The 922,746-nt window shown below is 30.4% G+C and carries 741 protein-coding genes, 6 tRNA genes, 3 rRNA genes, 2 other RNA genes and 4 pseudogenes; 418 read left to right on the top strand and 338 right to left on the bottom strand.

Going from position 1 to position 922,746, the window contains the following annotated elements; genetic code table 11:
- Positions 1-601 precede the first annotated feature (601 nt).
- From gloA2 to AC2GW8_RS03765, 4 genes are all read left to right on the top strand, one after another.
- A complete protein-coding gene (gloA2, locus tag AC2GW8_RS03780) occupies positions 602-988 on the top strand; it encodes an SMU1112c/YaeR family gloxylase I-like metalloprotein (RefSeq protein WP_440881459.1) in 387 nt (128 codons plus the stop codon).
- A 690-nt stretch (positions 989-1,678) separates the two neighbouring features.
- Positions 1,679-2,911, top strand: a complete 1,233-nt coding sequence (locus tag AC2GW8_RS03775; protein ID WP_440881458.1) for a DUF6161 domain-containing protein — start codon at positions 1,679-1,681, stop codon at positions 2,909-2,911.
- Between the two features lie 584 nt (positions 2,912-3,495).
- Positions 3,496-3,828: a hypothetical protein gene (locus AC2GW8_RS03770; RefSeq protein WP_440881457.1), complete on the top strand. Its 333-nt coding sequence runs from the start codon at positions 3,496-3,498 to the stop codon at positions 3,826-3,828.
- Between the two features lie 453 nt (positions 3,829-4,281).
- Positions 4,282-4,560 carry a hypothetical protein gene (locus AC2GW8_RS03765; RefSeq protein ID WP_440881456.1) on the top strand — a complete coding sequence of 93 codons (279 nt, stop codon included), beginning with the start codon at positions 4,282-4,284 and terminating at the stop codon, positions 4,558-4,560.
- A 1-nt stretch (position 4,561) separates the two neighbouring features.
- Here AC2GW8_RS03765 and AC2GW8_RS03760 read toward each other — a convergent pair whose 3' ends face one another.
- Positions 4,562-4,828: a hypothetical protein gene (locus AC2GW8_RS03760; protein ID WP_440881455.1), complete on the bottom strand. Its 267-nt coding sequence runs from the start codon at positions 4,826-4,828 to the stop codon at positions 4,562-4,564.
- 358 nt (positions 4,829-5,186) lie between these two features.
- Here AC2GW8_RS03760 and AC2GW8_RS03755 point away from each other — a divergent pair, with 358 nt between their 5' ends.
- The 7 genes from AC2GW8_RS03755 (at position 5,187) to AC2GW8_RS03725 (ending at position 12,395) form a co-directional block, all read left to right on the top strand.
- Positions 5,187-5,615 (top strand): hypothetical protein, encoded by a 429-nt coding sequence (locus tag AC2GW8_RS03755; protein ID WP_440881454.1) that lies wholly within the window; start codon positions 5,187-5,189, stop codon positions 5,613-5,615.
- Positions 5,616-5,884: 269 nt separating this feature from the next.
- Positions 5,885-7,081 (top strand): hypothetical protein, encoded by a 1,197-nt coding sequence (locus tag AC2GW8_RS03750; protein ID WP_440881453.1) that lies wholly within the window; start codon positions 5,885-5,887, stop codon positions 7,079-7,081.
- A gap of 86 nt (positions 7,082-7,167) precedes the next feature.
- Positions 7,168-7,962, top strand: coding sequence for a cation efflux transmembrane domain-containing protein (locus AC2GW8_RS03745; protein ID WP_440881452.1), 795 nt, complete (start codon positions 7,168-7,170; stop codon positions 7,960-7,962).
- Positions 7,963-8,126: 164 nt separating this feature from the next.
- Positions 8,127-9,824: a DUF2254 family protein gene (locus AC2GW8_RS03740; RefSeq protein ID WP_440881451.1), complete on the top strand. Its 1,698-nt coding sequence runs from the start codon at positions 8,127-8,129 to the stop codon at positions 9,822-9,824.
- A gap of 136 nt (positions 9,825-9,960) precedes the next feature.
- Entirely contained in the window at positions 9,961-10,653 is a 693-nt protein-coding gene (locus tag AC2GW8_RS03735; RefSeq protein ID WP_440881450.1) for a competence protein CoiA family protein, read from the top strand.
- Between the two features lie 83 nt (positions 10,654-10,736).
- A complete protein-coding gene (locus AC2GW8_RS03730; RefSeq protein ID WP_483855386.1) occupies positions 10,737-11,474 on the top strand; it encodes a PH domain-containing protein in 738 nt (245 codons plus the stop codon).
- Between the two features lie 156 nt (positions 11,475-11,630).
- Positions 11,631-12,395: a restriction endonuclease gene (locus AC2GW8_RS03725; protein ID WP_440881448.1), complete on the top strand. Its 765-nt coding sequence runs from the start codon at positions 11,631-11,633 to the stop codon at positions 12,393-12,395.
- 113 nt (positions 12,396-12,508) lie between these two features.
- On the opposite strand, the gene AC2GW8_RS03720 is transcribed toward AC2GW8_RS03725, so the two are convergent.
- Entirely contained in the window at positions 12,509-12,682 is a 174-nt protein-coding gene (locus tag AC2GW8_RS03720) for a hypothetical protein (RefSeq protein ID WP_440881447.1), read from the bottom strand.
- A 229-nt stretch (positions 12,683-12,911) separates the two neighbouring features.
- Here AC2GW8_RS03720 and AC2GW8_RS03715 point away from each other — a divergent pair, with 229 nt between their 5' ends.
- The 4 genes from AC2GW8_RS03715 to AC2GW8_RS03700 all read left to right on the top strand — a co-directional run bounded on the left by AC2GW8_RS03715 (position 12,912) and on the right by AC2GW8_RS03700 (position 14,775).
- Positions 12,912-13,550: a response regulator transcription factor gene (locus tag AC2GW8_RS03715; protein WP_440881446.1), complete on the top strand. Its 639-nt coding sequence runs from the start codon at positions 12,912-12,914 to the stop codon at positions 13,548-13,550.
- A gap of 65 nt (positions 13,551-13,615) precedes the next feature.
- A complete protein-coding gene (locus tag AC2GW8_RS03710; protein ID WP_440881445.1) occupies positions 13,616-13,786 on the top strand; it encodes a hypothetical protein in 171 nt (56 codons plus the stop codon).
- Positions 13,749-14,447: a hypothetical protein gene (locus AC2GW8_RS03705; protein ID WP_440881444.1), complete on the top strand. Its 699-nt coding sequence runs from the start codon at positions 13,749-13,751 to the stop codon at positions 14,445-14,447. Before AC2GW8_RS03710 ends, AC2GW8_RS03705 begins: the two co-directional genes overlap by 38 nt.
- 109 nt (positions 14,448-14,556) lie before the next feature.
- Positions 14,557-14,775: a hypothetical protein gene (locus AC2GW8_RS03700; RefSeq protein WP_440881443.1), complete on the top strand. Its 219-nt coding sequence runs from the start codon at positions 14,557-14,559 to the stop codon at positions 14,773-14,775.
- A 10-nt stretch (positions 14,776-14,785) separates the two neighbouring features.
- Here the strand turns inward: AC2GW8_RS03700 and AC2GW8_RS03695 are convergent, their stop codons facing one another.
- Together AC2GW8_RS03695 and AC2GW8_RS03690 are read right to left on the bottom strand one after the other, a co-directional pair.
- Positions 14,786-16,117 carry a tyrosine-type recombinase/integrase gene (locus AC2GW8_RS03695; RefSeq protein ID WP_440881442.1) on the bottom strand — a complete coding sequence of 444 codons (1,332 nt, stop codon included), beginning with the start codon at positions 16,115-16,117 and terminating at the stop codon, positions 14,786-14,788.
- 212 nt (positions 16,118-16,329) lie between these two features.
- Complete coding sequence (locus AC2GW8_RS03690) at positions 16,330-16,977, bottom strand: helix-turn-helix domain-containing protein (protein ID WP_440881441.1); 648 nt, start codon at positions 16,975-16,977, stop codon at positions 16,330-16,332.
- 125 nt (positions 16,978-17,102) lie between these two features.
- Here AC2GW8_RS03690 and AC2GW8_RS03685 point away from each other — a divergent pair, with 125 nt between their 5' ends.
- The 36 genes from AC2GW8_RS03685 (at position 17,103) to AC2GW8_RS03510 (ending at position 38,336) form a co-directional block, all read left to right on the top strand.
- Complete coding sequence (locus AC2GW8_RS03685) at positions 17,103-17,465, top strand: hypothetical protein (protein ID WP_440881440.1); 363 nt, start codon at positions 17,103-17,105, stop codon at positions 17,463-17,465.
- Positions 17,466-17,477: 12 nt separating this feature from the next.
- Positions 17,478-17,753: a hypothetical protein gene (locus tag AC2GW8_RS03680; RefSeq protein WP_440881439.1), complete on the top strand. Its 276-nt coding sequence runs from the start codon at positions 17,478-17,480 to the stop codon at positions 17,751-17,753.
- 3 nt (positions 17,754-17,756) lie between these two features.
- On the top strand, positions 17,757-17,939 hold the full coding sequence (locus AC2GW8_RS03675; RefSeq protein WP_440881438.1) for a hypothetical protein: 183 nt from the start codon (positions 17,757-17,759) through the stop codon (positions 17,937-17,939).
- A 70-nt stretch (positions 17,940-18,009) separates the two neighbouring features.
- Positions 18,010-19,143, top strand: coding sequence for a hypothetical protein (locus AC2GW8_RS03670; RefSeq protein WP_440881437.1), 1,134 nt, complete (start codon positions 18,010-18,012; stop codon positions 19,141-19,143).
- An 18-nt stretch (positions 19,144-19,161) separates the two neighbouring features.
- Positions 19,162-19,551 carry a hypothetical protein gene (locus tag AC2GW8_RS03665; RefSeq protein ID WP_440881436.1) on the top strand — a complete coding sequence of 130 codons (390 nt, stop codon included), beginning with the start codon at positions 19,162-19,164 and terminating at the stop codon, positions 19,549-19,551.
- On the top strand, positions 19,551-20,261 hold the full coding sequence (locus tag AC2GW8_RS03660) for a lambda exonuclease family protein (protein ID WP_440881435.1): 711 nt from the start codon (positions 19,551-19,553) through the stop codon (positions 20,259-20,261). The genes AC2GW8_RS03665 and AC2GW8_RS03660 overlap by 1 nt, the downstream gene beginning before the upstream one ends.
- On the top strand, positions 20,254-20,727 hold the full coding sequence (locus tag AC2GW8_RS03655) for a hypothetical protein (protein ID WP_440881434.1): 474 nt from the start codon (positions 20,254-20,256) through the stop codon (positions 20,725-20,727). The genes AC2GW8_RS03660 and AC2GW8_RS03655 overlap by 8 nt, the downstream gene beginning before the upstream one ends.
- Positions 20,728-20,729: 2 nt before the next feature.
- A complete protein-coding gene (locus AC2GW8_RS03650) occupies positions 20,730-21,182 on the top strand; it encodes a hypothetical protein (protein WP_440881433.1) in 453 nt (150 codons plus the stop codon).
- Between the two features lie 42 nt (positions 21,183-21,224).
- Positions 21,225-21,653 (top strand): hypothetical protein, encoded by a 429-nt coding sequence (locus AC2GW8_RS03645; RefSeq protein ID WP_440881432.1) that lies wholly within the window; start codon positions 21,225-21,227, stop codon positions 21,651-21,653.
- 2 nt (positions 21,654-21,655) lie between these two features.
- The gene (locus AC2GW8_RS03640) at positions 21,656-22,360 is read left to right on the top strand and encodes a hypothetical protein (protein ID WP_440881431.1); all 705 of its coding nucleotides are present in this window, start codon (positions 21,656-21,658) and stop codon (positions 22,358-22,360) included.
- A 52-nt stretch (positions 22,361-22,412) separates the two neighbouring features.
- On the top strand, positions 22,413-22,700 hold the full coding sequence (locus AC2GW8_RS03635; RefSeq protein WP_440881430.1) for a hypothetical protein: 288 nt from the start codon (positions 22,413-22,415) through the stop codon (positions 22,698-22,700).
- Positions 22,701-22,889, top strand: coding sequence for a hypothetical protein (locus AC2GW8_RS03630; RefSeq protein ID WP_440881429.1), 189 nt, complete (start codon positions 22,701-22,703; stop codon positions 22,887-22,889).
- Entirely contained in the window at positions 22,882-23,775 is an 894-nt protein-coding gene (locus AC2GW8_RS03625; RefSeq protein WP_271677551.1) for an LvrA C-terminal domain-related protein, read from the top strand. Before AC2GW8_RS03630 ends, AC2GW8_RS03625 begins: the two co-directional genes overlap by 8 nt.
- On the top strand, positions 23,768-24,496 hold the full coding sequence (locus tag AC2GW8_RS03620) for a hypothetical protein (protein WP_271677552.1): 729 nt from the start codon (positions 23,768-23,770) through the stop codon (positions 24,494-24,496). The genes AC2GW8_RS03625 and AC2GW8_RS03620 overlap by 8 nt, the downstream gene beginning before the upstream one ends.
- Positions 24,496-24,651 (top strand): hypothetical protein, encoded by a 156-nt coding sequence (locus AC2GW8_RS03615; RefSeq protein WP_440881428.1) that lies wholly within the window; start codon positions 24,496-24,498, stop codon positions 24,649-24,651. Before AC2GW8_RS03620 ends, AC2GW8_RS03615 begins: the two co-directional genes overlap by 1 nt.
- A complete protein-coding gene (locus tag AC2GW8_RS03610) occupies positions 24,648-25,652 on the top strand; it encodes a DNA cytosine methyltransferase (protein ID WP_440881427.1) in 1,005 nt (334 codons plus the stop codon). The genes AC2GW8_RS03615 and AC2GW8_RS03610 overlap by 4 nt, the downstream gene beginning before the upstream one ends.
- Positions 25,652-26,128 carry a hypothetical protein gene (locus tag AC2GW8_RS03605; RefSeq protein ID WP_440881426.1) on the top strand — a complete coding sequence of 159 codons (477 nt, stop codon included), beginning with the start codon at positions 25,652-25,654 and terminating at the stop codon, positions 26,126-26,128. The genes AC2GW8_RS03610 and AC2GW8_RS03605 overlap by 1 nt, the downstream gene beginning before the upstream one ends.
- 105 nt (positions 26,129-26,233) lie before the next feature.
- Positions 26,234-26,545 carry a hypothetical protein gene (locus tag AC2GW8_RS03600; protein WP_440881425.1) on the top strand — a complete coding sequence of 104 codons (312 nt, stop codon included), beginning with the start codon at positions 26,234-26,236 and terminating at the stop codon, positions 26,543-26,545.
- Positions 26,538-26,687 carry a hypothetical protein gene (locus AC2GW8_RS03595; RefSeq protein WP_440881424.1) on the top strand — a complete coding sequence of 50 codons (150 nt, stop codon included), beginning with the start codon at positions 26,538-26,540 and terminating at the stop codon, positions 26,685-26,687. The genes AC2GW8_RS03600 and AC2GW8_RS03595 overlap by 8 nt, the downstream gene beginning before the upstream one ends.
- A gap of 9 nt (positions 26,688-26,696) precedes the next feature.
- A complete protein-coding gene (locus AC2GW8_RS03590; protein WP_440881423.1) occupies positions 26,697-27,338 on the top strand; it encodes an antA/AntB antirepressor family protein in 642 nt (213 codons plus the stop codon).
- Positions 27,339-27,554: 216 nt separating this feature from the next.
- The gene (locus tag AC2GW8_RS03585; protein WP_440881422.1) at positions 27,555-28,112 is read left to right on the top strand and encodes a terminase small subunit; all 558 of its coding nucleotides are present in this window, start codon (positions 27,555-27,557) and stop codon (positions 28,110-28,112) included.
- 34 nt (positions 28,113-28,146) lie between these two features.
- Positions 28,147-28,446 carry a hypothetical protein gene (locus AC2GW8_RS03580; protein ID WP_271677568.1) on the top strand — a complete coding sequence of 100 codons (300 nt, stop codon included), beginning with the start codon at positions 28,147-28,149 and terminating at the stop codon, positions 28,444-28,446.
- Positions 28,443-29,747, top strand: a complete 1,305-nt coding sequence (locus AC2GW8_RS03575) for a PBSX family phage terminase large subunit (RefSeq protein ID WP_440881421.1) — start codon at positions 28,443-28,445, stop codon at positions 29,745-29,747. The genes AC2GW8_RS03580 and AC2GW8_RS03575 overlap by 4 nt, the downstream gene beginning before the upstream one ends.
- A gap of 91 nt (positions 29,748-29,838) precedes the next feature.
- On the top strand, positions 29,839-30,453 hold the full coding sequence (locus AC2GW8_RS03570) for a hypothetical protein (protein ID WP_440881420.1): 615 nt from the start codon (positions 29,839-29,841) through the stop codon (positions 30,451-30,453).
- Position 30,454: 1 nt separating this feature from the next.
- Positions 30,455-30,655 (top strand): hypothetical protein, encoded by a 201-nt coding sequence (locus AC2GW8_RS03565; protein ID WP_440881419.1) that lies wholly within the window; start codon positions 30,455-30,457, stop codon positions 30,653-30,655.
- The gene (locus AC2GW8_RS03560) at positions 30,588-32,342 is read left to right on the top strand and encodes a type 2 periplasmic-binding domain-containing protein (protein ID WP_440881418.1); all 1,755 of its coding nucleotides are present in this window, start codon (positions 30,588-30,590) and stop codon (positions 32,340-32,342) included. The genes AC2GW8_RS03565 and AC2GW8_RS03560 overlap by 68 nt, the downstream gene beginning before the upstream one ends.
- Positions 32,278-32,763, top strand: coding sequence for a hypothetical protein (locus AC2GW8_RS03555; RefSeq protein WP_440881417.1), 486 nt, complete (start codon positions 32,278-32,280; stop codon positions 32,761-32,763). Before AC2GW8_RS03560 ends, AC2GW8_RS03555 begins: the two co-directional genes overlap by 65 nt.
- Before the next feature lie 24 nt (positions 32,764-32,787).
- Positions 32,788-33,726: a hypothetical protein gene (locus AC2GW8_RS03550; RefSeq protein WP_440881416.1), complete on the top strand. Its 939-nt coding sequence runs from the start codon at positions 32,788-32,790 to the stop codon at positions 33,724-33,726.
- Between the two features lie 19 nt (positions 33,727-33,745).
- A complete protein-coding gene (locus AC2GW8_RS03545; protein ID WP_440881415.1) occupies positions 33,746-34,792 on the top strand; it encodes a hypothetical protein in 1,047 nt (348 codons plus the stop codon).
- Positions 34,793-34,864: 72 nt separating this feature from the next.
- Complete coding sequence (locus tag AC2GW8_RS03540; protein ID WP_440881414.1) at positions 34,865-36,010, top strand: hypothetical protein; 1,146 nt, start codon at positions 34,865-34,867, stop codon at positions 36,008-36,010.
- Positions 36,010-36,471, top strand: a complete 462-nt coding sequence (locus AC2GW8_RS03535) for a hypothetical protein (RefSeq protein WP_440881413.1) — start codon at positions 36,010-36,012, stop codon at positions 36,469-36,471. The genes AC2GW8_RS03540 and AC2GW8_RS03535 overlap by 1 nt, the downstream gene beginning before the upstream one ends.
- Entirely contained in the window at positions 36,449-37,192 is a 744-nt protein-coding gene (locus AC2GW8_RS03530) for a hypothetical protein (protein ID WP_440881412.1), read from the top strand. Before AC2GW8_RS03535 ends, AC2GW8_RS03530 begins: the two co-directional genes overlap by 23 nt.
- On the top strand, positions 37,189-37,380 hold the full coding sequence (locus AC2GW8_RS03525; RefSeq protein WP_440881411.1) for a hypothetical protein: 192 nt from the start codon (positions 37,189-37,191) through the stop codon (positions 37,378-37,380). Before AC2GW8_RS03530 ends, AC2GW8_RS03525 begins: the two co-directional genes overlap by 4 nt.
- A complete protein-coding gene (locus tag AC2GW8_RS03520) occupies positions 37,380-37,643 on the top strand; it encodes a hypothetical protein (RefSeq protein ID WP_440881410.1) in 264 nt (87 codons plus the stop codon). Before AC2GW8_RS03525 ends, AC2GW8_RS03520 begins: the two co-directional genes overlap by 1 nt.
- A gap of 83 nt (positions 37,644-37,726) precedes the next feature.
- Positions 37,727-37,915 (top strand): type II toxin-antitoxin system HicA family toxin, encoded by a 189-nt coding sequence (locus tag AC2GW8_RS03515; RefSeq protein WP_440881409.1) that lies wholly within the window; start codon positions 37,727-37,729, stop codon positions 37,913-37,915.
- 19 nt (positions 37,916-37,934) lie between these two features.
- Positions 37,935-38,336 carry a helix-turn-helix domain-containing protein gene (locus AC2GW8_RS03510; RefSeq protein WP_440881408.1) on the top strand — a complete coding sequence of 134 codons (402 nt, stop codon included), beginning with the start codon at positions 37,935-37,937 and terminating at the stop codon, positions 38,334-38,336.
- 8 nt (positions 38,337-38,344) lie between these two features.
- Here the strand turns inward: AC2GW8_RS03510 and AC2GW8_RS03505 are convergent, their stop codons facing one another.
- Positions 38,345-38,515 carry a hypothetical protein gene (locus AC2GW8_RS03505; RefSeq protein WP_440881407.1) on the bottom strand — a complete coding sequence of 57 codons (171 nt, stop codon included), beginning with the start codon at positions 38,513-38,515 and terminating at the stop codon, positions 38,345-38,347.
- Between the two features lies 1 nt (position 38,516).
- Entirely contained in the window at positions 38,517-39,149 is a 633-nt protein-coding gene (locus AC2GW8_RS03500; protein WP_440881406.1) for a hypothetical protein, read from the bottom strand.
- Positions 39,150-39,244: 95 nt separating this feature from the next.
- On the opposite strand from AC2GW8_RS03500, the gene AC2GW8_RS03495 reads away from it, so the two are divergent.
- The 21 genes from AC2GW8_RS03495 (at position 39,245) to AC2GW8_RS03395 (ending at position 59,691) form a co-directional block, all read left to right on the top strand.
- Positions 39,245-39,658 (top strand): hypothetical protein, encoded by a 414-nt coding sequence (locus AC2GW8_RS03495; RefSeq protein ID WP_440881405.1) that lies wholly within the window; start codon positions 39,245-39,247, stop codon positions 39,656-39,658.
- A gap of 62 nt (positions 39,659-39,720) precedes the next feature.
- Positions 39,721-40,017 (top strand): hypothetical protein, encoded by a 297-nt coding sequence (locus AC2GW8_RS03490; protein WP_440881404.1) that lies wholly within the window; start codon positions 39,721-39,723, stop codon positions 40,015-40,017.
- Positions 39,992-43,600 (top strand): hypothetical protein, encoded by a 3,609-nt coding sequence (locus tag AC2GW8_RS03485; RefSeq protein WP_440881403.1) that lies wholly within the window; start codon positions 39,992-39,994, stop codon positions 43,598-43,600. The genes AC2GW8_RS03490 and AC2GW8_RS03485 overlap by 26 nt, the downstream gene beginning before the upstream one ends.
- Positions 43,597-45,357 carry a hypothetical protein gene (locus AC2GW8_RS03480; protein ID WP_440881402.1) on the top strand — a complete coding sequence of 587 codons (1,761 nt, stop codon included), beginning with the start codon at positions 43,597-43,599 and terminating at the stop codon, positions 45,355-45,357. The genes AC2GW8_RS03485 and AC2GW8_RS03480 overlap by 4 nt, the downstream gene beginning before the upstream one ends.
- Positions 45,357-45,614: a hypothetical protein gene (locus tag AC2GW8_RS03475; RefSeq protein WP_440881401.1), complete on the top strand. Its 258-nt coding sequence runs from the start codon at positions 45,357-45,359 to the stop codon at positions 45,612-45,614. The genes AC2GW8_RS03480 and AC2GW8_RS03475 overlap by 1 nt, the downstream gene beginning before the upstream one ends.
- Positions 45,592-48,153 (top strand): hypothetical protein, encoded by a 2,562-nt coding sequence (locus AC2GW8_RS03470; protein ID WP_440881400.1) that lies wholly within the window; start codon positions 45,592-45,594, stop codon positions 48,151-48,153. Before AC2GW8_RS03475 ends, AC2GW8_RS03470 begins: the two co-directional genes overlap by 23 nt.
- Before the next feature lie 11 nt (positions 48,154-48,164).
- Complete coding sequence (locus AC2GW8_RS03465; protein ID WP_440881399.1) at positions 48,165-49,562, top strand: hypothetical protein; 1,398 nt, start codon at positions 48,165-48,167, stop codon at positions 49,560-49,562.
- 11 nt (positions 49,563-49,573) lie between these two features.
- Positions 49,574-50,047, top strand: a complete 474-nt coding sequence (locus tag AC2GW8_RS03460; RefSeq protein WP_271677589.1) for a hypothetical protein — start codon at positions 49,574-49,576, stop codon at positions 50,045-50,047.
- Between the two features lie 3 nt (positions 50,048-50,050).
- Positions 50,051-52,222 (top strand): hypothetical protein, encoded by a 2,172-nt coding sequence (locus AC2GW8_RS03455; RefSeq protein ID WP_440881398.1) that lies wholly within the window; start codon positions 50,051-50,053, stop codon positions 52,220-52,222.
- A complete protein-coding gene (locus AC2GW8_RS03450; protein ID WP_440881397.1) occupies positions 52,222-53,172 on the top strand; it encodes a hypothetical protein in 951 nt (316 codons plus the stop codon). The genes AC2GW8_RS03455 and AC2GW8_RS03450 overlap by 1 nt, the downstream gene beginning before the upstream one ends.
- A gap of 76 nt (positions 53,173-53,248) precedes the next feature.
- Complete coding sequence (locus tag AC2GW8_RS03445) at positions 53,249-54,304, top strand: hypothetical protein (protein WP_440881396.1); 1,056 nt, start codon at positions 53,249-53,251, stop codon at positions 54,302-54,304.
- 1 nt (position 54,305) lies between these two features.
- The gene (locus AC2GW8_RS03440; RefSeq protein WP_440881395.1) at positions 54,306-54,923 is read left to right on the top strand and encodes a hypothetical protein; all 618 of its coding nucleotides are present in this window, start codon (positions 54,306-54,308) and stop codon (positions 54,921-54,923) included.
- A complete protein-coding gene (locus AC2GW8_RS03435; protein WP_440881394.1) occupies positions 54,911-55,351 on the top strand; it encodes a DUF1353 domain-containing protein in 441 nt (146 codons plus the stop codon). The genes AC2GW8_RS03440 and AC2GW8_RS03435 overlap by 13 nt, the downstream gene beginning before the upstream one ends.
- 1 nt (position 55,352) lies before the next feature.
- Positions 55,353-55,637 carry a hypothetical protein gene (locus AC2GW8_RS03430; RefSeq protein WP_440881393.1) on the top strand — a complete coding sequence of 95 codons (285 nt, stop codon included), beginning with the start codon at positions 55,353-55,355 and terminating at the stop codon, positions 55,635-55,637.
- Positions 55,624-56,265 carry an N-acetylmuramoyl-L-alanine amidase gene (locus AC2GW8_RS03425; protein WP_440881392.1) on the top strand — a complete coding sequence of 214 codons (642 nt, stop codon included), beginning with the start codon at positions 55,624-55,626 and terminating at the stop codon, positions 56,263-56,265. Before AC2GW8_RS03430 ends, AC2GW8_RS03425 begins: the two co-directional genes overlap by 14 nt.
- On the top strand, positions 56,265-56,879 hold the full coding sequence (locus tag AC2GW8_RS03420; protein ID WP_440881391.1) for a hypothetical protein: 615 nt from the start codon (positions 56,265-56,267) through the stop codon (positions 56,877-56,879). The genes AC2GW8_RS03425 and AC2GW8_RS03420 overlap by 1 nt, the downstream gene beginning before the upstream one ends.
- A 39-nt stretch (positions 56,880-56,918) precedes the next feature.
- Positions 56,919-57,071 carry a hypothetical protein gene (locus AC2GW8_RS03415; protein ID WP_440881390.1) on the top strand — a complete coding sequence of 51 codons (153 nt, stop codon included), beginning with the start codon at positions 56,919-56,921 and terminating at the stop codon, positions 57,069-57,071.
- An 88-nt stretch (positions 57,072-57,159) separates the two neighbouring features.
- On the top strand, positions 57,160-57,726 hold the full coding sequence (locus tag AC2GW8_RS03410; RefSeq protein WP_440881389.1) for a GNAT family N-acetyltransferase: 567 nt from the start codon (positions 57,160-57,162) through the stop codon (positions 57,724-57,726).
- A gap of 8 nt (positions 57,727-57,734) precedes the next feature.
- Complete coding sequence (locus AC2GW8_RS03405) at positions 57,735-58,622, top strand: LuxR C-terminal-related transcriptional regulator (RefSeq protein ID WP_440881388.1); 888 nt, start codon at positions 57,735-57,737, stop codon at positions 58,620-58,622.
- A 120-nt stretch (positions 58,623-58,742) separates the two neighbouring features.
- Entirely contained in the window at positions 58,743-59,360 is a 618-nt protein-coding gene (locus AC2GW8_RS03400) for a hypothetical protein (RefSeq protein ID WP_440881387.1), read from the top strand.
- Entirely contained in the window at positions 59,347-59,691 is a 345-nt protein-coding gene (locus AC2GW8_RS03395; RefSeq protein ID WP_440881386.1) for a hypothetical protein, read from the top strand. Before AC2GW8_RS03400 ends, AC2GW8_RS03395 begins: the two co-directional genes overlap by 14 nt.
- Here the strand turns inward: AC2GW8_RS03395 and AC2GW8_RS03390 are convergent.
- Both AC2GW8_RS03390 and AC2GW8_RS03385 read right to left on the bottom strand, forming a co-directional pair.
- A complete protein-coding gene (locus AC2GW8_RS03390) occupies positions 59,675-61,003 on the bottom strand; it encodes a site-specific integrase (RefSeq protein WP_440881385.1) in 1,329 nt (442 codons plus the stop codon). The genes AC2GW8_RS03395 and AC2GW8_RS03390 overlap by 17 nt on opposite strands.
- Before the next feature lie 66 nt (positions 61,004-61,069).
- Positions 61,070-61,143: transfer RNA gene (locus AC2GW8_RS03385), tRNA-Met, on the bottom strand.
- 104 nt (positions 61,144-61,247) lie between these two features.
- On the opposite strand from AC2GW8_RS03385, the gene AC2GW8_RS03380 reads away from it, so the two are divergent.
- Entirely contained in the window at positions 61,248-61,631 is a 384-nt protein-coding gene (locus tag AC2GW8_RS03380) for an START-like domain-containing protein (RefSeq protein ID WP_440881384.1), read from the top strand.
- A gap of 162 nt (positions 61,632-61,793) precedes the next feature.
- Entirely contained in the window at positions 61,794-62,630 is an 837-nt protein-coding gene (locus AC2GW8_RS03375; protein ID WP_440881383.1) for an aminotransferase class IV, read from the top strand.
- A gap of 4 nt (positions 62,631-62,634) precedes the next feature.
- Here AC2GW8_RS03375 and AC2GW8_RS03370 read toward each other — a convergent pair whose 3' ends face one another.
- The 5 genes from AC2GW8_RS03370 to AC2GW8_RS03350 form a co-directional block, all read right to left on the bottom strand.
- On the bottom strand, positions 62,635-63,198 hold the full coding sequence (locus tag AC2GW8_RS03370) for a YqgE/AlgH family protein (RefSeq protein WP_440881382.1): 564 nt from the start codon (positions 63,196-63,198) through the stop codon (positions 62,635-62,637).
- A 73-nt stretch (positions 63,199-63,271) separates the two neighbouring features.
- Complete coding sequence (locus tag AC2GW8_RS03365) at positions 63,272-64,021, bottom strand: LytR/AlgR family response regulator transcription factor (protein ID WP_440881381.1); 750 nt, start codon at positions 64,019-64,021, stop codon at positions 63,272-63,274.
- 72 nt (positions 64,022-64,093) lie between these two features.
- Positions 64,094-66,127: a histidine kinase gene (locus tag AC2GW8_RS03360; protein ID WP_440881380.1), complete on the bottom strand. Its 2,034-nt coding sequence runs from the start codon at positions 66,125-66,127 to the stop codon at positions 64,094-64,096.
- 253 nt (positions 66,128-66,380) lie between these two features.
- Positions 66,381-66,743, bottom strand: coding sequence for a carboxymuconolactone decarboxylase family protein (locus AC2GW8_RS03355; protein WP_440881379.1), 363 nt, complete (start codon positions 66,741-66,743; stop codon positions 66,381-66,383).
- Positions 66,744-66,753: 10 nt separating this feature from the next.
- The gene (locus AC2GW8_RS03350) at positions 66,754-67,872 is read right to left on the bottom strand and encodes an MBL fold metallo-hydrolase (protein ID WP_440881378.1); all 1,119 of its coding nucleotides are present in this window, start codon (positions 67,870-67,872) and stop codon (positions 66,754-66,756) included.
- A 1,307-nt stretch (positions 67,873-69,179) separates the two neighbouring features.
- Between AC2GW8_RS03350 and AC2GW8_RS03345 the strand changes: the two genes are divergently transcribed.
- From AC2GW8_RS03345 to AC2GW8_RS03335, 3 genes are all read left to right on the top strand, one after another.
- Positions 69,180-70,643, top strand: coding sequence for a catalase (locus AC2GW8_RS03345; protein ID WP_440881377.1), 1,464 nt, complete (start codon positions 69,180-69,182; stop codon positions 70,641-70,643).
- A 364-nt stretch (positions 70,644-71,007) separates the two neighbouring features.
- On the top strand, positions 71,008-71,820 hold the full coding sequence (locus AC2GW8_RS03340; protein WP_440881376.1) for an SDR family oxidoreductase: 813 nt from the start codon (positions 71,008-71,010) through the stop codon (positions 71,818-71,820).
- A 227-nt stretch (positions 71,821-72,047) separates the two neighbouring features.
- Positions 72,048-72,956 carry a helix-turn-helix domain-containing protein gene (locus AC2GW8_RS03335; protein WP_440881375.1) on the top strand — a complete coding sequence of 303 codons (909 nt, stop codon included), beginning with the start codon at positions 72,048-72,050 and terminating at the stop codon, positions 72,954-72,956.
- A gap of 593 nt (positions 72,957-73,549) precedes the next feature.
- Here AC2GW8_RS03335 and AC2GW8_RS03330 read toward each other — a convergent pair.
- Positions 73,550-73,975: a DUF2147 domain-containing protein gene (locus tag AC2GW8_RS03330; RefSeq protein WP_440881374.1), complete on the bottom strand. Its 426-nt coding sequence runs from the start codon at positions 73,973-73,975 to the stop codon at positions 73,550-73,552.
- Between the two features lie 581 nt (positions 73,976-74,556).
- A complete protein-coding gene (locus tag AC2GW8_RS03325) occupies positions 74,557-74,691 on the bottom strand; it encodes a hypothetical protein (protein WP_440881373.1) in 135 nt (44 codons plus the stop codon).
- Positions 74,692-75,302: 611 nt separating this feature from the next.
- Here AC2GW8_RS03325 and AC2GW8_RS03320 point away from each other — a divergent pair.
- From AC2GW8_RS03320 to AC2GW8_RS03305, 4 genes are all read left to right on the top strand, one after another.
- Entirely contained in the window at positions 75,303-75,539 is a 237-nt protein-coding gene (locus AC2GW8_RS03320) for a hypothetical protein (protein ID WP_440881372.1), read from the top strand.
- A 201-nt stretch (positions 75,540-75,740) separates the two neighbouring features.
- Entirely contained in the window at positions 75,741-76,064 is a 324-nt protein-coding gene (locus AC2GW8_RS03315; protein WP_440881371.1) for a hypothetical protein, read from the top strand.
- Positions 76,065-76,274: 210 nt separating this feature from the next.
- Positions 76,275-77,738, top strand: coding sequence for a S41 family peptidase (locus AC2GW8_RS03310; RefSeq protein ID WP_440881370.1), 1,464 nt, complete (start codon positions 76,275-76,277; stop codon positions 77,736-77,738).
- A gap of 416 nt (positions 77,739-78,154) precedes the next feature.
- Positions 78,155-78,394: a hypothetical protein gene (locus AC2GW8_RS03305; RefSeq protein ID WP_440881369.1), complete on the top strand. Its 240-nt coding sequence runs from the start codon at positions 78,155-78,157 to the stop codon at positions 78,392-78,394.
- A gap of 1,354 nt (positions 78,395-79,748) precedes the next feature.
- On the opposite strand, the gene AC2GW8_RS03300 is transcribed toward AC2GW8_RS03305, so the two are convergent.
- Together AC2GW8_RS03300 and AC2GW8_RS03295 are read right to left on the bottom strand one after the other, a co-directional pair.
- Positions 79,749-80,276: a KdsC family phosphatase gene (locus tag AC2GW8_RS03300; RefSeq protein ID WP_440881368.1), complete on the bottom strand. Its 528-nt coding sequence runs from the start codon at positions 80,274-80,276 to the stop codon at positions 79,749-79,751.
- Positions 80,260-81,012, bottom strand: coding sequence for a Rossmann-like and DUF2520 domain-containing protein (locus tag AC2GW8_RS03295; protein ID WP_440881367.1), 753 nt, complete (start codon positions 81,010-81,012; stop codon positions 80,260-80,262). Before AC2GW8_RS03295 ends, AC2GW8_RS03300 begins: the two co-directional genes overlap by 17 nt.
- 370 nt (positions 81,013-81,382) lie before the next feature.
- On the opposite strand from AC2GW8_RS03295, the gene bshB1 reads away from it, so the two are divergent.
- From bshB1 to AC2GW8_RS03260, 7 genes are all read left to right on the top strand, one after another.
- A complete protein-coding gene (gene bshB1 / locus AC2GW8_RS03290) occupies positions 81,383-82,099 on the top strand; it encodes a bacillithiol biosynthesis deacetylase BshB1 (RefSeq protein WP_440881366.1) in 717 nt (238 codons plus the stop codon).
- Positions 82,100-82,154: 55 nt separating this feature from the next.
- A tRNA-His gene (locus AC2GW8_RS03285) sits at positions 82,155-82,230 on the top strand.
- A gap of 299 nt (positions 82,231-82,529) precedes the next feature.
- Entirely contained in the window at positions 82,530-83,465 is a 936-nt protein-coding gene (locus AC2GW8_RS03280) for a threonine ammonia-lyase (protein WP_440881365.1), read from the top strand.
- Positions 83,466-83,715: 250 nt separating this feature from the next.
- Positions 83,716-84,738, top strand: a complete 1,023-nt coding sequence (locus AC2GW8_RS03275) for a threonine aldolase family protein (protein WP_440881364.1) — start codon at positions 83,716-83,718, stop codon at positions 84,736-84,738.
- Between the two features lie 151 nt (positions 84,739-84,889).
- A complete protein-coding gene (locus AC2GW8_RS03270) occupies positions 84,890-85,954 on the top strand; it encodes a prolyl oligopeptidase family serine peptidase (protein WP_440881363.1) in 1,065 nt (354 codons plus the stop codon).
- A 591-nt stretch (positions 85,955-86,545) separates the two neighbouring features.
- Positions 86,546-87,913 (top strand): cysteine dioxygenase, encoded by a 1,368-nt coding sequence (locus AC2GW8_RS03265; protein WP_440881362.1) that lies wholly within the window; start codon positions 86,546-86,548, stop codon positions 87,911-87,913.
- 588 nt (positions 87,914-88,501) lie between these two features.
- Positions 88,502-89,035: a hypothetical protein gene (locus AC2GW8_RS03260; protein WP_440881361.1), complete on the top strand. Its 534-nt coding sequence runs from the start codon at positions 88,502-88,504 to the stop codon at positions 89,033-89,035.
- Between the two features lie 1,851 nt (positions 89,036-90,886).
- On the opposite strand, the gene AC2GW8_RS03255 is transcribed toward AC2GW8_RS03260, so the two are convergent.
- The 3 genes from AC2GW8_RS03255 to pyrG form a co-directional block, all read right to left on the bottom strand.
- Entirely contained in the window at positions 90,887-92,149 is a 1,263-nt protein-coding gene (locus tag AC2GW8_RS03255) for an endo-1,4-beta-xylanase (protein ID WP_440881360.1), read from the bottom strand.
- Positions 92,150-92,439: 290 nt separating this feature from the next.
- Positions 92,440-94,323 (bottom strand): membrane protein insertase YidC, encoded by a 1,884-nt coding sequence (yidC, locus tag AC2GW8_RS03250; RefSeq protein WP_440881359.1) that lies wholly within the window; start codon positions 94,321-94,323, stop codon positions 92,440-92,442.
- A gap of 191 nt (positions 94,324-94,514) precedes the next feature.
- Positions 94,515-96,131, bottom strand: coding sequence for a CTP synthase (gene pyrG / locus AC2GW8_RS03245; RefSeq protein WP_440881358.1), 1,617 nt, complete (start codon positions 96,129-96,131; stop codon positions 94,515-94,517).
- 215 nt (positions 96,132-96,346) lie between these two features.
- On the opposite strand from pyrG, the gene rpmH reads away from it, so the two are divergent.
- From rpmH to AC2GW8_RS03190, 11 genes and pseudogenes are all read left to right on the top strand, one after another.
- A complete protein-coding gene (gene rpmH, locus AC2GW8_RS03240) occupies positions 96,347-96,508 on the top strand; it encodes a 50S ribosomal protein L34 (protein WP_440881357.1) in 162 nt (53 codons plus the stop codon).
- A 97-nt stretch (positions 96,509-96,605) separates the two neighbouring features.
- On the top strand, positions 96,606-99,458 hold the full coding sequence (gene carB / locus AC2GW8_RS03235; RefSeq protein WP_440881356.1) for a carbamoyl-phosphate synthase large subunit: 2,853 nt from the start codon (positions 96,606-96,608) through the stop codon (positions 99,456-99,458).
- A 481-nt stretch (positions 99,459-99,939) separates the two neighbouring features.
- Positions 99,940-106,146: a T9SS type B sorting domain-containing protein gene (locus AC2GW8_RS03230; protein ID WP_440881355.1), complete on the top strand. Its 6,207-nt coding sequence runs from the start codon at positions 99,940-99,942 to the stop codon at positions 106,144-106,146.
- 7 nt (positions 106,147-106,153) lie between these two features.
- Positions 106,154-107,062, top strand: coding sequence for a PorP/SprF family type IX secretion system membrane protein (locus AC2GW8_RS03225; RefSeq protein WP_440881354.1), 909 nt, complete (start codon positions 106,154-106,156; stop codon positions 107,060-107,062).
- Between the two features lie 158 nt (positions 107,063-107,220).
- Entirely contained in the window at positions 107,221-107,409 is a 189-nt protein-coding gene (locus tag AC2GW8_RS03220; RefSeq protein ID WP_440881353.1) for a hypothetical protein, read from the top strand.
- A gap of 210 nt (positions 107,410-107,619) precedes the next feature.
- Positions 107,620-107,850 (top strand): annotated as a pseudogene (locus AC2GW8_RS03215) (IS982 family transposase); the annotation flags it as partial.
- A 577-nt stretch (positions 107,851-108,427) separates the two neighbouring features.
- Entirely contained in the window at positions 108,428-108,901 is a 474-nt protein-coding gene (locus AC2GW8_RS03210) for a T9SS type B sorting domain-containing protein (RefSeq protein ID WP_440881352.1), read from the top strand.
- A gap of 236 nt (positions 108,902-109,137) precedes the next feature.
- A complete protein-coding gene (locus AC2GW8_RS03205) occupies positions 109,138-109,695 on the top strand; it encodes a PorP/SprF family type IX secretion system membrane protein (RefSeq protein WP_440881351.1) in 558 nt (185 codons plus the stop codon).
- A gap of 822 nt (positions 109,696-110,517) precedes the next feature.
- Positions 110,518-118,707, top strand: a complete 8,190-nt coding sequence (locus tag AC2GW8_RS03200) for a T9SS type B sorting domain-containing protein (RefSeq protein WP_440881350.1) — start codon at positions 110,518-110,520, stop codon at positions 118,705-118,707.
- A gap of 10 nt (positions 118,708-118,717) precedes the next feature.
- Positions 118,718-119,626, top strand: a complete 909-nt coding sequence (locus tag AC2GW8_RS03195; protein WP_440881349.1) for a PorP/SprF family type IX secretion system membrane protein — start codon at positions 118,718-118,720, stop codon at positions 119,624-119,626.
- Between the two features lie 594 nt (positions 119,627-120,220).
- Positions 120,221-121,165, top strand: a complete 945-nt coding sequence (locus AC2GW8_RS03190) for a Fic family protein (protein WP_440881348.1) — start codon at positions 120,221-120,223, stop codon at positions 121,163-121,165.
- A 189-nt stretch (positions 121,166-121,354) separates the two neighbouring features.
- Here AC2GW8_RS03190 and AC2GW8_RS03185 read toward each other — a convergent pair whose 3' ends face one another.
- The 6 genes from AC2GW8_RS03185 to AC2GW8_RS03160 form a co-directional block, all read right to left on the bottom strand.
- The gene (locus AC2GW8_RS03185) at positions 121,355-122,461 is read right to left on the bottom strand and encodes an exonuclease domain-containing protein (RefSeq protein ID WP_440881347.1); all 1,107 of its coding nucleotides are present in this window, start codon (positions 122,459-122,461) and stop codon (positions 121,355-121,357) included.
- A 42-nt stretch (positions 122,462-122,503) separates the two neighbouring features.
- Positions 122,504-123,163, bottom strand: coding sequence for a YggS family pyridoxal phosphate-dependent enzyme (locus tag AC2GW8_RS03180; RefSeq protein WP_440881346.1), 660 nt, complete (start codon positions 123,161-123,163; stop codon positions 122,504-122,506).
- A gap of 28 nt (positions 123,164-123,191) precedes the next feature.
- The gene (locus AC2GW8_RS03175; RefSeq protein WP_440881345.1) at positions 123,192-124,430 is read right to left on the bottom strand and encodes a DUF1015 domain-containing protein; all 1,239 of its coding nucleotides are present in this window, start codon (positions 124,428-124,430) and stop codon (positions 123,192-123,194) included.
- Positions 124,431-124,434: 4 nt separating this feature from the next.
- On the bottom strand, positions 124,435-125,388 hold the full coding sequence (locus AC2GW8_RS03170; RefSeq protein WP_440881344.1) for an NAD(P)-dependent oxidoreductase: 954 nt from the start codon (positions 125,386-125,388) through the stop codon (positions 124,435-124,437).
- 41 nt (positions 125,389-125,429) lie between these two features.
- The gene (gene serC, locus AC2GW8_RS03165) at positions 125,430-126,494 is read right to left on the bottom strand and encodes a 3-phosphoserine/phosphohydroxythreonine transaminase (RefSeq protein ID WP_440881343.1); all 1,065 of its coding nucleotides are present in this window, start codon (positions 126,492-126,494) and stop codon (positions 125,430-125,432) included.
- A gap of 158 nt (positions 126,495-126,652) precedes the next feature.
- A complete protein-coding gene (locus AC2GW8_RS03160) occupies positions 126,653-127,714 on the bottom strand; it encodes an acyl-CoA reductase (protein ID WP_440881342.1) in 1,062 nt (353 codons plus the stop codon).
- A 70-nt stretch (positions 127,715-127,784) separates the two neighbouring features.
- Here AC2GW8_RS03160 and AC2GW8_RS03155 point away from each other — a divergent pair, with 70 nt between their 5' ends.
- The 10 genes from AC2GW8_RS03155 (at position 127,785) to AC2GW8_RS03110 (ending at position 135,150) form a co-directional block, all read left to right on the top strand.
- Complete coding sequence (locus tag AC2GW8_RS03155; RefSeq protein WP_440881341.1) at positions 127,785-128,135, top strand: 4Fe-4S dicluster domain-containing protein; 351 nt, start codon at positions 127,785-127,787, stop codon at positions 128,133-128,135.
- A 606-nt stretch (positions 128,136-128,741) separates the two neighbouring features.
- On the top strand, positions 128,742-128,882 hold the full coding sequence (locus AC2GW8_RS03150) for a hypothetical protein (protein WP_440881340.1): 141 nt from the start codon (positions 128,742-128,744) through the stop codon (positions 128,880-128,882).
- Positions 128,883-129,117: 235 nt separating this feature from the next.
- Positions 129,118-129,660 carry a GNAT family N-acetyltransferase gene (locus AC2GW8_RS03145; RefSeq protein WP_440881339.1) on the top strand — a complete coding sequence of 181 codons (543 nt, stop codon included), beginning with the start codon at positions 129,118-129,120 and terminating at the stop codon, positions 129,658-129,660.
- A gap of 81 nt (positions 129,661-129,741) precedes the next feature.
- Positions 129,742-130,251, top strand: a complete 510-nt coding sequence (locus AC2GW8_RS03140; RefSeq protein WP_440881338.1) for a YcxB family protein — start codon at positions 129,742-129,744, stop codon at positions 130,249-130,251.
- Positions 130,252-131,119: 868 nt separating this feature from the next.
- Positions 131,120-131,290, top strand: coding sequence for a hypothetical protein (locus AC2GW8_RS03135; RefSeq protein WP_440881337.1), 171 nt, complete (start codon positions 131,120-131,122; stop codon positions 131,288-131,290).
- 99 nt (positions 131,291-131,389) lie between these two features.
- Positions 131,390-131,947 carry a LytR/AlgR family response regulator transcription factor gene (locus tag AC2GW8_RS03130; RefSeq protein WP_440881336.1) on the top strand — a complete coding sequence of 186 codons (558 nt, stop codon included), beginning with the start codon at positions 131,390-131,392 and terminating at the stop codon, positions 131,945-131,947.
- Between the two features lie 183 nt (positions 131,948-132,130).
- A complete protein-coding gene (locus AC2GW8_RS03125; protein ID WP_440881335.1) occupies positions 132,131-132,733 on the top strand; it encodes a CPBP family intramembrane glutamic endopeptidase in 603 nt (200 codons plus the stop codon).
- 152 nt (positions 132,734-132,885) lie between these two features.
- Positions 132,886-133,356, top strand: coding sequence for a hypothetical protein (locus AC2GW8_RS03120; protein WP_440881334.1), 471 nt, complete (start codon positions 132,886-132,888; stop codon positions 133,354-133,356).
- 208 nt (positions 133,357-133,564) lie between these two features.
- Complete coding sequence (locus tag AC2GW8_RS03115; protein WP_440881333.1) at positions 133,565-134,467, top strand: DoxX-like family protein; 903 nt, start codon at positions 133,565-133,567, stop codon at positions 134,465-134,467.
- The gene (locus tag AC2GW8_RS03110; RefSeq protein WP_440881332.1) at positions 134,467-135,150 is read left to right on the top strand and encodes a DUF4166 domain-containing protein; all 684 of its coding nucleotides are present in this window, start codon (positions 134,467-134,469) and stop codon (positions 135,148-135,150) included. Before AC2GW8_RS03115 ends, AC2GW8_RS03110 begins: the two co-directional genes overlap by 1 nt.
- Positions 135,151-135,641: 491 nt before the next feature.
- Here the strand turns inward: AC2GW8_RS03110 and AC2GW8_RS03105 are convergent, their stop codons facing one another.
- The 4 genes from AC2GW8_RS03105 to AC2GW8_RS03090 all read right to left on the bottom strand — a co-directional run bounded on the left by AC2GW8_RS03105 (position 135,642) and on the right by AC2GW8_RS03090 (position 141,677).
- Positions 135,642-136,358, bottom strand: a complete 717-nt coding sequence (locus AC2GW8_RS03105; protein WP_440881331.1) for a YebC/PmpR family DNA-binding transcriptional regulator — start codon at positions 136,356-136,358, stop codon at positions 135,642-135,644.
- 55 nt (positions 136,359-136,413) lie between these two features.
- Positions 136,414-138,405 carry a DUF3352 domain-containing protein gene (locus AC2GW8_RS03100; RefSeq protein WP_440881330.1) on the bottom strand — a complete coding sequence of 664 codons (1,992 nt, stop codon included), beginning with the start codon at positions 138,403-138,405 and terminating at the stop codon, positions 136,414-136,416.
- Between the two features lie 35 nt (positions 138,406-138,440).
- Positions 138,441-140,069, bottom strand: coding sequence for an acyl-CoA carboxylase subunit beta (locus AC2GW8_RS03095; RefSeq protein ID WP_440881329.1), 1,629 nt, complete (start codon positions 140,067-140,069; stop codon positions 138,441-138,443).
- Between the two features lie 126 nt (positions 140,070-140,195).
- Entirely contained in the window at positions 140,196-141,677 is a 1,482-nt protein-coding gene (locus tag AC2GW8_RS03090) for a helix-turn-helix domain-containing protein (RefSeq protein ID WP_440881328.1), read from the bottom strand.
- Between the two features lie 126 nt (positions 141,678-141,803).
- On the opposite strand from AC2GW8_RS03090, the gene aceB reads away from it, so the two are divergent.
- On the top strand, positions 141,804-143,399 hold the full coding sequence (gene aceB, locus AC2GW8_RS03085) for a malate synthase A (protein WP_440881327.1): 1,596 nt from the start codon (positions 141,804-141,806) through the stop codon (positions 143,397-143,399).
- 77 nt (positions 143,400-143,476) lie between these two features.
- Positions 143,477-145,108 (top strand): isocitrate lyase, encoded by a 1,632-nt coding sequence (locus AC2GW8_RS03080; protein WP_440881326.1) that lies wholly within the window; start codon positions 143,477-143,479, stop codon positions 145,106-145,108.
- A 144-nt stretch (positions 145,109-145,252) separates the two neighbouring features.
- On the opposite strand, the gene AC2GW8_RS03075 is transcribed toward AC2GW8_RS03080, so the two are convergent.
- Together AC2GW8_RS03075 and AC2GW8_RS03070 are read right to left on the bottom strand one after the other, a co-directional pair.
- Positions 145,253-149,149, bottom strand: a complete 3,897-nt coding sequence (locus AC2GW8_RS03075; RefSeq protein ID WP_440881325.1) for a T9SS type B sorting domain-containing protein — start codon at positions 149,147-149,149, stop codon at positions 145,253-145,255.
- A 337-nt stretch (positions 149,150-149,486) separates the two neighbouring features.
- On the bottom strand, positions 149,487-150,458 hold the full coding sequence (locus AC2GW8_RS03070; RefSeq protein WP_440881324.1) for a bifunctional helix-turn-helix transcriptional regulator/GNAT family N-acetyltransferase: 972 nt from the start codon (positions 150,456-150,458) through the stop codon (positions 149,487-149,489).
- Between the two features lie 143 nt (positions 150,459-150,601).
- Between AC2GW8_RS03070 and AC2GW8_RS03065 the strand changes: the two genes are divergently transcribed.
- The 3 genes and pseudogenes from AC2GW8_RS03065 to AC2GW8_RS03055 form a co-directional block, all read left to right on the top strand.
- On the top strand, positions 150,602-150,850 hold the full coding sequence (locus tag AC2GW8_RS03065; protein ID WP_440881323.1) for a glutaredoxin family protein: 249 nt from the start codon (positions 150,602-150,604) through the stop codon (positions 150,848-150,850).
- Between the two features lie 526 nt (positions 150,851-151,376).
- Positions 151,377-151,775 (top strand): hypothetical protein, encoded by a 399-nt coding sequence (locus AC2GW8_RS03060; RefSeq protein ID WP_440881322.1) that lies wholly within the window; start codon positions 151,377-151,379, stop codon positions 151,773-151,775.
- Between the two features lie 588 nt (positions 151,776-152,363).
- Positions 152,364-152,534 (top strand): annotated as a pseudogene (locus AC2GW8_RS03055) (DUF2400 family protein); the annotation flags it as partial.
- Positions 152,535-152,561: 27 nt separating this feature from the next.
- Here the strand turns inward: AC2GW8_RS03055 and AC2GW8_RS03050 are convergent.
- From AC2GW8_RS03050 to AC2GW8_RS03040, 3 genes are read right to left on the bottom strand one after another with little or no spacing between them, the layout of a single operon-like run.
- Positions 152,562-161,444, bottom strand: a complete 8,883-nt coding sequence (locus AC2GW8_RS03050; RefSeq protein ID WP_440881321.1) for a LamG-like jellyroll fold domain-containing protein — start codon at positions 161,442-161,444, stop codon at positions 152,562-152,564.
- An 8-nt stretch (positions 161,445-161,452) separates the two neighbouring features.
- Positions 161,453-162,013: a hypothetical protein gene (locus tag AC2GW8_RS03045; protein WP_440881320.1), complete on the bottom strand. Its 561-nt coding sequence runs from the start codon at positions 162,011-162,013 to the stop codon at positions 161,453-161,455.
- Complete coding sequence (locus AC2GW8_RS03040) at positions 161,997-163,136, bottom strand: hypothetical protein (protein WP_440881319.1); 1,140 nt, start codon at positions 163,134-163,136, stop codon at positions 161,997-161,999. Before AC2GW8_RS03040 ends, AC2GW8_RS03045 begins: the two co-directional genes overlap by 17 nt.
- A gap of 1,607 nt (positions 163,137-164,743) precedes the next feature.
- Between AC2GW8_RS03040 and AC2GW8_RS03035 the strand changes: the two genes are divergently transcribed.
- From AC2GW8_RS03035 to AC2GW8_RS02985, 11 genes are all read left to right on the top strand, one after another.
- Entirely contained in the window at positions 164,744-165,313 is a 570-nt protein-coding gene (locus tag AC2GW8_RS03035) for an ASCH domain-containing protein (RefSeq protein ID WP_440881318.1), read from the top strand.
- Positions 165,314-165,411: 98 nt separating this feature from the next.
- A complete protein-coding gene (locus tag AC2GW8_RS03030; protein WP_440881317.1) occupies positions 165,412-166,290 on the top strand; it encodes an alpha/beta fold hydrolase in 879 nt (292 codons plus the stop codon).
- Between the two features lie 86 nt (positions 166,291-166,376).
- A complete protein-coding gene (locus tag AC2GW8_RS03025; protein WP_440881316.1) occupies positions 166,377-166,571 on the top strand; it encodes a GNAT family N-acetyltransferase in 195 nt (64 codons plus the stop codon).
- Between the two features lie 15 nt (positions 166,572-166,586).
- On the top strand, positions 166,587-166,892 hold the full coding sequence (locus AC2GW8_RS03020) for a GNAT family N-acetyltransferase (RefSeq protein ID WP_440882178.1): 306 nt from the start codon (positions 166,587-166,589) through the stop codon (positions 166,890-166,892).
- Between the two features lie 205 nt (positions 166,893-167,097).
- Positions 167,098-167,571 (top strand): GNAT family N-acetyltransferase, encoded by a 474-nt coding sequence (locus tag AC2GW8_RS03015; RefSeq protein ID WP_440881315.1) that lies wholly within the window; start codon positions 167,098-167,100, stop codon positions 167,569-167,571.
- A 1,884-nt stretch (positions 167,572-169,455) separates the two neighbouring features.
- Positions 169,456-170,862, top strand: coding sequence for a GspE/PulE family protein (locus tag AC2GW8_RS03010; RefSeq protein WP_440881314.1), 1,407 nt, complete (start codon positions 169,456-169,458; stop codon positions 170,860-170,862).
- A gap of 4 nt (positions 170,863-170,866) precedes the next feature.
- Positions 170,867-171,319, top strand: coding sequence for a hypothetical protein (locus AC2GW8_RS03005; RefSeq protein WP_440881313.1), 453 nt, complete (start codon positions 170,867-170,869; stop codon positions 171,317-171,319).
- Positions 171,320-171,321: 2 nt separating this feature from the next.
- Positions 171,322-172,572 carry a hypothetical protein gene (locus AC2GW8_RS03000; RefSeq protein ID WP_440881312.1) on the top strand — a complete coding sequence of 417 codons (1,251 nt, stop codon included), beginning with the start codon at positions 171,322-171,324 and terminating at the stop codon, positions 172,570-172,572.
- Positions 172,560-172,895, top strand: coding sequence for a hypothetical protein (locus AC2GW8_RS02995; RefSeq protein WP_440881311.1), 336 nt, complete (start codon positions 172,560-172,562; stop codon positions 172,893-172,895). The genes AC2GW8_RS03000 and AC2GW8_RS02995 overlap by 13 nt, the downstream gene beginning before the upstream one ends.
- On the top strand, positions 172,888-173,340 hold the full coding sequence (locus tag AC2GW8_RS02990; RefSeq protein WP_440881310.1) for a PulJ/GspJ family protein: 453 nt from the start codon (positions 172,888-172,890) through the stop codon (positions 173,338-173,340). Before AC2GW8_RS02995 ends, AC2GW8_RS02990 begins: the two co-directional genes overlap by 8 nt.
- 3 nt (positions 173,341-173,343) lie before the next feature.
- Positions 173,344-174,474, top strand: coding sequence for a type II secretion system F family protein (locus AC2GW8_RS02985; protein ID WP_440881309.1), 1,131 nt, complete (start codon positions 173,344-173,346; stop codon positions 174,472-174,474).
- 36 nt (positions 174,475-174,510) lie between these two features.
- Here AC2GW8_RS02985 and AC2GW8_RS02980 read toward each other — a convergent pair whose 3' ends face one another.
- Entirely contained in the window at positions 174,511-174,921 is a 411-nt protein-coding gene (locus AC2GW8_RS02980; RefSeq protein WP_440881308.1) for a type IV pilin protein, read from the bottom strand.
- A gap of 150 nt (positions 174,922-175,071) precedes the next feature.
- On the opposite strand from AC2GW8_RS02980, the gene AC2GW8_RS02975 reads away from it, so the two are divergent.
- The 4 genes from AC2GW8_RS02975 to AC2GW8_RS02960 all read left to right on the top strand — a co-directional run bounded on the left by AC2GW8_RS02975 (position 175,072) and on the right by AC2GW8_RS02960 (position 180,282).
- Positions 175,072-177,252 carry a type II secretion system protein GspD gene (locus tag AC2GW8_RS02975; RefSeq protein ID WP_440881307.1) on the top strand — a complete coding sequence of 727 codons (2,181 nt, stop codon included), beginning with the start codon at positions 175,072-175,074 and terminating at the stop codon, positions 177,250-177,252.
- Entirely contained in the window at positions 177,252-178,427 is a 1,176-nt protein-coding gene (locus tag AC2GW8_RS02970; RefSeq protein ID WP_440881306.1) for a PilN family protein, read from the top strand. Before AC2GW8_RS02975 ends, AC2GW8_RS02970 begins: the two co-directional genes overlap by 1 nt.
- The gene (locus AC2GW8_RS02965; RefSeq protein WP_440881305.1) at positions 178,428-178,949 is read left to right on the top strand and encodes a hypothetical protein; all 522 of its coding nucleotides are present in this window, start codon (positions 178,428-178,430) and stop codon (positions 178,947-178,949) included.
- 193 nt (positions 178,950-179,142) lie between these two features.
- Positions 179,143-180,282 carry a hypothetical protein gene (locus tag AC2GW8_RS02960; RefSeq protein WP_440881304.1) on the top strand — a complete coding sequence of 380 codons (1,140 nt, stop codon included), beginning with the start codon at positions 179,143-179,145 and terminating at the stop codon, positions 180,280-180,282.
- A 111-nt stretch (positions 180,283-180,393) separates the two neighbouring features.
- On the opposite strand, the gene lpdA is transcribed toward AC2GW8_RS02960, so the two are convergent.
- Entirely contained in the window at positions 180,394-181,785 is a 1,392-nt protein-coding gene (lpdA, locus tag AC2GW8_RS02955) for a dihydrolipoyl dehydrogenase (protein WP_440881303.1), read from the bottom strand.
- A 208-nt stretch (positions 181,786-181,993) separates the two neighbouring features.
- A complete protein-coding gene (argS, locus tag AC2GW8_RS02950; protein ID WP_440881302.1) occupies positions 181,994-183,769 on the bottom strand; it encodes an arginine--tRNA ligase in 1,776 nt (591 codons plus the stop codon).
- 166 nt (positions 183,770-183,935) lie between these two features.
- Here argS and AC2GW8_RS02945 point away from each other — a divergent pair, with 166 nt between their 5' ends.
- Both AC2GW8_RS02945 and AC2GW8_RS02940 read left to right on the top strand, forming a co-directional pair.
- A complete protein-coding gene (locus AC2GW8_RS02945) occupies positions 183,936-184,433 on the top strand; it encodes a YkgJ family cysteine cluster protein (protein ID WP_440882177.1) in 498 nt (165 codons plus the stop codon).
- Positions 184,434-184,785: 352 nt separating this feature from the next.
- Positions 184,786-185,481, top strand: coding sequence for a toxin-antitoxin system YwqK family antitoxin (locus AC2GW8_RS02940; RefSeq protein ID WP_440881301.1), 696 nt, complete (start codon positions 184,786-184,788; stop codon positions 185,479-185,481).
- A gap of 2,201 nt (positions 185,482-187,682) precedes the next feature.
- Here AC2GW8_RS02940 and AC2GW8_RS02935 read toward each other — a convergent pair.
- The 9 genes from AC2GW8_RS02935 to AC2GW8_RS02895 form a co-directional block, all read right to left on the bottom strand.
- Complete coding sequence (locus AC2GW8_RS02935; RefSeq protein WP_440881300.1) at positions 187,683-188,330, bottom strand: LysE family translocator; 648 nt, start codon at positions 188,328-188,330, stop codon at positions 187,683-187,685.
- 408 nt (positions 188,331-188,738) lie between these two features.
- Positions 188,739-189,041 carry a hypothetical protein gene (locus tag AC2GW8_RS02930; RefSeq protein ID WP_440881299.1) on the bottom strand — a complete coding sequence of 101 codons (303 nt, stop codon included), beginning with the start codon at positions 189,039-189,041 and terminating at the stop codon, positions 188,739-188,741.
- A gap of 416 nt (positions 189,042-189,457) precedes the next feature.
- Positions 189,458-189,655, bottom strand: coding sequence for a hypothetical protein (locus tag AC2GW8_RS02925; protein WP_440881298.1), 198 nt, complete (start codon positions 189,653-189,655; stop codon positions 189,458-189,460).
- A 911-nt stretch (positions 189,656-190,566) separates the two neighbouring features.
- Entirely contained in the window at positions 190,567-191,556 is a 990-nt protein-coding gene (locus tag AC2GW8_RS02920) for an RHS repeat-associated core domain-containing protein (RefSeq protein ID WP_440881297.1), read from the bottom strand.
- A gap of 517 nt (positions 191,557-192,073) precedes the next feature.
- A complete protein-coding gene (locus AC2GW8_RS02915; protein ID WP_440881296.1) occupies positions 192,074-192,595 on the bottom strand; it encodes a hypothetical protein in 522 nt (173 codons plus the stop codon).
- 7 nt (positions 192,596-192,602) lie between these two features.
- Positions 192,603-193,559: an RHS repeat-associated core domain-containing protein gene (locus tag AC2GW8_RS02910; RefSeq protein WP_440881295.1), complete on the bottom strand. Its 957-nt coding sequence runs from the start codon at positions 193,557-193,559 to the stop codon at positions 192,603-192,605.
- 872 nt (positions 193,560-194,431) lie between these two features.
- Complete coding sequence (locus AC2GW8_RS02905) at positions 194,432-195,319, bottom strand: tyrosine-type recombinase/integrase (protein WP_440881293.1); 888 nt, start codon at positions 195,317-195,319, stop codon at positions 194,432-194,434.
- A complete protein-coding gene (locus tag AC2GW8_RS02900; RefSeq protein WP_440881292.1) occupies positions 195,306-196,241 on the bottom strand; it encodes a tyrosine-type recombinase/integrase in 936 nt (311 codons plus the stop codon). The genes AC2GW8_RS02905 and AC2GW8_RS02900 overlap by 14 nt, the downstream gene beginning before the upstream one ends.
- A 95-nt stretch (positions 196,242-196,336) precedes the next feature.
- On the bottom strand, positions 196,337-197,863 hold the full coding sequence (locus tag AC2GW8_RS02895) for an MTBMA_p00010-related P-loop-containing protein (protein WP_440881291.1): 1,527 nt from the start codon (positions 197,861-197,863) through the stop codon (positions 196,337-196,339).
- Positions 197,864-198,031: 168 nt separating this feature from the next.
- On the opposite strand from AC2GW8_RS02895, the gene AC2GW8_RS02890 reads away from it, so the two are divergent.
- Positions 198,032-198,367 carry a helix-turn-helix domain-containing protein gene (locus AC2GW8_RS02890; protein WP_440881290.1) on the top strand — a complete coding sequence of 112 codons (336 nt, stop codon included), beginning with the start codon at positions 198,032-198,034 and terminating at the stop codon, positions 198,365-198,367.
- Positions 198,368-198,506: 139 nt separating this feature from the next.
- On the opposite strand, the gene AC2GW8_RS02885 is transcribed toward AC2GW8_RS02890, so the two are convergent.
- The 5 genes from AC2GW8_RS02885 to AC2GW8_RS02865 form a co-directional block, all read right to left on the bottom strand.
- Positions 198,507-199,028, bottom strand: coding sequence for a toxin-antitoxin system YwqK family antitoxin (locus tag AC2GW8_RS02885; RefSeq protein WP_440881289.1), 522 nt, complete (start codon positions 199,026-199,028; stop codon positions 198,507-198,509).
- Positions 199,015-199,962, bottom strand: a complete 948-nt coding sequence (locus AC2GW8_RS02880) for an RHS repeat domain-containing protein (protein ID WP_440881294.1) — start codon at positions 199,960-199,962, stop codon at positions 199,015-199,017. Before AC2GW8_RS02880 ends, AC2GW8_RS02885 begins: the two co-directional genes overlap by 14 nt.
- Before the next feature lie 872 nt (positions 199,963-200,834).
- On the bottom strand, positions 200,835-201,722 hold the full coding sequence (locus tag AC2GW8_RS02875) for a tyrosine-type recombinase/integrase (protein ID WP_440881293.1): 888 nt from the start codon (positions 201,720-201,722) through the stop codon (positions 200,835-200,837).
- Positions 201,709-202,644 (bottom strand): tyrosine-type recombinase/integrase, encoded by a 936-nt coding sequence (locus AC2GW8_RS02870; RefSeq protein ID WP_440881292.1) that lies wholly within the window; start codon positions 202,642-202,644, stop codon positions 201,709-201,711. Before AC2GW8_RS02870 ends, AC2GW8_RS02875 begins: the two co-directional genes overlap by 14 nt.
- Positions 202,645-202,739: 95 nt before the next feature.
- On the bottom strand, positions 202,740-204,266 hold the full coding sequence (locus AC2GW8_RS02865; protein ID WP_440881291.1) for an MTBMA_p00010-related P-loop-containing protein: 1,527 nt from the start codon (positions 204,264-204,266) through the stop codon (positions 202,740-202,742).
- 168 nt (positions 204,267-204,434) lie between these two features.
- Between AC2GW8_RS02865 and AC2GW8_RS02860 the strand changes: the two genes are divergently transcribed.
- Positions 204,435-204,770: a helix-turn-helix domain-containing protein gene (locus tag AC2GW8_RS02860; RefSeq protein WP_440881290.1), complete on the top strand. Its 336-nt coding sequence runs from the start codon at positions 204,435-204,437 to the stop codon at positions 204,768-204,770.
- Between the two features lie 139 nt (positions 204,771-204,909).
- Here the strand turns inward: AC2GW8_RS02860 and AC2GW8_RS02855 are convergent, their stop codons facing one another.
- Genes AC2GW8_RS02855 through AC2GW8_RS02845 form a run of 3 tightly spaced genes read right to left on the bottom strand, consistent with a single transcriptional unit; the run spans position 204,910 to position 214,578 of the window.
- A complete protein-coding gene (locus AC2GW8_RS02855; RefSeq protein ID WP_440881289.1) occupies positions 204,910-205,431 on the bottom strand; it encodes a toxin-antitoxin system YwqK family antitoxin in 522 nt (173 codons plus the stop codon).
- On the bottom strand, positions 205,418-211,372 hold the full coding sequence (locus AC2GW8_RS02850) for a DUF6443 domain-containing protein (RefSeq protein WP_440881288.1): 5,955 nt from the start codon (positions 211,370-211,372) through the stop codon (positions 205,418-205,420). Before AC2GW8_RS02850 ends, AC2GW8_RS02855 begins: the two co-directional genes overlap by 14 nt.
- A 5-nt stretch (positions 211,373-211,377) precedes the next feature.
- A complete protein-coding gene (locus tag AC2GW8_RS02845) occupies positions 211,378-214,578 on the bottom strand; it encodes a hypothetical protein (protein ID WP_440881287.1) in 3,201 nt (1,066 codons plus the stop codon).
- 427 nt (positions 214,579-215,005) lie between these two features.
- Between AC2GW8_RS02845 and mnmA the strand changes: the two genes are divergently transcribed.
- The 4 genes from mnmA (at position 215,006) to AC2GW8_RS02825 (ending at position 219,530) form a co-directional block, all read left to right on the top strand.
- Positions 215,006-216,208: a tRNA 2-thiouridine(34) synthase MnmA gene (gene mnmA, locus AC2GW8_RS02840; RefSeq protein WP_440882176.1), complete on the top strand. Its 1,203-nt coding sequence runs from the start codon at positions 215,006-215,008 to the stop codon at positions 216,206-216,208.
- Positions 216,209-216,244: 36 nt separating this feature from the next.
- Positions 216,245-217,867 carry a S8 family serine peptidase gene (locus AC2GW8_RS02835; RefSeq protein ID WP_440881286.1) on the top strand — a complete coding sequence of 541 codons (1,623 nt, stop codon included), beginning with the start codon at positions 216,245-216,247 and terminating at the stop codon, positions 217,865-217,867.
- 85 nt (positions 217,868-217,952) lie between these two features.
- Positions 217,953-218,900 carry an NAD(P)H-dependent flavin oxidoreductase gene (locus AC2GW8_RS02830; RefSeq protein ID WP_440881285.1) on the top strand — a complete coding sequence of 316 codons (948 nt, stop codon included), beginning with the start codon at positions 217,953-217,955 and terminating at the stop codon, positions 218,898-218,900.
- Positions 218,901-219,080: 180 nt separating this feature from the next.
- Entirely contained in the window at positions 219,081-219,530 is a 450-nt protein-coding gene (locus AC2GW8_RS02825; RefSeq protein WP_440881284.1) for a hypothetical protein, read from the top strand.
- Positions 219,531-219,569: 39 nt separating this feature from the next.
- On the opposite strand, the gene ribB is transcribed toward AC2GW8_RS02825, so the two are convergent.
- From ribB to tpx, 6 genes are read right to left on the bottom strand one after another with little or no spacing between them, the layout of a single operon-like run.
- Positions 219,570-220,712 (bottom strand): 3,4-dihydroxy-2-butanone-4-phosphate synthase, encoded by a 1,143-nt coding sequence (gene ribB, locus AC2GW8_RS02820; protein WP_440881283.1) that lies wholly within the window; start codon positions 220,710-220,712, stop codon positions 219,570-219,572.
- Positions 220,690-222,165 (bottom strand): LptF/LptG family permease, encoded by a 1,476-nt coding sequence (locus AC2GW8_RS02815; RefSeq protein ID WP_440881282.1) that lies wholly within the window; start codon positions 222,163-222,165, stop codon positions 220,690-220,692. Before AC2GW8_RS02815 ends, ribB begins: the two co-directional genes overlap by 23 nt.
- Positions 222,166-222,194: 29 nt before the next feature.
- Positions 222,195-222,872: an outer membrane lipoprotein periplasmic chaperone LolA1 gene (gene lolA1, locus AC2GW8_RS02810; RefSeq protein ID WP_440881281.1), complete on the bottom strand. Its 678-nt coding sequence runs from the start codon at positions 222,870-222,872 to the stop codon at positions 222,195-222,197.
- A gap of 12 nt (positions 222,873-222,884) precedes the next feature.
- A complete protein-coding gene (locus AC2GW8_RS02805) occupies positions 222,885-225,329 on the bottom strand; it encodes a DNA translocase FtsK (RefSeq protein ID WP_440881280.1) in 2,445 nt (814 codons plus the stop codon).
- A gap of 28 nt (positions 225,330-225,357) precedes the next feature.
- Positions 225,358-225,738 carry a diacylglycerol kinase gene (locus AC2GW8_RS02800; RefSeq protein WP_440881279.1) on the bottom strand — a complete coding sequence of 127 codons (381 nt, stop codon included), beginning with the start codon at positions 225,736-225,738 and terminating at the stop codon, positions 225,358-225,360.
- A 7-nt stretch (positions 225,739-225,745) separates the two neighbouring features.
- Entirely contained in the window at positions 225,746-226,243 is a 498-nt protein-coding gene (gene tpx, locus AC2GW8_RS02795; RefSeq protein ID WP_440881278.1) for a thiol peroxidase, read from the bottom strand.
- Between the two features lie 179 nt (positions 226,244-226,422).
- On the opposite strand from tpx, the gene AC2GW8_RS02790 reads away from it, so the two are divergent.
- Entirely contained in the window at positions 226,423-227,751 is a 1,329-nt protein-coding gene (locus AC2GW8_RS02790) for an MATE family efflux transporter (RefSeq protein ID WP_440882175.1), read from the top strand.
- Positions 227,738-227,965 carry a DUF8828 family protein gene (locus tag AC2GW8_RS02785; protein ID WP_440881277.1) on the top strand — a complete coding sequence of 76 codons (228 nt, stop codon included), beginning with the start codon at positions 227,738-227,740 and terminating at the stop codon, positions 227,963-227,965. Before AC2GW8_RS02790 ends, AC2GW8_RS02785 begins: the two co-directional genes overlap by 14 nt.
- 24 nt (positions 227,966-227,989) lie before the next feature.
- Here the strand turns inward: AC2GW8_RS02785 and AC2GW8_RS02780 are convergent, their stop codons facing one another.
- The 3 genes from AC2GW8_RS02780 to htpG all read right to left on the bottom strand — a co-directional run bounded on the left by AC2GW8_RS02780 (position 227,990) and on the right by htpG (position 231,440).
- Positions 227,990-228,478: a helix-hairpin-helix domain-containing protein gene (locus tag AC2GW8_RS02780; RefSeq protein ID WP_440881276.1), complete on the bottom strand. Its 489-nt coding sequence runs from the start codon at positions 228,476-228,478 to the stop codon at positions 227,990-227,992.
- A gap of 18 nt (positions 228,479-228,496) precedes the next feature.
- The gene (locus tag AC2GW8_RS02775) at positions 228,497-229,396 is read right to left on the bottom strand and encodes an OmpA family protein (protein ID WP_440881275.1); all 900 of its coding nucleotides are present in this window, start codon (positions 229,394-229,396) and stop codon (positions 228,497-228,499) included.
- A gap of 133 nt (positions 229,397-229,529) precedes the next feature.
- Entirely contained in the window at positions 229,530-231,440 is a 1,911-nt protein-coding gene (gene htpG, locus AC2GW8_RS02770; RefSeq protein WP_440881274.1) for a molecular chaperone HtpG, read from the bottom strand.
- A gap of 190 nt (positions 231,441-231,630) precedes the next feature.
- Between htpG and AC2GW8_RS02765 the strand changes: the two genes are divergently transcribed.
- Positions 231,631-232,638: a 3-oxoacyl-ACP synthase III family protein gene (locus tag AC2GW8_RS02765; protein WP_440881273.1), complete on the top strand. Its 1,008-nt coding sequence runs from the start codon at positions 231,631-231,633 to the stop codon at positions 232,636-232,638.
- A 106-nt stretch (positions 232,639-232,744) separates the two neighbouring features.
- On the opposite strand, the gene AC2GW8_RS02760 is transcribed toward AC2GW8_RS02765, so the two are convergent.
- On the bottom strand, positions 232,745-235,135 hold the full coding sequence (locus tag AC2GW8_RS02760; protein WP_440881272.1) for a TonB-dependent receptor: 2,391 nt from the start codon (positions 235,133-235,135) through the stop codon (positions 232,745-232,747).
- A 91-nt stretch (positions 235,136-235,226) separates the two neighbouring features.
- On the opposite strand from AC2GW8_RS02760, the gene AC2GW8_RS02755 reads away from it, so the two are divergent.
- Positions 235,227-235,592, top strand: a complete 366-nt coding sequence (locus AC2GW8_RS02755; RefSeq protein ID WP_440881271.1) for a CoA-binding protein — start codon at positions 235,227-235,229, stop codon at positions 235,590-235,592.
- A gap of 100 nt (positions 235,593-235,692) precedes the next feature.
- Here AC2GW8_RS02755 and AC2GW8_RS02750 read toward each other — a convergent pair whose 3' ends face one another.
- From AC2GW8_RS02750 to pyrR, 6 genes are all read right to left on the bottom strand, one after another.
- Complete coding sequence (locus AC2GW8_RS02750) at positions 235,693-236,634, bottom strand: ribonuclease Z (protein WP_440881270.1); 942 nt, start codon at positions 236,632-236,634, stop codon at positions 235,693-235,695.
- A 324-nt stretch (positions 236,635-236,958) separates the two neighbouring features.
- Positions 236,959-237,282: a T9SS type A sorting domain-containing protein gene (locus tag AC2GW8_RS02745; protein ID WP_440881269.1), complete on the bottom strand. Its 324-nt coding sequence runs from the start codon at positions 237,280-237,282 to the stop codon at positions 236,959-236,961.
- Positions 237,283-237,491: 209 nt separating this feature from the next.
- Entirely contained in the window at positions 237,492-237,815 is a 324-nt protein-coding gene (locus AC2GW8_RS02740) for a T9SS type A sorting domain-containing protein (protein WP_440881268.1), read from the bottom strand.
- Positions 237,816-237,854: 39 nt separating this feature from the next.
- On the bottom strand, positions 237,855-238,187 hold the full coding sequence (locus AC2GW8_RS02735) for a hypothetical protein (RefSeq protein WP_440881267.1): 333 nt from the start codon (positions 238,185-238,187) through the stop codon (positions 237,855-237,857).
- A gap of 5 nt (positions 238,188-238,192) precedes the next feature.
- A complete protein-coding gene (locus AC2GW8_RS02730; RefSeq protein ID WP_440881266.1) occupies positions 238,193-239,125 on the bottom strand; it encodes an aspartate carbamoyltransferase catalytic subunit in 933 nt (310 codons plus the stop codon).
- A gap of 26 nt (positions 239,126-239,151) precedes the next feature.
- On the bottom strand, positions 239,152-239,703 hold the full coding sequence (pyrR, locus tag AC2GW8_RS02725; protein ID WP_440881265.1) for a bifunctional pyr operon transcriptional regulator/uracil phosphoribosyltransferase PyrR: 552 nt from the start codon (positions 239,701-239,703) through the stop codon (positions 239,152-239,154).
- A gap of 138 nt (positions 239,704-239,841) precedes the next feature.
- On the opposite strand from pyrR, the gene AC2GW8_RS02720 reads away from it, so the two are divergent.
- Positions 239,842-241,734 (top strand): SulP family inorganic anion transporter, encoded by a 1,893-nt coding sequence (locus AC2GW8_RS02720; RefSeq protein ID WP_440881264.1) that lies wholly within the window; start codon positions 239,842-239,844, stop codon positions 241,732-241,734.
- Positions 241,735-241,758: 24 nt separating this feature from the next.
- On the opposite strand, the gene AC2GW8_RS02715 is transcribed toward AC2GW8_RS02720, so the two are convergent.
- Positions 241,759-242,700 carry a hydrogen peroxide-inducible genes activator gene (locus AC2GW8_RS02715; protein ID WP_440881263.1) on the bottom strand — a complete coding sequence of 314 codons (942 nt, stop codon included), beginning with the start codon at positions 242,698-242,700 and terminating at the stop codon, positions 241,759-241,761.
- Between the two features lie 115 nt (positions 242,701-242,815).
- Here AC2GW8_RS02715 and AC2GW8_RS02710 point away from each other — a divergent pair, with 115 nt between their 5' ends.
- Both AC2GW8_RS02710 and AC2GW8_RS02705 read left to right on the top strand, forming a co-directional pair.
- The gene (locus AC2GW8_RS02710; protein WP_440881262.1) at positions 242,816-243,286 is read left to right on the top strand and encodes a Dps family protein; all 471 of its coding nucleotides are present in this window, start codon (positions 242,816-242,818) and stop codon (positions 243,284-243,286) included.
- Positions 243,287-243,901: 615 nt separating this feature from the next.
- On the top strand, positions 243,902-245,908 hold the full coding sequence (locus AC2GW8_RS02705) for a M12 family metallopeptidase (protein WP_440881261.1): 2,007 nt from the start codon (positions 243,902-243,904) through the stop codon (positions 245,906-245,908).
- Positions 245,909-246,022: 114 nt separating this feature from the next.
- Here AC2GW8_RS02705 and AC2GW8_RS02700 read toward each other — a convergent pair whose 3' ends face one another.
- Both AC2GW8_RS02700 and AC2GW8_RS02695 read right to left on the bottom strand, forming a co-directional pair.
- Positions 246,023-246,727, bottom strand: coding sequence for an energy transducer TonB (locus tag AC2GW8_RS02700; protein WP_440881260.1), 705 nt, complete (start codon positions 246,725-246,727; stop codon positions 246,023-246,025).
- A gap of 167 nt (positions 246,728-246,894) precedes the next feature.
- Entirely contained in the window at positions 246,895-247,683 is a 789-nt protein-coding gene (locus AC2GW8_RS02695; RefSeq protein WP_440881259.1) for a sulfite exporter TauE/SafE family protein, read from the bottom strand.
- 241 nt (positions 247,684-247,924) lie between these two features.
- Between AC2GW8_RS02695 and acs the strand changes: the two genes are divergently transcribed.
- The gene (gene acs / locus AC2GW8_RS02690) at positions 247,925-249,850 is read left to right on the top strand and encodes an acetate--CoA ligase (protein ID WP_440881258.1); all 1,926 of its coding nucleotides are present in this window, start codon (positions 247,925-247,927) and stop codon (positions 249,848-249,850) included.
- 94 nt (positions 249,851-249,944) lie between these two features.
- Here acs and AC2GW8_RS02685 read toward each other — a convergent pair whose 3' ends face one another.
- The 4 genes from AC2GW8_RS02685 to AC2GW8_RS02670 form a co-directional block, all read right to left on the bottom strand.
- Positions 249,945-250,223, bottom strand: a complete 279-nt coding sequence (locus AC2GW8_RS02685) for an STAS domain-containing protein (protein ID WP_440881257.1) — start codon at positions 250,221-250,223, stop codon at positions 249,945-249,947.
- Between the two features lie 109 nt (positions 250,224-250,332).
- On the bottom strand, positions 250,333-250,869 hold the full coding sequence (locus tag AC2GW8_RS02680) for an RsmD family RNA methyltransferase (RefSeq protein WP_440881256.1): 537 nt from the start codon (positions 250,867-250,869) through the stop codon (positions 250,333-250,335).
- A gap of 9 nt (positions 250,870-250,878) precedes the next feature.
- The gene (locus tag AC2GW8_RS02675; protein WP_440881255.1) at positions 250,879-251,694 is read right to left on the bottom strand and encodes a DUF3822 family protein; all 816 of its coding nucleotides are present in this window, start codon (positions 251,692-251,694) and stop codon (positions 250,879-250,881) included.
- On the bottom strand, positions 251,678-252,412 hold the full coding sequence (locus AC2GW8_RS02670) for a hypothetical protein (protein ID WP_440881254.1): 735 nt from the start codon (positions 252,410-252,412) through the stop codon (positions 251,678-251,680). Before AC2GW8_RS02670 ends, AC2GW8_RS02675 begins: the two co-directional genes overlap by 17 nt.
- 106 nt (positions 252,413-252,518) lie before the next feature.
- Between AC2GW8_RS02670 and AC2GW8_RS02665 the strand changes: the two genes are divergently transcribed.
- Positions 252,519-253,946 carry an ATP-dependent DNA helicase gene (locus AC2GW8_RS02665; RefSeq protein WP_440881253.1) on the top strand — a complete coding sequence of 476 codons (1,428 nt, stop codon included), beginning with the start codon at positions 252,519-252,521 and terminating at the stop codon, positions 253,944-253,946.
- A gap of 206 nt (positions 253,947-254,152) precedes the next feature.
- Positions 254,153-256,633 carry a PIG-L family deacetylase gene (locus AC2GW8_RS02660; RefSeq protein ID WP_440881252.1) on the top strand — a complete coding sequence of 827 codons (2,481 nt, stop codon included), beginning with the start codon at positions 254,153-254,155 and terminating at the stop codon, positions 256,631-256,633.
- Positions 256,634-256,698: 65 nt separating this feature from the next.
- Here the strand turns inward: AC2GW8_RS02660 and AC2GW8_RS02655 are convergent, their stop codons facing one another.
- From AC2GW8_RS02655 to AC2GW8_RS02635, 5 genes are all read right to left on the bottom strand, one after another.
- Positions 256,699-258,333 carry a class I SAM-dependent methyltransferase gene (locus tag AC2GW8_RS02655; protein WP_440881251.1) on the bottom strand — a complete coding sequence of 545 codons (1,635 nt, stop codon included), beginning with the start codon at positions 258,331-258,333 and terminating at the stop codon, positions 256,699-256,701.
- A gap of 228 nt (positions 258,334-258,561) precedes the next feature.
- Positions 258,562-260,046: a cryptochrome/photolyase family protein gene (locus AC2GW8_RS02650; protein ID WP_440881250.1), complete on the bottom strand. Its 1,485-nt coding sequence runs from the start codon at positions 260,044-260,046 to the stop codon at positions 258,562-258,564.
- A 21-nt stretch (positions 260,047-260,067) separates the two neighbouring features.
- Positions 260,068-261,363, bottom strand: a complete 1,296-nt coding sequence (locus AC2GW8_RS02645; RefSeq protein WP_440881249.1) for a DASH family cryptochrome — start codon at positions 261,361-261,363, stop codon at positions 260,068-260,070.
- A 155-nt stretch (positions 261,364-261,518) separates the two neighbouring features.
- Positions 261,519-262,763 (bottom strand): FAD-dependent oxidoreductase, encoded by a 1,245-nt coding sequence (locus AC2GW8_RS02640; protein WP_440881248.1) that lies wholly within the window; start codon positions 262,761-262,763, stop codon positions 261,519-261,521.
- Positions 262,764-263,405: 642 nt separating this feature from the next.
- Complete coding sequence (locus AC2GW8_RS02635; protein ID WP_440881247.1) at positions 263,406-264,005, bottom strand: hypothetical protein; 600 nt, start codon at positions 264,003-264,005, stop codon at positions 263,406-263,408.
- A gap of 655 nt (positions 264,006-264,660) precedes the next feature.
- Here AC2GW8_RS02635 and AC2GW8_RS02630 point away from each other — a divergent pair.
- Positions 264,661-265,404: a LytR/AlgR family response regulator transcription factor gene (locus AC2GW8_RS02630; protein WP_440881246.1), complete on the top strand. Its 744-nt coding sequence runs from the start codon at positions 264,661-264,663 to the stop codon at positions 265,402-265,404.
- 6 nt (positions 265,405-265,410) lie between these two features.
- On the opposite strand, the gene AC2GW8_RS02625 is transcribed toward AC2GW8_RS02630, so the two are convergent.
- From AC2GW8_RS02625 to AC2GW8_RS02605, 5 genes are all read right to left on the bottom strand, one after another.
- Positions 265,411-266,136, bottom strand: a complete 726-nt coding sequence (locus tag AC2GW8_RS02625; protein WP_440881245.1) for an SDR family NAD(P)-dependent oxidoreductase — start codon at positions 266,134-266,136, stop codon at positions 265,411-265,413.
- 404 nt (positions 266,137-266,540) lie between these two features.
- A complete protein-coding gene (locus AC2GW8_RS02620) occupies positions 266,541-268,154 on the bottom strand; it encodes an RluA family pseudouridine synthase (protein ID WP_440881244.1) in 1,614 nt (537 codons plus the stop codon).
- Between the two features lie 64 nt (positions 268,155-268,218).
- The gene (locus tag AC2GW8_RS02615; protein WP_440881243.1) at positions 268,219-269,991 is read right to left on the bottom strand and encodes an AMP-dependent synthetase/ligase; all 1,773 of its coding nucleotides are present in this window, start codon (positions 269,989-269,991) and stop codon (positions 268,219-268,221) included.
- A gap of 334 nt (positions 269,992-270,325) precedes the next feature.
- Entirely contained in the window at positions 270,326-271,507 is a 1,182-nt protein-coding gene (locus AC2GW8_RS02610) for an aspartate aminotransferase family protein (RefSeq protein WP_440881242.1), read from the bottom strand.
- 5 nt (positions 271,508-271,512) lie between these two features.
- Positions 271,513-273,159, bottom strand: a complete 1,647-nt coding sequence (locus tag AC2GW8_RS02605; protein WP_440881241.1) for an OstA-like protein — start codon at positions 273,157-273,159, stop codon at positions 271,513-271,515.
- Between the two features lie 138 nt (positions 273,160-273,297).
- Here AC2GW8_RS02605 and AC2GW8_RS02600 point away from each other — a divergent pair, with 138 nt between their 5' ends.
- On the top strand, positions 273,298-274,788 hold the full coding sequence (locus AC2GW8_RS02600; RefSeq protein ID WP_440881240.1) for a pyridoxal phosphate-dependent decarboxylase family protein: 1,491 nt from the start codon (positions 273,298-273,300) through the stop codon (positions 274,786-274,788).
- A 64-nt stretch (positions 274,789-274,852) separates the two neighbouring features.
- On the opposite strand, the gene gcvT is transcribed toward AC2GW8_RS02600, so the two are convergent.
- Positions 274,853-275,935: a glycine cleavage system aminomethyltransferase GcvT gene (gcvT, locus tag AC2GW8_RS02595; RefSeq protein WP_440881239.1), complete on the bottom strand. Its 1,083-nt coding sequence runs from the start codon at positions 275,933-275,935 to the stop codon at positions 274,853-274,855.
- Positions 275,936-276,120: 185 nt separating this feature from the next.
- On the opposite strand from gcvT, the gene AC2GW8_RS02590 reads away from it, so the two are divergent.
- The gene (locus tag AC2GW8_RS02590; protein ID WP_440881238.1) at positions 276,121-276,666 is read left to right on the top strand and encodes a TlpA family protein disulfide reductase; all 546 of its coding nucleotides are present in this window, start codon (positions 276,121-276,123) and stop codon (positions 276,664-276,666) included.
- 47 nt (positions 276,667-276,713) lie between these two features.
- Here the strand turns inward: AC2GW8_RS02590 and AC2GW8_RS02585 are convergent, their stop codons facing one another.
- The gene (locus AC2GW8_RS02585; RefSeq protein ID WP_440881237.1) at positions 276,714-277,052 is read right to left on the bottom strand and encodes a hypothetical protein; all 339 of its coding nucleotides are present in this window, start codon (positions 277,050-277,052) and stop codon (positions 276,714-276,716) included.
- Positions 277,053-277,535: 483 nt separating this feature from the next.
- Here AC2GW8_RS02585 and priA point away from each other — a divergent pair, with 483 nt between their 5' ends.
- A complete protein-coding gene (priA, locus tag AC2GW8_RS02580) occupies positions 277,536-279,977 on the top strand; it encodes a replication restart helicase PriA (RefSeq protein WP_483855387.1) in 2,442 nt (813 codons plus the stop codon).
- Positions 279,978-280,386: 409 nt separating this feature from the next.
- Positions 280,387-280,542, top strand: coding sequence for a hypothetical protein (locus AC2GW8_RS02575; RefSeq protein ID WP_440881235.1), 156 nt, complete (start codon positions 280,387-280,389; stop codon positions 280,540-280,542).
- Positions 280,543-280,631: 89 nt separating this feature from the next.
- On the opposite strand, the gene AC2GW8_RS02570 is transcribed toward AC2GW8_RS02575, so the two are convergent.
- The 7 genes from AC2GW8_RS02570 to AC2GW8_RS02540 all read right to left on the bottom strand — a co-directional run bounded on the left by AC2GW8_RS02570 (position 280,632) and on the right by AC2GW8_RS02540 (position 287,391).
- The gene (locus AC2GW8_RS02570) at positions 280,632-281,201 is read right to left on the bottom strand and encodes a type 1 periplasmic binding fold superfamily protein (RefSeq protein WP_440881234.1); all 570 of its coding nucleotides are present in this window, start codon (positions 281,199-281,201) and stop codon (positions 280,632-280,634) included.
- A gap of 17 nt (positions 281,202-281,218) precedes the next feature.
- Positions 281,219-283,621, bottom strand: a complete 2,403-nt coding sequence (locus AC2GW8_RS02565) for a TonB-dependent receptor (RefSeq protein WP_440881233.1) — start codon at positions 283,619-283,621, stop codon at positions 281,219-281,221.
- Between the two features lie 44 nt (positions 283,622-283,665).
- Entirely contained in the window at positions 283,666-283,980 is a 315-nt protein-coding gene (locus tag AC2GW8_RS02560) for a hypothetical protein (protein WP_440881232.1), read from the bottom strand.
- Between the two features lie 113 nt (positions 283,981-284,093).
- Positions 284,094-284,873: a TerC family protein gene (locus AC2GW8_RS02555; RefSeq protein ID WP_440881231.1), complete on the bottom strand. Its 780-nt coding sequence runs from the start codon at positions 284,871-284,873 to the stop codon at positions 284,094-284,096.
- A gap of 3 nt (positions 284,874-284,876) precedes the next feature.
- Positions 284,877-285,296 (bottom strand): hypothetical protein, encoded by a 420-nt coding sequence (locus tag AC2GW8_RS02550; protein WP_440881230.1) that lies wholly within the window; start codon positions 285,294-285,296, stop codon positions 284,877-284,879.
- A 12-nt stretch (positions 285,297-285,308) separates the two neighbouring features.
- Complete coding sequence (purB, locus tag AC2GW8_RS02545; protein ID WP_440881229.1) at positions 285,309-286,652, bottom strand: adenylosuccinate lyase; 1,344 nt, start codon at positions 286,650-286,652, stop codon at positions 285,309-285,311.
- A gap of 142 nt (positions 286,653-286,794) precedes the next feature.
- Complete coding sequence (locus tag AC2GW8_RS02540) at positions 286,795-287,391, bottom strand: Crp/Fnr family transcriptional regulator (RefSeq protein WP_440881228.1); 597 nt, start codon at positions 287,389-287,391, stop codon at positions 286,795-286,797.
- A 63-nt stretch (positions 287,392-287,454) separates the two neighbouring features.
- Between AC2GW8_RS02540 and AC2GW8_RS02535 the strand changes: the two genes are divergently transcribed.
- Positions 287,455-287,847, top strand: coding sequence for a group III truncated hemoglobin (locus tag AC2GW8_RS02535; protein ID WP_440881227.1), 393 nt, complete (start codon positions 287,455-287,457; stop codon positions 287,845-287,847).
- Between the two features lie 79 nt (positions 287,848-287,926).
- Here AC2GW8_RS02535 and AC2GW8_RS02530 read toward each other — a convergent pair whose 3' ends face one another.
- Complete coding sequence (locus tag AC2GW8_RS02530) at positions 287,927-288,271, bottom strand: hypothetical protein (protein WP_440881226.1); 345 nt, start codon at positions 288,269-288,271, stop codon at positions 287,927-287,929.
- A 134-nt stretch (positions 288,272-288,405) separates the two neighbouring features.
- On the opposite strand from AC2GW8_RS02530, the gene AC2GW8_RS02525 reads away from it, so the two are divergent.
- The 3 genes from AC2GW8_RS02525 (at position 288,406) to AC2GW8_RS02515 (ending at position 291,693) form a co-directional block, all read left to right on the top strand.
- Positions 288,406-290,424, top strand: a complete 2,019-nt coding sequence (locus tag AC2GW8_RS02525; RefSeq protein ID WP_440881225.1) for a VWA domain-containing protein — start codon at positions 288,406-288,408, stop codon at positions 290,422-290,424.
- A gap of 56 nt (positions 290,425-290,480) precedes the next feature.
- Positions 290,481-290,663 (top strand): zinc ribbon domain-containing protein, encoded by a 183-nt coding sequence (locus AC2GW8_RS02520; RefSeq protein WP_440881224.1) that lies wholly within the window; start codon positions 290,481-290,483, stop codon positions 290,661-290,663.
- Positions 290,664-290,865: 202 nt separating this feature from the next.
- A complete protein-coding gene (locus tag AC2GW8_RS02515; protein WP_440881223.1) occupies positions 290,866-291,693 on the top strand; it encodes a prohibitin family protein in 828 nt (275 codons plus the stop codon).
- 250 nt (positions 291,694-291,943) lie between these two features.
- On the opposite strand, the gene AC2GW8_RS02510 is transcribed toward AC2GW8_RS02515, so the two are convergent.
- Positions 291,944-293,107: a hypothetical protein gene (locus AC2GW8_RS02510; protein WP_440881222.1), complete on the bottom strand. Its 1,164-nt coding sequence runs from the start codon at positions 293,105-293,107 to the stop codon at positions 291,944-291,946.
- A 364-nt stretch (positions 293,108-293,471) separates the two neighbouring features.
- Here AC2GW8_RS02510 and rpsF point away from each other — a divergent pair, with 364 nt between their 5' ends.
- The 3 genes from rpsF to rplI are packed head-to-tail and all read left to right on the top strand — an operon-like array spanning position 293,472 to position 294,578.
- A complete protein-coding gene (gene rpsF / locus AC2GW8_RS02505) occupies positions 293,472-293,813 on the top strand; it encodes a 30S ribosomal protein S6 (protein WP_440881221.1) in 342 nt (113 codons plus the stop codon).
- Positions 293,814-293,816: 3 nt separating this feature from the next.
- Positions 293,817-294,113, top strand: coding sequence for a 30S ribosomal protein S18 (gene rpsR, locus AC2GW8_RS02500; RefSeq protein WP_133536510.1), 297 nt, complete (start codon positions 293,817-293,819; stop codon positions 294,111-294,113).
- 15 nt (positions 294,114-294,128) lie between these two features.
- A complete protein-coding gene (gene rplI, locus AC2GW8_RS02495; protein WP_440881220.1) occupies positions 294,129-294,578 on the top strand; it encodes a 50S ribosomal protein L9 in 450 nt (149 codons plus the stop codon).
- Between the two features lie 52 nt (positions 294,579-294,630).
- Here rplI and lysA read toward each other — a convergent pair whose 3' ends face one another.
- The 4 genes from lysA to AC2GW8_RS02475 all read right to left on the bottom strand — a co-directional run bounded on the left by lysA (position 294,631) and on the right by AC2GW8_RS02475 (position 298,842).
- On the bottom strand, positions 294,631-295,839 hold the full coding sequence (lysA, locus tag AC2GW8_RS02490) for a diaminopimelate decarboxylase (protein ID WP_440881219.1): 1,209 nt from the start codon (positions 295,837-295,839) through the stop codon (positions 294,631-294,633).
- A gap of 845 nt (positions 295,840-296,684) precedes the next feature.
- Positions 296,685-297,776 carry a hypothetical protein gene (locus AC2GW8_RS02485; protein WP_440881218.1) on the bottom strand — a complete coding sequence of 364 codons (1,092 nt, stop codon included), beginning with the start codon at positions 297,774-297,776 and terminating at the stop codon, positions 296,685-296,687.
- Complete coding sequence (locus AC2GW8_RS02480) at positions 297,763-298,299, bottom strand: hypothetical protein (RefSeq protein ID WP_440881217.1); 537 nt, start codon at positions 298,297-298,299, stop codon at positions 297,763-297,765. The genes AC2GW8_RS02485 and AC2GW8_RS02480 overlap by 14 nt, the downstream gene beginning before the upstream one ends.
- 9 nt (positions 298,300-298,308) lie before the next feature.
- Positions 298,309-298,842 (bottom strand): RNA polymerase sigma factor, encoded by a 534-nt coding sequence (locus tag AC2GW8_RS02475; protein WP_440881216.1) that lies wholly within the window; start codon positions 298,840-298,842, stop codon positions 298,309-298,311.
- A 177-nt stretch (positions 298,843-299,019) separates the two neighbouring features.
- On the opposite strand from AC2GW8_RS02475, the gene AC2GW8_RS02470 reads away from it, so the two are divergent.
- The 3 genes from AC2GW8_RS02470 (at position 299,020) to AC2GW8_RS02460 (ending at position 302,316) form a co-directional block, all read left to right on the top strand.
- Complete coding sequence (locus AC2GW8_RS02470; protein ID WP_440881215.1) at positions 299,020-299,877, top strand: hydroxymethylglutaryl-CoA lyase; 858 nt, start codon at positions 299,020-299,022, stop codon at positions 299,875-299,877.
- Between the two features lie 4 nt (positions 299,878-299,881).
- Positions 299,882-300,685, top strand: a complete 804-nt coding sequence (locus AC2GW8_RS02465) for a hypothetical protein (RefSeq protein ID WP_440881214.1) — start codon at positions 299,882-299,884, stop codon at positions 300,683-300,685.
- A gap of 92 nt (positions 300,686-300,777) precedes the next feature.
- Positions 300,778-302,316: a bifunctional metallophosphatase/5'-nucleotidase gene (locus AC2GW8_RS02460; RefSeq protein WP_440881213.1), complete on the top strand. Its 1,539-nt coding sequence runs from the start codon at positions 300,778-300,780 to the stop codon at positions 302,314-302,316.
- Between the two features lie 32 nt (positions 302,317-302,348).
- Here AC2GW8_RS02460 and mazG read toward each other — a convergent pair whose 3' ends face one another.
- From mazG to ruvX, 4 genes are read right to left on the bottom strand one after another with little or no spacing between them, the layout of a single operon-like run.
- On the bottom strand, positions 302,349-303,131 hold the full coding sequence (gene mazG, locus AC2GW8_RS02455) for a nucleoside triphosphate pyrophosphohydrolase (RefSeq protein ID WP_440881212.1): 783 nt from the start codon (positions 303,129-303,131) through the stop codon (positions 302,349-302,351).
- Between the two features lie 41 nt (positions 303,132-303,172).
- Positions 303,173-303,598 (bottom strand): DUF5606 family protein, encoded by a 426-nt coding sequence (locus AC2GW8_RS02450; RefSeq protein WP_440881211.1) that lies wholly within the window; start codon positions 303,596-303,598, stop codon positions 303,173-303,175.
- 27 nt (positions 303,599-303,625) lie between these two features.
- Positions 303,626-304,210: a peptide deformylase gene (gene def, locus AC2GW8_RS02445; RefSeq protein WP_440881210.1), complete on the bottom strand. Its 585-nt coding sequence runs from the start codon at positions 304,208-304,210 to the stop codon at positions 303,626-303,628.
- Between the two features lie 54 nt (positions 304,211-304,264).
- Positions 304,265-304,675, bottom strand: a complete 411-nt coding sequence (ruvX, locus tag AC2GW8_RS02440) for a Holliday junction resolvase RuvX (protein WP_440881209.1) — start codon at positions 304,673-304,675, stop codon at positions 304,265-304,267.
- A 119-nt stretch (positions 304,676-304,794) separates the two neighbouring features.
- Here ruvX and AC2GW8_RS02435 point away from each other — a divergent pair, with 119 nt between their 5' ends.
- The 3 genes from AC2GW8_RS02435 to AC2GW8_RS02425 all read left to right on the top strand — a co-directional run bounded on the left by AC2GW8_RS02435 (position 304,795) and on the right by AC2GW8_RS02425 (position 307,531).
- On the top strand, positions 304,795-305,610 hold the full coding sequence (locus tag AC2GW8_RS02435) for a 2,3,4,5-tetrahydropyridine-2,6-dicarboxylate N-succinyltransferase (RefSeq protein WP_440881208.1): 816 nt from the start codon (positions 304,795-304,797) through the stop codon (positions 305,608-305,610).
- Between the two features lie 64 nt (positions 305,611-305,674).
- Positions 305,675-306,415, top strand: coding sequence for a glycosyltransferase family 2 protein (locus AC2GW8_RS02430; protein ID WP_440881207.1), 741 nt, complete (start codon positions 305,675-305,677; stop codon positions 306,413-306,415).
- The gene (locus AC2GW8_RS02425; protein WP_440881206.1) at positions 306,416-307,531 is read left to right on the top strand and encodes a glycosyltransferase family 4 protein; all 1,116 of its coding nucleotides are present in this window, start codon (positions 306,416-306,418) and stop codon (positions 307,529-307,531) included.
- Positions 307,532-307,612: 81 nt separating this feature from the next.
- Here AC2GW8_RS02425 and AC2GW8_RS02420 read toward each other — a convergent pair whose 3' ends face one another.
- Positions 307,613-308,635 carry a WaaS/CpsH family glycosyltransferase gene (locus AC2GW8_RS02420; protein WP_440881205.1) on the bottom strand — a complete coding sequence of 341 codons (1,023 nt, stop codon included), beginning with the start codon at positions 308,633-308,635 and terminating at the stop codon, positions 307,613-307,615.
- Positions 308,636-308,723: 88 nt separating this feature from the next.
- On the opposite strand from AC2GW8_RS02420, the gene AC2GW8_RS02415 reads away from it, so the two are divergent.
- The 8 genes from AC2GW8_RS02415 to AC2GW8_RS02380 are packed head-to-tail and all read left to right on the top strand — an operon-like array spanning position 308,724 to position 315,748.
- Positions 308,724-309,800 carry a glycosyltransferase family 4 protein gene (locus AC2GW8_RS02415; protein WP_440881204.1) on the top strand — a complete coding sequence of 359 codons (1,077 nt, stop codon included), beginning with the start codon at positions 308,724-308,726 and terminating at the stop codon, positions 309,798-309,800.
- A gap of 46 nt (positions 309,801-309,846) precedes the next feature.
- Positions 309,847-310,260, top strand: a complete 414-nt coding sequence (locus AC2GW8_RS02410) for a sugar 3,4-ketoisomerase (RefSeq protein WP_440881203.1) — start codon at positions 309,847-309,849, stop codon at positions 310,258-310,260.
- Positions 310,261-310,276: 16 nt separating this feature from the next.
- Entirely contained in the window at positions 310,277-311,089 is an 813-nt protein-coding gene (locus tag AC2GW8_RS02405) for a glycosyltransferase (RefSeq protein WP_440881202.1), read from the top strand.
- Positions 311,080-312,027: a glycosyltransferase family 8 protein gene (locus AC2GW8_RS02400; protein WP_440881201.1), complete on the top strand. Its 948-nt coding sequence runs from the start codon at positions 311,080-311,082 to the stop codon at positions 312,025-312,027. The genes AC2GW8_RS02405 and AC2GW8_RS02400 overlap by 10 nt, the downstream gene beginning before the upstream one ends.
- Complete coding sequence (locus AC2GW8_RS02395) at positions 312,024-312,536, top strand: acyltransferase (protein ID WP_440881200.1); 513 nt, start codon at positions 312,024-312,026, stop codon at positions 312,534-312,536. Before AC2GW8_RS02400 ends, AC2GW8_RS02395 begins: the two co-directional genes overlap by 4 nt.
- Positions 312,536-313,633, top strand: a complete 1,098-nt coding sequence (locus AC2GW8_RS02390; RefSeq protein WP_440881199.1) for a DegT/DnrJ/EryC1/StrS family aminotransferase — start codon at positions 312,536-312,538, stop codon at positions 313,631-313,633. Before AC2GW8_RS02395 ends, AC2GW8_RS02390 begins: the two co-directional genes overlap by 1 nt.
- The gene (locus AC2GW8_RS02385) at positions 313,624-315,207 is read left to right on the top strand and encodes a hypothetical protein (RefSeq protein WP_440881198.1); all 1,584 of its coding nucleotides are present in this window, start codon (positions 313,624-313,626) and stop codon (positions 315,205-315,207) included. The genes AC2GW8_RS02390 and AC2GW8_RS02385 overlap by 10 nt, the downstream gene beginning before the upstream one ends.
- Positions 315,191-315,748 (top strand): L-threonylcarbamoyladenylate synthase, encoded by a 558-nt coding sequence (locus AC2GW8_RS02380; RefSeq protein WP_440881197.1) that lies wholly within the window; start codon positions 315,191-315,193, stop codon positions 315,746-315,748. The genes AC2GW8_RS02385 and AC2GW8_RS02380 overlap by 17 nt, the downstream gene beginning before the upstream one ends.
- A 64-nt stretch (positions 315,749-315,812) precedes the next feature.
- Here the strand turns inward: AC2GW8_RS02380 and AC2GW8_RS02375 are convergent, their stop codons facing one another.
- Positions 315,813-316,088, bottom strand: coding sequence for an FG-GAP repeat domain-containing protein (locus AC2GW8_RS02375; RefSeq protein ID WP_440882174.1), 276 nt, complete (start codon positions 316,086-316,088; stop codon positions 315,813-315,815).
- A 709-nt stretch (positions 316,089-316,797) separates the two neighbouring features.
- On the opposite strand from AC2GW8_RS02375, the gene AC2GW8_RS02370 reads away from it, so the two are divergent.
- On the top strand, positions 316,798-318,219 hold the full coding sequence (locus AC2GW8_RS02370; RefSeq protein ID WP_440881196.1) for a CCA tRNA nucleotidyltransferase: 1,422 nt from the start codon (positions 316,798-316,800) through the stop codon (positions 318,217-318,219).
- Here AC2GW8_RS02370 and AC2GW8_RS02365 read toward each other — a convergent pair.
- The 6 genes from AC2GW8_RS02365 to AC2GW8_RS02340 form a co-directional block, all read right to left on the bottom strand.
- Positions 318,216-319,154, bottom strand: a complete 939-nt coding sequence (locus AC2GW8_RS02365) for a glycosyl transferase family 90 (protein ID WP_440881195.1) — start codon at positions 319,152-319,154, stop codon at positions 318,216-318,218. The two genes, AC2GW8_RS02370 and AC2GW8_RS02365, sit on opposite strands and share 4 nt — an antisense overlap.
- Positions 319,154-320,986, bottom strand: a complete 1,833-nt coding sequence (locus AC2GW8_RS02360) for an ABC transporter ATP-binding protein (protein ID WP_440881194.1) — start codon at positions 320,984-320,986, stop codon at positions 319,154-319,156. Before AC2GW8_RS02360 ends, AC2GW8_RS02365 begins: the two co-directional genes overlap by 1 nt.
- 48 nt (positions 320,987-321,034) lie before the next feature.
- A complete protein-coding gene (locus AC2GW8_RS02355) occupies positions 321,035-322,030 on the bottom strand; it encodes a glycosyltransferase (protein ID WP_440881193.1) in 996 nt (331 codons plus the stop codon).
- A gap of 2 nt (positions 322,031-322,032) precedes the next feature.
- A complete protein-coding gene (locus AC2GW8_RS02350; protein WP_440881192.1) occupies positions 322,033-323,742 on the bottom strand; it encodes a phospho-sugar mutase in 1,710 nt (569 codons plus the stop codon).
- A gap of 34 nt (positions 323,743-323,776) precedes the next feature.
- Positions 323,777-324,733, bottom strand: a complete 957-nt coding sequence (locus tag AC2GW8_RS02345) for a glycosyltransferase family 2 protein (RefSeq protein WP_440881191.1) — start codon at positions 324,731-324,733, stop codon at positions 323,777-323,779.
- A 76-nt stretch (positions 324,734-324,809) separates the two neighbouring features.
- The gene (locus AC2GW8_RS02340) at positions 324,810-325,328 is read right to left on the bottom strand and encodes a DUF4199 domain-containing protein (RefSeq protein WP_440881190.1); all 519 of its coding nucleotides are present in this window, start codon (positions 325,326-325,328) and stop codon (positions 324,810-324,812) included.
- Between the two features lie 172 nt (positions 325,329-325,500).
- On the opposite strand from AC2GW8_RS02340, the gene ffs reads away from it, so the two are divergent.
- An RNA gene (gene ffs, locus AC2GW8_RS02335) (signal recognition particle sRNA small type) lies at positions 325,501-325,599 on the top strand.
- Positions 325,600-325,615: 16 nt separating this feature from the next.
- Here the strand turns inward: ffs and AC2GW8_RS02330 are convergent.
- Positions 325,616-326,518: a tyrosine recombinase gene (locus tag AC2GW8_RS02330; protein ID WP_440881189.1), complete on the bottom strand. Its 903-nt coding sequence runs from the start codon at positions 326,516-326,518 to the stop codon at positions 325,616-325,618.
- Between the two features lie 92 nt (positions 326,519-326,610).
- On the opposite strand from AC2GW8_RS02330, the gene AC2GW8_RS02325 reads away from it, so the two are divergent.
- From AC2GW8_RS02325 to AC2GW8_RS02145, 37 genes are all read left to right on the top strand, one after another.
- Positions 326,611-327,165: an outer membrane beta-barrel protein gene (locus AC2GW8_RS02325; RefSeq protein ID WP_440881188.1), complete on the top strand. Its 555-nt coding sequence runs from the start codon at positions 326,611-326,613 to the stop codon at positions 327,163-327,165.
- A gap of 123 nt (positions 327,166-327,288) precedes the next feature.
- Entirely contained in the window at positions 327,289-327,789 is a 501-nt protein-coding gene (locus AC2GW8_RS02320; RefSeq protein WP_440881187.1) for a hypothetical protein, read from the top strand.
- Positions 327,790-327,947: 158 nt separating this feature from the next.
- Entirely contained in the window at positions 327,948-328,484 is a 537-nt protein-coding gene (locus AC2GW8_RS02315) for an outer membrane beta-barrel protein (RefSeq protein ID WP_440881186.1), read from the top strand.
- A gap of 1,071 nt (positions 328,485-329,555) precedes the next feature.
- A complete protein-coding gene (locus tag AC2GW8_RS02310; RefSeq protein ID WP_440881185.1) occupies positions 329,556-330,788 on the top strand; it encodes a DNA (cytosine-5-)-methyltransferase in 1,233 nt (410 codons plus the stop codon).
- Positions 330,754-332,061: an MvaI/BcnI family restriction endonuclease gene (locus AC2GW8_RS02305; RefSeq protein ID WP_440881184.1), complete on the top strand. Its 1,308-nt coding sequence runs from the start codon at positions 330,754-330,756 to the stop codon at positions 332,059-332,061. The genes AC2GW8_RS02310 and AC2GW8_RS02305 overlap by 35 nt, the downstream gene beginning before the upstream one ends.
- A 320-nt stretch (positions 332,062-332,381) precedes the next feature.
- On the top strand, positions 332,382-332,837 hold the full coding sequence (locus AC2GW8_RS02300; RefSeq protein WP_440881183.1) for an RDD family protein: 456 nt from the start codon (positions 332,382-332,384) through the stop codon (positions 332,835-332,837).
- A 143-nt stretch (positions 332,838-332,980) separates the two neighbouring features.
- Positions 332,981-334,243, top strand: a complete 1,263-nt coding sequence (locus AC2GW8_RS02295) for a hypothetical protein (RefSeq protein ID WP_440881182.1) — start codon at positions 332,981-332,983, stop codon at positions 334,241-334,243.
- Between the two features lie 253 nt (positions 334,244-334,496).
- The gene (locus AC2GW8_RS02290; protein WP_440881181.1) at positions 334,497-335,264 is read left to right on the top strand and encodes a hypothetical protein; all 768 of its coding nucleotides are present in this window, start codon (positions 334,497-334,499) and stop codon (positions 335,262-335,264) included.
- Positions 335,265-335,426: 162 nt separating this feature from the next.
- A complete protein-coding gene (locus AC2GW8_RS02285) occupies positions 335,427-335,804 on the top strand; it encodes a lipocalin family protein (RefSeq protein ID WP_440881180.1) in 378 nt (125 codons plus the stop codon).
- Between the two features lie 214 nt (positions 335,805-336,018).
- On the top strand, positions 336,019-336,588 hold the full coding sequence (locus AC2GW8_RS02280; RefSeq protein WP_440880410.1) for a hypothetical protein: 570 nt from the start codon (positions 336,019-336,021) through the stop codon (positions 336,586-336,588).
- 59 nt (positions 336,589-336,647) lie between these two features.
- Positions 336,648-336,899: a hypothetical protein gene (locus AC2GW8_RS02275; RefSeq protein ID WP_440881179.1), complete on the top strand. Its 252-nt coding sequence runs from the start codon at positions 336,648-336,650 to the stop codon at positions 336,897-336,899.
- On the top strand, positions 336,886-337,662 hold the full coding sequence (locus AC2GW8_RS02270; RefSeq protein ID WP_440881178.1) for a hypothetical protein: 777 nt from the start codon (positions 336,886-336,888) through the stop codon (positions 337,660-337,662). Before AC2GW8_RS02275 ends, AC2GW8_RS02270 begins: the two co-directional genes overlap by 14 nt.
- 71 nt (positions 337,663-337,733) lie before the next feature.
- On the top strand, positions 337,734-338,114 hold the full coding sequence (locus AC2GW8_RS02265; protein ID WP_440881177.1) for a hypothetical protein: 381 nt from the start codon (positions 337,734-337,736) through the stop codon (positions 338,112-338,114).
- A gap of 185 nt (positions 338,115-338,299) precedes the next feature.
- Complete coding sequence (locus tag AC2GW8_RS02260) at positions 338,300-339,217, top strand: hypothetical protein (protein WP_440881176.1); 918 nt, start codon at positions 338,300-338,302, stop codon at positions 339,215-339,217.
- Positions 339,218-339,445: 228 nt separating this feature from the next.
- On the top strand, positions 339,446-340,411 hold the full coding sequence (locus AC2GW8_RS02255) for a hypothetical protein (protein ID WP_440881175.1): 966 nt from the start codon (positions 339,446-339,448) through the stop codon (positions 340,409-340,411).
- Positions 340,412-340,626: 215 nt separating this feature from the next.
- Positions 340,627-340,968 (top strand): hypothetical protein, encoded by a 342-nt coding sequence (locus AC2GW8_RS02250; RefSeq protein WP_440881174.1) that lies wholly within the window; start codon positions 340,627-340,629, stop codon positions 340,966-340,968.
- 255 nt (positions 340,969-341,223) lie between these two features.
- The gene (locus tag AC2GW8_RS02245) at positions 341,224-341,763 is read left to right on the top strand and encodes a hypothetical protein (RefSeq protein ID WP_440881173.1); all 540 of its coding nucleotides are present in this window, start codon (positions 341,224-341,226) and stop codon (positions 341,761-341,763) included.
- A 322-nt stretch (positions 341,764-342,085) separates the two neighbouring features.
- Positions 342,086-342,676: a hypothetical protein gene (locus tag AC2GW8_RS02240; RefSeq protein WP_440881172.1), complete on the top strand. Its 591-nt coding sequence runs from the start codon at positions 342,086-342,088 to the stop codon at positions 342,674-342,676.
- A gap of 283 nt (positions 342,677-342,959) precedes the next feature.
- A complete protein-coding gene (locus AC2GW8_RS02235) occupies positions 342,960-344,690 on the top strand; it encodes a DMP19 family protein (protein WP_440881171.1) in 1,731 nt (576 codons plus the stop codon).
- 98 nt (positions 344,691-344,788) lie between these two features.
- Positions 344,789-346,873 (top strand): hypothetical protein, encoded by a 2,085-nt coding sequence (locus AC2GW8_RS02230; protein ID WP_440881170.1) that lies wholly within the window; start codon positions 344,789-344,791, stop codon positions 346,871-346,873.
- Between the two features lie 101 nt (positions 346,874-346,974).
- Positions 346,975-347,538 carry a hypothetical protein gene (locus AC2GW8_RS02225; protein WP_440881169.1) on the top strand — a complete coding sequence of 188 codons (564 nt, stop codon included), beginning with the start codon at positions 346,975-346,977 and terminating at the stop codon, positions 347,536-347,538.
- A 217-nt stretch (positions 347,539-347,755) separates the two neighbouring features.
- The gene (locus AC2GW8_RS02220; RefSeq protein ID WP_440881168.1) at positions 347,756-348,196 is read left to right on the top strand and encodes a hypothetical protein; all 441 of its coding nucleotides are present in this window, start codon (positions 347,756-347,758) and stop codon (positions 348,194-348,196) included.
- 1,287 nt (positions 348,197-349,483) lie between these two features.
- On the top strand, positions 349,484-350,203 hold the full coding sequence (locus AC2GW8_RS02215) for a suppressor of fused domain protein (RefSeq protein ID WP_440881167.1): 720 nt from the start codon (positions 349,484-349,486) through the stop codon (positions 350,201-350,203).
- Positions 350,204-350,403: 200 nt separating this feature from the next.
- The gene (locus AC2GW8_RS02210) at positions 350,404-350,685 is read left to right on the top strand and encodes a hypothetical protein (RefSeq protein ID WP_440881166.1); all 282 of its coding nucleotides are present in this window, start codon (positions 350,404-350,406) and stop codon (positions 350,683-350,685) included.
- A 184-nt stretch (positions 350,686-350,869) separates the two neighbouring features.
- Positions 350,870-351,688, top strand: a complete 819-nt coding sequence (locus AC2GW8_RS02205) for a hypothetical protein (protein WP_440881165.1) — start codon at positions 350,870-350,872, stop codon at positions 351,686-351,688.
- A gap of 64 nt (positions 351,689-351,752) precedes the next feature.
- Positions 351,753-352,661, top strand: a complete 909-nt coding sequence (locus AC2GW8_RS02200) for a hypothetical protein (protein WP_440881164.1) — start codon at positions 351,753-351,755, stop codon at positions 352,659-352,661.
- Between the two features lie 124 nt (positions 352,662-352,785).
- On the top strand, positions 352,786-353,367 hold the full coding sequence (locus AC2GW8_RS02195) for a DUF3885 domain-containing protein (protein ID WP_440881163.1): 582 nt from the start codon (positions 352,786-352,788) through the stop codon (positions 353,365-353,367).
- Positions 353,368-353,561: 194 nt separating this feature from the next.
- Positions 353,562-354,167, top strand: a complete 606-nt coding sequence (locus AC2GW8_RS02190; protein ID WP_440881162.1) for a hypothetical protein — start codon at positions 353,562-353,564, stop codon at positions 354,165-354,167.
- 465 nt (positions 354,168-354,632) lie between these two features.
- Positions 354,633-355,187: a hypothetical protein gene (locus tag AC2GW8_RS02185; RefSeq protein ID WP_440881161.1), complete on the top strand. Its 555-nt coding sequence runs from the start codon at positions 354,633-354,635 to the stop codon at positions 355,185-355,187.
- 233 nt (positions 355,188-355,420) lie between these two features.
- Entirely contained in the window at positions 355,421-355,915 is a 495-nt protein-coding gene (locus AC2GW8_RS02180; protein WP_440881160.1) for a lipocalin family protein, read from the top strand.
- 273 nt (positions 355,916-356,188) lie between these two features.
- Positions 356,189-357,556: a hypothetical protein gene (locus tag AC2GW8_RS02175; protein ID WP_440881159.1), complete on the top strand. Its 1,368-nt coding sequence runs from the start codon at positions 356,189-356,191 to the stop codon at positions 357,554-357,556.
- Between the two features lie 426 nt (positions 357,557-357,982).
- Positions 357,983-359,047: a right-handed parallel beta-helix repeat-containing protein gene (locus AC2GW8_RS02170; protein ID WP_440881158.1), complete on the top strand. Its 1,065-nt coding sequence runs from the start codon at positions 357,983-357,985 to the stop codon at positions 359,045-359,047.
- Positions 359,048-359,300: 253 nt separating this feature from the next.
- On the top strand, positions 359,301-360,716 hold the full coding sequence (locus tag AC2GW8_RS02165) for a serine hydrolase domain-containing protein (protein ID WP_440881157.1): 1,416 nt from the start codon (positions 359,301-359,303) through the stop codon (positions 360,714-360,716).
- Between the two features lie 156 nt (positions 360,717-360,872).
- Positions 360,873-361,481 (top strand): hypothetical protein, encoded by a 609-nt coding sequence (locus AC2GW8_RS02160; protein ID WP_440881156.1) that lies wholly within the window; start codon positions 360,873-360,875, stop codon positions 361,479-361,481.
- 87 nt (positions 361,482-361,568) lie between these two features.
- Positions 361,569-361,973 carry a hypothetical protein gene (locus AC2GW8_RS02155; RefSeq protein ID WP_440881155.1) on the top strand — a complete coding sequence of 135 codons (405 nt, stop codon included), beginning with the start codon at positions 361,569-361,571 and terminating at the stop codon, positions 361,971-361,973.
- A gap of 50 nt (positions 361,974-362,023) precedes the next feature.
- Complete coding sequence (locus tag AC2GW8_RS02150; RefSeq protein WP_440881154.1) at positions 362,024-362,854, top strand: tetratricopeptide repeat protein; 831 nt, start codon at positions 362,024-362,026, stop codon at positions 362,852-362,854.
- A gap of 371 nt (positions 362,855-363,225) precedes the next feature.
- The gene (locus AC2GW8_RS02145; RefSeq protein ID WP_440881153.1) at positions 363,226-363,525 is read left to right on the top strand and encodes a DEAD/DEAH box helicase family protein; all 300 of its coding nucleotides are present in this window, start codon (positions 363,226-363,228) and stop codon (positions 363,523-363,525) included.
- A gap of 438 nt (positions 363,526-363,963) precedes the next feature.
- Here AC2GW8_RS02145 and AC2GW8_RS02140 read toward each other — a convergent pair whose 3' ends face one another.
- Complete coding sequence (locus AC2GW8_RS02140) at positions 363,964-364,122, bottom strand: hypothetical protein (RefSeq protein ID WP_440881152.1); 159 nt, start codon at positions 364,120-364,122, stop codon at positions 363,964-363,966.
- Between the two features lie 453 nt (positions 364,123-364,575).
- Between AC2GW8_RS02140 and AC2GW8_RS02135 the strand changes: the two genes are divergently transcribed.
- The 15 genes from AC2GW8_RS02135 to AC2GW8_RS02065 all read left to right on the top strand — a co-directional run bounded on the left by AC2GW8_RS02135 (position 364,576) and on the right by AC2GW8_RS02065 (position 378,647).
- Complete coding sequence (locus tag AC2GW8_RS02135; RefSeq protein ID WP_440881151.1) at positions 364,576-366,246, top strand: hypothetical protein; 1,671 nt, start codon at positions 364,576-364,578, stop codon at positions 366,244-366,246.
- Between the two features lie 98 nt (positions 366,247-366,344).
- Entirely contained in the window at positions 366,345-367,856 is a 1,512-nt protein-coding gene (locus tag AC2GW8_RS02130; RefSeq protein WP_440881150.1) for a hypothetical protein, read from the top strand.
- A 74-nt stretch (positions 367,857-367,930) separates the two neighbouring features.
- Positions 367,931-369,337, top strand: coding sequence for a hypothetical protein (locus tag AC2GW8_RS02125; protein WP_440881149.1), 1,407 nt, complete (start codon positions 367,931-367,933; stop codon positions 369,335-369,337).
- Between the two features lie 75 nt (positions 369,338-369,412).
- Positions 369,413-370,108: a cyclase family protein gene (locus AC2GW8_RS02120; protein ID WP_440881148.1), complete on the top strand. Its 696-nt coding sequence runs from the start codon at positions 369,413-369,415 to the stop codon at positions 370,106-370,108.
- Between the two features lie 262 nt (positions 370,109-370,370).
- Complete coding sequence (locus AC2GW8_RS02115; RefSeq protein WP_440881147.1) at positions 370,371-370,808, top strand: recombination protein NinG; 438 nt, start codon at positions 370,371-370,373, stop codon at positions 370,806-370,808.
- Positions 370,790-371,365 (top strand): terminase small subunit, encoded by a 576-nt coding sequence (locus tag AC2GW8_RS02110; RefSeq protein WP_440881146.1) that lies wholly within the window; start codon positions 370,790-370,792, stop codon positions 371,363-371,365. Before AC2GW8_RS02115 ends, AC2GW8_RS02110 begins: the two co-directional genes overlap by 19 nt.
- Positions 371,346-372,791 (top strand): phage terminase large subunit, encoded by a 1,446-nt coding sequence (locus AC2GW8_RS02105; protein ID WP_440881145.1) that lies wholly within the window; start codon positions 371,346-371,348, stop codon positions 372,789-372,791. Before AC2GW8_RS02110 ends, AC2GW8_RS02105 begins: the two co-directional genes overlap by 20 nt.
- 11 nt (positions 372,792-372,802) lie before the next feature.
- On the top strand, positions 372,803-374,176 hold the full coding sequence (locus AC2GW8_RS02100; protein ID WP_440881144.1) for a phage portal protein: 1,374 nt from the start codon (positions 372,803-372,805) through the stop codon (positions 374,174-374,176).
- A complete protein-coding gene (locus AC2GW8_RS02095) occupies positions 374,139-374,516 on the top strand; it encodes a hypothetical protein (protein WP_440881143.1) in 378 nt (125 codons plus the stop codon). Before AC2GW8_RS02100 ends, AC2GW8_RS02095 begins: the two co-directional genes overlap by 38 nt.
- Before the next feature lie 54 nt (positions 374,517-374,570).
- Positions 374,571-375,245 carry a hypothetical protein gene (locus tag AC2GW8_RS02090; protein ID WP_440881142.1) on the top strand — a complete coding sequence of 225 codons (675 nt, stop codon included), beginning with the start codon at positions 374,571-374,573 and terminating at the stop codon, positions 375,243-375,245.
- Positions 375,246-375,259: 14 nt separating this feature from the next.
- Complete coding sequence (locus AC2GW8_RS02085) at positions 375,260-375,625, top strand: hypothetical protein (RefSeq protein ID WP_440881141.1); 366 nt, start codon at positions 375,260-375,262, stop codon at positions 375,623-375,625.
- A gap of 1 nt (position 375,626) precedes the next feature.
- Positions 375,627-376,937 carry a major capsid protein gene (locus tag AC2GW8_RS02080; protein ID WP_440881140.1) on the top strand — a complete coding sequence of 437 codons (1,311 nt, stop codon included), beginning with the start codon at positions 375,627-375,629 and terminating at the stop codon, positions 376,935-376,937.
- A 2-nt stretch (positions 376,938-376,939) separates the two neighbouring features.
- Positions 376,940-377,524, top strand: coding sequence for a hypothetical protein (locus tag AC2GW8_RS02075; RefSeq protein WP_440881139.1), 585 nt, complete (start codon positions 376,940-376,942; stop codon positions 377,522-377,524).
- A gap of 2 nt (positions 377,525-377,526) precedes the next feature.
- Positions 377,527-378,027: a hypothetical protein gene (locus tag AC2GW8_RS02070; protein ID WP_440881138.1), complete on the top strand. Its 501-nt coding sequence runs from the start codon at positions 377,527-377,529 to the stop codon at positions 378,025-378,027.
- A gap of 95 nt (positions 378,028-378,122) precedes the next feature.
- Positions 378,123-378,647, top strand: a complete 525-nt coding sequence (locus AC2GW8_RS02065; RefSeq protein WP_440881137.1) for a hypothetical protein — start codon at positions 378,123-378,125, stop codon at positions 378,645-378,647.
- Positions 378,648-378,689: 42 nt separating this feature from the next.
- Here AC2GW8_RS02065 and AC2GW8_RS02060 read toward each other — a convergent pair whose 3' ends face one another.
- Positions 378,690-378,812 carry a hypothetical protein gene (locus AC2GW8_RS02060; protein ID WP_440881136.1) on the bottom strand — a complete coding sequence of 41 codons (123 nt, stop codon included), beginning with the start codon at positions 378,810-378,812 and terminating at the stop codon, positions 378,690-378,692.
- Between the two features lie 75 nt (positions 378,813-378,887).
- Here AC2GW8_RS02060 and AC2GW8_RS02055 point away from each other — a divergent pair, with 75 nt between their 5' ends.
- The 6 genes from AC2GW8_RS02055 to AC2GW8_RS02030 all read left to right on the top strand — a co-directional run bounded on the left by AC2GW8_RS02055 (position 378,888) and on the right by AC2GW8_RS02030 (position 383,041).
- Complete coding sequence (locus AC2GW8_RS02055; protein ID WP_440881135.1) at positions 378,888-379,109, top strand: hypothetical protein; 222 nt, start codon at positions 378,888-378,890, stop codon at positions 379,107-379,109.
- Positions 379,045-379,524 carry a hypothetical protein gene (locus AC2GW8_RS02050; protein ID WP_440881134.1) on the top strand — a complete coding sequence of 160 codons (480 nt, stop codon included), beginning with the start codon at positions 379,045-379,047 and terminating at the stop codon, positions 379,522-379,524. The genes AC2GW8_RS02055 and AC2GW8_RS02050 overlap by 65 nt, the downstream gene beginning before the upstream one ends.
- Positions 379,525-379,600: 76 nt before the next feature.
- Positions 379,601-380,848, top strand: a complete 1,248-nt coding sequence (locus AC2GW8_RS02045; protein ID WP_440881133.1) for an AbiH family protein — start codon at positions 379,601-379,603, stop codon at positions 380,846-380,848.
- Positions 380,849-380,925: 77 nt separating this feature from the next.
- Positions 380,926-382,161, top strand: coding sequence for a hypothetical protein (locus tag AC2GW8_RS02040; protein WP_440881132.1), 1,236 nt, complete (start codon positions 380,926-380,928; stop codon positions 382,159-382,161).
- A 117-nt stretch (positions 382,162-382,278) separates the two neighbouring features.
- The gene (locus AC2GW8_RS02035; protein WP_440881131.1) at positions 382,279-382,830 is read left to right on the top strand and encodes a hypothetical protein; all 552 of its coding nucleotides are present in this window, start codon (positions 382,279-382,281) and stop codon (positions 382,828-382,830) included.
- Between the two features lies 1 nt (position 382,831).
- Positions 382,832-383,041, top strand: a complete 210-nt coding sequence (locus tag AC2GW8_RS02030) for a hypothetical protein (RefSeq protein ID WP_440881130.1) — start codon at positions 382,832-382,834, stop codon at positions 383,039-383,041.
- A 195-nt stretch (positions 383,042-383,236) separates the two neighbouring features.
- Here the strand turns inward: AC2GW8_RS02030 and AC2GW8_RS02025 are convergent, their stop codons facing one another.
- The 13 genes from AC2GW8_RS02025 to AC2GW8_RS01965 all read right to left on the bottom strand — a co-directional run bounded on the left by AC2GW8_RS02025 (position 383,237) and on the right by AC2GW8_RS01965 (position 396,595).
- Complete coding sequence (locus AC2GW8_RS02025) at positions 383,237-383,767, bottom strand: alpha/beta hydrolase family protein (protein ID WP_440881129.1); 531 nt, start codon at positions 383,765-383,767, stop codon at positions 383,237-383,239.
- An 83-nt stretch (positions 383,768-383,850) separates the two neighbouring features.
- A complete protein-coding gene (locus AC2GW8_RS02020; RefSeq protein WP_440881128.1) occupies positions 383,851-384,192 on the bottom strand; it encodes a hypothetical protein in 342 nt (113 codons plus the stop codon).
- Between the two features lie 212 nt (positions 384,193-384,404).
- The gene (locus AC2GW8_RS02015; RefSeq protein ID WP_440881127.1) at positions 384,405-384,926 is read right to left on the bottom strand and encodes a hypothetical protein; all 522 of its coding nucleotides are present in this window, start codon (positions 384,924-384,926) and stop codon (positions 384,405-384,407) included.
- Between the two features lie 22 nt (positions 384,927-384,948).
- The gene (locus tag AC2GW8_RS02010; protein WP_440881126.1) at positions 384,949-385,224 is read right to left on the bottom strand and encodes a hypothetical protein; all 276 of its coding nucleotides are present in this window, start codon (positions 385,222-385,224) and stop codon (positions 384,949-384,951) included.
- Between the two features lie 51 nt (positions 385,225-385,275).
- Positions 385,276-385,701, bottom strand: a complete 426-nt coding sequence (locus tag AC2GW8_RS02005) for a hypothetical protein (protein WP_440881125.1) — start codon at positions 385,699-385,701, stop codon at positions 385,276-385,278.
- 51 nt (positions 385,702-385,752) lie between these two features.
- On the bottom strand, positions 385,753-386,175 hold the full coding sequence (locus AC2GW8_RS02000; RefSeq protein ID WP_440881124.1) for a hypothetical protein: 423 nt from the start codon (positions 386,173-386,175) through the stop codon (positions 385,753-385,755).
- 4 nt (positions 386,176-386,179) lie between these two features.
- Positions 386,180-388,729: a hypothetical protein gene (locus AC2GW8_RS01995; protein WP_440881123.1), complete on the bottom strand. Its 2,550-nt coding sequence runs from the start codon at positions 388,727-388,729 to the stop codon at positions 386,180-386,182.
- Positions 388,730-388,734: 5 nt separating this feature from the next.
- A complete protein-coding gene (locus tag AC2GW8_RS01990; protein ID WP_440881122.1) occupies positions 388,735-390,153 on the bottom strand; it encodes a tetratricopeptide repeat protein in 1,419 nt (472 codons plus the stop codon).
- Positions 390,154-390,647: 494 nt separating this feature from the next.
- Positions 390,648-391,184: a hypothetical protein gene (locus tag AC2GW8_RS01985; RefSeq protein ID WP_440881121.1), complete on the bottom strand. Its 537-nt coding sequence runs from the start codon at positions 391,182-391,184 to the stop codon at positions 390,648-390,650.
- 855 nt (positions 391,185-392,039) lie between these two features.
- Positions 392,040-393,335 carry a tyrosine-type recombinase/integrase gene (locus AC2GW8_RS01980; protein WP_440881120.1) on the bottom strand — a complete coding sequence of 432 codons (1,296 nt, stop codon included), beginning with the start codon at positions 393,333-393,335 and terminating at the stop codon, positions 392,040-392,042.
- A 311-nt stretch (positions 393,336-393,646) separates the two neighbouring features.
- Entirely contained in the window at positions 393,647-394,330 is a 684-nt protein-coding gene (locus AC2GW8_RS01975) for a response regulator (protein WP_440881119.1), read from the bottom strand.
- A complete protein-coding gene (locus tag AC2GW8_RS01970; RefSeq protein WP_440881118.1) occupies positions 394,320-396,341 on the bottom strand; it encodes a tetratricopeptide repeat-containing sensor histidine kinase in 2,022 nt (673 codons plus the stop codon). Before AC2GW8_RS01970 ends, AC2GW8_RS01975 begins: the two co-directional genes overlap by 11 nt.
- Before the next feature lie 65 nt (positions 396,342-396,406).
- Positions 396,407-396,595: a hypothetical protein gene (locus AC2GW8_RS01965; protein WP_440881117.1), complete on the bottom strand. Its 189-nt coding sequence runs from the start codon at positions 396,593-396,595 to the stop codon at positions 396,407-396,409.
- A gap of 1,853 nt (positions 396,596-398,448) precedes the next feature.
- On the opposite strand from AC2GW8_RS01965, the gene AC2GW8_RS01960 reads away from it, so the two are divergent.
- The 3 genes from AC2GW8_RS01960 (at position 398,449) to AC2GW8_RS01950 (ending at position 402,561) form a co-directional block, all read left to right on the top strand.
- Entirely contained in the window at positions 398,449-399,939 is a 1,491-nt protein-coding gene (locus AC2GW8_RS01960) for a PhoX family protein (protein WP_440881116.1), read from the top strand.
- Positions 399,940-399,945: 6 nt separating this feature from the next.
- The gene (locus AC2GW8_RS01955) at positions 399,946-401,721 is read left to right on the top strand and encodes a cytochrome-c peroxidase (RefSeq protein ID WP_440881115.1); all 1,776 of its coding nucleotides are present in this window, start codon (positions 399,946-399,948) and stop codon (positions 401,719-401,721) included.
- Between the two features lie 99 nt (positions 401,722-401,820).
- Positions 401,821-402,561: a DUF6503 family protein gene (locus AC2GW8_RS01950; RefSeq protein ID WP_440881114.1), complete on the top strand. Its 741-nt coding sequence runs from the start codon at positions 401,821-401,823 to the stop codon at positions 402,559-402,561.
- A gap of 63 nt (positions 402,562-402,624) precedes the next feature.
- Here the strand turns inward: AC2GW8_RS01950 and AC2GW8_RS01945 are convergent, their stop codons facing one another.
- On the bottom strand, positions 402,625-403,893 hold the full coding sequence (locus AC2GW8_RS01945; RefSeq protein WP_440881113.1) for an exo-beta-N-acetylmuramidase NamZ family protein: 1,269 nt from the start codon (positions 403,891-403,893) through the stop codon (positions 402,625-402,627).
- Positions 403,894-404,931: 1,038 nt separating this feature from the next.
- Between AC2GW8_RS01945 and AC2GW8_RS01940 the strand changes: the two genes are divergently transcribed.
- Together AC2GW8_RS01940 and AC2GW8_RS01935 are read left to right on the top strand one after the other, a co-directional pair.
- A complete protein-coding gene (locus tag AC2GW8_RS01940; protein ID WP_440881112.1) occupies positions 404,932-406,167 on the top strand; it encodes an ABC transporter permease in 1,236 nt (411 codons plus the stop codon).
- Between the two features lie 99 nt (positions 406,168-406,266).
- A complete protein-coding gene (locus AC2GW8_RS01935; protein ID WP_440881111.1) occupies positions 406,267-407,628 on the top strand; it encodes a pyridoxal-phosphate dependent enzyme in 1,362 nt (453 codons plus the stop codon).
- Positions 407,629-407,675: 47 nt separating this feature from the next.
- Here AC2GW8_RS01935 and AC2GW8_RS01930 read toward each other — a convergent pair whose 3' ends face one another.
- The 6 genes from AC2GW8_RS01930 to AC2GW8_RS01905 all read right to left on the bottom strand — a co-directional run bounded on the left by AC2GW8_RS01930 (position 407,676) and on the right by AC2GW8_RS01905 (position 414,466).
- Positions 407,676-409,913 carry an alkaline phosphatase D family protein gene (locus AC2GW8_RS01930; protein WP_440881110.1) on the bottom strand — a complete coding sequence of 746 codons (2,238 nt, stop codon included), beginning with the start codon at positions 409,911-409,913 and terminating at the stop codon, positions 407,676-407,678.
- Between the two features lie 469 nt (positions 409,914-410,382).
- Positions 410,383-411,252 (bottom strand): lipoyl synthase, encoded by an 870-nt coding sequence (lipA, locus tag AC2GW8_RS01925; protein ID WP_440881109.1) that lies wholly within the window; start codon positions 411,250-411,252, stop codon positions 410,383-410,385.
- Positions 411,253-411,295: 43 nt separating this feature from the next.
- Positions 411,296-412,513, bottom strand: a complete 1,218-nt coding sequence (locus tag AC2GW8_RS01920) for an Nramp family divalent metal transporter (RefSeq protein ID WP_440881108.1) — start codon at positions 412,511-412,513, stop codon at positions 411,296-411,298.
- A gap of 97 nt (positions 412,514-412,610) precedes the next feature.
- On the bottom strand, positions 412,611-413,171 hold the full coding sequence (locus AC2GW8_RS01915) for an RNA polymerase sigma factor (RefSeq protein WP_440881107.1): 561 nt from the start codon (positions 413,169-413,171) through the stop codon (positions 412,611-412,613).
- Positions 413,168-414,247, bottom strand: coding sequence for a glycosyltransferase (locus AC2GW8_RS01910; RefSeq protein WP_440881106.1), 1,080 nt, complete (start codon positions 414,245-414,247; stop codon positions 413,168-413,170). The genes AC2GW8_RS01915 and AC2GW8_RS01910 overlap by 4 nt, the downstream gene beginning before the upstream one ends.
- A 15-nt stretch (positions 414,248-414,262) precedes the next feature.
- The gene (locus tag AC2GW8_RS01905) at positions 414,263-414,466 is read right to left on the bottom strand and encodes a membrane or secreted protein (RefSeq protein ID WP_440881105.1); all 204 of its coding nucleotides are present in this window, start codon (positions 414,464-414,466) and stop codon (positions 414,263-414,265) included.
- Between the two features lie 146 nt (positions 414,467-414,612).
- Here AC2GW8_RS01905 and AC2GW8_RS01900 point away from each other — a divergent pair, with 146 nt between their 5' ends.
- From AC2GW8_RS01900 to AC2GW8_RS01890, 3 genes are read left to right on the top strand one after another with little or no spacing between them, the layout of a single operon-like run.
- Positions 414,613-415,383, top strand: a complete 771-nt coding sequence (locus AC2GW8_RS01900) for a YHYH protein (protein WP_440881104.1) — start codon at positions 414,613-414,615, stop codon at positions 415,381-415,383.
- A gap of 3 nt (positions 415,384-415,386) precedes the next feature.
- On the top strand, positions 415,387-415,953 hold the full coding sequence (locus AC2GW8_RS01895) for a toxin-antitoxin system YwqK family antitoxin (protein WP_440881103.1): 567 nt from the start codon (positions 415,387-415,389) through the stop codon (positions 415,951-415,953).
- Positions 415,946-416,596: an SCO family protein gene (locus AC2GW8_RS01890; RefSeq protein WP_440881102.1), complete on the top strand. Its 651-nt coding sequence runs from the start codon at positions 415,946-415,948 to the stop codon at positions 416,594-416,596. Before AC2GW8_RS01895 ends, AC2GW8_RS01890 begins: the two co-directional genes overlap by 8 nt.
- Positions 416,597-416,744: 148 nt before the next feature.
- Here the strand turns inward: AC2GW8_RS01890 and murB are convergent, their stop codons facing one another.
- A complete protein-coding gene (murB, locus tag AC2GW8_RS01885; RefSeq protein ID WP_440881101.1) occupies positions 416,745-417,752 on the bottom strand; it encodes a UDP-N-acetylmuramate dehydrogenase in 1,008 nt (335 codons plus the stop codon).
- Positions 417,753-417,754: 2 nt separating this feature from the next.
- Entirely contained in the window at positions 417,755-418,948 is a 1,194-nt protein-coding gene (locus AC2GW8_RS01880) for a pyridoxal phosphate-dependent aminotransferase (protein ID WP_440881100.1), read from the bottom strand.
- A gap of 157 nt (positions 418,949-419,105) precedes the next feature.
- Here AC2GW8_RS01880 and AC2GW8_RS01875 point away from each other — a divergent pair, with 157 nt between their 5' ends.
- Positions 419,106-420,434: a retropepsin-like aspartic protease gene (locus AC2GW8_RS01875; protein WP_440881099.1), complete on the top strand. Its 1,329-nt coding sequence runs from the start codon at positions 419,106-419,108 to the stop codon at positions 420,432-420,434.
- Positions 420,435-420,475: 41 nt separating this feature from the next.
- Here the strand turns inward: AC2GW8_RS01875 and AC2GW8_RS01870 are convergent, their stop codons facing one another.
- The 3 genes from AC2GW8_RS01870 to AC2GW8_RS01860 form a co-directional block, all read right to left on the bottom strand.
- On the bottom strand, positions 420,476-421,162 hold the full coding sequence (locus AC2GW8_RS01870) for a hypothetical protein (protein ID WP_440881098.1): 687 nt from the start codon (positions 421,160-421,162) through the stop codon (positions 420,476-420,478).
- Between the two features lie 302 nt (positions 421,163-421,464).
- Positions 421,465-421,836, bottom strand: coding sequence for a PNPOx family protein (locus AC2GW8_RS01865; protein ID WP_440881097.1), 372 nt, complete (start codon positions 421,834-421,836; stop codon positions 421,465-421,467).
- A 675-nt stretch (positions 421,837-422,511) separates the two neighbouring features.
- The gene (locus AC2GW8_RS01860; protein ID WP_440881096.1) at positions 422,512-422,988 is read right to left on the bottom strand and encodes an OsmC family protein; all 477 of its coding nucleotides are present in this window, start codon (positions 422,986-422,988) and stop codon (positions 422,512-422,514) included.
- Positions 422,989-423,187: 199 nt separating this feature from the next.
- Here AC2GW8_RS01860 and AC2GW8_RS01855 point away from each other — a divergent pair, with 199 nt between their 5' ends.
- Both AC2GW8_RS01855 and AC2GW8_RS01850 read left to right on the top strand, forming a co-directional pair.
- Positions 423,188-423,610: an aminotransferase-like domain-containing protein gene (locus tag AC2GW8_RS01855; RefSeq protein WP_440881095.1), complete on the top strand. Its 423-nt coding sequence runs from the start codon at positions 423,188-423,190 to the stop codon at positions 423,608-423,610.
- 15 nt (positions 423,611-423,625) lie between these two features.
- Positions 423,626-424,390: pseudogene (locus AC2GW8_RS01850) on the top strand (aminotransferase-like domain-containing protein); the annotation flags it as partial.
- A gap of 204 nt (positions 424,391-424,594) precedes the next feature.
- On the opposite strand, the gene prmC reads toward AC2GW8_RS01850, so the two are convergent.
- On the bottom strand, positions 424,595-425,443 hold the full coding sequence (prmC, locus tag AC2GW8_RS01845; protein WP_440881094.1) for a peptide chain release factor N(5)-glutamine methyltransferase: 849 nt from the start codon (positions 425,441-425,443) through the stop codon (positions 424,595-424,597).
- Entirely contained in the window at positions 425,444-425,938 is a 495-nt protein-coding gene (locus tag AC2GW8_RS01840; protein WP_440881093.1) for a GNAT family N-acetyltransferase, read from the bottom strand.
- A 47-nt stretch (positions 425,939-425,985) separates the two neighbouring features.
- Between AC2GW8_RS01840 and AC2GW8_RS01835 the strand changes: the two genes are divergently transcribed.
- From AC2GW8_RS01835 to AC2GW8_RS01780, 12 genes are all read left to right on the top strand, one after another.
- Positions 425,986-426,453: an LEA type 2 family protein gene (locus AC2GW8_RS01835; RefSeq protein ID WP_440881092.1), complete on the top strand. Its 468-nt coding sequence runs from the start codon at positions 425,986-425,988 to the stop codon at positions 426,451-426,453.
- Between the two features lie 11 nt (positions 426,454-426,464).
- On the top strand, positions 426,465-427,502 hold the full coding sequence (gene ribD, locus AC2GW8_RS01830; protein WP_440881091.1) for a bifunctional diaminohydroxyphosphoribosylaminopyrimidine deaminase/5-amino-6-(5-phosphoribosylamino)uracil reductase RibD: 1,038 nt from the start codon (positions 426,465-426,467) through the stop codon (positions 427,500-427,502).
- A gap of 87 nt (positions 427,503-427,589) precedes the next feature.
- Positions 427,590-428,450, top strand: a complete 861-nt coding sequence (locus AC2GW8_RS01825) for an EamA family transporter (RefSeq protein WP_440881090.1) — start codon at positions 427,590-427,592, stop codon at positions 428,448-428,450.
- Positions 428,450-429,070, top strand: a complete 621-nt coding sequence (locus AC2GW8_RS01820; RefSeq protein WP_440881089.1) for an IMPACT family protein — start codon at positions 428,450-428,452, stop codon at positions 429,068-429,070. Before AC2GW8_RS01825 ends, AC2GW8_RS01820 begins: the two co-directional genes overlap by 1 nt.
- 841 nt (positions 429,071-429,911) lie before the next feature.
- Positions 429,912-430,376, top strand: a complete 465-nt coding sequence (locus AC2GW8_RS01815; protein WP_440881088.1) for a hypothetical protein — start codon at positions 429,912-429,914, stop codon at positions 430,374-430,376.
- 948 nt (positions 430,377-431,324) lie between these two features.
- Positions 431,325-433,094: a 30S ribosomal protein S1 gene (gene rpsA / locus AC2GW8_RS01810; RefSeq protein WP_440881087.1), complete on the top strand. Its 1,770-nt coding sequence runs from the start codon at positions 431,325-431,327 to the stop codon at positions 433,092-433,094.
- Positions 433,095-433,466: 372 nt separating this feature from the next.
- The gene (locus tag AC2GW8_RS01805) at positions 433,467-447,209 is read left to right on the top strand and encodes a Calx-beta domain-containing protein (protein ID WP_440881086.1); all 13,743 of its coding nucleotides are present in this window, start codon (positions 433,467-433,469) and stop codon (positions 447,207-447,209) included.
- Between the two features lie 62 nt (positions 447,210-447,271).
- Positions 447,272-448,195, top strand: a complete 924-nt coding sequence (locus tag AC2GW8_RS01800) for a PorP/SprF family type IX secretion system membrane protein (protein WP_440880725.1) — start codon at positions 447,272-447,274, stop codon at positions 448,193-448,195.
- 291 nt (positions 448,196-448,486) lie between these two features.
- On the top strand, positions 448,487-449,878 hold the full coding sequence (glmM, locus tag AC2GW8_RS01795) for a phosphoglucosamine mutase (RefSeq protein ID WP_440881085.1): 1,392 nt from the start codon (positions 448,487-448,489) through the stop codon (positions 449,876-449,878).
- A gap of 80 nt (positions 449,879-449,958) precedes the next feature.
- Positions 449,959-451,425: an aminotransferase class V-fold PLP-dependent enzyme gene (locus AC2GW8_RS01790; RefSeq protein WP_440881084.1), complete on the top strand. Its 1,467-nt coding sequence runs from the start codon at positions 449,959-449,961 to the stop codon at positions 451,423-451,425.
- A gap of 9 nt (positions 451,426-451,434) precedes the next feature.
- Entirely contained in the window at positions 451,435-452,487 is a 1,053-nt protein-coding gene (locus AC2GW8_RS01785; protein WP_440881083.1) for a M14 family zinc carboxypeptidase, read from the top strand.
- Positions 452,488-452,567: 80 nt separating this feature from the next.
- Positions 452,568-453,047: an Lrp/AsnC family transcriptional regulator gene (locus AC2GW8_RS01780; RefSeq protein ID WP_440881082.1), complete on the top strand. Its 480-nt coding sequence runs from the start codon at positions 452,568-452,570 to the stop codon at positions 453,045-453,047.
- A gap of 131 nt (positions 453,048-453,178) precedes the next feature.
- Here the strand turns inward: AC2GW8_RS01780 and AC2GW8_RS01775 are convergent, their stop codons facing one another.
- Complete coding sequence (locus AC2GW8_RS01775; protein WP_440881081.1) at positions 453,179-453,874, bottom strand: pseudouridine synthase; 696 nt, start codon at positions 453,872-453,874, stop codon at positions 453,179-453,181.
- Between the two features lie 19 nt (positions 453,875-453,893).
- Positions 453,894-455,093 (bottom strand): multidrug effflux MFS transporter, encoded by a 1,200-nt coding sequence (locus AC2GW8_RS01770; RefSeq protein ID WP_440881080.1) that lies wholly within the window; start codon positions 455,091-455,093, stop codon positions 453,894-453,896.
- A gap of 181 nt (positions 455,094-455,274) precedes the next feature.
- On the opposite strand from AC2GW8_RS01770, the gene AC2GW8_RS01765 reads away from it, so the two are divergent.
- The 34 genes from AC2GW8_RS01765 (at position 455,275) to AC2GW8_RS01600 (ending at position 487,614) form a co-directional block, all read left to right on the top strand.
- The gene (locus AC2GW8_RS01765; protein ID WP_440881079.1) at positions 455,275-455,790 is read left to right on the top strand and encodes an RNA polymerase sigma factor; all 516 of its coding nucleotides are present in this window, start codon (positions 455,275-455,277) and stop codon (positions 455,788-455,790) included.
- 43 nt (positions 455,791-455,833) lie between these two features.
- Positions 455,834-456,748 carry a FecR family protein gene (locus tag AC2GW8_RS01760; protein ID WP_440881078.1) on the top strand — a complete coding sequence of 305 codons (915 nt, stop codon included), beginning with the start codon at positions 455,834-455,836 and terminating at the stop codon, positions 456,746-456,748.
- Positions 456,749-459,334, top strand: a complete 2,586-nt coding sequence (locus tag AC2GW8_RS01755) for a TonB-dependent receptor (RefSeq protein WP_440881077.1) — start codon at positions 456,749-456,751, stop codon at positions 459,332-459,334.
- A gap of 41 nt (positions 459,335-459,375) precedes the next feature.
- A complete protein-coding gene (locus tag AC2GW8_RS01750; protein WP_440881076.1) occupies positions 459,376-460,269 on the top strand; it encodes a MerR family transcriptional regulator in 894 nt (297 codons plus the stop codon).
- 105 nt (positions 460,270-460,374) lie between these two features.
- On the top strand, positions 460,375-461,862 hold the full coding sequence (gene crtID / locus AC2GW8_RS01745; RefSeq protein WP_440881075.1) for a bifunctional phytoene desaturase/3,4-desaturase: 1,488 nt from the start codon (positions 460,375-460,377) through the stop codon (positions 461,860-461,862).
- A complete protein-coding gene (locus AC2GW8_RS01740; RefSeq protein WP_440881074.1) occupies positions 461,846-462,691 on the top strand; it encodes a phytoene/squalene synthase family protein in 846 nt (281 codons plus the stop codon). Before crtID ends, AC2GW8_RS01740 begins: the two co-directional genes overlap by 17 nt.
- A gap of 13 nt (positions 462,692-462,704) precedes the next feature.
- Positions 462,705-463,142 carry a hypothetical protein gene (locus tag AC2GW8_RS01735; RefSeq protein ID WP_440881073.1) on the top strand — a complete coding sequence of 146 codons (438 nt, stop codon included), beginning with the start codon at positions 462,705-462,707 and terminating at the stop codon, positions 463,140-463,142.
- Complete coding sequence (locus AC2GW8_RS01730; RefSeq protein WP_440881072.1) at positions 463,139-463,591, top strand: sterol desaturase family protein; 453 nt, start codon at positions 463,139-463,141, stop codon at positions 463,589-463,591. Before AC2GW8_RS01735 ends, AC2GW8_RS01730 begins: the two co-directional genes overlap by 4 nt.
- Positions 463,585-464,280, top strand: coding sequence for a lycopene cyclase domain-containing protein (locus AC2GW8_RS01725; protein WP_440881071.1), 696 nt, complete (start codon positions 463,585-463,587; stop codon positions 464,278-464,280). The genes AC2GW8_RS01730 and AC2GW8_RS01725 overlap by 7 nt, the downstream gene beginning before the upstream one ends.
- Complete coding sequence (locus tag AC2GW8_RS01720) at positions 464,274-464,747, top strand: TspO/MBR family protein (RefSeq protein WP_440881070.1); 474 nt, start codon at positions 464,274-464,276, stop codon at positions 464,745-464,747. The genes AC2GW8_RS01725 and AC2GW8_RS01720 overlap by 7 nt, the downstream gene beginning before the upstream one ends.
- A gap of 11 nt (positions 464,748-464,758) precedes the next feature.
- Positions 464,759-465,415 (top strand): TetR family transcriptional regulator C-terminal domain-containing protein, encoded by a 657-nt coding sequence (locus AC2GW8_RS01715; protein ID WP_440881069.1) that lies wholly within the window; start codon positions 464,759-464,761, stop codon positions 465,413-465,415.
- 78 nt (positions 465,416-465,493) lie between these two features.
- Positions 465,494-466,804, top strand: a complete 1,311-nt coding sequence (locus AC2GW8_RS01710) for an ABC1 kinase family protein (RefSeq protein WP_440881068.1) — start codon at positions 465,494-465,496, stop codon at positions 466,802-466,804.
- Complete coding sequence (locus AC2GW8_RS01705) at positions 466,801-467,418, top strand: flavin reductase family protein (RefSeq protein WP_440882173.1); 618 nt, start codon at positions 466,801-466,803, stop codon at positions 467,416-467,418. Before AC2GW8_RS01710 ends, AC2GW8_RS01705 begins: the two co-directional genes overlap by 4 nt.
- A gap of 18 nt (positions 467,419-467,436) precedes the next feature.
- A complete protein-coding gene (locus AC2GW8_RS01700) occupies positions 467,437-468,876 on the top strand; it encodes an SDR family oxidoreductase (protein WP_440881067.1) in 1,440 nt (479 codons plus the stop codon).
- 29 nt (positions 468,877-468,905) lie between these two features.
- Positions 468,906-469,040 carry a DUF2256 domain-containing protein gene (locus AC2GW8_RS01695; RefSeq protein WP_440882172.1) on the top strand — a complete coding sequence of 45 codons (135 nt, stop codon included), beginning with the start codon at positions 468,906-468,908 and terminating at the stop codon, positions 469,038-469,040.
- A gap of 285 nt (positions 469,041-469,325) precedes the next feature.
- Complete coding sequence (locus AC2GW8_RS01690) at positions 469,326-470,792, top strand: cryptochrome/deoxyribodipyrimidine photo-lyase family protein (protein ID WP_440881066.1); 1,467 nt, start codon at positions 469,326-469,328, stop codon at positions 470,790-470,792.
- Between the two features lies 1 nt (position 470,793).
- Complete coding sequence (locus AC2GW8_RS01685; RefSeq protein WP_440881065.1) at positions 470,794-471,219, top strand: hypothetical protein; 426 nt, start codon at positions 470,794-470,796, stop codon at positions 471,217-471,219.
- A complete protein-coding gene (locus AC2GW8_RS01680) occupies positions 471,188-471,472 on the top strand; it encodes a TIGR03643 family protein (protein ID WP_440881064.1) in 285 nt (94 codons plus the stop codon). The genes AC2GW8_RS01685 and AC2GW8_RS01680 overlap by 32 nt, the downstream gene beginning before the upstream one ends.
- A 4-nt stretch (positions 471,473-471,476) precedes the next feature.
- Positions 471,477-471,899, top strand: a complete 423-nt coding sequence (locus AC2GW8_RS01675) for a 6-pyruvoyl trahydropterin synthase family protein (RefSeq protein WP_440881063.1) — start codon at positions 471,477-471,479, stop codon at positions 471,897-471,899.
- A complete protein-coding gene (gene folE / locus AC2GW8_RS01670; protein ID WP_440881062.1) occupies positions 471,856-472,557 on the top strand; it encodes a GTP cyclohydrolase I FolE in 702 nt (233 codons plus the stop codon). The genes AC2GW8_RS01675 and folE overlap by 44 nt, the downstream gene beginning before the upstream one ends.
- A 33-nt stretch (positions 472,558-472,590) precedes the next feature.
- Positions 472,591-473,265, top strand: coding sequence for an SDR family NAD(P)-dependent oxidoreductase (locus tag AC2GW8_RS01665; protein WP_440881061.1), 675 nt, complete (start codon positions 472,591-472,593; stop codon positions 473,263-473,265).
- A 42-nt stretch (positions 473,266-473,307) separates the two neighbouring features.
- Positions 473,308-473,802, top strand: a complete 495-nt coding sequence (locus AC2GW8_RS01660; protein ID WP_440881060.1) for a CIA30 family protein — start codon at positions 473,308-473,310, stop codon at positions 473,800-473,802.
- A 10-nt stretch (positions 473,803-473,812) separates the two neighbouring features.
- Positions 473,813-474,355 (top strand): glutathione peroxidase, encoded by a 543-nt coding sequence (locus AC2GW8_RS01655; protein ID WP_440881059.1) that lies wholly within the window; start codon positions 473,813-473,815, stop codon positions 474,353-474,355.
- 105 nt (positions 474,356-474,460) lie between these two features.
- Complete coding sequence (locus AC2GW8_RS01650) at positions 474,461-474,868, top strand: DUF2452 domain-containing protein (RefSeq protein ID WP_440881058.1); 408 nt, start codon at positions 474,461-474,463, stop codon at positions 474,866-474,868.
- Positions 474,861-475,346 carry an SRPBCC family protein gene (locus AC2GW8_RS01645; RefSeq protein ID WP_440881057.1) on the top strand — a complete coding sequence of 162 codons (486 nt, stop codon included), beginning with the start codon at positions 474,861-474,863 and terminating at the stop codon, positions 475,344-475,346. The genes AC2GW8_RS01650 and AC2GW8_RS01645 overlap by 8 nt, the downstream gene beginning before the upstream one ends.
- On the top strand, positions 475,336-476,622 hold the full coding sequence (locus tag AC2GW8_RS01640) for a cryptochrome/photolyase family protein (protein WP_440881056.1): 1,287 nt from the start codon (positions 475,336-475,338) through the stop codon (positions 476,620-476,622). The genes AC2GW8_RS01645 and AC2GW8_RS01640 overlap by 11 nt, the downstream gene beginning before the upstream one ends.
- A gap of 301 nt (positions 476,623-476,923) precedes the next feature.
- Entirely contained in the window at positions 476,924-478,429 is a 1,506-nt protein-coding gene (locus AC2GW8_RS01635) for a pyridoxal phosphate-dependent decarboxylase family protein (protein ID WP_440881055.1), read from the top strand.
- A gap of 3 nt (positions 478,430-478,432) precedes the next feature.
- Positions 478,433-479,764: a lysine N(6)-hydroxylase/L-ornithine N(5)-oxygenase family protein gene (locus AC2GW8_RS01630; RefSeq protein WP_440881054.1), complete on the top strand. Its 1,332-nt coding sequence runs from the start codon at positions 478,433-478,435 to the stop codon at positions 479,762-479,764.
- A gap of 74 nt (positions 479,765-479,838) precedes the next feature.
- The gene (locus AC2GW8_RS01625) at positions 479,839-481,008 is read left to right on the top strand and encodes an MFS transporter (RefSeq protein WP_440881053.1); all 1,170 of its coding nucleotides are present in this window, start codon (positions 479,839-479,841) and stop codon (positions 481,006-481,008) included.
- 73 nt (positions 481,009-481,081) lie between these two features.
- Positions 481,082-483,514: a GNAT family N-acetyltransferase gene (locus tag AC2GW8_RS01620; protein WP_440881052.1), complete on the top strand. Its 2,433-nt coding sequence runs from the start codon at positions 481,082-481,084 to the stop codon at positions 483,512-483,514.
- A complete protein-coding gene (locus AC2GW8_RS01615) occupies positions 483,514-484,095 on the top strand; it encodes a GNAT family N-acetyltransferase (RefSeq protein WP_440881051.1) in 582 nt (193 codons plus the stop codon). The genes AC2GW8_RS01620 and AC2GW8_RS01615 overlap by 1 nt, the downstream gene beginning before the upstream one ends.
- The gene (locus tag AC2GW8_RS01610; protein ID WP_440881050.1) at positions 484,095-485,915 is read left to right on the top strand and encodes an IucA/IucC family protein; all 1,821 of its coding nucleotides are present in this window, start codon (positions 484,095-484,097) and stop codon (positions 485,913-485,915) included. The genes AC2GW8_RS01615 and AC2GW8_RS01610 overlap by 1 nt, the downstream gene beginning before the upstream one ends.
- Positions 485,915-486,487: a nitroreductase family protein gene (locus AC2GW8_RS01605; RefSeq protein WP_440881049.1), complete on the top strand. Its 573-nt coding sequence runs from the start codon at positions 485,915-485,917 to the stop codon at positions 486,485-486,487. Before AC2GW8_RS01610 ends, AC2GW8_RS01605 begins: the two co-directional genes overlap by 1 nt.
- A 26-nt stretch (positions 486,488-486,513) precedes the next feature.
- Complete coding sequence (locus AC2GW8_RS01600; RefSeq protein WP_440881048.1) at positions 486,514-487,614, top strand: heparan-alpha-glucosaminide N-acetyltransferase domain-containing protein; 1,101 nt, start codon at positions 486,514-486,516, stop codon at positions 487,612-487,614.
- 515 nt (positions 487,615-488,129) lie between these two features.
- On the opposite strand, the gene AC2GW8_RS01595 is transcribed toward AC2GW8_RS01600, so the two are convergent.
- On the bottom strand, positions 488,130-489,089 hold the full coding sequence (locus tag AC2GW8_RS01595; protein ID WP_440881047.1) for a helix-turn-helix transcriptional regulator: 960 nt from the start codon (positions 489,087-489,089) through the stop codon (positions 488,130-488,132).
- A 154-nt stretch (positions 489,090-489,243) separates the two neighbouring features.
- A complete protein-coding gene (locus tag AC2GW8_RS01590) occupies positions 489,244-491,256 on the bottom strand; it encodes an alpha-ketoacid dehydrogenase subunit alpha/beta (protein WP_440881046.1) in 2,013 nt (670 codons plus the stop codon).
- Positions 491,257-492,314: 1,058 nt separating this feature from the next.
- On the opposite strand from AC2GW8_RS01590, the gene AC2GW8_RS01585 reads away from it, so the two are divergent.
- A complete protein-coding gene (locus AC2GW8_RS01585) occupies positions 492,315-493,415 on the top strand; it encodes a porin (RefSeq protein ID WP_440881045.1) in 1,101 nt (366 codons plus the stop codon).
- An 81-nt stretch (positions 493,416-493,496) separates the two neighbouring features.
- On the opposite strand, the gene AC2GW8_RS01580 is transcribed toward AC2GW8_RS01585, so the two are convergent.
- From AC2GW8_RS01580 to AC2GW8_RS01565, 4 genes are all read right to left on the bottom strand, one after another.
- Positions 493,497-494,387 carry a TIGR01777 family oxidoreductase gene (locus AC2GW8_RS01580; RefSeq protein WP_440881044.1) on the bottom strand — a complete coding sequence of 297 codons (891 nt, stop codon included), beginning with the start codon at positions 494,385-494,387 and terminating at the stop codon, positions 493,497-493,499.
- Positions 494,388-494,455: 68 nt separating this feature from the next.
- Positions 494,456-495,781, bottom strand: coding sequence for a DUF885 domain-containing protein (locus AC2GW8_RS01575; RefSeq protein ID WP_440881043.1), 1,326 nt, complete (start codon positions 495,779-495,781; stop codon positions 494,456-494,458).
- A gap of 98 nt (positions 495,782-495,879) precedes the next feature.
- Positions 495,880-496,038, bottom strand: a complete 159-nt coding sequence (locus AC2GW8_RS01570; protein WP_440881042.1) for a hypothetical protein — start codon at positions 496,036-496,038, stop codon at positions 495,880-495,882.
- 70 nt (positions 496,039-496,108) lie between these two features.
- The gene (locus tag AC2GW8_RS01565; RefSeq protein ID WP_440881041.1) at positions 496,109-496,516 is read right to left on the bottom strand and encodes a hypothetical protein; all 408 of its coding nucleotides are present in this window, start codon (positions 496,514-496,516) and stop codon (positions 496,109-496,111) included.
- A gap of 343 nt (positions 496,517-496,859) precedes the next feature.
- Between AC2GW8_RS01565 and AC2GW8_RS01560 the strand changes: the two genes are divergently transcribed.
- The 8 genes from AC2GW8_RS01560 (at position 496,860) to AC2GW8_RS01525 (ending at position 508,659) form a co-directional block, all read left to right on the top strand.
- Positions 496,860-497,051: a hypothetical protein gene (locus AC2GW8_RS01560; RefSeq protein ID WP_440881040.1), complete on the top strand. Its 192-nt coding sequence runs from the start codon at positions 496,860-496,862 to the stop codon at positions 497,049-497,051.
- Positions 497,052-497,243: 192 nt separating this feature from the next.
- Entirely contained in the window at positions 497,244-498,962 is a 1,719-nt protein-coding gene (locus AC2GW8_RS01555) for a tetratricopeptide repeat-containing sensor histidine kinase (RefSeq protein WP_440881039.1), read from the top strand.
- A 2-nt stretch (positions 498,963-498,964) separates the two neighbouring features.
- Positions 498,965-499,630 carry a response regulator gene (locus AC2GW8_RS01550; RefSeq protein ID WP_440881038.1) on the top strand — a complete coding sequence of 222 codons (666 nt, stop codon included), beginning with the start codon at positions 498,965-498,967 and terminating at the stop codon, positions 499,628-499,630.
- 239 nt (positions 499,631-499,869) lie between these two features.
- Complete coding sequence (locus AC2GW8_RS01545; RefSeq protein ID WP_440881037.1) at positions 499,870-501,720, top strand: DNA topoisomerase IV subunit B; 1,851 nt, start codon at positions 499,870-499,872, stop codon at positions 501,718-501,720.
- A gap of 254 nt (positions 501,721-501,974) precedes the next feature.
- Positions 501,975-504,236, top strand: coding sequence for a phage tail-like protein (locus tag AC2GW8_RS01540; RefSeq protein ID WP_440881036.1), 2,262 nt, complete (start codon positions 501,975-501,977; stop codon positions 504,234-504,236).
- Positions 504,237-504,351: 115 nt separating this feature from the next.
- Complete coding sequence (locus AC2GW8_RS01535) at positions 504,352-507,066, top strand: DNA gyrase/topoisomerase IV subunit A (RefSeq protein WP_440881035.1); 2,715 nt, start codon at positions 504,352-504,354, stop codon at positions 507,064-507,066.
- 49 nt (positions 507,067-507,115) lie between these two features.
- Complete coding sequence (locus AC2GW8_RS01530; RefSeq protein WP_440881034.1) at positions 507,116-507,802, top strand: aspartate/glutamate racemase family protein; 687 nt, start codon at positions 507,116-507,118, stop codon at positions 507,800-507,802.
- Complete coding sequence (locus AC2GW8_RS01525; RefSeq protein ID WP_440881033.1) at positions 507,802-508,659, top strand: mechanosensitive ion channel family protein; 858 nt, start codon at positions 507,802-507,804, stop codon at positions 508,657-508,659. The genes AC2GW8_RS01530 and AC2GW8_RS01525 overlap by 1 nt, the downstream gene beginning before the upstream one ends.
- 95 nt (positions 508,660-508,754) lie before the next feature.
- Here AC2GW8_RS01525 and AC2GW8_RS01520 read toward each other — a convergent pair whose 3' ends face one another.
- The 3 genes from AC2GW8_RS01520 to hutH form a co-directional block, all read right to left on the bottom strand.
- Complete coding sequence (locus tag AC2GW8_RS01520) at positions 508,755-509,066, bottom strand: DUF6787 family protein (RefSeq protein ID WP_440881032.1); 312 nt, start codon at positions 509,064-509,066, stop codon at positions 508,755-508,757.
- Between the two features lie 479 nt (positions 509,067-509,545).
- Positions 509,546-511,543 (bottom strand): urocanate hydratase, encoded by a 1,998-nt coding sequence (gene hutU, locus AC2GW8_RS01515; protein WP_440881031.1) that lies wholly within the window; start codon positions 511,541-511,543, stop codon positions 509,546-509,548.
- A gap of 1 nt (position 511,544) precedes the next feature.
- Positions 511,545-513,041, bottom strand: a complete 1,497-nt coding sequence (hutH, locus tag AC2GW8_RS01510; RefSeq protein WP_440881030.1) for a histidine ammonia-lyase — start codon at positions 513,039-513,041, stop codon at positions 511,545-511,547.
- Between the two features lie 78 nt (positions 513,042-513,119).
- Here hutH and AC2GW8_RS01505 point away from each other — a divergent pair, with 78 nt between their 5' ends.
- On the top strand, positions 513,120-514,007 hold the full coding sequence (locus AC2GW8_RS01505) for a LysR substrate-binding domain-containing protein (protein ID WP_440881029.1): 888 nt from the start codon (positions 513,120-513,122) through the stop codon (positions 514,005-514,007).
- A gap of 21 nt (positions 514,008-514,028) precedes the next feature.
- Here AC2GW8_RS01505 and AC2GW8_RS01500 read toward each other — a convergent pair whose 3' ends face one another.
- From AC2GW8_RS01500 to AC2GW8_RS01475, 6 genes are all read right to left on the bottom strand, one after another.
- Positions 514,029-516,335: a type IA DNA topoisomerase gene (locus tag AC2GW8_RS01500; RefSeq protein WP_440881028.1), complete on the bottom strand. Its 2,307-nt coding sequence runs from the start codon at positions 516,333-516,335 to the stop codon at positions 514,029-514,031.
- A gap of 104 nt (positions 516,336-516,439) precedes the next feature.
- The gene (locus AC2GW8_RS01495) at positions 516,440-518,677 is read right to left on the bottom strand and encodes a M1 family metallopeptidase (protein ID WP_440881027.1); all 2,238 of its coding nucleotides are present in this window, start codon (positions 518,675-518,677) and stop codon (positions 516,440-516,442) included.
- 69 nt (positions 518,678-518,746) lie between these two features.
- Complete coding sequence (locus AC2GW8_RS01490) at positions 518,747-519,202, bottom strand: DUF6702 family protein (RefSeq protein WP_440881026.1); 456 nt, start codon at positions 519,200-519,202, stop codon at positions 518,747-518,749.
- A 258-nt stretch (positions 519,203-519,460) separates the two neighbouring features.
- Complete coding sequence (locus AC2GW8_RS01485; protein ID WP_440881025.1) at positions 519,461-520,264, bottom strand: carboxypeptidase-like regulatory domain-containing protein; 804 nt, start codon at positions 520,262-520,264, stop codon at positions 519,461-519,463.
- Between the two features lie 192 nt (positions 520,265-520,456).
- The gene (locus AC2GW8_RS01480) at positions 520,457-521,017 is read right to left on the bottom strand and encodes a BamP family beta-assembly machine protein (protein WP_440881024.1); all 561 of its coding nucleotides are present in this window, start codon (positions 521,015-521,017) and stop codon (positions 520,457-520,459) included.
- Between the two features lie 103 nt (positions 521,018-521,120).
- On the bottom strand, positions 521,121-521,870 hold the full coding sequence (locus tag AC2GW8_RS01475) for a BamP family beta-assembly machine protein (protein ID WP_440881023.1): 750 nt from the start codon (positions 521,868-521,870) through the stop codon (positions 521,121-521,123).
- Positions 521,871-522,077: 207 nt separating this feature from the next.
- On the opposite strand from AC2GW8_RS01475, the gene pepE reads away from it, so the two are divergent.
- Entirely contained in the window at positions 522,078-522,782 is a 705-nt protein-coding gene (gene pepE / locus AC2GW8_RS01470; RefSeq protein WP_440881022.1) for a dipeptidase PepE, read from the top strand.
- A 441-nt stretch (positions 522,783-523,223) separates the two neighbouring features.
- Here pepE and AC2GW8_RS01465 read toward each other — a convergent pair whose 3' ends face one another.
- The 4 genes from AC2GW8_RS01465 to AC2GW8_RS01450 all read right to left on the bottom strand — a co-directional run bounded on the left by AC2GW8_RS01465 (position 523,224) and on the right by AC2GW8_RS01450 (position 528,382).
- Positions 523,224-525,467, bottom strand: a complete 2,244-nt coding sequence (locus tag AC2GW8_RS01465) for a T9SS type B sorting domain-containing protein (RefSeq protein ID WP_440881021.1) — start codon at positions 525,465-525,467, stop codon at positions 523,224-523,226.
- A gap of 75 nt (positions 525,468-525,542) precedes the next feature.
- Positions 525,543-525,992, bottom strand: a complete 450-nt coding sequence (locus AC2GW8_RS01460; RefSeq protein ID WP_440881020.1) for a hypothetical protein — start codon at positions 525,990-525,992, stop codon at positions 525,543-525,545.
- 769 nt (positions 525,993-526,761) lie between these two features.
- Positions 526,762-527,781: a M12 family metallopeptidase gene (locus tag AC2GW8_RS01455; protein WP_440881019.1), complete on the bottom strand. Its 1,020-nt coding sequence runs from the start codon at positions 527,779-527,781 to the stop codon at positions 526,762-526,764.
- Positions 527,759-528,382: a hypothetical protein gene (locus AC2GW8_RS01450; RefSeq protein ID WP_440881018.1), complete on the bottom strand. Its 624-nt coding sequence runs from the start codon at positions 528,380-528,382 to the stop codon at positions 527,759-527,761. The genes AC2GW8_RS01455 and AC2GW8_RS01450 overlap by 23 nt, the downstream gene beginning before the upstream one ends.
- A 562-nt stretch (positions 528,383-528,944) precedes the next feature.
- On the opposite strand from AC2GW8_RS01450, the gene AC2GW8_RS01445 reads away from it, so the two are divergent.
- Complete coding sequence (locus tag AC2GW8_RS01445) at positions 528,945-529,964, top strand: hypothetical protein (protein WP_440881017.1); 1,020 nt, start codon at positions 528,945-528,947, stop codon at positions 529,962-529,964.
- Between the two features lie 207 nt (positions 529,965-530,171).
- Here the strand turns inward: AC2GW8_RS01445 and AC2GW8_RS01440 are convergent, their stop codons facing one another.
- From AC2GW8_RS01440 to AC2GW8_RS01415, 6 genes are all read right to left on the bottom strand, one after another.
- A complete protein-coding gene (locus tag AC2GW8_RS01440) occupies positions 530,172-531,173 on the bottom strand; it encodes a metal-dependent hydrolase (protein WP_440881016.1) in 1,002 nt (333 codons plus the stop codon).
- A 143-nt stretch (positions 531,174-531,316) separates the two neighbouring features.
- Entirely contained in the window at positions 531,317-532,780 is a 1,464-nt protein-coding gene (locus AC2GW8_RS01435; protein ID WP_440881015.1) for an AAA family ATPase, read from the bottom strand.
- A gap of 52 nt (positions 532,781-532,832) precedes the next feature.
- Positions 532,833-533,978, bottom strand: a complete 1,146-nt coding sequence (locus AC2GW8_RS01430; RefSeq protein ID WP_440881014.1) for a vWA domain-containing protein — start codon at positions 533,976-533,978, stop codon at positions 532,833-532,835.
- 278 nt (positions 533,979-534,256) lie between these two features.
- A complete protein-coding gene (locus AC2GW8_RS01425; RefSeq protein WP_440881013.1) occupies positions 534,257-534,856 on the bottom strand; it encodes a DUF6642 family protein in 600 nt (199 codons plus the stop codon).
- Between the two features lie 164 nt (positions 534,857-535,020).
- On the bottom strand, positions 535,021-535,737 hold the full coding sequence (locus AC2GW8_RS01420; protein ID WP_440881012.1) for a LytR/AlgR family response regulator transcription factor: 717 nt from the start codon (positions 535,735-535,737) through the stop codon (positions 535,021-535,023).
- The gene (locus tag AC2GW8_RS01415) at positions 535,734-536,339 is read right to left on the bottom strand and encodes a sensor histidine kinase (RefSeq protein ID WP_440881011.1); all 606 of its coding nucleotides are present in this window, start codon (positions 536,337-536,339) and stop codon (positions 535,734-535,736) included. Before AC2GW8_RS01415 ends, AC2GW8_RS01420 begins: the two co-directional genes overlap by 4 nt.
- 648 nt (positions 536,340-536,987) lie before the next feature.
- Between AC2GW8_RS01415 and AC2GW8_RS01410 the strand changes: the two genes are divergently transcribed.
- Complete coding sequence (locus AC2GW8_RS01410) at positions 536,988-539,330, top strand: TonB-dependent receptor (protein ID WP_440881010.1); 2,343 nt, start codon at positions 536,988-536,990, stop codon at positions 539,328-539,330.
- Between the two features lie 182 nt (positions 539,331-539,512).
- Here AC2GW8_RS01410 and AC2GW8_RS01405 read toward each other — a convergent pair whose 3' ends face one another.
- From AC2GW8_RS01405 to AC2GW8_RS01390, 4 genes are all read right to left on the bottom strand, one after another.
- Positions 539,513-540,265, bottom strand: a complete 753-nt coding sequence (locus AC2GW8_RS01405; RefSeq protein ID WP_440881009.1) for a LytR/AlgR family response regulator transcription factor — start codon at positions 540,263-540,265, stop codon at positions 539,513-539,515.
- Positions 540,266-540,287: 22 nt separating this feature from the next.
- Positions 540,288-541,340 carry a sensor histidine kinase gene (locus tag AC2GW8_RS01400; protein WP_440881008.1) on the bottom strand — a complete coding sequence of 351 codons (1,053 nt, stop codon included), beginning with the start codon at positions 541,338-541,340 and terminating at the stop codon, positions 540,288-540,290.
- A gap of 253 nt (positions 541,341-541,593) precedes the next feature.
- Positions 541,594-542,013, bottom strand: a complete 420-nt coding sequence (locus AC2GW8_RS01395; RefSeq protein ID WP_440881007.1) for an ABA4-like family protein — start codon at positions 542,011-542,013, stop codon at positions 541,594-541,596.
- Positions 542,014-542,196: 183 nt separating this feature from the next.
- On the bottom strand, positions 542,197-543,324 hold the full coding sequence (locus AC2GW8_RS01390) for a methionine aminotransferase (RefSeq protein ID WP_440881006.1): 1,128 nt from the start codon (positions 543,322-543,324) through the stop codon (positions 542,197-542,199).
- Between the two features lie 160 nt (positions 543,325-543,484).
- Between AC2GW8_RS01390 and AC2GW8_RS01385 the strand changes: the two genes are divergently transcribed.
- A complete protein-coding gene (locus AC2GW8_RS01385; protein WP_440881005.1) occupies positions 543,485-544,861 on the top strand; it encodes a vanadium-dependent haloperoxidase in 1,377 nt (458 codons plus the stop codon).
- A gap of 194 nt (positions 544,862-545,055) precedes the next feature.
- On the opposite strand, the gene AC2GW8_RS01380 is transcribed toward AC2GW8_RS01385, so the two are convergent.
- From AC2GW8_RS01380 to AC2GW8_RS01360, 5 genes are all read right to left on the bottom strand, one after another.
- Entirely contained in the window at positions 545,056-545,469 is a 414-nt protein-coding gene (locus AC2GW8_RS01380; RefSeq protein ID WP_440881004.1) for a Fur family transcriptional regulator, read from the bottom strand.
- Between the two features lie 5 nt (positions 545,470-545,474).
- Positions 545,475-547,658 carry a TonB-dependent receptor gene (locus tag AC2GW8_RS01375; RefSeq protein ID WP_440881003.1) on the bottom strand — a complete coding sequence of 728 codons (2,184 nt, stop codon included), beginning with the start codon at positions 547,656-547,658 and terminating at the stop codon, positions 545,475-545,477.
- An 88-nt stretch (positions 547,659-547,746) separates the two neighbouring features.
- Positions 547,747-548,085: a DUF6660 family protein gene (locus AC2GW8_RS01370; RefSeq protein ID WP_440881002.1), complete on the bottom strand. Its 339-nt coding sequence runs from the start codon at positions 548,083-548,085 to the stop codon at positions 547,747-547,749.
- Between the two features lie 592 nt (positions 548,086-548,677).
- On the bottom strand, positions 548,678-549,850 hold the full coding sequence (dinB, locus tag AC2GW8_RS01365) for a DNA polymerase IV (RefSeq protein ID WP_440881001.1): 1,173 nt from the start codon (positions 549,848-549,850) through the stop codon (positions 548,678-548,680).
- Complete coding sequence (locus AC2GW8_RS01360) at positions 549,847-552,846, bottom strand: DNA polymerase III subunit alpha (RefSeq protein WP_440881000.1); 3,000 nt, start codon at positions 552,844-552,846, stop codon at positions 549,847-549,849. Before AC2GW8_RS01360 ends, dinB begins: the two co-directional genes overlap by 4 nt.
- Before the next feature lie 52 nt (positions 552,847-552,898).
- Here AC2GW8_RS01360 and AC2GW8_RS01355 point away from each other — a divergent pair, with 52 nt between their 5' ends.
- The 5 genes from AC2GW8_RS01355 to AC2GW8_RS01335 all read left to right on the top strand — a co-directional run bounded on the left by AC2GW8_RS01355 (position 552,899) and on the right by AC2GW8_RS01335 (position 558,694).
- Positions 552,899-553,675: an XRE family transcriptional regulator gene (locus AC2GW8_RS01355; protein ID WP_440880999.1), complete on the top strand. Its 777-nt coding sequence runs from the start codon at positions 552,899-552,901 to the stop codon at positions 553,673-553,675.
- Between the two features lie 79 nt (positions 553,676-553,754).
- A complete protein-coding gene (locus AC2GW8_RS01350; RefSeq protein WP_440880998.1) occupies positions 553,755-555,119 on the top strand; it encodes an exonuclease domain-containing protein in 1,365 nt (454 codons plus the stop codon).
- Between the two features lie 441 nt (positions 555,120-555,560).
- Positions 555,561-555,755 (top strand): DUF3291 domain-containing protein, encoded by a 195-nt coding sequence (locus tag AC2GW8_RS01345; protein WP_440882171.1) that lies wholly within the window; start codon positions 555,561-555,563, stop codon positions 555,753-555,755.
- Positions 555,756-556,738: 983 nt separating this feature from the next.
- Positions 556,739-557,119: a putative quinol monooxygenase gene (locus tag AC2GW8_RS01340; protein WP_440880997.1), complete on the top strand. Its 381-nt coding sequence runs from the start codon at positions 556,739-556,741 to the stop codon at positions 557,117-557,119.
- Between the two features lie 672 nt (positions 557,120-557,791).
- Positions 557,792-558,694 carry an EamA family transporter gene (locus AC2GW8_RS01335; protein WP_440880996.1) on the top strand — a complete coding sequence of 301 codons (903 nt, stop codon included), beginning with the start codon at positions 557,792-557,794 and terminating at the stop codon, positions 558,692-558,694.
- A 1,209-nt stretch (positions 558,695-559,903) separates the two neighbouring features.
- On the opposite strand, the gene AC2GW8_RS01330 is transcribed toward AC2GW8_RS01335, so the two are convergent.
- From AC2GW8_RS01330 to AC2GW8_RS01310, 5 genes are all read right to left on the bottom strand, one after another.
- The gene (locus AC2GW8_RS01330; RefSeq protein ID WP_440880995.1) at positions 559,904-560,218 is read right to left on the bottom strand and encodes a hypothetical protein; all 315 of its coding nucleotides are present in this window, start codon (positions 560,216-560,218) and stop codon (positions 559,904-559,906) included.
- A gap of 161 nt (positions 560,219-560,379) precedes the next feature.
- Positions 560,380-560,715: an alpha/beta hydrolase family protein gene (locus AC2GW8_RS01325; protein WP_440880994.1), complete on the bottom strand. Its 336-nt coding sequence runs from the start codon at positions 560,713-560,715 to the stop codon at positions 560,380-560,382.
- A 127-nt stretch (positions 560,716-560,842) separates the two neighbouring features.
- On the bottom strand, positions 560,843-561,424 hold the full coding sequence (locus AC2GW8_RS01320) for a hypothetical protein (protein WP_440880993.1): 582 nt from the start codon (positions 561,422-561,424) through the stop codon (positions 560,843-560,845).
- Positions 561,425-561,921: 497 nt separating this feature from the next.
- On the bottom strand, positions 561,922-562,059 hold the full coding sequence (locus AC2GW8_RS01315; protein WP_440880992.1) for a hypothetical protein: 138 nt from the start codon (positions 562,057-562,059) through the stop codon (positions 561,922-561,924).
- A gap of 309 nt (positions 562,060-562,368) precedes the next feature.
- Complete coding sequence (locus AC2GW8_RS01310) at positions 562,369-563,250, bottom strand: peptidylprolyl isomerase (protein ID WP_440880991.1); 882 nt, start codon at positions 563,248-563,250, stop codon at positions 562,369-562,371.
- A gap of 70 nt (positions 563,251-563,320) precedes the next feature.
- Between AC2GW8_RS01310 and hslR the strand changes: the two genes are divergently transcribed.
- Positions 563,321-563,695 (top strand): Hsp15 family ribosome-associated heat shock protein, encoded by a 375-nt coding sequence (gene hslR / locus AC2GW8_RS01305; RefSeq protein ID WP_440880990.1) that lies wholly within the window; start codon positions 563,321-563,323, stop codon positions 563,693-563,695.
- Between the two features lie 38 nt (positions 563,696-563,733).
- Positions 563,734-564,237 (top strand): phosphoribosyltransferase family protein, encoded by a 504-nt coding sequence (locus AC2GW8_RS01300; protein WP_440880989.1) that lies wholly within the window; start codon positions 563,734-563,736, stop codon positions 564,235-564,237.
- On the opposite strand, the gene AC2GW8_RS01295 is transcribed toward AC2GW8_RS01300, so the two are convergent.
- Entirely contained in the window at positions 564,229-564,747 is a 519-nt protein-coding gene (locus AC2GW8_RS01295) for a shikimate kinase (RefSeq protein ID WP_440880988.1), read from the bottom strand. The genes AC2GW8_RS01300 and AC2GW8_RS01295 overlap by 9 nt on opposite strands.
- A gap of 113 nt (positions 564,748-564,860) precedes the next feature.
- Here AC2GW8_RS01295 and AC2GW8_RS01290 point away from each other — a divergent pair.
- The 5 genes from AC2GW8_RS01290 (at position 564,861) to purL (ending at position 570,497) form a co-directional block, all read left to right on the top strand.
- Positions 564,861-564,933, top strand: a tRNA-Lys gene (locus AC2GW8_RS01290).
- 41 nt (positions 564,934-564,974) lie between these two features.
- Positions 564,975-565,059: transfer RNA gene (locus AC2GW8_RS01285), tRNA-Leu, on the top strand.
- Positions 565,060-565,479: 420 nt separating this feature from the next.
- Entirely contained in the window at positions 565,480-565,734 is a 255-nt protein-coding gene (locus tag AC2GW8_RS01280; protein ID WP_440880987.1) for a hypothetical protein, read from the top strand.
- A 183-nt stretch (positions 565,735-565,917) separates the two neighbouring features.
- On the top strand, positions 565,918-566,685 hold the full coding sequence (locus AC2GW8_RS01275) for a carboxypeptidase-like regulatory domain-containing protein (RefSeq protein ID WP_440880986.1): 768 nt from the start codon (positions 565,918-565,920) through the stop codon (positions 566,683-566,685).
- A gap of 143 nt (positions 566,686-566,828) precedes the next feature.
- Complete coding sequence (gene purL, locus AC2GW8_RS01270; protein WP_440880985.1) at positions 566,829-570,497, top strand: phosphoribosylformylglycinamidine synthase; 3,669 nt, start codon at positions 566,829-566,831, stop codon at positions 570,495-570,497.
- A 135-nt stretch (positions 570,498-570,632) separates the two neighbouring features.
- Here the strand turns inward: purL and AC2GW8_RS01265 are convergent, their stop codons facing one another.
- The 4 genes from AC2GW8_RS01265 to AC2GW8_RS01250 form a co-directional block, all read right to left on the bottom strand.
- Positions 570,633-571,817: a hypothetical protein gene (locus AC2GW8_RS01265; RefSeq protein WP_440880984.1), complete on the bottom strand. Its 1,185-nt coding sequence runs from the start codon at positions 571,815-571,817 to the stop codon at positions 570,633-570,635.
- Positions 571,818-571,948: 131 nt separating this feature from the next.
- On the bottom strand, positions 571,949-574,375 hold the full coding sequence (locus AC2GW8_RS01260; RefSeq protein ID WP_440880983.1) for an ABC transporter permease: 2,427 nt from the start codon (positions 574,373-574,375) through the stop codon (positions 571,949-571,951).
- Positions 574,376-574,395: 20 nt separating this feature from the next.
- Positions 574,396-575,103 (bottom strand): ABC transporter ATP-binding protein, encoded by a 708-nt coding sequence (locus tag AC2GW8_RS01255; protein ID WP_440880982.1) that lies wholly within the window; start codon positions 575,101-575,103, stop codon positions 574,396-574,398.
- Positions 575,104-575,302: 199 nt separating this feature from the next.
- The gene (locus AC2GW8_RS01250; protein WP_440880981.1) at positions 575,303-576,550 is read right to left on the bottom strand and encodes an efflux RND transporter periplasmic adaptor subunit; all 1,248 of its coding nucleotides are present in this window, start codon (positions 576,548-576,550) and stop codon (positions 575,303-575,305) included.
- Between the two features lie 157 nt (positions 576,551-576,707).
- Here AC2GW8_RS01250 and AC2GW8_RS01245 point away from each other — a divergent pair, with 157 nt between their 5' ends.
- From AC2GW8_RS01245 to AC2GW8_RS01230, 4 genes are all read left to right on the top strand, one after another.
- Positions 576,708-578,078 (top strand): sigma-54-dependent transcriptional regulator, encoded by a 1,371-nt coding sequence (locus AC2GW8_RS01245; RefSeq protein ID WP_440880980.1) that lies wholly within the window; start codon positions 576,708-576,710, stop codon positions 578,076-578,078.
- On the top strand, positions 578,079-579,395 hold the full coding sequence (locus tag AC2GW8_RS01240) for a sensor histidine kinase (protein WP_440880979.1): 1,317 nt from the start codon (positions 578,079-578,081) through the stop codon (positions 579,393-579,395).
- A 1,375-nt stretch (positions 579,396-580,770) separates the two neighbouring features.
- Positions 580,771-581,208 (top strand): helix-turn-helix domain-containing protein, encoded by a 438-nt coding sequence (locus AC2GW8_RS01235; protein WP_440880978.1) that lies wholly within the window; start codon positions 580,771-580,773, stop codon positions 581,206-581,208.
- A gap of 486 nt (positions 581,209-581,694) precedes the next feature.
- Positions 581,695-582,873 (top strand): THUMP-like domain-containing protein, encoded by a 1,179-nt coding sequence (locus AC2GW8_RS01230; protein WP_440880977.1) that lies wholly within the window; start codon positions 581,695-581,697, stop codon positions 582,871-582,873.
- Between the two features lie 179 nt (positions 582,874-583,052).
- Here the strand turns inward: AC2GW8_RS01230 and AC2GW8_RS01225 are convergent, their stop codons facing one another.
- The gene (locus tag AC2GW8_RS01225; RefSeq protein WP_440880976.1) at positions 583,053-583,730 is read right to left on the bottom strand and encodes a TrmH family RNA methyltransferase; all 678 of its coding nucleotides are present in this window, start codon (positions 583,728-583,730) and stop codon (positions 583,053-583,055) included.
- Positions 583,731-583,812: 82 nt separating this feature from the next.
- Between AC2GW8_RS01225 and AC2GW8_RS01220 the strand changes: the two genes are divergently transcribed.
- A complete protein-coding gene (locus AC2GW8_RS01220; protein WP_440880975.1) occupies positions 583,813-584,502 on the top strand; it encodes an SIR2 family NAD-dependent protein deacylase in 690 nt (229 codons plus the stop codon).
- A 5-nt stretch (positions 584,503-584,507) separates the two neighbouring features.
- Here AC2GW8_RS01220 and AC2GW8_RS01215 read toward each other — a convergent pair whose 3' ends face one another.
- From AC2GW8_RS01215 to AC2GW8_RS01155, 13 genes are all read right to left on the bottom strand, one after another.
- Entirely contained in the window at positions 584,508-584,984 is a 477-nt protein-coding gene (locus tag AC2GW8_RS01215; RefSeq protein WP_440880974.1) for a DUF6495 family protein, read from the bottom strand.
- A 70-nt stretch (positions 584,985-585,054) separates the two neighbouring features.
- Positions 585,055-585,945, bottom strand: a complete 891-nt coding sequence (locus AC2GW8_RS01210; RefSeq protein ID WP_440880973.1) for a hypothetical protein — start codon at positions 585,943-585,945, stop codon at positions 585,055-585,057.
- A gap of 72 nt (positions 585,946-586,017) precedes the next feature.
- A complete protein-coding gene (locus AC2GW8_RS01205) occupies positions 586,018-586,689 on the bottom strand; it encodes a Crp/Fnr family transcriptional regulator (RefSeq protein ID WP_440880972.1) in 672 nt (223 codons plus the stop codon).
- 201 nt (positions 586,690-586,890) lie between these two features.
- A complete protein-coding gene (locus AC2GW8_RS01200) occupies positions 586,891-589,158 on the bottom strand; it encodes an aconitate hydratase (protein ID WP_440880971.1) in 2,268 nt (755 codons plus the stop codon).
- A 199-nt stretch (positions 589,159-589,357) separates the two neighbouring features.
- Positions 589,358-591,892 (bottom strand): hypothetical protein, encoded by a 2,535-nt coding sequence (locus tag AC2GW8_RS01195; RefSeq protein ID WP_440880970.1) that lies wholly within the window; start codon positions 591,890-591,892, stop codon positions 589,358-589,360.
- 98 nt (positions 591,893-591,990) lie between these two features.
- Positions 591,991-593,808, bottom strand: a complete 1,818-nt coding sequence (locus AC2GW8_RS01190; RefSeq protein WP_440880969.1) for an MOSC N-terminal beta barrel domain-containing protein — start codon at positions 593,806-593,808, stop codon at positions 591,991-591,993.
- Positions 593,809-594,077: 269 nt separating this feature from the next.
- Positions 594,078-596,855 carry a bifunctional aconitate hydratase 2/2-methylisocitrate dehydratase gene (locus AC2GW8_RS01185; protein ID WP_440880968.1) on the bottom strand — a complete coding sequence of 926 codons (2,778 nt, stop codon included), beginning with the start codon at positions 596,853-596,855 and terminating at the stop codon, positions 594,078-594,080.
- 442 nt (positions 596,856-597,297) lie between these two features.
- Positions 597,298-597,610, bottom strand: an RNA gene (rnpB, locus tag AC2GW8_RS01180) — RNase P RNA component class A.
- A 199-nt stretch (positions 597,611-597,809) separates the two neighbouring features.
- Positions 597,810-598,931 (bottom strand): molecular chaperone DnaJ, encoded by a 1,122-nt coding sequence (dnaJ, locus tag AC2GW8_RS01175; protein WP_440880967.1) that lies wholly within the window; start codon positions 598,929-598,931, stop codon positions 597,810-597,812.
- 58 nt (positions 598,932-598,989) lie between these two features.
- Positions 598,990-599,568, bottom strand: coding sequence for a nucleotide exchange factor GrpE (locus tag AC2GW8_RS01170; RefSeq protein ID WP_440880966.1), 579 nt, complete (start codon positions 599,566-599,568; stop codon positions 598,990-598,992).
- A 287-nt stretch (positions 599,569-599,855) separates the two neighbouring features.
- Positions 599,856-601,169, bottom strand: a complete 1,314-nt coding sequence (gene murA / locus AC2GW8_RS01165; protein WP_440880965.1) for a UDP-N-acetylglucosamine 1-carboxyvinyltransferase — start codon at positions 601,167-601,169, stop codon at positions 599,856-599,858.
- Complete coding sequence (locus tag AC2GW8_RS01160) at positions 601,170-601,799, bottom strand: DUF4290 domain-containing protein (RefSeq protein WP_440882170.1); 630 nt, start codon at positions 601,797-601,799, stop codon at positions 601,170-601,172.
- Between the two features lie 43 nt (positions 601,800-601,842).
- On the bottom strand, positions 601,843-604,176 hold the full coding sequence (locus AC2GW8_RS01155; RefSeq protein ID WP_440880964.1) for an ATP-dependent helicase: 2,334 nt from the start codon (positions 604,174-604,176) through the stop codon (positions 601,843-601,845).
- Between the two features lie 191 nt (positions 604,177-604,367).
- Here AC2GW8_RS01155 and AC2GW8_RS01150 point away from each other — a divergent pair, with 191 nt between their 5' ends.
- Positions 604,368-604,880: a DUF7935 family protein gene (locus AC2GW8_RS01150; RefSeq protein ID WP_440880963.1), complete on the top strand. Its 513-nt coding sequence runs from the start codon at positions 604,368-604,370 to the stop codon at positions 604,878-604,880.
- Positions 604,881-605,050: 170 nt separating this feature from the next.
- Here the strand turns inward: AC2GW8_RS01150 and AC2GW8_RS01145 are convergent, their stop codons facing one another.
- Together AC2GW8_RS01145 and AC2GW8_RS01140 are read right to left on the bottom strand one after the other, a co-directional pair.
- A complete protein-coding gene (locus AC2GW8_RS01145; RefSeq protein ID WP_440880962.1) occupies positions 605,051-605,902 on the bottom strand; it encodes a sulfurtransferase in 852 nt (283 codons plus the stop codon).
- A 114-nt stretch (positions 605,903-606,016) separates the two neighbouring features.
- A complete protein-coding gene (locus tag AC2GW8_RS01140; RefSeq protein WP_440880961.1) occupies positions 606,017-607,342 on the bottom strand; it encodes a dicarboxylate/amino acid:cation symporter in 1,326 nt (441 codons plus the stop codon).
- 132 nt (positions 607,343-607,474) lie between these two features.
- On the opposite strand from AC2GW8_RS01140, the gene AC2GW8_RS01135 reads away from it, so the two are divergent.
- Positions 607,475-608,119, top strand: a complete 645-nt coding sequence (locus tag AC2GW8_RS01135; RefSeq protein ID WP_440880960.1) for a DUF937 domain-containing protein — start codon at positions 607,475-607,477, stop codon at positions 608,117-608,119.
- A 67-nt stretch (positions 608,120-608,186) separates the two neighbouring features.
- Here AC2GW8_RS01135 and fabG read toward each other — a convergent pair whose 3' ends face one another.
- The 8 genes from fabG to AC2GW8_RS01095 all read right to left on the bottom strand — a co-directional run bounded on the left by fabG (position 608,187) and on the right by AC2GW8_RS01095 (position 616,347).
- Positions 608,187-608,927 (bottom strand): 3-oxoacyl-[acyl-carrier-protein] reductase, encoded by a 741-nt coding sequence (gene fabG / locus AC2GW8_RS01130; protein WP_440880959.1) that lies wholly within the window; start codon positions 608,925-608,927, stop codon positions 608,187-608,189.
- A 418-nt stretch (positions 608,928-609,345) separates the two neighbouring features.
- Positions 609,346-610,224: a succinate--CoA ligase subunit alpha gene (gene sucD, locus AC2GW8_RS01125; RefSeq protein WP_440880958.1), complete on the bottom strand. Its 879-nt coding sequence runs from the start codon at positions 610,222-610,224 to the stop codon at positions 609,346-609,348.
- 72 nt (positions 610,225-610,296) lie between these two features.
- Entirely contained in the window at positions 610,297-611,217 is a 921-nt protein-coding gene (locus AC2GW8_RS01120; RefSeq protein WP_440880957.1) for a UDP-3-O-(3-hydroxymyristoyl)glucosamine N-acyltransferase, read from the bottom strand.
- 47 nt (positions 611,218-611,264) lie between these two features.
- Complete coding sequence (gene efp / locus AC2GW8_RS01115; protein WP_440880956.1) at positions 611,265-611,828, bottom strand: elongation factor P; 564 nt, start codon at positions 611,826-611,828, stop codon at positions 611,265-611,267.
- Positions 611,829-611,839: 11 nt separating this feature from the next.
- Positions 611,840-612,625 carry an acyl-ACP--UDP-N-acetylglucosamine O-acyltransferase gene (gene lpxA, locus AC2GW8_RS01110; RefSeq protein ID WP_440880955.1) on the bottom strand — a complete coding sequence of 262 codons (786 nt, stop codon included), beginning with the start codon at positions 612,623-612,625 and terminating at the stop codon, positions 611,840-611,842.
- A 5-nt stretch (positions 612,626-612,630) separates the two neighbouring features.
- Positions 612,631-614,022: a bifunctional UDP-3-O-[3-hydroxymyristoyl] N-acetylglucosamine deacetylase/3-hydroxyacyl-ACP dehydratase gene (locus AC2GW8_RS01105; RefSeq protein WP_440880954.1), complete on the bottom strand. Its 1,392-nt coding sequence runs from the start codon at positions 614,020-614,022 to the stop codon at positions 612,631-612,633.
- Positions 614,015-615,055 carry a UDP-3-O-(3-hydroxymyristoyl)glucosamine N-acyltransferase gene (lpxD, locus tag AC2GW8_RS01100; RefSeq protein WP_440880953.1) on the bottom strand — a complete coding sequence of 347 codons (1,041 nt, stop codon included), beginning with the start codon at positions 615,053-615,055 and terminating at the stop codon, positions 614,015-614,017. The genes AC2GW8_RS01105 and lpxD overlap by 8 nt, the downstream gene beginning before the upstream one ends.
- Before the next feature lie 68 nt (positions 615,056-615,123).
- Complete coding sequence (locus AC2GW8_RS01095) at positions 615,124-616,347, bottom strand: HD domain-containing protein (RefSeq protein ID WP_440880952.1); 1,224 nt, start codon at positions 616,345-616,347, stop codon at positions 615,124-615,126.
- Positions 616,348-616,497: 150 nt separating this feature from the next.
- Between AC2GW8_RS01095 and porX the strand changes: the two genes are divergently transcribed.
- From porX to AC2GW8_RS01080, 3 genes are all read left to right on the top strand, one after another.
- On the top strand, positions 616,498-618,045 hold the full coding sequence (porX, locus tag AC2GW8_RS01090; protein ID WP_440880951.1) for a T9SS response regulator signal transducer PorX: 1,548 nt from the start codon (positions 616,498-616,500) through the stop codon (positions 618,043-618,045).
- A gap of 127 nt (positions 618,046-618,172) precedes the next feature.
- A complete protein-coding gene (gene tsaE, locus AC2GW8_RS01085) occupies positions 618,173-618,586 on the top strand; it encodes a tRNA (adenosine(37)-N6)-threonylcarbamoyltransferase complex ATPase subunit type 1 TsaE (protein ID WP_440880950.1) in 414 nt (137 codons plus the stop codon).
- Positions 618,586-619,785: an alanine dehydrogenase gene (locus tag AC2GW8_RS01080; protein ID WP_440880949.1), complete on the top strand. Its 1,200-nt coding sequence runs from the start codon at positions 618,586-618,588 to the stop codon at positions 619,783-619,785. The genes tsaE and AC2GW8_RS01080 overlap by 1 nt, the downstream gene beginning before the upstream one ends.
- A gap of 12 nt (positions 619,786-619,797) precedes the next feature.
- Here AC2GW8_RS01080 and AC2GW8_RS01075 read toward each other — a convergent pair whose 3' ends face one another.
- Together AC2GW8_RS01075 and AC2GW8_RS01070 are read right to left on the bottom strand one after the other, a co-directional pair.
- Entirely contained in the window at positions 619,798-621,291 is a 1,494-nt protein-coding gene (locus AC2GW8_RS01075; RefSeq protein WP_440880948.1) for a sensor histidine kinase, read from the bottom strand.
- The gene (locus tag AC2GW8_RS01070; RefSeq protein ID WP_440880947.1) at positions 621,263-621,997 is read right to left on the bottom strand and encodes a response regulator transcription factor; all 735 of its coding nucleotides are present in this window, start codon (positions 621,995-621,997) and stop codon (positions 621,263-621,265) included. Before AC2GW8_RS01070 ends, AC2GW8_RS01075 begins: the two co-directional genes overlap by 29 nt.
- Before the next feature lie 165 nt (positions 621,998-622,162).
- Between AC2GW8_RS01070 and AC2GW8_RS01065 the strand changes: the two genes are divergently transcribed.
- The 5 genes from AC2GW8_RS01065 to AC2GW8_RS01045 all read left to right on the top strand — a co-directional run bounded on the left by AC2GW8_RS01065 (position 622,163) and on the right by AC2GW8_RS01045 (position 627,124).
- The gene (locus AC2GW8_RS01065) at positions 622,163-623,788 is read left to right on the top strand and encodes an AMP-binding protein (RefSeq protein ID WP_440880946.1); all 1,626 of its coding nucleotides are present in this window, start codon (positions 622,163-622,165) and stop codon (positions 623,786-623,788) included.
- Positions 623,789-623,791: 3 nt separating this feature from the next.
- Positions 623,792-625,105: an FNR domain-containing protein gene (locus AC2GW8_RS01060; RefSeq protein WP_440880945.1), complete on the top strand. Its 1,314-nt coding sequence runs from the start codon at positions 623,792-623,794 to the stop codon at positions 625,103-625,105.
- Between the two features lie 23 nt (positions 625,106-625,128).
- A complete protein-coding gene (locus AC2GW8_RS01055) occupies positions 625,129-625,887 on the top strand; it encodes an enoyl-CoA hydratase-related protein (protein WP_440880944.1) in 759 nt (252 codons plus the stop codon).
- Positions 625,888-625,904: 17 nt separating this feature from the next.
- Positions 625,905-626,624: a DUF6733 family protein gene (locus AC2GW8_RS01050; RefSeq protein WP_440880943.1), complete on the top strand. Its 720-nt coding sequence runs from the start codon at positions 625,905-625,907 to the stop codon at positions 626,622-626,624.
- 128 nt (positions 626,625-626,752) lie between these two features.
- Positions 626,753-627,124: a DUF4258 domain-containing protein gene (locus tag AC2GW8_RS01045; protein WP_440880942.1), complete on the top strand. Its 372-nt coding sequence runs from the start codon at positions 626,753-626,755 to the stop codon at positions 627,122-627,124.
- A gap of 457 nt (positions 627,125-627,581) precedes the next feature.
- Here AC2GW8_RS01045 and recQ read toward each other — a convergent pair whose 3' ends face one another.
- Positions 627,582-629,780 carry a DNA helicase RecQ gene (recQ, locus tag AC2GW8_RS01040; protein WP_440880941.1) on the bottom strand — a complete coding sequence of 733 codons (2,199 nt, stop codon included), beginning with the start codon at positions 629,778-629,780 and terminating at the stop codon, positions 627,582-627,584.
- Positions 629,781-629,921: 141 nt separating this feature from the next.
- Between recQ and AC2GW8_RS01035 the strand changes: the two genes are divergently transcribed.
- The 4 genes from AC2GW8_RS01035 to lptB are packed head-to-tail and all read left to right on the top strand — an operon-like array spanning position 629,922 to position 632,819.
- Positions 629,922-630,893: a KpsF/GutQ family sugar-phosphate isomerase gene (locus AC2GW8_RS01035; protein WP_440880940.1), complete on the top strand. Its 972-nt coding sequence runs from the start codon at positions 629,922-629,924 to the stop codon at positions 630,891-630,893.
- Between the two features lie 2 nt (positions 630,894-630,895).
- The gene (gene tatC / locus AC2GW8_RS01030; RefSeq protein WP_440880939.1) at positions 630,896-631,717 is read left to right on the top strand and encodes a twin-arginine translocase subunit TatC; all 822 of its coding nucleotides are present in this window, start codon (positions 630,896-630,898) and stop codon (positions 631,715-631,717) included.
- Positions 631,692-632,042 carry a carboxymuconolactone decarboxylase family protein gene (locus tag AC2GW8_RS01025; protein ID WP_440880938.1) on the top strand — a complete coding sequence of 117 codons (351 nt, stop codon included), beginning with the start codon at positions 631,692-631,694 and terminating at the stop codon, positions 632,040-632,042. The genes tatC and AC2GW8_RS01025 overlap by 26 nt, the downstream gene beginning before the upstream one ends.
- 42 nt (positions 632,043-632,084) lie before the next feature.
- Complete coding sequence (gene lptB / locus AC2GW8_RS01020) at positions 632,085-632,819, top strand: LPS export ABC transporter ATP-binding protein (RefSeq protein ID WP_440880937.1); 735 nt, start codon at positions 632,085-632,087, stop codon at positions 632,817-632,819.
- A gap of 273 nt (positions 632,820-633,092) precedes the next feature.
- On the opposite strand, the gene AC2GW8_RS01015 is transcribed toward lptB, so the two are convergent.
- Positions 633,093-633,842 carry a CDP-alcohol phosphatidyltransferase family protein gene (locus AC2GW8_RS01015; protein ID WP_440880936.1) on the bottom strand — a complete coding sequence of 250 codons (750 nt, stop codon included), beginning with the start codon at positions 633,840-633,842 and terminating at the stop codon, positions 633,093-633,095.
- Positions 633,843-634,024: 182 nt separating this feature from the next.
- Here AC2GW8_RS01015 and AC2GW8_RS01010 point away from each other — a divergent pair, with 182 nt between their 5' ends.
- The 3 genes from AC2GW8_RS01010 (at position 634,025) to AC2GW8_RS01000 (ending at position 637,465) form a co-directional block, all read left to right on the top strand.
- Entirely contained in the window at positions 634,025-634,999 is a 975-nt protein-coding gene (locus AC2GW8_RS01010; protein ID WP_440880935.1) for a YheT family hydrolase, read from the top strand.
- 199 nt (positions 635,000-635,198) lie between these two features.
- The gene (locus tag AC2GW8_RS01005) at positions 635,199-636,266 is read left to right on the top strand and encodes a putative type IX sorting system protein PorV2 (RefSeq protein WP_440880934.1); all 1,068 of its coding nucleotides are present in this window, start codon (positions 635,199-635,201) and stop codon (positions 636,264-636,266) included.
- A 2-nt stretch (positions 636,267-636,268) separates the two neighbouring features.
- Positions 636,269-637,465, top strand: a complete 1,197-nt coding sequence (locus AC2GW8_RS01000; protein WP_440880933.1) for a lipoprotein N-acyltransferase Lnb domain-containing protein — start codon at positions 636,269-636,271, stop codon at positions 637,463-637,465.
- Here the strand turns inward: AC2GW8_RS01000 and aroQ are convergent.
- Together aroQ and guaB are read right to left on the bottom strand one after the other, a co-directional pair.
- Positions 637,435-637,851 carry a type II 3-dehydroquinate dehydratase gene (aroQ, locus tag AC2GW8_RS00995; protein WP_440882169.1) on the bottom strand — a complete coding sequence of 139 codons (417 nt, stop codon included), beginning with the start codon at positions 637,849-637,851 and terminating at the stop codon, positions 637,435-637,437. The genes AC2GW8_RS01000 and aroQ overlap by 31 nt on opposite strands.
- Before the next feature lie 145 nt (positions 637,852-637,996).
- A complete protein-coding gene (guaB, locus tag AC2GW8_RS00990) occupies positions 637,997-639,469 on the bottom strand; it encodes an IMP dehydrogenase (RefSeq protein WP_440880932.1) in 1,473 nt (490 codons plus the stop codon).
- Between the two features lie 194 nt (positions 639,470-639,663).
- On the opposite strand from guaB, the gene AC2GW8_RS00985 reads away from it, so the two are divergent.
- The 3 genes from AC2GW8_RS00985 (at position 639,664) to AC2GW8_RS00975 (ending at position 643,457) form a co-directional block, all read left to right on the top strand.
- The gene (locus AC2GW8_RS00985; protein WP_440880931.1) at positions 639,664-640,905 is read left to right on the top strand and encodes an imelysin family protein; all 1,242 of its coding nucleotides are present in this window, start codon (positions 639,664-639,666) and stop codon (positions 640,903-640,905) included.
- Positions 640,906-640,995: 90 nt separating this feature from the next.
- A complete protein-coding gene (locus tag AC2GW8_RS00980; RefSeq protein ID WP_440880930.1) occupies positions 640,996-642,393 on the top strand; it encodes a di-heme oxidoreductase family protein in 1,398 nt (465 codons plus the stop codon).
- 2 nt (positions 642,394-642,395) lie between these two features.
- Positions 642,396-643,457: an imelysin family protein gene (locus tag AC2GW8_RS00975; protein WP_440880929.1), complete on the top strand. Its 1,062-nt coding sequence runs from the start codon at positions 642,396-642,398 to the stop codon at positions 643,455-643,457.
- Between the two features lie 49 nt (positions 643,458-643,506).
- On the opposite strand, the gene AC2GW8_RS00970 is transcribed toward AC2GW8_RS00975, so the two are convergent.
- The 6 genes from AC2GW8_RS00970 to AC2GW8_RS00945 all read right to left on the bottom strand — a co-directional run bounded on the left by AC2GW8_RS00970 (position 643,507) and on the right by AC2GW8_RS00945 (position 652,823).
- The gene (locus tag AC2GW8_RS00970; RefSeq protein ID WP_440880928.1) at positions 643,507-644,229 is read right to left on the bottom strand and encodes a hypothetical protein; all 723 of its coding nucleotides are present in this window, start codon (positions 644,227-644,229) and stop codon (positions 643,507-643,509) included.
- Positions 644,230-644,310: 81 nt separating this feature from the next.
- On the bottom strand, positions 644,311-646,737 hold the full coding sequence (locus AC2GW8_RS00965; protein ID WP_440880927.1) for a TonB-dependent receptor family protein: 2,427 nt from the start codon (positions 646,735-646,737) through the stop codon (positions 644,311-644,313).
- A gap of 101 nt (positions 646,738-646,838) precedes the next feature.
- A complete protein-coding gene (locus tag AC2GW8_RS00960) occupies positions 646,839-647,945 on the bottom strand; it encodes an imelysin family protein (RefSeq protein ID WP_440880926.1) in 1,107 nt (368 codons plus the stop codon).
- Positions 647,946-648,057: 112 nt separating this feature from the next.
- Positions 648,058-649,281 carry a DUF4856 domain-containing protein gene (locus AC2GW8_RS00955; RefSeq protein WP_440880925.1) on the bottom strand — a complete coding sequence of 408 codons (1,224 nt, stop codon included), beginning with the start codon at positions 649,279-649,281 and terminating at the stop codon, positions 648,058-648,060.
- A gap of 248 nt (positions 649,282-649,529) precedes the next feature.
- The gene (locus AC2GW8_RS00950; protein WP_440880924.1) at positions 649,530-651,323 is read right to left on the bottom strand and encodes a DEAD/DEAH box helicase; all 1,794 of its coding nucleotides are present in this window, start codon (positions 651,321-651,323) and stop codon (positions 649,530-649,532) included.
- A gap of 123 nt (positions 651,324-651,446) precedes the next feature.
- Positions 651,447-652,823 (bottom strand): hypothetical protein, encoded by a 1,377-nt coding sequence (locus tag AC2GW8_RS00945; protein WP_440880923.1) that lies wholly within the window; start codon positions 652,821-652,823, stop codon positions 651,447-651,449.
- A gap of 175 nt (positions 652,824-652,998) precedes the next feature.
- On the opposite strand from AC2GW8_RS00945, the gene AC2GW8_RS00940 reads away from it, so the two are divergent.
- Positions 652,999-654,621 (top strand): ABC-F family ATP-binding cassette domain-containing protein, encoded by a 1,623-nt coding sequence (locus AC2GW8_RS00940; RefSeq protein WP_440880922.1) that lies wholly within the window; start codon positions 652,999-653,001, stop codon positions 654,619-654,621.
- Between the two features lie 51 nt (positions 654,622-654,672).
- On the opposite strand, the gene lon is transcribed toward AC2GW8_RS00940, so the two are convergent.
- The 4 genes from lon to pheT form a co-directional block, all read right to left on the bottom strand.
- Positions 654,673-657,129, bottom strand: coding sequence for an endopeptidase La (gene lon / locus AC2GW8_RS00935; protein WP_440880921.1), 2,457 nt, complete (start codon positions 657,127-657,129; stop codon positions 654,673-654,675).
- 289 nt (positions 657,130-657,418) lie between these two features.
- A complete protein-coding gene (locus tag AC2GW8_RS00930) occupies positions 657,419-658,033 on the bottom strand; it encodes a LysE family translocator (RefSeq protein WP_440880920.1) in 615 nt (204 codons plus the stop codon).
- Between the two features lie 5 nt (positions 658,034-658,038).
- On the bottom strand, positions 658,039-659,073 hold the full coding sequence (locus AC2GW8_RS00925; protein WP_440880919.1) for a quinone-dependent dihydroorotate dehydrogenase: 1,035 nt from the start codon (positions 659,071-659,073) through the stop codon (positions 658,039-658,041).
- A 52-nt stretch (positions 659,074-659,125) separates the two neighbouring features.
- Positions 659,126-661,552 (bottom strand): phenylalanine--tRNA ligase subunit beta, encoded by a 2,427-nt coding sequence (gene pheT / locus AC2GW8_RS00920; protein ID WP_440880918.1) that lies wholly within the window; start codon positions 661,550-661,552, stop codon positions 659,126-659,128.
- A gap of 366 nt (positions 661,553-661,918) precedes the next feature.
- Between pheT and AC2GW8_RS00915 the strand changes: the two genes are divergently transcribed.
- The 6 genes from AC2GW8_RS00915 (at position 661,919) to AC2GW8_RS00890 (ending at position 669,059) form a co-directional block, all read left to right on the top strand.
- On the top strand, positions 661,919-664,135 hold the full coding sequence (locus AC2GW8_RS00915) for a RelA/SpoT family protein (RefSeq protein ID WP_440880917.1): 2,217 nt from the start codon (positions 661,919-661,921) through the stop codon (positions 664,133-664,135).
- 71 nt (positions 664,136-664,206) lie between these two features.
- Positions 664,207-664,650 (top strand): Fur family transcriptional regulator, encoded by a 444-nt coding sequence (locus tag AC2GW8_RS00910; RefSeq protein ID WP_440880916.1) that lies wholly within the window; start codon positions 664,207-664,209, stop codon positions 664,648-664,650.
- 46 nt (positions 664,651-664,696) lie between these two features.
- Positions 664,697-665,968, top strand: a complete 1,272-nt coding sequence (locus AC2GW8_RS00905; protein ID WP_440880915.1) for an adenylosuccinate synthase — start codon at positions 664,697-664,699, stop codon at positions 665,966-665,968.
- Positions 665,969-666,356: 388 nt separating this feature from the next.
- A complete protein-coding gene (locus AC2GW8_RS00900) occupies positions 666,357-666,758 on the top strand; it encodes a response regulator (protein WP_440880914.1) in 402 nt (133 codons plus the stop codon).
- A gap of 50 nt (positions 666,759-666,808) precedes the next feature.
- Positions 666,809-667,351, top strand: a complete 543-nt coding sequence (locus AC2GW8_RS00895; RefSeq protein ID WP_440880913.1) for a heme NO-binding domain-containing protein — start codon at positions 666,809-666,811, stop codon at positions 667,349-667,351.
- A complete protein-coding gene (locus AC2GW8_RS00890; RefSeq protein ID WP_440880912.1) occupies positions 667,344-669,059 on the top strand; it encodes an ATP-binding protein in 1,716 nt (571 codons plus the stop codon). The genes AC2GW8_RS00895 and AC2GW8_RS00890 overlap by 8 nt, the downstream gene beginning before the upstream one ends.
- 342 nt (positions 669,060-669,401) lie before the next feature.
- Here the strand turns inward: AC2GW8_RS00890 and AC2GW8_RS00885 are convergent, their stop codons facing one another.
- Both AC2GW8_RS00885 and AC2GW8_RS00880 read right to left on the bottom strand, forming a co-directional pair.
- Positions 669,402-669,872 carry a glycosyltransferase gene (locus AC2GW8_RS00885; protein WP_440880911.1) on the bottom strand — a complete coding sequence of 157 codons (471 nt, stop codon included), beginning with the start codon at positions 669,870-669,872 and terminating at the stop codon, positions 669,402-669,404.
- Between the two features lie 105 nt (positions 669,873-669,977).
- Positions 669,978-671,312, bottom strand: coding sequence for a sigma-54 interaction domain-containing protein (locus AC2GW8_RS00880; protein ID WP_440880910.1), 1,335 nt, complete (start codon positions 671,310-671,312; stop codon positions 669,978-669,980).
- A 272-nt stretch (positions 671,313-671,584) separates the two neighbouring features.
- On the opposite strand from AC2GW8_RS00880, the gene AC2GW8_RS00875 reads away from it, so the two are divergent.
- From AC2GW8_RS00875 to AC2GW8_RS00790, 18 genes are all read left to right on the top strand, one after another.
- Positions 671,585-672,946, top strand: coding sequence for a UDP-glucose dehydrogenase family protein (locus AC2GW8_RS00875; protein WP_440880909.1), 1,362 nt, complete (start codon positions 671,585-671,587; stop codon positions 672,944-672,946).
- Complete coding sequence (locus tag AC2GW8_RS00870) at positions 672,943-673,905, top strand: UDP-glucuronic acid decarboxylase family protein (RefSeq protein ID WP_440880908.1); 963 nt, start codon at positions 672,943-672,945, stop codon at positions 673,903-673,905. Before AC2GW8_RS00875 ends, AC2GW8_RS00870 begins: the two co-directional genes overlap by 4 nt.
- A gap of 25 nt (positions 673,906-673,930) precedes the next feature.
- Entirely contained in the window at positions 673,931-674,317 is a 387-nt protein-coding gene (locus AC2GW8_RS00865) for a response regulator (RefSeq protein ID WP_440880907.1), read from the top strand.
- Complete coding sequence (locus AC2GW8_RS00860) at positions 674,311-675,519, top strand: sugar transferase (RefSeq protein WP_440880906.1); 1,209 nt, start codon at positions 674,311-674,313, stop codon at positions 675,517-675,519. Before AC2GW8_RS00865 ends, AC2GW8_RS00860 begins: the two co-directional genes overlap by 7 nt.
- Positions 675,516-676,259 (top strand): TolC family protein, encoded by a 744-nt coding sequence (locus AC2GW8_RS00855; RefSeq protein ID WP_440880905.1) that lies wholly within the window; start codon positions 675,516-675,518, stop codon positions 676,257-676,259. The genes AC2GW8_RS00860 and AC2GW8_RS00855 overlap by 4 nt, the downstream gene beginning before the upstream one ends.
- Before the next feature lie 7 nt (positions 676,260-676,266).
- Complete coding sequence (locus AC2GW8_RS00850; protein WP_440880904.1) at positions 676,267-678,582, top strand: GumC domain-containing protein; 2,316 nt, start codon at positions 676,267-676,269, stop codon at positions 678,580-678,582.
- Between the two features lie 5 nt (positions 678,583-678,587).
- Complete coding sequence (locus AC2GW8_RS00845; RefSeq protein ID WP_440880903.1) at positions 678,588-679,949, top strand: lipopolysaccharide biosynthesis protein; 1,362 nt, start codon at positions 678,588-678,590, stop codon at positions 679,947-679,949.
- A 3-nt stretch (positions 679,950-679,952) separates the two neighbouring features.
- Positions 679,953-681,416 carry an O-antigen ligase family protein gene (locus tag AC2GW8_RS00840; RefSeq protein WP_440880902.1) on the top strand — a complete coding sequence of 488 codons (1,464 nt, stop codon included), beginning with the start codon at positions 679,953-679,955 and terminating at the stop codon, positions 681,414-681,416.
- 13 nt (positions 681,417-681,429) lie between these two features.
- Positions 681,430-682,371: a phosphoribosyltransferase gene (locus AC2GW8_RS00835; protein ID WP_440880901.1), complete on the top strand. Its 942-nt coding sequence runs from the start codon at positions 681,430-681,432 to the stop codon at positions 682,369-682,371.
- Between the two features lie 10 nt (positions 682,372-682,381).
- Positions 682,382-683,578, top strand: coding sequence for a glycosyltransferase family 2 protein (locus tag AC2GW8_RS00830; RefSeq protein ID WP_440880900.1), 1,197 nt, complete (start codon positions 682,382-682,384; stop codon positions 683,576-683,578).
- A 5-nt stretch (positions 683,579-683,583) separates the two neighbouring features.
- A complete protein-coding gene (locus tag AC2GW8_RS00825) occupies positions 683,584-684,348 on the top strand; it encodes a class I SAM-dependent methyltransferase (RefSeq protein ID WP_440880899.1) in 765 nt (254 codons plus the stop codon).
- Positions 684,349-684,351: 3 nt separating this feature from the next.
- Complete coding sequence (locus tag AC2GW8_RS00820) at positions 684,352-685,479, top strand: glycosyltransferase family 4 protein (protein WP_440880898.1); 1,128 nt, start codon at positions 684,352-684,354, stop codon at positions 685,477-685,479.
- A gap of 40 nt (positions 685,480-685,519) precedes the next feature.
- Positions 685,520-686,731, top strand: a complete 1,212-nt coding sequence (locus AC2GW8_RS00815; protein WP_440880897.1) for a glycosyltransferase — start codon at positions 685,520-685,522, stop codon at positions 686,729-686,731.
- Entirely contained in the window at positions 686,721-687,341 is a 621-nt protein-coding gene (locus AC2GW8_RS00810) for an acyltransferase (RefSeq protein ID WP_440880896.1), read from the top strand. The genes AC2GW8_RS00815 and AC2GW8_RS00810 overlap by 11 nt, the downstream gene beginning before the upstream one ends.
- 5 nt (positions 687,342-687,346) lie before the next feature.
- Positions 687,347-688,540: a glycosyltransferase family 2 protein gene (locus AC2GW8_RS00805; protein ID WP_440880895.1), complete on the top strand. Its 1,194-nt coding sequence runs from the start codon at positions 687,347-687,349 to the stop codon at positions 688,538-688,540.
- 146 nt (positions 688,541-688,686) lie between these two features.
- Positions 688,687-689,469: a class I SAM-dependent methyltransferase gene (locus tag AC2GW8_RS00800; protein ID WP_440880894.1), complete on the top strand. Its 783-nt coding sequence runs from the start codon at positions 688,687-688,689 to the stop codon at positions 689,467-689,469.
- 231 nt (positions 689,470-689,700) lie between these two features.
- Entirely contained in the window at positions 689,701-690,840 is a 1,140-nt protein-coding gene (locus tag AC2GW8_RS00795; RefSeq protein WP_440880893.1) for a glycosyltransferase family 4 protein, read from the top strand.
- Positions 690,841-690,961: 121 nt separating this feature from the next.
- On the top strand, positions 690,962-692,926 hold the full coding sequence (locus AC2GW8_RS00790) for an LruC domain-containing protein (protein WP_440880892.1): 1,965 nt from the start codon (positions 690,962-690,964) through the stop codon (positions 692,924-692,926).
- Between the two features lie 38 nt (positions 692,927-692,964).
- On the opposite strand, the gene AC2GW8_RS00785 is transcribed toward AC2GW8_RS00790, so the two are convergent.
- Together AC2GW8_RS00785 and AC2GW8_RS00780 are read right to left on the bottom strand one after the other, a co-directional pair.
- Complete coding sequence (locus tag AC2GW8_RS00785; RefSeq protein WP_440882168.1) at positions 692,965-693,669, bottom strand: LytR/AlgR family response regulator transcription factor; 705 nt, start codon at positions 693,667-693,669, stop codon at positions 692,965-692,967.
- A 3-nt stretch (positions 693,670-693,672) separates the two neighbouring features.
- Entirely contained in the window at positions 693,673-693,993 is a 321-nt protein-coding gene (locus tag AC2GW8_RS00780) for an Hpt domain-containing protein (RefSeq protein WP_440880891.1), read from the bottom strand.
- 119 nt (positions 693,994-694,112) lie between these two features.
- Here AC2GW8_RS00780 and AC2GW8_RS00775 point away from each other — a divergent pair.
- Positions 694,113-694,352 (top strand): annotated as a pseudogene (locus AC2GW8_RS00775) (hypothetical protein); the annotation flags it as partial.
- 186 nt (positions 694,353-694,538) lie between these two features.
- Here the strand turns inward: AC2GW8_RS00775 and rrf are convergent.
- From rrf to AC2GW8_RS00745, 6 genes are all read right to left on the bottom strand, one after another.
- Positions 694,539-694,647 (bottom strand): 5S ribosomal RNA (gene rrf, locus AC2GW8_RS00770).
- A 129-nt stretch (positions 694,648-694,776) separates the two neighbouring features.
- Positions 694,777-697,645 (bottom strand): 23S ribosomal RNA (locus AC2GW8_RS00765).
- 228 nt (positions 697,646-697,873) lie between these two features.
- Positions 697,874-697,947: transfer RNA gene (locus tag AC2GW8_RS00760), tRNA-Ala, on the bottom strand.
- Between the two features lie 106 nt (positions 697,948-698,053).
- Positions 698,054-698,127: transfer RNA gene (locus tag AC2GW8_RS00755), tRNA-Ile, on the bottom strand.
- 91 nt (positions 698,128-698,218) lie between these two features.
- Positions 698,219-699,740: ribosomal RNA gene (locus AC2GW8_RS00750) — 16S ribosomal RNA — on the bottom strand.
- The 16S, 23S and 5S rRNA genes sit together here with 2 tRNA genes alongside, the layout of an rRNA operon.
- Positions 699,741-700,317: 577 nt before the next feature.
- Positions 700,318-701,037 (bottom strand): DUF4294 domain-containing protein, encoded by a 720-nt coding sequence (locus AC2GW8_RS00745; protein WP_440880890.1) that lies wholly within the window; start codon positions 701,035-701,037, stop codon positions 700,318-700,320.
- A gap of 108 nt (positions 701,038-701,145) precedes the next feature.
- On the opposite strand from AC2GW8_RS00745, the gene fdhD reads away from it, so the two are divergent.
- From fdhD to AC2GW8_RS00705, 8 genes are all read left to right on the top strand, one after another.
- On the top strand, positions 701,146-701,946 hold the full coding sequence (gene fdhD / locus AC2GW8_RS00740) for a formate dehydrogenase accessory sulfurtransferase FdhD (protein ID WP_440880889.1): 801 nt from the start codon (positions 701,146-701,148) through the stop codon (positions 701,944-701,946).
- Positions 701,943-704,240: an FdhF/YdeP family oxidoreductase gene (locus AC2GW8_RS00735; RefSeq protein ID WP_440880888.1), complete on the top strand. Its 2,298-nt coding sequence runs from the start codon at positions 701,943-701,945 to the stop codon at positions 704,238-704,240. Before fdhD ends, AC2GW8_RS00735 begins: the two co-directional genes overlap by 4 nt.
- A 47-nt stretch (positions 704,241-704,287) precedes the next feature.
- Complete coding sequence (locus tag AC2GW8_RS00730) at positions 704,288-704,902, top strand: SPOR domain-containing protein (protein WP_440880887.1); 615 nt, start codon at positions 704,288-704,290, stop codon at positions 704,900-704,902.
- Between the two features lie 19 nt (positions 704,903-704,921).
- Positions 704,922-706,442, top strand: a complete 1,521-nt coding sequence (locus tag AC2GW8_RS00725; protein WP_440880886.1) for a hypothetical protein — start codon at positions 704,922-704,924, stop codon at positions 706,440-706,442.
- Positions 706,443-706,580: 138 nt separating this feature from the next.
- On the top strand, positions 706,581-707,210 hold the full coding sequence (locus AC2GW8_RS00720; RefSeq protein ID WP_440880885.1) for an NUDIX hydrolase: 630 nt from the start codon (positions 706,581-706,583) through the stop codon (positions 707,208-707,210).
- A gap of 52 nt (positions 707,211-707,262) precedes the next feature.
- Positions 707,263-708,066, top strand: coding sequence for a lysophospholipid acyltransferase family protein (locus tag AC2GW8_RS00715; protein WP_440880884.1), 804 nt, complete (start codon positions 707,263-707,265; stop codon positions 708,064-708,066).
- A gap of 47 nt (positions 708,067-708,113) precedes the next feature.
- Positions 708,114-709,202, top strand: coding sequence for a M42 family metallopeptidase (locus AC2GW8_RS00710; protein ID WP_440880883.1), 1,089 nt, complete (start codon positions 708,114-708,116; stop codon positions 709,200-709,202).
- A gap of 145 nt (positions 709,203-709,347) precedes the next feature.
- On the top strand, positions 709,348-709,890 hold the full coding sequence (locus tag AC2GW8_RS00705) for an NUDIX hydrolase (protein ID WP_440880882.1): 543 nt from the start codon (positions 709,348-709,350) through the stop codon (positions 709,888-709,890).
- A 24-nt stretch (positions 709,891-709,914) separates the two neighbouring features.
- Here the strand turns inward: AC2GW8_RS00705 and AC2GW8_RS00700 are convergent, their stop codons facing one another.
- From AC2GW8_RS00700 to AC2GW8_RS00690, 3 genes are all read right to left on the bottom strand, one after another.
- Positions 709,915-711,102, bottom strand: a complete 1,188-nt coding sequence (locus tag AC2GW8_RS00700; protein WP_440880881.1) for a sensor histidine kinase — start codon at positions 711,100-711,102, stop codon at positions 709,915-709,917.
- Positions 711,089-711,439: a hypothetical protein gene (locus tag AC2GW8_RS00695; protein ID WP_440880880.1), complete on the bottom strand. Its 351-nt coding sequence runs from the start codon at positions 711,437-711,439 to the stop codon at positions 711,089-711,091. The genes AC2GW8_RS00700 and AC2GW8_RS00695 overlap by 14 nt, the downstream gene beginning before the upstream one ends.
- 100 nt (positions 711,440-711,539) lie before the next feature.
- Positions 711,540-712,157 carry an alpha-ketoglutarate-dependent dioxygenase AlkB family protein gene (locus AC2GW8_RS00690; RefSeq protein WP_440882230.1) on the bottom strand — a complete coding sequence of 206 codons (618 nt, stop codon included), beginning with the start codon at positions 712,155-712,157 and terminating at the stop codon, positions 711,540-711,542.
- A 139-nt stretch (positions 712,158-712,296) separates the two neighbouring features.
- On the opposite strand from AC2GW8_RS00690, the gene dnaX reads away from it, so the two are divergent.
- Positions 712,297-713,979, top strand: a complete 1,683-nt coding sequence (gene dnaX / locus AC2GW8_RS00685; RefSeq protein ID WP_440880879.1) for a DNA polymerase III subunit gamma/tau — start codon at positions 712,297-712,299, stop codon at positions 713,977-713,979.
- Positions 713,980-714,016: 37 nt separating this feature from the next.
- Here dnaX and AC2GW8_RS00680 read toward each other — a convergent pair whose 3' ends face one another.
- The 5 genes from AC2GW8_RS00680 to AC2GW8_RS00660 form a co-directional block, all read right to left on the bottom strand.
- The gene (locus AC2GW8_RS00680) at positions 714,017-714,733 is read right to left on the bottom strand and encodes a heavy-metal-associated domain-containing protein (RefSeq protein ID WP_440880878.1); all 717 of its coding nucleotides are present in this window, start codon (positions 714,731-714,733) and stop codon (positions 714,017-714,019) included.
- A gap of 79 nt (positions 714,734-714,812) precedes the next feature.
- Positions 714,813-715,373 carry a helix-turn-helix domain-containing protein gene (locus AC2GW8_RS00675; RefSeq protein WP_440880877.1) on the bottom strand — a complete coding sequence of 187 codons (561 nt, stop codon included), beginning with the start codon at positions 715,371-715,373 and terminating at the stop codon, positions 714,813-714,815.
- 57 nt (positions 715,374-715,430) lie between these two features.
- Complete coding sequence (locus AC2GW8_RS00670; protein ID WP_440880876.1) at positions 715,431-717,248, bottom strand: cation:proton antiporter; 1,818 nt, start codon at positions 717,246-717,248, stop codon at positions 715,431-715,433.
- A 40-nt stretch (positions 717,249-717,288) separates the two neighbouring features.
- Positions 717,289-719,640: a penicillin-binding protein 1C gene (gene pbpC / locus AC2GW8_RS00665; protein WP_440880875.1), complete on the bottom strand. Its 2,352-nt coding sequence runs from the start codon at positions 719,638-719,640 to the stop codon at positions 717,289-717,291.
- 141 nt (positions 719,641-719,781) lie between these two features.
- Complete coding sequence (locus tag AC2GW8_RS00660; RefSeq protein ID WP_440880874.1) at positions 719,782-721,101, bottom strand: DEAD/DEAH box helicase; 1,320 nt, start codon at positions 721,099-721,101, stop codon at positions 719,782-719,784.
- Positions 721,102-721,447: 346 nt separating this feature from the next.
- Here AC2GW8_RS00660 and AC2GW8_RS00655 point away from each other — a divergent pair, with 346 nt between their 5' ends.
- Entirely contained in the window at positions 721,448-722,596 is a 1,149-nt protein-coding gene (locus tag AC2GW8_RS00655; RefSeq protein ID WP_440880873.1) for a phytanoyl-CoA dioxygenase family protein, read from the top strand.
- A 117-nt stretch (positions 722,597-722,713) separates the two neighbouring features.
- Here the strand turns inward: AC2GW8_RS00655 and AC2GW8_RS00650 are convergent, their stop codons facing one another.
- A complete protein-coding gene (locus AC2GW8_RS00650) occupies positions 722,714-728,233 on the bottom strand; it encodes an alpha-2-macroglobulin family protein (RefSeq protein WP_440880872.1) in 5,520 nt (1,839 codons plus the stop codon).
- Between the two features lie 369 nt (positions 728,234-728,602).
- Here AC2GW8_RS00650 and AC2GW8_RS00645 point away from each other — a divergent pair, with 369 nt between their 5' ends.
- The 3 genes from AC2GW8_RS00645 (at position 728,603) to AC2GW8_RS00635 (ending at position 730,323) form a co-directional block, all read left to right on the top strand.
- Positions 728,603-729,184, top strand: a complete 582-nt coding sequence (locus AC2GW8_RS00645) for a MiaE family protein (protein WP_440880871.1) — start codon at positions 728,603-728,605, stop codon at positions 729,182-729,184.
- A 91-nt stretch (positions 729,185-729,275) separates the two neighbouring features.
- Complete coding sequence (locus tag AC2GW8_RS00640) at positions 729,276-729,713, top strand: DUF4268 domain-containing protein (protein ID WP_440880870.1); 438 nt, start codon at positions 729,276-729,278, stop codon at positions 729,711-729,713.
- Between the two features lie 19 nt (positions 729,714-729,732).
- Positions 729,733-730,323 carry a CAP domain-containing protein gene (locus tag AC2GW8_RS00635; protein WP_440880869.1) on the top strand — a complete coding sequence of 197 codons (591 nt, stop codon included), beginning with the start codon at positions 729,733-729,735 and terminating at the stop codon, positions 730,321-730,323.
- 115 nt (positions 730,324-730,438) lie between these two features.
- Here the strand turns inward: AC2GW8_RS00635 and AC2GW8_RS00630 are convergent, their stop codons facing one another.
- The gene (locus AC2GW8_RS00630) at positions 730,439-730,774 is read right to left on the bottom strand and encodes a DUF4870 domain-containing protein (RefSeq protein WP_440880868.1); all 336 of its coding nucleotides are present in this window, start codon (positions 730,772-730,774) and stop codon (positions 730,439-730,441) included.
- 217 nt (positions 730,775-730,991) lie between these two features.
- Between AC2GW8_RS00630 and mnmE the strand changes: the two genes are divergently transcribed.
- The 5 genes from mnmE to AC2GW8_RS00605 all read left to right on the top strand — a co-directional run bounded on the left by mnmE (position 730,992) and on the right by AC2GW8_RS00605 (position 736,278).
- Positions 730,992-732,386, top strand: a complete 1,395-nt coding sequence (gene mnmE, locus AC2GW8_RS00625; RefSeq protein ID WP_440880867.1) for a tRNA uridine-5-carboxymethylaminomethyl(34) synthesis GTPase MnmE — start codon at positions 730,992-730,994, stop codon at positions 732,384-732,386.
- 75 nt (positions 732,387-732,461) lie between these two features.
- Positions 732,462-732,920: an RrF2 family transcriptional regulator gene (locus AC2GW8_RS00620; RefSeq protein ID WP_440880866.1), complete on the top strand. Its 459-nt coding sequence runs from the start codon at positions 732,462-732,464 to the stop codon at positions 732,918-732,920.
- Positions 732,921-733,017: 97 nt separating this feature from the next.
- Entirely contained in the window at positions 733,018-733,461 is a 444-nt protein-coding gene (locus tag AC2GW8_RS00615; protein WP_440880865.1) for a hypothetical protein, read from the top strand.
- Positions 733,448-734,038, top strand: a complete 591-nt coding sequence (locus tag AC2GW8_RS00610) for a hemerythrin domain-containing protein (protein WP_440880864.1) — start codon at positions 733,448-733,450, stop codon at positions 734,036-734,038. Before AC2GW8_RS00615 ends, AC2GW8_RS00610 begins: the two co-directional genes overlap by 14 nt.
- Positions 734,035-736,278 (top strand): nitric-oxide reductase large subunit, encoded by a 2,244-nt coding sequence (locus AC2GW8_RS00605; RefSeq protein WP_440880863.1) that lies wholly within the window; start codon positions 734,035-734,037, stop codon positions 736,276-736,278. Before AC2GW8_RS00610 ends, AC2GW8_RS00605 begins: the two co-directional genes overlap by 4 nt.
- Positions 736,279-736,665: 387 nt before the next feature.
- On the opposite strand, the gene AC2GW8_RS00600 is transcribed toward AC2GW8_RS00605, so the two are convergent.
- The 3 genes from AC2GW8_RS00600 to AC2GW8_RS00590 all read right to left on the bottom strand — a co-directional run bounded on the left by AC2GW8_RS00600 (position 736,666) and on the right by AC2GW8_RS00590 (position 740,170).
- Positions 736,666-736,887: a hypothetical protein gene (locus AC2GW8_RS00600; protein ID WP_440880862.1), complete on the bottom strand. Its 222-nt coding sequence runs from the start codon at positions 736,885-736,887 to the stop codon at positions 736,666-736,668.
- A 459-nt stretch (positions 736,888-737,346) separates the two neighbouring features.
- A complete protein-coding gene (locus tag AC2GW8_RS00595; RefSeq protein WP_440880861.1) occupies positions 737,347-738,783 on the bottom strand; it encodes an SLC13 family permease in 1,437 nt (478 codons plus the stop codon).
- Between the two features lie 262 nt (positions 738,784-739,045).
- Positions 739,046-740,170, bottom strand: coding sequence for an arabinan endo-1,5-alpha-L-arabinosidase (locus AC2GW8_RS00590; protein WP_440880860.1), 1,125 nt, complete (start codon positions 740,168-740,170; stop codon positions 739,046-739,048).
- Between the two features lie 299 nt (positions 740,171-740,469).
- Here AC2GW8_RS00590 and AC2GW8_RS00585 point away from each other — a divergent pair, with 299 nt between their 5' ends.
- Positions 740,470-740,826, top strand: a complete 357-nt coding sequence (locus AC2GW8_RS00585) for a hypothetical protein (protein ID WP_440880859.1) — start codon at positions 740,470-740,472, stop codon at positions 740,824-740,826.
- Positions 740,827-741,086: 260 nt separating this feature from the next.
- Here the strand turns inward: AC2GW8_RS00585 and AC2GW8_RS00580 are convergent, their stop codons facing one another.
- The 14 genes from AC2GW8_RS00580 to AC2GW8_RS00515 form a co-directional block, all read right to left on the bottom strand.
- On the bottom strand, positions 741,087-743,504 hold the full coding sequence (locus tag AC2GW8_RS00580) for a TonB-dependent receptor (RefSeq protein WP_440880858.1): 2,418 nt from the start codon (positions 743,502-743,504) through the stop codon (positions 741,087-741,089).
- Between the two features lie 18 nt (positions 743,505-743,522).
- Positions 743,523-745,007: a hypothetical protein gene (locus AC2GW8_RS00575; protein ID WP_440880857.1), complete on the bottom strand. Its 1,485-nt coding sequence runs from the start codon at positions 745,005-745,007 to the stop codon at positions 743,523-743,525.
- Between the two features lie 283 nt (positions 745,008-745,290).
- Positions 745,291-745,911 carry a hypothetical protein gene (locus AC2GW8_RS00570; RefSeq protein ID WP_440880856.1) on the bottom strand — a complete coding sequence of 207 codons (621 nt, stop codon included), beginning with the start codon at positions 745,909-745,911 and terminating at the stop codon, positions 745,291-745,293.
- A gap of 2 nt (positions 745,912-745,913) precedes the next feature.
- Positions 745,914-746,606 carry a hypothetical protein gene (locus tag AC2GW8_RS00565; protein WP_440880855.1) on the bottom strand — a complete coding sequence of 231 codons (693 nt, stop codon included), beginning with the start codon at positions 746,604-746,606 and terminating at the stop codon, positions 745,914-745,916.
- Complete coding sequence (locus AC2GW8_RS00560) at positions 746,599-746,952, bottom strand: hypothetical protein (protein ID WP_440880854.1); 354 nt, start codon at positions 746,950-746,952, stop codon at positions 746,599-746,601. Before AC2GW8_RS00560 ends, AC2GW8_RS00565 begins: the two co-directional genes overlap by 8 nt.
- Before the next feature lie 161 nt (positions 746,953-747,113).
- Positions 747,114-750,239 (bottom strand): fibronectin type III domain-containing protein, encoded by a 3,126-nt coding sequence (locus AC2GW8_RS00555; RefSeq protein ID WP_440880853.1) that lies wholly within the window; start codon positions 750,237-750,239, stop codon positions 747,114-747,116.
- Between the two features lie 155 nt (positions 750,240-750,394).
- Positions 750,395-750,868 (bottom strand): four helix bundle protein, encoded by a 474-nt coding sequence (locus AC2GW8_RS00550; protein WP_440880852.1) that lies wholly within the window; start codon positions 750,866-750,868, stop codon positions 750,395-750,397.
- Positions 750,869-750,914: 46 nt separating this feature from the next.
- Entirely contained in the window at positions 750,915-752,267 is a 1,353-nt protein-coding gene (locus tag AC2GW8_RS00545; protein ID WP_440880851.1) for a PKD domain-containing protein, read from the bottom strand.
- A complete protein-coding gene (locus AC2GW8_RS00540) occupies positions 752,268-757,184 on the bottom strand; it encodes a T9SS type A sorting domain-containing protein (RefSeq protein WP_440880850.1) in 4,917 nt (1,638 codons plus the stop codon).
- A gap of 5 nt (positions 757,185-757,189) precedes the next feature.
- Positions 757,190-759,073, bottom strand: a complete 1,884-nt coding sequence (locus tag AC2GW8_RS00535; protein ID WP_440880849.1) for a SprB repeat-containing protein — start codon at positions 759,071-759,073, stop codon at positions 757,190-757,192.
- Positions 759,074-759,157: 84 nt separating this feature from the next.
- Positions 759,158-760,516, bottom strand: coding sequence for a hypothetical protein (locus AC2GW8_RS00530; RefSeq protein WP_440880848.1), 1,359 nt, complete (start codon positions 760,514-760,516; stop codon positions 759,158-759,160).
- Positions 760,516-761,823 carry a hypothetical protein gene (locus tag AC2GW8_RS00525; protein WP_440880847.1) on the bottom strand — a complete coding sequence of 436 codons (1,308 nt, stop codon included), beginning with the start codon at positions 761,821-761,823 and terminating at the stop codon, positions 760,516-760,518. Before AC2GW8_RS00525 ends, AC2GW8_RS00530 begins: the two co-directional genes overlap by 1 nt.
- A gap of 2 nt (positions 761,824-761,825) precedes the next feature.
- Positions 761,826-763,907 carry a fibronectin type III domain-containing protein gene (locus AC2GW8_RS00520; RefSeq protein ID WP_440880846.1) on the bottom strand — a complete coding sequence of 694 codons (2,082 nt, stop codon included), beginning with the start codon at positions 763,905-763,907 and terminating at the stop codon, positions 761,826-761,828.
- Between the two features lie 6 nt (positions 763,908-763,913).
- Positions 763,914-768,608 (bottom strand): hypothetical protein, encoded by a 4,695-nt coding sequence (locus AC2GW8_RS00515; protein ID WP_440880845.1) that lies wholly within the window; start codon positions 768,606-768,608, stop codon positions 763,914-763,916.
- Positions 768,609-770,149: 1,541 nt separating this feature from the next.
- Between AC2GW8_RS00515 and AC2GW8_RS00510 the strand changes: the two genes are divergently transcribed.
- Together AC2GW8_RS00510 and AC2GW8_RS00505 are read left to right on the top strand one after the other, a co-directional pair.
- On the top strand, positions 770,150-770,449 hold the full coding sequence (locus AC2GW8_RS00510; RefSeq protein WP_440880844.1) for a cold shock domain-containing protein: 300 nt from the start codon (positions 770,150-770,152) through the stop codon (positions 770,447-770,449).
- 147 nt (positions 770,450-770,596) lie between these two features.
- A complete protein-coding gene (locus AC2GW8_RS00505) occupies positions 770,597-770,791 on the top strand; it encodes a cold-shock protein (RefSeq protein ID WP_440880843.1) in 195 nt (64 codons plus the stop codon).
- Positions 770,792-771,137: 346 nt separating this feature from the next.
- Here the strand turns inward: AC2GW8_RS00505 and AC2GW8_RS00500 are convergent, their stop codons facing one another.
- The 6 genes from AC2GW8_RS00500 to AC2GW8_RS00475 all read right to left on the bottom strand — a co-directional run bounded on the left by AC2GW8_RS00500 (position 771,138) and on the right by AC2GW8_RS00475 (position 777,752).
- Positions 771,138-771,305, bottom strand: coding sequence for a winged helix-turn-helix transcriptional regulator (locus AC2GW8_RS00500; RefSeq protein ID WP_440880842.1), 168 nt, complete (start codon positions 771,303-771,305; stop codon positions 771,138-771,140).
- Between the two features lie 274 nt (positions 771,306-771,579).
- Positions 771,580-771,993: a hypothetical protein gene (locus AC2GW8_RS00495; RefSeq protein ID WP_440880841.1), complete on the bottom strand. Its 414-nt coding sequence runs from the start codon at positions 771,991-771,993 to the stop codon at positions 771,580-771,582.
- Between the two features lie 151 nt (positions 771,994-772,144).
- Entirely contained in the window at positions 772,145-773,314 is a 1,170-nt protein-coding gene (locus AC2GW8_RS00490; RefSeq protein WP_440880840.1) for a hypothetical protein, read from the bottom strand.
- A gap of 83 nt (positions 773,315-773,397) precedes the next feature.
- A complete protein-coding gene (locus tag AC2GW8_RS00485; protein WP_440880839.1) occupies positions 773,398-773,811 on the bottom strand; it encodes a contact-dependent growth inhibition system immunity protein in 414 nt (137 codons plus the stop codon).
- A 782-nt stretch (positions 773,812-774,593) separates the two neighbouring features.
- Positions 774,594-776,258 carry a sodium:solute symporter family protein gene (locus tag AC2GW8_RS00480; protein WP_440880838.1) on the bottom strand — a complete coding sequence of 555 codons (1,665 nt, stop codon included), beginning with the start codon at positions 776,256-776,258 and terminating at the stop codon, positions 774,594-774,596.
- A 318-nt stretch (positions 776,259-776,576) separates the two neighbouring features.
- Complete coding sequence (locus AC2GW8_RS00475) at positions 776,577-777,752, bottom strand: GlmU family protein (protein WP_440880837.1); 1,176 nt, start codon at positions 777,750-777,752, stop codon at positions 776,577-776,579.
- Between the two features lie 97 nt (positions 777,753-777,849).
- On the opposite strand from AC2GW8_RS00475, the gene AC2GW8_RS00470 reads away from it, so the two are divergent.
- The 5 genes from AC2GW8_RS00470 to AC2GW8_RS00450 all read left to right on the top strand — a co-directional run bounded on the left by AC2GW8_RS00470 (position 777,850) and on the right by AC2GW8_RS00450 (position 781,617).
- Positions 777,850-778,239 (top strand): 6-phosphogluconate dehydrogenase, encoded by a 390-nt coding sequence (locus AC2GW8_RS00470; protein ID WP_440880836.1) that lies wholly within the window; start codon positions 777,850-777,852, stop codon positions 778,237-778,239.
- A gap of 43 nt (positions 778,240-778,282) precedes the next feature.
- Entirely contained in the window at positions 778,283-778,774 is a 492-nt protein-coding gene (locus AC2GW8_RS00465; RefSeq protein WP_440880835.1) for an acyl-CoA thioesterase, read from the top strand.
- Between the two features lie 182 nt (positions 778,775-778,956).
- Positions 778,957-779,775, top strand: coding sequence for an ion transporter (locus AC2GW8_RS00460; RefSeq protein WP_440880834.1), 819 nt, complete (start codon positions 778,957-778,959; stop codon positions 779,773-779,775).
- Positions 779,775-780,680 carry a tRNA (adenosine(37)-N6)-dimethylallyltransferase MiaA gene (gene miaA, locus AC2GW8_RS00455; protein ID WP_440880833.1) on the top strand — a complete coding sequence of 302 codons (906 nt, stop codon included), beginning with the start codon at positions 779,775-779,777 and terminating at the stop codon, positions 780,678-780,680. Before AC2GW8_RS00460 ends, miaA begins: the two co-directional genes overlap by 1 nt.
- A 121-nt stretch (positions 780,681-780,801) precedes the next feature.
- Positions 780,802-781,617, top strand: a complete 816-nt coding sequence (locus tag AC2GW8_RS00450) for a DUF1853 family protein (RefSeq protein WP_440880832.1) — start codon at positions 780,802-780,804, stop codon at positions 781,615-781,617.
- Here the strand turns inward: AC2GW8_RS00450 and AC2GW8_RS00445 are convergent.
- From AC2GW8_RS00445 to AC2GW8_RS00350, 20 genes are all read right to left on the bottom strand, one after another.
- Positions 781,592-782,515: an EamA family transporter gene (locus tag AC2GW8_RS00445; protein WP_440880831.1), complete on the bottom strand. Its 924-nt coding sequence runs from the start codon at positions 782,513-782,515 to the stop codon at positions 781,592-781,594. The genes AC2GW8_RS00450 and AC2GW8_RS00445 overlap by 26 nt on opposite strands.
- A 111-nt stretch (positions 782,516-782,626) precedes the next feature.
- Positions 782,627-783,301: a type 1 glutamine amidotransferase domain-containing protein gene (locus tag AC2GW8_RS00440; protein ID WP_440880830.1), complete on the bottom strand. Its 675-nt coding sequence runs from the start codon at positions 783,299-783,301 to the stop codon at positions 782,627-782,629.
- A 70-nt stretch (positions 783,302-783,371) separates the two neighbouring features.
- Positions 783,372-783,938 carry a Crp/Fnr family transcriptional regulator gene (locus AC2GW8_RS00435; RefSeq protein WP_440880829.1) on the bottom strand — a complete coding sequence of 189 codons (567 nt, stop codon included), beginning with the start codon at positions 783,936-783,938 and terminating at the stop codon, positions 783,372-783,374.
- A gap of 17 nt (positions 783,939-783,955) precedes the next feature.
- The gene (locus AC2GW8_RS00430) at positions 783,956-785,110 is read right to left on the bottom strand and encodes a class I SAM-dependent methyltransferase (RefSeq protein WP_440880828.1); all 1,155 of its coding nucleotides are present in this window, start codon (positions 785,108-785,110) and stop codon (positions 783,956-783,958) included.
- 36 nt (positions 785,111-785,146) lie between these two features.
- A complete protein-coding gene (locus tag AC2GW8_RS00425; protein ID WP_440880827.1) occupies positions 785,147-785,314 on the bottom strand; it encodes a hypothetical protein in 168 nt (55 codons plus the stop codon).
- A gap of 258 nt (positions 785,315-785,572) precedes the next feature.
- Positions 785,573-786,511: a fasciclin domain-containing protein gene (locus tag AC2GW8_RS00420; protein ID WP_440880826.1), complete on the bottom strand. Its 939-nt coding sequence runs from the start codon at positions 786,509-786,511 to the stop codon at positions 785,573-785,575.
- Between the two features lie 367 nt (positions 786,512-786,878).
- Positions 786,879-787,463, bottom strand: a complete 585-nt coding sequence (gene hisIE / locus AC2GW8_RS00415) for a bifunctional phosphoribosyl-AMP cyclohydrolase/phosphoribosyl-ATP diphosphatase HisIE (RefSeq protein ID WP_440880825.1) — start codon at positions 787,461-787,463, stop codon at positions 786,879-786,881.
- Entirely contained in the window at positions 787,454-788,212 is a 759-nt protein-coding gene (gene hisF, locus AC2GW8_RS00410) for an imidazole glycerol phosphate synthase subunit HisF (protein ID WP_440880824.1), read from the bottom strand. The genes hisIE and hisF overlap by 10 nt, the downstream gene beginning before the upstream one ends.
- Positions 788,206-788,919 carry a 1-(5-phosphoribosyl)-5-[(5-phosphoribosylamino)methylideneamino]imidazole-4-carboxamide isomerase gene (gene hisA / locus AC2GW8_RS00405; RefSeq protein WP_440880823.1) on the bottom strand — a complete coding sequence of 238 codons (714 nt, stop codon included), beginning with the start codon at positions 788,917-788,919 and terminating at the stop codon, positions 788,206-788,208. The genes hisF and hisA overlap by 7 nt, the downstream gene beginning before the upstream one ends.
- A complete protein-coding gene (gene hisH / locus AC2GW8_RS00400; protein WP_440880822.1) occupies positions 788,919-789,503 on the bottom strand; it encodes an imidazole glycerol phosphate synthase subunit HisH in 585 nt (194 codons plus the stop codon). The genes hisA and hisH overlap by 1 nt, the downstream gene beginning before the upstream one ends.
- Positions 789,504-789,564: 61 nt before the next feature.
- Entirely contained in the window at positions 789,565-790,701 is a 1,137-nt protein-coding gene (hisB, locus tag AC2GW8_RS00395) for a bifunctional histidinol-phosphatase/imidazoleglycerol-phosphate dehydratase HisB (RefSeq protein ID WP_440880821.1), read from the bottom strand.
- Positions 790,702-790,729: 28 nt separating this feature from the next.
- Positions 790,730-791,767, bottom strand: coding sequence for a histidinol-phosphate transaminase (hisC, locus tag AC2GW8_RS00390; protein WP_440880820.1), 1,038 nt, complete (start codon positions 791,765-791,767; stop codon positions 790,730-790,732).
- Positions 791,760-793,049 (bottom strand): histidinol dehydrogenase, encoded by a 1,290-nt coding sequence (gene hisD, locus AC2GW8_RS00385; RefSeq protein ID WP_440882229.1) that lies wholly within the window; start codon positions 793,047-793,049, stop codon positions 791,760-791,762. Before hisD ends, hisC begins: the two co-directional genes overlap by 8 nt.
- 13 nt (positions 793,050-793,062) lie before the next feature.
- Complete coding sequence (hisG, locus tag AC2GW8_RS00380) at positions 793,063-793,920, bottom strand: ATP phosphoribosyltransferase (protein WP_440880819.1); 858 nt, start codon at positions 793,918-793,920, stop codon at positions 793,063-793,065.
- 284 nt (positions 793,921-794,204) lie between these two features.
- On the bottom strand, positions 794,205-795,692 hold the full coding sequence (locus tag AC2GW8_RS00375) for a tetratricopeptide repeat protein (RefSeq protein ID WP_440880818.1): 1,488 nt from the start codon (positions 795,690-795,692) through the stop codon (positions 794,205-794,207).
- Between the two features lie 393 nt (positions 795,693-796,085).
- A complete protein-coding gene (locus AC2GW8_RS00370; protein WP_440880817.1) occupies positions 796,086-797,543 on the bottom strand; it encodes a hypothetical protein in 1,458 nt (485 codons plus the stop codon).
- Between the two features lie 271 nt (positions 797,544-797,814).
- Positions 797,815-799,314, bottom strand: a complete 1,500-nt coding sequence (locus AC2GW8_RS00365; protein ID WP_440880816.1) for a transcriptional regulator — start codon at positions 799,312-799,314, stop codon at positions 797,815-797,817.
- 396 nt (positions 799,315-799,710) lie between these two features.
- On the bottom strand, positions 799,711-801,483 hold the full coding sequence (typA, locus tag AC2GW8_RS00360; protein ID WP_440880815.1) for a translational GTPase TypA: 1,773 nt from the start codon (positions 801,481-801,483) through the stop codon (positions 799,711-799,713).
- Positions 801,484-801,596: 113 nt separating this feature from the next.
- The gene (locus AC2GW8_RS00355) at positions 801,597-801,902 is read right to left on the bottom strand and encodes an LETM1 domain-containing protein (protein ID WP_440880814.1); all 306 of its coding nucleotides are present in this window, start codon (positions 801,900-801,902) and stop codon (positions 801,597-801,599) included.
- Entirely contained in the window at positions 801,902-803,065 is a 1,164-nt protein-coding gene (locus AC2GW8_RS00350) for a proline dehydrogenase family protein (protein WP_440882228.1), read from the bottom strand. The genes AC2GW8_RS00355 and AC2GW8_RS00350 overlap by 1 nt, the downstream gene beginning before the upstream one ends.
- Positions 803,066-803,167: 102 nt before the next feature.
- Between AC2GW8_RS00350 and aroB the strand changes: the two genes are divergently transcribed.
- A complete protein-coding gene (aroB, locus tag AC2GW8_RS00345; RefSeq protein WP_440880813.1) occupies positions 803,168-804,226 on the top strand; it encodes a 3-dehydroquinate synthase in 1,059 nt (352 codons plus the stop codon).
- Between the two features lie 106 nt (positions 804,227-804,332).
- On the opposite strand, the gene bshA is transcribed toward aroB, so the two are convergent.
- On the bottom strand, positions 804,333-805,457 hold the full coding sequence (gene bshA, locus AC2GW8_RS00340; RefSeq protein ID WP_440880812.1) for an N-acetyl-alpha-D-glucosaminyl L-malate synthase BshA: 1,125 nt from the start codon (positions 805,455-805,457) through the stop codon (positions 804,333-804,335).
- A 268-nt stretch (positions 805,458-805,725) separates the two neighbouring features.
- The gene (locus tag AC2GW8_RS00335) at positions 805,726-806,571 is read right to left on the bottom strand and encodes a transketolase (protein WP_440880811.1); all 846 of its coding nucleotides are present in this window, start codon (positions 806,569-806,571) and stop codon (positions 805,726-805,728) included.
- 376 nt (positions 806,572-806,947) lie between these two features.
- Between AC2GW8_RS00335 and AC2GW8_RS00330 the strand changes: the two genes are divergently transcribed.
- Positions 806,948-811,012 (top strand): VPS10 domain-containing protein, encoded by a 4,065-nt coding sequence (locus AC2GW8_RS00330; protein WP_440880810.1) that lies wholly within the window; start codon positions 806,948-806,950, stop codon positions 811,010-811,012.
- Positions 811,013-811,089: 77 nt separating this feature from the next.
- On the opposite strand, the gene AC2GW8_RS00325 is transcribed toward AC2GW8_RS00330, so the two are convergent.
- Both AC2GW8_RS00325 and dnaB read right to left on the bottom strand, forming a co-directional pair.
- Entirely contained in the window at positions 811,090-812,316 is a 1,227-nt protein-coding gene (locus AC2GW8_RS00325; protein WP_440882227.1) for an asparagine synthetase B, read from the bottom strand.
- A 206-nt stretch (positions 812,317-812,522) separates the two neighbouring features.
- Positions 812,523-814,052: a replicative DNA helicase gene (gene dnaB, locus AC2GW8_RS00320; RefSeq protein WP_440880809.1), complete on the bottom strand. Its 1,530-nt coding sequence runs from the start codon at positions 814,050-814,052 to the stop codon at positions 812,523-812,525.
- 835 nt (positions 814,053-814,887) lie between these two features.
- On the opposite strand from dnaB, the gene AC2GW8_RS00315 reads away from it, so the two are divergent.
- The 3 genes from AC2GW8_RS00315 (at position 814,888) to pepT (ending at position 817,853) form a co-directional block, all read left to right on the top strand.
- Positions 814,888-815,964 carry a DUF3810 domain-containing protein gene (locus tag AC2GW8_RS00315; RefSeq protein ID WP_440880808.1) on the top strand — a complete coding sequence of 359 codons (1,077 nt, stop codon included), beginning with the start codon at positions 814,888-814,890 and terminating at the stop codon, positions 815,962-815,964.
- Between the two features lie 17 nt (positions 815,965-815,981).
- Positions 815,982-816,536, top strand: a complete 555-nt coding sequence (locus tag AC2GW8_RS00310; RefSeq protein ID WP_440880807.1) for a hypothetical protein — start codon at positions 815,982-815,984, stop codon at positions 816,534-816,536.
- Positions 816,537-816,611: 75 nt separating this feature from the next.
- Positions 816,612-817,853, top strand: coding sequence for a peptidase T (gene pepT / locus AC2GW8_RS00305; protein WP_440882226.1), 1,242 nt, complete (start codon positions 816,612-816,614; stop codon positions 817,851-817,853).
- A gap of 47 nt (positions 817,854-817,900) precedes the next feature.
- Here the strand turns inward: pepT and AC2GW8_RS00300 are convergent, their stop codons facing one another.
- Positions 817,901-821,125, bottom strand: coding sequence for a TonB-dependent receptor (locus tag AC2GW8_RS00300; protein ID WP_440880806.1), 3,225 nt, complete (start codon positions 821,123-821,125; stop codon positions 817,901-817,903).
- Positions 821,126-821,490: 365 nt separating this feature from the next.
- Between AC2GW8_RS00300 and AC2GW8_RS00295 the strand changes: the two genes are divergently transcribed.
- Complete coding sequence (locus AC2GW8_RS00295; protein ID WP_440880805.1) at positions 821,491-822,393, top strand: lysophospholipid acyltransferase family protein; 903 nt, start codon at positions 821,491-821,493, stop codon at positions 822,391-822,393.
- Between the two features lie 394 nt (positions 822,394-822,787).
- Here AC2GW8_RS00295 and AC2GW8_RS00290 read toward each other — a convergent pair whose 3' ends face one another.
- From AC2GW8_RS00290 to AC2GW8_RS00245, 10 genes are all read right to left on the bottom strand, one after another.
- Positions 822,788-823,399, bottom strand: coding sequence for a porin family protein (locus tag AC2GW8_RS00290; protein ID WP_440880804.1), 612 nt, complete (start codon positions 823,397-823,399; stop codon positions 822,788-822,790).
- 44 nt (positions 823,400-823,443) lie between these two features.
- Complete coding sequence (locus AC2GW8_RS00285; RefSeq protein ID WP_440880803.1) at positions 823,444-824,394, bottom strand: transketolase family protein; 951 nt, start codon at positions 824,392-824,394, stop codon at positions 823,444-823,446.
- Positions 824,395-824,447: 53 nt separating this feature from the next.
- Positions 824,448-825,032: a Maf family nucleotide pyrophosphatase gene (locus tag AC2GW8_RS00280; protein WP_440880802.1), complete on the bottom strand. Its 585-nt coding sequence runs from the start codon at positions 825,030-825,032 to the stop codon at positions 824,448-824,450.
- Complete coding sequence (locus AC2GW8_RS00275) at positions 825,022-825,924, bottom strand: UbiA family prenyltransferase (protein ID WP_440880801.1); 903 nt, start codon at positions 825,922-825,924, stop codon at positions 825,022-825,024. The genes AC2GW8_RS00280 and AC2GW8_RS00275 overlap by 11 nt, the downstream gene beginning before the upstream one ends.
- Positions 825,924-826,382: an SsrA-binding protein SmpB gene (gene smpB / locus AC2GW8_RS00270; protein ID WP_440880800.1), complete on the bottom strand. Its 459-nt coding sequence runs from the start codon at positions 826,380-826,382 to the stop codon at positions 825,924-825,926. Before smpB ends, AC2GW8_RS00275 begins: the two co-directional genes overlap by 1 nt.
- 302 nt (positions 826,383-826,684) lie before the next feature.
- Positions 826,685-827,938: a cysteate-C-fatty acyltransferase gene (gene capB / locus AC2GW8_RS00265; protein WP_440880799.1), complete on the bottom strand. Its 1,254-nt coding sequence runs from the start codon at positions 827,936-827,938 to the stop codon at positions 826,685-826,687.
- 240 nt (positions 827,939-828,178) lie between these two features.
- Positions 828,179-828,571: a hypothetical protein gene (locus AC2GW8_RS00260; protein WP_440880798.1), complete on the bottom strand. Its 393-nt coding sequence runs from the start codon at positions 828,569-828,571 to the stop codon at positions 828,179-828,181.
- On the bottom strand, positions 828,564-829,511 hold the full coding sequence (locus tag AC2GW8_RS00255; RefSeq protein ID WP_440880797.1) for a phosphoribosylaminoimidazolesuccinocarboxamide synthase: 948 nt from the start codon (positions 829,509-829,511) through the stop codon (positions 828,564-828,566). Before AC2GW8_RS00255 ends, AC2GW8_RS00260 begins: the two co-directional genes overlap by 8 nt.
- 227 nt (positions 829,512-829,738) lie before the next feature.
- Positions 829,739-830,935, bottom strand: a complete 1,197-nt coding sequence (gene hmpA, locus AC2GW8_RS00250; protein ID WP_440880796.1) for an NO-inducible flavohemoprotein — start codon at positions 830,933-830,935, stop codon at positions 829,739-829,741.
- 731 nt (positions 830,936-831,666) lie between these two features.
- Positions 831,667-832,620, bottom strand: coding sequence for a PhoH family protein (locus AC2GW8_RS00245; RefSeq protein WP_440880795.1), 954 nt, complete (start codon positions 832,618-832,620; stop codon positions 831,667-831,669).
- Between the two features lie 123 nt (positions 832,621-832,743).
- Between AC2GW8_RS00245 and AC2GW8_RS00240 the strand changes: the two genes are divergently transcribed.
- The 4 genes from AC2GW8_RS00240 to gldG all read left to right on the top strand — a co-directional run bounded on the left by AC2GW8_RS00240 (position 832,744) and on the right by gldG (position 836,578).
- Positions 832,744-833,610: an SAM hydrolase/SAM-dependent halogenase family protein gene (locus AC2GW8_RS00240; RefSeq protein ID WP_440880794.1), complete on the top strand. Its 867-nt coding sequence runs from the start codon at positions 832,744-832,746 to the stop codon at positions 833,608-833,610.
- 2 nt (positions 833,611-833,612) lie between these two features.
- Entirely contained in the window at positions 833,613-833,912 is a 300-nt protein-coding gene (locus AC2GW8_RS00235; RefSeq protein ID WP_440880793.1) for a putative quinol monooxygenase, read from the top strand.
- A gap of 190 nt (positions 833,913-834,102) precedes the next feature.
- Positions 834,103-834,933 carry a gliding motility-associated ABC transporter permease subunit GldF gene (gene gldF / locus AC2GW8_RS00230; protein ID WP_483855388.1) on the top strand — a complete coding sequence of 277 codons (831 nt, stop codon included), beginning with the start codon at positions 834,103-834,105 and terminating at the stop codon, positions 834,931-834,933.
- Positions 834,926-836,578 (top strand): gliding motility-associated ABC transporter substrate-binding protein GldG, encoded by a 1,653-nt coding sequence (gldG, locus tag AC2GW8_RS00225; protein WP_440880791.1) that lies wholly within the window; start codon positions 834,926-834,928, stop codon positions 836,576-836,578. The genes gldF and gldG overlap by 8 nt, the downstream gene beginning before the upstream one ends.
- 26 nt (positions 836,579-836,604) lie before the next feature.
- On the opposite strand, the gene AC2GW8_RS00220 is transcribed toward gldG, so the two are convergent.
- The gene (locus tag AC2GW8_RS00220) at positions 836,605-837,258 is read right to left on the bottom strand and encodes an MIP family channel protein (RefSeq protein ID WP_440880790.1); all 654 of its coding nucleotides are present in this window, start codon (positions 837,256-837,258) and stop codon (positions 836,605-836,607) included.
- A 126-nt stretch (positions 837,259-837,384) separates the two neighbouring features.
- Here AC2GW8_RS00220 and AC2GW8_RS00215 point away from each other — a divergent pair, with 126 nt between their 5' ends.
- Positions 837,385-838,230 carry a DUF2911 domain-containing protein gene (locus AC2GW8_RS00215; RefSeq protein WP_440880789.1) on the top strand — a complete coding sequence of 282 codons (846 nt, stop codon included), beginning with the start codon at positions 837,385-837,387 and terminating at the stop codon, positions 838,228-838,230.
- 22 nt (positions 838,231-838,252) lie between these two features.
- Here the strand turns inward: AC2GW8_RS00215 and msrA are convergent, their stop codons facing one another.
- Both msrA and AC2GW8_RS00205 read right to left on the bottom strand, forming a co-directional pair.
- Positions 838,253-838,888 carry a peptide-methionine (S)-S-oxide reductase MsrA gene (msrA, locus tag AC2GW8_RS00210; RefSeq protein WP_440880788.1) on the bottom strand — a complete coding sequence of 212 codons (636 nt, stop codon included), beginning with the start codon at positions 838,886-838,888 and terminating at the stop codon, positions 838,253-838,255.
- Positions 838,889-838,890: 2 nt separating this feature from the next.
- Positions 838,891-841,341 (bottom strand): M1 family aminopeptidase, encoded by a 2,451-nt coding sequence (locus AC2GW8_RS00205; protein WP_440880787.1) that lies wholly within the window; start codon positions 841,339-841,341, stop codon positions 838,891-838,893.
- A gap of 313 nt (positions 841,342-841,654) precedes the next feature.
- On the opposite strand from AC2GW8_RS00205, the gene AC2GW8_RS00200 reads away from it, so the two are divergent.
- The gene (locus tag AC2GW8_RS00200; RefSeq protein ID WP_440880786.1) at positions 841,655-842,446 is read left to right on the top strand and encodes a TrmH family RNA methyltransferase; all 792 of its coding nucleotides are present in this window, start codon (positions 841,655-841,657) and stop codon (positions 842,444-842,446) included.
- 50 nt (positions 842,447-842,496) lie between these two features.
- Here AC2GW8_RS00200 and AC2GW8_RS00195 read toward each other — a convergent pair whose 3' ends face one another.
- From AC2GW8_RS00195 to AC2GW8_RS00185, 3 genes are all read right to left on the bottom strand, one after another.
- Positions 842,497-844,401, bottom strand: a complete 1,905-nt coding sequence (locus AC2GW8_RS00195; RefSeq protein WP_440880726.1) for an OmpA family protein — start codon at positions 844,399-844,401, stop codon at positions 842,497-842,499.
- A gap of 31 nt (positions 844,402-844,432) precedes the next feature.
- Positions 844,433-845,356: a PorP/SprF family type IX secretion system membrane protein gene (locus AC2GW8_RS00190; protein ID WP_440880725.1), complete on the bottom strand. Its 924-nt coding sequence runs from the start codon at positions 845,354-845,356 to the stop codon at positions 844,433-844,435.
- A 332-nt stretch (positions 845,357-845,688) separates the two neighbouring features.
- Positions 845,689-883,452, bottom strand: a complete 37,764-nt coding sequence (locus AC2GW8_RS00185; RefSeq protein ID WP_440880785.1) for a Calx-beta domain-containing protein — start codon at positions 883,450-883,452, stop codon at positions 845,689-845,691.
- 354 nt (positions 883,453-883,806) lie between these two features.
- On the opposite strand from AC2GW8_RS00185, the gene hutI reads away from it, so the two are divergent.
- The 4 genes from hutI to AC2GW8_RS00165 all read left to right on the top strand — a co-directional run bounded on the left by hutI (position 883,807) and on the right by AC2GW8_RS00165 (position 887,371).
- Entirely contained in the window at positions 883,807-885,039 is a 1,233-nt protein-coding gene (gene hutI / locus AC2GW8_RS00180; protein ID WP_440880784.1) for an imidazolonepropionase, read from the top strand.
- A 5-nt stretch (positions 885,040-885,044) separates the two neighbouring features.
- A complete protein-coding gene (locus tag AC2GW8_RS00175) occupies positions 885,045-886,052 on the top strand; it encodes a formimidoylglutamase (protein ID WP_440880783.1) in 1,008 nt (335 codons plus the stop codon).
- A 161-nt stretch (positions 886,053-886,213) separates the two neighbouring features.
- Positions 886,214-886,708 (top strand): RNA polymerase sigma factor, encoded by a 495-nt coding sequence (locus AC2GW8_RS00170; protein WP_440880782.1) that lies wholly within the window; start codon positions 886,214-886,216, stop codon positions 886,706-886,708.
- 6 nt (positions 886,709-886,714) lie between these two features.
- The gene (locus AC2GW8_RS00165) at positions 886,715-887,371 is read left to right on the top strand and encodes a DUF8845 family protein (protein ID WP_440880781.1); all 657 of its coding nucleotides are present in this window, start codon (positions 886,715-886,717) and stop codon (positions 887,369-887,371) included.
- A 267-nt stretch (positions 887,372-887,638) separates the two neighbouring features.
- Here the strand turns inward: AC2GW8_RS00165 and AC2GW8_RS00160 are convergent, their stop codons facing one another.
- Positions 887,639-888,628, bottom strand: a complete 990-nt coding sequence (locus tag AC2GW8_RS00160) for a hypothetical protein (protein ID WP_440880780.1) — start codon at positions 888,626-888,628, stop codon at positions 887,639-887,641.
- Positions 888,629-889,227: 599 nt separating this feature from the next.
- Between AC2GW8_RS00160 and AC2GW8_RS00155 the strand changes: the two genes are divergently transcribed.
- Together AC2GW8_RS00155 and AC2GW8_RS00150 are read left to right on the top strand one after the other, a co-directional pair.
- Positions 889,228-889,977, top strand: coding sequence for an SDR family oxidoreductase (locus AC2GW8_RS00155; RefSeq protein WP_440880779.1), 750 nt, complete (start codon positions 889,228-889,230; stop codon positions 889,975-889,977).
- A gap of 55 nt (positions 889,978-890,032) precedes the next feature.
- Complete coding sequence (locus tag AC2GW8_RS00150; protein ID WP_440880778.1) at positions 890,033-890,902, top strand: RNA polymerase sigma factor; 870 nt, start codon at positions 890,033-890,035, stop codon at positions 890,900-890,902.
- 402 nt (positions 890,903-891,304) lie between these two features.
- Here AC2GW8_RS00150 and AC2GW8_RS00145 read toward each other — a convergent pair whose 3' ends face one another.
- Positions 891,305-892,018 (bottom strand): DUF6090 family protein, encoded by a 714-nt coding sequence (locus AC2GW8_RS00145; RefSeq protein WP_440880777.1) that lies wholly within the window; start codon positions 892,016-892,018, stop codon positions 891,305-891,307.
- A gap of 1,072 nt (positions 892,019-893,090) precedes the next feature.
- On the opposite strand from AC2GW8_RS00145, the gene prfB reads away from it, so the two are divergent.
- The 3 genes from prfB (at position 893,091) to AC2GW8_RS00130 (ending at position 897,691) form a co-directional block, all read left to right on the top strand.
- Entirely contained in the window at positions 893,091-894,191 is a 1,101-nt protein-coding gene (gene prfB / locus AC2GW8_RS00140) for a peptide chain release factor 2 (protein ID WP_440880776.1), read from the top strand.
- 38 nt (positions 894,192-894,229) lie between these two features.
- Positions 894,230-894,571, top strand: a complete 342-nt coding sequence (arsC, locus tag AC2GW8_RS00135; RefSeq protein WP_440882225.1) for an arsenate reductase (glutaredoxin) — start codon at positions 894,230-894,232, stop codon at positions 894,569-894,571.
- A 297-nt stretch (positions 894,572-894,868) separates the two neighbouring features.
- Complete coding sequence (locus AC2GW8_RS00130; protein ID WP_440880775.1) at positions 894,869-897,691, top strand: M16 family metallopeptidase; 2,823 nt, start codon at positions 894,869-894,871, stop codon at positions 897,689-897,691.
- Positions 897,692-897,796: 105 nt separating this feature from the next.
- On the opposite strand, the gene AC2GW8_RS00125 is transcribed toward AC2GW8_RS00130, so the two are convergent.
- From AC2GW8_RS00125 to AC2GW8_RS00040, 18 genes are all read right to left on the bottom strand, one after another.
- Entirely contained in the window at positions 897,797-898,735 is a 939-nt protein-coding gene (locus tag AC2GW8_RS00125) for a UDP-glucuronic acid decarboxylase family protein (RefSeq protein WP_440880774.1), read from the bottom strand.
- A gap of 84 nt (positions 898,736-898,819) precedes the next feature.
- Positions 898,820-899,836: a glycosyltransferase family 2 protein gene (locus tag AC2GW8_RS00120; protein ID WP_440880773.1), complete on the bottom strand. Its 1,017-nt coding sequence runs from the start codon at positions 899,834-899,836 to the stop codon at positions 898,820-898,822.
- A gap of 4 nt (positions 899,837-899,840) precedes the next feature.
- Positions 899,841-900,629 (bottom strand): DUF3050 domain-containing protein, encoded by a 789-nt coding sequence (locus AC2GW8_RS00115; protein ID WP_440880772.1) that lies wholly within the window; start codon positions 900,627-900,629, stop codon positions 899,841-899,843.
- A 177-nt stretch (positions 900,630-900,806) separates the two neighbouring features.
- Complete coding sequence (locus AC2GW8_RS00110; protein ID WP_440880771.1) at positions 900,807-901,619, bottom strand: enoyl-ACP reductase FabI; 813 nt, start codon at positions 901,617-901,619, stop codon at positions 900,807-900,809.
- Between the two features lie 140 nt (positions 901,620-901,759).
- The gene (gene recN / locus AC2GW8_RS00105) at positions 901,760-903,415 is read right to left on the bottom strand and encodes a DNA repair protein RecN (protein ID WP_440880770.1); all 1,656 of its coding nucleotides are present in this window, start codon (positions 903,413-903,415) and stop codon (positions 901,760-901,762) included.
- Positions 903,416-903,488: 73 nt separating this feature from the next.
- Positions 903,489-904,379 carry a type IX secretion system protein PorD gene (gene porD / locus AC2GW8_RS00100; RefSeq protein WP_440880769.1) on the bottom strand — a complete coding sequence of 297 codons (891 nt, stop codon included), beginning with the start codon at positions 904,377-904,379 and terminating at the stop codon, positions 903,489-903,491.
- Positions 904,372-905,580: a bifunctional phosphopantothenoylcysteine decarboxylase/phosphopantothenate--cysteine ligase CoaBC gene (gene coaBC / locus AC2GW8_RS00095; protein ID WP_440880768.1), complete on the bottom strand. Its 1,209-nt coding sequence runs from the start codon at positions 905,578-905,580 to the stop codon at positions 904,372-904,374. The genes porD and coaBC overlap by 8 nt, the downstream gene beginning before the upstream one ends.
- A 1-nt stretch (position 905,581) precedes the next feature.
- Positions 905,582-905,902: a DNA-directed RNA polymerase subunit omega gene (locus AC2GW8_RS00090; protein ID WP_440880767.1), complete on the bottom strand. Its 321-nt coding sequence runs from the start codon at positions 905,900-905,902 to the stop codon at positions 905,582-905,584.
- A gap of 6 nt (positions 905,903-905,908) precedes the next feature.
- Positions 905,909-906,730: an outer membrane protein assembly factor BamD gene (gene bamD, locus AC2GW8_RS00085; RefSeq protein ID WP_440880766.1), complete on the bottom strand. Its 822-nt coding sequence runs from the start codon at positions 906,728-906,730 to the stop codon at positions 905,909-905,911.
- A 212-nt stretch (positions 906,731-906,942) separates the two neighbouring features.
- Complete coding sequence (locus AC2GW8_RS00080) at positions 906,943-907,455, bottom strand: ferritin (RefSeq protein WP_440880765.1); 513 nt, start codon at positions 907,453-907,455, stop codon at positions 906,943-906,945.
- A 72-nt stretch (positions 907,456-907,527) separates the two neighbouring features.
- Positions 907,528-908,421 carry a 4-hydroxy-tetrahydrodipicolinate synthase gene (dapA, locus tag AC2GW8_RS00075; protein ID WP_440880764.1) on the bottom strand — a complete coding sequence of 298 codons (894 nt, stop codon included), beginning with the start codon at positions 908,419-908,421 and terminating at the stop codon, positions 907,528-907,530.
- On the bottom strand, positions 908,421-908,933 hold the full coding sequence (locus AC2GW8_RS00070; RefSeq protein WP_440880763.1) for a DUF6913 domain-containing protein: 513 nt from the start codon (positions 908,931-908,933) through the stop codon (positions 908,421-908,423). The genes dapA and AC2GW8_RS00070 overlap by 1 nt, the downstream gene beginning before the upstream one ends.
- Positions 908,934-908,971: 38 nt before the next feature.
- Positions 908,972-910,048 carry an esterase-like activity of phytase family protein gene (locus AC2GW8_RS00065; RefSeq protein WP_440880762.1) on the bottom strand — a complete coding sequence of 359 codons (1,077 nt, stop codon included), beginning with the start codon at positions 910,046-910,048 and terminating at the stop codon, positions 908,972-908,974.
- Between the two features lie 155 nt (positions 910,049-910,203).
- Positions 910,204-910,854, bottom strand: coding sequence for a lysoplasmalogenase (locus AC2GW8_RS00060; RefSeq protein ID WP_440880761.1), 651 nt, complete (start codon positions 910,852-910,854; stop codon positions 910,204-910,206).
- 73 nt (positions 910,855-910,927) lie between these two features.
- Positions 910,928-912,925, bottom strand: coding sequence for an NAD-dependent DNA ligase LigA (gene ligA / locus AC2GW8_RS00055; protein ID WP_440880760.1), 1,998 nt, complete (start codon positions 912,923-912,925; stop codon positions 910,928-910,930).
- Between the two features lie 21 nt (positions 912,926-912,946).
- A complete protein-coding gene (locus AC2GW8_RS00050; protein WP_440880759.1) occupies positions 912,947-913,519 on the bottom strand; it encodes a DinB family protein in 573 nt (190 codons plus the stop codon).
- A gap of 264 nt (positions 913,520-913,783) precedes the next feature.
- Complete coding sequence (locus AC2GW8_RS00045) at positions 913,784-915,226, bottom strand: glyceraldehyde-3-phosphate dehydrogenase (protein WP_440880758.1); 1,443 nt, start codon at positions 915,224-915,226, stop codon at positions 913,784-913,786.
- A 128-nt stretch (positions 915,227-915,354) separates the two neighbouring features.
- Complete coding sequence (locus tag AC2GW8_RS00040) at positions 915,355-916,737, bottom strand: trypsin-like peptidase domain-containing protein (protein WP_440880757.1); 1,383 nt, start codon at positions 916,735-916,737, stop codon at positions 915,355-915,357.
- A 135-nt stretch (positions 916,738-916,872) separates the two neighbouring features.
- Here AC2GW8_RS00040 and dapF point away from each other — a divergent pair, with 135 nt between their 5' ends.
- From dapF to AC2GW8_RS00020, 4 genes are all read left to right on the top strand, one after another.
- Entirely contained in the window at positions 916,873-917,655 is a 783-nt protein-coding gene (gene dapF / locus AC2GW8_RS00035; protein ID WP_440880756.1) for a diaminopimelate epimerase, read from the top strand.
- A 1-nt stretch (position 917,656) separates the two neighbouring features.
- Complete coding sequence (locus AC2GW8_RS00030; RefSeq protein WP_440880755.1) at positions 917,657-918,181, top strand: GNAT family N-acetyltransferase; 525 nt, start codon at positions 917,657-917,659, stop codon at positions 918,179-918,181.
- Positions 918,174-919,202, top strand: coding sequence for an endolytic transglycosylase MltG (gene mltG / locus AC2GW8_RS00025; RefSeq protein ID WP_440880754.1), 1,029 nt, complete (start codon positions 918,174-918,176; stop codon positions 919,200-919,202). The genes AC2GW8_RS00030 and mltG overlap by 8 nt, the downstream gene beginning before the upstream one ends.
- A 172-nt stretch (positions 919,203-919,374) precedes the next feature.
- Positions 919,375-920,007, top strand: a complete 633-nt coding sequence (locus AC2GW8_RS00020; protein ID WP_440880753.1) for a lysozyme family protein — start codon at positions 919,375-919,377, stop codon at positions 920,005-920,007.
- Positions 920,008-920,048: 41 nt separating this feature from the next.
- Here the strand turns inward: AC2GW8_RS00020 and AC2GW8_RS00015 are convergent, their stop codons facing one another.
- From AC2GW8_RS00015 to dnaA, 3 genes are all read right to left on the bottom strand, one after another.
- Entirely contained in the window at positions 920,049-920,753 is a 705-nt protein-coding gene (locus AC2GW8_RS00015; protein ID WP_440880752.1) for an SAM-dependent methyltransferase, read from the bottom strand.
- A 100-nt stretch (positions 920,754-920,853) separates the two neighbouring features.
- Entirely contained in the window at positions 920,854-921,303 is a 450-nt protein-coding gene (locus tag AC2GW8_RS00010) for a low molecular weight protein-tyrosine-phosphatase (RefSeq protein WP_440880751.1), read from the bottom strand.
- Between the two features lie 18 nt (positions 921,304-921,321).
- Positions 921,322-922,746: a chromosomal replication initiator protein DnaA gene (dnaA, locus tag AC2GW8_RS00005; protein ID WP_440880750.1), complete on the bottom strand. Its 1,425-nt coding sequence runs from the start codon at positions 922,744-922,746 to the stop codon at positions 921,322-921,324.

The following is a 922,746-nucleotide window of genomic DNA, read 5'->3' as shown; positions in this document are numbered from 1 at the left end:
TTTAGTTATAAAAAAAAATTGGATTACTAGTGTCTAAAAAAACTAAAAAACATCGCTAACATAAAGAAAATAGGTAAACACTTCTCTTATAGAATATCAACTTAAAATAAAGGTAGCGATAGTTTCAAAATAGAATATATTTGCACACTAAATTTACGTCATGACTAAACGTTTGTAAATAAGTTAAAAACAATTATAAATTTAATAAAGATAAAATCACTATTAAAAATTTTCTTTGGGAAGAGAGTTCTTGTTTAGGCGATTGAATCTGATACTTAAAAAAACAGTATATATGAGACAGATTAAAGCAACAATAAAAATTCAATCCTACTAATTTTTTTATTTCAGCTTAAAAGAACTCGCGCACCTTTTACGCAATAAATTACATCTAAATAATAGAAGTCATAAGAAAAGTTATTTCTAGTACAGTGCGAAATTTTAATTTATATTTTCTAGTATTATGGAATTGCTTGTTTTAGCTGAAGAGAAAATGATTGAATTAATACAAGTGAAAAGGTTAAAAACTACAAAAAATCTGTGTAAAAACGTATTTAACATAAACGTTTGGTATAATCATTTATAAAATGATTACATTAATCAAATGCAAATAGAAAAAATTCATCATATTGCCATAATCTGTTCTGATTATCAAAAATCAAAACAATTTTATACAGAAATTTTGAGTTTCAATATTGAAAACGAAGTTTATAGGCAAGAAAAACAGTCATACAAACTAGATCTTTCTTTTAATGGACATTATTTGATTGAACTTTTTTCTTTTCCAAATCCACCTCAAAGATTAACAAGACCTGAAGCAACAGGATTAAGGCATATCGCTTTTGGTGTAAAAAATATTGAAAATGAAATTCAATTTTTACAATCAAGAAATGTCATAACTGAACCCATTCGCATAGACGAATATACGAATAAGAAATTCACATTCTTTTTTGATCCTGATAATTTACCAATTGAACTTTACGAATTATGATAGGTGTAAAAAAATAGAAGCCTAAAAAACAATGTTTTTAAACTTTGGTGAGTTATTGATGGTTTAGAGAATTTATTAGTACAATAGATACAAACATAGCGTAATGATTACGAAATAGAGAATAATAGTACTATTCATAAAGACAGCAACTGTTAGATAGGGGAGTAATATTTAAAGGAGCAGCTTTGTATCGATTGAATCAGACTTTGAAATTAAACAACACATACTTTTTGATCGAACTATTATTACTCATTTTAATTATATTGGAAATAGTATTTTAAAATAGAACATAAGTTTGAAGTAGATATATTATAAACGATTAAAAGGAAACTAACTTACTTTGGTTAAGTTATATGTATTTCTTGAGAATATAAACTGATTTGTTTTTTTAACAAGTTTATTGATTAAAATCAACATCCTTACGCAAGTAATGCTAAAACTGAAGATGTAATATGACTTTATATTCTAGAGATCTCTTCAAACGGTATCATAAGTGTATTTAAATATCATTTACTGTAATTTTTCGAAATGTTTTTTAGCATTAATTTATCTAAATTTTTTAAAAAAGACAGGTGCTGTTTTCCGTCATTTTAATTGTGGTAAACTTCATTTTAGACATGAAAAATAATTGGATATTGGGAAGTGTGATTATATGTGTTTATAGTGTTTTTTTAAAAAAATAATTGAGAAATGATAACAAAAGAGTTAGAAATTAATATTAATGAAACAAAACTACCAAAATGGTTTAGTTTAGTTAAAGTAAATATAAATGTCCCTCATTTTAATATTGAGCTTAAAGGACTAAATGCAATTCATTTATTTTTAAGTCAGCAAATTAGTGGCTGGGAAAAATATGAATCACTTCCTAAGAAATTATTAGATCTCAAAAATGAATTTAAATCTCTTAAGTCTGGAACAGAACATTTTTTTAAAGAGTGCCAGTACGAAAGTAACGAAAAAAGTCTTAGTAGTTATTGGACTAGTTCAATAGCTCATAAATTTAAAGGTAAAAGCTTTTTTTGTTATGATAGCCCACAAGTGAAGTTTTTATTGAAAATCAATAAAGAAAGACCCGACTTTTTTGAAGGAGCTTATCAATTTATGATAGGTTCAGATTCGATTAATATCAATAATAAAAGTAGCCTCATAGGCGCATTTTTAGCGTATGATTTTGAAGTAAAAGATTTTTTAAAATCACCTAATAAAGAGGCTAAAGAAATGGGATTCGAAAATAAGCTGATAAAGAAGCTAGAAAAATATATAGATAAAAATGAAATAGAAATAATAGAAGATATTACTAAATTCGAAAATCTTGTAAATAAAACTGAAAAACCAAAAGAGCCTGAGGAATCATCATTTGATGAATGGTTTGAAGGATTAAAAAAAGATTTTTCTGATTTTGATTCAAATTCAAAAGCAAAAATTAGTTTATTAGAAAAAACATACGAAGAATTATTAAAACTCAAGAAACCAGCTGAATATTGGAAATCTAGAGCTAGAACATTAAAAAATGAAGGATGGAGGGCAATCGATTGGCTAGTGGCTGTGGTTGTATTTACTTGCATTAATCTTTATGGCTTACTTTGGTTAACATCAGAAGGAATGCTGTTGAGTTTTGTTAAAGGTAATGCCCAAGCAATCAAATGGTCTATTATATTCGTTATTTTTATTTCTTTTGCTGCATATGGAGTTGGAGTGTTAAGTAAAGTAGCATTTAGTTCATTTCATTTGGCACGTGATGCGGAGGAGAAAGAACAATTGACATATGTTTATTTAGCTCTAATAAAAGATAAATTAGTAGATGAAAAGGATAAAAATTTTATCATACAATCGTTATTTAGCAGAGCTGATACTGGATTATTGAGAAATAACTCTAAATCAGAAATAGCTAATTATTTTTTAGGAAAAAAGCCAAAGAGGTAAAAAAATAGCTATTAATATGTGAAAATAAAAGTTATATGTATTTAAAAAATATTTAGTAAAGAGTTGATTTGTAAAGTTAAACCCGAAAAGTTAGGTAGAAAAAAAGTATTAGAAAGCGTATTTTAGTTAATATTATTAATTATCAAAAGTTTTTAGTACCATAATTCTAATATTGAAAGATAAATATTTTCTGAAATTCAAAAAGCTGTATTGTTTAAATGTTTCGAAATTAACGTAAAGTTTAAATTACGTTTAATTTAGTATTAAAAAAGTATTGAAGAAAAGGAGATATAGAACTTTTTTATACGACAGATCGTAAAAATCTAGAAATCATTTATAAATTAGTAATGATCATTGTTTTGCAAATAACTAGACAGTTAGAATTATAATCAGATGGTTCAACGGTTAATTATTTAGGATAAAAAGAACGAGAATGGGTTGAGAAAAGGATTTATAGGCTTGTAAAAGAGTTCTATTTACAGTTCAATGAGAATTTTATAAAAGATAATCCTTGGATCGATAAAAAAGTTAGAGAGTATGGAAAATTCAAATGAACAGATGAAGAGAAAGAAATAGTAAGAAAATTGAAAGATGATGATATAGAAGAATATAAGTCCTTTTTGACAAAAGAAAAAGGATCGAAGAGAGTGAGTAAGTTACCATCGTTAAGTCAAAAAACAAAAGACGCTGTCAATACTTTTATTAAAACACTTCCAGAAAACCATTTTCTAATAAGATTAGGGAAAGTATTAGTACTAAGAGAAAAGCTTCAAGAAGGAGCTATTACAGCTCAGTACGTGTATGGAGGAATGAAAACAAAAGAAGAACTGGTAATCCCGAAATATATTAAATTAGTAGGCAAAGAAAATGCTAAATTACTTAGGTTTTGGATCAATCATGAAGCTGGTGGTTGGTAAAAAGATCAATCAGAGGAAATGGGATTGCGTACTAAGCAAAGGCTCATTACAGCAGATATCGACATATTCATTGGTAGTGATAAAGAAAATCAAGTTCAGCGAGACAATGATAACAATTGAAAATCTTTAGTAGCCTACTTCCTTGAGAAGAATAAAATAAAATAGCTGTTTTTATCTAAAAAGAGAGAATGGGTAAGTCTGTAGCTTTTTATAAGCATTATATTCAAACTCCTTTTTTTTAAGGTTTAAAAAAACTGATGAACCTTTTTTATTCCTATTTTAAAAATATCAATATTGGTTTATATCGACTTATTCTATAGTATTTCTTCTGGCGGGTAATGCTCACAAGGATATCAATGGAGATGGTTATCGGGATGTTACTTCAAGTAAAAAAGTAATGAAAAAAATACTAGCTATTATGCCGAAAGAATTTGAACTAGAAATACAAAGAATATGAGATTTTGGAAATTAACCGTAATAAAGGTTTTAGTCGGTTTTATTGGTGGTTTTATCGTGTGTTTTCTTTTGGTAAAGTCAACGATTCACAAGGCGATTGATAAAGAAACGACAAAAAATGAAATAGCAATACGTAAAATAAAAAAGCCACAAGATTTGAGCGTTGTTCTTTCTCCGGAGTGCATACCAAAGCCAATAAATGAAAATGATTGCGTCGATATATCTTCATTATCTGATAGCAGGAAAAAAAGAGTATACCGTTGGTTGGAAAATTAATTTAAAGATGATGCCTTGATAAACGTACCATTTCTTCAATGAGTTTATCGGGGCTTATATTCCCTGTTAAATCTGTTATTTTCATTCCTATTAAAAAAATTTCGTGCTGATTTACATTTTCTTTGTATTTAGCTCTTAAAGCTCTTTCGTGATATTCTAGTGCTACGATTTTCAATAACCTTTTCAACTCTTTAGGTGAGAGTTTAGGTACACCTTTCTCACTGATTATTCCGTTTATTCTCTCGATATATTTATAAGGACTTCCCATACTACAAATTTAGCTTGTAATTATTGCAAACCTTGCTACAGATTTTAGCAATATTTAAAAAGCTTTATTTTATATGATTGAATCACAGTTTTTATAGGGGGTAATGTGTCTAAAAAGAAAAAGGTCTCGGAGGGAATTATGGTAGGTGAAATAAACGTTTATAGTCGTTTGTAAACGGTTGTAAACGTTTGTATTCGGATAATAAGTGTCTTTAAACTATTTAATCTATTGATTTTTAAGTGTTTTTGATTGGTCTGAATTAATGTTATATTTGCAGCGGAAATATACACAATTGTGTATATACGCTAGTTGTGCATAATGTAGATCAACATTCTCGAAAATTTAAAAAACGACTTAATTGAAAAAAGGAATTTCCATAATTGAATATTTAAAAAATGATAAAATTCAACGTTTGATTTACGGCGGAATTTTACTCTTATGGATATTTGTCGGACTGAATTTTGTAAAATATAAATATGACTCTAGCCCATTCTATTTCGATATTTTTTACGCAATAATTATTCCTACTGCTATTCTAACTTTACCAATTATTATAAATAGAAAAATATTTTGGCTGTTAGCTTTCGGATTGTCAATTTTTCACGGAATTTGGACAACATATAAAATTGTATTCAATTATTTCTGGTATTTCCATAGAGATTATATTACTAATCCAAAATGTATCTTAAAAGATATCGGAATTTCAGTTTTGCTTATTGTAGTTTCTTTTTTAGTATCTTGGATTATTTGGAAAATGAAACCTAAAAAAACTGAAGAGATTGAATAAAACACTATGCACAACAATGTATAACCGCAATTACGGCGGATTCGACTATGTCCGAATCCACTCGGAATTGCGAGCGTCAGTAATTAATCGAAAAATAGTAATTTAAAACCCGTAACTGACGGTTATACGAGACCGTTATAAGCCATAAAAGAAAACAACTTAAAAACAATTATAAATTTAAATTATTATGAAATCGCTATGAGAAATTTTTCTTCGGAAATAGAATGCTTATCCAAGCGATTCAATCTGACAATTAAAAAACAATAAAAATGAAACAGATTAAAACAACAATTAAAATTGCAGTAGTTTTATTATCATGGCAAGTAAACGCCCAATTTGATTCAAGAGGAAACTTGAATATTTTCTCTGATTTGACTAATCAACCATTTGTAACACTAGGAATAAATCAAACAGACCGTTGGAGTATTGGGATGTATGAAGCTAGTAACCCTTCTTATACCAGATCTTTATTTATTTACGAGGATCACACAGGTGTATCAGGGTCAAAAGGTGTAAGGTTTTTAATAAAACCTAATGGTAATGTGGGAATTGGAACAACAAATCCTAGTTCTCAATTAGAAATAAAATCTAAACAAACCAAGTTCTTAAAGTTTCATAGAGAAGGATTGTCTAAAAAGGGGCATATTGGTTATGGAACAGCGAATCAAGGAGGTGTTTATATTGGAACAGATGACAATACTTATAGTCTTTGGGTTCAACAAAATGGAAATGTAGGAATTGGAACAACAAGTCCTAAAGCTAAGCAACATTTATTTACTGGTAATTCAAACGGTATTAAAGACCTTTATGTCACTTCGATAATTGAAGGTATGGATGCGAGACTTCAATTAATGTCAAGTAACGCAGGTAGCAATGGTTCTTCTATTTCTCTAACAAATGAAAGTTCTTCTTGGACTTTACATCAAAAAACTGCGTCATTGGGTAATAGATTCGATATTGGCTACAGAGTTTCGACAGAGTCGGAGGATATTGCTGCAAGACAAAACATTTATTTTTCAATTTTGAAGGATGGTAATGTTGGGATAGGCACAGTTACAACTGGAAATCACAAATTAGCAGTTGAAGGCTCAATAGGAGCAAGAGAAATTAAGGTAGAAGCATTTCCAGACTGGTCTGATTTTGTTTTTTATGATGATTACCAATTACCAACCTTAACTGAAGTTGAAAACCATATCAAAGAAAAAGGACATTTAAAGGATATTCCAAGTGCTGAAGAAGTAGAAAAGAACGGATTTTATCTTGGAGAAATGGATGCTAAATTATTGCAAAAAATTGAAGAACTGACATTATACACTATTGCACAAGAAAAAGAAATTAAAGAATTGAAAAAGGAAAAGGCTAAAAATAGAAAACAAGAAGAAGAAATTGAAGAACTGAAAAAACAAAATTCTGAAATAAAAGAATTAAAAGCTTTAGTTCAGAAATTAATAAGAGATAAAAACTAAGCGTAACGGCTTATAACAGCGTATAAACCCCATTAAAACGGGGTTTATACAAACCGTTGTAGCCAATGCGAAAAAAGAAACTGTGAATGAACAAAACGATATTTGAGATTACAAAAATGGACTGTCCTTCGGAAGAAAATTTAATCCGAATGAAACTGGACGGAATTTCAAGTATTGCGAATTTGGACTTTGACATTCCAAACCGAAAATTGACCATTTTTCACAGCGGACAAATTGACCAAATCGAAAAGTCACTTATCGAACTGAATTTGGGCGGAAAGAGAATCTCGACCGAACTAACTGACCAGACCAATTTTAAAGAAAATACAAACCAAAGAAAACTACTTTGGACTGTACTCGGTATAAATTTTGTTTTTTTTCTAATCGAAATGACAACAGGAATAATCTCAAAATCAATGGGACTTGTTGCGGACAGTTTGGATATGCTTGCCGACAGTTTTGTTTATGGAATTAGTTTGTTTGCTGTTGGCGGAACTTTGACAAGAAAAAAACGAATTGCAAAACTCGCTGGATATTTTCAAATAACTCTTGCAGTAATTGGATTTATTGAAGTTTTGAGAAGATTTTTCGGAGCAGAAAAATTGCCCGAATTCTCGACAATGATAATCGTTTCTATTTTTGCACTTATTGCTAACGGAATTTGTTTGTATTTGCTACAAAAATCAAAGAGCAAAGAAGAAGCTCATATGAAAGCAAGTATGATTTTCACTTCAAATGACGTGATAATAAATTTGGGAGTGATAACAGCAGGAGTTTTAGTCAATTGGTTAAACTCGAACAAACCTGACTTGATAATCGGAACAATCGTTTTTGCTTTGGTAATTCAAGGAGCGATAAGAATATTAAAACTTGGAAAATGAAAAAAGCACTGGCTACAACAATGGCTATAAACAATTGGAGCGAAAGTGATAAAACGAAACTATAAACAAAAAATAAAGGTCGGTGTTAAACTGAAAAGTTAGGGCGTAAAATCCCCAACTGTTCATAGCCGAGACCGTTATATGCAAGCTGAACAAATGAGAATATGAAGAACTTTTTCAAAATAATTTCCAACTTATATAGTGGAAAGTTAATATTAGTTTTTTTAGCAATATTTTTAATCATCAGAATCCCATTAATACAAGTAATTCCTGATTTTTTAAAACTTGGAGAAATTGAGTCTCCTCAATCTTATATCTTAAGATTACTTTCTATAGTCATTGGGTTTTCAAGTTTTATATTAACAATTCTACTTTTAGCTTACAATACATTTTCAAAAAAAATAAAAAGAAACTCTTTTGATTTTGTATTAAATAATCCTTGGATTAAAATAACTTTTTCCCTTTTTAGTAGTTCTTTGGTTTTTATCTTTTTAGTGTTGCTAACTTTAAAAATTTCTGATAAGAATACAATAATTACTCTAGTGTATCTTTCTAGTTTTTTAGCTTTCAGTAACTTATTGATTCAATTTCCTCTATTAATATTAAGTATTAAACATTCTAACTCTTATGAGATTATAAAAAAATTAATAGATAACATTGATAAAGAGGATTTAAAAAATCTACATAATCCTCAAAGTATTAATGAGAAAAATATAATTGATATTTTAGAAAAGAATAAATTAACTCAACTTAAAGACATTGGTATAACTGCGATTAAAGAAAATGATTGGGGTTTACCACAAACTATAATAAACAGATTATATGACAAACTAGTTCTACCGTTAGACAAAGATTCGGAAAAAGAAGATTTAATAATTAATTTATCAGCCTTTAATTTTTTAGCGAGACACTTTAAAAAAGTAGCGATTGAGGAATCTGATGAAATTACAACAGGTGTACTTTTAAATAATCTTTTAAGAACTCATATACATCTAGCTAAGAAAGAGATTAGAGATATTCGAAATAATCCAATTGATGGAACAATTCAAGATTTAATTAGATTACTAATTGAAAACAACTCATACTACAATCTTCAGCCTTATCTCTTAAATAAATTAACTCATGTTATAAAAGCACATATAGATTCAGTAAACTATTCAGATGAGATTCTTTCAACTTCTGACTATCTTTTTAAACAAAAAGATTTTGATTCTAGAGACAAGATAATTTTAAATTATTGGTTTTACTTGAAGAACGAATTGCCTGATTTATTTTTTAAATCATTAGAACATTCAATTGAGAAGAATAATAAAAATGTATATGATTATTTCTTTTTGGAAACACAGACACTATTGAGTGAAATTTCAAATTCAAAACATTTAACTGAATCACAAGAAAATGACATATTTCAAGAATATTCTTATAAAACTAGAAGAATTATAGATTTTGCTATTGAGAATAATATTTATCGAAATATAGAATTCTACTCACATATTCAATTAGAAGATTGGATTATTAACAATAAAAAATATGCTTTTTCCTCTCTGTATGATATCTCATTCTTTTTAAAAAAATTGAATAACTCGAAAAACTTAAATGGAGTGCAAATTGATGAATTTTTTATGATTGCAAGAAGTTTATCGACTAAAAAAATTGATAAAAAAGTCAAACAAGATGTTATAAAATTCATTATTGAATATGGATTTGAGATTTTTGAGGATACAAAGTCCGAGGAATATGTTAAAAATGAAATTATAAGACAACTTAAATGGTTAAATGGTTATCTCGAAAGAGAAAAAGATTTAACTGATTTGAAAAAGGAATTCTATAAAAAAATTGACAATTTAAAAGCCAGCATATAACAATGTGTATAATTCATTGCTAGTAAATGCTTGCTTACGAAAATTCTCGCGGATTTTCTATTCGGTTTGTATTTGCTAAATTAGGTGCTTAAACACGCAACGAAATCATACACGAGACCGTTGGCAACCATAAAATATGAAATACGCATTACTTAACGGAAATAAAACTCATGCAAAAGAGGTGAAATCTGGAACTATCGCAAGAGATATTTGGTTTCCCGAATATGAAGTAAAGGCATGTGTAGGTAAGTATAGACAATTTTGGAAATACTCTGGTGAAAAACCACCGTTCCCTAGAGGTTATGAGCCTGAATCTGAATGGCACGCATCTTGGAAAAAACCTATCCTTGACGCAAATTGTGAAGTCATTTGCGGTGAGAATAGAGAACATCGAGCAGATATAAAAACAGATAAATATGTCATAGAAATTCAAAAAAGTTCAATGGATGGATATGATGTAATCGAGCGAAATGTTTTCTACAAAAACTTAAGCGGAAATCGATTAGTTTGGATTGTGAACATTGCAAAACCTTGGAAAGAAAAAAGAATTTTGACTGAATTAGTTATTGGAGAAAAAGATAAACGATTTGAAATAAAATGGAAACGTGCATGGTCTTGGGTTAAAGAAATTGCTAAAACTAAAGATACCTTTCTATACCTTGACTTCAATCCAAGTAGTGAGAAATTATTTTACGCTTGGAGTTTCAAAGGAGTTTTATTTGGTAAATGGGCCAATAAAAAAGAAATTTTCGAGAATTATCTAAAGGAAGTCCTTAAACCTGAATATCAAAAAGAGATTGATATAAAAGAGATATTTAAAGAAACATAGAAAATACGGCTGTCAACAATGAGTAAATTGCATAACCGCCCTGCGGGACGGCAACGCACTTTACTCGGAACGTTATCCAACATTTGAGAAAAACCTACGAAATATCTAACAAGCTTTTGAAAAAAATCATAATCGAATTTTTGATTATGGTTGTTCTAATGATTGCTGTTTTACCAATCTATTGGAGAATAAAGCATGAAATGAATTTCGTTTTTAAGCAACAGTCAGTGCTATTATTTTGTTGTGTTATTTTAGTAATGTCTGTTCCAACAATAGCTATTTTTTTAAACTATTACTTTGAGAATAGAAATATATCTTTTTCATTAGACTGGAAGACAAAGCAAGTTTCAATAAATCAAAACGGAATTACAAAGAGTTATGAAAAAGAAGACATTGAAAAATCAACTTATCATCTTGGAATTTATTACAAAAATGCAATAGATAGAGCAGGAAGACTTCCAATAATGATTTCTGATTTTGGATATTGGGAATTGGAATTTAAAAATGGAGACAAATATTACTTAACGAGTATATTACACGATTTTATTCATGACCAACCATTTTTTAAAAACACCAAATATCGTTTTAGAATGTTTACCTATGTTAACAAATCGGATTCTAAAGAAGCTGTTGAATTAAAAAGAATTAAGGGACAGTATGTTACCAAAACAAGGAAAGAACGATTAAGGGAAATTTACAAGCAAAAATCCATATCGGAATTGGAATATATTGTTGAAAACGAAAAACTCTATATGGCTAATGCAAGAAAGGTAGCTTCGGAATTAATACAAGAAAGAAAAACGTTGGGTAACAATGTTTAAAAACAATTGCTCGGTAAGTGCTTACTTCGAAAAATCTTACGGAATTTTCCAACGGTAGCTTTTATTAACTATTTTTACACGTAGCTGTTGTAAACAGTTTTTCAAAAAACGAAAAGAATCGATTGATAAATTCCCATATGACAATCTCATCCATTAATGATAACTAAAGAACCAAAAAATTGGAAAGACTTACAAAACAAAGTTAATTTAATTCTAAATGATATAGGTTTAGACTCTAATACAGAGGTTAAATTAAAAACCCCAACTTCAAAATTTGAAGTTGATGTATATGCAATTGACCCAAAAAGCGTTGATAAAATAAAATATATAATTGAATGCAAAAATTGGAATAAAAATATCCCTCAGCATGTAATTCATAGTTTCATTACTACTATGAATGCAACTGGAGGAGATATAGGTTATATAATTTCAAAAAAGGGATTTCAAAAAGGAGCTCTAGAAAGTGTAAATTATACTAATATTAGATTGTTTTCTTACATTGAATTTCAAGAACACTATTTAATGCTTTGGTATAAAAAAAGTTTTGCAAAAAGAATTTATGAAATTAGCTCTGATTTGATTTCATATACAGAACCAATAAATTCTAGAAGATTTAAATGTCAAGAAAAACTTACTAATATTAAAGCCGAAAAATTTAATCATCTACTAGATAAATATTCTGATTTTGCCACGATGTTAATTTGTATAGGCTCAAACTCTTTTGAGAGGAGATTTTCAAAAGAAAAAAATACTTTTTTTAGTATTGAGGAAATTAAAGTTATCGTTTTTGATTCGTTGAAAATCAGATTAAAATCTGAGAATTTTCAAGATTTGTTAATTGAATTGAAAGGTATAATAGAAGATAGTGTTTCTGAATTTAATATCCTGTTTGGAAAAAATATATTTACTAATCAAAACTAACTTTGTGCAATGCGGTCTATAAAAATATAGCTAATGAGTGATAAACCGAAAGGTTTGTGTATTATTAGAAAGTCTACCAAATTGTTTGTTTGGTTATATTCTGTAAAAGAAAATTAAAGATGAAATAATAAATTTTTTCCATTTATTCTATTAATAATCTTATTCCAAAAAGATGTTTTTTCAATGTCTTTACCGCATTCTTCGCATAATAAAGGAGCTTCGTCTGGTTTCATTCCATATTTAGGAGCGCAATTTTTACAAAATTCAGCCATAACTTTTATTGCCAATGTAAATAAAAATTTTTTATTTACTGAGATATGTGTTAGCTAAATTTGTTTATTATTTTCAGGTATAAAGTAGCCTCTATAAAATTTTATAGCTGCTATTAGTAGTACTGGTTAGATTTTAGTAATCTAACCAAGTGTTCTATGTAAATTGTTATATTTTAACATTTTCAATAAAAATATACCTAAAAGGTCTACATTTTTTTTTAAATATACTTTTTAGCTTTGTTGCATGAAGAAAATTAAAGTGGTTATAGCGGAGGATTTTCAATGCTATGTAGAAGGATATCTAGCGGTTTTAAACCTAATACCGAACGTTCAGGTTACCAAGATATTTAAAGACGGTCAAGAACTAATAGACTATTCGAGAAAGAATAAAAGTAAAATTGATTTTATTCTTCTTGATGTTCGAATGCCAAATTGTGATGGTGTTGATGTTTTAAAGTATTTCAAAGAAAATAAGTTGAATTTCAATATCATTATGGTGTCAGAGCATTATGATGAGTCTTTTTATGAATTGTGTCAGAAAAAATTAGGTTTAAATGGATTTATACCAAAATGTTATTTTAGTGATGTTCATTTTCAAGAGGCTATGAATTTTATTAATAATGGAGAAACTTATTTTGTTAATCGTTTTGAGCCTATGAAATATGAGGATTCTTATTTAGTTGAACGTAAAAATGATATAATACTTTCCGAAAGAGAGAAGGAGTTCATACCGCTTCTAGAAGAATATTCTTTTAATCAAATTGCTGAAAGAAAAGGAGTGAGTCTAAGTACTGTAAAAACAACTATTGCTAGAGCGAAGGAAAAGTATAATGTAAACAACAACATCGGATTAATCAAACTATTTTTTAATGTGAAACTATAACTAACTAAACCTAGTTATTATAAGGGTTTTCATATTTTTACAGGTCACAATAAGACTTATTAAAAATGAAAAAAAGACTTTTATTATTACTAGCAATCAGTTTATTTTTAGTTTCATGTACAGATAATCAAAGCGAACATGAAGAATTACTCAAAGCCCAACAATCAATTGAAAAAGAAGATGCTATACATAGAGAAGATGATGGTGACGCTTGGCCTAATAACGAAGAAAACTAGAGAGGTATTAACTATTTTTATAGTAGTTTTATGTGCTATTTTATTTTATTCTCACCAGTTTGTACCTGGATTAAAAGATGACTTAGAATACTCTGTAGCGAAGAAAAAGTTTGAAGATTTAAAAAAAGAGAATACAAATGCCTTAACTGAAATTAAAAATTCAGTTAAAGGCACACCTGTATACGATAAATATTTAGCGATAAATAAAAAAAAGAATAAAGCGTATAAAGAATGCCTTAAAATTTATAAAAGTAAAAGGGTTTATGGTTTTATTTCTTTACGACATTTTTTAGAAAGATTTGGTTTTGTGTTATGTATATTTATTTATGCTTTATACAACCTTATAAAGTCATATTTGAGAGAAAGGGGTAACATAGGAAGTAAAATTTTTCATACTTATATACTCTCAATTTGTTTTTTCTCATTCTTTTGGATCTTCCAACGATTTCAGGATTTTAATGATGTAGTCTATTATTTTATGACAATAACTTCTGCTTGTTTAGTTACGTATGCTGTTTTATTAACTACGAAGTATTATAAAGAGAGAATAAATAAAACAAGGCAACAAATGTATGAAATCTCTAAAATAGCATTGAGGAATGCGAAACCAGAAAAACAAGATGAAGTTTATAATAGAATTAAAGAAATAGCAAATGATTAATTCAAAAAAACTATTCTAGATTTCTGAATTTTAAAAAACTGAAAATGCGATACTTAATAATTAAGTGTCAAAAAATAATCCCCCTAAAAAACCAAACTAAGTCTTCATTATGCAAAAAGATAAAGTGATTGAGTTAAATCATTACGATACCCCTATTGAAAAAATAAAAATAATTTACTCTAATACAAATGATGTTGAAATAATAGTGTCAAAGATTAAGATTACTAAAGAAGTTCTTAAAAAATATTTTAAAACATTAGATATTATAATTGTAAAGGGGTATAATTTTGAAAATCGACTACCTTATTATATATATAGGAAAAAGTAACTTAATTTACTTATTTCAATGTATCTGACCAATCTTCAATTTTATAGTAACCTATTTCGCGTAAATAGTTCTTTACTGTTTTATTGTCTTTGTGATTTGTTATTGTTCTAATAAAATCAAGTGCTTTTTCTTCAAAGTTAGGTATATCATCTTTTTTATAGTCATTTAGCTTAACTAAAAACATTTTACCTATGGCCGAATGTCTTAATGAATAGATTGTATGGTCGCTTGAAAAATTAAATTTTTTCTTAACTATTTTGCTGAATCGTTTTCCCCAGTATGATCTTCTGTTTGTTTCTGTTGTTGTAGTTTTTTTACCTGATTTTGTGTTGACGGGTGTTAACCATTGGCTGGGTTCATTGTCTTTAGTAAATAAAAAATAATCCTTATTGTATTCTGAAAGATCAATTTTGTTGTAAAATTCGTTTATTAGAATCTTAGGTATCTGTTTATAATAGATTCCTGTTTTTGTTTTTGAATGAATTAACTGCTCATTAATTTTAACATCTTTGATTTGTATTCTAACGACTTCAATATTTCTAAATAGTCCGTAATATATATGTGCGCAGAAATAATAAAGCCATAGGTCATTCTCTTTTAAATATTCAAAAATATTTTGAACTTCATCTTCTGTAAAAGCTTTATTTTTTTGTGGACTAGATTTTAATACAGGTATTTTAGAAACAATGTTTTGAGTAATTACATCCTCGTTAACAAGTACAGAGAAAAAAGAAGATAAGTCTGTCCTGTTATTATTTCGATTGCTTGGGCTTGTTTTTTCTAGAATTATATTCAAATAGTTTGAAACATCTTTTTTTGTTACTGCTGATATATTTTTATTTTGAAAGCCCTTTTCTATTAAGAATTTTTTGAAGCGAATTATCCTATTTTCAAAATTGTTAAAAGAACTTTCAGCAAGTGTATTTTTTTTAATTTTTAAAACATAGTTAAAGGCTTCTTCTATTGTTAGGTTTTCTTCGTCAGATAGATTATTATCGTTGGTAGTAGGGAAGAGTCCTTCTTTCAATGCTAAAGATAAATTGTTGCGTAAAATTGTTAATATTTCAAGTCTTCCTTCTTTTGTTTTAAGACTATTTGCGTTACCTTTTATTGGGGTTTGTCTTTCCAGTAAACCTGTTTCGGGGTTTCTAAAGGAGAAATAAACATACCATTGTTTGCTTAAAGCAATTTTTTTTTGTCTTTCGGATAGCTTACTCCATTTTTTTACATCTACACCACCAGTGTAAATTTTAGGTTCAGAATATTTCTTTTTATACTTCATTTTTTCAAAATCGTATACAGAATCGTATACTTTGGACAAAAATAAGTGTTTTTTATTCATAAAAAAATGCGGTTTTAGGTACACTAAAACCGCATTTTTGCAATGTTTTTACACTTGTAGCGAAGGGGGGACTTGAACCCCCGACCTCAGGGTTATGAAGTTTGGAGTCTAGTAAAAATGGCTTGTAAATCCAATAAATACCTTGCTGTTTTTATCTTAAACCCCTGTTTTTTGTCAAAAAAGTGTACCGTTTAGTGTACTTTTATTATTGTTTATCTTCTGTTTCTTTTACGTCTGTCATCGACTATATTAAATATTTTTGCTACATCTTTCAAATGAACTTGAAAGTCATCATAATACTCGTTTAATGAGTGTAATGTTAGTATTCCGTTTTCAACATCATGCTCAGTAATCCTTTTAACTAATACTCCTTTTTCTTTATGAACGACAACAAAATCCCATTTGTTAATGTGTAACTTGCTCATCCAGTAATCTTGCCGGATATTAAGGCATAATAGGACATCCCCCTCTAAGTAACTTTCATAACTACCATCATCCATACTATCACCTTTTACTTCAAAACATAAGTATTGATCTTTATGTTCTTGATCAGCTATAAAAGGAATTTTAGACAGGCCTTCTATAAATTCATCGTCACCATATCCTGACAAATAACCAGCGTAGGCATATTGATTAACCAAAGGGACAAACATCACGTTTAATTCTGAGAAGTCTAATGGAATTGCCTCTTCATTTTTATTAGACAATATAGAGTGTAATAATTTCACTTTTGATTCTGGAATAAATTCACCTTTTTCATAATTTATTATTGTTCTTTTAGTTATTCCAATCTTTTTAGCTAGTTGTTCTTGAGTTAAACCCAGTTCTTTACGTCTTTTTTTAATTTCTGATGCATTCATAATTAGTTGTATAAAGTTTCGTTTAATGAAAAAATGAAATTAATACACTTTTATTTTTTAAAGTGAAATTATTTCACTTATATTTGAACTGTAAAACTTTTATAACAGTAAAGATAGTAGAAATTATGCAAACAAGAGTATTCAGCAGGCTTAAACAGAAAGTAGAGTGTGATACTGGCAGTGATTTAGAAACTATCGGATTTCGATCTAAAAACGGAATATATGAGATGAGTTTCTACGGAAGTGAGGAGGATGATTATAAAGTGATTGTAGAGGATTTTGGATGTATGAAAAATCAAAAGTGGTATCAATTAGAACCTACAGAAACGCAGATTATAACACTACAAAATATAATCAATAAAGAAGCTGACAATCTATATAAATTAAAGGAGCAAAAAGAACAGGAAGATCGAATAACTGAATTAGATGCTAAAGCATTGGAAGAAACAAAATCATTTATAAACGCAAACTTTTACAGAATTTATTAAAAACTATTTGAAATGGTAGAAATAGGAAAACCAATTACAGAAGAACAAAAGTCATTATTGCATAGGCTTTTAGATACTAAAGATTTAGTTGACATCTCTGCTACAGTTGATGTTAGTTACTCTACAGTGAGAAGTATCTATTACAGAACTCAAACTATTACAGAGGATAACAAAGAAGCTATTTACAAGATGATAAACAAGGCATTTGAAAAATCAGAGGATGCAATAGTTTACTTCACTAAAGCAAAGTCAGAATTAGAAGCAATGCTACCAAAAATCACTAGCTAATAAATGACTGCGGAAACAGCATATCATGTAATCCAGGCTCTACCAAAAAAAGAGATTCCTCGTCTTTACAAAATGTTAGGTATTGAAACTCCAAAAAAGGAAAAAATTACACCTAAAAAAAAAACACTTATTACAGATGCTGAAGCAACAGAATATTTATTAGGACTATTAAATCCTAAAAGATAAAAAAGAAAACCACTACTGCGAATAGTGGTAATCAAATAAACCGAAGATTAAAATTTAATAATTCAAAAATATGGAAAATACAGAAGCCTTACAAGTTCAAGTGTTACAATTAGAAGAACTTAACCCTAGAAACTTACCTGAATTTCAAGGATGGAAGGAAAAACAACAAAAACTTGTTACCGATAATCCTTTTATCAAAATCACAGACAACAAATCTTATGATGAAGCTAAAAAGCGTAGAACTGCATTAGTGACTGGTAGAACTACTATTCAAAAGCAAGATCAGTTTATAGGATCTAAAATAAAAGACTTCAGATCAAAGGTTAGTGATTTATCAAAAGAGCTTATTGCAATTAGCCTTCCTTATGAGGAAAAACAACAAAATGAGGTTAAAAGATTTGAGGAGATCAAAGCAAAAGAAAAGGCTGAAAAGGAACGACTGGAGCAAGAACGTGTTGAAAAAATAAAGCAAAGTATCTCATCTTATTATTCTGACTGGAAAAGCAAAATAGATAATCTTGAATTGAATCAAATTGATTTAGTCAAAGATGTATTTGAAAAGTCTACACTAGAGACTGACAAGTATGGCGAATACGAGTTAGACTTCCAAGAAAAAGTACAGTTGCTTAAAGGTAAACTAACTGAAAAAATCAACTACTTAAATGAAAAAGAGGAACAACGCAAAGAGCGTGAGCGATTAGATGCCGAGCGAAAAAAATTAGAGGAAGAGAAAAAAGCAGCTGAAGAAAAAGCACGTAAAGAAAGGGAGGGATTAGAAGCTGAACGCAAACGTCAAGAGGAATTACAAAAAAAACGTGATGAGGAGGCTAAACAAAAAATACTTGAGGAGGAGCAAAAATTAGCAAAAGAAAAAGCTGAAATACAGGCCGAAAAAGACAGACTGGCTAAAATTGAGGCTGATAGAATTGCTAAAGAGCAAGCTGATAAAAATGCAAAAGAGGATGCAGAACGCCAAGCAAAGTTAGAGAAAGAAAAAAAGGCTCGTGAAAAAGCAGAACAATTACGATTGGAAGCTATAAAGCCTGATAAAGAGAAAATATCAAAGTTCATTGAATCATTACAATTCACTTTAGAAACTCCTGATATAAAAGATGAAAAGCTAAAAGATTGGCTAAATCAAACTCTTATAGCACAAAGGTTATTTAAAGAGAGTATGGAATTAGAATTATCAAAATTAAGTTAAACATTAAATACAATTATTATGAGTAATGACATTAAAGAAGTAAGTGGTACTGAAGTGACTTTTATGATTCCTGACACAGAAAGTCTTGGAAAGTTAAAAAGTTTAGAACCTAAATTCAGTTTGAATTTAAAATACAAAACTGCTGATGATTGGGCGGTTTTAAAAGACAAACCTATCAGAGCATTTTATATGGGGTTAAAAGATATTCCTAACGATAAAGGGGAGCTTGTTAAATGTGGTGTATTTGTAACTGAAAAAGAATGCTTTATAAATGGCTCAATGACTTTAGTTGAAGCTGTTCAAAGTAGACCAATAAAAACTCCAGTACAAATAACCTACAGAGGTAAAAAGAACAATAAAAGTTCTGAAGGAAGTACAATGATTTTTGACACAGAAATTCTAGGGTAATGGATTTTCTAGCAGAAATAGAAAAGGATGCTAAGGGGTTGGATTTTGAATCCCTTAGCAATCTTAAATCAGAAAGCCAGGAGAAAATAAATGCTTGGTTAGAAAGTCGTAGAGGAAAGTTTACAGCTTCAGAGTTTCATAGATTAATGGGGTATGAAGATAAAGACACATTTCCTAAAGGTGCAGAAACTTACGCAATAGATAAAGCCATTGAAATACTCACAGTAAGAGATGAGGAATCATACACTAATGCTTCTATGGACTGGGGAAACTTAAATGAAAAAGATGCTGTTGAGAAATTCATGGAAGATATAGGTGTTGAAGTCTATAATTACGGTGAAAATCAAGAATTTCAAACATTAGGAGATAACATAGGATGTACACCTGATGGTTTAATCAGTACAGATGGAGGTATTGAAACAAAATGTCCGAATTCAAAAACACACTTTTCATATTTAAAGTTAAAAAATCAAGATCAGTTTAAAAAAGAATGTAAAAACTACTACTGGCAAATTCAAGGTTCAATGTATGTAACTAATAGAAAATATTGGTATTTCATTAGTTACGATCCAAGATATAAGGATGACAATAAACAATTAAAAGTCCTTAAAATCAGTCGTAATGATGAAGATATTCAAAAATTAAAAGGTCGTTTAATACAAGCTATTAAGTATAGAGACAAACAATTAAAATCTATTACCAATGTCTAATCCACGCAAAATATCAGTAAAGACATCTGTTTTGAATGGTAAAATATCTGAACACAGGCAAATTGTAAATGATGCTATACAATCATTTGAGGGAAAACAAATTAAAGTAACAGTTGAGAGGTTTTACAAGAAGCGTACTAACAAACAGAATAGGTATTACTGGGGTGTGATTATAGAACATTGGATGAATATTATTAAAACAGAATGGGGTGAAATATGGTCAAGTGATACAATGCACGAGTTTTTGAAAACGAACCTTAATTATGAAGAGTATGTAGATACTGAAACTGGAGAAATATTTTTTAACAAGCAAACTGGTAGACCTATAACGAGACCTAAAAGCACAACAGAAAACACAACAGTAGATCAAGAGAATTACCAAGAGGCATGCCGTCAATTAGCTTATAGCATGTTTAATTACACTATACCAGTACCTGAAATAGACGTAGAAGTAAAACACGAGTAAAAATGGAAACATCAATAAAAAACAGAAATGATGCTTATGTATCAATCATTGAGAGCCTTTCAAAAAAAGAGCAATTAATATTCCAGTTAATAAAGGAGAATGCACCGTGTACTTCTTGTGAAATATCTGAAAAATATTTGATCCCTATTAATGAGATAACTGGTAGAGTAACAGGACTTAAAAAAAGTTTCCTGATCGTGGAGCAAGGAAGTAAAAAAAACCGATGGACTAACAAGAATAACACCTTGTATCGAGCTGTCAAAAATATAGATGAACGCATTGATTTAATCAACGCTCATTTTGTTCAGTTAAGAGAGCAAAAAGACAATCTAGTTAATGATTACAACACTGGTTTAAGCATTTTAACTAAAGAATTAATCAAAAAGCAACTTGATAAAATTAATAAGCAAATAAACTCATTAACTAAAATTCTTGATAAAATTCAGTTAGCATAAAAATACAAACAGCCTTCTATTTAATAACATAATCCAAAAGTAATGGAACAACAAATTTTACAAACAGATAATCCAAAAGAACGAATTCAGATTCTCAAGGATACATGTGTAAAAACTGAAACTTTTACTTATCCAAAACAGCTTTCAAATGAGGAGTTAGAATTGGAAAAGCACAATTTTACACAACATGCTATTACAGTTGAAATAGCAGACAAAAAATTACAGGAGGCTAAAGAGATACACAAGTCTGAAACCAAGCCTGTAAAAGAAGAAATGAAAACTCAAATTTCTAAAATTAGATCAGGAATTGAGGAGGTAACCGAAACAGTATTCTTATTAGATGAACAAGATGAGGGCAAAATGGGGTACTACAATTCACAAGGAGTACTTGTCTATGAAAGATTGCTAATGCAAGATGAAAGGCAATTAAGAATAATAGGTAATAATTCACAAACTGGAACAAGCGATTAATTATGAAAGAAGTAAACGTACACATAAAAGAGGGTACTGAAACCCTAGAAATTCTTCAAGGTGATGCATTACCTAGATTAGAGCCTGAAAAAGTACAAATTGCAGGACTTATTAATGCTCCTTATGAGTATTTAACAAAGCGTATTGATGTTGTAGAGCAAAAGAAATGTCATGTTATTGTAAATCATTCAAGTGGTGCTTTAAATCTAGTTGTCGATGAAAAGAATGCTTATCAAGATGTTATTACTGGAGAATTAAAACCAAACCCTGACTTTATCAATTTTGGTATTAATGACGGTTCTACTAGAGACACTTTTGAGTTAGCTGACTTTATAAAGATGAATCGCTTTTTCTTCAGTGACAAAAACACTGCAATGAAACTAGTATCTGAATTAAAAAACTTTAAAGCAAAGGTTAATAAACAGATTGAAGCATCAGATAATGATAGAGGAAATACACGCCTTTTAAAAGATCAAGTAGTACAAAGTAATATCCCTGAATCATTTGATATTACTGTTCCAATTTTCAAAGGACAGCCAGCTCAAACATTTAAAGTAGAGATAAATATAAACGGTAACAGCTTTGCTTGTGCGCTTATATCTCCTGATGCTAAAGATTTAATAAATGAGGTAAAGAGCCAATTATTAAATGAACAAATAGATAAGATACGTGAAATAGCTCCTGACATAGCAATACTGGAGGTATAATACAATAATCATCAGGGGGAGAAAACCCCCTTTAAAAAGCATAGAATTAGCAATGACATCAACAGAAGGAACAGTATTACTAATAGAAAAAGTTAAGGTATCAAGAAAAAAGAAAGGGCTTCCTGATACGGAACGAATGGACTTGATCTTATTACCTGAAAATCGTGAAAAACCATGTCGATTTCAAGTACGTAGAGAGTTTTATTCACTCCTAGAGGGTATAGAACCTAAAGACAAGGTAGAGGTTTATTACATCATGGAATTGAATGAAATTGAGCGTAATGGTGAGAAAAAAAGATTTGACAATAACATACTTGAAAATATAAAAAAGGTCGTTTAAATGGATCAAAGTATTGTCATATCGCCAAGTTTTATGAAGCCTAATACCTTTTTCATTTTTAGAGAGGATGGTATTCAGGTAGAAATAAAGATAGTTGATAATACACTTTTTAGATCACACAAATTAACAGAACTAGAGTTAGAATACATCAATAATAACTTATTAAAGACTAAAAATACCAATGGCTAAAAGATTAACTAATACTGAAAAATATAATGATTCTTGGTTTGTTGATTTAGAAGCAGTAGAGAAATTACTTTTTTATTACCTGATTGACCATGTAGATAATGCAGGATTTTATGAAGTTTCACTACGACACATTCAGTTTCATTTAGGTGTTAGTAAGGATGAAATTTTAGGGGCTATCAAGGGGCTACGTAGGGGCTTGTTAGGGGCTGATTCAGACATTCAAAATGGGGATAAAATTTACTTAAAGAATTTTTTGAAGCACCAAAAAATGCTCCCTTTAAATCCCTTCAACTCCTATCATATAAACGCTTTAAGAGTGTTTGAGACGAATTTTAGATTTGTTGAAAAACACCCTTTTTTACAAAATTTAATTGTCAAAGGAACTAAAACTAAAGACAAAGAAATTATAAAAAACATTGACACAAACCTCATTAAATATCTAAAAGAAAATCAGGGGCTAACTAGCCCCATAGTAGAAGTAAAAGTAATAGTAGAAGTAGAAGAAGATGTAGAGGAAAAAGAAAAAGGTAAAATCGAAAAATCAAAAATCGAAGAAAATGTCTACCCAACATTTGATGATTTTTGGAATGAGTATGATAAAAAAGTCGGTAGTAAAGAAAAAATAAAAAAGAAGTGGAATAAACTTTCTCAAAAAACAAAAGAAGAGATTTTAGACTACATCCCAAAATACAAACAAGCACAACCTGACAAACAATACAGAAAGAACCCTGAAACATTTTTAAACAACCAATCTTGGAAAGATGAAATTATAAGCAATGGAAAACAATCAAGCAATAACACACAGTCAACAGAGCGAGAACCAAAAATTAACCGTCAAACAAGAGAAACTATCATTAGCAATAGCCAAGGTTGGGAAGTTGAGTGAGGTTGCCTTTGCTAGAAAATCTGTTGAGTTAGTAAAGATTAGAGATTTAGATAAAAAATCTATTGGTGAGGGGTTTTCAATGTTATTTACAAAGATTTCAAATCTAGCAGGTATAAAAGAGCCAATAAGCCAAATAAACAAAAGTGATATAGGCGAAATGATATTAATGAGATTTAAAGGGTTATCACTGGAGGAAATAGATTATGCTTTTAAACTTGAGAGATATGGTGTTTATGATGATAAAACTCAACATTTTCAATTGTTTGATGCAGATTATGTCAGTACAATTTTAAATAAATACAGAGACTGGTTACAAAAAACAAGATTCAACAATAATATTCCAATTACAGCAAAAAAACTGGAAGAGAAAAAGTTTACTGAAGAGGAAAAGAAAACAATTTTAGAACAGGGTGTACAAAGAATGTATGAGGAGTATAAAGAATCTAAAACCATTCCTATAGCTGTAAGCTACTTGTATGATTATTTATTTAAAAAAGGGATTATCAAGCCTACAGATCAGTACAGAGCAAAAATAAAAGAGTTAGCACTTAAAAATTTAAAACCAAAGCAGAATAATGTTATCCGTGCTCTTGATGTCTTAAAAGGAAAAAGCATGAGAAAGCCTACTAAAATTCAGATAGAAAACGAATGCAAAAGGTTGGCATTGATAGACCATTTTAAGGAATTGTTAAAAAAAGAAAAGGCTAGCAAGAAAAAGTAATGTTATCAGATCAAACAATAATTGAAGTAGTAATGAGAAAAGAAACCACTTATGCAGAATACAAAAAGATGATGAAACAAGCCAAATCAAAAGGTTGGAAGATTCAAGCATATCAAGTTGGTTTTTACTCAAACGGATTTAAAAAAGAAATATGAAGCCAATAAATGTATTATCGCTTTTTAATGGAATGAGTACCGGGCATCAGGCACTTGTAAATATTGGTATTCCTGTAGGTAATTATTACTCAAGTGAGATAAAATCTTTTGCTATTGAATTAACACAATACCATTTCCCTAAAACTATTCAACTAGGAGATGTAAATAACTGGAAAGAATGGGATATAGATTGGAGTAGTATTGATTTACTTTTAAGTGGGTCTCCTTGTAAGGATTTAAGTGGTGCCGGAAAGCGAAAAGGAATTTACGGAGATAATAGTGGCTTATTTTGGAGGTTTATCGAAATCCTTGAGCACATTAAAAAGGTTAATTCTAATATTATTTTCTTCCAGGAAAATGTTGGGAGTGCATCCAAAAAAGATATTGGAATAATGAGTAGAGCAATGGGTATTTATCCGTGTAGGATCAATTCTGAATTAGTTACAGCTCAACAAAGAGATAGATATTATTGGTCAAATATGCGAACAAGACAAACAATGTTTGATTTGGTTACAGATATACCACAACCTAAAGATAGAGGTATTTTTCTTAAAGATATTATTGAAAACGGATTTGTTGATAGAGACAAAGCAAGGGCAATTTTAGAAAGTGAAAGTAGATTAAATACTGACATGAAAAAATTATTAAGAAGATATAAAACTACTGGTTTTGGAAATGTGGTTTACTGTGTTGCACAAAGAGGAAGAGGGAATGGTAGAGGAAATTATGTTCAACAGTATGAAGTTAATAAAACACAAAAAAGCAACACAATAACTTTAGTTGATAAAGATAATTGGCTTTTCAATGGAGAAGAGATAAGGTCATTTACAAAAATTGAGTTATGTCGATTACAAGGGTTTCCAGATGATTATTTAAATATATTATCAAGAAACAAGGCAGCAAGTTTATTAGGAGATGGCTGGACTTTACCCATAATTGAACACATTTTTAAATATCTACCATTCAACCAAAATAATTCAACTTTAAAGAAAGCAATATAATGAGTACACTAATAAGTGAAGTTTACAATATGGATTGTGTTCAGAGCCTGAAACATTACCCTGACAAATATTTCGATTTAGCAATAGTTGATCCTCCTTATGGAATTGGAGTTAATAAAATGCAGTTAGGAAATGGTAAACGTAAAGTTTATAGAGGAAAAGATGATTGGGATAATTCAGCACCTGGAATAGAATATTTCACAGAATTGTTCAGAGTATCAAAAAATCAAGTTGTTTGGGGAGCTAATCATTTTATAAGCAGGATGCCATACGACACTAGTTGTTGGTTAATATGGGATAAAGGTACTGGAGAAAATGATTTTGCAGATGCTGAGTTAGCATGGACTTCATTTAAAAAACCAGTTAGGAAGTTTTTCAAGTCTTGGGTCGGATCAAATGTAAAGGAAAGAAATGAACCTGACAGAATACATCCTACTCAAAAACCAATACAATTACCAATAACATTAAAGGTATAAAAGTAAATAATTTTAGTATATTTACACTTCAGACTTCAGTGATAATTCTATCACAATTTTTCAGCCTTCAACAGATTTCAACAGCCTTCTCTAATGTAGAGAGATTTGAAGCAACATATTAAAATTTATTTTGATGCTCTAGGGTTAGACCCTTATGAAAACCGTCAAGAATGTGAACTTACAGGTTTTGTAGGCGTGGTTGATATACACCATATTCAAAGGCGTGGTATGGGCGGAAGTAAGAAATTAGATCGAATAGAAAATCTAATGGCTTTAAACCGTAAGGATCACGATTATTTAGGCGAAAAACAACACTTCAAATCAATGCTTTTTAGAAAGCACATGCATTTTTTAGAGAGGAACAATGTAAAATTTGATAAAGAGTATATGCTTAATCAGATTGCAAGATATGAGTAATCTAAAAATAGAAATACAAGGTAGAAAATCAATAATTGAGTTCAATGGTAAAACATCAGAACACAAAACAGCATTTATTAAAAAGATGACTGTTAATGATTTACTGCTGTATATAAAACAGCCTTCAATTAACAATATTTAAACTTTCAGAATGAAAAACTTAATTGAAATAAAAAACGAGAATGGAAAGCAAGTTGTTTCTGCAAGGGAACTTTACGAGTTTTTAGGGTTTGCAATACAACATTGGTCGAAATGGTATAAAAAGAATATTCTAAAAAATCCTTTTGCTTTTGAAAAAGAAGATTATACAGAACTCCCCCTAAGTGGGAGAACAAGAAACTTTGCGCTATCTATTGACTTTGCAAAGAAGCTATCAATGTTAGCTAGAACAGAACAGGGAGAAAGAGCAAGGAATTATTTTTTAGAGGTTGAACAGAAATATAATTCTACAAATAGAATTGCCGACCCAATGGAATTAGTAATCCAAATTGCTCAAAACAGTATTGATTTAAAGAAAAAGCAGGAAGTAATTGAACAAGATGTATCAGAGATTAAAGAAGAAATAAAGGTGCTTAAGGAGAAAAACGAGACAGATCCTAACTTCTTTACAATAGTAGGTTATGCATCATTATTAGGAAAGCAGATTAATTTAGAGTTTGCTAAAAAATTAGGTAAAGAGGCTTCCAAGATATGTAGGGAAAGGAATATTGAGTTATCATCGATTCCTGTCCCTCGTTTTGGAAGAGTAAAAACATATCCACAAGAAATATTGGAAACAGTATTTCTAAAGTAATTAATCAGATAGTAGGGCTAAAGAAATTAAACAATGAGTGTAGTAACAATAACATCAAGAAATTACCCATTAGAATTAGAGGTTGATAATTAGTAAAATGGCAAAAAACAAGCAAAAGATAAAACACAAACATTATATAGAAATAGGAGATAATCTAGCATGTTTAATCGGAGCAGCAATATTTTTAATATTTCTACTAATTATAATACTATAGACATGGGAGCATCAAAAGGAAATCAACATTGGAAAATTAGAGGTAAAGACGGTAGAGATAAAAAATACACGCCTGAAACTTTGTTGAGAGGTGCTAATAGATATTTCAACTGGTGTCAAAATAATCCTTTAAAAGAGGAGCAAATTGTAAATAAGGCTTGGACTGAATATATTGAGGTTGAAATTAAAGACGAAGAAGGAAACCCTAAAAAAGTTGAAAAGAAAATCACTCATCCATACTCAATTGCACATTTAAGTAAGATGAGACCTTTTACAATTCATGGACTATGTAATTTTTTAGAAATATGCGTAAAAACCTTTGATAACTACTCAAAGGATAAAGATTTTTTACAAGTCACAACACGTATAAGGCAAATAATTTACAATCAAAAGTTCGAGGGTGCAGCATCAGGGTTTTTAAACCCTAACATAATAGCGCGTGATTTAGGTTTAGCAGATAAGAAATCTGTAGAACTTGAGGGAAGTGTAAACATACCAATAGAACAATGGATAAGCAATAACAATAAAACTGATGTCAATAGTAATAGTGAGACGGAATAGAAAAAATAGGGTTAAAGAAAAGCCGACAATCAAGATGTACACAATAAACAATAATTTCACATTGTCTTATATGACTTGTGATTTATTAGATGTGCAGGCTGGTGACGGTATAATGTTTTCGTTCAACTATAAAACTAGAAAGGCATTTGTAGTTAAAGATAATGAGATTGATAGTTTCAAACTTAACAGAATGTCTACTTGCAAATTGTTAAGGTTCTCCAGTGTTGATTTAGTAGATCATTTTTTAAATTGTTTTGGATTAGATCAGGTAGGTGTACACGTATTCCAATTAACTAAAAAGGGTAAAAAATTTGAATTAGAGTATGTGGTATGATACAAACACAATCTGTTTATGATAAACTCTATACTACAGATAAGAGAATAATATTACTTACTGGAGGACGCGGTGGTGCAAAATCATTTAATGCATCTACATTTTTACAACGGTTAACTTTTGAGAAAGGTCATAAAATCTTGTTTACAAGGTTTACAATGAATTCTGCTGAATTATCAATTATTCCTGAATTTCAGGAAAAAATTGATTTAGAAGGCACATCAAAATATTTTAAATCTACTAAAAAAGACATTATCAATAGTGCTTCAGGTAGTAAATTGATGTTTAGAGGAATCAAAACATCTCAAGGAAATCAAACTGCAAAACTAAAATCTATACAAGGGCTTACGACATTTGTAGTTGATGAAGCCGAAGAATGGGTAAATGAGGATGATTATGACAAACTCCGATTGTCAATACGTACCAAAGGTGTAAAAAACCGTATTGTTATCATAATGAATCCAACTGATGCTAATCACTGGGTTTATCAAAAATACATAAAAGACACTCATAAAATTGTAAAAGTTGATGGTGTCGATGTTCAGATTAGCACACACCCACAAGTTGAGCATATTCACACTACATATTTAGATAATTTAGATAATGTTGATGGGGATTTTTTAAATGATCTCGCTGAACTTAAACAAAAAGCAATCAAAAGGGCTAATGATGGTTCAAAAGATGAGAAAGATCCGAAAAAAAGAGAGCTATTAAGAAAAAAACTATTTAACTCATCAAAATACGCTTATAAAATCATTGGTAGATGGGCTAGTCAGGCAGAAGGTGTTATTTTAACCTATACTGAAGGAGATTTCGATACAAGTTTACCATATTGCTATGGTCAGGACTTCGGATTTAGCAATGACCCTACTACTCTAGTTAAAATTGCAGTAGACACAAAACGTAAAAAAGTGTATTGGGAGGAGTATTTATACAAACCACACCTCACAACAGACAAAATATACGAACACGATTTAGAAGTAGCTGGCAGAAAGAATCTAATTATGGCTGATGGTCACGAAGATAGACTTTGTGTTGAATTGAGAAAGAAAGGTTTAAATCTGATACCGTACTCAACACCTCCTAATGGTGTTAGAGAGGGATTAATCTCAATGCAAGATTATGAACATATCGTTACTACTGAAAGTTCTAATATCAAAGAGGAGTTTAACAATTATGTTTGGTCAGATAAAAAAGCTAAAATTCCTATTGATGATTACAACCATACAATTGATGCTGGTAGATACGCTTTTAAGAAACTAACTACCAAAAAACGTAAAACAAAATACTCTCAATACTAAATGTGTTTTAAATGTTCTTTTTAAAATAAGCTGTTCAATTATCTCTATAAGTTTGAATTCAATAAAAGTAGAATTTAAAAACTTTAGAAATATGGATTTATGTAATTGTCCTGATGTAGGTATTTTAGGAGCTATCCCAAATAGTAATTGCCCTTGGGATATAAAGCAACTTCAAAGACTTATTCTTCAGGAAACTCCCTACAAATGGAAAAATGGCACAGTAGATATAACAAAAAAAGCAGATTGGGATGTTTTGATTGCAGCTACTGATAAAACAAAAGTAATAGTAACACCAAATCTTCGAGATGTTAAAATAGAGCCAGGAGATTTTATAACTGAAGGTGGTGGTGATAACACAACTTTAAATGGAGTTGAAGAAATTACTGGTCAAAATCCTTCTACAGTAACAGCACTTTTAAAAAGCGGAACTCCTGAACAAGAAAAAGCGATCAGGAAGATTACTTGTAAATCAAATTTAGGTTTTTACGGAATCACTAATGAAGGTAAAATATTGTGTAGAAAGATTGGTGACGATCATTTTCCAATAGACATTCAACCATATTCATTTGGTATTAAAGACAGAAGAAATGAAGGGTTTGGCACAAAGGATTCAAATGATATTCAATTTGCATTAGCCCCTAGATGGAGTGAAGATATTGTATTGGTATCTCCTGAAGATTTCAATCCATTCTCTTTAGCTGATTAAAATGGAAACTATAAAATTAAAAAGAGTAAGAGATAAAAAAGTGTTTGATTTTAAACAAGATCATGCACTTGCTCTATTACGCAGAAACAGTAAAGATTGGATAATCGCAGATGGCAAATATGAGCTAAAAGACAATGAAATTATCAGAAAGACAAATAAAACAAATACTCGAAAATCCGAAACTCAAGAAGGAGATAAATGAAGGTAAAAAATATGAAAGCCGTTTAAGAGTATTTACAGAACCAAAATATCTTGATGACCTCAAGAATGAGGCTGGCTGGAAAGAGGTAACAAGTTTTTTAGACAACATATTTTCTGCTGAAAGAAGTAAAAGGATTAAGCAATATATTTCTTATCCACTTTCATCAGTAGATATAACAGAGAGCATACTAACAGACTTGTATAAAGTTTTTGATGCTCGAAATACGTTCTTTGACTTTGAATTAACTAAATCAAATGGTGGTGATAAACTTAAAACCTCTATTGCTAGAATTAATCCTGTTAAATGGATTGAGGAAAAAGGAAAGGAAGTTTTAAAGAATAAACCAAATACTGTAGTTGTAATCGATAAAGATAAAGATGGTAATCCATATTTATTATCTATTGAAAATGATAGAATTATTGATTGCAGTATTAATACTGATTCTACGCTAAATTATATTGCTTTTACTCACTCTATAGAAATATTAGATGATGGAAAAACAATAAAACGAGTGGCTTTTTATGATGAACAGGCCTACAGAGTTTTTATTGTTGATGATGGTAAGTATAAAGAGGAGATTAACATACCTCATAATGCAGGTGTTTGTCCTGCTAGAATGTTTATCAGTGATAAATTCAACTCTAAAGATGAGTTTAATAGAAAGATTCCATTTACTAGTACTTTAAGTAAAATTAAAGAGTGGCAATTATTTGATGTTTACAATTTCTATGTAAAACATTATGGCGCATTCCCAATAATTGAACGTGTAGAAGATATTTGTGATGTAGAGGGGTGTCATAGTGGTGTTATTGAAGAAAGTCACACCTATTATGAGGGTGATGTAGAAAAACACGGAACTAAATACATTGATTGTCCTGCATGTTCTAAAAAAGAACTTTTAGGGCCAGGTGTTGTAATAGACATTCCTGCTAAACAAACCAAAGATGATCCTGATAGTGCTGGTGTATTTAGAATGATCTCACCTGATACTACCAGTTTAGAATTTACCAAAACTGACTTGAATGATCTTGAGAAAAATATCAAATTAAAAACAGTTGGTATTGATAGTGTTCTAAATAAGGAAGCAATCAATGAAATGCAAGTTAAAGGGAGTTTTGAAAGTAGAGAAAATGTGCTTTTAAAAATCAAATCAAACTTTGATGAGTTGTATAAATGGATTGTTCAAACTGTAGCAAAATTACAATCAGGAGCAAAAACTGATGTTAAAGTAAACGCAAATTTTGGAACAGAATTTTATTTGTTATCAGAATTAGAATTACAGGAAAAGTATGAAAATGCTAAAAAAATAGGTTTACCAATAGAGGAAGTAGATATGATTTATGAACAACTCATAGCCACTAAATACAAGGGTAATCCTAGTAAGATAACCAAACTTGAACTGATAAAATTACTTGATCCGTTACCACACGAATCAGTATCTGAAGCATTAGAGAAAATGAATTTAGGATTAATTACCGAACAAGAGTTTTTCTTAAAAGGTAGGTTAATTAGTTTTCTTAATCGGTTTGAGATTGAAAACACACCATTAGTAGAATTTGGTAAAGATTTAGAGTTACATAAAAGACTTCAAAAAATAAAAGAAATTTTAAATAAATACAGCGATGAGTACATTAAAACCAAACAAACTGGAGATAGTTCAAAAGCAACTGAAGGAAGTACCGAATAGTTTATTTCCTAAACAAATTAATGAATCTGAAAGACATCTTTATCATGTCGTTATTGTTAAATCAATAGCTGACAATGTAAAAAAGAAGTTTGAATTCAAGGTGCAGCATAAAAAATTCAATCAAAAAAGTTTTGAGGTTAGTAAAGCTCAGTTTGCAAAATTAGGATATACAGATGTTCACATTATTCACGATCCTACAATTGAGGATTTAGAGAAAGCACCTAAAAAAGATGATGATTTGTCTAAAAAGGAAAAAACATTAGCACAAAAAGAAGCTGATCTAAAAAAACGTGAAGCTGAAATTGCTAAAAAAGAAGCTGAATTAAAAGCTAAAGAGCCTGTAAAAACTGATGCAAAAAAAACAGAGGATGCTAAACCTCCAAAAACAACAGAAAAGCCAAACGAAGCTGATAAAAAATAATTTAAAAACTCATAAAGGGGAATTATGATATTACAAGAAGTACTAGATTTTATATCTAAAGACAAAGGAGCGTTAACAGGGGTTATAGCGCACATTCAAACAACTGATGAAGGTAAAGAGTTACTGACGAATCATGCAAACGCTCATTTTGAGCAAGAAATTAAGCCAAGAATAGCAAAAGTCTATTCTGATTTAGATAATGATATTTTAGGTTCGTTAGGAGAAAGTAGACCTAATGATGTTAAAACTTACGAGTTCATTAAACAAAAAATGAGTGAGTTGAAAAAGCTAAAAGAATCAAAAGGCGGTGATAAAGAAGGCAAAATCAAGGAGCTTGAAAAGCAAATTGAGACATTAAAAGCTGAAGGAGGTCAAAATGAGTACTGGAAAAAGACACATAATGAAGCGGTGTCTAAATGGGATACTGAAAGATCAGAGTTTGAAAATCAAATTAACACGTTAAAAACTGAACAATTACAGAGCCAGGTTAGTGGTTTTTTAAATTCAGGTTTAACAGGGTTAGAATTTAGCATACCACAAGAGGCTGTTGATGCTATGAAGCAATTACACAGCAATTCTGTAATAAAGAATGCTAAAATAGTAGACGGAAAAGTCGTTTTGCATAATGAGGATGGAAATCCAATGCTTAACTCTCAATATAAACCCATGACTGCAAAAGAATACTGGGAAACAAAATTAGCAAGTGTCATCAAAAAACCTGAACAAGGTGGTGGTGGTGCGCCTGCTGAAAAAAAGGGGAATATAGTCACTGTTGGCGAAGGGGACAAAGCCAAAAAGAAGTTAGTACTAGACAGTAGTGCCTTCAGTACAAAATTAGAGTTCAATAAAACAGCCGCAAAGGCTTTAACAGCTCAAGGAATTGAAAGAAATTCTGCTGATTGGAATCAACTTGTAGATGGTGCTTATGCTGAGTATGATGTTTCAAAATTACCATTACAATAACTTTTAAAAAACGAAACACATGAGTTTATTTGCAACTTACAAGCAAGAATTAAGAGCAATGTACCCTAATCGCCTAGACAATCAAGAGTGGCGAGGTACACAACTTGGATTATTAAGAGCTATCCAAGCAATGACCAATCACCCTGAATCTATTGTTTCTCAGGATGTTGAGACAAAAGCAAACGATTCAGAAGGAAGAGTATTTAAAATCCCTGTAATGAAAGATACAGGAGATGTAAACATTACGGCAGTTAGATCATGTACTATTGGAGATTTAGATAATGAATCTGAATTAGTAGATGTAACTTGGCTTACTATGGTGGCTAACTTACACATGATTAAAGAACAGCACAGAAAAAATGAAATCTCATATTTTGAGGATTTTGATAGAAAATTGAGACGTATTGAACGTTCTTTTGGTAAATCTATTGAAAATAACATCTTTTCAAAGTTAGATACTGAAAAATCTACAATCTATAATTCAACATTAATAGGATCAAAGTATCCTTTAGTTGGTGATGCAGTTCAAGTAGCTGCTGCACAACAAGAATTATTTTTTAATGATTTAGATGCAGTACAAATTGCAGATGATTTTGATTTAATGGAGCATGTAATTGTAGGGTCTACAAATTTAATGCCTTCAGTACGTCACTACATTAATCAAGGTAATTCTAATGATGAGACATTGAATTATCAGTTTAATGACAAAACATTTACATTCTCTAACAGAGTTGTAGATGGTGGTGGTGTTTTAGCAACTGGATTTGCTATGCCTCACGGTTCATTAGGTCTATTAACTAGAATTAATGCAGATGCAAGATCAGGAAATACAACTACTGATGGTACTGAATGGAGTGTAGAGCGTTTAAATCGTTTAGGTTTAGATGTTGGTGTACAATACAAGTCTACTTGTGAGGATGTATCAAATGTTCAAGGATTAGAGCATTTACAAGCTACAAAAGTTGAGAGATGGCAATTATCATTAGATGTTTGCTTATTGACACCTTACAATAGTGACCCTGCTAATGTAGCTGGAGGAATTAAAAAGTTTGAGTTCTTGTCATAATTACCTTATTGCTAATTCTTAAAAAGTCCACTATCGTAGTTCGAGCGTGGGCTTTTTTTAAACCTTTATACTATGTTTGATACAACTAAACTTCAAAATTGCCTAAAAAATATTCTTGGTTGGAAAAATCATTATGATGAAAATGAAATACCGGCCCTAAATGCAGGATTAAATGAATCTGAAAGTGGTGAGTTCTATCAAGATTATCATCCAGCATTACGATTAGATTTAATTTCTACATCACTTCCTGAAAATAGAGAACTCAATGAATATCTAAATGAAAAAATAAAAGTAGGTATTACACAATTAGGTAATCAAATCTTTACAGAAAAAAAAATAACTGAATTCTCAAAAGAGTTATTAGCAAATGGTACAATTATAAATGGTCACGGATGGGCTAATGACGTAATATTAAATGAAAGTAGGTTTGTAGGTTTAAAAATCAAAACAAATAGTGATATTGGGTTTAAAGCAATAATAAACCGTTTAGGCTTTCAATTCACACAGGTCCAAAATGATTTAAAAATCTATATCTATCACAGCACAAAAGTAGATCCTGTTAAAACAATTACACTCAACTCTACTCAAGGTATGCAGTGGGCTTGGATTAATGACAGTATTGATTTGAGTTTTGAGAATGATGACATGTCAGAAGGTCATTGGATAGTTGGGTATTATCAAGATGATATTTCAGGTCAAGCACTCCAGTATAAAAAATTAAACTGGAGAACTGGTTTTTGTGGTTCTTGTAATGGTGGTATTGATTTACATAGATGGAATGCTATTAAAAAATATGTAAGTGTACAACCTATTTATGTTCCAAGCGCATCATTAGACACTGATAGAAAAATGTTTGATTTAGAAAGTAGTTTTTCTGTTTATGACAATAATTTCGGTATCAATCTCAATATTTCTGCAAAGTGTGATTTAACTAGTTTTTTATGCGACAATAAAATGCTTTTAAAAAATGCACTGGGATTAAAAGTAACACATTTGATACTACGTGACATTAAGTTCTCACAGCAAATAAATCATATTGAGGAGAATTTAAAGCACTTAATTATAAGAGATTTAGAGGGTGATAAAGATACCAACTATGTCAATATTGTAACTCAATTGAGTAGAGCTGTAAAAGCAGTTAATATTGACACAGATAATCTATCAAAGACTTGTTTACCATGCACTAAAAAGAATCGTGTAAAATATGGAGTAGCATAATGGGAGTATTTGATGATGAAATAAAAATTATTGATCGATTACCAAAAGTAATTGATGAGACAGTAAAAAATGCTGTTACAAAATATGGTTTCGTTATCAAGAATTACAACATTGTTAATCAGTTAGATGAGAAAGGTGAAAATAGTTTAGGCAAAAAACTAGATTATAAATTACCAAAAAAAGGATATTCAAATCCGTACAAGAGAGTACGTATAAAAGCGGGTTTACAAGTACAATATGTAGATACTCACTTTACTGGTAAATTTCACGCTAGTATTCAAATTGTAGCTGAGGATGGTCAATTTAAAATCACTTCAGATATTGATTATGGGGAACACGTTATTAGAAGGTATGGTAAAGAAATGCTTGGGATTCAAAAACAGTACTTACAAGATTTCGTAGATAAATATTTAATAGAGGAACTAAAAAATGCAGTAAATGGTCACTTTACAAAATCCTAATATACCAGTTGAAACACAGCCAATAGAAATTGATGCTGTTGTTCAAGACATTCAAGCCAAATTAGATACCAATTTATCTTGGTTATCACACGCCTATGCGAGATCATACAGGCATATCGAGCGTAAAGATGGTAAGTATTTATATTTCCCTGAAGTGTATATTGGTAAAAAGGGTGCTAAAAAATATGACTATCACCGTGTTACTCCTGACAATGACAAAAAAGGGATGTGCTTTTTTGTAATAGGTAAAGAAGATAATGACTTTACACAAAATGATTTTAACTACTTGAGTTATGATTTAGGAATTGTCTTTTGGGTAAATCTTCAAAAAATTAATGATAAACTATTAGAGACTGAAAAATTCACCCAACACTTAATCCGTGATGTTAGAGAAGTACTAACTAGAAAAATGAATGGTGTATGGTATCAGTTAAAGATAGATACTGTAGTTAGAGAGTTTCAGGAAATTTACAGAGAATTTAGTCTTGAGGAAACTGAAAATTATTTAATGGCGCCCTATAGTGGTTTTCGATTTAACTGTAAAATAATGTTACAAGAAGATTGCCCTATCAACCTTGACAGAAATAATGCGATTGTCAATAATATTAGTCAAAATGAAGTGCTGCAATTGTTACTTCCTACTCTTGATTTTTCAAATGACACAATATTTAATGCATTGTCCGATCAACAAAAAACTGACCTCTTAAATAAATTACAATGATGGTAGTTGATAATAAATACAGGATAGGCGAAGTAGTTTTCTTATTAACTGATGAGGATCAATTAAAAAGAGTGGTTACAGCAATTACAGTTAAATCAGGAGGGTATATCACTTATGAGTTAAGTCAAGGTATTGATACCAGTTGGCATATTGAATCAGAAATATCAAATTCTAAAGTATATCACTAATGGAAAAATACATCTTTATATTTTTAGTTTTTTGGGGCTTTAAAGTTATTGCTATAAAATACTCTCTTCAGGAAAAAATAGGTGTTTTGTCTATGAAGTGGCGATCAAGATTTTTACACGAGGTTTCAGAATGTGCATTTTGTTTTGAACATCATTTAGCGATAATCCCTGTACTAATTTCAATACTATTTTTTCAGATAACCTGGATTGATATTTTCACTCCTATAATGGTAGCTGCAATGAGTAATATTCTTAAAAAATAGTCTTTTTTAAAAATACATATCAATTTATTTTGCTATTAATATTAATAGCATTATATTTGTAGTGTATTAATCAAACGTTCATTATGAAATATTCGGAGTTACACAGAAAGCTGAAAAAAGCTGGCTGTTATGTTAAACGAGAGGGTAAACGTCACCCTTTATGGTTTAGTCCTATTACAGGAAATACATTTCCAACTGGTAGGCATGAAAGCCAAGAAGTTAAAAAAGGCACGTTAAAAGACATTAGCAAACAATCGGGGGTTAAATTATAACCCCCTTAAAAACTAAATTATGAAAGTAACAGTTATATTAGAAAAAGGAGTTGATGGAACTTACGATGCTCGTGTATCGAGTGATAAATTAGATTTTATGTTATTAGGAACTGGTGATACAGTAAATGAGGCTATAGAGGATATGATGGTTTCTAAAGAGGATATGGAAGAGTTGTTTAAAGACGAAAAAAAGGAGTTTCCTGATTTAGAATTTCAGTATAAATATGATTTACCTTCTTTTTTAGAATATTATTCAAAAATGTTTAGTTATGCAGCATTGGAACGTATTACTGGAGTAAATCAAAGTCAGTTAAGTCAATATGTGCAAGGATATAGAAAACCAAGTGAAAAAACAGCAAAAAAAATAGAAAGCAAATTGCATGAATTTGCTAAAGAATTAAATCAAGTACAGTTCGTTTGATTAATACACTAATGAATAACTTGATTAGAGCCCTCTTCATTGAGGGCTTTTTTATTGTTAAAAAGGAATGACCAAAAAGACTTTTTTTCAAAGTATTTACCACATCCTTCACAAAGTAATGGTTTACTATCAGGTCTCATACCTAATCTATTTGCACAGTCCTTGCAGAATTCAGCCATTTTAAAAAGAATTATCTAATTTGTAAACTTCATTCATTTTATTGTAACTATCAATTAAAGCCTTAAAATGTTTTTTTAATTTCCCAACTACTTTTTTGGGAACATCTATTTGTGCGTTTTTATTACTATCAAGATCATCATATCTGATAGACATTGGTTTAGCTTCATTTTCAAGAATATACTTAATAAATTTTTCTGCTTCACCATAAACATTGACGGTTGATACTTCGGAAATTCTAACACCTGAATCTTTTTCCCCTGATGCAGTAACTTTAAAATTAACTCCTTTCCATTCTTTAATTTCTTTTCTAGTCCCAATTAAATAGCTGATTTCATCAAAAAACACCCACTCATCACTAAAAAATGAATTTCCTAATTTAAGCGACGTGATGTATGGTTTTCCATCTACTTCTTTGATCCCATAATAAAGCCTTAAATAACTTTGAATAGGGCTTCCAAAATAGATGAAATCTCTGCTGTTTAACGCTACCTTCTTTGATAAAACCCATGATATTTTATTATGGTAATCATTCTGCATTTCAACTCCTTTTAATTTAACTCTTTCTTTTTTTTGAGAATAGGAGCTTATTGTTGAAAAAAGTAAAATAAAAAAAAGTAAATATCTAATATACATAAGTTTCTTGTTTAAGAATTATTCCAAATATACAAAATGTGTTTTGTGTGTTCTTTTTAGAGAGCAAAAAAAACTAATAACTCTACTTTTCAGCTATGGAAATTAAGGTAGGAAAACATACTGTAAAATTTTATGATAGCCCTGAAAACTTATCTATAAAAAGGTATCAATCATTTAATAAATATTTGATGATAGATAATGAGGTAGGTAGCTCAATTACTGATTATGACAGAAGAATGCAGAAGGCTATTCGTTTTTTGGAAAGTGATATGAAATCAGAAGCAATCAAAGAGCTTAAAAATAACAGACAAAATGTATTTAACTGTCTGAATGAATATACTCCAAGAAACAAAGCGTTAGCAATTTTAGTTAAAAGCATTGATAAAAAGGTGTTTACAAACATAAACTCAAACACATTAACTGAAATTGAAAATAGACTAGATGAAATTGGTTTTACAAAAGAAATGATGGATGATGTACTGTCACAAGTAAAAAAAAAATCGAGTTAACACTTGAGAAATATTATCCCCATCATTTTAGAAATTCAGATTTAATCCAGTATTCAATTGAGTTGAAAAGTAAGCTAACACTTGAACTGGATGGAATTATTGATAATAAATTAAAGAATGATGAAAAGTTAAATAGTATAGAAAAAAGAATCTTAGAAATATTTCCAACAAATATATGGAACATAAATATTGAAAATAATATGGAGGTATTTATGGAAGTAGATTTCAGGAAATTTTTGTTTTCAGTTTCTGAACATACTAATAAAGATGTTGAATGTTTAAGTGTATTTGATTTTTATGCACTGATAGACCATATAAAAGAAAAGTACCCTGATGGCAGAGGCAATAGTAAAATATAGTCAATTAATTGATGATGATGGCGGATTTGAGAAATTAAAATCTGATCTAAAAGAGACTGGCCGATTTATAAAAAAAGAAGCAGAATCTTTAAAAGGTCAAATATCATTACTCAATCCTAAAGATATTGATGCATTAAATAATTTTGCAGAAGCTGTTGATGTTCTTAAAAGTTCTTATAAGAGTGTCGAATCTACACTAAAAGTCGTTCATAATGCTCAAAAAGATTATAAGAAAACTAATGAGCAATTAATAAAGCTGAATAATCTTCAGGGGAAAAGTCTAACAGATTTAGAATTAAAATTAACCGAATATAGACTTGAACTAAAAAAAACTAATGCCTTTGAAAAACAAGGTATCATCAATACTAAAGAAGCTGCAAAGAAAAGAGCTGAGTTAAAAGTTCAAATTAAAGATGTTACTCAAGCCATAAATAAAGAGCAAAAAGAAGTAATACAGTCTAATAAATTATCTAAAGATGAGATAAAGTTACAAGAAGCATTAATTAAAATTCAAAATGAGCGTGTAGAAACCTTAAAGGAGGTTAGAGAACGTATCTCTGCTTTAAGAATTGCAGTACAAAACTCAAATATTACAACTGAAGAAGGAAGGCAAAAAATAGCAGATTATAACAAAGAAATTGATGAGTTAACAGAGGTTTTAAAACAGAATTCAGATAAATTTATTCAAAACAAAATAAATGTTGGTGGCTATACAGAGAGTATCGTTGAGGCACTAAAAGAAACAGATTTATTTAAAACAAATATTGTTTTCTTGGATACCGCTATCGAAAAAATAGTAAGTAGAATATCTAAATTAACTAAATCTACTGATAAAAATACCGAAGCAAACAAAAAGAATACTAAATCAATAAGTGGCTTACGAAAAGGATTTAGAGCGTTAGGAACAGCTTTAAAAACTACTGGTATAATATTACTATTGACACTACTAGCGAGTTTATTTAGCATATTTAAACAAGGTAGATCAGGAGTGATAAGAACTCAAAAAGCTATGGCTGTATTTAATGCTACTGTCAAAGTTTTAATTGGAACATTGGCTGATTTAGGCAAAGGGTTTTTAAAATTCTTTTCTGCACTATTTAGTAGTTTTTCAAATTTTGGTAAAAGGATAAAATCCTTTGGTCTCGAAATAAAGAAAGTATTTTTAGAAATAGCAAATATTAATCCTATAGGAAAAAGTCTGAAACCTGAAATAGAAGCTGTTGAAAATCAGATAAGAGAATTGAATAAAGAAATTGAAAAGAATGGTATTGAAAATGGAGAAAAATATGCTGAAAGTTGGGATTTAATATCGGATGCTATAGGTGGCTTTTCACAGAGATATAAAGATGCTAAAGATAGTGTTAATACAAGTTTTGAAGGAATTGTTAGGGCTTTTGAGATAGGCGATCAAATAAGAAAAGTTACACTGGAGCTAATCGATTTAAGAGCCGAATTACGAGAATTAGAGATCACAAGTGATGACAGTACTTTGAGTTTACGAACTCAATTAGAAGCTACTAGATTAGCACTCGTCAAGAATTTAGAGGTTTTAGAAAAAGAGAATCAGATACTAAAATTGAACTTATCAATAACCAATGCAAAGGCAAAAGCTGATCTACAAGCAAATGCTACTACAATAGGCGCTAGAGCAAATGCAATAGCAGGAATAAAAGATGAAATAAAATTTGCTAAAGCATTATTGCAATTAAATATTGATTTAAGTGAGCGTGATGGTAAAAATCCATTAGATGATAATTTATTAGAGGAACAACAGAAAGCTCTACAGGCTCTGATTGAGGGAGAAAAAGAAAGAGGTTTGGTTATTCTTGAAAACGCTAAAAAAAGACGTGAAATTGAAAGAGATATATTTGAGCAGAATCTTGACTTGTTGATAGATTTAATAGATAAAGAAAAGGATTTATCAGAGCAATTTGTTAACGATGTTACAAAGAGCTTCGAATCAAGGCTAAATGAATTTCAAAGATTTTTGACCAAGTTCAGAATTAATGCTCAAAAAGAGTTGGATGAGTTTAACAAATTTGCAAAATCGAGTGAATTAGACGTTGAGTTTAATGTCGACTTTAAGGAAGACGGTAGTTTTGATGTTTTTTTAGGAAATCAAAAACTTGCTATTGATAATATAATAGAACTAAATGAGCAATTACAAAGTTCAGGGTTAAATGAAATCACAATCAATAGATTTAGAGAGTGGCTTCAAGAGATTCAAACTGCAAAAAGAGATTTTAGAGATATAGATAAATCATTAGTAGGAATAGCCGCTAAAATAAACGACTTAAAAGGAGAAAGAATTGTAAGTAAAGAAGAGCTAAATGCTATAAAAAAATTGAATAATGAGTTTAAAGAGCTTGAAAACATTAATACCTCTGATTTAACTAAAAAACAAAGGGAGAGTTTTTTAAAAAAGTTAAAAGAATTTGAAGACAGAAAAACGAAAATTCAAGAAACAGCAGAAATAAAAAGACTAAAAAACAAATTAAAATCTATCGATGCTGAAAATGAAGCAATAAAGGAAAATAAAAAATTAGAAATCAGAGTTTTAGATAACAGAATTGCCAATGAAAAAGAGGGTTCTGAAAAGCAATTAGAGTTAATAAGAAAAAGAGAAGATTTAAGAATAACACTACTAGAAGAGTCTTCAGAACGACAAATAGAACTAAGTATTAACCGATTAGAAATTGAAAAAGAATTAGCAGACAAACAGTTTAACAGGTTACAAAAGGGGCTTGAGGATAATCTCAAAGATACAAGGAATAAATGGGAGGAATTTTCTAATGAATTAAAAGCGTTGTTTACAGAGGTTTTAACAAGACTGGAAGAGGTACAAAGAAAAGCTGTACAATCATCTGAAAATAATTTAGATAAACAACAAGATGCAGTTGATGACCAAAGATCAAGGGCACAAAATGGGCTTACCAATACATTGGCATTTGAACAAAAAGAACTTGCAAAACGAGAAGCTAGAGTATTAAAACAGCAAGAGCGATTAGATCGAATTCAAAAACTACAGTCTTATTGGAGAACTTATAATGCGAATTTAGGTTCTTTAAAAGAGGGGCAAGATTCGGGTACAGCAATAGTAAAAACTTTAAGGGATATAGCAATTATTGAGGGTATTACAGCTAGTTTACAAAGTTTCGGTGATGGTGGTATCGTGGAAGATAAATTACCTAGTAATGGTGTTTTTCGAGGTCAATCTCATCAAGGCAATAAAGGAGGTATTCCTATTATGGTTGAGGGCCGAGAAGGTATTTTTTCTGTAAATGAAATGAATAATATGGGGCGTGATAATTTCTATGCTCTTAAAGAATTAGCTAATCGAGGAAAGCTAAACACAAATTTCTTTGCACAGCAGAGGTCTGATTTCACTAAAACAGTTCCAATATTTCCAAGTAATAAAAATTTAGAGTATGAATTAAAAGAGGTTAAGAGGGCTATTGTAAATAAACCAGTAACAGATTTTGATGTCGTAAAATTAGCTAATGCTGTAGAACTTATATCTACTACGAGCACTCCAAATAAGACTGTTTATAATAGGTTTAAAATCAAAAAGAGAAAGCTATGACACGTATTAGACACTACATAAATGGTCAGGATTATGGCGAACCTCGTAACTGGCAGGATTTAGAAATCACAGTTGATTGGCTGAATAAAAAAGATGAAGCTAATATTAATATTACTGATTTAGAGTTTGTTCTTGAGGCTAAAGATTACCTATTAGAAAGAATTTTAAACGGTACATCAGGAGGTGTTGGTATTTTTGAGGGTGAACCATATACAATAAAAGTTAATGATAATTCATTACCTGAATTTACTTTTGATGGCTATTTAGATTTTGCAGATGAAAGCACATTTATAGGTAATGAAGAAGTTGTTTGTTCTCTAAAAAAGGTTCAGGGTAACGATTGGTTAAATGATGTTGCTGATGGGTTTAGTTTTGCATACCTGGCAGATAAAGGATTTATTACAAATGGTGACTATGTAAAAGTACCTTATGTAATTAATTACGTTCCTGATGGAATGCAAATTATTGTATTGTCTATGTCAATCTATATGATGACAAAGGAACTGATTGAGAATGTTCAGCGATTAGCAGATACAATAGGTGATGTTACTGATGCAGCTACTCCAGTCATAGGTGTAGGTGTAGGATTTGGTGCTGTAGCTGTAACTGCATGGGATTTAGGTAACTTTATACTGGTAGTTTTAAAAACTATTGCACGTATAGCCTACATCATTGCAATTACAATAGCCATAATAAAACTAGTTGAAGAGGTTTTCGAGCAATTATTACCAAAGAAAAGATACCATTCAGGAATTCGTGTAAAAACATTATTTGAGAGAGCTTGTCAGTATCTAAATCTACAATTGCAAAGTAATTTATTAAATGAAATTGGTGACTGGATTTATATTCCCTCTAAAGACAGAAAGGGAGAATCAGGAGATAAAGGTCATCCTATCAATTCTGATCCTATTTACACATTTGGGGATTGCATCAGAGTGTTTAAAGAAAAATTTAATGCTGATTACAGAATAAAAAATGGTGTCTTTTATTTTGAAAGAAAAGATTCTTTTGAAGTGGTATCGAGTTATCAAATACCCAACTTCTTTAGCGACCAAGAACGTCTTTTGGATAGAATTTCATTTAATACAAATGAGATCATATCTAATTACAATATTTTTTGGCAATACGACACTCAAGATCAAAATACATTAGATGACCAAACAGGAAGAGTATTTCAAGCAATTACTACTCCAGTAACAATTCAAAATCAAAATTTAGTTAATATAAAAAACTTGGCTCAAATATCAATTCCTTTTTCAATTGGTAAAACAAAAACAGAGCTTACAAGAGTAGAAGAAATTGCAAAAGATTTAGGTAGAATAGTAGATAATATAACTGGCATTTTTGGAGGAGGAACAAACTTTGCTTCCCAAATACAAAATAGATTAGGGTCACTATTATTGAGTTCACATTTTTTAACAGTGCCTAAAATCGTAATGATGTCAGGAAGTAAACTAGCCAATGACCAGCGCACCTTACTATCAGCACGTTCATTATGGGATAAATACCATTACATAAATAGTTTCGCTGAGGTAAACGGTTATCACAATCAATATCAAAGATTTGAAGGGCAAAGGATACCAATGAAATTAAAAGATTTTAATGACTTGTTATCTAATAACATTGGTACTGACACTAACGGTAATCGATTTGAAATAGAAAAGTTTGTTTGGCGACCTGAAGATCAAACAGCAGTTATCGATTATAGAGTAAAAAAGAAATACACCAACAATTTAAAAATTGAATATGTGGAATAATGAGTTATAAAGATTTAAACATACAGCAATTATTGAATTTGTCAAAAAAAGCAAGTTCTCAAATAAACTTACAAGTTCAAATATTAGATACAACTTTTAGTGAGTTGCTTAAAAATTTACCACAAGATGAAGCAAATGAGATCGATAAATTAAAAGCATTAACACAAAAAGCTATAAGTCTAGCAAAACAAGGTAAAGCCGAAGAAGCACAAGAGATTATAAGAAATTACCAAAATGGGCGTAAAAGTAATAAATAGAGCATATAGAAATCAATTCTACCCTACTTCTCAAGAGACAGATTGGCTATTGGGTAATGTTGGTGATTGGCAGCAATTAAGAGTAACTTTTGAAGTTACTATTGATTTTAAAGCATCAACACAGGAAACGGTTTCAATTTATGTACCTGAAAAAACCATTAAACTAAACAATGGCAAAACATGGAGTTTCTATGGTTTTGATATTGGAGATGTAGTAAAGTTTACATACAAAAGAGATGTATTAGACGGTAATGGAAATACGGACACCACATCTTATATCGCTAATTTAACAATTACAAATCTCTATGGAGATACAATGGAACATGATACATTGTTTACAGTTGACCACTTGCAATCCATAGGTGTAATACCAACAGATAGAGGAAACGAAAAGATTTACAATGTCAAATTTGAATCCACTAAAGAGCCTGAAGGGTTAAAATTCAGATACTCGCACCTTACAAATGACAATTATCAATCTGATAATCTAAACTCATTTATTGATGGTAGTGTCGCTGAATTCTCATTTGCAGGATTAAATAATTTAATAACTAATGTTCCTATTGAAATGAATCCTGACGGTATTCAATCAGGTATGGCAATAGATAAATGTTGGGTAATTAAACATGTTCCTAATAGTGGTGTTTATAGTTACACAGTAGTGTGCAATTTTATGATTGCTAGTTTCTTTGAACAAGTATCAAATTTAGAAGAAATGATTGCTCCAAGCATTTTATTTAATGCAGGCTCATTGACTGATAATTTTGAACTTGTTGTATATCCTGAATGGAATAATCCAAACACTGTAATAAGAAACAATTTAGATCATACAGAACGACTTGGGAATACAGGATGGTTTAATGAGAATTTTAACGGTTTAGATAATAATTTTATTATTGATAGTATTGCATATTATGATGAATCAGGGAATCCATTATCACAATTGGATTATGCAAACCCAGTTAATGTTGAGATTGAGGTTTCAGGAATAAATAATCTGTCTTTAAATTCTGAATTTAATATTGGTTTTGCTTGGATACCACAAGATGAGGATGATTATCATAACAAAATGACACCTTTCCATCAAAATCTTTTAGTAAATACAGGAAAGGAAAGAACTTATACTCTCAATGATGGAGGGTCATTTAATTTAAGCGAAAATACAGGAACAACCAATTATTCAGGTTATAGTTATGGTGAGCCAAAGATTGATTTACAAGCAAGTGAAAACATACTTTTTAATTCGGCAGGGTCTAATAAAATTATCTTAAAAGCGAAGTTTATACCTAATGCCTTTTTTACAGAGCTCTTTGAAAGTAAAAACGAGAATGACCGTAAATATATTTTATGGGTATCAGTTGCAGATCATAATTTACAAATAAACTTTTCTGATCGAGTATCATTATTGACAGATTATAATGATATGGTTAAGGTGATTCCTCCAGCCGGCCCTTATCCAAATATGACAAATCAATTTATTGAGCACCCTCAAAGTGAAAATGTGGCAGGGGTTGAAAAGTATTTCGGTTTTATCGAAGATGATATATTGTCAAGATTATTTTTTAAGGTTAATACTACTGAGGATATTTTATTACGAAATATGATTTTTGGTTATGAGGTGGTAAATCAAAATACTGGAGCATCATTTATCCTAGAGGAGATACCAGTTAATTTATCAGTTTTTCCAAAAGATTCTAATGATATTCAGCAAATAGATTATGATAACATACGTGGTTTTAAATTAGAATCAGGAAACAATAAAAATTGGGTGAAAATTTTCAGGGATGAAGATAATGATACAGGAATAGAAAAAGGATATAAAGTCTTTTTTGCAACAAAGATACGTTGGGAGGATTGGTTACAAAGAGATGCTGTTCCTACAGAGTATTACGATAACACATTATTAAATGACGGTTATCATAATGACTGGTTAGATTATTTAAGATCAGGGAATATTGATGATTATAAAATCAACTTTTTTGTTTTTACAGAAATTATTGAGGATGGTGAATTTAAAAGACATAAAAACACTTTTGAATTAACCTTTAATGATTATGATGAAAATCTAAATATTGAAACCGATCATCATTATTATAGAGATTCTGATGATACACTTCTTAATGTCGGTACTGATCCTGAAACTGGAAAGCCTTTAGGTGTTTTACTAGATAATGAACCTACTAGAATTGAAATCACTTACACACACTTATTTGAAGATTTTGATATAAATAAAATGTATGCAGTTACCACTTTAGAAATTGATAAAGGTGCTGGTGAGTTTGAACATAGACAACTATCAAGTGTTTGGGGGAGTGAACCTGATAATCCATTAATTCCTTTATCAGGAGAAACACATTTAAGATTTGAGCAATTAGCATCAAATATTGTAAAGGCTACTTGTTTGGTAAATCCTGACAGACTTGAAAATGCATTACGATATAAAATAACAGGAAGAATTGGTTGCTGGGCTGAAGGTACAGGAGGTAACAACCCTAAAGATGGCAAATATGAAACTAAATACGAAGCTAAATACGAATAAAAAAATACGATATGGCAGATAATTTAAAAATAACAGAGCAAAATATTGATACTGCTATTGACCCAAATGCAGGCTTTGGTGGTATTCTAGCACAAGATCATAATGATGTTCTTAAAGAGTTACTTAAAAAAGTAGGTAAATACACTGGAGCGCCATATTTATCTCAAGCTGAATCAAATAATGGTGTTATTCCTGTAGGTGTTCTAGTTTGGAATAACAATGCAATGAACAATACTAATTCATTTGAAATCACAGTAGCAAAAAAAACAGCAGATTTAAACGATATAGGTATTCTTTTAGATACTATGATTGAGGGATCAATAATTCACTTTAAAGATTATGTAGGTCGTAGTGTTTATTTAGAATATTTGTCTCATAAATCAGGTAAGGATACTATAGATGGAGATATTTATAATATTACTGTAAAAGGGAAGGTGGATAATACTAACTATACTTATCAGACAGATGAAAAAGAAGTGTGTGTAATTGAATTTTACAACAAGACTGAAGTAAAAGAGGGTGATAAAGATTGGTTGAAAATCAAGACAGATGAAATCCCCAATGACATCAAAGATTCTATTTATAGTTTATCAGATGTATATGTAGGTGACTTTGACCCTGAAAAAGATGGAGTATCTAATACAGGAAATTTACAAGTTGATGGAGTAGCAACTGTAAAAGATAAGTTTTTTGCAGGAAATAGGCATTCTTCATGGGGTGTTACAATTAAATCTGACCCTTCTCAAAATGGTGCAATAAATCTTGAGGCTCGTGGTAATGATGTAAAAAATCCAGGTTTTAATTTTTTTCAGCAAGGAAATTTTGCGTGGGTTTTTTGGAACTATTTAAGTCAACAATTATTAAGAATGACTGCAAATCTTGTAGAGATATTTAAACCCTTAAAGCTTTTAAATGTACCAACTGGTTCAACATCAGATCAATATTTAAGCATTGATACTAGTGGGAATGTTAGAAAAGTAGTTCCTGATTTAGGCGGCCCTTATGCTTTTAAGCAAAATGGGAGTGGGTATTATGAAATCAAAATACCTTATGGTGGTACAAACTTCTCAATAAAATTTGCTGTATATCGTCATGGGAATGGTTTGGATGAATATCATGTATCAGGTTATCTAAATAATCCTAATGGTTGGGTACAAACACACGTAAAAAAAATAAGTCAAAGCGGAAACGCTACTGAAACAATTACTCTAACGGATAACGGAAGTGCTAGTGATTTTAGAATTTATATTGGAGATAATGGCAGTACAGGAAGAAATATAACAACTTTATTTATTACTCAAGCAATACTATCAGGAATTTCAGGAGGATCAAGTTCAATTGGAGCATTAAGTGTTTTTCCTATATCAATACAATCAAGTATAACTGGTGTCGTTAAAGGCACATTTTAAATTTTAAAAAAATGAAAATTATATCAAAAAATTCTGTATACAAAAAAAGCACTATTACGGATGGTGTATATCTCAATTTAGAAATACATGACATCAATACTTATTATAATAGATTCAACAATTCTCTAGTTCTATTATTTGGTGTTTTTCAAAATATTGATGATGAATTAATAAAAGTTGAGAATATTGAATTGATTATCAATGAAGAAAATCAACGTACAGGGTATGTTGTTCTTCCTGACACAGAAAATACAGGAGATACTAATATGCCTATAGAGGAATATTTTCTTGAACATGGTAATTTAGATGATGTTATTATTTTAGATTATGGTGTACCGTCTGTTGAATTAGCTAAAACATTTTTTAATGGAGGTACATTTGAAAATCCTGAAATACAACCATCTAATGAATTAGCAAAAATATGGTTGCTAAATACTGTTAATTTTGATGGAAAACCAATTGTTGAAAATTTCAATTTTGAGTAATAGATGTGTAACGAAAACCTAAATACGATATTAAGTTTAGACTTTAGTTCTGTAAATGATGAGGGTAATTGGCTTCACGATTCCTCAAATGTATTACAAACTATTGATAATAAACTAACCCTTGATTCTGATTCCAATTCCACAAGTTTTATCAGACAAATAGGTAATATCGACACTTCTAACAATAGAGTTAGAATCAACTGTAATTTTGAAGTTGAGAAAACAGATACATCAAGTCCTGAAGATATGGAGGTGTTATTCCAATTATGGAGTGGTGGTCAAATGTTGTTTGATAGTTGTGTGACTTTTGATGAGTTAAATGATGGTATCAATTATGTGTATTTTTTAGATCGAACTTACAAGTTAGAAAATCCCCCAACTACACCAATATCATTAAAAATTGTAATTCCTGAAGGATGGCAGCATAAGGTGTTTTTAAAAGACTTAAACATTATTGATTTTAATTTTTGTGAGGATAATGTCCGATCATATTTTGTTATTGATGAATTATTAGAAGATAGCCTAACATCACAATCATCAGGAATACAACTAGAAGAATGGAAGGTTGATAATAATGAAACGCTAACCACAGAGTTTTTTAATGAAAATAATTCTGTAGGAGGTAATCCATTAACTGAATGGAAATTTGCAAAAGCAGATTTAGATGGTAATAATAGAATTTCAGAAAACACACAACCCAATAGTTTTAATCCGTTTGTAGATGAGTTCGGATTAGATTTTGATACAGCAACATCTTTTTATGGGGGTAAATCAACAGGGGTTACATCAGGCAGTGATTACGGTCAAGGAATACTATCAATTGGATTATTAAAACCTGCAATACTAAATGGAAACCTAAATATTAAAAAAGGTGCATTCTTTATTGATATTGATTATACTAAATCTTTAAAAATTGTTTTTAATGTAATTGTAAATCAAAATAATTCTAATGTGTTTACTAGACCTACATACTTTAGAAAGTACTTTATAGAATGGAATGCATTGACTTGTGAAAAGAAGTATTATTATATTGACCAAAAAGATCAATCAGAAGTAGATCAGCTAGTCAATGGCTTCTTATCAGGATTAACTGGAGTAGAGATCAATGAAACTATAGTTTCGTGTGATGAGACATTTAGTCCTTCAGGAAATGTAGGAAACTTTAGTTATGTATTAGATTTTGGTGATAATATTGGTACAGCAGGCATAAATTATAACGCCTATAGTGTGCCTGATAGATTTATTATTGAGTGGAATGGTCAAACTTTTGATACTGGATTTGTAGGTTCTAGTTCATACGATGCACAACTTATAGCAGCTGGAGTAAGCCCTTCTGATATAAACACAGGAAGTCCATCTACAGGTTCAGGAATGCTAACATTTAATAAAAGTCAAGCATTCCCAACACAAGCAACAATTACAGTGTTAGCACCATTAGGAGGAACAGCATGGAATGTTACTGGTATTTGTCCACAGCCAACTCAAGGTTCAGAAGTAGAAGTTGGTGAAGGTGGTTGTAATACAACACCTAGCTCATGGGATACAGTTTTTATTAATGATACTAATCCTAACAGTTATGTTCCTTCAAATGGCGACATTGTTTATAGTGATATTGATTTAACAACTCCTTTTAATGGTGGTAATGATACATTTAGAATGAGAGTAACATCTCATCCATTTCAAACGATATTAAATTATAGTTTTAAAATTGATGTTAATGGTATTGTCTCTAACGCAACACTATGTATAACTCAAAGTACATCGCCAAGTATTGGCTCATTGTCTCTAGGAATAGCTTCATGTGGCAATGAGGGTGAGTTAAGAAAATTTAAGATAACGGGGCAACCAAATCAAAATGTGAGGTATCAATTAAAAACTGTTTTTATGGTCAATAATTCACATGGAGCATTGGGGCATGTAACAAGCGATACAGGTCATTCTAATAACTTCTCGGCAATATCTTCAGGATTTGTTCAAGAAGATGTAATGGTTTTAGGTAGCAATGGGATAGCTAATGTTCAGTTAGAATTATGTGCTAGACCTTGTTTAAATGAAACAGGCTCAGTTAATGAGGTTCAAGTTTCATTAACTTTATTTGAAAATGATTTGACTACACTGTCTAATCAATCAGTAAATGTTAGAGGTACAAGTCAATGTAATAATAACCCACAATAATGACAGAAAATTTATTAGATATAGTTTACGTAGACACAAGTGATTTTGCTTGTGCTAATGGATATGATCCTTGTGGTCATAAAGAACGCACATTGTCTTATGCATTGTATGTAGATATTCCTGAACAGTTAGAGACACCTGACGAAATATTTAAAGAGTGTTGTTATTATCATAAAGTATTAGCTTCATTAACTGACAATGAAAGCTACAAAAATGATTACTCTAGTTTTTATCACAAAAGACAAATACCAAGTGAAACATGTGATTTTATAATGATAGATATGTCTGATGATACAGAATATCCTTTAGATGATAACACCTATGGAGAATTAAAAAACTTTAATACAATAACTGATATTCCTGATTTGAAAATATTCAAGATAGAATGGAAAAAAGTATTAGAAGATTTAGGTACTGGGTCATACAAGATTGTAAAGAGATGTAATTTAGTTGGCATTTCAATTGATATTGAATATTTAGTTTATAATCTTCAAAATTACTCTACTTCAGTTGCAAATGGTACAACTCGTATTGATGTTGCTATGAATGGATATTTAGAAAATCTAGGTATTACATTTGAGGGATCAGGGTTTGAAACCACATTAAGAATACCTGGCTTTTTTGGTAGACGTAATCCTAAATTAGAGGAAGATAATATTGTAAATAGAAATTATGTCAAAAGACAAATATCTATTAAACAAACTAATGAGTATAAGTTCCAAACTAATATGATTCCTGATTGTTTAACTAATGAAATATTTGACTTCTTATTATTAGCAGATGACATTAAGATTAATGATTACAACCTCAATAATCACAGTTATAGTTATAAGTACTTTCCTGTATCGATAGGAGAAATTCAAGAACCTGTTTATGGTAGTCACACTCGCAAAGCTCAAGTAAATTTAACATTCACAGATAAGATAGTAAATAAGATACATAGGATTTAATGTGTTTTAAGTGTTCTTTTTAAACTGCAATGTTCAGTTATGAAAATATATTTGATTATTAATTAAATCAGATATAATGGCAGTTAAAGTATATTTAAAAGGGGTAACAGTATTTGTTGATGATGGGAATACTGTAAAAAGAATTCCTTCAGGCTATTTAAACTATGAAATACAAAGGGGTTACATTCATATTCATAATTTAATTGACAATACATCAAAATCATTTGCTGAATCTGAATTAGTAGATGAAAATGATAAAACTGTCTCTAACCCTGATGACTATCTATGTGAATTTATAGGATCTTTTAAAAAAGGAGGGGCGGAGAGCGGAAGCGGCGCATCATATAACCCAAAATTTGTAATAGATACCTTTTTACCTTCAATAGTAGAGATAAACAAAACATCTCAAGTAATCATAAAAGGGTCATTTTTAGATTTTATAAACAGTGTTAATGTAACGACTGCAAATCAAACAGGAGTTTCTGTTAACATTATTTCCAAAACCTTTGATGAGTTGATATTGGAACTTACAACCAATGAGGATTTACAGACTTATATAATAAACTTAAAAAGCCCAAGTAATCAACAACATACTATTAGTGTAGATGCTAAAAATATTAGTATTTATATCCCAACCTTAACAGGAGTAACTCCTGAATTATGGGTAAAATTAGGAAGTAATAACAATACTATATTAACTACTGGGGGGTATGAAGCTGAGAATTCAGGAGGTAACGGATGGAATGAGCATGCATATTTTGGAGGGTTAACTAGCTCTTCAAGGTTAGAGTTTTCATTTAAAGTAGAAAGACTACAAGGTGCTTCAAATGCATATTGTTATATCAGAACAAATAATCAAAACAATGTTTCTACTGGAGGAAATCCAAGAGTTTACATTCAAAACGGAAATACTTTTTATGTGTATGCTCCAAATGGAGGAAATATAGGAACCACCCAAATTTCAGTTGATGATGTTATTGATATTGTTTTAGAACCTAATAAGTATGAGGTTTTTAAAAATGGTGTTTCAATAGGTGTCTATAATGGAACTGTAAATCTTACAAATGTCTATATGACTTTTACTGGATATAGGGTTGCGAAACTATCAAACATTAACTCAAAAGTATATTAATATGGAAATTGTATTACAAAAAATAAAAGGATTTGAAGGTTTTGAATTTGCAAACGAACAAGAGTTGTTAAGTTGTGATTTTAAAAAAAGAGGTTGCTATGGAGCAATACCTAAATATACTTATGGAGGTAGAAAAATTAGTGATAATTTTTATAGTGAAAAAGATGGATTATTAGCAGTAACTATTGAAAATGAAGATATATTAGATGAAAATGGTATTGAAACTGATATTGAAAAGACACTAAAAATATTATACGATAATGGAGAAGTGTTTTATAAAAAAACATGGTTAGAGCCTATAAAAAATAGAATTAAACTTCGGTTGAGTAGATACCGTAATGCTTTTGTACACTTACAAAAAACAGCAGAGGAACATCCTAGTTCACAAGTAAGAGCTGTCACTTCTACATTGTTAGCTTATTATAATAATCAGATTAATATTTGGCAAAATGGAAATCCTCAAGTGTTTTTAGATGCAATGAATAATGAGCCACAAGTTAAAGACGGTCAACCTAATCAAATTTACTATATGCTTCAGGCTATTGTAGATTCAGAAACAGGAAAAAGAGTTTTAGATGGTATTGTAGAACAAATAAGCGGTGTAAAATGGAAGCAATAAAAATCAAATATTTAGAAAACCCAGTATCAATTTCTTTAGCATATTTACCTACAGGAAAAGGAGAAAGAACATTTGAAACTACTCAAGATATTTCGGTAATATTATCTGATGGATACGAGCTTCATATACCTAAAGGATTTAAAACTGATTTATCTTCAGTACCCAGTTGGGCATGGTCAATTTTCAAACCAATTGACAAAGCATTTATAGGTGATCTAATCCATGATGCTCTTTGGGTTGATAAAGCTGGTCAAGTAAATCATTTCAATAACAGTTTTTATGATGCAAGAAAATTTGCTGATGAGGAACGTTTAAGGTGGCGCAAAGTATTAGCCCCAAAAAAGAAAATCAAAAACTATTTAACGCATTATGTGATTCGCCTTATTGGTGGTTTTATGTATAGCAAACAATTAAAAATACCAAATTAAAATGCTGACTTTATTAAAAGAGAATTGGGAGTTAATCACAGGAATAATAGGCTCTATTGTTGCTTTTTTCGGAGGTCGAAAAAGTAAACGATTAAATGAAAAAACAACAGAGTTAGAAAATATTGAAAAGGTCAGAGAAATAGAGAAAAAACTATTAGCTGACATGGAAGATCAAGTAAATAAACTTATTAAGTACAATGACTATTTAGAAGGGGTCGTAAAGGATGTAAAAAAGAAACTTGTTAAATATGTTGATAAATACGGTGAATTAGATGAAAACGATTAACCATTATTTTCCATCAAACCAATATTACAAGGAGGAAACTAAAAAAAAGGGAATTGTCCTCCATCATACTGTATCCGGAAACTCTGTGGCTGGGGATATTAATTGGTGGAAATCCAATCCTCAACACGTTGCTACTTGTGTAATCATTGGTAGAGATGGTAAAATACATCGCTTATTTTCATCTAAATACTGGGCGCATCATTTAGGTATTAAAAGGTTTCATTTTAAATATTTTGGATTGCCCTCTTTAAACAAGAAGAGGAACAAAGAGTTTATCGGTGTTGAGTTAGATAGTTGGGGCGGTCTCGTGAAAAGAAACGGAAAATACTACTCATACACAGGAAGAGAAATCGATAAGGATAATGTAGTGTATTACAAAAACGAGTTTAGAGGATACCACTATTTTGAAAAGTACACTGATGCCCAAATAAAGGCTCTATATGAACTTTTATTGTATTGGGGTAAATACTACAACATCCCCCTTAATTATAAAGGAGAGGTTATGTTTAAGTATAATAAAAGAGCTTTAAGTGGAGAGGAAGGGATATGGGCTCATGTATCTTTTAGACCTGATAAATCGGATATACATCCTCAAGAGGAATTAATTAAAATGCTAAAATCATTATGATGAAAAACATAAACAGAAAATTTAGTATCGACATAAAAGATATTCTTATTATAGCTCTTTTACTATTTGGAATCTATAAGTTTTTTTTAAAGCCTGAGCGTGAGGTTGTAACTGAAAAAGAGACCACCACTATTGACATCAAAAAAGAAATTGAAGAGGCTATAAATAATAGATTACAACTGCAACAGCCTACGCAGCAGCCTACTATAATTTATCAAGATCGTGTCGTTCCTGTTTATAAAGATACTCCTATTCCTAAAGGCGATGAGGATTTAGTAAAAAACCTCAATAAATATAGAGACACGACTCAATTAGAAAATGCAAAGATTTATAGTGAAATTTTATCGGATGGAACTGTATATCAAAATAAAGTAACTGCTGAAGTTGATGTTAAAACAATTACTAATACTATTGAGAAAAAAGTGGTAAAATATGGCTCTGGATTTTATTTATCTCCGGGAGTAAACTTAAATCCTATCAATGGTATTCAAAGCATAGAGACTTCAATAAACTACATAAATAAAGGTGATTTTGGTTTTGGACTTGGAGTTCAATACGACCTCCTAACTAAAGATGTTAGTTATGGAGTTAAAATCCACAAAAAGATATTTTAACTACTTTAAATTAAGTATAATTTTTTAAATATTTCCATTATGAAAAAAGTATTTTTTTTTACATTATTAATGTTATTATTTTTAGGAGTTTCATGTACTCCTCCAGAACTTTCAGAAGATTCAGAAATTAATCCTGTGGCAATTGACAAGGATAAAGTTGAACCTACTAAACCGCCTCAAGGAAACAATTAGCTTGTAATTAAATCTAAAATTTTAACTCGGAATTATAATTGGTTAATTCTGAGTTTTTTCTTATACTGCTTGATAAAATAAAGTAATAATGCAGAAAGTAAAGATTTCACGTAAAGAGAAAATAGTAAATATTATATCCGAAGCTTTTAAGGATAATAAAAGTATTCGCTTTGTAATCGGAGAAAAAGGAAATTTCAACAAAAAACTAAAATATCTAATAGAATATTCATTCTATGAAGGCTTAGATTTTGGAGATGTTTTTTTAAATAAAGGAAATACAGCAGCAGCAATAATTATTGACCCTCTTAAAAAGAAAACAACTTTAAAATCAATTATAAGAGATATAGGGTTAATTATTAATGTAATTGGTTTTCAAAATATTTTTAAAGTCCTAAATAGAGAAAAAAAAATAAAAGCCTACCATCCTAAAAACGAAAGATATGTACACTTATGGTATATCGGTGTTGAAAATTCTAAAACTGGTAAAGGAATTGGGTCAAGTTTCCTAGATAGGATAAAAAGCCACTATAAAGGCAAACATATATTACTAGAAACTTCTACTGTAAGAAATTTTAATTTTTATGAAAGAAACGGTTTTGAAAAAAAAGGTATTATACCACTAAAAGGGTATGATTTACATATTTATAGTACTTAATTTACGATATGTTTGGTACAGAGATTCATAGGGTAACATTTATTATTACATTTTTACAAGTTTTAATCCTTCCTGCTTGTATACTTCATTTGACCTTAAAAAAAAGAGATCAATCTAGGCGTAATATTGTATATCTTACTGTAATATTCATCCTATATAATTTGTTTTCAGGACTATTTCCTGATCCTACTTTATCAATACCAATTGCTATACAACTTGTTCTTGCCTACACTATTGGAGCCATTATGTCTGTATACTTTGTTATTTATATCTATCACGAATTTGGTATTACACCTATATTATTCTTTAATCTTAGGTTTATGATACCAATTGTAAGCACTTCTTTTATACTAGGGTTTTTAACTACATATTTATTAACGGGTAATTTGAGATTAGCTAAGACACTTTTTTTAATTGTACCTCTATTTCTAATGGCTTTATTTGTTTTTAGAGCGTTTAAAGAACTTATATCAATCTCTATAAGACGAAATAAAGAAAAGCATTTCATTTATAGGATGTATTCCGCTTATGTTGGTTTGTTTTCGGTATTTATTATGATGATAATTGTTATGATCGGAGATTTTCAAGTAGTTGAACAATCCGTTTGTAATTTTGGATATTTCGTAATCATGCTTTCATATTATAATTCTTTACTATACGCTTATAAAAATGACATATTTCAAAGGTCAGAACTTATTGAACAATTTAATGAATTAGGATTTACTAATCGAGAAAAACAAATCGGAGAGATGCTTATTTCAGGCATAGAAGATTATAAGAAAATATCAGAAATACTTTTCATTTCGTACAATGGTGTTACCTCACACACATCAAATATCTTCAAAAAAGCAAATGTTAAGTCTAAAAAAGAATTTATTTCTAGGTTTTATAAATAGTTGAAAATATGCTTTTTAGTTTAAGCATCCAGAAGTCTAAGTTTAAAACTTAAGAAATTAAAGTACTTATTTTTTGAAATTTAAATCTTAATTTGTTGTTTTAGCACTTAATTGTTAAATATGAAAAATTTTATTATCGGTATAGCTCTTACTTTTTTAAGTGGAGTTTTTCCTTTGATCTATTTGTTTGCAGATCAGAGTGAATTGAATGAGCGTTATTTTGGTTTTAAAACCATGTATGGTTTTTGGTTTGCTTCCGGGAATCATATAAGTATAGCATTATTTGTAATAGGTACTTTTTTTATAGTTAATAATTTATCAAGTAAGAATAGAAAACAGATTTATTATATATGCTTATTATCACCACTAGCAACTTCATTTTTATTAACGAGTTGGGATCTATCTCCTTCTCAACTTCCAGTATCACTTGTAGAATATTATGCTATTTTAATTGTTATTTTCTGCATACTTGTGATATTGGTTTTCAAAACAAAAACACTCCTATCTAAAGAATCATTAAAAACTAAAATACACAAGATTAAAACCAGTATTAAGGAGTGTACGATAGAGGTTTATAATCTTATTGATGAGATTGAAAATATTGAAGCTTATGGTGTTGAAAGCGACTTGTCTGATGATATTAATATTTGGAAAAGTGTGCTACAGGATTCAGTAAATGAAATGTATTTAAAGAGTGATGTATTACTAAAAAAACTACAAAAGAATGAAGACAACTAAAAACATCATGGTAAAAAAGATCAAGCTAAAAAAGGCTAGATTAAAATACATAGAAAAAGTATTAAAACCTATTTTGCAACAGGATGACATAACCAAAATTAAATGTGAACTATTAAAAGTGTTTGAGACTGAATTATTTATAGAACACCAAAATCTAAATAAAAAAGGCATAATTATTAGTGAAAATGAGTTAACAAATGACCAAATAATAAAAATGTTAGGTTTTTGTCCTGAAAAAATAGAAGAATTTACCTGTCTAAATAGAAAAAAATCACATAACTATATGAAAACTAAATACTATGCTTATGATGTAGTTATTTCAAAAGACTAGACCAATCTTCAATTTTATAATAACCTATTTCACGAAGGTAGTTTCTAACGGTATTATTGTCTTGGTGATTAGTTATAGTTCTAATATAATCAAGGGCTTTCTCTTCATAATTTGCCACTTTTGTTTTTCTATACTCTTTTACTTTTACTAAAAACATTTTACCAATAGCGGCATGTCGCAAAGAGTAAATAGTATGTAATTCCGAAAAGTTAAATTTCTTTTTTACTACACGATTAAATCTTTTACCCCAATAACTACGTCTATTTTTCTCTTCAGTTACGGTTCTATTCCCTGTTTTTTTATTTAAACGTGTTAACCATTTACTTGGTTTATTATCCTTAGTGAAAACAAAGAAATTATTGTCATATTCTGATAAATCTATTTTATTGTAGAATTCATCAATAAGTACTTGAGGTATTTGTTTAAAATAGATGTTTGTTTTGGTGTTAGAGTAAATCAATTTCTCCTCAATTTTTACATCTTTAACTTTTATTCTGCAAACTTCTACATTTCTAAAAAGAGCATAATAAACATGAGCGCAAAAATAATATAACCAAATATCGGCTTTATCGTCTCTTAGGTATTCAAATATGTCTTGAACTTCTTTTTCAGTAAAAGCAACATTTTTTTGAGGTTTAGAGGTTAAAACTGGGATTTTAGTTATAAAATTTACTGGGATTATCTCTTGATCGGATAAAACTGTAAATAACGAGGAAATATCCGCTCTATCATTATTTCTATTACCTGCACTTGTTTTCTGCAAAACCATATTTAGATAATCATTAACTACTTTTTTAGAAACGGATGTCATGAATCTATTTTTAAATCCGTTTTCCAGTAAATAATCCTTGAAACGGTTTATTCGGTTTTCAAAATTATTGTAAGAGGTTTTAGCTAATGTCTTTTCTTTCATCTTTAGACCAAAGTTGAAAGCATCTTCGACTGTATAAATATTACTTGATATTTCAATGTTATAGGGGTTAATTTGACCTTCTTTTAAAAGTCGAGATAAGTTTCTCCTCATTGTCTCAAGTATTTCTAATCTTTCATCTTTGGTTTTATATCTATTTCCGGCTTTGACATTTTTTTGTCTTTCCAACTTTCCATTATTTGGATTTCTATAAGACCATCTTATATACCATTGTTTGCTTAATGCTTTCTGTTTTTCTTTTTGAGAAAGTTTATTCCATTTTTTTACATCTACACCGCCCGTGTAAAGTTTAGGTTCGGAATATTTTTTCTTAGGCTTCATGTTTTCTAAATAGTGTACCGAATCGTGTACTTTTGTTAAAAGTAAGGATAATTTTGTCATAAAAAAAATACGGTTTAAGGTACACTTAAACCGTATCTTTATTGACATGCAATGTTTTTACACTTGTAGCGAAGGGGGGAGTTGAACCCCCGACCTCAGGGTTATGAATCCTGCGCTCTAACCACCTGAGCTACCTCGCCTGATTGCGGGTGCAAATATATATGTTTTTTTGACTTATGAACAAAAAAAAATCATTTTTTTTTAAAGAAAAAATCTATATATTGGCTCTCAAACGTATATATAAATGAGTAAAGTTAAATTTGAATTAGAATTCCCAATTCACGCCTCTCCAAGTATGTTATATACTTATCTTGCAACACCTGCTGGTTTGGAAGAATGGTTTGCAGATAGAGTAAATTCAAGAGGAAAGCAAATTATTTTTATGTGGGATGATTCAGAAGAAGAAGCAAAAATTGTAGCGAGTAAGGCTGATGAACGAATAAAATTTAAATGGGTAGAAAGTGATGGAGATGAAAGCTATTTTGAGTTCAGAATACAAGTAGATCCTCTTACTAAGGATGTTGTAGTTATAGTAACTGATTTTGCTGATAATGAAGAAGATGCGGAAGAAGCAAAGCGGCTTTGGGAAAATCAAATAGAAGAATTAAAGCATACTATTGGAGCATAAACAGGAAAAACAAAAAAAATATAAAAAATACCCAGCAAATTTGCTGGGTATTTTTTAGGAATATTAATCAATAGACTGTATAATTTTAAGAGAAAACAAATCATTAAATTTTCTTTCAGATATTATAAAATTAGTAATTTTGTTGATAGAAAATATCTTATAATGGTAAATTTAAATGGTTCAATAATTCCTTCAAAAGAGGTAAAACTTGGTAGTGAAAATAGAGCTTTTAAGTATGGTGATGGTATTTTTGAAACTATTAAAATACAAAATAATAAAATCATATTTTTCGAAGACCATTATTTTAGACTAATGGCTTCAATGAGGATGCTTAGGATGAAAATACCAATGCGCTTTACTTTAGAATTTCTTCAAGAAGAAATATTGAAAACAGTAAAACAAATTACTAAAGAAAGTGCCATTTATAGAGTCAGATTAACGGTATACAGGAAAGATGGTGGCTTATATTTACCTAATACTAATGAGGTAGATTATTTAATTGATGTAATTCCTGTAAATTCCGTATCAAAAAATACATATAAAGTAGATTTATACAAAGATTTTTATAATTACTCGGGGCTTTTATCTACAGTTAAAACTACAAATAGGATGATTAATACTCTAGCATCTGTTTTTGCTGATGAAAATGATTTAGATAGTTGTATTATTCTAAACGAAAACAAAAGGGTTGTTGAAGCAACAAATGGAAATATTTTTATAGTCACGGGAACCACTATAAAAACACCTCCTTTGACTGAGGGATGTATTAAAGGTGTAATAAGAAAAAAAATAATAGAAATTGTAAGCAAAAACCCTGATTATGATATTGAGGAAACCTCAATATCACCTTTTGAAATACAAAAGGCAAATGAGGTTTTTATTACCAACGCAATTACTGGAATACAATCTGTGACTAACTACAGAAAGAAAAAATTTTCAACTGAAATTACATGTAAACTTAAAAATAGTTTACAGATGTTGAGTGTTATAGGGGTATAAAAATTTAGTTCATTTGAATGTCACTTGGTGCATTTGCCCAAATTTTGTATTCTCCCCCTTTTTTCAATAATTGATTTTTCCAAATCGTTTCATTATTAATAGTAAAAATATTACTGTATATATTATGTGAAACAAACCATGAATTTGTTTTCAATTCATCATTTAATTGATTGGTGTCCCATCCCGAATAACCTAGAAAAAATCGAACATCACTTGGCTTTACAGCATTATTATTTAAATGCTTCTTTAAAGATTCAAAGTTACCTCCCCAATAAATACCATTATTTACTTCTACGCTATTAGGTAAAAGCTCAGGAACTTTGTGAATAAAATAGAGATTATCTGACTCAACAGGACCACCTTGATAAACAGTAAAATCACAATCGATGTCTGGAACTAAATCTTTAAGAGTATAATGTAAAGGTCTGTTCATTATAAAACCGACAGAGCTATTCTGTGTGTGTTCTGTCAGTAATACAATAGCTCTTTTAAAAGAGCGATCATTTAAAATAGAAGGTTCTGCGATGAGTAATCTTCCTTTTTCTGGTTTAAGAATACTAACTGGCATAAGAGTTTTAATTATGTTACCAATATAAGTAAAAATTAATAAAAATTTAACATAAAAAGAACAATATGTGTTTTTATATATTTTTTATTATTTCAATCACTTCATTCTTCTTTCTTACAGAAACAGGAATTGTCTGTTTGTTTTGAAGTATAATATAGCCTCCATCTGACTTTATAAATTCTTTAATGAATTGTATATTAATTAAATGACTTTGATGCACTCGAAGAAAATGATATTCTTTTAAAATATCTGAAAAATATTTTAAGGTCTTTCCTACAAGGATTTTCTGTCCATCTACTAAATAAAATTCGGTATAATTATTATCCGATTTACAATGCATAATATCATCTAAATTTACAACGATGATTTTGTTAGAAGAGTTTAATGATATTTTTTTTGGTCGTTGATCAGGATAAAAAATAGAGTTTTTTAGCACTGATAATTGCTCTTTATTAGGTGATATTTGAGATTTAGCCCGTTCAATAGCACCACATAAGCTATCTAAAGAATACGGTTTTAAAATATAATCTATGGCTGCAAATTTAAAAGCTTTAATAGCAAACTCATCGCTTGCTGTTACAAAAATTATTTTAGAACACAATTCAGGATGAATTTCTAGAATATCAAATCCTGTTCCATCTCCTAGCATGACATCTAGTAATAGAATATCAGGTTCTTTTTGTCTTAGCAATTTTGAAGCTTCTACAACGCTTTTAGCTTTAGAAATATTACTAATCTCAGGATGATTTATTTTTAAATCATTTTCTAACATTTTTAAAGCAGGTTCATAGTCATCCACAATTAATGCCGTTAAATTCTTCATTTTGATAGTTATAATTTAGGTTTCGAATGTAGTAAGTTTTGAAAACAGATAATTGATATTAAGATTTTAATTTTAAAAATCTGTTTTTAGCGGAATTTTAAAACAGGCTTTTGTACCTATAACCTCACCATTTTTTTTTAACTCGATAAATTTAACATACGTTTTTGAGTCTATGCTTTTAATTCTTTCTTTTGTTACATTTAAAGCAATAGAAACATGATTTTTATTTCTTTTTTTCTTTTGAGTAGTGAAAAATCCAACTCCATTATCAATTATTTCGCAGTGAATATAATTTGCATCATTGGAAAAGTATATAATTATTTCTCCATTTTCAATTGATTTTATTCCATGCTTAATGCTATTTTCAATAAAAGGTTGAATTAGCATTGGGGGAATCATAATTTCTTCTATTTCAAATGATAATTGATAATTAATTCTGTACGTAAATTTACAAATACTCATTTGTTGCTCAAGGTCAATATAATTTTCTAAGGTTTTTATTTCGTCAGCTAAGCTTATAAAATCTTTTCGAGAAGCCTCAAGAATTGACCTCAGAAGATTAGAAAATTTCGAAATAGTACTATTTAAATCATTTAGCTTACCGTTATTACCCAGTGCTTTAACCCCATTAAGGACATTGAAAATGAAATGTGGATTCATTTGAAGTTGTAAAGCTTTTTGTTCCAAATTCAATAAATGATTTTTTAATTCTAATTGATTTATCTTCAGTTTATTTTTTGTTTGAGTTTTTCTTATTGATTGGTTTATCATAAGTCCAATAATGGTGAAAATGAAACTCATAATAGATAGTTTAAACCATATTTTATGATAAAAAGGTTTATCTATATAGAAGTTAAAGTCTATAGGAAGACTTTTTTGATCATTTTTTAATTTTGATTGCACACTAAAAGTATAATCACCTGATTGAAGATTTGCTAAATTAACAGATGTTTTGTGAGTCCAAGGACTATATTTGCCATTAATTTTATATCGATAAAGAACATTTTTAGGATTATTCAAGTCAATTGATTTATAGTAAAATGCAAGATGATTTTTTTGAGAAGTTAATTTAAGTTTTGTTTTATCTTTACCATGCATAAAAAAATCAATGGGTTGATGTAAAACCTCAATATTTTCAAAAGAAATTGAAGGGACAAAAAGTCTATTATAGGATAGACTTTTAAATCTGAAAACTCCATGATTTAGTGTTGTTAACCAAATATTAGCTTGAGCATCTTCGAATACATCTGTAATCTCATTAGATTCAAATGAATTATATTTATTAATTTTTCTTTTAAAAGAAAAATCGTTATTGAGTATCTCAATACCATTACTTAATGAAAATACCCAATAGTTTGTTCCGATCTTTCTAATTCCTTTAACATTTTTCGTAAATATATTAATAGCAGATATTTTGGAATTATTTATAATTCTGAGTCCAGAATTTAAAGTACTTGAGATTACTTTATTTTTGAGAATTAAAATAGAAGTAAAATTACCCATCTCAATTTTTTTAATTGATTTGGGTGTACTTAAGTTTTTTAATTTCCAAAGAGCTTTATTCGTTGCTATATAATAGTTTTCTCCATCATATTGAATATCGTTAACCTCACTTAAGTCTATTTCAAGATTTGTTTTTATTGGGATTAAAAAATCTTTAGTTAGTTTGTATATCCCTCTTTCTGTACCAATTACTAAAGAATTTTCTGTAGGAATTATGCAACGTACAGTTTTATTTTCAATAAGTTTAAAAGTATTCTTATTTCTTAATGCGAAAAAATTGAATCCTCCAATGTAAAGATTTTTTTTATTACTAACCAAGACATTAATTCTTTGAGTTAAATTTCCGTTTTCGTTAGTGAAGTTCTCAAAATTTGTTCCGTCAAATCTAGTTAGTCCTTTATTTGACCCAAACCAAATATAACCTAATTCATCTTGAGTAATGCATGTTATTTGATTACTTAAAATTCCATCTTTTTCTTTGTAATTTATGTAAGAGTTATAAGAAGGGGCTTCATTAATATTAAAAAGTACATTTTCTTGCGCAGTAAAGTTGTGAGTTTTAAAAAGTAGTAGTACACTAAGAAATTTATAAATTGATTTCATAGTTGGCAAACATACTTAAAATCAATTATAAAATAGTATTGAAATTTGAGCTAATAAAATTTTTTGTCCGTACGTGTTCAAATTTATAGTAGTTAAACAACGTATTGCAAACCTTATATTTATTAAAAAATAAGGTGGTTTTTTAAAACCACCTTAAAATAATATATAACAACATTTTGCGAATAATATCGCCTTTTCACTTTTTTGATTATTTTACATGTTTGTGAAAAAATTATTTGATAATAAATTAAAGTTATTTTTCTTCAAATACACTTTTAGCAACAAGTAATGCAAGCATCGATTTCGGCATTCCAGCATAAGCTCCTACAGTTTCTATTACTGCTATGATTTCATTTTCAGAAGCTCCGTGCTTTAAAGCTGTCTTGATATGAACTTTTAACGCTTTGTCTAACCCTCCTTGAGCAGCAATCATTGAAATTACACAAAGCTCTCGTACCTTAAGGTCTAAGGTGTCATCTTCATATAAATTATTAGCCAAATAATCATGAATATTATTTATAGTACGTGGACTAATATCTTTAATTGATTTAAAAACATTTTTAGCCATTTCCCCAAAAACCTCTTCGCATCGATTAAGTTGTTCTTTTAAGTTCATTTTTGTTTTTTTATTGCTTATACTGTTTTAAAACCTCAAAATGATCATCGTTTAATCTCCATATGCCATCTTTTTCTTTTACCCATTCTTCTTTTGTAATAATTCCTTCACCAACATTCATGCTCCAATCTGATGATAAATGCACAGTTGTGGGATTAATTTGTTTAACGATAGTGTTTCTATAAACTAAGAAACTAGCGCCTTTTTTTACGAAAGGTCTCCAGAATTTATCTATTTTAGCTCTTCCTATAAAAGTTCCAAATGGTTTTGCAGTCATCGAAGCATTTTTAGTATATGCGCTAACGCAGTAATCAACATCACCTTGATTAAATCTTTTAATCCATGTATTGCTAGCTTTTAACACCTCTCTTTCGGCTTTTGTTTTTTGGATTTTTTTTGGATTTTTAAACATCTTTCCATGACCAGGTACGATCCAATCTACTTCGTGTATCCATTCCGCTCTATTTTTATCTAAAGCAGCTTGATCTTGAGCTAAAGGATCTACTTTCGGACCAAATTGATCATTCCACCACATGTGAGTTAGTAAATAAAGTCCTTCTTTTGTGTTAACTAATAAGCTAGCATCTTCATGAGTATGTCCAGGAGTTTTAATGACTTTAACCCCTTTACTAATTTCAAATTTATCAGGATGATCTTTCCAATCATCATTTTTATAAGTTGCCCAAAAGTCAACAATCGTAGCATTAGGAAATACTCCTAATCTAGTATTATGATCGGGATGATGATGACTTATAAAAATGTGAGTTACATCCTCTTTTTTTACCCCTAAGTTTTTCATAGTATGAATTACATTATCCCAATCACCTTTAGCTGTCATACCCGGATCGGTTACCATAATCATATCTTTTGTTCTTACTAAAGCAATTGTGCTTGCTGCTTTTCTTGCTCCATCAGGTTGAGCACCTGGTAAAAATGTTTTTCCTTCAATTGGTTTTACATAACCATCATATAAAATATCTACCGTTGGTGAGCCTTTATGAATGTAGGGATTAGTGTTAGTTCCTTTATGTTCATGTGTGTTTTTACCATGTTTGTGTTTTTGTGCATGTGCACCTATCACAAATAACACTAGGGTTGTGATTAATAATGTTTTGTTTAATATTTTCATTTTATATTTGTTTTACTATTGACAAAGGTAGAGTTAATAGAAAGATAAAGTTGGTGACAAAAGTTACAGAATATTTTTTTGTACGGATATATTAATTCAATAGCATCACTTACTTCATATTCAATATGAGAGAGATGTTAATTGTTGGTATTCTACATACCTACTTTTCTTAAATAGTATTTCACTACAATGTATGTCTACAGCCTCTTATTTAATATTGGTTTTATTATTTTTAAAAGAAAGGGTTTATACCTCTTTAATTTCTAAAATATTAATTTATCTACTTTGTAGATTTTTTATCAGTTTAATTCTTTTTTATACATGAACTATCAGGGAAATAAAATAATTATTTATTACGATATCAATTAAAGCTACTATATATATAATTAATAGTAAATATTTTGATTTAAGTATTTGATTTACAAAAGTATTTTATTGTAGGTGTCATCAGAGGTGTCAGCTTTTATTTTTTGGAGTTTTGTTAATTTATTAAGAGTGTTATTAGAAAAAGTAAATTGGTAAACATTTATTCAACAATAAAATCATTGAGAAGATGATTTATTACTCAATTTTATTATTATCTAAAAGCAAAAAACGGTTTAACTAAAACTTACTGATGTAACTTTATTTGATTATTATTTCGTAATTGGTAAAGAATTGAAAAAAGAGAATAAATTTTATTGTTCAACAAAATTTAGAAGATCTAGTACGGTTAATTTAAAAATATAAAAATGATACGAGAATCAAAATTACTGTTACGAGTGACATTGTTATAAATAAAAAGAACAGCGAAAAAAAATTATTTTAAGGTAGTAAAAACTTACATTTTACAGAAGTTAATTTTTGTGTATAATTACTTTAGTATTTTGATCTCAAACGCAATTGCTAAAAAAGTATAAAAGGCATTAAAACGATCTTATTATAAATAATGTAAGAAATACACTTACTAAAGAAAATATGAATTAAGATGTTTTTTATGTTTAATATTTAGCAAATGAATTTATAGCCTAAAGGTTAGGCTCTCCGATACTTAAAAAAAGGGTGAGATATTTTTGATATACTTTTATTATAAGTAAAATAAATATTTTAAGTTTTTGTAAATAGTTGTAAACATTGTGTTTAGATAAGATATATTCTTAAACTATATAAATAATTGATAGCTATATAAATTATTGATTTTCTGGCGCTTTTCAGAAAATTGTTATTTAAGATATATTTACAGTAGACATATATAATTATATATGTCTGTTAATTGAATCTCATTAAAAAACTAATAGGGTTTTTAAAATATATTTAAACTTAATAAAATGAAAGAACAAAAGAAAAAACTTACATCAGTATCAGGTAGGCCGATTGCGGAGAATCAAAATGTAAAAACAGCAGGTAAAAGAGGACCTATGCTTTTAGAAGACTTTTGGTTTTTAGAAAAACTTGCTCATTTTGACAGAGAAGTAATTCCTGAAAGAAGAATGCACGCAAAAGGCTCGGGAGCCTTTGGTACATTTACGGTAACCCATGATATTACCAAATATACTAAAGCTAAAATATTTTCTGAAATTGGAAAAAAAACAAAACTTTTTGTCCGCTTTTCAACAGTAGCAGGAGAAAGAGGTGCTGCAGATGCTGAAAGAGATATAAGAGGCTTTGCTATTAAATTTTATACCGAAGAAGGCAATTGGGATTTGGTAGGAAATAATACACCAATTTTTTTCTTGAAAGATCCTTATAAATTCCCCGATCTAAACAAAGCTGTAAAGCGCGATCCAAAAACAAATCTCAGAAGTGCCAATCATAATTGGGATTTTTGGACGCTTTTACCAGAAGCTTTACATCAAATTACGATGACGATGAGTGAAAGAGGTATTCCAAAATCATATAGACATATGAATGGTTACGGTAGTCATACATTTAGTTTTTTAAATTCAGATAATGAGCGATTTTGGGTGAAATTCCATTTCAAAACAGTACAGGGAATACAGAATCTATCGGATGCTGAAGCAGAAAAAATAGTAGGGAAAGATCGAGAAAGTCACCAACGCGATTTATTCGATTCTATTGAAAATGGAGATTTTCCAAAGTGGAATTTAAAAATACAAATTATGCCAGAATCCAAAGCAAAAGATTACCGTTTCAATCCGTTTGATTTAACTAAAGTATGGCCTCATTCTGATTACCCATTGATAGATGTTGGAATAATGGAGCTAAACCAGAATCCAGAAAATTATTTTGCGGATGTAGAGCAAGCAGCATTTAACCCAGCCAATGTAGTTCCAGGAATTGGATTTTCACCTGATAAAATGTTACAGGCTCGTTTATTCTCATATGGAGATGCTCAACGTTATAGACTTGGAGTAAATCATTATCAAATTCCTGTTAACAAACCAAAATGTCCTTTTCATAATCCACATAGAGATGGCGCAATGCGAGTAGATGGAAATGAAGGCTCAACCATTCATTACGAGCCTAATAGTTATGGGCAATGGGCTGAAAGTAAAGAACATGTAGAGCCTGAATTATCTTTAGCAGGTAATGCCTTTCATTATGACCACAGAGATGATGATGATTATTATACGCAGCCTAGAAATTTATTTAATGTAATGTCTTCCGAACAACAACAAATATTGTTTGACAATACCGCACGACAAATTGGAGGAGCTGAAAAATTTATTCAAGAAAGACATATTAAAAATTGTTTTAAAGCAGATCCGAAATATGGAAAAGGAGTTGCAAAAGCATTAGGTATCAATCTCACTGATTTAGATTTGTATTAAATACAAATGAGGCATAAACAAGGTATAAAATTAATTTCGATTTAGTACAGATATTAAAAGGTTTAGCATGTAATAATTAAGTGTTATGAATTGAAAGTTAAACGTTTCTAAAGCCTCCACTAACTATATATTAAATTTTAGAGATACACTTGTCATAAAACACCTAATAAAAGGTGTTTTATGTGCCTAAAGATTTAGTAACCTAACTATAAGTAGTAGTTTATCAGTTAAATAAATATTTTTTAGGAGGTTGTCCTTAGTTCATGTATAAAACAGTAAAAAGTGTTGTAAAACATTTAATTAGTATTATTTTGATTTTGTTGTAATTCAGATATTTGTATTCTAATTATTAAAAAATATAAATATGAAAACAATATTTATTACAGGTTCAAGTAGTGGGATAGGCAAAGAGACTGCCAAATTATTTCAATCTAAAAATTGGAATGTAGTTGCTACGATGCGAAGACCGGAAGAAGAGGAGGAGCTTACAAAATTAGATAACGTATTCGTAACAAAATTAGACGTTTTGAACTTGGAGTCTATACAAGATGCTGTTAAAAAGGCTATTTCAAAATTTGGAAAAATTGATGTTTTAGTGAATAATGCAGGTTATGGAGCATACGGAACATTAGAGTCATTTTCAAAAGAACAAATTATAAGGCAATTCCATACAAATGTTATAGGTCTTTTAGATGTTACTAAAGCTTTATTACCACACTTTAGAGAGAATGAGGCAGGTACAATTGTTAATGTTTCTTCGATAGGAGGAAGGATAACATTTCCTTTAGGTTCTTTATATCATGGAACTAAGTTTGCTGTAGAAGGTATTTCTGAGTCATTAAATTATGAAGTTGGACAATTTGGAGGAAAAGTTAAAATAATTGAACCGGGTTCTATTGCAACAGATTTCGGAACAAGATCCTTTGATTTTTCCCATAATGAAGAATTAACCCAATACAATAACTTAGTTACGTCTGCTCTTGATTTATTTCCAAAAATGCTAAGTAATTCATCACCTGTTAATTTGGCTTCTGAGACTATTTATGAAGCAGTAACAGATGAATCAGGTAAATTAAGATATGTTGTAGGTGAAGATGCTAAATTACATGAGTTAAATAGAAAGCAGTTTGATGATGAAACCTTTGCTAAAAATATGTTATCTCAGTATGGACTATAAGTAAAACAGAATAAATATTAGTGAATATTTTAATTAATTCTTAACTATTTTTTTATTCATCGCCCATTTACTATAATAAAATTATAAGGTATATCTTTGTGAATAATAACAAGAATCAGAATAACTTAAGAAAGAAAAAATAATTTAGAACTTCTTCTAAATTATTTTTTAGCTTTTTTTTTAAAAAAATAAACAGGTATATTTTTACAACTAAAATAATATATAAAATGAAGTCAATTTTACAAATATCATCTATAGGCGACCTAGCTAAAAATATAGGTTTTGAAATGCATCATCCGCTTATATCAATTGTTGATTTGTCGAAAGTTAATTTTGATTTTAAGTCAGGAACAAGGGTTATGACTGATTTTTATCAAGTTTACTTAAAAAATTATTGTGTTAACGGAGTTATTTACGGTAGGAAAAAGTTAGATTTTCAAGAAGGGAATTTAATGTGTTTGGCCCCTAATCAGGTGCTTACTGTTCAAGAACAGCAAAACTTTGACCAAGATAATGTTGGGTGGGCTTTATTTTTTCATCCAGATCTTATTAAAGGTACTTCTTTATGGGATAAGTTTAAGAAGTATAGTTTTTTCTTGTATGAGGTATCAGAAACGCTTCATTTATCTGAAAAAGAAAAGAATATATTGAATGAAAGTGCAAAAAATATAAAGAATGAACTTTTAGAAAATATTGATTCATACAGTCAAAATATTATAATTTCATCACTTGAAGTTTTTCTTAATTACTGTCTTAGGTATTATGGAAGACAATTCATAACTAGAAAGTCAATTAATAATAATACTCTAATAAAAATTGAGAATTTTTTAGATTCATATTATAAGGAAAAAAAGTTTAGAGAAAAGGGATTACTTACTGTTAAAGAATTATCAGAGCAGGTTTCGATGTCTCCAAATTACATGAGTGATTTAATCAAAAAAGAAACAGGTATGAATGCACAAGGTTACATTCATTACTATTTAATAGAGGAGGCTAAGAACTTACTACTGAGTTCTGATGATTCAATTAGTGAAATAGCTTATAATCTTGGTTTTGAATACCCACAATATTTCGGTAAACTTTTTAAAAGGAAAACAAAGTTAACACCATTGGAATACCGAAATTCAAAAAATTAGATTTTAGAATCAAAGTATTTGTTACTTTAATATTCTTTAAAATATATTAGTAATTCCATCTAGAACTTACCCTTGTATTTTACTAAAACTGCGTATTAACTTTTATAGAGTGAAATGTATGAAGTTGTAATGTTTGGTTAACACGCAGAAATTTTAAAAAGAGACCTTAAAGAAAATGAAATAAAGTGAATTTTAAAATAAGTGTTATTACTAATAATTATACCCGTATTAATTGTTTTAGTATAGGTACAATTACTAGTTATTTCTGCCAGAAAACTTTGAAATGAAAATTTAATATTTATTTTCAGTACTTAATTTATCAAACGGACACAATCATTGACTCAATAGAATTAGTTGTTTAGTTACTAGCTTAGATATTAGTTATTCTTTTATTATATTTTACGGTTAAATGAATTGAGAGAGGTGTAATCAAAAAATGGTTCTATGAGCTTGTACAAAAATAAGTGAATATATAGTTGAAAATTTACCAGACGAAAGAATAAGTGTAATAATTCAAAATCAATAAATGTATAATAAAATTTGATTTGAAGCGATTCTTTAAAGAAATAGACGACCTGTTATTATATATTTTGTTAGTTAGTTTTTCTGTGCCAATAGGCAGTTCTACCAAGTAATGAAAAGCCAATATAACCTCTTATCTTAAGTTTATTATTTTTTTCAAGTTTTATGTAACATTTATATTCTTTACCATTTTTAGGATCTAGTATTTTACCGCCATTCCATTCATCTCCTTCTTTTTTAAGACCAGACAGAATATTCATTCCTAGTATAGGCTTATTTTTTCTTTTTCCACTACATTTTTCACATAAAGCGTTTTGTCTATTTTTATCCTTAATTTCTATAATTTTAGCAAATGCTTTACCATTTTTCTCGTAAACTTCAATAACACTGTCTACTTCATTGGTTTCTTCATCACGGTTTTCCCATTTACCAAATATTGATTGCGAATTTATGTGTGTGGTAATTAAAAGGAGTAAGACGGTAATTAGTCGTTTCATATGTATTTAAAAATTAATTATTTTTAGTTTCTAATATTTTAATTTACTACCCAGATAATAGAGCGAAATATTTATCAACGCTTTTAGTAAAAAGGCATGAAATTAAGTAACTGATGCAATTTAATAAAATTATTTATTCTAAATAAGTATCAATAAATATGCCGATTATTGTTTTTTTGTAGTAAAATGAATTTTTTTTGATGTTTTTAACAATTTAAAGTGGTTAAATACAATAAAAACAAAAAGTGGAAGTAAAGCCAACTATTTTTTTATTCATTTAGCTAAATAGAAAGTAATATACTCTATTTCTATAGGCCTTAATTTATTCTAAGTGTATTATTTAGTAAGGTGTTTTATTTTTGGGTATCGCAATAGGTGTCAATTTTTATTTTTTAGAGTCTTTCTAATTCATTAAACAAGCTATCAAAAAAAGTAAATGATAAACATTCCTTAAATTAATTATTTGCATTTTTGGATTTAATAAAAGCTTTGGAGTTTAAAAAAGTCTCGAATATTTTTTTAGTATAAGAGATATTAGAAATTTTCTTTATCTCTTTATATGTAAACGGTATTTTAAAACTTTATAAATTGTTAGTTTTATTTTCAGTAAGAGTTTTACTACCATCAGTTGAATTGATATTTATATCCATTAATTCTTGATTATTTCTTGAACCTAAAAAAAGATTCCACATTGTTTTGATGGAAAGCTTCCCCATTTGTTTTGAACTTGATAAATAGACATTTTTAATGATTTTCGTTTAATTTTTATGTAAAATACCTGTAATTAACAGAGATTAAATTTTAAAATTCTATTTTCTTATACTTGTAATTTCCATTAAAGTTAAATACAATTAAAAAGAAAAACAACGTAGTTTCTATAAGTGGTTAACAGTGAATAGGATCATTTAAATCTACTTATTATACCTGTTTTTAAATTAATCAACTATATTTAAAGATGTTACTTTAAGAAAAGTAACAGAAAGAAATTGTTGAACTAAAAGCTTTAGTGCAGAACTAACTAAAAGATAAAAACTAAGCACTTTAGGACTTAAAAACACACTTACCGCATAACCTCTTTTACAGATGGTTTTTTTATGGTCAAGGTCTAATAAACGAATTACAAATAGCAGTAGTGTAAAATGTTTAAAAAGAGATTGTTAAAAATAATTGAAGATATAGTTGATTTAAGTGACTGTAAAGAACTAAATTTATTTGTAATGATAACAATATTTAAACTATATTAAACCTGTAGTTATTTCGCTACGCAAAAACAATTTATATAATGGAAAAACAAGTTTTAGTATAGGGTTTTAAAAGTCAAGGGTTTGTGGAAAATAATGATGCTGTTTTTATTTTTAAAAAGGATTTAATTGATCTCGAAACTATTGAGGAGCACAGTATTCATGAGGATGAGGTACCTTGTTTACTTTATGGTAATACAGGTATTAATTCAGGTTTTTGCATTTATACAGGGGAACATTTTATTTGGTTAAATTGTCAAACACCAGAGGAAGCTGTTAAAGTATCTGATACTATCGTATCTTTTGAGCCAGTTTATAAATAGTAGGTTCTCCAATGACTTAAAAACGGAAAAGTTCTTTTAAATAATTGTGGTGAGTTAAATAAACGTTTTCATTCGGATAAATAATGTTCCTTAAGTATTTAAATTATTAACTTTTGTTTTTTTAAGGCAATTTAAATTAATATTATATTTGTAGTGGAAATATACACGGATCTGAATACTTGATGGTTAGATGTAGTTACAATGGGTGAAAGAAAAGCCACAGATCAAGATTTAGATTATTTACTAAAACTAAGGTTGGAGAATGCAAAATATCGTTCAGAATCGGTAGTACAAAAGCCATTAAAAATGGATTTTTTTAAGAACCATACCACAGAATGCCTTACTGACAGAGATTGTGAGGTTTTCATTACCTATGATAATAGCGAAACAGTCGGGTATATTGTTGGTTTCATTAACAAAAATCATCCAATTTTTGATCTAGTAAAAGATGCTTTGATTGATGACTTTTACGTTAAGAGTAGTAACAGAAAAAAGGCTATGGAAGTAAATCGTATGATAATATGATTGAATGGTTTAAATCAAATAGTATTGGACGCATTAACTTAAATGTGTATTTAAGCAACTCTTTTGGAAATAATTTTTTGAAAAAAGAAAACTTCACAACACAATTCAATAGAAAATCAAAGAGGATTAAAATTAAACTAGCTAACAAAAACTAAAACCAATTAAAACTGGTTTTAGCCAAAATGTTGACCTTTATTAAACATTAAAAACATGACAAAATCAATTTCTTTTCTTTTTACATTATTGTTTACTAATCTATGTTTTTCCCAAGACATAAAAATCGAAGAACTAACATTTGATGATTATTTGTTTGACTTATCTATATTGGACAGCTTAATAGAAAAGCAACATCCCAATCCTTATAAATTTATTTCTAAAGATGAACAACTGATTTTTAGGAACCAAGCTATTAAAAACTTAAAAAAGAGTCCAACATTTTCAAATTTTATAAAATGTACAAACCGTTTTGGGGATGGACACCTCATATATACTCCAAAGGATGAATTTAAGGATTACATGATAGATAAATATACCTATTTCCCTTTTCCTGTTATAATAAGAGATGGACGAATGTTTGTAAACATAAAGGGGTATGAATTAAAATACCAAACAGAGATTCTGTCTATACAAAACAAGTCTGTAAAGGATTTATTAAGGATATTTAACAAACATATTCATGGAGATGGATATTCAATTACCTCCACAGAGTCAAACCTTTCAGATTTTTTCCCAGCTAATTACGCAAACTTCATTGAATCAAATGTAAATAAATTCAAAATTGAATACCTATCCTATGAAAGCAATAAAACAGGCAATTTGACAGTAGATCCTGTAGATTATTATGAAATTTATAGAAGACAGCTTTTGGCAATACAACCAACCAATCGTTTAGAACAAGAGAAAGCAATTGTTTCTAGATATTACAAGAGTAGAAAAACAGGAGTAATTACCGTGAATACTTTTTATTTTAACGAATCTAGTGCTTACAAAGAAATGAGTGCATTTTTCAAAAAAATTAATAGCGAAAAATATAAATCGGTTATCATAGATCTAAGAATAAATGGAGGAGGAAATCCAAATATGGCGGCACTTCTTTTCTCTTTTATAATTGACTCTAACTTCAAAAACAGTTTTAATTATAAAATGAAAAATATAAAGATAACAAGGGAAAATTTATTAAGTGATAATGGTAATCCAGCAAGTGATGATGAGATAGAAGGATTTGAAAATTTTTTATATCAACGATTTAATAAAAACGAAAAAGGTCGTTATATAGGAAATGAAAGACTTAAAGAAGGAGTTTTAGAGAACTTTCCCCCAGACAAGGATAGCTTTAATGGTGATGTTTATTTAATGGTAGGGGGGAAAACGTTCTCTGCCTCAGTATTTTTTGCCAAACTTTTTAAAGATCATAAAAGAGGAAAAATTATTGGGATTGAAACAGGAGGTAATGAAAACAATACCTTCGCTGGGTATTTCCTAAATTATAAACTACCAAAAACAAAGCTTACGGTAAGAATTCCAATTACGGAGTTATATTTTGGAGAAGGTAAAGAATCTAATCATGGAATTATACCTGATATTACTATTCCAATAAAAAAATATCAAGAGTACCTAAGGAAAGAGCAAGACCCAGAATTGCAATATATAATGGATAATTACATCAAGTTATAATTTTTTGTAAAAACAAAAGGTAATAAATTATAATAGTCGAGATATTAGTGAAATCAAGGAATGTAGCCTGATTCAATTTCATAGCAAATTTTGAGCCCTACAGTTAACTTATATTCTTATATCAAAGGTTAGTTGCAGGTAAAAAAAGGCGATTCATGAAAAAACAAATAGTAAAAATATTATCCATTATTTCATCATCAGTGTTAACTGAATTGACATATAGAATTTTAATCCTCAAATAAAAAAATTAAGAGAGCATGAATTAGAGTTTATGGATAAAACACAAAAGGGAAAGATTAAGTTTGGTGAATTCGATATTCAAACATATAAACGGGGTAATTCAAAAGATGAAAATTTTTCTTATTTACGGTTGAGAAGGTCAAGCAGGTAATTTCACAGACATAATAAAGAAGCTTTTGAAAAATAATTATTATGTCATTTCATTTGATGGACCTTTTCATAGATTTAGCAGTATAGGAAAAACAAGTTTGTACGAATTTAGTGATTTCATTGGAAAAATGATAAAAGAAAATGATTGCAGGAAGTTGATAAGTCATTCCTTTGTAAGAGTAGCAACAATTTACGCCTTGTTTAGAAACAAGGATATTGAAATAGATAAATATGTTTTACTGATTACCCCTGATAAATTTAAATAAGTAAACTCTCAGAATTTTTTTAAAAATTACATTTGCGGTTTACGATAATTTTTGAAGCAGTAAAGCCTCGGTTGTTGTCTCTAAAAAAACAATCATAGAATGATTAACATAGTGAAAGTGATAATAGGTACTAAACTTAATTTTTTTGATAGCAAATGTTCCATAAGCTTTTAATTATTTCATTATGTTCAGAAGGAGTAACCTTTATGTATTTAACAATACAAAAATATGAAGGAATTTCATTTTTTTTTGTAGTAAAAGACCTGAGACACGTATGTGAACTAATAAAAGATATTTAGGATAACTACCGTCAACTTTTTTTACAGACTTTTTGCCCGTTAGTTCATCTGTAAAACTTTTAAATACTTTTCCGTTTAATACTTCGGTCAATCCAACCCTATTACAAATTATTTTAATTTTCTCATTGAAAAAACTTTGGTTTATTTTTATAGGGATAGCTCTTTTTTAATAATTTGTTAATATGAGGATCAATTGGGGGCATTATTGTTTTTCCTGCACTACTTTTTGTCTTCTATGGCTATCTCTCAATAAATCTATCAGCTAAATTAATTTCTGGTAAGTTTAAAAAATCCCTTATGCGAAGTTCTGTTCATACACCAATAATAAAAAGGTCTCTTTATATTTGATATAATCTAATCTAATCTAATTCTTTTATTCCTGTATTTTTCAAATTCAATTATTTTTTGTGAGGTAACAGAATAATTAGATATAGTTTTTTTGCTAAACTTGGTTTTAGTTTTTCTGTTGATGATAATTAGGTGTTTTCTCAACGAAGTCAGTAGGATAATCAAAAAAGTAGATGAAAGCCTTACCAGTTTTTTCTTTATTAAATTCTTTAGCGAAATCTTTTTTTTATTTTTTTGGCAATAGGAATAGAAGCGTTGTTTAAGTCAAAATTAGATATAGTCTTGTCAAATAAATCAGAATATTTATTCAAACTTCTCTTAATTAAGTTTAAGTCTGAATATTCGTTTTTGAGTAATGTCATTTGAGTTTCTTTATTCCAATCTTCGCGTAGTATTTTTTGTTTAGTAGAATAAACAAATCCTCCTTATTTCTTTGAGATAAAATATTTGAATTAAATATAGCTTTTTAAGTTTTATCACTTATTAAAAATAAAGCTCAAGTAATCAATTTTATCTAAACAAAACGAATTAATTTTTTAGAGGTATTATTTATTTTAGCACACATAAATAAAAATTAATATTTTGTAAAAATTTGAAAAAAAAACTTTGAGCTTCATTTGCTTGGGAGTAATTAATTATGAAAACTTAAAAGAACTATTCATTTCCATATTCTATAAAGCGAGGCTAATCCTATTTTTTATAAATTACTAATCATATTTTGCGTCGAAATTTTCATCCCATTTTTCTTGAACTCTCATTACTTGTTCAATAACATCTCTAACACAACCTTCTCCTCCTTTTTTATCAGAGATATATTTAGAAACATTTTTTATTTCACGGGCACCATTGTTTGGGCTACAAGGCATACCAACTAACTTCATTACTGGTAAGTCTGGTAAATCATCTCCCATGTAAAGGACATTTTCATGATTTAAATTGTATTTTTTAACCAATTCATTGTATTGATCGACTTTATGATGAGCACCAAGATAAATATCTTTGATTCCTAATTTAGCAAGTCTTATTCTTACACCTTCATTAGTTCCTCCAGAAATAATACATATTCTATAGCCGTTATCAATAGCAACTTTTAGTGCAAATCCGTCTTTTACATTCATGTTTCTAACAAGCTCTCCATTTGGCATTATTGTAATCATTCCATTGGTTAAAACTCCGTCTACATCAAATATTAAAGTGTCAATTTGAGGAAGTATTTCTTTATAACTTTTTTCCATTTATAATTGATTCTGTTATTGTTTTATAGAGTTCTCGATGTTTATCATCAAGAACATTTAAATGTTTTTTTATGGTGTTAATATCGTTTCGTAAAGCAGGACCTGTTTGAGCTTTTTCGGGAGACAATATTGCAACTTTTGCAGCAGTTTCTTCTATTAAAGGGAAAAGAATTTCGAAGGGAATATTGTTTTTTTTACAAATTTCGTTTCCTACTGAATACAAGTGATTGGTAAAATTATTTACAAATACAGCGGCGACATGAAGATAACTTCTTTGTTTGGAATCAATATGATATATCTTTTGACCAATGGCTAAAGCTACTTCTTCTAGAAGTTTTAAATCCTTGCTTTTTTCGGTTTCTAAGCAAAAAGGAACTTCTTTAAAATCAACCTTTTTATTATTGGAAAAACTTTGTAATAAATAGAAAACACCTCTTCGATTTGTATTTCTAATTGCTTTCAACGATACGGTTCCGGAAGTATGTACAATAAGTCCTTCTACTGAAATTTTTGAAGAAACTTCTTCTATAGCGTCATCAGATACAGCGATAATATATAAATCAGCATCTTTTAATTTCTGGAGGTTACTAGTAATATTAATTTGGCTTTTATGTTCTTTCAGTTTATTCGTATTTCTGACAAAAACCTCAATTAATTGAATATTACTGGCACCTAAAAATGCATTAATTAGGTGATTAGCAACTTTTCCTCCTCCGATAATTGAAACTCTAATCATGTAGCGAATTTATATAAATTTATTGAAAACTACTTTTTAATTATCCTGTATTATGTATGTACAAAGTAGTGTAATTAAAACAATGATGTTAATTATTTGTTACCAAGTACTATTATGAATAATGATGGTTTATTTGTATCGGTTAAAAGCAGCTAAACTCAAATTTGATTTTATTTGAATGGAGAATTATTACATAACCAGTCATTTATTTCATGATTTATTGAAACGACTGATATAATTATTTATTTTTGACTTATAATTCTATATAGTAACCTATGAAATACATTGTCTAGTTTTAAATACTAACAAATACTAGCTTATCAATTAGGTTACAGATTAAAATAAAAATGAATAAAAAACAAATCAATTGATGAAATTAGATATACTAGCGTTTGGTGCACATCCTGATGATGTTGAATTAGGTTGTGGTGCAACTATTGCTAAAGAAGTTGCTTTAGGAAAAAAAGTAGGCATTATAGATTTAACCAGAGGAGAATTAGGTACAAGGGGCTCTGCTCAATTACGAGATGAAGAAGCATCAAACGCAGCAAAAATTTTAAATATCACCGTTCGAGAGAATTTAAAATTTGCTGACGGTTTTTTTAGTAATGATAAGGCACATCAATTAGCGGTGATTAGGATGATTAGAAAGTATAAACCAGAAATTGTTTTATGCAATGCCATAGATGATAGACATATTGATCATCCAAAAGGAAGTAAATTAGTAGCTGATGCTTGTTTTTTGAGCGGATTATTGAAAATAGAAACAGACATAAATGGGGTTCCTCAAGAAAAATGGAGACCAAAACAAGTATTTCATTATATACAATGGAAAAATATAGAACCAGATTTTGTGGTAGATGTTACGGGGTACATGGATCATAAGTTAGCATCAGTAAAGGCTTATCAATCTCAATTTTATGATCCGAAAAGTAAAGAGCCTGAAACGCCAATAACAAGTAAAAATTTCGCGGATAGCATAAAATATAGAGCCAATGATTTAGGAAGGTTAATTGGTGTTGAATTTGCAGAGGGTTTTATATCAGATCGTTATATAGCAGTTGAAAATTTGAGTAAATTAATTTGATAAAATGTTTGGTTAGATAGTATAAACCTTATATATTTGCACTCGCAAATCAAATGGTGGTTGTAGCTCAGTTGGTTAGAGCGCCGGATTGTGGTTCCGGAGGTCGTCGGTTCGAGACCGATCTTCCACCCAAAATTTAAGCCTTAGTATACACTAAGGCTTTTTTTATTACTCTAGGCATGGCCCATATATCTTTTAACGTTTATAAGTTCAATTTTTAAAGTATTTTAGATTTTTATAAAATAAAAGCTATTCTTAATGCCAAGATTCATTATAAAATTAAGGAATTTCAATTTTAATGATAAAGCATATAAAAAATAAGCTCGTTTTTTTCAAATACACTAGTTTTGAAGGTGTATTACTATGATAAGCGTTTTGTCATGATTTACTAGTAGATGTTAAGTTTATGATAATTGTAAAACAGTAAAAAATGTATAAAGAGGATATAATAAAAGCACACCAACGAATAAAACCCTATATTCATAATACACCAGTTTTAAGTTCAAATCTGATTAATAAAATTGTTGGGGCAAAGCTGTATTTTAAGTGTGAAAACTTTCAAAAAACAGGTGCATTTAAAATGCGAGGTGCAGCCAATGCAATTATACAATTAACCAAAGAGGAGAAAGCCAGGGGAGTAGTAACGCATTCGTCTGGAAATTTTGCTCAAGCATTATCATTAGCAGCTAAAATTCTTGGAGTCAAGGCTTATATTGTGATGCCTAAAACAACATCTGAAGTAAAGAAAAATGCTGTAAGAGAATACAATGGGAATATTATAGAATGTGAACCGACCCTACTAGCAAGAGAAAATAGTGTAAAGAAAATCCAAGAAAAAGAGGGCGCTACTTTTATTCATCCATCAAATGATTTAAATGTTGTCTTAGGTCATGGAACAGCGACAAGAGAACTATTAGCAAATCAAGTCAATTTAGAATATATTGTTACTCCAGTAGGAGGTGGTGGTTTAGTAGCCGGAACTATTATCGCAACAACATGCTTTGCTAAAGATTGTAAAGTAATTGGAGGTGAGCCCTTTGAGGCGGATGATGCATTTCGTTCTTTACAAAGCGGGAAAATCGAGTCTAACAAATCAATAAATACAGTAGCCGAAGGTTTAAAAACACAATTAGGAAGCATAAATTTTCCGATAATTCGAAGAGGTATTGAGAAAATAATTCGTGTATCAGAAAAAGAAATAATTAGTGCAATGCGTTTAGTTTGGGAGCGATTAAAAATAGTTTGTGAGCCATCTTCAGCGGTTGCTTTAGCAGCTATAATAAGAGAAAAAGAGAAATTTAAAAATAAAAATATAGGGATTATTATTTCGGGTGGCAATGTTGATTTGGATAAATTACCATTTTAATTATATAAAAATACTCATAAATATTTTTAAAAAAGGGTGATACACTTAATTAAATTCGATATGAGGTTTGTCAATGGTAGCCTATTGAAATATTAGTTTGTAAAAATAAGATATATTAAAATCTTATTTTAAGAATTGCTTTTAGTAATAGGAAAAATAGACTTTTATTTGCTTTTTAAGAAGTAAAAGATGATTCTTCATGGATATTCTGGAATGTAATCTTATTAATTTAAATCAAAAAACAAATAGTATGAATAAATACAGTTTTAAAAATGATTATGGGGAGGGGACGCACGAAAGAATTTTGACAGCATTAAATAAAACAAATTACATTCAAAAAGAAGGATATGGAGAAGATAGCTTTTGTGAAGAGGCAAAACAAGCAATTCTTGAAAAACTAGGTAATAGAAAATCAGAAATTCACTTTTTATCTACAGGAACACAAGCGAATTTAATTGTAGTTTCTTCAATATTAAAGCCATATGAATCTGTTATCGCTCCATTAACGGGTCATATTTCAGTACATGAGACAGGGGCAATAGAAGCAACAGGTCATAAAATAAATACAGTTGAAACAAAAGATGGAAAATTAAGAGTTCATGATATTCAACTAGTACTTGATGCTCACCAAGATGAGCATATGGTAAAACCCCGTTTAGTTTATATTTCAAATACAACTGAAATTGGAAGTATTTATTCAAAAAACGAAATCAAAGCGCTTTCAGATTTTTGTAAAAAAAATAATTTGTATTTATATGTTGATGGTGCACGTTTGGGTTCAGCTTTAATGTCAGAAAAAAATGATTTAACTTTATCAGAGCTCGCAAGTTTTGTAGATGTGTTTTACATTGGAGGAACAAAAAATGGAGCACTAATAGGTGAGGTTATTGTTATCAATAACGAAAAAATGAAAAAAGATTTTAGATTTCATTTGAAGCAAAAGGGAGCATTATTAGCCAAAGGAAGAATTTTTGGAGTTCAATTTTTAGAATTATTTAAAGACGATTTATATTTTGATTTGGCAAAACATGCAAATTTAATGGCTTCGAAATTAGCAAAATCAATGAACGAGTTAGATTATGAGTTTATTACTGAACCCGTTTCAAATCAAATTTTTCCAATTCTGCCTAATAAATTAATTAAAAAACTTGACAAGAAATATGGTTTTTATATCTGGAAAAAAATTGATGATAATAATTCGGTAATTAGATTGGTAACTTCATGGGCAACAAAGGAAGAATTTGTAGATCAATTTATATCAGATTTGAATTAAATTATTTCTTATCTTTTTACTAATTCTCCTCTTCGGAAAGTAAAAATTAGAACTGCGAAACTTTAAATTAAAAAGAAAAAGGTGTCTGATAATTAAACCTTTATAAAATAAATAAGTCTTATAATTATATAAGATTAAAAAGTAATGTAGTATGCGGAAAATAATTTATTTATTGATGTTGAGTGTTTTATTCTTGACTGCTTGTAGTAGAGAACAGGTAAGTTTAGAAGAAAATGGAATACCGGTAGTCAAGGCTGAATCGTTTTTTACAGTTCTAAAAGATGAAAATATTAGATATGCAGATGGGCTTGGTCATAATAGTTTGAGTTCTATTCCTTTTTCAATTCCCATATATTTGGATGTTTACTACCCTAACAACTTTGAAACCCAAAGACCTGTTTTTATGTTTATTCATGGCGGAGGTTTTACTGGAGGAATAAAACACAAACCTGAAATTGTTGAAATGGCTAATTATTATGCTTCAAGGGGGTGGGTTTTTATTTCCATAGATTATAGAACAACGGAAGAATTAGGAGATGCGGAAGGAATGAGTTCCGACGAAGTTCTTACTTATTACAAAGGAATTGCGCCAGAAGAATGGATAAAACACGCCTTACAAGGAGCAGAAACTCTTAAACAATTTCAGCAAGCTATAGCAATGTATGCGGCTCAAAGAGATGCTAAAGCAGCTCTTCGCTGGATTATGGCGAAGGCAGATACCTACAACATTGATAAGGATTTTATAACAGTTGGTGGTGCCTCAGCAGGTGCAATTACGACTATAGCTTTAGGAATTTCAAATCAGGAAGATTTTAGAGATGAAGTTACTATAAACGATGACCCTACACTTGCCACAACACACCTAAACGAAACCTATAGCGTAAGAAGTATGATTTATTTTTGGGGTTCAAATGCAAAATTGGATTTATTCGAGGCAGTTTACAATTTAAAACAATACGCTAGATATGATGTTGATGATCCTGAGCTATTTATGGGACACGGGGAAGCAACAGATCCTGTTACTCCTTATGAAGAGGCACTGGAATTACAAAGTGTTTATGATTCTTTAGGAGTTTATAATAAGTTGGTAACTTTATTATTACCTAATGGTGAGCCTGCAGGTCATGGAGCTTGGAATGCAAAGGTAGATGGTAAAGGTTTGTTTGAGTTAACGTTTGACTTTTTAGTAGAGAGACAAAGTTTAATTGTTGAGTAGGAAACACAATCAGTCTATTGTGCTCAAATGAAACTTAAGTTAAAACTGATATCAGTTTCCTTTGATTATATTACGTTCAAAACTAAAAATAACTAAAAATGTGTGACTGTTTTATAGTACCTGGATAGTAAGCAAATAATGCAACAGATAATGCAGCTAAAAAAGAGATACTTTAAATTCTTGTCAAGAAAAGTATTTTTAAAAAGTTGAATAGTATTTTTTTATTTTAATGTTTTGATCATCATTGTGTTTTTGTTGCTGTGTTTTAAATTTATGCTTACAAAATAAGCAGGTGTTAAATAAATGGACTATTTGAAATTATGTGATGATCAGTTTGATTCTCCATAAAAATAAGCTATCTTCAGAAGGTGATATCAAAAATTGATAGATATCAATTTCAGTATATTTTACATGAATAACTTTATATGTTTAACTAGAGAAAGATAATTTTTAGTTTAAAAACTATGTAATTAAATAAATAGTTACAGCTTACTTTGTTATGAAGAATTCAAAAAAATATGCTAAATAAATCTGAATCGTACTGAGTACGGTTTGGTTTTAGATTATTTGTAACCAAATTTAATATATATTATGTCAAATCATGATGATAGGTTTTCAGTCGTAAAGCCTAAAAAACCAGAATTTAACGATGATATTGTTACGCTTCCTGTGGCGGGGCAAGGGGTAATTATATTTTCTCCAGAGAGTAAATCTTCAAAAATAGAGTTTTCAGATCCTATTAGAAAAAAGTATTCCAACACTTATCAATATTTTTGTTTTGAAATAAATGAGTCTGATTGTAATTTTTTTGCATCAAAAAAAACATATCCTGAACTTGAAGATCTACTTTTTTCAACAAATAAAGGTTATGATAGCTATCCAAATGGTCCCTTTTGGTTAAGTATAGATTTTGAAAACAGATTACTAAAAGGAGGGTATGGAGAGCCAAGAGCAGAGTTAGTTCTCTTTAGTTTTAATTTTTCTAAAGGAGAATTGAAAGAAGGAAATGTGGAGCCAAACTTACATCCAACTGAAGAAGATGACCCAGCAATATCTGAATATAGATGGATAAAAGAAATGAGTAAAATACAACTTACGAATACTTCAAAATTATTTGCTGTTTTTAAAGATCCTATAACTGTAAATGTGGCTATGGCAGTTAAAGATATGAGTCAAATTACCATGTGGGATGTGTCGAATAATATGGCAACAGTTCCTGCAAATTTACCAAGTGTTTGTCAAAAATTATTTGAAAATGTGGGTGGTGTAAATTTTAATCTTCAATCAGTTAATAAAGACTATAATTTGGATGAAAATTTTGATTTTGCAAAAGCCATTCAATATAGTATTGATACACCAGGTAAAATATGTTATAATATCATTGAGGAAAAAGCGAAAAGAGAGGTAGAGACTGGCTTTGGAGATCCTAATATGGTTTATTTAAGAATAACTATGGGAGGAAATCAAGGGGAGTCTCCAGGAATTCCATATGTTATGGAAATATGGCCAAGTAATAAATATTCTCCAATACACAATCATGGTGGCAGTGAGGCTGTTATTAAGGTGCTTCATGGCGAAATAGATGTTGATTTATTCGCTACTCTGAAAAAAGCTTCCCCGAGTACTAATAATTTAATGCAAGCAATGAAAGAAGCTTATAAACCTGAGCTTTTTAAAACTTGTAAATTTAAGTTAGATGAGGTAACTTATATAACGCCTTGGCTTAATCAAATCCATCAACTAAAAAATAATAATCCAGTAGATGCTTGTATCACTATACAATGTTATGGCTATCCTGAAAATAGTGATGTTCATTATGAATATTTTGATTGGTTAGATACGAATAAACATGAGACTGGTGAATTTTTTCCTGATTCTGACTTTAGTTTTAATGATTTTGTGAAGGCAATATATGAGGAGTATAAGGAAGTGCATGCAAGTAATTTAATTATGAGTTAAAAAAGTTTCATACAACAAAAAACTAACAAATAAAACAAAAATAAATTAAGGCCTATATATGAGAGGCCGATAATATTACTACACACCCCTTTGAACATTATTTTTGATCAAAGGGATGTGTAATAAATTTAAGATCACTAACTGTTATGAAAACCATAATTTTTATATTATAGATAGTTGAAATCTTATCATGACATAAAATAAGTCAATCAAAGTAAAACTTTCGATATTTTCTTATTTAGTTTAAGTAATCGATAAACATCTAATTATTATAGCTATAAAACTATTTTTTTTGTTTAAAATACTCGAATTATAATAAGTACTTTAATTATTAACTTATAATTGGGCATACTTTATATAATAATAGAAATTAACTTCGAGAAATATTTATTTGGTAAGATTAAAGTCATACGTCATTTTAAGTTTTAGTATTATTTAAATTATTTTGAATATTGTTTATTAAGTTGGTTTTAACATAAAAGCCAAAAAGCGTAAGTGAAATTAAAAACTTATGTTAAATGTACCCAGCTAGGTAATGTGATATAAATTAAACACTTAATATTGCAACCGAAATAAAAAATAAATAAAATGAAACATTTAACAAAAGGTGCTTTGGCATCACTACTCCTTCTAGGGGTATTTACTTTTACAAGCTGTTCAGATAACGATTCTGAATTACCTCAGATTGAAAATAAAACGGAGCTAATTGATAGTAATGGTATGGCTTCAAGAGGAGTTCAAGTAGAATTGCAAAGATTAAACAAAATCAAAGGTAATGCACCACAGGAGAATAGACGTCTCAGAAATGATATAACTGAGATTGTTGATGAACTAGAGTTTCAACATTTAAGTGGCGATGAAGGTACCAAAGTAAAATTTGGTGGAAAGAATAGTGATCTCAGGATTGATCTACAGGGCTATCTTAAAAATGGAGATGCTAATATTCAAGTTCAATATAAGCAATACACTTATTGCGCTATAATTTTAGATAGTAATGCTTATTCAGCAGGTGCAGAAAATGAAACAGGAATACTTAATTATGTTAAATTAGGACTAATGGAAAGCTTAAAAGACAACACGGTTTATAAGGTAGCTGTTAACATTACAAATGATAGGCCTTAAAAGAAGAGCTTGTATTTAGTTTAAAACTACATGTTAATGTAAAATTACTTTTTTGTGTAAAAATTTTAAAATGTAGTGATATATATTACTTCTTTTTTGAAGAAAAACACCTTTTACGAGGTGTTTTTTTATGTCCAAAATTTAACTAGACGAATTATAAATAAAGAATAGAGTGAAAAAATTATTTAAAGAATTATCATTTCTAAAAAAATGAAAAGCTGTCAGAACATGTTTAGGGGAAATTATTTTTTTGGGATGTTTTTTGTTCTGACAGCTAAAATTAAACTAATTATAATAATGAAAACTGTTATTTAAGGGCGTACTTAATTTATCTATTATTCTTAATTATATTACAAGTATATTATTGATTTTCCAATAAAAAGAGCATTAGGTATTTGTGTACACTAGTTTTACTAATAAAAGAAAGTAAATGTCGAAAATAAGAGAAATATTGTACAAATAGTAAGTCCTTTGATCATTTAAAATCGTACAAGTTTTTTACGTTATTCTGAAGAGTTTGTGTTTTTTTTTCATAATTCAATAGTTTATATAGACAAAAAGGTTAGTTTAATAAGAAATTATTCCTGTATAGGATCTAGGTAACTGTTAACTAAATATTAGTTGGGGTTAATTATGAATAAATTTTGAAAGAGAGAATTTGGTAAATAGCAACAAAAACCAACGAATCAGTTGCCCTTCAGAAATCATATTTTAAAAAAATCGAAAGGAAATGTATTTTAACTAGTGTAGCTTTATTAAATAAGAGATTGCTTGGAGTTCCGGAATACTTGATCAAAAAAGGAATTTATTTGTTGGATAATTAAAAGGTGAAATCAAGAAGAGAGTTCAAAATTAATTAAATATTTGATTTTTAGGTTATAACGAAGTGTAATTTTAAATCTACTTTTAATTTCTATCTATTCATCAAAATATTGAAAATATAGATTGTTTAGTGCATAGTGGTTGTATAATTTCTTTAATTATTTTATTTATAAAAACCACTTAATAATTAAAAGTGTAAAATTGATTATAACGTAAGTTTTTGAAGCAACAACAACACTTAATAATCGGGTAAAACTTTAGTAAGTAAATATTTTTTAGCTAAAAACAGCTGGCTAGTTCAATTGAACAAAGTAAGCGTTACCGTATTATGAAACAATAGTTTTGATAAACTTAAACGCTTCAAAATAAAAAGTTTTATTGATTTTTAAAAAGTAAAATATCAAAAAAGTATTTATTTTATCTATAAATATAGTTTTACTAAGATAAGTTATATTTATAAAGTAACTAAAAAATAAACTTATTACTTAATCTCTTTTAGTAATATGGCTTTTATGATCAAAATTTAAGTAAATGAATTATAAATAAAGATATTTTTTTGATAAAAACAAAAGACTGTCAATATTGACAGTCTTTATCCCCTTCAAAAAAAATCATAACGATAGATGATTTTCGTATATATCAAAATTAAATAGATTATTTATATTTTTTAGTTTATTTGTATAATTAAAAATTATAATTATATAAGAAAAAAAAGCAGTGAAAATGATATTATATCATACCTACTATTTATTAATTATATATGTTTTCTATTTTATTTTAGAGTACAGAGAAATTAGGTTAATTTAGGATTTAGTTTTATTAGTCCATTTAATGATAGTAAGTTTCATATTCCCCTTGAATTTTGTTTTTAGCGTCTAACAGTTTTTAAATCAAAAAATAAAAATAGTTTAGTTTAAATTGTAATAAAAAAACAATAAATGAGCTAACTTGAAATATAGAAATTATTGTATGTAATTAATTACTCTCTAGGATAAAAGAAATAATTTAAATAAACTTATTTTTCTTAGGTTATGGAAAAATCCACCATCGCCAAAATCCATTTAATCCGTCTTCAAATCCAGTGTGAGCGGGTTTTCTATGGTAGTTTTTATCATAAATACAGGGCCAATCTTCTTTTCCTAAATAAGGGGTAAGCCAATTATCGGCATCACTAAATTGCCAAAAAGTAATACCATGCTTTAGGTGATTCGGAACAATTTTCTGATAAGCATTTGCTACAGTGAAGTACTTTATTCTTTGAAAAAAATCTAACCACCATGAACGACGGTTAAAGTTTTTTAAAAGGTTTAAAGAAATATCCAACTCAGAAATATGTACTTTATAGCCTCGTTTAACAATTTTTCTTAAGTTATGATGAATAAGAGGAGAGATAGTAGTGAAAGCGAAAAGGTGTCCTTGTAGTCCAATGCCGTCAACTTTGATACCTTTTTTTCGGATATCATCTAATAAATTTAATACCTTTTCAAGTTTTATAGGGTTGATTAGTAAATGATAGTCATTATAAAAAAGAGATACTTCCCCATTAGTAGCTTGCTCGGCATATTTAAAAGCCTTTTCTACCCATTCAATACCCAAATTATTAAACCAAATACCAGGTCTATAATTAGCTCCATGTTCATCAAAAGCCTCATTAACCACGTCCCAGCTTTTTATTGTTCTTTTATATTTAGATAAAACGGTGAAAATATGATTTTTTAAAATACTATCAAATTGGATAGGAGTTCCTTTAAAGTTATATAACCATTGGGGGTTTGGTTTGAAATCACTTCTATCCCAAGCAAGAACATGACCATGAACTCTTTTTTTTTGAGTTTTGGCTAAAGAAAGCATTTTATCGGTATTTTCCCAATTATATATCCCGGGATGTTTAGAAAGATTGCCGAATTTTAAAGAGTTTTCAAAAGTAACACTTGAAAATTCATTTTTAAAGATAGGTAAATAGGCCTTATTAGAAAGATTATTTATATTAAAAGCGGTACCTATAAAGTTTGATTTTAAAGTAAAATTATTCTTGTTCGCCGGAGTAGGCTGTTCGTTTTTTGTTGCAATTAATTTTTTAACGGTTAGGTAATCTTTATCTTTTAAAACATCATAACCATAATCATTTTTCATTATGGTTTCAAAGTTTTCAAGAGTAATATTATTATAAATACTAGAATTATTAGAGTCTAAATTGATATACTTCTTATCGGTACAAGCTACCATTATAAATTTTAATATAATAAGGTATATGAGCGTTATTATATTCTTTTTAGGGTAATTAAATTTCATTTTATAGAGTTTAAATTGATTTTATAAAAATAGTAAAGTATTTTAAATCAATGAGTAAAGTGTTTTGGTGTTATCTTTATTATAAAATATTTTGAGATATTTTTATTTATGGAAATAATTAATAAGAATTTCAGATAGTAGTAAAATCACTGTATTATCAATACGTATCAGTATCCAGAATACTAATTTGTAAACAAAAGTTTTTTAGAATAAAATGTATTGTCCTGTAAAAATAAAAAAGCCATCAATTATGTTTTGATGGCTTTTTTGTCTTTTTAAAAAATGTATTTTTATTTCTTGCTTCTTGCTTTTTGTTGAGCTGCTTGTTGTTCTTGAGCTTGTTTCATAGCGGCATCTAAGCGCTCGCGAAATTTACTTTTTTTAACAGGTTTTTTCTTATTCTCTTCGATTTGTGCATGAATTTTAGCTTCATCAATAACAAAGTTTTTTATAACTAACATAATAGCTATTGTTAACAAGTTTGAAATAAAATAATATAAACTTAAACCACTTGCATAATTGTTAAAGAAAAATAACATCATTATTGGAGAAAAGTATATCATATACTTCATCATTTTACTCATGTCAGGCATTCCTTCCTGAGGAGGAGCTTGCATATTAGCCTGTTGGCTCTGATTCATTTTCATATAAAAGAATATTGCAATAGAGGCTAAGATTGGAAATAAACTTACATGATCACCATAAAAAGGAATTTTAAAGGGAAGTTTGAAAATAATATCATACGAAGATAAGTCATTTGCCCAAAGAAAGCTTTTTTGTCTAAAATCAATATTCGTTGGGAAAAACTTAAATAAAGCAAAGAAAACGGGCATTTGCAGTAGAGCAGGGATGCATCCTGACATCATACTTACACCTGCTTTTCGTTGAACAGCCATGATTTCCTGCTGACGTTTCATAGCATTTTCATTACCTGGATATTTTTTGTTAATTTCCTCCATTTCTGGACGAATCACTTTCATTTTAGCACTTGATAGATATGATTTATATAGTACTGGAGATAATAAAATTCTAACAACGATAGTCATTAAAATAATAATTAACCCATAATTGCCAACAAAGCCTTTAAGAACATTAAATACAGGGTAAAAAACGTATCTGTTTAAAGTACCAAATATCCCCCAACCTAAATCTGCTGTTTCGTCTAAATCGGTTCCCTTAAATGATTTTAATAAATTATAATCTGTTGGGCCATAAAACCATTGCATGTCATAATTAAATTCTCCATTTGTTAGTGCTAAAGGAGTATTTAATTCATATAACTTCGTATAAACATGTTCTTTATCATCATCTTTGGCTAAGTCTGTTGAGGTAAGTGTTGCATTATTAAATTTTTTATTACTAGTCAATATTGATGAAAAAAAGTGTTGCTTAAATGAAACCCAATTAAGATCGTTAATAACTTCTGAATTACCAGGTCGTAAATAATCAACTTCACCATCAGCTTTGTAATAATACCATGAATACATTGTATTCTCAGTTTTTAAGCTTTTTTCTTGACTAAAGGAACTTAATTTCCAGTTTAGATTAATCTGTTGTGAACTATTAATGATGTCTCCTAACCCTTGAGATTTAATAGAAAATCCTACTCTATAGTCATTAGGTTTCATCTCATATCGATATTCTAAAAACTTAGTTTCTGAAACTTTAAGTTTCATAGAAAGTACATTTATATCTCCATTTTTAGATAGTTTTGGAGTGAAATATAAATCTGAAGTATTTAAAATACGATTATCTGTTGTTCCAAAATTAACATTAAAAGAGGCATTATTATTTTTGATTAAATAGAGGGGAAGCGAGTCATGTGTTTTGTACTCTTTTAATAAAGCTTCTACAATTTGTCCCCCTTTATTATTTATAGTTAATTTTAGAAAATTATTTTCAAGGATAGTGACTCCTTCTTTACCTGCTAAACCGCTGTAAGCAAAAGCACCTAACTTATTTTTAAAAGCAGCCTGCTTTAAAGAATCATTTTCAAAATTATTATCAACAATTTTTTGATCTTTTGAAGTAAGGCTTACTGTTTTTTCTGTATTTGTTTCAGTGTTGGGGTTTGTAGCTTCCTCCGGTTTTTGAATGTTCATCCACCATAATAAAATTCCCCCTAATAAAAGCATTCCGATAAAGGAATTTAAATCAAATTTTTTTTGTTCCATTGATCTGTTTTGTATGTGTCAACCTGTCAGTTACTGTTTTTTAATTCGTTAAAAAACACGACAAATGTAGTAAAACTACCTTCAAATTATTGGTTTTACTACAATTAATTTATATTCATTAAATAGTGCAAAGGTTATTCCAAAATTGAAAAACTCCTTTCCATAAAATTTATGACAGGAGCTTTTTAAATTTATTTCTTTGATTGTTTTAAACTAGCTTTTATAAAGTTTACAAAAAGAGGGTGAGGGTTTAAAACAGTACTTTTATATTCAGGGTGGTATTGAACACCAATAAACCAAGGATGGGAGGGAATTTCAACAATTTCAACAAGTCCTGTTTTAGGATTAATCCCTGTAGTTTTCATTCCTTTAGATTCAATATCTTCTTTATATTTGTTATTGAATTCATAACGGTGTCTGTGTCTTTCGCTAATCAATTCTTCTTCATTATAGACACTAAAAGCTTTAGAATCTCGCGTCAATTGACAGTTCCACGCACCAAGGCGCATAGTTCCTCCTTTTTCTGTTACTTCTTTTTGCTCTTCCATTAAATTAATTACAGGATCTTTAGTGTTTTCATTCATTTCAGTAGAATTAGCTTGGCTAAGTCCAAGAACATTTCTTGAAAATTCAATAACAGCCATTTGCATTCCTAAACAAATACCTAAGAAAGGAATTTGATTTTCTCGAACAAATTTAACAGCAGCAATCTTTCCTTCGATACCTCTGTCACCAAATCCTGGAGCTACAAGAACTCCATTCAGTCCTTGAAGTTTGCTAGCAGCATTTTCAGGAGTCAATTCCTCTGAATGAATCCAACGAACATTTACTTTTGTTTTATTGTGAGCTCCTGCATGAATAAATGCTTCTGTGATGGATTTATAAGAATCGTGCAATTCAACATATTTTCCAACTAGTCCAATTTCGACAGAAGAAACTGGTTTTTTGAGTTTTTCTAAAAATGCATTCCAAGCTTTTAATTTAGGCTGTTTTCTTGTAGATAAACGTAACTTGTCTAAAACTACATAGTCAAGGCCTTCATGAAACATTAATTTAGGAACGTCATAAATCGTTTCAGCATCAAGAGATTGGATAACATCTTGTTCTTTTACATTGCAAAATAAAGCTAGCTTTCTTTTGATAGTGCTTGTAATTTCATGTTCAGAACGACATACCAGTACATTAGGACTTAAGCCACTTTGCATTAACATTTTTACCGAATGTTGCGTAGGTTTTGTTTTTAACTCTCCAGCAGCAGCTAAATAAGGAATTAGAGTTAGGTGAACAACAATAGCATTTTCTTCTCCAAGTTCCCACTGTAATTGTCGTACTGCTTCAACGTATGGTAAAGACTCAATATCACCAATAGTACCTCCGATTTCTGTTATAACAATATCATAATCACCAGTATTTCCTAATATTTGAATACGATTTTTAATTTCATCAGTAATGTGAGGTATTACTTGTACTGTTTTTCCTAAAAATTCACCTTTACGTTCTTTATTTATAACAGATTGGTATATTCTACCTGTTGTTACATTATTGGCTTGTGAAGTAGGAATATTTAAAAAACGTTCATAATGCCCTAAATCTAAATCTGTTTCAGCACCATCATCTGTTACATAGCATTCTCCATGCTCATAAGGGTTCAAAGTTCCTGGATCAATATTAATGTAGGGATCGAGTTTTTGAATGGTTACAGAATAGCCTCTTTCTTGTAACAATTTGGCTAATGAAGCAGCTATAATTCCTTTTCCAAGTGATGAAGTTACGCCTCCAGTTACAAAAACGTATTTTGTGTTGTTCATGGTATTGTTAGGTTTGCGCAAAAGTAAGAACTCTACTAATACACGGCAAAAAAAATGTGTAAAAAGATGTAATTTTATAGAAAGTGATTTTTTTCAAAAAAAAAGAATTCAGGATTTGCTAGACTAAAAAACTATTGTATATTTGCCAACGCTTTTAGCAGACGGAATTTCACAAAAGCAAAATCAATTAAAGAAGATATTTAAGATATATTGTAATGAGTAAAAGAACGTATCAACCATCAAAACGCAAGAGAAGAAACAAACACGGTTTCAGAGAGAGAATGGCTTCTGCTAATGGACGTAAAGTTTTAGCTAGGAGAAGAGCAAAAGGAAGAAAGAGATTGTCTGTTTCATCTGAAGCAAGACCAAAGAAATAATGATATTTATATCATTTATATAGAGGTGTTACTTTTTATGAGTAACACCTTTTTTTATACATAACAAATTTATACATTCAACAACAACAAACTAATAATGCCTAAAAGACAAGAACTTAAATCTATTTTAATTATTGGATCAGGACCTATTGTTATAGGTCAAGCGTGCGAATTTGATTATTCAGGATCACAAGCATTAAGATCATTACGTGAGGATGGAATTGAGACTATTTTAATCAATTCTAACCCAGCTACCATCATGACAGACCCGTCAATGGCAGATCATGTTTATCTTTTACCATTAACAACAAAGTCAATAATTCGAATTTTAAAAGAGCATCCACAGATTGATGCAGTATTACCTACCATGGGAGGGCAAACTGCTTTGAATCTTTGTATTGAAGCAGATGAAAAAGGGATTTGGGAAGATTTTGGTGTTGAAATCATAGGTGTTGACATTGATGCTATTAATATTACTGAAGATCGAGATAAGTTTCGATTATTAATGGAAAAAATCGGAGTTCCAATGGCTCCACAGGCAACAGCTACATCTTTTTTGAAAGGAAAAGAAATTGCACAGAAATTTGGTTTCCCTTTATGTATTAGAGCTTCTTTTACGCTAGGAGGGGCTGGAGCCTCAATTGTTTATGATGAAGCTGAATTTGAGCAAGCATTATCTAGAGGTCTTGAAATATCTCCGATACATGAGGTGATGATTGATAAAGCTATGATGGGATGGAAAGAATTTGAATTGGAATTATTGAGAGACGACAATGATAATGTTGTTATTATCTGTTCTATTGAAAATATGGATCCAATGGGAATTCATACAGGAGATTCAATTACAGTAGCACCTGCTATGACACTTTCTGATAAGACATATCAGAAAATGCGAGACATGGCTATTAAGATGATGCGATCAATAGGAGAATTTGCCGGAGGTTGTAATGTTCAATTCGCCGTTTCTCCTGACGAAAAAGAAGATATTATTGCAATAGAAATTAATCCAAGAGTTTCGCGTTCTTCTGCATTGGCATCAAAGGCAACAGGTTATCCAATAGCAAAGATAGCAGCCAAACTAGCTACAGGATATACTTTGGATGAACTCGATAACCAAATAACAAAATCAACTTCTGCTTTATTTGAACCTACACTAGATTATGTCATTGTGAAAATTCCACGTTGGAATTTTGATAAGTTTGAAGGTTCTGATAGAACTTTAGGTCTACAAATGAAGGCTGTTGGAGAGGTAATGGGGATCGGACGTTCTTTTCAAGAAGCATTACATAAAGCCACACAATCTTTAGAAATTAAAAGAAACGGTATTGGGGCTGATGGAAAAGGATATAAAGATTATCATAAAATAAAAGAAAAACTAAAGTTTGCTTCATGGGATAGGGTATTTGCTATTTATGACGCTATTCAAATAGGAATGCCACTCAGTAAAATACATGAAATCACAAGGATCGATATGTGGTTTTTAAAGCAATATGAAGAGCTTTTCGAAATAGAAAAAGAAATTTCTTCTTTTACTATTGAAACCTTACAAAGAGATTTATTACTTGAAGCTAAGCAAAAAGGGTATGGAGACCGTCAGATTGCGCATATGTTAGGTTGTTTAGAAAGTGAAGTTTATAAAAAGCGAGAAGAACTTAATGTAAATCGTGTGTATAAGTTAGTAGATACTTGTGCTGCTGAATTTACAGCGAAAACACCTTATTATTATTCAACTTTCGAAAACGAAATTGAAACTGCTGAAGGAATAAAAATGCATGCAAATGAAAGTGTTGTTTCAGATAAGAAGAAAATCATTGTGTTAGGTTCTGGACCTAATAGAATAGGTCAAGGAATCGAGTTCGATTATTGCTGTGTTCATGGTGTACTTGCAGCAGCAGAATGTGGGTATGAAACAATTATGATTAACTGTAATCCTGAAACTGTTTCAACGGATTTTGATACTGCAGATAAATTATATTTCGAACCCGTTTTTTGGGAGCATATTTATGACATCATCAAGCATGAAAAACCAGAAGGTGTTATTGTGCAATTGGGCGGACAAACAGCTCTTAAACTAGCTGAAAAGCTAGACCGTTATGGAATACCTATAATAGGGACAAGTTTTAAAGCATTAGACTTAGCAGAAGACAGAGGTAGTTTTTCAACACTACTGAAGGATCATAATATTCCATATCCAAGATTTGGTGTTGCAGAAACTGCAGATGAAGCACTAGCGCTAGCTGATGAATTAGATTTCCCAATTTTAGTACGTCCTTCTTATGTTCTTGGGGGGCAGGGCATGAAAATTGTAATTAATAAAGATGAATTATTAGAACATGTTGTCGATTTATTAAGAAAAATACCAAATAATAAACTATTACTCGATCATTATCTTGAAGGTGCTATAGAAGCAGAGGCAGATGCAATTTGTGATGGTGAAAATGTTTATATTATTGGTATTATGGAACATATTGAACCATGTGGTATCCATTCTGGAGATTCAAATGCAACTTTACCAGCTTTTAATTTGGGAGAATTAGTCCTTGAACAAATTAGAGAGTATACGAAAACTATAGCGTTAGCTTTAGACACAGTTGGATTGATAAATATTCAATTTGCTATCAAAGACGATAAGGTATATATTATTGAAGCTAATCCACGTGCATCAAGAACAGTACCTTTCATAGCAAAGGCATATAAAGAGCCTTATGTAAATTATGCAACTAAAGTTATGTTAGGAGAGAAGAAAGTAACGGATTTTAATTTCAATCCAAAGTTAGACGGTTTTGCTATTAAACAGCCTGTATTTTCATTTAATAAGTTCCCTAATGTTAATAAAAATTTAGGGCCAGAAATGAAAAGTACTGGAGAAAGTATTTTATTTATTGATAGTTTGAGAGATGATCAGTTTTACGATTTGTACTCTCGACGTAAAATGTATTTGAGTAAATAAGAATATATCTATACAATTAAAAAAGCTTCTCATATTTCGGGAAGCTTTTTTACTTGTATGTAATTGCATTAACTTTTAAATGTATTTTTATCTGAAGAATTTTCTCGCGTTGTATTGTATTGCTCTAATTTATGGGGGAAATTATTTAAATGATTTTTAACTATGTAAGCTATATCTTGTGAATATACATTAAAATACTTTTCTTTTTTAGCTAATTATTTGATTATTATTTTTTTAAGTGTTTTGACTTAATGTATACCTACTAGTTATATTAACAAAATGTTAAAGAGAAACAATACTGTAGAAATTTAATTAACATATTATCTCGTTTAAGAGTAATAGAAAAGGATAGTTTTGATAGTTTACTTTTGGTTGTTTTTGTAGTAGTTTTACTAGTGTTTTAACTGGTGTTAACCCCTATTGTTTTTAATATAGTGTAAAAATAGATTTGTGACAGTACACAATACAACTTAATTAAAATATGAGGATTACAAACCACAGTCAAAGTTTACACTGGAAGCGATTTTCTAATTTTCTTTTTAAAATTAGAAAAGCTATTAAAAAACTATTGATATCAAAATTTTTATTTTCAAAGAACACTTATGGAAACAATGTTAAAAGAATAGTAAAAACACTGTTAAAATTTGATAGGGGAAAAAGGACAAAAGTATTCGGGTTTCTCGATTCGAGTCCAATAGGAATTGGCAAATTAGGCTATATAAAAGTGATAGTTACTTTTTTTTTAAGTATAGCAGTAAAAGGACAAAATAAAGTTTTAAACAATGGAAAGATAAGAATAGGAAGAGGTTCAGAGAACTCTATTAATACAATAGGGAATATGCAACAGCCTTTCTATTACAATGAAAAAACTAGTTCTTGGAGACAATTAACATATGGAAAACATCCTTTAGATATTGTTTGGGGTGTAGGAAATGATGGAACTAATAATTGGAATTATAATGGTCGATTAATACAAAACCCTGGATTATTGAATTATAATATCAATTATGATAATTTTGTTATTACAAATAGTACTACAGGACAAGGATATGGAAAAATAGTATTCTCAGGATATTTAGTTGTTGATAATCAGAATTTTTTTATTGAAAATACTTACACACTAGAAGAAAATACAGCTTATATTAAAGCAAAAATAAAAGTAATAAACAAAAGTGGACGGAAGGCAACAAATATTCGTTTGTGGATTGGGACGAAAGATGATTTTGTAGGAAAATCTGACTCCCCAAATAAAGAACGGGGAAATATCGTAAATGGAGCTTTTGTTGTAAACACAAGTGCTTTAGATCAAGCTAAGGCGATAAAAATATCTACTGATGACGAGGCAGTTTTGTTTTATAGTAATTCAGATAGAGCTCATACATCTATTGGGAATTGTTGTTATTTTTTAAATGCTGTAAAACAAGATCCAAAAACATCAAATGTAGTAACAAATAGAAGAGATAGTTCCTATGCTCTTTATGTTCGCTTTAATGATTTAGAGAATAATCAAAGTGATGAGCTAGAGTTTTATTATGCCGCAGGAACTTTAGCTAAGATTAATGATATAATATCGGAAGTATCTAATGCGGCAGCATTGGTAAAAAACATATTATGTGAAAGCGCCAGCTATGATTATTCATTTGAAAAGACAGGAATAACAAGCTATCTCGTTATTCCAAGTGCGGCTGTTGCTCCTACAGAATTACAGATCGAGGAAGGAATAGATTATAATAACGAATTTAAAATTATTAGTAAGGGTAAAATAGCTACTACAGCTAATGAAAAGTATACATTTAATTTTAGGTCGTTAAATGAAAATACGCCTTATACAGTATATGCCGTTACAAAATTCAATGATGGGTCATCTGATATTTTTAGTCCTATTTCTAATGTTAATTTCACAACGAAAGAAAAACCAACAAAACCCACGGGGAATGATAAACAGGAGTTTTTGGTTAGCCATTTAACAGATGCAAAGGTATCGTCTTTATATACTGTACAAAGGGGAACAGAATGGTATGCATCAGCTGATGATGCAAGTAGTAGATTAAATGAGTTAGAAGATAAAACGATCTTAATTAATGGTAAAAAGTATTATGGTATTCAATATGATGGAGTATGCTCCAGTGAAATATTTGAAGTTACTGTTAAGGTTTCTACATTTACACAAATTATTTTAGAACAAATAGGAAATGAAGCGGATATTCCTAATTTAATAAAGTCAAATATTACAGTAAATCAAATTGCTAGTATTGATCCGTTTATTTCAAATGTGAAATTTTCGAATGAAAACTTGTATCAAGAATTTATTGATTCGAACCCTAATTTATTTAGCAACCCAGCTACAGTATCTGAAGTTCAAGATATGGTGAATGTAGTTAATCAATCGCAGAATATTTTAAATCAGATAGGAAGTGAGGCTGATAAACCAAACATAGTAAATTCAGTCGTAACGGTTGCTCAGATCAATACTATCAGGCCTATGGTAATAGGTGCGAATCCATCTTATGAAACTTCATACCAGGAATTTATTGATTCGAACCCCGATTTATTTAGCAACCCTGCTACGGTAGTTGAAGTACAAAAGATGATTGATTTGGTTAATACATCCCAAAGTGTGTTAGAGCAAATTGGAAAAGAAGGGGACGATGCAGATATAGTGAATTCAGTCGTAACGGTTGCTGAGATCAATACTATCATGCCTATGGTAATAGGTGTGAATCCATCCTATGAAGGTTTATATCAGGATTATATCGATGCGAATCCTGATTTATTTAGCAACCCTGCTACTGTAGTTGAAGTACAAACAATGATCGATTCGGTTAATACATCCCAAAGCGTGTTAGAGCAAATCGGAAGTGAGGCTGATAAACCAAACATAGTAAATTCAGTCGTAACGGTTGCTCAGATTAATACTATCAGGCCTATTATAATAGGTGCGAACCCTGCTTATGAAACTTTATACCAGAATTATATCGATTTAAATCCAAATTTGTTTAGTGACCCAGCAACTGCAGGAGAAATTCAGGCGATGGTTGATGTCGTAAACATCTCACAAAGTGTTTTAGAGGAAATAGGAAATGAGGGAGATAATCCAGATTCAGTAAATTCAGTAGTAACGGTTGCTAAGATCAATACGATCAATCCTGCAGTTATAGGAGCGAATCCATTTTATGAAACCTTATACCAAGATTATATTGATGTAAATCCTAATTTATTTAGTAGCCCCGCTACGGTAGCGGAAGTCCAATCGATGATCGATGTGGTGAATACCTCACAAAATGTTTTAGAACAAATCGGAAACGAGGGAGATAATCCAGATTCAGTGAATTCAGTCGTAACAGTTGCTCAGATCAATATGATTAGTCCAGTAGTTACAGGTGCGAATCCATTTTATGAAACCTTATATCAAGATTATATCGATGCAAATCCTGATTTATTTAGTAGCTCCGCTTTGGTATCAGAAGTACAGGGGATGATTGATTCGGTGAATATCTCACAAAGTGTTTTAGAGCAAATAGGAAACGAGGGAGACGACCCAGATTCAGTGAATTCAGTCGTAACAGTTGCTCAGATCAAAACGATCAGTCCTATAGTTACAGGTACGAATTCATCTCATGAAACCTTATATCAAGAATTTATTGATTCGAATCCTGATTTATTTAGTAGCCCTGCTACGGTATCAGAAGTACAGGGGATGATTGATTCGGTGAATACCTCACAAAGTGTTTTAGAACAAATAGGGAATGAGGGAGATAATCCAAATTCAGTGAATTCAGTAGTAACGGTTATTCAGATCAATACGATCAGTCCAATAGTTACAGGTGCGAAAACTGTATATAAAACCTTATACCAAGACTATATTGATTCGAATCCTGATTTATTTAGTAGTCCTGCTACGGTAGTCGAAGTACAGACGATGATCGATGTGGTGAATACCTCACAAAGTGTTTTAGAGGAAATAGGAAATGAGGGAGATAATCCAGATTCAGTAAATTCAGTAGTAACGGTTGCTCAGATTAATACGATTAGTCCTGTGGTTATAGGTGCGAATTCTGCTTATGAAACTTTATATCAAGATTATGTTGATTCGAATCCTGATTTATTTAGTAGTCCTGCTACGGTAGCGGAAGTCCAATCGATGATTGATGTGGTAAATACCTCACAAAGTGTTTTAGAGCAAATCGGAAACGAGGGAGACAGTCCAAATTCAGTAAATTCAGTCGTAACGGTTGTTCAGATCAATACGATTAGTCCTGTGGTTATAGGTGCGAACCCTGCTTATGAAACTTTATACCAAAATTATATCGATGCGAATTCTGATTTATTTAGTAGTCCTGCTACGGTAGCGGAAGTTCAATTGATGATCGATGTGGTGAATACCTCACAAAGTGTTTTAGAGCAGGTTGGAAGTGAGGGAGATAATCCAGATTCAGTAAATTCAGTAGTAACGGTTGCTCAGATCAATACGATCAGTCCGGCAGTTACAGGAGCAAATCCTACTTATGAAACCTTATACCAAGATTATGTTGATTCGAATCCTGATTTATTTAGTAGTCCAGCTACAGTATCGGAAGTCCAATCGATGATTGATGTGGTGAATACCTCACAGAGTGTCTTAGAACAAATAGGAAAAGAAGGAGATAATCCAAATTCAGTAAATTCAGTAGTAACGGTTGCTCAAATAAATATGATTAACCCATCTATAATAGGAGCATCTTTAGAAAATTTACAATTTTATCAAGATTACATTGATGCAAACCCTGAATTATTTGGTGAACCAGCCACGGCATTTGAGGTTCAGTCCATGATCTATATTGTTAATGTTTCACAAAGTGCTTTAGTTCAGATAGGGAAAGAAGGAGATTCTCCAGATATAGTAAATTGCGTAATTTCTGTAGATCAGATAAATAAGATTAATCCACCTGTAATAGGAGCTAATTCAGAATACTCAAAATTCTATCAAGATTATATTGATTTGAATCCTGACTTGTTTAGTAGCCCAGCTACAGTATTAGAGGTTCAATCTATGATAAATATTGTTAACAGCTCTCAAAGTGTTTTAAAGCAAATAGGAAATGAAGGGGACAATCCAAATAGGATTAATTCAGCTGTAACAGTAAGTCAGATCAATAAAATTTATCCAGCAATTACAGAAGTTGAAACAGCTTATGAAATAAACTATCAAGCTTATATCGATACTAATCCTAATTTATTTAGTACACCAGCAACGATATTCGAAGTTCAGTCTATGATAAATGTAGTAAATACTTCACAAAGTGTTCTTGCTCAGATAGGAAGAGAGGGAGATACTCCAGATAGAATAAACTCAGTAATTACGGTAGATCAAATTAATAGAATATCACCAACTATCGTAGGAACTGATCCTTCTAAAGAGATTTTCTATCAAGATCATATAGATGCTAATCCTAACTTGTTTAGCAATCCTGCAACAGCAGAGGAAGTTCAAACCATGATTAACATACTTATTATTGATAATGATAAGGATGGGGTTCCTGATTTTTATGACTTAGATGACGATAATGATGGGATATTAGATAGTAATGAGGATAATGAAGATTCAAATAGAGACACTGATAGAGATGGAATACTAGATAGGTTTGATCTTGATAGTGATGGCGATGGAATTCTAGATCTTGTTGAAAGTGGTCAAAATTCAGCATCAGTAGATAGTAATAGAGATGGTATATTGGATAGTACTGTAGATAAGGATTTTGATGGGCTTTTGGATGTTGTTGATGAAGACTATACTAATAGTTTTACTGGTGCAAAGGGTATTGTAATACCAGATGGATCAGATAATGATAATATTCCTGATTTTCAGGATCTAGATTCTGATAATGATGGGATTTCAGATCTTATTGAAGGGGGGATCGATCTAAATTTAGATGAAGATAATAATGGTATGATTGATGACCGGATTGATTCTAACAATAATGGTGTTATAGATTTTGTAGACTCAGTTCTAGGAGGTATAGTAGTTTCTTTACCAGATACAGATAATGACGATATACCAGATTTTCAAGATTTAGATAGTGATAACGATGGAGCATATGATGTTGAGGAAGTTGGAGGTATAGATAGTGATAATGATGGAAGAATAGACATAAAAGAATTAAAAAACTTATTGGATAGCGATAATGATAATATACCAAATTTTCAAGATATTGATGATGATGAAGACGGTATATTAACTTTAGATGAAGATATAAATGGAGATAACATTTTGAATAATGATGATACTGATAAGGATGGTATTCCCAATTATTTAGATCCAGATGACGATGGGGACGGTGTTTTGACGAACAATGAAAACATAGGAGATTGTGATTTTGATGGTTTGCCAGATTATTTAGATATAACCGATTGTAATATAGCCCCAGAGGGTTTTTCTCCAAATAATGATAAAGTAAATGATGAATTTGTAATCCCTTTTCTACTAAAATATCCTGACTTTTCAATAGAAATTTATAGTAGATCTGGAAGAAAAACTTATGTATATGAAAATAATGGTAGGGAGAAACCTATTTGGTGGAATGGATATGCAAATGCGAGTCTTATTTTTTATGGAAGTAACCCTGTACCTGTAGGGCCCTACTATTACCTTATAAAACTTAATGATGGTAGTAAAAAAGAATATGAAGGTTGGGTTTATATAAATAGATAATAAAAAAATGAAAAAAAATATATTAAAATTGATTATAATTTTTGTTTGTCTTAATGTTCAAGGGCAACAAGATCCGCATTATACACAATATATGTATAATATGAATATCATTAATCCGGCTTATGCTGGTACTCAAGATGGTTTAGTTTTGAGTTTTTTGGCAAGAACGCAATGGGTTGGATTAAAAAAATCACCAAGAACATTAACACTAAGTGCACAAGCTCCTGTTGGAAAAAATGTAGGATTAGGTGTTTCTTTGATTGCTGATAGAATAGGTCCTTTATCAGAAGAAAACATTTATGCAGATTTTTCTTATAAAATTAAAATAGGAGACCAAACGAATCTTGCTTTTGGTTTAAAAGCTGGAGCGACGTTTTTATCAGCACCTTTAGCTTTTTTGAATACAGTTAATTCTGGAGATATAGCTTTTCAAAATAATTTAAATAGAGTTACACCAAATTTTGGGTTTGGAACTTATTATTATTCAGATAATTATTATTTAGGCTTTGCATTACCAAATTTATTGAAAACAGTTCATTTTGAAAGAAATAGTGGAGTGATATCAAAGGCTGTAGAAGAAATGCACTATTTTTTTACTGGTGGTTATGTTTTTGATATGAAGAATGAGATAAAGTTTAAACCTTCCTTTCTAGTAAAAGCAGCTGTAGGAGCTCCAATTTCTATTGATTATTCTGCGAATATTTTATTTCAAGATAATATTGAATTTGGATTATCAGTAAGGTATGATGATTCTGTTTCTGTTATATTTAGCTTGAATATTACAGAAAAATTGCGAATGGGATATGCTTATGACCATACTTTAACCAATTTAGGAAATTACAATTCGGGAAGCCATGAGATTTTGATGTTATTTAATTTTCAACCAAAAGAATCTAAATCTGTACGTACTTTCTAAACTAAAAAAACAATAATTTAATTTTTGAAATAGTTTAAAATTATTAACATTAAGCACTTTAACCTATTGTGCATTTAGAAAAAGTTGTGCAGACTGCTAAAAGACAGTAAATTGAAGTTTTGATACTTTAATTTATATGCACAACTTTCAGTCAAATTATGATAAAGTATTTTAAGGTTTTTAAAGAGTCAGATTCTAATATGTATTATTTACATGAAATTCGTAAAACTAAACTTAGAGATAAAGAATTAATAACTATTGATTTAACTTCAGAATATATGAGTATTGATAGTGAATATCAAGTATTCAAAATACTTTTATGTAATTTTAATTTATCTCAAAAATAGAGGGGAGTGTCTATAATATAGAAAAACGTAGATTGTCTTATTTCAGGGAGTCACTTCATTAATGTTTGATTATCAATCTGAAGCAATCTAAGCAATGTTATATTGTTGATAGCATGCCTTTAGAGGTGTGCAAGCTATCGAGAAGTTCTAGAAGTAAAGATAGTAAAGAGTAAGACTATAGTTTGCCTTAGAAAGGCTATTGCGCTAGTTAACCAATATAACTATATAGAACAATCTTATATATTAAAAAAATCTAAAAAACGAATAGAAACATTGTTTTCCCAACTTTGTGATCAATTTATTATTAGAAGAAATTATGCTAAATCTTTCGAAGGGTTTAAAAATAGAATATCATGTAAAATTACAGCAATAACAGTAATTCAATACATTAATAGGTTTGAATTCAATAGAAATACCAATAATTTGAAAATTAATATATAAACATATATTAATTTTCTTTTGTTTTAATAAGTATTTAGAACCTTGTTAAGAGAAAAAAACGTTATGCTTATTGAAGATTTAAATGATAAGCTTCTCTTTACTTTTTCCTAGTATGAACAACAATAATTTTCTTTAGTTTTGTTTCTCGTGAGTTAAAATTGACTGCTTTTCCGTAGAGAACAATTAATAGAATTGAAAGTATCAGATAACAAAAGTTATGGAGTGTCTGCGACAAAGTAAATTTTTGAAATTTCAAAGAAATAGAAACCTAACTTTTTTTGGTGTTATTTTTAATTAATTGCATTTAGCGAAATATGTTTTTAGTTAGATAGAATTTTATCAACAAGTTAAAAGTTTAATATTTATTTTACATACACCGCCTCCCATAAGCTAAACCCCTATAGCAATTTCATTAGTATTCCTGAGTATAAATCAAATACAATTTGACTTTATTTGTCGAGATATTTTTCTGCTAAAAACAAGAATTATATCACTTAAATAATTCAAAGTTTCACCAAAAAAGAGACTTATAAATAGAATTTTTTTGATTATTAAAATTAAACTAAAACCACATTTCATGAATCATTTTTTTAAAATAATAATGCTAAGTTTGCTACTATCTTGTTCTTCAAATAACATGGAAGACGCTGCTTTAGGTGAAGCCGTAAAAACTAAAAATAAATCACAACAACTAAGAAAAGATGTAAAAAAGAATACAAGAAGCATTTCAGCAGGAAGAAATGTAACAGATTGTAATACGGTTCCTATGGAATTTTCTCCAAATAACGATTCTGTAAATGATGAGTTTATAATTCCTTTTTTATCAAAATATCCTGATTTTTCAATAGAAATTTTCAATGAATTAGGAATAAGAGCATACAACTATATAAACAATGGTAGGAAAAAACCTATTTGGTGGAACGGATACGCAAACACTAATCTTATTGTTTTCGGAAGTGGTCCAATTTCTGTAGGAACTTACTACTATATAATAAAGCTTAATGATGGTAGTAAAAAAGGATACAAAGGTCGGATTTATTTAAACAGATAATAAAAAAAGAAAAAAAATAGTTAACTTAATTATAATTTTGTTTGTTTTTCTGTTCAGGGATAACAAGATCCGCATTATAACAATATATGTATAATATAAACATCATTAATTTAGTCTATATTGGTGCACAAGATGGTTTAGTTTTAAGTTTTTTAGCAATAACCCAGTGAATAGGATTAAAAAATTCACCAAGAACACTAACATTTAGTGCGTAATCTCTTGTAAAAAAAATAGGATTGGGGATTTCTGTGATTGCTGATAGGGTAGGACCTGTGCCAGAAGAAAATTTTTATGCAGATTTTTCTTATACAATTAAAATAGGAGACCAAACGAATCTTGCTTTTGGTTTAAAAGCTGGAGCGACGTTTTTATCAGCACCTTTAGCTTTTTTGAATACAGTTAATTCTGGAGATATAGCTTTTCAAAATAATTTAAATAGAGTTACACCAAATTTTGGGTTTGAAACTTATTATTATTCAGATAATTATTATTTAGGCTTTGCATTACCAAATTTATTGAAAATAGTTCATTTTGAAAGAAAAAGTGGAGTGATATCAAAGGCTGTAGAAGAAATACACTATTTTTTTACTGGTGGTTATGTTTTTGATATGAAGAATGAGATAAAGTTTAAACCTTCCTTTCTAGTAAAAGTAGCTGTAGGAGCTCCAATTTCTATTGATTATTCTGCGAATATTTTATTTCAAGATAATATTGAATTTGGATTATCAGTAAGGTATGATGATTCTGTTTCTGTTATATTTAGCTTGAATATTACAGAAAAATTGCGAATGTGATATGCTTATGACCATACTTTAACCAATTTAGGAAATTACAATTCGGGAAGCCATGAGGTTTTGATGTTATTTAATTTTCAACTAAAAGAATCTAAATCTGTGCGTACTTTCTAAACTAAAAAAACAATAATTTAACTATTTGAAATAGCTTAAAATTATTTAGGTTTTAACTTAAATAATTTTGAGCTATTTTTTTTTTGTATCAGTAAGTTAAATTATCTGTATTATATTTTTCAATTAAGTTTATATATCTACATAAATACGATTTATTATTTTTTAATATTTAAATTTTTAGATAGAAATGTATACTTTAATCCTTTTTATTAATTATTAAATACTACGCCATAAAAAACGTTGAATTATAAATCTTATATATTTTAAAGGAATACATAAAATTTTTTTATTAACAGGATGCTTTACTAAAAATATCAAGCTCTATTATTACCTCTTGCCAGTTTAATAAGAAACTAACTCTTTTCATTTTTCTGTCATTTATTTCTTGTACAAGGAATAAATTTATGACTATCTAATATGATGTTTGTTTGAATTATTTTGATGTATCAAGTCTACTAAATTTCATTTTTAAAATTATGAAAAGAATAAAATCATAAACTAAAGAGATTGACTTCTTAAAGAAATATTACTGCACTTTAACAAATAAATTCAACATAAGAGACCTTTATCTGTAGTTTCGTTAAAATCGATTAAAACACTTAAAAACAACGCTTTATTTTTTTTGATCTTATTTAATGAAAACGAATAAATCCATAGATTTTTTGAATAATAAACAAAGTTTATCCAACATTTTTAATAATTGTAAGTATGTATAGAATAGAATTTAAAAGAAAACTACTACTTTTTTTAACTATTCTTGTCTTTGGGATCACCAACACTTTTGCACACACAGTAACTGTGGCATGGGCTTTTGATCCAACAGGAACAAAGTTAAGAATATATTTAGAACATTGGCATAGTGATATGGGGTCTTTTCCAGCTTCTGCCACTATAGATTTAACTGTTTCTGTAAATGGAGGTCCACCTGTTACAGCCTTTGGAGTACTCCCAACGGGACCAATTAATAATACAGGAATAAGTTCCCTCCCAGTTTTGTCAGGCACTTCTGTAAATATTATTGTAACCACAAGTAAATCTGGAGCACATAATGATTGGGGGTATTGGGATACACCATTATCAAGTCTAGGTATTGATTGTGATAATAGTAACCCATCTGTATCCTTAGCAGTGACAGTTAATAACCCGGGAGACTGTGTTTTTGACGCATCAGAGTTTGCATTTCCCCAAACAGCATCTACAACAGTATCAGCACCAGACTGTCCTTTAGGCGTTATTGCTGCTAATCAAGATGATTTTACGGGAAGTATTTTAGCTCCTGGAGATTCAACAGGTTCTGTAATAAGCAACGATACAATGAATGGTAATCCAGTTGTTTTAGGAAATAATCCAGGAGAGTTAACGCTATCAGCAGTCAGCGTGCCAAATGAACTAACACTAAACCCTGATGGAACTGTCACGGTCAGTCCAGGAGCCCCATCGGGTACATTTAATTTAACATATCAGATCTGCGAGAATGATGCTGCATCGACAAATTGTCAAACAGCTACTGCGTCGGTCAAAGTTTTACAAAATATACAAGCAAATGATGATTTTTTCTTTGGCAGTCCATTAACCATAGGAGATACTTCTATTTCTTTGGCTAATAATGATACATTAGGAGGTTCTGGAGTAATTGTAGGAAGTAATTCAGGTGAAGTCAGCGTTAGCGGGGTAAGCGTGCCAAATGAATTGACATTAAACTCAGACGGTACCATAACAGTTAACCCTGGCGCTCCTTCAAATTCATATTCACTAGTATATCAAATATGTGAAAATGGAGCTAGCCCAGCTAATTGCAGTACTGCTAATGTTACATTAGTGGTAGCAAATATTATTGATTCTGTCCTCGATGATTTTAGCGGCAGTCCATTAACAATAGGGGATAGTTCACCTTCAGTAATTACTAATGATACATTAGACGGTATTTTAGCAATTATTGGAAATAATCCAGGAGAGGTGAGTATTAGCGGAGTAAGTGTACCAAGTGAGCTTACTTTGAATAATGATGGTACAATTACTGTAAATGAATCAGCTCCTTCAGGAACATATACCTTAACCTATCAAATATGTGAGAATGGCTCAAGTCCTTTAAATTGTGATACGGAGACAGTGACTATTGTCGTCTCAAACATTATAGACTCTGTATCTGACGATTTTAGTGGAAGTCCAATAACAATAGATGACTCTTCTCCATCAATTATTGGTAACGACACATTAGATGATAAACTTGTAGTAATAGGAGGAAACCCAGGAGAAGTTACTCTGACTCCAATAAGTGTTCCAAATGAATTAACATTAAATGGAGATGGTACAATTACCGTAAATGAAGCGACTCCTTCAGGAACGTATACCTTAACCTATCAAATATGTGAGAATAACTCAAGTCCTTTAAACTGCGATACGGAGACAGTAATTATTGTTGTTTCTAATGTGCTAGATTCAGTGGGGGATGATTTTAGTGGAACACCGCTGACAATTAATGATTCTTCACCAACTGTAATACTTAATGACACATTAGATAATAAACCTGTTGTCATAGGAGGAGATCCAGGAGAAGTTAGTCTATCTCCTATTAGTGTCCCAAATGAATTGACACTAAATGGAGATGGTACGGTTATAGTAAACGCAGCAACTCCTTCAGGCACTTATACATTAACTTATAAATTATGTGAGAATAACTCAAGTCCTTTAAACTGCGATACAGAAACAGTGACTATTGTTGTATCTAATATTATAGATTCAGTATCTGATGATTTTACTAATAGCCCTTTAACCGTTGGAGATACATCTATTTCTGTGATTGATAATGATACATTAGATGAAGCAACTGTAGTTATAGGAAGTAATCCAGGAGAGATTAGCATAGACCCAATAAGTGTTCCAAATGAGTTAACATTGAATCCAGATGGAACGGTTACTGTTAATTCACCTGCGCCATCAGGAACCTATACATTGAGTTATAAAATATGTGAAAATAATTCAAATCCAATTAATTGTGACACAGAAACAGTTATCATACTAGTTTCTAATATTCTAGATGCAGTAGATGATGATTTCATAAGTACTCCACTAACAATGAATTCAAATTCTCCATCGGTTATCCTTAATGATATGCTAGATGAAACTACAGCAGTAATAGGAGGAGCTCCAGGAGAGGTTAGTCTAACACCAATGAGTGTCCCTTTTGGACTTATTTTAAATGGAGATGGTACCATTACTATTACCCCAGATGCGGCTCCTGGTTTTTACACTGTAACATATAAAATATGTGAGAATAATGCAAATCCCATTAATTGTGACACAGCCTCAGTTTTAGTGCTAACAGACGAAGACACTGATGGTGATGGAATATGGAATATGACTGATTTAGATGATGATAATGATGGTATTCTTGATAGTATAGAGCAATCAGGAGATCCTGATAAAGATAGTGATGGTGATGGAATTGTAGATAGAAAAGATTTAGACAGTGATGGTGATGGAATTTTAGATCTTCATGAGAGTGGTCAAAATATTATCTCAGTAGATTCCGACGGAAATGGAGTTTTAGATGCTTCGATAGATTTGGATATGGATGGTATAGTTGATATTGTTGATGCAGATTCTAATGATCCAAATTCAATAGGAACGGTTGATCCGATTGATACTGACGGAGATGGTATTTCAGATTATTTGGATTTAGATAGCGATAGAGATGGTATTTCAGATTTAGTAGAGGGAGGGTCTGATAGTAGTTTAGACGCGAACAATAACGGAATTTTAGATGACCAAACTGATAGTGATGAGGATGGTATTGCAGATATTTTAGATAGTGATACAGGAGGAAATCCAGCATCTGTTCCTGATACCGATGGAGATGGTACACCAAATTATTTAGACTTAGATAGTGATAATGATGGTATTAATGATATTGTTGAAGCGGGAGGAACAGATAATGACGGTAATGGTCAAAACGATATGAATTCCCTTATAAACGGTATTACATTACCAGATTCAGATAATAACGGGGTTCCCGATGTCTTGCAACCTAGTAATCCAAAATTACCAGGAAATTTAGATAGTGATTTAAATGGAGTTATAGATGATAATACAGACAGCGATAGCGATGGTATTCCTGATTCAATGGACGGTAATATAGGAGTGTATGGAGATGCTCATATGATCGATACCGATGGAGATTACATACCCGATCAACATGATTTAGATGATGATAATGATGGGATTTTAGACAGTGTTGAAGAATCTGGAGATTTAAATAGGGATACTGATGGAGATGGAATTGCCGATCGTTTAGATTTAGACAGTGATGGGGATGGTATTTTAGATATTACAGAAAGTGGTCAGGATATGGTTTCTATAGATATTAATAAGAATGGAATTTTAGATAGTACTGTAGATTCAGATAATGATGGTGTTATGGATACAGCTGATAATGATGATTCTGACCCATTATCACCAGGAAGTACAGTGCCAACAGATAGTGACGGAGATGGAGCTACAGATTTTCAGGATTTAGATAGTGATAATGATGGAGTTTCTGACTTGGTAGAAGGTGGAAGTGAAGCGAGCTTAGATTCAGATACTAATGGAGTATTGGATGATCAAACCGATAGTGATAATGATGGAATAGCAGATATTTTTGATATAGATAGTTCAGGGGGGGCATCATCTACTCCTGATACTGATGGAGATGGGATGCCTGATTACCAGGACTTAGATAGTGATAATGATGGTTTAAATGATGTAGATGAGGTCGGTGCTACTGATGCTGATAGAGATGGCCAAATAGATTCTTATAATTTGGTTGATGGTTCAAATTTAAAGGATATTGATAATAATTCTGTACCAGATATCTTAGAACCAAATAATCCTAAGCTGCCCGGAAATTTAGATACAAATAACGATGGAGTTATAGATGATAATACAGATAGTGATGGTGATGGTATTCCTGATTTTATGGATGATAACGAAGGGAATTTTGGTGATTCACAGATGCCTGATAACGATGGTGACGGAATTCCGGATGAACATGATTTAGATGATGATAATGATGGTATTTTAGATGAAGTTGAGCAGTCAGGAAATGCAAATAGAGATACAGATGGCGATGGAGTTTTAGATCATTTAGATTTAGATAGTGATGGCGATGGTATTTTAGATTTGGAAGAGAGTGGACAAGTTATCGTTACCGTTGATGCGGATGGCAATGGTATTCTAGATAGTACTGTAGATTCAGATAATGATGGTGTTATGGATACCGCAGATGATGATGATTCAGATCCATTTTCAAATGGTACTATATCGCCAATTGATAGTGATAGTGATGGTATTTCAGATTTTCAAGATTTAGATAGTGATAATGATGGTATTTCAGATTTAGTAGAGGGAGGTAGTGATGGAACTCTTGATAGTAACAATGATGGCTCTATAGATGATACCTCAGATAATGATGGAGATGGCATAGCAGATGTTTTCGATACTGATAATGCTGGTACAAAAGCATCAGTGCCTGACACCGATGCAGATGGAATTCCAGATTATCAAGATTTAGACAGTGATAATGATGGACTTAATGATGTAGATGAGTCAGGAGGAACTGATAATAATGGAGATGGTCAAATAGACATGAATAATTTGGTGGATGGAACCAGCCTACCAGATGAAGATGGAAATGGAATTGTAGATGTTTTAGAACCGAATAATCGAAAATTGCCAGGAGTTTTAGATTTAGATGGCAATGGAATTATAGATGACAATTCTGATACTGATGGAGATGGAATTCCGAATGTATTAGATGGAGCTGCTGATGATGGTTCAATAGATAAACCTTTAGAAGATGCAGATGGTGATTTAATACCTGATATTTATGATTTAGACGATGATAATGATGGTATTTTAGATAGCGTAGAAGAGCAAGGGAATCCTAATAGAGATACTGATGGAGATGGAATTTTTGATCGCCTAGATTTAGATAGTGATAATGATGGTATTTTAGACCTTTTAGAAAGTGGACAAAATACCTCAGACGTTGATCAGGATCTAAATGGAGTATTAGATAGTATTATAGATGCAGATAATGACGGTTTAATTGATACAGCTGATATTGATGATGTTAATATAGAAGCAGGAGGAAGTACTGTGCCTATAGATAGTGATGGAGATGGTATTTATGATTTTCAAGATACTGATAGTGACAATGATGGTATTTCTGATTTAGTAGAGGGAGGTAATGAACCTACTCTAGATAGTGATAATAATGGAATGGCCGATAATCAAACAGATACTGATGAAGATGGAATTATAGATGCTTTCGACCCAGATAATGGAGGAACGTCGGTGACTGTTCCTGACAGTGACAGCGATGGGTTACCTGATTATCAAGATTTAGATAGTGATAATGACGGACTTAATGATGTGGATGAGTCAGGAGGAAGTGATTCTGACGGAGATGGTCAAAATGATGAAAACGAATTAGTTGATGGAGTAAGTTTACAGGATAGTGATGGAAATGGTATTCCAGATGTATTGGAACCAAATAATCCAAAATTACCAGGAATTTTAGATTTGGATGGTAACGGAATTATAGATGATAATACAGATAATGATGGTGATGGTATTCCAAATGTATTGGATGGGGCCCCTGAAGATGGGAGTAAAGATGCACCTCTTTCAGATACAGATGGAGATTTAATTCCAGATATCTACGATCTAGATGATGATAATGATGGAGTTTTAGACGTTATTGAACAGAAAGGAAATGAAAATAGAGATACTGATACCGACGGAACTTTTGATCACTTGGATTTGGATAGTGACGGAGATGGTATTTTGGATTTACAAGAAAGCGATCAGAGTATGTCTTCAGCAGACTCTGATGGTGACGGAATTTTAGATAGCATCATAGATGCAGATAATGATGGAATAATGGACACAGCTGATAATAGTGATTCAGATATTACAGCGGGAGGTACTGTGGAACCAAAAGATAGTGACTTTAATGATGATCCTGATTTTCAAGATTTGGACAGTGATAGTGACGGTGTTTCTGATTTGTTAGAAGGAGGTGTTGATGTTAGTTTGGATTCTAATAACGACGGAGTTATAGATAACCTTAACGATAATGATGGAGATGGAATCTCTGATGCGCTAGATCCAGATGCGGGAGGTGAATTCGTAAATACACCAGATACGGATGGTGATGGTATGGAAGATTACCGTGATTTAGATAGTGATAATGATGGGTTAAACGATGTTGAGGAAGCAGGAGGAACTGATGTCAGCGGCGATGGTCAAATAGATACAGATGAATTAATTCAAGAGGAAGATTTACCTGATGAAGATGGAAATGGTATTCCAGATGTGCTAGAACCTAATAACAGAAGACTCCCAGGTGTTTTAGATTTAGACAGAGATGGGATAATAGATGATGCCACAGATATTGACAAAGATGGTATTCCAGATGTACTAGACGGAGCACCTTCTAATAGTTCAGAAGATGCCCCATTGTTAGATACTGATAAAGATAAGATTCCTGATATTTATGATTTAGATGATGATAATGATGGAATTTTAGATAGTGTTGAGGAGTTAGGTGATCCAAATAGAGATACTGATAATGATGGAATTTTAGATCGTTTGGACTTAGATAGTGATGGAGATGGAATTCTAGATTTAATAGAGAGTGGACAAATAGCCTCAATTGTTGATTTGAATAATGATGGTATTGTTGATAGTATAATTGATTCCGATAATGATGGCCTTTTAAATAAGGCAGACTCTAATGATACGGATATTAATGCTGGAAGTAGCACTGTGCCAACAAATAGCGATAATGATTTATTTCCCGATTTTCAGGATTTAGATAGTGATAATGATGGAATTTCAGATTTATTTGAATCAGGAGTTGATGTTCGTTTAGATCTGGATAATGATGGAATAATTGACGATAATTCTGATAATGATGAAGATGGTATCGTTGACGCCGTTGATTTAGATGATGGAGGTATTTTTACTAACGTTCTAGATAGTGATGGAGATGGTAAACCTGATTATCAAGATTTAGATAGTGATGGAGATGGAATATCAGATCTAATAGAAGGAGGTAATGATTTATCTCTAGATATAAATAATAATGGAATGTTAGATAGCATATTGGATAGTGATGGAGATGGTATAATGGATTCTGTAGATCCTGATAGTGGAGGAGATTTAGGTAGAATTCCAGACACTGATGATGATGGTATTCCTGATTTTAGAGATCTAGATAGTGATAATGATGGTGTTAATGATGTAGAAGAAGTAGGAGGAACGGATACTGATAATGATGGGAAAATTGATACACAAGAATTACGAGGTTTAATAGATTCAGATGCAGATGGTTTGCCAAATTTCAGAGATGATGATGATGATGGAGATGGTATTTTAACTTCAGAGGAAGATTTAAATAGAGATGATTCATTAGAGAATGATGATACAGATGGAGATGGTATTCCAAATTACTTAGACCCAGATGATGATGGAGATGGTGTTTTGACCATTGATGAAAGTATGGGAGATTGCGATTTTGATGGAATTTTAGATTATTTAGATGTTACAGATTGTAATATGATACCAGAAGGTTTTTCTCCTAATGGAGATGGTGTAAATGATGAATTTGTTATCCCTTTATTATCAAAATACCCAGGTTTTACAATGCAAGTTTATAATAGATACGGTAGAAAGGTCTATAAGTATGATAATAATAATAGGGCACTTCCTTTATGGTGGAATGGATATGCTAATGTGAGTTTGACTTTCTATGGAAATAATCCCGTTCCTGTCGGAACTTATTTCTATGTTATTGAGTTAAATGATATTAATAACAGAAAATATTCTGGTTGGGTTTATATAAATAGATAATAAAAAAGAAATGAGAAAAAATATATTTATAATTATAGTCATTTTTGTTAGCCTTTCTGTTCAAGGGCAACAAGATCCACATTATACACAATATATGTATAATATGAATATTATCAATCCAGCTTATGCAGGATCTCAAGGAGGTTTAGCTTTAAGTTTTTTAGCTCGCACTCAATGGGTAGGAATTAATGGTTCTCCTAGAACACTTACTTTTAATGCTCAAGCTCCTGTAGGAAAAAATGTTGGATTAGGGCTTTCAGTTTTATCTGACAAAATAGGACCTTTGTCAGAGGAGCATGCGTATGCAGATTTTTCATATACATTAAAAGTAAATGATCAGTCTAAATTTGCCTTTGGTTTAAAGGCAGGAGCTACTTTCTTATCTGCACCTATAGCTTTTCTGAATACTGTTAACGCAGGAGATTTAGCATTTCAAAATAACCTGAATGAGGTAAAACCAAATTTTGGTGTCGGAATTTATTATTATTCTGATAATTACTATTTGGGATTGGCTTTGCCAAATTTGTTAAAAACAGTTCATTTTGAAAGAAGTAACGGGGTTGTATCAAAAGCCTTAGAAGAGATGCATTATTTCTTTACCGGGGGATATGTTTTTAGTTTTGAGAATAATATAAAATTCAAACCATCTTTTCTTGTAAAGGCAGCAGTAGGAGCCCCTATAACAGTAGATTACTCTGCAAATATTTTGTTTAACGAAAATATTGAATTTGGACTTTCTTATAGGTATGATGATTCTTTATCAGCTATTTTTAGTATAAATGTAATTAAACAATTACGAATGGGATATGCCTACGACCATACTTTTACAAATTTAGGTAATTTTAATTCTGGAAGTCACGAAATTCTTATGACTTTTAATTTGGGTCGAGAAAAATCAGAATTTATGCGTTTTTTCTAAAAGCTTTATTGGGTTAGCATAAATAAATAATAAACTAAATATACTTACAAAAGTACCAAGATTAAAATACTAATCTTGGTACTTTAGTCTTTTAACATAAAAACGAAAAGCTTCAATAAAATAGAATAAAACTCAGTTAAAATTAAAAATAATAATTTCATTCTGTCATATTTATTCCTAATAATGAATGGAATGATATTCAATTTGTAAAGTGAAAATAGCCAACTTTTTTAATGTTAAAATGAAAAATAAAAAATTAATCTAATTCCTAAGGCACTAAAGGCAAAACTTTATCGTTAGCTTTTATTATTGAGTGAAAAATAATAGTTTGCGTATACCATAGATTTCGCAAATACCCCAATTTTTTGAGATAATCAATTGTAGATTGATATAATATATTGGTTCTAATTTTAGATTAATTTAGAGAATATAGATGTTAGTTTACAAAAAAACGATTATTTGGTAAAATCAGAATATAGAATGAAAGAGTTTTTGACAACAATTAAAAACAGTTCATTAAACATGTTTTGTGTATCCCATTAATTGGTGTGATAGATTTTGATCATAAATAAAATAAAATAAAAAATAAAAATTATGTTTGATGCCAAAGAACTAGCCGAGAGATATATCGATAATAAAGCATTTGTGAGATATTATCAAAACTTCAACCACCTGCCTGGGCAAGAAGCTGAACTTAATGATCGACTAAACAAATTAAAAGGGGCGTATAGTCTTTTAAAATCGCCAAATTATAAAGAAGTTATTGAAAAAGAAAAATCATTATCATCCAGTATTCAGGAAAATGAAGGATCAGAAAAACAAAAAAAAGCGTTAGCTGATTTTGAAGTAACTCAAGCATATCTAGTTGATCTTGAGAAAAGCTCTGCACCATTAAGTGTTGAACAAATATTAGCTGTAAACGCCTTATTTGGTAGTGGAAAAAAACAAGATCCGAATGGGAAATTTGGTATACTAGCTAACTTTCCTGCCAATGAAATGCAGGGAATAGGAAGTGGTTTTACTGTTCCAATAGGCTATGTAGCAATAGAAACTAAAGATATGATCGATCAGTTAAATAAAGCGATAACCAGCACAAAACCTATCGAACAATTAGTAGGTGCAGCATGTTTTTTCTCTCGTTTCATAAGTATTCATCCTTTTAAAGACGGAAATGGTCGTACTGCAAGAGCTTTGTTAAATGTAGCATTAAAAAAAATGGGATTACCACCAGCTGTATTTGATGGAATTGAAGCGGCATTATCAGTTGGTATGACAACACTTAATTATTCAAAAGAAATGGATAAAGCAATAGTGCCAATTACTGAAAAAATAACACAATTTTTAAAGGAAGAAAGTTTTTTAGCTGAACTTAAAAGTCAAGGTGTTCATAAATCAGTAAACAGAGATGCAGGAAATGTTTCTGAAAAGTTATTAAAAGCTCATTTGATACCAGCAGACAAAAAGCGAAGTCTACCTCCTGAAGGACAGGTTTTAATGTTGTTGAAAGCACTTGAAAATGGATTGAAATTAATAGGATAGGAAAGCTATTAAAAATCTTGGCAATTGATTTCAAAAGCAATCGTTTAGAATCTATTAAAATTAATAAAAAGATATACAGGAAGTCCTATAAAGGCTTCCTTTTTTTATTACAAATTGTATTTTGCCATAAAAATCAGGAAAAATAAATTATTAAAGAATTATAAGAACTCAGAAATAGAGTTTTTTGATTTAAACAAGAACATCTGTATTTTCATCAGAGATTCTTACTAGTTTCTGAACTTTATTTTTAAGCAAATAATTTTTAATAATGATTTTGGCAAGCTGTTTATTTTCGATCTTTGTTAACATTGATCTCAAAATAGATAATTTATTTTCTTGAAAAGCTAAATTAGTAAAAGCATATCCTATAACTTCATTATTTTCAATTAGAATTACAGCATTTTCTTCTGGCTTTCTTCCTTTGTCAAAGAGAAGAAAACTATGATTATTGAAAGTTTTTGATACTTTTTTACGCTTTCTGATAATATTGTATTTAGGCCTTATTTTGTCTAGCTCTAAATGGTATTTTAATCTTGTGAGTAACGGATTGCCTGTTTCTTCATAGCTAACTTCAAAAACTCTTTTTAATACTTTCTCGGCTTTATTCGTTTTTTTTACGAACTGCTTATTTAGCTCTAGTTTCATATTTCTACCTCTTCCGATAAAAATTATTTTACCTTCTTGATTATGAATATAAAAAACACCTTGTGTCTCTGGAATACTATCTATAATTCGTAAAATCCTGAGCTTTTCATGTCTGTTGTCAAAATATTTTATAGACTGAGTAATAATTTCTTTTTTATTGTCTTTATCTATCAATAGTTTAAATAGCTTAACAGTAGCATAGGCATCACCATTAGCTCTATGCCTGTCAGTTACAGGAATTCCTAAATGCCTACAAAGTTTACCTAAACTATATGAGGGAGCATCTTTTATTAATTTTTTGCTCAGTGCTACTGTACAAATTGTGTTTTTAAGATAATCGTATCCCAAACGATTAAATTCAGTTTTTAAAATGCGATAATCGAAACTGGCGTTATGAGCGATTAAGATGCAGTCTTGTGTAATTTCAATTATTCTTTTGGCTATTTCATAAAACTTAGGAGCATTTTTTAACATTTTATTATTTATACCCGTTAATTTGGCTACAAATTCCTGTATTTCTCTTTCAGGATTAACAAGACTGATAAATTGATCAATTACCTCATGCCCATCGTATTTATAGATCGCGATTTCTGTAATCCCTTCTTCATTAAATTTACCCCCAGTTGTTTCAATATCTAAAATTGCGTACAATTATCTTCTTTTTAGTTCTTTATAAGCTCACTAAAAGTAAAGCTAAGCATTATAATTTCTAACTCCAAATATAGAACTACCAATTCTAACCATATTACTACCTTTTTCAATAGCTAATTGGTAGTCTCCGCTCATCCCCATTGATAGTATTTTTAGGTTGGGATGTGTTTTATGCATTTTTAAATAAAAACATTGTAGCGATTCAAATTCGTTAAGGATTTGTAATTTACTGTCAGTAAAAGTCGACATTCCCATGAGCCCTGAGACATGAACATTTTTTAGTGATTTTAGTTCATTTGAATTTAAAATAGCTTCTATCTCAGTGAATGATAAACCAAATTTACTATCCTCGTTAGCTATTTTAGCTTGAAGAAGACAATTGATTACCCTTGAATGTTTTTCGGCTTGTTTATTAATTTCAATGAGGGTTTTAAAACTATCTACACCATGGATTAACGATACAAAATGTGCCATATGTTTTACCTTATTTCTTTGAAGATGTCCTATCATATGCCATTCAATATCTTTTGGTAAAGCATCGTATTTGCTAACCATTTCTTGTATCTTATTTTCACCAAAAACTTTCTGTCCTGCGTCATAAGCTTCTTGTATATCTGAAACAGGTTTCGTTTTTGAAACAGCAACAAGTTTGACGTGACTAGGAATTGTTTTTTGTACTTCTGTTAAATTAACTTTTATCATTTTTCTATGTTTAAAAAACAAATGAGTATCATATCTCGTATATGGTTAATGCGCTTGGTAGTTTAGGTTCTATATAGGTTGTTTTAGGTGGCATAATCAAATCAGAATCTACTATGTTTTTTATCTCTTCTATAGTTGTGGGTCTCATCCCAAAAGAAACTTTAAAGAGTCCCTCATCTACTTTCGTTTTTAGCTCCAAACCTCCTGACTTATTTTGAGAATAAATTATTTTAGAACTATTTCTTATATCATTGATTCCTAAAATAGGCTTTAAAACTTTAGTAAATAAAATTTGAGCATCTAATTCACTTATAGGGCTGTTAAATTCATAAGCTGATTTTCTTAGTGCTAAAGAGTAAAAACTTCCATTTAAATACATACTAAAAGTATGCTTTTCTTGCGGGTGAAAAAGCTCATCTCCCTTTTTTTCAATTTTAAAAATAGTATCTAATTCAACAAGAAATTCTTCAGGTGTTAAATTATTTAAATCTTTTATAAATCTATTAAATTCATAAATACATAATTGACTCTCAGGTAGTAAATAACTCATAAAAAAATTGTAAGGCTCATCACCAGTATGGTTTTTATTCGAGCTAGCTAAGTTTTTGGCTAAAATACAAGATGAAGTAGAACGATGGTGACCGTCTGCAATATATAAAGTTTTCACACTCTCAAAGGCACTAATCATTGCCTTTAAGTCTTCAGGGGCTGTAACAACCCATAGTTTATGAAGGTTTTTATCAATAGATGAAAATTCATATTCAGCTCTGTTTGATTTGTATTTTTGAATAATATCTTCTATTGTATTATTATCGGGGTACGTTAGTAAAACAGGCTCAGCATTAAACCCTGTATTTTTTAAATATTCTTCAAATAATAACTCTCTTTTATGTAAAGTACTCTCATGTTTTTTAATAACTTCATTATCATAGTCTTCAACAGAAGTAGCTGCAATAACGCCACAAAAAGTATGTGCAGCTGTTTTTTTTTCATAAATATAAAAACTTGAAATGTCGTCTTTTTTTAAATAACCATCTTCTTTGAATTCAAGATATCTATTATGTACCAGTTTGAATCTTTGTGCACCTGCTACATCTTTTTTATGGTATTTATATCCAGGATTTACAACATGTAAAAAAGTATAAGGATTGAATGCTAATTTCGCATTTAATTGATCAATAGTATAGGCTTCATACGATTCGGTAGATACCAGACCAACTTTATCTCTAGTGGCTCTAACAGCTTTAAATGGTTTTACGATTGCCATAAAATTATTCAGATAATAATTCCTTTATTTGTTTAGCAAGTTCTTTATCTGTTCGTAGTTTGGACTCCTTGGTTAAAGAACCAATATTAGGAGTGAAAGAAATTTCAGGATTCATCAAAAGTTGAATTTCTGGATTTGGTTGATTTTCAAAAACATCAAGGGCGGCGTATTTAACGATTCCGTCTTTAATAGCATTAACCAAAGCGACTTCATCAACAAGTCTACCATGAGAAGCATTTATGATTCCAACACCTTGTTTCATATGCTCAAACTCTTTTGAAGCGATGATATAATCATCTTGTAAAGGAGCGTGAATGGAAATGAAATCAGATTTCATCAAAACTTCTTTAAAAGGTTCTTTTTCAACAGTAAAATCGATAGTTTGTCCGTTGAAAAAGCTTAAAGTAATTATCTTTTCTTCAGAATAGTCACCTGTAAAAATAACACGCATTCCAATTCCTAAGGCGAGTTTAGCAACTTCATCGGCTATTTCATTATCACCAATAATACCAATGGTTTTTCCTTTTAGTTCAATACCGTCAGCAAACTGTTTACGTAAACTATTAAACCTAGTCTCACCCTCTAAAGGCATTTCACGATTCGATTGGTGTAAAAACCGAGCGATACCAAATAGATGGGCAAATATTAATTCAGCAACGGCACTAGCTATCGCCAAAGGTGTATTAATAACATGTAGTCCATTCTCTCTAGCAAAATCAACATCGATATTGTCTAAATCAATTCCGGCTTTTCCTATTAATTTAAGACTAGGGCAGTCTTCAATAAGTTCTTGTCTTACCTGTGTTTTATCTGCTACCAGCAGTACATCAATCCCATTGTCATTAATATAATTCGGTAACTGATTTTGAGAAACTCTTACATCCATAACTTCAAAGCCATTTTCCTCTAGGGAAGAAATACCACTTTGAGAAATTCCATCATTTGCTAATATTTTCATCTTGTATTTTTATAAATCTTAATTGATCTATTGTTTATTTATTAAGCTTTTTTTTCTAATTCTTGCATAACATCTACTAAAACCTGAACACTGTATAACGGGAGTGCGTTGTACATACTTGCTCTATAACCACCGATACTTCTATGTCCATTCAGACCATTAATGCCAGCTTCTTTCCATAGTTCATCAAACTTTTTTGCTAAACTATCATTTTTTATAGTGAATGTCGCGTTCATATGACTCCTATCTTCTACATTGACTATTCCAGAAAAAAGAGGGTTTCTATCAATTTCATTGTATAAAAGCGTTGATTTTTTTTGGTTTACTTTTTCTATAAATGAAATACCGCCTATTTTTTTTAACCACTCAAGTGTTAACATAGAAACATACACAGCAAAAACCGAAGGCGTATTAAACATACTATCTTTTTCAATATGCGTTTTATAGTTTAACATTGAAGGTATTTTTCTTTTCACTTTTCCAAGTATATTTTTTTTAATGACTACCAAGGTAGTACCAGCAGGTCCCATATTTTTTTGAGCGCCAGCATAAATTAAATCAAATTCTGAAAAATTTAATTGCCTTGAAAAAATATCTGAACTCATATCACAAACTAGAGGTACCTGTGTTTTAGGAAAGCTCTTCATTTGCGTACCATAAATTGTATTATTGCTAGTACAATGAAAGTAGTCAGCATCTAAAGGAATTTCATATTTTTTTGGGATATAACTGAAGTTTTCTTTTTTTGAACTCGCTACCTCAACAAGGTCTCCAAATAAACTAGCTTCTTTAATAGCTTTACTACTCCAAGTACCTGTGTTTAAGTAAGCCGCTTTTTTATCAAGTAGGTTATAGGCCGTCATTAGAAATTGAGAGCTAGCTCCTCCTTGAAGAAACAGGGCATCATAACCTTTATTTTCAAGACCTAATAACTCAAGAGCTAAATTTCTTGCATTTTCTATAACATTAACAAAAGGTTTACTCCTATGAGAAATTTCAATAAGAGAAAGATTGTCGTTATTAAAATTAATAATTGCATCTGAAGCTTTTTTTAAAACCTCATCAGGCAGTATACATGGGCCGGCACTAAAATTGTGTTTTTTCATTTGATTTTATCTTCAGTAATTATTAACAGTTTTCTGTAACTCTTAATTAATATTGCCTATTTCTTTGTAGGTGAATTTGAGTTTTTTTGAATTTGATTTTGTATGTAATATTCCTGTTTTAATGTGTTGCAAATATCTGAATAAATAAAGCGATAATCTTACAGGTTAGCTAAAAAATTAAGAGTATTTACACCGTCAGCATAATCCCAAAGTTTAGGGTGTTGAGTTTGACCAAAAGGAATTTCTTTTTTTGTGAAATTATTAGCTACAATACATTGAATTTGTTCTTTGTCTTCATTTAACTTTGTTTTTAAATTGTCAATAACGTCATAGTATTCATAAAAAACAGAAGCAATAGGAGAGGCATAGCTTTGGTCTTCTTTGATCATTAAAAAACCATTTTCTAGTATATTAAATTCACTCATCAAATAAACGGCTTTGTTATAATCATAATTGTTGGCATATTTTGTATTGTTGATAATTTCGTTTTGATGATACATTCCTTTGAAAAAGTTATCAAAATTATATCCTTTTGGAACAAAAACTTTTGATACTGAACGACAGCCTAAACCAAAGTATCTAAAAACATCTTCACTTAAGTTATATAGGTCATTATCAGATTCATTACCTGTAATTACAGCAATAGAATTTCTACTTTTTCTTATAATATTTGGTTTTCCTTGAAAATAATACTCAAAATATCGGGCGGTATTATTGCTTCCTGTTGCTATTACTGCATCAAAATCAGAGAGCTTTTCTTTTGTGAAAGTAATTTTTCCTTTTAGTTCAGGTAAAACATACTCAAGATATTTAGCCAAAAAAGGTAATAAGTGTTGATCATTTGAAGATTGTTTTATCAAAATAGAGTGTCCAGAAATAAGAACAGATAAAAAGTCGTGAAAACCAACAAGAGGAATGTTTCCAGCCATTATTACGGCGACTATTTTTTCTTCACTTAGCCCTAAGTTTTCCTTTAGAATCCAAGATTCTAGGTTTTTTTTGCTTAAAGCTTTTGACCAATTTTCAATTGCAAACAGTAAATTTTCTTGCGTAAACCAAGTGTTAGATTCTTGAGCTAGTTTTAATTGATGTTTAAAACCATCAAAAAATAGTTCATTATAAGGGATGTCTTTACCTTGTTTAATTTCTTTTGAAGAAAATTGGCTTAAAAAATCACCTAGTTTTTTAAAAGCAATTAATCTACGTTTTATCTTGTCCATTTATATTGTTTCTAAATTAAATTGGATTTACTTTTGTAAAGCAAAGTTACAAAACTGAAAGAGATTTTTTATGGCAATAATAATAACAGATGAATGTATAAATTGTGGTGCTTGCGAACCAGAGTGTCCTAATACTGCAATATACGAAGGCGCTGATGATTGGCGTTATGCTGATGGTACAGATTTAGAAGGTAATATCGTATTACCAAATGGACATAGTGCCAACGCAGAAGAAGAGCAAGAGCCAATTTCTGATGAAGTTTATTATATCGTAGCAGATAAATGTACGGAGTGTAAAGGTTTCCATGAGGAACCCCAATGTGCAGCTGTTTGTCCTGTAGATTGTTGCGTACCCGATGAAGATAATGAAGAAACAGAAGAAGAATTATTGGCAAAACAAAAGTTTATGCACAATGAATAGCAATTGATTATTTAAAAAGGGTTCACAATATTTACATTTATGATTTTTTAAAAAAAATTAGAAATAGAAAGACAATGTTATTTTTTGCAATTTCTTTCTATAATGTCTTTAAATTGTATAAGGAAATAGATTTTTTTAATAAAGTTTTGATAAAGTTTAAATAATTGGTGTTAACAAATACATTTGAAAGGTTACAAAAATTATCTAAAGATGCGTTATGTTCGACTTCATGTCTTTTCGTGTTTTGGTTATCATAAAACTAACTCCGCATTTTTTTGAAACCAATGCGAAATTATATACCAGTATATTTTACATTTTTAGAACCTGAGAATTTTTTTAATTTATTATTACCAGTTACATGACGTGTCCAATTAACCTATTTTAACAATCCTAAAAAAATATTTCTTTATTTTTTTAAAACCTTTCATTTAGACTAAAATCAATAAAATTACTGCAATTTCTAAATTATAAAGAGTTAGTATTTTATCCACGGTACCCAGTTCTGGATAATCTTATAAACAAAATAAGTTATTAAACCTTTTAAACTAGATAATTTTTTCATTAGGAAATATCTATGTCTCTTCAACATGACGATTAAAATACTCAATGAATGAAATTATAAGTATTTTCTTTAATGTCGGAATCAATTATCATTTGATTAGTTTTATGCCAGACCTAAAAAAAGATAATGATTACACTTTGAGAGAAAATGAAATATTCAGGTCGTGTAAAATAATTGGAATGTAATTGGAACTAAACCCTTGAATTTATTTGATATGACAGGAAATAAACTATTCAACGGTAACATTGTTGTGATAGATATAAAAAATAATACCTTTGGAATCGAAAATTAACTTTTACTAATTTAAGACGTGTATAAAACAGCTAATAAGAGCTAAACTAAAATTTATGTATATTTAGAAACTCTGCCAAATTTTTAATTCGGCTTTTTAAAAGAGAAAATTAAAAACAAACCATTATCATGATAAAATTAAGGAAGTTAAAACTTAATGATTTAAAAGCCTATGGGTACTGGAAGTCACCTGAACATAGCTATCATTCCTTAAATGGACCTTATTTTAAAAAAGATTCTAAAGAAGAAATTGAGAATATAATTCAAGGCTTAAAAAATGAATTTTTAAAAGGAGAAGATGTTTTAGATAACAAGAGAATCATTTCGAATAATAAAAATGAAATTATCGGAGAAGTAAGCTGGTATTGGAGATCAAAAGAGACTAATTGGTTAGAAATAGGAATTGTAATTTTTAATGAAAATTTTTGGGGTAAAGGAATTGGATACTTAGCATTAAAACTATGGATAAACGAAGTGTTCAATGAAAAAAAAGAACTGTTGAGACTTGGAATTTCAACTTGGTCGGGAAATTTAGGAATGATAAAGTTAGCAGAAAAACTAGGTATGAAGAAAGAGGCTGAATATCGAAAAGCGAGAATTGTAAATGGAAAGTATTTTGATTCAGTTAGCTATGGGGTATTAAGAGAAGAGTGGGAAAAACAAAATAACTAGCTATCTAGCAATAACAAAAAAATATAAGCGATATTAAAATGACAGCTTATACTAAATGCTAAGCAAAATTAATCTAATAAAATGGAAATAGAATTTGAATTTGAAATGAATGATTTGATGGAATTTCATAAAAATTACATGAAGAATTCTAAACAATTTAGACGAATAAAAATAATCGCGGTAGCTATGATGCCTTTAATTTTTAGTGTGATTATAATTATTGAATTAATAAAAGGAACGTTTTATCCTTTAGGAATACTAATATTTGGAGTCGCATCCATATTGTGGATTGTATTTTACCCTAAAAGAATGGACAAAACGGCCCTTGCTAAGACAAAAAAAATAATTGAGGAAGGTGATAATACTGGAATTTTAGGCATGCATAAAATTACATTGAATGACGAAGAAATTATCCATGTTGAGCCTGAATCAGAGCGAAAAATTAAATGGAAAGGTATCAAAAAATTAGAAGAAAATGATACTCATTATTTTCTCTATAACACAGCTATATCTGCAATTATAATACCGAAACAAAAGGTTCTTAACGATATAGAAAAGCTTGATAAAAAATTAAAAAGCAACATTGCATAACTCCGTGTTAAAATAAATCTATAAATTAGTTTACCAATATTATTGGTAATGCTTATTGATTTTCTTATTTATAATGCAAGAGTTTTATTAGAAAACAGGAATGTTTTAAAAAATAATTAAAATATTTAATACAGACATTTGATGTAAATTTATTCGGTACAATTGAATTAACTGAAAAACTAATTTCTAAGTTTAACTCTAATGGACAAACAATTAATTTTATCTCTGATTGAAGTTCATTTAACAAAAAAGTAGATAACAAAATCTAAAATACGTTAAAACGTAGTGTATAGACTATCTGATAATTTATCTCTTCTTTTTGTCCTACGTCTATGCTTTTGGTTTACTAAATGACGAAGGCGACTATTTAGTTAACTGATTATAAACAAGCCTTCCAATATTTTTTTGGGGCGTAATGATTGTTCACATTGAAATTGGTCTCGGAGCAATGTAGGAAGTTCAATCGTAGGATTATTGCAATTCAAAAAAACGGAGCTAACAGGAAACTAACTTTTGGAGAGTTTCTTAAAAGAAATTTACTTAGCTTAATCGATATGTTCTTTTTTAGACTAATCGGAATTGTCACTATAAAAAAACAGATAAAAATCAACGATTAGTAGACATTTGGAAAAATACAATTATAGTTTTGAATTAAAACTCACTAAATAATAATAACGTATGCCAAGACCACCTAAACTGCATTAAAGTATAGATAAGGCAAACCGTTGAAGTTCATTGTAAAAAAACACTAATTATATAAAAATTAAACAAAATTGATTTTTATGAAGTAAATCTGATAAATATTATTAAATATAATTTTGAAGAAAGTATTCTTTACTTTTGAATTTGATAAAAAGATTTTCTACTTATGCTTACTAAACAACCGACTAAAAAAAAAGTATCGCAAACATTTGTAAGTAATTTTACATTGCGTTGGATTCAAAAAGCACTAAAATTAATCCCTTTTTCTTTAGTAGTTAATCATTTAGCAAATCGTGATAGTTTTTTTAATAGTGAATCATATAGGTTTCCTATTTAAGGGTTTCTGTCAACCATTATTTTAACTATTCTAGTAGGGATCATAGCGGACTTTAATTTAAAATTTTATAAGAAAAAGTATTTTTATAAAAAGATACAAATGGGCACGATTGTGAACTTTATACTGTCTACGTTAGGATATATTGCAATCATGTATATTCCTGCAAATATTATTATAGATATAATTGCAGATGGACAAACAGAATTCTATTATTTATTAATTGGTTTACTACTTAGCTTATTAACGTGTTCTATTTTTATATGCTTATTGTATGCGCAGGACATATATAATTTATACCAGTTATCTATAAAAAAAGCTGAAATTACTATTGAAAGTGGTGCTAAAATGACGAAACTCACCTACGAGAATATTGCGGTCTTTTACAGTGAAAATAAAATTGTGTATACGATTCAGAATGATGGTACAACACTTAATACCAACTTTACATTAAATGAACTTGAAGAAAAAATAAATGATCAATTATTTTTTAGAGCCAACCGACAAATTATCATTCATAAAGATGCTATATACGTAATTCAAAAGGTAGAAAATGGTAAGTTACGTATTCTGTTAAAAGCTTCTATTGGAAACGATACAATTACTGAAATCAATATCAGTCGTTACAAACGAAAAGCATTTATAGATTGGTATCAATAGATAAATGCTAAAAAAATTCCTACTATTCAGTTATAATTTTTGACCATTGAGTAAAAACATTAGTATTAAAAGGAATTTACAAAGATTTTGTTCATTATTTCGCTTAGTATTTAAAAATCAAAAAACAATGAATAGATTAGATTTACGAAAAATAGTAATTCCATTAATCACATTTGCCATTATATGCTCATTTTAGTTTGGCTCATTTCGAATCAGGTAGAGAATATTATTATTTCTATACTTATTATTACAGCAAATTATATAGAATACAAAGGAAAACCTTTTTCAGCACTAGGGTTTCGATATGAAAAATTTACATTCAAAAATATTTTTATACTAGCTCCATTAGTTGCTTTAGGGCTCTTTATTTTCTATGTTTTCGCATTAGTTCCTAGAATTACAAAACTTACAGGAGTTCCTATTGATTTATCAAGCCTCGAAGATTTGAGAGGAAATTTTTCTGCTTGTTTAACTATTTTAGCACTAGTTTGGGCTACTGCTGGATTTGGAGAAGAAATTATCTTTCGCGGTTATTTTATGAGACAATTCACAAAGTTTTTTGGAGCTAGCAAAGTAAGTATTTTGTTTAATATTATTCTACTTTCTTGTTTTTTGGGCTTTATGTATGGTCATCAAGGAATTACTGGGCAACTTGTTGCAGGAATAGTCGGAGCGCTTTTAGCCTTGATATTTTATATTCGTAAATACGATTTGTGGTTTAATATTGCTGTACATGGTTTTTTTAATACCATCGCTATAATTTGTATTTACTTTGGTTTAATGTAGTAATAATAAAATAACAAGAGGTATGGAACTTACTCATTAAACTTGGCTTTTTTAAAATGTACTTTATACTTTAAATTACTAAAAAAATTAAAACAATTTTAAAAATACAGAAATAAACGATACCCCAAATATCACTAAACATTTTAATAAAAATGACAAAAATTAATGTAGTTTTCTTATTAGTATTTACTTTATTCTTAACTAATTGTTCTAACGATGACGATAATACTAACTCAACTGAAATAGATTTTAGCGGAGAATGGATAGGAACTGAATTTTTAATTGATGAACCTTATGACTTTAATAATGATGGAATCTTGGGTACTGATTATAAAATAGAATTACCTTGTTTAATTCAAAATATAACTTTAAATTCAAATGGGACAGGCTTGTTTAAAGCTAATATTCATAGTGCACAGAATGGTACTTTAGAATGTGTCGGATATAAAGAAACTCTCATAAATTGGGAGCTAAATTCATCACAAACAAAAGTATTATTAAATGCTTTTGACGAAACAATTGAAATTGATATTGTTAATAAAAATATAATTGAACGATTTTCTGAAGCATTATTGGATGAAGAGATTGGGATTTCAGGAAAAGTAGTTTACAAAAGAGAATAACGTTTGCTAAAAAATCGCACAAAAATATACTTGCCACAGAACACCTTTATTAAGGTGTTTTTTGCTTAAATTTATTAGAACTGTTGATCAAAAATTGAAAATTTTTGTTACTTTATGTAAATGCCTGTAAACGTTTATATTTGTGGCGGAAATATACACAATTGTGTATCTGCATTAATTATAGGGTATTTAAAAAAATAACCAACATTTGAAGAGAAAATCATTATATATTGAAACCAAAATAAAATGTGACTTAGACGAGCTGTGGACAAAAACACAAGAACCTTCATTACATCAAGAGTGGGATTTGAGGTTTTCCGAAATTTCATATTTACCCCAAAAAGATCCAAAATCCCCACAAGAGTTTCTATACTCAACAAAAATTGGACTCGGAATTAAGGTAAACGGAATTGGAGAAAGTGTTGCAAACAAAACCAAAGAAAACGGAGAAAGTACATCAGTTTTAAAATTTTCTTCAGATAGCCAAATCTCAATAATAAAAAAAGGTTCAGGATACTGGAAATATATTCCAAAAGCAGATGGAATAAAATTTTTTACAGGTTATGACTATGAAACACGTTGGGGAGGGCTAGGAAGATTAATTGACAAATTAATTTTTAGACCATTAATGATTTGGGCAACTGCTTGGAGTTTTGACTGCTTGAAAAATTGGATTGAAAAAGGATTTCATCCAAAGCAATCTATAAATGCTCTATTATCTGTTTTGTTTGTAAATTTAACATTAGGAATCATTTGGATTTATCAGGGACTAATTCCAAAAATACTTTTTACTGACTCGGGAGAAATTGAAATATTAAGACAATTGAGATTATTTAATGGGTATGAAGAAAATATTTTGATCATTATCGGAATAGCAGAAATTTCTTTTGGAATTACGTTAATCTTAATTCAAAGAAAATCATTTCAATACCTGAACATCTTAAGCTTACTCATTCTTTCGATAGGAGCAATTTTTAGCGACTTGATTATTTTCACACTTCCATTTAATCCATTTTCCCTAAACATATCAATGATAGCTCTTTCTGTAATAGCAATTTTTAATTTCCGCTATTTGCCAAAGGCTTCTAATTGTATTACAAAACAGAAATAATGAAATCAATATATCAAAAAGCTTTAGGTTCAAACTTTAACAAACTTCATCCAAAGATTCAAAAGCGATTTGGCTTTAACAGTACTGACAAAATTGCCTCGGTTGGAAAAGGAGTTATGCAAAGTGTTTGGTATGGTAAACCATTTATATTGCCATTTCTTTACATTGGAACGTGGAGAAATATCATGTTTCCGCAGAAAGGAAAATATATTCCTTTTACAATTGAAAACTACGCTTACAAAGACAAGTTTGGAAGAGAAACAGTTACATGGGTTCGTAAATACCAATTTCCAAAACGTGTTCGACGATTTGACGCAACAATGATTTACAGCGAGCAAAGAAAAAGAATTGTAGACTATTTAGGAACACATCAACATCTTGCCGTCGATATTGAAATGACTGTTGCTGAAAACGGTGGTATAAAACTTCGATCAGGAGAACAACGATTTTATGAAGGCTTTTTAAATTTTAAATTTCCAATGCTATTCTCAGGAGAAGCAAATGTCTGCGAGTGGTATGACGACAAGGAGCAAAAATTTAAAATCTCTGTTGTGGTTAGTAACAAAATTTGGGGAAAATTATTTGGCTATGAAGGAACATTTGAAACGGAGTTTAAAACAGTAAGTTCAATTACAGAAATTCCAAAAAACGTATTGCCATTAAGAGAAGAAATAAGAGAATAGAATAAAAATATCATACAACAATAGATACATTTCATAGCGTACTGAAAACCAATGTAAACTATGTCCAAACCGTTAAAATGTACGTGCCGAAAAGTACCTATTATGGTGTTTTTTCGTGTTTGTAATCTTTGAAACTGCAACAAATAAAAATATTTTTGCGCAATACCTTATAACCCTATTTGCTTCACAGGGCTAATGCTTAAATGTAGGTTGAAAATGTTTGAAGTTATAAAATGTAAAAAGAAAGCTATTAAATTTGTTTGTGTCTTTTTATTAAAAATTGCAAATCAAATAAATTTGGGTAATTTAAACTATGTTGAGAATAGACAAAAATACTTAACTGAAGTAGGAAAAGGGTGTTTTCGTAATACAGAAAGGTTAGTTTGTAATAGTCAAAAAAGGGGAAAATTACAAGGAATTATTTAATGATAGAAAATTAAAATAAAAAACCTTCTTTGACTAACAAAGAAGGTTTTTTATTTTTTTATAATTTAAATTTCCATTGAATGATATACCTGATTTACATCATCGTCTTCTTCAAGTTTATCTAAGAGTTTCTCAACCTCTTCCTTTTGTTCATCAGATAAAGCGCTTGTAGTCGTTGGAATTCTTTCAAATTCAGAAGAGAGAATTTCTAAATTATTTTCTTCCAAATATTTTTGAATAGCCCCAAATTGTTCAAAAGGAGCATATATAAGAATACCATCTTCATCTTTAAAAACTTCCTCCACATCAAACTCAATCATTTCAAGTTCAAATTCTTCAAGATCCATTCCTAAAGAAGATTCATTTATTCTAAAGTTTACTGTATGATCAAACATAAAAGCAACAGATCCAGAAGTACCTAAGTTTCCATTACATTTGTTAAAAGCAGCACGAACATTTGCGACAGTTCTGTTGTTATTATTCGTTGCTGTTTCCACTAATACGGCGATACCGTGTGGAGCGTACCCTTCAAAAAGAACTTCTTTATAATTCTCTGTATTTTTGTCAGACGCTTTTTTTATTGCACGAGCAATATTATCTTTAGGCATGTTTGCCGCCTTTGCATTTTGAATAACGACACGTAAACGAGAATTCGATTCAGGATTAGGCCCACCTTCTTTAACAGCCATTACGATGTCTTTACCAATACGAGTAAAGGTCTTGGCCATAGCTGACCAACGTTTCATTTTTCTTGCTTTCCTAAATTCAAATGCTCTTCCCATTTCTAAAAAATTGTTTAGTATATGCAAATGTAATTATTGCAGTAAAAATTTACAATTAAAATCTTTTTTTGAATAAAATATCTTTATTTTTTTTGTCATAGCTTTTCCAAGTGCCAACTTGAACCCCTTTTTTAAATTTACCAGAAATTTTTATGTTACCATTCCTGTAATATTCTTTATAATAACCATGTTTTAAACCATTTTTAAGTTCAACTTCAATATGAATTTTTCCATTTTCATATTTTTTTATATATTCTGAAGCGCTTAAATCGTTAGGATATATTTCTGGTAATTTGAAAATTGTTTCTTGCGTGATAATGGTGTCCAAATTTTTTGATATTTTTTGAACAAGTATATCTCGTAATTTTTGATCTTCTTTTTGATGTTGTAAAACAGTTTGTGGATTTTCGTAGCCAATCACTAGATAATTTTCAAAAAAATCTCCTTCAGATATCAATTGTAATCCTATTTGAGAAAAAGAAATAATATATTCTTTATTTTTACGAATACTATTTTTTGTTTTTGAATCAGCAAGAGAATATAGTTCATCATAAATATAAGGAGTATTTACATAAGCGAAAACGCTTGATTTTTCATCAAATTGATCGTTAAAATCTAAATAGTTTTGATTAGAAGCTAATGTGTATCCAATGAGTTGTGTATTTATAATTTCTTTCAAAGTATTCGGACTGTTACTAAAAACAATATAATTGTCAATAATGGTAAAGTAGGGTTTTTCCATTTTTGAAAATAAATTACCCGCAAGCATTTTAAAAAAGCCTTTTAAATCTAAAAAATTAATATCATAGCCTTTGTAGTTGATATGTTTGAATTTTAAAGGGGTTTTTTCTTTTATTCTAGACAGGATAAATTCTAGTTTTTCTCTAGCTTGTTCAATATCTTTCGTAGCCAAAACAACGGCAATATTTTGCTTCTTTTTTGAAATTTCATCATTGATATGTAATAAAGCAATTTCATTTCCAATCCAACTAAATATTGCATCTTTTACATCAATATCAAGCATACTTTCAACATCACTTAATTGCTTATTGTAATTATCAAATAGTGTTTGATTTTCTTCTTTGAGAGCTTCAAAATTTTCATAAAAAACATTAAAACTGTCAAAAGCAAAGCTTACGTATAAAGCTGTATTTTTAGGGGCAATCTTAGCTATAGTCCTTTTTCCTTTTCCTGATTTTTGAAGAGCTTTTAAATAGCTTTGAGATGTTAAATCAAAATTGGTAAACCCGTCAGCTTGAATAGTAGTACCCTCTTTAAGACCAATATTAAATCCTGAATATAGCCAAGATTTTTCCTTGGCGTTTTGATTTTTTGCTCCAATTTTATTAGAAAAACACGCTAAATAGTTATTGAAGTATTTATACTGAATGAATAATTTAAAAAGACCATCATCAGGAGTTTCCTTATTAATTTCAATGTAATTAACATCTCTTCCGATTACAGGTATTTGATATTGATCAATTGATTTTTCTACGAGTAGATGTGTATAAGAGGCGATAAATTGATTTTTTAAAAAACTAACATAAAGTGTTTCCCTCTCTTTTTTATCGAAGATTTCTGTAATTTCCTGATTTTTGTATATGCGTTTGGTAACTTCAAAATTATTTCCAGCAAGTTTAGCAATTGAATTTTTTAAAAACTCTAGTTTCGATAGCTTTTCAATATCAACAGTATAGAATAGACCAATACTTTTAGGTTTATAAACATGGAGCGATATTAAGAAATCACGTTCACCAAGAAATTCTATTAGGTGTTTTTGTTCTTTAAAAGATTTGTCTATCGTGCTTAAACTTTTTGCTATGTTGTTGAAGTAATCATTTTTTTGGAGATGTTCCCATATTACACTGTTACTTATTTCATCCCAAGTATCAATAGGTCTTTCAGTATCAATAATAAATACAGCATCGTCAGGGATCAGATAAATCGGATTTATATTATCTTCATTTGGAGAAACAAAAATATAGGTTTGATAGGTTATAAAGATTCCAAATAAAATAAAACAGCTGATGATAAACTTCTTTTTCATTTGTATGGGGTTTCAATTGTGATTTTACATAAATATTATACTTGAATAACGCCCAGGTTGAATGGCTTTTGGATAGGAGCGTGGTTAGCGGCTTCTATTCCCATAGAAACCCACTTTCTAGTATCCAAAGGATCAATAATTGCGTCTGTCCAAATTCTGGCGGCAGCGTAATATGGAGAAATCTGATTATCATAACGAGATTTGATCTTTTCAAATAATTCTTTCTCCTTTTCAGGAGTGATTTCTTCTCCTTTTTTCTTTAAAGCAGCGGTCTCAATTTGTAATAAAACTTTGGCTGCAGAAGCACCACTCATAACAGCTAGTTCAGCACTCGGCCAAGCGGCAATTAACCTAGGGTCATAGGCTTTACCACACATAGCGTAATTTCCTGCTCCATAGGAGTTTCCTATTATAATGGTAAATTTAGGGACCACAGAGTTGCTGACAGCATTTACCATTTTTGCACCGTCCTTAATAATTCCGCCATGTTCCGATTTACTTCCAACCATAAATCCTGTAACGTCTTGCAAAAAAACCAATGGTATTTTTTTCTGGTTACAATTAGCAATAAAACGGGTTGCCTTATCGGCAGAGTCATTATAAATAACACCACCAAATTGCATTTCTCCTTTTTTGGTTTTGACTAATTTACGCTGATTTGCGACGATTCCAACTGACCAACCATCAATTCTGGCATACCCCGTTATGATACTTTGTCCATAGCCTTCCTTATATTCTTTAAAATCAGAATTATCCACCAAACGTTTTATAATTTCGAGCATATCATACTGCTCGTGACGAGCTTTTGGAAGAATCCCGTAAATTTCATTTTCATTTTCTTTTGGAGGAAGTGCTTCTTTTCTATTAAACCCAGCCTTGTCGTAATTTCCAATTTTGTCAATAATATTTTTTATAGTATTTAAAGCGTCTTTATCGTCTTTTGCTTTATAATCGGTTACTCCTGAAATTTCACAATGTGTTGAGGCTCCACCTAAAGTTTCATTATCAATAGTTTCTCCAATAGCGGCTTTTACTAAATAACTTCCTGCTAAGAAAATACTTCCTGTTTTATCAACAATTAGGGCTTCATCACTCATAATTGGTAGATAAGCTCCACCCGCTACACAACTACCCATAACTGCAGCAATTTGCGTAATACCCATACTACTCATTACCGCGTTGTTTCTAAAAATTCTTCCGAAATGTTCTTTATCTGGAAAGATTTCATCTTGCATAGGTAAATAAACCCCGGCTGAATCTACTAAGTAAATAATAGGCAATTTATTTTCAATAGCAATTTCCTGAGCTCTTAAATTTTTTTTCCCGGTAATAGGGAACCAAGCTCCGGCTTTTACTGTTGCATCATTGGCAACAACGATACATTGTTTTCCTTGTATATATCCGATTTTAACAACAACTCCTCCTGAGGGACAGCCTCCATGTTCTTTATACATGTCTTCTCCCGCAAAGGCGGCTATTTCAATAGATTTACTGTTATCATCCAATAAATAATCAACACGCTCTCTGGCAGTCATTTTGCCTTTTTCATGGAGTTTATCAATTCTACTCTGACCTCCGCCAAGTTTTACTTTGGCTAGGCGTCTGCGTAAATCTGATAATAAAAGCTTATTGTGATCTTCGTTTTTGTTAAAGGTAAGGTTCATAAAGATATTATCGTTGTTTGTAAGTTAGTGCTAAAATAATAAATTACTGAATAAGCATCAAAGTGAAAATGTAGACTTTCAATTAGCTATCAAATTTTATTAGGACTTTTTGTTTTAAAATATTCCTTAAGAATAATTATTAAGTATTTCTGATACCGTTTTCTCAATATTTTTGTATTCAACAGCTCTTTCAAGTCTGGACGGTTCTGCCACACGAACATCGCAATCGTTTAGCGAACATGTTTCACAAGTAACGCCAACTTCTTTAGTTTCTATTTCACTGTTATCAATAAATTTAAGTTTCTTTTTCAAATGAGAGGAAATAAGAAAGCCAATAGAGATACTTCTATTTAATTCTTTTCGAAATGGATCAGGTGTTGCAGATGACAAGACTAAATATTTATTTTCTGGGTTTTCGTAGGATGATATTTGAATTCCAAAAGCAGAATTTGTGTTTGTTTTTTCTAATTTTTTAATAGACTGAATTGAAACCCATCGCCTACAATAGTGCTCATTGTTTCTATTTGCGTGAGGTGTTTGCTGTTGAGTTATGTGTAGTTCTTTGGTAAGTCTAAATTTTGGTGAGCCCAACTTGTGTGTAAAACGAAGGAAAAATAAATTCTTTATGTGAAAAAATTTAGGAAGAATGTTTGTTAACCTTTGGTAAAAACTTTCTTCTGAACAATTATAGGTCTCAATAATTTTTATAAATTCTTCTTTATCCCAGTTTTTTAAACTAAAAAACACATTTAATCGTTCAACCAAAGTTTTTTTAGGAATAATTAAAGCGCCAGCAAAATAAGAAGCTATAAAATTATTTAAAACTTGATCAAAGTTATCAAATTTCACCCAGGGAAATGTGTTTAGTCTATGTGTTATTTTTAAATGGTTGTACGCTAGTTCTTTGGCGTAAATAAAAGTTTTTTGAGCTTCAGAGATATCGCTACTGATAAGGAGTGTTTTTTTTGAGGGAATGTATATATTTCTTAATTCAAGTAAATTGGAGTGTTTGTTGAGTTCTTTATTGTCTATGGTATAACCAAATTCTTCAATTAAAATTTCTTCCAAGTCTTGTGAAAAAATTTTAGTTTCAAGATTGATATGATAAGAATTCGCAAAATTTTCAACATGCTCTTCGATTTCCTCGAAATAGTTATTATGAGCCTCTTGATAGGACCTTAGTGAGGCTAAAAAAAAGCTTTCTCTAGTAAGGTTGTAATTCTGAGATATCTTAATAATCGTACTTATGAATGCATTTACTTTAGCCGGGGCATTGGCAACAATATCAATTAAGTTTTTTTCTTGAATCCCAAATAGCTCTAGTGGAATTTCTTTTAAAATTTTTGATTTTAAAATTTCACCAATGGGTGCTAAATTTTTGTCTAGTTTTAAAGAAACTAAATGATCATAAGGAACGTCTAGCTGTTCTGAGAAAATTGCAATTTTATCTGGTTTTGGATATTTTTTACCTTTTTCAATTTCGTTTAAATAAGATTTAGATAATCCTGTAAGTTTTGCTAAACCAAAAAGAGATAATTTTTTTTCTGTTCTTATTTGTTTGAGTTTAAGCCCAAAAATGAGTCGAATATATTCATCTTCTATATGCATAAAATCAAAGGTAATAATAAATAGCGAATAAATAAATTTAGAAAACTTTTAAAAAATAGCGAACGTTCGCTTGTGGAGTTCAAAAATAATTCCTATCATTGTTGTGTCAAATAAAAAATGATAATCATGAACACAGAAGCAATTACCGAAAAAATTAAATTAACAGGTTTTAAAACAGATAGCTACAAGGAGGTGTTAACAGAGGAAGCGTTAAATTTTTTAGTCGTTTTACATGAGAAGTTTAACAAAAAAAGATTATCATTATTAGAAGATAGAAAAATCTATCAAGCTTATTTTGATGCTGGTAACTTTCCTAATTTTCCTGAAGAGACTAAAGATATACGAGAGTCAGATTGGGTTTGTGCACCGCTACCAAAAGATTTATTAGATAGAAGGGTGGAGATTACAGGTCCAGTAGATCGTAAAATGATTATAAATGCTTTAAATTCTGGTTCTAAAACTTTTATGGCTGATTTTGAAGATAGTAATTCACCAACTATTGAAAATATTTTAGATGGTCAGATAAATTTACGTGATGCTGTAAATGGAACAATCTCTTTGTATGATGAGAGGAAAGGTAAGAGTTACCAATTAAATGAAATTACATCGGTATTATTGGTTAGACCAAGAGGTTTACATTTGAATGAGCGTCATATAATCATTAATGGCGAGGAGATTAGTGCTTCTCTGGTAGATTTTGGATTGTACTTTTTTCATAACATTCAAAGATTATTAAAAAAGGACTCTGCAACCTATTTTTATTTACCTAAATTAGAACATTATCTGGAAGCACGTTGGTGGAATGAAGTGTTTGTTTTCGCTCAAGATTATTTAAAAATTCTTCAAGGAACTATAAAGGCAACAGTTTTAATTGAGACTATTACGGCAAGTTTTCAACTTGATGAAATTATATATGAATTAAAAAATCATATGGCAGGTTTGAATTGTGGGCGATGGGATTATATATTCTCTTACATTAAAAAATTTAGAAAGCACAAAGATTTTATTGTACCGAATAGAAGTCAAGTAACCATGCAAACACCATTTATGGAGGCATATTCACTTCGAGTAATTCAAAAGTGTCATAAACGTGGAGTTCATGCAATGGGAGGTATGGCTGCACAAATTCCGGTAAAAAATAATGAAGAAGCAAACAATCAAGCTTTTTTAAAAGTAAAAAAAGATAAAGAGCAAGAAGCGAAGAATGGGCATGACGGTACATGGGTGGCACATCCGGCTCTGGTAGAAATAGCAATGGATGTATTTAATAAATATATGCCAAATAAAAATCAAATAGATAAAAGAATTGATGATTTAATAATTACAGAGCAGTCATTAGTAGAATTGCCAAAAGGAACAATAACTGAGCAAGGTATTAGAGATAATATCAATGTAGGGATCTTATATATTGAAAGTTGGTTAACCGGAAATGGTGCGGCCGCTCTATATAATTTGATGGAAGACGCCGCAACCGCCGAAATATCTAGAACTCAAATTTGGCAGTGGCTTCGAAGCCAAGTTTCTTTAGACAGTGGTCAATTGTTTGATGAAGGCTTGTATCATTCCTTAAAAGAAGAAGAAATAAAGAAAATTAAAGATTTGGTTAGTGAAGACAGCTTTAATTCGGGTAGATTTAATGAGGCAATAGCATTGTTTGATCAACTTGTTTTAACGGAAGATTTTATTGAATTTTTAACCTTACCAGCATACAAAATTTTATAAAAAAAACCCCACAAATGCGGCAACATTTGCAGGGCCATAAGAATTATTATTTAAAACTTATTTCAAAGTACAATATTATGAAAAATATAGAAAAAACAAGTTATAGATCGGCATTAGAAACGGTACTTGAGCTAAAAGAAAAGTATGGAGATAAATGGAGCGCTATTAAGTCTCATAATGCAGCCAGAATGATTACTCAAAACCAATTTAAAACAGGTTTAGATATAGCACAGTATACAGCTAATATTATTAGAAAAGATATGGCTGATTATGATAAAAACCCTTCTAATTATACACAATCGCTAGGATGCTGGCATGGTTTCGTGGCTCAACAGAAAATGATCGCAGTAAAAAAGCACTACAAAACAACGAATAAGAAATATTTATACTTATCAGGTTGGATGGTCGCTGCATTACGTTCTGAGTTTGGGCCACTGCCTGACCAGTCAATGCATGAAAAAATAGCTGTACCAGCGCTTATTGAAGAGATTTATAACTTTTTAAGACAAGCAGACGCTATAGAATTGAATGATTTGTACAGGAGACTTGAAAATGGTGAAGATGTTCAGGCTGCTATTGATAATTTCGAAACACATATTGTACCAATTATAGCTGATATTGATGCAGGTTTTGGTAATGAAGAGGCAACATATTTATTAGCAAAAAAAATGATTCAGGCTGGGGCTTGTGCTATTCAAATTGAAAATCAAGTGTCAGATGCTAAACAATGCGGTCATCAAGATGGTAAAGTAACTGTTCCTCACGAAGATTTTATAGCAAAGTTGAATGCCGTTAGGTATGCATTTTTGGAATTAGGCATTGATAATGGAGTGATTGTAGCCAGAACGGATTCTGAAGGAGCGGGTTTAACTCAAAAATTGCCTGTAAGTAAAGAACCAGGAGATTTAGCTTCAAAATACTTAGACTTTGTAGAGTGTGAGGAGGTAAGCATTGAAAATGTTTCAGATAATGAAGTACTTTTAAAAAGAAAAGGGAAGCTGGTTAGACCAGTAAGATTAGCAAATGGACTCTATAAGTTTAGAGAGGGAACTAATATTGATAGGGTAGTGTTAGACTGTATAACAAGTTTACAAAATGGTGCAGATTTATTATGGATTGAAACACCAACTCCACATGTTGGGCAAATAGCTAGTATGGTAAATAGAGTTAAAGAAGTAATACCCAATGCAAAATTAGTATATAATAACTCACCGTCGTTTAACTGGACCTTAAATTTTAGAAATCAGGTGTACGATGAAATGTTAGCAGAAGGAGAAAATATGACAGCTTATGATCGAAATAATTTAATGGATGCTGAATATGATGAGTCAGAACTTTGTTTTAGAGCTGATGAAAAAATTAAGTCTTTTCAACTAGATGCGGCGAGAGAAGCAGGAGTATTTCATCACTTAATTACGTTACCTACCTATCATACAACAGCACTTCATATGAATGATTTAACAGAAGGTTATTTTGGAGAAATGGGAATGTTGGCTTATGTAAAAGGAGTACAAAGACAAGAAATAAGAAAAGGAGTGTCATGTGTAAAACATCAAAGAATGGCTGGATCTGATTTAGGTGACGATCATAAAACCTTTTTTGCTGGTGATAATGCTTTAAAAGCTGGAGGATCTAAAAACACTTCAAACCAGTTTGAGGTAAAAAAAGTGATTAAGAAAACTACCAAAAAGGAAACAGCAATAGCTTAATTAATTAAAATAGATGAAAAAGAAAAAATACCTTAAATAAAATTTATTTTATGATAGAAAGGTAATATTTTGAAGTAAAAAAAGCAGTTATAACTAACTATAACTGCTTTTATTTTTTCTATATTCAAAGTATTCTATTCTCTATTACTTCCTGATTAATGAAAAATGACCAGAATTAATATAGGTTTTGTTTTTGTTATCTGTTAATATTACTTCAAACCAATAGTCATTTGAAGGTTGTAGTTGTCCGTTGTAATTTCCATCCCATCCATTATCTTTGTTTATATCTTGCTTTATAATAATTTTTCCAAATCGATCATATATGGTTATTAATGCTTCACTAAAGTAAGATTGGTTAACCCCTTTTACCATCCATTTATCATTAAAACCATCTTGATTTGGAGTAAAGAATTTTGGAAATTCCACTAAAGGAATTTCTAAAGTTCCCATCCCACAACCATTCTTATCTTGTACAAAAAGAGTGTAAATACCTCCCTGAAGCCCTTTAAATTCTGGTTTATCTTGATACGGTATTGTTTCACCATCTTCGTTTTCAAGAGCAAACTCATAATCTCCTATTCCTAAATTATTATTACTATTATTAATCGCAATTGAATACTTATTGCTACCATTATTATTAGTATCGTCAGTAACTATAATATCATTTGTTAAAATTGAGGGTTCATTAGATTCGTTCACTTGAATTAATAAAGATCTTTTGCAATTAGTATTTCTATTTTTTGCAGTGACAATATAGTTTCCGCCATTTGATATATCAATACTAGGATTATTTCCAAGAATAATATTGGGGTTTCGATCATTTATCCATTCATATTGATAATCATTATTCAATGGGCTTTCAGCAGTAATAGTTAGAAGCGGGTTGTTCATGCAAATGGTTTGAGGGGAAGAAACTTCGAAGTAGGGAAGTGGGTTAATTATAATTTGAAAGTTTACATTGGTATTAAAACATCCAGATCTTTTGTTTTCAACCCTTACAAATATATCTTGTGGTGTTCTTAGGTTCGTATATGTTGAATTATTGATAGGGTTACTATTTGTATTTGCTTCATTAAGAGAGTTATGAAAAGAAACATTAAAATTAGAAAAGTCAGACACATCATAATTCAATAATATTTCATTAATTTTTGTGTTTAAATTAATATTCTCAATAACTCCATCTGTATCACTGGTTGTCCCATTGTTGTCGTTATCGCAGTCAATGTAGTCAGTAATGTTGGTAGGGAGTATGATTTCTGGAAATATTCTTAATATCAGCTGAGTTCCTGCTGATGCACATCCTGTTATTTTATTTTGAATACGAATCCATAAAATTTCTTCTCCAATGTTATTAATAATATTGGTGTTGTTTTCATCCATGTCATACACAGTGGATAGAGAATTATCTCCTGAATAAGAGTCTAATTTAGTTTTATGAAAAGAAATATTGAAATCAGTGCTATTTCTCCCATTTAATATTTCATTATATTTTTGACTTAAGTTTATGTTTTGTTCAAGACCATTTCTCTTGTCATTATCTTTAACACCACTATCGCAAAGCTCAATTGGAGTTATTGAAGTTAATAATTCAGGTACAGGATTGATTTTAATTTTTAATTTGGTATTTGCATTTATGCAGCCTGTAACTTTATTTTTAACAGCTACATAGACCGTTTGCTCGCTTACTTCTCCTGGTCTAAAATTAGGAGAAACTGTGTTTTTAAATGAAGTATCGTTATTTATTGGATTTTGAGCTGTAAGTGCTTCATTAAAACTTATGTGAAAAGTAATTTCGAAATCATTGGCATTTTGAGAACCCACTAATTCACTAATCTTTGAACGTAAATTAATTCCAATATTTTGACCATCAGAGCTAGACCCGCTATCTTGATCATCACAAAGAATGATTGGGGTTATTTCATTAACATTTGGTATACCAGTTAAAATAGAAAATTCACCAAGACCAACACATTCATTGTTAGAGGAGTTAATTATTTTTATAAAAAGAGGTTGCGGAGATAGTGCAGGAATATTCTTATTTCGATAATTAGATAAGTTTAAAATAGGATTTTTAAGAATATTTCTATCAGCTATGTTTTCAAAAATTAAAATATCAAGATTTGTTTGTAAATTAATTGGGAATAGAGCTTTTACATCGGAGATCACTGAACTCAAATTGAAATTGGTAATTCCATCCATATTATTATTACTATTAGCTATATTCTCACCATCTGCAGTAAGAAAATCATCACATTCATAGAATTGTTTGTTATACACCACATTGTTTGCATGACTAATGATAATGTTTACTGTAGAAATTCGATAACATTGATAACTATTAATAGTTTTAACCCAAATTGTTTGTCCATTTACAGCATTAAAATTTTCTGGAGTACTAATCTGATTAGTATCATTATCAGCATCACTTTGATTCAAATAGTATTTGAAATTCTCTTGGGCCCAGTTTTGAGATATAATTTTTTCAATTTTTGTCAAATTTAATGCTGTTATTAGGTCAGTATCAGTATCGCACTGTTTGAAATCAATATTCGGAGTAACTGTCGGTAGTTTATTAATAATTAAGTCAAAGGGTTTGAAATTAGATGAATTTGGATCCGATATAACATTGCAGTTTACATTAGCGTTATTTTCAACTCTAACATATATTTTTTGACTATTAGGAATGGTGTTTACAAAAAGAGAATTTTTATCAATTACATCTGTAATTGCATTGGTTTGAGCACCAGAGAGTGTTGTGTGATAGGTTACTGAAAATTCAGTTGAAGGTAAAGAACCTAAAATCTCAGCATCTTTTGAAGCTAAATCAAAACTACTAAATATTCCATCAGTATCGCTACCACTTAAAATATCATCACAGGCAATATAATCCGAAGGTTGAGCTACTACAGGTTCAGCAATAATAGTTATTTTAAACTGCGTAACTTCATAACAAGCTGTTGGAGCGTTCTTATTGTGAATTCGGGCAAAAATATTACTTGTACTAAAGGCAATTTGATTTGTGAAATTATTTGAAAGTGCGTTCCCTGAAACATTGGCATTGGCGTCATCAATATTGGAATAGTAAACAACTTCGAATTGGTTAGCATCCTGCCCATTTAATATGGCAGGTGTAATTAAATTTTGTAAATTAAAAGTATGAAAACCATCACCATCAGTATCACAATGAAATATGTCATTTATATTATTGGTAATTGGTTTTGGAAAATATTTTATCTCTACTTCATCACTTCCCATACCTCCTGAGTCATCGGTTATTTCAACTTTATATGTTCCAGAAATATTATTGTTAATAGTAAGAGTTGCATTGGATTCACCGGAAATTTCACTGTATCCTGATCCCGTATTAACAAACCATTTATAATTTATATTTGAATTATTTGGAGGAGTTCCGTCTAGAGTTATTTCTGTCCCGTCACATACTTTTCGATCAGGTCCAAGTGTAGATGATATTATTGAACAGTCTGTTTTAGCATTATTAACGTCATTAGGATTTGTGCTATTCATACTTATTGTACCCTCTTCCTCTTCAAAATTAGTGACTAGTATTACATAATATTCCCCATCTTGAACAGCATCTACACTTAAAAATTCTACGGAATCGATGGCATAACTACAGTCTTTTATGTTGTTGTCTTTTAATAGACTATAGTCACCTCCTTTAATATTATCAATTTCAGTTTCTGTATAAGGTCCCCAAATAATGAAGTCAACATCAATGGGGTCATTCAATAAATTTTTTTGTTCTATGGTTAGGTTTAAAATTCCTGTTTTATTTACTCTTATAAAAAACCATGAAGGATAGGGTCTACTTTCAAGACAACCATAACTTGGACCAAGAGCAGCTTCTTTACTAGGGCTGTTACTACCGTCTGCTAAAGAATTGCAAAACGTTATTCCTGTATCTGAACAGAAAGCAGCTGTACCAGTAATTTCACTATTATTTAATGTTTCTCCATTACAATTTTGACTAAAAGTGTTTAAGGAAGAAATCAAATAAATTACTAGTATTAGTCTTTTCATAAAAATAGTGTATTTTCAAAATAACAGTAAATTTTGAGAAAATTGTACTGTGTGATAATTAAAATATCAACAATTATAAAAATACTATTTTTTTTAATTTTAACTATTTAATTAAAAATCGTATTGTAAAAAATATTCGTTATTTGTTTGTTAATTAATTTTTTGCGTTTTTAATTTAATTTTTTTATGAAAATCTTCTATATGTATTTTTAGTAATAGATTGTTTTAAAACAGTGTTTTAATTACAAAACTGCTCAAGAGGAGTTAACCGTAATTTTATTTTTATATCACTACGTTTGTAAATACAATTTTCTTTAAATTGTTTTAAAACAGTGTTTTAATTACAAAACTGTTCAAGAGGATTTAATCGTAATTCCATTTTTATATCACTACGTTTGTAAATACAATTTTCTTCAACTGGAATTTCGACAAATCCATACTTTCTGTAAATATAAATAGCATTTTCTAGCATAGTATTTGAATAAAGAATCAACTTTTCAAGTTCTAATTTTTTGGCAAAATCAATACAATGTTGTACCAGCTTTTGCCCAATTTTATGTCCACGATGTTCTGGTGATACCCCCATTTTAGTTAACTCATAAACGCCGTTTTTAGGCATTATTGCTACAGTGCCTACAATGGTATTATTAAGTTTTGCGAAAAAAATATAACCATTTTTATCAATTATGTATTTTTCGGGATTACTCAATACTTCCTCATCAAAAGGTTCAACATAAAAAAATTTTTTGATCCATTCAACATTCAGTTCGTAGAATTTACTTCGGTATTCACTGCTGAAATCAATTATTTTTACGGTATTTCCTAAATTTTTCATATTTATATGTTCAATAATCGCTTTACTAAAGCTCTTACTTTCAAATTGTGATTCTAAAATATTTAAATGCTCAAGAAGTGAATTTGAATTAAAAGAGGTGTATTTTTTAACAATAGATTCGATACTTTCCCATATTGGAGTTGCATTTTTAATCAATTGTTTACCTTCATCAGATAAATAAATTTTTTTTTTCCTTTTATCTACTTTGTCGTGTTTTAGAATTATTAAATTCTTTTTTAATAATTTATTAATGGTTTGGGTAGTGGCAGGCTGTGTAGTTCTAAGACAGCTATTAATTTCTGTATTCGTAATACCGTCTTTGTTTTTTATAATTTTAAAAGTTGGAAATAAATAAGGGTCGAAATTAATGTTATAAGTATTGTAAACAAACTGAGTTTCTCTCATTAAATATTCGCTTACGCGCTTCAATCTTGAGGCTATTCCTATTTCTCCTAATCCTCTTAATGTATCCATATATTATTATTTATATAAGTACTTATGCAAATATAAGTAAAATTCCAAAATTTTTATGAAATATCAAATGTTTTTTATTGAAACAATATTCTCCAATTAAAATAAATAGGTTTTTGTAATTTTATAAGTACAAAAAGAATAAAATGAAGATAACATTGTACGGAAAAAAGGGGCATGCTTACTCAGTTGCTTATCGTAATTTTTTAAAATCAACAGAATTATCATTTACTTATAAAGATGTTTATGATGATGATGATGCAAACAAACATACCAAAGAGTTATATGAGGGAGTTATAAAATACCCTACATTATTTGTTGATGAAGAAGTGTATTTGACACCAACTTCTGAAACATTTAATAAGGTAATGAAAGATTTGAAATTAAGAGGGTAAATAATTGGGCCAAGTATTCCTGCAAAGATTAATTTAAATTTTGAAAATAACATGGTATGGGTCTTTGTAAATATTAAGTGTGTTACTAGTTTATTTTAACTTAAATATAATGACTTTTAAGTTCTATCATATACCTCAACAGTCGCATACTATTCTTAGAGTTTTAAAAGGTGCAAAAGAAAAATCAAAGTTTAAATAATAAAAAAGAGAAGATTGTAGAAAAGTATTCTAAATACTATTTACTTAATGACAAATTACATACTAAAATAGTAGTTATAATGTTTATTTTTGAGTGGTTTGTGGGTTTGTGGGTTTGTGTTTGAATTGAATACAAAAAGGATTAGTACTTTTAACGCTATTAATAAAGAATTATCTATTTATTTTTTAATTTTGACATGCCGGCTATAATTTTGAAAATTTAATTAGTTAAAGAAAAATTTCATTAACTAGATCTTATATAAATGTATTAAAAGAAAAATAATCTTTTATAAACATAAGTTATCCCCAAAATTTATATTAAATCAAGATGAAAAAACGAGCTTTTTTTTTAGTTATCCCCATTATAATTTTAGCGGCATGTTCAGATGGTGAACAAAAGTCTATGCAGTCAAATGACCCAATAATTGGAGTTTGGAAATTACATAAATATGTAGACCCAATTTCTACAAGTGGTTTTGATCGTTGCAAGAAAAAAAATAAACTAACGGTTTATGGAGACTTAAGCTTTGATATAGTTACTTATGGAGCTAATTCTAAAGGTGAATGCGTTGAAGAGTCACATAAATCATCACAGGTATATAAGTTAAGAAAAGAAAACATTATATATAGAATCGATGACTCTAAACTTACAATATTAAATCCGTCAACGTTAAAAATACAAGTTGATGGAGTCAGGTTTTATAATATTTACAAAAAAGCAAACTAAAATTTTTCAGGCGATAATCTTTGTTTGTAATTCAGGATTATTGCTATAACTTAAATTTTAGATATTAAAGGTTTTAGGTGTAAATAAAAATTATTATGCTCTTACTAAATAATTGTAGCTGATTATGCGTTGAATGATTAAAATGTTATTGAAAACGAATGTTTTAATAATTTGAATTCTTTTAGCTATATAAGATCTTATCTTTAAGCGAATTATTTAATTTGTAGGTTTTCAGATTATAATAAAATAGGGGAAGGGTATTCTAACATAATTATGGTAAGTGAAATAAATGCATATAGTTGGTTTTAATTGTTGTAAGCGCTTTTATTTGGATAAAAAGTACCTTTAAATTATTTCTATTGTTGATTTTTGTATGGTTATAGGAGGTTTGAATTAATGCTGTATTTTCAAAGGAAATATATACAATTGTGTATGTCCGATAATTGTGAGTAATTAAAAATGAAATGAATAAATTAATGAACAATTTTTTTCCAGTACTTATGTTAGCATCCTTTCTTGGGAGCAGCAATGTAATACCTAATTAATTTACTAAAAAAGAAAGTGAAAATATATCCGATTTTTTAGCTGTTACCATTGTATTCTAGTAATACCGTTCGTAAAATAGGAATTTTAAATCGTAAGCAAAACGACTGGAAAGCTCTAGTTGAACTAGATACTGTATTAAAAGATTTTGATAAAAATGACCCTGTAATATCTAATTTTGCATTATTTGGACTTGGCGTTTTCGAAAAGTTTTAATAAAAAAGGGGGAAATTCCCCCTTTTTCTATTCAATAATCATTTGTTTAGTAACAATTTTATCCTTTGTTTTTAATCTGAAAAAATAAACACCAGACCTCAAAGAGAGGTTTAAGTTTTCCTTTCTTAACTTCAGTGAATGTTTTATTTTTCCTTTTACTTTTTTAGAAAATAATGTTTGTATTTTTTGACCAACAACATTGTATAAACTTACCTCTACAAACTGATCATTTGGAACCTGAAAAACTAGTGTACCATAGCCCTTTGTTTGATTGTATATATTTTGTTCTAAAATGTAGTTTTTATCTTCAAGTATAGATCCTCTAAGCTTATTTGAATACAATAAAGTATAGGGTGATTCAATATTTCCTAAAGATTCTTCCTTAATGAATGATAAATGATTATCTAAATCAATTATCTTTTCACCATCATATAATTTAAAACTAACAGCCTCTCCTTCATCGCCTCCAATACCCATGAAATATTTGTATTCTCCATCAATAAACAATGGCTTTGCTATACCTCTTACTTCTCCATTAACAAAAGCTCCGATGGTGTATTCTTTATTTACATCAATATCAACCGACCCTATTTTTGCGGTCAAGTACATAAAATTTAAATAAGCATTTCTATCAACTTTCCAATTTATTTTGGAAGCTTCTTTTATATAATCTTCAGAAATATCTAATGGTTCTTCTTCAGTAATTAATATTGGTATATTAGGAATGCCTGCATAATTTAGTATTCCTTCTTTCGCTGCTTCATACAAATAACCTAGACCAGGCGTAAGATGAGTTAGGCTCCCTTGCCATCCATTCTTTGAATATTCTGCCTTTAATCCTCTTCTTTTTATTTTATCTCCAATGCTTACCGTAGTAGAATTTAAAGAATTTAAGGCTATTTGAATTGTTCGGAGATTATTAGGGAAATACGGTATTCCAACCGTCTTATTGGCCTCTATTTTTATATTTGTATTTAAAGGTACCAATACCCCTTCAACACTCATCAATTTTGATGAAGAAGATTTTAGGATATATGCTTTTCTTATATCTAAGGATTTTATTTTTTCTGAAGTAGTTATAAATGAACCATCTCGTGCAACACGGGCAACTAAACTAAAATTTTCGATATCTCGTATCTCATCTCCCGCCTCTAGTCCTTTTATTGAGCTTAACGATAGTTTCATACCTGAATCATTATCTCTAACATTGAAACTTAACTCTTGATATCCCTTAACCAGTACGATTCTTTTCGCAATTCGTTTTCCTACTGTAAACCGAACAGGGTTAGCTATCGAACCTATATTACTTCTTAAGCTATATGAATATTTTTCCTCGATCTGTTTATATTCCATACATTTTGATGCATCCCAAACACTAAAACTAAGTGCTCCAAATTCTGATGGGTTACCAGAAATACTTAAATTTACAAGACCGTTAGCCTCTACATTAGCTTGACCTCTATACTCTCCATTAAAATAAGCTACAACAATATCTTGAGTATCTTTAGATTGTTTTTGATCAAAAAATAAGTTTCCTGTAATAGTCATCTGACCGAGAAAGTCATTGATATTAAAATTTTCTGCAAAGTTAGGAGCAGGGCAAGTTACATTTACCTCTAAATGAAAAGCTTCTATACCAATTGGCGTTTCTTTATTCTCTCCTATTTGGAAAACTTCAATATAAACATTTGCACTATGAATACCAGGATTTAGATAGGGCGCTATCGTAAAGTCTAGCTCTCGTTCTATAAATCCAGCTGCTAAACTTTGATAACTATCCTTCTCAATAGGAACTCCTCTTTTAGATACCTTAAGCCACGATGGCAGTTGTTTAAATCGATATTTTACAGCAGTTCCTCCCTTAGAATTATTTAAATCGATAGACGAAATTTTAGTTTCTTTGCCTTGTTCTTGATTGATAATCAAATTATTTTGGCTCCAATGAATGGTATTTTGATTCACCACAAAAGACCATGACTTTCCTCCAATTTTGTTTTGAGAAGGGTCCTCTAATCTTTTATCCAATACCATAGCTGTTAATCGTGCTCCTTCGACAAAAGAAGCACCAAATACAGGTACTAAATGCACCTTCGTATTATTGGCTGAAGTAATTACCGTAAACTGCAGATCCTTTGCTATTTTAGTAATATCAAGAGGGGCAGCTTCCGAAATTCCTGAAACAAAACTCAATCCCTTTGCAGTGGTTCCAGAGGCATTTCCTGTGAAATCACGAATAGCCTCATCTGGAGCACCATTCGTTCCTTCTAATGCATTATCATTAAAAACAAAATAAGCAACAAGATTTGATTCATTTCCTATTAATTGTTTGTCCATCTTAGATACAATTTCTAAAGGACTACGCTGAGTGGTCCAAATACGAACCTCATCGAGTTTCCCTGTAAAAGATTTTCCATTTTCCGCCTTCGCTATTTCTATTGGATCCTCATTGATTACCAAATTAGAAAGATGTCCAGAACCAACATAATCACCGTTATAATAGATGGTTACTGTTTTTAAGCCATCGTATACAATACTTACATGAGTCCAGTTAAAAGGAGACAAAGATTTTTCACTTTGTACCACATCATTGACCACTATTTTCCCTGCGCTATTTAGGGCTATAGAAAAGTTAGTACTTTTTCTTAAAATAGGAACAGTAGTAAATCCATCAGGTAGTGAACTCGGCTGTATCCATGCTTCAATCGTAAAGGGGGTATTATTCTTCAAATTAAATACAGGTTTATGCGGAATGATTACCTCGTCATTTACATTATCAAACGCTGCAGAAATTAAATCTTCTGGAACACCACCTAAGATTCCTCGTAAAGAGAAACTGGTGTTTACAGCGGTTGCTGAATTGATTGCTCTGTTAAATTCAGCCGTAATATATCCCTGAGACAATACTCCTCCATTTACTGGATTGGTACTGATAATCTCAGGAGGCAAGCGCGCGATTCGTCCTTCTACGTAAGGTGTTGGATTTTTTCTACTGGGGGGTAAATTTGCTCCCCCATCATCACAAACAGGAGCAATTCTAAAGCGATATTCTCCATCTGCCAATTTAGATACATCCGCTGTATAGCTAATGAAACCGGTGTTTTTATCCATATTTTCATAGAGTTCTGTCAATGACATTTTTTCCAATTCAAAAGCTTCATTATTCCCTGGTAAAGCGTATTCTAAGGCCACAGAAAATTTCTCATCCACTTGCTTATTTATCACTTCAGGTATTCTAAAACGAAATTCCAATTTGTTTTCATTCGTATTGTTGACAACCCAATTATTGGTTGGTAATTCAGGTTCAATTTCACTAACACACGCTCCTTTAAAGTGTGCCGTTACAAAAATCTCATGGAACGGTACTACCCCTACTTCGTTGTACTCATCAACACGGTAGCTTCTGTACTCTTCATCTTTTTGCTCACATATAGAATACATTTGAATTCCAATATTTTCATAGGAAATTTCTTCTGGTGAATCCATACCTCTTTTAATACGCAGTTCGGCCTTTATTTCTTGAACTACTCCTGTTGGTGAATTTCCATCTAAATCAAAGTTAATTTCAGAAGCCGTTGTAGGCTCAAATATTGGAGAGGCGTTTAAAAACACTTCGGCCCCTTTGCTGTTTGACGCTGCATTTATTCCTACCTTGTACTTTTTACGAGTAGCATCATTCGCAATTTGGGTATTCCGTAATGTCAAATTATACAGTATACTTTCATCTCCTGTACCGTATTTCACAGCGCTATCTACCGTAATTTCTACCCCTTCTCTTGGAACTGTTCCCGATTCAAAAGGACACATACTTTTTCCTGCAACTGTATAAAAGAAAGGCGTATCGTAGATCTTATCACGCCCAATTCGTACGTTAAAGTGATCTCCCGGATCATTGTCTGACAAGGTAAAACTATCAATACGACCACTCGTATTTGTATTCGTATCACTGGATTCTACAACGCCTAAGGTTTTGATATCCGTTATAATACTGAAAGATATTCCGAACAGATTTGTTGAATTATTAATACTAGTTCCTCCACCAAAAGTCGATCCTCCTGAATCCTGAGTACTAGATTCTCTTCCTCTAGTTAAGGTATAGGTAGTAGAAGTCAGAGCACTGAATGATATTTCTGAATCCAACTTTGTTATCGAGCTTCCTAAATCGCTACCCACTTCTTTTAAATCGGCCGTTGTATTTCCTAATTTTTTGGTTTGCTCGTTTATATAGGCCAATCGTTCCTCTTTGGTTTTACGTTTTATTATTCGTTTCCATTGCTCAATTTGAAAAATAAAGTCTACTAAGGCTTTATCTGTTTCTGGGTTGTTAGTATCGATTTTGAAACCATCAATTGTAGCTTGGAGATCTAAAGAATTACGTTTTTCTTTTTCCTCTTCTTTTATCGGAATAAGTAAATCGTGTCTTTTAATTAATTGCTCTTGTAAACCCCTGATAATATTGTCATTAATTTCTTGACGAGTGTATACAAACGGAGTCAATTTATCCGCGGTCATGATCTTTGTATCTGTATCAATTACTGGTTTACAATTTGAATCTATGAGAAGAGTCTTTCCTGTACCAAAGGTTAATACACGTGATGATCCGATAAATATATCGGCATCGGCTCCTACATAATTCTCGTCTGAAGAAGTACTTATTGATTGCTCTAGAGAAACACTGGTACTGTTTTGCTCGGTGTGACGATAGGTAAAATTCGCATCTATCTTTCCGGTAAATTTAGACTCCGAATCTACTGTAGTATAAATTATACCCTGTCCTGCACCAACTCCTAATGCCGTTGTAATTGCCATGCTTATCATCGACGTTTCGGCATCAGTTCCTATACTAATATCTGAGGCCGTATTAACATCTAAACCACCTCCTGTAGACTTACTAAATGAATAGGTTGCACCTCGACTCAAGGTTGCTGAACTCGTATCTCCAGGCGGATCATACAATATAAATCCTACCGTTGGATCTTTTAAGGTAAAATCTTGATTACCCCTGCGGGAACCAGTAACATAAGCTTTTTTCGTAACTGTTTTAGTTCGGTTGTTATGACTCACTACTATGGCCATAGTACGTAAATAATCACCCACAAAATTTGGGCTTCCAACAAAAGTTAAAAACGATTTTTTTCCAATACCTTCAGTTTTACCATTGGTCGGTGCTATAATTAAATCTCCGCTAAGATGTACAGTTGCATTTTCAACAGGGCATTTACTTCCGTTGTAGTCTTCGTATACCGAAACTATAGCAAGGATATTCTTTCCTGATTCTAGTTTATAAATAGACTGATCAGCACCACATGTTGGATCTATGCGCTTATTTGCTAGCTCATCCATAGAAGTAAGGGTTTCCAGTTCTTCTTTTGTAACGGTGTACAAGGCTAAATCAATCTCTAAATCGTTACGGTATTGAAAATCATAACTTTTATTGCTTGTACGCAAGTCAATAATAGAGGAACGTACCTCGTCGTTAGTTCCTTCTCTCTTAATATGTACACGATAATGCCCTGGTAATAAGTCATGAACTGTAAACAGGTTATTCTCATCATTAAAATTACTTGCTTTAATAGTGCGTTCATATTTTGGATACTGCACATCGGTACGAATAATTTTCCCTGTCCAGTTTCCTACATTGTTATTGCATGGAATTACAATATTTCCTACAAAAGAACGACGTGTAATGTTCTCAAAATTGATATTTGCTGTGGGCTCTGTTAAATTAAACAGGTATTCCTTAGTATTTTTCGGATTTACCAATGCTACCGCATCTCCTGACTCAAAAGCTTTGTATTCAAAAGCAAATTTTCGAATGTAATTCGCATTTGACTTATCGTTAAAGTAAGCCCCTTCGTGCAAGCTTAGATAGTTATTGGTAGTTCCGGTACCCGTAGCTAAGTTCACAGCTCTCGTTCCATGAGTGTGCTCAAAATTATAGGTTAACTTTAAGCTCTCTTTATCTTTTGCTAGTACATTACCATTTTTGATTTCATTGAGTTCTTGACTCGTATAATGGCTATTTCTATACTCGATAAAATCAATATTTGCAATAGCGTGATTACTCATTTCTGTTGGGCTTACATAACTTGCTCCCAAATACAATTTACTATCGATTGCTTCTCTTGTGTATGGATGTGTTTGATAATTGTCATTAACCCATAATCCAATTACGTTATTTTCAACATCTTTTGTGATTCCAAAGAAATTATACTGAGAATTTCCTTCAATGGTTTTCGATAGTAAATCAGCACCTTTTGACTTCAGTACCAACTCATTATTGTTTCGGAGCTCTAGCTGAATAGCTCCCCAGTGCAATATAGTTTGCTTTGCTGGAATAGCACTCTCTCCATTTGAATCAACTGTAGGTATATCGACGTCTGGTTTTATAAATCCAGTCCAAGTAAACCCTTGATCGGCTGCATTGGCAATGTTTGCTTTTGAAACGGCATACCCTTTCGATTTGAAATCCAAACTTATGCGGTCAATAGCTATACTTGACGTTTCTAATTTAGGCTGGCCTACTGAAATTCTGTGTCTTCCTGGGTCACCAGAAATACCGAATATTCCTTCGTTATTAGTACGAACTAACGATCCTACTTCAGTACTGGTAACTTCTTTACCGTCTAATAAGATTGCTGTATTCTGTACTGTTGGAAACATTTTATTTTCAGTTTTTCCAGGATCTTTAATTACGTAAAGTACCTTACCAGTTATTTCGTATGAAGAAATATTAGTAAAATTAGTCTGTTCCGGCTCTTTTAATGCCAGTGTTCTTGGTATGTTTCGTATATCTGATACGGGTGTAAATTCATTATTAGGCTTTGTGGGAGTAATTCTATAGGTTAAATAATTATTTGCTTGTTCTGAATTTTGACGACCAGAATTGATACTATTAAATCTATATCTTCCATCCGTATTGGTATAAACACCATAAGTAAGAGGTGTTTTTACAGAGACATTTGTTTTTATCTCCTTTGTAAAAGGTTGTTTCTCTGTAAAAGAAATTTCTTTAAAGGAAATTCCTTTATACCTGCCTAAGGTTTGTGCTGCTTGGTTATAGATGTTATGTTTATCTCCAATATCAAATCGATAATAAGCTTCTAAGTTTGGAAGTGCATTGTCTCCTAAAATGATATTCCAATATTTATGAATTTCTTCAACGGGCTTTTTTACTTTCCATATTCTCAACTCATCCAATTCATAACGATTCTGTATTAAGCTATTTAAAGAATACCTAGAAACTGTATTTAAATTTACTTCAAAAGAAGTTTGAGAAGCCCCATGCCAAGTAAAAGGCTTTTCTTCTCCAGCAGGTAGTTTCTTTCCTCCATCTATAAAGATAGCTCCACCGTCAGCGCCAAATGTTAATGCATAATGATGCCAATTAGTGTCATTCGTTCTAGGAGCAGACATAAAAAGAGTTGATTTATTATCTGTTTTAGAATCTTTTGAAAACAACTGCACTTCTTCTTCAGTCATGCGAATTTCCATTTCGCTAAATTTAAAAATAGTGTTGGTAGCCGATTTAGTATTCGGAGTTCTATACCAAAACTCGATAGTTCCTTGGTTATTTAATTCTTCGAATAAAGAAACCTCATTAAATATTATCGGTGTACTTTCTTTGGTAAAGAGTAAGGAATTTCCTGGTATTTTAGAATCTTTTTCTGGGGTCGCTTTTACAAGAACATTTTGAGAAGCAATATTTTTAGGTGTTCCAATTTTACCTTTAACCACTCCGTTTGCAAATACAAAGCCATTATCCAAGCCTGGTTTACTACCTTCAACACCTTCAGCAATAACTTGGTACTGGTACAATTCGTTTGGTAAAATTGATCCATCTTCAAAACTTAGGTAAGAGGATACGGTTGTGTTAGAAGCTGGTTTATGCGTTTTTATATGAGTAAAATTACTAAAGGAATCTGATAGATTTCTACGACTTATAATATAACTCTTAGCTCCTGAAATATGAGGCCATTTTAATTTTATAATTGCTTTCCCTGCAGCATTTTTCCCACTCCCATCAGACGCTTGAAGTAATACATCTTTTAAACTATAGATTGGGTGATCAACATTGGTTCTTAATTCAGCCAACGTCAATTTTTTTTCACCCTCAATATTTATGGAACTAGTTACTTTTGCAGCTTTTGGTATGCTCGTATTAATAGCAGACTTAATCATATTATCCCAAGTAATTTGTTTAATTGGTAAAATAAACACTTGTTTTTCAACATAATTTTTATCTGCATAAGCAACTACCAAACCGTTACTATTCAAACGCTCTAGATTATTTTGGTTTTGAGAATATGTCAACAACCTGTTTTCTCTTATTTGTTGAGCAGTACGAAGCTTGCTCCATCCTCTGTATTCTGCTATGTGTAATTCGTTATCATTAGTTTCTGTAAAAAACATATTTCCTAATTGAAAAGAGCTATTTAAGAAAGGAAATTCAGCTTTTCTATTTCCATCAACATATAATTTTAAACTTGATGCTTTAAAACTTATGGCAATATGATGCCATTGATCATCCCAAAAGTTTTCATCTTGATTTAATACAATGGATTTTAATATATTGCCCATTTTTAACTGTAGTATTCCTTTTTCTCCTGCTAACGAAAATTCCTTTTCGCCTTCTTTTAAATTTGAATACAACCATTTACCTTCTCTTTTTTTTGGGGAAGCTAAAGATTTATTAAGAGGTTTCTTAACCCAGAATTCAACGGTTGCCTGATCTACTATACCTTGTTTTATTAAGTGAGCGGTAAGATCATTTTGAGTGTTAAAATAGGTTATATACTTATTATTTCCATGTAAAACTAATACTGGAGGTCTTGACTGTGCTACTGCAGTTGCAGTTATGAGTAGCAAGCAATAAACCATGTAAACTACGGTGAGATTTCTTGTTATATTCATAAGTTATTTTAAAAAACATTAACAATTTGTTCTAAACGAAAAGAAAACTTTTGATTTTCAGTATTTTTAGCACCAAGCTTATTTGCAATAATAGCGCGTTCATTCTCTTTTTTGATGGCAAATTTATTTTTGACGATGGTTTGAAGGGTAATAATACTACCATCAGTTTCTCGATTCAGAACAAACTCCCATTTAAAAGATTCCAGGTTTGAATTCTTTGTAATTTTATCAAAGGTGACTTCGTTCGTTTTGGAGTTTGCCTTTAGAAAGAATTCCGGTGCTTTTGCAGAAGTTATAAAAACGCGCCCTTTTTCATCTGGTACACCATACAAGATAAAGGCATCTAAATAGCCTTTTACTCTGCTAAACTCGTTAGAAGATACTTTACTTATTTCAGCTAAATTTGTTTTAGTGTTGTGACATAAAGCTTTTTTTATTTTTTCGTTATGGCCTTCATAAATAAATCTGTAAAGATTCGTTTCTTGAGCAACTAAAAAAGAATTAAAACAGCAAAAGCAATAGACTAAGGTAGTCCAAAAACAATTTGTAAAATTATTTGTTAGTTTCATACCTCTTTTCTATTTGAGTTAAACGTTCTGCTAAAAGTTTGATAGCTTCTTTTTGTTTGGTTATTTGCTTTTCTTGTGCAATCGTATACAGTGTTAATTCTTCTACCTTTTCTACTAACATTGTATTGATAAAACCAACATCCATCCCTTGTTCAACAACCTCTTTTTCAGAAGGTATTTTTGGTAAATGTTTATGTTTCTTTATAAAAGAAGCTAATTCATTCAGTGGCATTAAAGTATATTTGCTATTAAAAACATAATCTGGAAAAGAGGTTATATTCAACCGAACTTGGTTTAGAGATAGTACACCATCTTGAAGCCTAGCCATTTCCTTATTTTGGCCATTTTTGAAAGAAATAGCATCTTGATTAGCATTTCCTTTACCTGGAGAAATACTAAGATTCCCTGAGGATTCAATAGCACTATTGAAGTTTAATCTTAATACGCCATCTTTAAGCTTGGCCATTTCATTATTTTGGCCGTTTCTGAAAATAATAGCATCCTCGTTAACCCTACTTTTACCCGGAGAAATATTAAGCGCTCCTATAGATTCTATTCTACCATTGGAGTTCAATCTAAATACGCCATCTTTGAGCTTGGCCATTTCATCATATTGGCCATTTCTGAAAATAATAGCATCCTCATTAACCCTACCTTTACCTGGGGAAATATTAAGCGCTCCTATAGATTCAATTCTACCATTAGAGTTTAATCTAAAAACCCCATCTTGAAGCCAGGCCATTACCTGATCCTCACTGTTTTTGAAAGAAATAACATCATCACCAGTTTTATCAACATCTGGATATAACCGTATGTGTCCATTACTCATATATTGTCCACCATCTACACGGATATTATGTCTTTCCAAATGGATTGCTTCTTTTGGAGCTACATTCCCCCAGCCTAATGGCTTATAAAATCTTGTATATTCTCGAGTAAAATTAGCTAACATTTGATCATATGAAAACAATTGAACCCCTTCATTGTCACCTTCTTTATCGTAATCTGCTTGTATGCGGATCGCCTTGTCGGAATCAATTATTCTTATTTTCTGCGCATTTAAATTAAATGATAGTATTCCTATTAGGAAAAGGAAAAATGATTTTAAAATTGGTTTGTTCATCTTTATAGTTTTTATGTTTAGTTAATGATTTTATTATAATTGATACCTAGGAAAAGTAAGTTACTTCGAGCCCAGAGATAATAGTTGTTTTCAACGGAATAACTGTATACCATACTGTTAGTGTGCCCTTATTGTACATGTAAACAAAAATGTCACCTGAATTAAAAGTAATTTGATTCGTGAAATTATTTGAAAGCGCACTCTCTGATACGTTGGAACTAGCTCCATCAATAGTAGAACAGAAAACAACTTCGTATTGGTTAGTATCCTGCCCGTCTCATATACTGGGGGTATTTAAACGTTAGTTAGTTTTTAATCTGCTAATGCTTCATTATATGTTTACAATTAAAGCTCCGAATTATAATACTATTTATTTGTATTTGCTTGTATGATGATTGTCATACCATGGAAGACCATATAACTACTTGCGCATTTACATTAAATGATAGTATTCCTATTAGAAAAAGGAAAAATGATTTTAAAATTAGTTTGTTCATCTTTATAGTTTTTATGTTTGGTTTATTGTTTTGATATCATAGTACCAGATCTATTTTTTTACTAGATTCTGTTAAATCTTTTAATATCTTTACCAAATTGGCAATAAAAGTTTATCGTAAAAGCCAAAGACCTGTATTATTTTTAAAATCCTTTCAAATCTTTATGTATTAAACATATTATTGGGTTTTTAGACTAAAAAATCTAAAAGTAGCTACCTAGCTTTGTTAAAAGCTCAGCCTAAATTATGATGTAGATTTTAAAAATTATTTTCATCAAATTCATTTTAATGACATTATAACAGGTATCTAAAAAATTATTTGACATAAAATGAATTTAAACAATTTGAAATAAATTTATTACGTTTTTACATAAATTTCACAAATATTTTTTAATAAATAATGATTCTTACTTTTTGATTTTACCTAAAATATTGATAAAAAAACACTTATAGTAGGTAGAAGTGTATGCTTTTATTTTATTTACTTTTTCAAGTTTTTTAATTTTCTTACAGACGGCTTAAATAGTTATTAAATCACTTATTTATAACTGGCTTTATACTTTATGTATTTAGATTTTTTGGCAATATATTATTTACTATAAGCTTAGGTTTGTTTTAATTTAAATAAGCTTTTATTGAAATCAGATAATACCCAATAAACTGTAGCCAATACAGGATAAAAAGAGCTTGTTGCGTACAATCGTATTTTGGAGACTTTTTGTAGATGTAATAAAACAGTTAAATACCTCTGTAAAAACCAATGAACTAATTATTGTGTTTTTATTAAAAAATTGCAGTTGATTATGTGTAGGAACGTCAAAGTATTATTGAAAACGAATGTATGAATAGCGTAAACTCTTTTAAATTCAGAATGTTTCACTTTTATGTTATTTGTTTGAATTGTAGGTTTTTAGATTCCGTTAAAAAAGGGATAGATTAGATTTTTTGACATAATTGAGGTAAGTGAAATAAACGTTTGTATTCGGATAAATGATATTCTAAAACTGTATAAATTATTGATATTATGGTTGTTTTTAATAACATTATATTTGTAATGAAAATACACACAACTGCCAATATCCGCTAATTGTAATGCATTAACAAAATCATAGTGAGAATAAGAATTTTTGAGATAATTATTTTAGTTGTTACGTTTACTATTGGGGGTTGCACCTATGAAGGTAATGATAAGCATATGGAAATAATAAAAAAGAATCATAAATCAGTAGAACGCTTGTGGAGCGCTTTTTTAAAAGAGAACCCAAACAATAGAATAAAAAACACACCATTATCATTCTATTTTTGCGATAATGAAAAAGACGCTGATGAATGTGCTGAATTAGTTGTTAAAGGAATAAAGCAGGCTACAGCAACTTCTTTATGGTGGTTTGAAAAGAATAACGAAACGCTTCCTAAAGTTGGAGATCAGTATGTTGTAACAAATTGGAACGGTTATGCGAAGGCTGTAATCGAAACCATTAAAATAGAACAGATTCCATACAATCAAATTACATCTGAATTTGCAGCAGTGGAGGGTGAAGGAGATAAATCTTTGGAGTATTGGAAAAGAGTTCACGAGGCATACTATAAACGAGAAATGGAACCTTACGGAGACAAGTTTGATGAAAATATGATTATAGTATGTGAATATTTCAAGACCATATATAAAGTTAAGAAATAGAAAGGATAATAAAACGCATTCTAAAAACACTAAAGTGGATTGGTAAAATATTTACTAGTATTATAATTCTAATATTAGTATCTGGATTGTGTTTCCGATTGTTTAGTTCAAAACCAATTCCGTCAGGAAAATTAGTGGACGTCGACGGAATTAAACTTCATATAAGAGCAGAAGGCATAAAAAATAATTTACCTACTGTTATTTTTGAAGCAGGTTCAGGTAATGATACAGATGCATTTCATTGGATTGCTGAAGGTTTAAATAAAAATATGAGAGTTATACGGTATGACAGAGAGGGTAAATGGTTTAGTGAATCAAGCAAAGACAGTATTACATCAGAATATTATGCTCATCAATTACATAAATTACTTGAAAACAATGGAGAAAAACCACCTTATATATTAGTCGGTCATTCTATGGGGGGTGCTTATAATAGAATATTCAGAGACCTATATCCAAATGAAGTAAAAGCACTTGTGTTTTTAGATTCGAGTCATCCTGAACAATGGGAACGATTAGCAGAAAACGGTTTGTTTGAAAAAAAACAGATTACCTTACTAAAATCTCTTTCAATACTTGCTGATATGGGAATATTAGGAGTCTATAATGAAATAACAAATACAAAACTTAAAATTGACAACTTACCGAAAGATTGCCAAGTCCGAAAACTTAAACTTATTTCTTATTCGGGAGATGTCTATCGGAGGTATTTAAAAGCAAACATAATAAATAATGATATTCTTTTACGTGCAGGTCAGTCAAGTGAATTAGATTCATTACCTGTTTTAGTCTTTACAGCAAAAAAACAGTACGGCGATCCTGAAATGTGGTTCGAAATGCAAAAAGAACTGAAAAATTTATCTACAAATGGAAAACATTTTTATGTGGATGCAAATCACGGTTCTATCATTACTAAAAAAGAAAATGCTGAAATAGTTACTAAAGAAATACGTTTATTGGCTGAAACAATTGAATAGAAAGTAAAAGAAAACGTTTTTATAACACCGCTTAAACTGTATTAAAACTACCTTTTCCATAAAATCTGTACCAATTTGAAACAAAGATGAGATCTAAAACTTTTGAAACAGAAAGACTGTGTATAATACCAACAACAGAAAATGATGCTAGGTTTATTTATGAGCTTTTAAATACACCTAAATGGATTAAGCATATTGGAGATAGAGGTATTAAAACAATAGAGCATGCCAAAGATTATATAAAGGAAAAAATGATTCCGCAACTTGAAAGGCTTGGCTAATCTAATTACACTCTAATTAGAAAAGATAATAATGAAAAAATAGGAATTTGTGGATTGTATGATAGAGAAGGATTAGAAGGGGTTGATATTGGGTTTGCATTTCTTCCTAAGTATGAGAAAAAAGGATATGCTTTTGAGGCGTCTAGCAAAGTACGAGATATTGCTTTTAATGAATTTAAGATTAAAAAGATCAGCGCAATTACGACAAAAGATAATATTTCTTCCCAAAAACTTTTAGAAAAACTTGGATTTATATTTACTGGAAAGACAAAACTTCCAAGTGATGCAGAGGAATTATTAGTCTATAAAATTGAAAAATAAATACTGTCGACAACAATGGTATAATTATATTTATGACAGATTCATCTACGTCCAAATAAACCGGAATTACTAATACCAGTGCTAAACCAAAAATTAACGCCTGTAAAACCGCAATTATTTTTATGCGAGCCTTTTGAGGTATATTTGAAAGAATTATCGATTTTAAAAATTTAAAAATAGCACTAAATAAACTTTATAATCTAAAATGGAAAGAACTGAAATTAAAATAAGAGAAGCAAAGATAGATGATTTAAATACATTGGAGTTATTTGAGCAATCCGTTATTCAATATGAACGTCCATTTGCACCAAATTTAAAGGAAGACCCAATCCAATATTATGATTTATTAAATCTTATTGAGCGCAAAGATGCACATTTAATAGTTGCTACAACTAATGGAGAAATTATAGGATCAGGTTATGCGCTTATAAAAAACTCAGAACCGTATAAAAAACCCGAAAAGTATGCTTATTTAGGCTTTATGTATGTGTCGCCTAAATTTAGAGGCAAAGGAATAAATGGAAAAATAATTGACAGCCTAACTGATTGGGCAAAACAAAGAGATTTAGAAGAGCTACAATTGGATGTTTACGCTAAAAATGAAATAGCTATAAATGCATATAAAAAAAGAAATTTTAAACCAGATTTACTTAAAATGAGATTGAATTTAAATCAATGAAAACCAAATCATAACAATTAATGACTATAAGTAATTGTTTGTTGTCGTTTATTTTTTCAAACCCGCGAGAATTTTCATTTTACTTTACTTGCAAAGTTAAGTATTAAACCATGCAACTATTCGTAAACGAAACAATACGCATAATTATAAAATGAAAAAAATATAAATATTTATTAGTTACTATCATAATGGTGTTATGTAGTGGGATGTTGTTTTCTTAATAGATAGTAGGTGTGCTATACAAAGTAACAATAAGAAAAAAAATGTATCCGAATAAAAATGGAAATATTATTCATATTGATGAAGAACATAATAATTTCTATACAAAAGATGGAAGGTGCCTTTCATTGTATTCGGCTTTTAAAATCTGAGGGTTATAGGGTTAAAAAAGTAGTACTAAATTTGATATAAATACACTAAAAAATATTGAAATTTTAGTTATTACGAATGCTTTGTCAAACGAAACGATTCGTCCAATTATGACACCTACAAGAAGCGCTTTTCTCAAAATAGAATTCAAAATTTAAAGAAATGGGTAAAAAGAGAAGGTTCCCTTTTTATTATTGTAGACCATATGCTATTTGCTGGAGTAACTTCGTAATTAGCAAAAGAATTTGGTTTTGATTTTTATGGCAGTTTTCTAATAAATGATTTCCTAAGAGGAATAATAGATTTAGATAAAACTACAGTAACATTAAATAATAATTTAATTACGAAAGGAAGAAGTTTAGGAGAGGAGATGAATCGAGTGAGGTTTTTTATAAGGTTAAGTTTTAAACTGAAAATTTCGGTTTTTTAAAAGGCCAATAACCTAAAATAAATACATACAATTACCACAAAGCATCTTAATTAAGGTGTTTTATTATTAAAATAAGTTGTTTATTATATAAATTATAAGTCAGAAAAAATAACTCGTAACTGAAAACATATTATAAAGTTATTTTTTTGCTTTGTTGTTTCTTTATTACAATTGTTTAGACGTGTAGTTTGCCTACGAAAGTATTTTACAAAAATAGATTTCACTTTATTATTTCAATTTAGCGTTGAATGATTTGTATAAAAAGGTTATTCGATTTCAAAATATTGTAAAGTGTAAACATATTAAAAAGGGAGTTACGTATTGAGTAACTTTTTTTGAAGTTATAAGTTCATTTAGAGTTTAATGGTAGGAGAGGGAGTTGATGATTAATTTTTTTAGGGGCTCTTATAAACGAAAAAGAAATTTTTTACAAAGATTTATAATAAGCAATCAAAGAATACAAATGAAGGTTCTAAGAGTGTTTTCGGTAAGAAAAAATAGCATATTTATATCTTGATAAGACTGTTTTAATAGTCAGTTTCATAAATATAGTTGACATTTCAATTACTGTTTTACGCAATAAATTAAAAAGTAGTAATTTTGTAATCAAAAAAGTTGATTTATAGTACTCTTTTACTTTTACTCATTGTATTTTATTCCGACTTAAAAGAAAGAAAGGTTTATGCTTTTATTTTTATAATGTTGATTATTTTTGGAGGATTACAATTTTATCAACAAACAACATTAAGCTTGTATGTATTCCATATTGTAACCAATATTAGTTGTTTGATTTTTATAAGTACTATTCTATGGTTATACAGTAAATACAAAATGAAGTTACCCTTAACTAAAGCATTAGGAATAGGAGACTTACTCTTCTTTTTTTTTATGGCAATTAGCTTTCCGATGCCTATTTTTTTAATATTATTTTCATTCTCTTTAGTTTTTTCATTGGCTTTATTTTTGATTTTAAAATCAAAATTAAAAGACCAGACGGTCCCATTAGCTGGGTTTCAAGCATTATTTTTATTTATTTTATTATTTATAAATTTGACATTCAAATTACTAAACCTTTATGCTGTTTAATGGAAAAGAATAAATACGATATTCCTACAGAAGTTATACAAATTATCTCCTCAGATTTAGCCTACAATTATAGAGTGGTGCCTTTTGAGATAACTGAAGATGAGCATTTTTTTTATACGGATACCAAAGATTTAAAAAGTTTGACTAACGAACTTCGTATTCTTTTGGGAAAGAGCATAAGGTTAGAAGGAATAAAGACGGACGAACTCAATAGTTACTTATTAAATAATTACAGAAAAAGAAAACAGAAACAAACTTCTTCTTTACAGTATTCAGAAGATTTTTTATTAAATATTATACATGAAGCCAAAGAAATAGGCAGTAGTGATATCCATTTTGAAGCTTTTGAAAATCAAAAAAGAGTTCGATTTAGAATTGATGGGAAATTAATAGAGAAGTATGTTATTTCCTTTGAAGAATATCCAAAAATTATAAACCGTTTAAAAATCATGGGAGGCATGGATATTTCTGAAAAAAGATTGCCCCAAGATGGACGAATTAATATACAAACAGCACAAGAAGATTTTGATATAAGGGTATCTTCATTACCCACGTTGCATGGAGAAAAAATTGTTTTACGAATTCTCTCTAAAAACAATTTGTCTTTACAATTATCTCATTTAGGTTTTAGTGAAAAGGAATTGAACTCCTATCATAAAGCAATAAAAAAACCCAATGGAATTGTATTAATTTCAGGACCAACAGGGTCTGGGAAAACTACTACGTTGTATGCTACATTAAAACAGTTAAATAAAGAAGATACTAATATTTTAACTATTGAAGATCCTATTGAGTATACTTTAGAAGGAGTAAATCAAGTACAACTAAAAGAAAATATAGGGCTGGACTTTGCAAGTACATTACGAACTTTTTTAAGACAAGATCCAGATGTGATAATGGTGGGGGAAATACGCGATGTTGCTACTGCAAATATGGCAATTAGAGCAGCATTAACAGGCCATCTAGTATTGTCTACAATTCATACGAATTCAGCTTGGGGTACTATTTCCAGGTTAATTGATATGGGAGTTCCTTCTTTTTTAATAGCAAGCACATTGAATGTAAGTGTAGCACAACGATTGGTTAGAAAATTATGCATACACTGTAAATTAGAAACTATAATTAAAACAGAAGATACGTATCAAGAGTTTAAATCTATTGTTTCAACACATCATAAAGCTGTTGGTTGTGATAAGTGCTATCACACAGGGTATAAAGGTAGAAAAGCAATTTATGAAATTATTCCCGTAACGAAAGCAATCGTATCAGCCATAAAAAATGAAAAGCTAGAGATAGATCAATATTTTGAAGAAAATAATATCAAAACATTAAGAGCTAATGCTATAGACCTAGTCAGAAATGGTACTACCTCTATTGAAGAAGTGTATTCATTATTAATCTCATAAGGCGATGTTAAAGCAGAAAAAAATACTTTTATTACTTGTTACAGTACTTATTGTATGGGGAATTATAGGATTTCAAATATTTTCATACTTAAATCCAGAAGAAGAAATATTTAAAGAGCCTTCGGTAGCTACTTTTAAACCTATTGTTAAACAAGCAAAGGAAACTTATGTTGTTAAAAAGCATAGAAGAGATCCCTTTTTAGGAAAATTATTGATTCAACCTAAAAAGATTAAGAAGGTAATCAGAAAAAAGGAACCTATAAACTTTCCAACTATTGTATTTAATGGCCTTGTAGAAAGTAATCGTAAAAAGACATTTGTACTAACTATTAATGGTGAACAAAAAATAGTAAAAGTTGGACAGGTATTTAAGGAGGTAAAACTATTAAAAGGAACAGCAAGTGAAGTTTTATTGAGCTATAAGGGAAAAAGAAAATTATATAAAAAAATGCGCTAGAAATGGCTGTTTTTAATAAAATAAAGGCTGGAGCATTACAGTATGTACTTATTATTTCTGTTATCATAGCAATCGTATTATTAGGCTTTATTATGTTAATTAATCTACAGCAAAAAGTGAAGCTTAAAAATAAGCTATACAAAGAGTCTATTACAAATGTAATGAACGGTTTCAGCTATCAATCTCATCATGAAATACCTCATAATAAAGAGACAATCCGTCAATTTTCTCAAAATTTTAATGAAGAAACTGTGTTGAAAAGAAAACCTTGGGGCGTTTTTGATGTTGCTTTTGTTTCTTCTAAGGTTAAAAAAGAGTTTTTTATGAAGGTGGCTTTAATGGGATGGGTAACGGACAAACCTAAAGCGCTGTATTTAAAAGAAAATAACACACCCTTGGTAGTTGTTGGAAAAACAAAGATTGAAGGAGACGTTTATATTCCAATGCAGGGAGTAAAAACAGGAAATATAGCCGGAAATTCATTTGCTGGTTCAGCATTATTTTATGGTAAAGAATATCGTAGTAAGTCGCAATTACCATCAATAAAAAATAAGGTACAATTACGTAACTATTTTAAACATAATTTTTGGCAAGAAGAAGCTATTGCATTATCATTAAATGAAGGGATAAATTTGGTCAATTCATTTAATCAAAATACACTAGTATATAGTGACAGTAATCTTTTAAAATTAGAGAATCTATCCTTAACAGGAAATATAATGATTCGTTCAAATACTAAAATTATTATAGAAAAGTCTGCCAAACTTAAGGATATTATACTAATGGCTCCAGAAATTATTGTAAAAAGTGGAGTAACAGGTAATTTTCAATGTTTTGCAGGAAAAATGATACAGGTAGAAAACGAGTGTAATTTGAATTATCCATCCGCTCTAATTGTGTTAAACATAGAAGAGAATAAAGATAGTAACATAACGATAGGAAGGAACTCAAGTGTAAAAGGTTGTGTTGTTTACGATTCAGATAATGATACGATGGAAAATCTCTATACACCTCAGATAGTGATATCTGAAAATTCGATTGTTACAGGAAATATTTATTGTTCTGCCAATACAGAGCTACTTGGCACTGTTAGGGGAACCGTTTTTACAAATAACTTTATAACCAAGCAATATGGAAGTACTTATATAAATCACCTTTATAATGGTCAGATTTTAAACGATGTTTTAAGTAAGGAATTTGTAGGATTACCAGTAGATGCAACAAAAAGTAGTATAGCAAAATGGTTATATTAAAAAAAATAAAGGCATCTTCTTTGAACGAAGTTATAATAGCAACGGTAATTATTGTGCTTGTTTTTGCTATTGCAGTCGCTATTCTTAACAATATTTTAATCAATATAGCCCATAAAAGAGAAGGTATTATTGATAAAGAAATGAATGAACTTATATATAGTTATAGCAATGGAGAATTAAAGTTACCTTATCATGAAGAATCAGAGGATTTAAGTATACAGTGTATAAAATTAAAGAGCAATGAAATTCCTGCCATTCGGTTAAGGATTTTAAATAAAAAAAATAAGAAAGTTGTAGAACGAAAAATACTAGTAGATGAATAAAGTAAAGGCTTTTACACTTTCAGAAATACTTGTAGTGATGATTATCTCAACGATAGTTATATCTTTGGCTTTTACAGTTTTGAATATGGTTCAAAAGCAGGTAAAAGTGATTAAAAAAAGTATAGATATTAAAGAAAATATTCAAAGTTTAGAGCGAGTTATTTGGAAAGATTTTAATCAGTTTGGGTATGGGGAGCTTGAAGGAAATCGATTACAGTTCAAAAACCCGATAGATTCCGTTGTTTATAGTATTCATAATGATGTTATTATAAGGGATGCGGATAGTATTTTTTTAGTACCATTATCTTATACTTTTTATTTAGATAAAGAAGTTAAGAAACAAGGGAGTGTTGATGCAATTAAAATTAATTTTTCGAATCCATATACATCCTTCGATTTGTTTGTTTTTGGTAAAAAAGATGCTAGTTTTTATTTGAATTATTAAACAATGGGATTTAAGGTAGATCATATTAAAAAAGAAAAGAAAGAAGTAGCTTCTTTAAATTTAGATAGTTTTTTGAAGAAAGAAATAACTTTTGGAGGCAATTCCTTTTCAAATAAAAAAAAGGAAGCTTTTTATACCGAGTTATTTGTTCTTCTCCAAGCAGGATTAGAGTTAAAAGATGCGCTAGACTTGATTGAAAAGGAACAAAAAAAAGAGACAGACAAAAAATTGATTCGTTCTTTGGTTAAAAATTTAATTGAAGGAAAGAATTTCTCCGAAACAATTAAAGAAAAAAAAGAATTCACTACCTATGAATATTATTCTATTCAAATAGGAGAAAAAACAGGAACTATTGAGAATGTAGTAAAAGAGTTAGGAGGGTATTATAGAAAAAGAAACGAACAACGAAGAATGATTATGAGTGCGCTGTCATATCCAATCATTATTTTAAGTACTGCTTTTTTGGCAGTATTATTTATGTTAAATTTTGTGGTTCCCATGTTTGCAGATATTTTTAAGCAGAACAATGTAGAATTACCCTGGATAACCCAAAAAATAATTAGTTTATCGAACTTTTTTAAAGACTATTACTGGATTTATTTACTCGTTTTATTGGTAGTTATTTTATTTCAAAAAATGAATAAAAATAAGTTATGGTATCAAAAATGGATAACAAGTTTTTATTTGAAAATTCCTTTTTGGGGTAATTTCATTAGAAAAATCAAAATAGCACAGTTTACACAAGCAATATCTTTACTTATAAGTGCAAAAGTGCCGTTATTAAATGGAATTCAGTTGACTCAAAAAATGATAGATTTCCATCCTTTAAAAAATGCATTAATAACAGTAGAAAAAGATGTTTTGTTAGGTAAAACGCTTTCAGAAAGTATTCGAAAACACACTATTTTTGATGCAAAGATGGTATCACTAATTAAAGTGGCAGAAGAAACAAATCAAAACCAGATCATTTTTGAACGCCTAACAAACCAATATAATAAGGATATAGAGTATCAATCTAAAACACTAAGTACCGTTTTAGAACCTATAATTATACTTATATTGGGTATTGTTGTTGCTACTATTTTAATAGCAATGTACATTCCTATGTTTAAATTAAGTACTATTATTGGTTAAGTTTACCTAGTAGATTTATTTTTCAAAAAAAGGGATTTAGTCTTTAACAACTTCTTTTAAGTTTTTATCGTGGTCTATTTCCCAAACATTAAAAACACCATCACCATCAAAATCACTTACAGCCGTAGCACGAGCTTTGTAGTTATTGCTGGATGCTTCTATTACCTCATAACTGTAATAAGCCTTACCGCCGTTATTTAAATTTTTTGGTGGAATAAAATCGAGTTCATTAAAATCTGTAGTGTATTTAGAATGCAAATAAAAATACGTTTTTTGTAAACCATGTATATGGTTTAGTTGACTTTGTGCTTCTATACTTTTCGCCTTGGCTATTTGGGGCATTAAGGTAGGTAAGGCGATTAATATGAGAATTCCAATGATAACAAGAACAACCAATAATTCTTGAAGGTTGTATGCGTTTACTTTTTTAGAAAAATTCAATTTCATAAATAATTTAAAGAGTTCATATCAAAGTTCAAAGGTATAAAAAACCAAATAATTTTTTACCTTTACGCCCAGTTTAAAGAAAAAAGAAAAAGAGATTTGCGAAATATTCGTATTTTAAGCACAGGAGATGTTAAACATAAAATAAATAAATTGAAAAAGAAAATACTATTAGTGCTAACTTCCTTGTTTCTAGTAAGTAATTTAATAGCACAAAACATTGGTGATAATGAGCAACGTATTGAGGAACTTAGAGTAAAGTTAGACGCCTTATCAGGCACGATACCAGGACTATTAAAAACCGTTGACATAAATATTACAGAGGCAAACTTGCCAATCTTCATCAATACTATTGCAAATACCCATCAAGTAAACATAAGTGTTGATCAAGAGTTGTTTAACCAGAAAGTATCGTATAATTTTTCAAAAACAACAGTGAAAAATGTACTCCTTCATTTATGTAAAGAATACATTTATACGCTTGATAATGTAGGGAATATTCTAACTTTAAAAAGGTATATACCTCAAATAGCACCTGTTTTTAAAGAAGAAAAGATCATTCCAGTATCATATGTTCCTGAAGAGGATAAATTTAGTATTGAATTAGAAAAAGACTCTATTTCTAAAGTATTCAAGAGAATTACAGATGTAACAGGTAAAAATTTGGTATACGCTTCAGGTTTAGAAAATAAAAAGTTATCAGGATATATAAAAAATAAATCTCTTAAAAGCGCACTTGATAAATTGGCATTTTCTAATGATTTAGAAGTTGTAAAAACTAATGATGATTATTATTTGTTTCAGGGCTTAGATATTGAAAGCGATAAATACAAGCCTACGAATAATGTAAAAGAGCGTCGAAAACCAAGGAGATATCGTAATTCTAATTTTTATTATCAGGTAAAAGATACCTTGAGAAGAATTATTGAAGTTGATTTTGAAAATGTTGATATCGCATCGGTTATTAAGGATATCGGACATGATTTAAAAATAGATATTTTTACAAGTACACCCATACAAAATATAGGGAAAGCCTCTATAAAAAGTGACAATATTACTTATGATTGGTTGCTTTTTAAAGTGTTAGAGGACACCAACTTTACATTTAAAAAAGAAGGTAATTTATATATTTTCGGTACTAACGATAAAGTTTCGCTGAATACATTTGAAATCATACCTTTAATGTATAGATCAATAGAAGCAATGAGTACTTTAACTAGTTCGAGAAATACCAATTTTTCCAATGCAATTAATTCAATTACACAAGGAAGTATAGGAAATCAGGGATTTCAAAACGCTGGTTTTAATAATGGAAATTTTCAAAATGATAATGGTTTCACACAAAGTCAATCATTTGGAAGAAATACGAGTAGAAATAGTTTTGACAATTCAAGTAGAAGGAACCTTCAGCAAAGAAGAAACTCTACTCAATCGACTACTGTTGGAGGGCAAGTTAACGCGATGTTTCCAGAGTACGTAAGTCAAGGGCTGGATATAAAAATAGATCGAGAAAGAAATAGTTTTGTAGTTTCAGGAGATCCACAGAAAATTAACAGGTTGAAAAAGTTTATTAAAGAAATTGATAAGCCTATTCCGGTTATTTTAATTGAGGTAATGATTTTAGAGGTAAGTAAATCTGCAACCATAAATTCGGGTATTGAATTAGGAATAGGAGATAAGCCTTCAACAGATCAAGGTAAAATTTTTCCTTCAGGAGATTTAACGCTAGGGGCAACCACTATTAATAAAATAATAGGTGGATTTAACGGATTTGGTTCCTTAAATGTAGGTAAAGTAGTTCCAAATTTTTACGCGCGAATACAAGCAATGGAATCAAATGGTAATATAAAAATTAGATCTACCCCTAAATTAGCTACATTAAATGGTCATGAAGCGATTTTATCTAACGGAGAACGCTCGTATTATGCCATTACAAGAAGAGATATTATTGGTGCTCAAAATCCTCAAACAACAGAAATTAAAAATTACGTGCCGATCGATGCTGATTTGTCTATTGCAATAAAGCCAATGGTGGCAGGAAATGATCAAATTACCATGAGTATCAATGTTGTTCAATCTAGCTTTAATGGTAAAAGGGTAGAAGAAGATGCGCCACCTGGAATGAATTCAAGAGAGTTTAATTCGATTATTCGAGTTAAAAATAATGATGTAGTGATTTTGGGTGGATTGGAAGAAAAATTAAAAAACGATTCAGGATCAGGTGTTCCCTTCTTATCAAGAATTCCTATAATAAAGTGGTTTTTTAGTAAAAAAACTAGAACTGATTCAAAAACAAAATTATCAGTATTAATTAAGCCGACAATTATCAAATAATGCTAAAAGATAGTCTGCTATATAGAAATACTTATTGTGCTATTGAATATGGTATTGATGCACTTGGTAAGGAACAATTTACAGCGCTAACCTTACTTAAAAAAAAGGGAGAACTTTATATTAAGAATAAAACGATAACCAAGTCTGTTGAAGATCTTATTAACTTTTTAAAACAGGAAAAACAACAGCATACAATATTGATTATAAATAATCAACAAGTATTATTCAAAGTTATAGAAAAGAATGCAAAAAATCCTGTTGTAGCTGCTTTTCCAACCATCAATAAAAAAGAGTTTATTACTGAAGTAAAGCATAGTAATGAAAAATCTTTTATAGGAATCGTTAGGAAACGTTATGCAGAAAATATATGGACGCTTTTTAATGAAGCAGGAATTATTATTTTAGATACCGTTATAGGCAACCTGCCAGTTTTTGCCTTGTTAGATGTTTTACCAGGTACTGAACATATACAAACAACACATTCTCAAATATCCATTATAAACCAACAAGTAACTTCAATTACCAATAATGTTTTTTCAGAAGAATCATATCAAATAAACGGACTAGAACTTAAAAACTATGAAATATTAAGTTTAGGAGCAATGGTTAGTTTCTATGTCAATGAACAAATTCAATATTCAACAAAGGAGCTAGAAACATTTAAACAGCAAACAATTTTTGCAAAAGGATTAAAAGCAGGACTAGCTTTAATGTTTTTAATACTGTTGGTAAACTTCATGTTCTTTTCTAACTACTACCGTCAGATAGAAAAATTACAAGCAGAAATAAATATTTATAGTGAAACGAAAGAAGCTTTAAAAAAAATAGCTTCGGAAGTAGATAAAAAAAAGAAACTTTTACAACAAATTCAAAATTCAGGAACAAGTAGCTTATCGAAATATACAGATCAGCTTATTCAGGAAATACCCCATTCTATTTTATTAGAGGAAGTAAACTATCAGCCTTTTATAACGACGATAAAAGAAAATAAGTTGATAAAAAATGAGCAAAATATGCTGCAAGTTTCGGGTGTATTTAAAAATAACAGGGAGTTAAGTAATTGGATTGATATTGTAGAGCAAAAATCATGGGTGCAAAAAGTAGATGGTCTCTCGATTGAAAGTGATGCACGAAAAAAAATAGCCAAGTTTTTCTTTAAAATAAAAATTAAATAAATGGATTATAAGAAGAAAAATTGGGCATTGTTAGTCGCTTTTATAATAGCGATGGTAGGTATTTATTTTTTTACAATTTCAAAAACTATTGAAAGTAAAAAAAGGTTAAGTAAACTCCAGCAAGAGAAACACGAAATACAAACGATTTCTAATAGAGTACTTAATTTAAAAAAACAGGCAATTTATATAGACTCTATTTTATCAAAGGAAAATATATCCATAACGAATTCTTTCCAACAAATACTTCTCAAAAAAATCAATACTTTTAAAACAACAAATGCTATTGATATTGTTGGAGTAGAGCATTCTATTAAGGTAAAAGATAATGGAATAAAAGTAAGGTTGTATCCCTTAACGGTAAAAGGAAACTTTAATGATTTACTCGCTTTTTTAAATTACATGGAGCGACAGGGATTAGCAGAAATTAAAAACTATACATTTCTAAAAAAGAAAAATTACAGCACTCGTAAAGCGCATGTAGTATTAAAATTATATCTCAAAAAAATTGAAGAAGAGGTTTAGTTTAAAAATTTAAGTCAAAGCCAATTATAATATCAAAGAGCATGCAGTTTGGTACTAACTTAAAAAGTTAAAACCGTATGCAATTACTTGCCCCAAACATCAACATACATCAAATTATAAATTCAGATGAAATTAATATTAAAAATCACATTTTTAGCTTTCTTAGGAATGGGTATGAAAGCAAAAGCTCAAGGTGAATATTTTGTTATACAACCAACAAAAAAATAACAATAGTCCATGGTATGGTTTAGGGAGAAGTAATGTAACCATGCCAAATGCAAATTATGCGGCTGTTCAACTAGCAGGTTATTATGGATTGTTATTTAAAACGGCAGCAGGAGAATTTGTTTTACATCAAAATGGAAATGTAGGGGTTGGAACAACAGCGCCCAACGCAACTTTACAAATAGGAGATAGTAAACACACCGGAGGACCAGAAAAAGAAATAGAACAAAAAAGACTATCTATTGCTCCTGTTACACACAGTGGTTCCGATTGGTTTTTTACAACAAGAGATAATAGACCCTATGCAAATTTAGATATTGGCTATGGAAGTAATAAAACACTTACGCTCAGACATGATGGAAATATAGGAATTGGAAATAGAAGTCCAGAAGCTAAATTAGATATTTTAACAAGACCAAGTAGTTACGAATCATTCATTAAACTACAGACAAAAGATGCTCCTGATGATTTTTTTATGATAAATAACGCTACAGGTACAAATGGTCAATTTATACCCAATCTTATTGGTAGACATACATCTGATAATAGAGCGGCATTGTATTTGAGTGGATGGATAAAAGAAGGTAATGATCAAGGGGATAAGCCTATAATGACTTTTGATTCAAGAATTGAAGGAAAACCCGCTTTAAATAGACCTTTATTTGGTTGGGATTCTCATGGACAAAGGAGAATGACATTACTGGCAAATGGAAATTTAGGTATAGGCACTGCAAATACCAAGGGATTTAAGCTAGGAGTTAAAGGTAAAATAGTGGCAGAGGAGGTGAAAGTCGCAACTTTTTCAAACTGGTCCGACTTCGTTTTTTATGAAAATTATAACCTTCCAACTCTTACCGAAGTAGAAAACCATATTAAAGAAAAAGGGCATTTAAAAGATATCCCAAGTGCAGAAGAAGTAGCTAAAGACGGATTTTATTTAGGCGCAATGGATGCGAAATTATTACAAAAGATTGAAGAATTGACTTTGTATACGATTGGGCAACAAAAAGAAATTGAGCAATTGAAAAAAGAAAATATTGAAATAAAACAGCTAAATCAAAAACTTTTAGAAGTTTATAAGAGATTAGAAAAGTTAGAAAACCAATAGCGTTTAAACTTTATCCTTAGAAAATGAAAAACCTCATAGAATCTAAATTCGATGAGGTTTTTTATATCATGTCACTACTCACCAAGCAGTGATCTTTAATCTTACAAAGAATTATAAGTGAATTACCTCGTCATAAGCATCGGCCACAGCTTCCATAACCGCTTCACTCATCGTTGGGTGAGGGTGGATGGCCTTTAATACTTCATGACCCGTTGTTTCAAGTTTACGAGCAACCACTGCTTCCGCAATCATATCAGTAACACCAGCACCAATCATATGACAACCTAACCATTCACCATATTTAGCGTCGAAAATTACCTTTACAAAGCCATCATAAGCACCTGCCGCTTTCGCTTTACCAGAAGCAGAGAATGGAAATTTACCAACTTTAATATCATATCCTTGCTCTTTTGCTTTGTCTTCCGTTAAACCAACAGAAGCAATTTCAGGTGTTGCATAAGTACATCCAGGAATGTTTCCATAGTCAATAGTTTCTGTGTGTAAACCTGCAATTTTCTCAACGCAAGTAATACCTTCAGCAGAAGCAACGTGCGCTAATGCAGGACCAGGAGTAACATCACCAATAGCATAATATCCAGGAATGTTTGTTTGGTAGAAATCATTTACTAAAATCTTATCCTTATCAGTAATAATTCCAACATCTTCTAAACCTACATTTTCAATATTTGTTTTAATACCTACAGCCGATAAAACAATATCAGCTTCTAATACTTGCTCTCCTTTTTTCGTTTTAACAGTAGCCTTTACGCCATTGCCAGAAGTATCAATAGACTCTACGGAAGAGTTTGTCATTACTTTAATTCCAGCTTTTTTGAAAGAACGTTCCATTTGTTTAGATACATCTTTATCTTCAATAGGAACAATAGTTGGCATAAATTCAACTAGCGTTACTTGTGTTCCCATAGAATTGTAAAAATGAGCAAACTCAACACCAATAGCACCTGACCCAACAACAATCATCGACTTTGGTTGTTCAGGTAAGGTCATTGCTTCACGGTAACCAATTACTTTTTTACCATCTTGAGGTAAGTTTGGCAATTCACGAGAACGTGCACCTGTGGCAATTACAATATGATCAGCTGAATATTCGGTAACTTTACCATCTTCAGTAGCAGTAACATCAACTTTTTTACCTGGTTTTAGTTTTGCAACACCACTAATTACATCAATTTTATTTTTTTTCATTAAGAATTTAACCCCATTACTCATTCCATCAGCAACATTACGACTACGTTTTACCACCGCATCAAAATCCTTGTCAATAGCCTCAGCTTTTAAGCCGTAGTCATCAACATGCTTTAAATAATCATATACTTGTGCAGATTTTAATAAAGCTTTGGTAGGAATACATCCCCAGTTTAGGCAGATACCACCTAATTTTTCTCTTTCAACTATGGCCGTTTTAAATCCTAATTGTGATGCTCTAATGGCAGTTACGTAACCTCCAGGACCACTTCCAATTACTAGTACGTCGTATTTCATGTTTTAGTTGTTTACTTAATTTTATGGAAAGCATAGATTTTCTAACCGCTGCTTTACTTTTGATTCATCAATTTAATTTATTTCTGAGTCCAAGTTGATCTTTTCTTGACATTTCTATTATTTGCTATGCATGCATTATCTATATAATTCACGAACAATAAAGAAACATCGTAATTCATTAGTAAAACGAAAATTTTAAATGAACTTACTACATTCTATCAGGAACCTTAATTCCTAATAATTTGAATGCCAAATTTATGGTTTGTCCAACTTTATCGGATAGCTGAACTCTAAATATTTTTTTATCCTGATTTTCTTCTCCTAAAATTGATACATTTTGATATAGTGAATTGAATCCTTTTACCAAATCATAAGTATAGTTAGCAATCAAAGCAGGAGAGTACTGTTTTGCTGCTTGCCTAATAGTATCGGGGAAAAATTCAAGATGTTTAATTAATTCTTTTTCCTTTTCGTGTAATTTAATACCCACAATTTCTTTACTGTAATCAAACTCAGCTTTTCTCAAAATAGACTGAATTCTAGCATAGGTATATTGCACAAAAGGACCTGTGTTTCCTTGAAAATCAACAGAAGCTTTAGGGTCAAATAAAATTCTTTTTTTAGGGTCTACCTTTAAAATAAAATATTTTAGAGCCCCTAAGCCAATAGTTCTGTATAAAGATTCTTTTTCTTCTACAGAGTAGCCTTCTAGCTTACCAAGTTCTTGAGAAATTTCTTTAGCAGTATCGGCCATCTCATTCATTAAATCATCGGCATCTACTACGGTTCCTTCTCTTGATTTCATTTTTCCAGAAGGTAAATCAACCATTCCATAACTTAAATGATATAGTTGGTCAGACCAAGTATAACCTAATTTTTTAAGTATTAAAAATAATACTTTGAAGTGATAATCTTGTTCATTTCCAACGGTATATACCATACCATTTAAATCCGTAAAGTCTTTTGATCTTTGAATGGCAGTTCCAATATCTTGCGTCATATAAACGGCGGTACCATCAGAACGAAGTACTAGCTTTTCATCAAGTCCATCCGCTGTTAAGTCACACCAAACAGAACCATCTTCTTTTTTAAAGAAAACGTTCTCTTTAAGACCTTTCTCAATAACGTCTTTACCTAACAGATAAGTATTACTTTCGTAGTAAAGTTTATCAAAATCTACACCAATATTCTTGTAAGTAACATCGAAACCATTGTATACCCATCCATTCATCATTTCCCAAAGAGAAACCACTTCTTGGTCACCAGCTTCCCATTTTCTTAACATTTCTTGTGCTTCTAAAAATAGTGGAGCTTGTTTTTTAGCATCGTCTTCGGAAGTTCCTTTATCAACAAGTATAGTAACCTCTTTTTTATACTCTTGATCAAACTTTACGTAGTAATTACCAACAAGTTTATCTCCTTTTAAACCAGTTGACTCAGGTGTTTCGCCATTACCAAACGCTTTCCAGGCTAACATAGACTTACAAATATGGATACCCCGATCGTTGATAATTTGGGTTTTATATACCGTATGCCCAGCTGCTTTTAAAATTTCCGAAACAGCATACCCAAGTAGTACGTTTCTTACATGTCCTAAATGCAAAGGCTTATTGGTATTTGGAGAAGAGTATTCTACCATGCGGGCATCTAAACTATTGGCTTTTGCATATCCATAAGTTTTGTTTTTAGCAATGGTATTAAAAAAATTAATGTAAAAGCTATCGGCAATTACCAGGTTAAGAAACCCCTTTACCACGTTATAACTGGTAACCTCTTCAACATGTTCAACCAAATACGTTCCTATTTCTTCACCTATTTGAACCGGATTTCCTTTTTTATATCGCAATAGTGGAAAAATAACCACTGTAATATCACCTTCAAAATCTTTTCGAGTTGTTTGAAACTCTACCGAGGGGATTGCTACCTCATACAAGGCTAAAAAAACCTCTTTTACTTTAGTTGCTAATACGTTTTGAATATTCATTAACTATCATAAATTGAAGTGCAAAATTACGTAAATTATTTGGATGATATTTAAACTGATTCTAACATTTTTATAGGTACTTTTGTAGTCTAAAAGACAGGCATACTCAAACATAAAGGAAAAGAGGTAGATTGTAGGTTTTTTATGGGTAAAACGGTATTTGATGATTGATAAGGATCTAGAAAATTTAACACAATTAGCAAAAGAAGCTAAGCAAGAAAATATAAAGTATTTTAAAAGGTTAAAAAAAAGAACGCCTAAACGCTTGGATTTGGTGATGCAAGAAATTCACAATGATGAGTTTGAACGAACAGATTGCTTAACATGCGCTAATTGTTGCAAAACAACCAGTCCTATGTTTACCTATAAAGATATTGAGCGAATTGCGAAGCATTTAAAAATGAAAGTAGCGGACTTTACAGCACAATATTTAAAAATTGATGAAGACGATTTTCATGTTTTGAAAACAGCGCCATGCCCTTTTTTAGACGAAAATGATAACAGTTGTTTTATTTATGATGTGCGTCCAAAAGCATGTTCTGAATACCCACATACGAATAGAAAAAAGTTTATTCAATTAGCCAATATCACTGTTAAAAATACGGAGGTTTGTCCAGCGACTTATCGAATGATAGAGGAATTGAAAAAGCGCTTGCCACAATAGTAATTTTTTTAAATGCACTTACTAAGTTAAACTAAAAATGATTTTTAAAATCATTTCCCATTTGGTGTACTAACTTTCACCTTTACAAAAGCATTGTTACCTTTTTAAAAATTGAAGAAACTATCTACTTTAGATGCATCATTTTTTTACATAAATTATAATCAAATGTTCATTAAAAGTAGTTTTAGAGATTCTTTTGTTTATAAACTTTGTGCTTTTGTTACAATATTTTTCGGTTTTAAACGATATAACCTATTAATATTAAATTGATTATTAAGAGAGAAGTTTTATTTTAAGATTTCATTTTGGTATAGTTTATGTAAATTTGTCGGTGATTAAAGATTAATTTAGAATGATAAAGTTAGATAGTGTATTTCTGAAAGCTATTATTTTAGGTTTATTGGTAAGTAACGTTGCCTTTGCACAAAAAATAAATCAGCTTGATGAAAATGGAAAAAGAACGGGCGTATGGAAAAAGAAGTATAAAAATGGTAATATTCGATATAAAGGACAATTTGAAAATGGAAAAGAGGTAGGTGTTTTTAAATTTTATTCTATAAGATCAAAATCACAACCTACTATCGTTAAAGATTTTTCTGGAGCAGATGGTTTGGCAAATGTTAAATTTTACACACGTCATGGAAAACTGAAATCTGAAGGGAAAATGTTAGGTAAGAAAAGAGAAGGGAAGTGGCTTTATTATTTTTTAGATGGCCATGTGATGTCCGAAGAAAATTTTACTGACAATGAATACAATGGTGTTGTAAAAAATTATTACCCCAACGGAAGGCTAACGGAAGAAACCTATTATCAGCACGGATTGAAACATGGTACTTCTAAAATATATACAGAATCTGGAACACTTTTAGAGGCGTTGATTTATGATAATGGCAAACTTAATGGAGAAGCGAAATATTTTGATGTAAAAGGAGCTCTCAAGGAAAAAGGGATGTATAAAGATGGAAAGCGTGTTGGTAAATGGGAATTTTACATTGATGGTCAATTGGCAAAAAAGAAAAAAGAAAAACTATCAGAGTTTAAAAATTAAAAAAAGCCCCATTTATAGGGGCTTTTTTTATGATTTTGTAATAAATGAAAATAAAATATTAATTTATAGTAGTGAACTATCAATATTTTTTATTTTCTTTGGAATGTTTAGGTGACCTAATACAAAAAAATGTGTCATATAAACAGCAACGATTATTATAATAGTTGTTTTCCCAAATTTCCCTTTAAAAACATCTAAGGTTCTTTTTAGATCTTATGATGTTTTTTTCTTTATGGAGCACTTTCCGTGATGCACTTTATAATATCAGTCATATTGTTTTAAAACAATGCTTTACTCTTTTTTTAAAAATCACTTTACAGTACAAGTTGGGGCTATTGCTTTTATTTTTTGAAGTTTAAAGTGACCTAACCCAAAAAAATGTGTCAAATAAATAGCAACCATAAATAGTAGTTGTTATTATTAGTTTCCCTTAAAAAACATCTTAGATTCTTTTTAGATCTTATGATGTTTTTTTGTTTATGGAGCACTTTCCGTGATGCACTTTATAATATCAGTCATATTGTTTTAAAACAATGCTTTACTCTTTTTTTTAAAAATCACTTTACAGTACAAGTTGGGGCTATTGCTTTTATTTTTTGAAGTTTAAAGTGACCTAACCCAAAAAAATGTGTCAAATGAATAGCAACCATAAATAGTAGTTGTTATTATTAGTTTCCCTTCAAAAACATCTTAGATTCTGTTTAGGTCTTATGATGTTTTTTTGTTTATGGAGCACTTTCCGTGATATACTTCATAATATCAGTCATATTGTTTTAAAACTAAGCTTTACTCTTTTTTTAAAAATCACTTTACAGTATAAGTTGTTGCTATTGCTTTTATTTTTTGAAGTTTAAAGTGACCTAACCCAAAAAAATGTGTCAAATAAATAGCAACCATAAATAGTAGTTGTTATTATTAGTTTCCCTTAAAAAACATCTTAGATTCTTTTTAGATCTTATGATGTTTTTTTGTTTATGGAGCACTTTCCGTGATATACTTCATAATATCAGTCATATTGTTTTAAAACTAAGCTTTACTCTTTTTTTAAAATCACTTTACAGTATAAGTTGTGGCTATTGCTTTTATTTTTTGAAGTTAAAGTGACTTAACCCAAAAAAATGTGTCAAATAAATAGCAACCATAAATAATAGTTGTTTTCCCAAATTTCCCTTCAAAAACATCTTAGATTCTTTTTAGATCTTATGATGTTTTTTTTATGAAATACTTTAAAATATATTGTTTTCCTTCTTCTTAATTATACTCTAAATGATATTTCTCAGAATACGATAATTGGTACTATTTTATTTTCTAAGGCTATGGTTTTATGTAGTAGCTAGCAACGTTTTTTAGGATATTGTTTTTTTTTTATATTTTTTTGTGACCTACAAGAAAATTATGTGTCTTATCTGTAACAAGCATATATAATAATATGTTGTTTTCGCGAATAACCTTAATCCCTTAAAAGAAACACCTAAAGTTCCCTTCCATAAGTTCCAAAGGTGTTTTTTTATTTTAAAGTGTTTTTAGAATTAAATAAATAAAGAGAACTAAAATAGTTTTACATTTTTTATTTTTTTTGGTGACTTACTTAAAATTATGGTGTCAAAAAAATAACGGCTATAAAATATAGTTGTTTTCTCATAAAAACTTTTGTCCTTTAAAGCGAACACCCCGAGTACTCTATTAAGAATTCAGGGTGTTTTTTTATTCATATAAAGAGAGTATTTTATTAAGTGGTTTATGGGGTTGTATTACACTGGTTTAAATAGGTGGGTGGCGATTTTTTCACCTAGTTAATTTGGATAATAAATTTATTTTTTATATGTTTACAATCCTTGTATAAATTATTTATTCCCCAAAAAATGTTTTAGATTCATATATGAACTAAGGCATTTTTTTTGCATAAAAAAAAGATGCTAAATTACTATGTATTGAAAATGGAGTACCGTTGTTTTTAACGATTTCCAATTGTTAAGTAACATTAGTTGTTAAATAAATGGAGGTTTAAATTTAACGTGAAACCATAAACTTGAGTACAAAAAGAAGAAGTTATATTTATAAAATAATCATTATTTTATAAAAAACCACCTTATTAAAACATATAAAGTGGTTGTAACGTTGTTAAAAGTTCGTTTTCATTAGTGCAAAAAAGAACCTTTATAAAAATGTAATTTTTATCATCACGTTTGTTGCCTGTAAATTTAACTTGATTTTGTAAAGGCTACTTTTATTCCGAAGAGAATTAACGCTGCTCCAACAAACATTTCAATCTTTTTTTGATATCGTTGAAACTTATTTAAAATTACTGGATGCGAAAAGAAGTAAGCAACACTCGAGAACCAAATAAAATGTACAATAGAAATAATTGCCCCGTAAATAACTTGAATAAGTAAAGGGGTATCAACATTTACTATTTGCGTAAAAATACTTAAGAAAAAAATGGTTGCTTTAGGGTTTAAAGCATTGGTAATAAAACCATTTTTAAATGAATTGAACTTGCTTAACTCCTTGTTTTTTTGTTTGTTAATAGCTTCTTTATTGAAATTTGATTTAGAAATAATTGTTTTAAATCCAATAAATATCAAATAAGCTGCTCCAATGTACTTGATAATGGAAAAAAGAAAAATAGATTTCGATATTATAATAGCCAATCCAGCAATTGAATAGGCTACATGGAGCCATATAGCAAGACTTACTCCAATTGCAGAGTAGATTCCTGATGTTCTATTATACACAATGCTATTTCTTGTTACCATAAAAAAGTCAGGACCTGGACTAATGGCCATAAAAATAGAGATACTTATGATTGCTATAAATTCCGTAGATCCCGTAAAGATTGATAATTCCATAATTTGCTATTTTTTATGTTTTATTAATTATTGGGTTTGGCGTTTGGGTAGCTGTGGAAGGAGCTGCCAAAGATACTAAATAAAAAATGTAATGAACGTGGTTAAAATTACTTTTAATAACGCTCTATTTTGGGTAGAAGAATACACTTTTTTATAAGTGTTTTAAGATGAAAAAAAGTTGTACCTATAAGGCGATAATAATAAGTTCTGGTATGAAATAAATAGCGAGTATTTACTTTGTTATATGCAACTAAAAAGTTTGTAAAAACACGCTAACGTAAGCTTATGACACATGCTATCAAAATAAGTTTTTAAAACAATAATTTACAATTACGAATACGTGTTGTTATAATTATACCAAATAGGTGTAATTGATTAAAAGTTAGTTTAAAAGTACGCAGGAGTGTTTTAGGTAAATAGCTTCATATTAGCCTCTAGCAATTCTACTTGAGATTCGATTACTCTTTTTAGTAAATTTTTTACTAATAGACTTTCCTGTTGTTTTCGCATCTTTATTGAGGTCGTTTGTACAAGTTGATTTGTTATTTCAAATGATTTGCACATAGCACTGGTAACACTGTTATCGCCTTCAATACTCAAAAGATCTTCAATAGCTCTTTTGGCAAATTTGTTTAGTTCTATAACTTCTTTTGGAGACACTTTGGCATCAGCATAAATATCACTAATTATTTTTTCTAACTTTTGATCCATTTTTTATGTTCTATAGCGTTAGCACAAAATTAAATTGGAAAGGATTACTTAAAAACATAATTTTCTTTAATCATCGTAAATGAATGATCAAACGTGCATATTTTATTTTTAATTGATTTTATATAAATGATGGAATTGTAAAATAATTTACGCGTTATTTTTGTGTGCTTAATGCTTGTTTAAAAATACACCAGATTAGGTTTTAATAATTTTAGGTAATGAGTAGATTATGTTGGTCTAAATCTTTTTAAAAAAGCCATAATGATTGAAAAAATAAAATTTCGCTACGTGTAGTAAATATGCATGATACTACTTAGTAGTCGTTTTAACCTATTATTTTTTCTTATATACTTTTGTGTCGTTTTTTATTTAAACTTCCTTTAACTAATTGTCATTACGCTTAAGCTAAATGTCAATCAGCGGAGGGTGTTTAAAGCGTTAAATAATGAATGTCTAAAAGCATCACCTGGACCGTTATGAAGTCCTCCTAAACCTGATTTTTTAGCAAATCTTTCGGCTTTCCCTTTATTATCACTTTTTTGAAGCTGGTACATTTTATATAAATGCTTTGAAGCAACAGATTTTTCTGTTTTCTTCATTCCAACTCCATCCATTTTTTTATCAAGCTCTTTCGCAACATATGCAGTTGCATTTCTTTCCCTTCAACTTCAGTACCAAGACCTAATTTATTCTCTTGAAAAGCATAAGTAGAATTATAAACATAAGTAGTCGCTAATGGATCAATTGCAACAAACCTCCCAATCGAAGCATCATAATGCCTGTATTTATATTCAGATATATTCTTTCACAATATTGATACCATCCACATCACTAAAAAATATAAAAATAAATTATACGATAGATGATAAAAAATAGAATATACAAGTCCAAATTTCACTCTTACAAAAGTAAAAAATGAAGCATTAATTAAATGCATTCCAAATATAGTTACTGAACTATAATTTCTTGTTTGGTTTGTAAAGAAAACATGCCATAGTGCAAATAGTACTATACTTAAAGCAATCAATAATCCAATATATTTCTTAAAAAAATATTTTATTTTAGGTGTAAAAGTTTGCTTAAGTGTTTTTTTGAATAAAAAATAGATACAGTAAGTCAGAAAAAAAAGTAAAGAATAATATAGTAAATTACTGTAAATACTACCTGTAAAGGAAGCCTTTAAAAGATCTTGATTTAAAAATATAATATCAATTAAAAGTAATGAGAAAGAAAATAATATAAAGTCATAATTAAATTTCGTTATAAATAATCGATACTTTAACTCTTCTTTTATGGCTCCCAATAAATAAACCAATAAAACTACTACAATATTTTCCTTATTAATTGGCTCTTTAACCTTTGTGTCAATAATATAACTTTTTTCCAGAGGAAAACATTTATTTAAAAGGTATCCGATAAAAAAAACAATTATTATATTTAAAATAAATATAAAGAAGAGTTGATACTTATCGGTATCAACTCTTTTATCTTCATAAGAATAAATCTTTTTATATGAAACATTCATCTATTTAAACTGTATGTGTCTATGCTTTTCTCTTAAATAATTAGGGAAGTTATAAGGTAGATTTTGAGACTCTGGCACTTTCGCTTTTGTATATCTGTTTTTTACTTTATCTCCTAAAGTTTCGCCATTTCTAGGGTCTTCTACGGTCCCCGCAAATGGTATTATCCCAGTTACCTCATTTATTAAAGTTCTTAACCCGTAATTCGTAGCACCATCAATAGTTTTATCCCATTTGATTTTTTTAAACATTTTCTTTAATTCCCCGGTTTTTAAACCATAAAACTCCGCAATTTTTCCAAAAGTCTCTTCTAAGTTATTTGCATTAATCATATAATCATAATCCGACTTACTTAGAGGGATGTTCATCTTGATTTTAGCAAGTATCTTTTTTAACCTTGAATTAAAAGTACCCTTAAGCTTGGCATAATTCTCAATATTTCTTTGATTTTCAACTGCTTCTACAGCTAATTCAAAATATGTATCAATTGCTCCTATTATCTCATAAAGTTTATCGCCTTTTTTATATTCTTTTCCTTTTTCTTCCTGCCCTACAATAAAACCACCTCTATGATTTAAATATATATTAGGATCTCCATCATCTCTATAATCAGTAACTTTTCCCTTTTCATTTACAACAACTGATGCGTTATGTTCATAATCTGGAGTATAGGGAAGCTGTGAATACAATCCTGTTGGATCTCTAAAATAAATTGGATTATTATTAGAATAGTAATAGGGTGTTGTATTTCTATAATCATCAGCCAAAGCATCTATTCCGTTAAATCTACCTATTGCTGGTGCATATTGTCTCCAATCCATTTCTAATAGATTTAAATTTAAACTCTCCTCCAATTCTTGACCTACATACCCAAACTTCTGCGCGGTGCTGTTTCCAAGGGGTTTATAATTTCCGTTATATCCTTTGTGTTTAAGTCCAAAAGGATAGTAATTTACGCGTTTTTTTTCAGCGGTTGCCCTTTTTTCGCGCACACCTTACCACAACTTTTTTTAAAAAAGAACGTCCTACCTCATTAATCCCTGTAAATATATAAAATTAACAACTGCCACGCAGGTAAACCCCAGTTTTTTGTACGAATTAAAACCGAATTTAAAACAACAAAACCACAACATCTCTGCTGTGGCTTTATCTTTATTATTTTTAAATTTTAATTCTGTATTGCTTACTCATACTCGGCACGGACTACAAGTCCGCGCTAGCGGTGATATCTTTACTTTAATTTAAAATTTTCCAAAAACGCTTTTAATTAACCAAAAAAGCATACTCCTAAAAAACAACAAAACCACAACATCGCTGCTGTGGCTTTATCTTTATTATTTTTAAACTTTACTACTCGCCATTGCACCCGAACAGAGTGAATTGATGAACTCCGATTTTAAAAATAGAATTCTCGTGAATAAATGGCATTCATAGTACCGTTTTCTACTTAAATTTCCTTTAAATAATTGCCATTACGCTATCGCTAAATGTCAATTAGCAGGGAGATTACTAAAAATCTGTAGTTTCATCCTCTTTGATTTCCTCTCCTTTTTGAAGAAACAACCTCATTTCGTTTACAATAAATTCATTATTTACTTTCTCAACCATTAAGTTCATAAACTTTGAATCAGAAAAAAATAATGGTGATTCATTACTCTTTGAAAATAAATTATTCTTTGTTAAGTATTCAGATTTCTCAGCACTGATTTTCGTACTGCTATCATATATGAAAATAAATGTGTCCTTATATTTTATATAATCAGATAAAAAATCATCTTTGGATGGAAGTTTAGAATTCACTATCAAATTATAAGCATACGTACTATCATTATACTTTTTACTTTGACGTAAATGATAATATCGACCACTAAAATCTAATCTATTATTTTTTTCTACAATTTGTAATACTTTTTTTATTTCTAAACCTGAAAAATTATTTTCTGCAATATTTCTTACTTGACTTCTTGTTTTACATGAAAAACACATTAAAACAAACAAAAACGTGAAAATTATATTAAATCTTATATTCATTTTACTTTTACTTTTTTGATGGGACTGTCGTTACCTTTCCATTAGCACGATATTTTGTTCTATTAGAAGTTTTACCCCATACGTTAGATTTCTTTGCGCCAATTATATAATAAGGAATATCTACATTATTAATTTCTTTATTCATTTTTGCGATGTTTACATCATCCCCCGATGGATCAGGATCTCCAATACTACTTGATGATGGTGCACCAGGATGCCCAGGATGTGTATGAATTGAATAAATAGGTTTTCCCGTAAATGAACCGTCAGATGACGTAAAAGTAGATTTAATTTCCTGACTTGTACCCGAATTCATCTGTACGACTTCACCTGCTTGATTTCTATCGACACTATTATTGTCAAAAGGTCTTACTTCTAGATATTTATCGCCTTCATCATTTTTATAAACAACTGTAACTACTTCTTCATTAGTGCTCATTGAAATATCTACAACCAATTTCCCTCCATCACTAACATTACTTGTTTGGAAACCATTTTTCTTTATATTTTGTCCATCTTTTAGAAGCCCTTTATCTACATTTGAAGAAATGGTTGAACCGCTATCCTTGTCTACTAATGTATCAGTTTTATCATTAGTAACCTCTTGTAGGGTTATATTTCCAGTCGCTTTATCATATGCATATATATCTTCAGGTTTCATTCCATCTGGATCAATAAATCTTAAAGGATTATTAAACGCGTAATTGTAAGGCGAGTGTCTTCTCATTTCTTCTGCTAATGGATCAAGGTTCATCCATCTACCTAAACTAGCATCATAATTTCTAGCTCCGAAGTCCATCCACTCTAAACCTAACTCTTCGTTAAGTTCCATTCCATTATACCCAAACTTCTGCGCAGTAGAGTTTCCAAGGGATGAGACGTTGTTGTTGTAACCTTTATGTTTAAGTCCAAAGGGATAGTAATTTACGCGTTTTTTTTCAGCGGTTGCCCTTTTTTCGCGCACACCTTACCACAACTTTTTTTAAAAAAGAACGTCCTACTACATTAATCCCTGTAAATATATAAAATTAACAACTGCCACGCAGGTAAACCCCAGTTTTTTACTGCAAAGACAGATAAAAAGCCTCTGTGGTTTACCTGCTTCCTTTGCCTCGGTATGTAACATAAAATGGGTTATAATACTGCCATTTCATCCGTGCCCCACCAAAGCCGTAGTTATAACCTATTCTATGTTAAATACTCCCTTCACCCGAACTTCCAACGCTTTGATTAAACATTATCAATAAGTAAATCATTTTAAAACTTGTCGATTTTCCTCGCATCAACAGCCTCTAAATCGTCAAGCTTTAAAACGTTCCGCTAATGGTTTAAAAAGAGGTTGGCGGTGCGTGGGTTTTCAACCATTAGTGGAATGGCTTGTTTTAGAGGTTATAAAGCCTTTAGCCAAGCTTAGTGCAACGAGAACTAAGGGCGAAGCCTAAGCGAGCGCCGAGGGTGACGGGGATGCAGATTGGTGAGGAACGAGCCATGCAGAACCGCCACAAAGTTTTTTAATATCCTTATAAAATCAATTATAAATTCTTTTTAAAAAACTTGTAGCCCGAGGCATCAGCGGCGAGCCCTAATGAAGCAACGGTTATTTTTTTATGGCGGTATTTTTGTATAAAATAATGATCTTAAAAAAATAAGAGTAGTTGCGAGTGAACGTAATAGAAGTGGTGGCAAAAAGATTTTTAAGACAACTGTAGTTTACGGAAGATTGACTTAATAAATGTTTTTAATAGGCGGGATGAAGTGAACACCTTATAACCGTATTTTATTAGAGTGGAACGGAGATAAAAAACATTAAATTCCGAGCCTTAGCGAGACACTTGGTTAATTAATTGGATGGGAGTTGTTAACGATTTCGTGTAGGCTTTCTAAATCGTCTTGTACATACCTTTCTGTGGAACTTATATAACGATGTCCTGCTAATACTTGTACCTGCCTTAAATTATAGTGTTTTAACCAATTGGTTATTACAGAGGCTCGTATTTGATGTATGTTCTTTACTTTGTGATTCGTCTTTTTTAGCTTTTTTATAATGCCTTGTATAGTGTTTCCTAATCGTGCATTATTCGGGATAAATACTCGGTTACTTTCGATGCTTTTTCTTGTAATGATTTCTTCTCTAATTTCTTTGATGTATTCTAAAAACTCTATGACTTGCCACGGTTTTAACTCTAAGGTTCTGCCATTACTTCTTGTACCGCTTTTTATGTATATCTTTCCTTTGTAAAGCTGTAAATCTTCTAATTCTAAGTGTATTAATTCGGTTGTGTTTAAGCCTTGATACACTAATAAACCAACGATTATTTTATTGCGTTTTGCTGTTAATCTATGATAAGGGTCTTTTATGTTTTCAGTCTCGTAACTATAATATAAATCCTCTAATTCGTCAGCTTCTAAAGTATTGTAATTAACAACTCTTTTTACGCCTTTTATAGTGAGGCTTTCTATTGGATTGTCCGTTCTGTAATGTTCTGATAGTAGGTAGTTAAAGTGTATTTTTAAGCTTCCTATTTTATGTTTTACCGTTTTCTTGGTATTCTTTTTTTGTTGTAAATACTTAATGTATTTTAAGAAGGTTTTATAGTCTATACTTTCTGGACTTGTATGGTTTCGTTTACTCCACTCGATAAATCGAGATTTGGCAGTAATATAGCTTTTTATAGTAGATCTGCTATACTTTTGTTTTTCTAAATAGTCTTTATAATCCCTCATTTTCAATAGTTTTTAAAAGGTGAGTGTACAATTGAGTAGATTCTAGACTACTGTGTCCTAAAAAGGTTTTTATACTTTCTAGCTTTACATTTTGTTGCAGTAAATGAGTAGCAATAGAGTGGCGTAAACTATGTGGGGTTATGTGTTTTTCTGTAATGGTTTTATTTTCACTTGCTTTTATAATGGCTTGTAAACGATTAGAGAAGCTTGTTCCTTGCATTCGCGTACCAAACTTATTTATAAATAAAGCTTCATGTACATGACTATCTTTAAACTGCGGACGAGCTTCGTAGATATAGTCTTCTAATATTTCTGCATTCTTTCGATTAATAGGAACAAAACGTTCTTTATAGTTTTTACCTTTTCTAACAAAAATGCGTTCTTTATCAAAATAAATATCGCTAGTATCTAAGTACACAGCCTCATTTCTTCGCAGTCCACAACTGTATAAAACTACTAACATGGCTTTATCCCGCATACGTATCTTCGCTGTATCATGACTATAACTTGTGGCTGTAAATAATTCTTTGATTTCAGATTGTGTAAGTATGTTTAGTTTTTCTTCCGTAGGCTCTTGTTCTGATTTTAGATGTATGTTAATGCCTTTGTGATTGTGGTTTTGTAAATATTCTTTAAACTTCTTTAAGGCTTGTTGATGTTTGTTTAAATAACTTTTACTTAATGCTCCGTTTCTTCTCTCGTTACCTCTTTCTTGTAGGTGTCTGTAATATTCCTTTACCGTTTTAGTAGTAATTTGATTGATGGTTTTAATTCGATTTTGCTCCAGATAATAAAAGAACTCTTGTAAATGATTGGGTAAATAATACACCGTGCTTTCTGCATAACCCAATATATCTAACCATTCTTTGTAATTGGCAACTAGTGTTCTATAGATTTCGTTTTCTAGTTTTAATTTTTTCATCGCTTGACCTTTTTTGGAGTTTTGCGGTTAACTCTTAATAAATGTTTTATTATAAGCACTTTAACTTAACCGTTTTGTAAGTGGATAAGTAGTGGTTAAGTGGGTAAGTTGATGCCTTGCAAACACTCTTTTAAAGCTTTGTTTATCTGCTCTTTAAGTGATGTGTATTCGTTTACATCTATAATCTCATAGTAATAGGTTTGTCCTTTCTTTCCTTTAACTTTTTTAATATAACCCTCTAGTAATAGTTGTTTGTGATAACGTTGTAATGTGGTTTGTTTTACTCTTAAATTCCTTCTGATTTCTGTATTAGTAAACTGTGTTTGCTCTTTTTCTTGTAAGTACTTTTTTAAGTTCTCTAAATGGTTTCTGCAAGCACCTGTAATAGTATCACTTTTTCTAAGTAGTACTTCTGTTATCAACTCATTAGCTTCTTCTATATCTTCGATGGTAGTTTCTATAAACTCTTCGCCTGTTTCTTTATCGTATTGCTTTTCTCGTTGGTGTTGTTTGTAAAAGGTAATGGCTTCTATAAATTGTAAATAATGTGAGTTTGTACGTCTTGGTTTAAAAACGGATTGTGGTAATTCCAAGTACATAGCAAAAGGATTAATCACACGTATTGGTTGTAATACTCGTTGTACATTTTTTAGAAGCTCCGAAGCTAAATATTCTTCTTCCTCGTTTACCTGTCCCGCCGATACGGCGCGTTGGTAATTCATAATACGTTTGTCTTGCTCTTCGCTTTCATCAATGTATAGTAAAAAACTACGATTGCTATTATCTTCGTAAATGCTTTCTTGCGTGGTACAACCTGCAACAGATACAGGACCTTCAACCGTTAAGTGTATAGTTTTGGTAGTTCCTTTGCTGTCTTTATGAACTACCGTTTTTGTAATTCGTTTTTTACTTTGTAATTCTCGAAGTGGATAGAGTACAGACTCTGCGCCGTCTAAATCTTCTATTAATATTAATTTGTGTTGTAATTCTGTACGATTGAAGTAATAAAAAGCATTGGCAGATAATACCGTTATCTCTACTTTGTCTTCTTCGGGTATTAGCTCTGCAACCTTACTTTGTAAGTGGGTTTTTCCTGCTCCCGAACTCCCTAAACTAATACAGTGTAACGGATTGTTAGTTTTTCTACTGGTAAAAATGAGATACATCAGCAAGCGGTTAATGTCTTCCCCTATAACACCACTTTTGCCGATGTACTCATTTGTCCTTGTTAGCAACTTTCCCTTTTTTAAAAAGTCGATAGCTTCTTTCTCTTCACTAGCGTTTAATTGTTTATAGACAGGCATTGCCTGTTCTTCTTCATTTTTAAGTAGTAAAAAACGGTAAGCCTCTAATTCTTTGGTAAGTTCTTGTAATGTTTTTCTAACAATACTTGTTCCTATTTCTAATCGTTCTGCTACTTTTCTAACAAACTTTTCTACCTGATTGTCATTATATAAGTCTATGTTATGACGTAATATTTTTTCTGATTTCAGCTTTTGTATAGATACGGTTACTCGTAAACTCTCTAGTTTATTGGTTTTTATACCTCCTAAAATGTGGATTTCTAAGTGTTTTGTGGTGTACTGGTAGTTGTTGGAGTTGGAAGTATCTAACGAAGTCATAGAAAATAATTTTATACAAAATGTCGATAATTCTATTTTTTGTATTGTTTACTCTGCAATATTAGATATTACTATTGATAAAAACAAGACAATACTATCTTTATTTGATTATATTTGCCTAAAACGTATAGTTTTATACGGTTTATAGTATAATAAGTAGACTATTCTATGACTTTAGGACAGAAAATTACCAAGATTAGAAAAGAGAAGAAGTTATCTCAAATTGATGTTGCCAAGTTCGTTGGTGTTTCTCGTGATGCAATTTCTAAGTATGAAAGGGATGATATAATTCCATCTGTTGAAAATGCTAAAAAAATAGCACAAGTATTAAATGTTTCTTTGGATTATTTGGTATCAGAAGATGGTAATTTAGAGGTAGTAGATGTTACTATGGTTAATCGCATGAAAGAAATACAAAGACTTAACAACGATGATAAAAGTACAATAGTTAAAATTATTGATGCCTTTATTAGAGATACTAAAACCAAAAAAGCCTACTCCTAAAAAACAACAAAACCACAACATTTCTGCTGTGGCTTTATCTTTAATTATTTTTAAACTTTACTACCCGCCATTGCAAATGGTTTTTATAGTACCGTTTTTTATTTAAATTTCCTTTAACTAATTGCCATTACGCTGACCACTAAATTTCAATTTGCGGGGCTTTAGGAGGAATATTTTTAATATTTTCAAAATGTTTTACATCTTTATAAATAACCTGTTGTAAATTACCTCTTTCGTAAAGTTCTGATAATACTAATTTAGTATTATAAAAATAGTTCCAAATTCCAACTTTTAAATCATCTCGAAAATAACCATCTATCTCCAATTTTCCATTATCATAATATTTCGCATCACCGTTAAGTTTATCATTAAGATAGTTTTCCTCACTTAAAACTAACCCTTTATCATAGGTTATTGCTTTCCCATTTTTAAAACCACCTTTTAAATTAAATTCTGCATATATTTCTCCATTATCTTTAAAGAAATATGATTTACCTTCGGTATTTCCCGCAGTCACCCAAGATACATCTTTCAACTTACCATTCTTGTGAGTGCTTTTTAAAACATCAATCTTATGCTCATCATTATCTTGATTAGGAGTACACGATTTTAATAAAAAGCATACAACTAAAAGACTAAAAAAAGTTTTATTTATTTTCATTTTTCTTGGTTTTCTCTTTTTCTTTATCTGAATGTTTCTTAAACAATGAACCTAACTCTTTAACGAAGTTCTCATAAGACACACTTTTTCCATTAACAAAGAACTTATGCTCTTCCTTAGTTTCTTCATCACTATTAAGTAACTCCGTTAAATCTAAAGTAAATTGGAATGCCTCACTAGTTCCTTTATTTTTGGCTGTATCCTTGTAACCACCACTTAAAAATTTATCTATGAGAGAATCAAATTTCTTACTTCTTTCCTCTACATGTAGAAAACTTTCATGGGCAATGGTTTCTAGAGCTTCATCGTCTTTTTCTCCTGGACCAATTAAAACTAAGAACGACAATCTACTAGTCATATTTTTAGATAGTGGCATCCTAGTGGATCTTCCAGTTTTAGAGACAGAGTAAGGAATAGTCATCCCTCCTTTATTTGTACCCCATTGACTTTTCTTAGATTGATACCAAATAGTATGTCTTGAATATTTGCCATCTTTCTCAACTTTAAAACCAAGAACATCCTGACCAGCACTTCCATATAACATCAAAAACCTTTGACCTTCTTTAGTTCCTAGAAACTTCTTAAATGCTACTTTATGGTTTTCATTAAGTCCTGAAATATCAATATATCTACCATCAGGGTCTTTGAATAAGATAGGGTTATTTGCTGTATAATTATATGGAGACAAATTATAGTATTTGTTAGCTAAAGGGTCAAGGTTCATCCATCTACCTAAAGCAGCATCATAATTTCTAGCACCGAAGTCGTACCATTGTATACCAAGCTCTTCATTAAGCTCTTTTCCATTATACCCAAACTTCTGCGCGGTGCTATTTCCAAGGGATGAGATGTTGTTATTATACCCTTTGTGTTTAAGTCCAAAGGGATAGTAATTTACGCGTTTTTTTTCAGCGGTTGCCCTTTTTTCGCGCACACCTTACCACAACTTTTTTTAAAAAAGAACGTCCTACTACATTAATCCCTGTAAATATATAAAATTAACAACTGCCACGCAGGTAAACCCCAGTTTTTTACTGCAAAGACAGATAAAAAGCCTCTGTGGTTTACCTGCTTCCTTTGCCTCGGTACGTAACATAAAATGGGTTATAATACTGCCATTTCATCCGTGCCCCACCAAAGCCGTAGTTATAACCTATTCTATGTTAAATACTCCCTTCACCCGAACTTCCAACGCTTTGATTAAACATTATCAATAAGTAAATCATTTTAAAACTTGTCGATTTTCCTCGCATCAACAGCCTCTAAATCGTCAAGCTTTAAAACGTTCCGCTAATGGTTTAAAAAGAGGTTGGCGGTGCGTGGGTTTTCAACCATTAGTGGAATGGCTTGTTTTAGAGGTTATAAAGCCTTTAGCCAAGCTTAGTGCAACGAGAACTAAGGGCGAAGCCTAAGCGAGCGCCGAGGGTGACGGGGATGCAGATTGGTGAGGAACGAGCCATGCAGAACCGCCACAAAGTTTTTTAATATCCTTATAAAATCAATTATAAATTCTTTTTAAAAAACTTGTAGCCCGAGGCATCAGCGGCGAGCCCTAATGAAGCAACGGTTATTTTTTTATGGCGGTATTTTTGTATAAAATAATGATCTTAAAAAAATAAGAGTAGTTGCGAGTGAACGTAATAGAAGTGGTGGCAAAAAGATTTTTAAGACAACTGTAGTTTACGGAAGATTGACTTAATAAATGTTTTTAATAGGCGGGATGAAGTGAACACCTTATAACCGTATTTTATTAGAGTGGAACGGAGATAAAAAACATTAAATTCCGAGCCTTAGCGAGACACTTGGTTAATTAATTGGATGGGAGTTGTTAACGATTTCGTGTAGGCTTTCTAAATCGTCTTGTACATACCTTTCTGTGGAACTTATATAACGATGTCCTGCTAATACTTGTACCTGCCTTAAATTATAGTGTTTTAACCAATTGGTTATTACAGAGGCTCGTATTTGATGTATGTTCTTTACTTTGTGATTCGTCTTTTTTAGCTTTTTTATAATGCCTTGTATAGTGTTTCCTAATCGTGCATTATTCGGGATAAATACTCGGTTACTTTCGATGCTTTTTCTTGTAATGATTTCTTCTCTAATTTCTTTGATGTATTCTAAAAACTCTATGACTTGCCACGGTTTTAACTCTAAGGTTCTGCCATTACTTCTTGTACCGCTTTTTATGTATATCTTTCCTTTGTAAAGCTGTAAATCTTCTAATTCTAAGTGTATTAATTCGGTTGTGTTTAAGCCTTGATACACTAATAAACCAACGATTATTTTATTGCGTTTTGCTGTTAATCTATGATAAGGGTCTTTTATGTTTTCAGTCTCGTAACTATAATATAAATCCTCTAATTCGTCAGCTTCTAAAGTATTGTAATTAACAACTCTTTTTACGCCTTTTATAGTGAGGCTTTCTATTGGATTGTCCGTTCTGTAATGTTCTGATAGTAGGTAGTTAAAGTGTATTTTTAAGCTTCCTATTTTATGTTTTACCGTTTTCTTGGTATTCTTTTTTTGTTGTAAATACTTAATGTATTTTAAGAAGGTTTTATAGTCTATACTTTCTGGACTTGTATGGTTTCGTTTACTCCACTCGATAAATCGAGATTTGGCAGTAATATAGCTTTTTATAGTAGATCTGCTATACTTTTGTTTTTCTAAATAGTCTTTATAATCCCTCATTTTCAATAGTTTTTAAAAGGTGAGTGTACAATTGAGTAGATTCTAGACTACTGTGTCCTAAAAAGGTTTTTATACTTTCTAGCTTTACATTTTGTTGCAGTAAATGAGTAGCAATAGAGTGGCGTAAACTATGTGGGGTTATGTGTTTTTCTGTAATGGTTTTATTTTCACTTGCTTTTATAATGGCTTGTAAACGATTAGAGAAGCTTGTTCCTTGCATTCGCGTACCAAACTTATTTATAAATAAAGCTTCATGTACATGACTATCTTTAAACTGCGGACGAGCTTCGTAGATATAGTCTTCTAATATTTCTGCATTCTTTCGATTAATAGGAACAAAACGTTCTTTATAGTTTTTACCTTTTCTAACAAAAATGCGTTCTTTATCAAAATAAATATCGCTAGTATCTAAGTACACAGCCTCATTTCTTCGCAGTCCACAACTGTATAAAACTACTAACATGGCTTTATCCCGCATACGTATCTTCGCTGTATCATGACTATAACTTGTGGCTGTAAATAATTCTTTGATTTCAGATTGTGTAAGTATGTTTAGTTTTTCTTCCGTAGGCTCTTGTTCTGATTTTAGATGTATGTTAATGCCTTTGTGATTGTGGTTTTGTAAATATTCTTTAAACTTCTTTAAGGCTTGTTGATGTTTGTTTAAATAACTTTTACTTAATGCTCCGTTTCTTCTCTCGTTACCTCTTTCTTGTAGGTGTCTGTAATATTCCTTTACCGTTTTAGTAGTAATTTGATTGATGGTTTTAATTCGATTTTGCTCCAGATAATAAAAGAACTCTTGTAAATGATTGGGTAAATAATACACCGTGCTTTCTGCATAACCCAATATATCTAACCATTCTTTGTAATTGGCAACTAGTGTTCTATAGATTTCGTTTTCTAGTTTTAATTTTTTCATCGCTTGACCTTTTTTGGAGTTTTGCGGTTAACTCTTAATAAATGTTTTATTATAAGCACTTTAACTTAACCGTTTTGTAAGTGGATAAGTAGTGGTTAAGTGGGTAAGTTGATGCCTTGCAAACACTCTTTTAAAGCTTTGTTTATCTGCTCTTTAAGTGATGTGTATTCGTTTACATCTATAATCTCATAGTAATAGGTTTGTCCTTTCTTTCCTTTAACTTTTTTAATATAACCCTCTAGTAATAGTTGTTTGTGATAACGTTGTAATGTGGTTTGTTTTACTCTTAAATTCCTTCTGATTTCTGTATTAGTAAACTGTGTTTGCTCTTTTTCTTGTAAGTACTTTTTTAAGTTCTCTAAATGGTTTCTGCAAGCACCTGTAATAGTATCACTTTTTCTAAGTAGTACTTCTGTTATCAACTCATTAGCTTCTTCTATATCTTCGATGGTAGTTTCTATAAACTCTTCGCCTGTTTCTTTATCGTATTGCTTTTCTCGTTGGTGTTGTTTGTAAAAGGTAATGGCTTCTATAAATTGTAAATAATGTGAGTTTGTACGTCTTGGTTTAAAAACGGATTGTGGTAATTCCAAGTACATAGCAAAAGGATTAATCACACGTATTGGTTGTAATACTCGTTGTACATTTTTTAGAAGCTCCGAAGCTAAATATTCTTCTTCCTCGTTTACCTGTCCCGCCGATACGGCGCGTTGGTAATTCATAATACGTTTGTCTTGCTCTTCGCTTTCATCAATGTATAGTAAAAAACTACGATTGCTATTATCTTCGTAAATGCTTTCTTGCGTGGTACAACCTGCAACAGATACAGGACCTTCAACCGTTAAGTGTATAGTTTTGGTAGTTCCTTTGCTGTCTTTATGAACTACCGTTTTTGTAATTCGTTTTTTACTTTGTAATTCTCGAAGTGGATAGAGTACAGACTCTGCGCCGTCTAAATCTTCTATTAATATTAATTTGTGTTGTAATTCTGTACGATTGAAGTAATAAAAAGCATTGGCAGATAATACCGTTATCTCTACTTTGTCTTCTTCGGGTATTAGCTCTGCAACCTTACTTTGTAAGTGGGTTTTTCCTGCTCCCGAACTCCCTAAACTAATACAGTGTAACGGATTGTTAGTTTTTCTACTGGTAAAAATGAGATACATCAGCAAGCGGTTAATGTCTTCCCCTATAACACCACTTTTGCCGATGTACTCATTTGTCCTTGTTAGCAACTTTCCCTTTTTTAAAAAGTCGATAGCTTCTTTCTCTTCACTAGCGTTTAATTGTTTATAGACAGGCATTGCCTGTTCTTCTTCATTTTTAAGTAGTAAAAAACGGTAAGCCTCTAATTCTTTGGTAAGTTCTTGTAATGTTTTTCTAACAATACTTGTTCCTATTTCTAATCGTTCTGCTACTTTTCTAACAAACTTTTCTACCTGATTGTCATTATATAAGTCTATGTTATGACGTAATATTTTTTCTGATTTCAGCTTTTGTATAGATACGGTTACTCGTAAACTCTCTAGTTTATTGGTTTTTATACCTCCTAAAATGTGGATTTCTAAGTGTTTTGTGGTGTACTGGTAGTTGTTGGAGTTGGAAGTATCTAACGAAGTCATAGAAAATAATTTTATACAAAATGTCGATAATTCTATTTTTTGTATTGTTTACTCTGCAATATTAGATATTACTATTGATAAAAACAAGACAATACTATCTTTATTTGATTATATTTGCCTAAAACGTATAGTTTTATACGGTTTATAGTATAATAAGTAGACTATTCTATGACTTTAGGACAGAAAATTACCAAGATTAGAAAAGAGAAGAAGTTATCTCAAATTGATGTTGCCAAGTTCGTTGGTGTTTCTCGTGATGCAATTTCTAAGTATGAAAGGGATGATATAATTCCATCTGTTGAAAATGCTAAAAAAATAGCACAAGTATTAAATGTTTCTTTGGATTATTTGGTATCAGAAGATGGTAATTTAGAGGTAGTAGATGTTACTATGGTTAATCGCATGAAAGAAATACAAAGACTTAACAACGATGATAAAAGTACAATAGTTAAAATTATTGATGCCTTTATTAGAGATACTAAAACCAAAAAAGCCTACTCCTAAAAAACAACAAAACCACAACATTTCTGCTGTGGCTTTATCTTTAATTATTTTTAAACTTTACTACCCGCCATTGCAAATGGTTTTTATAGTACCGTTTTTTATTTAAATTTCCTTTAACTAATTGCCATTACGCTGACCACTAAATTTCAATTTGCGGGGCTTTAGGAGGAATATTTTTAATATTTTCAAAATGTTTTACATCTTTATAAATAACCTGTTGTAAATTACCTCTTTCGTAAAGTTCTGATAATACTAATTTAGTATTATAAAAATAGTTCCAAATTCCAACTTTTAAATCATCTCGAAAATAACCATCTATCTCCAATTTTCCATTATCATAATATTTCGCATCACCGTTAAGTTTATCATTAAGATAGTTTTCCTCACTTAAAACTAACCCTTTATCATAGGTTATTGCTTTCCCATTTTTAAAACCACCTTTTAAATTAAATTCTGCATATATTTCTCCATTATCTTTAAAGAAATATGATTTACCTTCGGTATTTCCCGCAGTCACCCAAGATACATCTTTCAACTTACCATTCTTGTGAGTGCTTTTTAAAACATCAATCTTATGCTCATCATTATCTTGATTAGGAGTACACGATTTTAATAAAAAGCATACAACTAAAAGACTAAAAAAAGTTTTATTTATTTTCATTTTTCTTGGTTTTCTCTTTTTCTTTATCTGAATGTTTCTTAAACAATGAACCTAACTCTTTAACGAAGTTCTCATAAGACACACTTTTTCCATTAACAAAGAACTTATGCTCTTCCTTAGTTTCTTCATCACTATTAAGTAACTCCGTTAAATCTAAAGTAAATTGGAATGCCTCACTAGTTCCTTTATTTTTGGCTGTATCCTTGTAACCACCACTTAAAAATTTATCTATGAGAGAATCAAATTTCTTACTTCTTTCCTCTACATGTAGAAAACTTTCATGGGCAATGGTTTCTAGAGCTTCATCGTCTTTTTCTCCTGGACCAATTAAAACTAAGAACGACAATCTACTAGTCATATTTTTAGATAGTGGCATCCTAGTGGATCTTCCAGTTTTAGAGACAGAGTAAGGAATAGTCATCCCTCCTTTATTTGTACCCCATTGACTTTTCTTAGATTGATACCAAATAGTATGTCTTGAATATTTGCCATCTTTCTCAACTTTAAAACCAAGAACATCCTGACCAGCACTTCCATATAACATCAAAAACCTTTGACCTTCTTTAGTTCCTAGAAACTTCTTAAATGCTACTTTATGGTTTTCATTAAGTCCTGAAATATCAATATATCTACCATCAGGGTCTTTGAATAAGATAGGGTTATTTGCTGTATAATTATATGGAGACAAATTATAGTATTTGTTAGCTAAAGGGTCAAGGTTCATCCATCTACCTAAAGCAGCATCATAATTTCTAGCACCGAAGTCGTACCATTGTATACCAAGCTCTTCATTAAGCTCTTTTCCATTATACCCAAACTTCTGCGCGGTGCTATTTCCAAGGGATGAGATGTTGTTATTATACCCTTTGTGTTTAAGTCCAAAGGGATAGTAATTACTTTCCTCAATAATCTCTATATCAGTAATATTACTGTTGTTTTGATTTTTATCAGTATAAGACAATCGGACGTTTCCTAAATGATCTTTGTATTGATACACATACTTAAAGCCAGTATTGTCTTTGGTTACATAACCTTCAGGGTGGTTAAAGAACTCTAAAGTATTGTTTTTATACACATAATTACCTGCGTAATCTGTGGTGGTATTTTCTACTTTTTTTCTAAGCTTTACACCACTGGCATCATACACATAATCAATGTGCTTGCCGTTAATAGTTACCCTTGTTGGTAAGTTTAAGTGATTGTAAGTAATATTAGATATCCCTTTGTTTAAATCTTTAATCATGTTACCATTGTCATCATAAACAAAATCATTTCCTGAATTACTACCTTCTTTAAAACCAAAAATTTTATTTCCTCCAGAAAGTTCTTCTACTTTAATAAGTTTATTTCCTGTATTATTTTCATTGTAGGTATATTTTAATCGGTCCATATTAGCAAAACTCTCTTTATTTTGCCAACCATTTCTATTAAGTGTTAAAATATTTCCGTTTTTATCATACGTAATTCCTGAAACATTGTAATTTGAGGTGTTACTTCCTGAAGCTGTGGTAATTCTGTTTAACGCATCATAGCTATAGGTATAAGAATTGCTAACGGGGTTCTGCGTGTCATTTACACTTGCAGTAGCCCAGTTTGTTTGTGCAATATTTCCGTTATATAAACGCTTGTTCACCTGATCAATATCATTATACCTGAGGGTAAAGTTAAATAAATCATTGTCATTATGAGCATCTGCATTGATATTTTTTAACCACCCTCTAACATTGTAAGCATAGTCTACTTTTTGTAACGGATTTCTGTTGGTTCCACCTACTTGTTTTTCAGTTAATTGTCCTAAAGCATCATAGGTGTTTGCAACTACCTGTTCTGTTCGGTTTCCTATAGTTTGAGTTTGCTTTTTCATTCGCCCTGCATGATCGTAGGTAAATGTATCTAAGGTAACTATGGCATTTTCACTTCCTTTTTTATGCGTGGTTTTTGTTTGCCTTACTTTTCCAACAAAATCTAATTGACTTTCAACAATATCAATGGTTTGTAAAAAGTCATTTTTACTATACACGTAAATAGGTCGTGCTTCTTCATCATAACAAGTTACGGTATGTATCCATTGATTGGTGCCCAGTACTTTTACTTTGGTTACTGTAGTTAAGCCTTTTACATTGGTTGTAATGGGCGTATTGAAAGTAGTTTTTTGAGGAAGTCTAAATCCTGCCGGTACATCGGTATATGCATCGTAATATGAAATAGTGTATACTTCGCTAGCTTCTTGAGGCACTGCATTGTTACTGTAGTACAGGGCAGTGGCACCTATAGTTAATGAAGCTTGCTGTATACTTTCAAATAAGCTATTACGTGTTTCGTTAGCCTTTTTCTGCAAGTCGATTCTCGAGGTATTTGTATTACTTGTTCCAGTATAAATAACTCTTCCTAAAGCATCGTATTTGGTAAATAACCATTTGTTGGCTTTTTTCAAATTAGGGTCTTGGGTTAATATCGGCCGATCAAGTAGGTCATAAACAATGTATTCTTTTTGTTTTCCTGGTAGTTTCTTTTCTACCAATCTATTAGAATCGTCATAGGTATACTGGTAGCATAAGTCTGAAAGCTCAGTAGCAGACACCGTTCCATCTTGTGTGGTTACCTTAGGTGGCAGTACATAGGTTAAATTTCCGTAATCATCATATACGTAATAGGTGTCATGAGCTACTTCGGCTCCATTTATCTTCGCATATGTACGCTTTAAAATTACCTGACCTTGCTTATTTTTAAACTCTTCTGTAGTATGCAATTTACTAGCTGTTCCATCGTGATTTTCATCTTTAGTAATTGTTTTAAACAAAGTGCCTGCTGCATATGAGTTACGGTTCGCATTGGCTAGGGCAGGGACGTAGGTTATTACCCCTTGCGCTGTACGTTCTGTTACGCTTACTTTAAATAATTTTACTTCATTACTTGTATTGGTCTCATAATTAAAAGCTATTTCATGGCCGCTACCTAACTGCCAATCTTTTCCTGGAGCGGCTTGTTGTAATACTCTGTTTAAAGGGGAAGCCTCAAAGTTTTTCTGCGAAAAAGCATTTATTTCATCAAGTGCTGTAATGCCAGAAAAATCGTTAGCATAATGTTCTTTATAATATTTTTGAGTAGCTACCTTAGCATTGGCATGTAGGCTTCCATTGCTACTAACGGCTGCATAAGGAAGGTACTCTTTATCTTGTCTTCCAAATTCGTCATATCCTACGTGTGTTACAATATCAGAAGGGGGAGTATTTAGTGCACCTACCATACTGTTAATGCTTAATTCAGAACCATCAATAATTTCTACTACTGGATTCCAAAAGTATTGGTTGGTTGCAACATTGGTAGTGTAGTATAAATAGCTTCTAAACCTTGATTTTGTAGTGTTTGTTCTCCATTCGAATTCAACACCATCTAGTACTTTTTTACCAGTACGATCGTACACACCACTTACGCCTGTGTCAGCACCAGTGTAACCTGCAGGGTGAATGATTCCGACCAACAAATACCATTCATTTAATTGGGGTAAATCACCATGCCAGAAGTATGGGTTTTTATTTTCTGTACCGTTTAAATTATTAACAATTTGAGTTCCATGGTAGGTAGTTCCTTCTTGATTGCCGGTACGTTTTACCCAAACGGTATAACGGTACACTTTGGTTTTATCTACATTTATATAATCAGTATTCCAGCCGCCATCTGCATTGCTTGCTGCATCATTTCCGCACATCCATAACATTTCTTTGGTTCCTTTTGGACTGGCTCCTAAGATTCTTTGATTTTCCGAAGTACTACCGTTTTGATTGTAAAAAGGGGTGCCTCCGGCACCTAAGGTCCAATCAGTAGCTAAAAGATTGGTTACCAATGGAGCGCTTTGTGCAGTTCCTTGTTGTATTCCTATCTGTTGCTTTGTTCTTCCCAAACCATCAAAATACGTAACACTTTCGAGCACGTCACCCAAGGCTACGTTTTGGTAATTTGAAGCGCTTACAGGGGTTGACATTTCTTTTTGATATACCCGTGTAAACACATAATTTTCATTACTAAGATTTGGTAATGCATAGGTTGCTTCTTTTGTACAACCAAAATGAGTACCTGATGTTGTAGGGCATTGATCGCTTGAATCTAGCACGTATCCCGGAGGTTGACTGCATTGTTTTTTAGCACTGTTTGGATCACCAAATCCGTCACCATCGGTATCAGCATACCATGTAGTTTTAGGATGGTATACCGCATTACCATCGTTACAGTCAGAAGCGTTTGTAACATAACCACTCGGTTGAACACTTCGGTATACTTTATTAGTACTAATACCATAACCATCCCCATCGGTATCTCTATAAAAGTTTTTAGGCATGATATTCGTAATAAGTTTAGTGCTATCATCATAATCATGCTGATTTGCTACATAGCCACTAGGCTTTGTGCATGCTTTTTTGGATGCCTTAGGGTTTCCAAAACCATCCCCATCTGTGTCAGCATACCATGTAGGCGTAGGAGGGATGCTGTAGTTTACCTTTTTTGCCGAACTCCAGCAGCCAGAACTGTTATTTCTAGCTCGTAAATAGTATACAGAGCCACTGGTACAGGTAATGCTGCTACTTGCATTTGCTGTGCTCGTGCCACTGGTACTAGCTTGCCAATACCAAGTAATGCCACTAGGCGGGTTGCCTCGAGTTAGTTTTGAGCCTCCACAAAGATTTGCAACGGTTGGTGTATTGGGGATGCTAGGTACAGCTTTTACGGTATAGTTTATTGTACGAATAGCACTCCAACAGCCAGAGCTATTGTTTCTAGCTCGTAAATAGTATACAGAACCACTGGTACGGGTAATGCTACTACTTGTATTGGAAGTACTGGTGCCATTGGCACTGCTTTGCCAATACCATGTAATGCCACTTGGCGGATTTTTACGGGTTAATTTGGTGTTTCCACAATTACTGGTAATACTGGGGGCAGTAGGTACAGTGGGTACAGCTTTTATAGCGTAACTTACTTTTCTTGCCGGTCCCCAACAGCGAGTACTGTTATTTCTAGCTCGTAAATAATATACAGAGCCACTGGTACGGGTAATGCTAGTGCTCGCATTGGCCGTACTGGTGCCATTGGCACTGCTTTGCCAATACCAGGTAATACCACTTGGTGGATTTTTACGGGTTAATTTTGAGCTCCCGCAAAGATTTGCAATGGTTGGTGTGCTAGGCATGGCTGGTAAAGGCTTTATGGAGTAGTTTACTTTTCGTATGGTACTCCAACAGCCAGAGCTATTGTTTCTAGCTCGTAAATAGTATACAGAACCACTAGTACGCGTAATGCTACTACTAGCATTTGCTGTACTGGTACCATTGGCACTACTTTGCCAATACCAGGTAACACCACTGGGTGGGTTTCCTCTTGTTAATTTCGCATTACCACAATTAACAAATACTTTAGGAGAACTTGGTGTACTAGGCGTTAATTTAACATTATATTTAACAATACGAGTAGAACTCCACTTTTTGGCAGAAGTATTATAAGCTCTCAAATAATATTCATTCCCACTATTTAAACTAATCGTAGAAGGAAGGTTTTTAAAATGATCTCTTTCAGTTCCTAAATAAGTTTTTTGCCAGTACCATATTATTCCAGATGGAGATGCCCCTTTTATTAACTTTGTTTGACCACAATTTTGAATAATTGTAGGAGCTGGAGGAATTGGAACAAATAAGCCTTCATCTTTTTTTCCATCACAGTTATTATCCCTTCCATCCATTATTTCAGGGGCATTTGGGTAAACTGTCCTGTTATTGTCATTACAGTCTAAGTTGTTTGAAACGTATCCCTTTTTCTGAATCAAGTAACCAGTGCCAGCACCGTATCCGTCACCATCTTTATCTTCATAAAATAAAAAGGAGTTTCCAAATTGACCAAAACATGTTATCGAAAATAACCCAGTGATTAGTAGTATTATTATATTTTTCATAGCTGTTAATTTTTATAGTTGTATTGGTACTCCTTTAAAATTTTATTTTCTGAATTTTTAATAAACTGCAACCTGTTAAAATCATCGTATTCATAGTAAACCGTTTTTCCTCTAGAATCAGTAATTGTGCTTACACCAACCAGTGGTTTGTAGGTATAAGTGGTCACTTGAGCCTTGTCTAAGCCAACTCTTATTTTGTGAATTTCAATTTGTATTTCTCTTTCGGTAAAACTTTGTAAATACGAAAGATCGTCGCTTGTTTCTTTATCTAATACATCCATCACTTCAGCGTAAGTAGCATTTTCTATTTTGGCAACGGGTTGTGTGTAATTGTAACCCCATAAATAAACGATGTGAGTACCGCTTTTTTTACTTACCTCAGTTAGATTTCCTTTTTTATCGTAACTGTGGTATATGATTCGGTCTTTAAGATCCTTCAATGTTTCTCCATCTTTTGAAGTTTGAAGCTTCCAAGGAAGGTAATATTCTTTGTTCGGATAATAATCAAAAACTGTTTTTTCCCAAGACACCAATTTATCTTTTACAAAGGTCTTAGTTTCCAAAGGAATCGCAATTCGATGTTCTGAAATTAATACACTATCCTTTAATTCGTGAGCATATTTTATTTGAGTAATTTTCTTTTCTCCCACACTGTTACTTGCTTCAATTTCATTTATTTGTGAATGATTGTTATTGTTATAAGTATATTTTATCGTTTGCTTTTTTTTATCCTTAAGATTTCCTAGCTGATCATAAAAAAAATATGTTTTTTGAATAGAATCATTTTTCACCCAGCCTCCTATGAAATTATAAATATTATATTTGAAGGCAGCCTTTGGATAAGTTGGTACACCTATAATTCCAAAGCATGTCTCTTGCCAAGTTCCAGGTGAGTTAAAACTGATTCCAAAGGTGACAGCCTTTGGGTTTCCTTCAAGATAATCAGCGGATCTTTTATTAACAGAGTAATCGATTGAATAGTCATATTCTTCTATAAAAACTTTCTTGCCTTTTTCTGAATAAACTTCCTTTGATAGAAGTTTGCCTCCTCCCAAGCTCGAAAACCCTGTGTGTAATTTTAAATTATTACTGTTATTATAGGTAGTAACAGAAGGAGAAAAATGGTATTGCGTGAAACCGTTACCTTCCTCATACTCTTTTATATATTCGTATGTTGAACGATACTCCCATACGGGGGATCCTTGTCTAACAAGGTATTCGCACCAAATCATATGATCAAAATTTTTCCCTTTAGTTGTAAAACTTTTTTCTCTGAATGAAAATCCTGGAATTTTTGTATTATTACTTATTCTATTTGATCCAGGAATGCGATAATCAAATTTTGTTTCTAAAGGCTTACCATCTTCTGATTCCTTAATAACTCTATCTAAACGAAGGCCTGGAAGCTGCGTCTTTTTTAAAACTATTCGTTCCTTTTTTTCAGTACTTTCCAAAGCAACAGTGCAAAGACAAGGTGGATTATTGGAATCATAAGTACTAATTATGAATTGATACTCTTTGCCTATTTCATTTCTTGGAAGTTCTATTGGATAGGCGCCCTTCTTATTCGTTCGAAATTTAACATTACCATATTGATCTTGTAACTCAACTTGACAAAAGCGTTCAAAAACCGGACGCCCATCTTCAACAACGCAGTCAGTATTAAATATGACTTTATAAAGGTTTTCGTTACTCTCTTTAAGAAAGAAATTATGACGACCATTTCCTGAAAAAACTTCAGTATATTTTTTTTCAATATATTCTTCAGTTTGATTATGTTCATAAGAAACTTCATTAAAATAAAATTGTTTATTACCACCAGTTGGGTAAATTATCTTTTCTAACGAATACGCCTTAATTTTATCGTCGTCTACACTACGGTCTCCACCTCCAAGAGACTCTCCTTGATAAGTCATGGTAGGAATTAATTCACTTGAATTACCATAATATCCCCAATAATCTTGACTTTTTGATAAGCGATGAGGCCCTTTCGTTTTATTATAAATAAACTCATATGGTAGTTTGTTATTTTCAATAACTCGATCTAGTTTTAATCTATATCTATCTGGATCCGAGTTCTCACCGTCATTAGAGTCAAAATAACTATATACCAATTCAAAATCCTTAATAATATTATGATTCTTATTGTAAACAATTACTCTTCTTAATGCGCTGGCTCCTTTTAAATCTTTTCTTTCATTAGAGCCGGCTATTTCATAATTTTTATCATCACTGTAAAAAAACTTAATATATCCCTCTTTAAATGATATTTCTTTAAGACGTCTATCTATCTTATTGGTCTTTTCAGGACCCTTAAGGGAGTTCTTATTACCGCAACGTGTTAAATTTTTATACTCAGTTGGAATTTCAAGATTTTTATATTCATATTTTTCAATAGTATAACTATAAAGTATTTCCTCTCCTAATGAAGTTTTTATTTTTTTAAGTTTGAACTCATCTTCTATGTTAGGATTCAAAAACTGCGAGTAGTTCGGTGTAATTGTTTTGGTCCCCTCTTTATGGTATTCAAATTGGTTACCATACTCATCTGTGATTTTAAACCTGTTAGTAAAGCCATTTCTCTTTATTGCAATAGGTTCATATGGAATTGGATGCGCTTTCCCTTTAGAATCTAAAACAAACTTACCCATCTTTGATGGTGTTTCGTAATAATATATATCAGGTTCTGAATCTCCCATTTTGTTATTAGGAGAAGTCCCAGCAAGTAGTCCCGTTACGTCCAATGCATACTTGTAGGAAGCGTTCAAATTTTCATCACTATGACAATATAATTGTGAAGATTCTCCCGAGAGAAGGTCAAAGTGTGATAAGGACTCTTTAAGTGTATTTTTATGGTTAGGATACATTCTATTAAAATTCTCATCCTGTCCGTTATGAATAGTTACGGCTATACTTCCTCCAACAAGTAATCTCCACCCTAACCCTACTCGAGTTGAAAGTTCATTTACCTTAATTCCAGATGCATGATAACTTATTCCAATCGGTATTTCGAGCCCAGATTTAGTTTTTATCGTATAAAAAGGTATTTTTATTTCTGGAATTCCATTCGTATAATTTATTGGTGTGTCTACAAATTTAGCCAGAGATGCTGCACCTGGAGAAAGAGGTACTATGCTAGGCAATTCTTGCCCATAGCCTAAAATAAAGCACAGCAGAAATAAGCTGTTTAAAATAGTTTTTTTCATAAGTGTAATTGTAGTTTTAGCAATTATTTAATTTTCATTTTTTTATTTATTCTTATCAAATAGCCCTATGGATAGCATAGCAAAGTAAGATTTACAAACATTCCTACATATTGCCTAGCATTTGGGTGTATAGCAATAATTTTTAACTAAAATAACCCTCTTGGTTAGGAAGGTTTTTTACTAAGAAAATAGGTGAAATACATTAGCAATAATGGTCGTACTTTTTCTCTTAGCGGTTACAAATGTATTTGCTTTCAGATTCATATGCAAATTATTGTTTTGAATTATACGAGTATCAATATTTACAATATTAAAAACGAAAACAAATTTGTAAATTTGTCCTCCTAAAAATATCCACTAAAAAATGTTGTTAAGTAACAGCAATAAAATTATTGAAGTTGTAAAAACAAAGCAATAGGATAAAGAAATTTATAGTAAATACATGAAACGAGTAGTAGTAGGTCTTTCAGGAGGCGTTGATAGTAGTGTAACAGCTTATCTTTTAAAAGAGCAAGGCTATGAAGTAATTGGATTGTTTATGAAAAATTGGCATGACGATTCTGTTACAATTTCTGATGAGTGTCCTTGGTTAGATGATAGTAACGATGCTATGATTGTAGCAGAAAAACTAAATATTCCTTTCCAAACGGTTGATCTTAGTCAGCAATATAAAAAACGTATTGTAGATTATATGTTTGCAGAATATGAGAGAGGTCGTACGCCGAATCCAGATGTGCTTTGTAACCGTGAAATAAAGTTTGATGTTTTTATGGATATTGCCCTAAGTTTAGGAGCAGATTATGTAGCTACAGGCCATTATTGTAGAAAAGATGAGACGCAAGTACAAGGGCAACCAGTGTATAAATTATTAGCAGGCAAAGATGCTAACAAAGACCAGTCTTATTTTTTATGTCAGCTATCGCAAGCGCAGTTAGCAAAAGCATTATTTCCTATAGGTGAACTTACAAAGCCCGAAGTGAGAGCTATTGCCAAGGAAGCGGATTTAATTACAGCAGACAAAAAAGATTCTCAGGGATTATGTTTTATTGGAAAGGTTAAGCTACCTGATTTTTTACAACAAAAACTGCAACCTAAAGAGGGAGAAATTGTTCAAATTCCTGATAGTTTTGCGTCTTTTAATAGACGCGTGCCTACTTTTGATTCGAAAGAAGAAGAGCTAGCCTTTTTTGCTGAAAAATATGTTTATGCAAAAGAAAACGGAAAAGTTGTAGGAAAACATCAAGGAGCACACTATTTTACGAAAGGACAAAGAAAAGGGTTGGCCGTAGGCGGTACTAAAGAACCCTTATTTGTGATTGAAACGGATGTAGATGAAAATATAATTTACACAGGTGAGGGCAAAAATCACAAAGGTTTGTACAGGAATGTATTGTTTGTAGCAAATGATGAATTGCATTGGATCCGAAAAGATCTTGCCTTAAATCCTGGAGAAACCATGGAAGTAGAAGCTCGTATAAGATACAGACAGGCATTAGAGGAGGCAACTTTGTATAGCGTACAAACAGGATTGTATGTAGAATTTAAAAACGCTCAGTCAGCAATTCAAGAAGGACAGTTTGTTGCGTGGTATAAAAATGAAGAATTAATAGGTTCTGGTGTAATTAGTTAGCCTTAAAATTAAATAAAAAGTAGTACATTAGTTGACATGAGAACTAATGTACTTTTTTTATTAACCTTCTTATGGAGCCATTTTACGCATTCCCAAATAGAAGATGCCTGGATTTTTTTTAAAGACAAACCAGAGGTAGACACTTATTTATCGAATCCCATAGCAATGCTTTCTCAACGTGCCATTGATAGAAGAAATCGCTTGCAAATTTCATTAGATGAAAAAGATGTACCAATTGATGTAACTTATTACAATCAGATAAATGCTACTACCGGTATTACGGTAAAGGCTCGTTCAAAATGGTTAAATGCCTTACATATTAGAGGAACGAAAGAAACGATAGCTGCTTTGTTACCGGCTTTTGACTTTATTGAAAGTATTGAATATGCTGATAAACGTTTGAATAGAGTTGCTATAGATAACAGTACTAAAAATAAGCTCATCAATAACCATCAAAATAAGTTCAAGGCGTTACAAACTGAATTTGACTATGGTGTGTCAAGTACGCAAATTAAAATGCTAAATGCAGATTATTTACATCGAGAAGGATATACAGGTGAGGGCATGCATATAGCTGTCATTGACGGAGGTTTTTTAAATGTTGAAACACTTCCTGCTTTTCAAAGGTTAAGAGATCAAAACAAAATATTAGGAGGGTACGACTTTGTAAATAGAAGTCCTAATTTTTACAGCGCACACAGTCATGGAACTCATGTATTATCAAATATCGCAGGTTATATTGAGAATGAATTTGTAGGAACAGCTCCAGATGCATCATTTTACCTTTTTATTACAGAAGATATTTTAAACGAAACTCCACTAGAAGAAAGCTTATGGGTAGAAGCTGCCGAAAGAGCCGATAGTTTGGGCGTAGATGTTATAAATACCTCCCTAGGGTATACTACATTTGATAACAGAAATTATAGTCATACGTATAATGATTTAGACGGAAAAACAACCTTTATATCAAGAGGAGCAGAGATAGGAGCGTCAAGAGGAATGTTACTCGTAACATCCGCAGGGAATAGCGGTAGTAGTGCATGGAAATACTTATCAGCCCCTGCAGATGCCGCCGCTGTTTTTACAGTAGGAGCGGTAAATGCTTCAGAAAATATGGCTCAATTTAGTTCTTATGGACCTACTGCTGATGGTAGAGTAAAACCAGATGTTGTAGCTCATGGAGAGAATGTATATATAATCAATTATAATTCAGGCGAACCTAGCCGCGCGAATGGAACCTCTTTTTCATCCCCAGTTATGGCAGGTGCAGTAGCTTGTTTTTGGCAGGCATTTCCTAATTTAAAGCCTGTTGAAGTTATGGAAATTGTACGAAAATCTTCTCATAGATATGCAAATCCAACGGATCACTATGGATATGGAATACCCGATTTTGAACAGGCTTTTAAAGGATTAGGTACCGCTAATTTAACCGAAAAAACAACATTGAAAACATACCCCAATCCAGTTGAAGATTTGTTGTTTATTGATTATAATGAGCCTAATTTAAAAATATCTATTATCAATCCTATAGGCGTTGTTGTAAAGGATAAAGAAACTGTTTCGAATAGCATTGACATGTCTGATTTATCAGGAGGAATGTATATATTGCAAATAGAAAAAGAAGGACTTTTTCAAAAAATAAAATTTCTAAAACATTAGAGTGTCAATTTAGTTAGAACTGTAGCAGATTTTGTAAAAACAGAACAAGATAACCTACGGAAAAGCTAATTGATAAAGAATTACAATGACTAAAATAACAGAACTTTTTAATATTAAATATCCAATTATTCAAGGAGGGATGATTTGGGTTTCAGGATGGAAATTAGCTTCAGCAGTATCAAATGCAGGAGGTTTAGGGTTAATAGGAGCAGGATCAATGTACCCTGATGTGTTGCGTGAACATATTCAGAAGTGTAAAAAAGCAACAGATCGTCCTTTTGGTGTAAACGTACCTATGTTATATCCGGATATTGAAAAGATTATGGATATTATCGTAGAAGAAAATGTTAAAATAGTATTTACTTCTGCGGGAAACCCCAAAACATGGACACAATTCTTAAAAGATAAAGGAATCAAGGTAGTTCATGTTGTAAGCTCTGTCAAATTTGCATTAAAAGCTGAAGCAGCTGGTGTTGATGCGGTGGTTTGTGAAGGTTTTGAAGCAGGTGGGCATAATGGTAGAGAAGAAACAACAACTTTTACGTTAGTACCGATGGTTAAACAGAAGGTAAAAATACCTGTTATTGCAGCAGGTGGTATTGGAACTGGGAGAGGAATGCTTGCAGCGATGGTGCTGGGTGCTAATGGAGTACAAATAGGGAGTAGGTTTGCTGCTACTTTGGAGTCTTCTGCTCATGATAATTTTAAGAAAACAATTGTTGAAGTAAAAGACGGAGGAACGTATTTAACTTTAAAGGAATTAGCACCTGTTAGGTTGGTTAAAAATAAGTTTTATGAACAGATTCAAGAACTTTATCAAAAAAATCCGAGTATTGAAGAGATTAAAAACCTTTTAGGAAGAGCAAGAGCTAAAAAAGGAATGTTTGAAGGAGATTTAGAAGAGGGAGAGTTAGAAATTGGCCAAATAGCAGGGGTAATTGAGGAAATAAAATCAGCAAAAGCGGTTATCGAAGATATAATGGATGAATTTGATTCTGTAAAAGAAGAATTAACAGCGTTTTCTGTGTCATAAAATTGTTAAAATAAATTTTGGTTGACGCTCAAAACATAGCTAGGTTACCTTTTTATTGGTTACATACTATGAGTATAGTTTATTTATAGAGAATAAGTTGAAAATACTTATTCTAGAATAGATATTACAATATAAGGAATAAAGTGTTAAATTAGTAAAAGAATTAAAAACGCTTTATTTATGAAGTCATTTTTGCTGTTTTTATGGGTAATAATTACTTTAAACTATAATTCTCAAATAGGTGCTACTTCTGATGCAAGCAATGCAATTTGGCACACCTTGGTAACGAAATATACGATGTTTCAAAAAGAAAACAAAACACTGTTTATTGAATTGGTAGGGAATACAAAGAAGGATAAAAACTTTTTTTTTACACTAAATAGTAACAATCCATATCTCATAAATAAAGAGTCTAAAGGTTTTTTTATTAATAGTTATGCTAAAGGGCTAATGTTATTGAACAAAATTAGGGTTCCGCTTTTAGGTATCGCTTTTTTGGAGTTGGAGCAAACTAAATTGATTTCGCAAGAAATTAATTTTCTGAGATTATTTTTGGTCGTAACAGGAATGGTTACTGTTTTTGTAATAAGTAAATTGATGATTAGCTATTTTCAAAAGAAAAAGGGGTGAATGCCCCCTTCTTATATTATAACGTATATTGCATACGATTTAGTAAGTTACGTAATCGACAATTTCTAGTCCATACCCAATCATTCCAACACGTTTTTTCTGCTGTGTATTAGAAACAAGACGTAATTTATGAATGTGTAAATCGTGTAATATTTGGGCGCCAATACCAAAGTCTTTATAATCTAATATAACACTTGGGGCTTTCATTTCTCCTTTGAGTTGATTTTCTTTTAAACTTCGTAGTCTGTTAAGTAAGTTTAAAGATTGCGACTGCTGATTTATAAATAAAATAGCGCCTTTCCCTTCGTCATTAATTACTTTAAACATTTGATCCAACTTTTTATCCGCATTGTTGGTTAAAGTTCCTAAAATATCATTGTTTACTAGCGTGGAATTTATTCTTGTTAAAATAGGTTCATCTTTTGTCCAATTACCTTTGGTCAAAGCAATATGAATTTGATCGTTAGTAGTTTGTTTGTAAGCTCTTAAACGGAAATCTCCAAAACGAGTGTTAATATTAAAATCTTCTTTTTTTTCTATCAAAGAATCGTGCTCCATACGATAAGCAACCAAGTCTTCAATAGAAACGATTTTAAGATTGAATTTTTTGGCTACTTCAAGAAGTTCAGGTAACCTTGCCATGGTACCATCTTCATTCATAATTTCAACAATAACACCAGCTGGTTTTAATCCGGCTAAACGAGCAAAATCAATAGCCGCCTCAGTATGACCTGTTCTTCTTAAAACCCCTCCATTTTTTGCTTTTAAAGGAAATATATGACCAGGTCTGGCAAGTTCAAAAGGTTTCGTTTGTTCGTCTACAAGCGCTTTTATTGTTTTTGCCCTGTCAGAGGCTGAAATTCCGGTAGTTACACCATTACCCCTTAGGTCAACAGAAACCGTAAAGGCTGTTTCCATCGGATCTGTGTTGTTGCTAACCATCATGCCTAGTTCTAGAGCTTTACAGCGATCCTCGGACAGAGGAGTACAAATTAATCCTCTTCCATGAGTTGCCATAAAATTAACCATTTCGGGTGTAATTAATTCAGCAGCTGCAAGAAAATCTCCCTCATTTTCTCTATCTTCATCATCAACAACGATAATTACTTTACCGTTTTTTATATCATCAATGGCTTCTTCAATTGAATTTAAATGAATTTTACTGGAGGTTGTTGTGGTCATAGTCTGTTGTTGTATCTCTTTTTTTTGAGAAAATATTTTTAAAAAAGGTTAGTTTTGAATTGAAGAATCCGTTTATGTTAAAAAGGCCTTTATCTCTGGTTGCTCTTATGGTTAGAGTAATGGCTAAAGGAGTCATTAGTACAATGGCGAGCCAAGAACCTGAAAAAGCAGATATAGTACTTTCTTCGGCCATGTTTTTTCCAAAAGTATTGGTGAAGAAATAGAGTACATATATTGAAATTGCAAGAATCATAGGGAGTCCCATTCCCCCTTTTCTTATGATTGATCCAAGTGGAGCACCAATAAAGAATAACAGTAAACATGATAGGGAAAAAGCAACTCTATTATAGTATTCAATATCATGCAAGTTCATCCATTTTCTTCTATCTTTTAAATTGCTTTTGTAAGATTTATGGTTGTTGAGTGTTCTTTCTAATTTTGAAAGTGCAGTACTCATGATTTCATTCTGCTGATTTAGCTCAAAATTTGAGAGAATATCACTTGAAAGTTCCTTATTTTTTAAGGAGTCTGGATACGGGTGTAAATCATCAGTATCTATTGTTAAAAACAGGTTTTTAGAACGGTTAGTTATATAGTCATCATAGTTTTTCTTTAACGTGGGGATGGTATCTTTAAGCTGTTGCAAGCTAAGCATATTAAAATTCTTGGTATACTTGGTACTTTCTAAATCTGATCCATCGAGTGCAGAGATATCAATATTAATAGTATATTCATCAAAGTCAGCATGTGATGCTGGCATTTTTAAACGTTCTTTATAACTTGCACTTCTTTTAAAATGGTGTTCGAAATAATAGCCATTGTAGAGTTCTAAAGTCATATAGCGGCTTCCAGATTCTGATACAATTTTTCCTTTTTCGGCTGTTATTATTTTATTATTTCCCTTTTTTGATGATAAATCATAAATCAATACTTTTTTTAATAAGTTTTCTTCTTCTCCGTATTTTTCATCAAATTTAATTTGATAGTCGGGTATTTCGGTATTAAAACCACCGGGTACTAAAGCCAGTGCCGGTTGTTTTTTCTTTATATTGTATCTTAGGTTTAATTGTTTTAGTACGGCATAAGGATACATATAATTTAAAAACAAGAAATTAACAGCACTAAGAAATAAGGCTAAAAATAAAAGGGATCTCAACATTCTAGGTAATGAAATTCCTGCCGATTTAGCGGCAGCAAACTCATAATTCTCTGATAAACTTCCTAGAGTCATTATAGAAGATAATAGCACACCAATTGGAAGTGCCTGCGGAGCTGCCATAAGAGTAGAGTACCACAGAAATTTAAGAATAATCATAACACTAATTCCTTTACCAGCAAAACTGTCAAAAGCCAACCACAACATTTGCATAATTAATACAAATAGTATAATTAAAAATGTAGTTAAAAAAGGAACTAAAAAACTTTTAAGTATGTATCGGTCTAGTGTTTTCAAAGACGCAAAATTAACTGGTTTACATTAAATTAATCTATTATATAACCTAAATTTTTAAATTTATTTCTATCGAGTGAAAACGATTTTTCTGAAATGGGTTGGTCTTTTTTAAATTTAGTAATCGTAAATTTAGTTTCAGCACCGTTCGATCCAATTTGAATCAATTCATAAATGTGTTTTGTTTTAGGGTCAATGCCAAGTTTTACTTCAATTATATTTGAGTTGCTATCAATCGGGGTTAGATTGACATATTGAATTTTTCGACCTTTATGATTTTCTAGTTTCCCCATTTTATAAGTATACCCTTTTTGGTAAAAAGTTAACAATTTGGAAGGAGAAACAAAGCCATCTTCTTCCTCAATATCTCCAACCGAGATGACAATTTCCTTATCTTCATGGTTTACAACTGCGAGTTCTTTACCATCGAACAAAAAACTATTACCAAGATATTCTAAACTATATTTATCTTCAGCAATAATGATATTTCCTCTTATTGGAGGATCGTTAATAATACCCGCCTCTTTATTCGTTAGGTTTGAATTAAAACTAATAACCATATTTTTGTAGTTTTTAAGTTTTGAAGAGACTTCATTAAGTAATGTCTGTGCTCTAGCATCATTACTTTGTGCTACTACATTAACGCTCAAAAAAGCCGCTATGAAAACTAAGCCTACATATTTTAATCTTGTTATATTTTCTGTTCGCATATATATTTTATTCTAGTTGTTTTTTTCATTTTCTAATAATTGTTCCAAAGCAATCAAATCAGTAACTAAAACTTGTCTTGCTTTACTACCTTCAAAAGGACCAACAATACCAGCAGCTTCAAGCTGGTCAATAAGCCTTCCTGCTCTATTGTAACCAAGTTTTAGTTTTCGTTGTAATAAAGAGGCTGAACCTTGTTGTGCTGTAACAATAACTTCAGCAGCTTCTTTAAACAATTTATCACGATCTGCGATATCTATATCAACATTTGTGCCACCTTCTTCGCCTATATACTCAGGGAGTAAATGAGCTTCAGAATAGGCTCTCTGTGAGCCAATAAAATCGGTTATTTTTTCTACTTCAGGAGTGTCGACAAATGCACACTGAATTCGTGTTAAATCGTTGCCGCCAGAATATAACATGTCTCCACGTCCAATTAATTGATCAGCTCCAGGTGCATCTAGTATTGTGCGACTATCTATTTTAGAAGTTACTCTAAAAGCGATACGAGAGGGAAAGTTTGCTTTTATAATACCAGTAATTACATTCACAGATGGTCTTTGTGTAGCCACAATTAAATGGATTCCTATGGCACGTGCTAGTTGAGCTAACCTGGCAATAGGTGTTTCCACTTCTTTACCTGCAGTCATGATTAAATCAGCAAATTCATCGATTACTAGAACGATATAGGGTAAAAATTGATGCCCATTTTCAGGGTTTAGTTTACGTGCTTTAAATTTTGTATTGTATTCTTTTATATTCCTTACCATAGCATCTTTAAGTAAGTCATAACGAGCATCCATTTCAATACACAGAGAGTTTAAGGTGTTAACTACCTTAGTGGTATCTGTTATAATAGCCTCTTCTTCGTCTGGTAACTTAGCTAAGTAATGACGTTCTATTTTATTAAATAAGGTAAGTTCTACTTTTTTAGGATCGACCAAAACAAATTTAACTTCTGCAGGGTGTTTTCTGTACAATAATGAAGTTAAGATTGCATTTAAACCTACAGATTTACCTTGACCAGTTGCACCAGCCATTAATAAGTGCGGCATTTTTGCTAAGTCAACCACATAGGTTTCATTTGAAATTGTTTTTCCTAAAGCAATAGGCAGTTCCATTGGCGATTCTTGAAACTTCTTGGAAGAAATAACAGAATGCATAGAAACGATGGTTGCTTTTTTATTGGGTACTTCAATACCAATTGTTCCTTTACCAGGGATGGGAGCAATAATTCGAATTCCTAAAGCTGAAAGGGATAGAGCAATATCGTCTTCTAAATTTTTAATTTTAGATATTCGGACACCCGCTTCAGGAACAATTTCATATAAGGTAATAGTTGGTCCTACTGTTGCCTTTATTTGTTCAATACCAATTTTATAATTTTTTAAAGTTTCTACAATTTGATTTTTGTTGGCTTCTAACTCTGTTGGGTCAACTGAAATACTTTCATTATATTCTTTTAATAGATTAAAAGTTGGAAATCGGTAATTACTCAATTCTAATTTTGGATCAAACTCTCCAAAATCTTTTAGTAATTTATCTGATAAGTTTTCTGTTAAACTTTTTTCCTCTGCTATTTTTTCAATGGCAACTTCAACTTCTTTTATAGTTTCATCAGATACCTCTGGTTTTGAAATTGTTTTTGTTGGAGTTATTTCAAGAGTGATTTCTTCTTTTACATTTTTTTCTTTTTCTGAAACTCCTGAATGATTTTTTATAGTGGGAGTTAAATTTTCGACAGATGATTCGAAATTTGATTTTTTTACCGTTGTTGTATCTTCTTTTTGTTGACTGTTCTGAGTATTTTCATTTTGCGTTGCAGCTAATTTTTGTTCAAGATCGTTTTTCTTCAGCTTTTTCTTATCCTCTAAGTTTTTAACAATTTTGTCTGGATCAATGCTAAAGCGAATAATTAGGTAGGAAATTGCAAAGAAAAATAACAGAATAATTAAACCTGTTTTACCAATAAATGTTTGTAGGTATTCATTTAGTTCAAAGCCAATAATACCAGAAAGAATAACATATTTTTTATCTATAAAACCAAGAGATATAGAAGTCCACAACATGCCTAAAAGTCCCCAATTCCAGGATGATATAATATCCTTTAGATTTGATTGTAATAAAATTCTAGATCCCGTAAAAAATAAAATAACATTTAAAATAAATGCACCAAGTCCGAAGCCTTTGAAAACAATAAGATCACTAAGAATAGCACCAATTTTACCTAATAAGTTACTGGTAGGTAAAGTTCTGTCAAAAAAATGATTTAGTGTACTTTGGTCTTGTTTCCAAGTGTAAAAAAAAGAAATAAAAGCTACAGATAAAAAAATAGATAACAATATTAAAAAAGCTCCAAAAATGGTTTGATTTTGTCTATTTCGAAAAAAGGCTATTATTTTTGATAGAAAAGTAAAAGATTTTATTGATTTTTTGCTTGGTGTTTTCTTTTTAGTCATAAATAAATGTTAACCAGTATTTTAAACGTTAAAAAAGCGTGATAATTTTAGGTAAGTAGATAATACTTCCGATTATCATGGAAAATAAAGCTGCAAAAGCAGGTGCTCCAGCAGCTATATCTTTAATAAAACCTATTTTTTCGTCATAATCTGGATGTATAAAATCGGCTAATTTTTCGATAGCAGTATTGAGGGCTTCAGCAACTAAAACAAGCGCAATTGCTATAATTTGAAACATCCACTCATTTATTGATATCGAGAAATAAAAACCTATTATGGTGATTAAAATAGCAAAGAAAACTTGCGTTTTTATACTATCTTCTGTAGTAATAAGTAGTTTTACTCCGTTCAAAGCAAATTTAACACTACGTAACCGGCCTCTTATAAATCCTAATTTATGTTTATTCATATAAGTTTTAAAGTGCTTTTAATGCTTCTTCATAATTTGGTTCATCAACAATTTCTCCCACCTGCTCTGTGTAAACAATGTTACCATTTTCATTGATAACAACTACACATCGTGAATGAAGACCTTTTAAAGCGCCGTCAATGATTTCAAGACCGTATGTTTTACCAAAATTACCATCTTTAAAGTCAGAAAGCATAACAACATTTTCAATTCCCTCAGCACCGCAAAATCTTGCCTGGGCAAAAGGTAAATCCTTAGAAATGCAAATAACTTTTGTATTGTCAAGGCTAGCGGCTTTTTTATTGAATTCTCTTACAGAGGTTGCACATGTTCCAGTATCAACACTTGGAAAAATGTTTAGTACAATTTTATTACCGGCAAAAGAACTTAATTTTTTGTCAGAAAGATCAGATGCTGTTAGTGTAAAATCAGGAGCTTTTTCGTTTAAAGTAGGAAGGTTGCCAATTGTTTTGACAGCATTTCCTTGTAAGCTAATAGTTGCCATTTTTTTTCTTTTAAATTAAAAACCAAAGGTAATTAAATAATTTAAAAAAAAGAATGAGCTGAAATAGAATCAGAAGCAAAAGAAGTATCTTAGTAGCCTTAAATTATGTAAGTAAAAAATTGAAGATAGGATTGTATACAAAGGAGTTTCGTTACAATTGGAAGTTGGCGGCTCCTGTAATGTTGGGAATGTTAGGGCATACGTTTGTTGGTTTTATAGATAATATAATGGTGGGACAGTTGGGCACTGCTGAACTAGCGGCTGTTTCTTTGGGAAATAGTTTTATTTTCATAGCAATGTCATTAGGAATTGGCTTTTCAACGGCGATTACTCCGCTTATAGCAGAAGCCAGTTCATCCGATAATTTTCTTCAAGCCAAAGCTACCTTTAAACACGGTCTTGTTTTGTGCTTTTGTCTAGGGTTGGCTCTTTTCTTAGGAGTCTATTTCGCAAAACCAATGATGTATTACATGGATCAACCACCAGAGGTTGTTAAATTATCTTTACCTTACTTAGATTTAGTTGCTTTTTCATTAATCCCAATGATTACTTTTCAAGGATTAAAACAGTTCAGTGATGGAATGTCTATTACCAAGTACCCAATGTATGCTGCTTTAATCGCTAATATTTTAAATGTTGTTTTTAATTACTTACTGATTTTTGGTAAATTTGGTTTTCCTAATTTAGGAATTGTTGGAGCTGCCTATGGTACATTAATTTCAAGAACAATAATGGTTATATTTTTATGGTGGGTGCTAACAAAAAAAGAGCGTACTAAAAAACTAGTTACGAATATTAAATTCTTTATTTTAGAGTTTAAAATTATTAAAAAAATAATTAGTCTTGGAGCGCCAAGTGCAATGCAAATGCTTTTTGAAGTAGCTATATTTACTTCCGCAATTTGGTTGAGTGGTTTGCTAGGAAAAAATCCTCAAGCAGCCAATCAGATAGCATTAAACTTATCATCAATGACTTTCATGGTTTTCAATGGGCTAAATGTGGCTTCAATGATACGCGTAGGAAATCAAAAAGGGTTAAATAACTACCAAGAACTAAGAAGAATTGCATTATCTATTTTTTTAATGGGTACTATTTTAGCGGTTTTCTTTTGTCTTATATTTTTTGGATTTCATAAGTCATTACCACATTTATATATAGATTTTAATGACGTGCAAAACTATGAAGATAACATGGAGGTTTTAAAGATAGCCTCGCAACTATTAATAGCAGCTGCATTTTTTCAAATTAGTGATAGTATACAAGTAATGGTTCTAGGTGCTTTAAGAGGGCTACAAGACGTAGTGATTCCTACAATAATTACTTTAATTTCTTATTGGTTTATAGGGTTTCCTGTTAGTTATTATTTTGGAAGTAAAGAAATGTACGGAAGCTTTGGGATATGGTTAGGATTGCTCGCAGGTTTAACTTCAGCTTCAATTCTATTATATTTGCGCTTTAATTACTTAACATTAAAATTGATTAAAACAAAACATCATGAATTTACCTAAATTTTTACTTGCTGATAATAGTAAGCAACCAGAAGATATTTTTGTATTACATACTGAATATCCAAGATTTTTAATCAATTTAAAAGACGATGATGTTGAATGGTTTGAAGATGTATCAAGTGAAAATGAGCAAGATTTGGCTAACGAATTGGAAAGCTTAATAGAATTAGCAGGAAAATTCTACGATGATGAAATGAAACAATATGAACAATAAATAGAAATTGGTTAAGTCCAGTTTTTATTGTTTGATATCTTTAAGAAGTTCTTTAGCTTGATCTTTCCAGTTATCTCTTAAAATTCTTCCAGGGAAAAATTCGATTAATTCTGTAATAGCCTCAATTTCGTCTTTTGAAATTTTACTTAATTGTTCGTAATTATAAACACCAATACTGTTTAATTTTTTTTCAATAAAATCTCCAATACCATTAATTTGAGTAAGATCATCTTTGTTCTTTTCATCTCCCATTCCAATAATGTCAAATTTTAATTCTTTTGGATACTTTACTTCAATACCTCCTCGTTCAATAGTTTTTTTGGCGCGTATAGTAGTTGGTGCTTCTGTTTCTGTTTCTATATGAATTGCATTGTATATAGTGTCTTCTGTTTTACTTTCTTTATTGTTTTTGTAATGAAGCCAAGCAAAAATGTATCCTATTATAAAAGAACCAAACATCCAGAAAAAAAAACCGAATAAATGTAGATATTTCTCTGTTAAAAAAAGCGTCATATTTAAGGGATTATAGTATTAATTTATAATAATTTCAATTCTTTTATTTGTTGTTGTTTTATTTTTAAAAGCTTCTATATCACCTTTGGATATTATTTTTAGTTTGGATTTCACAATACCTATTTCTTTAAGAAACGAGGCAAATTGTTGGGCGAGTTCCAATCCAATTGAGTTACTTATTTCTGAGTCACTATTTTTATTTGAATGACCAATAATATTAACCACTTTATTAGGATTTGAAGTTAAAAAATCTTTTAATTCGAAAGCATATGTTCGTAACTGATTGTTGAGGATTAATTTATTATTTCTTACAAAACTATTTTGTATAGTCTTTGGTGATAGTTTACTATATAAAGAAGTCATTTTTTCTTTGGAGAGTTCAACGTAAAAAAGATCAATTCCTTCCGCGTAAAACCCATCATGATCGTAGTTGTAACTGATAATTGAGTCTTTAGTGTTAAGCTTTTCAGGATTTATTCCATGTTTTATCAATTTGTTTTTAATGTAATCTGCTCTTTTTTGACCAAAATTAGTATTATTGGACAGTAGTTCGTCAGGTAAACAGTGACCAACTATTAAAATTTCTTTTTTTGGATTGTTATTTAAAAAGTTAAAAATAGAGTCTTTGAAATAAAAGAACTGCTCAGGGAATAGAACCCTTGTATGAGAGGCATTTGTAACAAATTTATGCTTGAATTTTAAGGGATGTATTTCTTGCTTTATCTTGAGATGAGCTGTGTTTTTATTATTTTTCTTTAAAATACTTTTTAAAGTTTGGGTTGTTTCTTTATTTTCTTTGATGGAAGTGTTTTTTGTGTTTCTTTTCGATACGTCTTTTTTAAAATCAGGTCCCTGAATTACAAGAGCGGCAGAAGCCCAACAAAGAAAAAAGAGAAAAGCTTTAACGAAATTTTTCATGAATAAGGGATCATTAAGTTCATTAAAAATAAAAAAATATTTTTTTATTAGAAAAAAAGGTTTTTCGGATAAGTTATATAAAAAAAGCTCACCCTTAAAGGTAAGCTTTTTATAGAAATATTAAAATTAAATTTTACTTAATTAACTCATAACTTCTTTTAATGAAGTTGGTTAAGTCTTCTCCGTGTAATAAATTCTGTGATAATTTGGCCAAATCAAATGCTTGAGAAATAAGTTCCTTTTGCTTAGTTTCATCAGAATTTAAAATATCACTCACTAATTTATGATTTGTATTAACTACGAGGTTATACATTTCAGGTAAATTACCCATACCCATCATACCTCCACCAGTAGCACTCATTTCCTTCATTCGTCTCATAAATTCAGGTACCGTAATTAAGAAAGGAGTAGCTTCAGAGTCCATTGATTCTAGTTGAACAGTGTAAGACTCTTTTGGAACAGCATTCTCAATAATAGGTTTTAATTTATCTTTTTCCTCATCTGATAATTTTGATATTGAAGTTTCATCCTTCTTGATTAGATTATCGATGTGATCAGCGTCCACACGTGTAAATTGAATTTTTGCATCACCGCTAGATGTTTCAAGCTTTTGCATTAGGTGAGAAACGATAGGCGAGTCAAGTAATAATACTTGATAACCTTTTGCCTTTGCTGACTCTATGTAAGCATGTTGAGCATCTTTATTCGCTGCATAAAGAATAATATGATTACCGTCTTTATCAACTTGAGTATCTTTTGTTTTTTCTATAAGTTCATCAAACGTAAAATATGTGTCATTTACTGTTGGATAAAGGGTGAACTTTTTCGCTTTGTCAAAGAATTTATCTTCTGAAAGCATTCCGTATTCAATTATGACTTTAATATCATTCCATTTCTTTTCAAAGTCTTCTCGGTCATTTTTGAATAAAGAACTTAGTTTATCTGCTACTTTTTTGGTTATATAACCTGATATTTTTTTAACGGCTCCATCAGCTTGTAAATAAGAACGCGAAACATTTAAAGGAATATCAGGAGAGTCAATAACTCCTTTAAGCATTTGTAAAAAATCAGGAACAATTCCTTCAACATTATCAGTTACAAAAACCTGATTTTGATATAGTTGAATTTTATCCTTTTGCATATCTAAGTTCTGACTTAGTTTAGGAAAGAATAGAATACCTGTAAGATTAAAAGGATAATCAACGTTTAAATGAATATGAAATAAAGACTCCTCAAATTGCATCGGATAAAGCTCTCTATAGAAGTTTTTATAGTCATCAGCCTCTAAATCTGCTGGTTTTTTTGTCCATGCAGGATCTGTATTATTTATGATATCATCAACATCAATTTGTTTGTGAGGTTCTGTTGTTTCTTTCCCGTCTTTGTCTGTTGTTGTTTGTGGAGTAAAATCAGGATCATTTACTTTCTTTGTGCCAAATTTTATTGGTATTTGGTTAAATCTATTGTATTTTGTTAACAGTCCTCTTATTTTACCTTCTTCCAAGAATTCTTCTGAATCTTCAGCAATATGTAATATAATTTCAGTACCCCTATCAGATTTATCATGTTTTACTAAAGTGTATTCGGGAGATCCATCACATGTCCAATGGGCAGCATCTTCGTCTTTAAAAGATTTAGTGATTATCTCTACTTTATTTGCAACCATAAACGCAGAGTAAAACCCTAAACCAAAGTGACCGATAACACCTGTTTCGTTTTTATCATCTTTATATTTTTCTAAGAATTCCTCAGCACCTGAAAAAGCAATTTGATTGATATATTTTTCAACTTCTTCTGCTGTCATCCCTAAACCTTGATCGATAATGGTTAAGGTTTTATTTTCTTTATCAACTTTTACTTCAATCTTAGGCGCACCATATTCAACCTTAGCTTCTCCAATAGAAATTAAATGTTTAAGTTTTGTGGTAGCATCAGTAGCATTAGAAATAAGCTCACGTAAAAAGATTTCATGGTCAGAATACAAGAACTTTTTAATCAGTGGAAAAATATTTTCGACTGACACATTGATATTTCCTTTACTCATAAATTTATATATTTTGATTGTAAATAATTTCTTCTTCGCTATTTATGTCAAAAAAAATACCAAAAATAATAAAATGACAACATGACATATATTTTCGTCAAAGGATTTCTTATATTGTTTAGAAAATTATAAATCGCTACTTTTGACCGGCAAAATTTTGCATCTGAGTAAAAAAATAACGTAAAAAACTATGTATAGTTCGAAAATTTCAGGATTAGGGTACTATGTGCCCGAGAATGTGGTTACCAATAACGATTTAACCCAGTGGATGGATACTAGTGATGAATGGATTCAAGAGAGAACTGGGATAAAGGAACGTCGTTGGATTGATCCTAAAACAGGAGATACAACTTCATCAATGGGAGCGAAAGCTGCTACAATAGCTATTGAAAGAGCCGGTTTAACAAATAATGACATTGATTTTATAATATTCGCAACTTTAAGTCCTGATATGTACTTTCCAGGTGGAGGTGTTCGTGTTCAAGATTTGTTGGGAATGCCAACTATAGGGGCACTTGATATACGTAACCAATGTTCTGGTTTTATTTATTCACTATCAGTAGCAGATCAGTTTATTAAAACAGGAATGTATAAAAATATACTGGTAATTGGTTCTGAAAACCATTCAGGTGGATTAGAAAGATCTACTAGGGGAAGAGGTGTTACTGTTATTTTTGGAGATGGGGCAGGAGCAGCTGTTCTTTCAAGAAGTGAAGAAAAAGGAAAAGGTATTTTATCCTCTCATTTACATTCTGAAGGTAAACATGCTAAAGAACTTGCTCTAGAGGGACCAGCGACAGGTCGCTGGGTTGATGCAATTATGAAAGATAATGACCCCGATGATGTGTCTTATTATCCATATATGAATGGTCAATTTGTATTTAAGCACGCAGTGGTTCGATTCTCTGAGGCAATAATGGAGGGACTTGAAGCTAATAAATTGAAGAAAGAGGATATAGATATGCTTATTCCGCATCAGGCTAATTTACGAATAGCTCAATTTATTCAGAAAAAATTTCAATTATCTGATGATAAGGTGTATAATAATATTCAAAAGTATGGCAATACAACAGCAGCATCTGTAATTATAGCGCTAACAGAAGCTTGGGAAAAAGGAAAAATAAATGATGGAGATTTAGTTGTTTTGGCTGCTTTTGGTAGTGGATTTACATGGGGATCTGTGGTAATAAAATGGTAATAAAAATAAAAGATAGTGTGTATAATTATTATACACACTATCTTTTATATAACTTGACACGTATCGTATCTATTTATTGGTTATGTTAATGATTTCTTGGTGTTTTTTACATAAATCCACCACTTCCTTTTTCATTATGGTCTCTTTTTCTCCTCTCTTTAGCGCGATTTTTTCCACCTCCAAATCTATAATTGAAACCAATATAGGTGTTTCTACTTTCCCAATTGAATTTTCCATTTTGGGTAAAAGGGGTTTCAGATTGAAATTGAAAACGCATTGTATTAAAAATATCATTCACTCTAAAGGTAATACTACCTTTGCCCTTTAAAATACTATAATTTGCTCCAAAATTGACCATTCGCATAGGGGCAACTTTCCATTGAATATTTTCAAAACTACCTCGATACATTGCAAATAGTTGAAAACTCATATTTTTAGTAGCGTTAAAATTATTACTAATCCGAGCATTAAAAACTTGATTTTTTACCTCTAATCTAGAAGCATTTTGATTATTTAAATCATTGGTGCCAAATTGTGTTTGAGCATAAATATCCATGCTAGCATTCGTTCTCCACCATTTAGTAATTTTATAATTTGAAGAGAGTTCTAGTCCGTAAGAATTTGTGTCGTCAAAGTTTTGATAAGTTAAAATTTGACGAACATTGCTAGGGTCGCTTGTATCTTTAAAAGTTGCTCTTGAAATGACATCGTTAATATTACGATAAAAACTTCCGATAGTAATGGATCCACCCTTAATTTTTCTAGTATAATTAAATTCTATGGAATTTGTAAACTGAGGTAATAGTTGTGCATTACCGACTGAAGTAATTAAAGCAGTACTCCATTCTCTAATTGGATTTACTTGTTGGATATTTGGTCTGTCTACTCTTTTACTATAACTTAACTGAAACTGATTTTCATCTGATGGGTTATAAGTAAAAAAAGCAGAAGGATATATTGTGAAAATATCATCAGTAACTGTTTCATTACCTAATGTTTCTTGTTTAAATATCCCTTTAATATTAAATTGTTCAATTCTAGAGCCTAATTGTATACTTAATTTACCTAACTGATGACCGTAATTAATATAACCGGAATAAATTTTTCTGTCATAAGAGAATGACGAATTATTAAAACCAGTTTGGTTAGTAATATTTGTGTTATATGAATTATTTGCTCGGTATTCAAGCCCAAGTTCTAATTTTCCATTTTTAGATAAAGGATTCGTATAATCAAGGTTGATTAAAGTGTTTGATCTGTCATTAAAAATATCATTAAAATAATTTAAGCTACCATCATTTGTTTGGATAAGATCATTATTTAAGAAAAATTGAGGAGTTTCATTTTTTGAAAATGTTGCTTCGAACTCAATATTGTGTCCTTCTGTATCAAAATCATGTTTATAATTCAGGTTATAAGCTTGGTCTTTACTATCTGATAATTGATTGTTAGGAGAGATATTGGTAATTATTCCTGAACTATCAGTAATTATTGCACTTCCATTAGAATTACTTTTAAACCAGTTTTGAGTAGTATAAAAAGATAATGTGTTTTTATCATCTAAATAAAGATCGGCTCCTATTTTAAACAAATGAGATTCATTATCATTTATAAAATTAATATCTTGATTATTTATTCCCTTTCTATTTATAAAACCGAAATTATAGCGGTCACCGATGTTAAAACCATAATTTCCAAAAAAGTTAACTTTTCCAGCTTTGTAGTTCATGTTTGTAGAAGTATTATAACGAACATAATGTCCAGCTTCAATTCCAGTATTTAAAGAGCCATTAAAACCTAGATTGGCATTTTTATTTAAAATAATATTAATAATACCACTCATACCTTCTGGATTGTATTTTGCTGAAGGATTGGTAATAAGTTCAACACTTTTAATAGAAGACGAGGGTAATTGCTTTAGTAATTGAGATGCAGGAACATTGGTAGGTTTACCGTCTACTAAAACTTTTACATTTTCATTGCCTCTTAAGCTAATATTTCCTGTTTGGCTATCTACACTAACAGATTGTACGTTGTTTAATAATTCAGAAGCGGTTGCACCAGCGGAAGTAAGATCTTTACCTACATTAATTACTTTTCTATCTATTTTTTGAGTAACTGTAGACGTTTCTGCTCTTACTTCTACTTCATCTAAAGTTGTTGAATCCTCTTCTAGTGAAATAGTTCCTATTTCAATGTTCTTATTTTGTTTATTTATATTTATTACTTTTGTGAAAATTGAGTAACCAATAAATTGAACTTCAAGGATGTTTTTGCCGAAAGGAATATTTTTTATTATAAATTTTCCAGTTTCATTAGTTATTCCTCCAGTTATTATTCTCTGTTTGGTGTCTTTTATAATTATATTTACGTATGGTAAAGGCTCATGTGTAATTTTGTCAATAACTTTACCTGACACGACTCCAGGTTTTGGTAAATTTTTTCCAAAGGAGGAAAAGCTCATAAAAATAATAAGCATTGTTAATAATTTTTTCATTTTGTGTTTTTTGAATCGTTTATGTTTAACAGACTGTTAGAGCTTTATTTTTGTTACAAGAAAAAAAAAGATTAACTTATTTTTAAGAAAAATGAAAAATACAACATTGGTAATTGGAGCTTCTTTGCAAAGTACTAGGTATTCAAATAGGGCAATAGAACTTCTTGCTGAAAAAGCCGTGCCTACAATAGCTATAGGAGCAAAAGAGGGTGAGGTAGCAGGTATAAAGATTTATAAACATCAAAAAATGTTTGAAAATATTGATACAGTTACATTATATATAAATCCTAAAATTCAAGAAGTTTATTATGATTATGTGATTAGTTTATGCCCTAGAAGGGTCATTTTTAATCCTGGAACCGAAAACGTTGAGTTCACGAAATTATTAAGACGTAATCATATTCTTGTTCAAGAAGCATGTACGTTGGTTTTATTGTCTATAAATCAATATAGTTAAACTATAATTTGGGGCTGATTACCATAGATTTCAGCCTTTTTATATGCTTAAAACTTTAGTTTAAAACTATTAAGCTTTCTTAAAAAAGAAATACCTTTTATTAAGTTATAATTTCGGTAGGAGGGGAACTAAGAGAGTAGCGACTGCCAGTTTCTGCTAGCTCAACATTTTTAAAAATTCTTTCAGCTTCCGTTTTAAAATTATTTATATTCTTATATCTACTAGAATAGTGCCCTATGATAAGTTTTTTAACGTTTGCTTGATGGGCTATTGAAGCAGCTTGTGCTGCTGTAGAATGTTTTGTTTTTTCGCATAAATCTTCTCTATCGTTTAGAAAGGTAGCTTCGTGATATAAAACATCGACATTTTCAATGATAGGAATAATATCTGGTTTATAAGCTGTATCGCTGCAAAAAGCAAAACTTTTCGGGGTCTCAGGCTCTATAGTTAATTGAGAATTTGGAATAATTTTACCCGAAGAGAGTTTGAAATCCTTACCAAGTTTTAAATTATTATAGTCACACTTTTCAATTTCGCAATATTGTTTTATCTTTTCAATATCAAGCTTTTTTGGTTTAGCTTTTTCGGTAAATAAAAAACCATTAGTATAGATTCTATGATCCAAAGGGATTGTTTTAATTATTACTTTTTCATCTTCAAAAATAATTTCACTTTCTTTTGATGAAAGTTCATGAAAAATAATTTTATACTTTGTCCATGATTTCGATAATTTTAATTGTAGAACAGTAATTTCTTTAATTCCTTTAGGACCAAATATATGTAGTGGTTTTTCTCTATTTAGAATTCCAAAAGTAGAAATTAGCCCTATTAATCCGAAAAAATGATCACCATGTAGATGAGAAATGAAAATATGGTTTATTTTAGAAAAACCTACTTTATATTTACGCATTTGTCTTTGTGTCCCTTCTCCACAATCAATTAAAAAATGCCTATTATTAATTTCTAAATATTGAGATGTAGGATAAGCATTCGAGCGAGGGGTTGCTGAATGACAACCTAAAATAGTAAGGTTTAAATGCATTTTAACGATTGCTTTATTATACGCGAAATTCTAACAGACATTATTTAGTAGTTCACAGATTTGATAATATTTCTTTTTTCAAAATAGTAAAATGCTATTAATAATAAAAATGGCAATAACGCATGTAAATAAAAAAACATATGACTATTATTAAAAGAAGTTTGAAAACGAAAATATAAAATTCAAATTGAAAAATAAATTTATTTTTCAATTTGAATACTATTTTGTTGGTAATATTTTCTTTCTTTCTTTCTTAAAGTAAAAGGTTTCTTGACTGAATAAATAAGTAATAGTAATTCATAATAAAGTTTGACGTCAATGATATTATTTGACAACAAATCTCTTAGACAGAACTTCTTTACTTGTTTCGATAGCGTATAGATACATTCCAGGACTTAAAATATTGTGTTTAAAAGCAATATTATTCATTCCTTTATGTGCAATAATTTTATCTATTAATATTGATTTACCTAATATATCAATAACTGATAAAGTTACAGCTTGAGTTCTTATAGATTTAAATGAAATTTTCGTTTCAATTCTAAATGGATTATATTTTAAACCCAATTCTTTAATTGTTTTATTTTTTTGAGCACACATAAAAGTTGTAGCAAGTAATAATGTGCATAATAGTTTTTTCTTAGCCATAAATAATTCATCGGGGGTATGAATAATTAATATGATTGCTTTATAAGCTCCTTGTAAGTTGTAATATTAAAAACTTAGTAATGAACCACATGAAGTAGTTATTCGTAAAAATTTTAAAGAAAACAACTATTTTAGCCTACATAAATTTAAAATAGATAACAACCTATCATGTAACACTTTTAAGAAAGTCAAAATGTTACTAAAATAGCTTATCTAATAACAAACCTTTTTGAAACAACTTCTTCTGTTGTTTGAACAGAATAAATATACATGCCTGTACTATTATCATTTCGTCTGAAAGGAATGCTATTAATCCCTCTTTCAGCAGTCATTTTTTCTTTCATTATTGATTTTCCTAAAATATCAACAACGGTTACAACAACTGTTTGTATTTTATCAGATTTAAATGATATTTTTGTTTCTATATTAAATGGATTGGGGTGAGCACCCAAGCCTTTAAGCGTATGATTTTTTTGAGAGAATACATACGTGGTTAAAAAAAATAATACGTAAAAGAGTAGTCTTTTTGTCATAAATAATTAATTCATTAGGGGTTATGAATAATTGAAAGGTTAAAAACCTAGATTACGCTGAATATTCTCAATCTCTAGTACATCTTCCGCTTCTATAAGTGTAGGAACAATATTTAGTTCTTCGGGAAATTTATCAATATCTACACTATTATCAATAATCACAAAAGATAAACCTTTCTTCTTTTGAATAAAAGCATATTCCAAAAGTAACAAAATATTTTGTTCAGAAAAATTATTTTTTGAAGAAAATTCTAAAATAATATGAGAACTCTCTATTTTGTTATAAATCTGTTTAAACTTATTTAAAAAAGAGTTAAATGTTTTTTCTTCAGAAGTAATAAGTTTATAATTATTATTTTGCTTAATTTCCATCAAAACTATCTTTTTATTTTTTGCGCTAATAAATAGATGACTGCCATTCTTACAGCTACGCCATTTTCTACTTGATTTAATATAATAGATTGCTCACTATCGGCTACATCACTTGTTAATTCAACTCCACGGTTTATTGGTCCAGGATGCATGATTACAATATCTTTTCCTAAATTATCAAGTACATCTTTATTAATACCAAAGAGTTGCGTATATTCCCTTGTAGAAGGAAAATATTTAATATCCATTCTTTCATGCTGAACTCGAAGAACATTGGCTACATCACACCAGTCAAGGGCTTTTTTTAAATTGGTTTCGACTTGAACACCAAGACTTGTAATGTATTTAGGGATTAGAGTGCTGGGGCCACACACCTTAACTTTTGCTCCTTGTAATTTTAATGCGAAAATATTAGAAAGTGCAACTCGGGAATGTAAAACGTCGCCAACAATAACTATTTTTTTTCCTTTTAAGTTACCATTTAACGCTTCACGCATAGAAAAGCTATCAAGTAAAGCTTGGGTAGGGTGTTCATGAGTTCCATCTCCTGCATTTACTATTTTAGCATCAATGTGTTTAGAAAGAAAGACACCAGCACCAACGTTCGAGTGTCTCATAACAACAATATCAACTTTCATAGAAAGTATATTATTTACAGTATCAATAAGCGTTTCGCCTTTTTTCACAGAAGATTGACCTGCTGAAAAATTGATTACATCTGCAGAAAGTCTTTTTTCTGCTAGTTCAAAAGACAGTTTCGTACGTGTACTATTTTCAAAGAATAAATTAGCAATCGTAATATCTCTTAGCGAAGGAACTTTTTTAATTGGTCTATTAATAACTTCTTTAAAATGCGAGGCAGTTTCAAAAATAAGTTCTAAATCTGATTGATTTAAGTATTTGATTCCTAGCAAATGCTCAACACTTAACTGCTTCATTTTTAGTTGTTTTATGAGTTGTGTTTTTAGTTGTGTTTTTCTTTGTTTTCAATATAGATAGCATCTTTGTCATTAGTTTCTTTCCAATGAACCAAAACTTTTTCTTGATTTATTGCATCTACTTGTCTTCCTCTATAAGTTGGTTGAATTGGTAAATGACGACTAAAACGCCTGTCTATTAAAACAAGTAATTCAATATTTTCAGGTCTTCCATAGGACTGTATGGCTGTCAATGCCGAACGAACACTTCTACCTGAGAAGAGAACATCATCAACAAAGACGACTTTTTTACCTTCAACTAGGAAGTTTATTTCTGTTGAATTGGCCTCTAGAGGTTCATTTCGCCTTCTAAAATCATCTCTGTAAAATGTTATATCGAGTAAACCTAATTGTAAACCTTTTATTGAATATTCATTCTTTAAGATTTTAACCAAACGCTTGGCCAAATAACTTCCTCTAGGTTGGAGGCCTATGATAACAGTATTGGCAAAATCGTCGTGGTTTTCGATTAACTGACACGCTAATCGATGCAGAATGATTTCAATTTCTTTTGAATTAAGTAGTTTTTTTCTGCTCATTGTTGCTACCAAATTTTGTATGATAGTTTCAATTTCAAAATTACTACAAAAAAATAGTGTAGCAAAAGTTAAACGTAAAAACTATATCAATTAAATTATCTTTAAATTTGCCAACTTTTAGAAAAGTATTGAAAGATTATGATGAAATACATTAGAAATAAAAAAATAAAAGTTAAAGATGATTCTTTAGCAGGTATCACTGTTTCTTTAGCAATGATACCAGAAGTTGTAGCTTTTGCCTTTGTGGCACAGATAAGCCCTATTGTTGCCTTGTTTGGTGCTTTTGTAATAGGAAGTATTTCTGCTATTTTTGGTGGAAGACCTGGCTTAATTTCAGGTGCTGCTGGTGCAGTTGCCGTTATTTTTGTTAATATGATACAGGAAGGCCATGCTAAAGGATTACTTTTTGATACTCCAGTTGAGAACATGGGCTATTTTTATTTATTAGCAGCCGTTGTTCTAATGGGAGTTATCCAAGTGTTGGCAGGTGTTTTTAAGTTAGGTAAATTTGTTCGTTTAATACCGCATCCTGTTATGATGGGATTTGTTAATGGATTAGCAGTTGTTATATTTATGGCTCAATTGGGAATGTTTACTGAAAATTCAAAAGATCTTTACGGGCAAAACAAAAGAATTACTGAAAATAAGGAGTTAGTATATAAAATTGACGGTAATAATGTTAAGGATATTACCTCAAATAATACGATTTTTCGTATTCAAGATAAATCAGTTTTTAACAATGAAACTAATGAAGAATTATTCTTAATATCAGAGGGGCAGGTATTTGATATAAGAAGCAAAAAAGTTGTTTATAATTATAATGATGAAGGATTTCATTCTGTTTTAGATAAAGGAGTTCTAAAAACAAAAATGAAAGGCTCAAAATTATATATAATGATTGTATTGGTGTTATTAACCATGCTAATTGTTTGGGGGCTACCAAAATTGACAACCAAAGTGCCAGCTGCATTGACTGCTATTTTAATAATTACTTTTATTGTTGTTTTTGGAGGAATTGAATCAATTAACGTCGGTGATTTTATTAGAAATGGAGGAGGTATAGGCTTAAATGGTTTTGATGAGTTGTCAAAAAAAATGAATTTGGCTCAACTATGGAGTAATCTACCGTTTAATTTAGATACCCTTAAATTTATCGCTCCTTATTCTTTTTTAGCTGCTTCAGTAGGTTTAATTGAAACTTTAATGACAATGAATTTAGTTGATGAGCTTACCGATTCTAGAGGAAATGGAAACAAAGAGTGTGTAGCTCAAGGAGCCGGTAATATTCTAAGTGGAGTTTTCGGTGGAACAGGTGGTTGTGGGATGATCGGACAAACGGTAATCAACATAAATGCCGGAGGTAAAGGAAGACTATCTGGAGTAATGATGGCTGTTACTCTTTTAGTTTTTATTCTTTTTGCAGATAAATACATTGAGCAAGTACCTATTGCAGCATTGGTAGGGGTAATGTTTATGATGGTAATAGAAACTTTTGCTTGGTCTAGTTTTAGAATTATGAATAAAATTCCTGTCTCGGATGCAGTAGTACTGATAATTGTTTCTTCCGTTACTGTTATTTTTGACTTAGCGATTGCTGTTTTCGTTGGAGTTATTATTTCTGCTTTAGTATTTGCATGGGAAAATGCAAAAAAAATTAGAGCACGAAAGAGAATGAAGGCAGATGGGACCAAGGTATATGAGATATGGGGGCCTTTATTTTTTGGAAGTATTACAGCGTTTAATGAAAAATTTGATGTTAGAAACGATCCTGATAAAATTGAAATTGATTTTATCGAGTCAAGAGTTTCAGATCACTCAGCTATTGAAGCAATCTTTAATTTAGTTGAGAAGTATGAAACTGCAGGAAAAAAGATAGTGCTTAAGCATTTGAGTGAAGATTGTAAAGTGTTGCTTTACAAAGCAAATGAAAAGTTTCAGACTATTATTGAAGAAGATATTGATGACCCTAGGTATCATTTAGCAGAAAATCCAGAAAAATTTCCAAAGCCTTTATCTGAATATGAATTTTAAAAAAATCCCGATTACGGGATTTTTTTATGATTTATTTAAAGGGCTTACAATTTCTACGTCGCTAAAAGCTATAGCACCTCTAACAACACCATCAATAGTATTTTTTAGTGATTCTATAAGTTGCATTTTTAATTGTGACTTGTGATATATCAAGCTAACTTCTCTTGCTGGTGGAGGAGTTTCAAATTCTCTCAAGTGCCCCTTATCTTCCTCATTCAAATCTAGAGTATTAAGATAGGGTAGAAGCGTCATTCCAAGTCCATCTTTTGATAATTTAATTAAAGTGTCGAAACTTCCACTTTCTAACTGAAAACGAATATTTTTATTACTTTTATGTGTTCTACAAATATTTAAAACACTATCCTTAAAACAATGACCATCTTCTAACAATAAAATATCTTCTACATTTAATTCATCAACTTTAATTTTATTTTTTTTATATAGGTCATGATCTTCAGGTACTAATCCAACAAAAGGCTCATAGTATAAAACTCTTTCTTTAATAGCTTCATTTTCTAGAGGTGTTGCGGCAATAGCGGCATCAATATAACCGTCTGTTAACTTTCTTATAATTTCATCTGTTGTTAGTTCTTCTATTATCAGTTGAACTTTAGGGTAGTTTTTACTAAATGTTTTTAAAAACATAGGCAAAAGAGTAGGCATTACGGTTGGAATAATTCCTAGTTTAAATTCTCCGCCAATATATCCTTTTTGTTGATGGACAATATCAACGATTCTATTACTTTCGTCCACAATAACTTTAGCTTGTTCTACAATTCGTTTTCCTACTTCTGTAAGTTCTATTGGCTTCTTTGATCTATTAAAAATTTTAGCGTCTAATTCTTCTTCAAGTTTTTGTATTTGCATACTAAGTGTTGGTTGTGTAACAAAACAGTTTTCTGCCGCAATAGTGAAATTTTTATATTCTGCAACAGCTAATGTATATTTCAATTGAGTTATAGTCATTCCTATAATATTTTTTGATAAATATATTAAAACAATCAATATAATTTATATTAAATTCGGATTAATTTAGCCTAGCTTTGTCTTAGAAAAACTAATAAATCAAAAGGTAATAAATATGGCAGTTTCAATTTTAGGTTTGGATAAAAATAAAACAGATAAATTAACAAAAGAGTTAAATAATTTGTTAGCTAATTTTCAGGTATACTATCAAAATGTTAGAGGGCTACATTGGAATATAAAGGGGAAAAACTTCTTTGAGTTACATTTAAAATTTGAAGAGTTATATACGGATGCCCAAGAAAAAGTTGACTTAATTGCGGAAAGAATTTTGACATTGCAAGGAACACCTCTTCATACCTTTGAAGATTATCAGAGTCAAGCATCTGTGCCTATTGGTAAAAATATTTCTAATGATGAAGAAGCAGTAAGCTTAGTGGTTAATTCTTTGACAGAGTTATTGAAAATAGAAAGAGTAATTCTTGATTTATCGGATGAAGCTGAAGATGAAGGGACTAATTCGATGATGAGTGATTTTATTTCAGAACAAGAGAAAACATTATGGATGATGAATGCTTGGTTAGGTTAAACTAAAGTATTTTTATTGTAAATAATTACGAAAGGTGATATAATTTTATATCACCTTTTTTGTTTACAAATGTTTAATAGTAATAGTTTAAAACTTCATTAAAGCTTTCTCCAATACTATACACATGAATACCTGAAAGCTTGCTTTTTTCTGCTTACAGATACTACATTTATCATTTTGAAATAAGTAGATTCAATTTCTTTTTTAATCAATACGTTGTTTTATTTAGAATATACGATAAATATAAAAGATTACATTTCTAAAAATCTATTATATGGATTGATATTTATGCGGTTATCTATTTTTTTTGATGCTTTAAGGGTATTGAAAAATATTTTTTTCTTATTCCTATAATATAGAGTGATAAATTAATTTAATATAAGTAAAGAGCGCAAAGTGTTCTTAAGCGTGAACAATATTTCTATGTGTATTCAATTTGAGAAATGGAAACATATTACAATTAGAAATATTCTTTTTACTATAGATACAACTGCATCTTTATTTATAAAATTTAAAATTGATTTTTTATACTGTAAATGGTTTACGCATAGTTTTTTAATTATTAGAGAGTGAATAAATATGTGTTTGCCAATAACCCTTTTACACATAAATAAAATGAAAACTAAATTAAATTTAAGTAAAAAAGTACTGTTTTTAATAAATAGACTTTTAAAAGAAAAAAATGAAAAAAACATTGCTGATTTTCAATTTGACCATTTAAAAAAACTTTCTTGGTTACCGATAATGCTATTATTTTTATTTCATAGTTGTCAGGATGAATACCATATAAAAAATAATATTGAAGAAGAAGTTTTATCAAATAATAATAGTCTTGTTGATATAGATTATTTAGGGCAAAAATTGACAGTTTTTAAAAGTAATGGAAATTATTTTTATTACGATGATGTCATATTACCTAAAAAAAATGTGATTGAGCTAGGGTTAAAAAATCTTTACACAAAAAGTAAGGATAAAAATATTGCTTTAAGTGGAGAAGATATTTTAAAAGAATTAAATACAGGAAAAGTCATTAAGGTTACCCCATTTCCAGATGGCATAATAAGATTTTATATTGATCCTAAATTTAATGAAGAAAGAAAAAGACTTATTAGAGCAGCAGCAAAAGACTGGCAAAATGCTGTGCCCGCATTGAAGTTAATAGAACAAAATAAAAAGAGTACAAAATATATTTATATTAAAAAAGTAAATACAGGATGTAGAACTAATGGTTTAGGTGCTAGTATAACAGAGATGCAATTAAGTGATACTTGTGACTATTTAAGTATTTTACATGAATTTGGGCATGTGGTTGGTTTGGAGCATGAGCATGTACTACCAGATAGAAATGATTATATTACACTAAATACTGATGCATTTTTATATATTCAAAATAATTTTCCAGACCTACTTTACAAGGCAATTGGAAATTATATAATAAGTAAACCTAGTTATAGAAACCCTTTCTCTTTTAGTCAAGAATCAATTATGTTGTATGCCAGTTATCCTAGAAACGCTATTGCACTTAGAGATGCTTTAAAACGAGAAAAACTTCCTCTGTATACATTTAAAGATGGTTCTGATGTTAAAAGGCAAACCCCTGATAATAGTTTGCCAAATAAATTTAAAATAAGTCAAAAGGATATTAATTTAGCAACTTTTCTTTACAAAAAGAATAATGATTTAAATTCCAAAGATAGGTTTATTTACATTAATAATATTGACTATTCAAATCTTGAAGTATATATTCACACAGCGCATTCTAATGAAATTATAGATTTACCTATTGGTTTAAATACAGGTAGTGTTATTGCTTTACAAGTTAAAGCTAATGGAAGTGTCTATTATGAAGGGAACCATGTTCGGGAAGTTTTTTTTAAGTACAATCATGATAAAAGGAATGTAGAGAATGATAGTCGACTTATTTTTAATACTAATAATATTTTGTTTAATCCAAATCGTAGTGATGCTGATGCTCCATTAGTATTAAATTACAAATCTAAGCCTGTAACCAGAGAAACTATATGTTTAAAAGGATTTTCTTCTTATGGAGGTAAAAATGGTAGAGTTATAAGTAAGTTTCAGAATAATTCGATTTATATCAATTTACATAAATGGGAAACACCAAGTAGGAAAATAAATCCAGAAAAACTTATTAATTATAAAAGTAATAGGTATGATAGTAATGGTTTTATCACTTTTGCAAATGAATACAACTCTAAAAATATTAAAAATGTTAGGGTAGGATTAAATTCAACAACTGATTATTACTTTAATTTCAATTACAATGTTAGTTTTAATCTAAAAAATAGGTATCTATATATGAGCCGATTAGATTGGTATAATTGGTATTATGTAAATCAACTTGATTTGGGTGAAAGTAATGATGTGTATGGCGGAGATGAATTTAATTTGGGGTATTACTTAAATATATTTAGTTATGGTATTGAATACAGACCAAATGATGATTACAATGAAAGTTTTCCTATAATTGATTATGAAACCGGATATTATTCAAGTATGATTGATGTTAATGGGATACATGGCAATACCAAACCTGCCTATGTTCATGTTAAGCCTGAGAATAATGGAGCGCAAGTAAGAATAAAAGTTTCCATTAAATAAAATATTGTAGATACTATCTTAAAAAAGTACATTGGTTTGAAGTTAGAGCTATACTGATGTACTTTTTGTAGTTGTAAAAAACAAAGGCTACTGTTTATATTTAACTAAAACTATCTATTTTTCAATCTTAAATTCCATAGGAATATTAAAAAGAACATCAACACTCTTATTATTGTGTTTTCCAGGAATGAATTTTGGCAGTAATCTTATAATACGTTTAGCTTCTTCTTGTAAAGATTTATTTTTTTCTGAAGAAATTGCTTGAATTCGCGAAACATCCCCTTTTTTATCAATAACAAACTTTACTAAAACAACCCCTTCAATATTACGTTTTAAAGCTGTTTTTGGATATAAAAAATGTTTATTTATATGGTGTTGCATTTTTTGATTGAAATTATCATACTGTCTTCCTGAATCTCTGTCCGCTTGATCAAAAAGAGGAATAAAATCAATATCTGTAAAGTTGATAAGCTTATCGTTATTTGCATCAAGCAGTTTAGTGGAAATAGTAGCTATATTTCTCTTGATATTAGATATATCTAATTTAGTCGAAGCTTTTAAATTTTTTGCTAAGTTTTCAGATTCGAAAATAAATGTATTAGATAATTTTTTATTTCTCTTTTTTAGAAAACGATGATGATCGTTTGAGGGTAGAGATGATTGCTTTATTTTTGGTGAAACTTTACATTTCTTTTTTAAGAAAAAAATCGAATTTAAGTCACTTTTATTGATATCAGAATCTAAAGTACAATGCTGTGAAAAGCTTTGTTGAAAAATAAAATAAAATAATAAATTTGATACAAAATAAATTTTTGACATAAACTCGATTTTCTAGTAGTTGAGTTTTTGGTTTGATATTGAGCATCAAACATAAGAAATAAAGATAAGGCTTATATCCTTTAATAGATTAAGAGAGTCTTTTAGCCGATAAAATACTCTTTACTTCAGATGTGACATTTTAATGATTTTGTATTTTGGTTTATATATCAAATCAAATTTTTAAAAATAGAATTAAATAAAATTTTAAAACCAATACAAGCAATAAGAATAGCAGTTGCTTTTTTTAATTTTAGTGGATTGAGCAATTTATTGCTTAATCTATTTCCTATTATACTCCCCACAAAGACAGTTGTCATCAAACTTAATGAAAGAAACCAATCTATTTGAAATTTAGGATTATAAGTTTGACCAATTAATCCACCAATTGAATTAACCAAGATAAAAAAACTACAGGTTGAAGCAATTTTTTTTGAAGTATCCCATCTGATAATATGTAGAAAAGGAGCTAAGAATATCCCTCCTCCAATACCAACCAGACCTGATAAAAAACCAATTCCTCCTCCATATAAGGCACTTTTTAATGCGCTTGTTTTTTTTGAATTAGTATCAGTAACTATTTTATAGGATCGCCACATTATGATTGAAGTTATTACTAAAACGGTACTTAATGTTATAAGAAAGAAGGTTTTATTAATCCTTAAAAGCCCGCCTGTAAAAGCCATTGGAACACTGAAAATAACCAAAGGAAATACTTTAATCCAATTAATTTTCCCTATTTTATGTAAGATAATTAGATTGGTAGCTACAACGATAATATTGCAAAGAAGCGCAGTAGATCTTACTTGAATAAAAATAATTTCTGTTAAGGATAAAACAGCTAAGTAACTGGAGCCTCCCCCGAAACCTACTGAAGAGTATATTATTGAAATCAAAAAAAATAGAAAAACAAGATGCCAATAATCTATCAATATGTTTGAAACTAAAATTGTGAGCATAATATCATATAAAAAGTTACTAAAATACCACATTTAATAGTTGAAAATTAACAGAAGTAAATTACCAGATGTTAAAATAATTAATTGTTTTTTCTTATTTGTAATAAGTAAAATTGTTTTTTTTATTGTTTAGTCTTTTATTTTGTTGTTTGGGTGTGTAAAATTAGTTATTGGTAGAAAAAAATATAAAATAAAAAATTTAATATTATTTTAGTTATAGATATTTTAAACATAAGGCTTAATGAGTAATTATCATATAAAAAATTTAGAAGAATATTATCAGGTTTATAGAAGGTCTGTTAGAGACCCCGAATTATTTTGGGAAGAAATCGCTGAAGAACATTTTGTTTGGAGAAAAACTTGGAGAAAAGTTTTAGAGTACGATTTTTCTGTACCCGAAGTAAAATGGTTTGAGGGGGCTGAATTAAATATTACTGAAAATTGTATTGACCGTCATTTAGTTACAAGAGGGGATAAAACAGCTATTTTATTTGAACCGAATAATCCCAATGAAAGTCCCCTTGAAATAAGTTATAGAGATCTTTACAGGAGAGTTAATAAATTCGCAAATGTTTTAAAAGAGAATGGTATTGAAAAAGGAGATAGAGTTTGCATTTATTTACCAATGATCCCAGATTTAGCTATTTCGTTATTGGCTTGTGCAAGAATAGGAGCTGTCCATTCTGTTGTTTTTGCTGGCTTTTCAGCATCTGCTTTAGCTACTCGAATAAATGACTGCGAAGCAAAGATGGTTATTACATCTGATGGTGCTTATAGAGGTGCAAAAAAAATAGATCTAAAAGGTATTGTAAATGAAGCTCTTGAGAGTTGTTCTTTAGTAAAAACAGTATTGGTTTCTAAAAGAATTGATTCTAAACCAAATATGATAAAAGGACGAGATAAATGGTTATCCCCTTTACTTGATGTAGCATCTGAAGAATGTGAACCTGAAGTAATGAAAGCAGAAGATCCTTTATTTGTACTTTATACTTCTGGGTCTACAGGAAATCCTAAAGGTATGTTACATACAGTAGCTGGTTATATGGTTTATACAGCTTACACATTCAAAAATGCGTTTAATTATAAGGAAAGTGATGTTTATTGGTGTACTGCTGATATAGGTTGGATTACTGGGCATAGTTATATTGTATATGGTCCTTTAGCTAATGGAGCAACTACTGTTATGTTTGAAGGGGTGCCTAGTTATCCTGATTTTGGTAGATTTTGGGAAATCATAGAGAAACATAAGGTAACTCAATTCTATACGGCTCCAACAGCTATTAGAGCTTTAGCAAAAGAAAATTTAGATTATGTTAAAAAGCATGACTTATCTTCTATAAAAGTATTAGGAACTGTAGGTGAACCTATTAATGAAGAAGCTTGGCATTGGTATAACGACAATGTAGGGAAAAAGAAAAACCCAATAATAGATACTTGGTGGCAAACAGAAACAGGAGGTATGATGATTTCTCCTATTCCCTACGTAACCCCAACAAAGCCAACTTATGCAACGCTTCCTCTTCCAGGTATTCAATTGGCATTGATGGATAATAAAGGAAATGAAATCTTTGGCAATCAGGTAGACGGTCGTTTGTGTGTAAAATTTCCGTGGCCTTCAATGGCAAGAAGTATTTGGGGAAATCACCAACGTTATAAGGAAACATATTTTTCTCAATTCAAAGGAATGTATTTTACAGGCGATGGTGCTTTACGTGACGAAGTTGGGTATTATCGAATTACAGGTAGAGTAGATGATGTCATTATTGTTTCAGGCCATAATTTAGGAACAGCTCCAATTGAAGATGCTATAAATGAGCATCCAGCTGTAGCAGAAAGTGCGATTGTGGGTTTCCCTCATGACATCAAAGGAAATGCATTGTATGGGTATGTGATTCTGAAAGAAGTAGGGGAGGGAAGAGATCATGATAATCTTCGTAAAGAAATAAATCAAATCATTACAGAGCACATCGGTCCAATTGCTAAATTAGATAGGATTCAATTTACCCAAGGGCTTCCCAAAACTCGCTCAGGTAAAATAATGAGACGTATTCTTCGTAAAATTGCTCATAACGAATTAGATGATCTTGGAGATGTGTCAACTTTACTAAATCCTGAGGTGGTGCAAACTATTATCGAAAAAAGGATAAAAAACGAGCTAGTAAACTAATAATAAATCTTTCTTACTTTTCTAGACCCTCAAGTTAAAATTACTTGAGGGCTTTAGTTTGTTTTTATATCAGTCATATTTTTTTAAAGAAATATCAAATTATATTACGTGTCATTAGCTCATCATAAATATCTTTAGTACCATAGCCTACCAAATTTATTTCTTTATCGTGATCAATCGCTTTTGTGAATAAGTTAACGATAGAGTTTACAGTCTTACTATCCATTTCTTTTACCTCACTAATATTAAGTATAACAGAATGATTTTTTTTTAAAAAATTATTGATCTTCTTTTTAACTTTTTTGAAATTAGAACTATTGAGATCTCCTTTCAAGAAAAAAAGATTTTTTTGTTTTGTAATGTTCACATGCATAGTTCCTAGTTTTTTCTAAATTATACATTTAAAAGATTCGGAAACCAATTTTTTGTTTGAGAAAATAGTTATTTCGATTAAAAGCATTTTCCTTTAGGTAAACAGAACTTTAATTTACAAAAAAACTAAAAACACTACCTCCATAACGTTTTTCATAGTCAAAATGATCATGTTTAGATAATGAGGTATGTTTTGAATGTTCAATAATTAAAACACCTTCCTCGGTTATTAATTTTTTTTCAAAAACATAACTAATTATTTTGAAGAAATTCTCATCTGAAAAATCATAGGGTGGATCAGCAAAAATTATATCTGTTTGCAATTGGGTTTTTTCTAAAAATTTGAAAACATCTGATTTGTATGCAGTAATATTAAAATTTAATTCTTCTGATATTTGATTGATAAATTTGATACAACCAAAGTAAGCGTCAACTGCATATATTTCTTTAGTACCTCTCGAGGCGAATTCAAAACTTATATTTCCTGTGCCAGCAAATAAATCCATCATTGATATATTTTCAAAATAATATAAATTATTAATGATATTGAATAGTGATTCTTTGGCCATATCAGTGGTAGGGCGAACAGGTAGTTTTTTAGGTGCTGAAAACCTTCTACCTTTGTGTTTTCCTGAAATAATGCGCATTATTTAAATTTAAAGTAATAGATAAGTTGAATGATTAGTTAGTTCATTATCATTGTTTAAAAAGGACGAAGAACTGTTTATAAAAAAAATATTTCTCACATACTTGTATGCTATTTGATATAAATTAGATTTTTTATCGATATTTCCAATAAAACTTAGATGAAATTTTTCCGGATCAAGATTAAGTTGCTCAGCTATAAATAGTATATAATAAATAAAATCTTCTTTAGTTTCAAATAAGAAAGAATTGTATAAAACTAATTTTTTATCATTTATAACCAAAATATCCATCTGTGATTTACTAACATTGACATACATTTCTTTTTCTTTTGAATCATTAGTCAACAGAAGCTTATTAATTAAAACGGTAATATGATGATTATATTCAAATTCACCGAAGTTTTGAAAAATAAAGTTATTTATATTAACATAAGGAATGTATACATTATGAGCTTCTATGACCTCAATATTGTCATAGGTTAAAAAGTCAGTAGACAAAGTTTTTACATTAAAATCTAAATAAGGTTTTAAATCATTTCTGTCAAAATATTTTTCAGGTACAATAGTAGCTAAATTGTTTTGATGAATAGCACGCACACTTGAAAAGTCGTGTTGTAATGCAATATCATTACTAAAAATGTAAATAATCTTTTCTAATAATAACTCTGGAGAAGAGAGAGTTTTTGTAAATGTATATTCGGTTACATTAAGTATTTGCTTTGTGTCAAAATTACGAACACAAAAAGAAAATCCATCCAAACTAAATTGGATGGATAATTCTTTATATTGCGCTATTGCGCTAATATTTTTAGTCTTTTTTTGCAATTGCATCACCTTTATCGTAGTATGGAGGCCAATTTCCTCCAGTGGTAACTTCTCCTAAAGAACCAACAGAAACATGTGTTCCTTTGATTTGATCACTTTCAACAGCTTCTAGCTCTTGTTTTACTAAAGATACAGATAACCCTTTCAGAATAGGTTCTTTACTAACTTTAGCCTCGAATACAGGTACGTTTAAACCTTGTACTTTCTCAACTGTTCCTGTAGCCAATTCAAATTCTACATTAGTCCCTGGAACCTTGAACATGTTTTTATAATCTTTACCTTCGAAATATTTACTTACTGGCTCATATCCTATCGTATCAATTACCTTTTCCGAAATTTCTTTAGTTATTCCTCCCCCTAACTCTATTGTTTTTGGTTTATTACTAGTTTTTGTTAAAACTAATTGTCCATTTTCTATAAAATTAATTAAGGTATCCTTATTTCTTGCATATTGTCCATTAGCTTCACTGTACTTTATTTGTGCATCACGAATTATTTTTAAATTCTTAATAACTTTTGCATAACGTACTTTTTTCTCTTTGGCGAAATTTATCGGCTCCATAATTCCGTCATAAATCTTGTTAGTCAAGAAAATAGCAAGCGCTAAAAATACTACAGATACTAACCATCTTAATTTTAGTGGCACAAACTTAACAATTACTACGGCTAGCAAAACTGCAACAACAACAGCAGCTGCTAAGATCAATAATAAATTCATTTTATTTCTAATTTTAATATATGATATTCGCAAATCTACAATTTTTTTTTAATCATGAAAATTTTTAAGTATAAATACATTTATCTTTGAAAATTATTACGAATTTATGATCGAATCAAGAAACAAGTTTTATACTGAAATACTTAGAGAATTTCCATATAAGCCTACCATTAAACAAAATGAATTATTAAATGATCTTACAAATTTTATTTTTGAGGATAATAATAGTTCTTTATTCATATTAAAAGGCTATGCAGGAACAGGAAAAACTACTATTATAAGTACAGTTGTAAATAATTTGTGGAAAGCAGGTAGAAAAGCCGTTCTGTTAGCTCCAACAGGAAGAGCAGCTAAAGTTATTTCAGGATATTCGGGTAAGCAGGCATTAACGATTCATAAAAAAATATATTTTCCTAAAAAACAAAGTGGTGGAACTGTTAGTTTTGTAATGCAACCTAATAAGCATACAAATACGCTCTTTATTATTGATGAAGCTTCAATGATATCTGATGAAAAACAAAATTCTAAGTTATTTGAAAACGGATCATTATTAAGTGACTTAATTTCATATGTTTATTCTGGAAAAAATTGTAAGGTTATTTTCATTGGAGATACCGCTCAATTACCACCAGTTAAATTAGATATAAGCCCAGCTTTAGAGGGGGATAAACTATCTTTTGAATTTAATAAAAAAGTAACAGAAATTGAATTAAGTGAAGTTGTTCGCCAGCAAGAAGATTCAGGAATATTATTTAATGCAACGGACATAAGAGTACTTATTGAAAATGGCGCTACAGAGTTTAAATTCAATATTGATTTCCCTGATATTATAAGATTACAAGATGGTTATGATATAGAAGATGCCATTACACAGGCATATGATGGGGGTGACGGGTTAGAAGATACCGCCATCATTGTTCGTTCAAACAAGAGGGCAAATCAATATAATCAACAAATTAGAACAAAGATACGAGGGCAAGAGAGCAATATTTCAACAGGAGATTACGTAATGGTTGTTAAGAATAATTATTTCTGGTTAAAAGAATCTTCTGATGCAGGCTTTATTGCAAATGGTGATATTTGTGAAATTATTAGAATTAAAGAGATTAAAGAATTATATGGTTTCAAGTTTGCTGAAGTTGAAGTTAGGATGATTGACTACCCAAACATGAAGCCTTTTGAAACAGTGCTATTGCTGAATACATTAACTAGTGAAAGCCCTTCACTTACCTATGAAGAGTCAAATAAATTATATGAAGCAGTAAAAGAGGATTTTTCCCATGAAAAATCCAAGTATAAACAGTTTATGGGGGTTAAAAAAAATAAATATTTTAATGCTCTTCAGGTTAAGTTTTCCTATGCAATTACCTGTCATAAGTCTCAAGGAGGGCAATGGAAAACGGTTTTTATAGAGCAACCATATTTGCCTGAAGGTATTTCTGTTGAATATCTTAGATGGTTATATACAGCAGTAACAAGAGCTCAAGAAAAACTATACTTAATAGGTTTTAAAAATGAATGTTTTTACCAATAATTAGTAGTTTTTAGTAAAGATTTATTTAATTTTTTTTTAATTCAAAAGGACATCTTTTTATTTTTCATTTAAGGGTGAAATTAACTTTTAGAGAATTGTTTTTGTGATAATTTATTAAGATGATAAATGTTATCGTTTTGTTAATGTATTATAAATCATAAACAAAAAACTTATTTTTGAGAACTAACAGAACCAAAATATTGAAAATGAACCGAAAAATAATAGTTTTTATTTCATTTTTATTGATATCACTGTCAATAACAGCTCAAAAACCCCTTAAATTATCATCTAATCAGATTTATGAAAGAATTCAAAAGTTGAATTTCTTAGGATCAGCTTTGTATATTGCAGCACATCCGGATGATGAAAATACACGGCTAATAGCTTATTTAGCAAATCATAAAAAAGCAAGAACAGGCTATCTTTCACTTACAAGAGGCGACGGAGGTCAAAATTTAATCGGTCCCGAAATTCGAGAATTATTAGGGGTAATAAGAACACAAGAGCTTCTTGCCGCTAGAGGAGTAGACGGAGGTGAACAATATTTTTCTAGAGCTAATGATTTTGGTTATTCAAAACATCCAGATGAAACCCTAAAAATATGGGATAAAGACAAGGTGTTGTCAGATATTGTCTGGACCATTAGAAGTTTTAAGCCTGATGTGATTATTAACAGATTTGATCATAGAACTCCGGGTACTACACATGGACATCATACTACTTCAGCAATGTTAAGTGTTGATGCCTTTGATCTAGCAAACGATAAAACAAAATATAAGAGTCAATTAAAATTTACTGAACCTTGGCAACCATATAGGTTGTTTTTTAATACATCATGGTGGTTTTATGGCAGTAAAGAAAATTTTGCAAAGGCAGACAAGTCAAAAATGTTAAACTTTGATATCGGCGCATATTATCCTCTTAAGGGGTTGTCAAATAACGAGCTTGCTTCTATAGCCAGTAGTCAGCATTTATGTCAAGGATTTGGACGCTTGACCACAAGAGGAAGCCAAGAAGAGTATGTAGAATTTTTAAAAGGTGACTTTCCTTCAGATAAAAAAGATATTTTTTCAGGAATAAATACTACTTGGACACGAGTTCCGGGAGGAAAAGAGATAGGAGATATTTTAATTAATATTGAAAATAATTTTGATTTTCTAAAACCATCTAGACATATACCCGAATTAATGAAAGCGTATAACATGCTAAAATTATTAGAAAATGAACATTGGAGAAAAATTAAATTAGAAGAGCTTAGGGTAATTATTGAAGCTTGCACTGGGTTATATTTAGAAGCTTCATCAACAAGCTCTAATGCTACATTAAATAGTGAAGTAAAAATCAATTTTGAAGCTTTAAATCGAAGTGACGTTCCGATTCAATTAATCTCGATTGAAATTAAACCTCAAGAAAAACTTTTATTAAAAAAAATAAACCTAGATGCTAATATCAAAAAGAATTTTTCTGAGACAATAAGAATAAATCACATGAGATATTCTACACCATACTGGTTAGAAAAAGCATGGGGGCTAGGGATGTACAAAGTTTCAGACCAAACAGAAATAGGGAATCCAGAAAGTAAAAGACCTGTTATTGTATGTTATAATTTATTGATTAACGGAGTTCCCATTTCATTTATGAAATCTGTTGTATTTAGGTATTCTCAAAGAGATAAAGGTGAAATATATGAGCCTTTTGAAATAGTGCCTGAAGTTACAACAAAACTAAAAAATAAAGTTTTAATATTCGCTGAGAAGGATGCTCAGGAAGTAAAAGTTGAAGTAAAGGCAGGTAAAGATAATTTGAATGGATTTGCTAAAATTGAGGTGCCTAAAGGGTGGAAAGTTACTCCAAAACAAATTAATTTTTCAATTAAACAGAAAGGAGATGTTCAAATAATGAACTTTATGGTTTCACCAACATCAAGTGAGTCAGAGGGGTACATTAAGGCAATAGCCGAAGTTAATGGAAAAACCTATGACAAAGAGTTGGTAGAAATTAATTACAGCCATATACCAAAACAAACTGTTTTGTTACCATCAAGTGCAAAAGTTGTTAGGTTAAATATTAAAAAAGAAGGAAATCATATTGGTTATATACAAGGGTCTGGTGATGCTGTACCAGAGAGTTTAAAACAAATAGGCTATAAAATAACTGAAATTTCTCTTAACGAAATAAATGATAAAAATCTTTCAAAATTTGATGCTATTGTTGTTGGGATAAGAGCCTACAATACAAAAAAAGAACTTCAGTACAAACAAAAGTTTCTGTTGAATTATGTTAAAAATGGAGGAAATATGATTGTACAGTATAATACAAATAGACGCGTTGATGTTAAAGCTCCATATGAGTTGAAGCTATCTAGAGACAGGGTTACTGACGAGAATGCTAAAGTAACTTTATTAGCTAAAGATCACAAAGTTTTACAATATCCAAATAAAATAAGTGCTCAAGATTTTGAAGGTTGGGTTCAAGAGAGAGGACTTTATTTTCCGAATTATTGGAGTAAGGAATACGTGCCAATTTTATCGATGAATGATAAAGGAGAAACTCCTAAAAAAGGGAGTTTGTTGGTTGCAAAATATGGTAAAGGAAATTATATCTACACGGGAGTAAGTTTCTTTAGAGAACTTCCAGCAGGTGTTTCAGGGGCTTACAAATTATTTGCAAATTTAATTGCACTGTAATTTTTTAAAAGTCTAGATTAGTATTATGATAAGACCATAAAAAATACATTTGAGTTGTGTTAAAGCTAAATAATGTAGTCTGATTTTGTTTTAAACAGATTAATAGAGATTGTTGCTAAGTCAGAATTAGGAAACTTTTTAAATACTTTTTCATCAGGGAATAAGCCTATAGACTTTAAAGCGTTCATGTATTCATCAAGTTCTACTATATATTGATCAGAATAACCGTGGGTAGCATCGTAAGCTGTTGCAGCTGTTTTACCTATATTTTTTGCAATTAGTTCAGGTTTGGATGTGTGAAGTTCAATTAGTAAAAGACCAAATTTCTTAACATATGGTTTCCACTTATTAAAATGTTCTTTCAGTGATTGAATAACTAAATTATTATTAAGTTTTTTTCCACGATAAGCATAGGCTCCAGAACAAGAGGTCAATGTTAATTGCTCTCGTTTAATTGGGGGATTCCATATACGATTATGATCTAAAAATGTTCTTACATTCAATAAGTCAGATAAAATAATCCCATATTTATCTTCTAGATCTCTTGACAGTCTGTCAGGGTTTCCAATGTCTCCCCACATAACTTTGGCCCAAATATTTGCTTGCACTAAATTTTTACGAGTTATCTCGAGAGCAGTTTGATTATAATCAATACCAATCAGATAAAGAGGGTATTCTTCTAGTTGCTTTCCTCTTGAAGTATGGTTTTCTATTAGATTGAAAAGATGTATTAAGAAAGCACCACTACCACAGCCAATGTCTAAAATACCTTTAGGTTGTTCCTCTACGGGTTTATTGAATAAACTAATAATAATTTCATCAATAACCTTAAAATAAGAAGCATGAGCACCACCACTTCCCCATACATTCATTGCTCTATCAACATGAGTTTCTTGCATGCCTATATTATTTGACTTTAATTTGTAAGGAGCATTAAAAAAAATAAGTTGATCTAATTTTTTTAACGTTAAAATATAGGATACTGTAACTCCGTAAGCACTTGCTCGTTTTGCAAAAAAAAGGCCTTCATTGGTAAATTCATAGGTTTCTTTATTTTTTGTAAACCAACCTAATCTTTTGAGAATATTTAGTAAACGCTTAAAATTATCAGGTTCACTATGAAATTCTTCAGCTTTGAATTTAGTTTGCATAAAATAATTGTGAAACATATTGTTCATTCCTAACAATACAATAATTGGTCCTACTATAACTCCCTCAATATGCTTTAAAATTTGAGAAACTATATTCTTTTCTTCAGGATTTTCGGGTAAAGGATTGTTTAATTTAGAAAAATAAAACTCAAATAAATTATCTAGTTTTTGTAAAGTTTGTTTTTCGAGACTTAGAACGCAGGAATGTTTTGAATATTCAAGTAGTTCAAAAGCTTCTTTGTATAGATAAAAATAGTTAAATGCAATTTCAGAATTTTTATTACAACTGTAAGTAACAGTATTTTCTATGTTATTTATTTTTTGATCTAACCATCCTTGTGAGCATAAAGTTCGTAAGGCTACATTTAAATACCCATCATTTGCATTAAAATGATTGCTTAGCAAGGTTAGTGATGCTTGTTTTTTTTTTAATAGATATTTAGTAATTCCTTTTTGAAAAAGAACAAATGCAGAGGGACAAGTTACGATTCCATCCAAATGTCTAAATAAATCACTTCTTAATCTCGATTTTTTTTGTTTAGAAATCATGAAAACTTTCTTTATAATTAAATATAATGAATTGAATTTTAAATTAAAGAGAAGTATTCTGAGATGATTAAAACTGTCGACGAAATAGAACTAAATAGTTTTTAGTACAACAGTTAGTTGGAATTGCTTTATCATGAGATAGTTAAAAAATAAAATATATTTTTAATTATCTGAATTGTATAATTTTTTATCATGGTTATATTTATTATTTGCAATAGTTTAATTGAGTTACTTAAAACTGTTATTTATTTTATTTAAGAATGCCTCAGCATTTTCAAAATGTTTGCTTCGTTTGTCTATATCCATTTTATCTAAATTATTAATAAGCATTTTTAACCTTGGGTTTTTACTTAAAAAAAGCCTATTTTTATTCATAAATCGCCAAAAAAGTCCGTCCCAAACCTGTTGCCAGTCTCCATTTGAATAATTACTCATTCTTTTAACATAGTTACTACTACTTATGTATGGTTTTGTTGACATAAGTCCACCGTCAGCAAATAAGGCCATTCCATATACATTCGGTACCATTACCCAATCGTAACTATCTATAAAAAATTCCATAAACCATTTATAAACATCATCAGGATCAAACTCACATAATAACATAAAGTTACCTAAAATCATTAGGCGCTCAATATGATGGGCATATCCTGTAAGTTTGATTTTGCTTATGGTTACGTCTATAGGTATTATTCCTGTTGTTCCATCATAAAAAGCTTTAGGTATTTTTCTAGAATGTTGCCAAAAGTTTTTGGTTCTTTCTTCAGTTCCCTTCACTAGATAAATTCCACGTATAAATTCACGCCACCCTAAGATTTGTCTTATAAATCCTTCTAAAGAGTTAATAGGAATATTATTTTTATCTGCATATCTTATTGATAAATCAATGACAAATGAAGGAGAAAGCAATCCTATATTAATTAAAGGAGACAAAACACTATGGTTTAAAAAATGGTTATTGTCAAGAATAGCATCTTCATAAGGGCCAAATTCATAGAACCTTGTTTCTAAAAAGTTAATCAACCATTTTTTAGCTTCTTGAAAGGTGATAGGATAAATTTGTTTTTCACAAAGTTCGCCAAGATTGTCAGAAAAGTTTTTTTTAATATATTCTCTAGCTTCTTGATAATATTCATTGGATTCAGGGAATGATATAGTAGGTGGGATTTTTCCTTTAGGATATTTCTTTCTGTTTTCGGTATCGAAAGTCCATTTACCTCCTTTAGGTTCTCCATTTTCTATTAAAATATTTCTTAATTTTCGTTGATCTTTATAAAAAGATGTTTGAAAAAATTTTTTTTTAGAAGGTTTAAAAAAAGATGTTAGTTCATTTTTATTATTTATGAAAAGAGGCGATTCGTAGATAATAATATTTAATTGATCTCTAAAATTTGTCACCTGTTTTTCTAGCCAGTTGTCAGTAGGGTCGATGATATGGATATTTTCTAAACCTTTTTCAATTAGATTTTTAATAAGGTTTTTTGTCTTACTTTCATAATTTTTAGCTTCTATGTAAAAGACATCAAACCCTTCATTTTTTAAATAATTCTCATAAAACTTCATTGTGGATCTATGAAAAGCTAATTTTTGCTTATGAAAATTATATTGATTAAAGAATAAATATTCTTCAACTAAGTAGATGGGAATATCGGTACTAAATATTTCAGTATTTTCAATGATTTGATTGGGAAAGAGTAATGTAATTTCTTTCATTTTAGTCTGTTTTTTAAATTATTAGGATAATTGTAACCACCTATTTCTAAATTTACGGTTTGCATCATATTTTTCTGATTGCCATTTCACATCGAATTTACGGTCTCTTGGGTCGTTTCCAACACCAGCTACATATTGCCAATTACCGTAATTACTGTGTACGTCATAATCTATGAGCATACTCTCAAAATAAGCAGCACCAATTCGCCAATCTAACAGTAACTCTTTCGCAAAAAAAGAAGCTACATTTTGTCTGCCTCTATTACTCATCCAACCAGTTTTTTTTAGTTCAATCATATTAGCATTTACAAAGTCGTTGAAAGTATGACCATTTATCCAAGATTGAATTAATACCTCATCTGTATTCCAGTTATATTTTTTTCTTTTTATTCCTCCCAAAGTGAATAAATTCGTTCCATGTTTGTATGCTAAGCATTTAAAATAATCACGCCAAATAAGTTCAAATATTAACCAGTAGGTTGATTGATTTTGCCCAAATCTTTTTTCATATTTTTTTATTTCCCAGTACAATGTTTTTGCAGAGATGCTTCCATTTCCCAACCAAGGAGAAAATTTTGAACTATAATTGACTCCAAGTAATCCATTTCTTGTTTCTTTATATGATCCGAGTTTTCTTGATTTAAAAAAGTAATATTGCAGGCGATTCATTGCAGCATCTTCACCTCCCTTAAAAGGAAAAGCTGTAAATGTAGGTATAGAAAAATCAGTAAAACCCAAAGTTTGAAGATTGGGAATTTTTGTTGTTACAGGAATCCAATTACTCGGATTTTTTGGTTGGATTTCTGAACATTTTTTTACAGTTACATATTTTTCGACTTTTTTTCGATAGCTACTAAAAACTTCAGGTGTTTTATCTATATCAAAAATTAGATCATGTGGATGAAATAAAAATTGATCAAAATAAGAGTGAATGCTTATTTTATTGCGGAGTTTAGAGCTTATTTTTGTGATTAACTTCGTTTCTTGTTCAGTGAATTCATTTTGAAACAGTAAGGCGGTAGCATCATTATTTTTGCAAAATTTAGGGAGCTTCTCTGCAGGATCTCCAAAAAATACAAATAAAGGGATATTTAATTTTTTTAAATTTTGGGATAAGTTATTGACAGATTCAATTAAAAATTTAGCTCTGAATTTTTCTGTTTTCTTGAAACCAAATTCATTTTTTTTAAAATCGTTTTTATTAAAACAGTAAAAACCAATAACACGATCATATTTTTCACAAGCTACTTTTAATATATGATTATCGATTGTCCTTAGGTTGGATGTAAACCAGATTATAGATATACTAGATGTCATACTCATTTTATCATTAAAATAAATTAAAGATAATAGTTTTGTTTATCTTTTTGTTTAAATAGATAAACAAAAAGATAAAACCTTGAAATTTATTGTAAACGTGGTATATAGCTTAATGAAAGTCGTATTTTAAATAATTTATAGTTAAAATTATTTTAACTGATTGAATTTATTAATGCCAATGCAGCCTGCTCCCCAGAGTACATAGCAGCATTTAGAGAGCCATTTAGTAAGTAGTCTCCCGCTAAAAAAATATTTTCACTAAATCGTAACTTGTTTATTTCTATTGAGTTTGTTGCTGAGGAGTTTGTTGGTAATCCAAATTTTATATCAAAAGATTTTAAAAACTCAACCTTTTTACAAATTCCATAACTTTCTAGTTCTTTAGAAACCTTTTCTATTAATAATTTGTTAGAGTTTAAATTATGTTCTTTGGTGATTGTAACAGATAACAGTTTTTCAGGTCTTTCATTATTGTTTTCAATACTGGTATGAAAAAATAAATTATTAATTAATCCTTTTTTATTAGCATTTAAACCTATTAAAGGTTTATTGATTAAGTCACTTTCTGTTATAAAGTAAAGTGTTTTGCAGGATTTCCATAGAGAAGAAGGTAAAGAATGATTTTTAATTAATTTGCCTGGATGAATTGTTATAATTGAATAATCAGTATCTAAAACTTGACCTCCTTTAAGATGTATTTGATGTTCACTAATACTTATAACCTCTGTATTTAAAAGAAATTTTGTTTTCTTTAATTGGTGCTTTAATTGCTGTGCTATTGCTCCAATTCCATGTTTAGGAATTGCAGTATCACCAGATTCAAACATTTTGTAAGTAAACTCAAACATTCTGCTTGAGGTTTCTAGTTTATTTTCTAAAAAAACACCTCCGAAAAAAGGAATGAAAAAGTTTTGAATAGCTTTTTGTGAAAAACCAAAGTTTTCCAAATAACTCATTGTTGAAGTTTCTTTACTTTCAAAAATTTTTTCTATTGATTTTTTCTTCAATATGCTTCTCAATTTTAGTATTTTGAGTTTGTCCTTAAATGTTAGCAATACTGAAAAAACCGTAGAAAAAAGAAAATCTAACTTCCTGAATGGATCGCCGATTAGATAAGATGATCCATTTTTTAATATAAGGGACCCAGGTATAAGTTTTTGTAGATTTAGATCATGATAGTTTAAGTATTTTTTTGCTAAGGGGTAAGAAGTTAATAAAACTTGAAATCCATGGTCTAGAAAAAAACCGTTATATTTTTCTGTCTTTACTCGTCCTCCAACATCATTTGATGATTCAATTAAAATAGGAGAATAACCTTTTTCTTCTAAGTAGATAGCCGCAGTTAAGCCACTAATACCTGCACCAATAATATAAATTTTTTTATTTTTTTTACTCATTATTTAGGATGACGAAACGTTTTTAAAATAATACTATTTTTACAATATTTCAGAAATTAAAAGTCTCTTAAAATGTAATAAGTCAAATATACAAATGTTCAATTTGTAAATAAAAAAATTAAACAAAAAATATGATGTGCTATCAGATAGCTTATGGGGTTGATTTTAAAAAGATTATCAATAAATTAAATGAAGGAAATTTGTTTAAGTGTCAAGAGAAAGTAATAGTAAAATGCCTGCATAACCAAATATCCACATAATATTTAATTCAAAAAAAATTAAACTAGGTATTTTTATAAAATATTAACTAATTTTTATTTTACTATTTAGTTCAATTGAACCTAATCCGGTAAAATATTTTGTAGTATAAGTTATTTTTTGTCAACGCTTTAGTGTAAGATAAAAATTTAGTGTAAGAAATTAATTTTGAATTATATTAAGTAAGAGGAAAATGTTTCTTTTTAGGGACCTCGGTCTATCCAATGAGGTTTACTTTATGTTTCACTTTATAACTTGTTTAAAATAATTAATTCAGCGTATTTTATCAATAAAATATGAACGTTTATTTGTATTTATGACACAAAACTTTTTAATAAGTCACATTTTTATTTTTTAATTAAGCATAAAATTATGAACATACCTTTAACTGTTATTTTTTTTACGTATCGGAGGGGTAGTTTTTCTACCGTTTACGTGCCAAAGGATGAAGTCTTTTTCGTATTCTGAAATTCTTTTTGCTTTGTATTCTTTTGCAATGATTTCTCTAATTTTTGAAAAATAGTTTTTATTTGAGTTGATAAATATAGAAAGGGCAGAAGCTGTGTAATTGGAAATACGTTTTCTACTAGGATATCCATATTTTTCTGTTATATCTATGAGGCGTTCTGTGTTTAAATTATTTGTTTTCTCAAAAATTTCACGAAGACTGTCTTTACTTCTTTTGTATGAATTATAGTTAACTCCTAATTTTTCTTTTTTCAGTTTTTTTGTTAAAATTTTTCCGTTATTACTATTGACATCAACTCTATATTTTTTTTCAATAGTTATTATGTTATATCTATTTTTTTGATCTAAAGTTTGCATCGAATCAATCATAGCATTTATTTTATATTGGTCATCAATACTTAAATTTTTAATTTGAGTACAAGAAATAAAGAAAAATAGTTTAATAATGAAAATTGGAAATAAGTCAAGATATTTCATTTTTGATGAAGAGTTATTTGAAAGTTTATGAGTTTGCAATTTACATGATTTTTGAAAATACCAATTTATAGAAATTATATTATTTAAAATTGAAGTAACTTGTTTACAAGAATTATTACCTATTCAAAATTGAAATAGGAATGTTGGTAATAACTTTTTCATTTAGAAATTAATTTGACCTTTATATGTTAATATTTTTTATTCATCGTTGATAAATTACCTTTTATCTTCTTTAACTGATAAAGTATCTAAATAGTTAATAGAATTGTATTTATACCATTAGTTTTATACTAAGTGTAGTAAGCTTTAGTGTAAGGATAGGAATGTTTATTAATAAAGAAACTTCTTATCCTTTTTTATTTTATTATTGACTCCTATATTGTTTTAAACACACGATTAGATATCAACTAAGAATAGCTTTATTGTTAATTATTTAGCTTTTTGTTAAGGTTTTCATAACTTTAATTAAAATAGCTATAAATACTTTTGCAACAAATTTTGCATAACATAGAATATGTATGTTTATTTCCCCTTTTAAGAAAAGTCGCATAATAATATGTGGCTTTTTATTGTTTACAGCATTGACAGAATACTATGATCAAATAATATTTAGTTTATCAGATTATAAAAATTAACAATTACTATAAAACCTGATAAAATTGGGTTTCTAAGGAAATTAGTTTATTTTTATACTATGACCAAACTTAAATTACTTTTACTAGAAGACTTAGATAAAGAAGCAAGTCAATTGACTTGTTTTCTCGAGCAAAATGATTATGAGGTAGTAAGAGCTCAAAATCTAACGGAGGCGGAAATTAAAATTCAAAACTACTTTTTTGATATAATAATTTTAGATATTATGATAGAAGGTAAGCCAGAAGGTATTGAATTAGCAAAACGTATTCACAGACAAAGAGCCAATATACCTATCTTGTTTTTGACAAGTATGCAAAGCAAAGCTATTTTTAATAAAGCAAAATTAACAAATCCAATGGTATATTTGTTAAAGCCTTATAATGAGCTTGAACTTTTATATTCTCTTGAACTAGCAATTGAAGCGTCATATCATCAATCGAATAGTATTAGTTTTCATGATAAAGGAGCCGTGATAAGCCCATCGTATCTTTTTATAAAGAAAAAAAATTGTGTTGTAAAAGTAGATATAGAGTCAATAATTTTTGTAGAGGTAAAAGAAAAGTATTGTAATATAGCTTGCGTGCATGGTTGTTATTTGATAAAATTATCATTATCAAAATTAAAGGAAATAATCGGCAATGCTAATTTCAGACAAGTTCATAGAAATAATATTATTAACATCAATAAAATTAAAGAAATTTATTTTGAAGACAATCTTATTATTCTAGAGGGGGATTATCAAATACCTTTTAGTGAGCGTTATAAGCATGCATTTATTAAAGATAATATTATTTTTAGATAAATATACTTAGAAGTCCCTTATATCAAATATAGATCCATTTTTTAATTCATCATTATCTATAATTTTATATATAGTTTCAGCCACGTAATAAGGAGTGAATAATTCGTTGTTTTTTTTCAAGTTAATGAAACGCTGTAATTTACTAAAATTTATTTCTTTCGTTTCCCTAATTTTTTTTTGCATATTGGTATCAACAACACCAGGGTAAAGTGCTATACATTTTACCCCATTTTTAAGTGAAGTCTGTTCAGATGCAATAGTTTTAGTAAACATATCTAAAGCAGCTTTAGATGCGCAATAAATACTCCAACCTTCGTATGGTTTAATTGCTGCTCCAGATGATATGTTTGTGATTTTCTTTTGACAAGAAATTTCTTTTGTATGTTCAATAAATAATTTTGAAAGTAATATTGGTAGGGTAATGTTCAGATTAATACTTTTTAAAATATCACCAGAGTCGATATTCTCAATATTTGCTATTGTTCCTATACGAGCTACATTATTAATCAAGTGTAACGATTTGATTTTTTTGCTGTTAAAGTTGTTTAAAAATAAAGTGAACTGAGTTTTAGATTTTAATATATCACTCAGATCAATTATTTTTTCAGTAATATTTTTTATTCCAGATTTACTTCTTGAAAAAGAAAATACTTTATATTTTTTTGAAGCATATTTTTGAGCTAAGGCCTTTCCAATTCCGTTGCTACCGCCAGTAATAATTACAATATCCATGTAAACAAATATATGATAAAAATACTTTAAAGATCGATGAATAGTTAAAAGACATTGAACGTTAATAATGTATTGTTAATCAGGGTTTTTGTAGCAATGTGGCTTATTTTTAGTTTTTTGTTGCTGTTTAAAAATAAATTTATTAAAAAGTTTTTTCATTATTAGATTTTTTAAATTGGTTTTTAGTTTAGCTCTCTTTTTGAGAGCTTTTTTAATGGTTTATAGGTGTTTTGTTTGGTAAAACCACCTACTTTGTTTTAAGGGTTAACCCTTAGTGTTTAAAAGGCCTATTTTTGGTATATTGCATATGTATTTGTATTTCAAATACAATACATTCTGCTAATATTTAAGGGATAATCTCCTTTCGAAAGAAAGGAGATTTTACTTTAATCTATAATAATTATTTAAAAAGGTACAGGAGCTATAATTTTAATTTTTTCTTTAGATATAGGATGTATAAACATAATTTCCTCAGCATGTAAATAAAGCCTTTTATTTCTTTTTCCGTAAAGTTGATCTCCAATAATTGGTATATTTAACCCACTTTTGTGAGCAGAATGTACTCTTAGCTGGTGTGTTCGTCCAGAAATAGGGTAAAAGTTAACTCTGGTTACATTGTTTTCAATTGATATTTTTTCCCACTTAGTCAGTGCTTTTTTTCCATAACGATAGCATATCGTTTGTCTTGGTCTGTCATCAATATCAACTCTAAGAGGCAGATCGATTAAGCCTCTATCTTTTTTTAAGATACCATCAAGTAGTGCTACGTACTTTTTGTATATTTTTTTTTGAACGAACTGTTGCTGTAAATGTTTATGTATTTGTTTACTTTTAGCTATTAATAAAACTCCTGAAGTAGACATGTCTAATCGATGAACAATTAAAGGACCCGATAAATTTGGATAGTTTTTTTTTACCAAATGTTCAATACTATTTTTCACTTCCTTACCTTCAACACTTAGTATTTTCTCAGGTTTATTAATTGCCATTAAATATTCATCTTCGTATATGATATTTAACGTTTGTATTTGATTAAGGCTTTTTAATAAAGGATTAGGAGCTATAGGTAAATATTTTAACATATGATTTAAAATAGGCCTACACTTTCCTTTACAGGCAGGATAGTATTGTTTATGTTTTCTAACAGAAGATGATAACGGATTACCCCACCAAAATTCTGCTAGAGCAATAGGTTTTAGCTTATTTAAAAAAGCATATTGAAATAGTTTTGGAGCACAACATTCTCCTGCTCCTGAAGGGATATTTTGAGTATTATTTTTGTAGATATCAAATAAGTTTAAAGATCTATTATTGCTATTTAAAAAAAGATAACTTTCAAATAGTTTTCTTTGTGTATCAACTGAAAGTTTTGATCTTTTTTTAATTAGCCTGTTTATTTTATCATTTAAGGCTACATAATTTAACTCTAATGGCTTTAATTTTTGGTTTAAGTAAATTTCATATTCTCTCAAAAAAAACTCTTCATTTAAGTTTTTTTGATTGTCGACTTTATTTTCTTTTTTCCTTAATTTCCTTCGTTCTTTTATTTTAATTTTTTCTTGCTCAAGAATTTTTTTATTGAGTTTTTTTTTATCTTCAAAGTCAAGTTTAATATTTAAATATTCTTTGTCTTTGCAGAGTTTATTAATTTCTTTTGTTAATTTATTTAATTTAGCCTCTGCTTTTACATAAAAATTGTTGGGATCTAAATTATCAAAAACTGGAGGAACAAAATAAGGGTGTAGATTACTATTTAATATTTTTCCAGAAAAAGCTGCTAAGTACATTAACTCATCTGAAGTGTCTTTTACAACCAGTACTCCAAACATTTTCCCGATTCCAGCAATTGAGTTAAGTCCTACCATATGATTGATGGCCTTTTGCGTTTTTAAATAAACCTGAAGTTCCTCTGAGGCTATTTGAGCAATTTTATGAGGAAAATAGTTATGTGGATATGCAATTTCATCTGGAAGTTTAATATGACTAATGTCAGATGTAAAAGAATGAAGTTTACTCATTTTTAGATGTAAAAAAACGCCATTATAAAATATACAATGACGCTATATATTATTGTGAAAAAAATTAGGGTCTGTAAATTTTTTCATATAAATTGTTATAAATACCTTTAATTATTTTTCTTTTCATTTTCATTGTAGGGGTAAGGTGACCACCATCTATAGACCACTCATCAGGTGTTAATTCAAAACGTTTGATCCGTTCCCATTTACCAAAATTGGTATTACATTCATCGACTTCTTCCTGAATTCGCTCAATTACCTTCTTGTTGTCTGTAATACTGGTGTTATCACCAAGCAGTATCTGATGCCTTTTAGCCCATTCTCTTACAAACTTAAAGTTAGGTTGGATTAACGCTGCAGGCATTTTTTCACCTTCACCAATTACCATAACTTGTTCAATAAATCTTGATTGCTTTAATTTTCCTTCCAATAGAGTAGGTATAACATACTTTCCGCCAGATGTTTTGAACATTTCTTTTGTTCTACCTGTAATCCTAAGAAATCCATCTTCACAAATTTCTCCTTTATCGCCTGTATGAAAATATCCGTCTTTTAGTACCTTAGCTGTTTTTTCCGGGTCTTTATAGTATCCCACCATTATGTTTGGCCCTTTTACTAAAATTTCACCACTTTCAGCAATCTTAACCTCGACACCATTAATAACTTTACCTACGGTTTTTATTCTAAATCCTCCATTTCTTTGATCATTCACAGAAATTACAGGAGATGTTTCTGTAAGCCCATATCCTTCCATAACAGGCATTCCTGCGGCTGCAAACATTCTAGCTAACCTTGGTTGAAGTGGAGCTGAACCTGATACCATTAGTTTTAACTCACCACCAAGAGCAGCTTGCCATTTCGAAAATATGAGTTTACGCGCAATACTCAATTGCTTTTCATACCACCAACCATTAGCTTTATAGGGTTTATATTTTAGACCTAATTCAATTGCCCAAAAGAATAATTTCTTTTTTATTCCAGATAACTCAGCTCCTTTTGCGTATATTCGGTCATATATTTTTTCATATAGTCGAGGAACAGCTGTCATGACATTAGGTTTAATTTCTTGTGCATTTGCACTTAATTGATCGATAGATTCAGCAAAGTAAACAGAAACCCCACAGTATTGATATAAATATAAAATCATCCTTTCGAAAATATGACATATTGGTAGAAAGCTTAATGATCTTTCTTTACCATATTCAAAAGGAACTCTTTTTTCACTGCTTATTACGTTTGATACAATGTTTTTATGAGTAAGCATAACCCCCTTAGGCCGTCCTGTTGTTCCTGAGGTATAAATTATAGTAGCTAAAGTATCTGGTGTTACTGCACTTTTTCTAAATTCTACTTCATCTTGATTACTTTTGTCTTTACCTAAATTTAATACTTCTTTCCAACTTCTTTCTCCCTCAATATCATCAAATGTAAAAACATCCTTTAAATTAGTTTTTGACTTAATTTGGTTTATTTTTTCTAATACTTCAACATCAGAAACAAAACAATATACACAACCAGAATGGTTTAAAACATATTCGTAGTCTTCTTTAGAAATTGTAGGATATATAGGAACATTCTGAGCACCTACTTGTAGAATTCCGATGTCACAAACATTCCATTCAGTTCTATTATTTGTTGAAATAAGTGCAATTTTATCATCTGGTTTAATTCCAAGACGTAACAGACCACGACTAATAGCATTTGCTTGTTCAATGTATTCTTTTGTGGATACGGATTGCCATTTACCGTTATATTTTGTTGTAAATGCTTTTGATAAATTGTAAGTTTCTAATTGGTAATAAGGAAAATCAAAAAGGCGTTTAATTTCGCTCGGCATATAATCAATTGTTTAGTGCAATGCAAAATATGAAAAATAGGTCGATTGTACAAAAAATGTGTTAATATCTGATTTATTGGTGTTTAGTTAAATATTTTAGGGGTAAATGGTACTTTTAGTACTAAGTTTTAATCAATAAATTCTTTTAAAATAAAAAAACGACAATAAAAATCGTTTTTTTTTGATAATTAGGTTAATAAATTTAAAACCTATTAAGATTAAAAACTAGTTAGTGCCATTGGAGTAATAGTGAATTTAAATAAAATAGGATTTCGACTCTACAATGTAAACTGTTTTTGATACTTATCAGATATAAAAGTAGCCTGTTCATTTACTAATCGTTTTTATTTAATACTTCAAGAATAATTTTACAACCTTTTAGAATCTCTTCTTTTGAAATTGTTAGTGGGGGGGTAATTCTAATTGCCTTTTCTTCAAATAAAAGCCAAAAAAGAATCAATCCTTTTTGCATACATTCTAAGATAACTCTAGTAGCAACATCAGAAGATTCAACAATCAAAGCAAGCATTAACCCTTTACCTCTAATTTCTTTTATTTTTTTATGCCCTTTAAAAAAATCTCTGATTATTTTTTCTTTTTCTAAAGACTCTTTAATTAGAGAAGTATTACTTATTTCCTTAATAGTAGCTAATCCAGCAGCAGCAATCACGGGATGCCCTCCAAAAGTTGTAATGTGTCCTAATTTCGGATTATCTTTTAAATATGACATGATCTCATAAGAAGAAATAAAAGCTCCTATAGGCATTCCTCCTCCGAGGCCTTTACCTGTTATTATAATATCAGGTATGACATCATAATTTTCAAAACCCCAAAATTTTCCTGTTCTACCGATACCTGATTGAATTTCATCCAAAATTAAAAGAGCACCAACATCTTCACATTTTTTTTTAACTTTTTTCAAGAAGTTATTAGAGGGCTCTATAAAACCAGCACCTCCCTGAATAGTTTCTAGAATTATACAGGCTGTTTTTGTTGTAATTTTACTTAATTCAATTTCATTATTAAATGTAATAAATTTAACTCCAGGAATAAGCGGTCTGTATGCTTGATTCTGTTTTTCCATTCCACATACGCTCATAGCACCTTGCGTATTGCCATGGTACGAATTCTTGGCTGCAATAATTTCACTTCGTCCTGTAAAGCGTTTGGCAAGTTTTAAAGCTCCCTCTGTAGCTTCTGTGCCAGAATTAACTAAATAAACAGAAGATAATGAATTAGGTAAAGTTTTTGACAAAGCAACTGATAGTTCTAATTGAGGTTTCTGAATGAACTCACCATATACCATGACATGAGAATATTTTTCTAATTGTTTTTCAATGGCTTCTGTAACTTTTGGATAATTATGACCAAGGCTATTTGCCGAAACTCCAGCAACGAAATCTAATAATTCGTTTCCATTATTGTCGTATATATAACTTCCCTTTGCATAAGAAATTTCAATAGCTAAAGGATGAGGAGTAGTTTGCCCTTGATGTTTTAAGAATTGGTCTTTCATTATAACTATTCTTTTGAAAATTTATAATCTGTTGATTTCTGTTTTTTCTTAAATTCTTCAGAAAGCTGTTTTTTTACTTTATTTATATTATCTCTAGAATTTTTTAGATTAACTTTTGGATTTTTAATTTTTCCATTTTCTTTATCATTTAAAAAAATGTCTTCCATGGTTAACGGTTGCTCGTCACCGCGCCATATGAAACCGTTAAATTTTTTCTTGTCTACAGGAAATTCCGAAGGAGGAAAAGTTTTACCTTCCGATTTTTTGAAATATTTTGTCTGCGTAATTTGATTGTCTTCTAAAGTAAATTCAATATCACTAGCAATTTCTTTAGTTATGGTTTCCAGTTTTTTAGTTTTATCACTTCTATTAAAATATAGTGATTCTGCATTTCCTTTTACTAACATCGTTCTCAAGTCATTCCCATCAAATTTTCCAAAAATATCTCTACCTTTAATTTGATTAAAATCATCAATAGCAAGAGAATCTTTTTCAATGATAAATCCATTTTTACGAACGAATAAAGAATCTAGCTTGTTTGTTTGATTATCTGAAAGTAGTTGGATTGTATCTCCAGTTATTTGACTTTTTCCTGACCAAAGAATGGGGTTTTGGAACATTTGTGTCAAACTGCTTATTTGACTCGTATGAATTGAATCACACTTACCTTGAAGGTTTGATTTAAAAATTTTAACGTCATTAAAAATTCTTATTATGCGTTCTTTGCTTTTACCTGTTACAAGAATTTTATCTCCGTGAATGTACATTGAATCCTTTTCATGAACAGAGATAGCAACAGCTTTATCTGTAATAAATAAGGAATCTTTTTCTTCAAATAATTCAGCATAATTACCTTTTGTAACCATATTTTGAATAGTGTCAATTACTTTTATTTTATTCGTAGCTGAGGCAAACCCTTTTCGTTTATCATAATACAAACTATCAGCTTCCACTGTTCTATCTTTTAAGAAAAGTTTTGCTCTTTTAACAAAGTAAGAAATCTCTGTATTGGTGTCATAAAAGCCTCTTTCTGAATAAACTTTAGTACTATCTTTTAGATTTGTTATTGTGCTGGGTCCATATAAGTAGACGAAATTCGAGTTCGTGTAATAATCTAGATGATTTGATTCCAAAAAATGCTGTTTATTCAGAACAGTTACTTTGGATTTTGCTGAAAATTTTTTCTTTTCGAGATAGTATGTTCCTACCTTACTTTTTAAGGTGTTTTCCTTATCATTTATTATTCCTCCGCTTTTGTAAAATAGTACTTGTTCTTTTCTGTCAAAATATAAAGTATCAGTACTCATTTTCATTTCCTTATCATTAACCTCCACATTCCCCCATGAAGTTGCTTTTTTTGTATCTCCGTTATATAAAGCAAAGTCACTATACTGAGTGATGCTATCGCCTTGCTCTATAATAACTTCACCAGCAGCTTTAAATAAATTTTTCTTTTTGTAAAGCAAAGCTTGCTTGCACTCCAGTGTAGCTCCTTCGTGAGCAATTTTTACATTACCAAGTAAAACAGTAGCTCCTGGGTATTTATTTTCGTCAGTCTCTGAGTATTCACTAGATAGAACTTTAATTTTCTTTGTCTGTGAAAAATTATCAACAGAATAGAGTAAAAGAAATAGAACAATAAGTCTTTTCAAAATAAAATAATTTAGACAACAAAAATAATGAAAAACATAAGTCAAATTTATTAAGAATTAGGTAAAATATGTTTGAATACTCAAGGAATTGGTTGTTAATTATGTTATTTTTGAAATAATTATAAAATTTTTAGAAATATGAGCGCTCATTTTGATTTATCAAAAGAAGAAATGCAGTCGTACGGATATAAAATTGTCGATTTAATCGTTGACCATTGGGATACTTTTGACAAAAAAAAACCAGTTATTCGAGCTACTAGAAAAGAAATGGATGATGTTTTTTTACAGGAGGCTCCGGAAAAGGGTATGGATGCAGAGAAGGTTCTTGAGTTTGTTATGGAAAATGTCATAGCAAATAGTGTGGTAACTACACACCCCAAAGCCTATTCTTTTGTCCCAGGACCTAGTAATTTCATAAGTACTATGGCAGATAGTTTGGCAACAGGTTTTAATATTTTTTCAGGAGGTTGGATTGTATCACCTGCAGCTGCTGAAATAGAAATTGTAACAACCAATTGGTTGTTAAAAATGTTTAATTTCCCTGTAAATGAAGGAAGAGGAGTATTTACAAGTGGAGGTTCAATGGCTAATTTAACAGCCTTAGTAACAGCCAGAAGAATTAAATGTGGCGATGATTTTTCAAAAGCCATAATTTATTTATCTGACCAAGCTCATTCTTCAAATATTAAGGCAATTCGTGTTTTAGGTTTTAGAAAAGAACAAATCAGGGTTCTACCAACAGACATTGAGTTTAGAATAAGTATTAATAAATTAAAAAATGCAATTGCAAAAGATAAACTAGAAGGGTTACAGCCATTTTGTTTCATAGCAACTGCTGGAAGCACAAATACAGGTACTGTAGATCCATTAAATGATATTGCTGATATTTGTGAAGAAGAGGGAATTTGGATGCATGTTGACGGAGCTTATGGAGGGGCAGCGATTTTAGCAGAAAATGGAAAAGAAATTTTGAAGGGTATTGAGAGAGCAGATTCTTTAACTGTGGATCCCCATAAGTGGTTTTTCCAACCTTATGAAATAGGTTGTCTCTTGGTAAAAGATGCGTCATGGTTAAGCAATACTTTTAGTGAGAGTCCAGAGTATTTAAGAGATATTGAAGGAAATGAATCTGAAATAAATTTTTACGATTATGGAATTCAGTTGACGCGTCGTTTTAGAGCTTTAAAATTTTATATGTCCATAAAAACATATGGTCTTGATGTTTTTAAAAAAGCAGTTGATTATGGTATTAAGCTAGCTGAGAATGTAGAAAAATTATTACGTAAAAGTAGAAATTGGGAAATTATATCACCTGCAACTTTAGCTGTTATAAATTTTAGATATAATCCTATAGGATTAAATTTAACGGAACAAGAAGTTGATTTACTTAATCAGAAAATATCAGAAAAAATTATGACATCTGGTGAAGCTTTATTTGTGACTACTGTTTTAAATAAACAAGTTGTCCTAAGAATGTGTTTGATTAACCCTAAAACAACATTTGAAGACGTTGAGTCTACGTTACTTTTATCTAATTCTTTTGCTGAAGAAATTTTAGAAAAAAAGACGTTTTTAAATAAAGCTAATATTAGAAAAGAATTTTCTAAAAACTTAAGAGATAAACTCTAATCAAAAGTAAACAGCAGTTGGAGACGCCCCAACTGCTGTTTGCTTTTTTATGGTAAAATAAGACTTATTTCTTGTAAAATGGAAGTTTTATAACTTTTGCTGCTACCTGTTTTTTACGAATTTGGATAAAGATTTTACTATCAATTTTAGTGTAGTCAATTTTTACATAACCTAAACCAATTCCTTTATTTAAAGAAGGGCTCATAGTTCCAGAAGTAACATTACCTATTATTTGTCCCTCAGAGTTAACTATATCATAACCTTGTCGAGGTATACCACGCTCTGTTAATTCAAAAGCAATTAATTTGCGCGAGACTCCTTCTTCCTTTTGCTTTTTTAGTGTTTCAGCGTTTACAAAATCTTTATTAAATTTTGTTATCCATCCAAGACCAGCTTCAATTGGAGAGGTACTATCATCTATGTCATTACCATACAAACAATAGCCCATTTCTAAACGTAAAGTATCTCGAGCAGCTAAACCTATTGGTTTAATACCCCATTTCATTCCAGCTTCAAAAACGCTTTTCCATACAGCTTCTACGTTTTCATTTTTAACATAAATTTCAAATCCTCCAGATCCAGTATATCCTGTTGCTGAAACAATTACATTAGGTAGCCCAGCAAAATCAGTTATTTCAAAAGTATAGAATTTAATAGTGGAAAGATTTACTGAAGTAAGAGATTGCATTGCCTCAACCGCCTTAGGACCTTGTATAGCCAATAAAGACCAATCATCAGAACGGTTTTCCATTTCAACATCTAAATCATTAAATTTAGAAATCCAATTCCAGTCTTTTTCAATATTAGAAGCATTCACTACTAGCATGTACTCATCATCACTAATCATATAAATAATTAAGTCATCAACAATACCACCATTATCATTAGGCATACAACTATATTGGGCTTTTCCAGGTGTTAGTTTTGAAGCATCGTTTGATGTTATTTTTTGAATTAAAGCTAAGGCGTTTTCACCTTTCAAGAAAAATTCACCCATATGGCTCACGTCAAAAACTCCAACCCCATTTCTTACAGTTTCGTGCTCAATATTCACACCTTCGTACTGTACAGGCATATTGAAACCCGCAAAAGGAACAATTTTAGCTCCTAAAGACTCATGAATGTGTGTTAATGCTATATTTTTCATTGTTTAGAATTAAGTTTGTTTTATTTTAAGCTAAAGTAGCTAAAATATGAGAAACAAATTCTTTGAAGTTGTTGAATATTTTTATCAACTAAAAAGAAAGTAAGTATTGAATTGAAAAGTAGACAAAACTATTATCCTATGAACATTAAATAAAATTTATTGTATTTTTAAAATCGAATAAAGTAATGATGTTTTCAAAAAAAATAATTTCAAATAGCCTAATGTTAGTTCTTGTGGGAGCCATGTTGTACCCTCCTTCAAAAGAGTTCATAATACGATTAGTATCTTTTTCGCCATCAGTGATAGAACAAGTTGATAGGGAAGTGCTTTCTGATTATAATTGGTCGTTAAAAGGTTTAAATACAAAGTCTATCCAGGGAAAAGAATTAAGAAATAATGTTTTTTTAATTAATTTTTGGGCTACTTGGTGCCCTCCTTGCAGAGCAGAATTATCTAGTATGCAAAAGCTTTATGATGATTATAAAAATAAAATTAACTTTATTTTTGTTACCAATGAAAACTGGAGTGATGTTGATCAGTTTTATAAAAATAAAGGTTATAATTTACCTACTTATGGATGGGAATCGTCGGTGCCTGAAGCATTAAAATCTTCTTCTATTCCTCAGACATATATCATTAATTCTTTGGGAGAAATAGTAGTGTCTAAAAATGGAGCGGCGAATTGGAATTCATTAGAAATAAGAAAGTTGCTGGAAAAACTAACTTATTAAAAAAAGAGGCTTAAAAAGCCTCTTTTTTATTCAATAATTAAAATGATTTATTGATTAACCTTTATAGGTAGTGTATAAATCTCTTGGTTTTTTCCTTCTATTTTAGTAGAAAGTTTTTTGTAATTTAATTTATTTTTTATGTAAGAGTTCAAATCATCGTCTTTTGAAATGACATCTAGAATAACTAGTTCATTTTGATTATTTAGAACAAAAGAAACACGAACTAATAAGTTTTCTTTTGATTCCATTGGTACTCTCTTCCCAATTAATTCAACTATTTCTGAATGTAATACACTTGTTGCTTTAGGTAAATTATCATTAGCAAAAGTACCTACAGAAAGAAATAAAACAACTGTAATTAATAGGGAATTAAATAATGATTTCATGATTACTTTTTTTGATTTTTTATTACACTGCAAATATACAAAGTATAATTAGTTAAATGCGTAATTATCAATATTATTAACAATTTTTTAATAAAGAGTCATTTCAAGTCTTTTTTTTAACTATTTTTTTATGTATTTAATAACATTAAGGGTTTTTAGGAATTCTTAATTTTAAATAAATCTTAATTTTTTATCTGGTATAAAATATGTTTTCATTTTAATTAAAATATATTAAACAAAAAAACAGAAGTACAACAAATATTTTAATGATAGATCATTCTTTTAACTTGTTTATATACATCTAAATAATTGTAGTTTTACAATTATTACCATAAAAGTAGTTGGATTATTCCCATGTTAAAATCAAGAAAATATGTACTCATTAGGTTTATTTAATTAAATTAAAATAGTTTTAGCTATTTGTAAAAGGTGCTTAAATATTATGAATTTGTTGTAATTTTGAATTTTTAAAAATTATATTTTATCCATTTTATAGATGTAATATTACCCATACCTTTGCGAAAAACTTATACCTACGCAATAACAGAAGCTGAATCAAAGTACCTTAAAACAGGAATGCGTGTTGCAGTTCCATTTGGAAAAAATAAGATTTATACGGCTTTAGTATTTAATATTCATAAAAAATCTCCAGTTTTATATGTTGCAAAAGATATTCATCAAATATTAGATGAAGCTCCAGTTGTTAACCAACAGCAGATTAAACATTGGGAATGGATATCGAATTACTACATGTGTGCCTTAGGAGATGTATACAGAGCTGCATTGCCTTCAGCTTTTCTTTTGGAAAGTGAAACGATTATTTTTAAGAATGATGCTTTTAAGAATGATCTTGAACTAGGAGATGATGCTTTTTTAATTTTTGAGGCATTACAAAATCATTCACAACTTACAATAAATCAAGTTTGCGATATCTTAGATAAGAAGAAGGTACTTCCCATCATCGATGAACTTATTCAGAAAAATGCCGTTCATATAAAAGAAAAAATTTATGAAGTATATAAACCAAAATTAATTAGATATATAAAACTAAAAGATAAGTTTAATAATACTGACGAATTAAAAACTTTATTAGAAAAGCTATCTAGATCTAAAAAGCAACGAGAAGCAGTACTTCTCTATTTTCAATTAGCAAGTAATTCGAAACAAGTTAAAGTAAAAGAATTACAGGATAAGGCTAACATTTCTTTATCTGTATTAAATACATTAATTTCAAAAAACATATTTGAGTTTTACCATTTACAGCAGGATAGAGTTAGTTTTAAAGGGGAGGTTAGTGATTTAAAAGTCTTAAATGAACATCAAGAAAAGGCGTTTTTACAGGTTAAACAGTCTTTCGAAAAGTATTCAGTCTCGCTATTAAATGGTGTAACAGGCTCTGGAAAAACAGAGATATATGTGAAATTAATTAAAGAATTTTTAGATAAAGGAAAGCAAGTCTTATTTTTATTACCTGAAATAGCTTTAACTACACAAATAATTTCCCGACTTGAAATATATTTCGGAGATTATTTATCAGTATTTCACTCAAAATATTCTATGAATGAAAGAGTAGAGGTTTGGAATAATGTTTTAAATAGTAAAACAAAGGCACAACTCGTTCTGGGTGCTCGATCGTCTGTCTTTTTACCATTTTCCGATTTAGGACTTATAATTGTTGATGAAGAACACGAAAATTCATATAAGCAATTTGACCCTGCTCCGAGATATAACGCGAGAGATACTGCTGTAGTACTTGGTCATCAACATCAGGCAAAGGTTTTATTAGGTTCAGCAACTCCTTCATTAGAAAGCTTCTATAATGCTTCTGAAAAAAAATATGGTTTTATACACTTAAATAAACGTTTTGGAAATATTCAATTACCTAATATAGAGTTGATTGATCTTAAAGAAAAATACAAGAAAAAACGAATGAAGGGGCATTTTTCAGATCGTTTAATTCAAATGATTAATGAAGCACTAAATGAGAAAGAACAAATCATATTATTTCAGAATAGAAGAGGTTTTTCTCCAGTTGTAGAATGCACTACTTGTGGAGTATCTCCTCAGTGTCCTAACTGTGATGTTAGTTTAACTTATCATAAATATAGAAAAGAGTTGAAGTGTCATTATTGCAGTTATTATAGAGCTATGCCAAATGCTTGTGATGCTTGCGGAGGCAGTACTTTAGATTCTAAAGGTTTTGGTACAGAACAAATCGAACTAGAATTAAAAGAACTTTTTCCCGATATTAATATTGGTAGAATGGATTTAGATACTACCAGAGGTAAAAACGGGTATCAAAAAATAATAAGAGCTTTCGAAGCTCAAGAAATAGATGTTCTAGTAGGAACGCAAATGCTTTCTAAAGGATTAGATTTTAAGAATGTTTCACTAGTAGGTGTTATGAATGCAGATTCTATGTTAAATTTTCCTGATTTTAGGGCTCATGAACGCGCTTACCAACTGCTTGTACAAGTATCAGGAAGATCTGGGAGATCAAAAAAACGAGGAGCAGTAGCTATTCAGACCTACAATCCATACCATCAAATTTTACAACAGGTATCCACTAATAGTTATGTAGAAATGTATAAAGAACAGCTCCAAGATCGATGGCAATTTAACTACCCTCCATACTATAGAATTATAAAAATAACATTAAAACATAGAGATTATTTAAAGGTAGATTCAGGTATAAATTGGTTGGCAAAAGCTTTAAGGAACTCTTTTGGTAGTAATGTTATGGGACCTACTGAGCCAGTTGTATCAAGAGTAAGAAATCAGTATATTAAGAATTTAACTCTTAAAGTACCACCGAAACAATCTTTATTGAAAACTAAGAAACAAATACAAAAAATAATGGAAGTATTTGAAGCAGTCAAAGATTACCGATCTATTCGCTTTATTATTGATGTAGACGCATATTAAATTTATTGGGACGATTATTATATTTAAGTTGCATTGTTTTGTTAATTTAAATAAAAAAGTATAAAATTAAGTATTCGTGCTCAGGAATATTTATTTCTTTTTTCGTACTGTTTAATAAACGAGTGCTTATTAAGTTTTACGAATCTGTGTTTTTTATGAAATAAATAAAGTTTGTTTTTTAGTATAAAATATATTTATGTATATTTGTAAAGTCTTTGGAGACGTCCTTAGACTTTCTTTTTCATAGCAATTTTCCCACTCAAATTTTGAGTGGGTTTTTTATCTAATATCATATTCATTTTAACTGTCGATTAAGCACATTTATAGAAACTTAATAGAGTTTGAGCTAAAAGCGGAATATACCATTAGAATTACTAAGTAATTTGCAGTATAATCAAAGCTTATACATATGAAAACAGAAGTCATTAAAATAAAGCTAGTTAACAAAAATGGATTTGAAGCAACACAAAATTATATGTTGATTGAAATACCTATAGTCTCTAATGAAGCATTATTCAACCAGGTTTTTATGATTAGAGATTTCGGTTGTGTATTCTTAAGCTGATATAATAAAAAAGTAATTACCTTTACAAATAACAAAAGGCTCGATTCGTATCAGATCGAGCCTTTTTTAATAAAAAGTTTATAAACTATTTATTCAATAGTAACACCAAATACTGCTTCAATATCTGTTTCACCTCCAGCATTGGTAATATCATTATTAGAAACACCATCAGCTGTTTTATTTGGTTCATGTCTTAAGATAAAAGTATAAGAGCCAGTTCCTGCATTACCTGTTTTTAATTCGAAATCAATTCCTATTGGATTATTATTAGCATCCTTTTGACCAGTATAGGTAAAAGTACTATTTAGATCCTTTACAATATAGAAAAATTGATGTTCTTCGGCTTCTTCTTTAACCTCATCTGTAATGTTATCGGCAGGGCTTTCATTTTCATTTAATAGTGTTATTGAGCCTTTGTAAGTTGTGTTTGCTGCTAAATTTGGAGCAACTATTTTAGGATCTTCTCCACCATCACCGTCTAAATCTGTACTTGTAAAAATAACTGTACCATTGCCAGATTCTGGAGTTAGTTCAATTTTCATTGTTGTAATAAGTTCTTCTTCATGTTCTGGTTCTGGAGTTGTTTCATCATCATCTGAACAGGCTGTGAAAGTTAACGTTGATATGAATAATATGGCTAATAATTTAATATGTTTCATAATTAATATGTTTTTGATTAATAATTAAATTTTAATTGTAATCGGAAATTTCTTCCTATGTCATCTGAGAAATACCTTAATCTATTCAAATAATTTCTATATGATGTATTGAAAATATTATCAATGGTAAAATTGAGTTCAACCGTTGTTTTAGATAGGTTGAAATCAATTCCTGAAGAGAAATTTAATAAATGATACGAAGATGGAGGCGAGCTTATGTCCACTAATTCATAGCTTGAAGTAGTTGGTATATATACTTCAAAATTATTATTAGGGAATTGTGTTTGTTCGGCATTAAACTCACTTTCTAAAGAAGCATAGAAATTTTTCCAGTTTTCTTTTTTGAAAAATAAAGTTGTTGAGGTTTTAAAAGGAGGGATATCTATTAAAGGTCTTTTAGTAGATAAATCTGAACCTCTTAAAAACGATATTTTATTGTTAAATAAAATAGTATTGGTTAATTGATAATTTAAATTTGTATCAAAACCAAAAAGTTGTGCATTAATTTGCTTGTGACTCCAGACGGGAAAAGCACCCCTTAAAGTTGCTTCAATACCCGACGGCTCCATATAAATAAAATCCGTAATATGATTATAAAATGATTCAAACGTGAAATCCATATTTTTTTTAGTATATTGATATGTTGTCGAAATTCTGTTTGAAGTTTCCTGTTTTATACGTAAATCTCCTAGTTCAATTCTTGCAGCAGAGTGATGTAAGCCATCACTAAATAATTCAGAAGGATTTGGAGCTCTATTAGATAAACCATAGTTTAGTGTAATTGAATGGTTTGAATTTAAAGAATAAATCATTCCAATAGAACCTGAAATATTGTTATAGTTAAATTTTGGATTGGCTAATAGTTGTCCGCCATTGATGTTACTTAACAATACGGTATGTCCAAAATCTTCTGGATAGTTTTTTTCTGACCAAAAAGAATTTTTATAATATTTTTTTGCATTTACATGATCAAAGTCATAGCGTAAACCTAGTTCTAAAAATATTTTTTCGAATTTAAAATTACCAATAGTGTATGCACCAATATAATGGTGATCATAATCAGGAATTAACCTTCTTACTCCTGTAACTTTTGGAAAATTATTTTGAGTTCCAATGTTAACACCAAATTTATAAATGCTCTCAGAATTAGAATCTAAAAGAAAATCTAACTTTGCTGAATGGGTTTGTAATAATAAATCTAGGGCAGCTTTATCACTTCTTCCTCCACGGCGTACATCAAATTCTAATCTTTTATTTCGTTGATAGTCATATTGAAAAGAAACCTTTCCAAAGCCTTTAAATCGCTTGTAAGCAGCTACTTTTAAAAGTTGATGTGTAACATTTTGCTTAGGATTATGAATGTCGTAATCAAAATCCTTTATTATGCTTGGTTTTGGAGTTTTTATAGCGTTTACCAAATCGGTTACATTTCCTATATGAGAAGAACGTAAAATTCCGATAGTATTTGCAATGTAGCTGTAAAACGCTTCAAAACCTTTATCAAATTTCTTGTAACCACTATTAAAACTAAAAGATTTCGAGTTTATTCCTGTGTTTGTAAGATTGTAATTTGGTGCTCTAAAATCACCAGCTCTTTTGTAACTGGTTTGACCATTAGCAAACCAGCCTGAGGAGTAATTTTTATTAACACTTGAACTAACAGAAAAAAGACGACCATTTGTTTGTTGTGAAACAATTGTTTTCCCAAATAAACTATCTTTACTAAAGTTTCTTTTTGGATTAATGATAACTGTACCACCTATAGCGTCACCTCCATATTGAAGAGCATTAGCTCCTTTAATAACCGATATTGATCCAGCAGCATTGATATCAATATTAGGCGCATGTTCTATACCCCATTCTTGATCTTGCAGTCTAACATTGTTAAAAGATATCAAAACCCTGCTACTGTGTAAACCATTGATTATTGGCTTTACTATTGAATTTCCAGTATTTATAGAGGATACACCAGATACCTTTTTTATTGCATCTCCTAAATTTGCATTACTAAAGTTTTCCAGTTCTTTACTACTCAACAAAGTTTCTTGGGAAGTTTTGGTTTTTAGACCAAGGTTCCCTTTAATACTTATTTCATTTAGTTGTTCTATGTGATGTTCTAGATCAATAATTTTAAAAATATCACTACTCACTTCAAAATGAAATTCTTGAGGGTCACATGCAACATGCGATACATGTACAGTTATAGTACCTGGGCAGATATTTTTTAATGTAAACTTACCTTCTGTATCGGTAGTCGTATACTTATTTAAATTTTTTACAAAAATGGTAGCACCGACTATAGGAGATTTATCATGAAAATCTTCTACAAAACCAGAAAAAACAAGCTTACATTCTTGAGCAATTAATACAGACAAAGAGTTTAGTACTAAAAGCAACAAAGAAATGCTTTTTAAATTCATTTATTTAGTTATTGTATTTATAATTATATACAGATTTAAAATAATTATAACGTGAAGGGAGGTGCTCTTGAAGACTTTTTATTATTGTCTAAAGTAAATATACTACTTGGGTTTTCAATAGGAAGTAGATCAGGTTTTACGAAAATTGAAGTGAATTTTCTCAAATTTTCATAATGAAATATTTCTAATTGAAAATGCCATTGAGAACAACTTTGTTCTTGTTCGTGAAAGTGATGTTCGTCAACTGCAGAACAAATATTGTGTATATGGCTTTCAAACGAATGAAATAATTGTATAACTGAAGGTAACAGTAATACAACTATGAATAAAATTAATATGTGTTCCTTTATTTTTAACACGCGTCAAAAATAAGTAAAAAAAAGAAACCTTAACAAAATAATATGTTAAGGCTTTATTTATGATTTAATTATACTTTAAATAGACACTATTAATGACCTAAAAAAATACACGGTTAATTACTTTTTTTCTTTTTTCTAATTTGCATATTTAACATTTCAACGATTAGGGAAAAGGTGATGGCAAAATATAAATATCCTTTCGGAATAGCTCCTACTTCCTGACCAAAAAGTTTTGCATGGGAAAGATGAGCTCCTTCCGCAATTAACATGAAGCCAATAAGTATTAAGAAGGCCAATCCTAGCATTTGAATTGATGGATGCTTATTTACAAATTTTCCTACTGGATTTGCAAATAACATCATGATAATCATCGATAGTATGACTGAAGTGATCATAATAATCATCGCTCCTTCTATACCATTTGTCATACCAACTGCGGTTAATATTGAGTCGAAAGAAAATACGATATTAATTAATGTGATTTGAATTATTGCTTGACTTATCGTATATTTCTTTTTAGAATTTTCATCACCTGTAGACGCTTCTATCCCATCAACTTTATGATGAATTTCTTTGGTGCTTTTGTACAAAAGAAATAATCCTCCCGCAAATAAAATTAAACTTTGTCCTGTAAAACCAGCTTTAAACCAAGACCAGTCAATATGGAAAAAAGGAGCGTTCATGGCAATTAGTAATGAAATTCCAAATAATAAAACCACACGAAGTACCATGGCCAATAGAAGTCCAATATTGGTTGCTTTTTTCTGTTCGTTTTCAGGAAGTTTGTTTGCGGCGATAGATATAAAAATAATATTATCAATACCTAACACAATTTCTAAAAACGTTAATGTTATGAGTGCCCCCCAAGTATCTGCTTGTAAGAATATTTCCATAGTTTATTTTATTTTTTTTATTGTTCCTTTTTGTTTGAAATTTGAGTAACCAATTTTTAATGTAAAATCATAAGAGTCCTCTGTTACTTTCGTTATTTGAAAAAACAAGGGGTCTTTATAAAGGTCTGTCTTAGGATTTTTTTTGATACAGGTGTAGTTAAAATTATTTTTCCATTTTATATAAAAAGTATCAATCTTTTTTATAATTTTTTCAGTACTCATACTGTCGTTTGAAACACTAATTTTTTCTGTATACTCTTCAATTTGAAGGCTGTCATTTCGTGTTATTTTTATTTTACTAATATTTCCGATAGCAGGAAACTCAAAAACACCATATTTAAACCTGTCAGGATTGCCTTTTAGTTGTGGCTTACATTTAATTAATATTGGCATGAAAATTAGTACAAGTAAGATTTTTCTCATTTTTAAATACAATTAAATTCCAGTATAATTTGAAGGTGTAATTACTTTCAGCTCTTTTTTGATTTCATTAGAAACGTTAAGAGTATCGATGAATGAGGCAATTGAATTTTGTGTAATTTTTTCATTAGTACGTGTTAATCCTTTTAGTGCTTCATAAGGATTTGGGTAAGCTTCCCTTCGTAATATTGTCTGAATAGCTTCAGCAACTACAGCCCAATTATCATCTAAATCTTTTTTAAATTTTTCTTTATTTAATAATAATTTATTTAATCCTTTTAGCGTAGAGGTAAAACCAATTAGTGTATGCCCAAAAGGCACTCCAATATTTCGTAGCACAGTACTATCTGTTAAATCACGTTGAAGACGTGAAATAGGAAGTTTTATAGAGAGATGTTCAAAAATTGCATTTGCAATTCCTAAGTTTCCTTCAGAGTTCTCAAAGTCAATAGGATTTACTTTATGCGGCATAGCCGAAGAGCCAACTTCTCCTTTTTTAATTTTTTGTTTAAAATAATCATTTGATATATATGACCATATATCTCTATTTAAATCTATTAAAATTGTATTTACCCTTTTTAAACCATCATATAATGCAGCCATATGATCATAATGTTCTATTTGGGTAGTAGGAAAAGAATGGTGTAAGCCAAGAATATTTTCAACAAATTCAGTTCCAAATTTTTTCCAGTCAATAGTTGGATAAGCAACTTTATGGGCATTAAAATTACCTGTAGCTCCTCCAAATTTTGCAGCATGTGGTACGTGCTGCGCATGCATAACTTGGTTATTTATACGCTCAACAAATACGAAAAACTCTTTTCCCAGACGAGTGGGCGATGCAGGCTGCCCATGAGTACGAGCAAGCATGGGTATTTCTTCCCATTCTTCAGCTAAATCGGCTAACTTAGAAACTAAAGCGTCTAATTTTGGATAGTAAACTTCTTCCATAGCATCCTTTAAAGATAATGGAATAGCCGTATTATTAATATCTTGAGAAGTTAAGCCAAAATGAATAAATTCTTTGAATTCTTCAAGTTCTAAAGCATCGAATTTTTCTTTGATAAAATATTCGACGGCTTTAACATCATGATTAGTTATACTTTCAATTTCTTTAATTTTGATAGCATCTTGTGAATCAAAGTTGTTGTAAATATCTCTTAGTAAAGTGTATAGGTTTTTGTCGAAAGAAGCCAATTGAGGAAGTGGAATTTCACATAAAGCAATAAAATATTCAATTTCAACTTTAACTCGATATTTAATCAAAGCTTCTTCAGAAAAATAATTTGCTAAGCTAGTAACTTTATTACGGTATCTTCCATCAATGGGTGAGATAGCATTTAATTGGGTTAAATTCATGTTTATTTGTTGTGTTGACGCAACAAAAATAAAAATTATAGCGTTGATAATATATAATAAAAATAGAAATTTTTATTAAAGAAGTATTTTTAAATTATTTATTTTTTTGCTTGATTAACAGGTGTTTAAAAGAAGTGTTAAATTACCTGTAAACTTTTCTTGAAATTATTTTTACTTCTCCTTTTTTTTCTAAACTTTTAATTGAGCGAATAACGGTTTCAACTCTTAAACCCAAAATATCTGCAATTTGCTGTCTTGTATAGGGAATTTGAAAGTTAGAATTTAATGTTAGTTTATGAACATCATTTTTTAAATAATCAAAAAATCTTAAAATCCGATGCATTGGTTCTTGTCCTGAAATTTCTGAAGCAATTATAGCTTTGTAGTAAAGTCTTTTAGCTAGCGCTTTTGTTATTTTAAAATGTATCTCTTGGTGGTCTGTTAGTAATTCAAATAATTTTTTTTTAGGTAAAATAATTATTTCTGAATCCGATAAAGTCATAGCGTTTGCCGGATAAGGAACACTTATAAAAAGCGGAGGTTCACCAAAGCTTTGTTTTTTGTAAAATATACCTTGTATAAATTCTTTACCATCATCATTAAAATTATTCATTTTTACGGCTCCCTTTAAAATTTGGTAATAGTTTCGCGCAATGTCATTTTCAGTAAAAATTTTTTCATCTTTTTTGTAAGTAACTGTCTTAGCGTTGAATTCGAATAAAATATCTTCTGGAATCATTATGATTTAGGTCATAAAAGGTTTTCAGGTAAATATATACTTTTGCTTTTAATTAATATGAATATGGATAAAAAAGAAATAGCGTCACGAGAAGATATTTACTTATTAGTATTAACTTTTTATGATCGGATAAAAAAGGACGATTTAATTGGGCCTATTTTTATTGAAATGATTCCAGAAAAGGAGTGGGGAAATCATTTAATAAAGCTAACAGATTTCTGGGAAACAAATTTGTTTTTTGTAAGAAAGTTTAAAGGAAATCCTGTTAAAGTACATAAAAATCTTGATAAAAGTTTTAAATACAGTATTTCTCAAAAACATTTTGGACGTTGGCTTCAATTATGGTTTTCTACAATAGATGAGCTTTTTGTTGGTGAAAAAGCATTTAATGCCAAAGAAAGAGCAAGAAATATAGCTTCTATGTTGTTTTTCAAAATATTTGATAGTAGACCTTAAAATATTAAAATTCAATGCAATTACATTAAATAAAACTACAAAAACCTTGCAGACTTTTGTAGTTTTATTTTTTTGCCAATTAAACATATGCTTTTAGCTGGTATATTATTAGAAGTAAGTTTCCAAGAATATTGATAATAAATGTCCAAGTAATTATTTTAAAAGGTTGTTGACTTATAGCCATCACATTTGCTCCCATTGCAGATAAACAAGTGAAAATTAATGGGAAATATGCAATTTCACCTTGTATAGCCAATGCTGCTGAAATAGAAGCAATCATAGTACCAACCATAATAAATAAAATTGCAATTCCGATAGCATTTTTTTCTTCTTTTTTAATCCAAGCATTTACAAGTTCAATTAAAATATTTTTTTTTCGTGCTGAAATAGTATTTTTCGATTGTATTAGATTTGATATCTCCATGATTTAACTCGTTTTTATTAAACAAAATTAAAGGGTAATCTGTTTATAATTTATGAGTTCAATCATAAATAAGAATAAAACCTTAATGCATATTTATAAGATATTTATATCTTCACATTTTAAAAGAAATGAATTTGGATCCATTAACCCTATCACATATTTTACTAGTATTAATTGCTAGTGTTGCTATTGCCTTCTTTCAATATTTTTATCAGGGAAAAAAACAATCACGCGTTACAATTGTTTTGTTTTTTTTGAGGAGCTTGACACTTTTTTTTATAGGAGTTCTTCTAATCAATCCACAGATAGAAGTTGTCGATACAAAGAATCATAAACCTCTTATTTCTTTGTTGATTGATAACTCTAAATCAATGGCATTTTTTAAGGAAGAAAAAAAGATAGAAAGTATCGTCGAATCTATAAAGAAAAATAAAGATCTTAACAACAAGTTTGAAGTAATTTCTTTTTCTTTTGGAGAAGATGTTCAATTATCGGATAGTTTAAGTTTTGATGAGCGAAAAACAGATATCAATGAAGCAATGTTATCCATAGATAAATTGTACCCTAACAAAAAAAGAGCAACCATACTTATAACAGATGGAAACCAAACATCTGGAAATGACTATGAATTTTATAAGCCGAAAACTAAAATTTTTCCCATTATTATCGGTGATACAACGCTCCATCAAGATATACAAATTTCTAATTTGAATGTAAATAAATATAGTTATTTAAATAACAATTTTCCTGTTGAAGCAATGATACTCTATGAAGGAGACAGCTCTATAACTGCTAATTTTATGATAACCCATAAGGGGAAAAAAGTGATTTCTAAAAAACTTTTTTTTTCACCCAAAAACAAGACAAACACTATTAGTGTAGAGTTAAAATCTAAAGAAAAAGGAGTACAATATTATCAGGCATCTATCAAAAGTTCTATTGAAGAAAAAAATATTAAAAACAACAGCAGAGATTTTTCTGTTGAGGTAATTGATGAACAAACAAAAATATTATTGTTAAGCTCAATTATACATCCAGATTTAGGAGCTATAAAAAAAGCAGTAGAAAGTAATAAGCAAAGAAAAGTTGAAATCAAGATAATGAATAAGGACGCATTTGATATTGAAAATTATCAAATGTTTATTTTTTACCAACCTAATTTTAGCTTCAGGGATGTGTTAAATCAGGTAAACTCTAATTATTTTTTAATTTCTGGAATAAAAACTGATTGGAGATTTATAAATAATTTAGAATTAGGAATAAAAAAATCAACAATAAATCAAAATGAAGCGTCTGCACCTGTTTACAACAGCAATTTTTTGACTTTTATGCAAGAAAATATTGGTTTTGAGGAATTTCCACCATTGGAAGATAAATTTGGAAAAATCCAATTTACAAGAAAAAATCAAGCTTTATTAGGTCAAAATATTGGAGGGATTCCTTCAGGACAGCCTTTATTAGTAGCTCTTGAAGAAAATGAAAAAAAGACAATGGTGTTGTTCGGAGAAGGTATTTGGAAATGGAGATCTTCTAGTTATTTAAAAGAGAAGTCTTTTGAGGAGTTTGATAAATTTTTAAATAATATCATACAGTACTTGGCTTCTAATAAAAAGCGAAATAGGCTAGAGATAACGGCAAAAAAAAGTTATTCCGCTAATGAAGATATTGTTTTTTCAGCATTTTATGTCGATCAAAATTATCGTTTTGATAAAAGGGCCTCGCTTGACTTAAAAATTATAAATAGTAGTACAAAAGAAGAAATAAGCTATCCATTTTCTTTAATGAACAATTCTTACAGAGTTTCGATAGAAGGATTAGAGCCAGGAATTTACTCATATCAAGTAACGGTAAAAGGTCAATCTATAACAAACAGGGGGAGTTTTAGAGTTACTGCTTTTGAGATTGAAGAACAATTTGTCAATGCAAATCAGAATAAACTTAAAAAAATAGCCTTGAATACCAATGGAAAGGTATATTATAGCAATCAGATTGCGGCTTTATTAAATAACTTAAACTCTGATCCAAATTATTCTAAAGTGCAGGAGTCAATTATATCACAAAAGAGTTTAATTGAATGGAAGTGGTATTTAATTTTAATAGTAATTTCTTTAGCTTCAGAATGGTTTATTAGAAAATATTTTGGGCGCATTTAAAAAAGTAAAAAAACTAAAAGTTTTATGTTCCCAATAATTAATTCATTTTAAGAATTATGATAGAACATTTTTTTAAATGTCCATTTTGTTGGCTAGAAATCTCGATGTTAATAGACACAAGTATATCAAACCAATCTTACATTGAAGATTGTGAAAACTGTTGTAATCCTATTCAGATTGAAGTGTTTTTTTCTTTTGGAAATTTAATTGAATTCAGAGCTTTAAATACCGAGCAATAAAATATTTTAATGGAAAGATAATAATGATTATTACAGTAATATATTTAAGGCAAAGCTTTTGTAATCTGATTTTGCTATTATGTGTTTTTATTAGTTTGATTAATATTGTTTTAGAGTTTTGATTAATATAAATACAGTATAAAAAAATATAGATAGAAAATTATATTTTAATCGTATTTTTGATTAAACTAAAACTTTAAAAATGGCAAAAAATCAAATTGAGTTAAACATACCTAAAGGATCTTTTTTAATCCCAATAGCAATCATTTCTTTAATATTTGTGATAAAATCAACAGAGACAATAGGCCCAGGTGAGGCTGGTGTGATCTTTGAGAGATTTGGAGATGGTATTAATACAACAAAAACTTTTGGAGAGGGGTTTCATATTGTGGCACCTTGGAATAAAATGATCGTTCAAAAAGTTCGACAACAGTCTATTTCTGATCAAATGAACGTTCTGTCTGTTAATGGATTAGAAGTTCGTGTTGACGGAACTGTTTGGTTTAGACCAGATTACAATAGTTTAGGGAACTTAATAAAAACCAAAGGCACAAATTATGTGTCAGATATCTTAGATCCAGCAATTAATGCAGCTGCAAGAAGTGTTGTTGGTAGGTATACACCAGAACAATTGTATTCAAGTAAACGAGATGTAATAGAACAAGAAATTTTAGAAGAAGCACAAGATGAACTCAAAGATCAATTTATTATTGTTGAAAGAGTTTTGGTAGAAGATGTTCAATTACCTAATACCATTCGTGATGCAATTGAAAGAAAACTAAAACAAGAACAAGAATCTCTAGAGTATCAATTTAGAATAGAAAAAGCAGAAAAAGAAGCAGAAAGACAAAGGATAGAGGCAAAGGGGAAAGCAGATGCAAATAAAATATTGAGTGCTTCACTAACAGATAAGATTTTAAGAGATAAGGGAATAGAAGCTACAAATAAATTGTCAGAGTCCCCTAATAGTAAGGTTGTTATTATTGGGTCAGGAAAATCAGGTATGCCAATAATATTAGGAAATCAATAATGTAAATATAACTATTTTAAATTATAAAATTAGGGCCTCTTTATGAATTTAAAGAGGTTTGTTCTTTTAGTTCATAAGGTTTTTTAGTTTAGCTAATTTTGATTTGAAATCAAAATTAAAAGAATAGAAGGGAGGAGGCAGACAGAAATTAATTCTCAATTGAAAACAATATAATTAAAAAAACCTCAAAATAAATATATTTATTTTGAGGTTTTTTATGACTAAGAATTATTCTAAAACCAATAAAAAATTATTCTGATTTTAAAAGATATTCAAGAATTACTTTTCCTTTCTGATTTCTAATCCATAGAATATTGGTATCCTTAATTTCATATGAAACCCCATGCTTCAAAATTTTATCTAAGTGTATGCTTAGAGCATTTGTGTAAGCTTCTGAGGTAGTTATTGTACTTATGTTTAATTTATCATAAGTTAAGTTTTCAACTTGTCCACTAATTGATACGCTTCCATTAGATCCTGTAAAGTCTCTATTTCCGTTAACAAGATCGAATTTTAAGAATGGGTGAAAAGGTAATTTTTTATTATATACTTTTAATTTGTTTTTCTTTCTAAATCTTTTTAGTATCCAAGTATTGTTTAATGGAGCATCAACCTCTACTTTGTGTTCATACTTGAACGCATTTATATTGAAAAGGTCGTAATTGGAAATTTCACCATCCATGTAAAAATTCTTTACATAACGTTCCATTGCGGCATTTACATTTGTTCCATGCCCATAACCATATACATGTCCAATTTCATGAGATAATTTTCCTAATGGCTTTACACCACCTGTAAATTTGATTTGATTTGATACAGAAATTTTACTTCCGTTAGCTTTCATAGCTTTTATACCTTTTTTTCTTTGAAAAACGATAGCTTTGGAATCGTGTCTTATTTTATTATATACAACCGCTCCAGGTTTTGTAATTCCAGCTCTGTCCATGTATGTGATGAAATGAGGATGTGAATACATTTTTCTAAACCTTTTAAAAGCGTTTTTAAGAAATTCTTGTTCATTACCACCGAAAGTACCATTACCCGAAAGAAATCTACTTATTCTCAAAGAAAAATTATTTCTTTGAAATTGATCAGTTTGATAAAGTTTAATAGTATTTTTTTCTTCTTTCAATACGTTACCATTTAAATCCTTTAACTGGTAAAGTGATGTGGTAATTTCATAGTTAGGACTTTTTGTAATAATGTTTTTTGGAATAAATTTAGGGTTTAATCTTTTGATTTCTTTGAGTTTAGTTATTCCGAAATCTTTTTGATTTCTGTATTTTGATGATTTTTCTAAATCACTTAAAAAACTCTCTTCATCAATATTACTTTTCAAATCAGTATCTTCGATAATATTGTCTGAACATGAAAATAAGACAAATGTTAACAAAGTAATAAATAGCTTCTGCATAAAAATAAAAATTAAATTTCAAAATAGATTAAGCAGTGGTAGATTTGAAGACTAAGTTTTGGTTTGGAGATGCAAACATAGTTAATTTTTTGTTAAAAACCAAAAACTACGTGTGTTAAATAATTGATTTTTAGTTTTTTGTTTTTTTGAGGTGTTTGGTTTTCGTCAAAAAAAGAGGCCAAAATTGTTAAGTATACCTTTTTTTTAAGGTGTCTAAAGAATTAAGAGTTAAAAAAGTTGTTTGTAATAAATTAGATTATAAACGAACCATGTTTGATTTTAATTTAGAAAAATTACCTTAGTTTTGGTTTTATTTTAATAAATCATGTATATTTGCACGCTTAAAATTAAATTTTAATTATATATGAACCATTACGAAACTGTTTTCATATTGAATCCCGTTTTATCTGAAGGTCAGATAAAGGAAACAGTGCAGAAATTTGAAGATTATTTGACTTCAAAAGGAGCAGAAGTGATTCACAAAGAAGATTGGGGACTAAAGAAGTTAGCATATCCAATCGAAAAGAAAAAAAGTGGGTTTTACCATTTATTTGAGTTTAAAGCAGGAGGAGATGTTATCGCTCCGTTTGAACTAGAGTTTAGACGAGATGATAGTATTATGAGATACCTAACTGTAAAGTTAGATAAACATGCTGTTGCTTGGGCTGAAAAAAGAAAACAACGTGTCAAATCCTCTAAAAAATAACCTATGGCGTCTATTGATCAACAAGCAAAAGGAAACAAGCAAGGAGAAGTGCGTTATTTAACGCCTCTTGATATAGAAACTAAAAAAGAAGCAAAGTATTGTAGATTCAAAAAAAATGGAATCAAGTATATCGATTACAAAGATGCAGACTTCTTAATGTATTTAGTTAACGAACAAGGTAAGATTTTACCTAGACGTTTGACAGGGACATCATTAAAGTACCAACGTAAAGTAGCTCAAGCTATCAAAAGAGCTCGTCATTTAGCGTTAATGCCATATGTTGGTGATATGTTAAAATAATAAAGAAGTAGAACAATGGAATTGATATTAAAACAAGACGTAGAAAACTTAGGTTTTAAAGACGATGTTGTAAACGTTAAGAACGGTTACGGTCGAAATTATCTTATACCGCAAGGTCATGCTGTTTTAGCTACTTCTTCGGCTAAAAAAGTATTGGCTGAAAATTTGAAGCAACGTGCTTTTAAAGAAGCGAAAATAATAGAAGATGCAACTAAATTAGCAGAAGCTGTTAAAGGATATGAAATTAAAATAGCTTCAAAAGTAGGTTCAGGAGATAAATTATTTGGATCAGTGAATAATGCCGATGTAGCGCTTGCACTAACGAAAGCAGGTACAGAGGTAGACAAAAAATTCATCAAAGTTACTGGTGGAAATGTTAAAAGACTAGGAAAATATAATGCGGCGGTTCGTTTACATAGAACTGTAGTTGCTGATATTGTATTTGAAGTAGTTGCAGAAAAATAAACTAAGAAAAATATTTTTTTCTTAAAAAAACCGTCTAATGACGGTTTTTTTTTTAAGACATTTTTATTTGTTCTTGGTTTTTTAGTATATCTTCAAACGTTTCTCGTTTTCTTATCAGGTAGTCCTTTCCCTTGTGAACCATAACTTCAGCAGGCTTATATCTTGAATTATAGTTAGATGTCATTGAATAACAATAAGCACCAGCATTATGAAAACAAAGTATATCGCCTTCTGAAATTTCAGAGATACGCCTATTGGTACCAAAAGTGTCTGTTTCACAAATATAGCCAACAACACTGTAAAATCGTTCACGTCCCTTAGGATTTGAAATATTCTCAATAAAATGATATGAATTGTAAAACATAGGTCTAATCAAATGATTAAGTCCACTATCGATCCCCGCAAAAACAGTAGAAGTTGTTTGTTTAATTACATTTACTTTAGCTAAAAAATATCCAGATTGACTAACTAAGAATTTTCCTGGTTCAAACATTAAAGTAATTTCTTTCCCGTAATTTTTACAGAATGTGTTAAACCTCGTGGTCAATTTTTCTCCTAATTCTTCAATATTTGTAGAAATATCATCTTTTTTATACGGTACTTTAAAGCCACTTCCAAAATCAATAAAATCAATATTTTTGAACTGTTTTGCAACTTCAAATAAAATTTCTGTGGCTCTTATAAATGTATCAATATCTAAAATATCAGAACCTGTGTGCATATGAATACCATTGATATGCATTCCCGTATTTTCAACCACACGTTTTATGTGTGGTACTTGGTGTATTGAGATTCCAAATTTAGAATCGATATGACCAACTGAGATTTTACTATTTCCTCCAGCCATCACATGAGGGTTAATACGTATACACACAGGGGTTTTTGGGTGTTTTTGTCCAAATAGTTCAAGAATAGATAAGTTATCAATATTAATTTGAACACCAAGCTTGGCAACTTCTTCTATTTCTTGTAATGAAACACCGTTCGGTGTATATATAATATCTTTAGGCTTGAAACCAGCTAATAACCCTAACTTAACCTCTTGTATGGATACTGTATCTAAACCACTCTTTAAAGAATTAAAAACTTTTAAAATATTTATATTTGAAAGTGCTTTTACAGCATAGTTTATTTTAACGTTTTTTACTTTTGAAAAAGCTTTTGTTATTTTATTATATTGACTAGTTATGATGTCTGTATCATAAACATATAAAGGACAACCATAGGTATTTGATAACCTCAATAATTCTTTTTTATCCATTTTTAATAATTAAAGTATCAAAATTAAAAAAGGGAAATAATAGTAGAAATTAATTTTAAGAAATAAACATATCTATTTTTTTTGTAGAAATATATTAAAAACTCACTAAGCTGATTTATTGAATTTTAATTTGCTATACTTTGTTCAGTTCTATTGATAATTTTTCCAGAACTAAAAATAGACTTCTTTATTCTTGATGCTTTTCCTTTGTAATATGTATTTTCAAATCTAACTTTATTTACGTGGGTATATAGATTATTTGATCAAGTTATATTTAAATTTTTGATATTATATTTAATTCTTTTACATTTTCGGATCCACCTTTAGAGTATTTCAAATTATTTGTTTTTCCGCTTAATTTAATTGAATAAGAACCACCAACTTTTGTTTTTTATTAATTGTACATTGGTAACTTTTTTAATCGTTCTTGAGCTGCCAACATTTAAATCGATATTTTGATTATGAATTCTTTTTCTATAATTATTTTTTCTGATCTTATTATAGAGATTGATGATGTTTAATTAAAGTGTACTCTAAAAACAATGTTTTAAGATATTTGAAAATTCATGTTATTTTTAACCCCAATTTTTAAATGTATGTTTTTAACTTTCGTTTCTAAGTATGGAATTACGTTGTCTTTGGCCTCGATAGTCAAAAAAAACAATTTTCTTTCTTCCTTTATAATAAGAAAAGAACATCCAATACTTAGTCTGTTGAATTCTTTAATTTTTCTTTCCCTTGAAATCACTCTCTCGCTATCTTTAATTTTTTTAGAACCAACCCAATTCTGAAAATATATTGAAATAGAAAATCATAATACTAATAATTGCAATAAATTCACTTTTTTAATTGTATTTTTTCAAAGAAACTTTACCATAACTCGAGTTTATATTTATAATAGAATTTGAAACGTTTTTACCAAATTTGCCTTCATAATATTTTTTGAATGATTTTTTAATTTTTTTATTTAATAGAATTTCTTTTGAAGGAAAACTAAAACTAGCAAAACTTATATTAACATTAAATTTAAAATTGTTGTCAGTTTTGGTACCAAGCGTAATACTTGCATAGCTTGCATTGATATTAATTTTTTCAAATCCTTTTTTTATTTCTTGAATTTTAAGGTTACCAAAATCCGTATCAATATCTAGTTTTTTTTCTAATGAATCGATTTTTATTCTAGTGTAGTCTGAATTACCTTTTAGGTTTACAACACTATTGATAGAAATTCCTCCGTAGTCGCAATTGTAAATTATCGAATTAATATTACCAAATTTTATATTAGAGTAATCTGATTCGACCATCAATTTTTCTGCTTGATCTATTTTCAAAGTAGAATAATCAACTGAAATATTTCCAAAAGTTAAATACTCAATATTTGAATCTTCAGAATAATTTAGGTTTATATTATTTTCTGAGTTTTGAAGCTTTCCAATTTCAATATTACCAAAAGAACAATTAATAGTAGCTTTTCCCCATAAATCATCTAATTGAATATTCCCAAACTTATTTTGTAAGAAAACATTGTTGTTAGCAGGTATTTTTACTGTATAGTGTATTTTGAAGGATGTATTATTTTTTTGATTTCGCCAAAAAGACCAAACACTATTTTTGTTTTCGATAATAGTTTTTGCCTTAACCATACTTTTATTAGCGGTGAAATCTATATAAATACTATTTAATTTTTCATCAATATTACTTTCTGAATTTCCCTTCACAATAATTTTAATATTGATTTCAATTTTATTTTCATTCCAAGTGTCTATATTCAAGTTACCATATTTATTATCAATGGATAAAGTGGCATTTTCATTTACAAGAAATTCTTTTTTAATTGTTTTATTTTTTTCGTATCTGTTATGTCCGTGATCGTTGAATGAATAACTTAAATTTGAAAATAATAAAAGTATCAACGATATGCTATTAAATAATTTCATTATAATTTTGTTCAATTTTCTTTGATTTTTTTTGATTTTCAAGTTTGGTTAATAAGGTTTTTAAAATATTTAATCGTTGTTGATAGTTGTTTATTAGGTTCTTAATAATTAGTTTTTTATTGTTGTTATTCTTTAGTTCTTTTATAAATAGTTGATGTTGCTCTTCTAAATTTTCAATTTCATCTAAAGCATCTTCAATTAATGTTTCGGTTTCAATATTTCGGTACCTTTCAATATCTTTTAACTCTTGTTGAATTGTTGTAATGAAGAAATATTCTGTTTCAGCCATTTCAGGAGCAAACTTGATTATGCTGTCTTTTGATGAATATATTTTCATTCTACCTAAATAAAAACCGATTATCAAAATTACTGAAGCTGCAATACCCAGCCATTTCCAAGAAAAATTATTGTTATTTTTTTTAAGGTTTAATTTTCTTTTGAAACGATCAACATGACCTGGATAGGGTTCGTGAATATCAAAATCATTATTGTTTAGAAAAGACGATAAATTATTTTTTTTCATAAAATATTCTTATTCGGTTTTACTTACTAATAATTGTTTTAATTTTTTTTTGGCTCTAGAAACTAGGGTTCTTACATTTTCATTGGTGTAGTTTAATATTTCAGAAATTTCTTCATAATCATATCCTTCAATTAGGTTTAATGTTAAAATAATTTTATAATTTGATTTTAATTGATTTAGTGCGCTTAACATTTGTTTTACGTTTATCATTGAGTAATCAATTTCTTCTTCGATATCATTATAATTATTTTTTAACTCTATTTTTAAATCATTGTATTTTGAGTTCTTTTTGAGTTGATTTAAACTTTTGTTGATAACAATTCTTTTTAACCACGCACCAAAGGCAACTTCTCCTTTAAAAGTATTTAGTTTAGAAAAAGCAGCTAAAAAAGCTTCTTGCATGATATCTTCAGCCTCGAATTGGTCGTTTAGAATTCTAAACGCACTATTATACATTGCTTTATAATACTTATTATAGATAAGTAATTGGGCATTACTATCGTCCTTTTTACAACGTTCAATTAGTTGATTGATGTTTGACATTTGTTGCTTCAAAGAGTTTTAATCTATTGTATAGACAGTGATTTTGTTTTTATGTGACACTTTAAAAATAAAAAGTTTAATTAAGTGCAAAACTAATTTTATAATTACTAAGTTAATTATTTGAATAGTATTAGGCTGATAAATCAAAAGTTTATTGAAAATATGTATATTTGACCGATGAGTAACAGTGTAAAAATTATCGAGTGCCCTAGAGATGCTATGCAAGGTATTAAGGGACACTTTATACCCACTGATTTGAAAATTAAATATATAAATGCATTATTAAAAGTAGGGTTTGATACGATTGATTTCGGAAGTTTTGTGTCACCAAAAGCAATTCCACAAATGCGAGATACAGCAGATGTATTAGCGGGTCTTGATTTGTCGTCTACCAAAAGTAAACTCCTAGCTATTGTAGCAAACATAAGAGGAGCTAATGATGCAGCTATTTTAAATGAAATTGATTATTTGGGATATCCTTTCTCAATATCAGAAAATTTTCAGATGAGAAATACTCATAAAACTATAAGTCAGTCTGTTGAAACATTAAAAGAAATACTAGCAATTGCGAATAGAGCTAATAAGAAAGTTGTTGCTTATTTATCAATGGGATTTGGGAACCCTTATGGCGATCCTTGGAATGTTGATATTGTTGGAGAATGGACAGAAAAGCTTTGTAAGTTAGGTGTAAATATATTATCTTTATCAGACACAATAGGTAGTTCAACACCAAAGGTCATTGAGTATTTGTTTTCAAATTTAATACCTGAGTTTCCAAATATAGAATTCGGAGCTCACTTACACACTACTCCTGATTCATGGTTTGAAAAAATAGATAGCGCTTTTGAGGCGGGATGTAGACGATTTGATGGTGCAATAAAAGGTTATGGAGGTTGCCCAATGGCAAAAGATGATTTAACAGGAAATATGCCAACTGAAAAATTATTGTCTTATTTTACCTCAAAGAATGTAAAAACAAACATAAAACCAATGAGTTTTGAAAGTGCTTATAATAAGGCGCTTGAAGTTTTTTAATCATATGAAGTTAATTATTATTTCTTTTTTTGTTATGTTTTCATTTTTTAATTACTCATCTAACGATGAGAATATCGGAGCATGGAACATAAGCAATGGTAGGTTTATAAAAAATTATACAAAAAACGATGACTTGGCAGCATTACATTGGAAAACATTTTATGATATATTTCCTAAACCAATTGTAAAAAAATACATAAAAAAATTAGTTTTAATTTCAGATGGTCTTGATGAAAAGACGGGAGCCTTAGGAGCCTTAAATGAAAGAAATGATAAATGGCAATTGGTAATAGATACTATTGACGTAAATTTTAGAACTAAAAATAAAAGAAGGTTAAGAGAGTCAGTTTATACTTTGGTACACGAATTTGGACATTTATTGACCTTAAATAGTACGCAAATAAGACCAACAAACAAAATTAGTCAAGAGGAAGGAGAGCCTTATTTAACAATCGAAGGGGAGTCTTATAAAAACAGTTACTTAAACAAATTCGTATCTCTATTTTGGAAAGGGAAACTACTTGAAAAGTGGGATGTTATTAAGGAGAGACACTGCTTTACTGAAGAAAGTTGTGTTGAAAAACTTTTTGGGCTTTACAGAGAAAATTTCTCCGACTTTGTAACAGATTATGCTGCTGAGAGTCCGGAAGAAGACATTGTTGAAAGTTGGACATTCTTTGTTTTAAAGAAAAAAATAAAGCATCCTAAAACTATTGCTCAAAAGAAAATAAACTTTTTTTATCAATTTCCAGAACTTGTTGAGTACAGAAGGCAAATAAGGGTAAATACGCGACTTTACTTACGTTAATCCAAACTCAAAAATATTAAATATTTAATTTTTAGGTACTATTTGTTTCGATCATAGATACAGATATAAACAAGAAAAATAGCATATCGTTAATGAAAAAAACAACTAAATTTTTACTAGTTTTAATAATTTGTTTCCTTTCAGGAAGATGCGTAGATAAAAAAAAATCTTCATCTGAAACTTCAAGTAATTTATTTGAGTTTACTATTTTACAGTTAAATGATGTCTATGAAATAGCTCCTATACAAAATGGGAATTATGGAGGTATGGCAAGAGTTGAAACGATAAGAAAAGAGTTATTAAAAGAAAATAAAAATACTCTAACAGTTTTGGCTGGTGACTTTTTAAATCCATCCCTTCTAGGAACCATAAAAGTAGATGGTGACCGTGTTAGAGGAAAACAAATGATAGAAGTAATGAATGCTATGAATTTTGATTTAGTTGCTTTTGGTAATCATGAATTTGATTTGAGTTTTAGTAATTTACAAAAGCGAATAAATGAGAGTAATTTTGATTGGATTTCATCAAATGTTTTACATCAAATTAACGGAGAAAAAAGAAAATTTTGCAAAGAAAATAATGACGTAAAAACCGATATTAAAGAAACCTTTATAAAAGAGTTTAATTTTGGCGAAAATCAAAAGCTTAAAATTGGTTTTATAAGTGTTTGCATTCCTTCCAATCCTAAAGACTATGTGTTTTATGGAAATATATATGATGAAATTAAAAGATCTTATAATACTTTAAAACCTAAAGTGGATATTGTTTTGGGGCTTACTCATCTTACAATAGAACAGGATAAAAAAATAGCTTTAATGTTACCAGATATTCCCTTGATAATGGGGGGACATGAGCATACAAACTCTCATGATAGAGTTGGAGGAGTTACAATTACAAAAGCAGATGCAAATGCAAAAACAGCTTACATTCATAGATTTAAATATGATCCTAATACTCGTAAGGTTACTTTTAAATCTGAATTAAAGGAAGTAAATAAGGGGATAGCATTCGATAAAGAAGTTAACACTATTGTTAACAAATGGCAAAATATTTTAAAAACAAAGATAAAAGAGGTTGTAAATAATCCAGAGGAAATAATATATACAGCGAATGATTCTTTAGACGCTAGAGATACACCAATAAGAAGTGTTCAAACTAATATGGGAGATTTAATAACTAAAGCAATGAGTTTTGCTTATAAAGATAAAGTTGATTGTGCCTTGGTTAACGGAGGGTCTATAAGAATTGATGATGTTTTATATGGAGCGATTAACGCAATTGATATTTTTAAAGTACTACCATATGGAGGTCCAATACTAAAGGTTAAATTACGTGGAAATTTACTTCTAAAGGTTTTAAATTATGGTACTAATGCTTCAGGTACAGGAGCTTTTCTGCAAAAATATAATGTTAAAAAAAAAATTGACAAATGGATTGTTAACAATCAAGAGTTAATTGAAGATAAAGAATATTTGGTTGCCATATCAGACTATTTGTTGAAGGGGTTTGATATTCCGTTTTTAAACAGTAAAAATAAAAATGTACTTAATATTTATCGACCACAAAAAGAAGAGATGGCTACAGATATAAGAAAAGCTGTGATAATGTATCTTAAAAACAAGCGTAATTAAGAAATTATTTATTTTCTCAAATAACGATTAGATTACTTATAAAATTCTTTAGATTTTTCCCAAATTTCATCCATTTCCAATAAAGACATTTCTGATAGATTACGACCGGCTTTGGTAGCTTCTTTTTCTAGAAATTTAAAACGATTTATAAATTTTTTATTAGTTTTTTCTAACGCATTTTCAGGACTTACATTGATAAACCTGGCATAATTTATCATAGAAAATAGAACATCTCCAAATTCTTTTTCAATTTTTTCAGGATTATTATTTTTTATTTCTTCATTTAGCTCAGAAAGCTCCTCTTGCACTTTATCCCAAACTTGGTGTGGTTCCTCCCAATCAAAGCCAATTCCAGCAACCTTTTCCTGAATCCTATTCGCTTTTACCAAAGCGGGGAGGCTGTTAGGAACCCCCTCAAGAACTGATCTCTTTTTTCCCTCTTTTAGTTTTATTTTTTCCCAATTTTGTTTGACCTCTTTTTCAGAAGAAACTGTAATATCACCATAAATATGAGGATGCCTTTTAATGAGCTTATCACTAATTGAATTAGCAACATCAGCTATATCAAAAGCTTCTTTTTCGCTTCCTATTTTAGAATAAAAAACGATGTGCAAAAGCACATCGCCTAATTCTTTTTTTATTTCATCTAAATCATTATCTAAAATAGCATCTGCCAATTCGTAAGTCTCTTCAATAGTCAAATGTCTTAGGCTTTGCAACGTTTGCTTTTTATCCCAAGGGCATTTTTCCCTAAGATCATCCATAATATCCAACAGACGATTGAATGCTTTCAATTGTTTTTTACGAGAGTTCATAAACGCATAAACCTTTTAATAATAATTTAAAAAACATTGTATTATTCTTCCTCTTCAGTTTCTACAGATGCTTCTGAAACTAGAGTACTAAAATCAAACTTGGCATTAACTAAAATATTATACCATTGAATCACTTTCTTTACATTTGAGGCATATACTCTTTCCTCGTCAAAACTCGGTAAAATTTCTGAAAAGTAAGATAACAAGGTAGTATTACTTTCTTTATGAGAGATACTTTCTTTTCCACTTTCTTTATCTGAAATATTTTTAATTACCTGAGCTAAAGGAACTTCCTCTTCATAAGTGTATATCGCTATATTTTCTAACAAGCTAACATTATGTGTTGCTGTAATAGGAAAGCGTTTACCATCTACAATAGATTTTACAATAACACCTGTTTTTGTTTGAGATAAAATTTCGAATAGCCCTGGTTTTCCAGTAACGGCAATAATTTTACTAAACTCCATATATCATTTATATTTTATAACTTCGTTTTACTTTTTTTTATTTGGAAATCGCATTCTGTAGCCAGCATTAATCTTTCCATTAGAAATTTTATCTAATTTTCTTTTCAAAAGTCTTTTTTTCAAAGAAGATAATTTATCCGTGAAAAGAACTCCCTCAATATGATCATATTCGTGCTGAAAAACTCTTGCTGCTAATCCTTTTAATGTTTCTTGATGAGTATTAAATTCTTCATCTTGATATTCGATAGTAACAAATTCTTGCCTGTAAACATCCTCTCTTACTTCAGGAATACTTAAACATCCCTCATTAAAAGACCATTCTTCTCCTTCTTCTTTGATGATTTTAGCATTGATAAATACTTTATTAAAGTTTTCTAAGGTATTTTTTTCTTCTTCCGTAAGATCATCGTCCTCAGCAAAAGGAGTTGCATCAATTAAGAATAAACGAATGTCTTTTCCAATTTGAGGAGCGGCTAGTCCAACTCCTTGAGCGTTGTACATAGTCTGCCTCATATCCTCAATTAACTCTTTTAAGTTAGGATAATTAGCATCTATTTCTCTTCCAACCTTACGTAATACCGGATCACCGTATGCTACTATGGGTAAAATCATTTATTTAATTTTTGATGTCGACAAAAATACAAAGAATGGAGTTCTGAAAAAAAACTATTTATTGTATAAGTACGATTGTAATATAATAGTGGCACTTATCTCATCAATTAAAGCTTTATCTCGACGCTGTTTTTTTGTAAGCCCACTATCTATCATCGTTTGAAAAGCCATTTTAGATGTAAAACGTTCATCAACGCGTTCAACTGGAATTTCAGGCATAGTATTATGAAGTTGCTTTAAAAAATCAATAATAAATATTTCACTTTCACTGTTTGTATTGTTCATTCGCTTAGGTTTACCAATAATAAAAAGTTCTACATTTTCTTTTTTAATATAATTTTTAAGAAATGTTATCAGATTTTCAGTATTCACAGTTGTTAATCCTGAGGCTATAATTTTAAATTCGTCTGTTACCGCTATCCCTGTTCGTTTTACTCCATAATCAATAGCTAGAATTCGTCCCATTTTTTTATTTTAAGGCAAAAATAGTGAATTTAAACAGGAGTTAAATTTCTGTTTAAAAAATGTATCTTCGTGTTCAATTTGAGAACACAATTTATATTTGCGAGAAATAAGTTTTTAAGATGACAGAATTACAATCTATTATAGAAAAAGCATGGGATAGCCGTGAATTATTAAAAAAAGAAACCACTGTAAATGCAATTAGAGAAGTAATTGATTTATTAGATGCAGGTGAATTAAGAGTTGCTGAACCAAACAGTAATGGATGGCAAGTTAATGAATGGGTTAAAAAAGCAGTAGTATTATATTTTCCGATTCAAAAAATGGAAACACTTGAGGCGGGTATCTTTGAGTACCATGATAAAATTCCATTAAAAAGAAATTACAAGGAAAAAGAAATTCGAGTAGTACCGAATGCAGTAGCAAGGCATGGTTCGTACATATCATCAGGAACCATTTTAATGCCAAGTTACGTTAATATTGGAGCTTATGTTGATGAAGGTACTATGGTAGATACATGGGCTACAGTAGGGTCATGTGCTCAAATAGGGAAGAATGTACATTTATCCGGTGGAGTGGGTATAGGCGGTGTTTTAGAACCACTTCAGGCCGCGCCTGTAATTATTGAAGATAATGCTTTTATAGGTTCAAGATGTATTGTTGTAGAAGGAGTTAAAGTGGAGAAAGAGGCTGTTTTAGGAGCAAATGTTGTGCTTACAGCATCTACTAAAATTATTGATGTTACGGGAGAAAAGCCTATTGAAATGAAAGGAGTTGTTCCTGCAAGATCAGTCGTAATACCTGGAAGTTATACTAAAAGTTTTGCTGCAGGAGAATATAATGTTCCTTGCGCTTTAATTATAGGAAAACGTAAAGAAAGTACTAACAAAAAGACATCATTAAATGATGCATTAAGAGAGTATGATGTTGCAGTGTAACTCTCAAAAAACAACTACATATTTTAAAAAATAAGTTTTTTATATAATTTTTAATAAAAAAGAGTTGACAAAATTAACTGTAATTATACCAACATTAAATGAAGAATCCAATGTTCAAAGAGCATTGGATTCTGCTTTTTTTGCTGATGAGATTATCGTTATTGATTCTTTTAGTTCTGATAAGACTGTTGAAATTGTTATTGATAATAAAGCGAAATTAATCCAAAGACAATTTGATGATTTTTCTTCACAAAAAAATTATGCAATAAGAAAAGCGACAAATGATTGGATATTCTTGCTTGATGCAGATGAAGAAATTACAGATGAATTAAGGGAAAGTATCTGTTCTAATTTACATAGTAATGAAAAACATAAAGGTTTTATTTTAAAAAGAAGAACTTTTATGGAGGGAAGGAGGTTATATTTCGGAGGCTTTGATAATAAAATTGCTCGTTTATTTCATAAAAGGGATTCTTTTTATAAAGGAATTGTTCATGAGACAATTCAAATAGATGGCTCTTTAGGAAAGCTTAAAGGAAATTTAAATCATTATACATTTAGAAGTATGAATCAATTTAAAACTAAAATCGAATACTATGCTAAATTAAAAGCCTTGGAGCTTTATTCAAACCAAAAAAAAGTAACTTTATACCATCAATTTATTAAACCGATGTTAAGGTTTTTTATACATTATTTTTTTAAGTTAGGCTTCTTAAATGGATATCGAGGGTTTCAGTTTTCATATATACTTTCTTATGGTGTGTGGAAGAGATTCAAATTATTAAAAAAATTAAATAATAAATAGATGAAGATAGGATTTGACGCCAAACGTATTTTTCATAACGCGACAGGTTTAGGAAATTACAGTAGAGATTTAGTACGTATCTTAAGTACTTATCATCCCTCTAACATTTACTATTTATACAACCCAAAACCTAAAAGGATACATCGTTTAAAGCTTCAGCCTTCAATGAAAGAGGTTATGCCAGACTCTTGGCTTTGGAAGAAATTATCTTCGTTATGGCGTCAAAGAGCTATTATTTCGCAAATTAAAAGTAATAATATTGATGTTTTTCATGGTTTGTCAGGAGAAATTCCACGTAATCTCAAAGAAAATGGTATAAAATCTGTAGTTACGATACATGATTTAATTTTTATGAGATACCCCGAATGGTACTCTTATTTTGATAGAAAAATTCATTTTTCAAAGTTTAAATATGCTGCTGAAAATGCGGATTGCGTAATTGCTATAAGTGAGCAAACTAAGCGAGATATAATAAAATATCTCAAAATATCAGAGTCAAAAATAAAGGTAGTCTATCAAGGTTGCCATAATGCTTTTAAGATTGAAAGAACCAATGTAGAAAAGGAAAATTTAAAAAAGAAGCTTCAATTACCAAATCGATTTTTACTTAATGTAGGTACTATTGAAAAAAGAAAGAATGCATTGACCATAGTAAAATCAATAAAAAATATTGATATTTCTTTAGTTATTGTAGGTAGAAGAACGAAGTACTTTCAGGAAATTGAACAATATATTTCTGCAAATGATCTAAGCGGTAAAGTCATTTTTTTAGAAGGCTTATCGATGGATGAATTGTCCACCTTGTATCAATTAGCAGAAATCTTTATTTATCCAAGTGTTTTTGAAGGTTTTGGTATTCCGATTATAGAAGCCTTATTTTCAAAAACTCCTGTTATTACTACTCATAGTGGTGTTTTTCCTGAAGCTGGGGGGAAATATTCAAGATATGTGGACCCCACAGATGTTATGGCAATGGAAAATGAAATTAAGTTGTTATTGTCTTCGAAAGAATTGCGTGATGAGATCACAGAGGAAGGATATAAGTACGCTCAAAAGTTTAAAGACAATTACATCGCTAAAAATATAAATAAAATTTATACAGATATACTTTATTAATAGGTAATAAACATAAAACTTGAAAAATAAGTCAATTTTAAGTGGTTTTATATTACATTTTTCAAAGAGGTTTATACCTTTTTAAGGCAGCTCTATTGGTGTATGATTTTCATTTCCTAAAACGTACGCTAACCAATTTTTAAAACCGTACTTTAATTTTATTTCTTTTTCAACAGCAACATAGGGTGTATTAATAAAATCCTCTAGACCTTCTAAATTATAACCGTCCCAAATAAAAATATTTTCAGGTTTATAAAAATCATATTTAAGTACTTCTATGTTGTTGGTAATTAGTTTTTTATCATAATATAGAGCTTCAAAAGTCCTGAATGATAAACCAACATGAGTTTCATTAAGAAAATCGATAACGATTTTTGCATTTTTAAGCCTTTTTAAGTTTTCAGAATAGGGCAGATGCTTATTTATATATTTTATACCTTTAATGTCATACTTTTCTTGATCTGGCAAGTGTGAAGAAAAAATTATGAAATCTAATTTTAGTCCAAGTTTTTCTGAATAAGATACAAATCTTTCAATCTGAGGCATTCTTTTATTTATAAAAGAACCGATAAAAAAAACATCGTTTTTACATAATGCTTGCGGAATAATTTGCGTATCAAAATCATTATAAAAATTAGTTACGGGTAGTAAATTATACTTTTTATTATTTAAGTCATTTTTATCAAAAACAAAAAATCGATCAAATAAAGGGATATAATTATAAATAGCAGGAAATCTATGTAAGCCATCCCATTGATAAGCAATAAATTTATTTGATTTTCTTTTCAATTTTTGAAGAGTATCAATAGGATAAATATCAGCTCGAATTAAGAGGCAATAATCTACTTTACCTTCAATAGAATCAATAATTTTATCAATTTCTACTTTAGACTTTTCAAACTTTAACTTACCCTTATAAGTTTTATCGTTCAAAAAAGTTTTTCGAAAAAAATTATAGGCTCTTTGTGAAAAATTTTTATACTTGAATTCATGCTCAGTAAAGCATACAGAAATAACTTCAAAACCATAAAACTCTAAATTTGTTTTTATAGATTCAAACATACTAAAGCTTTTAGGAAGCCCTAAAATAATTCTTTTTTTCATATTATGATCTTAAATGAGGTCGTAAAAATATAATTATTTATGTAATGAGAAAGTCAAAATATGTACCTTTGCTTGTAAATTTCCAATGATGCCCAAAGATACCAAAATTCTTATTGATTTAGAACGGATGCGCTATGAAAATACGGGTTTGTCAAATGTTTGTGAATCACTTTATAGGGGGTTAGATAAGTTGAACTACAGAAAATATTTGGCTTTTTACGGAACGAATGATATTTTGTTAAAAATAAATTCTTTTGAAATTGAAAAGTGGAAGTTTTGGCATAAGTTTTATAATCCTACATCGAAAAAATATGATGTTTTGCATATAATGCACCAAGGAAGTTCTTATTTTCCAAGTAGACACAGAAAAAAAATCATAACATTACATGATTTAAATTTTTTACACGAAAACATTTCTAAAAAAAAAACAAATAAATTTATATCAAATTTTAATAAAAATCTTGTTAATACCAAGTATTTAGTTTGTATTTCAGAGTTTACAAAAAAAGATTTTATAAAAAATAAAAACTTATTTACTTTTCCTGTTGATATGGAGATTAAAGTAATTCACAATGGTTTGATTTTTAAAGACTTAAAAGATGACGAGTTACCTGTTAAATTTAATGAATTAAAAGAATGTGAATATTTGCTTAATATAGGTGTACTTCATCCTAAAAAAAATCAATTAGCTTTACTTCCAATAATTGAGAATAATAAAAATTTACATTTAGTTTTAATTTGTAGTAATAAAAAGTCAGAATATTATTCAATATTTTTAAATGAGGTTAAAAAAAGAGGTCTTCAAGATCGTTTAAAAATTTATGAAAATATTGAAGAGAAAGATAAAATATTACTAATTAAAAATTGTAAAGCACTTGTTCACCCTTCTATTGCAGAGGGGTTTGGAATTCCCCCAATAGAAGCTATGTATTATGGGAAACCTGTATTTGTTAGTAATAAAACTAGTTTGCCAGAAATTGTTGGTAAGGAGGGTTACTATTGGGAAACTTTTGAGCCTAAGCATATGATTCAACGGTATCAAAAAGGAATAAAAAATTATTTATCAACTCCAGATAAAAAGCAAAAATTAAAAAAATGGGCCTTACAATATAGTTATGTTGAAATGGCAAAAGAATACGTGAAATTATATGAAAGTTTGATATAATTTCTTTTTACAAAACAATCAACTATAATTAAGATATCTACTTTAAATGTTATACAAAAAGATTAAGTTTAAATTATTTTCAGATGGAAGAGGTGATTTGGTGCCGATAGAAATAGGAAACCAAAAATATGATGTGCCTTTTGAAGTAAAAAGATGTTATTTTATATCGGTACCAACAAATGAAAATAAAGCAGTAAGAGGAAAACATGCACACAAAAACTTAAAACAAGTAATAGTTTGTTTAAATGGTAGTTTTACACTTCGACTTTTGAACAGAAATGGAGAAGAGGAGAGTATTAGGCTTTCAAAAAAAGATGAAGGGATTTATATAGAAAATTTGGTTTGGAGAGAATTAAATAATTTTTCTGATAACTGTGTAATATTGGTTTTGGCAAATCAACATTATGATAAAGACGATTATATTACTGATATTAATGAATTTTTAGCTTTTGTAGAATAAAAACATTTCACAAATAATGAATCAAAAAGTATCTATAATCATACCTTATTATAATGGGAAAAAGTATGTAGAAGAAGCAATTTGTTCAATTATTAATCAAACGTATGATAATATTGAAATTATTATAGTAGATGATTGTTCCTCTCAGAAAGAAGAATTAAACTTTCTAAAAAGATTACAAAAAAAATACGACTTTATCTTGGTGGAGCATCCTCATAATTCCGGAGCATCTAGAGCTTTTTTTACAGGAGTAACTCATTCCACCGGATGTTTCATTGCGTTTTTAGGTCAAGATGATATGTTTTTACCGACTAAAATTGAAAAACAGATAGCTTGCTTTACAGAAAATAACTCTATTGAGGCTTGCTATTCAGGTTTTGAGCTTTTTGATCAAAAAACCAAAAGCAAAAAAATATTTGATACAAGGGAAACAATTGAAGCTATTCAGAAAAAACAAATTCTTCCGTCTTTATATAAAGCAAATAACTTTTGCTTAACGCTTCAAGGGTTGATGATTAAAAAAGAAATAGTAGATACTTTATGTTTACCTATTTGGAACAAATTACTATTAGATGATTGGCCAATTCATATTGAATTATTTAAAAATATTCCGGATAAGGTGTTTTTTATAAACGAAGTATTATTTAGTTATAGAGTTCATGAAAATAACTTGTCAAAAAATAATTATAAAGTTTTTACAATGGTTTTAGATGTTATCTCTACTTTATGTCCAGATGAATTCAAAGATGAAGCTTTCAATTATCATTTGAATCTAATAAAACCAGTTCGTTCAAAAAAAATACGCAAAAAATTATTTAAATGGATATAATCCCTATTTTTTTCTCTTTCGATGAAGGATATGTTCCGCAAGCTGCTGTTACATTTAAAAGCTTATTGACTAATAGGACAAGCAAATGTATATATAAATTATATGTTTTATATACTAATATAAAAAGAAATAGCATTGAATTGTTAAAAAAAACAGTCTATCAACATCCAAATGCTACTCTTGATTTTATTTTTTTAGATGATAGTATTATCGATATAGAATTTAATAAAACAAATTTTTCAACAGACCACCTAGGAACGGTTTTTACTAAAGATACGCTATTTAGATGTATACCTGATTTATTACCTGAATTTAACAAATATGATAAAATTATCTATTCTGATGTAGATATTGTAGTTGTTGATGATATTAGCGACTTGTATAGCATCAAGTTTGAAAAGGAGTATATAGCAGGTGTTAAAATACCTCATTTTTTAGAGCATGAAATTTCTCATTTAGACAATAAGTTTCAAGGTACGTATATTGCAGGTGGTCTATGGGTTATGAATTTAAAAAAGATGAGAGAGGATAAAATAGGAAAGAAAGCTCTTGAAATAATGAAGAAACCTCCATTTAGATTAATATGGAATGATCAAGACGTAATGAATATTGTGTGCGATACTAATGTTTTATTTTTATCATATAGGTATATATCAATCCCAGATTGGTTACCAATTTTAAAAAATAAAAAATTTAGAGATAAGTATTATTCAAGTAGAGAATTAAAAGACTGTATGTACAGACCAAAAATAGTACATTATGCAGGTAAAAAACCATGGAAAGATATTACGGTTCGAAAAGCAAAACTTTGGTTTGATTGGTTAGATAAAACGGACTTTTCATACCTATTTATGGATCAAAAAAAACTATTAGAAAGTCATAAAAAAGTTTCTCGTTTTATTAGGTTGTTAAGAAAGATAAAAATTTTAAGAAAATGATTCATAAATCATCTGAAATAAACAGTAAAAAAATTGGAGAAGGAACAAAAATATGGCAGTTTTGTGTAATTTTAGAAGGTGCTGTAATTGGAAATAACTGCAATATTTGTTCGCATTGTTTTGTGGAAAATAAAGTTACTATAGGTAACAATGTTACTGTTAAAAGTGGGGTGCAGATATGGGATGGTATCACAATTGAAGATGATGTCTTTATAGGAGCAAATGTTAGCTTTACAAATGATAAATATCCGAAATCAAGAAATAATAATTTTAGTTTAGAAAATACTCTTATTAGAAAAGGAGCTGTTATTGGGGCAGGGGCAACTATTTTGCCAGGACTTGAAATTGGAAATAATAGCACCATTGGAGCAGGTAGCGTTTTAACGAAAAATGTAGGAAATCAAGAAGTTTGGTTTGGGAATCCAGCAAAATTGATGGGGTATAAATGCTTATGTGGAAAAAAAACAGATCGAACTCTAACTTGTTATAATTGTAAAGAAAAAAAATAATGATTTCATTTTTAGATTTAAAGAAAATTAATGACCAATATAGTGAGGAGTTATTAAGGGCTTGTCAAGAGGTGATTAAAAGCGGTTGGTATATACAAGGAAAGCAATGTGATTTTTTTGAAAAAGAATTTGCTGATTATTGTGAAACAAAATATGCTATTGGTGTTGCAAATGGATTGGACGCATTAATTTTAATATTTAATGCTTATATAGAAATGGGAGTTTTAAGTGATGGAGATGAAGTAATTGTTCCAGCAAATACTTTTATAGCTTCTGTTTTATCAATATCAAAAAATAGGTTAAAACCTGTTTTCGTTGAGCCATCGTCAGATTATTTAATTAATACAAAGAATATAGAAAAGCATATTACTAAAAAAACAAAAGCAATTTTGGTTGTTCATTTATATGGACAGGTTTGTAATATGGATGCTATTAATAGTTTAGCGATTAGATATAATTTAAAAGTAATCGAAGATGCTGCCCAATCACACGGAGCCTTGTATAAAAACAAAAAGTGCGGTGGTTTAGCAGATGCTGGAGCTTTTAGTTTTTATCCAGGGAAAAATTTAGGTGCATTGGGTGATGCAGGAATGGTTACTACCAATGATATTGTTTTGGCTCAAACAATAAGAAAACTATCTAATTATGGTCAATCAGAAAAATATAAAAACGAATTTAAAGGGGTAAACAGTAGGCTTGATGAAATACAAGCAGCTATGTTGAGAGTTAAATTAAAATATCTTGACAAAGAGATAGAGAGAAGAAGAGAAATTGCTCAGTTTTATTTATCGAATATTACCAATAAAGAAATAGAACTTCCTATCTTAAATAGTAATGAAGCACATGTTTGGCATCTATTTGTTGTAAGAACAAAAAAAAGAGAAGAATTAATAGAGTATCTTAGGAAAAATGAAGTTAATACCTTAGTTCATTATCCTATACCACCCCATAAACAAGAAGCTTACAAAGAATTTTCAAATCTTAGTTTTCCGTTTACTGAAAGGATTCATGATGAGTTGGTATCGTTACCAATTTCCCCTGTCTTATCTAAAGAAGAGGTAAATCTAATCGTAAAAGCAATTAATGAATGGATGTAACTCTAACAATAAAAAAAAATAGAAAAGAATTTAATAAGTTAAAACAAAAATTTATAAACAAGCCATCTCATGAGTTCGCCAAGTCTCTGGTGGAGCTTTTAATGAGTGGAGTTTATGCTAAGTACTATGATAATACGATAGAAGAATTTTATATAAATTATTCTAATCGAAATAAAAAATTGAGAAGTGACTTTAAATTAATTAAACCCAATCATAAGACTTATCTTCATGTAGCATCTGAAGTTTATTTATTAGGAGGACATACGAGAATGATAGAGCGGTGGGTTGGATTTAGTGATAATGATGAAAAACATTCTGTAGTACTTTTAAATCAAAAAGATATTGACGAAATTCCTGAGAAAATAAAGCGTAATGTAGCTATTAAAAAAGGAGTTTTAAAAATTTTAAATCCATCAGATGAATTACTCGATAAAGCAAATACTTTAAGGGATTTAGCTTTCGAATATGATATTATTATACTACACCATCACCCTGACGACCCTGTTCCATTAATGGCCTTTAGCGTAGAAGAATTTAAAAGACCAATTATTTGTTTTAATCATTCAGGCCATACTTTTTGGCTAGGTAGGAATATTGTAGATTTTTGTATAGATATTGAAAAAAATCAAAATAAATGTACCATTGAAAAAAGAGGCATACCTCAAACTCTGACTATAGATATGCCAAGAGATATGGTTCAGGAACATGATAATGATAGTTCAGAAAGAAATAATATAAAGGTTGAGTTAGGAATAGCTAATAATTCTTTGATTGTTTCTTCTATGGCAAGTAATTATAAATTTAAACCTTTAAAGAATATTAACTTTATAGATACAATTCGTAATATTCTTGAAAAAAATAAAAAAGCTTTTTTTCTTGGTATTGGAATGAGTGATAAAGATGAAGGCTGGGATAATTTGAAAGATAAATTTCCAAATAGGTTATTACTATTAGGGGTAATTCCTCATAATAGAGCATTGAAATATTTAAAGGCTGTTGATTTATACATTGATTCATTTCCTTATAACTCATGGGTATCCTTAATTGATGCAATATCTATTGGTAGGTGTGCCTGCTTAGTTTTAAAAACTCCTGTAGGCTATCCGAATTTTCTAGAAAATACAGATGTTATTTGTAGTTCAACGGAAGAACTAATATCAAAAGCAAATTTTCTATTAGAATCGAAGGAGAAAAGAGAAAGTTTTTTTGATAACATTCAAAATGTTTTTATTGAAAAAACAGATCCAAATTATTTTAGAAAAATTCTGAAAAATGTTTATGATAAAGTAAAATTGTCAAGAAATATAGAGAAAAAAAGCATGTTAGAAAAATCAGATATTACTCTTTTTGATACTTATAATTATTTATTTAGAAATATTTCTAGTTATAAGAGGTTTGGTTTGAAAGGGATAGTTGAGCTTGTGAGAATAAAATCATTTTCAGTCAAAAAAATAGAAATCTATCTATTAAATGTGAAAATTTTTAAAATAGAAATAGACAGGTTGTTAAAGCAATCAAAAAAAATCATATCCAATAATCAAAAGTTTAATAAATTTCATGAGAAGTATTATTGAAAAAACAAAGTATTTTCTTAAAGAATCTAAAACAATTCTTTATCCCACGGATACAGTATGGGGAATAGGTTGCGACGCTACGAATAGTGATGCCGTAAAAAAGGTTTATAAGCTAAAAAATCGAGAAGAATCTAAGAGTTTAATCATTTTGGTTGATTCTGTTGAGATGCTGGAGAGGTATTTAAAAAGTGTTCCTAAGGAAGCATTGGAATATTTGAGCAATACAACAAAACCAACAACTATTATTTATTCTGATCCGATTAACTTAGCTCAAAACACTATTGCTGGTGATAATACGATTGCTATTAGAATTGTTCAAGATGAGTTTTGCAGGAATTTAATCAGAAAATTTGGAAAGCCTATAGTTTCTACCTCAGCCAATGTAAGTGGAGATCCTACGCCGAAAACTTTTTCGGAAATTAGTGCTGCTATTGTAAATAATGTAGATTATGTGGTAAATTTGCATCAAGATAGCATAGCAGAAAAATCATCAACTATTGTGAAAATTGATAATGGAAATGTGACGATTATTCGCGAATAGTATATATAAATACCCGACAAGATTATTTATCATGCCGGGTAAGAACAAGTAGGATTTAATTTGTTTAGTATTCTGAAAGCTTTGTCAAAACCTGAGAGCCGCCAAATCCTACAATATCAGCTTTCCCGTCACCATCTAAATCCCCAACTCTTTTTACGTGACTTTCGGTTCTCCAACCTTCATTATGATATGAATAATCTTTTACCCATGAGTAAGTTCTACTGCCGAAACGGTTATCTTCCGAAAAAGCCACCCAAACATCATGATAACCAAATCCTACAATATCAGCTTTTTCATCCCCGTTTACATCTGCAACTTCTCTGGGGTTTCCTTTATAAATCGTTTGTGTTTCATATTTGTCTTCACACTCAAAAACTTTAAATTCATAAGGAGGTGCACCTTTTGTGCCCCATTTACATTCTTTACCTTTTTTTACTGTTTTTGTTTCCTTGTAATTAACTTTCCAACCATGAGCATAAGTAAAGTCATTAAAAGAAGAAAAACGATTCAGTGTTTTTTTTGCTGAATTAGCATGTTTATTTTCTGTATTCGTATTTTGAATAGGTACTATATCTTTTTCTGAGGAACAATAGGAAAATAAAACAAGTATGTTTATTAATATTAATAGTTTTTTATTTTTTGCAAATAATTTTTTTATAAATTTTTATCATTTTTTTAATTAAATTTATTTGTGTGTCGTTGGATACTACTAGTAAAACATACTATAGATAAGATATTTTTATAATCTACAATTAGTAAAATAATTATACTACCGTAAAAGAATATGGATTATATATTCATTAGCAATTTTTTTTAAGCGACAAAAACTTATAATATTTTCTTAAATAAGCAAGACTTATTTTTTTAGAAATAGAGATATGAATTTTGTTGAATTATAAGAAATCATAAATCTTTTTCGGAAATTAGTGTTGCTGTTGTAAATAATGTAGATTATGTGGTAAATTTGCACCAAGATAGCATAGCAGAAAAATCATCGATTGTTATAAAATTAGCAGATGAAAATGTGATTGTGATTAGAGAATAAAATTATGCCAGACCACTATTTTAAAGAAGCTTTAGAAAAAGAAATATTTAAATATATCAACCAAGCCACAGAAGAACTACAATTAGAAAGTTATGTTATAGGCGGTTTTGTAAGAGATTTCATCTTAAATAGAGGGAGTGCCAAAGATATCGATGTTGTAGCAGTTGGTAGTGGTATAGTATTAGCAAAGAAAGTTGCCGAAATATTACCGAACAAGCCAAAGGTTCAAGTTTTTAAAACATATGGAACAGCTATGTTACGTTTTAAAGATATAGAGATTGAATTTGTTGGGGCTAGGAAAGAATCTTATAGTGAAGATAGCAGAAATCCAATGGTATCTAGTGGAAGTTTACAAGATGATCAAAATAGAAGAGATTTTACTATCAATGCATTGGCATTAAGTTTAAACACAAAAAATTTCGGATTACTTTTAGATCCGTTTGGTGGAATTGTTGATTTAGAAAATAATTTAATTAGAACACCATTAAATCCTGATATAACCTATTCTGATGACCCGCTGCGGATGTTGCGAGCAATTCGTTTTGCTACTCAATTGAACTTTGAAATTGAAGAAGAGTCTATAAACGCGATTGAAAGAAACGCATCTCGTATTGATATCATTACCAAAGAAAGAATTGTCGTTGAATTAAATAAGATTTTAGAATCTCCGAGACCTTCCATAGGCTTTTTACATTTAGAAAAAACTTGTTTACTGGAGAGAATAATTCCCGAATTAACTGCGTTAAAGGGGGTAGAAGAAGTAGAAGGTCAAAAGCATAAGGATAATTTTTACCATACGTTAGAGGTTGTAGATAATATTTCCGAAAACACACAAGATGTTTGGCTTCGTTGGGCGGCACTTTTACATGATATAGGTAAGGCTCCCACAAAGAAATATCATAAGAAACTAGGTTGGACATTTCATTCGCATGAGTTTGTAGGATCTAAAATGGTATTTAAATTGTTCAAGCGATTAAAAATGCCATTGAACAATAAAATGAAATTTGTTCAAAAAATGGTTTTATTAAGTTCACGTCCTATTGTTTTGGCTTCAGAGGTAACAGATTCAGCTGTTAGAAGATTGGTTTTTGATGCAGGAAATGATGTTGAAAGTTTAATGACACTTTGTGAAGCTGATATCACTACTAAAAATCCAAAGAAATTCAAAAAGTACCACAAGAATTTTGAAATTGTAAGATTCAAAATAAAAGAGGTTGAGGAAAGAGACCGTATTCGTAATTTTCAACCCCCAATTACTGGCGAGGAAATTATGAGAACTTTTAGTTTAAAGCCTTGCAGGGAAATAGGTCAAATAAAAGAGGCTATTAAAGAAGCTATTTTAGATGGAACGATCCCTAATGAATATGAAGCTTCCTATGAATTTATGGTAAAAAGAGGTGAAGAACTGGGGTTGAAAAGAACTTAGGTTTGATTCGTTTGCTTAAAAAAACGATTCAAAACTTTTATGGATAATTCTGTTTCTATTTTATTTTTTCGAAATTGCATTGTCCATTCTTTTGAATTTTTAATAATTTTTAACGCCTCATCCGGATTTTCGATATAATAAGCCCTTTTTTCTAAAAGGTCTGAGTAGTCATCTTTTATTAAAACGTAGTGATAATCAGGAATTAACTTACCTTCCATATACCAAGTTTCGAATTTAGGTTTTGGCATAAAGCAAAGAGAGTTGGAGGACATTATCCATTTTAAATTTGTAGCAACATCAACTCCTTCAATAGACAAAACAAATTTAGAAGCCAATTGCTCTTTAATAGATAAGAAGCCTTTTTTCCAGTTAGGGTTATCCCGTTTAACATGACTTACGTCCCCAATATCACAAAAAGGATGATTATAGAACATGTCAACCAAAAGTCGTCTATTTTCTTTATGTATCGTTCCTCTCCAAACTATTTTGTCATTTTTTTCTAAAAAAGTTCTATTATCATCAATAAAATGAAAATGCCGTAAAGAATCAAGCTTCATTAAAACTGAATTTCCATTATGATTTATGGGCCTGCTTTTAACCAGAGTTGGAGTATCAAAGTTTTGAGTTATATCACCGAAAGCGAAATTAATTTTCTTATTTCTTTCGAAGTATTTGACTACTTTCATTAAATCGAAAAAATACATGCTTCCTTTTTTAGGACGTTTGAAATTTCCGATACGAATCCATTCTTTACTGGGACTAGAGTTTATATTTGAAGAAATATAGTAATTTATTCTATCTTCAATTTCTTTATTGCTGTTAGCGAGCCAATTCTTTAAACGAATACGATAAAAAACGCTAGGAATTAAATGTATGACGACATGGGTGAAATAATAATAAAATTTCTGTCTTTTTAGTGCTTTGATAATTTTCATTACTCTAAACTTTGCATGGTTACAAGCTTATGATATTCTCCCTTAGTTTTCAATAGTTCTTTATGCTTTCCTTGCTCAATAATTTTGCCTTGTTTCATGACAACAATTAAATCGGCATTTTGAATGGTAGATAATCTGTGAGCAATAACTAATGATGTTTTATTTTTCATCATTTTTTCTAAGGCATCTTGTACTAGTTTTTCTGATTCAGTATCTAATGCTGATGTAGCTTCATCCAATATCATAATTGGAGGACTTTTCAATACTGCTCTTGCAATGGCAATACGCTGTTGCTGGCCACCAGAAAGGGAAGTTCCTCTATCACCTACATTAGTTTCATATTTGTTATCAAAATCTTTTAAAAATTCATGAGCATTGGCAACTTCTGCGGCATATTCAATAGCTTCAATTTGTGCATTTGGATTACTAAGAGCAATGTTATTAGATGCTGTGTCATTAAATAAAGTTGGACTTTGGGTAACAACGCCCATTAAGTTTCTAAGCGATTTCTTAGTAACATCTTTGATATTGTGGCCATCAATGTATATTCCGCCTTCGTTGACTTCGTAAAAGCGAGTTATTAAGTTTGCTAGTGTAGATTTACCACTTCCTGATTGACCTACCAAAGCCACTGTTTTTCCTTTTGGTATTTTTAAAGAAAAATTTTTTAAAACATAATTTTCTCCGTATTTGAAAGAAATATTTTTAAACTCAATTTCATCATCAAATTTTTCCAGTTCAACACTATCTTTTTTATCCTCCAAAGGATTTTTTGTATCTAAGATTTCAAAAATACGTTGAGCAGCAGCGTTTCCTTTTTTAATTTCATTATTAGCTTTAGCCATTGCTTTTGCAGGGGTCAAAATATTATATGCCATTGCCATAAAAGCAATAAAAGTACTTCCTAGGAATGATTTATCAATCAATACCATTTTGCCCCCATACCAAAGAAGAGTGGCAATAGTAACAATACCTAGGAATTCGCTCATAGGGCTCGCCAATGCTTCTCTAATACTCATTTTATTAGAAAGAGTTTTAACTTCTTGCGATTGATCTAAAAACCGTTTTGAGAATAGCCCTTCACCATTAAAGGCTTTAATAATTTTAAGACCAGAAATACTTTCTTCTATAATTCCTAAAAGATTCCCGCTTTTTTCAAATATTTCAGAGGATTGCTGCTTGATTCTCTTACTGATAATTGATATTATAAAACCAGCAATAGGAATAAACGTAAATATAAAAATAGATAATTCCCAACTAGTTTTTATCATAAAAAACAATGTGAAAATTATATTTAAAGGTTCACGAATAAATGTAATCACTAGATTTAAATAAGTTTCATTAATAACACCTACATCTCCCGTTGCCCTGTTAATCAGATCTCCTTTTTTTTGTTCAGTAAAGAATGGTAGTGGTAAGCTGATTATTTTATTATACATGATACTTCGTAAATCATTTAAAACATTATTTTTTAGAAATACCATGGTTAACTGACCGAGGTAATTGAATATGTTTTTTAAAAGAAATACAGCAACAACCACTATGACAACATAAAGCAATGTTCTTTCTGCTCCGAATGTCTTATTGGTATAGGTAACCCAATAATTTAAGAGATTTCCTAAATATTCTTTATTTAAGGATTCATAAATCCCCCTAAATACAGGTTTTGTACCTACTTTTTCTGTTTCACCAAATAATATATTCAATGTTGGCATTAACACAACATATGAAAGTGTTGTAAATAGCGCGTACAGGATATTTAAGGAAATACTTAATATCCATAATTTCTTGTAAGGAGATGCGAATTTGAAGAAACGCTTAAAATAATTCATTAATATAAAACGTATTAGTTGTTATATAAACAAGCAGATTGTAAATGGTTAAGTGTTCCAAGTTAGAAATTTTGATTCTTGAATTTTAGTGAGTTCAGGAGGAGAAGAGTTTAATACTTTTCCATTTAATACTTCTTCATATTTTTTTATATAGTTTAGCGCCATAGTTTTTGAATTAAAGTTATCAGCCGCATATTCGTGACATTTTTTTGGCGAATAAATAGCGGTATTCTTAATAGCTTCAGTCAACTCGTTTTGATTGTTTGAGAGGTATCCGAATTCTTTTGGAACTAGTTCTTTTAAAGAGCCATATGGAGTTCCAAAAACAGGGCAGCCAAAATAGAGACTTTCTGTAATGGCAAGTCCGAATGGTTCGTGCCATAATACAGGAAAAATTAGTCCTTTGGATTTATTGAGTAGGTTGTTTTTTTTCGAACCACCTACCATTCCATAAAATGAAGTTTTTGGAGAAAATGTTAGCCTTATTCCCATATTGAAATTAAAGCGATACCCACCCAAAACTCGAAGTTTATGATTTTTTATGTTTTTGATTATATTTATGGCTCCTTGAACGTTTTTAAGTCGCCAAGCTGCTTTACCTAAAAAATGAAAATAATTCTCCTTTTTAAAATCAGGAGTCATATAGTCATTCCAATCTAGACCATTGTATACGTAATTTGTAGATCCATATCTTTGAGCATGATTTTTAGAAACAAATATTATATTTTTATCCAAAGGATATTTTTCAAATATATTTCCATGCATTGTAATAACATACGGATATTTACAATTGTCCAATTTGTTTTTTTCTGGTATAAACTGAAAATGAGCAATATCCGTATTTTCTGGTATTTGTGACCAAATACTTTTTTTATCATTTATCACTTTTATATTCGCAAAATTACAATAGGAGCCCTGTTTAACTAAATAAGTTACGTTGTGACCTAAATTGGATAACTCCTTCCCCAAATGCCAAATTACTCGTTGAGTTCCTCCGTAAAGGAAAACAGGAATTATACTGTTGTCAATTATTGTTATATTCATTTTTAAATAGATAACTCTTTTTTGATACGCTGTATTTTAGAATCAAGTTGTTCTTCAACAGATTTCGCATTTTTAATCGAATCAAGCGAAGTTTTCGTACTTATATAAAATTTAATTTTTGGTTCAGTTCCACTTGGTCTAGCAGCCACTTTTGTCCCATTTTCCGTTTCATAGATCAATACATTTGATTTTGGTATTTTGATTTCAGTTTCCTCGCCACTTATCAAATTCTTTTTTATTGATGTTTTATAATCATGTAAGAATAACACGGTTTCATTGTCAATAGTTGTTAATGGATTATTCCTTAAATCAATCATCATCTGTTCAATTTGAGAAGCACCATTCATTCCTTTTTTTACTAATGAAACAAGGTGTTCCTTGTAATAACTATGACGAATATATAAATTCAGTAATTCTTTATAAAAAGAACTTCCTTTAGATTTTGCATCTGCTGCAATTTCACAAGCAAGTAGGGCAGAAGTAACAGCATCTTTGTCTCTAACAAAATCGCCTACCATATAACCAAAACTTTCTTCACCACCTCCGATAAAATCTAATTGAGGGAAGTCTTTTATCATTTTGGCAATCCATTTGAATCCTGTTAACCCAACCTTCGTTTCAACTCCATAACTATCGGCTATTTTATTTACGAGATTGGTAGACACAATAGTTGAGCCAATAAATTGATTTCCGTTTAGTTTTCCTTTCTTTTTCCAATCGTTTATAAGAAAATCGGTCATTAAACTCATTGTTTGATTACCGTTTAGTAATTTCATATCGCCATTTAAATCACGAACGGCAATTCCAATTCTATCAGAATCAGGGTCTGTTCCTAAAACAATATCAGCTTTGGTTTCGTTAGCAAGGTTAACAGCCATTTTTAACGCCTCTGGTTCTTCAGGGTTTGGGGACTCTACAGTAGGAAAGCTACCATCTGGTTCAGCTTGTTCCTCAACAATATGAACGTTTGTATATCCAGCTCTTTTTAATACCTCAGGAATCAATTTAATTGAAGTTCCATGTAGAGGTGTAAATACAATTTTTAAACTCTCTCTTCCTTTTATTTCGAAAGATCCATTTTTTAATGAGGCTTTCCAAAACGCTTCATCAAGATCTTTACCAATGGTTGTTATTAATTCTTTTTTAGCATTAAAATTGATATCAGTATATTGTACATTACTGACTTCATTAATAATGCCAAAATCTTGTGGTGGCACAATTTGTCCCCCGTCACTCCAGTAAACTTTGTATCCATTATATTCTGGAGGATTGTGTGAGGCTGTTAAAACAATTCCAACATCGCATTTTAGATAATTAACAGCAAAAGATAATTCAGGTGTAGGCCTTAGATCCTCAAAAAGAACTACTTTTATATTATTAGCAGAAATCACATCAGCAACTGTATTGGCAAGCCACTGGCTGTCATGTCTACAATCATAACCGATAGCAATTTTTAATTCTTTTCCAGGTTTCTCTTTTATCAAGAAATTACAAAGTCCTTGTGTTGCTTTACCGATCGTGTATTTATTAATTCTATTAGTTCCAGCTCCAACAATACCGCGCATACCGCCGGTTCCAAATTCTAAGTCTTTATAAAATCTATCAGCAATATTATTAGAATCAGTATTTAATAATAGTTCAATTTCTTTTTTTGTTTCATTGTCAAAAGCATCTGAAAGCCATTCCTTTGCTTTTACTAGTATTTCCTCCATAAGGTTAAATCAATATTTTTTGAAAATAATTATATTATGAATTCAGTATTTCTTTTATTTTATAGTGTTTTTGATTTGAATTACTTTTAATAATTAATTCACCTAAAAACCCAGCAAGGAACAATAGGGTTCCCAAAATCATAGATGTTAAAGCAATATAAAACCAAGGATTATCGGTAACTAAAATAGTTTTTATATGATTAGCCACTCTAAACAATTTTATGGCACCGATTAAAAAAGCTGATAAGAAACCAAAAAAGAACATTAATGTACCCAACAAGCCAAAAAAATGCATTGGCCTTTTACCGAATTTACTGAGAAATGAAATAGTTATTAAATCTAAAAAACCATTAATAAAGCGGTCCACACCAAACTTAGTAACACCATATTTTCTAGCTTGATGTTGTACTATTTTTTCACCAATATTTTTGAATCCCTCATTTTTAGCGAGAACAGGAATGTATCGATGCATTTCTCCACTTACTTTTACCGTTTTAATAACTTCGTTTTTATAGGCTTTTAGTCCACAATTAAAATCATTCAATTGTAAACCAGAAGTTTTTCTAGCTGCCCAATTAAAAAATTTCGAAGGTATGTTCTTCGTAATTACATTATCGAATCTTTTCTTTTTCCATCCAGAAACCAAGTCAAAGTTATCATCTTTAATCATTTTGTACAATTCGGGAATTTCTTCCGGGCTGTCCTGTAAATCGGCATCCATAGTGATCACTACATCTCCTTTTGCAGTTTGAAAGCCAGCATCTAAAGCCTGAGATTTTCCATAATTCCTTTGAAAACGAATTCCTTTAACTTCTAGGTTCTTTTCTGATAGATCTTTTATAATGTTCCAAGAGTTATCATTACTACCATCATCAATAAAAATAACTTCATAAATAAAGCAATTGGATTGCATAACTTTTGCAATCCAATCGTATAATTCTTGTAATGACTCCTCTTCATTAAGAAGTGGTATTACTACCGATATATTCATGTACGATTTTCTTAAATCTATAAAAGATCAAATTTACTAGTCTTTTAAAGACTATACAACCTTTTTTATAAACTAATTAGTACGTTTCTTCTTCTGTTTTCTTCATTATTGCACCAGCAATTGCTGAAACAACGAAGCCCATAAAAGCAAAAAACAACAAACCCATTGCAATACCTAATAGAGGACTTTGTTTTTTTTGACTTTCTATGCTTTCCTCAATCATATCTTCAGAAATCCCCCATTTTTCCATACTTAATCGAGCAAATTCTAGTTTTTGTTCAATTAGTTCAGGAGCAATTACATTTTCAAGTATATATTGGAATCCTAGCGCTAATATTCCCCATAGCATTGCTATTCCTACCCCAATTTTTAAGGCTTGCCCCCAATTAAGGTAATCATTGTTTAATAATTTAAACTTTCGAATACCTAAAACTAATAGAGTTAAAGGTAATATTAAACTAGTTAAAGAAAGGGCAATACCAGGATTAGCTGCTTTTCCCATAGCATAAAATACCAATGCTAATAAAATGCTTGTGCTTCCTGCATACAAACCATATTCTAAAATAATATTTTTACTGTTTGTTTGATTTTCCATTTTTAAGTTTAGATTTCGTTACAAATATATTTTTTTGTTTTCAATTTATATTAGTCACCTGAATTTTTCCTTGCTTATTAAGCAATGGATTAGTATTCAAAAGTTTAGAAAAGTTACATTAAATAAGTAAAAAAAAAATCCTTTTATTAAAAAAAAGAGTGTACATTTGCCACGGCAAGTTCTACACAACTAGCTCCCTTTGAATCCCCCAGGGCGGGAACGCAGCAAGGGTATTAGGTTGTAGCAGTGTGATGTAGGTAGCTTGCCATTTTTTGTGTAAAAAAAACTTATCCATTTCCTCTTGGATGAAACTTTTCAACTGTTTTTCTCAAATCATTTTTATCCAAGTGTACATATATTTCCGTTGTGGTAATACTTTCATGTCCTAGTAGCTGTTGTATAGCTCTCAGGTCTGCACCATGCTTTAGTAGATAAGTAGCAAAAGAATGTCTTAATGTGTGGGGGCCCAATTTTTTATTAAGATTTATTTTTTTTGCCAGGTCATTTAGAATAATAAAAATCATTTGACGTGATAAACGCTTACCACGTCGGTTTAAGAAAACAATATCTTCTTCATCTTTATAGGGTTTGATTTCTGATCGTATGACTTTGATATATAAGTTTATTCTTTGGATCGTAGTGTGATGAATTGGAACAAAACGATGCTTATTACCTTTTCCTAAAACACGAATGAAACCTTCTTCAAAAAAAAGATCTGATAATTGTAAATTAATTAATTCGCTAACGCGAAGACCACAACTATAAATTGTTTCAATAATAGTTTTATTTCGTTCTCCTTGAGGATGGCTTAAATCAATAGCGGCAATAAGTGTATCAATTTCCTTTTTAGTTAGTGTATCGGGTAATTTTTTTGAAACGTTAGGACTTTCTATTAGATCCATCGGGTTGTCTTGACGGTACTCCTCAAACATTAAATAATTAAAAAAACTTCTTAAACTCGAAATTAATCTAGCTTGGCTTCTAGCAGAAATAATTTTACTTTCCTGGTATATAAAAAGCTTAATAATTTCAGAAGAAATAAAAGCAGGACAGGGAATAATTTTAAGTGTTTTGATAAATTTTATAAGTTTTTTTATGTCAGTTTTATAACTGTTTATTGAGTTATCTGTTAAGCCTCTTTCTATTTTTATAAATAAAATAAAATTATATAATACTTGTTCCCAGTTCATTGTGTTTTAACCGTTAAAAAAAAGTGAAAATATGTATTTAGAAAACAAAAATAAACATACTTTTGCGCCTCGATTATAAAAATTTATAAATTATGAAAAAATTATTAGTAGCTGCTATGATGGTATTTGGATTAGCAGCAAACGCTCAAGAAGGACAGTTTAATGTTGGTGCTAATTTCGGATTACCATTAGGTGATAGTAGTGACTATACCTCATTTGCTATGAGTGCTGAAGTAAACTATTTATTTAGTGTTTCTGACGATTTTAAGGTGGGACCTTCTGTTTCGTATCTGCACTATATTGCAAAGGACGCAAAGGATGTAAAAGAAGTTTTTGGACCTTTAACAGGTGTTATCAATTCAATGGTAGATAATTTTTCAGTTGAAACAACTGGAATTGAAGATTCTTCTTTTTTACCAATAGCAGTAGCAGCAAGATATAATGTTGCTGAGAACTTTACTTTAGGAGCTGATTTAGGGTATGCTGTTGGCATAAGTCCTAAAGGAAACGACGGTGGTTTTTATTATCGCCCAATGGTAGGATATAATATTTCTGAAAAGATAGCTCTTCAGGCTACTTACGCTGGAGTTAGTAAAGAAATTACGTCTTATTCTAACATTTCACTAGGGGTAATGTTTGCATTATAATACATAAAATAACTATCTGAACAGGGCAAGTTTGCCCTGTTTTTTTATTAAGATAAGTGAGATAGTCAGTAGTTAAAAATTAGTAACTATAAATTATTTTTAAAACACAAAAAAATATAATAAATGAAAAAATTATTAGTAGCGGCTATGATGGTATTTGGATTAGCTGCAAACGCACAGGAGTCTACTTCAAGTCAAACTGCTCAGGGAAAAATCGTAATCGAAGCTAATACGGGGTCTGCTACAACAGGAAACACTAGCTTTTCATTAACATCGTCAAACGGCAATACTGCTTGGTCTGTTGGTGCTGAAGGTGGTTATTTTATAATTGATGACTTAGCTGTTAAAGCTGGTTTAGGTTATGGTGATAATGGTACTACAGATTCATTCAGATATAAGATTGGTGCTGAGTATTACATTATTGGACAAATTCCTGTAGGAGTTGATTTCACTGGTTCTTCTTATACTGGAGGAAGTACTAACTGGCTTGGTTTGCAAGGAGGTTATGCTTATTTTTTAGGTGAAAATTTAAGTATTAAGCCAGCTTTAAGATATAACATTGGATTAGAAGACGGTCAAAAAGGTGTATTTCAAGGATTAATTGGATTTGCACTTTATTTTTAACTAAAAATGTCCTAAGATTTTAAAGCGAGGAACTGTTTAACGAGTTCCTCGCTTTTTTATTTTAAACTTTAAAAGTAGTTTTTATTTATTTCAAAAAATTTGATACTCTTATTTTTTTAACATAATTTAACTTAGTCTAAAAATTAAATTATAAAAACATGAAAAAATTACTTTTAGCAGCAATCGTCATGCTGTTTACTTTTAGTGCGAACGCACAAGATGGTCAATTCAATATTGGTACAAATTTTGGATTACCAGTTGGTGACGCAAGTGATGTAGCTTCATTTACTTTAGGTGCGGAAGTTAATTATCTATTTAGTGTTTCTGATGATTTTAAGGTAGGGCCATCGTTGTCTTATGTTCATTATACCGGAAAAGAGGTAGATATTACTCAAGGAATTTCATTACCGGGATTGGATTTAGGAAGCTTAGGAACTGTTGAACTTGACGATTCAGGTTTTTTACCTTTAGCAGCAGCAGCAAGATATAACGTATCAGATAGCTTTGCTTTTGGTCTTGATTTAGGGTATGCAATAGGGGTAAGTCCTGAAGGAAATGATGGAGGTTTTTATTACAGACCTTTGATGGGATACCATATTTCTGAAAAAATAATGTTACAAGCAACGTATTCAGGGGTAAGTGTTGAAGGAGGTTCTTTTTCTAACATCGGCCTTGGGGTAATGTTTGCTCTTTAAGCAACTTATAAAAGTTAATAATTGAGGTTTTAGATAAACTTTTGATTTAAATTTTTTTATAAAATCTATGTTTTTTAAGAAAACATAGATTTTGTTGTTTAAAAAAACTTTAATAAGGAAAAATTAACAATCATCACTTTAATTTTTATAGGTATGTTTCTTTGAATTCTCAAAAAAAATAATTTTATGGTAAAAGTTAGTTTAAATATTTCTAGTATAATCATCGATAAAGAAAATGAAGTAGGGGAGTAATTTATATCTAGAACTGATTTTGACACAAGAGGTTTGGTCGAGTTCAAAATGTCAGATAAATTTTTAATTCAACCCGCGAATTACTTTACTTTCGTTTCTAATCAAAACAATTTCTCAAAATATGGATTTTACAATATTGGTGGAGTGTTATGTTATTGATATGTCGCTTTTATTTAGGTTTTAAATAGAGTTTTTACTAACTTTTGACGGATATCTAAAAATGACTTACTTTAATGGAAATATTATTTTAGAAACCAACAAGGTTTTAAGAAAAATTCAAGCCTAGGAGATTTCGGTTCTAAACTAGAAAATGGTATTAATTTGGGGTTAAGTATGATAGAAGAAGAAAATAACTTTACTATAAATGATAGTAAATATTTTGATTTAAATACCTGATTTATATAGGTGTTTTTTTGTTGGGTGTCACCAGAGGTGTCAATTTTTGTTTTTTCGAGATTTTCAAATTCATTAGGCAAGTTATCAAAAAAAGTAAATAGATAAACATTTCTTAAATTAATTCTATAGGCTTTTTGATTTAGTAAAAGCTTTGGTGTTTAAAATGATCTTAAATATTCTCTTTACCTCTTCATGTGTAAATGATTTTTTTGATAATTCTCATTAATGTTATATTTCCGCTAGTTACCTGCAAGCACCAAAAACCTCACCGCACAGTCAAGCACATTTTATTTTTTCCGTACCTCAAAAAAATAAAAAGAGTTTGCCTTTACCCAGCGCTCGTGTACGTTCATAAGATTGTTGAAAAATGAATTGCTGAAGAACGAAATCTATCCTAAATTTTCTTTAATTTGCAAGCAAATTATGGGTAAAAAATATTCGGACATAAAAGAGAAACTTCAAATCGTTGTAGACAAGAAAACTACTAATGATTTGGCACATTTGACACACTTTTTTCAGAATCACAAAAATGGTGTATCTCAATATTTCAGATCATCTGCCATAGAATATTTGACTGAACTATACGAAAAATTGAATATTGTTCAAGAACCAGATTTTCAATATTATTTACCAATAAAATGGGACATTCCATTCCCACCAACTGAAAATCCGACATTCAAGTTTATTGACCTTTTTGCTGGGATTGGGGGAATAAGAATGGCATATCAAAATAATGGTGGAAAGTGTGTTTTTACTAGCGAATGGGATACTTATGCAAAAAAAACTTATGAAGCTAATTTTGGAGAAGTCCCTTTTGGTGATATTACCCAAATTTCAGAAAAAAATATTCCAGACCACGATATTTTATTAGGTGGTTTTCCTTGTCAACCTTTTTCAATTGCAGGAGTTTCAAAAAAAAATTCGTTAGGAAGAAAACACGGATTTTTAGATGAAACCCAAGGAACTTTATTTTTTGATATAGCTAGAATAATAAAACATAAAAAGCCAAAGGCTTTTATGCTTGAAAATGTTAAAAATCTTGTTTCGCACGACAAAAAGAAAACTTTTAAAGTTATCATTAAAACTTTAGAGAAATTAGGTTACAATGTTCATCATAAAGTTTTAAATGGTAAGTATTATGTACCTCAAAATCGTGAACGAATTATTATTGTAGGATTTAAAAAAACAGTTTTTAAGAGTAAAGAAACTTTTGAATTTCCTGACCCAAAAGAAGCAAACTTTGTTTTTAAAGAGATACTTGAATCAAAAGTGGATGATAAGTATACATTGTCAGATAAATTGTGGAGCTACCTACAAGAACACGCTAGAAAACACAAAGCGAAAGGAAACGGATTTGGTTTTGGAATGACTGATTTAAATGGAATTTCAAGAACTATTAGTGCTAGATATTACAAAGATGGGTCTGAAATTTTAATTCCACAAAAAGGAAAAAACCCAAGAAAATTGACACCAAGAGAATGTGCTAGACTTCAAGGGTTTCCTGATAAATTTATAATTCCAGTTTCAAACAACCAAGCATATAAACAATTTGGCAATTCAGTTGTAACACCTTTGATAGAGGCAGTTGCAAAAAATATTGTAAAAGAACTTTCAAAAATTAATGAATCTAACAAATCTAAAATCGCTGTTCATTAATAATGGATGTAAGAAAGTTTATGTGAAAACTCTTTCGCCTAACGATAATTCTAAAAACCAAGTTTATATTGGTGGGAATTTTGAAATCCTAAATATTCTTCCAATATCAGAAATCACAACTGAAGAAGCTGGAGATTGGAATAAAGAACGTTTTAAAGCAAAAATTAATTTTTCATGGATTGACGGCGAAGGTATAATTTCTTCTGCACCCCAAGCACAACTTATTCTCTACCCCAAATATCCTGAAGTTCGTTTTTCAGGTTTTCTGGCAAGATGCAAAAAAGCACCTTCAGAATTAATGACACAAAGATTGGCTGGTAGACTATTATTCTTTTCTGTAGCTCAAAACGGAACGATTTTAGGTTATGTAACTTCACCTAGTTCTGATATCGCAAACGAATTCAATAAAACAGAATCAGATTCTACTCACGGAGTATTCTCTGTTATAGATTTACCTGTAACAAAAAATAATCGAACAATATTATTAGGTGAATTGAAACGGATTTATGAGTTAGGTTGGATTGAATCAAAAAGGTTAGATAGAGATGGAAATATAATGGATTGTCGAGCACCTAATTGTGGTGGCTATACTTTAGAAGCGGAATTAGGAGTTACACCCAATGGATATTCTGAACCTGATTTTATGGGTTGGGAAGTTAAACAGTTTGGAGTTGTAAATTTCAACCGCACCAAATCCAAAGCTATAACTTTAATGACACCAGAACCAACTGATGGGTTATATAAAACCAAAGGTGCTGAATACTTTGTTAGAAATTATGGTTATGAAGATAAACTTGGAAGACCTGACAGATTAAATTTTGGAGGAGTTCATAAAGTTGGAGAAAAACAGCATCTGACGGATTTAACAATGCAATTAATCGGATTTGACATTGAGAGCGGGAAAATTAGGAATACAAATGGTAGAATTGCATTATTAGACAACAAAGATAATGAAACAGCTTCTTGGAGTTTTTCATCAATGCTAAAACATTGGAACAGGAAACACAATCAAGCCTGCTACGTACCTTCTCTTTCAGAAACAAAACCTGAAAGAAAATACAGATATGGCAACGAAATTATATTAGGAACTGGAACCGATTTTCAATTATTTCTTTCGCAAATGGCAATTGGAAATATTTATTATGACCCAGGAATTAAATTGGAGAACATATCTACCAAACCTAAAATTAAGAAACGAAGTCAGTTTAGAATAAAGTCTGGATTTTTACCAAACTTATATAAACAGAACGAAATAATTGATATTGCTGAATAGCAAACGCTTAAAGCCATACACTTTTACAGTCGCTTCATCCAAGCTTCGCCAAAACTGTAAAAAAAGTATGTCTTTGCCAACGCTAGCAAGTTTACGGAAAAAAGCCAGCAGGTAACAATGTATAAAAAACATAAGGCGATTTAGGCTTAATTCAAAAAGCTGTGTTTATTTACAAAGTCGTCAAATATAAAATTTGGCGTTTATGAGAAAAAAGATAAAAGCAAAATATTTATATTTGGCTTATTGCAAACCGAAACGTGTCGTTTATCATCTGCTCTACGTTTCTTATTCTTAACGTTACCATACATTTAAAAAAACTTATGAGCGAAACAAAATTGACCGCAAAAATTAAAACTGAGCCAAATATTGGAGATCGCTTTGTGGCTGGATTAGTAGATTATATAATAATATATGGATTAACTTTCTTTTTAATTTTTACATTTGGTGAACCGAATGATAAAGGCGGATATTCTTTAAATGGTTTACCTGCATTAGTTCCAATAATTTTTTGGCTGATTATGACTGTTGGTCTTGAAATTGGTTTCGGAGCAACGATTGGTAATTCATTAGTAAAACTAAAAGCGATTCCAAAAAATGGAATGAATCGAAAACTGACTTTTGGAGAATCTTTTAAAAGACATTTACTTGACCCAATAGATATGTTTTTTTTTGGACTAATTGCAATAGTTACAATAAAAAACACAGATAAAAATCAACGATTAGGAGATATTTGGGGAAACACAATTGTAGTGCGGACTGAAAATTTAACTGTATAAAAACATATGATAACAAAACCTAAACTGCATTAAAACGCAACTTAGCCAAACGTTGGTTGTCATTAAACAAGCCCTTGAACGAACATTTTATACAAAAAAGTAACAAATTTTATTCTTAATCGTTTCATAAGAAAACAATAATAATGAAGCAAATAATATTTACCCTAGCCTTGTTAATTGTATTAATGCCTAAGGCAAATTGCCAAGAAGAATCATTTTCTAATAATTTATCAAAGGATGAAAAGATACAAGTATTAGAGCAAATTAAGATACTTGAAAACGCCTTTAAAAAATCATCATTTGAATCTCTAAAAGATAATATTTCCTCAGATTTCACCTCAATGGGGCAAAGTATGCCTAATGCGATTGAAATTTTAAAACAGATGAGTGCTCAAATGCCAAAAGGTTCAATCAAACTATTAAATGCATCTAAAACAAAAAAAGAACTATACGATTTAGATTTAGAACTAGGTAATTTCGGAATCTACTTTAAGTCAATATTAGATAGTAAATTTAAATTTATAAAATTAGATTATATCGAAGATAAAGAACAAATTGAAGAAACTATTAATCAATATTTGGTAAGCAAAGAATACATTTCACTTCCTTTTCATTTAATAGATGGTTATATATTGATTGATGGGGAGATCAATAATAGAAAAGGGAAATTTATGTTTGATACAGGAAACCCACAGGGTTTGTTATTAAACAATAATTTTCTGGATTTAAAAAAGGACAATAAAGTAGGAAATGGGAGGACAGGTTCAAGACAGCAATTAATGATATATCAAAGCGACATTGCTAACGTTAAAATTATTAATGAAGTGAATTGGGATAGTTTAAATAATGTAATGCACGCAGATTTTGGGTTCATTGAAGAAGGCATTACAAAAGATTTTCTTGGCTTTTTGGGATACGAATTTATTAAGAATTATGAATTCATTATTGATTATGATGCTCAGGTTATTAATTTATATCAATTAGATGAGACAGGTCATTCTTCTCAAAATATATACAATAAAGAAGATGTTATTGAGTCCTTAAAATTCACAACACCATCAGAAAAACAAATACCAGTATTAGAATTTAGTTTAGCAAACGAAAAAATAGTTTCTCACTTTGATACTGGAAATCAAGGAAGTATTAATCTACTTCCAAGCTTTAAAGATAAATTATTGCATACTAAAGACTTGAAATCATTTAATAATGGTTGGTATGGTCAACCTAATAGCCCCACATTCGTATTAGATGGACTTACCTACAATGGTAATAAATTAGAAAAAATAAGAAATTTATCAATTTTAGATAGTGATAAAAACGAAATTGAAATAGGTTACCAATTTCTAAAAAACTATAAAACAGTCTGGAACTATAAAAAGAATACCATTATTTTATTGAAGAGATAACAACAACCAACAAAACCTAAACTGCATTAAAAGGCAGTTTACACGAAACGTTTAAAACACACCCACCACAAAACACCTTTTAGGGTGTTTTTTTATGCCTAAAATTTATTGAAACTGGTGATTAAAATATTGCTAGGTGTAAATATTTGTAAACGTTTATATTTGCAATCGAAATATACACAATTGTGTATATCCGCTAGTTATAAGCCATAAAAGAAAACAAATTAAAAACAACTATAAAATTTAAATTATTATGAAAACAACAGTGAAAATTGCTGTCATTGCTATGATGGGAATGAGTTTGGGAGTTAGTGCGCAAAATTTTAATAGCTCTGATTTAAGAATAGGATTAAATGACGGTAGGTCAAAAGGGAGTAAGGAAGGTCAAAGGGCATTAGTTCATTATATAAATGATGAACTAATAATCAATTACAACGGTGATTTTGAAGGAGGCACGAAAATACAAAGTAGTCTTAGTGTTAGTGGAGATATTCATGGTCGTAATTTACGATTTGACGGAACTGATTTTCAGTTAGGATTAAATAATGTTAGGTCAAAAGGGAGTAAGGAAGGTCAAAGAGCTTTAGTTCATTATATAAACGATGAATTAATAATCAACTACAACGGCGACTTTGAAGGTGGAACGAAAATACAAAGTAATCTTGCTGTTCTGGGTAAAATAGAATCAAAAGAAATAAAAGTAACAACTTCGCCTACTGCTGACTTCGTTTTTGAAGAGGACTATGATTTACCTACGTTAGTATCAATCGAAAAACACATAAAAGAAAAAAAGCATTTACCAGAGATTGCATCTGCAAAGGAAATGGAGAAAAATGGAGTTAATGTTGGAGATTTTCAAATTCAATTACTCCAAAAAATAGAGGAATTGACTTTATATACCATTGAGCAGGAAAAGAAAATTAAGAAATTAGAAAAGCAACAAAAAGAAATTGAAGAACTAAAAAAACAAAATTTTGAAATCAAAGAATTAGTTCAGAAATTATTAAAAGATAAAAACTAAGCGTAACGGCTTATAACACGTTATATAAAAAATAGCAGTTTAGAGCTAAAATTAAAGTTCGTTCTTTTCTGCTATTTTTGTTTCTGAATTGAAAAAGTAGTCGTTTTATATTCCGCTACTTTTCATATACAAAACCGTTGTACTTAATTAAAACAAATACTTATGAAAAAAACATTAATCATTATACTCTTTTTATTTCTAGCGATTAACATAAATGCTCAAAAGTCTGATTTAATTGTTGGAAAATGGGTGTTTACTAAAGCATTAAACAAAGACATTGATAAAGCAGGATTAGCTTATATGAAAGCAGAGATTATTGGTAAATGGAAACTAAATTTTGACTCTGATGGAAAATTCGATACTTCTATGATGGGAGAAAAAACGACTGGAACCTGGAAGTATAACTCTAATTCTAATTCTATTACGCTGAATGGTATTGAGGGCGGACCACTGGAGTTTAAAATTTTAGAATCTACCGAAAATAAATTAGCATTGAAACTTGGATTAGGGGAATTTTTATTAACAAAAACCGAAGAATGAAACTAGGTACAACGCCACCTAAACTGCATTAAAAGGCAGTTTACACGAAACGTTTAAAACACACCCACCACAAGACACCTTTTAGGGTGTTTTTTTATGCCTAAATTTTAATGAAACTGGTGATCAAAATATTGCTAGATGTAAATATTTGTAAACGTTTATATTTGCAACCGAAATATACACAATTGTGTATATACGCTAGTTGGGTACAATTATGACAAACAGCATTTTTTATAACAAAGGGTTTGAGTTAAACGGAATATCTGTACCTGAATTTGAATTAAAAAGCGGAAAACTAGTCCGACTTTACATTCCTAGTGTGAGAATTATTGGATTTGACCTGACCATTGAATTAATAAAGCGTTTTCAAAAAAAGAACAACAATTTACCTTGGGCGAAAAATTACTCTCAAAATTCGATTTTGGAAAAATTATTTCCTCTTACGGTTGAGAAGTATTTGATTAAGAAAAATAAGATTGACAAGCGAAGCGCAATAAGAATTGCAGACGAAATCGGAATTAAATTGAATGATAAATTTGAAAAAATAGGATTTATTAATCGAAAAGCATTGATAATAAAAGCTCTATTCGAAAAAAACAATTCTATTCTTATCGATTATTATGGTGTTGATGCAATTGGAATAAAAAAATTGGAACGAATTGTAAACGTAGAAATTGAAAAAGGGAAAACTGGAATCGCGTTTGACCTATTGGAATATGTTGAGGAAAAAGAACCTTTTGTAAATATTGAACGAATAAAAATAACTCTACCCAACACTATGTAAAAATGCATTAAAACGCATTTTACATTAATCGTTGGGCACAATATCCGAACAGAACGCAAATGAAAGAAAATAAAGATAGAGTGATAATTGCAAGTGACGTAAATGAGCGTGACGGAATCGGAGTTGAAATCTACCGAAATGACGAATTGATTGCGGAAATTTTCAGAGACGACACAGAGAGAACCAGAACAATCCGAGTTTTTAAAGATAATATTTCACTTGAATTAATGGAAGAGTGTATTTCAACTTTTAAAAAGGAAATTCCTTGGGACTTTATTAATTACTCAGAAGAAGAGAATGAAAAAAATTAACCTAGAAATAGAATCTTATTTATTTGATGGAGAGAATGGAGAATTCAGAGCTATTCCTTTCTATGAACTTTCTATTGACGAATCTGTAATTTATCAGAATCAAGAGCCTAAATATTTAATTGATTTTAATTACAGAGATTCCTCGTTTGTAAAGCAAATTAAAAAAGCAATGGAACAAGGTGTTGACCTTGAAGAAATAATTAATGGATATGGTATTTATCTTGGTTTAGATTGGACCACGAAGCATAATATAGTAAGTAATGAAATTCCCAATTCGCAACAAACAGAAAAAGTTGAATTAGAAAGAATTGAATCCTTTGGAGATGTTGCCAATGAATTAATTTTTATTGCAACTGACAACTACAATAAATCTGACTTCATAAACGAAAATGGATTGTTGGATAAATTTATGATTCAGGACAAAAATGGTTTTTATAGTTTGGAATCAATGGTTATTGACCGAAAAGAAAATATTGGAAAACTGTTAGATTTTCTATTTCAAAGAAAAACGGAATTAACCGAAATTCAGCTATCAGAAAACATTTCAATTTACGACTTGAGCAGTTTAATCGGAAAAAGTATTGACTTAAATCAACTTGAAAATGATTACCAAAAATGGATTAAAATTTCTGGTCGGAATAACACTATGGATGAATATGGAACGCTACTCGCATTGATTGGCTTTCTTGAACGGAATTCTGGTGAAAAACAATTGATTTTAAGAGTTGAAAATAAAAAACAGCACACAACAAACACCCCCTAAACTGCATTAAAAGGCAGTTTGCACGAAGCGTTAAAACCAAATTTACAGAATGTCAATATACCTAGACTAATATGAAACGTTTTATTTTACTTTTATTTTTTTATACTATCCATTCTTTTTCTCAAGAAGAAGCTCAGGATACTTTGTTTATCAAATATGATAGAAACTTATTGACAAGACATTTAGATGTTGATAATTCCAGATATTATTATTTAATTAAAGGGACAGGAAATAGAGAAGATCTTGTCTATTTTTATGAGTATGAAACACATAAGAAATTATCTCCAAAGAAAATCTTGTCTTTTAAAGAAGTTCTAATAAATTCTGATGCATATTACGGAAAAGATAAATTACAAGATTCGAGATTGGCAGAGTACCTTTGGAAATATGAGGTTATTTTAGTTAAAGGAGATGATTACATTGAATTAGGAACAGTTTATGAAATAGAGTAAAAAAAAAGTCAATAAAATAGTACACGTACTACCAAGCACCTTTTAGGGTGTTTTTTTATGCCTAAAATTTATTGAAAAAGGTGATCAAAATATTGCTAGATGTAAATATTTGTAAACGTTTATATTTGCAATCGAAATATACACAATTGTGTATATCCGCTAGTTGTACGTAATTTAACATATCAATGAGGTTTCTAATTTCAATATTAATATTTTTAGTTTTTTTTCCGTGTTTTGGTCAGACTGTCTATGAAATAAATAAAGCTGAATTAGAGGGATGTCGTTCATGCAAAAGAAAACGGAAAAATCCAAATCCGAAATCTGTTTTAATAGAAACTGACTTGACTTGTTTCAGAGAAATGGCAAATCCAATTGTCAGCTTAAAACCAACCATAACTGATTATTTGACTGTTTACCCTTCGCTTTTGACTGGAAAAGGAAATACATCAAGTAAAACTATAGAATTATTAGATGAACTTAAATTAGTTTCACACGATTTTTATGGTGGATATACGAATTTTAACCTAAAAATATTGAGTTATAATGACCTTATAATCTATTCAAGACTGGGTATTGAAGTTGAGGAAAATGTATTTGAAAATATATATCTCAAAGAGATTGTCGTTCCATTAACTTGTAGCGGAGCAAATATGGAATACTATAAACTATTCAACGAAAATATTTCAGAATATCAAAAAAAGTATCCGAATTTTACTTTGGAAATTGACGCTAAAAAATACAGCATTGATGCTTTAAATGCGTACTATAATCTTAACCAAGTTGAGTGGAATTTGAACGCTTATCAAGTCAATGACGACTTTGTTCATTTTGCCAATACTTTTTTCAAAAAACTTTTGGAAAATAAAGAATATAATGTTATCAAAAAACTGATTTTTGGTGTAAATCCTGTAACAAGGATTTACGCTCACTCTGCACTTGAAAGAGCAAAAAAAGATGGATTTGATATAGATAAAGAAACAAAAGAACAAATGGAAATAGTAGAGAAAAACGGATTGCAATTTAAAAACGGGATTTTAAGTTGCTGGATTGGAGATTTCGACTATAACAATTATGATTTTGCCATTAAAACGAAAGAAAATTAAGAAACTACGTACAACAAAACCTAAACTGCATTAAAACGCAGTTTGCACGAAACGTTTAAAACACACCCACCACAAAACACCTCTTTTAGAGGTGTTTTTTTATGCCTAAAATTTATTGAAAAAGGTGATCAAAATATTGCTAGGTATAAATATTTGTAAACGTTTATATTTGCAACCGAAATATACACAATTGTGTATATCCGCTAGTTATAAACCATAAAAAACGAAATGAAAAAAATTAAATTAAACTACTTATTCCTGTTATTAGCTTTATTAATTTTATCATGCGAAGATTCCGATAATGAAATCGCAAATGAACCAAATAACGAAATTATTGATAATTATAAATTATTAGCTGTGTCTGACCTTGGAGAAGTTTTTGAGATCGGAAATAATACTGGAAATATTGAAAACGTCGGACAATTAAATAAGGAAAATGAAAGCACTTTTTTATTTGCAAATAACTTAATATCATCTGAAGAAAAAATTTACTCCATTGAGTATGTCTACAATCCATTACCCACCAATAATCTTTTAGTATTTGACAGAGAAAATGGTACCAGTCAAATTATACCATTAATATTACCACCAAATATAAATGGAAACGAAAAAGCAATTATAGCTTTAGCTTGGGACAATAATAATTTGATTGGAGTTTTAGCGGAAAACGTCTTTATAAATAATTCAACAAAGCATATAATTAAAATTAACCTTCAAGATAATTCCATTACTGATTTAGGAATTACTTTCAATGAGGGTACTATCACTTCTATGAAGAAAATTAACTCTAAATTATTTTTATCAACTAGGGGAGAGGGTTTTATAGAAATCAATTTGACTGATAATTCAATAAACAATTTAAACTCTATTAATGGAAGTAAGTTGGCTCAAATAAATAATTCAGAACTAGCAATAATGCAATCCGTAACTGGTTCAGCAAATGGAGCTAAACCAAGTGTAATTAACTTGACTAACCAAACCATCTCTGACAAGTCAAATGGTGAAACTTATCTACTCTCTAATGTTTTTGGCAACTCTTTTTATAAAGACAATGTCTATCTTAATCTTGTAAAGACTAATTCAATATATTTAGGGATTTTGAAAAGTAATTATGAAACAAATGAAAATACAATAGTGGAAATAAATTCTACAGCAGTTAATAGAAATCTAATAATTGTTAATACGATTGAATAAAATTACAGTTTACAACAACGGCTATAAGTAATTGCTTATTCTCGCATACTTGTGAAAATCTTCGCGGATTTTCAGCTTGGTATGTAATTATAAAATTAAGAGCTAGACAACGCAACTACTCATAGCCGAAGCCGTTGTAAATAATGCGTAGAAATTGTAGATTAAATTTAATATTGGAAAATAATCTGAGTTGAAAACCATGAGGGAAAATAAAAATGGAAAACGAAATTAAACTGACTCTAGCAGCTGAACCGTTCGCAAAATGTTATGGAATTTTAATTCTTGAAAATGGAGATTATATGATTGAAATTAATCAGTCAAAAATACCATCTGATTTTCTAAACAGACTAAAAACATGGTATAAAGAATATTATCCATATACAGGAATGGGGTTAAAGGAACTTGAATCTCACCGAGAACATACTGAAAAATTGGATAAAATTGGAATTGAACTGTTGAACGAAATTTATAACGATAAAATATTTAGTTACCTGAATGTTAATAGATTTGTTTATTTCAGTCGAGGAACTGATCAACCAATATTTGAACTGAATTAAATCACTATTTACAACAAAACCTAAACTGCATTAAAAGGGAGTTTAGCCAAACGTTTAAAACACACCCACCACAAGACACCTTTTAGGGTGTTTTTTTATGCCTAAAATTTATTGAAACTGATTGTCAAAATATTGCTAGGTGTAAATGTTTGTAAACGTTTATATTTGCAATCTAAATATACACAATTGTGTATATCCGCTAGTTGGCAACAAGCAGAAAATTAGACGAGGTAAAATAATAAAAAACATGTTAGAATGAAAAACGTAAGGTGGTTTTTTAAAGAAACAATTCCTATAATAATTGGAATCTTGATTGCTTTATTAATCAATAATTGGAATGAGGATAGAAAAAATAAAAAGTATCTAAATCAAATATTTTCATCTATAGAAAGTGAATTAGAGGAAAGTGAATTAGATATAAAAAGAGTAATACCTAAGCAATTGGCATCTGTTGATACGATAGATGCTTATATGAATAATGAAAAAGTTACTTTGTACGAAATAATTATGAAATCTGATGGTATTCATAAGCCCATAATAAAAACTAATTCGTGGAATGCTATTGCCAATTCAAAAATAGAATTAATTGAATATGAAAAATTATCTGCGTTATCTAATATTCAAGAAAGTAAAGAAAATCTAAATCAAAGAATAGAAAAACAAGTAGAATATAGTTTTCAAAACTTTGAAAGGTCTGGTAAAAACAAGAAGATAATTTTACGAATGTTGATTTTAGATATTATAGGTGCAGAAAAAGAGTTAATATCTGAAATCGAAAAATTTATTAAAGAATAAAGCCAGTTGCCAACAAAATGTATAATTAATTGCTATTCCTTGCTAAACCGAAGGTAAATAATTTTTCATAAACCTAGTTTTTAACTCTAAAATTTGGTGCTTAAACACGTAACTAACCATACACAAAACGTCAAAACACACCCACCACAAGACACCTTTTAGGGTGTTTTTTTATACCTAAATTTTAGTGAATGAATTATAAATAGTAGGTTCTCCGATACCTAAATAACGAAAAAGTTCTTGGATATAATTGGGCTAAGTAAAAAAGTTTAGTTTTGCATCAAAAACAAGAATGAGTAGAGCTTTTTTTTATTTTATTTTAATGTCAGTTTTATTATCCTGTAAAATTTCAGTTTTGGAAGAGGATTTATCAATAGTAAAGAGATATACAGGTGCTAAAGATGTAATTATTGATTATAATGTTAATGATGTTTTAGTTCATATTTATGAGGATAATATGAATGATCAAGAGAAAAAGCTTTTTATACCAGTACTTTCAGTTATAATTGATGATTTTATGTCGAAATATAGGCCAGAGGTAAATGTTAGAGGAAAAACTATTTTTAAATTTTATAATGATAAGAATGAAATTATTGATGAGCGAAATATTTCAAATAATGGCATACGGGAAGTGAATCGTTTTTTAGAGAAAACAAAAGAGATCTTTGTCAAGTATAAAAAAGGAGAATCAATCGGAGATTATTTCTTGAACGTAAGTAATTTTGATGATACTGTTTTTTTTAAAGATCATTTTGAAGAATTAGAAAGTATAGATATAAATGGGTATTATTCAAAAGATGATATTTGTATGGTATACATATATGGCTATTTTGATCGTGGTGATAGGGTAGAAAGTTATATTTTTGTTTATGATAAGAAGAAACGAAAGGTAGAGAGTATAAAAAAGTACTGATTTTATATATGACCTATAAGATCCTCTTACCACAAGACACCTTTTAGGGTGTTTTTTTATGCCTAAAATTTATTGAAACTGATTGTCAAAATATTGCTAGGTGTAAATATTTGTAAACGTTCAGTTTAAATAAAAAAGTTGTTCTAAAGCCCATAAACTCTACAAATAATTCCTTTTTTGACTTGAGTTTTTATTTGTTTATTAATAGTTTCGTCTTTGTAAAAGAAATATACGCAATTGTGTATATACGCTAGTTAGCTATAATGTAGAACAAGCATTGCGAATGAAAAGAACAATTACCATTTCAATAATTATTATGAATCTATTAAATCTGTTTGGTTGTAAAGTACAAAACGAAAATGACCCTTATTGGGATTTTAATGAAACTAAACATTTTCGACCTGAATTAAATAAAGGCGAATTCTTCAAATTAAGTGGGTTTGATTTTGGCTGGTTTGTACTTGAGCCAATATCAAAATTTGTAAAGGACAAGGAACACGAAATTGAACGTGGAAAATCTTTATCGTATGGACAGAAAGCACTTTATTATTGGTGGTATTTAGATGCTCAAGTTACAAACGGTGGATTTGTTCAATTCTACTACAATGGTTATGGGCTTTATGTTTCTACGATAATAAAAGGATTAGAACATATTGGAGATACTGAAATGGCCAACCTTGTCAAAAAAGCAGATAAAATCTATCAGAAAAATAAAAAGTTAATGGACAAAGCACAAGAAAGTGATTTGTTTGGAAGTGACCTCTATGATAGACTAGACAAAATGTCTTTGCTTGATGACGACTACTATGAAATCAATGAAAAGACAATGTCTTTAATTGAAGCTTACATTCGTAAAAAACCCAACGAAATTTGTCTAGACGAAGATGGGGAAGAATTTGATATGAATTTTTCTGGTCTTTGTAAGACCTTCTATGATAACAAAACGATCAAAGAAGAGTTTCAGCTTCGAAAAGGTGTAATAAATGGACAATTTAAATCATTTTATGAGAACGGGAAACCAAAAGAAATAGTACAATATTCTAACGGTCAAAAAACTGGTGAACTTAAAGAGTATTATGGGAATGGACAGCTAAGGAAAGAAGTTACTCGTAACTCAACCAATGGTTTAAACGAGCTAAAATATTTCTTTGAAAATGGTCAACAATCAAAATTAGAATACCGAGACCAAGAGGATAAAAAGTATGGTGATTATAAAGAATGGTATGAAAATGGCCAATTAAAAGAACATTCAACAAATATTGGTAAAACTAAAAGGAATGGGTATCGAATTGAGTATTGGGCTAATGGTAATAAAAAAATAGAAGTTGATTTCAAAGAAGGAAGAGCCTTTTGGAAAAATTATTGGAATGAAGATGGTAGACAAACCTTAATCGATGGAACTGGACTTTGTATTACTGAGTGGAATTCTTTTAAAAGTGTTACAACTTATGAAACAGAGTACAAAAAATATCTAAAACACGGAAAATCAAGAACAATTCGAGAGGGTAATGTGAGTTTAGAACAAGAATTTAAGGAAGGTAAAGAAGATGGAATAACAAGAAGCTACTATGATAACGGCACCCTAAAAGAAGAAACTTTGTATAAAAAGGGAGAGTTAGTTTCAAAAAAAGAGTTTCCAATTTTTGAGAATCCAGTGGTTGTAACTTCAATTATATGTGAAATGGAGGACGAATGGTTAATTAATCGTGAGCTTGAGATTGCTGATTCTTATCCGATCATACTTAATAAGGATGTATTGGAAAATGATTTTAAAGCTGATATTTCTGTTTTTGATGGCTACCCACAAGACCACGAGTTAAGTTATAGCTATTTTGTTGAGATAGATAAAGATGGAAAACCAGTAAATCTAGACTTCTTAGTTGCTGATAATGGTTTCTTGACGACTGAAGTAGAATCAAGTATTAAGAAAATGAAATTCAATCCTGCACAAAAAAATGGAGAAAGCATTAATTCTTACTTGATTATTAAACATAAATTAAAACTTGGAGAATAAACACTATAGCTAACAATGTATAACAAATCATAGCCTCCTATCGGCAGGCTACGCTTGTTATACTAACCGTTGGGCGTCATTAAAACAAAGACTTAGCAATGCACAAATCATTATCAATATTAAATACAGATAGATTAAACAAATACGGGCATCTATTCGCAATATCTGCAATGGAAGATATGATTTGGATGAAAGCGACAGAGGGAGTTCCTATGCACCTTGGACATGATATGCATAGACCAGTTGGTGCGATGGTACCATTCGGTTTATACTTTGAACCTAAAATGGTTAGAAGTCTAGGACTTTCTTTGATTCCACAAAATGACGATGATAGTAAGCAAATAACTGATTTTAAAAATTATTCTCATATAAAGAGCATAAAAAATACGGTTGTCCAAAATAACAATAAGCTTTATGAACAAGTTGAAAGTTATATCGAGTCAGAGTTTAAATACCTTGAAACAGGTACTTTGTCAATATTAAACGACGCTATTGTTAAGAGGGTATTTAAAGAATTAGCTGATTTTCAGGATAAAGCTGGTCTGATTAAACTGGAAGACCTAAACAAAAACTTCACATATAAATATCAAGGAGTGTTTTTTCATAATACACTGCCTTTATGCATCTATTCACATAGTTTTTTTAGGAGGTCATTATCAAGACATAATAACTTTCACTTCTTCTTTTTGGATGAGTTAATGTCAATGCAGAATAACGAAGATATTACTATCAAAATTTCACTGGATTGGGACTTGATAGGATACTCGCCTTCTTTCCTTAAATCATTTGAATATGAGTATTGGTTTGGCCCTAAATACACTGATGATATAAGTAATATTCAAAACGGACTTACTAAGCATAATTGTAGTGAGTTTGAAAGAGATTACCATGGTATTTCAACAACAGAATTCTTTTGGAAAGACAACAACGAATTAAAAGAATTTGAACTTGAAGAATTGCGAGAAAATGATGCTCCAACAATGGAAGATTTTTTCGGTTGCAGATATATGCATTCAATTTACGATACTTCAAAAGATACTTTTGTACACTTTGATGGTGCTATACGGGGGTATGATTCGGACTTATATTTTGATAGAATAGACCAAAATATGACTGACTTTGGGAGGAGAAGTGAATATACAAAGTTATTTAGAGTTGATGGCAAGCTTGAACTAAAGAACTGGAAAAGCTTAATCACTAATTACATGCAGGATAATCCGTTGATTTATGAGTATTTCGGGATAGCAAAACCAATATCGGAACTTAATAAAGAGGCAGATAATAAATCATTAATGCAACAATTAGTACCTCACTCAATGAATAAAAGTGATGGTATAAAACTTCTTATATCTTACCACAACAAGAATGAAGATTATGAAAATATCAGCCATTCTGTTTCTATTTATGATCTGATTAATATTAATGGTGTAGATAACAGTATTCTTGAAGACGAAATCATAGAAGTTAAAAAAGCATTAAGTCGACTTGGAAAAAAACTAAATATAAAAGATGATACACTCTATGGAAATTGTAAAGATGAATATTGGAACATTCCATGCATTTTTCATGGTAAGAATGACCCAACAGAAGATATTCAAATTACACTAAAAGCCCTGAGTAACATCTTCAAAAGTATGATAAATAGGGAACTTGATACAATAGCGTCATTTACTATTGCATGGAATATTGAGGATAAAGAAGTTCGAGTTAGTTGTTTGGGACATATCGTGAATTTATATAATTGGATTGAGAAATTTCAAATTATTCCTGTAGAAAGAGATAGTTTAAAAAAGTGGTTAGATAACCAAAGAACATATTTGAATGAAACTTTTGAAGAGTGTATCGACAAACCATTAGTACAAGACATTTGTCAATTTGACGGCGTTCTTTATATAAAAAGAAAGATTGTAGGAGAGGAATTTAATTTGGAACCATTTTCTGATGAAAAAGGTCTTTCGTATAGATTTAGTATTCCTGTAGAGAAAGAGGAATTATATGACGACATAATAAATGGCAATATAAAACCAGTGATGTCTTATATATTAAAAAAAGCAACATGTAGTGTGACAAAACAAGATTATCATAAAAGTCCTCATTCAAAACTACTTGATGATAATGTACACATGATAGTGGAAGAACTAGAAGGATTGACATTTTATTGGTCTGATAAACAAATAATATAAAATAACGAACGCCCAACAATGGCTAATAAAGCATAGGCTTGCCGCAGGCGTAACACAAGCCAACGCTTCATAGCCTGACCGTTGTACACAAGTTGAGTAAAATGAATAAAGATTATAAATTAAGGTCAAAGGATAAATTAACCAAGCTTGTAAAAATCAAAGGAATCGAAACGTGGAATGAACTGACAGAATTCATTAAAAAATTGCCCTATGGTCGAAATAAAAATCGGACTGATTTTGGACTTGTTTTATCAGAACAAAAGGGCACTTGTAGTTCAAAACATGCTCTTTTAAAAAATATAGCGGATCTTAACAATATACCAAATATTGATTTAGTAATCGGAATTTACCGTATGACCGAATTGAATACGCCAAAAATTGGAACTGAGTTAACTGATAACTCAATCGAATTTATTCCAGAAGCACACTGTTATCTGAAAATAAGTGAAAATAGAATTGACTTTACCAGTGAACAATCTGAATTTAAGAAAATTGAAGAAGACATTATTGAAGAAAAGCTAATTGAACCAAATCAGGTTACAACTTTCAAAGTTGATTATCACAAAAAATTTTTGAAAAACTGGTTAAATGAAACAAAATCGAAATTTGAGTTTGATCAAATCTGGCGAATAAGAGAAAAATGTATAGAAAATTTAACTGTATAAAAACATTTGCTAACACCACCTAAACAGCATTAAAACGCAGTTTGCATGAAACGTTAAAAACACACCCACCACAAGACACCTTTTAGGGTGTTTTTTTATGCCTAAATTTTAGTGAAACAGGTGATCAAAATATTGCTAGGTGTAAATATTTGTAAACGTTTATATTTGCAATCGAAATATACACAATTGTATATACCCGCTAGTTGTAGCTAATTGAATGAACGAGAAACAAGCAATAGAAGAATTATTGTATCAGAGTGGTAAGCATTCTGATATTGAAAACCCTAGATGGACAAATGGATTTTTAGGAATGTTACGACCATTTAAAGGTAGATTAATTGAAGAAAATTTCCATAAAATAGTTGGTTCTTTATATATCTTATCTGATTATTTTCCAAAAGAGAATATAAAGAACGAAATAGTCTCATCAATTTGGGGAATCTGCCACCTTGGAAGAGCTTGGGCAGTTGATCCTGAGGGAATGTTGCAATCAAATAATTTGATTAGTCATAAACAAATCAAAGAAATTGAAAATTGGATTGAACATATATCCTATATTTCTTTTTGTCTTTTAGATGGAATTGGGTCAGAAGCTTTTAAATTATATGAAACTGAATACAAAAAGGATTTAAAATCAATATATAAAGAAAAAAACTAGCTACAACATAACCTAAACTGCATTAAAAACGCATTTTGGTTAAAGTTTTGTAATTCATTGACTAAGAGAATTCTGAATCTCAAAAAAATAGATTTATTTAACTTATGAAAAGACACATAATCTATTTAATAATTTCGATAATTTTCATTTTAAGTTCAGTAATTCGTTTTTACTATATTATTAACAGTTCAGGCTGTAGACACGGATGCATACCTATAATTGCTTTTTTACTATTCATAATTGGAATAGTATTATTGTTTATTGGTATAATTGCATTTTTAAAATCTAAAAAAGAATAATTATTAAAATATGTTTTACAGAATTGTAACTTGGTTGCTATTATTAATCAGTTTCGTTGGAATTTTTTATTCAATATTCTTATTAATAAAAGGTAGTCAACCTTGTTCTGGAGATGGGTGTCTAATTCATATTTTATTTATTGAAGGAATAATAATTTTAATTCCATCATTAATTTTAGCGCTTTTTATAATAATAAAGAGTTTTAGGAAAAATAAAAAATATTAATTAATAATTTGAATTGAAAACAGTCGAATTTTTAAAAACAAAGACGAATTATCTCGGAATCGGAATTAGATCAGTTCTATTTTTCGGAATTCTGCTACTTCTGATTTTAATTCAGATATTGGCTTTTTTCTTAATATTTGGCTCTGGAGCTGGCTCAAGTAGAATTTCCGAATTATGGTATGTTGAATTAATATTCAACCATCTGCCGATTTCACTTGTTGGCGGATTTTTAGTTTATAGAATAATTAAAAATTATAACAATGGAGAATACGTGAAATTCAAAACGAATTTGATTACACTTTTGATTTTGATTTTTCTATTCTCAATCAGAAATCAAATCGAGCGACTGATTTTCTGAATAGCTAATAAAAACGTGTGGTAACAAAGTGTATAGTTAATTGCTATTTCTTGTTAAACCAATGATAAGTGATTTTTTATAAAGCTAGTGTTTAACGCTAAATTTTGTACATTTAAACACCCAACTAACCATACACAAACCGTTAAAAAGAATACCCACCAAAAGACACCTTTTAGGGTGTTTTTTTATGCCTAAATTTTAGTGAAAAAGGTGATCAAAATATTGCTAGGTGTAAATATTTGTAAACGTTCAGTTTAAATAAAAAAGTTGCTCTAAAGCCCATAAACACTACAAATAATTCCTTTTTTGACTTGAGTTTTTATTTGTTTATTAATAGTTTCGTCTTTGTAAAAGAAATATACGCAATTGTGTATATCCGCTAGTTAGCATTAATATAAAATACAATGGAAAAATCGGAATCAGGCTCGCCAATATATAGATATGATGACTCTGGAAAAAAAGAATTTGAAGGAGCTTCTGGAGAACCATCAATTGAAGAAATTTCAAACCATATCGAAAAACATATTGGAGAAATTCATATGGTGTTTCACGAGTTGGTTTCAGAACAAGTGCATATTGATGTTCATTGGGTAAAGCCTACAGAGGAAAGACCATTTCATACATTGATTACATCTGGTATGAGCGATAAACCAATGAATACACCCGAGGGTATTGAAGACTGTGATTTTGCGGAATTAAGTATTTGTTTGCCAAAAGATTGGAAAATCTCTGATGAAGATTTTAAAGATGAACGTAATTATTGGCCCATAAGATGGCTTAAATACCTCGCTAGATTTCCACATGAATACAATACTTGGTTTGGTTATGGGCATACAATACCAAATGGCGATCCTGCTGAGTCATTTTCGGACAACACTAGATTAAATACAATGATATTATTGCCAACGATTGTATTCGGAGAAGAATTTCGAACACTTAATATTAAAGGCAAATCAATTGATTTCTATACACTTATTCCGCTTTACACCGAAGAAGTAAACCTGAAAATGACGAAAGGTGTAGAAGCCCTATTTGACGGTTTTGACAAAATCGGTGTAAACGATATTGTGAATCTTGACAGACCAAATACAGCCAGAAAAAAGAAACGATTTGGTCTATTTTAAATAAAAAACTACCGCCAACACCACCTAAACTGCATTAAAAGGCAGTTTACACGAAACGTTTAAAACCAAATTTACAGAATGTCAATATACCTAGACTAATATGAAAAGTTTTATTTTACTTTTATTTTTTTTATACTATCCATTCTTTTTCTCAAGAAGAAGCTCAGGATACTTTGTTTATCAAATATGATAGAAACTTATTGACAAGACATTTAGATGATGATAATTCCAGATATTATTATTTAATTAAAGGGACAGGACATAGAGAAGGTTCTGTTTATTTTGATGAGCTAAGAATACATAAAGGATTATCACCAAAGAAAATCTTGTCTTTAAAAGAGGTTCTAATAAATTCTGATGCATATTATGAAAAAGATAAATTAGATGATTCGAGATTGACAGGGTACTTTTGGAAATATGTGGTTATTTTTGTTAAAGGAGACGATTTTATCCATGTTAGTGAAGTTTATGAAATAGAGTAAAAAAAAGTCAATAAAATAATACACGTACTACCAAGCACCTTTTAGGGTGTTTTTTTATGCCTAAAATTTAGTGAAACTGGTTATCAAAATATTGCTATGTGTAAATATTTGTAAACGTTTATATTTGCAACCGAAATATACACAATTGTGTATATCCGCTAGTTGGCTATAACTTAAAATAAATATGAAAAAGGTATTATTTCTATTAACCATTGCAATTTCAACAAATGTTTTTTCCCAAAGTAATAAGTTCTCTGATTTTCTTATTACAAAGAGTAAAGATACAATCTTTGGTAACTTTAATTTTGTAGAATCAAAATTTTATGACTTTGACAAAAAATCATATGTAATTGATTCAACAATAGTAAAGTTGTATTATCAAGGATTAATTTATGAAAGTTTAACTGTTTCTCCTAAAAGTTTTAATTCTCTTGAAAATGACAGTTTAACAAGATTGAACGGTAAAGATTATCTTCCTTTTCTTAATCCAGTTTTAATTGATAAAACCCATCTTTTTTTCAATAAAATTGATAAGATATCTAGACAAGATTACGCTTTAAGTATAAATGGAGATACAATTAAAGGAGTTATTCGATCTCGTAATGATGTTGCTAAATTCAAATTTGTAAATAAAAAACTAAAAATAAAACCAAAATTTATTAAATACTTTAGAAAAGACGGCTTTGATTATTTTTATAAAAAGAAAAGGAAAGTAACTCCTTTTGATAAAGGGAAAGCTTATCTTAAGTTGATTTATAATGGAAATGTAAAATTATACGAATACAAAAGAATTAATAATCAACCTTACGTATTTGGTGACGTTGAAAAAGATTATTATTTAGAAATTAGCGAAAATATATATTTAATTCCTAGATATAGATTTACCAAATTCCTTATTGATAAATTCCCTGATAAAAAAGAAGTTATAGCTGGATTGAGTAGGTTAAATCTAGGTGTTAATAATATTTTTCAGACAATACGTTTTATCGATAATGAGCAATAGTAACTATAGCCAACAACACCTAAACTGCATTAAAACGCAGCTTAGCCAAACCGTTGGGCATAATTTGACAAAATTTATATACATATTAACAATTTTCTTACTCTTTAACTGTAGAAATTACACTAAAAACGAAATAAATATTAATTCTGAATTTTATGAATTAATAGTTCCTGAAAATCATAAAGAATTATTAATTCTATTTCCAGGTTTTGGAGAAAATAATAAAGGAATTAAAAACGAATCAAATTTAATTAAAAGTGCTTTAGATGAAAAAATTTCCGTCTTAATTATTAAAACAAATAGAAATTTATTCCTGAATAAATTAGAAAAAGAAAAAATCGCAAAACTTGTTTGGGAAATAATAAACAAAAATAACATTCACGGAAACGAAATTTATATTGGTGGATTTTCAGCGGGTGGAAATCTCGCTTTACAATTGGGAAAATATCTGACTTTTTATAAAAATGGAGAATTTAATCCAAAAGGAATTTTTGTTGTGGATTCTCCAGTAGATTTAATACAATTATATAAAAACTGTAAACAGGAAGTTGAAAAAAATAATTCTATTCTTGTTAATGAATCTACTTTCGTGTTAAATTATTTAAATCAAAAAATAGGAAAACCGAAAGAAAATTTAGAAGAATATAAAATATTTTCGCCATATTTAGATTCTTTAAAATATATTGAAAATGTTAAATTTAAAGAAACAGAATTGGTGTTTTATACAGAACCAGCCTTGGAATTTAATAGAACTATTTATAAAAGAGGTTTTGAGGAAACAAATAGTTTTCAATTAAAAAATTTACATAAAGAATTAAAAGAAAATGGATTTAAAACATCATACATAGAAACCAAAAATAAAGGTTACCGAAAAAATGGAAAAAGAAACCCACATTCTTGGTCAATAATAAATGAAAGAGAAATTTTAGAATGGATAAAGAAAAAAACTATGCCTAACACCGTGTATGATTAATTGCTTTGGCAAGTGATTATTTGGAAAATTTCTTCGGAATTTTCTATTGTTTGTATTTGTTTACTAATTTAGTTGCTTAACCACGTAACTAACCATATACAAAACGTTGTAGCACATAAAAAAAATGACTGAAAGCGAATTCATAAATTATTGGAATAAGGAATATCCAGAATCTTTTCCAATCAATCACGAATTGAAATGGGTATATAATGATAGATGGTTTAGAATTCATAGCCTACCAGAATCAAAACGTTATGCCGAATCTTCGGAAGAATACAAAATCATACTTGACCGACAAAATCAATTGATTAATGACCTGATTGGGGAAGAATCAGAAATAGCAATTTCTTTTGGACTTTACACCAACGACATAACCAATGACAATTACAAAGAATTCACTGGCTTTGGAGATTTCCTGAAAGTCATGACCATTGACTTACACAAGGAAAGACCTGAAGAATATGAAGATGAAATGTACTTTGACATTTATGTCAAAACTGAAAATTGGAAAAACGGAAATAGAGATGAAATTCTAAAGGCAATTGCAGATGACGAAATAAGAGCTATGTTTGTCTGTCAGACTAAGAAATGTGTCATTGCGCCTTATGATGGTGGAGTTGATGTAATTGTTGACTCGACTGAAAAAAGAGATAGTCTAAAGAAGAAGTATAGCGATTGGCTTTCTGACCGAGAAGATGGAATGTGAAAAAAATAAAAACATGCTACAACACCCTCTAAACTGCATTAAAAGGCAGTTTACACGAAACGTTTAAAACACACCCACCCCAAAACACCTTTTAGGGTGTTTTTTTATGCCTAAATTTTAGTGAAAAAGGTGATCAAAATATTGCTAGGTGTAAATATTTGTAAACGTTTATATTTGCAACCGAAATATACACAATGAAGACTATGGTCGATAAACGCACACTATTTCTTGATACAAACCTTCGTTGCGGTGGCTTCTATGAGCTATGTATACAAGTTTGTCCAAGTGTAGAACCAAAGCCTATTTACAAATATGACAACTATATTTGGAGTCTTCCAAATGTTGAGGGACCTTATGACCATAATTTCAATCAAATAGCTTTAGAAGAAAAACCATGGATGGAGTATCAAGGTATCCTAAATCTCGAAAATTATTCAATTCCATTCAAAACAATCAACATTAAAGAAGACGAGCCAATTGAAACAGGTTTTAATTGGTTTGACATATGCTTTTATACACAAGCAATAGAACAAGTATTTGGACGAGAATATAATAATACATGGGAAGATATTCCAAAACCTCCCAAATTATTAAAAGGTTTTCTTCTAGAGACTGTATCGAACTTATATAAAGAATATAGTTTTGAACTAGGACTAATTGGTTTTGAAGTTTCAGGACAATACTACTTAGACGACTTAAAGAAGAAACTATCAAAAATGTATTTCACTGAGTTTTTTGTTGGAAAAGAAAAACTGAAGAGTGTTTTACCCGAAAACAAAAAGGAGATTAATGTAATTTAAAAAGTGTATTACACTGTATATAGCAAATAGGGCATTCAGAGGTTAACGAAATTCAGTACTATTTACCAACACCGCCAAATCGTGGATTTGGCTTTTTAAAAGAGAAAAATTAAAAACAGAATATAAAAATTCGGCTCTGTGTTAAATCGAAAATGTAGTGTCTTTTTGCAAGCTACCTTTCATAAACAAGTCCGTTAAAAAGAATACCCACCACAAGACACCTTTTAGGGTGTTTTTTTATGCCTAAAATTTAGTGAAACTGGTTGTCAAAATATTGCTAGGTGTAAATATTTGTAAACGTTCAGTTTAAATAAAAAAGTTGTTCTAAAGCCCATAAACACTACAAATAATTCCTTTTTTGACTTGAGTTTTTATTTGTTTATTAATAGTTTCGTCTTTATAAAAGAAATATGCGCAATTGTGTATATCCGCTAGTTGTACAACATTTACAAAAAACGAAAACCAATGAAAAAAAACTTACTGAATTTACTATCTATATTAATAATTACAGTAACCTACGCTCAAGAAAATAAAATTACAACAGAAAAAATATGGAGAGTGAATTTTTTAAACCCAGGTATTGAATTAGAATTACCAACTGGAACGTACTCAACATTTTCTGCTGGACTTGGAATTGGTTATGGTGGCGGATATCCTGATTTGACTTTTGCGGGAAATGGATTTACTTATATAATAAGTCCTTTTTTAGATGTTCAAGAAAAATGGTTTTATAATCTAAATAAACGAAATAGCAAAAACAGAACGATCGAAAATAATTCTGGAAATTTTGTTTCATTAAGACTTATATCACGAGGGAATTCAATCGCTGAAAATGTATATAGGACTTCTGACTTTGACTTTGCAATTGGACCAACTTGGGGAATTCAAAGAAAATACGGAAAGAATTTTCACTTACTTTTTGACGTTGGGCCTCAATACTATTTCGATACTTATGGAAATGGAAATATTTGGCCAATAATGTTACAATTGAATTTAGGGTTTGACTTTAAAAAGAAATAAAAACATGCTACAACACCCTCTAAACTGCATTAAAAGGCAGTTTACACGAAACGTTTAAAACACACCCACCACAAAACACCTTTTAGGGTGTTTTTTTATGCCTAAATTTTAGTGAAAAAGGTGATCAAAATATTGCTAGTTGTAAATATTTGTAAACGTTTATATTTGCAATCGAAATATACACAATTGTGTATATCCGCTAGTTACAAATAATTTGAATCAAATTTAATACTATGAAAAAACTGAATTTGTTGATTGGATTTTTAATCGGGCTCATTATTTTATCTTGCTCGAAAGAGGACGAATCTGGAAATCAAGACCCAATAATTGGAAATTGGAAACTTAAATCCGTAAAAAGACTCGATTTAGATGAAGTCCTAATATCGGAAAAATCACTTTCTGAATGTGAAGAAAGAAGTGCTATGAGATTTTCTTCTAATCAGGATTATACTTTCTCACGATTTAATGAAGACCCAAACGGAGGGTGTTACGACTTAGTTCAATCGATTTCCAATGGAATTTGGTCCTATAGTTCAACAAACGGTTATCAAATATCTGGTATGGCAATTTTTGAGAATTCAATTGTTTATTTAAATCAAAGATATGACGAAATGATTTTGTCAAATAATAATAAGCTTTTGACTCTCCGAAAAGAAAATCGAGTTAGTGATGGCGCAGGTAATCTAATTGACGTGTCAATATTTATCCAAGAATATTCAAAAGAGTAAAACTATTTGTAACATTGTATAAAAATAATAGCGGTTTAATTGCTAAAAGGAAAGTTAGTAAATATAAAAATGGTCTGTGTTTGACTGAAAGTTATTGCATTTTAATCCGCTACTATTCTTATACTAGACGTTATAAGCCAAAAAAGAAAACAAATTAAAAACAATTATAAATTTAAATTATTATGAAATCGCTATGAAAAATACTTCTTTCTAAAAGAAATGCTTATTCAAGCGGTTTAATCTGATAATTAAAAAACAATAAAAATAAAATAGATGAAAACAACAATCAAAATTGCTGTCATTGCTATGATGGGAATGAGTTTGGGGGGTAATGCACAAAATAAAATAGAATCTTTAGGAGATGTAGGTATAGGAACAGCGACGCCAAAGGGGACACTTCACATTTCATCATCAATTACATCAAAAAATTCGACACAAAATTTTGATGCTAATTTAATAATTGAAGGTAAAAGCAATACTAGAACAACAAATCAAGGAGCTTCCATAGGTTTTGTAGTACCTGCAAATACGGATGGAACAAACCCTTGGCAACAAGGTAGAATTTTAGTTTCTCCTGATAATGGAAATACTACAAACGCAAGTGGCAGAATGCATCTTCAAACTCGATATTTAGATAATGAAGCGTGGGCGTGGAAATGGAGAGATAATATTGTTTTGAGGTCTTCGGGAAATGTTGGAATCGGAACAACAAGTCCAAGTGCCAAATTAGATGTGAATGGAGATGTTTTGTTTAATTCATTCTCAAGAGGTAACGAAAACGGAATATTCTTTAGAGAGAATTTTGTGAATTCAAATAAATACAATTTATCTATTCTAACTTATGACCATAATGGTAACGCATCCGATGGTTTAAGTCTAAATGCCTACGATGGTATAAGTTTTTCTACAGGTTCTAACTCAAGAAACGAAAGAATGAGGATTTCTCAAAATGGTAATGTAGGAATTGGAACAACAAGTCCTAGAGCTAAGCAACATTTATTTACTGGTAATTCAAACGGTATTAAAGACCTTTATGTCACTTCGATAATTGAAGGGATGGATGCGAGACTTCAATTAATGTCAAGTAACGCAGGTAGCAATGGTTCTTCTATTTCTCTAACAAATGAAAGTTCTTCTTGGACTTTACATCAAAAAACTGCGTCATTAGGTAATAGATTCGATATTGGCTATAGAATTTCGTCAGAGTCCGAGGATATTACTGCAAGACAAAATATTTATTTTTCAATTTTAAAGGATGGAAATATAGGGATTGGTACAACAAATACAAAGGGATTTAAATTAGGAGTTAACGGAAAAGTTGCCGCTACAGAAGTGAAAGTTGCAACTTATTCAAACTGGTCGGATTTTGTTTTCTACGAAGATTATGAGCTGCCAACACTAAAAGAAGTAGAAAACCATATCAAAGCAAAAGGACATTTAAAAGATATTCCAAGTGCTAAAGAGGTAGAACAAAATGGGTTCTTTTTAGGTGAGATGGATTCTAAGTTATTGCAAAAAATTGAGGAATTAACTTTGTATACCATTGAGCAGGAAAAGAAAATTAAAAAATTAGAAAAACAACAGAAAGAGATTGATGAATTAAAAGCTTTAGTTCAGAAATTATTAAAAGATAAAAACTAAGCGTAACGGCTTATAACACGGTATATAAAAAATAGCAGTTTAGAGCTAAAATTAAAGTTCGTTCTTTTCTGCTATTTTCGTATTTAAATTGAAAAGCACGGAATTTTATTCTACTACTTTTCATATACAAGTCCGTTAAAAATACACCCACCACAAAACACCTTTTAGGGTGTTTTTTTATGCCTAAATTTTAGTAAATGAATTATAAATAGTAGGTTCTCCGATATCTAAAAAATGGAAAATTTATTTGACATAATTGTGGTAAGTTTAGTTGTTTGTTTTATTTATAGTGTTTATTTTCAGTAACATACATTTGTTTTTTTTGAAAAAATGTATATTTGTCATGTATCTCTTTGTATATAATAAATGGTGGGATAATAGAGAGATATTCCTTTATCTAACATAGCAAATTTTAAATAATAGAATATGAAAAAAATTAATATTTGGTTAGCGACCTTATTAGTAATATTGGTAAGTTGTGATAACAATGACAATATCGAGTCAAAAACTTTACATCTCGACGACCTAAACTCGGATCGGTTAAGTAAATTTCGAAACCATAAAAATATTGCGCCAAAGACTTTTTATCTTGAGAGCTCAAATTTAGATCAAACTATTAAATTTCAACATTTAGTTGATCAGATGAATGAATTCGATAAACTTATTTTGAGAGCGGGACCTCATTATATTTCAGGTACTGTTATGATCAACAAGCCAAATTTAACCATTATAGGAGAAAATTTATCAACTATCAGAAAGTCTGGGCATTTTTCATGTATTGATATAAATGAAAGTGCAAATAAAACAACAATTGATAATGTAGATATTGATGGCGGAGGTTTTATTAATGGAGATGCAAATAAACCTAGAAAAGAACCCTGTATGAGAATTTTTAGTAATGAGAATTATATAGTTAATTCAAAGTTTCATAACAGTGGAGATAATTCAGGTTTATTATTACACGGTAGTCATCTTAATCTGATTGAAGGTTGTAAATTTTATTACAACTACATGGTTGGTCTTTCTCAATGGTACTCCAGTGACAATGAGATAAAATATTGTCAAATGTATGAAAATGGTGCTGAGGGAATTACCATAGATGGATTTTCACATAATAGTACTATTCATCATTGTTGGATTCATAAAAATAACCTACCTAAAAGAGGTGTTGGTGGAATTGGTATAGATGCTTCGAATGGAGCACAAATATTTAATAATACCATTGATTTTAATGGGTTAGATGGGATAAAGTTTCAAAACAATCTTTGTGGTGGGTGTGATGGGGTAACCATATATAACAACTTAAATATTAGTAATAATGAAAGGGCTGCAATAGGAAAGAGATTTAATAATCAACAAATATCAAATTTAGGAATATATAACAATGTTACGCATGGAAATCCTCTAGGTGCTGAGTTTACTTATAATAGTAGCTTTGCTGGTGAGGAAAATAAGGTTTGTAAACAATTTAATATTTATGGGATTAATTAACTTTTGCTAAAAACAATTATCCTTTAGTAACTTTTAAGATGAAAAAAATAAATAAAAAAAGTCTTTTAAGGTCTTTTTTTTATCCAAGTCAATCTTACCACAAGACACCTTTTAGGGTGTTTTTTTATGCCTAAAATTTAATGAAACTGGTTGTCAAAATATTGCTAGGTATAAATATTTGTAAACGTTTATATTTGCAACCGAAATATACACAATTGTGTATATCCGCTAGTTATCTCTTATTTGGAAAAAAATGAAACAATACAAATTAAACATCTTATTTCTGATACTTCTCTTTTCTTTTGATTGTATCGCTCAAAATCAAATTGTTGGAGTATCTGGTGATTCAGGAATTAGTGTTAGCGGTAAAAAAATAGCAGAAATTTTAAGCTTCTATCCTGAAGACCAGCCAGGAGGAACCTTTATTGCAACAATTAATGGTGAGATAATTGCTTCAGCGGCACTGGGTAAAAGCAATCTTGAGTTAGATGTTGATATGAAAATGAATAATGTTTTCAACATAGCATCAGTTACCAAACCTTTCACAGCAGTGTCCATATTTACTCTTATTGAAAAGGGGAAAATTGGTTTGGATGATAAAGTTTTAAAATTTATTCCCGACTTTCCAGAAGAAGGAAAAGACATTACTATTGGTCACCTACTATCACATAGTTCTGGTATGGAATACAAAAATGATGAAAAGGAGCGAGATGATTTTAAGAGAGCTATTAAAATGAAACGGAGTAACGATTCCGTTTCAGTGGTTAAGTATTTTACAAAAGAGAAATTTGATACAGAACCGGGAAATAATCATAATTATAATAATGTAGCATATCAACTACTAGGATACATAATTGAAATAGTAAGTGGAAAATCATACGAAGATTATTTAAAAGAAACTTTTTTTGAGCCTCTTAATATGAAAAACACCGTATTAGAGAGTTCTATAAAAGTCATAAATAATCGAGCTACGGGCTATGATTCTTTTAATGGCAAAGATTATCAAATAAGGAAAATAGACAGTGATGATTCCTATTTTTATTCAGCGGGTGGACTAATGTCAACGGTTGAGGACTTGTCAATTTGGTATACCGCTTTAATGAATTACAAAATAATAAGCGAGACTAATCTTAAAAAGTTGATTACACCAATTACATACAATGATGGGACATATGGAGCAAATGGCTATGGCGTATTTACGGGGAATTTGAACGGAAACAACTTTGTTTTACACGATGGATTAGGTTGGGGCTATGGTTCTATTATTTTATATTTCCCAAAACAGAAACTTTTCATTGCTCATTTGAGAAATTGTGGTTATTGCAAATATGATATCGGACAATTTTACAATGCTCCAATAAGAATTGCCGCAATTCTATTGGATTCTGAATATTCAAAAGATTATAATCAGAACGCGCCTTTAAAGAAATATATCGGCACTTTTACTTCGACTTTATCACAAGAAGATAAGATTATAATAGAAAAAGAAAATAAACTCTTTATAAACAATAGTAGATTTGGTTTGCTACAATTAAATCTTATTAGTGAGAATACTTTCTTTGTTGAACGAACTAATGAAACTTTAGTCTTTAATAAGATTGATAAAAATAATGTAGAGTTGATTTCTAATAGAGGAATTCCAATTGTTTTCAAAAAAGCAGAGAAGTAAAACAAGAGATAACACGGTGTATAAGTAATAGCGGTTTAAGTACTAAAACGAGAGATAAAACATAAATCAAAGGTCGGTGTTATCTGACAGTTTAGTGGCTTGAAATCTGCTACTGCTCATACACGAGACCGTTAAGTTAACTTTAATAACAGAAAAATGGCTGAAAGAATTGGTAAGTTCTTATGGAAAAATAACTTTTCAACTTTTTCGCTCTCATATCAGAGAGGTAAATCAGAATATTTTCATACTTTTCATTTAACTATAAAAATTATTCTTGTACTTGGGGTCTTTATTTATTTTGAAATGTATAATTTTTCCGATTTTGGAGATTTAATTTTAATAATCCTTTTTACTTTCCTATTCTTTATTTTTATCTCGCAACTCCTTAGTCTTTATATAAGACCAACTAATAAGATCATAGAATATATCAGATCTCAAGACATCTTCATCATAAGAAAAGATTATTTTAAGTATAAGGTTTTAAAAACCAACGAGATAGATGTTTTTATAATTGATTGTATGAAGGAACATGTAGCCGGAGGTAATGGTCATAAAATGGTATACAGGTATATGTGTGTAGCTTATTGTAAAGATATTTATGGTAATAAACATGAAATGTTTGTTGTAAATCCAATAGGTATAACTCAAAAATTTGAAGATGAGATAACGTATGAATTAACGAGAACTAGTAAGATGATATGTGATAAAATTAGTTTTATACTTGATATTAAAACGGAGTTCAATAAATTTGATCTCAAGTACTAAAGTTAACACCCTCTAAACTGCATTAAAACGCAGTTTAGCCAAAACGTTGTAGTGCATTAAGAAAACTGATAAATTGAATCTGTAATTGTGATTGTATTTGAAATCATAGGAGAAATTTTAGTCCGAATATTCGTTGAGATTATTTTCGAAGGGATAATTGTAGGAATTTATCGGTTATTTAAAAGAGCAATTGAATTCATTCGAATAAGAGTATTTGGGTTTCAACCGAAACCAATTACACCGAAAAAAGCACTCGAAAATAAATTACTTTATAAAAGGATTGAGTTGACCGAAAATCTGAATTCTGTTCTGAAAGCAGGACAAATCGGAGCAATCTTAGAAATTATCAACAAGGAAAAGGTTTTTGCTGAATTCTATGACGAGAAAGGAAATCAAATTGAGATTAATGGTGACTTAGTATTTAAAGTTGGAATTAATCAATTGAGACTGATAAATAAAAAACGCACTACAACAACACCTAAACAGAATTAAAACGTAGCTTAGCCAACACGTTGTGTGTAATGAAGAAAAAAATAAATTGAATGGATAAATATATAGCTTTCGCATTTTTTCTCATGTCCCTAGTTAGTTGTAAAGGACAAATTGAAAATGCAGCAAATACTAATACTCAAGACGAAATTATTGAGAAATACTTAAAAAATGGTGCATGGAATCATCACTACTTAACAAAGGAATGGAACGAATGGATAAATAAGGGAATTCAAGCAGACTCTACCATTGCATATTTATGGCAACAAAAGGCATTGCCTTTTTGGAAGCAAAAAAAATATTCTTTAGCTATTAAGTATTATGATAAAGCAGTTAAATACGATAGACAAAGGTGGTTGTCAAGATTAGCTTTTCTAAAATGTGTCTTTGCGAAAGACTATGAAGGAGCACTGACCGATATAAAAACCTATATTAAAGAATATGGTACAATTTTAGAGCAAGACCATTCTCTCGAATTCTATATGGGGTTATGTTACTTGCAGCTAAATCAATTTGACAAAGCCTTTGAAACACTAAATCAGAATGTAAAAGCCCAAGAAATAGAACATGGAACTGATTGGGTGCATTATTTAGACAGATATTATTTAGCTATTGCATATTATGAGCAAAGTGATTATGTAAATGCAAATTCTGAACTTGACAAAGTATTGAAACAATATCCTGGTTTTTCTGATGCACAATATTACAAAAGCATCTGTCTTAATTATCTAGGAAAAAAAGAAGAAGCAATGAAAATAGCAGACATCGGTAAATCCAATTATCACATGGGAAAGACCTTCAATGAAGATTCAAATATATACGAAATGTATCCATATCAAATAACTTGGCAATGGAACGTTTTAGAGAGTAGCATAATAAAATAAAACACTACACACAACAAAGGCTATAATTAATACGGGTTTTGTTGCTTACTCCAAAGTTTACTATTTTTAATTCCCGTATTAATCATACGCAAAAACGTTAAAACATATTCACCACAAAACACCTTTTAGGGTGTTTTTTTATACCTAAATTTTAGTAAAAAAGGTGATCAAAATATTGCTAGGTGTAAATATTTGTAAACGTTCAGTTTAAATAAAAATGTTGTTCTAAAACCCATAAAATCTACAAATAATTCCTTTTTTGGTTTCGGTTTCTGTCTATTTATTAATAAATTTAGGTTAGGAAATATGCACAATTGTGTATATCCGCTAGTTGTAGCCAATACGAATAACCAACTTCAAAAATTTAATCCATGTCTTTTTTTATTGAAAATAAAGAATTATTTAAACTACAACCAGAGGAAGGAAATGGATTAAGAAAGTGCCAATTAGGTGCAATTTGGGCATTAAAAAGTCATTATACAACATCATCAAATGACATTGCTTCTTTAATTAGTATGCCAACCGGTTCTGGAAAAACGGCATTGATGATGGCTACTTGTTTTGAATTAAATCTACAAAAAATACTTAACGAATTATATAAAACGAACAAGATTTCAATACATGATGGAATTCACGGAAAACTTGTAAAGATTAAGAAGTTGAAAAAATAGAGTTAAAATAAAATTAAATAATATTAGAAAATCATGAAAAAACAGCATTAAACCATGTTCTCGACTTCTACAAAGCTACAAAGAGTGAACAACAGCAATTAAACTTGTAGGTTCTCCGATACCTTAAAATCGGAAAAATTCTTTGAGATAATTGTGGTAAGTGAAATAAACGTTTATAGTCGATTGTAAGTGTTTGTACGCCTTTGTATTCGGAAAAAAGTGTCTTTTAAACGGTATGAGCTTATGATTTTTATGGGGTTTTAGATGTTTTGAATTTATATTTACAGTGGAAATATACATAATTGTGTGTATCTACTAGTTATCAACAAGCGAAAAAAGAGACAACCACACAAATAGCACATTTGGTTTTTCCGACACGAAAGTCAACCGAGAAAAAATCAAAAGAGAGTGGTTAGTTTTTAAAAAATGCCTAAGTGATCATTCTATTAGATCCATGTTTGCTTCTGAAGTATCGCAAGGCACCCAAACAATGTCTAAATTACCCGTTACGGGGTCAATGGCAGGAGCCATACATTCGTCATCATCTGTACAACTAGAAAAGCCAAAGAAAAGAACTAAAACGATACATTTCTTCATACTATAAATATTTAATTCTCAAATATAACAAGAAGAAATAAAATTTCATACGAGCAAAAATAGTTTTAAGAAAAAAATAACATCAATACATGCGTGTAAAGAGTTGTATACCAAATGTAAATATAAACGAATTATAAATAAAGGGCTGGTTCTCCGATACCTTAAAATCGGAAAAATTCTTTGAGATAATTGTGGTAAGTGAGGTTAAAGATTGTATTCGGATAAATGATATTCTAAAGCTGTTTAAATAATTGATTTGTAGTTTTTTTATAAAGTTTTTAAAATATTATATTTGCACGCAAAATATCTGCTAGTTATAGGTGTAAAAGGAAACAAATTAAAAACAATTATAAATTTAAATTATTATGAAATCGCTATGAAAAATACTTCTTTCTAAAAGAAATGCTTATTCAAGCGGTTTAATCTGATAAAAAAACAATAAAAATAAAATAGATGAAAACAACAATGAAAATTGCTGTCATTGCTATGATGGGAATGGGTTTCGGAGTTAAAGCCCAAAATGAGGCCATTAATGGAAATTTAACCGTAAAAGGATCATTATCATCACAGGGCTCATCACATACTTTTTCAACAGAAAGTGGTAAGACTAATTTCAGGTTAACCTTTAATATGTTAGATGCAGAGAATGCATATCTTTATAATTATAATCATACAGCTCAAACTTTTCATACCGTAAATGTAGGAGGAAGTCATTCTTTGGCAAGTGGATTAACGATTTTGGGCAATAGCAACGTAGGAATTGGAACAGCAAACCCGAGTTCTAAGTTGGATATTAGAGGCACTGAGAGGGCTCAACTTCGTATTTACAAAAATGGATTAGATGATAAGTATTTAAGTTTTTGGCACGGAACTTCAGGAGCTGTTATAGAACCCATCAGAACTAATGGTAGCAAAGCTAATATGTTCTTAGGTGGATATGATTATCCTACTGATGTTTTGATAGCATCAAGGAAACCAGGTAATGTTGGAATTGGAACAACAAGTCCAAGAAACAAATTACATGTTTTTGGAAATACGGGTATTAGAGTAGTTGGAAATGGTACTGACCAAATATTTTTAGAAGGCGAAAGAACAGGAAGCACAAATTTTAGATTATACGACAATAAAAGTAATATCTATTATGATTCTCGCTCAAATATGACTTTTAGAGCAAATCAACTAGGAGGATCAAATGGTTCAATTAATTTGATGGGAGGTAATGTTGGGATTGGAACTGCTAGTCCTAGCGGTAAACTTCAAGTTAATAGGGTAACTTCTAATGGAGAATTATCGAAAAATGCAATAAACTCTTTTATCAATACTACTGCAAATAGTAATGTTACAAGTTATGATAAAGGGGCATATGTATTTGCAGGTAATTATTCGATTGCTCAAGGAGCAAAAGACTCTGGATATAAGATAGCTGTGGATGCTAGTTCATATGCAAATACTACTAATTTTAAAGGCACTTTACGTTCGAACTATGGTATTTGGGCTCGTGCTGGAATTTACAGAGGCACCTCAGGAGCAAAAATTGAAAATGCTGTTGCCGTAGAAGCGCAAATATTGGATAATGTCGAAGGAACTTCAATTGATAATGTATATGGTGTCAGAATATCTACAAATAACTATAAAAAATCTTCAGTGATAAATAGGTATGATTTGTATGCAGGAACATCAACTGCTAAAAATTATTTTGCTGGAAAAGTAGGTGTTGGAACTAAAGCCCCTGATATGGAACTAACGGTAAATGGAAAAATTCATGCGAAAGAAGTAAAAATAGATTTAGCTGTACCAGCACCAGATTATGTTTTTAAATCAGAATATAATTTAAGAAGTATTGAGGAGGTGGAAAGTTTTATAAAAGAGCATAGCCATTTACCTGAAATTCCATCTGCAAAAGAATTTGCTGAAAACGGAGTAATGCAAGCCGAAATGGATATGAATCTTCTTAAAAAAATTGAGGAATTAACTTTGTATACTATTACTCAGGAAAAGAAATTGAAAAGTCAAGAAAAACGATTTTTTCAACAACAAAAGGAAATTGAAGAACTCAAAAAGCAAAACTCTGAAATTAAAGAGTTGAAAGCTCTAGTCGAGAAATTATTAAAAGATAAAAACTAAGCGTAACAGCTTATAAACTCCATTAAAACGGGGTTTATACAAACCGTTATAAGCCATAAAAGAAAACAAATTAAAAACAATTATAAATTTAAATTATTATGAAAAAAATATTTTTAACATTTTTACTACTATTGATAACAGTAGTATCTCAAGGACAAAATTACAGCACAAATGGTACTCCAGTTGGATTAGAACATAATATGTTATTTAATGCAACAACTCGTTATAAGGTAACTCAATCTGGTACTGCTAAACTTTCTATAGAATCTATGTTTGATGGTAGATTTAGTCCTTCATATACATCAGTTGCTCCAACTCCGAGTAATCCTACTGTTGTTTTGATAGAGAATCTTCCAAATGTTCATAGTCAAAGAGGCGCATGGGTGGGGTGGTCTACAAGATATTGGCAAGCAAAAAGGTTTAAAGTAGAAGGTTTCAATGCCTATAAAGAAAATAAATGGAAAATTATTACTGATTTTTCAAGTTCAGATTATACAGGAGGTGCAAAATTTATACAGAAAGTACCATCTGGATCGTATACAAAATTACGATTTACTTTTTACACTGCTGTTGGAACAGATGGTCGATTAGGTGTGTCTGAGTTATTTTATTTACATCCTGAAGGAATGACACCTTATCAAGGATTATTTGATCCTGGTAATGATAAAAATGTATTATATGAGCAAAATTACACCACAAATGGTACTCCAGTTGGATTAGAACATAATATGTTATTTAATGCAACAACTCGTTACAAGGTAACTCAATCTGGTACTGCTAAACTTTCTATAGAATCTATGTTTGATGGTAGATTTAGTCCTTCATATACATCAGTTGCTCCAACTCCGAGTAATCCTACTGTTGTTTTGATAGAGAATCTTCCAAATGTTCATAGTCAAAGAGGCGCATGGGTGGGGTGGTCTACAAGATATTGGCAAGCAAAAAGGTTTAAAGTAGAAGGTTTCAATGCCTATAAAGAAAATAAATGGAAAATTATTGCTGATTTTTCAAGTTCAGATTATACAGGAGGTACAAAATTTATACAGAAAGTACCATCTGGATCGTATACAAAATTACGATTTACTTTTTACACTGCTGTTGGAACAGATGGTCGATTAGGTGTGTCTGAGTTATTTTATTTACATCCTGAAGGAATGACACCTTACCAAGGATTACTTGATAATAATGATTGGGTTAAGGAAGGAAATAATATAAGTTATTCTAAGGGAGATGTCGGAATTGGAACAACTAACACAAAAGGCTTCAAGTTAGGTGTCAATGGAAAAATAGCTGCAACAGAAGTTAAAGTTGCTACTTATTCAAATTGGGCAGATTTCGTGTTTAAAGAAGACTATTATTTACCAACTTTAATTGATGTAGAAAATCATATTAAAGAAAAAGGACATTTAAAAGATATTCCAAGTGCTAAAGAGGTTGAAAAAAATGGTTTCTTTTTAGGAGAGATGGATTCTAAATTATTGCAAAAAATAGAGGAGTTGACATTATATACAATCGATCAACAAAAAGAGATCGAAGAACTGAAAAAGCAAAATTCTGAAATTGAAGAATTAAAAGCTTTAGTTCAAAAATTACTAAAAGATAAAAACTAAGCGTATAAACTCCATTAAAACGGGGTTTATACAAACCGTTATAAGCCATAAAAGAAAACAACTTAAAAACAAAAATGAAAAAAAATATCTTATTAATAGCAATAGTATTATTATCATGGAAAGCAAACGCCCAATTTGATTCAAAAGGAAACTTGAGTATTTTCTCTGATTTGACTAATCAACCATTTGTAACATTAGGAATAAATAAAACAGATCGATGGAGTATTGGGATGTATGAAGCTAATAACCCTTCTTATGCCAGATCTTTATTTATTTACGAGGATCACACAGGTGTATCAGGGTCAAAAGGTGTAAGGTTTTTAATAAAACCTAATGGTAATGTTGGGATTGGAACAACAAGTCCTAGTGAAAAACTGAGTTTGGAAGGGGATTCTTCAACAAAATTAAAAATTCAAAACAACTCATCTACAAAGGATCTAGGTATTTGGTTAAGAGGTAAAAGATCGGGTTCAAATATTTATTCATCTCATTATATAGGTACTGAAGGTGAAAGCCATTATAATTTAAAAATTAATGCCGATGAGCTATTAAAATTTCAGACTAACAGCCAAGATAGATTAACTATTTTAGGTAATGGAAAAGTTGGTATCGGAACGACAAGTCCAAGCGTTAAATTAGATGTTAATGGAAATATAAAAGCTTCTTCTTATTCGATTATCAGTACTGACTATAATTCGAGACTTACTAGTAATATGCTTCAATTCTCTAGAGATGGTTTCTCTTATATTGATAATAAAAAGTCCAACGGCTCAATAGCAATTAGAACAGGAGGAACAGGAAATGTAGATTTACTAGTAAGGTCTGATGGCAATGTTGGAATAGGAACAACAAGTCCAAGTGCTAAGTTGGAAATTAGTCATCATGAAAATATTAGAACAGTTGAAATAAACCCTCAAAATCAACTTGATATTACAGGTAATTCATCATTAACCATAAAAGAATTCGTTCCAAGTATTGAATTTTCAGATTCATCTAATTCTTCTAGTGCAGCTGTCGTTTTTGCAAATAATAGTAGTTTTTTTATAGGTAAGAAGTCTGGAGTAAAAATGACGAGTAGTGAATTATTTAATGTGAATTTAAATTCAGGAAAAGTAGGTATAGGGACATTAACTACAGGAAACCATAAATTAGCGGTTGAGGGCTCTATCGGTGCAAGAGAAATAAAAGTAGAAGCCGCTCCAAATTGGTCTGATTTCGTTTTTTATGATAATTACAATTTACCAACCCTGCAAGAAGTAGAAAACCATATTAAAGAAAAAGGACATTTAAAAGATATTCCAAGTGCTAAAGAGGTTGAAAAAAATGGTTTCTTTTTAGGAGAGATGGATTCTAAATTATTGCAAAAAATTGAGGAGTTGACTTTATATACAATTGATCAACAAAAAGAGATTAACTCTCAGAAAAAAGAAATTGAAGAATTAAAAACTTTAGTTCAGAAATTATTAAAAGATAAAAACTAAGCGTAACAGCGTATAAACTCCATTAAAATGGGGTTTATACAAAACGTTATGCCCAATTTGAAAATCAATTTTTAAATGACAGAAATTATTGATTTAAGTCAAGAAATTTACGAAGGAATGCCTGTATATAAAGATCTTCCTCAAGTTAAAATGTCAATTCACAATTCTCATGAAGAATGGAATGGAATAAAAAATCCAAAAATTAAAACACCTGCTGTACATAAATTGGAACTAGGAGAACATACTGGAACGCATGTAGATGCTATAAATCACATGGCAATTGAATACAAAGGAAAATCAATTGACAAAATGAATTTATCCATGTTCTACACAAAAGGAATGTGTTTAGACTTTTCTCATAAAGGACTAAAAGAATTAATTGAGCCTAACGAAATTGAAATTGCATGTGAAAAGGCGAATCTGAAAATAGAACAAGGAGATACTGTATTATTTTATACAGATCACTATCGAAAAAATTTTAATGGAAAAGATTGGGGTAATGGCCCAGGAGTTTCAGCACAAACTGCTCGTTGGCTCGGAGAAAAAAAAATATCGGCATTTGGAGTTGAAACGATGTCACCTGGAGTTTCAGGAATCTCAAATAAAGAAGTTCATCATATTTGTGGAGAATTGAATTTTACACATTATGAGAATTTGATAAATCTTCAATTACTTATTGACAGAGGTAGATTTCGGTTTATTGGACTTCCATTAAAAATTAAAGGCGGTACAGGTTCACCGGTTAGAGCAGTTGCAATATTTGAAAATTAGAACTGTGGACAATAAAACCTAAACTGCATTAAAACGCAGCTTAGTTAAACCATTAAAAATACACTTACCACAAAGCACCTTTAAGGTGTTTTTTTATGTCTAAGATTTGAATAAAACAACATTATTTTTTTGAGAATCATAGTGTTTGTAGTATCTTTGACTTAAGATTCAAGTCCTAATTCTTTTTAGGCAAACAAGATTCAAGTCCCTGTTCAGGGCATAGCATTTTAGCTATTTAAGATTCCTAAAAAATCATTTCCTTTTGGATTCCAAAACTATTCAGAAGTATAAAAATAAAACGATACCTCAATTAAAAGAAATAGCTACAACTCACTTTAATAAGTTCATAAGATATAGAGATACTGATTCTAATGGATTTGGTCGCTGTATATCTAGTGGCCAGCCTTTACGTATTCCTTCAAAAAAAGCGCATGCAGGTCATTTTTATAGTGGGGGAAAGTTTCCAGAATTAAAATTTAATGAGGACAATGTAAATCTTCAAGGTTTATCGGATAACTATTTTAATGGGGGCAATCTTCTTCGATATAGAAAGAACTTAATAAAAAAGATAGGTATTGAAAGAGTGGAGGAGCTGGATCGTATAGCGGATATGAGCAAGAGAAACAGCTATAAATGGGATAGGTTTTATCTCATAGAGATTATAGAAAAATATAAAGGTAAATGGAAAGAGGTAGTATGATTTCATTTAATCCCAAAAAGCTAACAGATAAGCAGAAAAGGTTTTGCGAGGAGTATGTCATTGACTTAAATGGTACACAAGCGGCTATTCGTTCGGGGTATTCAAGTAAAACAGCTCGTTCTATATCAAATGAAAACCTGACAAAACCTGACATCAGGGAATATATATCAGAACTTCAGAAAGAGATTCAAGAAAGAAATAAAATAACTGTTGATGAATGCGTATCGATACTTGCTAAAATAGCTAGACATGACATAGCAGCGTTTTATGATGAGAACGGTAAATTAAAATCAATACATGATATACCTAAAGACTCAAGAATGGCAATTTCTGAGCTTTCAGTATATGAGGAGATAGAGAAAAAAGGAAGTGATAAGAATTTAATTGGTTTTACTAAGAAGTTAAAGACATTAGACCGAAAAGGTGTAATTGTTGAATTGATGAAGCATTTAGGGGGGTATGAGAAGGACAATAGTCAAGTGAAATTACCCATTGATTTATCGCAGTTGAAACCAGAAACATTGATGGAGATTTGGAATGCTAGAAACAAAGATTGAATTAAACCCAATTGATATTGCAATTCAGTTATTCAAAGACCGTGTGTTTGATTTTATTACTGTGTTTAATGGAAAGATGCATAAAAAGCAGAATGAGGCATTATTGGTTCTTACAGATAAAGAAACGGAGGAGCTTGTTTATGGAGGTGCAGCAGGCGGAGCTAAATCTTGGACGGGCTGTGTTTGGTTAATGTTTATGTGTTTAACTTATCCAGGCACCAAATGGTTTATTGGAAGACAAGAGCTAAAACGAATAACTGAATCAACATTAATAACTTTTTTTAAGGTAGCTAAGCTATACGGAGTAACCTCATTCAAATTTAATGGACAAAAGAATTTCATTGTTTTTGAAAACGATAGTCGTATTGATTTATTAGAGTTAAAATACCTACCAAGTGATCCTTTATACGAAAGATTTGGTTCTACAGAATATACCGGTGGTTGGATTGAAGAAGGGGGAGAGATCAACTTTGGAGCTTATGATGTTTTAAGAACAAGAATAGGCAGGCATTATAATGATTTTTATGGTTTAGTAGCGAAGCTATTTATTACTTGTAATCCTAAAAAGAATTGGCTTTACAAAGATTTCTATAAGCCTTTTACAAAGGGAATACTCAAGGGTATTAAAAAGTTTCTTCAAGCTTTGGTTCAGGATAATCCATTTATTGAAAATGGCTACATAGAAAGGTTAAGAAGAACCAAAGATAAAGCAAAAAGAGAACGACTGTTGAATGCAAATTGGGATTATGATGACAACCCTTACGCATTATGTGATTACGATAGTATTGTGGCTCTTTTCGAAAATGATCATGTTGTAGAAGCATCAAATAAATACATCACGGCAGACATAGCAAGATTTGGTTCTGATGTAGCTAGAATAGGAGTGTGGTATGGATGGGTATTAAAAGAAGTAATTAGTTTCGATGTTAGTAAGACAACGGAGATTCAAGCCGCTATAGATGCTTTAAGAACAAAATATCAAATACCTAAGAATAACTGTATTGCGGATGAAGATGGAGTCGGAGGAGGAGTTGTAGATAACTGTGGTATTCTAGGATTTAAAAACAATGCAAGACCATTTGAAGAAAATATCAGTGGTAATTTAAGAGATGTTCCTGAATATGAAAACCTTCAAACACAGTGCCTATTCAAGTTAGCAGATAAAGTAAATGACAACAGTATTTATATAGAAGCAGATATATCTCCATCAGAACAGGAAATGTTGATTAATGAGATAGCAAAGATTGAGAGAGATCCTGAAATTACACGAAAATTAGCATTAGTTAAAAAAGCAAAGATCAAAGAGGATATAGGCAGGTCTCCTGATTATAGAGATATGATACTTATGAGAGTATACTTCGATATTAAACCTAAAAGTATAAAACATAGTACAGCGTTAAATGCAAACGATTTAGGGCTCTTTTAAACCAAAAAACAATGAATTTCTTAGAATTATTACAATCAAATCAAATTGAAAAAGCTTATAACCTTCTAAGCGCAAAAGAAGGAGTGAGTGATAGTGCAAAGGAGTTTAATAACGATCGTAAGGTAAGAGATACTCAGGTAGGCAATCGTGAAGATAAAATAATGAAAGATGGCACCATTAATAGAGTATCAAAAGTTCCAATTCCATTTCAAAGACAAATCGTAAAAACAGCTTCAACTTTTCTACTTGGTAGCCCAGTTAAATTAGTTGATAAGGAATCTAATAATGAAATAAATGAGGCATTCGAATCCATTTCAGATTTATGGCATGACTTAAGATTAGATTCGTTATTGTTGGATTTTTGCAAGACAGTTAAAAGTGAAACCGAAGCTACGATTGTTTTTTTTCCTGTCAAAAAGGAAGATGATTCTGAACCAAGAATAAAAGCGAGGTTATTAAAAAATAAGAACGGAAAGGTATATCCAATTTTTGATGCTTTTGGAGATATGACTGCTTTTGCATGGGAGTATGTTGTTAAGGAAGATAATAAAGACGTTTTCTACTTATACATATGGACAGATTCTGACCAATATATTTATAAGAAGCAATCAAAAGATTGGTTGCCAGAGGAAGGTTATCCCAAAGCTAATTTATTTAAAAAAATACCTGTGGTTTATCTTTCTCAGGAGAATCCGGAATGGTGGGAAGTACAAGGGTTGATTGATATGTTTGAGAACTCATTTTCGAAGTTTGTTGACACCAATGGATATTTCTCATCGCCAATGTATAAAGCAAAAGGAGCTGTTAGTTCAATACCTAAAAAGGATAGTTCAGGCAAAATGGTTAAACTAGATATTATTGAAACAGATAGAGGAAATATCATCGAGGCTGATTTGGATGTTATTAGTTGGGATAGAGCTCCAGAAGCATTAAAGCTAGAATTTGAGACAGGTAAAGGGTTGATTTATGGATTATCCGACACACCAGATTTATCATTTGATAATGTCAAAGGAATTGGTAATATATCAGGAATAGCATTAAAGCTTATGTTTTTGGGACCAATACTAAAGGCAAAAGAAAGCGAAGGTGATTATCAAGTAGTAATTAGTAGAATTATCAATTTACTAAAGGTAGGACTATCAAAAATAATTAAGCCAAAGTTAGAAGGTAGCTTAAAAGAACTAAGGATTGATATTAAGTTCACCAGTATTTTACCAGAGAACCTTAAAGAAACCATCGAAATATTAAGTCAAGCAACAGGAGGTAAGCCAATTCTTAGTCAAGAAACTGCATCGGCACATAACCCTATGGTTGAGAATTCGAAAGAAGAAATTGAACTAATGAGAAATGAACAAGAACCTAAAAAAGAAGTACAAAAAGTCTAGCTTAGAAGAATCAGCAAAAGAATACTTAAAAGAATACGATTCAAAAAAATCAATAGAGCAGGTATTTAGCGAATTTGAGGATATACTTAAATATCATGATGATTTTGAAATCTATTTGAAGGAGAAAAAGTTAAATGAATACTTAGAAAAGATGCAGAGAAACAAAAGGCTCTTAGCTAAACGGAAGTTATTTATTGAGTGGTATTTTAATAAAAGCAAATCAGAGGTTGGAAATACCAAAAAAGTATATGTAGACCTGTCTGAATTAACCTTCACAACAAAAAGAACTGTTCAAAAGGCATTATCTGGTGAAGCTACGGCACAAGAAGCACGCAAATAGGCAAAAACTCTGCTGTTAGATTTAATTTTAGCGTAAATATTTAATAAACGTTTTATGCTAAAAGAGAGACTCAAAAAAGCACTAAAGAAAGCAGGATTAAATCAGGGTTTAGCCGATGTAATAAACATTACTTCGGAAGATCAAATAGAGGGTGTTATCACGCAATTGAAACAAACTCAAAATAATGAAGAACCTACCTTAGATTTTGGGGAAATATTAAAATCAGAAGCTTTTGAAAGTTATGTTCAAGAAAATGGGTTTGATAAAGTTCTAGAGTTATCAAAAACATTGCAAAGCGAACATGATAGAAAAGTGACTAAGGGTATTTCTAAGAGATTAGAAACTGTACTAAAAAAGACAGGTGGTAAATCAATAGAGGAGGAAAATAAATCAGACTCAGGAAAAAATGATGATACACCAGAATGGGCAAAGTCTCTCGAACAAAGGATTTACAATATTGAAAGCGGTAATAAAAAAACTGAATTCAAAGATAAAGTTACCAAAGCCCTATCCAGTTCAACATTACCAGGGAATTTAAAGACTAAGTGGGCTTCAAGAATTATTGAAGGAGGTACTTCTATTGAAGAACAAGTGAAGTCTTTAGAGGCAGAGCATCAAGAAACTTATCAAGAGCTTATTGGTGAAAGAGTAGGAAGGGGCTTGCCAGATGGAAGCAGTCATGATGGTAAGGTAACCGATGAAGAATTAGAGGAAATCTTTAATGGCTAATAAAATTAAAGCAAATGAGTAAGTTAAATTTAAGTACAACAAGTGAATCTTTTGAAAGTGCAAACGATAGCGTTGCAATAAAAAAGTACATTCATGGTAAAGAAGGCGGTGCGGTTTTGGACGTAACTGGATTTTCTGACAATTACATTTATGCAGGTCATGGTGTAATAAAAGAGGCGGGAGTATATAAACCACAACCGATTAATGGAACTAAAAGTGATTTATTAGTTGGAGTTGTAAGGTCTACAACAAGAACTTTAAAACCTAGTACAGGTGTAATGACTTTAGGAGTAATCAATAACAATACCTTGAAGTATCCTTTTAATGATGCTTCATTAGTAAAATTAGCTTCAATAGGTATTCATAATCAAGTAGATTAATATGGGAACAAGAGTATCAATTTTCAAAGATTTAATAGGGAAGTATTTTAGTGCTACAGCAAAATATTTTTATAGTAAGATAAACGGTTCTAAAGACGAGCCTAAATATCTACACGATCAGATGTTAGATGAGGAATATTCTGCAGATATGACGTATTCCTCTATAAGTGGTAATTTCACTAGAATAACAGCAGATGTGGTCTCTATGGACTCTCCGTTACCATTAAAATCGCGTCCATCATTGAGCACCGCAAAAGGCGATATTCCAAAACTAGGTTTAAAGTATGTTTTAAATGAAAAGCAAATGAATACTTTGCTTATTTTATTTCGTACTGGACAATCTAGGATTAAAGAATTGGTTAAAAAGATTTTTAATGACACCGAATCTTGTATTTATGGTATAAAAGAACGTATAGAGCAAATTCATTTGATAGGGTTTTCCTCAGGAGTCACAGAGATTCCAGATGAAGAGAATACGGGAACATCTATTAGAATAAATTATAACATTCCAAAATCCAATCAACTAGGTGTTGTAAAAACATGGAACGATGAGAAATCGAGCCCTATTAATGATATTAAGAGGGTTCTAAAAGTTGCAAAAGCAAAGGGAGAGTATCCCAATACTATTTGGATGAATAGTATAACTGCCGAATATTTAATGACTAATATTCAAATTAAAAAACAGTTTGCTTTTAGTTTAAATTTCACAGGTTCTAATGTTCCTGACTTAGACGAAGGTCAATTAAGTTCTGTGTTAAAAAAGCGATTAAAGTTAGATCTTAAAATAGTAGATCGCTCATTTGTTCATCAAAAAGATGGTAAGTCAATAGTTTCAGAAGGATGGTCAGAGGACATGGTTGTCTTGTCAACAGGAACAAAAGTAGGTTCATTAGTTTATGGTACCGTTGTAGAAGCAGAGTTTAAACAAGAAGGAGTTAATTATGCTGAACCTAATAGTTATATCTTATTAAGTAAATCAGGTACTACAGACCCTGTTAGTGAAATGACTGCTGGACAAGCGATGGTCATTCCTGTTTTACAAAATGTAGAATCGTTGTTTTACATTAATACAATTGAAGCTCAAAAGTTAGACGATTCAGACAATGAAAAAATAGCATCCGGATCTTCAACGGATTCTAAAATTACTATTTGGAGTCAAGAGCTTGAAAAAGCTTTAGTTATTGGTGAGTTTAATAAGATTGAAGGTGTTAAGAAAACAAATATTTCAATAGCTGATGAAAAGCTTATTGAGAGAATTAACCAATTATCAAACCAAGAAGAAGCTAAATTAAAAACAGCTTTAGGCATTTAAAAATGTACAGTGATAAATCCCCCGACATATTAAGTAGAAGAATAAAATGGCATGCTCCGCTTGGTGAGTATGCCACTATTCTGAATCCTGAAATTACAGCAGGAGAAAATGATAAGGCTTATCAAGACGCTCATAAGTTGGTAACTATTGAAAATATTCATAGCACACAACCAAACAGTAAAATAAGCAAGGAGGATTTTAATATCTATTTAAAAAGGTTAAACAAAGCTTGTGTAGACAAGGTATTAGAAGATGTTTTTGATTTAAACACCTCTATTGATAACACAAAGAATTATGATTCTTTAATAGAAGCAAATCAAAGTATTTTCGATACATCTTTAAAGCACTATATGTCCATACAAGTGATTCAGGGAATGATGACATCTGTTAGGCAGAATGGTAATGAAAGGAGTTTAAAAGACTCCTATCCTCATTTAAAAGTAGAACTAGTCGGATCAAAAAACGATAAAGGAAAAGTATTATCTGTAGGTGTAGACTTTATTTACCAAAAATCAATTGAAGCGGTAAAAAACGTGCTTTTCCCGAAAAAGAACGAGCAACCAAAAGTTGAATTTATTGATTTTTAGAAATGCTATTATTGAGAGAAAACCCCAAAGGCTTAGACGTTTTAATCCAAAAACTACAAACTAAGCTATACAGTTATTTCAAAAGTGAATCTATCAAAGGTTATGGTCGAGTTTACTTAAATGAAAAGAATGGGCGAGAAGTTCCACAGTACTATGCTGAAAATGGAGAATATAAAGACGTTCTTTTTGATGATAGACTAACGGGAAGCTTTTTCTTTTTAGAGGACGGATTAACAAAGAAAAGCAGTTCAAGGCTCACCACTCCTGTAAGTTTAATAATCCTTTTGAATTTAGATGATTTAACCCCCGATTTTAAGGGAAGGAATGATGAAGAAGTTAAAACAGATATCTACGCAATTATAGAGCAATGCAAGTATTTTGATTTAACTCAAATCATAAAAGGTAAAGATGTATTGAAACAATTTAAAGTAAGTAAAAACGAAATACATCCACACTGTTATTTAAGATTTAACGGAACAATGAAATATCAAGGAATTTATTAAAAAAGGTAAGAAACGAAATAGGTGGTAGTACCACTACGATAAAAAACATAGGAGGAAAAAAACAACGATTAGAAGCTCCTGTAAAAACGATCATCTTGGCAACAGAGAATCAGTTTTTTAAGCCCGAAGATTTTAAAAACATCTTAAAATGGAAAGATCAAATTAAGCTAAAGGGTATAGTTCCTTTTCCAAATATAGAAGGTTTAGAATCCAATAACACCGAAGCTCAGATAAAAGAAGGTCGTTATTCAAGTAATGAATTAAAAAAAGCTGTAGGAGGTGCTAAATACCGTTTTGATATCTCTAATACAACTTATGAATCTTTTTTAAGTTACAAAAACTCCAATTACACAAGAATCTATGAAATAACAGACTTAGATGAAGTGTTATGTGATATTGATGACAAAGGGAACATTAGAGGAAGAAAAATGACATCTTTCTTAATAGGAAACAGAAATCAAGCAACGGACAGTGATGTTCCTTTTGTGGATGTTTTAATTAAGTATGAAAATAGTACACACTCTATTTTAACTACCGAGGGTGAGCCGTCTGATTTAGAAGGAATTTATGATGTAGAACTAGAGCCATTGGAGGTTACAACAAGTAACATAAAAATTTAAGGTTAAAAACACATCAACAGGTAGCTATATCTCACAAATACCTTATGATAAGTTCGTTTTACATGATAGTAGGGGAGCTGTTGTTGGAGGATTAGGAAACAACCCTGTTAGTCCAGATAATGAATATGAAATAACAGGAGTTATTCCAGAAGGAGCAAAATTCACTATCGATGGCGTTGTTGATTTGACTGAATTATTTGTTGAAGGAGTAGGTAATATTACAACACCAGCTAACTAATTATGACAAAGAGTTATGAAGGGATTAAGTTCCCAGAGGGGTTATGTTGCAGTTTCCAAGAATTTACTGAGCAATATGAAAAGTGTCACATTTTCAAAGCCATCCCATCAGATGTAAGGTTGGAAAAGTTAAAGGAAGCTTATAAAATAGCGGTACCAAATGGAAGCATTAAGGCAACTTCAACAAAAAGCACAAAGCCTAACACCTCAAAAGGTAAGAAGTGATTTTTTTAACTTCATAAGAGGGCTTGAAGCTTACATAGCTGAATTCAATAAAGAACAATTAAACAAAGAAAGCAAAGATGTATTCGGTAACCCTTTAGGTTTTTATTCAAAGGCTACTGAATACATTTCTTTTAATAATTCACTTTTAGGAAGAGGCAATAAGATCAAATACGAGGGGGACCCATACGACCTAGAGGACACAGGAGATTTTTTAAAAAGTATTTCGGCATCTGTAGAATCATTTAGCCTTGTTTTTGAAGCATCCGACCCCAAGACAGATAAGGTACTGAGAAACCTATTAACAAAGGATATTCTTGGGCTCTCAGATAAAGATTTAAATCAAGTGATTAATGAAAAATTTATCCCTTACATGAAAGGGTATTATTTAGAAAAAATATTGTCTAGTAAAGGCTAGAAATAAAAAGTTCTTTGACATAATTGTGGTAAGTAATAATAATGATATTTTTTATTTTTGAACATTAAAAGAATTCATGACGAAAAAAGTATTAATTACAGGAAATGGTTTTGATGTATATCATGGTTTGCCAACTTTATATTATGATGTAATTGAAATCCTAAATTTTGTATCAAAAAAAGAGAATAAGATAAGTTTTGAAAATGTTTATGAAAACTGTAAAGAGAAGTCTAAAAAAATAAAAAACACATATAAATCTTTTGATTTCGATGATAAAAAAATAGAACTATTAAGGGAAAAGTTAGATAAAAACCTATGGTATAATTTTTTTTCGAATGAGCTTAAAATTAATACTTGGGTCGATTTTGAAAATAGAATCGATTATGTTTTAAGACTTATTAATGATGAACTATATAGAGTATATCACATAGAAAAAAAAATGGGAGTATCTTCTTTTTCAGTCTTTAATTATCCAAGTGGTCTTTGTCTTGAAAAAGAAAATGAAGTTAGACAAGATTCAATTACCGCTTTAAGATTATTTAAAGTTATTATAGGTCATAGAAGCAAGCCAGTTGCTCTTATGGAGGATGTAATTCCTAAAAAATATTTGATACAAAGAGGAGGTGGTTATATTGGTGTTGATTTTGAAAAAATATTCAATGATTTATTCAACGAGCTTAATGATTTTAGAGAAATATTTAAGCTTTATTTTGAAATATTTGTTTTTCCGTTATACAATAATTTGAAAAACGAATTTGAAATAGAGTTATTCGAAAAAATAGATTATCATTTTACTTTTAATTACACACCAACTTTCGAGAAGTTTTACAATAAAAATTTACGAACAGAATTTCTACATGGTCAAGCAGAATCTGAAACTGTTCAAATAGTTCTTGGAACTAATAAAGTTCCTGATAGTAAATTAGATGACCGTTATTACATTCCTTTTACTAAAGGATATCAAAAGCTATATCATGAATGTGATATAAAATTTCTTTCAGTTTTTGATCAAACTTCAAATTTTTATTTTTTTGGACATTCTTTAGATACTTCTGATAAATATTATATAGATGCAGTTTTTGATTATTTAAAAAGAAAACTTGAAAACGATAGTAAATATAATGGAACAAATAAAATAACTATTTTTTATCATAGCGAATCATCAAAAGCAAACCTTATTATAAACCTAATAAGCATAAGAGGAGAGGAAGAAATTGTTTCATTAAAACAAGAGAAAGCCTTGGAGTTCATTCGGATAGATACAAATAATTATAGAAAAAGTTTAAATGAAGTAATAAAGGATAAAGAAATTGTTGCTTATTAAAATTATTTATGGAAACCCGTTTTTATTATAGTTATAAAATTTGATAATTTATTTTTTTAAATAGATAAACGAATACTATGATCAACTCAAAAAATTCTTTAGATGATAAAATAAATGAAATCAAAAATAAACTTGAGGGGTGTTCTAAAGCAATACTTTCGATACAAAAATATCTTAATGATGAAAATAAGAATTTCCTTGAAAAAGTAATTCCTGAAATGAAAAGGAATTTGAGTCTTAAAATAGATGACGGTATTTTAAGTAATTGGATTTTAGAAAAAGTTTCATACCAGCTTGGAAGAATTAAAACTGATTTGATGAAATTAGCTAGTAGTTCAAGTGAATATCTAATTAAACAGGATATTAGTGGCATTAAAGAACGTTTAATTGGTGTTTTAAAAAATCTTGGAAATTTACCTATTTCTTTAAATGAAGGTAATTTGGATTTTCAAAAAATTACCTCAGATACTGAAAAATCTTGTCAAGATATATTGAAGGTATTTGAGAAAAAAAATGAAAAATCATTAAAAGAAGTGGATCATCTTGAGAAGAAAATTTTAGAAGCTCAAGAAACTATTTCTAATTTAGAAAAGAATCTGGAACAGAAAGAAAAAGAAGTAAATGAAGTCAACTTTAGATTAGGGGAATTTAAGTTGATATTAGATAAAAAGGGAGATACTGTCTTTTCAGAGATTAAAAAGAATGAAGAAAAGCGTTTCACTGAATTTTTTGAAAAAACAAAATATAATGCCAATGAGCTAAAAGAAGGAATTGAACATGATGCCTTAATTTATGTTAAAGATATACAAGGAGAATATGAAAAGGCGAAACAAATTGTTGGTCTTTTGGCAAATGACTCTGTAACAGGGAACTATAAAAATGAGGCTGATAGACACAGAAAAATTGCTAATAATTTTAGATGTCTAGCAATAATTATCATGTCTTTGTCTAGTTTTATTGTCGCTTATATTATTTTGACGTCTAATAATATAGATTGGACAAAATCATTAATCAGATTACTTGGAGTAGCTATTCTTTCTTATCCTGTCTCTTATTCTATTCGAGAATCAAATAAGCATAGAAAGTTGGAAGTGTTTAATCGTAATGCTGAACTTGAATTAACAGCTTTAGATCCATTTATAGAATCTTTAAATGAAACAGAAAAACTTTCGATTAAGAAAACATTAGCTGAGAAATATTTTGGAAATGGAAGTAATTTTCTATTTGATTCATGTAACAAAAATAAAGAAGGCGTTTCTCTTAATATGTTAGAAAAAATGGTTAAAATGATTGAACCACTTCTTAAGAAATAATAGTTCTAGTTTTTGTCATTTAGGCGAATACAAAAAAACACACTTACCACAAGACACCTTTTTCAAGGTGTTTTTTTATGTCCAAGATTTAAGGAATTAATATTAAAAGTTTGTGGTTTGATATACACGATTGAGACGATACCAGCCAAGCTATTTTTTAAAATAGATAACACAGGAGATTATACATTACTAAGTGATGATAATAGTGTTAAAAAAGAGGATTTACAAAAGGTTTGGGAGTCTATACTCTTTTACTATCAGAAAAACGTACAAGGTAAAGCAAGAGATAGTCAACTTGATTTAGACAAAAAAATAAACAGTTTAGAAAGTCGATTGCTTTGTATTAAAAGAATCATTTGCTTATTAAAAATAGAGAGAGATCACGAGTTGGAGCGTTATCTACGGTCTGTTGGTTATCAATTAACGGAGCAGAATTTTTTTGACGATCTAAAGAAGATTGAATCTTTATCAGATATGATAAAGCTAAAAATAGAAAAGCAGAATTCCTTGCTTGAAAAAAAGAAAGATAACAATACATCTAAAACCACTTTTGAAGATGTGCTATTAGGTTATTTAACCATCCTTGGTTTAGGGTTTAAGGAAGCCAATAAAATCACATTATTAGAATATTTAGCACTTGAAAAACAAGTAAAAAACAAAGTAAAATAGTATGTCAAAGGTTAATAAATTATCAGAAGAAAGTTTTGTTGAGCAAAGTGCTTATCAATTTGCTCAGAAGTGGGCTAAAAGTTTAGAACCAGGAATAAAAGCAGGAGAAGAGTTAAACGGAACTTTATCCAAAATGACTGAAAACTACCAATTGATTAAAAGGCAAACATTGGAGTTTGCTAGGCTTGAAAAAGTATTTAACGTAAAATAAAAAAGCCTCAAGATTTGAGTGTTGTTCTTTCTCCAGAGTGCATACCAAAGCCAATTAATGAAAACGATTGTGTTGATATATCTTCATTATCTGATAGTAGGAAAAAAAGGCTGTATCGTTGGCTAGAAAATTAGTGTTACAAAAAAAGCCAAACTATTAAGTTTGGCTTTCTAATATCTATTTTTATCAGTTTAACTATTCAGAGGATTTAATATCTAAAGTTCCCATGTGTTCAAAATTTAAAAGGTTATCGTTCCTATTAAATTGAGAGGTTTCAACCGTATTCCCATCTGATATTGGAGTTGAAAGAATGTAATCATTATCAAATATAACCTTTACTCCGAAGGGTTCAGGATTATTTTTTAATCCAATAAATTCAATGGATTGTATTTTGGAAGCAATTATATTACTGAACTCTTGAACGTCTGTTACTTCATAATATTCCGTCTCTAAATCACTTTCACATTCTGACTTCATCCAAGCATTCATTCTGGATTCAAAAGATGACCAAGAATGTACTTTTGTAGGTGTCTCTTCAAAACGCAGACAAGGAGTCCACATATTTTCTTTATCAGTAGTAATGACACATAGACGGTCTGGATTTTGAGGAAAAACAAACCCAAAAGATATATCAATATCTAATTCTTTTTCTTCGCCTAATGGAGGCCAAACAAGAAGAAACAACTTCTTTACCTCCTGATTTCTTAACTCTTTAAATGTTTTCATAATTAATACAGAGGACTTGCAAGATTATACCAATTGTTTGATGTTTTATTTTCTCTCGTACCTTTTGTTAAACAGCAACTTTCTTAAAGTAAATTTAATTTCCCTTCTTTCCAGAGATGAAGAGTTGTTTTAGCAGATAAACCTGTAATACTACTCAACTCTGTCAACTTCGCAAGAGATTTTTCTGCTAATTCAGGAGAAGAACTAAGGGAGAAAGTAGCTGCCCAAAACCTTACATTTTCGTCATCTTCATTTAAAAATTCCTCAAATACGTTTACGACATTTTGCTTCTTTGCTTTGCTATATAAGTTATGCAACTTTTTATGCAGTTTATTAGCTTTTTTATTATCTCCAATAGCAATTGCCTTACCGTGTTCAATTGCCTCTGACAAAAAACCTTCTTTTATTTTATCTATTGTTATCATGGTGTCCAGCCAAATTTTTTTAACGTTTTAAAAGCCATCCTACTGGATGGCTTTAATAGTATATATTATAATTGATTCTGTTCATTTACTTTTTCTTTGCTTGAATCAAAGTATTTAAGAAAGATTCATAATTAAATAGTTTCGAGCTTTCATTACAATATATTTCTAATTCTAAATTTTCTGATTATTGATTAAGTTCTGATATCTTTATATTATGAACTACCGATTGAATACGTTTTAACAGCATTGATATCTTCTATTTCTGTATTAGTTATTTTATTCTCTTTTAAAAGTTTTCTAACCTTTTCAGTACAAAAAAGTAGTGTAGTTTGATTTGGAGAAAAAAAATCTGATTTATCCCAAGTATCAAAATCAAATTTATATCCAGTATAAAATCCTGCCTCTTTTGGCATGTCAAGCTCACCACATCTTCCAGTCACCTGAAAGCCATAATACCTTTTAGTTTGACCTTCAATTTCTATTTGATAGCTATCCCATCCACTAATATTATTTTTTTTTAATAAAGTGTGTAGCTTTTCAGAAATAGCAAAATTAGCAGTATCTTGATACCCAACAATATCATAAAATACCTTCCCCTCTGACTGTTTTAATTGAAAAGGTTCATTGGGTGTAAAATTGCCTCTCTTTAATTTTATGATGTCATATTCTTCTATAGACTCAATGATAGCCTCGTCCTTTTTTCTTTCTATCGTGAAGTAATAAAATTTGTTCATTTTTAAAAACCATGTATTTCCATTAATGAGTCACTAAATTTCTTAATTTGTTGATAGGTTGCTTTTGGAAAATTATCAAAAAAATGATCCCAAGCCTTATTATAATCATTAGCAACACTCCTATGTGAGGAAAATTACAAAGCATATTAATTTCTAATATCCAAAACTTGCTTTTGTAGAATTTTTCATAATCTTCTTCATCTCCTCCTATATCTTCAAATCCATAACCTGCTAAAAAATCTTTAAATACTTCATCACAATCCTTAAAAAAGGTGTCATATCCTATATCATCTATCATTTTATTATTGTTTGACCATTAAACCATTTGAAAGAGGTTTAGATTTATTTACTATTTTTCCTCTAAAGTCTCAAACTTTTTATAATCTTCATAAGTGAATTCTCCTGTAAGGATAGGTTTGTAAAATTTTTCTAAATTTTCACGTTCGTAGAGCATTTCACCTTTGTAATCATTTTTATTAATTCTAGATTCAAAAGGATTTGTAAAAGACTCTACACTAACAGTCTTTTTAATATAGTTATCTATTAAATTAGGTTTTGTGTATTCTTTTGATAAACCAAGAAAATTACAAGATACACCTATCCAAGGAAAATTACAAAGCATATTAATTTCTAATATCCAAAACTTGCTTTTGTAGAATTTTTCATAATCTTCTTCATCTCCTCCTATATCTTCAAACCCATAACCTGCTAAAAAATCTTTAAATACTTCATCACAATCCTTAAAAAAGGTGTCATATCCTATATCATCTATCATTTTATTATTGTTTGACCATTAAACCATTTGAAAGAGGTTTAGATTTATTTACTATTTTTCCTCTAAAGTCTCAAACTTTTTATAATCTTCACAAGTGAATTCCCCTGTAAGGATAGGTTTGTAAAATTTTTCTAAAGACTCGCAGACATACATCATTTCTTTGTAGTAACTCTCAAATCCAATCCTACTTTTAAAATCTTTATAATGAGATAATAGATCTTCTTTCTTTATTCCCAGTATCTTCTCGATTATTTCATTTTTACATGCTTGGTTGGTTTCTGAATCAAAAAAAGTATAAGAAACCGATACATATGGAAATAATTTAGTCATTGATATTTCAATCATCCAAATACCATTTTGGTAGAGTTTTTCAAATGTATTAGCTCCTTTTTTCTCTATAAAACCATATTCATCCATAAGCGGAGTTATTGTCTTATCTATATCTATTTGAAATAAATCATAATCTATATTCATATGCTTAAGGTTTTATCATAAGTCCATTTTCTTGTAATACATATCCCATATCTAGTAAATATTCATACTCTTGCCTCATAAAAGTCTTCAATTTAGTTATTCCTTCATCAATACACTGTTGCTTAAATGGGGTGTTAGGCATTTCTGAAACTAAATTGTGTTTATTTATTGGTAGCCTAGGGTCTTGAATAAACCTAATCTCACCTCCATTGGCAATAATATTATCTATATGAGGCTTGTTATAAGTAAACCAATATTTAGACTGCTGTCCGTTTTTTCCTAAAACAGGAAGTGTTTTAAACTCTGAAGGTATTTGTTGAAACAACCCTGTCAATTCACTTTTAGGCACACCTATGGATATTAGTTCATCATACAGATCTTTTGTACCTATAGAGCCATTTTTCGGATAAGCCCTACCCAAAATATTTAGTTTTTTGTTGGCGTTTTTTATAATATCTCCACCAAACTCTATAGGTTTAGAAAATGTTTTAAATATCGTCTTACCTCCATTAACCAGTCTAATATAAACTTTATCTCCTATTTTAGTTGCAATTTTCCAAGATTTTTTTGTTCTGGTTGCTTTCACTATAACTTTTACTAATTTACCTCCTGGAACTACTTCAACAACTAGTAATCCTGCGGCCAACCAACGTGAAGCGGTTTGTCCATCAAAGTCTTTCCCGTCAATTAGAACTTTAACATCTTCCACAGGGATGATAACACTTCCAATAAACTTAGCTAGGGCTGTAGTACCTAATTCAAACAGTACTTCTAGTTCTTCTTTTGTGCTAGAAGGACCTAGAATAAGGTAGTTAGACCAGTGTTGAGCTCCGTTGGGTTTAATGTACCAAGATTTACCTCCAGCTTCACTTCTTAATTTTCTAACTAACTGATTGTTTTTGTTTAATACAAGGGTGTTATCGCTATTAATAACCACAGCCCCGTCAGTCATTTTATAATACGTAGTGTTTCCATCACTGTAACGGTGTGTGTATTCTTGTCCTACTTTTCCGTTAATTCTTCCTGTAGCGGGTTGCCACTTTACTGTAATACGTGTAAGTATATTGTCTAGTTCAATTTGTCCAAGAGCCCATTGTTGAGCCTCAGCAACACTCCAACTATTTCTACGGTCTAACGGTGCCAGTATCTTTTTTAAATAGTCTGTAGCATTTTTTTCAGACATAATTATAGTTGTTTGTCTTACAGGGTCATTAAAAAACATAAGTTTATCAAGTTCCCTACTGGCATGTGCATTGGTGTAAAAAAACTGTCGGTGTAGTTCGTTAGTTACATTACCGCGGTTTAGCCAATTGGTTGTTTTACCCCCAGCATAAAGAGCTGTTTTAATATGATTATTAAAAACAGTATTGGTATTTGCAATGGTTTGAGGAGTTATCAACGATTTTGTTTTGGCTACCATATCACGAAATACGTTTGAGCGGTAATTTTCGTTTAACCATTGAATTCTGTCAGGCTGTTTGATACGGTAGGTATTTATTAAATAATCGACTTCGGAAGTTGCACCAATAGCAGTCTTACTCAATATGTTTGCAAGCTCTCTGTTTTTCTTACTAATCCATTTGTTATTTAAATCTCTTATATTATACATATAAAGGCTATAAGATCTAGAATCAAAAACAGAAAACCCTCCTTCTCTGTGTTGCTCTGCATATTGCTGAATTTGCGCAACACTAAGCATTTCATGCTGAAATTTTGAATTGGTGCGCGATAAGTATGGTCCGATCCTTCTACTATCTTTTATTTTAAATATAAGAGACTGTATATAATCTAATTTTGACCAATCATTGAGATGATTGTAATATTGGTGTTTCTGCCCTACAGCACTATTTAAGATACGGGTATGATCTTCACTGTTAAGGCTGTTTAGTTTTTTATTAACGAGATTACTTACGTGATACTTAGCTATGGCAGGTTCAACTTTTTTAATTAGCTCCTGTCGAATTCTAGATAATTGGGGTATCGATACAATTCTTTGTACGGGAATATTATTGACTCTTCTATCAGCATATAAAGGATTGTTTCTATTGCCCCCTTTGAGTTCATTTTCTCTGTGTTGAAGAATTTTTAACTCCTTTAGCAGGTTGTTTTGGGTGGTATGGTTTCTTTTGTTTTCACCAGAATACCGATTTCTTGTTTTTGAAATTAACGTGTTAAGGTTTTTCTTTTCTGTAAAATTAAATAAGGTGTTTTTGGCATCGTTAAAGTTGCTAAATCTTTTGCCTAGTACTCCTTCTATTTCAGGTTTAATTCTATTGTTCTTTTGATGTTCTAGCCATCGTCGTAATTTACGTTTGGCCGCCATTTGAATGAGGTGTTCATTATTGGCTATAGTTTGAAGGCTAGAACTGTAATTGAAACTTATATTGTCAAGTCCTTCAACATTTCGGGTGTCTGGAAAATTTGGATTTCGAACTGCTGTTCTTCTAGCTTTATACTCACCGTTTTTTAGGTGTCCAGCACTTCGGCTTTGTCTTTGCGCTTGCAAGGGAATTATAAGCCCTAATACAAGTAATAAATAAAATATTTTTTTCATCGTTTTTAATTTTTTATAACAATTTTAGTGTGTTTTTTATCGTCTGTAATCAAGGTGAGTATGTAGGTTCCTACTTGTAAATTTTCTCCTTTAAAAGTGTAGGTATAGCTACCTTCATTTTGTAAACCTGTAGGTTTTATCATTTGTTTTTCAATAAAAGATCCTTCAAGAAACAAGGTGGTGTACTGTGGGCGGTTTAACTCATAACTAATGGTAAGATCCTTTTCAAAAGGGTTGGGGTACAACTGCAAAAAGTTTTGCGATTGTTCTAATGCCATAGGGGCAAGTGATTCTTGTTTTGGTTGCTTTTTTGTAGTTGCCTTTTTTGTTAGTAACAACCTTATGGGAGCTCCTTTTTCATTCCATTGGTTTATAATACTTTTTATATTGGCTGTTAAATATGTTTGGGCGTCCTTTTTTTGAATAGAAAAGGTTGTTTCGGTAATTTGATGTACCAATGTTGAAGGAATTTCTTTTTTAAAGGATGTGTGAGCAATAGAGGCAAAGAAATCATCATAAAACAAGGTGTTGTCTATTCTGGTAAAGTCATTTTGATGAGAGTTATTATTGATTTCCCAGGTACTTTGCAATAGGTCTTCGTTTTTTGTAAAGTTAATTTTAATAGGGATTTCTTGTTCAATTTGATTATCAGACCAATCCATTACAAAAAGAGAACCTTCCCAATTTCCTAGTAATTGTTGATCTTCGATTATTTTCTCCTGTATTGTTTGGATACTTTGCTGTTGTTTGAATTGCTGTAGCAGGAGTTCTTGCTGTTCGATACGATCTGAGGCTGGTTTTTGAGGATTCTGATAATCCAATTCTGTGCTGAAATATTCATTAGCTATTGTTCTGTTTTTAGGAACGCCATAGCCATAATAGTAGCACACACCTAGCCAGTAACGCGCCATAGGATGGTTACTTTTACGAAACCAATATATAGCCTTTTTATAGTTTTGCTGACTACTTCCCATTCCTTTTAGGTGTAAATATCCTAAGCCATATGCCGCTTCTTTATTGCCGTGTTTATAGGCTTTTAGATACCATTTTCGGGCTTTATTAAAACTGAGTTTACATCCAATACCATATTTGTAGAGATCTGCTAAATCATTCATTGCAATATGATCCTCAGCATTAGCAGCACTTTTTAATAGTTTAAAAGCTTTCTTGTCGGAAGAGGTTTGTTCTTCCTCTAATAGGATAGTAGCCATAATTATTTGCGCATGTGGGTGCTTTGCTGTTAAACAAGGGGTAAGGTAGCGCGTTGCTTTTTGATGGTTTACTTCATGATATTCATCGCCTTCAAAATAATTTAGAGCTTTACTAATGTTAAAATGACAATCGATTAGTTGTTGTGCATGGCTACTGCTTAGAATATTGATAAGGCAGATAACCAAAATAATTTTTCTTTTTACTGTATTCATAGTATTACATTGATTTTAAAAAAACGCAAAACAATACCTGGGAAAAGAGGAGCGAGTTCTTTTCCATAGCATTATTTTTTATTCTTTTTTTCGGCGGCGAAACTATGTAAAAAAAATGTGATAAACCCAGTGTTTACCGTCTTTTTTAGCTTAAAATCATTTTTTAAAATTCAAACTATTTATATAGAATTACTTAGTTCAGAAACTGATAAAAAAAATATTTTTTTGATATTTAGTTGCATTTTTTTATGAAGAAATAGAGTAGCTTTGTTGTGTCTCAAAAGACGTTTTGAGATTCTTTTTCATAGCAATTTTCCCGCTCCTTTTGTGAGCGGGTTTTTTATTAAAATAAGTTGTATATTTGTAATGTAAAGACAAAAAAAACCACTCCGAAGAGTGGACAACTATAAAAGTTATTTTTTTTTGCTTTTTAAGGGAATTATAAGCCCTAATACAAGTAATAAATAAAATATTTTTTTCATTATTTTCAACTTTTAAGGTTTTCGCATGATTTTTTTTATGTAATTTTTATCACCTGCAGTTAATATTATCTCGTAAAAATATTGTTGTCTACTTCGTGGAATGGGGGTTATTAAGCCGTATTCTTCAAAGTTTTCTTTTGTGAAAGTATAGGTGTATTTTCCTTCATTTTCAGTACTTTCTGGTTTTATAATTACTCCTTTCGGTGATCGTAGGGGGTCGAAGAGACATCGTCGAATATATATAGAGGTTACCTGTGGGCTATTTAACTGATAATGAATTTTGATACCTTGTTCTAAACGAAAAGGGTTGGGGTAGATGAAGAAACTTGAAATATCTTCAGCTTGTTCTAAAATCAAAGGAGTAGGGGCAAACTTTGCATTTAAACAAGGAGTTAGATGGTGAGTTACTTTCTGGTGATTTTTTTCATGATATTCGTTATCTTCAAAGTAACAAAGGCAATCAATATCGATTCGCTGTCGTGAGTAACCATTACTGAAAATACTCAAAAGGCATATAGCCGAAATAATTTTTCTTTTTACTGTATTCATAAGTATTACATTGATTTTAAAAAAACGCAAAACAATACCTGGGAAAAGAGGAGCGAGTTCTTTTCCATAGCATTATTTTTTATTCTTTTTTTCGGTGGCTAAATTATGTAAAAAAACACAATATGGCTAGTGTTTACAGGAGGTTTTATTGAAAAAATAATTTATTTTTTTCAAAATATTTATATAGAATTACTTAGTTCAGAAATTGATGAAAAAAATATTTTTTTGATGTTTATTTGCATTTTTTTACGAAAAAATAGAGTAGCTTTGTTGTGTCTCAAAAGACGTTTTGAGATTCTTTTTCATAGCAATTTTCCCGCTCCTTTTGTGAGCGGGTTTTTTATTAAAATAAGTTGTATATTTGTAATGTAAAGACAAAAAAAAACCACTCCGAAGAGTGGACAACTATAAAAGTTATTTTTTTTTGCTTTTTAAGGTAATTATAAGCTTTAGTACAGCTGTAATAAAACCCAAAAAAGTAGTAGCGATTTTAATGGTTTCTAATTTCATCGCTCAAAATGCTAACGTAAGTTAAGCCTAATTAACGAATAAAAGTCAGTAGTGCCACCTATTGACTTTTTCTTTTATCTGCCCGTTAGCTTTTAGCAAATTATAGGCTTTTAAAATATCTTCTTCTTTTTATGGAAGAGCAATGTCAATAGTAAAATCGCTACTGCGAATTTAGTAAATTAAAAGATTTTTTACTCGGTGTTTTCTATAATAAACTCACAGAATTTTCTTAAAAATCACGTTTGCGGTTTACCGCTATTTTTGGTGCGGTAAGTCGTAATTATTGTTAGAAAAATAGAAACCATGAAATAATTAATATTGCAAAAGAAATAATGACCGCTAAACTTAATCTTTTTGATAGTAATTATTCCAGAAGCTTTCAAGCATTTCAGCATGTTCAGAAGGCGTAACTTTTATGTATTTTAAAAAACTTGACTCTGTTTTATGGCCAGTAATTTGCATTATGGAAACATGCGGGAATTTCATTTTGTATAGGTTTGTAGCAAAAGACCTACGACACGTATGCGAACTAACAAAAAGGTATTTAGGATAAGTACCGTCAACTTTCCTCTTATGCTTTTGGCCAGTCACTTCATTTGAAAAACTTTTTATTATTTTTCCATTCAATTCTTCGGTCAACCCAACCCTCTTACAAATTATTTTAATTTTCTCATTGAAAAGAGTTTTATTTACACTTTTAGGCATCCCTCTTTTTTTAATAATTTGTTTAATATGTGGATGAATTGGAATCATTACTGTCTTTCCTGTATTGTTTTTTGTCTTCTCTAGCTTTCTTTCAATAAACCTATCAGCTATATTAATTTCAGGTAAGCTTAAAAAGTCTCCTGCGCGAAGCCCTGTCCATGCACCAATAATAAAAAGGTCTCTTATATTTTGTAAAGACTTGTCTTTAGATAAGTCTAGATTTAATATTTTGGATAGTTCTTCTTCATTTAATGCAATAGTATCAACACTTTCTTGTAAACCAGTAAAATATGAAAGTTCTTCTTTATTTACGGGGTATCTTTCTTCATGTGCTTTATTCAAAATAGATTTAAAAATTCTAATTGTCAGTCCAGCATAATTTATGGAGTACTTTTTTACCTCTTTGAAGTAATAAACACACTCATTATACAGTTCTCTAGAAATTTGATCCAATCTGATTCTTTTATTCCTGTATTTTTCAAATTCACTTATTTTTTGTGTTGTGACAAAATAATTAGTAATATTATTTTTGCTAAACTTGGTTTTAGTTTTTCTGTTTATCATATTAGGCATTCTTTCAACGAGGTCAGTAGCATAATCAGAAAAGTAGATAAAAGCCTTAGTAGCTTTTTCTTTATCAAATTCTTTAACGAAAGCTTTTTTTAAATTTTCTTTGGTAATAGAAGTATTATTTAAATCAAAATTAGATATAGTCTTTTCAAAGAAATCAGAATATTTATTCAAGTTTCTTTTTATTAAGCTTAAGTCTGAACGTCCCCTTTTGATTAATGGCATTTGAGTTTCTTTATCCCAATTTTCGGGTAGTATTTTTTGTTTAGTAGAATAAACAAATCTTCCCTCTTTTTTTGATATAAAATATTTGAAATAAATCAATGTAGGTTTTTCAGCTTTATTACTTTTTAAGATGAAACTCATAGTGGTCAATTTTAATAAAGCAAAAATAAATTAATTATATATATAGGTGTCACAATAGGTGTCAAATTTCATTCATTATACTACTTAAATACAGCAAATATCACTCAGTAAAATAAAGATTACATTAGTTTTAAGCGCTTTATTGTAAGGTATTACTTGATTCTAGAAAATAGAAAGAAAATGACTTTACTATAAATGATAGTAGCACTATAAATAGCGTTTTCTAAGTTTTTATAGGATACAACTTTTAGCAATATTTTTACAAAATATAAAAACGGACAGCGTACTTAAACACTGTCCGTTGTATATTCTTATAAGAAACCTTTATCTCTTGCAACTAAAATTAATTCACGATCATCATTACTGTCAATTTCAAATATTTTAGCTAAATGTCTTTTTCTCTTTTGAATACCAGCAAAGGAAAGCGGGATAACATCGGGTAATTTTTTCATCCGGTTTCCAATTGATAGTTCATATAATATTTTTCGGTCAATATCATCTAACGTAAATTCATTAGACACCTCATTACGAATTAATTTCATTACTGTTTTACTGTAATAAGGAGGGGCTATTAAAACTTCTTCAATAGCCGTAACTAATTCTTTGGGAGTAATATCATTTTTAACTAAAAAACCGTCTGGATCTAAGCTTCTTAGGATACTGTGAACCCTGTAGTTATCATTAAACGTAGTAGAAACAATAATTTTAGCATTTGGGATCTGTTCATTAATTTTTATACCTAAATCTTCACCAGATACTATCTTGCCATCCGCTGATGGAGGCAGGCGCATGTCTAGAAAAATAATATCAATATTTTGTTGCATGGCGACACAATGTTGGATAAAAGAATACGCATCATCACAATTGTGTTTTACATGAATAGTAAAAGCGAAACTGTTGTTTTGATTTTCTAAAAATGTAAAGGCACTTTTATAAGCTTCTGATATTAACGGATGGTCGTCTATTATTAAAGCAGTAAGTTTTTTATTGTCCATCTTTTTTGAAACAAGGGATTTTTATATGTAGGGTTGTACCTACGTTAATTTCTGATTTGATACTTAAGTTTCCTTTTAATTTTTCAATTCTTGATTTTATATTTTTTATACCAATTCCTTTTTTACCCTTTTTCACATCAAATCCAATTCCATTGTCTTTAATTATAATGAAGACTTGGTTTTTATCTCGCTTAAAACTTATATCAACCATAGAAGCTTTTGAATGCTTTATAATATTTTGTAAGGCTTCTTGTATGATTCTGTACACATTAGCCTTGGTTACCGCATCAATACTTTTCCATGAAATATTTTTAGCAAAATAAACTTGGTGGGTAAAGTTACCAATAATACTTTTATCTGCTAATAATTGCTTAATGATAGAGGTAAAATTAATGTCGGTGTCGTTAAAATTATCACTTAATTTATGTGATACTTCTCTGATTTCTTTTTCAATGTTTTGAAGCTCTTCTAATAAATGTTGATGTTTTTCTAAGGTTTCAGTATCGCCTTCTAAAGGTAAAAATCCTAACCCAAAACGGGTACCAAATAATTTTCCTAAAATGCCATCGTGTAGCTCTTCTGAAATTCTATTTCGTTCTTTAATACGTTCTTCTTCAACCCTGGCTTGTTGCTGTAAGGTAAGCACATATACTTCTTCATTTGCTTTTTGGTGCTCTGCATCAATCCGCAGCTTTTCTGTTTGTACCTTTTGCACCCGCAAAAAGTAGAGCAAACTTAGTATTAGTAACCCGCTAACACTTGTAACAATTATCCAGATACGTTGCTCTGTTAAACGTTCTGTTTCTTCTATGTATTCATCGGTTTCTAATTCAATACGGGTAAATTTATTACGCATACGACGCTCATTCATTACCAAACTATCGTTAAAGGCAATGTAGCGATCTAAATATTTTTTAGCATGGGTAGGGTCTAAAACTGATAATTGCCTCAAAGAGGTTAAATAATCCCGTCCATTTTTTATTTCTTTGGCTAGTGCATTGGCTTCCCGTGCCAATTGCAAGGCTTTTACCGAGTCTTTTCGATATAGATAGAAGTCAGATAAGTGTTTTTTACTATATACAATTCCAGCTTTATTATTTGCTTTTGCTCGAATAGCTAAGGCTTTTTTAAAATCTTTTAGAATCCCAACGGTATCTTTCATTTTTAATTTACAATATGCTCTGTTATGAATAATGCGGGCATACTGGTCTTTTCGTAAATTTTTATTGGTAAGTTCCTTATTATAGAAGGCCAATGCTTTGTGGTATGCTTTTTTTTCAAAATACGCATTAGCAATATTGTTGTATACCTCTACATACTTTTTTTGTTGAATTTCTTTCGTTAATTTAGGATAATAGGCTATGGCTTTATGAAAGTACTCTATTGCCTTATCGTATTCTTTCATTCCTCGTTGTAATAGCCCCAAGTAGTTATAAAGAACATATAATTTGTAACTATTGTTTATTTCTTTAAAAATTTTAATGGCTTTAACAGCTAATTTTTCACTACCTGCGTAATCTTTGTATTTGCCTTTTATTTCAGCCTTTCCTTGTAGCATAATTCCCATGTTGTTTTTTTCTTTAATTTTTTCAAAATGAGTGTACGCGGCATCGTAGTGTTGGTAGGCCTTTATTAATAAGGATTGTCTATTGTTATAATAAGCATAGCTCCAATGCAAATGTCCTTTTAAATAGCTGCTATTTGTCGTATTTATTATAGCTGTTGCTTCTTTGTTGATTTTTAAAAATAGAGTAGAATCTTTATAAATATAATATCCGTAGGCAATACTTAAAAGTTTATCTGCTTTAATAGAGTCATTGGATAGTTTTTGAGAGAATAGATAGGCTTTGTTAAGATTTTTTTTACGGATGTTTAAAGCTAGTTTTCTATTTCTAGCTTTTTGAATACACTGCTCAATACTATCCAGTTCATTCTGACCAAAAGAATAAGGTGTTTGAATTAAGTAGAGAAAAATAAAAAGGTAAATTTTACGGAAGGGTACGGTTTTCATGGATTGCAAATTAAAAAAAAGTCTTTGGTTTATCCAAAGACTTTTAAATATATAAAGAAGGCTACTTACCAATCTTTACCTGTATCATCAGTACCACCATCATCATCACCAGTGAAATAGCGAGCATTGGTGTTGGTAGTTATTTCTTCTTGTTGTATTTTATCACGTAGCTCTAAGTCTTCACTTAAATCTGTACACGCTGTTGTAAGCGTTAATAATAAAATTAGTCCGAATATAGTTTTTAGCGTTTTCATAACTTAAATAATTTAATAGTTGACAATAATTTCCCTGGCCGCATAAGAGCAGCTTTGCAACATTGAATCCTTTCAGATTCATTTTAAATCGCTTTATTTTGACATAGCGATATAGTCATACACCCCATAGCAATGGGTATGTTAGTAGAATTTTACGGGCAGACTTAGCCCAACAACATTGAAGACAATTTTACTACTAAGGCCTATTGAGTTTAATAGACTTCAGGAAATTCTACATTGTCATAGTAATTCAGAAAGCGTTTGTGATTTTTGTTGAACGCCAGTTGATCTTACCCTAAAATAGCGGGTTATAATCTTATGGTGTATTAGATTTTAGTAATCGTTCAAAAGAAGTGAGTAAACGTACTCTTTCAGTTAGTAAGTGCAATTTCAAGTTTTTCATAATATTGGTTTTTTTCATATACTTAAATATACCAATATTTTGCGTAATTTCCAAATTTTTCACTGGTTTTAACACTTAGAATAGTTAATTTTTAAATTAATCTATTTAAAGTTGATTTTCTTTCAATAAAAAAAGGCATCTTCATGAAGATGCCTTGGAAATATTACTTTTTACGAAGTTCTTTATTGCCTCCTATACAGTGCTTTCCAAATAGCATCCTTTTTAAAACAGTCATACGAGCTTACTTTTATCATAAACGTACTTTCTAACTTTCTGTGTAACTGCATGTTTTTTGTTTTTAATGGTTATTTATTTGATTTCATTTGATGGGGCAAAGATGAATACTTTTTTTCAAAAAACCAAATTAAAATAAGTGTTAAATGCTTGCTTGTCAGTTGTTTGAGTTGGTTTTAAGGCAGTAGAAATCCTGCCCAGTTTTACACTAGATTCGAGTTTAAGAGTAATTTGTTAAAAATCAGTAGTCTATTTTTTAAACTCAATGTTTCGATATGTTTTTAATTTCCTGTCAATTATTAAAAAAAATATAAAAAAAAGCGTCCAATTTATTTTTGGACGCCTCATGTATTCGAAATTTTAGTTTATTTATTTACTAATATTACTTACAAAACGCCACTTTTTGCACACTAGATTACTATCCTGTGAACAAAATATCCCAAAAAATTCTAGGACTTTATAAGCTTTATGTAATTTTATGAATACCATTATGGCGCGAATATATATGTTTTGTAATCTATGTACTAACATTTTTCTAAATATCTTAAAAAAATTAACAATTACCATAAAAAGTAAGTCAATGACTTACTAAAAGTAAGCCGATGACTTACCCCTGTAAAAAAGAGCCCTACTATATTTGCATCGTACAAAATAGTATACAAAAACATAAACAATGATAGTATAATACAGGGAGTCGTTGGGGAAAATTATTATGAAAAAACACTAAAAGAATCTTAATGGGGATTATTGTTTATTATTGGTTGCGAGTTAAACTAACTGCAGAGTATTACAGGGGGATTCTTTTTTTTTAACTATTGCCATTCATTCAATGGGGCAAAAAACGCCGATATAGGCGTTTTTTTTATATATCTAAATAAATAGGTATTCTTATTACAACATACTTTTTTATTAAAAAGTAGGATTATAATTTATTTTGTAAAGTTATTCGTATTAAATAATTCTTTCCTTTTATTTTAATAATGAAGAAATCTTAGTAATCGTCTATGTCTTAATTTTTTTTGGATATGAAGAAAATAATTAATGGTCTTTTTTACTAAAATTTTATATGGGGAAAATGTTATTTATAAAGATTCTAGTTATTTATAATTTAGTAATATGGATACCTTTTATATTATCACAATTTAACATTCATCTAAACATAAGGTAATTTTAAGCCTGTTGTTTTGTAGCATTACAAATAACTAAAACAGCAATAATGAAAAAAAATTATTTTACAAAGGCAATGTCAGTACTTTTAGTTGGTTTGATAGCTTGTGAGGATGGTATTGATGGTAAAAACGGAATGGACGGTGCTGATGGGACAAATGGATCTGACGCAACGCTTTATTTATCTACTTCAAAAACACCTAATTTTTTAAAAGTTACAAATGCTTTTTCACATTTAAAAATACATCCTATTTTATCTTCTGAAGACGTTATTCCAAATTCTCCTGATTTTGTGTATGGTTCTATGGCTGATGGAGGAGGCTTATTAGCAGCGGCAGACGGAACATTTACGTATATCAATAATATTGAGGCGGATTATTCTATTGCAAGAATACAGTTAAACGCTCAGTTAAGACCTGTTTCAGGTGAATACATTTTAAATGCAGTAGCTACAGCAAATACAGCGCAGTGTTCGGGGTCTTTAATTACGCCTGACGAGCATGGGTTTGGTCCTTACTATCTTTCAGGAGGTGAGTGGGGAGGTTCTTCAAAAGGCGTTTTTTTAACAGAGCCTAATAAGAGTTCCTCAGAGGCAGGAAGTGCTAAAATGCTTACTAATATGGGGCAATGGTCTACTGAAAATGCAGTTGCCATTGGCGAAAAAGCCTATCTGGATAAAACAGTTGTTTTTATTGGAGATGATAATAGCGATAACAATGTACCATCAGGACAATTGGGAATGTATGTTGGAAATAAAGGAGATTTAGAAGGAGGAAAATTATATGGATTGAAAGTTACCTCCCCCGGAGTTACCTATGAAATGGATATGTCTGAAGGAATAGAATACGAAGCTGAATTTGTTGAATTAACAGAAAAAGAAATCACGGCCTTGGATACAGAATGTAAAACCAAAGGGGTAATGGGGTTTTCAAGACTAGAGGATATTGATTGGAGAAGGGGATCAGCTGTTAATAATAGAGAGTTGTATTTTGCAGTTACGGGAAGAAACAAACCAGGTTTAGTAGGAAAAGGAACTATTTATGGACGTGTTTACAAAGTTGTTTTGAATGAAAATGACCCAACAGGTTCTGCAACAATTACATGCATACTAGATGGAGATAAAATAGATGGAAAAGCTAAAGCGTTTCACAGTCCAGATAATATTTGTGTAACAGAAAACTATGTATACATTCAAGAGGATCCAAATGGATATTTTGATACAGCAGATAAAACCCACTGGGCTCGTTTATATCAATATAATTTAACTACAGGAGCACTTAAGGTAGTATTGGAATGCAATCAAGAAGTAGCAGCTTCAAAAGGGTATGGTACGGTTGATAAAGCATGGGAAATTACAGGTATGATTGATGTTACTAAGGTTGTAAATAACGGTAAAAACACATTTATGGTTATTACTCAAAATCACGGATGGGAACCTTCTGATGGAACAGCTTTTACAGATTCCAAAGCCAATGCAGATGTATCAAATAGCAGAAAAGAAGGTTCTGTATTACACTTAATAACAGGTTTAGAAAGATAATATTTTATGAAACAGTTTTATAAAATACTAAAGACATGCATTTTTGTATGTCTTTTACTTTTCTTCTTAGCTTGTGACAAAAAGCAGGAGAAATATAAGCTAATAAACTCCATTCAAAATAACATTTTAAATTTTTATAAAAAACAGCTCACATCTTCAGCAAGCTTTTTAGATAGTATTAACCAAACATCCAATTTAATTCATAAAAAAGAATTATACCTGAAGGCACGAAAGAAGTTTAAGCTTTCTGAACCTATTTTAGCACATACCGATAAGCATAATTATAAATCGCTTAATGCACCTAATTTGTTAATCGTAAAAGGAGAGGAACATATGGATACAAAGGTATTAAAGCCTTTTGGATTTCAGCTAATAGAAGAAGTACTTTACGAGTCTAAATTAGATACGTTAAAACTAAAACAATTGCTTAATGTAACCAGTGCTAGACTGAAGCTGATTTTAAATAATTTGAATCTAAATTTAAAAGATTATCACATTATTTGGATCCTTAGGGAGCAAATTGTAAGAATAGCAACTACAGGCATTACAGGTTTTGATTCACCTGTATTAAATCAATCTTTGTTAGAATCTTCCCATACATACGAAACGTTAAAAAATTTACTTTATCTATGTAAGCGTAAATTCAGTTCCAAAACTATTTTAGATAGTATACTAATGAGTTTTGAAAATGCTCAAAATGCTTTAAATACACCATTTGATGATTTTGATCGATTTAACTTTATAAAACAATATATTGATCCACAATTAAAATTATTGTTAGCGGTTCAAAATGATTGGAAAGTTCGCTTTCCATTTGAAATGGCACTCTCAAACACAATGAGTTCACTATTTGACGCTTCCGCATTGAATATGGAACATTTTTATGATAGACAAAATGATACCTCACAATTAAAGGCAAAAGAGGTTTTAGGAAAAGAGTTGTTTAATGATGTTAGTTTATCAAAAAATTATGATATGTCATGTGCAAGTTGCCATATTGAACGATTAGCTTTTACAGATGGTAAAAGAGTTTTTGATCAACGCCAAATTCGTAATACACCAACACTTACCTATGCAGCTTATCAAAAAGCTTTTTTTATGGATTCTAGAGCAGGAAGTTTAGAGGGCCAGGTAATAGGTGTGGTGAAAAATCACGCAGAGTTTAACACTTCATTAGATACGCTTGTTACTAGAGTTTTAAAGAATAGTAGTTACCGAGTTCGTATGGATACACTTTATCAAAATAAGAGAATTTCTTATAACATTAGGCATGCAATAGCTTCTTATATAAGAACATTAAATACATTTAAATCTAAGTTTGATAAAAATATACGGGGTGAAGAACATAATCTAACATCAAATGAACGCAAAGGTTTTAATATTTTTATGGGAAAGGCGTTGTGTGCTACCTGCCATTTTCCGCCTTTGTTTAATGGTACTGTTCCTCCTAATTACTCCGACACAGAAATGGAAGCTATTGGAAGCCCTAATTTAGCACAGAACAAATTGAGTGATGATTTAGGAAGGTTCCAACTTTTTAAAACAAATGAGCGAAAGCATTTTTTTAAAACTCCTACCATACGAAATATAGCTAAAACAGCCCCTTATATGCATAATGGTACTTACAAAAATCTTAAAGAAGTTGTTGATTTTTATAACAAAGGAGGAGGAATAGGTTTAGGGTTTTACTTAAATAATCAAACGTTACCCTTTGACAATTTAATGCTTAGTGATACGGAAGTAAATAATTTAGTATCTTTTATGCAAACATTGACTGATTAATAAGTGTTTATGTTTTTTATTAACATAACTTTATTATTCTGAAGGCAATACTTTCTGATAGTTTTGTTTAAGTATGGAGACTAATTAAAATAAAATAGTATGCGACATTTTAGATATGTTATATTCTTTATTGGTTTTATTTCTTGCAAGCCAGAGTATACAGCACAAGAAATTATAGATAAAGCTATTCAGAACGCTGGTTTAGATGTGTTTGATAAAAGTGAATTAACATTTGATTTTAGAAAAAACACCTATGCAGCGTTAAGAAATAATGGTAGTTATCAATATCATAGAATTATACCGACGGATAGCGTTGTTGTAAAAGATGTTTTATCAAATGAGGGTTTTCAACGATTTTTCGGAGAAAATAAAGTTGAGCTATCTGAAAAAAAAGTAAATCAACTAAGTAATGCGGTTAATTCAGTTCATTATTTTTCAGTTTTACCCTATGGTTTAAATGATAAGGCTGTTAAAAAGAAGCTGGTAAGTACGGTTAAAATAAAAGGAGATGATTTTTATAAGATTGAAATTACTTTCAATGAAAATGGAGGAGGAGATGATCATGATGATGTGTTTTTATATTGGTTTCGTAAGGAAACATTTTTGCTAGAGTATTTGGCATATAAATACCATACTGATGGTGGAGGTATACGTTTTAGAGATATAAAAAAAGAACACAATATTAACGGAATACGATTTTTAGACTACAAAAATTTTAAGCCAAAGACAAAGGATATCGATTTTTACGCGATAGATAGTTTGTATGAAGAAGGAGAATTGATTCATGTTTCAGATATTGAATTGGAAAATATAAAAATAAAGCCCCAAAAAAATAACTAATTATATGATCATAAAAAAAGCACTTAATAGTGCTTTTTTTATGGTCATATAATTAATACTGTATTACTCATACAATAAATATTTATCTCTTTTAATTTTAAATTGATCAATAGGTTGTTTCCATGAATTTCTTATTTGTACTGCTGTTAAACCCTCTTTAATCTGCTTTTCTAGCATTTCTGTTCCAGCAAGTTTAGTGAAGAAATTATTGAAAAACCTTTCTTCTTTAGAATGCGTTTGATGTTCTTTATAAAAATCGAGTAGCCATTTTAAATTTATTTTAGCTAAAGGTTCTATTTCTCTTAAGTCATAACCGTAACAAACTTTATTAGCGTGTTTTGGATATTTAGCACCTTCATTAGGAATAGGCGTGAATTGATAGTTGTATTTTTTTAAATTATAAAAAGGTGTACCGACTATCTGAAATTGAGAATAAGTCCCTCTTCCAATTGATACATTTGTACCTTCAAAAAAACATAAACTTGGATATAAATTTATTGATGTTTCATTTGGTAAGTTTGGAGATGGGGCAATTGGTAAACTGTATTTTGTATTATGTGTATAGTTTTCTAGTGGTATGACCGTTAAATCACATTGAATACCATTGTTTAACCATTTTTCACCATTGATCATTTTGCCATATTCACCGATTGTCATCCCATAAATAACAGGAACAGGATGCATTCCAACAAAACTTTTATGTGTTAATTCTAAAACTGGACCATCAATGTAATGAGCATTTGGGTTTGGACGATCTAATATAATTAATGGAATATTTGATTCAGCACAGGCTTCCATAACATAATGTAATGTTGAAATATAAGTGTAAAAACGTGTTCCAACATCTTGTATATCAAAAACAACGACATCTATGTTTTTAAGTTGATTAGGAGTGGGTTTCTTGTTTTTTCCGTATAATGATATGATAGGTAATCCTGTTTTAGTATCAACTCTATCTTTGATGATTTCACCAGCATCTGCTTTTCCTCTAAAACCATGCTCGGGGGCAAAAACTTTCTTAATTTGAATGGTTTTAGTATTGAATAAAAAATCAACTAAATGTTTTTTAATAAGTGTTTTATGTTGTGTTTTGTTTTCTACTTTTTTTTCATTCTGTTGGATTTCAATAATAGAAGTTTGATTGGCTACAATGGCAATTCTTTTATTTTGCAGTAAGTTAAGGTATAGTTCAGTCCTATTAGCACCAGTATTTAGTATTTTGGAAGATTTTTTCTCTGGTTGAATTTTTTTAGTGGTGTGTTGAGCACAAGAAATAAATTGAAAAAGCGAAAAGATTAATACAATAAATTTAGCACTTAATTTAACTTTCATATTAAAATGTTTCGTCAAATTTAGTGCTAAATTTATTAATAGCAATTGCTCCATTATCATTATTTTCTTTCTACTTAAGCATTGTACCTGCAAGTTCCGAATATTTATGAATTACATGAAAAAAATAGTGCGAATTTTAATACGTATATGAGTAAAATATTGATAATTAAATTAATATGGAATCTTTTTCAATTTCTCTAGGAGTTAAATTAAAAAGGTTTATTTTACTCTTTATTATATTTTTCCATTCTCTAAATTAGATATGGTCATATTTTTTAAATTTGTTTTACTAACGATAGTTGAAGGTGAATTTTTTACTATGAGAAATGAAATCGTTGGTGCGGTATAACCAGTATTGATAACTATATGTTCGATAAGTTCAATTTCTTTAAAAATTATTAATGAAAATAAAAATAAGGTTGCAATAATAATGCAGTTTAAAATTAGAAATACATAAATTTCGGGTTGTTATTATGTTTGTTTTTTTTAAAACAGTATTCGATATAAATTAAGAGTGATAAAAAAGCAACTATTGAAGGAGTGATTAAAAAAATAATTCTTGATGTTTTTTGATTAATAGTTATTGAATAATATAAATTAAAATAAAAAATATTAAAATTATTAAAGTAGTCGTTTTAATGACAATAAAGCTTAGCGGTTTAACTTTTAAAGAAGAATAAATAAAGTACAAAAAGAAAATTGAAGTTATAATTCTCTACAGTAGATGTTATAATTATTTGTGAATTTATATTGATACCTAGGTAATTTTCAATATTAGCATCGGAAACCAAACTAGAGGCTAGTTTATGAAAGAAAAACAAAAAAGATAATAATGAATATTTTAAAAAAATGAATATAAGTTTAATTTAATCAAAATGAAAATAAAATTAAAAGGGAATATTTGTGTTTCGAATATGATTAGCTTTTTTAAAAATCAAAATTATAGTTAATTATTTTAAAGAAAAATGATAGGCTTATTTATTTATCAAGAAAATTTAAATAAGAATTAATACTTTTGATTCATTAAAACCATCGCTTTTGAATTTCGAATTATTTATAGCAAAACGCATAATTTCAGGAAAAACATACGAAAATCGGATATCATCGCCAATTATAAAAATAGCTACTATTGCTATTACCTTAGGTATAACGGTTATGCTAATAACAGTTTCTATTGGTTCAGGGTTTCAAAAGAAAATAAGAGATAAAATGTCAGGTTTTAAAGGACATGTTCAAATTGTAAATTATGATAATAATAACTCAGATATTTCTTTAATACCCATAAAAAAAAATCAAAAATTTTATCCAAGTTTCGGTAACATAGAAGGAATAAAAAATGTTCAGGTGTTTGCAAATAAATTTGGTGTAATAAGAACCGAAAAAGATTTTGAAGGAATTGTTTTTAAAGGGGTGTCTGACGATTATGATTTTACGTTTTTTAAAGAATATTTAAAAAAAGGGAGGTTACCTAATTTTAAGCTTGACAGAAATAAAGAAATTTTAATTTCACAAGCAATAGCGAATCGATTGCATTTAAAACTTCAAGACACCATTCAGATAGTTTTTAGCTCCGAAAAGCATAAGAATAAATTTGCTCAACGAAAACCTATTATTGTTGGGATTTATAATACAGGGTTTGAACAATTTGATAAAACAATGTTAATAGGTGATATTCGAGAAGTTCAACGCCTAAATAAGTGGGAACATAATGAAGTTGGAGGTTTTGAAGTGCTTATAGATGATTTTAAAAATTTGGAATCAAAAGGTAATGAAATATATAATTCAATTCCATCTACCTTAAATAGTGCCACTATTGCTGAAAATTACCCGATTATATTTAATTGGTTAGATATTCTTGATAATAATGTTTGGGTTATTATTGGAATTATGATTTTAGTAGCTGGAATAAATATGATAACAGCTTTATTAGTCTTAATTCTAGAGCAGGTTCAGGTTATAGGTATTTTAAAAGCTTTAGGGAGTCCTAATTGGAGTATTAGAAAGATATTTTTATACAATGCTTCTTATTTGATCTTAAAAGGTCTTTTATATGGTAATATTATAGCTATGGTATTTTTGTTAGCTCAAAAATATGGAAAGTTTTTAAAGCTTAACCCTGAGAATTATTATGTGTCAACGGTACCTATTTCACTTGAAATTTTATCAATTATTTTACTTAATGTTGGTACCTTAATCTTATGCTTTTTTATGATGATAATACCTTCGTACATCGTAACAAAAATTCAACCATCAAAGTCTATTAAATTTGCGTAAACATAGATTAGAGCATAAAAAATTATCTTGAATTAAAAAAATGTTATGAAGTTCAAATTAAGTTTTTGTTACTTTGTAATCGTAAACTGATAATTTATAATGAACTATTCAAAAAATATATTAGAAACAATCGGAAATACTCCTATGGTGAGGTTGAACAGTGTTACCAAAGCTGTTGATGCTTTAGTTTTGGCAAAGGTAGAGACTTTCAATCCTGGTAATTCAGTTAAAGATCGTATGGCTTTAAAAATGATTGAAGACGCGGAAGCTGATGGTAGGTTGAAACCAGGAGGTACGATAATTGAAGGTACTTCAGGAAACACTGGAATGGGGTTAGCTTTAGCTGCAATTGTTAAAGGATATAAATGTATTTTTGTAATATCTGACAAGCAATCTAAAGAAAAAATGGATATTTTAAGGGCAGTAGGTGCAGAGGTAATTGTTTGTCCAACAAATGTTGAGCCTGAAGATCCAAGATCTTATTATTCTGTTTCAAAAAGATTAGGAAAAGAAATTCCTAACTCATGGTATGTAAATCAGTATGATAACCCATCAAATGCAATAGCACATTACGAACAGACAGGTCCAGAAATTTGGGAACAAACAGAGGGTAAAATAACCCATTTTATCGTAGGTGTAGGAACAGGGGGAACAATTTCAGGGACCGCTAAATATTTAAAAGAAAAAAATCCAAATATAAAAATTTGGGGTATTGATACATATGGTTCTGTTTTTAAAAAGTACCATGAGACAGGAGTTTTTGATGAAAATGAAATATATCCATATATTACAGAAGGTATTGGAGAAGATATACTTCCTAAAAACGTAGATTTTAGTCTAATTGATGGGTTTACAAAGGTTACAGATAAGGATGCCGCAGTCTATACAAGAAAAATAGCTAAAGAAGAAGGTATTTTTGTTGGTAATTCTGCTGGAGCTGCGATAAAAGGATTATTACAACTTAAAGATAATTTTACATCAGATGATGTTGTAGTTGTTTTATTTCATGATCATGGAAGTAGGTATGTGGGTAAGATGTTTAATGATGATTGGATGCGCGATAGAGGGTTTTTAGAAGAAAAAATTACTACAGCAGAGGATTTGATAAAATCACACATCGATAAGCCTTTAGTAACCGTCCAAACAGAAGAATTAGTAAGTCATGCTATTGAAAGAATGCGTGAATTCAAAATATCTCAAATTCCTGTCAAAGATATTAATGGTTTTGTAGGTTCAGTGGATGAATCAACTTTATTGCACAGTTATTTAGAGGATAAAAATATAGCTGAAAAACCCATAAGAAACATTATGAGGGATAAGTATCCAATAGTTAATAAGGATATTTCTATTGATAATGTGTCAAAGCTTATTACTAAAGATAATCAGGCTGTTCTAGTAAGTCTAGGTGATGAAAAGTATCATATCATTACCAAATATGATATTATCAGTGCAATGGCATAACCCTATAAAATAAAAAAAGCGAACTCTATTTGTTCGCTTTTTTTATTTTATCCTAGTTTGATTTTCCGTATCAATTTTTGATGTCCATTTGTTATCTTTATTACGTAGATTCCAGAATTTAAGTCATTTAAAAATAACCGTAGGTTATAAAGTCCTTTATCATGATAATGATCTTGTAAAATATTTTTGACTATTTGTCCTTGAATATTATATATTTTTAAGTTTAGTAAGTCATTACGATTAACACCATAATGAATGTTAATGTTTTTATCTTCGACACTTGGATAAACGCCTAATAAATCTAATTGGTTTATTGAAACATCTTCTTTTGATGATAAATTATCAATTACATACGTACCTCTATCTTTACCTATCGATTGTTTAGCCTCGGAAAGGCCACATTGGTTTATGTTATTTTTAAATCCTATTTTAAAATATGCGTTAGGGTCAATTTTTTCTTTTGTATTAATGAAATACCAATCGGCTTGTATTTGATTTTTTCGAATATCTAAAATGTAATATCCATGAAATTGAGTGTATGCTTTTTTTATATGTTTATTGTCTTCAATAAGCTCATCATTAGCGGTTGTTTTTGTTAGAGTTTCAAGTAACCATAAGGCCCAATCTGGAAGTAAGTCAAGGTTAGGTGAAGTAATACTAGGTGTGGTAAATTCAGGAATAATGCAACTTCCATTTCTTTCTACTTCAGAGGCAAACATCATATGAATATCACCAGTTAATATAGCTACATTGTTTACATTATTTTGAATAAAGTCGAGTATTTCATTTTTATCATTATTATACAGATTCCAGTCATCCTTGTTTAATTGATGCCATTTTTTCATCCACTTAGGAATTAAGAAAGAATACCAAGATTTACTAAATCGATCAATTTTTAACCCAAAAGGAGTCATCATTACTTGATTTCCAATGATTTTCCATGTTGCATTACTTGTTTTTAGGTTATTTTTTAACCATGTTTTTTGTTGCTCGCCAAGAATAGAACTTGAAGAGAGTGTTTGACGATTTTTAATTAAGGATTTCTTTTTTAAATTTTTCTCAGCTTTATTTAAAATTCCTTTAATTTCATTCAATTCTCTTACGGAAAAAGGATTATGTATTTTTGAGTTTACCACTGAGTGAGTAGTTTCAGTTTTTAATGCTCTTGAAATATAATTAGAGATTTTGATCTTATCATTATAACCAAGATTATCATGAAAAGAATTTTCAACCATATGATTAACAGCCCAATCTAGCTTGTTTTTTTGTGACTTTGAAAACTCTAAAAATTTTTTCGAACTACTATTCTTATCATGATTCATTTGTTTTGTTCTTCCTTCTATACGTGTATCAATCATAAATAAATCAACTAATTTTCCATATGATATTTTTCTGTATATTCGGTTACTATCTTCTTTGTTTTCTCTTACAGGTAACCATTCAAAGTACGCTTTTTTAGCATTTGATTTACGTAAATTCCAGTCTCCTTCATCGTCTGAATGATTTTCTGCACCATCCATATAAGCATCATTCGCGAATTCATGATCATCCCAAACAGTTATAAAAGGATGTTGTTGATGTATATCTTGCAGATTGGGGTCTAATCTATAAAAAGAGTACCGAACTCTATAGTCTTCCAAGGTAACAATTTCATGTTGAGGTTCATGTCCTCTATCAGGCCTACTACTAGAATATCCGTAGCCTCCTTTTTTATATTCATAAATATAATCTCCCAAATGAATTACAGCATCAATATCAGAGCGATTGGCAATATTTTGATAAGCATTAAAATAACCTGCTTGATAGTTAGAACATGAAACAATAGCAAAACGAAGGTTTTCAATTTCATCACTAGATTTTGGCGATGTTCTTGTTTTTCCTATTACAGAATATGTATTGTATAGTTTGAATCTATAATAATACGTTGTACTTTCTTGCAGTTTATCGGCGTCAACTTTTACAGTATAATCTTTATTTTCATTCGTTGTTACATAGCCTGAATTAACAATATACTTAAAATCTATATCAGAAGAAATTTCCCAATGAACTTTAATATTCTTGTCTGGATTATCGACTGTCACTCTTGTCCAAATGATAATACGATCTGGTAAAGGATCTCCTGAAGCTACACCATGAAGAAAAGGAGCTTTACTTCTATCATAATTATACTCACTAATGATTTTCTGTGATGATTTGTGCCTTTCTATTTTCGTTAATTCAAATGAATTTTGTGCAAGTATTTGAAAACAGGTAAATAAAAAACTTAATTTTAATAATACTTTCATTTTATCAGGGTTTAATTTTATTAGATAAAAGTATTCTTAGTCTTTTTTTATTGTTTTAATTTTATGTGATGGATCTGTTATAAATGATTCACATAAAGGAGTCTTTTTTTAGCATAGTGTTACTTAATTGTATCTTTAAAAACAATAAACGTATTAAAGTTTTGTTTTACAGATTTTTGAGTGGTTTTGTTGAATTATAATTAAAGCATCTAATACCTTTCTAAAAAGATCTTTAGTTGTATTAGAAATAGTAAGTAAATAAAAATACAAAAGCCCACTTATGATAGTGGGCTTTGATTAACTAATTCAAATAATTTACACAATGAAAACAAAACTAATTTGTTTACAACAAAATTAATTTCAAATTCTGTGCCAAAATTAAAAAATCTAAATAAGATAGATTTTAAATTTTGAATATTTTACATTTAATTAACATGTTGTTGTTAAAAAGTTAAAGATAGTGTAATGATTAGCTGGCATGTTTATGAGCTTTGTAAGAAGATCTTACCAAAGCACCGCTTTCAACGTACATAAACCCCATTTCTAAACCAAGCTCCTCATATTTTTTAAATTGATCGGGTGTTATAAATTGTTTAACGGGTAAGTGTTTTTTCGTCGGTTGTAAATATTGTCCAATAGTAATGATATCCAAACCAACATTTCTTAGGTCAGTCATGGTCTGAATAACTTCATTTTCAGATTCTCCTAACCCTAACATAATTCCAGATTTTGTTCTCATGCCATTGTCTTTTAGGTATTTTAATACTCCCAAACTACGATCATATTTTGCTTGAATTCTAACCTCTCTTGTTAATCTTTTTACAGTTTCCATATTGTGAGATACTACTTCAGGATGAACTGCTATTATTCGATCTATGAGCTTGTTATTTCCTTGAAAATCTGGAATAAGAGTTTCTAATGTGGTGTTTGGGTTCGCACGCCTAATTGCTTGAACAGTTTCGCTCCAAATAATAGAACCACCGTCCTTTAAATCATCTCTATCAACAGATGTAATAACCGCATGTTTTATGTTCATCAATTTAATAGAACGAGCCACTTTTTCTGGTTCGTCCCACTCAACAGTATCAGGTCTACCAGTTTTAACTCCACAGAATCCGCATGATCTAGTACACACATTTCCAAGAATCATAAAAGTAGCTGTTCCTTCGCCCCAGCATTCCCCCATATTGGGACAACTTCCACTGGTACAAATTGTATTTAATTTATACTTATCAACCAATCCTCTTAATTCCGTATATTTTTTACCAACAGGTAATTTAACACGTAACCACTTGGGTTTCTTTGTTCTTTGGGGTAAAACTAAAGACTCGTTTGCCATTTCTTATAACTAAATTCAAAATACAAATTTACGAAGAAAAGTTTTAGAAATTAAGTAAAAACCAAAGACTAAATAAAACTAGAAAAACAATTCCAGAAATACTTAATATTTTTAACCCTAAACGGGGTCTGTATTTTTTAGGAGTGTGTTTTCCTGTTATCAATACGTAATTTAATATAGCATAAAATGGAGCTGTTAAAAAAGATAAAATAGTGGCTATTTTAATTAAAAACCCCATATCAGATAAAAAGTATTTTAAAATGATAAAAGTACCACAAGCTAATATAACCAGCCAAAGCCAATACGAAAATATGGCTTTCTTGTTAAAAATTAAGAAAGATGTTTTTTCCATAGCACGTGGAGAGGCATCCATGGTCGTTAACGTTGTGCTAAACATAGTTGTAAAGGCCGCAATGCCAATAAAAATATTAGCATAGTTTCCAAGGTTCTTAGTATACAGATTGATCAGCTGGGCGGCGAAAACTGCTCCTTTATTAGAAAAAGATTGCCCTGTTTTGAACATTACCATAGCTCCTAAAATGACAAAGCAAACACTTAAAAAAAGAGTACCAATATAGCCTACATTAAAATCAAAAATTGCTTGCTTTGGAGAAATTTTCTCAAAAATATTTTTATTTTTCTCAACGGACCATAACGAATGCCATATTGAAATGTCTAAGGGAGCTGGCATCCATCCTAAAAAAGCAATTAAGAACGTTATTTCAGCAGTTCCTGAAGGAACTATTTGATTAAAAGTAAACCCTTTATTTGTATTTAAAATCGCAACCAAAACAGTCAATACTGTACTAATTGTAAGTATTATAACGATATATTTCATAAGGCTATCTAGAACTTTATATTTGCCAAATAATAAAATAGCAAAACTTATTGTACAAATAACGCCAGACCAAAGCACGAGATCATTAGTGAAACCAAATAAATTTGCAGCTAAACCAGCTGTAACAACGGTAACAGCAGCTTGAATAGTAAACATCGTTGCAAAGTTTAAAATATAATAACTAAGTAAAACACCTTTTCCTAATTTTTTATAGCCATCAAGGAGTGTTTCACCTGTTGCTGATGCATATCTTGGACCGTATTGAAAAAAAGGGTATTTGAAAATATGAGCTAAAAACAATGCCCAGAGTAAACCGAAACCAAATTCAGCACCAGCTTTTGTAGATTGAACTAAATGTGAAACCCCAATTGCTGCGCCCGCAAATAGTAGTCCAGGGCCTAAACTTGAAAATGCTTTCTTCATACATTAAATGTAATAAAAATGTATTTTAATTATTCTTAAAACACTTAAATTATGAAACAAGTTTTGTTTTTTTGTGATATTTTCTTTTTTGTAAGGTTTAGGTTGTGTTTTTGATAATTTCAGCCAAAAGCTTTTTCGCTCTTAATATTTTTACTTTAACATTATTAATTGGAGCGTCTATTGCTTCTGCTATTTCTTTATAGCTTAATTCTTGAAAATATCTAAGATTAATTACTTCTTGATATTTCGGTTTTAATTGCTTAATATCTTTTAAAAGTTTTGCTAAATTTTGTTCAGTTATTATTTTATCTTCAGGACTAGGAGAATCGTCGATGATATCATAAGCTTCTTCTTCTTTTTCTTCAGTGATCGAAATAGTAGTTTTTTCCTTCCTTAAAAAGTCTAAATAAACATTTTTAGATATGGCTATCAACCAAGTTTTAAAATGATATTTCTCATTAAAAGATTCTATTTTTTCAAAAGCTTTTGAAAATGCTTGGATTGCTATATCCTCGGCATCGTTATCATTTTTAGTTTTTTTTACTAAATAATAATAAACGTTACTCCAAAATTCATCCAATAAAAAATTAAAAGAGACTTGTTTTCCATTTTTTGCACCTGCAATATGTTTTGAAATTAATCGAGTATCTTTTTTCATGTCTTAGGTTTTGACAATAAGCTGCTTACTTTTATAAAAAAAACAAAAAGCATATAACTTAGATCTAAAATTGGTAAAAAATATAATAATTTATATTCTTTTATTTTCAAAATATATTTACTCATGAATGCATATTGAAAAAACAAATAAAAAGAAATAATAATTAAGCTAAATATTGGGTCATAATAACAGAAATAAAAGAAAAGTGCCCAAAAAAATAATTTTGTAATATTAAAAACTTGTAAAATAAACTTTATTTTTTTGGAATAAAATGAACGTAAAGACTGATGCTCTTTTAGTATTGTAAGAAAATTTAAAAAACTCCTGCTATGTTGTTCTTTTACATGACTATGAGGTGTTATTTGTACTTTAACCTTTGCTGTTTCAATAGAGTCTTTTAAAAATAAATCGCATTCTCCATTTGAAATATTCATATGATTTATAAAGCCTTTCGTTTTAAAGAAAAGTTGTTTACTATAGGCAAGGTTTTCGGAATATCCCTTGTAGGGTAGGTTTAATTTTGCGAATGTAAATGACTTTAGTGAAATTATTGTATTGTAAAATTGTATTAAAATGTTACTTTTTATAGACTTATAGCCAATTACGATATCAGAATGTGTAATTAGTTTTGAAGCCATTTCTTTTATCCAGAATTTACTTAAGGGCTTACATCTGATATTGGTAAATAGTAAAAAGTCATTACTACTTGCTTTTATACCAAGTGTTAAAGCATACTTTTTATTACCCCAAAAAACTTCTTTATTTTCTACGTTAACTAACTTAATATTTGAGTGTTTTTTTTGAAAATCTTTAATTAATTCAACACTATCATCTGTAGAAGAATGATCAATTAATATAATTTCAAAGTCATCATATTCTTGATCTATAATTGAAGGTAAATTTAATTTTAGGTCATTTTCGTTATTTTTAATATAAATAATAATCGAAATAGGTTTTTTGTTTGAGTTAGTTTTATTTTTTTCTTTAAGTAAGAAACTTTTGAAAAAAAATAAATAAAACAGAAATTGAACTAGTAGAGCTGCTATTAAAATACAGTACAACGAAGTAATAAACATACTATGTAACGATAGTTAGTTGTGTTGAGGCTCGCTACAGGTATCAAATTGATCTGGGGTCTTACCGCAAAAACCGCAAGCTTCGCCTGACTCATTTAAAACAGGGTTTTGACTAGCACATGTTCCAGCAAACTCTCCGTTTTTTTTCGCCCATATTTTTATTGCGATACCAGCAAAAGCAAGAGCTAGCAAACCAATTGTTACAAAGAATAATTCCATTTTAAAAAAATTAAAAAGCAAAGATAATAAAACTTAAAATCATTATCTCTGTAAAATAAAATGAATCTTTTTTTAAAGTAATTTAAACTTTTTATATCTTAAAGGTATCTAATCAAATTTTTTAAAAACTTATTACTCTTTGGAATATGAAAAACTATAAATTCATTTTCAGTTTTATTGTTTTAACATTTTTTTTAGCTTGTAGTACAGATAAAAATTCAACAATAAATGAAGGTTCAGAGAATATTAACCCAACTATATATGATATAAGATCCATATTATCAAAATTTGATAACGTAGAAGGACTAAGTTATGAAATTGATGGAGAGTTTGTGATTTTCACTACCGATAATTTACCAGATCATAAAAGCCCTTATTGGGATAAAAACAGCCCTATGTATGAGGATTATAATGGAACAAATCCTAATTGGGATCAAAATCCAAATGTTATACAACGACAAAATATAACATTGAAAATACCATTAAACCCCAAAGAGGCTAAAGATAAGCAAGCTACTTTATTGGGACCTATCGGGATATCAATTAATGGAGTTGTTTTTTACAATCAATATGCAGGACCTAACAATCAACCATTAACTAATGAAATTAATTCTTTTGATCAATACCAAGGACATCCACAAAATTTTGGTCAATATCATTATCATATAGAACCTTTATACTTAACCAAACGATATGGGAAGTCTGCTTTTCTGGGGTTATTATTAGATGGCTTTCCTGTATATGGGCCTCTAGAAGGAGAAACAACTATCACTAATGAAGATTTAGATATATATCATGGCCATATTTCAGCTACAGATGATTTTCCCGAAGGAATCTATCATTATAATATTACTACAGAGCCTCCGTATTTGAATGGGAATGGCTTTTATGGAACCCCAGGAAGTGTTACAGAATAAACAATGAGAGTACATAATTTAATTTTAGTTGTATTGATATCTTGCTTCCTTATTTTCCATAATATTGAAAATAAAAATAATTTGATTTATGAATATTCAAGAGATAATTTTGTAATTAAAAATGGATTCCTATTTCTAAATAAAAAAAAGTATTCAGGGAAGCTAAATAGATATGATTCAGTGAATTTGACGTATACTATTACAAAGTATTGTAGAGGTAAAAAAAACGGCAAAGAAATTGTCAAGTATGAAAATAATACAGTGGCAGAAGAAAGATTTTATACAAAAGGCGTTAAAACAGGTATTCATAGAGGATGGTGGAGAAATGGACTTCAGAAATTTGAGTATCATTTTAATGCTTCAGGTATTTACAATGGGAAAGTAAAAGAATGGTATTTCAACGGTCAAAAGGCAAGTATTTTTAATTTTGTGAATGGTAAGGAAGATGGGTGTCAAAGGTCTTGGGGATTTAATGGAGAAATAAAAGCAAATTATTCTGTAAAAGATGGACAGCGGTATGGAATGATTGGTAGAAAAGAATGTTACACAAGAAATAAGATAAATGAATAGACTTAAGAAACAGATTTTTATCGTTTTTATCGTTGTATTTAGTTGTCAAAGAACCAAAAAAATAGAAACAACGAAGTTACCTTTTTTTAATTCAGCAGAGATGACTCCGAAATGGATTTCTAAAGAAAGTTATGAATATAAAAGTATTCATAAAGTACCGGAATTTAAGTTTTTCAACCAAGAAAACAAGTTAATTACGGAAAAAACATATAATAATAAAATTTATATAGCTAACTTTTTTTTTACAAAATGTGCTGGAATTTGCCCGAAGTTAACTAAAAATATGCAGGTTCTCCAGAAAAAATTTATAAATGATGATGAAGTTTTATTAATTTCGCACTCAGTAACTCCTTTTCACGATTCAGTTTCCGTACTTAAAAAATATGCAGAAGAAAATAATGTTATTAATTATAAATGGAACTTAGTTACTGGTAAAAAAGACCATATATATGAAATAGCGAGAAAAGGATATTTTGTAGATGAAAATTTTATGATGCGTGGTGGTGAAAATACGTTCTTACATACAGAAAAATTTGTTTTGGTAGATAAAAAGAAAAGAATTCGTGGTGTATATAATGGAACGTTAGCTTTTGAAATGCAAAGACTTATTAAGCATATAGATATTTTGAAAAAAGAGAAATAATTTATCAAGCTGAATTTTCTCACTGATCAAAAAATCATACAAGTTGTTAGGATTCAAAGTAGTACATATTAAAAAACAATATTTAGTCTCTTAAAAGATAAGTAAATATTATTAAATCAATTTAAATTTAGAAATTTATAGAAGTAATCTATATAATATTTACCTCAATTTCTAATTTTATCGAAAAGGTATCTAATATCTTTTTTTGTATAGTAATCGCTAGATTGTAAATGTCTTTTCCAAGGGCATTATCATAATTAACTAATACTAACGCTTGTTTTTCATGAACTCCATAATTATCGATTCTTTTACCTTTAAAACCAATTTGCTCAATTAGCCATCCAGCAGGAATTTTTATCTGTGTTTTTGATATATCAAAAAAAGGAATATTTGGGTGTTTTTTTTGAAGTTTATAAAACTGATCTGAAGAAATGATTGGATTTTTAAAGAAGCTTCCACTATTTCCGATTTTTCTAGGATCAGGTAGCTTTGATTTTCGTATGCTAATTATAACATCTGAAATATCTTTAATTGTAGGTTCTTTTATTTTTCTGTAGTTTAATTCTTGTTCAATAATACCGTATTGGGTATTAAGTCTATGTTTTTTTTTACTTAGCTTGAAAGTTACGGAAGTAATGATAAACTTTCCTTTTTTTTCGTTTTTGAAAATAGAATTTCTATACCCAAATTTACAGCTTTCATTAGAAAAAGAATGTAATTTACTTGTACTTATTTCCAGGGCAGTTACATTAGTTATAACATCTTTAACCTCAGATCCGTAAGCACCAATATTTTGAATTGGTGATGTCCCTACATTTCCAGGGATTAAAGAAAGGTTTTCAACCCCTCCATAGTTTTGAGAAATACACCATAATACAAAATCATGCCAATTTTCACCAGCATTAACAGTTACATAAACAAAATCACTATTTTCTTTATCAATTGAAAGTCCTTTTATGTTTATATGAACAACAAGCTGATCAATATCCCTTGTTAAAAGAATGTTGCTGCCTCCACTAATCAGAAAAATATCTTTTTCGAATTTTAAGATTTCTTTTAACTGATATAATGATTTAACTGAAATAAAACGTTTGGCATTCACATGAACACCAAACGTATTAAAATTTTTAAGAGATATATTTTTTTGTATTTCCAAACTTACTGATTCTTATATTTTTCAAGAGCAACTCTTAATATTGTTGCACATCGTTTTAAGTCTTCTTTGTTCAAAACATAAGCAATGCGAACTTGATTTAATCCTTCGCCCTTTGTTGAATAAAACCCTCCAGCAGGAGCTACCATTAAAGTTTCGTTATTGTGATTAAAATTTTCTAAAATCCACTGAGCGAAGTCCTCTGTATTATCAACAGGTAATTCAACAATACAATAAAAAGCTCCTTTTGGAGACGCCACTCGAACTCCTTCAATTTTTTGTAATTCTGAAATTAAAATATTTCTTCTATCTTGATATTCTTCAATTACCTCTTTAAAATATGTTTCAGGAGTGTCTAGAGCTGCTTCACTAGCCAATAAAGCATAGGTTGGAGGGCTTAAACGAGCTTGAGCAAATTTAAGTGCAGTATTAATAAATTCATTATTTTTTGAAACAATACAACCTATTCGAGCTCCACACATGCTGTATCTTTTAGATACAGAGTCAATCATGATTGTATATTTGTCCAATTCATCCATAGACATCACAGAGTTGTGTTTTTCACCATCGTATGTGAATTCGCGATAAACTTCATCAGCGATTAAAAACAAATCATGCTTTAATACAATTTCCTTTAGCTTTTCAAGTTCTTCTTTACTGTATAAATAGCCTGTAGGATTTCCAGGGTTACAAATTAAGATAGCCTTTGTTTTTGCTGTAATTAACTTTTCAAAATCTTCAATTGCAGGTAATGCAAAATTATTTTCAATTTTAGAAATTACAGGAACTACTGTAACTCCAGAAGCTGTTGAAAAACCGTTATAATTAGCATAAAAAGGCTCAGGAATTATAATTTCATCACCTGGATCTGTAATGCTTCCAATAGTAAATAGCAGTGCTTCTGACCCTCCTGTAGTAGCTACAATATTATTTGCATTGACATTAATTCCATTCTTTTTATAATAATTAGCCAATTTAGCTCTGTAGGTATCAGATCCTTCTGATCTAGCATACGATAAGACTTCAATAGAGTTGTTTTTTACAGCATCAAGCGCTACCTGTGGTGTTTTGATATCCGGTTGCCCAATGTTTAAATGGTAAACTTTAGTACCATTTTTTTTTGCTGCCTCTGCATAAGGAACTAGTTTTCTTATAGGTGATTGAGGCATTGCGTTTCCTTTATTAGAAATAGATGGCATTTTTCAAAAAATTAGTTGTTTAAAAGGCAAATTTGCAAAAATAATTCGATAATGGTATAGTGTTTTATTTAAAAAAAATAGAAGACAAAACAAGAACCATACTAAAATTATCTTAAAATATCATCGTATCTTTATTAGATCCTTAAATTATAGACTTTTGAATAAAAAAATAATTCTATTGATATTGATATTAGCTACAGTATCTAATGCCAGTTCTCAATTTAATTTTATCAATAACTCTGAAAAAGAGGTTATTGAATTTCGATTGATTAATAACTTAATTGTCTTCCCTCTTCAAGTTAATGGCAAGAATCTCTCATTTATTTTGGATACAGGTGTTAGAAAAACAATTCTTTTTAACCTTAATCAAAGAGATAGCCTAGAATTAAAAAATACTCAAAAAATTCTTATACGGGGATTAGGAGCAGGACAACCTGTTGAGGCAATCCATTCCAAAGGAAATGAAATTAGAACAGATAAGATTTTGGGATTTAATCAGAATATTTTTGTTATACTCAATGACACTTTTAATTTATCTTCTAAAATGGGGACAACTATACATGGTATTATTGGTTATGACCTTTTACAGGATATTATTTTAAAAATAAATTATAAGAATAGGCTATTAACACTTATCAATCCTAAAAAATATGAACCTCCAAAATGCAGATCCTGTGAGCGTTTAGATATTGAATTTTACAGAAAAAAACCGTTTATAAATATTTATGTAAGTACAGATAGTGTTAATAAAAATATTCCTGTTAAGATGCTAATTGATTCTGGCGGGAGTGATGCAATTTGGATGTTTGAAGGAACTGATAAAAATATTATTACACCAAAAAAGTATTTTTCTGATGTTTTAGGAGAAGGTTTGAGCGGTATAATTTATGGTAAAAGGAGTAGGGTTAACAAAGTAAAAATAGGAAAATATGTAATAGAAAAACCTACAGCATCTTTTCTGGACACATTATCTACTTATAATGCAAGAAATTTCAAAGAAAGAAATGGTAGTATTGGTGGGGGGATTTTGAAAAGATTCAAGGTTTGGATAGATTATCCTAATAAAAAAATAATTCTTAAAAAAACGGGATCATTGAAAAAGGGTTTTTATTACAATATGAGTGGCATACATGTAGAATATAATGGACTAGATTTAGTAAGGGAAAAAAAAGAAAGAGGTGGGTATGACCAATATGGAAGTAAAAGTAATGGTGTACAAATCGTTTCTTTAGCAAGTGATTATATATATAGATTTAAACCTTCCTTTAGGATTCAGAGTGTTGTAAAAGATTCTCCAGCCGACTTAGCAGGAGTTAAATCGGGTGATATTATTAAAAAAATCAATAATAAATTTGGATATGAATATACATTGGAGTCTATTTCGGAACTATTCCATACAAAACCTAATAAAAAAATAGTTCTTGTTGTTGAAAGAGAGGGGGGGGGAGAAATGAAATATAGATTTCATCTAAAGCCAAGAATATAAGTGTTTTAAAGATGTTTTTTTTGATTTTGCCTTTAAATTGACTAATTGAAGCCTTTAACATTCCCCATGTCAAGACTACCAATAGAAAGATCATGTTTCGAAGGGAGTATGACTCCTGACTCACAAGTAATCCAGTCGTTCCATGTAGCTTCCATACCTCCAACAGGTATAATAGATACCCACATTTTAAAAGAAACAGGCTTTCCTTTTTCGTCTAGAATCCATAAGTAAGAATCTCCTGGTGTTGAACCTCCTGTGGTGTAGGTTATAAGTAAGGCTTTGTTGTTTTTATAATTAACGAGATTTCTTTTTATACCTTGTTCAAAAATTTTATAAGGAGCAACTAACCAAAAGCTATCGTTATTAAAGTAATCGATAGCTTTTTGAAGTATATCAGGAGCATTTGTTTTCTCATTTTTCACGAAAACAATACTACTTTTAGGATTTTTTGTATGCAGAGAAACGCGTTTATCATCCCACATAACGGATACCGTATCCAATTCTTTATCCCATTTATAAAAATGTTTTCCTCTAAAACTCCATTCAATAAAGCGAGTCGTTTTATAAGCGTCATAATTTAGAGCCTTCAACATTTTTTGGGCTAACTCATCAGCTTTTTTACCTTCTTCACCTTCTGGAATTGGTTCATTTTTACTATACGTATAAATACCCAGAGCAACTGCTAAAATTAATAGTAAAAGCCCTATTATTTTCAATAGTTTTTTCATCTTAACTAAAAAATATTTTACAGCTAAGATACCAAATTATTTGTGCTTTTGTTAGTACTCTATGACATACGTTGGAATGGTAATGTTTTGAATTAATTTCACGTCAGAGATTGGGTCTACTTCCTTTTGAACTATAGGAAAAATTCCAACCCACATTGATAATCTGACAAGCTATCTTACTTTCCAGGAATCACACAATCAAGAACGTATTTTAAGGCAATCTCTTTCTTTTCATTATCCTCTATTTTTTTCGAATTACTGAAAATTGTGACAGAGCGATAGTTTACCGAATGATTAAATATTTAAGGAGCAACAACCAGGTCGTCCAAATGGATAATGATAATACTCATTACTTCTAATAAAAGTAATGATTGTAACATTCTGTTACCGTTAGAGTCATGTAAATAAATTTTATAATCAATTCTTTCATAGTTTATTGGGGTGCTAATGGTCACGCCATCGTAGGTATAACTTACATAACCAAAAAATAATTCTGTATAAATTATTTTATTAATTTCACCTTGGTTGCGTACAGCTCTTTTGGTGCCTCTTTTTACCCTGTTTAATTTATGAATTATAATACTCTTTAATTTACAAAGATTTTGAAAAATCGAAATTGTCATAGTCGGTTTCTCCAACACGAAAAGAATAATTTCAGACTTGCAAGAACCCATTTTTTTGATAAAATTTAACAGTTCGATGATTATTAATATAAGTTGTTAACCAGATAGTGTCGAATTTTAGTTCTTAAGCTTTATTCAAAATAGTGGCTAGGGTTTGTTGACCTAGTTTTTAAGGAATAAATTCATTCAGTATATATTCTTTCCAATCTACAACAGTTATTTGAGTTAACATGTTCATTTTTTTATTTAAAACTATTTTAGCAAATTCGACAGGGAAAGTATTATTGTAAAGCATGAAGTAGGTGTTGTTTTTAGTTACGAGGTCTTTTACGATTTTTTCAATAGAGAAGTCACGTTATTTTATTCAAATAGGTCTTGTGTATTCTCTATGAAATGACCATGAGATTCACAGAGTAGGTTATTCTACCTAATAAAGCGACTAGTTCGGTATTTCATTGATTGGCTAATTTTATTTCTAACATAAAAAAAATATTGTTTACCTTTCGTTAGGCCTGATCTTTTTGAAAAGATTTATTGTTTCTTTAAGTTTATCAAGGTCTTTTGGTAAGTACACTTTTATTGTTGAAAGAGGATTGTTTTTTAGATATCTTTTCGGTTTAATAGGTCTTTTTACAAAATTACCACAACAAGATGTATATACGTTAACTTCAAATTGCAAAAGGTCTAAAACCTGTAATAGCTTATTTTTATAATCTTAAGGCTTCATTAACTTTCTAAACAGCTTGTTTTTGGAATATGGCTAACAGGAAAATTGAGGGAGTTTGCAATATAACAGAGCTCATTAGCTTTATGATGCAGATTATTTGCTTTTTCAATCATAGATGATTTTTGAACAACTACCATAGGTTGTAGTATGATTTCCGTAAATTTTCCTCCTCCATTATTCGTCTCAATCATAGTTCCAGTTACGTTATCTAAATATTCCATAACAACAACACCAGCTTCAGAGCATAAATGAAGGTACCATAACATATGACAAGTGGAAACAGAGGAAACGAGCATATCTTCAGGATTGTGTTTTGTTATATCTCCTCTAAAACTAGGATCTGATGATCCTTTTATTACTGTTTTTTCTTTAACAATAATTTCATGACTACGTTCATAATCTCGATAACCAGAGGTACCTGTTCCATTATTTCCAGTCCATTTTATAGTTGCGTTGTAATAGTGTTGTTTAGACATGCTTTTTAAAAAGATTAGTTATTAATTCATGTTCGTTAACAAAAATACTATTTTTAAGGAATATTGTTTAGCCCAGTATTAATAGATTAAGCAGTCCAGATGTCCCCATATAAAACTAGGTTTATACTTAAAAAGAACACGAATCAACCTCTATATTTACAGTTAGCAAACTAGTTTATTCTAAATAACTAAAGGGAGTTTGCCTAGTGGTACAAAACTGTTAGGAACTAGGTTGTTATGTGATTTGTTAAATGTGCATAGAAAAACAGTAGTGTCATGTTATGAAGAATTGGAAGAGCAAGGATGGGTGATAAGTATGTCCAAGAAAAGAACTTTTGTTAAAGAAGATCTTCCCATTTTAAATCAACAAGAATTTACTAATTTAAAAGAAGAGCGTGGTACTACTGAAGGATCCGATTTTATTTTTTATAAAGACCCATTATTAACAGAAAAGAAAAGTGTTAATGATGAAGGATGTATTAAAATAAATCATGGCGTTTCCGACACAAGATTGGCTCCAACCGTTGAACTAGGAAGGATTTACCGACGTATTTCGGCACGGAAAAACATATTTAAAGATATTTCCTATGGTTCTACCTATGAAAACGAAAGATTAAGATAGGTATTAGTAGAATACTTAAATTCTTCAGGAGGCTTAAAAATAACCAAGAATAATCTCTTAATAACGAGAGGAAGTCAAATGGGGATTTGGCTAAGCGCGCAATTATTACTCAGGGAAAATGACACAGTTGTTGTAGGGATGACGAATTATTCTTCAGCGCATATCACTTTTATGCAAACTCGAGCTACATTAAAAAAGGTATTAGTAGATGCTGAGGGAATTGTTATTTCCGAAATTGAAAGAATTTGCAAAACTACATCTATAAAAGCGGTTTATATTACCTCACATCATCATCCTACTACTACGGTTACATTATCTGCTGAACGAAGGCTACACCTTTTAAATTTGGCACGAAAATATCGTTTTGCTATTATTGAAGATGATTATGATTACGATTTTAACTACAATCACGCTCCTATTTTACCTCTAGCTAGTCATGATGATAGAAAAAATGTAATTTATATAGGATCTGTATGCAAAACTGTAGCTCCAGTTTTTCGAATAGGTTATTTAATAGCTTCTAAAGCTTTTGTGAAAGAAGCTTCTAAATTTAGAGGTTATGTTGACAGGCAAGGTGATGCAATACTTGAATTAACATTTGCAGAATTTATTAAGTCTGGAGATTTGGATAGACATATTAGAAAAATCTTGAAGATATATGAAGAACGAAGAAACTTATTCTGTAGCTTACTCAAAAGTGAGCTTTCACATTATTTGTCCTTTGATGTTCCAAAAGGAGGTATGGCTATTTGGGTAAAACTAAATTCAAACTTTTCCTAAGAGGAGGTTAAAAAAGAAGGGGTAAAGTATAATTTTTCATTGGGAGATTGGAAACGTTACGATATGGCGGATAAAAAACATAACGCCATGCGAATGGGGTTTGCTAGTTATACTATAGAAGAAATTCATCAATTAATAGAAAAGTTGAAACAGATTTTTATTCAAATAAAATAGATGTTTTGTTACTCCTTTTAATATTGTAGATTAAAAGGATGCTTTAATCATTCTATTATTGCCAAATAAGTCTTTTTTTAAAGAAATATTTTGAAAACCATTATTTTTTATTAGAGAAGAAGTTTCTTTGCTTAAGTATTGATTAATTTCAAAAAATAACATTCCTTCTTTTTTTAAGTACGCTGAAGCCAGCTTTGATATTTTATCGTAAAAAATAAGGGGATTATCGTTTTCAACAAACAGCGCTAGGTGAGGTTCGTTATTTAAGACATTGTTTTTCATTTCTCCTTTTTCAAGATTTCTTACATAAGGTGGATTAGAAACAATAATATCATAGTTGCCTGGAAGTTTTTTACTATTAAGTATATCCATATTTAAAAAAGAAATTTCTACATTATTAAGTACAGCATTTTGTTTTGCAATAGTTATGGCATCATTGGAAACGTCAATTGTAGTAACGATGGCTTTTGGAATATTCACTTTTAAACTTATGGGAATACATCCCGATCCAGTGCCGATATCTAGAATATTTAATTCTGTATCAATATTCTTAGTCTCTTCAATAATCCATTCAACTAATTCTTCTGTTTCAGGTCTTGGTATTAGGGTTTTGTTATTTACATTAAAAGGAAGTCCATAAAATTCAGTTTTACCAAGTATATATTGTATCGGCTCTTCGTGCTTCAATCTTTCTATTATGGATAGAATTACGGGTTGTTTTTCCTTATTTATGATATCATTAGCTCGAAGAATACTATCAATTCTTTGAAAGTTTAAGAATTCTTCTAAAACGATGAAAAAAAAGGTTTTTATTTCGTTTTTAGGATATATGGAAGAAAGTTCTTCTTCGAATAATAAATTTAATTCTTTAACAGTCATTTATTTCAAATCTTTGATCATCCAAACATTGCATGAATAGTGTCCTGTATTCCCCATGGGATTATCTAAGTTTTTGAAACCATTCTTTTTGTAAAGTGTTTGTGCTGCAATCATAAAAGGCATTGTTTCCAGATAGCATTTTTCAAAGCCATCTCTTTTTGCTTGATTTAAACAATGTTTAATTAATAAACTTCCCAGCCCTTTACCTCTTGTAATTGGTAATAGATACATTTTCTGGAGTTCGCAAATGTTTTTAGTTGTTCCTTCAAGTTTAGCATATCCAGCTCCTCCCACTATTTTACCATTATACTCAATAACATAATAGTGTCCTGTTAAATTCAAATAGGTTTCATACATTTTATCTGTTGCTTTATCTTCAAAAGCAGTGCCTGTTTTGGGCGCACCAAACTCAATTAATACAGATCTAATTAGTTGAGCAATTTCGATATTATCATTCGGCTTTATTTCTCTTATAATAAAATCTGAAGGAGTCATAAGAATATAGTATTTTTGCGTTGCAAATTACCTAAAAAAATACAATTATGAACGGTATAAAAATTACTTGTTTTTTATTTTTTTTGATTTTTACAAGTTGTAAAATAAATGAGGCTCCAACTTTTATAAAAATAGAAAATTTAAGTCTAATTCGATCAACATCGAAACATATTATTTTAGGAGGTGAAGCATTATTTAATAATCCAAACCTTGTAGGAGGTAAACTTGTTATTAAAGGAATTGACGTGAGTTTAAATCAAGTAAAATTAGGAAAAGTCGAATCGGAAGATTTTAAAGTACCTATTATGGATAAGTTTACGGTCCCATTCAGAGTTACTGTTCCTTTATCAGACATTCATAAAGTTGAAAAAGGAAAATTAATGGAAGGCATTATAAATTCGTTTTTAAAGAAAACTATAAATCTTCGTTTTAAAGGAGATATAATCTATAAATTATTTGATTTTTCAACAAATTATCATGTTGATGAAGAAAAAGAGGTTAAAATTATACTATAAAAATTTTTCAATTGGATCACGAAAAGTACATGCATCGATGTTTACAACTAGCTAAAATTGGAATTGGTAATACAAGACCTAATCCTAGTGTAGGAGCTGTCATCGTTTTTGAGGATAGCATTATAGGTGAAGGAGTTACTTCTCCTTATGGTGGACCGCATGCAGAGGTGAATGCAATTAATTCAGTCAGAAACTTATCTTTATTGGAAAACTCAACAATATATGTTACACTAGAGCCTTGTTCTCATTATGGAAAAACACCTCCATGTGCTGATTTAATTATAGCGAAGAAAATACCTAATGTTGTAATTGGTTGTATTGATACAAATTCACTTGTTGCAGGCAAAGGAATTAAAAAACTGGAAAAAGCAGGTTGTAATGTAACCGTAGGGATTCTTGAAAGTGATTGCTTTGATCATCACAAGCGATTTTTTACGGTGCAGAACAAACAAAGGCCTTATATAATTTTAAAATGGGCTGAAACAAAAAATGGTTTTATAGCGCCCAAAACAAAAGATGAATTGAAGCCAGTTTGGATTTCAAATCAATACTCTCAACAGTTAGTTCATAAATGGAGAAGTCAAGAGCATGCTATTCTAGTTGGAACGAGTACAGTACGATTAGATAATCCATCATTAAGTGTTAGAAGTTGGAAAGGAAATAACCCCATAAGGTTTGTAATTGATAAGAAGCTTGCGTTGCCTTTAAATAGCAATATTTTTTCTAGAGACCAAAAGACAGTGGTTATTTGCGAAAAATCTATGAATAATAATTCTGAAAAAATTGTTTATGAAGTTGTTGATTTCTCTGCTAATCTATTGATTGAGATTATTAAGATTTTAAATAAACATAAAATTCAGTCTATTATTATAGAAGGAGGAAGAAAAACATTACAACAGTTTATTGATCATGATTTATGGGATGAAGCAAGAGTATTTACAGGAGAAATTGAGTTTAAAGAAGGACTACAAAAACCTTATTTAAATAGCGAAGTAAAAGAAGAAAAAACAAAGTCAAATGATATCTTACGGATTTATAGAAATATTTAATTCTGTGTAATTATCTCGATATGTAATAGATTTTTTACCTAAATCTGAAAGATATAAATTAAAAAATAAATAAATAATTATAATAAAATGATACATATTATTTTAAGTATAGTCTTTTCCACATCACTTTTTGCAATTTTCAAGTATTTTGATATTTATAAAGTTAAAACACTCCAAGCAATTGTAATTAATTATTTTGTAGCATTTTTTCTAGGAATGTTTTCCGCAAATACTATTAGCAGTATCGGAACTATTGGAAATCAACCATGGACAGAAGGAGCTTTTTTGCTAGGGGCATTATTTATAACTGTTTTTTTTGTGATGGCTAAAACAGCTCAATATAATGGTGTCTCTGTAGCATCAATAGCAGGAAAAATGTCTGTCGTGATTCCTGTAACTTTTGGAATAATTTTATATAATGAAAGTACCTCTATATCAAAAATAGCAGGCATTGCCATAGCGTTATTAGCCGTATACTTATCTTCAATTAAGGAAACAGAAAATAATAAAAAGGGAAATTTATTATTTCCTATTCTATTGTTTTTAGGATCAGGCGTTATTGACACGACTCTAAAATATGTAGAGACCAATTATGTTTCTCAAAACGATGTCGATTTTTTTTCTGGGAGCTTATTTGGTTTTGCAGCGTTATTTGGATCAATAGTATTATTAATAAGGTATTTTGTTTTCAAAGAAAAATTAGAACTTAAAAGTTTATATGCAGGCTTAATTCTAGGTATACCTAACTACTATTCAATAGTATTTTTAGTAAAGGCACTTCAAAATAAGAATTTTGAGAGCTCTACTTTATTCACTATTAATAATGTAGGGATAGTGTTATGTTCAACATTATTAGGTCTTCTTATGTTTAAGGAAAATTTTAGTTTAAAAAATAAAATAGGAGTTGTTCTTGCTATTATAGGGATTATTCTTGTCACAATCGCGTAATGAGTAGTAATTTAAAAGACGATACATATAAGACAATTAAAGCTCCTTCTGAAGAAACACTTTTCAAAGATAGAAATAGTAAGTTCTTTGGTTATGCTTTTCCTGTTAAAACGGAAAAAGATATAAAAGAGAGGCTTTTAGAACTAAAGAAAGTTCATCCTACGGCTGGACACCATTGTTATGCCTGGCAAATTGGAGAAGAGAAAAAACAGTTTAGAATAAATGATGATGGAGAGCCTAATAATTCCGCAGGGCAACCGATTTATGGTCAAATTCAAGCTTTTGGAGTTACTAATATTTTAATTGTTTCAGTGCGCTATTTCGGAGGAACCAAATTAGGAGTAGGAGGTTTAATAAGTGCTTATAGAAAATCTGCACAATTGGCATTGGAAGCATCTCAAGTTGTAGATAAAACAATCAATGTAAGCTTTGAGTTAAAGTTTGAATATGAAATGATGAATAGAGTTCAAAGAATCATCAAAGAACGTAACTTGATAATTGTTACTCAAACTATGGAAATTAGCTGTAAATTCATAATAGCTGTTCGAAAAAAACATTCAGCACAGATTTTCGATATTTTTAATAACATGTTTAAAATCGACATAAAAAAAGTTAATTAGATAAGATAATTTTAGATACTATTCTTTAAATAGAACTAATAAGATTTATTTTAACGTAATTGAACTGTGAAAATAATTCTCCATAAATGTCTTAATAATTTAAAAATGTATTCAAAAAAGAAGTTACTTTTTTTCATTATAGAAATATAGTTTTTTTATGTTTATTTGTTGATAGTTAGAAAGTTAAATTTGTGTCGGTTCAATTCAGAAAAGCCATCAATTTTTTTGCGGGGATTGAGATTATAAGGATAAGTATAGTGACCCAAAAAGCTTTGAAACGAACACAAAAGAACTCGGTAAAGAATTGGTAACTATTTAAAAAGGAGATACACAAAGTAAATTATTTTACTTGGAGATTTGTTTTCAAGAATTAAAAAACTAATGACTTGATTAAAATTCTGAATAAGGAGGTATTTCCATAAAAATATTGAACTTACTGTAAATCTGAATAAACAATTAAAATTTGGGGTAGAAGGTGTTGTTCTGGAAATAATTGACAAGGATAAAGTATTTGCTGAATTTTATGAAAGTAAAGGGGGAATAAATTGAGTGGAATGATGAATTGGTTTTTGAAATCGAAATTAATCAATTTAGACTAAAAAAATAAAAACAGTCAGTCCACAATAATAAACTACATTAAAACATATTTTGTACGAAATGTTAAAAGTATATTTACAAAAAGCATTTTTTAAGACGTATTTTTTTATGTTCTAAATTTATTGAAACTGGTGATCAAAAATTGAAAATTTTTATTGTTAGGCCTAAACATCTGTAAACGTTTATATTTGCAACGGAAATATACACAATTGTGTCCCCGCTAGTTATACTTAATTAAGACGAAATGACAGAATCGGAAATAATAGATAGCGATTTATCATCTACAAAAGAAAGAAGACGTAAACTACTGCCAGTTTGGATAAAAATATTCCTTTGGATATTTATGGTTTTCGGAGCAATAGTACCAGTTGGTTTAATACTAGGGGCGATAGGTCTTGATTTTAATCTTGCACTATATGGTTTAGAAACAACTAATACACTATCTATTACAGGATTATTAATAATTCTATTTTTGGCAATTAAAGGAACCGTGTCTTTTGGCCTTTGGACTGAGAAAGATTGGGCGGTTAACCTTGCGATAATTGACGCAATTATCGGAATTGTCACTTGCTCAATTGTAATGCTAGTATTACCATTTTTATCAGATAATAATGGGGTTAATTTTGATATAAGATTAGAGTTGATAGCACTTACACCTTATCTAATTAAAATGAGAAAGATAAAAGGAGATTGGTATAATAGAAAGTAAAAAATAAGTATAACAATGTGTATAGTGCATAGTAACCTGCGGGATACTACGACACCATACAAGAACCCTTGTACATCATTAAAACTCAAACTCAAACTCAAAAAATGAAAGTAAAATATCATTCTGAAAAAAATAGGCAATTGATAATTTCTTGACTGAAAAAGAGTTTGAAGAATTAATCTTGATAGTGATGTTTTTTATCCTTAAAAAATTGATTACAATAAAGCCACATGCTTAAATGAAAGATTTAGATTCTATATATGAATTTGAGCAAAGATTTAAGAAATATCTTAGCGGAAGATTTAAATAAGGCGAATTAGAATAAAATAGAGTAATTTTTTTGAAATAAAATCTCTTTTAAGCTAAATGTTACACCTTCCTTTTCTAAAAAGTTGTCCCTTGTTGTTGAAGTGTTTTTTTTTGAGTCTCAATGTTTATTTTGAGTTTCAATTCTACATATTTTAGACAAATCTGATTAAGACTATTTTGAGCAAACGTTATTCTGAAGAAGTTTCTTAATATGGGTAAAATCCCGCTGAAAGTTCTTCCCTTGTTTTTCTCAGTCTCATTCTTTAATCTTAAATTAATTTTACATAGGTGTCAAATTTTATTCATTGTATTGTTTAAATAAAAGAAAAAATACTCAACAAAATAGTGGTAATGTTGCTTTTTAGTGTTTTATTGCAAGGTATTGTTTGGTTATGATAAATTACGAGAAAAAATATTTACTATTCTTTCTTAGATAAGAAGAATGGTTAGATATTTACATGAAGAAAAAGTAATTGATCTAATAATTTTTATGGATTCACAATAAAAATCCGTAAATTTGCACTCCTTTTTACAATAACAGATTTGAAAAGGGTATATTTTTATTTAAAAAAGTTTAATTTCTCTTAGCGTTAGTATTGTTAAAATCTGGCTAACAAAAAGATACAAAAACATTCAGACATGTCTGAAGAAACAAAAAAAACAGCGGAAGCTGTAAATCCAGCAGAATTTTTAGCAAACTTTGATTGGCACAAGTACGAAGAAGGTATTGAGGCAGTTGATGAGTCTAAATTAAAAGAATTTGAAACAGCTTTAGAAGGAACTGTAGGTTTCGTAAATGAACGTGATGTAATAGAAGGTGTTGTAGTTCGTGTTACTGACCGTGATGCTATTATTGATATAAACTCTAAATCTGAGGGAGTAATTTCATTAAATGAATTTCGTTATAACCCTAACTTAGCTGTTGGAGACAAAGTAGAAGTATTAGTTGATAAAAGAGAAGATTCTTCTGGTCAATTAGTACTATCTCACAAAAAAGCACGAGTAATTAAAGCATGGGATCGTGTTAACAATGCTCATGAAACTGGAGAAATCGTTAATGGTTTTGTTAAGTGTAGAACTCGTGGAGGTATGATTGTTGATGTATTTGGTATTGAAGCTTTCTTACCAGGTTCTCAAATTGATGTGAAGCCTATCCGTGATTACGATCAGTATGTTGAAAAAACTATGGAATTCAAAGTTGTTAAAATCAACCATGAATTTAAAAACGTAGTTGTATCTCATAAAGCATTAATCGAAGCTGATTTAGAAGATCAAAAACGTGAAATTATCGGTCAATTAGAGAAAGGACAAGTATTAGAAGGAGTTGTGAAGAATGTAACTTCTTACGGTGTATTTGTTGACCTAGGAGGTGTTGATGGATTAATTCACATTACTGATTTATCTTGGTCTCGTATCAACCATCCGAACGAAGTTGTTGAATTAGACCAAAAATTAAACGTTGTAATCCTAGACTTTGATGATAATAAGTCTAGAATTCAATTAGGATTAAAACAATTATCTGCTCACCCATGGGAAGCATTAAACCCAGAATTAAAAGTTGGAGATAATGTAAAAGGTAAGGTTGTTGTTTTAGCTGACTATGGTGCATTTGTTGAGGTAGAAGATGGTGTTGAAGGATTAATTCACGTATCTGAAATGTCATGGTCAACTCATTTACGTTCAGCTCAAGATTTCGTTCAGGTTGGAGATGAAGTTGAGGCTCAAATCTTAACCTTAGATCGTGAAGAGCGTAAAATGTCTTTAGGTATTAAACAATTACATCCAGATCCATGGACTGATATCACTTCAAAATACCCTGTAGGTTCTACGCACTCGGGAACTGTTCGTAACTACACTAACTTTGGTGTGTTTGTTGAGTTAGAAGAAGGAATTGATGGATTGGTATACATATCTGATTTATCTTGGACTAAGAAAATAAAGCATCCATCTGATTTTGTAACGGTTGGTGATAAGTTAGAAGTTCAAGTACTAGAATTGGATGTTGAAAATCGTAAGTTAAATCTTGGTCATAAGCAGACTTTAGAAAATCCTTGGGATGCACACGAAGCTAAGTATGCAATAGGGTCAATTCACGATGGTACCATTAAAGAAAAGAATGATAAAGGTGCAACGGTAGTTTTTGCTGATGGTGTTGAAGCATTTGCCCCAACTCGTTTCCTTGAGAAAGAAGAAGGTGGTAAATTAGCAAAAGGAGATGCTGTTAAGTTCCAAGTGACTGAGTTTAGTAAAGAATATCGTAGAATTGTTGTTTCTCATACATCTATCTTTAGAGAGGAAGAACAAAAGAATGTTAAGGCTGCTGCAAAGAAAGCTCAAGAAGTTGAAAAAACTACTTTAGGAGATATCGGCGGATTAGCTGAATTAAAGAAAAAAATGGAAGGAAAATAAAACAACATTTATTTCTTTTTATATTCTACTCTTTATATATGAGTAGTCAATAATATTAAATATCAGATAGAATTATCTATCTGATATTTTTTTTATTTAAAAAAAATAGAAACCGTTACTAAAAGCAATAGTTCTTAATCATCATCAAACCATAAGTACTTATTTGATATTTTCATATAAAAAATCAAATATTATTTGTTATAATTAACAATTCACTAATAGCAAAGAAAGTAGAATAAGAAGTACAAGGTAACTTCTTATTCACTTAATCGTTACATAATGTTGATTTAACCAACAATAATTTTACGTAAAGTTTTAATAATTAGATTCGAGCGATCTCCATAATTAAAGTTTTACGTAAAAAATCACATTATGTTTTTAATTCCCAAATTTAAAGAAAACAGAAATAAATTTTCATTTTTATTAATTGTTTTCATTATATCTTTATTTAATTCGTTAACTATTTCTGCCGAAGAAATTATAGAATTTAATAATTCAGGTAAAATTGAATCAGGTGACTCAGAGTCAATAGTTTTTATAGAATCTAATCTTGAAGATAAAGACCTAATCAGAAAATCGATTTTAAATAATCATGAAATTTATTCAAAATTTAAAAAAGAATCACCTGTACAGTTACATATTTTTAGTCATGCAAAGGAGGGGATGTTATTTATAAACGGAAAATGGCTTAATCGAATTGAAATACTAAAATGGTTTAATACTTTACTAATAGATAAGTCTAAGCTAAAGTCTCTTATTTTTTATGGATGTAACTTTGCTAAAGGAATAAAAGGAAGAAAAACAATCGATTTTCTCGAAAAAAAATTAAATGTGTCAGTAGCAGCCTCAACAAATATCACAGGAAAAGGCGGCGACTGGAAAATGGAGGTAGGTTCAATATATAATACAATTATTGTAAATGATTATAAATATTCCTTACAAGATACATGTCAAGAACCTGATCCCAGTGGTCTGATCTTACAAAAGGGATATGCTGTAATAACTTGTTTACCTGGTTTGGATAATATGACTATCGGAATCAAAGACTTTGGAGGTTTAGGTGCTTTGCATGATGGAGGTTCTTCTAATCATGGTTTATATTGGAAATCAACGCCTATGGTTCAAGGATGGACACCATCAAGCTTTGGAGGGCAAACTTTGATGGGACTTGCAATTGATAGAGACACAGGTGATATTTATACTTCCGCTACACGAATATGGGGACAAGGAGGGAATGCTAATATCTATAAAATAGATGGAATAACTGGTTCGGTTAGTTTGTTTGTTACCCTGCCAGGCACATCACTAACTGTTGGTTATATTGATATTGATCCAGTTCATAATATATTATTTGCTACCAATTATGATGATGGGAAAATTTATCGTATTGATCTAAATAACGGTACCATTTTAAATACATATGATTATTTAAATGCAGGAACAATAAATGGGAATGCGGCACCTGTTAATGAACTCGTTGTTGGAGTTGGGTATAATGAAATGCAAAACAAACTTTATTATTCTTTGTATGGAGTTAATAATATCAAGTCTATTAGATCATTAGAGCTCGATGCAAATGGAGATTTTATAGTATCTTCAGATAAGGAGGAAATTTGTATCGTAGATTCGGTCTCTAACTTTCCCGTAGGAGACATTGATTTCAATGCTGCTGGTGATGAGGTATTACTTTCAGAAATACAACTATCTTCAAATTGCATATATACAGGTTCCCATAGTGTTTTCAATTATCGTTACAGTTTAAATAATCAGAAGATATGGGAAAGAGCGAATCGATATCAAACGGGTATTTATCCCGGAAATGGGACAGGACCAAATTCCAGAGGAGGCGCTTCTTGGGCTTTCCATGACGTTACAGCAGGACAGGTGAATGGAGCGGAGGATTATGTAGTTTTCACAGGGGATGCACTAAATTATCCAACTCCTGCTATTTACGGAGTACAATTTTCACCAGTTAATGAGGAGTCACCATATAATAGTGTTTTAGTTGATTTGGATAATGATGTTGTTGGTGTGGATAAAAATCAATATGGTGAAATTGATATTTATTTAGGGTGTATCCTAGTAGCACCTCAAATAACCAACGCTATAAATATTGAATATACTGAATTTGATACGGTGGTTGTTCATGATATAGAGAGTAATGATGAAAAAGATAGCGAAAATAATGGATTAAACTATACGCTCTTAGGTGCGGATGCAGCTTATTTTTCAATAGATACAAATACAGGAGTAATAACTTTTAACAGTCCTCCTGATTATTCTGCACCTTTAGATGCTGATACTAATAATTTATACGAAATAACAGTTAGGGTTTGTGATTCTGATAGTTTATGCTCTGATGAGCCTATCAATATAGCTATTATATCATCAGCCAGTTCCGATTTTGATGGAGATGGTGTGAGTGATTTGGATGATGTTGATGATGATAATGATGGTATAAAAGATTCTGTAGAATCACCTAACTGTTTTTTATCGTTGAATGAAGCTCAATCAGGTGACCGTCAAAATGTGGTAACGATTACCTCTGGTGTCACTATGGATCCTTCTTACAATAATGCTAATTTACTGGTTGATGGCAACAACACAGGTGCCATCAAATTTTATCCTAAAAATTTAACAGAAATAGCAATATACACCTTTGAGTTCATTAGACCTGTTGAAATAGCCCAACTATTTTTAACATACACTAACTATTATGGTCAATTTAACGGAGCACAATTAAAATTACAAGGAAGTCAGGATGGTAGTTCTTGGATTGATTTAAATGTAGCAAGTACTTATAATAAATCTCTAACTAATAATCCAGTTTTAACTTATGGTAATTATTGGCATCATGTATTTACAGTTACGCAAAATGCCTCAAGTTATAAATATTATAGAATTTATAGTTTATCAGGTACCGCAGAAACAAACTCGTATGCATCTGAAATATTTTTCGATTTAAATAATTATGTGGCAGAATATTTTCCTTTACTTGGATGTTCTGACGATTATGAAGGAGATGGTTCTTTAAACCATTTAGATACGGATAGTGATAACGATTCATGTTCTGATGCTGATGAGGCTTATAATTTGTTTAATACAGATGGAGATGACGGAGAACAATATGGAACAGGTGATCCATTGACTTTAGCAGAAAATGAAGTGAATGCAGATGGATCTGTGATTGGTGCTGCGTATAATACAGGAGATATTCCAGCCGTTAAGGATGAATCGAGTATGGTTTGTCCACCTGATAATGATAACGATGGTGTATTTGATCATTTAGATCTGGATGATGATAATGACGGAATCTTAGATATAGATGAAGGGATAAATTGTAACCCAGCGATAAATTTAGGTGTCGATGGAACCTTCGAGGACTTAGCAGGAATAGCCAGTACAGATGCATATAATAGCAATGTTACCGCAGGAGGATGGGTAAATGGTGCTGGAAGTGCAGATTCCTGGCAATCGCCTATGCCTACTACAGGTTCAGGTACTTGGTCAGGAATTGCTGATGGAACACCCGCATCACCTGATGGAGGTGTGTTTGTTGGAGGGTGGACTAATGCATCAGGAAGAGGCGAATCCTTTTACACTGATTTAACAAATTTAACGGTAGGAGAACAATATACTGTAGTTTTTTACCAAACACACGCAGGGATTGAAGGTACAACTGCAATCAATGATTTAGCACGTTTTGAAGTTCTTTTTGGAGGAGTATCAAAGTTTAGTAACGAACAGCCTTATCTTGGTGAGGGAAATCAAGTATGGCAGGAAGAACGAATTGTTTTTACAGTGACTTCGGCAAATCAAAGGTTAGAGTTTTATGCTCATTCAGGAACTGACGGTCATGTAGCAAGTTCAACAGGATATAATTATCCAGCTTTAGATGAAGTTAAAGTTTTAGTTGGAGATCATTCTTCACCTGGTTTAACCTGTATTGGTGAAGATACTGATGGAGATGGTATTTATGATCATTTTGATTTGGATAGCGATAATGATGGCTGTTATGATTCTTTGGAAGCCAATGGTAATTATAATTATACACAATTAACAAATGGAGCATTTACTGGAGGTGTAGATGCAAACGGTATTCCTTTGATCACATCAGGAGGGCAAGTTACTTCGGCATCCGTTACTAATGCAGATAATGGCTCGGCTTGTTGCGATCCAGCTATATCTGGTTTTGAGGATATAGATTATGATAATATTAGTGATTATTGTGATTTAGATTCAGATAATGATGGTATTTTAGATTCAGAAGAATGTTTTACTGATGCAGGAAATTTCAGTATTATTGATGCCACAAAAGGAACTTTTAATTTACCAAATTCTGGTGGCACTGCTAATTGGTCAATTACTCAAACAGGAGGTACAATCCTATCCTCGGGTTTAACAGATAATAATGAGTTGTACTCTGTTTATACAGGTAGTTCAGATTGGGATTTAGATGCTAACTTTAAAATAAGCTCATTACCTTCTGGTGTTAATTTAGAACTAAAACTGTTTGGTTTTGTAGATAAAAGTTCTTCAGGTTTTTCAGCTAGTTTCGGATCAAAATTTTCTACCTATACTATCACATGGAAAGGAGGAAGTGGGAATGCTAAAATTTATGATCCTCAAGGAAACCAAATTATTGGAGGAGATCATAGCATATCAAATGGGGGAAGTTTTACTCAAGCTCCAGGAGATAAAGGAAGTGGTGCTTGGAGTAATAACTTATTAAGATGGTATGTTGTTTTTCCTGTAGGGGCAACTGAATTCTCTATTAAAGCAGCAGGAGGCGCCTCTTTAGAAGGATTCAGATTTTCAGTTGATGAAATATTTTGCCCAGACACAGATGGTGATGGAGTAAAAGATTATCTAGATTTAGATAGTGATAATGATGGTTGTTTCGATGCATTGGAGGCATCAGGGTCATACAATTATACACAGCTAACAGATGGAGTATTTACGAGTGGAGTTGATGGAAATGGTATTCCTTTAACAACCTCAGGAGGGCAAGCAACAACGGCAGCAGTTACTGATAGTTCTGATAGCATTGTATGTTGTGATGTTTCCATTTCTAGTTTTTCAGACAATGACTCTGATGGTATAGCAGATTCCTGTGATTTAGATAATGATAATGATGGAATCTTAGATTCTGTTGAATGTTCTTTAGAAGAGGTAGTAATGCCAATTAGTGTTTCCAGTACGGACAGTGATTTTAATTCACCAGTTAATGGAGTAGGTCTAGCTGGATCATTGAATAATACAATTGATGGTAGTTTGGGAACCTATATTGCGGATGCGACTTCAAGTGGAGGTTATTCGGATGTATCATATACATTTCCGGAAACGGATATGAAAAAAATAAGAATATATAACAATGGAGGAGTAGTTTTAAGTGACGCTCAAGCCATAAGTTATATTGGTGAAATAAGATTGTATGATGCGTCAAATATATTAAAAGCTGTTATAGCTGGTAGGTCAATTCCAAATGGAGATTCTGGAGGAAATCCTTTTGAAATAGATGTTCTTTACCAAGATATTACTCGAGTAGAATTTCTGAACTTGTCTGGCTTATCGGGAGGAATCGCATGGAGAGATATACAACTTATTGCATGTGTAGATTCAGATGGTGACGGAACCCCCGATTATTTAGATTTAGATAGTGATAATGATGGTTGTAATGATGTTTTGGAATCAGGAGGAACCGATGGTGACTCTGATGGAGACTTAGACGGAACAGGATTTGATAGTAATGGACAAGTCACTGGAGGATCAGGAGGTTATGATGGAGTAACGGGTAACGAAACAGAAGCTACCAGTTTACAAGTAGATACCCAACCTAGCGATGCAACCATCTGTTTAGGTGATAATGTAACCTTTACGGGAGTAGCTTCCTCTTTAAGCACAACGATATTTACAGGAACAGCACCGGCAACCACACCAAATTATAGTGGAAGTACACCCAATACCACAGATTTAGAATATCAATGGCAAGAACAAGAAGGAGGATCGGGGCCATGGACTAATATTCCTAACGGAGGAGTTTATAGCAATGCGACTACAGCAAGCTTAACTTTAACAAATTCTTTAATAGGAGCGTCGAATAATAAATATAGATTATTAGTAACCAGTACAAAAAACACATGTGCGAGTGTAACGACTTCGGAAGCTACTTTAATCATAAATGATGTAACAGGTGGAACTGTTGGATCAAATCAAACAATTTGTTTAGGAGATGATCCGGTAGCTTTCACAGAAACAGAAGCTTCAACAGGAAGCGGAACTTTAAGTTATCAATGGGAAAGCAGTACCGATGGATCTATTTTTACACCCATTGGAGGAGCTACTAATGCCACGTATGATGCAGGAGTGCATACTCAGAACATGTGGTATAGAAGAGAAGTATCTTCTTTACTTAATGGAGTTACTTGTACCGCCTTAAGCAATGTTGTACAAATTACCGTAGATCCAGTTCCGACGATTAGTATTGATGATAATACAGTTGCAGAAGGAACCACCGCAAACTTTACAGCTACCATAAGCCAAGCGATAGCCTGTGATGTTACTTTTGATATAACTACGAGTGATGGCACGGCAACGGGAGGAAGTGATTACACATCACAAACAAGTCAAAGTTACACGATTACCGCAGGAAATACTACAGTAACGATTCCAGTAGTAACGATTAATGATAGTACGTATGAACCAGCGAATGAAACGTATACAGTAACATTGAGTAATGTTCAGACAGGAACGGGAACTTCAATTACAACAACTGATTTGATCGGGACAGGAACGATTACAGATTTAGATGATAGTGCGCCAACTATCAGTATTGATGATATCACAGTAACCGAAGGCGCCACAGCAAACTTTACAGCTACTTTAAGTAATGCTGCCCAGTATGATGTGACCTTTGATGTAAGCACGATTGATGACACTGCAGAAGCAGGGGCAGATTATACCCCACAGAGTAGTGAAAGTTATACGATTTTAGCCGGAAGTACTACGGTAACGATTCCAGTAGTAACCTTAGGCGATACTACCTATGAGCCTACCAATGAAGTTTATACGGTTACGCTTAGTAATGTAGGTATTGGTTCTCCAACACCCGAGTCAATTACGACCACGGATTTGGTAGGAAACGGAACGATTTTAGACGACACTACGACCAGCCCAGCGCCAACGATTAGTATTGATGACATCACGGTAACCGAAGGAGATACAGCAAACTTTACCGCGACTTTAAGCAATGCATCGCAGTATGATGTAACCTTTGAGGTTACTACGAGTGATGATACGGCAGTTGCAGGAGCAGATTATACCTCTCAAACAAGTCAGACGTATACAATATCAGCCGGAAGTACTATGGTAAATATTCCAGTAGTAACCTTAGGGGATACGACCTATGAGCCAACGAATGAGACCTATACCGTTACGATGAGTAACGTACGTATCGGTTCACCAACACCAGAAGGAATTAGTACTACGGATTTAGTAGGATCAGGAACAATTTTAGATGATACAACAACCAGTCCAGTGCCAACGATTATCATTGATGACATCACAGTAACCGAAGGAAGTACAGCAAACTTTACCGCAACCTTAAGTAATGCTGCTCAGTATGACGTGACCTTTGATGTAACCACGAGTGATGGCACTGCAGAAGCAGGGGCAGATTATACCTCACAGAGTATTGAAAGTTATACTATTTTAGCCGGAAGTACTACAGTAACGATTCCAGTAGTAACTTTAGCAGATACTACTTATGAGCCGACTAGTGAGACCTATACCGTTACGCTGAGTAACGTAGGTATTGGCTCTCCAACACCCGAGTCAATTACGACCACGGATTTGATAGGAGATGGAACAATTTTAGACGATACAACAACTAGTCCAGCGCCAACGATTAGCATCGATGACATCACAGTAACCGAAGGAGATACAGCAAACTTTACAGCGACTTTAAGTAATCCCTCCCAATATGACGTGACCTTTGATGTGACCACGATTGATGGCACTGCAGAAGCAGGGGTAGATTATACCTCACAGAGTATTGAAAGTTATACGATTTTAGCTGGAAGTACTACCGTAACGATTCCAGTAGTAACCCTAGGTGATACTACGTATGAACCTACCAATGAGACCTATACGGTTACGCTGAGTAATGTGCGTATTGGCTTACTAACCCCAGAGTCGATAACCACAACAGATTTAGTAGGAGATGGAACAATTTTAGATGATACAACGACCAGTCCAGCGCCAACGATTAGTATCGATGATATTACAGTTGCCGAAGGAAGTACAGCAAACTTTACGGCTACTTTAAGCAATGCATCGCAGTACGATGTAACGTTTGATGTTTCAACCAATGATTTAACTGCTACATTTGGAACCGATTATTTACAACAAAGCAATGTAAGTTATACAATACCTGAAGGAAGTACAATAGTTATTATTCCAATAACAACTATTGACAATAATGTTTATGAGACAACAGAAACTTATGAAGTCTTATTGAGTAATGTTTTTATAGGTTCCCCAAGTCCCGAGTCGATAACTATGACAGATTTAGTTGGTGGAGGAACAATTACAGATAATGATGTAAACAATCCATGTTTACCAGATTCAACAGATACTGATGGCGATGGTTATTGTGATGCTATAGATCCAGGTCCCAATGATCCTTGTATTCCCGATAATACCGATGCTGATAATGATGGCGTTTGTGATACGGTTGATCCAGATCCAAGTGATCCATGTATTCCTGACAATACCGATGCTGACAATGATGGTGTATGTGATACAGTAGATCCGAATCCAAGCGATCCCTGTATACCAGATGCTACCGATGCCGATGGTGACGGTTATTGTGATACGGTAGATCCGAATCCGAGTGATCCTTGTATACCAGATAGTACGGATGCTGATAATGATGGTTATTGTGATGCTATAGATCCAAATCCTACAGATCCTTGCGTTCCTGATAATACCGATGCTGATAATGATGGCGTTTGTGACACGGTAGATCCAAACCCGAGTGATTCTTGTGTTCCCAAAAGTACTGACACAGATGGTGATGGTTATTGTGATATTGTTGATCCAGGTCCCAATGATCCGTGTATACCAGATGCGACTGATAGTGATGGCGATGGTTATTGTGATACTGTTGATCCAGGTCCCAATGATCCGTGTATTCCAGACGCTACAGATGCCGATGGCGATGGCGTTTGTGATACTGTAGATCCAGAAGTTGTAACACCTTGTAGCTCTCTTGATTTAGATAGCGATGGCGACGGGATATGCGATAGTGTTGATCCTAATCCAACAAATCCATGCGTTCCGAATGGAGTAGATAGTGATGGCGATGGCGTTTGTGATATTATAGATCCAAATCCAAGTGATCCATGTAATCCCAATTCTATGGATGAAGATGGCGATGGTTATTGTGACACGGTAGATCCAAATCCCACAGATCCATGTATACCAGATGCGACAGATGCTGATGGTGATGGCGTTTGTGATACGATAGACCCAAATCCCAATGATCCATGTAATCCAAATTCTATGGATGAAGATGGCGATGGTTATTGTGATACTATAGACCCGAATCCCACTGATCCCTGTATACCAGATGCGACAGATGCTGATGGTGATGGCGTTTGTGATACCATAGATCCGAATCCGAATGATCCATGTGATTCAGATAGTGCAGATAGTGATGGTGATGGTTATTGTGATACTGTAGATCCCAATCCCACAGATCCCTGTATTCCAGATGCCAGGGATGCAGATGGCGATGGAATCTGTGATACGATAGACCCAAATCCAAATGAGGCATGTGATCCGAATTCAGTTGATGCTGATAATGATGGCGTTTGTGATACGGTTGATCCAGATCCAAGTGATCCCTGTATACCGAATGCTACAGATGCCGATGGTGACGGCGTTTGTGATACGGTTGATCCAAATCCAAATGATCCCTGCATTCCTACTGGAAGTGATATAGATGATGATGGCATTTGTGATGTTGTTGATCCGATAGTCACTGACCCCTGTCCTGTAGGAGCTCCAGATAGCGATGGTGATGGTGTTTGTGATACGGTTGATCCAGATCCAAGCGATCCCTGTATACCAGATGCTACCGATGCCGATGATGATGGCGTTTGTGATACGGTTGATCCAGATCCAACTGATCCCTGTATACCCGATAATACAGATGCCGATGGTGATGGTGTTTGTGATACGGTTGATCCAGATCCAGGTAATCCATGTATCCCAAATAGTCATGATGAAGATATGGATGGTGTTTGCGATACTATAGATCCCGATATAACAGAACCTTGTGTGCCTGATAGCGCCGATAGTGATGGTGATGGTATTTGTGATGTCATAGATCCAAACCCGAGTGATCCTTGTATTCCAAATAGTAACGATGAAGATATGGATGGCGTTTGTGATACAGTTGATCCAGATCCCACAGATCCATGTGTTCCAAATAATATAGATGCTGATAATGATGGGGTCTGTGATGTAATAGATCCAGATCCAGGTAATCCATGTATTCCCAATAGTCATGATGAAGATATGGATGGCGTTTGCGATACAGTAGATCCCGATATAACAGACCCATGTATTCCAGACGCTACAGATGCCGATGGTGATGGTGTTTGTGATACGGTTGATCCAGATCCAAGTAATCCATGTATTCCAGACAATACAGACAGTGATGGTGATGGTACTTGTGATATTTTGGATGTTGTGCCTAATGATTCTTGTATGCCAGATCCATTTGCTATAGGAACAGCAGACTGTGATGGTGATGGTATTAGTAATGCTGATGAATACGATTCGAATGGTGACGGCAGTGGTCCTGATGATCAGGATGGTGATGGAATATTAGATGTATTAGATATCGATGATGATGGTGATGGTATTTTAACTAGCGTAGAAGTAGGAGATGATAGAACGAATCCTGACGATACTGATGGTGATGGAGTTCCTGATTACCAAGATTTGGATAGTGATAATGATGGTATTTCTGATTTAGTAGAAGGAGGAGGAGATTCTAATTTGGATGCTAATAATGATGGTGTTATTGATGATCAAACAGATAGTGATAATGATGGCTTACCCGATTTGGTTGATTCAGATAATGGAGGCACAGTTTCCAATACTCCTGATACTGATGGCGATGGTGTTCCAGACTTTCAAGATTTAGATAGTGATGGCGACGGAATTAATGATGTTATTGAAGCAGGCGGAGCTGATACTAACAATGACGGTCAAATAGATACCGGTAATTTGATTGATGGTAATACCTTACCAGATGAAGATGGCGATGGAACTCCAGATGTAGAGGAACCGAATAATGATGCTTTACCAGGAAGCTTAGATGTTGATGGAGACGGAGTTATTGATGACTTAACAGATACTGATGGGGATGGTATTTCTGATTCTGTTGATGGATTAGATGGTTTTGGAGATGTCTTAATGACTGATACGGATGGTGATGGAATAGAAGATCTTTATGACCTTGATGACGATAACGATGGTGTTTTAGATGTTGTTGAACAAGCTGGAGACCTTAATAGAGATACCGATGGTGATGGAATTCCAGATCATTTAGATTTAGATAGTGATGGAGACGGAGTTTCAGATTTAATAGAGAGTGGGCAGGATGCCAGTATAGTTGATACCGACGGTAATGGCGTATTGGATAGTTCTACTGATTCAGATAATGATGGTATTATTGACACAGCAGATGCAAATGATAGTGATATCAACTCAGGAAGCAGTACAATACCTCTTGATACTGATGGAGATGGTCATTTTGATTTCCAAGATTTAGACAGTGATAATGACGGAATATCGGATTTGATTGAAAGTGGATCAGATCCAAATCTAGATAGTAATCAAGATGGTATAATAGACGATACAATTGATACTGATGGTGATGGGTTATCCGATTCGATAGATCCAGATAATGGTGGAGTATTACCTGATGTTCCCGATACCGATGGCGATGATTTATTTGATTATCAAGATTTGGATAGTGATGGAGATGGAATTACTGATCTTCAAGAGGGCGGAAATAACCCTAATTTGGATAGTAATAATGACGGCATACTTGATGATCTAACAGACACCGATGGTGATGGACTAGTTGATTCAGTAGATTCAGATAATGGAGGAGAGGTTCCAAACACGCCAGATTTTGACGGTGATGGCTCACCTGATTATCAAGATGCAGATGATGATGGAGACGGCATTTTAACTTCAGATGAACTAGGAACGGATGGCAGTTCTCTAATAGATACCGATGATGATGGAATCCCTGATTACCAAGATTTGGATAGTGATAATGATGGTATTTCTGATTTAGTAGAAGGAGGAGGAGATTCTAATTTGGATACTAATAATGATGGTGTTATTGATGATCAAACAGATAGTGATAATGATGGCTTACCCGATTTGGTTGATTCAGATAATGGAGGCACAGTTTCCAATACTCCTGATACTGATGGCGATGGTGTTCCAGACTTTCAAGATTTAGATAGTGATGGCGACGGAATTAATGATGTAGATGAAGCAGGCGGAGCCGATACTAACAATGACGGTCAAATAGATACCGGTAATTTGATTGATGGTAATACCTTACCAGATGAAGATAATGATGGTACTCCCGATCTTCAAGAACCTAATAATGCAGCTTTACCAGGAAGCTTAGATGTAGATGGAGACGGCGTTATTGATGACCTAACAGATACTGATGGTGATGGTATTCCTGATTTAGTTGACGGTTTAGATGGTTTTGGAGATGTCTTAATGATTGATACCGATGGTGATGGAATAGAAGATTTATATGATTTGGATGCTGATAATGATGGAATTTTAGATACCGTAGAACAGGCAGGTGATGTGAATAGAGACACTGATGATGATGGTATTCCAGATCATTTAGATTTAGATAGTGATGGTGATGGAATTCTAGATTTAATAGAAAGTGGTCAAAACGCTAGTATTGTTGATGTTGATGGAGATGGTGTATTAGATAGCTTGCTTGATGCTGATAATGATGGAATTATCGATACAGCTGATGCTGACGATAGCGATATTAATGCAGGAAGCAAAACAATATTAGATGATACTGATGGAGATGGTAGACCTGATTTTCAAGATTTAGATAGCGATAATGATGGTATTTCAGATTTAGTAGAAAGTGGTATAGATATATCATTAGATAGTGATGGAGATGGTATTATAGACGATCAAACTGATAGTGATGGTAATGGTTTAGCAGATTCAGTAGATCCCAATCAAGGAGGAATAAGATCTATTATTCCCGATACTGATGGAGATGGTAGACCTGATTTTCAAGATTTAGATAGTGATGGTGATGGTGTTACAGATTTACAAGAAGGAGGCAGTGATCCATTATTGGATCTTGATGGTGATGGTATGCTTGATGATATGACTGATTCCGATGGTGATGGTTTGGTTGATTTAATAGACCCCGATAATGGTGGAGAATTACCCGACGTTCCAGATTTTGATGGTGATGGTTTGCCAGATTACCAAGATATCGATGATGATGATGATGGTATTTTAACGATTTTAGAAGACATTGATGGAGATGGAGATCTAAATAATGACGATACTGACGGTGATGGTGTTGCAGATTATTTAGATATGGACGATGATGGTGATGGCATTGATACTATCGATGAGTCAGCAGATCAGAATGGCGATGGAGGTCCAGAGGATGCATTGGATACAGATGAAGATGGAATTCCAGATTATTTAGATCCAGATACGCTACCATGTTTGACGATTTATAATGAGTTTACTCCTAATGGAGATGGTAATAATGACAACTTTGTAATTTCATGTATTGGAGAAGAGCGTTATAAAAATAATCGATTAGAGATTTATAATCGTTGGGGAACTTTAGTTTATAGCAAAAACCGATACGATAATAGTTGGTCAGGTTTGTCTAATGGACGTTTTAATATTCAAATAGAGGAACAATTGCCATCAGGAACGTATTATTATCTATTAGATCTAGGAACAGGGGCTAAGGCACGAACAGGCTGGTTATATATTAATAGAGAGTAATTAATTTTTAATGTAATAATCGAGACGTGTAGTATAATTATAAACCCCTAAAGTATACGAAGATGAATAAGATAGTACAGAACCTTATAATGCTAGGCCTTTTATTTACAGGCGCTACCCTTTATAGTCAACAAGATCCACATTATACACAGTACATGTTTAATACGATGAGTGTTAATCCTGCTTATGTAGGCTCTAAGGGACATGGAGTTATCAATTTATTAGGCCGAGTCCAATGGGTTGGTATTGAAGGCGCTCCTCAGACGTTTAATTTAAGTTATGATACTCCATTAGGCTATAGTGGAGTTGGTTTAGGTATCAATTTGGTAAATGATGTTATAGGTCCTTCACGTGAAACTTATATAGATGCGAATGTATCTTATACAGTGCGGACTTCTAAGGAAGGTAATTTATCTTTTGGCTTGAAACTAGGTGGAAGGTTATTCAATATAGATTGGACTAAGGGGATTTACAGAGATAAGGGCGATGAACAATTATCAGTTCCTATTAATAGATTTTTACCAACGATAGGAGCAGGTGTTTATTATTATACGAATAAATGGTATTTAGGTTTGGCTGTTCCTAATATTTTACGGACAGAACATTATGATGACACTTTAGCTGGAGGTAGTGTTGCCGTTGAGCGTATGCATTACTTTTTTATAGCGGGTTATGTTTTCGCTTTAAGTAAAAGTGTCAAGTTTAAACCAGCTTTACTAACTAAGGTTGTTAGTGGGGCACCATTGTCATTAGATGTTTCAGCTAACTTTTTATTCAATGAGAAGTTTCGCGCAGGTATTGCATGGCGTTGGGATGATTCGATTAGTGCTTTGTTAGGTTTTCAAGTAAGCAGATCATTATCTTTAGGTTATGCTTATGATTTAACAACATCGAATTATAGTAATTATAATTCGGGTACCCATGAATTCTTATTGCGTTATGAGTTATTTAGACCTCAAACGGTGAAATCACCCAGATTTTTTTAATTGATGATATACGGTTATTGTATGATAATTAAAAACCTGTTAATTTTAATTATAAAAATTTAAAAAGTAATTATTAGACTTATTATTAATATTTTTTTTAATCTTATTCACTAATTTTGATGCTCTTAGCTATCATGATTAGCGAGTTTTATTTTATGAATACGACAAAAAAAAGGGTTTATTTTTTTTTAAACGATATTTAAATGTAACAAATGTTACATTTAAACTAGATAAACAGTATCGTGAAATATTCTAAATACTCCTATATTTGTTGTCAATTATAAACTAAAAATGACATTAATAAAATCTATTTCAGGAATTAGAGGCACAATAGGTGGCTTTACAGGAGATAATTTAACCCCCATTGATACAGTTAAATTTGCTGCAGCCTATGGTATGTTTATTAAAAATAACAATAAACATAAAAAGAGTATAAAAATAATTATTGGAAGAGATGCTCGTATTTCAGGAAAAATGATAACTAGCTTAGTAGCTAATACCTTAGTAAGTTTAGGTATTCATGTTATTGATTTAGGATTATCTACTACGCCAACAGTTGAAATAGCAGTTCCAAAAGAAAAAGCAGATGGAGGTATAATTTTGACAGCGTCTCATAACCCTAAGGAATGGAATGCCTTAAAATTATTAAATGAAAAAGGAGAATTTATTGATGGAGAAGACGGAGCTAGGGTATTAGAACTTGCAGAAAGTAATAACATACAATTTGCAACTGTAGATAATCTGGGAATTTATAAGAAAAAGAAAAACTACATAAAAAAGCATATCAAAGAGATATTAAAGCTTAAATTAATTGATAAAAAGGCAATTAAAAAAGCAAAATTTAAGGTTGTCGTTGATGGAGTTAATTCCACAGGAGGTATTGCGGTGCCCATGTTATTAAAAATGTTAGATGTCAAGTGTGTTGAATTGTACTGTGAACCTAATGGAGAATTTCCTCATAATCCAGAGCCTCTTAAAGAACATTTGGAGGATATATCAAAGTTAGTAGTTGAAAAGAAAGCAGATTTGGGTATTGTAGTAGATCCAGATGTAGATAGGTTAGCATTGATATCTGAAGATGGAACTATGTTTGGTGAAGAATACACATTAGTTGCATGTGCAGATTATGTATTGAATAAGTTAGGAGGTGGAAATACAGTTTCAAACTTGTCTTCCTCAAGAGCTTTAAGAGATATTACTGAAAAATATGAAGGTAAATACGAGGCTAGTTCAGTTGGGGAGGTGAACGTCGTAAAAAAAATGAAGGAAATAAATGCTGTTATTGGAGGGGAAGGTAATGGAGGAATTATTTATCCTAGTTCTCATTATGGAAGAGACTCTTTAGTAGGTATTGCTTTATTTTTATCTCATTTAGCAAATAATAAAACTTCTTGTAAGGAGCTTAGAAATAGTTACCCAAATTATTTTATGAGTAAGAATAAAATTCAGTTGACACCTGAAATTAATGTAGATAATATTCTTAAAGAAATGGCATCGAAATACAAAAATGAAGAAGTAAATTCTATTGATGGTGTAAAAATTGATTTTGAAAATGAATGGGTTCACTTGAGAAAATCGAACACAGAGCCCATTATAAGAATTTATACTGAGTCTAAATCAGAAGAGCAAGCTAATCAATTAGCAATTAGATTTATTGAAGAAATAAAAGAATTTATAATTTAATTAATGATCAATAATTTGATTTTTCGAATGTATTGAAATTTTATTATCAAGCTATAAACTAAGTATTAACATTTTAAGACATGAATTTAGAAGGGTATTTTCAAAAATATAGAAATAGTATTATAGGTATCAATGAAACTTTTAGAACACCATATGGTGAGAAAAAACTAATTTATACTGATTGGACAGCAAGCGGAAGACTTTTCAGGCCTATTGAAGATAAACTTTTGAATGAATTTGGTCCATATGTGGCTAATACCCACACAGAAACATCAACTACTGGGGCAGCTATGACGCTAGCATATAACAGAGCTAGAAATATTATTAAGAATCATGTAAATGCTAGTAAAGATGATGTATTGATTACTGAAGGAACAGGAATGACTGGAGTAGTGAATAAGTTTCAAAGAATTTTAGGTATAAAAGTTTCTGAAAATTTAAAAGAATATACTGAAATCCCTAAGGAAAAACGCCCCATCGTTTTTGTTAGTCATATGGAACATCATTCAAATCAAACATCTTGGTATGAAACTATTGCAGATGTAGAAGTAGTTCCTTGTAATGATGAAGGATTGATCTGTATAGATATTTTTGAAGAAGTGATAAAGAAATATAAAGATAGGCCGATTAAAATTGCTTCAGTTATTGCTGCATCAAACGTAACAGGAATTAAAACAGATTACCATAAAGTGGCGGCTTTAATTCATAAGTATAATGGTTTATGTTTTGTTGATTTTGCATGCTCAGCTCCTTATGTATCTATTAATATGCACCCAGAGAAAGAAGATGAATATTTAGATGCAATCTTCTTTTCTCCACATAAATTTTTAGGAGGTCCAGGAAGTTCTGGAGTTTTATTGTTTAATAAAAAGTTATATAAAAACACAATTCCAGATAATCCAGGTGGCGGAACTGTAACTTATACTAATCCATGGGGAGAGCATGATTATATAGATGATGTTGAAACTAGAGAAGACGGTGGAACACCAGGCTTCTTACAAGCCATTAAAATTGCATTATCAATTCAATTAAAAGAAGAGATGGGAATTGAGAAAATCAAGGAGCGAGAAGATCAGATAAATGAAAAAATATTTAGTTGTCTTTTCGGTATTCAGGGTATTAGGGTGTTAGCTCCGGAACAAAAAAACAGGCTAAGCATTTTTTCTTTTTATTTTGAAAAGTACCATTTTAACCTTGTTGTCAAATTACTTAATGATAGGTTTGGTATTCAAACACGAGGTGGATGTTCTTGTGCAGGCACGTATGGGCATTTTCTTTTAAATGTTGATCAGTACACGTCACATAAAATAAAAGACCAAATTAAAAGTGGCTGTAGTACTGAAAAACCAGGTTGGGTTCGTTTATCTGTGCATCCAACAACAACAGATATTGAAGTTAACTTTATATGTAACTCTCTTAGAACTCTTGCAAATAATATTGAAAGTTGGTCTAAAGATTACAAATATGATCCTATTAAAAATGATTATATTCACAATTCAGAAATCTCAATAGAGAAAGAATTAGTCGATAAATGGTTTACTTTTTAGTTTAAATTTATGAGCTCCATTAGTATAGAATTTTTAGAGGAAAAATATTTCCAAATAAAAGAAAAATCAATTGAAGGTAGGTGGATTACTTTTGATGATATTGAATCTTTATTATTAAAAAATCAAAAAAAAAATGAGCTTATTCAGATTGGAAGTTCAGAAAAAGGGATCCCTATTTATAAGATTAAAATAGGGAAAGGTAAAAAGAAAATTCTGATATGGACCCAAATGCATGGTAATGAGAGCACTGGGACAAAAGCCATTTTCGATTTATTGAATTTTATAACTGAGTTTTCAAATTCTGATTTAGTTGAAAAAATATTAAATAAAGTCGAAATTCAAATAATTCCTATGTTAAATCCAGATGGATCTCTTGCCTATACTAGAGTAAATTCGAATGGAATTGATCTAAATAGAGATGCAGTAAATTTAGTAGCTAAAGAAAGTAGAATTTTAAGAAAAGTTTTAGAAAGCTTCAATCCTGATTTTTGTTTTAATTTACATGATCAAAGAACAATTTTTGGTGTTGAAGGAACTCATAATCCAGCTACTATTTCTTTCCTAGCTCCATCAGAAGAAGAAACTAGGAGTTTGACGACGGGAAGAATTCAAACAATGGATGTTATTGGCTCAATGAATAATCTTCTTCAACAAATAATACCTAATCATATAGGAAGATATACAGATGAATTTTATCCATCGGCAACCGGTGATAATTTTCAAAAAATGGGACATAATACTATTCTTATTGAAGCAGGTCATTTTCCCAATGATTATAAAAGAGAAGAGGTTAGAAAATTTAATTTTTATGCCTTAATTCAAGGAATATTTTATATTTCTCAAAATAATAAATTTGAAAATCATACTGAATATTTTAGTATCCCAAACAATATCAAGAACTTTTACGATGTAATTTATCGTTCAAAAAATAATAAAAAAGATATTGCTTATCAGTATGCAGAACAAATTGAAAGTAATAAATTTGCACTTACTTTAGTTAAAAAGAAAGAAGGAGACTTATCATTCTATTTGGGTCACAAGGAAATTAATAAAAGTGATTGATTTTTAAGTCTCTTATAATTTTTGCAACGTACAATTATAAAAAATATATTTTAGTAACATCATTTGAATAATTACAAAAAATGAAAAAATTTGTCCTAGATGAAATTGATCATCAAATACTAGACATCTTAATTGAGAATGCTCGAACACCTTTTACTGATATAGCAAAGAAATTGTTGGTTTCTGCAGGAACTATACATGTTAGAGTAAAGAAAATGGAAGATGAAGGAATCATTCAAGGTTCTACACTTTCATTAAACTATGAAAAAATGGGATATTCTTTTATAGCTCATGTTGGTGTTTTTTTAGAAAAAACCTCAATGACACAACATGTGTTGGATAACCTTAGACTAATACCTAACGTTACTGTTGCTTATGTTACAGCTGGAAAATATAACATATTTTGCAAGGTAAGAGCAAAAAACACCAATGATGCTAAGGATATAATTTATAGAATAGACGATATCCATGGTGTAAATAGAACTGAAACTATGATTTCCCTTGAGGAGAGTATAAATGATAAAAAGCGCTTAATGCACGCTATTTTTAAAGAATTTTAATTTTCTTTAAAGTACTTAAATAAAAATAGGGCTATATTTACTTTGTAATAGTCCTATTTTTCTTTAAACTATTTTCTTGTAATAACACTATTTTTAATCAAGATGTTTTGAAGTGTTGAAATTTAAGATCATTATAAACTCCATCCATATCTTTTGAAAATAATATTCCATTCATCTGGTAATTTAGCAACTAATTTTAGTTCTTTTTTTGTCAATGGATGCATAAACTTAAGAGAATATGCATGTAAAAATAAGTTATAGCAATCGAATTTTTTTTGGTACATTATATTATGATTCTTGTCTCCGTATTTTGGATCACCTATTAAAGGGTGGCTAATTTTATTAGTATGAATTCTTAGTTGGTGTAACCTACCTGTTTTAGGTGTTAATTTAATAAGGCTGTATCTTGATGTTTCATAAGGTTTAACAGGAATTTTCTGAATTGTTTTGTCTATTGTCTCAAGAAGAGTTTCTGCATTTTTATATACCTTTGCATCCCTTCCTTTCACAGGAGAGTTTATAATTAGTCTCTCAGGTGAATGTCCTCTAACAATACCCAAATACGTTTTTTTTATTTTATCTTCGATAAAAAGTTGTTGGAAAGACGAAACTGCTTTTTTATTTCTTGCTAATAAAATGATACCGGAAGTTTTTCTATCTAAACGATGTATAGGAAACATCTTCTCTCCAAACTCATCATAAATTTTTTCAAGTAAAGATTGCTCTTCAATAACATTTCTGGAGTGATAAGCATGGTGAACAACGATATTATTTGGTTTTGAAACACAAACAATAAACTCATCTTTATAAATAATTTCTAAATTCAAAGTAATAATAATTTTTATGCTAAATAGTTATATGTTTTCTTAAATAAGCCAGCAATATTAAAGATAAAATTCCACAGATTGAAAATCCATAAAATAAAGGCATTGCAGTTTCATCAACCCATTGACCGATAAGACCAGCAATAGGAACAGCAACTATAGTTGATAAAAACCCATTTAAAGCTGCTCCAATCCCTGCTATATGCCCTAAAGGTTCCATAGCCAACGCTCTTAGATTTCCGAATAGGAAACCAACAGCGAAAAATTCGAATGAAAAAAAAGTAAATAGAATTTCAATTGAAGGATTACTTTTTTCAAAAAAAAGGAAAATATAGATAATTGAAGTGAAAACTAAAATTATGGTAGAGATTCTAACAAGTTTAAGCATTCCAAATCGAATAACAAGATTACCATTTAAAAATGTGGCAAGTCCTAATGATAAAGAAAGACCTGCAAAAATCAAAGGAAACTCTTCTGACAAATTGTATTGCTCTTCAAAAATATGCTGAGAAGAACTCAAGTAAACCATGAAGGAACTTGTTATAAGCCCTGAAATAATGGTGAATATTACCGCTTGTTTATTCTTTAAAAACTCTTTTAATCCATTAATAAATAACCTAAGAGATAGTGGTTTTTTATATTTAAAATTTAATGTTTCAGGTTGTCTTTTCCAAAGCCAAACTGTCACTAAAAAACCAAATAGTACTTGAAAATAAAAGATGGACTTCCAACCGTATAATTCTAATATAATTTTTCCCAGTGCAGGAGCTATCATAGGAACAAGAAGAAAAATCACAACAATAAAAGACATTATTTTAGCCATATAGTTGCCACTAAATGTATCTCTTATCATGGCAACACTTATTGTTCTTGGAGCAGATAAACTTACACCTTGAAGAATTCTTCCAAAAATCATTTGATCAATAGTCCTTGCAGAAACACAAATATAACTAGCAATTATGAAAAGTATAAAACCTATATAAACAACAGGTTTTCTTCCTATAGAATCAGAAATTGGCCCTGCTATTAGTTGACCTACACCTAATCCGAGAAAAATCATAGTAATTAAAAGTTGAGAATCTTTAGGGTCAGGGAAGTTAATAGCTTTACCTATTTTGTTTAAAGCAGGTAAAAGAGCGTCTATAGATAATGCTACTAAGGACATTAGTGAGGCCATTAATATAATAAACTCTAATTTGGATTGGTAGTTATTTTTTTGCATCGTACAAAAGTATCGATCAAAATGAGAAGAAAAAAATATTGATAATTAAAATGGTGCTATTAGTAAAAGTTAGAAGGGTGTTAGGGTATGGCTAATAGCACCGTATTTAATTAATCAACTATAAAACAAATAAAAATAAAAATACCCTACCATTTTTTTAAAAAACCTTAAGTTTGCTATAATGAAAACCGGAAAGAATATTTGTCAAAAAAAAGCTTTTAACGAATTATATGAAGAACAATCAAAATCTTTATATAATTTTATGTACTATAAATGCGGGGACAGAGATCTTGCAGAAGATTTCGTCCAAGAGTCTTTCATTAAATTATGGGAGAATTGTTCTAAAGTACTTGTAGAAAAAGCAAAATCATTTTTATTTACAGTAGCCAACAATATGTTTTTGAACCATGTAGCACATAAAAAAATAGTGTTGAAACATGCTTCTGAAAACAAAAAAGAATATACAAATGAAACACCTGAATTTATATTAGAAGAGCAGCAATTTCTTAAAAAACTAAAGGCCGCAATTGCCGATTTACCCTCAAAACAGAGGGAAGTCTTTTTAATGAATCGAATTGATAAAAAAAAATATAGAGAGATCTCTGAAATACTGGATATATCGATCAAAGCTGTTGAAAAAAGAATGTCTTTAGCACTAAAAAGTCTAAGAGACAAAATAGGTCCTAATTTTAAGTAGGGTTAGAGAAGTTTTATTTGTTATAATTATAGAAAAACGAGAGATGAATAAAAGAGTAGACGAAGCCTTTTTAATGAGGTGGCTAAATGATGAATTAACTGATTCGGAGCTTAAAGATTTCAGAAGTTCTTCTGAATATTTGCTGTACAGCAGAATAATGAGTACTTCTGAAGAGTTTTCAATACCAGAATTTCGTTCTGAAAAAGTGCATGAAAAATTGAACAAACAAATCAATATTTCAAACAAAAAAGCTAAAGTTGTAAGGTTTAGAACCAAATATATCGCAGTAGCGGCTTCTATAGCTATTATTTTAGGATTATGGTTGTTTGTTAATAAGTCAACAACAAGTTATAAAACAAATTATGGAGAACAACTTTCAGTTATGTTACCTGACAGTTCTGAGGTTTTACTTAATTCAAAAAGTTTTATAAAATTTGATAAAAAAAAATGGAGTCAAAAAAGAGAGGTGCTTTTAAAGGGAGAAGCTTATTTTAAAGTTAGGAAAGGAAAAAAGTTTAAGGTTATAACGGACCTTGGTAGTGTGGCTGTTATAGGGACTCAATTTGATGTTCATTCTTCAAATGATTATATAGAAGTTAAATGCTTTGAAGGCAAAGTAAATGTTACTTCTGGCAAAGATCAAAACATTCTAAATAGAGGGAATGCAAGTAGAAGTTTTAAGACAGGTGTTACTGAAAAGTGGACTATCACAGCTCAAGAACCAGGATGGAAAAATGGAGAAAGTTCTTTTAAAAGTATTGCTTTAAAATATGTTATTGATTCGATGAAAAATCAATTTGGAGTAACGTTTAAAGTTGAAAATATTAATTTAGAACAAAAATTTACGGGAAGCTATACACATGATGATTTGAAAATTGCTTTAAAAACAGTTTTTGAACCTATGAAAATAGCTGTTACTTTTGCAGATGAAAATACAGTCATCTTACGAAAGCAATAAATGAAATTAAAATTTAACTTTTTAATATTAATTTTAGTACCGTTTTTATTAATAAATAAATTAATAGCTCAAGATGATAGTCGAGAAATTAGATATAATCTCAAAGACTATTTACTTAAGATAGAGTCTATACACAAAGTTAAATTTTCTTATAGCGATAGTGTAGTAGATAAAAAGTTTGTAACCTCTGATAGGTCTAATAGTGAAATTCAGTCTATTTTAAGCCAGCTAAGAAAAGAAACTTCACTCAAATATGAGATATTAAAAGAGCGTTATATAATTGTCACTGATTTTAAATTAAATAATGAATACAAATATTGTGGTTTTATTTTTGACGAGAAACAGAAAACGCCTATTGAATCAGCAAATGTTTTAGTTAAAAGGTTGAGAAGGGGAGTTAGCTCAAATTCACATGGTTTTTTTGGCTTCAATAATATAACTGAATCAGATACTTTATTGATATCTTGTTTGGGCTTTAAATCGAAGACAATTTTTTTAAAAAATTTGAAGAAAAAAAAATGTGTTGAAATTTATTTGAGTAAAGAAATTACAGAGCTTGAAGAGGTAGTCGTGGCCGATTACCTTTCTGAGGGCTTACAGAATCAGGTTGATGGTTCTGTTGTTGTTTCTCCTCAAAAATTAACAGCTATATCAGGTTTAACTGAGCCAGATATTTTTCAAACAATTCAGTTTTTACCAGGTATAAACAGTCCATATGAAACGGCATCTGATATTTTTATTAGAGGAGGCTCGCCTGAGCAAAATTTAATTCTTTTTGATGGATTAAAAATGTATAATGCTTCGCATTTATTTGGTATGATATCTCCATTTAACCCATACACTATAAATGATGTAAAAATATATAAGGGTGGTACAAGTGTTGAATATGGAAATCATGTTTCAGGTGTAGTTGATATTCAAACTAAAAAACAAATACCCAATAAGATTAAAGGAGGTATTGGGGCTAATATGACTCATTTCGATGCCTATTTAAACGTACCAATAGGAAAAAAAATAGGCGTCTTAGTTTCAGGGAGAAGGTCTCTTTTTGATGTTTTTGAAACACCTACATTTAATAATTTTTCAAGTAAAGTTTTTCAAAATTCTGTTATAGGTAACAATAAACCATTAATAGGATCAACTTATGAGAATAAAAATGATCTAAACTTTTTTGATATTCATACAAAAATCACCTATGATATATCAAATCGTGATATTTTAACTTTTAGTTATTTGAATATTCAAAATAAACTAGATTATTCTTTTAATACGATAAATTCTAACCGATATGTAACAAAAGATCATCTTAAAATAAAAAATTTAGGAATATCTTTGAAGTGGAATCACGAGTGGAGCGATAATATTAATCATACAATAAGCATGCATTCATCTGAGTATGATTCTTACTATAATTATGAAGGAGAATTCAATTTTGGAACGCCTTATTTTCAGAAAGCTTTAAAAACTAATTTTATAAGAGATAATGGTTTAAAAGTTGTTGTGGAGACAAAGTTAAATAAAAAATCCGCATTTCTTTCAGGATATGAATTTTTAAATACTAAATTAGGTTTTGACATCAACAGAGTAACTACTGTAAATAATGGTTATTTTTATGACATTAGTGATGATCAACACAATAATTTACATTCATTTTTTTTAAATTATTCCTTTAATAAGAAAAGTAAAACAATACTAAATTTAGGAGTTAGAGTAAATTATTCTTCACTTTCAAATAAAAGTTTTTTATCACCTAGAATTCATTTTGAACAAGAATTTTTAAAGAATTTATTTGTTAAAACATCTTATGAAGACAAGCAACAGTTTGTTAATCAGTATTTTGAAACTCATACTTCCGACTTTGGGCTAGAAAATCAGTTTTGGTTATTGATGGATAACAGTAATGCATTACCAATACTACAAAACAAACAATATACTTTAGGATTCATATATAGGTCTGATAAAAATATCTTTGATATAGATTTATATAAAAAAGTTAGTTCAGGTGTTTCTTCGCAAACTCGCGGTAACATGGGAAATATTCAAGGTGTGCAAGAAGGAACCGGTGAAGTTACTGGTATTGATGTTTTATTGAAAAAAAGCTTTGGGAGTTATGTTTCTTGGATAAATTATAGTTATGCTAAATCAACATTTAATTTTCCTGAAGTTAATGGAGGGAGGTCTTTCTTGAGTAATCTAGATATTACCAATAATTTACAATGGACTCATAATTTAAAATACAAAAATTTAAATGTGTCTTTTGCTTGGTTGTATAAGACAGGGACACCTTATAGTTTAATTGATTCAGTTGAGGATGATGGAACTTTTATAGTAGAAACGTTAAATTCTTTCCGATTACCTTCTTACCATAGAGTTGATTTCTCATCTAGTTACGAATTTAGTTTTGACAAGCTTAAACGATGGAATGGTAGAATAGGTATTTCATTATTAAATATCTTTGATACTAAGAATATTTTATTTAGAAAAAATAAAAGAGTTTATAACGGTGAAAATTTTGAATCGCAAATAGTAGACAATATCTCTTTAGGTTTTACTCCAAATGTAGTTATACGAGTATTTATGAGATAAAAAAATATGTTGTATATTTGTTTAATAAAAAAAAATATTTATTGAACAACATTAAGACCAAATTTACGATAAAAGACCTTGAAAATATTTCAGGTATAAAAGCTCATACGATAAGAATTTGGGAAAAACGTTATCGAATTCTTGAGCCTAAACGTACTGAAACAAATATTAGATATTATTCTGCTGGTAGTCTAACAAGGCTTCTGAACGTTGTATTATTAAATAAGCACAATTACAAGATATCTAAAATAGCAGTCATGTCCTCTGACCAAATAAATTTAACTGCTAGGGAACTTTCTTTTAAACTAGCTGTGAATGATGAGGCTATCAATTCATTTAAGTTAGCTATGTTCCAGTTTGATAAGGTCTTGTTCAATAATACTTATAACAGACTTCTTCATAAAAAAACGTTTCGAGAAATCTTTAAAGAAGTATTTGTTCCTTTTTTAGAGCATATTGGTATTCTATGGCAGACTGATACTCTTATGCCTGCTCATGAGCATTTTATATCAAATCTTATAATCCAAAAAATCCAACTTAATACTGAAAACCTAGAATACATAGCAAACAATAATAATATTACTTATGTTTTGTTTTTACCTGATGGAGAAATACATGAAATAGGTTTACTATATTTAAATTATGAATTAGCCTTAAGAGGGTTTCAGACAATTTATCTCGGACAAAGTTTGCCTTTGAATAACTTAAAATACTTTTTCGATAGTGAAAAAGATGTTTGCTTTATCAATTCAATGACAGTCAAACCATATGATGAAAAGTTACAAGGATATTTTGAAGAAGTTGAGTCTGTATTGAAAAATACTAATCACAAATTTGTAAGTCTAGGTCACAAAGCAATGTCTGTTGATTTAAGTGTTTTTAAATCAAATATAGAAGCGTTTCCCTCAGTAATTAAATTTTTAGATCAAATTTAATTAATTTTATGTTAAAAATTTTTTAGCTATTTTTTACTTAATTTAAATGTAAATTTTGTTTTTAAATTTTTATTCTATTTTATTTTTGTTTAACTTTGTTAGAATATGATTAGACAAAATAAAATAGCAATAATAGGATCTGGTTTTTCTTCATTATCTGCAGCTTGTTACATGGCCAAGTATGGTTATCAAGTAACTGTGTACGAGAAAAATAGTACTTTAGGTGGTAGAGCAAGACAATATTCTAAAGATGGTTTTACATTTGATATAGGGCCTACATGGTACTGGATGCCAGATGTTTTTGAGAAATTTTTTGCCGATTTTGGAAAAAAGACATCTGATTATTATGAACTTGAAAAATTATCTCCCGCATACCAAGTTTATTTTGGTAAAAAAGAAAGTATAACGATACCAGATAATTTAGAAAAGATTTGTGAAATTTTTGAGTCTGAAGAAAAAGGTAGCTCTAAATATTTAATGAAATTTCTTAAGTCTGCATCGGATAATTACGATATAGCTGTTAAGGATATGGTTTATAAGCCTGGACTATCAGTTTTTGAATTAATCACACCAAAGACAGCCGTAAGGGTTAGTCAGTTTTTTTCAACAATTAGAAAGCAAGTAAGGAAGAAAATAAAAAGTAAAAAGTTAATTCAAATTTTAGAGTTCCCTGTTCTTTTTTTAGGAGCTAAACCTAATAAGACGCCTGCCTTTTACAATTTTATGAATTATGCTGATTTTGTTTTAGGAACATGGCACCCAAAAGGAGGGATGTACAAGGTTGTTGAAGCAATGGTCAGTCTCGGAAAAGAAATGGGAGTTAAATTTGTAACCAATGCAGAAGTAAATAAAATAGAAGTAAATGCTGATAACAACGTTAAAGAAATTTATGTTAACAATAGTAAGGTTGAAGCTTCGCTAATTTTAAGTGGTGCAGATTATCATCATACTGAGGGGCTATTAAAGGAAAGCTATAGACAATACTCAAATACTTACTGGGCAAAAAAAACATTTGCTCCTTCATCTTTATTGTTTTATATTGGATTCAATAAAAAAATTAAAAATGTAGAGCATCATACATTATTTTTTGACGCCGACTTCGATACTCATGCCGTTTCAATTTACGATGTTCCAGATTGGCCTGAGAATCCTTTGTTTTATGCTAGTTTCCCTTCGATAACAGATAGCTCTCTCGCCCCGGAAGGAAAGGAGTCTGGTACATTTTTAATACCTCTTGCACCTGGAGTAGAAGATACTCCTGAGCTTAGAGAGAAATATTTCAATATCATCATTGAAAGACTTGAAAAACTAACCAACCAAGACGTGAAAGAAAGTATTTTGTTTAAAAAGAGTTTTTGTGTAAATGACTTTATAAAAGATTATAATTCTTATAAAGGGAATGCTTATGGCTTGGCTAATATATTAACACAGACTGCATTTCTAAGACCGAAATTAAAAAGTAAAAAAGTAAATAATTTATTTTTTACTGGTCAATTAACGGTTCCTGGACCAGGTGTTCCACCTTCATTGATTTCAGGAAAAGTAGTGTCAGATCTAATTCTAAAAACTCGAAAACATGAAAGAATTATTTGATCAAGTTTCATACAATTGTAGTAAACTAGTAACAAAAAAATATAGTACCTCTTTTTCTTTGGCAACAAGAATGCTTGCTCCTGAAATACGTTCTGCTATTTATAATATTTATGGTTTTGTTCGTTTTGCAGATGAAATTGTAGATACTTTTCATGAATATGACAAGGAATCATTATTAATTCAGTTTGAAAAAAATTATTATTTAGGAGCTTATCAAGGGATAAGTTTAAACCCTATTCTCAATTCATTTATAAAAACTGTAAAAAAATATAAAATTCAAGATGAACTTGTACAAGCGTTTTTGAAAAGTATGAGAGCAGACTTGTCAAAAAAAAATTATCAAACTGAGAAAGAATATAACGAATATATATATGGTTCTGCAGATGTCGTAGGTTTAATGTGTTTACGAGTATTTGTTAATGGAGATGATAAGAAATACAATGAACTCAAACGCCCTGCTATGAGACTTGGTTCAGCTTTTCAAAAAGTTAATTTTTTGAGAGATATAAAAGAAGATATTGAAGAATTAGATAGGTCGTATTTTCCGAATGTCAACTTCAGAGAATTGGATAACGATTCCAAAGAACGTATTATTAGCGAAATTGAGGAAGATTTTGACTATGCTTATAGACATGGTATTTCTATGTTACCTGTTGAGGCAAAATTTGGTGTTTATATTGCATATAAATATTATAAACGCCTTTTAAGAAAGTTGAAATCAGTTCCTACTTCAGAAATAATGGAATCAAGAATAAGAATATCTAATGGGTTGAAATTAAGTTTATTGATGCGAGGATATGCCAGATATAAATTAAACTTATTGGAATGAAATAGTATAAAAAATGAATCTATTATTGTCTCTATTTTTAGTTTTTATCCCTGTTTTTAAAAAAACGCCTGGTTACGTTATTGATTATCATAATGCTAACACAAAAGATAAAGAAGAGGCCTTTATTAATAGGTATCTTTTATTTGAAGAAATAAGTATAAAAGGTTATGTTATTTCATTACAAATGAAACAAGCAAAATATAAGTTTTTTCCTTGGCAAAAACTAGCAGTTTTTAATAAAGGAAAAAAAAGACTCGAAGATCTAATTAATAAAAATCCTGATAATTCGGATTTAAGATATCTTCGTTTGGTAATTCAAGAAAATATTCCAGTACTACTCAATTACAAATCAAGCATTAAATTAGATAAAAAATTTTTACAAAAAAAAATGAAAATAATTGACGATTCTGACTATTTAGATATATATATAAAAAAGAACACTTCTTTATGATTTTATTTACAATAATAACAGTAATAACATTTATTATAATGGAAGGTATTACGTGGTGTACACATAAATACGTTATGCATGGGTTTGGTTGGTTTTTACATGAAGATCATCATCAGCCAGGTTATCCAAATGTATTCGAAAAAAATGATGCTTTTTTTGTGGTTTTTGCTGTGCCTAGCATGTTGCTCTTTTATTTAGGAGTCAGGCCAGAATTAAATTACTTATTTTTTATTGGTCTTGGAATATTATTGTATGGATTAGCTTACTTTATAATACATGATGTGCTAATACATAGGCGTTTTAATTGGTTTAAGAATACTAAAAATAGATACCTTAGAGGATTAAGAAAAGCGCATAAAATACATCATAAGCACTTAGGAAAAAAAGATGGAGAGTGTTTCGGGATGTTGTTTGTTCCGTTTAAATATTTTAAAAAGACAAAATGGTAAGTAAATATTTATATTTGATTTTGAACTTAGGGAGTCTTAGTATTCCATTGTTATATAGTTTTTTAGAAAAAAAATTTCATTTTATAAAATATTTTAAGGCTTCATTATTTAGTATTTTAATCATCGCTTTTCCTTTTTTAGTTTGGGATATAATTTTCACAATGGCCAATATATGGGGGTTTAATACCAACTATCATTTATCAATATTCATTTTTGGAATGCCAATAGAAGAATGGCTATTCTTTTTTTGTATACCCTATGCTTGTTTATTTACACACGAAGTATTGAAGTATTATTTACCAAACCTTATATTATCAAAATTTGTTACCAGAAGTATTGTTTTTTTTGCAACAATATTTATATTAAGTCTCTTGGTAACTAACATGGGGAAATGGTATACAACCGTAAACTTCGTACTTTTTTTAGCTTTGATGACTTATTCCTGGTTTTATCAAATTGATGAGTTAAGGAAATATTTTGTGAGCTTTGGTGTTATACTAATTCCCTTTCTGATTGTAAACGGTATTTTAACAGGGAGTTTTATTGAATCTCCTGTTGTTTGGTATAATAATGAAGAGAATTTGAATTCACGTTTTTTCACAATTCCAATTGAAGACTTCTTTTATGCATTTAATTTACTTTTTTCTATTCAAATAGTATTCAACAAATTAAAAAAGAAGTTATGTTAAGAAAAACGATAAGTAGATATATGTTTTTTCTTTTCCTTTGTTTTTTAGGATTATATGTAGGTGTTATACTCATGAATAACGGCCCTAGATCAAATTGGTACTTATCTCTAAATAAAGCTCCTTGGACTCCACCGAACTGGATGTTTGGTTTTGCTTGGTCTTTAATTATGCTATTGTTTTCTGGATTTATGACAAAACTAAGTTTTAAACGAAATCTATTTGATCAAAAGTTAGTCATACTTTATTCAGCTCAATGGTTACTTAATATTTCTTGGAACTATGTTTTTTTTAATCAACAAAAAATAGCGATAGGTCTGATAATAATTTCTCTATTATTAATACTGATAGGATATTTTGCTATTAGTTTTAAAAATGAACTCAAAATTTATTCCTTGCTTATCATTCCATATTTAGCTTGGATGATGGTAGCAACGAGTCTTAATATGTATATAGTCCTTAATAATTAAATATCAAAAAAATGACAAAAAAAAAGAGTATTACTTCAGATAAAATAGTTGAATTGTACATGAATACCGTTCTTTTGAATGGGACACCAAAATCAGTATATTCTTTTGCATTAGAAAATAAGTTTGATGAAACTGAGTTTTACTCTTTTTTTTCAAGTTTTGAAGCTCTCGAAAAACAAATTTTCGCAATATTTTGTACAAAAACTAACGAACTTTTGATTAAAAATCAAGAATACCAATCTTATGACTCAAAAAGTAAACTGTTGAGTTTTTATTACACATTTTTTGAAATATTAACAGCTAATAGGTCTTATGTTTTTAATCAATTAAAACAGAATAAAAATAAGTTACAATCATTAAAGTTATTATCTCATTTAAAAAAGGAGTTTACAGACTTTATTAACCGTGAAATTTTTATTGATTCTGTTGACTTAAAAAATGAAAAAATTAATAAAATTAGAGATAGAGGGGTTTCTGAAGCTTCATGGCTCCAGTTATTATTCACATTACAGTTTTGGTTAGAGGATGAATCACCAAATTTTGAAAAAACAGACATTTTTATTGAAAAATCAGTGAAAGCTAGTTTCGATTTAAAGGATATAACACCTGTTCAAAGTGTTTTTGATTTTGCAAAATTTTTATGGAAAGAAAAAACTCCTAGAGCTTAGATTTTATAATTGTGTTTGGAACAAGAAAGTATTAATCTTGTTAAAAAGTAGATAGTATATTAATGAAATGATCAACAGATGAAAAGTATAAATAGCATTCCAACATCAAAGGTAGAAAGAGCGTCTAAATTGATTACCACGGGTATAAAAATAGGAGTTAATTACGCAAAATATTATGGGGAAAAAATAGTTAAGTCTGATGAAGAAGCTAAAGAGAACTTAGATGAAGCAAATGCAGCAGATATTTATGATGGATTAAAAAAGCTGAAAGGATCTGCTTTAAAGGTTGCTCAAATGTTGAGTATGGAAAAAAATATTCTTCCAAGAGCTTATGTTGAAAAGTTTTCACTCTCACAATTTTCAGTTCCCCCACTATCACCTCCGTTAGTAGTGAAAACCTTTCGTAATTATTTTAAAAAAACGCCAACAGAGGTGTTTGATACTTTTACAACGGAATCAGTAAATGCCGCGAGTATAGGACAGGTTCATAAAGCAACAAAAAATAATAAATTACTTGCTGTAAAAATTCAATATCCTGGAATAGCTGAAAGTATATCCTCTGACTTAGCAATGGTAAAGCCTATTGCAATAAAAATGTTTAATATAAAGGGTGAAGGATCTGATGAATATTTTAAAGAAGTAGAAAACAAGCTTAAAGAAGAAACTAATTATAAATTAGAACTACAGCAAAGTCAGGAAATAGCAAATAAATGTAGTATGATTCCAAACCTGAAATTTCCAAAATACTATCCAGAGTATTCTTCACAACGAATTCTTACTATGGATTGGATGGATGGTTTACACTTGTCTGAATTTATTCATAAAAAAAATACTCAAAAAGATTTAAATCAAATAGGACAGGCTTTGTGGGATTTTTACATGTATCAGATGCATGTTCTAAAAAAAGTACATGCAGATCCTCACCCAGGTAATTTTCTCATATCAAAAGATAACAAACTTGTTGTTATTGATTTTGGTTGCATGAAGGAAGTGCCAGAGGATTTTTATGTTCCGTATTTTCAATTAGCAGAAAAACAAAATATAAATAATCCCGTATTTTTTGAATCCAAATTGTATGAATTGGAAATTTTAAAAAAAGAAGATACTGAACAAGAGAAACAATTTTTCAAAGAATTGTTTTATGAAATGCTTTCATTGTTTACACAGCCTTTTCATCAAAAAGAATTTGATTTTTCAGATGAAGATTTTTTTAGCCGTATAGCCGATTTAGGCTATAAGTATGCAAAAAGTACCGAATTGAAAAAAATGAACGGAAATAGAGGTTCCAAGCATTTTTTATACATAAATAGAACTTTTTTTGGTTTGTATAATTTAATGCATGATTTGAAGGCGCAGAAAATAAAGATAAATAATTTTAAAAATTTATAATGTATTTTACTAGAGATCATATCGACCGTTTAGAGCATTTATATAAAATAAACCTAATAAATAGTGTTACAGGTTTTAAGTCAGCTAATTTAATAGGAACAAAATCAAAAAATGGTATTGCAAATGTGGCTGTTTTTAGCTCTGTTGTTCATTACGGGTCAGCTCCACCAATTCTTGGTTTTGTTTTAAGACCCACTACAGTAAGACGTAACACCTATGACAATATCAAAGAGACAGGGTATTTTACTGTAAATCATATTTACAAGGAAATTATAGAAGATGCTCATCATACTTCGGCAAAATATGCTTCTGAAATATCTGAATTTGACAAAACTTTATTGGAAGAGGAGTATTTAAATGATTTTCATGCACCATTTGTAAAGAATTCTCCGATAAAAATAGGACTAAAATACGTAGAAGAGTACAATATAAAGGCAAATGGCACTATTTTAGTTTTAGGAGAAATTTTAGACCTATATATTCAGGAAAAATTAGTAGCAGACGATGGTTTTGTTAATTTATCAGAAGGTAATATTGCAGCAATAAATGGCTTAGATTGTTATTCTATTCCAAAGCTAAATAAGCGATTAGACTATCAGCGACCTAAAGTATGATTTTTAAATAAATGAATTATGAAGATTTTAATTACGGGGACGACGGGATATATTGCAAAAAGACTTGTACCCAAACTATTAAATGATAATCATGATTTAATATGTTGTGTTCGTGATTTAAATAGAATACCAGAAAATTTAAAGGAAAAAGAAAAAATAAGCTTTATTGAAATCGATTTTTTAAATATTTCAAATGTTAACATTCCTTATGATATTGATATAGCTTACTATTTGATTCACTCAATGTCTACATCAAGTTCTAATTTTGAGGAATTAGAATTTGCATGTGCAATTAACTTTAAATCACTTATAGAAAATACAAACTGTATTCAGGTTATCTATCTCAGTGGAATTGTAAACGATCAAAGTCTTTCAAAGCATTTAAAATCTAGATTAAGAGTTGAGGAAACAATACAATCTAAAAAATATTATACAACTACTTTTAGAGCAGGTATAATTGTAGGAAGTGGAAGTGCTTCTTTTGAAATCATTAGAGATCTTGTTGAAAAACTTCCGCTTATGGTAGCCCCAAAGTGGTTGAAAACAAAAACGCAACCAATAGCTATTAGAGATGTTTTGACCTATTTAACCTTATCAATTAAAAAAAAAGCATTATACAATAAGTCATTTGATATATTTGGACCAGAAGTACTTGATTACAAACAAATGCTTTTGCAATTTGCTAAAGTTAGGCATTTGAAACGAGTGGTTATTACATTGCCAGTTTTAACGCCAAAACTTTCTTCTTATTGGTTATATTTTGTTACTTCAACCTCCTTTAAATTAGCGAAGTCTCTTGTTGATAGTATGAAAGTAGAAGTAATAGGGAAGCCTTCTGAAATTAATACTATTATTGGTGTTGAGCCAATCTCTTACACAGAGGCGGTGGAAAAGGCATTTATTAAAATAGAGCAAAATACAATTATATCAAGTTGGAAAGATGCTATTATAAGTGGAGTATACAACTCTAAATTTTCAGATAATATTAATTTACCGCAATATGGTTGCTTTAAAGATATAAGACGAAAAAAAGTTATTGATGAAGATTTTACAATGAAACGAATATGGAGTATTGGGGGTGAAACAGGATGGTATAAGTTTAATTTTTTGTGGAAGGTAAGAGGTATTATTGATAAATTATTTGGAGGCGTTGGTTTAAGAAGGGGAAGAAGACACCAAACAGAATTAACAGCGGGTGATGCGCTAGATTTTTGGCGTGTTCTTTTAGCGGATAAAAAAAATAAACGTCTGCTTTTGTATGCTGAGATGAAGTTACCGGGGGAAGCCTGGTTAGAATTTCGTATTATAAAAGGTATTTTGTATCAACGTGCTGTTTTTAGACCAAAAGGAATTTTAGGTAGATTATACTGGTTTTTGGTACTGCCATTTCATGCTTTTGTGTTTAGTGGAATATTGAATGCTTTAATTGTTGATGATAAAGTAATTTCTAAAAATTAGTTTTAAAAAGATATATTATAATTAAAGTGATAAAAAAACAGCACCTTCCTCAGAAAACTTGTCCTGTTTGTAATCGCTTATTTTCATGGAGAAAGAAATGGGAAAAAAATTGGCACAGTGTTAAATATTGCAGTAAAAGATGCAGTAGCAAAAAAATTAAATGATATTTTTTTGTTAGGGCACATTCATAATTGTGATTTCTACTAATTCAAAAATAAAAGGAAAATATTTTTAGTTACAATAAATTAAAGCATCCAGAACTCTAAGTACTTTTTTATGATTAATAAATTTTAAAACCCTTACAATTCACTGTTTACAATTAATTATTTTTCAAATAAGATTTTATAATATCTGAATAAGAAATATCAATATAATTTTGTTTAACTAAAATGTGTTTAAGTTAAACAAAATTCGTAAATTTGATATTATAAGTATGATATTTTGTTAATATGCTTCAAAGAGAAGAAATAGTTGTTGTTTGGTTAAAAAGAGATTTAAGATTACATGATAATGAAGCTGTATATACTGCTTTAAACTCAGGTTACAAGGTTATTATAGTGTATTTATTTGAGCCTAGTTTAATGAGGGATGATCATTACTCCAAGAGGCATTGGGATTTTATAAAGCAATCTCTTTTAGATATAAATGAAGCATTACAGTCGTATAATTCAAAAGTACTAAGTATTTCGTCAGAGGTAATTCCTTTTTTTAGCTATCTTCAAACAAAGTATAAAATAATAAATGTATATTCTCATCAAGAAACAGGTCTCTTGAAAACATATAATAGGGATAAAACATTTAAACGATTTTGCAATAACAATTCTATTAACTGGTTCGAAAACATTAATAATGGTGTCTTTAGAGCTAGACAAAATAGAGAAAATTGGAAAGAAGATTGGGAAAATTATATGATTAGTGCTCAATTAAAAATTAAAGAAGAAAATATTAAATTTTTAATTGATATGGATGAGATAATGAAAATAGAAGAGAATTCAAAACCAATGTCATTAGATGTTATAGAAAACCCAATGTTTCAAAAAGGAGGTAGGGTTTTAGCTCTTAAGTACATGCTTTCCTTTTTTAAAGATAGGTACATAAATTATGCTAAATTTATTTCCAAACCAAATCAAGCTAGAGAAAGTTGTAGTAGATTATCACCCTATCTAGCTTGGGGTAATTTGTCTGTTAGAGAGGTATATCAATATGCAAAAAAAATTAGAATAGAGGCAGAAAACAAACGTGCTATAGATGCTTTTATGTCACGCTTACGGTGGCAGGCTCATTTTATCCAAAAGTTTGAGATGGAATGTATTATGGAAAGTGAAAGTATTAATAAAGGTTTTCGAAAATTAAAAAAAGATATATCTATTAAATATCAAGAAGCGTGGAAACAAGGTATGACAGGTATTCCGATAATAGACGCTTGTATGCGATGTCTTAAACTTACTGGTTATCTTAATTTTAGAATGAGAGCAATGGTTGTTTCATTTTTTACGCACAATCTTTGGCAACCTTGGCAAGAAGCATCGAAATTTTTATCAAAAGTTTTTCTAGACTTTGAACCAGGTATACATTTTCCACAGCTACAAATGCAGGCAGGTGAGACAGGTATTAATACTTTGAGAATCTATAATCCTATCAAAAATGGAATTGAGCATGACCCAGAAGCAAATTTTATTTCAAAATGGGTTCCTGAATTAAAAGGATTACCTATTAACTTTAGACATGAGCCTTTTAAGTTAACATTGCTTGAGCAAAAACTATATGGTTTTAAAATAGGTAAAGATTATCCTAAACCTATTGTAGATATTAGTTCAACTAGAAAAAAAGCTTCTGATACTATTTGGGGTATGAGAAAAGATAAGGATGTTATACAAGAAAGTTATAGGATTTTAAATAAACATGTAACAAAGTAGTATGATCATTTTTAACACAACATATACTGAAAAATCTGATTTACGACAAATAAACCATCTCTTGGGAAAGCCATTCTCATTTTATCAAAAATTACGTTTAGGAGGTATAGGTAGTAGCAGATTAATCATAAACAATGTAAGCAATAACTTTCAAGGTATTATAAATAAAGTATCAGATTTAAATTATGCGAATATTGAACTTAGACCTAAAGGAATTATTGTTCATGTAACAAGTCAAGGTAAAAGATATTCATGGGCTATACCATATTATAAGCTTATTATTTTTAATGCTACTTTTTTTAGTATACATTCTGACGGTGCATTTATTCAGATGATAAAAAGTAAAAATAATAAAGATTTTGTTAAAAAGATGATTAATTTAAAAACGCTTTCGAATGAGAAGTTTGAATTTACTGACGAAAATTGAGATAGACCGTATAATTGAAATGGCATGGGAAGATAGAACTACTTTTGATGCAATCAAATTCCAATTTAATCTTAGCGAAAAGGAAGTTATTACACTGATGAGAAGGAGCTTGAAAATTACGAGTTTTAAAAGATGGAGAAAAAGAGTACAAGGAAGAACTACTAAACATGCGGCAAAACGATGCTTTCAGATAGGGAGATTTAAATGTTCAAGACAAAAGACGATTAGCAATAATAAAATAGCCAAAAGATAAATAAATGAGTGAATTAAAACTAGGGATAACAAGAAAGGAACATTTTAATGCAGCCCATAGACTGCATAACAAAAATTGGTCAGATGAAAAAAACAAGAAAATTTTTGGTAAGTGTAATAACCCTTTTTTTCACGGACATAATTATGAGCTTGAAGTAACAATTATAGGAGTCGTTGATCCTGACACAGGTTATGTGATTGATACGAAAATTTTATCAGATATAATTAAAGAAAAGGTTATAGAACCTTTCGATCATAAAAATTTAAATTTAGAAGTAGAATATTTTAAAGAGAGAAACCCAACTGTTGAAAACATTGCAATTCTTATTTATGATGTAATAAAAAAAGAAATTCCACAGCATTTGGAACTTAAAATTAAACTATATGAAACACCAAGAAATTTTGTTGAATACCCTTTTGGAGTCTAACTCTTTGAACGGACTTTCTCCAGAGGAGATAGGAGATGATCACCTTTACACAGGTGTAGAAACCCCAATGAAGCCAGATGCATTTAAGATATCTGATTCCGAAAAGAAGAAAAAAATAGCAGGTTTATTTGCTGAAATAATGGAGGTAATGGGATTAGATTTATCAGATGATTCTTTACAAGGAACTCCAAAACGTGTAGCGAAAATGTACATAGATGAAATATTTTCAGGTTTAAACCCTCAAAACAAACCTAAAATAGCACTTTTCGAAAACAAATATCAGTACAATCAAATGCTCATAGAAAAAGATATAATTTTCTACTCAAATTGTGAGCATCATTTTGTTCCAATAATTGGAAAGGCACATGTAGCATATATTTCTTCAGGAAAAGTAATTGGTCTTTCAAAATTAAATAGATTAGTTCAATACTATGCTAAAAGGCCACAAGTTCAAGAACGACTTACTAACCAAATAGGTTTGGACTTACAAAATATTTTAGAAACTAAAGATGTAGCTGTGGTTATTGAAGCAAAACATTTGTGTGTTTCATCTAGAGGTATAAAAGATGATTCTTCATCAACAATAACTTGTTTTTATGGAGGAAGTTTTAATGAGCAACACAAAATAATAGAATTACAAAATTACCTTAAGAGTTAAATTAATTAAACCATTTATTAAAATCGAAATTTCATGAAAACTATACTAGTAGTAGGAGGTAGCAAAGGAATTGGTGCTGCGATAACAAAAATTTTAAAAGATTCGTATCACGTTATAACCATAAGCAGAGGTGAAAATCTCATTGATGGAGTAACGCATCATAGCTTAGATGTATTAATAGATGATTTACCTTCCATTGAAAATTTAGATGGTTTAGTTTATTGTCCCGGTAGTATAAATCTAAAGTCTTTAACTAGATTAAAAATTGAAGACTTTCAAACCGATTTTAATATAAATGTATTAGGAGCTGTTCGTGTTATTAAATTTTATGAAAAACAATTACTTGACTCAAACGGAAGTGTCGTTTTATTTAGTACGGTAGCCACACATTTAGGAATGCCTTTTCATGCTAGTATTGCTGTAAGTAAATCTGCAGTAGAAGGTTTAGCTAAATCTTTAGCTGCAGAGTATGCAACAAAAATAAGGTTTAATGTAATAGCCCCAACAGTTACAGAAACACCTTTAGCTTCTAGATTATTACGAAACGATAAACAAAAAGAAAGCATGAGAGAAAGACATCCTTATAAACAATATTTAAATCCTGAGGAGGTAGCTTCATTAGCTGAGTATTTAATTTCAGCTAAGTCAAAATCTATTTCTGGACAAATTATTCCAATGGATGCTGGAATAGTAAGTGTAAAGTTATAATAAATAATGAAAACAATTTTTAGTTTTATATGCATTTGCTTTATGTCTTTACTTGACGTTGTAATTTTTGATTTTTCAACAGATAATCACAAAAACTGGAAAATAACAAACGATAATGTAATGGGAGGGGTTTCGACTTCTTCAATTGAGGTAAATGAAAATAAACAAGGTGTTTTTTCTGGACATATTTCAACTGAAAATAATGGGGGATTTGCAATGGTTAGGTTGAAAACTAATATTAAAAATGTATTGAATCATAAAGAAATAATATTATTTGTTGAAGGAGATGGTAAAGATTATCAGTTTCGTTTAAAAACAGATAATAAGTTAAGACACTGGTATATCAATACGTTCAAGACAACAAAAGAAGAACAGAGAATTGTTTTGAAGTTAAAAGACTTTTATCCTTCTTTTCGAGGTGAAAAATTAAATATTGGAAATTTCAATTCAAATACAATTAACGAGATTGCTTTTTTGTTCGGAAACAAAAAAGATGAAAGTTTTAAATTAAAAATTAAAAAGGTATTTATCAAGTAAAAAAATAAAAATGAAACCAATAAAAATACTCGTTCTTATGACTTTGTTCGGAACTGGATTGAAAGCTCAGACGCTTGAACCAAAAACATCATTATATGATGTAAAAATTAATGATCTCAACAACACGCCAATTGATCTGAGTAATTATAAGGGAAAAAAAATATTATTTGTAAATGTTGCATCAAAATGTGGGTTTACTGGTCAATATAAAGAACTTCAGCAATTACACAATAATCAGAAAGATAAATTAGTGATTATTGGTGTTCCTTGCAACCAATTTGGTAATCAAGAACCAGGAACTCCAGAGGAAATCGAAAGTTTTTGTGAATTAAACTATGGAGTTACTTTTTTAATGACAGAAAAATTAAATGTTAAAGGAGATAAACAACATGATTTATACAAATGGTTGACAAAGAAAGATAGGAATGGGAAAACTAATTCTGCAGTTAAATGGAATTTTCAAAAATATTTAGTTGATGAAAATGGAAGATTAATCGATTATTTTTATTCTATGACAAAACCGACGAGTAAAAAAATCACTAAATTTTTATGAGTAAATTACTATAACTAATAAATCTTTATAACTTAAATTGTGGAGATCAACTAAGCAATTAATTACTAATCATAATAATCAACTACTAATTTAAATGTATATTTTATGAAAAAGCCAGATAATGTAGTTTTTAATGAAAAGACGAACAAGTATGACGCTTACCTAAAGCCTTATGCAACCAGTTTTTCAGCACCTAAAATTGATATTCCCAATTCTGTTAGCTGGAAGAAAAGGCATGTCAATATAGCTAATAAGCAGATAAAAGCTTCATTTGATGAATTAAAAAATGAATTTGAATTATTGTACGAAAAATTCAAGTATAATGAGCTCGTTTATAACTCAAAGTTTACTTTTGAACCCATTGTAGGAGAGACTTATTATTTATATGAGGCAAAAGAGGGGTATTTTTTATCTATTTTAAAGCCTTTTGAATGTTCATTTAATTATGTAGGTAGTTTTAGATTAGATTCCGATAAAATTTGGAATAAACAAGAAACGAAAAAAAATGATTGAATTTAATAAACATTCAAGTATATATACACTATCAACAAAGCAAGTTGTTAATATAACTTTAGAAAAAGCATGGGATTTTTTTAGCTCACCTAGCAACCTTTCAAAAATAACACCACCTCACATGGGATTTAGAATAACTTCTAAAACAAATGATAAACTTTATGCAGGACAAATAATATCTTACAAAGTAGGTATATTTCCTTTTGTAAAACAGGACTGGGTAAGTGAAATAACCCAGGTAAAAGAAAATGAGTTTTTTATTGATGAACAGCGTGTAGGTCCATATAAAATGTGGCATCATGAACATTGGTTTTATAAACTAATTGAAGGAAAAACACTTATAGAAGACAAAGTTTCCTACGAAATACCTTTCGGTATTTTAGGATCTTTAGCTCAAAAAATATTCATAAAAAATCAGTTAAAAAATATATTTCAATATAGGGCTGATACGTTAGAAAAAATGTTCAATGAAAAATAGTATTTCTTTTTATTGGTTTCGACGAGATTTAAGACTGGAAGATAATACAGCATTATTTCATGCTTTAAAATCTGGTTATAAAGTAGTACCTGTTTTTATTTTTGATGACGAAATCGTACATAAACTTCCAGCCAATGATGGTCGTATTTCTTTTATTTATCAAAGTTTATATAAAATAAACAAACAATTAAATGATATTGGAAGTTCAGTGCTTATAAAAAAAGGGAAACCTTTAGTTATATGGAGTAATTTGATAAATGAATATTCCTGCAAAGGATTGTATTATAATAGAGATTATGAACCTTATGCCATAAGGAGAGATTATCAAATTAAGACAAAATTAGAAGAAACAGGAATACCAGTACATGATTTTAAAGATCATGTGATTTTTGAAAAAAAAGAGGTTTTAAAAAACGATCATACTCCTTATACAGTATTTACACCATACAAGAATAAATGGTTGAAGTTGTTTGATGAAGCATCGCATTTAAGAATAAATAATTCAATAGAATTTATAAATCATTTTTATAAGCAAATTAACGATTTTCCTTCTATTGAATCTATTGGTTTCGAAAATAGTCCTATCAAAGTAAAGCCTTATAATTTGAAAGAGTTAGAGCAGTATGATGAAGTACGTAATTTTCCTTTTATAGATAAAACATCATACATTTCTCCTTATTTGAGGTTTGGACAATTAAGTATTAGAACTGTTGTTAAATTGGCATTAAAAGTAAATCAGACATTTCTAAGTGAGCTAATTTGGAGAGAGTTTTTTATTCAAATATTATATAATTTTCCTAAAGTAGTCACGAATAATTTCAGGAAAAAATATGATTTAGTTCCTTGGCGAAATAATAAAGATGAATTTGAAAAATGGTGTCAGGGTAAAACAGGGTATCCTATTATTGATGCAGGAATGCGTCAACTTAATAAAACAGGATATATGCATAACCGTGTAAGAATGATAGCGGCTAGTTTTTTATGTAAGCATTTACTTATTGATTGGAGGTGGGGAGAAGCTTATTTTGCTAAAAAATTACTCGATTACGAGTTAGCATCAAATAATGGTAATTGGCAATGGGTTGCCGGTACAGGCTGTGATGCGGCTCCCTATTTTAGAATTTTTAATCCAACAGAACAGATTAAAAAATTTGATAAGGAATTAAAATATATTCATAAATGGGTAACTAACTTAAATGATTTCTCTTATCCACCACCCATAGTAGAACACAAAGAGGCTAGAAAACGAGCATTAGAAGCATATAAGATGGTTTAATATAAGATTAGTATATTTTAAAGTCGGTTTTTTAACACCGACTTTTTTTTATTAAATTTTTTGAGCTTCTTATGAAAAGAACGTCTTTTTTTTTTACCATAGTTACGTCATTAATCAATTTAGTTAGGTCTTAGTTTTGGTTAAAACTATATATTAAAGTCGATTGCAAATACTGACTTTTTATGTTAAATGTTTTGCGGTTATTATGAATAATAGCGTCTTTTTTTATCACAATTACGTCATTAATCAATTTGTTTAGGTCTTAGTTTTGCTTAAAACTATTAAGATTAAATAAAAATAAATGACTCTAGATGAAATCCCTCTGTTAGTAGATTCTTCGTTACATGATGATTTATTGTGTCGTGAATCTTTCAATGATTTAGAAAAACAAACAAATTTAGTTTTAAAAACAATAAAAAAATTTTTTGGTAAAAAAGATTTTTATAATGGAGATGATATAACAGCAATTAATCGTCATAAAATTGAAGCTAAGACGAATGGTAGCGATACTCTTACATTTGAAGAGGCCATTGAATACCTAAACAAATTATATATAGACAATGCTATTGCATTTCATAATCCCAATTATGTAGCTCATTTAAATTGCCCAGTAGTTTTGCCTGCAATTGCAGCAGAAATTATTGCAACCACTATTAATACAGCTGTAGAAACATGGGATCAAAGTACTTCTGCAACTTTTATAGAACAAGAAGTTATTAAATGGATTTGTGGTGAATTCAATTTTCCGGTAACCTCAGATGGTGTTTTTACAAGTGGTGGTAGTCAATCAAATTTTATGGCTTTGTTAATGGCGCGTGATGATTATGCCTTTAAACATTTTGGTGTTAATATAAAGCAACAAGGGTGGTTTAACGAAGTAAGTAAATTCAAAATTTTTTGTTCTGATAAAGCCCATTTTAGCGTTAAAAAGAATGCCGCATTGTTAGGTATGGGATATGACGCTGTAGTCCCTGTAAAAACGGATTATAAAATGCGAATGGATCCTAAAGCATTAGAATTGGCCATTGAAAAGGTTAAACAAGAAGGAAATATACCTATAGCAGTTGTAGCAACTATGGGAACGACTGACTTTGGTAGTTTTGATCCTCTTACTGAGATTTCAAAAATTTCAAACGACTATCAAATGTGGCTTCATGTTGATGGAGCTTATGGAGGATGTTTTGTGTTAACAGATACGCATAAAAAATATTTTAAAAGTATTGATTTGGCGGATTCTATTACAATTGACTTTCATAAAACATTTTTCCAGCCTGTTTCTTGTAGTGCATATTTAGTGAAAGAAAGAAAAAATTTTCAATATGTTTCCTATTATGCTGATTATTTGAACCCTCAAGAAAATAGAGATGAAGCAAGGCCTAATTTGATAGAGAAATCAACACAAACTACAAGAAGATTTGATGCACTTAAGGTTTGGTTTACACTCAAAACATTAGGAAAAAACACTATATCAAAGTATTTGGAAAAAGTACATTATTTAGCAGAATCTGTTTATCATAAAATTAAGGATAATCCTCTTTTTGAAGTTGCGCATAAACCAGAATTAAGTACAATAGTATTCAGATACAAATCGCTAAATGTTAATGAAAACAAAGTACACGATAGAGTTAATTTATTTATAAAAAATAAACTCTTTAAGCAAGGTAAAGCGTCTATTGCAAGTACCAAGCTTGATGGTAATATTTATCTGAAATTTACATTATTGAATCCAAATAATACAGAAGAAAATCTTTTTGAGATTTTAAAAATGATAGAACAAAAAGGAGAACAATACAAATCGATAAACTAAAAAATGACAAATAATAATATATTAGATTTCGTAGGAATAGGAGTAGGGCCCTTTAATTTAGGTTTAGCGTGTTTAACAGCTCCTATAAAAGAACTTAATGGTGTTTTTTTAGATAAAACCGAAAAGTTCGATTGGCATCCCGGGATGATGATGCAAAATACCACATTGCAAATTCCTTTTATGGCAGATTTGGTAACTTTAGCAGATCCCACAAGCCCGTTTAGTTTTTTAAATTATATTAAGGAAAAGGGAAGGATTTATTCTTTCTACATAAGAGAAAATTTTCTTTTACTTCGTAATGAGTATAATAACTATTGTAAATGGGCTGTTGAGAAGCTTTCTAATATTTCATTTAATACAGAGGTTAAAAATATTAATTATGATCAACAAAAACAGCTTTACATTATAACATGTAGGTGTACAAAGACTTCTGAAATTAAAATTTATAAAACAAAAAAAATAGTTTTAGGAACAGGCACAAAACCGTATATACCAAAAGGTGCTTCTGGTTTGAAAAATAATGCAATTCACTCATCAAATTATCTATTTAATAAAGAAAAATTACAGGAAAAGAAATCAATAACTATTTTAGGTAGTGGACAAAGTGCTGCAGAAATTTTTTATGATTTGTTAAACGATATTGATGAAAAAAATTATGAGTTAAATTGGATAACAAGATCGCCAAGATTTTTTCCATTAGAATACTCCAAGCTAACTTTAGAAATGACTTCTCCCGAGTATGTCGATTATTTTTACAATCTACCGGAAGAAAAAAGAGATTATTTAATTAATAAACAAAAACATTTATATAAAGGGATAAACCAAGATTTGATAAATGAAATCCATGATTTACTTTATACAAAACGAACTTTTTCCAAAGAACCTTTAAAAGTATCATTACGTACCAATATAGCTTTAATTAATTCATCAGTTGATCAAAGTAAAATATCCTTAGAATTGCAGCAAGTAGAGGAAGATAAGCATTTTATAAAAAAAACAGAAGGTTTGATTTTATGTACGGGCTATCATTATGAGGTTCCTGAATTTTTAAATGATGTTAGTAACAGAATCAAATGGGATAATAAAGGCAGGTTTGATGTAAAGAGAAATTATACTATTGATAAAAATAATAATGAAATTTTTGTGCAAAATGTGGAACTACATACACATGGATTTGTTACTCCTGATTTGGGAATGGGAAGCTATAGAAATTCATATATCATCAAAGAACTTACGGGTAAAGAATATTATCCAATAGAATCAAGTATAGCTTTTCAACAATTTGGGGTAACAAAAGAGGATGAAATTATTCATAATTTAAAAGAACAAGTATAATAAGTAAGTAGCATACTTACAAGGAAAATTTTATTTTAAAAATAAATATGAAACTTAAAACTTTTTTGATAGGAATGACTTTCATTGCAGTGGTCAGTGATTATTTACTACATCCTTTTTATCCTCAATTTTTTGAACTAAGATTTGGAATGACGAACCCTAAGAATGTAGGTTATTATTTTGCCGCAATTTGTTTTATGGTAATGATAGCTTTTCCTTTTTGGGCCTATATTTCAAAAAAAGTAGCAGAACTAAAAATACTTATCTATACACAAGCAATAGCGGGCATATTGGCTTTATATTGTTATTATACAAAATCCTATGTTAACTTCTGGATAGTATCATTGGTAATGGTTTTATTCAAAGGAAGTTATCTTTTAGTTTATCCATATATTTTAAAAATTATAAGTAAAGAAGAACATGTTAACACCATAGGTTTGTTATCTGTTGTTGTGCATCTTGGAGGTATTTTAGGAGCTGTAATAGGCGGTTTTACAGTTGATTATATTACTCCTAGTTCTATATTTATTATAATGGCATTTGGTGATTTTTTGCAAATGATTGTAAGCGCTTATTTACTTAATAGTAATAAATACAATACAGGAATAATTAAATCACCTAGTAATTTTAAAAAAAGTGCTACCTCTAATAAGCTTATACTAAAAGTAGGTTTATTAACACTTATTTTATATTTCAGTGATTTTTTAATTCGTCCATTTTTCTCTAGATACTGGGAAAGCTTTGCATCAATTGATACTAAATTAATTTCTGGAACTGTATACGCAATTCCTGGTTTTGTGGCATTAATTGCACTTTGGCTTAATAGAAAAAGAAAACAAGCAGGCTATGAGGGTATAACTAATTCTTTGTTTATTGGGCTTTTAGGGTTATTTCTTCAAGGAATACCTAATGAGATTACTTTGATTATTGGTAGAATAATTTATGGATGGGCAATATTTCAAGGAATGGTTAAGTTTGATGTGTTTTTATTTGAAAAAAGCTCTCCAGAATCCTATTCGATAGATTATAGTAAAGTTCATTTTTTTCAAAACTTAGGAGTTCTTATAGCGTCTTTGAACGTAGGTTTGGTTGTAGATAATTTAGGTTTACAAATGCCTTTCATTATTGCTTTCACGGGGTTTGTCGTAACAATATTATTATACCTGCTTGCCTTTAATATTCCATCCAAACTTAAAAAGAATGGTATTAATACTATACTAAGCAGAGTAAATCTAAAATCATAGAAAACAAATAATCCTTAATAATATATTGAATAACAATACTTTAATAAATAATTATGTAAAAAAATTACCTTAAATGCTAATAAATGATAAAGTAGTATATACACAGTACTATAAAAAATTTGGAGAAATAACTATTCGTAATTTTAATTTAGAGAGTGATTGCAAGATTTTGCATAAGTGGGTTAATATGGATTATGCATTTTTTTGGGGATTGCAGAATACCTCATTAGAAGAAGTAAAAAAAGAATACAAAAAATTAACCGAACCTGATGATTATAATGTTTTTGTAGGAATGTACAAAGGGGAAATAGTTTTCTTTATGGAACTATATAACCCTATGAATGATTTAATTCATAAATATTATAAAGCATTGCCTTTTGATGCAGGTGTTCATATTATCATAGCCCCACCCCAAAAAAATAAGATTCCTAATTTTACCTGGTATTTATTTCAATCAATAATGGATTTTATTTTCACAAAAGAAAATGTAAAAAGAATCCTAGTTGAACCTGATATTAGAAATAAAAAAATGTTTGCTCTATGTGAACGAATTGGATTTTATTTAGATAAAATAGTTGAATTACCCCATAAAACAGCTCAATTAGCTTTTCTTAACAAACAATATTATTTAGATACAATAAAAAAAGTTACCCTTTCAAAACGCAGTAATATGAACACATTAGATAACGTAGTCTCACCTTTACAATCTGTACATCACATAGAACAGAGTATTTGGCTTAAATCAAATAAATTATTAATCAAAAAGGCTATTTGTGAGTTCACACATGAGAGAATATTGACACCTAAAATTGAAAAGAAGTTAGATGATGGATGGTGTTTATTTTCATTAGTTTCTGATGTATCTGATATACTTTATGAATTTGAGGGAAAGCTACTAGGATTAGATCATTTAATGATAAAAGAGTCAACTCTAATTAAAAAAGAAAATGAGATATATGTAGGACTTGATGCTGTTTTATTTATCAAGGAATTTAAAAAAACATTAGGTTTTGATGATGGAAAAATGCCTGTTTATTTAGAGGAAATCATAAGTACATTATATGGTACTGCGTTTAAAATAACTAAAGGAAACCCTCCAGTTAAAGAACTAGCTAATGCGGATTTTCAAGTTATAGAACAGTCTATGACAGAAGGACATCCTGGTTTTGTTGCTAATAATGGAAGAATTGGTTTTGATAGCAGCGATTATCGTTCTTATGCGCCAGAAGCAGGAAATTCTTTTTCACTATTATGGTTGGCGGGACATAAATCAAAAGCAGTTTATTCAGCTATAGAAGCACTACCTTATAATGATCTTATTAAGATGGAGCTTTGTGATGATACGATATTTCAATTTAATAATATTTTGTTATCTAAAGATTTAAATCCGGAAGACTATTATTTTATACCAATTCACCCTTGGCAATGGTTTAATAAATTAGCAATGATATTTGCTCCAGAAATAGCAAAATCAGACTTAGTTTGTTTGGGGTATGGGCCAGATCAATATTTAGCTCAACAATCGATAAGGACTTTATTTAATATAACTAATCCAAAAAAATTCTATACTAAATCTGCATTATCCATACTTAATATGGGGTTTATGAGAGGGCTGCCTCTGTATTATTTAGGAACAGCTCCAAAAATGGCTGTTTGGCTGGAAAACCTCCTTTACAGAGATGATTTTATTATAGAAACTGGATTTAAAATGTTAAGCGAAATAGGATCTGTAAGTTATGTAAATCCATACTTTCAAGAATTTGGACCACATAATGATTATAATAAAATGTTAGCTTCTTTATGGAGAGAAAGTCCATATTCTAAAATAAAAGAAGGTCAAAAACCCATAACCATGGCTGCATTACTTCATATTGATCAATATGGAAATGCACTTTTACCTGAATATATTAAAAGCTCGGGGTTAAGTACAGAAGAATGGATACGTTTTTATTTAAAAGCATATTTGAGTCCTTTAATTCATTGCTTTTATACTTATGATTTAGTATTTATGCCACATGGAGAAAACATAATTCTTGTTTTAGAAGACAATAAACCTATTAGCATTTTACTTAAAGATATTACGGAAGAAGCGGTAATTTTAAATCCAGATGTAGTGCTACCAGATGAACTGAGTAGAATGTATGCTCCAGTTCCAGATGATGTAAAGTTATTATCCATTTTTACAGATGTTTTTGATGGTTTTTTCAGATATCTAGTTCCAATATTGGAAGAACATATGAATTTTTCAGAACAAAGCTTTTGGAAGTTGGTAGCTGATAATATTATAGTTTATCAAAGAAGATATCCGCAGCTTGAAGAAAAGTTTAAAAAATACAATTTGTTTGCCGATTCATTTAAGCTATCTTGTTTAAATCGTTTGCAGTTGAACAACCATAAGCAGATGATTGATCTAGACGATCCTGTAGCCTTACTGCAATTTGCAGGCGAAATAACAAACCCTTTAGCAATTTATAGTGTTAAAAAAGAACATGAAGAAATACAATAATGTCAATAATAGAACAGCATATTTTTAGTAAAGAAATAAAAGGAATTGGAAGTATTTTATTACGCCCATTTAATATTAATGAGGACATAGATATCTTATATAATTGGGTAAAACAGCCCTATGCTAAGTATTGGGGAATGTTAGATTATACTAAAGAACAAGTTTTTAACTCTTATAACGAAATAGAAAGTAACCCCCATCATTTTAGTTATATAGGTGTGCTCGATGATCGCCCTATTTTTTTAATGGAAAGATATAAGGCGTCAGAAGATATTATAGCCAAATATTATAATGCAAAGCTAAATGATTATGGTATGCATATTCTGGTAGCTCCTGCAGAAAAAAGAATACCTGGGTTCACATGGAAAGTTTTTTCTACAGTAATGGAATATTTTTTTTCTCTCCCATATGTTGAGAGAGTAGTAGTAGAGCCTGACGCAAATAACGAAAAAATTCACAAATTAAATAAAAAGGCAGGGTTTGTCTATCAAAAAGAAATTGAACTACCTTACAAGATTGCCTCTTTAGCCATATGCAATAGAGAAAGCTATCATAATGCCGTAAAAAAGATAACAAATTAATGAAAAATCAAAAAAATAGTTTTGCGACTACAGAAACTTGGTTGATAGTTAATAAACAATTAGTAAAAAAAGCAATAAGTGAATTTACACACGAACTTATTTTATCCCCAAAGCTAAACATAAAGAACATTGATAGTGATTGGAACTCTTATGAATTAATTACAGATCATAAAGATATTAGCTATCACTTTAAGGCTAAAAAATTTCATTTAGATCATTGGTACATAGATGTTAATTCACTGAAAAAAATAAAAAATAACAAAGAAGAGAATGTTGATGCTTTATTATTTATTGTAGAATTTAAAAAAACATTACAAATTTCAAACGAATTTTTAACTACCTATTTGGAAGAAATATCTAGCACGTTAATTAGTTTAGCTTATAAGTTTGAAAATGAAGAATTTACATCCAGGCAATTAGTTGATAAAGATTTTCAGGATATAGAACATTCAATGTATGAAGGGCACCCATGTTTTGTTGCAAATAGTGGACGAATCGGGTTTGGTATTAATGATTTTAATAAATATGCTCCTGAAACTAATAATCCTTTCAAAATACTTTGGGTTGCTGCCCATAAAAAATATGCTACATACACAGGAGTTGAAGAACTTAATTATATTAATTTACTCATTCATGAATTAGGAATTTCTAAAATAAATGAATTTAATGATTTTTTAGAAAAGCTTAAGGTAACACAATCGGATTATGTTTTTATACCTGTCCATCCTTGGCAATGGGATCATAAGTTAGTTCATATTTTTGCTTCAGATATAGCCAATAAAAATATCATATTATTAGGGGAAAGTGATGATAGTTATTCAGCTCAACAATCAATAAGAACATTATTTAACTTAACAAAACCAAATAAATATTATACGAAAACAGCTTTGTCAATACTTAATATGGGATTTGTTAGAGGGCTATCTCCTTATTACATGAAGAGCACTCCTCATATTACTAAGTGGATCAATAACCTTCTCGGAGAAGATGTTTATTTACAAAGCACCGGCTTTAAAATGCTCGGTGAAATTGCTACTGTTGGGTATCGAAATCATTATTATGAAACATTAGGTAAAACAAATTCACACAATAAAATGTTATCGGCCTTATGGCGTGAAAGTCCTTTTACAAAAATTGAAGACACAGAAAAAGTCATGACAATGGCTTCATTACTTCATATTGATACTAATAATATATCCTTTTTAGGTGAGCTTGTTGAAAAATCTAAAGTAAGTATGACTATATGGCTTGAAAAATATTTAGAAGCTTATCTAAAACCATTGATACACTGTTTCTACAAATATGAACTAGTTTTTATGCCTCATGGGGAAAATATAATTTTAGTTTTAGAAAATAATATACCTAAGTCAATCTTAATGAAAGACATAACAGAAGAGGTTATTGTTTTCAATGAAGAAATGAAATTACCTGAACATGTAGATAGACTATTTACAAAAACAACAGATAGAATGAAGATTTTATCAATATTCACTGATGTTTTTGATTGTTTTTTTAGGTTTTTGGGACAAATTCTAGAAACACATTGTAATTATTCAGAAAATAAATTTTGGAAACTTGTATCACAAAGTATTCTTGAATATCAAGAGTGTTATCCTGAGTACGCATCAAAATATAAAAAGTATGATTTATTTACTGATTATTTTGATCGATGTTGTTTAAATAAATTACAATTGTCAAATACAAAACAAATGCTAAATCTAACAGATCCTATAAATAGTCTTAAACTAAGTGGAGTATTGCAAAACCCGATTGCAAAATATATGAAAAGTAATTTTGAAATTAAAGAAATATTACAATGATGATAGAAGAGCTAAGTAAAATAATTAAAGAAAGGAGAACACATTATACGAATGATTTTTCAGATGTTCCTTTATCAAAAAAAAATATAGAGACTATAATTGAAAATGCACTTTGGGCTCCAACTCATAAACTAACTCAGCCATGGAAATTTATTGTTTTAGAAGGATTTCATAAGCAAGAAATGGGAATTTTCATGGCAAACTATTACAGAAAAGTATTTTCAATTGAAGATTTTTCAGATGAGCGTTTTGAGGAAACTAAAGATTATGCTAAAAATGCTAGTATGATTTCTATAATATGTAAACCAAATCCAAGACTTCCTGAATGGGAAGAAATTGCTGCTGTCTCATGTGCTGTTCAAAATATTTGGTTGAGTTGTACAGCCATGAATATTGGTGGTTACTGGGATACTGGAATAGCAACTATAAAGTATGTTGAGAACAATTTGAAACTGGATGATAATGAAAAATGTTTAGGAGTTTTCTTTTTGGGAAATTTAAAAAATAATTTATCGGAAGTAAATAGAAAAAGAAAGCCTATTTCAAAAAAGTTAAGTTGGAATAAAAAATAAAAGAAAAAAATAAAAAATAAATAAAAATGGAAAAAACAGTAAATAAAAGAGTAGAGGCAATTGATTTAGCAAGAGGGGTAGGAGTTTTCCTTATTCCAATGGCGCATGCCTTATTAATTTATGGGTCTAGTTATTCCCAAGAGGAAAGCTGGTTAGGTTTAGTAGTACATTTTTTTGGAAAGTGGGCAGGTATTTTTTTAATAGCCATGGGCTTTTCTTACACACTATCTAGAAATAATTCAATAAAAAACTCTATTAAGAGAGGTGTCATGCTATTGTTATTTGGTTATATAATGAATTTTTTGAAATTTATTATACCTTTAGTATTAGGTGCTTTCCCTGACAGTTTTATACATGCTTACAATTGGGAAGTCCCTATAGGTTTTGATAAAATGGTTTATCTTGTTTTAACAGGAGATATACTTCAGCTTGGAGGCGCTTGCCTTTTATTTATGGGAATAGTTCATAAATATGCAAAAAATCAGAAATTTATAGTATTATTTATTGCAGTATTTGTATTAATTGCTACGGAGTATATTAGAGGTATCAGAGTGGGGGTACCCATTTTAGATTATGTATCAGATTTACTATGGGGGCAAGAATGGAACATATATTTTCCTGTCTTTCCTTGGTTCGTATATATACTGGTAGGAATGTTCTTTGGTTATTACTTCCATGAAAACAATATCGAAAAAACATTTAAGAAAATGTTCATTTCTGGTATAATCACTTTTACAATTGGAGGCATTTTATGTCTTTATAACTATGAATTTCATATGAGAGATTATTTCCATACTGGATTTGGTGGTGTTATCTACTTGCTTGGTTGTAACTTATTAGCTTTATACTTAGCCTTTATTCTAACAAATAAAGCTAAATCTAACAAGATTAAAGATTTCTTTTTTTATTGTAGTAGAAAAATTACATCAATTTATATTGTTCAATGGATATTAATTTGCTGGTCAATGGGTATTATAGGTTACCATGATAAAGGAATCAATATGAGCTTACTATTAATGGCTTTATTTACGTTTGGAACATTTTTAGCACAAAAAGCGATTGATATCATTAGGGATAAGGGAAAAAGATTACTTGTAAAATATAATAATATATTTAATATAAAATAAAAAGGATACCTAGTTTTACGTTAAAAGGTTTGAAGGGGTTTAAGCATTTTTCAAAAGAATTAAAAAACAATTTTTAGAGATAAAATATGTCATTAAAGTATTTGATTTCTTACTCAACTTTTAACCTTTTTGTTATTTACGTAGCGTTTTTTTAAGGGTGACGTATATGTTTTTATGTAGAAAATTATATTTTAAAAGATGCCTGAGATATTATATAGTACTGGTAAATTTTTCAGTTTAGAAGAATTGAGTAAATATAATTTTTAGTAGATCAAATTGAGGATTATCGAAATGGTTTGGAAGCGATAGAGATGTCTATATAAAAAAAATAAGTAGTAATTATACTTTTAAACAATGTGATTATAAGTGGTTAAAAAGAGTTTTTATACATAATAAATATTTTGGCTTAAATCATGTAAATATGGCAATAGCGGATTTAAGAAAAATGGAAATCATTATCAATACGCAGAAAAGTAAAAGATTTATGTAGATATAGGGAAAATTAATATATACATCTATTTATCAAATGTCTGACTTCTATATTGTTTAGGTGTTTTTTTAATGTATTTTTTAAAAGCTGCGGAAAAGTGAGTCGGATTTTTATAACCAACGATATCTGATATTTCATAGATAGGCTTATTGGTATGAGATAGTAGCTCCTTGGCCTTATTCATTCTTACTTTTAATGAAAATTCGGAAATAGTTGTATTAAAAACTCGTTTATACTCTTTTTTTAGAATTGTATCATTTAACAATACTTTTTTAGCTAATTCTTTAACAGAGAAAGGTTCATTCAAGTTTGATAGAATTATTTTTTTTACATCATATAATTTTGTGATAAGACTTTGAGGTGAACTACCTATTGATTTTCTGTTTCTTAAAGTAGAAACTAGTTCTAATATTTTTGCTTCAAAGAATAATTTTTTGAAAATACCAATACTTTTGTCTAATAAAATCTCTTCAATTATTTGATAAGATTTAGATGAAGTAGAAGCTATAAAAAAGTTGTTGTTTTTCATATTTAAGTCTAATTGTTTAGCATAATTAATTAAATTTATTAATTGATGTTTTTTTATGAACTCGTAATACATTTTAATTCTAAACTCTTTAATATAAGTGTTTTTTAAATAAATGTTTTTTAGTTTTTGTTCATAAGAGGAGAAAAGCAAACATTCTTGCTCTTGCTGAATTATGTCTAAGTTTATAGTTGAATTTTTTAATTTCTTTTCTCCACTCAAAAGCAAACACAGTTCTAAAGTATTTATATTTGAAGATTCGTAAAAAGCATAGTCTTCATTAAAAGTCATGTTTATGTATTCTATTTGAAGCCCATCAAAGCAATACGAGGTAATTGAACCACGACCATATTTTGGATTCATATTACATTTTTTAGATACAATACCACTGTTGCTATTAAAAGAATGATGTTGTTCTTCAAACACATCATTTAAATGTAATCTCTGTTTTTCTACCATAACCTCAATTAATTTAAAGCAAATTTAATATTTAATTAATCTAAATAAAATTATATTTTTTGTACTTTATAGATAATTTATTGTTATCAACAATAGAAATGAAAAATTTTTTATAAACTATTGGTTGTTTTTGCAGAAAGTTGTGTTAAAAAAGTTAATACTTAAAAAGAGCAATAAGTTCTTCTTTAAAGCGTAGTTTAGGTAAGTATTGGTTTTCAAGTTTTTCAGCAAAAGGAACAGGTGTCTCTATGCTGGCAACTCTTTTTACGGGAGCGTCAAGAAAATGAAAGCAGTTTTCCATAATCAATGAAGAAATATCACTTCCAATCCCACCTAATAAAGTATCCTCTTGGAAAATTATCGCTTTTCCGGTTTTTTTGATAGAACAAAAAATAGTCTCTATATCCAAAGGGATCAGACATCTTAAATCTATAAGTTCTACTGAAATATCATCCTCTAATGTATTAATGATTTCCAAAGCCCAATGTACTGCAGCTCCAAATGTTATAACAGTAATATCATATCCTTTCTTTACTACGCTAGCTTTTCCTAACGGTGTTGTATAATAATTTTGAGGAACGTTTTCATAAACACTTCTGTAGAGCCCCTTATGCTCAAAAAATAATACAGGATTAGGGTCTTCAATGGAACTAATTAAAAGACCTTTAGCATCTAAAGGATAGGCAGGGTATACTACTTTCAAACCTGGTACTTTTGTAAACCAAGCTTCATTTGATTGAGAATGAAAAGGTCCAGCACAAACTCCGCCACCGCATGGCATTCTTATAACAACATCGGCTTCCTGTCCCCATCTATAATGTGATTTGGCAAGTAAGTTTACAATTGGGTTAAATCCTGTAGATGCAAAATCAGCAAATTGCATTTCCATAACTACTTTTATTTTTTGGATAGAAAGTCCATATGCAAGAGAAACGACAGCTGATTCACAAATAGGCGTGTTTCTAACTCTTTCTTTACCAAAGAGATCAATGAAGCCTTCAGTAACTTTAAATACACCACCATACTCAGCAATATCCTGTCCTAACAAAACAAGTTCTTTATTTTTTTGCATTGCTTGTTTTAGCCCTTCTGAAATAGCGTCAACTAATCTCATGTTCCTTGTTTCTGATGAGGGTAAAGATGGAATATTATTAAATTTTTTGTAAACGTCTTTCAGTTCGGTTTCTATAGTTGATGAAATAATAGGTTCATTGAAACTTATGGTTAAGTTCTGTTGAATTTGAGTCATAATTTCATCTCTAAAGTGTTTGTCTGTTTTCTCAGAAAGCAAGTTTTCATTCATCAAAAAATTTTTATAATTCGAAATAGGATCTCTTAACTTCCAATATTCAATAAGATCTTTTGGGACATATTTAGTTCCACTAGCTTCTTCATGACCTCTTACCCTAAATGTCTTAAATTCTATTAAAATAGGTCTTGGATTTATTCTAATATTTTCTGCAAGTTTTTTAATTTGATAAAAAACTTCGACTATATTATTTCCATCAATAATATAAGATTCAATTCCATAGCCAATTCCTCTATCCGCAAGATTTACACAATTGTATTGTTCTTGAGTAGGTGTTGAAAGACCATATCCATTATTTTCAATACAAAAAAGAACAGGAAGTTTCCATACGGAGGCAATATTTAATGACTCATGAAAATCTCCTTCACTTGTTCCCCCTTCACCAGTGAATACAGCACAAATTTTATTTAATTTTCTTAATTTATTGGCCAAAGCAATTCCTGAAGCGATTCCCATTTGTGGACCTAAATGTGAAATCATTCCAATAATATTAAATTCATTGGTACCAAAGTGAAAACTACGATCTCTTCCTTTGGTAAAGCCATTCATTTTTCCTTGCCATTGAGAAAATAAACGATATAAAGGTATTTTTCTTGCGACAAATACGCCTAAATTCCTGTGCATGGGAAGAATATATTCATCATTATCTAATGCAAGAGTAAGTCCTACAGAAATAGCTTCCTGTCCAATTCCACTAAACCATTTTGATATTTTTCCTTGACGAAGTAGAATTAACATTTTTTCTTCAATCAATCTAGATAGAAGCATGTTTCTATATAATTGCAAATGTTTTTTTTGAGACAATCCTATATTTTTGTAATTCAATGTTTTATTTTTGTTTGTTTGGTTTTGAAGCATAATTCTTATTTATAACTAAAACTAACAAAATGTGTTTAAAAAATAAAATTTCAAAAAAAAAACATAATCTATAACTATCTTTTAGCATTTTTTTTACATTTGTCAGCCTAATGTTTACTAGAACATCTAAATTCTTCTAAGCATTAAAACGGTTATATTTTATCTTCTAATAAAAAGTAGAAAATAGTTATTATAAATAAAGTACAGGTTGTTATTCGTATGTGACGACTATTCTGAAAATTATAATTAATTAGTGATGATATTATGTATTGTAGTCTAAAAAAACGAGACTTTTTTGTGATTAATTCCATTAACTTTCATAAAAATTTTAGATTCAAAAATAAATTTATTACTAATCAACCCTTCTCAATATATTAATTTTTCTGCTTTTATAATCAGTCAAAATTTCCCTGAAATTAAAATATAATCTTATTTGAAAAAGTAAGGTCAAATACATGTTTAATATTATGAAATTATTTAAACTAATTTACATTTATATTATTTTCCTTATAGGTTGTAACATAAAAAAAGAACCCTCTAAGCGAAATTATACTAACAACATAGTAATCCATCTTTAAAAGATAAAAAGAAATAATTGATTAGTCCAAACAACAGAACTAAAATTATAGTTTAAATAGTAATTGTAGGATTCCCCGTCTGAACAAAAAATATATTCAAAAGGGGGGAAACATAGTAGCTAAATTGATTTTAAAAAAAAGAACCATGATTTTTACAGAACAAGGTAATTCAAACTCTGATATAAAAATTTTTTATAATTCTATTTTATGATAAACTATTGCAAATTAAAAGTTATTACAAGAAAAAGTATAATAGTCAATGTTGAATTCATTAATACAATTCAAGAAAGAAATTACTATGTATCGGCACAGTAAATATAAAATTCATTTTCAATTGAATGTAGATTATTATGTTTAAAAAGTGTTAGATAAAAATCTTTTTAAAGTTAATTCCTGTGAAATTAGAGGTATTCAATTAATGGCTAACATTTTTGAAGAAAGTTTAAGTGCAAACGAAAAAATAATTTGATAAAAAAAATAATGATTAAACATCTTACCTGTACAATAATTTTAATCACAGTATCATTGAGTATGACTGCGCAAGTTAATAATCATGTTAATAATATTGTTGATTCTATTTCTTTATATGGTAAATTTAGTGTTCATGGAGCTGTATTTAAGAATAAATTAGAGTTTCAAGAGAATGCACCTAAGTTAGGTGTCATAATACATCGAAGGATTAATCCTAATACAAGAGTTTGTGGTGTTTTAGAATATCGTTATCATATCATTAATGGTACTGAATTTAATAATGATGCTGCAACACCAGCCGATTTTATAAATCATCCATTTGAGGAAATAGAAGCATTTGTATCAAGACTGGCTTATGTTGGTGTTAACCATAAAAAATTAGGTTCTATAACGTATGGAAAACAATGGGGAGTTTATTTTGATATAGCTTCATATACTGATAGATATACAGTTTTTGGAGGAGGTGCGATGGGAGTATATGCTGTTGGAACAGATGGAGGATGGAAAGGTACAGGAAGAGCCGATAAATCATTGATTTACAGAAATTCTTTAGGAGATTTTAAGTTAGGTATGCAATCACAACTTTTTGGAGATTATGTTAATTATGGCTTATCATTACAATATCAAAGAAATAAATTGAAGTTTGGATTAGGATACAATTGCGCTCAAATCCAGAAAGAGTTTAGAGTATATTTTAGAGATATAGGAGACGCCATAACCAATATAATTGCTGGGGCTCAATATGTCAATAAAAAATACAACATTGGTTTAACAGCAGCATTTAATGATGATGAATTCACAAGACTTTCTGAAGACAAGGTAGTCTCATTTTCAGCTTTAGGTATTGAGTTGTTTTCATCTTACCGACCTTCAACAAGGTTTGAAATACAAGGAGGATTTAATTATATGATAGATAACAATAAGAATAAACTTTATGATGGAAAATATAGATTATTTCATTTAATTGGAGGTCTTAACTATTATCTTGATAGAAATACTTTTTTTTATACATCTTTTAGGCTAGATAATTCTAATTTATTAGTAGGGGCCAAGACAAATAGTGTGTTTTTAATAGGATTTACCTATAATTTTACAAAGTTACTTGATTAACTTCAAAAAAATAAGTGTTACAAAGAAGGAAACCAAGTAAAATTCATTAATCGACTTTAATAGAAGGTTATATTACAGAATTTAATTACTTTCTTTTATTATGTATTTAAGCGCATGTATTAAGTTTGAATATTGAAATTTATAGAACGACTCTATTTTTTTTGAGGATATTTTATTACCGTAAAGTAATATTACAGACATTTCACCAAGTAAAATTTTCAAGATAAAAGAGGGTATATTTATGGGAGATAAAATTTTACCAGTCATTTTTGCTAACGAAGCAGAAAATGAATTATTCGTTTGAATATCATTGGTAACACTATTAAAAATTACTGAATATTTGTTGTCAATACATTTCATATAAATTTGACAAAGGTCATTTATGTGTATCCAAGGAAAATATTGCTTTCCGCTTCCTAAAGCAACAATAAAAGCAGGGGTATTCATTTTAGCTAAAGCACCTCCTTTATTACTTAATACAATTCCTGTACGTAATATGGTAACTGGAATGTTTAGCTTTTCAAATTGTTTAGCTGCACTTTCCCAAAGAATACAAACTTTAGCTATATAGTCTTTGTAAGGCAAACTTTCTTCTGAAAATTCATTAGTTGATTTATAAGCCCCATAATAACCTATTCCAGAAGCTGAAATAAAGCCTTTCAACTTTACATTAAGTTTTAAAACGTACTCATACAGTAAATTTGCAGATTTAACACGACTATCGATAATTTGTTGCTTTCTTTTTTTTGTCCAGCGCTTATCAGCGATTCCAGCACCAGCTAAATGAATTATATGAGTAACTCCTGTAAAAGCATTTTTATCAATAGTTCGTTTATTAATATTCCATATAAATTCTCTTTGTTTTTTAGGGCTTCTAGTTAAAACATTTACTTCATGACCGTTAGATTCTAGTAATTCCCGGAGTTGTTTTCCAACTAACCCCGTACCTCCTGAGATTAAAATTTTACCCATAATAAAAAAAGTTAAGAAAATAAATAAAAATTAACAGCATCATTTAAAATGATCACTTATTTCCTTTTTTAGAAAATTTTGTTTAATGTGTTTATTTTTGATTTGATAGAAACCCACGTATTTATTTTATCTTTTATTAAGAATAAAGGTATGCAAGCAGTTTCTAGTATTTGATTATAAGACTTTTTAATGTTAAATTTATCTTCGATTATTTCCATAGCTTTAGCTCGTAATTTAATTATTTTTAGTTGTCCAATTTTATACGAAAGAGCTTGACATGGATCAGCCATATATTCACCTATATCTGAAATAACACTTGCTTCGGGCTCTGCCTCATTATCTAATGAATATTGAAGAGCTTGCTGTCTAGTCCATCTTTTAGCATGAAACCCTGTATAAACAGCAAATCTAATAGCACTTTGTATCTCCATATGTAACTTTATCTTTTTTATTTCAGAAAGCATTCTAGAGTTTTTTTTTAATTCTAAATCATGAATTTCATCAGCTTTCGTAACTGTTGTGGTATACTTTTTAATAGAATATTGATAATATTTTTTTCCTTCAGAAATTCTATTGATACCACTAGTTTTTCTTACAGCTTTTAAATAATCTGTGCATAGAAAACTATAAAGGCGTTCAAAAGATGAAATTAATTTATTAATTAAAAAAAAAGAATATTTTTTAGTTAATTCTGTCTTTTCGTTATTTGTAAAACTATTATGAAATTTGGTTATTGGAGAATAAAATAAATGCTTATTAATATCTAGTCCCCCTTTTGTATTAATGTTTATTTTGGTTAATGACTCAAATTGAGGAATTACTTTTTTAACTAATTCTTTTAGAAGTTTGTAACCAAACTGAATACCTTCTTTTATTAGTTTTGCAACAGAGTGTAACCAATCATTATATTTTCCAAGTCTTTTTAGCCAGTTTTCGTAGTCTTTAACAATATTAAAAGGTTGAACTCCGTTAGCACTTGCAAGTTGACCTACTGTTAAATTAACTGCCCACATTTGGTTTATAAGCATTAAAATATCATTTTTGAAATTAGCTTGTGCTAAAGGGGTGTCACATTCCCATTTAATGATTTTTTCAATAACTATTTGATTATTTGATAAATATTTAATATTTAATTGACGTAGTAGTCTTTTACAAAACGAACTATAAAATACTTTTAGTTTTTCTTGATATTTTTCTGATGGAAAATCAGTGAATTGATCATTAAATCGATTATCCCTAGCAAAAGTAGCTATCAAAGAATTCAATAAAAGAAATCCCTTATTATATTTTTCTAAAAGAATATTGATTTTTTTTTCGGTAATAGCATCATTATTGTAATTAATACATGAAAAAAACAAAAAAGCACTTATAATGGATATATTATTTTTTTTCATTGTATTATTATTGAAGAACTGCAAATATAGACAAGTAAAAATTAACTTTATAACCACATAAGTATGTTAAGGAATTAGTTTTGTGAACTAAACACCTTTTATTCATCTAAATAACGTATTTTAGATAATCTGGCTTTTTGTATGTGAGTCAAGTCTTTAGTATTAGAAGTAAGACTAATTGTGTCAACTTTCAAATGATCTCTAAAATAAATAGGATAATTTTCCGTTTCTATTTTCTTAAAGACTTCAACGTTCATGAGTACAATGGTGGTATTAACGTATTGTTTATTGTCTTTTATTTCAATGTGCCTGTAATACGTCAATACATTATTTGGAATAAAAAGAATTGAAGAGATTATTAGTACAGAAAAAAGTAGAACACCAATAGCTTGTTTTTTTTTTTAAACTAACAAAATTATTTTGAGAGCTGTTTTTTGATTTTTCCTTGAAGTTATTACAAAAATGAAGATAGTTATTGTAGCCTAGGTATTCTGAAATACAATTTTTTAACTCTGCGGAAGGCTCCTTCGATTTATTTTTTCTTCCCTCAACATGTTTTTCATAATAATTTTTCATAGTTTTAGAGGATACAGATATATTCCTGAATTTATCGAACTTTTGTTGAGTTAAAATCTTTTCTTCAAAAAAAATAAAACATCCAGTTTTGCTTTTTCTGTTATTGTCAGGCTCGTCTTCAAGTTTCGCATAAAGCTTTTCTAATAATTCCTTTATCATTGGTTGGTTTCTATTAATTGGTTGCGTCAAATGTACGAAGTTGATTCATATATCCTTAAAGGAATTCCGTAATAAATGGAAAATCTTTTCCATTTATTTTCTATTTAATTTCCACACAAGACATTACGAAAAATATAGTTTTGACCCAGAAAACTAGATTAAATAAAATTATTAGTTAGAATTAAACAAAATTGATCTGAATCGCAATTAGAATGGGGAAGTCTAATTGTTATGAGGATTAATTTTTACTTCCCATTGAAAGAGTTGCGCATCTCTTAAACAACTTTGATTTAGTTGAAAAACTAATCATACAATTTTATGCAAAATTTTAAATGAAGGAAAAATGAGAAAATTAAGTTTTTTATTAGGAATATTAGTAACCGGTTTATTTATGTCTTGTACTGATACTGCAGACGAAAATCTAACCCAACTACAACAATTAGAAGTTGAGCAAATGAGTACTGGTGGTGTTTCAGGGGGGAATACACACGATCCAGATCCAGAGCCAGAGCCTCGACCGAAAAAAAGATCGTAATTAAGGTATTATAATATCTAAATAACCTACAAATTATTATTAGAAAAAGGGTAGAATATTTCTGCCCTTTTTTAATTTTGACTCAAAGAATTTGATATTAAAGCAATTTGCATTTGTTGTTAAAAATAATGAATAAATAAATTTAACACGATCATAGTCCTTAATGCTTGAAGAAATTAATATTTTAGAGGAATGAAATACGCAAAAGTAGTCCTCCTTTCCTTTTCTGTTATTTTATGTACTAATTTTTATGGACAGAAGCAGAAAAAAAATAACTATTACAAAGAAATTGAAAAAATAAAAAAACAACTTTTAGAAATAGAAAATGAAGACAAAGAAAGCTTGCAGTGGTTTTATCATTTATTAGGTTATCATTATAATAAGTTGAAGCAACAGGACAGTGCTTATAAATATTATTCCAAGTCTAAAGATTTATTAGTGGAATTGGATGATACTTTAAGAACAGTAAAAAGAATGTTTTGTCTTGCAAAAATAGAATCCAATAAAGAATTTTTCTTTAAAAGCGATTCAACGGCATTACAGGCTCTTAGACTTCTAGGAAATAATAAAGATCAACAAAAAATAACAGTTTCACTTTATAACACCTTAGGAATTAATGCAAACATGCAAGGTAATTATCAAGAAGCGATTAATTGTTACAATAAGGCTTTAGAAATTGCTAAGGATTCTGTTAATATCATTTTATATAAAAGTAATATTGCTTACAACCTAATTAATTTGAAAAAGTATGAAGAGGCAAATACTATATATAAATTTATTGAAAAAAGTTCATATAATGACAGTATAACAGATTATACAAAAGCTAGGAATTTAGATAATTACGCTTATTCCCGATTGTTAAACAACGAAGAAGTTGATGAGTCTGCATTTTTCGAAGGAAAAAAAATAAAAAGGAAAATTAATGATATTCACGGTTTAGTTGCCAATAATCTTTATTTATCTGAATATTATCAAAAAAAAGGTAATATTAAAAAAGCACAAGAGCAAGCTAATTTAATGCATGACTTTACTGTTAAACATAATATGACAGATTCAAGAATTTTAGCTATTGATAAAATTTTATCTCTTGAACCAATTTCAAGGGCAAGAGAATTAAGTATTGAACGGTCTAAGATTTTAGATAGTATTCAAAAGCGAAAAAACCTATTTGCAACTACTATTTATAATTACAAAGACGAAATTAATAAACGAATTATAGCAGAAAATAATTTGTCAAAAGCAAAACTTCAAAAACAACAGTTAACTTTTGTTGTTTTTGTTTCCGTATTTGGATTTATTGCCTATTTCTTTTACAAAAAAAATAAAACTAAAAAGGAAAAAATAATAGAGGTTTATAAAACTGAAACACGACTTGCAAAGAAAATACACGATGAGTTAGCCAATGACATATTTTTGGTTATGAACAGAGTTCAACAAAATAATCATAATGATGAAACTATATTAAACTATTTAGAAAAGATTTATTTTACGACAAGAAACATTTCTCACGAAAATAGTCCTGTTTTAACAGGAAAAAAGTTTGAAATGTTTTTTCAGCAGTTATTATCCGAATTCTCAACGAATAAATGTAGAATTATAAGTAAAGGAATTAATGAAATAGAACTTAATAAACTTCCAAAAGAAACGCAAATAGTTTTATATAGGGTTTTTCAAGAGTTATTAATAAATATGAAAAAATATAGTCAAGCTTGTTTGGTTGTAATTAATTTTTGGGAAGACAAAGACACTATTCATGCTACTTTCAAAGATAATGGTGTTGGAGCTGCTTCCATAAAAATAAAAAATGGATTGCAAAATATGGAAACCCGTATTAAATCTATAAATGGTTCTATTACATTTGATTCAGAAGTTAACAGAGGATTTCAAGTGATGTTTCAAATAAAAAAATAATTATGTTTCAAAAAGTATTGATCGCCGAGGATACTGACTATATGTCAAGTGGAATTAAAATCGCTTTGGAAAATTTAGAAATACCTGAAATAGAATATGCACAATATTGTGATGAGGCGTATCTCAAATTAAAAAAAGCTTTCTTAAGTAATGAGTCTTTTGATTTATTGATTAGCGATTTATCATTCGTAGATAATTTTAATGTACAAAAACTAGCTTCAGGTGAAGATCTTATCAAAAAAGCTAAAGAGCTACAACCAGATTTAAAAGTTATTGTTTTTTCCATAGAGGACAAACCTTACAGGATTCAGCATCTTTGTAAAGAGTTATCAGTAGATGCTTATGTATGGAAATCTATTCATGGGCAAAAAGACTTAAAAAGAGCTATTAAAGCGGTAAATCAAAATAATTTTTTTATAACCCCTAAATTATCTCATTCATTAAGAACTATAGAAACTTTCGAAATTACTGAATATGATGTTTCTTTATTAAAATATTTGGCCGATGGAATGGATCAGAGAGAAATTAGTAAAGAATTTAAGGATAAAAAAATGAAGCCTTCCAGCGTAAGTTCCGTAGAAAAAAGATTAAAAATATTAAAAGAAAATTTTAATGCAAATAATCCTACTCAGCTAGTTGCTATAACCAAAGATTTTGGATTAATTTAAACCCTAACTACCTAAATATACTATAAAATTCCTTTCACATAGCATTTTTAAGATCATAAAAATTACTGTTATTTTATTTTTATCGTAATAAGTATTATCATAAGTTAAATGAGGTCATTGTTAAACTATGATAGTAATTTTATACCATGGAAATATAAAATACTTTATAATTTATCATTACTGAAAAATAAAAGTAAAAAGTATATCTTAGCATTTCAATAAAGAATTTCTACTTTTTTATGGCTCAAGAGACAAAATATACCGAAGATAATATACGATCATTGGATTGGAAAGAACACATTAGAATGCGTCCTGGAATGTATATTGGAAAGTTAGGAGATGGCTCTTCTCCTGATGATGGTATTTATATACTTGTTAAAGAAGTTTTAGATAACTCTATAGATGAGTTTGTAATGGGAGGAGGCAAGACAATTGAAGTGTCTGTTCAGGGGAATAAAGTTATCGTTAGAGACTATGGTCGAGGAATTCCTTTAGGAAAAGTAGTTGACGTAGTTTCTAAAATGAATACAGGAGGAAAATATGATTCGAAAGCGTTTAAAAAATCAGTTGGTCTTAATGGTGTTGGTACAAAAGCTGTAAATGCACTTTCAACTTATTTTCGAGTAGAGTCTACAAGAGATGGTAAATCTGCTTCTGCAGAGTTTGAAAAAGGCTCACTAACTAATCAGACTTTATTAGACGAAACCTCAAGAAGAAGGGGAACAAAAGTTACCTTTATTGCTGATGAAAGTATCTTTAAAAATTACAAATACCGCCCTGAATACATTATAAAATTACTAAAGAATTATGTTTATCTTAATCCAGGTTTAACGATCATTTTTAATGGCGAAAAATTTTTTTCACAAAATGGATTAAAAGACCTATTAGAGGATAATAACAATACAGAAGACATGTTGTATCCAATAATTCATTTGAGGGGAGAAGATATAGAAATAGCTATGTCTCATAGTAAAACTCAATATTCTGAAGAATACTATTCTTTTGTAAATGGACAAAATACTTCTCAGGGGGGGACCCATTTAGCTGCCTTTAGAGAGGCTGTAGTAAAAACTGTTAGAGAGTTTTATAATAAAAATTTTGATGCATTAGATGTGAGAAAGTCAATTGTAGGAGCCATCTCAATAAAAGTTATGGAACCTGTTTTTGAAAGTCAAACAAAAACTAAATTGGGATCAACAGAAATGGGAGGAGATCTTCCTACGGTCCGCACCTATATCAATGATTTCATAAAAAATAAACTTGATAATTATTTACACAAACATTCTGAGGTTGCAGAAAAGCTTCAAAGAAAAATACTCCAAGCAGAAAAAGAAAGAAAAGAACTTTCAGGCATAAGAAAATTAGCTAGAGATAGAGCCAAAAAAGCGAGTTTGCACAATAAAAAACTTAGAGATTGTAGAATTCATTTTGGAGATACTAAAAAACAAGGTTATTTAGATACAACGTTGTTTATAACAGAAGGAGACTCTGCTAGTGGGTCTATTACTAAATCAAGAAATGTTAATACTCAAGCCGTATTTAGTTTAAAAGGAAAACCATTAAATTCATATGGTTTATCAAAAAAAATTGTTTACGAAAATGAAGAGTTTAATCTCTTACAGGCTGCTTTAAATATAGAGGATGGTATGGAAAGCTTACGTTACAACAATATTGTTATAGCAACAGATGCTGATGTAGATGGAATGCATATTAGGCTTTTATTAATAACGTTTTTTTTACAATTTTTCCCAGAAATAATTAAAGAAGGACATCTTTATATTTTGGAAACTCCTCTTTTCAGAGTAAGAAATAAAAAAGAAACGATTTATTGTTATTCAGAAGAAGAAAAACAAATAGCAATAAACAAACTAAGAGGCAAACCTGAAATTACACGATTTAAGGGGCTAGGAGAAATTTCTCCAAATGAATTTGTACATTTTATAGGCGATGATATTCGTTTAGATCCTGTAATGCTTGATAAAGAAATGTCTATTGAACAAATGCTTGAGTTTTATATGGGTAAAAATACACCTGATAGACAAAAATTTATTATCAATAATTTAAAAGTAGAACTAGACCTATTGGAATAGCTTAAAAATAGTATTATAGCTGTTTTTCTAAATTTACCATAAATAAGTATTGTATTTAAGAAAACTGAACAATACCATGTTAAAAGTAATAAATTGAAAATTTAAATTAGTGAAAACTAATTTTACAAACAATAGTTTATTTTTTTAACACTTTTTAACCAATTAAATCCAAAGATGTTTTTTTTTTAACATTTTACTTGTATTTTAGTGCATATACTTTAATTAAAGTGCTTTAATCAATATAAAATGTAAGAATGAAAAATAAAAGTAGGATTTCGAAAACGCTTTTCTTAGTAATTTTTTTTGTGTGTTTTTCCTCGATACATGCTCAAATAGATAAATATGCGTTAATGTCATTACCTTCATTGACTACGACTGAAATGAATGGTATTATTAGCCCTAATACAGGTAGTATTGTATATAACTCTACAGAAAGTGCAATTTATTATTTTGATGGAAGTTCCTGGAGAATTACTTCTAATGATAATTTAGGTAATCATAATGCAACAACAAGACTTTGGATGGATGGATATGAAATTCAAGGAGCCGGTAATAACACACTCATTAATGGTCTTGAAGTAGGTGAAGTTGGCCATGGAGGTAATTGGCTTGGTATAGCGAATAGAAATAGAGCAACTATTTCTGGCTATGCATTAATTCAAAATGATGCAGGTACTACATATCTTAATGCAGAATCTGGTCAACGAATTAGTTTTCGATTAGGAAATTCTGAGAGCGCCACCATGTTATCTTCGGGTAATTTTGGTATTGGAACATCAACTCCTGAATTTAAATTAGAAGTTTCAGATAGAATGAAGATGGGGGGAATTAATGCGGGAACATGGATTGAAGCAGGAGCAACTGATTGGTTTCTTGGTAGAGAAAACACAAATTTTCGACTTTGGTATAATGGTAATAGGCTTTCTCTAACAACTGCTGGAAATTTATGGAATGCTGGTACTACTACTATTGGAAATCTACCTGTAGTAAACAGTGCTACTTATGCAACGGTAACGGAAAATGATGGGATTCTAAAAAAACAGACTTGGGCAAGCATAAGGGATTGGATTGTTGGAGCGGTACCTTCTTCTGCAGATAACCTAGGAAACCATTCGGCTACGACCTTTTTAAATATGCAAAATAATGATATTATTGATGGGAGTACCATTACAGCAGGTACTTCTGGAGAAGGACTAGCATTAATAAATGAAGGAAATGCTTCAAACGCAGGTTATCTTGGAATTCATAAATCCGATGGAAATCGTTTAGGGTATATTGGATGGCACAGTACAAATTTGAATTATCGGGCAGAGGAAGGGGGACACTCTTTTCGTTCGGGTAATTTGGCAGCAGGAACGCCTGTTGTAAAAATGTACGGAGATGATAATAAACGAGGTGGAATTTTAGAATTAGCAAATAATAATGCCTTTTGGGGATCTAATCTAATAATTTCTAATGGTTTTGCTGGGTCCAATGGAAAAGATGTGTTGTTTAATGTAGGGGGGCAAGAGGTAGGTTATTTTTCAGGAAGAAATGGAGGTGATGGCTATTCTGGCTTATTATATAATAGCTCAATAGGAAGTCATTATTTTACTGGAGGAAATGTTCGTATATCTAACTTACCTTCGGTTACAAGTTCCACCTATATTGCTGTTACAGAAAATGATGGAATGCTTAGAAGACGATCTTTAGAAAACATTAAAGATTATATTGTAAATGAAGTACCTTCTTCCGCAGATAATTTAGGAAATCATATTGCAACGACAACACTCATGATGAATGGAAATGAAATTCAAGGAGCTGGTAACAATACACTTATAAATGGTCTTGAATTAGGTGAAGTTGGTCGTGGTAGCACTTGGCTTGGTATAGCAAATAGAAATAGAGCAACTAATTCTGGATATGCCTTAATCCATCATGATGATGGTACTACTTTATTAAATGCAGAAACAGGTCGTAAAATAGGGTTTAGAATAGCTAATATTGAACAAATGACTATGAGTGCTGCAGGAAATTTTGGTATCGGTACAGCTAATCCTAACAGAAAGCTTGAAATTAACAGCTCAGGAACTCCTCCTATCCGATTGAGAGAACAGCGAGCAAATCAATCACCAACGTTAGGAAATGAGGCTCACCATGTTTTGGTAGTAGATAATGCTGGGGATGTAAAAACAAAATTAGTCGGGCGAAGTTATACACCAAATGATTGTGGCTGTACTGCGGGTTCACTCCCTTTTACTTTACCATCGAATTTACTCGAATTTACCTTAGCTGATGCTAATTGGGCAGGAAATAGTCAAGGAAATACGACTTTGGCGGATTTTATTTTACCTACTCCAGCAAACGCAAGAGCTGCTGGTCATTCAAATGGAGATGTTGTGATTATTAATCGAAATTCAGGTTGGAATGTTGTTATAGGGATGGCCAACACCAATTTAACTAGTAATTATTTAGTACCTCCAGGGACTAGTGTAGGTTTTATTCTTGGAAGTCAAAGATGGTATCGGATCTTCTAAAGAAAATAGTAAGTTGAAGAAAAAAAACCACTTATATTCCTTGTGATTACAGGTATTTTTTCTAATTTTCACCATCCAAACCGCATCATAAATATACCCTAAGTCGAAACGTTATATGAGTGAAGACAACAACAATTACGAGCGTGAAGAAGAAGCTCTAAGTTCATCACCTGAAAATACAGAAACTATTACGAAAGTTACAGGAATGTATAAAGAATGGTTTCTTGATTATGCATCTTATGTGATTTTAGAACGGGCAGTACCTTCAATCGAAGACGGTCTTAAGCCTGTTCAAAGACGTATTATGCACTCTATGAAAGATCTAGATGATGGTCGTTATAATAAAGTAGCTAATATTGTTGGTCATACTATGCAGTATCATCCTCATGGAGACGCCTCTATTGCAGATGCTATGGTTCAAATGGGGCAAAAAGAACTTTTAATAGATATGCAAGGGAACTGGGGTAATATACTAACAGGAGACAGGGCCGCTGCCTCCCGTTATATTGAAGCTCGTTTATCTAAATTTGCTTTAGATGTAGTTTTTAATCCGAAAACTACAGAATGGCAACTTTCTTATGATGGCAGAAAAAAAGAGCCTGTAAACCTTCCTGTTAAATTTCCATTATTGCTAGCCCAAGGAGCCGAAGGAATTGCTGTAGGATTATCTACTAAAATTCTTCCTCACAACTTTAATGAACTCATTGAAGCTTCTGTAAAATATTTAAAAGGAAAGAGTTTTACAATTGTTCCAGATTTTTTAACGGGAGGCATAGCTGATTTTACAAATTATAATGATGGTAAAAGAGGAGGAAAAGTTCGTGTAAGAGCAAAAATATCCCAACTAGATAAAAAAACACTTGTTATTACTGAAATTCCTTTTGGGACTACTACTACATCGCTAATAGATAGTGTTCTCAAGGCAAATGATAAGGGTAAAATAAAAATAAAGCGTATTGAAGATAACACAGCTGCATCGGTTGAAATACTAGTGCATTTGCCACCTAATGTATCTCCTGATAAAACGATTGATGCATTATACGCGTTTACAAATTGTGAGAATTCTATATCACCTTTATGTTGTATTATAGAGGATAATAAGCCTGTATTTATAGGTGTTTCTGAAATGTTAAAAAAGTCAACCGATTTTACGGTAGCTTTGTTAAAAAAAGAATTAGAAATTCGTTTAAATGAGCTTGAAGAACAATGGCATTTTTCTTCACTTGAGAGAATTTTTATAGAAAACAGGATATATAGAGACATAGAAGAAGTTGAAACATGGGAAGGTGTTATCGAAGCTATTGATAATGGATTAAAACCACACACAAAACACTTAAAAAGAGCAGTAACCGAAGAAGATATTATTCGTTTAACAGAAATTCGAATAAAAAAAATATCAAAGTTTGACATAGATAAAGCCAAACAGTTTATTGAGAGTTTGGAAGATCAAATAGCAGAACTTAAAAATTATTTAAATAATTTAATAGCTTTTGCTATTAATTATTTTAAAAATCTAAAAGAAAAATACGGTAAAGGAAAAGATCGTAAAACTGAAATCCGGATTTTTGATGATATCGTTGCAACAAAAGTTGTTATGAGAAATGCCAAGTTATATGTTAATAGAGAAGAAGGGTTTATAGGAACTTCTTTAAAAAAGAATGAGTATATATCGGATTGTGCGGATATAGATGATGTCATTGTTTTTAAAGATAATGGTACTATGATTGTTACTAAAGTAGCTTCAAAAACATTTGTAGGTAAAGGAATTAACCATATTGCTATATTCAAGAAAAAGGATAAGCGGACAGTTTATAATATGATTTATAAGGATGGTGCCAAGGGACCAAGCTATATGAAACGTTTTAATGTAACCAGCATAACTAGGGATAAAGAATATGATTTAACAAATGGTAATAAAGGTTCCAAAGTATTATATTTTTCTGCTAATCCTAATGGAGAAGCAGAGGTTATTACTATTTTATTGAGAGCCGTAGGAAGTATAAAAAAGCTTAAGTGGGATATTGATTTCGCAGATTTAGCAATTAAAAGTAGAAGTGCTAGAGGAAATCAGGTTACTAAATACGCCATCAAAAAAATAGAATTTAAGTCTGCTGGTGTTTCTACTTTACGACCAAGAAAAATATGGTTTGATGATACTGTTCAACGATTAAATGTTGATGGAAGAGGCGAACTTTTAGGTGAATTCCGAGCTGAAGATAGAATATTGATAGCTATGCAAAGTGGAAAGATAAAAGTTGCTATACCTGATTTGACAATGCATTTTGATAGTGATATGATTGTTCTAGAGAAATGGACTCCTAAAAAACCTATTTCAGCTATTTATTTTGATGGAAATAAAGAGAGATATTATGTTAAACGATTTTTAATTGAAGCTATTGACAAAGAGGATACGTTTATTTCTGACCATGTTAAATCAAAATTAGAAATAATTACTACAGATTATCGTCCTATAGCAGAAATCATATTTTCTAAACGAAGTTTAGAAAAATTAGAGGTTAATTTTGAAGAGTTTATTGCAATTAAAGGAATTAAAGCTTTAGGAAATCAATTAACCAATGAAAAGATAAAAACTGTTAATTTATTAGAGTCTTTACCGTTTGAAGAACCTGAAGAGCATATTGAAAATATTAATGTTGAAGAAGAAGAGGTAGTTCAAGAAGGGGTTTTACCTATAGAAATCGAAAAAAAAGAATCTAAAGAGTTTGAGGAGACTAAAGAAGATAAGGCTAAGAAAGCTTTAAATAGAGCCCTACAAAAAAAGAAAAAGAATACGTCGGATGATGAAGATAGTCAAACAGCTTTATTTTGATTGAATTTTTAAATAAATAAAATACATTTATCGTAATGTAAAAAAGAATATGAAAGCAATTGGATTAATAGGAGGTGTTTCTCCGCAATCAACAATTATGTATTATGAAATTCTTAATACATTAGCTCAAAAGCACTATGGAAGTAATCATTCGGCAAAAGTTATTATTAATTCAGTTGATTTTGGTGAGATTTCAAAATTAGCACAAAAAGATCGTTGGGATATTTTAAATGACCTCATGGCAGAGGCAGCGATGAGTTTAGAAAAAGCTGGAGCTAACTCTATCTTAATTTGTGCAAATACAATGCACCTTACAATTGAGGCAGTTAGAAAGAAAGTGTCTATTCCTGTATTACATATAGCTGAAGTAACTGCAGAGAAAATAAAAGAAAAAAAAATATCAAAAGTCATTTTATTAGGCACTAAATACACAATGGAAAAGAGGTTTTATATAGATATTCTTAATTCATATAATATTGATGTAGTGATTCCAAATGAAGATGCCAGAAGACTTGTGCATAACGTTATATATAAAGAGCTTTCTCAGGGTATTTTGAATAAAAGCTCTAAAAATAGCTACAAAAGTATTATTTCTAATTTAGCAGATCAAGGTGCTGAGGGAGTTATTTTAGGGTGTACTGAAATCCCTTTATTAATAAAGCAAGAAGATGTATGTATTCCTATTTTTGATACAACAAGTATTCATGCATCTAAAGCATTTCAATTATCGATATGATGAAAGAATTACTATTTCAATACCGATTTGATTTAGACTCATTTTCTGGAATTCTAGGTTATGTACTGATTGTTATCTTCTTTTCATGGATAATTTCAAGAATTATTCGTTCACTAATGGTTATTCTTATTAATCATAGCAAGATGGATCGATATGGTAGAACAAGCATTCAATTCTTTCGAAATTCAATAAAGTTTTTTATAGGCCTTTTATGTATTATTTATATTATAATTACAGTACCTACATTTAGAAATAAAGCAGCCTTTATTTTTTCAGGAGCCGGTATATTAGCCGCTATAATTGGTTTTGCAGCACAAGCCGCTTTGTCTAATTTAATAGCAGGAGCTTTTATTGTCATTTTCAGACCTTTTAGAGTAGGGGATTATATTAAATTAGATGAGGCTAGAGTAGGTATTGTTGAAGATATTACTTTAAGGCACACGGTTATTAATAATTTTGAGAATAAAAGGTTAATTATTCCCAATTCGGTAATCAGCACAGATTCTGTATTGAATCATACTATTGAGGATTCACAAATACTGAGTTTTAATAATTTTAAAATAGGTATCAAAGCTGATATTAATTTGGCGCGCCAAATTATTCAAGAAGAAGCATTAAAACTTCCTAAAGTAATTGATAATAGAACTCCTGAAGAAATAATAAAAGATATAAATCAAATAGATGTTCGTGTTATAGATGTATATCCTGATCATATTCATATAAGAGCTTATGTATGGATTTGTGAACCTTTTTCTGAGTTTAAAATTAAATGTGCTTTAAAAGAGGCAGTACATAAAAGGTTTATTGTTGAGGGAGTAGACTTACCTATTCCTATCATAAAACGTTTAGCAATTTAGCTTAAACGGTTAGAGAAACATATAATTTCTTTATTTCTTTCAAAAGGAAATTACCAACTTAATTAAGTTAGTAAAAAAGGTACATATTGTGTTCTTTATTCTTTTGTTCTAAACAAAAAACCTAAACCGAGTCTACTTAAAAATTTTTTTTCAAACGCCCAAAAGAATTTAAACTGACCAAACAACCAACCGACTAAAGGTAATGTAGTTTGATAAATAGGAAATATTAGTAGGATTCGTAATGGCCAAAAAAGCCATGGTGATACTGTTTGAGGAGATAAACCAATGAATTCTGTGATTGGTTTTGCAACCCAAGCAGCAAAAGAACCATTAATCGCGAATACAGTGAAAATAGCAATTAATTCTAAATTACTATTAATGCCCCATCGTTGTTTTAATCTATCCATTCTGCAAAAATAGATAAAACTTGAAAAGAAGGCAAATTCAAAGATAATTAATGCAATAATAGAAAATGATCTAAAACGATTTATAACTTTAAATTGTCGTAATAAAATATTTTTTCCTTTCTGATTTATTATTGGAAAAAATATGGTTGCAGTAAGCTTTAGCTTCGTTGTATATAAATAAGAAAAAAACGATCTTTTTTTCTTATAATTAATTCTAAAGATTTATTGGTATGACTTTAAGATTTGAGTGTTTTTTAAAAAAATAATAAAATTAATCTCCATGGTATCTATACTAAAATAATACACAAGCTTAATTTACAAAGTACCTAATCATAATTCTCTGTTTAACAGAGCCTGTTTTATGTTAAGATGTGAATATTTAATATTTTAAATATAGATTTTTTAAATAGTGACGTAAGAATTTTACAACTAAAAAAGGAGAATCTAAGAAATAAAACCTCCTTTTTTAGTTTTTGAAATTAAAATAAATTTTCCAATAGAGAATCCTCTACTAAGTTTGGAATTGTTACTTTTAAAGAAGGTGTACGTTTCATTTCACGTTTTATGGCAAAAAGTGCTTCTTTGTTTCTAGCCCAGCTTCTCCTTGCTATTCCGTTATTTACGTCATAAAACAGCATCTTTTTTAAGCGAGCATCAGCTTCTGGAGTTCCATCTAAAAGCATTCCAAAGCCTCCGTTCATTACTTCACCCCATCCAACACCTCCACCATTGTGTATAGATACCCAAGTAGCCCCTCTAAAGCTATCTCCAATCACATTGTGAATAGCCATATCTGCTGTAAATTTACTGCCATCGTAAATATTGGAAGTTTCTCTATATGGAGAGTCTGTTCCACTTACATCATGATGATCTCTACCTAAAACAACAGCACCTATTTTACCTTCAGCAATGGCCTTATTAAATGCTTCAGCTATTTTAGCACGTCCTTCTGCATCTGCATATAAAATACGGGCTTGTGACCCTACTACCATTTTATTTTTTTTGGCATCTTTGATCCAGGTAATATTATCTTGCATCTGTAATTGAATTTCTTCAGGTGAGTTTTCCATAATTTCTTGTAAAACTTTAGCGGCAATCGCATCAGTAATATCTAAATCTTCTGGTTTTCCTGAAGCACACACCCAGCGGAATGGTCCGAAACCATAATCAAAACACATAGGACCTAATATATCTTGTACATACGATGGGTATTTAAAATCAATATTATTCTCCGCCATTACATCTGCACCTGCTCTGGAGCTTTCTAATAAGAAGGCATTTCCATAATCGAAGAAATAAGTCCCTTTCTCGGTGTGCTTATTAACAGCTTCAGCATGACGACGTAAAGTTTTTTGTACTTCTTTTTTAAAAACATCTGGTTCTTCACGTAAAAGCCTATTTGATTCTTCATAAGAAATATCAGCAGGATAGTACCCTCCAGTCCAAGGAATGTGTAATGAAGTTTGATCCGAACCAACATGAATAAAGATATTTTCTTCATAAAAACGTTCCCAAATTTCTACTACATTTCCAATAAATGCAATAGAAACAACTTCTTCTTTCGCTTGCGCAACACGAACACGACTTACTAAATCATCAATACTATCGATTAAAAGATCTACCCAACCTTGTTCATGTCGTTTGGTAGCTGCTTTTGGATTCACTTCTGCAGCTATAGTAATACATCCAGCTATATTTCCAGCTTTTGGTTGCGCTCCACTCATTCCACCTAAACCAGCTGTTAAAAAGATTTTTCCTTTAGGTGTATCTCCTTTTTGTAATATCTTTCGAAAAGCATTCATTACAGTAATTGTAGTACCATGAACAATTCCTTGTGGGCCTATATACATATATGATCCTGCTGTCATTTGACCATATTGCGTCACTCCCAAAGCATTGAATTTTTCCCAATGATCAGGTTTAGAATAGTTAGGAATCACCATTCCGTTAGTAACAATAACCCTGGGTGATTCTTTAGAAGAAGGGAAAAGTCCCATTGGATGACCAGAGTACATATGCAACGTTTGTTCATCTGTCATGGTTGCCAAATATTGCATTGTTAACAGGTATTGCGCCCAGTTTTGAAAAACAGCCCCATTTCCTCCGTAAGTAATCAACTCTTCAGGGTGTTGAGCTACTGCTGGGTCTAAGTTATTCTGTATCATTAGCATTATAGAAGCAGCCTGTAATGACTTTGCCGGGTATTCCTTAATAGCTCTAGCATAAATGGCATAATTAGGTTTAAAGCGATACATATAAATCCTTCCAAAATCGTTGAGTTCTTGAGCAAATTCTTTAGCTAACTCATCATGCCATTTTGAAGGAAAATAACGTAAGGCGTTTCTTATTGCCAATTGCTTTTCTTCTTTAGATAAACTATCTTTTCTTTTTGGAGCTCTATTGATTTTTTGTGGATATTCTCTTTTTTTTGGTAATTCCGAAGGAATTCCTTGTAGTATTAACTCTTTAAACGTCATATTAAGCTACTTTAAATGCTTGTTTTTTTATCAATTCAATTAAGGCATAGATGTCGTCCTTTAAAACTCTATCCTCCTCTAATTTGTCTACCTTGCTTCTTATTAAGGAGAAATTTTCTTCTATAATTTCCGAAAAAGTATTTGGTCTTCTAAATTCCATAGCCTGAGCTGCATACATAAACTCAATAGCAAATATTTTTTCTAAATTTCCTAGTATTTGATTGAACTTTCTACCTGAAATACTTCCCATAGAAACATGATCTTCTTGTCCCATAGAAGTCGGAACACTATCTGCAGAAGGAGGGAAGCATAATGATTTATTTTCTGTAACCAAAGAAGCTGTAGTGTACTGTGGTATCATAAAACCAGAATTTAAACCTCCCGCTGTAGTAAGTAATCGTGGTAATCCATATTGTCCTTCTAAAAGTAAGTAACATCTTCTATCTGATATATTGCCTAGCTCCGAAGCAGCGATTGAGGCATAGTCTAAAGCCATTGCCAAAGGCTGACCATGGAAGTTTCCTCCAGAGATAGCCTCTGTTTCACTTAATACAATTGGATTATCAGTTACAGAATTCATTTCAATTTCAGCCAATTCTTTTAAGTGCGAATATGCATTTCTTGAGGCTCCATGAACTTGTGGCATACAACGAATTGAATAAGGATCTTGAACTCTTTGACAATTACCACCACTGTGCGAATTTAAATTTTCCGAGCCATTCAAAAGCATTCGTATTCTTTCTGCTACTTTTAAATTCCCTGCAAAAGGTCTTATTTTATGCAAAGCTTCTTTAAATGGAGAAGAGCTTCCTTGAAATCCCTCTAAACTCATCGCTCCTGCTAGATCAGCAAGATCCAGAAGGTATTCCATTTTTTTTAATCCAACAACGGCATGGGATAAAATAAATTGGGTTCCATTAATAAGTCCTAGTCCTTCTTTTGCACTCAATTCAATTGGAGTTAAGTTATGAATTTTTAAAACTTCTTTAGCTGTTTTTATTTGATTTCCTACCCAAAATTCACCTTCACCAAAAAGAGGTAAAAATAAATGGGATAAAGGTGCTAAATCTCCTGATGCTCCAACAGAGCCTTGTTCAGGAACCACGGGTAACAGGTTGTTTTCGATAAAATAATTAATTCTATCAATGACAACCAAACGGACCCCTGAAAATCCTTGAGATAATGCATGAACCTTAGTTATCATCATTATCTTAGACAAAAATTTATCTATTGGGTTTCCAACGCCGACAGCATGTGTAATTAATAAGTTTTTTTGAAGTAAACTGGTTTCTTCTGGTGAGATTTGAGTATCACAAAGAGGGCCAAAACCAGTATTAATGCCGTAAACCGCTTTATCTGATTCTGCCATTTTTTCTACCTTCTTCCTACAAGAAGTTATATTGGCTATTGCTTCATTTGAAAAAATTCCCTTTAATTCTCCATTTGCAATTGCTATTACTTTATCTACCGTTAGGGTATCTATCCCGTATTTAAACATATTTTTCCTCTTAATTTTTACAAATTTATTGTTATTTTTGATAAACAACAATATCAATTTTATTCCATATTAATAACTATGGGTTATCAATTAGAGTATAGACATCTTAAATATTTTATAGCTGTTGCTGAGGATTTACATTACAGGAAGGCCGCAGAAAAATTATTTATTTCTCAACCAGGTTTGAGTAAACAGGTAAAACAATTAGAAAGTCATTTAGGCGTTCAACTGTTTGAGAGACATAATAGGCGTGTTGCTTTGACCAAAGCAGGAGAGTATTTAAAACAGGAATTGACTAAAAATTTAAAGAGTCTTGATAATATTTTAAATCACGCAAAATTAATTAGTACTGGTAAAGATGGTAATTTAAAATTTGGTTATGTAGGATCTGCTATGCAAGATATTATTCCCAGTTTATTAGTAAGATTAAATCAACAGTACCCTAATATTTCATTCAGTTTAAAAGAAATGGATAATCATAATCAAATCAAAAGTTTGTTGTCTAATGATATTGATATTGGTTTTGTGCGTGTGGAAAAAGTACCTAAAAGTATTGAGCGAAAAACGGTTTTAAAAGAATCTTTTTGTTTGGTTTTACCCAAAGGACACAAAAAAAACGCTTATAACTTTAAATCATTAACTGAATTTCAAAATGAACCATTTATTTTATTCGATTCAAAATACAGTGTTTCTTATTACGAAAAGGTAATGGAGATATTTGCTCAATTTAAATTTACCCCTATTATTTCTCATAATACCATTCATGCTGAATCTATTTACAAACTTGTAGAGAACGGATTTGGAATTTCTATTGTGCCAAAATCTTTAACAAAAACGAATTATACGGGAATTCAGTTTATTGAGTTAAACCGTATTCCCCAAAGAACCACGTTATCGGCTGTTTGGAGTAAAGAGAATCGAAATCCAGTAATCCAGAATGCGATAAATTTGTTACATACATTTTAATTTATATCCTAATTTTTAAGATTATTCTGATATGATTTTATATACTAATTCTTTAGTAAGTGGTTTCCCTTTTGCTTTAGTTTTTATATCTTCAAATGTATAGGTAAAACTACATCCTTTCTTATAGTTTGAACAACCATAGGCTGCTTTACCTTTTAAGAGATTACCCTCTTTACATTTAGGACACTTTACCGAGGTATTTTTGTTATTTACTTTTTGCGTTGTACTATTCTTTTTAGGCTCTAGTTTTAAAACATAATGCTCATCAAATCGGAGTAAAGCTTCTATTTTACCTTGATCTGTTTTCCAACCTTTTAAATTAGTGGTGCATCCTTTATCAATTAGTCGAGTGATTTGACTTTCCGAGATTTTTTTCCCCATAAATTCAAAAGGTAAGGTAAGTTTACAACCATTTCCATATTCAGAGCAGCCAAATGCTTTTTTACCTTTTAAAATACTTCCTTTTTTACATTTTGGACAAACTTTTCCTACAACAACTTTCTTTTTTGGTACGGTTTTGCTTTTTTTTCTTGCTACATTCGACTCAGACATATACGAAATACGTTGGGTTTTATTACTTGATCTAACTTCATACACAAGATTATCAACCATTTTTTTCATTTGTTTAATAAAAGTACTCGCATGGTAATCTCCGCGTTCAATTTCTTTCAATCTTTTTTCCCACAAACCTGTAAGTTCTGCTGATTTTAATAGTTCATTATCGATTACATTTATTAAGTCAATGCCTGTTTGCGTTGGTATAATTAATTTTTTTTGTCTCTCAATATATTTTCTTTTAAATAAAGTTTCAATGATGCTTGCCCTTGTTGACGGTCTTCCAATACCGTTTTCTTTCATTAATTCACGCATTTCATCGTCTTCAACCTGTTTTCCAGCAGTCTCCATAGCTCTTAATAAGCTGGCTTCAGTATAGTTTCTTGGTGGTTTTGTTTCCTTTTCTAAAAAAGAAGGTACATGAGGGCCTTTTTCTCCCTTTTCAAAAGTAGGAAGCACGCCAGATTCTGAAACCTTTTTTGAAGAATTTTCTGTTTCAAAAACAACACGCCATCCTTTTGTTAACACCTCTTTTCCTGTAGTTTTAAAAGAAACATCATCAGCTTTTCCAGTTACCGCCGTATTTGCGATATCACTATCAGGATAAAAAACAGCAATGAAACGACGAACAATGATGTCATATACTTGTTGCTGGTTATATTGAAGTTTTATTTGTACTCCAGTTGGAATAATGGCATGGTGATCTGTTACTTTCTTATCATTAAATACTTTGGTCGATTTTCTTATTTTTTTTTCTAATAGAATCTGTGTTAAACTTGCATACGCTGTTAAATTCTTTAAAATCCCAGGTACTTTAGGGTAAATATCATTAGGAAGAAATGTGGTGTCTACTCTCGGATAAGTAACTACCTTCATTTCGTAAAGCTTTTGAACTATTTTTAAGGTATCATCTGCTGAGAAACCAAATTTATTATTACAATACACCTGTAAACCTGTTAAATCAAATAGTTTAGGAGCGTATTCTTTTCCTTTTTTCTTGGTAACTGAGGTAATTTCAAATTCTGCCTTTTTAACTTTGTCAGCAAAGTTTTCACCTTCTTCTTTTCTTTTAAAACGACCTTCTTCACAATTGAAAAGCGTTTCGCGATAGGTTGTTTGTAACTCCCAGTAGGGTTGAGGCTCAAATTTTTTAATCTCAGTGTAACGCTCTACTAACATAGCCAATGTAGGAGTTTGTACCCTACCAATAGACAGAACTTGTCGATCTCTTCCAAATTTAACTGTATAAAGCCGTGTTGCATTTAAGCCTAATAACCAATCTCCAATTGCTCTGGAATATCCGGCATAGTATAAATTGTTATATTGTTCTTCACTTCTTAAGCTTTTAAAACCTTCTTTAATTGCTTCTTCTGTAAGAGAGGAAATCCATAAACGTTCTACTTTTCCTTTGTAATTCGCCTGATTAATTACCCATCGTTGAATTAATTCTCCTTCTTGGCCCGCATCTCCACAATTGATAACAACAGATGCTTTATCAAATAAGGATTTTATAATCTTAAATTGTTTTTGAATGCCGCTGTCTTCTGATACTTTTGTATTAAACCTTTCGGGAAGCATCGGTAAATTGTTTAGATCCCAACTTTTCCAGTAAGGTTTGTAATCTTTTGGTTCTAAAAGCGTACATAAATGGCCAAATGTATAGGTAACAGCATAACCATTTCCTTCAAAATATCCGTCATGTTTGGTTTTGGCACCTAAGATATTAGCTATTTCTCTGGCAACACTGGGCTTTTCGGCAATACAAACCTTCATTCACTCTTTTTTAAGGCCTTAAAAGTACTATATTTTGAAATATCAATACAAACAAAAAACGTGGTAATAACCACGTTTTTTTAACAATTATTAATTATTTATAATTAATTTTTCAAGCTCTTTTTAAACTTATCGAATCTGCTAGATTCTTGTTTAGGCCAGCTGTTATTTGATGTATCAATATCAGCAGTTTCTTGATCAGGATCAATTATAAAACTTTTGATTTCTTTTTCCGAATAAAATGTTCTAAAAACTTGATGATCATTTTTTTTCCAAATTTGTGCTGGATATGTTTCTCGTTTTTTACTTCCATCAGCATAATTAATTTCAAGAATAATTGGCATTACCAAGCCTCCTGGTTTTTCAAATTCAACTTGATACATGAATTTTGGGAGTTTTTTTAATTGTGCTCTTTTATTTTTAGGTAATGATTTGATATATACTTCTAGTTCTTTTGCATTTACGTCTTCCTTTTCTGTGGTAAGGTAAATTAATTTACCAAGACCATTAAAATAATCTGGGTATTGCTTTTTTAGTTCTAAAGTTCTTTTGTTTGGTTTATCAGTAATGTATATTTCTTTCACACTTTTGATACCGATATCTGTATAATCTGTTGTGTAAAACCATCCTCTCCAAAACCAATCTAAATCCATTCCTGACGCATCTTCCATGGTTCTAAAAAAATCAGCAGGAGTTGGGTGCTTAAACATCCAACGTTTAGAATAAGTTCTAAAGGCGTAGTCAAATAATTCAGGTCCCATAATCGTTTGGCGAAGCATGTAAAGTCCTGCAGCAGGTTTAGTATAAGCATTTGGACCAAAATTATGAACATAATCCCCTTGAGACATAATAGGTGATAAATTATTTTGATCCATTCCCATGTAACCAACAATATCTTTAGGTAAATTTCTTGTATTAAAAGCAGGATCGTAATCTAATTCTGCTAAAATTTCAACAAAAGAATTTAACCCTTCATCCATCCAAGTCCACTGACGTTCATCAGAGTTAATAATCATAGGAAAAAAATTATGTCCTACTTCATGGGTGATCACACCGATCATTCCATTTTTGATACGATCAGAATAGGTGCCATCTGGATTAGGTCTTCCGTAGTTGAAACAAATCATAGGATACTCCATACCTTGTGCTTTAGCATGAACCGATATGGCTTTAGAATAGGGATAGTCAAAGGTCATTTTTGAATATTCTTCCAATGTATTCGCAACAACCCTTGTAGAGTGCTTTTCCCATAAAGGATTTCCTTCTTTAGGATATAATGATACTGCCATTACAGTTCTATCATTAATTTTAACAGCCATAGCATCCCATATGTATTTTCTTGACGACGCAAAAGCAAAATCGCGTACTTGATTGGCTTTAAAATGCCATGTTTTTGTTTTAGTCGTTCTACCTTTTTCGTTATTCTTAGCCTCTTCCTCGGTTACGATGAAAACAGGGTTATTATAAGATTTTCTTGCTTTTTCCCAACGGTTACGTTGCTCTTTTGTCAATACAAGCTTTTCATTTTGCAATTCACCAGTAGCATCTACTATATGATCGGCAGGTACCGTTAGTTTTACATCATAATCACCAAATTCCAACGCCCATTCACTACGTCCCCAAAACTGCATGTTTTGCCAACCTTCAACATTATTATAAACTGCCAATCTAGGGAAAAACTGTGCTATAGTATAATTTTTATTGCCATCAGGAAATGACTCTAAACCAGAGCGTCCACCATCATTGACATAATCGGGAATTAAGAAATTCCACTTAATCCTAAATCTAAAGGTGTCTCCAGGAGCAAGAGGAGTAGATAAGTTAATACGCATCATTGTTCGGTTGATCGTATGAGACAAGTCTCTTCCATCGGCATATTTAACTGACTCTATATTATATCCATACTGTTTCGGCTCAGACATATTATCATCAACAAAATCTTCTACAGAAGAAAATGGTGCTGCTCCTTTAGATTCGGCAAGAGGTGATTTTGAATTCGGAGCACGTTTATTTTGGTCTAATTGAACCCATAAATACTCTAAGTGATCTTTAGAATTATTATGATAAGTAATTGTTTCATCACCATATAATTTGTCAGTAGCCTCGTCAACTCTGATGTCCATGGTATAGTCAACTTTTTGCTGAGTATATCCATGACCTGGAGCGCCTGATGCAGTACGTTGATCATTAGGTGTAGCTAATACGTCTTTCATTTGACGAAACTTATTTTGGTCTGTGTGCCCTTGTTGCTTTAATTTTGGAGCACTTTTTTCAGTTTCTTGCGCACATAAAGAAACTGAAACCATAAAGACCGACAGTATAAACAATATGTTTTTTCTCATTTTTGCGTTTAAAATTTGATTTAATTGTTGTAAAAATTACTTCATACTTGATAAAAACTTATTATTATGTTAAAATTTCAACAAACCTTTATCATTTTCTTTGTTTAAAAATAAACTTTTTCGTTTTTTATTAATAGTAGCTTTAACTAAATTTTGTTGGTTAGAGAAATGCTTTATAAGCACATTATTTTTTATATGTATGGAGCTTACTGCAATTATATTTTCAATTTCAAGATAAAAATACAGTATATTCCCGTCATATTCTTTTCCAATAAAATTATATCTTTTAGATTCGTTGTTTATTTCTATTTTGAAATGTTTATTCAAATAGTCTATAAACAAAGTATCTACATTTTTTATTTCAGTTTTTGCATCCAAATTCAAGTGCGTATTATATTCTTTATTTATGGCTAACTCAATATCATCCATAAACACATTCATAATAATTTGGATACTTTTACTTTTACTACTGTATTCTATTTCAGTCAAAGCAATATAATATTTATGCAATGCTAAGAAAGACATACAAATAAAAGATATAAGTATAATGGTTAACTTTTTCACTCTTAAAATATACTTGTAATCAATACAATAAGTAATTCTCGATTTTATGATCAAAAAAACTCAATGCCCCTTCATTTATTGTTTTTTATATGTGTCTGATTAATAATCAGTTCTCAAAATTACTATTTTTAAATCAGATTTTATACTTTAATTTGATAAATTGAAAGAAACTACTTTAACTTTAGTTTCTAATCACTATACTTTAATATTCCTTAGTATTCACTCTTTTTTGTTTAATGTTTCTAAATATATTTTACTTTCTTTTTGTAAAACATTGATAACCTTTATTTTATGTCCTTTTTTGTATAAGTTCTCAATTCCTGAGTGTTCACAAAAATCTAGGAAGTGATAGTATTTTTCTGGAGGAATCCCTAATTCTATAAAGAAAAATTTAGTACCAAGCTCTTTCATTAACTTTGCAGGTATTCCTTTCTTAAAAGCGAGTTCTTTCCGTAATTTCCATAATTTCTTAGATCGATTGAAAGGCATATTTATTGAAGTTCCCAATCCTTTAAATAAAGTAGTAGGATCAGATGTTACAGAATTTGGATAGGTATTTTGATCTGATTGTTCATTTAAATTGTTACTATTAAAATCAATATCAGAAAAATCCATGGTTTCCATTAAAGATTTATTTTTCAAATCTATAGGCGTTTCTTTAGTATCTAATGCTAAAGAACCAAGAAGTCTACTGGTCCTAAGTTTAATTTCATCAAGTGTGTATAATGTTTTTTCTATGACAAAAATATTTTGCTGTAGATGTAAATTTTCTTTATTTATTATGATGAACTTCGTTTTGTATCCAACACAAGATAGTCGTAACATATCATTTCGTCTAACTTGAATTTTAAATTCTCCATTTTCATTTGAGTATGTGGCTTGATTTGTTATTGTATTTACAATATGAACGTCAGGTATTATTCCTGAACGGTCTAATATTTTTCCATTAATAATTTTTTCGTCAATTTGAGAAAAACTAATCAAAAAAGTAAATAGGGTTAAAATAGTAATTGTTTTTTTCATCTTATTCTGCACAGTAATTAGGGGGTATACAATTAGGCTTGCTATAATTGATTTTATAAAATTTACAAATTCCTTTTCTTTTTTTACTTTTTTTTTGATGAGTGGGGGTCAGGAGGGAGGTGGTTAAAAATTGAATGGGGTTCAAATAAAAAAAGATTCTTTAAGGTGCTCTCGTAAAAAAACATAATTATACTAATGTCTATTGTATAAATTACTTTTATTTTTTAGTAAATCGATTAGATCTAAAATACTTTCATCGTTGTATAGTTGTTCCACTTTATTGTATGAACAAAATTCAATGAAGTGTTCAAGTTTGTCTTTAGGTATTTGTAATTCTTCAAAGAAAAAATGATCACCTATTTTATTTAGTAAATCGATTGATAGACTTGAATAGTTAGGGATTATTTTTGTTTTCTTTTTCTTTTTTTTATTCTTTTTTTTATTCTTTTTTGTTTCCCATAAAATCAATGCAGACTTTTGATAATCTTTGGCATCGTATATTGAATTAGTACTAAGCGGTAAACCATTACAGTTATCTAATACAGGTAAATGAGTAGGCTTATTCAAATGGAGTTCTTCTTGAGCTATAGGAAACAAAGCAATATTTTTATGATGTTTATTGACTTGCTCTTTTAAGTCTTTGTTAATAGTATTTTCTTTATAGTTTAAAGGAATTGGAACAATTTTTTGAGCTACAGAAACTTTTGTTACTAAAAAAATAAGTAGTGTTACAAACGGTATTTGTTTTATCATAATTTATTCTATTTTCTCAAAAATACTATCTAATTTGGAAACTCTTAGTTAATATATGTTAAAGTTAATCAAATACTTAACTATTTTATATATGATTGCTTTCTTAGTCAACCAATTGACTTTTTATTTCTTTCAAATAAACTATGCTTTCTGTTTTTAAAATTTCTATAAGTTGAAACGTTTTTTTTGATTGATGTAGTGATTGAATATTTTTTACTTCACAGAAAGATATAAAGTGATAGTATTTTTTTGGAGGGATTTTTAACTTTTCAAAAAAGAAATGAGAACCTAGTGTTTGTAATAATTTATCTGGAAAATCTTGTCGTTGTTGTAACCGTTTTTTGTCTTCTCTTTCTCTTCTAAGTCTTCCCGCTCCAATAGAAATATTACCAGAATTTGTGTCAGGCATGTTTTTTGCCAATTTTTGAATTCCCCCAACAAGATTATTTAGTTGTTTCTCTTTTTTTTCATGTTTATTGGGAACACTCTTCATATCAACGAGTAGGTTACCCGATAATTCATGTCTTTTAATAGCAATTTCTTCTAATAAATTTGTTCTGATATGCATTTTAATATTTAATGTTTCTTTTTTGAATATTTTTTTGTCGACCACAAACACCTCAGGTTGGTGCTGAATAGAAGTAACTTGAAGCTCATCACCCAAAGAAACTTCTATAGAAAATATTCCTTGCTCATTGGTAATTGTTCCTTTATGTGTTGTCTTATTTAAAACATGTGCATATACAATCACTCCGTTGCTATCCTTAATTATTCCTGTTATTGTTTTTTCTTTTTTTTGTATTAACGTTAATTTTAATATAAGTAATACGATAAAAAGTAATATTTGTTGCATAAATAGAATTATTTTAATAGATGTAAAACACTGCAAAATAAACACTTACAGGTATTAAATCTGTCTTAACGAGATGGTAATTTTTTGTTAAACAAATACTTATGTGCGCATGTTTATTTTTAAATATTTTATTGTTTAGTCCTTTTAGATTGGGTAGTTTTGGTGGTATTTTTAGAGCTCTATAAATAATTCAAATTAATGTATACAATGAAAAAACTCCTTATAGCAAGTACATCAACAGTTCATGGTAGTAATTACTTAGCTTATATTTTACCTACTTTAAAAAAGCATTTTAAAGGTGTTCATGAAATCATATTTATTCCTTATGCAAGACCAGGAGGAATTAGTTATGATGGGTACACAAAAAAAGCCAAAGAAGCTTTCGAAAAAATTGGTATCAGTATACGCGGTATTCATGAGTTTGATTCTGCAAAAAATGCAATCTCCAATGCTAAAGGTATTTTTACAGGAGGTGGCAATACATTTGAGTTGGTAAATCAATTGTATAAAAATGATTTAATAACAGTTTTAAAGGAAGTTTTAACGAATGGAATTCCGTATTTAGGAACAAGTGCAGGAAGCAATATCTGTGGCGTAACCATGATGAATACTAATGATATGCCAATTGTATATCCGCCAAGTTTCGATACTTTAGGTGTTATTCCGTTTAATATTAATGCACATTATTTAGATCCAGATCCAGATTCAACGCACATGGGTGAAACGCGTGAAATGCGAATTAAAGAATATCATATTTTTAACGAGACTCCTGTATTAGGTTTACGCGAAGGAAGTTGGTTGGAAGTTTTAGGTAATACGATAACTTTAAGAGGTTCATTAACGGCTCGATGTTTTCAACCCAATAAAGAGGCTATTGAATTAACACCGGATAGCGAAGTGGTATTTCATTAATGGTTTTAACCTGAAATGAAGTTTTTTCACTTTTAAAATATTCTATTTAACATAATATTAATTATAGTACAAATATATTGTTTTGAGTAAAATGGCGAATACTGTGTATTTAAAATAATTATAGATATAATTAACACGCTAGTGTTTTATATCGTCAACAATTATGTTACAGCCATTTTCGATACGTTAAGTTTATTCGTAAGCTATAATTCTATATTATGTGTAAATAGCCCAAAATATTTACGTTTCTAAAGATTATTCAGTACTCGGGTCATTTAACATTGGTTTGGTTTTCTGCTAAACAATAAACATTTCGTTCGTTTGTATATAATTGGTCGCGATATTAAATTATTCGGACTGTTTTATTTGTTTACATCTGACCTCATATTTAAATAATAGCCAATAAATAAAGTTTTCTGAGGCTGTTTTACATACTAATATTTACCTTTTTAGTGTAAAATGACCACTTTTTACTGTTCCATTAGCAAAAACGACCTTAAACCAATAATCGTTAGTTGGAAGCTGATTCCCATTAAAAGTTCCATCCCAACTGCTTTCAGGTGAAGTTAATTTTTTTAGAAGTTTTCCATATCTATTATAAATATATATAGAATAATTTTTATTTGTCCTCCCTTTTAGTTTCCAAGTATCATTAAAACCATCATTGTTAGGTTTAAAAAACTTCGGATAATCTAAAATTGAAACTGTCGTTTCTAAAATTCCACATCCGTTAATTTCTTGAACATATATGGTATAATCACCACCATCCAGATTATTAAACTCATTGCTTCTCTGATAATTAACTCCATCTAAAGAAAATTCATACTCTAAATTAGAGTTGATAATAACCTCTAGACTATTATTACTACTAAACTCTCTTATTTTAATTTCATAATCAGAAATAGGCATCACATTCGTTATTGTAACATTAACTTCTGAGATATCTGAACCACAAATGCCATTGGTAACCGTATAAGTATAAATTCCTGCAACATCTAATGTGGGATTAAAAACACCTGTTCCACTGGTTAAACTTGGTGACCATATGCCTCCTGTATCTGGTGTACCCGTTAGACTCTCAAATAAATCGACGGAACTACTATTTATACAAATTTCTAAACTTCCATTCTCTCCTGCATTTGGTAATGCTTCAATAGTTACATCAACTTCTGAAGTGTTTGAACCACAAACGCCATTGGTAACCGCATAAGTATAAACTCCTGCATCATCTACTGAAGGATTAAAAACACCTGTTCCACTGGTTAAACTTGGTGTCCATATGCCTCCTGTATCTGGTGTACCCATTAGACTATCAAATAAATCGACGGAACTACTATTTATACAAATCTCTAAACTTCCATTCTCTCCTGCATTTGGTAATGCATCAATAGTTACATCAACTTCTGAAGTGTCTGAACCACAAACACCATTGTTAACCGTATAAATATAAACTCCTGGAGTATCTACTGAGGGATCAAAAATACCTGTTCCACTGGTTAAACTTGGTGTCCATACTCCCCCTGTATCTGGCGTACCTGTTAGACTGTCAAACAAATCGACGGAACTACTATTTATACAAATCTCTAAACTTCCATTTTCTCCTGCACTTAATGTATTCGCTTGTTGAAAATCAAAAACACTATCGGAATTATTATCTAAAGGGGGTGTATAACCATCGGTCTCGCCAATAATTAATCCATTGACATCAACATCATCAGGTAAATTTCCCAAAGTCCCATTCTGATCACTATCTGTAAAGCCTGCCTCTATAACATCAAAACATCCGTCATTATCACTATCTAGATCTTGATGGTCTGGATAGCTATCGGAGTCCGTATCTCTATTCGGGTCTCCATTTTGTTCTATAATATCAAGAATTCCGTCGTTATCATCATCCAAATCATCATCATTTAAAATTCCATCATTATCAAAATCTGGGATACATTCATCTCTAATTTCTTCTTCACTACTACATTTTGAAGGATTATCAGATATAAAAATTTCACCATTAATAATTCCATTAGTTAATAAATTGCATAAAATTGAACAATCAGTTAAAGAATGATTCCCGCTAATACTTATAGCTGTTCCTCCAGGTGCATCTGCTATAAAAACACTTTCTAAGCCATTTAAATTTGTTAATAAAGGATTATTCCCAATACCTAAAGCTCTAACTTCTATTAGATTTCTAAATCCCTGTAGATTCATTAGTTTATTATTTTGACCTATGCCTAAATCGCCTTCTAACTTAGTTAACCCTGTGAACCCAGTTATTTCTATAAGATTATCGTTTTCCAGAATATATAAGTTACCCCAAGAAGGATTTAAATCTCCAATAATTTGAATATTATTAAATCCATTTATTTGTGCTAAACCTGTCGTAAAAATCTCTAAACCACTACCAATAGTAATTAGATTTTCGAATGAGGGAATCATTGTTAAATTTGGGCTTCCACTTAAATTCATAATTTTTGTTACTATTGCTAAATTTGTAAAACCATTAATAGTTAATAGATTACGATTTTCGGTAATGTCAATATTACGAATTACTTCCCTTAAAGAATTAAAACCACTTATTTCAAGAAGTGAATCATTGTTTTCAATACTGAGATTTCCTTTAAGGGGTGAAGCATCGGGTCCGCCACCAATTCTAACCAAGTTATCAAACCCCTCAAGTTTTTCCATTGCATTAGCTCTACGTATCACAAAATATCCATCAATATTTAGTAAATTACTGAAGGTAGATATTGTTTCTAATGCTTAATTCTCAGACACTTGAAAGTTTCCTCCAATTTTTTCTAACGCATTAAATCCTTTTATATCCTTTAAAACAGAATAATTTCCAATAATTAAAAAATCTCCATTGACCGTTTGCAACTTATTAATTCCTTCAATAGTTCCAATTAAATGACTTTGATCAATTATAAAATCACCACCAACGAATTCTAAATTACTAAAGTTTGATACGCTCGTTATTTCAGAATAGGAAATTATTAAGGATCCTTCTATTCTTTTAATAGCTGTTACCTCGGAAATATCGATAGCGTCACCTATGTATACCGTACCAGTAATGACTTCACATGTTCCATAATTTGAAATAAAACTTTCAACGTCACTTTGACTATTCAAATAAACATCTCCGGTAGGACATTGAGAAAATAAAATATGATTTATTAAGACGAAAAAACATAGCGTTAATTTTTTTATCATTTTAATAATGTGATTTAGAAAAGGTTGACAAATATATTAATATTTGTCAATTTAAACCCATTCCATTTACATTTAACCTCTTCTCCTCTGCCCTTTAAGCAAAAAGCATGTCCAATTAACATCCTTAAATAAACTTTTGAGTTTAAAAAAATTGGAGAAAATTGTCTATTGCTAACGCTTTTTTCCAAAGCAAAGTAACATAACGCAGTACATTATAGTACAAATATATTGTTTTGAGTAAAATGGCGAATACTGTGTATTTAAAATAATTATAGATATAATTAACACGCTAGTGTTTTATATCGTCAACAATTATGTTACAGCCATTTTCGATACGTTAAGTTTATTCGTAAGCTATAATTCTATATTATGTGTAAATAGCCCAGAATATTATCGTTTCTAAGATTATTCATTGCTTGGATCATTTAACATTGGTTTGGTTTTCTGCTAAACAATAAACATTCCGTTTTTTATTAATTAGACTACAAACAGTTTATTGTTAACGTAAAGGGAAATTAAAAAGACCGCTAGAGATAATATAGGTTCATTAATATTTATTATGGGATATAAATGAACTTTTAGATTTAAATTCAGTTGTTCATTATGTATTGTATACATATAATATATATTTTATTAAGAATATAAATATTAATTAAGTTTATCTAGCTTAATGAAGTTTCAGTAAAGATTTCCAGCTAACTAAAATAAAAAAGCAGAATAAAAAATGAGTCTTTCAAAAGAAAAGACTCATTCATTTTATGATTTGTGTTTATAAGCCACGATACGCTACATAGGTTTTTCTAATATCAATGGAAGTAAGGCCAAAATTAGGTCTTTCTACAGGATCTCCGTTTAAATGAGTGTAAACGGGTAAATTATTTCTCTTAAGGAAATCGCGTAAAATTAGATGATTTCTGGGCCAAGAGCCATATAACATAACCGAATTATAGTCAAAAGGAAGTGAATCATCATAAACACTTTCTTTACTCAGATTTGCTTTTAAAGTAGCGACTATAGATTTTCCATTTTCTCCGAGTTTATTCATTCCTTCTTTTATAAATTGGTAATCTTTATTAGTATGAAAATTTGCTAAATAAGAATCTCTCTTCGGACGTTGATGCTCATGTCCAAATCCAACTGCGTGTCCTATTTCATGAACAATTGACTGAAAATCACATGTTAAAGACAAATTCATACTACCTTCTACTGATCCGACAGAGCAATTACAACCTGACGATTTTTTAAAGATTGTTATTTTTTTTAAATGAGAATTAGCAGGTACAATTTTAAACCTCATATTGGTTTTATTAGCCCAATGGCTCATTGCTTTGAAAATTGTAGCATATTGTTTTTTACTAAAATTATTTTTGTCATTAAAAGCAAAATGAATCCATCGACCTTCCCATAATTCTGCGCCATACAATATGTTAGAGTTAATGGATGATCGAAGCTTCGTAGTTTCTGTACTGTACTTTTTTTTAAAATATGCAATATCATTATCAATATCTTCAATTTCAAATTCATTAACGTTATATATTTTTAAAATATTAACTGAAGATTTTGGAATTAACATATCTCCTAGTAAGATTAAGAAATTATCTTCTTTGTGTTTATCTATATATAGGTTAATATTACCTAAGCTTTCTCCAATAATTATTTTTTCATTATTGGTTAAATTATCCTTTTTTATGTCGGTAAAAACTCCTTTATCGTCGTAACAAGAAGTGAATAAAACTAAAATAGAATAATAAAGAAAGAAGTATAATTTAGTTTTTATTTTTAACTTCATTTTCTAGTTTTTTAATTTTATTATTAAGCTGAATAATGTAAAGTGATAATTCTTCTACAGTTTGTAAAAGATTTTTCGTAGTATCATCAATACTATAACTTCCATACTTTTTTATTGCTCTTTTAGAATTAAAGTTAGGTAAATGTTTGTTTTTAGAAATAAAGGTTTCTAATTCCTCAATAGGTTTTAAATTATAATTTGATTCAAAAACATAATCAGGCCAGTCCGAAGAGTCACTAGAAATTTCAATATCTTTTGTCAAAATAGTCCCACTAACACTCAATTTTTTTTGAGGGTTATTAGTTCCTATTCCAATATTTCCATTGTTAGCAATACACATTCTAATAGAAGAATTGGTTAAGAAATTCAAACCATTTTTAGGCCCGTAACCGCCACTTTTTCTGTTACTTGCAATTCTCTCACCAGAGTCCCAAACATAGGATGTGCCAAATACTACGCCATTATCGAGACCATTGGAAGTTCCTTGATTGTTTACTAACAGCCATCCATCTAAAGATATGTTAGTATAGTTATAAGCTTGATCTTGAGAAAAGCACATAAAGGACCAAAGCATAAGGATTAACAAAAAAAAATTTTTCATAATTAAAGGGTTTAAAAATTAAAATATTTTTTCTGCTAAATAGTAAGGGTATTACAAATGTATTACTTTATAGTGATTGGCTATATTTTAACATTTGTAATTCTTCTTGATTCATTATTTATATTTTGCATTATTCGAAAATCAAAATAGTTTAAAAAACGTAAATATATCATAATCAGTGTTTTAAAAGAAATATTTGTAATTTCTTTCACTTCTGATATTTGATTTATAAGAAGCTTATAACTAGACATTTGAACCTATATTTATGTCATTGTTAGTAATGTACACTACCTACAAATAATAACCTTTTGTTTTAATTAAAGTTTTGTGTAGTTGTTTTAGTTCTATTGAATAGAACTATATACACCTAAAATTTTCCTTTGTAAAAAGAGTACTTAATTTTATATCAATCTTTTTGTATGGTTCATGATAAGCATCATTCTGTATTGTTAAGAGAATGATCTATATTTATAATTTATGTTAGAAACAGAGTGAGACTTCATTTTATTTTTAATTAAAGTGTATTTTTGTCAAAAAATAGATTTTTTAATAAAAAAATAAAATGAAAATAATTAAAAAAATATCAATAGTTTTTTCTTTGATTTTATTAATGGCATCATGTGATGATACTTACAGTCCACCTCCTGAAACCGAAAAAGTATACACTTTAAATCTAAACCTAAGTAATTTCCCAAAAAATATACCTAATGATTTAAATCTTAGAAATTACTTATGGGTTTCAAAAAAAGGAGAAAATAAGTATATTTTCCTAAAATCATTTCTGTTTTTAAGAGACAGTTTACATCCCAGTAGAAAAAAAATTTTGATAAAACAAGAAGAATTGATAGAAGAAGATATAGATATTATTATAACTGTTGAAGAAAGTTATAAAAAGCCATCAGAACCATCTAATTGGATCTTATGCAAAGGCTCGGGAAACCTTTCATCAAACCCTATATCTTTATCCTTTGAAGATGGACTCTTTAATTCAGAAAATGAAAGTTTTCTTAATTCTAAAGCTAGCTTTTTTCTTAATGCTCCCTCTGCAGGTTCCGTCGGAGGAAATCACAATGGAATCTGGTTTATTAATGATCTTTCTGCTACTACTGGAGGGTTCGAAAACTTTCCTGTTTTAGGTGAAAATTGGGAATATGGCGCATGGATATTATTAGATGATAATACCCCAGCGGACAACATTGTTCATCTTCCCATTGGAAAATTCACAAATATATCTCAAGCTGACACTAGTATTTACGGTACTTCATTTAATAATGAATTTAAGGGGGCTAATTCTGTTTATCCATTTGTTGGAGAAGATTTTATTGAGGATCCTAACGGCAAATTCTCAAATCTAGATTTTCCCTTAGATCTTAGAAGACCGTCAACTGTTTTAAATAGTCATCCAAATGTTATTATTACAATAAGACCGAAATCTTATGAAAATACAACACACCCCTTTTTTATATGGATATTTGATAAACATATAGGTATAAACGAATCATTATCGGAAAAAATAATAATGAATAACCGAAATCAAGGAGTTAATTTTTCCGGAAAATTATCTCTGATACCCGAAAGCTAACTAACAGTTTTAAAAAAGTTACAATAAAAAACACCTATTTTAGGTGTTTTTTTTATTTAAAATTTAGTAAAGGTATATCTATGTATATAGATCTTTAGTAAGTAATAAAAACGTATTAATAAAATCATTGATATACCCTTTGTTGAATAAGTGAAACTGATTACTCGTGCAATTATGATTACCATAAAAGCATCAACTTTACACTTTTTAATTACCCTGTAAACGTTTCCAAAGTGTTTGTATTAAAAATTTGGCATCTCGTTGGTTTTTTGGTGTTTCCGTTGCTTGAATTTTTCTTTCTTTTTCTTCTAGTAGATAAGAAAAGGCGAAAAAAGAAGAGCCATCCTCTCTTGGAATAACCCCAAAACGTAAATCGTTAAAGTACCATTGCCCATCTTTTTTTTCAATAATGTACCAACCTTCTGCAATTTTTATAAGCCTCTGAATGTTAGTATACTTAATTAAATCAGCTGATTTTTCACGAAGTTTGGGGTATTTTTTGAATTGTATAGGTTGGGTATCGAAAAAAGAATAATCAGTTGTAAGATAATAATCTTTTGTATCAATATTGGCATTCCATAAAATGGTATTTAAAGGGGATGGTCGCGAACTAATTGTTGTATATTCGATACCTTGATTTTTTAATGCTGTTTCAATTGTTCGATGGGCATAAAATTTTAAAATTAGGGTACTTAATAAGTAGGTTGTAGAAAGTATGAGTCCCATTTTATTGAGACGTGTTCTGAGTTTTAGATTTTTTTGAAAACATGCTACACCAATGCATCCCACGAGTAATGGTAGTGTATACAAAGGATCAATAACAAAAATAGCATTGAAAGCTACCTTTATATCAAAAGGCCAGCATAATTGAGTTCCCCATGTAGTAAATGCATCTAATAAAGGATGTGTAATTAAGCTTCCAAAAAATAGTTTCGTCCATGCTTGCCAACCTAGATTTTTTTTGTACTCCAATTTATTCACAAGCCACCCTAGAAGAGGTGCCATAAATATGGAAAATAAAATAGAATGACTAAAACCTCGATGTAATTCTATCGCTGTAATAGTATCTGTAAATAAACCTAAGCATACATCTAAATCAGGAATTGTGCCTCCAATAGCTCCGTAAAGTAATGCTTTATTACCAATTTTTTTACCTAAAACAGCTTCTCCAACGGCAGCACCTAATACAATTTGGGTAAGTGAATCCAATTTTTTCTAATTATATTTTATAATGATTACTTTTTTAATGCTTAATCACACAACCTCTTCAATTTGTTTTGAGTATCATTTTAAAAAAAATGCTTATGCTTGTGATTACTATTTTGAATCGTGTGTTTGTTTGAAAAATTATTTTAAATCCCATTAATATAATTACTAAAAGGATCATTAAATTGATAGCCTGTATTGAAACGCTCTTTACTCAAGATTTTATATTCTGACAATGCCCAAAGTATAAATTCTTGTAAGAAAGAGATGTCTTTTTCAGTAGTATTTGGCTGATATTTTTTTATTAATGAAGTCAAAGGAACAATGGAATTTAATTGTTCTTTGAAATATAAATCGTCCATATCATCAAGCAACTCCACCGCCTCTTTTGTTGTAAACCATTCTGAAATTGCATCGTATGGTGAGGTCTCATCGTCTTTCCTTAATTTCTTGATTTCAGGAAATAAGGTATTAAAAATTGTTTTGATAGCACTGTTTAGTAGAAGATGAGCCACAATATCAGCTCCCTCCTGCTCTCCTTCGTAAACCAATTCCATTTTACCTGTTATAGCAGGAATAGTTCCTAAAAAATCGAGTACTCTCACCGATGTTTCTGTTTCTTCATTCAGTAAACTTCTTCGCTCGGCAGTACTTAAAAGATTTTCAAAAATAGCAATACTCATTCGGGCACTTACCCCACTTTTTAAGTCTACATATTCACTTTTTCTTGCTTCAAACACTAACTGCTCTATGATATCTCTAGCCATATCAGGAACATATATTTTAGTTTTTTGCTCCGCTAAGTAAGTAGCCTCTTGCGCTGTAATTTTCTTAGCAATTTCGATGGTTTTGGGATAGTGTGTTAAAATTTGAGAACCAATACGATCTTTTAACGGAGTTACAATACTTCCTCTATTTGTATAATCCTCAGGATTTGCCGTAAATACAAACTGTATATCTAAAGGTAACCGCAATTTAAAACCTCTTATTTGAATATCTCCTTCTTGTAGAATGTTAAAAAGAGAAACTTGAATTCGAGCTTGTAAGTCAGGTATTTCATTAATAACAAAGATACACCGGTTGGCTCTTGGAATCATTCCAAAATGTATTACACGATCATCTGCATAATTTAATTTCAAATTCATCGCCTTGATAGGATCCACATCTCCAATTAAGTCTGCTACAGTTACATCAGGAGTAGCTAATTTTTCAAAAAAACGCTCTTCTCTATGCACCCAAGAAATAGGAGTTTCATCTTTATGTTCAGCAATCAACTCTTTAGCGTATCTTGATAAAGGGTATAAAGGATCGTCATTAATTTCAGATCCTTTTACAATAGGTATATATTCATCAAGTAACGTAACCATTAACCTAGCTAGCCTTGTTTTTGCCTGCCCTCTTAGTCCTAAAAGGTTGATGTTATGTTTCGATAAAATAGCTGTTTCTAGTTCTGGAATTACAGAGTCTTCATATCCCCAAACTCCTGTAAAAACAGTTTCTTGTTGCTTTAATTTTTTGATAAGGTTATTTCGTAATTCGTCTTTTATTGAAAGCGATTGATAACCTGATGCTTTTAGGGCTCCTAATGTTTTTATATTCTGGTGATTCATGTTAAATATTGTAATAAAGTATGTAGAGAATACTTTTTTATTGTTGTTCTTATTAAAATTTTCGAATATTTCTTTTTCTGTTTTGTTCGTAATCTTCAAAAATCATTTCTCCTAAACCTTTTAAACCAGTATAGAAAGCTTTTCCTTGATTGGCAACCGTAAAATGCTGAATAAATTGCATTAAATAAGGGTCTTTTGCTATCATAAATGTGGTAATGGGGATGTGCAATTTTCTAGCTTGAGCGGCCATATTGTAACATTTTTCAACAATATAACTATCTAAACCATTACTGTTTTTATAATAAGTGCCATCAGATAACCTTAAACAGCTAGGTTTTCCGTCCGTTATCATAAAGATTTGCTTATTGGTATTTCTTTTTCTCCTTAAAATATCTAATGCAAGTTGCAAACCTGCTACGGTGTTGGTATGATACGGACCTACCTTTAGATAAGGTAAATCTTTAACGGAAATCATCCAAGCATCGTTTCCAAAAACTAAAATATCCATGGTATCTTTAGGGTAACGAGTTCTAATAAGTTCTGTTAACGCCATTGCTACCTTTTTGGCAGGAGTAATTCTGTCTTCTCCGTATAGAATCATGCTATGACTAATATCAATCATCAATACAGTGCTCATTTGAGCTTTAAAATTTGTTTCTTGCACAATAAGGTCCTGATCCGTCAACGAAAAATTACCTATTCCATTATTAACCTGCGCATTCTTAATGCTTTCTGTCATAGAAATTCTATCTAAGGAATCTCCAAAATTATAATCTCTAAATTCTCCTGTAAGCTCATCTCCTGCACCACTTTTTTTTGTTTTATGATTACCAGCACCGTGTTTTTTTAAGTTTCCAAAAATTTGATTTAATGCATTTTGTCGCAGGGCTTGTTCTGTTTTTGAAGTAATTTTTATTTTCTTGTCATTTGGGTCATCTCCATTACCGGTACTATCACCAAATTCTTCCCTTATATAGCCTTTATTTTTTAAATCTTCCAAAAAATCATCCAATGTATATTCAGGAGTAGTTAGCTTATATTCTTTATCTAATTGTTTTAACCAAGTAAACGCTTCATCAAAATCTCCAGAAGTATAAGTAAGTAATTCTTTGAAGATATCAAATAATTTATCAAATGGGGGGATTTCTTTTTCCTTAAACTTTTCAAAACGTAACCCTTTTGTGTACTGTTTAACCATGTTATAAAAATACGACTATTTGTTTTTTAAAACCAGTTATTATCTTTTAATAGATAAATTATAATGTATATAAATTAGTTAAAAGAATCCATTAAAGCTTCTTTTTCTTTTATGAGAAGTAAAATAATGTCCCCTTTGTAGCGTTTTTTACAAATTTAAAAAATTACAACTTTTGATATTTTTTTCCTATTGTTAACTTAGATACTAGATTTAGTATCTAATCTTTTATAGCCCAAACCTTATAATAAAAAACAACTCGCAACAAAATTATTATATTTTTAATAATAAAGCCTAAAGTCTAATAGTTTACATACTTTATAGTGCTTTTGATATAATTTTTCAACTACATTTAACATATCATCATCTTCTTCAAAAAGATTAAAGAAAACTTTGTCTAAATTAGCACTAGAAACTTCAGGGTAGTTGTTTCCATATCCAGAAATACCTTTAGCTCCTGTTATGTCAAGGAAATACTGAGCTTCTTCTTCATCTAAATCAAGAATTTTTGCGCTAGAAAAATGAAGTAACTTACCATTTAATTTTCCTTCAAAAATTTCTGCAATTTCTTGTAGGCTATAATAGTAGTTGTTCAGGCAAATACTATTTGCTTCTCCTTCCATTACCAAATATATGATTTCGTAATTTTTAAAATTATGATCATCTAAAACTAACGTATTTAAACTGCCTTCTAAAGCTTCAATGGTGTCACAAGTTTTATGAACACTTGTAATTCCATATTGCATAGCTAACTCCTCTAATTTTTTTTGCGTTCGGGTAGTTTCTATTATTTCAATATCACGAACAGCCTCTAAGCAGAATATAAAATAATCTGTAGGTAAATAATTTTCTTCCGGTAAATGCTGTTTTCTTTCTAACAAATCTTAGTTTTTGAAGCTAAAACGCAAAAATAATACAACTATTTTATTTTTTTAAAAGTGATTTCAAACATTAAAATATAACAAACTTCAAATTCTCGCAAGCCTCTCCTCTATTCTATTGATAGACAATAATATTTTTCTTTTTAGCTGGCTTAACTTGTAAATTAATTAATAGGTTTTATTTTTTGAAATAAAGTTTCTTTAAACGTCTTTCCAACAGGTACTTTTTGTTGATTAATATAAACAATGTTTCCGGTTACTTTCTCTATATAGTTTAGATTAATTATAAATGACTTATGTACTTGAATAAAATGATCCTTTTTAAGATAGTTATTCCATTTTTTTAGGCTATCAATAAAAGTAAGGCTATTTATTTTTGTAACCACTGTTACATAGTTTCGATCTGATTGAACATAAATTATCGAATTTAAATCTACTTTATGAAGTGTTTTGTCTACATTAATAAAAACGGCATCTTCATTCTGAGTTATTTCAAGAACATCCGTTTTTATAATACTGGTATTTAATTGCTGCTTTGTATCTAGTTTATTAATGGCCTTTAAAAACCTCTCAAAACTAAAAGGTTTTAACAAGTAATCTATAATACTTTCATATTCAAAACTTTCAGCCGCATAGTTTGCGTAGGCGGTGGTCATTATTACCTTTGGTGGATTTGAAAGTGTTTTTAAAAAATTAAGTCCTGAGATCGTTGGTAAATTAATATCTAAAAATAACAGGTCTATATTTTCTTTTTTTAAAACAGTATTCGCTTTTATAGGTGAATTAAAGACCCCTTTGATTTCTAAATCAGGAATTTTATGAATATAGGATACAAGAATTTCTTGAGCGGGTATTTCATCTTCTATAATAATACAGGTCATTGTAAAATAATTTCTAATTGAGCAATAAATGTGTTTTCTATTTTGAGAATAGTAAAACTATGTGTATTGGGATATAACAAATGCAGTCGTTTTTTTAAATTTTTAAGCCCAATTTGAAAGCCTTCTGTATGTCTTGTAGTCCCGTCCATTGCAAACTCATTGGAACAATAAAATTTAAGTACACCATCATTTACATTTAATTCTATTACAATGTCACTCAGTGCATCTTCTTTATAAGTACTATGTTTAAAAGCATTTTCAATAAGACTAATAAGTAGCAAAGGGGCTATTTTATAATTATAGGAAGTAATATTCTTATTAAAAATAACTCGATTTATACCTTCTGTCCTTAATTTTTGAAACTCTAAATAATTATCTATGAACCCAATTTCTTCTTCTAATGCAATTGTTTTAACTTCACTTTGGTATAAAATATATTTTAAATTTTCGGAAAGCATAAGAATCATCTCAGCTACATTATCGCTGCCTTTTACTGCCTGAGCGTATACCGTATTCATGTTATTAAATAACACATGTGGGTTTATTTGAGATTTTAAAAATTTCAACTCAATTTCAAGCCGTTCTTTATCTGATAACTCCAATTGCTTTTGTTTCTCAAATAATAAGAACAAAAACCAAATTAATGATAAAAAAATAAGTGGTAATAAAAATTTCCATAAGTTACTGCCCAAGCAAATCGTATACTCACAGTAACAATTAATAATATAATAACAATAAAATGTAGTAACTATAAAAAGTAAAGCTATAATTATAAAAGAATATGTAAGGTAATTTAAGTATCGCTTTTTCTTAAAAAAATAAGGTAGTAAAAAAAACTCATTAGCGTAGGTTAAAGGCAATACTATAATTAATAGTTTTATGTCTATTCTATCATACCAACTTGTTGGTTCTTTTCCGTAATAGGGTTTTAGAATGAACACAATAAAAAAATACAACACCCAAAAAAATAAGTGTGTTATTGGTTTTACTAAAAATTTATAATTCATACTTTTTGGTTAAAATACGACTCTTAAAATTACATATAAAGGTAGTTATCCTTTTATTGACTCCAAAAAAAATGTATGAAAGTAATATTGATTAAGATGAAACGCTTTTTATAAATGTATCAACTGATGAAATGTACCATTAAAGCTTTTATACATCATCATCTCATATTTGTACACTTTGTTTTTAATTAAAGACTTATCATTCTAGTTTTAAATTTAAATTAAAGATATAGAAATATGAGTATGGAAAGAATAATAAGTTCATTAATTTTTTTTATGGTTTACAATACAACGTTTGCTCAACATACAATAGAGGGAAACGTTTTTGATGCAAAGACAAACGAGGCTATCGTTTGGGCTAACATTGTACTTTATCAAAATCAAAATGTAATTAAAGGCGTAATAACTTCTGAAGATGGAATATTTACAATTGATAACGTACTCGAAGGAGAATATAAATTAAAAGTAAGTTTTATCGGTTATAAAACTATTGAGTTACCGATTGCTATTCCAGTAAAAGATACCAATATGTTATCTATCAAATTAGAAACGGACGCCACCATATTAGAAGACGTTGTAATTCAGGCTGAGTTAACCACAGTTCAGCACAAAAGTGATCGTAAAATTATAAATATTGGTAAAGATTTATTGGCAACAGGTGCTGGAGCAGGTGAAATATTAAATCAATTACCTTCAATCACCGTTGACGAAACGAATAATATAAGTCTCCGGGGTGATCAAAATATAAAGATATTGGTAAATGGAAGAAATTCATCTCTGCCCAACGATCGGCTTTTACAACAAATACCTTCTGAAGCTATTGATAAAATAGAGATTATTAATAATCCATCAGCTAAATATCAAGCAGAAGGTCTGTCTGGTGTTATCAATATAATCACCAAAAAATCATATTTAAAAGGAGGTTATATTAATATTTCTCTTGGAGCCGGTACTGGAGATAAGCCTAGACATAATGGAAATTTAAATGCAAGTTATACCACAAATAAAGTAAAGGTATTTACGGATTATAGTTATTATAAAGGATACTACGAGCTTGACAGTACTAATGAAGAGGAACGTCAAAATCTTTCTTTTTTCACAGATTTAAATAGATTGAATACTTGGGAGTCTCCTGCTTATGTAAAAGGAGGAGTTGATTATTATATAGACTCAACTAATACAATTTCAGGATTTATAGAATTTAGTAAATTTAGATATAGCAGTCTTGATGCAAACAAAACAGAGCAACGCCTTAATTCAATACCAACTTCTCCTACATTATTAAACGTTATGACCATTGACAATGGTGGGGGACAGAATACTAATTATAATTTAAATTATAGAAAAGAATTTGATAAATCTAATCATTACTTTGAGATAGATGCTAATTTCTCTATATCACCTTTCAATTCAGATGTTGATCAAAAAACTACTGGAGATAGAATTGAAGGAACTAGGATTGAAGACTTAAAAAGTGATAGTAATATTTTAACTATGAGTGCTGATTATTACAATAGCAATGATCATAGAACTTGGGAATTTGGATTGCGTGGTGATTTCAGAGACCTAAACGAAATACAAAGAGTGGTTGTAACCAATCCAAATATTACAAATATCAATGCTGATTATTTTTATAACGATGAAATATATGCTTTATATGGTGTTTTAGATAAAAATATTGGCAAGTTTAAAGTTAAAATGGGGTTACGCGGAGAATATACAAATATTAGATTGTCTGCTAATGAAAGTATTATGAGTTATGATTACACTAATTTATTTCCTTCCTTGAGTAGCTCTTATGAAAAGAATGGGCATAATTTTTCTTTAAGTTATAGTCGCCGAATATCTAGACCTAATTTTTGGTGGATTAGCAATACTACCAATCAAATAAATCAATATTCTCAATTTAGGGGTAATCCAGATTTGAGGCCAGAATATTCGAATAAGATAGAATTTAGTTATTCTAAAGATTTTAAAGGTTTTAACTTAAACTCTTCATTATTTCTTAATGGAAAAGAAAATACAATTCGTTTTTTTAATACTATTGAAGGTAATAATAGAATAATTTCCCCACAAAATATTGGTAATAGTACCATTTATGGGTTGGAGTTATACTCTAAATTTAAATTTGCTAATTGGTGGAATGTTAATTTAAATGCAACTTATTATTTAGGAAAATATAATAATATTCAATTTTTAAATAATGAAACATTTAGTCAAGATTATAGGATTAATAATACATTTAAACCTTTTGATGACTTTAGTATTCAAGCCAATATTACTATTGCTCCGAGAAGAACTAGCCCTCAAGAAGAATTGGGGGGGATAACTTATATAAATCTGGCTTTTCGAAAAGATATTTTGAAGAAAAAGGGTAGTATAACTTTGAGAACAAATGATATTTTCAATTCAAGATTAAATAGCGCTATTGGAGACGTTAATGGATTTACTTTCAATAGAAGATTTATTTCTCCTTCTTCCAGATACTTATATTTAACGTTAAAATATAATTTTAAATTTGGTAATAATAATTTAGCGAACAAGAACCGTCAGAGAAAACGAAGAGAATACACAAAACGGAGTTAATTAAGGTTTTGTTTTAAAAAAAAGAAAGACTGATAATTGAAATCAGTCTTTCTTTTTAAATAACTATTCAAAATAAATTTAGTTTATTAAATTTTATACACTATAGCGCTAGAATTCAACAACTTAATACAGGTTGTTGTGTGTGTTTTTTATTTAAATTATAAATGAATAGAAAAATTTCACTAACTATTCAACCATTCTTTAAAGTCTGTAGTTTTTTGTCTGCTAACAACAAACTCTAAATCTCTTGAATTTAAAATCTGTAATTTTAATCGATGATTAAAGTATGGCTCTATTTTTTTTATTGCATACCTCATAACAATTTGTCCACGATTGATTCTATAAAATTCAGAAAGCTCTAAAGAATCAAACAAATTGTCTAAAGTTTCATCAATAATAAACCTTCTATTGTCAAGTGTAATCCCAAATGTAATACTTGTTTGAGAATAAATATAGGCTAATTCAGAAGTTTGTATCTGAATAAAGCTATTCCCCTCTTTCACAAGTATACCTTTTCTTCTTTTAGAAGTTTGCAACGAATTCAAAAGTTCTTTTAAAACAAGCGGTTCAATAACTTCTGGCTTAGATTTATTAAACTTATTTAAGGCATTATTCAAGTCTTCTTGTTGAATAGGCTTCAATAAATAATCGATACTATTAACTTTAAATGCACGAATGGCGTATTGATCAAAAGCAGTTGTAAAAATAATTGGAACGTTTATTTCAATTTTATGAAAAATTTCAAAACTCAAACCATCTGCTAATTGAATATCCATAAAAATTAAATCAGGGTAAGGGTTATCTTTAAACCATAAGACAGCTTCTTCAATACTATCAATTACGGATAATATTTGAAAATCAAAAGAACTATTTTTTAACAACTTATCTAATTGTCTCGCTGCACGTTGTTCATCTTCAATAATTAAAATTTCCATTGTTTATAATTTAGTTATAAAATTAAAGTAAAGGCAATTTTACGATAAAATCGTTGCCTTCATTTATAATTTCAGGTGTTTTACTTGATATTAATTTATATCTCTTTTGTATATTTTTTAGTCCTATTTTGGTAGAGGGAATTTTCGTGGATTTTAACTGAATTTTATTTCTAACTACTAAATGATCATCTTTAATGTTAATAGTGATAACAAGTGGTTTTGCCTTAGAAATAATATTATGCTTTATGGCATTTTCAATTAAAAGCTGAAGACTCATTGGAACTACTAAACAAGTCTCTTTATCTGGTGGTATATTCCATTTAATTTGCAAATTATTTCCAAACCTTTCCAGCTGTATGTAAACGTAAGCTCTTACAAATTTGAGCTCTTCCCTAATTGAAATTGTATTGGTAGCAGCAGAATCGAGAATAAAGCGATAAACATTCGATAAATTATCAACAAAATTGATTGCATATTCTTTGGATTCTTGATCTATAACATCTCTCAATGTATTTAAACTATTAAATAAAAAATGAGGCTGCGCTTGGTTTCTTAGAGTATCCAGTTGTGCTTGCACCATTATTTGTTTGACTTGCTCTTCAACTCTAATGGATTTTTTAAGCCTTATATAGTAATAAATAGCATCGTAAATAGCCATTATCATGAGTGTCGTGATTATAGTCGTTATCAATATTTTTAAGTCTAAACTGTGGGTATATTCAGTACCCAAAAGTCCAAAAATTAAAGAAAGTAAAAAACCTCCTATAAATTCAACTGAAATGATGACAATTATAAGAGAGAAAAATAAAATAGTTGTTCGTTTTATATCGTTTTTAAAGTCATTGTATTTTGTTCTTAGGAAGATTAAAATAGTCCTAATGATAATCCAATCTAAAATGGTAAAACATAAAAAAATACCCCATCTAATAAATATAATATGAAAGCTTGTTTCGTTTGATGCCTTATTGAGTAAGTAAAATAATATAATGCTAATAAAAAAAATACCTGCAAACGAAAACCAAATATCATTAAACCCTAGAGATTTTATACGTTTTTCTTTATTAAATAGAGCCATAGATTTAATTATAAAATTACTACATTATTACTTAAATAGGATATTTTTTAATAAAAAGTTAATTTAAGTTAACAAAAGTATCAAAAAACGAGTGCTATTACTTATTGATATTTACCATTACACTTATTTACGATACGAATAACGGAATTATTTGTGCACCGTGCAAATAGTGCTACGTATTACATAAGGAATAGATTTCCAAATTTATTATGGTTCAATAATTATAATCCTTAAATTACTTTTTTAGATCTGTTTATACTTTTTCTTTATATATTTTAATTGACATAAAACATAAAAAACCTATCGGACCAAACATAAGTGTTGTTATTAAAATAGGTGCCATAAGTACTGGGTGTATTTTTAAAGTATCGTTCTTTTCTACCATCCACATACCAAGAAAAAGATCAAAAGCTAAAAAATGTGTCCATCCAGCCAACACCTTTTTTTCATCTGTAAATAACTCTACTACAGATGCTAAATCTCCAAAATCCATCATTCCATTACTCAATAAAGAAGGTATAATATAAGAGGCATAAACTAAAGATAATAAAACAGGAATAAACTTAATTTCAATTAACCATCTTGTTATTTTATGGTTGGGTAGAAAAACTAGTAGTAACCACATTGGAGTTACTATTGTGCTGACGATTGAAAAAACTAATGAAGGTGTCATATGTTTTGAATTATTTATATTTATTTAAAATTACCCGGCAAATTTGAACTAAATAGTAGGTTTTCAGAAAAGAAACCTTTTGAAATGAAGTATAAGGTCTTTGAATCGTCGTATCAAAGGTTGTCTTAAGTTGTTACAGACATAAAAATGAAAAATATTTTTATGAATAACTACTGAATGAAGTTAAATACTTGACAGTATATCAGCAGCAGCTGTTAACGTTTTATCTGTTTTAGCAAAACATAAACGTAGTGTTTTGTTATCTGTTTTGTTCTTATAAAAAACAGATATAGGAATGGTAGCAACACCAAACTTTTTTATCAAATCCCTAGCGAATTCAGTATCCTTTTTAGAGCTAATCTCTTCGTAATTAATCAACTGAAAATAGGTTCCTTCAGAAGGTAAAAGCTTAAATCTACTACCTTTAAGATATTCTCTAAAAAGCAAACGCTTTCTTTCATACATTATTGCTATACCATTGAATTTAACTTCTTTTAGATATTCAGATAAAATATATTGAGAGGTACTACTAATACTAAAAACTAAAAATTGGTGAACCTTTTTGATTTCATACATTATATTTTCTGGAGCAATTAGATATCCTATTTTCCAACCTGTTATATGTAATGACTTACCAAATGATGAAATTATAACAGTTTTATCTATAAGCTTAGGTCTTGTATTTACAGAAATATGGTTATGCTTAAAAGAAATGTGTTCATAGACTTCATCACTTAATAAAATAATATCAGGGTACTTATCCAAAAGTAATTCTAAAAAGTTAAAATCTCTTTCATCCCAAATTTTACCTGTTGGATTATGGGGATTGTTTATGATAATCATCTTTGTTTTTAAAGTAATGGCACTTTCTATTTTGTTAAAATTAGGAGAGAAATCATTATTTAGGGAAATACGAACTGGCACCCCGCCAGCAACCAATACAGAAGGTTGATAGCTGTCATAAGAAGGGTCTAAAATAATAACTTCATCTCCCTGTTTTACAAGGGCATTAATTGTAGTATAAATCCCTTGTGTTGCTCCTGCTGTAATTAATAAATTCAAAGAGGCACTTACCTTTCTTTTATAATGTCTATATGTTATATCAACTATTTTATCTAATAAACTAGGTAAGCCTGTCATAGGTGTATATTGATGAATATTTTTACTAAAAGAGTTTTTGGCTATTTCTATTAAACGGGGAGCAATATCAAAATCTGGAAAACCTTGCGCTAAATTAATTGCTTTATACTGATGAGACATCTTAGAAATTACGCTGAATATACTAGTTTCTGTATTTTTCAATTTAGTCATTGGTTTTGGTTTTAAAGGTTTTAAAAAAACTTTGAAAATATCAATTATTGATGCTGGACTTTTTGATATTACTTTATCTAAACTTTTTAGTAATTGAACGAAATATTTTTTGATTTCCTATTACTTTTTAGGTATTTTGATCAAAAATTAATATTTATTTATGAAATCAAAAAGAAAAAAAACATTTTGGTGTAAAATACTTCTTAAAAAAACAACATCCCTTAGGATACTATTCATTTTCATTTACTTTTATTCTTGTAGTACTGATGAAGTAAATGATGTTAATTTAGAAAATAATACTCCCGATAAATATAGTTCAAATGTAGTGGTGGATTGGTTCAATTTAATGAAAAAGCTTACTACAGAAACATCCGGTTATACTCCACCTGTAGCTGCAAGGGCATTTGGATATACAGGTATTGCTCTGTATGAGGGAATACAACTTGGAATGATAGAAAAAAATAGTCTTTCTGATAAATTAACCGAGCTAAATATTACCATAAATTATGATAATACAAAGTTGTATAATTGGTCAAGCGTTGCCAATACTATTTTGGCAAATATGATGACTTATTTTTATAAAAATGCTACAGATGTTAACAAAAAAAGTATTTTAAAATTGAGAGAGCAGTACAATTCTATTTTTTCAATTAATACAAATAAAACTATTTTAAATCAATCCATTGCACTGGGAAATCAAGTTACCTCACAGATTATAGCATGGTCTGAAACTGATGGTGGTCTAGATTGTCAATTTTCTAATTTTACTGATGATTATAGCCCAAAACAGGGAGAGCAGTTTTGGAAACCGACAGGGCCTGATTTCTTATCAGCTTTGCAACCCTTTTGGGGTAATAACAGACCTTTCCTTAATTCTAACATACAAGATGTACAACCTTCAACACCACCAGCATATTCCACTGATGTAAATTCTATTTTTTACAAAAGAGCTTTTGCAGTTTATGAGGCGGTTAACAACGTTTCAGAAGAAGAAATAATCATTGCTGAATTCTGGTCAGATGATCCTGAAACTTCAGCGACACCACCTGGGCATTCTATTGCAATTCTAAATCAATTGATTGAAGAGAATGAATTCAATATTTATCAATCTTCAGAAGCATTTGCTATGCTTGCTATCGGAATTAACGATGCTTTTATTTCTTGTTGGAAAACAAAATACGAAACTAATTATGTTCGTCCTATTACCTATATTAATAAATATATTGATGCCGGCTGGTCACCTATTTTAATAACCCCTCCATTTCCTGAATACACCTCAGGGCACTCAGTTCAATCAGGAGTTCTTGCCCAAATTTTAGGTTCAATTTTTGGTGAAAATTATAGTTTTACAGATAAAACACATGAGCATCGTACAGATATTAACGGAACACCAAGGTATTTTGAAAATTTTATTGCAATGGCAGAAGAAGCAGCTATTTCAAGGTTGTATGGAGGTATCCATTATCAAGAAGCTATAGATAATGGCTTGGAACAAGGTTATAATATCGGAAAAAATGTGATTCAGTTATTCGAATAATAATTAATTATTTTTTCCATAAATAAAGGTTAAAACCTTTCACATACATTATAATAATCAAATAACCACTGTTTAAGAAGACAGTGGTTATTTTTCATTTCCAATTTTAATTTTATACTTATCAATTGGTTATACGGAATGTATACTAGAAAAAATCTAACTTTTTATTTCAACATAACTTATGATTTATAGTCCTATACATTACATGTAGCACAGATACCTTTGATAACCATATTAATATCTTCTGAAACAAAACCTATAGGGACTTGAATTGGAGGTATTTTATAATCTAATAGACAAATTGTCTGATTACATGAATTACATCTAAAATGTAAATGTAAATCTTTTTCTATTTGACATTTACAACCTTGTTTACATAAAGCGTATTTTACAACCCCAGTGCCATCGTCAATTTGATGTACAATTGCATTTTCTTCAAATGTTTTTATTGTTCTGTATAAAGTGGTTCTATCGGACTTATCAAAGGCTTTTTCAATATCGCCAAGTGCCACAGCTATTTTTTTACTTTCAAGTAGATTATAAATAAGCAAACGCATAGCTGTTACACGAATATTTTTTGATATAAATAACCTCTCTATCTTATTCATATTACTTAATCTTCATGGTTATTTCCAAAAGGTTTAATAATTATACCTAAACTAAATATAAATCCATCCGTAGGTGCATATATTTCAGGAAATTTAGGTTTTTCGTGTGGAGGAAGTACTAAAGGTGAAAAATTACTTTGCCTTTGATCTGTAAAATTTTCAAAATTAGCAAACAAACTACCAAACTTAAAATTACGCATTAATAATAATCCCATGGTAATAAAATCTTTAGTTTTTGTTCTATCTGATAAAAATTGACGCCCAAAATAGTATGTTTCATAACCAATGCGCCATTTTTTTGATTCATACATTAAAACACTTCCTGCGCTATGTTTTGCTGTTAATGGTTTTTGGGGATTTCCTGGAAGGTAATTCAATTGGGTATCTATAAATGCATAATTTAAGAACCACCTAAAAGATTCGTACGAAAATTTAAGGTTAGTTTCAGCACCTCTACTAGTGATTTTACCTTTAGCATTTTCAAAATTAAAAAATCCATTATTCAAATCATTTAATAAAAGTCCATTTTTAATCGATGATAAATAGAATAACTGGTTTATAGATATGGTTAATTTATCTGATATATTTTTGTTAAAATTAACATCCAGATTCACACCATAAGAATATTCAGGTTTTATCAAATTTTTATTAATACTTACAATATTTTGAAAATTAATATTTTCAGCTTCTTCTGTAAATATGTTAGGTATCTTATACCCTAACCCTCCTCCTATCCTTGAAGAAAACATTTTATTTTTATAAAGCAATGCTACCTTAGGTAATGGAAAAAAACCAAAATCATCAGTATAATCAATTCGTAATCCAGACTCTAAAATCAAATGCCTCGATAAATCGTAAATATTATTGACAAACGTTCCGTAAGTAAGGTCATTTTGATCTCTTATTAATTGAGATTTTTTATCCTCATTAAAATCTGAAGTATATAAATTTGCTCCAAAAGTCCAATGACCTCTATTAAACAATTTGTTATACGTAATTTCGGTAAACGAATTTCTTTGTTTTCCCTTAAATTGAAAATCTGGGATACTTAATTTTCGTTCAAAAAAAGAAAAACTATTTTTTATTTGAAAATAGCTCAAAGAATCTAATTGGGTCTCGTATATAAATTGACTACTTAATCTTTTTGATATATTCTCTTCCGTGTATTGATGAATTCCATTTTTTCCATTATTTATTTTATTAATATCACCACCAATTCTATTATCGTAAGTTCCATTAAGTCCAAATGAGATATTTGTTTTTTCTGAAGGGTAATAGAAAAGTTTAGGATTTAAAGAAACAGAATGTGTTTCTGGGAGGTTACTAAAGTGGTCACCTTCTGGGTCAAAAGCATTTTGATAGTGTCCTGATCCATAAACTGTAAGACCTACTTTTTCGCCTCTTTTACTATAAAATATATTTGCAGTACTTCCTTTAACTTGTGTTTGAGTAAACATTAAATCCAAAGATGGGGTAAATTCAGGTTTTTTAGAAACCATATTAACCAATCCAGCAATAGCCCCTCCTCCATATAATGTTGAGGAACTTCCTTTTATAATTTCAAATTGTTCTAAATCTAATGGGGGGATTTGCAAAATACTTAAACCACTTGAAAAACCTCCATATAAAGGAAATCCATCTCTTAATAATTGCGTATAACGTCCTTCTAAACCTTGAATACGTATATTCATGTTACCACTACTTAAAGAAGTCTGTTGCATTTGTATTCCTGTGCTTTCTCTTAACACCATAGAAATATTAGAGGGGTTCATAATGGCTTTTTCTTCTAATTCTTCAGCTCCAATAAACTCAAGTCTAGTGGGAATTCTTTTGATTGTTCTTGTACTTCTAGTGGTTTGTATTACTACAGTTTCAAGTTCGTTACTTATTTCCTCTAATTTGAAAGTTAAAAGATGATCCGTTGGAGTTTTTATCATGGTATTAATCGTTTGATAACCAATAAATGAAATGGATACATTATAATTTCCTTTGGGAATATTCATAACTTCTGTTATACCTTCAAAGTTTGTATTCGCTCCTTTTTTTAATTCTTTAAAATAAATCGTAGCTCCTATTAATGGCTCATTTACAAGGTTACTAACAACTTTTATTTTAATATTTGATTTTTGTGCATTTATAGATACACAAAATGTAATTATGAACAATATGTTCAACACGTATTTATACATTTAATTTATATTGATATTTTTAATACTAGCATAGTTTCCCATACCTAATTTAAGATATGAGAGACTACTGTTATCAACAGTAATCTATTTAATAAGTTTTCATGTAGGAAGCTTTCTTTGGAGGCTGCCAAATATTAAAAAGATTATCAAACCTATAAATTGTTTGATAAAAGATAATTAATGAAGTGATTTTTACATTAATTGGAGAGGTGTTTAAAAAAGTGCTTAGCTCTTGAAAAGTAATTGCCATTCCACAACAATTACATACGCAAGTAAAAGCGCAGCTATCATGATTTTCCTTCTTTTGAGTATTGTCTGTACCTTGCTCTATAATTACTTGAAAATCGGATAGTAATGATATATCAGAGCATTCTTTTGCAGATAAAATAAGAATGTACAAGGATAATATGATACTTAAAATTTTCATTAAAACAAATATACCAATTAATTCATGCACAGCTTGTGCAAAAAACTCTAATTATTATATTTAATTTAGTAGTAAGTGATGCCAAGTATGCATTTGTAAAAGGTTAGATAAACATACCTAAATCAATCACAAACAATTATAAAAGGATTTTTTATTTACCCTTAGAATTAAATATACGGATAAAGGAAATTAAAAAAGGGTTAAAAAAACTTTGTTATGCTAAACTAAAAATCAGTATGTTCTATTATTTAATAGAATTATAATTTGTGAAATAGGTGTTTTAGTTGTTTGTAAAAACTAAAAACGTTCTTTCAATAAAAGGGTATTTTCTAGAACTATAAAAAACTTTGAAAGAAATGTTTTCATAAACTTATTATACCGAAATTATTAGCTTTTGTTGTCATTTGCTTTTTAAATAAGGTTCTAATTGTAGTAAAGAATAAAAGCAATTGTTTATATCTGTAAGTTATATTTTGTAAACTTAAAATAAGACTATATTAATGACCAAAACTAAATTTTTATGTCAAATGTTTAGTTTGTTAATCATAACAAGAGTATTTTTTTGTTTGTTGAAGCGATTCATTACCTAAATTTAGTGTTTTCTAGACGTTTTTTTATTCTCAATTCCTATTGCCCTCATAATTGCACGATCGCCATAACGCTTCCGTATCTTATCCATAGCTTGGTAAAGGTTAATTATTTTATCGTTATGATCAAATAATTCTATTTGATGACCTCCTTCTAATAAATGACTAAATTTCACCCCTATTAAACGTACTAATAATCGTCTTTTATACAGTTTTTTATATAGTTCTTTTACTAATGGAATAATTTTATGGTCTGCTGCACTGTAAGGTATTCGACGTTGTAAAGTATACGTTTGAAAGTCAGAATAACGGATTTTGAGAGTTATACAAGCTGTTAACTTATTTTGTGTACGTAACTTGTAAATTAAGTTTTCAGTCATTACTGAAATAATACTTTCTAATTTACGAAGATCTGTTGTGTCTTTATCAAAAGTACGTTCTGTAGAAATAGATTTTCTTTCTTGGTATTGTATAACTGGACTATGGTCAATTCCGTTGGCCTTTTTCCAAATCGATATTCCTTTTTTACCCAATACGCTAGCCATCATATTGATGGGAATTTCCTGCACCATTTTTATCTTTTTCATTCCTAAATCACATAATGATTTATATGTAACATCTCCTACCATAGGAATTTTTCTAACAGATAAAGGAGCTAGAAATATTTTTTCAGTTCCTTTATCTATTTTTAATTGATTGTTTGGTTTTGCTTCTCCTGTAGCAATTTTAGACACTGTCTTATTGATAGATAAACCAAAAGAAATTGGTAGCCCTGTTTCTTTAAGAATACGTTTTTTTAATTCTAAAGTAAATTGATGACATTTAAAAAAACGATCCATACCTGTTAAATCAATATAAAACTCATCAATAGAGGTTTTTTCATACACTGGAACCATTTCTTTGATCACTTGAGTAATAGATTCTGAGTACTGTGTATAAACGGCTGTATTTCCTCTTAAAACAATAGCTTCTGGACATAATTGCTTCGCCATACGTATCGGCATTGCTGAATGGATGCCAAATAAACGGGCTTCATAGCTACAAGAGGCTACCACCCCTCTATCTGAAGTCCCTCCTACAAGTATAGGCTTCCCTACTAACCTACTATCTATTAATCTTTCGCAAGACACAAAAAACGTATCTAAATCCATATGTACTATTGAACGTTCGCTCATCATAATTTTTTAAACGTATTCTTATTAAATGAAGTTCCTTTTTTATTATGATCGATGTACCTAGGATCTTTAATGATAGGAAGATAAAGCATACTTTTCACTTCAATTGTAATGCAATCAAACTCTTCTAAAACTTTTCCATATAACCGATATATTCCCTTTCCTCTAAAAGGGTATTGCCGTATTACCTGAGGAAAATGAACAGAATCAATAAAGCAACCTTCCCTATCCAAAAAAGTTCCAAAAAACATATACTTATCATTAGATGTTCTTGTTCTTTTAGTTGTTATTAGATAACCTTCAATGGTAACAAATTTATTTTTATACTTATGTAAATTAGTTGCTTTTAAAAGAAAATAACTCTTTGTCGCTAATAATTTGAAAGGACTACAAAGTGGAAAACCTAGTAATTCTATTTGATCGAAAGCATCTTCTAAATAAGAATTAGGAAGTTCAGGTATTTTATAAGGGGTTTCTTGAATATTAAATAAACAAAAACTCTCTTTTTTTAAAGGTTTATGATTACTACTTATATGCGCTTCCCATAAAAGGGCTTGCTTACTTTTTTTTGTAAAATTAAAAGCGTTTATTTTTATGAGAATTATTATTTGTTCCATTGAGATGGAAACTCGTATCATAAAATCTTTTAAACTTTTGAATAAGCCATTTTCTGATCGTTCCTCTATAATTTTTTGGATTGCATTACTTTCTAACGAATGTAAAAACATAAAGCCTATGTAAATTTCTTTACCATAGATAACTGTTTGGCTATAGCTTTTATTTATGCAGGGAGGTTTGATAATTCCTCCATGCATTCTTGCTTCATGAATATACAACTCTGTATTATAAAACCCACCTGAATTATTGATAGTAGCCACCATATATTCTAAAGGGTAATAAGCTTTTAAAAACAAACTTTGATAGCTTTCTATAGCATAAGATGCTGAGTGCCCTTTTGCAAAAGCATATCCTGCGAAGCTTTCAATTTGTTCCCATATTTCTTTAGTTAACTGTAAACTTATCCCCTTATTTTTACAGTTTAAAAAGAAGCGATCCTTAACTTTTAAAAACTCTTTTCGAGACCTAAATTTTCCAGACATTCCTCTACGTAACATATCAGCCTCTCCTAAAGATAAACCTCCAAAATGATGCGCTACCTTAATAACATCCTCTTGATATACCATAATACCATAAGTTTCCGGCATTATACTTAGTAATGTAGGGTGTACTTCTTTTCTTCTCTCTGGATAACGAAACCGTAAAATATATTCTCGCATCATACCCGATTTAGCAACTCCTGGTCTAATAATAGAACTAGCCGCAACCAGTCCCAAATAATCGGTTACTTGTAACTTTTTTAATAGCATTCTCATCGCCGGAGATTCAACATAAAAGCAACCAATAACTTTAGCTTCTTTAAGTAAAAGTTTAATCTTTAGGTCTTTTTTTAAATAGTTAATGTTATTTATCTTAAAAGACTTTAAATCAACATTATTACGAGATACTATCTCAATTGATTCTTTAATCTTACTCAGACCTCGCTGACTTAAAATATCAAACTTATGCAATCCTACATCTTCTGAAATTACCATGTCAAATTGAGTTGTACTATAACCTTTAGGAGGGATAAAAGTAGCGGTATAATAATGGATAGGTTTATCTGAAATTAAAATACCTCCTGCATGAATACCTAAGTAATTAGGAAATCCTTCTATATAAGAAGCGTAGATAATTACCAACTTTGAAAGTTTATCCAGTTCATCATAATTGTAATTACTTGATGATAAACGGTCTATTTCTGATTTAGGGAGCCCAAATACCTTTCCTAATTCTCTAACAGCGGCCTTATATTTGAAAGTGTTATAAATGGCTAATAAAGCTGTATTTTTAAAGTTACTGAAAATAAATTGAATGATATCATCTCTATCTTTCCATGAAAAATCAATATCAAAATCTGGAGGCGTTTTTCTATATAAGTTAATAAAACGTTCAAAATACAAATCCAACTCTAAAGGATCTACATCAGTAATACGCAAAAGGTAAGCTATAATACTATTAGCACCACTGCCCCTACCAACATAAAAATAGCCTTTCGCTCGTGCATATTCTAAAATTTTCCAATTAATTAAAAAGTACGAAATAAACCCTTTTTCTTTAATAATATTTAACTCTTTTTCTATACGATTATATATTTCTTCAGAAGGTTCTTGATAACGATAAGAAATCCCAGCATAACTCATTTTTTTTAGCAACTCGTAATCATGTTCTTTACTTTTTCCGAATATTTTTTGATTTTTAGATGTTTTTCCAGAAAAATCAAACTTAATACTGCATTGATCCAATATATTTTTAGTATTTTCAATTATCTGAGGATATTTTATAAAAGCATTTTTAAGATTATCTGGGCTAAGTATTTTATCTTCCTCTGAAGCTTGTTCTAATAAAGACAATTTACTTAATAAAGTATTATTATCTATAGCACGCAGTAATCGGTGTGTATTAAACCCTTTTTTATCTTCGAAAGTAACCGTCTGTAAGACAACCACTTTATTTAGTTTGTTACTCCATTTTGAAAATTTAAATTGACTCAGCTCTTCTTTTCGTATTCCTATATATTCATTAGTATTTAAAGGAAAACTAAACTCGTTTTTAAACGGATAAATTACAATAGTGTGGGGTATTTTTTTTGCTTTTTGAGGTATTTTAAGTTTCTTGTTTTTTAGAAAATCAGACAAATAACTATTTATTTTTTCAAAGCCATTATTGTTTTTAGCTAACATTATAAACTGTTGTTGTGCACCGTTTCTAAAATCCACTCCAAGTATGGGCTTTATTTTATAACTAGTAGATAATCTGACAATATCTAAACAGGTAGAAGTATTGTTAATATCCGTAATAACAAGCTGTTCTAAATCATATTTTTTGGCCAATTCTAATAGCCGTTTTGGAGAAATAGTTCCATATCTTAAACTATAATATGTGTGGTTATTTAAAAACATATTTCAAATTTAACTACAAAAAATAGTTTTTCTTGCTTATATTTGTAGTATTATGAATCATATTGCAAAAAACATTCGTCATTTAAGGAAATTAAAAAATTACACTCAAGAACAGTTAGCTGATGAGGTTCAAATGACTCGATCTAAAATAGGTTCTTACGAAGAAGGAAGGTCCGACCCTCCTATAGAAATGCTTATTCGATTTTCTGAATACTTTTCCCTTCCCATTGATGTACTAGTAAAAAATGATTTATCCTATGCCACAGATACTTCGTTTATCGAAATAGGAAATCAACGTGTTTTATTTCCAATTTCAGTAGACTTGAATAACGAAGATTTAATAGAAGTGGTCCCTATAAAATCATCGGCTGGATATTTATTAGGTTATGATGATCCAGAATACATAGAACAACTCGAAAAAATAAAGCTCCCTTTTTTACCGACAGGAAAACATAGGGCTTTCCCTATTAAAGGAGACTCTATGCTTCCCATGAAAGACGGTTCTTATGTAATTGCTAAATACTTAGACGATATGCGTGATGTAAAAGATGGAACTTCTTATATTATTGTTACTGCTAATGATGGAATGACTTATAAAAGAGTCTATAATAAAATAGAAGAAAGAGATGCTTTATTACTAGTTCCAGATAATAAAAATTATCAATCATATCATGTACCTATTACCGAAATATTAGAATTATGGGAGTTTACTTGCAGTATTAACACACAAGAATATGATGAAAAAGATTTAAAGATTAGTAGTATTGCTTCTATGTTAAATCAATTGGGTATTGAATTAAAAGCTTTAGAAAAAATAATAATAAACTAGAATAAATGACCTTTCCCCTAAACAATGAATGATTATTTTATATAATACTAGGTTTATAATGAGTAACAAAAAGAAAATTATGAAATATTCTGTTGTTGATATAGAAACAAATGGAGGGGATAAAATAACAGAAATTAGTATTCTTGTTTTTGATGGAGAAAATATTATTGATGAATTTACATCATTAGTAAATCCTGAATGTAATATTCCTACATTCATTACTAATCTAACAGGAATAACCCAATCTATGGTATCAAATGCTCCTAAGTTTTATGAAATAGCTAAAAAAATACATGAGATTACACAAAACACTATTTTTGTGGCTCATAATGTTAATTTTGATTATAGAATTATAGGAAAAGAATTTCGTAGACTAGGGTTTCGTTTTATTCGTAAAAAATTGTGTACCGTAAGACTTTCAAGAACGTTATTGCCTAATAAAAAATCATATAGCTTAGGGAATTTATGCGCTTCAGAGGGAATTAGAGTTAATAATAGGCATAGAGCTAAAGGTGATGCTGATGCTACCGTCATTTTATTAAAAAAATTATTAATATTAGATAAAGAAAAAGATGTTATTTCTTCTTTTTTAAACCCTCGGTCTAAAGAAGCCACCCTTCCTCCAATGCTTTCCAAAACAGTATTCGATAATCTATCAGAGAAAACAGGGGTCTATTATTTTAAAAATGATGTTAATGAAATTATATATATTGGTAAAGCTAATAACATAAAGCAAAGAGTACTGAGTCATTTCTATGACAAAAAGAAAAAGGAAGTATCTATGTGTATGGTTACAGCTAATATTTCTTATACTGAAACAGGTAGCGAATTACTAGCTTTATTATTAGAGTCTTCTGAAATCAAAAAATATCACCCTAAATATAATAGAGCCCAAAGAAGAAGTATTGAGAGTATTGGATTATTTTACTACGAAGATCGATCGGGAATAATACACCTTGCGTGGAATAGACTCAAATTAGTTCCAAATCCTATTGTTAAATTTTACACAGCCAATGAAGCTCGCTATTTTGTAGAAAAGCTATGTGAAAAATTTGAGCTATGTCCTAAATTCTGCAATCTACAAACCAATGTGAGTAGTTGTTTTCATTACCAACTAAAAAAATGTAAAGGTGTTTGTAGAGATAAAGAAACCGTAAAAAACTATAATTTAAGAGTTACAAAATGTCTTGAATCAATTAAATTTAAAGAAAGTAGTTTTATAATTAAACAATCAGGATTAAAAGAAAATCAATACGGTTACGTACTCGTACTGAACGGTTTTTATATGGGGTTTGGTTATCTTCATAACGAAGAAGAAGCTTCTTTAGATGTTTATTTGAATAATATTACGCAACAAAAAGACACTAGAGATGTACAACGTATATTAAACTCGTATTTAAAGAAATATCCAGAAACCCTAATACACCTTGAAAAAACTGCTTAATACATTATGACTTTTACATAGCTTTGCGTTCATTTAACTTCAATATAAATGCTTGATGAAAATAAAGTTAAAAAATAAAAACTATTGATATTTCAAAAATATATTAATCAGTATTGAATCCATTTTACTGTTTTTTAGTTTTAATAACTAATTCTTTAATTTCACCAATACAAGCCATAAAATACGTCACTAAACGGTACGCCTTTTTAAATACCATAAAAGAGGAGATAGTTTTTATAGCTTGCACACTACGCGTATAACGATAATTATCTAAAATAGAAAAACCATTAGCCAATCAATAAGTTGTTCAGTTATAGTTCTAAAATTCCACACAAACAAGTACTTGTTTAGGTCTGTTTAAAATTTGAACGACCGTGCCTTTCATAGGATAAAATAAGAAGTAGTATTTAGATTAACAAGATGAAATATTAACTAGTAGAAATAAATATAGCCCGAATTATTGGAGTCAATATTGATGTCACAATTATAAAAGAGTTCGTTAATAATTTACACAGAGTAAATGAATTGGCAGAAAATAGTAATAGCTTTATATGGAGATTGAAAGATATATCAAATAATGTCTCAAACTTTGATCCTTTTAGTGATGAGCAGGTAATAATAAATGTTTCTGTTTAGAAAGATATTGAATCACTAAAAAGCTATATTTATAAATCATTTCATACAGAGTCTTTATAGCTAATGGAAAAACTCTTCGAAAGATTTTATGATAACGGAAAATTATTCGGATTTAGAGTGTTCGAAAAAAGCAACTTTAATCATTAAACCTGCGATTATGAATATATTGATTTCGAAATCATAAATGGAAAGTGTAAAGAAAATGACCAAAAGACGAAAATCATATATGATTTAACCAATGATCAAATGATTGTATATTTCGATGAGAATTTTCAAAATCAAGCATTGACTAACTTTCCTGATGAAAACACTTTTGAATTTACAGAAATAGTAGACAAGTTAAACAAGTTATCTGGATAGTTTCCAGGAAACAAAAATGTTTGAAAAAGTACATTTCAACTTCTTTTACTATCTTTAAATGGTTGTTAAAAAGTCTAGAATAAAAAACTACAAACAAATATTTTAAAAAAATAAACTTATTCTAATATCAAATAACCGTCTTTTATTACTTATAATTTATAAAACCTCTACTATCATTTTTGACCGTTATTGTAAGAATAAAATACTATAATTAAGTTTGCAACTATAATTTGTATAGTAAAGTATGATATTATAAACTTTTTCAAATTAGTAAAAAAAATCAACGACTAAAAAATTGCGATTTTTAAAATAAAATCAGCCTCTAAAATTTATTTTTTTCAGGCAAAGCAACAATAATAACTTGATTTTTTTAACCTCGGTAATTATACTGTTGTTTTTTCAATTAGACTGATTTGAAAAGTAGATTAAAATAAAGTTCCAAGATAGACAGAAACCTATTTTAAAACATAAAATAAACTAATAAATCAAGTTCTTTTTATCGATAAGTTTATTTTGCTTGTAAGATATCTTTATTTACTCATTTATCATAACATTGAATATTTTAAATAACCAAAAAAGAGATCAAAATAAAAAAGATATATCTAAAAAGTAATATAATCAATATGAAAAAAATAATAATTGTACTAGGAATAAGTATATTTTTTATAAAGTGTACCAATCAAGAAAAAAATATAAATACAAAAATTATGAATAATCAAAAGTTAACAATTGTAGCAAAAATTTTGGCAAAACCAGAAAAGAGAGAATTAGTAAAAAATGAACTTCTAAAATTAATCGATATTACAAGAGCTGAAAAAGGATGTATCAATTATGACTTACACCAAGATAATGAAGATGAAAACCTGTTTTTATTTTATGAAAATTGGGAAAGTAAAGAGTTATGGAAAAAGCATATGGAAAACACTCATTTAACTGAGTATATGAAAGCTACAGAAGATGCTGTAGAACAGTTTACACTGAATGAAATGACCCACATTAAGTAAAACTAATTATATATAATATGTATAAAAAACAGCTATGTAGTCAATTGGCTACATAGCTGTTTTTACATATTGATCTATAAAAAAAAATTACAATATTACCGATAACTTTTAATATCTGAGATATAAGAAATGACTGAATTAATCATAGTGATTGAGTTGAATTATATTGATTTTATTTCTATTAATTTAATCAAACAATTCTGATATAAAAGTCATGGTATATCAAAAAAAACAGGTATAAGGCTTCCTTTAATATTATTTGTTAAGATGTGATTGATAAGGTATTTTACCTCACAGAAACAATCTTTTAAAGTATAGTATTTCAACTTGATCTTTTCACCATTTTGGGTATAAAAAAACATCCAATATTTCTCCCTATTTAAGTTATATTTTGTTTTTTACGTTTTTGTATTAAATTCATCTATATAAAAAACATTCTTTACATAATATGCTCTTTGTAAATCTAAGAAATGTTTAGTTTTAATAAAAGCATACAGACATCTTTTGAATAACTTTTGATAAGCTTATTTAAAAGCTTTTAAATCAAAAAAAAGAATACTATTTTTAAATAAATAACTAAATAAAAAATCTTTCAAAAAATATATCTAAAAATATAGAATATAAGATCATTAAATTTATAATTTATTTTAATAAAAAGTATATTCGCATCCTATGTGGATGTACTTAGGATTATTAGCTGCATTGTTTTTAGGATTGCATAATTTGTGTAAAAAACATGCTGTAAGAGGAAACGATGTTTTTTTTGTTTTATTGGGAACTGTAACTACTGGTTTTTTGTTGTTAATTCCTTTATATATCGGATCAAAATACTACCCCAGTATATTAAAAACAATGAATCTTTTTATTGATGATATTTCATGGAAAAACCATGGTTTTATTTCTATTAAATCCTTAATAATGACTTGTTCTTGGGTATTGGCATATCAAGCATTAAAACACCTTCCTATAACTATAGTGACTCCAATAAGATCAGCAGGTCCGTTTTTTACATTTATAGGTGCTATTGTGATTTACAGAGAATCTCCTAATATTTTTCAATGGTTTGGCTTTTTCTTAATTATTTTATCCGTACTACTATATTCACGTATTGGAAAAAAAGAAGGTGTCGATTTTAAATCAAATAAATGGATTTTGGCTATAATTATAGCTACCTTTTTTGGGGCCTCCAGTGGATTATATGATAAATTTTTAATCCAAAAGCTTAATTTCTCTCCTCAAACATTACAGTTTTGGTTTTGTTGGTACACGATGGTCATATTGTTCATTATTGTCACAATCATAAAGCTTTCAAAAACAAGTAAAAGACAATCTTTTACTTTTAGATGGTCAATTCCTGCTGTAGGAATATTATTACAAGCTGCTGATTATTTTTATTTTAAAGCACTAGAGGATCCACATGCTATGATAATGTTGTTATCAGCCATAAAAAGAAGTCAAATTGTAATTGCTGTTGTTATAGGTGGGATCATTTTTAAAGAAAAAAATAAAAGAAAAAAGCTCGTACCTTTAACAGGTATTGTTTTTGGTGTATTTTTAATTTTATATTATAAATAAAAAAATCCTGTTTTTTAACAAAAACAAGGATTTTTTGCATAAAAATGCTTCTTTCTCTTTATCGTTAGAAACTCTTCCCAACAATATGATTTTATTGATAAATCATACTGCAATAATATGATTATCAAGGTAACTTCACAATAAGTAAAAACCCTATAAATTGCTTATGGTTTTTACCATACATCTTAAAGGGTTATATTAATTTCTTTAAAAACTTTTATCAAAAATTAATAACTAAAAAAATAAACTTAGTTTTTAAATACACTTATTTTAATTAAAAAAGGTTTTTTCCTACTCTTTCGAATGAAAAAAACCTTTAAATCGCTAATCAAAAAATTAACTTACTACTACACTTTAAATATACGATTTAGCTAAAGTTATTTTACTGAAAAAGAGGTGATTGGGGGTTTTATACAGTTAATTGGTAGTGTTTTAAAGATAAGTGGTAAAAAATAAAAAACACTTATGACTACCTAGAGCAAAAATAATTTCTTTTGGTAACAAGAGATCTTTAAATATTTATTTTTAGTAAGAGAATCTAGACCTTAGACGGGTTTTACTTACTTAATGTTTATTTAATTAAATTACCCTATTTCTTTATAAATATAAACTGATTAATACCTTATTCTATTTTTTATGAATCTCTTACCATTAAAAGCTATAATAAAATCAAACATTTAATCTTTAAATAATTGAATTGTAATATCAATTAATTAGATTTAATCAATCTTTATTTATGGGGGTCTAATATCTGCATCAATTTTTCTAGTTTAAAACGTGGTAAAATTAATAAGTAATTTCATTTAACTATTATTCTTCTCATACCTCTGATCATATACTAATTTTGCTTTACCATCTGACTCAAAAAACTCTGCTAGCCATATCTAGCTGTTTTAAAAAATATTTATAAATTTCATCTACGATTATTTTATTTTTCTCTTTAATATCTTTCTAAAACGTTAAATATATTCCTTTTTGTCAGGTTTTATTCGTATTTAATTTGCTATAACGAAAACTATTTTCTTAAGTATTTTAAACACATAATCACTTTATTTTCAATTAATAACAATATTATACTCCTCGAAAAACCTTTTCTATTTATCTGTTAGTTTTTTTGACTTACATACAATGAAATAATACTACCTCTTTATATCTTTATAATTTCTATTAAATAAAGACTATCAAATTTATAACTGTTCTTATTATATTTTAATTTTTCAGGGGTTCACATTTTGGTGGAAGTGACATAAACCAATCATATGCATTTTCGGAATATTTATATGCGTCACAACAATGCCCTTGACAGCCTGTATCTAAATAGTCATTTTGATGCCCATTATTTTTTAAAATTTCACTTATTCTATCTGCCGCAGTTACTAAATAAGTAAAATCTCCACTTCTCGAAATAATCAGTCTACCAGGTACTTTACAATCTGGATTCTCTGGTGCTTGATACACTTGTTCTTCAGTTTCATTTATACCACCACAAAACCATTGTATGCCAGCAAAAACATCTTGAAACATTTTAAATCCTTGATAACCTAAAAAAATAGATCCTCCTGAATATCCAGCAGCATAAATTCTTTTTTTATCAACATTATATTTTGAGACTACTTGATTAAGTATTTCTTTAATCCATAACCCCTGCGGCTCTGAACCCTCACAGCCTGCTTTACACCAAGTATTTACCCCTTAATTATTATACCTCTAGGACATTCTGGTGCTATAAATATAAAATCCTGTTTAGTTTTCCATAGATCTTCCCAATAGAATTTCATATTGTTTGGATGTCCTTCATCTCCGTGCAACACTATAATAATTGGAAATCTTTTCTTGGTTTTAGTTTCTGGAATTCCTAACCAATACCAAGATCCATTAAATTCAATTCTTTTTATAATATTAGATGTTGTTCGCTCATCTGGTTTTTCAATTAAAATCACATCTTTTATAGGTTGAAAAACTTCTTGTTTATTACAAGATATAATAGAGCATATAATGACAAACCAAAATACATTTTTCATATTTATTTAATTAAATTTAACTGAATTTAGTTAAATTTTTTAAAATATATTATTACCTATACATATCTAAAACATGTATAGGTAGTAATTACAGTGGATAAACTAGTAAAACCCTTGTCTTACTAGCTTACATAGGAATTTCTGCACCTCCTTTAGTTCTTGAAAGGCTATAATTCTTGACATCCTTATCAGGATAAGCGTGATAAGTTATACTCTCTGGTTGAAAAATAAAATCAACCTGTATTACAAGATGTTTAATATTTCCACACTCAGGAATTGCTTCACGTGTTAAATAATAATTTTGCTTTTGTCTATTTGCATCTCGTCTAATTCTTCCAATATGTGGCTGGATAAATTCAACTATTTTTCTATTTATGGCATCTTTTGAACTTCCATTAAGAACAAATTTAGTCCCTGGTCCTGATGTTTTAAAGTGTTTATCTCCATGTTCATCATAAATAAATTTTGTTGTAGCAGTATCTATTCGTTTTGCAAGATCTGGTTCAAGGGCTTCTATTATATCTTCCAATGAAATACCTTCATACAAAGACTCATGACTTTGCTCAATGACATTATTTAACAATGCTTCATTTGCTCCAGGTACTTTAAACATACCTAGTGATATAGGTCCTACATTAGAAGTTAACTTAGACAACGCTTTATTTAATTCTGTAAGATTATTAATTGGTTTGAAGTTTTGATCTTTCATTTTTTAGGGTTTTATGTATTATTTTTTGATTTTAGGTTTGATCAATTGCCTAAAATTAGTTTAGCATATATACTGAATTACGTATATTAAGGTTCCGAATAAGATGTATGTATTTGTTTAAATTAATGTAATATAAAAACTAACAAAAGCAACTGCTTCCCTTACCTTTAAACGATAGTTAACATTTTATATTTTATCTTTACTATAAAAATTAACCACTAACTTACACAATATAAATACGTTAATTTTTCTTATATTCTCACGGTATCAGGGGTACTACAGTTTTAATGCTTCATTTAAATTAGATGATAACGCTACTCTAATTTCCTCATAGATTTTCTTTAATAGTCCTTCACTATTGATAGAATAATAAAACTTTTCTAAGGAAATTAATTTTCCTTCAAAATATAATCGTGAGCATTTAAATCATATAAATAAGTAGTTTAAAAAATAATCGGGATAAGAAACTTAGATTTGTCGAATTTTAACCATAAATACTAATTCGTATGCTCTGTTGCCCCTTCATTACAAAAACGAAATAAAATATTATCGCTACCAAAATCACCTGTTTTGAGTCTTATCTGAGCAATACATATTATTTTCACGTACTTTGTTTCACGTTTTTGAGGACACATGATTATATATTTATTTTTATGACTTAAATCTCAATTATAAATTATTCTCTCACAATATTCTTCACTTTTTTGAATACTCATTATCTCCTACTCCTTCTCTATAATTCACTTACTAAATATTAGACATAAAAAAACACCTTAACTAAGGTGTTTTATGATATGTATGTTTTTAACGTCTATAACATGTGATACTAGCTCTGAATTAGTAAAATATATAGACTAATACCCAAAAATTAAAAACCCAAATAAATCAAATATTTATAGAAAATTATTTCTTATAACTATTGTAGGAATGGGCTTAATAGTTTTTTAATATTTTACTCTTATTATTCTATTTAAATAATCAGGGAGGTCAGGTTGATTCGGATCGCTCTTATCATCTGTTGGATCATTGTTTCCGTTAGCATCCTCATCCTTTGTTAAAATACGATCACCGTCATCATCATCATCAAGAAAATTAAACCTTGTATCGTTATCTGTGTCATCATTCCAAGGTTTTCCATCGCCGTCTATATCCTCTTTTATTGACGGTATATTGTCTCCATCATGATCAGTACCATCAACAAAATCATACAGTTCTATGTAGTATAATAATATTTTATTAGCTAATGCATTTGATGAATTTCTGTAAGATAAGCCTGATGGTAAAATAAAAAAGCCCTTGCCCCCATCTTCATACTTAAGCGGTTCACCAACTGTAGAAAGATTATTACCTCCCTTAAAATGTACCCATGGATACCTCCATCCAGGAATAACATTCAATTGATTAAACCAACTAGGGAAAATTAAATCTTGCTCCTTTTTAACTTCCATAGCATTAGTCAACGTTCTTAATCGATAGACGGGCAAAATAGAGTCTATTACTGTTGGAAATCCCTTATCTACATCAGGTGCTCCTTCGTGCTTTACAAATACATAGTAAGTGTAATCTATATCAAACTCATTTACTTTTTTTGTTAATAGCCTATCATCTTCAGACAAAGCAGTTTTGCCACTTTTTAAAGGCACAATTGAATCAAGTGTATCATCGAAATAATTATTTTTTAAAAACTTTAAAATAGAATCATTATCAATCTTTGCCTGTTGTACATGATCAAAATTATCAACTATTTGGTTTTCATCACTATCCCCACAAGAATACATAATGATACCAAAGATGAAAGCATATAGGAAATGTTTTAATTTTATCATTTAATACTATAATTTTGAGACGCAATTTACCATTTTTATACCTTTGTGAAAAATTATTAATATATTTTAAATGAGAATAGACAAATATTTGTGGTGTATTAGATTGTTTAAAACAAGAAGTATTGCTACAGATGCTTGCAAAAAAGGGCATATTAAAGTTAATAATACTTCTGTTAAACCTTCAAGAGAATTATTTGGTAATGAAGAGCTTTTGGTTAGAAAAAACCAAATTAATTATAAAATAAAAGTTTTAGACATACCTCCAAACAGAGTTGGAGCTAAGTTAGTTGATTTATATAGAAAAGATCTGACTCCAAAAGAAGAGTTTGAACGTACAGAATTACTAAAATATTCAAAGGATTACTATAGAAAAAAAGGTACAGGTAGACCTACTAAAAAAGATCGTAGAGATATTGATGAATATAACAATGATAATGACGATTAGCTAACCTTTAAACCAAAAAACGTAATATTTATAAAATTATGATTGCAAAAAACAATGTAATACTTAATAGTAAGCAGATTGAGCAAAAATTAAAACGAATTGCTTATCAAATTTATGAAACAAATAATGATGAGAATGAGATTGTGATCGCAGGAATTTCTGAAAACGGATTTATTTTAGCCAAAAAATTAAGGGAGATTATAGGTGAAATATCTTCTATTAAGGTAGTTCTTTGTGAAGTTTTCATGAATAAAAAACATCCTATCAATTCTGTAAATACTTCATTAAAAAAAGAAAAATATGAAAATAAATCAGTGGTTTTAGTAGATGATGTACTTAACTCTGGCACAACATTGATTTATGCAGTAAATCATTTTTTAGAAGTCCCTCTAAAAAACTTTAAAACAGCAGTATTAGTTGATCGAAATCATAAAAAATATCCAGTTAAAGCCGATTTTAAAGGTATATCGCTTTCAACGTCAATTAAAGAGCACGTCAATGTAGAATTTAAAGAAGGAAATACAACCGCATATTTAATTTAATATTTGTACAATTTCTTCAATAATTGTTTTAATATCTTTTTGATCGATTTTTATCGTTTGTGAAGCTTGATTATAAAAACCGTTTCTTTCGAAAAGGTGCTTTGCTATAAATTCGTTTAAATCTTTATCTTCTAAATCAGATACGAGAGGTCTTTGATCCTTCTCTTTTTTTATTCTTTCTACTATTGTATTTATAGATGCTTTTAAATAGAAAGAAATGGCGTCTTTTCTATTTTTTATATGTTCCATATTACCGGCATAACAAGGTGTTCCTCCTCCTAGTGATAGCACATAATCATCTTGACCACTTAAAAGTTCTTTCAAGTATTTATTTTCTATCTTTCGGAAATAAATTTCACCTTGTTCTTTAAAAATATCTTGAATAGACATATCTTCTTTTTCTTCTATAAAATTATCTAAATCAATAAAAGGTAAAGCCATTTTTTCAGATAAACACCTACCTACAAAAGACTTACCACTAGCCATATATCCAAGAATTATTATTTTCATTTTAACGTAAAATTGTTGGGTGCAAATATCAACAAAAAAAAACAAAAAAAAGTTTTTTTAATTAATACACAATTGTATATTTGCACCCGCAAACACGTAGATGTGTAAACAATGACCGGGTAGCTCAGTTGGTAGAGCATCTCCCTTTTAAGGAGAGGGTCCTGGGTTCGAGCCCCAGCCCGGTCACAAAAAGTTAAGCCACATATGCTTAACTTTTTTTATTTTATGCGCATATGGCGGAATTGGTAGACGCGCTGCCTTGAGGGGGCAGTATTCTTTTTGAATGTGGAAGTTCGAATCTTCTTATGCGCACAAACCGAGAGTTAAGAACTCTCGGTATTTTTTTCTTATTTTTCTATGGAAAAAAGGAAGCTTATTGTTTAGGGGTTTTAGGTATTTTTTTTTTTAATATTTTATTGTAAATTAGAAAATTATAATTGATTATAAGAAAATAAAATTCTACTTTATTAAAGAGATTAAATAAGTCAGAACTTATGTTTTCTATTTATTCTTTTAAATTAATTTAGTTTTATTCATAAATTATTCTGTTTTTTTTTGTAATCTTTTTGTATTTTAAAAAGTAAAAAACAGTGAAATTACTGATCATAAAAAGTGTTACCCCTAAGTAATATTTAGTAGAAATATCTATTTTATTTTTTAAATTAAAATCCTAGTTTTGAAAAACTAACATTTAAAAATGTTAATATTATTAATCTTAAAATTTCCAGCTATATGACATTTAATAGTTATTTAAAGAAGAAGGAGTTTGATAGCAAAATCAATTTACTGGAAAGTAGTATCAAAAATTATTTATATAATATTGATTATGAATTAAATTCTGAAGGAATTAGAAATCTTGTTCAATGGAATCATACGATTAAAGATCAAAAGATTGTAAGAATGATTTACCCTAACGAACATTGTAGTACTGATTTAAAAGAAATTGTAGAGGACTTTATACAAACTGAATTCAGTGAATTCAAGTAAAGAAATCTTCTATTAGAAAACTTAAACAGTAAAATCTTAAATAATTAAATTAAACAAGAGCCATCATATTCTGTATAGATGGCTTTTTTTATTTAAAAATTGTTATCATATTTACGAGTATTAAAAAAACAGTTAATACTCTAATTTAGCAATATGCAAAACAAATACATAATTCTTATACTAATGTTAGTAACTTCATTTATAACGTTAGCTCAAGAAATTGAAATAAAAAATTTGAAAGGTCAAATAAAAGATGCTAAAACCAAAAAAACACTAAGTGCTGCACACATATTAAACTTAAATACAGTTGAAGGAACAATAACTGATGAAAATGGTTTATTTAAGTTAACGGCAAAAGCAAATGATACTGTTCTAGTATCTTTTTTAGGCTATTCTTCTATAAAGCTAAAAATAACAAATGATCTTTTGCGTGGAAATGAAGTTGAAATATCTTTATCAGAAAAACCAGAAAAGATTAAGGAAATTGTTATTAAATCGACCAAATTGATTGGTGTTTTGGAGGTTGATATAAAACAGGTTCCCAAAGATAAATTTACAAGAATTCATATCAATGGTTTACCTCAGACTTATGAGATCGGACGTCCAAAGAAAATAAGCTCTCCGCTTAATCAACTTTTAAACCCTGTAGATTTAGTTTATAATTTATTTGGAAAAAAACCAAAACAATTGAAAAAACTTAAAAAACTTAAAAAAGAAGATGATTTACGAAAGATGTTAGCAGGTAAATTTGACAGAGAAGTTATGATGGAATACCTAGAAATGGATCGAACAGAGCTACATAACCTTTTATCTGATTGTAATTATTCTGAATATTTTGTTAAAAAAGCCAGTGATCTTCAGCTTATTGAAGCTATTTTGAATTGTTATGAAAATTATAAAGCTATCAAAAAGGGTAAAATTGGCAGAGACAGAATTAATATTGATAAATAAACACCTAATTTTAATTATTTTGTTTTACGCTTTTTCTGTGTTTATTTTTATATAAAACTTCAAAAATTACTGCATTTTTTATGTTTTTATTTAAAGGAAAAAACTAAATTTACGGTTTTAAATACACACAAACACAACTAATAATGATTCATTTCTTTGGAAACGTAAACAGTAAAATTTTTGCTGTTCAAACAACAGAAGAATTAACAACTGAAACCAATTCGAAACTAACTTGGTTATTTGGAAACCAATCTAAAATAAACATGGCGTCACTTGACGCCTTTTTTGTTGGGCCAAGAGCAGCGATGATTACTCCCTGGAGTACTAATGCTGTGGAAATAACTCAAAACATGGGGATTTCTGGAATTGTTAGAATTGAAGAATTTGAAGCAGTTTCTGAAAATTATTCCGATTTTGACCCTATGATTTTTCAGAAGTTTAACGGGTTAAATCAGGAAACTTTTACTATTAATATTGAGCCAGAAGCAATTTTAGAGATTGACGATATTGCTGCTTATAATGAGCAAGAAGGTTTAGCATTAAATGAAGAAGAAATTTCTTATTTAGAGGCAGTATCTCAAAAAACTGGAAGAAAGCTAACAGATTCTGAAGTATTTGGATTCTCACAAGTAAATTCAGAGCACTGTCGCCACAAGATTTTTAATGGTACTTTTGTTATTGATGGAGAAGAGCAACCTACTTCCCTATTCAAATTAATTAAAGAAACTTCAAAGCAAAATCCTAACGATATTGTTTCGGCTTATAAAGATAATGTAGCTTTTATTGAAGGACCAAAAGTTGAACAATTTGCTCCTAAAAGTGCTGATATTCCTGAATACTACGAGACAAAAGATTTTGAATCAGTAATTTCATTAAAGGCTGAAACACATAACTTCCCGACCACTGTTGAACCTTTTAATGGTGCCGCGACGGGATCAGGAGGTGAAATTAGAGATCGATTGGCTGGCGGTAAAGGATCTATTCCTTTAGCGGGTACAGCTGTGTATATGACTTCTTATTCTCGTTTGCAAGAAAATCGTCCTTGGGAGCAAGCAATGGATGAGCGTAAATGGTTATATCAAACACCAATGGATATTTTAATCAAAGCGTCAAATGGTGCTTCTGATTTCGGAAATAAATTCGGTCAACCTTTAATTTGTGGATCTGTATTAACTTTCGAACACGAAGAAGATGCTAGAAAGCTTGGATTCGATAAAGTAATTATGCAAGCTGGTGGTATTGGATATGGTAAGAAAGATCAAGCTATAAAAGATACCCCTAAAGAAGGTGATAAAATAGTAATTCTTGGTGGTGAAAACTATAGAATTGGTATGGGAGGAGCTGCAGTTTCTTCAGCGGATACTGGTGAGTTTTCTACAGGAATTGAATTAAATGCAGTGCAAAGATCGAATCCTGAAATGCAAAAGCGTGCTGCTAATGCGGTAAGAGGAATGGTAGAAAGCGAGGAAAACTTTATCATTTCTATTCATGATCACGGTGCTGGAGGGCATTTAAACTGTTTATCAGAATTAGTAGAAGAAACGGGTGGAAATATCGATTTAGATCAACTTCCTGTTGGTGATCCTACCCTATCTAATAAAGAAATCATTGGTAATGAATCTCAAGAAAGAATGGGATTAGTAATTGCCGATGAACATATTGATACTTTGAATAAAATTGCAGAGCGTGAGCGTTCTCCAATGTATACGGTAGGAGATGTAACTGGTGATCATAGATTCACTTTCGAATCTAAATCCAATGGCAATAAACCAATGGATTTAGCACTGGAAGATATGTTCGGAAGCTCTCCTAAAACTGTTATGACTGATAATTCAGTTGATAGAAAATATGCTGAATTAAACTATACAACGGAAAAGTTTAAAGAATATTTATCGCAAATTCTTCATTTAGAGGCTGTAGCATGTAAAGATTGGTTAACAAACAAAGTTGACCGTTGTGTTGGGGGTAAAGTAGCAAAACAACAATGTGTTGGAAGTCTTCAAATTCCTTTGAACAACGTTGGTGTTATGGCTTTAGATTATAAAGGAAAGGAAGGAATAGCAACTACTATTGGGCACTCTCCTATTTCTGGATTAATTGATCCTGAAGCAGGAAGTAAAAACTCTATCGCTGAAGCATTAACAAACATTGTTTGGGCCCCTTTAAAAGATGGTTTAAAATCGGTTTCTCTTTCTGCAAACTGGATGTGGCCATGTAGAAATGAAGGTGAAGATGCGCGTTTATATAAAGCTGTAAAAGCTGTATCTGAGTTTTCAATTGATTTAGGAATCAACGTTCCAACAGGAAAAGATTCTTTATCAATGAAACAAAAGTATCCAAATGAAGAAGTTATTTCTCCAGGTACTGTAGTAATTTCAGCAGCTGCAAATTGTAATGATATTACTAAAGTAGTTGAACCTGTATTAAAAACTAATCAAGGAGATATTTACTATATCAACCTTTCTCAAGACGAATTTAAATTAGGAGGAAGTTCATTTGCTCAGGTAGTTAATAAAATAGGAAATCATGCACCTACCATTAAAGATGCTGCTAAGTTCAAAACAACGTTTAATGTTTTACAACAGCTAATCAGAGATGAAAAAGTAGTTGCTGGTCATGATGTTGCTTCTGGAGGTTTAATCACTACTTTATTAGAACTTTGTTTCGCTGATGTAAATGTTGGAGCTAATATAGATTTAACTTCTTTAAGTGAATCAGACAGTATAAAAGTATTGTTTGCTGAAAATTCAGGAATCGTTTTTCAAGCTGCTGATAATTCTGTAGAAGCTATTTTATCAGAAAATGACATTGAATTCTTTAAAATAGGATCGGTTACTGAGTCAGATCGTTTAAATATTAAGAACAATGCGGATGTATTTGCGTTATCCGTTTCTGAATTAAGAGATACTTGGTACAAGACTTCGTATTTATTAGATAGCAAACAAACGGCTAACGATTTAGCGAAAGATCGTTATGACAATTATAAGAATCAACCATTAAAATATACCTTTCCTACGAATTTCACTGGAAAATTAGCAGATGTTGTAGGCAATGTTTCTAACAGACCTAAGGCTGCCATTATCCGTGAAAAAGGATCGAACTCAGAAAGAGAAATGGCTAATGCCATGTATTTAGCTGGTTTTAATGTTAAAGATGTTCATATGACAGATTTAATTTCGGGGCGTGAAACGCTAGAGGATATTCAATTTATTGGAGCTGTAGGAGGTTTCTCTAATTCAGATGTTCTTGGTTCAGCGAAAGGTTGGGCTGGTGCATTTTTATACAATGAGAAAGCCAATGCTGCTCTTAAAAAGTTCTTCGAAAGAGAAGATACTTTATCTGTAGGTATTTGTAATGGATGTCAGTTATGGATGGAGTTAGAATTAATTAACCCAGAACATAAAGTTCATGGTAAAATGGTTCACAATGATTCTAAAAAACACGAAAGTTCATTTACTTCTGTAAAAGTTCAAGAGAATAACTCTGTAATGTTATCAAGTTTAGCTGGAACAGAATTAGGTGTATGGATTTCTCATGGAGAAGGTAAATTTAATTTACCAGAATCAGAAGATCAATACAATATTGTAGCGAAATATGGTTACGAAGGCTACCCTAACAATCCTAATGGATCAGATTATAACACAGCAATGATGTGCGATAAAACAGGTCGTCACCTTGTTACAATGCCACATATTGAGCGCTCTACTTTCCAATGGAATTGGGCTAACTATCCAGAAGGAAGAAAAGATGAAGTATCTCCATGGTTAGAAGCTTTTGTCAATGCTAGAAAATGGATTGAAAATTTAAAATAATTTTAAGAAAATTAGGCGTTTTTTGATAAAAATTCTTATTTTGTATAAATAATAATATTAGTCTATTTTAGAAGGGTTTTAGATTAATAATATTTTAGAAGTAGGGTATGATATTCATACCCTACTTATTTTTAATTATCTCATTTTATTATTCCTAACAATAACCTTCAATTTTTTCTTGATATCTTTACCAACATCGTATATCATTTGTTCATTACTGGGAAAAGGCACAGATCTCATGGTTAGCATGCTTATAAAGCTTTCATCTAAAGCTCTCCTATCTCCATCAGAAGTAGCGTAACTATGTTCAAAAATAAATTCGCTTTGCAATGGAAAAGATTCTAATAATTGCTCATTAACATTATCAAAATATCGTACTTGTCCAACTACTTGTACTGACTTTGTTTGTGTAAATCGATAAAAATTACATTGTACTTTTGTAAAATTATCTACTGTAATTTTATTTCCTAAACTATCTTTTTTTATAATTCCTTTATCATCCTTAACATATTTAAATCCACTCTTAATTTGCTTTTCTTTTACAAATTCTTTTTCATAAACATGCTCAGGGGAAATCATAATGTCTCTAAACATTAATTCTAATGTAAAATCATAATTTAAACTCGCTTGCTTTTTATTATGATATACAGTCCAAAAATCATTTAAATGATACGCTTCAAAATTCAATAAATCTTCTTCTAACCTTTTAGGAATAACTTTATCTGATTTATTTTTGAGAGAAACAAAAATAAAATCAGTTCCAATTTGATGACATTTATCCATTAAACTCCTTACATCTTTATAGTTTGGATTAATTTCATCTAAATAAGCAAATTCTTTATGCGCAAATCTATAATCTAGTTTATTTTTTGATTGAAAAACAGATTTTGCTTTCATATAGAGGTACTCTGACAAATTATTTTTTGCCACTATAATGTCTTTGTCATAATTAGTAAAATTGAATATTTCTTCTTTACCTGTATCTATGTACTTTAAAGGTAATAAGGGTTTAATTTTTTCCTGTCTTATTTTCAAGTCATTATAAATTCCAAAAATTTCTTCTAGATTTTCAGGATTACGATCTTTTTTTAAAAATTTAATTCTTGAAAGATCTCTAGAAGTTGCTTTTTCAAATGCATTCTTTAAAATTGTTATATGAGGTTGATTTCTTTTCTTAGTTTTATTACTTGCTAGTTTCTTAATTGACAATTCTATTGCCTCTTTATAGTTTCCTCTATTGGTCGCTTCTTGTGCATATTTTGCTGTACTACAAGCATAGATAAATGAGATAAAAACTATTAAAAACGTAATTTTTTTCATAAATAGTATAGTTTTGTTTACCTGGTATTTTCAAAAAAGATACCAAACTTTAATTTTAAAACAAAACTATACTATTTAATATTTATTTTTAAAATAAATTAATCATAATTTTTAAAATACAGATTCTTAATTTATTCAAATTTCAAGTATTTAATTAAATTTATTTTTGTCGCCAAATAGGCTTTTATACCGACTACAAAACATATTAATATTGTTAAAATAATTGGTGTCATGATATATGGATACAACGGCATTTCAACTCTATAAACAAAATCATTTAACCATTTTTCTTGTATAATATAAAAACTAAAAGGAATCAATATTAAGGTAGCATATATCGCTATTTTTAAAAATACTTTCATTAATTGAAACATAATTTCTTTCGTACTAGCCCCTAAAGCTTTTCTAATAGCTATCTCTTTTAATCTTTGTTGAATTGTTAAAGTTGCCAATGCGAATAGACCTAATAAAGAAATGATGATTACAATCAATGTTAAAATTGTCAAAAGTGTTTTTTGTTTTTGATGGTTTTTAAAAGTTTTTTGATATTTCTCATCGAGAAACTGATAATCAAACGGGTAATCTTGTTCTATATTTAATTTCCAATATTTTCTAATGAAATTTATAGTCTCTTCCATATTCTCATTTTTAATTTTAATTTGAAAATTATAAAATGAATGATCCCTCATTAACTTAAAGACGCTCCAATGAAAAAAAGCTATGGGAGGTATTTCTCTATCAAGCCCATAAATATGATAATCTTTTACCATTCCTACGACGTTAAATATTCTATCTCCTTTAATATAAGGTACAGGTATATGTATTTTCTTATCAATTGGATCGTTGTAAATGCCTAATCCTTTTGCCATTTTTTCATTAATCAAAATATTTGTTATGGTATCGGAAGCAAATCGTTCTTGTAATTTTCTTCCCTTAAGAATGTCTATTTTAAGAATATCAAAATAGTTAAAATCTATTGGATTTATGTTAGTTTGTACATCATTTTCTTTATATATTGCATTGGTAGAGCTCGAATTATTGCCATTAGGTACAAAGAAGTTACTGGTAACTTCAATTATATTAGAATTCTGCTTCACTAATTCTTTTTTAGCTATTAAATAATTTTGGTAATTATTTTGACCATGGCCTAATTTTACGATAAGTATATTGTCCCCAGAAAACCCAAGATCCTTTTCCATCATATAATTTACTTGCTTATAAACTACAAGAGATGCAATTAAAAAAAATCCAGAAATTACAAATTGAAGCCCAAGCATCATATTTCTAATAATTAAACCTTTTTTACTTCTCGTTATATTTCCTTTCAATACTTCCGAAGGTTTAAAACCAGCCAATTTAAAAGCAGTTATAAAACCAACAATTAAAGATAATTGTATGTTTACAATAAAAGTTTCAAATATAATTCCTTTCTCATTTATTAAAATTATATCTTTTTTTAAGAAAAGATTGTAATAAGGGAGTATTAATTCAACTAAAATCAACGAGAAAATAAAAGAAATTAAACCTAAAAGTAATATTTCAGTAGTATATTGAATGAATAATGATTTCTTTGAGATACCTAAAGTTTTTTTGACGCCAACCTCCTTTGCTCTTTGCTCTGCTGAAGAAATTGATAAATTAATAAAGTTTACGCAGGAAATAATTAGAAGTAAAACAGCAAGAGATAATAATATTTTAATTAGTTTATAATTACCTTTTCCTTCAGGACTTGCTGATTTTGTATAGCCTTCTAATCTAATATCCTTTAAACCTTCTAGTAAAATTTTTGTTCCATGTTTTTTATCCCATTCAACAGGCGTCATTCCTTCTTTCTCTGCTGATGGTACTGTAGAATTCTTATACCACAGTTCGTTCATCTTATTTTCTAAGCTTTTAGTTAGGTTGCCTTTCGTTGTTTTAACTAAGAGGTCATAACTATAACTACCCCAGCCTTCTTCTTTAGGGTACTCTTTAAACTGAGTTACTAAATCAGGTTCAAAATAGTGTTTACCTTTAATTTTAAACACTGTTGTAATGATAAAAACTCTATTACCAAATTCTAATGTTTTACCTATAGCTGAAACGGAACCAAAGTATCGTTTAGCCAAAGTTTCAGAAATAGCTACATTGTCACTAGTTTCTTTAAATTTATCTATTGAGCCCTTTAAAATTTCAAAAGGAAAAAAATCGAAAAAAGAGGCCTCTCCTGTAATTATTTTTTTAGTGTAATATTTTTTACCTTCAACATAAACTAAATTAGGATTATACCCTCCCTCGCTTAGATACGTTTCAATAACCTCTGGTATCTCATCTTTATATTTCGGACCTTCAACACTTGTACTCACCCCCCATATTTCTCCATCTGACATTGAATGAACTACACGATAAATTTCATTTCTACCTGAATTCTCTTGATTATACTTTCTTTCCTCATTTAAATAAAGTAGTACCAACATCAATACGGTTAAACTTAAGGTTAGTCCAGATACATTTACTACTCCATTTAACCAATTTTTTTTCTGGTTTCTGAAAAATATTTTAAACCACGTTTGAAACATAAGATTTATTTTTAATTTTTTTATTCATTTTCTAATAACACATCAATTTTAGACTCATTCGTCCTTTCTGATATGATTATGCCATCTTTTAACGTTATAATTCGAGATGAAAATTTGGCATCATAAGCTGAGTGGGTTACCATTATAATAGTTGCTCCTAAGCTATGGAGTTCACTTAATAATTCCATTACATCATTACCACTCTTACTATCCAGATTTCCTGTTGGTTCATCTGCTAAAATTATTTTAGGGTCTGTTACTAAAGCTCTTGCCACAGCAACTCTTTGCTGTTGCCCCCCAGAAAGTTGTAATGGAAAGTGCTTAGCTCGATGGGAAATACCCATCGTTTCCAATATTTTATTAACCTTTTCTTTTCTCAATGAAGCCTTAACTTTATTATAAATTAGAGGTAATTCTATATTTTCGTATACAGTAAGTTCTTCAATTAAATTAAAATTTTGAAATATAAATCCAATATTGGCTTTTCTTACATTAGCCCGCTGCTTTTCATTATACTTAGTTACCTCTACTCCATCAAAAAGATAGCTCCCATTATTTCCTGAATCTAATAATCCAATAATGTTTAACAATGTTGATTTTCCACAACCAGAAGCTCCCATGATAGATACAAATTCACCTTTTTTTACCTCTAATGATAGTTTATCAAGAGCTGTTGTTTCAATTTCTTCAGTTTGATAAACTTTTACTAAATCTTTTATGCGTATCATATTTTTAATTATTTGTTAATTTAATGTAGATAAAAAATTACCAGAAGTATTTTTTCCCACTAAACTCATTTGATTTTTTTTTATAGATAAATCCATGTTACTTAATTTCTCCTTCCAGGTAGCATTTCCTTTATAATCCTCAATAAAAGATAATAAACTACTAGAAAATCCTAATTTTAAATAATAGATGATCTCTAATTTAATTTTGAATATTTATTTCTTCAATTTTTTCAAAATTTTCATAACTAGAAGTTATAACTTTATCCCCCTCTTTAAGGCCACTTTTAATTTCATAATAAAATTGATTCTCTCTACCTAAGGCGATCACTCTCTTTACAGCTTTATTTTCTGAATTAAGAACAAATACCCATTTACCATTGGTTTCTTGAAAAAATTTCCCTTTTGGTAATAATATCGCTTCATTGTTATTTGATAAAAAAACCTTACTTTTAAGAGACATTCCTCTTTTGATATGATTTATTTTAGTCGTGTTAGTAAATAATAACTCTACTGAAAATTTACCATTAATAACTTCAGAATAAACTTTATATAACCGTATATTTTGTTTTTGATTATTTATAACAACAACCCCCTCTATTCCTTCTTTTAATTTAGTAATGTAATATTCATCTATTTTAGCAACTAATTTATAACCATCAAGAACATCTATTTTTCCAATAGACTCTCCCTGGTTATAATTTTTTCCAAGAACAGGATTAAATGAAGATAAAAAGCCATTAACTGGAGCCTTTACAATAAAATTCTCTTTATTTTTTCTTAAAAGATTTAAACTTTTTTGCATTTGTGCTAATGAGGTGTTTATCCTTGATAATTGATTAATACGACTAGTTTTTTCTTCCTTGACACTTTTCTTTATTACATTACTTCTTTTTTTCTGAAAGTTCAATTCTTGCGCTGATTTTTCATATTCATTTCTTGCAATTACTCCTTTTTGATACAAATTAGTATCTAACTTATATTGACGCTCTGCTTTTCTAAAATCGTTTTCTATTCCAACTAATTGCTGATCTAAAATTAATTGCTGATTCGTTATACTTACTCTTATGTTTCTCAAATTATTAATTTGTTCAACGATGGCAGTTTCTTGAGTAAGGTAATTTAGTTCTGCATTGGGATTGTAAACTTTTAATAAAGGAGTTCCTTCAGTTACCTCCTTTCCACTTTCCAAAAAAATATCAGCAACTGCTCCCCCTTGAAGAACATTTACTAAAACTGATGTTTTCGGCTCAACGATACTATTAAATATAACTACATCTTCAAAGTCTCCTTTTTCTACTTTACTTATAACTATAGAATTTCTATTAACATTAATCTGATTTTTTCGGGTTAGATTGAGAAAACTTAATCCAATTATTAAGATAACAGGTATGCTAATGAGTAACATTTTCTTAACTTTCTTATTTTTTTGTTTAATAATTTTATCCATATATTACTTTTACACCAAGTATGACGATAAATATGCCATAAAACAATAAAAACACAAACAACTGATAATAAGCCACTTATTGTTTATTTTAAAATTTAAAATGTTCATAATCGAACACTTATTTGTTCAAATACTAACAAAAGAGTAATTATGTAAAATGAGAAAAAAAGAAGCTACAATTTTAATTATTGATGATGATGATGATATTTTATTTTCTGCTAGAATTAGCTTAAAAAAATATTTTACTGAGATTATTACTATTAATAGCCCTAAGAAGATCGGTAATATACTAATAGACTCAATTGTTGATGTTGTTCTTTTAGACATGAATTATCATATTGGTTTTGAAGATGGTAAAGAGGGCTTGTACTGGTTAAAATATATTAAAGAACTTAGTGCTGAAACCACTGTTATTTTAATGACCGCCTTTGGTTCTGTAAACTTAGCTGTAGAAGCTATTAAGCAAGGTGCCTCAGATTTTATTCTAAAACCATGGAATACAGAAAAACTTTTTGGAATTGTAAGTGCTGGTGTTGAATTAGCACGTTCTAAAAGAAAAACAACACAATGGAAAACTGTACACGATAAAAATAATGAAGAATTTCATGAAAGGTCAGAACATATAATAGGTAACTCTGTTGCTATGCAATCTGCTATTCAACTAGTTAAAAAAGTGGCCCCTACTGATGCAAATATTTTAATACTTGGAGAAAATGGAACTGGTAAATATGTATTTGCAAAAGAAATTCATATTGAATCAAATCGTAAAAATGCTCCTTTTATTCATGTCGACTTGGGGTCATTAAATGAAAATTTATTTGAAAGTGAATTATTTGGTTATGTTAAAGGTGCTTTTACAGATGCTCACAAAGATTCAATAGGAAGATTTGAATTAGCTAAAGGAGGAACAATTTTCTTAGATGAAATAGGAAATCTTTCTCTTCATTTACAAGCTAAATTGCTAACCGTTATTCAGAATAGAAAAATAACCCGTTTAGGTGAAGGAAAAGAGAGAAAGATAGATGTTAGAATAATATGTGCTACGAATGCCCCAATACATGAAATGGTTGAAGAAAAAACGTTTAGACAAGATTTATTATTTAGAATAAATACTATTGAACTAAACCTCCCTCCTCTAAGAGAGCGTCAAGAAGATATACTTATACTAGCCAAATACTTTTTAAAGAGGTTAAATAAAAAATATAGAAAAAATATTCAAGGCTTTACAAAGGAAGCAACAAACGAACTTAGTAATTATTTTTGGCCCGGAAATATAAGAGAAGTCGAACATATTATCGAGAGAGCTGTTATTATGACAGAAGAAAACACCATTCAACTTAATGATTTACAGTTTTCAAAAAAAAAGTTGGGGGTTTCAATAGATAATAATTTAAATCTTGAAGAAACGGAAAAACTACTAATTCAGAAAGCACTGGAGAAACATAACGGAAACATATCTAAAGCTGCAAAAGATCTAGGATTAACGAGAGCAGCTTTATACAGGCGTTTAGAAAAATATAATTTATAAATGAAAAAAACATATTTGATACAAATTATAATAAGGATGTTACTCATTATTATTAATGTAATCGTTGTCTTTTTTGTATTTTCTAAATTTTTCTTTATTGGTACTTTTGGATTTTCGTTAGTTTTAACTTTACAGGTTTTCTTATTCATTAATTATTTTAACTCTGTAATCAATAATATTGAAAATTCAATAAATTGTTTATTATTTGAAGATTATTCAAATACATTTTCATCATACAAGAAAAAAAATTCTTTATTCAAAAAAATCGAATTACTTGCTGAAAAACAAAAAAAGAAAAATTTATTAAATAGTTCAGAAATGATCGTTTTCACAAATATTATTGAAAGTTTACCTTTTGGGGTGCTTATATTAAGAAAAGATCATCTTGGATTAATAGAAGTTTTTCAGCTAAATCGTCTCTTTGTTGAATATTTGAATATACCTAAATATCATAAATGGAATTTACTTAAAAAAAAAATTGGTCGACTTCAAGATTTTGTAGCAGAATGGAAAGAAATAAAACAAACAATCACTATTAGTATAAACCAAAAGAAAGAAAGCTTTTTTTTAAAAACATCCTTTACAAAAACTAATAGTCATGAATACTTAACAATATCTTTAGAAACCATACAACAACTTATTGATAAAAAAGAAAAAGAATCATGGTATAAACTGATGAATGTTATGTCACATGAAATCATTAATACCATTACACCCATAAGTAGTTTAGCTGAAAATTTAAGTTCCTTAATCAATGAAGGCAAACCTGAAGAAACATTTGATGAAGTATATACAGGATTAAGTATTATAAAAAAAAGATCTGAAGCCTTAACAATATTTGTTGATAATTATCGAAAACTAGCAGAATTGCCAAAACCACAAAAAAGTAATTTAAACCTTACAGAGCTCATTAAAAATGTTCTTGTTTTATTTGATTCAGATTTTAAAAGAAAAAATATAAAAATTGAATTTACCTCTTCAGATGATTATTACTTAATAGCAGATAAAAGTCAGATAGAACAAGTAATGATTAATTTACTTTCAAATGCTATTCACGCTGTTCACAAATGTAAACAGAAATTAATAACGATTTTAATTGAACAAAAAGAATGCCGTACACATGTATTTGTTAGAGATAATGGTATTGGAATATCAGACAAAATAAAAGATAAAATATTTATACCCTACTATACTACAAGAAAAGGTGGTGCAGGAATAGGATTAACACTTAGTAAAAGTATAATAGAGGCCCATAAAGGATCCATTTATTTTGTTAGTAATGATTGTTTTACTGAATTTCAAGTTGTTTTTAAATAGTTTACAATTGTAACAATTCTTTAACTTGCTTTGTTGCTGATATTTTATTTACTTAAAATAAACAGGTTACCTTTGATTATGAATATGTTACTTCTTAGTTTAAAAAATATTGATTTATACTTCAATTCAATTTTAGCTATATTTTCGTTTTTAATTTAAGCTTTACTCAACAAGAAATATTAAACTTATTATTATTATTCGACTCTATATAAACAACTTGAATAGAAAAACTAATAATTAAAAGCAACTATTTATCCTCATTTCTCAGACAAGCGCATACTTATTAAAGTTAAGCTTAAAAGTTTTCAGTATTACATTTACAAAAGTTGTAAGAAAATTTTATTGAGACTTCTGGAAAGTTTTAATACAATATTAAGGAAGAAGATAAACCTAACCGTTATTTATAATACTGTATACTCTCTCGATATAATATAATATAATAAGTTAAATTACAAAAGAATCAAGGATTTCGGTTCAAACTTCTTTTGATTGGCGTCACAAATTATTCGCTTCATTTTCTAGTGTTTCGATAGAAGAATTTCAATAGTTCACAATAATAAAGAAAAGTTTAGATAAAGTACTTAAAAGAAAATTAGGTAAAGTAGATATACTTTGTACAGATAATTGAGTTATGATACCTTTGAAAAAGTAACTATCATTGAGCATTAAGTTAAATGCTACAAAAGATCTAAATAGCTGTAGATAAAGTATATCAAATACAAAACATGAATAATTTAGATATGGAATTGAATAAATTTATGAACTCTTTTAACGAGGCTATTGCTAAATATTTACAAAATTACCTAAATTAATTTTAGTGTTAGAAAAAATTAAAAACATTAACAGTTATAACTATAGTATATACTTCTAGCATAGCTATGTATATTGAAAGCTATTGAATTATATATTCATAAACAGAGAAAAGAAGAAGGCCGATTGAATATTCTTGTTATTGGTCATAAGCTATTAAAACACTTAATATGTCGATATCAAACTATAATATTTAATTTGCTAAATTCTAATTAGCATATTAAACACCTTTTTTACATCCATACATAGCATAAACTTTCAAATTTGTATTTAATAGTTCTAAATCTTAGAAAAAATAGTCTCTTTATAATTGATTTTACAATAGTAAATAAAAACACGCGTCTTTTTTAGGTTGTTATTTTTGTAAACCAACTATGTTTAATCTAGATCACTGAGTTATAGATATAAACTATATATAATACATAAATAACTGTTTTAGAGCTTTTTAATTGTCTTTATTTAATGTTTTTATTTAAATAGTGTATATAAAAATTAAATAACTCCTTTAATAGTTTGAGTTAAATATTTTTTTTACATTTGTGTATGAATTAAATACTTTACAATTGTGAATAGAGATTTATTTATTAACAGACTTAAAGACATTATACAGTATTATGGTTTAACATCGTCAACTTTTGCTGAAAAGATAAATGTGCCCAAATCTAGTATTTCGCACTTAATGTCTGGTCGCAATAAGGCTAGTTTAGATTTCGTGCTTAAAGTAATTGATAAATTTCCTGACGTAGATCTCTATTGGTTACTAAATGGTGAAGGAGTTTTTCCTAAATCAAAAAATGAAGTCTCTAATAATTTACCACAAACGAAGATTTCTTCTTCTATAAATAAAGCTATAGATTCCCCTTCTCTTTTTTCCGAATTCAAAAATAATGATACTCCTAAAGACGATACTCAGCAGAAAAAAATTAACACCAAAACATCTAAAAAGCTAATCAAAGTTATATTATTTTACAACGATGGTAGCTTTGATGAATTCAATAAATAAAAATTTTATTTGAATGCTATAGATCATAATTTTTGAAATAAGTTATATTTCTTCTTGTAAACTCTATTAGGTTGCTTCTTTCCGAAAAAAATTATTATCTTTTATATATTATTTTTGGTACTACCAAAGTTTAAGTTATAAAATACCTAAATAATTCACTTAAATTTCTATAATTTCATGATATAAAATAATATACCAATAAATTACAGATTTTAAAATTATATAAAGCATAAAAAATAGTTGTTATAAGTACTAAAAAAACAAACGAAAAATATTGTTTTAAGATAAAAAACAAAAAAACACACTTTTCTATATAAATTATCGAATTATATGTTTTCTTAAAATTGAGTATACCGACAATAAGCATATACTTATCCAAATACGCGATTCTCAGAGAGGTGTTTTTTAAACATGAAAAGTGTTTAATATTTAAATAAATTTTGTTCATTTTTCTTCAAAAGCATAATATATGTATTTTTGTAAGTAATGAATACATTGTTACTCTCACCGAAGATACAAGAGTTTATAGATAAAAATATCAATAGCGATACAAGTAAACTTTTATTTAAAGGTTCACCTTTTAAGAATATTCCTATTCAAGAACTAATTCATCAAATTATTTCTAAAAAAAAATCTAAAAAAAAATTGCCTACATGGTATACAACTAAAAATATTTTATATCCACCAAAATTAAATATAGAACAAACATCCTCTGAAATCACTGCTTATTATAAGTCCAAATTACTTTCTGGTAATTCATTAATTGATATTACAGGTGGATTTGGAGTAGATTGTTTTTATTTTTCAAAAAGTTTTAAAAAAATAATTCACTGTGAAATTAATCATGATTTATCTATTACAGCTAATCATAATTTTAAACAACTGAATTTACTAAATATAAAAACTGTAAATGATGACGGCTTATCATACTTAAAAAAAAACAACGAAATGTTTGATTGTATTTATGTAGACCCATCAAGAAGAGATAACATTAAAGGAAAAGTTTTTCTATTAAAAGATTGTAAACCTAATATTCCTATCAATTTAGATTTTCTTTTCTCTAAATCAAACACCATTTTAATTAAAAATTCGCCCATTCTTGATATTACTGCATCACTTAAAGAATTAAAATTTGTTAAAAAAATTTATATTATTGCTGTTAAAAATGAAGTAAAAGAGCTCTTATTTTTATTAGAAAGAAACTTTAATGGTGATACTTTTATCAATACAGTTAATATAATAAGTGAAACAAAAAATCAAGAATTTAATTTTAAACTTGATGTATATGTCGAGCCAAAGTACGGGATGCCTCTTAATTATCTGTATGAGCCAAACTCCGCAATTTTTAAGTCTGGAGCTTTTAGCAAAATAGCAGATACTTATAACTTAACCAAGTTACATAAACATTCTCATTTATATACTTCCGAAAATGAAATATTTAATTTTCCTGGACGAAAATTTAAAATTATTAATTTCTTTGAATATCATAAAAAAACCATAAAAAAGTATTTAAAAACTGATAAAGCTAACATAACAACAAGAAATTTTCCTAAGTCAGTTGAAATATTAAGAAAAGAAACCAAGTTAAAAGACGGAGGCTCTACTTACTTATTTTTCACTAAAAACATTAACAATAAATTAACTGTTATTGAGTGTGAAAAATGAAATAAAGTATAATATATTCTCTAATATAACGTTATCTAACCGATAAGTGTCAACATCATGATATGCTATTATTAGGGGAGTTATAAAAGTAACAGCATATCGAAAAGTGCCTTGGTTTCAAGGTGCTTTTTTTTCTGACAAAAATTAAAGTTTTATTTTTCTCTTTTTTAATAAATATGTTATTTTTTTTTCATCTCTGAATAATAATGCTCTACTATTTTATTTACATTTTTTATTGACTTCTGTAACCATTCAAAATAAAGGTCTACTTTTTCTTCTTCCGACAATTTCCAATCTATATTCGATTGCCTAAGCCTACTTGTAACATTTTGTAAGATAATAGCAGCTGCTACCGAAATATTTAAACTTTCTGTGAAACCTACCATTGGAACTTTAAGAAATCCATCAGCCTCTTGTTTCACATAATCAGAAATTCCTTCTTTTTCTACTCCAAAAACAAAAGCTGATTTTTTAGTAATATCAAAATTAGATAGATAGCAGGATTCATTATGTGGTGTTGTTCCTATTATCTGATATCCTTCACTTTTAAGATCTTCTAAGCATTTTTGTGTATTATCTCCATCCTCTTTATAACGGTGAATATTAAGCCATTTTTGACTCCCTTTTGCTACATGCCTCGAAACTTTATTAGTATACTTATTTTCAATAGCATAAATATTCTGAATTCCAAATATATCACACGATCTAACAACCGCACTTGCATTATGAGGTTGATATATATCTTCTAAAACGACCGTGAAATGGTTAGTTCTTTGATCTAAAACTTGATGGAATAAAGTTCTTCTTTTTTTTGTAACATAGCCTTCTAAGTATCTCAATAAATCATTATTCACCATGATACAAACATAATAAATTTTCCTATTTTTATTCTTTTGTTTTTACCGTCTAGTTTAAAAAAATAATATAATAAATTATATCTTGAAAAAAAAGCAATTAGTAATTCTGTCGGGTGCTGGAATAAGTGTCGAAAGCGGAATTAATACTTTTAGGGATACCGATGGTTTATGGGAGGGTCATGATATTTACGAAGTAGCTTCCCCGATAGGATTTCAAAAGAACCCTGAATTGGTATTAGATTTTTATAATCAACGAAGAAAACAACTTTTAGAGGTTTCACCAAATAAAGGACATAAAAACTTAGTGAAGTTGGAAGAAACATTTGATGTTCATATTATTACTCAAAATGTAGATGATCTACATGAGCGTGCAGGGAGTTCTAACGTAATACATCTTCATGGAGAATTACGTAAAGCAAGAAGTACTATAGATAAAAACCTAGTATATAATTGGGACAAGGATATCATTTTAGGTGATTTATGTGAAAAACAATCACAACTGAGACCACATATTGTTTGGTTTGGAGAAGATGTTCCTTTACTGGAAAAAGCTTTAAAAATTACTATGAAGGCTGATATTTTAATAATCATTGGAACTTCAATGCAAGTATATCCTGCAGCAAGTTTAATAGAATACGTAGATCCTTCTACTCCTATTTACTTCATTGACCCAAATCCTGCAATAACTGGAAACACCTTTGATAATTTAACAATTATTAAAGACATTGCTAGTTCTGGTACTGATCAGTTAGTTAAAGTATTAACCAGGTAAAATGATTACGAAGCTGTAATCAATCCTTTAAAATATTCATATAGTTCACCTTTTGAAATATTGCTTCCTTTTTCAATTAAATCAAAAATTTCAGCATTACGCTCTCTTTGATATATTTTATTACCTTGCAAAATATCAACAGTGGAATCTAACGAATTTTTCAATAACCATTGATAACCTTTACTTTCCATTAAGTTAATGCTATCATTGTTTATTTGTATAACAATTCTGTAAATTTTTTTATCTTCACATTTAAACAAATTGATGCTATTTGATGAAAAGTGTTCTAAATACTCAGTTCTTTTTAAAACATCATCCCAAACGATATCGCTAAAAATATTCATTTCCTCTTCAGCAACATGAGGTTTTTCTTGTTTGATTTGATTCCACTCATTTACATCGATACTCTGAGAAGCTAAAAATTGAGCAAACTCTCTATGTAAACTTTCAAATTGTTCTTTAGTCAGTTGTCTATACTTCATTCTTAACATATATAAGAGCAACCAAAGATAATCGATTGCTCTTTAAAATTAAGGGAACTTTTACAAAAAACTAACGTGTTACCGTTCCAGAAATAGCAGCTACTGGTCCTGTTCCCATAATTAATGTTTCATGATGATTAGCATCTGTCGGTACCTTATGAGCTAACGGTTTTAGGGTAAAGGGGGCTGAACTATTATCTGGACTTGGCTCAACTGAAATCACAATAGTAGATCCTTTTAAATCGGTTGGAAAGGTAAGTCCTACAGGAGCATTTTGAATAAAATCTTCTCCTGGATACCCTGGACCATTATTTAAATCTCCTTTAAAATTTGATATTTCGGCGTTATCATCAGCTGAACCTACAGCTGTAAATGTACCTGTACTAACAGGAATTCCGTTCAATACCGTCCATCCTTCGTATTTCCATCCAGCTGAAAGTGTCGGTAACGTTAACCCCGCAGTAGGGCTTCCACTTGTTAAATCTAAAAACCACACACCGCTAAACTCATTATTATTTTCTCCATCGGTTGGTGTAGCTAAGATATATTTACCTTTTGAATTAGAGAAATCTCCAACGATTCCAGTAGAGGAAAGACCTGCCGAGTTACCTGAAAAGTCTCCTGCTAAAAGTTTTGTCGCTGCTGGTGCAGGATCAGGATCGTCTGCTGGTTCAATTGACAATACGAATGTTGTTGCTGAAGCCAATACATTTGACTCTATTGGGAAAGAAGTTTGTGATAAGGCTCCTCGATCGTCTGCAGTAAATACACCTGTTGAAACAGGTGCACCGTTAACGATAACCCATCCTTCATATTTATAATCTGAACCAAGGTTTTCTAAACCATTAATATCTAGCTTTAGATTTCCCATAATTGGTACTAGATTATTATCATTTTCATCACTACAAGAAGTTAAAGTAACTGCTGCTATGGCTAATAAGCCTAAAAAAAATTTCCTCATTGATTTTGTATTAAAATTACATTAAACAAAGTTATTTTAGACTTTTTTAAAGAAATGTCAGCTAGCTTACATTTAAGCAGTTTTTTTTAATATTCTTAATTCTTTTCTATTAAAATCAATTATATTTTCTTGTTTAAGCTCATTCATAAGAGCATTTAAGGTAGGGCGAGAAGTTCCAATTAATGTAGCTATATCTTTTTGAGTATACGGATGTTTAATAATATGATCTCCTGTTTTTTCACATTCATATCCATAATCTTCGCATAGTTCGTCAAAAAACTCCAACAAACGTGTTTTAGTATCTTTAAACAAAAGTAATTGCAACCTACGCTCTAATCTTTTAATTCGAATGCCTATAAACTTATATACCTTAAAACTTATAGTTACATTATCTCTCATTAGATTATACATGGTATCTTTTGAAACCGGACAAACTAGTGTTTCATTATCAATTGATTGAGCAAATTCATTTCTTTTTTCTATGCCTAAAATAGCTTTTTCTCCAAACATCTCACCTTTGGTAAGAATTGCCTTTATGATTTCTTTACCGTCTTCCGTATAGTATCCTATTTTTACTTTGCCACTATCAATCAAATAAATTTTATTTGCGGCATCTTCCTCGAAGTATATATAGTCACTCTTTTTATAATTATTGAATGCATGCTTTTTTTTATAAGCAGGATATTTATGAGGACAAAGTATCTTAAATAGATTTATATTTTCAAAGTACCAAAATGTGTTCATAATTCATAGTTTTAATTATCAAAAGATTATGATTAAAATACAACAATTTTTTATTGACACTTTTCTATTGATTTTTATAAAATCGTTTAAAGCTACAAAGAGAAATTATTTTTATTTAACTATCTAGTCTAAGATACAATAAAATCATTACAAAACCCCTGATAATCAGCAGTGCTTTGTATTTAATTAAAATGATGAATTTTAAGAGTTTTGCTTCTTTATTAAATTCAATGCAGAACCTTCTTTATACCAATCTATCTGACCTTTATTGTAGGTGTGCTTGGCAATAATAGAATCTGTTGAACCATCTTTATGGACTACTTCAATAATTAAAGGTTTGTTCGGAGCAAATTCAGACAAATTTATAAAGTTAAATGTATCATCTTCTTGAATAAGATCATAATCATTTTCATTAGCAAATGTTAAGCCTAACATGCCTTGCTTTTTCAAGTTTGTTTCATGAATACGAGCAAACGATTTAACTAAAACTGCTGCTACACCCAAATGACGAGGTTCCATCGCCGCATGTTCACGAGAAGACCCCTCGCCATAATTATGATCACCTACAACAATTGTTTTAATACCTTTAGCTTTATAATGTCTTTGTACTTTTGGAACTGCGTCATACTCACCTGTTATTTGATTTTTAACAAAATTAGTGTGTTTATTAAAAGCATTAACAGCACCGATAAGCATATTATTCGATATATTATCTAAGTGCCCTCTATAGCGTAACCATGGACCAGCCATAGAAATATGATCTGTGGTACACTTTCCATATGCTTTTATCAATAACTTAGCTTTTTCAATTTTATTACCCAAAGGAACAAAGGGTGTTAATAATTCAAGACGCTCTGAATTCGGGTCAACGATAACCTCAATATGACTTCCATCTTCTTCAGGGGCAAAATAACCATTTTCTTTTACCTCAAACCCTTTTGGTGGTAGCTCCCACCCTGTTGGTTCGTCGAGCATTACTTCTTTACCTTCTTTATTAATTAAGCTATCTGTCATTGGGTTAAAGTCTAATCTTCCCGCAATGGCAATGGCTGCAACTATTTCTGGAGAAGCTACAAAAGCATGCGTATTAGGGTTTCCATCCGCTCTTTTTGCAAAGTTTCTATTAAATGAATGTACAATACTATTCTTAGGTGCTTCTTTAGGGTCTTCATAACGAGCCCATTGCCCAATACATGGTCCACAAGCATTGGTAAAAATAGTAGCATCTAATCTTTCGAAAATTTCTAAAATACCGTCTCTTTCAGCTGTATAGCGTACTTGTTCTGATCCTGGATTAATTCCAAATTCAGCTTTGGTTACCAATCCTTTATCTAAAGCTTGCTGTGCTATTGACGAAGCACGTGATAAGTCTTCGTAAGAAGAATTTGTGCAAGATCCAATTAACCCCCATTCTACTTTTATTGGCCAATCATTATCAGTTGCCTTTTCTTTAATTTCTTTTCCAACTTTCGAGGATAAATCAGGCGTGAAAGGACCATTTAATAAAGGTGTTAATTCCGATAAATTTATTTCGATTACTTGATCAAAATATTCTTCTGGACTATTGTATACTTCAGGATCTGCAGTGAGATATTCTCTTATTTCATTTGCAGCATCAGCAACATCGGCTCTATCAGTTGCGCGTAAATAACGCTCCATCGTTTCATCATAACCAAAAGTAGAAGTGGTTGCTCCAATTTCTGCACCCATATTACAAATAGTACCTTTTCCTGTACATGACATTGCAGTTGCTCCTGGTCCAAAATATTCAACAATAGCCCCTGTACCGCCCTTTACAGTTAATATTTCTGCTACTTTTAAAATAACATCTTTTGGTGCTGTCCATCCTGATAATTTTCCAGTTAACTTGACGCCAATTAATTTCGGAAACTTCAACTCCCAAGGCATTCCTGCCATAACATCAACGGCATCTGCTCCACCGACACCAATAGCAACCATACCTAAACCTCCTGCATTTACTGTATGAGAATCAGTACCTATCATCAATCCTCCTGGAAAAGCATAATTCTCTAGAACTACCTGATGAATAATTCCTGCACCTGGCTTCCAAAAACCAATACCATACTTATTTGAAACAGACTCCAAAAAATTAAAAACTTCATTACTGTTATTTAATGCTGATTGTAAATCTTTTGTTGCTCCCAATTTTGCTTGTATCAAGTGATCACAATGTACTGTGGTAGGAACAGCTACTTTATCTTTACCTGCTTGCATAAATTGTAATAAAGCCATTTGTGCTGTAGCATCTTGGCAAGCAACACGGTCTGGAGCAAAATCAACATAGTCTTTACCTCTAATAAATACTTTATTTATATTAAAATCCCATAAATGAGCATACAAGATTTTTTCTGCTAAAGTAAGAGACTTACCTGTTATTTTTTTAGCTGCCTCCACTCTTTCGGGAAATTTTGAATAAACCTTCTTAATCATCTGAATATCAAAAGCCATATAAGTATATTATTTTTCGTTACATCACGAATTTAAAAAAAATAGTATTGAAATAGTAGAAATAGTTAATTGTAAAAGTTATAACAATATAGTTAAAACTTATGAATTTTAATTACACAATAGTATCTATAAATATAAAAGTTCAAGATTTTACTCGAACTTTTATATACACTTAATAATTTTTTTGTTTCTATTACTCTTAATTACAATTAGGTATCGACCATTCTATCTTTTTACTACAACCATTTGATCCTTTTATTGAAACAGTTACTAAAGCAATAATATTACCATTTGAATCAGGTTTTATATTGAATCGCTTTATTTTAAGTGGTAAGTCTTGTAAATAATACGTTCCTATATACTCTTCAGAATTATACAGCTCAAATTTATCACTTGCTTTTTTTGTATGATCAAAATTTACTATTAAATCATAGGTTCCAGAACCATCATTATAACATCCTGCCGGAGAAACACTTAAATTAGTAATTTCGCATACATCGTCAGAACAATTAGGCACTGCCCATTCTTTTTCTAAATAGCAATTAACATTATCTATCATTTTGATCATTATGTAATCCATTCCCTGATTTCCTTGACCTTGTGAATTAAAAGGGTAATTTTTAATATAAATCGGTAAATCAGATAGCCTATACTGACCTAAATGTGTATTTCTATCATAAACATCAAACTTAACAATGGTAGGGTCACTGTATTGTCTTGTATTAAAATCAAAATTAACCCCCAATCCATAAGTACCATCGCCATTACAAACCTCGAAATCAGTAGTTAAATTAGTTATTGCACAAACATTATCTGAACAATTAGGTACTGGCCATTCTTTTTCTAGATAACAGTTCACATTATCTGCCATTTTGATCTTTATATAATCCATCCCCTGATTTCCTTGACCTTGTGAATTAAAAGGATAGTTTTGAATATAAATCGGTAAATCAGATAACCTATACTGACCTAAATGTGTATTTCTATCATAAACATCAAACTTAACAATGGTAGGGTCACTGTATTGTCTTGTATTAAAATCAAAATTAACCCCCAGTCCATAAGTACCATCGCCATTACAAACCTCGAAATCAGTAGTTAAATTAGTTATTGCACAAACATTATCTGAACAATTAGGTACTGGCCATTCTTTTTCTAAATAACAGTTCACATTATCTGCCATTTTGATCTTTATATAATCCATCCCCTGATTTCCTTGGCCCTGTGAATTAAAAGGATAGTTTTGAATATAAATCGGTAAATCAGATAACTTGTACTGACCTAAATGTGTATTTCTATCATAAACATCAAAATTAAAAGCAGTAGGGTCACTATACTGACTTGTATTAAAATCAAAATTAACACCTAATCCATAGGTACCATTATCATTACAAACCTCAAAATCAGTAGTTAAATTAGTGATACCACAATCATCATCAGAACAATTAGGTACTGCCCATTCTTTTTCTAAATAACAGTTCGCATTATCTGCCATTTTGATCTTTATATAATCCATCCCCTGATTTCCTTGACCCTGTGAATTAAAAGGATAGTTTTGAATATAAATCGGTAAATCAGATAACTTGTACTGACCTAAATGTGTATTTCTATCATAAACATCAAACTTAAAAGCAGTAGGGTCACTATACTGACTTGTATTAAAATCAAAATTAACACCTAATCCATAGGTACCATTATCATTACAAACCTCAAAATCAGTAGTTAAATTAGTGATACCACAATCATCATCAGAACAATTAGGTACTGGCCATTCTTTTTCTAAATAACAGTTCGCATTATCTGCCATTTTGATCTTTATATAATCCATCCCCTGATTTCCTTGACCTTGTGAATTAAAAGGATAGTTTTGAATATAAATCGGTAAATCAGATAACTTGTACTGACCTAAATGCGTATTTCTATCATAAACATCAAACTTAAAAGCAGTAGGGTCACTATATTGACTTGTATTAAAATCAAAATTAACACCCAATCCATAGGTACCATCATCATTACAAACCTCAAAATCAGTAGTTAAATTAGTGATACCACAATCATCATCAGAACAATTAGGTACTGGCCATTCTTTTTCTAAATAACAGTTCGCATTATCTGCCATTTTGATCTTTATATAATCCATCCCCTGATTTCCTTGACCTTGTGAATTAAAAGGATAGTTTTGAATATAAATCGGTAAATCAGATAACTTGTACTGACCTAAATGCGTATTTCTATCATAAACATCAAACTTAAAAGCAGTAGGGTCACTATATTGACTTGTATTAAAATCAAAATTAACACCCAATCCATAGGTACCATCATCATTACAAACCTCAAAATCAGTAGTTAAATTAGTGATACCACAATCATCATCAGAACAATTCAAACGATTCCACTCAATTTCTGATTCACATTTTGCCATTCCATCAATAGATACTTTTATAAACTCAGATGTTTGACTTTGTTTAGATTTATATACTATTTTAAGAGGTAGTTTATTTAATTCATATTTTCCTATTATAGTGTCTCTGTTTGAAATAGAAAAACTATCCGATGAAGTATTTTCATAATCAAAATCGATTGTTACATAATAATTCTCTTCATCAATGCAATCGCCAGACTCGACCGTAAGACCTGAAATTGAACAGACTTTAACAACTTCGTCATCACATTGAATAAAAAAAACTAAAAAGCATAAACCAATAAAAATTGTCTTTTTAAAAAAATGTGTCATAAATTTTGTTTTAGGGGATTAGATAAAAGAAAGTAACATATTGATATTATGAATTTTACCAAATATAACAAAATTTATGTTTTTTTTAACAATTATTATTAAACTTTAATTTCTATATCTGTTAAAGGAATACTGCAGCAAGACAATATATACCCTTTTTGTTTATTTTCTTCTAAAAGAGCTTCCGAATTCGATTGGTCCACCTCACCTGATTTTAATAGGACTCTACATTTACCACATATTCCTACTCTACATTTACTTGGAATAATGATATCATTATTTTCTAGCTGATCAAGCAAGAAAGATTGGTTATCGCCTGTAAATTGTTTTTTTTCGTTAACTCTAACGAAAATTTCTTTCTTCTTTCTCAAAACAATTTCTTTGGGAGTAAACTGTTCTTTAAAAATTTGATCTTTTGTTAAACCTAAAGAAATTAGTATTTCATAAGCAATATTCATGAATGCGTTAGGTCCACAAACATAAACATCCCTTTCTGTTGTTTTGGGTATTTTTAAAAGATGATTTAATGAAATTCTTCCCTTCAATCCACCCCAATCTTTAGAAGGCCTACTTAAAGAGATATAGAAATGGAAACCTTTATACTGTTCTTTCAAATTATAAAAGAAGTTAAGAAAAGGAATATCCTGTTCTTCTTTACATTGATGATATAATACAACATCATTAAGTGTTTTTATATCATTTAAATAAGATAATATTGAAATCATTGGAGTTATACCACTTCCTGCCGAAATTAATAATATTGGTTTATGTGCATCTTGAATATAAAACCTCCCGTCAGGTTTATCAGCTAAAATACAATCTCCAATCATTAAATTATCATGAAGATAATTCGAAACAATTCCATTTTTAATTCTTTTTACGGAAATCGAAAACATATTCTTATTCATTGGACTTGAAGAAATCGTATAATTCCGACACTGTATTTTATTTTCTATATTTAATTTAATTGGTAAATATTGACCTGCTGAAAATTCAGGTAAATTACTAAAGTCTTCTTTTTTCCTAAAATAAAAAGAAATAAAATCACGACTAATTTTTTCTTTTTTAATAAGTACAAGTTCGTTGATGACATCCATATTGTTCTGATAGTCTTCAACTTCTTTAAATTCAATAACCGTAACTGGGTCATTAACATCGATATTACCTTCATTAAGGGCAATGACATTCTGACCGAAAAAAACATCTCCTTCACCATTAGATCTAAATTTACTTAACGTTTTCATTGGTTCTTTAAGTGTATTAGGAATAGATGTTATTGGATCAATTGTTGTCAAAATACACCTTGCACAGGGACTTACTACTTCGAAAAGAACTTCTCCTATTTTTATGATTTTCCAATAATCTTCCTCAAAAGCAATATCATTCGAAACAATAATATTTGGTCTAAACTGCTCCATTTTATTGATTATTGAACTTCTTCTATTAAGCTCTCTCAAGGATGCCTCCGATATAAGTAATAACGGGTAACCATCAGCAAAAGATAATTTAGATTTGGTGTGTTTACCTATTCTTTTTGGATCATCTGAAATGTAAATAAGTTTCGCGGGTATTTCTATTACTTTTGAAATAAATTCATCTAACGCTTTATTTGTTTCATATGCAACAAACTTATCATCCCATACTTTTGTCTTTTTTTCCTTTAATGAAAAAGAATCAAAATTAACCTTTATTTCACCAAATTTCATATGCTTTAATGTGATTTTTTGATTGTTAATCAACACTTTAACTTGAAGTAATTCAGGATATTTTCTTGATGTTATCATAGCTCCATCTTTATGAATAACCATAAAACGTCTATCATTTTTTAACCCTAGAAATTCAACAAAACTAGAATCTATATGCACGCCTTTTGCTGATTTTAAAGGATATATATACAAACCACTAACTTTTGACATAAACTTAACTTTAATCTATTATTAATAAAAAACTAGACTTTATTTCCGAATAATTTCAGAAATGTAAAAGAATAAAAATATGAAAAGGAAAAAATTAAAAATAAATTATACAATATGATTGTTGCAATATTTACAAAAAAAGTAAACTAAATCTAAAAGTATATTTTATTTTTTTATTATTGTTTAATGAAATTCCATTAAAAGAGTCTTTAAATTAAAAAGTCTGAACAGTATAGTTCAGACTTTTTAATTCTTTATGTTTTATTTTTTTAAACAACAAGTTTTTTCTGAGAAGGTTTGAATTTTGTTAATACAATTCCTTTTACAGCAGCTTGGTACTCTTCTAATGTTGGAGTTCTTCCTAAAATCGAAGATAGTACAACTACCGGAGTTGACGATAGTAGTGATTCTCCTTTTTTCTCTTTTGAATCTCTTACAACACGACCTTGGAATAAACGAGTTGAAGTTGCCATTACAGTATCTCCTGCTTCAGCTTTTTCCTGATTCCCCATACAAAGGTTACACCCAGGGCGCTCTAAATACAATACATTTTCATATTTTGTTCGTGCTGCTGATTTTGGTGCATTATCATCAAATACAAAGCCTGAATATTTAGCTAGCACATCCCAATCTCCCTCAACTTTTAACTCATCCACAATATTATATGTTGGAGGTGCAACAACTAATGGCGCATTAAATTTAACCTCACCTTGCTGAGCTTCGATATTTTTCAACATCTGGGCTAAAATTTTCATATCTCCTTTATGGATCATACAAGATCCAACAAATCCTAAATCAACTTTCTTAGTTCCTCCATAGAAAGATAATGGTTGAATATTATCATGTGTATAACGTTTTGAAACATCTTCATTATTTACATCTGGATCGGCAATCATAGGCTCTACAATCTTGTCTAAATCAATTACAACTTCAGCATAATATTTAGCATCAGCATCTGGCCTTAGAGCCGATCTACTTCCTGATTCTAATTCAGCAATTCGGTTGTTAGCTTTATTTATTAAACCTTGTAAAACTTGCTTTTCGTTATCCATTCCTTTATCGATCATAATTTGAATACGATCTCTAGAGATTATTAGTGATTCAATCAATGTTGCATCTTCAGAAACACAAATTGAAGCTTTTGCCTTCATTTCGGCAGTCCAATCTGTAAATGTAAATGCTTGATCAGAGGTTAATGTACCAATGTGAACCTCTATAATTCGTCCTTGGAAAACATTCTCTCCTTCAAACTGATCTAACATTTGTTGTTGCGTTGCGTGAACTACATCTCGGAAATCCATATAAGGAACCATATCTCCTTTAAAAGTTACTTTAACCGACTCAGGAATTGGCATAGTTGCTTCACCTGTTGCTAGTGCTAAAGCTACTGTTCCTGAATCCGCTCCGAAAGCAACCCCTTTAGCCATTCTTGTATGTGAATCTCCACCAATAATAATATCCCAATCATCAACAGCAATATCATTTAATACTTTATGGATTACGTCGGTCATTGAATGATATATTCCTTTGGGGTCACGACCCGTAATTAAACCGAAGTCATTCATAAACTTCATTAATCTTGGAATATTAGCCTTAGATTTATCATCCCAAACAGAAGCTGTATGACATCCTGATTGATACCCAGCATCTACGATTGGAGAAATTATTGTAGCTGCCATCATTTCTAACTCTTGGGAAGTCATTAATCCTGTTGTATCTTGAGATCCTACGATGTTTACTTCAACACGCGTATTTGAGCCTGCATGCAAGGTAACTCCTGGTGTATTTCCTACAGCATTCCTATTAAAAATTTTCTCTACTGCAGTTAACCCTTGTCCATCAATAGATATTTCCTTTGAAGGAGCATATACTTGTGGAACATCAATTCCTAATACTTTACAAGCAAATGTTTGTAATTTCTTTCCGAAGACAACCGCATAAGACCCTCCTGCTTTAATGAACTCCATTTTCTGAGGAGTCAATGCAGTTGAAATGTCTTTAAGCTCTGTATCTCCGTTATATAGTTTTTTCTTTTTGGTATTAATTGTAAGAACTGTTCCCGTTTTAACAGAATAAACTTCTTTTAAAATTGGATCTCCTTCTTCATCAACAATGGTATTTCCATTCTCGTCTTTTTGCTTCACCCAGTTCTTTAAATCGATTCCAATTCCTCCAGTCACGCCTACTGTGGTTAAAAAAATTGGGGCGATTCCATTTGTACCAGCAATTACTGGTGCAATATTTATAAACGGCACATATGGGCTTGAAGAAATACCTGTCCATAATGCTACATTATTCACACCTGACATACGAGAAGAACCAACTCCCATTGTTCCTTTCTCAGCAATTAACATTACGCGTTTGTCTGGGTGTTGTTCTTTTAAAGCAAGAACTTCCTTTTGCATATCTTTATTATGCTCAAAAATAGATTGTCCATGTAATTCACGGTCAGATCTTGAGTGAGCATCCGCCCCTGGAGATAATAAATCCGTTGAAATATCACCAACCCCAGCAATATAAGTAACTACTTGAATTTCCTCTTGTACTTCAGGTAATTTTGTAAAGAATTCAGCTTGAGCGTAGCTTTCGATAATTTCTTTCGCTAAAGTATTTCCTTCTTTCATAGCGTTTTCTAAACGCTCTGTATCCGCTTCATATAAAAAAACTTGAGTTTTTAAAACCTTTGTAGCGGCTTCGGCTGTTTCATCCTTATCACCTAAAGCTAAATCTAATAACACTTGAACAGAAGGTCCTCCTTTCATGTGTGATAATTGCTCAAATGCGAAATCAGGTGTAATTTCTTTCACTACAGATTCTCCAAGAATTATTTCTTTTAAAAATTTTGCCTTTACAGCAGCGGCACTTGTTGTACCTGGTAATGTATTATAGATAAAGAAATTAAGAGATTCTTCTCGATGAATATTATTTTCATCTTTGATTTGTGTAATGATTTCACTTAATAATTCAGCTCCATCTATTGGCTTTGGATGAAGTCCTTGAGTTTTTCGTTCTTCAATCTCCCTTAAATAATCTTTGTATGTGTTCATAAATATAGAAGTCTTTTCTTTTTGAAAAAGTTAGTGATTGTCGTATTTATTAATACTTTTATTAAAATGTTAATGTCTTTTCTGATCGTTGATAATTCAACCTAATTGCATATTAACAGAACATCATAAAACCTTGTGATTCACAACAGATATTTAGGTGTTTGTACTATTATAAATATTTTACATTTAAATACCAGTAACCGTAAAGCACATAAGTAATTAATGTTAGTTTTTGCTTCACAAAAGTACGATTTTACTTAATAATTTAAAAATATACAACAGAATATGGTTATTAATAACAAATAACCAAAAAACATACCTTTATTTAAGAATTAAACAACACATGAGTGTTTATTTTTATATTAATTTAATAATATAATAATTTAAGAGTAAATTTTACACTTACTTTTTTTTATACTCGTTCTAAATAACATTTATCAAAAATAAAAGTAGCTCAATAAGCCGGATTCTGTTCCTCTATTAAGAGGCTCTTATCATTTATCTAGTCTTAATATTGCTATTAAAATCAATCTGCCTACCCCTTAGAATCGTGCGAGCAGCACTCAAGCTCTAATATACGTGACATTGCACCACATAGAGTTTACCTGATTTCACTACAGCATAACCTGTACATTCTTTCTGTTGCACTTGTCCTCGATTTGCATCGGACGGACGTTATCCGCTATGTATGCTCTACGGTGTCCGGACTTTCCTACTTAGTTAAAATAACTAAGTCGATAAGATAGAGCTACTTATTATTTTTAATTTTATTATAAAAAACTCACTCAAAAGAGTGGACAATTACTATGAATAAATACTAATATTACTTAGTAGATTTCACAAATATAATTTTTTTATTTTGTTTAAAATATTTAAAACATAATCTAAATTAAATAAAAAACCTACTAATTATTTCATTAAGTAGGTTTTTATTTTGTTTATTTTATCTCAATTTTAAGAGAACATGTCTTTCACTTTTTCAAAAAATGATTTATCCGATTTTTGAGGATTTGGATTAAAGTTATCATCATTGAGCATTGATTCAAAGAACTTACGTTGATCTTTTGTTAACTCTTGTGGAGTCCATACATTAATATGTATTAAAAAGTCTCCTGTACCATAATGTTCAATGCTTGGTAAACCTTTACCTTTTAAACGTAGAATTTTACCTGACTGTGTACCTGGTTCTATTTTTATTTTTACTTTTCCCGTAACGGTTTCTATTTCTTTAGAAACACCTAGTACGGCCTCAGAGAAACTTACATATAAATCGTAATGTATATTACTACCTTCTCTTTTTAAATTATCATGTTGTATCTCCTCAATAACTACTAATAAATCTCCTGGTATTGAATTTTTACCTGGAGCCTCATTTCCTTTTCCTCCTACTTTTAATTGAACTCCTTCTGACACACCTTCCGGTATGTTAATTGATACTGTTTCTTCTTTAACAATCATTCCTTGAGTATCAGCTCCTGAAGGCTTTTTATCAAGAATTTCTCCCGCTCCATGACATGAGCTACAAGTTGTAGCTGCTTGCATTCGTCCAAGAATTGTATTGGTTACACGCATCTGCTGTCCTGTACCATTACATGTAGAACATGTTTTGTAAGTTACTCCAGTTGCTTGGATTTTTCTTCTTACTTTTACTTTTTTCTCTACGCCTTTAGCTATTTCCGCTAAGGTGAGTTTAACACGTATTCTTAAATTACTTCCTTTAACTCTAGCCTGGCGTTGACCTCCACCTCCGAAGCCACCGAAACCGCCACCAAAAGCACCTCCAAAAATATCTCCAAACTGACTAAAGATATCATCCATGTTCATACCACCACCGCCAAATCCTTGACCTCCTTCAAATGCTGCATGACCATATTGATCGTAACGAGCCTTTTTGTTTTCATCACTTAAAACTTCATATGCTTCTGCTGCCAATTTGAATTTTTCCTCTGCGTCTTTATTATCGGGATTCTTATCAGGGTGGTATTTGATAGCCATTTTCCTGTAGGCTTTTTTTATCTCTCCTTGAGAAGCCGATTTTGAAATTCCTAAAATCTCGTAATAATCTTGTTTTGCCATATATTTTTAATTGACAATTAATTATAAATAATTAATTGGTAATTACTATCATATCATTTTAAGCTTGTCCTATAACCACTTTTGGATGACGTATAATTTTATCGCCCAATTTATATCCCTTTTCAACACAATCGATAATTTTTCCTTTTAAATCGTCACTTGGTGCTGGTATCTGAGTGATAGCATCATGTAATTCTGAGTCAAAAATATCACCTGGATTAACATCCATTTCGGTTAGTCCTTTCTGAGTTAACGTGTTTTTTAGTTTGTTACTAATTAACTCCATACCTTTAAGCAGTTCTGAATCCTCATTTTTCTTAATTTCTGCCAAACCTCTATCAAAATCATCCATAATTGGCAGTAATGCTGTCATTAATTCCTGACTTGCTGTTTTAAATAGCTCTATTCGCTCTTTTGACGTTCGTTTTTTATAATTTTCAAATTCAGCAAAAAGTCTTAGATATTTGTTTTTTTCAGCTTGTAACTTTTCTTCATTCGTCGATTCTTCAGACTTAACTTCTTCTTCAACAATCTCTTTGTCTTGATTATCAATATCTTCAATAGTTTTATCATCTAATTCAGAATTCTCTATTGAATCTTTTATTTCATCTCCCTTTGTATACTGGTCTTTACTCATTGTAAATCTTTAATCTTTTATTTTTATATCATATAACAAGAATATTGCCATCTATCAAATAATGTCAAATTGACACTTTTGGTAATTCTTTTACTTATTTAATAAATAAATCATTAAGGATTTCACATTTAAAGCTTAAAACACTAAAATTACTTATGTTTTATATTAATTTAAAAATATTAATGTAAAACATATAATAAGTACTTATTGTAAATTAAACAGAAATAAAAATCAAAAGAAGGCTTTTAAAATATTCTATGTAAAATCAAATAATATTGAATTTATTTTTAAACATCAATCCTTTCAATTTTCGCACCTAATGCTTTTAATCGAGCTTCAATATTTTCATAACCTCGATCAATTTGTTCAATATTATGAATAATACTAGTTCCTTTAGCTGATAACGCTGCTATTAATAAAGATATACCTGCTCTAATATCAGGAGAAGTCATTTTAGTAGCTTTCAATTGACTTTTAAAATCATGCCCTATAACCGTAGCTCTATGTGGGTCACATAAAATAACTTTAGCCCCCATATCAATCAATTTATCAACAAAAAACAAACGACTTTCAAACATTTTTTGATGAACTAAAACAGTTCCTTTAGATTGTGTTGCTACTACTAAAATAATACTCAATAAATCAGGAGTAAAACCAGGCCATGGTGCGTCTGAAACAGTTAAAACAGATCCATCTATATAACTTTGAATTTCATATCCTTCTTGTTTAGGAATAAAAATATCATCATCTTTTTTTTGTATTTGGATTCCTAATTTTCTGAACACATTTGGAATTTGTCCTAAATTTTTCCAACTCACATTTTTTATAGTAAGTTCAGATCGTGTCATAGCTGCCATTCCTATCCAGCTACCTACTTCTATCATGTCAGGTAAAATAGTATGCTCTGTTCCTTTTAATTTTGTTACACCTTCAATAGTCAATAAATTAGAACCTACTCCATCTATTTTGGCCCCCATACCATTCAACATTTTTGATAACTGTTGTATATAAGGCTCACATGCAGCATTGTAAATAGTAGTAACTCCTTTTGCTAACACTGCCGCCATAATTATATTAGCTGTACCAGTTACCGAGGCTTCATCTAAAAGCATTTTCGTTCCTTTGAGTCCAGTTTTTGTCTCTACACCATAAAAATATTCTTCTTTATTGTATCTGAAACTTGCTCCCAAATCTATAAAGCCCTGAAAATGAGTATCCAGACGCCTCCTCCCTATTTTATCACCTCCAGGTCTTGGAATATATCCTTTACCAAAGCGAGCCAATAAAGGCCCTACAATCATAATGGAGCCTCTCAAAGAACTTCCATCTTTCTTAAAAGCTGCACTTTCAAGGTATTTTAAATTTAATTCATCAGACTGAAAACTATAACTATTAGTAGTTAATTTTTCAATTTTTACTCCAAGCTCACCTAAAATAAAAATCAATTTGTTCACATCTAATATATTAGGAACATTATTAAGTATTACTTTTTCTGAAGTAAGAAGAACGGCGCATAAAACCTGTAAAGCTTCATTCTTTGCCCCTTGTGGCGTAATAGATCCTTTTAAAGTGTGACCTCCCTCTATTTTGAATGATGCCATTTATTTCTTTCTGTTTTTTTTGTTTATAGATTTTCCTTTATGACCTCCTTGTGTAGTTCTTTTTTTCAGTAAGTTTTTACTTTCAGCCAATTCCTCTGAAGTATTTCTCATATCAATCTTACCTTCTGATAATTCATATAAATGGTCTAATATTACACCATCTTCAACTGTATCTTTATTCCAATTTAAATAACATTTTTTCATATGATTAGCAATCGTGAAAATCAAAGCTTCCTTCATATCTCCTTCCTCCCATGTTAAAGCTACATCAATCATTGTTTGAATATTGGTGCCATAAAAACGATACTTTGAAGCAGATTTGGGGTAATCTAACTTTGTAGGCTTTGCAGTTAATTCTTCTTTAGAAGGCGTTTCATAGGGTGAATCAACATCTAATTTAAAATCAGCCATTATATGCAATTGATCCCAAAGCTTATGTTTGAAGTCAGGTACATCTCGTAAATGAGGTTGTAAGTTTCCCATAACATTTATAATTGCTTTTGCCATGGTATTTCTTTCCTCTTTTTCTTTTAAATCAATACAATGATTGACTAGTTTTTGAATATGACGTCCATATTCTGGTATAATTAATGTTTCTCTTTCTGAGTTATATTCTAAATCAAACATGATCTTGTTTTTATGAAAATGCAAAATAGTAATAAATATCGATTAGCTACCCGATTACTTTTAATTTTGCAAATTGTAATAATAATTTCTTTTTTCCTACGGTACCAAATTCAATTTCAGCTTTTTTATTTGGTCCCTTTCCTTCTATTGCTAAAACTCTGCCTTCTCCAAACCTATTGTGTTCTATAATACTACCAACAACTAATTCATTATCAAACAGGTTCGTTTTAGAAATAAAAGCAGTAGTTTCAGAAAGCTTTTTGAGTTTATTCTTCTCTGGCTTGTTTATTGTCTTTTCTTTTTTGTTTAGAAAGTCTTTACGTTTTTTCTGAATTGGTTTTTGAAACCTAATTTTTGAAGGAGTTTCTTCAAACAAGCTAGCATCAATGAACCTATTACTACTTGACTCTGGAGTTTTTGGCATCAAATACTCGACAAACTCATCTTCTATTTCTCCCAAAAACCTACTTGGTTCTCCATCTACAAGTTTTCCCCATCTATATCTCGTTTGTGCATAAGTCAAATAAGCTACTTTTTCAGCTCTTGTTAATGCTACATAAAATAAACGCCTCTCCTCCTCTAACTCACTACGAGTATTCATACTCATTGCTGAAGGAAATAGATTTTCTTCTAAACCTACAATATATACATAAGGATATTCTAATCCTTTTGATAAGTGAATGGTCATAAGAGATACTTTAGGTACATCATCTTTTTCACTATCAAAATCCGTAGCTAAAGCAACATCTTCTAAAAACGAAGTTAATGATGCATCTTCACCTGTTTCTATTTTATCTGTAATAAAGTCTTTTATCCCGTTAAGTAACTCTTGAACGTTTTCAACTTTATTAATTCCTTCAGGAGTGCCATCTTTTTGTAAATCTTTAACTAGTTGAGTTTGTTTGACAACTAAGTCAGCCACTTCAAAAGCATTTTTGGTTTGTGCTTCAACTTGAAAACGTTGAATCATTGTTAAAAAACCTTCTAATTTACTTTTCGTTCCTTGTGTTATTTTAATATCTATTCGATTTATATTTTTTATGATTTCGAATATTGATTTTTTGTAATGATTAGCAGCAATAACAAGCTTATCCATAGTTGTTGCTCCAATACCTCTTGCTGGATAATTTATAACACGAACTAATGCTTCTTCATCATTAGGATTTATAAGTAACCTTAGATAGGATAGTAAGTCTTTAATTTCTTTACGTTGGTAAAACGAAATACCTCCATAAATTTTATATTTTATATCTTTTTTTCTTAGCGCATCCTCAATGGCTCTTGATTGTGCATTGGTTCTATATAAAATAGCAAAATCGCTATTAATCAATTGATGATTCATTTGATTTTCCCAAATAGATTGCGCTACAAAACGACCTTCTTCTCCATCGGATATGGAACGCATAATCTTTATGCTTTCACCAGAGTCATTAGCAGTCCACACTTCTTTATCTAATTTCGTCTTATTTTTATCAATAACACTGTTTGCTGCCTGAACAATATTTTTTGTTGAACGATAATTTTGTTCTAATTTAAAAGTTTTTGCATCAGGGTAATCCTTTTGAAAATTTAAAATATTGTTTATGTTTGCTCCACGAAAGCTATAAATACTTTGAGAGTCATCTCCTACAACGCAAATATTTTGAAACCTATCAGCTAGAGCTCTAACGATTAAATATTGAGAATGATTCGTATCTTGATACTCATCCACCATGATATATCTGAACCTATTTTGATACTTTGCTAAAACCTCAGGGAAACGAGCTAATAACTCATTTGTCTTTAATAACAAATCATCGAAATCCATCGCCCCAGACCTAAAACATCTATCAACATATTCCTTATAAATATCTCCCACTTTTGGTCTGCTTGCTTGTAAATCTGCTTCCTGTAAATCAGAATTATTAAAATAAGCCCTTACTGTTATTAGGCTATTTTTAAAAGAAGAGATTCTTCCTAAAATTTGTTTAGGCTTATACCTCTCTCTGTCTAACTTCATTTCTTTTATGATAGCTGAAAGTAATCTAACCGCATCTTGCGTATCATAAATAGTGAAATTTGAAGGATAGCCTAACTTATCTGCTTCGGATCTCAAAATTCTAGCAAATACAGAATGAAACGTTCCCATCCAAAGATTCTTTGCTTCACTGTGACCAACTACTGAAGCAATACGCTCTTTCATTTCACGTGCTGCCTTATTAGTAAATGTTAAGGAAAGAATATTAAAAGAATCTACACCTTGTTTCATAAGATGTGCTATTCTGTATGTTAGCACTCTAGTTTTACCAGAACCTGCCCCTGCAATAATCATCATTGGTCCTTCTTTTTGCAATACGGCAGCTCTTTGGGGTTCGTTAAGTTGTTCTAAATAAGTACTCAAAGAAATTTAAATTGAAAGAATTTTAAAATGTGAAATTAACCATTCTTTTAGGTTTTATAAAATATGTTGACATTTTTTTTTTAACACATAATTTAAATCAACTTTCTCTGTTTATTATTTAATATTTATGCTTTAGAACTTACGAGACTTGTATCTTAGCATTTTTTATATAAAATTATTAAACTTAATAAATGGAAGAAAAAATAATTGAGGGACTTGCATACGCTTTACCTGCTATTGTAACTGGAGGTGTTGCCTATTATATGCTAAGCGTATTCACAAAAAAAGAAAATAATGAAAGAAAGTTTGAAGCATTTATAAATAAGAAAAAAGAATCTCTTCCTGTGAAACTTCAAGCCTACGAACGAATGCTCTTATTTTGCGAACGTATTAATCCAGCCAAATTATTAGTAAGAGTTTCTCCTATTGGTGAAGATGTTACTAGTTATCTGCATTTATTAATTGCTAACATAGAACAAGAATTTGAACACAATCTTGTTCAACAGCTATATATTAGTGATGATAGTTGGAAATCTATTTTGACAATGAAATTAGCTATAATTTCTAAAATTAGAAAAATAGCAGAAACTAGTGAAAAAGCCTCTATACTTCGTGAAGAAATTCTAGTTTATTATTCTAAAGAAGAAAACCCCACTGATACTGCTGCTGCATTCATAAAACAAGAGGTAAGAAAACTTATCTAAATTTAATAGTTGTAAAAAATAAATATTCTTTTCATTTTTTACAAAATGACTTATTCTTGTAAAGTTTTAAATTGAAAATTTTTAAAGTCTAATCTTTTTATTATGCAATTTTCTAACTTAATTCTATGTGATAACTCTCTAAAAAAAAAGTCTTTAATGTAGTTAAAACTTCACCCCTGTCTTTTATTATCAATGGGCAGTTCCTTATTACTAGCCCATGCAGTCCATGAGCCATCATAAACGCTTATGTTTTTATATCCTGCAATGGTAGCTCCTAATACTAGAACACAAGCTGTAATTCCTGATCCACAGGAAAATACAAGTGGCTTATCGCCAATTTTCAAATCAGCAAAAATTTCTAATAATTCAGGTCTAGATTTCATTTTCCCTTTTATTTGTAGGTCAGAATATGGTAAATTGATTGATGTTGGAATATGACCACTAGTTAATCCTGCCCTTGGTTCAGGTTCAGTACCATAAAACCTACCTTCAGATCTTGCATCTAAAATATAGGCTTCTCTACTTTTGACAATACCTAAAACATCTGCAGTAGATCGAATGTTATTTGAATTCTTTTTTGCTTTAAAGTCACCATATTCTTTTTTAAAACTTATGACTTTATTTTCTAATGGAAATCCATCAGCTTTCCACTCAGGAAGTCCTCCATTTAAAATCGCTATATTATGAAATCCGAAAGTTTTAAAGAGCCACCAAACTCTTGCAGATGAATAAATACCGATTGAATCATAAACAACGACACAACTATCATTGTTTACTCCTAATTTTCTTACCTCTTTCTCAAATTGCTCTTTACTTGGTATTGTATTTGGCAAGTTGGAATTCATTTGAGAAAAATTATTTTGAATATCAAAAAAAATTGTGCCAGGAATATAATTCTTGGCTGAATTATCTAGAGAACTATTCTTGCCAATCGTCCCATCCAGTATAATTAAGTTATCAACGCCTAATCGATCATTTAACCAATGAGTACTTACTAATGGTGTCTTCATTGTTAGTTTCATGATATTTCATTTTATATTAATTAGCACTTAAATAATCTCTTTACAAGTAATTACAGACATCTCTTTTTGAAACAATTAATTAGTTTCTTCTTAACTTTCACAAATAAGTACTTATTATTTTACTTTAATATATTCATCATCCCAATTTTTAGGTTTGGGATCACCTAATTTTCCTACAGATTTTGCTACTAAAGATGAAACTGTCGCATCGCCTGTAACATTGATTACAGTTCTACACATATCTAATGGACGATCAACAGCGAATATGAGTGCTAAACCAATAGCTAGCTTATCTTCTGGAAAACCAACAGCCTCTAAAACAATTACAAGCATAACCATTCCTGCCCCTGGTACTGCTGCCGATCCAATTGAGGCTAGTAATGCTGTTAAAATGATAGTTAACTGATCTACAAAAGTAAGGTTAAAACTAAGAGCTTGAGCTATAAACACAGCTGCAACAGCCTGGTAAAGACTTGTTCCATCCATATTAATGGTAGCCCCTACTGGTAAAACAAAACTTGAAACCTCTTTATCAACACCTACATGTTCTTCAACTCTTTCCATAGTTACAGGTAACGTTGCTGCACTTGAGCTTGTTGAAAAAGCTAATAACTGGGCTGGGCTAATTTGTTTGAGAAACCAAAAAGGGTTCTTTTTAACAAAGACTCCAACTAATAGCATATAAAAAACGATCATTAACAATAATCCTCCAACAACAGTAATCGCGTATTTCAATAAAGCAAATAACAAATCAGGATCATTTGATGAAACAATTACATTTGCCAGCAAAGCAAATACAGCATATGGAGCGAAAAGCATTATTAAATCAACCATTTTCAAGACCACTTCATTTAAAGAGTCAAAAAAACTTTTTAGTGGGCTTGATCTTTTCTCACCAACGAGTAACATTGAAATTCCTAGAAAAATGGTAAAAAATATGACTTGTAACATTGATTTATTATTAGCCATAGCTTTTATTGCGTTATCAGGTACCATATCTATCATAAACTGAAGAGGTCCACTTGACTTTTGTTTTGTTGCTTCAGCTATTTTTGATTGGATATTTCCGGAGCCGGCATACGTTTCTGTAAGTTTATTAATTGTTTCTTCAGAAATTCCATTTCCTGGTTTTACTATATTGACCAAAAGTAAACCTAAAGTTATGGCTATAACAGTAGTTCCAATATATATTCCAATGGTCCTAAGACCAATCTCTTTAAATTTTGAAATATCTTTCAAGTCAGATATTCCTTTAACAAGAGATGCTATAATTAAGGGTACAGCGATTAGCTTCAGTAATTTGACAAAAATAGTACCTAATGGTTTTATCCAGTTTCCTACAAAAGCACCTCCTCCATCTACAAAGGTCATTGATAAGCCAAATAACACTCCTAAAAGCATACCAATTAAAATTTGCCAATGTAACGCTAATCTATTCATATTTTTAGTTTGTTTATTTAATAATTGATAAATGTATAATAATTATTTAAATAAGTGTGACTTAAAATTTGTAATTTGTGTCATATTAACGTAATACACAATTTCTAACCTATTTTAAATTTAAAAAAACAAATGGCAGGCATATTAGAATTATTAAATAGTGACTTGGGTAAAAATATAATCTCTGGAGTAGCTGGGTCTACTGGAGAAGACTCTAGTAAAACAAGTAATGTACTTTCAATGGCCTTACCTGTATTAATGAAAGCAATGCAGAGAAACTCTTCGTCTAAAGAAGGTGCTGAAAGTCTTATGAATGCGCTAACTCAAAAACACGATGGAAGTGTTTTAGATAATCTCGGTAATTTATTAAAAAACGGAGTAAATAATGACATTATGCAAGATGGAAGTAAAATTTTAGGTCATATTTTAGGAAATAAGCAAGGTGGGATTGAACAAGTCATCAGTCAAAAAACTGGTGTAACAAATGACTCTGTAACTAATATTCTTAAAACTGCTACTCCTCTTCTTATGGGACTCTTAGGAAAGCAGACAAAAGAAAATGGACTTAGTAACTCAAATGATTTAAGTGGATTCTTGGGTAATTTACTTGGTGGCGAATCTACTAAGAAAGAACAAAATTTTCTAGAGCAAATATTGGATGCTGATGGAGACGGTAGTGTTATTGATGATGTTGCTGGAATGGTTCTTGGCGGATCAAATAAATCATCAGGAGGTATTATAGGCAATGTGTTAGGAGGATTGTTTGGCAAAAAATAACTACTAAACATACAATAAAACAAAACCTGCTCTTTGACAGGTTTTGTTTTATTGTTATATTTTTTTATTACATTCCTCCATCAACTGATAGAGTTTGTCCTGTTATGTAAGAACTCATATCAGATGCTAAAAACACACAGGCATTAGCAATATCTTTTGGTGTGCCTCCTCTTTTTAGAGGAATTTCACTACGCCAACCTTCAACAACTTTGTCGTCTAATTTAGCAGTCATTTCAGTTTCTATAAAACCAGGGGCGACAACATTACTCCTGATATTCCTTGAACCTAATTCTAGGGCAACTGATTTCGAAAAGCCTAAAATACCTGCTTTAGAAGCTGCATAATTTGTTTGACCTGGATTTCCTTTTAAACCAACAACAGAACTCATATTTATGATGGATCCTGAACGTTGCTTCATCATAGGTCTAATTACAGCTTTTGTAAGATTGAAAACAGATTTTAAATTGACTTGTATAACTTTGTCAAAATCGTCTTCAGAGATCCTCATTAATAAATTATCTTTAGTAATTCCGGCATTATTTACTAAAATATCTATAGCCTCAAATTCCTCTAAAACATTTTTTGCTAGATCTTGTGCTGATTCAAATTCAGCAGCATTTGATTGGTATCCCTTGGCCTTAACTCCTAATTCCGTAAGTTCTTTTTCTAATATATTAGCAGCTTCAACAGATGAATTATATGTAAACGCTACATTGCAACCTTGTTCTGCAAACTCAATTGCTATCCCTCGCCCTATTCCTCTAGTTGCGCCTGTAATTATAGCTGTTTTATTTTCTAAAAGTTTCATGTTATTAATTATTTTAACATCCTGACAAATATAGTACAATAGTGATATTAACAGCAATAAGATTAACTATTTTTATCATTTTAAAAAGCATAAAATTAATACTCTAATTCTATATTTTTTCTAGCTTTTGAGTTATAGGGCCTATGCCTTTTTTATAATCCGTAATCGATATAATATAAAATTTACCTCTTATATTTTTTAAGCCAATCACTATCAAAATTTAAAAATTATTGTTGACTCTTACTTTATATCGATCTTTATATGTGGTTTGAATTAACTTTTTCTGTATTTATAATATTAATGCGATAATCAAATCATTTGCAAAAATGATCTAAATAAATAGAACACAAAAAATCCATTAAATTTTAAAATTTAATGGATTTTTTTACTGTTTGTTAATTAACTGTTTAAAAAATAGTTAATTAGGCAAAACTTTATTTATCATTTCTCCAATTTTAGCGGGAGATTCAACTACATATACACCGTTTTCAGCTAAAATTTTCATTTTTGCTTGAGCAGTATCGTCTGCACCTCCCACAATAGCACCAGCATGTCCCATTGTTCTTCCTGCAGGTGCTGTTTGTCCTGCTATAAATCCAACTACAGGTTTTCTATTTCCATCTGCTTTAATCCAACGAGCTGCTTCTGCTTCTAAATTACCACCTATTTCTCCAATCATAACAATTGCTTCAGTTTCATCATCATTCATCAATAACTCAACAGCCTCTTTTGTGGTTGTTCCAATAATAGGGTCTCCACCAATCCCAATTGCAGTAGTGATACCATAACCTTGCTTAACCACCTGATCAGCAGCTTCATATGTTAAAGTTCCTGATTTAGAAACAATTCCAACTTTTCCCTTTTTGAAAATAAAGCCTGGCATGATACCTACTTTAGCTTCTTCAGGAGTAATAACACCAGGACAATTAGGACCAACTAAAGTACAATTTTCCTTCGAATCTATGTATGCTTTAACTTTCACCATATCAGCCGTAGGTATCCCTTCAGTAATACAAATAATCACTTTAATTCCTGCCTCAGCAGACTCCATAATAGCATCAGCAGCAAATGCAGGTGGAACAAAAATGATAGATGTGTCAGCTCCAACCTCCTTAACAGCATCAGCAACCGTATTAAAAACGGGTTTTCCTAAATGCTCTTGACCTCCTTTTCCTGGTGTAACACCTCCAACTACATTTGTACCATAGTCAATCATTTGTCCAGCATGAAAAGTTCCTTCACTACCAGTGAAACCTTGCACTATAATTTTTGATTCTTTATTTACTAAAACACTCATTGGTTTGTTTTTTAATTTTTAAAAAGTAAGACAAAAATAATCTTTTAATTGATTTTAACAATATAAATTACATTAGTTTTTATCTTTATTTGTTGCATTTTTCAGATAAATAATTTCTTTTAGGGTTTGTCTATATTGTCTTTGTGGTGTTCCATAATAAGTCCCTTTCTTTAAAGATTTTGAGACACCTGTCTGTGCCATTAATACTGTGCCTTTTTCTATGGTAAGTCCACTAATAATTCCTACTTGCCCCCAAATGGTTACTTCATCTTCAATTACTGTACAGCCAGCTATTCCTGTTTGGGCAGCAATTAAGCATTTTCTTCCTATAACAGTATCATGACCAATATGAACTTGATTATCTATTTTAGTCCCTTCCTTTATCTTAGTGTCGCCAGTTACCCCCCTATCAATAGTACAAGAAGCACCTAACTCAACTTGATTTTCAATTATTACACTACCTCCAGATAAGAGTCTATCAAACCCCTCTGATCTTTTCTTATAATAAAAAGCATCACTACCCAAAACTGTATTTGATTGAATAATAACACCATCTCCTATTGAACAATTGTTGTTTATTACTACGTTGGCATGAATCACACAATTCTTTCCTATTCGAACATTCTTTCCAATAAAAACATTAGGTTGAATAATAGAATTTTCACCAATCACCGCACAATCTGAAATAGTTGTATTAGAAGCGATAAATGGATTAAAATGATTTATTAAAATATTAAAATCTCTAAATGGGTCTTCTGAAATTAAAAGCGTTTTGCCTTTCGGACAATCAACTTTCTTGTTAATAAGAATCGTAGTTGCAGCAGAATTTAAAGCCTTGTTATAATACTTAGGATGATCAACAAAAACAATATCTCCTTTTTCCACCACATGAATTTCGTTAATCCCTTTTATTGTAAAGTTTTCATCACCAATAAACTCAGATCCTATTATATCTGCTATTTGCTTTAAAGTATACGTTTGCTTAAATTTCATTTGAGAAAATAACCCTTTTAAAAATATGAATCTATCTTATTTTCTTATTATTTGATTCGCTCTGAGTAAGCTCCCTTTTCAGTATCTATTTTTATTTTATCACCTTCGTTTATAAACAGTGGAACATTAATTCTTGCTCCTGTTTCAACCGTAGCTGGTTTTGTAGCATTAGTTGCTGTATTACCCTTAACACCAGGCTCTGTATGTGTTACTTCCAAAACAACATGTGAAGGCATTTCAACAGATAAGGGAGAATCATCTTCCGTATTTATTAAAACAGTAACAACTTCACCTTCTTTCATTAAATCAGGTGCATCCAATACCGATTTTTGAAGCGTAATTTGATTATAATCATCTGTATTCATAAAGTTATAATCATCTCCTTCAGCATATAAATATTGATACTTATGTGTTTCAACCCTAACATCTTCAATTTTATGACCTGCTGAAAACGTATTGTCTATAACTTTTCCAGAGGTTACACTTTTTAATTTTGTTCTAACAAAAGCAGGGCCTTTACCTGGCTTTACATGTAAAAATTCTATAATTTTATAAATATCATGGTTGAATTTAATACATAGTCCTTTTTTGATGTCTGATGTTGTTGCCATTTTATATATTTTTAATTAGATTTAAAATAACCTTTCATAATTCCTCGATGAGATTCTTTAATAAATTGTAAGATTTCATCTCTTTCTGGAGTTGCTTCCATTTCAGCTTCTATAATTTCAACAGCTTGAGTGTTGTTATAATTTTTTTGATATAAAATTCTGTAAATTTCTTGAACTTCTCTTATTTTCTCAGTAGTAAAACCTCTTCTTCTTAGACCTACTGAATTTATACCTACGTAAGATAATGGCTCACGGGCAGCTTTTACATAGGGCGGGACATCTTTTCTCACTAATGAACCACCTGTAACAAAAGCATGACTCCCAACAGAGGCAAACTGATGAACAGCCACCATTCCTGCTAAAACAACATTACTACCTATATTAACATGCCCAGCTAAAGTTGTATTATTTGAGAAAATACAATTATTCCCGACAATACAGTCGTGAGCTATATGGCTATATGCCATTATCAAACAATCGTCTCCGATAACAGTTTTCATTCTATCACTTGTACCTCTATTTATTGTAACACATTCTCTTATTGTAACATTATTTCCAATAATTACCGTAGTATCTTCATCATTATATTTTAAATCTTGTGGTATTGCAGAAATTACAGCACCTGGAAAAATTCTACAATTTTCTCCTATCCTTGCTCCTTCCATTATAGTTACGTTTGATCCAATCCAACTTCCCTTACCTATTTCTACATTTGCATGAATCGTTGTAAAAGGCTCTATAACTACATTTCTAGCTATCTTTGCTTGCGGATGTACATAAGCTAAAGGTTGATTCATATAATTTATTTTACTTTTGAAATTTGAGCCATTAATTCAGCTTCACATACTAACTTTCCATTAGCATATGCATATGCTTGCATGTGACAAATACCTCTTCTAATAGGAGTTATTAAATCTGATTTGAAAATCAAAGTATCTCCAGGTAATACTTTTCGTTTAAACTTTACATTATCAATTTTCATAAAGTAAGTTAAATAATTTTCAGGATCAGGAACGGTACTTAAAACTAAAATACCCCCACATTGTGCCATCGCTTCTATTTGCAAAACTCCAGGCATTACAGGAGCTCCAGGAAAATGTCCTACAAAAAAGTTTTCGTTCATTGTGACGTTTTTCATTCCCACAACATGTCTATCCGACAACTCTAATATCCTATCTACCAGCAAAAAAGGTGGCCTATGCGGAAGTATATTCATGATAGCATGAATATCCATTAAAGGCTCTTTATTCAAATCATATGTAGGAATAGAGTTTCTTTTTTCTTGCTTGATGATTTTTGCTAATTTTTTTGCAAAAAGAGTATTAACAGAATGTCCTGGCTTATTCGCTATTACTTTACCTTTAATTTTAGTTCCTACCAAGGCCAAATCCCCAATAACATCAAGTAATTTATGTCGCGCAGCTTCATTGGCCCAATGCAACGTTAAATTATCTAAAATTCCATTTGATTTAACTGAAATATTATCTTTTTTAAAGGCTTTTTTCAACCGTTGCATTGTATCACTTGATAATTCTTTATCAACATAAACAATGGCATTATTTAAATCTCCCCCTTTGATAAGATCATTTTCTAATAACATTTCAATTTCATGCAAGAAACTAAAAGTTCTAGCATTAGCGACTTCCTCCTTAAATTCTGAAATTGAATTTAGAGTTGCATTTTGAGTTCCTAGTATCTTTGTACCAAAATCTACCATAGTTGTAATTTGATACTCGTCTGAAGGAACTAATATTATTTCACTTCCTGTGTTTTCATCTTTATAAGAGATGATCTCCTTAACCACAAAAACCTCTGCGGTTGCTTTTTGCTCTACAACACCTACTTTTTCAAGCGCTTCTATAAAATATTTTGAAGATCCATCCATTATAGGAGGTTCAGAAGCATCAATCTCAATTATTAAATTGTCTATACCTAATCCCACAGCGGCAGCTAAAACATGCTCAGATGTTTGTATTTGCACGCCTTTTTTTTCTAAATTGGTACCTCTTTGCGTATTAGTTACATACTCTGCTCTTGCTTCAATGATTGGTTTTCCCTCTAAATCAACTCTTACAAATGCATAACCATTATTTTCAGGAGCTGGTTTAAAGGTCATTGTAACGTCATTACCTGTGTGTAATCCTACACCAGACAATGATATTTCATTTTTAATTGTTGTTTGCTTTTTACTCATTTTTATTTTGTTGAGCATTCAACTCTTTTTGAATTTTATGAATAGTTGTTGCTATATTAGGTAAATTTTTAAAATGAACGTATGATTTATTATAATCAGAGTATCCAAAAGCTGGCGATCCTTGAACAACATCTCCTTCTTTTAAATTTCTTCCGATTCCTGATTGTGCTTGAATTTTCACATTATTACCTATTGTAATGTGCCCAACAATTCCAACTTGGCCTCCGATCATGCAATACTCTCCTACTTTTGTTGAACCAGCAATACCTGTTTGTGATGCTATAACAGTATTTTTACCAATTTCTACATTATGGGCTATTTGAATTTGATTATCTAATTTGACTCCTTCTCGAATAATAGTTGAACCTAAAGTAGCTCTATCAATAGTACAATTAGATCCAATGTCTACATTATCCTTTATGATGACATTACCTATCTGCGGAACAGCTTTGTAGTCTCCGTTTTCATCAGGGGTAAATCCAAAACCATCAGACCCAATTACACATCCAGAATGAATTTTACAATTATTTCCTATTTCTGTTTCGGAATAAATTTTCACCCCAGCAAATAAAAAACAATTATCACCTATGGAAACATTATCTCCGATATAGGTATTCGGATATATTTTTACATTTTTACCAATAGTTACATTTTCACCAACATATGAAAATGCGCCTATGTATACATCTTCACCTATCAAAGCTGAATCAGCTACAAAATGAGGTGTTTCTCTACCTTTTTTATTATTTTTTACTTCATTATAAAATGATAATAATTTTGAAAAAGATTTATATGCATCTTCAACCTTAATAAGAGTTTTATCGACTTCTTTTTCCAAGCATGAGCTTTTATTAATTATTACTATGCTGGCATTTGTTGTATATATATAAGGAGTATACTTAGGATTTGCTAAAAAAGTTAATGATCCTTCTTTTCCTTCTTCTATTTTAGATAATTTTGAAACTTCTGTTTCCGGATTTCCGACAATCTCTCCCTCTAAAATTTCTGCTATTTGTTTTGCTGTAAATTTCATTGTTGGCAAAAGTAATTAATTTTGTTTAATTACCTCCTAAAAGCAAAAGTTTCATAATAGATACTTTATTATTTAGGATAACATATGTAATATTTACTTACTTTTTTTGTTAAAACCTGAACATTTAATTGATCAGAAGCTTTTGCTAAATCGATCAACTTTCCTTTTTTAGTAAATATTATAATTGGTTTATCTGTATTATATGCTTGATTGGAAATACGATCACCAAACACAAAATATTCTAATTCTGTATCAGTTAAACCTAGTTCTTTTTTATATTTTGTTTTCAATTTATTTATATATACTTCAGTAAATGGTTTTTCTTGTATTTCAATTTTCAACAATTTTCTATCAATAATCATTTTTGCTAAAGAAGACAAAATAAAATCTTCATGATGAGTCCATTCTTTTATTGCAGACAAGACGTCATAATCATCTAGTTTCGCAAAATTATTGAGTGTTGTTTTCGAGAAATTACTGGGACTAATTTCGTTGTATAAAAAGTATCGTAAAGCACGGCTTCCAAAAACATCCTTTTTTTGACTAGCAAGCTCTTTTGCCCTTTTTAGTATATTAACTAAAATGTTTTCTGCGACTACTCCCGTTTTATGAAGATATACCTGCCAATACATCAACCTTCGCGCGATCACAAACTTTTCTACTGAATATATACTTTTTTGTTCTAAAACTAATTCATCATCAACAACGTTCATCATAGTAATAATTCTTTCTGCAGATATATTTCCTTCTGTAACACCTGTATAAAAACTATCTCTTTGAAGATAATCTAACCGATCTATATCTAACTGACTAGAAATCAGCTGACATAGAAATTTTCTTTTATAATTCCCTTCAAAGATTTCAATTGCCAAGTCTAGCTCACCATTAAACTCTTTATTTAAAGCACGCATAAACTTTAAAGATATTTCCTCATGAGATATTCCATTTACAATACTATGCTCTAAAGCGTGCGAAAAAGCTCCGTGCCCAATATCATGAAGTAATATTGCTATACATACTGCATTCAGTTCATCTTCTGAAATTAAAACATTTTTTGATTGCAAGCCTCTAATAGTCTTCTGCATAAGATGCATGCATCCTATCGCATGATGATATCTAGTGTGATTTGCTCCAGGGTAAACTAAATTAGACATCCCCATTTGAGTAACCCTTCGTAATCTTTGAAAAAATGGATGTTCTATAATGTCAAAAATTAAACTATTAGGTATTGAAATCAATCCATGAACTGGATCATTTAAAATCTTCAATTTATTTGTCTTTGTACTACTCAATTTAGATAAATGCTTCAATTTTAAGCAAAAAAATCACAATTATTCAAAAAATGCAAATTATACTGTGCATTATTAACTTATTTTTAGCTTTTATTCATACTAGAAAATAAATATTATACGTTTACTTAGCATATTATTATATAAACTTACATGAGAAAAATTGATATTCTTTGGGTTGACGATGAAATTGACTTACTAAAACCTCACATTTTATTTTTAGAAAAAAAGAATTATAGGGTAACTTCCTGTAATAATGGAGCTGATGCAATAGATATTGTTACTGAACAAAACTTTGATATTGTTTTCTTAGATGAAAATATGCCTGGTATTACCGGTTTAGAAACACTATCTTCTATAAAACAAATAAATTCAAACCTCCCTGTCGTAATGATTACAAAAAGTGAAGAGGAATATATTATGGAGGAAGCTATTGGATCAAAAATTGCAGACTATCTTATAAAACCCGTAAACCCAAATCAAATTCTATTAAGTTTAAAGAAAAACCTTGATCACTCTAGACTTATTTCAGAAAAAACAACCTCAAATTACCAACAAGAATTTCGAAGAATCACCATGGATTTAGCAATGGTAAATTCTTATACGGATTGGGTTGAAATGTATAAAAAACTTGTGCACTGGGAACTTGAATTAGAGAATATAGAGGATACAGGTATGTTAGAAATCTTGGAATCTCAAAAAACAGAAGCTAACACACAATTTTTCAAATTTGTTAAAAAAAATTATAAAAACTGGTTACGAAGCGAAGACAAACCAACGCTTTCTCATACTTTATTTAAAGATTATGTAATTCCTAACCTCTCTAAAGATAAAGGTGTTTTATGGATTGTTATTGACAATTTACGTTTTGATCAATACAGAGTTTTAGAACCTTTGATAAATAAATATTTTAAAAAAGAGGAAGAAAATTCGTATTTCAGTATTTTACCTACTGCTACTCAATATGCAAGGAATGCTATATTCTCTGGATTAATGCCTTCTGAAATGGAAAAAATTCATCCAGAATACTGGAAAAATGACACCGATGAAGGAGGTAAAAATTTATTTGAAGCAGAGTTCTTAGACTCTCAAATAAAAAGATTAAAATTGAATATAAAACATAGTTTTCATAAAATTATTACTCTTAAAAATGGTAAAGATTTAGTCGATAATTTTAATGCTACTAAACAAAATGATTTAACAGTAATAGTCTATAACTTTGTTGATATGCTTTCTCATGCTAAAACAGAAATGGAGGTCATTAAGGAGTTAGCTGGTGATGATAAAGCATACAGATCTTTAACAGTAAGTTGGTTTAAAAACTCCCCCTTATTTGAAATGATTCAAAAGGCACAAAAACTTGGTCAAAAACTTATAATCACGACAGATCATGGAACTATCAATTGTAAAACTCCAACTAAAGTTATTGGAGATAAAAATATTAGTTCTAATTTACGTTACAAAACAGGTAAAAGCTTGTCCTATGAAGAAAAAGATGTATATGCTGTTAAAGATCCTAGTGATATATTTTTACCATGTATTACAATAAATAGTCCTTTTATATTTACCAAAGAGGATTTATTTTTCGCATATCCTAACAACTATAATCATTTTGTAAAATATTATAAAAACACATACCAGCATGGTGGAATTTCTTTGGAAGAAATGATTATTCCTTGTTCTATATATTCTCCAAAATAAGCTTAATGTTTCTCCGAAATTAATGGTTTACTTAGTGATCTTATTTTTGATATTACTATTAATTTATATTTTTTATGAAGTAAAACTAAATTTTAAAAAATCTTTTAAGTTAACTATTTTTGTCTCTATGAATGTAAATTATTCTTTAGACGAAACACCTTCAATAGCAAAAATGCTCTTTGAGAACATAAAAACTAAAACACTGTTATTTTATGGTGAAATGGGAGTAGGAAAAACAACCCTAATAAAAGAGCTTTGTTCATTATTAGGTGTGGAGGATACAGCAAATTCTCCTACCTTTTCAATTGTAAATGAATATAGAGCAAACGACTCTTCTGCAATTTTTCATTTCGATTTTTATAGAATAGAAAATGAAGATGAAGCATATGATATAGGAATTGAAGATTACTTACATAACAATAACTGGTGTTTTATCGAGTGGCCAGATAATATAAAAAATTTATTACCTTTAGATTCGGTTATTATAGAAATCACTTTATTAAATGATGGAAAACGTAACATTCAATTAAAAACTAACTAATGAGTTCAATATCATCTCCGTTTACAAAAGAGCAATTAATACCACAACCAGAAATGCTTGAAATAAAAAAGCAAAAAGGAGATTTATTTATTGGAATTCCTAAAGAAACTCACTTTGAAGAAAAGCGCATTAGTTTGACTCCGGATGCAGTATCTGCCTTAGTTGCTCATGGACATAAAATTGTTATTGAAACAGGGGCTGGAGATGGAGCCAATTACAGCGATAAAGAATATTCCGACGCTGGTGCAAAAATATCTTATGACACTAAAGAGGTTTTTGCTTGTAACATTGTACTTAAGGTAGAACCCCCCTCTTTAAAAGAGGTTAAAATGTTAACTCCACAAGCTATTTTAATTTCTGCTCTTCAGTTAAAAACTCAAAAGAAAAAATACTTTGAAGCTCTTGCAAAAAAAAGAATAACTGCAATTGCCTTTGATTATATTAAAGATGAACTTGGAACCTATCCAATCGTGAAGTCTTTAAGTGAAATTGCTGGTATTGCAACAATACATATTGCTTCTGAGTTAATGTCCAGCGCAAATGGAGGTAATGGCCTATTACTCGGAAATATAGGAGGTGTCCCACCAAGTGACGTTGTTATAATTGGAGCAGGAACTGTAGCTGAATTCGCTATTAAATCTGCCGTAGGAATAGGAGCTAGAGTTAAGGTTTTTGATAATTCAATAGCTCGGTTAAGAAAACTTCAAAACTGTATTCATTCACCTATTTACACTTCTACTATTCAACCAAAGACATTATTAAAAGCTTTAAGGAGATGTGATGTTGCCATTGGAGCCTTAAGAGGCGAAGATAGGTCTCCTATTGTTGTGACAAAGCAAATGATTGAACAAATGAAGGATGGTGCAGTTATAGTAGATGTTAGTATTGACAGAGGAGGATGCTTTGAAACTTCTCAAGTTACAACTCATAGTACTCCAACCTTTACTCATAATGGAGTTATTCATTATTGTGTTCCTAACATTCCTTCAAGATATGCGCGAACAGCTTCGTTCTCTATTAGTAATATTTTCACACCATATATATTACAAATAGCAGAAGAAGGAGGGTTTGAAAATGCTGCGAGATCTAATAAAACTCTAAGAAATGGTATGTATTTTTACCATGGGATTTTAACAAATAAATCTGTTGCTGATTGGTTTAATCTTCCATACAGAGATATTAATTTATTATTCTTATAGGCATAAAAGTGTTTATTTTTTATGACAGGGCAGGTGAAATTCAAAAGTACTTCCTCTATCTGTCAGGCTTCTTACTTTTATGCTAGATTGGTGTAGTTCTATTATTTTTTTTGCTATTGCTAACCCTAAACCTATCCCTTTTTCTTTGTAATCATTAGTTATTTGCATGTTTCTGTTAAATATAATTTCTTGGTCTTCTTTTCTAATTCCCATTCCATTATCTTTTATTTTAACAACTACATTATTTAATTTACATGATAAATAGATTGTTACCCTCCCCCCTTTTTCAGTAAACTTAATGGCATTATCTAATATATTCTGTATGGCTCTTTCTATAAGAGCACTATCTGCAAATACTGGAGATAAATCATTTTTTACAATAACAGATAAATTAATATTTTTTCTCTCTATTAACAATTTATAACGTGAAGCCATGTCATAAACTAAATCAGAAATAAAAAACACTTCTTTACTTAACTTTAACTCTTTAGTTTCTAATCTCGAATATTCAAAAAGATGATTTACTAAACTAGATAAATAGTTGGCTCCATTTTCTATAATTTTCATAAACTCTCTCTTGTCATCATACTCAAGAATATCATTTTTCATCTGTAGTGTTTCTATATAACCTCTAATAGAAGTAATGGGGGTTCGTAAATCATGTGATACGTTAGCTATCAATTGTTTTCTAAACTTATTAATTGACTGAATTTCTCTTATATTTTCGGAAATTGTTTGAGCCATATTATTAAAGGTAACTGCTAATATAGATAAATCAGATTTATAAGCATTTGGAATTCTGGCTTCTAAATTTCCTTCCTTAAATCTATTAACATAATAGATAATTGTTCTCAAATTTTTGGTCAGAGCCCAAATACTAATCCAACCAATTGAAATAGCGAATATCATCGTAACAATTGTTGATCTAATACTAAATTTTAGAAAATAATCTTCCAAAAGTGATTCACAAACTTCTTGGTATTTTTTACTTGTAAGTATTATGTAAACATAACCACTATGTCCCCCTTTTGTAAAATATCCAGCCGAAAATATTTTTTTACTTCCTGATTCACGAGGATCATCTCCGAGAACATACTTTTTCTTGTTTTTTATAAACTGTTTTATAGGGTTTAAATTAACTTTTTCTAACTGCTTTTGAGGGTTTGAATGGTCAAGAACCACAGAATATAATATTTTCCCTGTCTCGCTTAATAAATAAACATCAATGGCCCTATTTACAGCCATCATATCGTGCATTATTCCATCAAATAACACTTTATTTACAGCCCCATCCTTCAAAAAAGGAGAAGCTTCTTTAAATTTTTCATCAATTAAATGATTCGCTACATTACAATTTAATTTCTGAGTTGTTTCACTATAAAATTTTTTAACAAAAAATATCGTCAGTAAAATATATACAACTCCAATCGTTACGACTGTAATTAAAAGTGATATTCCTATTTTTAGTATAAATTTACTAGACAGTGCTTCTTGCTTTGCTTTCATATGAAGGGATTTTTAGTTCGTCATTAAACTTATACCCTACACCCCATGAAGTCAATACAAATTTTGGTTTGATCATGTTTTCTTCTAACTTAATTCTTAATCTATTTATATGTGAATTTACAGTATGTTTATAACCATCAAAATCATAACCCCATACTATTTCAAGTAATTTTTCTCTACTATAAACTTGACCTGGATTTGAAGCCATTAAAACCAATAATTTAAATTCTTTTGGCGACAAATTAACTTCTTTACCTTTAAGTATTACTTTTCTTTTATCTATAAAAATTGATAAATCTTTAAATTCCAGTTTTTTAATCCGCACAGATTGTTCAGGATAAGTTTTATGAAACCTTCTCGTAACTGCTTTTACTCTTGCTATAAATTCTCTAACACTAAATGGTTTCGTGATATAATCATCTGCTCCTAACTCTAAACTCAGCACCTTATCAAGCTCTTCTGTCTTCGCAGTGAGCATTATAATTGGTGTTTGCTTTATCAAACGTATATGTTTACAAACTTCAATCCCGCTCATTCTTGGGAGGTTAATATCTAAGATAATCAAATCAAATTCTTCACTCAAAGCTAACTTAAGCCCGGTATCTCCCTGATAAATAGTAGTAATAGAATAATTCAGATCTATTAAATGAATTTCTAGAAGCTTCGCTACTGAAATATCATCTTCAACAATAAGTACTCTTTTCATTTGAACGAAAAAATTTTAGAAGGTTTGAGGCGAACTTAAAAAAATAACATGTGATATAAAAATGATTTTTTTGTGATTTTTCTGTGATACTTAAAATAGTTCTTTATCATATTAAAATTCGCTGCAGCATTTTAAAACCCTTGAAAATCTTTAAATAACTAATTTATGAAGAAAACAGCTTTAAAAGAAAAATCAACTAATCCCCAAATATATCTCAATAAAAAGTCTAGACTTTTAGAAAATATAAAGCGTATTAAATTGATGAATTTATCAGAAATTGATCAAAAACTTTTTATTGAATATGGCCTAGGAGATGAAATATTACCTGACTTTGAAAATGTTTTAGATGCTTTTGAATATTGGGTATCTAAAACTCCTCATAATATTGCTGCAGAGTACAAAACAAAAAATATAACCTACAAAGAACTGGATAATGAAGCAACAATATTAGCTTTAATATTAAAACAAAAGGGAATAAAAAATGGAGATGTTATTGGCTTATACATCCCAAGATCTATAGATCTTATAATCAGTATAATAGCATGTATAAAATTAGAAGTAACATATGTTCCTCAAGATCCAAGGATTGTCCCCATTGATATGCTTGAAAAAATAAGTACAAAAAGTGAACAGAATATAATTCTTTCATTATCAACATATGCTGAGAAAATCTCTTTTTACGAAAAAAATAAAATCATTTTAATTGACAAAGAAATTAATAAAAAGATCTACAGAAATTTATATGGAAATATCAAGCTGATTAATCATCAAAACAAAAAAACTGACTCAACCTGCTTTATTTTATTTACTTCTGGAACAACAGGAACTCCTAATGGAGTTCAAGTAAGTCATAAAAATTTATGTAATATATTATATAGTGCTCCGGGAAATTTAGGTATTGCTCCAGGAGTCAAGGTTGCTCAAATATTAAATATTTCTTTTGATATGGCTGCATGGGAAATATTAGGTTGTTTAGGTAATGGGGGTACATTATTAATTAGAGGTAAAGATATTTTAGAAACGGTGACTAAGGCAAACGTTATTATTGCAACACCTACTATTTTAACTACAGTACCACCTGAAAAATGCAAGGAAATTAAGAGTGTTGCTGTTGCAGGTGAACCATGCCCAGTAATGCTTGCAGAAAGATGGTCTAAGTTATGCAACTTCTATAATTCTTGTGGTCCTACAGAAACAACAATTGTAAATACCATGAAAAAATGTATTCCTGGTAGCTCAGAACTTTCAATTGGCAAACCGACACCAAATAATACTGTCTATATTCTTAATAAAGATATGACACCTACAAAAATTGGAGAAATCGGTATTATGTGGGGAGGCGGAGATTGTGTAAGTAAAGGCTATCTTCATGATGAAAGTTTAACAAGAAAAAAATACAAACTAGACCCTTTCCTAAATGATGGGAGTCATATGTTTAATACGGGCGATTTAGGAAAGTGGAATAAAAATGGTGAACTTATTCACTTCGGTCGAATAGATGATCAAGTAAAAATAAAAGGCTTTCGAGTTGAGCTAGATTCAATTTCAAAAATAATTGAAAGCTTCAATGATGTAAAAAGAGCTGCCACCATAAAATATCAAGATTATTTAGTTGCTTTTGTTAGTACAAACAATCAAACTGAAAATCTTTTGGAGCTACTAAAAAAACAACTACAAAAAGAACTCCCTTATTATTATACACCTAGTAATTTTATTTTTCTCGAAGAGCTTCCGAAAACATCAAGAGGTAAAATAGACAAGAGAGCTTTAAAACAAACTTTAATATTATAAAAAATGGAAAATATTGTTTTACCTCCTAAGAAAAATATGCTGTATAGATTAGGAAAACATCCTTTACTTATCCCTTACAATAGATTATTTATTTTGGTTAGTTTGATAAATCTACACATCATTTATAAATCTATTTTTGAATGGAATTGGTTTGATTCTGATGGAATTGAGATAAATACGATTGCTCAAGTTGTATTAATTAATTTTACTGTTGGAATTTTAGTAAGACAGCAATATATTATAAATTTACTTTTTAGCATTGCAACAAGTATTCCTACTAGTTGGCCTCTTTTTGTAAGAAGAATTGCTGGTAAAGTATATCATTTTGGTGGTATTCATAGCTCAAGCACTAGTATGGGTACCCTGTGGTACTTTATATTTGTTGGATCCTTATATTATCATTACAAACACAATTTACCCGGAGTAAATCTAACAATAATAATCGTAACTTCTATTATTTTGATACTGCTTTGTATTATCATTATAATGGCACTACCTAACATTAGATCTAAATACCACAATCACTTTGAAATTACACACCGACTTGGTGGATGGACAGTACTGATTTTATTTTGGGTTCAAATGGTTCTTTTTTTAAACATTGAAAATAAAAGTGTTTCTATTTTTACAAGTGTCAATTTTTGGATTCTTTTTACTGTTACAATAAGTGTTATTATTCCTTGGTTACACTTAAAAAAAGTTAATATTGATATCAATAGACCTTCAAACCATGTAGCGTTAACCTCTTTTGATTATGGTGTTACCCCTTTTGCTGGCTCTTCAACAGCACTTAGTACAAATCCTTTATTAGAATGGCACTCTTTCGCAAATGTTCCTAGTCCTGGGAAAAATGGCTTTAGGCTTACTATTTCAAGAGCAGGAGATTGGACAGGAAAATTTATTTCTGAAAAACCTCAAAAAATTTGGGTTAAAGGGATTCCTACAGCCGGTGTTGGAAATATTGATAAACTTTTTAAAAAAGTAATTTGGGTAGCAACCGGAAGCGGCATTGGCCCATGCCTACCGCATTTGTTACTTAATGAAACACCATCGGTTTTAGTATGGTCAACTAGAGACCCCAACAAAACATATGGAAGCAAACTAGTTAATGAAATAAAATCTGTACAACCCAATGCAGTTATTTGGGATACCGATACAAAAGGGAAACCTGATCTTGTTAAAATAGCATATAAAGCCTTCTGTGATCATAATGCGGAAGCTATTATATGCATTTCAAATCAAAAGCTTACTGAAAAAGTTGTCCATAGCATGGAAGCTATTGGAATTCCTGCTTATGGAGCTATTTGGGATTCTTAAAAAATCAATAAAATTTAATAATTATGAACATACTATTTAAACAAATAGAAAGGGTTGTTATTGCTCAATTAAATCGACCTAGTAGCCTTAATTCTTTGAATTCAGAATTGATGTATGAACTTATCTCTGAAATTCAGGAATACGACCAGATGACAACTGTAGGTTGCATTATTATAACGGGTAGTGATCGTGTGTTTTGTGCTGGAGCTGATATTAAAGAAATGAATAACAAAGGATTTTCTGAAATGTTTATTGAAAATTATTTTGGATACTGGGAATTACTATCTAAAATAAAAACTCCAATTATTGCAGCTGTGTCTGGATATGCATTAGGAGGTGGATGTGAACTCGCTATGATGTGTGATATAATCATCGCTTCCGAAAATGCTGTTTTTGGTCAACCAGAAATAAAACTTGGTGTTATTCCTGGAATTGGAGGCACCCAACGCTTAACTAATTTGATTGGAAAATCAAAAGCAATGGACATCATTCTTACAGGAAGAAATATTAGTGCTTCAGAAGCAGATGAAATAGGATTGGTCTCAAAAATATTTCCTTCTGATAATTTTTTAAGAAATGTAATTGAATATGCACATGGAATTTCCTGTCTCTCTAAAACTGCTTTAATAGCTTCCAAAGAGGCTATCAATCATTCTTTACAAGTACATCTAAATGAAGGAATTGTTTTTGAAAGAAGAATATTTCATTCACTCTTCAATACTAAAGATCAAAAAGAAGGTATGAATGCATTCCTAGAAAAAAGAATTCCAAATTTTAACTAAAAAACTAAATCTATATCATGAAAAAATCAATTTATATTACAGTATTATTATTTACTTTTTCGATATTTAATACATACTCACAAGAAAAAAAATCAAAAAAGAATAAAACAACTTTTGCTATAATGCCTATTCATAATAGCGCAGCAGGATTCAATAATGTTTTTTTAGGTTCACATCAAATTAAACCAAAAACAAGTTTAACTTTTTACAGTGTATTTTGGGTAAATCCACTATTTGGTAATGGAGGTAAAGATTTATTTTTAGAAACAGGTGTTGGACTTGGTTTTTCGCTAGCTAATGATAAATTATATCTAAATCCTAGCCTTGGTTTTGGACACGGAAAACTCCTGTCTGGTGCAGCAGAAACTAAAATTGCAGAAAGTATTATTCCAAGTATATTTATGATTTACAATACCAGAAAATTTGAATTTGAGGGATATACTGCCTACTATAAAAGTATGAGAGGCGAAGGAAATTCACAAGATTTAATGCTTAATTGGGTAATTCCTGGATATAAAATATCAAACTCACTTTCTATTGGAGCTTTTTATGAACACCTTGGACAGACAAGAGTAGATTCAGGAGATACAAAAACTCTATACCAATTTTTGGGAGGATATATCAAAACTACATTAAACAATGGTGTTTGGTTTAGATTTGCTGCTGGACCTAATGTCTCAAATGATCATTTAAACTCAAAAGAGTTTTATAAAATTCAAGCTTTTATTCCTATTTAAACAATAGTTCGTTCATTTTACCATTAGCCAAAGGTTATACTCAACCCTTTGGCTTTTTAATTTTTTTATTAACCTAAATAAGTTTTCAAATTAAAAAATCACTTACTTTTGTGTTGAAAATTTAAATTATGCAATTGCTAAAACGTTTTGGTTACTATTTAATTGGTGTTACTATTGGATCAATAGGTGTTCTTTATTTCTGGAAAAATAAAAAAGTAACTTTCGATTACGGAATGGATGCTAGAACACTTAAATCACTAAGAATAAAAAAACATATTTATTCAACAGATGTAAAAAAAGTGCTAGAAACAAAAGGAAAAGACTCTTCAATTATAAATGCTTTACTTTTTAGAGGAGATGTGGATTTTGGAAAAAGTAAACCTAGACTTAAACCTTGTGCTGAATATTTTATAACAGGAAAAGATAGTTTAAAATCCGTTAGCATATATGTAAAAAGATGTGATTCTATAGTCACGATTAAGGATATTTTCTGGGATTAGAAAAGTTTGAAACACATATATACATATATAATCATTATTAGTAGTTTTCTTACTTTAAAAATTGATTGACTTTTTATTGCCAATATTAAGCAATATGACAATCAATATTCAAATTTCCCTTAAATCTTATCTCACCAATCTTTTTAAGTGCAGTTAACTTTTTTCTACTAATTATAAATAATTAACGATAATCTAACTTGTAATCTTATAATATCGTATAAGACACCAAAAGGCTTTGCATTTAAATTTTTAAGATATTCTTGGACTTCTTCTTTAAACAAATCATACCTATCTATTTAATTAATCTAATAAACTAGAATAAAATATTTGTTCCTGTATATTATTTAATGAATAATTCTATCTATAATATCTTTACAAAAAAACAAACGACAAGGTTATAAAAAAACCTGTCGTTTGCTCTTATTTATTAATAAATTTGATTTAAATAGCCAGCTTTTTAGTTCGCTATATGGCTCGTAAACTTAATTCTCATTAATCGTAATTCCTCATCATCATAATCTCCATCAAATTCATCTAAAGCCTCTTGAATTTTATCAGTTTCTGCTTCCATAAAATAGTCATAGATTTCCTCTTGTTGATCTTCATCTAACAAATCATCCACCGCGTAATCTATATTTAATTTTGTTCCTGAAAAAACAATAGCCTCCATTTCTTTAATTAATTCAGGCATTTCAAGACCTTTTGAACTTGCAATATCTTCAAGAGGAAGTTTTCTATCTGTATTTTGTATGATATATAGCTTCAACCCTGAGTTAACTCCTGTACTCTTTACAATCAAATCATCCGGACGAATAATATCATTATCGTCAACATAATTTGAAATTAATTTCACGAAATCTTTTCCGTATTTCTTGGCTTTTCCTTCACCAACACCATGAACTTTTGATAATTCATCTATATTAATCGGATATTTTAATGCCATATCATCAATTGAAGGGTCCTGAAAAACAGCAAAAGGAGGAACTCCTAATTTTTTACCAACTTTTTTCCTTAGATCCTTTAGCATCGTTATTAACTTAGCATCAACACCTACTTTTGTTGTTTTGATACTCGCTATAATAGTTCCATCATCATCCGTATTGTATACATGATTTTCGGTCATCATAAAAGATGATGGATTATTGAGATAGGCTCTACCTTCTGGAGTGACTTTTAGAACTCCATATTGTTCTATTTCCTTTCTAATTAAATCTGCAACCAACACTTGTCGAATTAATGCATTCCAATAATGAACATCTTTTTCCTTTCCGATACCAAAAAATGATTGCGAAGGTGTTTTATGAGAAGTTAAGAGTGCATTTTCTTTCCCTATTAAAGTGTTTACTACTTCTTTAGGCTTATACATTTCATTTGTATCTTGAATAACAGAAAGTAGTTTAATAACTTCTTCTTGTGATTCTGATTTTTTCTTAGGATTACGCATATTATCATCCATATCAGCTCCTTCTCCATTTACTTCGTCAAACTCTTCACCGAAATAATGTAATAAATATTTTCTTCTATTCATTGAAGTTTCTGCATATCCGACAACCTCTTGTAATAAGGCATGACCTACCTCTTGCTCGGCAACAGGTTTATTAGCCATGAATTTCTCCAACTTTTCTATGTCTTTATAAGAATAAAAAGTTAAACAATAACCTTCACCTCCATCTCTACCAGCTCTACCTGTTTCCTGATAATAGCTTTCTAAACTTTTCGGAATATCATGGTGTATAACAAATCTAACATCAGGTTTATCAATCCCCATACCAAATGCTATGGTTGCAACTACAACATCACAATCTTCCATTAAAAACATATCTTGATGTTTTGCTCTTGTTTTTGCGTCTAATCCGGCATGATATGGTACTGCATTAACTCCATTCACTTGAAGAACTTGTGCTATTTCCTCTACCTTTTTTCGACTCAAACAATAAATAATACCTGATTTGTTTAAATGTTGTTTTATAAACTTGATTATATCTTTTTCTATATCTTTTGTTTTCGGCCTTACCTCATAAAATAAGTTAGGTCTATTGAAAGAAGCTTTATAAACATTAGCATCTGACATTCCTAGTGTTTTTAGAATGTCTTCTTGAACTTTTTCTGTTGCTGTTGCTGTCAAGCCAATTATAGGAACATTATCTATCTGCTTTATGATATTTTTTAGATTTCTATATTCTGGTCTGAAATCATGTCCCCACTCTGAAATACAATGCGCCTCATCAATTGCCACAAAAGAAATCTTTTGGGCTCTTAAAAACTCAACGTACTCCTCTTTAATCAATGATTCTGGTGCTACATAAAGTAATTTTGTAATACCATTTTCAATATCAGCTTTAACTTGGCTTACCTCTGTTTTGTTTAAGGAGGAGTTCAATACATGGGCAATGCCCTTATTTTCAGAAATACCTCTAATAGCATCCACTTGATTTTTCATCAAAGCGATCAAAGGAGAAATCACAATGGACGTTCCTTCTTTCATTAATGCAGGCAACTGATAACAAAGGGACTTACCTCCACCAGTAGGCATTATAACAAAAGTATTTTTATTATTTAATATGTTGTTTACAACATCTTCCTGTAAACCTTTGAATTGACTGAATCCAAAAATTTTCTTTAATGATTTATATAAATCCGACTGCTCTATATCCATCTTTTTTTAAACAAAATTAATAAGTAATTCTAATTTATTAAAAAAACTCTCGACAAAAAGTTATATTCTATCTTTGTATGAGCAATGATCGGTAAAATATTTCTATTTTTACAACTTTATTTCATAATTAAATTTTAAGCATTGAAAAATCTTAACGAAATTCTTTCATCAGCTAAAAATACCATTAGATTGCAAAGTGAAGCAATAGCTAATTTAACAGAACTATTAGACGATTCTTTTGCTAATGCGGTAAACTACTTACTAAATTCAAAAGGTAGAGTCATTCTTACTGGTATAGGGAAAAGTGCTAATATTGGAACAAAAATTGTTGCAACATTGAATTCTACTGGTACTCCTGCTGTTTTTATGCACGCCGCAGATGCTATTCATGGAGATTTAGGAAATGTTCAAAAAGATGACACCGTCATTTGTCTGTCTAAAAGCGGAAACACTCCTGAAATAAAAGTATTAATACCACTCATTAGAAGTTCTAAAAATAAAATTATAGCTATCACAGGAAACCCAAATTCTTTTTTAGGAAAAAATGCTGATTTTATTTTAAATTCTTATGTACCTAAAGAGGCTTGCCCTAATAATTTAGCTCCTACTACAAGTACCACAACGCAACTAGTACTTGGCGACGCTTTAGCTGTATGCCTACTTGAGCTAAGAGGGTTTTCAAGTAATGATTTTGCAAAATACCATCCTGGAGGTTCTTTAGGTAAACGTTTATATCTTAGAGTATCAGATCTTATAAAAAATAATGAATTGCCTAAAGTTGCTTCGTCTGATGCAATTACAAAAGTTATTGTTGAAATATCGGAAAAGAGATTGGGGGTAACTGCTGTTGTGAATAAAGATAATGAAATTCAAGGTATCATAACCGATGGAGATATAAGACGTATGCTTAATAAAAGTACTATTATCGATGGTTTAACAGCCAGTGATGTGATGAGTAAAAATCCAAAATCAATCAATATTAACGAAATGGCTATTGATGCTTTAAATTCATTAGAAGATAACAGTATTTCTCAAATACTAGTTACCGATGATGCCAATCAGTACGTTGGAGTTATACATTTACACGATTTAATTAAAGAAGGAATATTTTAATTATGGCGATAAAAGAAATGTCCTTTTTAGAGCATCTAGAGGAACTAAGGTGGCATTTAGTAAGGAGTTTTATTGCTGTTTTTATAGCAGGTATTTTTATTTTTGCTAATATAAATTTTGTTTTTGAAAATATTCTATTAGCACACTTAAGACCCGATTTCTCTACTTATATTTTTTTTTGTAAAACCTTTACTTCAATTGGTATAGATAGCAGTTTTTGTAATATTAATTTTAAACAGACTTTACAAGCGTTAAATCCAACGCAACAACTAATGACAGCTATTTGGTCTTCTTTGATATTAGGCTTTGTAATTTCATTTCCTTATGTAATTTGGGAATTTTGGAGATTTATAGCTCCAGGACTACATGATAATGAAAGGAAAAAATCTAAAGGATTTATATTTACTTTATCTTTTCTATTTTTTCTAGGAATTGCTTTTAGTTACTTTGTTATTATCCCCATGTCTGTATATTTCTTTTATAACTTTGAAATATCTACGGCAATTGAAAATAATTTTAAGTTAGATGCATATATAAGTCTTATAACTAACACGCTTATTGGAGTTGCTGTTTTCTTTGAATTACCTGTTATTATATTTTTCTTAGCAAGAATTGGTATCGTTACTCCACTATTTTTACGTAAATATAGAAAACATGCATTAATAATAGTTTTAATACTTTCTGCTGTTATTACACCTCCAGATGTAGCGAGTCAGATTATAGTATCCGTCCCCATCATGATTTTATATGAAATAAGTATACATGTAGCTAATTTTGTCATAAAAAAACAACAGAAAAATGTCTCGAAAAGTCCAAGAATTTAATGAGTATCGTTCTAAAATGAACGATAAAATATTATCCTCAGATAATAAAGTTATAAAACGAATATTTAATCTCGATACAAACGCCTACTCTAAAGGACATCTTCCTGTAAAAACGAAGGAATTGCTAGGCTTAGTTGCTTCTACTGTACTTAGGTGCGATGATTGTATAGCCTATCACCTAGAAACGGCCTTTGAAAATGGGGTAACTAAAGAAGAAATAATGGAAACAATGTCAATAGCAACACTTGTTGGAGGAACTATTGTTATTCCCCATTTAAGAAGAGCTGTTGAATTTTGGGAAGCATTAGAAGAAACTAAACTTTGAATAGCATCTAAAACTATTTAAAAAATTAAACTTGTTGTTAGTATGAAATTAAAAGCCAACGATATACAAAAAATATACGGTAAGCGTAAAGTAGTAAAAGGCATCTCTTTGCAAGTAGAACAAGGTGAAATAATTGGTCTTCTTGGTCCAAATGGAGCAGGTAAAACAACCTCTTTCTATATGATAGTAGGAATGATTAAACCCAATGGAGGGACTATCTTTCTTGATAATGAAGAAATAACAGAAGACGCTATGTACAAACGTTCTCAAAAAGGAATTGGCTACTTAGCACAGGAGGCATCTGTTTTTAGAAAATTATCAGTTGAAGATAATATTATGTCTGTTCTTGAATTTACTGATAGAACTAAATTAGAAAGAAAGCAACGACTTGAGGAGCTCATAGAAGAATTTAGCTTGGACCACGTTAGAAAAAATCGCGGTGACTTATTATCTGGTGGAGAACGTAGACGTACTGAAATTGCACGATGCTTAGCATCTGATCCAAAATTTATTTTACTTGACGAGCCTTTTGCTGGTGTTGATCCAATTGCTGTAGAAGACATTCAAAGCATTGTAGCAAAGCTAAAAAATAAAAATATAGGCATATTAATAACTGATCATGATGTACAAGCAACACTAGCCATTACGGATAGAACCTATTTAATGTACAACGGTGGTATTTTAAAAGAAGGAACTCCAGAAGAATTAGCTGATGATGAAACTGTAAGAAGAGTATATCTAGGAAAAGATTTTGAGTTAAAAAAGAAGAAATTTTAATTTCTTTAAATTGTATACTCCTTAACTTATCAAAAATAAACGGGTTTTACACATAACTTACAATTCCACTTTCTTTCTGAAAATACATTATGATTTCTCGGTTGTAATAATTTTATCGATGAATAGCTAATGGCTATCTATTGAAACTCCTTTTTTTTTCTATAATTTTATTTAAAAACCTGTGTGTTTAAAAAAGTGACTTTTTTATTGAAATGATTGTTTACAACATTAATAAAAATCATTTCTTTTGAAGTTTTAAATACGCTTGTGCTTTTACTTTATCGGTATTTTAAATTGATTTTTTAAAATAGATAATAAAATATATAGTATAATTATTAGAGGTATTGATACCACTTTAAATATTACTATCAAAATTAAAGAACTTATCAAGAATAAATATTTAACAATATTGTCTTTCAATGAAAAGCTTTTAAACTTTAACGAAAATAAAGGTAAATCAACATGCATCAATATACTAAATACAATTGTTATGACAATTAGTGTATACTTATTCAATATAAAAGATTTTAAAATATTAAAATCAGAATATTCAATAACTAAGGGCAACGAGATTATAAATAAACTCATTGCAGGAGTAGGTAAACCAATAAAACTATCGCTCTGTCTTTTATCTAAATTAAACTTTGCTAACCTATATCCCGCTGATAAAGTTAAAATTAAACCCAAATAAGGTAAATTACTCCCCGATCTACCATACGCATCAATTCCAAAATATCCTACTGGATCCACATCAATAGCATTTACAATTAATTGTAACATTACAATTCCTGGTACGACCCCGCTTGTAACAACATCTGCTAAAGAATCTAATTGTTTACCTAATTCTCCTTGAACTTTTAAAATTCTTGCTATGAAACCGTCTAAAAAATCAAGAAAAATTCCAAGAGTAACCATTATTGAAGTACCATAAAAGTCTCCCTTTATTGCTAAAATTGTAGCAATTGTTCCACTCAATAAATTCCCTAGTGTTATGAAATTAGGTATATGCTTCTTAATTTTCATTTTTTAATTTTATCAACGACGAAAGTAAAAAAATCTATTACATGTTTCAATCTTATTAAATAAAATTTTAAAAATATCTTATAATGTAAATTCAAAAATTCTTATTTGAAGTCGTCTATTTTAATAACCTTCTGTAATCATTTTTAATATATATTTGTTTTCGTTGCTAAATTCTATGTCATATGCCATTATTATATTCTAATTTTACTCCTAGTTTACCTTTTAAGAATGGGCATTTTAATACTATTTACCGTCCATTGTTCCTTAAAGCTTCTATTAATTATAAAAGAGACAGAGTTCAAACCTGGGATCACGACTTTATTGATCTTGATTTTTCTATCACTAAATCAAAAAGTCTAGTGCTATTAATACATGGTTTAGAAGGTAGCTCTTTTTCTAACTATATGGTTACTACCTCCATTTATCTCAATAATAATGGGTTTGATACTGTAAGCATGAACTTAAGAGGATGTAGTGGAGAAGATAATTTATTGTTAGGTACTTATCATAGCGGTAAAACAGATGATGTGAGTTTTATTATCAATTATTTAGATAAAAATTACTCGTATAATAACCTTATTATAGTTGGGTTTAGCTTGGGGGGAAATTTAACATTAAAATATTTAGGAGAATATACAAATATACCTGACCTTGTAAAAGGTGCTGTTGCTGTTTCGGTTCCCATAGATTTAACAAGCTCACAAGCAGAATTACTAAAAATTAAAAATAAAATCTACTTGTTAGAGTTTTTAAAAACAATGAAAAACAAGATTTTAGCTAAAGCGGAAAAATTTCCTGAATTTAATATTGATAAAAAACTATTAGCTAAAGCAAGTAAGTTTAGGCATATTGAAAAACAATATACTATTCCTGTTTTTGGTTTTAAAAGCTCCGAAGACTACTGGGCTAAAGCAAGTTCAAAACCTTATATTTCAAAAATAAAAATTCCTTCCTTATTAATTAATTCTCTTGATGATAGTTTTCTTTCAAAAGAATGTTTTCCTTACGAAGAGGCAAAAAAATTAAATAATTTTTATTTAATAACTCCCAATTATGGAGGCCATGTTGGCTTTTTATCATCTTTTTCAAATACACAAAATAATTGGCTCGAATATAAAATAACACAATTCATAAAAGAAAAAATTGACCTTGATTAATTCATAAATAAATCTATATTTTTAATAAGAGAATCTATCATAGTAATATTCGATTTTACATTGTAATGAAAAAAATATACGTAGTTTTTAATTTTTAAAAAAAGTTATCTTTCTATAAAAAATGAATATTCTATAAATTAATTCTTAGGTCATAAACATAAATCTCGAGTCTAATTATGAAATTAATTTTAAAATAAAAATGAATATTCATGTTTTACTAATCTTTTACATAGTCATTACCTCAGTTCATGCTCAATTTAGAAATTACTCCAACGAATTTTTAAATATAGGTGTGGATGCAGCTGCACTTGGTATGAGTAAAGCTGTTGTAGCAAACAGTAATAATGTAAATTCTATTTACTGGAATCCTAGTGGTTTAGTTACCATTAAAAATTATGAAATTTCTTTAATGCACTCTTCATATTTTGCAGGTATTGCTCAATATAATTTTGTAGGCTTTGCAATGCCTCTAGACAATAAAAGTGCTGTAGGATTTTCTCTTATCAGATTTGGCGTTGATAACATTTTAAATACTACAAAATTAATAGATAGTAAAGGGAATATAAATTATGATAAAATAAGCCTTTTCTCTGCTGCTGATTATGCTTTTTATATAACATATTCTAAAAGGCTTAAACTTAAAGGACTTAAATTTGGGGTAAACACGAAAATAATTAGACGAATTATAGGTAATTTTGCCTCATCATGGGGCTTTGGCTTTGATGCAGGAATTCAATTTGAAAGAAATTCATGGAAATTAGGTGTTATACTTCGCGATATTACGACAACTTTTAATAGTTGGGCTATTAACAAAAATGAATTTGAAAAAATTAAGAGTTCAATACCTGATAAAAACCAAGAGTTGCCTAATGCTACCGAAATTACAAAACCGAAAGCACAAATGGGAATAGCAAAAATTTTTAAGATGAATAAAAATTTTAATCTTCTAACAGAAATTGATTTAAATATGCGTTTCGCAAAAACTAATGATATTATTTCAACTACTTTCATTAGTTTTACACCTGCTATTGGTTTACAATTAGGGTACGAAAAAATGGCCTTTCTGCGCTTTGGTGCCGGGAATATTCAGAAAGTAACTGAATTTGACAACTCTCGCTCCATATCAATTGAACCGAGTTTTGGCCTAGGTTTTACTTACAAAGGGTTTCAAATAGATTATGCACTAACTAATATTGGAAATGTAGGTAACGTCTTATTTTCAAATACTTTTTCTATTAAATTTAACTATCATTCTTTTACACAATGATTATGATACAAAAACTTTTTTATTTTATTCTACTTCTATTTATTTCAATATTCTCCTTCTCTCAAAATATAAAATTATCTGGGGATGCTAAAATTAGTATCATAACCTATGGACCAGGAGATGTACTATATGAAAAATTCGGACATACAGCAATAAGAATAAAAGATCCAATGTTAAAACTTGATTTAATATATAATTATGGGATTTTTGATTTCACAGAGAAAAATTTCTATTTGAACTTTATAAAAGGTTATATGAAGTATCGTTTAGCAAGATATCACTTTCCTCCTTCTTTAAAATCATACAATAAAAATAAACGATGGGTAAAAGAACAAATATTAAATTTAAATACTCAGCAAGTCAATAACTTTTTTAAGTATCTAGAAAATAATGCTAAACCTGAAAATGCTAGCTATCTTTATGATCCTTTTTTCAATAATTGCTCAACAAAACCTAGAGATATAATAAAAGAAATTCTTGGTAAAAGCGTCATCTACAAGAATAATAATACCAACTCCAATAGTACTATCAGGGAACTAATGAATAGAGAGATAAACACGAATACATGGGGAGGATTAGGTATAAATATTGCGCTAGGTAATAAACTAGATAAAATAGCCAACTCAGACAAATGCATGTACTTACCAGACTATGTTTATCAAACACTTGAAAAATCTAGTATTTCAAAAGATGGAAAAGAAGAAAATTTAGTATCGAAAACAAATATTCTTTTAAATTATCCTGAAAAACAAGCTAACTCTGATAAGTTTAGCCCATTATTAGTATTCTCAATATTGCTTTTCATCGGAATTTTTATCAGTTTTCAAGATATTAAAAAAGTTAAACATACAAAATGGCTAGATATAGTATTACTATTAATTACAGGTATTTTTGGAGTTTTAGTAATTTTTTTGTGGTTTTTTACTAATCACTCTACTGCTCCTTATAATTTCAACATGCTTTGGGCTGTTCCTACAAACTTAATTTTAGCATGGAAATTATATAAGAATAAAACTTCTAGATGGATAACTCACTACGTCAAAATATTACTATTCTTTTTACTTGGTTTTATTCCTATTGTTTGGATACTTAATATTCAATTATTACCTTATAGTTTAATTCCACTGTTTTTATTGTTAAGCATTAGGTATTGGGTAATTCTTAAAGTTTATAAGAAACTACGAATAGCTAATTCATAGCTTTGCAAACCAAAACCTGTGATAACACCTTTGACATTTGGTGCTATATAACTTTTATGTCTGTAAGTTTCTCTTGCATATACGTTAGATATATGCACCTCTATAACCGCCGCTTCAATTGCTTTTATGGCATCTGCAATAGCAATTGAAGTATGGGTATAAGCCGCAGCATTTAATATTATACCATCAAAACTATAGCCTACTTCGTGTAACTTATCAATTAACGCGCCTTCATGATTAGATTGAAAATAATACAATTTTATTTTTTGGAATTTTTCCTGTAAATCGTTAAAATATACTTCAAAACTAGCTTTACCATAAATACCAGGTTCTCTTTTTCCTAATAGGTTCAAATTAGGGCCATTGATTATTAATATTTTTTTCATATTGTATATTGTTCTTTTCAAACTTTGAATCGAGTTTAAGAATTTAAAGTTACATAAATAGTTTATATTATTTAAAACAATAAAACCGCCGATTTCTCAACGGTTTATTATAATGTTTAAAAACTTTCAATAAATTGATCTTATACTACCTTCTGCTATAATTAGGAGCTTCTTTTGTAATAGCTACATCATGTGGATGACTTTCATTAATTCCTGAAGCTGTTATTCTTACAAATTTACCAGTACTCTTTAAGGTTTCAATATCTTTAGCCCCGCAATATCCCATTCCTGCACGTAATCCTCCTACAAATTGATGAATACTCTCAAATAGTTCTCCTTTATAAGGTACTCTACCCACAATACCTTCAGGAACTAACTTTTTAATATCATCCTCTACATCTTGAAAATAACGATCTTTTGACCCTTTTTTCATAGCTTCAACGGATCCCATTCCTCTGTATGACTTAAATTTTCGACCTTCAAATATTATTGCCTCTCCAGGAGATTCTTTTGTCCCTGCTAATAATGACCCTAGCATTACGCAGTCAGCACCAGCTGCAATTGCCTTAGGAATATCTCCTGTATGACGAATCCCTCCATCTGCGATGACTGGTATTCCTGAATCTTTAATGGCTGCTGCTACCTCTAAAACAGCAGAAAATTGAGGAAATCCAACTCCTGCGACAACACGCGTTGTGCAAATTGACCCAGGACCTATACCTACTTTAATAGCATCTGCTCCAGCCTCAACTAAATATTTAGCTGCCTCAGGGGTTGCAATATTACCCACAACTACGTCTAAATTAGGAAATTTAGATTTTACCTCTTTTAAAACAGTAACTACCCCTTTTGTATGTCCATGTGCTGTATCTATAATAACAGCGTCTACCCCAGCATTTACTAGAGCATTAGCCCTTTCTAAGACATCTCCAGTTACCCCTAGAGCTGCTGCTACTCTAAGTCGACCGTATTGATCTTTATTCGCTATTGGCTTTTGTGTAGTTTTTGTAATATCTCTAAAAGTAATTAGTCCTACGAGCTTATCTCCATTTACTACTGGTAATTTTTCAATTTTATTTTCTTGTAAAACAACTTCTGCTTCTTTTAATGAAGTTCCTTCTTTTACAGTTATCAGATTTTCTGAAGTCATTACTTCCTTAATAGGACGCTCAATATTACTTTCAAAACGTAAATCTCTATTAGTTACAATACCTATTAACTTCCTATTCTCGTCTACGACAGGAATTCCACCGATTCTATTATCCTTCATTGCCTTTTTAGCATCTAAGACAACAGCTGAATCATGCAACGTAATTGGATCGATGATCATACCACTTTCTGCTCTTTTAACTTTTCTTACTTCATTAGCTTGTTGCTCAATGGTCATATTTTTATGTAAAACACCTATCCCTCCTTCTCTGGCAATTGCTATTGCCATTGCTGACTCTGTTACTGTATCCATAGCTGCAGATACAATAGGAACGTTTATCGTGATGTTTTTTGAAAATTTTGTGCGAATATTAACTTCTCTTGGAAGTATTTCTGAATATGAAGGAACTAACAATACGTCATCATAAGTTAATCCTTCTCCTACAAATTTTGATTGGTGGGCATTCATAAATGTAATCAATTTTACTCCTTAGAGTTTTTGTTATTAAAAATTAATTACGAACAAATATACTACAAAAAATCTTACCAAATTATGATGTAAAATAATATACTTAATCCCTAAGAAAATTTAAAAAAAAGCATCTTAAAATTTTAAAAAAAATATTTAAATTGCACCCTAAAATAAATTTAATCTAAATAAAAATGAATAAAAACATTTTAACTTATTTATTTGCTGTTCTTTTAGTTACAGTTTCTTGTTCTAGCGATAATAGTGATACTGTTTTGGATCCTAATAACTCTTCAACTACAATACTAGAAATTAGAAAAAGAGAATTTGTAAGCAATTATGTTGCTATTGTTGATGCAAGTTATAATGATGCATTAGAAAAAACTATAGATTTACAAAATGTTATAAATGACTTTGTAGCATCTCCTAGTGAAGTGAAATTCAATAATGCGAAAAAAGCGTGGTTAGAAGCCCGAGAACCTTATGGACAAACAGAGGGCTATCGATTTTATGACGGTCCTATTGATGGTGATGGTGGTGAGCCAGAAGGGTACATTAATGCTTGGCCCCTTGATGAGGCTTTAATTGATTATGTTGACAGTGGTACAGGAGGTCAGCAAAGTTCTGATAACAGACAAAATATTGTTAATAATACTGCGGAATACCCTACATTGAGTAAAGATGTATTAAGAGAAATTTCAGGATACGATGAAAATGAATCAAATGTTACACTTGGCTATCACGCTATAGAGTTTTTACTTTGGGGACAAGATACTAGTGTTCCTGCCGATAAAATAGCTGGGCAACGACCATTTACTGACTATACTACAGCAGACAACGCAGATAGAAGAGGGTTATATTTAAAATTAGCTACTGAAATTCTTGTGGAAGATCTAAAATCTGTTGTAGACCAATGGAAAGAAGGAGGAGCTTATAGAAAAGAATTTTTAGCATTAGATAACAACTCTGCAATCAAAAATATTTTAACCGGTATCGCAAAATTAAGTAAAGGTGAATTGGCAGGAGAAAGAATGACTGTTGCTGTTGAGAACAACAATCAGGAAGATGAGCACTCATGTTTTTCTGACAATACGCACAGAGATATTTATTTAAATGCACAATCTATTAACAATATTATTATGGGCAAATATAAAAAAGTTGATGGATCTGAAATCAGTGGAACGTCATTACTCGATGTATTAAAACTTATAAACCTAGAAGAAAGTAATGCATTAGAAATAACAGCTACATTAGTAATGAGTAAGGTCAAAATAATTTCTGACACGAAGTTTTTTGATTATCAAATAATGGGTGAGACAATTGATAATACTTCAAAACCAGTTATGTCGGCTGTATCTTCATTAGAAAAACAAGGAGATGAACTAGCTCAAGCTGGAAAAACAATTACGAATAGTAATATTGATCCATCAGTTTAAACTACTGAATAAATACTTAAAAACATAACAAACCAAATCAAGAAAATCTTGGTTTGGTTTTTACGTAGAAACAACAAACAACAAACAAAATTGAATAAGATAACTTATTTTTCAGCAATACTTATTATTTTGGTTTCATGCGCTGAAAAAGAAAATGAATACCTTCCTAAATATTCTTATGAACAAGGTGAAGAACTATCTGTGGGTCAATTGACAACTACAATATTAGGTGCTAATGCCTTCGATCAACCAATACCTAATTTATCAATTATTGATAATAGGTTATTTTTTGTTGGTAATTCATTATTTCGTCAAAATTGGGTATCCTCTCCTGCATCAACAACGGCACGTGATGGTTTAGGCCCTACTTTTAATGCTCGTTCTTGCAGTGCTTGTCACAATAAAGACGGAAGAGGAGTTCCATTGCAAGAAGGGCAAAACTTTTCAAAAGGCTTTTTGATGAGAATAAGTACCTTCGGAAGTAATTCAAACGGAGCACCCAAACCAATAGAATTTTATGGTGATCAAATTCAAGAACATGCAAATATAGGGGTTCCTTATGAGGCAAAAGTTTCAGTAAAATTTGAATATCTAAAAGGAGAATTTAACGACGGTGAAACCTATGAACTCAGAAAACCTATTTATACTATTTCAGATGAGCAATTTGGTAGCTTACAAAATATTTTAACATCTCCCAGAGTAGGTCAGCAAGTAATTGGCCTTGGCTTTATTGACGCTTTAAGTGAACAAGATCTTCTTGCGAACATTGATGAAAATGATCGTGATGGAGATGGTATATCTGGAAAAGCTAATTACGTTTGGAATGTAATTACCAGAAAACATGAATTAGGCCGATTTGGATGGAAAGCTAATCAACCGAACTTAAAACAGCAAGTAGCAGGCGCTTTTCATGGTGATATGGGGCTAACATCTTCTTTATTTCCAAGTGAGAACTGCCCAACCACTCAACAAGATTGTCTAAATGCCGTAAATGGAGGTAGTCCCGAAGTTACAGACGATGCCCTAAAAAATGTAATGATTTATGCAACTTCTTTAGCTGTTCCAATAAGAAGAAATTATAATAATGAGAAGGTTTTAAAAGGGAAACATCTTTTTAGAGAAATGAAATGCTCAAGCTGTCATATTGAAAGTTTTACAACAAGATCTTATTCTTTTAATAGCGCATTAGAAAATATAAAAATTAGACCTTTTTCTGACTTTCTTTTACATGATATGGGTGATGAACTTGCTGACAATAGACCTGATTTTTTTGCTTCAGGCAAAGAATGGAGAACGCAACCACTTTGGGGTATTGGATTGATTAAAGAAGTAAATAATCATACATTTTTCTTGCATGATGGTAGGGCTAGAAATATTGAAGAAGCCATATTATGGCATGGTGGTGAGGCCGACAAAAGTAAGGAAGCTTATAAAAATTTAACAAAAGAAGATAGAACCGCTGTTCTAGCTTTCATTAACTCATTATAACTATGAAAACAAAACTGATATTTCTTTTTATGCTCTCAATGATTCTTATAATGTGTAATAGCGAATCAGATCAATCAGAAAATTTTAATATTAAAAAACTTCGACAAGATCTTATAGACCTTATTGAAAAACCAGCAACAAACGAGTTAATCGATAATATAAAAGTATTGAAAAATACAATTGACACCTTCTCTAATGAAATTTCTAATTCAAATTTAAAATCTTTAAGAAAAGCTTGGAAGAAAGCTGCGGAAGCTTTTTCGGTTATCGAACCATTTAATTTTGGTAAAGTAAAAGATGTAAATATTCTAAAAGCAATATACAATTGGGGAGCGGATGATATTTCTATAAATGAATATATAAATTCTAATAAAATAATCAATGAAGAAACTATTAATCTATTACCTACAACCCAAAGAGGCTTAAGTGCAGTTGAGTATTTGATATTTGAACTTACAGAAGATGAAACACTACAAAGTTTTTCAAATACACGAAAAATTGACTATTTAACAGCTTTAGGAAATAATTTAGTATCAAAATCAAACACCTACAAAAGCCTATGGGAAAACAACAGAATTGATTTTATAAATAATGATAGAGAGGGTATTAATGGGAGTATCAACCAAATAATAAATCAAATACATGCTCTTTTAGAAGATATCAAAAGTCTTAAAATTGGAGAACCTGCATCAATAGAAAAAACAATTATTCCAAATGAAGAACTTTTACAAGCAGAAAAAAGTTCATTTTCTTTGGAAATCATAGCCAAAAATATTGAAAGTATAAAACAAATTTATTTTGGAAAAGAAAATGGTTTAGACGATTATATTTTTGCTGAATCGAAACATAATGACCTTAATACCCGTGCTGAACAAATCTTTAATAACATAGCTACAAGTATTAAGAAACTCGAAGAATTCCCATTAAATGTTGCTATAACTCGAGAACCTGAAAAGGTTAAAAAATTATATGAAAATATAAAGAACCTTCTGCTCCTTATGAAAATTGATGTCGCAAATATTCTATCTGTAACAATTACGGTTACAGATAACGACGGAGATTAATTAACAAATTACAGCTTACGCTTTTTTAGTAGCCAAAAGCGTAAGTTTTTTATGATATCTTGTTATAAGGGCTTTGCCAGCAATATTCACTGAAATTTTTCCCTGATGAAATTCCTACAAAAAGAATCCAAGCAATGAGACCTTTCAAATAGAACATGAATAACATTAACCCATAAACTAAATTAGTACTTTCCCTAAAAAAAAGAGAATGTGTTAATACCGTTAGCATAAAACTAAATGTAAAAACAAAAATTGATAGATTACCTACATTCTTTATAGGCCAAAATTTAAACTTTCTCAATGAATGTAAATCATTACCCCATTGATATATTAAATAATAATAACCATTTCCAATAGGAACAAAAAGTAATGGATCGTCCGTTTCTTTTAACCTAAAAAGTTTGGAAGGAGCTATAATTTTAAATCCATTTAATGAAGTATTATGAGTAGCTTCTAATCGATTTATTTCACTTATCGCTTCCTCTGGATATTCCCCTTTAAATAAACTAGTATCTAAAAATCTAAGTCTGTAATTAACACATATTTTTTTTATCTGACTGATATGGAATACCGCTTGATGATCAATTTTATCTAAATCAAAGTTATTTACATCTCCATCGTTAGTCGAAGAACTTAATTTTAGTCTTATTTTTTCTCTTTGAGTATCTAATTTTTCAAAAATATCATGAACCCAAGACATTACTTCTTTTTCTCCTATTTCTCGCTCACGTATTTTGATCAACTCATTCTTAATATTGACTGAATTCAACATAGTATCATGTTTTTTATAAAAATAAGGATAAAACAAACATAATAAAAATTTGGCAAGAGTAACTAACTATTTAGATTTATTCTAAATTTTAAATTCTAAAGTTACATAATACGTTCTTGGAGCGGATGGAATAATACCTGGTCCTGGATACCCTGTTGCTCTTCTTGTAAAATAGCTATTGTTTAAAGCATTATTAATACCTGCTTCCAACTTGAAATATTTGTATTTGTAAGAAGTTGAAAAATCTAAAACATCGTATGATGGGATTACTCCATTAACACCACTAAGGCCAGCATTAACTGAGTTAGAGGCATCAGTAAATTGTTCTGAAAGATAAGTATATTGAATATTTGATGAAAAATTCTTGTAACCAAACCTAATTCCTGTCTTAATATTTACATCAGGTACAAATTCAACTTGATTATTCTTAACTCCAGGAACCTGTGAACGGACATACTCTGATTGAATAAATGATGTATTTACGAAATAATTAAAATCAAAATCATTCGAAATATTAAGCAATCTCTTTACATTAAAGTCTACCAAACTTTCTACACCTAAAATTCTTGCATCTCCCGCATTTCTTCGTTCTTGAACAACTCTACCATCATCCAGTTCTTTTTGAATTAAACCAATTCTATTATTATAAAAAAGGCCAAAAACTCCTACATCATAAGAAACGATTCTATTGATATTTCCACGTACTCCTAAATCTGATGTAAAACCTTTTTCATCACCCAAATCACTTGCTATTTGAAAAGAAGGGTTCACAATATTTACATCAGAAAAAGTTACTGAACGATAATTCTGAGAAATGTTTCCATAAAGCTCAAATTTCGAACTCGGTTTATAACTAGCACCTAAACCAAATAAGACAAAAGAACGTGTTCTATCATCAGTGTTGGTTATCGTTTCATTGAAAATAACATTTCCAGCTCCATCTAAGTTTATTTTTTTTAAATAACCATCACTTTCCGTTTTAATATACTCTAATCTGAATCCAGGAGTAATTGATAGTTTATCGTGCACATAGAAAATATTCTCTCCAAAAACCGCAATATTCAAATTTGGATTGTTATAATCTGATTGATTTCTATAATTAGGAAATTTATCTAAAGCTAAGGAAAAATCAGCATCGTCCCCATCTGTTCCTGGCCCTTGAACAGAAGTGTTATCTGCTTTGTAAAACTTAGTTCCTATTAAAAAGGTTGCATTTTTATTGAATAAATTATACTTACTTAATAACCTTGCTTCAAATCCAAAATTATTAAAATCGCCAATTATTAAGTCTCTACCTTTTAATTCATCTACTTGACTAACTCTATTTTCTCTAAATCCAACGGCTTTCCTACTAGCATTTAAACCAAAAAAATTAAAGGTAAAGTTTGTATCCTCAGAAAAGGCATGCGACAATTTTAAATTGTACAATAACCAATCTACTTCAAACCAATTTCTAGCTCTATTACTTTGGTAAGGATTTTCGTTAAACATTACATCAGTAAGTCCTCCTGCTTGCTGTGCCAGATAGTGCAAATAGGTAAGTTCTGCCTCTACTTTTGTGCTTGAATTGAATTCATATCCAACATGAAAGAATGCATTTTTAGATTCGAACTCAGAGTTGGGTCGAAATCCATCTCCTCTCTTGTAGTTATAATATGTAAAATAACTAAGCTTTTCTGATGTTCCGCTTAGGCTGGTAAAGTTGGTAAATAAATTATTGCTCCCAATCGTATTTCTTGTAATAATTTCTAATTCCTTATTTGGATTTGGCTTTTTGAAAACAAAATTTACCAAACCTCCGAACTGTGTTCCATATTGTAACGAGGCCGCACCACGAACTATTTGAATCTGTTCAAGAGCTTCGGCCGGTGGGGAGTAATAACTCTCTGGATATCCCAATACATCTGCACTGATATCATATCCATTTTGCCTTGTATTAAAATTTGATGTTCTATTAGGATCTAATCCGCGTCCTCCGATATTTAGCTGTAGTCCTGCATCATCATTTTCAAAAATATTTAGTCCTACAACTTGACTGTAAATTTGACGCGCATTATTTGAAGCTAAATTAACGGTCGACTGATTAACAAGAACAACTTCAGTCTTTTTGCCTGCATAAATAGCAGTTTGTTCAACATCTTTAAGTCTAGCTAACTCAAATACTTTTCTTCTTTGAGATTTTATTACTACTTCCGATAAACTCTCAGTAAAAGCATTCATTTCAATATTTAAAATGTTACTTTCTTCTTTTAAAAGAATTTTTTTCTCTACAAATTGGTAATTGTCTACATAAAAAATGAGTTCTAAACTATTTTTATCAGTAGTAAAAGAGTATAATCCGTTGGTATTTGATTTCGTAAGTTCACCTCCATTTCTATCAAAAACTTTTACATTATTCAGTACTTTCTTAGTATCTGACGTAATCGTTCCTGAAACTTTATACTGGGATAGTCCTTTAAAGACACCTGTCACAAGAAAAACTATCGTTAAAATTTTGCTTAGGCTCATTATATCGTGATATTCTGCTAATTAATTGAAGATATTTTAAGGGAGATAGATAAAAAAAACTGTCTGCATTAGCAGACAGTTTTTTTATTTAATTATTACTATTAATCGCCGTCAGCGTCAACATAATCAACGTTAACATTGATTGCTGTAAGCATTTCAACTTTAAACATTGCTACAGCCTTTTGTAGCTCTGTATATACTGCAGATACTGTATTCTTATCATTAGTAATTTGCTCACTCAAGTTATCATTTAGTGTAGTAACTTTATTTGTTGCTGCATCTAATTGATTATTTATTTTTGTTGCTAAATCTTCATTATTAATGGCATCTAGATACCCTTTCAAACCAACTCCTGAATTTCCATTCGAAAAATGAGTCCCATTAAAAAAATTCTTTACTGAACTCAGAGATTCCAACATTAACTCCCTTGAAACTGTTCTCTTATAATAGGCCTCTACTTTTTCAGGAAATAATGTTCCTCCTGAAAAAATACCCACAGGAATCCCTATTTTATCAGCTCTTAATCTCTTTTCATAGTAAAAAATATAGTCATTTACCAATTTATTAAATGAGCTCGTCGCTGTATTACCAGTACTATTGATGAACTCATCTTTATAAGCTCCATTCCAATCAGCAACTACGATATCAGTAAGGCCTACCATTTTAGTAATAACATCTGTCAAATATTTTTTATAGTTTTCAGCTTTCGGATCAGTAGTATATTTTTCTAATATCTCAGTATCATTTACTCCAACACCATGTAATAAATAATCGAAAGCTGGAAACCCTTGGGCATCACGATTATTCGGATGATCTAAGTCATAAGTACCACTTACAATATTATCATTAACGTCTGCTGCCGTTAAAGGAAATGTATTTATAAAAGAATCGTATACTAACTCTTCTGCTTTTCCAATATTATAAATTCCAACATGCTGCCAAGCCTTGTAAGCATCAAACCATGCTGTTCTTAATTCAATCAATGTTGAGGTATTCGGCGAGGCCGTAAAAACTTCTGTTTTTTGCTTTAATGTAGCTAACCTCGTTTGAAAAGATGTATATGCAGGTACAATAATATTATTAGCAACATTTGATAAAAGTGCACTTCTGTCGAAATTGTCATCAGATGTATTCCCTCCCCCATCTGAACTGGAATTACATGCTCCCAAAAAAACAGTAAGCAATATTAAATAAATATTATTTTTCATTATATATGTTTTATTTGTTCTAAATAAACAGTTTACAAATATAAAAAAAGTAGCCCTAACTAGGACTACCTTTATATATTTTAAATAAATAAATCATTATTTATCTATTTAATTATTTTGCTTGATCCACAGTGAAACCGTAAACACTAGCAATTCTAGTAGACATTTCATCTAAAGGGCTAGCATCATCCTTGAAAGAGTAAAATCCAGTACCCGCTTGCAATGCATTTACGAATTCAGTTATTTCAGCAACTGGTAAATGTGGCTGTTGTGTAGTGGTATTTCGAGTAAAGCGTAACGCGTAAACAAAACCGTAACCTTCTGATAAATCATGGAAAGCCGAAGCCAAATCTGTTGTTAAATTATTCTTTCCTGTTTGTAAATAATAAACTGCTCTAATTGCAATTACCTTAGAAATTGCTTCTTTAATAATATTTGCCTGTGTATCTCTTAACTCGTAATCTTTAGCAACAATTGCAGCTCTTCCTAATTTGAAAGCATCGTATATTTCCTCTTTAATTCCTGAGAAATCAGTATCATCATTTACTCTTTTTAAGTATTTATTTAAGAAGCTGTCTGCACCTAATACAGGAACTTCTGGATTTACTTCATTACCATATAAATAACCATAAGCTTCATCCCACTTATGTTCCATTGTTGTATAATTTTTGTCTTGTGCTAAAGTTCCTGCGTCATTATCCTCTTTATTTGTTCCGCCATCCAAAACAGCAGGGCTTAAGTAGTTATTTAACATTTGATCTACCATTAAAGCACCTATTAAACCTTTATTAAACGCTTGGTTATACTCTAAACCTTTGGCATTAACGTAGCGCGTAGATCCTCCTACTTCTTGGATTTTTCCTGCAGTACCCTCAACTGCATCAACTTCCCAATTAGGAAAAACTTCACTAACTTGTTTTGACATATAACCATCGAAAACTTCTTTTATAGACACAGCCTCTGCTGTTCCCGAAAAATAATCAGCTGAAGCAGCAGTTTTACTTCGAACGCTCTTCGATGAGGCATTTAAATCTGCTTCGGAAAAATCGTTTACACCTGCCTGATGATTAAACATGTTATTTAACTTAGTAATATCATTAAAATCAGTTGGGTTTTTTAATGCGTCAATAATTTCCTCTGCCATTTTAATTCTAGTCGTTTGCCCACTAAAACTTACTGTTGATTCTCCACCTCTTTCGAATTTGTATGTTGGAGGAGCTGTTACTTCAGGAGTATCAGGAGTTACTGGAATTATTACTTCCTGAACATCATCATCAGAACACGATGTAAAAACTACTGTAACAACAGCTATTATAGATAATATAAGCCTTTTCATTTTAATTAGATTAAGTTTTAATAATATTGCAAATATATATAAATCATTCAATTACAAAAAACTTACTTAGATTTATTTAAAATAATATCAAGAATACTAAGCCTTTAATAAAACGAGAACAAGAATCTAAAAATCTTACATATAAATGCTTAAAAGTACTAAAGTATGCCCTATTCAAAAGGCATGATATAAAAGAAGAAGAGTCTTATTAACTAAGACTCTTCTTTTAATTTATATTGTAAAATATTTTATCCTCTTCTTCTTTTTCTACTCCCTCCTTCTACACTACTTGTTCTTTTATTTTTCCGATCTTCTCTTTTTCTTCCAAAACCTTTACTTGAAAAGCTTTTTTCACCCGTTGATTTTTTCCTATTTCTTCCTTTGAACCCTCCTCCTGAAGAACTTCCACGTCGACGTCGTCCACCGCTACCTCTATCTGTTTTGGTTATTTCAATATTTACATTTCTCCCATTAAAGTCAGGTCTATTGATTTCAAAACTAGCAAGTGTCTCTCCTTCATAATTTTTATCTATTTCGAAAAAAGAAAATGTATCAAGTATATCAATAGAACCAATTTCTACTTTGTCTCCAATATTTTGTTCATTTATTAAACCAATTAACTTTGCAGGATTCAATCGATCTTTTCTCCCCAAATTAATAAAGAACCTAGTCATATTATCATTAGTAGATCTTCCCCTAGAGTTTTCTTTCGTTGTTAGATTGTTAAGATCAGGAGCATTTTCATAATAAGATAAAAAGGAATTGAATTCAATTGAGACAAATTTTTGAATTAGCTCTTCTCTTGAAAGCCCTTCTAACTTTTCATATATACTAGGTAAATATGTTTTGATCTCACTGTCATTAACCTCAGTATTTTCAACTTTATCTATTAAATGGAATAATTGCTTTTCGCAAATTTCTTTTCCCGTAGGTACTGATGTATGAACAAATTTCTTTTTTAAAATTCTTTCAATTGGGGTTAGTCTAGATCTTTCTTTTCTACTTATTAAAGCTATAGAAACTCCTTTATTACCTGCTCTACCAGTTCTTCCACTTCTATGATTATAATTTTCAATTTGGTCAGGTAGTTTATGATTTATTACATGCGTAAGATTATCAACATCTAGCCCTCTCGCCGCGACATCAGTTGCAACTAACATCTGTATGTTTTTTTTACGAAATTTTTCCATAACACTATCCCTTTGTATTTGAGAAAGATCACCATGCAAGGCATCTGCGTTATATCCATCTTTCATAAGACTATCTGCTATTTCTTGTGTTTCTCTTCTTGTTCTACAAAAAACAATAGCATAAATATTAGGATTTATATCTGCAACCCTTTTAAGAGCGGGATATCTTGTTTTTTCAGTAACTAAATAATATTCATGACTAACATTATCTGATCCTTGATTTTTTTGCCCAGAGCTAATCTCTGCTGGATCTGTCATATAATTTTTAGCAATGGCTTCTACTTCTTTAGGAAAGGTAGCTGAGAATAAAAGTGTTTGCTTTGATTCAGGAGTAGCTTCTAAAACTTTATCTAACTCTTCTTTGAATCCCATGTTAAGCATTTCATCAGCTTCATCTAAAACTAGCCATTTTACCTTACCTAACTTTAAGGCTCTTCTTCTGATCAGATCTACCGTTCTTCCAGGTGTTCCAACCACAATTTGAGCACCTTTTTTCAACTGTTTTATTTGTTGTTCAATACTAGAACCCCCGTATACTGTACATACCTTTAAAGAAGGTAAATATTTAGAAAAATCTTCTATATTTTTTCCTATTTGAACCGCTAACTCTCTTGTTGGTGATAGAATGATTGCTTGCGTAGAAAGATCATTTTCGTCAGCTAATTCAACGATAGGCAAGCTAAAAGCTGCTGTTTTTCCTGTTCCTGTTTGTGCAAAAGCTTTTAAATCTTGGTTAGAATCTATTATTTTGGGAATTGACTTCTCCTGAATTAACGTAGGTTTTTCGTAACCTAAATCAGTTAACGCCTTAATTATAGACTCTTTCAAGCCTAATTCTAAAAATGTTGACATGCTATGAATTTAATCGAATTCATAGATGCCCATCTGATGAATTCTTTGTTATTATATTGATCTCTTTGAGATTTCGGACTTTGCAAAAATACGCCTATTTATTGATATATAGTTAAGTTTACTTTAGTTTTTTAATAAACTTTCAATTTGGTCTTCTATATTAGGTGCAAAAAATCCTGTAAATGCGTTCATCACTACCCCACCTTCATTTAAAATCATCAAGCGAGGAAAATCACTGGTTAAAAAGCTATGAGCTCTACTTTCATCAATTAGCTTAAATTGATGCTCAATATTTATACCTTTAACATACCCTTCCGAATTACTTTTATTTTGCTGAATTAAGATAAAATTAATTCTCGGGTATTTTTTTTGCAAATAATTAAAACGTTTAGAAATGACTTGGTCATAGTAAGACTGTTTAGGATTATTAAAAAAAACAACAGACTTTTTATCTTTTGTTAATTCGCTTATGTCAACCCAACTTCCCGTAGGGGCTTCAACTTTAAAATTAGGTAAGTTATCGTTTTTTTCTATAAAATTAAAATCATTAATAAGACGCTGAATTTCCTTTTTTTGTTTTATATCTGTACTAAATTTAAAATATGTAAAAAAAGCTTTTTGATAGTTATCTCCTTTAGTTCTGTTTAGAAAATTAAGTGCAATTATTTTATATAAAAAATTATTCTTTATTTTTTCATCAGAAAATTCCTTATTGATGTTTTTAAGAAATTCTATTACATATTCTTCAGATTGTTGTTCTTTTATTTTTAAGCGCGTATCATTGTATATTTTGTAACATAAATATTCTTTATACGGTAAATAAAAAACCAATGAATCTCTACCCAAGTTAATCTTTTCTCTATATTGATCAACTTTGTCTTTAATGAATGAAATATTGTTTGATTTGTTTTTGGCTATCTTTCTGTGTAGGTAGCCTTCTAATTCAATGAAAATAGGATAGGTTAAAATTATTTCATAAAAATCAAGGAACTCTTTTGATATTTTCTTCGTGTTTCTTTCGTATGCATCAATAATTATTTTTTTTAAGTTTAATAAGGAATCTGCTTTTTGAAAAAAAACTTTTTCACCAGCATAATCATGTCTTTTTAAGTAATTTTCATCTTCCTCACTTTGTAAAAATGCTTCCATTAAAAGGTTATTTCTCATTGCATTTTTACCAGTAAAAACAATGGACTCATCAAAATCCCATGTATTTAAACGAAGCATTAAGCTATCATTTTTTTCTATGTAAGCGTATTGATGCTCAAACCCATGGGAAAAACGATATAATCCAGATCTAAACGTTCGGTATTGCCCCATAAAAGTTTTATCGCTACATAGTTTAAGCGTATCTTTAAAACCATCTATACCAGACACATAAACAACACTATCCATAGGATGAACTATTTTTCCTCCAAAGTAGGTATATCGCTTTACAGAGTTTTCACACCCAATTAAACATAGGATGCTCACTAATAAAATAATTATTTGTTTTATCATTTCTTCACTCTCTAAATAACATTCAAAAATAGCTATAAACTATGAAAACCCCTGTTAATTCGTTGTTAAAAAGCTAAAATTCAAAGTAAAAAAGGGATAAAACAAATATTTTACAATTAATTCTATAGGTGAATATATATTTTTTACTTTTGCTCGGAATTTTAATTTTTTTGTAATGTTATCAGTTTCTAATTTATCAGTTCAATTTGGTAAACGCGTTTTATTTGATGAAGTAAACACAAAATTTACCCAAGGTAATTGTTACGGGATTATTGGAGCTAATGGTGCAGGTAAGTCAACATTTTTAAAAATACTATCTGGAGAATTAGACCCAACATCGGGGCAAGTGCATCTAGAACCGACAAAAAGAATGTCTGTTCTTTCGCAAAATCATTATGCTTTTGATGAAATACCTGTTTTAGAAACCGTTGTAATGGGCAACAAAGAGTTATTTAAAATCAAAAAAGAAATTGACGCTTTATATGCCGATTATACAGATGAAAACGCTGAAAAAATTGGTGAGTTACAGGTTACATTTGAAGAGATGAATGGTTGGAATGCTGACTCAGAAGCTGCCGCTTTATTGTCTAATTTAGGAATCAAAGAGGATTTTCACTATTCTCTTGTCAAAGACTTAGACGGTAAGCAAAAGGTACGTGTTTTATTAGCTCAAGCCTTGTTTGGAAACCCTGATGTGTTAATAATGGATGAGCCAACGAATGATCTTGACTTCGAAACAATTTCATGGTTAGAAAATTTTTTAGCTAATTACGATAACACGGTTATTGTTGTATCGCATGATCGCCACTTTTTAGATGCAGTTTGTACTCATATTTCGGATATTGATTTTGGTAAAATAAATCACTTTTCTGGAAATTATACGTTTTGGTATGAATCTAGTCAACTTGCAGCAAAACAGCGCGCGCAACAAAATAAAAAAGCAGAAGACAAAAAGAAAGAATTAGAAGAATTTATCAGACGATTCTCTGCGAATGTAGCGAAATCAAAGCAAGCCACCTCACGTAAAAAAATGATAGAAAAATTAAATGTCGATGAAATCAAACCTTCTAGTAGACGCTATCCTGCTATTATCTTTGAAAGAGATCGTGAAGCAGGTGATCAAATATTAAATATTGAAGGTCTATCTAAAACAGATATGGATGATGATATTTTATTTTCAAAAATTGATATAAATTTAAATAAAGGCGATAAAGTTGCTATAATATCTCGGAATTCAAAAGCTTCAACTGCTTTTTATCAGGTGATTACTGATAATACTAAACCAAATAGTGGTAAATATAGTTGGGGAGTTACTACAACTCAATCATACCTCCCTGCTGATAATACAGATTTTTTTCAAAACGGTGATTTAAATTTAGTTGATTGGTTAAGACAATATGCTAAAACAGAAGAAGAACGTGAAGAAGTATTTCTTAGAGGTTTTCTTGGTAAAATGATATTTTCTGGTGAAGAGGCCTTAAAAAAGAGTAATGTTTTATCTGGAGGTGAAAAAGTTAGATGTATGCTTTCTAGAATGATGATGACAAGAGCTAATATTTTACTACTTGATGAACCTACGAATCATTTAGATCTTGAATCTATTCAATCACTGAATAATTCGTTAATAAATTTTAAAGGAACTGTTTTGTTTACAACCCATGACCATGAATTTGCTCAAACGGTTGCCAATAGAATAATTGAAATTACTCCAAAAGGAGTTATCGATAAATATGCAAGTTTTGATGATTATCTAGATGATCCGAAAATTAAAGATCTAAGAGAAAAGATGTATTCTTAAAATAAAAAAACAAAAGGTAGCTTATTGGCTACCTTTTGTTTTTTTATATTTTTACGAGAGCTTTTTAGGATTTTTCACTTTCTGTTTCGTAAGAGCTAATTCAATTACTTCACTCATTTCCGTTACGTAGTGAAATTTAAGTCCTTTTAAATAGCTTGTCTTAATTTCTTCTATATCCTTTTTATTATCGTTACATAAAATTATTTCTTTTATGTTAGCCCTCTTAGCTGCTAGGATTTTCTCCTTAATTCCTCCAACAGGTAATACTTTTCCTCTCAAAGTAATTTCACCTGTCATTGCTAATTTATTTTTCACTTTTCTTTGAGTATATAAAGAAACTAATGATGTTAACATAGTAATACCAGCGCTTGGTCCATCTTTAGGCGTAGCTCCTTCAGGAACATGAATATGCACATCGTACTTATCAAAAATCTCCGAATCAATTCCAAATTCACTTGCATTTGCTTTGATATATTTCATTGCAATCGTCGAAGATTCCTTCATAACAGTTCCTAAATTACCTGTTATAGATAAGTTTCCTTTTCCTTTAGATAAAATAGACTCTATAAAAAGAATATCTCCGCCAACACTTGTCCATGCTAATCCTGTAACTACCCCCGCGTTATCGTTATTCTCATATTTATCTCTTTCCAAACGAGCCGGACCAAGAATTTTTTCGATATCAGTATTCGTTAATGCCAAATTATATTCTTCTTCCATAGCTATAGATTTGGCTACATATCTAACAACTTTAGCGACTTGTTTTTCAAGTGTACGAACTCCTGATTCACGTGTATAGCCTTCAACTATTTTTTCTATTTGAGGTTTTGCTATTTTAAGATGCTTGTCACTTAAACCATGATCTTTAAGTTGCTTAGGAAGTAAGTATTTTTTAGCTATTTCTACTTTTTCCTCAATAGTATAACCAGTTACGTTTATAATTTCCATACGATCTCTTAAAGCCCATGGAATTTGTTGTAAATTATTTGCTGTAGCTATAAATAAAACTCTAGATAAATCATACCCTACCTCTAAATAATTATCATAAAATTCAGTATTTTGTTCTGGATCTAAAACTTCCAACATAGCAGAAGAAGGGTCTCCTTGATGACTTTGTCCTAACTTATCAATTTCATCTAGTACAAATACAGGATTAGATGTACCTGCCTTTTTAATATTTTGGATAAGTCTTCCTGGCATTGCTCCAATATAGGTTTTTCTATGTCCTCTAATTTCAGCTTCATCACGTAACCCTCCTAATGACATTCTAACATATTTCCTACCTAAAGCTTCAGCTACAGATTTACCTAAAGATGTTTTTCCAACACCTGGAGGACCATATAGACATATTATCGGAGACTTCATATCCCCTCGCAACTTTAATACAGCCAAATGCTCTATGATGCGATCCTTTACTTTTTCTAAACCAAAATGATCTCTATCTAAAATGTTTTGAGCCTTTTTTAGATCAAATTTATCTTTAGAATATTTATTCCAAGGAAGTTCTAACATTAATTCTAAATAATTACGTTGAACTCCATACTCGGCCATTTGAGGATTCATTCTTCTCAAACGATTCAACTCCTTCTCAAAAGCCTCACCTACTTCCTTATTCCACTTCTTTTTTTTAGATTTAGAGAGCATTTCCTCTAATTCTTGATCATGAGAAACTCCTCCTAATTCATCTTGGATAGTCTTTAATTGCTGATTTAAATAATATTCTCTTTGTTGTTTATCTAAATCTGATCGAGTTTTAGACTGAATATCATTTCTTAATCTTAGTTTTTGGAGTTCTTTATCTAGATTTTTTAAAGTTAGTAAAGCCCTCTCTTTAAGATTATCTTTTTCTAAGAGTACCTGTTTTTGGGAAACACTTAACTCCATGTTAGAAGAAATAAAGTTCACCAAAAAAGAGCTTGATTGAATATTCTTTATAGCAAAAGAAGCTTCTGAAGGAAGCATTGGATTTTCTTTTATAACCTCAAGAGCTAAATCTTTAATCGAATCAATAATAGCATCGAATTCTTTCTTATCATCAATTTCTTTTTCATCTACAGCTTCTTTTACTTTAGCCTTTAGATAAGGAACTTCTTGAATAATTTCATCAATCTCAAATCTTTTTTTACCTTGAATAATTACCGTTGTATTTCCGTCAGGCATTTTCAATACTCTTAAAATTTGAGCCACAACCCCCGTAGAATAAATATCCTCAATGGTTGGGTCCTCAATTTCACTGTTCTTTTGAGCGACTACACCAACAACTTTGTTGCCTTTATTCGCATCTTTGATTAACTGGATGGATTTATCTCTTCCAGCTGTTATAGGAATAACAACACCTGGAAACAAGACAGTATTTTTAAGGGGAAGTATAGGTAATTCGTCTGGAATTTCCTCGTTATTCATACTTTCCTCATCTTCAGGAGTTAACAATGGAATAAGTTCGGAATTCTCGTTAAAAACATCTTGAAGCGACAAGCTGTCTAAATGTATTATTTTTGATTTACTCATATTTTATCTGTCATCTTGGCACTCACAAATCAAATTATTAAATATGAAGCCTATTTTTTTAAATTAAACCTACTGATTATCAACACAATATAGGTATATATAAAAAGTAGTCAATATAATACTCCAATTCTTATGCCAACAGTTCTGTTTCTAGTAGTTTTCTTGAATAGCTTTACTAAAATACATTTAATTGTCATTCTTACAACAAATACTTATTAAAACTTTAGTATACATAATAAATATTTTTATCGAATTAATTGAAGTAAATTTAGCTTATCAAAACCCTACATCAAAATAATATTAAAACTGCAATTGCTACAAAGACAATAATTTGAGCCCACTTGAAATAACTTCCTATTTTTTTATTTTTTTTTAATAAACCTGATAAAGAATCTGCTAATAAGACAATACTAGAAAAAACAGTAAATGAGGTTAAAATAAATATACCACCAAGAACATAGAACTGAATTAAACTAGATATTTTATCCGAAAACAAGAATTGAGGTAAAAAAGCAAGAAAGAAAATAGTTATTTTAGGATTAAGTACATTCATCCAAAATCCTATTTTAAATAATTCTATTGTGTTTTTTTTTTCAACATTCTCAGTAGAAAAAGCAATACTTGCATCACTTTTATATATACTGTATGCTAAATAAAGCATATAAAAAACACCTATTAGCTTAATTATAATGAAGATACTTGAATTTCTTTTAATAACTTCTGAAACTCCAAATGCTACAAAAGTAGTATGTACTAAACAACCTAACATTAGACCTGCTACAGTTGCAAAACCATGTTTTTTACCATTAACTACCCCTTGGGTTAAAACAAAGATATTATCAGGCCCTGGAGAAAATGCCAAAGTGACAGTAGCAAAAACAAAGGAAATTAAAGTTGTAATCATAAAAACTAAACTCTTGATAAAATTGCTTTATTAATACGTTTTACTAAACTAGGACCTTCATATATAAAACCTGTATAAATTTGTATTAAATCTGCCCCTGCATCTAATTTTTCTAAAGCGTCTTTTTCCGAATGAATACCTCCAACACCAATAATTGGAAATTTTTTTCCTGAATTATCTGCTAAGTATTTAATCACTTCAGTACTCCTACTTTTAATTGGTTTACCACTTAAACCTCCATTACCAATTATTTCTAACCTTTTTTTTGATTCTATAAGCCCTTTGCGGTTTACAGATGTATTTGATGCTATCACTCCATCTAATTTTGTCTCTGACATTAACAGAATAATTTCATCTAATTGTCTCTTATTTAAATCCGGAGCAATTTTTAATAAAATAGGTTTTTGGACAGCTTGTTTATTGTTCATCTTTTTTACTTCCAAAATTAATTCTTTTAAGTACTCTGCATCCTCTAACTTTGCATGACTACTAACATTTGGACAACTTACATTTAAGACAAAGTAATCCACATAAGGGTGCAAACCTTCAAAGCACATCAAATAATCAGCTGTATAATTTTCAGGTTTTGTTGTGGTATTTTTACCTATATTACCACCTATTATAATCTTACCTTTATTTTTCTTTAACTCTTTTACTGCTGATGCTATACCATTATTATTAAATCCCATTCTGTTAATAATACCTTGATCGTCTTTTAATCTAAACAGCCTTTTTTTAGGGTTTCCTATTTGGCTTAAAGGAGTTACTGTTCCTATTTCAACAAAACCGAAACCAAAATTAGCTAACTCGTTATATAAAACTGCATTTTTATCGAATCCTGCTGCTAATCCGACGGGATTTTCAAAAGTTAGTCCAAAAAGCTTTCTTTCTAACTTCTTATCTTTAACTTTATAAAAGCTTCTTAAGAAAAAAGGTAATAATGGGATCTTCGATACCACCTTTAAAATTGAAAAAGTAAAATAATGTATTTTTTCTGGATCAAAAAGAAAAAATATTGGACGGATTAACTTCTTATACATTTTTATAAATAATTTTTTAAAAAAAACTCCATAATAAATGGAGTTTTTTTACTTATCTCAACGACGCATCAAAGTTTTTCTCGAAAGAATTTTGAAGCTTTTTCATTATTTTATCTATACGCTTATCATTCAATGTCTTGTTCTCATCCTGAAGTATAAAGCTCAATGCATAAGACTTTTTACCATCTGGTAATTTATCTCCCTCATAAACATCAAATAAATCAACATGTTTTAACAATTGTCGTTCAGACTGAAAAGCTAAATCGTGTAAATCTTTAAACTGAATTTTATTATCAATTAAAAGTGCTAAATCTCTTTTAACTAAGGGGTATTTTGGTAAGTCTTTTACTTTCTTACTTTTTGTACTGACAATATCTAAGATATTTTGCCAATTAAAATCAGCTAATAAAACCTGCTGTTTTATTGCAAATTTCTTAAGAATACTTCTCTTCACAACTCCAATCTCAACAAGTTTTATTTTACCTAGACTCAAACCTATTCCCTCAGAAAAAACATCCGTTTTAACAGGAGAAGTCTTCAAATCATTTAAACCCAACCTTGAAAATAATGAATTTACAACTCCTTTAAGGTAAAAGAAATCTGATGCTTCTGTTTTTAATTTCCAATTTTCTTTAGTTTTATTTCCTGTAATAAGTAGCATAAGGTGTTTCTGTTCCTCATAACCTTTTTCATACTTACAATATGTTTTGCCAAATTCGAAAAACTTCAATGAGTTTTGTTTTCTATTTAAATTATAACTAACACTTTCCAACCCACTGAACAATAACGATTGTCTCATCACTTTTAAATCATTACTAAGAGGGTTTAACATTTCAACATTATTATCTTCTTTGAAACTTTCAGTGAGTTCAATATACTCTGGTTTTGTTAAAGAATTAGACATTGTCTCATTAAAACCAAGAGAAACAAGTTGATTTGATATTATATTTTCAATTTTGATATCTACATTTTTATCAAAAGATATTGATGTATTTAACTTATGTGAGAATTCTATATTGTTGTATCCATATACTCTCAAAATTTCTTCTATGATATCCGCTTCTCTCTGCACATCAACTCTATATGATGGAATTGTTAAACCAAGTCCAGCCTCAGTTGCACTATTTATTTTGATATCTAAAGAAGCTAGGATATTTTTAATTGTTTCCTTTGGAATTTCTTGACCAATCAACCTATAGGTATTCTTAAAAGATAAAAAAACCTGAAAATCTTCCATTTTTTCTGGATAATAATCAAGTACATCTGAAGATAATTTACCGCCTGCATATTCCTCTATTAATAAAGCTGCTCTTTTTAAGGCGTATTTAGTCATATTAATATCAATTCCTCTTTCAAATCTAAATGAGGCATCTGTATTTACAGCATGACGTTTTGCTGTTTTTCTAATAGAAACAGGATCAAAATAAGCACTTTCAAGAAAAACCGAAGTTGTATTTTCAGAAACCCCTGACTCTAAACCACCTAAAACCCCCGCAATACACAAAGGGTTTTCATCAACATCGCAAATCATTATATCATCAGCCGATAATTTTCTCTCAATACCATCCAGAGTTTTAAAAGATGTTCCTTCATCAAGAGTTTTAACTAGAACTTTATTACCTCTTATTTTTGTAGCATCAAAAGCGTGAAGCGGTTGACCTAACTCGTGCAACACATAATTTGTTATGTCTACTATATTATTTTTGGGATTAATACCAATAGCCTTTAATCTATTTTGAATCCATTTAGGAGAATCTTTAACTTCTATATCTGTTATTGTTATTCCGTCGTACCTTGGAACTAAATCTTTATCAGAAACTTCAATATCAATTTTTAAAACTCTTTCATCTACATGAAAATCAGACACAGAAGGCGTAATTAATTCTAAATTTGTTCCTTGCTGTATTAAGCCTGCTCGTAAATCTCTAGCAACACCATAATGACTCATTGCGTCTGATCGATTCGGTGTCAATCCTATTTCAAACACATAATCGGTTTCAATATTAAAAACATCTGCACAAGCAGTACCTACCTCAATACTCTCATCTAAAACCATAATACCATCATGTCCTTTGCCTAACCCTAATTCATCTTCAGCACAAATCATCCCATGACTCTCCTCTCCTCGTATTTTTCCTTTTTTGATTTTAAACTCATTACCATCTTGATCATACAATTTTGTTCCAATGGTCGCCACAGGTACTTTTAAACCTACTTCTACATTTGGAGCTCCACAAACTATCTTTACTTTATTTTCAGTACCTAAATTAACTGTTGTAACTTTTAATTTGTCTGCATTTGGATGTTTCTCACAGGTTAAAACTTCTCCTACAACAACTCCATCTAAACCTCCTTTTATACTTTCAACCTTTTCAACACCCTCTACCTCAAGCCCTAAATCGGTAAGTAATTCTCCTGTCTTTTCTACTTCTAATTGAATGTTTAAAAATTGTTTTAACCAATTGTATGATATTTTCATCTTTAAAGAGTCTAATTTATATCGCAAATTTACAATAATTAATGAAAAAAACTTTAACATTACCATTATTCATGTCTAAATATCAATTAGTTTTTTTTGTAAAATAAAACTTGTTCACAAGCTGTAATTAACTAGAAAAAATTAAAACAACACTTAAAAAAAACACAACAACCTCATAAAAAGATACTTATAGCTATTTTTATTTTATTAAGAAAGTGCTAAACTCATAAATTTTGTTTGTATTTACAAATCAAAAAGAAAGAACAATAGTAATGTCTTTAACATTTTAAAGTTATTTTTGCGCATTATAATTGTTTATACTATTTTACAATTGTGGAACTCCCAAAATTTTAAAAGCATTATATCATGAATTACAATGCATCTATAGAAGAAGAAAATAAGGAAATAGCCAATCGCTACAAAGACCTACTAAAAGGTACTTATCAGATGCTAACAGATGACGATAAAAAGTTAATTCGCAAAGCTTTTGAAATATCTGTTGAAGCGCATTCTAAACAGAGAAGAAAAACAGGAGAACCCTATATTTATCATCCCATTGCTGTGGCTAAAATTGTTGCTTACGAAATTGGTTTAGGAGCAACATCAATTGCTGCTGCGCTTTTACACGATGTCGTTGAAGATACGCATTATACTGTAGAAGACATAGAAAGACTTTTTGGAGAAAACATAGCGAAAATTGTTAGTGGCTTGACTAAAATTTCAAATCTTAAAAAAGAACAAGACTATTCCATACAAGCTGAAAATTTCAGAAAGATGCTACTAACTTTGCATGACGATGTGCGTGTTATTCTTATCAAAATTGCGGATAGGTACCATAACATGCAAACTATGGATTCAATGCCTCCACATAAACAAGTGAAAATTGCCTCTGAAACTCTCTATATATATGCTCCATTAGCCCATCGGTTAGGACTTTACAACATCAAAACAGAGCTAGAAGATCTTGGTCTAAAATATACTGAGCCTGATGTATATAATGCAATTTTAAATAAAATTAAAGATAGTAAAGAGGAACAACAACGTTACATCAATAGTTTTACAGAAATATTAAAAACAGCACTTGATAAAGAAAATTTCCTATACGAAATAAAAGGTCGGTTTAAATCCATTTTTTCCATAAGGAGAAAAATGAGAAAACAAAATGTTTCATTTGATGAAGTCTATGATAAATTTGCGATTAGAATAATTTACAAACCTACTTCAAAAGATGAAAAATTTGACGCATGGAAAATATATTCAATAGTAACTGACTTCTTTAAACCTAATCCTGCAAGACTTAGAGACTGGATTTCTCAGCCAAAATCTACTGGATATGAAGCACTTCATATCACCGTTATTGGACCTGAATCAAAATGGGTTGAAGTTCAAATTAGATCTCAAAGAATGGATGAAATAGCCGAAAAAGGATATGCCGCGCATTTTAAATACAAACAAGGTAATGTAAGTGAAAATGGTTTAGAAGACTGGCTCAATAAGTTAAAAGAAACATTAGAAAATCAAAGTATTAATGCAATTGATTTCGTAGAAGATTTTAAACTTAATCTTTATGCTAAAGAAATTTATGTTTTTACTCCTAGAGGAGATCTAAAATCTCTTCCAAAAGGAGCTTCTGCTTTAGATTTTGCTTTCTCAGTGCATACGGATGTAGGGTTAAAATGTAGAGGTGCTAAAGTAAACGGAAAACTTGTTCCTTTGAGTCACGAACTTAAAAGTGGTGATCAAGTTGAAGTGCTAACTGCTCAAAATAATAAACCAAATGTTAGATGGTTAGATTTTGTATTAACAGCCAGAGCAAGAACAAAAATTAAATCTGCTCTTAAGGCAGAAGAAAAGAAAATAGCTGAGGAAGGAAAAGCAATATTAATGCGAAAACTAAGGCATCTTAAAATTAGTACAACTGAAAAAACATTACATGAAATTGCAAGCTATTTTGGATTAAAAACAAGCTTTGATCTTTTTTACCGTGTTGGTAATGGAGCTATAGACAACACCAAACTTAAAGAGTTTGTTGGACAAAGAAGTGGTCCCTTAATGAGCTTTATTAAAAGTACTTTTAGACGAACACCATCGAAAATAGTATCAGAAAAAGAAGAAGTAACAAGTAACTTTGACTCCTTAGTTTTTGGTAAAGATGAACAAACTCTTGACTATACTTTATCTAAGTGTTGTAACCCTATTCCTGGAGATAAAGTTTTTGGCTTTGTAACCATTAATGAAGGAATTAAAGTTCATAAAAATAATTGTCCAAATGCTATTTCACTACAATCAAACTATGCTTATAGAATTATGCCTGCTAAGTGGATTGATTCTACTCAACAAGAATATAAAATAACATTAAAATTTTCTGGAATAGATAAAAAAGGAATAGCCAATAATATAACTAGAATAGTTTCAAACAGTATTGACACCTACATATATGGAATCAATATAACAGGTGATGATGGCGTTTTTGAGGGAAATATTACCATAGGTGTTAAAAATAAAGCTCAAGTAAATAATTTGATTGATAAGATGAAAAAAATTGATGGTGTTCAAAAAGTAGATCGCGTCAATACTTTGTAAATATCATTTTAACTTAATGTTTAATATATAAATTAAAAATGTAAATTTGTGTTTCGTAAAATTCCAAAAGAATGAGTAACTCGGAAGAAAATCAAGAAATTGTAAAAAAAGTTTTCACTTCTTTTTTAGAAGAAAATAAGCACCGTAAAACACCTGAGCGTTATGCAATTTTGCAAGAAATATATGATGCTGATGAGCATTTTGATATAGAATCTTTATATATCAAAATGAAAAACAAGAATTATAGAGTAAGTAGAGCAACTCTATATAACACAATTGATTTGTTATTAGACTGCGGATTAGTCAGAAAACACCAGTTTGAAGGACAATCAATGGCTCGTTATGAAAAAAGTTATTTTGACAAAAATCATGATCATGTTATTTTAACAGATTCTGGTGAAGTTAAAGAATTTTGCGATCCGAGAATACAAATAATAAAAAAAACAATTGAAGAGGTTTTTGATATTAATATTCACAATCACTCTCTTTATTTCTACGGAACTAAAAAAAAATAAAGGAATTATAACAATTACATATAAACTATTTAACAATACACACTAGATGGCAGTAGATTTATTACTTGGTCTTCAATGGGGAGACGAAGGAAAAGGTAAGATTGTAGATGTACTTACCAAAGACTACGACATTATTGCTCGTTTTCAAGGTGGACCGAATGCTGGTCATACTTTAATTTTTGATGGTAATAAGCACGTGTTACATACAATACCTTCAGGGATTTTTCATAAAACAGCATTAAATGTTGTAGGAAATGGAGTAGTTATTGATCCAGTTATATTTAGAAAAGAACTTGAAAATTTAGATCAACATAACATTGATTACACTTCAAAATTATTAATTTCAAAAAAAGCGCATTTAATACTTCCTACACATAGGCTCCTTGATGCTGCTTCTGAAACCTCAAAAGGTAAAGCTAAAATAGGATCAACTTTGAAAGGTATAGGACCTACCTACATGGATAAAACAGGTAGAAACGGTATGCGAGTTGGTGATTTAGAACTTGATGATTGGAAAGAACGCTACAATTTATTAACAGATAAGCATCTTAAAATGTTGGCTTTTTTTGATGTTGATATTCAATTTGATTTAAAGGAATTAGAAAATGAATTTATCAAAGGAATTGAAAAACTAAGATCTTTAAAATTTATTGACTCGGAAGAATTTTTAAATACAGCAATTAAAGAGAATAAAAAAATACTAGCTGAAGGAGCACAAGGATCTTTATTAGATATTGATTTTGGTACTTATCCTTTTGTTACATCTTCTAATACAACTGCTGCTGGAGCTTGTACTGGTTTAGGGATTGCTCCAAATAAAATCGGTGATGTTTTTGGAATTTTCAAAGCTTATACAACAAGAGTTGGTTCAGGTCCATTTCCTACTGAACTATTTGATAATGATGGTAAAAACATGGCTAAAATTGGAAATGAGTTTGGCGCTACTACTGGTCGTCCCCGTAGATGTGGTTGGCTCGATTTAATTGCTTTGAAGTACGCTGTTCAAATAAATGGTGTAACTCAATTAATGATGATGAAAGGTGATGTACTTTCTGGTTTCGAAACATTAAAAGTGTGTACTGCTTATAAACATAAAGGAAAAATAATAAAACACTTACCATATAATATTGAGCCTGAAAATGTAACACCAATATTTACCGAGTTCAAAGGATGGGAATCTGATTTAACCAAAATGTCAAGTTGTGATGAACTACCTCAAAACTTACTTGATTATATACTATTTATAGAAAAAGAAACTGAGGTACCAATAAAAATAATTTCTGTTGGACCAGATAGAAAACAAACAATTATTCGATAAAAGAGCTTAACTTTGAGGAGTTCTTTTATTTTAATAATTAATAGAATTCCTCAAATCTGTTCTGTATCTGCAATAACATTACGTGTAACTTTTCACATATCTATAGTTCTAAGTCTTGAACTAACAATATGGGTTTACATTACCATATTAAAATTTACAAATCATTATATTTTTTTAACTTCGGAAAGTATGTATTATTTTTAAGAATTCCCTCATCTTAGAAATAAAAATAAATTATAAATTTATCAATATAATTTTCAAATAAACCATTTAACGGACAATATATGTCATTCATCGTAGATTTAACTACTACCAACTTTTGTGGTTTTATTTATCGCTTAAAAAAAATATATTTGTTTAACACTAAAAGCCTACTTACTCAAAAGTTATGAACTTAAAAATTTTATTAGTTGAGGATGACGAAATCGAAAAATTAAAATTTGAACGTGCCTTAAAAAAAATATCTTCTCCTCACACTGTTATAAAAGCAGCAAATGGTGAAGAAGCCTTATCTATTTGCAGAGATATACTTCCTAATTTAATATTGCTGGATTTAAATATGCCAAAAATGAATGGACTCGAATTCTTAGACATTTTAAGAGCAGACGAAAATTTAAAATTTGTACCGACTGTAATATTCTCAACTTCAAATAATCATCAAGATATGATCAATGCATACAAGGTTGGTATAGCCGGTTACGTAGTTAAACCTCTACATTATTCAGATTATGTAAATCAAATAGAAAAAATAATTGATTACTGGTCGATAAATGAACTAGTATCTCTATAATATCTTTTTATCATGAGTCTTCATTAAAAAATCATTATCCCCCACTACAAATGAAAGGAATCGTTTTTACCGAATTTTTGGAAATGGTAGAGAATAAATATGGAATAGAAACAGTTGATAAAATAATTACTGAATCTAATCTAGAATCAAGAGGAGCTTATACTTCTGTTGGCACCTATGAATTCAAGGAACTTGAAATTTTAATCAAAAAATTAAGTCAAAATACAAAAATTACCTCTCAAAATTTAATGCATCTTTATGGCATTTATTTTTTTGATACCTTAACAAAAAATTATTTAAATCTTTTTGATCATTATAAAGATGCTTTACAATTAATTTCAGGGATAGAAAAACACATTCATGTCGAGGTACGAAAAATGTACCCTGATGCTGAACTACCTTATTTTGAAACTCATGAAAGTTCTGATAGTAAACTGGTTATTGAATACAACTCAGAAAGAGCAATGTACTCTTTTGCTCTAGGTTTAATTGAACGTACTCTAGATCACTATAAAGAGAATGCTAAAGTTATTATGAAGCTATTAAACAATTCGGGAACTAGAGTTTTATTTACTATAATTAAAAATGCTTAATGACAAAATAAGTATATTAGAGAGAGCCCTTTTAAGGGAAAGGAAAGCTAGAAAAGAGGCAGAAGAAATTTTAGAGAAAAAATCTTTTGAATTATACAAAACCCAAAAACAGATTGAAGAATTATATGATGATAGAAATGCTCAATTAAAGTTAATCGTTGATAACTCTTCTTTAGGAATTGTTTTATCTCAAAACGAGAAACTTATCACCATAAATAGAGCTCTAGTAAATCTTTTAGGATATTCATATCAAGAACTGTTATCCATGAGAATTAGTGATGATTTAACTCATCCAGAAGATGTTGAAGAAACAGAGTATCAAACTAATTTATTAGAAACAAATAAGATTGATAGATTTTCAATACAAAAAAGATATTTAAGAAAAGATGGTAGTTATGTATTATGTAAGACCAATGTAAGTGCTGTAAGAGATAAAAAAGGTGAGGTAAAATATCAAGTTGCATTAATAGAAAATGTGACCGAAATAAATAAGAAAACAAAAATGCTTAACACTCTAAATAAACTTTCTGTATCTATATTAGGTAAAAGAGATCTTTATGAAATAGGTTGGGAAATAGCAAAAACAACAGCAGAACACTTACAATTAGAAGATTGTGTAGTTTATTCTGTAAATTTGGAAACAGGCATACTCACACAAATTGCTACAGCATCTCATTCTCTTTACAAAGGAAATGATAAAACAAACCTCTTTGAATTAACTATAAATGAAGGAATTGTTGGAAAATCAGTCAGAACATCTGAGTATCAGATGGTAAATGACACTTCTAAATGCTTAGATTATCTTGTTGATGATAGTTTTAGATATTCTGAGTTAGCTGTTCCAATTATTGCTAATGGAAAAGTCATTGGTGTAATAGATTCAGAGAACAGCAAAAAAAATTACTTTAATTTTGAACATGTTGAAGTGTTTAAAAATATCGCAAGTTTAGCATCAGCGCAGTTTAATAGTGCTATTAGCCTAGCAAAAGAAAAGAAAACTCAACTAGAAAAAGACAAATTACTTATTAAACTTGAGAAAAATAATGAAGAATTAAAAAACTTTGCTCATGTAGTTTCGCATGACCTAAAATCTCCATTAAGAAGTATGTCCGCATTAATTTCTTGGATTAAAGAAGATAATAGTGAAGTTTTTGACCAAGAAACATCTAACAACTGTAACCTGTTATTAGCTAAAATTCATAAAATGGATTCTCTAATCAACGGTATTTTAAAATATTCTAGTATTGATAAGATTGAAAAAGTAAGTACCAACGTAAATTTACAGAGAGTTGTTGAAGAAATTATTGAAACAATTTATATCCCTGAAAAAATAAATATCAAATTAAAAAATAAACTTCCTGTAATTCTTGGAGATAAATTTAGATACCAACAATTGTTTCAAAATTTAATTAGTAATGCTATAAAATATAACGATAAAGAACAAGGAGTTGTAGAAATAGATGTTTGTGAAAAGCAAAATACTTTCTTATTTTCAATAAAAGATAATGGAATTGGTATTGCTAAAAAATATCACTCAAAAATATTTGAAGTATTTGAAACTCTCGGCCAACATAATGATAATTCAACAGGAATAGGTTTATCAATTGTAAAAAAAATAATTGATCTGTATGAAGGTAAAATTTGGATTGAGAGTGAACATAATAAAGGAACGTGTTTCTTTTTCGAACTATCTAAAATGCGATATTAAACTTCATAAAAAAACCTCATCAATTTAACTTTAATGAGGAATTCGAGGGACTTTTTTAAGAATACTTAATTATTCCAATACAATAAATTTACTAAATAAGTTAATTTTTCAAGACTAAAATAGCTAAGCATACAGTTTTGATCTATTAATAACATCTTTTTTCATATTAATAACATTAACACAAAAACTTCGATACCTATAATTAGTAACGAAGTTTCTTATTTAATAAGCATTACTGATATTTATTTTTTATAATTGTTAAAAAAATATCCTTGCTATTTCTTTTTCATGTTTTGTAATCTAAAATATTTACTAAGGTTAGTGTTATAGACCTATAATATATTATTTAAATATAAATAAGATTCTAAAAATAATCCTACTACTTAAATTTAATTTTATTAGTGAAGTGATATTTTTTGTAATTTTATTAAGTATTTCCATTTTATTTCCAAAATACATTTCAAGTTTTCTATTATGTTTTAATTCTTTAATAAGTCCTTCAAAATCTCCATAGTTGGAATTAAAATCAGCATGAATGTAACCCACATACTGTATTTCAGAAATACTATAAAAGTATCTAGCACCCGCTTTAATTGCCATAGATTTCCCCTGGTTTTTCTTTTTATTAATAATGGTTACCCTTTGGAAAAACTCATTTTTTAATTTATTTAAAATATTTAATGTACCATCGTTGCTTCCATCGTTAACAAAACATATCTGTATCTCATTAAAATCTGTCAAACATCTTCTAAAAGTCTCTACATTCAATCTCTTTTCTTCATTATAGCATGGAATAATGATACCTACCTTCATATTTATAATGTTTGCAACAAATTTAAAACTAATGCTTTTCCATTTTAAATTAAAATCGTTGAATGTAAAATGAATAACGGTTAAGCACATAAAATTCGAGGTAAGTTATATCTGAATTTCTCCTCTCTTTATCATATTGTATACTGTACTTTTCCCAATACCTAAGGCTTTTGAAGTCAAAGAAACATTATTTCTATATTTCAAAAGATAAGTCTTAATGATTTCAACTGTATGTTCTTTCAACGTCTTATCTGTTAAATACTCAGGTTTTTTTGTCAACTCGCAATTATTAAAAATAATGTTATCTTCAGTTATGTTGTTATCATCAGATAAAACGACTGCCAATTCTACTATAGATTTCAACTCTCTGATATTTCCATTATAATTATGAGTACATAATTTATTCAAAGCCTTATTTGAAATTGAAAACTTATTTTTATGATTATTTTTTATAAAATAACTAACTAATAATGGTATATCTTCTATCCTGTTTCTTAAAGGAGGTAAATCTATCTTTAGCCCCATAAGCCGGTAATATAAATCTTCTCTAAAATTACCTTTATAAACTTCTTCTTTTAAATTTTTATGACTAGCACTAATTATTCTAATGTCTAAATCGATGTACTCATTTCCTCCTATCCTTGTTATTCTTTTTTCTTCAAGTACTCTCAATAATTTTTTTTGAAATTCTAAAGGAATTTCTGCAATTTCGTCAAAAAATACAGTCCCTTTATTAGCTAGCTCTAATTTTCCTATTTTTCTTCTATTTGCACCGGTAAAAGCTCCTTTTTCATAACCAAAAAGTTCACTTTCAATTAAGTTAAACGGGATCGCTGACATATTTAAGCTCACTAAACTTTCATTCATTCTACTTCCACTAAAATGAACTTTATTTGCTACTAACTCCTTACCTGTTCCTGTTTCTCCTGTTATGAAAATATTAATTGTTGAGCTTGCCCCTCTAGAGATCAAATCAAAAACTTTTTTAATTGGTTTACTCTCTCCAATGATATCAATATTATTAGTTTTTAACTTTTTATTCTCCTTTAATGATTTTATTTTTGTGTTTTCTCTTATTTTTAATACCGTTTCCCAAAGACTTTCTTTCGTTGTTTCTCCTTTATGTAAAAAATATGTAATTCCTAAACGGATTAACTGTTCTTTTAAATTTCTGTTGTTATCTAAATTAAACCCCAATAAGGTTACTTTAGGGTATTTTCTTCTTATTTCACCTATTAAATGCTCTATACCTTTATCAAATATAGGAATACTAATTGCAATTAAATTCCAATTTTTAATAGATACCTTCTTAAAATCAAAAAAACTATTGTATACAGTTACGGCATAATCAGGGTTAAGTTCTAAATGATATTTTAACACTTTTCCATACCATTCATCTTTTTCTAATAAACAAATACTAAACTTAATTATTTTACTCATTTTTAACTTTTTACTCCAAATTATGGAAATACTCTAATATTTGGAGTTAATGTCGATAAGCAATGTAATATTGTAGATGAACAGTTTTAAATTATCGATGATTAGACTCATTTGTCTTAAATATTTAGAACAATAATATCAATACTCTAAAATAATATTCCATAATTTGGAAAAATAAAAAAATAAAAAAACATCACAAGTAATTGAAAAACAGACACTTAACCTAAAAGGCATTTAAATTGTTACTAGAAATTAAATGTAAAGTTTAAAAAATGAAAATAGCAATTATTGGAAGCGGTTATGTTGGTCTTGTTACAGGTACTTGTTTTTCTGATATAGGTATTGATGTAACCTGTATTGATATCGATCAATCTAAAATTAAAAATCTAAAAGATGGAATTATTCCAATATATGAACCAGGCTTAAGTGAGATTATTAGGAGAAATACCAAAAAAAATAGACTCCACTTCTCCACTGACATTGAAGTAATAAATAACTGTAATATTATATTTATATGTGTCGGTACTCCCGAAACAGGTGATGGTAGTCCTAATTTAGATAATTTATTCAAAGTTGCGAAAGACGTCGGTAAATGTATTACAAATTATTCATTAATAATCGTTAAAAGTACTGTCCCTGTAGGAACTTCACAAAAAATAAATTACATCATTCAAAAAGAAATAGATAAAAGAGGTGTGCCTATTCAATTCGATATTGCCTCTAATCCTGAGTTTTTAAAAGAAGGAGCAGCAATAAGTGACTTCTTTAAGCCCGATAGAATAATAATAGGAACTGAAAGTGATAGGGCCAAAGAAATATTAAAAAAATTATATAAGCCTTTTACACTAAATGGCCATCCAATTATTTTTATGAATAATAATGCTGCTGAAATGACAAAATACGCGGCTAATTCTTTTTTAGCGACAAAAATCAGCTTCATGAACGATATCGCTAATTTATGTGAAAAACTAAGTGTTGACATTGATGAAGTAAGAAAAGGAATTGGTTCTGACCCTCGAATAGGTAATAAATTCATTTACTCTGGTGTTGGATATGGGGGATCTTGCTTTCCTAAAGATATAAAAGCCATTATTAAAATGGCAAATGATAATGACTATGAAATGAGAATTTTAAAAGCCGTTGAAAATATCAATAACGACCAGAAAGAAATTTTATATTCAAAAATTTTAAATTTTTTCAACAACGACCTTGAAAATAAAACGCTTACAATATGGGGATTAAGTTTCAAGCCTCAAACTAATGATATGAGAGAAGCTCCCTCCCTATCTCTTATTAAAAAACTATGTGAACAAAATGTAAATATTAAGGTTTATGATCCTGTAGCAATGTCAGAAGCCTATAAATATTTATCTGATTCCGTTGACTATTGTAATGATGAATACAAAGCAATTACAGACTCTGACGCCTTAGTAATAATGACTGAGTGGCAAGAGTTTAAGTATCCAGATTGGACAAGAATAAAAACATTAATGAAAGGTAACACCATATTTGATGGAAGAAATATTTTTCAAATTGATTCATTGAAAAAATTTGGATTTAGTTATATCTCAATCGGTAGACCTTCTGTATTAAATGGGAAAATTCTAAAATCAAATACCATTGATACATTATGATTAGAAAAAGAATTTTGGTAACAGGTGGAGCTGGGTTTATTGGGTCTCATTTATGCGAAACTCTATTATTACAAGGGCATGAAGTATTTTGTCTTGATAATTTTTTCACAGGAAATAAAGAAAATATTGTTCACCTTCAGGATAATAATTATTTTGAATTAATTAGACATGACGTTGTAGATCCCTTTCTAATTGAAACCGATGAAATATATAATTTAGCTTGTCCTGCCTCACCGATTCATTATCAATATAATTCCATAAAAACAATGAAAACTTCAATAATGGGGGCTATAAATATGCTAGGCTTAGCTAAAAGAGTCAATGCGAAAATATTGCAAGCCTCAACCAGTGAAGTATATGGAGATCCTAAGATACATCCTCAAAATGAGAAATATTGGGGAAATGTTAACCCTATTGGTTTACGATCATGCTATGATGTTGGAAAAAGGGCTGCAGAAACACTCTTTATGGATTACCACAGACAAAATAACATTAAAATAAAAATTATTAGAATTTTTAATACTTATGGTCCAAAAATGTTGCCAAATGACGGAAGAGTAGTATCTAATTTTATCATTCAAGCTCTAACCAACCAAGAAATTACCATTTTTGGAGATGGTGCACAAACTAGAAGTTTTCAATATATAGACGATTTAATACAAGGGCTCTTAAAAATGATGAATTCGAAAGACACATTCATTGGTCCCGTAAATATTGGAAATACAAATGAATTTACGATCAAAGATTTAGCTAACAAGATTATTGAATTAACTAATTCAAAATCTAAAATAGTGTTCAAACCTCTCCCGTCAGATGATCCTTTAAGAAGAAAGCCTGATATTGAAAAAGCAAATAAAGAACTCAATTGGGAACCCAAAATAAATTTAGAAACTGGCTTGATTAAAACAATTACATATTTTGACAACCTTTTTCGAAAGAATTGCCAGTCAATAAAGTAAATACATAAACAAATTAAGAATTCTTATGAAAAAACTTATTTTAGTTATTGATGATGAATTAACAACTTGTGTTTTATTAGAAAATTTTCTAAAAAAAGAATATGATGTGGTTACGGTTAGTTCTGCGTTAGAAGCATTAAAAAAACTCACAGAATTTATTCCTGATTTAATAATAAGTGACATTCAAATGCCTCAAATGAATGGATTTAAATTACTAGAAGAAATAAGACTTATAGGTTTTTTAAAGCATACCCCCGTTATTATGTTATCAGGTAAAACTGAAAGTTCTGAAAGAATTCGATGTTACAGGACTGGTGCTCAAGATTACATTTCAAAACCTTTTAACCCTGAAGAGTTAAGAGAAGTAATTAAAAAAAATCTTTATCCTTTAAACTATTGTAGCTCATGGTAAAATTAAGTAATCTAAGAGTGTTATACATTGGCGAAAATGGGAAAAGATTTCTAAAAGCCTCTAAAAAATATACTTTCAACCTAGAGTATGTTAAGTGTAGTATGCAGGCTCTTAAGTTACTAAAAAATGAAAAAAAATATTCTTTAATTATTTGTGAATTTGAAATAGCAGGAAATAATGGCCTTTTCTTTTATGAAACACTCCAAAAAGAAAATCTTATTAATGCAATTCCCTTCATTTTAGTCACCAAAATCTTTGATAGATCAACTTATTTAAAAGCCTTTGAGATGAAACTTACAGACTACTTTGTTCTTCAAGAGAATACAACAGAAGATATTTTAAAAAGAGTAAATTCCTTATTTTATAAATCAAAAAAAAAGATAACTACAAAAAACAATTTAAATTCAGTAAGAAATTCTAAAGTATATAAACTTCCTTTATCAAAAAGAATTTGCGATGTTATTTTTTCTATAATTTTATTGGTTTTGTTATCTCCCATTTTAATAATAGTCATAATCGCTATCAAATTAGAATCAAGAGGTAAATTTTACTATATAACAAAAAGGGTTGGTAGAAAAACATTTAATTTTTATAAACTTAGATCCATGAGAACTGGATCAGACTCGTTACTTCAAAAATTATCAAAAAAGAAAAATATATATAATAAAAATCGAAAAATTGAAAAACCTAACGACGAGTGCCCTAGATGCAAAAAACTAAAAGGAAATAATAGTTGCTCTGCAATTTTGTATATCAATGAAAAAAAGATTTGTGAATATTGGAACAATATTAACAGAATAAGGACTTTGAATCAAAAATCAACGTTCATAAAAATCCCTAATGATCCAAGAGTCACCATTGTAGGTAAATTTATTCGAAATACAAGTATCGATGAATTACCTCAATTAATTAATGTACTAAAAGGTGATATGTCGATTGTTGGAAACAGACCTCTACCTTTATACGAGGCAGAACTGTTAACCAATGACCATATGTCTAAACGCTTCTTAGCTCCAGCAGGAATTACAGGATTATGGCAAGTTGAATTAAGAGGTAAAAAAGGTAATATGTCTGAAGAAGACAGAATAAAACTTGATAATATTTATTCAGAATACTTTACTGATAATAATTATTCCTTATGGTTTGATTTAAAAATCATCTTTAAAACAATTCCTGCTCTATTTCAAAAAGCATCCGTATGAATATGATATTAAATAAAACACATATATTACTGATTCCTATTCTTTTCAGCACCATTATTACTTGGTCCCAAGATGAAGACAATAGTAATACAAATCAGTTAGATATAGTAGATCTAATCATTCCTAAAATTGATGTACTTATTGAGGACGCCATAAACTATAATTCTATGGTGAAATTTCGAGAAAAAGAAATAGAAGCTAAATCAATTGATCATAAAAGATGGAAAAAATACTGGACCCGAAATTTCGGGTTTAGAGGTGAGGGTGTATATGGCACATTCAATAAGTTCTCAGCTAACGATAGCAATATTACAGAACCTGTAAACTCAATAACTTTAATAAACGAATTCAACTATAATATCGGAGCTTATTTTAGACTACCCATTGAAGATATTCTTACTCAAAAGAAACGAGTTCAAAGAGCTACGATTGAAATGAAACAAGCTGAAGATTTTTTAGAGTACGAAAAACAAGTTATTAAAGAAACGATTATAAGAAATTATAATCAATTATTATTAAATAAGAATGCTTTAAAAATAGCCATTAACAACCTTAACGACGCAGAAATTCAATCAAAAATGATTGATATTGAATACAAAAATGGAATATTAGACTTAAATGAATATTCAAGATTGAAAAATATAATTGCAACAATAAAAATAGAATATGAAAAATGGAAAAGTAGGTTTTTAACCTCAAAGATGCTTATTGAAAATATGATCGGTTACAAAATAAAATAAAAATGATATGAGTATTATTAATTTCATAAGATTACTTATTAAAAATAAAATAATACTAATTATTTTACCTTTTTTGTCGGGTATTTTAACTTTTTGTATAACGGAAAATATACCTTCTAATTACTCGACACATTCAATTATTTATACTGGAATTGGGTCGGACGGGTCTATTCAACTAGATAAATCATTTAACTTATTCAAAACAAATATTGCTTTTGACAATCTAATTAACATTATTAAATCAAGAAAAACTCAAGAAGAACTTGCGTTAAGATTATTAAGTCATAACATCGTAAACATTCAGAATAATAATGATATAAAATTAGAAATGATCAAAGAAGAGATCAATAAAACTGTTCCTTTAAACTTTCTAAGTTCATTAAAACTAGAGTTAAAAACAAAACGTCAAGTATATCTAGAATTTGATACAATTAAAAATATCGTGTTCGAAAAATTAAAGTTCATGCAAAATAAAACTGAAAAAAACTTTGTCCATGAACTTTTAGCTTCAGATTCAAAATTTTTCTCCCTAAAATCTATTTCAAACATTCGCGCATATCGTGTCAATAGCAGTGATTTAGTAAAAATATTATATGAAAACTCCGATCCTAGTATATGCAAGGAAACGCTAGACATATTATATGAGATCATAGAGAAAAAGTATACAGAAATTAAAGAGTCCAATTCAAAAGATATTGTTGAATATTTTCAAAATGAATTAAAGAGAAGCAGAAAAAAACTAAAATCCATTGAAAAAGAGCTTTTATCCTTCAACATTAAAAATAATATCATCAATTACTACGAACAAAGTAAAGCTGTAGCAATAATGAAAGAAGATATGACATTAGACTTTTTTAACACAAAAGGTGAATTTGAAGGAGCCAAAGCCAAAGTTTCAATACTAGAGAAGAAACTCAAAACAATAGACTCGATAAAAAAGAAAAGAAATAATGTCGTAGAAATAAAAAGAATTCTTGACAAACTGAAGCTAGAACTATCTCTTCATGAAGCCAAAAATAGTGATACAAATGTTAATCTAACAAAAAATAAACTTATTAGTCAAAATAAGAAACTCAAAGAAAACATAGAAGAATTATTTAGGTTGGAGAATACTATAGAAGGTATTCCAATAAAAACTGTTCTTGATGAGTGGCTAGAGAAATCTGTAGAAGTACAAAACATAAAAGCTAAATTTAAAACTGTTGGTGATAGAAATAATAATTACGACCAACAATTTAAAAGATATGCACCAGCAGGAGCAAACTTAAAAAAAATCGAAAGAGAATTTAAAATCGCCGAGCAAGAATATCTCGAAATTCTTCATGGTTTGAATTTGGCTAAGCTCAAAGCTCAAGACTCAAAAATTGCTTCAAAACTTAAATTAGTTGCCCCCTCATTTTATCCCTTTAAAGCCTTGCCTTCTGGTCGATCGTTTTTAATCATTGGTGCAGTAATCTTAAGCTTAATTTTAATAATCAGCAGTATATTTCTATCAGACTTTTTTGATAATACTTTAAAAAATGTTCAAAACACATCCAAAGTTATAAAGATACCTGTAATAGGAATGTTTCCTAAAATTTATATAAATCATGGAAAAATAGGATTTAATGGTATCATTAAAAAACTATCCGATCTAGCAATAAGAGGTATAAATGAACAGATGTTATCAGTTAATAAAGAATATAAAAAAACATTAATAATATCTGTTATAAGTACTCGAAAGCAAGAAGGTAAAACTGTAGTTATTGCAAATATTGCCGAACGATTAAAAAGCAACAAGAAATCTACAATTATTACTAACCATAGTAGAGAATACATTAAATTAAAATATCAAAAAAAATATAATGTTAATACTGTTTTAGGTTATCCAGATTCTCGTCCTGATTATAATGACCCCGCACTTGAAAATCCGATATATCGTTTCGATGAAAATGAATATATAGTTCCTACCCCAAAAGATGAGGGTATCAATAAACATAGGTATCATAGTATAGTAAAACAACTTATTAAAAAACCCGGTGTTGACTATTTAATAATTGAGCATCCTAATTTATTAGAGAATAGTTATTCAAGAGATATTATAAATAAATCTGACTTAATACTTCTTGTTTGTAGAGCAAATCGTGTTTGGCAAGACGCTGATGAAAATGCAATTAAATCGATAAAGAATGACTTGGATAACAAAATTTTCTCTTTTGTCAACGGAACTGAAATTAATGAAGTGGAATATTTATTAGGAGAAATAAAAAAGAACCAATCAATATTTAGAAAAAGAATTAAAAACTTCTTTAGACTTCAATTTAATTCATCAAGTAAAATCTAATATTTATGATTCGAGCCAGAATAATAGAACTTTTAAAAAAGGACAACTTTCAAAGTCTATTAAGCAATATAATAACTGCTTTAATTGGCATAGTAAGTTTTAGTTTATTGGCCAAAAAATTAAATACGGAAGATTTTTCTAATTATATCATTTTTGTAACAGGTGCTAGTTTAATTGAAATGCTAAGGTTCGGAATTACAAGTAATGCTACCATATGCTTTTTACCAGGAACCAAACAAAAAAAACGTGAGAAAATTATTGGATCATTCGTAAAAATTAATTTACTAACCTCTTTTGCATTAGCATTTTTTATTTTTCTAATAAAGTCATTTTTATATGACCACATCAAAAACTCATCTTTTGTGTTATTCTTCAATTGGTATCCGTATATTTTAATTGCAAGTATACCCTTCAATAACGCCTTAACAATTTTTCAAGCCGATATAAAATTCAATAAAATTTTATTCATTCGTATACTCAATAACTTTCTATTCTTTTTGGTAATATTAATAGGTACACTGTATTGGGGTATTACGTTAAATGAGCTAATTTTATATTATTTGTATATCCAAATTTTCTTATCTGGATTATGCATTGTACTCAAATGGGATTATTTAATTTCCTATAAAAATTCAAGTAATAAAGAGGTTAACAGAATCCTTAATTTCGGTAAATTTAGTGTATTCACTTTACTTAGTTCCAACCTATTAAGAAATGCAGATATATTTATAATTGGACTAGGAGCATTAGGGTCAAATGCGATAGCCATTTATAGTATTCCTCTAAAATTAACTGAAATCATGCAAATACCATTGAGAAGTTTTGCGTCAACTGCATTTCCTAAAATTTCAAAAGCATATACTCAAGGAAACCTAAAAAAAGTGAGATACATTTTTAATACTTACACAGGTGCTATCTCTATTTTTTTCGTTTTTATCGCTATATTCATATTAATATTCGATAGAGAATTAATCATACTTATTTCAGGACACTCCTATATAAATAATGGTTCTGAACATTTAAATATTCTCATAATCACACAAATTTTAACCATTTACTGCTTAATTCTACCATTAGATAAAATGACGGGAATAACATTGGATAGTTTGAACAAGCCTCAAATAAACTCTATCAAAGTATTGATTATGTTAATTACAAACTTACTAGGAGATATCATTGCCGTATTTATTTTTAAGTCACTCGAACTAGTAGCCATTACATCAATACTTTTTACCCTTTTAGGATCTTATATTGGGGTTTACTGCTTAAACAAAGAATTACAGATCTCAATAAAAGATATTTTATTTTATGGACTTAAGTTTTATTTAAATATTTCAAAGCATACATGTTTAATAATAAAAAAATAACATATGGATATAGAAAATATTAAAAATAAAAATATTGAGTTCCTAAAATCACCAAAACTATCAAGCTATAATTTTTTAGCCTTAAACACTATATTGATCTTAGTATTAGTTTTTCTAATTTACAAATTAAAGGTTTTTGGTATATCCTTATTTGCCGCATCAATAGCTATTACTTTTTTACTCGTTTACCTATTTAAGAACCCGAAATTAGGTATAATTATTTCCTTGATAGCTAGCTTTTTTGTTACCGGATTGGCGAGGTATATACCTGCTCCTTGGGGATTAAGTATTGATTTTATATTGGTACTAACATACGTTGCTATGTTTTTTAAAAACTATTATGAACGATCAATATGGAAAAAAAGCCGATCATTCGTTACCATACTTATCAGCTTTTGGATGTTTTATATATTTATACAGCTTTTAAACCCAGAAGCGATAAGCAGGCTAGCTTGGTTTTATTCTATGAGAGGACTTGCATTGTATCAATGGCTCTCTATTCCATTAATATTCATGTTATTCAATACACCTAAAGATTTAGATAGATTTTTTCTATTATGGGGAACGTTATCAATCTTAGGTAGCTTAAAAGGACTTATGCAACTATATATTGGTGTTGATCCTTTTGAACAAAGATGGTTAGACGGTGGCGGAGCTCAAACACATATTCTATTTGGTCAGCTAAGAATTTTTTCATTTTATTCAGATGCTGGACAATTTGGTGCATCACAAGCACTAAGTTTCGTAGTATTCGGCATATTAACAATGTATGTTAAAGGAAATAAGTTAAAAAAATACTTTTATGCAATCGTTGCTCTTTTAGGTTTATATGGGATGTTTATTTCAGGTACACGTGGGGCTATTTCAGTTCCTGGTATGGGGGGGCTATTACTGATGGTACTTCATAAAAATAAAACTACATTGATCATTGGATCTATTATAGCCCTAGCTTCATATATTTTTTTCGCACATACCTTTATAGGACAGGGTAACTATCAAATACGACGAATGAGAACAGCCTTTGATGGTAATGATCCTTCTCTTCAGGTTCGTTTAAGTAATCAACGAAAATTAGTAGGTTATTTAGCTTCGCGCCCTTTCGGTGGTGGGGTTGGTGCTACCGGGAATTGGGGTAAAAGATTTACCCCTAACACATTTTTAGCAAATACAGCAACTGATAGCTGGTATGTCACCATTTGGGCAGACACAGGTATTGTTGGTTTAGTATATTATTCAATAATGATTCTATCTATTTTATTTGTAGGCATGTATAATGTAATGTTCAAACTAAAAAACTCAAATTTTAGATCCAAAATTATGGCTATCACTTGTGGCATGGCTGGAATACTTGTTGCCTCTTATGGTAATGGTGTTTTTAGTCAGATGCCTACAGCTATAATAATGTATATAAGTATTGCTTTTATAGTAAATGCTTTAAAAATAGAAAAGGAATATTTACATAAATAATAAAATATAGAAAATGAACTATCGCGATTTTAACGATATTAATAATATAATTATAAAAAAATTACACCTGATACCAAGGAATATTGATTTAATAGTAGGAATACCTAGAAGTGGTATGTTACCAGCAAATTTACTAGCACTATATTTAAATCTTCCATATGTTGACATAGATACATTCGTAAAAGGATCTCTCTATGGTACAGGCGAAAGAATCAATTATAAAAAGAAAAACATTGAAAATATTCTAGTTGTTGATGATAGTATTGGATCTGGAAAAGCGTTAAGAAAATGTAAAGAAAAATTAAAGAATTTAGAAAAAGAATATACGTTAAAATATTGTGTTATTTATGCCTCGCTTAAACAGAAGAACAGTGTTGATTACTTTTTTGAAATTGTTCCAATGCCAAGATACTTTCAATGGAATATTTTTAATCATCCTGATTTAGAAAAAACTTGTTTTGATATTGATGGTGTTTTATGTCCTGATCCAACGTCATCTCAAAATGATGATGGGAAAGAATATATTGAATTCGTTAAAAATACCCCTCCCCTATATCTTCCTGGACAAACCATTGGCTGTATTGTTACATCTCGACTAGAAAAATATAGAGTACCTACCCAAAAATGGCTTGCAAAGCATCAAATTAAATATAAAGATTTAAAAATGTTAAATCTTCCCACAAAAGAAGCTCGGCAAAAAGCAAACAACCATGCTGAATTTAAATCAAGCATATACAAATCAAGTAAATACAATTTATTTATTGAAAGTAACTTTAAACAAGCAAGAAAAATTAATATGCTTTGTAAAAAGCCAGTTTTTTGTACAGAAAATTTTAAAATGATTTACGAGTCACAATCAGTAGTATTTAATATTAAAAGAGGAAAATACCTCCCACTTTTGAGAAGATTAGCCTTAAAACTAAAAGGCAGGTTTAAGTTATTATACCAAAATTAAGCTTTATGTTATGAGTTTATCACAATTAATTTTCACTTATTTTCAATATTTTATTTTGATCTATTTCGGAATGTCTAGTATTTACATACTAATTTTCGCTATTTCTAGTATTTTAAGAAAAAAAAATACATATCAGAAAAATTCAAAAATTAATAAAATTGCAGTTTTCATACCATGTTATAAAGAAGACGCAGTTATTTTAAACACTGCAAAATCAGCAATTTTACAACGATATCCTCTAGATAAATTTGATGTTATTATTATAGCAGACTCTTTTCAGGAGTCAACTCTAGAACAATTACAAGCTATCCCTGTAAGAATTGTAAATGTTTCATTTAAGAATAGTACTAAAGTAAAGGCTCTCAAAAAAGCTCTTAAAATGGTAAGTAGTGATTATGATATTGCATTAATACTAGATGCAGATAATATAATGGAGCCTTGTTTTTTAGAAAAAATAAACAATTCATACATCAATAACATAAACGTTATCCAAGGACATCGTAAAGCAAAAAATTTAAATACACCTTTAGCAATCCTTGATGCTATTAGTGAAGAAGTAAATAATAATATATTTAGACAAGGACATCGTTCTTTGGGTTTATCTTCCGCTTTAATTGGATCAGGAATGGCGTTTAATTATCAACTTTTAAAAAAAACTTTAAAACAAATAAATGCTATTTCAGGATTTGATAAAGAATTAGAATTTATTCTCATAAAACAAAAAATAACTATTGAATATTTAGAAAATGCCATTTTATATGATGAAAAAACCCAATTAACTCCTGATTTTAAAAACCAAAGAAGAAGGTGGCTTTCATCTAAAGTTACTTTCTTCAAGAAATATGCTCCAGAGGTATTTTACCAATTATTTTATAAGGGGAACATTACGTTTGCCGATAAAATATATCAAATGTTAGCTCCTCCACGTATAATACTACTTGGAACCTCTTTTTTATTTTCAGTTATATACTTACTACTCTATTCATTTGGAAATCAATTTTGGATTTCTAGCGTATGGATATTAATATTTATTACATGCTCCGCAGCTATAATTATTTCAACGCCTAAAAGTTTTTTCAAAAAAAAATACTTGCATGCTATCGTATTTTTACCTGTAACATTTATAACAATGATTGTATCAATGCTATCCTTAAAAAAAGCATATAAAAAGTTTATTCACACACCACATTCCTCAAAATTTAATTAAATATTATGGCATTTATCAATTATAGTAAATACACTAGAGTAGAAGATATAAAAAGGCTAAAATTTATTGAAGAAAACATTAAGTTATTGAATGTGTCTTCTTTAAAAATATTGGATGTCGGTTGTGGAAATGGCAATATTTCTCAGCATTGTGGAGCATTAGGTCATGAAGTTTTGGGTATCGATATTTCCGAAAAATCAATTAAAAAAGCTAAAAAAAATAATTTACTAAAAAATGTAAGTTTTGAAAATATAGCTGTTGAAAACATTAAATACACTTCAAAATTTGATATAATTATCTGTAGCGAGGTACTTGAGCACCTTGAACAACCGAAAAAAGTAGTCAACGCTTTAAAAAAACTATTATCCTCACAAGGAATAATAATAATTACCGTGCCCAATGGTTTTGGTCCAAGAGAACTGCTGATAACAAAACCCGTTCAATATATATTAAATAACAATATTATTAGTAAAAAGTTACTAGGTCGTATTAAATCAATTATGGGATTTAAAGGTACTACTATTCAATCAGATGCTGACGATCTATCTCACATACAGTTTTTTACACAAAAAAGTTTAAATAGGTTAGTTACTTCTGAACTTTTAATAAATCAAAAATTTAAGGTTACCAACTTTATAGAAGGTGTGTTTCCATTATCAGTAATTTACAAAAGATGCATAACACTTCAAAAATTTGATTGCTGGTTGGCTGACAGGTTACCTCGTTCATTTGCTAGTGGATTTATGACATCATGGAAACATTTAAGATAATTTATGAATACAAAAAAAAATATACTGATAACAATACGACAAGGAAAAATTGGTGGCGGAGAAACCCATGTACTACAAATAGTGGAGAACTATGATAAAAACCAATTTAATTTATTTGTCTTAAGTTTTACCTTTGGTGAAATGATTGATGAACTGAAAAAGATCAATGTAGACTGCTATGTCATCGAAACATTAAAACCCTTTGATATTCGAATTTGGAAAAAAGTCAAAAAACTTGCAAAGAAACTAAACATAGAGTTAATTCATGCTCACGGAAGCAGAGCAATGTCTAACTCTTTTTGGGCTTCTAAAGCTTTAAAAATTCCAATTATATATACAGTTCATGGATGGTCTTTCCATAAAACAGATAAACCTTGGATTTATAAAATTAAATCAATAATAGAAAGTTTTTTAACAAAGCAGGCTAGCCTTACTATTTGTGTTTCCAAGTCCAATCAACAAGAAGGTGAAAAAAATTTTCAATTAGAAAACTCTGTAGTTATCGAAAATGGAATTGATTTAAACAAATTTAATCCTAACAAGGAATATAGAAATCTAAAGCTATCATTACAAATTGATACAACAAAGAGTATTGTGATATATCTATCGAGATTGACAAAACAAAAAGACCCTTTAACAATGATTAAATCAATGCAAAACATCGTTGAAGCTACCAATAACATTATCCTTATAATTGTTGGTGATGGTGAAATGCGTAACACATGTGAGCAATTTGTAAAGGAATTAAATTTGACAGATTTTGTTATTTTTCTTGGATTTCGTCATGATATTGCTTCATTACTAAACAACTCTGATATCTATTGTTTGCCTTCATTATGGGAAGGACTTCCTATTGGATTATTGGAAGCTATGAGTATGGAAAAACCATGTATTGCTACCTCTGTAGACGGCAATAAAGAAGTCATAATACATAATTATAACGGTATTTTAATAGAGCCTAAAAATCATCGTCAATTATCAGAACAGATTTTGAATTTACATCTCAACAAGAATTTGAGAGATAAGCTGGCTATAAACGCTAAAAATACAATCAAAACCAAATACTCAATTCAAAAAATGATACGTAAACTTAATATAACATACGCTAAGATTTTATATAAAGTATCGTAAAAAAACAGTACCTATAAAGTAATCACCTAAAACTCCAATTATGACAAAAAACAAAAATATCATATGCATTTCATTTACAACTTGGCAAGGTGAATACACCAAATCAACTGTTCAAATTTTATCAATTTTAGCAAGAGATAATAATATATTTTTTATTGAATACCCTCGTACATATAAGGATATTATTAACTCTATTTTAGGTAAAAGAAAAGCTCCTGTTAAAAGAATGTTAGGTTTAAAAAAGAGAATTAGCCATATTTCTACAAGTTATAAAAGCATCGTAAAACATGTAATAATGCCACCAATGTTACCTATTAATTTTGTTAAGACGAAAAGGTTGTTTAAAATATTAAACAAAATCAATACGAGTATTTATAAACGTCAATTACAAAAATTAATAAAAAAGCATCAATTATCAGATACCATTATAATTTCAGCATACAATCCAGTATACGGACTACCTGTACTAGGTAAAATAGGTCAAACTTTAGATGTATACTATTGCTATGACGGTATGGATAACTTAAGAAATCACTGGATGACTATAGAACTTGAAAAAGTTTATTGTGAGGGTGTCGATGGAATAATATGCTCTTCTACTTTCCTACAAAATCAAAAAATTAAACTTAACAAAAATACATTTGTTGTTAGAAATGGAGTGAACTTTAATCTTTTTTCAAAAGCAAAGAAAAATTTCTCAAATTCAAAAAAAGGCCTAAAAAAAGTTGGTTATATAGGAAGTATTGACTACCGTTTCGATATTGAATTGATGGAGTACATTATTAATTTATATCCAGAAATAATATTTGAATTTACAGGATCTATCTTAAGAAATGAAGTAGTCAAAAAACTAAAACAATTTGATAATGTAGAATTTCTTCCTGCTATAAGTCCTCACGATGTACCAAAAATACTAGCAACGTACGATGCAGGAATAATTCCTTATAATAACTTAGAAATTAATAAAGGGATATACCCTCTTAAAATAAACGAATATCTTGCTGTTGGATTACCCGTTATTATGACAAATTTTGCACCATTGCAAGAATTTGAACCCGTTATAAGTATCTCAAAAAACAAAAATGAATTTGCTGCTAATTTATATAGCGAAATAACAAATGATTCAGAAGATCTCATTAATAGGAGAATTGAATTCGCTAAAAATAATTCATGGAAAAATAGAGCTCAAAAATTCGAAAGGATATTATCTGAGCTATTTATTAATAAAAAAAACAAAATTTATGATTCATAGAATTAAAGATAAAATTAAAAACAACCCTAAATTAAAATCTCGAATTCACAGTCTCATTTTAGTAAAAAATCAAGCTAGACCTAGAGTTTGGGTTAAATGGTTCGTCAATCCTTTTATTCATAAAAAAGGAAAAAAATCATGTATTAGAAAAAATACTAGATTAGATGTTGTCCCTTGGAATAAATTTAACATTGGGTATGAAACCAATATTGAAGATTTTACTGCTGTTAATAATGGAGTTGGCGATGTTATTATTGGGAATAGGACACGAATAGGTTTATCTAACACAATTATAGGACCAACGATTATTGGAAATTATGTAGGGTTGGGACAAAATGTAGTCATTGCTGGGCTTAACCATAATTATGAAGATGTCACTAAACCTATTCTTGAACAGGGAGTAACTAAAAATTTAATAGTTATAGAAGATAATGTTTGGATAGGTGCTAACTCAGTAATTGTTGCGGGAGTAACCATTGGTAAAAATTCTGTAATTGCAGCAGGAAGTGTAGTTACTAAAAATATTCCTCCTTTTTCAATAGCCGCTGGTACCCCAGCAAAAATTATAAAACAATATAATTTGGAAAGTAATTCCTGGGAAAAAGTTTAGAAAAAATGAATAAAATTGAATATTTATTTTTTATCTGTTTAATTATAATATTATATACCTATGTAGGTTATGGTATCATCTTGTTTATTTTAGTAAAAATTAAACAATTATACATATCTAAAAATAGGATTGACACTAATTTTTACCAACCAGAAGTTACCCTTATAATTCCTGCTTACAATGAATGTGATATTATAGACGAAAAAATGGATAATACTATGAATCTAAATTATCCAAAAGATAAGCTAAGTGTTTATTGGGTTATTGATGGCTCTGACGATGAAAGTGCAACTACCTTAAAACAATTTGATGGTATCAGTGTTTTTTATAAGAAAGAACGTAGGGGAAAGACAAATGCTATAAATAGAGTCATGCCGTTTGTAAAAACAGAAATAACCATATTTACAGATGCCAATGCAATATTAAATAGAAACTCAATCGTTGAAATAATAAATGAATTTAAAAACAAACAAGTTGGATGTGTGTCTGGTGAAAAAAGAATTAAAGTAAGAACTAAGGATAAAGCATCTGGATCCGGTGAAGGCTTTTATTGGAAATATGAATCCTTCTTAAAAAAATTGGACAACAAATTATTCTCGGTTGTTGGAGCGGCTGGAGAACTATTTGCAATACGAACTCAACTATTTGATCAAATTGAAGATGATACTATTTTAGACGACTTTGTTATTTCATTAAGAATTGCTTTAAAAGGTTACAAAATTGCATACACAACAAAAGCCTATGCTCTTGAAAATGCCTCTGCCACTATAAAAGATGAATTCGCAAGAAAAGTTCGTATTTGCGCTGGAGGCATTCAGGCTATTGTCAGACTAAAATCACTTTTAAATATTTTTAAATATAAAACACTTTCGTTCCAATATATTTCACACAGGGTTCTTAGATGGACAATTACTCCACTTTGTTTATTTGCCATAATACCTATAAATATTATTATAATTAATCATGAAAACTCTTACAAATCATTTTTTTACACTTTTTATGTACTACAAATATTATTTTACATAGCCATATTAATTGGATTCTTCTTAAAGGCTGTAAAAATTAAAATTCGATTCATATTTATCCCTTATTACTTTTTCATTATGAACGTATCCGCATTATTCGGATTTATTAATTACTTGCAAAATAAAAAATACGCCATATGGAAAAAAGTAAATCGAGATCAAAATATTATTTAATATTGATGTTTAAAATAATCTTATCTAAGTATATAAATTTAACAATTCTACCATAATTTCAGCTCAACTTAATCTATAAACTATTTAACGAAAATCTGTCGTATCAAAACCTACTTTAACTACCTTTTTTTAATAAAATATTTAAAATGTTCAAAAGAATTATTCCAAGACAAATAAAAAGTATTATTAAACCCATTTTAAGAAAAATTGAAACTAATATTTATGCTGGTAAGAAATTCAAATGTCCTGTTTGTAATTTTGAATCAAAAGATTTTGATTTTATAGGGTTTGATATCCCCATATTAAAAGAAAAAGAAGTTGTGGGTTCAGGAAGAAGAAAAGCGAGATGCTATAATTGTGATTCAAACGATAGAGAACGATTAATTTATACATATTTAAAGTATGAAGAAAATATATTAAATAAAAAACATTATAGAATTATACATTTTGCTCCAGAAAAAAATATATCATCACTATTAAAAACTTGTAATTTTAAAGAATACGTGTGCGGAGATTTACACACGAAAGGTTACCATTATCCAAATTATGTTCAAAATATAAACCTATTAAACATTCCTTTTGAAAATGATTATTTTGATCTTATCATATGTAATCATATTCTAGAACACATTCCCGATGACATTAAAGCAATGAAAGAAATTTATAGAGTTCTAAAATCATCCGGAAAAGCTTTGTTACAAGTACCTATTGCTAAAAACACATACGAAACATTTGAGGATTCATCTATTAAAACGCCTAAGGAAAGAGAAAATGCATTTGGTCAATTCGATCATGTAAGAATCTATGGTCAAGATTATGTTAATAAACTAGAATCAGTTGGACTAAAAGTGAAACGTATAAACATCTCAAATAAATACATAAAATATGGTGTTAACATTGATGAAGATATATTTATTGCTATAAAATAAAAGATATATTTTCCCTTTTTTTATATTTCATAATCTATAAGATTTAAATCCAAATGAATATTCCAAACTTGTTTGTAGCTTAGACAACGTTAATGCAAAATTTAAATGCTCTACCTGATAATTCATTACTTTATAAATTTACCCATACAAAAACTATAAAATTGTTTTTCTTTGAAATTACAAAATTTTAAATTGTTAATAGTATAACATAATTCAATAATTGTTCATATTATGGTGATTGGAATAGAAGCTCAAAGAATTTTCAGAAAAAGAAAATTTGGTATTGACAGAGTAAGCATTGCTTTAATAAATTATCTTCAAAAAATTGATCATACTAATCAATATTATATTTTTGTTAAATCTGGACCAGACAATAATGTAATTACAGAGAAATCAAACTTTAAAATAATAACATTGCCAAAAGTAAGCTACCCTATATGGGAGCAATTATACCTTCCAAAAGCTGTATTAAAATATAAATGTGATATTTTACATTGTACAAGTGGTACTGCTCCCTTAAAATGTAATATTCCTATTTTATTAACATTACATGACGTAATATTTCTTGAAAAAAGTTATTTAAAAATATTATTGGAAAGTAGCAGGTATTACAACAAATTTGGAAATATCTATAGAAAAATAATTACACCGTTTAGTGTAAAAAAAAGCCATAAAATAATTACAGTGTCTGAATTTGAAAAAAAACAGATTCAACTATTCTTCCCTATGCTAAAACAAGAAAAAATAAAAGTAATATACAATGGTGTAAATAAAAGCTTTCAAAAAAAAGACTCTTCCGTTAAAATTAAGAAGGTAATCGCTAAATTTAGCCTTTCAAATAATTACTTTTTCTTTATTAGCGGTAAAGATCCAAGAAAAAATATAAAAAACACATTACGCGGTTTTCATGCTTTTAAAAAACGAAACGATAACGAAGTAAAAATTGTTATTCTTCATCATAAAAAATCAGAAATTAAGCGTCTATTAAAAGCTATTAAATGTGAAAAATTATGGAATAGTATAATATTAATAGACTACGTTTCCAATTCAGAAATAAGAATTCTTTATAAATTGAGTACCCTATTTCTTTATACATCCATGAGAGAAGGATTTGGTATTCCCATTTTAGAAGCCATGTCATGCGGCACACCCGTTATAACTTCAAATTGTTCTTCCATGCCTGAAATATCAGGTACAGCTGCTCATTTGATAAACCCAAATGATGCTGAAAATATTTCAGAAGGAATGGATAAAATATACAATGAGACAGAATATAGAAAGTATTTGATAAAACAAGGTTTGAACAGGTATCCATTTTTTTCTTGGGAGTTAATGGCTACAGAAATACGAGAGCTTTATTTTAAATATTAATAATTTATTAGAAAATCCAATAATCTACATTTTTTAACTAATTATCTTAAATCTTAAATATTTCAAAGATTTTAAGTAAAATCTAATTAATTACTGACTAAATTTAAACAAACCATGAACTATGAGAAACCAATTTTTAATAATATTTGTTTTTTTATTGATGGCTTGTTTTCCTGATATAAAAAATTTAAATAAAGAGGAAAATACCGATAATCACAATATTTTAATTGATATCCCTGCTGGTTTTGACTATAGTACACACAGAGATATTGAAGTTACCATAAATGATAACGACAAAAATGCAAAATACGATATTTTTCAATATTTTGACAAGCCTGTATCAAATGGGGTCGAAACCTTCGAAAACGAATCCGGACAGACGGTTTCTGAAGAAACTTTTTCAAATAATATAATTAGAAATCAATTGGGAACCGCTACCTCTAATAACGGAAAGGCTAAATTAACCATAAATGTTCCTAATTATTTAAGTAAACTTTACATTCGAAGAAAAAAAGGATTTATTTCTACATCAAAAGTTATTTCTATAACAAACAATAAAATTAACTATACACATCAAGAAGCTAAAACTAGTTTTAATAAAAGTAATAAACTAAAACCTCTAACAACCGATTATCTCTATTGTGTTAATGGTAGTGGCGAACTATTTACTGTTGATCCTTTAAACGGTAATCAAACGCTACTTGCTTCCATGCCAATGGGAAGCTTTACGTGTGCAATTGATCCAACTAACAATGTTTTATATTCAATAGGTAAATCAAGTCCATTCCCCTTGATGAAATATACAATAAGTAATGATACATGGGAAACAATAGCAAATTTAGGAATTGGTGGACCTAGGCTTGGGTTTAATTCAAACGATGGCTTACTATATTTTTCAAAAAACGATAAAGTGTACACCTTTGATCCCTCCAACGGTAATCAATTAAATAGCTGGGATATAATAGGGTTGGACAGTGCTAGCGGAGGTGATTTAGACTTTGCAGAGAATGGGGATCTTTACATATGTACATTTTCAGGTTTATATAAATTAGATTTAGACGGTAATGGTAAATATCAAAGTACTCGAATTAGTGCTGATAATCTTCCTTTTTCTCCAACATCTATGTCGTTTGATTCCAATCAAGAATTATGGTTAGCTGATAACGGAAGTAGTTCTGATCTTATTATAATGGATATTATAACAGGAGGTTGGCAATATAAATATGGAATAAATGCAGATAATGGCACCGATATGGGACGAACCATCAATGATCTTTCAACTTTATCCGTTGTTGATAACGATTATGTTGATAGTGACACCGATGGTGACACAACACTAGATAACGACGATTGCGCCCCCAATGACCCTGATATTTCATTCAAAACATATACCCCAAGTAAATATGGACTAGGAACTGTTGTTTTCGAAGATTTATGGCCATCAGCAGGAGATTATGATTTCAATGATGTTGCCTTAAACTACAGAGCTGTTCTTTATACTAATAGTCAAAACTTGGCTGTTAAATTAGATTTTATTTGTACTGCAAAATCACATAGATCGGGGTCCATTAATGCCATTGGTTTTCAATTTGATAATGTATTGTCATCACAAATAGAAAGCGTAACGAATACGAAAATATTTGAGAATTATTTGAGTTTTAATTCTAATGGTACAGAAGCTGGTCAAGATAAAGCTGTTATTATATTAACAGATAATGCGCACAAGATGCCGGATGATTTAACTGTTACTGTTGAATTTACAGAACCAATTAATACGAGTTTACTTGGAACAGCACCTTTTAATACATTTATTATTGGGAATCAAGTAAGAAATAACGAAATTCATTTACCCTATAAAACATCTAGTACCTTAGGTAACCAAAGTGCTGGTAATTTTATAGCTAATACAGGTTACCCATGGGCCATAAGTATTATACATGATTTTAAAGTCCCCAAAGAAACGGTACCTATAACAAGTGCATATAACAATTTTAATACATGGGCAACATCTGGTGGCACACAAAATGAAGATTGGTATACCGATAGTCCTGGTAATCGAAATAATTCAAATATTGAAGATGATTAAATCTTATTAATAAAATAGCTTGAATAAGCTTATACAAGCTAATTCAACAAATTTAACCTTTTCATCAATTCAGGTCTATTAGAACGGCTAACAGGTATTACCTCTTTTTTAATCAACACACTATTATCCTCAATATCAATTATTTGTTTCAAATTTATTATATAAGATCTATGTATTTTTAAAAATAACTCCTCAGGTAACTTCTCTTCTATTTTTTTCATTGTTGTATGAACAATGTGATTTTTATATTCTGTTTTTATATTTATGTAATCTCCTTTTGCCTCAATTAAATAAATATCTGGAATTAGAATTTTTACCAACCTTCTATCTATATTAACATATAATTCACTCTTTTCTTCTTCAATCTTTTCCTCTCCATTACTTAACTCTTTCTTTTTGGTGTCTAATTTAGTTACAGCTTTTATAAATCTAGGTAATTTAACTGGTTTAACTAAATAATCTATAATACACTTATACTCGAAAGCATTTAAAGCAAAATTCTCATCAGAAGTTGTTAAAATGATATTAGGTGGGTTATTCAGACTATCTATAAAATCAAATCCACTCAATTCAGGCATATGTATATCAAGGAAAACTAAATCAACACTATTGTTATTAATGAAATCAATTGCGTCTAATGCATTATCAAAAGTGGACTGAATATTTAAATAATCTAGCTTTGAGCAATAATTTTCAATAATTACTCTTGCTAGTTCATCGTCATCTATTATAATTGAATTAATCATCTATATTTTTTTAAGGAATTGTTCGATTTTACTCAAAATATCGATAAAACTATCATATAACTCGATAGTCCCATTTAATAGATCTTTTTCAAATTTAACAGCAACTAAATAATCATCCTCTAAATTAAGAAGGTTAATTTTATGTTTCAGTTTATGAACAACTTCAGCTGTAGCTTTGTAATTTCCTAACTCAAAAGAATCTTCAAAAAGATTATATTCTATTGGAAACTCTTTTTTTATAATTGAAATCATTTGCTTTTTAAAATCAGTGTCGTCATTACATATTTCATCAAACTTTGATAAATCCGGCAATTTTCCCATTATCGATACTTATTATTAATTAAATATAACTTAAAAAAAACAATATTCAAAGAATCCAGCTTACTAATAAATGAATTAATTACTTAAAATTTTAAACTATTTTTAATATTAAATTCTCTTTAATTTTAAAACTTACAGGTTATACAACCTTAATGGAGAATGAGCCATCAGGTAAAGCTTCTATCGGGATTAGAGAACAAATTGTACTACCATTATTAACAATTCAACAGTATTCTTTAAAAGAGATTCAAAAACTCGAAGAAGAGGGTAATTCAAACTCAAAAACACAAGAAATTTTCGAAAAAATAGTGACACGATCATTATTTGGAAATATCAATGCAAGTAGAAATTCTGCATAAAATATCTATTGATAAATCTTTACATGAAGTCCAAGGTAACTTGGGCTTTTTTAATAATTAGATTTTTCTTTACATGACAGTGTGTAAATATTGGTAAGTTCTATAATAAGGCTATTGTATTTCGTGAAGTAAAAAGTAACGTATAAAAAAACTCCTCATTACAAAATGTAATGAGGAGTTTTAAAAGAAAGGCAACGACCTACTCTCCCACCTGTGGCAGTACCATCGGCGCTAATGGGCTTAACTTCTCTGTTCGGAATGGTAAGAGGTGAGCCCCATTGCTATAATCACCTTAAATTGTTTCAGTATATTTCAACTGTATAAGTTAACATATTGCTAAAATCATATCGCTTATTCAAATATTTATAAAACTATTTGAACATAAAGAGTATCCTTCCCGAACTCCTAAAAGTTCGGGAGGAACGTACATAAGCCTATGGGTTATTAGTACTACTCGGCTACATACATTACTGCACTTACACCTATAGCCTATCAACGTGGTCATCTCCCACGACCCTTTAAAGAAATCTCATCTTGTGGTGGGTTTCGCGCTTATATGCTTTCAGCGCTTATCCCTTCCGAACGTAGCTACTCAGCAGTGCCCCTGGCGAGACAACTGATACACTAGAGGTTCGTCCAACTCGGTCCTCTCGTACTAAAGTCAGATCCACTCAAATTTCTAACGCCCACAGCAGATAGAGACCGAACTGTCTCACGACGTTCTGAACCCAGCTCGCGTGCCACTTTAATGGGCGAACAGCCCAACCCTTGGGACCTTCTCCAGCCCCAGGATGTGACGAGCCGACATCGAGGTGCCAAACCCCCCCGTCGATGTGAGCTCTTGGGGGAGATCAGCCTGTTATCCCCGGAGTACCTTTTATCCTTTGAGCGATGGCCCTTCCATTCGGAACCACCGGATCACTATGCTCTACTTTCGTACCTGATCGACCTGTATGTCTCTCAGTCAAGCTCCCTTATGCCATTGCACTCTACGCACGGTTACCAAGCGTGCTGAGGGAACCTTTAGAAGCCTCCGTTACTCTTTTGGAGGCGACCACCCCAGTCAAACTACCCACCACGCACTGTTCTCATCACTGAGTTAGGCTCTAGATAAGCAAAGGGTGGTATTTCAAGGTTGACTCCACAACCCCTAGCGAGGCCGCTTCAATGTCTCCCACCTATCCTACACATTACTTATCCAAAGTCAATACGAAGCTATAGTAAAGGTTCACGGGGTCTTTTCGTCCCGCTGCGGGTAATCGGCATCTTCACCGATACTACAATTTCACCGAGCTCATGGCTGAGACAGTATCCAGATCGTTGCACCATTCGTGCAGGTCGGAACTTACCCGACAAGGAATTTCGCTACCTTAGGACCGTTATAGTTACGGCCGCCGTTTACTGGGGCTTCATTTGAGATCTTCGCCGAAGCTAAACCCTCCACTTAACCTTCCAGCACCGGGCAGGTGTCAGGCCTTATACATCATCTTTCAATTTAGCAAAGCCCTGTGTTTTTGATAAACAGTCGCCTGGATCTTTTCACTGCGGCCAGCATTACTGCTGGCGACCTTTCTCCCGAAGTTACAGGTCTATTTTGCCTAGTTCCTTAGCCATGAATCTCTCGAGCACCTTAGAATTCTCATCCCAACTACCTGTGTCGGTTTACGGTACGGGTTCTTATAAACTGAAGCTTAGAGGTTTTTCTTGGAAGTTCTTAACCGCACTATCCACGCTTCCGAAGAGTTGTGGTACTATCACACTTCAGCTAAGTCTGCGGATTTGCCTACAGTCCTAATACCTACATGTTTCAACGAGCTATTCCGTCAGCTCGCGGCGGGTTCATTACTCCGTCACCCCATCGCATTTATAAGAAGTACAGGAATATTAACCTGTTGTCCATCGACTACTCCTTTCGGATTCGCCTTAGGTCCCGACTAACCCTCAGCTGATTAGCATCGCTGAGGAAACCTTAGTCTTTCGGTGTGCGGGTTTCTCACCCGCATTATCGTTACTTATGCCTACATTTTCTTTTCTATACGTTCCAGAAAACCTTACAGTTCGCCTTCAACACATATAGAATGCTCCCCTACCACTTTTAAAAGTCCATAGCTTCGGTAATATGTTTATGCCCGATTATTATCCATGCAAAACCGCTCGACTAGTGAGCTGTTACGCACTCTTTAAATGAATGGCTGCTTCCAAGCCAACATCCTAGCTGTCTAAGCAGTTTCACCTCGTTTTTTCAACTTAACATATATTTGGGGACCTTAGCTGATGGTCTGGGTTCTTTCCCTCTCGGACATGGACCTTAGCACCCATGCCCTCACTGCTGATAAACATTTTATAGCATTCGGAGTTTGTCAGGAATTGGTAGGCGGTGAAGCCCCCGCATCCAATCAGTAGCTCTACCTCTATAAAACTTTTAATCAACGCTGCACCTAAATGCATTTCGGGGAGTACGAGCTATTTCCGAGTTTGATTGGCCTTTCACCCCTACCCACAGGTCATCCAAAGACTTTTCAACGTCAACTGGTTCGGTCCTCCACTGTGTGTTACCACAGCTTCAACCTGCCCATGGGTAGATCACTCGGTTTCGCGTCTACTACTACTAACTTAACCGCCCTATTCAGACTCGCTTTCGCTTCGGCTCCGAACCTTAAATTCTTAACCTTGCTAGTAACAGTAACTCGTAGGCTCATTATGCAAAAGGCACGCCGTCACCACGAATGGCTCCGACCGCTTGTAGGCGTACGGTTTCAGGTTCTATTTCACTCCCTTACTTAGGGTTCTTTTCACCTTTCCCTCACGGTACTAGTTCACTATCGGTCTTTCAGGAGTATTTAGCCTTAGCGGATGGTCCCGCCAGATTCATACAGGATTACACGTGTCCCGCACTACTCAGGATACTACTATCTCTTCTTCGATTACCTATACGAGACTATCACTCTCTTTGGTTAGTCTTTCCAAACTATTCTAGTTCTCTTAAATTCGAATATTGTAGTCCTACAACCCCAATACTGCCGTAACAATATTGGTTTGGGCTATTCCGCGTTCGCTCGCCACTACTAGCGGAATCACTTTTGTTTTCTTCTCCTCCGGGTACTTAGATGTTTCAGTTCTCCGGGTTTGCTCACCTTGCGGTGTGATATATCTTCAATATACCGGGTTGCCCCATTCGGAAATTTACGGATCATAATGTATGTGCCACTCCCCGTAACTTATCGCAGCTTATCGCGTCCTTCTTCGCCTCTGAAAGCCTAGGCATCCTCCATACGCCCTTATTTAGCTTATTGTACTTTTTGCTTCCGATATTAATCGGAAACGAGCTCTTTATAATTCTTAATTATATTTTTATAAAAATATATCGTTAGATACTTAAATCTAACGCTCTATCTTGATTCTTTACGATATCATTTTACCAATATGTCAATGAACTTGTGCCGAGTCAGAACTGATAAATATTTCAGTTACCAACCTGGTATAATACCTTGTGATAATAATTATCTATAGGTATTATCTAGTGGAGAATATCGGAGTCGAACCGATGACCTCTTGCGTGCAAGGCAAGCGCTCTAGCCAGCTGAGCTAATCCCCCATGTACTTCTAGTATGAGGCTTAACTATTGAGTTATGAGTCGTTAAACATTCTCAACATAACCCGCTTCTAGAATTTCCTTTAACTAAATACCAAACAAAAAAAAGTAGTCTTGGGCAGGCTCGAACTGCCGACCTCTACATTATCAGTGTAGCGCTCTAACCAGCTGAGCTACAAGACTATTTAAGATCTGATCTTAGTCTTTTTTATTTTAAAATTAACAGCAGAGTAAAATTACACTTCCTTCTGTAACTTAACACCATCTTCTCTAGAAAGGAGGTGTTCCAGCCGCACCTTCCGGTACGGCTACCTTGTTACGACTTAGCCCTAGTTACTAGTTTTACCCTAGGCAGCTCCTTGCGGTAACCGACTTCAGGCACCCCCAGCTTCCATGGCTTGACGGGCGGTGTGTACAAGGCCCGGGAACGTATTCACCGGATCATGGCTGATATCCGATTACTAGCGATTCCAGCTTCACGGAGTCGAGTTGCAGACTCCGATCCGAACTGTGATATGGTTTATAGATTCGCTCCTATTCGCATAGTGGCTGCTCATTGTCCATACCATTGTAGCACGTGTGTGGCCCAGGACGTAAGGGCCGTGATGATTTGACGTCATCCCCACCTTCCTCACGGTTTGCACCGGCAGTCTCGCTAGAGTCCTCAGCTTTACCTGCTAGCAACTAACGATAGGGGTTGCGCTCGTTATAGGACTTAACCTGACACCTCACGGCACGAGCTGACGACAACCATGCAGCACCTTGTGAAATGTCCGAAGAAAAAGCTATCTCTAGCCCTGTCATTCCACATTTAAGCCCTGGTAAGGTTCCTCGCGTATCATCGAATTAAACCACATGCTCCACCGCTTGTGCGGGCCCCCGTCAATTCCTTTGAGTTTCAATCTTGCGATCGTACTCCCCAGGTGGGACACTTATCACTTTCGCTTAGTCACTGAATCTAAATCCAACAACTAGTGTCCATCGTTTACGGCGTGGACTACCAGGGTATCTAATCCTGTTCGCTCCCCACGCTTTCGTCCATGAGCGTCAGTATATACGTAGTAGACTGCCTTCGCAATCGGTATTCTGTGTAATATCTATGCATTTCACCGCTACACTACACATTCTATCTACTTCCGTATAACTCAAGTCAACCAGTATCAAAGGCAGTTCTACAGTTAAGCTGTAGGATTTCACCTCTGACTTAATTGACCGCCTGCGGACCCTTTAAACCCAATGATTCCGGATAACGCTTGCACCCTCCGTATTACCGCGGCTGCTGGCACGGAGTTAGCCGGTGCTTATTCTTACGGTACCGTCAAGGTCGTACACGTACGACTGTTTCTTCCCGTATAAAAGCAGTTTACAACCCATAGGGCAGTCTTCCTGCACGCGGCATGGCTGGTTCAGGCTTGCGCCCATTGACCAATATTCCTCACTGCTGCCTCCCGTAGGAGTCTGGTCCGTGTCTCAGTACCAGTGTGGGGGATAATCCTCTCAGACCCCCTACCTATCGTTGCCATGGTAAGCCGTTACCTCACCATCTAGCTAATAGGACGCATAGTCATCTTGTACCAATAAATCTTTAATATACAACCGATGCCAATCATATATATTATGGAGTATTAATCTTCATTTCTAAAGGCTATCCTCCTGTACAAGGCAGATTCTATACGCGTTACGCACCCGTGCGCCGGTCGTCAGCAAGTAGCAAGCTACTCCTGTTACCCCTCGACTTGCATGTGTTAAGCCTGCCGCTAGCGTTCATCCTGAGCCAGGATCAAACTCTTCATTGTATAATCTTTAATATTATTTAATGTCAAGTCTTCAAAAGAATTTTCAAGTGGTAAACCCTAAAGCTTACCGTGGTAATTCTACTCTAATTACGCTGTCAATTTCAATATTTTCAATGAACTTGTTAACCCAAAATAATCAATATAATCTCAATCAATATCTCAAATTAAACTCTTGTAGAAATGCTAGAATCGAACTAACTGATAAACTAATTATCATTCCAAAATTTCTGTGATCGTGTCGCTCTCCGTAAGCGGATGCAAAACTAAAAACTTTTTTAAAAATAACAAACATTTTTGAAAGTTTTTTTTAGTTTTTTTTCAGAACAGCCGAAGTCAAATTAAAACCTCAAACAAACTAAAAAAAAGCAGACAATTACTAATTATCTTACCCCCTTTATAACTCTAAAACAACACGCTAAATCAATGAACTTGCTAACCCTTTTACTATGCGTTTTTCGCGTTAGCGGTTGCAAACATACAACCATTTTTTATTCTAACAAGACTTTTTTTAACCTTTTTTTAAACCAAACAAAAAAATAGCTTAACCTGAGTTAATTACCTTTTTCAGTTTTAATCGCTACTTCTTTTTTCTACCCCTACTCCTCCCAAACATCTTCTTATAAAAACTTACATCAATCGTTCCTTTACGCTCTGAAACTATATGCCTATATGGCTTGTTTAACTTAGGCTCTTGATAAACTAAAGACTCATTAATCAATGAACGTTGAATTACATCCTCTATTAAATAGTCTTCATTTTCAGTTTCAGGTTTGTATTTTGATTTTAAAGATAGTTTAAACAAATTTGCTGTAGTGTTGTACCAAAATGCTTTCCAGCCACTTCTCAAAGACTTTATATTATTAAAAGCAGTTCTACCTGTTTGTCTATGTATAAGTTTGAGTAGAATTCTTCCCTCAGTCCGTGTAAGCTTTTTTAACCTGGAAGTTAATTCTTCTTCTAAATATTCCTGGACAGTTTTTATATATCTTCTTTTTTTTCTTTTCGATTTTATTTTCTCTAGTCGTAAATTTAGACTATCTAGTCTTTTGGCTGCTAATACAGCATATGGGTATGCCCTATGTACTTTTCTTTTAAACCACATGTAATATCTTAGATCTATTGTTGATTTAAACTTATGCTTCGGCAGTATTGACACCTCGTTAAGGTGAATCATAAGAGAATCCGCTTCCTGTAAATAATTGTAACTATTTTCAAGTTGTAGAAAGTCTTCTTCTTTTGTTTGGCTATTTGCGACTAAACCGAATAATAGAACATATAAAATTAAAATACTTTTCATTACAGTGGACAAACCATTTTCAAAAGAAAATATTAATAAACCAAAGGTAATTATTTTAAATTTTATAAAATTTCAATTTTAACTTTTTTATTACATATATTTGTTTCTATGGTACAAATTAAAACATATGATGCCATTAAAATTTCCTGTGATATTTCTTCAGAATTAGAGGATAATTTAGTTGTAGAAGCGCCTCTTCAGATCAATATTAATAGTCAACCCTATACAGTTGTTATGCGAACACCTGGAAATGATAAATACCTCATACAAGGATTACTCTTTGCTGAAGATATATACAAAAAACCTTCTCCAATAAAAATTGAAAATTTTAACAATAAAGAAAGTTTTGGCACTATCATTAATGTTATTATAGCAAAAATTGATTTAGGAAATGGGTATTTAAATAAAAGAACATTGCTTTCTGTCTCATCATGTGGTATTTGTGGAAAAAAGGAAATCAATGATATAAAAATTAAAGAAACTCCAATTACAAAAAAAATTCATTTAACTTTTTCTGAAATAAAGCAAATGTTCGCTACAATGAATTCTACTCAAACGGTCTTTCAATTAACAGGAGGTAGTCATGCAAGTGCTGTATTCAATAAAAACAAAAACTTACTTACTTCAATGGAAGATATTGGTAGGCATAATGCTGTTGATAAATGTATAGGATACCTAATACAATCAAATAAACTGAATGAAGCTACCATAATTTTAGTTAGTGGAAGAGTTTCTTATGAAATTATTAGTAAAGCTTTTTTTGCTAAAATTCCAATTATCATTGCTGTTTCTGCTTGTTCTTCTTTGGCTGTTGACTTTGCTAAAGAATTTGGAATATGTTTAATTGGTTTTACAAGAAATAAAAAAATGACAATTTACTCACATCCTCATACTATTCATTCATTATGAGTACAAAAAAAACAAATGCACAACCTCCAGAAAAGCATACTGGAATTAATCTAAAAAAAATACCTGCAAAAGCGGTTGGTGCAACTGCTATAAAGTCAGCTCTAAAACATATTATTTCAGAGGTGGGTATTACAAAGGGGGCTAGTTTATTAAAAAACATGAACCAAACTTATGGTTTCGATTGTCCAGGTTGCGCTTGGCCTGACCCAGATGAAAAGAGAGCTTTTTTAGCTGAATATTGCGAAAATGGAGCTAAAGCAATTGCTGAAGAAGCTACAAAAAATAAAGTTAGTCCAATGTTCTTAGCAACACATTCTGTACAAGAGCTTTCTGAATGGTCTGACTTTGAAATTGGAAAAAGTGGCAGAATAACTGCACCCATGTTACTAAAGGAAGGAAATGCCAATTATGAAGAAATATCATGGGAAAAGGCCTTCACTCTAATAGGAGATCATTTAAATAATTTAAAATCTCCCGATGAAGCAATATTTTACACTTCAGGAAGAACAAGTAACGAAGCTGCATTTTTATACCAGCTTTTTGCTCGTCAATATGGCACAAATAATTTGCCTGATTGTTCTAATATGTGTCATGAAAGTAGTGGTAGTGGGCTATCACAAACCCTAGGTATTGGAAAAGGGTCAGTAACTCTTGATGATTTTAATCATGCCGATTTAGTAATTGTCATTGGACAAAATCCAGGAACAAACCATCCAAGAATGTTAACTGCATTAAGTGAAACAAAAAAAAAAGGTGGTAAAATCATAACCATAAACCCTCTTTCTGAAGTTGGGCTTATGAATTATGTCGACCCTCAAAATCCTTTAAAATGGTTCGGAAATGGTCAAAAATTGACAGATTATTTTCTTCAAATAAAAATAAATGGTGACGTTGCCTTATTAAAAATTATAATGAAGTTAATGAAGCAAAAAGAAGAAGAGCGTCCAGGTTCCGTGTTTAACCATGATTTTATTAAAAATCAAACTCATGGTTTTGATGATCTCATGGAAAATCTTGATTCTTATTCCATAGATCAACTTTTACCCCAAACGGGATTAACACTTGAAGAAATCAAAAAAGCCTCTGAACTTATTATTAATAATGAAAATATTATTATTTGTTGGGCTATGGGACTTACGCAACATAAAAATGGAGTTGATAATATAAGAGAGGTCGTTAATTTACTTCTTTTAAAAGGGAGTATTGGAAAAAAAGGTGCAGGAACATGTCCTGTTCGTGGTCATTCTAATGTTCAAGGCGACCGTACTATGGGAATTTGGGAAAAGCCTAAGTTATCCTTTTTAAATGCGTTGGAAAAAGAATTTAAATTTAACACGCCAAAAAAACATGGATATGACGTTGTTGGAGCTATTGAAGCCATGCATAAAAAAAAGGCAAAAGTATTCATAGCAATGGGAGGTAATTTTATTTCAGCAGCTCCAGACACCGAATTTACTGCATCAGCAATGAGAAATTGTAATTTAACTGTTCATGTTTCTACAAAATTAAATAGAAGTCATTTGATACATGGTAAACAAGCTTTAATTCTACCCTGCTTAGGAAGATCTGAAAAAGATGTTCAAAATGGAATTGAACAATTTATTTCCGTTGAAAATTCAATGGGAATTGTACATAAATCGAAAGGGCATCTTCCTCCCTGTTCTTCTCTTTTATTGAGTGAGCCTAAGATTATCGCTGGTATAGCAGAAAAAACATTAAAAAACACTAAGGTAAATTGGAAAAAGCTGTCTTCAAACTATGATTTGATAAGAAATAAAATTGAAGCAACTATTAATGGTTTTGAAAATTATAATGAAAGAATTCGTAAAAAAGGAGGTTTTTATCTTCCTAATAATGCTCGAAAAGGAGACTTCTCTTCTACTTCAACAGGTAGAGCTAATTTTACTTTAAATAAAACTTCGGATATTATTTTACGTGATGATCAATTCATTTTAATGACGATAAGAACCCACGATCAATATAATACAACAATCTACGGTTTAGATGATAGATATAGAGGGGTGTATAATGAAAGAAGAGTTGTTTTTATGAACCCAGAAGATGTGAAAAAATTTAAACTTAAAAAATTAGATAAGATTAATTTAATTAGTCATTTTCAAGATGAAAAAAGGATTGCAAAATACTTTTTAGTCATACCCTATAATATACCTAAGAACTGCATGGCTACTTACTTTCCAGAAGCTAACGTTTTAATACCTATAAAAAACAAAGCAAGAATTAGTAACACACCTGCCTCTAAAGGAGTTATCATCAGTATTGAGAAGTCAAATTAAAAAAGATTTGTATTTTTGTATCCTAAACCAACTTTAAAGAACAAAGTATGCCTTTTATCGAAGAATCAAAGTACCAATTAATGCAAGAAGACATTGATAATGCAAAATTAAAACTAGAAGAAAAAGAAAAGGAATTAAGCGATATGCAAGAAAATATTCAGCATCAAAAGCAAAAAGCTAGAACAATTGCTGTTATTTTGGGGCTTCTTTTAGGTCTTGCAATAGGAATTATATTTTTTATGCCAAGAATCGGTGGTGAAAAGGGTAATAAAAAAATTGATGTAACTAAAATTAAAGCACAAGAAGCAAAAAGAGTTATAGATAGTATTTCCAATTCTACTAGTTCTTATGAAGATGAAGACTTAAATCAAGAAAATACAAGTATTGATGACGATATTAGCAACATTGAAGAGAATTATAATGGACAAACTGTATATTCTGTTCAAATCGGAATTTTTTCCAAAAATAGACATCCTTTGATATCAGAAAACACTTTAGTTGGAATCGCATCAAAAAATGATGAATTATTTAAATACTCAATAGGTTTATTTGAAGCACTTAGTGAAGCAAAAAAGATGAAAACTGAATTAGTTAAAATAGGGTTTCAAGATGCTTTTGTCGCTTCTTACATTAACGGAGAACGACAGAAAATACATCATTAAATTGACTTAATTAATATACATGTTAAAAAATTTAATAAAAAAAGCACTCACCTTTAGTTTAGGATTGAGTGCTTATTTGTTGCAAGGACAAGACCAAATTCCTCTTTTTAAAACTCAAAACGCATTCGGCCAAATAGATTTTTTATCGGTAAATATGCCTAAAAAAGAAGTTAATATGGGGTTTTCAGGAGTTCATTATAACTTAAAAATAAATGATTGGAGCTATGCTGGATTAGGTATGTATAGTTCCATTAGTGGTATTAGAGGTGGTTTTTTTACGCTAGGCGTTAATGCAGGAATTCAAAAAAAATTAACAAATAAACTATTTTTAGATTCTGGTATTCATTTTGGCGGCGGCGGCGGTGCATCCGCACCTGATGGTGGCGGTGCTTTTATTCTTCCTCATATAAATCTTGGCTATAACTTTGACTATTTTTCAATTAATGCTGGTTACAGTTATATTAACTTTTTTGATGAAGGACTCATAAAAAGTAATCAGTTTAATATAGCTCTTCAAATACCTCTTTCATTCAATTACACTACATTTAATAATAAAGAAATTAGTTGTTCAATAGAAAAATTAAAAGCAACTGATTGGGGAAACATCCCTGTAAATAAAAACTCCTTATTTGTACATTTAAATAATATGAATGTAACTAAAGGAAACTATAACGGAAAAACAATTCATTTAGCTGGTTTTGAATTTAATTCATACCTAAATGATAACTTTTTCTATTTTATAAAATCAGATGGTGCGTATAAAGGTATTAAAGCAGGATATATGGACCTTTTTATAGGAGCTGGATATCAACTTTATTTTAATAAAAAACGCACAAATATTCTGACTAAATTTGGTATTGGTGCAGGTGGTGGTGGTGGTGTAGATACGCAAGGAGGCTTTTTGCTTTATCCCGATATTTCTCTAGAACAAAAACTTTTTGACAATATATATTTTTCTTTAAACAAAGGCTATGTATTAAGTCCAAATACTCATTTTTCAGCATCTTCATTTGGATATGGATTAAAATATTATGTTGATAAAGATGGAGCATCTTCTAACCAGAGTACTTATTCCTTAGGAAAGTTTAAAGGCATTGAAGCCATCATAAAACAAGATTTTTACACTGATGCTCAAAGAGATAAGAACAAAAGACAGGATTTACATCAAATATCTTTTCAAGTTAATTTTTTCTTAAACGAGCATATATTTGTAGCAGGTCAAGCCGCTTTTGCTAATTTTGGAGATGCGGGAGCCTATGCTGAAGGAATTGTTGGGCTTGGTATAAAATCCAATCGATTCTTTAGAAATTCAACATATATCTTCACTCAAATGCTAGGAGGTGCTGCTGGTGGTGGTGGTATTAGTACTGGTCAAGGACTCATTCTTAAACCCAGTATAGGCTTAGATTTCAAATTAAATAGAATGTTAAGTTTTAGGCTTGGAACAGGATTTATAAAAGCTAAAAGAGGCGCCTTAGATACTTCTATCTTTAACCTTGGTATTAATTATAAATTTTCATTTTTAAGCATGAAAAATTAACAAGTAACTAACTATAGAATATCTTATTTTAGTTTTATCATTAGTTTGTTATTTTAAGCTGGGCTCAAGTTAAAATTGAAATTAAATATTGTTTTAACGTTTATAAAACAATATGTTTGTAATTATATCCACTGAATTATGTTTTTCTCTGATTTTCAAAATCAAATTAGTCATTTTAAGCAACGTTCTCTCGGGGGAGTTACTTCACAATTAAAGTTAGCTCCTGAAATTCGTCTAAGATATACAGAAGCAATGATACTAGATAGAAACCCCAGAGAGGCAGCTGTTTTAGCATTGTTTTATCCCAATGAAAATAATGATACCACATTTTTATTAACAAAACGTGCTAGTTACAAAGGAACTCATTCCGCGCAAGTAAGTTTCCCTGGAGGAAAGCCTGATCCTATTGATTTAAATTTAAAAAGCACAGCTTTGAGAGAGGCTAATGAGGAAATCGGTATTAATCATAATGAAATAACAATTATTCGTAGGCTATCCGATACCTATATACCACCTAGTAATTTCTTAGTTGCTCCTTTTATAGGTTATTGTAATCGGAAACCAATTTTTAAACCAAATTATGAAGTTGCTGAAATAATAGAGGTTTCAGTAAAGGAATTATTAAATGAATCTAATGTCATATATACACCTATGAGTACTTCATATATGGATAATGTTGAAGTACCTAGCTTTAAATTAAATGGTTATATTGTTTGGGGAGCTACGGCAATGATATTATCTGAAATTAAAGATTTAATTAAATTATAACATTTTTCTTTTTCTTTTGTAATTTAGCATTTTACTAACAAAAACAACATATATGCCCCTATTCAAAAGGAATCCGTTTGGACATATTTTATGGATAAAAAAATGGTTAATTCGTATCTTAGGTATCATCTCTCATGGAAGGTATCGAAGATTTAACGAACTCCAAATAGAGGGCTCTGAAATTATACGTCAACTTCCAGATCAGAACGTTCTTTTCATATCTAATCACCAAACTTATTTTGCTGATGTAGCTGCAATGTTTCATGTATTTAATGCTGCTCTAAAGGGGCGAATTGATAATATCAAAAATATTGGATATATCTGGCATCCGAAACTTAATATATACTATATAGCTGCTGGAGAAACCATGAGATCAGGATTATTACCAAAAATATTTGCATATACTGGATCCGTATCAATTGATAGAACGTGGAGAAGTGGTGGAAAAAATATTAATCGTCAAGTAAAGTTGTCTGACATTTCAAATATAGGAAAAGCTTTAGATGATGGTTGGGTTGTTACATTTCCTCAAGGTACAACTACCGCTTTCAAACCAATAAGAAGAGGTACTGCTCATATTATCAAAACTTATAAACCTATTGTAGTACCTATTGTTATTGATGGATTTAGAAGATCTTTTGATAAAAAAGGATTACAAATCAAAAAACGTAATGTATTGCAATCAATGATTATAAAAGAACCTTTAGAAATTGATTATGAAAATGAAAACATACAAAGTATTGTAGAAAAAATTGAATATGCAATTGAGCAGCATCCCTCTTTTCTAAAAGTTCTTACTCCTTTGCAAATTAAAGAACAAGAAGAACTTAATGAGAAACGTAAGTTTTGGTGCTAATTTAATTATAAATCTTACACTTATTCAAACTAATTAAATACATAATAATGGATTCAAAATCAATTCTCAATAAGAAATCTATTGAATTTTTAGAAAAATATTTAAATAACGCATCACCTACAGGATACGAGTGGGAGGGTCAAAAAATTTGGATGAATTACCTGAAACCTTATGTTGATGAATTCATTACAGACACATATGGTTCCGCTGTAGGAGTCATAAACCCTGAAGCTAAATATAAGGTAGTCATTGAGGGGCATGCTGATGAAATCTCTTGGTACGTTAATTATATTTCTGATAACGGCTTGATTTATGTGATACGAAATGGAGGTAGTGATCATCAAATTGCTCCTAGTAAAATAGTTAATATTCATACCAAAAACGGAATCGTAAAAGGTGTATTTGGGTGGCCTGCAATACATACAAGGAATAGAGCTAAAGAAGAAGCACCAAAGCCTGATAATATTTTTATTGATTGCGGATGCTCTAATAAGGAAGAAGTTGAAAAGCTAGGTATTCATGTAGGTTGTGTTATTACTTATCCCGATGAATTTCATATTCTAAACGAAAACAAATTTATTTGTAGAGCACTTGATAATCGAATGGGAGGCTTTATGATAGCTGAAGTAGCTAGATTATTACATGAAAATGGTAAGAAACTTCCTTTCGGCCTATATATTACCAACTCCGTTCAAGAAGAAATCGGATTAAGAGGAGCCGAAATGATTACGCAAACAATTAAACCTAATGTTGCTATCGTCACAGATGTGACTCATGATACGACAACACCAATGATTGATCAAAAAAAAGAAGGACATTTAGAGCTTGGTAAAGGACCTGTTGTAGCTTATGCTCCTGCAGTTCAACAAAAGCTAAGAGATTTAATTATAGACACTGCTGAAGAGAAAAAAATACCTTTTCAACGTTCTGCTTTATCGAGAGCAACTGGTACCGATACTGATGCATTTGCATATAGTAATGGAGGCGTAGCATCAGCACTTATATCCTTACCACTTCGCTACATGCACACCACCGTTGAAATGGTTCACAAAGAGGATGTTGAAAATGTTATTAAAATGATATATGAGAGCCTTCTAAAAATTAAAGAAGGCGAGAATTTCTCGTATTTCAAATAATAAATAAAAAACGTTGCTGTAAAATTGTCAGTAGCGTTTTTTTTACTTCTAGCTATAATTAGCCTTTTATAAAAAATACGTCAAAAGTTTATTAAAAATTGTATTTGACTTAAAATATATTATCGTTAATTTAAATAACAACAGTATGGATGAATTAATTGACATTGTTGATAAAAAAGGTAATTATACAGGAAAAACATGTTGGAAATCTGAGGCACATAAATATGGATATTATCATATTACCGCTCATGTATGGTTATACACATTAGATAAAAAAATATTACTTCAAAAAAGAGCTTTAACCAAAAAAGTTTATCCAGGTATATGGGATATTTCTGTTGCTGGACATGTATCTGCTGGTGAAAAAATAGAAATAGCTGCAATAAGGGAAGCTAAAGAAGAAATTAATTTTATTATCAAACCAGAAAAGTTACATAAAATTGATGTTCGTAGGCATAAGGTTACGCACAGAAATGGCATAATTGATAATGAATTTCATCATGTATTTATTTCTGAACTAACTGATCATATAGAAAATTTAAGAATTCAAAAACTTGAAGTAGATGATGTAAAACTGTTTGATTTGACTATTTTAAATGAAATAAGTAAACACGAAGGTATTTTGTTACCTGAATACCAAAATTACTATTCTTTTGTTTATAATAAAATTAAAGATATTTTAGCATAAACACTATTGTAAAACTAAATCCTCCTATCCTACTGCTTTTGGCAATAAAATAGTTATTTTAGTACCTTTATTTAACTCGCTTTCAAAATTAATGCTTCCTTTATTTTTCTTTATTAAAGTTTGACATAATAAAATTCCTAGTCCGACTCCTTTTGACCGATTAATTTTTTCAATACTAAGATCTTTTAATGCGTTTATTTTCTCTAATTTTTGAGGCAAAATACCTTGACCTGTATCTTTAATTTCTATTTTTACTTTATCATCAGTAAAAACCCCAGCCCTTATTTTAATTTCGCCTTTATTCAATATATATTTAAGAGAGTTATCTAATAGGTTTCTTAAAACTATTTTGATAGATTCCTTATCTATGTAAACCAAAACATTATCTAATTCGGTTACAATTTTAACTTGCCTCATTTCTATGAAAACTAAATAATCATGCAATACGTGTTTAATAAGTGGTTTTAAAGAATATTCTTTAGCACTAAACATCAATTGATTACTTTGTTCTAAAGACCAATGGAGTATATTATTTAATAAGTGGCTTGTACTATCCGTTACAAAGATCGCCTTGTCATTCGCTTGTTTAATTCCAGCTAAATCATTTGATTCAATACAAGATTTTAGAATTAAATGTTGCTTTTTAATAGCATTCATCGGAGATCTTAAATCATGAGAAACTACAGCAAATAAATAATCTTTCGTATTATTTGCTATTTTTAAATCTTCTTTCTGTAACGTAATTAATTGGTTCTTTTTTTTTAGTTTGTGATATAAATTCCATAGAACTCCTATAAAAACAATCAACACAGCAGCTCCTAAAAGTAATATTTTTTGTATATTTTTTTGTCTTTTTAATTCTTTTTCTTGAGGTGAAAGCTCGTGAACAACATTAAAAGAATTTAAATTATTAGTAACTTCGAATAAACCATTGCTAATAAATCTATCTTTTCTGTATTTTATTTCTTTTTCTTTTAGTATACCCCCTTCAATACTAGATGGAACCTGTGTTATTGATTTAACTACACCAATTGAAATAAACTCTAAACGAGGAATTTCTAAATCTATTAAATTTATAAAACGATCATTTATTTTAATATGAGGAAATTCTTCAATTTCATTTACATACTTTAAAAAATTTGTCGCTCCACTAGAATAGGTAGAAAAATAAACTAAAAAAAATAAACTAAGTAGTTTTCTAATTAGCTGCATTGGAAAATAGAATAGCCGTTCCTAAATCAATTTTTGAACTTCTATTTGTATTTTGATTATTTAAAATGTCTGTAGTAATAGAATCAATAATTGCATAAAGTGAGGGTTCTGTATTGAGGAAGTCATTTTGTCTCCCTTTTTCTACTAAATATTCGAACGTATTTTTACACGGAAAAATAAGGTTAAATTTATTTAGGGGTGCTTCAACATTGAAAAAATAATTGTATTTTTTCTCCCATCCCGTTAATAATTTTTTAGAAAAAATTTCTTTTTTATTGTAATTAATCTTACAAACAAACCCCCTCTTAAGTTTTCGTTTATTGTTTGCAATTTTCATAATAGTTTGGCTTTTTAGTTTGATCAAATTTACAATAAAATTTCAATTATTTTAAAAAAAACAGTGACGTTTGTTTTATCAACAACTAAAAAAACTCCTTTTAAAACCTTTCCTCATCAATTGTCCTAAATGTTAAATTTATTCTTGGTTGTTGTACTTTTTTTGTAGATGGTAAACTATGCAACCAATTTTTTTGTGTACTTCCTTTCATTACAAGAAGTGACCCATTTTGTAGATTTAGAGAAACTGTATTTTTATTTTTTTTATGCTTAAAAACAAATTTACGCTCTGCTCCTAATGACAAAGATGCAATAGTTCCAAACTGTTTTAAGTCTTTTTCATCATCTGAGTGCCATCCCATACCTTCAGATCCACTATGATATAAATTTAACAAACATGAATTATATGTTTCTTTCGTCTTTTCTTCTACCAGTTCTTTTAATTCCAATAAATCTTCAGTAAAAAGTGTTGCTACTTTTGTCATATTTGAATAAGAATATTTAAAAGGCTTTTCAGCATACCAAGCTACTTTTCTTTTAGTTACAATTCGTCTTCCAAAAATTAAAACCTCGTCATTTATCCATTCAATATTTTTCATTAGCCTTTCAAAATACGTTTTAGTCTCTTCTTTTTCTAGAATCATACCATGATAGAAGACCCTACCATCTTCTGGTAATAAATTGTCAGAAATATCATTAAATTGAGAAAAAAGATCCATTTTTTTAGCTAAATTAATATTAACAAATTTAAGGTTTTTGCTTGTTATTTTTCCCATAGCTAAATGCTGCAACAAAAAAGTTTTATTTGTTTCTTGGCATTCGGTTTTCTATTTTTGCTCTTGTTTAATTCAAGGCTTAATGGAACATTTTATAGTATCAGCAAGAAAGTATCGCCCTCAAACCTTTACAGATGTAGTAGGTCAACAAGCGATTACAAATACACTAGAAAATGCCATTAAGAATAATCATTTAGCCCAAGCTTTATTGTTCACAGGGCCAAGGGGTGTTGGGAAAACTTCTTGTGCTAGAATTCTTGCTAAAAGAATTAATGAAGAAGCGTCTCAAAGTAATGAAGATGATGAGGATTTCGCTTTTAATATTTTTGAATTAGACGCAGCATCGAATAATTCAGTAGACGATATCAGAAACTTAACTGACCAAGTTAGAATTCCTCCACAAACAGGAAAATATAAGGTTTATATTATTGATGAAGTTCACATGCTATCTCAAGCTGCTTTTAACGCTTTCCTAAAAACACTTGAAGAACCTCCTGCTCATGCTATTTTCATTTTAGCTACTACAGAAAAACACAAAATTATACCTACAATTTTATCAAGATGTCAGATATTTGATTTTAAAAGAATTAGTGTTTTTGACGCTAAAGAATATTTAAAAACTATTTGTTCTAAGGAGAATATTAACGCTGAGGATGATGCACTTCATATAATTGCTCAAAAAGCAGATGGAGCAATGCGTGATGCTTTGTCTATATTTGATAGAGTAGTAAGCTTTTCTGGAAATAACTTAACGAGAGGAGCTGTCAATCAAAACCTTAATGTTTTAGATTATGACATCTATTTTTCATTAACCGATTTGCTTATAGAAAACAAAATTCCTGAAATTTTGATAGCTTATAATAATGTTCTGTCGAAAGGTTTTGAAGGAAATCATTTTATAAGTGGTTTAGCTTCACATTTTAGAGATTTACTTGTTTCAAAAGATTCCTCTACAATTTCATTATTAGAGGTTGGTGATTCCGCTAAGAAAAAATACCAAGAGCAAGCCATAAAAGCTACAATGGATTTTTTATTACAAGCTATAGACAAAGCTAATGATTGTGATCTAAAATATAAAACTAGTAAAAATCAGCGATTGCTTGTTGAACTGACCTTAATGCAAATTGCCTCTATCACATTCGATGGAGCAAAAAAAAAATCTAGGAACTACATAATACCAGCTACGTTTTTTACAACTTTAACACCAAAAGTCACCAAACAAAATAAAAAGATTCTAAAGCAATCTAAACAAGAAGTAAATGAAGTTTTAAAAGTAAAAGATTCAAAACCTTTATTAAAAGATGTAAAAAGAAGAACTTCTGCTCTTTCGTTCAAAAGTCTTAGTCAAAAAAAAGAATATAAAAAAGTTGATGAAGAAGAGAACTATGATAATCATCCTCGAACAAATTTTACTCATAAACAACTGAAAGATGCTTGGAAAAAATACTATTTTAATCTACAGGATATTGGTGAGAGAAGTATGGCTTCTATCATCGCGTCAGATGAGCCTAAATTATACGAAAATTATCAAATCGGAATTTCAGTACCTAATGAATTAATGTTTAATCAATTAAACAAAGGAAAACCTAAATTATTACGTTTTTTGAGGGAAAAATTAAACAACTATGGCATTCAGATTATTATAAATTTGAATGAAACTGTAGAAAAAAAGTTTGCTTATACTCCACAAGAAAAGTTCGCGAAATTAAAAGAAAAAAACCCTCTTTTAGAAAAGTTCAAAACGGCTTTTGGTTTGGATCTTTAGAAGATTTTTCTCAGTTATAACTATAAATATTGTTATTTTAAAATAATTCATTCATCAACATTACCGCACTCATTATAATCATCATTCCATCTTCAACAATCGTTACTGTACTCATTGGTAAATTAAAAACATTTCCTAAACAAGCACATTTTATTGTCTTTTTATCTAAAACAGTTTGTAATACTCCTACAATACTAATAGACATCACTAAAAAAGTAATACTACTCGTTATAAGTATATTAAAATTTATTAAAAATGCTATTCCAATTATTAATTCGATAAATGCATAAATATATCCCCAATTGGGAAATTTCTTAGCTACGATATCATACATAGCATAGCTCTCTTTAAAACCCTTTAAATTTAACAGCTTGAAAAATGAAAAAATTAAAAAGAAACAAGCCATAAAATGCCTCATCCACCTGTCTACTCTTAAATTATCAGATATAATTTCAATTAAGCCTGTAGAGCAAAATATGTACAAAAAGATTAATAAAACTGGTTTATATGTCTGAAAAAAAGAATTACTTTTATCATTTGATATACTTTCTGATTTATCAGATATTTTATATTTACTATTTAAAACACTTTGCAAATCAGCTGTAGGAATATTTCTATCCATTCCTATAATTGCTGTACCGTTTTCTTTTGAAATCACAACCGACGTAATACCATTTAAAGAAAAAAGAGAGGTCTTAACTTTAGCTTCACAGCTTCCACAAGTCATTCCCTTTAAGTTATAGTTCTGAGTCATATTATTATCAATTAATAAATAAAATTACTTCTTTTCTGACTTCAATTGCTTGTATAATTTTGGATATAATTTGTAAGATTTATAAGGTTTCGATGGATTTTCGCTTGATAAATTTCGTTTTTTTGAACTGACTTGGACTTAGCCCCGTTACTTTTTTGAATTGATTACTTAAATAAGCTACAGATGAATAATTGAGCTGCAACGCTATTTCACTCAAAGTAAACTCATTATAACCTAATAATTCTTTTACTTTTTCAACTTTTTGCAAAATAAAATACTTTTCAATTGTAATCTTTTCAAATTCAGAAAATATATTGCTCAAAGTACTATAATCTTTATGAATTTCTTGTTTAAGATATTCAGATAATTTTACGTTAAGATTACTATTTTGATTTTGAACTAAATCAATAATGGTAATTTTAACTTTCTCAACAATCATTTCTTTGGAATCAGTTAAAATCTCGAAACCAAAATAATTTAGCCTTTCCTCTAACCTTTTTCTGACAGAACTAATATCCTTTTCTTTTATCTCAACTTCACCTAAAATAACTTTTTTAGGATGTAATCCTATTTCTATAAAAATTGAATTAACAACCATTTTACAGCGACTACAAACCATATTTTTAATAATAATGATCATCTCTTATCCTGAATCAACCGTTTTTAGTTTAACATAAAATCATTACCTAAAAAATAATTAAAATTTAATTTTTCTTCCAAGATATACAATACTATGGTTTCCATTAATAGACGAAGAAATTATTTCTGGAATAATTTCAATATTTCCATTATTTTTAACAAATAAAGGCACTGATTTTTCCTCTTCATAAAGCAAATTCAATTTTTTCTCAAAATCTTCTGGAGATTTCACCTTTACTTCATTCATTTCTGGATAATCCCTTGCACTTTCATTTAAATTGATAAAATCGTGTTTTGGTGTAAAAATCATATCACCATTTTCAGGAATATTTGATTTTACTTCATTCAAAGTCGCAAGTCTATACGTTCCACGTTCCCCATAAATACCAGAAAATTGAGTTATGGCATACTTATTTACTTCATCACTTCCTGTCATGGCTATTAAATAACCAACATCATTTAATTCGGCAGAATCATCAAGTGTTTCTGTGTATATATCAATGTCAAATGCTTCAATACCTAACTCTCTAGAATCTTCGATATAGCTTTTATTTTGATCCAATAATACAACCCTTCTTCCATTATTCATTAAATATTTTGCAATTACTCTTGCTGCATCCGAAGCCCCTATCATTACAATTGCTTCCGAACTTTTTAAAAATACTCCAATAACTTTTGCAAACATTCTTGCTGTAGTTGCATTTAATAGCACTGTTCCTAACACAATCATAAATACTAAAGGAGTAATGTACTCAGCTCCTTCAATTCCCTCTTTCATTAACGTAGAACCAAATAATGAAGCAATTCCTGCTGCTACAATTCCTCTTGGTCCTACCCAACTTATAAATAATTTCTCATTAAGTTTTAGTGTTGATTTATATGTACTCAAGAATACTGCTAAAGGTCTTATCACGAAAACAATTGCTGCGAACAAGAGAGCTGCATTCCAATTGAAAACAAGTAATAATTCACTAATATTCATATTAGCAGCTAAAAGTATGAAAAGTATTGAAATCAATAGTACAGAAAGGGACTCTTTGAAATAAAGCAGTTCATCAAAGCTTTTCAAATTACTATTTGCAATTACCATTCCCATTACAACTACTGACAATAAACCTGATTCATGTGCTAATAAATCAGAGAGAACGAATACAAACAATACCATGGATAGAGAAACAACATTTAATAAATAATGAGGTACTAATTTTTTATTCACAATGAAAATTAAACCATGAGCAAACGTAAAACCAAAAGTAGTGCCAAATAAAACGATCTTACCGAATTCCATTAAAGCTGTTTTAGTAAAACCACTTCCTCCACCAGCACTAATAAACTCAAACATCAGTACAGCTGCTAGAGCGCCAATGGGGTCTATTAAAATTCCTTCCCATTTTAAAACAGCTGCAACATCTTTTTTCAAAGGTATATTTCTTAGTATTGGTGAAATAACAGTGGGTCCAGTAACAATTATAAGGGAAGAAAAAAGCATTGCTATTTCCCATGGTAACTCAAAAAGGTATCTAGCTGCTACAGCTGAAACAATAAACGTAACTGCTGCCCCAATAGTTATTAACTTTGTTATTACAGGACCAACATTTGCTATTTCACTTTTTCTGAGCGTTAAGCCTCCTTCAAAAAGAATTATACTTATCGCTAAAGACACAAAATAAAATAAACCTTCTCCCGGAAAAAGACCTTTAGTACCATTCCATATTGGTTCAATCCATTTATTACCGTCATCACTAAAAAAACCAGCGGCGATAGGTCCAACAAATAAACCTATAAGGATTAAAGGTAATATTGCTGGTATTTTAAACTTCCAAGCAACCCATTGGGCTAATATTCCCAAAATGATAATTCCTGCTAACTCTAACATAAAAATTTTTTAAATTTTTTAAAAATACAGTTTTTAAGTTTTAATTTTTAATAATAATAATTCTTTTTTGCTCGTTACCAAAATTATCAATTGCTTTTATTACGTGAGACCCCGACTTTGGTTTTACTTCTTTTTCATGATAGTCTTCTGTATAGCCTATATATTTATCGTCAATATACCAATAAACTCTTACATTTGGATTTTGATGAGTAAGTTTTAAAACAAGAGAACCTAACTTTCCTTCGTTATTTTTGGTTAATGAAAAGACCGACTTATATTTTGTTGGAAAAAGAAATTCTATTGAATTATTTTCTTGTATTAAACAATCAGTCCTAAAATTTGGTAATGGTTTATAGTCGATATTTTTTTGCTTGTAATAATTTGCCATAAGCGGTGGTAGCGCAAACCATTTTATTGTTTTAATATTTGATATCGCCTCGCAATTACCATGAACTCTATATTTACCTGAATCTTCAACTGTTATTTCTAAATGATATGGGCACGAATTTGCTCTTTTACCGTTTTTAGAAATCATTTTTTTCTCTGAAGGACAAATAGGTAATGCCAAATAACCACTTTTAATACAAATATTCTCCTCGAATAAGCTTTCATATGGCTTAGAAAACCAGTTCGATTTTGGTAATACATCAAATACATTAAACATTAACGGAGCTGCACTGCCAACACCAGTCAAATCTGCTCTTCCTTCACCATCTGAGTTACCAACCCAAACACCTACTACATATTTAGGTGTTGTGCCTATTGCCCACGCATCTTTATTTCCAAAACTTGTACCTGTTTTCCAAGCTATTTTTTGAGATGAATCATAATATTTCCAAGCTTGATCAGTAAGAGGCCTATTAACCTCAGTTAGCGTATTGAGAGTAATGTATGCTGTACCCGCATCAATTGTGGTATACTCTTCTTTACGTATGCCAAAATCAGTTTTTTCATTATCTAGTATAATTGGCTGGATAAATTCATCTGAATAATACTTATTTGATGATTCTTCATAATGATTCACAATACTAGAATACCCCGCAAATGTCTTACATAAATCCCAAAGACTTGCTTCTGCCCCCCCTAATATCAATGACAAACCATAATACTCTGACGATTTATTGATATGCTTAATATGATAAGCATTAATATCATGTCTAAATTTTTCCAAACCATAGGACTTAAGCATTCTAACAGCAGGAATATTTAATGACCTAGTAAGCGCTTCATTTGCAGGTACAAGACCATCATAAGATAAATCAAAATTTTTAGGTGTATAACCTGCTATTTCTGTAGGAATATCAGGTACTAGCTGGGTTGGTAATAATTCTCCTTCTTGGAGCATGTGGGCAAATAAAAATGGTTTTAAAGTACTTCCTGTACTTCTCGGAGCAATTATATTGTTTACATCTTTTTGATGTTTTTTATCTGTTGGAGAGTTTCCTATGTATGATATTACTTTTCGTGTTTTTACATCAATTACCAAAACAGCTAAATTATAAACTTCATTCTGTTTCATTTTTAAATAATGCTGTTTTGAAAGAAAGTTAACCTGTTTTTGAAGTTGAATATCTATTGAACTTTTTACTTTTTGACCTTTCTTTACCTTTGCAATTTCTTGAATGAAATGGTTAGCTATTGTTGGCACAGGATAGGGCTTGTCCGGTAATTCTTCTTCAATTGCTAATTCATAGGTTTCAAAATCAATAATCTTTTTAGCCATCATTTTTTTTAAAAGTCTATTCCGTTTTAATCTCAATTTTTCCTGATTCTTACCTGGATAAATTAAAGATGGGGCATTAGGTAAAACAGCTAACATAGCGCTTTCAGCCCATGATAATTGATGCGGAGGTAAACCAAAATATTTCCATGCAGCCATTTCTAGACCAACTATATTTCCTCCAAAAGGTGCGTTTGAGGCATAAAGATTTAATATTTTATTTTTTGAGTACATAAGTTCTAACCTCGTTGCTAAAACTAACTCTATTAGTTTTTCATAATACGATCTTTTTTGAATTCCTCTGGAAAGTCTAATAACTTGTTGCGTTATTGTACTTCCTCCCCTTACAATTTTATTTGCCTGATAATTTTGTTTTATTGCCTTAGCTATGGAAATAGGATTAAACCCCATATGATGGTAAAAATAACCATCTTCAAACTCCAGAATACATTGTTTAAACTTGAAAGGAACAGAATCTAAATCAGGAAAACGCCACTGTCCATCATCTGCTATAATTGCTCCTAATAAATCTCCATTACTTGAAGTAACAACTGTTGAAGTTGGTAAAAAAAACAAGTTCTTGGGCAAACAAAAATAATATGATACCAAAAAAGCAAAGAATAAGATACTTTTTATTTTATTGCTTTTCAGATAGGTTTTTATTCTTTTCACGTATTTAAATTTTAACAAAAATAAATAATAAAAAAGTGACCTTCTTTATCCCTAATTAAACTAATTTAAATAACCATAAATATTGAGTTTACCTTTCTCAAAAAAGTTTATATTTTTTGAAAACTCCATCTATACAAATCATTATATAATGTATACACGAATTTTTCTATTTTTTAATTTAATATTATTCAATTTTGATACTAGTTTTTTTGCCTCCTTCACGGGAACTGCTACAAAAGCACAATCTTGCTTCAACTCGATAATTCCAACTTCATCTCTTTTTAAATTTCCTTTCTTAAATAGCAAACCTGCAATATCTCCCTTAGATATTTTATCCTTTCTTCCGCCAGATATAAAAATCGTTTCCCAGTCTGATTCTAAAGTTATTCTTTTCTGAGATATATCAGCATTTGAAATACCCTTTATAAATTCAGGTAACTCTTTCACTTCCGACTTAAAAACGTATGCTGTCCCCTCTTTATTAACTCTCGCTGTCCTACCATTTCTATGGGTAAACTCTTCAATACGAAATGGCAATTCATAATGGATTATGTACTTTATTTCAGGGATATCAATCCCTCTTGCTGCTAGATCAGTGGCTAATAAAATTCGACTAGTACCATTTCTAAATTTTATCAACGATCTTTCCCTATCTCTTTGTTCCATTCCTCCTGAAAAACAACTATGCGAAATGGATTTTTTGGTAAGAAAATTACTTACTTTTTCTATACTGTCTCTTAAATTAACAAATATGATACCTTGGCAGTCGTTACCAATATGTTGCAATAGTTCTACTAACTTTTTCTCCTTATTATTAAAAGACCATAGTACCTGTTTAAGTACTAATCTTTCATTTATTTTACCTGTTAAATAATTTAATATTATCGGATCTTTCAGTCCTACAAATTCAGGTATTTCAATTTCCTGCGTAGCTGAGGTTAAAACTTTTTTTATCGAAGTAGGTATTTCTCTAATTATATCTTTCATTTCACTTTCGAAACCAACTTCAAGCGATTTATCAAACTCATCAAGTACTAAAGCTTTTAAATAACTCTTATTGAACCGATTATTCATAAAATGATCAGAAATTCTACCAGGAGTACCTATTAAAATACTTGGCATATGTTTCAAATCTTCTTTATCTTTTGCCATGGCCCTACCTCCGTATACTGCATTAACCTTTACGCCAGCTCCCATTTCACGAACCACTTGTTCAATTTGAATAGCTAACTCTCTTGATGGTACTAAGATGAGTACCTGAACTTCTTTCTTGTTTACATCAATCATTTTTAAAACTGGAAGTAAAAAACTTATCGTCTTACCAGTTCCCGTTGGTGATAATACTATAGTATTGTTAGTGCTATCAATTACAGAAGTAGCCTCTTTCTGCATTTTATTTAATTCATCGATATTTAACTTTACTAAAATATCTTTTTGAGTTTTCTTTAAGTTTCCTGTCATATCTTTGAACTAATTTAGTTTTGCAAAGATAGATGGTATTGAAGCCGGTTTAATCAATTAAATAATATTAATTTAAATAGTTAAAACAATTTAAGTAATCATTCTTCACTTTTTAAAATCTAGTAAACAAACACTTAAAATCACTCCTTTTCTCCTTCATAACTTTTCGATTTAAAGAATTAAATAATTAAACCTGTTATGATTTACATTTTTCTTTCTTTAGTTGATATTTGATAATCAGTTCTATTAAACATTTAATAATTTATATCCTATTAAATAACACTTATCGCATTTGATTTGTAGCTAAAAAATTACATATTTGATAAGCAAATCAAACTTTATTAAAATGAACAAAAAATTTAAATTCTCAGCTAAAATAGGGTATTACTACATCGTAGGAAAAGCAAAAGTTTTACACCCACTTTTGCCAAAGAAATTAAAAAATAAATTACCTATAGGATGGAATTTCCATATGTTTTGGAAAGCTTTTAAAACAGGTGGAACAAGAATATATAACGATTATTATTCTGAAATGAAAATGCCTTCGTCATTTACCCCTAAAACAACTACCAATTCATCATTTTCTCTGAGTGAAAAAGATATTAAATTCTTTTATGAAAATGGTTATGTGGGACCTTTTGATTTAATTTCATCAGATGAAGCTGAAAAACTGAAATCACATTTAACCAATACCATTTTAAATAACGAGTCAAAAACTTGGAAGTATGAATTTGAAGATAGCTCAGGGCTAGCAGACGAACTTTTCCCTGATAGCGAAAAAGAAGAACTTACAGAAGAGTATAAAAAAAAGATACTTTCACATGTAAACAAAACAAATAGGCATTTCGACTCAAAAGAATTACTCAATATTTTTAAAAAACCAGAAATTGTAGATCGTTGTGCTCAATTACTTGGAGAAGATTTACTTTTATGGAGAACTGATTGTTTTGAAGTACCAGGAAAATCACCAGGTACTCCATGGCATCAATCAAGTAATTGGTTATTACATAATATGAGAGAGTCAGTGGTTAACCCACCCAATAACGAAGAGTTATTCCAATTAACTTGCTGGATTGCCTTAACAGATGCAAATAAAGTTAGAGGCTGTATGCGTGTAATTCCAGGAAGTCATAAAAAAATATACCCTTTAATTGTTGAGAGAGAAACTTCAAAAACAAACGAATTATATCGATATGATAAAGGAACAATAGACTTCCCTTTTGAAAACTCAAAAGAACATCTTATCGAAGCAAAAGCAGGACAATTCTTTTTATTTACAGAAAGAGTTATTCATGGCTCTGTTCCAAACTCTACCGAGAAATCAAGATGGGCTATTAACTCAAGAGTAGGTAGAACTAATACTCGATTTTATACAAAGTCTATGTTAGAAGAGGGACATCAAATAACCTATCATAAAGTTAAGAATGTAAGTCTTGATCAATGGAAAGCAATTTTATTAAAAGGAAAAGATACTTTTAAATACAATAGATTATAATCTTTATCAAAGATTACTTTGCAAAGTACATCGTTAAACAATACCCCTAATTTTTTTATTTTTAAAAAAATTAGGGGTATTGTTAATCCTTTTTAATTAGATTATTCTACCTGTTATCTACTTAATTACTTTTACCCATTTTCCTTTAACTCTCGTTGTAAAATCATTATCATACATCGCCTCTATCTGCGCTCCTGGCAAATAATAATTACCCAAATAAGATGCGTTTAATAACACTCTGAAAGTCTTTATTTCAAATTCTTTTAACGAAAAATAATGGCTTACTCTTGCATCTCTTATATCTGTAAAATTTACTTTTGAAGAAACTGTATGATTTCCGAAATCTGTAAACCTAGTGTTTATAATTTCCCATCCAGAAGGAATATATTGTGTTAATGCAATATTATTAATATTAAAATTAGTTTCATTTTTAACAGTTAACTCAGCCACAAAATTAGTTCCCCGGGATATTTCTTCAGGATTAATTCTCTCACCATTTTTCGTTCTATATGAGATGTCCATTTTTAAATTTCTTTTAAATGCCTTTTCTTCTCCAACAGGTAAAACCCCCTTATTTAAAACTCTAACATACAATGTATTTTCTCCTTTATTTATAATGCTTATAGTATTCTTTTTTCTCTCAATCGCTATTTCTTTATTAAATAAAGACTTGCTTGTATTTACTTCTTCTGAAACTCCATTTAAACTATAATTAACAACAATACCTCCTTGATTTCCTTTATTTTTTAATATATAATTGCTTATTACAAACAAACTGTAAGCTGTAGTTTGAGTACTCATCCAAATATCGCTCGACAAAGCTTTTGCTATTTTTTTGACTAGTTTACCTTCTTGAAAACCATCTCCCAGCAACATATATGTTTCTAAAGCCATTGCTTCATTTCTAATTTTAGAACCATAATTTTTATAGAAATTCTGGTTAGGTTTTTCTTTTGAATTTTTTGTGATTATTGAACTCGCAATAGAATGTTTACCTATTAAAGCATAGGAAGTTGCCAAACGAAGCTTTGCTTCGTTTGAGATGTCATTAGCTTCTTTTAATCGATTCATTGAAGCTAAATCTGGGCTATTAGCTAAACTTAGTGTATATAAGCGATAAGCTTGGCTCAGATCATCATTAGCATAATCTTTATTATTTCTCCATTTTCGAGATTGTTCTTTTTGAAAATGAATCCATTTATTTTTAAACCCTATCGGTAAAACATACCCCTTTTTAGCTGCTTCAATCAAAAAATGCCCTACATAAGAAGTTGCCCAGTAATCCGCCCTTTTATTTCCCTTCCAATAAGAAAAACCTCCATTCAGCAATTGAAAATTAGATAATTTTTGAATTGCTGCTTTTACATTCCTTTCTATTTTCTCTTTTTTATCTAATGATAAATCAAAAATATCTGAAAAATATAATTGAGGAAAAGCACTAGATGTTATCTGTTCAACGCATCCGTGTGGATATTTAATCAAATAATCTAATCGTTCTGTAAAATTAATTGGCGGTAAACTTGACAATTCAATCGTTATTGTATTCGTGTCTGTTGTTCCAAAAGAGTTTAGTATAATTTCTTTTTCTTCTCTATCTTTTAAAACAAAATCTTTAACCTCTGTAGTAACTGGATTGGGGTTTAATACATCTATTTCAACCTCATAATTAGCCTTTTCTTTCCCTGAAGTTGCCTCTACTTGGACTTTCCCTACTCCCTTAAAATCATTTACTTTAAGAGTAAAATAAGCCATCTTTTCATCTGGCTCATTGAATGATATTAATTCAGAATTATTACCAATTATAGAATACGATTCATTAGGTAAAACTTTTACTTTAACATTTTTAATACTGGGCTTCATTGCAAAAATCGTAACAGGTAACGTTACCGTCTCTTGGGGTGTTATTTTTCGTGGTAAAGACGCCAGTACCATTAATGGTTTACGAACATATACAGATTTTTCAGCACTTCCATAAGCTTCCTTATCTGCATCTGTCGCTATGACCATTACACGCACAGAACCAATATATTTTGGTATTTTTATTTCGTGCTTACCAATACTTTTCTTGTCTAACTTAAAAGGACCTAAATAAGTAATCATTGGCTTAAATCTATTTGCCTTTTTATTTTTACTTCCCGCTTCAGACTCATCCCCTCCAATACTTAAAATTTGATTTACTTTCCCCCCATAGGCTCCAATAACATCATCAAAAACATCCCAAGTTTTAACTCCTAAAGATTGTCGAGCATAAAACGTTTTGTATGGATTTGGAGTTTTAAATCTAGTTAAATCTAATAGTCCTTCGTCAACAACAGCGATTGTATAATTCATTGACCTTCCTTCTTTTTCAGAAACTTTTATTATAGCTGTTGTTTCGGGTCGAAGCTCATTAGGTAATTCTATTTGAGGAATTATATTTTTGGAAGGATCATTTACCATTATAGGTATTACTCCATACATTCTTATTGGTAAGTCGTTAATACTTTGATTATGTTTTTGTAATAACGATATATTTACAAATATGTTTGGTGTATAATTTTCTAAAATAGGAAAAGAAAATTCTGTTTGTTTAGCCTTTGTTTCTATCCAAAAATGATCTAAAACCTCTGTCCCATTTTCTATAGTAATTAAAGCTCTCCCTGCTTCAGAAGAGGGAAACTTTAAATTAGCTATTTCATTTACTTCATATGATTCTTTATCTGAGGTAAACACTAACATGGTCGCATCTGTCTTATCTTGATTTCTTTTTTTATCACCATACCATGAAGGCCAATCAAAATATACTATGGATGAAGTTACATGATTACTACTTTTATCTATAACCTTGACTAAATAACGTCCCCAATCACTTTCATCTATTTCTAGATCAAAAGTTCCTTTTCCTAAACTGTTGGTTTTTAGAGATAATGTTTTGAAGGGCAAATGATGTCTCGTTCCGTCATAATTGGATAATCCATTTTCAGTACTACTCCACCACCATCGCCAAGTAAGCTTATATATTTTTACTTCTATATCATTCGAAATCCCATTGCCATTTTCGTTTACTGCGGCAACATTAAAAGTATAATTTTTATCCGTATATAAATAATTTCTTGATTGCTTTTCTTTGGCTTCTAATAAACCTGCATAACTCTTATAAGGAGATATTTTTTGACTAAAAACATCAGTGCTAAACCCTCCTCCATTTTCATACACCTTAGAAATAAATGATGCTTTTAACATTCCAGGAGCCTTATTGTCTAATTGAGGTTTAACTGAAAAACTAGATGTCCCATCATTATTCAAGCTACCCCTTAAAACTTTAAATTCTTCTGTTTTAAATTTTTTTGTTATATCATCAAAATTGTATTGAGTAAATTTCGGAAATGAAGTGTTTGACTGAGTAAACTTACCTGTTATATCAAACTTTAATTTTTTTGCTATGGCACCATGCAACCAATTTACTTTAATGTTTCCTGTGATAGATGAATTTGATTTAATGATTTCGTTGTTCAATTTCATTTTTATTTTTAAACGATTTGGTTTTATGGTTTCTATTTTAAGATTTTTATAAAAATTAGCTCCTCCTACTTTAACCTTTACTTTCCATATACCTGTAATTGCTTCTTTTTCTGTTTTTGGTGAGTAAGCATAGAGGTTAGAATTATTTTTTTGTAACACAATTCGATCTATAATCTTACCTCTAGGATTGATCAATTCAAACGTTATAGGGTGGCCTTGTGGAATAGGGTTTTCTTTATCATTTAAAACAAATGTTAAAAACAACTGATCTCCTGGTCGCCAAACACCGCGTTCTCCGTAAATATATCCTTTTAACCCTTTTTGTAATTTAACACCGGAAACATCAAACTTACTCATTGACAGCGAATTTCCTTCATTAAGTTTTATATAAGTAGTGTTATTTTCTTTTTGTATGGTTGCGAAGAAAGCCTTGTATTCGCCTTTAATTTCAACAATTCCATTTTCATTAGTTACTAATTCTGTAATTGGTTGTTGCTGCAAATTATACAAGGTTACCTTAGCATTCGAGACAGGCTTTGTAGTTAAAATGTCAGTTACAGCAAAAAATATTTTATTATTGTTACTTTTTTTGACAATAGCACCTAAATTAGTTGCCAAAATATTAGTGCTAATTTTTTTATTGTAAAAATAGGAGCTAGTACAAGGATTATCTCTATCCCTCCAAATATATTCACCATATTGATAATTATCATAATAAAAAGTATTAGTATCATACTTTTTTGTGTCTACTTCCTTTTTTCCAAAAACAATAGTATGATTCTTAATATCACCGTTGCAACTGTAATTTGAATATTCTTTTAGATAACTAAATTCAATTCTATACATTGCACCATTATCTACTTTAATAAAATCTGTTAAATTAAAAGCAAAAGCATTTTCTTTACTTAAATCCAATCCTTTATTTTCTAAATTTACCGTATATTTTGCTAAAGGTCTTCCAACATATCTTATATTTCCGTTATTATTGAGATTATTATTTTGTAAAAACTGTAAAATATTATCTTCATAAATTTTATAAATCGTAGCATCTACAGCTCTTAAATTAACTGCTTTAAAATTAATTTTAAGATTATCAGAATCTGGAAGAATTATACCACTGTTTATAAAACTTACCGAAGGTTTAATTTGTTCAAAGTATACCTTTTTTATAAAATTTTGTTTTAATTTAAAACCTTGAACGTTTTTAACCCCCTTAAAAACTTCAATCTCAACCATATTTTTAAACTCAGTTGAAGGAAATACATAGATTGTATTTTTATTAATTTTATATGTAAATTTTCGTTTCTGGGTATTTATAAATTGAATTAGTCCTTCTAAATTTTGTTCTTTATCAATAGCATCGGAAAAACTAATTTCAATATGTTGATTATCGCCATTGATTACTTCTACATTGAGTACTTTGAAATTATTTTTTCCTGTAATACTAAGCTCCTTTTCACCTGTTGTAGTAGACTTTAGCTGACTTCCATCCCATGACACTTTTAATAACTCATCATCATCAAACCTTTTCAAACTATCTATTTTAAAATAAGCTTTTGAAATATAACCGCCAATAGTTTCAAATTTGATGTCTTTTGATTTACCTTTGTAATTAGCTTCTATTAAACCTGAAAGCATTTTGCTATTTATTAAATCACTTACTGTAAGCATTCCTTCCACAAAGTACCAATCTTTATTATATACTTTTACTGGTTCAAATGAAACATTGTAAACTAACTTCTTGGTCTTAAATTTTACGATAAAGTCTTTTAAATTTTTATGAACATTATTGTACAGCTTATCTAAATGTAAAGTTACTGTATACTCTTTATCATTTTCTAAACTTTCTAATGGATCAAATATTAGTACATTGTCTTTCAAACTAATTTTTCCTCTTACATTTGGATGAACACTTATTACATCGGCATTTATTTTAGTTGTGTTTGGTATTTTTTTCAATTGATATTGAATATTTTCAGAGCTGGAAATTAATCTTTCAGGAAAAACACTTATATACTGGCTATAAGCATTAAAATTACTTTCTTTACTTGACTCCTTTTTACAGGTTGAAAAAAAAATTGAAAATATGGCTAATAATAATAGCTGGAATCTAGGCATGAGAATGCATTTTTTCATACAATAATTTATTTTTTTTATTTTAAATATTAAAATTTTAAGCAAAAAAACTTTATTATCCTAGTTTAAATAAAAAATATATTTGTTTGTTATACTAATGCGTCACCTGAATACAATATAAAAACTTTTCTATTTTTTAACCATAACTAACTTTAAAATATCAAATAAGTCAAATAAAATTTTATTAGTGGTGTTTAAATGCAATTTATTTTAATACAAAAAATGTTTAACTTCCTAAGTTAACAAAACTAATTAATTTTAGTTTATTTATAAAGCTCGAAATAAGGATATTTTATAATTTTGTTTTTATAGATTATAATCAGGCTTCCCCGTAAAAAGAGGACGTCATATATACAAGAACAACAGAATATGCTTGGATTAAAATTTGAAACAGAAACTTCTTGGGTAGAGGTAGCCAAAAATGGATTGCAACAATTACTAACTGACCATGCTTTTGCTGAACAAAAAGCAGCTTCTAATGCCGTTTCTATTATTATAAATTATTCGGAGGAAACTGAACTAGTAAAAGATATGAGTGATATTGCCATTGAAGAAATGGAGCACTTTAGAATGGTTCACAACCTTATGATTGAAAGAGGGATGGTATTAGGCCAAGCAACAAAAAATGACTACGCATTAAAACTTCAAAAATTCTTTACTAATACTGGAAACAGACAAGAAGCTTTAGTAAACAGGCTTTTAGTCGCTGCTCTTATAGAAGCGAGAAGTTGTGAGCGTTTTAAAGTTTTTGCTACCCATATGAAGGATAACGAATTGTCTAAATTCTATACTGATTTAATGGTATCAGAAGCAAATCACTATACATTATTTTTAGGATATGCAAGAAAATATCTGGAAAGAGATATCGTAGATAAGAAATGGAACGACCTTCTTTCTTTCGAGGCAAGAATGATGAAAAATAGAGGTAATATAGCCAAAGTTCATGGATAGCTAACTATCTGTAACTTTTAAATTTTTATCAATATAATTATATATCATAAAAGCAATCTTTTTTTTAATTATTTTCACCAACACAACATAAATGTTTAGTAAAGAAGACTCTACAAAACTTAGAAAAGAGTTTTGGACTAGTTTTGGAAAATCTTTTCCAAGAAAATGGTTACTGTATAATACTAAAATAAAAGGATTATCGTTTAAATTTCAAGCTGATCGAAAAAAAGCTTCGGTTTGTCTTGATTTTGATCATCCTGATGAAATAGCTAATGAATTATTATATGATCAATTAATTTCATTGAATAAAATATTGATTTCTGAATACCTCCCTGAGGTAATTTACGATAGTCAATTTGAATTAGAAAGTCATAAAATAATAAGGCGTATTTATGTTCCTTTTAACAAGAAATTTAGTATTCACAATAAGGATACTTGGCTCGAATGTTACGAATTTTTTGTTGAAAAGATGACAAAGTTCGAATTATTTTTTTACGAATATGAAGAATTTATAAAACAAGTCATTTAAACTATAAACCTAAACAAATATGAAATTTTATCCCCTAAAGTTAATACTAATTATGCTATGTAGTATTATCATTTCTTGCTCATCTGATTCTAATGAAATTAACTTAAATGAGCCTGACACCAATATAGACTCAGGTACAGACTCAAGCACAGACACTGATACAGACACTGATACAGATACAGACACTGGTACAGATACAGACACTGGTACAGATACAGGTAATAACTCAAACTCCAATACAAGTTATGAAATTGAAATAATGAAATTAATTAATCAACATAGAATAGATATCGGGCTTTCGGAATTAAAGATTTTAGATGTTATAAAATCGCAAACCGATAAGCACAATGATTATATGATTATAAAAAAGGAAATATCTCATGATAATTCTGGCGATCGTTTTAAATATTTACAAACACATGCAAATGCAGTTGGTTTTGCAGAAAATGTTGCCAGTGGTTATACATCTGCAAAAGCAGTTGTTGATGGTTGGATTAAAAGCGAAGGGCATAGAAAAAACATTGAAGGTAACTATACTCATTTTAATTTAACAGCGAAACAAAATCAAAATGGCTACTGGTACTACACGAATATTTTTATAAGAAAATAATTAATTACCATTTATATATATAACATACTAAAAATAACCCTTCTAAAAAAGAAAGCTATTCAAACTGAAAATGACACAAATTTTCATATGGTTTGAATAGCTTTTAAATATAGTATCATATAAATTTAATACTCAATGGATATGTTGGCTCTTCGTTATTACTTGCCTTGATTGCGTTGATAATGGGATAAATAAAATAAAAAATACCGATAACAAGCATTCCTAGTAAACCTAAACCGAAAAATATTACCAGAGGAACGCAAACTAACAAATATAAGAACATGGTTATTCTAAAATTAATAATAGAGCGTCCGTGTACATCCATATTCACTATTTCATCCTTCTTTAATATCCAGATAATTAATGGAACTAGTAATCCTCCAATTCCTGTTACAAAATCTAACAATTGACTTAAATGTGTTACGACTATTAATTGTCTATTTATTTTCATAAAATCTTTTTTTGTTGGTTATACTATTTTGACGAATTAAACTCATTTTTGTTACATTTTTCAATTAGTGAAGCTCCCAAATAAAAGACTACCGCTTAACTTATCTTTTGGTCTAAAGTTTAAATTTTTCTTCTTATTTCTAAAGGAAAGTTAATAGTAGCTTTAAATAATATTTACACTGCAATCTCATATAATGCATACTCATTATATTTGCAATATGATACAAAATGATACCATTATCGCGCTAGCTACCCCTTCTGGTGTAGGCGCCATAGCTATAATACGATTGTCGGGAGAAGATGCCATTGCAATAGCCAATAAATTCTTCAAATCCATTAAAAAAAATAAGTCTCTGATAAAACAAAAATCACATACACTTCATTTAGGGCATATTATTAATGAAAATCAAATTATTGACCAAGTTTTAGTATCAATTTTTAAAAACCCTAATTCATATACAGGTGAAAATATTGTAGAGATTTCTTGTCATGGTTCTAGTTTTATTCAACAAGAAATTATTCAATTATTTTTACAGAATGGTTGCAGAATGGCTGAAAATGGAGAGTTCACCATGCGAGCATTTTTAAACGGTAAAATGGATTTAAGTCAAGCAGAGGCTGTAGCCGATGTCATTGCCTCTAATTCTGCAGCATCTCATCAAATAGCAATTCAACAAATGCGTGGTGGTATTACCAACGAGCTAAAAGAATTAAGAGGTCAATTACTTGATTTTGCTGCATTGATTGAATTGGAACTTGATTTTTCTGGAGAAGATGTTGAGTTTGCCGATCGTACAAAGTTTAAAGAATTGGTTACTAGTATTTCCTCTGTTTTAAAAAGATTAATTGAAAGTTTTGCTTTCGGTAATGCTATGAAAAATGGAATTCCTGTTGCTATTATAGGAGAACCAAATGTAGGTAAATCTACCCTTTTAAATACTCTTTTAAACGAAGAAAAAGCAATTGTTTCAGATATTGCAGGCACAACTCGAGATGCTATTGAAGACGAAGTAATTATTGACGGGGTTGCTTTTCGTTTTATTGATACGGCAGGAATCAGGGAAACCGAAGACGTTGTGGAGAATATCGGTATTCAAAAAACCTATGAGAAAGCGACGAAAGCACAACTGATTATTTTCTTAATTAATGCTAAAAAATTTATTGAAAATCCAACTGATTTTTTACAAGAAATAGAAGACATAAAAGATCGTTTCCCTCAAAAAAGACTTCTTACGATTGCTAATAAAATGGATATGATTAGTACTGAACAGAAAAACCAATTAGCAACTCAAATTTCAAATGCTCTGCTATTATCCGCAAAACAAAAAATTGGTATTGATAGGCTACAAAATGAGCTAACTTCTATGGTAAATACAGGTGCATTAAGTAATAATGAAACCATAGTAACGAACTCTCGTCATTTTGAAGCCCTAACACTGGCTTTGGAGAGTATTGAATCGGTAAGAAATGGAATCGAGCTGGATATTTCTTCGGATTTATTTGCTATTGATATCCGTGAATGTTTACGCCATTTAGGTAATATTACTGGAGAATATGATGTAGACAAGGATATTTTAGGTCATATTTTTGGGAATTTTTGTATTGGGAAGTAAATGACTTTCTACCCATGTGTTATTTTTTATTTTTTTATAAAAGATATTTTTATCCGTTATTAAAATATAGTATCTTTGTTTCAAATTATTTTTATGTTTTCAAAGTCTTGTGAATATGGTTTAAGAGCAATTATTTATATTGCAAAGCAGACTTCTCTAGGTAACAAGACGAGTGTTAAAGAGATAGCAGAAGCAACTGATTCACCCGTAGCTTTTACTGGTAAAATACTTCAGAAACTCACTAAAAATAATATAGTGCAATCTATTAAAGGTCCTTACGGTGGATTTTTAATAGATGAAGACAAAACAAAGTCTACTAATCTAAGTGAAATAGTAAAGGTTATAGATGGAAATCATATATATACGAGATGTGGCTTAGGTTTAAAGGAGTGTAATGCAAACAGCCCCTGCCCGATGCATGATAAATTTATTAATATAAGAAGTGATTTAAAATCCATGCTTCAAAGTACATCTATTTACGACTTAATTAAATCAAATACAGGTAAAAGCAAAGCTATTCAACTAAAAAGATAGCGTTGAAAAGTTTTAAAAAAATTTTACATAATAAAAGACAAAAACATCCTTTATAAAAACATAAAGGATAAAAATATCCGATATAAAAATGAACTTAATGAAAATAAAACGAATTATTATTATAGCCTTACTTTTTATTTGGGTAGGATTTATTGGAGCTATAAGTTTTATGGAAGCCTGGTTAAAATTTACTGTAGTGGGAGTCACAAAAAAAATTGGTCTAGCAATTGGTAGTACAATATTCAACGCATTAAATAAAGTTGAAATTATTATCTCTATAATAATTCTTATAGTATTGTTTTTTCGTGAAAAATCACCAGTAAAAATATACTTAAAAAAACTAATAATTCCCTTTACCATACTTACATATCAAAGTATTTACTTATTACCAAGACTAGATCAAAGAGCTCAATTAATTATTGCTGCTATGCCTGTAAGCAATAATTATGAACACTTTATATATATTTTTCTTGAAATACTTAAAACTATAGCATTAATAATTATAGCAATACAAATATTAATTAAACATGAATATAAATAACAAAAAATTAGCATCTGAAATAACACGTATCGGAGATACTTTCTATTTCGGCAATGATTCTCCTGATTGGAACCTTGACCATTTGAGTGATTATGTATATCAAAATCATCACTTATATATAGAAAAAAAAGGACCTGAAATAATTAGTCTTTTAGAAAAACTATGTGATATAAAGGGACATAAATATCCTGAGCTACATGAAATAACAACTATTTTCAAAAAAGCTCTTGGTGATTTGACCATACATATGAAAAAAGAGGAACTCATTTTATTTCCTTTCATTAAAAAAATTGCAAAAGCATATAAAAATAATGAGACGTTTAAAGAACCTCCTTTTGGTTCAATTAGTAATCCAATTGACAGCATGCATTTAGACCATGAAAATGAAGAGACTCGATTTAGAAGAATTGCTGAACTATCAAATAATTATCAACCTCCAAATGATGCCTGTACTAAGCATAAAATTACCTTTTTATTACTTAAAGAATTTGAAGATGATTTGCATAAGCATATGCATATAGAAAATAATATTTTATTCAAAAAAGCAATTTTACTAGAAAAAAAATTAAGAAAATGAAAAAAGTTTGGAGCATATTTATACTTGTTGTAGTGAGTTCTTTCGCTGCACTTATTTGGGTTGGTACAGAAATATATCAAACCCAACCTCCCATTCCAGAGAAAGTGGTAATAAAAGAAACTAATGAAATTTTTTATAACAAATCAGATATACAAATTGGCCAAAATGTGTGGGAATCTATTGGTGGTATGGAAGTTGGATCTATATGGGGACATGGAAGCTATGTAGCTCCAGATTGGTCCGCTGACTGGATTCATAGAGAGGCTGAATTTCTACTTAACCATTGGTCTTTGAAAGACTATAATTCAGGTTTTAACACTTTAGATGTAGAAGAAAAAGGAGCTCTAAAAGCTAGGTTAGTTAAAGAAATAAGAACCAATACTTATAATAAGGTCTCTAAGACCATTACTATTTCTAAAGATCGGCTGGAAGCTATAAAAAATAACATCGATTATTACAGCGCTATATTTTTAAATGGACATGAAAAATATGCCATTCAAAAAGGCGCATTAACAAATAGCGAAAAATTAAAACAATTAAATGCTTTTTTATTTTGGACCTCTTGGGCAGCTAGTACTAATAGACCTAACAAAGATTATACTTATACATCTAACTGGCCTCATGAACCTCTAATTAACAACACAATAACTCCTGACTCGCAAATTTGGTCTGGTTTTTCTGTAGTACTTTTACTTTTATTTATAGGTATTCTCACTTATTATTACATCAGAAATCATGAAAAAGGTGATGCCGTTACAAGTCCGAGCAACGATCCTCTTCTTGAAATGTCTTTGTTTTATTCACAAAAAGCTGTTTTAAAATATTTTTTTGTAGTTTCTCTTTTAATTGGTCTACAAGTAGTTTTAGGAATACTGACTGTTCATTATACCGTAGAAGGACAAGCTTTTTTTGGATTTGAATTATCTCAATACTTACCCTATTCAATAACCCGTACATGGCACACTCAATTAGCTGTTTTTTGGATTGCTGTTACATGGTTGGCAACAGGATTATTCTTAGCCCCAATGATTAGTGGAAAAGAAATGAAGTATCAAATATTTGGTATTAATTTCTTATTTGTTGCTGCTTTAATAATTGTATTAGGCTCTATGCTTGGAGAATGGTTGGGTGTACATCAATTTCTAGAATTATCTACAAACTTCTTTTTCGGTCATCAGGGATATGAGTACATGGATCTTGGTAGGTTTTGGCAAATATTTTTAGCTATAGGTTTGATATTATGGATGTTTATGGTGGGAAGACATATTTTATTTGCTATTAAGAAAAAAGATGACTCTAAAAATCTACTTATCATACTACTCATTGCTGTTATTGCTATAGGAATGTTTTTCTTTTCAGGATTAATGTATGGTGAAAATAGTAGCTTACCTGTTATCAACTATTGGAGATGGTGGCTAGTTCATTTATGGGTTGAAGGTTTCTTTGAGGTTTTTGCCACTGTTACAATTGCCTACTTATTTTCAAGAATGAAAATTATTTCAATGAAAACGGCTGGTAAAACATCTATTGCTTCAGCGACTATTTTCTTAGCTGGTGGCATTATAGGTACTTTACATCATTTGTATTACTCGGGAACTCCCGTACAAGCTATAGCTCTTGGTGCTACATTTAGTGCTTTAGAAGTTGTACCTCTCACATTAATGGGCTTTGAAATTAGAGAAAATTGGAATTTATTAAACAAAAATAAATGGATACAACGCTATAAATGGCCTATCTTTTTTTTCATTGCTGTGGCATTCTGGAATATGATTGGAGCCGGAGTGTTTGGTTTTCTAATAAATCCCCCAATTGCACTGTATTACATACAAGGGTTAAACACAACCTCTGTACATGCCCATACTGCTTTGTTTGGTGTATATGGAATGCTAGGAATGGGATTCATTATCATATGTCTTAGAATATATTCTAAAAAAACATGGAATGAAAAACTTTTAAAGAATGCTTTTTGGCTTCTTAACTTAGGACTTATGCTCATGGTTCTTCTTAGTCTTCTTCCTCTAGGTGTTATTCAAGCATACACATCAATTACTAAAGGATATTCATACGCTAGAAGCGCTGAACTATTATATGATCCTGCCGTACAAACTATAAAATGGATGCGGATAATAGGTGATCTCGTTTTTTCTGTTGGGATAGGATATTTCTGCTGGTTTGTTATTGGAGAAACTATTTCCCTTATTAAATCAAAAACGAAACTCAATACTGTTATAAATAAATAAACATAAGAAGATGCTTACTTGTTTAGAGGTAAGCATCTTTTAGTTAAGAATTTAGTTGGTAATATTTTTAAATTAAACAAGTAAATAGTTATTACTTACAAAAACGTTTAAGGATTGATAATTGGCAATAGCTTAGAAACTTATAATTCACAAATAGATACACTTAAAAATAATTTGTATATAATTGTCTTGATATTCAAGATATTTTTATAATATCGATAATCAGAAATTTTATTGAATAATTTTGATTTAAACTGTAATTATTTGTTCTTGAACAACAATAATTAAATTTCCATAAAAATAAACAAAAGAGGCCAAATTCCCTGTAAATATGACCTCTTTTCAGTCAACTATTTCAACTGAAGGTATTACTGTTAAAATTAATATCTAAATTAAAGGTCTTCCTTTTAATCTTGATTCAATTCTTTTCTTTTTGGTAGTAAGTCGTTTCATTATATCCATTAAATTGGCATCTTTAGTTTTCTTGTAGATTTCGTTGAGTGCTAATACTAATCGTTTTGCTTCTCTTGAAGCTACAACCCTGTCACTTGTTGACATATTTTTCATTTTTGATTGTTCAAAAGCTAAAGCTTCATTAACTATATCCATAACTATTATTGTTTAACTATGTGTAAATATAGTTAAACAAAACTTTTTTTCATAATGTTTAAAATTATATTTATTTATGCTATTATAGTTTATAATTATGTAATTTCTTTAAGTGTTAATTGTAATTCCTAAGCTAAGAGATATAGTAAATACTGATAATGAAATACTTAATTTAATATTGTTAGTTTATTAAAAAGCAAAAAGCTACAATTTAATTCTTTAAATATTTAAAAATGATACTGATAATAATGTTATATCAAACACACTCAAAGTTATTTCATTCTAAGAAAACGTAATAAAATGACTTATATTCATTTATATGTTTGTAAAGTTACCTTATTACCTTAAGTTCATATTTTTAATTTGAAAAAAATGTGTATTTGATTATAATGAAAATACTTTTCAAAAATAAATTATTTTTGAAAGACTCTTTTAATTTGCCTTAAATTGTCTTTCTTGTTAGAATAACAACGGAATAACAAATATAAAAAGTAGCATTAACAAAAATATAGCGATGCAATTTAAAACCACACCTGCTTTCATCATGTCTTTTACCTTTATATAACCACTTGCAAATACAATAGCATTTGGAGGTGTTGCCATTGGTAGCATAAAAGCACAACTACTTGCCATAGTAACTGGAATTAGAAGATGAATTAAAGGAATATCTAAACCTATTGCAATTCCCGCTATCACAGGAGCCAATACCGCTACCAACGCGACATTACTCATTAATTCTGTCATGAATAACATTAGCGTAATCAGAACAAAAGCCGTAAAAACTATTCCTATATTGTAAGAAGAAATTGTCATTGAAATTAAACCAACAATACCACTACTTGACATTCCTTTAGCCAAAGCCAATCCTCCTCCAAACAATATAAGTATACCCCAAGAAAGCTTTTCTGTATCTTTCCATTCAACAATAAACTCTCCCTTTTTTACATTATGAGGAATTACAAATATAGTGAGAGCCGCCATAATACTTATTATGGTATCTGTCAGTCCTAAAGAAGGTAAAAACCTATTTATCAAACCTCTAAAAATCCACAAAAAAACTGTTATAGAGAAAACAACTAAAACATGCTTTTCTTTTTTAGTTAATTTACCAAGTTTATCTATTTCATCAAGAATAATATTTTCTGAAGTTCTAAAAGTAAGCCCTTTACTTGGATACATAATTTTAACTAATGTAATGTATACTGCTAAAATCATAATTATAGAAAACGGTAGGCCAAAAGCCATCCATTTGATAAACGATATTTCCGTATGAAATTCATTTTCTAATAGTCCTATAAGTACTGAATTTGGAGGTGTTCCAATCACTGTTGCTATTCCTCCTGCATTTGCAGAAAAAGCGATTCCTAACATTACGGATAGTGCAAAATTTTGATCTTTTTTTGTAAATCCATCATTATCATTTATTAAAAGATGAATTACAGATAATGCTATTGGAAGCATTACTACTGTGCTAGCTGTATTACTAATCCACATGCTTAATAACCCTGTAGCAATCATAAAACCCAATACAACTTTATTTGGTGAGGTTCCGGTTAACCTAATAATGTTTAACGCAATTCTTTTATGAAGATTCACTTTTTCCAATGCTAGTGCCAACACAAAGCCTCCAAAAAATAAAAATACTATAGGGCTTCCATAATTCGCACCTACATCATTTATACTCATCACCTTGAGCAAGGGAAATAAAACTAACGGTAATAAGGCTGTTACTGAAATGGAGACCGCTTCGGTTACCCACCATGTAATCATCCAAGTTGCTACAGAAATTACAGCATCTGCCTTTTCTGAAATAAACTCGATATTTAAATTATTAATGATAACAAAAAGTAACGGTCCTGCAATCAGTCCAAACCTTTTTACCCTAGAATAACTCATAATTTATAAAGCTTTGTTTATTTTAAATATCTTTTTTTTCGCGGCAAAAATGAGAAAAGCTTTTTAAGTTTCAAACTATTTGACCAAAAGTTTTATTTTCAACCTATTTCATTGAAAACATCAAAATTTTAAGGCGTAATAATTCCGAATTATGAATCTTTTACTGTAAAAATAGAGCTGCTATGTAATTACATAAACTACAAAAGAGCATGATTTCTCATGCCCCTTATAACTATTTAAAGTTAATTAATCCGTTTTCTATCTATTGAATACATATGGTTGGCCATCCTTCACTATCCCATTTTAGTTTTCGTATATTTAGTACAGGAACATAATTATTTTCTGAATCATATGCATGATGTACAAGATAATGAGAGTTGTTTTCATAAAAAACATCCGCATGCCCTGTTCCAATATATTTTCCATCCCTATCAATAACTAAGCTTCCCTCTCCAAATAGCAACTGACCACCGCTTTTATCAACATAAGGTCCTTCAATACGAGCAGAGCGACCTACCATTATTTTATATTTAGAAGTTTCCCCTGGACAACATTTATTGTGAGACATAAATAGGTAATAATATCCTGACCTATATACTATGTAAGAAGCCTCTACTACTGGATCTGCCTCAGACACAATATTTCTCTTCGCCAATGTCATATAATTGTAAGGTTCTTTTTGTGGTATTTTAAGAAATCCTTCCTTTAGAGAAAGTGCTTGTAATTTAACTAGCTTAATTCCTCCCCAAGTAGAACCGAATGATAGCCACGGCGTATTATCATTGTCTATAAATAAATGTGGATCAATAGCATTGTATGTAGACCTACCATCGCCGCAATTTATAATTCCATAAGGACCTATTTGTTTTGATTTAATAACAGGACCATGATCAATCCATTTATAATTTGGTGATTGTGGATCTAATGTTTTATTAGTAGCAAAACCTATTACTGAATTACAAGTTCCTCCCATATGTGATTGATAAAACAAAACATAGTTACCATTGTAATACTTAATATCTGGTGCTCCGATATGATCTGCATTGGGTAAGTGGTCTGTTAGCCAAGTAGGATATTTATTCTTAAAAACAGTACCTGATTTTTTCCAATCTTTCATATCTTTTGAGGTGTAGAACGTGCAATATTTACTTGAAGAATACAAATAATACGTATCGCCTTCCTTTATGATAGTAGGGTCATGAATATTGTGGACATCTTTATTGTCTTCTACAATATTTACAGATATGTTACAATTATCTGGTAACGTTTCTATTTTACACGCGTAATTTAGGACAACTAATAATAACAGTGCATTTTTTACTAAGAAGGATAAGGTACATTGCCTATTTCTTTTGAAAAGTCGATCATTTTCGAAAATCAAGTTCATAATTTCAAATTTTAGTTAATTGGGTCTGAGATACAATATCACTCTAATAAACTCAAACCGAGGCGAATATATCATATTTTTATATTAAAAAATAAAATAATTTTTGCATTTTTTGTTAAAAAAATAGATTAAACATAAAAAAAACTTTTTTACAAATTATTTCTCATAAATTCTAATAATTTATTTTTACTTTAAAAGTTCATCCAGCAAAACGTTCTTTTCTTTTAAATAGTTTCAACATTAAATTGTACAAAATAGACCTTCAAAATAAAATTTACTTTATTTTTACCTGCTATATGATGCAACTAGAAAATTTGGTGGGTGATTATTCAATCATTGGTAAAAACCAAAATATTGAGCAAAGTAGTTACAAGGGTACTCTAAACTTATCTTTGGATGAGAACAAAAGAATTAATGCAAAATGGATTATTGGAAATCAACTTCAGTTCGGTAATGGTTTTTTTAAGAATGCTGTTTTAGTTATCAATTTTTGGTATCAGGGAGAAGATTCGCTTGTTTATAAAGGGGTTGTCTTTTATAAATGTCTTACGGCAACTATTTTGGATGGCTTTTGGTCAGAAGAATTTGGTGATCCCAAATTTTTAGGTGAAGAACGTTGTTTTAAAATTATCCAAAACGATCAGATAATCAACTAAAAAACGTTTATTAAGGTAAAAAAGCGCGAAACAAAAAATTATTTATCAATAATTTACCTACTCCAATAAAATAAACAATGTCCTCAATAATTATCAAAAATAAATGAATAAAAATGTCCTTTTATTTAATAATTTATTTAACTTTGAGTATCATTTAGTTTTATTATCTGCGTATTAACCATTCTATACTAACTATTACTTAATTCTGTTAATTGTTGATGCGCAGTTTTTCTGTAAACATTTTCGATAATTTTTATTCATCACTTCTGTACTTCATACGTATCACTAAGTTTATGATAGAATTTGGCAAATGCTATCTCTAAATATATAGCTACTTCCGTTTTTGTTTTACCCTCTTTTAACATTCCTAGAATTGTATTTAGATGAGTATGTTTAAAATCGTAAAGCATCCCTTCTGAGGCATACAAATCTATTTTTTTAAAATTTTCCAATTTTGCTAACATAAATTTATTTGCTTTATAGGCGCTTTTTCTTTTTGAAAGAAATTGCTTCATTTTTTTACTTTCTTTTCTATGACTATTATTATAAACACTTCTTGCTCTATCATATCTTTTTTCAACGAGCCATTCTATTTTTTTTGCTTCATTGTATAATTTTTTAAGACCATTAAAAGCCAAGTTGTAATAAGTATCTATGTAATCCTGATTTTCATACAAGTAATCTAAATATTTTACAGCTTGCTTTCTATATTTCGATTTTGATTTTAATTCAGCATTTTGTACTTCCTGTTTAAGTTGACTTAACGTCTCAGAAATCTCAGTTACTTTATTAATTTCTTCAAATTTAGCATCGTTTGCAACAGCTAAAACTTCTGGTGTAATTTCATTTGGCTCTCCCTTAAATACGTGTGTTTTATACTTAAAACCAAAGGTTTTTGTTCCTTTACTACTCTGATCACTCACACGTTTTTTAGCAGACAGGTCAAAGGCATAATTATACCCAAAAGTTATGGTTAAATCTTGTGTATTTCTTTGACGGCTATTTCTAAAAAGCTGAATAGCACTTAAATTAAAATTATGCTTTTTCTTATAAACATAATTCGCATTTGCTCGAATATTTGCCGCACTTGTGTTGCTGGTTTTATTTTTACTCTGATTATACGATGTGCTTATTGTGGTATTTACTTGATCTTTTAAAAAGCGCTTGTTTACTGCAAAAGTAGGCCCCCATGTGAAAGCATCTTCCCTGCCAATGGTGTTATAAGTTGTATTAATAGCTGATGTTATATTTATCTTTTTCTTCGGTAACCCTAGAGTATAAGAAGTATTAAAATTATGAAACGTAGACCCATTTCCTACCCTTACGACACCATTTTCTTCATTTGCTACCGTTGCCAAAGAATAATTCGTATTTAAATTTTGCCTTCTTTTTTTTGTGTTTTCTATAATGTAGGCAACATTTATATTAGCATTTTGGGATAATTGCTTGTAATTAAACAATTCATCTTGATTATCTAATAAATTATCATCGTTGATATTATCAAATTGATCTAGCCTATTGTTTGTAAATGTTGTAAAGTTAGAGTAACTCCCTGAAATATTAACTTTTTTATTCATAGCATACGTCGCATTAACACTCCCTACAGTTCTGCTAGTATTCGTTTGCTTTTGGTTCTCCAAATCATCTCTCTGATAACCTATATTAAAAGAAAGGTTTATTTTATTTTTAAAAATAGAGGTCGCTCCGTTTAAAGTTATGTTTTCAAAATCATTATTAAAGAAATAGCCTCCTAAAGTTTGATAACCAGGATCAATCCGTTCATAACCCACTCCAAATTTATACTTAGAAAAAGTATATTCCATTTCTGTTCTAAATGCTTTGTAAAACTCTGTTGAAGCTCGATTATTAAATAATACTCCTGCTATTCCTTTACTGGTATTGACTTCCTCTGCTCTTAAATCTTGTGTAATTGCTGTAGAAGCAAACTCACCTTTAAACTGTAACCCATCCATTACTGTTACGCCTCCTCCTATGCTCAACACCAAGTTTTCTTTTGGTAAAACTCTTTTTTCATCTGGCACTCTATTGATTGAGTTTAATTCATCTTTAGCATAAAACCCTATAATTTCAGCATAGTATTTCTCTTTTTGATAGCCCACTTTTGCACCATACCCCATTCTTTTAAAGGCAGGCTGTGTTCTATTATCATCGTTATCCTCAGTAGCTTTTAAAAGTCTTCCATACATTGCAGAGAAACTAAAACCTCCTTTAGGGGTTAACTCTATTCCTCCTCCTGTAAATTGATGCCCTGCTAATGTATATGGAGAAAAACTCATGGTTACGTCACCTATGTGCGCCTGAATCCATTTGTACTTAGGATGTAAACTTAGTCGGTTAAAATTGAAAGGTAGTTGGTATTCTAGATCTCCACCTTGGTTAGAATAACTGTATGTCACAGGAACAGAAAACTCATATATATTAAAGTTTAAGCTACCTTGCAAAAAATAAGTAAACGGCGCTCTAGCACTGTTTTGGTTTGAGTTATAATAAACTGTATTAGCAGCTACTGTACCACTTACCTTAAAGGGTTTTCCCCTTCCAATGTTTCCAAAATCAATTTGTTGTGCCATCAACTGTCCACCAAATTGAAATCCACAACAGATAATAGTAATTTTTTTAATCAACAAACACCTCATCATCCTATATTTCTTATACATATTTTTAATCTCTTTTTCTTATTTTTTTGCCATGCAATTTTGACTATCTCTTACTTTTATTCTATAATTACCTTTTCCCAAACCACTTATTCTCGTGGTGTTCGTATTTAAAAATGGAAGCCAATTGCTATAACTAATTCCTCCATTGGTTGAATATTGATAAAACAAAGACCTATCAGACTCTCTACTCCCTTGTAGTTCTATATAGCCATCATTACTATCAAAACAACTTTCAGTAGCGCTGCTAGTAATAGAAAAATTAACAGGAGCAGCATTTCCAATAGTTAAATCTACCGTTTCCAAGCTATTTCCTGTCCATGAAGGATCGTCTCCCGATAAACTTCCGGTATGTGATTGGTATTTTAGTTTATATTGCCCAGCTGTTAAATTATTTGGCCAAGTATAACTTTTATTACTCAATGTTGAAATATCTAAAATTTGCCCTCCCGCTGGTATAATATCAAACGCTCCATTAATAGTATTCTTCTGAAACAGGGTTATTGCTAACTGTTCTCCTGAATTTAAATCTCTATCAAAATTTAGGGTGAAGGAACCATCGTTTTTATAACTACAGGAGGTTTTTTGAGGTACAACTGGTCCTTGGAGTTGGGGGGAGCAACCTACCAATTTATAGGTTAGTGTACTTGAATATGCATTGATATCAATTTCACCCTTTAATGAAGAATATCGAACTCTTAATTGAAGATTTTCACCTTCTTGTAATCCCAAAAAATCATCTTGTGATATGTTAACTATACTTGCATTATTCCCATATGTTAAAAGTTCCTCCCAATCTAAATTATTTGGTATATTATACTCTAAGGCATAATTACAATTGGTTGGCATAATTAGGCTTTTAGTTTCACAAGACTTTATATCATTATTTACCGTGTTAAAATTATTCACAACCTTAAAATCCTCTATTTCAATCAATTTAAATTTTGTGATCAACGCATTATTACACCGGTTTCCATTTACGGCTTTCATAATAAAACTCGAATTTGAAGAGCATCTATCAAATGTTTGTATTGGACTGAGAGAAGCAATCGATGTACATGAAGTTAAGGTTCCAGAGACTGATACTGATTTAGCCTTTAAGCTTGTTATAGGATTATTTGTTGTAAAAATATAAAATATATTTACTGAAGCTTCTTTTTCTATTGAAGTAACATCATATATTTCTTTATCTACACCATTATTGACATAATAAATTGTATTATGCCAAGTAGGTTGTGAGGATGATGTAGTAAATGTAGCTTCATACTGTAATAAATAAGTGTGTTGGCTAAAAGTAACAAAACTATATAGAAATAAAACTACATGTACGACTAATTTCATTTTATCATTCACAGTTAATACAGGCATCTTGCTTATACAATTCAATAAATTAAAATCATTACTAAAAATTATATATTTACCTCCAAAAAAATTCATTTTTTTAAACCCTTCTAGTACTCTTTTGCAACGAGTGCCTATTTTATTTTTATAATTTATATCTACCATAGTGGAGCTATATTAACATTAGACACTTCTTTATTATCTTCTTCATAAGCTACATAACTACTATTTATCTACCCAACCTACTGTTGTAATTGTTATAAAATAAGCTTGTGTTATGTCGGTTACTTTATATTTTGTTGACATTCTTACTTCTTGTTCTGTTATACTATTTAACCAAATTATCTAACAGTTTTACAATAACTTTATTGGTATTGCTTACTCGTTATCGGCACGGATTGCAAATCCGCGCTATCGGATTATTATGTATTCTCTCTTTCTTAGCAACTCAATTGTCCAAATATTCAAATAATAAACTTTTGTTATCCTTAATAACCTTTGCAAGTTTATCTATGTTTAATACTCCATTTGAATCTTTTACTAATGGTTTTAGTTTATTTATTTTCGGAAAGTTTTCATTATTTTCTTTACTGTAAAATTCCCAAAAAGAAATAATTTTTAAATTCTTTATAACATATATAACATTTTCAAATTTTTCATTCTCCAATTTCAACCAAGTATCTCCCCTTCTTATATATCCTTGAATTTTAGGCCTAGATTTAATTCCATCTAAAATTTCTTTGTATTTTATAAAAGAAATTAAACCTTCATTATGAGAAAAAGAAAACTTTAAAATTAAATTAATACCATTACTATTAGATTCACCTATGTTATTAAGAAAAATATTCTGTTTATCAAGTATTAATTTAGATTCTAAATCTTGTTTACCTATAACATCATATAATATAGAGTCTCTATCATTATTTAGTATTTTGTAAGAAAGTAAATAAGGCTTATCCAATTCTCCAACTTTATTAATTTTGACTTTATTCCCTATGAACTTTGAGTAATCAACATTCTGTGAAAACAAACATATAGGGAATAGAATAAATATTAAGTATTTTAACATTTCTACCAATTTAAAGGGTTCGTGAAATATTCTTTTTGCTCATTTGTTAAATTTTGTTTTAATAATAATTCAAAACTAAACCCATCTTTATAAACACTTTTTAGTAATTCCTTTTCAAACTCATTCTTGGGATTATTTGACAATAACCTTTCCATTACGTCTGGTTTAAAAACCATTAAAGCCATCGCAATCTGAGTTAAATAAGGCTTTGATGTAACCTTCCATACCTCTTCTGACCTTTGCATTATTAAAGCACCAGCCACGGGTTTCTCTTTATCTTGTTGATGAAAATAAAATTTGACAATAGCAATTTTACTTCCATTAGAATTAAATTCTAATTTAGCTTGAAGTTCAAAATAAGTTTTATCTTTATTGTAGTTATTGACTTTATTAAAATGAGATTCACTTTTTTTATCGGCATTCTTTTCTCCTCCTAACGTATTATAATTTACCCATTCCTGAGAATTAGCACTTAAAATAGAACTCATTAATTCTTCTGGATAAGAGTTTTTAACTTCATTAATACTATTATATATAGGTTTCGATTTAAAACTCGGTTTATAAACGTAAAAATTAGTTTCAGTAATGTTATTCGTACTTAAAATAATTCTAGCACCTAAACTTTTCTCTTGCCCAAAGGAAAAAAAGTGGATCATAAATAAGACCACACAAAAATTAAAATATAATTTATTCATTCTCTAATTGCTTTAATTTTCTATTTGTTTTTCTGAAATAAAATACTATTAATGGATATACTAAAATTGGATAAATTAGTTCCATTAACCCTTTTCTTAAATACCTATTTTTATCCAACTTTTGCTCATTTTCTTTTTTTAATATGGTTTGCTTAAAATCTGGACGATAAAACACCATTATGGTATCAGAAGATAAATCCGCATAATTTTCCTTACTGAAAGAACTTACCCCTGGAGTTTTTCCTAAATTGACCATGACTTTTTCTTTATTTTCATTTATCGTACCATACCCGTAACAATTAAAATCGTCAGTTCCATGACCATCTCCACATTCAATTTTTTTCATATAAAATAGCCCAATTTTATATAGGCCAGCATTTTTAAAAATATTTAATGAATAAAGTCCCATGTACAAAAACAAAAAAGCGGGTAATGTTCCTGTAAAAAGAAATAGAAATAAAATTAATGATTTCCTTTTTGTCTTTTTATATATAAAATTGTTTTCCATTAATCATTTCTTTTAGGATATATAGTAAATCTATCTAATAGTTGCCATTCATGACTTTGGTCAAAAACTGTAATACCTCCAGCCATAATTTTTCCTTTAAAAGCCCCAATTAAAGGATCAAAATAGATAGTTGGTTTAAATTCAATATCATCATTGCTCTTAATTACTAATTTCCCTGCCACGTTTAGAGTAGCTTTTCCATAAGCCTTAATCTCAATCGTTACATTTTCTACATTCGATAAAATATCTGCTTTAACTCCAAACTCTGCGCCACCACTCCCTTTCGCTTGTATTGTGTTTTTTGTTTTCTTAAAGTAATCTTTATCATTTCTCTTTTCGTATGTCAGGACACCAGAAATTCCTATACTCGCTTTAAGATCTATAAAAGCTCCTATTTTCCCCAAATTAATGTTACTAAATGGTATTTTTAGTTCCCATGAATAAGGAGGAGGCAATTTTACTTTATACTTAACATCAACTTTAGCTTCAATACTACCGTCTCTTATAGTTTTATAAAATCTAGTTTCTTTATCTTCTTTATTTCGCTGAGTACCTTTTATTTCGATTTTTGGTTCTATCTTTATTCTGTCACTTGTATACCTATCAATAATTTTTTTTATTGTTTTTACTTTTTCAAATATATCTTCTACTTGAGACTGTATAGCTGGTGGGATTACTTTGTGAGTTTGTTTATCCTCTTTTATCCATTTTATATCAACACTTCTCTCTGTTTGATTCTGATACCCTGTAGTTACACTGGTTTCATATTCTGCTTCTCTAGCTCTTAAATTTCGTTTTATTTTTTTCTCTCCATAATTATCAAATGAATTTGTACCATCAAAACTCCATTTAATATCAGTTCTTCTGATTTGATTTTTATATACTTTAGGCGAAGTTTTTATTTCGAAATTAACTTCTTGGAAATCTTCGGGTAACGTAGGTTTTTGGACTAAATATAAAACTTGTCCTGATTTTGCCAATCTATACTTCTTGTGTCTAGCAAGTAAACCCTCAAACTTAAACTTTTTACGTGGTATATTTAATTTTATTCTTATTTTTTTTGAATTATCGTTAGGGTAATCCGATTTCTCCTCCCAATATTCAGCTTGCAAAACAATTGTTTCATTTATATCATTGACCACATCAATCTTTTTTGATTTTCCCTGACCTAAAGACTTTTCAGCGGAAACTGCATTAAAACTTTTATGAAAACTCCATTCTATCCTTGAATCCTCTTTAACATTTTTTAAAATAAAATTTTGCTTTTCTAATTTTCTATTAAAGGGAATAGTAATGATGTCCTTATCAGAATAATCTTTATTCTGATATTCTATGACTAGTTCGTTATTATCATCATTAGATCCCTCTTGAGGAGGATCATCGGAGGTATCTTGAGGTGGATTTCCACCTCCAGGTGGAGGAGGATCTTCTGAAGTAACGGGTGTATCAGGTGTATCGGGTGTATCAGGTGTGTCTGATGGCGGTGTTTCTTCTTGATTTTCGCCCGAACCTTCAATTTGAGTATCATTATCTGTTGCGTCTGAATTATCCGAAGTAGAAGGATCATCTGATGGATCATCTCCAAAAACATCATCAATAAGTTCTAAAACTTCATCAAAAGACTCATCTAAATCAATTATACCACTCCATGTTGGATCGTAATCTGTAACAACTACTCCCTGAATAAGCTGCTTACTTGTATTTATTTCTATCCCTTCAAAAAACACTTTAATCCTAGTGTATTTACCTAAATTAACATCCTGTAAATCATCATTCTCATCTATCAAATCACCTGTTGCAATATTTACCGCATCAATAATCTCTTTAATGTTTTCTAAAAAAGGCAAGGTTACATAGCCCCAACCCGAAAAAACACCGTTTCCTCCCGAAACCTCTCTTACTACAACAGGAAAATCACCCGCTGTAAAGGTATCATTCGGTTTTAAACTTGGTAATGGATCGGTATTAGAAATGTCTATCTCTGGGGTGAATCCGCAGTTGTAATACGCTGCTTCATCATTAGACGGTGTCGTAAATTCTTGAATGTTTGAATATGCATATCCTGATAACGGTGTGCACTCTCCTCCCACTCTAAATTCATAAATGGTATTGGGTTCTAAATTGTAAATCGTGCCCTCGTTGGTGTAACTCTCAGTGCTAAACCAATCTGCTTCTCCAAATCCCTTTTTTCGGTATTGAATTTGGTATTTTATATGATCTGATAGTTGCCAGTTAACACGAACTGATTCCGAATTTAAGGCTTGTGATATGACGAATGAAGGCGACGTACAATCTTCTAAATATCTAAACCAAAAAATCTCACTTTTTCCATCGTTTTTAAATACAGCGGTTTCTTCAACACCATCACTTACAAAAGCTCTTACTTGCCAACCGTACATTTTACCAGAAAGCATTTGTGGTGCTTCCGGACCTACTAATAAAGTGGTGCTTTGTGTGGTAGTTTGATAAAAAGGTACTGAACCTAAAAAATTTGCTTGAGGGTTTTGTATGTCCCAAAGCTCTTTTAAAGTAAATTCATACTGAACGTTTGGAGCGTTTGTATGGCGGGGTGTCCAGGTAAAAATTACATTCTGTGGATTCATCGCCGTAACAACATTATCTCTGAAAGGTAAATTTAAAATGGGCGGATCATTTTGAATAAGATAAATAGTAGTACATCCGTTGTTAGATATCTTTCTATTGGTAAAATAATCATATACCTCAAAACAAAATTCGTAAGGTCCGTTGGGTAATGGCGTATTGAATCGTTGTGGCGTAATTCCTGTTAGATTATTTTGACGAAAATAAGCTTGTAAGTCAAGATTTGATAGCCTTAAATTAACACCTCCGTCTAAAAATATAGGAGCTTCTCCTATAATTAAATCATTGGATATAATGGTCAGTCCTTGCCCTTTGATTTGCATTTTTAATCGAACACGCCTTCCTATTTCATTAATATCTGTTAGTAGCAGATTAACAAATAGCTTTTCACTTGTTGTGGTTGCATAATCAGATAGTTTAATGCTGTACGGAGGTACTATTTGTGGTGTTACTTGCACTGGATAGGTTTGTGCATTGGTTTGAAGGGAGGTTACCAGAATGGTTAATAGCAAACTGGTTTTCAAAAAGCAATTTTTAATCTTTCTATTATTTAGTAGACTTGTTTTTTGTTGCCAATGAGTTGCTAAGCTGAACTTTTTTAAATTGTTCAAACAACCTTCAAAATACAGAACAAAATAACAATTAAATAAATGTACTATTTCTAACAATTTTCTCATTACTATTTAATTTTTTGAGGGTTTTGAATCATACATCCTAGCAATTTTCTTGCATCTAATGACTCTTTCATCAAAATACCATGTGTTTCATTCTCTATATATTCACAAGCCAAAGAAAAATTGATCCAAACTTGCGTTTCGCTATTTTTCATATCGGCATCTGACAACTTCATAAGAATATATTTTATATTATCGGTTAATGAAAATTTGGTACTACTAAACTGGATTATTTTTTCATTTAACAAGGCAAAAAAATAAAGCATAACATTGCTACGGTTTCTTATGTTATCGACGAAAGATGTAAAAAGAAACTGTTTATATGCGAAATTTTTATTTAGAAATAGTATTGCATATAAATAATTTCTGTGGCCTTCTGCACTATTTGGACATATTTTTCTATAACTTCTTCTCATTTGATTTCTTAAAAAAGAACGTTCTTCCTTTGGATATTTTTTTGTTTTTTCAAATATATTCATGGCTAAAACAAATACTCTTTATATGCTTTTACGTCTTTAAAATACATTACTTAGCTTCTTTTTGAATTTTTATATCTACTACAATGTAAGAATTGACACCTTGCTTTACAAACTCTTTAATTTTAATTGCGCCCTTTCTTTGATCTGCGGTTTCAAATAATACTATTCTTGGCAAACCTACCTCTGAAAACTCTTGATGCCCTGCTGCTGTTTCATGAATCGTTGTATTTTGAAAAAATACATCATTCCTAAGTGTATCAAATTCTAAAACCGACATGGAAGTTTGGCAATTACAATGTTCTTGAGAATTGATAATTTTGGTAGTTCCTGAATTGGGGATCACAGAAAAAGCGGTAGACTGTGCCTTATCTGGACTTACAAACTTGTTAAATGTAAAACTATCATTAAGTCCGAAGTATACAATATCTATTTTAGACCCGATTGCATCTGTAACTTCATTTTTAGTATATACTTTTCTATCCGCTGCCGAAAAGAAAGCACCAATATTACCGTTATTATGTGCCGTATTTATCCCTAATTTTAAGTTCTCAAATGTTCTGATGTTGGTATTTTCATAAACGGAAATCGTTTTGACAATTTCCTTTTCTTGTTTGCTATTAGAAGCCTTCAGTTTAATTGCATGTGTTCCTGGTGTTACCAACGTAATTTCCATATTTTCGTCGGTACTTGAATTAATTGTAGCGCCTTCAAAGGTCCAATTAAACTGAGTAGCGCTTATACTTCGATTTGTTAAACTAACTTTTACTGGAATTTGAAAATCATCATCTTCCGTAACCACAGAATAATCGAAATTAGCTTCTAAGTAAGGAAATACCTCAACTGTCTTCTCTAGTGTATGTACTTCCGATCCGTTTCCTGCTCTTAATCGTATTGTATGCTCACCAGGGGTAGTAAATACAATCGTACTTGGATGTTGTTCTCTTGAAGTTTGCAAAGAACCTCCTTGAAAAAACCAATCGAAGAAAAATGCTCCAGTTGTATTGTTCGTAATCGCAATTTCTACAGGCGAAAAATTATTTTCTATAACCTGTACGTCAAAATCCAAATGAATTGTTGGGTTAATACTTATAGTGTCCGTTTGTATGTCAACACTTCCATCCCTATTAGATGCTTCAAGTTTTATCACAAATTCTCCTGGTTCATCATACACTATTACCCCCGGATTTTTGCGGTTAGAATTATTGGGTTTTCCTCCTTGAAATGTCCATTTATAAGTATCTGCTCCCGTTGTAGAATTGGCTAATTTAACGCTTACAGGTGCCGTTAAATCATTATTCAAAATGGTATGAGTAAAGGCTGTTTTCACTGGTAAAGCTACCTCATCAATACAAGCAAAAACAGCACTTATCAATGTCAATAAAATAACTATTCTTTTCATTTATTCTATAATTACTTTTGCAATTCTTCTTGTTTTTGCCGATTCTAAAAGAATAATATATATTCCAGGAGGAACATTAATATTATAATCAACTTCATATTCTTTTTGTCCAGATAACATTTGATCTTCAATTATCGTATTGGCAGAAAGACTAAAAAGACGTAAAGAAATTTCAGCCTCTTTTTCTAAGGTAATCGTTACCTTAAAGTTTCCTTTATTCGGATTAGGAAAAACGCTAAATTCTTTTACTAATGGACCTTCAATATCACCAATATCTTCTATAGTTCTTGCTTTGTGAACTTGTACCACTTTAGTTATCATTTTTCTACAATTTCCTTCTTCAGAAATCATTGAGACTTCATAGCTTCCTGGAGCTGGAAATCGCAATACAACACCTTCCGTTGTCTCTTGAACTAAACTAACGTTGGTAGGTATACGCCAAGAAATAGTATCACTGATCGGGTTGGATACGTTTATAATAACAATATCTTCCCCAACAAATGCCTGAGAAGTAAGTATAAACTGTGCATCAATAATAGCATTGGAAGCGTTTATAGTAATACTTTTCGATATCTCACATCCTTCATTGGTTTTTACAGTTAATGTATACACGCCTTCCTCACTTAAAATAACATTGCTACTAGTACTATTAAACCCATTGGAAGATGTCCATTTATACGATGCAATGCTACTTTGTGCCACATTGTATTCAATGCTTTCTCCTGAACACAGGGTAACTTCGCTTGGTACTAGTTCAAAAGCAAATTCTTCTGGGTTTTCAAGCGTAAATTCTTTTTTCATTTGACAGCCCTTTTGATCGGTCACTGTTACAGTATAGGTTCCTGAGCATATATTAGCAATACTACTTGTTGTTGCTCCATTATTCCAAAGAAATGTAAAAGGTGCTTCTCCTCCTTCTATATCAACATTGATTGCTCCACTACATTGATTGTAGCATTTAATATCAGTGATTGTCTCGTTAATTATGAGAGGAGAATTGTTCTCTAACGTAATGCTTGCTGTTGTTTGACATCCGTTGGCATCTGTTATTAACACAAAATACGTTCCTAATGAGGCATCCGTCAGTTCAGCGCTAGTTTCTCCAGAACTCCATGCGTACGAATAAGGCGGTGTTCCTCCTTTAACTATGGGAGTAATCTCCCAATCATTATTCATTCCACATCCAGTAGCATTGGACTGAAGAGTAGCCGTTAAAATTTCAGGTTCTGCAACAAAAAAAGATTGGCTGTTACTTGCATTATTATTAAAATCGGTAACTACTACATAATAATTTCCTGATGGTAAATTGTAAATAAACTGACCGTTGCCTAGTACGTTATTGGTACTTGCGGAATACCATACATAGGTATTTCCTCCGACGCCTCCATTAGCCACTGCTTTTAAGGATGCTTGACTATTTCCTTTACATTGTATTTCTTCATTCTGTTCAATAGTGACAGTAAGAGGTTCAGGTTCTCCTAGATTATATACCTCAACAAGCTCGCAACCAAGCTGATCTGTTACTTTTAAAGTGTAATTTCCTGCTGAAAGATTTTGTATGGCATTCGTATTTCCTAAAAGATTTAGATCCTCATCTCTCCATTCCAATTGATATGGCGCTGTTCCTCCAATTACATCAACTGCTATTTTTCCATTACTAAGTCCTGCTCCTGTTGGTGTGTTAAATACTGTAGGTGTAGCCTTATATTCATTAGGTTCAGAAATTAGTATGGTTGCTGAAATTTCACAATTATTATCATCTTTCACAACCACTGTATAACGTCCTGCTGCTAATGCTGTTATTGTTGAAGTCGTCATTCCATTATTCCACGCGTAGCGGTATGCATTGGTTCCTCCAGTTACCGAAAGTGTAATACTCGCATCATTTCCATTATAACAACTAACCGCTGTTTTAGTATAGCTAATAGCGAGTGGATTGTTCTGAGGTAATAAAATTTGTGCTTGTGCAGTATTTCCATTAGAATCGGTTACTTTTACCATATAGGTTCCAGAAAAGTTTGTCAATTTAAAGGCACTACCTATTTCTGTAGTAGGGTTGTTCAAATCAAACCATTGATATGTGTAGGTTTCATTCATTTTTAAAAATCCTCCTGAAACGTTTGACCTAATCGTTCCTCTTCCACCAAAACAATCTATCGGATCTGCAATTGCTAATGTTACCTCTAATTTATCAGGTTGTGTTATTGTATATTCTTTTTGAAGGATACAATTATTAGCATCTGTAATAGTCATTACATAGGTAGCTGCTGCCAATCCTGTTACATGGCTTGTTGTACCAATGATAGCAACACTATTTTTTAATCTAAGCGTATATGCGTAGGGCAAAACACCTCCTTTTACAGCTACTACTTTAATTTCTCCATTATTAGTTTCAAAACCTGATAAATTTACCTGAGTATCATTCTCTATTTCTATTTTTTCTGGTTGCGTAATCGTAAATGTTTTTTCAATTGCTGGATTAGGGCAATTTAAATTATCTGTAACTTTTAATTTGTAGGTTCCAACAGGAATATTTGAGAGCTTATTAGTTGTACCAATTACATCAGCCTGCCCTTGTTTAGTCCATTGATACAAATACGAGCTACTTCCTCCACTTAAGGCTACCTCTATTGCGCCAGTTGTATCTCCAAAACAAGCCACATTAGTAACTTTTGAAGAAGAAATTTCTACCAAGGCCGGATTTATCATTTCTAACTCAGTGGTCGTTTTAACACCGTTTCCATTTCTATCCGTTACCTCGATACCGTAAACTCCTGCAGCAATATTTGTCAATGTTGTTCCAGTAGCGCCAGATATAAATATTTTTCCTCCTCCTGCTTCTTTTTCATACCAATGATAGGTATATGGAGGCAATCCTCCTGAAACAGCTACTTCCATTTTTCCATCAGTATCGTTAAAACAAAATAAACGTCCATCGCTTGGAATAGTAATAGCTGCCACCAATTGTTCTGGTTCATCTAAAATATGAATCAACGTTTCTGAACATCCATTTGTATCTTTAACTTTTACTTCATAACGTCCTTTACCTATATTCGTTAAATTTGGGGTTGATGCGATTGAAATTGTTGCTCCATCTTTAAACCATTCGTATGTATAAGGAAAAGTACCTCCTGTAACATTGATGTTTATGCTTCCGTCTGTGCCACCATATGCTAATGGATCTTGAGCATTTACGATTCCAACAGATAGCTCTTGTAGTGGTTCCACTATGGTTATCGTTTTTTCTAAGGAACAGCGATTGTTATCCGTTATCTTAACCGTATAGTTTCCCTCTCTTAAACCTCCAATGTCTTTCGTTGTTGCACCATTAGACCATTCGTAGGTATACCCTGGGGTTCCTCCTGTAATATTTAATGCAATACTTCCCGTATCTCCTCCCTTACACAATACATTGGCTACTGTTTCTTGTATTGAAAGGGGCTGTATTGGCTGGTTGATAACAATACTTTTTTCTTTTTGCTCTACAGGAACTCCTGCTAAAAGTACTGTAACCTTAACCTTGTAAGTTCCGATGCCTAAATTAAAAACGGAAGCTGTATTGGTACCAAAAGTTGTATTGGTACCTTCTACTTTAAACCATTCATATTGATAAGTAGAGCTAGCCCCTCCTTCAACATTGGCTGTTATCGTACCTGATGCTTCTCCAAAACACTTAACATCACTCTTGTTTAATTTAATGATAAGTGGTTCGGGATCTGTCAATATAATATTTGCTAGCTCCTCATTACAATTATTAGAATCAGTTACAACTACTTTATACGAACCTTCCTTTAGCCCTGAAACATTCTGAGTAGTTGCAAAAGGAGTAGAACTACTATTCTTAAACCATTGATAAAAGTACGCTCCTGTTCCACCTAAAACCGATACATTAATAAATCCATCACTTGCGCCTGCGAAAGTTGGATTTCCATCGCTTACCTTAGAAACCTTTATGGCACTAGGCTGTTCAAGCTTGGTTGGCACAATAGTCGACAAACATCCATTTGCATCTTTTACTTGTACTGAATAATTTTTTGCAGTTAAATTAGCTATTGTTTTTGTTGAATTGAAATTTACTGATTGTTCAATACCATCAAGAATTAAAGTATATGGTATCATACCTCCTGTTATTGACACATTTATCTTTCCGTCATTCCCTCCATTACATGAAATATCACTGGGAGTAATTATTGGTGTCGATAGTTTTGTTGGTTCTACAAGATTTACTGTAGCACTCTTTTTTATATATTTATCTGAAACTTCTATTCTATAATTTCCAGCCAATAGGGGTCCAAAATCAACAACTTGATTAGTAGCACTCGAATAACTAACATATTTAATAGGCAATATAGAAGTGTTACCATTTTTATAAAGTTTTACTGTGTAATTTCCACTACTAGGTGAAAAACCTCCTTTTATTAACGCTCTAATATGTCCTTCTCCCTCAAAACAAGCTATTGGTAAATGTACAGAAGTGCTAATTTTCAATTCTGGCGGATTGGTTAAGTTAATTTTATTACTTGTAGCTTGGCAGGTTCTACTTTTAGCTATCACATGGTATTCTCCATGCGAAAGCCCGTTAATCTTATTATTCTGATCTAAAATAGGCTGCGGGCTCATTTGAACATCGTTTTTATACCAGGTATATGTATAGGGATTTAAATCTGTATCCCATCCTCCTTTCACCACACTTAACTCAATAATTCCTGTATTGGTATTATACTCTTTTATTTCTTGTGCTTTTACAATGGTAACAGATAGTTTTTCCGAGGGGCCTTTTATTTCTAATTCAATAATTTTATTATTATCCCCGTCAACTATTACTGTTTGAGAAAAAATGCTACATGATATCATTAATAACATTATTACTAAAAACTTATACTTCATTGTATTTTTATTTTTCCCTTGATAATTCATATTACTTATTCTTTTTTAGCCAAACATTTATTTCCATCCCGTACTCGTATTCTTGATTTTCCTTTTGGTAAGCTACCTATTACCACGTTTCTGGCTGTATTAACAGAAGTACTAAAAGGAACCCATGTTCCATTTCCATTAAGCTCATATTCAAATCCTTCACCTGTCCCCCCATTAACATTATAGATTTCAATTTGTCCGTCGTTTACACCATAGCAAGACTGGTCTTTTTTGTGCCTTGCTGAAAAGCTTATATTTGTTGGCTGATCCAATCGAAACGTATCTGTCTTCTCCAAAGAATCCCAAAAAGGAGATGATTCTACTGGTTTTTGAGGAGATTCCCCTATGTTTAAGGTTTGATATCTGAAATAATAGTAATCGTCTGTTCCTTTAGTGGGAGAAATTTTCTCGGGCCATTCAAAACCAACATTTCCACCTCCTAAATCATCAAATTGAATGATTGGATCTGATGTATTGATAGGAATTGAACTTAATTGGTTTACTAAAATCTTACGGTTCATTCCGTCGACATAAAATAAAGTTACCACCAATTGCTCTGCAGATTCAATAGGCCTGCTCAATTTCACCGAAACTTTGCCCTCATCAAGATCTGCACGTTGATAAGAACAAAAATAATTTTTCTGATTGTAGAGTGCCAAAAATTCTGGAGAACACGATATAATACTAAAGCTTAGTGGTTCGTTACATAAATAAGAGTATTTTTCGCAATCTTCATTATAGTACTTAATTCTAACTTTCAAAGATTTACCTATAGTTGCACCTGAGATATTCGCCGTATTTAATTCAAAAAAACTAGCTCTGCGTTCATAGGGCAAATAAGTTTTCCAATCAGCATTGGTTTCTAATTTATATTCAACAGCATAACTGGATTCCTCATTACAATCATTAACATAAAATTTAAGTGGCTGACAATCTTTAAGCAAAAGATTATCAAACGCTTCTTTTTGATCTTTCTCTAAAGAATTACTACTATAAATTCTAGGGTCGTCGTAAATTCTATAAATGTTAACATAATTAATACTTAAAGAACCACAATATGGAAAAAGATAATTATGTTTCAAACATCCAGATACTTCTGAAATAACAGTTTTTCTAGTATTATCCATTTTTACAAAACCATTTTCATCTTGTACTGCTCCGTCACATATAAAAGAAGAAGTTGCTTTGTAATTTATCTTTGAATTTGCCTCTGCAAACTCCATAGGACTAATAAATCTTATGATACTATCATACTTTTTGTTTCTTATTATTTCAGGATCAGTAATATTTGTAATTTGAACATTATCAAGATATATTCTTTTACTTTGCAAAGAAGAACGTAACTTTAAGTAATAACTCCCTTTATATCTATCAAATGGAAAAAATAACTCTTTAGACTTGTTAGAAAGATCAAAGTTATACTCAACTTTATAGTTAAACCCTTTCTTTAATTTTTCGGCGCTATATTTAAAACTAACGTCAATAGTTGCTTGTCCTCCATTACTATCATATAAATCCATAAAACCTGATGCTATATTTGATGCATTAAAGGAGAGTATATCTGTTTTACCCACACTTGCACTGTAGCCATCACAACTAAACCAGCTTCTTTCATGAATAAATGATGAAAACTGAATTTGTTTTGGCTTATGCTCAAAATACTTCGTTAGTATTTTTCTCTTTTCTACTTTAGGATCACGAGTAAAAATAACAGTATGCGTAACATTATTTACATCCGTTACAGTAAGTCGTACATGTTTATTTTCTCCACAGAGTCCACTATTTGCAAGAAAATTATAATCATAATCTATTATATCTACTTTGTAGTTATAATCCTGTGCGTAAAGCACATAATTACATAAAAGCATTATGAAGAAGTATTTTTTCATGTTATTTATTTTTAAAGAACCCTGTCTTTATGAATTGCCTATCTATATCCTTTATTTTTTTTATTTATATCAAAAGAAATCCCACTAATTCCCTTTGGATAAACATTTATTTTTATCTCGTATTTTTAAACGAACCTTTCCTTTGGGTAAACTTCCAACTACTACCGTTCTTACTGAACTGTTAGAAGCGTCAAAAGAAATCCATGTTCCGTTACCATTTAGCTCGTATTCATACCCCTCTTCTGTTCCTCCTCCAGCATTGTATATTTCAATTTGTCCATCATTCACATCAAAACATGACTGGTCTTTTTTATACTTTGCTGAAAAAACTACATTTGTTGGTCTATCCATTCGAAAAGAATCTGTCTTTTCTAAAGAATCCCAAAAAACATCTGTTTCTGATGGTTGATTAGGCGTTTCTCCCAGATTTAAAGTCTGATACCTGAAATAATAATGATCACCAACCCCTGCAGTAGATGGAATTTCCTCTGGCCATTCAAAACCAAATTTTCCTCCGCCTAAATTATTTAATTTTATTTCGGGATCCGTTGAGACTATCGGTTCGGTGCTTAACTGATTTACTAGCACTTTAAGACCTGTATCGTCTACATAGAATAACGTTACTACTAGCTGCTCTGTTGGTTCGATCGCTCTACTTAATTTAATTGAAATTTTACCCTCATCAAGATCTGGGCGTGAATAAGAACAGTAATAATTTTTTTTACTGTAATATCCTTCAAATTTGGGAGAACATGTTGTCACTGTATAATCTTTAATGGCAACAAATTTGTCTAAAGCTCTATGTCCTGTTCTAAACCTTAAAATACTTTGCCCGTTGGTAGGAAGACCTAACCTTGTATATAAGTCTTCTATATTTATATTAATTGTCGTTTTTTTCGACTCCAAAGGTTCCCACCCATTTGTATTTATTTGATAATCCCAATCATAGCCTCCTTTTAATTCAATCGTTTCGTTATAGCATAAGTTTTTATTAGTTCCATCTGAGTTAGTTGGACCTTCAAGATGCAATGCATAAAGCTTTTGCTTAAAACCACAACTTTCCCGAAAAAATTCCGTTGTAAAATTATTGCTTCTTACCCTTCTTTTATAACGTGAATCATTGAATGTATCGCATTGACTTGTTGGATCCAAGAGGCTAATTTCATGATTTTCAACACTTATATCGATATAACTCCATGTATTTGGTAAGGTTAAAAAATCAAAAAACACCTCCCCAACATTATCAAGAAAAGCATGCCCTGCATGGCTTGGAGTTTGAGTATTTTGTCCTGAATCAATAGACAATTTAACCTGTCCATAGTTCCTATGCAATCCTTTGGTTACTTCAGTTTCCACTAAATAAGCATACTCTGAGCTCTGTGCATTTCCTTCTGAAAGAAAGCACGTTAAAAACCCACACAATATTGATTTAATTTTATCCATTAAATTCCTTTAGCAAAACAACCTTGGTCATCTTTTAATTTTACTCTTAGTTTTGTTCTTTTTAATTGATCAACCACTACATTATTCCCCGAAAATGATGTCCAGTTTTTAAGAACAGTAAGGGTATTCGTTCCTTGAACCTCATAAACTATATATGAAAAAGTTCTATTCCCTTCAGATGAGACATTATAAAGACGAATTTTACCGTCTTTTACTGCATAACATGATTCATCGTTTATTTTTTCTGCAAAATACGCTACTTTTTTGGCCTTCCCGATCGTAAAAAGATGCTCCGATAAAGTAGCCCATGTAGGATCACTTGAAACAATGCCACCATTGCCTAGTTTTGTCTGGTATTTCAATTTATAATTACCCGCAGGTAAATCACCTACCCAAGTGTAGCTGTAAGTACCATCACTTTCATTAAATAAGTTAAAAGTACTCTCCTGCGGATTTGCTGCTAAATCATAGCCTGTATCGTATTCATAGTAAAGCGTCATCACTAAATTTTCATTGGTATCCAAGCTCCTCTTTAGTTTTAATTTAAAGCTACCATCATCAGAGTAATTACATTTTGTTTTAATAGGATTTATTGCACTAAACTCTGGTGAGCATGTTGTTAAACTAATGGTGTAATTGTTCAATGAGTATATTACATCGTTTGTAAATGGTGCAGTGAACTTGAAACGTAGTTGTAAGTTTCCGGAAAATTGAGACTGCCAAGAGGTTCCAAAAACATCTAGTAAACTCACATTTAAAGGATACCTATTTTTATGATTTGGTATTTCTTTCCAACCTGAGTTACTGTAATATTCCCATACTAAACCGTTCACATTATGATTTAATCCATCTGAATACCTTGCAAAAATTGCCTCCCTTTCGCAAATCTTACCGTTTGGAACATTTATTTTGGGTAGTAAAACTGCATAATATGAAAGCGGAAGACATGGTGCAACACAATAAATTGGATTACTTCCCGTATATAAAACATCAATTCTGTCGAAATGATTTAGTATTTTATCAACTTCTGTATTTGGACATTCATCAAAGAGAGTTCCTCCACAGTTACCAGAACAATCATTACCATCACGCTCATCAATAATTTGTGTAAAATCAATATAAACTTTTACATCTCTTTCAGAAATATCATACTTCCCCTGCTGATGACTCACCAACAAACTGACTTTATCTATTGGGCAGTTTTCAGGGTCTATCAAAATTTCTTTTTTTAAAACATATAGCTCTGATTGTGCATTTATATTAAAAACAATGGAACATAAAAAACAATAAAACATTGCTACTCTCATACCTAATATTTAACTTCCATTTGTTTCATTTCTCCTAAACTACCGTCTTTAAAAACAGGTCTTAACATATAGATATAACTATTGTTTGGGTGTACGTCTTCGTCAACAATTCTGGTAATCGTTTGAGGAGCATTTCTTAACAAAGTCACTTTTTTATCTTTAACACCTTTATAAATCATAACCTCTAGCAAATTATCTTTATCTACTATTTTCCAAAAAATTTCAATGAAACCATTTATTTTATCAACATAACTCCCAAGGCTTTTTATGCCAGATCTAAGCTTTGTTTTAGGTACCTCAATCGTTAAATAATTTTCATTTTCAGACTTTAACCCACTATCATCAACCGCTTTTATCAGATATTGATACTCGGTACCTCCATCCACATTGGAATCTACCCAATCGGTGTATGCTACTTTTAAGCTATCTTTAGGAATGGAAGCTGATAATGACCACTTAACAGAATCTTTTACACGCCTATAAACCTCGTGTGTTAGGAGATCTCTACTCTGGCTATTGGCCCATTTTAAGTGTACTTTTCCTTTTTTTACCTCGTAAGATGTAATCACAGGGGATGTTGGTGGTATATAATCTGGCTTTTTTAGTGTTAACCTATCCGAATATTCAGACATATTATAACGTTGATCTACTGCAACGATTTTATAATATACTTTATCATTTAAATTCTTAACCGCAATACTGTCATAAAAAATAGTTGCTTTGTGAGGACTTACCGTTATTTGAGAAAACTCTTCCTTTTGATTATTACCTCTAAATACGCGATACCCAAGCATATCTGGTTCTGTATTTGCTTTCCATTCTAAAGTTACCACACCTAAGCTATCTACCTTGCCTTCTAGCCCAACAGGTTTTACCGGTGGAATTGAATCTATGGGCTGTACTAAAACAGGATAAGAATCACGATTACTTCCATTCTTACCTATGGCAGTAATGGTAAAATAATTTGTTGGATCAATATCATCATATTGAATAGATCGCTCTTTTGGCGCTATGTTTTCGATAACAGGTTTATAAATACCATCTACTTTATTACTTTTATTGAGGCGAAAACCAGTTATAAATTTAGTCCCTTCTTCTAAAAATTCCCATTCCAGCAATACGCTTTTATTAGTATTAACAATTTCTTTTGAGCTTATTTTTGGCACATATGCTAATACTTTTAGTCCTTTTCCAGAAATTACCTCGGAAGGAGGGCTTAGCTCACCAAAGGGTGTTCTTCCTTTAACCCTATAGTAATAAGTTTTGTTGTTCGTTATTGAATCTATATAATAAATTCTTTTCGTATCTACCCTTCCACCGCTATTTAAGGTAGTATATGGTAATTTATTAATTTGCTCAAATAATTGTCCGTTTTCAGAACGCTCTATAAAGTAACTATTATACTGATTTGCATATATTTTATAATTCCAGTTTAACATTACCTTTTGGTCATCGAAGATGGCTGCTAAATCAAGTGGCCTAGGTAACTCCTCATAATCTTTCATACCAATAAATACACCTCCATCATTTATCTTCATTTCATTTTTTGGAACCAAAGAAAACACCTTATAAACATATTTTTCATTCGGTCTAACTTCATGGTCTTCAAATGCCAGCCCTGCTAATTGAGCTACGGAAAAGTCTTGGTCTGCTGCATAAAGTGCCCATGTAAAACGCTGCTCCTGCTCTTGCGACATATTGATGATTCCTTGTAAACTGCCGACCCCTTGAACATTGAAATTCTCGCCAAATAAAGCTTGTGCCATCACAGCTGCATTGTTATTTTTTTCAATAACTTTCATCCATTCTTCAGGTGATGCAGGTTTAAATTCTCCAAGCTCTTTAAGAATAGGTTTATTTATAGTTTGTCCATCAATACTAATAGTATATCTCTTGAGTTTATATCCGTATTTAGCTAGCTTTCTAAATGCTCTTGGAGTATCTGGAGCCCAGCGAAGCATTATTTTTGGATCCGTTTGCGCTCTTCCTAAAACTTTTATTTCTGCTTTTTTAGTAATCGTTTGTGCATAAGCAGCGCCAATTGAGCACAATATTAATATGGTTATTTTAACAATCCTTTTCATTCAGCTTTAAAATGGGTTTTTATATTTAAATATAGCATTGGTCCCTAATTTACCTCCTGGTAATACATACTGCATTTTAACCTTATACTTTCCAGAGCTAATGGCTGGAAAGATACCATTTATGATAAAATTATACTTTTGAATTTGTGTGGCATATTGAGAAGGATAATTTAAATACTTATTTACCACTTTATATTGTAAATCGATAAAATCATTCTTATAATGATATGGTAAATTATATCGAAATGGCATTCTTTTATCCAGTAATGAAAAATTTGGTTTTTGTCGCAAATACGGCACATACCAAGTTAATATATCAAGCCCTTTTATGGGTGGTAAACCTAATTTATCCGTATTCCTATTAAAGGTAAAATCAGCTTCTAAAGGATATCCCTCATATATCAAGTTGTAAATTCTATCTTTATAATAAGAATCATCTAATACTGCCTCTACTGCTATTAATGGCTTATATCCTGAGTACTCACTTCCTTCTAGTTCAACCTCATCAAATCTCTCCGATGCCTTCATATCTGTTTGTATTGCATGAACATCTGAATAAATAGGATCTAGGTAGTGTTTAACAACATTTTTTGCTTTTATCTTTCTCTCAAAGGTATTGTATTTACTGGTATTAAAATCATACTTTAACAATGCTGTTTCAACCTCAGTGTTCACCACATTTTGAACATTTTTATTCTTAACTTTTATCGTATTACCTTCCTGCCCTGTATCTTTTTCTGTATAAGAGGTAGTATTCTCTTCCCTTTCTTTTCCTTCAGGCATGCTAATTAATTCCAAGGTATATTTTTTACTATTTTGAAGTTGACTAAGGTTAAAATTAACCTTACGATCTCCTTTATGATAACTTACTGTATTCGTTACCAAATGCCCATCTTCATTAGAATATCTGACATTTTGAGACCAGTTTGTTTCTGGCTTGAATAAATAAGGCTGTCCTCTTTTTAATTTTACAAAACCTATTTTAGACTCTTTTTGAAAAAAATATTTTTGATCAATTACAGGATACGCATATACAATATTTTTCAGTGGAATAAAATCTGGAGCTTCACCCGTTGTAAAAGTTCGCTCCTCTATTTCCTGTGCTTTCTTTCCTTTTGATAATATCGTTACCCAACTTCCCCCTCTCAATTCCTGAAAACTAACAACTACTTTTGTTTTTAAGGTGGATTTTGGTGGTAATACGTCAAAAGAAATAAAGTTAGCAACGTCTTTGCTATCGCTCCATTCCAGCTCGCCTTCTATTAGCTTTCCTTCTTTGGTAACTACAAATTCATCGAGTAAAATTCTATACGTTTTAACACCTTGATCATCCTCAAGTTCAAATGCTTCGTTAATTTTCATATTAAAAGCTGCTTGTGGAGCTGTAAAAACATCTACCTCAGAAGCCTGGTCATCGGGAGTTACGCCTGATATAATTTTAAGTCCGCCTAAAGGTGCTCCTCCAATAATTTCACATTCATCTCCGAGTTCAATCTTAAATCGGAACCTTCCACTAACGAGCCCTCCAAGAACACTAAAATGCCCTCCAACATAGCCTCTAAACCATGATGGGTTTGGTAATTTTGCTTGTAATAAAACGGCAGCTCCTGCCCTAATAATTGGAATTTTTGCTTTATAAAACCACAGATTTACCTTAACTCCTAATTCTCCTTCTAAATACGCATAAGCTTGTCCGTTTGCATACCATCCATCTACACCTATTTGACCACTTCCTTTACAAGCTGTTTCGCCATAATCTTTGATCATGATATCAAATCCTAATCCAGCTCTAAAGCGAGCATAAAAAATCAAGAAATTCATATCTCCTGTATCCACACTCAGATCCATACCTATTGCGAATCCTCGACCATCCCCCAAAGCATTTAAGTCTCTCATGTAATCCAGATTAGACAAATTAACACCTAAGATGTCAGCTACAGCCTGTGGAGGAGGCGGGCTTCCTGGAATTTTATCTCCTATCATTAAATACGTAGTTGCCTTTACACTAAAACTACCTATCCCGACACGCAATCCAATACGATCTTTAGGTGTTCCCATATGCAAATACCAACCTTGAGTACTTGAATGAAAAACTGCCCAACCAGCCCTACCCCGTGGCCCTACTCCACTAAAAAAGTTTCCAGGTGTGTTTACGTATACTTCCATTTCACTATGAAAAGACCTATTTTGAAAATCCATTTCCATAGAAAAATGCGCATCTATTCCAACATCAAATGTTAAACCATCTTGTGGAAAGGCTAATTTACTGTACTCTGTTAATTTTGTTTCTTTAATTTTTTCAATAGCAGCATTGTTTTCAAGGTTATTTACCTTGTCTTGCATTGCTGTTAGCTTTTTCTTGAATTTATCGCCAAACTTAAAGTCAATAGATTTCATAACATGGGCTTCTCCAAAGAAAAGAACTCTATTTAGCCCTCCATGCTTATTAAATGCCATCTCAAACCCTACTTTTCCATTAAATGCCCTTTCATTACCAATAGCAAATCCCAACATTGCCCTAAACCCTAATCCTGAGTTAGCATCCGGAACATAATCCATTCCTGAAGGAGGACCTGGAGTCTTTACAGGCTTCCCTTCGTAAACCAAAACTGGTGGATTTGTTTTTTTTGTCATATGGTAATAGGCACCTCCTCCAAATCCGTTTACCTCAAGAACGCCAATTGTGGGTTTTGTTACCATAGCTGATAAATCTGCATAGGCATCTACGTACCAGTATCGAACATCTGTTTTTCCAAACCAAGCAGTTGCTTTTACATTTATGTCATTAAAATCTGCTTCCAATTCTCCATAAAAACCATCACCATACACAGGATCGTCATCTTTAATATCGACGTGTCCTTTAAACTTTACACTTCCAAGATCTGCAGCAACCTTTATTCTTTGAATATCAACTCTATCAAATTTCCAGCGTTGTAACTCATTTTCTTCATAAAACTTCCCTACGATATCCAATTTTGTTCCACCAGAAAAACCTTTTCCCATCAAGTTTACGTCTATAGCAAAACTTAAAGAAGTTTTACGTTCGTTCGCTGTAATTCCAATTTCTGAAATTGTTACTGGAAACCGTGCAAACTTAACATCTCCCTCATACCCCATATAATCCACTGAAAAATAAGGTGATTCTGTCTGAAGTTGAAGTTTCTGAAAAGTTACTCCTTTAAAATCTATAATTCCTTTTTTTCCATTTTCTAACTCGGCATTACTTGCATTAATATTTAAACTGCCATGTAAAACTGCTTTGGGTCTAAATTTTCCTTTTGATACTTTTAATTCAACTCTTGAATTCTCTAGAAGTGTCGCTTTTGCCTTGAAAACATTAAACGCAAGCTTTTTAAGAGGTGCTAAGCTTAAGATATATTCATCTTTTGCTACATCAATTATGGCTTCGTACTTAACCGTTTTATTTGCTAACGCTTCCTCAGAAAGATTCGTGAGTTCTTCTTTCTTTATTTTTTTAGAAACGGGTAATACAATATTACCTCCAAAGCCTGCTCCTGTAATTTTATTAGCTTCAAGATTTGCGTGGAGATTCTTCACTGAAAATTGCCACCCTGAAGCATTTCCTTTATCCAAAGAAAGTATGTTTTCTGCAGAAAAGTTTCCCGAAACCCCTTCATTATCTAATAATAAATTCATGGCTTTAAAGGAGATTCTCTCATTACTTCCGTTTTCTTTAAATTCTTTTGGAAGCGCCACTTTTAAGGATTTTATAAAAACACCTCGCCATAATTCTTCATTTCCTGCTACTAAGTATTTGCTCTTATAACTTTCAGTAAATTCAACACTCTCGGAGTTTCTAATATCACTGAAATCGAAAACAGCTTTATTAACTTCAAATACAAGTCCAGCCTTTCCTTTTCCATCCCCTCGATTTTTATTAGTTATCTGAAATGGACTAAGGCTAACTTCAGCAATAATGTCATTCCAATCTTCAACAACTGTTTGAAAACTTCCTTTTACTCTATTTGTACCTCCATTACTATCATCTCTCTTGTAATTTTCACCTTCTCTTTTAACAGGCTCTATTAAATCACGTGAAAAAAGCACATCAGCGGCGATTCCGATTTCTTTTAATCCTGAGCAATCTATGGTAACGTAAGTTTTATTATCAATCGCTCCTGTCTGCATATTAAACCCTCCTTTTAACTCAAGTAAAGCTTTATTCCCATTAATAGGGATTGGAATGTTCCCTAATAAGGAAATATTAGTATCTCCTACAATGCCTCCTTTATGTGATATTTTTAGATTGTCTGCTCCGAAAAATAAAACAACCTGACTTCCATCTTTTCTAGATTGTGGAATTACAAGTTTAACAAATGCTGTTACTTCTGTATAACTTGGATAAAATTTTGCTTTGCTAATACCTAAGACTGTCGTTAATCCTCCTACTTTTTTTTTAACGCCGATAGGTAAACTAATCATATCATCCGATCCAAGAACATCAACATAACTACCGTTAGTTTCTAATTTATTAAATATGGAACTTGCCTTTGCTATTAAGGAATCTACTTTCGGATTTTGAATGTAGTTTTTTATTAGATAATCCTCGTTAAAATCATCTAAGCCTGACAATACATTAAGCTCTGTATTAAGCTTCTTTACTGAGATTTCGTTAAATAAATCATTTGAATATATAAAGGAAGAGCTAAATATCAATAGCAGTAAAAACAATTTTTGCATAACTTAATTCTAAGGGGTTAATTTCTTCTTCTTATTTTAACCTCAAAAATAATATTATTTTACAACCTCTTAAAGATTTGTTAATTTATTTTTTTCAATTTTTACAATTTTATGTTTTTTTTTGATGTTTTTAAAACTTAAAAATAAAACAGCGAACAATAATTTATTATTCCAATTGTTAAATATTTCTAATTTACATAAATTTTTCTTGAAACATTAAGATTACATCCGTTTAGTAAAGAAGTTTTTTTACAATTAAAGGCTTGTTCATTTAAAAAAATACACTTTACCTTACATTTTTTAATTTAACACAACTTTATCTTGATAATTAATAATAAATAATATTGTGTTATAAAGGGTAATTACGGTAAAGCTTTCTAATTAAATTGACCTACAATTCAATAAACACATAAAAAACTGGTTTACAATTTTTTAAATTCATTTTTTTTATTAATTTTGGGTATAAACTTTTAGCTGCGTATTAACTAAACTTTCGTTGCGTAATTATTTGAATAACCTGTTAGTGCGCAGTATTTATTATTTGTATTGAGGCATTTCTTTTCCAGTATAATAACTTCATTTTTAATTTTTTATTATTACACTTATTAAAGTGTTTTTTTTTGAAACAAAAAATCAGTCAACATATTTTTTTTAAAATTAAAAATCAACTACTTAATCAAAAAATTATCTTATTTAAAATTGAAACTGAATACTATTTCAAATTAATACCCTTAATGCAAGTTCAGGGTTATCACCTATTTCTTGTCTCAAGAAATATTAATTTCTTTGCTTTAGCTTAGAGAACGAACTAAGTTTTTTCTTATTAAATTAGTTTTTCCCGTTCAATTTAGAACGGGATTTTTGTTTTTAAAAATCTATTTACTTATAAAATTCAATAGTTTTAAGCTCTATAACTTAGATTGTATTGTAATATATATTACTTTTTATAATGCAATTGTCTTTTCTTTATATCAAAATTATTACTAAAGCACTATGTTTAAAATACTATTTTTATAATAAAACACATAATTGTCAATAAACTAAGTTTTAACCTATTTTAGCCTATTTTAGCCTATTTATGCTAATTATTTTCTAGTTTCAGGAACTCTAAAACTATTTTATAAAAAAGCAGTATTACATTTTATTTTTTAATGGTTTCTACTAATCTTAATTTCAGTATTGTTATCTATTTACTCCACCATTTTATTTATTGACTTTTGTAAAGCATTTTCGAATTATAATGTCCGTACTACTTATGGTAGTTCGTTTCGTCGTATTTCAAAAAAAATGTTTAGATTTTTAGTAGAGTTTATATTACGTTTATAAAAAGGAGCTTGAAAGCTCCTTTTTTAATTTTATCGAATTATTTGTTCCTACTTGATTACATTATTTAATACCAATCAACAAAAGATTTCATAATGGCATATACCAAAAATAAATTCGATACAATTTACTTTTACTTTAGATATAATTTGAGTAATATTAACAATCACTTAACGAGCAAGTGAGCAAACCAAACGTTTAATAAAAATTTAATTATAATGAAAAAAAAAGGAATTGTAAAATACTTCAATTATGCTAAGGGCTTTGGATTTATCTGGGAGATAGTTACTAAGAAACAATATTTTGTACACTTTTCTTCTTCAAATGATGAAATTGGCGAAGGTGATTTTGTAGAGTTTAATACCAAAGAAATAGAAAAAAAATCACATGCTATTGAAGTAAAGGTACTACGTAAAAACGAGTTTTCTCATTGTATATCTAGCAATGGTGAGCTTGATATAAAAAGAATAAATGAACGTTTAAATGAACGTTGGAAGATAATGAAAAATGAATTATAAAGTTCCTTAATGACATGAAAGCCTCCTAACAAAAAATAATAATTTCAATACAATTAACTTTTTTTTTCAAAAAGTATTTCCGTAATATTGATAAACACATGAAAAGCATGTGAGTAAACCAAACATTTAATAAAAATTTTAATTACGATGAACAAAAAAGGAATTGTAAAGTTCTTCAATGATACGAAGGGTTTTGGATTTATCTCAGAAGAAGGTACTAAAAAAGAACATTTTGTACACATCTCTGGGTTAATTGATGAAATTAGCGAAGGTGATAATGTAAAATTTGAACTTAGGGAAGGCAAAAAAGGACCACATGCTGTAGACGTACAGCTACTATAGTGACTTTTTCTAGCTTAGCGAAGCCCTTATCAATATTGTTAATGGCTTTGCTTTAAAAATAATAGTAACTAATTTTTAAAATTTCTATGTATTCAAATCCAATATAATAGAAATGAAAATAATCATAAAGAAAATAAATAGTATAAAAATTTATTCTTATTTAGATTTCATACTTCTTGAAAATTATAAAAAATTCTTTTTTACCGTATTAAAAACACTATCAATACCTATTCAAAAGGTTGCCATGGCTATTTTTTGGTATAATTTTAATTGTCTTAATAAGCTTTGATAAATTTTATTTATTTATCGCTTATAACGTTTTTGCTAAGTTGCGTTTTAATGCAGTTTAGATTTTGTTAACTTGAGTTATGGTATTATTCTTTTCCAAAAATTTCGAAAGCGAATATTCAACTTTAGAAGATATTTCAGGATAAGCTTTTCTATTTACTACTTTATGTATTTTTAAACTTTTTAATTCTCGAATAAGCATTTTTTCACTTATCTCCGGAATCAATCCTTTAATTCACAAAACATTTTTTGCTGTTACCAATCTCGTGTATAACTCTTAGTCTCTATGTAACACTAATAATTGTTAGTGACTTGTTTACTGGACAAATAATTTTATTCTTCTTTAAACCAATAAAACACTTGTAATAAACGACTTAAACCTTAATGTAAGTACCTTACTTTTATGCAGGTACTTGTTTAATACTATGTAAATAGAGAACTTTGTATCAAAAACAAAATATTATGAATGATAAAATATTTGTATTAGGTGCCACAGGTGCTCAAGGAGCAAAAATTAGTGATGTGTTAATTGAAAATGGAAATAGTGTTATAACTATGTCTTCAAAATCAAATGAAAAACTTAAAAAGAAAGCTAATATTGAAATTGTTACTGGAAGTTTAAAAGTAGTAATTCGTCTGTCTGATTTGTGGACAGCAACATCAATCCATACTGGTACTTTTCCATTTCTATAAATCAAATCTCGTACTTCTTTATCCGTTAGTCCATTTTCAATTCTATCATTGTCTTCAGGATAGATGTCAAATTGAGTTAATTTAGGATTATCATTTGATGAATTCAAATGAACATCATATCGGAATTCTGGAACCAATTTATTTTTCAAATAACGCTCAGCGAACTTAAAAGAGACAAAACTTGTCCTATTGATTAATATTAAAAATTCTTCTTTCGTCATTTAATGAAACCTAACGTATTTGTATATGAAAAGTAGCAGAATAAAAAACTAGTACTTTTTCAATTTAAATACAAAAATAGCAGAAAAGAACGAACTTTTATTTTAGCTCTAAACTGCTATTTTTTATATACCCTGTTATAAGCCGTTACGCTTAGTTTTTATCTTTTAGTAATTTTTGAACTAAGATTTCTAAATCCTTAATTCTAGAGTTTTGCTTTTTCAACTCTTCTATTTCTTTTTGTTGAACATCTAGTTTTTTCTCTTGCTCAATCGTATACAAAGTCAATTCCTCTATTTTTTGTAGTAATTTAGAATCCATTTCACCAAGATAAATTCCATTTTCTTCAACTTCCTTAGCACTTGGAATATCCTTTAAATGTCCTTTTTCTTTTATATGGTTTTCTACTTCTATTAAGGTTGGTAAGTGATAGTCTTCTTTAAACACGAAATCTGCCCAATTTGAATAAGTAGCAACTTTAACTTCTGTTGCAGCTATTTTTCCATTGACCCCTAACTTGAAACCTTTTGTATCTTTAATTCCCATTCCAATCATTCCATTTGAATCAATATGAAAAGGAGTAGATTTCCAAGTACCTCGATTTTTCCACATTTGAATAGAAAAATTACCGTTGTTAGCACTTAAAACAGGTCTTTGTGTTGTATTGTTTCTTGACTCCAACTGTATAGCAGCACCAACACCACCGCCTACAATCAATTGATGATAACTCGTTTCTGAACCTTTTACTTCTAACTTAGCGTTTGGACTTGTTGTTCCAATTCCGACATCTCCTCCAAAATATCCTTTATGAAAAACTTTAAATATACTTGATCTAACATTTACCTCTTTCCAGTCCTTATCATTAGATGTATAACCACCTATAAACAGTCTACTGGTTTTGTTTTCCATAGGTTGCAAGTAACTTAAAGATCTATTAAAGTCTATTCCATAGGATTGAAGAGAGGTGCTTGCTGAGTTATTACTATTCACAGCAACAAAGTTAGAACCATTTACATATCCTCCAAAAATAGCATCTCCATTTGATTTAATTCTAAAACGCTCAATAGAGTTATCAAAATTAAAACCTCCCGAAGCGTAAACCAAATCTCGACTTCCTTTTTTAAAGCCCAAAATTCCTCTTTCTGCCACTCCATTTTCTGCCCAATAAATATAGCCAGAATTTCCTGAATTAGGTCGTAAATGCAAAACTTGATCGTTATTAGAATTAGTGATCGTTAATCTATCTTTAATTTGATCTTGCCCATTAACTCCCATACTCATTCCCATCATAGCAATGACGGCAATTTTAATTTTTGTTTTCATAATAATTTAAATTTATAATTGTTTTTAAGTTGTTTTCTTTTATGGCTTATAACGGTTCGTGTAAAATGCGTTTTAATGCATTTTTACACCTTGTTATGCACTTTACTTATTTCTTCTTTTATTCTATTTAACGTTTTTTCTCCAAGTTCATTAGCAATTATGGAATGATATTCCTCTATTATCTTTTCGTATCTGGAGAATGAGTCAGGACTAATTTTCCAAACAGCTTCTTCAATCTTAATTGTGGACTCAAGTAAATCACCTTCATATAAGTCACCTTCGCTTAGTGGGTTTTCTTCCAATTTTTTAATCACAATTGGGAGTAAGTGCTTTGTTCCAATCCTTTGACTCAATAGTGTTCTCAATTGTTCGTTTGTCAATGAGCCAATTGGTATTTTTCGATATTTAAAACACCTTTCCACAAGTCCAGAAGGAAATTCTCCATCTTCAATCCAAATATCATTCTCAAGTTGCTCTATCGACTTATTTAAGTCCATTATTCCAGTTTTCTTCTATTAGTTTATTCTAAACAACTTCAAAATCAACTGATTGATTATCAGCTTCTTAAATATTTCCCTTTCAAAATCGTTGTCGAAAAAACTCAACTGATTTTTAGTAGGGGGATTGTGCATAACTAGCGGATATACACAATTGTATATATTTCCGCTACAAATATAACATTAATGAGAATTATCAAAAAAAACTAAAAAGCTAACAAATTATAAGTTTTATAAAAATCATTTACACATTAAGAGGTAAAGAGAATATTCAAGATCATTTTAAATACCAAAGCTTTTATTAAATAAAAGAGCCTATATAATTAATTGAAGAAATGTTTATCTATCCATTTACTTTTTTTGATAACTTGCCTAATTAATTTGAAAATATCGAAAAAACAAAAATTGACGCCTCTGGTGACACCCAACAAAAAACCTCTGTAAATCAAAACATTAAGTAAAAATATTTGCTATATATCATAGTCAATATGATTTTGCAAAAATAAATAAAATGCTAGCGTATCTTTTTGAAAAAAATCATACCGCTATTTCTATGAAAACCTTGACAGAGATATTGAAAACATAGATTTACTAACAATAAAACTAAAAAATTATAGAATCGGGTTAGAAAAATACGCAAAAGGAAAAACTACAGATATTTTAAAAGAACTTATCGTAAAATTTATAGGTTTGATTTTCAAAACTATAACAGACTTGATATAATGCGCAACAATTACGAATAATTTTAATGAATACTTACTTTTTATCGATAATATTTCATTTTAACTTCTCTTGTTTTTTTCACTAATTAACTCTATTAGGCTAGCTAAAATCATGACAATAACACATCCTAAGAGATTTAACCACAAATAAGGAAGTATCTCTAAATACCAAATTACTATAATTAGTACTTGTGTTATAATTGCTGCAAGAAATACAGCTGGTCCACGTACAAATTTTATAAAAAAAGCCAACAAAAAAATACCAAGGACATTCCCATAAAAAATCGATCCTATTATATTCACCAATTGAATTAAATTATCAAATAAATTTGCTACACAAGCCACTGATATGGCTATGATACCCCACATAAAAGTAAACCATTTAGAAACTTTAACATAATGTTTATCTGAATGCTCTTGGGAAACATTTCTTTTATACAAATCTATAGTAGTTGTAGAAGCTAGTGCATTCAATTCTGATGCTGTCGAAGACATGGCAGCCGATAAAATTACAGCTAACAACAAACCAACCAAACCTTTAGGAAGATAATCTAATATAAAGCTTATAAATACATAATCCTTATCGTTTGTTTCTACTTTTGTATTTGATTTTTTTATAAGTGATTTTGCTTGTTCTTTTAGTTCAAGATCTTTTTTATTTAAAAAAATCAATTGTTTTTTGGATTCCTTTGTCAATTTATTAAAAAAAAGAACCTTTTTTTCCTCTTCAATACTTTTATGATTACGTTGTAATTCTTTATATTGTTTAGCATATTCTGATTTAATTACAGCTTCTTCCGCTTTTGGATTAAAGTTCAAAGGGGAACTATTAAATTGGTAAAAAACAAATACCATAACACCAACCAATAGTATAAAAAATTGCATAGGAACTTTTAATATCCCGTTAAAAATCAACCCCAACTGGCTTTCCTTAAGAGACTTTCCAGATAGATATCGTTGCACTTGACTCTGATCTGTTCCAAAATAAGAAAGCATTAAAAATGTACCTCCTAAAATTCCTGTCCAAACTGTATAACGGTTGTTTAAATCCCATGAAAAGTCAAGAATTTGCATTTTACCACTTGCCCCTGCTATTGCGATAGCTTTCGAAAAAGTAATTTCTTTAGGCAAATACTGAAGTATTATATAGAAAGTAATAAACATACCAGCAAAAATTACGGCCATCTGCTGTTTTTGTGTAACACTAACAGCTTTTGTTCCTCCTGAAACTGTGTAAACAATAACCAAAAAACCAATTATAATATTTAGAATAATTAAATCCCAGCCCAAAACTGCAGATAAAATTATCGCTGGCGCAAATATGGTAATTCCTGCAGCGAGTCCTCTTTGAATCAAAAATAAAATAGCTGTTAATATTCTTGTTTTTTTATCAAATCTTCCTTCAAGATACTCATAAGCGGTGTATACTTTGAGTTTATGATAAATTGGAATGAATACCAAACAAATGATCACCATTGCAACAGGTAAACCAAAATAAAATTGGACAAACCCCATACCACTATTAAAAGCCTGTCCAGGTGTTGACAAAAAAGTAATTGCACTTGCTTGCGTCGCCATTACAGACAAGCCAATAGTCCACCATTTTGTATCATTTCCTCCTTTAATATATTCTTGGACACTCTTCTGACCCTTTGTTTTCCATGCTCCATATACTACAATAAACAATAGCGTGAAGGACAATACTAACCAATCAAGACTCTGCATATTTTTTTTAATTATATAAGTTTGTTATTATATAAAAGAAAATAAAATAAACAATATTCACTAGTAGAACAAGACTATATTCTAGCTTCCACCTGTATTTTTTAAAAGTCATAAAAGTCATTTTTATCGATAAATTCTGCTTTCCAAAAAGTACTATTTAAATAGGTAGCTTTGTAACAACAGCTTTTACTCTCAAAATTAACCATTTAAATAAAAATAAAGCGTTAATTTTTTCCTAATGATAAGATTATGTTCTTGTTTTATGCCAAAAACCTATATCATCAATGTGTTTTTAAAGCATTTTACCATAAAAGGTTTTTAAAATACCCTATATTTTTTAGTTTCTTCAAATATATGCTCTAGAATTTGTTTTTCTTTATCGTCTAGTTGTATACTTCTTCGCGCCATAACAACTTCAGCTACTTCAAAAGCTTTTTTAGTTTTGTATTCACTGTAGCCTGAAGAGCCTCCCCAACTAAAAGAGGGAATAAAATTTCTTGGAAATCCACTTCCAAAAATATTTGCCGATACTCCAACAACTGTACCTGTGTTAAACATTGTATTAATGCCACATTTAGAGTGATCTCCCATCATTAGACCACAAAATTGTAATCCCGTTTTTGAAAACCCACCGGTTTCATAATTCCATAGGCGAACCTCAGCATAATTGTTTTTTAGATTAGAGTTATTGCTATCAGCACCAATATTACACCATTCTCCGATAACTGAATTTCCCAAATACCCTTCGTGCCCTTTATTTGAATGCTGAAATAAAACAGAATTGTTTACTTCTCCACCTACTTTACAATGAGGACCTACTGTTGTAGCCCCATAAATTTTTGTTCCCATTTTTAGAACAGCGTTTTCTCCTAAAGCGAAAGCTCCTCTAATCATGCAACCTTCCATTACTATTGAATTTCTTCCAAGATATATTGGTCCTTTTGATGCGTTAAGTGTAGCAAAATTAATTTCAACACCTTCCTCAATAAAAATATCATCCTTATTAAGATAATTAACTGTATCTGGAATTGATTGAGACTTTCTATTTTTTGTTAAAAGATCAAAGTCAAACCTGATAGCGCTATCATTAAAACTAAATATATCCCATGTGTTTTTAATTTGAATCAGATCTTTATCAAACTCTATTTGATCATACGTGTCAAAGTCAACTTCTTGTTGAGAATTGTTTGAATAAAAAGCTATTACATCTTCATCTTTAAAAATAGCCTGGTTAACCTTTAAATCTCGAACCATTTCAACAAGTTTTTCCGTTGGTAAAAAAGAAGCATTCAGAAGAACATTGTTTTCCATTTCAACCATTGGATATTTTTCCTCTAAGTAATCTTCAGTAATTGAAGTTGTTGTAAAACCAAGAAGTTTCTCCCACTTTTCTCTAATTGTCAGAATTCCAACCCTAATATCAGCAACAGGTTTTGTATAGGTAAATGGTAACAAGGCATTTCTAACATCCCCATCAAATAAAATGTAATTCATTTTTTTATTTTTTCAGCAGGACAAACATACCAATTTCAATTTATTTTACAAGTCAAAATTTTAAACTTACATTTGTTATTATAAATAAAAAAAACACATGAAAAAAATACTAGTTTTAATATTAGTTATTATTAGTTTAACAGCAGGCCTATATTATTCATTTATTTATTTTGTACCCTACAGTAAAGGTGTTAGATCTGGAGAATTAATAAAAATTAGTAATAAAGGTATTGCTGTAAAAACATGGGAAGGCGAAATTAGCCAGGGGATTTCTGGTGCTCAAATTTTTTCCTTTTCAGTTGAAGACAAGAATAAAAAGGTTATTGATGATCTTCAAAAATATCAAGGAAGATATGTAAAAGTTCACTATAAAGAACGTTTTGGTACTTTTTTTTGGTTAGGAGATACTAAATATTTTGTAACACAAGTAGAAGAAGAACAATCACCTCATTTTAGAGGTACTACAACAAAGAAAGATGAAAAATAAATTTGTAAATGTAGAAGACACTCGTATTTCAATAACTGAATTGATGCTGCCCTCACACGCTAATTTTAGTGGAAAAATACATGGTGGGTATGTTTTAAATTTGATGGATCAAATAGCTTTTTCTTGTGCCTCCAAGCACTCAAGCACTTATTGTGTGACAGCATCTGTAGATACCGTTGATTTTCTTAATCCGATAGAAGTTGGCGAGCTTGTTACTATGAAAGCTTGCATAAATTACGTTGGTAAAACGTCAATGGTCGTGGGTATTCGTGTAGAATCTCAAAATATTCAATCTGGAAAAGTAAACCACTGTAATTCTTCATATTTTACTATGGTTGCTAAAGATCAAAATGGAATAGGTAAACAAGTACCTGGCTTAATCATAAACAGTGAAATTGAAATGAGAAGATTTTTAAAAGCTACTAAGCGAATTGAAATGAAAAGAAAGCGGCAAGATGAATTTGATGGAGAGAACTTTTTAATCCAGAAGTATATTAAAGATTTAGAATTCTATAATGTAAAAATTAACCTTTAAATCTTATCCTTATACCTAATAAAGTACTAAAGATTGATGATATTTAACCTTTGATAGCAATTAAAGACATCTAGTTTATAATGAGGCCTCTCTTTTATTTATATACGTAAACTATGCATATATTATTCAAATTTGGCAACCAAAATTCTAAAGCCTATTTTTGTTAAATAAAATATTTTTTTGTGAAAAGTCAACAAAATAATTGGAAGGAAAAACTTCATGAAATTATATATGAAGCTGACACCAAAGAAGGCAAAATATTTGATGTAATTCTTTTAATCGCTATTCTGTCGTCAGTTCTTTTTGTCATGCTAGAAAGCGTTAATCATATTCAACTAAAATATGGTACATTATTAAATATCGGTGAATGGCTTTTGACTATTTTGTTTTCTTTTGAATATATTTTTAGAATTATTTCAATAAACAAACCGACTAAATATATTTTTAGCTTTTATGGCATTATTGATTTTTTGTCAACTATTCCAAACTATTTGTCTATTTTCTTTTTAGGAACCCACAGTTTAATCGCTCTCAGAGCATTAAGGTTGCTTCGAATTTTCAGAATTTTAAAATTAGCCAGGTATATAGGTGAAAGTAATAATTTTATAAAGGCTCTTAAAGCAAGTAGAGCAAAAATAGCTGTCTTTTTATTTTTTGTTTTGATATTATGTATTATACTTGGAACACTTATGTATTTAATAGAAGGAGGGGATAATGGTTTTACTAGTATTCCAAGAAGTGTTTACTGGGCTATTGTTACACTCACAACAGTAGGTTACGGAGATATTGCTCCAAACACTCCTTTTGGTCAATTAATCGCGAGTATTATTATGATTCTTGGATACGGTATTATTGCTGTTCCAACTGGTATTGTCTCCTCTGAAATGGTAAAAACACAAGATTTACATTTAAATACTCAGGTATGTCTAAACTGTGGTGAAGATGGGCATGATGATGATGCTATTTTTTGTAATCACTGCGGAACTAAATTAAACATTTGATGAATAAACTACTTATTTCCATTGTAGGTGCAACTGGAATTGGAAAAACTGCACTTAGCATAAAATTAGCTAATCATTATAATTGTGACATCATTTCTTGCGACTCAAGACAATTTTATAAGGAAATGACTATTGGAACTGCTGTTCCAAGTGAAGAGGAACTTAATGCCGCTAACCATCATTTCATACAAAATAGAAGCATAACTGAGAGCTACAATGTAGGTCAATTCGAAAAGGAGGCTCTTCAAAAAATAGATGAACTTTTTTTAAAATCTCCTATACAAATAATGGTGGGTGGTAGTGGACTTTATTTAGATGCTGTTTTAAAAGGACTAGACTACTTCCCTAAGGTTGATTCAAGTATCAGGTTAGATCTTAGTAAAAAGATGAAATTAGAAGGAATAAATTCTCTACAAACATTACTAAAAAAATACGATCCTGAGGCTTATGATACAATAGCTATAGACAACCCACATCGTTTAATAAGGGCTCTAGAAATATGCATTGGGACTGATCAAAAGTATTCTTCTTTTAAAAATAAACCTAAATTAAAGCGAAACTTTAAGTCAATAAAAATAGGTTTAAAAGCTGATAGAGAAATAATTTATGATCGTATTAACAAACGCGTTGATATCATGATCAAAAATGGTTTAATTGATGAAGTAAAATCATTACATCAATTCAAAGAGTTAAATGCTCTTCAAACTGTAGGCTACAAAGAATTATTTGACTATTTTGAAGGAAAAATTCCTATGAAAGAGGCCATTGAAGAAATAAAAAAAAATACAAGGAGGTTTGCAAAGCGTCAAGGAACTTGGTTTAGGAAAGATTCAGAAATTATTTGGTTTGATTTTAAAGAGAAATTGGAATGTATAGTTTCGGCAATAGAAAGCAATATCGTTTAAGATAACAAAAGCAAAATTTATTTTAAATGATATAAAAAAATAATGATTTTTAAGTTTTGTAATTAATGCTCTATAATTTAATATTCTGTATTTTAATAATTATAGTTAAAAATAAATCACAATGCAGAAGAATGAAGGAAACATAGGACTGCAATATACTGGCTTTTCTAAAACACCATTTCTATGGAAAGACAAAAAAGTTTTTGACTTAAATCAATTTAAACCTCAAAATAGATCAAGTATTTCCTTTAATTTAGCTGTTGATAGAAACTTAAGATTAGGAAAGCTTGTTGAAAGATTTGTCTCATTTGATTTTCAGAACACTCCAAATATTAAAATCATAGCAGAAAATATACAAATTCAAAATGGAAAAATTACCTTAGGTGAATTTGATTGTTTACTTGTTAAAAATAATACTCCAATACATATTGAGATAATTTATAAATTCTATCTTTATAACCCTAAAGTAAATGAATCTGAGCTTCATAAATGGGTTGGTCCTAATTTAAAAGACTCCCTAGTTAAAAAGTTAAAAAAATTAAAAGACAAACAATTCCCTCTACTTTTCTCAAAGCAAAGTGATCATTATTTGGAAAAACTAAACTTAGTTAAAAAAAACATTAAGCAACAAGTCTATTTCAAAGCACAACTTTACATCCCTTTTACTTATGAAAAATATAATTTTTCTATCATTAACAATAATTGTATCATTGGCTTTTATTGTAATTACATAGAATTATCTCAATTTTCAAAACACAAGTTCTATATTCCTAATAAACATGATTGGCTTATAATACCACATAAAAATGTAACATGGCGCAATTATAAAGAAGCCCATGACGAAATTACTAAATTTATTAAGCAAGAACGCTCACCACTTTGTTGGATAAAAAAAAATAATGGTGAACTTATTAAACTTTTTGTGGTTTGGTGGTAACCTTATTCTTTCCTAATCTTTTTCTAGTATTTATAAAATAAACGCCTGTCAATAAAACAACAGAAGCTATGACAGACTGAATAGTCAACTTTTCATCTAAAACATACCAACCTAATAAAAGTGCTATTACAGGATTAACATACGCTGATGTTGATACTTTTTCTGTAGAAACTTCCTTCAATAAATAATTAAAGGATGTAAAAGCTACGATACTGCCAAATATAATTAATAAAAACATTGACATTTGCGTGCTAAACTTCCAATGGTATGGAGAACTCCAAGGCTCTCCTAATAGAAAGCTAACCATTAATGAAAGCATGCCTGCTATTAACATCTGAAACCCTGTACTTACAAAAAAGTTTTTAGGAAGGTTTGCTTTAGAAACAAAAACACTCCCATAGCTCCAACTAAAAACACAAGTAAAAATCATAAAAACACCCAGAATAGTATCTTCTGAAGTCCTCACCTCATTTTGACTTACCAATAAATACATTCCAAAAATTCCCAAAGCAACTCCAAATATCGATCTTCGTTGCATTTTTTTTCCATCTATTAAACGCATTAGAAATAGCACGAATAATGGCTGGGTGGATGCCAATAAAGCTCCAAAACCACTATCAACATACTTCAATGCCCAAACAAAAACACCATTACCATAAACCAAAAACAGAAATGAAGCTATTGCTGAATTAATTATTTGATTTTTACTTACCTTAAGAGACTTTCCTAGAATTTTAGCTATTAACATTATTAAAATACCTGCGGTAGTGAACCGTACTCCCGCTAAAAACATCGGATCTATCTCAGAAACAGCTATTTTATTTAATAAATAAGTTGATCCCCAGATAACATATGTTGAAAAGAATGCCAAAATAACTAAAATAGTTGATTTATTCATGTCTACTGCTTAAGGTGGTAAATATATAATAAACTTTCTATTTTAAATGCTCTAAAACAAAAAGCACTAGTCAATCTATTAATTGTAAGTGCTTTTTCGATAAAAATTAATTTATAGCTTTGCTAGTAATTTGGCTGCTACTGACTCTGATGAAGCTGGATTTTGCCCTGTAATAAGATTACCTTCTTCCTGAACAAACGATTCCCAGTCATTTGCTTTTGAATAAATACCTCCATTTTTTACAAGTTCGTCTTCTACCAAATAAGGAACAATGTGAGTTAATTGTACAGCTTCTTCTTCTGAATTTGAAAAACCTGTTACTTTTTTACCTTCTACTATTGGTTTACCTTCGATTTCTACATTTTTAAAAACAATTGGAGCGTGGCAAACAGCCCCTACAGGTTTATTATTTTTATAAAAAGCTTCTATTAATTTGATCGAATCCATATTATCAGACAAATCCCAAAGAGGTCCATGTCCACCTGGATAGAATATTCCATCAAAATCCTCTTCTTTAATAGTACTTAGCTTTTTCGTTTTAGACAACTCTTTTTGTAAATCCTTGTCATTATTAAAACGAACTGATGCCTCTGTTTGATTTTCTATTTCATTACTCTTAGGATCAATAGGAGGCTGACCTCCTTTTGGTGAAGCTAATGTAATTTCGATACCTTTCTCTTTTAAAAAATAATAAGGTGCTGCAAATTCCTCTATCCAGAATCCAGTTTTATGTCCAGTGTCACCTAAATCTTCATGACTAGTTAAGACAAAAACAATTTTTTTCATAATATTAATAATTTTAATTTCTCAAAAATACACTACTACTAATTCATAAAAATTGATCTAAGGTAATAAATTATATTTCTTTTCGAATTCTACTTAAACTTTCTGTAGTGATCCCTAAATATGAAGCTAAATGATAATTTTTTATAATTTGTTCAATATTAGGGTATGTTTTTAAAAATATTTCATATCGTTCCTTTGCTGATAATGCCAGGTTATTCAAAATTCGTTTTTGAAATCTAACCGTTGCTTTTTCTAATTTTTTCCTGTAAAAGCACTCTATCTTTGGAACCTTTTTATAAATATCTTCTAAGTTTCTTTTAGAAACTTTGAGAACTATTGAATCGGTAATACATTCTATTGTCAAAACAGACTTACTCTCCGAAAAGTAACCTATATAATCACTAATCCACCAATCTTTTACTGCAAATTGAACAGTATGCTCTTTACACTTTTCATCTAAGAAAAATGTTCTTAAACACCCCTCTACTACATAAAATTGATACCTGACGTTGTCCTCTATATCTAATAAAACATCTCCTTTTTTATGTTTTGTTTCATGAAAAATAGCAGCAACTTCTTTGAGTTCATTTACCGACAAGTCAATATCAAAAAAGATATTTTTAATAAAAGTCTTCATTAAATATTAGTATTTCGCTAAGAAATTAAACTTTCTAGGTAATGCTCGTCTATTTGGTAAGAACTCTTTAACTCATGAATTTTTTCATCTAATAAACTAGCATTTATTTTTTTTATAGACTTAGAACCAATTAACATAATATTCTTTCTTGTATGTTCATTACTAACAAATTCAAATACTTTTGTACTGTAATTATATTTCTCCATAATTAATGCTCGAATCGTATCTGTAACCATTTCAAAATGACGTTCCTTAAAAATTCCATATTTTAAAATTGGACTATTTTGCTCTTTTCCTTTCACTTGTTGCCTAACTTGCTTGTGACAACAAGGAGCACAAATAATCAGCTCTGATTTAGCTGACAGTCCTTTAAAAATAGCATCATCCGTGGCCGTATCACAAGCGTGTAACGCGATTAAAATATCTATTTTATCGTTGTCATATTCCTGAATTGGTTGGGCTACAAACTTTAAATTAGAAAAGCCACATTTTTTAGCTACATCATTACAGTAATTTACAAGATTATTACGCAACTCAATACCTGTTATGGTTACCTTATATTTACACCTATTCACTAAGTAATCATATAGAGCAAAAGTTAAATATCCTTTTCCTGATCCCATATCTACAATATGGATAGTTTTGGGAAGTTTCACGGATTTCAACTGAACTTCTATAATTTCCAAGTATTTGTTTATCTGACGATACTTATCAGCCATTTTAGGAATCACCATAGCTTCTTTATCCAAAACTCCCAGTAGTTGCAAATACTTTCCTGAAGCTAATCTTTCTTTAGGTTTATCATGGATTTCTGAGGGTTTAATGGTTAAAGTAGGCTTAGTCCTTTTATAACTAACCTTTTTCTTCTTTGATATTAAAACTATTAAATCGTTCGATAAAGTAAATAAGGTTACCGCTTTAAAGTTCTCTGTTAAAAGGAGCTCCAACTCTTCAATACTTTCTTCCAATGAATAATTTTTAACTTGATCATTGGTTAAGTATCTATATAAGAATTGTAAACAAGGTCCCTCTTTTATCCTGACCTTTCTTACATATACATTCGCTAATTTATTCCCTTTTTTAGTAACTTTACTCAGAGTAAGTTTTACAAAGCTATCATTCGTATAACTTTCTTTTAGCCCTATAAATAGTTTCTGTAATGCTTCTTTCAAATCTTTAACTTTTAATCATTGTTTATGCATGTTTAATTAAGCATATTCATACATAGCAAAAATAAGCAATCTAAAAACAAGCATGCTCCAAAAAACTCCAGTTTCTATGGTAATATAAAAATTATGTTTGTATATTTCCATAGCGATGAAAGTCATGTCTTCTTTTCTGAAAAGAATCTCTTTTTGTTTTAGTAATAATTTCATACTTATAAATCTTTAGTCTTAACTAAAGAAATAACGTTCAAAAGAAGTATGCAAGCAAAATACTATTCATAATTTTCTAAAATATTACTAATACACCGATGTTAAAAATTCTTTTTAGTAGAAGTATACTTAAAAGAGGTAACAAACTAAGATCTTAGAAATATAATAAATTTCAAAAGCTTTTTCTAAAAGAAGTAAAATCGGCATAACAACAAAATTACACCGATATTTGAAGTAAAAAAGTTAAGATTATTAAAGTTATGGAAGTAAAACGGCATCTACGACGTGAATTACTCCGTTGATACCCTGAATATCCGTTGCACTTATAGTAACTATTTGACCACTTGAAGTTTTCAATTTAGTTCCATTTGTCAAATCAACAGTAATTTTATCAGAACTAAACATTTTTATTTCTTGATTATCTTGAAGTTGCTTAGATTGAACATTAGCAGCATTTACAACATGATACTTTAAAACGGTATCTAAAGTTTCAATTGGTATATCTGTCAAACTGCTCCACGCTGAATTACTATCTAGCAATACCTGAAAAGCATCATTAGTTGGAGCAAAAATAGTAAACGGACCATCTCCATTTAAAATAGATGCAAAATCTGTTGCATGTCTACTATCTGTTAAAGCTGCTACAAGCATTGAAAAGTTTGAATTATTAATTGCTGTGGTAACAACATTTGGAGGCAACATTACTTTATCTATTATGTGAACAATACCATTCTTTGCTTCTAAATTAGCAGTAATTGGTTTTGAATCTCCATTAAATTCAATGGCTTCAGTAGTTTCAATTTGTAAAGATAAACTCTCTTCATTTGGACCAACAGCCAATGTTTTGACATAGGAATCAGATAAATCATCAGAGGTCACTTTTTGATCTAACACGTGAAACTTAAGAACATTTGTTAACAAGTCCATTGGAATGTCTTCTAATGAATTCCAATCACTATTAGAATCTAATAAAGACTGAAAAGCCGCATTAGTTGGAGCAAAAACCGTTAGTGTACCATCTGCAGAGAGGGTTTCTACTAACCCTGCTTTTTGTATAGCCGCTACTAGCGAACTTAAATCAGTTGAAGCAGAAGCTAATTCTACAATATTCTTTGGCATTAGAACAACTGAATCATCATCAGAATCATCACATGAAATAAATGTTGAAAAAACTACCAATCCAAGTATCACAATCATTTTTAAATTATTAGTTAACATTGCTAATTGTTTTAAATTATACCTACTTCTTTTTTTGAGTCTATATTCGGTTAGTTCAGACTTTGTTTATTTTTATTCAAACTACAGTAAAGTTGTACTTCATTTAAAAAATCATCACAACCTAAAAAACTGATTCAAACAAATTTAAACAAAATTTGTTTAACAAAATGTTAAAAAAATTAAACAAAAAAACAATAGCGAATGGCTCTTAATAAAAAGTTATCTCTGAATTTTACTGCTTTTAAAATATCTGTAAACTAATTTACTATATGTGTTACAACTATAATTTTATATTTTTACAACAAAAACACCCAAAGCTTATATAGTAGTTTAAATCCAAAATATTTTAATTTCTAGCCTTCAGAACCTCTTCAATGTCATTTAATCTCATACCCTTAGATTTTAATAGTAGTAGATAATGGTATAACAAATCAGCTGCTTCATTTTTAAAGAGCTCATCATTGTCGTCTTTGGATTCAATAACTAATTCCACTGCTTCTTCACCTACCTTCTGAGCCACCTTATTAATACCTCTTTTATAAAGTTTATTTGTATAAGATTCTTCAATATTATTATCTATTCTGTCGTGAATAATTTCTTCTAGTTTATATAAAAAACCTTTATTCACTTCTTCCCCGAAACAACTTGTTATTCCTTTGTGACATGTTGGACCTTTCGGTGTAACTTGAATTAATAAAGTGTCTTTATCACAATCTATTTGAATTTTTTTTACATACAAAAAGTTACCTGAAGTTTCTCCTTTCGTCCATAAACGTTCTTTTGTCCGGCTATAAAAAGTAACCACTCCTTCTTTTTGTGTTTTTTCAAATGCTTCTTCATTCATATAGCCAAGCATTAATACCTGTAAAGTGACTTCATCTTGAATGATTACTGGAACTAAGCCATTTACTTTTAAAAAATCTATATGCATCGTATGGGAATATTTTTTTGTTTCAATTCTTTTTTTAATGTCGGTATGGGTATTTCTCCAAAGTGAAAAATACTAGCAGCCAAACCCGCACTCGCTTCTGTTTTTATAAACACTTCATCAAAATGCTCAACCTTACCTGCCCCTCCGGAAGCTATCACTGGAATATTTACCGAAGTACTTACTGCCTTAGTAACTTCTATATCAAAACCATCTTTGGTTCCGTCACTACTCATTGAAGTTAGCAATATTTCACCTGCTCCTAAATCTTCTACCTCTTTTGCCCAGTCTAAAGTTTTTAAATCTGTTTCAAAAGTTCCTCCTTTTGTAAACACCTTCCAAACACCGTCAACATTTTTAGTATCAATTGCTACAACGACAAACTGACTTCCAAATCGTTCCTTTAAATCGACTATTAACTGAGGATTCTTAACTGCGGAAGAATTAATACTTATTTTATCTGCGCCCGCTTTAATTAATACTAACGCATCATCAACAGAACTTATACCTCCCCCTACTGTAAACGGAATATTAATTTCCTTCGCTATTCTTTCCACAAGATTTACTAAGGTTTTTCTATTTTCTAAGGTTGCTGTGATATCTAAAAACACTAATTCATCAGCGCCTTGCAATACATACCGTTTGGCCAATTCAATAGGATCTCCTGCATCACGAATATCCATAAAGTTTACACCTTTAACCGTTCGCCCATTCTTGATATCCAAACAAGGAATAATTCTCTTTTTTAGCATAATTCTTGTAGTTCTTTTAATGTTATTTTCCCTTCGTAAATAGCTTTTCCCAAAATAGCTCCACTACAGCCTATTTCTTTCAATTCATAAAGGTCATTCATGTTTGCAACTCCACCACTAGCTATTAAATTAACTTTCGTTTCTTTGTTTATCTCCTTATACAATTTAACCGAAGTACCTTGCAACATTCCATCTTTAGCTACATCAGTACAAATACAGTTCTTAACTCCTTTCGATTTATATTTCTTTATAAAATCAATAACATCTAGCTCAGATTTCTCAAGCCAACCGTGTGTTGCTATCTTTCTATCAATACAATCTGCTCCCAGAATTATTTTCTCACTTCCATAAAGGTTGATCCAGTTCATAAAAATATCAGGATATTTCACGGCAATGCTACCTCCTGTTATTTGGCTCGCTCCGCTTTCAAATGCGATTTGTGCATCTTCTTCAGATTTTAATCCTCCGCCAAAATCTATGATTAATCTCGTTTTGGATGCGATTGCCTCTAATACTTTGTGATTTACAATATGACTAGATTTCGCTCCATCTAAATCTACTAAATGTAAATACTGAATTCCATTATCTTCAAACTCCTTGGCGATTTCAACGGGGTTTTCATTATACACTTTTTTAGTATTATAATCCCCTTTAGTTAAGCGTACACACTTTCCGTCTATAATGTCAATTGCTGGTATAATTCTCATTATTTAATTTCTAAAAAGTTCTTTAATAGTTTTTCTCCTACATTTGCTGATTTTTCTGGATGGAATTGCATAGCGTAAAAATTCCCCTTTTTCATAATGGAACTAAAAGGCTTTATATAATCGCCAGTTGCAATAGTATCATCACATACTTCTGCATAATATCCATGTACATAATACACGTCATTCTCTGATGGCATTTCTTTAAATAAATCAGATTTCGCACTCATTTTAAAATTATTCCATCCCATATGAGGGACTTTATCTTCTGGGGGGAAACGCTTGGTAGAAGTATTAAACACACCTAAACATTTTGTATTTCCCTCTTCCGAATCTTTACATAAAAGTTGTAAACCAAGACAAATACCCAATACAGGTTGTTTTAAAGAAACAATCAACGTATCCAATTGCTTTTCTCTCAAATAGGCCATTGCGGAACTTGCTTCACCCACACCGGGAAATATAACTTTATCTGCTTTTGAGATCTCAGCATGATTATCTGTAATAACACTTTTATATCCTAATCTTAAAAGCGCATTTTGGACAGATCTTATATTTCCGGCATTATATTTTATTATCACTATCATTTTCAATTATCAGTTATCAGTTATTAGTTAAAATTATTTATTGATTATTGACAACCATTGATTAATATAACACACCTTTCGTTGATGGTAATATCATTTTATCAGTATCTCTTTTCACAGCTACCTTAATAGCTTTTGCAAAAGACTTGAATATCGCTTCTATTTTATGGTGTTCGTTTGTTCCTTCAGCCTTAATGTTTAGATTGCATTTTGCGCCATCTGTGAAGGATTTGAAAAAGTGATAAAACATTTCTGTAGGCATTTTACCAATCATTTCTCTTTTAAATTGAGCTTCCCAAACCAACCAGCTTCTACCTCCAAAATCAATTGCCACTTGCGCTAAACAATCATCCATTGGTAAACAAAAACCATAGCGTTCAACACCTAACTTTCTACCTAAAGCTTTTGAAAAAACTTCTCCTAAAGCTATAGCGGTATCTTCAATTGTATGGTGCTCATCTACTTCTAAATCTCCGATAACTTTAATATCTAAATCCATTTGTCCATGACGAGCTATTTGATCCAACATATGATCAAAAAATCCAATTCCAGTATTAATATTACTCTTACCAGTACCATCTAAATTTAACTGGATACTTATTTTTGTTTCGTTTGTGTTTCTTGTAATTTCAGCACTTCTGTCTTCTAATTTCAAAAATTCATAAATTGCATTCCAATCATTACTTTCCAACGCTATGACTCTATCTAATTCTTTTCGTTTTACTGTAATTTCATCAGAACCAAAATAAGTTTCATCATTAATATAGATTGCTTTTGCATTTAAATTCTTGGCCAATTCGACATCTGTCAATCGATCTCCGATAACAAATGAATTCGCCAAATCATACTCATCGGAAAAATATTTTGTTAACAACCCAGTATTAGGCTTTCGAGTCGGTTGATTATCTTTTGCAAAAGTTCTATCAATTATTTCATTGGTGAATACAATACCTTCCTCTTTAAGTGTATTCATTACAAAGTTTTGAACAGGCCAAAATGTATTTTCTGGATAAACTTCAGTACCCAATCCATCTTGATTGGTGACTAATACAAGCTCAAAATCTAACTCTTTGGCTATTCTACCTAAGCCTTGAAACACTTTAGGGTAGAAAACCAATTTCTCAAACGAATCTACTTGTTCATCAGCTGGTTCCTTGATTAATGTTCCGTCTCTATCTATAAATAATACTCTTTTCATCTTTCTGAGTTATATTAAGTTTTTGCAGTTATTGTTTTTTTACTAATAATTTCATAGCATTGATTAGTTGATCATTTTCTTCTTTGCTACCCACAGTAATCCGTAAACAATTTCTAACCACCTTATTCCTGTTTCTGGTAATAATTTTTTGAGCTACCAAAATTTGATAGATTTCATTTGCATTAACTACTTCAATCAATATAAAATTAGCTTGTGAAGGATATATTTTCTTTACCATATCCAACGCTTCAAATCGTTTTATAAGCTTCTCCTTTTCATTAAGAATAAGATTCTTTTCTATTTCGAATTGTACCTTATTATCTAATCTTTCTAAAACTGCTTGTTGATTTAAGGTACTCACATTATATGGAGGTTTTACTTTCTTAAACCAATCAATGATATTAGCATTCGAGTATGCTACTCCTACTCTTACACCTGCCAATCCCCAAGCCTTACTAAATGTTTGACAAACTATTAAGTTAGGATAATTGTTTACTTTAGAAGTATAAGATTCTTCTAAGCTAAAATCTATGTACGCCTCGTCAATTATCACAATACCTTTGAAATTATTTAATATGTAATCAACTGAAGACTTATCAAAACAATTCCCTGTTGGGTTATTTGGAGAACAAATAAAAATAAGTTTTAAGTTTTCATTATCGATATGCGAATTCAAAGCATTCGTATCAATTTCAAAATTTTCATCTAATGGAACTTTAATTAATTCCACATTATTAATTGAAGCGGAAACATCATACATACCATAAGTTGGTGAAAATGTTAGTGCCTTATCTACTCCTGGCTCACAAAAAATTCGAAAAACTAAATCAATAACTTCATCGCTTCCATTACCAATAAACACTTGGTTGTTATCTACTTTTTTAATTTTTGAAAGTTCTTTCTTTATTTCTGACTGATTCGGATCAGGATATCTATTCAATTCTCCAAAAGGATTCTCATTGGCATCTAGAAATACTTTTGCTTCTCCTTTAAACTCATTTCGAGCAGAAGAATATACTTCTAGCTTTACTATGTTGGGTCGTATTAATGAATTCAACTTAAACATTTTCAATATCTTTTAGTCTTACAGTTATAGCATTTTTGTGCGCTTCTAAACCTTCTGCACTTGCCATTAATTCAATGGCATTTCCTATATTTTTAATTCCTGTTTTCGTTACTTTTTGAAAAGTAATTTTCTTCACAAAGCTATCTAAAGAAACTCCGCTATAATTTCTTGCAAATCCATTTGTTGGCAAAGTATGGTTTGTTCCACTAGCATAATCTCCAGCACTTTCACAGCTATAATTTCCCAAGAAGACTGAACCTGCATTCACAATTCCTCCAATGAATTTCTCTGGACTATCTGAAGCAATAATTAAGTGTTCAGGGGCATATTTATTGCTAAATTCAAGACATTCTTCCTCATTTTCTAAAACCAAAACAAAGCTGTTTGCTATAGCTTTCTCAGCTATTTCCTTTCTTGGTAACTGATTTAATTGTTTTTGAACTTCTTCTACCACGTCTTTGGCTAAATTCTCGTTAATTGTAACCAACAAAGCCTGACTATCTGGTCCGTGTTCTGCCTGTGATAGTAAGTCCGCTGCCACATATTCAGGATTCGCCGTTTCGTCAGCAATAACCAAAACTTCACTAGGGCCTGCTGGCATATCAATGGCCACTCCTTTTTGTTGAACCAACTCCTTTGCCTTTGTTACAAACTGATTTCCTGGCCCTAAAATTTTATATACATTGGGAATCGTTTCTGTTCCAAAAGCCATTGCTGCTATTGCCTGTGCACCTCCTATTTTGAAAATTTTTGTAACACCAACCAAAGAGGCTGTGTATAAAATCACCGGATTAACCTTTCCTTCTTTATTTGGTGGAGTACAAAGGATAATTTCTTCACATCCGGCTAATTTCGCTGGTACACCTAGCATTAAAATTGTTGAGAATAAAGGAGCTGATCCTCCAGGAATGTATAATCCTACCTTTTCTACAGGAACACTTTTTCTCCAGCAATTGACTCCTTCTGTTGTTTCAACAATGCTTTCTTCACTTATTTGCGAAGTATGAAACTTCAATATATTTGATTGTGCCAACTTAATTGCTTCTTTTAAACAATTCTCTACCAAGTTTTCAGCTTCAATTAATTCTTCATTTGAAACCAAAAGACCATCAAGAACAACACCATCAAATTGCTTTGTATACTCTTTAATAGCTGTATCTCCTTTTATTTTAACTTTCGATAAAACACTTTGAACCTTTTCGGTTAAACCTTCATTATTTAGTAGCACTCTTTTTGTTAAACTTTGAAGAGAGCTTTTATCTGGATTTGTAATTATATTCATTAGATTGTCCATATTACATCACCATTTTTTCAATTGGACACACTAAAATACCTTCTGCTCCCGACTTTTTTAATTCGTCTATTATTTCCCAAAATTCATTCTTATTAAGCACTGAGTGTACTGAACTCCAGCCTTTTTCAGCTAAAGGTAATACTGTCGGACTCCTCATTCCAGGAAGAATATTGATTATCTCTTCCAATTTATCATTTGGTGCATTCAATAAAACATATCTCGATTGTCGTCCTTTTAAAACAGACTGTAATCTAAATTGAAGCTTATCAAGTATTTCTTGTTTTGAGCTTTCAATTTTTGGAGAAACCGCCAAAACCGCTTCAGATTTTAAAATTACTTCTACTTCTTTTAAATTGTTTTTGAATAGTGTAGAACCACTTGAAACTATATCGCAAATACCACCTGCTAAACCTATGTTAGGAGCTATCTCAACCGATCCATTAATAATGTGCAATTGTGCATCAATACTGTTTTCACTTAAATAATCACTTACCGTTTTCGGGTATGAAGTTGCTATTTTCTTTCCTTGAAAATATTGTATCCCGTCATAAACTTCACCTTTTGGAATTGCTAAGGAGACTTTACATTTTGAGAAACCGAGCTTTTCAATAAAGTTGATTTCTTCACCCTTTTCTATCAATAAGTTTTCACCAATAATGGCAATATCAACAACTCCATCCTTCAAATACTGAGGAATATCGCCGTTTCTTAAATAAAAAACTTCAAGTGGGAAATTGCTAGAAGAAGCTTTAAGCTGATCCTTTCCATTGTCAATTGAAATACCACAGTCCTTCAAAATTTGTAGAGAATCTTGATTTAATCTTCCTGATTTCTGTATGGCTATTTTTAATTTACTCATTTTAGTTTTTTTTGTTTGAGTAAATCTTCTTGGAAAGTTTATTTCTTGATAGTATAGAAATAAAAAACCCGTTTGATTTACTCAAACGGGTTAAAATATATTTTAATTTTTATTCAATACATTTTCAGCTCGCCTGAGTGCAAGTATGAAAATGATGGTGATGTAATTGAATAAAATTCATTCTATTTAAAATTATTAAGCAAATATTCTAAAAATTATTTTAATTACCAAATAATTATTTGGTTCTATTAAAAAATATTCTTTTTTGAAAAATAACACTCTATTTACAAGTTATTTAATAAATTGTATAAACTATCTTCTTTGTCCAACCCTATTTTTTTCTTTATCCTATACCTTGTTGTTTCAACGCTTCTTGGAGATACATTTATCATTTGTGCAACCTCTTTACTTTTCAAATTTGATACAATATAAGTACAGTGTTTTAAATCATTTACAGATAAATCGGGTGCTACATTTTTTAACTTTTCAAAGAACTCTGGACGGTTTTTTTCAAATTGAACTTTAAAATCATCCCATAACTCTTCTTCAGAAATAAGAATATTAAGCTTTTTTTTAATGCCTATTAAATATTTGGAAGCAGAAGAATTAGTGTCTACATAGGCATCAATATCCTTACTTATATTTCGTATATTATCGTTATATGTTGAAATTTTTAAAACTCTTGAAAATAAAGATTGCTCATTTAATTTCAATAAATTTTCAATTTCGCTTTTTTTGTCTTTCAATAAAATATTTTTCTCTTTCATTTCCACTATTAACGAACTTAATTTTTTATTCAAATCTATTATTTCTCTTTTTTTCTTCCTGTCTCTTTTTGAATTGAAAAATAAAACAGAAACAAGTAAAACCAAAAAAATCAACGAAATACTTCCTAAAAACATGGACCTTCTTTGTGCTTTTATTATGATTTCTTTATCCTTTTTAAGTTTACTTTCTAAGTCTAATTCTTTAGCAAAAGATTTACTTAATAGTGCCTGTTGCTTAAAGTGCATTTTAACACTAATATTTCGAGACTTTTTAAAATAGTTTGATGCCTTTTTAAATTTATTTCGAGCAGAATAATACTCACCATAAACATAATTAATTAAACTATTATCAAAAAGATTATTTTCATCAAGAAACTGCTCTGCTTTTTTAAAATAAGAAACTGCATTAGCATAATCTCCCAATTTAACATAACTATCTCCTGTTCGAGCGTAAATTCTAACTATATTTCTTTCCGATTTAATCTCTTTCATTAAATCGAGACAAGACATCACATATTTTATTGATGATTCCCATTGACAAAGATCTCTTGAATTCATAAAAAGATTATAGTAAGTATCAATTATATGCTGCTTTTGTTTTGTTTTTTCTAAATGGAATAGTGCTTTTTTATAATAATCTCTGGCCTTTAAAAAATTTTTATTTTTTAAGACCTCATTGGCTCCAACAGCATTATTAACTAATCCTAAAAAAAAATGATCTTTTGAATTTTGAATTAAAGTCAACGCTTTGTTAAAAAAAAAACCAGACTTTTCAAAATTTTTATTCATATAACAACAGACTCCTCGTAAATAATATAATTTACTTTTAATAGAATCTTCTTTTACATTAATGTTATTAATCTTTATATATCTAAAAAGAGTATCAAGAATCCTCGTATCCTCTGTTTTTTGGAATGAATAAAAGGCTGTTAAAATTTTATCATCACTACTTAGACTTTTTGTTTTTCCCTTATCTGCTGTAGCTCCAAGGACTATACTCTTCATCAGAATAAAGAAATATATAATCAAACACTTATTTAAAAAGTTAATTTTACGCACTTTGTTTCTTTTTTTGTGTAAAACTGAATTATTAATATTTTTTCTCTTCTAATTTACATATTTACTTAATTGAAAATAAATTAACTATAACTTAAGTTCATGGATATTTCCTGAAAGAAATAATTTTATATTTAAATTCTTTTTTTTTTCGACGATTAACCATGATCTTTCTTCAGTTAGTTATTACATCATAAAAGATGTATGATGAATAAGAATTCTTGTTTAAATATTTTTTATCACTTATTTATTTAATTATTATTTTTTGATATTATTTCAAATAAAGCTCAATTTCATAATTGTTGATCTTGTTTTATAAGAAAGATGTTCTAAAGAAATAATTCATAAACTCGATAAAAAATCATATAAACTTTCATCTTTATTTAGTCCTATTTTTTTTTTGATTCTATATCTTGTTGTATCAACACTTCTTGGTGATATATTTATTAGTTGAGCAACTTCTTTACTTTTCAAATTTGATACAATATAAGTACAGTGCTTTAAGTCATTTACCGATAAATCAGGAGCTAACTTTTTTACTTTATCAAAAAAATCTGGTCTAATTTTTTCAAACTGAAACTTAAAGTCTTCCCATAATTCATCTTCTGAAATTAATAATTCTAATTTATTTCTAATTTTCATAACATAAGAAGAAGCAGAAGAGTTCTTATTCATATAATCATCAATTTCTAAACTAATTTTCCTAATTGTATCTGTATATGTTGAAATTTTTAGAACACGAGAAAAGAGCGTTTTTTCATTTAATTTAAGTAAATCTTCAATCTCCCTATTTTTTTTATTTAATTTAATATTATTGTTTTTTAAATCTATAATTAAACTATTTAATTCCTTATTTAACTCTGTTATTTGATTATTTTTTCGGCTATTTTTTTTAAAAAAAAGAATCAATAAAAAAATGATCATGAAAAGTAATACTATTGCTGTTAGACCAACTAAAAGAATTTTTTTTTGATTTTTTATCGTCTTTTTGTTTTCTATTCGTAGTTTTTGTTCTAAGTCTAATTCTCTCTTGTAAGATTCTTCAATTGATTTGATATTAAAACTACTTAACTTTCTCCATGAAAGAATCGCTTTTTTTAAATCATCAACAGCAAGTTTGTTTTCTCCTTTTGAAGCATTTAAATTAGCTTTTGCTTCATAATACCAAGCATATGTTCTTTCTTTGTTTTTATGATTACTTTTTTGCAATTTTTTTTCTAGAATATTAATATAATATTCGGCTCTTTTATATTTATTTAATTTTATATAGGTATCTGCTATTAAGTAATAAAGTCTCTTATAATAAATTAATAACTCTTCATTATCACCGATAAGATTCAGACAAGTTTCAGCATACTTCAATGCCTTTTTATAGTTTTGCAACTCCCTAGAATTAACTGTCAAATTATAATATATTTCAATCAACTTGTTTTTATTATTGACTTTTTCAAAACACTCTATTGCTTTTCGATATAACAAATCTGACTTTTCGTAGTTTTTATATATATAATTGATTAGAACAGCTCTATCATTAAATATATAACCTTGTAGCAACTTGTTTTCAGTTTTGACTGCAAGCTTATAGGATTCTTCTAGAATTTTATCAGCCTCTTTATACCTATGTAGCGTTATTGCTTCATAAACACCGTTTAGATATAAAATATAACTATTTATAGTATCTGTTAATTTAAGTTCGTTATTTTTTTTCAAGAACTTACGTAAAACCTCAATATCTGAAGTATCCTCTGTCTCTTTAAAATTATTAAAAATATCAATAACCTTATTTTGATAATTCTCCACACTGATTGCCCCATTTTTATCCTGTATGAATGAAAATACATTAATATCATAAAAAAATAAACAAAGAAATGATAAGATAAATTTAAAAGTAAATCTTCTAGTCATAATATAAAAACACTTAACCTTAAAAATTATATTTTTAACAAAAAAAACATAAAATAGAATCACAAAATTAATGATTATCATTATATATATGTTTTTTTTTATAAAAATAACAATTTAGTAACATAGCGAAAAAATAGGTATTGATTCGCTAAAATTTTGAAAGAATTTAAAGATTGCTTAAAAAATCGTATAAATTTTCTTCCTTATCAAGACCTATTTTCTTTTTAACTCGATACCTGGCTGTTTCAACGCTTCTAGGAGAAACATTGATTAATTGAGCTACTTCTTTACTTTTTAAATTTGAAACAATATAGGTGCAGTGCTTTAAATCATTAACAGATAAATTAGGCGCTATCTCTTTTAATTTAGTAAAAAAACTTGGACGAATTTTTTCAAATTGAACTTTGAAATCTTTCCATAATTCTTCTTCGCAAACCAAACTAATAAGTTTACTTCTAATAGTAGCAAGAAAGGAAGATTTAAATGAATTGTTGTCATAAAAAGAATCTATTTGCTCGATTATTTTATTAAGGGTATCATTATATGTTGAAATTTTAAGAATACGTGAAAACAAAGCTTGTTCGTTTAGTTTTAAGAGTTGTTCTATTTCATTTTTATTGTTTTCTAGTTTTTTATTTTTGTCTTCTAGATTAGCTATTAATTTTTTTAATTTCTCATTTAAATGAAATATGCTTTTATTTCTTTCTCTATTTTTTTTTCTTAAATAAAAAACTGAAATTAAAGATAAAACTAATACAACTATAATTACACTACTCAAGTATAATATTTTTCTTTGCGAATTAATTATTATTTGATTATCTTTTTTTAGTTTATTTTCTAAGCTTAGTTCTCTTTCAAAAGCTTCTTTTAAGTTTCTTTCATTCTCTTTATTTTGTTCACTTTTTAAAGAAACTACCTTTTTATAAAGAGTATTAGCTTTACTAAACTCTCTATTTGATTCTAAAAACTTTGCATACTTCAAAAAGTATAAGAATCTTTCAGGTCCTGTATTCACTATAAAACTATCTGCAGATATAAATGATCTCTTAGCATTTTCAAAATCTTTTGTTGCAATATAACAATCTGCTTTAATAACATAAAGTGTATTCAATAAATCAGATCTTTTTTTTGTTTTTTTTATTAAGTTTATACATAATTCTGAGTATTCAAGAACATTTTTACAGTTTTTATTCTTCTTATTTAATATCGTTAAATTATAATATGTATCTAATTCTTGAACTTTTCTATCTGATTTTTTAAAATAATCAATGGCCTCTTTATAATAAACTTCAGTAATTGTAGCATCCTCATTCATTTTTGAGGAAATAACTCCTAAATCATTTTTAACCAACCCCAATAAAAGACAATCCTCATAATTCTCAGCCAATTCATATGCCTTTAAATAATATTTTATAGCTTTTTTATATCGCAAAAGCTTAAGGTTTTTAACACCTCTTAAATACAATATTTTACTATTAATTGAATCTTCTTTAAAAGTAAGCTTCCTAGACCTTAACCTTGTTAAAATTGAATCGAGTAATTTTTCATCCTCAGAATCAATATATTTATGATAGGTTACAACGACACCATCACCATTAACATCTGATTCCCCTTTAAAACCAAGAACATTAAAAGATAAAAATATTAAACAAAAAAGTAAATTCACTTTATTGTTCCAAAAAACACATACTTTATCAATACAAAAAAAATAATGAAAACCCACTTACAAATAAATATATTAGCTTAAACCCATCCAAATATAATTTATTTCAAAAATATCTTCACGACAAAAAAAATATTAAACGATAATTTTTAAAATGTGAAAAATAACACACAAATGGTTAATTAACATAGATAAATAGGATAAAAACACTATAAATAAGTCACTTAAATCATATAATTACAGATTTAAAATTACGATAGAAAAACTCATTACTAAATTTATAAAAAAGCTCATGTCGAGCGAAAAACCCATTATAAATGATCATTTATAATGGGTTTTTTATGTCAATAACTCTTGGTAAAACTAAGGAAATATTTTAAGATATTATTACATATACAATTATTTCACAAAATTGATTTTTCGTAAACGTAAACTTTCTGGGGTTACCTCTAAATATTCATCATCTTTAATATACTCCATACACTCCTCGAGCGACATATCTATTTTAGGTGCAATTTTAACTCCATCATCAGAGCCTGAAGCTCTTACGTTTGTTAATTTTTTACCTTTTATTAAATTAACTGCTAAATCGTCTTGCTTCGCATTTTCTCCAACAACCTGTCCCTTATATATTTCTTGATTAGGATCAATAAAAAATCTTCCTCTATCTTGAAGACGATCTATAGCATATGCTGTAGCCTTTCCCGCTTCAGAAGATATTATTGCACCGTTTACTAAGTCAGAAAATTCGCCTTTATAGGCGTCATATCCTCTTAAACGATGATTGATAATTGCCTCTCCTTGTGTAGCTGTTAATAATTTATTCCTTAATCCTATTAAACCTCTTGATGGTATATCAAATTCTAAGTGTTGCAAATCACCTTTGGGTTCCATTACTAACAAATCCCCCTTCCTCATAGTGACAAGATTAATTGCCTTACTAGCTAAATCTTCTGGCACATCAATCACTAATGTTTCGTATGGTTCACTCTTTACCCCATCTATATCTTTTAAGATTACCTGTGGTCTTCCTACTTGCAATTCATAACCTTCACGTCTCATTGTTTCAATTAGTACCGATAAGTGTAAAATTCCTCTACCAAAAACATTAAACTTATCCTCTGTATCCGTATCCTCAACTCTTAAGGCTAAGTTTTTTTCAGTTTCTTTATAAAGACGATCTCTTAAATGACGCGAAGTTACATACTTTCCTTCTTTTCCATAAAATGGAGAATTATTAATTGTAAATAGCATACTCATAGTAGGTTTATCAACCTCTATTCTTGGCATTGCTTCTGGTGATTCTAAATCAGCAATCGTATCACCTATTTCGAAGTCATCTATACCCGTTATAGCACATATATCTCCACTTCTAACCTTATCTGCTTCAACTTTTCCCATCCCTTCAAAAACATGAAGTTCTTTAATACGAACTTTTTTAGTTGACCCATCTGACTTACAAAGCATATAGTCTTTGTTTTTCTCCAAATCACCTCTAAATACTCGCCCAATGGCTATTCTTCCTTTAAATGAAGAATAATCCAATGACGTAATTTGCATTTGAGGAGAACCTTCTCTATAAGGCGCTTCAGGAATAGTTTCTAAAACAGCGTCTAGCAACGGAATTATATCTTCTGTTGGTTCTTGCCAATTTTTACTCATCCAGCCGTTTTTAGCTGAACCATATATGGTGGTGAACTCAAGTTGTTCTTCAGTTGCATCAAGGGCAAACATTAAATCAAAAACTTTTTCATGAACCAAGTCAGGAGTACAATTTTCTTTATCGACTTTGTTTACAACTACAACAGGTGTTAACCCTAATTCAATTGCTTTTCCTAAAACAAAACGAGTTTGAGGCATAGGACCTTCAAACGCATCAACCAATAAAAGGACACCATCGGCCATTTTTAACACACGCTCTACTTCACCACCAAAATCGGCGTGCCCAGGTGTATCTATTACATTAATTTTAACACCCTTATAATTAACCGATACATTCTTTGACAAGATAGTAATTCCGCGTTCTCTCTCAAGATCATTATTATCTAGTAATAAATCTGTACGCTCCTTTCGCTCATCTAAAATTTTAGCCTGGTCTATTATTTTATCAACCAAAGTTGTTTTTCCATGGTCGACGTGTGCTATAATAGCGATATTTCTTATTGATTGCATTTTGCTACTTAAATTTGGCGCAAAAATAGTATATTATTATGTAATATATGAAGTTTTTTATTTAAGATACAAAATTAAATTGACAGCTAACAAACTCAATAATAATTTTTTGTTTATTCCTCCTCATCATTTAACTCTGAATCATCTATTCTAAAGGCACTTGGTAATATATCTGGTATAAACTTTATCAACAAAGGTAATAATAAAGCACCCCCAGGAAGCATAAAAACGGTAAAGGCGGGAATAGCTCTACAAATATCAAGTAATTGTTCTTTAACTTTTCCTTTCTCTTTTTCAGTTAAAGATGTTAAAAGTGATTTTTTGATTAAAAATACTAGCTCTTTACTTTCTTGAAGTTCTAGAGCTAGCCTTTTCTTATTTTTTTGAATTGCTTCTTTTATTTCTTCAACTGTATTCATTACAGTTTTCGTCTTTTTTTCTCTGTTTTTAATAGGTTTAATTCACGAGAAGTTTGCCCTGCAACTGAGGTATTTTCTTCTGCTCTTCTAATTAAATAGGGCATGACATCTCTAACTGGACCAAAAGGAACATACTTCGCTACGTTATATTCTTCATTAGCCAAATTAAAACTTATATGGTCACTCATGCCATATAATTGACCAAACCACATACGTTTATCTGTTGAAGCTATGTTATGTTTTTTTGCTAAATCCATTAATAAATAAGAACTTTCTTCGTTATGAGTACCTGCAAAAATTGCCATATTTTTATGATCCATCATGTAAGTAATCGCATTATTATAATTAATATCCGTTGCGTTTTTATCAACACAAATGGGAGATTCATACCCCATCTCTTCAGCTCTGGCTCTTTCTTTTTCCATGTAAGCTCCACGAACAACTTTCATTCCGATGTGATATCCTTTTTGATGAGCTCTTTGATGCAGTGATTTCAAATATGCCATTCTATCATGACGATACATCTGTAATGTATTGAAAACTAATGCTTTTTCTTTATTATATATCTCCATTAAACTTTCGACTAAATCGTCTGCGGCTTTTTGCATCCAACTTTCTTCAGCATCAATTAGTAAAGGTACATTTTTTTCTGAAGCTGACTTACAAACAGTGTGAAATCGCTCAATTACCCTTTCCCATTCAACTTTCTCTAGTTGGTTCAATTCTCTACCCTCAGTTAACTTCTGATAAAGAGCAAAACGCCCAAATCCAGTTGGTTTGAATACTGCAAAAGGTATTGATTTTTTTTCTGCTGCAAAATCAATGGTCTTTAAGGTCATTCTTAAAGCATTTTCAAACTGTTCTTCATCTTCTTTTCCTTCGACAGAATAATCTAAAATACTATGAACATTACCTTTTTCATACATTTTCGTTATATTGGGTAAACAATCGTCTTCTGTTACACCTCCACAAAAATGATCAAATACTGTAGCTCTAATTAAACCTTCTACTGGTAAATGAGCTTTTAAAGCAAAATTTGTAACAGCTGTACCAATTCTAACCATTGGTTGATTTTGAATCATTTTAAACAAGAAAGAAGCTCTTTCTAATTCTGAATCTGATTTTAATTTAAACGCAGTTTCCGTATTGTCAAATAGTCCCATAACAAATACTTTAATAATTAATCTTCGAAACAAATATAATTGTATGGTATTAAATATTTCCATTTTTTCTATTTAATTTGCATTTTTAGAAAAACATAATAAATGAAATCTATTAAGGCCTCAACATACCCTATTTACTTTGAAGAAAAAGCATATATTGAATTAGCTTCTTATATAAAAAACAGAGCATACTCCTCTATTTTTATCTTAGTCGATGAAAACACTTTTGAGCATTGTTATCCTAGATTTATAAGACTATTAAAAACAGATAGGCCTATAGAAATTATTCAAATTGATGCTGGAGAGATTTATAAGAACTTAGAAACCTGTATAGGAGTTTGGAATGCCATGACTGAGCTTGGAGCAGATAGAAAAAGTTTATTAATTACTTTAGGCGGCGGTGTTATAACTGATTTAGGGGGGTTTGTTGCCTCAACTTTTAAAAGAGGTATCGAATTTGTTAATATACCTACTACCCTACTAAGTATGGTTGATGCTTCCGTTGGAGGAAAAACAGGAGTCGACCTAGGTGTTTTAAAAAATCAGATTGGTGTTTTTGCTAACCCTGAGTTAATCATAATTGATCCTGAATACTTACATACAGTAACCCCAAGAGAAATTAGATCTGGAACTGCTGAAATTATTAAATATGGAATGACACATGATATTCGATTATTCAATGAAATAAAGGATAACCCTAATTTGAATATTATTGATTTAATTCATCGTTCCATTGAAATAAAAAATAACGTAGTTTTAGAAGATCCGAAAGAAAAGAATGTTAGAAAAGTTTTGAACTGGGGACATACTATTGGACATGGTATAGAATCTTATTTTTTGGATAGTGAAACCAAAGAAAACCTAACACACGGTGAGGCAATTGCGATAGGAATGGTTTGCGAAGCTTATATTTCTTCTAAAATTCTAAATTTTCCTGAAGAACATGTTTATCAAATTAAGTCTGCTATTACATCTATTTATGGTAAAACAGCTATTGAAAAAGATGATATTAATTCAATAATTCATTTAATGAAACATGACAAAAAGAATGTAGGTGGTCAAATCAATTTTATTTTATTAGAAAATTACGAAAAATTCAAGATCGACTGTAACGTTTCTAATTCTTTAATAAACGAAAGTATTCAATTTTATATCAAATAAAATATTTATTGGAAATCTCCATTTTTGTAATTAATTTCATCTGGCTTGGATCTTTTTATTAAGAACTACCTACTTTCAACAGATTACTATTTTGCTTATAAAGACGTTATCTATAACATTTTTTGTAAATCGCTTCATATTGAGGTAAAATAGTATCTAAAGAAAATATTGAAGTATGTTCTTTTGCGTTTTGTTTAAATTCGTCTAAAACTGTGTCATTTTTCAAAACCTTAATCGCATTTTTTGCCATATCTTTTATGTCTCCAACATTACTTAAGAAACCTGTTTTTCCAGAAATATTAACTTCTGGTAGCCCTCCTGAATTCGTTGATATAATGGCATTTTTTGCTGCCATTGCTTCCAATGCAGCTAAACCAAAACTTTCCGTTTCTGAAGGAAGTAAAAACACATCTGAGAAACATAAAATTTTTGCAACTTCATCGCTGTTACCCAAAAATAATACTCTACCATCTAAATTCAATTTATTAACTAAATTTTCAGCTTTTAATCTTTCTGGTCCATCTCCAACCATGAGTAGTTTAGAGGGGATCTCTTTCTGAACTTCAAAGAATATTTTTATAACATCTTCTGTTCTTTTTACAGGCCTAAAATTACTAATATGTGTAAGAATTCGTTCTTCTTTATTTGCAAGTGCACTTCTTTTGCACTCCACCTCATTTTCATTACTATACTTCTTACCATCAATAAAATTATACACTACTTTTATATCCTTTTCTATGTTGAATAACCGCAATGTATCCTCTCGTAAACTATTTGATACTGCAGTAACCTCATCTGATTTATTAATACTAAATTCTAATGCTGTTTTATATGTAGGGTGGCTTCCTACTAATGTAATATCAGTTCCATGCAATGTTGTTACCACTTTTACATGAATGCCTTTGTTTATAAGCATTTTCTTAGCCATATAAGCTGCATAAGCATGAGGTATTGCGTAATGAACATGCAGTACTTCTAGATGGTGCTTTTCTACAACCTCAACCATTTTACTTGATAATGCCAGTTCATATGGCTGATATTGAAAAAGTGGGTATTCTTCTAATACTACTTCGTGAAAATGTAATCTATGCGATATGAAATCAAGTCTAACAGGCTGGTTATAAGTTATAAAATGCACTTCATGTCCTTTGTCTGCTAAAGCCATCCCTAATTCTGTTGCCATAACACCGCTTCCTCCAAAAGTAGGATAGCATACAATGCCTATTTTCATATTTATTTTGATTGGGTTTTTATGTTAGTGTTCTCAAAAATATCATTTTAATAATTAAGTTTTTTTAAAGATTTGTTAATCCAAATCTTATTAAACTTAATGATGCATCAAAAAATCAGTTTTCATTAAACAATATTAATGACTATCCACAAGTGTAAATTTACAGCTTTACTTAAGAGATTTCGTTTTTTATTTTGTTAAATAAAAAACACTATCACTTTTAATGATAGCGTTTATATTTTATTATTAATTTTAAGGTATAACTTTCTTAATAATCTCCCAATGTTATTGGGTTTTGATCCAATGCCTTTTCTAATTGATCATCATTTGGAGCCTTTCCATGCCAAGCATGGGTATGCATCATGAAGTCTACACCGTTCCCCATTTCTGTATGTAGCAGTACACATACAGGTTTTCCTTTTCCTGTTCTAGATTTTGCTTCTGACATTCCTTTTAAAATAGCCTCTATATTATTTCCTTTTTGTATTTCTAGAACATCCCAACCAAAAGCTTCAAATTTAGCTTTTAAACTTCCCATAGCAAGAACTTCATCTGTTGTACCGTCTATTTGCTTCTCATTAACATCAACTGTAGCTATTAAATTATCAACTTTTTTAGCCGAAGCATACATTGCTGCTTCCCAAATTTGCCCTTCTTGTAATTCTCCATCACCATGAAGAGAATAAATTATTTTAGCATCGTTATTTAACTTTTTAGCTTCAGCAGCGCCAATAGCGACACTCATCCCTTGTCCTAAAGAACCAGAGGCGATGCGTACACCTGGTAAATGTTCATGAGTTGTCGGGTGACCTTGTAAACGTGTATTCAACTTTCTAAAGGTAGCTAATTCAGATACTGGAAAAAATCCACTGCGCGCCAAAACGCTATAAAAAACAGGAGAAATATGGCCATTGGATAAGAAAAATAAGTCTTCATTATCCCCATTCATACTAAAATCAGTGGAATATTCCATAATTTCCTGGTATAGGCATGATATAAATTCTGCACATCCTAATGATCCTCCTGGATGACCTGAACTTACGGCGTGAACCATACGTAAAATGTCTCTACGAACTTGCTGCGTAAAATTTTGAAGTTGTTGTGTTGTTGGCATTCGTGTTATGTTTTGTATAGCAAATGTAATTCTTTAAATAAAAATGGGCAATTACTTTTTTATTTCTTATTTAAATTTAGGATTTACATTACACATCAAAAAATGAATTTTAAATTAAAACTTTAATATAAAAACCTGTTCCGTACACTAAATTTAAATGAATTAGTCAAAATAAAAATTCTACACTTCATAAAAGAAATGTCATTGCTTTGTTTTCTCTTTAGTATTGACCTAATTGCTACCTCACGAATTAAAATGTAAAATCATTGACAGTTTATTATCTGATCAATAAAAGTCTAAATCATTTTTCAAAAAAAATTACATTATTATCTTTATATTTATATTACTAGTAACCAAACCTCTAAAAACTTCAACAATGAAAAAAAAGTTGCATATTTTCTTTTTTTCCCTGCTTTTTAGTATCAATTTATTCTCCCAAAACAAAAATTCACCAACCCCTAAATATCATGAGCTTTTTAAAATAATACCATTGATAGAATCTGATGCACCAGAATGGATTCATTTATTATACAGTTCAAATCCTAATTATTATAAAATTGTAGAAGCTTTTAACACTTATTATAGAAATCATTTATTTAAAAAAAATATTCATACACAAAATTTTAAATATTTCTCTAAAATTATTCATGATCAGGATTATCTAAAAGATGATGGAAGTATTCATATTCCTTCTTTAGATGAACTAAACAAAAATAGTTATCGAGTTTTAAAATCGCGAAATATATCCAAAAATCAAGTAGCTGTTGCAAACTGGATTCCTCTTGGTCCCTTTGAAACTTTTAAAAATGGAGGTGTACAACAAAAGAGTTCGCAGGTTAATGCTTATGCCTTTGCCCAATCAACTGCAAACCCAAATATTTTATATACAGGTGCAGAAACTGCAGGAGTTTATAAATCTATTGATAAGGGATTAAACTGGACTTCAATTGGTGATTTTGTTTTTAACGACGGGGCGATTCAATCAATAGAAATTGATCCAACGAATCCTGATATTGTTTATATAGGTACTAGCAATAAAGTTTATAAAACTATTGATGGAGGTAGTACTTGGAATGTTATACTTAGTGAGTGGAATTCAAAAATTTCAGCTATCACCATTAATAGTAGCAACCCGCAGATAGTATTAATAGCGGGGAACAATGGACTTAAAAGAAGTACGGATGGTGGTGCTAGTTGGACTACATTATTTACAGATCGATGCTGGGATATTAAACTAAAAACTGATGATCCAAGTACTATTTTCCTAGCAAAGAGAAACACTAATAAGAATATTACAGAACTATTAAAATCAACGGACAACGGGGTTACTTTTAACGTAAAAAATAACGGGTGGTTTTCTCCTATTGGTGGTGTAGCTTCTAGTGACGGCGGAGCCAGAATAGGAGTTACAAACGCCGATCCTGACAGAATTTATGTAGTTCTTCTGGGAGAAGAAAACGACGATGTTGATGATAATAATTATATCGGCATTTATCGAAGTGATAATGCTGGAGAAATTTGGACCACGCCTTATGATGGAAATAATGATGGCTCTCCTGATAATGAACCAGGAGGACCTTACAGTAATAACCATTGGTGCTTTACACACTTTGGGGTAACTACAACAGGATACAATCAAGGATACTATGACTTAGATATTGAAGTTTCTGATATCAATCCAGATCATATCATGATGGGGTCTTTAAACCTATTTAAATCTGAAAACGGAGGTGTTACTTATACACAATGGGGAGGCTATGGATGTACAGGATGTGGAAGCGAATATAGACATCCTGACATTCAGGAGATAGAAATGAATGGAAATGATATTTGGGTTTGTAGTGATGGTGGAATTGACTATTATGATGCTAATTTGGATTTTATTGAATCTAGAAATAATGGTATCAATGGCGCTGATTATTGGGGTTTTGATCAAGGGTGGAATCATGATGTATTTGTTGGGGGAAGATACCATAATGGCAATGCCACTTTCTACGAAAACTATCCTTTTGGAAAGTTCTTATCATTGGGTGGTGGTGAATCCGCGACAGGATACGTCAATAAAGGTGAAAATAGAAAAGTATATCATAGTGATATTTCCGGCAAAGAAATCCCAAAAGAAATCAATGGAAACATAACTGACATAGCTAAGTACTCCCTTTTCCCTAATGAAAGCTATGTTCATTCAGAAAAAAGCGAAATTGTTAATGATCCTAGATATTGGAACACCCTATATCTAGGAAAAGAAAATAAATTATGGAGAAGTAATAACGGAGGTCAATCTTTTTCTTTAGTAAAAGAGTTTGGATCAGACACAAACAATTTGGTAAAAGCAATTGAAATTTCAAGAAACGATCCTAATATTATTTTTATAACTCAGAAGCATGGTAACTCTGGAAAACTATGGAAGTCTGTCGACAGCGGACAAAATTGGACAGAAATATCGATACCAGCTAACCATCAAACCATGTATTTATCACTTAATACAAATGATGAACTCTTTCTTGGTTTGAATAATGGTGGTAATAACGCTAACAAAATTTTCAAATCTAGTGACTGGGGTAGCTCATGGAATAATTTAACCACCTCAGCATTAAATGGAGAAAAGATAACAAATATTAATGTTCAAGATGGAACAGATGGAGGCATTTACATAACCTCTAACAAAATGATCTGGTATCGAAATAATGGACATACTGAGTGGCAAACTTTTTCAGACAATCTTCCTCTACATCTGAGAATTATTAAAATACTTCCTTTCTACAAAAAAGAAAAGCTTCGAATCGCTTCCAATCGTGGAATTTGGGAAACCGATTTTTTTGAGAGTTCGTTACCCAAAGCACAACCCATGGTAATTAAACAAACAATTAATTGCAATAGGTATATAGTGCAATTTGAAGACTTTTCTATTCTAAACCATGACCAAGCTTCATGGGAATGGAATTTTCCTGGAGGAAACCTCATTACAACCAATAATATAAGAAATCCTCAAGTAATTTATCCTTCCACAGGAGAATATGATGTTAGCCTTAAAGTAACTGATAAACAAGGAAATATTAGTAGCAAAATAGTTACAAAATTAATAACTGTTGGCGACGATTATTGCGCTACGGAATCAGAGCCGAAAAAAGCTTTAGTGTGTTCACAAAACAATGATTATGCCACAAACAACTCCGTAAACGAAGCTGAAATATCCAATTTTAGCTTTACGTGTTGGATAAAGCCCAATGGCATACAGCCTAACTATTCAGCAATTTTTAGTTTATCAGAAGGATGCGTTTTAAACTTTAGAGAATCAAACAATACATTAGGGATTCATTGGAAAGGAGGATCATATTGGTGGTGGGACTCTAACCTTGAAGTTCCTGCAAACGAATGGTCTTATGTGGCAATTACCGTTACACCATCAAAAATAACTTTATATTTGAATGAAGATTCTCATTCTTGGAATCTAACCACTGCCCCTTTTAACTTAACAAAAATAAACTTAGGCACATATTACCAATGGGAATCAAGAAACTATAAAGGATTAATTGAAGAGGCTACTTTTTGGAAAAAAACACTTACAAAGGAAGAAGTACGATTGACGAGACACCTTACCAAAGACAATGTAAATAATAATAATGATATAATAGCATATTATCAATTCAATAATAATGCCTTTGGAACAATCTATGATAAAAAGGGTAGCAATGACCTTAAATTGAACGGGAATGCTATTTTGGTTGATTCCAACGCCCCCGTTGGTTCTGGAAAAAGTAGCTTATTGGATATTAACTCAGTAGAAACTGCTAACTTTATAAACGCAAATTGCAAAATGACTTTTAATAGTAATGGAACCAACCCTGATGGAAATGTAGTTGTTTCTAAAATCAATTTAGATCCTATTTCAATCCCTAATATTAATACTATAGATTCCTCTTTTTGGATTATTAATACATACGGAGAAAATCAAGTTTTTGATGCTTTAGAAACCATTACTTTTTCAGATATTAATGGCATTAACAATTCGAATGCTGGTGATATTGTACTCTTCAAAAGGAACTCTAATTCGGATGGCACAGCAGATTGGGGATCAAGTATCGAAAATGCCACTGATATTAATACTGCTGATCTTAGTGTTACTTTCTCTAACACAGGTGGTTTAAATTCTTTTGGACAGTTTTATATTGGTAGTAAAGAAACGCTTAATATAATTGATCAAAATAAAAGTAAGTTTATTTTGTTTCCTAATCCACTAAATAAAGGAGATTATCTCTACTTTAGTAATGTAAAGGGTACCACCAAATTAATACTACATGACCAAAACGGTAAACAAATTTTCAAAAAAATTATAAAAAGTAAAACCTCTTTAAAAACCCCCTCATTACCCTCTGGAATTTATTTTTACACTATTGAAACAGAAACTAAAATACAGAATGGAAAATTAATTATCAATTAATTTTCTTTACGATAATTATGAAAATTATTCTAACTAAAATAAACTTGCAGTTGGAAAAAGAAATATAAGCAATTATACTAAGTTTTTTGCTTTTTCTTTTTAGCTGCTGGGAACAGAACATTATTTAAAATTAAACGATATCCTGGTGATGTAGGGTGCAGATCTAATTCTGTTTTTGGATCTCCTACTCTATGCTGATAATCCTCTGGATCATGCCCTCCATAAAAAGTAAACATTCCCTTACCTTTAACTCCGTGAATATAACGAGATTCGCCATGGTTCTTACTTTCACCCAAAATCATAACATTAGACTTAACGTATTTATTATCAAATGAGGTTGTTTGTCCCATGAATCCTTTTACTAATTGCGTATGATTCTGAGTAAGCATTGTAGGAACTTGATCCCATTTAGCAGAAAATTCTTTTAAAGTAAAGTAATCTGTTTCTTTATTAATTCTTCTTTTTCTGGTCATATCAATAGATGAAAATTCATAAGTAGTAGGATTTTTTATGAGTTCAAAATTTTTAAAAGCCATGGTTTTAGTATAATCTATTTTAGATTGGTAATTTGGTTCTGATGGGTCTCCATCAAACATACTCTCACAAATGTCAACTCCATCTGCCGCAAGTGCTATATCAAAACTATCCGTAGCAGAACACATGGCAAACATAAACCCCCCCCCAACGACGTAATCTCTAATTTTTTTTGCTACAGCGCCTTTTTCCTTAGATACTTTCGAATATCCCAATTTTGTCGCTAAAGCTTCTGAACCTTTTTTTTGTTTTATATACCAAGGAGCCGCACGATATGCTCCATAAAATCGTCCATACTGACCTGTAAAATCTTCATGATGTAAATGTAGCCATTCATATAATAATAATTTATCATTTAACACTTCCTCATCGTAAACTACATCAAATGGAATTTCTGCATACGTCAAAACCATGGTAACTGCATCATCCCATGGCATTTTATCTTTAGGTGAATATACTGCTATTTTTGGTGCTTTTTCCAAAGGAACAGCTTCTTGATTTTTCGAAGGAGAAGAAATTTCTTCTAAAATTAACTGTGCTTTTGCTTCTGAAATTATTTGATATGAAATACCTCTAATCTTACACTCCTTTTCTAAAAAGTTATTATTTTCTACTAAAAAAGCTCCACCATCATAATTTAATAACCATTTTGCTTTTAAACCATTTTGTAATGCATAGTAAACAATACCATAAGCTTTTAAATGGTTTTTTTGATTTTCAGAACTCATTGGCAAATAAATAAAATTAGCACACAATGAATTTGTAAACATCAGTAAAACTAGAATATATATTTGTTTTTTCAAAAGTTTAATTATTAGTGAATTTGAGTGTAAAATACGTATTTATCCGATTATAATTAATTACTCAACAACAATTTCTTTAAGAGAGTCCAACATAATTATTATATTTCAAAAATACAAACCCAAAATAAGCACAAAACAAATCAACTATTTGGAGTAAACTAATACAAACTTATTTAAAAAGGAACATCATCTATCCCTGAATTTCCATTGGTTCCGAAAGCGTCTTCAGGTGAAGCAAAATTGCTTGAAGAAACTTCTTCATTAAAACCCGAATTCATACTTGATTGAAATTCACTGCTAAAACCTTCTTCTAAATCAGAGAATTTTGCTAAGTGTCCTGTAAACTTTAAACGAATATTATCAAGTCCTCCATTACGATGCTTTGCTACTATAAACTCCCCTTGACCTTCACATGGCGAATGATCATCGTCATCCCATTCTGTCATACCGTAGTATTCAGGTCTAAATATAAATGATACAATATCAGCATCCTGTTCTATAGCTCCTGATTCACGAAGATCAGATAATAACGGCCTTTTACTTCCTCCACGGGTTTCTACCGAACGAGATAATTGAGACAATGCTATAACAGGTACATTTAATTCTTTAGCCAAAGCTTTTAAATTACGAGAAATAGTAGAAATTTCTTGTTCTCTATTTCCAGCACCAGATCCTCCTGCAGTCATTAATTGTAAATAATCGATAATTAATATTCTAACATTATGTTGTGAAACTAAACGTCGTGCTTTCGCCCTTAAGTCAAATATCGAGAGTGCTGGCGTATCATCAATAAAAATCGGAGCATCTGATAATTTTTTTACCTTAACATTTAATTGCTCCCATTCGTGAGGTTCTAGATTTCCTTTACGTAGTTTTTCGGAAGTCAAACCAGTTTCTGAAGAAATCATTCTTGTAATCAACTGAACTGAAGACATTTCCAAAGAAAAAACAGCTACCGCATGGTTAAAATCAATTGCCATATTTTTTGCCATAGAAATAACAAAAGCTGTTTTACCCATACCTGGACGAGCTGCTATAATGATTAAGTCTGTTGGCTGCCAACCAGAAGTTAGAGCATCTAATTTAGTAAAACCTGTTGCCAATCCGCTCATTCCTTCTTTTGTTGAAATTTCTTGAATTTTATTGATTGACTGTTGAACTAGAGAGTCTGCTTTTTCAGCACCCTTTTTTAAATTTCCTTGTGTAACTTCAAATAATTTACTTTCAGCATCATCTAATAAATCAAATACATCTATTGTTTCATCATAAGAACTTTCTATTAGTTCAGAAGAAATTGTAATTAGCTTTCTTTTGATATATCTCTCAAGAATAATCCTTGAATGAAACTCAATGTGCGCAGAAGAAGCTACTTTCTGTGTAAGACCAATTAAATAAAAGTCACCTCCTACTAACTCAAGTTTTGCACTTTTTCTTAGTTGATTTGATACCGATAAAATATCAATAGGTTCAGAATTTTGAAAGAGCGTATAAATTGCTTCATAAATCTCTTGATGGCGCTTATCGTAAAAAGCTTCTGGATGAAGTATGTCTATTACAGTATCAATTCCTTTTTTATCTATCATCATTGCACCAAGAACTGCCTCTTCTAAATCGATTGCTTGTGGCGGTAATTTTCCTTTTTCAAGATTAATGATACGTGATTTATCTACTTTTTTGCCTCTTAGTGAATGCGTTCTTTCCATGAAGGCAAATGTAACTTTTTAAGTTCAAAATTATTCAATTTCGTATCGTTTTCTTTTTGCACATTTTTAGTAAAAAAAATGTTACTAACTTGTTAACAACATTTTATGTTTCTTTCTTTTTTAGGGCTATAAAGATTACTGAAAAAATAGACGTGAATATATCGGTAACACCAATTCAAAATACATTAATTTAACTTTTTTGCTAAAAAAACAAATTTAGCAGAAAAATACTACAGCAGAAGTTTCTGTACTTTTATTCAATAACGTTCGGATTATTTTAGAAAAAGCTCCCTTTTACTTTCGTAATTAACTAAATTTTATACTATTTTTCTTTAAAAAATATCTGCTCAATAATAAAATACATTTTTACAAATTGGATTCAAAAAAGAATTATTTTAAGCTTCTTTTTAACTACTTTACATTTTTAGTATCGCCTTATCTTAAAGTCAATTATTTTTGCTTTCAACTATGTAAAAAACTGATTTTCAAAATTCAAATTATATTGCAAAAGAACTCTTAAAAAGACTAAGTACAATTGAATTATATTTAAATATTAGGAGGCATCTTGACACTATCAAAAGCAATACTTCAAAAATTAATATTCTTTACGCTTAAAATCAAATACGTAAATAATAATCTTAATGCGTTAAATAAACTTTCAGAGACATAAAAAAGAGACTTATTGCTACGTTAATACTAATTACTGGTTATACTCAAATTAATTCTTTAATAATCAAAAAAGAAGATTAAAACCATCCAACTTCATATATTTTTTTAGTAAAAAATATGTTGCTAACATATTGATACCATTTAATGTTTCTTATTTTTGGGGACTATGAAACTTTCTAAAAAAATAGGATTAGTTATATTAGCTATACCAATACAATATACATTTGTACAACTTTTAGCTCGAGAACCTGCTTTAATAGAAAAATATTACAGTATGGGTCTCTATCCTTTTATATCAAAAACATTCAGGTTCTTTTTAGGGTGGATACCTTTTTCCTTTGGTGATTTACTAGGTTTTTTTCTCCTTTTTTACTTTTTAAAAAACATCTACTTACTCATAAAATCTAAATTTACGAATTGGATTCAAAAAGCAGTTAATTTAACTTTATTCTTATCTGCTTTATATTTTTGTTTTTACCTTTTTTGGGGGTTTAATTATTTTAGGTCTCCCCTGTCTCATAAACTTGGATTGAAGCATTCAGATTATACCACGGAAGATCTTTTAAAAACAACTGATACAATTGTTTCACTTCTTAATAACAGCCATCTTATCATTACAAAAAATGATACGTCAAAAATTGATATCCCATATACTATTGATCAAATACATGATATTGCTCCCAATGGGTTTAACAAACTTTCAAAAATATATCCCGAATTTGCTTATCGTTTCCCATCTATTAAAAATTCAATAGTAAGCTTTGTCCAATCCTATAATGGTACTTCTGGATACATTAATCCTATTACTGGTGAGGCTCAAATTAATTCTTTAATACCTAAAACTGGATATCCTGCAACAGTATGTCATGAAATGGCTCATCAAATTGGTTGGGCTGCTGAAAATGAAGCTAATTTTATAAGTTTTCTAACATCTATTTACAATGAGGATATATATTTTAGATATGCTGGTTACAGAATGGCATATCAGTATTGTATAAGAGAATTATTTAGAAGAGATAAAACTTTGGCGAATAAAATAAAAAAGAAAGTAAATACAGGTATTTATAAAGACTATAAGGACAGTAATTTGTTTTGGAAATCCTATGAAAATCCAATTGAACCTATCATAAAAAGAGGGTATAATTCATATTTAAAAGCAAATAATCAAGCAAAAGGAATTCATTCATACAGCTATGTTGTAGACTTATTAATAGCTTATTATAAACAATCATACTCAAAGTAATAAATCATTAAAAATCAATGAAAAACACATTTATAATCTTTATTTCTTTAAATTTTTTTATGATTTCTTGTAATTCAACCGACTTACAAAAGGAATTTTCTTGTAAAAATCGCATAAATTATAATCTATCTAACGTTGAAGATGTTAGAAACTTTTTTTCTATTAACCTTCCTGAAATCTGGAAAATTAATCTTTACTATGATAATGGGTTGTCCTCTATATATGCTGCAGATACTACTGTAGATTTAACTAAAACTATATTATTAGATGTATCATACATTCACAGCACTATGTCATTTGACAATAATTTTAAGAAAAAATTAATTAATGACTATGAAAATATGAATCTTAATGAAATTAAGAAAAAAAATATTAAACACCTGGATAGGGATGCTTATTTTTCACTTGCCCACGGAAAAAAAGGTAAATTTAACTATCATGTATTAAACATATTCACAATAGTAAATACTAACAACACTTTGCATACAAAAACTGAGATATATGGAGACTCTTTGGTTACTGAACGATTATGTAAATCAATAAACTTAATAGAGTCTATTAAGTTCAAATAAAACTTAAACCCAATATTATTTCATAATAATCCATCTCTTAATTTGGTATAATTATTTTAAAACCATAAATAAAATATAATGAATAAACAGCATATAATTGACCGTTTTATAAGCTATGTAACAGTCGATACTGAAAGTGATCCTAACAATCCAGCTTTTCCAAGTACAGAAAAACAATGGAATTTAGCTCGAATTCTCGAAAAAGAATTAAATAATATTGGTCTAGAAGATGTTGAGCTAGATGAAAATTGTTATTTAATGGCTACATTACCAAGTAATGTAGATCATGAAGTACCTACAATTGGTTTTGTTGCCCATATTGATACAAGTCCTGATTTTACGGGAGCTAATGTAAAGCCTCAAATACATAATAATTATAATGGAGGTGATATCGTTTTAAATAAGGAAGAAAATATTGTTTTATCCCCAAACTATTTCGATGATTTACTTCAATACAAAGGCCAAACAATAATAACAACTAATGGAACCACTCTATTGGGTGCAGATGATAAAGCTGGAGTTACTGAAATTGTTTCTGCTATGGAATATTTAGTTCAGCATCCAGAAATTAAACATGGTAAAATTCGGATTTGTTTTACTCCTGATGAAGAAGTAGGTAAAGGAGCTCATTTATTTGATGTTGAAAAGTTTGGAGCTGAATGGGCATATACTATGGATGGAAGTCAGGTTGGTGAATTAGAGTATGAAAATTTTAATGCCGCCGGAGCCAAAATTACAATTAATGGGAAAATAGTACATCCTGGATACGCCAAAGGTAAAATGATAAACTCTATGACTATTGCGAGTGAATTTATAAATAGTTTACCTCAAAATGAGGTACCAGAAAAAACGTCTGGATATGAAGGTTTTTTTCACTTGCATCATATAGAAGGTAAGGTTGAGCAAACAACACTTCATTATATTATAAGAGATCATAACATGGAACTCTTTAACGACCGAAAACAAGTAATATTAGATTTAGCTGAATCTATTAACAGCAAATTACAAAAAGAATTGATTACTGTTGAAATTAAAGATCAATATTACAATATGAAAGAAAAAGTTACACCAGTGATGCATATCGTTGATATTGCAGAAGAAGTAATGAAAGACCTAGGTATAACACCTTTAATTAAACCTATAAGAGGTGGCACTGATGGATCACAGTTATCATACAAAGGATTACCCTGCCCTAATATATTTGCTGGTGGGCATAATTTTCACGGACGTTATGAGTATGTACCTGTTGAAAGTATTTTAAAAGCAACTGAAGTCATAATAGGTATTGCAAAGAAAGTTGCTACTAAATTTTCTTAAAAAAGTAATAAAAAAACCTGAGTAAATTTACTCAGGTTTTTTTATTATTAGAATATATATCTTAAACCAACTTGCATCTGCCATCTTGATAGCAAACTACTATCGGGACTAAAAGTTTCTTTTAAGTTAGGATTAAAACTATAAATAGGTTGTTGACTGTAGTCAGGTTGGAAAATATTTGGATCAGAATTTCCGTCAGGAAATGAAACACCCAATGGTTGTATATTATTAGGTTTTTGAACAATTCCTAAATCTGAATCAATCAAATTTCCAAAATTTAAAATATCTAAGCTTAACTGCACGGTATGCTGCTTATCTCCCTTGACATTAAAATTAAAGTCTTGTAAGATTTTCACATCCCAACGACCTCTCCATGGAGATAGTGCACCATATCTTTCAACATATTGACCTCTTCTTGAACTCAAATATTCATCTTGCTGTATATAATTTTCAAAGGCTTCTTTTTGTGCTCCATCTGTAAATTGCATTTGATCTAATTCAGCACTAGTTGGCACATATAAAAGATCATTTACAATAGAACCATCATTATTAATATCTCCTCCATAAGTATAGTTAAACCTACCACCACGAGCATACTCAAAAAAGGTTGAAATTGTCGTTGCAAATTTTTCTCCTCCGTAAGTGAATTTTTTTGAAGCTACACCAATAATTCTATGTGTATCTCCATATTTTGAATATGATAAAACATCGTTATTGGCATTTCCTATCGTTGGATTAGATGCAAAAGCATCACCTGTAATTTCAGCTTCTATAGAATTAACATCTTTTGCATTTAAATAACTGTAGGCTAAATTAGCATACAAACCATTTCTGAATGATTTTTCTACCTTAAAAGAGGCATTTAAAATTCTTCCTTTATCGGAATTTGTAAAGACATAAGCATTTGTTGGTCCTCCAAATTGATTTATTGATCTATCTCCATTTAAATAGATTGCTCTGTTGTCCCCTGGTGAATTCAAATTACCTGAAGGTGAATTTAATGCCCAGTTTTGAACATGAGCCCCGTTGATATCCTTAGTGTATGCAAGATCAGTCGATAAAACCAAACCATTTTCAAAGCGATAATCACCTCCTATGTTTGATCTCCATACTTGAGGGAATTTAAAATCTTCGTCAACCGTTTGATAAAAGAAAAAATCAACTCCTTGTACTTGATTTCCTAACCATACGAAAGGCAATCGTCCTGTAAAAATACCTGTCCCACCTCTTATTTGAAGCTTACTTTCATCGTTCACATTCCAGTTAAATCCTAATCTAGGAGAAATTAACCAATTATTTGACGGTAAATCTAAAGAACTCAAAGTTGTCGATTGATTAGTAGATGGATCAGTATAAATATTATTAGGCTGATAAGTTCCTTTTCTGTCGATGTTTTCTTGAATTTTTTCTTTGGTATTAAAGAATAATGGTTTGTCAAATCTTACCCCATAAGTTAATTTAAAAGCATTGTTAACTTCCCACTCATCTTGCAAATAAAAAGCCAATTGCCCTACATTTGTCTCTGCTAAAGACCATCCTCCAACAGCACCAACTTCTAAGTTATTATTTCTATTAAAAGAAGTTTCTGCACCATTAATTAAGTTATCTATCAATCCGCCTGGTTGGGCAAAGGTTAAAAAGTCAGTCACACTTGTAAAATGTCGGTCATCGTCAAAATTAGAAGGAGTACCGTTAACATCAAAACCAAAAGTCCCCCCGTATAGTCCAAGGTTAAAGGAATTATCAAACATAAATTTTTCAAAAGCAAATCCAACAGTAATCGTATGGTCTCCTTTAAAGAAATTCATATTATTGGTTAATTGAAATACTTTTTGATTTAACTTATTGTGTATAGAAAAAGGCTCATGACCTGCCACGATATAATTACTTCCATTTCCGTCCTTTATAAGGATGCTAGGAGCTGGTGAAGATAATGGATTTCTAAAATCATCAAAATAAGTATATCCAATTTGTAATTTATTAGTTGTACTCTGATTAAACGTAGAATTCACTTCCATCAGAAAAGAATCAATATGATTATTTATTTCATATCCTGAGTTTTCAAACTGAAGGATATTAGCACTAGGCCCTCTTAATCCCAGAGAAGTTGGATGTGCAGGGGCTTCTCTTGAAGCTCGTAAGAAATTATAGATTAGCGCTAATCTGTGTTTTTCATTGATATTCCAATCGAGCTTAAAAATACCTTTTGTCGATCCTGAATCATAATTAAATCCTGAATAGGCTCCTGAATCATATCCTAAATTTTTAAGAGCATTACTTACTGCTACTAAATCCGACTCCAAAACGGAAGCTTCATTAACAGCAACTACTCCATCATTATTATCAGGAATCCATCCTTCTGTTCCAAGATCTTCTCTCTCATCCTTTTCAAAATTAGCAAAGAAGAATAGTTTATCCTTTACTAATGGACCTCCAATACTAACACCATACTGACTTTGGGCTAACTTAGCCTTCAATACATCTTCTTCCTTTATTTTTCCTCCTGTTAAGTCTTGATTTCTGTAAAATCCGTAAGCAGTACCTTTGAACTCATTTGTTCCACTTTTTGTTACGGCATCTACAGAGGCACCTGTGAAGCCTGATAAAGTTACATCATATGGAGCTGTTGATACAGATATTTGTTCTATAGCATCTAAAGAAATTGGTTGTGAATTTGTCTGTCCTCCTGGTGTTGCCGCATCCAACCCAAATGGATTATTAAAAATTGATCCATCTAATGAAAAATTATTAAACTGGTCATTTCTTCCTCCAAAAGAACCATTACTAGCTGTCGGCTCTAATCTTGTAAAATCAGCTGCTGAACGTGAAATAGTTGGCAACGTTTTTAATTGAACAGCACTTACACTTGTTTGTGCTCCTGTTCTATCAGAATTAAATGTTTTACTCCTTGAACCTGAAACAACAACTTCTTGTAGCAACGAATCACCATCTTCGGATAAAATTGCATCAATAATAGTAGTTTTACCAAGGGTTAAAAACACATTTTTCGCTTCGAATGTTGTAAACCCCATATAACTTACAGTTATAGTATAAGGACCTCCAACACGTAAATTAGGAATTGTATACTTTCCGTTATCTTGGGATACTGCACCAGATAAAGTACCTGTTGGAACATGTAGTACAGCAACGTTAGCTCCAAATAAAGACTCACCTTCTTCGTCTGTAACAATCCCTTTAATCTTAGAGGTTGTTACCTGTGAAAACGTACACAAGTAGCTTATAAGGAAAAAAACGTTTAGAAATTTTTTCATGGTTAAATTATTTAAATTTTAGTCCAAAGTTACAAAATTGTTTAACGTAATTTTAATACTTTTTGAATTAATTATGGTTCGATTTCAATAGACAATAAAAAAGTTTAAAGTTCTAACAAAAAGATCAACAAAAAACACAACAAAATGAAATACAGCAAGTTAAAAACAAAAGCTTATTAAATAATTATTATAGTAAAATGAAAAACTTAAAATGACAAATTGTTAAAAACCTATAAAAAATCAATAACTAGAATTGCAATGTTATATTTAACTAAAAATAAAATAATTATAAAATATATACCTTTCATCTAGCTCTTCTTTTTTACTTATAATATAAAACACGATATTTGCGATAAAATCTACTAATGAACTTGATTATATACATAATTTCATATCCTTTTATTTGGACCTTCTCTTTGCTTCCTATGAGAGTTTTATATTGGATATCAGATCTTATCTTTATACTTGTGTATTACTTAATTGGTTATCGAAAAAATGTAGTTCGAGAAAACCTAAAGTTATCTTTTCCTGATAAAAAAAAGGATGAGCTTGAAAAGCTAGCTAAAAAGTGTTTTAGACATTTTATAGATGTTATGATGGAAAGTGTCAAGACATTTTCTATTTCTAAAAAAGAAATGCTTAAAAGGTTTTCTTACAAAAATCCAGAGCTAGTTAATTCTATCGTTAAAGAAGGTAATAGTATTGTTTTAGTTGGAGCACACCTAGCTAATTGGGAGTGGTCAGTTAGTCTTCCTTTGGTATTAGATATCAATATTTACGGAACTTATAGCAAACTAGCAAATCCTTATTTTGATAGAAGAATTAAAAAAAATAGAACTAAGTTTGGACTTATAGCTGTAAAGACTTCAAGAACCATAAAAAATATTCATGAAAACTACAATAAAAAGATTCAAAGTATGTACCTTTTGTTGAGTGATCAATCTCCTATGCTTCACAAAACCTATTACTGGAGAAATTTTTTTCACACTAAAGTACCTGTCCACACAGGAGCAGAAGTAATAGCTAAAAAATATAATTTTTCTATAGTAAATTATACCACAAAAAAAATAAGAAGAGGTTATTATGAGACTGAATTTTCGTTGATTACTAATACCCCAAAAGAGTTTGAAAATTATCAATTAACTGACCGTTACTTTGACATTGTTGAAAAATCGGTTGCAGAGCAACCAGAATGTTACTTATGGACACATAAGAGATACAAGCATAAGGATAAATACCATGATTGGTTAAAACTGAATAGAAAATAAAACTAATATTCTTTTTTAAAAAACTATTATTTATTATTTTGAGAATCTTTTCAATAAATATGATTTTTAACACTATCAGAATGATGGTAATGTTTTAGAATATGTTAGTTCAATCATTAAATAATCGTTTTTAAGTTTATACTTTCTGGCTATTTTTTCTGTAAAATACTTTTATACATTCCTCAATAAATATAAATTCGACCCCCTTCTATTTAAAAAAGTCAAAGACTATTCCCCACATCTCAATCGTTTATATTTAGCTATATAATATTAATATATGAGTATTATAAATCCAAAAATCTCCATTAAAAAAGCATTTTAATGGAGATTTGAATAGATTCGTTACTAAATTTTAATATATGTAATGTAACCTTAAATTACTACATTTATTTTTTTAAAATCTATATGAAAGCCCTACGATAATTTGGTTAACTCTAGTATCGAATCTTTGAGACAATCCTTCGTTACTAATTAATTCAGATTCTTTATCTGAAAAAGCTCTTTCCCATCTCAGATCTAAACCTAGCTTACCTAGTTCAACTCCTGCTCCTAATTGGACACCTACAGTTAAACCATCAGCCTCTGTTTTTATATCTCCCAATGACTCAAAATTAAAATCGCCATCAATTATGTACTGAAAAGAAGGTCCAGCAAATACATTTAAAACCTTTAAAAACTTTTTACCTAATAAAACAGGAATATCAATTTTTTGAAAATCATAAGTCGCCTTAATATTTGGAATAGCCTTGGAAGAATACTCACTTTTTAAACTTGTATACACCAATTCTGGTCGAAGATACAAACCAATAACGGGTATTTTAAAACGTGTCCATACACCTGCATGAAATCCGGTTTTACTTTTACCTCCTTCTAAAACGTCTTGTGATACTTCTTGAAATGAATCAGAGTTATAATTGATTCCCGCTTTAACTCCAAAATGAATTTGAGAAAAAGAAATCTGTGAAACACCGAAAAGTAATATGGTACATAAAACAAATTTTTTCATAATATCTTTATTTAATTTTGTTATTTAACGATTTAATATTAGTATTATTTTTTTGAAATTACTTTTTCAACAGCTTTGATTATCGCCTTGTCATTTAATTTATATTTATTCATAAGCTCCGCTGGTGTGGCCGATTCTCCGAAGCTATCATTTACAGCAACAAATTCCTGAGGAACAGGATTATTTAATACCAAACACCTCGCAACACTTTCTCCTAAACCACCATATATATTGTGCTCTTCTGCAGTAACTACACAACCTGTCTTCGCTATAGACGTTAAAATAGCTTGTTCATCTAATGGCTTTATTGTATGAATATTTAGTACCTCACAAGAAATACCTTTTGTATGTAAATATTCTGCCGCTTGAATAGACTCCCAAACCAAATGACCTGTAGCCAATATTGTTACATCTGTACCTTCAATCAATTGTATAGCTTTACCAATTTCAAAAGGCTGATCTTTCATAAAAACAGGTACTTTTGGACGTCCAAAACGTAAATAAACAGGTCCTTGATGATTTGCTATTGCTATAGTAGCAGCTTTTGTTTGACTATAATCACATGGATTAATAACCGTCATTCCTGGTAACATTTTCATTAAGCCAATGTCTTCCAATATTTGATGTGTTGCTCCATCTTCCCCTAAAGTTAAACCTGCATGTGAAGCACAGATCTTTACGTTTTTATCTGAATAGGCTATAGATTGGCGTATCTGATCGTAAACACGACCTGTAGAGAAATTAGCAAAAGTACCTGTAAATGGTATTTTTCCACCAATTGTAAGTCCTGCAGCCATTCCCATCATATTTGCCTCAGCAATACCTACTTGAAAAAATCTTTCTGGGTGATTATCCGCAAAAGCATTCATCTTTAAAGACCCTGTTAGATCAGCACACAAAGCAACAACGTTTGGATTTAACTTACCTAACTCAGTTAACCCATCACCGAAACCAGAACGAGTGTCTTTTTTTTCTGTATATGTATATTTTTTCATTTAGTTTGTGTTGTTAAAAGGAATCAAAAATAAACTTTTAAACTAAAATGTAGTCATAAATTTTTTAATTCTTTATAAAGTTTATGAACAGGAAAGCCCATTACCGTAAAATAGTTTCCTTCAATTTTTTTAATTCCTATTTTACCTATCCATTCTTGAATACCATAAGCTCCTGCTTTATCAAAAGGCTTATACTCTTTAATGTAATAATCTACTTCAGTTTTTTGTAATTCTTTAAAATATACTTTAGCAATATCATTTATAAGTATGCTCTTATTATTTCCTATATTGACATAAACCGATGTAATTACTTCATGCTCTTTGTTTGACAAGCTCATCAACATATTAAAAGCCTCTTGATAATTACTTGGCTTTCCTAAGGCTTTATTTTGAAACCAAACAATAGTATCAGAAGTTATTAAGATATCATTCTGTTTAAGGTCCTTTCTGTAAGCGTTTGCTTTCAATTCTGATAAATAGTCTGTTATCTGAGAACCTATTAAATAATCAGGATAGCTCTCTTTAATATTTTTTACTTTAACTGTAAAATTAATATTAAGATCCTTTAATAATGCCTGTCTTCTTGGAGAACCTGAAGCCAAAATTAAATTATATTTTTTTAACGTATCAGCAAGCATATCGAAAGTAATAAGCAACCAGAGGAATACTAACAATTCCTAAAAGGTAGGTTAAATTAGACATTTTAAGTACTTTTTTAAATTCTTTTTCTGTATTAGCTTTTGAGATAAGATAAATAAGACAGAGTTCAGGTAGTGTTCCCATGAAGAAAATAATAGATAAAATAAAAATATTATCAATATAATTAATAGCGAACCCTAAAACAGTTAAACATCCTGTAACTGTAAAGAATAATGCTATGGATTTGCCTCTCCTTCTTCCTAATAGAACCGGTAATGTTTTAATATTTTTAATGTAGTCATTATTAAAGTTAACAATATCTTTAATAATTTGATAGACAATATTCCCTACTATTGATAAAAAAACATAAACAATAGCAATTAACTGAAAATTAAAATACTCTTCCCATTGTTTATCTGTTGTATCTACGGGGGTGTCAAACCACCAAATTATAAATATACACAATGCATTTATACAAGGCTCAAGAACAATACTAAGAAAATCTTTATCCGTGTTATAGTGGAGATATGCTATTAATAATAAAGCTATAATAACCCCTATGAAACTATGGTATGGTTTTCCAATTGAAATCGACACAAAAGTACCTAGTATAACACTTATTATTGAACAAAATATACCTATAGAATATGCTCTTTTTGCAACTTTTTCTTCTACTCTATCGAACTTATATTTGTTGTAATAACTTATTAAGTAACCTGAAGCTAACATTATAATTGTTGCAAATGACAATAAAAAAAAAGTAAAAAAAGAAGATATTGTTGTCTCAAATCCAAGATCATAAAGAAAACAAATTTTAAAAAGTAATTGTATAAGAATTAAATATATTAACTTCCTCCAATTAATAATTTCAAAAAACTTATTCAAACTCATTAACTATAGCTCTTTTTAATCCTAGCTAAACTCTTCTTATTATCCCTGTCTTTCATTGTTTGCCTTTTGTCGTGGATTTTTTTACCCTTTGCAAGAGCTATCGTTAATTTAGCCCATCCATTTTCATTTATGAATAAATTCAAAGGAACAATTGTATTTCCTTTTGTTTCAACTTCTTTAGAAAGTTTTTTTAGCTCTCTCTTATTTAGCAGTAACCTCCTTTCACTTTTAGGTTTGTGATTATAGTGATTGCCAAAAGCATACTCTTCAATGTACATGTTTACAACGAATAACTCACCTCTTTCATTAAATTCACAGAAGCTCTCAGTTATTCTTGCTTTGCTTTGTCTTATCGATTTTATTTCCGTTCCTGTCAATTGAATTCCTGCCGTGTATTTTTCAATTAATTCATACTCGAAACGGGCTTTTCTATTTTGTATGTTTATATTTTTCTGCATAGATGGGGGCAAATATAAATATTAAAATGAGTAACTAATAAGTTTTACAAACTATGATTTTTATCATGGTTCAAAACTTCTTATGATTCTATATTTGTATCAAAATTAATTAATTTAAAAGCTAATTTAATTAGAAAATTATTTACTATTAATAAATAAATGTAGTTTTTACCGTTTTATTATTATTCATTGAAGTATAGTAAACAAACAACGCACTTAATTCATTTATATTAGTTTCTTAAAAAGCTCGAAAAAAATTTTCCGAGCTTTTTTGTATATATTCAAATCACTAGTAATTAAGACTAACCAGCCATAATACTTTCTGCTTGTCTTTTATATATACCCTTTTCTAATTTCTCTCTAATTGCTGAAAAAGCTTTTATCGTTTCTTCAACGTCTTCAATTTTGTGGCGAGCCGTCGGAATTAATCTTAATATTATAAGTCCTTTTGGTATAACAGGGTATACAACAATTGAGCAAAAAACCCCATAATTTTCTCTTAAATCTTGAACCATTGCCATCGCCTCAGGTATTTCTCCTTTTAAATAAACTGGAGTTATGCATGTTTGTGTAGTTCCAAGATCAAATCCTGCCTTACGCAAGCCTGTTTGTAACGCATTGGTTATTTCCCACAATCTATCTTTTAACTCTGGCATTGTTCGTATCATATCCAAACGTTTCAAAGCTCCTTTTACCATAGGCATTGGTAATGATTTTGCGAACATCTGAGATCTCATATTATATTGTAAAAATTGTATGATATCTTCGTCTCCTGCAAAAAAAGCACCTATCCCTGCCATCGATTTTGCAAAAGTAGCAAAATAAACATCTATCTCATCTTGAACACCTTGCTCAAAACCTGTTCCTCTTCCTCCTTTACCGAGAGTACCAAAACCATGAGCATCATCTACTAAAAGGCGAAAATTATATTTTTTCTTCAAAGCAACAATTTCAGATAAACGTCCTTGCTCTCCTCTCATACCAAAAACACCTTCGGAGACAAGTAATATACCTCCACCCGTTTTCTCAGCCATTTTGGTAGCTCTCATTAAATTTTTCTCACAGCTTTCTATATCATTATGTCGATAAACAAATCGTTTTCCTGCATGCAAACGAACTCCATCAATTATGCAGGCATGTGTATCAACATCATAAACAATTATATCATCCTTAGACACTAATGCATCGATAGCCGACACCATACCTTGATATCCAAAATTAACTAAATAAGCAGCTTCTTTTTCAACAAATTCAGCGCATTCTCTTTCTAACTGTTCATGATACTTTGTATGACCGGACATCATTCTTGCTCCCATAGGATAAGCCATACCGTGTTGAGTTGCGGATTCTCCATCTACTTTTAAAACTTCTGGGTGATTTGCTAAACCCAAATAATCATTTATACTCCAAGTAATGACTTTTTTTCCATTGAAAGACATTCTATTTGATATTGGTCCTTCTAATTTAGGAAACACATAGTATCCTTCCGCTTTATCAGCCCACTTTCCTAAAGGTCCTTTATCTCCTTTGATTCTCTCAAATAAATCTTTAACCATTTTTACTTTTTGATTTTTAGTATTATGCGAAAATAATCTTTTTTTAATAGTTTTTCAAAGCGATCTTAGGTTATTAAAAACGAATGTTAATAAATACCTTATGGTTTTAAATTTGTCGATAAAAAAGTAAGTTAAAGATATTTCAAAAATTAATAGTAAAAATTTTCAGTTCCAAATCAAGTTGACTTAGAGTTAAATTACAACCATTTTAAAAAGCTCGGTATCAAATTAAGAATTAAGTTATGTAATATTTTTTATTTTAATTTTTATTTCATTCTCACTATCAAGTAGCTTTTGCTTTATCATAGCAACAATTCTTTTATTAAATTCAGATGCATTTTTAGTATATATATTGAACTCATCGTTATCAAATTGTCCAATGACAATACCTAAAAGTTGATTTCTTAAAATTAAATTTTTACCAATTATTTTTTCTATTAATTGAATATAAGAATCATCCGAAGTATTTTTGAGTATATCAATTCTATTCTTTCTAATAGCATGAATGAATATGCCTGTAATTATTTCATGTTGTAATTTTAATACAGGACGCATAATTGAATTTTGAAAATTTTCATTTTGTTTTATTGCTGATAAATTCAAAATAGGTCTATTTTTTCTTTTATCACTCATTCAGAAAACTAGTAATGTTATTTTCAACTCTTTTCAAAATATTGTCTGTATTTGCTTTTATAAATTTTTCGCCTGTAATTAGTTCATACAATTCTATATATCTATCGGAAATTTCTTTTATTTTATTATCAGAAATTTCAGGTAGTTTCTGACCTTCTTTTCCTTGGAATCCATTTTCAATTAGCCATAATCGCACAAATTCTTTAGATAATTGTCTTTGTTTCTCACCTCTTTCTTGTCGCTCTTGGTATCCATCTGCATAAAAATATCTTGAAGAGTCTGGTGTATGAATTTCATCAATCAAAACAATCTCGCCATTTTTCTTTTTACCAAATTCATATTTCGTATCAACTAAAATCAATCCTCTTTTTTTTGCTATTTCAGTCCCTCTTTGAAATAATTTTCTTGTATAATTTTCTAAAATTAAATAATCTTCCTCTAAAACAATTCCTTTTGCCAAAATTTCTTCTCTAGAAATATCTTCATCATGGTCACCTTTAGCCGCCTTAGTTGAAGGAGTTATAATCGGCTCAGGAAATTTATCATTTTCGTTTAAACCTTCTGGCATTTTGACGCCACAAATAACTCTTTTTCCTGCCTTATACTCTCTTGCTGCATGCCCTGATAGATATCCCCTGATAACCATTTCTACCTTAAAAGGCTCACACAAATGACCTACAGAAACGTTTTCATCTGGGTTAGCCACCAACCAATTAGGCACAATATCGGACGTTTCACTCATCATTTTTGATGCAATTTGATTCAATATTTGTCCCTTGTATGGGATTTGCTTCGGTAATACAACATCAAAAGCCGACAACCTATCTGAAGCAACCATTACTATAACTTCATCATTAATATTGTATACTTCTCTTACTTTTCCTTTGTAAACCGATTTCTGATTTGGAAACTGGAAATTGGTTTCATTTATTGTTTTCATTACTGTGTTTATTGTGTTGTCGCATACAAAAGTAAGTTTTTTAATGAAATTTTTACAATTTTATTTTGTACTTAACAGTAATCTGAAATAGATTTCTAATTTTTTTATTTGGTATTTATTCAAATGCTAAGTCACGCTGTATTCTCAACACAAACAACTGATTACCAAATAATAAAATCACCCTGCAAACGATCTTAAATTTTAAAAAACTAGGTTTAACACATATTTTATTTAACCAATTCTTCAACAGGACCAAAAAATTCATAGTTGATACTTTCTTTTTTTACTTTTAATTCATTCATGATTTCCAAAACATTCGCCATAAAGGGTGTTGGCCCACAAAAATAAAAATCACTGTTCTTCGGAACGTCTAGATCAATTAGTATTTTGGAATTAATAAATCCTTTAAAATCATAATCTACCCCTAAAACATCTGTTTGTAAAGGCTTACTAAAAAGCTTAATATATCTAGATTTATTTTCAAATAAGCTAGATATCTCTGAATTAAAAGACTGATGATCAGAATTTAAAACACATTGGATAAAATATATGTTTTTTTGAAATTTTACAGCTTCCTTAAGCATACTGAGCAAAGGTGTAATGCCAACCCCCCCACTAATAAAAACAATTGGATTTTCTGTTTGTTTTAAAATAAATTCACCTGAAGGCATTCCTAAATTCAAAAAAGATCCAACATGAATATTATCATGTATATAATTCGAAACAATTCCTTCAGGTTTTCCATCTTCTCTTTTAATACTTAATCTTAAATAATTTTTATCAATAGAATCAGACAAGCTATAATTTCTCGTGTGCTTATGATCTGTTCCTGCTATGTCTACGGTTACTGTTATATACTGCCCCGGTAAAAAATAAGGAATCTGCTCCTCATCTTTTCTTTTTAAATAAAAAGATGTTATGTTGGAGCTCTCCTTTATTTTTTTTATTACCGTATACTCTTTCATTCCTTTGTAACCTCCTGGGCTATTTTCTCTTGTTGTATAAAGTACTTCTTCTCTACTTGTAAATATTTTAGCTAAATCATTGTATGCTTCTTCCCATGCTTCCATAACATCGTTTGTAGCTCCTTCCCCTAAAACCTTCTTGATCGCGAGTAACAAATTTTCCCCTACAATTGGGTAAGCCTCTTTTGGAATGGATAAACTCACGTGTTTTTGTGCTATTTTTTCAACCGCTTCGCCAAGCTGTTCTAATTGCTCGATATGAACTGCGTATTGAAATACTGCATTAGCCAAGGCTCTTTGTTGCGTTCCTTTTTTTTGATTTACCATGTTAAAGATATTTTTCAACTCTGGATGTTTATGAAAAAGTAATTCATAAAACACTTTAGTAATCGATTCCCCATGTTGTTGTAATATTGGTGCTGTTGATTTTACAATCGCTATTGTTTTTTTACTAGCCATAATCTATTTTATTTTTAATATTTGAAAATAAATAAGTCTATTTGAGTCCAAAAAATCATTTAATGATATTGGATTTATTTTCATAAGCTGGCGAAATTAATTGAAGTATTGCTGTCTATTTTATGATCTAAATCATATAAAATTATGATAATAAATTACTGTAGTTTTCTTTTAAGACGAAATCAAATAGTTTTTAATCTAAGACTCTATTTTATGGTAGTTTGTACCTTCTTTTCTTTTATTTGAAAAAGTGAATTTATAATAGATACAAACTCCATCAAAAAATTATTTTTTAGGTTTTGTATACTTTTTAATGCTGCTGGTTTTTTATCTTATTATAAATATTCGGGGTTGATTAATGGAGAAGAATTATAGGGGAAATATAAAATAACTAAATTCAATATTGATTTTATAAAAATAGAAAAAGCATTTTGAATAACTAAGTCAGTTATAAAAGCAACTAAAGTAAAATGTTTTTAAGACTTTCTATATTGAAAATCTTCAACTTATATTTTCATTTCAAAAAAGCTTAATGATTTATTAAATATGACTTACTCTATAAATAAAATATAGAATTAGAAAATGAAAAATAAAGTTAAAAACTTGATGCTAAAAATTAATTAGGAAACGAACATAAAACAACAATTACCCGGAATTTACAAAATAGAAAAATAAAAACAAACTATTAAAATCTATTAATAATTTGTTTTTGTAAGATAATTTTTTCAATTTTATTCTGTCTCTATACTTTTATAGGCTGAAATAATTCTCTTCACTAGCTTATGACGAATTACATCTTTGTCATCCAAGTAGACATGGCCAATTCCTTCTATATCTCTGAGAGCGAGTAAAGATTCCTTTAATCCTGAAACTTGCTTTCTAGGTAAGTCAATCTGCCCAGGATCTCCTGTTATTATGAACTTAGCATGCCTCCCCATACGAGTTAAAAACATTTTCATTTGGGAGTGCGTTGTATTTTGTGCCTCATCTAAAATAACGAAAGCGTTATCTAAAGTACGCCCCCTCATAAAAGCTAAAGGCGCTATTTGAATAGTCCCATTTTCAAGGTAAGCCTGTAATTTTTCATGAGGTATCATATCCCTTAATGCATCATATAATGGTTGCATATAAGGATCTAACTTTTCTTTTAAATCTCCTGGTAAAAAACCTAAATTTTCACCAGATTCTACAGCTGGTCTAGTTAATATAATTCTTTTTACTTGCTTCTCTTTTAGTGCCCTCACTGCTAAAGCAACAGCTGTATATGTTTTTCCTGTTCCTGCAGGCCCTACGGCAAACAACATATCATTTTCGTTCATTAAAGAAACCATACTCCGTTGATTTTTTGTTTCTGGTTTAATTAACTTGCCATTAATACCATGAACTAAAACATCACTATTTCCCACAGTCTTCCTAATTTCTTCTTCTTTGCCAGTTGATGTGAGTATTCTTTCTATACTATTTTCGTCAAGTCTGTTGTATCTATTAAAATACTTTATTAGCATTTCAAGTCGTTTCTCAAACTCATCTAATATCTCAGACTCACCATAAATTTTAAGCTTATTTCCTCTTGCTACAATTTTAATTTTAGGGAAGTACGTTCGTAATTGAGTGATAGTGCTATCCTGTGCACCAAAAAAATCATTTGGATTAATTTCGGTTAATTCAATAATGCGCTCGTTCAAATGTTTTAGTTTTTTTTTATTATTAATTCTAAAAGTAACAATTATTTTTTTTCAATTGCTTAATTTTGCTCTAAATTATCATTACGATTCTGATTCAAAAAATTTTAAAAAGGACTCAACTAAATGCCTATCATTACTTTAACCACTGATTTTGGAATTAAAGATCACTTTGTTGGTGCTGTTAAAGGTGCTTTGTATTCGGAGCTACCGAATGTAAATATTGTTGATATTACACACCACATATCACCGTTTAATATAACCGAAACTGCCTACGTGTTAAAAAATGCGTACAAAAGCTTTCCAGAAGGAACAATTCATATTATTGGTGTAGACTCAGAGTTAAGTAATGAGAATAAACATCTAGTAATTAATTTAGATAATCAGTATTTTGTTTGCCCTGATAATGGCTTAATATCAATGATTGCTTCCGAAATAAAACCAACAAAAATTGTTGAAATCAATATTCATGACCACCTAAATTCAAGCTTTCCTGTGTTGGATGTTTTTGTAAAAGTCGCTGCACACATTGCAAGGGGAGGAAATTTAAATATAATTGGTAAAGAAATTCAAGAACTTAAAAAATTAGTTGAAATTCAACCAAAAACAAATCAAAAACAAAATATCATAAAAGGAGGAGTTATTCATATTGACAATTATGGGAATGTCATTACCAATATTAATCAAAAACTTTTTACTTCTATTGGAAAGGGGCGCAATTTTAAAATTGTTGCAGGTCGTTACAAATTCAATAAAGTCTTCAATACTTATAATGGTATAATTAATTATGAAATCCCTCTTGAAAAAAGACAATACGATGGAGAGAAGTTAGCCATTTTTAATTCAGCTGGATTTCTAGAAATTGCTATCTATAAAAGTAATTTAGAAACCGTTGGAGGGGCATCAACATTACTAGGCTTAAAGTATAGAGATACAATAATGATCGAATTTGAAGATATTGAACATCCTGAATTTATTCCAATAAATCCATAATCATGCTAATAAGAATTGTTAAATTGAGCTTTAATCCCAAAAATATTAATGAGTTTATAGAAATTTTTAACATAAACGAAAAAAATATACGAAATTTCAAAGGTTGCCGTTTATTAGAATTATATAGAGATAAAGAGAATCCTAATATTTTTTTCACCTATAGTTATTGGGATTCTGAGGAATATTTAGAGTCGTACAAAAACTCAGAATTGTTTAAAAGTATTTGGGTAAAAATTAAAATATTATTTAATGACAAACCGATGGCGTGGAGTGTAAACAAGCTAGACTCCTCAAAAACCTGATTAATAATCAATAATATTTAATTATTAAATAAACAAAAAATATATTTTGTATTTATTATTTCAAGAACTATTGAACAACAAAAACTTCTATGAAAAACAATTCTTATGGTTTGTTATGCAATTTATTTTTTCTCTATTTTAAAAAATATTAGCTTTAGAATATTTACTATGGATGATTTGACTAAAATAAATAGTTACTTTTGAAAAAATACATTATTTACTAGGGCAAACTCATCAATCGATCTACCATGAATATCAAAACAAAAAAAATAGTCAATTTAACTTTAAAAATAAACAACCTATGATTTCCATATTTAGAAAGGAGTTGAGCTCTTTTTTTGCCTCTCCTGTTGCTTATCTAGTCATAAGTGTCTACCTTCTTGTAAATGGATTATTTTTATGGGTTTTGAAGGGAGAATTCAATATTTTAAATGCTGGATATGCTGATCTAACTAGTTATTTTTATTTAGCTCCTTGGTTATTTTTATTTTTAATCCCTTCAATTACAATGAAATCTTTCACCGATGAGTATACAAACGGGACAATAGAAATACTAAAAACAAAACCTTTATCTGACATACAAATTATTACAGCAAAATTTCTTGCATCAATCTCTATAATTCTTTTTGCCATTTTACCTACTTTGACGTACATCTACAGCATTTATAAATTAGGAAAACCTGAAGGAAATCTTGATATTGGAAGTACTTTTGGCTCGTATTGTGGCATTGTTTTTATTGCCTTTATATATACTTCCATTGGGCTATTTACTTCCTCTATTTCAAATAATCAGATTATAGCCTTTATTTTAGCTATTGTAATTTGTTTTTTTATGCTGAATGGGTTTGATATTATCTCAGACACATTAGGAAATGACCTTTGGTTTATTAAAAATTTTGGAATTAATCAACACTACAAAAGTATCAGTAAAGGAGTTGTTGACACAAGAGATCTTATTTATTTTGCAAGTGTCATATTTTTCTTTTTATTCCTTACCAAACAGCAATTAAAAAATGAATAAAAAAAATATCATTAACATCATCACTATTTTATTTTTCTTACTTATTTTAAATAGTGCCGGCGAAAAATTGTACAAGAGATTTGATATTACTGCTGATCAACGTTATACACTATCAGAAATGACAAGTGACCTTGTAAGTACTATCAAAGATCCTTTAATAATAAATGTATACTTAGAAGGTGACTTTCCTTCAGAATTTAAGCGATTGCAAATAGAAACTCGTCAATTTTTAGATGAATTAAAGTCTTTAAACAATAACATCCATTTTCAATTTATCAATCCAGATAATATTAGAGAAAAATTAATTAAAAAAGGAATGATTCCTTCTCAATTAACAAATCAAGATGAAGGGAAAATTACAGAAACGATTATATTCCCTTGGGCAGAAATTTCATACAGGAATAAAAGAGAAAATGTTTCATTACTATCAAATAAAATATTCAAGAACCAAGAATCAAAATTGCAGAATGCTGTTGAAAAATTAGAATATTCATTCGCCATTCACATTTCTTCATTATTAAAATCTAAAAAACCGTCAATTGCCGTACTCTCAGGAAACGGAGAATTAGATGATCTTTATTTATACAGCTTTTTATCTACGATCAAAAATAAATACAAACTAGCCAAATTTACGCTAGATAGTGTTCAAAAAAAACCAAAAGAAACACTAAACGATTTGAAAAGCTATGACTTAGCCTTAATCGCAAAGCCAACACAACGATTTACTGAGAAAGAAAAATTTGTTTTAGATCAATATATTGCTAACGGAGGGAAGTCTATATGGATGATAGATAATAATTTTTCGGATACTGACAGTCTTTATAATGAAGGTAAAATGATGGCATTTCCGAGAGATTTAAATCTGACAGATTTACTTTTTAACTATCAAATCAGAATAAATAATAAACTAATTCAAGATCTTTATAGTGCTAAAATTCCCTTAGCAACTGGTAATATTGGAAAACAGACACAATTCCAGCATTTAAATTGGTTTTACAATCCTTTGGTAAATGGGAACCCTAATCATTCAATTACCAAAAATATATCTCCAGTAAAATTCGAGTTTACAACGCAAATAGACATTCTTAAGGGCGATATAAAAAAAACACCACTACTAGTTTCATCTGGATTGACTAAAAAAATAGGTACCCCGACGTTTATTGAGCTTAATAGCATTGCCGAAAAACCCAAACAAAATGAATACAAAGCTGGACCACAAATATTTGCTATTCTATTAGAGGGGAAATTTCCATCAGCTTATAAAAATAGAACAAAACCTTTCAATATAACAGATAATTTTATTGAGGAAAGTGCTGATAATAAAATGATTGTAATATCAGATGGTGATATTGCTAAAAATCAAATATTAAAAGGAAAACCTCACGATTTAGAAATGGATAAATGGACAGGAGCCATCTATGGAAACAAAGAATTTTTATTAAACTCTGTAGATTATTTACTAAATGAATCAGAATTAATTTCACTTAGAAATAAAACTTTACAAATAAATTTAATTGATAAAAAGAAAGCTTTTAATGAAAAACGAAATTGGCAATTATTAAACATTATTATGCCAATCACTCTGTTAATTATTTTTGCAGTAGCTTTTAATTATTTAAGAAAAAGAAGATATTCAAAAATATAAAATAATTCTTTTTACTTATTATATAATTAACAACATTGATCATCTTTTACCCATTTGCAAGATAAAACTGCTACAATACCTCCTAAAATAGGAGCTGCTATATACAGCCATAAATGTTCGAAATGTCCTGAAATTATAGCAGGAGCAATAGACCTTGCAGGGTTCATAGATGCCTTAGTGATTGGACCTGCAAACATGGCTTCTAACAAAACAACTCCTCCAATTGCAATTCCAGCCATTACGCCTGTTTCTTTACTTCCTGTTGAAACATTGATAATTGTTACCATCAAAAAGAAAGTAAGCAAAAACTCTAAAAGGAAAGCTCGGTAATCATCTACAACAGGAATAGTAGCTCCATAGTACTCACTTGCAGGAAATAATACCCATAAAATTATACTGGCGCATATTGCGCCCAATAATTGAGCTGTAATATAAAATGGAACTTCTTTCCATTTAAATTTTTTTGCAAAAGCGAATGCAATTGTTACAGCAGGATTAAAATGTGCTCCTGAAATATCACCGAACGCATAAATCATAGCCATTACTATTAACCCCCATGTCATGGCAATTCCAGTATGAGTTAAATCAGTTCCATTTGTTATTTCACTTATAGTCATCGCTCCTGTTCCACAAAAAATTAATGCAAAAGTACCTATCAATTCAGAAATATATTTTTTCACTTGTTAAATGGTTTATAATATTTTTAAAAATTGTAAATATAACTCTCTCAACTTTAAGGTTTTGTTAACATTTATACGTTATTTTACTTGTAATTTTAGAGAATTATTAAAATAAAACCACTTAAAATGATTAAAAAACTTCTTTTAACTTTACTTATGACAACAATAGTTACAAGTATTAATTCACAAGTAAAAACGCCTGCTTCAAGCCCTATTTCTAAAATAGAACAAAAAGTAGGCTTAACTGATGTAACAATTGAATATTCTCGACCAGGAGTAAAAAATAGAGCTATTTTTGGAGAACTTGTACCTTATGACGAGTTTTGGAGAACAGGAGCTAATAAAAATACTATTGTTACTTTTAGTGATGATGTTGTAATTGATGGTAAAAATTTAAAAAAAGGCTCTTATGCTATTTTTACAAAACCTAATAAAAATTCTTGGGAAATTGTTTTCTACTCTGACACAAATAATTGGGGAACACCCAGAAAGTGGGATGATAGCAAAGTTGCTCTAAAAACAACTTCTAAAGTAAAAAACACCCCTATAAAAGTAGAAACTTTTACTATTTCTTTTGATAACATTACTTCCAATTCAGCAATTATTGCTTTCTCTTGGGAAAATACATATGTAGGACTCAAATTAAATACACCAACGGAAAAAAGTGTTGAAGCTAGTATTTCAGAAGTTATGAACGGTCCATCTGCAGGAGATTATTATTCTGCTGCTGTTTACTATTTCCAAAATGGAAAAAATATCAATCAAGCAAAAGATTGGATCAATAAAGCTGTTGAATTAACAAAAGATGAACCTCGATTTTGGTACTTACGTCAACAATCATTGATATTAGCTAAATCAGGAGATAAAAATGGAGCCATCAAAGCAGCCAAAGCTTCATTAGCTAGTGCCGAAAAAGCAGGAAATACCACTTATGTAAAAATGAATAAAGAATTTATTAACAAAACATTATAAATAAAAAAACAACCCCCTAATGCTATTTATGGGGTTGTTTTTTCAATAAATGTGTAAAACTTTTCTTGAATCTATTCAGCCTGGGAATTGAAACGCTTTTTACATAAGGATTATTTGGATGTAATTTTTCGTAATCTTGATGGTACTCTTCTGCTTTATAAAATTTTTCAAATTTGACAACCTCAGTTACTATCTCCTGAGCATAATCTCCACTAGCGCTCAAAGTTTTAATATAATTATGTATTATCTCCTTTTCTTTTTCACTTTGATAAAAAGCAATTGATCTGTATTGTGATCCATAATCTGGATGTTGTCCATTTTTAGTCGTTGGGTTATGAGAACCAAAGAAAATAGCCACTAATGTTTTAAAACTCACCTTTTTTGAATCATAAAAAACTGCAACAGTTTCGGCATGACCTGTATTTCCTCTGCCTACTTTTAAATACGTTGGCTTTTTTGTTTTACCTCCTGAATAACCAGAAATCGCTTCTTCAACACCTTCAACACTTTCAAAAATAGCTTCAACACACCAAAAACAACCACTCGCAAAGTATGCGACCTTTAAACCTTCTTGTTTTTCTTGAAACAAAGAATTCTTAGGTGCCTTAGAAAAAACACCTCCTATTAATAAAATTATTAATATTTTAATATAATGCATTATTATAATAATTTTTCCATTCCTAATTTGATAACCTCTATATTTTTAAATCGATTTTCTGAAGAACTATTTTTTTGATTTTGAATCATTTGTCTTAATAAATTAATTCCTACTTTATCAAAATTATATTGCTTATACTTTAATCCTTTTTCAACTATATCATCAACTAAATTGTTAATCGCTTTTAAATTATCACTACTTGCTATCTTGTCATAGGCCTTTTTATATAAAGATTGTATGTTTTTATTTTGACTCAAAAACATTCCTGACATTACATTACTCGCTATAAAATCTAATTCGTCATTATCATTTTCTTCTAAATATATTCTAGTCAATGGTGTCGCTATAATTTTTTTGACCTCAATAGGTAATGTTTTTGATTTCTCTATTGCCAATTTCTTATCAATATAATACATACCTACCAAGGATTTTCCTAAAACTGCATATGATTTACTTTTAAGTCCTTTTTCAAAAATAGGCTTAAGTTCAGGATCAGTAAGTTTTCCTAAGGTTTCAATTGCCGCGGCTTGAACTAATGTTTTCTTATCATTTATTGCTAAAAACTTAATTTTAGATATAACCTCTTTTTTAGCATATTTATTTGCTAAACTGATATTTTCCAACGCTAGTATTCTAATTTTGTAAAACTTATCATTTAACGCTTCTGCAATCGCTTCAAACACTTTTTTATCTTGTTGGCTATTCGTCATCTGCTGTAAAGCTTCTTTTTTATGATAAAAGTTGGTAGCATGTTGAAGCTGAAAAATATAATCATTCATGACTTTATTTTCATTTATATCGCATAACAACACACCATCGGAATTAATAATAATTAAATTAGGTCGTATGCTGTAAGCTAATTTAAAAGAAGTGTCTTTTTTATCAATAAAAACATTATGTCTTATTCTTTTAGAACCTTCAAAAACATCAATCGCTAAAGGGAATTTAAAACCTTTAGGCTGCAATTGATTTATATTAACTGTTACCGTTTTTTCTAATTTGTTATAATCATATGAAATATCCAACTTTGGATGCCCATTACTGAAATACCATTGATTAAAAAACCAATTTAAATCCTTACCAGAAACCTTTTCAAAAGCCAAACGTAACTGATGTGCTTCCGCTGTTCCATATTTATTGTCTTTTAAATAAGTATTCATACCTAAATTAAAAGCTTCATTACCTATATAATTGCGCAACATATGTAATATTGCACCTCCTTTATTATAACTTACAGCATCAAACATATCCTCTCTATTTTCATAATAAAAGCGAACTAAATTTTTATCTGAATTTTGCCCCTTTTTATATGCTTCCCTATCTTCATATAAATGAGCATCTGCTTCATCTCTTCCATATTTATATTCCAACCACAAATATTCGCTATAATTAGCAAAACTCTCATTTACAGTTAAATTACTCCAACTTTCTGCAGTAACTAAATTACCAAACCAATGATGAAAAGCTTCATGCGCAATTGTATTTTCATGTATATTTTGATCTATTAACTGTCCTGGCATTTGATATGCTCTTTCGCCATGTATTACAGCAGTAGTATTTTCCATGGCTCCGCTTACATAATCTCTACCAACAATTTGAGCATATTTATTCCATGGGTACTCTATACCTGTTATTTTTGAGAAGAAAGCTAACATTTCTGGGGTATTACCAAAAATATCTTTAGCAAAGGGAGCATACTCTTTTTCAACGTAATAATCAACAGGAATATTTTTATACTTGTCTTTGATTATTTCGTATTCACCGACGCCCATAAAAAATAAATATGGTGCGTGTTTTTGTTTAAAGTTCCAATAGTCTGTCCTGGTACCATTATTATGGTTAGTTTGATGCTCAAGTTTACCATTAGATAATGTAATATATTTGCTAGGGACCGTTATATAAATCTCTTGAGAAGTTTTCTGATTAGGACTATCTATGGTCGGAAACCAGCAACTACTTGCTTCTGTTTCTCCTTGTGTCCAAATCTGCGTTGGTTTGTCTTTATCCTTCCCATCAGAATTAATAAAATACAAACCTTTTGCTGAGGTTATTGCAATACTACCTTTCTGTTTTACTTTTTCTGGTCTCGCTATATATTTTATATATAATGTAAACTCTTCTTCTCTTTTATATAGCCTTGGTAAGACAATAGACAACTTTAAATCATTATACGTATATTCAAGATTTTTTCCATTTAAAGAAACATTTTTGATTAACATTCCTTTCGCATCTAAAATAACTTTTTTAGCTTCATAAAAATAAGGACTCATTGTCACCCATTCTTCACCATTCAACTTTTTTTCATTAAAATTAAAATCAACTTTTAATTTAGTATGTTTTAATTCAAACTTTTTCTCATTCTCCGCCCTATACCTATAGTTTAACTGTGCTTCAACTAAATAAACATTAAGTACCAATAAAACAATTAGCGTAATTACATTCTTAAACTTCATATATCTTTTCTTAACTAATTTAAATTTATAATAAAATTAAGAGTTCATCATATTGATATCGTTAATGTTCCGTTAAAAAAATATCGAAATATTTATTTTATACATTTCAAACCGTAAAAATTTTAAAATTAAAATTTTGTAGGAAGACCTCTTAGACAAGGTAAATATAGTAACGTTTATAGAAAACGTGCTTTATTTAATTTATTTTATTTAACTTCAAGACTAAATATAAAAAAACAATAAATTATTTCTTGGTGTTGATTTTTATAAGGTATTTTACTTATTGTTATCCTCATAATAGTATTTTTGCCTCATGAAAATAATTAAGAGTCTGCAGAATCATTTCATCAAAGACATTATAAAGCTTCAGAGTAAATCTCGAGAACGACGCAAAAAAGAACTTTTTCTCATAGAAGGTCAAAGAGAGTTGTCTTTAGCTATAAAAAGTGGTTATGAAATTGAAAATATTTTGATTGAACCTTCGTTATTTGAAAGAAATAAAATAGCCAAATTTGAAATCTCGGAGAATAAAATTTTCGAAATTTCAAAAGACGTTTATAAGAAAATAGCTTACCGTGATTCAACAGAAGGAATAGTAGGTATAGTCAAAACAAAAAAATTTGATTTGGAATTTATCGATTTTAAAAATAAAACTCCTTTAATTTTAGTTTTGGAAGGACTTGAAAAGCCTGGTAACATAGGAGCTATTTTAAGGACTGCAGATGCCGCTAATGTAGATGCTGTTCTGATCGCTAATCCAAAAACAGATATTTTTAATCCTAATATTATTCGTTCAAGTGTGGGATGTGTATTTACAAATCAAATAGGAGTAGGAACCTCTGAGGAGATTTATTCTTTCTTACAAGAAAAAAAAATAAATATATATAGTGCTACTCTCCAGAATTCAAATGAGTATTATAAAAATGATTACACTGGTCCTTCAGCCATTGTTTTAGGAACAGAAGCCTCCGGATTGACAAATCTGTGGAGAAATGAATATTGTCGAAACATTAACATACCAATGTATGGGAAAATTGACTCAATGAATGTTTCTGTAGCGGCTGCTATTTTAACTTTTGAAGCAAAAAGACAGCGTATTTTTTAAATTATTATCATTATACTCAAAAATCATTTTAAAAAATAACCCTAACTATCTTATATTCCTTTATATCCTTTTGTTATAAAAAAATAAGACCTTCTGTTTTGCTCATGTTCTTCTTCCGAACAATTTGATCCGCAATCATTCTGAGGCTGGCTCTCTCCATAACCTATCGCACTTTCTATACGATCAGGGGTAATACCTCTTGATAAAAGATATGATCGTGTAGCGTTTGCCCTCTGCTGTGATAATCGTTGATTAAATAATACTGAGCTCCTGTTATCTGTGTGAGATTCAATACAAATCACCATCGTAGGATGGCTATTCATTACACTAACAATATGTTCCAATTCATACTCAGCATCTGCACGGATAGCAGCTGACCCATAATCAAAATAAATAGGATTAATAACTATTTGATCATCAACTATTAACGAACGTAATGATATATTTACCTCAAGCGACTTCTTATCTTCATCAAGTGTGGATTGCTCTAATTGTCCTTGCTTGTAATCTGACTGTGATGCTACTACTGTAAAATCTTGATCACAATCAAGCTCTGTAAAATTATAAGACCCATTACTATCTGTTAACTGCTCTGATAGTGGTTCTCCTTTATTATTTATCAAACGAACTGAAGCCCCTGAAATCGCAGAACCTGTAACAGAATCACTTATAATACCACTTATTGACTCTTTACACTGATAGATACGAAAACTATAAATATCATCATCGCCTTTACCGCCATCCCTGTTTGATGAAAAATAACCCGCTTTACGAACATCATCTAAAATAAAACCAAAATCATCCATAGGACCATTTATTGGAGATCCTAAATTCATCGGTTTCTCGTAATCTGATCCTTCAATACTACTCTCAAAAACATCCAATGCGCCCAACCCTAAATGTCCGTCTGAAGCAAAATACAATCGGCTATTAGAACCAATGTAAGGAAACATCTCTCTACCTTCTGTGTTAATGATACCTCCCAAGTTCTCCGGAACTCCATAACTCCCATCTGATGAAATCGATACTTTATATAAATCAGTCTCACCAAAGCCCCCTGGCATATCTGACACAAAATAAAGCGTACTTTCATCAAAACTTAATGAAGGGTGACCCACTGAGTAATCATCATCATTGAAAGGTAATTCTTCTATCGCTCCCCAACTACCATCATTCTGTTTATAGCCTCTATAAATCTTCAATTTAGCGGTCTTGCTCTTATCTCCTGAAGTGTTATCTCTTGTAAAATAAATAATCGTACCTTCTTTATTGATAATTGCATTGGACTCGTGAAGGGAACTACTTAAAGAACTCAACTTCTCAGAGGATCCAACATTTAAACTAGCTCCTTCTTTTAACGGATCCTCTAATGACCTATAAATATTTAAATAAGGTTGATTATTCCACTTGTATAACTTCTTATTATCCGAATCGGGTTGGGTGGATGAAAAATATAAATACCCATCATGAACAAAACCTCCAAAATCTGAATATCTTGTATTAACAGCTATATTTTCAATATGAATATATGTCTTAGGACGATTGGTATAGTCTGAAAAATAACTCGTATTACCCTCTAATGATATAACCCTACTATCATCACTCTTTAAATTTTTTAACTTCAACAACCACTTATCGGAATCTATCGTGTTTCCTGTACTCTTTAACACTTGTGAATATCGAAATAAATGCTCCGGAGAAGCTACTCCCTGATAGTCAGACATTAAAACTTCGTAAAAATTAGACGCCTGAGCATATGATGAAATAAAATAATAAGAATCTGCCAACTTACTAATAACTTCATAAGAACGATCTCCTTTATCATAAAGTCCTTGATATAACTCCGCTGATTTACTGTAAGCATACTCTTCAAAGTAACGATCAGCAGCATAACGTCGTTGACCATAACTGCTAAAAAAAACAACTAATAATAGTATAACTATAATCCGTTTCATAATCTCCTGTTTTTGTAATTATTATATTATGTTAAAAAAATCTGGGTGATTTCACCGTTTGAGGTCTAAATAACTCATAACGCAATAAGAATTCATGGGTACCCGAATTATAATTACTATAATTCGATGTTGTTAAATCATAAGCATAACCTAAAGATAATGATCTGCTTACTTGAAAACCTAACAAAGCACTAATCGAATCATCCCAACGCCATGCAATACCTGCGCGAAACTTCTCATTGAATAAAAAGTTAGCTGAAACATCTAATGACAATGGTGCCCCACTAACAACCTTAGTTAGTAAAGCTGGTTTAAACTTGACACTTTTACTTAAAGCGAAAACATAACCCGCTATAAAAAAGTAATGCATACGCTCAACGGCAACACTACCTCCAGCTAAAGTGTCATCATAATGTTCTGTCCGTAAAATATTAGGAACAGCCAAACCTAAATACCATTTATTCGTATAATAATAAACACCTGCTCCTATCGTTGGTAAAAATCTATTAATAGGAACTGATAATTGTTCATCGCCCTTATCTCTGTAAATCCCCTTAGTCCAATCTATATTGAATAACCTTCCACCTAGTTTCAAGCCAAAAGATAAATTACCTTCCTTAGAAGTCCGCACTGTATAAGATACATTCGCATCTATATAAGTTTCACGTGAAGGACCTATAACATCATTTACCAAATTGATACCTAAACCAACTCCACTATAGCCTAATGGAGTATCATAACTTAAATTAAACGTCTGAGGAGCGCCTTCAATACCAACCCATTGGACTCGGCCTAATAAATTGATAACTCCATGTCCCTTAGAGCCTACATAAGCAGGATTAACACTCATCGTATTAAACATGTACTGTGTATAATGTGGATCTTGTTGACTATAAAGGGTAGCGCCTGTAAATAAAAGGCCTAGCATTATAAGGTTCTGTACTATCTTATTCATCTTCGTATACTTTAGGGGTTTATAATTATACTACACGTCTCGATTATTATTTATTATATGTTTGTTTAAAATACCCCTACCCGTATGTAAACTAAGGTAATTCTTTAACCAATATAATTATAAGTTATGACGGCATGATAACTATACCTTTAGACTAAACTTCTTTTTAAGATGTTAAACAGAATATCGTTAATAATGACCAATTCATCTAGCATGTAGTATAGGAGATTTAAATAAAATTAAGTGCATTTAAACAAATGATATGCTAAATGCACTTAATATAATTACATATGCTTTTAGTTATAATAACTAAAGAAAAACACTTTTATAATTTATTCCCTATTGATATATAGCCAACCAATCCTTGGACTAGCTCCAGTCCCTAAATCCAATACATAATAATAAGTACCTGATGGTAATTGCTTTTTTACTTGGATGCTAAATCGACCTGTAGATTCTCCCGACCAACTATTATCATATCGATTCTTGCTATAAACCAATACCCCCCAACGATTATAAATCTCTAATCGATTGTGCTTATAACGTTCCTCCCCTATACAAGAAATTACGAAGGTATCATTAGCACCATCACCATTGGGAGTAAACTCATTATAAACCGTCAAACATGGTAGTGTATCTGGGTCTAAATAATCTGGAGTTCCATCTTCATCTGTATCCAATGCATCCTCTGGACCTCCATCGCCATTTTGATCTGCTGACTCATCAATCGTGGCTATACCATCACCATCATCGTCGATATCTAAATAGTCGGGAAGTCCATCGCCATCACTATCGTCGTTACTTAAATTACCATCGCCATCAACATCTTCTAAAATCGTTAAAATACCATCATCATCATCATCGATATCTTGGTAATCTGGTAAACCATCACCATCAAAATCTGGAGTATCTGGCACATCTCCATTAGTATCAGGATCTACTGAGTCTAACATACCATCGCCATCACTGTCAAGGAAAGTATCTAGTATACCATCACCATCAAGATCCAATAATGGATCACTGCCTCCTTCTTGTAAATCCGTAACGCCATCATCATCACTATCTATATCCTGATAATCTGGAATACCATCAGTATCTGTATCTGGAATACCAGGGCTTGTTCCTCCTCGATTTGGATCTACAACGTCAGCTAAACCATCGCCATCAGTATCACTTTGATCATCGATAACGCCATCTCCATCAATATCTAATGATATATCTGTACCACTTTCTACTAAATCTGAAATACCATCATTATCACTATCTAAATCTTGGAAATCTGATATGCCATCACCATCTGTATCAGTGGGGACAGTAATTCCTCCTGCAGATACATCTAAGTCATCATTGTCTGCTGTATCAATAATACCATCGTTATCGGCATCTGTTGTACTATCTAAAACACCATCACTATTGGCATCAAGTATAATCGCATTCTGCCCACTTTCTACTAAATCTAAAATTCCATCACCATCACTATCTAAATCTAAATGATCTGGAACACCGTCATTATCAGTATCTCTATTTTCGTCACCTAACTGTTCTACAACATCCAAAATACCATCATTATCATCATCCAGATCATATAAATCTTCTACACCATCGCCATCTGTATCCGTTGTCAAGGCATCACCAAAGCCACCTAAACCATCAACCGAATCTGAAATACCATCCCCATCACTATCGGTTTGGTCATCGATAACGCCATCCCCATCTGTATCTAAACTTCCTTGTAGGTCTGGATTATTCGGTTCCTCTACATCTGGAGTTCCATCGCCATCTTCATCTGGTAAGGTATTACCATCAATCAAATTACCGGTATCTATTTGACCGTCATTGTTAGTATCAGCTCCGCCTGCTTCAATAACATCATTAATTCCGTCACCATCACTATCTAAATCTTGATAATCTGGAACACCATCGCCATCAGTATCAGGAGTATTGGAAACTGTGCCTCCATTATCTGAATCAACCAAATCGGGTAAGCCATCATTATCACTATCTGTTTGATCATCAATAACACCATCATTATTAGCATCCAAATTAGAATCTCCTCCTCCTTCTACTAAATCAGAAATACCATCATTATCACTATCCAAATCTTGGTAATCAGGAACTCCATCACCATCAGTATCGTCAGGATTCGTTCTATCATCTCCTACTTCTACGCTAGTTAAAATACCATCACCATCATCATCGATATCTAATACATCTAATATTCCATCACCATCCTGATCATCAGGACCACTGCCGTCACCATTCGAATCGTATTCATCAGCATTACTAATACCATCACCATCACAGTCTGCTGTTCCTATAGCAAATAGATCTGGCATACAAGAATCATTAGGCACAACATCCAAAATATCACAAGTACCATCACCATCACTGTCTGTATTGTCTGGAATACATGGATTACTTGGATCTGGATCTATTACATCACAGACCCCATCACCATCTGCATCTGTGTTATCTGGAATACATGGGTCTGTTATATCGGGATCTACTGTATCGCAAACACCATCCATATCTTCATCATGACTATTGGGAATACATGGATTACCTGGATCTGGATCTATTACATCACAGACCCCATCATTATCAGCATCTGTATTATTTGGAACACATGGATCTGTGGGATCTGGATCAACTGTATCACAAACGCCATCCATATCTTCATCGTTACTATTTGGAATACAAGGATCACTCGGATTTGGGTCTATGACATCACAAATACCATCACCATCACTATCGGCGCTATCAGGCACACAAGGTTCTGTTATATCGGGATCTATAGTATCGCAAACACCATCCATATCTTCATCATGACTATTTGGGATACATGGATTACCTGGATCTGGATCAACCGTATCACAAACACCATCTGCATCGGCATCTGTATTATCGGGTATACAGGGATCATTTGGATCTGGATCAACCGTATCACAAACGCCATCACCATCGGCATCGGTAGCATCTGGTATACAGGGATCGCTTGGATCTGGATCAACCGTATCACAAACACCATCACCATCGCTATCTGGAGCTCCTACAGGACAGGGGTCAGTGACTATCGGATCAACAACATCACAAATGCCATCACCATCTATATCACTTCCAGTAGGAATGCAGGGATCATTTGGATTTGGATCAACCGTATCACAAACGCCGTCACCATCGGCATCTGTAGCATTCGGTATACAGGGATCACTTGGATCTGGATCAACCGTATCACAAACGCCATCATTATCAGCATCAACTGAATTCGGATCACATGACTCATTTGGATTTGGGTCTATCGTATCACAGATTCCATCGCCATCTGCATCCCTGGCATCTGGAATACAGGGATCTGTGGGATTGGGATCTACAGTATCACAATAACCATCACCATCACTATCTGCACTATCTGAATCACATGGATCATTCGGATTCGGATCTATGGTATCACAAACGCCATCACCATCAGCATCTGTAGCATCTGGTATACAGGGATCAGTGGGATTCGGGTCTATAGTATCACAATAACCATCACCATCTTCATCCATAGAATTTGGATTACATGGATCATTGGGATTTGGGTCTATCGTATCACAAACGCCATCACCATCAGCATCTGTCGCATCTGGTATACATGGATCTGTGGGATTTGGATCTACCGTGTCACAATAACCATCGCCATCTTCATCTAATGAATTGGGATCACATGGATCACTTGGATTTGGATCTATAATATCACAAACGCCATCGCCATCACTATCTGCTCCATTGGGAACGCATGGATTTGTTGGGTTAGGATCAACACTATCGCATATCCCGTCGCCATCGCTATCTAAATCAAGAGAGCTACAAGGTGTTACAACTTCTGGATCTACAGTATCACAAACGCCATCGCCATCGGCATCTATAGCGTCTGGAATACACGGATCATTGGGACCTGGATCAACAGTATCACAATAACCATCGCCATCACTATCAGTCGCATCTGGTATACACGGATCATTGGGACCTGGATCAACAATATCACAATAACCATCACCATCTGTGTCAGTACTTTTGGGAACACAAGAATCACTCGGGTTTGGATCTACCGTGTCACAAACGCCATCATTATCAGCATCGGTATTATCAGGAACGCAAGGATCTGTAGGATTTGGATCTATCGTATCACAAACGCCATCATTATCAGCATCCGTACTATCTGGTATACAAGGATCACTCGGATTCGGATCTACTGTATCACAATAACCGTCACCATCGGCATCGGTAGCATCTGGTATACAGGGATCGCTTGGATTCGGATCTACTGTATCACATACACCGTCATTGTCAGCATCGGTATTGTCAGGAATACATGGATCACTTGGATCTGGATCAACCGTATCACAAACGCCATCATTATCAGCATCGGTATTATCGGGAATACAAGGATCATTGGGACCTGGATCTATAGCATCACAATAACCATCGCCATCAGTATCTGTTGAATCTGGTAAACATGGATTGTTTACATCATTATCTGTAATTGTTCCTCCACCAACTAAATCTGTCATAGTTATCGCCTCGGGACTTGGGGAACCTATAAAAACATTACTCAATAAGACTTCATAAGTTTCTGTTGTCTCATAAACATTATTGTCAATAGTTGTTATTGGAATAATAACTGTTGTACTTCCTTCAGGTATTGTATAACTTACATTGATTTGTTGTAAATAATCGGTTCCAAATGTAGCAGTTAAATCATTGGTTGAAACATCAAACGTTACATCGTACTGCGATGCATTACTTAAAGTAGCCGTAAAGTTTGCTATACTTCCTTCGGCAACTGTAATATCATCGATACTAATCGTTGGAGCATTATCACCTAAATCGGTAATCGTTCCGGATCCTACCAAGTCAGTTGTTGTAATGGCCTCTGCTGGAGTTGAACCAATACTTACATTACTCATCGTAACAGTATAGGTCTCATTGGTTGGCTCATACGTAGTATCATTGATCGTTACCACCGGAATCATTACAGTGGTACTTCCTGCTAGAATCGTATAACGTACACTACTTTGTGATGTATAATCATCGCTTGCGGTGGCCGAGCCATCACTCGTGCTTACATCAAAAGTAACATCATATTGGGAGGGGTTGCTTAAGGTAGCCGTAAAGTTTGCTGTACTTCCTTCGGCAACTGTAATATCATCGATACTAATCGTTGGAGCACTATCACCTAAATCGGTAATCGTTCCGGCTCCTACTAAGTCAGTTGTTGTAATAGCCTCTGCTGGAGTTGAACCAATACTCACGTTACTCATCGTAACAGTATAGGTCTCATTGGTTGGCTCGTAGGTAGTGTCATCAGTCGTTACTACCGGAATCGTTACTGTGGTACTTCCGGCTAAAATCGTATAAAGTACACTACTTTGTGATGTATAATCATCGCCTGCGGTGGCCGAGCCATCACTCGTGCTTACATCAAAAGTAACATCATACTGAGCAGCATTACTTAAAGTAGCCGTAAAGTTTGCTGTACTTCCTTCGGCAACTGTAATATCATCGATACTAATCGTTGGAGCACTATCACCTAAATCGGTAATCGTTCCGGATCCTACCAAGTCCGTTGTTGTAATGGCCTCTGCTGGAGTTGAACCAATACTCACGTTACTCATCGTAACAGTATAGGTCTCATTAGTTGGCTCATAGGTAGTATCATTAATCGTTACCACCGGAATCGTTACTGTGGTACTTCCGGCTAAAATCGTATAACGTACACTACTTTGTGATGTATAATCATCGCCTGCGGTGGCAAAGCCATCACTCGTGCTTACATCAAAAGTAACATCATACTGAGCAGCATTACTTAAAGTAGCCGTAAAGTTTGCTGTACTTCCTTCGGCAACTGTAATATCATCGATACTAATCGTTGGAGCACTATCACCTAAATCGGTAATCGTTCCGGATCCTACCAAGTCCGTTGTTGTAATGGCCTCTGCTGGAGTTGAACCAATACTCACGTTACTCATCGTAACAGTATAGGTCTCATTAGTTGGCTCATAGGTAGTATCATTAATCGTTACCACCGGAATCGTTACTACGGTACTTCCGGCTGGAATCGTATAAAGTACACTACTTTGGGCTGTATAATCATCGCCTGCGGTGGCCGAGCCATCACTAGTGCTTACATCAAAAGTAACATCATATTGTGAAGGATGACTTAAGGTAGCCGTAAAGTTTGCTGTACTTCCTTCGGCAACTGTAATATCATCGATACTAATCGTTGGAGCACTATCACCTAAATCGGTAATCGTTCCGGATCCTACCAAATCTGTCGTGGTAATGGCCTCTGCTGGAGTTGAACCAATACTCACGTTACTCATCGTAACAGTATAGGTCTCATTGGTTGGCTCATAGGTAGTGTCATTGATCGTTACCACCGGAATCGTTACTGTGGTACTTCCGGCTAAAATCGTATAAAGTACACTACTTTGTGATGTATAATCATCGCCTGCGGTGGCCGAGCCATCACTCGTACTTACATCAAAAGTAACATCATATTGTGAAGGATTACTTAAAATAGCGGTAAAGTTTGCTGTACTTCCTTCGGCAACTGTAATATCATCGATACTAATCGTTGGAGCACTATCACCTAAATCGGTAATCGTTCCGGATCCTACCAAGTCAGTTGTTGTAATAGCCTCTGCTGGAGTTGAACCAATACTTACGTTACTCATCGTAACAGTATAGGTCTCATTAGTTGGCTCGTAGGTAGTGTCATTGATCGTTACTACCGGAATCGTTACTACGGTACTTCCGGCTGGAATCGTATAAAGAATACTACTTTGAGCTGTATAATCATCGCCTGCGGTGGCCGAGCCATCACTCGTGCTTACATCAAAAGTAACATCATATTGTGAAGGATTACTTAAAGTAGCCGTAAAGTTTGCTGTACTTCCTTCGGCAACTATAATATCATCGATACTAATCGTTGGAGCACTATCGCCTAAATCGGTAATCGTTCCGGATCCTACCAAGTCCGTTGTTGTAATGGCCTCTGCTGGAGTTGAACCAATACTCACATTACTCATCGTAACAGTATAGGTCTCATTGGTTGGCTCGTAGGTAGTGTCATTGATCGTTACCACCGGAATCGTTACTGTGGTACTTCCGGCTAAAATCGTATAAAGTACACTACTTTGTGATGTATAATCATCGCCTGCGGTGGCCGAGCCATCACTAGTGCTTACATCAAAAATAACATCATATTGGGAGGGATGACTTAAGGTAGCCGTAAAGTTTGCTATACTTCCTTCGGCAACTGTAATATCATCGATACTAATCGTTGGAGCACTATCGCCTAAATCGGTAATCGTTCCGGATCCTACCAAGTCAGTTGTTGTAATGGCCTCTGCTGGAGTTGAACCAATACTCACGTTACTCATCGTAACAGTATAGGTCTCATTGGTTGGCTCGTAGGTAGTATCATTAATCGTTACAACTGGAATCGTAACCGTGGTACTTCCTGCGGTAATTGTATATATCTGACTCGTTTGTGACGTATAATCATCGCTTGCAGTGGCCGAGCCATCACTCGTACTTACATCAAAAGTAACATCATATTGGGAGGGATGACTTAAAGTAGCCGTAAAGTTTGCTGTACTTCCTTCGGCAACTGTAATATCATCGATACTAATCGTTGGAGCACTATCACCTAAATCGGTAATCGTTCCGGATCCTACCAAATCTGTCGTGGTAATGGCCTCTGCTGGAGTTGAACCAATACTCACGTTACTCATCGTAACAGTATAGGTCTCATTGGTTGGCTCGTAGGTAGTATCATTGATCGTTACTACCGGAATCGTTACTGTGGTACTTCCGGCTAAAATCGTATAACTTTGACTACTTTGTGATGTATAATCATCGCCTGCGGTGGCCGAGCCATCACTCGTGCTTACATCAAAAGTAACATCATATTGGGAGGGATGACTTAAAGTAGCCGTAAAGTTTACTGTACTTCCTTCGGCAACTGTAATATCATCGATACTAATCGTTGGAGCACTATCACCTAAATCGGTAATCGTTCCGGATCCTACCAAGTCAGTTGTTGTAATGGCCTCTACTGGAGTTGAACCAATACTCACGTTACTCATCGTAACAGTATAGGTCTCATTGGTTGGCTCATACGTACTATCATCAGTCGTTACCACCGGAATCGTTACTGTGGTACTTCCGGCTGGAATCGTATAAAGAATACTACTTTGAGCTGTATAATCATCGCCTGCGGTGGCCGAGCCATCACTCGTGCTTACATCAAAAGTAACATCATATTGGGAGGGATGACTTAAGGTAGCCGTAAAGTTTGCTGTACTTCCTTCGGCAACTGTAATATCATCGATACTAATCGTTGGAGCACTATCACCTAAATCGGTAATCGTTCCGGATCCTACCAAGTCAGTTGTTGTAATGGCCTCTGCTGGAGTTGAACCAATACTTACATTACTCATCGTAACAGTATAGGTCTCATTGGTTGGCTCGTAGGTAGTGTCATTGATCGTTACCACCGGAATCATTACTGTGGTACTTCCGGCTGGAATCGTATAACGTACACTACTTTGTGATGTATAATCATCGCCTGCGGTGGCCGAGCCATCACTCGTGCTTACATCAAAAGTAACATCATATTGGGAGGGATGACTTAAGGTAGCCGTAAAGTTTGCTATACTTCCTTCGGCAACTGTAATATCATCGATACTAATCGTTGGAGCACTATCACCTAAATCGGTAATCGTTCCGGATCCTACCAAGTCAGTTGTTGTAATAGCCTCTGCTGGAGTTGAACCAATACTTACATTACTCATCGTAACAGTATAGGTCTCATCAGTTGGCTCATACGTAGTATCATTGATCGTTACCACCGGAATCGTTACTGTGGTACTTCCTGCGGTAATTGTATATATCTGACTCGTTTGTGACGTATAATCATCGCCTGCGGTGGCCGAGCCATCACTCGTGCTTACATCAAAAGTAACATCATATTGGGAGGGATGACTTAAGGTAGCCGTAAAGTTTGCTGTACTTCCTTCGGCAACTGTAATATCATCGATACTAATCGTTGGAGCACTATCACCTAAATCGGTAATCGTTCCGGATCCTACCAAGTCAGTTGTTGTAATGGCCTCTGCTGGAGTTGAACCAATACTTACGTTACTCATTGTAACAGTATAGGTCTCATTGGTTGGCTCGTAGGTAGTGTCATTGATCGTTACCACCGGAATCGTTACTGTGGTACTTCCGGCTGGAATCGTATAACGTACACTACTTTGGGCTGTATAATCATCGCCTGCGGTGGCCGAGCCATCACTCGTGCTTACATCAAAAGTAACATCATATTGGGAGGGATGACTTAAGGTAGCCGTAAAGTTTGCTGTACTTCCTTCGGCAACTGTAATATCATCGATACTAATCGTTGGAGCACTATCACCTAAATCGGTAATCGTTCCGGATCCTACCAAGTCCGTTGTTGTAATGGCCTCTGCTAGAGTTGAACCAATACTCACGTTACTCATCGTAACAGTATAGGTCTCATTAGTTGGCTCATACGTACTATCATCAGTCGTTGCTACTGGAATAATTACCGTAGTACTTCCTGCTGGAATCGTATAACGTACACTACTTTGGGCTGTATAATCATCGCCTGCGGTGGCCGAGCCATCACTCGTGCTTACATCAAAAGTAACATCATATTGGGAGGGATGACTTAAGGTAGCCGTAAAGTTTGCTGTACTTCCTTCGGCAACTGTAATATCATCGATACTAATCGTTGGAGCATTATCACCTAAATCGGTAATCGTTCCGGATCCTACCAAATCTGTCGTGGTAATGGCCTCTGCTGGAGTTGAACCAATACTTACGTTACTCATCGTAACAGTATAGGTCTCATTGGTTGGCTCGTAGGTAGTGTCATTGATCGTTACCACCGGAATCGTTACTGTGGTACTTCCGGCTGGAATCGTATAACGTACACTACTTTGGGCTGTATAATCATCGCCTGCGGTGGCCGAGCCATCACTCGTGCTTACATCAAAAGTAACATCATATTGGGAGGGATGACTTAAGGTAGCCGTAAAGTTTGCTGTACTTCCTTCGGCAACTGTAATATCATCGATACTAATCGTTGGAGCACTATCACCTAAATCGGTAATCGTTCCGGATCCTACCAAGTCCGTTGTTGTAATGGCCTCTGCTGGAGTTGAACCAATACTCACGTTACTCATCGTAACAGTATAGGTCTCATTAGTTGGCTCATACGTACTATCATCAGTCGTTGCTACTGGAATAATTACCGTAGTACTTCCTACTGGAATCGTATAACGTACACTACTTTGTGATGTATAATCATCGCCTGCGGTGGCCGAGCCATCACTCGTGCTTACATCAAAAGTAACATCATATTGGGAGGGATGACTTAAGGTAGCCGTAAAGTTTGCTGTACTTCCTTCGGCAACTGTAATATCATCGATACTAATCGTTGGAGCACTATCACCTAAATCGGTAATCGTTCCGGATCCTACCAAGTCCGTTGTTGTAATGGCCTCTGCTGGAGTTGAACCAATACTTACATTACTCATCGTAACAGTATAGGTCTCATCAGTTGGCTCGTAGGTAGTATCATTGATCGTTACCACCGGAATCGTTACTGTGGTACTTCCGGCTAAAATCGTATAAAGTACACTACTTTGTGATGTATAATCATCGACTGCGGTGGCCGAGCCATCACTCGTGCTTACATCAAAAGTAACATCATATTGGGAAGGATGACTTAAGGTAGCCGTAAAGTTTGCTGTACTTCCTTCGGCAACTGTAATATCATCGATACTAATCGTTGGAGCACTATCACCTAAATCGGTAATCGTTCCGGATCCTACCAAGTCCGTTGTTGTAATGGCCTCTGCTGGAGTTGAACCAATACTCACGTTACTCATCGTAACAGTATAGGTCTCATTAGTTGGCTCGTAGGTAGTATCATTGATCGTTACCACCGGAATCGTTACTGTGGTACTTCCGGCTAAAATCGTATAAAGTACACTACTTTGTGATGAATAATCATCGCCTGCGGTGGCCGAGCCATCACTCGTACTTACATCAAAAGTAACATCATACTGAGCAGCATTACTTAAAGTAGCCGTAAAGTTTGCTGTACTTCCTTCGGCAACTGTAATATCATCGATACTAATCGTTGGAGCACTATCACCTAAATCGGTAATCGTTCCGGATCCTACCAAGTCAGTTGTTGTAATGGCCTCTGCTGGAGTTGAACCAATACTTACATTACTCATCGTAACAGTATAGGTCTCATTGGTTGGCTCGTAGGTAGTGTCATTGATCGTTACCACCGGAATCGTTACTGTGGTACTTCCGGCTGGAATCGTATAACTTTGACTACTTTGTGATGTATAATCATCGCCTGCGGTGGCCGAGCCATCACTCGTGCTTACATCAAAAGTAACATCATATTGGGAGGGATGACTTAAGGTAGCCGTAAAGTTTGCTGTACTTCCTTCGACAACTGTAATATCATCGATACTAATCGTTGGAGCACTATCGCCTAAATCGGTAATCGTTCCGGATCCTACCAAGTCAGTTGTTGTAATTAAAGTTCCCGTTCCTGTCTGAACATTACTCAATGTTACTGTATACGTTTCATTCGTTGGTTCATACGTACTATCATTAGTCGTTACTACTGGAATCGTTACCGTAGTATTTCCTGCGGTAATCGTGTAACTTTGACTCGTTTGTGATGTGTAATCACTTCCTCCCATTGCCGTGCCATCACTCGTAGTTACATCAAAAGTAACATCACAGGCTATCGCTTGGCTTATAGTAGCTGTAAAATTTGCTATGGTTCCTTCAGCAACCGTAACATCATCAATGCTAATCGTCGGAACTGGATCTACAGTAATTTGTACAACATTGCTTAAGGCAGTACAAGTAACTCCATTAAGTAAAGAAGATACTTCTCTTCTATACCACATGGTCTGAGTAAGCACTCCTGCATCATACGTGGCATTAGTAGCTCCTCCAATAGGTGTAAAGATAGATCCGTCGGTGCTACTTTCCCATTGATAACTCAAAGTTCCGCTTCCTGTGGAAGCTACTGTTTCTGTAAAGGCGACCGGATCATCTCCTAAACAAATTGTTTGATTTGATCCAACAGTTCCACCTGTTACATCATTTATAATTAAAGTAGCTTCCGAAGTCGTTACACTAGCACATCCGTTTTTTGTACTGGTTACTAACAATCTGTATTTATTATTCGAAGCTCCTACCAAAGGATTCGTTAAAGTTAAACTTGCTGTTGTTGCATTGCTATAAATTCCTCCGTTAGGAATATTAGTCCATGAGCTACTAGTATTTAATTGTTCTTGCCATTGATATACTAAATCTGCAGTATTGGGTGTACTTCCGCTATAATCTGGTATGGTTGCCGGTGCTGTACCTGTAAATGTCGTTGTACTTAAAGAGGAAGCTGCTCCCGTAAAGGTTACATTCTCACCTAAACAGATGGTGGTATCGCTAGGTTGGGTATCTACTTGTAAACTACTGGCTTCTATTTCGTTACCCGTTAAACCATCATAACCTCCTGTTCCTCCGGTAACTTGTCCATTACCATCAAATCCTGTTCCGTCTAAGTATCCATCAGAATCGCCATCGGTTCCTCCTGATTCTAAAACATCATAACAGCCATCGTTATCACTATCTAAATCAAGATAGTCTTGTATTCCATCTCCATCTGTATCTACTGAAGAACAAATTTTCATGTTTACAGTACCATGATTAGTAGATGTAACTGTATAAGAAACTTCTGTAAAACCAACTACTGAAGAAAGGGTTAATTCTACCGTAGACATTGAGCTATGTGATACAGAAGTATTAACAGAACTATTATTAACGATAGTAGTCTCGCTAGGACAATTAGATATTACAGATTGGCTTCCTGTTGTATTTGTAATGAAATCTCCACTTTCTGTATCCTCCATACATCCCATAATAAAAGTAACTTCATTTACAACCCTATCAAAAGTTACTGTAAAAGTTCTACCTATATTAATATTCGTAGCACCAACAACGGAGGTATAATCTTCTCCTGAACAATCACGACCAGCACCTGACAAACAACTATTCCCAATCAAATACGGACCAGGAGAAGTCGCAGTATAATTGACTATTTCGCCAAAATCATTTAAGTAAGAACCTGTCGTATCTCCACTACTACTACCTACATCCGTTATAATACATGATCCTTTATTTTCAACAGCATCTAATATCCCATCATTATCATTATCCAAATCACAGGAATCAGCTACACCATCTGAATCATTATCTGCAAAACCAGAAATAGAAACATCACAACATGATATACTATCAGAACTATCAGTAACTGGAGCTGCGGTAGATTGACCTCCAGAAGTTACTGAAGGAACACCATTAGCATCTACTCCTCCTGTAAATGCTCCTGATGACAGTTGTGTATATACATAACTTCCTGCTCCTTCCAATGCATCAAAACAACCATCGTTATCACTATCGGTGTCTAAGTGATCGTATATCCCATCTCCATCTGTATCTATCGGACTGTAAACTCTTAAATTATCTATTCCTAAATTATTAGGTTGTCCGTTAAAATCGATATTAAAATAAAATCCTAAATTAGTCCCTATGCGAGGATCTCCAGGATTTAAAATTATTGTATATTCCCAAGTAAGTGTTTGACCACTTACAGGAACTGGAGTTCTAGAGGTTTGATCCAAGATAATATCACCAGGAGAATCGCCTGACGATCCATTTTGAGTGAGACCTGAATTGATGTTCGTAGGATATCCTTGATTATTAAAATTCATAATATCAACCAAAACCTTATATTCACCAGCTACATTAAAACTTCCTAAATCAATAAAAGCCGTCCCAACCGAATTTGTATTACTACTATTCCAATGTAAAATATCTGTACCTTCTGTAGCTGATACTCCACAACAATTATAATTTCCAAAACCAGTTAAAAAACCAGTTGACAAACTCCAATTCCCACTTGATTCTGTAACAAAAGATGTCAATGATTTTTCATCAACATCTAAAATACCATCATTATCATTATCTAAATCTATAACATCAATAACGCCATCTTTGTCGATATCATCTGGGCAAACAATTGATATTGTGTCATCCGTAACTGCAATGACTACTCCTGTCGTATAAGAAGCACCAATAACAGACCCGTCAGAATTTACTTGACCTCCTGCTACAGTAAGAGGATCTCCAGTTCCGTACTGCCCTCCATCACTTCCATCGACAAGGTTTCCATAGGCTTCATTGGCATCAGAACACCCATCATTATCACTATCCAAATCTAAATAATCAGGAATTGTATCCCCATCACTATCAATATCGAAACATCCTTCTAGTCTTCCAGATACCGTGTAATTCTCTATAGTAAAGCCACCACGTGTTACGGTTATCTTATAGTTTTCCAGAGGAACAGTACCTGTATACACCGTAGTTCCATTATGGGTATATGTCATATTTCCCAATTCGTCTACTTCCAATCTAAAGGTAGCTCCAATAATAGATGGTCCGTACCAACCGCTATTCGCAGCTCCATGACGTATGTACATCCCATTCGCTGAGTCGAATTGAAACTTGTATCCACCATCATCCCAGTTATTTCCTGTAATTTCCGTTCCACTAACGGGGAAAAAGCCTATCATTCCGTTTCCTGCATTAGTTATGGTTCCTTCCATTATGATTGGTAAGGTAAAGGTTTGATCGGAATAAGCCGTTGCCCAAGCTGCTCCATCAACTTGTAGCCTAGTCGTTATTGGAGCGGTGATATCTAAAGCAGCTGCTCCGTGCCAAGACAAATTTTCTGGATTTGTTGATGCTATTGGGTTACAATTTCTTTCATCTGTATCAAAAATTCCGTCATTATCATCATCCACATCAATAATATCTCCAATACCATCTCCATCCCAATCATTACATAAATTTTGAGCATCATCTAATGCATATTGGCTGTAAGTAGAAACATAATTAATATTTCCTGACACTCCTTCCTCAAATTGATCTAATAATCCGTTTTTATTGGCATCAATTCCAGTATTATATCCAACAGTATCATTTTCTGTTGCAAAGGTATTACCTGCTTCAACATCATCGGAGCAACCATCATCATCACTATCTAAATCGAGATGATCTGGAATCGTATCTCCATCATTATCGATATCGGAACAGGTAGTTGATTTATCTGAAACTGTAAAATTTTCAATATTAAAAGGTCCCGTTGAAATAGTTATTTTATAATCTTCCAATGGAACTATACCAGTGTAAACAATCGTTCCATTATGAATATAACTCATATTTCCTGCAACATCTACTTCTAACCTAAATGTAGTTCCTAAAATCGAAGGACCATGCCATCCACTAACTGCGGTTCCGTGGCGAACATACATTCCATTAGACGCATCAAATTGGAATTTATATCCTCCATCATCCCAATTTGAACCTGTAATTTCTGTTCCGCTAACTGGTAAAAAACCTATCATTCCATTAGATGCTGATGTAACAGTACCTTCTATTACTAATGGTAAAGTGAAAATTTGATCAGAGTAAGCAGTTGACCATGCAGTTCCTGTAACTGATAAAGTTGTTGAAATAGGCGATTGCACATTGGATTCAGCTGTTCCATGCCAAGTTATATCTCCTGATTTTGTAACTTCCAATACATTACAATTCTGTTCATCTGTATCTAATACTCCATCATTATCATCATCAATATCAACCAAATCATTAATTCCATCTCCATCAGTATCTGTACATGCATTAGTACTAGCATCCAATGCAAATGATTCATAAGTAGAAATATAATTTATATTTCCTGTAATACCATCTTCAAACTGATCGAGTAACCCATTACTGTTTGCGTCAGCTCCTAGATTGTAACTAATTAAATCATTATTTGAGATAGATGTATTTCCTGCTTCTACACCATCACTACAACCGTCTCCATCGCTATCTAAATCTAAATGATTGTAAACTGAATCTCCATCAGTATCTGAAGAACAGGTAGGTTTAGGATATAACTCAGAAATAAAATTATTTATATCGAATGTGATCTCTTTGACCCCACTGTAATAATTAGTTCCCGCAACACCATAAACTCTATATTTTTCATAAACAGTATTTGGATTGATGGTATTTATAAAAGTATCAGTTCCATTGGAAACCGTATTATGCGCTTTTGCTAATGATAAATCAATCCATATACTTCCATCATAGCCTTGAAGTTTAACCGTAGAGCTCGCATTACTTGTCATATACCAGTTCACCATTTCAAAATTAATTGCGTTGATAGCAATTGGTGCTACTGGTGTAATTTCAAAAAGCGTAACGTTAACAATATTTTGTGTTGGATTGAATGATGAATAAGTAGCTAAATCGTTATCAAAACTTCTTTCAATTCCTTCGTTTGATCTGGTGGTTAACTCGGTAGTAACCTCAGAAGGTACTGCTATTTCAGATAATGTATAGTAACAATTTGGAGATTCTGTGGCATCTAAAACACCATCATTATCATCATCTAAGTCAATTAAATCATTAATTCCATCTCCATCAGTATCCATACAAAAATTTAAGAAATCTCTGACTCCATATTGCAAATAGGTCGAGCTATAGTTTATGTTACCCGTATTACCGTCTTCAAACTGATCTAACAATCCATTTGAATTTGCATCTGTACCAGAATTATAGTTAGCAATGTCATTGCCATCTATTGCGGTATTACCTGCTTCAACACTATCAGAACATCCATCTCCATCACTATCTAAATCTAAAGCATTTGAAATACCATCATCATCAGTATCATTTGTACAAACAAAGCTAGAAAATAATCCCATTTCTCTAATTTGGGTAGTATTTCCTGCACCACCACCAGGAAATGTTTTAGTTTGAGATACTACAAATCTTTTGACATTATAATACAATTTAGAAAAATCAACATAGGTTGCCCCATTTGGATCATTTGGTATACTTGATAGGTATTCTTCTCCTAATAAAAAATTATTTTCATCATATATAAAAATAGTTGCCTCAGCAATTCCATCTGCTGGAATTACATAATCTTGATAAATTAAAAAACCAGTAACCGTAAGAGGGGCTACCAAGGTTAAATTATATAAAATTGGTATATCATAGTTAGAATCATCACCGCTTATATCTATCCAATGGGTATTACCTAATACAGTATCCCCATCAATAAGATGATCTGGAAAAATTACATCAGTATTGTTAATAGTACCAATATTTTCAACAGATATACTTTCTATATAGGTTGGTCCAATATAATCGTTTATACCTGAAGCTTCACAAGCTAACTCATCAATATCTAAGATCCCATCATTATCATCATCGATATCAATTAAATCACCAACACCATCCCCGTCGGTATCTAAACAGGCATTTAAGTTGCTATAATTAGCATAATTATAGGTAGAAGTATAATTAATAGTACCTGAGGTTCCATCTTCAAACTGATCTAATAATCCATTTTGATTTGAATCTGCCCCTGAATTATAATTAGCAATATCGTTATCATTTACTAAAGTATTCCCTGATTCTACGCTATCGGAACAGCCATCTCCATCACTATCTAAATCTAAATGATTGTAAACTGAATCTTCATCTGTATCATTGGTACAACTCGATTTTGGATGCAAAGAAGATTGGTATACATTAGCATCAACTTTAGGTATGATTTCATAAATACGGTTATAATAGGTTTTCCCTGAAATACCCAACAAACGATATTTTGAATAAGTACTACCTGTTGCATTAAAAGAATAAGTATACGTGTTATTTGTAGTTTCTGTTTCATTTAAAACGCCTGTTACATCAACCCAATTTGTCCCATCATACCCTTGCCATTTAAAGGTGGCCGTAGTTCTAAAAATACTATAATTGAAAATAACTTCTATCTCAGATAATTCTACTGGAAATAACATTTCTAATTCATAAACAGTTTCACCAGCAATATCTGTATCGTACACTCCATAGGAAGCTATGTCATTTAAAATACCATTATACAATTCTGAAAACTGATAAGAAGAGCTTGTATTGTAATTTGTTAGCGTGGTTGTAACATTTGAAATGACCACCTCGTCTGCAGTATAGTAACAATCTGGTGATTCTGTTGCATCCAACGCACCATCGTTATCATCATCTAAATCAATTAAATCATTAATTCCATCACCATCTGTATCTACACAAAAATTTAAGAAATCAGATAAGGCATACTCTGTATAGCTTGACGTATAATTGATTGTACCCGTGGTACTCTCTTCAAACTGATCTAATAAGCCATTTTGATTTGAATCGCTTCCTGTATTGTAATTTGTAACATCGTTATTTGAAATAGAGGTATTTCCTGCTTCTACACCATCACTACAACCGTCTCCATCGCTATCTAAATCTAAATGATTGTAAACTGAATCTCCATCAGTATCTGAAGAACAGGTAGGTTTAGGATATAACTCAGAAATAAAATTATTTATATCGAATGTGATCTCTTTAACCCCACTGTAATAATTGGTTCCTGCAACACCATAAATTCTATACTTTTCATAAACCGTATTCGGGTGGATCGTATTTATAAAAGTATCAACTCCATTGGCTATGGTATTATGCGCTTCTGCCAATGATAAATCAATCCATGTACTTCCATCATAGCCTTGAAGTTTAACCTCAGAACTCGCATTAGTAGTCATGTACCAGCTAACCATTTCAAAATTAATTGCATTAATAGCAATTGGTGCTACTGGGGTTATTTCAAATAGTGTAATATTGACAATATTTTGTGTTGGATTAAAAGATGAATAAGTAGCTAAATCATTATCAAAACTTCTCTCAATTCCTTCATTTGATCTGGTAGTTAACTCCGTAGTAACCTCAGAAGGTACTGCTATTTCAGATAATGTATAGTAACAATTTGGAGATTCTGTGGCATCTAAAACACCATCATTATCATCATCTAAGTCAACTAAATCATTAATTCCATCTCCATCAGTGTCTACACAAAAGTTTAAGAAATCACTTAAGGCATATTGTTCATAAGTTGAAGTATAGTTTATGCTACCTGTTGCTCCATCTTCAAATTCATCTAACAAACCATTCATATTGGCATCAGTACCTGTATTATAATTAGCAATGTCATTACTAGCTATTGAGATATTTCCTGATTCTACACTATCCGAACAACCATCACCATCAGAATCTAAATCTAGTCTATCAGGAATAGAATCACCATCAGTATCTTGATCTGTAACAATATCGATACACTCTCCTAAGGTAATATCCGTTTGAATATAAGGAACGGTGCCTGTTGACATGACGTTTTCAAGAGTCACACTAATACTCATACTATTTTCGTTACCTCCACCAGTCCAAGTAATTTGATTATATACACCCGGGAAAATTACTGTAGCATCACACTCACAACCTGAAATATTATTTCGAACGGTAGCCACGCCTCCTTGAATTACAATTACATCATGAGGGAACGTTGCTCCTGTATTCATTGAACTTATCATTAAACGAGGATTCAATACTGGCTTATCAAAATCAATAGTATGTGATCCAACATGATTTGAAGAAATCGAGGCATTAGTTGCATTTATAGGAGGGCAGAAATCATCCGTCTGGAAAGGTCCAGCAAAACCATGTAAGATACTTGAGGTAACGGTTGCATTTACCAGTTCCCCTTTTATCATTGCTACCCCATAAATTTCAGTATAACCATTATTTACAAAAGGGGCATCTACCCAACTTACATATTGATATTCTGGGTCAAATTCACAAGAGAAACATGATTTACCATTAGCAGATTCTTGATTATCTAAAATTCCATCATTATCATCATCAATATCGATTAAATCACCAACGCCATCTCCATCGGTATCTAAACATGCATTTAAGCTGTTATCGATAGCATAATTATAGGTTGAATTATAATTTATAGTATTTGAAATTCCATCTTCAAACTGATCTAATAATCCATTTTGATTTGAATCTGCCCCTGAATTATAATTAGCTATATCGTTATCATTTACTAAAGTATTCCCTGATTCTACGCTATCGGAACAGCCATCTCCATCACTATCTAAATCTAAATGATTGTAAACTGAATCTCCATCTGTATCATTGGTACAACTCGATTTTGGATGCAAAGAAGATTGGTATACATTAGCATCAACTTTAGGTATGATTTCATAAATACGGTTATAATAGGTTTTCCCTGAAACACCCAACAAACGATATTTTGAATAAGTACTACCTGTTGCATTAAAAGAATAAGTATACGTGTTATTTGTAGTTTCTGTTTCATTTAAAACGCCTGTTACATCAACCCAATTTGTCCCATCATACCCTTGCCATTTAAAGGTGGCCGTAGTTCTAAAAATACTATAATTGAAAATAACTTCTATCTCAGATAATTCTACTGGAAATAACATTTCTAATTCATAAACAGTTTCACCAGCAATATCTGTATCGTACACTCCATAGGAAGCTATGTCATTTAAAATACCATTATACAATTCTGAAAACTGATAAGAAGAGCTTGTATTGTAATTTGTTAGCGTGGTTGTAACATTTGAAATGACCACCTCGTCTGCAGTATAGTAACAATCTGGTGATTCTGTTGCATCCAACGCACCATCGTTATCATCATCTAAATCAATTAAATCATTAATTCCATCACCATCTGTATCTACACAAAAATTTAAGAAATCAGATAAGGCATACTCTGTATAGGTTGACGTATAATTGATAGTACCCGTGGTACCCTCTTCAAACTGATCTAATAAGCCATTTTGATTTGAATCGCTTCCTGTATTGTAATTTGTAACATCGTTATTTGAAATAGAGGTATTTCCTGATTCTACACTATCACTACAACCATCTCCATCACTATCTAAATCTAAATGATTGTAAACTGAATCTCCATCACTATCTGCAGAACAAATAGGTTTAGGATATAACTCAGAAACAAAATTATTTATATCGAATGTGATCTCTTTAACCCCACTGTAATAATTGGTTCCTGCAACACCATAAATTCTATACTTTTCATAAACCGTATTCGGGTGGATCGTATTTATAAAAGTATCAACTCCATTGGCTATGGTATTATGCGCTTCTGCCAATGATAAATCAATCCATGTACTTCCATCATAGCCTTGAAGTTTAACCTCAGAACTCGCATTAGTAGTCATGTACCAGCTAACCATTTCAAAATTAATTGCATTAATAGCAATTGGTGCTACTGGGGTTATTTCAAATAGTGTAATATTGACAATATTTTGTGTTGGATTAAAAGATGAATAAGTAGCTAAATCATTATCAAAACTTCTCTCAATTCCTTCATTTGATCTGGTAGTTAACTCCGTAGTAACCTCAGAAGGTACTGCTATTTCAGATAATGTATAGTAACAATTTGGAGATTCTGTGGCATCTAAAACACCATCATTATCATCATCTAAGTCAACTAAATCATTAATTCCATCTCCATCAGTGTCTACACAAAAGTTTAAGAAATCACTTAAGGCATATTGTTCATAAGTTGAAGTATAGTTTATGCTACCTGTTGCTCCATCTTCAAATTCATCTAACAAACCATTCATATTGGCATCAGTACCTGTATTATAATTAGCAATGTCATTACTAGCTATTGAGATATTTCCTGATTCAACACTATCCGAACAACCATCTCCATCAGAATCTAAATCTAGTCTATCAGGAATAGAATCACCATCAGTATCTTGATCTGTAACAATATCGATACACTCTCCTACGGTAATATCCGTTTGAATATAAGGAACAGTGCCTGTTGACATGACGTTTTCAAGAGTCACACTAATACTCATTCTATATTCGTTACCTCCCCCAGTCCAAGTAATTTGATTATATACACCCGGGAAAATTACTGTAGCATCACACTCACAACCTGAAATATTATTTCGAACGGTAGCCACGCCTCCTTGAATTACAATTACATCATGAGGGAACGTTGCTCCTGTATTCATTGAACTTATCATTAAACGAGGATTCAATACTGGCTTATCAAAATCAATAGTATGTGATCCAACATGATTTGAAGAAATCGAGGCATTAGTTGCATTTATAGGAGGGCAGAAATCATCCGTCTGGAAAGGTCCATCAAAACCATGTAAGATACTTGAGGTAACGGTTGCATTTACCAGTTCCCCTTTTATCATTGCTACCCCATAAATTTCAGTATAACCATTATTTACATAAGGGGCATCTACCCAACTTACATATTGATATTCTGGGTCAAATTCACAAGAGAAACATGATTTACCATTAGCAGATTCTTGATTATCTAAAATTCCATCATTATCATCATCAATATCGATTAAATCACCAACGCCATCTCCATCGGTATCTAAACATGCATTTAAGCTGTTATCGATAGCATAATTATAGGTTGAATTATAATTTATAGTATTTGAAATTCTATCTTCAAACTGATCTAATAATCCATTTTGATTTGAATCTACCCCTGAATTATGATTAACAATATCATTATTTGATACTGAAGTATTTCCTGCTTCAACGCTGTCAGAACAGCCATCACCATCACTATCTAAATCTAAATGATTGTACACTAAATCTCCATCACTATCAGCAGAACAGGTAGATCTAGGATATAACTCAGAAACAAAATTATTTATATCGAATGTGATCTCTTTAACCCCACTGTAATAATTAGTTCCTGCAACACCATAAATTCTATACTTTTCATAAACCGTATTCGGGTTAATGGTATTTATAAAAGTATCAGTTCCATTGGAAACCATATTATGCGCTTCTACCAATGATAAATCAATCCATGCACTTCCATCATAGCCTTGAAGTTTAACCTCAGAACCCGCATTAGTCGTCATATACCAGTTAATCATTTCAAAAGTAATTGCATTAATAGCAATTGGTGCCACTGGGGTTATTTCAAAGAGTGTAACATTAACAATATTTTGTGTTGGGTTGAAAGAGGAATAAGTTGCTAAATCATTATCAAAACTTCTCTCAATTCCTTCATTTGATCTGGTGGTTAACCCCGTAGTTACCTTAAAAGGTATGGTAATTTCCGATTCAGTATAATAACAATCTGGAGATTCAGTAGCGTCTAATGTTCCATCATTATCATCATCAATATCTGTTAAATCATTAACACCATCTCCATCATTGTCAGCACAAAAGTTTAAGAAATCACTTAATGCATATTGTTCATAAGTTGAAGTATAGTTTATATCGCCTGTTGCTCCATCTTCGAACTGATCTAATAATCCATTGTTGTTGGCATCAGTTCCTGTATTATAATTTGTAATATCATTACTTGTTGAAACCGTGTTTCCTGCTTCTACACCATCAGAACATCCATCACCATCACTGTCTAAATCTAAATGATTGTAAACTGAATCTCCATCACTATCTACAGAACAAGTAGGTTTAGGATATAACTCAGAAACAAAATTATTTATATCGAATGTGATCTCTTTAACCCCACTGTAATAATTAGTTCCTGCAACACCATAAATTCTATACTTTTCATAAACCGTATTCGGGTGGATCGTATTTATAAAAGTATCAACTCCATTGGCTATGGTATTATGCGCTTCTGCCAATGATAAATCAATCCATGTACTTCCATCATAGCCTTGAAGTTTAACCTCAGAGCTCGCATTAGTAGTCATGTACCAGCTAACCATTTCAAAATTAATTGCATTAATAGCAATTGGTGCTACTGGGGTTATTTCAAAAAGTGTAATATTGACAATATTTTGTGTTGGATTAAAAGATGAATAAGTAGCTAAATCATTATCAAAACTTCTCTCAATTCCTTCATTTGATCTGGTAGTTAACTCCGTAGTAACCTCAGAAGGTACTGCTATTTCAGATAATGTATAGTAACAATTTGGAGATTCTGTGGCATCTAAAACACCATCATTATCATCATCTAAGTCAACTAAATCATTAATTCCATCTCCATCAGTGTCTATACAAAAGTTTAAGAAATCACTTAAGGCATATTGTTCATAAGTTGAAGAATAGTTTATGCCACCTGTTGCTCCATCTTCAAACTGATCTAATAATCCGTTTAGATTTGAATCTGTTCCAGTTTTATAATTGATAATATCATTATTAGCTATTGGAGTATTTCCTGCTTCTACACCATCCGAACACCCGTCTCCATCACTGTCTAAATCTAAGGCATTTGGAATTCCATCTCCATCTGAATCTAAAGAACAAACGATGGCTTCCGATTCTTCAAAATCAAGATTTATTAGTTCCTTATCTCCTTTATTTGCTATGTAAAACCTATAATCTGTTATAGGTAATCCAGACTGCGTGTATAAAACGACTCCGTCAACAAATAAAGTTAAAGTTCCTGAAGAATCAATCGTTATTCTATGTGTTTTGTTTTGTGAACTTGCTGTTGATACCCCATAGGTTTGATCATATCTTGCATAACTTGTGGTATTTGAAAGAAAAAAACCGAAAGCTATAGAATTCCAATTATTTACGGCTATAACTCCTCCAATTGGAGTCAAACCAAACATTTTTTCTGCACTAGTAGTACTGTAAGTAAAGGAAACATCCAAAGGCAATGAGAATGTTTCGTTTGAAAAACGATTTCTCCAGCCAGTGCCACTTGTATTAATCGAATTAGCAGTTGTACTGACGCTCATTGATGCGTCTTCTGTAGTCCATGTTAATGTTGAAAAATCAAACTTTAAAACACCACAACCTTCATTCTCATCTAAAATTCCATCATTATCATCATCGATATCGATTAAATCACCAACGCCATCTCCATCGGAGTCCAAACAGACATTTAAATCACTATCGATAGCATAATTATAGGTTGAATTATAATTGATAGTATTTGAAGTTCCATCTTCAAACTGATCTAATAATCCATTTTGATTTGAATCTGCCCCTGAATTATGATTAGAAATGTCATTATCATTTACTAAAGTATTCCCTGATTCTACGCTGTCAGAACAGCCATCGCCATCACTATCTAAATCTAAATGATTGTAAACTGAATCTCCATCTGTATCATTAGTACAACTCGATTTTAGATACAAAGAAGATTGGTATACATTAGCATCAACTTTGGGTATGATTTCATAAATACGGTTATGATAGGTTTTCCCTGAAATACCTAACAATCGGTATTTTGAATAGATACTACCTGTTGCGTTCAAAGGATAAGTATACGTGTTATTTGTAGTTTCTGTTTCATTTAAAACGCCTGTTACATCAACCCAATTCGTTCCGTCAAACCCCTGCCATTTAAAGGTTGCTGCCGTTCTAAAAATACTGTAATTAAATACAACATCTATTTCTGTTAATTCCACAGGAAATAACATTTCTATTTCATAAATAGTTTCTCCAGTAATATCAGTATTGTTGACTCCGTATGATGCTATGTCATTTAAAATACCATCATACAATTTTGAAAATTGATAAGAAGAACCTGTATTGTAATTTGTTAGCGTGGTTTTAACATTTGAAATTGCTACCTCTTCCGTAGTATAGTAACAATCTGGTGATTCTATAGCATCTAAAATCCCATCATTATCATCGTCTAAATCAACTAAATCATTAATTCCATCGCCGTCAGTATCTACACAAAAGTTTAAGAAATCGCTAAGTGCATACTCTGTATAGCTTGACGTATAATTGATAGTACCTGTCACCCCATTCTCAAACTGATCTAATAAGCCATTTTGATTTGAATCTGTACCTGAATTATGATTAGAAATGTCATTATCATTTACTAAAGTATTCCCTGATTCTACGCTATCGGAACAGCCATCTCCATCACTATCTAAATCTAAATGATTGTAAACTGAATCTCCATCACTATCTGCAGAACAAATAGGTTTAGGATATAACTCAGAAACAAAATTATTTATATCGAATGTGATCTCTTTAACCCCACTGTAATAATTGGTTCCTGCAACACCATAAATTCTATACTTTTCATAAACCGTATTCGGGTGGATCGTATTTATAAAAGTATCAATTCCATTGGCTATGGTATTATGCGCTTCTGCCAATGATAAATCAATCCATGTACTTCCATCATAGCCTTGAAGTTTAACCTCAGAACTCGCATTAGTAGTCATGTACCAGCTAACCATTTCAAAATTAATTGCATTAATAGCAATTGGTGCTACTGGGGTTATTTCAAAAAGTGTAATATTGACAATGTTTTGTGTTGGATTAAAAGATGAATAAGTAGCTAAATCATTATCAAAACTTCTCTCAATTCCTTCATTTGATCTGGTAGTTAACTCCGTAATAACCTCAGAAGGTACTGCTATTTCAGATAATGTATAGTAACAATTTGGAGATTCTGTGGCATCTAAAACACCATCATTATCATCATCTAAGTCAACTAAATCATTAATTCCATCTCCATCAGTATCAGCACAAAAGTTTAAGAAATCACTTAAGGCATATTGTTCATAAGTTGAAGTGTAGTTAATATCTCCATTAGTCCCATCTTCGAACTGATCTAATAAACCATTGTTATTGGCATCTGTTCCTGCATTATAATTTGTAATATCATTACTTGTTGGAACCGTGTTTCCTGCTTCTACACTATCAGAACATCCATCACCGTCACTGTCTAGATCTAAATGATCTAAAATTGTATCCCCATCGGTATCTTGATTTATGCAATAATTTCTTTTTAGATAAATATCCCCAAAGGCAACATCTTGAGCAGAAGCAGGATTGTTTTCATAAATTTCTACTTTCGCTATATTGTCACTTCCAGATTGATAGCTAAACACAGTTCCTCCGTCAGGAGCCGTATTTGAGTAAAGAAGATTATCGTTACTATCGTATACATTAAAATATATAGTTCCTCCATTTCCTATGGGATCACCATGCATTTCTATATAATTGACATTATTCACGAATGTCATTCCAACTCCTGACCAATTTAAGCTTCCAGAAGTATTTGCTCCTCCGACAACAAGACTACCTACGAAACCTCCATGCGAAGATCTTATTACTGCTGGATAACCGCTTAATGAATAAAATATCATTCCATATGAACTTTCAAGTTGATTGCTTAACTCAGAACCAGAGACCAAAGAAGAAAAATCCACTAATGTTCTTGTTTTAAATGATAAAGAACAATCTCTTTCTATGATATCTAAAACACCATCATTATCATCATCAATATCGATTAAATCACCAACGCCATCTCCATCAGAGTCCAAACAGGCATTTAAATCACTATCGATAGCATAATTATAGGTTGAATTATAATTGATAGTATTTGAAGTTCCATCTTCAAACTGATCTAATAATCCATTTTGATTTGAATCTGCCCCTGAATTATGATTGGCAATATCATTGTTTGATACTAAAGTATTCCCTACTTCAACGCTGTCAGAACAACCATCGCCATCACTATCTAAATCTAAATGATTGTAAACTGAATCTCCATCCAAATCATTACTGCAACTCAACTTTGGGTGTAATGAAGGAACATATAAACTAGAATCTACTTTCGGTATTATTTCATAAATCCTGTTGTAGTATGTTTTGCCTGAAACCCCTAACAGTCGGTACTTAGAGTATTCTTTTCCTGTTACATTAAAAGGATAAGTATACGTATTATTTGTAGTTTCTGCTTCATTTAAAACGCCTGTTACATCAACCCAATTTGTCCCATCATACCCCTGCCATTTAAAGGTGGCAGTAGTTCTAAAAATACTATAATTAAATACAACTTCTATCTCAGTTAATTCTACTGGAAATAACATTTCTAATTCATAAACAGTCTCACCAGTAATATCTGTATCGTACACTCCATAGGAAGCTATGTCATTTAAAATACCATCATGCAATTCTGAAAACTGATAAGAAGAACTTGTATTGTAATTTGTTAGCGTGGTTGTGACATTTGAAATGGCCACCTCGTCTGCAGTATAATAACAATCTGGCGATTCTGTTGCATCTAAAACCCCATCATTGTCATCATCTAAGTCAACTAAATCATTAATTCCATCTCCATCAGTGTCTACACAAAAGTTTAAGAAATCACTTAATGCATACTGTGAATATTTTGAAGTATAATTGATAGTACCTGTCACTCCATCTTCAAACTGATCTAATAATCCGTTTAGATTTGAATCTGTTCCAGTTTTATAATTGATAACATCATTATTAGCTATTGGAGTATTTCCTGCTTCTACACCATCCGAACACCCGTCTCCATCACTGTCTAAATCTAAGGCATTTGGAATTCCATCTCCATCTGAATCTAAAGAACAAACGATGGCTTCCGATTCTTCAAAATCAAGATTTATTAGTTCCTTATCTCCTTTATTTGCTACGTAAAACCTATAATCTGTTATAGGTAATCCAGACTGCGTGTATAAAACGACTCCGTCAACAAATAAAGTTAAAGTTCCTGAAGAATCAATCGTTATTCTATGTGTTTTGTTTTGTGAACTTGCTGTTGATACCCCATAGGTTTGATCATATCTTGCATAACTTGTGGTATTTGAAAGAAAAAAACCGAAAGCTGTAGAATTCCAATTATTTACGGCTATAACTCCTCCAATTGGAGTCAAACCAAACATTTTTTCTGCACTAGTAGTACTGTAAGTGAAGGAAACATCCAAAGGCAATGAGAATGTTTCGTTTGAAAAACGATTTCTCCAGCCAGTGCCACTTGTATTAATCGAATTAGCAGTTGTACTGACGTTCATTGATGCGTCTTCTGTAGTCCATGTTAATGTTGAAAAATCAAACTTTAAAACACCACAACCTTCATTCTCATCTAAAATTCCATCATTATCATCATCGATATCGATTAAATCACCAACGCCATCTCCATCGGAGTCCAAACAGACATTTAAATCACTATCGATAGCATAATTATAGGTTGAATTATAATTGATAGTATTTGAAGTTCCATCTTCAAACTGATCTAATAATCCATTTTGATTTGAATCTGTCCCTGAATTATGATTGGCAATATCATTGTTTGATACTAAAGTATTCCCTGCTTCAACGCTGTCAGAACAACCATCACCATCACTATCTAAATCTAAATGATTGTAAACTGAATCTCCATTACTATCTGCAGAACAAGCAGGTTTAGGATATAACTCAGAAACAAAATTATTTATATCGAATGTGATCTCTTTAACCCCACTATAATAATTGGTTCCTGCAACACCATAAATTCTATACTTTTCATAAACCCTATTCGAGTGGATCGTATTTATAAAAGTATCCGTTCCATTAGCCACTGTATTATGTGCCTCAGCAACTGATAAATCAACCCATATACTTCCGTTGAACCCTTGAAGCTTAGCTATAGAACTAGCATTTGTTGTCATGTACCAATTCACCATTTCAAAATTAATTGTATTAATAGCAATTGGTACTACTGGGGTTATTTCAAAAAGTGTAATATTGGCAATATTTTGTGTTGGATTAAAAGATGAATAAGTAGCTAAATCATTATCAAAACTTCTCTCAATTTCTTCATTTGATCTGGTAGTTAACTCTGTAGTTACCTTAAAAGGTATGGTTATTTCCGATTCAGTATAATAACAATTAGGTGATTCTATTGCATCCAATACCCCATCATTATCATCATCAATATCAACCAAATCATTGACTCCATCTCCATCAGTATCAGTACAAAAGTTTAAGAAATCACTTAAGGCATATTGTTCATAAGTTGAAGTGTAATTTATACCACCTGTTACTCCATCTTCAAATTCATCTAACAAACCATTCATATTGGCATCAGTACCTGTATTAAAGTTTACAAGGTCGTTATTTGTAGGAGGTGTATTTCCTGCTTCAACACTATCAGAACAACCATCTCCATCACTGTCTAAATCTAAAGAATCTACAATTCCATCTCCATCTGAATCATTATTACAGATAAATCTTTTCAAAGATTCATCCAGCAAATAAGACACAATATTATTTAAATATATGTCTAAAGAATTAGAAGGGGTATTTCCTTGAGCTAAATATCCTAGCTCATCAAAAATAAATACTGCCCTCCCTTTTGTTGTCCCAGGCGAACCTGCTATCCAACCAGCAACCTCTCCATTGGAATTTATCGTTCCTAAAACAATAGCTTCTGGTGGTAATTGAGAAACTGAAAGGGTTCCTGCAGGAGGAGTATTACCTATATTTGACACTCCTCTAACATCTCCAAAAACACCATTAAGAATATTAGCTTGACCCAAGCTAAATGGCTGAGAACCGTGAACAGTACCCACAGCACCTGAAAAACCAAATTTAGACATTAATGTAGATCCCGCACCAATATTATAAGAGTGAAGTACTGTTCCTCCTAATACGACATAGTCATAAATTTTTTGAGATTGTACCTCAGTCGGATCACCAGTCCCCATATTAATAATGGTATATTTTTCTAAAAGTTCTTCCGCTGATAAATTATTTAAATCATTAGTAACATCTATAAAACTAAAAGGATTATCTACAGCTGAATAAATACCCTCTCCTCCATAATTCTCTGAATTTGCTAATTGATATTGAATTGCCGTTGTCCCAAAAGGATAACTTCCTGAATATCCAAGGGTAGGTGTACCTATCATTTCACAACTTGAATTTTCCAAAATATCCAAAACACCATCGTTATCATCATCGATATCAATTAAATCTCCAACACCATCTCCATCGGAGTCCAAACAGACATTTAAATCACTATCGATAGCATAACTATAGGTTGAATTATAATTGATAGTATTTGAAGTTCCATCTTCAAACTGATCTAATAATCCATTTTGATTTGAATCTGCCCCTGAATTATGATTGGCAATATCATTGTTTGATACTAAAGTATTCCCTGCTTCAACGCTGTCAGAACAACCATCGCCATCACTATCTAAATCTAAATGATTGTAAACTGAATCTCCATCTAAATCATTACTGCAACTCAACTTTGGGTGTAATGAAGGAACATATACACTAGAATCTACTTTCGGTATTATTTCATAAATCCTGTTGTAATATGTTTTGCCTGAAACCCCTAACAGTCGGTACTTAGAGTATTCTTTTCCTGTCACATTAAAAGGATAAGTATACGTATTATTTGTAGTTTCTGCTTCATTTAAAACTCCTGTTACATCTACCCAATTTGCTCCATCATATCCCTGCCATTTAAAGGTTGCTGCCGTTCTAAAAATACTGTAATTAAATACAACATCTATTTCTGTTAATTCCACAGGAAATAACATTTCTATTTCATAAATAGTTTCTCCAGTAATATCAGTATTGTTGACTCCGTATGATGCTAGATCATTTAATACACTATCATACAATTCTGAAAACTCGTAAGATGTACTTATAGCGTAATTTGTTAGCGTGGTAGTAACCTTTGAAATTGCTACTTCCTCTGAAGTATAATAACAAGTAGGAGATTCCGTCCCGTCTAAAATTCCATCATTATCATCGTCTAAGTCGACCAAATCATTAATACCATCTCCATCAGTATCAGCACAAAAGTTTAAAAAACCACTTAATGCATACTGTGAATATTTTGAAGTATAATTGATAGTACCTGTCGCTCCATCTTCAAACTGATCTAGTAATCCATTTTCATTTATATCAACTCCTACATTATAATTTGCTATGTCATTATTTATACTTAATGTATTTCCTGCCTCTACGCTATCGGAACAGCCATCTCCATCACTATCTAAATCTAAATGATTAGGAATAGTATCGTTATCCGTATCGATAGTTACACACCCACCAATGATCGGTATTAATTGGTCGCCTTCTAAAATTCTAATATCATCAACAACCGGATAATTATAAGCCGAAGAACCACCTGTGTGATTATCTGAGCCTGAATGTGCAAAAAATTCCAATCTTTGAGTTACTGCTGTCGCTGTAAAAAGTAATCGTTGCTCTTCCCACACTTGATTTCCCTCACCAAGATAGGGTTGCTCATTACTAGCTTGTAATTCACTTCCGAACAAAACATCATAACGTGCAAGATCATTGAATTGGGTAGTTCCTTGGATTCCCGCATGAGCTTGATAGAAAACTACTGTGTATTGCTCTCCTATTGTTAAACCAACAATATTTTTATAAAAAGATTCTCCTGTTCCTGTATTATTAGTCGAACCTCCTACAAATACGCCTCCATCGGGTGATGATGGCATACCATCCGCTATTCCTCCCCATGTACCCGAGCCTGTGTTGGGCATTGGTGACTGCCACGAATCTGGGGTTCCACTTCCATCGATCCAACCTCCTGAATTAACATTTCCATTATAGGCATCTGTGCTAGCAACATCTACCAAATCTTCAAAAGTCCCATCAACACCTAAATTAATACTTGTATTACAATTTAATCCTTCATCAACATCCAAAACTCCATCGTTGTCATCATCAATATCAATTAAGTCTCCTATACCATCTCCATCAGTATCAACACAAGTACTTAATAAACTTTCTATCGCATAGGCATAGGTTGATTCAAAATTTATACTTCCTGTAATTCCTTCTTCAAACTGATCCAATAACCCATTTGAATTCGTATCCACTCCAGTGTTGTAATTAATAATGTCATTATTTGTTACTAATGTATTTCCTGATTCAACACCATCAGAACAACCATCTCCATCGCTATCTAGATCCAAGCTATTAACAGTAATATCATTGTCTGTATTTTCGGAATAACAAACATTAGCTACTAAAGAGAATCCTTCGTCTCTTAAATCAGCAACACCAGCAAGTGCCATATGCGAAGCATTAATTTGGAAGGCAGAAGGCAATAAGTTTGTATTGAATATTATTTTCCATGTTGGTTGACTGGTATGTTCATATTCAGCACCTTGAACTATGGCTTGTCCTGAATTTATTATTGTTCCATCAGCGATGTCTAATTGATTATCTGGATCAATAACTGTTGCAGTTACGGCAGGGCTCCATGATAAAGTTATTGTTTGTTCATCATTATTGTTTTCTGTGTCTGTATTTTTTATAAGATTAGGTCCCCATTCGATACTTCCTAATAAGCTTCCCAACTGAGGAATTACTGTAAAAGCTACCTCATAATCTCCTAAATTTGTATCATCAACTATATAATGAATTCCGGCAGATCTAGAAATAATATTCGATGCATCCAATGCCGCGCTCAAATTTGTAAATTGGATATCAAAATCAGCAATACCTAATCCACTTGTAAAAGTCCCTTGAATTTGTTGACTTCCTGCTGTTAAAACTGTATTACTTACTGTTACCGCACCCGCTTTACAAGATAATTCAATAGTATCAAGGATACCATCATTATCATCATCAATGTCTATTAAATCATTTACGCCATCACCATCTGTGTCAGCACATGCATTAGTAATAACACTCAGTGCATAGTAATAGGTAGAATTATAATTAATACTTCCTGTTGCACCATCCTCAAATTGATCCAATAATCCGTTTAAATTTGCATCTACTCCTGTATTATAGTTAGTGATATCATTATTATCCTTAATTGTATTTCCTGACTCAACGCTGTCCGAACATCCGTCTCCATCACTGTCTAAGTCTAAATGATTAGGAATAGTATCGTTATCCGTATCGATAGTTACACACCCACCAATGATCGGTATTAATTGGTCGCCTTCTAAAATTCTAATATCATCAACAACCGGATAATTATAAGCCGAAGAACCACCTGTGTGATTATCTGAGCCTGAATGTGCAAAAAATTCCAATCTTTGAGTTACTGCTGTCGCTGTAAAAAGTAATCGTTGCTCTTCCCACACTTGATTTCCCTCACCAAGATAGGGTTGCTCATTACTAGCTTGTAATTCACTTCCGAACAAAACATCATAACGTGCAAGATCATTGAATTGGGTAGTTCCTTGGATTCCCGCATGAGCTTGATAGAAAACTACTGTGTATTGCTCTCCTATTGTTAAACCAACAATATTTTTATAAAAAGATTCTCCTGTTCCTGTATTATTAGTCGAACCTCCTACAAATACGCCTCCATCGGGTGATGATGGCATACCATCCGCTATTCCTCCCCATGTACCCGAGCCTGTGTTGGGCATTGGTGACTGCCACGAATCTGGGGTTCCACTTCCATCGATCCAACCTCCTGAATTAACATTTCCATTATAGGCATCTGTGCTAGCAACATCTACCAAATCTTCAAAAGTCCCATCAACACCTAAATTAATACTTGTATTACAATTTAATCCTTCATCAACATCCAAAACTCCATCGTTGTCATCATCAATATCAATTAAGTCTCCTATACCATCTCCATCAGTATCAACACAAGTACTTAATAAACTTTCTATCGCATAGGCATAGGTTGATTCAAAATTTATACTTCCTGTAATTCCTTCTTCAAACTGATCCAATAACCCATTTGAATTCGTATCCACTCCAGTGTTGTAATTAATAATGTCATTATTTGTTACTAATGTATTTCCTGATTCAACACCATCAGAACAACCATCTCCATCGCTATCTAGATCCAAGCTATTAACAGTAATATCATTGTCTGTATTTTCGGAATAACAAACATTAGCTACTAAAGAGAATCCTTCGTCTCTTAAATCAGCAACACCAGCAAGTGCCATATGCGAAGCATTAATTTGGAAGGCAGAAGGCAATAAGTTTGTATTGAATATTATTTTCCATGTTGGTTGACTGGTATGTTCATATTCAGCACCTTGAACTATGGCTTGTCCTGAATTTATTATTGTTCCATCAGCGATGTCTAATTGATTATCTGGATCAATAACTGTTGCAGTTACGGCAGGGCTCCATGATAAAGTTATTGTTTGTTCATCATTATTGTTTTCTGTGTCTGTATTTTTTATAAGATTAGGTCCCCATTCGATACTTCCTAATAAGCTTCCCAACTGAGGAATTACTGTAAAAGCCACCTCATAATCTCCTAAATTTGTATCATCAACTATATAATGAATTCCGGCAGATCTAGAAATAATATTCGATGCATCCAATGCCGCGCTCAAATTTGTAAATTGGATATCAAAATCAGCAATACCTAATCCACTTGTAAAAGTCCCTTGAATTTGTTGACTTCCTGCTGTTAAAACTGTATTACTTACTGTTACCGCACCCGCTTTACAAGATAATTCAATAGTATCAAGGATACCATCATTATCATCATCAATGTCTATTAAATCATTTACGCCATCACCATCTGTGTCAGCACATGCATTAGTAATAACACTCAGTGCATAGTAATAGGTAGAATTATAATTAATACTTCCTGTTGCACCATCCTCAAATTGATCCAATAATCCGTTTAAATTTGCATCTACTCCTGTATTATAGTTAGTGATATCATTATTATCCTTAATTGTATTTCCTGACTCAACACTATCCGAACACCCATCTCCATCACTATCTAAATCCAAATGGTTTGAAAAATCATCGGAATCTGAATTTAGAGAACAAACCAAATAACCATTAGGATCTTCAAAATCAAGATTTATTAATTCTTTGTCTCCATTATTTGCTATGTAAAATCTATAATCCGTGGTAGATAATCCAGATTGTGTATACAAAACAACTCCGTCAACATATAAAGTTAATGTTCCTGAAGAATCAATTATTATTCTATGTACTTTATTTTGTGAACTTGATGTAGAGGTTCCATAAGTTTGATTATATCTAGCATAACTTGTTGAATTTGAAATATAAAAACCATATGCCATTGAATTCCAATTATCGGTCACTACAGTACCTTCAGCAGGTGCAAAACCAAACATTTTTTCTGCACTAGTTGTATTGTAAGTAAAAGAAATATCTAATGGTAACGAAAATGTTTCGTTTGAAAAACGATTTCTCCAACCAGTACCACTTGTGTTTATGGAATTGGTTGTAGTGGTAACATTCATAGAAGCATCTTCTTCAGTCCATGTTAATGTTGAAAAATCGAGTTTTGATAATTCACATCCTTCATCTATATCCAAGATTCCATCATTATCATCATCTATATCTATCAAATCACCAACCCCATCTCCATCTGTATCGGCACAAGCATTTAAATTTGAATCGTCAGCGAAATGATAAGTTAACGTATAATTAATATTGCTAGTTGCACCATCCTCAAATTGATCCAATAATCCGTTTAGATTTGCATCTACTCCTGTATTATAGTTAGTGATATCATTATTATCCTTAATTGTATTTCCTGACTCAACGCTGTCCGAACATCCGTCTCCATCGCTATCTAAATCTAAACGATTAACAATACCATCATTATCGGTATCTCTTGTTGAATCCCCCTTATCTTCATCTGTATCCAATACACCATCATTATCATCATCGATATCTATTAAATCACCAATGCCATCTCCATCTGTATCGGCACAAGCATTTAAATTATTATCAATAGCGTAACTGTAAGTTGAAACATAGTTTATAGTACCGGTAGTTCCATCTTCAAACTCATCTAACAAACCGTTTGAGTTTGAATCAGCTCCTGATTTATAGTTTATCGTATCATTATTAGACCCTAGAGTATTTCCTGACTCTACGGAATCGCTACATCCATCTCCATCACTATCTAAATCAAGTTCATTAACAATACCGTCTCCGTCAATATCACATGAAGTTACCTCTAATTTATAAACATGTATCGCATCTAACAACAAATCAGCTGATTGAAGTCCATCATTATTACTTTCATCTTCTATTCGTAATTCCATGCTATTAGCTGTAGCTGTAAAAGGACCAATCGCTACGGTTTCAAAAGGTGCATTTTGTCCCCAAGGAGGTAGACTCATTGTAGGTGTTCTAAGAATTTCTCCTCCTAAAATTACTTTCCACTGCCCTGTACACCCTCCCCATGTATAGTGGTAAATTGATTGTTCCAGTGAAATGTAATACTCTTCTCCTATTTCAAAACCACTAACTGTTCTATAAATACCTTCGATATAGGAAGTACCATAACTAGTAGACCTCACAATAACTCCACTATTATTTGAATCATTAACAAAACTTCCTCCATCTATTGTATTGTTAATTGTAATTAAATCTGAAGAATTAATATTTGTCCATCCATTAGGAACTTGAGAATTAGGTGCATTTAAAGCACTCCCTGAAAATTCATCAAAAAACAAGGTACTATTAGTTTCAGAACACTCTTGACTATCTAGTACACCGTCATTATCATCATCAATATCAATATCATTATTAATACCATCACCATCAGTATCCTCTGTAGATATTTGAGAGGCTGGTATGTAAATATGTATGGTACTCTTATCTAAAGAACTGTTCAATGTAGCGTCCCAAAGAATTGTATTAGAGGCTCCTGGATTAATTGAAAAAGTTCTCATATGCCATTGTCCGTCCCAAGGAATTTCTTCTGCGACAACAGGTGCTCCATTAATAACAACATTTGCTGTATTGCCTGGTTGAGCGGCAATGGGCCCTGACCCCGATTGATTGGTGCCAAATCCACCGAAGTAAATATTAATATAGTCTGCTCCTGCAGGGGCTGTAAAAGTAGTTTGAGTAGCTTCATCGAGATTTACTGACATAAAAGAATTTGAAATCCCGTCTGGACTCAGTACAGTAATGCTACCTGATGAAGAATAGTGATTATAACCAATCCAACTAGACAAAGATGATATATCAGGTGTTCCTTTTAACATTGACCAACCAGAAGGTACGCATCCAGTGCATGGTGAACCTGTAGTTGGATATGGGAATGTCCATTGAGCTTTTAAATCTTGTATCCCTAAAAGAACAAAAAAAATTAAAAAAAAAATATATTTTATTTTAAAAAAAATCGAGTTAAAAGTATTTACGACATAGCAAGCTGTTGTTTTTTTAAAAAAAATGTAAGGTAGTTTGCTTGTATTGTTTCTAAACTTAATACCAAATGAAAATATAGTGAGTGGAAACAAATCGTAAAATAAACTTTTTTTACCAAGAATACTATGAGTTAATCGCATATGAAGAAGTTTAATTAGTTTAAACCTTATTTACAATAAGCTCAGAATTTATTCATAATATATTGGGAAACAAACCTCCTTTAGTTGAATGGTTAGAATGGAAAGGTAAATCACTTAAAAACAAGGACAAAAAACAAATACTGGAACTAAAAATCAATAAACCATTAACTATAACAACTTGACATTAAAACTTATATTAAACATAAATTGTGGAGTATAACACAAAAAATATTAATTTTTTGAACAAAATGCTTTTGATATGGTTATTTAGATTGATAATTTAAATTTATATCTTCTTAATATAATAAAATTATGTTTTTGTTTAAGTTTGCAATATCAAAATAACCCGAATATATGACTACTTTATTAGTTAATATTAAAGAATTAATTCAAGTAAGAAAACCTGGAACTAAAAAGATATCAGGCATTGAAATGAAAACCTTACCCACCATAAAAAAAGCTTTCTTATTGATAAAAAATGGTTTTATTATTGATTTTGGTTCAATGGATAGTGTTCCCAAATTAGCTTGTAAAAAAATCGACTGTACAGGAAAAATGGTTTTGCCTACTTGGTGCGATTCACATACGCATATAGTATTTGCCGGAAATAGAGAACAAGAATTTGTTGATCGCATAAATGGTTTAACTTATGAACAAATTGCAAAAAACGGCGGTGGTATTCTAAATTCAGCAAAAAAACTTCAAAATACAAATGAAATTGATTTGTATGAACAATCAGCAAAAAGGTTAGAAGAAATTATGGCTTTGGGTACAGGAGCCGTTGAAATAAAATCTGGATATGGACTCACTATTGATGCTGAACTCAAAATGCTTAAAGTAATAAAAAGGCTTAAGGAAAATTACAGAATTCCCATTAAAGCGACATTTTTAGGAGCACATGCATTTCCTTCAAAATTCAAAGATAATAAAGAAGGCTATATTAATTTGATTATTAATGAAATGCTTCCAAAAATTGCTCAAGAAAATCTTGCTGAATTTATTGATGTCTTCTGTGAAACTGGTTATTTTTCTGTTGAAGATACCAATAAAATATTATCTGCTGCGAAATCATATGGGTTGATTCCAAAAGTACACGTAAATCAATTCAATACTATTGGAGGTATTCAAGTTAGTGTGAAACACAAAGCCTTATCAGTTGATCATCTAGAGGTAATGACTTCAGAAGATATTAATTCATTAAAAGGCTCAGATACTATGCCTGTTGCATTGCCTTCTTGTTCTTATTTCTTAAGTATTCCCTACACTCCTGCTCGGGCTATTATTGAATCAGGACTCCCTCTAGCTTTGGCTACTGATTTTAATCCTGGGTCTACCCCTTCTGGAAACATGAATTTTGTGGTAGCTACGGCCTGCATCAAAATGAAAATGACTCCTGAAGAAGCTATCAATGCCGCTACCATAAATGGGGCATATGCGATGAACTTATCTGAAGAAGTTGGAAGTATTACAAAAGGAAAAAAAGCTAATTTTATTATTACTAAAGAAATTCCTTCTTACGGCTTTATTCCATATAGCTTTGGATCAAATTTAATAGAAGATGTATATATTGATGGTGAAAAAATATAATTTTTATGCTTACTTTATTTAATCAAAAACATATTAACGATTTCACCAATGCTCGTAAAGGAGAAATAAAACTTGGTGAATGTGTTTCTACTATTAATAACAATTATTCGCTTGACGAAGAACTTAAAAAATCTAAGGCTACTTTCATTATTTTTGGTATTCCTGAAGATATTGGAGTTAAAATGAACGGTGGTAATGGAGGAGCCCATACAAGTTTTATTCCGAGCATCAAAGCTTTTTTAAATACGCAGCAAAATCAGTTTATAAAAGGCGAAGATATTCTTGTCCTTGGTTATTTAGATCACTTTGACGATGTTATCAATTTTGACTCATCAGACCGTAAAAAAGGAGATGAGTTACTAAAAAAAATTGATCAAGAAGTTTCGGAGCTAGTAGCCCTTATAGTGAAACACAAAAAAATCCCCATTATTATTGGAGGGGGGCATAACAATGCTTATGGAAATATTAAAGGTCTTTCCTTAGCAAAAAAAAGCTCCATAAATGTTATCAATTTAGATGCACATACCGATCTAAGACGTTTAGAGGAACGCCACAGCGGGAATGGATTTTCATATGCTCTTAAAGAAGGTTTTTTAAATAAATACTTTATGTTTGGCCTACATGAAAGCTATACTCCTCAGTATATCTTTGAGAAAATTCATAGTAATATGAATCTCGAATACAATACTTTTGAAGAATTAGAGGTATATCAAGTAACGAATATGAAGAATGAGCTACAACGCGCATCAAATTTTATAAAGGATAATTACTTTGGAATAGAAATTGACCTAGATTGCATTCAATATTTTCCTAGTAGCGCTATGACGCCAAGTGGCTTTACACCTCAACAAGTCCGTCAATTCACCTATAATTTTGCCAAAATTAATAAAGCTTCCTACATACATATCTGTGAAGGGGCTCCTTCGATTAAAAAAGATCCCATAGCAACAATTCAAGTAGGAAAATTCATAAGCTATCTGATTTCTGATTTCATAAAGGCAAAAAATTCATAAAAAAATACATACAAACAAGTTAAACCTCTACAATGATGAAAATAATACTTTTGTAAAATTTAATATTTGCCTTTAACTCACCTTCGAAAAATAAAATTGAAAATTATTGTAACTTTTTTTATTTTTGAAAGGCTCATAATAATCTAACACAAATAATTTAGTTGGAGTCTGAACTTGAAAATAAATTTTTATCTGATTTTGAAAAAAATCAGAATATTGTGCATAAAATTTGTAGAATTTATACAACGAACTTAGATGCGCACAATGATTTATTTCAGGAAATAACTATCCAACTTTGGAAAAATTACAATAAGTTTAGAGGAGATTCTAAATTTAGTACTTGGATGTATAGAGTTGCTTTAAATACTGCTATTTCTTTGTATAGAAAATCTACAAGAAGTATTCAAACACAAGATATAAGTGAAATTGACTATAAGATACAATCTCAAGATTACGATGATACAGAAGAAGAACAGTTGAAACAGTTATATAAGGCTATTCATAAATTAAACGATATCGATAAGGCCTTGATATTTTTATATCTAGAAGACAAGCCTTACAAAGAAATTTCAAATACTCTGGGTATAAGTGAGGGAAATGCTAGAGTTAAAATGAACAGAGCAAAAGATAAATTAAAAAAAATATTGACCCCTTAACACTAAATGGACTCATTAGATAAATATAAAAAAGCTTGGATTGACCAACAAAGTGAAGAAACAAATAAAGTTTCTAAAGCTGATATCTATAAAATGTCAAAATCAAAATCTTCTTCTATTGTTAAATGGATTTTTATAATTGGTATTCTGGAGCTTTTATTTTGGACTAGCTTAAATTTTTATTTTATAGGAAACTCTCATATGAAGGTCTATGAGGCTCTTCATCTTAACACTTTTATTTACTCTAGTGTTTATATCCATTATATAATAATAATTATATTTTTAATTCTGTTTTACAAAAACTATAAATCAATTTCTATTTCAGATAATACTAGAACTCTCATACAAAAAATTCTGATTACCAGAAAAATAGTAAATTATTATGTATATTTTAATATAATATTTGCCATTACCTCTAACATTGTCATACTATTTTTATTTTTCATTAATACAGATTTATTATTAGAATACTATAAATCACAAGGTATGGAAGTTCCCTTAAACAAGGATGCTTTTTTAAATTTACTATTGGTTATTCTTTGTGTTACAATATTTATTATGTTTTTGTTGCTTTGGGGCTTCTATAGACTTATCTATGGTAGATTATTGAGTAAATTAAATAAAAATTATAAAGAACTCATTAAATTAGAGAATATTGAATAAGTTAAAACTTCTTTTTAATTGAACCAATATGCGCTTTCATCTTCTTTGACTATTTTTTAGTTTCTCTAATATCGAAATAATCGAACCATACCCCCTTTTTAATATACTTTCTCACATTACAGATATCAATATTTTTTTTCAAAATATAAATTATGATATTTAATAAAAAAATGACTCTTCATTTTATCATAAATAAGTGAGATTGTAATATATTGTTTATTTATTATTCCGACCTTTACTAATTAATTATAGTTTTTAATCTTTTATTTATTTAGTATTCTTATCCATCGTAGACTTGGAAGGTAAAAGAAAAACATTTTTGGGAATATTATCTCCCAATTCTTTTAACATTGTATCTAGCTCATAAATAGAACTTAGATCAATATCTAAACATACAGCTGTTCCATGTGTTTCAATATCAAATTCCCTTTGTTCTTTATGTGTTAATAGAATTCCTTTATTTCCACTAGAAATAAAAAATGAACCTCCTTTTTTACAAATTTCACTTGTCATATAGAGCCCATAACCAGAATTAGCCCATTCTCCTTTTGGTTTTCTTTTCTGTCCTGGATAAACTTTTCCTGATACACCTGGTTTAATACCCCATAATAAAGCTTCTAAATTATTTTCTAACGACAATTTAGGGTTATCAGAAAGTGACTTCTTGAGGCCTATACCATTATCCAACACAGCGAAAGTAACCTTCTCTTTGGTAGGTAAATACTGAGCACAAAAACTAAACTTTTCACTTCGACTGTGCTCAGTAATATTTCTTAATATTTCCCTCATAGAATATCTTAAAACATTGGTAACAATATTACTTTTATTTTGCGTAAGTATATTACTTATCCCTTCGGCATAATTATCTAATACAACTCCAGGATTAACATACGAATCTTTTGCCTCTTTTTTTATATCTTGAACTTTTAAAACTTGAATAGGACAATAAGTATCTGAACCTTTTGCCTCGCCAGGTTCATTACCAAAATCTAAACCAAAAGATTTAAAAAAACCCATATGGGCAGGGTATGTTAAATGTGAAAAATTTCTAGCATGAAAAGTAGATGAAAAATTGTTTTTTTTAAATATCTCTAATTCTTGGCTTACAAATAATAAAGAAAAGGGATCAATTATTTTTGTTTTATTAAAATCAAAAATGTAATTACTTTCTTTTCTAATGCTAGCAAAACTGTTTATGAAATCAATTGTTTTTTCAAAACTAAGATGTTGTGGAACTTCTATTATTTCATCGTTCATTTTTTATCAATGCTTAACTGTGTATATTAATACTTATACTTAGTTAACAAATATATTTTTATTTACCTAGCAGGAAGTACGGTTTTCCTTATTAAAGTTTCAGTAAATTAAAAATATAATTCTTAATAAGATTATGTTAGTCAATTATAAAGAATCCAAAGTAAAAACAATTGATTTACAATATCTGCAACAGCGATTTTACTGTTAACATAGCTCTTTCATAAAGGAAGAAAGTTTTAACAGCCTAGCATTTAAGTAAAACTTACATAGGTAGGAGAAACTCAATAGATATGTTTATTAACTTCTATACATCAATTAGGCTTAACTTACATTTTGAATTAGAGTTTATTAAAATGATTATTTATTCTTTAATTTTTTATGATAAAAAATTGGTGAAAAATGCTTTATGATGGCTTGTTTGAATATGAAATCTGCAATGAACATCACGAATAGAATATGAATAATTAACATTTGACTCCTATATATTAACCTGATTAGTTTATTTATTGCTTTAGTTTTGTAACACCATCATTTTCCTCTTGTCTAAATTAGACATATAACGATAATATTATGCTTGATTTATTAAAAAAACAAAAACAATGGAAAAATTAGAAGGTAAAGTTGCTGTTATTACTGGAGGAACAAGTGGTATTGGCTTAGCAACCGCACAAGAATTTATAAATAATGGTGCAAAAGTAGTTCTTTTTAGCAGAGGACAGAAAGCACTAAATTCAGCTCTAAAAGAATTAGGAGATAATAGTCACGCAGTAAAAGGTGACGTTACAAATCATTCTGATTTAGAAAGATTATTTTCAGAAACTAAATCTAAATTTGGTGGTGTTGATTGTTTATTCATTAATGTAGGAAAAGGAAAATTAGCTCCTGTAGCAGATACTAATGAAGCATTATTTGATGACATGATGAATGTCAATTTTAAAGGATCATATTTTACATTACAAAAAGGAATTAAAAGTTTAAATAAAAATGCTTCTGTAATTATAACTACATCTTATTTAAATGAAACTGGTTTTAGTGGAAGTAGTTTGTTAAGTGCTAGTAAAGCAGCATTGAGATCATTAGTTCGTGTTTCTTCTGCAGAACTTGCCAGTCAAGGAATACGTGTTAATGCAGTTAGTCCAGGACCAATTGGAACACCTTTTTGGGAAAAAATTGGTTTACCAGAAGATGTTCTTGCAGGAGCAACAGAAGCAATTACTGCTCAAACAGCATTAAAGCGTTTTGGTACTCCGGAGGAAGTAGCAAAAGCTGTATTATTTTTAGCTTCATATGATTCTTCTTATATCATTGGTGAAGAAATTGCAGTACATGGAGGAATTAACTCTATATAGTTAAGATTCTAAGCCTTATTTTAACAATTTAAAATAAGGCTTTTTATAAAAAAATATGAATATTTTTTCTAATAATTATAAAGACTACGACGATACTAAATTGGTAAAATTAGCTATAAATGGAGATAAAGAAGCATTGAATAGTTTAATTATTCGTCATCAACTTTTTGTATATAATCTAGCCCTTAAAATGGTTGGGAATATACAAGATGCTGAAGATTTAACACAAGAAGTCTTTATAAAAGTTATTACGGCGTTATCTAAATTTAATGGTAATAGTAAATTTACAACTTGGTTATACCGTATTAGTATTAATCATTTTATTAACAGTAAAAAGAAAAACTCTAAATTAAAGTTAATTAGTTTTGAGAATTATTTTAATTCTATTGATGCCATTCCTTCTCATGATTTAAATGACCAAGAAGAAGAAGAATTAAAGGATACAATAGAAGAGATTAGAATTAATTGTACTTCAGGTATGTTACTTTGTTTATCAAAAGAACAACGTATGATTTATATTTTAGGTGAAATGTTTGAAATTAATCATAATCTTGGTGCAGAGATTTTGGAGATTACACCAGGTAATTTTAGAATTAAATTAATGAGAGCTCGTAAAGAGTTATATAACTGGATGAACAAAAAATGTGGATTGGTTAATCTTAATAATCCATGTCGATGTTCAAAGAAAACAAGAGGTTATATAAAGGAAGGAAAAGTAGATCCTGAAAATTTAAATTTTAATACCAGATACAAATCTAGAATAAGTGAACTTTCAAAAAATAAAGCTATGGCATTCTCTAATACTGTAGATGAATTAAATAAAAAAGTATTTCAAAGTCACCCTATACAAAGACCTATTCAAGCATCAAAAATAGTTGATGAAATTCTGAATAACGACTTAATAAAATCTATTTTAAACTTATAAAAAAACCATTAAAAACGCTTAAAAACATCATTTTAATATGCTATAATGACTAGTATAGTAAAAGTTACAGGTTGACTAAATGAGCTATTATTTTAGATTTAAAACTAACATTTATAATTTCAAATGGTTTTAAACATAATCTTATTCCCCCCAATTGTAATTATATATTATTATGCTTAGAATTGTTCATTTTGGTTCTTATTCTTCTATTTTTATTAATTCGACTATTTCAATTAAAATTTTATAAAACAGTAACTAAACTTTGTTTTTGTAACTGTTACACAACTTATACTCTTATTATAATTAACCTAAAAAAATATAAAATACTTAACATATTAAGTTTATTTATTTTGTATATGTTTGTCCAACACACTATTTTAGTTTAATAGTAATAAGTATTAGCTAACGTTTTATTTCTTTTTTTATCTCCTCTTTAACTTCAAAAACCTTTTTTTCAATTTGATTATAGTAACTCATGATATAACTTCTATTTCCTTGTATTTTTACCAAATACAATAGAAATATTTTTTTATTTCTATTAGAAATTTTTAAGGGTAATTTAATTCCTGTAATTATATATTCATCATTAAAGTTAAAATTTGGTGCTAAACTCTTGTTTATTTCTTTAAAATAGTTTTCATGAAATTGCATTTCAGAATACTCTTCCTCTAATTTTCTTAATATTTGATAATCAAACTCATACAACGTAATTATTTTAAATCTTAAGCTATCATTTTTTATTAACTCCAATCCTCTTGACTTTAAAGTCTCGTATGCAGCAGTATTTTGAATTGATATAAAATCTCTTGTTATTGCATTATAATAAATTTTTAAAGAATCTTGACTCAAACTTTTATCATATAAAGCTTTCCTAAAATAGTTACAAGCTGAAATTCCGTATTTGTGACCAAGCTTATTTTGTTTTATATCTTCAAGGTCTTTTTCTAAGCCATTAAAAATTTCAATAAGAATTTTATTTTCAGAATTATCAGATTTTCTATTTTCATTCCAATTATTTAAAGAAAATGCAGCTATAACAGCAATAAATATTAAAAAAAATTCAAATCCAAATTTTCCCCAATTGTTTAATATTATTTTTTTTACCTTTTTTTTCAATACTAACTAATATTTAATGTATTATATCTTAAAATATAACGGTAGATAATGTTACACACATTCTTTCTATTCCTAATCATGTAACCTGTAAACTACTTTATGCCAAATAAATTATTTAAGTTATGGGAATAGCTCAGTTGTCACTTTTATGTGTCTTTATTTTTATAACATCCTACTTCTGATAAGCACGAAGTCTTCGTTTTCTCTATTCATTTTTTGTTGATACAACTCCTATTTTAATTAATACAAATTTTAGAAGAATAAACTCTCTAAATTAAATTTCAAATCTCAGGTTAACATTATAAAATCAATTCGGTAGAATTCATAAAAATGACTCAAACACCATTTACATTTCGACTACAAAATGCAACAATCTGTTCATTTTCATAATGTTATTTTAGCATTTCTACTCAAAATATTCAATACATTGAGTTAAAATCGACAAAGTAATATTTTACTCTCTCTTTAATTTAAATTTGAAATATCAAGTGAGCATTTGTCATATATTTTCAATTCTCAGTGTCTTATTTTGTAAATTAAAAGAAGACTTGATAAAATAAACAATTATATATTCTTCTTCTACAAATATAACTTTATTTTTAAACCTAAATACATTCTAAAACCAAGTTAAAGCACTATAATAAAGAAACTTAAAAAAAATAACTTCATCGTTTATTTAATTATTATGCAGTACATATTTTTTTTAAAATTTTATTAAAGTGATTCTCTTTTATTCTGATGCCTATTAAATAATCTATCGTTTTCATAAAATACCTGAACAAAAAGTAACTCCTTTTACTTAAAAATGACTAATGTGAGTTCGTTAATAAAAAACAATCTATTCCGAATTATATACTTCTAGTTAATGTATTTGATTTCTTTTATTAAAAAAAATAAAACCTATAACATTCCAAATATCTAACAAGCTTTCTTTATTGATTTATCTACCACATCACTAAGTAGACTTATCTCGATTAAACTTATTAGTTTTACTTAAAGTTATAAAATAGTATTAGTTATTTAAATCTATACGCTACTCAATCTTAAATTTTAACTTATTTTTGCTTCAATTATGATTACACAAGAACAATTAAAAGATATTTCTATAAGAGTTGAAAAACTTAGAGGTTATTTAGACATCGAGAAAAAATTGGTTGAAATTTCTAATGAAGAGGAAAAAACTGCAGATCCCGATTTTTGGAACCAACCAAAAGAAGCTGAAATATTGATGAAGTCACTTCGTTTAAAGAAAAAATGGGTTGAAGACTATAATGCTATTGTAGCTCTTAACGAAGATCTTCAAGTATTGTTTGATTTTTATAAAGAAGGAGATATTGAAGAAGAAGAATTGGTGAGTTATCACAGCAAAACAATTAATACTCTTGAAAATATAGAGTTTAGAAATATGCTTTCTGAGGAAGGAGATAATTTGAGTGCCGTTATACAAATTACTGCAGGAGCTGGAGGGACTGAAAGTTGTGATTGGACTGAAATGCTTATGCGCATGTATACCATGTGGGCTGAAAAACAAGGATATAAAATAAAAACATTAAACTATCAAGAAGGAGATGTTGCAGGAATTAAAACAGTAACTCTTGAACTGGAAGGAGATTATGCTTTTGGGTGGTTAAAAGGAGAAAATGGTGTTCATCGATTAGTCAGAATATCTCCATTTGACAGTAATGCAAAACGACATACTTCTTTTTCGTCAGTATATGTATATCCTGTAGCTGATAATTCAATAGAAATAGAAATTAATCCGTCAGATATCGAAATAACTACTGCAAGGTCAAGTGGTGCTGGTGGACAAAATGTTAATAAGGTAGAAACAAAAGTTCAACTTCACCATAAGCCTACCGGAATTCAAATTCAATGTTCTACATCTCGTTCTCAACATGACAATAGAGCCACAGCAATGCAGATGCTTAAATCACAACTATATGAAATTGAACTACAAAAAAGGTTAGCTGCACGTGCTGATATTGAAGCAAATAAACTTAAAAACGAGTGGGGTAGTCAAATACGAAACTATGTAATGCATCCATATAAGCTGGTAAAAGATGTAAGAACAGCCCACGAAACAGGTAATGTTGATGCCATTATGAATGGAGAAATTAATCCATTTTTGAAATCTTACCTAATGGCTATGGGGCAAAGAGAACAAGATTCGTAATCCTCTTTTTGAAGAGTTATAGTAGAAAAAATATTATCATGATAAAAATATATCACAACAATAGATGTAGTAAATCCCGTTCAGGAGTTGCCATTCTTGAAGATTCTGGAAAAGAATTCAAGATAATTAAATATTTAGATACCCCTCCATCATTCAGAGAACTAACGGAAATTATCAATTTACTTAATATCTCCCCTATTGAATTAGTAAGAAAAAATGAAAAAATATGGAAAGAGAATTTTAAAGGTAAGAAACTTTCAGAAAATGAAATTATAACTGCAATGGTAGAAAACCCTAAATTAATTGAACGACCAATCGTAATTAACGGAAATAAAGCTGTTATTGGAAGACCTCCTGAAAAAATTTCTACAGTATTATAGAAAACTCTCCGTTTGATTTTTTCAAATGTAAGACTTAATCAAAGACATTGTAGCTTCATTCATTTTATTCAAGCAAAGACATTTCGTCAAGTCTATAATAAAGGTCATTACTAAAAAAATTACCATATCTTAAGTGCATTAAATCCGAAGAAATAATAAAGTAATTAATGTTATTTTCTAAAAAGGATTGAATAGTTGAATAAACATACTACTTTTTTTAACAGTTTTTTATAACTAAAAAATTAGTTGTAAAAAATAGTGTTTGTAAATTGCGCTATAAATCAAATACTTAACACTATGAAGAAACTGTTTTTCATCATTTCTTTGATTGTTTTTGTTATACTAAAGTCACATTCGCAGAAACTAAAATCAAACGCTTTAATAAAAAATAAACTTACTGCAATCAAAATACCTGTTGACCCAAGTCTAAAAATTGGTAAGTTATCGAACGGACTCACCTATTACATCAAACAAAATTCGAAACCAAAAAATAAAGTTGAACTTCGTTTAATTGTGAATGCTGGGTCTATTTTAGAAGATGAAGATCAGTTAGGTTTGGCTCATTTTATGGAACATATGGCCTTTAACGGAACCAAAAACTTTAAAAAAAATGATTTAATAGATTATTTGCAGTCAATAGGAGTCAAATTTGGTGCTCATTTAAACGCTTATACTAGCTTTGATGAAACTGTTTATATTTTGCCAATTCCAAGTGATGAAAAGGCTAAATTAGAAAAAGGCTTCCAAATTATTGAAGATTGGGCACATGGTGCCCTGTTAACTGGAAAAGATATAGATGAAGAACGTGGTGTTATTTTAGAAGAATATCGTTCAAGAAGGGGTGCAGATAGTAGAATGCGTGAAAAGTATTTACCCATTGTTATGTATGGTTCTAAATATGCCGACCGTCTTCCTATTGGTACTGAAGAAAATATTAAAACCTTTAAACATGAAAGCTTAAGAAGATTTTACAAAGACTGGTATCGCCCAGATTTAATGGCTGTTGTTGCCGTTGGAGATGTTGACGTTGCTACCCTAGAACAAAAGGTAAAAGAGCATTTTGGACAAATAACAATGCCAAAGAACCCCAAAAAAAGAGAGGTTTCTCCTCTGAAAAATCATAAAGAAACCTTTATTGGAATTGAATCCGACAAAGAAGCTCCTTTTTCAAGAGTGCAGATAATGTATAAAGATTATGATAAAGCTGCTCCTATGATAACTATGGAAGACTATAGAAAATCTCTTATAAAGTCTCTATTTAGTCAAATGATAAACAATAGATTTGATGAGCTGAGAAATAGTGAGAATCCTCCTTTTATTTATGGTTTTAGCTTTCACGGACGAACATGGGCACGCGGTAAAAATGCATATCAATCAATTGCTGGAACTAGCGCCGATGGACAGTTAAAAGGCCTAATAACACTATTGGATGAGAATGAACGAGTAAAACGATACGGATTTCAGTTAGGTGAACTTCAAAGAGCAAAAAAGAACATTATAGCTAACATCGAAAAGGCTTTTAAAGATAAGGATAAAAGAGAATCAAAACGAATCGTTAATGAATACATCAATAACTTCCTAGAACAAGAACCAATACCAGGAATTGATTGGGAATATGAAATTCAAATGGGGTTATTACCCACTATTAAAATTGATGAGGTTAACAAGTTAATCAATAATTACCTGCATGATGACAATAGAGTTGTTGTTATTACAGGCCCAGAAAAAGTTGTTACCAAAGGTCAGGTTACAAAAGCATTAAATGATGTTAAAACAAAGGACCTTAAACCATATGAAGATAAAGTTATAGCTTCCAACTTAATAACAAACCCCATTACTTCAGGTTCTATTATTTCAACTGAGAAAAATAATAAATTAGGAATAACAACATTGACTCTAAGTAACGGTGCTAAGGTAATTTACAAAAAAACTAATTTTAAAAATGATGAAATTTTATTTGAAGCATTTAGCTTTGGGGGTACTTCTTTATATTCCGACAAGGATTTAAAAGCAACTACTTTTGCCAATCGAGGGCTTTTTGAAACGGGAATCAATACTTATTCTAAAAATGATTTATCTAAAATGATGTCTGGTAAAATTGTAAATGTTAGTCCTTACATAAGTGAATTAAGTGAAGGCTTCCGAGGAATGGTTACTCCAAAATATACTGAAGAATTATTCCAAATGGTATATTTATACTTTACCGCTTTAAATAAAGATGAAAAAGCTTTTAAATCATATATTAATAAGCAAAAAAGTTTCTTAGGGAACTTAATGGCTAACCCGAATTTTTATTTTCAAAAAGAAATGGGTGAGTTTATGAACAATGGAAATTCAAGATATTCTGGATTTCCTTCTCCAGAAGCATATGAACAAGCAGATTATAATCTTGCTTATACGAAATACCTAGAGCGTTTCGCCGACGCAGGAGATTTCAACTTTTACTTTGTAGGAAACATTGATGAAAAACAAATCAAAGAATTTTCAGAAAAGTACTTAGCTAGTTTACCTGGTAAAAACTCAAACGAAACATATAAAATTCATGATTTTAGACCCATTTCTGGAACTCACTCGAAAACTTTTGAAAAAGGTAAAGACCCTAAAAGTAATGTTAAAATTATCTACCAAGGAGAAACAAAATATAACGAAAAAGAAGCCTTAGCTTTTATGCTCTTAGGAGATGTAATTGGTATTAAATTAACGGAAAAACTTCGCGAAAAAGAAGGTGGTGTATATTCTTCTAGAACTCGTGGACGAATATCAAAATTACCTTATGGAAAATATAATATGACAATTTCTTTTCCTTGCGCTCCTGAAAATGTGGTAAAATTAAAAACAATATCTGTTAATCAAGTAGCGGATATTGTAAAAAATGGTCCCACTGCCGAAGATTTAATAAAGGCACAAAAAGGAATAATTAACGATCATAAAGAGAACTTAAAAAAGAATCGTTTTTGGTTATCAACTTTGAAAAATATTGATTATTTGAATAATGATAAATCAGATCCGTTTACGTTTGAAGATCGTGTGAATTCTTTAACAATTAAAGATCTACAAAAGGTAGCGAAAAAATATCTAGCAAACGGCTATATACTTGGAATATTAAATCCTGAGCAATAAAATAAATTAAAAACCGTCTAAATTTCTTTTTAGACGGTTTTGTTATTTTATTTAAGTATTAACAATAAATACTAAAAATTTTCAAATACAGTTAATCAAACACGTTTATTTCATAACCTTATAAAAATAAGTAATTACCTTATTTAATCCTTCTTCTAAACCTACCACAGGTTTCCAATCGTTTAATATTTTTTGTGCCAATGTAATATCAGGTTTACGCTGCATTGGATCATCTTCAGGTAGAGGTTTATAAATAATCTTAGAAGATGAATTTGTTAATCGAATAATTTCATTAGCCAATTGCGCAATTGAAAATTCCAAAGGATTTCCAATATTCAGTGGTCCAATTACATTTTCAGGTGTATTCATCATTCGAATCATTCCTTCTATTAAATCATCTACATACTGGAAACTTCTTGTCTGAGATCCATCACCGTAGATTGTTATATCTTCTCCTTTTAAAGCTTGAACAATAAAATTTGAAATAACTCTACCGTCATTAGTATTCATTCTTGTTCCATAGGTATTAAAAATTCTAATAATTTTAATACGAACATTATTTTGTTTATGATAATTTATAAAAAGTGATTCAGCACATCGTTTACCTTCATCATAACATGACCGCAACCCTATTGGGTTTACATGTCCCCAATAACTTTCAGGTTGTGGATGAACCTTTGGGTCTCCATAAACCTCACTTGTAGATGCTTGTAAAATTTTTGCATTTACTCTCTTTGCCAAACCTAACATATTAGTTGCACCAACAACAGAGGTCTTAATTGTTTTTATAGGATCATGTTGATAATGTATTGGTGATGCTGGACAAGCTAAGTTATATATATCATCTACCTCAGCGTAATAGGGCTCAGTAACATCATGACGAACTAATTCAAAAAATGGGTTATTCATCAAATGTAAAATATTTTTCTTACTACCTGTAAAATAGTTATCCAAACATATTACCTCATTTCCTTCATTTAATAGCCTTTCACAAAGGTGCGAACCAATAAAACCAGCTCCACCAGTAACTAATATTTTTTTCAACTTAGAATTATTTTTACCAAAAATAAGAACTTCATTGGAATCTATCAATTATCCCTATTTAAATATCTCATAAAGTAAATAAGATTAGGTGGCTTCATTTTTTTTAAAAAAATAATGAGGAAATTGCTTTTCAGGATCTCTTTTTAATATACGTATATAAAAAGTAGATTTTAAAAAAGCTATACCATAACCAAAAAATTGAATAAAAACCGCATATATGGACCAAAACCCCACTTTTAAACTCTTATTTAATAATGTAGAATGAATAAGTAAAACAAGTAAATAAGATAACAATGGTACAATAAACCAAATATTTTTTACCACAAAAGTCGCTAATACCGAACCTAAAGTAAAAAACACAAACATTGTAGGGAACCAAAAAGTAAGTTTCTTTGTTTTCGGATGCCAACTAGATAAAATTGGTCTAACCGTTCCGAACTTTTTTACCTGAGTATAAAACTTATCCCAAGAGATTCTTCTTTTGTGAAAAACATGAGCTTCGGGCAAAAATGCAGTTTTAAACCCCGCTTTCTCTATTCTCCTTGATAAATCTGGATCCTCTCCTGGATGAATTCTGGAAAAACCATTCGTTTTTACAAAAGCATCTTTTGAAATACCCATATTGAAACTTCGAGGTTCAAATTTTTGAACTCTGTTTCTTCCACCTCTAATGCCTCCAGTTGTAAAAAAAGAAGTCATCACATAATTAATTGCTTTTTGAAGTGTTGTAAAATTTTCGTGAGCCGCATCAGATCCTCCAAAACAATCTACATAAGATTCATTAAGAAAGGTTTCTAACGTTTCTAAATAATTGTTTGGTAAAATAACATCTGAATCTAAAATAATAAAATAATTACCAGAAGCTTTTCTCATTCCAAAGTTTCTTGAATCTCCGGGACCAGTATTAGGTTTATATAAATATTTTACATTTAAATCTTTGTATTTTTGAGTTATCTTTTCCGAAGTGTTTTGAGATCCATCTTCTACAATTATAACCTCATAATCGCCTTTGTAAGTTTGTTTTGTTAAGCTTTCTAATAATTCATCTATTTCTTTTGGTCTATTATAAACCGGTACTATAATAGATAACGATAATTTCATTCTTCTAATTTAAGGTTGCTTTTTTTCGAATTAGCAATTTTCGCTCTATCCCATCCCATAGATTTATTCGCTTTTCTAAAGATACTTTTGCATAATAAAAAACATCATCCCATTTCTGCTCATCATTACCACATAACTCTTCTATCATTTGAAGGGATAAAGGCCCGTGTTCATCTCCATCTAATTCGATATGTCTATTCAAATAATAAGTTAATTTGCTGTAATCAACATCATATTTCTTTTCTGTATTTTTTACTATTTCAAGAAACATATCTGGAATTAAATCTTCTCTTCCAAAAGTAAAACATGCTGCTATTATATGTGGTTGCTTAGTTTCAACGACTTCGAAAGTAAACGAAACAAATTCTTTAGTTTCTTTTTCTATATTTAAATATTTCATCGAAGACTCAATTTCACCAGAGTCTATTAAATTAGATATAAATGAGGCTATTTGTTTTGTATTTGCACCTGTTTGAAACATTGCATCTAAATACATTTCAAAATGACTCTTTGGCTCATTCAATTCATTTAAATCTGTTTCTTCACCCAAAACAATCTCATTTATAAACCTTGCTGTTTTAGGGTTAACAACTGGTATCCAAGGTAAAGTTGTACAGGTTAATGCTTGTTGTAAAGCCTTTAAAAGTGACATAAAATCCCATACTGCAAAAACATGTTCTTGCATAAACAGACGTACATCTTCAATATCATTCAACGATTTATACAAATGATGTTCTTTTAACTGAACTCTTAAAGTCGATAATTTCTTTTCTAATAATGTAATTTTACTCATTAATCAATCTTCTAATAATTATTTTTTGAAAATACACATAAAAATAAGTTATATTCTCTCAAGTATATCTGAAAAATAGTTAGTTCATAATTTTTTATCGTTATTTAGATACATTCAAATAAAAAAGCAAATCTACTGATTTGCTTTTTTATATATTTAACTTTTTGACTTAAAAATCTATTTCTCAATAAATTTCTCCATAACAGCATCACTTACTCCCATGTTAGAAAAACCTCCATCATGAAACAAGTTTTGCAAAGTAACTTTCTTTGTTAAGTCTGAAAATAAAGATATTGTGTAATCTGCACACTCCAAAGCTGTAGCATTTCCTAAAGGTGACATTTTTTCTGCATAAGATATAAATCCATCAAAACCTTTAACACCACTTCCTGCCGTTGTTGGTGTAGGAGACTGAGAAACTGTATTTACACGCACTTTATGATCTCTACCAAAAAAATACCCAAAACTTCTGGCAATAGATTCTAAATAAGCTTTATTATCAGCCATATCATTGTAATCTGGAAATACCCTCTGAGCTGCCATATAGGTTAAAGCCACAATACTTCCCCAATCATTCATTGCCTTTTTATTATATAATACATTCATTGTTTTGTGGAAGGATAAAGCTGAAACATCAAAACCTTTATTAGTGAAATCATATTTAGAATCCGTATAGTGACGTCCTTTACGAACATTTACCGACATCCCGATAGAATGTAAAACAAAATCTATTTTTCCTCCTAAAATTTCCATCGACTTTTCAACTAAATTAGATAAATCTTCAATTGAAGTAGCATCTGCAGGAATCACTTGCGATCCGGTTTTCTCAGCCAAATTATTGATTTCTCCCATTCGCATTGCTATTGGAGCATTTGTCAACACAAATTGAGCGCCTTCTTCATGAGCTCTCTCCGCAACTTTCCAAGCTATAGAATGCTCATTTAGTGCTCCAAAAATTATTCCTTTCTTTCCTTTTAATAAATTGTACATAATATCGTTGTCTTTTCTTTAGTTATTTGTAAAGGCAAATATAAACCTTTATAGATATAATAATATTCTTTATATATGGATACTAATTTCTTTTTGTAGCCAAAAGCTTACTTAAAAAAATCAATATTTTGGTAGTATTATTATTTTGTAAGTAATTCTTTTGCATGAACAATTGCACTCTTTGAATAATCTTTACCACTTAACATTTCTGCTATTTCTAAAACTCTATCTTCATGGTTTAAGAGTTTTAAATTTGATGTTGTAACTCCATTTTTCTCTCCTTTATAAACCTTATAATGATGTTCTCCTTGTGCAGCTATTTGAGGTAAATGTGTAATTGTAATTACCTGCATATAGTTTGCCATATCTTTCATAATATCTGCAATTTTATTAGAAACTTCACCTGAAACACCAGTATCTATCTCATCAAAAATTATTGTTGGTAATTGAATGTTCTTTGAAAGAATATTCTTAATCGACAGCATTATTCTTGATAATTCACCTCCTGAAGCTACTTTTTTTAACTCACCAAAATTACCACCCTTATTTGCTGAAAAAAGAAAAATAAGTTCATCTTTACCAAAACTGTTATAGTTTTCGCTTTCTCTTACTTCAATTAAAAAATTCGCATTTGGCATGCCCAATTCCGTTAACAAATATTTCAACTCTTTTTGTAAAGGTTTAATCACTTTATTTCGTTTGCTCATAATAACTTTAGCTAGCTCATCAAGCTTATTTGCCACCTCTTTAATTTCATTTTCTTTTTTTTGAATGAGATCACTAGCTCCCTGAACCTGAGAAACCTTCTCACTCAGATTTTCATGAATTTTTAATAATTCATCAATGCTACCTACAGCGTGTTTTTTTTGTAAACCATAAATTAATTGGAGCCTATCATTTAACTCTTCTATCTCTAATGGATTGAAATCTACTTTTTCATTTTCTGATTCCAATTCAGAAATAACATCATCAAGCTCAATTTTTAAACTGGATATTCTAGAAAATAATTCGTCGTATTCTTTAGCATAACAACTTATTTTTTGGAGTTTGTTCTCTAGTGAATTTAACTGAGTTTGTAAACCTATTTCTTCATTGATTACCATGTGAAGACTTTCTGATAAGTTTAATTTAATATCTTCAATGTTATTAAGCTTATCTAATTTGTCTTCCAATATTTTCTGCTCTCCTAATTGGAGTGAAGCCTCCTCTAGTTCATTAAATAAGTGTAAATTATAATCATATTGTTCTGTAGACTTTTTGGCTTCTTCTTGAAAAATTTTCAGCTCTTTTTTTAGGATATTATATTTTCTCAATCCCCTTTTATAAGAAGCTATTTTAGCAGTATTATTTGCTAAAGCATCTAAAATAGAATACTGGAAACTTTCATCAGATATTTCAAGTGTTTGATGTTGAGAATGTATATCTAGTAGATTCGTTTTGAGTGTTGTTAATACAGACAGACGAACTGGAGTGTCATTTACAAAAGCTCTTGATTTTCCTGATGGTAATATTTCTCTTCTTATTATTGTATTGTCATCATAATCAACATCTAGTTCTTCGAAAAGAGTAGCAAGACCATATCCATCTAAAGAAAACTCTGCCTCTATAACACACTTTTGATCTGTATTTTTTAAGGAGGACAAATCGGCTCTATTTCCCGTAACAAGTCCTAAAGCACCTAAAAGAATAGATTTACCAGCACCTGTTTCTCCAGTAATTATAGATAGTCCTTTTGTAAAATCAATTGATAAGTAATTGATTAACGCATAATTATGTATTGATAAATGTGTAAGCAAGTTCTAACTCTTTGAAAAGAATAAAAGTAAGAATTTTGAATGAATTAATATATCTTAATTCAATACTAAAAGCCTAATTAATTTTCTCCCATTTATTTTCATATGTTGGAGAAACCGCTTGAAGAACTGCTTTCATCTTTTGCTGATTAGGACTTTGTTTTCCCTGTGAAAAAACATTAACGATCTCATCCGCTTTAGCATCAAGAAAAACACGAATCATATAATTTCCAACAGTAATGTTGTGAATTTTATCTAAATCAATTATATTTTTTTCAATTTCTAGTTTTGCTTCATCAATATTTGAGATCATTTTATCAAAACCATTCCTATGATAATTGTAATAAATATTTCTGAGTGGAGAAAATTTCTGCGATAATAAGCTATCAATTAAAGCAAACCTATTTTGTTTCCCAATTTGATTCTGCCAGCCTGACTCCCCATTAGACTGTGCTTGTAACATTGCGTTTTCAGCTTGTTTATAATATGCTTCACCTCCATTTTGTTGGAACGTATCTGCATCAATACCAATTATTAAATATGCATAAAAGGCTATTGTCGAAACCAAATTTGACTCATAAATATTAGGATTGAATATTAATGGGTCAAACTCATTATATTTAAAATTAAAATTTAAATCATTAATATTTAGAATAGGACTTGCATACGAAGATTTATATACCGGTCTGGTAGCTTGTACCTGAAGGCTAGCTGAAAAATCATTCCCATTTTGTTCGTTTACTATAATCGTAAAAGCACAATTTATTCTTTCTTGAACCTTAAACCTTTTATCGGTCCATTGCTTTTGGTTTAAAAATTCAGTCAGGGCTGTTTGAAGTGTTGTATAAACCTGCTTATTTGAACTTTGTATTTTTTCTGTATTAATAGTAACTAAAGCATTTAATTCCTGTGAGCTTAAATTGGTTGATAAAACACAGCAAAGAATTAAAATGAAAAACTTATGCATATAATTTTAATATTATTTCGTTAAATATATCACTAGCAACTTTACTTTTTTCTTTCAAATCAAATTCTTTACAGTTCAGATTACTGTCCAAAATACTTACTTTATTCGTATCAGTAGCAAAACCAGCTCCGCTGTCCCTTAATGAATTTAAAACGATTAAATCTAAATTTTTGCTTTCAATTTTGCTTTTTGCATTTTCTATTTCATTATTTGTCTCCAAAGCAAAGCCAACCAAAATTTGATTCTTCTTTAGTTCTCCTAAAGACTTTAAAATATCTTTGGTAGGTTCTAGTTCTATAGTTAACGCTGAATCTTTCTTTTTTATTTTCTCCGAGGCTATCTTTTTTGGTCTGTAATCAGCTACAGCGGCCGATAAAATAGCAATGTCTGAATTCTCATAATATTTATGACACTCCTTAAACATTTCTTCTGCCGAAATAATATCAACTCTTTTTATTGATAAATGATTAACAAACTGATTACTAGGACCACTTATCAAAACTACTTCTCCGCCTAAATTTGCAGCTGCTTTTGCTAATTCAAATCCCATTTTACCAGAAGAGTGATTTCCTATAAACCTAACAGGGTCTATTGCTTCGTGAGTTGGACCTGCTGTTATTAGTATTCTTTTATTTTTCAGGGGTAGCTTATGCAAAATATCTTTCTCTATAAATGAAACTATATCTTCAGGTTCAGCCATTCTACCTTCTCCAACCAAACCACTAGCAAGCTCTCCTGAGGTAGCCGGAATCATAACATTACCAAATTCTTGGAGCCTATTTAAACTATTCTTTGTAGAAGGATGTTGATACATATCCAAATCCATAGCAGGTGCGAAATATACAGGACACTTAGCTGATAAATAGGTAGCTAAAACTAAATTATCACATACACCATTAGTCATCTTAGCTAAGGTATTGGCTGTAGCTGGAGCTATTATCATAAGATCAGCCCACAGTCCAAGCTCAACGTGATTGTTCCATAATTCGTTTTCTTCTTCTTCATAAAATGCTGAATGAACAGGATTTTTTGACAACGTAGACAATGTCAGAGGTGTTATAAAATCTTTAGACGCAGGAGTCATAATAACCTTGACTTCTGCGTCTAATTTTATAAATAAACGTACTAAACTGGCTGTTTTGTATGCCGCAATACCTGCTGTAACAGCTAGCAACACTTTTTTACCATTCAGCACTGACATATTATTTACGATCAGGTGATCTAAAATAAACACCTCCGTCTAACCACTCTTCTACTGCAATAGCATGAGGTTTAGGCAATCGTTCATAAAATTTAGATACTTCTATTTGTTCTTTGTTTTCAAAAACCTCTTCTAAACTATCGTTGTAAGTAGCAAATTCATCCAATTTATCTACCAACTCTTTTTTTAAATCAGAATTAATTTGAGTAGCTCTTTTCGCTATAATCGAAATAGCCTCGTAAATATTATCTGTAGCTTCTTCGATAGCTTCTTTATCGTATGTAACTGTACTTACTGGTGCTTTCGTCTCTTTATAATCCATTATTATTTAACTTTTAACTAATTGTTTTTGTTCCTTTTTTAATGCCGCTGACATTTTATTTGAATCGACTAAAAATTTAGAATTAGGAAAATTTCTTGTTAGTTTCTCATAAGCTTTTAGCGCTTCTTCTATCCTTTCAGTTTTTCTCCTATTTGTACTTTTCATTGCAAAATCATGCGCTGCTTTTAAACGATAATATAACGCTTCTTCCTTAAAACTTGTTCCCAAATAATCGGATAATAAATTATCCATAGCAACAATTGCAGCTCGATAATTTCGAGAATCATAGTCTGCTGTTCTATAATAAGTTTTTGCTATTTCGAAGGCTTTCTTTTCTAGTTTAAACCTAAGTTCACCATAATACTTATTAGCTTCTACTAATCTTTTTGATTCTGGATACTTGTCTATAAATTTTTGAAAAGATTCCAAAGCCTTATTTGTATCTGTTGGATCTAGGCTGAAAGAAGGTGACGACTTATAATAACTTAGAGCAGACAGAAACTCTGCCTCTTCTGCTTTAGAACTTTTAGGATAGTTTTTAGCGAATCGGTCAAAATAATATCCAGCCAAAGCATAATTTTTCACATTAAAATTAGATTGTGAAACCATGAACTGAATACGCTCCATTTGAGGTTTAGCTCTATAGGCAGGTGTTATTTTTTCAAATAACCGTATTGCTTTACTATATTTTTGAGACTCATATAATTTAACAGCCATCTTATATTGCTCGTCTGTAGTTCCTCTATTTAGTATTTTTTGATACTCCCCACATGATGTGAGCATGAACATGAGTGAAAATAATAGCGCTAAAATTTTATTTTTAATCATCTGGCAAAATTAAGTATTATTAATGAATTATTAAAAACATTTTTGACTCACTTACACGATCTTTTGAAATCTTAATACTTTGACTAGGATTATAGAATTTATGTAACATGAATATTAAAACCAAAAGCTGATATTTTCTTTAAGTTCTAAACACGAAATAACTATAAATTATGTTACAAAAACACTAAGAAATTTACAATTATTTGTTAATACTATTTTGAAGTACTATCTGTAGCAGCAACAAGTTGTTTTACATCATTATCAAAAAGGTAAAGTCCTCCTTTATCATCACCAATAAGGTTTATTTTATCTAATATGTTTCTGGCTAACGCTTCTTCCTCTATTTGTTCTGAAACATACCATTGTAAAAAATTATGGGTAGCATAATCTCTTTCCTCTAAAGTTATATGTACTAAATCATTAATTGATTGAGAAACCATTACTTCATGATTAAACAATGTTTCAAACATCTTCTTAAATGAACCAAACTCTGTAGGTGGTGCGTCTAAATCAGATACTTGTGCATGCCCGCCTCTTTCATTAACAAACTTTACTAACTTAAGCATATGCATTCTTTCTTCATCTGAATGTGCAAACATGAATTGTGCGACTCCTTCAAATCCTTGAACTTCTGCCCAGCAAGCCATTGCTAAATATACCTGTGAAGACTCTGCTTCGATTCTTATTTGTTTATTTAAGGCTTCTTCTATTTTTTTAGATAACATAGTCTATGTCGGTTTTTAGGCTACAAAGATGCAAAAAAAAAGCAAGCTTCAAAAGTTGCCACCCTGAGCTTTTTACCTATTGTATTCAAAGTACAAATTGTCAACAAAATTATTGATTCTATTTTGTAAGCTTTCTGTTGCTTGCACCAATGGTAACCTAACATCATTTCCTGTAATATCTAGTTTTTTAAGTACAGACTTAATTCCTGCTGGATTATTCTCTTCAAAAATTAATTCAATTATATTCATCAGCTTATAATGAATTTCATAAGCCTCTCTATTTTTCCCTTCCAACCCTAACCTAATCATGGTGGAAAAATCTCTTGGAAAGCCTTGTCCAATTACAGAAATAACGCCAGACCCACCAGCTAATACAGTTCCTAAAGCTAGATCATCATCTCCAGAAATCACCAAAAAATCCTCAGGCTTATTTTTTAATAACTGATAATATTGTTGTTGATTATTTCCTGCTTCTTTAACTCCAATGATATTATCAAAATCTTTTGCTAACCTAAGTGTTGTTTCTGGCAACATATTCTTAGCCGTCCTCCCTGGAACATTATATAATATTATTGGCTTAGTACTTACCTCTGAAACAGCTTTGAAATGCTGATAAAAACCTTCCTGTGTTGGTTTACTATAATAAGGAGCAACTGATAAAATAGCATCTATATTTGATAAATCTAACACCTCTAATTCATGAATTACTGCTTGCGTATTATTTCCTCCCACACCTAAAACTAAAGGTAATCTTCCATTATTAACTTCTCCTATAAACTTAATAATCTCGATTTTTTCTTCCTTTGTTATTGTTGCACTCTCTGCTGTCGTTCCATTTATGACTAAATAATCAGTTCCATTTTCAATATTATATTCAACTAATTTTCTTAAAGCGCCGTAATCTACACTTAAATCCTCGGTAAACGGTGTTACTAGAGCAACCCCCATTCCTACAAAACTTTGCATTATATTTTATTTAAAATCGTTAAGTATTTCTTTAATTCTTGATTCAAAACTGCTTCATTAAAAGTAGGGTCTGAAACTACTATATCAAAGAGTTCATCATCTATCTCAGCAAAACCTGCCTTAAGTTTTGCTCTTGAATGCAAAGTTATTACATTGGTATATAAATTTGAAGCCTTAGTGTAATTTATAAGTAAATCGTAACTATAATTAACAAACTTTTTCAAATTGTCTGATTTCAAACTTGCCTTGAAACCGATTTCTCTTTCTGAGAAAAACTTTGTTATTGACTCTTCTTTCTTTGAAAACTTACGATAAACTAAAAAGGTAATATTTTCTTTATTGAAGCTTAATTTTGTTCCTAAATTAGACGCTATTACATTTTCAAGAGCAGCATTATCAAGAATAATAGCAATAGATTTAATCTTATCTTTATTACTGCTAGTTGCTTTACTTCTTTCTTTGAGTTTATTATATTGTTTTAATATCGATTTCTTTCTAAAGTTCCCTATCATTTTTTACTATGGTTACTAGACTTTATCTATTTTATCCCTCAATCAATTATTTCCATTAATACGAACTGGTTCAATTGCTTTCCATAAAGTTGAAAATTATCATCTGAAACTAAAAGTAATGTTTTATTTCCATTAGCTAAAGTATCGCCTAAACAAGCTCCCTCTATATTATCAATAATTCCTCCTGTCAACTCTTTTTTAATCAATTCAAAATCAAATAACAGTTCTTTTTTAAGTGGTATATAGTTAACTTCTTTTAAAGATGGAAGCCCTATGGTATTCGTTGTGTTTTGAGAAACTGTTGCTCTAAAAATTCGTATTGTATTCCCATAACTTCCATAACCACTTTGATAAATTCTTTCAATAATAAAAAATTCATCTTTTCGATACTCAATAAGTGCTGTCACCCCATTCAAATTTAAATTTCCTTTTATCGGATTTTCAAGATGTTCTAATTCATAAGCATATTGTTTTTCTGCCTTCCCAGAACCTGAATTAAAGTAAGTAATTCTTACAGGATATTTTTCCTGTTTATGGGAAGCTTCTTCTCCATCAGCTTTTAAAGGGGACTCTAACGAGACCCAAAAACCTTTTGAATCAAAAGACCTACAAGATCCCTCAAAAACACCATTATGCCTATAACTTTCTTTTTTAGTAGACGCTAAATTTTCTGGGAATTTAAACTCTCTTATAAAGCTGCCAGAAGAATCTGAAACAAATAGCAAGGGCCTTTTATTTTTCTTAATAGATCCTTCACTTGCTAGATTCAAATTACCATCCATATCAATAAAAACAGATTCTAAATCTAACAACTCTTTTGAATTAGTACTATTTAATGAATCGTTTATAAGTATTGTTTTGTTAAAAATAACTTTCTCTATTTTTCCATTTTTTACAGGAATTGAGCAAGCTACAACTCTTGGTTCTTTTGAGTCATCTATAACCAAATAGTACATATTCTTATATTTATCTATCCCGGATAGCCCTCCTACTATTTTATTTTGAAAACTGACAGAATCTTTAATAACATATTCATCTAAAAACCTTAGTCTTATATAATTGTTTTCACAACCTATAAAGCATGCTATGGAAAGTACGAAAAATATAAATCTCATAAGGCAATAAATAATAATATTAAAAAAGCGAAAGTAGCACTTAAATTAATAAACTTATAAGTTCTTATATGCAATTTAGAATATTATAACACTTTTTGATTTAAATGACTTCAATTTTTATGAATGATAGCTATTTTACATACGCTAATAATGTATCAAGAATGTATTTTTATTACTCCTTTACATATTAAATATTGAGCAATTAGGTACAGAATAATTATAAGTACATCAAATAAATAAAGTGAACTATAAAAAGTATTCAATGCGATTAAAGCATCCGAAGCCATAAAAAGAATAACACCTAAGAATAAATATTTGTTCTTATTATTATTTTGCTGGACGTAATTAAACAATGTAATCCCTCCCAAAGTTGCTATTGTGACTCCATAAAAAATCACAGGAATCACTAAATCTGTTAAAGCTTCCCTTATCAAATGGAAAATGTTAAAAAAAACAAATAAAAAAGGAATAATAAAAATGATAATTTTGAAAAGTATCGGTTTTATCATTAGACTAAACGCAATTCTTATATAGAGAAAGTGAACAACTAAAAAAAAAGATAGACCAAAAATCAAAAATTTTTTATTCCCCAGTAAAAAAACATCTCCTAAAAACGAAAAAAACAAACCAATAATAAACCAATGATTTCGTTTTTTAGTTAATGCTAAATACATTACCAACAACGAAATCATTAATAAAGGTTTAAATATTATTTCAAGCTGTTTATTACAGGTAACTACAGCCAATATATCTAAAGCCGAAACTAATATAAATGCTACAGTAGCTAAAAAACTCTTATATGACATTTTGACCTACTTATTTGTTAAAAACATTAAACTAACTTCATAAGCCTCAAACAATACAAAAGACTTCATATTTTTATTTAATCATTTCGATAAAATCTTGTTCCGTAATAATTGAAACCCCTAACCCTTGTGCTTTAGCCAACTTACTTGGCCCCATATTATCTCCCGCTACCACATAGTCCGTTTTTTTAGAAATGGAACTACTAACCTTTCCTCCATTATCTTCTATTGCCTTCTTTAACTCATTTCTACTCAATTGATGAAAAACACCTGATATTACGAATGCCTTTGCTTTTAATTTATCTGTTTGATTTTCTATGGCTTTCGCAGAAACCTCTAACTGAACTCCGTAAGACTTTAATCTTTCTACTAATTTCTTATTATTATCATTTACAGAAAAATCTATGATGCTTTGAGCAATACGATCACCAATATCATCAACAGCCGTAAGAGTTTCTAAATCTGCACTCATTAAGTTATCGATTGATTTAAAATGCTTAGCTAGCTTTCTCGCTACTGTCTCGCCTACGAAACGTATTCCAAGAGCAAATAATACTTTTTCAAAAGGATTTTTTTTTGATTTTGTAATTCCTTCAATCATATTTTGAGCAGATTTTTCGGCTATTCTTTCCAATGGCATTACCACATCTTTAGTTAACTCGTATAAGTCTGCGTAATTTTTAATCACCCCTTCCTTTCTTAATAAATCAACTGTCTCTCCCCCCAAACCATCAATATCCATGGCTTTACGAGATATAAAATGTTGAATTCTACCTGTTATTTGAGGTGCGCAACCAAATTCATTCGGACAATAATGCTTCGCATCTCCTTCAGTTCTTATTAATTTGGTTTCACACTCTGGACAATTTGTTACATATTTTGTTGGAGAAGAATTTTCAGGTCTTTTACTTAAATCAACTTTAATAATTTTAGGAATAATTTCCCCTCCTTTTTCAACAAAAACAGTATCGCCTACTCGAATATCAAGCCTTTCTATTTGGTCAGCATTATGAAGAGAAGCCCGCTTGACAATAGTTCCTGCCAAAGGAATAGCTTCTAGATTTGCTACAGGTGTGATCGCTCCTGTTCTTCCAACCTGATACGTTATTTCATTTAGAATTGTTGAAACCTGCTCAGCCTTAAACTTATAAGCAATAGCCCATCTTGGTGATTTCGATGTATAACCTAACTCCTCTTGTTGCTCTAAACTATTCACTTTTATTACAATACCATCTGTTTCATATGGTAAATTGTGACGCTCTACGTCCCAAATGTTTATAAACTTAAGTACTTCATCTATATTTTTTGCTAAAACAATTGTATTAGGAACCTTAAAGCCTGAATTTCGAGCAGCCTCTAAAATATCATAATGTGTCGTATACTTTCTTTCATTCGTTACTACCTGATACAACAAACAATCTAAAGGCCTTTTTGCTACCTCAGTACTATCTTGTAACTTCAAGCTTCCACTAGCGGTATTTCTAGGATTTCTATATACTTCCTCTCCATTAGCAATTCTTTTTTCATTCATTTTATTAAAACCTTCCAACGGAAGAATAATTTCTCCTCTCATTTCATAATTAGAGAGAAAATCTTCTCTAGGCACTAAAGGAATTGATTTAATAGTTTTTATGTTAGTAGTTACGTCATCACCTTTAAACCCATCTCCTCTTGTAACAGCTTTTAAAAATTTCCCTTTTTCAAATATCAAATTAATCGAAGCTCCATCATACTTTAATTCACATGTATATTCTATATCTGTAACTCCTAGATTTTTTTGTAAACGTTTTTCCCAATCTAGTAAATCTTCTTTTGAATAAGAATTGTCAAGAGAATACATTCTATTTTCATGTGTAACTGTGTCAAAATTTTTTGTTACCCCCCCTCCTAAACGTTGGGTTGGAGAGTTCGGATCAAAAAATATTGGATTCTCTTCTTCTAATTTTTCTAATTCTTTTAACTTTACATCAAACTCATAATCAGTAATTGTAGCATTATCTAATACATAGTAATTATAATTGTGCTCACGTAATTCTTCTCTAAGCTTCTCTATTTCATCCTTTATTGTCATTGAAAAAGTATAACTATTTACTTATTTTTTTACTGTTCCTGTTAATAAACTAACTCCTTTTGGAAAAGGATTACCAGACGATCTCCTAAAGGATACTATCTGTCCTAAATGCCAAAGAGCGTCGGCAATTGGCCCATTTAACTGATTCCAAAATGGATATTCAGCTGTATGATCACCTTTGGTTATTTTCATCGAAAACTTTGACAAGTCATCTGACCTTTTTAAAATATCACTAGATCTCTTGAAGTTTTCTAATGTTTCTTTTCTTAATTGGTTAAATGAAAGATGATCGCTCTTTTTAAATTCAACTTGACGCCCCTCTAAGGTACTTAAAGTCATTATAGATAAGGCTAAAATATGCTCTAAAGTTTCCCTAGAAGTTCTTGCTTCATCATTTGGCTTAAATTGTAAATCCTCCTCCTTTAATCCTTCTGTACTCCAAAAATATCGAAACCCTAGACCATCTATCATTCTTGCCGCTACCGCCCCTTCTGTATAGTTCTTTGGAGCTTCTGGTATTTGATAATAAGGTAATGTTTGTGCATTTAATTTACTCATAAAAAAAAGTAATACAACGGTGCTTATAATTCTCATATTTAATTTACTGTTTAGCTTTTAAAAAAACGAAATATAATTAATTTTAATTTTATCAAAAAACACAAATATCATCTAACTCTTTCCTTAATTATTGATCAAATAAGTGAACAACAATTTATTTAAGAATAACTTTTCTCATATCTAATAAATTAAAAATATTGGTTCCGACTGGAACAATTAGCAATTGTTTTTAACCAGTATAAAAGTCGATATAAATATTTTTTATATCGACTTTTACATAGTATCTATTATTATTTAATTTTAATAATAAGTATATCTACGAACCTTTGCAATATGCTTAGCTAAACGCATTACCTGGTGTGAATATCCATACTCGTTATCATACCAAACATAAAGCACAACTGTATCATCTTCAGCAATTGTTGCTTTACTATCAAAAATAGCTGGTGCTGAAGTACCTATTATATCTGACGAAACCAATTCATTACTTAGCGAATATTTTATTTGTTCTACTAAACTTCCTTCCAATGCATACTGTTTCATTATAGCATTCACCGATTCAACAGTTGCTTTGGAGTTTAACTGCAAATTCAAAATTGCTAATGATCCATTTGGAACAGGCACCCTAATTGCACTTGAAGTTAATTTACCTTCCAAAGCTGGTAATGCCTTAGAGACTGCTTTACCTGCACCTGTTTCTGTAATAACCATATTTAACCCTGCTGCACGCCCTCTTCGATACTTTTTATGCATGTTATCAACTAAATTCTGATCATTTGTATAGGCATGAATTGTCTCCAAGTGTCCTTTTTTAATTCCAAAATTATCTTCAATCGCTTTTAAAACAGGAGTAATTGCATTCGTTGTACAAGAAGCTGCAGAAAAAATATCTATCTGATCAGGATTATTATCTAAGTGATTAACACCATGAACTATATTAGGCACTCCTTTTCCTGGAGCTGTCAATAAAACTTTACTTGCTCCATTCGATGCTAAAAGACGACTTAAAGACTCCTTATCTCTAAAGGCTCCTGTATTATCAATTATTAAAGCATCGTATATTCCATAATTGGTGTAATCTATTTCCTCAGGTTCGTTAGCCGAAATCATTTGAACCGTTGTCCCGTTGATTATTAATGATTTATTTTCAACATCGATTTGTACAGTACCTAAAAAGTCACCGTGAACAGAATCTACTCCTAATAAAGAAGCCCTTTTTTCAAGAACAGATTGATCAATTTTTCCACGTGTTACAATGGCTCGTAAACGCAATTGAGATCCTTTTCCCATTTTACTACTCAACTCACGAGCTAGCAAGCGTCCAATGCGTCCAAAACCATAAAGTACTACATCTTTTGGTTCAAAAGGAGTTGTTCCAGTTGCATTTTTTAACTGATGTTTTACAAATGCTACCTTATCTAGGCCTGAATCTTCTGTTAAATGATACTCATAAGCTAATTTTCCTATATCCAACTTAGATGCAGGTAAATCAATTATTTGTATTGCCTTTGCTATTTCTAGGGCATCGGTTATGGAAATTGGTTTTGCCACAAACTCTTTCGCATAACTAATCAAATTAAGAACCTCACTTGCCCTCTTATCTACTAAAGGGTTTCTAAATAAAACCAGTTCAATGGACTTGTCATACCAAAGATCATTGACAATATTTATAAATTCAGTAGTAGCTCTTCTTACCTGAGCTTGATTAGCTACTTCATTTTCGTAATTTATTATTGTTGACATAGTTGTGTGTTAAGTAATTTTTTTAAAATTTGTGCAAAAATACGTATTTCAATTCATTTCACTATTCACATAAACAAAAAATCTCAGTTATGAAACTGAGATTTTACTGTGCTTTAAGCTGTTATTTTTTAATATCGGAACATTTCTTTTTTACCCTCAGGAGTTATCATTTCAAATATATATCTTCTATTGCCGCTTTGATCTAATAACTCTACAGCATGTTCAGCAGACATAACGTCTTTACCATTGATTTTTATTAAAATATATTCTTTTAATCCATTATAATCTTCAAAATAAGGGTTCCAGGAATTAGTTATTTTTGCACCTCCTTTGACACCTAACTTTTTCATTTCCTCTTTACTTAAATTTTTAAACTGCGTTCCAAGCACCTTACTTGTTGGCATTACAACTTTTTTTATCAACTTAACTGTTTTCACTAATTCTTCCCCCTCTCTATCAATAGTCACATCTATTACATCTCCTGGTCGTTTTGCAGTTAATTGACCTTTTAAATCAGAAAATTTAGAAATTTTTATATTATTAACTTTAGTAATTATATCTCCTTCTCTCAAACCTGCCTTTGACGCCTCGCTTTCTCTATCAATACTCTCGATTTTAACCCCTTCTATTTCTCCTTCCTTATCTACATAAGGTATAAAACCTATCAGCGCTTCTTGAACTTTACCAAATTCCAATAAATCATCAATAATTTTTTTTGCAATATTAGATGGAACAGCAAAAGAATAACCTATAAAAGAACCTGTTTTTGATGTAATTGCTGTATTAATCCCTATTAGTTCCCCTCTTGTATTTACAAGTGCGCCACCACTATTTCCTGGATTTACTGCCGCGTCTGTCTGAATAAAAGACTCTGTATTACTGTTTCCATCCAAATCACGCCCCTTAGCACTAACAATACCCGCAGTTACCGTAGACGTTAAATTATAAGGATTCCCTACAGCTAAAACCCACTCTCCTATTTTTACAAAGTCAGAATTGGCAAATGGCAAGAAAGGTAAGTCTTCATCTGTATCAACTTTTAATAAAGCAATATCATTATCTTTTGAAGAACCTATTAATTCAGCTTTTAATTTTTTTCTATTATTCAGGGTAATTTCAATTTCAGAAGCCCCATCAATAACATGATTATTTGTAACAATATAACCATCGGGTGAAATAATCACTCCACTCCCAGTTCCAATTTGCTCATATTTTCTTGTACCACTTCCTCTTCCAAAAAAATGTTCTAGCCAAGGATTTTGTTGCGTCCTGATTGCTGTATTTTTCACATGAACAACTGCATTAACAGAACTTTCAGCTGCTTTTGTAAAGTCTGTTGGTGCTGAAGAATTTGCTAAAATAGGTGAAACATAATTTGCTTTTACTGTTTGCAAAGAAGGTGTACTTTCTTGAACCACTACTTGTGTTTCCTCGAAAAATAATTTGTAACCAGCAAGTGATAAAGCGCCCCCTAAAAACGCTATTACTAAAATTCCTAAGATTTTCTTCATACGTCTACAATAATTTAAGTGTTATACAAATATACAATTTTAACATTTTAACAAAATCTGTTTAACTTGTTTTTAACTGTTTTTAACCACTGTTTAACAGCAACAAATCATTGTTTAAATACTTATATTTGTTGCATGAATTTGATATTTTATAAATACCAAGGTACAGGTAATGATTTCATTATTATTGATAACAGATCAAAAACCTTTCCAAAAAAAAATAAAGACATCATTTCTTCGTTATGTAACCGTTATTTCGGTATTGGATCTGATGGGTTAATCTTATTGGAAAATGATGTAGAAAGTGATTTTAAAATGGTTTATTACAATGCAGATGGTAATGAAAGCACCATGTGTGGTAATGGTGGCAGATGTATTGTTGCCTTCGCACATAAGTTAAAATTAATTCAAAAAGAAACCAAATTTAATGCTGTTGATGGCATTCACTTTGCATCAATTAAAGACGACATTGTTTCTCTAAAGATGATAAATGTAGACACTATAAATATTCAAGAATCATATGCTTTTACAAATACAGGGTCACCTCATCACATAGAATTGGTAGATGACTTAGATTCTTTTGATGTATTTAATAAAGGAAAAAATATTCGAAATAATCTTTATGGTAAAGATGGCAGTAATGTAAACTTTGTTGAACCTATAGATGAATCAACCTTTAAAGTAAGAACTTATGAAAGGGGTGTTGAAAACGAAACACTTGCTTGTGGCACTGGTGTTACTGCTGTGGCAATTGCAATGCATGCTACTAAGAAAACCAATAGTACATCAATAAAACTTCCTGTAAAAGGAGGTCAACTTTCTGTTTCATTTGAAAAAAATAATGGTATTTATACCAATATCTTTTTAACAGGACCTGCTAAATATGTCTTTAAAGGAGAACTTAATATTGAATTATAATATGAAAACTCTTAAAGGAAATCAAATTAATTTACGAGCTCTAGAGCCCGAAGATCTTTCTTTCTTATTCGATATTGAAAATAATGAACAGTTTTGGGAGGTTAGCCATACACAAATCCCCTTCTCTAGGTTTCTACTTAAAAAATACATAGAAAACTCTCATTTAGATATTTACGAAGCAAAACAATTACGACTGATTATTGAACTTTCTAAAAATAAATCTTCTGTAGGTATGATTGACTTATTTGATTTCAATCCTCAACATAAACGTGCTGGTATTGGCATTCTTATTCATCCAGATTATCAAAAAAAAGGTTATGCCAATGAAGCTTTAGATAATTTAATTAATTATTGTTTCAAACACTTAAATCTTCGTCAACTTTACGCAAATATTACTATTGATAACCAAAATAGTTTACATTTGTTTCATGCTAAACGTTTCACGAAAGTAGGAATCAAAAAAGACTGGATATATTATCAAGGAAAATTTAAAGACGAAATTTTACTTCAATTAATCAATGAATAAAAAAATTATCTCAGGTATAATAATTTTTATACTAATAGCTACACTAATTAAAGGATATAGTTTTTACAAAAACATCTATGGAAAAGCTATTGTTAAAAATGGCACGTTATTTATTAATTCCACAGATAACTTGCTTAATGTTAAAACCAAACTTACTCAATTCATAAATAATTCCTCAAATTTCGAATGGATTGCTGAAAAGAAAAATTACATAAAACCTAAAAGCGGACGATATGAATTAAAAGAAGGGATGAGCTTAAATGATCTTATTAATCTTTTAAGGAGCGGTAAACAGACCCCTATTAGACTTTCTTTTAACAATCAAGATACATTAGAAAAACTAGCCAGTAGAATATCAGAACAAATTGAAGCAGATTCTGTTTCTTTACTTCAGTCAATGCAAGACATGGGATTTTTAGAATCTAATGGTTTTGATAAAAAATCGGCTTTAGGAATGTATATTCCGAATAGCTACGAATTTTATTGGAATACCTCTGCTGAGAAATTCAGAAATAGAATGCTCAAAGAGTATAATCGTTTTTGGAATGAAGATAGAATTTCTAAGGCTAGAAAATTAAATTTATCCAAATCTGAAGTTCTTACCTTAGCTTCAATTGTACAAAAAGAAACTGTTCAGAAAAGTGAACGTCCAATTGTTGCTGGACTTTATTTGAATAGACTTAGAAGTAACATGCCGTTACAAGCTGACCCTACTGTTATTTATTGTTTGAAAGAGATCAATGGACCTAATTTTACAGTAAAAAGAGTTTTAAACAAGGATCTTTTAATTGATTCTCCCTATAACACTTATAAAAACTCAGGATTACCTCCTGGTGTAATTTCAATGCCCGACATTTCTGCTATCGATGCTGTTTTAAATTATAAGGAACATAACTATATATATATGTGTGCTAGCATAGAAAACATAGGTTACCATAAATTTGCGAGAACGCTAAGTCAACACAATAGAAATGCGTTACAATATCAACAATGGATAAACAAAAGAGGAATCAATAGATAAATTGATTTTTTTTTATTTAGACCAAAAAGAATATTTTAACACTCTTCCAATATATTTATTAATATTTTGATTATTGAATTCATTAGATAAACACAAATTAAATAAATATTTAATAACTGATAAAAAAACTTAACATATTGATTATTAGCAGTTTTAATTTTTTATTGTATCTTTGCCGGCGCTAAACGGAAAGTATTTAATTATCAGAAATTTAGGAACTCTATTTTTATTATTTTTATTATCGACAAGTTTTACTAAAAATATAAGTAAGAGTAAAAAAGAAGGGAACAATAAGAAAACAACTAAACCAATTCCTGAAGTGGTCTTTAAAGAGGATTTGAATTTTCCTTTTTTGGATAAAGATTTTATAGGGTTTAGAGAAGCATTAGCTTTTAAAGAATCTCAAGGAAAGTACATGGTTGTAAACAAACTAGGATATTTGGGAAAATATCAATTTGGTAAATCTACTTTAAAAAGATTTAAAATATACAATACTTATAACTTTCTAAGAGACCCAGAACTCCAAGAAAAAACTTTTATAGCTCTTTGCAAAGTTAATAAATGGATTCTACGTAAAGACATTAGTCGTTTTTTAGGTAAAAAGATTAACGGTGTTGTAATAACAGAATCTGGAATCTTGGCGGCAGCTCATCTAAGTGGTGCAGGAAATGTAAAAAAATATCTTAGATCTTATGGGAAAATTACTTTTAAAGATGCCTTTGGAACAACAATTCAAGATTATATAAGAAAATTTAAGGGCTACGATGTATCAAATATTATTGGTGATAAATACGCTAGTGCTTAATTAACAACATACAAAAAATTGTATTTACCAAGGTAAGCTGGTTATTTATGAATAATAAATATAGCTGGTCTTTTGTGTAAATCGATTTTTTGTTTCTTCCAATTTTTTACAGGAAGTGTTTTAATGTATTCTGATGCTAATGTTACATCACAAGCAACACACAACCTTGTATGATCTGATAATATAGAACATAAATCTGCTAACATTTTTTCATTTCTATAAGGAGTCTCAATAAAAATCTGTGATTGATTTTTTTCTCTTGAAGTATTTTCTAATTGTTTAATAGCTCTTTTTCTTTCTGCTTTATCAATCGGAAGATACCCATTAAAAGCAAAACTCTGACCGTTCATTCCCGAAGCCATCATAGCCAACAAAATAGATGAAGGACCAACTAGAGGAACAACCTGAATTCCTTTTTCATGAGCTAACTTAGCAATCGAAGCTCCAGGATCTGCAATTGCAGGTACTCCAGCTTCAGATAAAATCCCTACGGAAATTCCTTCTTCACAAACATCTAAGTAGTTTTGAATCTCAATTTCGTCAGAGTATTTATCCAACAACATCAACTGTAAATTACCCTGACCTTTACTTGGGGTTATTTTCTTAATAAAACGACGTGCTGTCTTCTCATTCTCAACAATAAAATGATTTAATTGCTCAATTATTTTTTTTACGGAAATTGGCAACACCTCTAAGGGTTCTGTATTACCCAAAGTAGTTGGGATTAAATATAATTTACCTTTCATTTACTTATTGATTTTAAGCGAAATTATCATCATAATAGTAAGATTTACTTTTCAGAGATAGAACACCAAAGCTTAATTAAGTTAAATAAAAACGACTAAACTATACATATTTTGAGGCTATTACCTCACAAGCCTCATTTAACATTTCAAATACTTTCTCAAAACCTTGGTTACTTCCATAGTAAGGATCTGGAACATTTAATATTTTATTCTCTGAAACTTCCTTTAGTATTAGTTTAACTTTTTTAATTTCATTTTCATTCCTTGCTAAAGTTATTAAATCCTGAAAGTTACTTTCATCCATTGCATAAATAAGATCAAATTTTTCAAAATCATCTATCATAAACTTTCTTGACCTTTGTTTGGATATGTCTATACCTTTCTTTTCTGCTATTTTAATTGACCTTTTATCAGGATGTTCACCTGCATGATATCCAGAAGTACCTGCTGAATCTATAATGATATTTTTTGATACGACTTTGGATGCTAATATACCTTCCGCTAGTGGAGATCTGCAAATATTACCCAAACATACCATTAATATTTTCATATTATTTCTGAAATTCTATTAAATGGTTAACTTTTTTGTTAAGTCTTCAACATACTTTTTAAATTGCTTATCAGTCTCTGTCAAATTGTCAACAGTTTTGCATGCATGTAAAACTGTTGCATGATCTCTCTGACCTATTTGACTTCCAATACTAGCTAATGAAGATTTAGTCATTCTTTTAGCAAAATACATCGCTAATTGACGAGCTTGAACTATATGCCTCTTTCTTGTCTTAGACTGCAAAGTTGCCACATCCATATCAAAATATTTGGAAACAACTTTCTGAATATAATCGATCGATAGTTCCTTCTTAGTATTTTTTACAAATTTATCAACTATTTGTTTAGCTAACTCAATAGTAAATTCTTTTCTATTAAATGATGCTTGTGCTATCATTGAAATAATAACTCCTTCTAACTCTCTAACATTAGATTTTATATTTTTTGCAATATAGTCAACAATATCTTCAGGCATCTCTACACCATCTCTATACAATTTATTTTGAAGAATTGAAACTCTTGTCTCATAGTCAGGTGATTGCAATTCTGCAGACAATCCCCATTTAAAACGTGATAACAATCGTTGCTCTATATCTTGCATATCAACAGGAGCCTTATCTGAAGTTAAAATGACCTGTTTTCCATTTTGGTGTAAATGATTGAAAATATGAAAAAACACGTCTTGAGTTCCTGCTTTTCCAGAAAGAAATTGAACATCGTCAATTATTAACACATCAATCATTTGATAAAAATGTATAAAATCGTTTCTTGTATTCGATTTTACCGAATCTATAAATTGTTGTGTAAATTTCTCTGAAGAAATATATAAAACAGTTTTATCAGGATATTTATCTTTTATTTCAACTCCAATTGCATGAGCTAAATGTGTTTTACCTAACCCTACACCTCCATAAATAAGTAGTGGGTTAAAAGAAGTACCTCCTGGCTTATTTGCCACAGCCATTCCCGCTGATCTGGCCAGTCTATTAGAATCTCCTTCAACAAAATTAACGAAGTTGTAATTTGGGTTCAACTGTGATTCAATCTTCACCTTTTGCAAACCCGGAATTACAAATGGATTTTTAAGTTCTCTTTTCGACTCAATAGGCACCGTTACCTTTTGCGGTTTAATTGGATTTCTATTAGAGCTAGGAATTTTTACTGTTTGAGGATTATTACTACTATATGTATTTTCCATTCGAACGTCATAGACCAACTTAGCATCGCTTCCTAGCTGTCTTACAAGAGCAACACGCAGCAACTTGATGTAATGCTCTTCCAGCCATTCGTAAAAAAATTTACTTGGAACCTGTATTGTTAAAGCTTCCCCAGATAGCTTTACCGGTTTAATCGGTTCAAACCAAGTTTTATATGCTTGAGGTTTGATATTGTCCTTTATAAAGGACAGACATTCCATCCAAACTGAATCAGCTGTTTTAGTCAT

Source organism: Tenacibaculum profundi (assembly GCF_057162725.1).
This window is presented reverse-complemented; position numbering and strand designations above follow the sequence as displayed.

Coding starts and splice junctions, on each gene's coding strand:
- pyrR (WP_440881265.1), bottom strand. CDS start 239,703: ATGAGCAGAAAAAAACTACTTAATTCAAAAGAAATTGAAATCATTCTG.
- AC2GW8_RS00900 (WP_440880914.1), top strand. CDS start 666,357: ATGAACTTAAAAATTTTATTAGTTGAGGATGACGAAATCGAAAAATTA.
- AC2GW8_RS01560 (WP_440881040.1), top strand. CDS start 496,860: ATGAGAAAATTAAGTTTTTTATTAGGAATATTAGTAACCGGTTTATTT.
- AC2GW8_RS02450 (WP_440881211.1), bottom strand. CDS start 303,598: ATGGAGTTTAGTAAAATTATTGCCGTTACTGGAAAACCAGGGCTATTC.
- sucD (WP_440880958.1), bottom strand. CDS start 610,224: ATGAGTGTTTTAGTAAATAAAGAATCAAAAATTATAGTGCAAGGTTTC.
- AC2GW8_RS03530 (WP_440881412.1), top strand. CDS start 36,449: ATGGTCACTTTACAAAATCCTAATATACCAGTTGAAACACAGCCAATA.
- AC2GW8_RS02485 (WP_440881218.1), bottom strand. CDS start 297,776: ATGAAATTATTTAATAGCATATCGTTGATACTTTTATTATTTTCAAAT.
- AC2GW8_RS00870 (WP_440880908.1), top strand. CDS start 672,943: ATGATTAGAAAAAGAATTTTGGTAACAGGTGGAGCTGGGTTTATTGGG.
- AC2GW8_RS00790 (WP_440880892.1), top strand. CDS start 690,962: ATGAGAAACCAATTTTTAATAATATTTGTTTTTTTATTGATGGCTTGT.
- AC2GW8_RS03220 (WP_440881353.1), top strand. CDS start 107,221: ATGATAAAGTATTTTAAGGTTTTTAAAGAGTCAGATTCTAATATGTAT.
- AC2GW8_RS01400 (WP_440881008.1), bottom strand. CDS start 541,340: ATGGCTCTATTTAATAAAGAAAAACGTATAAAATCTCTAGGGTTTAAT.
- AC2GW8_RS01675 (WP_440881063.1), top strand. CDS start 471,477: ATGAGTGAATTAAAACTAGGGATAACAAGAAAGGAACATTTTAATGCA.
- AC2GW8_RS00315 (WP_440880808.1), top strand. CDS start 814,888: ATGAAACTTTCTAAAAAAATAGGATTAGTTATATTAGCTATACCAATA.
- AC2GW8_RS01505 (WP_440881029.1), top strand. CDS start 513,120: ATGGGTTATCAATTAGAGTATAGACATCTTAAATATTTTATAGCTGTT.
- AC2GW8_RS01475 (WP_440881023.1), bottom strand. CDS start 521,870: ATGCAACAAATATTACTTTTTATCGTATTACTTATATTAAAATTAACG.
- AC2GW8_RS02550 (WP_440881230.1), bottom strand. CDS start 285,296: ATGAGAAAAATCTTACTTGTACTAATTTTCATGCCAATATTAATTAAA.
- AC2GW8_RS03195 (WP_440881349.1), top strand. CDS start 118,718: ATGAGAAAAAATATATTTATAATTATAGTCATTTTTGTTAGCCTTTCT.
- AC2GW8_RS01700 (WP_440881067.1), top strand. CDS start 467,437: ATGAAGATTTTAATTACGGGGACGACGGGATATATTGCAAAAAGACTT.
- AC2GW8_RS01610 (WP_440881050.1), top strand. CDS start 484,095: ATGAAAAATCAAAAAAATAGTTTTGCGACTACAGAAACTTGGTTGATA.
- lon (WP_440880921.1), bottom strand. CDS start 657,129: ATGAGTAAATCAAAAATAATACATTTAGACAGCTTGTCGCTTCAAGAT.
- AC2GW8_RS01935 (WP_440881111.1), top strand. CDS start 406,267: ATGAACTATTCAAAAAATATATTAGAAACAATCGGAAATACTCCTATG.
- AC2GW8_RS03725 (WP_440881448.1), top strand. CDS start 11,631: ATGATAACTAAAGAACCAAAAAATTGGAAAGACTTACAAAACAAAGTT.
- AC2GW8_RS02170 (WP_440881158.1), top strand. CDS start 357,983: ATGAAAAAAATTAATATTTGGTTAGCGACCTTATTAGTAATATTGGTA.
- AC2GW8_RS01725 (WP_440881071.1), top strand. CDS start 463,585: ATGGTAAGTAAATATTTATATTTGATTTTGAACTTAGGGAGTCTTAGT.
- AC2GW8_RS02055 (WP_440881135.1), top strand. CDS start 378,888: ATGACAAAGAGTTATGAAGGGATTAAGTTCCCAGAGGGGTTATGTTGC.
- AC2GW8_RS02185 (WP_440881161.1), top strand. CDS start 354,633: ATGAAAAAAAACTTACTGAATTTACTATCTATATTAATAATTACAGTA.
- AC2GW8_RS00680 (WP_440880878.1), bottom strand. CDS start 714,733: ATGACTCAGAACTATAACTTAAAGGGAATGACTTGTGGAAGCTGTGAA.
- AC2GW8_RS02365 (WP_440881195.1), bottom strand. CDS start 319,154: ATGAAAATTATCAAAGCACTAAAAAGACAGAAATTTTATTATTATTTC.
- AC2GW8_RS03130 (WP_440881336.1), top strand. CDS start 131,390: ATGGGCACGATTGTGAACTTTATACTGTCTACGTTAGGATATATTGCA.
- AC2GW8_RS01050 (WP_440880943.1), top strand. CDS start 625,905: ATGAAAAAATCAATTTATATTACAGTATTATTATTTACTTTTTCGATA.
- dinB (WP_440881001.1), bottom strand. CDS start 549,850: ATGATGAGCGAACGTTCAATAGTACATATGGATTTAGATACGTTTTTT.
- AC2GW8_RS00175 (WP_440880783.1), top strand. CDS start 885,045: ATGCTTACTTTATTTAATCAAAAACATATTAACGATTTCACCAATGCT.
- AC2GW8_RS01755 (WP_440881077.1), top strand. CDS start 456,749: ATGAAATTAAAATTTAACTTTTTAATATTAATTTTAGTACCGTTTTTA.
- AC2GW8_RS01805 (WP_440881086.1), top strand. CDS start 433,467: ATGTTTTTAATTCCCAAATTTAAAGAAAACAGAAATAAATTTTCATTT.
- AC2GW8_RS01630 (WP_440881054.1), top strand. CDS start 478,433: ATGACAAATAATAATATATTAGATTTCGTAGGAATAGGAGTAGGGCCC.
- def (WP_440881210.1), bottom strand. CDS start 304,210: ATGATTTTACCCATAGTAGCATACGGTGATCCGGTATTACGTAAGGTT.
- AC2GW8_RS00560 (WP_440880854.1), bottom strand. CDS start 746,952: ATGAAAAAAATTGAATGTGGAGATGGTCATGGAACTGACGATTTTAAT.
- AC2GW8_RS02600 (WP_440881240.1), top strand. CDS start 273,298: ATGAGCGCTCATTTTGATTTATCAAAAGAAGAAATGCAGTCGTACGGA.
- AC2GW8_RS03440 (WP_440881395.1), top strand. CDS start 54,306: ATGGAAATTGTATTACAAAAAATAAAAGGATTTGAAGGTTTTGAATTT.
- dapF (WP_440880756.1), top strand. CDS start 916,873: ATGAATTTGATATTTTATAAATACCAAGGTACAGGTAATGATTTCATT.
- AC2GW8_RS00425 (WP_440880827.1), bottom strand. CDS start 785,314: ATGAAATTATTACTAAAACAAAAAGAGATTCTTTTCAGAAAAGAAGAC.
- AC2GW8_RS02570 (WP_440881234.1), bottom strand. CDS start 281,201: ATGAAACATATTAAATTATTAGCCATATTATTCATATCAACGTTAACT.
- AC2GW8_RS03045 (WP_440881320.1), bottom strand. CDS start 162,013: ATGAAACTAACAAATAATTTTACAAATTGTTTTTGGACTACCTTAGTC.
- AC2GW8_RS02775 (WP_440881275.1), bottom strand. CDS start 229,396: ATGAAAAATTTCGTTAAAGCTTTTCTCTTTTTTCTTTGTTGGGCTTCT.
- AC2GW8_RS03615 (WP_440881428.1), top strand. CDS start 24,496: ATGTTATCAGATCAAACAATAATTGAAGTAGTAATGAGAAAAGAAACC.
- AC2GW8_RS00710 (WP_440880883.1), top strand. CDS start 708,114: ATGGATTCAAAATCAATTCTCAATAAGAAATCTATTGAATTTTTAGAA.
- AC2GW8_RS02250 (WP_440881174.1), top strand. CDS start 340,627: ATGGAAAACGAAATTAAACTGACTCTAGCAGCTGAACCGTTCGCAAAA.
- AC2GW8_RS02645 (WP_440881249.1), bottom strand. CDS start 261,363: ATGACATCTAGTATATCTATAATCTGGTTTACATCCAACCTAAGGACA.
- AC2GW8_RS02425 (WP_440881206.1), top strand. CDS start 306,416: ATGAAGATAGGATTTGACGCCAAACGTATTTTTCATAACGCGACAGGT.
- AC2GW8_RS02720 (WP_440881264.1), top strand. CDS start 239,842: ATGATGAAATACATTAGAAATAAAAAAATAAAAGTTAAAGATGATTCT.
- AC2GW8_RS00595 (WP_440880861.1), bottom strand. CDS start 738,783: ATGAGTTATTCTAGGGTAAAAAGGTTTGGACTGATTGCAGGACCGTTA.
- AC2GW8_RS00640 (WP_440880870.1), top strand. CDS start 729,276: ATGTTTAGTAAAGAAGACTCTACAAAACTTAGAAAAGAGTTTTGGACT.
- AC2GW8_RS01460 (WP_440881020.1), bottom strand. CDS start 525,992: ATGATAAAAAAATTAACGCTATGTTTTTTCGTCTTAATAAATCATATT.
- AC2GW8_RS00945 (WP_440880923.1), bottom strand. CDS start 652,823: ATGATAAAACAAATAATTATTTTATTAGTGAGCATCCTATGTTTAATT.
- AC2GW8_RS02680 (WP_440881256.1), bottom strand. CDS start 250,869: ATGCGCATTATTTCAGGAAAACACAAAGGTAGAAGGTTTTCAGCACCT.
- AC2GW8_RS02830 (WP_440881285.1), top strand. CDS start 217,953: ATGACTAAAATAACAGAACTTTTTAATATTAAATATCCAATTATTCAA.
- AC2GW8_RS02145 (WP_440881153.1), top strand. CDS start 363,226: ATGTCTTTTTTTATTGAAAATAAAGAATTATTTAAACTACAACCAGAG.
- AC2GW8_RS01520 (WP_440881032.1), bottom strand. CDS start 509,066: ATGGATAGATTAAAACAACGATGGGGCATTAATAGTAATTTAGAATTA.
- AC2GW8_RS00850 (WP_440880904.1), top strand. CDS start 676,267: ATGAGTATTATTAATTTCATAAGATTACTTATTAAAAATAAAATAATA.
- AC2GW8_RS00840 (WP_440880902.1), top strand. CDS start 679,953: ATGGATATAGAAAATATTAAAAATAAAAATATTGAGTTCCTAAAATCA.
- AC2GW8_RS02755 (WP_440881271.1), top strand. CDS start 235,227: ATGAAAAATACAACATTGGTAATTGGAGCTTCTTTGCAAAGTACTAGG.
- AC2GW8_RS02685 (WP_440881257.1), bottom strand. CDS start 250,223: ATGCATGTGAACATTACAAAACAAAAAAATCTTTTTTTCTTGAAAGGA.
- AC2GW8_RS03575 (WP_440881421.1), top strand. CDS start 28,443: ATGATACAAACACAATCTGTTTATGATAAACTCTATACTACAGATAAG.
- bshA (WP_440880812.1), bottom strand. CDS start 805,457: ATGAAAATAGGCATTGTATGCTATCCTACTTTTGGAGGAAGCGGTGTT.
- AC2GW8_RS03155 (WP_440881341.1), top strand. CDS start 127,785: ATGGCAATAATAATAACAGATGAATGTATAAATTGTGGTGCTTGCGAA.
- AC2GW8_RS02825 (WP_440881284.1), top strand. CDS start 219,081: ATGAAGTCATTTTTGCTGTTTTTATGGGTAATAATTACTTTAAACTAT.
- AC2GW8_RS02345 (WP_440881191.1), bottom strand. CDS start 324,733: ATGAATATATCGGTAGTAATACCACTTCTTAATGAAGAGGAGTCATTA.
- AC2GW8_RS02330 (WP_440881189.1), bottom strand. CDS start 326,518: ATGAACTGGGAACAAGTATTATATAATTTTATTTTATTTATAAAAATA.
- gcvT (WP_440881239.1), bottom strand. CDS start 275,935: ATGAAAAATATAGCATTAACACACATTCATGAGTCTTTAGGAGCTAAA.
- tsaE (WP_440880950.1), top strand. CDS start 618,173: ATGAATGTAAATTATTCTTTAGACGAAACACCTTCAATAGCAAAAATG.
- AC2GW8_RS02670 (WP_440881254.1), bottom strand. CDS start 252,412: ATGAATTTATTATTGATCTTAGCAGCTGCTGTTGTTGTTGCAGTTTTG.
- AC2GW8_RS03665 (WP_440881436.1), top strand. CDS start 19,162: ATGAGTAATGACATTAAAGAAGTAAGTGGTACTGAAGTGACTTTTATG.
- AC2GW8_RS03515 (WP_440881409.1), top strand. CDS start 37,727: ATGAAATATTCGGAGTTACACAGAAAGCTGAAAAAAGCTGGCTGTTAT.
- AC2GW8_RS02385 (WP_440881198.1), top strand. CDS start 313,624: ATGGATGTAACTCTAACAATAAAAAAAAATAGAAAAGAATTTAATAAG.
- AC2GW8_RS02575 (WP_440881235.1), top strand. CDS start 280,387: ATGAAAACAGAAGTCATTAAAATAAAGCTAGTTAACAAAAATGGATTT.
- AC2GW8_RS00585 (WP_440880859.1), top strand. CDS start 740,470: ATGCAACTAGAAAATTTGGTGGGTGATTATTCAATCATTGGTAAAAAC.
- AC2GW8_RS01985 (WP_440881121.1), bottom strand. CDS start 391,184: ATGAATACAGTAAAAAGAAAAATTATTTCGGCTATATGCCTTTTGAGT.
- AC2GW8_RS01450 (WP_440881018.1), bottom strand. CDS start 528,382: ATGAAAAATTTTTTTTTGTTAATCCTTATGCTTTGGTCCTTTATGTGC.
- msrA (WP_440880788.1), bottom strand. CDS start 838,888: ATGCATTATATTAAAATATTAATAATTTTATTAATAGGAGGTGTTTTT.
- AC2GW8_RS01720 (WP_440881070.1), top strand. CDS start 464,274: ATGTTAAGAAAAACGATAAGTAGATATATGTTTTTTCTTTTCCTTTGT.
- AC2GW8_RS00310 (WP_440880807.1), top strand. CDS start 815,982: ATGAAAAACACATTTATAATCTTTATTTCTTTAAATTTTTTTATGATT.
- AC2GW8_RS02935 (WP_440881300.1), bottom strand. CDS start 188,330: ATGGAATTATCAATCTTTACGGGATCTACGGAATTTATAGCAATCATA.
- AC2GW8_RS03190 (WP_440881348.1), top strand. CDS start 120,221: ATGTTTGATGCCAAAGAACTAGCCGAGAGATATATCGATAATAAAGCA.
- AC2GW8_RS01230 (WP_440880977.1), top strand. CDS start 581,695: ATGAATACATTGTTACTCTCACCGAAGATACAAGAGTTTATAGATAAA.
- AC2GW8_RS02125 (WP_440881149.1), top strand. CDS start 367,931: ATGAAAAAAAATATCTTATTAATAGCAATAGTATTATTATCATGGAAA.
- AC2GW8_RS02395 (WP_440881200.1), top strand. CDS start 312,024: ATGATTCATAAATCATCTGAAATAAACAGTAAAAAAATTGGAGAAGGA.
- AC2GW8_RS02235 (WP_440881171.1), top strand. CDS start 342,960: ATGAAAAGAACAATTACCATTTCAATAATTATTATGAATCTATTAAAT.
- AC2GW8_RS00835 (WP_440880901.1), top strand. CDS start 681,430: ATGAACTATCGCGATTTTAACGATATTAATAATATAATTATAAAAAAA.
- AC2GW8_RS00630 (WP_440880868.1), bottom strand. CDS start 730,774: ATGAAAATAAATAGACAATTAATAGTCGTAACACATTTAAGTCAATTG.
- AC2GW8_RS00715 (WP_440880884.1), top strand. CDS start 707,263: ATGCCCCTATTCAAAAGGAATCCGTTTGGACATATTTTATGGATAAAA.
- AC2GW8_RS00575 (WP_440880857.1), bottom strand. CDS start 745,007: ATGGTAGATATAAATTATAAAAATAAAATAGGCACTCGTTGCAAAAGA.
- AC2GW8_RS03025 (WP_440881316.1), top strand. CDS start 166,377: ATGAGATCTAAAACTTTTGAAACAGAAAGACTGTGTATAATACCAACA.
- AC2GW8_RS03100 (WP_440881330.1), bottom strand. CDS start 138,405: ATGAAAAAGAAGTTTATCATCAGCTGTTTTATTTTATTTGGAATCTTT.
- AC2GW8_RS01525 (WP_440881033.1), top strand. CDS start 507,802: ATGAAAGAATTACTATTTCAATACCGATTTGATTTAGACTCATTTTCT.
- AC2GW8_RS02640 (WP_440881248.1), bottom strand. CDS start 262,763: ATGAGTAAAAAAAATAAAAAAATTTATATTATTGGTGCAGGTATTAGT.
- AC2GW8_RS02245 (WP_440881173.1), top strand. CDS start 341,224: ATGAAAAACGTAAGGTGGTTTTTTAAAGAAACAATTCCTATAATAATT.
- AC2GW8_RS03315 (WP_440881371.1), top strand. CDS start 75,741: ATGGGTGAAAGAAAAGCCACAGATCAAGATTTAGATTATTTACTAAAA.
- AC2GW8_RS02735 (WP_440881267.1), bottom strand. CDS start 238,187: ATGGAAATTAAGCAAAATAATAATTATAAACTTATTACTTCTGAAGAA.
- AC2GW8_RS02780 (WP_440881276.1), bottom strand. CDS start 228,478: ATGACGCTTTTTTTAACAGAGAAATATCTACATTTATTCGGTTTTTTT.
- AC2GW8_RS02315 (WP_440881186.1), top strand. CDS start 327,948: ATGAAAAAATTACTTTTAGCAGCAATCGTCATGCTGTTTACTTTTAGT.
- AC2GW8_RS03200 (WP_440881350.1), top strand. CDS start 110,518: ATGTATAGAATAGAATTTAAAAGAAAACTACTACTTTTTTTAACTATT.
- AC2GW8_RS00060 (WP_440880761.1), bottom strand. CDS start 910,854: ATGTCATATAAGAGTTTTTTAGCTACTGTAGCATTTATATTAGTTTCG.
- AC2GW8_RS01480 (WP_440881024.1), bottom strand. CDS start 521,017: ATGATAAAACAAATACCGTTTGTAACACTACTTATTTTTTTAGTAACA.
- AC2GW8_RS00675 (WP_440880877.1), bottom strand. CDS start 715,373: ATGATCATTATTATTAAAAATATGGTTTGTAGTCGCTGTAAAATGGTT.
- bshB1 (WP_440881366.1), top strand. CDS start 81,383: ATGAAATTAGATATACTAGCGTTTGGTGCACATCCTGATGATGTTGAA.
- AC2GW8_RS01815 (WP_440881088.1), top strand. CDS start 429,912: ATGACAGAATCGGAAATAATAGATAGCGATTTATCATCTACAAAAGAA.
- AC2GW8_RS00300 (WP_440880806.1), bottom strand. CDS start 821,125: ATGAAAAAATTTCTAAACGTTTTTTTCCTTATAAGCTACTTGTGTACG.
- AC2GW8_RS00235 (WP_440880793.1), top strand. CDS start 833,613: ATGCTAATAAGAATTGTTAAATTGAGCTTTAATCCCAAAAATATTAAT.
- AC2GW8_RS02860 (WP_440881290.1), top strand. CDS start 204,435: ATGACTTTAGGACAGAAAATTACCAAGATTAGAAAAGAGAAGAAGTTA.
- arsC (WP_440882225.1), top strand. CDS start 894,230: ATGATAAAAATATATCACAACAATAGATGTAGTAAATCCCGTTCAGGA.
- AC2GW8_RS01210 (WP_440880973.1), bottom strand. CDS start 585,945: ATGAGGAAATTTTTTTTAGGCTTATTAGCCATAGCAGCAGTTACTTTA.
- AC2GW8_RS03765 (WP_440881456.1), top strand. CDS start 4,282: ATGAGATTTTGGAAATTAACCGTAATAAAGGTTTTAGTCGGTTTTATT.
- AC2GW8_RS01915 (WP_440881107.1), bottom strand. CDS start 413,171: ATGAAAAAAGATACTCGATTAATTTCAAAACATATTGCAGGTGCAAAA.
- tatC (WP_440880939.1), top strand. CDS start 630,896: ATGGCGATAAAAGAAATGTCCTTTTTAGAGCATCTAGAGGAACTAAGG.
- smpB (WP_440880800.1), bottom strand. CDS start 826,382: ATGCAGAAAAATATAAACATACAAAATAGAAAAGCCCGTTTCGAGTAT.
- AC2GW8_RS01995 (WP_440881123.1), bottom strand. CDS start 388,729: ATGAAAAAAATATTTTATTTATTACTTGTATTAGGGCTTATAATTCCC.
- AC2GW8_RS02220 (WP_440881168.1), top strand. CDS start 347,756: ATGAACGAGAAACAAGCAATAGAAGAATTATTGTATCAGAGTGGTAAG.
- AC2GW8_RS00475 (WP_440880837.1), bottom strand. CDS start 777,752: ATGAATTACATTTTATTTGATGGGGATGTTAGAAATGCCTTGTTACCA.
- AC2GW8_RS02750 (WP_440881270.1), bottom strand. CDS start 236,634: ATGCATTTAAACCTTACTATTTTAGGTTGTCATTCAGCAACCCCTCGC.
- AC2GW8_RS01955 (WP_440881115.1), top strand. CDS start 399,946: ATGAAACAGTTTTATAAAATACTAAAGACATGCATTTTTGTATGTCTT.
- ruvX (WP_440881209.1), bottom strand. CDS start 304,675: ATGGGACGAATTCTAGCTATTGATTATGGAGTAAAACGAACAGGGATA.
- AC2GW8_RS01200 (WP_440880971.1), bottom strand. CDS start 589,158: ATGGCTTTTGATATTCAGATGATTAAGAAGGTTTATTCAAAATTTCCC.
- hmpA (WP_440880796.1), bottom strand. CDS start 830,935: ATGGCTAGTAAAAAAACAATAGCGATTGTAAAATCAACAGCACCAATA.
- AC2GW8_RS03125 (WP_440881335.1), top strand. CDS start 132,131: ATGCTCATTTTAGTTTGGCTCATTTCGAATCAGGTAGAGAATATTATT.
- AC2GW8_RS00205 (WP_440880787.1), bottom strand. CDS start 841,341: ATGAAGTTTAAGAATGTAATTACGCTAATTGTTTTATTGGTACTTAAT.
- AC2GW8_RS00695 (WP_440880880.1), bottom strand. CDS start 711,439: ATGAAAATTGCAAACAATAAACGAAAACTTAAGAGGGGGTTTGTTTGT.
- AC2GW8_RS03660 (WP_440881435.1), top strand. CDS start 19,551: ATGGATTTTCTAGCAGAAATAGAAAAGGATGCTAAGGGGTTGGATTTT.
- AC2GW8_RS01430 (WP_440881014.1), bottom strand. CDS start 533,978: ATGGTTAAACAGTACACAAAAGGGTTACGTTTTGAAAAGTTTAAGGAA.
- ligA (WP_440880760.1), bottom strand. CDS start 912,925: ATGACAATAAAGGATGAAATAGAGAAGCTTAGAGAAGAATTACGTGAG.
- AC2GW8_RS03685 (WP_440881440.1), top strand. CDS start 17,103: ATGCAAACAAGAGTATTCAGCAGGCTTAAACAGAAAGTAGAGTGTGAT.
- AC2GW8_RS03710 (WP_440881445.1), top strand. CDS start 13,616: ATGAAAAAAAGACTTTTATTATTACTAGCAATCAGTTTATTTTTAGTT.
- porD (WP_440880769.1), bottom strand. CDS start 904,379: ATGCATAAGTTTTTCATTTTAATTCTTTGCTGTGTTTTATCAACCAAT.
- AC2GW8_RS02885 (WP_440881289.1), bottom strand. CDS start 199,028: ATGAAAATAAATAAAACTTTTTTTAGTCTTTTAGTTGTATGCTTTTTA.
- AC2GW8_RS00450 (WP_440880832.1), top strand. CDS start 780,802: ATGCAGAAGAATGAAGGAAACATAGGACTGCAATATACTGGCTTTTCT.
- AC2GW8_RS03350 (WP_440881378.1), bottom strand. CDS start 67,872: ATGAAAATATTAAACAAAACATTATTAATCACAACCCTAGTGTTATTT.
- AC2GW8_RS01820 (WP_440881089.1), top strand. CDS start 428,450: ATGAGTAGTAATTTAAAAGACGATACATATAAGACAATTAAAGCTCCT.
- AC2GW8_RS01375 (WP_440881003.1), bottom strand. CDS start 547,658: ATGTATAAATACGTGTTGAACATATTGTTCATAATTACATTTTGTGTA.
- AC2GW8_RS03390 (WP_440881385.1), bottom strand. CDS start 61,003: ATGACAAAATTATCCTTACTTTTAACAAAAGTACACGATTCGGTACAC.
- AC2GW8_RS02190 (WP_440881162.1), top strand. CDS start 353,562: ATGAAGACTATGGTCGATAAACGCACACTATTTCTTGATACAAACCTT.
- pheT (WP_440880918.1), bottom strand. CDS start 661,552: ATGAAAATATCATACAATTGGTTAAAACAATTTTTAAACATTCAATTA.
- rpsR (WP_133536510.1), top strand. CDS start 293,817: ATGGCGTCTATTGATCAACAAGCAAAAGGAAACAAGCAAGGAGAAGTG.
- dnaJ (WP_440880967.1), bottom strand. CDS start 598,931: ATGGCAAAACAAGATTATTACGAGATTTTAGGAATTTCAAAATCGGCT.
- AC2GW8_RS03405 (WP_440881388.1), top strand. CDS start 57,735: ATGTTTGGTACAGAGATTCATAGGGTAACATTTATTATTACATTTTTA.
- lptB (WP_440880937.1), top strand. CDS start 632,085: ATGAAATTAAAAGCCAACGATATACAAAAAATATACGGTAAGCGTAAA.
- AC2GW8_RS02980 (WP_440881308.1), bottom strand. CDS start 174,921: ATGAAATTGAATTTTTCTAAAAAAGTAAACGCATACAACCTTCAAGAA.
- AC2GW8_RS02535 (WP_440881227.1), top strand. CDS start 287,455: ATGGATAAAAAAGAAATAGCGTCACGAGAAGATATTTACTTATTAGTA.
- AC2GW8_RS00515 (WP_440880845.1), bottom strand. CDS start 768,608: ATGCAAAAATTGTTTTTACTGCTATTGATATTTAGCTCTTCCTTTATA.
- AC2GW8_RS01965 (WP_440881117.1), bottom strand. CDS start 396,595: ATGAAAACGCTAAAAACTATATTCGGACTAATTTTATTATTAACGCTT.
- AC2GW8_RS01970 (WP_440881118.1), bottom strand. CDS start 396,341: ATGAAAACCGTACCCTTCCGTAAAATTTACCTTTTTATTTTTCTCTAC.
- AC2GW8_RS01295 (WP_440880988.1), bottom strand. CDS start 564,747: ATGAAAATAATAATTCTTGGATATATGGCTAGTGGTAAGTCTTTTGTA.
- AC2GW8_RS01250 (WP_440880981.1), bottom strand. CDS start 576,550: ATGGATAAAATTATTAAACAAAAAAATAAGAAAGTTAAGAAAATGTTA.
- AC2GW8_RS01605 (WP_440881049.1), top strand. CDS start 485,915: ATGATAGAAGAGCTAAGTAAAATAATTAAAGAAAGGAGAACACATTAT.
- AC2GW8_RS02095 (WP_440881143.1), top strand. CDS start 374,139: ATGAACAAGAACCTAAAAAAGAAGTACAAAAAGTCTAGCTTAGAAGAA.
- AC2GW8_RS03110 (WP_440881332.1), top strand. CDS start 134,467: ATGAAATCAATATATCAAAAAGCTTTAGGTTCAAACTTTAACAAACTT.
- hisC (WP_440880820.1), bottom strand. CDS start 791,767: ATGTTTAAGTTGAATTCATTAATACGACCCAACATAGTAAAGCTAGAA.
- AC2GW8_RS02360 (WP_440881194.1), bottom strand. CDS start 320,986: ATGAATTATTTTAAGCGTTTCTTCAAATTCGCATCTCCTTACAAGAAA.
- AC2GW8_RS01575 (WP_440881043.1), bottom strand. CDS start 495,781: ATGAAAAAAAATAATATATCCATTATAAGTGCTTTTTTGTTTTTTTCA.
- AC2GW8_RS02255 (WP_440881175.1), top strand. CDS start 339,446: ATGAAAAAAATTAAATTAAACTACTTATTCCTGTTATTAGCTTTATTA.
- rpsF (WP_440881221.1), top strand. CDS start 293,472: ATGAACCATTACGAAACTGTTTTCATATTGAATCCCGTTTTATCTGAA.
- AC2GW8_RS00910 (WP_440880916.1), top strand. CDS start 664,207: ATGAGTAACTCGGAAGAAAATCAAGAAATTGTAAAAAAAGTTTTCACT.
- AC2GW8_RS02835 (WP_440881286.1), top strand. CDS start 216,245: ATGAGAACTAATGTACTTTTTTTATTAACCTTCTTATGGAGCCATTTT.
- AC2GW8_RS00150 (WP_440880778.1), top strand. CDS start 890,033: ATGAATATTTTTTCTAATAATTATAAAGACTACGACGATACTAAATTG.
- AC2GW8_RS03375 (WP_440881383.1), top strand. CDS start 61,794: ATGGTAAATTTAAATGGTTCAATAATTCCTTCAAAAGAGGTAAAACTT.
- AC2GW8_RS03340 (WP_440881376.1), top strand. CDS start 71,008: ATGAAAACAATATTTATTACAGGTTCAAGTAGTGGGATAGGCAAAGAG.
- murA (WP_440880965.1), bottom strand. CDS start 601,169: ATGGCATCATTCAAAATAGAGGGAGGTCACACTTTAAAAGGATCTATT.
- AC2GW8_RS03625 (WP_271677551.1), top strand. CDS start 22,882: ATGGCTAAAAGATTAACTAATACTGAAAAATATAATGATTCTTGGTTT.
- AC2GW8_RS01420 (WP_440881012.1), bottom strand. CDS start 535,737: ATGACCTGTATTATTATAGAAGATGAAATACCCGCTCAAGAAATTCTT.
- AC2GW8_RS01655 (WP_440881059.1), top strand. CDS start 473,813: ATGAAACCAATAAAAATACTCGTTCTTATGACTTTGTTCGGAACTGGA.
- AC2GW8_RS00655 (WP_440880873.1), top strand. CDS start 721,448: ATGAACAAAAAATTTAAATTCTCAGCTAAAATAGGGTATTACTACATC.
- AC2GW8_RS03475 (WP_440881401.1), top strand. CDS start 45,357: ATGAGTTATAAAGATTTAAACATACAGCAATTATTGAATTTGTCAAAA.
- AC2GW8_RS01410 (WP_440881010.1), top strand. CDS start 536,988: ATGGAAAGAATAATAAGTTCATTAATTTTTTTTATGGTTTACAATACA.
- AC2GW8_RS03590 (WP_440881423.1), top strand. CDS start 26,697: ATGAAAAACTTAATTGAAATAAAAAACGAGAATGGAAAGCAAGTTGTT.
- AC2GW8_RS03520 (WP_440881410.1), top strand. CDS start 37,380: ATGGAAAAATACATCTTTATATTTTTAGTTTTTTGGGGCTTTAAAGTT.
- AC2GW8_RS01980 (WP_440881120.1), bottom strand. CDS start 393,335: ATGAGTTTCATCTTAAAAAGTAATAAAGCTGAAAAACCTACATTGATT.
- AC2GW8_RS03670 (WP_440881437.1), top strand. CDS start 18,010: ATGGAAAATACAGAAGCCTTACAAGTTCAAGTGTTACAATTAGAAGAA.
- AC2GW8_RS01530 (WP_440881034.1), top strand. CDS start 507,116: ATGAAAGCAATTGGATTAATAGGAGGTGTTTCTCCGCAATCAACAATT.
- aceB (WP_440881327.1), top strand. CDS start 141,804: ATGAACACAGAAGCAATTACCGAAAAAATTAAATTAACAGGTTTTAAA.
- AC2GW8_RS01195 (WP_440880970.1), bottom strand. CDS start 591,892: ATGACACATTTTTTTAAAAAGACAATTTTTATTGGTTTATGCTTTTTA.
- AC2GW8_RS02205 (WP_440881165.1), top strand. CDS start 350,870: ATGAAAAAGGTATTATTTCTATTAACCATTGCAATTTCAACAAATGTT.
- AC2GW8_RS03650 (WP_440881433.1), top strand. CDS start 20,730: ATGGAAACATCAATAAAAAACAGAAATGATGCTTATGTATCAATCATT.
- AC2GW8_RS03295 (WP_440881367.1), bottom strand. CDS start 81,012: ATGATTAGAGTTTCAATTATCGGAGGAGGAAAAGTTGCTAATCACCTA.
- AC2GW8_RS02620 (WP_440881244.1), bottom strand. CDS start 268,154: ATGAGTAAACTTCATTCTTTTACATCTGACATTAGTCATATTAAACTT.
- AC2GW8_RS01950 (WP_440881114.1), top strand. CDS start 401,821: ATGCGACATTTTAGATATGTTATATTCTTTATTGGTTTTATTTCTTGC.
- AC2GW8_RS00875 (WP_440880909.1), top strand. CDS start 671,585: ATGAAAATAGCAATTATTGGAAGCGGTTATGTTGGTCTTGTTACAGGT.
- pyrG (WP_440881358.1), bottom strand. CDS start 96,131: ATGAACAACACAAAATACGTTTTTGTAACTGGAGGCGTAACTTCATCA.
- AC2GW8_RS01215 (WP_440880974.1), bottom strand. CDS start 584,984: ATGAAGTATAGACAACTGACTAAAGAACAATTTGAAAGTTTACATAGA.
- AC2GW8_RS03355 (WP_440881379.1), bottom strand. CDS start 66,743: ATGAACTTAAAAGAACAACTTAATCGATGCGAAGAGGTTTTTGGGGAA.
- AC2GW8_RS00905 (WP_440880915.1), top strand. CDS start 664,697: ATGGCAGTAGATTTATTACTTGGTCTTCAATGGGGAGACGAAGGAAAA.
- recQ (WP_440880941.1), bottom strand. CDS start 629,780: ATGGATATAGAGCAGTCGGATTTATATAAATCATTAAAGAAAATTTTT.
- AC2GW8_RS03460 (WP_271677589.1), top strand. CDS start 49,574: ATGAAAATTATATCAAAAAATTCTGTATACAAAAAAAGCACTATTACG.
- AC2GW8_RS02410 (WP_440881203.1), top strand. CDS start 309,847: ATGTTATACAAAAAGATTAAGTTTAAATTATTTTCAGATGGAAGAGGT.
- AC2GW8_RS01835 (WP_440881092.1), top strand. CDS start 425,986: ATGAACGGTATAAAAATTACTTGTTTTTTATTTTTTTTGATTTTTACA.
- AC2GW8_RS01120 (WP_440880957.1), bottom strand. CDS start 611,217: ATGAAATTTAAGCAAACGTATACTTTAAAGCAAATAGCAGATATAATA.
- AC2GW8_RS03310 (WP_440881370.1), top strand. CDS start 76,275: ATGACAAAATCAATTTCTTTTCTTTTTACATTATTGTTTACTAATCTA.
- AC2GW8_RS01715 (WP_440881069.1), top strand. CDS start 464,759: ATGACAAAAAAAAAGAGTATTACTTCAGATAAAATAGTTGAATTGTAC.
- AC2GW8_RS00810 (WP_440880896.1), top strand. CDS start 686,721: ATGATTCATAGAATTAAAGATAAAATTAAAAACAACCCTAAATTAAAA.
- AC2GW8_RS03040 (WP_440881319.1), bottom strand. CDS start 163,136: ATGAACAAACCAATTTTAAAATCATTTTTCCTTTTCCTAATAGGAATA.
- AC2GW8_RS01840 (WP_440881093.1), bottom strand. CDS start 425,938: ATGACTCCTTCAGATTTTATTATAAGAGAAATAAAGCCGAATGATAAT.
- AC2GW8_RS02700 (WP_440881260.1), bottom strand. CDS start 246,727: ATGTCAAAAATTTATTTTGTATCAAATTTATTATTTTATTTTATTTTT.
- gldG (WP_440880791.1), top strand. CDS start 834,926: ATGAATAAAAAAAATATCATTAACATCATCACTATTTTATTTTTCTTA.
- AC2GW8_RS03225 (WP_440881354.1), top strand. CDS start 106,154: ATGAAAAAAAATATATTAAAATTGATTATAATTTTTGTTTGTCTTAAT.
- AC2GW8_RS03000 (WP_440881312.1), top strand. CDS start 171,322: ATGGCTGTTTTTAATAAAATAAAGGCTGGAGCATTACAGTATGTACTT.
- AC2GW8_RS01870 (WP_440881098.1), bottom strand. CDS start 421,162: ATGAAAAAACTATTGAAAATAATAGGGCTTTTACTATTAATTTTAGCA.
- AC2GW8_RS03500 (WP_440881406.1), bottom strand. CDS start 39,149: ATGTATATTAGATATTTACTTTTTTTTATTTTACTTTTTTCAACAATA.
- AC2GW8_RS00065 (WP_440880762.1), bottom strand. CDS start 910,048: ATGAGATTTATATTTTTCGTACTTTCCATAGCATGCTTTATAGGTTGT.
- AC2GW8_RS02805 (WP_440881280.1), bottom strand. CDS start 225,329: ATGACTAAAAAGAAAACACCAAGCAAAAAATCAATAAAATCTTTTACT.
- AC2GW8_RS01485 (WP_440881025.1), bottom strand. CDS start 520,264: ATGAAAAAAACAATTACTATTTTAACCCTATTTACTTTTTTGATTAGT.
- AC2GW8_RS02510 (WP_440881222.1), bottom strand. CDS start 293,107: ATGCAGAAGCTATTTATTACTTTGTTAACATTTGTCTTATTTTCATGT.
- AC2GW8_RS03140 (WP_440881338.1), top strand. CDS start 129,742: ATGGAAATAGAATTTGAATTTGAAATGAATGATTTGATGGAATTTCAT.
- AC2GW8_RS02695 (WP_440881259.1), bottom strand. CDS start 247,683: ATGCTCACAATTTTAGTTTCAAACATATTGATAGATTATTGGCATCTT.
- AC2GW8_RS00495 (WP_440880841.1), bottom strand. CDS start 771,993: ATGACGAAAGAAGAATTTTTAATATTAATCAATAGGACAAGTTTTGTC.
- AC2GW8_RS01335 (WP_440880996.1), top strand. CDS start 557,792: ATGTGGATGTACTTAGGATTATTAGCTGCATTGTTTTTAGGATTGCAT.
- AC2GW8_RS02740 (WP_440881268.1), bottom strand. CDS start 237,815: ATGACAAAAAGACTACTCTTTTACGTATTATTTTTTTTAACCACGTAT.
- AC2GW8_RS02855 (WP_440881289.1), bottom strand. CDS start 205,431: ATGAAAATAAATAAAACTTTTTTTAGTCTTTTAGTTGTATGCTTTTTA.
- AC2GW8_RS01060 (WP_440880945.1), top strand. CDS start 623,792: ATGGAAAATATTGTTTTACCTCCTAAGAAAAATATGCTGTATAGATTA.
- AC2GW8_RS03495 (WP_440881405.1), top strand. CDS start 39,245: ATGGAAATTAAGGTAGGAAAACATACTGTAAAATTTTATGATAGCCCT.
- AC2GW8_RS00195 (WP_440880726.1), bottom strand. CDS start 844,401: ATGAAACGGATTATAGTTATACTATTATTAGTTGTTTTTTTTAGCAGT.
- AC2GW8_RS03415 (WP_440881390.1), top strand. CDS start 56,919: ATGAAAAAAGTATTTTTTTTTACATTATTAATGTTATTATTTTTAGGA.
- AC2GW8_RS01990 (WP_440881122.1), bottom strand. CDS start 390,153: ATGAATACAGTAAAAAGAAAAATTATTTTGGTTATCTGCCTTATCAAT.
- AC2GW8_RS03480 (WP_440881402.1), top strand. CDS start 43,597: ATGACACGTATTAGACACTACATAAATGGTCAGGATTATGGCGAACCT.
- AC2GW8_RS01170 (WP_440880966.1), bottom strand. CDS start 599,568: ATGAGTAAAGACCAGTATACAAAGGGAGATGAAATAAAAGATTCAATA.
- AC2GW8_RS03060 (WP_440881322.1), top strand. CDS start 151,377: ATGAAAAAACGAGCTTTTTTTTTAGTTATCCCCATTATAATTTTAGCG.
- AC2GW8_RS00975 (WP_440880929.1), top strand. CDS start 642,396: ATGAAAACAAAACTGATATTTCTTTTTATGCTCTCAATGATTCTTATA.
- typA (WP_440880815.1), bottom strand. CDS start 801,483: ATGCAATCAATAAGAAATATCGCTATTATAGCACACGTCGACCATGGA.
- AC2GW8_RS00925 (WP_440880919.1), bottom strand. CDS start 659,073: ATGTATAAGAAGTTAATCCGTCCAATATTTTTTCTTTTTGATCCAGAA.
- lysA (WP_440881219.1), bottom strand. CDS start 295,839: ATGGATAAAAAAGAATTATTGAGGTTATCAAATACCTATGGTTGTCCT.
- AC2GW8_RS01540 (WP_440881036.1), top strand. CDS start 501,975: ATGAAAAATAAAAGTAGGATTTCGAAAACGCTTTTCTTAGTAATTTTT.
- AC2GW8_RS03745 (WP_440881452.1), top strand. CDS start 7,168: ATGAACAAAACGATATTTGAGATTACAAAAATGGACTGTCCTTCGGAA.
- AC2GW8_RS03425 (WP_440881392.1), top strand. CDS start 55,624: ATGAAAACGATTAACCATTATTTTCCATCAAACCAATATTACAAGGAG.
- AC2GW8_RS01075 (WP_440880948.1), bottom strand. CDS start 621,291: ATGAAAGCAAAGCAAGAAGCACTGTCTAGTAAATTTATACTAAAAATA.
- AC2GW8_RS03360 (WP_440881380.1), bottom strand. CDS start 66,127: ATGAAATCAATTTATAAATTTCTTAGTGTACTACTACTTTTTAAAACT.
- acs (WP_440881258.1), top strand. CDS start 247,925: ATGAGTAATTATCATATAAAAAATTTAGAAGAATATTATCAGGTTTAT.
- AC2GW8_RS01005 (WP_440880934.1), top strand. CDS start 635,199: ATGAATATTCATGTTTTACTAATCTTTTACATAGTCATTACCTCAGTT.
- AC2GW8_RS03535 (WP_440881413.1), top strand. CDS start 36,010: ATGGGAGTATTTGATGATGAAATAAAAATTATTGATCGATTACCAAAA.
- AC2GW8_RS02135 (WP_440881151.1), top strand. CDS start 364,576: ATGAAAACAACAATGAAAATTGCTGTCATTGCTATGATGGGAATGGGT.
- AC2GW8_RS00010 (WP_440880751.1), bottom strand. CDS start 921,303: ATGAAAATATTAATGGTATGTTTGGGTAATATTTGCAGATCTCCACTA.
- AC2GW8_RS00490 (WP_440880840.1), bottom strand. CDS start 773,314: ATGAAAACAAAAATTAAAATTGCCGTCATTGCTATGATGGGAATGAGT.
- AC2GW8_RS02240 (WP_440881172.1), top strand. CDS start 342,086: ATGTCAGTTTTATTATCCTGTAAAATTTCAGTTTTGGAAGAGGATTTA.
- AC2GW8_RS01260 (WP_440880983.1), bottom strand. CDS start 574,375: ATGTTTCAAACGTGGTTTAAAATATTTTTCAGAAACCAGAAAAAAAAT.
- AC2GW8_RS03435 (WP_440881394.1), top strand. CDS start 54,911: ATGGAAGCAATAAAAATCAAATATTTAGAAAACCCAGTATCAATTTCT.
- AC2GW8_RS01070 (WP_440880947.1), bottom strand. CDS start 621,997: ATGAAAAGAGTACTTATTGTTGAAGATGATATTTCAGTAGCGAAGCTT.
- AC2GW8_RS03270 (WP_440881363.1), top strand. CDS start 84,890: ATGCGGAAAATAATTTATTTATTGATGTTGAGTGTTTTATTCTTGACT.
- hisA (WP_440880823.1), bottom strand. CDS start 788,919: ATGAGAATTATACCAGCAATTGACATTATAGACGGAAAGTGTGTACGC.
- AC2GW8_RS03675 (WP_440881438.1), top strand. CDS start 17,757: ATGACTGCGGAAACAGCATATCATGTAATCCAGGCTCTACCAAAAAAA.
- serC (WP_440881343.1), bottom strand. CDS start 126,494: ATGAAAAAACACAATTTTAGTGCCGGCCCATGTATACTGCCTGATGAG.
- AC2GW8_RS03105 (WP_440881331.1), bottom strand. CDS start 136,358: ATGGGAAGAGCATTTGAATTTAGGAAAGCAAGAAAAATGAAACGTTGG.
- hutI (WP_440880784.1), top strand. CDS start 883,807: ATGACTACTTTATTAGTTAATATTAAAGAATTAATTCAAGTAAGAAAA.
- AC2GW8_RS01265 (WP_440880984.1), bottom strand. CDS start 571,817: ATGAAAAAAATTACGTTTTTAATAGTTTTTATCTCATTTATCTATGCT.
- AC2GW8_RS03005 (WP_440881313.1), top strand. CDS start 170,867: ATGTTAAAGCAGAAAAAAATACTTTTATTACTTGTTACAGTACTTATT.
- AC2GW8_RS01145 (WP_440880962.1), bottom strand. CDS start 605,902: ATGAAACTAACAATGAAGACACCATTAGTAAGTACTCATTGGTTAAAT.
- AC2GW8_RS02540 (WP_440881228.1), bottom strand. CDS start 287,391: ATGATTCCAGAAGATATTTTATTCGAATTCAACGCTAAGACAGTTACT.
- AC2GW8_RS00165 (WP_440880781.1), top strand. CDS start 886,715: ATGGACTCATTAGATAAATATAAAAAAGCTTGGATTGACCAACAAAGT.
- AC2GW8_RS02715 (WP_440881263.1), bottom strand. CDS start 242,700: ATGACTATAACTCAATTGAAATATACATTAGCTGTTGCAGAATATAAA.
- AC2GW8_RS03635 (WP_440881430.1), top strand. CDS start 22,413: ATGACATCAACAGAAGGAACAGTATTACTAATAGAAAAAGTTAAGGTA.
- AC2GW8_RS03580 (WP_271677568.1), top strand. CDS start 28,147: ATGTACACAATAAACAATAATTTCACATTGTCTTATATGACTTGTGAT.
- AC2GW8_RS01355 (WP_440880999.1), top strand. CDS start 552,899: ATGAATCATATTGCAAAAAACATTCGTCATTTAAGGAAATTAAAAAAT.
- hisH (WP_440880822.1), bottom strand. CDS start 789,503: ATGATAGTGATAATAAAATATAATGCCGGAAATATAAGATCTGTCCAA.
- AC2GW8_RS02710 (WP_440881262.1), top strand. CDS start 242,816: ATGGCAGTTTCAATTTTAGGTTTGGATAAAAATAAAACAGATAAATTA.
- prfB (WP_440880776.1), top strand. CDS start 893,091: ATGATTACACAAGAACAATTAAAAGATATTTCTATAAGAGTTGAAAAA.
- AC2GW8_RS02010 (WP_440881126.1), bottom strand. CDS start 385,224: ATGATAGATGATATAGGATATGACACCTTTTTTAAGGATTGTGATGAA.
- AC2GW8_RS03150 (WP_440881340.1), top strand. CDS start 128,742: ATGAATGAAATTATAAGTATTTTCTTTAATGTCGGAATCAATTATCAT.
- AC2GW8_RS02875 (WP_440881293.1), bottom strand. CDS start 201,722: ATGAGGGATTATAAAGACTATTTAGAAAAACAAAAGTATAGCAGATCT.
- AC2GW8_RS03560 (WP_440881418.1), top strand. CDS start 30,588: ATGAAATTATCAGAAAGACAAATAAAACAAATACTCGAAAATCCGAAA.
- AC2GW8_RS00280 (WP_440880802.1), bottom strand. CDS start 825,032: ATGCTTGCTGATACGTTAAAAAAATATAATTTAATTTTGGCTTCAGGT.
- AC2GW8_RS00670 (WP_440880876.1), bottom strand. CDS start 717,248: ATGTTAGAGTTAGCAGGAATTATCATTTTGGGAATATTAGCCCAATGG.
- AC2GW8_RS03420 (WP_440881391.1), top strand. CDS start 56,265: ATGAAAAACATAAACAGAAAATTTAGTATCGACATAAAAGATATTCTT.
- AC2GW8_RS01310 (WP_440880991.1), bottom strand. CDS start 563,250: ATGATAAAATTAAAACATTTCCTATATGCTTTCATCTTTGGTATCATT.
- hutH (WP_440881030.1), bottom strand. CDS start 513,041: ATGTTTAAATACGGGATAGATACCCTAACGGTAGATAAAGTAATAGCA.
- AC2GW8_RS02285 (WP_440881180.1), top strand. CDS start 335,427: ATGAAAAAAACATTAATCATTATACTCTTTTTATTTCTAGCGATTAAC.
- AC2GW8_RS00160 (WP_440880780.1), bottom strand. CDS start 888,628: ATGAACGATGAAATAATAGAAGTTCCACAACATCTTAGTTTTGAAAAA.
- AC2GW8_RS02905 (WP_440881293.1), bottom strand. CDS start 195,319: ATGAGGGATTATAAAGACTATTTAGAAAAACAAAAGTATAGCAGATCT.
- AC2GW8_RS02615 (WP_440881243.1), bottom strand. CDS start 269,991: ATGCCGAGCGAAATTAAACGCCTTTTTGATTTTCCTTATTACCAATTA.
- AC2GW8_RS01455 (WP_440881019.1), bottom strand. CDS start 527,781: ATGAAGTTAAAAATAAAAACTAAATTATACTTCTTTCTTTATTATTCT.
- AC2GW8_RS02080 (WP_440881140.1), top strand. CDS start 375,627: ATGGGAACAAGAGTATCAATTTTCAAAGATTTAATAGGGAAGTATTTT.
- AC2GW8_RS01625 (WP_440881053.1), top strand. CDS start 479,839: ATGACTTTCATTGCAGTGGTCAGTGATTATTTACTACATCCTTTTTAT.
- argS (WP_440881302.1), bottom strand. CDS start 183,769: ATGAATATTCAAAACGTATTAGCAACTAAAGTAAAAGAGGTTTTTTTA.
- AC2GW8_RS01350 (WP_440880998.1), top strand. CDS start 553,755: ATGAAATATTCTGTTGTTGATATAGAAACAAATGGAGGGGATAAAATA.
- AC2GW8_RS03335 (WP_440881375.1), top strand. CDS start 72,048: ATGAAGTCAATTTTACAAATATCATCTATAGGCGACCTAGCTAAAAAT.
- AC2GW8_RS01565 (WP_440881041.1), bottom strand. CDS start 496,516: ATGATAAAGGAATTATTAGAAAAGCTTTATGCGAAACTTGAAGACGAG.
- AC2GW8_RS00290 (WP_440880804.1), bottom strand. CDS start 823,399: ATGAAAAAATTTGTTTTATGTACCATATTACTTTTCGGTGTTTCACAG.
- AC2GW8_RS01010 (WP_440880935.1), top strand. CDS start 634,025: ATGCCATTATTATATTCTAATTTTACTCCTAGTTTACCTTTTAAGAAT.
- AC2GW8_RS01900 (WP_440881104.1), top strand. CDS start 414,613: ATGAAAAACTATAAATTCATTTTCAGTTTTATTGTTTTAACATTTTTT.
- AC2GW8_RS00240 (WP_440880794.1), top strand. CDS start 832,744: ATGCCTATCATTACTTTAACCACTGATTTTGGAATTAAAGATCACTTT.
- AC2GW8_RS00730 (WP_440880887.1), top strand. CDS start 704,288: ATGCCTTTTATCGAAGAATCAAAGTACCAATTAATGCAAGAAGACATT.
- AC2GW8_RS02800 (WP_440881279.1), bottom strand. CDS start 225,738: ATGAATAAACATAAATTAGGATTTATAAGAGGCCGGTTACGTAGTGTT.
- AC2GW8_RS00725 (WP_440880886.1), top strand. CDS start 704,922: ATGTTAAAAAATTTAATAAAAAAAGCACTCACCTTTAGTTTAGGATTG.
- hisD (WP_440882229.1), bottom strand. CDS start 793,049: ATGAATATAATTACAAATCCAGATAAAAGCTCTCTTCAAAGTTTAACA.
- AC2GW8_RS02745 (WP_440881269.1), bottom strand. CDS start 237,282: ATGGCTAAGAAAAAACTATTATGCACATTATTACTTGCTACAACTTTT.
- AC2GW8_RS00215 (WP_440880789.1), top strand. CDS start 837,385: ATGATTAAAAAACTTCTTTTAACTTTACTTATGACAACAATAGTTACA.
- AC2GW8_RS00615 (WP_440880865.1), top strand. CDS start 733,018: ATGAAAATAAAACGAATTATTATTATAGCCTTACTTTTTATTTGGGTA.
- AC2GW8_RS02985 (WP_440881309.1), top strand. CDS start 173,344: ATGGGATTTAAGGTAGATCATATTAAAAAAGAAAAGAAAGAAGTAGCT.
- AC2GW8_RS03715 (WP_440881446.1), top strand. CDS start 12,912: ATGAAGAAAATTAAAGTGGTTATAGCGGAGGATTTTCAATGCTATGTA.
- AC2GW8_RS00745 (WP_440880890.1), bottom strand. CDS start 701,037: ATGAAAAGTATTTTAATTTTATATGTTCTATTATTCGGTTTAGTCGCA.
- AC2GW8_RS03735 (WP_440881450.1), top strand. CDS start 9,961: ATGAAATACGCATTACTTAACGGAAATAAAACTCATGCAAAAGAGGTG.
- AC2GW8_RS00110 (WP_440880771.1), bottom strand. CDS start 901,619: ATGTACAATTTATTAAAAGGAAAGAAAGGAATAATTTTTGGAGCACTA.
- AC2GW8_RS00950 (WP_440880924.1), bottom strand. CDS start 651,323: ATGTCAACATTTTTAGAATTAGGCTTGAAAGAGTCTATAATTAAGGCG.
- AC2GW8_RS02475 (WP_440881216.1), bottom strand. CDS start 298,842: ATGTCAAACATCAATCAACTAATTGAACGTTGTAAAAAGGACGATAGT.
- AC2GW8_RS01240 (WP_440880979.1), top strand. CDS start 578,079: ATGAAAAAAACATATTTGATACAAATTATAATAAGGATGTTACTCATT.
- AC2GW8_RS03570 (WP_440881420.1), top strand. CDS start 29,839: ATGGATTTATGTAATTGTCCTGATGTAGGTATTTTAGGAGCTATCCCA.
- AC2GW8_RS01740 (WP_440881074.1), top strand. CDS start 461,846: ATGAAAGAATTATTTGATCAAGTTTCATACAATTGTAGTAAACTAGTA.
- AC2GW8_RS00325 (WP_440882227.1), bottom strand. CDS start 812,316: ATGTTTACAAATTCATTGTGTGCTAATTTTATTTATTTGCCAATGAGT.
- dnaB (WP_440880809.1), bottom strand. CDS start 814,052: ATGGAAAGAACGCATTCACTAAGAGGCAAAAAAGTAGATAAATCACGT.
- AC2GW8_RS03380 (WP_440881384.1), top strand. CDS start 61,248: ATGAGTAAAGTTAAATTTGAATTAGAATTCCCAATTCACGCCTCTCCA.
- AC2GW8_RS02105 (WP_440881145.1), top strand. CDS start 371,346: ATGCTAGAAACAAAGATTGAATTAAACCCAATTGATATTGCAATTCAG.
- AC2GW8_RS02085 (WP_440881141.1), top strand. CDS start 375,260: ATGAGTAAGTTAAATTTAAGTACAACAAGTGAATCTTTTGAAAGTGCA.
- AC2GW8_RS02480 (WP_440881217.1), bottom strand. CDS start 298,299: ATGAAAAAAAATAATTTATCGTCTTTTCTAAACAATAATGATTTTGAT.
- AC2GW8_RS03510 (WP_440881408.1), top strand. CDS start 37,935: ATGAAAGTAACAGTTATATTAGAAAAAGGAGTTGATGGAACTTACGAT.
- AC2GW8_RS00865 (WP_440880907.1), top strand. CDS start 673,931: ATGAAAAAACTTATTTTAGTTATTGATGATGAATTAACAACTTGTGTT.
- AC2GW8_RS01135 (WP_440880960.1), top strand. CDS start 607,475: ATGGCAGGCATATTAGAATTATTAAATAGTGACTTGGGTAAAAATATA.
- rpsA (WP_440881087.1), top strand. CDS start 431,325: ATGTCTGAAGAAACAAAAAAAACAGCGGAAGCTGTAAATCCAGCAGAA.
- AC2GW8_RS02305 (WP_440881184.1), top strand. CDS start 330,754: ATGAATCTAACAAATCTAAAATCGCTGTTCATTAATAATGGATGTAAG.
- AC2GW8_RS02020 (WP_440881128.1), bottom strand. CDS start 384,192: ATGATAACAATAGATAAAATAAAAGAAGGTTTTTTGTCAGAGGCAATT.
- AC2GW8_RS02320 (WP_440881187.1), top strand. CDS start 327,289: ATGAAAAAATTATTAGTAGCGGCTATGATGGTATTTGGATTAGCTGCA.
- AC2GW8_RS02990 (WP_440881310.1), top strand. CDS start 172,888: ATGAATAAAGTAAAGGCTTTTACACTTTCAGAAATACTTGTAGTGATG.
- efp (WP_440880956.1), bottom strand. CDS start 611,828: ATGGCAACAACATCAGACATCAAAAAAGGACTATGTATTAAATTCAAC.
- AC2GW8_RS00885 (WP_440880911.1), bottom strand. CDS start 669,872: ATGAAGGTAGGTATCATTATTCCATGCTATAATGAAGAAAAGAGATTG.
- AC2GW8_RS00190 (WP_440880725.1), bottom strand. CDS start 845,356: ATGAATAAGATAGTACAGAACCTTATAATGCTAGGCCTTTTATTTACA.
- AC2GW8_RS02785 (WP_440881277.1), top strand. CDS start 227,738: ATGAATTTACCTAAATTTTTACTTGCTGATAATAGTAAGCAACCAGAA.
- AC2GW8_RS02130 (WP_440881150.1), top strand. CDS start 366,345: ATGAAAAAAATATTTTTAACATTTTTACTACTATTGATAACAGTAGTA.
- AC2GW8_RS02705 (WP_440881261.1), top strand. CDS start 243,902: ATGAAAACTAAATTAAATTTAAGTAAAAAAGTACTGTTTTTAATAAAT.
- AC2GW8_RS00890 (WP_440880912.1), top strand. CDS start 667,344: ATGCTTAATGACAAAATAAGTATATTAGAGAGAGCCCTTTTAAGGGAA.
- AC2GW8_RS02260 (WP_440881176.1), top strand. CDS start 338,300: ATGAGGTTTCTAATTTCAATATTAATATTTTTAGTTTTTTTTCCGTGT.
- hisF (WP_440880824.1), bottom strand. CDS start 788,212: ATGCTAAAAAAGAGAATTATTCCTTGTTTGGATATCAAGAATGGGCGA.
- AC2GW8_RS00565 (WP_440880855.1), bottom strand. CDS start 746,606: ATGAATAAATTATATTTTAATTTTTGTGTGGTCTTATTTATGATCCAC.
- AC2GW8_RS00480 (WP_440880838.1), bottom strand. CDS start 776,258: ATGCAGAGTCTTGATTGGTTAGTATTGTCCTTCACGCTATTGTTTATT.
- aroQ (WP_440882169.1), bottom strand. CDS start 637,851: ATGAAAAAAATATTAATAATCAATGGCCCTAATTTGAACCTATTAGGA.
- AC2GW8_RS01395 (WP_440881007.1), bottom strand. CDS start 542,013: ATGACACCTTCATTAGTTTTTTCAATCGTCAGCACAATAGTAACTCCA.
- hslR (WP_440880990.1), top strand. CDS start 563,321: ATGAGAATAGACAAATATTTGTGGTGTATTAGATTGTTTAAAACAAGA.
- AC2GW8_RS01615 (WP_440881051.1), top strand. CDS start 483,514: ATGTCAATAATAGAACAGCATATTTTTAGTAAAGAAATAAAAGGAATT.
- AC2GW8_RS00510 (WP_440880844.1), top strand. CDS start 770,150: ATGAAAAAAAAAGGAATTGTAAAATACTTCAATTATGCTAAGGGCTTT.
- AC2GW8_RS01435 (WP_440881015.1), bottom strand. CDS start 532,780: ATGAATCACCAGAATATAAAAACATTAGGAGCCCTAAAAGCATCAGGT.
- AC2GW8_RS01280 (WP_440880987.1), top strand. CDS start 565,480: ATGACATTTAATAGTTATTTAAAGAAGAAGGAGTTTGATAGCAAAATC.
- AC2GW8_RS00735 (WP_440880888.1), top strand. CDS start 701,943: ATGAGTACAAAAAAAACAAATGCACAACCTCCAGAAAAGCATACTGGA.
- AC2GW8_RS02660 (WP_440881252.1), top strand. CDS start 254,153: ATGAACCGAAAAATAATAGTTTTTATTTCATTTTTATTGATATCACTG.
- AC2GW8_RS01660 (WP_440881060.1), top strand. CDS start 473,308: ATGTCTTTACTTGACGTTGTAATTTTTGATTTTTCAACAGATAATCAC.
- AC2GW8_RS00535 (WP_440880849.1), bottom strand. CDS start 759,073: ATGAAAAAATACTTCTTCATAATGCTTTTATGTAATTATGTGCTTTAC.
- AC2GW8_RS00030 (WP_440880755.1), top strand. CDS start 917,657: ATGAAAACTCTTAAAGGAAATCAAATTAATTTACGAGCTCTAGAGCCC.
- AC2GW8_RS01340 (WP_440880997.1), top strand. CDS start 556,739: ATGAAAAAAATAATAATTGTACTAGGAATAAGTATATTTTTTATAAAG.
- AC2GW8_RS02940 (WP_440881301.1), top strand. CDS start 184,786: ATGATAAAGTTAGATAGTGTATTTCTGAAAGCTATTATTTTAGGTTTA.
- AC2GW8_RS02870 (WP_440881292.1), bottom strand. CDS start 202,644: ATGAAAAAATTAAAACTAGAAAACGAAATCTATAGAACACTAGTTGCC.
- AC2GW8_RS02160 (WP_440881156.1), top strand. CDS start 360,873: ATGGCTGAAAGAATTGGTAAGTTCTTATGGAAAAATAACTTTTCAACT.
- AC2GW8_RS01380 (WP_440881004.1), bottom strand. CDS start 545,469: ATGAATAAGATAGAGAGGTTATTTATATCAAAAAATATTCGTGTAACA.
- AC2GW8_RS01920 (WP_440881108.1), bottom strand. CDS start 412,513: ATGAAGAAAGCATTTTCAAGTTTAGGCCCTGGACTACTATTTGCGGGC.
- AC2GW8_RS00965 (WP_440880927.1), bottom strand. CDS start 646,737: ATGAGCCTAAGCAAAATTTTAACGATAGTTTTTCTTGTGACAGGTGTC.
- AC2GW8_RS02015 (WP_440881127.1), bottom strand. CDS start 384,926: ATGAACAAATTTTATTACTTCACGATAGAAAGAAAAAAGGACGAGGCT.
- AC2GW8_RS02195 (WP_440881163.1), top strand. CDS start 352,786: ATGACTGAAAGCGAATTCATAAATTATTGGAATAAGGAATATCCAGAA.
- AC2GW8_RS00335 (WP_440880811.1), bottom strand. CDS start 806,571: ATGCCAACAACACAACAACTTCAAAATTTTACGCAGCAAGTTCGTAGA.
- AC2GW8_RS03370 (WP_440881382.1), bottom strand. CDS start 63,198: ATGCCAGTTAGTATTCTTAAACCAGAAAAAGGAAGATTACTCATCGCA.
- AC2GW8_RS00040 (WP_440880757.1), bottom strand. CDS start 916,737: ATGAAGAAAATCTTAGGAATTTTAGTAATAGCGTTTTTAGGGGGCGCT.
- AC2GW8_RS03550 (WP_440881416.1), top strand. CDS start 32,788: ATGATATTACAAGAAGTACTAGATTTTATATCTAAAGACAAAGGAGCG.
- AC2GW8_RS03640 (WP_440881431.1), top strand. CDS start 21,656: ATGAAAGAAGTAAACGTACACATAAAAGAGGGTACTGAAACCCTAGAA.
- mltG (WP_440880754.1), top strand. CDS start 918,174: ATGAATAAAAAAATTATCTCAGGTATAATAATTTTTATACTAATAGCT.
- AC2GW8_RS02460 (WP_440881213.1), top strand. CDS start 300,778: ATGAAAAAAACAACTAAATTTTTACTAGTTTTAATAATTTGTTTCCTT.
- AC2GW8_RS00985 (WP_440880931.1), top strand. CDS start 639,664: ATGAATAAAAACATTTTAACTTATTTATTTGCTGTTCTTTTAGTTACA.
- AC2GW8_RS02140 (WP_440881152.1), bottom strand. CDS start 364,122: ATGAAGAAATGTATCGTTTTAGTTCTTTTCTTTGGCTTTTCTAGTTGT.
- AC2GW8_RS00440 (WP_440880830.1), bottom strand. CDS start 783,301: ATGAAAAAAATTGTTTTTGTCTTAACTAGTCATGAAGATTTAGGTGAC.
- AC2GW8_RS02890 (WP_440881290.1), top strand. CDS start 198,032: ATGACTTTAGGACAGAAAATTACCAAGATTAGAAAAGAGAAGAAGTTA.
- AC2GW8_RS01245 (WP_440880980.1), top strand. CDS start 576,708: ATGAGAAAAAAAGAAGCTACAATTTTAATTATTGATGATGATGATGAT.
- AC2GW8_RS00570 (WP_440880856.1), bottom strand. CDS start 745,911: ATGTTAAAATACTTAATATTTATTCTATTCCCTATATGTTTGTTTTCA.
- AC2GW8_RS01650 (WP_440881058.1), top strand. CDS start 474,461: ATGAAAAAGCCAGATAATGTAGTTTTTAATGAAAAGACGAACAAGTAT.
- AC2GW8_RS03445 (WP_440881396.1), top strand. CDS start 53,249: ATGGCAGTTAAAGTATATTTAAAAGGGGTAACAGTATTTGTTGATGAT.
- AC2GW8_RS00295 (WP_440880805.1), top strand. CDS start 821,491: ATGAACTTGATTATATACATAATTTCATATCCTTTTATTTGGACCTTC.
- AC2GW8_RS02225 (WP_440881169.1), top strand. CDS start 346,975: ATGAATAAAGATTATAAATTAAGGTCAAAGGATAAATTAACCAAGCTT.
- AC2GW8_RS03565 (WP_440881419.1), top strand. CDS start 30,455: ATGGAAACTATAAAATTAAAAAGAGTAAGAGATAAAAAAGTGTTTGAT.
- AC2GW8_RS02585 (WP_440881237.1), bottom strand. CDS start 277,052: ATGAAATCATTATTTAATTCCCTATTAATTACAGTTGTTTTATTTCTT.
- AC2GW8_RS03505 (WP_440881407.1), bottom strand. CDS start 38,515: ATGGCTGAATTCTGCAAGGACTGTGCAAATAGATTAGGTATGAGACCT.
- AC2GW8_RS03080 (WP_440881326.1), top strand. CDS start 143,477: ATGAAAAATATAGAAAAAACAAGTTATAGATCGGCATTAGAAACGGTA.
- AC2GW8_RS03300 (WP_440881368.1), bottom strand. CDS start 80,276: ATGGAAAAAAGTTATAAAGAAATACTTCCTCAAATTGACACTTTAATA.
- AC2GW8_RS00690 (WP_440882230.1), bottom strand. CDS start 712,157: ATGGATCTTTTTTCTCAATTTAATGATATTTCTGACAATTTATTACCA.
- AC2GW8_RS00090 (WP_440880767.1), bottom strand. CDS start 905,902: ATGGATTATAAAGAGACGAAAGCACCAGTAAGTACAGTTACATACGAT.
- capB (WP_440880799.1), bottom strand. CDS start 827,938: ATGGTTAAAGATTTATTTGAGAGAATCAAAGGAGATAAAGGACCTTTA.
- AC2GW8_RS00645 (WP_440880871.1), top strand. CDS start 728,603: ATGCTTGGATTAAAATTTGAAACAGAAACTTCTTGGGTAGAGGTAGCC.
- AC2GW8_RS00200 (WP_440880786.1), top strand. CDS start 841,655: ATGAAAATAATTAAGAGTCTGCAGAATCATTTCATCAAAGACATTATA.
- AC2GW8_RS00660 (WP_440880874.1), bottom strand. CDS start 721,101: ATGACAGGAAACTTAAAGAAAACTCAAAAAGATATTTTAGTAAAGTTA.
- lipA (WP_440881109.1), bottom strand. CDS start 411,252: ATGGCAAACGAGTCTTTAGTTTTACCCCAAAGAACAAAGAAACCCAAG.
- AC2GW8_RS03395 (WP_440881386.1), top strand. CDS start 59,347: ATGAAGACAACTAAAAACATCATGGTAAAAAAGATCAAGCTAAAAAAG.
- AC2GW8_RS01330 (WP_440880995.1), bottom strand. CDS start 560,218: ATGTTTCAAGATGTTTTTGCTGGCATACAATGGTTTTGTGGTGGTATA.
- AC2GW8_RS01370 (WP_440881002.1), bottom strand. CDS start 548,085: ATGAAAATTTTAAGTATCATATTATCCTTGTACATTCTTATTTTATCT.
- AC2GW8_RS02865 (WP_440881291.1), bottom strand. CDS start 204,266: ATGACTTCGTTAGATACTTCCAACTCCAACAACTACCAGTACACCACA.
- fdhD (WP_440880889.1), top strand. CDS start 701,146: ATGGTACAAATTAAAACATATGATGCCATTAAAATTTCCTGTGATATT.
- AC2GW8_RS02215 (WP_440881167.1), top strand. CDS start 349,484: ATGGAAAAATCGGAATCAGGCTCGCCAATATATAGATATGATGACTCT.
- AC2GW8_RS00445 (WP_440880831.1), bottom strand. CDS start 782,515: ATGAATAAATCAACTATTTTAGTTATTTTGGCATTCTTTTCAACATAT.
- AC2GW8_RS00600 (WP_440880862.1), bottom strand. CDS start 736,887: ATGGATATAGTTAATGAAGCTTTAGCTTTTGAACAATCAAAAATGAAA.
- AC2GW8_RS03455 (WP_440881398.1), top strand. CDS start 50,051: ATGTGTAACGAAAACCTAAATACGATATTAAGTTTAGACTTTAGTTCT.
- guaB (WP_440880932.1), bottom strand. CDS start 639,469: ATGAATGCCCACCAATCAAAATTTGTAGGAGAAGGATTAACTTATGAT.
- mnmE (WP_440880867.1), top strand. CDS start 730,992: ATGATACAAAATGATACCATTATCGCGCTAGCTACCCCTTCTGGTGTA.
- AC2GW8_RS02325 (WP_440881188.1), top strand. CDS start 326,611: ATGAAAAAATTATTAGTAGCTGCTATGATGGTATTTGGATTAGCAGCA.
- AC2GW8_RS01690 (WP_440881066.1), top strand. CDS start 469,326: ATGCTTCAAAGAGAAGAAATAGTTGTTGTTTGGTTAAAAAGAGATTTA.
- AC2GW8_RS01765 (WP_440881079.1), top strand. CDS start 455,275: ATGAAAACCGGAAAGAATATTTGTCAAAAAAAAGCTTTTAACGAATTA.
- AC2GW8_RS03775 (WP_440881458.1), top strand. CDS start 1,679: ATGATAACAAAAGAGTTAGAAATTAATATTAATGAAACAAAACTACCA.
- AC2GW8_RS02630 (WP_440881246.1), top strand. CDS start 264,661: ATGACCAAACTTAAATTACTTTTACTAGAAGACTTAGATAAAGAAGCA.
- AC2GW8_RS00855 (WP_440880905.1), top strand. CDS start 675,516: ATGAATATGATATTAAATAAAACACATATATTACTGATTCCTATTCTT.
- rplI (WP_440881220.1), top strand. CDS start 294,129: ATGGAATTGATATTAAAACAAGACGTAGAAAACTTAGGTTTTAAAGAC.
- coaBC (WP_440880768.1), bottom strand. CDS start 905,580: ATGTCAGTGCTGAATGGTAAAAAAGTGTTGCTAGCTGTTACAGCAGGT.
- AC2GW8_RS01465 (WP_440881021.1), bottom strand. CDS start 525,467: ATGGAAAAACTTGAGGGGTTTGATAACTTGGTTAGAATTGGTGGCGGA.
- bamD (WP_440880766.1), bottom strand. CDS start 906,730: ATGATTAAAAATAAAATTTTAGCGCTATTATTTTCACTCATGTTCATG.
- crtID (WP_440881075.1), top strand. CDS start 460,375: ATGATTAGACAAAATAAAATAGCAATAATAGGATCTGGTTTTTCTTCA.
- AC2GW8_RS01865 (WP_440881097.1), bottom strand. CDS start 421,836: ATGGGTTCTTGCAAGTCTGAAATTATTCTTTTCGTGTTGGAGAAACCG.
- AC2GW8_RS03605 (WP_440881426.1), top strand. CDS start 25,652: ATGAGTACACTAATAAGTGAAGTTTACAATATGGATTGTGTTCAGAGC.
- hisB (WP_440880821.1), bottom strand. CDS start 790,701: ATGAAAAGAGTATTATTTATAGATAGAGACGGAACATTAATCAAGGAA.
- AC2GW8_RS02930 (WP_440881299.1), bottom strand. CDS start 189,041: ATGGATCAAAAGTTAGAAAAAATAATTAGTGATATTTATGCTGATGCC.
- AC2GW8_RS02465 (WP_440881214.1), top strand. CDS start 299,882: ATGAAGTTAATTATTATTTCTTTTTTTGTTATGTTTTCATTTTTTAAT.
- AC2GW8_RS01405 (WP_440881009.1), bottom strand. CDS start 540,265: ATGGAAATTTTAATTATTGAAGATGAACAACGTGCAGCGAGACAATTA.
- AC2GW8_RS00255 (WP_440880797.1), bottom strand. CDS start 829,511: ATGAAAACAATAAATGAAACCAATTTCCAGTTTCCAAATCAGAAATCG.
- AC2GW8_RS02180 (WP_440881160.1), top strand. CDS start 355,421: ATGAAAAAACTGAATTTGTTGATTGGATTTTTAATCGGGCTCATTATT.
- AC2GW8_RS01680 (WP_440881064.1), top strand. CDS start 471,188: ATGAGAAGTTTGAATTTACTGACGAAAATTGAGATAGACCGTATAATT.
- AC2GW8_RS03145 (WP_440881339.1), top strand. CDS start 129,118: ATGATAAAATTAAGGAAGTTAAAACTTAATGATTTAAAAGCCTATGGG.
- AC2GW8_RS03750 (WP_440881453.1), top strand. CDS start 5,885: ATGAAACAGATTAAAACAACAATTAAAATTGCAGTAGTTTTATTATCA.
- AC2GW8_RS03695 (WP_440881442.1), bottom strand. CDS start 16,117: ATGAATAAAAAACACTTATTTTTGTCCAAAGTATACGATTCTGTATAC.
- AC2GW8_RS02265 (WP_440881177.1), top strand. CDS start 337,734: ATGAAACGTTTTATTTTACTTTTATTTTTTTATACTATCCATTCTTTT.
- AC2GW8_RS01890 (WP_440881102.1), top strand. CDS start 415,946: ATGAATAGACTTAAGAAACAGATTTTTATCGTTTTTATCGTTGTATTT.
- AC2GW8_RS00080 (WP_440880765.1), bottom strand. CDS start 907,455: ATGTTATCTAAAAAAATAGAAGAAGCCTTAAATAAACAAATAAGAATC.
- AC2GW8_RS01730 (WP_440881072.1), top strand. CDS start 463,139: ATGATTTTATTTACAATAATAACAGTAATAACATTTATTATAATGGAA.
- dnaX (WP_440880879.1), top strand. CDS start 712,297: ATGGAACATTTTATAGTATCAGCAAGAAAGTATCGCCCTCAAACCTTT.
- AC2GW8_RS02100 (WP_440881144.1), top strand. CDS start 372,803: ATGAATTTCTTAGAATTATTACAATCAAATCAAATTGAAAAAGCTTAT.
- rpmH (WP_440881357.1), top strand. CDS start 96,347: ATGAGTAAAAGAACGTATCAACCATCAAAACGCAAGAGAAGAAACAAA.
- AC2GW8_RS03680 (WP_440881439.1), top strand. CDS start 17,478: ATGGTAGAAATAGGAAAACCAATTACAGAAGAACAAAAGTCATTATTG.
- AC2GW8_RS03070 (WP_440881324.1), bottom strand. CDS start 150,458: ATGGATACATTAAGAGGATTAGGAGAAATAGGAATAGCCTCAAGATTG.
- AC2GW8_RS01185 (WP_440880968.1), bottom strand. CDS start 596,855: ATGAACACATACAAAGATTATTTAAGGGAGATTGAAGAACGAAAAACT.
- fabG (WP_440880959.1), bottom strand. CDS start 608,927: ATGAAACTTTTAGAAAATAAAACAGCTATAATTACAGGCGCAACTAGA.
- AC2GW8_RS00350 (WP_440882228.1), bottom strand. CDS start 803,065: ATGGGACTATTTGACAATACGGAAACTGCGTTTAAATTAAAATCAGAT.
- AC2GW8_RS03275 (WP_440881364.1), top strand. CDS start 83,716: ATGAATAAATACAGTTTTAAAAATGATTATGGGGAGGGGACGCACGAA.
- AC2GW8_RS03740 (WP_440881451.1), top strand. CDS start 8,127: ATGAAGAACTTTTTCAAAATAATTTCCAACTTATATAGTGGAAAGTTA.
- AC2GW8_RS02765 (WP_440881273.1), top strand. CDS start 231,631: ATGTATAGTTCGAAAATTTCAGGATTAGGGTACTATGTGCCCGAGAAT.
- AC2GW8_RS02230 (WP_440881170.1), top strand. CDS start 344,789: ATGCACAAATCATTATCAATATTAAATACAGATAGATTAAACAAATAC.
- AC2GW8_RS00845 (WP_440880903.1), top strand. CDS start 678,588: ATGATTCGAGCCAGAATAATAGAACTTTTAAAAAAGGACAACTTTCAA.
- AC2GW8_RS01320 (WP_440880993.1), bottom strand. CDS start 561,424: ATGAAAGATCAAAACTTCAAACCAATTAATAATCTTACAGAATTAAAT.
- AC2GW8_RS01710 (WP_440881068.1), top strand. CDS start 465,494: ATGAAAAGTATAAATAGCATTCCAACATCAAAGGTAGAAAGAGCGTCT.
- AC2GW8_RS02650 (WP_440881250.1), bottom strand. CDS start 260,046: ATGAAAGAAATTACATTACTCTTTCCCAATCAAATCATTGAAAATACT.
- AC2GW8_RS01785 (WP_440881083.1), top strand. CDS start 451,435: ATGAGCTCCATTAGTATAGAATTTTTAGAGGAAAAATATTTCCAAATA.
- AC2GW8_RS03160 (WP_440881342.1), bottom strand. CDS start 127,714: ATGGACAAGATAAAACGTAGATTAATTGCTTTTAAAAAACTAGGTGAT.
- AC2GW8_RS03690 (WP_440881441.1), bottom strand. CDS start 16,977: ATGAATGCATCAGAAATTAAAAAAAGACGTAAAGAACTGGGTTTAACT.
- AC2GW8_RS03595 (WP_440881424.1), top strand. CDS start 26,538: ATGAGTAATCTAAAAATAGAAATACAAGGTAGAAAATCAATAATTGAG.
- AC2GW8_RS02610 (WP_440881242.1), bottom strand. CDS start 271,507: ATGAAAGACCAATTCTTAAAACATCAAGGGCAAACTACTCCTCATCCT.
- AC2GW8_RS02005 (WP_440881125.1), bottom strand. CDS start 385,701: ATGATAGATGATATAGGATATGACACCTTTTTTAAGGATTGTGATGAA.
- AC2GW8_RS02390 (WP_440881199.1), top strand. CDS start 312,536: ATGATTTCATTTTTAGATTTAAAGAAAATTAATGACCAATATAGTGAG.
- AC2GW8_RS02965 (WP_440881305.1), top strand. CDS start 178,428: ATGGATTATAAGAAGAAAAATTGGGCATTGTTAGTCGCTTTTATAATA.
- AC2GW8_RS00650 (WP_440880872.1), bottom strand. CDS start 728,233: ATGAAAAAATGCATTCTCATGCCTAGATTCCAGCTATTATTATTAGCC.
- AC2GW8_RS02310 (WP_440881185.1), top strand. CDS start 329,556: ATGGGTAAAAAATATTCGGACATAAAAGAGAAACTTCAAATCGTTGTA.
- AC2GW8_RS01825 (WP_440881090.1), top strand. CDS start 427,590: ATGATACATATTATTTTAAGTATAGTCTTTTCCACATCACTTTTTGCA.
- AC2GW8_RS01860 (WP_440881096.1), bottom strand. CDS start 422,988: ATGTCTAAACAACACTATTACAACGCAACTATAAAATGGACTGGAAAT.
- AC2GW8_RS02150 (WP_440881154.1), top strand. CDS start 362,024: ATGGATAAATATATAGCTTTCGCATTTTTTCTCATGTCCCTAGTTAGT.
- AC2GW8_RS00120 (WP_440880773.1), bottom strand. CDS start 899,836: ATGAAATTATCGTTATCTATTATAGTACCGGTTTATAATAGACCAAAA.
- AC2GW8_RS03330 (WP_440881374.1), bottom strand. CDS start 73,975: ATGAAACGACTAATTACCGTCTTACTCCTTTTAATTACCACACACATA.
- AC2GW8_RS01975 (WP_440881119.1), bottom strand. CDS start 394,330: ATGGACAATAAAAAACTTACTGCTTTAATAATAGACGACCATCCGTTA.
- AC2GW8_RS01445 (WP_440881017.1), top strand. CDS start 528,945: ATGAAAATAATTAAAAAAATATCAATAGTTTTTTCTTTGATTTTATTA.
- AC2GW8_RS00420 (WP_440880826.1), bottom strand. CDS start 786,511: ATGATTGTGATACTTGGATTGGTAGTTTTTTCAACATTTATTTCATGT.
- AC2GW8_RS02275 (WP_440881179.1), top strand. CDS start 336,648: ATGAAAGAAAATAAAGATAGAGTGATAATTGCAAGTGACGTAAATGAG.
- purL (WP_440880985.1), top strand. CDS start 566,829: ATGATTCATTTCTTTGGAAACGTAAACAGTAAAATTTTTGCTGTTCAA.
- hisG (WP_440880819.1), bottom strand. CDS start 793,920: ATGAGTAAATTAAAAATAGCCATACAGAAATCAGGAAGATTAAATCAA.
- AC2GW8_RS02565 (WP_440881233.1), bottom strand. CDS start 283,621: ATGAATTTAAAAAGCATTTCTTTGTTGCTTTTAGTACTAAACTCTTTG.
- AC2GW8_RS01055 (WP_440880944.1), top strand. CDS start 625,129: ATGAACATACTATTTAAACAAATAGAAAGGGTTGTTATTGCTCAATTA.
- AC2GW8_RS01910 (WP_440881106.1), bottom strand. CDS start 414,247: ATGTTTATTACTTCGTTGTACTGTATTTTAATAGCAGCTCTACTAGTT.
- AC2GW8_RS02165 (WP_440881157.1), top strand. CDS start 359,301: ATGAAACAATACAAATTAAACATCTTATTTCTGATACTTCTCTTTTCT.
- AC2GW8_RS03210 (WP_440881352.1), top strand. CDS start 108,428: ATGAATCATTTTTTTAAAATAATAATGCTAAGTTTGCTACTATCTTGT.
- AC2GW8_RS00470 (WP_440880836.1), top strand. CDS start 777,850: ATGAAAAAAATACTAGTTTTAATATTAGTTATTATTAGTTTAACAGCA.
- AC2GW8_RS03325 (WP_440881373.1), bottom strand. CDS start 74,691: ATGGGGAAGCTTTCCATCAAAACAATGTGGAATCTTTTTTTAGGTTCA.
- AC2GW8_RS00545 (WP_440880851.1), bottom strand. CDS start 752,267: ATGAAAAGAATAGTTATTTTATTGACATTGATAAGTGCTGTTTTTGCT.
- AC2GW8_RS03485 (WP_440881403.1), top strand. CDS start 39,992: ATGGCAGAGGCAATAGTAAAATATAGTCAATTAATTGATGATGATGGC.
- AC2GW8_RS01780 (WP_440881082.1), top strand. CDS start 452,568: ATGAAAAAATTTGTCCTAGATGAAATTGATCATCAAATACTAGACATC.
- AC2GW8_RS01545 (WP_440881037.1), top strand. CDS start 499,870: ATGGCTCAAGAGACAAAATATACCGAAGATAATATACGATCATTGGAT.
- AC2GW8_RS01105 (WP_440880954.1), bottom strand. CDS start 614,022: ATGAGTAAAAAGCAAACAACAATTAAAAATGAAATATCATTGTCTGGT.
- htpG (WP_440881274.1), bottom strand. CDS start 231,440: ATGAGTAAAGGAAATATCAATGTGTCAGTCGAAAATATTTTTCCACTG.
- AC2GW8_RS00720 (WP_440880885.1), top strand. CDS start 706,581: ATGTTTTTCTCTGATTTTCAAAATCAAATTAGTCATTTTAAGCAACGT.
- AC2GW8_RS02900 (WP_440881292.1), bottom strand. CDS start 196,241: ATGAAAAAATTAAAACTAGAAAACGAAATCTATAGAACACTAGTTGCC.
- AC2GW8_RS01205 (WP_440880972.1), bottom strand. CDS start 586,689: ATGAACACATTTTGGTACTTTGAAAATATAAATCTATTTAAGATACTT.
- AC2GW8_RS03450 (WP_440881397.1), top strand. CDS start 52,222: ATGACAGAAAATTTATTAGATATAGTTTACGTAGACACAAGTGATTTT.
- AC2GW8_RS00815 (WP_440880897.1), top strand. CDS start 685,520: ATGACAAAAAACAAAAATATCATATGCATTTCATTTACAACTTGGCAA.
- AC2GW8_RS01570 (WP_440881042.1), bottom strand. CDS start 496,038: ATGAACGTTGAAGTCTTTAAGAAAATAGAAACGGAAAATTATCCTATT.
- AC2GW8_RS02520 (WP_440881224.1), top strand. CDS start 290,481: ATGATAGAACATTTTTTTAAATGTCCATTTTGTTGGCTAGAAATCTCG.
- AC2GW8_RS00830 (WP_440880900.1), top strand. CDS start 682,382: ATGAGTTTATCACAATTAATTTTCACTTATTTTCAATATTTTATTTTG.
- AC2GW8_RS02995 (WP_440881311.1), top strand. CDS start 172,560: ATGGTTATATTAAAAAAAATAAAGGCATCTTCTTTGAACGAAGTTATA.
- AC2GW8_RS03365 (WP_440881381.1), bottom strand. CDS start 64,021: ATGAAGAATTTAACGGCATTAATTGTGGATGACTATGAACCTGCTTTA.
- AC2GW8_RS01150 (WP_440880963.1), top strand. CDS start 604,368: ATGGAAGAAAAAATAATTGAGGGACTTGCATACGCTTTACCTGCTATT.
- AC2GW8_RS01800 (WP_440880725.1), top strand. CDS start 447,272: ATGAATAAGATAGTACAGAACCTTATAATGCTAGGCCTTTTATTTACA.
- AC2GW8_RS03075 (WP_440881325.1), bottom strand. CDS start 149,149: ATGAAAAGACTAATACTAGTAATTTATTTGATTTCTTCCTTAAACACT.
- AC2GW8_RS01045 (WP_440880942.1), top strand. CDS start 626,753: ATGCAATTGCTAAAACGTTTTGGTTACTATTTAATTGGTGTTACTATT.
- AC2GW8_RS03545 (WP_440881415.1), top strand. CDS start 33,746: ATGAGTTTATTTGCAACTTACAAGCAAGAATTAAGAGCAATGTACCCT.
- AC2GW8_RS01590 (WP_440881046.1), bottom strand. CDS start 491,256: ATGCTTCAAAACCAAACAAACAAAAATAAAACATTGAATTACAAAAAT.
- AC2GW8_RS02730 (WP_440881266.1), bottom strand. CDS start 239,125: ATGAAGCAGTTAAGTGTTGAGCATTTGCTAGGAATCAAATACTTAAAT.
- AC2GW8_RS03555 (WP_440881417.1), top strand. CDS start 32,278: ATGAGTACATTAAAACCAAACAAACTGGAGATAGTTCAAAAGCAACTG.
- AC2GW8_RS02790 (WP_440882175.1), top strand. CDS start 226,423: ATGTTGGGAATGTTAGGGCATACGTTTGTTGGTTTTATAGATAATATA.
- AC2GW8_RS01500 (WP_440881028.1), bottom strand. CDS start 516,335: ATGAAGGTTTGTATTGCCGAAAAGCCCAGTGTTGCCAGAGAAATAGCT.
- AC2GW8_RS02370 (WP_440881196.1), top strand. CDS start 316,798: ATGCCAGACCACTATTTTAAAGAAGCTTTAGAAAAAGAAATATTTAAA.
- AC2GW8_RS00185 (WP_440880785.1), bottom strand. CDS start 883,452: ATGCGATTAACTCATAGTATTCTTGGTAAAAAAAGTTTATTTTACGAT.
- AC2GW8_RS03585 (WP_440881422.1), top strand. CDS start 27,555: ATGGGAGCATCAAAAGGAAATCAACATTGGAAAATTAGAGGTAAAGAC.
- AC2GW8_RS00880 (WP_440880910.1), bottom strand. CDS start 671,312: ATGAGTAAAATAATTAAGTTTAGTATTTGTTTATTAGAAAAAGATGAA.
- tpx (WP_440881278.1), bottom strand. CDS start 226,243: ATGGCAACTATTAGCTTACAAGGAAATGCTGTCAAAACAATTGGCAAC.
- miaA (WP_440880833.1), top strand. CDS start 779,775: ATGAATAAACTACTTATTTCCATTGTAGGTGCAACTGGAATTGGAAAA.
- AC2GW8_RS02655 (WP_440881251.1), bottom strand. CDS start 258,333: ATGATTTCTAAACAAAAAAAATCGAGATTAAGAAGTGATTTATTTAGA.
- AC2GW8_RS02415 (WP_440881204.1), top strand. CDS start 308,724: ATGCCCAAAGATACCAAAATTCTTATTGATTTAGAACGGATGCGCTAT.
- AC2GW8_RS01635 (WP_440881055.1), top strand. CDS start 476,924: ATGACTCTAGATGAAATCCCTCTGTTAGTAGATTCTTCGTTACATGAT.
- AC2GW8_RS00155 (WP_440880779.1), top strand. CDS start 889,228: ATGGAAAAATTAGAAGGTAAAGTTGCTGTTATTACTGGAGGAACAAGT.
- AC2GW8_RS03170 (WP_440881344.1), bottom strand. CDS start 125,388: ATGAAAATATTAGCAAATGATGGAATTTCTCAAAGTGGTATTTCTTCC.
- AC2GW8_RS02845 (WP_440881287.1), bottom strand. CDS start 214,578: ATGAAAAAAACTATTTTAAACAGCTTATTTCTGCTGTGCTTTATTTTA.
- porX (WP_440880951.1), top strand. CDS start 616,498: ATGAGAAAAATTGATATTCTTTGGGTTGACGATGAAATTGACTTACTA.
- AC2GW8_RS02530 (WP_440881226.1), bottom strand. CDS start 288,271: ATGGAGATATCAAATCTAATACAATCGAAAAATACTATTTCAGCACGA.
- AC2GW8_RS03090 (WP_440881328.1), bottom strand. CDS start 141,677: ATGCATATAGAAGATGAATATATTCGACTCATTTTTGGGCTTAAACTC.
- AC2GW8_RS00520 (WP_440880846.1), bottom strand. CDS start 763,907: ATGAAAAGGATTGTTAAAATAACCATATTAATATTGTGCTCAATTGGC.
- AC2GW8_RS02040 (WP_440881132.1), top strand. CDS start 380,926: ATGATCAACTCAAAAAATTCTTTAGATGATAAAATAAATGAAATCAAA.
- aroB (WP_440880813.1), top strand. CDS start 803,168: ATGAAATCTATTAAGGCCTCAACATACCCTATTTACTTTGAAGAAAAA.
- AC2GW8_RS03525 (WP_440881411.1), top strand. CDS start 37,189: ATGATGGTAGTTGATAATAAATACAGGATAGGCGAAGTAGTTTTCTTA.
- AC2GW8_RS02665 (WP_440881253.1), top strand. CDS start 252,519: ATGATCGAATCAAGAAACAAGTTTTATACTGAAATACTTAGAGAATTT.
- AC2GW8_RS00825 (WP_440880899.1), top strand. CDS start 683,584: ATGGCATTTATCAATTATAGTAAATACACTAGAGTAGAAGATATAAAA.
- AC2GW8_RS02090 (WP_440881142.1), top strand. CDS start 374,571: ATGCTAAAAGAGAGACTCAAAAAAGCACTAAAGAAAGCAGGATTAAAT.
- AC2GW8_RS03010 (WP_440881314.1), top strand. CDS start 169,456: ATGGAAAAGAATAAATACGATATTCCTACAGAAGTTATACAAATTATC.
- AC2GW8_RS00895 (WP_440880913.1), top strand. CDS start 666,809: ATGAAAGGAATCGTTTTTACCGAATTTTTGGAAATGGTAGAGAATAAA.
- AC2GW8_RS00635 (WP_440880869.1), top strand. CDS start 729,733: ATGAAATTTTATCCCCTAAAGTTAATACTAATTATGCTATGTAGTATT.
- AC2GW8_RS02470 (WP_440881215.1), top strand. CDS start 299,020: ATGAGTAACAGTGTAAAAATTATCGAGTGCCCTAGAGATGCTATGCAA.
- AC2GW8_RS02515 (WP_440881223.1), top strand. CDS start 290,866: ATGGCAAAAAATCAAATTGAGTTAAACATACCTAAAGGATCTTTTTTA.
- AC2GW8_RS01595 (WP_440881047.1), bottom strand. CDS start 489,089: ATGGTAGAAAAACAGAGATTACATTTAAATGATGTGTTTGAAGAACAA.
- AC2GW8_RS01360 (WP_440881000.1), bottom strand. CDS start 552,846: ATGTTTTTAAATAACCACACATATTATAGTTTAAGATATGGAACTATT.
- AC2GW8_RS00960 (WP_440880926.1), bottom strand. CDS start 647,945: ATGAAAAATAATATTTATTTAATATTGCTTACTGTTTTTTTGGGAGCA.
- AC2GW8_RS00260 (WP_440880798.1), bottom strand. CDS start 828,571: ATGAGTGATAAAAGAAAAAATAGACCTATTTTGAATTTATCAGCAATA.
- dapA (WP_440880764.1), bottom strand. CDS start 908,421: ATGCAAAGTTTTGTAGGAATGGGGGTTGCTCTAGTAACACCGTTTACC.
- AC2GW8_RS00970 (WP_440880928.1), bottom strand. CDS start 644,229: ATGTTGAATTCAGTCAATATTAAGAATGAGTTGATCAAAATACGTGAG.
- AC2GW8_RS02025 (WP_440881129.1), bottom strand. CDS start 383,767: ATGAAAACATTTAAAGAGTTAAGAAATCAGGAGGTAAAGAAGTTGTTT.
- AC2GW8_RS00705 (WP_440880882.1), top strand. CDS start 709,348: ATGGATGAATTAATTGACATTGTTGATAAAAAAGGTAATTATACAGGA.
- AC2GW8_RS02420 (WP_440881205.1), bottom strand. CDS start 308,635: ATGAAAAAAAGAATTATTTTAGGGCTTCCTAAAAGCTTTAGTATGTTT.
- folE (WP_440881062.1), top strand. CDS start 471,856: ATGAAACACCAAGAAATTTTGTTGAATACCCTTTTGGAGTCTAACTCT.
- AC2GW8_RS00940 (WP_440880922.1), top strand. CDS start 652,999: ATGTTATCAGTTTCTAATTTATCAGTTCAATTTGGTAAACGCGTTTTA.
- AC2GW8_RS01665 (WP_440881061.1), top strand. CDS start 472,591: ATGAAAACTATACTAGTAGTAGGAGGTAGCAAAGGAATTGGTGCTGCG.
- dnaA (WP_440880750.1), bottom strand. CDS start 922,746: ATGACTAAAACAGCTGATTCAGTTTGGATGGAATGTCTGTCCTTTATA.
- AC2GW8_RS00820 (WP_440880898.1), top strand. CDS start 684,352: ATGAATACAAAAAAAAATATACTGATAACAATACGACAAGGAAAAATT.
- AC2GW8_RS02970 (WP_440881306.1), top strand. CDS start 177,252: ATGCTAAAAGATAGTCTGCTATATAGAAATACTTATTGTGCTATTGAA.
- AC2GW8_RS03540 (WP_440881414.1), top strand. CDS start 34,865: ATGTTTGATACAACTAAACTTCAAAATTGCCTAAAAAATATTCTTGGT.
- AC2GW8_RS03095 (WP_440881329.1), bottom strand. CDS start 140,069: ATGAACCTTACCTTTAACAAAAACGAAGATCACAATAAGCTTTTATTA.
- AC2GW8_RS02380 (WP_440881197.1), top strand. CDS start 315,191: ATGAGAAGTATTATTGAAAAAACAAAGTATTTTCTTAAAGAATCTAAA.
- AC2GW8_RS01735 (WP_440881073.1), top strand. CDS start 462,705: ATGAATCTATTATTGTCTCTATTTTTAGTTTTTATCCCTGTTTTTAAA.
- AC2GW8_RS03260 (WP_440881361.1), top strand. CDS start 88,502: ATGAAACATTTAACAAAAGGTGCTTTGGCATCACTACTCCTTCTAGGG.
- prmC (WP_440881094.1), bottom strand. CDS start 425,443: ATGACTGTTAAAGAATTAAATTTATTATTCGAAGAAGAACTTTCTTCC.
- AC2GW8_RS01385 (WP_440881005.1), top strand. CDS start 543,485: ATGAAATCAAAAAGAAAAAAAACATTTTGGTGTAAAATACTTCTTAAA.
- AC2GW8_RS02290 (WP_440881181.1), top strand. CDS start 334,497: ATGAAAACAACAGTGAAAATTGCTGTCATTGCTATGATGGGAATGAGT.
- AC2GW8_RS00795 (WP_440880893.1), top strand. CDS start 689,701: ATGGTGATTGGAATAGAAGCTCAAAGAATTTTCAGAAAAAGAAAATTT.
- AC2GW8_RS00045 (WP_440880758.1), bottom strand. CDS start 915,226: ATGTCAACAATAATAAATTACGAAAATGAAGTAGCTAATCAAGCTCAG.
- AC2GW8_RS02760 (WP_440881272.1), bottom strand. CDS start 235,135: ATGAAAAAATTATTAACAATGCTTATTATTTTTATGAGCTTTTCCTCC.
- AC2GW8_RS02295 (WP_440881182.1), top strand. CDS start 332,981: ATGAAGCAAATAATATTTACCCTAGCCTTGTTAATTGTATTAATGCCT.
- AC2GW8_RS03430 (WP_440881393.1), top strand. CDS start 55,353: ATGCTGACTTTATTAAAAGAGAATTGGGAGTTAATCACAGGAATAATA.
- yidC (WP_440881359.1), bottom strand. CDS start 94,323: ATGGAACAAAAAAAATTTGATTTAAATTCCTTTATCGGAATGCTTTTA.
- AC2GW8_RS00955 (WP_440880925.1), bottom strand. CDS start 649,281: ATGAAAAGGCTTATATTATCTATAATAGCTGTTGTTACAGTAGTTTTT.
- AC2GW8_RS03265 (WP_440881362.1), top strand. CDS start 86,546: ATGTCAAATCATGATGATAGGTTTTCAGTCGTAAAGCCTAAAAAACCA.
- AC2GW8_RS02625 (WP_440881245.1), bottom strand. CDS start 266,136: ATGGATATTGTAATTATTACTGGCGGTAGCAACGGAATTGGAAAGGCC.
- AC2GW8_RS03610 (WP_440881427.1), top strand. CDS start 24,648: ATGAAGCCAATAAATGTATTATCGCTTTTTAATGGAATGAGTACCGGG.
- AC2GW8_RS01585 (WP_440881045.1), top strand. CDS start 492,315: ATGATTAAACATCTTACCTGTACAATAATTTTAATCACAGTATCATTG.
- AC2GW8_RS01490 (WP_440881026.1), bottom strand. CDS start 519,202: ATGTCTTTCTTAGCATTGCATAAATATTATATTGCTTTGACTGAAATA.
- AC2GW8_RS03760 (WP_440881455.1), bottom strand. CDS start 4,828: ATGGGAAGTCCTTATAAATATATCGAGAGAATAAACGGAATAATCAGT.
- AC2GW8_RS00580 (WP_440880858.1), bottom strand. CDS start 743,504: ATGTATAAGAAATATAGGATGATGAGGTGTTTGTTGATTAAAAAAATT.
- AC2GW8_RS03655 (WP_440881434.1), top strand. CDS start 20,254: ATGTCTAATCCACGCAAAATATCAGTAAAGACATCTGTTTTGAATGGT.
- AC2GW8_RS00805 (WP_440880895.1), top strand. CDS start 687,347: ATGAATAAAATTGAATATTTATTTTTTATCTGTTTAATTATAATATTA.
- AC2GW8_RS01770 (WP_440881080.1), bottom strand. CDS start 455,093: ATGCAAAAAAATAACTACCAATCCAAATTAGAGTTTATTATATTAATG.
- AC2GW8_RS02110 (WP_440881146.1), top strand. CDS start 370,790: ATGGAAAGAGGTAGTATGATTTCATTTAATCCCAAAAAGCTAACAGAT.
- AC2GW8_RS01300 (WP_440880989.1), top strand. CDS start 563,734: ATGATTGCAAAAAACAATGTAATACTTAATAGTAAGCAGATTGAGCAA.
- AC2GW8_RS01065 (WP_440880946.1), top strand. CDS start 622,163: ATGAAGAAAACAGCTTTAAAAGAAAAATCAACTAATCCCCAAATATAT.
- AC2GW8_RS02070 (WP_440881138.1), top strand. CDS start 377,527: ATGCTATTATTGAGAGAAAACCCCAAAGGCTTAGACGTTTTAATCCAA.
- AC2GW8_RS01000 (WP_440880933.1), top strand. CDS start 636,269: ATGATACAAAAACTTTTTTATTTTATTCTACTTCTATTTATTTCAATA.
- AC2GW8_RS03345 (WP_440881377.1), top strand. CDS start 69,180: ATGAAAGAACAAAAGAAAAAACTTACATCAGTATCAGGTAGGCCGATT.
- AC2GW8_RS00435 (WP_440880829.1), bottom strand. CDS start 783,938: ATGAAGACTTTTATTAAAAATATCTTTTTTGATATTGACTTGTCGGTA.
- AC2GW8_RS01620 (WP_440881052.1), top strand. CDS start 481,082: ATGCTAATAAATGATAAAGTAGTATATACACAGTACTATAAAAAATTT.
- gloA2 (WP_440881459.1), top strand. CDS start 602: ATGCAAATAGAAAAAATTCATCATATTGCCATAATCTGTTCTGATTAT.
- AC2GW8_RS03705 (WP_440881444.1), top strand. CDS start 13,749: ATGATGGTGACGCTTGGCCTAATAACGAAGAAAACTAGAGAGGTATTA.
- AC2GW8_RS03465 (WP_440881399.1), top strand. CDS start 48,165: ATGGCAGATAATTTAAAAATAACAGAGCAAAATATTGATACTGCTATT.
- AC2GW8_RS00050 (WP_440880759.1), bottom strand. CDS start 913,519: ATGAGAATTATAAGCACCGTTGTATTACTTTTTTTTATGAGTAAATTA.
- AC2GW8_RS00860 (WP_440880906.1), top strand. CDS start 674,311: ATGGTAAAATTAAGTAATCTAAGAGTGTTATACATTGGCGAAAATGGG.
- AC2GW8_RS03015 (WP_440881315.1), top strand. CDS start 167,098: ATGGAAAGAACTGAAATTAAAATAAGAGAAGCAAAGATAGATGATTTA.
- AC2GW8_RS00525 (WP_440880847.1), bottom strand. CDS start 761,823: ATGAGAGTAGCAATGTTTTATTGTTTTTTATGTTCCATTGTTTTTAAT.
- AC2GW8_RS03230 (WP_440881355.1), top strand. CDS start 99,940: ATGAGGATTACAAACCACAGTCAAAGTTTACACTGGAAGCGATTTTCT.
- AC2GW8_RS02120 (WP_440881148.1), top strand. CDS start 369,413: ATGACAGAAATTATTGATTTAAGTCAAGAAATTTACGAAGGAATGCCT.
- hisIE (WP_440880825.1), bottom strand. CDS start 787,463: ATGCATATAGATTTTTTAAAAGTAAATGGCTTAGTTCCAGTAATCATT.
- AC2GW8_RS03175 (WP_440881345.1), bottom strand. CDS start 124,430: ATGGCAATCGTAAAACCATTTAAAGCTGTTAGAGCCACTAGAGATAAA.
- AC2GW8_RS00330 (WP_440880810.1), top strand. CDS start 806,948: ATGAAAAAAAAGTTGCATATTTTCTTTTTTTCCCTGCTTTTTAGTATC.
- AC2GW8_RS02300 (WP_440881183.1), top strand. CDS start 332,382: ATGAGCGAAACAAAATTGACCGCAAAAATTAAAACTGAGCCAAATATT.
- AC2GW8_RS03470 (WP_440881400.1), top strand. CDS start 45,592: ATGGGCGTAAAAGTAATAAATAGAGCATATAGAAATCAATTCTACCCT.
- AC2GW8_RS01930 (WP_440881110.1), bottom strand. CDS start 409,913: ATGAAAGTATTATTAAAATTAAGTTTTTTATTTACCTGTTTTCAAATA.
- AC2GW8_RS01945 (WP_440881113.1), bottom strand. CDS start 403,893: ATGAAAGTTAAATTAAGTGCTAAATTTATTGTATTAATCTTTTCGCTT.
- AC2GW8_RS01315 (WP_440880992.1), bottom strand. CDS start 562,059: ATGTGTCCTCAAAAACGTGAAACAAAGTACGTGAAAATAATATGTATT.
- AC2GW8_RS00275 (WP_440880801.1), bottom strand. CDS start 825,924: ATGAGTTTGAATAAGTTTTTTGAAATTATTAATTGGAGGAAGTTAATA.
- AC2GW8_RS01025 (WP_440880938.1), top strand. CDS start 631,692: ATGTCTCGAAAAGTCCAAGAATTTAATGAGTATCGTTCTAAAATGAAC.
- hutU (WP_440881031.1), bottom strand. CDS start 511,543: ATGACGTTTAAAGAGTTAATACTACAAGGAATTCCTTCGGAATTACCA.
- AC2GW8_RS00115 (WP_440880772.1), bottom strand. CDS start 900,629: ATGAGTAAAATTACATTATTAGAAAAGAAATTATCGACTTTAAGAGTT.
- glmM (WP_440881085.1), top strand. CDS start 448,487: ATGACATTAATAAAATCTATTTCAGGAATTAGAGGCACAATAGGTGGC.
- AC2GW8_RS00590 (WP_440880860.1), bottom strand. CDS start 740,170: ATGAACTTGATTTTCGAAAATGATCGACTTTTCAAAAGAAATAGGCAA.
- AC2GW8_RS00130 (WP_440880775.1), top strand. CDS start 894,869: ATGAAGAAACTGTTTTTCATCATTTCTTTGATTGTTTTTGTTATACTA.
- AC2GW8_RS02050 (WP_440881134.1), top strand. CDS start 379,045: ATGGAAGCATTAAGGCAACTTCAACAAAAAGCACAAAGCCTAACACCT.
- AC2GW8_RS03700 (WP_440881443.1), top strand. CDS start 14,557: ATGCAAAAAGATAAAGTGATTGAGTTAAATCATTACGATACCCCTATT.
- AC2GW8_RS01600 (WP_440881048.1), top strand. CDS start 486,514: ATGGAAAAAACAGTAAATAAAAGAGTAGAGGCAATTGATTTAGCAAGA.
- AC2GW8_RS00015 (WP_440880752.1), bottom strand. CDS start 920,753: ATGAAAGGTAAATTATATTTAATCCCAACTACTTTGGGTAATACAGAA.
- AC2GW8_RS01325 (WP_440880994.1), bottom strand. CDS start 560,715: ATGAAAAATGTATTTTGGTTTGTCATTATATGCTCTATTATATCTTGT.
- AC2GW8_RS02405 (WP_440881202.1), top strand. CDS start 310,277: ATGAATCAAAAAGTATCTATAATCATACCTTATTATAATGGGAAAAAG.
- AC2GW8_RS01225 (WP_440880976.1), bottom strand. CDS start 583,730: ATGGTGAATAATGATTTATTGAGATACTTAGAAGGCTATGTTACAAAA.
- AC2GW8_RS00610 (WP_440880864.1), top strand. CDS start 733,448: ATGAATATAAATAACAAAAAATTAGCATCTGAAATAACACGTATCGGA.
- AC2GW8_RS00375 (WP_440880818.1), bottom strand. CDS start 795,692: ATGAAGAGTATAGTCCTTGGAGCTACAGCAGATAAGGGAAAAACAAAA.
- AC2GW8_RS00540 (WP_440880850.1), bottom strand. CDS start 757,184: ATGAATTATCAAGGGAAAAATAAAAATACAATGAAGTATAAGTTTTTA.
- purB (WP_440881229.1), bottom strand. CDS start 286,652: ATGAATTTAACCCAATTAAATGCTATCTCACCCATTGATGGAAGATAC.
- AC2GW8_RS00070 (WP_440880763.1), bottom strand. CDS start 908,933: ATGATAGGGAACTTTAGAAAGAAATCGATATTAAAACAATATAATAAA.
- AC2GW8_RS00605 (WP_440880863.1), top strand. CDS start 734,035: ATGAAAAAAGTTTGGAGCATATTTATACTTGTTGTAGTGAGTTCTTTC.
- ribB (WP_440881283.1), bottom strand. CDS start 220,712: ATGACCACAACAACCTCCAGTAAAATTCATTTAAATTCAATTGAAGAA.
- lolA1 (WP_440881281.1), bottom strand. CDS start 222,872: ATGCGAACAGAAAATATAACAAGATTAAAATATGTAGGCTTAGTTTTC.
- AC2GW8_RS01390 (WP_440881006.1), bottom strand. CDS start 543,324: ATGACTAAATTGAAAAATACAGAAACTAGTATATTCAGCGTAATTTCT.
- AC2GW8_RS03255 (WP_440881360.1), bottom strand. CDS start 92,149: ATGAAATTTAATTACCCTAAAAAGAATATAATAACGCTCATATACCTT.
- AC2GW8_RS02175 (WP_440881159.1), top strand. CDS start 356,189: ATGAAAACAACAATCAAAATTGCTGTCATTGCTATGATGGGAATGAGT.
- AC2GW8_RS00915 (WP_440880917.1), top strand. CDS start 661,919: ATGAATTACAATGCATCTATAGAAGAAGAAAATAAGGAAATAGCCAAT.
- AC2GW8_RS02000 (WP_440881124.1), bottom strand. CDS start 386,175: ATGAATATAGATTATGATTTATTTCAAATAGATATAGATAAGACAATA.
- AC2GW8_RS01275 (WP_440880986.1), top strand. CDS start 565,918: ATGTTAGTAACTTCATTTATAACGTTAGCTCAAGAAATTGAAATAAAA.
- AC2GW8_RS00800 (WP_440880894.1), top strand. CDS start 688,687: ATGTTCAAAAGAATTATTCCAAGACAAATAAAAAGTATTATTAAACCC.
- AC2GW8_RS03180 (WP_440881346.1), bottom strand. CDS start 123,163: ATGATAAAAGTTAATTTAACAGAAGTACAAAAAACAATTCCTAGTCAC.
- AC2GW8_RS00550 (WP_440880852.1), bottom strand. CDS start 750,868: ATGAATATATTTGAAAAAACAAAAAAATATCCAAAGGAAGAACGTTCT.
- AC2GW8_RS01960 (WP_440881116.1), top strand. CDS start 398,449: ATGAAAAAAAATTATTTTACAAAGGCAATGTCAGTACTTTTAGTTGGT.
- AC2GW8_RS03645 (WP_440881432.1), top strand. CDS start 21,225: ATGGAACAACAAATTTTACAAACAGATAATCCAAAAGAACGAATTCAG.
- AC2GW8_RS01190 (WP_440880969.1), bottom strand. CDS start 593,808: ATGTCAAAAGTTAGTGGTTTGTATATATATCCTTTAAAATCAGCAAAA.
- AC2GW8_RS01880 (WP_440881100.1), bottom strand. CDS start 418,948: ATGCCATCTATTTCTAATAAAGGAAACGCAATGCCTCAATCACCTATA.
- pepE (WP_440881022.1), top strand. CDS start 522,078: ATGAAAAAACTCCTTATAGCAAGTACATCAACAGTTCATGGTAGTAAT.
- AC2GW8_RS02270 (WP_440881178.1), top strand. CDS start 336,886: ATGAAAAAAATTAACCTAGAAATAGAATCTTATTTATTTGATGGAGAG.
- AC2GW8_RS03065 (WP_440881323.1), top strand. CDS start 150,602: ATGAAGATAACATTGTACGGAAAAAAGGGGCATGCTTACTCAGTTGCT.
- AC2GW8_RS01790 (WP_440881084.1), top strand. CDS start 449,959: ATGAATTTAGAAGGGTATTTTCAAAAATATAGAAATAGTATTATAGGT.
- AC2GW8_RS03120 (WP_440881334.1), top strand. CDS start 132,886: ATGACAAAAATTAATGTAGTTTTCTTATTAGTATTTACTTTATTCTTA.
- AC2GW8_RS01255 (WP_440880982.1), bottom strand. CDS start 575,103: ATGATACGCATAAAAGATTTAGTAAAAGTTTATCAAACTGAAGAAATT.
- lpxA (WP_440880955.1), bottom strand. CDS start 612,625: ATGAATCAACCTTTAGCTTATGTACATCCGCAAGCAAAGATAGCTAGA.
- AC2GW8_RS00355 (WP_440880814.1), bottom strand. CDS start 801,902: ATGAATACAGTTGAAGAAATAAAAGAAGCAATTCAAAAAAATAAGAAA.
- AC2GW8_RS02030 (WP_440881130.1), top strand. CDS start 382,832: ATGTCAAAGGTTAATAAATTATCAGAAGAAAGTTTTGTTGAGCAAAGT.
- AC2GW8_RS01535 (WP_440881035.1), top strand. CDS start 504,352: ATGAGTGAAGACAACAACAATTACGAGCGTGAAGAAGAAGCTCTAAGT.
- AC2GW8_RS01580 (WP_440881044.1), bottom strand. CDS start 494,387: ATGGGTAAAATTTTAATCTCAGGAGGTACGGGGTTAGTTGGAAAACAA.
- lpxD (WP_440880953.1), bottom strand. CDS start 615,055: ATGAAATTTACAGCAAAACAAATAGCAGAAATTTTAGAGGGAGAGATT.
- AC2GW8_RS02075 (WP_440881139.1), top strand. CDS start 376,940: ATGTACAGTGATAAATCCCCCGACATATTAAGTAGAAGAATAAAATGG.
- AC2GW8_RS01905 (WP_440881105.1), bottom strand. CDS start 414,466: ATGGAATTATTCTTTGTAACAATTGGTTTGCTAGCTCTTGCTTTTGCT.
- AC2GW8_RS02555 (WP_440881231.1), bottom strand. CDS start 284,873: ATGGAAATATTCTTACAAGCAGATACTTGGGGGGCACTCATAACATTA.
- AC2GW8_RS00780 (WP_440880891.1), bottom strand. CDS start 693,993: ATGGGAAAATTGCCGGATTTATCAAAGTTTGATGAAATATGTAATGAC.
- AC2GW8_RS03400 (WP_440881387.1), top strand. CDS start 58,743: ATGAAAAATTTTATTATCGGTATAGCTCTTACTTTTTTAAGTGGAGTT.
- AC2GW8_RS02350 (WP_440881192.1), bottom strand. CDS start 323,742: ATGGAGGAAATACTAGTAAAAGCAAAGGAATGGCTTTCAGATGCTTTT.
- AC2GW8_RS03410 (WP_440881389.1), top strand. CDS start 57,160: ATGCAGAAAGTAAAGATTTCACGTAAAGAGAAAATAGTAAATATTATA.
- AC2GW8_RS02045 (WP_440881133.1), top strand. CDS start 379,601: ATGACGAAAAAAGTATTAATTACAGGAAATGGTTTTGATGTATATCAT.
- AC2GW8_RS01685 (WP_440881065.1), top strand. CDS start 470,794: ATGATCATTTTTAACACAACATATACTGAAAAATCTGATTTACGACAA.
- AC2GW8_RS02590 (WP_440881238.1), top strand. CDS start 276,121: ATGATGTTTTCAAAAAAAATAATTTCAAATAGCCTAATGTTAGTTCTT.
- lpdA (WP_440881303.1), bottom strand. CDS start 181,785: ATGAAATACGACGTACTAGTAATTGGAAGTGGTCCTGGAGGTTACGTA.
- AC2GW8_RS01555 (WP_440881039.1), top strand. CDS start 497,244: ATGAAATACGCAAAAGTAGTCCTCCTTTCCTTTTCTGTTATTTTATGT.
- AC2GW8_RS00285 (WP_440880803.1), bottom strand. CDS start 824,394: ATGAAAAAATATACATATACAGAAAAAAAAGACACTCGTTCTGGTTTC.
- AC2GW8_RS03630 (WP_440881429.1), top strand. CDS start 22,701: ATGGATCAAAGTATTGTCATATCGCCAAGTTTTATGAAGCCTAATACC.
- AC2GW8_RS01645 (WP_440881057.1), top strand. CDS start 474,861: ATGATTGAATTTAATAAACATTCAAGTATATATACACTATCAACAAAG.
- AC2GW8_RS02355 (WP_440881193.1), bottom strand. CDS start 322,030: ATGAATATAACAATAATTGACAACAGTATAATTCCTGTTTTCCTTTAC.
- AC2GW8_RS01140 (WP_440880961.1), bottom strand. CDS start 607,342: ATGAATAGATTAGCGTTACATTGGCAAATTTTAATTGGTATGCTTTTA.
- AC2GW8_RS03280 (WP_440881365.1), top strand. CDS start 82,530: ATGTATAAAGAGGATATAATAAAAGCACACCAACGAATAAAACCCTAT.
- AC2GW8_RS01640 (WP_440881056.1), top strand. CDS start 475,336: ATGAAAAATAGTATTTCTTTTTATTGGTTTCGACGAGATTTAAGACTG.
- AC2GW8_RS00930 (WP_440880920.1), bottom strand. CDS start 658,033: ATGATTACAACTTTAATTTCCTTTGTTTTTGCTACTGTCACTTTGGCA.
- AC2GW8_RS02280 (WP_440880410.1), top strand. CDS start 336,019: ATGACAAACAGCATTTTTTATAACAAAGGGTTTGAGTTAAACGGAATA.
- AC2GW8_RS02340 (WP_440881190.1), bottom strand. CDS start 325,328: ATGGAAAATCAAACAAACAGTAAAAATATTATTTTAGAATATGGTTTG.
- AC2GW8_RS01760 (WP_440881078.1), top strand. CDS start 455,834: ATGAATAAAAGAGTAGACGAAGCCTTTTTAATGAGGTGGCTAAATGAT.
- AC2GW8_RS01495 (WP_440881027.1), bottom strand. CDS start 518,677: ATGAGAAAAAACATATTGTTTATACTGTCGGTCTTTATGGTTTCAGTT.
- AC2GW8_RS01895 (WP_440881103.1), top strand. CDS start 415,387: ATGAGAGTACATAATTTAATTTTAGTTGTATTGATATCTTGCTTCCTT.
- AC2GW8_RS00465 (WP_440880835.1), top strand. CDS start 778,283: ATGCTGCCCTCACACGCTAATTTTAGTGGAAAAATACATGGTGGGTAT.
- AC2GW8_RS02895 (WP_440881291.1), bottom strand. CDS start 197,863: ATGACTTCGTTAGATACTTCCAACTCCAACAACTACCAGTACACCACA.
- AC2GW8_RS00530 (WP_440880848.1), bottom strand. CDS start 760,516: ATGGATAAAATTAAATCAATATTGTGTGGGTTTTTAACGTGCTTTCTT.
- AC2GW8_RS03050 (WP_440881321.1), bottom strand. CDS start 161,444: ATGAATATAACAAGAAATCTCACCGTAGTTTACATGGTTTATTGCTTG.
- AC2GW8_RS02435 (WP_440881208.1), top strand. CDS start 304,795: ATGACAGAATTACAATCTATTATAGAAAAAGCATGGGATAGCCGTGAA.
- AC2GW8_RS02925 (WP_440881298.1), bottom strand. CDS start 189,655: ATGGATGGAGTTGGAATGAAGAAAACAGAAAAATCTGTTGCTTCAAAG.
- AC2GW8_RS02915 (WP_440881296.1), bottom strand. CDS start 192,595: ATGAATATAAGATTTAATATAATTTTCACGTTTTTGTTTGTTTTAATG.
- AC2GW8_RS00505 (WP_440880843.1), top strand. CDS start 770,597: ATGAACAAAAAAGGAATTGTAAAGTTCTTCAATGATACGAAGGGTTTT.
- AC2GW8_RS03135 (WP_440881337.1), top strand. CDS start 131,120: ATGCTTACTAAACAACCGACTAAAAAAAAAGTATCGCAAACATTTGTA.
- AC2GW8_RS00485 (WP_440880839.1), bottom strand. CDS start 773,811: ATGGACTTAAATAAGTCGATAGAGCAACTTGAGAATGATATTTGGATT.
- carB (WP_440881356.1), top strand. CDS start 96,606: ATGCCTAAAAGACAAGAACTTAAATCTATTTTAATTATTGGATCAGGA.
- AC2GW8_RS01015 (WP_440880936.1), bottom strand. CDS start 633,842: ATGAAAATTAAGAAGCATATACCTAATTTCATAACACTAGGGAATTTA.
- mazG (WP_440881212.1), bottom strand. CDS start 303,131: ATGAACTCTCGTAAAAAACAATTGAAAGCATTCAATCGTCTGTTGGAT.
- AC2GW8_RS00700 (WP_440880881.1), bottom strand. CDS start 711,102: ATGCAGCTAATTAGAAAACTACTTAGTTTATTTTTTTTAGTTTATTTT.
- AC2GW8_RS01080 (WP_440880949.1), top strand. CDS start 618,586: ATGAGTTCAATATCATCTCCGTTTACAAAAGAGCAATTAATACCACAA.
- AC2GW8_RS02850 (WP_440881288.1), bottom strand. CDS start 211,372: ATGAAAAATATAATAATACTACTAATCACTGGGTTATTTTCGATAACA.
- AC2GW8_RS01550 (WP_440881038.1), top strand. CDS start 498,965: ATGTTTCAAAAAGTATTGATCGCCGAGGATACTGACTATATGTCAAGT.
- AC2GW8_RS02400 (WP_440881201.1), top strand. CDS start 311,080: ATGGATATAATCCCTATTTTTTTCTCTTTCGATGAAGGATATGTTCCG.